We start from the raw sequence: 922,746 nt of genomic DNA, 5'->3' as shown, positions 1-922,746 counted from the left end.
ATTGGCGGTTTACTGACATCAGCTCTGATATCATGGTTGTTTGGTCGATATGCTCCGTTGGATATCATCCCCGAAAAACTGTTAATCTGTTCCGTGGTTGCAGCATTGGCCTCGGTACTCGGCGATTTGACCGAAAGTATGTTTAAACGTGAAGCGGGAATCAAAGACAGTGGTCACTTGATTCCTGGTCATGGTGGGATACTGGATCGTATCGATAGCCTGACCGCAGCTGTGCCGGTATTTGCCTGCTTAATGCTGTTAGTGTTTTAATCCGTCAATGACGGGGAGTTTAGGGAATATGATGAGCATACTCTGGAGCCTGGCCGCGTTCATTATCGCACTGGGGATCTTAATTACAGTGCATGAGTTCGGCCACTTTTGGGTGGCGCGGCGCTGTGGTGTCCGTGTCGAGCGCTTCTCGATTGGTTTTGGTAAAGCGCTATGGCGCCGGACTGATCGCCAGGGAACCGAGTATGTTATCGCCCTTATCCCATTGGGCGGCTATGTTAAAATGTTGGATGAGCGCGTAGAAGCTGTTGCGCCAGAGTTTCGCCATCAATCTTTTAACAATAAAACGGTCTTACAACGTGCGGCAATCGTCAGCGCGGGTCCTATTGCTAATTTCCTTTTTGCTATTATTGCTTACTGGCTGGTGTTTATCATTGGTGTGCCAAGCGTGCGTCCTGTTGTGGGTGATATTTCGCCACAATCCATTGCTGCACAAGCCAATATTTCTCCAGGAATGGAACTTAAGTCAGTAGATGGTATCGAAACGCCTGACTGGGATTCTGTTCGTTTGGCTTTAGTCGGTAAAATTGGTGATAAGCAAACACAAGTCGGTGTTGCTCCATTTGGTTCTGCCAATGTGGTGCAAAAAACACTGGATTTGCGCCAGTGGCAGTTTGAGCCAGATAAACAGGACCCTGTGGTTGCGCTAGGTATAATTCCGCGCGGCCCGCAGATTGAATCAGTCTTAGCTGAAGTCCAACCAGGATCAGCGGCACAAAAGGCGGGTTTACAAGCGGGGGATAGGATAGTTAAAGTTGATGGTCAGTTACTCGATCGTTGGCAAACATTTGTTTTACAAGTTCGAGATAACCCCGGTAAAAAGCTGGTGTTAGATATTGAAAGGGGCGGTACCCCCTTGTCTTTAACCTTGATACCAGATACAAAATCGGTTGGAGAAAACCGCAGTGAGGGTTTTGCGGGCGTAGTGCCGAAAGTTATACCGCTTCCGGATGAATATAAAACGATTCGCCAATATGGCCCGTTCACTGCACTCTACCAAGCTGGGGATAAAACCTGGCAGTTGATGCGGTTGACGGTAAACATGTTGGGTAAACTGATTACTGGTGATGTAAAGCTGAATAACTTGAGTGGCCCGATATCTATTGCACAAGGTGCTGGGGTTTCAGCTGAGTACGGGTTGGTGTATTACCTGATGTTTTTGGCACTGATCAGTGTCAACTTGGGCATTATCAATTTGTTCCCGTTACCGGTGTTAGATGGTGGACATCTGCTCTTCCTGGCGATAGAAAAGCTGAAAGGTGGGCCGGTTTCTGAGCGAGTACAAGACTTCAGTTATCGCATCGGTTCTATTTTGCTGGTGTTATTAATGGGGCTTGCACTTTTCAATGATTTCTCCCGTCTTTAACGGCAGGGGATAGGTTAGGAAGAACGCATAACAACGATGGCGATGAAAAAGTTGCTCATAGCGTCGCTGCTGTTTGGCAGCGCCACCGTATACGGTGCAGACGGGTTCGTAGTGAAAGATATTCATTTCGAAGGCCTGCAACGGGTCGCCGTCGGTGCGGCGTTACTTAATATGCCGGTTCGCGTAGGCGATACCGTCAGTGATGATGACATCGGTCAAACTATTCGTGCGTTGTTTGCTACAGGCAACTTTGAGGACGTTCGCGTCCTGCGCGATGGTGATACGCTGATTGTTCAAGTCAAAGAACGCCCAACGATTGCCAGCATCACTTTCTCCGGTAATAAAGCGGTGAAAGATGACATGCTGAAGCAGAATCTGGAAGCCTCTGGCGTCCGGGTTGGCGAAGCCTTGGACCGTACCACTATATCCAACATTGAAAAAGGACTCGAAGACTTCTACTACAGTGTGGGTAAATACAGCGCTTCAGTGAAGGCTGTCGTTACGCCATTGCCACGTAATCGCGTCGATCTAAAATTGGTCTTTACCGAGGGTGTATCTGCAAAAATTCAGCAGATCAACATCGTAGGTAACCACAGTTTCACAACTGATGAGCTTATCTCACGTTTCCAATTGCGTGATGAAGTGCCGTGGTGGAACGTGGTTGGTGATCGTAAATATCAGAAGCAGAAACTGGCTGGTGACCTTGAAACCTTGCGCAGCTTCTATTTGGACCGAGGTTATGCCCGATTTAACATCGATTCAACCCAAGTGAGTTTGACGCCAGATAAAAAAGGTATCTACATCACTATCAACATTACTGAAGGCGACCAATACAAGCTTAACAGCGTGGTTGTGAGCGGTAATCTTGCGGGCCATCAATCTGAAGCAGATAAGCTGGTGAAGATTGAGCCGGGTGAACTGTTTAACGGCAGTAAAGTTACGCGCATGGAAGAAGACATCAAGAAGATGTTGGGCCGTTATGGTTATGCTTATCCACGTGTCGTATCTCAGCCGGAAATCAATGATGCTGATAAAACAGTCAAACTGCATATCAATGTAGACGCGGGTAATCGCTTCTATGTCCGTAATGTCCGTTTCGAAGGCAACGACACCAGTAAAGACTCAGTGTTGCGCCGCGAAATGCGTCAAATGGAAGGTGCGTGGCTGGGTAATGATCAAGTCGAAGCCGGTAAAGAACGTTTGAACCGTTTAGGCTATTTCGAGACTGTTGATGTTGAAACTCAACGAGTCCCGGGAACTGCTGATCAGGTTGATGTTACTTATAAAGTTAAGGAACGAAACACCGGTAGTCTGAACTTTGGTATCGGTTACGGTACTGAAAGTGGAGTGAGCTTCCAGGTCGGTGTGCAGCAAGATAACTGGTTGGGTACCGGTAATACTGTCGGTATTAACGGCACGAAAAATGATTATCAGACCTATGCTGAATTTACCTTAACTGACCCTTACTTCACTGTTGATGGTGTAAGTCTGGGCGGTCGTATCTTCTATAATGATTTTAAAGCTGATAACGCAGACCTGTCCGGTTATACCAACAGCAGCTACGGTGTTGACGGTACTTTAGGCTTCCCTATCAATGAAAATAACTCATTGCGTGTTGGCTTAGGTTATGTCCATAACGACCTGTCTGATATGGAACCACAAGTCGCGATGTGGCGCTATCTGGATTCAGTAGGCCAACGACCAGGCTATACTGGCCGCGAAGGCTTTACTACTGATGACTTTACGCTGAATCTGGGTTGGACATATAACAACCTTGACCGTGGTTTCTTCCCAACGTCGGGTGTGAAATCATCGGTGAATACGAAAGTGACTGTGCCAGGCTCAGATAATGAGTTCTACAAAGTGACATTCGATACGTCAGCATACCAGCCATTAGATGAAGATCGTTCGTGGGTGCTCTTGGGCCGTGGTCGCTTGGGTTATGGTGGCGGTATTGGTTCAAAAGAAATGCCATTCTACGAAAACTTCTATGCAGGTGGTTCTAGCTCTGTTCGTGGCTTCCGATCTAATAACATCGGTCCAAAAGCTGCGTATTATGCCAATAATGGGGCTACAGTTAATAACTCTACCGATGCGGTAGGGGGGAACGCGATGGCGGTGGCCAGTATAGAACTGATTACACCGACGCCGTTCATTAGCGAGAAATACTCAAACTCTGTACGTACTTCTGTCTTTATTGACTCGGGTACCGTATGGGATACCAATTGGGAAAATACCGCACAAACACGAGCCGCAGGTATTCCTGATTACAGTAAAGCCAGCAATATTCGTGTTTCTGCCGGTGTAGCACTACAATGGATGTCGCCATTGGGGCCTTTAGTGTTCTCATATGCTAAGCCGGTTAAAGATTACGAAGGCGACAAGTCAGAGCAATTCCAGTTTAACATTGGTAAAACTTGGTAATTGATTGGCAAAGTAGTACTGAATTTTAAAGACAGCACTGGTAGTTGAATAACCTAAAGTGGCGTCGGCTTAGGCTGGCGCTGTCTTTAGTATTATTTTGTATTAAGTGCACTTCAAGGTGTCTCTGACACAAACGGGTAATGGTAAGGAGTTTATAGTGAAAAAGTGGTTGTGTGCCGCAGGTCTTGGTTTAGCATTGGCAGCTTCTGCCAGCGTTCAAGCCGCAGACAAAATTGCTATTGTCAACGTTTCCAGCATTTTCCAACAATTACCTGCGCGTGAAACCGTAGCTAAACAGCTGGAAAATGAATTCAAAGGCCGTGCAACCGAATTGCAAGGAATGGAGCGCGATCTGCAGACTAAAATGCAGAAACTGCAACGTGATGGTTCTACCATGAAAGCCAGTGATCGTACCAAGCTGGAAAACGACGTAATGAAACAGCGTGAAACTTTCTCTACTAAAGCCCAGGCTTTTGAGCAAGATAATCGCCGTCGTCAGATGGAAGAGCGTAACAAAATCCTGAGCCGTATTCAGGATGCTGTTAAATCTGTTGCCAGCAAAGGTGGTTATGATGTAGTGATTGATGCAAATGCTGTGGCATATGCAGATCCTTCAAAAGATATCACTGCTGATGTGCTAAAACAGGTTAAATAAAACATGCCTTCAATTCGACTGGCTGATTTAGCCCAGCAGTTGGATGCACAGGTGCACGGTGATGGCGATCTCGTCATCACCGGCATCGCTTCTATGCATTCTGCCGAGCCTTCGCAAATCACGTTTTTGTCAAACAGCCGTTATCAGGAACAACTCGCGACTTGTAATGCAAGTGCAGTTGTATTGACTGAGGCTGACTTACCTTTTTGTAAATCTGCGGCCTTGGTGGTTAAAAACCCTTATTTAACCTATGCGCGCATGGCGCAGATAATGGATACCACACCTCAACCCGCGCAGGATATTGCCCCAAGTGCGGTGATTTCTCCGCAGGCGATAGTGGGAGAGAACGTTTCTGTCGGTGCAAATGCAGTAATAGAGTCCGGCGTTGTGCTGGGCGATAATGTGGTTATCGGTGCTGGCTGTTTTATCGGTAAGAATACTCATATTGGTGCTGGTAGCCGTTTGTGGGCCAATGTTTCCGTTTATCATGAAGTTGTAATTGGGCAAAACTGCCTGATTCAATCCGGTACGGTCATTGGTGCAGATGGTTTTGGCTATGCAAATGATCGCGGTAACTGGATAAAAATACCACAGCTTGGTTCTGTACATATTGGCGATCGGGTTGAGATTGGTGCCTGTACAACAATTGACCGTGGTGCGTTGGATAATACGATTATTGGGAATGGCGTCATCATTGATAATCAATGTCAGATTGCACATAACGTTGTGATTGGCGACAATACCGCAGTTGCAGGTGGTGTTATCATGGCTGGTAGCCTCAAAGTTGGGCGCTACTGTATGATTGGCGGTGCCAGTGTGATCAATGGTCATATGGAGATTTGTGACAAAGTCACAATTACCGGGATGGGAATGGTGATGCGTCCAATCACTGAACCTGGGTTATACTCCTCCGGTATTCCGCTACAACCCAATAAAGTTTGGCGTAAAACAGCTGCTTTAGTGATGAATATTGATGGAATTAATAAACGCTTAAAAGCTATTGAGCGCAAAATCGATAAAGAATAATCACTTAAGCACGAAACTCTGAGCAAATAATCAAACTTATTGGCAACTGATGCCAAAAGTAAGTGTAAAGAGTTCCTAATTTGCGGCCTGCCTAACGCCTCCCTTTTGGGGCTGTGCAGGCCGTGTTGTTGATAGCATCAGTTTTAGACAGGAAGAGTATTTTGACTACTGACACTCATACTCTGCACATTGAAGAGATTTTGGATCTACTCCCGCACCGCTTTCCATTTTTGCTGGTAGATCGCGTCCTCGATTTTGAGGAAGGAAAATTTCTGCGTGCAGTGAAGAACGTCTCTTTCAACGAGCCATTTTTCCAAGGCCATTTCCCTGGCAAGCCAATATTCCCTGGCGTGCTGATATTAGAAGCGATGGCTCAGGCTACCGGGATTTTGGCGTTTAAGAGCCGTGGCAAACTTGAGCCAGGTGAGCTTTATTATTTTGCTGGTATTGATGAAGCACGCTTTAAACGTCCGGTAGTGCCTGGCGATCAGATGATCATGGAAGTTGAGTTTGTCAAAGAACGCCGTGGTCTGACCCGTTTTACGGGTGTTGCAAAAGTCGATGGTGAAATCGTTTGTACAGCAACAATGATGTGTGCTCGTAGCAAACCAGCAACAGCAGTAGTTGCAAAACCTGAAGTTAAGGAGTCCTGATACGTGATTGACAAAACCGCCGTTATCCATCCAAGTTCTATCGTCGAAGAAGGTGCAATTATTGGCGCTGGTGTTCATATTGGCCCCTTTTGCTTTGTCGGATCCCAGGTGGAAATCGGCGCTGGCACGGAACTGAAATCCCATGTCGTCGTTAATGGAATAACAAAAATCGGCTGTGATAATCAGATTTATCAATTTGCTTCGATTGGTGAAGCAAATCAGGATCTGAAATATGCTGGCGAACCTACTCGCGTTGAGATTGGTGACCGTAACCGTATCCGTGAAAGCGTTTCTATCCACCGTGGCACAGTGCAAGGTGGGGGGTTAACGAAAGTAGGTAGCGATAATTTACTGATGATCAACGCCCACATAGCCCATGACTGTATCATCGGCAATCGTTGTATTCTTGCGAATAATGCAACGTTGGGTGGTCATGTAGAAATTGACGATTTTGCCATTATTGGCGGTATGACAGCGGTTCACCAATTTTGCGTGATTGGTGCGCATGTGATGGTGGGCGGCTGTTCTGGGGTTGCTCAAGATGTGCCTCCTTTTGTCATCGCTCAAGGTAACCATGCGACACCATTTGGTATCAATATCGAAGGGTTGAAGCGCCGTGGTTTCGACAAAGAATCACTCCATGCTATCCGTAATGCATACAAATTATTGTATCGTAGTGGTCGGACACTGGATGAAGTAAAACCTGAAATTGCCGAATTGGCGGAGCAACATCCGGCAGTCCAAGCATTCAGTGATTTCTTTGCTCGCTCGACTCGCGGCATTATTCGCTGATTTATGCAAAATAACCCATTACCTGTTGATCGTCCGTTAAGCGGCGGACGTCCTTTAACTATCGGTTTAGTCGCTGGCGAAACATCTGGCGACATCTTAGGTGCAGGATTGATTCGTGCGCTGAAAGCTCAGGTTCCTGATGCCCGTTTTGTTGGTGTCGCCGGCCCCCTGATGCAAGCTGAAGGATGTGAAGCTTGGTTCGAGATGGAAGAATTGGCAGTGATGGGTGTTGTTGAAGTATTAGAACGTCTGCCACGTCTGCTAAAAATCCGAAAAGAGCTGACTCAACGCTTTAGTGAGCTCTCGCCGGATGTGTTTGTGGGTATCGATGCCCCAGATTTCAATATTACCCTCGAAGGGCGTTTGAAACAGCGTGGTATCCGAACTGTTCATTATGTCAGCCCATCCGTTTGGGCCTGGCGACAAAAGCGTGTTTTCAAAATTGGTAAAGCGACCGATATGGTGCTCGCCTTTCTTCCTTTTGAAAAAGCGTTTTACGATCGTTTCAATGTTCCCTGTCGTTTTATCGGCCATACCATGGCAGATGCCATGCCGCTCACTCCCGATAAGCTCGCGGCAAAAGTAGAGCTAGGCATTGCAGAAAATACACCTTGTTTGGCATTGCTACCGGGTAGTCGCCATTCTGAAGTCGAAATGCTCAGTGATGATTTTCTGCGCACAGCGGTTATTTTGAAGCAGCAACTGCCTGATTTAGCCGTGTTGGTCCCTCTTGTTAACAGCAAGCGGCGCGAGCAATTTGAGCGCATTAAAGCTGAGGTTGCACCTGAGCTACCGGTACATTTATTGGATGGCAAGGCCCGTGTGGCGATGATTGCTGCCGATGCAACGTTGCTGGCTTCAGGTACTGCTGCACTAGAATGCATGTTGGCCAAATGTCCCATGGTGGTTGGCTATCGCATGAAACCTTTCACATTCTGGTTAGCCGAAAGGCTGGTCAAAACCCCTTATGTCTCATTGCCTAATTTATTGGCTGGCGAAGAGCTCGTGACAGAGTTGTTGCAACAAGAGTGTCAACCACAGAAATTAGCCGATGCATTGTTGCCGCTATTACAAGGTGGTGAGGCGATTGAGGCCTTAAAAGAACGCTTCCTGATTTTACATCAGAGCATCCGCTGTGGTGCGGATGAACAGGCGGCACAGGCTGTATTGGAGTTAGCAGGACGATGACAGATATCTTTATTTATCCACAGGCAAATCTGATTGCGGGTGTGGATGAAGTGGGGCGTGGCCCTTTAGTGGGAGCGGTTGTCACTGCGGCGGTTATTCTCGATCCTAAACGGCCAATAGTGGGTTTAGCCGACTCCAAAAAACTGAGCGAAAAGCGTCGTTTGTCACTTTATGACGAAATTACGGACAAGGCCTTATCATGGAGCCTTGGGCGCGCTGAACCTGAAGAGATTGACCATCTTAATATCTTGCACGCGACTATGCTGGCAATGCAAAGAGCGGTAGCCGGGCTACATATTACTCCCGATTATGTCTTGATTGACGGCAACCGTTGCCCAAAACTCCCTATGCCGTCATTGGCTGTAGTGAAAGGTGACAGTCGAGTCGCGGAGATCAGTGCCGCTTCAATTCTGGCCAAAGTAACGCGTGATCGTGAAATGACTGAGCTAGATCTCCATTTCCCTGAATATGGTTTCGCACAACACAAAGGTTATCCAACTGCCATCCACCTAGAAAAATTGGCAACTTTTGGGGCAACTGAGCATCACCGCCGTAGTTTTGGCCCAGTCAAGCGCGTGTTGGGTCTGGTGTAAATCATAGAACAACATCCATAACATATGGATATGATTCCTTGGCAATGAGTTGTTGAGGATACGATTCAATCTACTAATTTCTGGTGTCTGGATATGGCCGAACCTCGTTTTGTCCACCTACGTGTTCACAGCGATTATTCCATGATCGATGGATTAGCCAAGATTGGGCCCTTGGTGAAGAGAGCTGCCGCATTAGGCATGCCCGCTCTGGCCATTACCGATTTTACTAACCTGTGCGGTTTGGTAAAATTTTACGGTAGCGCTCATGGTGCTGGGGTCAAACCCATCATTGGCGCAGATTTCTATGTGCAAAGTGAAATCTTGGGTGATGAATTAGCTCACCTGACTGTCCTGGCTCGCAATAATGAAGGTTATCAAAACCTTACTTTACTTATATCTGAAGCTTATCAACGCGGATATGGTGCTGCTGGCCCTATCATTGACCGTGACTGGCTGATTAAACATAAAGAAGGGCTGATTCTGCTATCCGGTGGTCGGATGGGGGATGTTGGCAAGTTTATTCTGCGTGGTAATCATACTCAGGTTGATCAGTGTCTTGAATTTTATCAAGAACATTTCCCTGACAGTTATTATCTAGAATTGATTCGCACCGGTCGGCCGGATGAAGAAAACTATCTGCATGCCGCTGTAGCATTGGCAACCGAACGGGGTTTGCCCGTGGTGGCGACCAATGATGTGCGTTTTATTGATGAATCAGATTTTGATGCCCACGAGATTCGTGTTGCCATTCACGACGGTTTTACACTTGTTGACCCTAAGCGGCCTAAAAATTATAGCCCTCAGCAGTTTATGCGTGATGAAGAGCAGATGTGTGAGCTGTTCGCGGATATTCCTGAGGCACTGGCCAACAGTGTTGAAATCGCCAAACGTTGTAATGTGACTATCCGGCTTGGGGAATATTTCCTACCGCAATTCCCAACCGGGGATATGAGCACCGAAGATTTCCTGGTTGAAAAGTCTAAACAAGGTTTAGAAGAGCGACTGGAACTGTTATTCCCTGATTCTGAAATCCGGGCGCAAAAACGGCCAGCCTATGATGAACGTCTGGAAATAGAACTAAAAGTTATCAACCAGATGGGCTTCCCGGGCTACTTCTTGATAGTAATGGAATTTATCCAGTGGTCAAAAGATAACGGGGTGCCGGTAGGACCAGGGCGTGGTTCTGGTGCAGGTTCTCTGGTTGCTTACGCACTGAAGATTACCGATCTTGATCCGCTGGCATTTGATCTGCTGTTTGAACGTTTTCTAAACCCAGAACGTGTATCAATGCCCGACTTCGACGTCGACTTTTGCATGGAGAAGCGCGATCTGGTGATTGAACACGTTGCGGATATGTATGGTCGTGATGCGGTTTCTCAGATAATTACCTTTGGGACTATGGCGGCCAAAGCGGTTATCCGCGACGTGGGTCGTGTCTTGGGTCACCCCTACGGTTTTGTCGATCGGATTTCGAAATTAGTCCCGCTAGATCCCGGTATGACGCTGGAGAAAGCTTTCGCTGCGGAACCGCAACTGCCTGAAATCTATGAGGCAGATGAAGAGGTCAGGGCGCTAATTGATATGGCGCGCAAGTTGGAAGGGGTAACACGTAACGCCGGTAAACATGCCGGTGGGGTGGTTATCGCGCCAACAAAAATTACCGATTTCGCGCCGCTATACTGCGACGCGGAAGGCAATAACCCGGTTACCCAATTCGATAAGAATGATGTGGAATATGCCGGGCTGGTAAAGTTCGACTTCCTTGGTTTGCGAACACTTACTATCATTAACTGGGCGTTAGAAATGATAAACGCTCGGCGCGCGAAAACCGGATTAGAGCCGATTGATATTGCGTTTATTCCGCTGGATGATAAAAAAAGCTTCGATATGCTGCAACGTTCTGAAACGACAGCAGTATTCCAGCTTGAATCCAGAGGTATGAAAGACCTTATCAAGCGGCTGAAACCTGACTGCTTCGAAGATATGATTGCATTGGTGGCGCTGTTCCGCCCAGGCCCGTTGCAATCGGGGATGGTTGATAACTTTATTGACCGTAAACACGGCCGTGAAGCGATATCTTATCCTGATATTGAATGGCAGCATGAATCTCTAAAACCGGTGCTTGAGCCAACTTATGGCATCATCTTGTATCAAGAACAGGTTATGCAGATTGCTCAGGTTCTGTCTGGTTATTCACTCGGCGGCGCGGATATGTTGCGGCGTGCGATGGGTAAGAAGAACCCGGCAGAGATGGCAAAACAGCGCTCTGTATTTGAAGATGGTGCGAAAAGCCAAGGTGTTGACGGTGAATTGGCGATTAAGATTTTTGACCTGGTAGAGAAATTTGCTGGTTACGGTTTTAACAAGTCACACTCCGCAGCTTATGCTTTAGTCTCTTACCAAACTTTGTGGTTGAAAGCACATTACCCGGCTGAGTTTATGGCGGCGGTAATGACGGCCGATATGGACAACACCGATAAAGTGGTTGGGCTGGTTGATGAATGCTGGCGTATGGGGCTGAAAATTCTGCCTCCTGATATCAACAGCGGCCTGTATCATTTCCATGTAAATGATGAAGGTGAAATTGTTTATGGTATCGGCGCCATCAAGGGTGTTGGCGAAGGGCCGATTGAGGCCATGCTGGAAGCCCGTAAAGAGGGCGGCTATTTCAAAGAGTTATTTGATTTATGTGCCAGAGTTGATACTAAAAAACTCAATCGTCGGATTTTAGAAAAGCTTATTATGTCCGGTGCCTTTGACCGTTTGGGGCCGCACCGTGCCGCATTAATGAGCTCGTTAGGTGAAGCATTAAAAGCAGCAGACCAACATGCCAAAGCAGAAGCTATTGGTCAGGTTGATATGTTTGGTGTATTGGCAGATGCACCTGAGCAGGTTGAGCAATCTTATGCTAATGTGCCGCCGTGGCAGGAGCAGATTGTTTTAGATGGTGAGCGGGAAACGCTGGGGTTGTACCTGACTGGCCACCCAATTACCCAGTATCTGAAGGAAATAGAACGCTATGCCGGTGGGCTGCGTTTGAAAGATATGCACCCGACGGATCGGGGCAAAATGACCATGGCTGCGGGATTAGTTATCGCTGCAAGGGTTATGGTGACAAAACGCGGAAATCGTATTGGCATTTGTACGTTAGATGACCGTTCTGGGCGTCTTGAGGTCATGCTATTCACCGATGCGTTGGAAAAATATCAGCATTTGTTGGAAAAAGACCGTATCCTGATAGCCACTGGACAGGTCAGCTTTGATGACTTTAGTGGTGGACTTAAAATGACCGCCCGTGAGTTAATGGACATCAGTGAAGCTCGTGAAAAATATGCCCGTGGGCTTGCTATATCGCTGACCGACAGGCAAATTGATGACCAGCTTTTGAACCGTCTCCGTCAGTCGTTGGAACCCCATCGAGCGGGGACGATCCCAGTGCATCTTTATTACCAACGGGAAGATGCTCGCGCCCGGCTGCGGTTTGGAGCCACATGGCGCGTGACGCCCACCGATCGCTTATTGATAGATTTGCGAACGTTGGTAGGTAATGAGCAGGTGGAACTGGAATTTGACTAAAATAGGAATGCTATGAGTCTGAATTTTCTTGATTTTGAACAGCCGATTGCAGAGCTGGAAGCGAAAATTGACTCGCTGACCGCAGTCAGCCGTCAAGACGAAAAATTAGATATTAATCTGGACGAAGAGGTTCAGCGTCTACGTGAGAAAAGTGTCGAGCTGACGCGGAAGATATTCTCGGATCTCGGTGCATGGCAAATTGCCCAATTGGCACGCCATCCTCGTCGCCCTTATACCCTGGATTATATCGCTAATATCTTTACCGATTTCGAAGAACTGGCAGGTGATCGCGCCTATGCCGATGATAAAGCTATCGTCGGTGGTATTGCTCGTCTGGATGGCCGCCCGGTGATGATCATTGGTCATCAAAAAGGCCGTGAAACCAAAGAAAAGATTCGTCGCAACTTTGGCATGCCAGCACCAGAAGGTTATCGTAAAGCATTGCGTCTAATGGAAATGGCTGAGCGCTTTAAGCTCCCAATCATTACTTTCATTGATACGCCGGGGGCTTATCCTGGTGTCGGCGCTGAAGAGCGTGGTCAATCTGAAGCCATTGCACGCAACCTGCGTGAGATGTCTCGCCTGAATGTACCTATCGTTTGTACCGTCATTGGTGAGGGTGGTTCTGGTGGTGCATTGGCAATTGGTGTTGGCGATAAAGTGAATATGTTGCAATACAGCACTTATTCCGTTATCTCACCAGAAGGCTGTGCTTCAATTTTGTGGAAAAGTGCTGATAAAGCACCGTTAGCCGCAGAAGCCATGGGTATTACAGCGCATCGTTTGAAAGAACTGAAAATGATCGATTCGGTGATCCCTGAGCCTTTAGGTGGCGCGCATCGTGATTATTTAGCGATTGCGGCCTCACTCAAAGCACAACTTCTGGCTGATCTCAGTGATCTGGATGTTCTGAATAACGAAGAGTTATTAAATCGTCGTTATCAGCGTCTGATGAATTATGGTTATTGTTGAGTCATAGCACTTAGGTAACCCACATAGCTGATCACTTAAGTCAGATAATGAAATCCGGTACATTTATTGTGTACCGGATTTTTTGTTTATAAGCACTCGGCTAACACGATCAAGTCATTATGCAATGTTATCGCCTCCCTTCTGGTGAGGGACGTGTTTAAATGACCCAAATAATATTTTTTAATATCAAAAATGTTAATTAGGTATTTATCTCAAAATAATGTTTAACCTCATAATTTTAAAGTAAAAGGTACCCTGTGTTGAATTTTCATGTTGTTATAGATAGTGAGTGAACAATTTGAGGATTCATCAATGAATATCATCGCAATCATGGGGCCAATGGGGGTTTACTATAAAGATGAACCCATACGAGAGTTGAATGATGCTCTGCTCGCCAGAGGTTTTCAGCTAGTTTATCCTAAGAGCCGTAGTGATCTGCTCAAACTTATTGAGCATAACGAGCGAATTATTGGTGTTATCTTTGATTGGGACCAGCACAGCACAGAGCTTTGCGCTGAGATTAATGAGCTAAACGAATATCTTCCACTTTACGCATTTATTAATACAACGTCGTCATTGGACGTTAGTTTGAATGAAATGCGCATGGCACTTTATTTCTTTGAATATACTCTGAATGCTGCTGAAGATATTGCGCAACATATTGAACAATATACGGCAGAGTATATGGATAGCATTACTCCGCCTTTAACCAAAGCTTTATTCAATTACGTCAAAGAAGGTAAGTATACTTTTTGTACACCCGGACATATGGCGGGAACGGCTTTTCAAAAAAGTCCCGTTGGAAGTTTGTTCCATGACTTCTTTGGTGCGAATACTCTCAAAGCAGATATTTCAATATCCGTCACTGAACTTGGCTCATTACTCGATCACACCGGGCCACATCTGGAGGCTGAGGAATATATTGCCCGTACTTTCAATGCCGAACAGAGTTATATGGTGACGAATGGCACGTCAACGGCAAACAAAATTATTGGCATGTATTCATCCCCCGCGGGAAGTACAGTACTGATTGACCGCAATTGCCATAAGTCTCTGACGCACCTTTTGATGATGAGCGATATTATTCCTCTCTATTTGTGCCCACTGCGTAATGCTTATGGCATTTTAGGCGGAATCCCGCAGCATGAATTTACCAAGGAATCTATTACGGCAAAAGTTGCGCAGACGAGCAATGCCAGTTGGCCGGTGCATGCGGTAATAACTAATTCTACCTATGATGGTTTACTCTATAATACTGATTATATTAAGCAGACATTAGATGTACCTTCCATTCACTTTGATTCCGCCTGGGTTCCTTATACTAACTTTCATGAAATTTATGAGGGTAAGAGTGGCATGAGTGGTGAGCGAATTGCGGGGAAAGTATTCTATGAAACGCAATCAACACATAAATTATTGGCCGCATTCTCTCAAGCATCCATGATTCATATTAAAGGTGATTACAATGAAAGCACTTTTAATGAAGCTTATATGATGCATACCACCACCTCACCCAATTATGGGATTGTTGCTTCGATGGAAACAGCGGCTGCAATGATGCGGGGTAACCCTGGTCGCCGAATGATCTTGCGCTCTATTGAGCGAGCTATGCATTTTCGCAAAGAAGTCCGCCGACTACGTTCAGAGAGTGATAATTGGTTCTTTGATGTTTGGCAGCCGGAAGATATCGACGAAATAACCTGTTGGCCACTACAACCTGGGCAAAAATGGCATGGTTTTAGCCATGCAGATGCTAATCATATGTATCTTGATCCGATAAAAGTAACTATTTTGATGCCGGGAATGAGCAGTGAAGGGGGGCTTGAAGATGAAGGGATCCCTGCGGCACTGGTCGCAAAGTTTTTGGATGAACGCGGGATCGTGGTTGAGAAAACCGGGCCTTATAATTTGCTGTTTTTATTCACTATTGGTATTGATAAAACCAAGGCAATGAGTTTATTGCGTGGCCTGACTGACTTTAAACGTGCTTTTGATCTTAATTTGCGAGTTAAAAATATGCTGCCGGATCTGTTTGCTGAAGATCCGGATTTTTACCGCCATATGCGCATTCAGGATCTGGCTACGGGTATCCATAAAATGATCCGTCGGCATGATTTACCTCGTCTGATGCGCCAGTCATTTAATGTGTTGCCTGAGATGAAACTCACGCCATATAACATGTTTCAGCAGCAGATCCGCGGTAATATAGTTGCTTGTGATATGGCTGATCTGATTGGCAAGGTGGTCGCCAATATGATTTTACCTTATCCGCCGGGTGTTCCATTGGTGATGCCAGGGGAAATGATCACCGAAGAGAGCCGCGCAGTATTGGATTTCCTCCTAATGCTTTGTGCTATTGGCGCACATTACCCTGGATTTGAAACCGATATACACGGTGCCACGCGCGATGATGATGGGCGTTACTGGGTCAATGTTCTCAATATAAATGAATGAGTTGGAGTGATATATGCTGGCAATACGTCAGGTTCATCACATTGCAATCATTGGCTCAGATTATCAAGCCAGCAAAAAATTCTACTGCGATGTATTGGGTTTTCGCCTCATGAGCGAAGTTTACCGTGAAGCACGGGATTCGTGGAAAGCTGATCTGGCGTTAAACGGTCAGTATACGATTGAGCTATTTTCCTTTCCTTCTCCTGCCGCTCGTCCCAGCCGCCCGGAAGCATGTGGCTTACGGCATTTGGCTTTTCAAGTTGATGATATTGAGCAGGCAGTACGGGAACTTGAAGTCGCCGGTGTGATTTGCGAAGCAGTTCGCATTGATCCCTATACACAATCACATTTTACTTTCTTTAATGACCCAGATGGTTTACCTCTGGAACTCTATGAATTGACACCGGAATAAGATGAGCGCCACTTCTGCTACACCCAATGTGTTACTTAACCCATTATTCGCGCAATTGGGAGAACATCGGCATGTTTTGGTTGGGTTCAGCGGTGGCCTCGATTCCAGTGTATTGCTACATTTATTGGTTTGCCTGCGTGATCAACTTATTCCTGATTTGATGATTCGCGCTATTCATATTCACCATGGTTTAAACCCACTAGCAGATAGTTGGGTAAAGCATTGTCAGCAACAGTGTCGGCAATGGAAAATTCCACTGGAAGTGGTGCGCGTCAGTATTGATACGCGTCATGCGGGTATTGAGGCGGCGGCAAGAACCGCTCGTTATGAGGCTTTTACCTCACATTTAGCCGCCAATGAAGTATTGCTTACTGCCCAGCATTTAGATGATCAATGTGAAACCTTCCTGCTGGCCCTTAAACGCGGCAGTGGTCCCGCGGGCTTATCCGCAATGGCGGCTAAAATGCCTTTTGCTCACAGCCAGCTATGGCGGCCATTATTAACATTTTCTCGTGAAATATTAGAGAACTATGCCAGAACGCAGCATCTGCAATGGATTGAAGACGACAGTAATCAGGATGATCGTTTCGATCGCAATTTCTTACGATTAAGAGTCTTACCTTTGCTGAATCAGCGCTGGCCACATTTTGCTCAAGCTACCGCGCGCAGCGCCAGTTTATGTGCGGAGCAGGAGCAACTGTTGGATGAGTTGCTGGCCGAGAATCTGCAGCAACTGCAAAATACTGAGGGCGCGCTGTCCGTCGAGGGGTTATTACTGGCCTCAGAGGTTAAGCGCGCAGCAATATTACGCCGTTGGTTAGCTGAGCGAGGTGCCTCAATGCCATCGCAGAGTCAACTGCAACGTTTGTGGTTGGAAGTGGCGATGGCCAGGCAAGATGCCGAGCCTCAATTAATGGTTGGTGCCCATCAGGTTCGCCGTTTCAGGCAATATTTATATCTGTTACCAGCACAGACAGAAATACGAATATCACATCTGCTTTGGGCTAAAGTTCAGGCAACATCTGACCAAGTGGCGGCTGTGCCCGCGCCTTTGATTTTACCTGCTCACCTTGGGGTGCTGAGCTTTGCGACAGAGGCTGGGCAAGCCATTAAGGTTCCCGCCATTGGTGAAGAAATAAGCATACGCTTTGGTTTGCAAGGGGATATCAAGATTGTCGGGCGGCATCATTCGCGCCACAGTAAGAAAATATGGCAGGAGCTAGGTATCCCGCCATGGCAGCGGGAACGTATTCCGCTGGTGTATTTTGGTGAGCAATTAATTGCTGCGGCAGGTGTTTTTGTCACTCAGATGGGGCAAGCTAAAGAAAGCGAACCGTGTTGGCACCTTCATTGGGCCAAACCGGAATCGAATAATAAGAATAAATAAGATTGTTAATTTTTGAGGAGCAATGATGAAATTAGTCGTTAGTCTGGTCGTATTCAGTTTATGTAGTTTTTCGGCACTGGCAAAAAATGATATTGAAGCAGGTCGTGCAAAGTCAGCCAGTTGTGTAGCTTGTCATGGTGCACAGGGTAAGGTTTCTGTCCCTATGTATCCTAACCTGGCCGGGCAGAATGCCATGTATTTAGAGCAATCATTAAAAGCGTATAAAAAAGGAGAGCGGACGGGTGGGCAAGCTGGAGTGATGCAGGCTTATGTAACCCCTTTAACCGACGATGATATCTCTGATTTGGCTGCTTATTATGCGAGTTTAAAGCCTTAAATTTACTTATATAAGCTCATCGGTGCAACTGGTCTGAACCTTGAAGTCTATTGGGTTTATAAAGCAGATTGGTCAGCTCTGAATGCAAAACGGGCCACTGAAAAGTGGCCCGTCTTAACGGTGCAGAAACTATGATGCACTTACTACCACCGTCCCGATTTCGGGGTGACTGAAGCTGGCTATGTGGTCAAGACGTAACTCACGCATTGTCCCTTCCTGCTCGACAATCAGGTATTCGACCTTTTTTCTCAGCAGCAGATCGCTAGCTTTACCTTCTACGATCTCACCGCCTCTCAACTTCAACGTCAGTATCAGGTGATGTTGGCAGGCGAGTTCCAGATTATCGTAGTCATCACAATTGATGGGTTGATACTCTTCACTCATCGACATAATCGCTCACCAATAAGTTAGCGGCGGCAAAGGCCGCCTGTTCCCTAACGGAGGACGGAAGTGCGTCGTTAGCCGCAACTTCGTCCAATGCTTTCAATACACAACCCAGTGCATCTGACACATAGCCCTGGTCACCACTAGCTATTTGCGCATAAAAACGGCGTACTAATTCACAGTATTGCTGCACGGTAATCCTCCTGGAAAAGTTTAACCCGGTAGATTCTCAGCGGAAACACCACACTGTCAACCCACGAAGATAAACTCTGAACTTATAAGGACTATAGCACAGGAGTGCTAGAGATATTAGAGCCAGAACCAAGCTTTCTTTTTAGTATTGATACCACTAATAACTCCATTTATACCGGGCTGGATGCTAGCGGACCTTATCAAGTACACTATTAGCCAGATAATTAAGAGGTCACCCATGGCACTAAAAGCAACCATCCATAAAGCCGCCGTTAACATTGCCGATATGGATCGTAATTTTTTTCAGGATGTTAACTTGACCATCGCGCAACACCCATCCGAAACTGACCAGCGCATGATGCTGCGTTTACTGGCATGGATTTGTCATGCTGATGAGCGCTTGTTGTTTACCAAGGGCTTAAGCGCTGATGATGAGCCAGAAATTTGGCGTCACAATGATCATAATGGTATCGAATTGTGGGTCGAACTCGGGCTCCCCGAGGAAAAAAGGTTGCGCAAGGCGTGTAACCAATCACAGCAAGTTGTGCTCTATGCTTATAGCGAAAGGGCCGCTAAAGTATGGTGGCCGCAGGTTCAGGACAAGTTGTCCGGGCACCGTAATCTTCGGGTGCTCTTCCTTGATGATGAACAGATGGCAAAGTTAGCAGCGTTGTCTCAGCGCAATATGTCATTGCAAGCCACGCTGCAAGAGGGAACTATTTGGTTATCAGATGATAAGAATAGTCTGGAAATTAGTTTTGATGAATGGCAAGGCGATGGGCAATAAGCGTGTTGATTATATCCAATAATGTCAGCCTACCCGACAGTGAGATTGAATTGACGGCTATCCGCGCTCAAGGTGCGGGCGGGCAACATGTTAATAAAACCTCAACGGCTATTCATTTGCGCTTTGACATTAAGGCCTCAAGCCTGCCAGAGTACTATAAAGAAAGGTTATTATTGTTAAATAGCCATCTGATGACCGCCGAGGGGGTCATCATTATCAAAGCGCAAGAATACCGTAGTCAGGATATGAATCGTGAGGCTGCATTAGCGCGGTTGGTGGCATTAATCCGCCAGGCTATGGTGGTAGAAAAAACACGCCGGGCGACAAAGCCGACTAAGGGTTCAAAAATCAGGCGAGTTGAAGGTAAAGTCCGCAAAGGGGCGACAAAAGCGCTGCGCGGTAAAATACATCAGGAATGATGCTGATGCCTGCCTATATTGGGGGCTTCTGCGGTTTCATTCCTTATATATCGGCCACAGTATGGGAGAATGACTGTGAGTAAATTAACAATAACGCTGTTTTTGGCAGTAGGTGCATTGTCATTATTAGGTTGTAATAACCGGCATCAACCTGTTGAGCAGGTTTTACAGCCAATGCAGCAAAGTTATCAGGGCCTTTTGCCTTGTGCAGATTGCAGTGGTTTGGATACTTCATTGTTTCTCGACAGTGACGGAACATTTGTCTTGAAAGAGATTTATCGTGGTGCAAATCATTCTGCTGACAATAAAAATGGCGATCCAGCTTTTGCCGAATATGGTCAGTGGGCACGTACGGCAGACAAATTAGTATTAACGACTGCGCAGGGGGAAAAACGTTATTTCCGGCCTGTGGGTAAAAACCTGGTTATGCTCGATCAACAAGGTTTGCCAATTGAATCTAAATTGAATTATCAGTTGGTACCTAGCAATCAGCCTTTACCTAAGACGCCGATGTCGCTAAGTGGTATGTATAAATACTTTGCGGATGCTGCGGTATTTACCGACTGCGCTACGGGCAAAACTTTCCCAGTAGAAAATAATATCTCATTGGAAAAGGGGTATTTAAAAGCCCGTAAAAATGTTGGGGAACCTGTATTTCTGACTCTCAATGGTCATTTTGATATTCGACCATCAATGGAAGAAGGGCAGTCAGATAAGACACTGATCCCGGCAGGCGATATTCAGTTTAATGCCAATAAAAGCTGTGATAGCCAATAGAATCAGTGGGTTGCAGTAATAAAAAAGCCGCCAGTTGTTGTTCACACTCTGGCGGCGTTATATTTATAGCTAATTAACGTCTGATTTGACCCAACAAGAAATCAATGATTTCACTGGTTTTAATCATTTGCTTCTCACCGACACGACGATTTTTATATTCCACTTCTTCGCTGTCGAGATTGCGATCGCCAATAACAATATTGTGTGGCACGCCAATCAACTCCATATCAGCAAACATCACGCCCGGGCGTTCTTTACGATCGTCGAGAATAACGTCAATGCCATGTGAGCGCAGGGTGTTATATAACTCTTCCGCCAGTTCTTTAACTCGGAAAGATTTATGCATATTCATCGGCAAAATAGCGACCTGGAATGGCGCAATAGCATCTGGCCAAATAATACCGCGGTCATCATGATTCTGCTCAATCGCCGCTGCAACTACGCGAGACACCCCAATTCCGTAGCAACCCATGGTCATCACTTGATTGCGGCCATCTTCACCTTGAACAGTCGCTTTCATCGCTTCTGAATATTTGGTTCCTAGCTGGAAGATGTGACCAACTTCAATACCGCGTTTGATTTGCAACGTGCCTTTACCATCAGGGCTGATATCACCTTCAACAACATTACGCAGGTCAGCAACCTGTGGCAGTGGCAAATCACGTTCCCAATTAATACCAAAGTAATGTTTGCCGTCGATGTTAGCGCCAGCACCGAAGTCACTCATCACCGCCACACTGCGGTCAATCACAACCGGCAGCGGCAGGTTAACCGGCCCTAATGAACCTGGGCCTGCGCCGATAACTGCACGAATTTCCTCTTCAGTCGCGAAGGTCAGCGGCTGGGCTACTTGTGGTAATTTTTCCGCTTTAATCTCATTTAGTTCGTGATCACCACGGACCAGCAGAGCAACTAACTTATGGCCACTCTCTTCGTGAGCATGAACCATTAAGGTTTTCACTGTTTTCTCAATCGGCAGTTTGAACTGTTCGACTAATTCAGCGATGGTTTTCGCATTCGGGGTATCAATGATACGCAGTTCTTCAGTTGCTACCGCCCGTGGTTCAGATGGCGTCAGCGCCTCAGCGAACTCGATGTTAGCGGCATAATCTGAGCCAGTTGAGAACACGATATCGTCTTCGCCACTGTCGGCCAGCACTTGGAATTCGTGAGATGCGCTGCCACCGATTGAACCGGTATCTGCCAACACTGCACGGAAATTCAGATCCATACGCTCGAAAATCTTACTGTAAGCGGCATACATCGCGTCATAAGTTTCCTGCAATGATTCCTGAGTTGTATGGAAAGAGTAAGCATCTTTCATCAAGAATTCACGGGCGCGCATTACACCAAAACGTGGCCGAACTTCATCACGGAATTTGGTTTGGATTTGGAAGAAGTTCAGCGGCAGCTGTTTGTAAGAGTTGATCTCACCGCGAATCAGGTCAGTAATCACTTCCTCATGGGTTGGGCCGAGCACAAAAGGACGCTCGCCACGATCAACAAAACGTAACAATTCAGGGCCATATTGTTCCCAACGACCACTTTCTTGCCACAAATCAGCGGGTTGTACGACCGGCATTGAAACTTCGATTGCACCGGCGTTATTCATTTCTTCGCGTACGATGTTTTCGACTTTCTTCAACACACGGACCCCGGTCGGCAACCAGGTATAAAGACCTGAGGCCAGTTTACGGATCATCCCGGCACGGAGCATCAGTTGGTGACTGATTACTTCAGCATCAGCAGGAGTCTCCTTCAGAGTGGAGAGCAAATATTGGCTAGTACGCATGATGTTTTGGTTCCATTAGCACTGCAACAAATAGAGGCAGCCAAAAAAGTAAAAGTGGTTTAGTTTAACAGCGAGTACGGGTTGTCAAAAGAGAGCAGGGTGAAATTTAGCGTGGGTCAAGTGATAAGACTTCCGTTTGGCCTTCAATAACCCGCCAGCGCACGTTAAATTCCAGTAGCAGAACTGCATATTCTCGGCTTTCACTATCACCTTTGCGATAGGCCGGGCGCGGGTCTTGCGCTAAAATCTGAGAAATAAAACGCCGTAAATATGGGTAACGCTGTTGTTGCTGTACTAACTGTTGTTCGGCAGTGTGGGAAAAGCTCACTGGCATATTTGCATCAGGTGCTGTTTGAGCAAAACCTGCCCGCGCATGGGGTTGGCTCTCCGCGAAAGGTAAATAGGGTTTGATATCAATCACGGGCGTACCATCAACTAAATCCAAACTGCCTAGCTCCAAAATAACCTCTGCCCCTTGGATCCGTACCCCTTTCAACTCTATTAGGGACATGCCAATCGGGTTGGGCCGAAATGTGGAACGGGTGGCAAATACTCCCATTCGGGCATTGCCGCCCAGGCGAGGAGGGCGGACGGTTGGACGCCAGCCACCATCCATGGTTTGATGAAAAACGAACATCACCCACAAATGGCTGAAGTCAGACAGGCCTCGCACAGCTTCTGCTTGATTATAGGGAGCTAATAGCTGTAACTCACCACCGCCATCTTCAATCAGACCGGGTTGCCGCGGCACTGCAAACTTTTCTTTATAGGGCGAGCGGATGACGCCGATCTGATTAAAGGAAAATACACTCATTTTGATGAAACATTCAGTGCAGAACCCTGACACACGGCTTGTTGGTAACAGCCGGGGACGCCACTTTGTATTTCACATTGATGCAGTAAGACTGCATTGGCTTTCATATAAGATGCGCGAGCCTGCATTCTCTTACGGGCGGTGGCGATACTCGGCGGGGAGTCTTGAACCGTGGATTGGCAAGATTCACCAGACACTTCGCCTAAGTCACGAAAAGGCTTACCTACAAGCTCTTCTGCACTTTTATAAAGTTTTACCGGCGCCGGCCGCGGGGCTACCGTAGGGCTGGGTTTGATGACCGGAGTCGGTTGCTTAACCGGATTTTCTGTGGTGGATGGCTTTGATTGAAGCACGGAACATCCAGTTAGCGAGAGAGCTAACAGACACAGAGGTAACGCACGCATAGAAATTCCTCAGCCTTTTTATTTAGGAGGCGCTATTGAAGCAATCTATTATGCAAATAACAAGACGGGCCATAGCCCGTCTTGCAATATATTTAGCAAACACTGAATTTAGTAAACGTAGTATTCAGCAAAATAGCCAATTGGCCATTACCAGCCTTTGACCGCGCCACCGTTGAACGCTTTGTTTGCTGCATCGTAAACTTCGTCAGATTGATAAGCTTGAACGAATTTCTTCACGTTTTCCGCATCTTTGTTATCTTCGCGGGCAACAATCAGATTGACGTAAGGTGACTCTTTGTCTTCGACAAACAGGCCATCTTTCGCTGGAGTCAGGCCGATTTGACTAGCATAAGTGGTGTTGATGATTGCCAAAGCAATTTGTTGGTCATCCAAAGAACGTGGCAGTTGAGGAGCTTCCAGTTCAACCAATTTCAGATTTTTAGGATTCTCAACAACATCCAGTACTGTTGGCAGCAGACCAACGCCGTCTTTCAGTTTAATCAAACCTACTTTTTGCAACAGCAGCAGAGAACGACCTAGGTTAGTCGGGTCATTGGGCAGTGCTACCTGAGAACCCGGCTGTAATTCTTCCAATGATTTGATTTTTTTAGAGTAGCCAGCAATTGGGTAAACGAATGAGTTACCGACAGAAACCAGTTTGTAGCCGCGATCTTTAATTTGCTGATCCAAATAAGGTTTATGTTGGAACGCATTCAGGTCAATATCACCTTTGCTCAGTGCTTCGTTTGGTAATACATAGTCGTTAAACGTGACCAGCTCAACATCCAGGCCGTATTTGTCTTTTGCAACTTTCTGAGCAACTTCAGCAACTTGTTGCTCAGCGCCGACAATTACGCCTACCTTAATGTGGTTTGGATCTTTTTCCGCAGGGCCGCAACCCACCAGTGCCAGAGTACCAATCAATGCACTGACTGCCGCGATAGATTTGAATTTTAAAGACATATCCTTTCCTCTATAGACATTCGTTAAGATGCGCCGCTGTGTGAGACCGTCGCTGGGTAATTTATGTGTTAATGACTATTTGTGGGTAACGGCTTTTACGATCCGATCGCCACTGAACTGAATCAGATAAACCAAAATAACTAATAATACTAATACCGTATTCATTACAGTGGCGTTATAACCAATGTAACCATACTGATAACCGATTTGGCCTAAGCCACCGGCACCGACTGCACCCCCCATAGCAGAATAGCCCACCAGGGTAATCAGGGTAATAGTTGCTGCATTCACCAAGCCGGGTAGGGCTTCTGGCAACAACACTTTTTTGATGATTTGCATTGGCGTAGCGCCCATTGCGCGGGCTGCTTCAACCAAACCGGATGGAATTTCCAGCAGGGCATTTTCCACCATACGGGCAATAAACGGCGCCGCACCGACGGTTAGCGGCACGATTGCCGCTTGTAAACCAATGGAAGTCCCCACGATCATCCGAGTGAATGGAATCATCCATACCAATAAGATAATAAAAGGTATGGAACGGAAGATATTTACTACCCCAGACAGAGTGCGGTAAATCTTATTGTTCGCAATAATTTGCCCTGGGCGGGTGACATACAACAGAACCCCAACCGGCAGCCCCAAAACAAAACCGAAGAAGCCAGAGACAAACGTCATCATTAGAGTTTCCCAGACGCCTCGGCCCATTAACCACATCATTGCCTCAGACATAACCCAGAACCTCTACTTTTACATGATGATCTTGCAAGAACTTGATGGCAGCGAGGCCATCCTGATTGTCGCCATGCAGCTCAGCCAGCATGACACCAAATTTAACGCCACCGGCATAATCCATTTGCGAGCTCAGGATGCCGATATCAATATTAAAGCGACGTACAGCCTGTGAAATTAACGGGGCGTCAACCGACTGACCAGTGAACTCCAGTTTGAGCAGTGGCACCCGGTCTTGGGTTGGCTCTTGAGTCATGCGCTGGGCGTAATCTTCTGGAATATCCAAATGCAGAGTTGATTGAATAAATTGTTGAGCCAATGGTGTTTTCGGATGAGAAAACACTTCGCTGACACTGTCTTTCTCAATCAGTTTGCCTTCACTAATTACGGCGACTTGATCACAAATACGTTTCACGACATCCATTTCATGTGTGATAAGCAAAATAGTGAGCCCTAAGCGGCGATTGATATCTTTGAGCAATTCGAGAATTGAGCGGGTTGTCGCCGGATCCAGCGCGCTGGTAGCCTCATCACACAACAAAACCTTAGGATTACTGGCCAAAGCACGGGCGATAGCCACGCGTTGTTTCTGCCCGCCGGACAGATTCGCTGGGTAAGCATCTTGTTTATCGGCAAGCCCGACTAAATCCAGCAACTCGGTAACTCTCTTCTTTATATCTGCACGTGGCGTGTTATCAAGCTCTAGTGGCAGTGCGATATTGCCATATACTGTGCGGGAAGAGAGTAAATTGAAATGCTGGAAAATCATGCCAATCTGACGACGTGCCCGTGTCAGTTGGCTTTCAGATAAAGTGGTGAGATCTTGCCCATCCACCAGTACTTGCCCGCTGGTAGGGCGCTCTAACATATTGGCGCATCGAATCAGCGTACTTTTACCGGCGCCTGAGGCACCAATAACGCCATAAATTTGGCCAGCCGGGACGTGCAGACTGACGTCCGAAAGCGCGGTAATCGTGCCTGAGCCCTGCTGGAACACTTTGCTGATGTGAGAAAGTTTAATCATATTATTCTTATTTTATCGTCATTTCCGTGGCTAGATAAAAAGTAAACCTTGGCAAAACCAAAGTATGGATTGGATGTTAAGGCGTCTAGACGGCCAAGTCAACTGGCAACACTGATTCTCTTCCATTCTCAATCGGCAATAAAACATGCAATACTAATGGGGTTTACAGCCCTTAGGAGCAAATAAGTGACTCAGCCCGTCCCCGCAATATTTTTAGATCGTGATGGTACAATTAATGTCGACCACGGTTATGTCCACGAAATTGATAATTTTCAGTTTATAGACGGCGTTATTGATGCTTGCCGTGAATTGAAAGAAATGGGTTTTGCTCTGGTTTTAGTCACTAACCAATCAGGCATTGCACGCGGTATCTTTACCGAAGAGCAATTCTTGAGCCTTACCGAGTGGATGGATTGGTCCTTGGCTGACCGCGGTGTTGATTTAGATGGTCTCTATTTCTGCCCGCATCATCCCGATGGCAGTGTAGCGGAGTTCCGCGAAACATGTGAATGCCGTAAGCCATTGCCCGGCATGTTACTGCAAGCACAAAGTGAATTGAACATTGATATGGCTTCTTCTTATATGGTTGGCGATAAAATTGAGGATATGCAGGCAGCGTTAGCGGCAAATGTCGGGACCAAAGTGTTGGTCCGCACGGGTAAGCCCGTGAGTGCTGAGGGGGAAGCCGCGGCTGATTGGGTGCTAAATAGCCTGGCTGATCTGCCAAAAGCAATAAAAATGCGTCATCATAAGTAGTCGTTGCGTTCAAATTATCAGCATTCAGAAAAAACTTTAATATAAACCCTTGCCATTCTGAAGCGGCTCCCTATAATGCGCATCCATCGAGACGGCACACAACGAACCAAGTAGTTGAGTGGCCGGCAGAGAGAACAGAGAAAATCAACGAAATTAGTAGTTGACTCTGAATGAGGAAAGCGTAATATACGCACCTCGCGTTACCAACCACCGGTTGATAACGCACTGCTCTTTAACAATTTATCAGACAATCTGTGTGGGCACTCGCAAGACGATATCGAAGCCTGTTTCGGCAGGCAGAAGCAATATCAAAGTCTTGAAGAGTGACCAAAGCAGTACACATTTGAACTTCGGTTCGAATGCATATTTGCAGAAAGTAATCTTTGAGCATCGCTATGTTAACTCATAGCAAATCAAACAAATCTTAAATTGAAGAGTTTGATCATGGCTCAGATTGAACGCTGGCGGCAGGCCTAACACATGCAAGTCGAGCGGCAGCGGGAAGTAGTTTACTACTTTGCCGGCGAGCGGCGGACGGGTGAGTAATGTCTGGGAAACTGCCTGATGGAGGGGGATAACTACTGGAAACGGTAGCTAATACCGCATGACCTCGCAAGAGCAAAGTGGGGGACCTTAGGGCCTCACGCCATCGGATGTGCCCAGATGGGATTAGCTAGTAGGTGGGGTAACGGCTCACCTAGGCGACGATCCCTAGCTGGTCTGAGAGGATGACCAGCCACACTGGAACTGAGACACGGTCCAGACTCCTACGGGAGGCAGCAGTGGGGAATATTGCACAATGGGCGCAAGCCTGATGCAGCCATGCCGCGTGTGTGAAGAAGGCCTTCGGGTTGTAAAGCACTTTCAGCGAGGAGGAAGGCATTGTGGTTAATAACTGCAGTGATTGACGTTACTCGCAGAAGAAGCACCGGCTAACTCCGTGCCAGCAGCCGCGGTAATACGGAGGGTGCAAGCGTTAATCGGAATTACTGGGCGTAAAGCGCACGCAGGCGGTTTGTTAAGTCAGATGTGAAATCCCCGCGCTTAACGTGGGAACTGCATTTGAAACTGGCAAGCTAGAGTCTTGTAGAGGGGGGTAGAATTCCAGGTGTAGCGGTGAAATGCGTAGAGATCTGGAGGAATACCGGTGGCGAAGGCGGCCCCCTGGACAAAGACTGACGCTCAGGTGCGAAAGCGTGGGGAGCAAACAGGATTAGATACCCTGGTAGTCCACGCTGTAAACGATGTCGACTTGGAGGTTGTGCCCTTGAGGCGTGGCTTCCGGAGCTAACGCGTTAAGTCGACCGCCTGGGGAGTACGGCCGCAAGGTTAAAACTCAAATGAATTGACGGGGGCCCGCACAAGCGGTGGAGCATGTGGTTTAATTCGATGCAACGCGAAGAACCTTACCTACTCTTGACATCCACAGAATTTAGCAGAGATGCTTTAGTGCCTTCGGGAACTGTGAGACAGGTGCTGCATGGCTGTCGTCAGCTCGTGTTGTGAAATGTTGGGTTAAGTCCCGCAACGAGCGCAACCCTTATCCTTTGTTGCCAGCACGTAATGGTGGGAACTCAAAGGAGACTGCCGGTGATAAACCGGAGGAAGGTGGGGATGACGTCAAGTCATCATGGCCCTTACGAGTAGGGCTACACACGTGCTACAATGGCAGATACAAAGTGAAGCGAACTCGCGAGAGCAAGCGGACCACATAAAGTCTGTCGTAGTCCGGATTGGAGTCTGCAACTCGACTCCATGAAGTCGGAATCGCTAGTAATCGTAGATCAGAATGCTACGGTGAATACGTTCCCGGGCCTTGTACACACCGCCCGTCACACCATGGGAGTGGGTTGCAAAAGAAGTAGGTAGCTTAACCTTCGGGAGGGCGCTTACCACTTTGTGATTCATGACTGGGGTGAAGTCGTAACAAGGTAACCGTAGGGGAACCTGCGGTTGGATCACCTCCTTACCTAACGATACGCATTGCGCAGTGTCCACACAGATTGTCTGATAGAAAGTAACGAGCAAATAAGGCCGGGCTGAGAAATTAGTCGGGCTTTAGTACCTTGTTGGGTCTGTAGCTCAGGTGGTTAGAGCGCACCCCTGATAAGGGTGAGGTCGGTGGTTCAAGTCCACTCAGACCCACCAACTCATCCCCATACTGCGTTACAGTCACACTCGTTTATAACAATAAACGTCGCGTATCTGTGCCTTGTCTGAAAATGAGTTGCAGCAATAAGGTGATTTGCTTTTTATATGGGGCTATAGCTCAGCTGGGAGAGCGCCTGCCTTGCACGCAGGAGGTCAGCGGTTCGATCCCGCTTAGCTCCACCATATAAAAAATTATTTCAAAACGTACTGCGGTCGTAAGACTCAGTGTGTTGTGAAATATTGCTCTTTAACAATCTGGAACAAGCTGAAAATTGAAACAATACAGCTGAAACTTATCTCTCCGTAGATTTACTGAGATAAGGATTAACCTGTATTAGAGTCTCTCAAATGATCGCAATACGACGATGTCTGTAAAGACACCTTCGGGTTGTGAGGTTAAGCGACTAAGCGTACACGGTGGATGCCTAGGCAGTCAGAGGCGATGAAGGGCGTGCTAATCTGCGAAAAGCGTCGGTAAGGTGATATGAACCGTTACAACCGACGATACCCGAATGGGGGAAACCCAGTGCAATTCGTTGCACTATTGCATGGTGAATACATAGCCATGCAAGGCGAACCGGGGGAACTGAAACATCTAAGTACCCCGAGGAAAAGAAATCAACCGAGATTCCCCCAGTAGCGGCGAGCGAACGGGGAGGAGCCCAGAGTCTGAATCAGTTTGTGTGTTAGTGGAAGCGTCTGGAAAGTCGCAGGGTACAGGGTGATACTCCCGTACACAAAAACACACTTGCTGTGAACTCGATGAGTAGGGCGGGACACGTGACATCCTGTCTGAATATGGGGGGGACCATCCTCCAAGGCTAAATACTCCTGACTGACCGATAGTGAACCAGTACCGTGAGGGAAAGGCGAAAAGAACCCCGGCGAGGGGAGTGAAATAGAACCTGAAACCGTGTACGTACAAGCAGTGGGAGCACCTTCGTGGTGTGACTGCGTACCTTTTGTATAATGGGTCAGCGACTTATATTTTGTAGCAAGGTTAACCGAATAGGGGAGCCGTAGGGAAACCGAGTCTTAACTGGGCGTCTAGTTGCAAGGTATAGACCCGAAACCCGGTGATCTAGCCATGGGCAGGTTGAAGGTTGGGTAACACTAACTGGAGGACCGAACCGACTAATGTTGAAAAATTAGCGGATGACTTGTGGCTGGGGGTGAAAGGCCAATCAAACCGGGAGATAGCTGGTTCTCCCCGAAAGCTATTTAGGTAGCGCCTCGTGAACTCATCTTCGGGGGTAGAGCACTGTTTCGGCTAGGGGGTCATCCCGACTTACCAAACCGATGCAAACTCCGAATACCGAAGAATGTTATCACGGGAGACACACGGCGGGTGCTAACGTCCGTCGTGAAGAGGGAAACAACCCAGACCGCCAGCTAAGGTCCCAAAGTCATGGTTAAGTGGGAAACGATGTGGGAAGGCATAGACAGCCAGGATGTTGGCTTAGAAGCAGCCATCATTTAAAGAAAGCGTAATAGCTCACTGGTCGAGTCGGCCTGCGCGGAAGATGTAACGGGGCTAAACCATGCACCGAAGCTGCGGCAGCGACACTTAGGTGTTGTTGGGTAGGGGAGCGTTCTGTAAGCCGTTGAAGGTGACCTGTGAGGGTTGCTGGAGGTATCAGAAGTGCGAATGCTGACATAAGTAACGATAATGCGGGTGAAAAGCCCGCACGCCGGAAGACCAAGGGTTCCTGTCCAACGTTAATCGGGGCAGGGTGAGTCGACCCCTAAGGCGAGGCTGAAAAGCGTAGTCGATGGGAAACAGGTTAATATTCCTGTACTTAGTGTTACTGCGAAGGGGGGACGGAGAAGGCTAGGCTAGCCGGGCGACGGTTGTCCCGGTTTAAGCATGTAGGCGGAGTGACTTGGTAAATCCGGTTGCTTATCAACGCTGAGGTGTGATGACGAGTCACTACGGTGATGAAGTAGTTGATGCCAAGCTTCCAGGAAAAGCCTCTAAGCATCAGGTAACATTAAATCGTACCCCAAACCGACACAGGTGGTCAGGTAGAGAATACTCAGGCGCTTGAGAGAACTCGGGTGAAGGAACTAGGCAAAATGGTGCCGTAACTTCGGGAGAAGGCACGCTGGCATTAGGTAAAGAGACTTGCTCTCGGCGCCGAAGCCAGTCGCAGATACCAGCTGGCTGCAACTGTTTAATAAAAACACAGCACTGTGCAAACACGAAAGTGGACGTATACGGTGTGACGCCTGCCCGGTGCTGGAAGGTTAATTGATGGGGTCAGCCGCAAGGCGAAGCTCTTGATCGAAGCCCCAGTAAACGGCGGCCGTAACTATAACGGTCCTAAGGTAGCGAAATTCCTTGTCGGGTAAGTTCCGACCTGCACGAATGGCGTAATGATGGCCAGGCTGTCTCCACCCGAGACTCAGTGAAATTGAACTCGCTGTGAAGATGCAGTGTACCCGCGGCAAGACGGAAAGACCCCGTGAACCTTTACTATAGCTTGACACTGAACATTGAGCCTTGATGTGTAGGATAGGTGGGAGGCATCGAAGCGTGGACGCCAGTCTGCGTGGAGCCAACCTTGAAATACCACCCTTTAATGTTTGATGTTCTAACTCGGCCCCGTAATCCGGGGTGAGGACAGTGTCTGGTGGGTAGTTTGACTGGGGCGGTCTCCTCCCAAAGAGTAACGGAGGAGCACGAAGGTTAGCTAATCACGGTCGGACATCGTGAGGTTAGTGCAAAGGCATAAGCTAGCTTGACTGCGAGAGTGACGGCTCGAGCAGGTACGAAAGTAGGTCTTAGTGATCCGGTGGTTCTGAATGGAAGGGCCATCGCTCAACGGATAAAAGGTACTCCGGGGATAACAGGCTGATACCGCCCAAGAGTTCATATCGACGGCGGTGTTTGGCACCTCGATGTCGGCTCATCACATCCTGGGGCTGAAGTAGGTCCCAAGGGTATGGCTGTTCGCCATTTAAAGTGGTACGCGAGCTGGGTTTAGAACGTCGTGAGACAGTTCGGTCCCTATCTGCCGTGGGCGTTGGAAGATTGAGAGGGGCTGCTCCTAGTACGAGAGGACCGGAGTGGACGAATCACTGGTGTTCGGGTTGTCATGCCAATGGCATTGCCCGGTAGCTAAATTCGGAAGAGATAACCGCTGAAAGCATCTAAGCGGGAAACTTGCCTCGAGATGAGTCTTCCCTGGGGCTTTAAGCCCCCTGAAGGAACGTTAAAGACTATGACGTTGATAGGCTGGGTGTGTAAGTGCAGCGATGCATTGAGCTAACCAGTACTAATGATCCGTGAGGCTTAACCTTACAACACCGAAGGTGTTTTGGTGATTTGAGAGAGATTTTCAGCGATGTTCCGAGATTGGGCTGGCTGGCTGTGTGTAGGATTGCATAGCGGGTTAGTTTAGACAGAATTTGCCTGGCGGCCATAGCGCGGTGGTCCCACCTGATCCCATGCCGAACTCAGAAGTGAAACGCCGTAGCGCCGATGGTAGTGTGGGGTCTCCCCATGCGAGAGTAGGACACTGCCAGGCATCAAATCAAGCCGAGACCCCATGCCAAAAGCGTGGGGTTTTTGCTATGTGCGCGATATAGAAAAGCCTTCTGCTGTGCAGAGGGCTTTTTTTATGTGTACATTTTAGGTGTGATTGAATGGATGACGAATCGAATACACCGATATTCGGATATAAATACATCCTCAAGCTAACTGTCCTGTTTGGCCATTTTTGTCTCAGTTGACTGCCTGGTAGAGACTATAGCCGGTGACTGCGCCAGCAACATCCCAGGCAAAGTCTTTCCAACTCCAGCCAGTACCACCTTGGCGGCTGTCATACAGTTCCTTACCTGCACCAATGCCTATCGAAAACAGCAAACCAAAATTGCGGCTTCTGGCATCTGACCAATTTTGATGTTCACCATAAGCTGTGCCCGCAGCCGCTAATGCAGCAGAGGCAAAGAAATGTTGTGCTTTGTCCTTCCCCGTCCAACTGTCATTGGCCATATGGGTACATGCAGAACTGGCGAAAAGTATCGGGGCAATAATGAAAGGGCGAAGATAAGGTGAGCACCACATACAGTCTCTCCTCCGGCCAGTGATAAAAAACCCGGTATGGGACCGGGTTTTTATGCTTTAGATTTACAGAATACGGCTGATGAGCCGGTCAATACGGATTCTGCGTAAGCGGCGGATCAGTTTGCGTACTTTGACTGGATATTGCTGAATATTCTCCAGATCAAGGTAGTGTGAAACAACTTTAGTATGAGTACGAATACATTCCAGCTCTTTTGCGCGCTGCTCATGCATCTCATGCTTAGGATCGTGGATCAAGATGGCATTTTCCAAGTCCAGACGCCATGCTCGCGGATTCAAGTTATTGCCGGTGATCAATTGCCAATTATTATCTACCCACATTCCTTTCAGATGATAGGTATTGTCGCCATCTTTCCACAAACGAACAATCAGTTGGCCGTTATCCACAAAGCGCTGTAAGCGGCTAAGGAAGCGGCGCAAATTGATTTCGTATAAGTATGGCAACGCACCGATAATTTTAAATGGTTGATCTTCTGGAATATAAAAGTCGTTTGCGGTTTTATCGCCAACAATAATCTCAACCTGTTTACCTTCGCGCAGCAGATAAATGATATTGCGGACTAATAATGCCGGCAGGTTAAAATAGGGCGTACAGATAGTGAGGCGTTCATCAGCGGAAGCCATTAAATGATGAATTGTTTTGTTGAGTTGGCTTTTTTTACCTAGCCCAACCAATGGCGTTACTGCTAATTCATCATTACCAGCTTGGGCTGGAAATTGATAACCAATATCTCGCAGTGATGAGCGAAATTGGCGGGTTTCATTTTTGATCTCGGGATTGGTTGGCCGATCCGTGCGATCGAGGCGCTGTACAGCACCGGCACTCAGCACCCGTTGCTTCACATAATCAACCATAATATTGGCTAATGATGGATTTGTGATTAATTGGTAGCGATCATAACGATACTTATCATTTTGATAAAGATAGACATCATTGATGCTGGCACCACTGTAAATGACGGTATCATCAATGACAAAACCCTTCAGATGCAATACACCCAAGGCTTCGCGGGTATTAACCGGAACACCATAAACCGGAACACAGACGTCCGGATGCTTGTCCGCCATCTCACAATACCAATCTGCATTAGTATTGACTGCTGCGGCTCCGATGCGGCCACGTTGGGCGCGATGCCAGTCGACCAGCACACAAATTTCCAGCTCAGGATGCCGCTGTTTGGCCTGATAGAGGGCATTCATCACATCACGGCCTGCATCATCCTGCTCAAGGTAAAGCGCCACCAGATAGATGCGTTTGCTCGCCTGGCCTATTAATTCCAGCAGAGTGGAGCGGAAAACCTTGGGGCAATAAAGCGTTTGGACATCATCAACTGACTGGGGGAGTTTGGGCAGTTGTGCAAGGTGTTGTTGATGTTTGCTACGTTTGAATTTTGACAACATCACAGTGCGCTTCTTCTCTTGTTATTTGATGGCAGAACCGCCATATCAAAAAAAACACTAATCCATAGAGTCGGGCGATAATACCACTACTTTTCCGGATTGTGCGCAAGTTTTGCCAACCGCAGACCGAATCGCTAATCTATGTGGGCTATATCACAGCGATTCATGTGATTGAAATCAAAGTGTCAGCTCAAGATTAACGATGCCATCTTCCATCTGCACATCAATGCTAAAACCCAGCTTTTTCGCCAAACCTATCATGCCGCGGTTATTGGGCATGGTGACCGCCGTCAGTCGTGTTAACCCATGGCTACGGGTGTACTGGATCATCTTCTCCAGTAGCTCCCGTCCCAGCCCCAGCCCTTTTAGATCCGAACGCACCAATACGGCAAACTCTGCGTCGATATTATCAGGGTCGGACAGCGCACGCGTAACACCAATGATTTCGGGGCCTATCGCATTTTGGCGCACAGCAACAAAGGCCATTTCCCGATCATAGTCAATTTGTGTCATATTCGCCAAATCATCGTGACTGAATTCGTTGATTTCGCTGAAGTAGCGATAGTAGAGATCTTCTTTAGTGACTTGATTAATAAACAATTTTAGCAGCGGCTCATCTTCCGGCAAAATAGGGCGGAACAGGCAATGAGAGCCGTCTTTTAGTACCACATTTTGTTCTAGCTCGTGTGGATAAGGGCGAATAGCCAGCCGTGCCTGTGGGTCGCCAGTGACGGGGGCTAACTGCATTGATACATCCAACAGTGTGAATTCATTGCCGGAAGCAAGCACCGGGTGAATATCTAAACGCGATATTTCCGGGCAATCAAGAATCAGGTTAGAGACCTGTACCAGCAAGCGGCTTAGCCCTGGGATGTCCAATGGTTGCAGTGACCCCCAGCTGCGGATTTTCCCACCTTTAACTGCCTGGATTATCAGATAGCGGGCCAGCGCCATATTCAATGGCGGCAATGCAACAGCGGCTTGTGTTTCATGGTGCCACTCAATACCACCTTCCCCTAACATAATCAGTGGGCCGAAAATAGCATCTTGCTCCACCGCAATTCGCAACTCCTGCGCACCGGCGCGGTTCGCCATACTTTGTACCAATAAGCCGTCGATGCGGGCTTGAGGATAAGTCCGTTTAACCCTATCAAGGATATCATCAGCAGCCCGCTGCACCTCAATTGCGGTGCGCAGATACAGCATCACTCCTTGAACTTCAGATTTGTGCACAATATCGGGCGAACGCAGCTTGATAGCGACCGGATACCCCAGCCGTTCGGCGATATGCACGGCTTCAACACTATCACCAGCAATCCAGGTTGGTAGCATATTGAGGCCATAGGCCTCAAGGATCGGCTGGACTTCATGGGTATCGAGTTGGGTTGCGCCCTCTGCCAGTGCCTGGCGGATCAACTGATGTACATGGGCAGTATTGGCGGTGAGGTCAACTGGCAATGCCGGTGTTTCTTTCAGCTGTTTTTGGTTGCGGCGGTATTCCACCATGTGCATAAAAGCGGTGATTGCACCTTCTGGTGTGCGATAGGTCGGAATCCCTGCTTCGGTGAACAAACGGCGGGCATCTTGTGATGAATATTCACCACACCAGTTTGTCAGTAAGGTAATGCGCTTGCCACGGGGATGTTGGCGGATAGCGGATATCAGTAACTCTGCAGTTTTACTGCCCGGCGCAGCGGCACTCGGTGAGTGGATAAGCAGGAGTGCGTCATAGTCAGTGCTGTCTAATAAAGGTTTAAGCGCCGCTAAATAGCGCTCAGCGCTGGCATCATCCCGCAGGTCTATTGGGTTGCGTAAGGAAACAAAAGGCGGCAGCACGGCACTCAGCGCGGATTGGGTGGTATCAGACAGCGTCGCCAGTTTGCCATTCCGGCTAATCAGTTCATCCAGCGCCATAGCAGCTGGCGCTGCGCCATTACTGACAATCAGCAAGCGCTCTCCACGCAATGGGTGCATATGGCTTAGCGTTTCGACTGCCGAAAATAGCTCGTGAGTATCCTGAACCCGCAATAAGCCCGCTCGCTGAATAGCAGCATCATAGGCAGCATCTAACCCTTGCTGACCATTGAGTAATTGTTGGGCGTGTTGGCTGCGGCCACTTTTGACCACCAGAATCGGTTTGTTCCGTGAAGCACTGCGTGAGGCGGATAAAAAACGGCGCGCATCACTGATATGCTCAATATACAGCATAATAGCGCTGGTTTTACCGTCTCTGGCCAGGAAGTCGAGTAAGTCATCGACATCAATATCCAAGCTATCACCCAGCGCAATAAAGTAAGAGAAGCCAACTTCTCGCTGCTGCGCCCAGTCCAAAATAGTGTTAGCCACGGCTGCTGATTGGGAGATAAATGCCAGCCGGCCTTTTTTGATAGGCACTGGCGAAAAACTGGCATTTAATCCTTGCCACGGAGCCAGCAAGCCCAAGCTATTTGGGCCAAGCAAGCGCATGTGATGGCGCTGCGCGCAAGCTTTCAATTCTGGGAATTGCTCGATTGCTGCCGACAAGATAATCACCGCCTTACAGCCACGAGTGCCCAAATCTTCCAGCAATGAGAGGTTACGCCGGTCATGGGTACACAAAATAGCCAAGTCAGGCGTTATGGGCAGAGAGGCGATATTGGTATAAGCCAATACACCGCAAACAGCTTTATGGGTCGGGGTGACGGGCAAAATGGGGCCATTGAAGCCGCCATCGAGCAAATTACGCATCATCAGGAAACCAGCCCGTTCAGGCTTTTCAGAAGCACCAATAACGGCAATCGACTTCGGGCGTAACAGTGCTTCTAATCCACGTTGGCTCATATATCCCCGTCATCTTTCAAGTTACAGGAGTGTTGGCTGCGTTCGCTTACTTGATTTTATGCGATTTCTTCCAGACTTGCTGTGACTCGGCCCACTGGATGATGAGGTTTCCCAGCTAAATATTGCTGCCGAAAATAATGAAAATGCGCAGTTAACCCATCAGCCGCCTGAATATCACCAGCTTGTTGGAGCAGGGCTGCGGCGACTTCCACCGTGCAATGTTGCTCCGGGCGTGGTGCTTCACGGAGTTGATAATCCGAGGTGTGACTGACATTTAGCGACAACATTGGTAACCCGGCGAGATAAGGACTTTTGCGAAACATTTTTTTGGCTTCAGTCCAAGTCCCATCCAGCAGAATAAATAACGGTGGTTTATCGCTGACAGGTAATTGATTGATCACCTGCCGCCCGGGTTCAGCATACTTTTCCGGGAATACGACATAAGGCTGGCGATGCGGGTCGCGTATTGCGGCTAATAACTCCGGGGCAACTTCAGTTCGCGCCCAGAGAAAGGCCTGAGTATTGGGGAGGATATCAGCAATCAGGCGGCCGGTATTACTGGGTTTAAGGGGTTCAGTGTCAAACATAATCAGGCAAAAGCGGCTGTTGGCCGGTTGCGGTTTGATCGTGTCACATAAACAAAATCGCTCAGTCAGTAGGCAGCCTTGGCAGCGAATAGCGCGGCAACCACGAGCGCGATAAGGGCGGGTGGAGGCGGATAAACGTTGTTGGCGTAAACGCAGTACTGCATTTCCCGTCGTTATGACCGAAGGTAAAGTATGGTCGGTGGTAAATGATTCAGTCACGACGGACTCCTGAAGAAATAGCGTTATTCTAATCAACCCTTGCGCTCAGTCATACCATAAAAGAAAAAACAACGCCCCAACAGAAAACTGTCAGGGCGGAGACTTTATCGGGCACTTGAGCGGCCCCGAATGGCGATAAATGAGTTAAACTAGCTTAGCGAGCAGTGGGCTCCACGGATAATTGTTCATTTAGCCAATTATCAAAAGCTGCCTTTGGCAATGCGCCGCTGAGCATATCGACCATTTTGCCGTTTCGATACAGCATAATGGTGGGAATGCTGCGGATGCGAAAGCGCGTGCTGAGTGCGGGTTCAGCTTCAGTATTGATTTTAACGAAGCGAACTTTTCCGGCGCGTTCTGTGGCAACATCTTCAAAAATAGGGGCAAAGCTGCGGCAAGGGCCACACCAAGGTGCCCAGAAGTCGATGACAACAGGTAAGTCATCTTGCAGCAGTTTATCCAGTGTTTCGGCGGTGGCGTTAATGACTTCGCCATCAAATAAAGAGTGGCCGCAGCGCCCACATTTAGCGCCGTCATCAATACGTTCTTCCGGTAGGCGGTTGGTCGCCATACAAGCTGTACATACCGTATTCATAAATTAGCCTTTATTGTGTATCTCAATAGATAGAAGAGAAACCATACAGTCAAATATCGTTGAATTGTTTCTTGGTTGTTATCTATTATGAAGATAAATGAAGGAAGTGCCAAAATGGTTTATTCGATGAATACGATAGTTGGTAGCTTTTAGCGCTTGCTTATGGCTTACCGGGCAGACATCAGGTAATCTTCGCGCCCTGCGCGTTGGTGGAGAAGACAATGAACGATTCATTTAGTGGCAAAAACGGCAAAGTTAAAGTGATGTACGTCCGCAGTGACGAAAACAGCAGCGATGACCGTAACAGCAATAACCGTGGTAAAAACCCGCGTCCTGCAGGTAAAGGTCGCCCGGGGGATAATGCGGGTCGAGGCAGTTCACAGCGGAATAATGACTCACGTCGTAATGATTCTGGCCGTAATGAACGCGTGAGTCCTAGCCGCCCGGCGCGTTCTGACAGCAGTGGCCCATACGATTCACCGTGGAAAACCGTGTCCCGTGCGCCATCTGAAGAACCTGAATTTGATCACGGCGGCATCAGTGGTAAAAGCCATGTTGACCCAGCACAATTGCGTCGTCAACGGGCTGAAGAGACACGTGTTTATGGTGAGAATGCCTGTAAAGCGCTGTTTGAAAGCCGCCCTGATGCGATTGTGCGAGCTTGGTTCGTGCAGTCCGTTACCCCTCGTTTTCGTGAAGCGCTGAAATGGATGGCAGCTAACCGCAAGGCTTACCATGTGGTTGAAGAAGATGAGCTGGCGAAGGCGTCTGGCACTGAACACCATGGTGGCGTGTGCTTCCTGATTAAAAAACGTCAGGGTCTGGATGCTGAAACCTATCTGCAACAGCAGACTCAGGCGAAAGATTGCGTGTTGGCACTGGAAGATGTGGGTAACCCACATAACCTGGGCGGCATCATGCGGACTTGCGCGCATTTCGGTATTAACGGCGTGTTGTTGCAAGACCCGGCGATGCTGGAGTCAGGTGCAGCAGTTCGCACCGCTGAAGGTGGCGCAGAGCATATCAAAGCTATCAATGCTGATGATTTCCTCTCGGTGTTGGATACCTTCCGTAAAGCGGGTTACACCATAGTGACAACCTCGAGCCATAAAGGTGTCAGTCTGTCGAAAGCTGAACTGCCAGCCAAAATGGTGCTGGTCTTGGGGCAAGAGAGTGATGGCTTGACCGACAGCGCTTGGCAGCAGGGTGATGTGAGTGTGTCTATCGGTGGTACTGGCAAAGTTGAAAGCCTGAATGTTTCGGTGGCAACCGGCATTCTATTGGCCGAATGGTGGCGTCAGAATAGCGCTCAGTAAGTTAGAGTTGGATGTTTTGCTAGGCTACTGAATCATAAAGTAAAAAAGGGCACTGATGATAAGTCAGTGCCCTTTTTATTATTGAGCTTTAGCCGCTAGTGCGCGCCACCGCCGCCACCGCCAGAGGTGAATGGAGGTTTGGCAAACCACACCAGCGCCAGTAGCAGCAGGAACACGCCCGCCGAGAGCCAGAATATTTCATTAGCCGAGATAATCAGCCCCTGATTAGTAATCTCGCGCGCCAGATAAGCGGATGCTTGCTGCTGATTCATCCCCAGTTTTTCCAGATCCTGATACATCTGCGTGGCATTCGGGTTAAACGGGTTAACAAATTCCGTTAACTGCGAATGGTGCATCGATTCTCTTTGCGTCCACAAGGTGGTGGTGATTGACGTCCCAATCGACCCGGCCAGTGTTCGCAGGAAGTTAGACAAGCTGGATGCTGCCGCCATGCGCTCCGGCGGTAAACCGGACAAAGTAATTGCCGTCAGTGGCATAAAGAAGCAGGCAATAGCAAAACCTTGCACAAACTGCGGCCATGCCGAAGCACCAAAGTCCATTCCCGGCTCGAATGTATATGCTCGCCAGTAGAAACAAACCGCATACATAATGAAGCTGAATGTAACTAACTGCCGCATATCAATTCGATGTGAGAAGCGGCCAATAATCGGCGACAGCAGCACCGGCAATATTCCCACCGGCGCTGATGCCAAGCCGGCCCAGGTGGCGGTATAGCCATACACCTCCTGTAGTAGCTGCGGCAGCAATACAATTGCGCCAAAGTACAACATATAGGCCAGGCTGATACACAGACAGCCAATAGTAAAGTTTCTCGATTTGAATAATGACAAATCGATCACCGGATGGTCGTCGGTAAGCTCCCACACTATCAGGAAGGTAATGGCAATCACGGCAATAACCGTCAGGACAATAATCTCGGTTGAGTTAAACCAGTCCAGCTCCTTACCTTGGTCAAGCATGATTTGTAAGGCACCGATACCCACGACCAATAACACCAGCCCGATAGTATCGATAGGTTTGATTTCGGTTTTGGTCTCTCGCCCTTTCAGGGTGCTGCCCGCGACCAAAATAACCACCAACCCGATAGGGATGTTGATAAAGAAGATCCAGCCCCAGTGATAGTTGTCACTGATATAACCGCCAAGGATCGGCCCAAAAATAGGGGCGACAACAATTGTCATCGACCACAATGCCAGGGCCATACTTCGTTTCGCGGGCGGGTAATTATTCAGCAGTAAGCTTTGCGACAGCGGAATCAATGGGCCAGCGACCAGCCCTTGAATGACCCGGAAGAAGATAAGCATTCCCAAGCTGTTTGACACACCGCACAACCACGAGGCCAGTACAAATAGCCCCGTCGACCACAGGAACAATCTGACTTCACCAATGCGTTTTGCCAACCACCCCGTGATGGGGATAGAAATCGCATTTGCCACACCGAATGAGGTGATAACCCATGTTCCTTGGGAGTTGGATGAGCCAAGATCCCCGGCAATAGTCGGAATTGCCACGTTAGCAATGGTGGAGTCCAGCACTTGCATGAAGGTCGCTAATGATAGTGCGACTGTCATCCAGGCGAGTTGGGCACCTTCAAGCGGTTTTTGTGCCACAGTAGCCTCCGGCGCATTTAACCTGCGTTTGCATCAGTATTAACCCGCATTTGCATGAACAATATCGCCAATCATTTGATTAACCGGCGCTAAATCCAGGGACAGCGCGTGGGTGACAAATGCAGGTTCTTTACGCACGTTTTGCGCTAATACTGGGCCGTCGGGATTGGCGGTATCCACTCGCACTGTGGTCGATAGACCAATGCGCAGCGGATGTTCAGCCAGTTGTTTGGCATCTAGCTCAATACGAACCGGCAAACGCTGAACCACTTTAATCCAGTTACCGGTGGCATTTTGGGCGGGTAACAGTGAGAAGGCGCTGCCCGTCCCCATATCCAGGCCCACAACTTTGCCTTGGAAAACAACATCATTGCCATAGAAATCGGTCACCACAGTAGCGGATTGGCCGATACGCATATTGTCTAACTGCGTTTCTTTAAAGTTGGCGTCAATCCACATTTCATTCGCAGGAATAACGGCCATTAGTGGCGCGCCGTTGGCTATTTTGGCCCCGACTTGCACACTTCGGCGTGAGACATAACCGGTAATTGGACTGACAACTTTAGTGCGTTGCAGGGCGAGCCAGGCATCGCGCAACTTGGCAGCCGCTTGCTCAACAGCCGGTTGTTTCTCCAGTGGTGTATCAAGAACCAGCGCCTGATTGGCATTATACTGTGCAATCGCCACATCCAATGATGCTTGCGCGGCGTCTACTGCATCACGGGCGTGTTGCAGCTCTTCACGGCCAATTGCATCAACAGAACCCAGCACCACACGGCGCTTTAGGTCATTTTGTGCTTTACTCAGCTCCGTTTTTTTCAGGGCAATATTGGCCTGATACTGTTTGCTGTTAATCATGAGCTGGTGGGTTTGGCGCACACTGTTTGCCAATGCGGTTTTTGCTTGCTCATAGGCCTGTTCGGCGTCTGTCGGGTCGAGGGCCAGCAGGACATCACCACTTTTGACCAAGTCAGTGTTTTCAAAGTTAACACTGACAACACTGCCAGGAACTTGCGACATGATTTGGACTTGGTTGCCTGAAACATAAGCATTATCAGTCTCTTGGTGATGACGTAGCACCAGGAACCAATAAATAAGATAAGCCACCCCAATAATGATAAAAATAACCGTCAGTAAGAGAAGTACGCGTTTACGTTGCTTCTTTTTATTCTGCGGTTGTTGCGGCACTTGAGCTTCCGCGCTTGCACTCATGGTGTTCTCCACGCTTGATTTTATATTGTTTTATTTTGTGAACCATCACTGACGGGAGCCTGATAGCCACCTCCGAGTGATCGGATCAAACCAATCTTGGCCTGCAATAAATTATTGCTGGCGCTAAGTTCTGATTGCTGCTGTTGTAGATATTGCGACTGGCTAATTAACAGTTCGTCCCGACCAATAATCCCCGTTTTATAACGCGCGTCAGCAACACCATAAACTTTCTGCATAGATTGCGACGCTGATATAGCTTGTTGCAGTTGGAGTTGGCTGCTTTGTTGGATGGTGATGGCATCCGCAGTTTCTCGCACGGCATTGAGGATAGTTTGGTTGTAAGATTCAACCGCTTCGTCATAAAGGGCTGATTCTTCTCCTAATTTACTGCGTAACGCACCCGCGTGGAAAACAGGCAATGAGATTGCAGGTGCAAAGTTCCATGCTTGACTGGCCGCCTCTAACAGATTGGGGTTTGTGCCCCGGAAGTTAGTGGTCGAGAAACCGGCAAATCCAGTAATTGATAAGCTGGGATAAAATTCTTTGCGCGCCGCTTTAACCCGCTGGTCATAAGATTCAACGAGCTGGCGTTGTGCTGTGATATCCGGACGCTGGCCCAGTAAATCCGTGGTCAACTCCCCTTTAGGGGCCAGGCGGGTGATATCTGGCAAGGGCACCGGACGCAGATTTTGTGTCGCACTTGGGCCTTGGCCTGTCAGGGCCGCCAACTGATGTTTTAGCTGTTCACCTTGAGATTTCAGTTGGATAATTTGCTGCTTGGCAGTATCGGCCTGAGCTTGTGTTTGCTGTGGAATTTCAATGCTATAGATGCCTGCCTGATATTGCTTGGTACGCAATTCAGCCAAACTGTCATTATTATCGACTTCCTGCTGCAACACATTTTGCAGGGCAAAATTGCTTTGTAGCTGGTAATAAACAGAGGCAACCGAGCTGGTCAATGTCAGTGCAGCCTGCTGCTGTTCTGCCCGAGCAGCATTAACCTGCGCATTGGCAGCATTGACCCGATTGCGGTATTTACCCCACCAATCAAACTCGTAGCTAAGATTCAGGCCAAGGGTATTGGCGGTTTCATACAATGGTTTATTGGGATAAGACTGCAAGAACGGTTGCAGTGTGTTTTGCGACATCTTTTCCCGATTACTGCTGCCGTAGAGGTCCAGATTAGGGCCATTAGCCGCATCCGCCTGACCCATCACGCTTTGTGCTTCACGTACCCGTGCCGCCGCTTGTTTTAGCGAAGGTGAGGTTTGTAAACTTTGAGTCATCAAAGCATCAAGTTGGGGATCTTCCAGTACCCGCCACCACTGAGGGCTTAGCGCCAACGAACTGACTTTAGGCTGTGCCAATTGCAGTTGTTGGTTATCCAGCATTTGAGACTGAGGAGCAATATTATCGCTTGAGGCGCAGCCCGCCAGTAATAAAACGGCGAACAAGGGCGTGACTCTCCAGCTATGTGGGGATAGCATAGTTATGTACCTGGATATACCCGTCATACTTCAAGTTGCATGTGTTGGCTGCTCTTTCACCCGAATCATTGACTGGCTGTCAATTGATCGGAATTCATTCGCTTGTCGCCTTCCTGCAACTCGAATTATTTAGGGGCTAGATATGTTGGAATTACTGTTCTGGTATTTCCATTTGGTCTAATCGGGTCAGTAACTTGCGCGTCAGCGTTTCAAGCTGTTGCTGCTCGTGGGCGTCCAGTGTTGACCAAAGAAAATGCAGACACTTATGTTGTGGGGGAAGCAGCTGATTTAAAAACTCAACACCCGCTTCGGTCAGATGTAAATGCAAACAACGCCGGTCATTATGGCTTTCGCGGCGCTCAATCCAGCCTTTCTTTTCCAACTCGTCAGCAATCCGGGTGGCATTGGTTCGCGAAGACCCCAGCGCGGCACTGAGCTCTGACGGCTGAATACTGTGGCTCTCTTGTGCTTCCAGCGTAATTAGCGCCATAAACAGGGTTTCGTTAATTCCTTGTGCTTTCAGCATCTTATTGCGGTTTTCCAGCAATTTACTGTGCATATGCATACATAAGCGCGTCAGCAGAATTTCTTGGTAAGGGAAATTCTTCTGGCGTTTAGCACGAGAATTAAGCATCTGTTCTATGGGACTAAAGGAACTTTCCATTATAAGGAGCCTCATTAATTTCAAATGGTACAGTAACGGTAGTGACTAATAATGTAAACGGGTTAATAACAGAAAAATTTAGCAATTAGTGTTATTCAGTCACTGTGTGTGAGTAATTAGTATTATTAATTGTAAGGATATTGTGTTTTAGCTCACAATTCAGGCAAATTGTTACGCTAAAAGCATTATTAATTTGAATGTCAGGCCGTAGCTGAGTGCGCCCAGTAACGTGGCGAAGATAATACTGTTAGTTTTATAAAAGCACCCACAAATAACCAAAAAACCAATAAGTGTAGGAATTAATTTCTGTGGGTTATGCATAATCTCCGGTGTACTGGAAACCACTAATAAGGCACAAATAGAGGCGATGCCGATGCTGTCGAGTAACAGGGAGAGTTTGCCTCGTTGCAGGCCCGCTTGTTTGCGCGCTGGCCCAAGTCGCAGCGGCAAATAACGAAACAGATAATTTACTGTTCCCACCACCAAACCAATAATTAAAACATCCATATTCATGGTTTCTGCTCCTCTGAATCCGTCTCTTGGGGATCGATGAGGTCATCGCGAGCAGGCTGGAGTAAGGTCGCCAGACATCCGCCCCCAATACCGGCCAAAATAGCCACCGGAATAGAGAACAACAACACGCCGAGCAAAGCGCCCGTTAGCGAGGCAATAACAGTCAGGCTGTATTGGCGTTTAAACGCCGCCAACAGGAAACTGAGAAATAGCGCGGGTAACATAAAGGAAAGAGAAGCTTCAATTGCCGGGTAATTCTCTAGCGGGCCATTGCCAAACATCGCCCCGATAGCGGTGCCCGCAACCCAAGATAACCAAGAAGTGAGCGCGATGCCGAGCATCCAATTCTCGCTCCAGCGCCGTTGGTCTTTCATGAGTTTGGTGGTCGCGGCGGCAAACACTTCATCTGTCAGGCCAAAGGCCCAAAGGGCGGTTTTTTTTCCGGACATCTTAGTGACAATGCGGTGTTTCAGTGCCGGCCCGTACAAGATATGGCGGATATCCATTGCCATCACGGTCAATGCTGAAACCCACAATGACATCCCCGCGCTGAGCAGGGCGGTGATAACAAATTGGCTGGCTCCGGCATAAATGATGCAAGAGAAGAAAATACCTTCCCACGGGGTAAAGCCCAGTTTTACCGAACTCAAACCAAAGGCGAAAGCCACAGGTAAATAACCGATAACAATGGGGAGGCTGTCAGTTATTCCTTCAGTGAATGTAGCTGTCGACTGAGTCGTCGAGGGGGAGTCGGTGATTTGGCTTTGCATAGAGTCAACTATTGATAATTTGGGTTATATATCCGTCATGCTTCGAGCTGCATGTGTGTTGGCTGCCTTTGCTCACCCCAGTCACTTACTAATGTAAGCTCCTGGGGATTGACTCAGTTGCCGCTTTCCTGCAACTCGAATTATTTAGGGTAAAGTATAAAGTTAAGTAACATTACCAGAGTGGTAATTGTCTTAATACCCTATAACCCAAATTTATATCTCAATTGATTATTAGTTAGCTAACTAATCAAGATCACTCGACGGGGAGATTTGCCGGGGGATCAAATCGTTTACCCACCAACCAGGTTGCCATGTTCAAAATACACAGCACCAGCCCGGCGATTGCCACGCCATACCAGCCCGCATGCTGATAGGCGGCGGCTGAAATCAGGGAACCTAATGCGCCGCCAATAAAGTAAGTGGTCATATAGCCCGCAGTTAAGCGATTTCGGGCCTCTGGCATCATACGGTATATCACACTCTGATTGGTGACATGCACCGCTTGGACAGCAAGGTCTAACACGATAATCCCAATAATCAGCGCCATGATGGAATGCTGCCCCAAAGCTATGGGAATCCATGACAACAGCAATAATACCAAGCCGACGCTGGTGGTGATGCGGGCTTTTCCTTTATCTGCCAGTTGGCCTGCTTTGGTGGCCATTAATGCCCCCGCCGCCCCTACCAGGCCAAATAGCCCGATAGCCGCTTCTGAATAGCCAAAAGGTGGCGACGCCAGCAGGAAAGCCATTGACGTCCACAAGACACTGAAGTTGGCAAATGACAGTGCGCCAAGTAAGGCGCGGGTGCGCAGCACCGGAGTGCGGATAAATAAAGAAAATATTGAGCCGAGCAACTGACCATAATTGAGGCCGGAATGTTGCTTATAACGCGGCAGATAGCGCCATAGAATCAACGCCATGATTATCATCAACACACTGGCAACCCAATAAATGGTACGCCAGCCACCAATAGAAGCCAATGCGCCCGCCACAGTTCGTGCCAGCAAAATACCCAGCAATAAGCCGCTCATGATAATGCCGACTACTTTGCCGCGTTTTTCTGGGGCCGCCAGTGTGGCGGCTAAGGGCACCAGTAATTGCGCCACGACAGAGAACAAGCCGGTGAGGGCGGTGCCGACAATCATCATGGTGAGATTTTGCGACATGGCCGTAATCAGCATCCCGCCCGCCGCCAGCAAGGTCATACCGACAATCAACCCGCGCCGTTCAAACATATCCCCTAAAGGAACCAAAAACATTAACCCAACCGCATAACCTAACTGGGCGGCGGTGACGATAAAACCGGCCTGATTGACCGAAAGATTAAAAGCTTGAGCGATAGTTTCCAACAATGGCTGAGCATAATAGTTACTGGCAACCGCCAGCCCGGTAGCGACCGACATCAATACAATCAATGCCGGACTTAAGCCAACGTGTTCGGTTTTTTGTGTCATAAGGAATTATTCTGAATTGATAAGAGTGACAGTATTAGATAAATAAGAATGATAAACCAATGTATAATTTTCATTTGATTAATCTCATTTCGAGATAGATAAATGAATCTCAAACAAATCCGTTATGCACTGGCGGTGGCGGAAACGCAGAGTTTTACTCAGGCGGCAAAGGCATGTCATACCGTGCAATCGGCACTGAGTCACCAGATAGCCCGGCTGGAGGAATCTCTGGGTTGCACACTGTTTGAACGCACTTCACGTCGGGTGACTCTGACACCTGCGGGACAGGCATTTATCCTGCCAGCGCAACGATTATTAGCCGCTCAGCAGCAGTTGCGCGATGAAGTGACTGCCGCCAGTGGGAATGTTACCGGCACCTTGACGATAGGCACTATCTCAACGTTAAACGCGATAGATTTAACCGAAACGTTGGGGGAGTTTAATCGTTGCTATCCAGCGGTAAATATTCGGTTGTATGTCGGCATGAGTGAGACTTTGCTGGAAGATACCCGAGCACAAAAGACAGATGTCGGTTTTGTGGGGATTTGGCCGGGTGATAAGAGTCTGTTACCGCTTTCTCATTATCAGTTAATGGATGAGCCCTTGGTGGCGCTGGTCTCTCCCTCCCATGAATTGGCGCAGCAACTGAGTGTGAATTTGCAGCGTTTAGCAAGTGTGCCATTGGTGGATTTTTACAGTGGTACAGGGGCCAGGCGGCAGACGGACCGAGCATTTCAGGCCGCAGGTATTAAGCGACATGTGAATTTCGAGATTGATCATATCGAGTGGCTGGAGAATTTGGTCCGGCGTGGTTTAGCCGCGGGAATTGTGCCAATTTCTACCGCCCAGCGTTTGGCATCCTTAGTCGCAATCCCTATTGATGATGGTCCACGGCGTCAGGTTTACTGTGTGTGGGGCGCACCGCTAAGTGTTGCCGCCGAACGCTTTTTACAATTTAGTGGTATTAAAGTGGAATAGTGACTCCATCTGGGATGAATTGCGCCAGTGTAGAATATTCCGCTGGGGCGACTTTAGCCTAATTAGCATTAATATGACGGGCAATATTCACTAAAAAAATGAACAACATCATATTGCCATTCGGCGTGTTATTAATGCGGTGAAATTACCGCACATTTTTTCATCCGCAACCCGCTGAAATTAAGATGATTTATATCCTCAGCTAATGGTTTGTAGGAAATATTTTACTGATTTATATAAGAATGGAGATTTTCTATGGCGGCAATAAATCCTAACCCATTGTTTAGTCAGATCAATCCGCCAGCACGGTTATTGATGGGGCCGGGGCCTATCAATGCTGATCCGCGAGTATTGCGCGCGATGTCTAGCCCGCTAATCGGGCAATATGACCCGGCGATGACAGATTATATGAATCAGGTTATGGCGCTGTATCGCGGTGTTTTTCGCACTGAAAATCTGTGGACGATGCTAGTCGATGGCACATCTCGCGCGGGTATAGAGGCAGTTTTGCTGTCCTCCATTCGCCCTGGTGATAAAGTGCTGGTGCCGATTTTTGGTCGCTTTGGTCATCTGTTATGTGAAATTGCCCGCCGTTGTCGTGCTGAGGTCCATATCATTGAAGTGCCGTGGGGCGAAGTATTCACCCCGGATATGATTGAGGATGCTATCAAGAAAGTACGCCCGCGCCTGCTGTTGACGGTACAGGGCGATACCTCGACTACCATGTTGCAGCCGCTGGCTGAATTGGGCGAGATTTGCCGCCGTCACCAAGTGCTGTTTTATACTGATGCCACGGCATCATTAGGTGGGAACGTGTTGGAAACGGATGCCTGGGGGCTGGATGCAGTCTCGGCTGGGCTGCAAAAGTGCCTTGGTGGGCCATCCGGCAGTTCTCCGCTGACACTCAGCCCACAACTTGCCGAGCAAATCCGACGCCGTCAATGTATTGAGCAGGGGATCCGCACGGAAGATCATGCTGATGGCGACGAAGAGATTATCTATTCCAATTACTTTGATTTGGGCATGATCATGGATTATTGGGGGCCGGAGCGCCTGAATCATCATACTGAGGCGACCAGTATGTTGTTTGCTGCCCGAGAGTGTGCGCGAGTGATATTAGAAGAAGGTTTAGAGAAGGGTATTGCTCGCCATGCTTTGCACGGCGCGGCATTGCTGGCGGGGATTCAGGGCATGGGGCTTGCCGTGTTTGGCGACATGAAGCACCGGATGAACAATGTGCTGGGGGTGGTTATTCCGGTAGGAATTGCTGGTGAGCAAGTGCGGCAATTGATGCTGAATGATTTTGGTATTGAAATTGGGACTTCATTCGGGCCGCTGAATGGCAAAATTTGGCGCATAGGGACAATGGGGTATAACGCGCGCAAAGATTGCGTCATGCAAACATTGGCGGCACTGGAAGCTGTATTGAATCGGTTAGGATTTGCCACTGTTCAGGGCGCAGGGCTGCAAGCCGCGTGGGATATTTATCAGGCTCAATAGCACGAAGTGAGCTGATGGCTGTGGCACGCCGTGGGCGGGTGTTGGCCGCAGCGAGAACAGACAGAGAGCAAAGACTTTGTAAACACCAGCATCCAGGTCGGTTCGAGCCGCGCCATCTCTGGCGTGGGCACTTTAACTCTCCTGCTTATTCTCACCGCGTAAGCTTATGTTATTGTTAACTTACAACAGCAAAAACTTATCGGTATCGTGGAAAGCTGGAAACTTTTCCCGATATGCTTGTAAGGCTTCCAAAGATAACTCGGCATCCAATTGTGCCGCTTGTCCCGGCGCTACTTGGGCCAAAATCTCACCTTGGGCATCCAAAATCACACTATCACCCTGATAATGATGGCCATTATCATCATCACCGACCCGATTACAACCCGCGACGTAAACTTGGTTTTCTATCGCGCGCGCCGCCAGCAAGGTTTGCCAATGTTTGGCTCGGGCTGCCGGCCAGTTAGCCACATACAGTGCTAAATCATAGTCTTGCAGGTTGCGTGACCACACAGGAAAACGCAGGTCATAACAGACTTGCGGCAGAATTCGCCAGCCGCGCCATTCTATAATTTTACGTGTTTTACCCGCCAGATAGTGATGATGTTCACCCGCCATGCGGAATAAGTGGCGCTTGTCATAGTGATGGACTTTTCCGCCCGGTTCCACTAGCAGAAAACGGTTAACCGCGCCGTCGGGCGTTTTGAGTGCCACGCTGCCGCCAATCAGGGCATCAGTGCGTGCTGACCAATGGCGCAGCCAGCCGATAACTTCAGCTTCTGGCAGCGCATTTTCAGCCGCATTCATCGCAAAACCTGTGGTAAACATTTCCGGCAGCACAATAACATCGCGCTGCTGTATGGGCTCCAGCAGCATGTCAAAGTGACGTAGATTTGCTTGCGCATCCAGCCACACCAGGGGCTGTTGCAGAAGAGTCAGTTTTAAAGTTGACACAATCGCTCCGCGGCGGCGTCCAGAGTGGCATCTTGTTTGGCGAAGCACAGCCGGATCAGTTTATGAGGGAAAGGGCCTTCGCAGAATACTGACAGAGGTATCGCGGCCACACCCACATGTTCGGTCAGCCATTTGCAGAACTCAACATCGTCGAGATCCGAAATGGCGCTGTAGTCGGCCAGTAAGAAGTAAGTTCCCTCGCTAGGCAAAATCTTAAATTGGCTGGCAGACAAAGCATTGACGAAAAGATCGCGGCGAGCACGATAGAATTCCGGCAATTGTTGCCAGTGTTCTGGCTCGGCGTTAAGCATATCCGCCAGTGCAAACTGTACCGGAGTACATACCGAAAATGTCAGATATTGATGAATTTTGCGTACTTCAGCACTGATCGTCGCAGGGGCGATGCAATAGCCCGCTTTCCAACCGGTCATATGAAAAGTTTTGCCGAAAGAGGAAACGGCAATAGCCCGCTGGCGTAATTGCGGGTGTGCCAATACGCTGGCATGGCCTGCCGCGCTGAAACAGATGTGTTCGTACACTTCATCACTGAGAACATAAATATTGCGCTCAGCAATCACTTGCCACAATTGCTCAAAATCTTCTGCGCGCCACACGGTCGCCGATGGGTTATGCGGCGTATTCACAATCACCAATCGGGTACGTTCAGATATCAGATCAGCAAACTCAGCCCAGTCGGTAGTGAACGCCGGAGGTTTGAGCGCAATGCGCTTGAGTATGCCGCCGGCCAGTTTCACTACTGGGGCATAGCTGTCGTAGCTGGGATCAAAGCAAATGACTTCGTCGCCTGGGCGCACCAGTGCGGTAATCGCGGCAAATAAAGCTTCACTGGCCCCGGTGGTGACAGTGACTTCGCTGTCAGCATCGGGTTTCCAACCATAGGTTTTAGCCGTTTTATCGGCGATAGCATTGCGCAGTGACGCCACCCCTGTCATGGGGGCATATTGGTTTGCGCCTTGGCTAACATGGTAGGCTAATCGTTGCTTTAGATAATCAGGGCCATCGAAATCTGGGAAGCCCTGTGACAGGTTAATTGCTTGATACTTTTGCGCTAATGCACTCATTTGCGTAAAGATTGTGGTGCCCTGTGCGGGTAATTTACTGTCTGGAATAAAAGATAAAGTGCTCATGGCGGGTGAATACTCCTCGCGCTGTATGTTGCCGTCAATATAACACGATGTTAAGATTTGGCAATCAAGACGCTTAGATGTTTAAACGGCTAAATGACGTTATTTGCTAAGCATAGATAAAATTGTGCTAATGATTTTTTTGCGCAAATAAATGTCGTCAGGTTGATTGCGGTGGCAACATGCCATGGCACAGCAACACCACAACAGGGATATGCAATGACAGAAAATGTACAACTCGGCGCGCTGCTAGCCGCCTGCCACTGGATTGGTGAGAAGGGCTGGTGCCCGGCGACTGGCGGTAATATGTCCCTGCGGCTGGACTCGGCTCAATGTTTGGTTACCGAGTCGGGCAAAGATAAAGGGAGTCTGACGGCAGATGATTTTTTGCTGGTGGAGACGGCCAATAACCATGTGCCCAGCGGGCGTACACCCTCGGCGGAAACCGGTCTGCATACTTTGCTTTATCGTCTGTATCCAGAAATCAATGCGGTCTTACATACTCACTCGGTGAATGCTACCGTGCTATCACGAGTAGAGCGTGGCAATGAGTTGGTGTTGCAAGGCTATGAAATGCAAAAATCGCTTTCTGGGCAACGCAGTCACCTTGATAGCGTGGTGATCCCTATTTTCGATAATGATCAGGATATTCCTGCTTTAGTACAACGGGTTACGGCATTGGCTGATAATAATCCATTGCGTTACGGTTTCCTGGTTCGTGGCCATGGTTTGTACTGCTGGGGCAATAGCGTGTCTGAAGCTCGCCGCCATTTGGAAGGGCTGGAGTTTCTGTTCCAGTGTGAACTGCAACGCCGCCTATTGGATGTCAATTATCAAGCGGAGGCAAAATGATCCAGGCAATAGTCACTGATATTGAAGGCACCACGACCGACATCCGATTTGTCCATCAAGTGCTTTTCCCCTATGCCCGTGAGCGGCTGACATCTTTCTTACGTGAGCATCAACAGGATGAAGACGTTGCCACCGCATTGTTGGGGCTACGCGGTGAAATTGAAAAACCGAATGCGGATATTGAAACGCTGATTACCACTTTGCACCGTTTTATGGATGAAGATCGCAAATCCACTGCGTTAAAAGCCATTCAGGGGATTATTTGGCGTAGCGGCTATCTGCAAGGGGATTTTCGCGGTCATTTGTATTCTGATGTTGCCCCGCAACTGACGAATTGGCAGCAGCAGGGGCTGGGGCTGTATGTCTATTCATCCGGCTCGGTTGATGCCCAGAAATTATTGTTTGGCTACAGTGATGCGGGCGATTTACGGCCATTATTTAGCGGTTATTTTGACACTCATGTTGGGGCGAAGCGCGAAGTGAGCGCTTACCAGAATATAGCCAATCGGTTGGCCATTGCGCCGGCAGCATTACTGTTTTTGTCCGATATTCGCCAGGAATTGGATGCTGCACAGCTTGCCGGTTGGCAAACTTGCCAGTTGATTCGCGACCTTCCCGATAGCGAAAGCCGTCATCCCCAAGTCAACCGTTTTGATCAGATAGACATAGAGGATTTTACAGCATGAGCGGATTAACCATTTTTAGTGATGAACAGCCAGAACAGCCGCTGTGGCAAAGCCGCGATGCTGAAGAAATTCAGCAACAATTGACCGCCATTGGCGTGCGATTTGAGCGCTGGCAGGCAGATCACGAGTTAGGCGAGAACCCACAGCCGGATGCAGTGATTGCAGCTTATCAGCATGAAATTGACCGATTAGTGGCAGAAAAAGGCTATCAGAGTTGGGATGTGATCAGCATGCGCCCTGATAATGCGCAGCGGGAAGTGTTGCGCGAAAAATTCTTATCGGAGCATACCCATGGTGAAGATGAGGTGCGTTTCTTCGTGGAAGGAACGGGGCTATTTTGCTTGCATCTGAAAGGCAAAATTTACCAGATTCTTTGCGAAAAGAATGATTTGCTATCAGTGCCAGCCAATACGCCCCATTGGTTTGATATGGGGTCTCAACCGAATTTTACTGCTATTCGCGTATTTGATAACCCAGAGGGGTGGGTCGCGCATTTTACCGGCGATAAAATTGCTGATGTTTACCCGCGCTTAGATTAATCCCCTCGGGCTTCAAGCTACAGGGGCTTAGTCATCCGAATCATTGACTTATGTAAGATCATCGGGAGCCGTGCCCTTGCTGCTTTCCTGCGATTATGCTAATTCTTCGGTTGGAAGAAGCCTGCGGCGACTTGTTCTGGCGTAATAACGCCGCTGTCTAATACCCAGCCAGTGATTAATGCGGCTGGGGTGACATCAAACGCCGGGTTATACACCGGGGCATCTTCTGGTGCCCATTGGCAGTGACCAAAACTCCCAGATATCCCTTTGACTTCACTGGCATTTCGTTGCTCTATGGGGATGGCCGCGCCATTTGGGCAGTCCGGGTCATGGGTGGTATGTGGTGCGGCCACGTAGAATGGAATGCGGTGATAATGCGCCAATACCGCCAAACTGTAGGTGCCAATTTTATTCGCGACATCGCCATTCGCGGCAATGCGATCAGCCCCAACCCAGATAGCATCGACTTTGCCTTGGGCCATTAAGCTGGCGGCCATCGAATCACAAATCAATTGATAGGGAATGCCCAATTCGCCCAGTTCCCAGGCTGTTAAACGGCCACCTTGCAGCAGGGGGCGGGTTTCATCGACCCAGACCTGTCTTATCTTGCCTTGCTGATGAGCGCGTAGTAATACGCCGATGGCCGTACCAATACCCGCGGTGGCTAGCCCCCCGGTGTTACAGTGAGTCAGCAAATTGCTGCCGGGTTTGACCAATTTTGCTCCCTGCTGGGCGATACGCTCACATAATTCGCGGTCTTCTGCTACCAGACGCAACGCTTCGTGAACCATGGCTTCGACCCAATTGGCTTGCAATAACGCCTGCTGCATCCGCGCCAAATTATTCATCAAATTCACCGCCGTCGGGCGTGATTCCCGCAAGGCAATCAGGGCTTGTTCAAGCTGAGCTTGCGATAAGCCGCGCTCTGCCAGCAAAGCCAACAGCAGGCTGGCTGATAAGCCAATCAATGGCGCACCGCGCACGCGCAGCGCTTGAATATGCTCAATCAGTAATTCTACCGTATCGGCAGATAGCCATTCCTGGCGCTGTGGCAAGGCCTGTTGGTCCAGTATCCACAGCTGGCCATCGGCAATTTTCAAACTGGTTGTTTGTAATCGATTAATTTGTAATTGATTACTGTGAAAATCGGGTGTGTTAAACGTCTGCATTGTCAGTTAAATCCATGTTGCGTTATTGCATCTGGTTTCTTATTCTGCCAACATATCTTACGGATGTGTAGACGTCTATATGGTTTTACGCCTAAATACGGAATTTTTTGCTCGAACAGGGAATAATTTCACGGCTAAGCAAATGGTTGGCGGTGAGTGAATCAGAATCAGATAAAGAACAAAGAGGTTGAAGATGTCGCGCTACCATACATTTACTGCTGCGGATGCTGTTGAATATGCTCGCCAATATGGTCAAGTAGCTGATCCGCGGGCCTTGGTGACGGCCGATGAAATTGGAGATGGAAATCTCAATCTGGTGTTTAAAATCCGTGATACAGCCGGGATTAGCCGAGTGATTGTCAAACAAGCACTGCCTTATGTGCGCTGCGTGGGCGAATCCTGGCCACTCACTTTGGATCGCGCCAGAATTGAAGCTGAAACTCTGCTGACACACCGCCAATTTTGCCCCCAACATACGGTTAATGTTCTGCATCACGATGCAGAATTAGCGGTGATGGTGCAGGAAGATTTATCCGACCACCAAATCTGGCGCAGTGAATTGGTGAAGGGAAAATACTATCCTCAGGCCGCGGGGCAATTGGCGGAATATTTAGCACAAACCTTATTTCATACCTCCGATTTTTATCAGTCAGCTCAAGCTAAAAAGGCCGCAGTTAGCCGCTACACCAACCCAGAATTATGCCAAATCACCGAAGATTTATTCTTTACTGATCCCTATATTGATCATGAACGCAATAACTTTGACCCGGCGCTATTACCAGACGTGCTGGTATTACGTCAGGATATTGCACTCAAATTAGCTGTCGCTTCGCTAAAGCACCGTTTTTTGAGCAAGGCCGAAGCATTGCTGCACGGCGATATTCACAGTGGTTCAATTTTTGTTTCAAAGGGGCGTCTGATAGCCATTGATGCCGAGTTTGGTTTCTATGGCCCGATTGGTTTTGATGTCGGTACGGCACTGGGCAATTTGCTGCTTAATTACTGCGGTTTACCGGGGTTAGCTGGCCCACGAGACGCGGCTGCTGGTCGTGAACAGCGTTTGGAAGATATCCATATTCTGTGGAACATCTTTGCCAGCCGTTTTCTGGCATTAAGCGAGGAAAAAACGCAAGATTCGGCTCTGGCAACCGCAGGTTATGCGCAGCTATTTTTACAGCAAGTTTGGCAAGATGCCGTGGGGTATTGTGGCTGTGAATTAATTCGGCGCACCATTGGGTTAGCCCATGTGGCTGATCTGGATAGCATTGCTGATGATGAAATGCGCAGGGCATGCCAGCGCCATGCTTTGAGTTTAGGACGTACTTTGATATTAGCGGTATCACATATTGATACTATTGATGATTTAATTGCTCGTATTCGGCAAAATGGATAGTGAAATTACTTATCTTGATGCGATAGATTAATAATGATTGCAATATAGTAACCCCGTAAGTAATGCGGGGTTTTTTATTATATAAGTTACTATTGCGTATTTTGTTTATTATTAGAGGCGGCGTCGCAAATACTTTACTGAATTATGGGTGTTTAGGCTAATTTGAAATGCAATTAATGTTTTTTGTTGTTGCTGTTATTTTTATTTTCTACTTACTATTTTTGTTGCTTTTAATTCTAGTTGGTATTATTTGTGCTGAGAGCGTTATTTTAATGTATATATTTCATATAATTATGTAATTACCAGTCTATTTATATAAAACAAAGCCAATTTAATTATTTATCTGTATGGGATGTTATTATAATTTCATGTCAACTATGATATATCTACCATAAATAACTATTTGTTATAAATATGAAGTGGCTATTAGTCTGAAGCTACAGAGGGCGATTTTTAGTATTTGTATTTATTATGTGTGTTACACCCTGTTTAATTCTATTTAATATTTTAATAAAGACATTACTTGATAACTAAAATTTAATCCTATGCCAGTGTTAAATAGCTAAGGTTTTTTATTCAAACTGGCGTTATCACCATGCTAAGCAGGCGTATTTTATGCGACATTTTTATTATCCAGAAAAATCACAGTATCAGACTAAATTGAGCTTCCAAGGAATTATATCGACCCTTTTTTTTTGCTCACAGGTAGTTGCCGCCCCTCAGGTAATCAATGTACCGAATGCAGGTACGATTAGTAACGAAATACAGCAAACAATGCAGGAGCCATTACGTGCGCCACAGCAAGCTGAAATCAAGCTTTCGCCTTTGGTTCCCTCCTTATCATCCGGCCGCTCCACAGCGGAGAAGAAAATCATTTTACGAGAGGTTAGATTCGAGGGCGAAACACTGTTATTACCACCCAGTAATAGAAATAATAAAGCGCTACAAGCCGTTATTACCCCTTGGTTGGGGCAGAAATTAACTTTTAATGATTTACAAACTATGACGTTAGCAGTAACTCGCTTTTATCGACAACAAGGATTTATTGCCGCACAAGCAATATTGCCACCACAAACTATCCGTGAAGGTATCGTCATCGTCCGTATTCTTCCCGGCAGGTTAGATAAACCGGAAGTCAATAATCAGAGCCGGTTGAATACTGGCTTTGCTACTGCTGTGATTGAAAGTAATAGTTGCAGCAAGGCGGTAGGATTTTTGGGTGACAAAGATTGTGCCGCTTCCCCAGCTGAATTATCCCGACTGGAAAGAGCCGCCCTTATTCTTAATGACGTGCCGGGAGTTGATGCTGCTTTAGCATTAAAACCAGGAACCCAATCGGGAATGACAAGAATTTATGCTGATATTACCCCAGGCCAAGCCGTGATGGGATATATTGGTGCAGATAATCAGGGTAATGATTACTCGGGTCATAATCGGTTATTAGCAGGCAGTGTATTAAATAATATAACAGGGTGGGGCGATCAATTACGTACAGATTTGATTCTATCCAGCTCTGCCGATGTATTCAATGGCCTGTTGGACTACAATTTTCCCATTAATACTTATGGCACCCGCGCAGCGCTTAATTATAGCTACCTGGATTATACCCTTAAAGGGCCTTTCGAAATATTGAATGCTCGCGGTCATTCTAATACTTGGGGCATTAATTTTCGCCATCCATGGGTTCGTCATTCAGCAGCCCGAATTGATGTGAATGCCGGTTATTATCAGAGCAGAATGCGTGATTCACTGATTATGCTTCCGAACCAAAAACGCAATTTGAATACCAGTGAGTTTGGCATTAATGGCACTTTTACCGCACTCCCTCGTGGGCTGAGTCATTTTTATTTACTGGGCATAGCAGGCCACTTGTCATTGGATGATGAATTCAGTCAGGAAGCTAATGCTGTGACCGATATTGCCGGTACTTTTGCCCGTTTTAATTATCGTACGGGTCATGATCAGGGCTTTGGCCGTTATTTCTCTTTCTTCAATCAATTTACCGGCCAAATAGCCAGTAAGAATCTTGATAGTTCACAGAAGTTGTTATTGGGTGGGCCACTGGCGGTTCGTGCTTATGGTGTTGGTGAAGGGGCGGTGGATAAAGGCAATATTTTCACCACTGAATTACGTGCCCTTTGGCCTCCCCCATTCTCGAATTGGGCTGGTGCAGGGAATCAAATTACTTTTGCAGCATTCTTTGACCAAGGGTGGGGTTCTTATTATCGCCAGCCTATTGAAGGCCTGATGGGGAATAATATCAACCTGTCGGGCTATGGTGCCTATATCACTCTCTCCCGCCCGGTAGATTACTCCTTGAATCTGACTTGGGCGCATCGAACCGGCCAGGCGGCAACTCCTCAACCGGATAATGACCAACTTTGGCTTAGCGCTTACAAAATGTTTTAGCCCTCTATCGGCATATTTGTCAGATTTAATGGACGCGAATAATGAACAGTAAATTATACAAACTTATTTTCTGCCGTCGGTTGGGGTGCTTAGTTGCTGTCGGGGAATTTACCCGAGCTTATGGACGATCGTTTTCATCTACCGGTAAAAAAGTCATTAATGCTTATGATTCGAGAGTCGGAATATTAAGCCGGCTGGCGATCCTAACGGGGCTGGCACTCGGAATATTGCCATTATTAGTATTTGCCCATCCCTCACTGCCGGTTAACGGCAATATAGTTGTTGGTCAAGGGGCATTGGATGCTAATAACACCACCCTTATCGTGACTCAGCAAAGCGATAAACTGGCGATCAATTGGGCCAGTTATGATATCGCGCAAGGGAACAGTGTTATTTATCACCAGCCGGGGCAGCAGAGTATTGCGCTGAACCAAGTGTTGGGTCGCGATGCATCACAGATATATGGCAACTTAAAAGCCAATGGTCAGGTCTTTTTGCTTAATCCAAATGGCATTTTGTTTGGTAAAGGCGCTCAAATTGATGTTGGGGGGTTAGTCGCCAGCACAAAAGTTATGTCTAATCAGGACTTTGCTTCTGGGCGCTATACGCTAAATAGCCTAAAACATGAAGGTGAGTTAATTAATCAGGCCAATTTGCGTGCCACCGAAAATGGCTATATTGCGCTGATTAGTCAGAAGGTGATTAATCAGCGTTCAGGTGTTATTCAGGCGCCGAAAGGTAAAGTGGCGTTAGCCAGTGGGAGTCGTGTCATTCTTCATCTGGACCACGGTAGTTTGCTCGGGGTTCAAGTTGAGGGCGAACAAGTCAGTACTTTGCTCCAAAACGGTGGGCTGATTCAAGCTGATTTGGGGGTTATCCAACTGACAGCACACGGCAAAGAGATGTTAATGAATACCGTGATTGATAATACCGGTATTTTGCAGGCGCAGAGCTTATCTGAAAAAAATGGTGTTATTTACCTCGATGGCGGCAGCAGAGGTGTGGTGCGGCAGCAGGGACTCATTGATGTGAGTAATCCGCAGGGCCGTGGCGGGAATGTCATCGTGCAAGGTGAAAATATTCATTTGGTTGCTGCGAGCAAAATTGATGCGCGCGGGACAACTGGCGGTGGCAAAGTACTGGTCGGTGGCGATTGGCAGGGCAAAAATAAACGGATAAAAAAAGCTCGCGCCGTCGTCATGGACAACAGTGCGAATATTGATGTTTCTTCCTCACAACAAGGGGCCGGCGGCACAGCCGTGTTATGGTCTGAATATTACACTGGTTTCTATGGCGATATTCATGCCCGTGGCGGGCCACAGTCAGGTGATGGTGGGCGAGTAGAAACATCCAGTCAGCATATTTTACAAGCTTTTGGTCAGGTTGATGCGAGTGCGATAGCCGGAAAAAAGGGCCTCTGGTTGCTCGATCCGGCCGAGGTAAACATTGTTGGCAGCGGTGCTGAGAGTGGGGTAGTGGTTCAGACGGGGGATATCCCTGTCGGGTATGTGAAAAATGTACAGGTTTTCACGCCAACCGCCAATATTGCACAAATACTGAATGCCAGTATTAATACTCAACTCGATCGTGGCACTAATGTGACGGTCACCACCAGTAATAGTAGTTTAGCCAACTGCCGCTGGTGCCAGATTACGGTAAATGCGGACATCAATAAAACCGCCGGAGGTGATGCTACGCTGACGTTGCATGCTGACGGGAATATTGTCGTTAACAATAATATTTCGTCTAATACCGGGAAACTGAACCTTAATTTATTGGCAGGCAATTCCACCGCAGATTCTGTTATTACATTAAATGATAGTCATGTTTTATTAAACCAAGGAGATTTCCTGGCAAAATATGCCGATAATAAAAGTGCAGCGCGTATTGTTATCGCTGGTGGGCGATATGAGATAGGTAATCTGACTCTGGAAGGCAATTCTGGAGTTGCATCCCTCATAGGAGTGAATATCACTCATGCTGCTAATTTCTCCGTGGCGGGTGAAACGCGTATTACGGGAGAAAGTAGTAATGTTAATGGGCAAGGGTGGCGTGGTATTGATATCTCTGAAGACTCAGTCCTCACTGGCTCAGGTAATATGTCATTTGTTATGAAATCTAATTCTAATAGCTCGTTGATGGGGACGTTCACTAATTCCACTATTACCAGTGATAAAGATATTATATTTCAGGGCAATGCTAATGGTAGTGCATCAGGAGGCGTAGATCTTACTAATACGCGTGTTTCTTCGCAGTCTGGCAATGTTTCATTTTATATCAATGGCGAAATTATTACCCAGACTAATTATGGACTGCAAATAGTGAACTCAAATGTCAGTGGCAATAATGTTGATTTTAACATCAATGTCTCCGGCGTTGATGGTTTCATATTCAGAGATAGTCATCTTACGGCCACTGCTGGCGATATAAATGCTAATGCTACTGCCACTGCTAAAGGGATTTGGCTTTCAGGTGAGAGCAATGTAAGTGCCAGTGGCAATATCAATTTGAACGGCGTGACCAGTAATTCTGCTGTCGCGGGTGCTGAAACAATAAAAATAAGCGGTAACGCGAGTAATGTTCTGGTTAATATGACAGCCGGTGGCAATATATCGATAGTGGCAGTTAATGACGGAGCGGAAAACGGTAGTGCTGTTGCGGGGGAGTTTGCCGTTATAAAATCTGAAAATGGAGATTTTAATTTAAATATTACGGGCGTTAAGGGTAGCAATTTCAATAATGTCAGTATCAGTGCCAATAATATTTTATTGAATGGTAATGTCAGTGATAGTAATACAGTAGAGATGACTAACTCAGTTCTTGCGGCTAAAAATGATATTGAAGCCAATTTAAGTTCACTAAATAATAAAGCCTTTTTTTTCAATGGTAATGGCGAAATAATTACGGGTCAGAACATCTCAATAGTGGGTAATAATTCAGTTCCGGCTATGGAGGCAGTGACAATTGTTGGGAATTCATCTAATAGAGTGAGTGTTACTGCTGGAAAGGATATCTCAATAACAGCTAATAATTATGGTAATACATCAGGTGCAGGTGCAGGTGCAGGTGTTGATATTGATGGTGCTAATATTGAAACTAAAAACGGAAATTTTACAGTAACTAATAATGGTTCAACAGGTGTCGTGCTTGCCAATACCCAACTTATCGTAAATGAGATTAGCTTTATTTCTACGACTAATGGTGCTGACGGATTGATATTGGATAATGCTAATATCACTGCCACAACAGGTGATATTGATGCCAATATAAGTTCAACCAGTAATAAAGGGGTTTATATTAAAGGTAATACCACGTTAAATGCACAAAAAGATATTACTTTAAATGGGGCGACACTTGTTTCAAGTGAGGGAGTCTATGTTGAAGGTTTTTCGGATAACTCCCGTAATAATATTACTGCACAAGAAAATATTACTATTACAGGAAAGAATGGTAGTGGGAGTGCTCAAGCAACATCTGTTGATTTAGAAAATGTCAATCTGACATCGGCGACGAAAAACATTAATATTAATGGCTCTTCTACTGGGTCAGGAAATGTTTATTTTAATAATATTAACTTTGATTCCTCACTAGGTAATATTACTGTTTATTCTGAGTCGGTGACGCCATTACTGGCCGACCAAAGTGGCACATTAAGCTTTGGTGGCAATAATACCATAGTGGCCAATAATGGTTCATTTGTCGGTAAGGCACTTAATACTACGCAGGGTGCGGCACTTATCTTTAGAGCCAATAATACCTTGTCAGTTGGCGGGAATATCGCCTTTATAGGCGAGACAGAAGGCACCGGCGCAACCCGTAAAGGGATTGAATTTAGTGGTGCTAATACGCTCAATATTGTCAAGGGCAGCCAATTATCTCTCCTCGGTGAAAATAAAGGCACACAAGCCACTACGGATGGGAATGGCATCACTTATACTAGCCCCCAAAAATTAACGATTAATAATAATGGTTCCCTAAAAATGGAGGGGCGAGCAACCCGCGGCGTCGGTATTAACTTTCCGACCAGTAATAATGCCGTGGTATTAAATGGCGATGGTGACACACTTATTCAAGGCAATAGTGTCGCGGACATTGGGGTGGCTATTTCCGGTGTGGTTAATAACAGTACCGGCCCGGTTACTATTAAAGGCACCAGTACCGATAGTACAGGTGTTCATCTCTTCAGTGCAGAACATCAAATTAATCGCATTAATGTGACGGGTATTTCAACTCATGCCGAAGGTCTGCGCATTAGTGGTAATGCTACCATTATTGATACTGCACTGACCGGGCAATCAATTAATAGTATTGGTATCAAGGTTGATTCCTTGCCGGGTTCCAATGTTATTACCCGTACAATATTAGATAATGGCGCACTTAATGGCAGCAGTACTCACGGTAAAGGCGTGGAGTTAACCCATGATATTAATGGCATTCATCAGAGCATAATAAGTGGTACCACTGAAGGTGTTAGTTATGGCATTGATATAGCAGAAAATTTACATGTCACAGGCACCAGTGAAGCCGACTTACTGACGCTAAACGGCGTGGCGATAAGTGATACCGGCACTGGGATAAAACTCAATGGAAATAACTATTTAAGTAATACCAGTTTAAATGGTTTGGCTGTGGACAGTGTTGCATTAAATATCTCCGGCCCACTCACCAATCAAGGTAATACAGTATTAAACGGCACGGCATCTGGCACCGGTATTGGTGTGCAGGTTAATGGCCCGCTGAGTGGCGGAGTGGTCAATGGGATTGCGGCCAGCGGGACTGTTGTACTTGCTGGTCAGGCGGCTAACGGCATTGGTGTGCAGCTGAATGGCACCATTAATGGCGGCACGGTGAATGGGACTTCCATCAATGGGACTGGAATCAAGATTGATGCCAATAGTGAGTTAGATAATACCACCCTATATGGCTACAGCGGTGACGGTAAAGGGGTCGAGATCGCCGGTAATCTGAGCGGTAATAATATCAGTTCGGTGAATGGCAACACCGCCAACGGCACTGGGGTGGATGTGGGTGAAAATGTCACACTGAGTGGTGGTGGGTGGGACGAACTGCTGAATATCAGCGGCAACGCCACCAGTGTGCAAGGCATCGGGGTTCATATTGATGGCAATAACACGCTAGATAATGCCACTATAAACGGCAATGCCACTGATGGTCATGGGGTAGAAATCACGGGCCTGATGTTTAGCAATGGTAATACCACGATTAATGGTAATGCGGCGGGTGATGGCCACGGTGTTTATATTGATGGCCCAATAAGTGGTGGTGTGGTGACGGGGAGTTCCGGTAATCATCACGGTATTTTCCTTGACGATAATGCGGCGATAACGGGAATTGCGCTTGGCGGGAATACTCATTCGCTATTTAAGTCACCGGTATTTATAACCTTGCCGGATAATATTGGCAATAATGTGACCATCAATGGCAAGCCGGTTGATCAAAATAGTTTTAGAGATAAGACTGGGCGTCAAAGCAATAATCCGAATTCGGGTAATATCAAACCTGTCCTTACCTCTGAAGGAAAAACAACTACAGAGAAAATAACGCGGCCTCAGAAACAGGAGGCGTTACTGATAAAACGAGATCAAATCCTCAGCTCCCTCGAAGAGCAGCAATTACCTCCCGCTATCGTGGTCGAATTTGAGCATGATATCACTGCAAATATTGGTATCGCGGTTTGTATTCCAGAAAGGGGAATCCACCAAATTCCAAATGATGCCGCTATCAAACCGGAAGTGTGTGACAAACATATTTTGGGGCGCTGGAAACCGCACCCTATAAGCAAACTCCCAAAATAGCCCAATATCATTACGTTTGGTGAGCCACTTATTGCTTTCAATAGGAGGTTGAAATATCAAATTGCCTAGGAGCGCTGAGTATGGTGGAAAAAACAATTGAAATAGCACCAATAGGTGAGAACTCAATCGCATTTTCATTGCCGTATTTTGAGTTTTTAGTTTGTACCCGACGTTATGAAGACGCCGGGCGAATATTAATATCGATGCTGGAACAGTTAGATATTCAGTATGGCCGGTGGGATGTTTTTTCTCTTAATAAACAGCCATTACAACAACAGGAACATTATTGTAATCGGTTAGCTGCGGCTATTGGAAACCTATTTTCGGACCCCGGATTTGTGTTGTCAGAAAAAGGATTCTTACAGTTTATTAACTTCCATCGGTGGATTGCATTGATTTTTGCGGCCTCGCCATTTAATCATGCTGATCATGTCATTACGAATCTTAATCAGGCGGGGGAGGGCTGTGCTCACCCTCTTAGGTTTGGGCGGAGTAATTTTCTTAAGTTTTGCGTGATGTATTTACCGGAATCGGGAATCCCGTTACAGCCAGATATATTATGGAAATTTAATCCCCATGCGGCGGCGGCACTATTTCTGGCGTTACTGTCGCCGCGTATTTTACCTAGCGCAGCGGGTCATGCGAAACGCGAGCAGCTATTAGAATGGTTGCCTGAAAAACTATTAACTCTTGCGAACCTTGAGGGCTTACCCGAACGTATCTTGCACGATGTTTATATGCATTGCAGTTATGCTGATAGGGCAGAAAAACACGCTATAAAGCGCAGTATTAATTTTCACTTACGTAGTACGCTGATCCATAATGGGTTAACTGATAACTGCTCCCCGCCACCATCACGGTGTAAGCCATTAATGCTAGTTATTCTTGAATGGTTTAATAGCGGCCATTCTATTTATCGCACTCATTCCAGTACCTTACGGGCCGCACGGGAACAGTTTGCTACCCATGGGGTCACCATTATTGAAGCAACGGACACCATAACTCGCGCCGTTTTTGATGATTTTACCGAGGTCAGCCGGATTGGGGCGGTTGAGGCGATTGCTGCTCTGGCACACAAACTCTGCCCTGATGTCATCTATTTTCCGAGTGTCGGTATGTTTCCGCTCACTATTGCACTGACAAATTTGCGGCTGGCACCCTTACAAATCATGGCGTTGGGGCATCCGGCGACAACTCATTCTGATTATATTGATGCGGTTTTGGTGGAGGAGGATTATCTGGGCGATATAGCCTGTTTCTCTGAAAAAGTTGTCATATTACCCAAAGATTGCCTGCCGTATGTGCCGCCCGCCAATATCAGTCAGCCGGAGCCTATATCGCGTTTTGATGAGCGGCCAGCCGTACATATTGCTGTTTGTGCCTCTGCAATGAAAATTAATCCCCGCTTCCTCGCGGCTTGTGCCGAAATAACCCAGCGAACATCAACGCCAGTGGTATTTCATTTTTTGATGGGGTTCTGTTGGGGAATAACCCATCGGGTGATGGAAAAAGCCGTGAATAATATTATCCCTCAAGCAAAAGTTTATGAGCATTTGGGATATTTGGATTATTTGCAGGTTATTAATCAGTGTGACCTGTTTATCAATCCATTTCCTTTTGGTAACACTAATGGCATTGTCGATACTGTCCGTCAGGGGCTCCCCGGTGTGTGCTTAAGCGGAGCCGAAGTCCATGAGCATATCGATGAGGGGTTATTCCGGCGCTTAGGGCTGGATGAAACGTTAATCGCACATACTTTGGCTGAATATATCGCGGTGACGGTGCGGCTGATTTCAGATAAAAAATGGCGGAATGATTTGCGCCAGCGGCTGTTACAGACTCAACCCGACAATGTGTTATTTACCGGCAAACCTGAACAGTTCGGTTTGATTGTGCGTGATTTATTAGCGGATAAAAAAAGCCTCCAGTAAGTGGAGGCTGAGTTATAGAGTTAGACACTCACATTATGCGGCTTCAGTATGCCGCTGTTTCGCGGGCTGCTTTAACACGGGCTTGGTTGCCAGCGCATCAGCCTCGAATTCATCAACATTAATGGAGCGCAGACGGCTATGCTCTGCTTTGGTCAATATCGCCGCTTCTTCAGCATTGATCTTCCCTTCAGCCAGTGCGCGTTTGGCCAACTTATCCAAGCGGGTAAATGGCAGGCTCTTACCTGCTTCTTTACTGAGGCGCTTATGAATAGGTTCTGCTGCAATCACATCCTGCAATGCTGCTTCCAGCAAACCAACCGGATTAAACTCGCTCGGCGTCAGGTACTGACCACGACCAATGCGGCTGCGGGTTGCTGATGGAACTTGCAGTAATTGCGCCAACTGGTGATCCAGACGGTCGGATGGCGCTTGATGCATACGCCCAAATGGGAAGACGACGAAGCGCATTAACCCGGCAATAAAGCCATTGGGGAAGTTGCGCAGTAAATCATCCAATGCTTGCTCCGCCTGATGCAGTGCATCTTGAACCCCCCAATGCACCAGCGGCAAATCTTCTTTCTGGCGGCCTTCATCTTCATAGCGTTTCAATGTGGCTGAGGCCAGATACATTTGGCTAAGAATATCCCCCAAACGGGCAGAAATTCGCTCGCGACGCTTCAGACTCCCGCCCAATACCCCCATGGAGACATCAGACAGCAAGGCCAGGTTGGCGCTCAGGCGGTTGAGATGCTGGTAATAACGGCGAGTACTGTCTTTGGTCGGCGTAGCACTGGTGCGGCCATTGGTCAGCCCTAGCCAGAAACTGCGGATTTTGCTGCTTCCCACATGACCCAAATGACCAAACAGCGCTTTATCAAAGGCGGCAACATCATTAGATTGCGCGGCGGCCATTTCATCAAGTACAAACGGATGGCAACGGATAGCGCCCTGGCCGAAGATAATCATACTGCGGGTCAGGATATTCGCACCTTCTACGGTGATACCAATTGGAGCACCTTGATAACTACGGGCGATGAAGTTGGCTGGGCCGAGGCAAATACCTTTACCGCCCGCGATATCCATCGCATCCATGACTGCGCGTTGACCACGATGCGTACAGTGATATTTCACAATGGCGGATAACACAGCCGGTTTCTCGCCCAGCATAATACCGCTGGTAATCAAGGTGGCGGCGGCGTCCATCACATAGGCATTGCCGGCAATGCGTGCCAGTGGCTCTTCAATCCCTTCCATTTTACCGATTGAGATTTTGAACTGACGGCGAATATAAGCATAAGCGCCAATCCCCATTGCCACACTTTTCAAGCTGCCAGTAGCGTTGGACGGCAGAGTAATGCCGCGGCCAACAGACAAACATTCAACCAGCATCCGCCAGCCTTGACCGGCCATTTTTGGCCCGCCAATAATGTAATCAATGGGCACAAAAATATCTTGACCACGGGTCGGGCCATTTTGGAACGGCACGTTCAGCGGGAAGTGGCGATGGCCAATTTCCACCCCTAGGGTGTTCGTCGGGATAAGCGCACAGGTAATGCCCAAATCAACCGTCTCGCCCAGCAAATGCTCAGGGTCAGACAATTTGAATGCTAACCCCAGTACAGTGGCGATCGGCGCGAGGGTAATATAGCGTTTGTCCCAGGTCAGGCGCATGCCCAAGACTTGTTTGCCTTGCCATTCACCCATACAAACCGTGCCGATATCCGGGATGGCACCAGCATCTGAACCGGCTTCCGGGCTGGTCAGGGCAAAACAAGGAATCTCATCGCCACGGGCTAAACCGGGTAAGTAATGATTCTTTTGCTCTTCAGTCCCATAGTGTTGCAGTAATTCGCCGGGGCCGAGGGAGTTTGGTACGCCGACGGTAATCGCCAGGATGCCAGACACGCCAGAAAGTTTTTGCAATACGCGCGCTTGAGCATAAGCAGAGAACTCAAGGCCGCCATATTCTTTCTTGATGATCATCGCGAAGAAGCGATTTTCTTTCAGATATGCCCAAAGCTCTGGCGGCAAGTCAGCCAATTCATGGGTAATTTGGAAGTCATTGGCCATACGACAGGCCTCTTCAACCGGCCCATCAATAAAAGCTTGTTCTTCGGCGGTTAATTGCGGTTTTGGATAGTTGTGCAATTTCTTCCAGTCCGGCCGGCCCTGGAACAAATCACCTTCCCACCAAGTTGTCCCCGCATCAATGGCTTCTTTTTCAGTACGAGACATCGCAGGCATGACTTTACGGAACATGCGCAATGCAGGGGCTGAAAATAAGGATTGGCGCAGTGGTGTTAGTGTCAGTGGCAGCAGAACAATCACCAGCGGCAATAATGCCCAGTATGACCATAACTGCGCAGCACCCATCGCGGCGGTGTAAACCACAAGAATCAAGCTACTGAGGTACAGGTTCACGCGGTGATAGAACAGCACACCAATAAGAACCAGCAAGGCAATAATGCTAAGAACCATCATAATGAAGCTCCTGAGATGTAGGAGGTCTGACCTGTTGAGTGATACATTTGTTGTAGTTCATCTCATTATTTTTATCAATACCATTACATGTTATTTACAACTCACTTCACAAATTGGCCGCACTAACCGCGAAAACTCTTCCGGCAAATTCATCACAGTGCTTCTCGCAGTTTATGCGATCCGGTACACTGGCACAGGACGAATATTTCGGTATAGAACGATAAAGAGGCTCCCATGTACCACGATTTAATCCGCAGTGAACTGAATGAAGCCGCTGATACTCTGGCGAACTTTTTGAAAGATGATAACAACATCAATGTCATACAGCGTGCGGCCGTATTACTGGCTGATTCTTTCAAGGCTGGCGGTAAAGTCTTGTCATGCGGCAATGGTGGTTCCCATTGTGATGCGATGCATTTTGCAGAAGAACTGACTGGCCGTTATCGTGAAAACCGCCCAGGTTATCCGGCCATTGCTATTTCAGATGTCAGCCATCTTTCTTGTGTGAGTAATGATTTTGGTTATGACTATGTTTTCTCTCGCTATGTTGAAGCTGTCGGCCGTGAAGGGGATGTGTTGCTGGGTATTTCCACTTCAGGTAATTCAGGTAATATCATTAAAGCAATTGAAGCGGCGCGTGCTAAAGGCATGAAAGTCATCACCCTCACCGGTAAGGATGGCGGTAAGATGGCCGGATCTGCGGATATTGAAATTCGAGTTCCTCATTTCGGTTATGCAGATCGCATTCAGGAAATTCATATTAAAGTAATTCACATCTTGATTCAGTTAATTGAAAAAGAGATGGTAAAGGCCTGATGTAACAAGGTGATCAACAGTATTGCTTAGCTTGTTGATCACCTTGAATGATGGGTATAGGGAGCGGGATATATGTGCGAATTGCTTGGAATGAGCTCAAATGTTCCTACGGATATTTGCTTTAGCTTTACCGGCCTGGTGCAGCGGGGCGGGGGAACTGGCCCGCATAAAGATGGCTGGGGGATTACCTTCTATGAAGGTAATGGCTGCCGCACGTTTAAAGATCCCCAACCCAGCTTTAATTCGCCAATTGCCCGATTGGTACAAGACTATCCAATTAAATCCTGTGCGGTGGTTTCCCATATTCGCCAGGCAAACCGGGGTGAAGTTGCATTAGAAAATACCCATCCTTTTACCCGCGAAATGTGGGGGCGAAATTGGACTTATGCCCACAATGGCCAGCTTAAAGGTTATCGTCAATTGGATACCGGGACTTTCCGGCCTATTGGCCAAACAGACAGCGAATATGCTTTCTGCTGGCTACTGAATCAACTGGCAAAACGTTACCCCCGCACCCCAAGTAACTGGCCAGCAGTATTTCGCTATATCGGCACCTTGTGTGAGCAATTACGCGCCAAAGGGGTGTTTAATATGTTGCTTTCGGATGGGCGTTTTGTGATGGCGTTCTGTTCGACCAACTTATATTGGATAACTCGCCGCGCGCCTTTCGGTAAAGCGACATTGTTGGATCAAGATGTTGAAATCGATTTTCAGCGGCAGACCACACCTAAAGATGTGGTCACCGTGATTGCAACTCAGCCCCTGACAGGTAATGAAACCTGGCACAAAATTGCACCAGGTGAGTTTGCATTATTCTGTTTTGGTGAGCGTATTTGATTTGGTGAGTGCTTCTGATTTTGTCATGGCGTACTGCGATACTGGTGCACTGGAGGTTGGCGGGCGGCTAAGGACATACTGCCCGTTGATCACAGAAACTGAAGGCGGCATCCGGTTTTTGGCAAAATATTCGTACCCAGGCTGCAACTGACGCCAGAAGTTATAATCTGAAGAGTTACGGTGGCGTTGCATATTTTTTTCAGTCATGCGGAAAGGGTAGATACTGATATCTACTTTTTCCTGACCAAAGATAAATGCCGTTTGTACGTAGTTAAATATCTCGTCCATATAAGCATCAGTCATGGCATAACAGCCGATTGATTTGCAAGCGCCATGGATCATCAGATATTTCCCTGAATAACCTTGCGACAGATCATAATCATTTGGGAAGCCAATATTGATTGCCCGGTAAAACTTACTGTCGGGCTTTAAGTGGCGCATATCAATACTGTAAAAACCTTCCGGGCTTTTAAAATCCCCTTCGCGGCGTTTCGGGCCAAGTCCGCCTGAGAATTCACAGATACGATAGCTTTGTACCAAACGATACTCACCTTGTAATCTGGCATATAATTCCAGAGTACGTTCTTCTTTGAAGATTTGAATATAGACCGATGACCCAAGTAATTGCTGTTTTAGCTCTTTGGATACCGCCACTGGCTCACTGGCTGAGCTGCTGAAAGATACCGCAGGCAAGCAAATTGTCATCGCAAACATAATCATCGCAAACACTGGCGCGACTTTACTCATTCTTATTCCTGCTTATATTTATAGATGCCACTGACTTTTCTGATTTTCCCTTTCTTACCTGAGGTTGCAGCTTTGTTAGCGGTCTCCACTACTCGGCCTACCCTGCGTATTAGCACAAATAATGTTCAAATTGGCTTCTAACCAATTTGTCATTCATTTGCTACTCCGCCGCAATTCCAATTATTTTAGGGAAATATATAGGCGCAGATTATCAGTCAGAAATTTTTTAGCAATATATGTTTTGTATAAAATAAATACAAAGTCGATAAAGACGAATTGACGATACGATTTTACCGAATATATACAGAATTTAGCAGTAAATTATTTGTATTTGCTTGACTCAAGTCACTGCATTTGTCAGACAGTGCAGGTTGGAAATGCTAGAATTGCCCGCTGCTGCTGATCTGCTCAATTAATGACTATTCCCGCTATTTTAGCGCCGATAACATCCAATATGAGGAGCAGCATTAATTTCTAAGGCTCTTTCGGTCAGTATTCATGTTTGTCTCGTTGATCCAGTATTAAGCCACCGTTTAACTGAACCATGAAAGTGCCTTCTCTTTGTATGCCTGTACATTCTGGGTTAAGTACAGCATTTGATATAACTAATAAAGTAGTTCAACTCTATGATTAAAATAAAGAAAGGACTAGATCTCCCCATCGCTGGGGCACCTGCACAAGTAATAGAAGAAGGGCCAGCTATTCACCATGTGGCTTTGCTCGGTGAAGAATATATCGGGATGCGCCCCTCGATGTTGGTTCAAGAAGGTGATTGGGTTAAGAAAGGTCAGGCGCTGTTTGAAGATAAAAAAAATCCAGGCGTGATATTCACCGCCCCTGCGTGTGGCAAAGTGAGTGCCATCAATCGGGGTGACCGCCGGGTTTTGCAATCTGTTGTGATTGATATTGACGGCGATGAACAAATCCCGTTTGAGCATTATGATTCATCTGATCTCAACCAACTCAGTGATGAACAAGTACAGAGCCATTTGCTGGCCTCTGGCTTATGGACGGCTCTGCGAACCCGACCTTTCAATAAAACTCCCTCCCCCGGTAGCCGCCCTCGGGCTATTTTTGTTAGCGCCATGGATACTCAACCGCTGGCGGCAGACCCGCAAGTCATCATTGCGACCGAGTTTGATGCTTTCAATCATGGATTAACCGTATTGGCCCGACTGACCGAGGGTAAAGTGCATGTTTGCCACGCGCCGGGGCAGGCTGTTGTCAGCCATCCGAATGCGCAGGTGACTTACAATGAATTCTCCGGCCCCCACCCAGCGGGCCTGGTGGGGACTCATATTCATTTCCTTGAGCCGGTCAGTCTGAACAAAACTGTATGGCATGTGGGTTATCAAGATGTCATTGCCATCGGCAAACTCTTTACTCGCGGTGAGTTGTGGACTGACCGCATCGTCGCCGTCGCTGGCCCGCAGGTGAATCAACCGACTCTACTGCGAACCCGTCTTGGGGCAAGTTTATCTGAATTGACTGCGGGCCGGCTGCTAGAGGGAGATAACCGTATTATTTCCGGCTCAGTACTCAGCGGCACCGCCTTCTCTGCTACCCATGGATATTTGGGGCGCTTCCATCAACAAGTGTCCGTCATCCGCGAAGGGCGAGAAAAAGAGCTATTCGGTTGGGTGATGCCAGGGCGCGATAAATATTCAATTACCCGCACCACATTAGGCCATTTCTTCAAACGGAAATTATTTGCCTTCTCCACTGATATGCATGGTGGGGAGCGCGCAATGGTGCCGATTGGTAATTATGAGCGCGTTATGCCGTTGGATATTTTGGCGACTCATTTGCTGCGTGATCTGCTCTCTGGCGATACCGACAGTGCGCAAGCGCTGGGATGTTTGGAATTGGATGAAGAAGATTTGGCTCTGTGTACATTTGTCTGCCCCGGTAAATATGAGTATGGGCCGGTATTGCGCGACATATTGACCAAGATTGAGCAGGAAGGATAACTGATGGGCCTGAAAAGTTTTCTTGAGAAAATAGAGCACCACTTTGAAACCGGTGGGAAGCTTGAGAAGTATTATCCGCTGTATGAAGCTGCGGCCACCATTTTTTATACTCAGGGCAAAGTGACCCCGGGTGCCTCTCACGTTCGTGATGCTATCGATCTGAAACGAATGATGATTTTGGTATGGCTGGCGGTATTCCCGGCAATGTTCTGGGGGATGTATAACGTCGGTGGTCAGGCTATTCTAGCGCTGAACCAACTTTACAGTGGCGTAGAGCTACAACAGATTATTGCCAGTGACTGGCACTACCGGCTGGCACAACTGTTGGGCGCATCACTAGCGCCTGATGCCGGTTGGGTTAGCAAAATGGTGCTAGGTGCAGTTTATTTCCTGCCGATTTATGCCGTGGTATTTGTCGTTGGTGGTTTTTGGGAAGTGGTATTTTCCATTATCCGCAAACATGAAATTAACGAAGGTTTCTTTGTTACCTCAATTCTGTTTTCCCTGATTGTACCGCCCACATTGCCATTATGGCAGGCGGCACTGGGGATTTCTTTTGGGGTCGTGATCGGTAAAGAGATCTTTGGCGGAACTGGGCGTAACTTCCTTAACCCCGCTCTGGCTGGGCGCGCTTTCTTATTCTTCGCTTATCCGGCGCAAATATCGGGTGATTTGGTCTGGACTGCGGCTGATGGTTTTTCCGGTGCCACCCCATTATCACAGTGGAGTGTTAATGGTAGCCAGAGTTTGATCAATACGGTCTCAGGCCAATCCATCACTTGGATGGATGCTTTCCTTGGCAATATCCCCGGTTCTATTGGTGAAGTATCCACACTGATGATCCTGATTGGGGGAGCCATTATCCTGTTCGGGCGTGTGGCCTCTTGGCGAATTGTTGCCGGAGTTATGATTGGCATGATGGCGACCGCTTATCTGTTTAATTGGGTCGGTTCCGCAACTAATCCCTTATTTGCTATGCCATGGTATTGGCATTTGGTGCTCGGTGGTTTTGCTTTCGGCATGATTTTTATGGCGACCGATCCGGTGTCTGCTTCCTTTACTAATAAAGGAAAATGGTGGTATGGCGGCTTGATTGGCGCAATGTGCGTGTTGATCCGCGTGGCTAACCCGGCTTATCCGGAGGGGATGATGCTGGCAATTCTGTTCGCTAACCTGTTTGCACCACTGTTCGACTATGTGGTTATTCAGGCCAATATTAAGCGGAGGAAAGCCCGTGGCGAATGATAAACCAAGAAATAATGACAGTATCGGCAAAACACTGCTGGTGGTTATTGTGCTTTGTCTGGTGTGTTCTGTCATCGTCGCCGGCGCGGCTGTTGGTTTGAAAGCTAAGCAGCAAGAGCAACGTTTGCTGGATAAGCAGCGTAATATTCTGGCGGTGGCTGGCTTACTGCAACCGCGAATGCCAGCAGAAGATGTGCAGCGTGAGTTTGCACAGCGGATTGAGCCGCGACTACTGGATTTGCAAAGCGGTGAATTTATTCAGCAAGATCCCGCGACATTTGATCGCGCGCAAGCATTACGTGATAACCAAATGAGCATCGCGCTGACACCGGCACAGGATATTGCGGGCATTCGCCGCCGGGCTAACGTGGTTGAAATTTATCTGGTACGCGGTGAAAGCGGGCAGATCGACAAAATCGTGTTACCGGTATACGGCTCAGGTTTGTGGTCAATGATGTATGCCTTTGTTGCCATTGATACTGACGGCAAAACAGTACGCGGCATCACCTATTATGATCAAGGCGAAACCCCGGGATTGGGGGGTGAAATTGAGAACCCTATCTGGCGTAACCAGTGGATTGGGAAGCGGTTATTTGATGACCAAGGGCAACCGGCTATTCGTATTGTTAAAGGGCGGGCACCTGCTAATGATCCTCACGCAATAGATGGTTTGTCCGGGGCAACACTGACATCCAATGGGGTACAAAATAGCTTTGATTTTTGGCTTGGTGAAAACGGCTTTGGCCCGTTCCTGAAAAAAGTGCGCGAAGGGGCGTTAAAAAATGGCTGATAGCAAAGAGATTAAACGGGTTTTATTGGGGCCGCTGTTTGATAACAACCCGATTGCGTTGCAAATTCTGGGAGTGTGCTCCGCTCTGGCGGTGACCACCAAGCTGGAAACAGCGTTGGTGATGACTTTGGCGGTGACTTTGGTCACGGCATTCTCCAGTTTTTTCATCTCACTGATTCGTCATCATATTCCAAACAGTGTACGTATCATTGTTCAGATGGTGATTATCGCCTCGCTGGTCATTGTGGTGGACCAGATTCTGCGTGCTTATGCTTATGAGATATCCAAACAGCTATCCGTATTTGTCGGCTTGATTATTACTAACTGCATTGTGATGGGGCGTGCCGAAGCTTATGCAATGAAATCCCCGCCTATCGAAAGCTTTATGGATGGTATTGGCAATGGCCTGGGCTATGGGGTGGTGTTAGTGCTGGTGGGTTTTGTCCGCGAGTTGATTGGGTCGGGTAAATTGTTTGGTGTGACAGTATTGGAAACTGTCCAAAATGGCGGTTGGTATCAGCCTAATGGATTATTTCTGCTGGCACCAAGTGCATTCTTTATCATTGGCTTGCTGATTTGGGGCCTGCGAACCCTGAAACCTGCGCAGATTGAGAAGGAGTAATTGACGATGGAGCATTACATCAGTCTGTTTGTCCGCGCAGTGTTTGTCGAGAATATGGCATTGGCGTTCTTCCTGGGGATGTGTACTTTCCTTGCCGTTTCCAAGAAAGTCTCGACAGCCTTTGGTCTTGGCATTGCGGTAACGGTCGTATTGGGCATCTCTGTGCCTGCTAATAATTTAGTTTATAACCTGGTGCTACGTGATGGCGCATTGGTTGAAGGTGTGGATCTCAGTTTCTTGAATTTTATTACCTTCATTGGTGTTATCGCCGCCATCGTGCAGGTGCTGGAAATGATACTCGATCGTTATTTCCCCGCGCTGTACAACGCGTTGGGCATTTTCCTGCCACTTATTACTGTGAACTGCGCCATCTTCGGTGGCGTGTCATTTATGGCACAACGCGATTATAACTTCCCTGAATCTATTGTTTATGGTTTTGGCTCCGGTATTGGCTGGATGTTAGCCATTGTCGCGTTAGCGGGTATTCGCGAAAAAATGAAATATGCCAATGTGCCTGCGGGCTTACAGGGGCTAGGGATCACCTTTATCACCACCGGATTGATGGCCTTAGGGTTTATGTCTTTCTCCGGCGTGAGCTTATAAAGGCAGGAATAATTCATGGAAATAATTCTGGGCGTAGTCATGTTCACCCTCATTGTGCTGGCATTGACGGTGATGATTTTATTTGCCAAGTCAAAACTGGTGAATACTGGTGATATCACCATTGATATAAATGAAGATGCGGATAAAAGCTTTACTGCTCCGGCAGGTGACAAGCTACTGAATATGCTTTCCAACCATGGCATATTTGTCTCTTCGGCGTGCGGTGGCGGCGGCTCTTGTGGGCAGTGTCGTGTGAAGATTAAAGAGGGTGGCGGAGATATTCTGCCAACAGAGCTTTCTCATATATCAAAGCGGGAAGCCAAAGAAGGTTGCCGGCTGGCATGTCAGGTTAGTGTAAAGCAGAGTCTGAAAATTGAATTGCCGGAAGAAATCTTTGGAGTGAAGAAATGGGAATGTGAAGTTATCTCTAATGATAATAAAGCTACATTTATCAAAGAGCTAAAACTGAAAATCCCTGATGGTGAAGTTGTACCATTCCGTGCTGGGGGCTTTATTCAAATTGAAGCCGAACCCCATACCGTGAAATATGCTGATTTTGACGTGCCCGAGGAATATCGCGGCGATTGGGATAAATTCAATTTATTCCGGTTTGAGTCAGTGGCCCCCGAGACGACCGTGCGTGCATACTCAATGGCAAACTATCCGCAAGAGAGCGGTATTATCTTGTTGAACGTGCGAATTGCAACGCCACCGCCCTCACTGCCGGAAGCACCGCCAGGAATTATGTCTTCCTATATCTGGTCACTGAAGCCGGGTGACAAAGTGGTTATCTCTGGGCCATTTGGTGAGTTTTTTGCTAAAGATACCGATGCCGAAATGATCTTTATTGGTGGTGGTGCGGGCATGGCGCCCATGCGCTCTCACATCTTTGACCAGCTCAAACGGCTGCATTCAAAACGAAAAATTAGCTTCTGGTATGGCGCACGTTCACGGCGCGAAATGTTTTATGAGGAAGATTTTGATCAGTTACAGGCCGAGAATGATAATTTCCGTTGGCATGTTGCTTTGTCGGATCCACAACCAGAGGATAATTGGACGGGCTATACTGGCTTCATTCATAACGTGTTATTAGAAAACTACCTTAAAAATCATCCAGCCCCTGAAGACTGCGAATTCTATATGTGTGGCCCACCGATGATGAATGCGGCAGTGATCAAGATGCTAAAAGATCTTGGGGTGGAAGATGAAAACATTATGCTCGATGACTTCGGTGGCTGATTTGCCGCGACTCGGGTTTTTACTGTAATTGGGGATATTGTGCAAAGATATATAATGCATTGGCTAATGTCTGTGGTGGGCATTTTGCTGCTTACAGGTTGTGGCCCTGAGCAAGTCAACCTTGAAGGTAAAACCATGGGGACCTCATACTCAATCAAGTATATGAGCGACTCAGCAACTCTTAGTCCGGAAAAGTTGCAGCAGGAAATAGATCGCGAGCTGGAACAGGTCAATAATCAAATGTCGACTTATCGGCCAAACTCCGAATTGAGTCGTTTCAACAAAAGTCAGCAAGTGGATACGCCATTTCCTGTTTCATTCGCGACAGCTAAAGTTGTACGGGAAGCTATTCGAATTAACCGCCTGACTGACGGTGCGCTGGATGTAACTGTCGGGCCTTTGGTTAATTTATGGGGCTTCGGCCCTGAAGGGCGCCCTAACGTGGTGCCTACCGATGCTGAAATTGATAAACGTCGGGAATGGGTTGGTATTGATAAACTTGCGGTAGAAAATGGCACTTTGATTAAACGTATTCCAGAGCTCTATGTGGATCTTTCAGCTATAGCTAAAGGATATGGAGTCGATGTTGTTGCCGAATACTTAGAAGCGCAGAATATCAATAACTATATGGTTGATATTGGCGGCGAAGTACGAACACGCGGCAACAATGGGGAGAATAAACCTTGGCGTATTGCTATCGAAAAGCCTGTTGCTGGGTCAGAACAAAGTGCGCAAGAGATTATCGAACCCGGTCGGATGGCTATTGCGACTTCTGGTGACTACCGAAATTACTTTGAACAGAATGGCGTCCGTTATTCGCATACTATTGACCCCGGCACTGGCCGACCAATAAATCATCGTTTAGTCTCAATTACTGTTTTAGACCCAAGCTGTATGACTGCTGACGGGCTCTCAACGGGGTTAGGCGTTCTCGGCCCTGAGCGGGGGATGGCATTAGCTAATTTGCTGGGTATTCCGGTATTTATGATAGTTAAAACTGATGAAGGTTTTGAGGAGCACTTTTCTGAGTCATTCAAACCGTATCTGCAAAAGCAGCCTTGATAGGAGAGGATTATGTTGACGGTTTTTATCGCGTCCTTCGTGTTTTTTCTGTTGGTCATCGCCGGGATGTCGTTGGGTTATATTGTAAAACGTAAAACCTTACAGGGCAGTTGCGGAGGTATTGGGGCTCTGGGGATGGAAAAAGTATGTGATTGCCCTGAGCCTTGTGATTCGCGAAAGAAACGATTGGCTAAAGAGGCCGCGCGTCAAAAAAAACTGGATCAGTATCGTATTGTGTAGCTATCGTCTAAGGGCTTTAAATAGCCATTAAATCCCCCAATCAATAAATAACTGATTGGGGGGTGTTTATGTGTAATTTTAATTATTTATTGTCATTGATTATCTTTTTAAACAAAGCAGGGGAGTCTACCATGACACCATTAGCACCTAATTCTTTTGCTTTCTTATAATCTTCGGGAGTATTAATTCCGAAGAAAATAATATGTGCATTTTTATTTTTACGGAAACAATCAACGGCTTCTTTATCCCAACTTAATACTGCATTAGAACGCCCTTCACCCAGCGTGAATTTTTCCACAACCTCGACCTTTCGGTGTAATTCCAGACCATACCAGCGCTCTTTATCATCTGCCGGTAACTCACATTTATGATCCATAGTGATATTGGCTAATTGAGTTCGAGTAACGTTACGACTTTCAAAACGCTGTATTTTAGGTGTGGAGTCGCTGGCTTGGTTTATCTTATCCAACGCATTCAAATAATTATCATCGGTTGAGTAAACTCGGGTTCGGCTTAGTCGGTTTTTCTCACCTTGAGTGGTTGCATTCAGTGTTGTTTTCAGTGCTTGCGCGAGTGTTGCTGGGGGAGCATCCGGAGATTTGATATCAAGATAAAATGTTGTTGTAGGGAATGTTTTTAATACTTCATCAAGTGTAGGAATGCCAACGTGAATCTTTGGGTTAGGATGAATATTATGTTTTTTATTGTAATCAGCGCTGGCATTAGCTTGGGCGAGTTGCTTTGCGGAATAATCAGAAACGTTGCCAAACATATCGGTCAATTCTTCGAGTTTGGAAGGGCGATACAGTACAAGTTCATTATCTTTTGATAACTGTAGTGTTATCCAGATTGCATCCGCACCATTATCCAACGCTTTTTTGATGGCTGGGATCGTATTTTCAGGCGCATCAGCAGTGCCACCACGATGGGCAATAATTTGTGGTGGGTTGAGATGAGTGCTTGAATTGACTGAATTAGCATTTGTTATAAAGGTAGCAGAGAGTAATAAAGTAGCCATTATATAATTTCGCATAATATTTGGTTTCCATCCATTGACTGATAATGAATTTTTGCAGGGTGATGTTAATCATATAACCAATCTTCTTCGGTCTTGTCGAATTTAATGATTTTTTATTAAAAATAAATGACAAAAAGGAAATAAATACCCATAACAGAATTCAATTCTGTTATTGCCTAAATTCGTTAGCATATTGATTAGGATAATTATGAGTTCCATCTATGGGGATATAATTTCTTCTGTTATTGATGTGAATGCCTAGTACTAAAATCATATGCTGGGATGAGGTGGACTTATCCGCCTGTATCACCAGAAATTTCTGTAAGAATCTTAAAAAACATTAGTTAAGCATACAAAAGTTGTATTAGTGTTATACCCGTCATACCTCAAGCTGCATGTGGGCGGGTTGCTTTCGTTCGCCTCATTGACTTACTCATGTAAGCTCATGGGGGCGTTCAGTTGCCGCTTTACTGCAACTCGAATTATTTAGGGTATGTGTGTAGTTTTATTGGGTGGTCGCGCCCCTAAGTGCCAGGTCTTAAGAAGGAATGTAGTGTGTCGAAATTGCGAGTTGGTGTGATTTTTGGCGGTAAATCGGCTGAACATGAAGTGTCATTGCAGTCGGCAAAGAACATCGTAGAGGCAATTGATAAAGAAAAATTCGATGTGATGCTGCTCGGTATTGATAAACAAGGGCAATGGCATGTTAATGATGCATCCAATTACTTATTAAATGCAGAGAACCCAGCATTAATTTCCCTGAATCACTCAAACAGAAGTGTGGCGCTGATTCCGGGTCAGAATCATCAGCAACTTATTGCTGCGGATAATGCTTCTGCTTTAGCCCAGTTGGATGTCATTTTCCCTATCGTTCACGGGACATTAGGGGAGGATGGCTCTTTGCAAGGTCTGCTGCGCATGGCGAATATTCCTTTCGTTGGCTCAGGTGTCGTGGGCTCTGCGGTCAGTATGGATAAAGACATCACCAAGCGGTTACTGCGCGATGCCGGGCTGAATATCGCGCCATTTATAACGCTGACACGGGCTAATAAAGAGAAATACCGTTTTGAGCAGGTGACTGAAACACTCGGCTTGCCTTTATTCATTAAGCCGGCCAATCAAGGCTCTTCGGTCGGGGTGAGTAAGGTTCGTAATGCACATGAATATGAACAGGCGGTAGCATTAGCCTTTGATTTTGACCATAAAGTGTTGGTGGAGTCAGCTATTGTTGGGCGCGAGATAGAATGCGCGGTTCTGGGTAATGACCATCCGCAAGCCAGTTTGTGTGGCGAAGTTGTCATCAGTGACGAGTTTTATTCCTATGACACAAAATACATCAATGAAACCGGTGCTCAGGTCATTATTCCTGCGCTAATAGACAGTGCCGTCAGCGACAATATTCGAGCAGTAGCATTAGCGGCATTTCGAACACTCGAATGTTGTGGTATGGCGCGGGTTGACGTCTTTTTAACACCTGATAACACGGTGGTTATCAATGAGATAAATACCCTGCCTGGGTTTACGAATATTAGTATGTATCCCAAATTATGGCGTGCTACGGGTATTGGTTCGACGGAACTGATTACTACGCTTATTGAATTAGCTTTAGAGCGCCATCAGCAAGACAAATCATTGAAAAGTTCCATTCTGAAGTAACTCCCACTCTGCAATGTCACGAAAAAGAGCTGCAATATGCGGCTCTTTGATTGAGATTTTATTACTGCATAATCAATTTGACAAAATGTCATAAGTTGACAATAATTCAGAAATGAAACTGACAGAAGATCAACTCCTCTTGCGGGAGAGCAAAAAAATCGTTGAGGCACTGGGCAAAACATTTGCACCTTTGGTGGAATTTGTCTTGCACGACCTCACTCAACCAGAACATGCCATTGCGGCAATATCAAACAACTTATCCGGCCGTGAAGTCGGTGAACCTGCGACTGAATTGGGGCTGAGCCGTATTGCTGACCCCAATTTTCCGGAGGTCATTCTGAACTATCCGAACCAATTTCCAGATGGTCGCCCAGCCAAAAGTACCTCAATTGGCCTGAAAAATAGCCAAGGGGAGTTCATCGGCGCGCTCTGTCTGAATATGGATATTTCGCTGTTTTCGGCGGTCAGTGCCAGCTTGTCTCAACTGACACAAACGACGGCAACTGATGTTCGCGAGTCTCTGGCATCACCTCGCCTTGAGATGCTGCGCACTCAACTGGAACAATTTGCCGCCGCTCACAATACCACCCCACGGGCACTGAACCCGGCGCAGCGGCGTGAGATTGTCCGCCAATTGGCGCAAGCAGGTTTGATGGATTTGAAAAATGCCCAGACCGTTGTTGCCAATAATCTGGGGGTTGCCCGCTCGACCGTTTATACCTATCTCCCGACTGAAGGAAACTGAAAATGGCCCCATTAGCAATCTGTTACGACGATATTATTCAAGCACATCAGCGGATTGCTGGCTTTGCGCTGAAAACGCCGGTTTTGACTTCATCCACCGCTAACGAACAGACTGGCGCACAGTTATTTTTTAAATGCGAAAATTTCCAACATATGGGCGCATTTAAATTTCGGGGAGCCTATAACGCATTAGTGAAGTTATCGCCGGAACAGCAAGCAAAAGGAGTTATTGCTTTTTCGTCGGGAAATCATGCACAAGCTATTGCTTTGTCCGCCCGTAAATTGGGCATTCGCGCCGTTATCGTCATGCCTAAAGATGCGCCGGCGGCTAAAATTGCCGCAACCCAAGGTTATGGCGGTGAAGTGGTGCTGTATGACCGCTATCTTGAAGACCGTGAGGTAATTAGCCATAAATTGGCGCAAGAGCAGGGGCTAACGTTAATTCCGCCTTATGACCACCCGGATGTCATGGCCGGGCAAGGAACGGCCGCTAAAGAGTTATTTGAAGAAGTGGGTGATTTGGATGTGTTGCTGGTGCCGTTAGGGGGCGGGGGGCTGTTGTCCGGGTGCGCCACGGTCGCCAAAGCGCTCAACCCAAATTGCCAGGTTATTGGGGTGGAACCCGCAGCCGGTAATGATGGGCAGCAGAGTTTCCGCAGCGGTAAAATTGTTAAAATTGATACCCCAGTGACGATTGCCGATGGCGCGCAAACTGCGGCTTTAGGCCATTACACCTTCCCTGTTATTCAGGAGCGAGTTGATAATATTCTGACCGCAACTGATGGCCAACTGATCTCGGCGATGAAGTTTTTCACTAGCCGAATGAAAATTGTGGTTGAGCCCACCGGGTGTTTAGGGGCGGCGGTTGCGTTTGGTGATCAGTTGGATATTCGGGGCAAACGGGTCGGGGTAATTATTTCGGGCGGTAATGTCGATTTAGACCGGCTGGCTCATTTTATTGATAAGTCTTGATAATGTCTGAGCCTATCTTAATAAACTCAACACAGGGCCAGCCCCCCGCGGGCCATTACAGCCATGCTGTTTGTGCGGGCGGCATGGTCTATCTTTCCGGCCAACTGCCCATTACGGCGCAGGGCGTTGTATTATCACATCAATCTTTTGATATTCAGGTCAAACAGGTTTTTGCCAATATTGAGGGCGTTCTAGCCGACTGTCATTGCAATCTCAACAGTTTGGTCCAAGTGCGCGTTTATCTGTGTGATATTGAACTCTGGCCACATTTTAATGCACTTTATGCTCAGTGGTTGGGGCCACACAAACCGGCGCGTTGTGTTGTACCCGTGCCCACTTTACACCACGATTTAGCCTTAGAAATTGAAGCAGTGGCTATGCTTCCTGTTTAGTATTTTGTCATAACATAATGTGCGTGGTCAGGGCTTAGGATAATCTTGAATTTTCCCTATTTAACTGTATTCTTATACAGTGGTTTGGTTGGGGGATAAACATGCGAAAAATTATTCACGTCGATATGGATTGCTTCTTTGCGGCAGTCGAAATGCGTGACGATCCCAGCTTGCGTGATATTCCTATTGCGATTGGCGGGAGCCGGGACCGGCGAGGGGTGATAAGCACAGCCAATTACCCCGCCCGGCGTTATGGTGTGCGTAGTGCGATGCCGACCGCAATGGCACTTAAACTTTGTCCGCACCTTAAAGTTATCCCAGGCCGAATGGCTGCCTATAAAGAAGCCTCGCTGCATATCCGTGAAATTTTTGCTCGTTATACTCCATTAATTGAGCCGCTATCATTGGATGAAGCTTATCTGGATGTTTCTGATTGCACGGCATGCAGCGGTTCCGCCACCTTAATTGCCCAAGAAATCCGTCAATCTATTGCCACGGAGATCAATCTGACGGCTTCTGCTGGCATTGCTCCTATCAAGTTTTTAGCCAAAATAGCCTCTGATTTAAATAAACCCAATGGCCAGTATGTAATAACGCCGGACCAGGTTTTGCCCTTCCTGCATGAGTTACCGCTGAGTAAAATCCCCGGAGTGGGAAAAGTCACCGCGAAACGTCTCCAGGAACTGGGATTGATAACCTGTAGTGATATTCAAAACTATCCGCAGGCTGAATTATTAAAGCGCTTTGGCAAGTTTGGCCATGTGTTGTGGGAGCGCAGCCACGGCATTGATGAGCGCGAAGTTTCCCCCGATCGCTTGCGTAAATCCGTCGGAGTGGAGCGAACGCTGGCTGAGGATATTCATGATTGGGAAAGTTGTGAGTCATTAATTGAGTCGCTTTATATTGAGTTGGAAACCCGCTTACGGAAGGTCAGGCCGGACCTGCATATTGCTCGGCAGGGGGTGAAATTGAAATTCCATGATTTTCAGCAAACAACACAAGAGCATGTTTGGCCGGAGCTGAATAAAGTGGATTTACTGCAAGTGGCGCGGACAGCATGGAATGAGCGGCGCGCGGGGCGGGGAGTCCGTTTGGTTGGGTTGCATGTCACTTTGCTTGACCCGCAACTTGAGCGGCAATTGCTGTTGAGTTTGGAGTAACACTGACAAATGGCGGGTCAGTAACCCCATGGTTGATATGAATATACTCACATAATCGCACTGCGGGAGTGCAGCCAACACCCCCACAGCTTGAAGTATGACGAGTATTATGCGCGCTCAGGAATGGCTTTCAGCAGCGCTGTCAGCAATTGCCAATATTGGCCCACACTTTCGATATGAACTTGTTCATCCGGTGAATGTGGCCCTGTCATAGTTGGCCCAATCGACACCATATCCATTTCTGGGTAAGGTTTTTTGAACAAACCACATTCCAGACCCGCATGGATAACCATGATGTTTGGCGTTTTGTTAAACAGCTTTTGGTAGGTTTCCCGCACGAGCGCCATCACTGGAGAGCTTGGGTCAGGCTGCCAGCCGGGGTAACCGCCTTTTGGTGTTGTTTCAGCGCCAGCTAACTGACCAATTGCGGTCAGCATGCTCACCACGTAATCTTTGCCGCTGTCGATCAGGGAACGAATCAGACAAATGATTTCTGCTTCATTCTCATTCATGGTCACCACACCCACATTCAGTGAGGTTTCAACCACACCTTTCACCGCGTCACTCATACGAATAACACCGTTTGGTGTGGCATTCAATAACGCGACCAGGCGCTGTTGAGTCTCTTTCGTCAGGGCTTTGGCATCTGTGGCTACCGGTTCAAGCAATATCGCCAGATTTTTTTCGACTGCGGCCAGCTCGTTTTTCAACGTCACCAGATACTCTTGACTCAGATTTTTCAACTGATCGACTTTATCGGCGGCAATCGCCAAGGTCACCGAACCTTCGCGCGGGATGGCATTACGCAGTGTGCCGCCATTCAAATCCAATATCCGTAGGTCTAAATCTTTGGTCTGTTCAAACAAGAAGCGCGCCAGAAGTTTATTGGCGTTACCTAGCCCTAAATGGATATCAGCGCCTGAGTGACCGCCTTTCAAGCCTTTAATGGTCAACTTCAACGTCTGGTAACCGGCAGGAACTGCTTCGCGTTGCAGTGCAAAAGTGGTAATAAAATCAATACCACCGGCGCAACCCATATAGATTTCACCTTCCTGCTCGGAATCGGTATTAATCAGAATATCGGCTTTCAGCCAGTTAGGTTGCAGACCAAATGCGCCATCCATACCGGCTTCTTCGGTCATGGTCAGCAGCACTTCCAGCGGGCCGTGTTCGACGCTACCGTCGGACAGCACTGCCAGCGCTGAAGCCATACCAATGCCGTTATCGGCCCCTAATGTGGTGCCACGGGCTTTAACCCATTCACCGTCGATATATGGCTGAATTGGGTCTTTGGTAAAGTCATGTACCGTATCATTATTCTTCTGCGGAACCATATCCAGATGGGCTTGCAGTGCAACGGGCTTACGGTTCTCCATCCCCTTGGTAGCCGGCTTACGCAGCAGGATATTACCGACCTTATCACGTTCGGCATGCAGGCCTTTTTCCTTGGCCCACGCCATAATATGTTGTGCCAGCGCTTCTTCATGGTAAGACGGGTGAGGGATAGAGCAGATTTTTGCGAAAATATCCCACAACGGCTGAGGCGAAAGTTGAGACAGTTCAGACACTGTAAGTCTCCTGTAACAGCATTCTCATATCGGCAACCTCACAGCGGAGATGTCAGAGATGCTATTGGGTTGATGACTAAAGATTTTAGGGGTGGTGACAAACCGCCATCAAGATGGCGAGATAGTTTGAGAATATCACTTTCATTGGCATTACGCGCGTATCGCAGCACAATTACTGCAACTGATCTGATTAATTAGCCGGATAATTGCTGGTTTTTATTCGGCTGGCTCTCTATAATCTCGCGCAACCTTTTTTCCCCTTCTGAACCATGGCAAGCCACTTCTATACTGGCTGGGATTACACTTTATGAGCGAAAAATACGTCGTTACTTGGGATATGTTGCAAATTCACGTCCGTAAATTGGCACAGCGTTTACTGCCTGCCGACCAATGGAAAGGCATCATTGCGGTTAGCCGCGGTGGGTTAGTACCGGCTGGTATTCTGGCGCGTGAGCTGGGTATTCGTTATGTCGACACCGTTTGCATCGCCAGCTATAACCATGATAACCAAGGTGAGCTCAAAGTCCTGAAACGTGCTGAAGGTGATGGTGAAGGCTTTATCGTGATTGATGATTTGGTTGATACTGGCGGTACGGCGAAAGCTATTCGCGAAATGTATCCAAAGGCACATTTTGTTACTGTCTTTGCTAAACCGGCAGGCCGACCATTAGTTGATGACTATGTGGTTGATATTCCACAGGGTACCTGGATTGAACAACCATGGGATATGGCGGTAACCTTCGTTGCCCCACTGAGCGGCAAGTAATTTAGCCCGCTATATATGCCCGGTGTCTACCGGGCGTTTCATTTTCCTCGCAGTATGAGTACACTTGACTCCATCTGACCAGCCCTTAACGGGCCTGAATCACGGCTTATGGAGGCTATTGTTACCATGGCACAAGCCAACCTTTCTGAAATTCTGTTCAAACCGAAGTTCAAGCATCCTGAAACCTCAACTTTAGTGCGGCATGCCCATTGCAACCATGCGATGAGTGTTCATTCGGCACTGGATGGGGATACAACTCAGCATTGGTACCGGATGATCAACCGCTTGATATGGACATGGCGAGGTGTTGATCCGCTTGAAATTGAAGAAGTATTATCACGAATTGCCTGCTCTAAAGCGGAACACAGCGATAACGAACTGCTCGATACTGTGGTGGGCTATCGTAATGGTAACTGGATTTATGAATGGGCCCATCAGGGGATGCAATGGCAGCAAAAAGCCATGGAAGAAGCTGATCCGATGAACGCCGGCCAGTACTGGCTGAATGCGGCAAATTTGTACAGTATTGCAGGTTATCCGCATCTGAAAGGCGATGAGCTGGCTGAGCAAATCGAGGTGCTGTCTAACCGTGCTTATGAAGAAGCGGCCAGACATCTACCTTACACGTTGAAAGAACTCAGTTTTGATATTTCAGATGGTGGCACGCTTACCGGTTTCCTGCATATGCCGACCATTGGCTGCGCCCCCTTCCCGACAGTGCTGATGTGCGGCGGGTTGGATACATTGCAAAGTGATTATCATCGCCTGTTCCGTGACTATCTGGCACCGAAAGGGATAGCAATGCTGACCATAGACATGCCTTCGGTTGGCGCATCATCACGGTGGAAACTGACTCAGGACACTAGCTTCTTGCATCAACAAGTATTGCAAGCATTGCCAAATATTCCGTGGGTTGATCATCAACGAGTCAGTGTTTTTGGTTTCCGTTTTGGCGCTAATGTGGCGGTGCGATTGGGCTATCTCGAACCTCAACGTGTGCGCGCAGTGGCATGCCTCGGGCCGATTGTTCATCATCTTCTGTGCAATGCCGATAGTCAGCGCAAAATGCCAGACATGTATATGGATGTGATGGCCAGCCGCCTGGGGATGGCTGATGCAGCAGATGAAACACTCAGAGCTGAAATGAACCGCTATTCATTGAAAACGCAAGGATTATTGGGGCGTCGCTGCCAGACGCCAATGTTGGCAGGTTTTTGGGAAAATGATCCTTTCAGCCCAAAAGAGGAGGCTAAACTGATTTGTTCCTCTTCTGCTGACGGCAAATTGCTGCCCATACCATCAACACCGCTGTATGACAATTTCCATCGCGCATTATTGCAAACTAGCCAGTGGTTAGAAGATAAAATGCGTTAATGAGTTGCTAATTTTTAACAGTTTGCTAAAAAGGTGAGTCTACATAAGGAGATTTAAGAATGACCTCAACCAGTGCTCATCCTAAAAGCAAGCTTATGAAACGTTTTGCAGCTTTAGGGCCATACCTGCGTGAAGGGCAGTGCCAGAGCGACCGATTTTTCTTTGATTGTTTGGCAGTGTGCGTCAATGTGAAACTTGCTCCAGAGAAGCGTGAGTTCTGGGGATGGTGGATTGAGCTGGAACCGGCAGCTGATCATTTCACTTATGTTTACCAGTTTGGCCTGTTCAATAAAGACGGCAACTGGAAAGTGGAAAAGATTAAAGATCCTGAAGTACAAGAGAAACTGGAGACTACGCTACGTGGTTTCCATAAACGCCTTGCCGAGATGCTGACTTCTATTGAAATGCGGTTAGAGCCAGCACGAGATTTTAGTGATGAACCCATTAAGCTGTCTGCGTAAAATTGACTCACTAATCTTCGAATAAAACAGCATTCCCCTTTTTAGCGCAATAAAAAGGGGAATTTCTTATTATGTCTGTTGGCATAATGCCCCGCGCCTGCTACAAAGACCTATCCCTTTCGTACTTGAAGCTGCAAGGTTGTTAGCTACGTTTACTCGTCTAAATCACTTACTGCTGTAAGCTTATTGGGATGAATAAACTTTATCTTTGATGCTTAGCCTGCGAGCTAGCATTAATGCTGTTCAAATGGGTTCCCAGCTGATTTGTCGTGCGCTTGCTGCTTGGCTGCAACTCCAATGACTTTGGGTGTATATTATTTCTTTTATTCTTTATCCCAACGGCAGAAAAATTATGAGTGGCGGCCAGACATTGGTTGTGAAATTGGGAACGAGTGTTCTGACTGGCGGTTCTCGTCGTCTTAACCGTGCCCATATTGTTGAACTGGTGCGTCAATGCGCTCAGCAACACGCAAAAGGTCATCGTATTGTTATTGTCACCTCCGGAGCCATTGCCGCCGGGCGTGAACACTTGGGTTATCCAGAATTACCCGCCACAATTGCTTCGAAGCAATTGTTAGCCGCAGTCGGGCAAAGTCGGCTTATTCAGCTCTGGGAACAGTTGTTCTCAATCTATGGTATTCATGTGGGCCAGATGTTGCTGACCCGGGCTGATTTAGAAGATCGTGAGCGTTTCTTAAATGCGCGCGACACCATGAATGCCTTGCTGGATAACCGTATCGTGCCGGTAATCAATGAAAATGATGCCGTGGCTACCGCTGAAATCAAAGTGGGCGATAACGATAATCTCTCCGCACTGGCAGCGATTTTGGCCGGTGCCGATAAGCTACTATTATTGACTGACCAGGCTGGGTTATATACCGCCGACCCACGCAATAATCCAGAAGCTGAATTAATCCGCGAAGTGCATGGCATCGATGATGCTTTGCGCGGGATTGCCGGTGATAGTGTCTCCGGCCTTGGAACCGGCGGCATGGCGACAAAATTGCAGGCGGCAGATGTCGCCTGTCGTGCCGGTATTGATGTCGTGATTGCTGCGGGCAGCCAGGTGAGTGTCATTGCTGATGTGATTGAAGGAAAGCCGGTTGGCACCCGATTCCACGCATTGGAAACCCCCCTTGAAAACCGTAAACGCTGGATTTTTGGCGCACCGCCAGCCGGTGAAATCACTGTCGATGACGGTGCGGTTACCGCTATTATGGAGCGGGGTAGTTCACTGTTGCCAAAAGGTATTCGCAGTGTCGTGGGGAATTTTTCTCGCGGCGAAGTGATCCGTATTCGCAATCTCAGTGGGCGCGATTTGGCTCACGGTGTGTCGCGCTACAACAGTGATGCTTTGCGCATGTTGGCGGGGCACCATTCGCAACAAATCAGTGAAATCCTCGGGTATGAATACGGCCCAGTGGCTGTTCATCGTGACGATATGATTGTCAGCTAAGGAGCAAGCATGAGCATGCTGGAACAGATGGGGAAAGCCGCTAAACAGGCTTCCTGGCAATTGGCGATGCTGAGTACGGCAAAGAAAAATCAGGCTTTGGCCGTGATAGCTAATTTGCTGGAGTCTGAAAGTCAGGCCATTTTACAAGCTAACGAGCAAGACATGGCTGCTGCGCGTGACAGTGGAATGAGCGAGGCGCTGCTGGATAGGTTGTTGCTGACTCCCGCGCGTTTAGCGGCCATTGCCAATGATGTGCGCCAGGTGTGCCGCCTGAATGACCCGGTAGGCCGGGTTATTGACGGTAGCCTGCTCGACAGTGGTTTAAAACTGGAGCGCCGCCGTGTACCTCTAGGCGTGATTGGCGTCATTTATGAAGCTCGCCCTAATGTGACGATTGATGTGGCGAGCTTATGTTTGAAGACTGGCAACGCGGTGATTCTGCGTGGTGGTAAAGAGACGCATCACACCAATCAGGCAACAGTGAATGTTATCCAACAAGCGCTGCAGCAATGCGGCTTACCGCCAGCGGCTGTGCAGGCGATTGAAAGCCCAGACCGCGAGTTGGTCACACAATTACTGCGCATGGATAAATACATTGATATGTTGATTCCGCGCGGTGGAGCCGGTTTACATAAATTGTGCCGTGAGCAATCGACTATTCCCGTTATCACCGGGGGTATTGGTGTTTGCCATACCTTTGTCGATGAAAGCGCTGATTTTGAGAAAGCGCTGTTGGTTATCGAAAATGCTAAAATTCAGCGGCCGAGTGCGTGTAACTCGCTGGAAACCTTACTCGTTCATCAGGCAATCGCTGAGCGTTTTCTGCCAGCGCTCAGTGCCAGAATGCACACCTTTGGTGTGACACTGCATGCCAGCCCACAGGCAATGCCTTATCTAGTAGAAGGTCAAGCCAGAGTCGTGGCAGTAGATGCCGCCGATTATGATGATGAATGGTTATCTCTGGATTTGAATGTAGACATTGTGGCTGATATCGATGCTGCCATTGATCATATTCGCGAACATGGCACCAGCCATTCTGATGCTATTTTGACGCGCTCACTGAGCAGCGCCGAACACTTTGTTCGCGCAGTCGATTCATCAGCAGTTTATGTCAATGCCAGTACTCGTTTCACTGATGGCGGCCAGTTTGGTTTGGGCGCAGAAGTCGCAGTGAGTACGCAAAAACTTCATGCTCGCGGCCCAATGGGGTTAGATGCATTAACGACCTATAAGTGGATTGGTTATGGTGATGATTTAGTTCGCAGCTAATTTATCTGCCCCTTGCAAGTTCCAGGTGTGATAACTGCGGCATGACATGGCCCCGTATTGGGCCTTGCCACAACCAGTTTATTGCTTGTGACTTCATCGTATTTCCAAATTTATTGGCTATAAAAAGATGAACCGTAAAGCGACATTAAGCATCCGCTGATGTCGCTTTATTTTTTTTGCTCACTTTCTCCAGTTAAAATCCTACCGTTATAGACCCCTTTAATTGTGAAATAGATCATTATTCGATGAAACAGCTTTCTTGTTATTTATAAATAGACGTACTGAAAAATAGACAACCAAACACTTGTTTGGTTATTTGGGCGGGATGCTTATCTCCTTGATTCTCTATCTTTATTTTTAGAGGAATATCTCTCTTATACGAATACTGTTGTTTAAATTTATTTGGATAACGGAAATAACTTGAGTTACTTCACAAAAAACACGCTGTAACTGATTGAAAACACGCTTACGATCATTATCCCAACTTTGAAATAGATTAATAAAATACGCTTTACTCTATTTAATCAAAATAATAAAACAGACACATGTTTAAAAACAAACAAGTGTCCATTATGACCAGCCGAGAAAAACAAATATTGCAGCTTCTGAGACGAGATCCATTGATCCCCCAGCAAGAAATTGCCGATATTCTAGGCATTAGTCGCTCGGGTGTTGCCGGCCACATTATGAATCTGATGCAAAAAGGTTATATCAAAGGGAAAGGATATATATTGTCAGAGCACAGTTATGTGGTGGTGGTCGGCTCTGTCAATATGGATGTTTGTGGCTATGCTGCCAGTAAACTTGTTTATGAAGATTCCAATCCAGGAAAAATAAAATGTACCCCTGGTGGGGTTGGGCGAAATATTGCTGAGAATATCGCTTTATTAGGCAAAGAGTGCCATTTGATCTCTGTAGTGGGGGATGATTTTTATGGTGCGACATTGATTGATGAGGCCAAACGGGCTGGTGTTAATGTCAGTAATTGCCACAGTCTTCATGGAGAGAATACCTCAACTTATGTTTCGTTACTTGATAACAGTGGCGAAATGCTAGTGGCAATTAATGATATGCGTATTTTAGAAAAATTAACGCCATCATTATTGGCAACTACGAAAGAATTAATTCAGCACGCAGGGATTCTAGTGGTTGATTGTAATTTAACAGAAGAATCTCTCTCATGGATATTTACCAACGCCGGTAATGTACCGGTATTCGTTGATACAGTTTCGGCGTTCAAAGCCCCTAGAATTAAGAATTGGCTATCCCATATTCATACATTGAAACCTAATCGCCTTGAAGCGGAAATATTGAGTGGCATGAAGATTAACAGCCGCGATGATATTCCGGACGTGGCGAATTGGTTCCATCAGCAAGGTGTCCAGCGCCTGGCACTCAGTATGGGTAAGGATGGCGTTTATTTCAGTGAAATTAATGGGCAGACCGGCTGGTCACTGCCACTGAATATCAACATTGTGAATGTGACCGGTGCCGGAGACGCCATGATGTCAGGGTTAGCAAGTTGCTGGCTCGATGATATGGAGTTTGCTGAGAGTATTCGTTTTGCTCAAGGGTGTTCAGCATTAACGCTTTCTTCGGAACTGACCAATAACCCCAATCTGTCGAATGGCAGTGTCAAAAAACTATTGGAATTACAACCATGACAAATAACGCAATGGCACAATCTTATTTAGATATCTCACCGGAAGTTGCGCAGGCCTTGGCGCAAAATAAAGCCGTCGTGGCATTGGAATCCACCATTATTTCTCATGGGATGCCCTATCCACAAAATGTTGAAACAGCTCTACTTGTCGAGCAAAAAATTCGTGAAAATGGTGCTATTCCAGCCACTATTGCAGTAATAAATGGCCGAATGAAAGCGGGCTTATCACGAGATGAAATAGAATTATTGGGGAAAGAAGGCCATAGCATTATGAAAGTCAGCCGCCGCGACTTACCTTTTGTGGTGGCTAATGGACAGCATGGCGCAACAACAGTTGCCTCCACCATGATTATTGCAGAAATGGCGAATATTAAAGTCTTTGCGACGGGCGGCATTGGTGGTGTACACCGCGGAGCAGCAACCACATTTGATATTTCTGCGGATTTACAAGAACTGGCGAAAACAAATGTAACTGTGGTGTGTGCAGGTGCTAAATCTATTTTGGACTTGGGCTTAACCACCGAATACCTGGAAACCAACGGTGTTCCGGTTATTGGTTATCAAACTCGTTCACTCCCGGCCTTTTTTTGCCGCACCAGTCCGTTTGATGTCAGTATCACTTTAGACAGCGCTGAACAAATTGCTGCGGCAATGAATGCTAAGTGGGGAATGGGGTTACGGGGGGGAATGGTTGTTGCTAATCCAATTCCCGAACAATATGCGCTACCAGAAAATATGATTAATGCCGCTATTGAGCAGGCAGTAAAAGAGTCAGAAGAACAGGGTGTTATCGGCAAAGAAAGTACGCCATTCCTATTAGCCAGAGTTGCTGAATTAACTGGAGGTGACAGCTTACATGCCAACATTCAACTGGTGTTTAATAATGCACAGTTGGCCGCCAAAATAGCTTGTTCATACCAGAGAATTATTTGACATGTAGAACGGTAATGCGCCTTAAATAGTGTCCTTATTACAGTTGCTAAATAATAGCTCATTTCTTCGAGGTGCCCTGACACATTTGTTGTCCGAGGGGCACCTTTTCGAGCATGGGCCTATCTATATAGGTACTTCGGGGGATTTATGGATTTATTGCGTAGTTTGGCAGGGATGTGCATCTTATTGTTTATCGCCTATATCTTCTCGGTAAACAAAAGAAAAATAAGATTAAGGACGGTAGGGGCAGCATTATTACTGCAAATAACGTTAGGCGCGGTGATGCTCTATGTCCCCGCCGGGAAGTGGTTTATATCTTCTATTGCTAATACGGTTAATAGAGTTATTTCTTATAGCGATGCAGGCAGCGCATTTATTTTCGGTGGTTTAGTTGGCCCAAAAATGAATGAGTTGTTTGATGGCGCAGGGTTTATTTTCGCATTCCATGTGTTACCAGCGATTATTTTCATCACTTCACTAATTTCCATCCTTTATTACTTGGGGATCATGGGTTGGCTGATCAATATTCTCGGTTCTATATTTCAAAAGTTACTGGGTATCAGTAAAGTTGAGTCATTTGCTGCGGTGACTACCATTTTTCTAGGGCAGAATGAAATCCCCGCAGTGGTAAAGCCCTTTATCAATAAGATGAACAGTAATGAGTTATTTACTGTAATTTGTAGCGGTATGGCATCCATCGCGGGTTCTATGTTGGTGGGATATGCTGGCCTCGGCGTTCCTATTGAGTATTTATTGGCTGCTTCGTTGATGGCTATCCCTGGAGGGATATTATTTGCCCGGATTATCAGCCCCGCGACTGAAGAGTCTAAAGTAGAATTTAATGAAATGACCTTCAGTGATAAACGCCCAGCCAGTATTATCGAAGCCGCTGCTAATGGTGCAATGCTGGGGCTGAAAATTGCCGTCGGGGTTGCCACTGTGGTGATGGCATTTGTGGCTTTGATAGCATTAATTAACGGCATTATTGGTGGTGTCGGCGGGCTGTTTGGATTTGAGCATCTGAGTTTGGAAAGTATCCTTGGCTATGTGTTCTCGCCTTTAGCTTATATTATGGGGGTATCGTGGGAACATGCTTCATTAGCCGGCGGTTTTATTGGCCAAAAATTAGCAATTAATGAATTTGTCGCCTATTTGAGTTTCTCCCCTTATCTGAAGGAAACCATAGGAACATTAGATGTAAAAACTATCGCTGTTATTTCCTTTGCACTGTGTGGTTTTGCTAACTTCGGTTCGATTGCGGTGGTGGTTGGGGCTTTTAGTGCTGTAGCACCTGAAAGAGCCTCTGAAATTGCCCGTCTAGGATTCCGTGCATTATTAGCGGCGACATTATCTAACTTGATGAGTGCCACTATTGCCGGTTTGTTTATTGGACTGGGGAGCTTATTACCGGGGTAGGGTGATTCGCACAATAGGCTGAAATAACCCGTAGTGCATTAATCTACTAATAAGAGATTAGTGCACTTATTTGGCATTTAATCGAGTGGGTGGCGCTTAAGATAGTAACTGATTTTATAATCAACAGGATTAAAAGTAATCACCGAAAAATCCACAATGACGCCATCAGTAGTATTAGAAACGGCCAATAATTGTAATAATAGCGTACGCGGATCGCAATGGAGCTGTAGGGCGAATTCCTGACTGGCAATAATAGGCAAAAATGTTTGCCGACATCCCTCAATCTGATAATTAGCGTGTTTTTCGATAAAATCATATTTTGATGATTCAAGATGATGGTAGGTTAAATCCGGCATCAGAGAGACTGGCAGATAACTCTCTTCTATCTGGATAATCTGTTTGTCGGCATAGCGCAATCTTTTGATATAATAAGTTTTATCATCCGGTTGGATGTTTAGCTGGCTGGCGATAGCTTGTGGGGCTCGGATAATTTTGAACTCAGATACCTCTGTATGCGGTGTTTTACCAAGCATTTTCATGTGTTCAGTAAAACTGTTCAGATGATTATTATCGTGTTTAAGATCTTTTCCAATAATAAAAGTGCCCCGACCTTGCTGACGTTCTAATAAACCATCCTGAATTAAAACATCCAATGCTTTTCTTACCGTCATTCGTGATGCGCCAAAACGTTCGGCAAGTTGAATTTCAGATGGTAAGCAATCGCCGACAGAAATATCTTGGTGATTTATTAACTTTCGGATATTAGTAACTAGATTTTTGTATACCATTTTTATACCTATTTGATTGGCGATATCCATCACGAATATTTTTTCAAACCACTGATAAACAATTAATAAAATTCAGTCGGTATAAAAAATAGCTTAAATGTCTAACTTTTAATGAAATAATATACAAGTGTGATAGGTGATTTAATGCAATCGTGATCACATATTTTTATCAATCGCCGAATCATAACCCGCCAATTCCATAGAGTGATGACTGTTTACACTCAAGAGGAAAGCGATCATGTTAAGTTCGTTTAATCGGTTTGGCGGGGCAATGCTTGGTGCGGTGCTACTCTTTCCTTTTGCTGGGATGATAGTTGGCCTATCTCTGGTACTGCAAAATCCAACCTTTGCCAGCCCTGATGGTATATTTTTTCAATTATTAAAAATTATTGAATCCGGTGGTTGGACTGTATTTAATAATATGGGGCTGTTATTCGCCGTCGGCTTACCTATCAAATTAGCAAATAAAGCACCAGCATCTGCCTGTTTGGTTTCTTTAATTACTTATCTGACCTTTAATGCTTTTCTCGGGGCTATGTGTGAAGTCTGGGGCGCACATTGGGGGGTTAATTTCGCACAAGAAACCGGCGGCACCAGTGGCCTGGCGACGATTGGTGGTATTAAAACACTGGATACCAGTGTGATTGGTGCAATTCTGTGTGGCAGTTTAGTGACCTGGATACATAACCGCTATTACTCTACCAAATTACCTGACTACATCAGTATTTTCCAGGGCGCTGCTTTCGTTAATATTCTTGGTTTTATTGTTATGTTACCGCTGGCCTTTATCACATTAATGCTATGGCCAAAAGTGCAGTTAGGCATGATTTCATTGCAAGGTTTCATTTTGCATGCCGGTAATTTTGGTATCTGGTGTTATATCTTCTTGGAAAAGATCTTATTGCCTACTGGCCTGCATCACTTTGTTTATAGCCCTTTCCAATATACTGATGTCGCGGTGCCTGGTGGTACCACATTGTATTGGCTAACCCATTTGCAAGAATTTAGTCAATCGACTGAACCTTTGAAACAACTTTTCCCGGCAGGCGGTTTCGCCATGCAGGGCAATGGCGCGGTATTTGGTGGTTTGGGAATGGCGTTGGCAATATACAGTACGGCAAAACCGGAAAATAAAGCCAAGGTTGCGGGGTTACTGATCCCGGCAACAATTACCAGCATGTTTATTGGTATTACTGAACCACTGGACTTTACCTTCCTGTTTATTGCTCCGGCGTTATTTGTGGTGCATGCCATGCTTTCCGCCACTATGACTGTCGTGATGTATAGCTTGGGTGTGGTCGGGAATTTTGGTTCTGGGATACTTGAATGGGCGACACAAAACTGGATACCGATGTTCAGTAACCACGTTAATGTCATGATTACACAGATTATTGTTGGACTTATTTTTAGTGGTATTTATTTCCTAATATTCCGAGTTTTGATACTCAGATTTAATTTCAAGACATTAGGTCGTGAAGACAGTGATCTCAAGCTTTATACAAAACAAGATTACAAACAAAAAGGCGAGAGTCAGGAGAATGAGTTTCAACAGCGTGCCAGTGCTTATTTAGAGGCCGCAGGTGGGAAAGACAATATTGCGAGTTATACCCACTGCTTTACTCGTTTGAGATTAGTCGTAAAGGATATTAGTCGAGTTCAACCCAGCACAGCATTCAAAGCCTATTCCGCGATTGAGGTTTATAAAAATGGCAATGATGTGCAGGTGATTGTTGGCAACAATGTGACGCATATTTATGAACAATTTGCAGAATTAATGAATTAAGGAGTTTTTTAGATGAAAAAATCATCCATTTTGATTGCTGGTGGTGGTTCAACTTATACCCATGGCATTATTCTTATGCTGTTGGATAATTTACATCGTTTCCCTATTGCGGAAATAAAATTGTATGACAATGATGGCCCGCGCCAAGAAATTGTGGCCAAAGCCTGTGAAATTATTCTACGTGAGCAATCCAGCGGAATAAAATTCTCCTACACTACTGATCCTCAAACCGCTTTTAGCGGGGTTGATTTCGTGATGGCGCATATTCGGCAAGGCAAACTTCCGATGCGCGAAAAAGACGAAAAAATCCCAATGAAATATGGGTGTGTTGGGCAAGAGACTTGTGGTGCGGGCGGAATTGCTTATGGGATGCGTTCGATCAGTGGTGTACTGGAAATTCTTGATTATATGACGGAATATTCACCGAATGCCTGGATGCTAAATTACTCTAATCCGGCAGCTATTGTGGCTGAAGCGACACGCCGTTTACGACCAACAGCCCGTATTTATCATATTTGCGATATGCCTATCAGTATTGAAGAGGCAATGGCAAAAATACTGCACTATCCTTCGGCAGCAGATTTGGAAACCCGTTATTACGGACTTAATCATTTTGGTTGGTGGAGTTCTGTACGTGATAAAGCCACTGGTGAAGATTTAATGCCAAAATTGGCCGAGCACGTGAGGCAATATGGTTATGCAGATGAGCAAGGTGAGGGGAAAGAAGAAATAAGCTGGAATGAAACTTTTGCTAAAGCTCGTGATAGTTTTGCATTAGATCCTAGCAGCTTCCCAAATACCTATTTGCAATATTATCTGTACGGCGACGATATGGTGGCGCATACCTCACCAGATCATTCCCGAGCAAATGAAGTGATGGAAGGTCGGGAAAAATTTGTATTTGATGAGTGCCGTAAGATTATTGCTGAAGGCAGTGCAGCCAATACTCAACTTAAAATTGATGAGCATGCATCTTATATTGTTGATTTAGCACAGGCTATTGCATTTAACACCAAGCGCCGTATGTTATTGATTGTACCTAATAAAGGTGCCATTAGTAATTTTGATAATGATGCGATGGTTGAAGTACCTTGCTTGGTGGGAGCTGAGGGTGTTGAGCCACTGGCTATTGGCGATATTCCTACTTTCCAGCGCGGTTTGTTGTATCAGCAGCATGCGGTAGAAAAATTGGTGGTCGACGCCTGGATTGAAAAGTCCTACCAAAAACTGTGGCAAGCGCTGACATTATCTAAAACTATCCCAAGTGCAAAAGTCGCGAAACTGATTTTAGATGATTTAATTGAAGCGAATAAAGACTACTGGACCCTGAGCTAGCTTTGGCAAAACACCGTTATAGCTGATTTGGGCTGTAACGGTGAGCCCAATCTGGGTGGGGTTGATAGGATTCGCATTTTATTTTAAAAATAATGATTAAAGTTTTACTAAAACTTGCCGATATTCATGTCTGATATTTATATGCTTATTAATAATAATCTGGATAGCCAGAGCAATAAATTAATGATGGGGAATGGCAGGTGAGCGAAGCGTCTAAAGAGAATTTTGTAAAAACCAACAAATTAGCCATCTGTGCAATTCTTCGTGATTTAAAGAAGAACGACACCGCTGTGATGGTTATGCATGCTCGTGGGCAATTTATTAGTCGTATTCTGGATGTCGTCCCTGAGACGAATCAGTTTATCTTTGATTTTGGCAGCGTGGCTCATGAGAATATTGCAGCACTTGCCGCCAACCAACTGACAATCATTGCAGAACCTACCGGCGCAAAAATTGAATTTACCTGTAGTCCCCTGAAAGAAATAAAATATTTATCTTTACCCGCTTTCAGCACCTCTATTCCTGACAGCCTCTATTTTATTCAGCGCCGGGAATATTTTCGGGTCAATATTCCTCAGTGGCCGGCTTATTATTGCGCAGGGAAATTCGCCGATGGCAGTAAGTTCTCTTACACATTAGCCGATGTTTCTTTGGGGGGGATGGGATTGTATGCCGTGAAAGGCAGTGAGTTCCCGCTCCAGGGGTGTAGCATTCTGCGTGATGTTTCAGTTGATTTATGTGGCTTTGGTATTTTTAAACTGGATTTGCAATTTATCCGAGCTATCGATAAACAAGTTGTGAATAACAAAGGTGAAACTCTCACTATGCAGCGCCTGAGCTTTAAATTCCCTCGCTTAAGCCCAATCCAAGAAAAAGGATTACAGCGGGCTATTTTTGAACTGGAAAAACAGCAAACTGCCAAGGCTCGAAAATTTCAGGATGGTATTTAGTTTCTGAAACTACCGGGTGATTACCTGCAGTCTATGCAACAGTACGTAGGCAGCAGGTGTTTCAATTTCCTTTCTGATGATCTTTATAACCGTTTGTTTCTTCTCTCTCATTTTATACCCGGATCCGTATTTTTTTCTTTGGACTATAGTTAATACTATTCAGCTTTGTTGCTGCTGTATGTTTATGCATATCGTCAGCCTTTACTCGCCTCTTTTTTGACTGAACGTTTTGCGTATCAGCCTTTTGCTTTCCACCTTCACTCAGCACTTTTGACAGCATTCGTCCTGTAAGGGTGTTTCCTGCTCAAAATCACGCGGCTCGCACAGCTCAGGAAGCTCACCTGAGCAATTCGTTTGGATACGCTCTTCTCTGGCTATCCCCGATTTTTTGTTATGCAGATTGCCTTAAGACTGTATGAGCACCCGACCAGAAAGGTACCTATGAAATTATTTCTAAAGACTATTCTTGGACAACGGCCCATTTGGGGATCACGAACTACAGTCACACCGTGGCATGATTTTGCCCCGGTAAGGGAAGAGTTATTCAGCGTGGAGCGGTTGGAGCAACACGCTGAAAGCCTTGCTAAAGCTCAGTCGATAACTACCCACCCACCACGGGTGTCCACTTTGCATGCCCGCCTCGATGATAATGCCAATACATTACTGGCGGCATATCGGGCCAGTGCCGTAGAGTTGGAAAAGGGCCGCGCAGTGGTGCCAGCGGCAGAGTGGTTGCTGGATAATTATCATCTGGTTGAAGAGCAGATCCGCGAAATTCGCGATGATTTACCGCCGGGTTATTACCGCCAATTGCCCAAACTGGCGGATGGGCCATTTGCCGGTTATCCGCGCGTTTTCGGCATTACCTGGGCATTTGTCGCGCACACTGACAGCCATTTAGATCCCGACGTTTTGTGCCGTTTTATCATGGCATATCAACGGGTTCAGCCGCTGACCATCGGCGAGCTATGGGCGGTGGCAATCACACTGCGTATTGTGTTGATAGAGAACTTACGTCGCCTTGCCGATCAGATAACACAAGGGCGTAAAGCGCGTGCAGATGCCGAGGCGTTGGCCAATCGGCTATTGGAAGCCGGGGACAGCCGGTTAGCGCTGGAGTCTGATATTGCGATGCGCTCCACCGAGCCTCTATCGGAGCAGTTTGCATCTCAGTTGGCGAAAAGGTTACGAGACCAAGACCCGCGTACCACTCCTGCGCTGGGCTGGCTGGAAGAACGCCTGAAATTACAAGGAGTTTCAGTCAGTGAAGTGGTTCAACATACCCAATTGCGGCAGGGGGCTTCCAACGTTTCAGTCCGAAATGTGATTACCAGTATGCGGCTGATTTCTGATATTGATTGGGCTGATTTTTTTGAGAGTGTCAGCTTGGTGGACGAATGCTTACGGCAAGGGAGTGCTTTTGCTAGCATGGATTTTCAAACCCGCAATCTGTATCGCAGTGCGATTGAACAATTATGTCGCGGTTCGACTTTTACCGAGCTGGAGATTGCGGGCCTTGCTCTGCAAGCAGCGCAGAATGCGGCAGCTACGGCTGAACCAGAAGATATTGACCGCTGCCGAGACCCCGGTTATCACTTGATTGGTGCGGGGCGTCGTGAATTAGAGAATCAGATAAGATTTAGCCCATCAATGCGATTGTGGTTTAGTCGGTTGAGCATCAGCCTAGGGGTTGGCGGCTATATAGGGGCAATTGTATTGCTCACTGCGGGGTTATTGGCATTGGCGCTGTGGGCGCTTTCTTTCCCTGGTTTGGCGAGCGGATGGCTGGTGTTATTTGCCTTAATCGGGTTTATTCCGGCCACTGAAGTGGCGACTGCGCTGGTCAATCGGGTCATTACCTGGAGCTTTGGCGCTACGATTTTGCCGGGGCTGGAGTTGCCCAACGGCGTTCCCGATGAGCTGCGCACTCTGGTGGCGGTGCCTACATTACTGACCAGTAAAGCAGATTTACTGGAACAAATTGAGCAGTTGGAAGTTCATCATTTGTCGGGCGCTACCGGCTCTCTGACTTTTGCCTTGTTGCTGGATGGGGTTGATGCCGATTCCCAAGTGGTCGCAAGTGATGGCCCGCTACTGGCCTTGGCCGATGAGGCCATTGCACGACTTAATCAACAATATGGCCCCGGCCCAGCAGGCCCGCGCTTCTTATTGCTCTACCGCCAGCGGATATTTAATGAAAGCGAAAATCGGTGGATGGGTTGGGAGCGCAAGCGGGGTAAGTTGCATGAGCTTAACCGCCTGTTGCGAGGGGCGACAGATACCTCCTTTATCGCCACTGCTGCCGGTGAGCCACAGGTGCCCGCGGATGTGCGTTATGTGATTACACTCGATGCCGATACCCGCCTTCCTCGCGATGCCGCCTTGCGTTTGATTGGCAAAATGGCGCATCCGCTTAATCGACCGAGATTTAGTGTTGATAAACAACGGGTTATTGACGGCTATGGCATTCTTCAGCCCCGAGTGACATTGGCCTTGCCAATGGGCAAAGGCGGCTCATTGTATCAATGGGCCTTTTCCGGCCCCGGTGGAATAGACCCTTACGCCGCGGCAGTTTCAGACGTTTATCAGGATATGTTTGGTGAAGGTTCTTATACCGGCAAGGGTATTTATGATGTTGATACGTTTGAAGCTGCATTAGCGGGTAGGGTACCGGACAATACTTTACTCAGCCATGACCTGTTTGAGGGGGTTTTTGTCCGTGCTGGCTTAGCCTCAGATATTGAAGTGGTTGAAGAGTCACCGGCGCGCTATGACGTGGTCACTAAACGCCAGCACCGCTGGACGCGTGGTGATTGGCAGCTATTGCCTTGGATTGTGAGACATAACAAAGACAGTAAAAGTATCCCATTGTTGGGCCGCTGGAAGATGGTTGATAACTTGCGGCGCTCTCTTGTCGCCCCTTTTATGCTGCTGTTGCTGGGGAGCAGTTGGATGTTGCCGATGCCCGCCGCGTCGGTTGGCGTACTGCTTGTGATGTTATTGATTGCCTTGCCCTTTTTCCTGCCGATTTTGTTTTCATTATGGCCAGCCCAAAATACTCGGCTGAGCAACCATTTACGCTCCCTATTGGATGATACCAAACGCGCCGGTAGCCAGACGTTGCTGTCATTGGTTTTTTTAGCAGATCATGCCTGGCAAATGGCGGATGCCATCGGCCGTACACTGATTCGCTTGTTTATAACGCATCGAAATTTATTGGAATGGACGACGGCAGCTCAATCGGCCGGGAAGCCGCGCCCCGGTTTATCGGGTTTTTATTACCATATGGCAGGGGGCACATTATTCGGTTTGCTGATGGCTGCCATTGCACTGATTGTCTCCCCCGCAGCCTGGCCGCTGATTTTGCCTTTTGCTGTGCTGTGGTTTTTTGCCCCTGCGATTGCACTGTGGGCCAGTCGGCCTCATCAGGAGACACCACATAAACCGATGACGGCAGACGATATTGTAGAGTTGCGCCTGACTGCCCGCCGTACTTGGCGTTTCTTCGAAACATTTGTCACGCCAGATGAAAATATGCTGCCGCCTGATAACTTTCAGGAAGACCCAAAACCGGTCGTGGCGCACCGAACATCACCGACCAATATGGGGCTGTATTTACTCTCGACTGTTGTTGCGCGTGATTTTGGCTGGGCAGGAACTTATCGTACTTTAATTCGGCTGGAAACGACTTTTGAGACGTTTCATAAGCTGGCTCGTTTTCGCGGGCATTTCTTTAACTGGTATGGCACGCAGGATCTGCGCGCTCTGGAACCTGCTTATGTTTCCTCCGTTGATAGTGGGAATCTGGCCGGGCATTTGATTGTGTTGGCCAATACCTGTGAAGAGTGGGCGGCAGAGCCATTAGCGGCCAACGGTGCCAAGGGGTTGATGGATAATCTGCTGTTGGCCGAGGTGTCGCTGAAGCAGTTACCGCCGGGAGATGCTGATTTTAAACGAAAACTTTGGGCGGTTTTGGAACAAATCCGTATGGATTTAAAAAGTGTCGGTGAAGCAGAAATGTTACCGCTGGCCTTAAAGCCGTTGTTGGCGAAAGCCTCTGCGATGGTGCATGGTGTTGCTCGCCCAATCGATGATCACGCATTCATTGATTTGAGTTATTGGATTGAGGCGTTGATTTTGGCCGCCGCTGAGCACGAATATGACCAGAAATTGACTCAAGAGATGCAGGATCAGGTCAATGACCGTTTGCTCAAATTGGCAACTCAAGCCCGCCATATGGCGCTGGAGATGGACTTTGCATTCCTGCTCGACCCTGAACGCAAATTACTGTCCATCGGCTATTCGCTGGTGGATAACAACCTTGATCCGAGTTGCTACGATTTGTTGGCTTCCGAGGCGCGACTTGCCAGCTTGTTTGCTATCGCCAAAGGGGATGTCCCGACACGGCATTGGTTCCGTTTGGGCCGAGCGGAAACCCCTATCGGCAAAGGGGCGGCGCTGATTTCATGGTCTGGTTCGATGTTCGAATATCTGATGCCGTCACTGGTGATGCGAGCGCCGGCTGGGAGCTTATTAGAACAGACCAATCAATTGGTGGTTGAACGGCAACAGTCTTATGGGCGCAGTTTGAATATCCCGTGGGGGATATCTGAGTCGGCATACAGTGCGCGTGATATCGAGTTTACCTATCAATACTCAAACTTTGGTGTGCCGGGGCTTGGGTTAAAACGCGGCTTATCAGAAAACACGGTTATCGCCCCTTATGCAACCGGTCTGGCGACGATGATTGATCCCCATGGCGCATTGCAAAATTATGAGCGGCTGGCCGATATGGGGGCGCTAGGGCGCTATGGTTTTTATGAGGCGCTGGACTTTACGCGTTCGCGATTACCGGAAAATCAGCCGGTGGTGATTGTCCGTAACTATATGGCGCACCATCAGGGGATGACCATTGTGGCCATCGCCAATACTGTGCAGCAGGGGCGGATGCGCAACCGCTTCCATCACGAGCCGATGATCCAAGCTTGTGAGTTATTGCTACAAGAGCGTATGCCGCGCAATGTGGCAATTGCCTATCCACGAACTGAGGAAGTATTGCTTTCCGCGGTGGCTGACAGTGCATTACCCACCGTGCGCCGCTTGTCTTCACCAGTGCTTGGGCCACCGGTCACTCATCTGTTATCCAATGGCCGCTACGCCGTCATGTTGACGACTGCGGGGGCCGGTTACAGCCGCTGGCGGGATATTGCTGTCACTCGCTGGCGGGAAGATGCCACTTGTGATGATTATGGCTCCTTTATTTTCCTGCGCGATTTACGCAGTGGCCGCAGTTGGTCTGCTGGGGCACAGTTAGCCGCCAGTGATAATGCTCATCGCGAAGTGATTTTTGGTGAGGATCATGCCGAGTTCATTTGCCGTGACGGCACGCTCACCAGCACCATGAATGTGCTTATCTCCAGCGAAGATGATGGTGAGGTTCGGCGGATTTCCTTGCTCAATACTGGTCGCCGTGCGCGGGAAATTGAACTGACTTCTTATGCTGAAGTTGTGCTCACTGCGGCTTCAGCCGACAACGCCCACCCCGCATTTGCCAAAATGTTTGTGGTTACCGAATTCTTGCCGGAGTTGGGGGCCTTAATTGCGACTCGGCGGCCGCGAACGGCGCAAGAACCTCAGGTTTGGGCGGCGCATTTCGCGGTAGCCGATGGCTTGCCAGTCTCTGCGCTGCAATATGAATCAGATCGCGCCAAATTTATTGGCCGTGGTAATCGGGTGGCCACCTCAGCGGCGATGCAACTGGGAGAGTCGCTATCGAACACCGTGGGAACTGTGCTGGACCCGATATTCTCACTGCGCAAAAGTTTATTGGTTCCGGCCGGTAAAACCATCACTGTTTCTTTCTGGACATTGATTGCCTCGTCAAAAGAAGACCTGCTGGATATGGTGGATAAACACCGTGACCGCAGCGCATATGACCGCGCTAAAACATTGGCCTGGACTCAAGCTCAAGTGCAATTGCGCCATTTGGAAATCAAAGCAGAAGAAGCGGCCGATTTTCAGCAATTGGCAGCGCCTATTCTGTATGCCGATGCCCGCTTCCGCTCGCCGTCCACGACTATCATGCGCGGGGCGGGGATACAGTCAATGCTATGGTCGCAATCCATTTCCGGCGATTTACCCATAGTCTTGCTGCGCATTGAAGATATTGAAGATATTGAGCAGGTGCGGCAATTACTGCGCGCGCATGAATACTGGCGTATGAAACGCCTGGCAGTTGATTTGGTTATTATCAATGAGCGGGCGTCGTCTTATGTTCAGGATTTACAAATCGCGATTGAAACTGCGGTGCGCAGCAGTCAGTCGCGCCCGCGTTTTGGTGATGAGCTTAGTCAGGGGTCAGCATATGCTTTGCGGGCTGATCTTATGAGCGCAGAAACGCGCGCATTATTGCGCTCGGTTGCACGGGTGGTGCTCTCAGCCCGTTATGGCACATTGAGCCATCAACTGAATCACCTCTTGTTCACGTTAGACAAAAAAGGGGTTCCAGCCGATAAAAAGCGGTTCGCATCAGATAAAAAATTATTTATGTCGGACAAGCGCTTGATAGCGCAAGATAAAAAAACAGTCTTTTCCCTGGTTAAATCGGCCAATTTACCCACGACGACTCAATTACCGCTATCCAAAACATTATTACCACAACCCGAAAATCTGGAGTTCTTTAATGGGCTGGGTGGCTTTGGCCAAGAAGGCCGGGAATATGTTACCTGCTTAAATGACGGTGAGAATACCCCAGCACCTTGGATTAATGTTATTTCTAATCAGGACTTTGGGTTCCAGGTTTCCGCAACGGGCAGTAGCTATACATGGGCTGAAAATAGCCGGGAAAATCAGATAACGCCGTGGCTGAATGATCCGGTCATTGATTCATCTGGTGAATGCTTGTATTTGCGAGATGAAGATTCCGGCCAACTTTGGAGCCCGACCGCGCAGCCAATCCGCGACGCTGGCACCTATATTGCTCGCCATGGTCATGGTTATAGCCGATTTGAGCATCAGGCTAATGGTATTGGTATGGCATTACTGCAATATGTGCCACTGGCCGACCCTATCAAGATATCTCGCCTGACGTTGCACAATATGTCGGATAAACCTCGACGTATCTCGGTAACGGCATATGCCGAGTGGGTTTTGGCGACGTCTCGCGGCGCAACCGGGCCATTTATTATCACTGAGATAGATGAGCTAACCGGTGCGATGTTGGCGCGTAATCCGTGGAGCACGGCTTTCCCCGGCCGGGTTTCTTTTGCCGACCTCAATGGTCAGCAAAGTCGCTGGACAGCTAACCGAAGTGAATTCCTTGGCCATTATGGCAATAGCGCAACACCTTTTGCATTGTTGGGAAATACGCCGCTGTCAGGCGCGACCGGTGCGGGGTTTGACCCCTGTAGCGCACTACAGCAGACCATTGAACTGGCCGCCGGTGAGCAGGTTGAAGTGGTTTGGCTTATTGGTCAATGTCATTCGGTGAGTGAGGCGCAAGCTTTGATTGCGCGCTACCGTGCTGCCAATCTGGATACAGTGCTGACTGAAGTCATCAATGAGTGGCGCAGTGTGCTGGAAGCGGTTCAGGTGAAAACCCCAGACAGGCAGATGGATATCATGCTCAATGGTTGGCTGCTGTATCAGACGCTAGCCTGCCGGGTTTGGGCAAGGTCGGCGTTTTATCAGGCCAGCGGGGCTTATGGTTTCCGTGATCAATTACAAGATGGCATGGCATTGACCTTTGCTCAGCCGGAGATGACTCGCCACCACCTGCTGCGTGCGGCTGGGCGACAATTTATTGAAGGCGATGTTCAGCACTGGTGGTTACCTCATTCAGGGCAGGGCGTGCGCACCCGAATCTCTGATGACCGGGTTTGGCTCTCTTATGCGACAGCTACTTATATTCTTGTCAGCGGCGACGCTGCGGTATTAGATGAAATCGTGCCTTTCCTCGAGGGGCCGATATTGCATCCGGGCGAACATGATGCTTTCTTCCAACCACAGGTGGCTCAAGAGACGGCCTCTTTGTTTGAGCACTGTGCCAAAGGATTAGATCAATGTATTGAACTGACCGGCGAGTTGGGCTTGCCGTTGATGGGAACCGGTGACTGGAATGACGGGATGAACCGGGTCGGTGAAGAGGGCAAAGGGGAAAGTGTCTGGCTAGGTTGGTTGCTGGTGGCAACACTGAAAATGTTTATTCCGATCGCGAAAGAACGTGATCCGCAGCGGGCCAGCCGGTGGCAACATCACCTCACAGACTTAATTGCTGCATTGGAGTGGGAAGCATGGGACGGCGATTGGTATCGGCGCGCCACTTTTGATAATGGCAGTTGGCTGGGCTCCAAAGAGTGCGACGAGTGCCGCATAGATTCTATTGCCCAATCATGGGCGGTGTTATCTGGAGCGGCTGATCCCCAGCGAGTCGTACAGGCCATGGCCTCACTGGAGCACCATCTTATTCGCCCGGATGATGGCATGGCGTTATTGTTTACTCCACCGTTCGACAAAACACCTGATGACCCCGGCTATATTAAAGGTTATCCACCAGGATTGCGTGAGAATGGCGGGCAATATAGTCATGCCGCGATGTGGGTGATTTTTGCCTTTGCTGAGTTAGGGGAGGGGGATAAAGCCCGTAATTTGTTTGCATTACTCAACCCGATAAATCATGGGAATACCCCGCAGGGGATTGCGCGTTATAAAGTTGAACCCTATGTGGTCGCTGCGGATGTTTATTCCGTCGCCCCGCATGTTGGGCGGGGGGGCTGGACATGGTATACCGGATCCGCAGGTTGGATGCATCGCGCGGGTATTGAAGGCATTTTAGGGATTCGGCGCGAGGGGGAAGAATTGGTCATTAATCCTTGTATTCCAGTTGGTTGGCAGGGGTTTGAAGCAACCATTAACCTTGCGAATACTTGCTATGCTATTCGAGTTGAAAACCCGGCGCAGCGCGGTCAGGGGATAAGTTCAGCGACATTAAATGGTTCATCTGTCACCCATCATTGCGATGGATTACGAGTGCCGCTGGACGGGGGTGAGTATGAACTGATTATCATTTTATAGTGATGGTTGCTCTGTCGGGATAGGCATTTTTGATGCAATCGGAAGAGTCAATCAGCGCTATCTCGACTTAACAAAATAAAAGCTGAAAAATATGTTGAATTATCATGCAACTGCCCCAATATTATAAGCTGAAAAATAAGGAGAATTAAGTATGGGGATCAGCGAAGAAGAGAGTATCCGCCGTTTGACTGATGAGAAAAGCTCTATTGGTCACTCGGCTAAATGGGTAGCAATTATTTCTGCTATCTATTTCATTATTATGTTGTTTTACCAACATGAGTTGGGCGTATTAACCTTGGCAGGTGGGATTTTTGTGGTGTCATTCTCGATCTGGATGAAAAAACGCCAGAAAGTGAAGTCTTACAAGGATCAACTGCAACAGATGGGTAATGACAAGATGATTTAATCTAGCGCCCACACACCGATTAGGCTGATTTGTCAGAGGAACAGCAGGTGACAATCCTGATTAACTGTTCGTCCGATTTTCAAGCTTTTATCTATTTTCGTTTGCTGACCTGCAAGCGCATCCGTAATATTGCCTTTATCTCTATTATGATTTGTCCGTCGGTTGTAGCGATTTAGACATATTAAATCCCGTCACGACAAATGCCATTTGCTCATATAATCTTTTCGCTTGTGGATTATCTGCCGCAACGCGTAGCTTTATCTCAAATATATCTTGAGCAACCAACAGATTTTCCAATGCCTGTAAACAGGCCGAGCCGTAACCTTTGCGCTGATACTGTGGTAAAACATAGAAATCTTTAATAAAGGCCGCGCTATCACTTTCGCCTAAGCCATACCATAAATAACCCACCACTTGGTCATCATGACTGATATCGCCGGTATTTTCGATACAATACAAATGATCGCCAGAACTATTAACCCCATCTGGTAGATAGCTATCAAAGAGGTATGTGGCATGAGCTACGGCCTGTTCGATGCTATAGCCACTATTAGACGATAAATCTTGCGCATATTCGGTAATAAATAAATTCCGATAGTCATTAAGTTCGTCAGTCCGCATTGCCCTGAGTGCTACCATGATGTTTTTCCTATGTGAACGCGCTATTGTGATATTTCAGTTTACAGACACTGCCCATAACTTTGGCTATATAGTAGATTTAATTTGGGAAAAGCAAAGTAAAGCTTTTGGGATAATGATATATATAAATAAAATCAGATAGTTAAATTATAAATGGGGATGTAATGACAACACAAAATAGCCATAAAGATGCAGTTGAAAGGCAGTTTGGTGATCAAGCAAATGCCTATTTGACCAGTGCAGTACATGCTCAGGGTAAAGATTTACAGCGCCTGGCGACACTGCTGCAACCCCATGCTAATGCCCGTTTGCTTGATCTTGGCTGTGGTGCTGGGCATGCTAGTTTTGCTGCCGCCGCAGCGGTCAAATCAGTGGTTTCTTATGATCTTTCAGCCCAAATGTTAGACGTTGTCCATCAGGCGGCGGCAGATAAGAACCTGGCTAATATTGAAGTAAAACAAGGCGTAGCGGAATCATTACCCTTTGCTGACCAAAGTTTTGATATTGTTATCAGCCGATATTCAGCTCATCACTGGCATGATGTTGGCCAAGCTTTGCGCGAAGTTAAGCGGGTATTACGCCCTGGCGGTAAAGTTATATTTATGGATGTGGTCTCCCCCGGACATCCTGTGCTGGATATTTATCTGCAAACTGTGGAGGTGTTACGTGATACCTCGCATGTACGTAATTACTCTCCAGGTGAATGGCTAGCGTTGTTCACCGAAGCAGGATTAGTCATTAATGAAGTGACCTCCGACCGGTTATATTTGGAGTTCAGTAGCTGGATTGCCAGAATGCGTACACCGGCACATTTCGCGACGGCTATCCGCGAACTACAAAAATTGGCATCTGATAGTGTGATTAATCATTATGAGATTCAAGCTGATGGTTCATTCACCAGTGATATTATGATGATTGTTGCAAGACGTAGTTAAATAGAGACAAAGTTGGGCGGCGGTATAATAGGCCGACGTCCACATTTTGTTATTTTTATTCATTATCGCGCACGACACAGATTTATTTATTTCCTCCATATTCTCCTCACAATGATTGATCTTCTTTACATAGCATTACGCCCCCTTGCATTGGTCCGTTCATAATTAACCTCACAAGGACATTACATATAACCCGTCAGTTGGAGCATATTATGAAACTATTACCTGTCATCGCAGCTGCACTTATTGCCACCGCCTCATTTACCACTATGGCCGCGCAAGAAGTCAGCTCAGAACAAGCAACTAAATTGCAAAGCATAGGGGTTATTTCTCTTTCTAATGTCAGTGGTTCACCGATGGATGTTGAGTCGGCACTGAATGCGAAAGCGGATGCAGATGGTGCCAGCCATTATCGAGTTATTGGTATCAGTAACCCAGGTGACTCGAGTAATTACAGCGCCAGTGCCGAGATTTATCGTTAATTTTTCACCATAAGTGATAGTTAATGAAATAGTTAGATACAGTATTGGTATTGATTATAAGCCCGATATGACAATAGCGATCCATTGTTATATCGGGTTTGTTTATTCAATACTTGATAGTATTCATAAAGACAGATTTCTTCTATTTATATGCAGAAAATAGTTAACTTTTAGAGCAATCTTAATGAGAACTTAAGGAAAATAAGGTGTTATTGTAGTCCATCCGGGTTTCCGAGGAGCGGCTATGTTAAACACTGTCCGGCGTAATTTTAAAAGTCAGTTTTCTTATTTACAGCGTTTTATTGCCTCGCCACGCACCATAGGTACGTTGGCTCCTTCTTCGCCTTGGTTATGTCAGGCGATGTTGAACCAGGTAGATTGGAAAAAAAACCTTAATATTGCTGAGTTAGGTGCTGCTGATGGGGTGCTCACCAAGCGAATTTTGTCGCATATGTCAGTAAACTCCCGCTTACAGGCTTACGAAATCCAGCCACATTTTGTGCATGCATTACATCAGATCAATGATCCGCGTTTGCAGGTTGCTTTCCGATCCGCTGAACAATTGGATCAAGATTACGATGTGGTGTTTTGCTGTCTGCCATTACTATCAATCCCCACCAAGATAAGTATCAGGATATTACAGCAGGCCCAGTTGCGTTTGCGGGCAAACAATGGCTTTTTGGTTTTGTTCCAATATAGCCACCTTTCTGAACCGCTATTATCCCGCTATTTCACTTGGAAAAAAATACGAGTAGTACGTAATTTCCCTCCTGCTTTGGTCTATATTTGCCAGCCTCGTTAGAGGCGAATTCCTGATATTCCCCTCATAAGTGCTACGCCATCCCTCTGGTTTGCCAGAGGATTATCAGGCGAAAAGCGCAATTTTCTCTCCCAAGAGCAAAATTGAGGGTGAATTTCAGCCACTTTTACCTCATATGCCAATGATGTAGCCAATTAAATTGAAAATGCCAATGATAATGATTATCATGCGCGACTGTTTTTTATTATTATGTGAAGTGCATGCGCTATTTTCAAACTCTATTGGTTTTTTGCTTGTTAACTCTTTCTCTCAACAGTCAGGCAAAAAGTGTCACCGATATTCTCGGGCGTCAGGTCGTTGTACCGGATAACCCGCAGCGCATTATTCTGGGTGAAAGCCGGATGTTATATACATTGGCGTTATTAGAACCCGGCAATCCGGCACAACGTATCATTGGTTGGCCCGCAGATCTTGAGCGTTTCGATGCGCAAAGTTGGCAGCTTTACACTCAAAAATTTCCTGAAATCGCGCAAATTCCAATAATTGGTAGTGGAAATATTCGTCAGGTAAATCTTGAACGGTTAATCCAATTACAGCCCGATCTGATCATTTTGCCGCGATTTGCTCGTGCTGAAGGTGATGATGGGACTTTGGCTGGCCTAACAAAAGCCGGTATCCCGGTTATCTATGTGGATCTCCGTGTTGATTTGTTAAAACACACAGTCCCCAGTATTAAACTTTTGGGCGAGGTCTTGAATCAGCAGGCCCGTGCTGAACAGTTTATCAATTTTTATCAGCAACATATGCAGATTATCCAGCAGCGTCTGGCTCATTATTCAGGGCGAAAACCGACGGTCATGCTGCATTTGCACCTCGGGCGGCGCGAAAGCTGTTGCACCACAGCTTCTAAAGGTAATCTCGGTGATTTGATTGCTTTTGCCGGTGGCGACAATATCGCCACTTCTCGCATTAACAGTGTTTACGGCGAGCTAAATCCAGAAAATGTGCTGCAAGCGAATCCTGATATCTATATAGCTACCGGTATGGCCGGTCCAACAGGAAAACGTTTCTCCAGCTTACAATTGGGGCCGCTGGTTAATACTGAGCAGGCACAGCACAGCTTCCAGCAAGTGCTAGCAGAACAACCCATTCTTTCTCACCTTAACGCCGTGACACAGGGCCGGGCCTACAGTATTTGGCACAATTTCTATCTCAGCCCTTACCATGTTGTGGCGGTAGAAATGTTTGCTAAAGCCTTCTATCCCGACCTATTTGCCGATATCAATCCGCAGCACACTTTCCAACAATTATATCAACAATTTTTGCCGTTACCTTTCTCAGGGATTTATTGGAGTCAGCTAGAAAATGAAAATAATTAAGCACCAGCATATGTACTGGTGCAGCCTGCCACTGCTTGTTATTGGGTCTGCTACCCAGGCGGCTGACACTCAGACAGCAACTAAAAATGGCGAAGAAAAAACTAAAATAGTGGTGATTGGTCAGCAAAGTGATGCCGACACACAAAGCTATCAACCGACCATGAGTGTGACCGGGACACGTACGGAAACCAACCTGTTGAATGTGCCACAGGCGGTTAATGTGGTTCCACGACAAGTATTGCGCGATCAGGCGGTAAGAAACATTGATGAGGCGCTGTATAACGTCAGTGGCATTACTCAATCGAATACATTGGGTGGTACGCAAGATGCTGTCATCAAACGTGGGTTCGGCGATAACCGTGATGGTTCCATTTTGCGAGATGGTGTGCGTTCGGCACAAGCGCGTAATTTTACGCCGACTACTGAGCGGGTCGAAGTTCTGAAAGGCCCGGCATCCATGTTATATGGCATGGGGGAGCCGGGTGGTGTAATCAATATGATTACCAAGAAACCGCAGTTAGCGCAGCAAACACATATTGAAAGTTGGGGCAGTAGTTTCAAAGGCGGCGGCGGTCAGTTGGATGTCACCGGCCCATTAGGCCAATCCGGTTTTGCTTACCGGATGATTGTTGATCACGATGAAACCGATTACTGGCGCAATTTTGGTCGGAATCGCCAAACTGTCGTCGCGCCTTCGGTCATGTGGTTTGGTGAAACCACCACGGTGCGTGTTGCTTACGAACATATGGAATACCTCACCCCCTTTGATCGCGGCACCATTATTGATAGCCGCACGGCCAAGACGGTAGATACTCCGCGAGATCGCCGCTTTGATGAGGCCTATAACGCGACTCGTGGTGACCAGGATAATATCACTCTGCAAATTGATCAGGTGCTTAATGACGATTGGAAAAGCTCCCTGACATATGCTTATAACCGCAATAGTTATAGTGATAACCAGGCCCGGGCATTATTGCTAAATCCGACGACCGGGGTCTTAAGTCGTCAGGCGGATGCGACCGCCAGTGCGGTGAGCCGTGCTCAGGCAGTGCAGCTGACACTCAATGGCGACCTTGATCTGGGTGGCATGGGCCATCAGATGCTCTTTGGTTTTGATTATGAGGACAACCGCACATATCGTGGCGATATGATCCGGGGTAAAAAGAATTCAGATTTTAATATCTATCATCCGGTATACGGTTTGATGCCGCCTTCGACAGCAGTCAGTGCTAAAGACAGTGATCAGCGCGAAAACCTGAAAAGTTATGGTTGGTTTATGCAAGACTCCATTGAATTGACCGAAAAATGGATTGTACTGGCAGGTTTACGTTACGATCATTTTGATGTTTTTGCCGGTAAAGGTCGGCCTTTCATTACCAATACTGATAGCTCCAACAGTAAATTAGTTCCCCGCACTGGTGTGGTCTATAAGTTGACACCAGAAGTCTCTTTATATGGCAGTTACAGTGAGTCTTTTAAACCTAACTCATCTATCGCCACCCAGATAGATTCATTGCCACCGGAGCAAGGCCAGTCTTGGGAAATTGGTAGCAAAGTGGAATGGACTAATGGGGTGACGGGGACTTTGGCACTGTTTGATATTGCCAAACGTAATGTCATGGTCAATGAATTAGTGAATGGCGAAACCATCACGCGCACCGCAGGTCGTGTCCGCTCACAGGGCGTTGAATTAGATATTGCAGGGCAGCTGACGGATAATTTAAGCGCAATTGCCACTTATGCTTATACTGATGCAAGAGTGACGCAAGATCCTGATAATAAAGGTAATCAGATGGCTAATGTTGCCCGTAACAGCGCATCTCTATTCTTGACTCAGGCATTGGGGTCTACTGGTTGGCAAAGTGGTGATGATTTAAGAGTGGGTGCCGGAACACGTTATGTCGGGCGGCGCGCCGGTGATGCGGCAAACAGTTTTACCTTAGATGATTACACGGTGGCCGATGCATTTATTTCCTATTCATTACCGATTAATAATTATCGCGTGAAATGGCAACTTAACGTGAAAAACTTCTTTGATAAAACCTATTATCCATCCAGTGGTGGTAATCTTCGGGTTGCGGTGGGTGAGCCTCGGCAGTTTGTTTTGCGTGCCAGCGTTGATTTCTAATTACGGCCATCACCCGATGTGAATCATTGTTCCACATCGGGTGATGATTAAATATCACCATTATCGGGTGTATCGATAATTTTACAATATTGTAAAGTTTGCACTACCTTCAATTATAGGTATGATTTGCACCTACATGCAGGGCTAAGTGTAATTCAGTTTAACCGGTCAATAAGAGTGGCCGGTTTTTTGATGTCGAGAATTTATCCTCAAAAGTGGATGCGAAAGGACTTTCAAGTAATGACTCAGACTATCTTTATGGTCGGCGCACGCGGTGCAGGTAAGACAACAATAGGAAAAGCGTTGGCACAGGCGTTGGGATATCGCTTTATTGATACAGATTTATTTATGCAGCAAACTTTGCAGTCGAGTGTGGCCGAAATAGTCGCCCGCGAGGGATGGAATGGTTTTCGTCTGCGGGAAAGTATGGCCCTACAGACGGTTACTGCACCTAAAACGGTAGTCGCTACGGGGGGCGGTGCGGTCTTGTCCGATGAGAATCGCACATTTATGCGCCATCACGGCAGCGTGATTTATCTGCGCGCATCAGCCAATATATTGGCAGAGCGTTTGGCGGAAGATCCCGAAGACGCCCAGCGGCCCAGCCTGACGGGCAAACCGATTGTCGAGGAAATGCTAGATGTGTTGGCCAGTCGGGAGCCGTTATATCAGGAGGTCGCCCATCATGTGCTAGATGCTACTCAGCCGCCAAAAGAGGTTGTTGAGCATATTTTGCAAATTCTGGCTGATGAGAAGGTGAAGTAGTGGCTCGGCACAAAAAGCCTGTAATTAAAAATGTAAGATACGCTATTTATAGAATGAATAGCTTGCCTACCTGATTGCCTGTTAATTATACGAAGCGTACAATTATTACCTACGTAATCATTTTGACATAAATTATTTACGTCAATTAATGCCACTCAAGGCAAGGCCACCAAGGCGGGCCGATGAAAACCTTCAAGTCATTTATTCATCAACATACCAATTTTATGCCAGCATTCTGGTCAATATTGATTGTTGTGTTTGAAACCTCGCTGGCGCTGTACATTCTGCGCAATCTCTAATGCTCCCTGATTTTCAACTTATCAACCTTCACCCTTATGCTGTGGAGGTATTTGTGGGTTAGCCGATAACGACTTTCTACGAGCAGAAAATTGGCCTGAGAGGGTAAAATCGTATGCTTTCTCCGCAACTGTTGCAGTGAATCCGGTTATGATCCCATTTCGCCATAATAATCAGTGACAGAACATTTATAGTGACTCTAATATGAAAGCTCAATCTTGATTAAGGCGCGGGTGTAAAACTATGCTGAAATTTAATGAGTATTTTACCGGGAAAGTGAAATCTATTGGTTTTGACAGTGACAGCATTGGGCAAGCTAGCGTTGGGGTGATGGAAAAGGGCGAGTACACTTTCAGTACGGCTAAGCCGGAAGAGATGACTGTAATAACCGGTTGTTTAAAAGTACTGATTCCTGGTTCATCAGGCTGGGAGGTTTTCAAACCAGGTGAGACTTTCTATATCCCAGGGGAAAGTGAATTTAATTTGCAAGTTGCTGAAGCATCTTCGTATTTGTGTAAATATTTGAGCTAATAACTCTTTGAATTTGCCCTCTCAAACACCGAGAGGGCTATACTTTTTGCATTTGGGGCTATAGCGATATCAGTGCTGAGCTTCGCCACCCAAGGCTTCAATCAGATTTTTAATCAGAGCAGCTAACTCGCTGGTCATCAGAATAAAATCGGCATCAAAACGCTGGGCAAAATCTTCCCGATCAATATCTTCGTTCTGCTCACGCAGGGTGTCAGAGAATTTCAAACGTTTTAATGAACCGTCATCGGATAAAACTAGCTGAACACGTTCTTGCCAATCCAGCGCTAACTTAGTGACCAACTTACCCGCTTCAATATGCACCGCGATTTCATCACTGAATAAATCCTGTTTCTTACAGCGGATAACACCACCATCTTCCAGAATAGCTTTCAGTTCAGCTTCATCCATCAGGGCAAAGCCGGCCGGTAATTCTTTGCTGCGAACCCACTCAGTTAAAGTCAGTTCAATAGGATTTTCTAATGTCAGGGGGACAACGGGCAAAGAACCCAAGCTTTTACGCAGTAATGCCAAAGTATCTTCGGCACGTTTGGCACTGGCGGCATCGACCATAATTAGGTCATTGACAGTATCAATCCATAAGAAGGTTTGGTTAAAGCGGCTGAATGCACGTGGCAATAAGCTGTGCAAAACTTCATCTTTTAATGAGTCTTTTTCAGTTTTTTTCAGTTTGCGATGTTGTTCACCTTCCAACCGCTCTATCTTGGCTTGCAACTCTTGCTTAATCACTGGCGATGGTAAGATTTTCTCTTCTTTTCGCGCACAAATAACGATTTGACCATTAACCGTATGGGTTAATGCATCGCTGTGTGAACCCATCGGTGATACCCAACCGGTCTTTGCCATATCCTGACTGCCGCACGGTGTGAAACTGAGGGCGCTTAACTGTTTCTCCATTTCATCCGCAGACAGTGAAACTTCCCGGCTCAAACGGTAAACCATTAAATTCTTAAACCACAGCATAGTATTATCCCTGGCTCGGGCGCGCTTGGGGCGCGCGAGTTAATCAAACGCAGGGCGGCATAATAACGAATTGAGGCGTCGACCCCTAGTAAAAGAATAAGAAAAAAATGGTGCGGGCTGGTAAATCGCAGCAGCGGATTCTTATCTGAAGGGAGACCCATCAGGCAAAATGCAAAATTGCGAGTGACAAAGATTGTGCCGCCGCCGTGTATTGTCCACACTAAAAGAAGCCGTTTTTTATTATCATTATTACCCTGAAATGCCACAATATATGAAGAGATAAACGCGTTAACACGGCCACAATACAACAAATAATCCTGTCGACGAGGTGAGGCGCGATGCGCATTGGTATAGATTTGGGTGGAACCAAAATAGAAGTCATTGCTTTAGCAAATGATGGGCGGGAGCTTTTTCGTAAGCGAGTTGATACTCCGCGCCACGATTATCAAAAAACCTTACAGGCGATCGCAGCGTTAGTTACTGATGCACAAGAGGCTACCGGAGAACAGGGCAGTGTTGGCGTAGGGATCCCCGGCACACTTTCTCCTTTTACTGGCAAGGTGAAAAATGCCAATTCGGTATGGTTGAATGGGCAAGAGTTGGATAAGGATCTATCAGGATTACTTTCTCGTCCGGTACGTTTGGCAAATGATGCTAACTGTCTTGCTGTTTCTGAGGCGACGGATGGTGCAGGAGCCGGAAAGCATCTGGTGTTTGCCGTTATCATTGGTACAGGTTGTGGTTCTGGTATTGCTATTGATGGGCGTGTGCATGCGGGGGGAAATGGTATTTCCGGTGAGTGGGGGCATAATCCGTTACCGTGGCAGGATGATGAAGAGCGACGGTATCAGCAGGAAGTTGCTTGTTACTGCGGTAAAAAAGGCTGTATTGAGACTTTTGTCTCCGGTACTGGCTTTGCTACTGACTATTTTCGTTTGAGTGGTCAGCCACTCAAGGGACATGAAATTATGGCGTTGGTTGAACAAGGGGATGCGCAGGCTGAGCAGGTGATGGTAAATTATGAGCAGCGTTTGGCCAAGTCATTAGCCCATGTCATTAATCTGTTTGACCCGGATGTTGTGGTGTTAGGTGGAGGAATGAGTAATGTCGACCGCCTGTATAAAACATTGCCCGCGTTAATCAGCCCTTGGGTCTTTGGCGGTGAGTGTGAAACCCCAATTCGTAAAGCTTTGCACGGGGATTCTAGTGGGGTGCGAGGTGCCGCTTGGTTGTGGCCAGCACCTGCTCTTCGGCCTTGACGCTACAAAGTGTTGTTAGCCGCGCTGTTGCTCAGCACGGCGCAGCCCCGTGTTTAGTCTTGATTGACCCGGAAGATATTATCTAAGCGGCTAACCCCCAATCCATTGACTTTTTTAACTTTAATTTGCACTGGAATTCGGTCTTTCATTGCTTCTACATGGCTGATAACCCCAATAGTTTTACCCGATGCATTCAGGCTATCAAGGGCATCCAGTGCAGTATCCAGTGTCTCTGCATCCAGAGTGCCAAAGCCTTCATCAAGGAATAGGGAGTCAATACTGGTTTTATGGCTGACCAAATCTGATAGCGCCAAGGCCAGGGCTAAACTGACTAAGAAACTTTCTCCTCCTGATAGTGTGCGGGTATCACGGATAGCATCTGCTTGCCAGGTATCCACCACTTGTAGCTCCAGCGCATCACTGGTTTTACGCTGTAATTGATAGCGACCATGCAGCCGACTGAGTTGATTATTTGCCAGATAGACTAAATGATCGAGTGTCAGACCTTGTGCAAACTTGCGGAATTTATCACCTTCTTTGGAGCCGATTAAATGATTGAGATAGCTCCAGTCATCATATTGTTGCTGACTTTGTTTAATTTGCTCAAATAGCGAATGTTGGTTGCCACGGCGAACAGTATCGCTTTCTAACTGATTGCGTAATTCGCCTTGTCGCAAGGTATTGGCTTTCAGTTGGGCCAGTATTTGCTCTGATTGCTGTTGTAATATTGCTAATTCGGATGTTTGGCTGACCCCAGCGGGGCAAGAGTGTATCAGTTGTTCTAGCGCCTCACTGGCTTGCTGCTGGCGGATGTTTGCTTGTTGTTGCCGCTCGCTCAATTGTTGTTTCAATTGCTGCAAACGTTGCCTTTCTTCTTCACTGAGTAATGCGGTGGTTAATGCATCCTCATCCTCGAATTCACTGCTTGCCAACGCAAGTTGTAATTCAGCTTGGGCCTCGGTAGCGCGTTGCTGATTTTGCTGTTGTTGCTGTTTCAGCCCGGTTAACTCACCGGACATCAAGTTAAGTTGAGATTGTGCCTGTTGCAGGGCTTGTGATGCATTCTGTTGAGCCAGCTCCACTTGTTGCTGCTGTTGGCGTAATAACTGGCGTGCCTCGATAACCTGAATGTCACCAAACAGTGTCTGGCGTTGTTGTTTTTGTTGTTGTAACAAGGTTTCAGCTTGTTGATGCTGTTGGGTGAGTGTAGACAACTGATCAATACATTCTTGTAAATGGCGACGTTCATTTTCAATCTGCGTTTCCAGCGCTTTTTGGCCTAGAGCTAACTGCTGCTGCTCTTTCTGGTACTGGTGCCAGTGCTGATTTTCCTCTTCCCGCAGTGATAGCCAGCTCTGTTGTTGGTCTGTGTCAGGAAGGGAGAGTGATAATTCCGCCAGGGTATGGCTAAAATCTTGACGCGTTTTTGCCCATTCAGCTTGTTGATGTTGATGTTGTGCTAGCAGTTTTTGGTGAGACTGCTGGGCATCTTGCTGGCGCAGAATAACAAATGCCAATTGCTGCTGATGCTGTTGCTGCTGTTGTTCTGCCTGAGCCAGAATATCTTTAGCTTGTTGATATTGCTGATTCAGCCTTTCATATTCAGCCAGTTTTAGCTGACAGGTTTGTTCTGATTGTTCCTGTTGCTCTAACCAGGTTGCTAAGACCGCAGATTCATTCAAAGCAAATGTCAGCGCCAATGGCTGAGTGAGTGTTTGCCATCGCTGTTGATAATCTGCCAATTGTTGCTGGCTGTGCTGTAACTCTTGTTCCAGGCGCAACTGCTGTTGCTGCCCATTTGCTACCTGAGTACGTAATTCTGTTCCCACCGTGAAAAGCTGCTCAACCTGAAGTCGCAGTTCCTCAACCCGCAGGGTCGTTTCTGAGGGTTTTACTAATTGATACTCAGTAATAGCCGGGTGATCCAATGCCCCACATAATGGGCAGGCCTCTCCCGGTTGCAGTTTGGCTCTCTCAGCTTCTAGCCGGACTATTTGTTTTTCGCGTTCCAGCAAAGTTTCAAGATCCGTCAGATGTTGTTTTTGTTGTTTATATAACTGACGTTTCTCTGCCAACTGCTGTTCGAGGAGTTTTAACTGCTGTTGTTGGCCCACTAATTGTTGCTGCTGTTTATCATGCAGCGCTTGTACTTGTTGTGCCAGCGGCGATAACGCGGCTAGTTGTTGTCGGACTGGGCGCTGTTGCTGGAGTTCGGACAGTTGTTGGTGTAATTGTGCTAAAGGCTGTTGTTGCTCAAGTACTGATAATTGTTGCTGAATACCACCAACTTGAGAGTTGGCTTGGGCTAATGCGGTTTGCTGTTGTTTATCTTGTTCATTCAGTGTGGCGATTTGCTGTTGCAAGGAAGTGAGCAATGTGACTTCTTGCTGTAATTGTTGCTCGCTTTCAACTAATTGTTTTTGTTGAATTTGTAATTGACGAAATTGCTCTCGCCACAAAGGCAGATTTTTTTCCCAGTGCTGATGATGAGCATACTGGTGGGTATACTCAGTCAGTTGTTGCAGGCGCTGGTAGGTTTGCTTTAGCTGTTGTTCGTTTAACTCAAGTTGTTGTCTACCTTGCTGCTCCTTGCTTCGCAACTGTTGTACTTGTGTGGCAAGTAGCATTAATGCGTGCTGCTGTTGAGCAATAAGGTTATCCAGCGGAACGACTTTTTGCTCGATCAGTGTTTCTTGCTCATGCTGCCTGGTTGCTTGTTGTTGACGTGCAAGATTGGCTTGTTCCAAGGCGTGGGCCAGTGGCGTGAGTTGTGTCTGAAGTTGTTTTTGTTGTTCTGTCAGTGTGGTGACACGCAGTTGTATCTGCTGTAAATCTTGTAGGCTACGTGAGCGCTCATGTAATAAAGGGCGTAACTTTTCTGCGGGCTCACTACGGGCAAGCTGTTGCAGTTCGGGCTGCACCTGTTGATACTCTTGCTCAATGAGTTGCTGTTGTTGTTGATATTCAAGTACATTCTTTTGCTGTTGCTGCCAAAGGGTGAGCCAATTTATTTGGTTTTGATTTATGCGCTGTTCTGAGGTGAGCTGCTTTTCTTGTTCACCGAGCGTATCTAATTGTTGCGCCAAAGCTACACGCTGCTCTTCATTAAGAAGCTCAATACCACTGGCGCGTTGGTGCAATGCATCCAACGTGATCTTGGCCTGCTTATGCTGCTCAAAGACATATGCAGATAACCGCCCATAGATATCGGTGCCGGTTAATTCTTCTAATAATTCCGCGCGGTCATTAGCATCGGCATTGAGGAAAGCTGCGAATTGCCCCTGGGATAGCATCATCGATTTGGTGAAACGGCCAAAATCCAGTCCGGTGATTGCAGCAATCATATCAAGCTTATCACGCACTTTATCAGCCAGGATTTTGCCATCTTCACACAGCGCTAGCTCAACTTTAGGGGCTTGTAGATTCCCTTCAGGGCTATTTTTAGCACGACGCTGGCTCCAGAACGCGCGGTAACTCGTGCCTTTTACCTCGAATTCAACTTCAGCGAGCGACTCCGCAGTATGGCGGGTCATCAGTTCGTTTTGGCTCGGGGTGACATTCAAACGCGGAGTTTGGTGGTATAGCGCGAGACAGATGGCATCAAGCAGGGTAGTTTTGCCCGCCCCTGTAGGGCCGGTGATAGCGAATAACCCGTTGCTGGCAAAGGGTTCTGCGGTGAAATCTATCTTCCATTCACCCTGTAGAGAATTAATATTTTTCAAGCGTAGACTTAAAATTCTCATGCAGGTTGCTCCTCTGCAGCATCTTTACCTAGTGTGATGTCCACCACCACTTGATTGAACATTTGGCGCATGCGCTCTTGGCGTGGCTCGGCTAAATCCGCTTCCTGCGCCAGTCTGCGCTCAAATACATCTGTAACACTCAGCTCATTGAGTGTTTCTTTTTCCTGGCGTTCAATGCTGTTATTGCGCTGTTCTTTACTGCGCCGCAATAGCACCACTTCCACCGGAAGTTCCGCGGCCAATGCCTGGATTCGTCTTTGAATATCAGTGAGATAGTCTTGCGTTGCGACTTCTATATCTAGCCATACCGGTAAGCCCTGATGGTTAGCAAATTCGGCTAACTGTTGCTCTATTTGCGCCAAATCGCCTTTGATTAACTTCATTGGTTGAAATTGTGGGATGAAGAGTGGGGTCACTGATGTTAAAGCTTGCTGAGCAAATTCAACCAGATAAACACTTTTCTCGCTGCTCAATTCATCAAAACTTAAAGCGATTGGTGAGCCGCTATAACGGATATGCTCGGTTTTCGCAACTTGCTGAGCGCGATGGATATGACCCAGAGCAATATAATCTGCTGGGGGGAAAGCTTGTGCCGGGAAAGCATCCAGTGTGCCGATATAAATATCACGTACCGAATCTGTGGTGGTGACCCCGACTGTGGTCAAATGCCCAGTGGCGATAATAGGCAAGGGCAGCCCCAGTTCCGTGCGCCGCTCTAGCGCTCGCTGATAGAGCGCCTGATAGTGAGCGGCAATTGCTTCTTGTAATGCCAGTTGTTTTTGCTCACCGGACTCACCGGCCTGACTGGTAACTAAGTCGCGCGGTCGCAAAAAAGGAATAGCACAAAGCAAGGCCGCTGGCTGGCCCTGATGGTCTTTCAGTATAATAACTTGTTGATCCAGATTGTTATTGGCGCAGGAAATGACTGTGGTATTCAAATAAGAAAGCAAACCCCGAGATTCATTCAGCGTTGATACTGAATCATGATTTCCCCCCAAAACAATCAACTGGCAATTTGTTGCCTGGAGTTCGACCACAAAACGGTTATACAGCTCACGGGCATAGCTGGGTGGGGAGCCAGTATCAAAAATATCCCCTGCAACAATCAGCGCATCAACCTGATTTTCTTCAATCTGTTCAATAAGCCAGTGTAAAAAAGCCTGATGTTCAGGCGCACGACTTTTGGTAAAGAAATGCTGGCCTAAATGCCAGTCAGAGGTGTGAATAATGCGCATAAATCTCCCGCTATGGCAGGTTGTCTTTCAAAGATAATGGCGCTGATTATAAACGCTGCCCGCCGGATGTCGCGGCTAAAAGCAGGGTGTGAGGGAAATCTCCGAGACGCCTCGCAAACTTGAGCACTGCATTTTGCAATTATCATGAAATTTATCACTATGCTTATTGCTTACAAGAGCGCGATGTTTTTCATAAAAATGTCACAAAAGTGACGCATAATGGCATCCGAAATCAAATAGTGACCACTAACTTACTGGCAGGGTTGATGATGGCAAGACGCATACTGGTAGTTGAAGATGAAGCACCAATCCGTGAGATGGTGTGCTTTGTGTTGGAACAGAATGGCTACCAACCGTTAGAAGCCGAGGATTATGACAGTGCAGTCACGCGTTTGTCGGAGCCTTTCCCCGATTTAGTGTTATTGGACTGGATGTTACCTGGGGGCTCAGGTATTCAGTTTATTAAGCACATGAAACGTGAAGCGCTGACCCGCGATATCCCAGTGATGATGTTGACCGCCCGTGGCGAGGAAGAAGACAGAGTGCGCGGTTTGGAAGTCGGGGCGGATGACTATATTACCAAGCCTTTTTCACCCAAAGAATTGGTGGCGCGCATCAAAGCCGTCATGCGCCGGATATCGCCAATGGCGGTTGAAGAAGTCATTGAAATGCAAGGATTGAGTTTGGACCCGTCCTCACATCGGGTTATGGCCAATGAGCAAGCGCTGGATATGGGGCCGACCGAATTTAAGTTATTGCACTTCTTTATGACCCATCCTGAGCGAGTTTACAGCCGTGAACAGTTGCTTAATTATGTCTGGGGCACTAACGTTTATGTAGAAGATCGCACTGTTGACGTGCATATTCGTCGGCTACGTAAGGCGCTTGAAATTGATGGCCATGACAGAATGGTGCAAACTGTCCGGGGAACCGGATACCGTTTCTCAACGCGCTACTGAGTTTTCAGTGCCGGAGAATTCGTTGTGTTAGAACGTTTATCATGGAAAACGCTGGCTTTAGAGCTGGCCCTTTTTTGTTTGCCCGCATTATTGTTAGGTGCCTTTATCGGGTACCTTCCTTGGTTATTATTGGTTTCAGTTATCGCAGCACTGGTCTGGAATTTCTACAACCAACTTAAATTATCTCATTGGCTGTGGTTAGACCGCAGCATGACTCCGCCTTCTGGGCGCTGGAGTTGGGAGCCTTTATTTTACGGCTTATACCAGATGCAACTGCGAAATCGTCGTCGGCGTCGTGAATTAGCGCTACTTATCAAACGGTTCCGTAGCGGTGCCGAATCATTACCTGATGCAGTCATTATGACGACAATTGATGGCAATATTTTCTGGTGTAATGGTTTGGCTCAGCAATTGCTGGGGTTCCGTTGGCCGGAAGATAATGGCCAGCATATTCTTAACTTACTGCGTTATCCTGAATTCAGTCAGTATCTGCAACAGCAAGAGTTTTCTCGTCCATTGACCCTGCAACTCAATAATGGTTATTACGTTGAGTTCCGCGTGATGCCTTATTCTGAAGGCCAATTGCTAATGGTGGCTCGTGATGTGACCCAAATGCGCCAGCTAGAAGGGGCTCGGCGTAATTTCTTTGCCAACGTTAGTCATGAGCTGCGCACTCCTCTGACAGTCTTGCAGGGGTATCTGGAAATGATGCACGACCAGGAATTAGTTGGGCCATTACGGGATAAAGCACTAGGGACGATGCAGGAACAGACCAAGCGAATGGATGGGCTGGTTAAACAATTATTGACGCTGTCGCGAATTGAAGCAGCGCCTAATGTGGACATGAATGAGCAGGTCGACATTCCGCGGATGCTGAAAATGTTACAGCATGAGGTACAAGCGCTGAGCAATGGGCGTCATGAGATTACTTTCCGAATTAACGAGCAGTTGAAAGTCTTTGGCAATGAAGATCAACTGCGCAGTGCTGTTTCTAATCTGGTTTATAACGCGGTTAATCACACTCCAGATGGCACCAAGATTGAGGTGTGCTGGCAGCGCACTGCACAAGGCGCACAATTTCAGGTTAGTGACAATGGGCCGGGGATTGGCCCTGAGCATGTGCCGCGCCTTACAGAGCGCTTCTATCGGGTGGATAAGGCCCGTTCAAGGCAAACGGGTGGCAGTGGGTTGGGGTTGGCAATTGTGAAACATGCATTGAGCCATCACGATGCGCGTTTGGATGTCATGAGTGAAATCGGTTTGGGGACGAGATTTATTTTTACCCTACCGAATCGGTTGATTGTTCCGACGGTTTTAACCGAGAATGCAGTCAAATCCTAAGACTGCATGGACACCAAGTTGATGAGATGGGGAAAACTGGCGCTGTTGTATGCCCTGCTAGGGTGGGGCTACGGCGCTATAGCGCAACCAGTAGCTGTTTCGCCTGTCGCTGAGGTTCAGGCGCTAAAGCCTCATACTCTGTCTGGTAATCTTTCCAGTGTCGGCTCCGACACCTTAGCTAATTTGATGTCTTTATGGGCTGATGATTTCAATCAACACTACCCCGGCGTTAATTTGCAAATACAGGCAGCAGGTTCCTCTACCGCTCCGGCGGCATTGGCGGCAGGAGCGGCTCAACTCGGGCCGATGAGTCGGCCAATGAAAGCGGCTGAAATCACCGCATTCACTCAACGTTATGGTTATCCGCCACTTGCTGTTCCTGTTGCGGTAGATGCATTGGTCGTTTTTGTTCATCAGGATAACCCACTGAACAAAATGACTTTATCTCAGCTCGATGCTATTTTTTCGCAAAATCGCCGCTGTGGAGAACCTCACCGCATCCAGCGCTTTGGTGAACTCGGGCTGAAGGGAGGTTGGGCGGCGCGATCTCTGCAACGCTATAGCCGAAACTCAGCCTCTGGCACTTATGGTTTTTTCAAGCAGAGAGTGCTGTGTGATGGTGATTTCGATAATAATATCAATGAACTGCCCGGATCTGCTTCCGTTGTGCAAGCTGTTGCCGGTTCATTAAATGGTATTGGTTATGCCAGTATCGGCTTTCGAAACAGTGGCGTTAAATCACTCTCACTGGCTGCAAATGGTCAGGATTATGTGATGCCGACCCCGGAGAATGTTAAAGATGGGCGCTACCCCTTGTCGCGCTATCTGTATATTTATATCAATAAAGCACCGGGCAAGCCGCTAGAGCCGTTGACTGCGGCCTTTCTTGAGCGCGTTTTATCGCCAGAAGGGCAAAAACGCGTGACTCATGACGGCTATTTACCCCTGCCTCCTGAGATGCTGAGTCATACGCGAAAAGCGCTAGGTTTTGCTGATTAACTTGCTTCAAATATCCCTTTTCAGTGCCCGTCTCTGCATCTAAAATTATTCAATTAGCTAAATATATCGCTTATAAATTTGACTGAGTTTATCCGGCGCTATCAACCATAAATTGTTAACAGTTGGATATAAATGATACAAATCATATGGCGTGTATTTCTTTAAATCTGGCATGATTAACTGGTTTGATTAGATTGTATGGATGAAGACTCTGCTTTTATGATCCAGACTTGCCTTTCTCCGCTATAAACGGTCTACTTACCGCCGTTGTTGGCCTATTCCACCTGCAAATAACTTCAAAAACACTGCATACTGACGAAATTGATTGCTTATTAACCGCTGGAGTTTGCGTTTATCAGAGCTTTGTATCGTTTCGATCACGTCGGAAAGACCACAACTTAGGACTTTTTCTTTTGGTCATTTAACTAGGCAACGCACATCACTATGAGTCATCGTTTATCGTCTAAAGATATTATGGCATTAGGTTTTATGACCTTTGCCTTATTTGTTGGCGCCGGCAACATCATCTTCCCGCCGATGGTTGGTTTACAATCGGGTGAACATGTTTGGTGGGCCGCGCTGGGCTTCTTGATTACCGCTGTTGGATTACCGGTCATTACTGTTATCGCGCTGGCTCGAGTCGGCGGCGGTATTGATGCCCTGAGTACCCCAATTGGTCGCGGGGCCGGTCTGGTACTGGCTACAGTCTGTTATCTGGCTGTTGGCCCTTTGTTTGCCACCCCGCGTACTGCAACAGTGTCCTTTGAAGTTGGTATTGCGCCTTTAACTGGCGATGGCCCGTTGCCACTGTTTATTTACAGCGTGGTCTATTTTGCGTTGGTTATTGGGATTTCCCTGTATCCGGGGCGTTTGCTCGATACGGTCGGGCATATTCTCGCGCCACTGAAAATTTTAGCATTGGCTATTTTAGGTATCGCGGCTTTGATTTGGCCTGCTGGCCCGCTGATTCCGGCCACTGATGCCTACCAGACTGCCGCGTTTTCTTCTGGTTTCGTCAATGGTTATCTGACCATGGACACCTTAGGCGCTTTGGTGTTCGGTATTGTTATCGTGAATGCAGCCCGGTCACGCGGCGTGGTTTCTGCTGGGTTACTGACGCGCTATACCATTTGGGCGGGTTTGATTGCCGGTATCGGTTTGACACTGGTTTATCTGAGCTTGTTTAAACTGGGTTCTAGCAGTGGTGGCTTGGTGCCAGACGCACAAAATGGTGCCGTGGTATTGCATGCCTATGTTCAGCACACCTTTGGTGGTTTGGGCAGCGTGTTCTTGGCCGCCTTGATTTTCATCGCCTGCATGGTGACCGCCGTCGGTCTAACCTGCGCTTGCGCTGAATTCTTTGCTCAGTATTTGCCACTGTCGTACCGCACATTGGTGTTTATCCTCGGGATCTTCTCGATGATGGTATCGAATTTGGGGCTGAGCCACCTGATTCAGATCTCCATTCCCGTGCTGACGGCTATTTACCCGCCTTGCATTGTGTTGGTGCTGATGAGTTTCACTTTGCGCTGGTGGCATCATGCTTCTCGTATCGTGGCTCCGGTCATGTTGGTCAGTTTGCTGTTCGGTATCCTTGATGCGGTAAAAGCCTCGACTTTCGCACATTTCCTGCCGGAATGGACTCAGCATCTACCATTGGCTGAGCAAGGTCTGGCATGGTTATCGCCTTCCCTGCTGGTATTCGTCGTCGTAGGGTTGTACGATCGCCTGTGCTGTCGTCAGGAAGTTGCTGCTAAGCAATAACTGCGCAGTCATCGGATATTTTTAGCCACGGCTCATCCCCGTGGCTTTTTGCTGAAAAAAGACGGGATAAAGTTCATGGAATTACCAGTCAAAAATAAGCTGAAACGTGGCCTGACGACACGCCACATTCGCTTTATGGCATTGGGGTCAGCAATAGGTACCGGCTTATTCTATGGTTCGGCTGATGCGATAAGAATGGCGGGGCCGAGTGTATTATTGGCATACCTGATTGGTGGCGTGGTGGCATTTATCATCATGCGCGCTTTGGGTGAAATGTCAGTGAATAATCCGCAAGCCAGCTCATTCTCACGCTATGCGCAAGATTACCTTGGGCCAATGGCGGGTTATATCACCGGCTGGACCTATTGCTTTGAGATTCTGATTGTTGCTATTGCCGATGTGACCGCTTTCGGTATCTATATGGGGGTCTGGTTCCCAGATGTGCCTCATTGGGTATGGGTGCTGAGTGTTGTCCTTATCATTGGCGCAGTCAATATGATGAGCGTGAAGGTTTTCGGCGAGCTGGAGTTCTGGTTCTCATTTTTCAAAGTCGCCACCATTATCGTCATGATTCTGGCCGGTGTTGGGATCATAATTTGGGGCATTGGTAACGGCGGGCAGCCGACCGGTATTCATAACTTATGGACTAACGGCGGCTTCTTCAGTAACGGTTTTGTCGGCATGATCCTGTCATTGCAATTGGTGATGTTTGCTTATGGCGGGATTGAGATTATCGGGATTACTGCCGGTGAAGCTGAAGACCCAAAAAAATCTATTCCGAAAGCCATCAACTCCGTGCCATGGCGTATTCTCATGTTTTATGTCGGCACTCTGTTTGTCATTATGTCTATTTACCCATGGAACCAAGTGGGCACTAACGGCAGCCCATTTGTCCTGACTTTCCAACATATGGGGATTACTGTTGCGGCGGGTATTCTGAACTTTGTGGTGATCACCGCATCATTATCGGCCATTAACAGTGATGTATTTGGTGTAGGCCGAATGCTCAATGGGATGGCGGAGCAGGGCCACGCGCCAAAAGCCTTTGCGGCTATTTCTAAGCGCGGTGTGCCGTGGGTGACGGTGTTGGTGATGATGGGGGCCATGCTGACTGCTGTTTATCTGAACTACATCATGCCGGAAAATGTGTTCCTGGTTATCGCCTCACTTGCGACCTTTGCGACCGTATGGGTATGGATTATGATCCTGTTTTCTCAGATTGGTTTCCGCCGCTCATTGAGCAAAGATCAAGTTAAGGCGCTGGATTTCCCACTGCGTGGCGGCACCTTTACTTCTGTGGTGGCTATCATTTTCTTGGTATTCATCATCGGCCTGATTGGTTGGTTCCCAACAACCCGCATTTCACTGTATGTCGGGCTGGTGTGGATTGTATTGTTGCTGGTGGGATATTACTTCAAGGTAAACCATCAGAAGAAGAAAGCGATGGCGCTGAAAGCCGCAGAGTAATACTGAAGCAATACTCAATATCAAGCCGGGAATATCCCGGCTTTTTACTGTCTTCGGCACCTTGAAGTTCATTGAGTCTCTAGTGTTTGTTTCTCTGATATCCTAATCAATCTCTCTGCGCCCCTGACCTCATCCCCAATATTTATGCTGACAGATGAGTGTCTGTCATCAGTAACGTGGCATTGTTTATAGCGGTTATATTCATACAGGTGAATGTGTCGCGGCGTTAATGTCTGCACCAGATAGCCTTAACAGCAATCGTTTTGGTTAAAGCAGGAGAATTTTATGCTTAGTGGTTGGCATCTACCGGTCGCACCTTTTGTCCGTCAGCGGGGCGATGCATTGCACATTACATTCTGGCTACAGGGCGAACATTTGCCTGCGCAGGTTTTCTTACGCTGTGAGCCGGATAATGAAGAGTGGTTGCTCACAATGAAGGGCGAGCTGCGTGATGGTTTTTGGCGTTATCGCGCGACATTACCGTTACATGAAGGTCAGCCAGCGCGGCGTTATTGTTTCAAACTGCTGTGGAATGATTATCAACAGTGGTTTGGGCCATTAGGTTTTTCAGTGGTTCCTCCCGCGCAATTGGCTCAGTTTGCTATTGAGCTACCCGATAGTGGCCCAGATTGGGTTGCAGATCAGATTTTTTATCAAATCTTTCCTGACCGTTTTGCTAGCAGCCAAGCCGAATATGGGGTGCAGAATGGGAGTTATCACCATCATGCCGCCGGTCACCCGGTCTCGCGCCGTGACTGGCAACAACCCCTCGATGATGTGAATGCCGCTTCGACATTCTATGGTGGTGATTTAGCCGGTATCAGCCAAAAACTCCCCTATTTGCAGCAGTTGGGTGTGACGGCACTCTATCTCAACCCGATTTTTACTGCGCCCAGTGTGCATAAATATGATACGCAAGATTATTATCAGGTTGATCCCTACCTCGGCGGTGAGAGTGCTTTTCTGCAATTACGTCGCGCAACCCATGAAGCCGGTATCAAACTGGTGCTTGATGGGGTGTTTAATCATACAGGGGATTCCCATCATTGGTTTGACCGCCATCAGCAAGAGACGGATGGTGCTTGTCATCACCCTGATTCCCCCTATCGCGGCTGGTTTAATTTCTTCCCTGATGGGCGGGCGCTGGATTGGAAAGGCAATGCCAGCCTACCCAAACTCAACTTTGCCAATGAAGACGTGGTGAATCAAATTTATCGCGCGCAAGACAGTGTGGTGCGCCATTGGTTAAAACCACCTTACAGCATTGATGGCTGGCGGTTGGATGTGGTGCATATGCTGGGGGAAGAGGGCGGTGCAAAAGGGAATTTGCGGCATTTGGCGGGTATCTATCAGGCGGCGAAAGAAGAAAATCCTCAGGCCTATATTCTGGGCGAACATTTTGGCGATGCACGGCATTGGTTGCATGCCGGAGTGGAGGACGCGGCCATGAATTATATGGGGTTTGCCTTGCCGGTACGCAGCTTCCTGGCCGGGCAGGATGTCGCTTATCACCCAATAAAACTCCGTGCCGAGGATTGCGCTTATTGGATGGATGAATATCGCGCCGGATTACCTCATGGCCATCAGTTACGTTTATTTAACCAGTTGGATAGCCATGACACCGCCCGATTTATTACTTTGCTGAATGGCGATAAAAAGCGCATGCAAATGGCTTTGGTATGGCTGTTTAGTTGGATTGGTGTGCCTTGCTTATTTTATGGTGATGAAATTGGCCTTGATGGCGGCAATGACCCATTCTGCCGCAAACCTTTCCCATGGGATGAGACTCAGTGGGATGGCGATTTGCTGAAATTGTGTCAACGAATGGCGGCTTTGCGACACAAAAGTTTGGCATTACGGCGCGGCGGGTGCAAGGTTATTCACGCCAATGGCGATTCTCTGGTATTCATTCGCAGTTACCAGCGCGAGCGGGTGATGGTGGCAATACAACGTAATTACGACAGTGATATCTTATTACCACGGTCTCCTTTGCTGAATGTGGCGCAGTGGCAATGTTTGGAGGGGAAATCCCGGTTGGATATCACGGATGCCGGTATTAACCTGCAACTATCGGGTGAGAGTGTCACGTTATGGCGTGGTGTTGGTGAGTGCTAACTTAACAACCGGTGATGCACTGTGAATATTAAAAGCGGCTAAATGCCGCTTTTTCGTTGGTTGAGATACTATGTATATGACGGCATAGACAGTTAGCAGGTAAATTCACCGAAGGGAAAATATTATGAGCACATCTAAAAGACAGGCATTGATTATCGGCGCTTCTCGGGGATTAGGTCTGGGGCTGGTTGATGAGCTTAATCGGCGCGGATGGTCAGTGACGGCGACAACTCGCGGTGTAGCAAAAGATACTGCTGCACATGCGGCCCACTGGTTAACATTGGATATTAACCAACCCGACAGTATTAAAGCGTTTTTACCACAGGTACAGGGCCAGGTGTTTGACCTGATATTTGTTAATGCCGGTATCTCTGGGCCGGAACATCAATCTGCGCTTGATGCCAAACCGGAAGAAATTCTCGAATTGTTTCAAACCAATGCGATTTCACCTATCCGTATTGCCCAACTCCTGCTGGCGCAGCGGAATCCAACCCACAGTGTATTAGCCTTTATGTCCTCGCAGTTAGGGAGTCTGGGACATAATGCTTCTGGTCATAAACCTTTGTATTCCGCCAGTAAAGCAGCGCTAAATATGATGACGCGCAACTTGGTCGCCGAGGTGGCAGATCCGTCGCTGACAGTATTATCCATTCATCCGGGTTGGGTAAAAACGGATATGGGTGGCGACGCCGCACCACTGACGATAGCGACGAGTGTAAAAGGGGTGGTTGACCAAATCGAACGCGCTAGCGCCAAGGGCGGCCACGGCTTTATTGATTATCAGGGACATTCATTACCGTGGTGATATGAATAGACTGGTAAATTACCCCCATCAATACATTGATGGGGGATTTGCATCATGTCAGATTATTACTCTCAATAACCTATTGCGGCCCCTGCTGGGCGGCGAACATCATTAGCCCCGTACAGGTAGCCCTCACGGACTTTCCCTGATACAGCGGAATCATTGCCAGAGTTGGCAGGACTGACCCCCTCAACACCGGCTAATCCGACCAAAATCAATTCAGCAGCGCCCCATGGATTCTGCTCAACCATTTTATATCCCATGTTTTTCAGCAAATTAAGGCTATCCGCAGAGACACCGCGTTGCTCATAGTAGACCTCATCGGGCAGCCACTGATGATGGATTCGTGGTGCATCTACGGCCTCTTGTGGTGCCATACCGTGGTCAATCACATTCAATGCGGTTTGCAAGGTAATGGTGATGATCCGCGAACCGCCCGGAGATCCTAATACCATAAATGTCTTACCGCCTTTAGTCACCAATGTTGGGCTCATCGATGATAGTGGGCGCTTACCGGGGGCGATGGAATTTGTGGCTCCCTGAACCAAACCATACAGGTTTTGTTCGCCCACTTTGACGGTAAAGTCATCCATTTCATCATTCAGGAAAAAACCAGTGCCAGGTGCAATCACTACCGCGCCAAAGCGACCGTTTACGGTATAAGTAGTCGACACCGCATTGCCGTCATGATCGACGATAGAATAGTGAGTTGTTTCAGGTTTTTCATGCGGTTGCATACCCGGCTGTACGTCTACCGAGGGTGTCGCTTTATTGGCAACGATTTGCTTGCGGATATCGGCGGCGTAACTTTTGCTCAGCAGTCGATCAATTGGGTTTTTAACAAACTCCGGATCACCGAGGAAAGTATTACGGTCCATATAAGCATGGCGCATTGCTTCTGCCAGCGTATGAATATATGCGGCGGAATTAAAGCCCATGCTTTTGAGATCATAGCCTTCAAGGACATTCAACGTTTCACATAATGTCACTCCGCCGGAGCTAGGGGGCGGGGAGGACACAAATTTATAGCCGCGATAGCTACAGGTTATGGGGGCGGTTTCTGTAATTTTATAGTTGGCAAAATCGGCTGCGGTTAAAATGCCGCCACCTTTTTTGGCTGCAGCTTCAACGGCTTGAGGTATTTTCCCCTGATAAAAAGCATCAGGGCCTTTTTGCGAGATAGCGGTCAGGGTATCCGCCAGATCTGCTTGAACCAGACGATCGCCCGGTTGCAGCGCTTCCCCGTCTTTACGCAGGAAAATACGAGCAGATTCAGGGTCTTGACGGAAGCGCTTAACGGTTGTATCCAGAATATCAGTATCAGCTCGGGTCAACACAAAACCTTCACGGGCCAGTTTAATCGCTGGAGCCATCACTTGCTGGCGCGTTAATTTACCGTATTTCTTCTGCGCACTGTCCATCCCCAATACCGTGCCGGGCACCCCTGCGGCTAGATAGCCATACAAACTGGCATCTTTGGTGACTTTACCTTCTTTATCCAGATACATATCAGCGCTGGCTGCGGCTGGGGCAGTTTCACGGAAGTTTATAAATGTATCCGTCCCATCTGCAAGGTGAATAGTCATAAAACCACCGCCGCCAATATTGCCACAGCAAGGGTTTACTACCGCTTGGGCGTAACCTACGGCCACTGCAGCATCAACCGCATTTCCGCCCATTTTTAAAATATCAGTCCCAACCTGTGAAGCCAGATACTGGGATGTCACCACCATGCCATTTTTCGCTTCTACCGCGGGTGTTGAAGCCGCATGCAGTGTCCCACTGACCAGTAAAGCCAATACAGCCAAGGGTTTGTTCCATTTTTGCAAAGACATTCTCACTCCTTTTATTTCCTGCCCGCCAAGGATTACCTGGTCATTTTTGTTTGGCAGCTTAAAAGTGCTGCTTATGGAGCGCACAAAATACACACCAGTAATAATTAATAGCAGAATTAATACTTATGACTGCTAATTAATTGGCCGTGAAAGGAGATGAGGCAGTTGCCCTGAACTTAATAGGTCGATTTTTATTCGGTTGAAGTTTAGATGAATGTAAATAACTAATTGAAAATATGGATGTATTCTCCAGGTGAATAAGCTGGCAACATTATGTTAGCCTTTTACCCGTCTTTTGTTGCCAGGTCACTGCTTTCAAGCACTTATTTTCAATTTATATCAGCATAAAAAAAGCCAGTCAGTGTGAACTGACTGGCTTGATACCCCTGAGCAAATCAGGGGCGGCATAAACTGTTATTACAGTTTAGAGGCGTTTTCAGACAGGTATTTAGCTACACCATCTGGGGATGCGCCCATACCTGCTTTACCTTTTTCCCACTGAGCAGGGCAAACGTCGCCGTGTTCTTCGTGGAATTGCAGTGCGTCAACCATACGCAGCATTTCGTCAATATTACGGCCCAGTGGCAGGTCGTTAACCACTTGGTGACGAACAACACCGTTTTTGTCGATCAGGAAAGAGCCACGCAGAGCAACACCAGCATCTGGGTGTTCAATGCCGTAAGCTTTTTGAATTTCACGTTTGATATCAGCAACCATTGGGTATTTAACTTCACCAATACCGCCTTTATCAACCGGAGTTTTGCGCCATGCGTTGTGTACAAACTCGGAGTCGAAAGAAACACCAACAACTTCAACACCACGTTTCTGGAATTCTTCGTAACGGTGGTCGAAAGCGATCAACTCTGAAGGACAAACGAAAGTGAAGTCCATTGGCCAGAAGAACAGGACGGCAGGGCGGCCGTTCAGGTGTTTTTTCAGGTTGAAGTTTTCAACGATTTCGCCGCTACCAAGAACAGCAGCTGCTGTAAAATCAGGGGCTTGACGAGTTACCAGAACCATAAATTACTCCTGTTAATTAGGGATGGATTAACCATTTGTCTCAAAAGTCTCGGCACAGCATAGGTATTTAAGCGCAATGAATAAAGGGATAAATACCAATCGCTGTGATAGCTTTTACCTATTGTTACAACGATTTTAGTTTCTTAGTCTTGCTAAGATACCCATTCTCGCAGAAAGCGCAAGTGACTTAATGCCAGTAGTCACGCAAATTGTAATGCTTTGTTCTAAATTTGTTTATGTTGCGCCCGTGTCATCATTGCAGGATAAAAGTCCAAAAACAATTCTTCTAACGGCTGATAGTATTGTTCTATATCATAAAATGAACCTGCAAGTGCTGCCAACTTAGGCCGACGATTAGCCATACCTTGTAACACATCAGCTATAAAGGGGAGTTCAGCGTAGCGCTCCAGCCAACGCTCTGGCCACAGATAGGCATTCAGGTTCTGAAAGCGAACTGGTGTCAGGGATAAATGTGGCACAATTTGGCATTGTGCGTGCTCGATGAACTTGGGCAGCGGGCAGTCAGGTACCAGCTTATCCCAGTGGCGTGCCAGAAAATGATCCCATAGAACATCAAGAGTAATAGGCGCAACCCGTCGATAATTTGTGCTGAAATAACCACGGGCCTCTTTAACTAATGGCAATGTGTCCGTCATGACATCAACGCGCCGATGCATCATGATGCCAGCGACGATTTCCGGGGAGTATTCCCCTTGTGGATTACCGCGAACAAAGTCAGCCAGTAAATTGCCCAATAAAGAGCTCTCAGCCAGAGTGGCGAGGTGGAGATGAGCGAGAAAGTTCATGGGAAGAGTATAATGCAAATAGCCACTAACTCTCCTTATTTCTTGCAGCCAGCCCTTGAGGGTTCTAGACTAGCCGCCTGTTTTTGTGAACCGGCCTTTTATCTCTGTTGGCCGGCTTTGTTCTAATATGAAGTGGAAAGCCATGCGTGTTGCCGATTTTTCTTTTGAGCTCCCAGAATCTCTCATTGCCCATTACCCACAGCCTCAGCGTAGCGGTTGCCGTTTATTGTCACTAGATGGCCCAACGGGAGCGCTAACTCACGGTATTTTCACTGATTTACTGGATAAATTGGTGCCCGGCGATCTGTTGGTGTTCAATAACACGCGGGTTATTCCGGCGCGTTTATTTGGTCGTAAAGCCAGTGGCGGCAAACTTGAAGTATTAGTGGAGCGCGTTTTGGATGACCACCGTGTTCTGGCTCATGTCAAAGCATCAAAAGCACCTAAACCAGGTGCTGAATTGCTGCTAGGTGACGATGAGAGCATTCAGGCCACCATGCTGGCTCGCCATGACACGCTGTTTGAGTTGCGCTTTGACGACGAGCGGGATGTTTTTACCATCTTAAATGCTGTCGGTCATATGCCTTTGCCTCCTTATATTGATCGTCCTGATGAGGATGCTGATCGCGAACTGTATCAAACGGTATACAGTCAGCGCCCAGGAGCAGTAGCAGCGCCCACAGCCGGGTTGCATTTTGATGAACCGATGTTGGCTGCATTGCGGGAAAAAGGCATTGAAATGGCTTTTGTTACTTTGCATGTTGGCGCCGGAACATTCCAGCCCGTGCGGGTCGACACCATTGAAGACCACATCATGCATTCTGAGTATGCAGAAGTGCCTCAAGAGGTGGTTGATGCTGTATTGGCCTGTAAGGCCCGTGGCAACCGCGTTGTTGCTGTGGGCACGACATCAGTACGTTCATTGGAAAGTGCGGCTAAGGCCACTGATAACGGCCTGATTGCTCCTTTCTTTGGTGATACACGTATCTTTATTTATCCGGGTTATCACTATCAGGTTGTGGATGCATTAATAACCAATTTCCATTTGCCTGAATCAACATTGATAATGTTGGTTTCTGCTTTTGCTGGTTATAAAAATACCATGAATGCATACCAGCAAGCGGTTGCGGAGCAATATCGCTTTTTCAGTTATGGCGATGCGATGTTTATCAGCCGTAATCCACAGGCACCGCAAGAGTTGGTCAACCCGTAAATTTTAAGTCAAACCTGTTGTGTTATCAGGCAATAGCAACATCATCAGATTATGTCTGGGTTGCTATTGCCTGATTTATTGAATGCTATATTTTTAATTTAATACATTAACTTACAAAAATATTCTGTTTTGGTTATCAGCGCTTTCGGTGCCGTGCGCCATCAATGTGACAATGCTACTGAATTTACTCAAATGCTCACCGCGCAGATTATCGATAAGGCGCTCACCCATCGCGAATTTTCTCTGTCTGATTTGTATATCTTTTACATTCTCACATCGGTCTATCAATTCTTATGAAATACGATTTTGTCTGCTAGTATTAACATGTGCGTATCAAGCAAATTACAAGGTGATAACATGAAGTTAGTCTTAGCGACCCTGTTTATTTCAAGTTCAGTATTTTCTATTTCTCATCCACCAAATGAAACCAAACCAGTACATGCGATATCGCGAGTATCTGAAGCTGCCTGTATCCGCAGTTATTCTAAAAAGGAATACGTTGCATGCATTAAATTGGTAGATTCAGCAATACTTAAAGCTTATTGGGTTGGGAAATTGAATCAATTTTGTAATTCGAAACTCAACAAAACGGGCGAAAAAGAAAAACAATGCAGCGAGGTGGCTCTAATTACAGATACATTGAATGAGATGGGGGACAACTACCTTGAAGAGTAAGCAATGATATCAGAATTCATTGGCCTGCCATTTTTTAGCCCGTTCGACAACCGCCTCTCTCTAAACTTATCCTGAGTAAATACCGGTTTGCCTGTAGTAGCCAACAAAAAATAGCCGCGAATTTAGCGTTTTCCTGCCCAGATATAAATGACATCACCGCACCAGACCTGATTAGGCATCAGTAATGCCACTCGCGTGGTCTCAGGATTCTTTGGCTGCCGCCAGTATTTATAACTGCTGTGATGGATCTCAAACACGTTGCACACAGCGGCAACAGGAAACCGCGTCCTTAATTTCTCAACTAATGCGAATTATTCAGGGAGTCTGACATCAAGAGCGTGGTAGCATTTTTCAATGTATCTCTTGCTATTTCAACGCAACGATAAGTGCTACTTAAGCTGGCTGGCTTGTGTAGCGGGTTAGACAGTTGTTATGATGCGCTCCTTTTGATCACACATCAGACTGTTTCTCTGATGCTGGAGGTTATGTGAAGTACGAATTACAAAAAACTGACGGGCGCGCCCGCCGTGGTCGTCTGGTATTTGAACGCGGCGTAGTAGAGACCCCGGCATTCATGCCAGTTGGCACTTACGGCACAGTAAAAGGGATGACACCGGAAGAAGTCAAAGAAACCGGTGCGCAAATCTTGCTAGGGAACACTTTCCACCTGTGGTTGCGTCCGGGCCAGGAAATCATGAAGTTACACGGTGACTTGCATGATTTTATGCAATGGCACGGCCCAATCCTGACTGACTCCGGCGGCTTCCAGGTATTTAGCTTGGGGGCGATGCGCAAAATCAAAGAAGAAGGGGTGACGTTCCAAAACCCGATCAACGGCGATAAAGTGTTTCTCAGCCCAGAAAAATCGATGGAAATTCAGTATGATCTCGGCTCCGATATCGTGATGATTTTCGACGAATGCACGCCATACCCCGCAGACTGGGATTATGCTAAGCGTTCGATGGAAATGTCATTACGCTGGGCTGCGCGTAGCCGCCAACGCTTTGATGAGCTGAACAATAAAAATGCACTGTTCGGTATTATTCAAGGCGGTGTTTACGAAGATTTACGTGATGTGTCCGTAAAAGGGCTGGTAGATATCGGTTTTGATGGTTACGCTGTGGGCGGCTTGGCGGTAGGTGAGCCAAAAGAGGATATGCATCGCATTCTGGAACATGTTTGCCCGCAGATCCCAGCGGATAAACCACGTTATTTGATGGGCGTGGGGAAACCTGAGGATTTGGTCGAAGGTGTACGTCGTGGTATCGACATGTTTGACTGTGTTATGCCAACGCGCAATGCCCGTAATGGTCATTTGTTTGTCACTGACGGGGTCGTAAAAATCCGTAATGCCAAGCATAAGAGTGATACTGCAACGCTGGACGAGCATTGTGATTGCTACACTTGTCGCAATTATAGCCGCGCCTACTTGCATCATCTCGACCGTTGCAACGAAATACTGGGGGCGCGACTCAATACCATCCATAACCTGCGTTACTACCAACGCTTAATGGCGGGTTTACGTCAGGCTATTGAAGAGGGTAAATTAGAGAGCTTCGTTGAAGATTTCTATGGCCGCATAGGGAAACCTGTTCCGCCACTATCTCCACAATTAAGCGTTTGATTTTAAAATTATTACCTTTGTATTTGTAGATCTAACAGTTACGATTTAGCGTTTCTGTTTTATCGCACTGATTTCACACTACTGATTTTGATAACAATGAGGGAATTTTAATGAGTCTTTTCATTTCTGATGCTGTCGCATCCGCTGGGGCTCCAGCTCAGAGCAGCCCGTACTCCCTGGTGATTATGCTGGTGGTATTTGGTCTGATTTTTTACTTCATGATCCTGCGTCCACAGCAAAAACGTGCCAAAGAACACAAAAAACTGATGGATTCTATTGGTAAAGGTGATGAAGTGTTGACCACCGGTGGTTTGCTTGGTCGTGTCACTAAAGTTGCGGAAACAGGTTATATCGTAATCGCGCTGAACGACACCACTGAAGTGATGATCAAACGTGACTTCGTTGCTGCCGTTTTACCGAAAGGTACAATGAAGGCTCTGTAATTTTCGATTTTCCCGAAGGGAATTGCCGTGTTAAACCGTTATCCTTTGTGGAAGTATCTGATGCTGATCGTTGTGATCTTCGTCGGTCTGCTATATGCACTTCCCAACCTTTATGGAGAGGATCCGGCTGTTCAAATCACTGGTGCGCGAGGAATCGCCGCCAGTGAAACAACGCTGGTTCAAGTCCGTGATGTTTTAGAAAAAGACAATATAGCGAGCAAGTCTATTGCGCTGGAAAATGGTGCAATTCTGGCTCGCTTTAGAGATCCTGACGTCCAGCTGCGTGCTCGTGAAGCACTGATGGCGGCGATGGGGGACAAATACGTAATCGCGCTGAATCTGGCTCCAGCAACGCCTTCGTGGCTTGCAAAATTGGGTGCAGAGCCGATGAAGCTTGGTCTTGACCTGCGTGGTGGTGTTCACTTCTTGATGGAAGTGGATATGGACACGGCGCTTGGCAAGCTACAAGAGCAAACGATGGATACCCTGCGCAGTGATTTGCGTGAGAAAAATATCCCGTATGCGACTGTGCGTAAACTGGACAATTATGGTGTTGAAGTGCGTTTCCGCGACGATAAAACGCGCGATGACGCTATCAGCTACCTTTCTTCTCGCCACCGTGATCTGGTGATTGGCTCCAATGGCAGCAATACGTTAAAAGCTGTGATGACCGATGACCGTCTGCGGGAAGCGCGCGAATATGCTGTTCAACAAAACATTACTATTCTGCGTAACCGGGTTAACCAGTTAGGTGTAGCCGAACCGTTGGTTCAGCGCCAGGGTTCAGATCGTATTGTTGTTGAGTTACCCGGTATTCAGGATACAGCCCGAGCCAAAGAGATTCTTGGCGCGACTGCAACTCTGGAATTCCGTCTGGTAAACAGCAATGTTGATGCTTCTGTGGCTGCCTCTGGTCGTGTGCCAGGCGATTCGGAAGTCAAAAATACCCGTGAAGGCCGTCCGGTTGTCTTGTACAAGCGCGTCATCCTGACCGGTGACCATATTACCGATTCAACCTCTAGCACCGACGAATATAACCAGGCTCAGGTTAATATTTCGCTCGACAGCGCTGGTGGCTCTGTGATGTCTAATTTTACCAAAGACAATATCGGCAAGCCGATGGCGACTTTGTTTGTAGAATACAAAGACAGCGGTAAAAAAGATGCAAATGGTCGGGCAGTTCTGGTTAAGCAGGAAGAAGTTATCAACGTGGCGACCATCCAATCTCGCTTAGGTAACAGTTTCCGCATTACTGGCATTGATAACCCAGCCGAAGCTCGTCAGCTTTCTCTGCTACTGCGTGCGGGTGCGTTGATTGCTCCAATCCAGATTGTAGAAGAGCGCACTATCGGCCCAACTTTGGGTTCGCAGAACATTACCCAAGGTCTGGAAGCTTGTTTGTGGGGCTTGGCAGTTTCTATCCTGTTTATGGTGATTTACTACCGTAAGTTTGGTGTGATTGCCAGTACTGCACTATTGGCTAACTTGGTGTTGATTGTCGGCGTGATGTCTCTGTTACCGGGGGCGACATTAACTATGCCGGGTATTGCCGGGATCGTATTGACATTGGCAGTAGCAGTTGATGCTAACGTACTGATTAACGAGCGAATAAAAGAAGAATACAGGAACGGGCGGACGATCCAGCAAGCGATTCATGAAGGGTACAAAGGTGCCTTTTCAAGTATCGTCGATGCGAACGTAACGACGCTTATCACAGCCATTATTCTTTACGCTGTGGGTACTGGTTCGATTAAAGGCTTTGCTATTACAACGGCAATTGGTGTTGTAACGTCAATGTTCACCGCTATAGTCGGTACTCGTGCCATCGTCAACCTGCTTTACGGCGGCAAGCGCATTAACAAGCTGTCTATTTGAGGAGTACGTTGTGGCACAGGATTATACTGTTGAACAACTGAACTATGGCCGTAGAGTCTATGACTTTATGCGCTGGGATTATGTTGCTTTCGGCGTTTCACTGCTGTTGTTAGTGGCATCCATTGTGGTGATGTCCACTAAAGGGTTTAACTGGGGTCTGGATTTCACCGGTGGTACGGTGATTGAAATTTCCCTAGAAAAACCTGCGGATTTGGACCAACTGCGTGACACATTGGAAGCGGCGGGCTTTGAATCACCCATTTTGCAAAACTTTGGTAGCACCCGTGATGTGATGGTACGTATGCCACCTGCCGCCGGAACTGCAGGGCAGGAATTGGGTAACAAAGTCATATCCGTTATCAATGAGTCAGTTGATAAGAATGCATCAGTAAAACGTATCGAATTCGTCGGGCCAAGTGTGGGCAGTGATTTAGCCCAGGCTGGCGGCATGGCGTTGATAGTTGCGTTGTTATGTATTCTGGTTTATGTCGGTTTCCGTTTTGAATGGCGTCTGGCGCTGGGGGCGGTAATCGCTTTGGCGCATGACGTGGTTATTACCATGGGGATCTTGTCGTTATTCCATATTGAGATTGACCTGACCATCATCGCGTCATTGATGTCGGTTATCGGTTACTCACTTAACGACAGTATCGTGGTATCAGACCGTATTCGTGAAAACTTCCGCAAGATCCGCCGCGGTACACCTTACGAAATCATGAACGTGTCTCTGACCCAGACTTTAAGCCGTACTATCATGACCTCTGCAACTACGCTGATGGTGGTATTGATGCTGTTTATCTTCGGTGGTGCGATGCTGCAAGGCTTCTCACTGACGATGCTGATTGGTGTTTCCATCGGTACTGTTTCATCCATCTACGTTGCGTCCGCGCTGGCGTTGAAATTGGGTATGAAACGTGAGCATATGTTGCAGCAGAAAGTGGAAAAAGAAGGTGCTGATCAGCCTTCAATTCTGCCGTGATAGCTTAATCTAATCGAAGCCCTGATACCGCGATTGTGGCATCAGGGCTTTTTTTGCCGGTACATTTGTCATTTTCCCTGCCACTCTCCCGCAGCAACAAGGTTCGCATTACCTTATCTCGATTTTTAAATTTTCCCCAGATACTGAGATAAGTTATCACCCCTAGTGATTGTATTTTTAATTATATTTATAAAAAATATACTCATAATGAAAATAACAGATCAAATAACACTATTTTATAAAATGGTCTTTGATTTGATAGTTATGATGTTAATCAGGCGCTATCGTTATTTTTTTTGAAGCCAATACTTCATTTTTTATTGTAAGGGGGTTAAATGAAAACGGAATCAATTAATTCAGATAATGATTATTATGTTGGTTATGTTAATTCGGAATCAGAACAACAGAGTTACGATGATACATTTCATGAAATAAAGATAAAAACAGTTAATAGCATATTGAAATTGAAAGAAAAATATCCGAAGCTTTTTGATTGTGTTAAGAATAACACCTCTTTAAATGACCTTGTAAATAATATAAATAATTATCTTAAGGAAAATAAAAGTAAGAGTGAATGCGCAGTTTTTATTGAGTTGATTCGGCAGGAAAAAGATTCAAAGCTTAATGAGAAATATGAAATAAAAGAAATTCACGATCGTTTCTACCCAATAGCTCGAGGTGATAAGACCCTCACTGGGATGGGTTCAGTTAATGAATCAAGTAACCCATTTGATGAGATACCCACAGAGGTTGAAAAATTGCTGGAGTTGTACCGAACTAACGTCATCGAAAAATATGAAGGAAAAAAATATATTGAAGTGAGTGGTGAAATTTTCACCATAGAGGATTTTTGCCAGGAACTGAATAAAGTCTATGGGCGTATAAAATCTAATTTTAGTAGTAATCTTAAAAATATAATAACTGATTTTGCTAAGTGTGACGATGTTAGGGATGTCATAGGAACTCAGAAAAAAAATAATTTTTTCTATCAACTAATCAGTAAAGAGTATCAATTTATAAACGAAAATAATAATAAATCTTCTACTGAAGATAATATTCATTATTTAAACTCACAGATAATAGTTGCTACAGCTGGACCCATATCTTTGACGTCAGATGAATTAATAACCCACACTACACCGAATCAAAAGCAAGTTTCAGTAAGACCTAGTGAAGCTCCTGATAATCCTTTTCTAGCTTCGGAGCCTAAGATTGAAAAACTGATCAATCTGTATAATGAGAAAGTTGTTAATGCTTATAACGGTAAGAAAGGTATTACTCTAGCAGGGAGTATCGACACAATAGAGCGTTTTTGCCAAGAAGTTAATAGAATAAAAAATAGTACTAGCCAGTCATTGCAAAGTTCACGCTTTAACTTATTAGTTGATTTCTTTAAAAATAAAGAAATCGAAGATCTGTTTGGGAAAATGAGTGGTTACCCAGGGGATTTTTATCTTAAAGGCAGTGAGGTAAATTGTGCTGATGGACTGTTGCTTCAGAAAGTACTAAATGAATATGTAAATAGTTTAGATAACAATAAATCTCTGTTACAACCGGAGCATTATAAAAAAATCAAAGTTGATTTGGGAAACTTAACACCTAAGAGTACAGCATCAATTGAACTGGAGAATAATGGAAATGTTATCATTAGACGTTTTCCTGAAAGGAACGAAAAGATAGCGTTAATGCTGACTGAGCTGCTAAAGAAGCACAAGTCGAATGGATCATTTAGTGAAAAGATAGCTGAGTATTTGAAAGTGTCTCGTCTTGGTGCATATATGCAATTACAGCCATTATTAAATGGTGATAATGTGCATGTGGCTTTAAGTCAAGATACAGAAGAGTCGATAATAGATAAAATAACGCATTTAAGTAACTTAATGGATTTTATTGGAAAGCATCTAAAGTATGTTAATACTCAATTAAATGACTTTCCTGCATTACCGGCTAAAGGTACCTCCCTTAAAGAATTGCAAGAGTACTATTTCGACCAGGCTCTTGCTTTTGATATTCATCCCTCCATGTACGCCGAACCGCAGGGGATGTTTATTTCGGCTAAGCGGTGGTTAAATGTTAAATGGGGGAACATCATTGGCGATGTAACTACCAAGACTTATTTGGGTGGGGAAAATGATAAACCCATAGATACAATAAGAAAGTTAAGAGAGATACTCAATAGAAATTTAAACAATCAAAACTATGAAAAAACTGCTTTAAATAATTATAAATACCGAATAATTAACGAGGGACTTAACCGAATAGAAAAACAGGCTGGAACATTAGATTATTTAATATCAAATCGCCTGCTATCGATAGATATGGCCAAAAAAGTGACTTTTGCTTTTTGCTATTCAGTGGCATCGGAATGTGTTGATCTTAAGCAACAATCAAAATCAATCAATTTTAATAAATTCTTAACCAGAGTTAAGGTTGTTGCTCCTCTAGCTGCGGTGCTTTCTGTGGGGGTTCTGGTTGCCGGTATTGGCGGTGCGGCTTTGGCCTCGGTACTTGCTATTGGAATCTGTTGTATCGGTATCGTCTATCTCTTTATAAAGTGCAAACCCAAGTTGGAAAAAAGTGAGATGAGCAAGCAACTGACAGATGCGATGTCAGGCTTGGTATACCAAAAGGATTTTTACCTGGATAGCCACGATGTAAGCTGGGGAGAGGCATGGAAATATCGTAAGGGTGCGATTAAATCTTGGTGGTCTGGGGAGCTGGCAGCCGCGCCAACCCTATCTGAATCGTCAAATAGCGCTCTGATACGCAACACAGACTGATCCGGCCTTTGTTGTCGCGGCAGTTCGCGGTAAACTATGGCTAAGTTTAAGCTCACCAATCAGGAAGCGCTATGCATTGCCCGTTTTGTGCTGCTGTGGATACCAAAGTTATTGATTCCCGTCTGGTGAGCGATGGTTCGCAAGTGCGCCGTCGCCGCCAGTGTTTAGATTGTAATGAACGTTTCACCACTTTCGAAGTGGCTGAGTTGGTCTTACCGCGTGTTATTAAAAGTGACGATGTGCGCGAGCCCTTCAATGAAGAAAAATTACGCCGTGGCATGCTTAAGGCTCTCGAAAAACGGCCTGTTAGCTCAGATGATGTTGAAACTGCCATCAGCCATATCAAATCTCAATTACGCGCCACAGGTGAACGTGAAGTGCCCACCAAAATGGTAGGCAATTTGGTCATGGAAGCATTGAAACGCTTGGATAAAGTGGCGTATATCCGCTTTGCCTCGGTGTATCGTAGTTTTGAAGATATTCGCGAATTTGGCGAAGAAATTGCCCGCTTGCAAGATTAATGAGTCAAGTCGCTACGCCGTTAGCACTGTGCTAATTGTCACCGAATAAAAGTAAGGAAAGCCATGCAGCCCGATGAGTTTTATATGGCCCGAGCCTTTGAATTAGCGCGGCTGGGGCGTTTTACTACGCCACCTAACCCTAATGTCGGGTGTGTTCTGGTTCGTGACGATGAGATTGTTGGTGAGGGCTATCACTTGCGTGCTGGAGAGCCTCATGCTGAGGTGCATGCTTTGCGTATGGCGGGTGAAAAAGCGCGTGGGGCGACTGCTTATGTCACTCTGGAACCTTGCAGTCACCATGGGCGTACGCCGCCCTGTGCTGATGCTTTGCTGGCGGCTGGAGTCAAGCGTGTGGTGGCCGCGATGCAGGACCCCAATCCTCAGGTTGCCGGGCGTGGGTTATATAAGCTAAAGCAAGCAGGAATTGCCGTTGATCACGGCCTGATGCTGGCGGAGGCCGAAGCCGTTAACCTTGGTTTTCTGAAACGGATGCGCACTGGTTTTCCTTATTTACAACTGAAAATGGCAGCATCTTTGGATGGCCGCACGGCGATGGCTTCCGGCGAAAGTCAATGGATAACCTCGCCCCAGGCGCGCCAAGATGTGCAGCGTTTTCGTGCCGAAAGCTCTGCTATCCTCAGTACCAGTGCCACAGTATTGGCCGATGACCCTTCGCTTACCGTGCGCTGGCAGGAATTAGATGCTGAGACTCAAGCTCTTTATCCTCGAGAAACGCTGCGCCAGCCGGTTCGAATTATCGTCGATAGCCATAACCGTGTGACGCCGGAGCATAAAGTGACACAGCAAGATGGCCCGTGCTGGCTGGCTCGAGTGGAGTCAGATGAGCAGTCATGGCCAGACAATGTCGAGCAATTGCTGCTACCGCGCCATGGTAACGGTGTGGATTTGGTCTTATTGATGATGCAACTGGGCAAGCGGCAAATTAATTCTGTTTGGGTTGAAGCCGGGCCACAATTCGCGGGGGCTTTGTTGCAGGCGGGTGTGGTTGACGAACTCATTCTTTATATCGCGCCGAAATTGTTAGGCAGTGATGCTCGTGGATTATGTCAGTTGGCTGGGTTAACACACCTAAATGATGCCCCAGAGTTTGACTTCACGGATGTCCGTCGGGTGGGGCCGGATCTGCGTCTGCGCTTAAAACCGAAGTATTAACTTAAATTATCCAGCAGAGGCTCCCTCTGCTAATTATCGTCTTGCCAGCGTTTTACAAATGCGCAGGGGCGGGGCGTGAAAGAATATGATAGAATCCGGCCCCCTGCGGGGTATGAACCCATATTGAGGAAAGCTATGAACGTTATCGAAGGTGTTGTTGCTACTCCTAATGCCCGTGTGGCGATTGCAATCGCGCGTTTTAACAACTTTATCAACGACAGCCTGCTGGAAGGTGCAATTGATGCCCTGAAGCGCATTGGCCAGGTTTCTGATGACAACATTACTGTTGTTTGGGTTCCGGGTGCCTATGAATTGCCGCTGGTTGCTAATGTGCTAGCAAAAACAAATCGTTACGACGCGGTAATTGCGCTGGGTACGGTTATCCGTGGGGGTACCGCACACTTTGAGTATGTTGCTGGTGAAGCAAGTTCTGGTCTATCAAGTGTCGCCATGAACAGTGATATCCCAGTCGCTTTCGGTGTGCTGACCACAGAAAGTATTGAGCAGGCAATTGAGCGTGCCGGTACTAAAGCCGGTAATAAAGGTGCAGAAGCTGCCCTGACCGCGCTTGAAATGATTAATGTAATCAAAGCTATTAAAGGCTGAATTTAGTTAAGTTAAGGGGAATTCCGTGAAACCTGCTGCTCGTCGCCGCGCTCGTGAGTGCGCTGTTCAAGCGCTCTACTCTTGGCAGTTGTCTAAAAACGACATCGCTGATGTTGAATTACAGTTCCTGTCGGAGCAGGATGTCAAAGATGTAGACATCGCCTATTTTCGCGAATTGCTGTCTGGGGTTGCCGTTAACGCCGCATCTCTGGATGCGCTAATGGCGCCTGTTCTTTCCCGCCAGCTCGAAGAATTAGGTCAGGTTGAAAGAGCGGTTCTGCGTATTGCGCTGTTTGAACTGAGCAAACGTGATGATGTCCCTTATAAAGTGGCTATCAATGAAGCGATCGAACTTGCCAAAACGTTTGGCGCTGCTGATAGCCATAAGTTCGTCAACGGGGTGCTGGATAAAGTCGCTCCGATGATACGTAAGAAAAAATAATTTATACTCGTCATACTTCAAGTTGCATGTATGTTGGCAGTCGCCGTTCACCTCAGTTGCATAGTTATCTATGCTCAGGGGCTTCGGGTTGGCTGCCTCCAGGCAACTCGAATTATGCAGAGTATCATCTGAAGTTATTTGTATTAAGGCCGGCTATCGGCCTTAATCACATTTCTGGAATTGTATTATGGCATGTGGCGAATTTGACCTCATTGCCCGCTACTTTGACCGGTTCAGAAGTAATCGCCGGGATGTAGAACTGGGTATTGGAGACGACTGCGCACTTCTTACAGTGGCAGAGAAACAGCTGTTGGCCATCAGTACAGATACACTGGTGTCTGGTGTTCATTTCCTTCCGGATATCGATCCGGCCGATCTCGGATATAAATCTTTAGCGGTAAACCTTAGCGATTTAGCTGCGATGGGGGCCGATCCTGCCTGGTTATCTCTTGCTCTGACCCTACCTAACGTCAATGAGGACTGGCTACAATCATTCAGCGACAGCTTGTTTGATCAGCTCAATTATTACGGTATGCAACTGATTGGTGGTGACACCACGCGCGGGCCGCTGAGCTTGACACTGACCATCCAAGGTTTAGTTCCGGAAGGGCGGGCATTGACGCGTGCGGGAGCTAGGATTGGCGACTGGATTTATGTTACCGGTACATTGGGTGACAGCGCTGCTGGTCTGGCAATCTTGCAAAATGAGTTGCGGGTTGATGATGAACTGGATCGAGCAGCATTAATTCACCGCCATTTGCGGCCACAGCCTCGCGTCTTGCAGGGGCAGGCATTGCGCGATCTGGCAAGCTCCGCCATTGATATCTCGGATGGCCTGATTTCTGACCTACAACATATTCTGAAAGCCAGTCATTGTGGCGCGCGTATTGAGCTGGATGCATTACCATATTCTGATGCTTTAAAAAATCAGGTAGATGCAGATCAAGCTTTGCGCTGGGCATTGAGCGGGGGTGAAGACTATGAATTATGCTTTACCGTGCCGGAAATAAACCGTGGCGCACTGAAAGTCGCATTGAGCAATACGGGGGCGGGTTACACGTGTATTGGTCAGATTGGCCCGCAGTCGGAAGGGATGAAATTCTTCCGTGAAGCTAAGGCGGTTGAGATGAATTTGCATGGTTTTGATCATTTTTCAGCAGGTAAATCGCATGGATGAAGCCAAACGTCGTCTGCGGTTATCTAATCCGTGGCACTTGTTGGCAACGGGTTTTGGCAGTGGATTATCGCCGTGGGCTCCGGGCACCATGGGGTCTATTGCTGCCATTCCTTTCTGGCTGTTACTGATTCAGTTACCTTGGCAACTTTATTCTCTGGTCGTGATGTTTAGCATCTGTATTGGTGTCTATATCTGTCATCGCACCGCGAAAGATATGCAAGTTCATGACCATGGAAGTATCGTTTGGGATGAATTTGTTGGCATGTGGATTACCTTGATGGCCTTGCCCGTCAATGATTGGCAATGGGTAGCCGCCGGTTTTGTGGCGTTTCGTATCTTTGATATCTGGAAGCCTTGGCCAATCCGCTGGTTTGATCGCAATGTTCACGGTGGTATGGGAATAATGGTGGATGACATTATCGCCGGTGTAGTGGCTGCCGCGATTATTTTTGTCATTGGCCACTATTGGCCAATCGATCTGTTCTATTGATACCGTTAATCTTCCAAATTGCCGGAGAATTGGCGGTGCTGAATAGAATAAAGGCATAACCACAAGGTTATGCCTTAAACAGAGTTATTACTCCAGCCAGGCTTCAATTTGGCGCTGTATACCGGCGGCATCTAAACCAAATTCAGCGCGCATCTCATCCTGCTCACCTTGTGGCACAAAGTGGTCTGGTAAACCAAGGTTCAATACAGGCACTAATTGGCGTTTTGCCATCAGTAGCTCATTCACACCGCTGCCAGCGCCGCCCATAATGGCGTTTTCTTCCACAGTAACCAATATTTCGTGGCTGGCCGCCATTTCTAATACTAATTCTTTATCCAGCGGCTTAACGAAGCGCATATCTACCAGGGTAGCATTCAGGTTGTCGGCCACAATTTGTGCTTGAGCGAGTAGTGTCCCAAAGCACAGAATCGCCACTTTTTCACCTTCGCGGCGCACAATCCCTTTCCCTATCGGCATTATCGCTAATGGTTCTAGCACTGCACCGGTACCGTTGCCGCGCGGGTAACGTACTGCCGCAGGCCCGTTGTGGTGATAACCGGTGTGCAGCATTTGACGGCACTCGTTTTCATCACTTGGGGTCATGATGACCATGTTTGGAATGCAACGCATGAATGAGAGATCAAATGCGCCCTGATGGGTTTGCCCATCTGCACCGACTAAACCGCCTCGGTCAATGGCAAACAATACTGGCAGATTTTGGATAGCCACATCATGGATTAACTGGTCATAAGCCCGTTGCAGGAAAGTTGAATAGATGGCAACTATAGGTTTGTAGCCACCAATAGCCAGACCGGCGGCAAAAGTCACCGCATGTTGCTCAGCAATCGCGACATCAAAATACTGCTGCGGATATTCACGCGAGAAGCGCACCATCCCCGAGCCTTCACGCATTGCGGGTGTCACGGCCATTAACTGACTGTCTTTAGCGGCGGTTTCACATAACCATTCACCAAAGATTTTAGAATAAGTGGGTAAACCGCCCTGACTTTTCGGCAAGGTACCGGAGGCCGGATCAAACTTCGGTACTGCATGCCAGCCGATGGGATCTTTTTCAGCCGGAGCATAACCTTTGCCTTTTTTGGTCATGATATGCAACAGTTGCGGGCCTTTCAGGCTGCGCATGTTTTTCAATGTTTGTGTCAACGCCTGCACGTCATGACCATCTACCGGGCCGATGTAATTAAAGCCTAATTCTTCAAATAAGGTGCTTGGCACCACCATGCCTTTCAGGTGCTCTTCAGTGCGCTTGAGTAAATCCTTAATCGGCGGTAAGCCCGAAAATGCTTTTTTACCGCCTTCACGCAGGCTGGCGTAGAGTTTGCCAGATAATAACTGGGCCAAATGATTATTCAGGCCACCTACGTTTTCTGAAATGGACATTTCGTTGTCGTTAAGGATAACCAACATGTCTGAGTGAATATCGCCCGCATGATTCATAGCTTCAAAAGCCATGCCCGCAGTAATGGCACCGTCACCAATCACGCACACGGTACGCCGCCCTTTACCTTCATGCTCAGCTGCCACGGCCATGCCCAAACCTGCACTGATGGACGTTGAGGAATGACCGACAGAAAGCACGTCATATTCACTTTCGCCACGCCATGGGAAAGGGTGTAAGCCATCTTTCTGGCGAATGGTACCTATTTGCTCGCGGCGGCCCGTCAATATTTTGTGCGGATAAGCCTGATGGCCTACGTCCCACACCAGATGGTCAAACGGGGTGTTGTAGACGTAATGCAACGCGACAGTGAGCTCGACCACGCCCAATCCAGAAGCAAAGTGCCCACTGGAGCGGCTGACGGAGGCAAGCAAATACTGCCGTAGTTCATCACATAACTTCGGCAGACTATCTTTTGGCAACATGCGCAGTTCTTCAGGGTTTTCCGCCAGTGCCAATGTCGGGTATTTGGCTATATCAAGACTCATTCGATGCTCATATCAAAAGGTTAAGTAGGCATTCACGGGCTGCCAGTCTATTTCTAGTTATCACGCTCAATAATGAAACAGGCTAACGCCTGTAGCGGCGCTATGTTATAGGATTGCTCCGACAGCGCATTCAGGGCGCTAATGGCTTCCTGATACAAATCCATGGCTTTAGTTTTGGCGCAATCTAACCCCAAAAGTGCCGGATAAGTACTTTTTCCGTGTTGTTGGTCGGCCCCCTGACGTTTACCAATTGTAGCGGTATCACCGATAACGTCTAAAATATCGTCCTGTACCTGAAAGGCCAGGCCGATTGCATTGGCATAACGGTCAAGCAATGGTAATGCTTCGCGCCCAGGGGCTCCGGCTGCCAACGCGCCAAGACGAACGGCTGCGCGGATTAGTGCCCCCGTTTTATGGCGGTGGATTTTTTCGAGCTCATCAAGTGTTATCTGGCGCGCTTCGGCTTCCAGATCCAATGCTTGGCCGCCACACATGCCCGCCACTCCGCTGGCATGGGCTAATTCTGCAATCATCGACAGCCTGTCTTTATCTGCCACATCGGGCATTGGGGCTTCTGCCAGGATAGAAAAAGCCAAGGTTTGCAACGCGTCACCGGCCAAAATCGCATTTGCTTCACCAAACTTCACATGACAAGTGGGCTGGCCACGACGCAAATCGTCGTCATCCATTGCAGGCAAATCATCATGAATCAAAGAATAGGCATGGATACACTCTATTGCAGCCGCAGGGGCATCCAGATTGGTCAGCGACAGGCCAAACATTTGCCCCGTGGCGTAGACCAAATAAGGGCGCAGCCGCTTGCCGCCCAGCACGGCACCATAGCGCATGGCTTCTACCAAGTCACTCTTACCAAAAGGGAGTGGCGCGATGAAATCTAATAGAGCTTGATTGACCCGCAGCTGATGTGCGGCAAGCTGCTGATTAAAATCAGCGGAGGAGTGGGTATTAGACATAAGGCTACTCAGCATCCGGAGTGAAAGGGACTAATGGCGCATCCACTTCGTCACTTAGGAGAACCTGAACACGTTGTTCGGCTTGCAGCAGAGTTTGCTGACCAAGACGCGCTAATTGTACGCCACGTTCAAACTCATTTAACGCCTCTTCCAGCGGGAGTTCACCGGACTCGAGACGAGTAACGATCTGTTCCAGTTCACTGAGCGATGTCTCAAAACTGGCGACTTTGGTTTCAGGTGATGCAGCTTTTTTCGGCATAGTTTTATTCGACTCGGTATTTTTATGAAACGTAACCTTGGATGGCGCGAAACGTCTTCTTGCTTGCTGAAAGCAACTCTTCAGGTCAAAAGTTTATTACCGGCTATTCTAGCGGATAATGAAGGGGAAATCGTGACGTTTAAGTCTGGTTTTTAGTACGCAGCCGCGCATCATATAGTGATATACTCCACGGCTTGCATGTTTTCGCTAACGCCTTTGACTGTTGCTATCAATAGCGACGCCATCACTCCATAACCAGACAACTAAAGACCGCCATGAAGTTTATCATTAAATTGTTCCCAGAAATCACCATCAAGAGTCAATCTGTGCGATTGCGCTTCATTAAGATCCTCACAACCAATATCCGCAACGTATTGAAAAACCTTGAGGACGATACCCTCGCGGTGGTCCGTCATTGGGATCATATTGAACTGCGCACTAAAGATGACAATCTCGGCCCACAGATTTGTGATGCTCTAACCCGCGTTCCGGGTATCCACCATATTCTCGAAGTGGAAGACCGCAGCTACACCGATATGCACAATATCTTTGAGCAGACGCTGGAAGCCTACCGCGAAACTTTGATTGGGAAAACTTTCTGTGTCCGGGTGAAACGCCGTGGTAAGCATGAATTTTCGTCTGGTGATGTTGAGCGGTATGTCGGTGGCGGTCTGAATCAACATATAGAAAGTGCCAAAGTTAAACTGACCCATCCTCAGGTAACAGTGCATTTAGAAATTGATCAAGACAAACTGACCCTGATCAAAGCGCGCCATGAAGGGTTGGGCGGCTTCCCGATTGGTACACAGGAAGATGTTTTATCCCTGATTTCCGGTGGTTTTGACTCGGGTGTATCCAGCTATATGCTGATGCGCCGTGGTTGCCGGGTGCATTATTGCTTCTTCAATCTTGGTGGCTCAGCCCATGAGATTGGGGTAAAGCAAGTTGCTCACTATTTGTGGAATCGTTTTGGTAGCTCCCATCGGGTGCGTTTTGTTGCTATCGATTTTGAGCCGGTGGTGGGTGAAATTCTCGAAAAAGTCGAAGATGGTCAGATGGGCGTGGTGTTAAAACGCATGATGGTGCGTGCTGCATCTCAGGTTGCCGAACGTTATGGTGTTCAGGCGTTGGTGACAGGGGAGGCGCTGGGGCAGGTGTCTAGCCAGACACTGACCAACTTGCGCTTGATTGATAATGCGTCTGACACCCTGATCTTGCGCCCACTTATCTCACATGACAAAGAGCACATCATCAATTTGGCGCGGGAAATCGGCACTGAAGATTTCGCTAAAACCATGCCAGAATATTGCGGCGTGATTTCAAAAAGCCCAACAGTAAAAGCGGTGAAAGCCAAAATTGAAGAAGAGGAATCTCACTTTGATTTCTCTATTCTGGACCGGGTGGTCAGTGAAGCTAAAAATGTCGACATCCGTGAAATCGCCGAGCAAAGTCGTGAGCAAGTGGTTGAAGTTGAAACCGTTGCAGAACTGGCGGATAGCGATGTGTTGTTGGATATCCGCGCGCCAGATGAGCAAGATGAAAAACCACTCAAGTTGGATGGCATTGAGATACATGCGTTACCATTCTATAAGCTGAGTTCACAATTTGCCGATTTGGATCAAAGTAAAACCTATCTGTTATATTGCGATCGCGGTGTGATGAGCCGTTTGCAGGCGCTTTATTTGCGTGAGCAGGGGTATACCAATGTGAAGGTGTACCGCCCTTAATGGTGATAGGTTAACGGCTACTGCGCTTTGCCACTCAGGGCTTGCGCAGTGCCTGTTAGCCATTTAACCCGCATCTCATCAGCTTCTAATCGCGATAATCTCTTTTATCGATGCCGTATTTTTCATCCGTAAATAGAGTTTCTTACGAAGCACCTTTTTCACAAAAGCGTCGGTCAACTGCGGGCGCTGGCGATTCAGCCGAGTGCAATAATTCTCCAGATAAAGGGCGGTTCTCTTTTCTATTGGGTATTAGTTATTCACGATAGTTATAAATTCCTGGTGGTAACACTAGCTGCCAGGCAATCTCTTCCGCTTTTTCACGCCCGAGCAGCAAAAAAACAATCTTCAACGCAAAATCAATGGATGTTCCTGGCCCTTGGCTGGTCACCAGATTGACTCGCCGGTCATAAACAACGCGCTGATCCATCCATTTTGTCGGGTCGATTTTATCTTTTAATGCCGGGAAACCGGTCATATTGCCAACCGGAAACAATTTGTGGTGCTCAAGCACTAAGGCGGGCGCGGCGCAAATTGCAGCGACCAGCCGGCCCTCTTTATGTGCTTGCTCGACGGTGGCGACTAACAATGGGCTGTCACGCAAACATTCTGCCCCCTTAATCCCGCCGGGCAGCACTACCACATCAAATTTTTGATCTGCTACATCCACCAAGCGGGCATCGGCCAGTAAACGGACGCCGCGTGAGCACGTGATTTCCAATGCTCCGTCACCGGCGACACTGGCCGTCGTGACACTAATACCTGCGCGCACCAGAATATCAATGGTGGTAACGGCCTCGGTTTCTTCACTACCAGGAGCCAGGCAAACCAGCGCCGATACGCTCATACTCATTTTCCTTACGTTTAATTAAGTCATACAGCCGGGCATTCTCCGGCAAGGTCATGCCGTGATTCCGCGCGCGCCGCAGTAAATAACCAGTAATGTAATCTATCTCAGTGTGCCGTTGGCGGCGCAAATCCTGTAGTAATGATGAAACATTATCAGCGGTACTCTGGATAACATTATTCACGTAACTGAGCAGACTTTCAGTGGAGGTATGGTAGCCCTCCATCTCCATCACGCTGGCGACTTCAGCACATAAAATTGTAATCAGCTCTGGATAGCGCTGTAAATCACCATTGCGGCAGTTATACAGGCCAGTCAGTGGGTTAATGACACAGTTTACCGCCAATTTCTGCCAGCATGCCGCTGAGATGTCATTGTGCCAAGCCACGTCCGGTAAGGCTTGATGCAAGATATCTGCCAGATGGCTGATGTCGGTATCAATGGGGGACATTGGGCCAATGTGGGTAATACCACTGGCGACATGGACAATTGTGTTGCCATCGTGACGTGCCGCATGAGTGGTGACTCCGTGGAGGAAGACATGGTCATCTCGTGGTAATTCTTCCTGTGTGCCCATCCCATTGTGCAGCAGTAAAATCTTACATTCGGGGTTAAGCTTGGGCAGTAAGGCATTGATTGCGCTGGAAACTTGCCATGCTTTTAAGCAAACCAATAATAATTCACTTTTGGACAAATGCTCTGGATCATTCGTGGAGAGATTCTGATTAAATGCCTCGCCACTTAACGTAATGACATTGACTGAACAAAAGGGCTGTGGCACGCGAAGCCAGCCTTGTACATCGTGACCTTGCTGGTATAACGCGGATAACCATAGCTGCCCGAGAGCTCCGCAACCAAGCACAGTAATTTTCATTGAGGCCTCCTTGGTGTGGGCGGAAATTCACTGTTTCTTTCTAAGTGTTATGCTTTGATTATAGACTTTTTGGTCATTAAACGCAGAGTTAGCTGCACATTGGCTTTGCTAAGAACAGGGTGTAAGTTGATTAATTGTCAGCAGCTTGGCTTTGTCTGTTGGGATAAAGCGGTTATTATGCTCGCCATTCATCTTATCAGGAGGAGGGAATATGCCATCTTTCGACATCGTATCTGAAATTGATATGCAGGAAGTGCGTAACGCAGTGGAAAACGCCACTCGTGATTTAGCAAACCGTTGGGATTTCCGTAATGTTCCAGCGAGTTTTGAGTTAAATGAAAAGAACGAAAGTATCAAAGTTGCCAGTGAATCTGATTTTCAGGTTGAGCAACTGCTGGATATTTTGCGTGCTCAACTGAGCAAGCGCGGCATTGAAGGCGCGGCACTGGAGATCCCAGAAGAAATGGATCGCAGTGGCAAAACCTACAGTGTAGAAGCCAAGTTGAAACAAGGCATTGAAAGTGTGCAGGCGAAGAAGTTGGTTAAGCTGATTAAAGACAGCAAACTCAAAGTGCAGGCACAGATTCAGGGCGAACAAGTTCGGGTAACCGGCAAAGCACGTGATGATTTGCAGGGTGTGATGGCATTGATCCGTGGTGCTGATCTGGGCCAGCCATTCCAGTTCAATAACTTCCGCGACTGATATTGAGCTAAGTCAGGTACAAAGGTGGTCATCACTTTTGTACCTGCTTTTGTTTATATCGCGTTAACTAACTCTTCAAGCTGATTGCGATTAGTTTTTTTGGTATCCACTTTGACGTAAGCGCTGCGTTCTGCTCTCACCACTACCGCTTCAGTAACTCCGGGTTGCGCTTTGATTCGCTCTTCCAATGCGGAGTCTTTTACGGCCAATTCTGACAAGGTAATTCGCAGGCTACTGACATAAGGTGGTTCTTGCATCGTTGCACTCACACCAAACCACACCAGCGCGATAACTGCCCCGGCGGCAAACACCATACTTGCCCCTTCCATGCCAAATATCCAGCCGCCTAAACTGCCGCCGATAGCCACACCAATAAACTGGCTGGTGGAGTAAATCCCCATGGCAGTACCTTTATAGCCCGCAGGGGATTCTTTACTGATCAATGACGGTAAGATAGCTTCCATCACATTGAAAGCAATAAAGAATAACTGCACGCCGGCAATAATGACCCACAACTGTTGCCCGGCTGACCACAGCACCACTTCAGCAGCAAATAGCACCGCGACACAGCCCATAAAAACCTGCTTCATGCGGCGTTTAACTTCAGCATAAATAATAAACGGCACGACAGCGGCGAAAGAAACCAACATGGTCACCAGATAGACAATCCAATGCTGGGCAGGCGCTAATCCTGCACTTGCCATAATTTGCGGCAAGGCAACAAAGCTCGACATCAATAAGATGTGCAAGCACATGATGCCAAAATTGAGTTTGAGCAGTCGGCTGTTATTGAGCACTTTGCTCACGCTGCCTTTGACGATACTGGATTCGCGGTTCAGCACATGACTATCAGCATCTGGTACCACCGCCAATGTGATGACAATACCCAATAGCGCCAGTATTGCTATTCCCCAAAACAGGGCTTGTAAACCAAAAGCATGTGTGACGATTGGGCCGACCACCATTGCGATTGCAAAGGTAATACCGAAACTGACACCGATAAATGCCATTGCTTTGGTTCGGTTTTGCTCACGGGTCAAATCTGATAACAATGCCATGACAGCAGCGGCAATCGCCCCAGAACCTTGTAGCGCACGGCCCAGAATGATGCCCCAGATAGAATCACTCAGCGCAGCAATAATACTGCCCAGAGCAAATATCAGCAGGCCGCCGACAATCATCGGTTTACGACCAATACGGTCAGAAACCAGCCCAAATGGGATCTGGAAAATAGCTTGAGCCAATCCATAAATACCGATGGCGATGCCAATCAGTGCTTCGCTGGCACCAGAAAGCGCCATGCCATAGGTGGTGAGGACGGGCAAAACCATAAACATGCCGAGCATGCGCAAAGAGAATACCGTGCCCAGCCCCCAAGTCGCTCTAAGCTCCAGCGGGGTCATTTTATTGTCGTTCATTACTACCTCAAGAAAACATCATGCGCCATTGTAATGATGTTAATAGGGGCCGGTAAATCTATTGATGTTTAGAATGTATTACAGGCGAGTTTTTAGATGACAGCAGGGTAGGGTAGAAATAAAAAATGGCTGTTAGAAACAGCCATTTTTATATCAATATGGTTGAAGTTACCCGACGTAAGTCAGTAACCCGGCCGAGGAAGGTACATTGAAATCAACCGACATCATGACGCTCAATGACGTAATGGCAATGATAGAGAATACAAAGAGTTTTCTCGCCCATACGCTGTCATTGGTTGCCTTATAACCGCGCAATGCCATGCCCAACCACCACACACTCACCGCCGCAGCCACTACCAGATATTTGTAACCGGCATAGCCACTTAGGGTCAGCATCAAGGTTGCGACCATAAAGGCCAAAATATAAAGGGTAATATGGTTTTTGGTGACCGATATTCCTTTTATAACCGGCAGAACTGGAATGTTGGCAGCTTGATAATCCTTAAAGCGGAAAATCGCGATGGCATAAGAATGCGGCATTTGCCACAGGCTGAAGATCAACAGCAAGATCAACGCACCCATATCAAATTGCCCGGTAACGGCGCAGTAACCAATCACCGGAGGCGCGGCACCTGACAAGCTGCCAATCAATGTGCCGTAAACTGATTTACGTTTCATGTAGAGGCTATAAACCCCGACATAAATCACAAAACCAATCACAGCCAGCCACATGGCTAATGGGTTAGCAGCGACATAGAGCAGCAGCATGCCAGCAATACCCAGTACTGAAGCATAAATCAGGCTCACTTTCGGATCGATAAGTCCTTTTACCAGGACACGATTCTTCGTTCTCTCCATGATGCGGTCGATATCACGGTCGATATAGTTGTTAAATACACACCCGGAGGCAACAACTAGCGAGACACCGAACAGGGTGGCGAGAAAAAGGGGGTAATCAATCACGCCTTTGGAAGCGAGGAGAAATCCCCCAACGACAGAAATTAAATTGCCGAAAATAATTCCTGGTTTAGTTACTTGCAGGTATTGCTTAATCATCACATGCAGCTCTTCAGTCAACCATCATATTGATGTTGAGGTTGTACATAATCCAGAGTGAGCCCACAACAACGATTGCGATAATCATAGCGGTGAACAGGAACGCCACCAGATTCCAACGTTCTTCGGACGATCCATTCATATGCAGGAAGTACACTAAGTGTACGATAATCTGCACCACGGCTAAACCGACCACAGTGGCCAGAATAGTCGTATGGGAGGCGGTACCGCTCATCACCATAGCGAATGGAATAACTGTCAGAATAACCGACAGAATGAAGCCAATAAGATATGACTTCAAGCTACCGTGGCTGGCTCCACCGTGAGTCGTTGTTGAATGACTAGATGTTGGATGGCTCATCACATAGCTCCTAACAGATAGACAACGGTGAATACGCAGATCCAGACCACGTCCAGGAAGTGCCAGAACAAGCTCAGGCACATCAGGCGGGTACGGTTCGTTTCATTCAGGCCGCGTTTTGCTACTTGAATCATCATAATGATGATCCAAACCAGGCCAGCGGTAACGTGAATACCGTGGGTGGCAACCAGTGCGAAGAAGCTAGACAGGAACGCACTGCGATCCGGGCCATAACCTTCAGCAATCAGGTGATGGAATTCATAGATTTCCATTGCCACAAAGCCCAATCCGAACAGGAAGGTCAGACCTAACCAGGTATTCACCTGATTTTTGTGGCCTTTGTTCATGCCCAGCATAGCGATGCCGTAAGTAATACTACTGAACAGCAACAGGAAGGTTTCGACCAGAACAAAGTTCAAGTCGAAGATATCCCTGCCTGAAGGACCGCCAGCGGTCCCGTTTACCAGCACTGCATAAGTTGCAAACAATGTCGCAAACAAAATACAGTCGCTCATCAGGTAGATCCAGAAGCCGAAGACTTTCGTCGCTCCTGCATCGTGATGCCCATGTTCTACATGGGCGACGTTATGGTTAGTCAGAGTTTCAGTTGACATGATTCACGCCTGCTTTGCTGATTTGTTCATGATGAAGATCTTCAATGCGCTCCACTTCTGCAACCGGCACATAGTAATCCACATCCTCGTCGAAGCTTTTCACAATCCAGGTCACAATCATGCCGACGAAGCCAATAATGGCCAGCCACCAGATATACCAGATCATGGCAAAGCCGAAGATCAAGCTGAAGCCAGCAATAATCACACCTGCACCGGTATTCTTCGGCATGTGGATTTCTTCGTATTTCGCTGGGCGTTTGTATGCTTCGCCTTTCTCTTTCATATCCCAGAATTCGTCACGGTCAGTCACTTCAGGAACAACAGCGAAGTTATAGAACGGCGGTGGGGAAGAGGTAGACCACTCCAGCGTACGGCCACCCCATGGGTCACCAGTCAGATCACGATTTTGTTCGCGGTCACGGATACTGACGAACACTTGGATAACTTGGCACAAAATACCGCATGCAATCAGTGCTGCACCGCCCGCGGCCACCATCAACATCGGGTGGAATTCCGGGTTGATGTCTTGGCTCAGACGACGGGTCATCCCCATAAAGCCTAGGACATACAGTGGCATGAAGGCAACGAAGAAGCCGATAATCCAGAACCAGAATGCACGGATGCCCCATTTTTCATTCAGCGTAAAGCCGAAGGACTTAGGCCACCAGTAAGTCAGACCCGCGAAGCAACCGAACACCACGCCACCGATAATCACGTTATGGAAGTGGGCAATCAGGAACAAGCTGTTATGCAGTACGAAGTTTGCACCCGGCACAGCTAGCAGAACACCGGTCATCCCACCGATTGAGAAGGTGATGATGAAACCAACCGTCCACAGCATGGCGGAGTTAAGCTGAATACGCCCTTGGTACATGGTGAACAGCCAGTTGAATATTTTCACCCCGGTCGGGATAGAAATAATCATCGTGGCGATCCCGAAGAAGGCGTTAACGTTGGCACCTGACCCCATGGTAAAGAAGTGGTGTAGCCAAACAATAAACGACAATACGGTAATCGCGATGGTTGCCCAGACTAAAGAGGTGTAACCAAACAGACGCTTTCTTGAGAAGGTTGCGGTCACTTCGGAGAACACCCCGAATACCGGCAGAACCAGAATGTACACTTCCGGATGGCCCCAGGCCCAAATCAGGTTGATGTACATCATCATGTTGCCACCCATATCATTAGTGAAGAAATGGGTGCCAAGGTAGCGGTCCAGGGTCAGTAACGCGACGGTCACAGTTAGGATCGGGAAAGAAACGATAATCAAAATGTTGGTGCAAAGTGCCGCCCATGTGAAGACAGGCATCTTCATCATTGACATGCCAGGCGCACGCATTTTCAGGATAGTCGCGAAGAAGTTAACACCGGTCAGCAAGGTACCTAAACCAGAAATCTGTAGACTCCAGATCCAGTAATCGACCCCGACACCAGGGTTGTACTCTTTACCTGACAGTGGTGGATAGGCTAACCAACCGGTTTGCGCAAATTCACCGACCCCCAGAGAGATGTTGATTAACACCACCCCGACGACAAAGAACCAGAAACTCAATGAGTTCAGGAACGGGAAGGCAACGTCACGAGCACCGATTTGTAGCGGCACAACCACGTTCATCAAGCCCACCACGAAAGGCATCGCCATGAAGAAAATCATGATGACGCCGTGAGCGGTGAAAATCTGATCATAATGATGAGGCGGCAAGAAGCCAGCCTCACCAGCGGAAGCAAGTGCTTGCTGGCTACGCATCATGATGGCGTCGGCAAAACCACGCAAAAGCATGACCATGGCGACCAGAATATACATGATACCGATTTTCTTATGGTCAACCGAAGTCAGCCATTCGCTCCATAACCATTTCCATTTGCCGAAATAGGTTAGAGCAGCGACGAGAGCCAGCCCACCCAGAACAATTGCAGCAACGGTAACCATAATGATTGGTTCGTGCAGCGGAACCGCATCAAGTGTTAATTTTCCCAACATCGTTTTATTCCTCGGCTCCGGCGTGAGCGGCGTGTTCGCCCATATCCATGCCCTGGCTCATATCCATACCTGAATGGGTATCATCGCCTTTTTTGTGCATGTTCATATCGCCCATAAACTTGCCAATAATTCCTTTAAACAGCTCCGGTTTAACACTGGAGAAATACTCAACCGGGTTATTTTCGCTCGGTTCAGCCAGTTTATTGAAATCGTCAGTGGTATTCAGGGTGTTTGGCGATTTTTTCACCTGTGCGACCCATTGGTTGAAATCTTCCTGCGTAGGTGTTGCGATCGCAGTGAATTTCATACCTGAGAAGCCTTTGCCACTGAAGCTACTGGAAATACCATTGTATTTACCGGCTTCGTTAGCAATCAGATGCAATTTGGTTTGCATCCCGGCCATCGCATAAATCTGCCCGCCTAACTGAGGGATAAAGAACGAGTTCATTACTGAGTTGGAGGTGATTTTAAAGTTCACCGGAACATCAGTAGGGAAAGCCAGTTCATTTACTGTAGCAATACCTTGTTCTGGGTAGATAAACAGCCATTTCCAGTCAAGGGAAACCACTTCAATGGTGATCGGTTCTTTACCAGCCACTTCAAGCGGTTTGAACGGGTCAAGTTCGTGAGAGGTTTTCCAAGTTATCGTTGCCAAAATAGCAATGATAATGATTGGAACTGCCCAAACAACAAGCTCAATTTTGTTGGAATGGGACCAGTTTGGAGTGTAGGTCGCACTTTTGTTGGACGCGCGGTACTTCCATGCAAAAGCAAACGCCATAAAAATAACCGGAACTACAACGATCAGCATTAAACCGATAGCAGTGAGTATCAGTGTTTTCTGCTCGACTCCGATTGCGCCTTTGGGATTCATCAATACCATATCGCAACCACTAAGCATGACTGTGGCTGCTAATAAAGACAACATACCCATATTTTTAATGTATTTCTTAAGTCTCATCTAACGACCTCAATTACAAAATGGCTCTATTGTCGTTTCATGTGTGCGGGCATTTTACGGGAACGTTGCAGGACTGTAAACATGCTTAAGATTGTGTCAGCGGCTTGTTGACACTTTATGTTAAGGGGGTCACAGATGTTGCCTTACGTGACAATTTACTAATAGCAACAATATGTTGGCGAAAGCGGGGGGCTATAAAGCGGCGGATGTTAAGGAAAAACAACGGTAATTAGACTTTTATTCATGGGAAATACTGATTTTTATTTAATGCGTAGGCTTATTTTATGTAAATAATATGTGATGACGCGGTAAATTAAAATATATTCCAGGGACTAAAAATAGACGTCCCCAGAATCATTTTAGTTAGAAATTATATTTAATTGAATAAACGATACCATCTTGTAAAAAATCTTCGCCTAATTTGTTATAAGCATAACGGTACTGAATACCTGTGGTGAATTGTTTAATTGGTGTCCACCAAAGAGCAATAGCCCCGTTCACCCCGTTACGGCCACCGTTGCCTGCGGCATAGCGCTCAGCCCGGTTGAACTCCAGTTCGTTCCAGTTGGTGATGCTGAATTTTTCATCGAATGCGGTAAAGTCATAACCTGCAACCCAACCGACAACATAACCGTTATTGCCTGAGTAATAGGTCTGATCGACATAATGCAGAGCAACGAACGGCTTCATCCACACCCCCGCAACAGTGGCGTTATAACCAATACCGTACAGCGTATTTACTTCGTGGAAGTTGCTGTAATTGTTACCTTCTGCACTTGGCAAGGAGTATGTGCCGTAGAGGTGCCCATAAAGGTTGAAACCTGAGTCACCCAGATAGTAGCGGCCTGTCGTCTTGAAGGTGTAGCGCTGGTTATCACCCGGTTGTGCTGTTTTTGAATTGAACGGGTTTTCTAAATCAAAGAAGCCGTAGACCTCGCCCCAGCTATAGCCGGCACCGCCTTCTAATTCAATATACGCGAAGTCATCTTTATGCGAAGAATCACCGGATTTATGCGTGGTGCTGCGAGTCCAGTCAAGGTAGTTCATGCTGATATTAGCAAATCCCCACTGGTATTCAGCTTGCACGGCCGGAGCCAAGGTGACCGCCGTCAGCGCGACTGCGCCGATAAGAATTTTACGCATAAATGCCTCTGTGTGAGTGAAAGATGTCAGAAGAAACAAAAGGACACAGTCCTTAACAAAAAGTGCGCTCATCATAGTCTCAGAGCACGAAAGGATAAATAGTTGAAAGTGATATGGATCTCGTTTTGTGAATAATATTTTGCAACTGTTGCTGTAATTTGTGATGAGTATCAATTAAGTGAAGAGAAAGTATTCAGGTGGCTTATCTTGCAAGCATAAAAAAAGCCGGTGCAAGTGCCGGCTTTCTTCATTTAATGAGGTTTATTAAGCTAACTTTTCTCGTCTAAGCGCGAGATAGTCCAATACTCCACCAAATACCATGCCGACCACACTGAGCTGAATTCCACGGAGCAGCAGTATCTCTGCGACATGTGGGGCGGCGGTCCAATCCAACGCATTACATATTAGTAATACAAGCCATGCGGCTAATAATACGCAACCTATCGTCAAAAAGCGCAATGCCCAGCGGTAGGCTGCTTTAAATGCGGTTCTTGGCATAAATTCATCTGTTTTTTGTGTATGTTCTAACGTCTGTCGGCAGATATAGAGCAGTAATAATCCAGGAATGGCCGCCACAATGGAGAATAAATAGAATAACGGCCAGCCATGTGTTTCAACGAACCACCCGGCTATTGGGCCAACATAGACGCGCCCTACAGCGGATAATGCTGATAACAAAGCAAATTGTGTGGCGGAGAAAGACTTATTGCAGAGTGTCATCAGTAGAGCAACAAACGCCGCAGTTCCCATCCCTCCACACAGGTTTTCCAAGAATATGGCGCTGCCCATGGAAAATATATTCTTATCAGTGATGGATAACAGCCAGTAACCAACGTTGGATACCGCCTGTAAAATGCCGAATATCATCAATGCTCGGAATAAGCTCAGGCGCTGCATTAGCAGGCCGCCATACAGCGCGCCAATAATAGTGGCGATTAATCCCAGCGTTTTATTGACCAACCCGACTTCGCCAGCATCAAATCCGACGCCACGGATCAAAAAAGTGGTGCTTAAGCTGGCTGCAAAAGCATCGCCCATTTTGTACAAAACGATCAGTAGCAGAATCAGCCAGGCATTGTTGCGGCCAAAAAAATCACGCAATGGCTCAACGATTGCCTGTTCCAGAGTTTTCGGCGGCGCAATACGAATATCGGGTTCTGGAGCAAATAACGTGGCAAATACCCCAATGAGCATTAACCCGGCCATCAGCCAGTAAGTGGATTGCCAGCCGAGGTAACGATCCGCTATCCACAGTGCCAGCCCACCAGACACCAACATGGCGAGACGATAACCCAACACTGAAACCGCAGCACCGGTACCGCGCTCTTCTGCCGTCAGTAAATCAGTTTTATAAGCATCAAAAACAATATCTTGCGATGCAGAGCAGAATGCAACTATCACCGCGATAGCGGCCAGCCACCATAAATGTTTAGCCGGTTCCATAAAGCCCATGGCAATAATGGCGACAATTAATAACAGCTGGCTAATGATTAACCAACCGCGTCGGCGGCCAAGAAATGAAGGGGTATAGCGGTCCATTAAGGGGGACCAGAGGAACTTAAATACGTAGGCTTGGCCGACCAAAGAAAAAATACCAATCGTTTTCAGACTGACATTTTCAACCGTCATCCAAGCTTGTAATGTCCCGCCAGTTAGGGCTAAAGGGAGGCCTGAGGCAAATCCCAACAGCAAAAGAACAAGAGAATTTCGTTGGGTAAAAAGGTTCGAATAGCGATTGGACATGTGAGACCTACATGCCCCGCCCCATGAGTGGGGCAGAGCATTCTGTTAAGCAGTAATAAAGATGTTAAGCAAACAACAGATTAACGGGCATTCTGCTTGATAAAGCTGCTGACACTGGTGTCTTGCGCCATATCTGCAATAACATCGCTCAACACGGTGTTAACAGCATCAGTGATTTTTTCATTGGTCGCAGTAAATGCACCTTGAACGTTATAGCTGGCACGGTAGTTTTTAACCTGCTTGTTACCATTTTTCGCGGTGGCAGTAATAGAAATGTCTGCTTTAGTCGTGATGTTGTAGCGAAGGTTACCTTCCTGTACATCAGCAAATAGTTGATTTACCACAATTTGTAAGTCAACTGGTGCATTGGTTCCAATCATATAACCGCGGGCAGTCATTTGTTTTTCGAGCACTTCTTGTAGCAAGAAACGCAGATCTCGAGATGGAGTTAACACCACCAGTTGACCATCACGATTTACTTTCGCCAGTGCGGCATCCTGGCGCTGATCAGCGCCATTAATGCTGATAGTAATCCCCATAAGCGTTGGATCTTGAGGTGGCAAGACGACTTTCGGAGTCACATTCAATGTGTTGTTACTGGCAGCACAGCCCGCCAGTATAAAAACAGCCAACAGCGGGAAAAGAATTTTCTTTAGCATGTTCACTTTCTCAATAGTTATGGAATTCTTTAATAATCAGAGCGGGATAGCAGCCATGTTATTTTGCGAGTTTGCAGTTGCGACATCATAGCACTGCGAGTGGCCGGTGGAAGATCCCGATGGAGAGAAATTCACCAAAAAATACGTTTTTCCCCCGAGTAACCCTTCATTTACTTTAAAGTTCTTACAAATCACCTTTTGGTTAATCAGAGAATCAGCTTCTTCATTTGAACTGGTCGCGGTGAGATATTCAGGATATTTTGTATCCAAAATGTTATAAAACAGCGGAAATCAACTAATATTGCAAGAGAGAGTGGGCAGTTTTCTGCTTCAGTAGTGAGGAGAACATGATGATTTTGATTCGGGAACAAATTGAAGAAAAACTAAAAATGGCATTCGAACCGGATCATCTGGAGGTAATTAATGAAAGTTACCGCCACAATGTTCCTGCGGGTTCGGAAAGTCATTTTAAAATTGTGATCGTTAGCAATAAATTTCAAGATCAACGCTTTCTCAATCGCCATCGCGCGATTTATAGTGCGTTGGCTGAAGAGCTGGCGAGCACGGTTCATGCGCTGGCCTTGCACACTTACACCCTAAAAGAGTGGGCTGGGTTACAAGATACCGTACCGGCTTCACCGTCTTGCCGTGGAGCAGGAACATTGGCTTAAGCGCTAAGATTAATTAAATCAGGCTGGATAACAGTAGTCATTCCGGCCTGATTTAGGGTATTAGTAGATGAGAATTTTGCAGGCGGCCCTAGAGCCGCTTGTGTTTCTGTATAGGCGACATCTCCATTTCATTAGTGCGCCACAGGAGTTTTAGCCGAGGGAACGATTAACGCGTGAATTTTACCGCGACAACATTCGCTTGCTTTCCTCGACTCATACCTTGTGCGCCGCTATAATGTCGCGTCTTATTTTTCCGGAATGGTTTCGGGACGCTTCTGACATCTGGGATACTCGGTTCTGTATAATGCGGCCGTCCCGGTTCTTAGAGGATGTTTTCAGAGTTTGCATCATTCCTGAAAGGGAAGTGGTGCTGCTTCGTTTGCAGCTTCTGGAGTTGACCGAGCACTGTGATTTTTTTGAGGTAACAAGATGCAAGTTTCTGTTGAAACCACCCAAGGCCTTGGCCGCCGTGTAACAATTACTGTTGCTGCTGACAGCATTGAGAAAGCCGTAAAAAGCGAATTAGTTAAAGCTGCTAAAAATGTTCGTATCGACGGTTTCCGTAAAGGCCACGTGCCAATGAATATCGTTGAACAGCGCTACGGCGCATCTGTTCGCCAGGACGTACTGGGTGATCTGATGCAACGTAATTTCGTTGACGCAATCATTAAAGAAAAAATCAACCCAGCTGGCGCACCTAACTATGTGCCGGGCCAGTACAAAGAGGGTGAAGATTTTACTTATTCCGTTGAGTTTGAAGTGTATCCGGAAGTTGAGCTAAAAGATCTGGAAAGCATTGAAGTAGAAAAGCCAGTTGTTGAAGTAAACGACGCTGACGTTGATACCATGCTGGAAACTCTGCGTAAGCAACAAGCTACCTGGAAAGAAACTGACGCTGCCGCAACTGCTGAAGATCGCGCAACTCTGGATTTCACCGGATCTATCGACGGTGAAGTGTTTGAAGGCGGTAAAGCGACTGATTTCGTGCTGGCAATGGGCCAGGGTCGTATGATCCCAGGTTTCGAAGAAGGTGTAATCGGCCACAAAGCCGGTGAAGAATTCACCATCGACGTAAACTTCCCAGAAGATTACCACGCAGAAAACCTGAAAGGTAAATCAGCTAAATTCGACATCGTGTTGAAGAAAGTTGAAGTGCGTGAGCTGCCAGAACTGACTGAAGAATTCATCAAACGTTTCGGCGTTGCTGATGGTTCAGTTGCCGGTCTGCGTGCTGAAGTGCGTAAAAACATGGAACGCGAGCTGAAAGGCGCGGTACGTAACCGTGTTAAAACTCAGGCAATCGACGGTCTGGTTAGCGCGAACGAAATCGACGTTCCTGCGGCACTGGTTGAAGGTGAAATCGACGTTCTGCGCCGTCAGGCTGCACAGCGTTTCGGTGGTAACGAGAAGCAAGCTGCTGAATTGCCACGTGAATTGTTCGAAGAGCAAGCTAAACGTCGTGTTGTTGTCGGTCTGTTGCTGGGCGAAGTTATCAGCCAGCACGAGCTGAAAGCTGATGAAGATCGTGTTAAAGCACTGATTGAAGAAATGGCTTCTGCTTACGAAGATCCACAAGAAGTTGTTGAGTTCTACAGCAAGAACAAAGAGCTGATGAACAATATGCGTAATGTTGCTCTGGAAGAACAAGCGGTAGAAACTTTACTGGCTAAAGCCAAAGTAACTGAAAAACCAACTACCTTCAGTGAGCTGATGAATCAGACCACCACTGCGTAATGTTTTTTAGCGCACTAAACTGGATGTAATCTATCCGGTGTTTTAATTGATTAAGCCCGTCGCCTTTGGCTGCGGGCTTTTTCTTTTAGTAACAATAATCCCTCAATAGTATGATTAATCTGGCATGTTTCGCTGCAATCTGCGCTATATTTGAAAAGTGAAATAAAGTACTTAACAGATAAATAATCAATAGGGCGTCGGGATTACGGCAGAGATAGTGGGCGGTTTTCAGGTTAGAAACAGAATTGTTAGGCTAAAAAAAATGTCATTGGGGCTTGAAAATGAATATTAATCCCCCAATTAATCTAACAGACGTTCATATAAGATGTTGATGAAACACTGGCTGATTACCACCGTCGAATGAGTCCGGATAACCGGACTGTTTGCACGCATGAACATAGTCATCATTCCTTATCTCAAGTAGAATCGGTTATGAATGGCGCCAAAGTAAATTCTATTAGGAGACGGTAATGTCATACAGTGGCGAACGAGATCAATTTGCACCTAACATGGCTCTGGTGCCAATGGTGGTTGAGCAGACTTCACGTGGGGAGCGTTCTTACGATATTTTCTCCCGTCTGCTTAAAGAGCGTATTATTTTTCTGACCGGCCAGGTCGAAGACCACATGGCCAACCTGATCACAGCGCAAATGCTGTTCCTGGAAGCCGAGAATCCAGAAAAAGATATCTTCCTGTACATCAACTCACCAGGTGGGGTGATTACTGCTGGGATGTCAATTTATGACACCATGCAATTTATTAAGCCGGATGTCAGCACTATTTGTATGGGCCAGGCATGTTCAATGGGTGCATTCTTGTTAACTGCCGGGGCCAAGGGTAAACGTTTCTGCTTGCCGAATTCACGGGTAATGATCCATCAACCGTTGGGCGGTTTCCAGGGGCAGGCTACAGATATTGAAATTCATGCGAAAGAGATTTTAAAAGTGAAATCGCGTATGAATGAACTGATGGCACATCACACGGGAAAATCTCTTGAAGAAATAGAGAGAGACACTGAGCGTGACCGTTTCCTGTCTGCCGAACAGGCTGTAGAATACGGTTTAGTTGATTCTGTGTTCACCCGTCGTGACTAACGACTTATTTCTGTGAGCCGATATACTATAGTGAATGTAAATAGAACAAATCGTCGTGCTGAAAAAGCCAATTGCGTATTGTTTGTACACTACCCATTATATCGGCTGTCCGTTAAAAGCTAACGTGGCGTACAGAAATAGCGAGAATAGTCTCCCTGCCACACAGTTTCAGGTGTGGCAGATACTGAAAAAGAGGTTTACTGATGACAGATAAGCGCAAAGACGGTTCTGGAAAGCTGCTGTATTGCTCTTTCTGCGGCAAAAGCCAGCATGAAGTGCGTAAGCTAATTGCCGGGCCGTCAGTGTATATCTGCGATGAATGTGTCGATTTGTGTAACGACATTATTCGCGAAGAGATCAAAGAAGTTGCGCCGCACCGGGAGCGTAGTTCGCTGCCAACGCCGCACGAAATTCGTCGCCATCTTGATGATTATGTCATCGGACAGGAACCGGCGAAAAAGGTGCTGGCTGTTGCGGTATATAACCATTACAAACGCTTACGTAATGGCGATACGAGCAATGGTATCGAGTTGGGTAAAAGTAATATTCTGCTGATTGGTCCGACTGGTAGTGGTAAAACGCTATTAGCGGAAACATTGGCTCGCTTCCTGGATGTGCCATTTACCATGGCAGATGCGACCACACTGACCGAAGCCGGTTATGTGGGTGAAGATGTTGAAAACATCATTCAGAAGCTGCTACAGAAATGTGATTACGACGTTCAGAAAGCGCAACGCGGCATCGTCTATATTGATGAAATTGATAAGATTTCACGCAAGTCTGATAACCCATCGATCACTCGCGATGTTTCGGGTGAAGGTGTGCAACAGGCTCTGTTGAAACTGATCGAAGGGACTATTGCTGCTGTACCACCACAAGGTGGCCGCAAGCATCCACAGCAAGAGTTTTTACAGGTTGATACCTCTAAGATTCTGTTTATCTGTGGTGGTGCTTTTGCGGGCCTGGATAAAGTTATCGGGCAGCGCATTAATACCGGTAGCGGTATTGGTTTCGGCGCGACGGTAAAAGGTAAGTCAGAAAAGGCAACAGAAGGCGAGTTATTGAGCCAGGCTGAACCAGAAGACTTGATTAAATTCGGTTTAATCCCTGAATTTATTGGCCGTCTGCCGGTGGTTGCGACTCTGAGTGAACTGAGCGAAGACGCACTGATTCAAATTCTGAAAGAACCGAAAAATGCGCTGACTAAACAATATCAGGCATTATTCAATCTTGAAGGTGTAGAACTTGAGTTCCGTGATGAGGCGTTGACGGCTATTGCTAAGAAAGCAATGGCACGTAAAACAGGTGCTCGTGGTCTGCGGTCTATCGTAGAAGGCGCTCTGCTGGATACTATGTATGATTTACCATCAATGGACAGTGTGGAAAAAGTGGTAGTGGATGAGTCAGTTATTGCTGGTCAATCTGCACCAATGCTGATTTATGGTCAACCTGAAGCGCAAGCTTCTGGTGAATAATTAGCCAAATAATCCAGATGGTTAGTATGACAATGGGGGATTTTATCCCCCATTTCTTTTTCCTCGCATTGTAATCGTTGAATGTAAGACATTCGTCCCCATATACTCAATTACCTATTTAGTGAAACTCGTGATGACTCGTGTTTCACGAGATTCCCAGTAATCTGGTGGAAGCTAAACTAAGAGAGAGCTCTATGAACCCTGAGCGTTCCGAACGCATAGAAATCCCCGTATTGCCTCTGCGCGATGTGGTGGTTTATCCGCATATGGTGATCCCACTGTTTGTTGGCCGGGAAAAGTCGATTCGGTGCCTGGAAGCTGCAATGGACCATGATAAAAAAATCATGCTGGTTGCGCAGAAAGAAGCCTCGACGGATGAGCCCGGTATTAACGATCTGTTTTCAGTCGGCACCGTAGCCTCGATTCTGCAAATGCTGAAATTGCCTGATGGCACGGTAAAAGTGCTGGTTGAAGGGCTACAGCGTGCGCGTATCACCACGCTTTCCGACAGCGGCGAGCATTTTGCTGCACAGGCGGAATATCTTGAATCGCCAGTGATGGACGATCGTGAGCAAGAAGTGCTGGTACGCACAGCGATTAATCAGTTTGAAGGTTATATCAAACTGAACAAAAAGATCCCGCCGGAAGTCTTGGCCTCGCTGCACAGTATTGATGATGCGGCACGTCTGGCAGACACTATCGCGGCACATATGCCATTGAAGTTAAATGATAAACAAGCTGTTCTGGAAATGTTCGATGTTACCGAACGTCTGGAATATCTGATGGCGATGATGGAATCTGAAATTGATCTGTTACAGGTCGAAAAACGGATTCGCAATCGCGTCAAAAAACAGATGGAAAAGAGCCAGCGCGAGTACTATTTGAATGAGCAAATGAAAGCCATTCAGAAAGAGCTAGGCGAGATGGACGATGCGCCAGATGAGCACGAAGCGCTAAAACGCAAAATCGAAGCGGCTAAGATGCCGAAAGATGCGCGCGAAAAAACTGAAGCTGAACTGCAAAAATTGAAAATGATGTCGCCGATGTCGGCGGAAGCCACCGTTGTGCGTGGTTACATTGATTGGATGTTGCAGGTACCGTGGAACAGCCGCAGTAAAGTTAAAAAAGATCTGGTAAAAGCGCAGGAAGTTCTGGATACCGACCATTACGGCTTAGAACGCGTTAAAGATCGTATTCTGGAATACCTCGCAGTACAGAGCCGGGTCAGCAAGATTAAAGGGCCAATTCTGTGTCTGGTGGGGCCTCCAGGGGTCGGTAAAACCTCTCTGGGGCAATCTATTGCTCGTGCGACAGGTCGCCAATATGTGCGTATGGCACTAGGTGGTGTGCGTGATGAAGCAGAAATCCGTGGTCACCGTCGCACTTATATCGGTTCTATGCCGGGTAAATTGATCCAGAAAATGGCGAAAGTTGGGGTGAAAAACCCACTCTTCCTGTTGGATGAGATTGATAAAATGGCGTCCGATATGCGTGGTGATCCTGCGTCTGCATTGCTGGAGGTATTAGATCCAGAACAAAACGTGGCATTTAACGATCACTATCTGGAAGTCGATTATGATCTATCTGATGTGATGTTTGTTGCGACCTCTAACTCCATGAATATTCCGGCACCATTGCTGGACCGTATGGAAGTGATTCGCCTGTCCGGCTATACCGAAGATGAGAAACTCAATATTGCCAAGCAGCATCTGCTGCCAAAACAATTTGAGCGCAACGCCATTAAGAAAGGCGAGCTGACCATCGATGACAGTGCGATTATGAGCATTATCCGTTATTACACCCGTGAGGCTGGGGTGCGTAGTTTGGAGCGCGAAATATCCAAACTGTGCCGTAAAGCAGTCAAAAATCTGCTTATGGATAAAACGGTTAAGCATATTGAAATCACTGGCGATAACCTGAAAGATTTCTTGGGTGTACAGAAAGTCGACTATGGCCGTGCTGACACTGAAAACCGCGTAGGCCAAGTGACGGGGCTGGCATGGACAGAAGTGGGTGGCGATTTGCTGACCATCGAGACTGCGTGTGTGCCGGGCAAAGGTAAGCTGACTTACACCGGTTCGCTGGGTGAAGTCATGCAAGAGTCCATTCAGGCCGCATTGACTGTGGTGCGCGCGCGCGCGGATAAATTAGGTATTAATCCTGATTTTTACGAAAAACGCGATATCCACGTGCATGTGCCTGAAGGGGCGACGCCGAAAGATGGCCCAAGTGCAGGTATTGCAATGTGTACCGCGCTGGTTTCGTGTCTGACGGGGAACCCGGTGCGTGCAGATGTTGCAATGACGGGTGAAATCACCTTACGTGGCTTAGTTTTGCCAATCGGTGGTTTAAAAGAGAAATTGCTGGCCGCTCACCGTGGTGGAATCAAAGTTGTGTTGATTCCAGATGATAACAAACGTGATTTGGAAGAGATTCCAGACAATGTTATTGCTGATCTGGAAATTCATCCGGTTAAACGAATTGATGATGTTTTAGCCATTGCTTTGCAAAATCCTGCCTTTGGGGCACAGCCGGTAGCGTCAAAATAGTGACGGATCGCAAGAAGTATTGATAAAACTGATGCTGGTAAGTGAAATGCTACTTGCCAGCTATTTTTTGTGCCGCTAAGTTAGTTCGTCTGTCTGACAAAAGTTTACGCCTTTGGGCTACTTGCTATGGTCAGGCAGGATTGATATAACAGCTGCGCTGTCGTGTTGTCCGTAGGGATTTTCGGCGCGACGATAGAATTCTAAAGGGGATGAAAGAGTGAATAAGTCACAACTGATCGACAAAATTGCCGCAGGTGCTGATATTTCTAAAGCGGCCGCTGGGCGCGCGTTGGATGCAATTATTGCTTCTGTTACTGAATCTTTGAAAGAAGGGGATGACGTAGCTCTGGTTGGTTTTGGTACTTTTGCAGTACGTGAGCGTTCTGCACGTACTGGCCGTAACCCTCAGACAGGCAAAGAAATCAGTATTCCAGCAGCTAAAGTACCTGGTTTCCGTGCCGGTAAAGGCCTGAAAGACGCTGTAAACTGATTGCCGCGTCAATTCTCACCTGTAGCCGAATATTGTTTGTGTTAAACAATAATCTGACGCAGTTGAGTTGGTAAGGTAAGATACAAGGCGCATCGTTAATGATGCGCTTTTTTTTCGCGCAGCAGCATGAAGGGCTGTCGCAAGGAATGCTGGGTTTATTTAGACCTGCGCAACAGTTTTTATCCATATTACAGCGGAGTATTGTCACATTATGATGGACAATTTACGCGCGGCCGCTAATAACGTCGTGCTCAAAATCATTCTGGCCTTGATCATGTTGTCCTTTATCCTGACTGGGGTTGGCAGCTATCTGATTGGTGGTTCCAACGACTTCGCCGCCAAAGTTAATGGCCAAGAGATTAGTCGTGCTCAGTTAGAACAGGCTGTACAGAGTGAACGTGGCCGTTTGCAACAGCAATTGGGTGAACAGTTCTCCGCGCTGGCCGCGAATGAAGGCTACATGCTACAACTGCGTCAGCAGGTACTTGGGCAGTTGGTCAACAATATGTTACTTGACCAATATGCTAAAAAATTAGGCCTGACTGCCAGTGACGAACAAGTCAAAGATGCTATCCGCTTGGCACCTTATTTCCAGACTGATGGAAAGTTCGACAACAGCAAATATCTTGAGCTAGTTAATCGAATGGGTTACACCCCAGACCAATTCGCTCAATTGCAGCGTCAGCAGCTAATTAATCAACAATTGCTGCAAGCCTTTGGTGATACTGGCTTTGTGCTGCCTGTTGAAGCACAGGCGATGTCAGAGCTGATTTTGCAGCAACGTGAAGTCCGTCTGGCAACACTGGACCTCAAAGCACTTCAAGCACAGCAGAAAGTGACTGATGAAGAGCTGCAAGCATATTACGATCAAAACAAAAATAGCTTCATTGCACCGGAACAGATGAAAATCAGTTTCATTGCGATGGACGCCGCGGTGATGCAGGACAAAATTACCGTTACTGAAGAAGATATCACCGCATATTACGATCAGCACAAAAGCAGCTATACCCAGCCAGAACAGCGCAACTACAGTGTTATCCAGTTTAAAACTGAAGCTGAAGCCAAAGCCGCGTTGGAAGAGCTGAAAAAAGGTGCTGATTTTGCTGCGATGGCAAAAGAGAAGTCGACTGATATCATTTCCCGCAAGAATGGCGGTGAATTGGGTTGGTTGGAGCCAGAAACAACAGCGGATGAACTGAAACAAGCAAATCTAACCGAGAAAGGCCAATTATCTGATGTCGTTAAATCGTCAGTTGGCTATTTGATTGTCCGTTTAAATGACATCAAGCCAGAACAGGTTAAACCGCTGTCAGAAGTTCATGAAGCACTGGCTAAACAGGTTAAGCAGGAAAAAGCGGTTGATGCTTATTACGCGTTACAGCAAAAAGTCAGCGAAGCAGCTACCAGCGATAACGAATCTCTGGCTTCGGCTGAAGAAGCCGCTGGCGCGAAAGCTCAGCAAACAACTTGGTTCACCCGTGATGCTGTGCCAGCAGAGATTAATTTCAAACCTGTTGTGCAGGCCATCTTTGAGGGCAACTTGGTAGGCGAAAACGGCTCGCCTGGCAGCAACTCAGATGTCATTACTGTTGATGGCGACCGTGCTTTTGTGATTCGCATTGACGGCCACAAACCTGAAGGTATTGAGCCATTTGATCAAGTTCGTGATCAAGTTGCCGAACTGGTAAAACGTCAGAAAGCAGAACAATTGGCTCGTGTTGATGGTGAGAAGATCCTGACCGCGCTGAAACAAGGTAAAGGCGAAGAAGCCATGAAAGCTGCGGGCATCAGTTTCGGTGAGAAGAAAACCTTGTCACGGGCACCTGATGATGACCAGTTAGTGCAGACTATCTTTGCATTACCTCATCCGCAAAAAGATCAGCCGGTATATGGCTTATCTCAGGACCGTCAAGACAACATTGTATTGATCGAACTGTTATCTGTGACGCCGGGTAAATTACCGGAGGGTGAAATGAAGGCCTTTACCGCGAAAATGCAAGAAGGGTCTAGCGGTGTGACTTTTGATGCACTGATGGCAAACTTGCATAAACAGGCGACCATTAAGATGGGGCCTGCGGAGCAACAGCAGCCGCAGTAATAATCGCAATAGCTCTCGCATTCATTTGCAACTCGATGTAACAACGAAAGGTCGCTTTGGCGACCTTTCGCATATCTAAAATCTGTCCTTTGCGACAAATTGGAGGCTGAGGCAAGGTAGGCATGCTGTCAAACACAAGGAGGATACAGCATGAAATTCATAGGAAAATTATTTGTAATAACAGCATTATTGGTGGGCTTTAATATCCAATCTTTAGCTTATGCCACTCCGGCTCCTGTTGAAAATAAAACGCTCAACCCATCCGGCAAGCCCCCTGCCAAGGGGAATGCCATCCCCAATATCCCTGCAAAAAACACGCATGATAAAATGATGGTAACAGCGCCAGCAAACAGTTCTCTGGAGAATTCTCACAGTCATATAAATATTAATAGTGCTGATGCAGAGCAATTGGCGCAGTTTCTTAGCGGGGTAGGCAGGAAAAAAGCTGAAGCTATTGTTAATTATCGTGAGCAGTTTGGGTTTTTCACTGATGCAGAACAACTGCTTGAAGTTCCAGGCATTGGCCCCTCTTTCTTAGAGCGGAATCGCACCAAGCTTAGAATGTAAACGCGAGTTACCAGAGTCAATAGGGTAGTCAGACAGGTGCTGTGGGTATTTGTCTGGCTGTTTCACCATGAATAACTTCCAGTATTTCATAATGTAAGGTGCAATTGTCAGGTGAAACTGTGACGTTAATCCAGATTATATAGTAACCAAGGGATGAAGTGATTTTCCTCTGCTATTCTTCTCTCTTGAGGTCATACCAGTTGTGTCTGTCCCTTTATAATTACAATTAACTATCTGGAGAAGTTCATCGCCATGCATACTCATATCAAAGTCAGGGGTTTCCATATTGATGTTTTTCAACATGTTAATAATGCCCGATACTTAGAGTTTCTCGAAGAAGCCCGCTGGGAATGGCTTGATGGTGAGCCAGCAGCACAATGGATGGCTGAAAACCAAATCGCTTTTATTGTGGTTAATATCAATATTAATTATCGCCATCCCGCAGTTTTGGGAGACTTGCTGCGAATTGATAGCCAACTATTAAGGTTGAATGGAAAAAGTGGCGTGATGAAACAGGCGGTCACGTTAGAACCTGAGTTAATTCCCGTGGCCGATGCTGAATTGACTTTTGTTTGTATAGATTTACGTAGCCAAAAGGCATTACCGATTGATGGAGAACTGCGCGAAAAGCTCCAAGAATTTATTGATCGAGGGCTCTAAAGGGGGCGCTGTTATTGACAGAGATATACCTCGCTCTCAGTGAGCGAGGCCATAAAAGCTGGGGCAAGTGTTCACTCAGTAGTAAAGAGTCAAACCAGCCCAGTTTTTTGTTTTAGGTTTAACAGGACGTTAGCTTTATTAGCCAGATAAAATTCCAGACCTTTGGCCCTTAAGTGGCAGGCAGCGCACTGACCGCAACCCTCACCCATAATCCCATTATAGCAGGTTAGGGTGTCATGGCGGACACGGTCAAGTTGCTGATAATAATCAGCTAGTGCCCAAGTCTCGGCTTTATCCAGCCACATCAGCGGGGTAATGAATGCGATATCTCGGCCAATACCTAAATCTATTGCTTGGTTGAGAGCTTTTACAAATTCATCCCGGCAATCTGGGTAACCAGAGAAATCAGTTTCACAGACACCAGTAATCACTGCCTGGGCTTGAACCTGATAGGCATAAATAGCCGCCAAGGTCAGAAAAAGAATATTACGACCCGGGACAAATGTGCTGGGGAGCGAGTTACCCTCATCTTCACTGTAAGTCGGCACCGGAATATTGTCTCGGGTCAGGCTGCTGACGGCTAACTCATTGAGCATTCCCACATCCAGAACCTTGTGGGCTTTGGCACCAAGTTGGATTGCCAGCTTGCGAGCAACATCGATTTCTGCACGGTGTCGCTGCCCGTAATCGAAAGTAATGCTGTGGACTTCATCATACTGCTGTAATGCTTGAATTAAGCAGGTTGTGGAGTCTTGTCCACCACTAAAAACAACTACGGCACGTTTCATCCTGTTACCTTGTCCGGCGGTGAGTGTTAAAACATAAATCTCACAGCAAAATTAAAAACTGGCGGTATGGTACTCAGATAACACGAGAAAAGGTAGCCACCGGAGTGTGGTTATCAGACAGTTGCCGGAGGCAGCCACGCCTGGCTGAAGTCGAACCAACCGTAAGCTGTTAACGTTACACCATTAATTCGTGGTGGGGCGTTGACCTGATATTGATAGTTAAACAGGGGCAGAATCAGCCCGGACAGCATCAGATTATTATAATGTTCCCGCAATTGGCGAAAGCGTTCAGGAGTTTGCTCGATTTGCTGAATATGAGTCAGCGTTTTTTGCTGTCGCTCCTGCTGCTGAGTTGAGAGGATGCCGCGCCACAGTGGATCAAGCCGGAGCCAGCTTTCCATCGTCGCTTCAGGGGATTCACCGACTAAATGGTCTGCTAATAATAAGTCAGATTCTTCAATTTGATGGGTATCTTTCCACTGTTTATCATGGCTGGCACGGATTTCTAGTGCGCAACCTTGTGCCGCCAGCACCGCCTTTAGCTGCTCGGCGACACTTTTAAGCTCCATCGGTGGTTGATATATCAGTATCAGATGGGCTGGTAGTGGTGGTGAGTCTTCCTCACACGTAAACTGCGGAATAGGCCAACCAGGTAGCATTTCATGACTTGGCGTTATAATTCCACGACGGATAGAAAGATCCTCCAGTATTTCGGAAGTTTGCACTAACATCAATAACTTGGCGATTTGTTGGGGTGTCATATTACAGCGGTGCTGATTAATTGCCAGATAGCAAAATCCCAGACTCATACTGCGCTGAACAGGGAGAGCTAAGGGGAAATCCTCTTCCTGACCAATGGTAATGCGCACCGGATGTTGGCAACTCCCGTCTGCTGATGGTGCCATTAGGTTTGGGGTTATCCAGTATTCGATGATTTCCAGATAAGGGTGCTGCAAATGGTAAAACTCATGTTGTTCCAGCCGTACCAAATGCTGCTCGAAAGTCGCCAGCTTAAAGGGGCCAGCGCCTAGCAGTGGATGGTCCGGGTGAAATAATCGGCAGGGTAAGTCAGCCAATCGATGAGCTAACCAGTAGTCTGGCTGAGAAAGTGTAAATTGTAGACATAAGGCGTGGGGCAGGGTAATGGACAAAATGCTGGCAAAACTAGGCTGGCTGCGTGTATTTGCCCGCAGCAGATCCAACGTCTGCAATAATTGTTGGCCGTGAATGCGTTCCCCATTATGCCAACGTAATTGGCTGCGTAAAAAAAATTGCCAGGTTAGGCCATCATCACTGACTTGCCAATGATGGGCCAAGTCCGGTTTGGGGTGTGGATCGCCGGTATTAAAACGAGTTAGACCTGCGTGTAAAGTATAAATCAGGTGTTGCTCAGCCCGGCCAGTGGCGGTAAGTGGATTTAAGGGTTCAAGCGTACGGTAATAAGGAATACGCAATACTGGGCTGTCTGCTTGCCATTGCCCCCCCATATGCGGGTTCAGTAAGGTTTGTAGACGTTCGGGTTCCAGTTGAGCTAATTCAAGTGCAGCTTGATGATCACCTTGCTCGAGAAACCCTTGCAGATAGCTTGCCCGAAGCATGTCGGGGCTTTTCAGGCATTGCAGTTGCGCCCGTTTTCCTCGTCCCACTTGCGAGTGCCAACTGAGCCAGCCATTAGCCTGTAGTTGTTGTATTAAGGTGCGAGCATGGCGTTCACTGCAAAATAACAGACCTGCGACCTCGCCTACCGTAGTCGCGGCTAACTTATCGCCAAATTTTTGATACAAACGCTGATATTGGGTAAGCCGATGAATAACGCGCATAATTAACAACCTACCTATTAGGGCTATTTTATTTGCCATCTTTCGCTATGAAAACGAAGAATGACTACGCTCGTAAAATGTACGTATTTTGCCCTCTTTTTAGGGGCTGGCTATAAATCAGGAATAGTTTAAATTATTTGTTCACTATTAGTTCCGTAAATACTACGCCATAATTTTACACATACCATTAGTTTCACTCTTTGTGAGGTTTTGAATGTACCGTTTAGCCGCTTTTGATATGGATGGAACCTTACTGATGCGCGACCATAGGATTGGTGGTGCGACATTAAATGCGTTACACCAGTTAGTGGAAAACGGGATGATTCTGACCTTTGCTACCGGTCGGCATTACCTTGATATGAAAGGAATTCTATCTCATTCAGGCATTAACGGTTATTTAATTACCGGCAATGGCACCCGAGTGTGTGACATGGAGGGTATGCCCTTATATGGTATGGATTTACCTGAGGAATTGGTGGGGTTTGTGCTGCGAACGCCCTGGCAGACAAATGCCAGTATTCATATTTTCCGCGATGATGGTTGGTTCACTGATTACAATGATCCAGCATTGTTGGCGGCCCATCAAACCAGTAGTTTTCAGTTCCAACTGACCGCGTTAGATGCATTGCCGCAGACTGGTAACCACAAAATTTGCTTTATTGCACCACATCAGGAGTTGGTTGAGCTCAAAATTCAGCTCGAGCAGCAAATGGCGGGCAACGCCGATTTCTGTTTTTCAGCAGTGGATTGTCTCGAAATGTTGCCTCGTGGTTGTAACAAAGGGGCTGCTTTAGAGCGATTAAGCCACCACCTAGATTTAACCCTGGCAGATTGCATGGCATTTGGCGATGCAATGAATGATAAAGAAATGTTGTCGCGAGTCGGCCGTGGTTTAGTCATGGGCAATGCATTACCACAATTGAAACAAGAGTTACCCCAATTACAAGTTATTGGTCGCTGCGAGGAACAAGGCGTAGCTCACTATTTGCAACATTGGCTAAGTTCACCACACCTCACCTATTCCCCCGAATTCTGAGGTATATCTTCGGGTTATTGGGCTGGTACCAATGACTTTGAAGATAACTATTAGCCAACCGGATAACCATCCGGTTTTTTTCTTTCAAAAGGGCCTGTTTTAAGGCCCTTTTATCAATTAGTTACAGGTTATTTAATTCATTACGGAATGGTGTTAGATCGCCGATGTTATGACTCACCCATTGGGTATCGAAATAGGTATCAAGATAACGCTCACCGCTATCACACAGTAATGTCACGATAGCGCCGGTTTTACCCTGCTCACGCATCTGCTTAGCTAATTGTAATGCTCCCCAGACATTAGTACCGGTGGAAGCGCCTACTTTGCGCCCCAGAATACCTTCCAACCAATGGATGGTGGCAACACTGGCGGCATCTGGAACACGTAGCATGCTATCGATGACTTCCGGAATGAATGATGGCTCAGCCCGTGGCCGACCAATCCCTTCAATCCGGCTACCGCAACTGCCCGTTACGGTGCGGTCACCATTGCAGAAACAATCATAAAATACTGAGTTTTCTGGATCGACAACCACCAGTTGGGTATCGTGCCCTTGGTAGCGAATGTAACGGCCCAAAGTTGCGGAGGTACCGCCAGTACCTGCACTCATCACAATATAGTCAGGAACAGGAAAAGGCTCGCGGGCCATTTGGCGGAAGATACTGTCGGCAATGTTATTATTCCCGCGCCAATCAGTCGCCCGCTCAGCATAAGTAAACTGGTCCATATAGTGGCCGTTAAGCTCACGCGCCAATTGCTCTGAGGCCGCATAGATTTGCCCGGCATGGTCGACAAAATGGCATTGGCCGCCATAGAAGGTGATTTGCTCAACTTTACGTCGGGCGGTGCAACTGGGCATCACGGCGATAAATGGCAAACCAATCAAACGGGCAAAATACGCCTCAGACACAGCCGTGCTTCCGGAGGAGGCCTCAATTATTGTGGTGTTTTCTTTAATCCAGCCGTTACACAAGCCATAGAGAAACAGTGAGCGAGCCAAACGGTGCTTTAAGCTGCCGGTCGGATGTGTACTTTCATCTTTTAAATAGAGATAAATGCCGGGAAATGCTGGCAAATTTAGGCGGATCAGGTGTGTATCAGCGGAGCGTTGAAAATCGGCTTCTATTTCACTGATAGCATTTTTTACCCAAGTGTTGGTCATTTTATGGCCTGCGATGTAGGGAGTAAACTTATGATAACTAGACTAACGGTTATTAAAGAAAAAAACGTTGCTATTTTTACTTCTTTATCGCCAAATGGTAGAAATTTATTCTATGGTTTATCGTTATGTTAGATAAAACTGACCGCAAGCTCCTGTGTATGTTGCAAGAAGATTGCACGCAATCACTGCAAGTGCTGGCCGAAGCCGTCAATTTGACCTCCACTCCTTGTTGGAAACGCTTGAAACGCCTTGAGGATGAGGGGTTTATCCGTGGACGAGTGGCATTATTAGACAGTGAAAAATTAGGATTAGGACTCACCGCATTTGTACTGATCAAGACTCAGCAGCATAATAGCGGTTGGTATCAAGAGTTTGTCGAGTTCACCAAGCAGATGCCAGAGGTGCTGGCGTTCTATCGCATGGCCGGAGAATACGACTATTTAATGCAGGTTGAAGTTGCCGATATGAAAAGCTATGACAGTTTCTATAAGCGCATGGTTAACGGGGTTCCGGGGCTAATTGATGTGACATCGAGCTTTGCGATGGAAAAGATTAAATACACCACAGTGTTACCTGTTCCTGAGTGATTACCCATCATTTTCAAACAGCAGGTGTGTTGGCTGCTTGAAATCTATTGGGTATAAAAAATCATTTTAGCGATGGTATTCTACTTCCCTGTCGCATTTAGCGAATAAATACCGATGTTATTCGGTGTTAGACCATGGAATAAAACTGCGTGAGATTGTTTGCACAATTAGGCTGGTATTTCCGCCGTGAGTGGCGCCGCTATGTGGGGGCGGTGTTGCTGCTGATCATTATTGCTATCTTGCAATTACTGCCGCCTAAATTGGTCGGGGTCATTGTTGATGGTATCAGCACAAAACAGATGTCGACCAATATGTTATTAACGTGGATAGGCGTGATGCTGGTGACGGCTATCGTGGTCTATCTGTTGCGTTATGTCTGGCGAGTTTTACTTTTTGGTGCCTCCTATCAGTTAGCTGTAGAGTTGCGTATGAAATTTTATCGTCAACTCAGCCAGCAAGCTCCCGGATTCTATTTACGTCACCGCACGGGTGATTTAATGGCGCGCGCGACAAATGACGTCGATAGAGTGGTCTTTGCTGCCGGTGAGGGGGTGTTGACACTGGTGGATTCGCTGGTGATGGGGTGCGCTGTGTTGATTGTCATGAGCACCCAAATTAGTTGGGAATTGACCCTCTTGTCACTGCTCCCGATGCCGGTCATGGCGGTGGTTATCAAATATTATGGTGACCAATTGCATCAGCGTTTTAAATCCGCGCAAGGGGCATTTTCGAGTCTGAATAATCAGGCGCAGGAAAGCCTTACCAGTATTCGCATGATTAAAGCTTTTGGTTTGGAAGATAGTCAGTCGCAGCAATTTGCCAAGGTTGCTGAAGAAGCCGGCGCCAGGAATATGTATGTCGCGCGCATTGATGCCCGCTTTGATCCGACCATTTATATTGCTATCGGTATCGCAAATTTATTGGCTATCGGCGGCGGCAGCTGGATGGTGGTTAATCACAGCATCACTCTGGGGCAGCTGACCAGCTTTGTTATGTATTTGGGGCTGATGATTTGGCCTATGTTGGCATTGGCGTGGATGTTCAATATTGTAGAACGCGGCAGTGCTGCTTATAGTCGTATCCGCAGTTTGTTGGAAGAAGCGCCAGTGGTAAAAGATGGTGAGATAGCGTTATCAAGCAACCGTGGCACTTTAGTGGTGAATATTCGCCATTTTTATTACCCAGAAGCTGAACAGCCCGCTTTGCATGATGTGTCTTTGAAATTGGCTCCGGGGCAGATGCTGGGGTTATGCGGGCCAACAGGTTCCGGTAAAAGTACTTTATTGGCATTAATTCAACGGCAATTTGATATTGATGATGGCGCAATTTGTTATCAGGGATATCCGCTGTCAGATATCCGGCTGCATGACTGGCGTGGGCGCTTATCCGTGGTCAGTCAGACACCATTTTTATTCTCTGACACGGTCGCCGGTAATATTGCATTGGGGAAACCAGATGCGACTCAAGAACAGATTGAGCGGGCTGCTCGTTTAGCGAGTGTGCACGAAGATATTTTACGTCTTCCTCAAGGCTATGACACCGAGGTGGGTGAGCGCGGTGTGATGCTGTCCGGTGGGCAAAAACAGCGTATTTCCATTGCTCGGGCACTGCTACTGGATACAGAGATTCTTATCCTTGATGATGCGCTCTCAGCGGTTGATGGTCAGACTGAGCATCAAATCTTAAAAAATTTACGGGAGTGGGGCGAACACCGCACGGTGATTATCAGCGCCCACCGTCTTTCAGCCTTAACTGAAGCCAGTGAGATTTTGGTAATGCAGCACGGTGGCGTGATGCAGCGTGGCACTCATAACACATTGGTTAATCAGTCCGGGTGGTATCGGGAAATGTACCGCTATCAACAATTGGAGGCCGCATTGGATGACGGTGAGTCGGAGGCCAAAACCGATGAGTAAAGTTCAACAACTTTGGCCGACACTAAAACGTCTGCTTTCCTACGGCTCGCCCTATCGTAAACCATTAGGATTGGCGGTATTGATGCTGTGGATTGCCGCCGCCGCAGAGGTCAGCGGCCCACTGTTGATCAGTTATTTCATTGATCACGTGGTAGCGAAGGGCACATTACCTTTGGGGCTAGTCAGTGGGTTAGCGTTAGCTTATTTGCTGCTGCAATTGCTGGCGGCTGCATTGCACTATTTTCAGGCATTACTGTTTAATCGCGCGGCGGTGGGAGTCGTTCAGCGGCTACGTATTGAAGTTATGGATGCTGCGTTACGTCAGCCTCTCAGTGCTTTTGATACCCAACCTGTCGGGCAATTGATTTCCCGTGTTACGAATGACACCGAAGTCATAAAAGATTTGTATGTGATGGTGGTGTCCACGGTATTGAAAAGTGCTGCGTTAATTGGCGCAATGCTGGTGGCGATGTTTAGTCTGGATTGGCGTATGGCGCTGATTTCTATTTGTATTTTCCCCGCAGTGCTGGTCGTGATGGCTATTTTTCAACGTTATAGCACCCCAGTCGTACGTCGGGTTCGCGCTTATTTGGCGGATATTAATGATGGTTTTAATGAAGTCATTAATGGCATGGGTGTTATTCAACAGTTCCGCCAGCAGGCCCGTTTTGGCGAGCGCATGGAGTCGGCCAGCCGCGCACATTATGCGGCGCGGATGCAAACATTGCGTCTGGAGGGTTTCCTATTACGCCCGCTGCTAAGTCTATTTTCTGCCATGGTGCTGTGTGGTTTATTGTTGCTTTTCGGCTTCAGTCCAGAAGGTTCAGTTGGCGTTGGGGTGCTGTATGCATTCATTAATTATCTTGGTCGCCTTAATGAACCATTAATTGAATTGACATCACAGCAGTCGATTATGCAACAGGCCGTCGTGGCGGGTGAGCGTATTTTTGATCTGATGGATCGTGCCCAGCAAGGCTACGGGACTGATGACCGCCCGCTGACCAGTGGTCGTATTCAGGTTAATAATGTCAGCTTTTCTTATCGTAACGATAAAATGGTGCTGCAAAACATTTCCCTTGATGTGCCGTCACACGGGTTTATTGCATTGGTTGGGCACACCGGCAGTGGCAAAAGCACCTTGGCAAACTTGTTGATGGGTTATTACCCGGTGCAGCAAGGCGAGATTTTGCTTGATGGGCGGCCGCTGGCGAAGTTATCACATCAGACATTGCGACAGGGGGTTGCGATGGTGCAGCAAGACCCGGTTGTATTAGCGGATTCGTTTTTTGCTAATGTGACGCTAGGGCGTGATATCAGTGAGCAACAAGTGTGGGATGCCCTGGAAACTGTGCAACTGGCGCCATTAGTCCATGCTCTGCCTAATGGGTTGCACAGCTTGCTCGGGGAGCAGGGCAATACATTATCCGTTGGGCAAAAACAGCTATTGGCCATGGCTCGGGTATTGGTGCAGGCACCACAGATTCTGATTTTGGATGAAGCAACTGCGAATATTGACTCGGGCACTGAACAGGCCATCCAGCGGGCATTGCAGTTAATCCGGAAAAATACCACGCTGGTGGTGATAGCTCATCGTCTTTCGACGATTGTCGATGCAGATACTATTTTGGTATTGCACCGTGGAGTGGCCGTTGAACAAGGTAAGCATCAAGAGCTGCTGGCGGCACGCGGGCGTTATTATCAAATGTACCAGATGCAATTAGTCAGTGAAGATTTGGCGGCTATTGATCAAGTTGAAACCACTGTAAGTTAAAGGGCTGTCTGTGGGGCCACACGGCCCCGCACCATAATCAGGCAAAGCCATCGCGCAGAAACGTCTCTGTGCACTTTTGTGACATGCCTCGCACTAATTTAGTGCACAAAAACTATTCAATCTTAATTATCCCGCCATGCACCCTCTGGGGTGCGCATCTCCATCGCCCTTAATTCGCCTTTTCGATACTAAATTCTCGCAAATATTATTTATGGCATAGCCTTTGCTTCTCTTGTTGAGAGAAAGGTAAGTGTCTTGTGGAAGATAAGTATTTCGTGGCAGACATGCATTCGACTTAAATCGAGAAGGGGCAAATATGAAGCTGGTTACCGTGGTGATTAAACCATTTAAGTTGGAGGATGTGCGTGAAGCCTTGTCCTCTGTAGGTATTCAGGGGCTGACCGTCACCGAAGTAAAAGGATTTGGTCGCCAGAAAGGGCATGCAGAACTCTATCGGGGAGCGGAATACAGTGTCAATTTCTTACCTAAAGTGAAGATTGATATCGCTATTGCTGATGATCAATTGGATGAAGTGATTGATGTGATCAGCAAGGCCGCTTATACCGGAAAAATTGGTGATGGCAAAATTTTCGTTGCTGAATTGCAACGTGTTATTCGCATTCGTACCGGCGAAACAGACGAAGCAGCACTGTAATTTGCAGGCTCAAATTTAGTGAATAGGGATGGGTTGATGATGAAAAAACTTTTATCCGTGTTGGGCCTAAGTTCGGTAGCAATGCTGCCCTCTTTGGCAATGGCCGCAGCACCCGCTGTAGCTGACAAAGCCGATAATGCCTTTATGATGATTTGCACCGCTTTGGTGCTGTTTATGACGGTACCCGGTATTGCCCTGTTCTACGGCGGCCTGCTGCGTTCCAAAAACGTATTGTCGATGATGACCCAGGTTATGGTGAGCTTTGCCCTGATTTGTGTGCTGTGGATTTTGTACGGTTACAGCCTGGCGTTCAGTGCCGGTAACGCATTCTTCGGTAACTTCGACATGGCGATGCTCAAAGGCATCGGTTTGACTAGCTTGAGTGGCACGTTCTATCAATATATCCATGTGGTGTTCCAGGCCTCATTCGCCTGCATCACCGTCGCTCTGGTCGTGGGTTCATTTGCTGAACGTATCCGCTTCTCCGCCGTGCTTATTTTTGCCGTGCTGTGGTTTACCTTCTCATATCTGCCGATGGCGCACATGGTATGGGGCGGCGGCTTCCTGGCAATGGACGGCGCACTAGACTTTGCTGGTGGTACTGTGGTGCATATTAACGCCGCGACTGCCGGTTTGGTTGGGGCCTACTTGCTGGGCAAACGTGCCGGTTTTGGTAAAGAAGCTTTCAAACCGCACAACTTACCGATGGTGTTCACCGGTACCGCAATTTTGTACATCGGCTGGTTTGGTTTCAATGCGGGTTCAGCCAGCGCCGCTAACGAAATTGCTGCACTTGCTTTCTTGAACACAGTTGTTGCGACAGCAGGAGCCATTCTTTCTTGGGTATTTGCTGAGTGGATTTTACGCGGCAAACCATCACTGTTAGGTGCGTGTTCAGGGTGTATCGCCGGTTTGGTCGCGATTACACCAGCAGCCGGTACTGTGGGTGTCGGGGGCGCGCTGATTATCGGTTTGGTTGGTGGTGTTGCCGGTTTGTGGGGTGTGGTGCTGCTGAAAAAATGGCTGCGAGTGGATGATACCTGTGATGTGTTTGGTGTCCACGGCGTATGCGGGATTGTCGGGTGTATTCTGACCGGCGTCTTTACCTCCGCTTCTCTGGGCGGTACAGGTTACGCGGCTGGCGTCACCATGGGCCATCAGGTCGGGGTGCAGTTGTTTAGTGTCGGTGTCTGTTTGGTCTGGTCTGGTGTTGTTGCTTTCGTTGCCTACAAAATTGCTGACCTGGTGGTTGGCCTGCGGGTACCGGAAGAACAAGAACGCGAAGGTCTGGATGTTAACAGCCACGGCGAAAATGCATACAATCAGTAAGTTAAGAATGCCAATAAGTTATCACTGGCAGTAAAATAAATAATAATGATGGTAGCAACAGGGGCGATGGAAACATCGCCCCTTATATTTTGGTCATTACCGATGCAAACGAATAACACCTTCTTGCACCGTAGAGGCAACCAAGACCCCTTCGCGGTTATAGATTTGGCCGCGAACAAAGCCGCGAGCCCCTGAAGCTGATGTGCTTTCTACGGCATACAGCAGCCAGTCATCGAGACGGAATGGGCGGTGGAACCACATGGAATGATCGATTGTGGCGATTTGCACTCCCGGTTCAAGGAAACCAATACCGTGCGGCTGTAAGGCCGTCGGCAGGAAGTTAAAATCAGATGCATAACCCAGCAAATACTGGTGAACCCGCAAGTCATCCGGCATTTCGCCATTGGCGCGGAACCAGACGTAGCGGTTAGGTTCGGCTTTCGCGCCTTGCAGTGGATTGTGAAATTTCACCGGGCGCATTTCAATGGGCTGATGGCCGATAAACTTATCCCTGACTTTTTCGGGGATCAAATGGGCAAATTGGCGGGCAATATCCGTTTCAGACATGAGTCCTTCCGGCGCGGGAACATCCGGCATGGTATTTTGGTGTTCAAAGCCTTCTTCCAGGCTCTGGAATGACGCCGTCATATAGAAGATAGGTTTACCATTCTGAATCGCACTGACCCGACGCGCGCTGAAACTGTTGCCATCACGTAATGTTTCTACGTCATAAATAATGGGTTTGCTGCTGTCCCCTGGGCGTAAAAAATAGCTGTGAAATGAATGGACGGCCCGATCCGTGGGTACAGTTTGTTTTGCCGCATAAATTGCCTGACCAACAACCTGGCCACCAAATACTTGGCGCAAGCCCAGATCTTCACTTTGGCCACGGAAAATCCCTTCTTCAATTTTTTCCAGATCGAGTAGATCGAGCAATTTCTCTAATGCCTGGCTCATGTTGTGGCCCCTGATGATTGAGTTCATGCACAGTGTGCTGAATCCATCGGGTGGTCGTCAATATATTGCTGTGAAACGCTCATTCAGTTGAAAGTTATCTTATAAGGAATCGTCTGATAAATGGCTGAATCAGGAGGGAATCGGCAGGTAATAGCAGATTGTGCTATAATTAGCTTGCTAGGTGGTTGAAGCCACTTATTAAACGCGAGCTTTTTTGTGAATAGCTCGCATCTTAATAATAAGAAGGAGTGCGACCTATGAAACCTTGGCAATCAATAAAATTCTGGCAGATAGCGGGTGGGGCAGCATTGGTCGTCAGTTTGGCCGGCTGTGCTCATAAAGGGGCTGATGTTCCTGTTCCGGCGCCAGGTGGAACAACGACTGCGGCAGCACCTATTGCGCAACCTGCCGTACAGGGGACCGTGAATATCCGTGAGCGCATTGCATTGCCACCTGATGCTGTCGTCACGGTGACGCTGTCGGACGCCTCACTGGCTGATGCTCCAACACGGGTTATTGCTCAGAAAGCGATTCGAACCGAAGGTAAGCAAGCACCCTTTAGTTTTGCCTTGCCGTTTAACCCAGCAGAAATTCAGCCCAATGCGCGTATAATCGTGAGCGCGGCAATTACCCATAATGGGCAGTTATTGTTTATCACAGACACCATTCAGGAAGTGATTAATAATGGTAATGGTACTCAGGCTAATCTGCTGTTGATTCCGGTTACTTCTGTTGCCATTGAAACCGCGCCCACCGCCACAATGACAGGTACTGGGACGATACAGTAACTTTTTGAGCGGCTTTATGCGCTACAGAGTGTTGCTCTGTGGCGCTGAAGCTAGCTGTATTGCCAGCGATATTGCTGTAAGTCAATGCGCCCGGCTGGGCTAATTTCGATACCTTCCGCTAATAATGCATTTTTCTGCCTGAGATAATCCTCTCCTATTAACGATATTTCGCCATGGCGATTAATCACTCGATACCACGGTAATGCAGACCCTTCGGGTAAACGTTTCAGAACACCGCCAACTTGACGAGCAGCTCTGGGGGAGCCTATTAGCCGGGCAATATCACCATAGGTGGTCACGCGCCCATAAGGAATCGCTGCCACGACGTGAAATACTCGCTGGCGAAAGCTGTCGATTATCTGTGGGTCGTTTGGCTCTGGCGTGTTATCTGGGGCATCTGCTTCATCCAGGTTTTGTCGCTCAGTTTTGGGTGATATCACGGCGTCCTCTTTGTTATTTTTCTATCTGTTATTTTTCTATCTGTTATCTTCCAGATCACTGGGTATCTGCCACTCTCACTCCCGACCAATTTACCCCCCGCCAGATCTCTTTTGTTACCTTGGCATCTATTGAGTCGATAGGGTTTGTCGACGCCCACCGTGTAATTTAAATAAATAGAATGAGTAGAATAAATAGCATCATCGGTGCATTTTTTACCAGAATAAAAGAGATTTAATCCTAACGGGTCGGCAAACTGGGCAAGAAACCACCGGTTAGCGCGTGTTGTCTTGCTATTTCGAGGTCCATGGTCGATAATGCCCACCGCTCCAGAGTATAAGGAGCCGTCAACGTCAATGGAGGCCCTGTTGGTTCTCCCGCAACACTAACTTGTGAACTCGGTCAGATCCGGAAGGAAGCAGCCGCAGCAGGCGAGGTGTGTGCCGGGATGTAGCTGGCAGGGCCTCCACCATTTCTACTGATGACTTTCTCTCTGTCAGACGAACACAACTTCCCAATAAGCGCACAAAGCACACCGCTAAATAATGATATGAGATTTTTCTTATTTATTTGCCGGTGGGATTTTCTATTTGCATTTTGTTTTAGCAAATAATTAATAATATCTCTAAATTATTAGTATTCAGGTGGGAGCTAATAAATAAAAATAGCGCCAAAGCACAGCATCCCATAAATACCTTGATAACTTACAGGGCTTCATCCAGACACAGGCATGCAATAACGCGGGATTGGAGATAACCTTCAATACCGTACTTCACTGGGTTCTATCAAGACGTTTATCTAAAATTAAACACTTACGATCCGCTTGCTGCATTGAAGCCGATAACAATTACCGGCTCAACGTTGTGTGTCTTAACCAGCGTTAAGCAGACTATTTCACATGTTGCCAAACAGTAGGTGGAATTTTATCATAAAGTTTATTCATTGTGAGTTCAGCTAAGCGATGGTCTGCTGCTGAGTAAAACAATTCCAACTCATCATCTGAAAGTTCATACTTATTTTTTTCAATTACACGTTCCAATGTATCAATAGTCGTACATTTTCTTAAACGCATCAGGTAGTCAGTTTTTGTCATGGTGATTTTTCTTCTCAATATAAAAATAATATAGGGAAACTATCCCTTAAGTTTTCATCAGGGTACAGATGTATTCTCCTGAGAAAAGTCTGAATAAGCGCTCTTTAGTTTTTTGCCAGCGCCGCAATTCAGGATCATTGATCCCGTAACTACTAAACAGAGTATATGTATCGTCTAAATATTCTTCCACTAACTCCGAAAGGTCACCGCCATCTGGGTATTTTATTTTAAAACTCATCACAAATGAAGCTATATGCTCGATCAAATCATTGAGTTGTAGGTTTACGGCAGAAGTTGGGTCATTTACCCAGCCGTGGTGGCTATCACCAAGGGTAGCAATGCCTTCATCATACAAACTCTCACACAGGAACTTCAATTGGGCAATATCATGCCGCTTAGGTGAGTACTCATCCATATCATCCCCTCCGTAAACGCTTAATTCGGTGTTGATAACACAATGTGAGTAGATCGGTAATCATATAAATGCAGAAGCTTATCGATTAAGTAAATAAACTCGCCTTGCTATGAATATAAATCATTTCTCCGCTCACCGCGCAACTTTATTACTTAATCTTACAATTCGTCAGCGGTTGAAGGTCTGTCATTGTTAATTATATCAAAGATGATTTTTTTTGGATGTACAATAAATGTTACAGTACTTGTTAGTGACTCTTCAGTGTTGATATCCAGGCAGGGGTTAAAGATATACCAGCCATAACAGTAAGTCATTGAATAACAGTTATCTTTCAAAACAGAAATATCAAGAATTTCTAATGAACCGGGAGTGTACCGAGCATTCTCAGAATAATACATTAACCCAGAAACTAAACTTCCTTCAATGTCACGAATATTATTCCTGATAACATTTTTGAGTAATGAAATCGGGTAACACCCTGAGGAGAAGTCGCCAGTTATTTCATTGTTCATTAATTGTCCGCTCATGGTGATAAGATTAATTCATCAATGCACTGTCATTACTACAAAAAATGCGATGCCACTTGTTTTTCAGTGACTATTAGCCTGATTTGAATCAAAAAAATCAAATTTAATGAGGTTTATCAACTAAACCGGCTAGTTAACATGCAGTGAGGTTATTAAGACCCGCTCTTTCAATAACACTGTATGGCAATAAAATAACAATTCTTAAATAGAATTTCTCGTATTTAAGGCTATTACTCACGATTAATTCAACATTCCTCTATTAATTTAGAATGCTATGCGGGTTTGATCAAGAGTAGGGGCCGCCACATGACTTGTTTTTTATTGTGTAATTTACTTTTTTGCGAGCATGACCGAATTGTGCTGGGCTAGAGTAGCAAAATTAGTCTCATTCTCACCAGTAAGGTGTCTGTAAAGATAGTTTCATTTACTGTAACTAACCATGTTAGTGCTGCTTGTTTGTCGATAGTGGTCGGTTTTTATCCGTCTAATATTTGTGTTGTACTGTGGCCCCGTCATAGCTTGTTACCTTTGAAAAATTTCAGACCATGATGTGTTCTTGAATTCAATAAGTTTATGTGATGTTATATTATATCATTAAATCACTTATTCTTCTTTGATATGAATAAATTCTCTGCTCGGTTTGCTCTACTTCCACACTGGACGTTGTTCTCTCTATCCTCCTTGCAGCGTGTTGCCGGTGTTGCCTTGCTTTGCGTATTGCTGTGGTGTGCGATTTATTGGGCGAATGTATTGCCATGATAAAATTGAGAAATACTGAGATTGGATATGACGGTCATGCTCTGACGCCCCCCATTGACGGCTGCTTCGTGGCGGGTTCTCTTACTGCGATTATCGGAGCAAATGGGGCGGGTAAATCCACTTTACTCAAAACGGTCGCCGGTTTACAACCAACAGTTGCTGGGCAAATCAGCTTTTCTGATGGGAGAGCCCCGCAAATGGCCTACTTACCTCAACAGGCTGAATTAGATCGTCAATTTCCGATCGCCGTCCAAGATGTTGTGGCCATGGGGTGCTGGCCACAAAGCGGATTGCTCGGTGGGATTAATCATCAATCACGGCAACGAATCAAACAGGCATTAAACACAGTCGGCATGCAGGATATGGCTCGCCAACCTGTTGGTGAACTTTCTGGTGGGCAATTGCAGCGGGTGCTATTTGCTCGTCTTTTAGTACAACAAGCCCAACTGATTTTATTGGATGAGCCTTTTACCGGCATTGACAGCCAGACTGTCGGGTTATTACTTGAGGTTATTCATCAGCTACATAATGAAGGACGAACCATAATTGCCGTCCTACACGATATGTCGATGGTGGCGGAGCATTTCCCGCATACATTGTGGCTGACACCTCAGGATTATTGCTGGCAACCTTCTGAGCAGGTCTTGGCTCAGTGGCATTACTCTCACAACTCATCTTGCCCACTTTCCTCACTGACTGTGCAGGCCGATTCACTAATGGCCATAACCTCATGATATTAATTAATTTACTTACCGAGCCTTTCATCGATTTTGGCTTTATGCGACGGGCATTGGTGGCGTGTTTGGCACTATCACTCAGTTCAGCGCCGCTAGGGGTTTTTTTGTTATTACGGCGAATGAGTCTGGTGGGCGATGCCCTGTCACATGCAGTATTACCGGGAGCCGCAATCGGATATTTGATTTCAGGTATGTCGTTGATTGCAATGGGCGTTGGTGGTTTTATTGCCGGACTTTCGGTTGCCATGATGTCGGGCTGGGTGAGTCGGCGAACACTCTTAAAAGAGGATGCCAGCTTTGCGGGTTTCTATCTCGGCTCTTTAGCCTTAGGGGTCACCCTAGTGTCTTTACGTGGTTCCAGTATGGATCTGCTCCATGTGTTATTTGGTTCTATTCTCGCAGTTGATACCGATGCAATGACCATGGTCGGTGTTATCACCACATTCTCCATGTTGGTGTTAGCGGCCATTTATCGCGCACTGGTGGTCGAGTCATTTGACCCTGTTTTTTTACGGGTCAGCATGGGGCGCTGGTTGATGGTGGTTCATGCACTATTTCTGTCATTAGTCGTCCTTAATCTGGTGGCTGGGTTTCAGATTCTGGGCACATTGATGTCAGTCGGATTAATGATGTTGCCCGCTGCCAGTGCGCGGTTTTGGGCCAAAAACTTACCCCAAACATTGGGCATCGCCATGGTGATAGGCATGCTCGCCAGTATCGTCGGGTTACTGTGGTCCTATTACGCCTCATTACCTGCCGGGCCTGCCATTGTCCTGAGCGCCAGTCTGATTTTCTTTATATCTATCTTATTTGGAACGCGTGGTGGAGTGTTAGTCACCGCGCGCCTTTGAGAAGTATCTGTCATTAAAGGAGAGTTAAATGAAGTATTTACCTGTTAGTTTGGCGGTGGCTGCCCTACTGTCAAGCCCACTGGCGATGGCTAAAACAGTTGAGGCCGTTGCCAGTTTTTCTATTCTAGGTGATATCGTCCAGCAGGTTGGGGGCGAGCATGTCAATGTGGTTACCTTGGTTGGCCCAAATGGTGATCCCCATGGTTTTGAACCTACACCAAAAAATAGTAAGCAATTGTCCAAAGCTGATGTGGTGTTTGTCAGTGGATTGGGGTTAGAGGGCTGGTTGGAGCGGCTGATTACGGCCTCTGGTTATAAAGGGCAGGTCGTCGTCGCCTCTACCGGAGTCGATACCCGCAAGCTGGATGAAGAGGGGAAAATGGTAACCGATCCCCATGCATGGAACAGTATGGCGAATGGTATTAAATATGCTAATAACGTGATGAATGCGTTAATTGTTGCTGATCCGGAAGATGCCGATTATTTCCGTCAGCGCGGGGGCGAATATATTCAGCAGTTGGAAAAACTGGATGCTTACGCCAAAGCGCAATTTGCCGCGATCCCTGCCGGGCAGCGAAAAGTTCTGACCAGCCATGATGCCTTTGGTTACTTTAGCCAGGAGTATGGGGTTAACTTCTTGTCACCTGTAGGATTTTCTACCGAGTCTGAAGCCAGTGCCAGTGGGGTTGCCGCGCTGATTAATCAAATCAAGCAAGAGAAAATAAAAACCTACTTTATTGAAAACCAGACAGATCCCCGATTGGTAAAACAAATTGCCGAGGCCAGTGGCGCACAAGCCGGTGGCGAGCTTTATCCAGAGGCGCTATCTGCTGCCGATGGCCCAGCGGCGACTTATGCACAAGCGTTTAAACACAATGTGGATACTATTGTGAACAGTATGAAGCAGTAAAATAGCGCAGCCTCGGAGGGAACTTTGGGGCTGATTTCTCACGCCTTTTATGACAAATAGCAAAGCCCCGTTGGGCAGCAACGGGGCTTTTTAATGATAGATAAAATACTCAACATCAGCGCTTCTTATGGGTTCCTCCCTGAACCGCTTTAAAACGTGGATTGCTTTTGCAAGTAACATACACCCGCCCACGGCGACGGACGATTTTGCAATCGGGATGGCGGTTTTTTGCTGAACGTAATGAACTCAATACTTGCATAATCAACCTTCAGAATTAGCTGGCTTTTTTGGTCAGGAAGCTGCCAAAACGCTGATGGAAACGCGCGGTGCTGCCTTCTTTTGAAAACTCTTTCTGTTTACCGGTGTAATACGGGTGCGAAGCAGAAGAAATATCCAATGTGACATAAGGATAGGTCTGCCCATCGCGTTCAATCGTGCGCTCAGTGGCAATGGTTGAACCCACGGTGAAATAAGTGTCTGCACTGGTATCGTGAAAAACCACAGTCCGATAGTTAGGATGGATGCCGGGTTTCATAAAGAACTCCATTTGTTATGTTATAATATAACAATGATTATGCTCCATTCATTTTTCAGTTTCAAGTCCGAATAAAAAAAACCGCAAACCGAAGTAAACTGACTCCATAAAGTTTGCGGACTTTTTAAGGTGGGGAGTTGTGACCTGCTGTTAAGCGGCGATGTGTTACCCAGGGCAGCAAATAATCTGAATATATCTGACTACTTACTGGCGTCAGTGAGCTGTTGCCAGAAAGATTGACCGTTTTGTGGGGCTGACGCGGCGAAGAACTCACACACTGTCGCGCCAACATCTGACATTGTTTTTCGGCTACCCAGGTGAATGCCTTTTTGCTGACAATGCGTTATTCCCGCATGATAGACCAGTAACGGAACTTGCTCCCGCGTGTGTTTGCTGTGGCCGATGGTTGGGTCATTGCCGTGATCTGCCATCACAACCAAGCAGTCACCGGTCGCCATGGCCGCTGTTATTTTACCCAACATGTTATCAACTAATTGCAGCCGTTCTGCATAGCGCGCGACATCCTGACCATGGCCGGCCAAATCAGTTTCTTGAATATTAGTACAGATTAATGCGCTGCCCGCACTTTGTACTTCTTCTAAAGTGATATCCAGGATAGCTTGGGAATCGACCAATTGTTGGTAGCTGCGCCCCGCAGGATTAGTCACAATATCAGCCACTTTCCCCACCAGCACGGTGGGAATATTGATTTTATCGAGCTGACGCGGCACCTGAACATCAGCGTCCACACCATAACCCAGATGAATGACCTGAAAAGCATTATCGTAAACACCGGATTTCGGGCTATTAATACCAATGTAAAGCTGTTGCTTAACTTCGGCCGCACTGATGATTGCGTGACTATTCATCAGTTGCCCGCCGTAGGCGATAACCCGGTTGACTTCCACACAACCGCGCACTATCCGACCTATTTTTTCGACTTGCTCAAAATTAATGGCGCTTAAATTAGCACAAATATTAAACACTTGGCCTAAATCGGCTTCAAGATTATCACCAATTGCGACACAGTTATTGACCCATAAAAATTGCAAATCACTGCTATCATCAGGCGCTCCGCGCTCTTCAACTTGATAACCTTGCTGGCGTAATGCATCTGCCACCCGCGCCTTTACAGTGGAAAACGGCATACTGAGAGGCGAGCGGGGTAGGGTTCCCATGATTTCTTGATGGCCCATGAAGGTATCGCCACCTTCATGTTGCAACAGCGCAACCCCAAAGCTGGCTTGAGGATTATCTTGCATTACGCTGCCATGGAAATCAGGAGAACCGATATGCAACGCATTGAGTAACCCCAGTTTTTCCAAGTTGGGTAAACGCAATTTTGGGTAGGTTTGCAAAATATGGGCGCAGGTATTCGCTCCCATATCCTGTGGGCGAACTTCAGAGACATCCGGCATGGCACCCACGCCAAAACTGTCGATGACCAGCACGATGAACTTACTCATAACCCCTCCTGTCCGGTGGACACTGGAATGGTATTCCCCTGACTATCATAAATTCCGAGCAATATGGGCTGACCTGACTGGATCCCTGCCACCAGTGCCACGTCACTGCGGGTGACGAAAATTTGTGTGCGAAAGCACATTACCACCGGGCTACCGACGGCAAAGGCGTCGGTCAGGCTCAAGGTATAGTCGATGCTGTCATTAGCGGGGCTTTGCACCTTACTGGTCTGCCATTGCTGGTCATACACCAGTGCATTGCTCAAATGACCACGCCGATAGTATCCGCCTCCGTAGCAATGACTTTTGCCTTGATGACAATGCGAAATCTCGGTCAGATAAAGCATGGCGACATGCTCGGGCTGATTTCCCTGCTGGTTAGAAGGCATTGTTCCTGTCAATGAATGACCTGGCTCTGCATGGGTTACACCCCATTTAGCCAGTTGCGGTAGGCTTTCAACACTGGTTGCGGAAGGGCCATTAACCTGCTCCACAGGGATGCCTTGTTGCTCAAGAATACTTTTTGCCTCAATCAATGTATTGAGATTCGGGCTGGGCAATGTTTTGCCTTTTTCATTATCAAAAAGCATGCAGGGGAAATGCGTGACACCCACCAAACGAATGCCGGGGATTGCTTTTATTTCATTGATAACAATGGGTAATTCATTCAAAGAAAAGCCAGCTTCTTGTCCCGGATAAACCAAATCACCGGGGTGCCAAACTTTTAATAACAGCGCTTGTTCTTTGTTCTGGCGCACGGCGGCGTTGGCAATTTCTCGTGCTTTGGCGACACTGTAGACTGTAATGACCTCGGGGTGACGGGAGACAACCTCATCCACCATCCCGCTTGGGATTTGCACTAAATGGCCAATGTGGGCGACCGGCAAGTTATGTTGATAGAGCTGGCGCGCCTCTTTGAAATCCACCGCCACAATACCCTGATAGCCACATTCCAGCAGGAGCTTGCACAGCAGGGGATTTCGGCCAAACTGTTTGCTCATGAGATAAAGTGTAATGCCACACTGTGTTGCGGTTTCCAGCAGTAAACGTGCATTTTTTCTGACCTGATCAACATCAATAACGTAGCTGTCAGGTTTAATCATCCCTTGTTGCCATAGCAAAAGTGCCGCTTCTACGAGCGCTGGATTCTGTTTTTGTAATGCTTTTAGTAGCATATTCTGTCCCTAATATACTTGTCATACTTCAAGCTGCATGGCGTTGGCTGCTCTCTCGAATTATTTAAAGTAAAATGATTCTTTCATTTTTTTGAATATTTAGTGGGGATCAAAATTATTAGCTCTCTGTCTGCTGGGCCAGATGCAGGCCATATAAGTTTGCTAATAAATATCCTAATTCGTGGTCGGGTACTTCGAAGGCAAACAGTGAGAGTAAATCGCTATTAATTTCCCTGATATTGGCAAAAATTGCCGTAGTTTCAATCTCTTTTAATATCTCATCGTCGATAGTCGGAATAACCTGTCCTTGACGGGCTCGCATCAACGCATTCGCCATGTGAGTGATTAATATTTCTCCTTGGGGATGGCGAATAGATAATTGCCAGTGTTGCTCCAAGCGAGTGAGCACATTAAGCATCCCAAAGTAGACTGTGGAATCAATAACCTGAGCGTCATATAAGATTTTTAATCTTGTTTCCATTTGTCTTTATCTTCATTTTTATGAATATTTCTATCATAATAATTTATTGCTTCGCTGCAAATGCTCAAACCGCTATTTGGTATATTGATCACAATATAATCACTCCGCCGAAATTCGCTGCTTCAGTGCGATGATATAGCCCTGTTTTCTACTGTGGAACTGTGGCCGTGATTGATGAGAGGAAAAGAAAAAGGCCGCATTTGCGGCCTTTCAAATATGACATGACGAGTTGCCCGATTGGGTTACTTCACCTTATGGTCAACAGCATGTGCATGTTCTACATCTTCACTTTTCCGGCTGAAGCGGCGGCGAACCACCACGAAGAATACCGGAACAAAGAAGATGGCCAGTACTGTGGCCGTTATCATACCGCCCATGACCCCGGTACCAACCGCATTCTGTGCACCAGAACCTGCACCGCTACTGATAACCAGTGGCAGAACCCCAAGGATAAAGGCCAGTGAGGTCATCAAGATTGGTCGCAGACGCATACGCACCGCCTCCAATGTTGACTCCACCAAGCCTTTACCTTCTTTGTCCATCAAGTCCTTAGCGAACTCGACAATCAAGATGGCGTTCTTCGCTGATAGCCCAATCGTGGTCAACAAGCCGACTTGGAAGTAAACGTCGTTGTTTAAACCGCGTAGTGAGGCAGCCAGTAACGCACCAACCACACCCAGTGGAACCACCAACATGACCGAGAATGGAATCGACCAGCTTTCATACAACGCAGCCAGACACAAGAAGACCACTATCAGTGAGATAGCATACAGTGCTGGAGCCTGGTTACCCGACAGACGTTCCTGATAGGACATACCGGTCCAGTCATAACCCACGCCACTAGGTAATTTAGCCGCCAATTCTTGCATCAAGTCCATGGCTTCACCGGTACTTTTCCCCGGTGCTGCTTGACCCAGAATTTCCATGGATGGCAAGCCGTTATAACGTTCCAGACGCGGTGAGCCGTATTCCCATTTTGCGCTGGAGAAGGTGGCAAATGACACCATCTGGCCTGAGCTGTTACGGACATACCACTTATCAATATCATCCGGTAGCATGCGGAATGGCGCATCAGCTTGCACGTAAACTTTTTTAACACGACCACGGTCGATAAAGTCATTTACATAGCTGCCGCCCATTGCAGAACCTAGCGTGGTATTGATATCAGAAATAGCGACGCCAAGCGCTTGTGCTTTTTCCTGATCAACTTCCACTTTGAACTGTGGTGTATCTTCCAGTCCGTTAGGGCGCATGCCCACCAGCATATCCGAATGTTGCGCCGCCATGCCAAGCAGTTGGTTACGCGCTTCAGTTAATTTCTGATGCCCAACGTTACCCTGATCAATCAACTGGAAGTCGAAGCCGGTTGCCGTACCCAGTTCCACAATAGCTGGCAAGTTAAAGGCGAAGACTAAACCGTCTTTAATTTGCGAGAAAGCAGCGGAGGCGCGGCCAACAATGGCTGGCACTTTGTTTTGCTCACCCGGACGTTCATCCCAGTTTTTCAGACTGACGAATGCCAGACCGGTGTTCTGACCTTGACCACTGAAACCGAAGCCGTTAACGGTAAATACCGAATTAACCACGTCTTTTTCTTTGTCGAGATAATAGTCAGTTACCTGATTTAGCACTTTCTGAGTACGTTCTTGTGTCGCACCCGCAGGCAGTTGCACCATGGTCAGGAACACACCCTGATCCTCTTCCGGCAAGAATGAGGACGGTAAGCGCAGGAACAGCACTCCCATACCAATCACAATCGCCAGATAGATAACCAGATAACGCCCCGTGCTGCGCAAGATATTGGCAACGCTGTCGGTATAGTGGTGAGTACTTTTATCGAACATGCGGTTAAACCAACCGAAGAAGCCGGTTTTTGGCCCATGCTCGCCTTTCGCGATAGGTTTCAGCATCGTTGCGCACAATGCTGGTGTCAGAATCAATGCCACCAGTACCGAGAGCACCATCGCCGATACGATAGTAATGGAGAACTGACGATAAATAGCCCCAGTAGCACCACCGAAGAAGGCCATTGGGATAAATACCGCAGACAGCACCATCGCAATCCCCACCAAAGCACCTTGGATTTGCTCCATGGATTTTTTGGTGGCTTCTTTCGGCGGCAGCCCTTCCTCTTGCATCACACGTTCGACGTTCTCGACGACGACGATGGCGTCATCCACCAATAGCCCTATCGCCAACACCATCCCAAACATCGTTAGGGTGTTTATCGAATAGCCCAAAGCGGAGAGAATGGCGAATGTCCCGAGCAATACAACCGGTACTGCAATCGTTGGAATCAACGTTGCACGGAAGTTTTGCAAGAACAGATACATAACCAAGAACACCAGAATGATGGCTTCTACCAATGTTTTAACCACTTCGTTAATGGAGATTTTAACGAATGGTGTGGTGTCATATGGATAAACCACTTTCAAGCCAGCAGGGAAGAACGGCTGTAATTTGGCCAGTTCCGCTTTTACTGCCGCAGAGGTGTTCAGGGCGTTAGCCCCTGTCGCCAGCTTGATACCAATACCCGCTGCCGGTTTACCGTTATAGCGGGCAATGACGTTATAGTTTTCAGCCCCCAGTTGCACGATTGCCACATCTTTTAGGCGAACCTGCGAACCATCTGTATTCACTTTCAGCATTATTTTGCTGAACTCTTCCGCGCTGGTTAAACGTGTCTGCGCAATGATAGATGAGTTCAGTTGCTGGCCTGGTACCGGTGGTGTTCCACCTAACTGACCCGCGGCTACTTGGTTATTTTGGACTTTAATAGCATTGATAACATCAACCGGCGTCAGGTTGTAGTTATTCAGTTTGTGCGGATCCATCCAGATACGCATCGCGTACTGGGAACCGAATAGCTGAACATCACCTACACCCGCGGTACGGCTGATGGGATCTTTAACGTTAGAACCTACATAGTCAGCGATATCTTCTTGTAGCATGGTGCCGTCTTCAGAAATAAAACCGGCAACCATTAGGAAGCTACTACTGGACTTTTCAACACTCACACCTTGTTGCTGCACTTCTTGCGGCAATAATGGCATGGCTAATTGCAGTTTGTTCTGGACCTGAACCTGAGCAATATCCGGGTCAGTGCCTGAGTTAAAGGTCAACGTTATCTGAACGTTACCGGATGAGTCACTGCTGGAAGACATGTACAGCAAGTTATCGATACCGTTCATGTTCTGTTCGATAACCTGCGTTACTGTATTCTGAACAGTAGTCGCATCGGCGCCAGGGTAGTTGGCGGAGATTGAAATTGCCGGTGGCGCAATGGTCGGATATTGCGCAACGGGTAATTTCATTATCGCGAGGATACCGGCCAACATCAGAATGATAGCCAGAACCCAAGCGAAAATGGGGCGATCTATAAAGAACTTAGCCATGAATTACCGGCTCCTTTTAAGACTTCTTCGCTGTATCAGCTGGGGCTTCTTTTGGTGCTGACGCCGTAGCTTCCTGCACTTTTACCTGTACGCCCGGTCTGATTTTCTGCAAGCCGGAAACAATAACGCGATCACCTGCTTTCAACCCTTCAGTGACCAACCATTTGTCACCAATAGCTTGGTTAGCAACTAACGTGCGCAACTCAACTTTGTCATCTGCACCAACAACCATCGCGGTAGCTTCTCCACGTGGGTTACGGGTTATACCTTGCTGAGGCACTAACAGTGCATCAGGACGGACACCTTCATCCAGACGGGCGCGAACAAACATCCCTGGTAACAACGCTTCATTCGGGTTAGGGAAAATGGCGCGGATAGTAATAGAACCGGTGGTTTCATCCACGGTCACACCAGAGAATTCTAAGGTGCCGGTTTCTGCATATTCAGTGCCGTTTTCCAGCAACAAGCGAACTTTAGCTTTACCGTTTTCTTGTTTGAGCGTGCCATCTGTCAGCTCTTTTTTCAGGCGCAGGAACTCATCGCTTGACTGAGTAACATCAACGTACATCGGGTCAAGTTGTTGGACGGTAGTCATTGCAGTTGCCTGACCACTGGTCACCAATGCACCTTCAGTCACTGAAGATTTACCGGTACGCCCGCTGATTGGCGAGGTGACTTGGGTATAAGCCAGATTAATACGAGCAGTTTCTACCGCTGCTTTTGCCGCCAGAACGGAAGCATTGGCTTGCATAGAATCAGACACCGCTTGGTCATACTCTTGCTTACTGATGTAGTTCGTGCCCAGCAATGGTTTGTAGCGATTCACGGTCAGACGGGCGATTTCAGCCGCTGCTTGTGCTTTAGCTAAATCACCTTTTGCGCTGTCATAAGCGGCCTGATAGGTCGCAGGATCAATTTGATAAAGTGATGTTCCGGCGGTGACATCACTGCCTTCAACATAGTTACGTTTAAGGATAATACCGCTAACTTGCGGACGAACTTCTGCAACACGGAATGCGGACGTGCGGCCAGGCAATTCGGTTGTGATATTCAGTGGTGCAGCTTTCAACGTCACAATGCCGACTTCAGGTGCCTGTTGAGCATGGGCTTGCGCCGCATCTTTGTCATTACATCCTATAAGTACTAAGCTGCCTGAAAGTACCAGAATTGCAGCCAGAGGCATTACCCCTCTGTTTTTGCTCATAGATAAACCTCAAGTGTCCGATTTTTAATTTAATTCAATGGATCACAAGCTTTAAAACCCATTGCTGCGTAAATTATATGTGCGTGCTATGGTACATACATTCGTTAATGTATGTAAATCGCACCCCCTCGAAAAAACAACGCTATGGCACGAAAAACCAAACAGCAAGCTGAAGAGACCCGGCAACAAATTCTAGATGCCGCCGTGCGGGAATTTTCTGCACACGGTGTTTCCGGCACTTCACTTACTGATATTGCTGTCGCCGCTGGTGTGACCCGAGGCGCAATTTACTGGCACTTCAAGAATAAGGTAGACCTGTTTAACGAAGTTTGGGAGTTATCAGAATCTAAAGTTGATCAGCTCGAATTAGAGTATCAGGCAAAATATCCTGATAATCCACTCCGTATTCTGCGTGAAATACTCATTTATGTTCTTGTTTCTACACGTGAGGATTGCCGACGTCGCGCATTAATGGAAATTGTATTCCATAAATGTGAATTTGTCGGAGAGATGACCCCCTTCCACGATGCACGCAAAGTCCTTGATTTAGCTAGCTATGAGCGAATTGAATCAGTTTTACAAGGCTGTATTGACGCCAATCAACTGCCCACAAATCTTGATACTCGCCGAGCTGCGATTATCATGAGAGCCTATATTACAGGTTTGATGGAAAACTGGCTTTTTATGCCGGAAAGTTTTGATATAAAACAAGAGGCACCAGTATTAATTGATGCTTATCTGGATATGCTAGGCCATAGCCTTTCCTTGCTAAAAGAGACTAACAGCAAGGCATAGGATTAACTGTAGAGGTTTGTATGAGTAATGAAACGAGTTCACTGGTCATTATTGCCAATGGTGCTGCGTATGGACAGGAATCTTTATTTAATGCGCTGCGTTTATCCATTGCATTAAAAGAGCAGCAGACCAGTCTCGATTTACGTCTATTTTTAATGTCTGATGCAGTTATTGCTGGCCTTAATGGGCAACAGCCGCGAGAAGGCTATAATTTGCAGCAAATGTTAGAAATACTCACAGCACAGAATGTTCCGGTTAAACTCTGTAAAACGTGTGCAGATGCGCGTGGTATTAGCGGGTTAGCCTTAGTTGATGGGGTGGAAATCGGTACTTTGGGTGAACTGGCTCAATGGACGCTAGCGGCCGAGAAAGTTCTGACGTTTTGATCCGTTAAGGAATACGGTCATTGGCTTCTCTAATCAACCGATATTTCTGACTGTTACATCCTATTGAGCAGCAATTGCGTATCTGCCCGCATTAATTACAGCTATTCACGCCCTGAAAGACTTTTCTTATAATGACTCGAGACTGAACGTGTTAGGATTTCAGTCTCTGTGTTGAAATGAAGTCCAAATATGAGCCGCAGATTTCATCATCCTTATTCTTTATTGTTTTCGTTGTTAACAGGCGCATTTTTATTACGCCTACAGATAATGATTACCCTGCTTGTAATTACTTTGCTAGCTTCTGGCTCGGTTTTCGCGGCCGGGATAAATATAGATGTGCCGACGCGCAATGAAGTACTGAGCCAGTTGGATACATTATCAAAACAAAAAATATTGTCGCCAGCTGAAAAGCTATCACAACAAGATCTGACGAATACGCTGGAATATCTTGATACTATCGAGCGTACTAAGCAGGAAGCCAATCAGCTTAGGCAGCAATTAGCACAGGCACCGGCGAAATTACGGCAGGCGACGGAAGGGCTGGATGCACTTAAGAATAATTTAGCAGATACCTTGACTCGAGAATCCTTGGCGAACTATTCATTACGCCAGTTGGAATCACGTCTAAATGAAACATTGGATGACTTACAATCCGCGCAAGAAGACCTCTCGGCCTATAACAGCCAGCTAATTTCTCTGCAGACTCAACCAGAACGTGTGCAAAGTACCATGTATAGCGCATCGATGCGTTTAATGCAGATTCGCAACCAACTCAACGGATTAGCTCCGAACCAAGAGGTTTTGCGGCCGACCCAGCAGCAAACGCTATTGACTGAGCAAGTCATGTTAAACGCGCAACTAGATCTACAGCGTAAAAATTTGGAAGCGAATACCACCTTACAAGATTTGCTGCAAAAACAACGGGATTACACCACCGCACACATTGATCAGTTGGAGCGTTATGTCCAGCTATTGCAAGAAGTGGTGAGTGGCAAGCGGTTAATTCTTTCAGAGAAAACGGCTAAAGAAGCGCAAGTGCCTGATGATGCGGCTGATATCCAAAATGACCCCTTGGTCAGTCGGGAATTGGCGATTAACAAGGAATTGAGCCAGCAATTGATTAATGCCACTAAAGAAGGTAACACGCTGGTACAACAGAATATCAGGGTCAAAAATTGGCTGGATCGCGCTCTGCAATCTGAACGTAATTTAAAGGAGCAAATTACCGTTTTACGGGGTAGTTTGCTGCTTTCTCGTATTTTGTACCAACAGCAACTCAATTTGCCCACTTCTGGTTTAATTACCAATATGGGGCCACGCATCGCGGATTTGCGTTTAGAACAATTCGAAATCAATCAGCAGCGTGATCAGCTATTCCAGGGGGATGACTACATTCAAACCCTGATGACTGACAGTAAAGAGAAAATCAGCCCTGATGTGGAAGATGCATTGGGGCAGATAGTCGATATCCGACGTGAACTCCTGGATCAGCTAAATAAACAGCTAGGTAATCAGCTGACTCTGGCTATAAACCTGCAAATTAACCAGCAGCAATTACTGAGTGTTAATGAGTCACTTCAACATACCCTGACACAGCAAATCTTTTGGGTTAGCAGTAATAAACCAATGGATTGGTCTTGGTTGAAAGCATTGCCGAGTGCATTGAAAGCTGAGTTGAGTAACTTTCATTTTACCTTATCTTGGGATGATGTATTAGCTGGATTAGTTAAGTCATTGGTGTTCTTGATACCGATGCTGATTGTGGTTGGCGTCATCCGTTCACGCTACAAAATCATTAATAAGCATTTGGACAGGTTAGCCTCTGATGTCGGGCAATTAAAGCACGATAGCCAAATGCACACACCCAAGGCCATTTTGCTCACCTTGCTGAAAGTGCTGCCAGGGGCTTTGGTCATTGTGGGCGTGGGTTATTGGTGCTTGCGCTCAGACTTCAATCTTAGCGATTTCTTCTGGAGCTTCTTCCAACGTCTGGCCCTATTCTGGTTGGTGTTTGACCTGACATATCGCATGTTATCTCCATGTGGCATCACTGAACGGCATTTTATGATAGCGGCGGATAGATGTGCTCATTATCGACGCCAAATGGTGCGTTTAGGGGCGGCGTTACTGCCCGTTATCTTTTGGTCTGCTTTGGGGGAGAAAAGCCCGCTTAGGCTGGTAGATGATGTTATTGGGCAGATTGTCATTGTCATTGCGTTGGCACTATTGGCTTTGTTCGTCTACCCATTCTGTCGCGATAGCTGGCGTGAGAAAGACTCTCATGCGGTTCGGTTGGTCATTGTCACTGCGATAGCGGGAACACCAATCATATTGATTGGATTAATGGTTGCTGGGTATTTCTATACAACATTGCAACTGGTTGGCCGCTGGATTGATAGCCTCTATTTATTGTTCTTATGGAATATCGTTTATCTGACCGCCATTCGCGGACTGGGGGTTGCGGCACGGCGTTTAGCTTACCGCCGAGCAATTGCCCGGCGACAAAACCTGGTTAAAGAGGGCGCTGAAGGAGGGGAGCCAGTAGAAGAGCCTCCATTGGCGTTGGAGCAAATTAACCAACAGTCATTACGTTTGACCACCATGGTCCTGTTCCTGATTTTTGCCACCTGTTTTTATGCTATATGGGCTGATTTGATAACGGTTATCTCTTATTTGGACAGCATCTCTTTGTGGCATTACACCACAACAGTCGCGGGCACGAGTGTTGCTCAGGCGGTCACATTGGGGAACATGCTCGTAGCGTTGATGGCATTGGTCGTTGCTTATATCCTGACGCGTAACTTACCCGGCTTGCTTGAAGTGGTGGTTTTATCACGGCTACAACTACGCCAGGGAACCTCTTACGCCATCACCACCATTTTGACCTATCTAATTACTGCTATTGGGGGGATAACTGCGCTTAGCTCGCTCGGGGTTTCGTGGGATAAATTACAATGGTTGGTTGCTGCTCTGTCAGTGGGCCTGGGGTTCGGCTTACAGGAAATATTTGCCAACTTTGTATCAGGTTTGATTATTTTATTCGAACGCCCTGTTCGTATCGGCGATACCATTACCATTGGGACTTTCTCCGGCAATGTAAACAAAATCCGTATTCGTGCTACGACGATCACTGATTTTGACCGTAAAGAAGTGATTATTCCGAATAAGGCCTTTGTGACTGAGCGACTGATTAACTGGTCTCTCTCTGATACTGTTACCCGGATAATTATTAAAGTCGGGGTTGCGTATGGTTCTGATTTAGCAAAAGTAAAAGAAATTTTGCTAAAAGCCGCGCACGAAAACTCACGGGTTATGACTGACCCTGAACCCCATGTATTCTTCCTTAATTTTGGTGCCAGCACACTTGATCATGAATTACGTGTATATGTGCGCGAATTACGTGACCGTAGCTATACGGTTGATGAATTGAATAGTGCAATTGATAAGTTATGCCGTGAGAATGATATTAATATTGCATTTAATCAATTGGACGTTTATTTGCACAAACCAGATGGTACTGAAATTCAAGAAGTTAGCCGGCCTTTCGAGACCAATAAATTACCTACTGCGCCGTCTGAAAAGTCTGCAATAGGTGATACCAAACCTGATTTGCCGGATATCAATAAGCCACTTGCTTAAGGGGGCGGGTGGGGAGGTATTGATGAATTCAATTATCTGCTATGCAATGAGTCGCAACAAGGCGATACCGGGTGTACCGCCTTGGCTAAATACCAGAAACAACCGTGTCAATCAGATTTCTGATTTCGTAGTTTACGCTGATAATCAAGTTGCACGATAGCTAGCGCTGCCAGTGCTGTTTCCGGCGCTATCTCATTGCATTCCAGCAAGTAGATAAGATCTACTGCCAGTTGCAGTTCTGGTGACGTTTTTTCAACTGACATAATCTGGCCAACATTTGATTTTCAGTGAATTAGGAAAGCCGGGCAAGGATACCGCACTGCTGGTGCCCACCTGACTTGATTTCAAACCATCTACTAATAGATTTCAAGCTGCAAACAGAGGTAAATAAGAGGGCCCAGTGAACTTACATAAGACGAGTGAACTTACATAAGTAAAGCGTTAGGGAGATTGAGCCCTACCACACACCTGCAACTTCAAAGAAGGTAAGTAGGTACTCAACATTATAGAAAAGTATTCGCTATCGAAACCCTAATGATTCAAAAAATGTGACAAATATTCAAAAACCGTTCTCTTTCCTCTCAATGCTGCGCTCTATTTTTATCAGCGCCTGTCGGCAACGCATTAAACGGCCTTCCAATGCAGCGAGTTCTTTTTGTATTTTTTGCTGCTCCGTCAATAGGTTTTGCTTACCCAGTTGGCTCTCTCTATCTTGAATCATGGCTATGATTCGGCGTTCGTAGTCTTGATGCTCAGCTAGCTTATGGTAAGGATCCAACTTATTATATTTTGGGTCGGGATTGGACTTTCTCAGCTTTTGAGTCGCTAATTCTCTTTGTAAGGCCGATATTTGTGCAACCAGTTTCTCAGCCAAAAAAGCGACTTGCTGTGTGCGATTTTCTGCAACGACCAGTTTTAACTGAGCCATATTCTTGTGCACTTCCAGTAGGTAATCGCGAAAACGGTTACCATGATTGCCAAATAAATTCAGGTCAAAACGAGCTTGTTGAGACGGGGTATTTGCTTGGGGGCCAACCTGTGCCGACAATGCCTCTATTTGGCTTTCAAGCACCTGCAATAGCTTTTCTGTACTCATGGCGCTTCTCCTGGATATTTTTTGCCAGCTTGCCTTTGAATGCCGAGAGTTACAAGCAAAGGGGCGGTAAATCTATATTTTGTGCTAATAATGCCAAGAATATCTGTTGATGATGATGAGTGCATGCGTTAATGATAGGGTCACATTTAATCAATGTCATGATACTCGTTATACTTCAAACTGATGGGTGTTGGCTGCCTTCCTGCAATTCGAATTATTTAGGTATATAAAGGGAGTATATGTCTCGTTGGTTGTTGATGGCTTTGGGTTGGCTGGCCGTGATTTTGGCAACCTTAGGTGTCGTGCTTCCGCTTTTACCCACTACGCCGTTTTTACTCTTGGCTGCGTGGTGTTTTGCCCGCTCCTCGCCCCGTTTCCATTATTGGCTGCTTTATCGTTCATGGTTTGGTAGCTATATCCGCACATGGCAGCAACATCGGGCTTTGCCCCCCGGCACTAAATGGAAAGCAATATTGGTCACCATACTCACTTTTGCCATTTCGCTTTGGTTCGTGAAAATTTGGTGGGTCAGGGGCATCTTGCTCATTATATTAACGCTATTATTGACATTTATGTTGCGTATGCCAGTTATTGACCTATCGCAACAAAAAAGGCACTGAGCAGCTCACATCAGTTGCATTTTAATGCCAGTTTGCATAGATTTGAGCGTTTTCGTGCGCGGGATATTCCCTCGTTGCGTCCTTAGGATTAAGGAGGCAGTAATTTTTTCTATCGGGGCGTGAGCGGTTGATAGAATGAGTTACTCAGCCGATGCCTTTTAACATCGACTGGCCGCGCTTTAGTATGTACAGCAGTTTTATCAGGCACAAATTATGACCGCTACTGCACCTAATACAGCACAACAGCTTAAATATATTCAAGACAGTATCAAAACCATCCCTGACTACCCGAAAAAGGGAATACTGTTCCGTGATGTGACCAGCTTGCTGGAAGATCCATTAGCCTATGCAGCCAGCATCGAGTTATTGACTGAGCGTTATTTGGATAAGGGCGTGACTAAAGTCGTGGGTACTGAAGCCCGTGGTTTTCTGTTTGGCGCGCCGGTGGCTTTGTCTCTGGGGGTTGGTTTTGTTCCAGTACGTAAGCCTGGTAAGTTACCACGCGAAACCATCAGCGAAAGCTATGAGTTAGAATACGGCACTGACAAACTTGAAATCCACACCGACAGCATCCAACCGGGCGACAAGGTCTTGGTTATTGATGATTTACTGGCGACCGGTGGGACGATTGAAGCGACAGCTAAGCTTATTCGTCAACTGGGTGGTGAAGTTACTGATGCCGCGTTTGTGATTAATTTACCCGACTTGGGTGGCGAAGTTCGCCTTAATCAGCAAGGGATTACTTGCTACAGTCTGGTTGATTTCGCCGGCCATTGATTGTAATGAAGATATCAGCCTCATAACCCATCATGAGGCTGTTTTAGTCTCATTTCCTGTGTGACCTAATTTCTCCGGCATTTTTCTATCGCCATTAATTTCCCTCTCTGGTTCTCAGCTGGTGCTCGGTAGCGCTGACCAATGCAGTTCATCGCATCAAATTTTTGGGAATGACGATGGGTGTACTGGTACACTAAGATTTAGCCTGTCACTATTCGAATGACGCTATTCGAAAACAGACCGCCGGTATATAAGTTAAATGGTGGTTTTTAAATTGGTGACTAAATTATTCTTTACAAATCAATGATGAAGTATTAATGAGCTATCAGGTCCTTGCCCGTAAGTGGCGCCCCAAAACGTTTGCAGACGTCGTTGGTCAGGAACATGTTCTGACGGCGTTGGCTAATGGCCTTTCATTAGGGCGCATTCATCACGCCTATTTATTTTCTGGCACCCGTGGGGTAGGTAAGACCTCTATAGCCCGGTTGCTGGCCAAAGGACTTAATTGCGAAACGGGTATTACCGCCACCCCTTGCGGCATCTGTGCTAATTGCCAGGAAATTGAGCAGGGCCGTTTTGTTGACTTGATCGAAATCGATGCCGCCTCGCGCACGAAAGTCGAAGATACACGCGAACTACTGGATAATGTCCAGTACGCCCCCGCCCGTGGCCGCTTTAAGGTCTATTTGATTGATGAAGTTCATATGTTGTCACGGCACAGTTTCAATGCGTTGTTGAAGACTTTGGAAGAGCCGCCTGCTCATGTGAAATTTCTGCTGGCGACGACAGATCCACAAAAGTTGCCCGTAACAATACTTTCGCGCTGTTTGCAGTTCCACCTTAAAGTCATTGATGTTGAGGTGATCCGTGCGCAGCTCGAAAAGATATTGCTAGCTGAACAAATCAGTAGTGATGCCCGAGCATTGCAATTGCTGGCGCGAGCGGCTGATGGCAGCATGCGCGATGCGCTGAGTTTGGCCGACCAAGCTATAGCCATGGGCGATGGTCATGTCACGACAGCTACCGTCAGCCAAATGCTGGGGACACTGGATGATGAACAGCCGCTGGCGATTATTGAAGCGCTGGTGAGTGCGGATGGTGCGCGGGTGATGGCGCAGCTAGAGCAAGCGGCGTCCCGTGGTGTTGACTGGGAAAACCTGCTAGTTGAAACCTTAAGTTTGCTACACCGCATTGCGATGGTGCAATTATTGCCATCAATGCTGGATAATCATTACGCCACCATTGAACCGCGACTACGTGAGCTGGCTCGAACACTACCGCCGGCAGATATTCAGTTGTACTACCAGATATTGCTGGTGGGGCGAAAAGAGTTAGCATACGCCCCAGATCGCCGGATGGGGGTTGAAATGACCTTATTGCGAGCATTGGCGTTTCACCCGAAAGCAATCATTGCCGAGCCGCAGATTGCCGAGCCGCAGATTATCTCTGCCAGCACTCCTGCTGCGGTCGTTGAGAATACTTCGGCACCGCAACAGAAGCAGGCTCCGGTCTATACTCAACATGTGCCACAGCACGAGGCCCCGCCATTAGGTGCTGCTGTGCAGGTCAATACTGATCTCCCGGATTCTACCGCGCAATTGCTTCAGGCGCGTACGCAATTGCTGCGCCAGTCGGGGACGACGACACCAAAAAAGAATGAGCCGGCAGCGCCAGGAAAAGCGCGGCCGGCAAACTCAACACTGGAGCGCTTAGCTTCGGTGACTGAGCGCAGCCAACAGCGTCTGGCAGCTAAATCCACGGAAGAGAAGAAACCGGCGAAGAAAGAAGCTTACCGCTGGACGGCGCAGAATCAGCCAGAGGTGGCGGTAGAACCCGTGGCCACGCCTAAAGCATTACGTTCGGCGTTGGAGCATGAAAAAACGCCGGAACTTTCTGCTAAATTGGCCCAAGAGGCGATGCTGCGAGACCCATGGGCGGCAGAGATAGATAAGTTACAAATACCTAAATTGGTGCAACAACTTGCGCTGAATGCATTTAAAGAAGAAATAGAACCGGGTAATATTTGCCTTCACTTGCGTTCTGCTCAGCGCCATTTAAACTCGCCATCGGCACAAAAGGCGTTGGCAGATGCATTGAGCGAATTACACGGGAGTGCTGTCACACTTAGCGTTACTGAAGATGATAATCTGGCGGAGCGCACCCCGCTGGAATGGCGGCAAGCCATTTATGAAGAAAAACTGGCACAAGCTCGCCAGTCAATTATTGCGGATAACAATATTCAAACACTGCGTCGTTTCTTCGACGCCGAATTGGATGAAGAAAGTATCCGACCGGTTTAACTGCTGTGATAAGTGTATGGTGCACTGACGCAGCCCCTTGCTATGAGAGATGACTATGTTTGGTAAAGGCGGTATTGGCAATTTAATGAAACAAGCCCAGCAGATGCAGGAAAAAATGCAGCAGATGCAGGAAGAAGTCGCCAAATTGGAAGTTACCGGTGAATCTGGCGCGGGCTTGGTAAAAGTAACCATCAATGGGGCGCATAACTGCCGCCGGGTTGAGATCGACCAAAGTCTGTTTGAAGATGATAAAGACATGGTAGAAGATTTAATCGCTGCTGCATTTAATGACGCCGCTCGTCGTATCGATGAAACGCAAAAAGAGAAAATGGCTTCTGTATCAAATGGTATGCAGCTGCCACCAGGCTTTAAGATGCCGTTCTGATGCAAACCAGCCCACTCCTTGAATCATTAATGGAGGCGTTGCGCTGCTTGCCGGGTGTTGGCCCGAAGTCAGCACAACGTATGGCATTCCAACTGCTACAGCGCGATCGTAGCGGTGGAATGCGTCTGGCGCAGTCTTTGACCCGCGCGATGTCCGAAATCGGCCACTGTAGTGACTGCCGCACATTTACCGAGCAAGAGCGCTGTACTATTTGCTCTAATCCGCGGCGGCAGCAAAATGGCCAAATCTGTGTAGTCGAAAGCCCGGCAGATATCCATGCTATCGAGCAAACGGGCCAGTTTGGCGGGCGCTATTTTGTGCTGATGGGGCATTTGTCCCCCATGGATGGTATTGGTCCTGATGACATTGGTTTGAATTTGCTGGAGAAACGGCTTGAAACTGAAACTATCAGTGAAGTCATTCTGGCGACAAACCCGACAGTCGAAGGGGATGCAACCGCCAACTATATTGGTCAGATGTGCGGCCAGTATGGTGTGCTAGCCAGCCGCATTGCACATGGCGTGCCTGTGGGCGGCGAGTTGGAAATGGTTGACGGCACCACCTTATCCCACTCATTAGCGGGTCGTAATCCCATTAAGTACTGATTCATCCAGTGCTGATGTTATTTAATCTGGTGGGCGATTGTTTTGTTATTGATTATCATATGAATAATTTCATTCGTGATGCTCAATAAATCGCCCCTGATTCTCTATTTTTTCCGCATTGAGACTTGAAACCTTCCATTACTGGCCCCATCTGATACTCATTGTTCGATTTTATCTACCTATCGGTAATTTGGATTGAGGTAATTAATGAGTATGAAAGGTCAAGAAACCCGTGGATTTCAGTCAGAAGTAAAACAGCTTCTCCATTTGATGATTCACTCGCTTTATTCTAATAAAGAAATCTTCTTGCGCGAGCTTATCTCTAACGCCTCTGATGCAGCAGATAAACTCCGTTTCCGCGCACTGTCTCACCCAGAATTGTTTGAAGGTGATGGCGAGCTGCGTGTGCGTTTATCTTTTGATAAAGAAAAACGGACTTTGACCCTAAGTGATAACGGCATTGGTATGAGCCGTGATGAAGTCATTGATAATCTCGGTACTATCGCAAAATCAGGGACTAAAGCATTTCTAGAATCTATTGGTTCAGATCAAGCTAAAGACAGTCAATTAATCGGTCAGTTTGGTGTGGGCTTCTATTCTGCATTCATCGTGGCAGATAAAGTCACTGTTCGTACCCGCGCAGCGGGCGCACCTGCTGATGCGGGTGTGTTCTGGGAGTCAGAAGGCGAGGGTGATTACACCATCGCGGAAATCACTAAAGAAGACCGCGGAACAGAAATCACCTTGCACCTACGAGAAGGTGAAGATGAATATCTTGACGACTGGCGCTTGCGCTCTGTTATCAGCAAGTATTCAGACCATATTGCACTGCCAGTCGAAATCCAAAGTAAAAATGAAGAAGACGGCACTGTAACTTGGGAAAAAATCAACAAAGCCCAAGCTCTGTGGACTCGCGGCAAAGCTGAAATAACGGATGACGAATATAAAGCATTCTACAAACATATTGCTCATGACTTTACTGACCCACTCATTTGGAGTCATAACCGCGTAGAAGGTAAACAAGAGTACACCAGCCTGCTGTATATCCCGGCACAAGCGCCTTGGGATATGTGGAATCGTGATCACAAACATGGCCTGAAACTCTATGTACAGCGCGTGTTTATCATGGATGATGCGGAGCAATTCATGCCGAATTATCTGCGTTTTGTTCGTGGTCTGATTGATTCTAATGATCTGCCACTGAACGTTTCGCGTGAAATTCTGCAAGACAGCCGTGTGACTCAGAACCTGCGCAGTGCATTGACGAAGCGTGTGCTGCAAATGCTGGAAAAACTGGCTAAAGACGATGCTGAGAAGTATCAGCAATTCTGGCAACAGTTCGGTATGGCGTTAAAAGAGGGGCCAGCGGAGGACGGCAGCAACAAAGATATTATTGCTAAATTGTTGCGCTTTGCTTCAACTCATACAGACAGTTCAGCGCAGACCGTGTCCTTAGAAGATTATGTCAGCCGTATGGCAGAAGGGCAGGAGAAGATTTATTACATCACTGCTGATAGCTATGCTGCGGCTAAGAACAGCCCGCACTTGGAACTGTTCCGTAAAAAAGGCATTGAAGTCTTACTGTTATCCGATCGTATCGACGAATGGATGATGAGTTATCTGACCGAGTTCGATGGCAAAGTTTTCCAATCTGTCAGTAAAGCAGATGATTCGCTGAATAAACTGGCTGATGAAGAGCGTCCAGAGCAGCAAGAAGCAGATAAAGCCCTGGAGCCTTTTGTTGAGCGCGTAAAAACGCTGTTGGGTGAGCGTGTCAAAGATGTCCGTCTGACTCACCGCCTAACGGATACTCCGGCGATTGTCACTACCGATGCTGATGAAATGAGCACGCAGATGGCGAAATTGTTCGCGGCTGCTGGCCAACAGGCACCGGAAGTTAAGTACATTTTTGAACTGAACCCAGAGCACGGTTTGGTCAAACGTGCTGCTGATGTTGCTGATGATACTCAATTTGCACAATGGGTTGAGTTATTACTGGATCAAGCGTTATTAGCTGAGAGGGGGACTTTAGAGGATCCTAATCAGTTTATTCGCCGCATGAACCAGTTATTAACGGCTTAATTTAGTATTAGAATGCCTCGGGCAGATAACATGCCCGGGGCATTTTTTTATTTTACTTCAGCAGGTTATATTTATATTTTTTCTCATTTCTACAGTTCAAACCCCACGACCACGGTTCGCGCGTCTTGAGCCAACCCCCCTGAAAATGGTATGGTTGCTTGTTTTCCGCAATTTTGATTTGTTTACGTAAAAACACATAGAAAAACTACATAGCAAGGGGATTTACGCAATGCGTATCATTCTGCTGGGCGCTCCGGGCGCTGGTAAGGGTACTCAGGCTCAATTCATCATGGAGAAATACGGTATTCCGCAAATCTCTACTGGTGACATGTTGCGCGCCGCTGTAAAAGCAGGTTCTGAGTTAGGTCTGAAAGCGAAAGAAATTATGGATGCCGGCAAGCTAGTCACTGATGAGCTGGTTATCGCATTGGTTAAAGAGCGCATCACACAGGACGATTGCCGTGACGGTTTCCTGTTAGACGGGTTCCCGCGTACCATTCCTCAAGCGGATGCCATGAAAGAAGTGGGTATCAAGGTTGATTATGTGCTGGAGTTTGATGTTCCGGACGAACTGATTGTTGAGCGCATCGTCGGCCGTCGGGTACATGCTGCTTCAGGCCGTGTTTACCACATTAAATTCAACCCACCTAAAGTCGAAGATAAAGATGATGCGACTGGCGAAGAATTGACCATCCGTAAAGATGATCAAGAAGCCACGGTACGTAAGCGTTTGGTCGAGTATCATCAGCAAACTGCACCATTGGTTTCTTATTATCGTAAAGAAGCTGAAGCAGGTAATACGCAATATTTTAAACTGGACGGAACCCGTAAAGTAGCAGAAGTCAGTGCAGAACTGGCGACTATTCTCGGTTAATTCTGGATGGTAAGATAGTCGAGGCGGCCTAAGGTCGCCTTTATTATTTTACGGATACCGTTGAAAGCGCATTTGTTAGTTTGAATAAACGGCGCGATACACAATAAGGACTTCTGCATGATGCAAAGTAAGCCTGGCGTACTGATGGTTAATCTGGGAACAGCGGATGCCCCTACATCGCAAGCGGTCAAACGCTATCTGGCCGAGTTCCTGAGTGACAGCCGGGTGGTTGATACGCCGCGATGGCTTTGGTGGCCATTGTTGCGCGGTGTCATTCTACCTATTCGATCACCGCGCGTGGCCAAATTATACCAATCTGTTTGGATGGATGAAGGTTCTCCTTTATTGGTCTACAGCCGGCGGCAGCAAAAAGCATTAGCGGCACGCATGCCAGATACCCCCGTTGAATTAGGGATGAGCTATGGTTCGCCAAATCTACCTGATGCCATTGATAAATTACTGGCACAAGGTGTAACTAAGTTGGTGGTATTACCGCTCTATCCGCAATATTCATGCTCAACAAGTGCAGCAGTTTGGGATGCCGTAGCGCGGATTTTAAAAGGCTATCGCCGCTTGCCATCGATTTCTTTTATCCGCGATTATGCCGAGCATCCAACTTATATTTCAGCCTTAAAGCAAAGTGCCGAACGCGCTTTTGTGCAACATGGGAAACCAGACAGATTAGTATTATCTTTTCATGGTATTCCTAAGCGCTATGCTCAATTAGGGGATGACTACCCACAACGCTGCGAAGATACCAGCCATGCGTTACGAGCAGAGCTTACATTGCCGGCAGAGCAGATTATGATGACTTATCAGTCTCGATTTGGCCGCGAGCCTTGGCTAACTCCCTATACTGACGAGACATTAAAAAGTTTACCTTCTCAAGGTATTAAACACATTCAACTCATGTGTCCTGGTTTTTCTGCTGACTGTCTGGAAACACTGGAAGAGATCAAAGAGCAGAACCGGGAAATTTTCTTACACGCTGGCGGTGAGAAGTTTGAATATATCCCAGCGCTGAACGACGATGAAAGCCATATTGATCTTTTAGAGCAACTGGTAAAACAAGAAATTGCTTCATTACCCCGGCATTTATGATCTTTTTTGTATTGGTGAATATCTAAATGACATGCCATCACCTATTTTGCCCAGTCCAGCCCTTTTGCTTGTAATGCCTGTTTAGATGTATAAGAATTACATATATATAATAATAGACATGTGATTTTTATGTAACTGTTTGTTATGGTTTGATTTTTTAAGTTGAGTTACATAATAAAATCTGAAAGCAGTGCATTGGTAGCTGTAAGCCAAGGGCGGTAGCGTGTCTTGATTTTGGCTATATCTTTGCACTTTCAGCACGAAATAGATTTTCTCTATGAGGATAATGAGCTAATTAATATACTCACAACTCATGAAAAATATAATTTAATCCAATAGCTGGAAATTTAAATGTCAGTGTTACGAAGAAATATTTTTTCTTTACTGTTGTTGCAAGGTAGTAATTATATTATTCCTCTTTTAACATTACCCTATCTAACTCGTGTTTTGGGCGTCGAGGGATTCGGGGTCTATAGTCTTACACTTTCATTAGCACAATATTTTGTTATTTTAATTGATTTTGGATTTAATTTATCAGCATCAAAAAAAATAGCTGAACATCAAGACAATCCAGAATATATATCTAAAATTTTCTTCGAAACACTTTTTTCAAAATCTATACTGTGCTTAGTTTCAGTTTTAATTGTTATTTTACTTCTTGCGACCAATACACATGCCGTCATTAAAAGTGAGTTGATTTATACAGTACTTATGCTAATAGGTACTACACTGATGCCGGTATGGTTCTTCCAAGGGATAGAGAAGTTATCTGTTGTTACAAATTTAATGATAGTGGCGAAAATATCGATGTTGCCATTATTCTTTATATTTGTTCATAGTGATGCTGATATTAAATATGCAGTAATGATTCAATCATCAATGAACTTACTGGCAGGAATTATAGCGATAATATATATATATCGGAAAAAGTTAGTAAGGGCAGTTAATTTCTCTAGTCTAAGAGTCGTACATACCCTGAAAGACTCATTTCCAATATTTTGTGCGACTCTTTCGATTAGTCTTTACACCATGAGTACCACAATTATCATTGGCATATTTAGTAATGTCTATGAGGTCAGTATTTTCACGGCAGCAGATAGAGTAAAAGGTGCAATCCTTGGCGTTTTTCTGGTTTTGGGAAATGCATTTTATCCGAGAATAAATTCCTTATTAGTCAATAAAAAAGATGAAGCCTACGCACTCATTAGAAAGATTTTCTATTGGCAAGGGGCGTTATGCATTCTTATAACTATATTTGTTATTGTTTTTTCTAAATTAATCACTAGGATTATGTTTGGGCATGAGTATTCAGAAGTATCCTCTCTGCTGATTTTATTCTCTCCCGTGTATTTATTAGTTATACAATCAACAGTTCTTGGTAATTATATTTTATTACCACATGGGCATAAGGCCTCTTATACTATTTTACCAATGATTTCTGCTGTGATTCACATTCCTCTCTGCGCATATCTTGCCTCTAAGTATGGCGCATGGGGCGGAGTGGTTTCAATTATTACTATCGAGGCTTTATCATTCATATGCCTGATTATCATTCTTAAGAGAAAGAAACTGTTATTTGAAATTTTTTCGAGAAATAAAAATGGATAATAAAAAAATACTTTCATTAATTATTCCTGTATATAACGCAGATAAATATCTTGATTCATGTTTAGATTCTGTGTTTTCACAATGGGATAATACGTTAGAAGTTATCATTATTAATGATGGTTCAACTGATAACTCTGTAGATATTATAAAAAAATACAGTGAAAATTTTGAATTTACTTATATAGAACAAGAAAATACAGGGATTTCAGTTGTCAGGAATAAAGGTGTGTCAGTTTCTACAGGAGGATATATTACATTCTTAGATGCTGACGACTTATGGTGTAGTAATATTTATCGCACTATAAAAGGTATTATTCTAAATGATTCACCTGATGGAATGGTTTTCAATTACAGTGAAATTATCGATGATAGAGAAAAGATATTTGAGTTAATAAAAGAAAATAAATTAACTGTCGATAATCTAGATTCTGTAAAATTGAGAATAGCAGAAAGTGAAATGTTTTATGTATGGCGCTGTATCTTCAATCGAGATGTCTTTAATGGAATGATTTTTGATATTGGTCGGCGATTTGAAGATCAATTACTACTTCCTATGTTAATTGATAAGTGCAAGTCAATATTTGAATGCAAAGATTTAATCGTCAAGTATAGACAAATATCGAGTAGTATTACTAAAAATTTACATATGTCTGACCTCGATGATAGTGAATTTGGATTGGTGAGGTTTACAAAACAATATCAACAATATAAGAGTAAGTATTGGGCCGTAGTTTTAGCAAGCGTATTTCTGTCGCATATTTCAAAATGCGCAAGAATTTATCATGTTAATAAATCGAGAGCGTTAGAAAGTCATAATAGGGCTTATGAAATTGTTCCATTAATATCTGTTATTCGTTCTGGAAAACTAAAACCTATTCTATATTACATATTTAAACACAGGTTATTTTTTAGGTTGGTTTCATCTGTTGAAAAAGAGGTAAAGAAATAAAATGGCAGTAGTCACTGTATTTACCCCTACATTCAACAGGGCACATGTATTAAAACGTTGCTACATTTCTATTTTGGATCAAAATAGAAATGATATAGAGTGGTTAATTATTGATGACGGCTCAACAGATAATACGCTTGATGTGGTTAAAGAATTTCAAAATGAAAAAAGAATAAAAATAAACTACATCTATCAAAGTAATAATGGTAAACAGGCAGCATGGAATAAAGCTGTAGAGAATGCCAGTGGAGAGTATTTTATTGGATTAGATTCCGACGATGCTCTTGTTACAGACTCTATTAGTAAATTACTCACAATGAGTACGGTGTTTGACGATAATAAAATTATAGGAATTAGGGCAATATCGGTAAGTTCAGCGACATTACAGCCTAATAATTGCTATTTATCTGATGGGGATAAAAAGAGCTCATGGTTTGATGAGTTTAGCTCAGGAGTTCGTGGTGAGAGAATAGACTTTTTTAAAACAGAATTAATTAAAAAGTATTTGTATCCAGTCAAGCCCGGTATCAATTTTATTCCGGAAATTTGGTTCTACAGTAATGTAGCTAAAGAATATAGTTTTTATTATAGTACAATCCCAGTTCGTATTTTTTTTGATGATGAAAAAAATAATAGGCTAAGTAAATCATCTATAAAAAAACATGCTGTAGGACATTATATTTCTCGTAAAGCATTATTAGAAAACGTACCACTAAAATTATGGTTGGCTCGCCCATTAGACTTCATAAAGACTGTATTACGAATTAATCAGGCTTTAGTCATGATGGATAATAAGTATATTGACCATGATAAATCTTCTGTTTTAGTAAAAATAGTCACTTTACCGGGTGTGGTAATTAATAAAATTAAAAGGCAATAATTATTCTATGAAAAAGGTTGCTTTCTTCGGTGGTGATATAAGCCATACAGGTGGAACTGAAAGAGTCAGTTTAGCACTTGCAAATTATCTTGCAAAAAATGGCTATCAGGTCGTTATTATCAGCTTAAGCGGTAATATGCCGCCAAAATTTTATGCAGATGAGAATATAAAGTTTGTCTCACTTTTTGATAAAAAAAGACGTTTTTCTATTGCCTATTTTTCTGTCGTCCTTAGATTGCGCCGTATCTTAAAAGCTGAATCAATCGATGTTCTCATTGATGTTGATACAATGTTGGCATTATTTAGTACAACAGCTTTATTAGGGACAAAGATAAAACATATATCGTGGGAGCATTTTAACTATAAAAGTGATTTGAATGTAAAATCGCGTAAGCTCGCCAGAAAAGTAGCTGCCAAATATTCCGATGCAGTTGTTACTCTAACAGAGAAAGATCGTGGTTACTGGCTAGAAGAAAACAAATATCCTGAAAAGATAATATCTATACCCAACCCATTACCTTTTGAACCAAAAAGTAAATTAACTAAAAAAGATGCTCAGAAAGTTTTGGCATTGGGGCGATTAAATTATCAGAAAGGTTTTGATCTTTTGCTAGATATCTGGGTAAAGGTTGAAGAAAAAAATAACAACTGGAAACTCATCATTGCAGGAGATGGTGAAGATAAAATGTTGTTATTAGATAAGATCAAAGAGTTTAATTTAAAGAATGTCGAATTACTTCCATCAACCCCACATGTCAGCGATTTATATGACCAGTCTAGTATCTATGCAATGACATCGCGTTTTGAAGGTTTTCCTATGGTGCTGCTTGAAGCAAAAGCCAGTGGATTACCAATAATCGCATATGATTGCGATACTGGTCCTTCAGAACTGATTATTAATAATGATGACGGTTTTCTTATCCCCTTTGCTGATAGCGATGCTTTTACTCAGCAACTGCTTATATTGATGAACAATGAGGAGTTGAGGGAAACAATGTCACTAAGATCATTAGAAAATGCAGAAAAGTATAAAATAGAAGTGACAATAGGCCAGCAATGGACAAAGTTAATAAATGATATTTAATATTTTAATTAAAAATGGTTAATACATAGAGTCAATGATTGTAGCAATCTTAAATATCATTATTTATAACGTTTACTCTATAGAGATAATAAGAGGTTGATAGTGAATTTATTGTATATTATTACCGGGCTTGGTATGGGAGGGGCCGAAAAACAAACTGTCTTGATCGCCAATAAGATGTATGAGGCGGGGCATAATGTTATGATGATTTCTTTAACTGGCGAAACTTTAGTTAAACCCGGTAATGGCGTTAGTTTGATGGAATTAAAATTAGAAAAAACGCCTTTTAGCTTATTTAAAGGGTTATTTAAAGTTAAGAAAATAATAAAAAAATTCAAACCAGATGTTGTTCATAGTCATATGTTTCATGCGAATTTATTTGCCAGAGTTTTACGAGTTTTCACGAAAATACCTGTTTTAATATGCACAGCACATAACACCAATGAAGGAAGTTCATTGCGAATGTTGGCATACAAATATACAGATAAACTGGCTTCTCTTTCAACCAATGTTAGTCAGGATGCAGTTGAGTCTTTCATTCGTAAAGGTGCCTCAAGCTCTGGCCGAATGATTGTTGTTTCAAATGGTATTGATGCTTCTCAGTTTGATTTTTCAATGGATGACAGACAAGCGAAGAGATCAGAGTTAGGTATATTGGATGACACACCAATGCTTCTCAGTGTCGGGAGATTAACAGAAGCAAAAGATTATCCAAACTTACTCACTGCTTTTTCTTTGCTTATTAAAAACAAGATATATATAAAATCTCCTCGACTATTTATTGTCGGCACAGGTCATCTTGAGGAGCATCTCAAAAACATGTCAAAAGAGTTTGATATTGATAAGTATGTGACATTCCTTGGGCAAAGAGATGATATCAGACAATTAATGTGCGCCGCGGATATCTTCGTACTCTCCTCTGAATGGGAAGGTTTCCCACTAGTGATTACCGAAGCAATGGCATGCAAGAAAATGATCGTAGCGACTGATGCAGGTGGTATTACTGAGGCATTAGGTAACTGTGGTTCGATTGTTCCAATCAAAGATCCTGAAACTTTATCTCAAGAAATAGATAAAATGATAAATTTACCTGATGAAGAAAAGGAAATATTAGGTAATAAGGTGAGAGAACGAATAATACTAACAAATTCTATTGAGAAAATAATCGAACGCTGGACGTCGATATATACTCAATACTATCAAAAATAGTTTGGAGTAATGTCTTGGAAAAGTATTTCCATAGTTCCCATGACTATCAAATAAATTTGGGGTTAAAATGTCTACTTTAATCTTATTACTATTTATATTCTTTCTTGCATCAGTCGGGTTAACGTATTTATTACGTCTCTATGCATTAAAGAATAATATTATTGATACACCTAACTCGCGTAGTTCGCATGTTATTCCAACGCCAAGAGGGGGGGGGGTAGCTATAGTTGTTAGTTTTCTACTGGGGATAGTTCTTTTCTATTTTCAAGGTTATCTGCCTCTATTACCTGTGGTAGGGGGTGTCATTTCCGGCGGGATCATTGCACTAGTTGGTTTTTGGGATGACCATGGGCATATTGCTGCCCGTTGGCGCCTTCTGGCTCATTTTTCTGCTGCTGCATTCTTATTATTTTGTTTAGGTGGTTTCCCTGTATTAACAGTTTCTGGATTTGTTATTGATTTAGGGATATTAGGCAGTTTATTTGGCTTGCTGTTTTTAGTGTGGATGTTAAATCTCTATAATTTTATGGATGGTATTGATGGCTTAGCAAGCTCACAAGCGGTAATAAGCTGTATTGGCGCAATTATCATTTATTTCATGAGTGATAGCCATATAGCGTTAAGTGGTTATTTAGTGCTTGGGCTACTCGCTAGTACTGTTCTGGGCTTTTTACTTTGGAATTTTCCGCCAGCTAAAATATTTATGGGCGATGCAGGGAGTGGTTTCCTGGGATTAATTATTGGTTCTTTCGTTATTAGCGCAGGTTGGATAGAAACGAAATTCTTCTTCTGTTGGTTAATTTTATTGGGTTTATTTATTGTTGATGCTACATGGACTCTGGTGCGTAGAGTTATCGGTGGTTTTAAAGTATATGAAGCTCATCGGAGTCATGGCTATCAAATTGCGTCTAGAAGATTTAAGCACCATTTACCCGTAACTTTATTTGCAATCGGTATAAATATCATTTGGCTATTTCCTATTGCGATGTTAGTCGGGATGGATGTTGTCAATCCAATAATAGCACTCATTATCGCCTATATACCTCTTTTATATATTGATTATAAACTTAATGCCGGAATTAATAATGACTAATCGGCTTTATTTATAGCCAGATAACTGAGTTAATTCGCATTGCTTAAAATTGCGTGTTCCGTCTTAGGATAGATGCTATGTTTCTCATGTTTCTCTTATCGTTACCAAGGCCTATTAAACGAATTATTATGCTGTTGTTAGATACTATTCTAATAGCTTTGGCATATTGGGGTGCTTTCTGGGTACGCCTGGACGTAGACAGTCCCTTTACCAGTATTGAACAATGGGTTGCTTTGGCGGTAATTATACCTCCGACCCTTTTAGTATATATTCGACTTGGTTTGTATCGAACGGTATTACGTTATGTTAGTGCAAAAATTGTCACTACTGTAATGATTGGGGTCATACTATCCTCTGGATTACTGGTATTGGGTTCCTATTTCTTAGGGGTCTATTTACCAAGAACAGTATCAGTTATGTTCTTTGTGTTTTCACTGGTACTCATATGCGGCTCTCGGTTGTTCTTTAGAATGTTGCTAAATTATGGTGTTAGAGGGCAGACCCCTGTCGTTATATATGGTGCCGGTGCTTCTGGCCGACAATTAGTTCCAGCCCTTATGCAAGCCAGTGAATATTTTCCAATTGCCTTTGTTGATGATAACCCCAAGTTACATAAAGCTGTTATTCATGGTGTGACAGTTTATCCTTCTGAAAAACTAGAATACTTGATTGGGCGTTACGGTGTTAAAAAAATACTACTGGCAATGCCAAGTGTTAGCCAAAGTCAGCGTAGAGCTGTCGTCGGCAAACTTGAAAACCTTTCTTGTGAAGTTTTATCTATTCCGGGCATGTCCGATTTAGTGGAAGGTCGAGCACAAATCAGCAGTTTAAAGAAAGTTTCCATTGAGGAATTACTCGGAAGAGACCCTGTAGAACCAGATAAGAAATTATTAGCCAAGAATATAACAGGCAAAGTTGTGATGGTGACGGGCGCTGGAGGTTCTATTGGCTCTGAGTTATGCCGCCAAATTATTATGGAGAAACCAAGCTTATTAGTTCTTTTTGATATTTCTGAGTTTTCACTTTATTCCATTGAGAATGAAATAGCCACAATATGTAAAAGTCATAATATTGATACTAAGTTTGTCGCACTACTTGGCTCCGTACAGAGTGAAAAACGGTTAGTCCAAGTCATGTCTAGTTTTCAGGTTAATACTGTTTATCATGCTGCAGCCTATAAGCATGTCCCCCTTGTTGAAAATAATGTGATTGAAGGGGTCAGAAACAATATATTTGGCACCCTTTATTGCGCGAAGGCGGCGATTAAGTCCGGAGTGGAAAAATTTGTTTTAATTTCTACAGATAAGGCAGTTCGCCCCACTAATACCATGGGGGCGACCAAAAGAATGGCTGAACTTGTGCTACAGGCATTATCGAAAGAGCAAGATAAAACAAAGTTTTGTATGGTTCGTTTTGGTAACGTTTTAGGTTCATCTGGCTCTGTTGTTCCCCTCTTTAAAAAACAAATCGCTGAAGGTGGCCCGATTACTCTCACCCATAAAGATATTATTCGATATTTTATGACCATTCCTGAAGCCGCTCAACTTGTTATTCAAGCAGGGGCTATGGGGCAGGGTGGCGATGTTTTCGTATTAGATATGGGTGAACCAGTTAAGATTATTGATTTGGCTAAACGGATGATTAACCTTTCAGGACTTTCAATTAAAAGTAATGAAAACCCTGATGGTGATATTGCGATAGAGATTTCGGGTTTGCGGCCGGGCGAAAAGTTATATGAAGAATTATTGATCGGTGAGTCAGTACAGAATACCTATCATCCCCGAATTATGACGGCAACTGAAGTTATGCTCGAATGGGATAATCTGACTTCTCTTCTTAACAGAATTGAAACTGCCTGCAATGACTTTAATTATGAATGCATTCGTTCTTTATTATTAGAAGCTCCCGCTGGATTTCAGCCAACAGATGGCATCTGTGATATCGTTTGGCAAAAGACTCACGACGAAAACTCAAAAAGTACTGTTGTTCATTGACAGTTTTGAGGTCGCTATCTGATCATGGTTTCATTTTATTTTTATGGAATTGATATGAAGAATGTTGCATTTGTCATTACTAAATCGATCATTGGTGGCGCTCAAGGTTGGGTATTAGAGCAAGTTAAGCTACTTAAAGATGATTGTAAGATTATCTTGATAACCTCTGAGCCAGGTTGGCTAACTGAAACAATTGTCTGTGATAAGATAATTATTATCCCAGAGATCAGAAAACTGGTTAGCATTAAGGCTATTTACGTTTTATATAAAACGCTTAAAGAAAATAAAATTGATATTGTTGTATCCAGTTCTGCCAATGCGGGTCTTTATAGTCGCTTAGCCCGTTTATTCTTACGTTTCCGCGGTGTGTATGTTTCTCATGGATGGTCATGCATTTACAATGGTAACGTATTGAGATTTATATTTTGTTATATTGAAAAGTTACTGTCACATATTACTGACGTCGTGTGGTGTGTATCTCAAAGTGATGCCGATAAAGCAATTAAGATTATTGGTATTAAACCTGAGAAGATAATAATTCAGCTTAATGCTATAACACCATTGACTGAGCGACCAAACCGACCCTGTCAGAATAAAATTATTTATGTTTGCCGGTTAGCTTACCCCAAGCGGCCTGACTTAATTTTAAAAGTTGTTGCTGCTAATCCGCAATATGACCTCGATATTGTTGGCGATGGTGAATATTATCAAGATCTGAAGAATGAGTATGGTCATTATGGCAATATTCATTTCCATGGTGAAATTAAAGGGTTCGACAAGTTTAATGAGTATGATGTGTTTGTATTAACATCAGAAAGTGAAGGCTTACCCATGGCTGCAATCGAGGCTACCAGTGCCAGCTTACCGGTTATTTTGAGTGACGTCGGCGGTTGTAGTGAGGTTGTTGATCAAAATGGTATTTTAATTGGGAATACGGCTGAAGAATTAGATGCTGCTCTTAATACTGTATTTTCGAATTACGATTCGTTCTACCAAGCAGCTCAGAAGCAAAAGAATAAGTTTGATATAAATAATGTAAAAGATAAATGCAGAGAAATTATTCTTGGGCGATAAAGCATGCCTTGGTTCCTCAAAATTAATAGGTAAGTTATGACTATTTTGGTAACTGGCGGTGCGGGCTATATTGGATCACACACCGTATTAACTCTCTTAGAAAATGGTAAGGACGTCGTCGTATTAGATAATTTATCTAATGCTTCTGCTGAGTCATTGCTGCGAGTATCTAAAATTACTGGCAGGACAGCGGCGTTTTATCAAGGTGATGTATTAGATAGGAAATGCCTTAAGCAGATATTTTCTGAGCATAAAATTGATGCTGTTATTCATTTTGCGGGTTTGAAATCAGTGGGCGAGTCTGTTGTTAAACCTATTGAATATTACCAAAATAATGTTACCGGTTCGATTGTCCTGCTTGAAGAAATGGTGATTGCTGGTATAAGAAAATTAATATTTAGCTCATCTGCCACTGTGTACGGAGATCCTGAGTTTGTTCCCCTGACTGAAAGTGCCCGTATTGGTGGCGCTACAAATCCTTACGGTTCATCAAAGGTCATGGTTGAACAAATATTGAAGGATTTCTCTTTTGCCCATCCGGATTTTGCCATAAGAGCATTACGGTATTTTAATCCTGTTGGTGCCCATACTTCAGGCCTTATTGGTGAAGACCCGAATGGTAAACCTAACAACTTATTGCCTTTTATTACTCAAGTTGCGATAGGAAAACTACCGAAATTAGCTGTTTACGGTAATGATTATTCTACTGTTGATGGTTCAGGTGTTCGAGATTATATCCATGTCATGGATCTTGCTGAAGGGCATCTTTGTGCACTTAATAAGCTAACGCCAGGATTTAAGGCTTATAATCTTGGGTCGGGTGTTGGGTATTCAGTACTACAGATGATTACTGAATTTGAACGTATATCTGGCAAAAAAATTCCGTATGAAATTGTAGCTCGTCGTCCTGGAGATATAGCAGAGTGTTGGGCGAGCGCTGAACTTGCTTTTAAAGAATTAGAGTGGAAAACCAAAAGAACCTTAACGGATATGTTGAAAGACGCATGGAAGTGGCAGCAATTAAATCCAAATGGCTATGTTCGCTGAATATCAGATACCTGTGCTAAAATTCACTATCTTTCATCTCTAATTTTGTAACAAACAACAATGAAATTTCCTGGTAAACGCAAATCTAAGCACTATTTCCCTGTTAATGCCCGTGATCCTTTATTGCAACCGGCACAGGCCGAGAATGAAGTGAGTACGTCCTATATCGTTGGCATTGATCAGACGCTGGTTGATATCGAAGCCAAGGTCGATGAGGACTTTATTACGCGTTATGGTCTTAGCCAAGGGCATTCTTTGGTTATTGAGGATGATGTTGCTGAGCGTCTTTATCAGGAGTTGACGGCCAATGGGTTAATCACTCATGAATTTGCAGGTGGGACTATTGGTAATACGTTGCACAATTATTCTGTGTTAGCCGATGACCGTTCTATTTTGTTAGGTACGATGTGCAGTAATATCAAAATTGGTAGTTATGCCTATCGTTACCTGTGTAACACCTCAAGCCGTACTGATTTGAACTACTTACAGGCTGTCGATGGTGCAATTGGGCGCTGTTTCACTTTGATTACAGATAATGGTGAGCGGACATTTGCGATAAGCCCTGGCCAAATGAATCAGCTGCGGCCAGAAAGTATTCCAGAAGATATTATTGCTGGTGCGTCAGCATTAGTTCTTACCGCTTATCTGGTGCGCTGTAAGTCGGGTGAGCCAATGCCGGATGCGGCCATGCAGGCTATCAGTTATGCGAAAAAATATAATGTTCCCGTTGTAATGACTCTTGGGACTAAATACGTCATTGCAGATAATCCGCAGTGGTGGCGTGATTTCCTCAAAGAGCATGTTTCTATAGTTGCGATGAATGAAGATGAAGCTTATGAATTGACTGGGCTGAATGACCCTCTGATGGCCTCTAATATGGCATTGGACTGGGTTGACTTAGTGCTTTGTACCGCGGGCCCGAATGGGCTTTATATGGCGAGTTATACGGAAGAAGCCAATAAGCGGCAAACTCAGCATCCTTTATTGCCTGGCGCTATTGCTGAATTTAATTTGTATGAGTTCAGTCGAGCGATGCGCAAAGAGCATTGTGATAACCCATTACGCATTTATTCTCATATTGCTCCTTATATGGGGGGGCCAGAGAAAATAATGAATACGAATGGGGCTGGCGATGGCGCATTATCCGCCGTGCTGCATGACATTGCTGCCAATGGTTATCATCGTAATAATGTTCCTAACTCCAGCAAACATGTTCGTAGCTACCTTAGTTATTCTTCATTGGCGCAAGTGTGTAAATACGCTAATCGGGTGAGCTATCAAGTATTGAATCAGCATTCGCCACGTTTAACCCGTGGTTTACCAGAGCGAGAAGACAGTTTGGAAGAGTCGTACTGGGAAAGATAATAGAACATCAGATAACAAAGAGGGCCGGCAGATGCTGGCCCTCTTTGTTTATATTGTGGCTAATAATCACAGACGATTTTTAAATTGGGCAAAGTGGGCGTTTGTCTTCTTCCGTCAGTGTTTCTATTTGCAACATATTAAGCATACTGTTGGCAATTTCACGTTCGCCCATAACAACCTGGTTTGCACCGCGGTCTGAGATATAAACAACTTCATCGTCATAATGCGCACGAGCAATTATCTCAAGATCGGGCCGTTTAATTCTGGCTGATGCGACAATTTCCCCAGCTTCATAGCCATTTGGAATGGTCAATAATAGCCAACGTGCACAATCCAAGCGCGCCAGTGACATAATATCTGAGCTGGCGGCATTGCCTAATACTGCATTAATACCTTGCTCACGCAGAGCTTCGACTCTTGGCCGAGAGTTCTCGATGACCACTAATGGAATTCCTTCCGCATGCAGTTTTGCACCTAATAAACTGCCAACGCGTCCATAACCCACTAATAATGCATGATTGCATAAATCGACGGGGATCTGTTTTTCCTCTTCTACTGCTTCTTCCAAAATGAGATCTTCCATAGTCTCGTTCTTGGCCAAATAGCGATCTAGCAGTGTGAAAAGTAATGGATTGAGCATGATGGAGAGAATGGCTCCAGCCAATACTAGGTTACGGCCATGTTCTGACATTAAACCGAGAGAAATCCCAAGCCCTGCCAGAATAAAGGCGAATTCACCGATTTGTGCCAGGCTGACAGAAATGGTGAGTGCCGTGCGTTTTGAGTGGCCAAACATCCGCACTAATATAAATGCTGCGGCGGATTTACCGAAGATGATAATAGCCAGGGAAGCCAGCACAGCTAAAGGCTCATGTATCAAAATCATTGGGTCGAACAACATCCCAACTGAAACGAAGAACAGTACGGCAAATGCATCACGCAGTGGCAGGGTATCTTGCGCCGCGCGATGACTGAGCTCAGATTCGTTCAATACCATTCCGGCGAAGAATGCACCAAGTGCAAAGGATACATCGAACAAGCCTACAGCACCGTAAGCAATCCCGAGCGCTAATACCAGCACAGCTAAGGTAAACAATTCACGAGAACCGGTACTGGCGGTTTTAGCCAGTATCCAAGGCACCAACCGGCGGCCAACGACGATCATTAGAGTAATGAAAGCAATAACTTTACCAATGGTAATTGCCAATTCGGTGAATAACTGGCTCAAACTGGTTGTTTCATTCCCCATCACACCCGCAAAGGCAGGTAATAGCACTAATGTGAGTACCATTGCCAAATCTTCGACAATCAGCCAGCCAATAGCAATCTGCCCTCGTTGGCTATCAATGAGTTGCCGTTCCTCAAGAGCTCGCAGTAATACCACGGTGCTGGCTGTTGATAGGCAAAGACCGAAGACAAAACCTGTCATCAAATCCCAACCTAATAAATGAGACAGCCCCATCCCGAGTAAGGTGGCGACGGCAATTTGTGCCACAGCTCCGGGTATTGCGATTGATTTTACTGCAAGAAGATCTTTAAGCGAGAAGTGAAGTCCGACACCAAACATCAACAAAATAACACCAATTTCAGCCAGTTCTGGTGCTAATGAGGTATCAGCAACGAAACCTGGCGTGAATGGCCCGGCCAGCACCCCTGCGGCGAGGTACCCCACCAGTGGTGAGATGCGCAGGCGGTGGGCCAAGGAGCCCAAGAGGAAGGCGAGAACAAGGCCTCCGACGATCGTGGTAATTAAGGGTGTTGAGTGGTGCATCCAGACTCCTTCTTGCTATACCTGTCATCTTTTAAGTTGCAGGCGTGTTGGCTGCGTTCAATCACTTACCTGAGTAAGCTCATCGAGATTCATTCACTGGCTGTCTTCCTGCATCGTGAAATCTGTGGGATATATGCAGAGCAGCAAGCATTTAACAGCAATAACATCAGTTTATTGCATTTATGCGATCAATGCGCGATAAAAATTCATTTTTTATCGATAAAAGTCTGCTTTGGCATGGAAATTGTTTGAAGTGGTTGTTTGTGAGGGATTTGCTATTTCTATCTCTATTGCGTAGGGAAATCTCCCAGCTGAAACCGATATCTCAGCCGGGATTATAAGGTTATTACTATTACTTATCTTCTATATTAGGCAGGAAGACCGTGAATATCCCCAGTAATGGTAAGAATGCGCATATTTGATAAACCAGTTCAATACTGGTTAAATCAGCAACATACCCTAGTACAGCCGCACCTAACCCCCCCATACCGAAAGCAAAACCGAAGAATAGGCCGGAAACCATCCCCACTTTCCCTGGAATAAGCTCCTGCGCATACACCAGTATTGCCGAGAAGGCTGAGGCAAGGATAACCCCAATTATCACAGTCAAAACCCCAGTCCAATACAGAGATGCATAGGGTAAAATAAGGGTAAAGGGTGCTACGCCCAGTATTGACCCCCAAATAACATATTTCCTACCTATCCGATCGCCAAGAGGGCCGCCAATGATGGTGCCAGCGGCAACCGCGAATAAGAATACAAATAAATGTATTTGGGCATTTTGTACCGAAACACCGAACCTATGCATCAGATAAAATGTGTAATAGCTGCTAATGCTCGTCAAATAGAAGTATTTAGAGAATATCAGCACCATCAAGATAGCTAATGCACTAATAACCGTCTTTTTAGGCAGTACTTTTGCCGATGAGACTTTTATTACCTTGCCGTGTGTTGCTCTTTGTTGCTGCTGGTACCATTTACTAACCTGTAATAGCACCACAATGGCCAGTAATGCTGCGAGTGAAAACCACCCCACATTGCCTTTACCATAAGGTGCAATAAGGATAGCAGCTAATAGCGGCCCCAGGGCGCTACCGAAATTCCCCCCGACCTGGAAAATAGACTGAGCCATACCATGACGGCCACCGGAAGCCATCCGGGCTACTCGTGAGGATTCTGGGTGGAAGACCGAAGAGCCGGTTCCGACCAAGGCTGCTGCCAGTAAAACGACAGGGAAAGTCGTGGCTACCGCAAGCAGCAAGATGCCCGATAGGGTAAAACCCATACCAATTGGCAATGAATAGGGTTGCGGATGCTTATCGGTATAGAGGCCAATCAGTGGCTGTAATAACGAAGCGGTAAGTTGGTAAGTGAGTGTGATTAACCCAATCTGCGCAAAACTCAGTGAAAATTCAGCTTGTAATAGAGGATAAATCGCCAGAATCAGCGACTGGATCATATCGTTGAGCAAGTGAGATACGCTAATAGCACCCAATATAGAGAAGGAAGTACGTTTTACAGTGGCATTGACGGAGGGCTGGAGTCCAGTCTCAGAACGATCGGTCATAGTGAGTATTCGCCTAATAATTTTCACTGTTAATAATATGTTTGTAATGAATACATATTATGCAGAACGAATGATTTTTACTACAGCTGATACAATTTGATATATATTCCAATATTCTGAAATTCCTACATGTGTCATCACATTACAATACGAACTGTGTCACAGTATGACCTTGATTTATCATGATATTGGTATGCATTACCCCTTTTTTACTCATTAAACTGGCACTGAACTGGCTGGTTTTAACGACAACATGGAGATTTGCCATGCGTTTTTCATTATCGACCACAGCATGTGCTTTGGCTGTGTCGCTAGCGTTTGTACCGGGATGGGCAGCGGCCTGGGAAAAAGATAAAACTTACGATATCACCATACTGCACACCAACGATCACCATGGGCACTTTTGGCAAAATGATCATGGTGAGTATGGTCTGGCAGCTCAGAAAACCGTAGTTGATGACATACGCAAACAAGTTGCCGCAGAGGGAGGAAGCCTGTTGCTGCTCTCTGGCGGGGATATTAACACCGGTGTACCAGAATCTGATTTGCAGGATGCCGAGCCAGATTTCCGCGGCATGAATTTGGTCGGTTATGATGCCATGGCCATTGGCAATCACGAGTTTGATAACCCGCTGAGTGTGTTGCGCCAGCAGGAAAAATGGGCAACTTTCCCATTATTATCCGCTAATATTTATCAAAAAAGCACTCAGCAGCGGTTGTTCAAACCTTATGCTCTTTTTGATAAGCAAGGTGTGAAAATTGCCGTGATTGGTTTAACCACTGACGATACTGCTAAGATCGGTAATCCCGAGTATTTCACGGATATCGAATTTCGCGTACCCGCAGTTGAAGCCAAACAAGTTGTCTCTCAACTGAGAAAAACAGAAAAGCCTGATATTATTATCGCTGCTACTCATATGGGGCATTACGATGATGGTGTGCATGGCTCGAATGCTCCGGGTGATGTCGAGATGGCGCGCAGCTTACCAGCCGGTTATCTGGATATGATTGTGGGGGGGCACTCACAAAACCCAGTCTGTATGGCCGGTGAGAATCATAAGCAGGCTGATTATGTGCCGGGTACGCCTTGTGCTCCCGACCGGCAGAATGGCACCTGGATTGTGCAGGCGCATGAGTGGGGCAAATATGTGGGGCGAGCCGATTTCAAATTCCGTAATGGCGAGTTGAAGTTAGTGAGCTATCAGTTAATCCCAATCAATTTAAAGAAAAAAGTTGAGAAAGCGGATGGGACCAGTGAGCGCGTCTTTTATACACAAGAGATTGCTCAAGACCCATCAATGCTCAAACTTCTAACGCCATTTGAAGAGCAGGGCAAGGCGCAACTGGATGTTAAAGTCGGCAGTGTGAATGGCAAGCTAGAGGGTGACCGTAGTAAAGTCCGTTTCGAGCAAACTAATTTGGCACGAGTGCTATTGGCCGCGCAAATGGAACGAGCGGATGCTGACTTTGCAGTGATGAGTGGCGGGGGAGTTCGCGATTCTATCGACGCGGGCGATATCACATATAAAGATGTTCTCAAGGTTCAGCCATTTGGTAATACTCTGGTTTATGCCGATATGAAAGGTAGCGACGTTGAGAAATATCTGGCGGTTGTGGCCAATAAGAAAGTAGATTCAGGTGCTTATGCACAATTTGCCAATGTTAGCTTAGTGGCTGATGGCAAGGGTGTCAGTGACGTGAAAATACAGGGCAAGCCGTTAGATCCAAATAAAACGTATCGTCTGGCGACCTTGAATTTCAACGCATTAGGCGGTGATGGTTATCCGAAGATTGATACTTTACCCGGTTATGTCAATACCGGTTTTATCGATGCAGAAGTGCTAAAGCAGTATATTGAAAAGCACTCTCCGCTAGATGCTAGTCAGTATCAGCCGAAAGGCGAAATTGTTTATAACTAGCTGAAAGTCATCGGGATGAAGCACATTAGGAATTGTGCTTTTCATCCCGATTTCAACCTCTGAAAAATCCCTCTGCAAAACTCCACTGCAATACTGAGTGCTAATTAAACAGCAATCGTGATCTATTCTTTACCGCGATCATCATTATATTTATCGGTCATAGCTTGGTTTTTGTGTCCAAGTAATGACTTCGTATCGATGCGCTGCTCACGATACAATTGCTCGGAAAGCGAGCGTTTCTCATGGAATGTTGGTGGGATCCCTTCCTCCCATTTAAGGCCGCTAGCTTCACTCGCCGCAGTGAAATTCATTCTTATTGTTTGGTCGCGAATTTTTCCACCGTGCTTAGCTGTGGCCACTGCGTGGTGATGGTGTAATAAGTAAGGGCTTACTATCCGATCTCGACACTGTGTTATGACTTCACGTAACGTAATATTGAGTGCGTTGCAATTATTTCCGGCCCGACTAAAGAGAGTGATATCACCTGGGCACCCAATCCGACACAAATCATTGAAACCAAGGTGGAGCAGGTTAAAAAGGTGCTGGCGCTGAAAATTGATGATGAACCACCCGCCAGTTTTATGCGTATCCCGAAGCGGTACCGGTGGGAAAGCCGCAAGTGGCTGACATGGGTTAAATCCCAACAGTGTTGCGGGTGTGACAGTTCTGCTGACGACCCCCACTACATCATTGATCACGATCAGGGCGGTATGGGCACTAAGGCCCACGACCTTTTCACTATTCCTCTTTGCCGCGATTGCCACGATTCACTGCATGCGGATATGCGAGCGTGGGAAGCGGAGCATGGTAGCCAGATAGTGCTGTGGTTTCATTTTATGGACAGGTCTATCGGTATAGGGGCTTTAGCATGAGAGATATTCAGTTAGTTCTGGAACGATGGGGCGGCTGGGCTGCTAATGAAGAGTTCAACCTGATTGATTTGCATTATAAAAAGGGAGTATCAAAGTCAGCGATTGCCCGGAAGCATAAATGCTCAGAGGGAAAGATACGGTTAAAGCTCATGCTGGCGGAGGCTTTTGTGGATGCATGTTTGATTATGCCAGGGGCCAAGTTAGAAATGGATGAGTGGACACATAAATCTAATAGTGAAAAAATTGTATTAGCTCAGACGGATTCTAACGGTGTTCTGTAGTAAGGAGTGCTAAATCTGATCGTCGGCTAAGGGCCGTGAGGTCTGCTACGAGCGAGGAGCAGACATTTTACTCATGGCAGAGGAGCGTTTCCGATTAATTATACTGTGCTTTCCAGTAACAAATTTAGTTTGTATTTATCGATCCCGGACAAGCAATACCAGTTGCAAATGATGCTCTATGAATTCTTTTTTGAATGCCTGCAATGATGAACATCATTGGTAACCTTAATACTTGCATATCTCTAACAGCAAACGCATGCGCTTGATGACTACGCTGGTCATCGCCTTTAATGAAATATCTACGCCCCAAAATCCTGTTCTAACCGCGAGCAACATATCCGGCGTGGGTCATTGGGGAACAGGTCAGCGGAAACGGCTGAAATTATCCCGCATTACGCTGGCGCCAGCTTAGCACTGGCCACCAGTCAGTTATTGGTTTCTGAAGAAAGCAGTCCTTGCAAGGGTCATTTGCGTCTGGCAGTCGACCATTTTCTTGACTTCAGAATCTGTTCCCTGCATTGAAACTTTGCCGCACATGGCATCCTTAGTTTTGATCCACTGGCGCTGAGAAGGCAGTAACTCTTTTTTCTTCACCGGCGTTAACGTGCTCCAGGCGGTATTCAAATCAGAGTCGGCATTCGCAAACGCCATTCGGGACTGATCAAGACTGCCAGCTTTTTGCTGCTGAGGCTGCTGGGAGGATTGTTGCGGAATGGTTTGCTGAACCTGCTGCTCAGCCTTTTCTTGCGCCTGAAGCTGTGTCTGCCTCTCAATTTGCTGATCCGCCTCATACTTAGCCTGTTGCTGCGCCCTGAGTTGTGCCTGTTGTTCCGCTTCAATTTGACTCTGCTGGGCATCCTTAGCCTGCTGGATTTTCTGCTGCTCAACGATCGGGTTGATGATGGAAAGCGATGTCAGTGCAGCGGCACCCACTGATATCGGATTATCAGAGGAGGCTTTTACAAAAATGTTTTTCTGATCGTCGGTCGCCTGCGCGGTGTAGGAGATGCGTTTTGAAAAGGCGTTTGCGTTGTTATCCAAAGACAGGCTTTCCATTTGCTTGTCGAGATTACGGTTAAAGTTCTTTCTGTAAGCATCAGAAAGCTGGGCGTACTCGTTCGCAGGTAGGGTCATCGTCACGGTCCCTTCACAGGTTTTCATTGTGCTGCCCGTGTCACTTGAGGTTGTGGAGATTTCAGAGATGGCCAGTTTGATCTTGTCCAAAGCGCTTCGTTTGGTCTGATTAGTGACGTCAGGGTATTTGTCGACCTGTTCAGAGAGTCCTTCATAAGCAGATTTTTTTAATAAATCCATGAGAGCTGACTGGGTCATTTCAGAGGAACAACCGATCACGTCTTTTTTGTTATCACAGCCTGTAATGGCAACGGCGAGTAAGAGTACTGCGTATTTTAATCTCATGAGTTCCCTTTAGAGTAAGGATTGGCTTTTAAGAGGCGGTCTGTGATCAGTCCGGAGGGCTACAGCAAAGAGCGCTGAACACTGAACGCATCACAAGCAAGAACCAAGGTGATATCGGCAAAGGCTGTGAAATCTTTAATTCAGCTGATGAGAACGGTATGCGTAGGGTACTGTAACGATGATCCCGAAGCCGGAAACCTGCAAGGCAAGTTCTCGCTGCTGAACTTAATAAAGGGCAGGGTAAAGCCGGTGCTGGCGCACCGTTTATGACCTTTCACCTGCGCTAACCCACACAGACGTTCAGACCAGTGGTTTCTTCGCTGGTATATTTGTTATGGCGAGTCTCATTTGACCTGATTCTTCTTATCACCTCTGTTAAAAAAGGGGAGATTGCCCTACCACGCGGTACACGATAAGAACTTCATCGAAAGTCGTTCTTGGCTCATATGACCTGCTCTCTTTCAAATTAATGCAGACCGAACTTAGAAAGTTCCGCTTTTGGCACAGACCGGAATTTCGCGGATAACCTACTTTTGTTTAAAGAGTAGAGCCTGCCCCACTGGTTAACAAATGCCATTATTCTCGGAGTCAAGGTTATTTATCAGCTGTTGTAATGACGAAATCAGCGCCGAACACTCATTCTCGCTCATTCCACGTGTTGCCTGTTCTACTACACCCAAAAGTTTTTCTTTTACCTGAGGAAGCGTCACTCGCGCCTGCTGAGTGAGTGAAATATAACTTGAACGTTTGTCCACTGGGTGAGGTTTGCGAACAATTATGCCATCACGTTCCATCCGCACCAGCAACGCGGCCATTGTTGGTTGTTCAACTCTGGCATATTCAGCAAGTTGTTTTTGTTGCATATCCCCCATTTCCTCTAATGTGACAGCAACGGGAAGATAAGCCATACCGAAGTTAAGTGGGCGAAGGCGCTGCTCAAACGTGCGCATAAGTAGCCGGGATGCCTGGTTTATCCAGAAAGTTGTGAGGGACTCTGGCGTCCACTGAGAATTGCTATTGATTTTCATAGCATACCATTGTTTTCATTGTCTCGATCTGTTGGGGCAGATGGAATATACATCAGAGGTCAATCGCCTGTTAAAACCCGGGGGAACGCATCTAATTTGGGCTATGGACACCACCCCCCGTGAGTTGGAATTATCACCTTCAGTCATTGAAAATGTGTTTGGTCTGCATTTTGAATTAGTAAGTGCAGAAAAAAACATCGACGCCTTGCCAATTCCCATTGGTATAGATTATTAAAGAAATAGGAATAAGAACGTAAGTGCCAACTGGCGGAGTTTCAGAGCGGTAAATATCATTATCTTGTTTGACTATAAAATTTTTTATTAAACAGATAAATACGTCCGTACCGTGTTTTTCGCATGATTGGCCCTCAACCCCTATGATAACTCGTTCACTTGTGTGCGCCGAAACGCCTCAATATCCGACGATGACACAAAGTCGCCAGTTGCGAAATAACTTCACTGTATATCTTCATACTAGACTTTCTCCTTTAGAGCGGTTTCACATAGAGTGTTAAATGCTTCAGCAGCTTCAGGTAGATTGTCGTAATAGGTAGGGTGATACCAGTCATTATGGTAATTCCCCTAGATGGTTGTGGACTGTGACACGACTGATATCGTGCCGGGTGAGCTAGAAAAGTGGGATGGTGAGAAGTGGGTGACAGATGCAGATGCCGTTAAGCGAGAGGCGGCTGAAAAGAAAGTTGGTCGCTGACTCTGAAATTGACTAGTGGCAGGATGCTGTAGACGGTGATTATGCAAAGCCGAAAGAGGTTGTGGAATTAGTTGAATGGAAAAATATCGGGTTCTACTCATGCGAGTTGATACATCGAAAGCACCCGATATCGAATGACCGGTTACGGCTATTGATTAAGCACCAAACATAAGTACTCGCAGTGGCCTGGTTCCCCTATTTAAATACTCTGCTTGACTGATAATCGCGCTATTACAATCATCAGCAGGGATAGTGCGGATCACCGACTGGCTTCCTAGTACGCTCCCCCACTTACTTGTTGCAATGTTAAACCTTGGCTTACTAATGAAAGCATGAATTTCTCCAGACGGGTCTTGCGCAATAAAGTAAAAGCCTGCAGGCCAGCAAGGAAATTCTGTGGAGATACATTCGCTAAGGTTCATTAATCAATCCATTATATTTAACCATGCGATATGTAAGTTTATTTAGTAATTTAAGTCAAATTGGTTAAACAGATGAATAATGAGTTATCGATCGTTTAAAACGATCATTGGGATTTCTCTTAGTGGCAAAATATAAAACCGGACTTAATGGCCCGGTCAATTCACTCGTGTTACACATCTGTAACTAACCACTAAAGTGTACCTTAATTTAAATAGTTCAGACCTGCATCACTGATCCCCGCATCAATATAATCAATCCGCTTTTGTAGTTCACTGACGATATACCGCGCCTGCTCGACTGTTAACCGGCTTATCTTACAGTCTTACTGCTATCTTCCTGTTAATGCCGAATCGGTTAATGGTAGGGATAACGACAACAGTTCCGGTAAACAAACAGATTTTTATCGCATCATCAGTGTCAGGGGTTTATGAACATTTGATTCAGTCATCCCCGATAACAACATTAAAAACGACTCTCCCAGAAATCCCCATCATTACCCCACAGGCGTTTTATTATAAGGCGACCTAAAATGATACGGTGTCTCTGCTTATTATTGATATAAACGGGTACACGTTCTAAGGGAGGAAATAATATACATGTTCAATTTGCAGATGCTACTGAGGCAGTGATTAATGGCTATTCTTGCTATCCACAAGATCCGCAGTATTATGACTTTTTAGGGGAAGCTGAGGTTGGTGATGCGAGATATTTAATATTTTATGAAAAAATGCCTGATTACGCTCAGACTACACTACGAATTCCGGATGAAAAATATATTAATATATTGACATTAAGCTTGGGTTTGGAGTAAAACAATTAGCTAAATTTTAAATTTAAGATCGTAAAATGATCAAGCAAAAGAATGTGAGTTACGATTATACAATATGTGATTTTTTATCACTCGTATATTTGGGATTGCCTGTTTTCATTTTCTTTGTTTGTTTTTCTAAAATGTGGCTAGGTTTTCTAGCCATAACTACTTTAAGTTATATTCTATATAAAGTAATAAAAAAAACACAATGGAAATCGGATGGTAATATCAAGTTATTATTCTTGGTGTTTGTTGTATCTTCTATATGGGTGTTATTGTCAGGTGGGCTGTTTGGGATAAGTCAAAATTATGATTGGGTAAAACACAATGCCATTTTAAATGTTTTATCTCATAATCCGTGGCCTGTAAACACTGAAGATGGAAATATGAGGTACTATCTTGGATGGTATCTTACTCCTGCATTAGTGATGAAGCTATTTAATGGTAATAGCGGGATATTAATTTCATCTATATGGTCGTTAATTGGCGTTGTGCTTTTCTTTTGGGGGGTTGTTTCAAATATAAAATCAAAATTAAATGCCTCTATTGTTATATTTGCATTTATATTTTTTAGTGGTGCTGATAATATTGGATACCTAATAACTAAATTTCAGGTTGATCTCCCTTTACATTTTGAATGGTGGGCGGGGTGGATTGAATATGCATCGAATACAACATCTTTATTCTGGGTGCAACAACATGCGATTCCAGGATGGATAGGAATTACAATTCTTTTAAAAAGATTAGATAGTAATAATCTACAAGGCGGTTTATTGGCGATGTTATTAATATTTATTGCTTTTTGGTCCCCTTTTGTCGCCATAGGTTTGTTGCCATTCGTTATGCCAATTCTTAGTAGATTTGGGTTATATAAATCAATAGTTAATATTGAAAATATAATTGTTAGTGTAGTTGTTGGACTTCCAATAGTATTGTACTTACTGTCTAATACTGGGGAAATTATAAGTGGTCCAATCTGGAGTAATAGGTGTACAATAATTCCAAATGCACCTTGTTTTACTATTAGTAGCTTCTTTCTTTTTCTTGTACTTGAAATCGGTGGGGCTGTATTGGTTATGGTTACGTGTAAGCCAAATATACCAAAAAGTTTTCTTATAATTTCCGTCGTGTCACTTTGCTTAATTCCTTTATATACAGTTGGGCCACTCAACGATTTTGCCATGAGGGCATCTATCCCAGGGATAGCTGTACTTGCTTTAGCTTGTGGTAAAGCATTAGTTGACACAAATTGGCCGAAAAAATTGATACCATTGCTAGTTGTTTTAATTGGTATAGGTATTCCTCTAGGTGAGATGTATAGAGGAATATTCATTTTAAAAACAGACTTTGAAAAATCAACGATTAAAGATCTAACTGGTGGTAATAAAATTTTCTTACAACAGTATTTTTCTGAAAAATCAATTTGGGTACTGCGTGATAGTAAATAAAGAATTGTGATATATTTTTTCAGTAAAATTACGCATATCATCTCTTACCGAAATCAGGTACAAAACCGAGTTTAATGGCCCGGCCTATTCATTTGCGTTTGTAGCTCACTGACGATATGTCGCGCCTGCTTGACTGCTATCTCCATTGTCTGAATGACTTCCGCATTGGATAAGATTGGAGGTTTTTTTACCGTACCATTGAAAATCATGGATTTGCTGCGTGTGGAGTGGCTGATGGTAAGAGAGTCAAATTTATAGATCACAGAAAAATTCTATTCGAATCCTTTTGTTGCTGACATGAGTAGATCCTCAGATAGATAAATAACTGTTTAAATATGCAGTATAAATTATCAGGTCGCCAATGTGTTTTAAGTGAGTCTTTGGGCAAAATATCTTGTGCAAAACTATTTTTTATTTATTTCTATTGAGTAGGTTAGAGCGCTACTAATTTAGCCGATTTTAGGTGCTAAAAATCCAGTAATTATTTTAAATATCAATTTATTGCGATGTAATTCAGTGCCTACTAAAGCAGTATATTGAAAAGCACTCTCCGCTAGATGCTAGTCAGTATCAGCCGAAAGGCGAAATTGTTTATAAATAACCCGTCGATCTGGGAGCCTCCATTGGTTGGTGGAGGCTTCTGGTTATTTTCATTCACTACTATTATTGCTTAGATTATTAATCCCGCTTCGCAATATCAGCAAATGTGCCTTGCAGTAAACGGCATAAATCCGTTGCCGCTAATTCAATATCTAACCCCCGTTTGCCGCCGGAAACAAAAATAGTGTCATATTCTTGAGCTTGAGTATCAATCACGGTGGGTAAACGTTTTTTTTGCCCTAATGGACTGATGCCGCCGACTAAATAGCCAGTGCTCCGCTGCGCTAATTGTGGGTCAGCCATTTCGGCTTTTTTTGCCCCCAATGCACGCGCCACTTTTTTGAGATCAAGTTGAGTGGCGACTGGCGTGACGGCCACCGCCATATTTTTGGCGTCACCATTTAAAGCAACCAATAATGTTTTATAAACTTGATCTGCATTGAGGCCCAGCTTTTTCACCGCTTCATCACCGAAATTGGTTTCTGATGCGTCATGGTGATAGGGGTGTAAAGTGAAAGGAACTTTTTGTTTTTCCAGCAAAATGACTGCAGGTGTCATAATAAACGTCCAATTAAAAATGAAAATTTATTCAAGTGGAATATCCTACACGCAATTATTGCCGTAGGGTTAAAAATTAATCCAGCAAAATCAGTACAATGATCCCGTGTGACACGATATATGATGAATGTCAGTTGCTAACCTAATCATCAGGTTGCTACCCTGTACTTGCTGCTCGTATTATCCGCAAGGAGTATGGGCGCTTAATAACTAAAATAATGAAAATTCCTCTTTGACTGGCCGATAGTGATATCGGCCATTTTTTTGTGTTTTTAATGGTGGTTGGGCTTCAATAATTCAGGGAGATTTCCTTCGCCATATAAATGCAATGCGCCGACCGCGACCACATAGCGCCCGGCGGGTAACTGTTCGAGTTGTTGTTGCCAGCGTTTGTTGCGCTGAATCATCAACACGTCGTACAAACCCTGGCTAAAGGTGGGGGCCAGCGTTGCCAGATAATTTGCCGGGTGATGTTCCAGCCACCAGCCCATCATGGTTTGCAGCAGGCGGGCATTGGTGTGCCAGTGGGTCAAGGTGTCTTTCAACAAAGACATGCCGTTATCGGGCAATGTCTCGAGTAAATCGAGCTGCATTTGCGCACCTTCCAGCTCAATAACTGTTTTCTTCTGCGCGGCAGCTGCTTTCAATAATTGATAATCGATGCCGTATTCGCCCCGTAACCCGAGGCGTTGGGCTTGACGGGCCTGTAACATCAAGGCCACTTGCCATGCGGGCAGAAAGGCCATGAACTGCGGGTCATTGTCCAGCTCTTCGCAACGTTGCAGTAATTGTTGATAATCTTCTGCGGATAATCGGTCAATTAAGGGTTCGGTGAGATTATCGTTACCGAATGGCGAGGCCGTTTCGGTGATATCCGCCTCCACAATCAGCGCGTCGGCCTGATTCAATTTATTCAACAACTCGTGGGGGAGAGGAAACATACCTTCGGTTCCCATATGAATGCTGCCAACCAGGTGGAGGTGGCGTTCACCGGGTAAGGTGATATCCAAAGCCGGATAGGAGTATGTCGTGGGGGCTGCCACCCCTAAAAATTTTGCGATGCGGCGTAATAATTGGCCCATGCCGGTGATTCCCTTTTTAGCGTTTTCTGTATCCTAGACGCTAAATGGCGCACAAGAAAGTGTTGTGCGCCATTAGGTTATACCTGTCATGCAGCTTGCTGCATGACCAACTGTCTCCGCCAGACCTGCATCGCCAATGACTTTGCATCTGTTGGGCGCGCTTACTGCTTCGGTTTAAAACGCAGCAAGCGGTTGGCGTTACTGACCACGGTTATCGAGGAGAGAGCCATTGCTGCCCCTGCGACGACTGGGCTAAGTAATGTCCCGGTGAATGGGAACAGAATCCCCGCAGCAATCGGAATCCCCAGCGCATTATAGAAAAATGCCCCTAACAGGTTTTGTTTCATATTTCGCAATGTGGCTTTGGACAACTCAACAGCATCCGCCACCCCATGCAAGCTATGGCGCATCAGGGTGATAGCCGCAGTTTCAATCGCAATATCACTGCCGCCGCCCATGGCAATGCCAACATCTGCTTGCGCCAGAGCAGGGGCATCATTGATACCGTCGCCAATCATTGCCACTTTATGCCCGGCCGCTTGCAGTTGCTTAATTGCTTCTGCTTTGCCATCTGGCAGGACGCCGGCTATCACCTGATCAATACCGGCTTCTTTGGCAATGGCATTCGCGGTAATAGGATTATCACCGGTTAACATCACCAGGCTGTATCCTAACTGGTGCAAACGTTGCAGAGCGCTGATACTGTCACTGCGCAGAGGATCGCGAATTGACAACACCGCAGCCGGTTTGCCCCGCGCAGTCAGAATAACCGGCGTCGCGCCACTTTCTGCTTGCTGCCGCATTAATGATTGCAACTCACTGGTATCAATCTGTTGTTCCTCCAACAGGCGATTATTCCCCAGCAATAATGGAATGCCGTCGACCTCACCACTGACCCCTAAACCGCGCAATGTGCGAAATTGCTCTACTGTCGCCAGTGTCAGCCCCTCAGCGCGCTGTAAAATCGCGCGAGCCAGTGGGTGATTAGAGCCGGTTTCCAGCGCGGCGGCCCATTCCAGAGCTTGCTGCTCACTGACCCCGTTGAAGGTGTGAATAGCCACCACTTGCGGATGCCCTTCGGTCAGGGTGCCGGTTTTGTCGAACACGAGCGTGTCGAGGTTGCTGGCTTGCTGTAATGCATCCGCATCCCGCACTAACACCCCGAACTCTGCCGCCCGACCCACACCGGAGATAATCGACATCGGTGTTGCCAGCCCAAGCGCACAAGGGCAGGCGATAATCAGCACCGTCGTGGCGACGACCAAGGTATAGACCAACTGCGGTTGTGGGCCGAAGAAATACCAAATTAGCCCCGCGATTACGGCAATCGCGACCACCGTGGGAACAAATACCGCTGAGATTCTATCGGCCAGTTTGCCAATTTCGGGTTTACTGCTTTGGGCCTGACGGACCAGCTTGATGATTCGCGCTAATGTTGTCTGGCTACCGATAGCATTGGCCCGGAACAGCACTGAACCATCCTGGACTTGTGTGCCGGCATGGACGACATCACCGGCTGACTTTTGTTGTGGGATAGGTTCGCCGGTTAGCATGGCTTCATCCATCCACACTTCACCTTGCACAATCTCCCCATCAACCGGGACACGGTCGCCAGTGGTCAAGCGCAAGGTCATGCCCAGTTGTACATCAGCCAATGGGATGAGCTTCTCACCCTCATCTGTGACCAGCCGTGCAGTGGGCGGAGCCAAATCTAGCAAGCGCTCCAACGCATTAGAAGAGCGCTGTCTGGCGCGTTGTTCCATAGCATGGCCAAGATTAATCAAACCAATAATCATGGCACTGGCTTCGTAATAAAGATGGCGTGCTTCCATCGGGAAAACATCCGGCCAGATGTTCACCGTGATGGAGTAAATCCAAGCCGCGCCCGTGCCCAATGCCACCAAAGTATCCATAGTGGCACTGCCATTCTTCAGGCTAACCCAGGCATTGCGATAAAAGTGGCCGCCAGCGAAGATCATGACCAGCAGAGTGATTATCCCGACAATCAGCCATGGTGTTTGGGTTTCGGGGGTTAGCGTCATGCTTCCACCAAATAACCCCCATCCCATCAATGGGATACCCAATAACAGCCCTAGCGCGGCTTGCCACTGGAAGCGCTTCATACTGGCTTGTGACATTTGCTGCTGGCGCTCGCGTCGCTCCGCTTCATCTTCAATGATTTCAGCGCCATAACCGGCGTTTTTGACCGCTGCGATAAGTGCTTCGTTGCTAGGGTGCCCGGTGACTAATGCACTGCGCTCGGCCAGATTGACCCGAGCAACCTCGACACCCTCAACACTTTGCAGGGCATTTTGTACTTTGGATACGCAACTGGCGCAGCTCATCCCGGTCAGTAGCAGTTGAACACTGTCGCTATCTTGGGTTGCTGGCTCTGCGACTGGGGTGGTTTCGCTTTTATTTACGTCATTTTTTGCTGCCGGAATAGTAGACGAGGCCGCTGCCAGATATTCCGGCTGTGATGGGGCTGAGTGAGTCAGCGGCTCAGTTTTTGGGGAGTGCGCCCCAGCTAATGTCGCGTGATAACCCGCTTGCTCGACGGCATCAATCAAGATTTGTGCATCAACTTTGCCATACACTTTGGCGCTATCGAGTGTCACATCTGCTGCAATAACACTGGGAACAGCTTCCAGCGCTTTGCGAGTAGATTCAGTGCAATGCCCACAACTCAAACCTGAAAGTTGTAACTCAACATCAGGGATTTGAGCTTTTTCCGCCTGATAACCCGTTTGTTTGACGGTATCAATTAGCGTCGTGGCTTCGGCTTCGCCAGTCACTTTGGCGTAGTGAACATTCACTTCAGCATGATGAACATCTTCACGGCTTTCTAATGCCGTTTTTACCCGTTTGGCACAATTCATACAGGAAAGGCCGTGTAAGGCCAACACTGTGGTTTGCAACATAATTGACTCCTTATCGAATAGGAACCTATCCATAAATTTTATCGGGATAAGTTTAGTCGGTATTCCCAGCTATATCCCTTATTCAGGGCAATAATAGACTTTAATCTGTACAGGTTTTATTCCGCTTGACTGACATCGTTCCTTTCACTAATTATAGAGGTTAAACCTTCCAGAAAGGGGAAGGTCAAGGGGGTAAAGTGAATATTAGCGATGTCGCAAAAAAAACCGGTTTAACCAGTAAAGCCATTCGTTTTTACGAAGAGAAGAAACTGGTGACACCGCCTATCCGCACGGATAATGGCTATCGCAGCTACAGCGCCAGACATATCGAAGAGTTAACTCTGTTACGTCAGGCGCGGCAGGTCGGTTTTACGTTGGATGAATGCCGCGAGTTATTGGCATTGTTTCATAACCCCGCGCGCCACAGTGCCGATGTGAAAGCAGCGACGCTGCAAAAGGTAGCGGAAATCGAAAGACACATTGATGATCTTAATCAGATGCGATTACGTTTATTGGCGTTGGCAGACGAGTGCCCAGGGGATGACGGCGCGGAGTGCCCGATTATTAATAATCTGGCTGGGTGTTGTCATACTGCGCAGAAGCAAGACGTTAACAAAAAAGAGAACGTTAACTGACAGGCCGGGACCGCAGGCCTGTCATGAGAGGCGCATTCAGATAAATGCGCCTTTATAGAGAATTAGTGATGGTGAACTGCTCTGACATGCAAGGTATTACCTTCCACTAAGATCACTTCAACTTCGGTACCGACACTTAATTCATTAGAGCAATAAATGCGCCAACTGCTATCACCCACTTTCATGCGGCCATAACCGTCAACTGTCGGTTCCGTCAATGTTGCTCGCGTTCCCAACAATTGATGATTACGTTGGTTTAGCATGGCCGGTTGTGGTTTGGTGCGTTTACTCAGCCAATACCACCACAGAAAAGCAGAAATCACCGTCAGAACAGCAAATAGCACACCTTGCATTTCCCAGCTAAAGGGAAAGAACCAGACCAGAATGCCCACTATCACCGCAGCGACACCGCTCCACAGCATATAGCCACTGGCACCCAGCATCTCAGCGGCCAGTAATAGTCCGCCGAGTGATAGCCAAAACCAGTTTGGATTTGCTGCAATTTCCTCCAGCATGGTTATTTACCCCGGCTGTTTTTACTCTCACCAATCAGCTCAGCAATACCACCAATAGCACCCATCAGGTTGCTAGCTTCCAGTGGCATCATAATGACTTTGCTATTATTGGCCGAACCGATATGTTGCAGTGCATCGGTATATTTCTGTGCCACGAAATAGTTAATGGCTTGAATATCACCAGCAGCGATGGCTTCAGAAACCATTTTGGTTGCTTGCGCTTCCGCTTCTGCCGCACGTTCACGCGCTTCTGCTTGCAAGAATGCTGACTGGCGCTCACCTTCTGCTTTCAGAATTTGTGATTGTTTCTCACCTTCGGCGCGCAGGATTGCCGCCTGACGAACCCCTTCGGCTTCCAGAATATCTGCACGTTTGGTACGTTCAGCTTTCATCTGCGCATTCATCGCAGAGATCAGTTCAGTCGGTGGGCGCACATCACGGATTTCAATACGAGTGATCTTAATGCCCCACGGGTTGGTGGCTTCATCGACGATATGCAACAGGCGGCTATTGATGTTGTCGCGTTGGGACAACATTTCATCGAGTTCCATGGAACCTAAAACAGTACGGAAGTTGGTCATGGTCAGATTGACGATAGCCAATTCCAAATTGCTGACTTCATATGCTGCTTTCACGGGATCAATAACTTGGATAAAGCAGACGGCATCAATTGCTACGTTGGCGTTATCACGGGAAATGATTTCTTGGGATGGGATATCCAGTACTTGCTCCATCATATTGATTTTACGACCAATACGATCCATAAATGGCACAACGACATTCAGGCCTGGCATCAGAGTTTTGGTATAACGACCAAAACGTTCGACAGTCCATTGAAAACCTTGTGGAACTATTTTGATTGAGGAAAAGACCACAATCAGGGCTACAACGATAAGAACAGGGATAACCGTAAACATATTTAACTTCCTGTCAGCAATGAATATTGTTTCTTAATATTACGTGACAGAGCGCTAAATTCCTAACGAAAGGCAGGTAAATGCGTGTAAATGAGAAAAAGGGAGACAGAGGCAGGATAAAACAGCGCGGGATGGCCCCGCGCAGTGACAAATAATGGCAATAACATGACGGCTGATGACGGTAAAAGTCCCGGTCAGCGCGCCGTTTTAGTACAACAAGGAATAAAGTTGACGGCGATATTTGGCTGCCAGCGCATCGCCAGTACCTAATGCCGCCAAAATATCCATTAATGTCTTACGCGCAGCCTCATTTGCCGCACCCAAGTCTTTCTTCAAGTGGCCCAGCAGTAACTCCAGTGCCTCTTCGTTGCGGCCAACTTGATGCAGTTGTAGGGCTAATTGCACCGCCAATTCGGCATTATCCGGTTGTTCAGCCACTTGTTGCTGTAGCAGCTGGATTTCTGGTGTATCAGCGGCTTGTTTGAGCAACTCGATTTGTGCAATCAGCCCTTGATAACGAGTATCACGGTCTTGCAGTGGAATGGTCGCTAATACGCCTTCAGCATCTTCACTGCGATTGAGCAGAATTTGTGCTTCCGCCAGTTGCAGTGCAATGTCGCTGGTTTGCGGATTATTGCTTTGTTGCATCAATTGCCAGGCATCTTTCAGTAATGGCAGCGCTTCCTGCACTTTGCCCTCGGCCATTAATTGAGCTGCTTCCGCCGCTTTCAGCTCTTCAGGTTTCGGTAACACCCGTTGCAGTAACTCGCGGATAACATCTTCTGGCTGTGGCCCTTGGAAGCCATCTACCGGCTGACCGTCTTTAAAGAGATAAACGGCTGGAATTGAGCGCAAACCAAACTGTGATGCCACCGTCTGTTGTGCATCACAATCAACACGCGCCAGAATGAATTGGCCTGCATATTCAGCGGCCAGTTTATCCAGCACTGGGGTCAGTTGCAGACAGTGCTGGCTGCGTTCAGACCAAAAGTAGAACAGCACTGGCACGGCCATGGATTGTTCTAAGGTCTGATGTAGGTTCGCTTCAGTAATATCAATCGTAGTAGGTGCTAGCATGAATTTTTTCTCTCATTCGTTTTAGCAGTAGATGGGGGCAAATTATGTTGCTTCAACCCTCATCGCGATTATCAGGAATTGCCCCGCAAGACTTTATCGAGCATCCGCCCAGGTAATATGCGGCGCAGTATCGTCAACGCATGGGCCACTAAGGTGACTGGATAGCGTAATTTCGGGCGCGGGTTTTCCAGCGCATGGCGCAATTTCGGTAAAATAGCTTCAGGTGGCAAGGTGAAACGCTTCGCAATACCGGGGTTATTCACTGGTTTATCAATCTGCGCTTGATTCACATTTTGTGTGAAATGCGTGCTTATTGGGCCGGGTTCAATCAAACTGACATGAATTCCACTGTCATGCAGTTCCATGCGCAAAGCATCGGACCAAGCTTCCAGTGCATATTTACTGGCGGCATAGGCACCCCGGCCAGCAGTTGACACTAACCCCATCACCGAGCTGGTTTGTATGATGCGCCCCTCACCGTGCGGTAGCATGGCGGGCAACAAAAGTTGCGTCAGTTGGTGGGTACCAAACAGATTGGTGGAAAATTGTTTTTCCAACTGTTGGCGCGAAATGGTCTGCAATGGGCCGTACAACCCAAAGCCGCCATTGTTAAACAAACCGTACAAGCGCCCACCGGTTAACTTGATAACTTGCGCCGCAGCACGTTCAACACTGGCGCTGTCATCCAAATCCAGTTCAATACCCTCCAGACCCAATTGCTCCATCCTGGCAACATCCTCGGGTTTACGGCAGGCCGCCAGCACGCGGTAACCACGGTTTTTCAAGTCTTGTGCTGCAATCAGGCCAATACCGCTGGAACAACCGGTAATTAATACTGCTTTTTGCATAACTTTACCTAGTGAGTGATTCTATTTGTTTGAACAAGTGTTATTACTTCTTATTGTTTCTTGTTAATGAACAGCGACTAACGGCTTGAGTTGTTGCGCCATCCAATCTGCAATGAAAGGCTGGGCCTCGGCGTTAGGGTGTAAGCCATCATCCTGCATCCACTCGGGCTTAACAGCAACTTGTTCCATAAAGAATGGAACCAGCGGAATATTGAATTGCTGTGCCAACTGTGGATACATTGCGGTAAAAGCATCAGTATAACGGCGACCATAATTGGGTGGAATGCGGATTTGCATCAATAAAGGTTGCGCTTTTGCTTCCTTGATTAGATTGATAATTTGCGTGAGATCCCGCTGAATATCCTGGGTTGGGAACCCGCGCAGGCCGTCATTAGCACCCAGTTCAATCAGCACCCAGCGGGGCTGATGTTGTTCCAGCAGGGCAGGGAGGCGGGCCAAACCCTGCGCGGCAGTATCACCACTGATACTGGCGTTAACCACTTTCGGTAATGATGAGGTGGCTTGCCATGTTTTATCCAGCCGTGAAGGCCATGCTTGGGCAATAGGCAGGCGGTAACCGGCGCTTAAACTGTCGCCGAGAATCAAAAGTGTATCGGTTGCGGCGGCACGCAAACTGAATAATCCCAACAGTAATAGGAAGGGAAGATGCCAGCGGAAAACGTTCTTGAAGTTCATCATCTTAATAAACACGTCGGCCAGGGTGAGCAACAGCTCTCCATCCTTACCGGAGTTGAGCTGGTTGTCAAACCCGCTCAGACAATTGCGCTGATTGGTGAGTCAGGTTCAGGTAAATCAACCTTGCTGGGAATTCTGGCTGGCCTTGATGATGGCAGTAGCGGTGAAGTGAGCTTGCTCGGCAAATCCTTGACCGCCATGGATGAAGAAGGGCGAGCGCTATTGCGGGCAAAAAATGTCGGTTTTGTTTTCCAATCATTTATGTTGGTGCCGACCCTCAATACGCTGGAAAATGTTCAACTTCCGGCATTGCTACGGGCTGAAAGTGAGCGCGACAGTAAAATACATGCCATTGAGTTATTAAAACAGGTGGGGCTGGAGAAGCGCCTTCACCATCTTCCGGCCCAACTCTCCGGCGGTGAACAGCAGCGAGTGGCACTGGCCAGGGCCTTTAGCGGCCGGCCAAAAGTGTTATTCGCCGACGAGCCAACGGGCAATCTTGACCGCCATACGGGTGACCGTATTGCCGACCTGCTGTTCTCCCTAAACAGGGATTATGACACCACACTGATTCTGGTGACCCATGATGTCCAACTGGCTGGCCGTTGCCAGCGACGGCTGCGGCTACAAGACGGTAAATTGTGGGAGGAAGCATGATTTGGCGCTGGTTTTGGCGTGAATGGCGCTCGCCCTCACTACTGATTGTCTGGATGGCGTTAACCCTGGCGGTGGCTTGTGTATTGGCGCTGGGCAGTATTAGTGACCGGATGGAGCAAGGGCTTAGCCAGCAAAGTCGTGATTTTTTAGCCGGCGACCGAGTGCTGAAAACTTCCCATCCCGCCCCTGAAGGCTGGTTATTGGAAGCGAAGCAGCAAGGGCTGTCTGTTAGCCGCCAGCTTTCATTTATGACAATGACGTTTGCTGGTGACCGCCCGCAGCTGGCTGATGTGAAAGCCACGGACTTAGCGTATCCGCTGTATGGCAAGCTGGAAACCTTACCCGCACAAGTCAAACTTGAACCGGGAACCGCGCTGGTGGCCCCGCGATTGCTGGCGCTGCTTGGGGTTAAAGTCGGTGACACATTGGAGGTCGGTGATACTTCACTGAAAATTATTGGTGAAGTGCTTCAGGAGCCAGATTCGGGTTTTAACCCATTCCAGACCGCGCCGCGTATTTTAATTAACCTGGCTGACGTAGAAAAAACCGGTGCAATACAGCCGGGTAGCCGTTTGAGCTATCACTATATGTTTGCCGGTTCGCCGGAGGCTATCACTCAGTTTAGTGACTGGTTGACTCCACAACTGAAGCCCGATCAGCGCTGGTATGGCTTGCAAGAATCCGGTGGCGCACTGGGGAAATCCCTACAACGCGCGCAGCAGTTCTTGCTGTTATCGGCATTATTGACCTTATTGCTGTCAATTGCTGCTGTTGCCGTGGCGATGGGGCATTATTGCCGCAGCCGCTATGATTTAGTGGCGGTGCTGAAAACATTAGGTGCCGGGCGCAGTGCTTTACGGCGGCTGATTATCGGCCAGTGGCTATCAGTCTTAGTGCTGGCAGGGCTATGCGGCAGTGTGATCGGGTTATTGTTTGAGAAAATACTCATCCGCTTGTTGTCCCCGGTCTTACCCGCAGCATTACCGGCCGCAGGTTTATGGCCATGGATATGGTCAATGGGATCCCTGGTATTGATTTCATTGCTGGTGGGGATCCGCCCTTACCGCCAACTGCTGGCGACTCAGCCATTGCGAGTCTTGCGCCGCGATGTCTCCGCGAATGTTTGGCCGCTGCGCTATTTCATTCCGGTGATGATAATAGTCGTCGTCGGGCTATTGGCCTTGCTGATGGGCGGGAATTCGCTGCTGTGGGCAATTCTCGGTGGCATGGTGGTGCTGGCGTTGTTGTTAGGTGTTATTGGCTGGGGCGGATTATTGCTATTACGCCGCCTGACAGTCACCCGTTTGTCATTGCGGCTAGCTATCAATCGATTATTGCGTCAGCCGTGGATGACCTTGACCCAACTGGCGGCATTCTCACTGTCATTTATGCTGTTAGCATTGTTATTGGTGCTGCGCGGGGATTTATTAGATCGCTGGCAACAGCAATTGCCGCCGGATAGCCCGAATTATTTCTTATTAAACATCACACCGCAACAGGTGCCGCAAGTCACGGAGTTCCTGACCCAACATCAGATAACTCCGTCGACTTTCTATCCTATCGTCCGAGTGCGTTTGACTGAAATTAATCAGCAACTGGCGACCGAGCGGGTCGCCGAGGATGCACCCGGTGGCGAAGCGGTGAATCGGGAGCTGAATCTGACCTGGCAGCAAGATTTGCCCGCTCATAATATTCTGACCGCAGGACAATGGCCGCCAAAAGCGGATGAAGTGTCAATCGAACAGGGGATTGCTGACCGGCTGGGGATTAACGTCGGCGATAAGCTGACATTCAGTGGCGATACTCAGTCATTTGGTGCCACGGTGAGCAGTGTTCGCCAGGTAGACTGGGAAAGTCTTCGTCCTAATTTCTACTTTATTTTCCCGCCAGGTGCGCTGGATGGGCAGCCACAAACCTGGCTGACCAGTTTCCGATATCAGGGGGATGGCGAGGTTCTGACTCAACTGAATCGCCAGTTCCCGACACTCAGCTTGCTGGATATTGGCGCGATGCTGAAACAGGTCGGGCAGGTGCTGCAACAGGTTAGCCGGGCGCTGGAGGTCATGGTGGTATTAGTGATTATCTGTGGCACTTTACTGTTATTGGCACAGATACAGGTCGGCATGCGCCAGCGCCGTCAGGAGTTGGTGGTCTACCGGACGCTCGGAGCAAGTAAACGCTTACTGCGCGGCACATTGTGGTGGGAATTTGCCCTCTTAGGGCTGGTGGCGGGGCTGGCCGCCGCTATTGGGGCAGAAGCCGCACTTTGGGCTTTACAGCGCTTAGTGTTTGATTTTCCATGGCAACCTAACTGGGTGATGTGGTGGTCATTGCCACTGGCTGCTGCACTGTTGCTGTCACTGTGTGGGGGTTGGCTAGGGGCCAGATTGTTGCAGGGGCGGGCTTTATTCCGCCATTACACGGATTAGAAAGATAACGCGGGCGGCATAAGCTACCCGCGCTTCAATTACAGCTTATCTTGTGCCCAGCGCAGGGCGTTTTGATATTCTGCGGGTAGCAGCGGCGCTAATGCTGCCAATGCCGTGCTTAATGCCGCGCCATCGGGGTCATTTAAGTTCAAATGGCCCACTTTGCGCCCCTCACGCACTTCTTTTTCATACCAATGCAGGTGTACCAATGGCAGTGACAGCCATTCGATATTCACCGGCGTACCAATCAGATTGACCATCGCCGACGGGGTATTCACCACCGGCGTCGGCAGCGGTAAATCCAAAATCGCGCGCAAATGCAGTTCGAACTGACTGATTGAGGCCCCATTTTGGGTCCAGTGACCACTGTTATGCACCCGTGGAGCCAGTTCATTGATAAGCAAATTATCGCCGACGATAAAACATTCCATCGCCATCACACCAACATAATTCAGCTCATCCATAATGGCGGAGAGCATCTTTTCAGCTTGCTGTTGTAATTGATTAGGTTGTAAAAGGCTATCTGGCTGAGGCCGCACCACACTCATGCGCAGAATACCCTCTTCATGCAGATTATGAGTGAGTGGGTAAAAGACGGATTTACCTTGATGGCTGCGGGCGCCGACCAATGAAACTTCGCCGGAAAAATTAATTCCCTGCTCGACAATGCATTCGCCATAAGCATCGGCTGGCAAACTCTCATGTTCACCGGCGCGCAAACGCCACTGACCACGGCCGTCATACCCCCCCACCCGGCGCTTCACGATGGCCAATTCACCCAGCTTAGCGAAAATTTGCGGCCATTCACTGGCGCTTGCCAGCAATTGCCATGGCGCGGTTGCTAAATTAAGACTATCGAGTAATTGCTTTTGAGTCAGGCGATCAGCCAGACGCGGGAAAATATCGCGGTTAACGAAAGCGGTGTGTGTGGCGAGTTCGCGTGTTAAGGCTGTTTCGGGCCAGCGCTCAATCTCGGCGGTAATCACACTGTGCTGATAGGGCACGGCTTCCGGTTCAGCATCTAATCCTACCGGATAAACTGCAATACCCAGCGGCTCACCGGCCTGTCGCAACATGCGGCCTAACTGACCATTGCCTAATACGCAAACCGGCTTCATGCTTCATCCCTCGGATCGGGATTATCCAACACTTCATCCGTTTGGTTTTTACGCCAATCCGCTAAACGCGCAGCCAATTCAGAATCATGCAGCGCCAGTATTTGAGCTGCCAGCAATGCGGCATTCGCCGCACCGGCTTTACCAATTGCCAGTGTTCCCACAGGAATGCCACGCGGCATCTGCACGATAGAATACAAACTGTCGACACCACTTAATGCCGCACTTTGCACTGGGACACCTAAGACCGGCACCAGTGTTTTAGCCGCCAACATACCCGGCAGGTGAGCAGCACCGCCCGCGCCTGCAATAATGACATGTAAGCCATTGGCATCGGCTTGTTCGGCAAAACTGAACAGTTTATCTGGGGTTCGGTGTGCAGAAACGACTTCGACATGGAACGGGACATTGAGCGTGGTGAGCACGTCGGCGGCGAACTGCATGGTGGCCCAGTCACTCTTGGACCCCATTACGATAGCGATTTTAACCCCGGCTGCATAAGCCGAATCGAGGTTAGCTCCCATGGGTGTAAAGCTCCTGTGATTGCGCAAGCGTCGGCCAGAACGATGTTACCTAAATCGTGACTGGCGAAGAGGGCGTAGAGCATATCATGAGCCAAAGGCGAGGAAAACGGTTGCGTAGCGGCTTTTAGTGGGTTTTATCGGTTTTTTTATGTGAAGATAAGAAAAAATAGTGCGGTAATTATTGACCACAAGTTGATTAAAACGGGAATTTAATCAGCTCGACACTCTCTTGAGTGACTTTGACCATTGAGCCTTCAACATGCCAGGCGCCCAAAACGGCACGGTGCGCTGTTGCTCCGGGTAATTTTACATTATGTACATCAGGGCGATGAGTGTGCCCGTGAATCATCCAACTGACATTATTCCGCTCGAAGGTGTCAATCACGGCTTGCGGATTGACATCCATAATCAGCTGCGATTTACCGCTATTATTTTGCTGGCTTTGATTGCGCATATAAGCCGCAATGCGTAACCGGAAGCGCAGAGGCAGCCACAGGAATAATTTTTGGATAATTGGGTTGTGTACCCGGCGGCGAAAATGCTGATAGTCAGCATCATCGGTACATAAGGTATCGCCATGTAAAATAACAATTTTACGGCCATACAAATCAACAACTTTTTCTTCCGGTAGCAAGGTCATGCCACTTTCAAGAGCAAAGCGTTTACCGAGCAGAAAATCACGGTTACCGTGAATAAAATAGCAGGGCACTCCCTGTTGCTGGAGTGATTTTAACGCAGCAGCAATTTGCCGATACAGTGGCTCGGGGTCATCATCGCCAATCCATGACTCGAATAAATCGCCAAGGATATATAACGCATCAGCATGAATAGCATCACGCTGGATAAAATGCAGGAAACCGGCAGTAATTGCCGGTTCCTGAATGCTAAGATGCAAATCAGCAATAAAAAGCGTGCTCATTAAGCCGTCATTACTCGCTTACAGTAACGCTTTTAATGATGACATCTTCTTTTGGCACATCTTGATGCATACCGCTACGGCCAGTAGAAACGTTTTTGATTTTATCAACTACGTCCAGACCGTCAGTGACTTCAGCGAACACACAGTAACCCCAACCATCTGGGCGCTCTGAGCGGAAGTTCAGGAAGTCGTTGTCGGCAACGTTAATAAAGAACTGAGCTGTAGCAGAGTGTGGGTCGTTGGTACGCGCCATTGCCAAGGTGCCACGGGTGTTTTTCAGACCGTTGTTGGCTTCGTTCTTAATAGGCGCGTCAGTTGTTTTTTGGTTCATGCCCGGCTCAAAACCGCCGCCTTGAATCATGAAACCATCGATAACACGGTGGAAGATAGTGTTATCATAGAAACCTTTACGGCAGTAGTTCAGGAAGTTTTCAACGGTAACCGGCGCTTTATCCGCGAAGGTGTTGATGACGATATCGCCGTGATTAGTATGAAAAGTGACCATAATAATATTCCTGCTAGTGTAATAAGTGTATTCACAGATGAGTCGTAACTCTTTAGACGGCTCTTATATCATATCTGTGAGATTGAGTCAGCACTCGAAACGCCGCCTTTGTAGGCGAAAAAGTGCTGTATCAGAAGCCGATTTGCCGCATAATCTGATGATATCCCTTTAAACCATGCGTATCGCAAAAACAAAAACCACGGAATGTCCCGATGCTAAAGATTTTTAATACACTGAGTCGCCAAAAAGAGGAATTCAAGCCTATTCATGCCGGTAAAATAGGTATGTACGTGTGCGGGATCACCATTTATGACCTGTGTCACATTGGGCATGGGCGTACTTTTGTCGCTTTCGACGTCGTTTCGCGCTATTTGCGTTATTTAGGTTACTCTTTGACGTATGTTCGCAATGTTACTGATGTTGATGACAAAATCATCAAACGTGCAATTGAAAACAATGAAACTTGTGAGCAATTGACTACGCGAATGTTAGCTGAAATGCACAAAGATTTTGATGCATTGAATTTGGAACGCCCAGATTTAGAGCCGCGCGCGACTCATCACATCCCGGAAATTATTGAGCTAACAGAACGGCTTATCGCCCGTAATCATGCTTATGTGGCTTCTAATGGGGATGTCATGTTCTCCGTCGATAGTGATCCGGATTACGGCGTGTTGTCTCGTCAAGATTTGGATCAGTTGCAGGCGGGCGCTCGCGTTGAAGTGGCTGATGTTAAACGCAATCCAATGGATTTCGTGTTGTGGAAAATGTCCAAGCCCGGCGAACCTCGCTGGGAATCACCTTGGGGGCCAGGTCGCCCAGGTTGGCATATTGAATGCTCTGCAATGAACGGCAAGCAGTTAGGCGCGCATTTTGATATTCACGGTGGTGGCTCTGATTTGATGTTCCCACACCATGAGAATGAAATTGCGCAATCAACCTGTGCCCATGATGGCCCCTATGTTAATTACTGGATGCATTCTGGTATGGTGATGATTGACAAAGAGAAAATGTCAAAATCACTGAATAACTTTTTCACCATTCGCGATGTGCTGGCGTATTACGATGCTGAAACTGTGCGCTATTTCTTGATGTCCGGCCACTATCGTAGCCAGTTGAACTACAGTGAAGAAAATCTCAAGCAAGCGCGTGCCTCATTAGAGCGTTTATACACAGCATTGCGCGGCACAGATGCGAATGCAGCCCCGGCGGGAGGCGTGGAGTTTGAAGCACGTTTCCGTGCTGCAATGGACGATGATTTCAATACCCCAGAAGCTTACTCGGTTCTGTTTGATATCGCCCGCGAAGTCAATCGCCTGAAAGCTGAAGATATGACTGCTGCAAATGCGTTAGCCGCTGAGTTGCGTAGATTGGCTCATGTGCTGGGCTTATTGGAACAGGATCCTGAACTGTTTTTACAAAGTGGCGCACAGACTGACGGTGACGAAGTGGCAAAAATTGAAGCTTTGATTAAGCAGCGCAATGATGCCCGTAGCAGTAAAGATTGGGCGCTGGCGGATTCGGCTCGTGATCAATTGAATGAGTTAGGTATTGTGCTGGAAGATGGCCCACAAGGGACGACATGGCGGCGCAAATAATACTGCGTTTGGGGTGTCGAGTAACGAAGGCAGCCAACGCACATGCAACTTGAAGCATGACGGATATAAGATTAAAAAAATTGCGGTTCTGGTGCTGGCCAGTAACCGCATTTTTTTGCCCATATTATGTGGTGCTGTCGTCATTTTGCAATGGCAGCTTTTCGCAATAACCAGCTAAAACTCGCCACTGCTGAGGTTATTAGGCTTTAACCTGTACTTTCATACCTTGAAACTCAACAATCTGGTCAGCCAGGATTTTGCAGCGCTTGCGCGTTTCTACATTCCCGTCGACTTTTACCTGCCCGTCAGCGATGGCGGCTTTAGCTGAGGCACCGCTGTCGTTCCAGCCTTGCAACTTTAATAAGTCACACAATTCGACGTGCGGGTGTTTCTCTAAATGAAAAATATCCATTACTGTCCTTTCACTCTATTTTCGTTGATGTCATGATATTCCTCGCAGGCTTGCAAGGTATTTTGTATCAGTGTTGCAACGGTCATCGGCCCGACGCCACCGGGGACCGGTGTAATCCAACCCGCGCGCTCAACGGCGGCATCAAATTCTACATCACCGACTACTTTACCACTTTCCAGTCGGTTAATACCCACATCAATCACGATAGCGCCCGGTTTAATCCACTCTCCGGGAATAAAACCAGGTTTACCGACGGCGACGACCAACAAATCAGCATTTTCAACATGCTGGCGCAGATTTTTGGTAAAACGATGCGTGACGGTAGTGGTGCAACCTGCCAGCAACAGCTCAAGGCTCATCGGCCGACCCACAATATTCGATGCTCCCACCACGACAGCATTTAAGCCGTAAGTTGGGATTTCATAACGCTCCAGTAGCGTAACGATGCCGCGTGGGGTGCAAGGGCGTAGTTTAGGCGCGCGCTGACACAAGCGGCCAACGTTGTATGGATGGAAGCCATCTACGTCTTTATCCGGATGGATACGCTCCAGAACTTTGACATTATCAATCCCTGCGGGGAGCGGCAATTGCACCAGAATCCCATCGATTTCACTATCGCTATTCAGTGAATCAATCAATGCTAATAATTCTGCTTCAGTGGTGGCCATCGGCAAGTCATAAGAACGGGAAATGAATCCTACTTCTTCACATGCCTTACGTTTACTGGCGACATAAATTTGTGAAGCTGGATTTTCACCTACCAACACAACAGCAAGGCCGGGGGCGCGCTTACCCGAAGCTAAACGTTTTTGTACCAACGCAGCAACTTCGTTTCGAACCTGCTGCGCAATCGTTTTACCATCTATAATTTTTGCTGACATCAGTGGAAGGGTCCATCAATTAAAAAAGCGGGAATATACCTATTTTGTCAGAAGCGGGGCGTGCTGTCAGGCGTATAATAACGATTAATTAACGATTAAATAGCCAGTTGATAAATCGTAAGGCGAAAAGCCATTGACTCAAAAGCGACTGCCCGTATAATCCAACCCGCAACTGACTACCGGCAGCGTTCTATGCTGCGGTAAATATCAAATGCGCCCTTAGCTCAGTTGGATAGAGCAACGGCCTTCTAAGCCGTAGGTCACAGGTTCGAGCCCTGTAGGGCGTACCATTTCGAAGTAAATAGACGTCAACTGACGTCTTTTTTTATGCCTAAAATTCAGTGATTTGGCTGATTTAAGCGCGTCGAAATTCTCTCAGAATCTATCTACCCCCACCAGCATCAAGTAGTATCTGTTGGTATATGTGATGGTACATCCCCGTTCAATGAAATCCTGTACCAACAGCCAGCAACGGAGGGCCTCAAATGGCGTTAACCGATGTAAAGGTAAGAAGTGCAAAGCCCACGGATAAGCCTTACAAGCTTACCGATGGCGAAGGAATGCATTTAATGGTTCATCCCAATGGATCTAAATACTGGCGCTTGCAGTACCGCTTCGACGGTAAACAAAAGATGCTGGCGTTGGGTATCTATCCTGAGATTTCGTTATCTGAAGCCAGGCAGCGGAGAGATGAAGCTAAGCGGCAAGTCGCTAACGCTATCGACCCCAGTGAACAGAAAAAGGTTGAGAAACAAGCTCGCAAAGCGACAGTGGAAAATACCTTCAAAGCGATCGCTCTGGAATGGCATGAGTACAAACGTCCAAACTGGTCGAAGGGTTACGCTGAAGACATTATGGAAGCGTTTGAAAACGATATCTTCCCTGATATAGGTAAGCGCCCAGTTGCAGAGATCAAGCCTCTGGAGATCCTCAGTTCACTTCGTAAACTCGAAAAACGTGGTGTCCTCGATAAGCTGCGTAAAATCCGCCAGGCCTGCAATCAGGTATTTCGCTATGCCATCGTCACCGGCAGAGCTGAAACTAACCCAGCCTCTGAACTGGCAAGTGCCTTAACTGCGCCTAAGTCTACCCATTATCCCCATCTGCTAGCTGATGAACTCCCTGATTTCTTACAGGCTCTTGCCGCGTATTCTGGTAGCCCGATCACCCGACTGGCTACCCGGATTCTGATGTTGACCGGGGTTCGCACCGTCGAACTCCGCCAGGCTGAATGGAAAGAGTTTGATTTTGATAAACGTGTTTGGGAAGTCCTGGTCGAAAGGATGAAGATGCGTCGTCTGCATCTGGTTCCTTTATCCGATCAAGTTGTGGCATCACTTCGTGAGATCCAGGTAGTGACGGGCCGTTACAATCTGGTTTTCCCAGGCCGTAACGACATTACGAAACCGATGAGTGAAGCGAGTATCAATCAGGTACTGAAAAGGATTGGGTATCATGGGAAGGCGACAGGGCACGGTTTCCGGCACACGATGAGTACTATTCTGCATGAACAGGGCTATAACACGACATGGATCGAGTTACAGCTTGCGCATGTGGATAAGAACACCATTCGTGGCACTGTAATGGTCTAATGATTCCGGACACTTTGTTAGAGATATAATGAGCAATACTAACGAGGTGAGAATGCGAAAAAAAACGTTTACCCATGAGTTCAAACAGGAATGTGTCAATCTGGTTATTCAACATAACTATCCAGTGACTCAGGCTGCTGAAATAATGAATATTGGCCTTTCAACCTTACAATGCTGGCTACGGCAGTATCGCGGAGAGATCCGCGGAAATACACCGATAGCCAGTGCTATAACACCGGAACAACGGCGAATACAAGAACTTGAAAAGCAGGTACGGCAGTTGCAGAGCGACAATGACCTGTTAAAAAAGGCTTCGGCCTTCTTCGCCATGGAAATAAACAACGACAAAAAGTCGCGGTGAAACTGAAAAAGGTCGGTGCAAATATCCAACAGGTATGCCGCTGCTTATCGCTCACGCGCAGCGTGTTTTATTTCTAACTGAATACCACGTCCTGTGGACGTGGTTATCGGCTTTTTGGCTCTGCCAGTAATGCTACTCATGGGAAAATCCGAATCTGTTATCCCCATAACTGATAAGGATTTAACCATGAGTAGGTTCGAAAAAGCATCGCATGTGCTATGGCATTGTCCATACCATATAGTCTGGACGCCCAAGTGCCGATTTCGAATACTAAAGAACAATGTAGGGAAAGAAGTTTACAGGCAAATCAGGATATTAAGTGAACAGTTGTACATTGAGATTGTGGAGCTAAATGTTCAATTGGATCATGTCCATTTGCTGATAAAGATCCCGCCAAAGCTGTCAGTATCGGAAGTAATGGGCCATTTGAAGGGCAGAACAGCAATACGATTATTCAATAAGTTTCCCTATTTAAGAAAGCACAAGCTATGGGGAAATCACTTTTGGGCGAAAGGTTACTGCGTGGACACCGTAGGTGTTAATGCGGAAATGATCCGTAAATACGTAAAGTACCAAGAGAAGCACGAGCAAGAAGAAAATCAGTTGAGCCTGAATGGAATGTGAAGTGAGGACCCTACGGGTTCGTAGCTTAGTACGCCCCTATGGGGCGTCAAAGCAATGCCGCCTTCTATGAAGGCGGATTTTTACGCTCGTAGTCGTCGGCCAATGATCAAACCCGATGTTCTGATGTTGCACGCGGCGGCTAAGCATGTTCACGCTGAAATGGATGCCACATATGGCAGCCGGCGCATGTGCATCGAGTGACGGGAACAAGGTTTTAACGTGGGCAGATACCGCGTTCGGCAGATAATGAAAAACGTATTACTGGTAGCTAAACGGCCCGGGCGTCATCGCTATCCACGCGGCGGAAAACCCGCTGTCGTGGCCGCTAATCTATTGAATCGGCAGTTTAATCCAGAGACATTGAATACCTGGTGGTCAGGTGATATTACCTATCTGCGCACCGCTCAGGGCTGGTTATATCTGGCTATCGTAATGGACTTATGTTCAAGAAAAATAGTGAGTTGGGCCTTCTCAGACAAACCGGACAGCGACTTGACTGTCCGGGCCTTAAGGCTGGCCATAAATAAACGAAGACCCACAGGGTCTATGGTGTTCCATAGAGATCAAGGGGCGCAATATACCAGCGCGCAGTTCCAGTCCTGCCAGCAGGAACTGGATGTTACAGGTAGCATGAGCCGAAAAGGTAACTGCCTGGATAATGCTGTTACGGAAAGGTTTTTCCGCAGCCTGAAAGCTGAGAGGGTTAACTATCGTCGTTATGAAACCCGAAGTCAGGGTATCGCTGATGTTATCGATTATATCGACAGTTTTTATAATCTGAAAAGGCGGCATTATCGTCTGGGAAATATATCACCGGATGAATATGAACGCCGACTACAGCAATGTGCCTAAATCCGTGTCCGGTTTTAGTTGACCATTACAGTTAGGGGTAAGGCCTTGTTCCAGAAGGTAAGCTTGATATCCATCGCGGTTATGTATAGTCATCATCTATCCTGAAAATAACACTGCCATTAAGTGGAGTTGATTTTCCCTGTATGCCATTTTTGTTAGGTAGAGCCAGTTAAAGTAATGTGTGCAAGATCTTAAAAAACAAAAAGGTTTGGTGTTTTGAAATGCTGAGGGGAGTAAGCCTACTTCAGTCAGATTCGGTAGAGCAGAGTTAAGACTGATAAGCTAGCCAGTCGTAAACCCAATTTCTTGGTAGGGTTTCGGCCCGGTGTGGGTTCGAAAATCAAGAATTTAAAGTGTTGGTATCAATGTTGGTACAATACTAAATTAATATTTATTATAATCAATAAATAATAAGGTTAACTAATATGTACGAGTCTGGCCTTCGTATTTCCGGGTGTTTTCTGAACAAGGTTGTCAGGGGACGTTGTTCGCGCCCGGGAAGCAGAGCCAGAAGGCGATAAGTACCAAGATTGACGATCAACGTGCCATACCGGTGGCCACTATGTCATGCCCATTAGTCGATCCCAACATGCGGACTCCCTGTCGGTTGCGATTCGAGGAGCATGAACCACTCTACGAAAAAGAGTATCTGCGCTGAGCTGGATCCTTGTGACAACTGCAGCCTGTCTTACACCTGGAACTAAAATGGGTCTATTTACAAATGGATTTCTATGGATCACATTAATAATGCTAAACGAGTTTTAGATGAAAACTCCAAAGTGCTTTATGGCATCTTTGGTGTCATTAGCGGTTCTGGCTATTTTCCACCTTTACCCTTTCTGAATGAATTTTTCCTGGTTGGTAATGACCCATGTGATCAAGATGGTAGGATGGCTCGTTGGCGTCCATTCACGCTTACGTTCTCTGAATATGAAGTGGTAAAGGCATGGTGGCTTGAATCCCGCCCAAATACAGTTGAGTCTCAACTTGGTTGCGAATGCTGGGGTGATTGGGCTCAAGAGCTCCTGGAGCTGTAAGTATCAGCACAGTTGTATGCAACCTTTTGTTTGCCTGACAACTCTTCCTATCCGATGTTAACTTCGGTGTATTACTTTGTAATTTTACGCACCCAAATTATCACTTCGCGTTCTACGGGCATCCGTTGCGCGGTTCAACTCAATGGTTAGGTCTATGTGTAATTGTAAAAAACTTCCAACTTGTGTGGCTGAAATAGAATATCTGGATCGGGGCTTCCAGTTTTTTGGGGCCTTAATCCATAATCACTACTTCGAAACACCGGATAGTGAGCATTTCGAACCGCAGCTTGATTACTCACAATTCATGTATCACTGCATGGAGTGCGGCCAGAAATGGTACATTGAATGTGCACCAGAGCAGACGCCTTATCCAGAATTTGCTTTAAAGGTTAATGAGTTAGTGCGGCCACCTTCAGTGAACGAGCTACAGGCTGCCAAACAGTATCTTTGTATACTTGCACATGGTGGGTTTGGTTCAGATAAATGTAGGATGGCAGAATGTCAGAATCATAAGCTTCTAGGGCGCGAATTATGCCATCTGCATATTCTATTTCCGTAGTGGTGGAGTAATAAATAGGTTCAAATCCAGTTTATCGACGGGGAAGATAAAAATATCCCTATGTTGTGAATGGAATGTTGTTGGAAAGCTCAATGGGATAGAATCAACTTGCTTAACTGAGTTTCTCTAAAGCTTACAATCCCAGCAAAATATGATTGGGGGCTCCGGCGTTTTTCGAACAGATAAAAATGCTGTAATAACAAGGGTTATAGGGTCTGTATTCGAATCCTGTAGGCCATTAAAATGAATGAGTTACACCGCTTTCAATAATTCCAAATTGTCTCCGTGGGACGAATTTGGGACATGACCATCAAAAATACTATCAATTTGCTTAGCATGGGCACTCAAATGGCGTGGCGCGAGGTGTGCATACCTCTGTACCATTTCGATTGATTCCCCTCGCTCAAGGTCGCTGGACATTTTACAGAATTCCAGAAATCGATGTGAAAAACCGCCGACGGAGGCTGAATTATATTTTAGTAAGATGAATAGCTATATGGTTTTAACTATCGCCATGACAAAACTATCCTACCCTTTCTCGCCGACAGTCCATATTGCTATTTTTTCAAGTGGTTACAGTCAGTTATAAGCGAAAAACATGTCGTTGCATCGTGCATACGGACACTATTTTAGTCATCTTAATAATCTGGATATATCGCTCAAATCAGTGGTGTTCCAGGGGTTAGTACCTTGCAAATACTCCTGTAATTAACGATGTCAACCCGGCCCGTCACTCCCTGCCGCCAACAGTGGCACCAACACGTCGCTGATGGGCGTAGGAATACCCTGTAAGTGACCATAACGCTGTATCACGCCGTTACGGATATCCCACTCCAGTGGGCGGTTGGCCTGGCGATCGGCAAGAATGGAGGTGCCTAGATCCGCAGGGGCACGATGAAAGCCGTCAATGATCTCCTGCGGAACGTTATCATTTAGTACAGCACCTTCCGCACGGGCTACCGTCAAACACTCGCGCAGATAAGCCAGTGCCAATTCAGATATATCCACGCGTGAAAACATCCCGGCACGACGATTAGCAAGTACCATCAGACCGGCGACCGCATTCTGCAACAATTTACGCCAGGCGATGGAGAGAAAATCGGCTGACAGCTCAACTGAGCAGCGTGTGCCGCGGAGCACATCAGCTACCCGTTTTGCCTGCGGCACATCGGGCAGCGTCAGGCGCGGCTTAGCTCGCAGCCAGACTAAAGCATCCGGCGCGCGCTGCGCTGGGAACCACACTACAGAAGGGAGTACCATTGCACCGTTGACTAAGGGTTCCAATTGCGCTTTTTGTTCGACGCCGTTTTGCAGCGCACATACTACTGTGTTTTCATCGCACAGTGCGGCCAGCCAGTTGGCGCTGTCAGCTACCTGGGTGGTTTTCACTGCTATAAACACCAGATCAAACGGTTGGCTAATAGTCGCCGGATGACTCAATACCGGGCCTGGCACCACAATCTCACCGTCATCGTGACGTAGAATTAACTGTGGATGTGCAGTACGCCCGCAAAGGACTGGCGCCCGGTTAACTTCATGCAGTAAAGCGGCGATGGTCGTGCCAATAGCACCCGGGCCAATAAGAGCAATCGTGGGATGGTCAGACATTGCATATTCCCCTTATTTGATTAACCCGTCATCAGGATGCCGGATAATGAATTGTCTCTTTTCATATAACTTAAAATATTACGTTTAAGGTGACAGTCAATCCAGCGAGGGTGAAATTTTTATTTCAGTGAGAATCAAAACTTGAACAATGTTGTCGCAGAGGGGCAATACGGGCAGTATAGATGCTATCTGACACAATAATAAATAAGGGATTTTAATGATCCGTAAATCGACGCTGGTGACTTTACCTCTGCTGGTGGCATCGGTATTCCTGCTGACAGGATGCCCACCTGCACCGGATATAACGCAGTGGAAACGCCCGAATACGGATATCGATGGCGTGCGCGTCGCGATGGGTAAGTGCGGCGTGCAACTCCCCGGCCCTGATATCCCGAAAACGGATAATGAGTCAGTTCTGTATTACCAATGCATGGAAAGTCAGGGGTTTAACCGTAAAGACGGGTTCAAAATTTGCAGCCTTCGTGTCTACCATGATACCCCAGCCTGCCTCAAGCAAGAGCAGGGGCGCCCCTTGAGCCAGGGCCAGCTAGACGCGCTACCTTTTGTTGCAGACCGCGGATTTCATCCTATTAAACCAGATTCCGGCGTGATCAAATCTTCCTTGATTAGCTGGCGTAAAGCGGGGGCCTCGTTGCATTTTTCTCATGAAATTGAAAACGACAAGCAAGCACTGGCGGTGATGTATCAATGCGGTTATCCGCAGCCCTTGGGCTCGGTGCCTTACGTGCCGACGCTGCGCAAAGCCGCGGATGTTCAGCGATGCATGCTGGATAAAGGCTTCGAGCCGAAGAACAAACTCAATCTGGTTTGTCGCAATTACCCGCAAGTCACGGGCTGCCCAAAAACATAATGCCCCTGAACTTACTCCGAAGCCGCAATTTTGGGCTGAAGATGTGATTTTTGTTCCACGACGACATATTCATCATCAAATCTCCTGCAATATGGGAGATTTGATGATGGTTGTCTCTCAAGAGCGAGACGCGGGCGGTATTTGTATTTGAAAGAGGTTATCTCTAAATCATGCCGGCGCACACAGGCACCTGCTGTTGACGAAAATAAACTCTGCAAGCTGTATTCCGCTGTTAATTCTCGGGGCTGTATCTATACTTTTTTCATCAACTGATAAAAATCAATAAGTTCGTCATGATCACGTTTCTTTGTTTTCATGTGCCTGCTCCCTATGAATTGGAATCCACTTTTTATTAAAACCTTACCAGAAGCTGGATTGCGATGAAGATGACGTCCACTAATTACTGATAGGTTTAACGTGTTGAACCCAAAAAGAGAAATAGCATTACAAGCTTCACTACAATATCCCTGATTCCAATACTCCCGGCCAAGCCAGTAACCGACTTCTGCTTTTTCGTCATTAATGCCCATCAGAGATATAGCACCAATAAGGGTCTGATTATCTTTTCTGGTGATAGCAAATGCGGCGAGTGTACTTTTTTCCCAATTAGGGTGATGGGATGCAATCCATTCTTTCGCAAGTATTAATGGGTAGGGGTAAGGAATATTCGAGGTTACATCAGAAATTAAAGGATCATTTACCAGCTCATGAACTCGATCAGCGTCATCAAGTTGGAATGGTCTAAGAATAAGCCTTGCTGTCTCTAAGTGCGGTTGCAATATGATTCCCTCCAAAAGAATGGTTGCACTATCTACACACCCAGCTCGTCTGGAGAGGGGGGGATGAAAATGAGCAATATAATAACAGCGGCCCGAGTAAATGTTCCACTTCCACGTTTTATCGAAAACTCAATGCTGGGGATCGTAAAAGGGTATGTGGTGAGATTAAATGCTGGGTTTATGGCACGCCAGCAAGGATTATAATATTCTCTCATGGGGCCACCTGCAAGATTATTGAGGCAAGAATAATACCTCTGCTCAGGTAGCCATATTTATCGTACCACTACAAAAGCACTGTTTAAATATCTTTGGCCGATTTTATAGCGGTTTTTTGCCTCTTGATTTTGTCTTGTATCTCATTTTTTTGGATCATTTTGATAGCAAAATAAAGGTCTGGTACTAAAATAATATCTTCCATGTAATGAGATATATTATTCTTCGTTAGCCAAACGGACAATTCTGTACTTCGGCCAGCAAGGATAAGTGTCACACCTTTTTCTTTCAACGTTGGAATCAGCTCTTTAAGCATCGTAAATACACTTGCATCATTATAAGTAAAGCTGGTGGTTGCATCGATTGTTATCCATTGAGGTGAAATGGCTGCACTGTTAACAAGCTGGGTGATACGTTTTTTAAAATAAGTTGCATTAAAGTAGGTCAATATAGAATTGAAGCGATACATTATTAAACCATCGATAGGATTAATATCATTTTCAGGGTTAATAGGGTGAATTATTCCTTGGTTATCAATGCCAAGTAACTGATCTGTTGGTTTAAATACTGTACGAAGGAATTGCAGGACGCCAAGAATAATGGCAAATCCAATACCATCGATCAGCCCTGCAGCCAAAACAGCTATTAAGGTAAATACGGTCAGAATATAGGCTGAGCGATTGTGTGCTCGCATGGAAGATATTGCTTTAAAACTGAACATCGACCATGCGGCATAAATAAGAACAGCCCCTAATGTTCCCAGTGGAATAAAACTAAGCGTCTGCGCCAGGAACAAAAGCACCAACATAATCATTAAGGCAGCAATCAATGACACCATTTGGGTTTTGCCACCATTACTGTCATTGACTGCCGTCCGGCTTGTTGCTGCACTTACAGCAAACCCTTGTGACAATCCCGCAACAATATTAATGTAACCTAAAGCATACAGCTCTTGATCAATATCGACTTCATAACCATTTTTGCTTGCAAAACTTTGTACCGTCATCATAAAGCTAACAATACTGATTACTGCGAGATTAAGTGACGGGATAATAAGTTCGCGTAATAAATTTGGGTCGAAATGTGGCATGGATATATGTGGCAATCCTTGACCTAAACTGCCAATAATGGCTATTCCCATTGAGTTGAAATCTAGATACCAGCTCAATATTGTTGCAATTGTCATGACAATAAGTGGTGTTGGCCATGTGGGGCGTAGAGCTTTTAGAATAAATAGGACAAAGAGGCTGGTAGCTGAAAGTATTAATGTTAATTTATGGGTGTCGGCTAATTTCTGGGGTAAAACAATCAGGCATTTAATTAAATCTGATGGGAGTGAATTCAGCCCTAAAATATTGCCAATCTGACCAACCATAATAGTGATGGCAACACCATTCAAAAGCCCTTGTAAGATAGGCTGAGAAAGAAACTCCGCAAAAATAGCGAGGCGAAAACGGCCGGCTATTACGCACCAAAATCCGGTCATCATCGTCATGGCAATAGCCATTTGCCAGAGAGTATCTTGATCACCAAGTGCAAGAGGTGCAATTGCGGCGGTGATGACAGCACAGGTTGCTGCATCAGGGCCAACAATCAATTGCCTTGATGTACCAAATAGCGCATAGACAATCATCGGTAAAATACAGGCATAAAGCCCAACAATAGCATTGAGGCCCATTAATTCTGCGTAAGCAATGGCGACGGGTAATGCGACGGCAGCGACTGAAAGCCCTGAGCGAACATCAGATTTTAAATTTGCACTATCATAATGAATAAAAGTTGTGAGCCCTGGAATCCACTGCGTTGTCCATTTTTTCTGCATTATATTGGGCCTTAATTTCGATGTAATCTAAAATATAATCCTAGGTTTCTTCTCTTATAGCGTAGCTTACAAATTTATACTTAATTAGCAGAAATCTGGTGTTAAGTTAAAGTAAACATTGATTGCTTTCATCATCTGTCTGGTTTCTCATGCTGAGAGTTGTTGTCATCCTTACGCCATCTACTAATGGTATTTTTTGAATGGGCCGCGTCGCGGAATCAAAGCTGCACTGTTATTGTTTAAAATAGTGCTATCCTGCGAGTAACCAATAAAATAATGATAATACCCATAAGAGGGGATAAGTGTGCGTTTGAACAAGGTTTATTTATATCAGGCGGAACCAGCTCAAAAAAGGCCGATTGATGGGCTATTTTCTGCTTCTGTTTTATTGCTTTCTGGGCTGATGCTCTATTCTGTTAATCTGTACGCTACACAATCTCTTCCCCAGAAATACTTACTGGCCAAATCCGGTGATGTTATTCAAATTAAACTCAATGAGTTGCATCCGACCCAAATAGCCGTGGGTAAACTGCAGATTGCAGGTGATCTGGCTGACTATGCCAGTAACCCCAAGCACCTGTTTAGTGATTTATGTAAAGTTCAAGGCGCAGGGAAACTGGCAGAAAATAATGCATTATCAACACCGAAAGATCCCTCTTCATATACTTGCAAACTACCTATCGGAACTAAAAAAGCTGATATGAATACGGTTGATATTGGGCCCAAAGGAAAGCTTTACCTGACTGACGGCCATCATGCATTTAACAGCTTTTGGGATGTCCCTGCCGGTGGTGGTGATGTGACCTTAAGTGTATTGGTTGGGAGTAATTTGAGTCATGATGCCAAAGGAGCGGTGCTGACTCAGGCTCAGTTTGAGCAAAAAATGACTGAACTAAAGCACTTCCTTCCTATTGATGCAGAAGGAAAATCAATCACTTTCTCACAATTGCCGCAAACTTTGGGGACGCACGCTTTTCAGGACGATCCGTATCGTTCAATGCTCTATTATCTGCGCGGCATATCTTATGATAAATCTGATAAGAACCTTAATCCTGAAACGGGTAAACCTTACCCAGAAGTCCCTTTTCTCGAGTTCTATTGGGGGCAACTGCTGCGCAGCAAAATGGATTTAAAACGTTATAATCTGCATAAGCAGGGCGGTTATATAAAAGCACTGGAAGACGCCGCAGCACTGATGGTGAATATACCCAAGAAACAATTGATAGGTAATTCAGGACAAACAGCAGCAGCTTTAGGCCAAATGAACAGTATTGATGAGAATCGTTTAAATAAACTGGCGAAACCGGACTCTAAATTAGCAAGGGCGCTTGAATATCAGGTTAGTCATTAAGTCATTCGAGAATGATTGGGGACATTTTGGCCGGTATCAACGTACCGTATCTTGGTATTTATGCATACTTCCCCACCCAATATAGGTATTTCGTAGGTTTGCTCAGTCTTGGACATTCTGTTTTTTTTACTTAACTGAGCCTTGTCATTGACCAATGACAAGGCGATTCGGGTGTTAGCCACTTTATAATCAGGGCCATTTCTTTTCTTACTGGTATGAAGTATGGCTTATCAACTTAACCTTAATTGGCCCGAATTTTTAGAGAAATACTGGCAAAAACAGCCAGTTGTATTAAAAAACGCTTTCCCGAATTTTGTCGATCCGATTACTCCGGACGAACTGGCGGGCTTGGCTATGGAGGCCGAGGTCGATAGCCGTTTGGTCAGTCATAAAGATGGTCAGTGGCAGGCGAGTAATGGGCCATTTGAGCACTTTGATAATCTGGGTGAAACTAATTGGTCACTATTGGCCCAGGCCGTAAATCATTGGCATGCCCCCTCGGCTGAACTGGTACGTCCGTTTCGCGTGTTGCCAGACTGGCGTTTAGACGATCTGATGATCTCTTTTTCGGTCCCCGGTGGCGGCGTTGGACCCCATATTGATCAATACGATGTCTTTATTATCCAGGGGATGGGCAGCCGTCGTTGGCGCGTTGGTGATAAATTGCCTCTAAAGCAGTTTTGCCCGCACCCAGCATTGCTACATGTTGAGTCTTTCACACCGATTATTGATGAGGATCTGGCTCCGGGTGATATTTTATATATTCCGCCGGGCTTCCCCCACGATGGTTTCACTCATGAAACTGCTTTTAACTATTCAGTCGGTTTCCGTGGGCCGAATGGCAGGGATTTAATCAGTAGTTTTGCTGACTATGCGCTGGAAAATGATTTGGGCGGTGAGCATTATAGTGATCCTGATTTAACTTGCCGTGAGCATCCTGGCCGGGTTGAAGAGTATGAACTCGACCGCCTGCGCGGGATGATGATCGATATGATTAATCAGCCGGAAGATTTTAAACAGTGGTTTGGTCGCTTCGCAACAACACCGCGCCATGAGTTGGACATTGCCCCAGCAGAGCCACCTTACGAATCAGCTGAAATTGTCGATGCTCTGATGGAGGGCGAAACCTTGACCCGCCTGAGCGGGTTGCGGGTTTTGCACGTCGGAGATAGCTTCTTTATCAACAGTGAGCGGTTAGAAACTGTTGACTCTAAAGCTGCTGATGCGATGTGTCGTTACACCATTATTGACCAAAAAAAGCTGGGTGAAGCATTACATAATCCTGCTTTTGTGGCTGAGTTAACTGATCTTATTAATCAGGGCTATTGGTTCTTTGACGAGTAAACATGCGGTTAACTGCGGCTTTTGAATATGTATATTAAAATGTCATTCAAAAGCCGCTTGTTAAGATATTCTGCTTTTAAAAATAATATGTTACTTAAACACCAAATCGCGACAAGGATGCGCTAATAAACTCGCTAAAGTTGGCTGTAGAATATAACTGAATCAGAAACGTTGATGCTGATGTTGCAGCCAAACATGTTCATACTGAAATAGCTGTCACATATGGCGGCCGACACATGTGTATAGCGTTACGTGAACAGGGTTTTAATATTGCCTTGTTCATTAGGTCATTACACTGATACATGGCAGAATATAAAAAAATAATGACTGCTATTTCACCTGAGATGACAAAGACATAAATATGGATCGCTCCCGAATACTTAAGTTCCTGCTGCCTTATCTGTGGCCAAAAAATAACCCGAAACTCCGTTACTACCTGATTGCCGCTGTTATATTTATGGTGATTTCTAAGGTCAGTACGACACTGGTTCCGCTTGCCTATAAGGCGATGGTTGATACTTTAACCAGCGAAAGTGCCAAGATGCTGGCCATTCCCATTACGTTGATAATTGCTTATGGGGTGGCGAGAATTAGTGCTTCTTTATTTGAAGAATTGCGTAACGTCATGTTTGTGCATGTGAGTCAGAACGCGACGCGCTTACTTGGTTTACGGGTATTTAAACAATTACATGAGTTAAGTTTACGTTTTCATCTGGACCGACAAACGGGCGGTTTATCCTTATCTATTGAACGTGGCACACAAGCAGTTGCAACAGTACTTTCACGTATCTTGTTCTCTATATTCCCCATTTTATTTGAGATAACACTGGTCTCTCTTATTATGTGGCATCTATTAGACGGCTGGTTTGCGGTCGCTATTCTGGTGACAGTCGTCTGCTATATTCTGTTTACCGTGATGGCAGTCAGTTGGCGAACTCGTTTTCGGCGCGAGCTAAATCAAGCTAATTCGGACGCTAACACGAAGTCTATCGACAGCCTAATAAACTATGAAACTGTAAAATATTTTGGTAATGAACAGTTCGAAGCTGAGCGCTTTAATACCTCGCGGCAACTGTATGAATACGCAGCAATAAAAAATCAATTCAGTTATACCGCATTAAGCTTGGGGCAAACTGCCATTATCTCAATAGGGCTGGTTGTGATGATGTCCATGGCGGCGAAAGGTATCACCCAGGGGCGTATGACTATTGGCGATTTCGTGTTGGTAAATGCTTATCTTCTTCAGTTGTATCAACCGCTTAATTTCTTTGGGTTTATTTATTCTGAAATCAGACAGGCTCTGATTGATATGGAGAATATGCTCGATTTATTAATGGTAAAAAAAGAGATTACCGACCATCCCGATGCTTCGGCTTTACACCTGACAAAGGGGGAAGTGCGGTTTGACTCTGTTAGTTTTGGTTATGATCCGCGCAGACCTATTTTAAATAAAGTGAGTTTCACCATCCCAGCGGGTAAAACGGTGGCCGTTGTCGGGGCATCAGGGGCCGGTAAGTCAACACTTTCCCGTTTATTATTCCGTTTTTATGATGTAACTGATGGTGCAATTTACATTGATAATCAGGATGTTCGCAATGTGACTCAAGCGAGTTTACGTGAGGCGATTGGTATCGTGCCTCAAGATACGGTGCTGTTTAATGACACGTTGCGTTATAACATTGCTTATGGCCGAACCTCTTCCAGTTTCGAAGAGATAGTCCGAGCTGCAAAACTTGCTCATATCCATAATTTTATCATTAGCTTACCTGATGGTTATGACACGCGGGTAGGGGAGCGCGGTCTTAAGTTATCCGGTGGTGAGAAACAGCGGGTGGCGATTGCGCGTACAATCCTTAAAAATCCGGCTATTTTGGTTTTTGATGAAGCAACCAGTGCGCTAGATACGCATACTGAGCGCGAAATCCAGACTCATCTGCGGGAAGTTAGCCGTAATCATACTACGCTGGTTATTGCTCATCGTTTATCGACCATCATTGATGCCGATGAAATTATTGTGATGGACGCTGGCTCAATAGTTGAACGCGGGGATCATGAAGAATTATTGCTGAAAAACGGACGATATGCAGCCATGTGGCAGAATCAATATCACGAAGAGGAGCAACTTGCTGTGTAGCAAGTTGCTTTTCAATATTATTCAAAAGAGTGCATAAAAATGAATGTGCACTCTTTCCGTTGATATTGATTTATCTGTGGCACCAGTCGCCGGAAATGTTCTGAGGCGCAATGTATATCTAATGCAGCTTGGTCTGGCCACTCTTCAATAAATACGAAGTTGCCAGGATCTTTATGATTGATATACAAATCATAGGAAACACACAGAGGTTCAAGTTTTGTCATTTCCACTAGCTCCTTATAAAGTGGCATGACAATACTGATGTGTTCTGGTTTTATAAAATCGTGAGCAATGACTTTTAACATAGGGCTGATAGCGCTAGGCTCCGGTAAAATACGTGTAAGCGAAAACCGCCAGCGCAATCGCTATCATAATCAGTGTTGTTTTTCTTATTTTCACTTCTGTTCCCGTTATAAACTTTAAAAAGGCTATCCGAACGATAACGGAAAATCCGCTAAAAATCATCGACCCACAACAAAATAACTCCGCTTCAGTTTAAAGTTAGCAAAATCAATGAATCCGCAGGATGCGGGTGCTAACCGGTGACTAATTCCCCGTAGCTTGATTTGAGTCCCAGTTTAAATATAATTATTTGTGTTATTTTATATGACGTGCTAGGTCACATGAGGAGGTTAACATGTCAGCACTTGAGAAACTCGTTTCAGTATATTGCCATACCAGCCTGGACTTTGTGGCATCCACGGTTGCTTTTATGGAAAATCAAAAAAAGAAAATTAATGTTGATGAAATTGAAGCAAAACTTTCTCCAGATGAATGCGATTTCTTCCGGGAAAGGTTAGCTCACTACAGAGACATATATCGGCCTGCGTAATAGTGCGGCGGTTTTGTCGTGCGTTCAACGTTAAATAAGCCGCCTAATGGCGGCTTATTCTATAATGGCCTGTGCCAGACAACTGGTTTCGCGCAGATATAGACATCGCACTCCCTCATTGTCATGTCAGATTGAAGCTTAGCCAAGCAAGGCTCATGCCCGTCACAATCATTTGACCAAATACATTTGCAGGATTACAGGCATGATACTCATGGGTCATACAAAAAAAGACATGTGTTGGTGGTCATAACATCCGCTCTATTTTTTGCTGAACTTGATGTGAATCGCTCAAAAATTGAGCTGCTGAGCTACAGTTAAGATAGGCAATGCATTGACTGTGAGGCCTGTTATGTACCAAAAAATAAATGGCAGTGAGTACCGACGTATCTTTGTCGTTGGTGATATTCATGGCTGCTATAAAAAACTGATGGACACCTTGGGCCGTGTTGCTTTTGACCGCTCTTCTGACTTGCTCGTCTCTGTGGGTGATCTTGCTGATCGCGGAGCTCAGAATACTGAATGTTTTGAATTGCTTAATGCGTATTGGTTTCGTGCTGTTCGTGGTAATCATGAACAAATGGCTATTGATGTGCTGGCTGGTGGTGAGGTGGATACCTGGATTGCAAATGGTGGCCGTTGGTTTTTCTCATTGGAAGGAAACAAGAAATATCAAGTTGAACAGCTGATTAAGCAGACTGGGCAACTGCCGTTGGTGATTGAGATTACGACCGACAGCGGGAAATATGTTATCGCCCATGCTGATTATCCTTCTGATGAATATGTTTACGGCAAAATGGTTGATGAGCAATTAGTCATATGGAACCGTAAGCGCCTTAACATGTCCATGAAAGGAGAAAGTCATGAGATTAGCGGAGCAAATAAATTTATTTTCGGCCATACACCTTTAGTCAAACCGTCATTATTTAAAAACCAGCTCTATATAGATACTGGCGCAGTATTCGGCAACACGCTGACCTTGATTCAAATTCAATAATAAAACCGGGAGTAAGCATCAATAACCACCCCGATAACCCGCCACCTGTGGGAGTGGAAGCGGGTCATATCAATCAAAATGAGATAAAACGCGATGTGTATTTATTGAGTAATAGAATTCGCGATAATAACACCGAGGCGGCAAATACTGATAACAGCAATGTGAACCTCAATGTAACGTCCGATAAGTTATATGCGCTGGCAATAAAATAGAAAATTCCATCGTGCAAAATATACACCCCAATCATTGATGGGCTGATATAGGCTAATGTTTTCTTAATCCATTCGTGTTTAGTGTCAAAGTTATCAAATATAACAAACAAGGATAAACTCAGAATTAAAACGTGTAGGTTATCGAGGAAGTAGCCTGCATTCACTGTTTTATACACATGTATCGACATAAAACTTTCATAGTAATACATCGAAATGGCCGTTGGGATAAGCAATACCTTTGCCACTAGACGTATTCTCGGCATTTTGGTTATTTTCTGACAAACCTTGGAGCAAAGGAACCTGCCGGTCATATAATAGAAAATCCACGTCCATAACCTAAAGTATTGTGGAAAATCAATTAAATATGGCCTTTCGCTGAATGCGCTAATTAAGTCGATAGAAACAGAAAATATCACCAAACATGAGAGGGTTATGATTGCGGTTCTGTTACTTTTTAACACTTTAGAGATTATGGGGTTAATCAGGTAGATAATAGCAATGCTGAATAAAAGCCAACTTTGTAGGAAATAACCTCGTTTGAAACCATCCTCATTGATAAAGTAGAAAAGCACGTTCCAGAAAATTATTATGGTTATAATGGATTTTAATTTTCTGAGTATATCTGCTTGATCTATCTCATCATTCGAATCGATATAGCCAATAATCATAAAGAATAGTGGGGTTGCGATGATTGATAAAAAGTACAGAACACCCATGACTTCTCCACCTAAAAAACACTGCTCTGTACAGGTTTTACTGGCAGAATAAAACGTAACAGCAGAAAAACAGCTTAATGTTTTCAGCGCGTGTAAACCGACATTTCTCATAAAGTCGTTGGGCTTAAAATAAGATTAAATGGAATAGCCTGCTTCAGATGGCGTGGATATAGCATTAAACCCTTCCTATTTAGGCTACTAATTTTTCACTATTTTTACATACAATCCGAATGCTGTCACGTCTGGCTGATTCAACTCTAAATAAACAATTAAGAAATATTCTTTTGAGAAAAAGACGTTTCCTACACTCTCCGGTGTTGACTTCCTATATATCTCCTGACTTCCCTATGGTCTACTTTAAAGTAAGGTGTGTTCTGAGCCATCATTATGATTTTTAATGTTTTTTATTTAATCACAAACAGTTGTGAGTTAACAATTCACGAGGTGCTGAAGCACCAGCGAGTGTGGCCAATATGATAAGTTGCATGATAGTTGATAACGATAAATATCAAACTTTGGGTATGGTAACTATCGTAAAGAAGATATTCACATCGTTAGGATTTAAAAAAGAGATTAAATTCTATCGCAAAGCATTTTATTCAGCAGATATCATTTTTATTGGGGTAGATGAATTCAGTTTTTTTGATGCGCTAAAACGTCTGGATAAAGCGCCTTCAGAGGCTGATGTTTTTTTGATTTGTGATGCCAGATTGAATAGCTTTTTGCAGGGTATCCCAAGGTTCAGTAATGTGACGATGATTTTTAGAGAAGACTCTGTTGATACTGTTACCAACAAAATTGCGACTGTTTTCAAACGTAAGATTCGCGGGCTGAAAGAAAATTTAGCTGACCGCAAATCCACTAAAGTATTGAGTTTACCCTCATCAGAACGTCAGTATTTGACACCCAATGAAAATATCGTGCTGAAATTGTTTAATGAAGGTTTTTCAGGTGGTGATATCGCCAGAATTTTGAAAAAGAGTGAGAAAACTGTCAGTGGGCAAAAACGGTCTGCCATGAAAAAACTGGGTGCCCGTACTGACGTTGAGTTAATTAAAATGTTTATGTTCAAATAGTTAATATAAAAAACGGACTGAATTTTGGATTGCTTTTTCCGTCAACATCAGAGAATACCAAAGGGATTTTCTAGTGCTAGCGGGCAGGGATGCCAGCTTCAGAACCCCGGGGATAACCCGGACAGCCCCAAAGTTATTTGGGGCTGTTTATGGGGGGATGCCCCGTTTTTTAGTAACAGAATATCGGGACTAAATACTCTTCAACTTGGCAATTGTGCTGTCGATATCAACTTCATGCTCTGAGAACGTATAAGTCACATTCTGGAATGTTGTTATTGATAACATTTTCAATGGCACCATTTTCTCTGAAATATCTTCTTCCTGCGGCCGAATTTTATTCATCAGTAAATTGACTGAAAGAATTGTATTGGCTTTATCGACTTCGGCCTGTGCAGGAACTTCTTTAGTAAAGGTATTGAATGATTTGATACTGGTGAGTTTGATTCTCTCATTAGCAATAAATATGTATTTGCTTTCAATTGCCACTTTTACCGCAAATGCTGACAACCCTTTCGTATTGGTTGTTGGCTCGAAGGTCACTTCAGCACCTTTCTTGATCATCTCGGGATTAGCAACTTTAATAACGTGAAAATAACGGTTATCTCCGTTCTCATCGGTGATAAAACCAAAACCTTTATCTTCAAAAAAAGTTGTTATTCTACCGTTCATCATGCATCTCATATTAGCGTATCCAATGGGTAAGTATAATACAGGGGAATCGCTTTCAGATACAGTCTGGCCCTTTTTTAGGGCTAGTTAGGGTGGGTTGAAAAAGAAAAAAATATGGATTTCTGTGCTGTAAATTAAGCATAAAAGGTGGGTTTTTCACTTTTTCTCTATTTTTTGTGATCTCTGCCGTGGACAAAAAAGGGTTCTATTGCTGTACTGTATTGGACACACATTTTGTGTCCAACATTCACGTAAAGGTAAGTTTGATGTCTAAGATTAAAGGTAGCGTTAAGTGGTTCAATGAAGCTAAAGGCTTTGGTTTCATTACCCCAGAAGATGGCAGCAAGGACGTTTTCGTTCATTTCTCAGCCATCGCTAGCAACGGTTTCAAAACTCTTGCTGAAGGCCAGCGTGTAGAATTTGAAATCACGAACGGTGCCAAAGGGCCATCTGCTGCTAATGTTATCGCTATCTAAGTAGCCCATATCTCTTAAAACCCGCCTCATTATTATCAGGCGGGTTTTTTATTTATAGCACCGCCAGACGGGTTATAAACGAAGAGTTGGCTAGAAGAGGTATAATTTTAAAAAGGCGACAGTGATAATTATGCAAAAAATGACTGCCAGCCACTCGGTTCCTGTCTTGGGTAAACTAAACATAGGATCTATCCAGCACATCAGTCACCTCATCGGCTAACTGTTCTCTGCTAAATAATTATCCAATTCGTAGATTAAGAAAACATTAAGACGGTGCAAATAGTGGCGCTATCTAGCACGCCATTATTTGCCAGCAAAGTAATTAACCAGCATGAAAGCCAGCAGAGTCATTGCCAATGAGCCGGCCAGATTAAGTGCAATTGTGCCCGCCGCCCACGCCAATTTCCCATCCTGAAGTAAATAGACGACTTCAACCGAGAAAGTTGAGAATGTGGTCAGTCCGCCACAAAAACCTGTGGTAATCAGTAACTTCCAGACGGGATCAATATGTGTAATTCGGGTAAATAGCGCTAATGTCAGGCCAATAATAAAAGCCCCGACCAAATTGACGATAAGTGTTCCCACCGGAATATTGGGAGAGAAACTGTTTAGCTTCATGCTGACTAACCAACGGGCGACACTGCCCACGCCACCACCAATAAATACTGCAAGTAATGTGTTAAACATAAAAACCTTTCTTTAGGAATACCACCATGCTGGTACCTTGTCGTTATTCAGGGATCTTTTCAGAAAGGCTTAGGCGTAATGCTACGGACCTTACTGAAAAGGTTACGTAGACATCATCAGCCTTGAAAGGCGGTTTTGGAGGAATGTCATCTCCAGAGCTTGGGGATTAATATTACACTGACTGAATATTAATTTGTATACCCTGTAACTTGAAATATATTGGACATGTCTTGAAATATATTGGCTATAGTTTGATATTTAGCTTGCCAGTTCAATGCGGTTACGCCCATTGTCTTTGGCCAAATATAGCGCTGAATCAGCAGCTTTTAGCCATTGCTGATAGTTAATCATATCGTGCCGGTAATCGGCGATGCCGGCACTGACTCTAAGTTGCAAGGACGGTGCTTGGGTAAAAATTAAGTCGGCCAGCCTTTCTTGGATTCGGGTTAATACTTCTCGCGTTTGTTCGGCAGTAGTATTAGGCAAAATAGCACCGAACTCATCTCCGCCATAACGACCCACAATATCGATAGCTCGTAGCCCCAGCAGTAATTCTTCGGCAAGAACGGTAATAGCTTCGTCACCGACTGCGTGGCCAAAGGTATCATTAATAGATTTGAAGTTATCAATATCAAGTAAAATTAGCGTAGCGCCATGTTGATAGCGTCGACAGCTATCAAACTGGTTATGCAGTTGATGTTCCCAATGTCTGCGGTTATATAGCCCTGTTAAGCCATCTCTAACACTTATACGCAATAACTCTTCTTTATTTTCGGCCAGACGTTTTGCGGTTCGATAGGTCACTAGTCCAAGTAGGGAAGGGTAGATAATTATCATGGGTAGGCAGGCATATACCTGCAACGGCGAGGTTTCAGGTTTAAAGGGTAAATTAAATATCCATGCGGTGAGTAAGCTACAGGCGATCTGCAAGGCCAGACCTTTGCAAAAAATGTTTTTCCCGCCCGAAGCTATATTGTTCATACTCATCATTGAGAGAATAACGACAGATGGCAAAGCATTGAATGACATGATTGCGACCCAGATACCCCCCAGTGCTGAGTCTATTTTCATATTTATGATTTCTTGCTCGAAGGGTTGTTCAGAGCGTAATGCCAGCAGGTAAGCAATATGTGGCCATACTAATCCATTCAAAGCGAGCATCGACCATAGCCACAGTGGGGCATTCTGTGTGTAGAGCACTGAACCTACACAAAACATACCAACACCCAGGCCAAGTACGCGGGGTAAATAAGTCTTTTTAGCAAAACTTAACCCAGACCGGCGGGTATTTATTCTACTTGAATAAGGCAATTGGCGACTCCCTCGTTGTTTTGCTTTGGGGGGATGTTAACGGCAATGTCTCATCCTGGATGAGTCAAAATAAGTGAGAATAGACTCTTGAGTAAATCATAGTTCACTAACGAAATCTGTTACATATTACTCTTGTTTTAATCAGCAATTTATTCGTAAATAGCTCATGATTTAATAAACAGTGCTAATCAAGAAGGTGTGTATGGAAGGTATCAGTATTACCAAATTGCTGGTAGTAGGCATATTGATTGTGTTGTTGTTTGGTACCAGTAAACTGCGCACGCTGGGTGCAGATTTAGGTGCTGCCCTGAAAGGCTTTAAAAAGGCTATGGGCAATGATGATGCTCCCGCAGCCACTACAACAGCTGAATCTAAAACGGCAACAGATGTTAAGCCCCCAATCGAACATAAAGACTGATTATATTTGTCTGGCTTAGACATGCTTCAGTTACTGTAAGAGAATGATTATTCATTAGCCGAATTGCTATTGGTATTTCTACTTCGGCTGGGGTGACAACAGGCTAATAAACCAAAAAAACAGGTCTCCAATGGAAATCTGTTTTTGGTTGTAACCATTTTAGATGTAATAAAATATTTCAATCAAATCAGCCTGAACACATATTCAGGCCTGATGGATTTACTTTACTTCCAACCCTTTTGCTTGCAGATCGGCATGGTAAGAAGAACGCACAAATGGGCCGCAAGCCGCATGTGTAAAGCCCATTGCCATAGCCTCCGCTTTCATCTCATCAAACTCCGCAGGGCTGACATAACGCTGTACAGGTAAATGGTGACGGCTAGGTTGCAAATACTGCCCTAGAGTAAGCATTGTGACACCGTGGCGACGTAAGTCGTGCATAACCTCCACAATTTCGGCATTGGTCTCACCCAATCCCACCATTAAACCAGACTTGGTCGGAATATCGGGATGGGCTTCTTTAAAGCGCTCCAATAATTTAAGCGACCATTCATAGTTAGCACCCGGGCGAACTTGGCGATATACCCGAGGAACGTTTTCCAGATTGTGGTTAAACACATCCGGTGGCGTGACCGTTAAAATATCTAATGCGCGATCCATACGGCCACGGAAATCAGGCACTAATGTTTCAATTTTAATTGTTGGGTTCTTGGCCCGAATCGCTGAGATGCAATCTGCAAAATGCTGAGCACCCCCGTCACGTAAATCATCCCGGTCAACCGAGGTGATAACCACGTAACGCAGACCCATATCTTTAATCGTCTGGGCCAGTTTTTCTGGCTCATTAGCATCCGGTGTCACTGGGCGGCCATGGGCAACGTCACAAAATGGGCAACGGCGGGTACAAATCGCGCCGAGGATCATAAAGGTCGCGGTTCCGTGATTAAAGCACTCCGACAGGTTAGGGCAGGACGCCTCTTCGCAAACCGAATGCAGACCGTTTTTACGCATTGCAGCCTTAATACCCTGAATGCGGCTGGAGTCAGCGGGGAGCTTGATTTTCATCCACTCGGGTTTACGTAGCAGCTCTTGGCGTTCGGTAACCACGGTTTTAATCGGGATTAACGCCATTTTATCTGCGTCGCGGTATTTGACGCCGCGTTCCATCTGAATCGGTTTGCTCATAATCGTGCAGGTTCCAGTTCTGAATCTCTCAATTTGAGATTTTTTATTAAATTCAATGGGATGTGGCGTTCATTAAAAAATTTTTGAAAATTGTTTAAAAATTATATCATCTTTAGTCTGTCCATTCAGCCCCCACTTTTGTGGGCTCATATCTTTTTGGCTTGAAGTGACCGCGGTGTTAGCGGCGTTAATGGCATACTTACAATATGTCTGATGATACATAATCTGATAATAACCACGGTTGCTGTTCTGCCTGTGGATAGCCCAATTCACGGATGAACTCGCGTACTAATATTGGCTGGACATCGGCAAGAGTGACGCCCGTTTTTAGCGCACTGACTTGGGTCATTTGCATTCCAGCATAACCACATGGATTAATTCGCTGGAAGGGTTCCAAATCCATGGCAACATTTAATGCTAGGCCGTGAAATGAACAGCCTCGACGAATGCGCAAGCCTAATGAGCAAATCTTCTGTTGGCCGACATACACGCCGGGAGCATCCGGGCGGGCCTGGGATTGGATGCTAAAATGGTCGAGCGTCTCAATCACTGTGTTCTCAATGGCGGTAACTAACTGTCGTACACCCAACTTGGCACGTTTGAGATCAATCATGACATACATGACTTGCTGGCCAGGGCCATGGTAGGTGACCTGACCGCCACGGTCACTTTGGATAACGGGAATGTCACCTGGCATAAGAACATGTTCGGCTTTTCCAGCCTGACCCTGAGTAAAGACTTTCTGATGTTCAACCAGCCAGATTTCATCCGCGCTGGTATCAGTACGAAACTCAGTGAAATTATGCATGGCTTGAGATACGGGGGCATAGGGTTGTAACCCTAGCTGACGTAAAATGATCTTGTGTTGTTGCAAGCGAGGCATCATCTGGTTACAGAAATGGTGGCGTCAGTATACCAGCCCAGCAGTGTGGAGCTACTATTTTGACAGATGAAAAAAGATAATTTGGCAGTAAAAAGTAAGGCCCGACGGCTGAGTAAGCAGTACGGGCCATATATGACAAGCTGTATTTAAATGGCGTTACAACACCATTCTGACCAATTCAAGGTTGCCTAATTCTTCATACAGCGTTTCCACCTGATCAATATGGGTCGCGGTGATAGTGATGGAAACAGAGTGATAATTGCCTTTGCTGCTCGGTTTTACCTGTGGGGTATAATCGCCCGGAGCATGGCGCTGTACCACTTCAACCACCTGGTTAACCAGCTGAGGTTCTGCAATGCCCATTACCTTGTAGGTAAAGGAACAAGGGAACTCAAGCAGTTCGTTCAGTTTAGTTTTCATGTGCGCTCCTGGGGTGTTGGCGGACAGTTTATTGTCGGCCACGGTTAGGATAAAAATTACCCGGCTATAAAATTATAACTCCCGCCGGAGCGGGAGTTTCATATTTTTATAATATGGGGATAAACTTTGGCTTTTCAAGCCCGGCGATTAGCCGAACCAGCGGTGGAACATCAGCTTGATGTAGTCGACCATTCGGCTGAAAATCCCGCCTTCTTTAACTTCATTCATCACGACCAATGGGCGCTGATCGATGGTTTTACCATCTAACTGGAAGTTAATCATCCCGACCACTTGATTCTTCGCCAGCGGCGCATGAATTTCAGGTGTATTCAGCACGTAACTGGCTTTCAGGTCTTTCATTCGGCCACGCGGGATTGTCAGATATACGTCTTTATCCACACCCAACTGCACACGATCACTGTCACCGAACCAGACCGGCTCGGAAGCAAACTCTTTGCCGACTTTCAGCGGTGCTACGGTTTCAAAGAAACGGAAGCCCCAAGTCAGCAGTTTTTTGCTCTCAGTTTCTCGGCCTTTATACGTGTGCCCGCCCAAAACTGCTGAAATCAAACGCATTTGCCCATCAGTGGCCGATGCCACCAAATTATAACCAGCCGCGTCGGTATGGCCGGTTTTAATACCATCAACGTTCAGACTGGTATCCCACAGCAAACCATTTCGATTCATCTGGCGGATGTTGTTGAAGGTAAATTCTTTTTCTTTATAAATGGCGTATTCATCCGGCACATCGCGAATCAAAGCTTGACCTATCAGGGCCATATCGCGGGCAGAACTGAACTGACCCTCAGCATCTAAGCCGTGAACCGTTTTGAAATGGGTATTTTTCAGGCCCAGCGCGTTAACGTAGTTATTCATCAGATTAACGAATGAGTCTTGGCTGCCCGCAACGTAATCGGCCATAGCAACACAAGCATCATTACCCGATTGTAGGTTGATACCGCGAGTCAGTTTAGACACGGGCACTTGGTCACCTGGTTTCAGGAACATCAATGAAGAACCCCTGAATTCTGGATTGCCGGTAGCCCAAGCATCTTTACCCACGGTCACCATATCTTCTGGCCCGATTTTACCTGCTTTGATGGCCTGACCAATAACATAACTGGTCATCATTTTTGTCAGGCTAGCTGGGTTGCGGCGTGCATCCGCATTCATTTCTGCTAATACTTTGCCGGAGTTGTAATCAATCAGAACGTAAGCTTCCGCGTCGATTTGTGGCACGCCGGGGATCATGGTTTTTAAATTGACGTCATCAGCGTTTGCAGCAGATGCTGCGCTCATAACAATAACAGTGCCGAGCGCCAGGCTCTTGATAATGCGAGAAGTAGTTACATATTTCATGATCAGGACAACAACATCCGTGGGATTAAGTTAAAAACGTGCCACATCATACCAGATGAAGTTCTAACAGACACCCCGTGAACCCCGTACTCTGCGGCGCTTATATATTTTACCGGCAGATTTATCCGCGCGGTCATAGTCATGCTTTAAACCGTAACATTCTGTTTGCACAGAGAGTTACGGTTATTTTTATTAGACGAGCCTTAAATTGCTACAAGGTATGAATGTTTTAAGGGGCCGCGACCACAAATGACTGCTGCTGAGCTTCACTTGACAGACGCTGTTGCAGTTCAACCGCTTGTTGGCGACTACTGAATGGCCCAAGCTGAACACGGTGGACACTTCCATTGGTTGCCACTTTTCCCGGGACTCCAAATTGTTGACTCAGACTTTGTTGCCAGGTTTGAGCTCGCCCTGCATCACTCAATGCCCCCACTTGAACCACATAGCCGCCAGATGATGGGGCTGCGGCGGCTGATGTCGTTACCGTAGTCGAGGTCACAGGGCCGGGATTCGCAACTACCGGTGGGCTGACAGGTTCTGAACTGGCTGCGGGTTCTGAGCTTTCCAGCACACCCGCCGGAACTGGGGTCGACGCGCGCAGGAACCCACTGCTTTGCGGTGCAACCGGCTGTGTGGCATCTGCGCCGGATAAATGGCTATTATCGATAGGGCGTACAGGCGCGCTTACTGCGGGAGCATCCTGCTGAATGGGGGTGCCCATACCGCTGGAGGCAAGATCCGGGCGGCTTGGTAATGCATAACTCTGCTTGGCGATGGTGGTCCCCACCATACCCGGGCCAGATAATGAGCCATCCGGTGCCACATTGATAAAATCAATCTTCACCTTGGTATTATTCGAAATATTTAGGCGGTCAGCCGCAGCTTTAGATAAATCAATCACTCGACCTGGCGTGTAAGGGCCGCGGTCATTTACGCGCACTACAATTTGGCGACCATTGCTAATGTTAGTGACTCGCACATAGCTTGGGATAGGCAAGGTTGGGTGAGCCGCCGTCAATGCATTGGGGTCAAAAATTTCACCCGTCGCCGTGGAGTTACCGTTAGCCTCTTCGCCATACCACGCGGCCAGACCAACCTGACTGAAATTCTGCGGGTCTTTGACGATGCTGTAGGACTGGCCATTCACTTTATAATCCTGATTAAAATTAGGATTAAAGGGCTCATATCGTGGCTCTGCGCCGCCTATCTCTTCGACCGGGCCATTATATGTCTGCTGCACTTGTTGCTGGGGTGCCGGGGGTTGACTGGTACATGCTGATAACAGCACGCCTGCGATGCCGATCCAAAGCCATTCCTTACGCATTGCTCACCTCTATAAATTCTTAGATAACATTTTTCGATGAGTATGTATCGACATCACGATACCAAACCCGGCCATCAGCACTATCAGCGCCGAGCCTCCGTAGCTGACCAAAGGCAAAGGTACGCCAACCACAGGTAAAATTCCACTGACCATACCTATGTTAACAAACACATATACAAAGAGTATTAGCATTAGCCCGCCGACCATGACTCGGCCGAAGGTGGTTTGTGCATGGGCAGCAATCACTAAACCGCGCATAATCAGACAAAGATAGAGGGCTAATAACACCAGTACGCCAATTAAACCTAACTCTTCTGCCAGCACGGCAAAGATGAAGTCTGTGTGGCGCTCGGGTAGGAATTCTAATTGTGACTGAGTTCCGTGAAGCCAGCCTTTGCCTGATAACCCGCCGGAACCAATAGCAATTTTAGACTGAATAATATGATAACCGGCCCCTAGCGGGTCGCTTTCGGGATCCAGCAGCATCATGACACGATCCCGCTGATAGCCATGCATCAGGAAGAACCAGAGTATAGGAATAAATGCAGCAACCAAAATAGCCGCGATAGCAATTAAGCGCCAGCTCATGCCGGAAAGGAACAAAACGAATAATCCAGAGGCCGCTATCAAGATAGAGGTGCCCAGATCCGGTTGTGCGGCCACCAATAAGGTTGGCATAAAGATTAAAATCAGCGCGATACCGGTATTTTTCAATGACGGAGGGCAGACGTCGCGGTTCATAAAGCGCGCGACCATTAAGGGAACCGCAATTTTTGCAATTTCAGAGGGTTGGAAGCGAATAAAACCCAAATCTAGCCAGCGCTGGGCCCCTTTACTGATTTGACCAAATGCATCAACCAAGACCAGTAAAATAACACAGACGAAATAGAGATAAGGTGCCCAGCTTTCATAGACGCGGGGCGGAATTTGCGCCATGACCAGCATCACAACCAGGCCCATCGCAATTTGGCCGACCTTGCGTTCCATCATGCCCATGTCTTGCCCGCTGGCGCTCCACATCACGAAGGCGCTATAAGCCAGCAGCGCCAGTACGCAAAGCAGAAACGGCAGGTCAATGTGCATTTTGTACCACAAAGAGCCTTTTTGTTGATTATCAGTCATGAGTTACCTTAATCCGCTTCAACTAATCTGCTTTAGCTAGTCTGCTTCAACTCCCGGAGGCAGAGGAGCCGCATCCGGTAATTCAGTGTTGTTATCGCCCAATAAGATATGGTCGAGAATTTGGCGGGTAATCGTCCCCACCGCAGGGCCGGCACCGCCATTTTCTAAAATCATAGCGACAGATACCGTCGGGTTGTCGTAGGGCGCAAACGCGACCATCAACTTGTGGTCACGCAAATGCTCGGCCACTTTGTGGGCATTATAGGTTTCATAGCTATAAACCTGCGCGGTACCTGATTTAGCGGCCGCCTTATACGGTGTGCCTTCAAAGAACTTACGGCCCGTTCCATTCGGGCGGTTGGCAACACCATACATACCATCTTTGGCCATTTCCCAGTAACCAGAATGAATATCGCCAATCTGAGTACTGTCTTCTTGCTTATAAGGCACTAAAACGCCATCAATCCGGGTACTTTGCAGCAAATGAGGTGTTTTAACGGCACCATCATTGATAAGCGTCATCAGGGCTTTTGCCATCTGGATAGGTGTCGCAGTCCAATAGCCCTGACCGATTCCCACGGGAATGGTATCCCCTTGATACCAAGGTTTTTTATGGCGTTTTTGTTTCCATTCGCGAGTTGGCATCAGGCCCGCGCGCTCTTCAGATAAGTCGATACCGGTGTATTCACCATAACCGAATTTGCTCATCCATGAGGATAAACGGTCAATCCCCATGTCATAAGCTACCTGATAGAAGAAGGTGTCGGCTGACTCTTCCAACGCTTTGGTGACATTCAGGCGGCCATGGCCCCATTTCTTCCAGTCGCGGAAACGTTTTTCCGAACCGGGCAACTGCCACCAACCGGGATCAAACAGGCTGGTGTTTTTGGTGATAACCCCGGCGCTGAGAGCTGACACCGCAATATAGGGTTTTACCGTCGAAGCTGGCGGGTAAACGCCTTGAGTGGCACGGTTTATCAATGGGCGGTTCGGATCGTTCAGTAGCCCTTGATAATCTTTATTAGAGATGCCATCAACAAACAAGTTCGGGTCATAGCTTGGGTTTGACACCAAAGCCAATATGCCACCGGTACGCGGATCAGTGACCACCACTGCCGCGCGGCTTCCACTTAACAATTGCTCAATATAGGTTTGCAGGTGCAAATCGAGTGTCAGGTAAATATCTTTACCGGCTTGCGGTGGTTGCTCATGTAATTGGCGGATCACCCGGCCACGGTTATTGACTTCAACTTCCTCATAACCGGTTTTGCCGTGCAATACGGATTCATAATAGCGTTCAATACCCAGCTTGCCGATGTCGTGGGTGGCGGCATAGTTCGCGAGAATTCCGTCTTTATCCAGCCGCTCGACGTCTTTGTCGTTAATCTTGGAAACGTAGCCGATAACATGAGTCAGCGCTGAACCATAGGGGTAGAAGCGGCGTTGGTAACCTTTGACTTCAATGCCGGGGAAGCGGAACTGATTAACAGCGAAACGAGCGACCTGCACCTCGGAGAGCGGTGTTTTAACTGCAATGGAGGTAAAGCGGCGTGAGCGCTTGCGCTCTTTTTCAAAATTAGCGATATCCTCATCCGTCAGATCCACTATCGGGCGCAGTGCATTGAGGGTCGCGGGGAGGTCTTCAATTTTTTCCGGCATCAGTTCTAACTGATAAATCGTGCGGTTCATCGCCAGCGGAGTGCCGTTACGGTCAAATATCATGCCGCGACTAGGCGCGATAGGGACCAGTTTAATGCGGTTTTCATTGGAACGGGTGCGATAGTCTTCAAAACGGACTATCTGCAAATTGTACATGTTTGCGACCAATATCCCGCTTAGCAGCAAGATACCGAGGAACGCCACAAGGGCACGGCGGACAAACAAGGCTGATTCAGCCGAATAGTCGCGAAAAGGATTAGGTTCTTTTTTCATCCCACAGCTACTTCATTTTGCCCGAAACCAGCATTTTACTCAGAGCTATCACTTTACTCAGGTTCATCGCCCGCTTATTCCCGATGATAAGGGTGGTTGGTCGTAATACTCCAGGCACGATAGAGGCTCTCCGCCACTAAAACGCGCACTAAAGGGTGAGGTAGCGTCAACGGAGAGAGCGACCAGCTCTGCTCTGCGGCGGCTTTACAGGCCGGGGCTAACCCCTCAGGCCCGCCAATGAGCAGACTGACATCACGGCCATCCTGCTTCCAGCGTTCTAATTGCTGAGCCAACTGCGGGGTCTCCCAGGGAGTGCCTGGGATATCCAGCGTGACAATGCGGTTGTTTTTGCCAACCGCTGCCAGCATTAGCTCGCCTTCTTTTTCCAAAATGCGTTTGATATCCGCATTTTTGCCCCGCTTACCTGCCGGTATCTCTACCAGCTCGAAGGGCATATCCTTGGGAAAGCGGCGCAGGTAATCGATAAAACCTGTCTGCACCCAGTCTGGCATCTTTGTGCCGACGGCTACCAGTTGCAGTTTCACCGCTTAGCTCCAGAGTTTTTCCAATTCATATATACGGCGGCTTTCTTCTTGCATCACATGCACAATCACTTCGCCTAAATCAACCACGACCCAGTCAGAGACACCCTGACCTTCGATACCAAAAGGTATCATGCCTGCCGCGCGGGATTCTTGAACCAGGTTATCTGCCAGCGCCATAACATGGCGAGTGGAGGTGCCGGTGCAAATAATCATAAAATCAGTGATGCTGGATTTACCCTGAACATCCAGAGTAAGAATGTCTTGGCCTTTCAAATCATCGAGCTTGTCGATAACAAATTCTTGGAGCGCTTTACCTTGCAAAGGTTCCCCCTCGGGTGATTTCTGTCCATAACGTTCTCAGGTACTGTTTCGCGGGATACCCCGTGGACGGTTACCGGTAATGAACGGTTATGATGTATTTATCGGCAGGATGCCGCTGAAAGCCAGCTGTTTATGCTAATTCACAGGGGTTTTCAGCGAATACCTGAAATTTAGCGGCGGAGTATAACATGGGTCAATGCATCGCGATATAAACCCTCAGCCACGATATAAACCTTGTAACTCAATATATCGCTGTACAGCACGTGGCAACAGATCATCACAACTTTCGCCGTTATGACGCCGATGGCGAATGTCTGTGGCAGAAATGTCCAGTAAAGGTGTATCTGCCAGATAGATTGCCCCATGCGGCCGCAGACTCAGTGCCTGTGGGTCAAAGACGCGATGAGCATCAAGCCATTGCTGTAACTCAGGTGTTGCCAGTGTTTGCGCGTAGCCTGGGCGAGCGCACACTAACAAATGACACACATCTAACAATGATTGCCAGCGATGCCATTTATGCAGCGATAATAATGAATCTTGCCCAATAATAAACGCTAAGGGGCGTTCAGCACCACGTTCTTTACGAAGTGATTCCAAGGTATCAATGGTGAATGACGGGCTGTCACGCAATAACTCTCGTGAATCAACACTGAACAATGGGTTGCCGGCTACGGCCAGTTCGACCATTTTTAGCCGCTGCTGTGCATTTGCCTCAGGTTGTGGGCGATGAGGTGGGACGTGGTTAGGTAACAAAATAATATGTTGCAAACCCACTTGTTGAGCCAATGCTTCAACTGGCTTTAAATGGCCATAATGAATGGGATCAAAAGTACCGCCGAACAGGGCATACAGGGTGCGAGTCGGGGATTTATTGGGCATCAAAAAAACTCTCGGGTAAAATTTTTCCACATATCAGCATAGATAGTGTTTCTAACTCCGGCCAGATTGACTGACCGTAATCCTGTTTCAGGCGAATTTCCATCTGTGTCAGTAAACGGACGGCTTGTTGCAGTTGTGACATGGAAAGGCGTTGTAGCGCTTGAGTCATCATCGGGCGGCGATTTTGCCACACTTTAAATTGATCAAATAATGTTCGTAGCGGCACCTGCTCCATGCGGCGCTTTAGCGTTAGCAGTTGCAATAACTCGCGCTGCAGTGTGCGTAGCAAAATAACCGGCTCACTGTCTTCTAACTGTAATTGTTGCAGGATATGCCAGGCGCGTTTGCTTTTCCCAGCCAGCAAAGCATCAAGCCAATGGTAAGGGGTGAAATGTGCGGCATCGTTGACGGCTTGTTCTACTTCGGGAAGTGTTAATTTCCCGTCCGGATGGAGCAATGAGAGGCGCTCCAATGCTTGTGATAGCGCCAGCAAATTACCCTCATAGCAGTAGCAAAGCAGCTGAACAGCAGCGTCATCGATGTCCAAATTTAGGCTCTTGGCGCGCACGTTTACCCAACGAGGGAGTTGCGCCTGTTCTGGTGTTTGGCAGCTGACGAACACCCCATTTGGGCTGAGAGCTTTAAACCATGCACTATTTTCTTGCGCTTTAGTCAACTTATTGGCGCGTAATATTAGCAAAATGTCTGGGTGCAAAAGGCCGGATAACTTGACCAATTGTTCATTCATCGGTGCGGTCAACCCACTGTCTGGAAAGCTCAATAGCAGTGTCTGCCGGCTGGCAAATAAACTCAGTGCCTGACAAAGGCTGAAGATATTTTCCCATTCAGTGTGAGCATCGAGTGAGAAACTGAAATGCTCGCTGAAATCATGTGTTGCTGCCACTCGGCGAATATGATCCTGACTTTCCTGTAATAACAAGGGTTCGTTACCACACAACAGATAACAAGCGCGCAGCCCCTCATGGAGCTGCGCGACAAGTTGTTCAGGATAAACTCGGATCATTGGGCTGGGGTACTGACAGCGGGTTTGCCAATATTGATTTCTTCGACATCAGCCATCTTAGTGGCACCGTTAGCAGTACTGCCAGTGAGTGCGTCGCCATTTTTCTGCGCGTTTTTTATTTCCGCAGCATGTACAACTAAGAGTTTACGCACTAACTGTTGTGCTGCCTGGTCACGCATTTCCTGCCGTAGCACCTCGGCTTCAGCTTCTTTTGCCAGTGCCGTTAACGGGTTATCGAAGAAAGTACGGAAGATATTTACCCGAATTGGATAAATATCATGGCCTGGAATCAATACTTGCGCCTGAACTTGTAATACCAACTGATATTCTGCTGTTACACCGTTGCGGAAGATAGACACAGTAGCCTGATTTTCGGATGAACTGATAATCCGCAGCGCTGGTAAGTCTTTCCGCATCGGGTCATCAACAATAGTGACGTTATTTAAACGCAATTGTTGGCGTACCGCACGGGTTAACGGGCCATAAGGATCACTGCTTTCCAGCAACAGTTTTTGCAGCTCAGGGGGCACCTGAGTGGTACCCCGCAGATTAAAGCCACAGCCAGCGGTGACCAGCACCGCCAACCCCAGCAACAGCATCAGAATACGATGTCGCACAACTCCTCCTTGTCTTAACCTACAACCAGGTTAAGCAGTTTGCCAGGGACATAGATGACTTTACGTACGGTAACGCCATCCAGGTATTTAGCCACCAAGTGTTCCTGACCAGCGCGTTCACGCACTTGCTGTTCAGTGGCATCGGCAGGCACAGTAATTCGGCCACGCACTTTACCATTAACCTGTACGACTACTAATTTAGAGTCTTCGACCATCGCTTGTTCATCAGCAATTGGCCATGGTGCCGTGTCAATATCACCCTCGCCACCCAGAGCTTGCCACAAACTGAAGCAAACATGAGGAGTGAATGGATAAAGCATACGAACCACAGCTAATAATGATTCTTGCAGCAGAGCACGGTCTTGCTCAGTTTCCTGAGGTGCGCGGCCCAGCTTGTTCATCAATTCCATCACAGCAGCAATAGCGGTGTTGAATGTTTGACGGCGACCCACGTCATCAGTGACTTTGGCAATTGTTTTGTGCAGATCACGACGCAAGGATTTCTGCTCTTCCGTCAGGCTGGCAATATCCAGTGGTGCGGTTGCCCCTTTTGCGGTGTGATCAAAAGCCAGACGCCAGACGCGTTTTAGGAAGCGATTAGCCCCTTCAACACCTGATTCCTGCCATTCCAGCGTCATTTCTGCTGGTGAAGCAAACATCATAAACAGGCGCACGGTGTCGGCACCGTACTTTTCTACCATGACTTGCGGGTCGATACCGTTATTTTTCGATTTCGACATTTTGCTCATGCCAGCGTAAACCAGTTCATGGCCTTGGGCATCAGTCGCTTTAACAATACGACCTTTATCATCACGCTCAACAATGGCATCAACCGGTGAAACCCAGATACGTTCACCGTTGGAACCGCTGTAGTAGAAGGCATCTGCCAGAACCATACCTTGACACAGCAGGCGCTTGGCGGGCTCATCGGAGTCAACTAAACCGGCGTCACGCAGCAATTTATGGAAGAAGCGGAAGTACATCAGGTGCATGATGGCATGTTCAATACCGCCAACATATTGATCAACTGGCAGCCAATAGTTGGCGGCTGCGGGGTCGAGCATACCTTTATCAAATTGTGGGCAGGTGTAGCGCGCGTAATACCATGATGATTCCATAAAGGTATCAAAAGTATCAGTTTCACGCAGGCCCGGCATGCCATTAACAGTGGTTTTAGCCCACTCAGGATCGGCCTTTATTGGGCTGGTAATACCATCCATCACGACATCTTCCGGCAAGATAACCGGCAGTTGATCTTCAGGTGTCGGTACGACGGTGCCGTCTTCCAGTGTCACCATGGGGATAGGCGCGCCCCAATAGCGCTGACGGGAGACTCCCCAGTCGCGCAGGCGGTAGTTGATTTTGCGTTGACCCACGCCGAGTGCAACCAGTTTGTCAGCAACAGCATTGAAGCCATCTTCATAACTCAGACCATCAAACTCACCGGAGTTGAACAGGGTGCCTTTCTCGGTCATGGCTTCCTGGCTCAAGTCAGGCTCACTGCCATCAGCGGCCAAAATAACCGGTTTGATTGGTAAGTTATATTTGGTCGCAAATTCCCAGTCGCGGGCATCGTGGCCAGGAACTGCCATCACCGCGCCGGTGCCGTAATCCATCAAGACAAAGTTAGCTGTCCAGATAGGCAATTGTTCGCCAGTCAGTGGATGGATAGCATACAGGCCGGTTGCCATGCCTTTTTTCTCCATGGTCGCCATTTCAGCTTCGGCAACCTTGGTGTTACGACATTCAGCAACAAAATCAGCCAGTGCAGGGTTCGTCACAGCGGCTTGTAATGACAGTGGATGACCGGCAGCAACTGCCACGTAGGTCACGCCCATAAAGGTATCTGGTCGCGTGGTATAAACGGAGAGTTTCTCTTCGCTATTCACGACGTCGAAAACGATATCAACCCCTTCGGAGCGGCCAATCCAGTTACGTTGCATGGTCTTAACTTGCTCTGGCCAGCTTTCCAGCGTGTCCAGATCATTAAGCAATTGGTCAGCGTAATCAGTGATTTTAATAAACCACTGTGGGATTTCTTTACGCTCAACTTTGGTATCACAACGCCAGCAACAGCCGTCGATCACCTGCTCATTAGCCAAGACCGTCAAGTCGTGTGGACACCAGTTAACCGCAGAGGTCTTTTTGTAGACCATGCCTTTTTCATACAACTTGGTGAAAAACCACTGTTCCCAACGGTAGTAATCCGGATCACAGGTGGCAATCTCGCGATCCCAGTCGTAGCCGAAGCCCAGTAACTTTAACTGGTTCTTCATGTATTCAATGTTGTCGTAGGTCCAGGGGGCCGGTGCAGTGTTGTTTTTTACCGCAGCGCCCTCAGCTGGCAGACCAAATGCATCCCAGCCGATAGGCTGTAACACGTTTTTGCCCAGCATGCGCTGGTAACGGGAGATAACATCACCAATGGTGTAGTTACGAACGTGCCCCATATGTAGGCGTCCTGACGGATACGGCAGCATGGATAGGCAGTAATATTTTTCTTTGCTGGTATCTTCAGTGACTTTAAAAGTTTGCTTCTCTTGCCAGTGAAGCTGTACTTGCGTTTCGATATCTTCTGGGCGGTATTGCTCTTGCATGGCGGCCGGTGGTCCTATAGTGAAAAACAGCTACGCCTGTAGCATCATCTGTTTCGTATCATAAAGAGAGATCCGCATAGCATAGCCGATAAGCGGCAGCGGCAACAACACTCAGCATCCTACAGGAGGCTTTTTCTGCGCAGTGAATGGCAGAAATCATCAAAGTGCTGTGAGAACAACCTGATGATGACGTGACTTCAGTCATTTACGACTAAAATAATTAACGTTAACTTTAATATCAGAGTAAGCACGATCGGATAACCGGCATGAGGTCATCAAACAAGGTGAAAGAACGCATTTTATCCCTAATTTTCTTTGTCACAACTTTTGCTTTATCACAACCGTGGATCGAGGAGACTGTATGAACAAGGTAGCTCAATATTATCGTGAGTTGGTGACATCACTAACTGAACGCTTGAAAAATGGTGAACGTGATATCGATAAGCTGGTGGACAGCGCCAAACAGCGGTTGGATGCCGTAGAAGAGTTATCCCGCAGTGAAGTTGAGCAAATCATTCAAGCGGTGCGGCGTGATTTGGAAGAGTTTGCGCGTAGCTATGAAGAAAGTAAGGATGAATTTACTGATAGTGTATTTATGCGCGTTATTAAAGAAAGCTTGTGGCAAGAGCTGGCTGATATCACCGACAAAACGCAATTAGAGTGGCGTGAGGTGTTTAAAGATGTCAGTCATCATGGGGTTTATCACAGCGGAGAGGTGGTTGGCTTAGGCAATCTGGTCTGTGAAAAATGCCACTATCACATGGCATTCTACACCCCCGAAGTGCTGCCGGTTTGTCCAAAATGTGGTCATGACCAGTTTACCCGTCGGCCATTCCAGCCCTAAGGTTTCTTCAGGTTAAAGAGGCACTCCGCGAAAGCGGAGTGTCATGAGCTTATTCGCCGTAGCGGGCAATGCGTTCGACCAGCAAGTCAATAAATCCTTTTCTATCAATACCCATCAGAACTTCTGCATTAGGCGTATTGCCAGTGAGTTCGTAATAATCAACGACTGTCATTCCTTGTGTATATTCACCACGAGTCTCGATGCCAACCCAACGCGTTAAGCTGGTGAATAATTCCGGTGCCAATAACCAGGCAATAGTGCAAGGGTCATGTAATGGCGCACCTTGAAAACCCCAGCGTTCCTGGCGGTGATACAGCATAAAGAAATCCAATAAGCCTGCGACGGCATCCGCTATTGGGTTATTCAACTGACGAATTCTATCAATGTCTTCATCCATAACTTGTGCTTGATGTGTAACATCCAACCCCGCCATTGTTATTGGAATACCCGATTTAAAGACCCTGTCTGCTGCTTCGGGGTCCACAAAAATATTAAATTCAGCTGCTGGCGACCAGTTTCCTAACATCACAGCGCCGCCCATAATGACGATACGATCTATTTTAGCTATCAGAGCGCCATGGCCGGCCAGCAATAAAGCCACATTAGTCAGCGGGCCTGTTGCCACAATGGTCACTGGGTGGGGGCTGTCACGTAAGATTTTCGCCATCAGTTCTACGGCATTCTCGGGTTGTGCCGCGAAATCCGGATCAGGCAATGATGGGCCATCTAAGCCACTCTCACCATGAACATTGTCAGCAATAATAAGTTCGCGTAGCAATGGCTTCAATGCGCCTCCTGCCACTGGAATATCCTGACGGCCAAGTAACGTCAAAATACGCAGCGCATTGCGCAATGTTTTATCAGGGGTTTGGTTACCGGCACAGGTGGTAACGGCTTTTACATTCAATTCAGGGGAGGCGAGAGCTAAAATCAGTGCAATAGCATCGTCATGGCCAGGGTCGCAATCAATGATTATAGAGCGGGACATCACTTTTCCTCTTTTTAGTCACGGCATTCATTGGAGGATGCGCACAATAAAACGGATAAGCAATCTCGATAGGGGCAAAAAGAGAACAAGAGCAAATTTCCTCCCCTACAACGCAGGGGAGGAGGGGAATTAATGCAGGATTTTCGCGAGGAAGTCTTTAGCACGGTCAGATTTAGGGTTGTTAAAGAAATCATCTTTGTTGCTGTCTTCGACGATTTTTCCTTCATCCATAAAAATAACCCGATTAGCCACTTTACGGGCGAAGCCCATTTCGTGGGTGACGACCATCATGGTCATGCCTTCCAGCGCCAGTTTGACCATAACATCTAACACTTCGTTAATCATTTCAGGGTCGAGGGCCGAAGTCGGCTCGTCAAACAGCATGGCGATAGGGTCCATACACAGCGCGCGGGCAATCGCGACACGCTGCTGCTGGCCGCCTGATAACTGAGAGGGGAATTTATCCGCGTGGGTGGTAAGACCTACACGCTCTAGCAGTTTCAGCCCTTTCGCGCGCGCTTCCGCTTTGTCACGTTTGAGCACTTTGACTTGTGCGAGTGTCAGGTTTTCAATAATAGACAGATGCGGAAACAGTTCAAAATGTTGGAATACCATGCCGACTTTGGAGCGTAATTGCGCCAAATTGGTGCCCTTATCATTCACACCAATACCATTGACTGTAATGTTGCCTTTCTGGATAGGTTCCAGTCCATTAACCGTTTTGATTAAGGTCGATTTGCCTGAACCGGAAGGGCCGCAAACCACCACGACCTCACCTTTTTTAACTTCGGTAGTGCAGTCAGCCAGCACCTGAAATTGGCCGTACCACTTAGAAACATTTTTCAGGGAAATCATCAAACAGTCCTTTTCTTCAAATAGTTGACCAGCATCGACGCGGAAAAACTAATAACGAAATACACCAAACCGGCAAACAGCACCATTTCGACCTGAGTACCGTCCCGCTCGCCAATTGTGGTCGCGGTTCGGAAGAAATCGGCCAGACTAAGGACATACACCAGTGATGTATCTTGAAATAACACAATCCCTTGGGTTAACAGTAATGGCACCATGGCGCGGAAAGCCTGCGGCAGGATAACCAATCTCATTGACTGACCTTGGGTCATGCCCAGAGCAAGTGCCGCAGAGGATTGCCCACGAGAGATGCTTTGGATACCGGCACGGATAATTTCTGAGTAATAAGCCGCCTCAAATAATGAAAAGGCTACCATGGCAGAGATTAAGCGAATATCAGTTTTTGGTGATAAGCCAAGCACATTTTGTAATAAGCTCGGCACGACCAGATAAAACCACAACAGTACCATGACCAACGGAATAGAGCGGAACACGTTGACATAAACGGTGGCGAACCAGCTGATAGCTTTAACCGGCGACAGACGCATCACCGCCAGAACCGTGCCCCATACTATCCCGAACACAATGGCGATGAGAGTTATTTTGGTGGTAACCGCCAAACCTTGCAGCAGGTATGGCAGGCTGGGTGCGATGGAACTCCAATCAAATTCGTACATTATTTACTCCCCAGATTGCCGGGTAACTGCACTTTCTTTTCAACCAATCGCATCAATAGCATGATCACGGCGTTGATCAGTACATAACCAAGGGTGATGGCGGTGAATGACTCATAGGCGTGAGCTGAGTAATCCAGCAATTTACCGGCCTGTGCAGCCATATCTACCAGCCCAATCGTTGAAGCAATCGCTGAGTTTTTAACCAAGTTGAGCATTTCTGAAGTCATCGGGGGAATAATCACCCGATAAGCATTGGGCAATAAAACATAGCGATAAGTCTGTGGCAGGGTTAATCCCATCGCCAGGCCTGCCGCTTTCTGGCCACGAGGCAGTGATTGGATCCCTGCACGAACCTGCTCACAAACACGGGCGGCGGTGAATAAGCCAAGACACATCATTGATGAAAGGAAGAACTGTATATTTGGGTCCAACTCGCTTTTGAACCACATGCCAATATCGACCGGCAATAATTCAGGGATAACCAGATACCAGGTAAAGAATTGCACAATCAGCGGCACATTACGGAATAGCTCGACGTAACAGGCCCCAATACTCGATAAAATGCGGTTGGGGACTGTTCTTAAAATCCCAAATAAAGAACCGACGAAGAAAGCGATAACCCAAGCGCACAATGATAATGCGACAGTGACCTGAAAGCCGGACCAGATCCAGCCGAGATAGGTGGTATTACCGAAAGGGGCAGGTTGCAGAAAAATGCCCCAGTTCCAGTCTATTGACATAACAAACTCCCTTAAAAGGATGGATAAGCCACCCTGATGACTGATGATTCAATGCGTTGCAGCCTCCCGAGGGTGAACAAAAAAATGCGGAGTGGGGAACGGCCACCCCGCATCCTGTCTACCAATCGGTCCATCATCAATCTGTAGGGCTGGCAGCGCCGGCCCTGATTATTATTGTTAGTTCAATGCTTTGTCGTTAGGGGCTTTGAACAGCACCTTCATCTCATCAGACAGTGAGAAATTCAGGTTAAGATTTTTCGGTGGAATTGGGTTTTTGAACCAGCGGTCAAAGGACTTCTCAGCCACACCAGAGGTTTGTGCGGTTGCGATGGTCTCATCCAACAAAGCTTTAAAGGCTGGATCGTTTTTACGCATCATGCAGCCGTAGGCTTCCTGAGATTGTGGAGCGCCGACGATCTCCCATTGATCAGGTTTCTTGGCTTTAGCACGTTCGCCAGCCAGCAAGGCGTCATCCATCATAAAGGCGACAGCACGGCCACTTTCCAAGGTGCGGAAAGAATCGCCATGGTCTTTGGCGCTGATAATGCGCATATCCATTTTGTCTTTTTCATTCAATTTATTGAGCAGGACTTCAGAGGTGGTACCAGAGGTGACTACCACTGGTTTCCCTGCTAAATCTTTGAAATCTTTAACTTCAGACCCTTTTTTGGTCAGTAAACGCGTGCCGACCACAAAAATGGTGTTAGAAAATGCGGCTTGTTGCTGACGTTCTAGGTTGTTGGTGGTGGAGCCACACTCGAAATCAAAAGTCCCGTTTTGCAGTAATGGAATACGGTTCTGCGAAGTGATTGGGATCAGTTTTACCTGTAGGTCTGGCGCATTGAGTTTTTTCTTGATCGCATCGACGATCAGATTGGAATAATCTTGTGAATAACCCACAACTTTCTGTTGGTTATCATAGTAAGAGAATGGAACGGAAGACTCACGATGCCCGACCACGATAACGCCGTTATCTTTGATCTTCTTCAGGGTGTCAACCGAAGCACCGGCCTTTGCTGCGGCTTGCTCTGGTTTTGCTGCTTCTTCTGCTTGGGCTATACCACTTGTCATCCCAGCTAACAGTAGCGCTAACGCCAATTTATGCATATGCATGGTCCAACTCCTTTGCTGTTGTTTTTTATTGACTCGATGTTGTGATACTTAAAATGTAGTCATGTTAAAAACGTGAAATACTAAAAATCGTCTTATTTTGTTGTGCCCGCACAACCACAGATATTTGTTGGTCAACACGCTATTTTCGTTGTTACTTGTATCAGATTATCTTTAAAAAATAGCTAATTGTTATGTAAATGATGAATAAATGTTTGTTTTTTGGGATGCAAATCGCACCAAATAGAGGCAATAAAACAGCTTCGCACCATTCTAGTGCGTGGTGTGCCCCATGAATGTGCGGACAAATAGCTGTGGTTTCTCACTCGAAACTGACTTTTGCCTACTCAGTGGGGCCATCACCTTTGATAGCCAAATACTCGCAAGATATCGGCGGATTGCTAACACTATTTGATTAGAAACAATGCAAGGTCTGTGCCAGTCGCGGGAAAATTGGGGAGAAATAGCTCTGTTGAGTCAGGATGATAAAATGTCTTGCAGAAGTGGGGAAAGTCGTTAAGCAGTAGCCAGTGATAAAATACTATCGCCTGGCTTAACTATTACTCAGTTTAACAGCAGGTTAGCTTAACTGATGATGATTGATAGCCAAATGCGCCTTGAAGACTTCCAGCGCAGTCGGGACATCTTCTTTACCAACGTGTTTTTCTGGATTCCACAAGTCGGCAAAGGTGATAGCTCGGCCACAATGGATAAAAACTTCATCGACTTCAATCACTAACACACTGCGGGCGGGTTGGCCGTTTTGGCTAAAACGTTCGCACAATTGCGGGTCAACGGAGATTTTTGCTCGGCCATTAACCCGGAAGCCTTCAGTCCAACCGGGGATTAAAAACAAAATACCGACAAATGGGTTATGCAACAGATTGCGAATACCATCCAGGCGGTTATTGCCCGGCCTGTCTGGCAACATCAGCGTTTTACTATCCTGCACATGAATAAAACCCGGTTCGCCGCCTTTAGGTGAACAGTCAATTCCGTTGGCACCCAGCGTCCCCAACACCGCGAAAGGCGCGGCGGCAATGAGTTTCTTGGCGTAATCATCAATGTGATTTATTTGTTTCTTCAACACGTTCTGATTAGGTGAGGCGTAATGCTCACTTAACTGCGCTTCAGTCGTGAGGATAAATTCAGGATTCAGTGACATAAAAGTACTCAAGTTACCTTGGATTTATACCCGTCATACTTCAAGCTGCATGTCTTTCGCTTACGCCTTCTTGCAACTCAAACTATTTGGGGCATATAGGGTTATTTTTTATCAGAACGGCAGCGGATGGCACGATATAGCGTCAATGCCCCCAATATCAGCGTGATAATCCACATCGGCCAAGAGCCAAACCGGGCATAAGGGGTAATCCCGGTAGTTGGCGTGACTTTCACTTCCAGCACTTGCTGGGTAAATTGTGGAATTTGTGCCAAGATTTCACCGCTTGGGCCAACTGCTGCCGTTATACCATTATTGGTGCTGCGCAACAGAGGACGACCTAATTCAAGAGCGCGCATGCGTGCCATTTGGAAATGCTGCCACGGGCCGATAGAGTGACCAAACCATGCATCATTGGAGACCGTCAGCAAGAAGTTGGTATCAGGGTTGAAGTTGTCCCGAACCTGTTGACCCAAGACGATTTCATAACATATGGCGGCCGTTAGGTTAAACCCAGCCACATTAAGCTGTGGCTGCACATAGCCGCCCCGGCTAAAAGATGACATCGGTAAATCAAAGAACGGCGCCAGTGGCCGCAGCAATGTCTCCAGCGGCACAAATTCCCCAAAGGGTACCAAGTGGTGTTTACTGTAGCGGTTGCGAGTCGGATATTGGTATGGCTCTTTATCTCCCAACACGATAATACTGTTGAAGAAATGGTATCCCTTGCCTTCTGGGCGGCGCTGGGCATCAACAATACCGGTAATCAGGCTGCTGTGATTTGCCCGCATCAGGTCATCAACCATCGTCAGGAAGGTCGTTTGATCGGTTTCAATATCAGGGATAGCGGATTCTGGCCAAATGATAATGGGCGCTTTACCCATAAATGGGCGAGTTTCATCGAGATAAATTTGCAAAGTCTTAAGCAGGATTTTGGGATCCCACTTCATTGACTGAGCAATATTACCTTGCACCATCGCCACATTGACTGCGCGTTGAGGCTCCGGTGTGAACCAATGCAACTGGCGCAGCGGCCAGGGCAGCAATAACATTGCTATGGCAACTATTGCAGCAGTTATACGGCGTTGATAGCAGGCGTAAACCAGTAATCCACTGATGGACATCAGCATAAAGGTGATGCCATCGACACCGAGAATAGGCGCAATGCCGCGCAGCGGGCCGTTTACTTGGCTGTAGCCGAATTGCAGCCAGGGAAAACCAGTTAATACCCAGCCGCGCAAAAACTCAGTTAGCTGCCACACCACCGGTGCCGCAATAGCCAGTCGCCACCATGTTGTTTTAGGGCAGATGCGGGCTAATAAACCGGCAAATAGCATGGTGTAGAGTGAGAGATAGGCTGCCAGTAATACCACCAGGAAGATATTGATGGCTGTTGGCATGCCGCCGAATTCGGCAATGCTGACATAGACCCAGTTAATCCCCGAACCAAACAGCCCCATACCCCAACAAAAACCGATAAAAGCGGCTTGTTTAGTGTTGCGATTCAATGTCAGGCTGAGTAAGCCGAACAGCGAAACAATGGCCGCTGGCCAACTATCAAATGGGGAATAGGCCAGCGTACCGCAGGCGCCCAAAAATAGCGCCAGTAGGGCGCGAACCCACTGGCGTTGAAGGTATGAAGCAATAGGCATCAAGGATTTATTCTTCCAGTTTTGGTTGCGGAGCATCATCCGGGATTTTCACATGGACCTGAATGATACGTCGGCTATCCGCCATGGCAACTTTAAATAAGTAACCTTGAATTTCAATGGTTTCACCGCGAGCAGGTAAATGACCAAACGCCTGCATCACTAAACCACCTATAGTGTCCACTTCATCGTCGCTGAAATGGGTTTCGAATACATCATTGAAATCTTCAATGGGTGTCAGCGCACGGATGGTGTAAGTGTGCCGACTGAGTTGACGAACATCTCTGTCTTCTTCATCGTCATACTCATCTTCAATTTCGCCAACGATCAGCTCAAGAATATCTTCAATGGTCACCAGGCCGGAAACACCACCAAACTCATCAATGACAATAGCCATGTGATAGCGCTGGGAGCGGAACTCTTTCAGCATCCGATCAACACGCTTACTTTCTGGCACAACAACTGCCGTCCGTAAGACTTTATCAATGCTGAATGGCTCAGAATCTGTGCGCATAAACGGCAGCAAATCCTTGGCCATCAGAATGCCTTCAATGTGATCTTTATCTTCACTGATCACCGGAAAGCGGGAGTGAGCAGATTCAATAATGACATCCAGACACTCATCCAGCGTTTGATTACGCTTTAATGTGACCATCTGAGAGCGGGGGATCATGATATCCCGTACTCGCTGTTCGGCGATATCCATCACGCCTTCCAGCATATCGCGGGTATCGGGATCGATCAGATCGTTTTGCTCAGAATCACGGATAAGCTCTACCAGATCGCCACGGTTTTTGGGTTCGCCGTGGAATAACTGGTTAAGGATGAGAGTAAAGAACCCTTTCTTGGGACTGGGGCTATCGTTGTTTTGTGAGTGGTCGTCGCTCATGGCGTTTTAGTTAAGTTTACCCATATAAAATTATATTTTATCGGCAGTGGTAAACTCACACCGCCGACAGCTTTGCCCCTATTAACAGGGCGTTATTACACCCAGAATGATGGGGTTACTCGGAGTCTTTCTCTGAAATATACGGATCTGGGTAGCCCAAACTTTGCATTATTTCAGTCTCAATCGACTCCATTTCTTCTGCTTCATCGTCAACGATGTGGTCATACCCTAGCAGATGGAGACTGCCGTGAACAACCATATGCGCCCAATGAGCCAATAGTGCTTTCTCTTGCTCAACCGCTTCTTGTTCAACTACCTGACGACAAATGATCAAATCACCCAGTAGTGGCAGTTCAATCTCAGGTGGGGCCTCAAATGGAAAAGACAAGACATTGGTCGGTTTATCTTTACCACGATAGGTGAGATTCAGCTCATGACTTTCTGCTTTATCAACCACACGAATAGTCACTTCAGAGACTTCCTGAAATTGAGGTAATACTGCTTCCAACCAATGCTGAAAATCTGCTTCGGCCGGTAAACCCTGGCTGTCAGCGCAGGCAATTTGTAAATCGAGAATAACTTGGCTCACGGAGCCTCCTGCTCAGACGGGGTGTGAGTTTCCCGCTTACGTTGTTCGGCGATGGTATCTTTACGTTTTTGTTCAGCCGCTTCCCAAGCTTCATAAGCAATAACCACGCGGGCGACGACAGGGTGGCGCACCACATCTTCGCTATGGAAGAAGTTAAAGCTCAGTTCTTCTACCTCGGATAGCACTTCGATGGCATGGCTTAAGCCCGACTTCTGGTGGCGTGGTAAGTCAGTTTGCGTGATATCACCGGTAATCACTGCTTTAGAGTTGAAGCCCATGCGGGTCAGGAACATTTTCATCTGTTCGACGGTGGTGTTTTGGCTTTCATCTAAAATGATAAACGCATCATTCAGTGTGCGACCGCGCATATACGCCAGCGGAGCCACTTCAATCACATTGCGTTCAATCAGTTTCTCCACGCGCTCAAAGCCCAGCATTTCAAATAGAGCATCATAGAGCGGGCGCAGATAAGGATCGACTTTTTGGCTGAGGTCTCCGGGCAAGAAACCCAGTTTTTCACCAGCTTCAACTGCCGGGCGGGTTAGCAAAATGCGCCGTACGTTTTGGCGCTCTAAAGCATCCACTGCTGCGGCAACGGCCAGATAAGTTTTACCCGTGCCAGCTGGCCCAATCCCGAAAGTAATATCATGATCGAGAATATTGGCAATGTATTGGGCCTGATTTGGCGTACGGGGCTTGACCATCCCGCGCTTGGTGCGAATGTTTATGGCTTTTCCATAATCCGGCACACTTTCGGCGGTTTGTTCTAACACGCGACTTTCTTTCACCGCGAGATGAATAGCTTCGGGATCGATATCGGGGATGACACCCCGGATAGGGGCCGTATCAACATACAGATGGCGCAGGATATCTGCCGCTGCAACAACGCAAATATTCTTACCGACTAACTTGAAACGGTTATCTCGACGATTAATTTCAATGCCTAACCGGCGTTCCAACTGCTTGATGTTGTCATCAAAAGGGCCGCATAAACTCAGCAGGCGCTGATTGTCGGCGGGTTCCAGCAAGATTTCTTGTGTCACTACGTGCAAACTGTTTCTCTGAGTCACTGCGTTCCTCTGGGTCACTAAGGGCCGGTTTATTTGAAGCCTATCTGCCATTTCCCGTTATGGGGAATATCATTCACTGATATTGGTTGTGTGATATCACTGATATAACGTCAATCATACATGTCATTTGTGAATTATTCATGGTGCATGGCACCGACGCAAGTTTACTTATAAATCCGTCGACCCCTATTGAAATGGCGGCCAACGGATGGTGCAACTTAAAAAATCCGAATCTGCGCAGCGCCCCGCTAAAATAAAACAGGTACCGACAATGCAGTACCTGTTCATGCGGGCTGGCTAGAAAAATGTCAATTAGGGCTGATACAGGCCGACACCTATCTCATTTTCTTTACGGGTTCGGGCAATCACTGATTGCGGTGACTCATGGGTTCGCAGATCCATCTGGTCTTCTGTGCGCAGCAAAATGCCACGGAGTGAACTGGCATAAACATCAACGATTTCAACATCGACGAATGTGCCAATCATCTCAGGTGTGCCTTCAAAGTTCACCACCCGATTATTTTCGGTGCGCCCCGCCAATTCCATAACATTCTTGCGAGACGTGCCTTCGACCAAAATACGTTGCACGGTGCCAACCATCTCGCGGCTGATTTCCATAGCTTGTTGAATAATACGTTCTTGTAAGATGTGCAATCGCTGTTTTTTCTCCTCTTCGCAAACATCATCCGGAAGGTCAGCCGCCGGTGTGCCGGGCCGCGAGGAGTAAATAAAGCTGTAACTGGTATCGAAACGGATATCCGTCACCAGTTTCATGGTTTGCTCAAAATCTTGTTGAGTTTCACCAGGGAAACCGATAATAAAATCAGAGCTAATTTGGATATCAGGCCGAGCCTGACGCAGTTTACGGATGATAGCTTTGTATTCCAGCGCGGTATGTGCCCGTTTCATCATGGTCAAAATACGATCAGAACCACTTTGTACCGGCAGATGCAGGAAACTCACCAGCTCGGGGGTATCCCGATAAACGGTGATAATATCGTCAGTAAACTCAATGGGATGGCTAGTGGTAAAGCGCACTCTATCGATACCATCGATGGCGGCAACCAGCCGCAATAGTTCGGCAAAACTACAGATATCACCATCATAAGTGGCGCCACGATAAGCATTCACATTCTGGCCGAGCAAGTTGACTTCCCGCACGCCTTGGGCAGCTAACTGTGCGATTTCAAACAAGATATCATCACTTGGTCGGCTGACTTCCTCGCCACGGGTGTAAGGTACGACACAAAATGTGCAATATTTATTGCACCCTTCCATGATGGAGACAAATGCCGTCGGCCCTTCAGCACGGGGTTCTGGTAGGCGGTCAAATTTTTCAATTTCTGGGAAACTGATGTCCACTACCGGGCTGTGTGTACCTTGCACGTGATTAATCATTTCCGGTAAGCGATGCAGCGTTTGTGGCCCAAAAATGATATCAACACAAGGGGCTCGCTGGCGCAGATGCTCACCTTCTTGTGACGCCACACATCCCCCGACACCAATGATAAGCTCCGGTTTTTTTTCTTTGAGCAACTTCCAATGGCCCAACAGGCTGAACACTTTTTCTTGGGCTTTTTCGCGAATTGAGCAGGTGTTGAGTAACAGTAAATCGGCCTCTTCGGGGATTTCTGTCAACTGGTAGCCATGGGTGCTGGCCAGCAAATCAGCCATTTTAGATGAATCATATTCGTTCATCTGGCAGCCCCAGGTTTTGATGTGTAGTTTTTTAGTCATTGCCTATCTACCGCCAAAAAAATTCATCATAAAAGTCACATCGTGCAGCGCAGTGCTCTGTCATCGAATAGTGGGTAGCACAAAGGCTCCGTGATTATGGGGCTATTGTAGTCATTTGCTGTTGCGATGACCACCGCATAACGGCTTACTTATTCTGTGGAGTGATAAAAAATCCGGTACACTGTATGCAGACAAAACACGGGTGTTATTTTAACTTTTAAGAATGGCCAAAATGGATAAATCCCAACCAAATTATGATGTTGTGGTCGTAGGCGGTGGCATGGTGGGTGCTGCGGCTGCGCTGGGGCTGGCGCAAACTGGCTGGTCAGTGGCGTTACTGGAACATGAGGCCCCGCAGCCGTTTCAAGCTGAAAGTGTTCCGGACTTACGGGTTTCCGCGATTGGATGTACCTCAGTGTCCTTGCTCAAACAGCTTGGCGCCTGGCCGCAAGTACAACAGATGCGCTACGCACCTTATCGCCGATTGGAAACATGGGAACAGCCGGGATCTCAAGTGATCTTTGATGCGGTGTCGCTGTCTTTGCCTGAACTGGGCTTTATGGTCGAGAACCGGATTTTACAGTTGGCGCTATGGCAACAGATGGCGGAATGCCCTAATTTGACGTTATTGTGCCCGTCACGGCTGCAAACGATGGTCAGAGTAGATGACTACTGGAAAATCACGTTAGATGCGCAGCGAGAGATACAGAGCCATTTAGTGGTAGGTGCAGACGGAGCTAATTCTCTGGTACGCCGTTTAGCTGGGATTGGCACCAGTGGCTGGCAATATCGCCAGTCTTGTATGTTAATTACCGTCAAGACCGATACTGCCCAGCAAGACACGACCTGGCAGCAGTTTTTCCCTTCAGGCCCAAGAGCTTTTCTGCCATTGTTTGATAACTGGGCATCATTGGTTTGGTACGATAGCCCTCAGCGTATCCGCCAGCTTCAGGCGTTACCGATGACACAATTGAATCAAGAGATTGCTGCGGCTTTCCCATCCCGTCTGGGAGCAGTCAACGCTATTGCTGCAGGTTCTTTCCCCTTGGTTCGCCGTCACGCGCAGCAATATGTGCAGCCAGGGTTGGTATTACTGGGCGATGCGGCGCATACCATCAATCCATTGGCGGGGCAGGGGGTTAATCTGGGATATCGGGATGTTGATGCGTTACTGGAGGTATTAAATCAGGCGCGGGAACAGGCTGAGTCTTGGCACAATGAGCCGGTGTTGCTGCGTTATCAGCGCCGCCGCCGTACTGATAATTTGATTATGCAAAGTGGGATGGATGTGTTTTACACCGCATTCAGTAATGACCTGCCTGCGGTAAAATTTGCGCGTAATTTGGCGCTGATGGCGGCACAACGCGCGGGTAAGCTTAAAGAGCATGCATTGAAATATGCACTCGGGCTGTAGATATTTTATAACTCGTCGCCGGGAATAGTGGTTTCCTGGCGACTGCGGGCGCGATTATTTCTTCACTTTATAGAAAAGCAAAAAGCCCGCCGAAGCGAGCTTTTCTAAATTTGGCTGGGGTACGAGGATTCGAACCTCGGAATGCTGGAATCAGAATCCAGTGCCTTACCGCTTGGCGATACCCCAAAAGATGGTGGCTACGACGGGAATCGAACCTGTGACCCCAGCATTATGAGTGCTGTGCTCTAACCAGCTGAGCTACGTAGCCATCTTAAAATCTTTAACCTTGAGAAATTGTATGGCTGGGATACCAGGATTCGAACCTGGGAATGCCAGGATCAAAACCTGGTGCCTTACCGCTTGGCGATATCCCAACTGAAATACAATTCTTTTACTGATTTAGCACAACTGGGGTCTAACAATATTCCATTTCAGAGAAATGGCTGGGATACCAGGATTCGAACCTGGGAATGCCAGGATCAAAACCTGGTGCCTTACCGCTTGGCGATATCCCATCTACTGTGACAACCGATGAAAATGGTGCGGGAGGCGAGACTTGAACTCGCACACCTTGCGGCGCTAGAACCTAAATCTAGTGCGTCTACCAATTTCGCCACTCCCGCATACATGAAAAAGATGGTGGCTACGACGGGAATCGAACCTGTGACCCCAGCATTATGAGTGCTGTGCTCTAACCAGCTGAGCTACGTAGCCATCTTTTTTCTGCATAACCTTCATCGGCGTTGCGGGGCGCATTATGCGTATATGGCCGATTTGCGTCAACTAATTTTTTCCCAAAAAAGCGCTGAAGGGGTCCGTTTGTTTGGCTTGTGAACAGTCTGGTGATTAAAGCAGCACTTATGATGATTAATTGTTGAATTTGCCAACAAAAAAATAAGGCCACCCGAGGGCGGCCTTGATGGCTGAATAGCTGATGCAGGTAGACTTGTCCCGGCTGTCACATTCAATTATTTATAGGCATCCTGATGCACGCCTACAGCGCGACCTGAAGGGTCATCCATGCTTTTGAATGATTCATCCCATTCAATAGCTTTAGCTGATGAACATGCTACAGAAGGGCCGCCAGGCACACATTCCGCCGCACTTGGCAGTGGGAATAATTCTTCAAAGATTTCACGATACAAGTAACCTTCTTTGGAGGAAGGCGTGTTGTATGGGAAACGGAAGTGCGCAGTTTCCATTTGTTGATCAGTGACTTGCTCAGCAGCTTTCTCTTTTAATGTATCAATCCAACTGTAACCTACACCATCGGAGAATTGTTCTTTTTGGCGCCATGCGACGCTATGTGGCAGGTAGGATTCAAAACATTCACGGAGGACATGTTTTTCCATTTTGCCATTACCACACATTTTATCCTGCGGGTTAATTCGCATCGCGACGTCAAGGAAATTCTTATCCAGGAACGGCACACGCGCTTCCACACCCCAGGCAGACATCGCTTTGTTGGCGCGAGCGCAGTCATACATATGCAGGGCTAATAACTTGCGCACGGTTTCTTCATGTAATTCTTTGGCATTTGGTGCTTTGTGGAAATAGAGATAACCGCCAAATACTTCGTCAGAACCTTCACCAGATAGCACCATTTTGATACCCATCGCCTTGATTTTACGTGACATCAAGTACATTGGTGTCGAGGCGCGGATGGTGGTGACATCATAAGTTTCAATGTGATAAATCACATCACGGATGGCATCCAGACCTTCTTGCACGGTGAAGTGAATTTCATGATGCACTGTACCTAAATGGTTGGCGACCTCTTGTGCTGCGCGCAAATCAGGTGAGCCCACCAGGCCAACGGCGAAGGAGTGCAATTGTGGCCACCAGGCTTCACTGCGTTCATCATCTTCTACGCGACGAGCCGCAAATTTTTTGGTGATGGCTGAAATAACCGAAGAATCCAGACCGCCAGACAGCAGCACGCCGTAAGGAACGTCGGACATCAAATGACTTTTAACAGCATCTTCTAACGCATTTGCCAGCTCAACTTTATCGGTAACATTGTCTTTTACATTATCGAAATCAAACCAGTCGCGATGATAATATTCACGGATCTCGCCATCCTGACTCCACAGATAGCTCCCAGCCGGGAATTCTTTGATGGTACGGCAAACCGGAACCAAGGCTTTCATTTCTGACGCTACAAACATATTACCGTGTTCGTCATGACCCATATACAGCGGGATAATGCCCAGATGATCACGCCCAATCAGGTAAGCGTCTTTTTCCGTATCGTATAGGACGAAAGCGAACATACCTTGCAGATCGTCAAGGAATTCAGGGCCTTTCTCCTGATACAGCGCCAGAATGACTTCACAGTCAGACCCGGTCTGGAACTCATAACGGTCGCCGTATTGCTGGCGTAATGCCTGATGATTATAAATTTCACCGTTGACTGCCAGAATATGTGTGTGCGCCGCGTTAAACAGAGGTTGCGCACCGGTATTGACGTCAACAATAGACAAGCGTTCATGGGCGAGTATGGCTTTATCATTTGCCCATACACCTGACCAGTCTGGGCCGCGGTGGCGCATTAAACGTGACATTTCCAGCGCTTTTTTGCGTAACTCAATGGGGTCAGTTTTTAGGTCGAGGACCCCGAAAATAGAACACATAGTAATCTCCCTAACTTCTCTGCTTTGGCGGTGATGATGTTGAGTTTGAGTCGTTCATCGCTGGAACTGTTTTTCGTGCACTTGCTTGCGATTGATGCAAGCTTTGCCCCATGACGATGCATTCATCCGAATAATTTATAAAAAGTAATGCAAAAAACACGCCAATTTAGAGCGCAATAGATTTGTCGCTATAGCTGGCGGCGGCGAGCGCATAAGAAAGAAAATGCGCCAAAATGGGGAGGATTAGCAAGAAACTTTGGTGCGCTGCACTAAAAAAGGGCGCGGCACTTAGAATAGGGAGTATCGCAAAAGGTGTATGGCGGCCGGAACCGCCCACGAGAAATTAGATGATGTCAATTTCTGCAACGGATGGATAAACATAGCTCGGGCGGAATGGCATCGCTTCGATATCCGTTAATGTCGAGACGCCCGACAGGACCAAAATAGTCTCAAGACCGGCCTGGAACCCGGCCAAAATATCCGTGCGCAAGTTATCACCCACAATGACCGTGCTCTCTGAATGTGCCTGCATTTTATTGAGTGCAGCGCGAATGATCCACGGGCTGGGTTTGCCGACATAAAATGGTTTACGGCCGGAAATTTTCTCAATAGGTGCGCACAATGCCCCACAGGCAGGGGCGAAACCGTGACCATGACTATCAGGGTTAGTCGCAATAAAGCGCGCGCCATTGGCGACGAAATAGGCCGCTTTATGCATCATATCCCAGTTGTAAGAGCGGGTTTCACCCACAATAACAAAATCAGGATTTATATCAGTGATGGTAAAACCTGCTTTATATAATTCGTGAACCAATGCGCCTTCACCCACCACATAAGCTTTTTTACCATCTTGACGGCGCAGAAAATCGGCTGTTGCCATAGCGGAGGTATAAAACGCGCTCTCCGGTACTTCCAGCCCGGCAGAACTGAAGCGGTTAGCCAGATCCTGAGCGGTTTGTGACGGATAGTTGGTCAAAATAACCAGCGGCATTCCGGCCTCTTGAATTCGGGCCAGAAAAACATCAGCCCCAGGGACCGGGTGATTATCATGTAACAACACACCATCAATATCGCAAATAACGCTTTTAATTGTCATTGTTTAAATTACTCTTTTAGCCGCAGCAATGAGTCATTGTAACATGGTCGATGATGTAACTGACCCTGCCGATGTCTTAATCTATAAGGAATTAATTTTCCAGCAGGCGTTGCAGTAACACACCGTTCAACATGGCCCGCTTGGCCAGCGCAAAAGCCCCAATGGCTGATTGATGATCAAGCTGCGAGGTGACGATGGGCAAATTTTGGCGGAAGTTTTTCAACACTTGCGTGTTAATACAACCTTGAATGGCAGGGAGCAGGATTTTGTCGGCTTCAATAATTTCACCGGCAATCACCACTTTTTGCGGATTAAATAAGTTGATCGCGAGAGAAATGGCTTTGCCCAGGTAGCGGCCCACATGCTCAATTACTTCACTTGCCAGTAAATCACCTTTGTTAGCCGCTTTGCAAATAGCACTAATATGACAATCATCTAGTGTTAGTTTGCTTGGATAACCCTGAGCGAGCAGGTGGCGCACGCGGTTTTCAATGGCCGCATTGGATGCGACGGTTTCCAGGCAACCAAAATTACCGCAATAGCAGCGCTCACCCAGCGGATCAATCTGGATATGGCCGATTTCACCGACGTTGCCATTGCTGCCAAGAAATATTTGGCTATTAACAATGATTCCGGCCCCTGTACCGCGATGAAGACGAACCAAAATAGAGTCTTCGCAGTCGCGAGTTGCACCAAAATAGTGCTCAGCCAGCGCCAAACTACGAATATCGTGGCCGACAAAGCTGGTGACATTAAAACGATTTTGCAGATTTTCAACTAATGGCCAGTTGCTAACACTGATATGTGGCATATAGCGCACGATGCCTTTGCTCGGTTCAACCAGGCCTGGGAGAATGACTGCGATGGCAATCAATTCACGCAATTTGCGCTGATAAGCTTCAATAAACTGACTGATAATATTAAATAATGCATGTTCGAGTGTTTCTTGCGTGCGCTCTGGCAGGGAATAGTGCTCTTCACCCAGCGGCTTACCGCTCATATCAAACAGCGTAATAGTGGCGTCATGGCGGCCCAGACGGACGGCGATGGTGTGGAACTGACGGTTTTCCGTGACGATAGAAATCGCACGACGGCCACCGGTGGAGGCTTGCTGATCGACTTCTTTGATCAGCCCGCGCTCCAACAGTTGGCGGGTAATTTTGGTGACACTGGCGGGAGCTAGCTGGCTGAGATCGGCAATCTGAATGCGCGAAATCGGGCCTTGCTGATCAATGAGCCGATAAACCACGGCGCCATTGAGTTGTTTCACAAGATCCACATTACCAATTTGTGACTGTCCGCCGGTGCTCATCAATAAAATTACTCGCTTATTTTAAAACCTCGTTACCGTTAACGATGGTTTTAGTGATTTGATAATCGCGGGTAAAGGCAGTCAGGTTGGCTACTTTGCCTACTTCAATACTCCCTAACTGCTTATCCACGCCAATAGCGCGGGCCGCATAAAGTGTTGCCATACGCAATGCTTCGTCTAGCGCGATGCCAACATGTTCAACACTATTTTGGACCGCTTCTATCATGGTCAGTGCTGAACCGCTTAATGTGCCATTTTCATCCACACATAAACCATCGCGATAGTATATTGTTTTACCAGCAAAAATAAATTGATCAATTTCTGCGCCTGCCGGTGCGGTTGCATCAGTGACCAGTACTAATTTCTCACCTTTCAATCGCTTAGCATTGCGAATGTTAGCCCAATCTACATGCAGGCCATCAGCAATGACGCCTGTATACACTTCCGGTGTATCGAAAATTGCCCCAATTAAGCCTGGTTCACGCCCAGAGATGTAAGGCATTGCATTATAAAGGTGCGTTGCAAAGCGGATGCCGGCCGCAAAACCTTGACGAGCTTGCTGATAGGTTGCATTTGAGTGGCCGGAAGAAACCAGAATACCCGCTTCTGTCAGTTGACGAATATATTTGGCATCAACCATTTCAGGAGCCAATGTCACTTTGGTAATCACATCGGCATTGGCACACAGATAATCAATCATTTCAGCGCTAGGTTGACGGATAAACGCTGGATTGTGCGTCCCTTTCTTCTGTGGGCTGATATAAGGCCCTTCCAGATGCAGACCCAAAGCTTGATGCTGGTTTTTTTGCAGATACGAACGCATGACATTTACGCCGTGCTTCATATATTCATCACTGCAAGTAATCAGTGTTGGCAGGAAGCTGGTGCAACCTGACTTTTCATTCGCGCGCTGCATAATTTCCAGCGTCTTTTCGGAGATGGCTTCAAGTGAATCATTGAATTGCACACCACCGCAGCCATTAAGCTGAACATCAATAAAACCGGGGGCCAGGATGGCGCCACCCAAGTCGCGTACCTCAATGCCAGCCGGAAGTTCATCGGCAGGACAGATACGTTCGATCAATCCGTTAGCCACGACAACAGCGTGATTATCCAGTACTTCATGGCTGGTATAAATACGGCCGTGAGTTAAAGCGTACATCTTAACCCCCTAATAACTATTACAGATTCTTGATATTTTCAGCTTCTAATTCGCTGAAATATTTTACGGTTTTAACCTTCAATTCCATAGTCGAAGGTTCATCGCACACCATGATGGCTTTTGCATGCAGTTGCAGACAACTGATGGTCCACATGTGGTTGATGCTGCCTTCAACTGCGGCTTGCAAGGCTTGCGCTTTACCGCGGCCGGTCACCAGAATCATCACTTCTTCCGCATCCAATAATGTGCCGACACCCACGGTAAGTGCATATTTCGGCACGAGGTTTGCATCACCACCAAAGAAGCGGGAGTTTGCGATACGCGTTTCTTCGGTCAGCGTTTTGATGCGGGTGCGAGAGGCTAAAGAAGATGCTGGTTCGTTAAAGGCAATGTGGCCATCAACGCCCACGCCGCCCATGAACAGGTTAATTTTGCCATAAGACTTTATTTTTTCTTCGTAACGGCGACATTCTTCATCAATATCAGGCGCATTACCATTTAGAAGATTGATATTTTCAGCAGGGATATCTACATGATCAAAGAAGTTGCTGTGCATAAAGGTGTAGTAGCTTTCTGGGTGCTCTTGCGGCAGCCCAACATATTCATCCATGTTGAAAGTGACCACATTTTTGAAACTCACTTCACCCGCTTTATACAGCGAAACCAAGTGCTTATACGCTTCCATCGGTGTGCCGCCAGTCGGCAGCCCCAGGACAAATGGCCGGTCAGCGGTCGGTTTAAATGCATTGATGCGGTTAACGATATAACGCGCGGCCCATTTACCAACTTCTGTGGTGTTTTTCAGTGGGATAAGTCTCATCTTGCACCTCTTTGATTGCTAATAGTGGCTATACTCTACGCGGATTGAATCATTCAGATAAGCGTAACTCAGATTTTGATTCATGCGCTGGTACGATGCTTCGTTCATTTTTCGAATGATAAAATAAGTTTTGTATCATAGCTAGTCCATTGGTGCTTTTTGACTGGTTTTTGGTGACGTTTATCACAAAATAGGGGGTTTTAATTTGCGTTACGAAATAAATTTTTTACACTCCGCAATGAGTAATACGTGTCGTGAATAAATAGAAAGTGTGCCATGCGTTTTTCTAAAAGGTAGTGAGTCAAATAAATAAACTACTTAAAGGGTCCGATATCGGACGAATAGGGGGAAAGGTGAATATTCTTAGTTACTTGCAAAAAGTGGGTCGGGCTTTGATGGTCCCTGTGGCCACACTGCCTGCAGCCGCGATACTGATGGGTGTGGGCTACTGGATAGACCCCGTCAGCTGGGGTGGTGATAATGCACTAGCGGCATTGTTTATCAAGTCCGGTGCCGCCATCATCGATAATATGTCCGTGCTGTTCGCCATTGGTGTGGCTTATGGTATGTCAAAAGACAAAGACGGTGCTGCTGCACTGACCGGCTTTGTAGGCTTTCTGGTATTGACGACACTGTGTTCGCCAGCCGCAGTTTCGATGATTCAAAAGATTCCGGTTGATCAGGTTCCTGCTGCTTTCGGCAAAATCAACAACCAGTTCGTCGGTATCCTGGTGGGTATCATCTCAGCTGAGTTGTACAACCGCTTCAGCAGTGTTGAATTGCCAAAAGCGCTCTCTTTCTTCAGTGGCCGCCGTCTGGTTCCGATTCTGACGTCTTTCCTGATGATCGTGGTTGCCTTCATTCTGATGTACGTTTGGCCACTGATTTATAACGCATTGGTGACTTTCGGTGAATACATCAAAGATATGGGTTCTGTGGGCGCAGGTATCTATGCCTTCTTCAACCGCTTACTGATCCCCGTCGGCCTGCATCACGCCTTGAACTCAGTGTTCTGGTTTGACGTTGCCGGTATTAACGATATCCCTAACTTCCTGGGTGGCCAACAGTCTATCGATAGCGGTAAAGCTGTTGTCGGTATCACGGGCCGTTATCAGGCAGGTTTCTTCCCAATTATGATGTTTGGTTTACCTGGTGCGGCGCTGGCGATTTATCACTGCGCGCGTCCGGAAAACAAAGCAAAAGTGGCGGGTATCATGTTGGCGGGCGCATTCGCTGCCTTCTTCACCGGTATCACTGAACCACTTGAATTCTCCTTCATGTTCGTTGCACCGGTGCTGTACTTTATCCACGCCGTGCTGACCGGTATTTCTGTGTTCATTGCCGCCAGTATGCATTGGATTGCCGGCTTTGGTTTCAGCGCCGGCTTGGTGGATATGGTGTTGTCCTCCCGCAACCCGCTGGCGACACACTGGTACATGTTGATCCCACAAGGTCTGGTGTTCTTCGCGATTTACTACGTGATATTCCGTTTCACCATCAAGAAATTCAACTTGCTGACACCCGGCCGTGAACTGGCTGTTGAAGGCAGTGAAGAAGATGGTTATGACGTCAATGTTGATAAAACGCCAGAAGTTAACGAAAGCGAAATCAATGGGTTGGCGCGTCGTTACATTGGGGCCATTGGCGGTTCAGACAACCTGACGGGTATTGATGCTTGTATTACCCGTCTGCGTTTGAACGTCAAAGATTCTGCATTGGTGAATGACGGTGTTGCCAAACGCTTGGGCGCTTCTGGTGTTATTCGTCTGAACAAACAAAGTGTGCAAGTGATTGTGGGGACTCGTGCGGAACTGATTGCTTCGGCAATGCGTACGGTATTGGCCGGTGGCCCAATTCCTGCGGCAAGCAGCGCCACTGCTCCTGCTGCGGCCAAGCCTCAGGCAGTCATTAACACGGCGAAAACAGCTTCTTTGGTATTGGTTTCACCCATCACAGGTGATGTTGTGGCTTTGGAAGAGGTTCCTGATGAAGCCTTTGCCAGCAAAGCCGTCGGTGAGGGCATTGCCATCCGTCCAACGGATAAAACCGTGGTTTCTCCGGCAAACGGCACCATCGTAAAAATCTTCAACACTGACCATGCTTTCTGCCTGGAAACTGAAACCGGCGCTGAAATTGTGGTTCATATCGGGATTGATACGGTGAAACTGAACGGCCAGGGCTTTGCGCGGCTGGTTGAAGAAGGTGCCACTGTGGTTGCTGGTCAACCGGTGCTGGAGCTGGATTTGGCTTATCTCAACGCGAATGCACGCTCAATGATTAGCCCAGTTGTCGTCAGTAACATTGATGATTATGCGGGTATCTCGGTATTGGCGGGTAGCTCTGTGGTTGCTGGTCAAAGCCAACTGTTTGAGATTCAGAGCAAATAATCGGCTTAAGTCTGACGGTGAAAAGGTACTGAGGTACTGGATAACCGATTTAAGTTTTAGCCTAACCAACGGGAAGAGAGCAATCTCTTCCCGTTTTTTTGTTTTGTTTACGGTAACAAACGGTTGTTTCCAAGTCAGGCTTGTTGGATTATATGCGGTTATATTTGTTGCGTTTGCATTGAGGAATAGAACAATGAGTGAGGCAGAAGCCCGCCCAAGTAATTTTATCCGTCAGATTATTGACGAAGATTTAGCCAGCGGCAAACACACGTCGGTTCATACCCGCTTCCCGCCGGAGCCAAACGGCTACCTGCATATTGGCCATGCGAAGTCTATTTGCCTGAACTTTGGTATTGCACAAGACTATCAGGGGCAATGTAACCTGCGTTTTGACGACACCAACCCGGTGAAAGAAGACGTAGAATTCGTGGAGTCAATTAAACACGACGTAGAGTGGCTAGGCTTCACCTGGAGCGGTGATGTACGTTACTCCTCAGACTATTTTGATCAATTGTACCAGTACGCTGTAGAGCTGATTAACAAAGGCCTGGCGTATGTTGATGAGCTGACTGCTGAGCAAATGCGCGAATATCGCGGCACACTGACGGCTCCGGGTAAAAATAGCCCGTATCGCGACCGCAGTGTGGAAGAAAACTTGGCGCTGTTTGAAAAAATGCGTGCTGGTGGCTTTGCGGAAGGCACTGCTTGCTTGCGCGCTAAAATTGACATGGCGTCACCGTTTATCGTTATGCGTGATCCGGTGTTGTATCGCATCAAGTTTGCCGAACATCATCAGTCTGGTAATAAGTGGTGCATCTACCCGATGTATGACTTTACCCATTGTATTTCTGATGCGATCGAAGGCATTACTCATTCACTTTGTACATTAGAGTTCCAGGATAACCGTCGTTTGTATGATTGGGTTCTGGATAATATCTCCATTGAATGTCATCCGCGTCAGTATGAGTTCTCTCGTCTGAATCTCGAATACGCCATTATGTCTAAGCGTAAGCTGAACCAATTGGTGACTGAGAAGGTGGTAGAGGGCTGGGATGACCCGCGTATGCCAACTATTTCTGGCTTGCGTCGCCGTGGCTACACCGCAGCATCCATTCGTGAGTTCTGCCGCCGTATCGGTGTGACCAAGCAGGATAACAACGTTGAGATGATGGCGCTGGAATCTTGTATCCGTGATGATTTGAACGAAAATGCGCCACGGGCGATGGCTGTTCTGGATCCTATCAAGGTCGTTATTGAGAATCGTGCGGCTGGGGAAGAGTGGTTGACGATGCCAAATCATCCGAACAATCCGGATATGGGCACCCGTCAGGTACCTTTCGATAGTGAGATTTATATCGATCGCGCTGATTTTCGTGAAGAAGCCAATAAGCAATATAAGCGCCTGGTGCTGGGCAAAGAAGTGCGCCTGCGCAATGCTTATGTGATCAAAGCTGAGCGTGTTGAGAAAGATGCCGAAGGCAATGTCACGACACTTTATTGCAGCTATGACGCAGAAACTTTAAATAAAGACCCTTCTGACGGCCGTAAAGTGAAAGGGGTTATCCATTGGGTTTCAGTTAAGCATGCATTGCCTGCTGAAATTCGCTTATATGACCGCTTGTTTAGCGTACCAAACCCAGCGGCGGCAGAAGACTTCTTGTCAACTATCAACCCTGAGTCTTTGCTTATTCGCCAGGGCTTTGTGGAGCCAAGCTTGGCTGATGCGGTACCAGAAAAAACCTATCAGTTTGAACGTGAAGGTTATTTCTGTGCAGATAGCCGCTATTCACGCCCAGAAGCGCTGGTCTTTAACCGCACTGTAGGTCTGCGTGATACTTGGGCTGCTAAAGCCAATAACTGATTTTCGTCCTCAGATTCGCCTCAATTGGCGTGGCTAAGTCCACGCCTTTTTTATCTCTATCACATGAGTATTGTTCGTTTTACTAAACACGAACTGACTTTTCTATTTTACCTCCTGCCCATCCTATCCTTTGGTCAATGTCGACTGATTGCATTCTTTTCTCTCCCTTAAGCAGCGCTCTGTAAGTCTTTCTTAAATATTCGCTTTACGAATTAACTAAGAAAATAACACTGTTTTTCTCGAATAAATCTTATGTTTTATTGGTTGGGCTGAAACCATTCAAGATATCAATATGAGACGATTTTGTTCTGGAGATATCATGTTATGCATTGTTTTTTAAGCTTTTGTGAACTCTGTGATATTTTTTTACAGTTATGTGCTCATTGTCATACTTTGAATAATTAGCTCTATTTTTGATTGATAATTCGCGTCGCGAAAAATAGTCTGTACGCCAGCAGGGATCTTCGAGAATGTGTATTTCGAAAGCGAAGTTTGTTTTTTTAATGAGCAACTGCTGGTGGGAATTTCTCTCCAGCAAAATTTTACCCACTAGGGTTTTTTTGAGGCTAAACCTGTGAGCTGTGGTGGACACAGGGACGGCACTTTAAATGTGATGTCAAAGAGGAATTTTTTCATATGGTTACGCACGGTGCTAAACGTAAAACGTTAGCGCTCGCAGTCGCGGGTGCATTGTTAGGAACGGGGTTTATGGTGACCCCAGAGGCCAAGGCTGAAGGCTTTGTTGATGATTCATCACTGACGGGTGGTATTTACTATTGGCAGCGTCAGCGTGACCGTAAAGATTTAACGCCAGGTAGCGCGGAATATGGCAAGTACGTCGCAAACCTGCACCATTCCACATTTAACGCCAATCTGGACTTCTCTTCCGGTTATGCCGCAGACATGTTCGGTATCGACTTAGCGGCTTTCGGCGCAGTTGAAATGACCAACAGCGGCCCAGCTGCACCAAACGAAATTGGTTTCAGTGATGCTAAAACCCGTTGGGACGAAAAATGGACCGGCGATAAGAGCGGTGTAAGTGTTTACAAAGCAGCAGCAAAATTCAAATTAGGTAATTTCTGGGCGCGTGGTGGTTATATTCAACCTACCGGTCAGACCCTGCTAGCCCCACATTGGAGCTTTATGCCGGGTACCTATCGCGGTGCTGAAGGTGGCGCGAAATTCGATTTTGATACCGCGGGCGCACTGTCCATGTCTTACATGTGGACTGATGAATATAAAGCGCCATGGTATCAAAATATGTACAACTTCCGTCAAGCTGATGGCAAAACGGGCATAAGTTACCTGCACTCAATTGGTGCCAAATATGACTTTAAAAACAAGCTAGTACTGGAAGCGGCATTCGGTCAAGCCAAAGATTACATGGACCAATATTTTGCCAAGGCTTCTTATGCCTTCCCTATTGCGGGTAATGATCTGCGGACTTCTTACCAGTTCTACGGCGCAAAAGATAAAGTCGATGGCGGTTTCAAGGATGTTAATGACGTCTATGACGGCTTAGCGTGGTTACAGGCACTGACATTCGGCTATACCACTGGGCCATTTGATTTACGTTTGGAAGGAACGTGGGCCAAAGCCGACGGTAACCAAGGTTACTTCCTACAACGTATGACCCCAGGTTACGCAACCTCCAATGGCCGTCTGGACGTATGGTGGGATTCCCGTTCTGACTTCAACGCCAACGGTGAAAAAGCGCTGTTTGGTGGTGTGATGTATGACCTGAAAAACTGGAATATGGCCGGCTGGTCAGTCGGGACTTCCTATGCTTATGGTTGGGATGCCAAGCCGAGCACCAATCCAATTTATGACCAAAATAAGCGTTTGAAAGAATCAGCCTGGAACTTTGACATTCTTTATACCCTGCAAGAAGGCCGGGCAAAAGGCACATTATTCAAACTGCATTACACCATGTACGACAACCACACCAACATTCCAAGCTATGGTGGCGGTTTCGGCAACGTATTCCAGGATGAAAAAGACGTTAAATTCATCGTGATTGCGCCATTTACGATCTTCTGATTTTACCCGCTTGATTGCCAGCCCCGGCCTTTGTGCCGGGGTCATAATGGAGTGCCACCATGAAAAAAATACTTTTTATTATTGCCGCAGTGATGGGGTTAAGTGCTTGTGCCACACAAGGCCCGGTTCAGCCAGAAGACAGTAAACTTAAGCAAGCATACAGCGCCTGTATCAATGCCAGCGAAGGTCAACCGGAAAGATTGATCCCTTGCAAAGCTGTGCTGAACGTATTGAAACAAGAGAAATCTCATCAAGCCTTTACCGACAAAGAAACTGTTCGAGTATTGGATTATCAGCGCTGTATTGATGCAGCTCATACCGGCAATGGCCAGGCTTATGCGGCGCAGTGCGGCAAGCTTTGGCAAGAAATTCGCAACAACAATTAATCTACGACAACAATTAATCAACGACAGTAATTAATCCATGGCAACAATTAATCCACAAAAATGATTAATTGATGGCGACAATTGAACTAACAATAATTCTGTCAGCGTCAATACTTCAGTAGCAGCTTTGGCGGCGGTTATTCATTAAGGATGAGGTTAGTGATGAACAAATTCAGATTAAATGCGTTAGCGGCGATAACCGCAACCTTTGGCTTGATGGGATACGCGCATGCGGACACCACCAATCAGCAGATTGTTGATCAACTCAGCACGTTGAAAGTTAACTATAAAGTGTTGGATAACCGCGCTGCTGAAAATGGCGTCGATTGCGCTAAATTGGGCGCTGACTGGGCATCATGTAATAAGGTATTGATTACTCTGACCAACACTGGGGATGAGATCAAAGGCCAGGACTGGGCTATTTACTTCCATAGTATTCGTCAAATTCTAACAGTAGATAACGACCAATTTAAAATTACTCACCTGACCGGTGACCTACACAAAATTGAACCTACTGCCAAATTTACCGGCTTCCCAGCGAATCAGTCGGTTGAAATTCCAATCACTGGCGAATATTGGCAGCTATTTGCCACCGACTTTATGCCGCGGTGGTATGCCACTTCAGGTGATGCGAAGCCAAAAGTACTGAAAAATACCGATACTGAGGATATTAACGAATATTTGACTCAGTTTACGGGCGATCAGTGGAAGCGCACGAAAGACGACAATAACGTGCTGATGACACCAGAATCCCGTTTCGTCAAAAATGAAGCGGTGAAAACATTAGCGGCGGCTAACCTGCGCGGGCAGATTATCCCGACGCCAATGGAGGTGAAAGTTCACAAGCAAGATGCTGATTTGAGTCAAGGTGTGGCGCTTGACCTGAGCACTTTACCAAAGCCGGCAGCCGAGGCGGCGCAGCAGCGTTTTGAATTACTTGGCTTGAAGTCAAGTGCAACAGGTTTCCCGATTAAAACGTTAATTCAGCCGTCTGCTTTTAAAGGTGATTTAGCCGTTTCTGGTGCATATGAGTTGAAAATCGGCGAAAAGGGCGCGCAAGTCATTGGTTTTGACCCAACAGGTGTGTTTTACGGCCTGCAATCAATTCTTTCTTTAGTGCCGACTGATGGCAGCAAGAAGATTGCGACATTGGATGCCAAAGATGCGCCGCGCTTTGAATATCGTGGTGTTTTCCTCGATGTTGGGCGTAACTTCAAAACGAAAGATGCGGTGCTGCGTTTGCTCGATCAGATGGCCGCTTACAAGCTGAATAAATTCCATTTCCATCTTAGTGATGATGAAGGTTGGCGTATTGAGATTCCCGGCCTGCCAGAACTGACGGATGTGGGGAGCAAGCGTTGTCACGATTTAACTGAAAATACCTGCTTACTGCCACAATTGGGATCTGGCCCTGAGAGTAATAATCTGGGTTCTGGTCACTTTACCCGTGATGACTACATCGACATTCTGAAGTACGCCAAAGCCCGCCAAATTGAGGTCATTCCTGAGATTGATATGCCCGCGCATGCTCGTGCGGCTGTGGTGTCGATGGAAGCCCGTTACAACAATTTGATGAAGCAGGGTAAAGAAAAAGAAGCTAACGAATTCCGCCTGATTGACCCGACCGATGATTCCCAAACAACTTCTGTTCAGTTCTATGAACGCAAAAGTTATCTGAACCCATGTTTGGATTCTTCAAAACGCTTTGTCGACAAAGTGATTGGCGAAATGGCCCAGATGCACAAAGAAGCGGGGATGCCGCTGACCACGTGGCATTTCGGTGGTGATGAGGCGAAGAACATCCGTTTGGGCGCGGGTTTCCAGGACAAAAAGGGCCCGATTGAGCCGGGTAAAGGCATTATTGATAAGAGTGTGGAAGATAAGCCGTGGGCCAAATCTCAGGTTTGTCAGGATATGGTCAAACAAGGGAAAATTCAGGATGTTGAGCACCTTTCCAGCCACTTTGCTATTGAAGTTAGCAAGCTGGTGAATGCTCACGGCATTGAAAAAATGCAAGCCTGGCAAGATGGCCTTAAAGATGCCAAGGATGCGAAAGATTTTGCCACCAAACGTGTTGGCGTTAACTTCTGGGATACCCTCTACTGGGGCGGTGCCGACTCAATCAATGATTGGGCAAATAAAGGTTATGAAGTGGTCGCGTCCAATCCAGACTACGTTTATTTCGATATGCCGTATGAAGTTAACCCAAATGAACGCGGTTACTACTGGGCCACTCGCTTTAACGATGAAGCGAAGGTCTTTAGTTTCGCACCCGATAATATGCCGCAAAATGCTGAAACCTCGGTCGACCGCGACGGTAATCACTTCAGTGCTAAAAGTGATAAACCTTGGCCGGGCGTGCACGGCATTTCAGGGCAATCGTGGAATGAAACAGTTCGCACTGATGAACAGATGGAATACATGATTTTCCCTCGTGTATTACCACTGGCTGAGCGTGCCTGGCATCGTGCGTCTTGGGAACAAGATTATAAAGCTGGCCGTGAGTACAAAGGCGGTGAAACGCACATGGTTGATACCAAGGCGTTGAGTACGGATTGGCAGCGTTTTGCCAACATTATGGGCCAACGTGAATTAGCAAAACTGGATAAAGCCGGTGTGGCCTACCGCTTACCGGTTCCGGGAGCACGTGTTGTCGCAGGGGTATTGGAGGCTAACATTTCTTTGCCGGGTTTGATTATTGAATATTCCACCGATGGCGGTAAGCAATGGCAGAAGTATGATGCCAAAGTACAACCTAAAGTCAGTGGTGATGTGTTGATTCGCTCCTCCAGCCCGGATGGTAAGCGCAGTAGCCGTGCGGAGTCCGTTAAAGTTTGATTATTGCTATCAAAGTGCTGTGTCTGATGTTAACTCCTGTTTGCCGGGTTTTTCGGTAAACAATATTAAGTGAAGTTGAGTTGATGGTTTTCCCCCGGCAAGTCCGGGGTTTTTTTTGCTTTAAATTTATGGGGGAGTAATCGGAGATAAATAAGAATGACCACCTGACTCCCGACCGAGTTTATCTCAGGTTGCTGACTGGGAAAGGTGGCCATTTTGCTGATGGGTCTAAGTTAATCAGACAATAGCACGCCGTTATCTGAATTAAAGAAAACCGTAATACTGTTCAGTGCTAAAAATCTTTATAAGATCAATGCGATAAAGCTACATTATCTTTTATCGTGCGCAGACTCATTTTCGCGGCAATCGCCGGTTTCACAGTGGCCGTACAAATACAGACTGTGATTGGTCAGCTTAATGCCATGTTGTTTAGCAATTTCACGTTGAAGCGATTCAATGGATTCATTACTAAATTCAATCACTTTGCCGCAATCCAGGCAAATTAGGTGATCGTGATGGTGTTGCTGCGTCAGCTCAAAGACTGATTTGCCGCCTTCGAAATTATGGCGGGTAACAATACCGGCATCATCAAACTGATTTAGGACGCGGTAAACCGTCGCCAAACCAATTTCTTCACCGATATCGATCAGCTTTTTATAAAGATCTTCCGCGCTGACGTGATGGCACGCCGGATCTTGCAACACTTCCAGAATCTTAAGCCGGGGCAGTGTTACTTTAAGGCCAGCGTTTTTTAAGGCTTTGTTGTTGTCAGTCATGCGGATTCAGTCCTGTTACTATCGATTCAAATTAAGGCTGTTCAGCCTATGACATCCGTGGCGCAATATTCTCAATTGCGTCTCATTATAGAACTGCTAGCCCCAAATGAAAACCGTGGTTGTTAACAAAGATATAATTGCACACTTTGTCAGATTAATCATGCAATGTATTGATGAATGGGATTGTTGCATCATTTAAGTATATGGCGGCCAGACGTAACGTTACAAATTTGTAGCGGTTTATTTTCATTTTGCACGAATGAAGATGCGGATCTGTGGGCGGGTTAACAGAGTAGGGCGAGTGGCGTGGGGGTAACGAAAACGCGCGGCAATGTTTAACATCAACCTCGCGTTTCCGATATACCTGCCATTCTTCAAGCTACAAGTGCATTGGTTGCCTTCCTGCAACTCGAATTATTTAGGGCACATGACAAATTAACCGGTGATTTCGGCCAAATTCAGTTCTTCACTGATCTGTTTTACCCAAGCTTCAACACGTTCATTCGTCAGTTCTGGCTGCCTGTCTTCATCAATGGCTAAACCAATAAAGTGATCATCATCCGCTAAGCCTTTGGAAGCTTCGAAGTGATAACCCGCAGTTGGCCAGTGGCCGACGATTGCAGCGCCACGCGGCTCGATGATATCGCGCACGGTTCCCATCGCATCACAGAAATACTCAGCATAGTCTTCCTGATCACCACAACCGAACAATGCAACCAATTTGCCGTTGAAATCGATCTCTTCCAGTGTTGGGAAGAAATCATCCCAATCACATTGGGCTTCACCGTAATACCAAGTTGGGATACCGATCAGCAGAATATCGAAGCCTTCCAAATCTTCTTTGCTGCTCTTGGCAATGTCGTGAACCTCAGCAACATCTTTGCCCAGTTGCTTTTGGATCATCTTGGCAATGTTTTCGGTATTGCCAGTATCGCTGCCAAAGAAAATGCCTACAGTTGCCATATAACTTAATACCTTTTTAATTCAAATAGTTGTGAAAATTACCAAGCGCTCTGCCCGATAATATAACACATGTATAGGGCGATATAATGCCAGAAAACCTCGGCAGGCCGATATCAAGTTTATGCGATATTAAATTTTTGTGAGTGACTCAACCTTATAACCTCATTGCCGATAACCTCAGTGTAACGAGAAAGTTGCAATTTGCGGTGCCAGAGGGAAAACCGTCAGATGAAAGTCTGCCGGGAAAGGAGTTGTCGTTAGCTGTATGGAGCGTCCTTTATTGCTTTTCGGTCATCAAATAACACCTGCGTCTCTAACGGTAACTATCCGATATATAAGGGGAACGAACATGCAGTTTTTAAAAAATATAACTATCAGGGCCGCACTACTTTGGGTGCTTGGGGCATTTTGCCTGCTATGGGGGGGCGTATCCGGTTATACGTTGTTATCACTGAATCAACTGACACAATCTTCTAATGCCAACAGTGTGTTGGTTGAAAACATGAATTTGGTCAATCAGGGGACGGATCAATATTTTCGGATGGTGACACGCCTTGCCCGTTCAGTCGATTACCGTCAGAGCGGTAACATTGCCGATGCAGATAAGGAGCTAAAATCATCCAATGTCGCACTTGAAAATCTGAAAAAGGAGTTGGCGCAGTTTAAAGCTATTGACCATGCACAGATTGATCCCGCGTTGGTCACTGGAGTGATTGATGGGTGGAGTGCGCTAATTGATCAAGGCGTTACGCCGCTTTATCAGGCGGCGATGGGCAATAACAGCGCGGCTTATCAGGATTTAGCGAAAAAGACCGTACCCGCGCTGAGTCGCCAATATGGTTCTGTTGCTGAGAATTTCAATCAGGCCGCATCGCAGGCCATCGGGGTAGCTAAAGATCAGTTTGCTCATCTGACAAAAGTGAGCAGCATAATATTAATTTCCGCGTTGGTGGCTGGGTTAGTAATTTTGCTGGCAACTGACCGCTACCTGTCGGTTAACTTGGTTCGCCCGTTGGATGATATTCGTGCCCATTTTCGAGTGATTGCCTCCGGCCAGTTGGGCCAGCCCATTGCGGATTTTGGTCGTAACTGTGTTGGGCAATTATTTCCACTGCTCCGCGATGTGCAAAGCAGTTTGGCGAATACGGTAAAAGCTATCCGCAGCAGCACTGATGGGATTTACCACGGGGCGGCTGAAATATCTGCTGGCAATACGGATTTATCATCACGAACAGAGCAACAGGCCGCTGCATTGGAAGAGACGGCCGCCAGCATGGAGCAGTTAACCGCCACGGTAAAACATAACGCGGATAATGCACATCACGCCAGCCAACTGGCGGCAAATGCTTCTATCACCGCCAAAAAAGGTGGGGCGCTGGTGGCAGATGTGGTTCATACCATGGATGAGATCTCTGCCAGTTCACGCAAAATCGCGGAAATCACAACAGTCATTAATAGTATTGCTTTCCAAACTAATATTCTGGCACTGAATGCTGCCGTTGAAGCGGCCAGAGCTGGGGAACAAGGTCGTGGTTTCGCCGTGGTTGCCAGTGAGGTGCGCAATCTTGCACAGCGCAGCGCACAGGCGGCGAAAGAGATTGATAGCTTGATAACTGAGTCAGTTAACCGTGTGAGTAGCGGTTCAGCCTTGGTAGAAAGTGCTGGGGTAACCATGGATGAAATTGTCCGTTCCATCACCAACGTAACTGATCTGATGGGGGAAATCGCTTCGGCGTCTGATGAGCAAAGCAAGGGAATTACTCAGGTCGGGCAGGCGGTGGCTGAAATGGACAGCGTGACTCAGCAAAATGCTGCGCTGGTACAGCAGGCTTCCCGGGCGGCAGCTTCACTTGAGGAACAAGCGACTCAGCTAAACCAAGCGGTGGCCGTGTTTAAATTGAGAGCAGACGATATGCAGGTAAAACCGACGGTCAAGCCTCGGGCCAATGTAGTAGCGGCGATGCCGACAGCCAAGGTGGATAACAATGCAAACTGGGAAACTTTCTAAACCCGTATTGCTAAACTTATTGTGAGGATATTGGCGTGGCGTAATCACTTACGCCACGCCGTCGTGATAACCGAAAGGGTTAAAACCCTTCTTCTGAGTGCGCTAATTGAGCAAGTAACATCTGTTCAATCAGTTCACTACGGCTGATGTTGCGCTGCTCAGCAAGGCTATTGAGAGCATCGACGGCATCGGCGTTAATCTTCAGTTCCACGCGTCGTAAGCCACGTACTTTATCGCGCCGTAGTTGATTTCGCTTATTAATTCTAAGCTGTTCATCACGGGATAATGGGTTTGTTTTCGGGCGCCCCGGACGGCGTTCATCTGCGAACAGATCCAGCGTCGTGCGATCCGTTTGTTCTTTTGCCATAGGTAGCGGTACTACAAGGGATTTACATCAGAAATTTCTGACGATTCGGTTTACACGTTTCAGGCCGATACCTTTCTTATTTGAAGCCGCTAATAACACCGCAACTCCAATTCATTAGGGTATGAACCAACTGCCTGAATTTGCATTTGCCACCAAACTCTGTAGCAAATTTATAGCGCGCCATAATACCCCAGCCAACCGAGCAACGACAATGGTTTACTGTGATTAGATTGGGCTAATTCATTCTTTTTTGCACAATTTTTCCACAGGAAATACATTTCTTTTCCCCAGGGTATGATTTTTAATCAACATCCAGTGCGCATGGTTCATTTTTCACTCAGTGCTATTTTTCGCCAGCACTGTCATCATCAATAAAACGGTGAATAGCACGTAATACAGAATCGGGTTTTTCCGCATGTACCCAATGACCCGTTCCGGCAACAACATAAGCACGGGCTTGTGGAAATTGGCGGGCAATCTCATCGCGATAACTATCCTGAATATAGGGCGATAATTCACCGCGAATGAACAAAATAGGGTGAGGCCACGGCGCAATAGGTTGCCAGCCGACAATATTTTCGTACTGATCCCATAATGCAGGGACGTTAAACCGCCACTCGCCGTTGTGGAATGATTTCAATAAGAATTGAATAACGCCTTCTTCTTTTATTGATTCGCGCATCAGTTGGGCGGCTTCTTGGCGCTGAGTCACACCCGCGGCACTGACGGCATTAATAGCGGTGAAAATCTGATCATGACGGCGCACTTGATAATTGATTGGTGCGACATCTATTGCGATCAGTTTTTCAATGCGGTCGGGGGCAATTTCTGTCATTGCCATTGCCACTTTCCCCCCCATGGAATGACCGATAATTATCGCTTTTTCTATGGCGAGATTATCCATCAGCTCCAGCACATCCTGCGCCATAGCGGGGTAATTGACCTCCGGCGACCGAGGGGATAAGCCGTGGTCACGCAAATCAACCTGAATCACATCATGGTCTTTATGTAAGTCACGCGCCAGCACACCGAGGTTATCAAGATTGCCAAATAACCCATGAATCAGGATGATCGGCAGGGAAGGAGTGGGCGAAAGAGTGTTTTGTAAGCGGAAGTTTAATTTCATGGCGAAGTTCATACTGAGAGATATTGTGGTTAGGGTATCATGACTGAGCAAGTGTGTGCTGCTTCACAATCAGGGTTCATGTGGATTATTCAGTTGTGGCTGATGTGATGGGGATTTATCGCGGATAAAGCCATGATAAAGGTACTCGTGAGCGCGCTTTGACTTTATAATCCTAAGATATGCATAAGAAAGTAGAAACCGTACTGGATAAAGATGAAAACTATTGAACTCGACGAAGAACTTTATCGCTATATCGCCAGCCATACTCAACACATTGGTGAGAGCGCATCCGATATTTTACGGCGCATGCTGAAATTCACGGCCGGTCAGCCGGTACCCAGCGCATCTACCAGTCACTCACATAGCAGCCATGATGTCGCTCAAGCGGTGGCGGCTCCAGCACCACGGGATCGAGTTCGTGCTGTGCGCGAATTGCTGTTGTCTGATGAGTATGCTGAGCAAAACAGGGCGGTTAACCGCTTTATGTTGGTGCTGTCGACATTATATACCTTGGATGCGCAAGCATTTGCAGAAGCGACGGAGTCTTTACATGGTCGTACCCGCGTTTATTTTGCGGGTGATCAACAGACTTTGTCGCAAAATGGGACGCACACCAAGCCCAAACATGTCCCCGGTACGCCATACTGGGTAATAACCAATACTAATACCGAGCGTAAGCGCAGTATGGTGCAACATATCATGCTGACAATGCAGTTCCCGCCGGATTTGACTGACAAAGTGTGCGGGACTATTTAATTTCGTTGAAACTATACTCTGAATGATTCGAGATGTAGGCCGCCAACACACCTGCGACTTGAAGTATGACGGGTAGATAGGGAGTAGTGACTGTGGCTAATCACCCTCGTGCCGGGCAAGCAGCTCAGCAAAGCGATTTGATTAATGTTGCTCAGTTGACGTCGCAATATTATGTATTGCAGCCGGATGCTGAAAACCAGGCCCATGCGATCAAGTTTGGGACGTCGGGCCATCGTGGCAGCTCATTGCGCCACAGTTTTAATGAAGCACATATTTTAGCTATTGCTCAGGCGATCGCCGAAGTTCGTCACCAGCACGGGATAACTGGCCCGTGTTATGTGGGCAAAGATACCCACGCATTGTCTGAACCGGCTTTTATTTCGGTATTGGAAGTGCTGACGGCAAATGGCGTGGATGTCGTGGTGCAGCAGGACAATGGCTTCACCCCAACCCCGGCGATTTCCCATGCCATTCTTTGCTACAACGCGCAGGGTAAAGACTTGGCTGATGGTATTGTCATCACGCCATCTCATAACCCACCTGAAGATGGCGGCATTAAGTATAATCCGCCGAATGGTGGCCCGGCCGATACCAATCTGACCTCGGTGATTGAGAAGCGCGCTAATCAATTACTCAGTCTGAAATTAGAGGGCGTCAAACGCCAGACTCTGGATAAAGCCTGGCGTGGCAATCATCTGCGTGAGCAGGATTTGATTCAGCCCTATGTGGAAGGTTTGGTCGATGTCGTTGATATCCCAGCCATTCAAAATGCGGGGCTGAAGCTAGGTGTTGACCCACTCGGCGGCTCTGGTATTGCTTACTGGCAGCGGATTGGCGAGCACTATAAGCTGGATCTGACGTTAGTTAATGATTCTATCGACCAGACTTTCCGCTTTATGCATCTGGATCATGATGGTGTTATCCGCATGGATTGCTCATCAGAATGCGCGATGGCGGGCTTGCTGGCGTTGCGTGATAAATTTGATTTAGCTTTTGCCAATGATCCCGATTACGACCGCCACGGTATTGTAACGCCAGTTGGATTGATGAATCCGAATCATTATTTGGCGGTATCTATCAATTATCTGTTCCAGCATCGCCCACAGTGGGGCGCTGATGTGGCGGTAGGTAAGACGTTAGTCTCCAGCGCGATGATTGACCGAGTGGTTGCTGATTTGGGCCGTAAGCTGGTGGAAGTCCCCGTTGGTTTCAAATGGTTTGTTGACGGGTTGCACGACGGCAGCTTTGGGTTTGGTGGTGAAGAGAGCGCCGGGGCATCTTTCCTGCGCTTTAATGGCAAACCTTGGTCGACGGACAAAGACGGCATTATTATGTGCTTGTTAGCGGCTGAAATCACCGCGGTGACGGGGCGGAATCCACAGCACCATTATGATGATTTGGCACAACGATTTGGTGCGCCAAGTTATAACCGTATCCAGGCTCCTGCTACTCAAGCACAGAAAAATGCTTTGTCCAAGCTGTCGCCTGAAATGGTGAAAGCTAGCACCTTGGCAGGTGATCCTATCACCGCGCGCTTAACAACAGCTCCGGGTAATGGTGCCTCGATTGGTGGGCTGAAAGTCATGACTGACAACGGTTGGTTTGCGGCTCGCCCATCGGGTACAGAAGACGCATATAAAATTTACTGTGAAAGTTTCCTGGGCGCAGAGCATCGCGAGAAGATAGAGCAGGAAGCAGTTGATATTGTTAGTGATGTATTAGCCGGCAAGCAGTAATAACCGGTCAGAAATAGCGCCTATTGGCGCTATTTTTTTATGAGAAACTCAAACCGTTGCCTAATAATAGTATTACGATGATTAATTATTTATAGCAGTCAATAAGTTAGAGATTTTATCTATTGAAATATTAGAATACTTCGAATATGTAATATTTTCTTGAAAGGCTTCTTTGGGTGAAAAAGAAGAGATTGCCTCAGAAATATAGGCTATTTCTGGTAAGTTTTCACCAAAATAAGCAGGGTTATTTAAATACATTAGTTGTAATTCATTGTTTTTTTCACCAAGCACATTAATGAGTCTTTTTTCTGTTAATTTTTCAATGTCAGGCATTCTTTTACTAAAAACGTGAGATAAATCTGTTCGGTAAAAGTCACCCAAATCAGCCCTCTCGGCTAGCAGTGATAATGAGTCTTCAGGATTGATGGCATAGTTTTTTGCCAGGAGAACAATGAATTCTTCACTATTTTTTTTATCATGTTCACTATGATGTCTAAGATATGATTTTGTTTGTAAATGCTTAACTTTATAGCCATCTATAGAATACTGATCTTTGATAACAACAACAAGATTATTAGAATGATCCTCTGTGCTCGATATCATCAAGTGATTGCCAAAACGCTCAAATTTTAATTCATGGAAAAAATAGTCATCAATGCTGATCGTGTTTTCTTCACCACTGTATTCAACTATCAAGTTAATTCCCTCATAAGAGGAAAATACATACATATCATTGCCATGTCCACCTGCTAAATAATCATTATTTCTCCCTCCTTCAATATAATCATTACCTTCGCCACCAAATATTTTATCATTACCGCGCCAACTGGTTTCTCTGGCAAAACCGCTAAAGCTGTCTGAGTCGCCATGTAATTCATCCTCACCCTCACCCCCATCAAGAAAGTCATCACCCGCTCCACCCGCCAGCCCATCATTACCTTTGCCGCCGACCAATATGTCATTTCCATCTTGACCAAACAGTGAATCAAAAGAGTCATAACCCTGAAGAAGATCATTGCCATCTCCACCGGCTAAATTGTCATTTTTATCGCCCCCAATAATAGTATTTTTCCCCTCACCACCAATCACTTCATTTCTAATATATTTATGCCCAAATAAATTTTCATCGCCAGTTAATACAAATCTATTTGAGGGGCGGTTATTAGTGATCAGATGCTGTGCTGAATTATATTTCAGATCATTTCTAGTGAGCAGTAACTCCTTACTGGGCCCATCGTAAAGGTTTTCTCTTTTTTTTGTTTCATTTAATGTTAAGAATAATTCATTTTTCACTCCATTTTTGTCGTGTAAAATTACAGACTTAACGAGAAGTTTTCCATTTTTAATTATGTGAAAAGTTTTGATAACAGGATGGTTATTATCGAAGAGTATAATAACTTTAAGCTTTGAATCTTCATATTGAAAGAATACTTTATCAAGAGGTATATAGTCTAAAAAAATAGATTTCATATCTCCGTTGCTTATCAATGCACCAGTAATAGGCGTTGTTGTTTTTTTATGGTTGATTTTTTTCATTTTCAAAATGGTTTCCTTTTCTGAGGGTGTTAGCGATGGGCTCCTATTCGATTTTAAAAAAATAATGACATTAAATGAAGCGCAACATTATTACGTTTGCTTATTTAACTGAGTATGAATAATAAATGTTTTTTTGCTGTTCATGTCAAGAGTAGTAGAGGCTTGCATTGCAATGAATTATCTTTTTTAATCTTTAAATATCATAGTGCTATTAGTGTGTAGGGTGTCAGAAAACTGACACTCTAATATTATATTTCTTATTTTATCTATCTCATTACTTTTCATTGTTAGGAATGGATTATCCCAACGCGACCATTAAAGCACCCGCAGTAATCAGGGCTACCCCTAATCCAGCAATCAGAGAGATTTTTTCGCCAAACAGAATAAAGGCCAAAATGACGGCGAAAACTACACTGAGTTTATCAATAGGGGCAACTTGCGAAACATTGCCGTTTTTTATCGCCATAAAATAGAATAGCCAGGATAATGCACCTGCGACACCACTGAGTATCACAAAAAGAAGCGCTTTTTTATCTGCTAATACTGTACCGACCAGGTTAAATTTTCCCTGAATGACCACAACACCGACTAAGAATAGTGCCATTACTACCGCACGGACTGCGGTAGCAGTATTGGCATCCAAATGTTGCAGACCAATTTTACCGAAGATTGCCACTAAAGAGGCGGAGAGGGCAGACAGTAGGGCGTAAATTAACCACGTGCTCATAATAAATAAAACCCATTATCATTTAAAAACCTGATGCTACTCCGCTGGGCAGTCTTTTCCCAGCATCAATACCAAATCTGTTGGTAAATAGCCTGTTACGGAATAAAGCGATAGCCCACACCGGTTTCCGTTAACAGATGCTTAGGACGGGTAGGGTCGGTTTCTAATTTTTGGCGAAGATGACCCATATAAATACGCAGGTAATGGCTGTGCTCGACATAATTTGGCCCCCAGACTTGGCTGAGTAACTGGCGTTGGGTAATAACCTTGCCCGCATTAGCTAACAATGCCGAAAGTAAGCGAAACTCAATGGGGGTCAAATGGAGGTCAACGCCGGCACGGGTGACTTGGCGGTTAATCAAATCCACACTGATATCTGAAAAGTTGACTAAGGGGCTTTCCTGACTCCCGCCACTGTGACGGCGTAAAGCAACACGGACTCGCGCTAACAATTCACTGATACCAAAGGGTTTACTCAGATAATCATCCGCACCGGCATCCAGTGCGGCGACCTTGTCCTCTTCACGACTACGTGCCGATAACACAATAATCGGGATGGCGCTCCACTGACGGAGATCCTGAATATAACTCAGGCCATCACCGTCTGGCAGGCCCAAATCTAAAATAATGAGGTCTGGTTTGCGCGTCCCCGCTTCAATTAGGCCGCGTTGCAGCGTATCACTCTCAAATACCCGCCAGCCCTCGCCCTCCAGTGCAATGCGAACAAAGCGCCGGATCTCTTTTTCATCTTCAACAATCAGGATGTTAATCGGGGAGATAATCAGTTCTCCTTTATTAGGCTATTTTATTTGTCATTCTCTTTGATATTATTTTTCAGTATCAATATTTTCACCATCAATTTCCGGGGCTTTCTCCAATGGCAAGGTAAAATGGAAACTCGCTCCGCCGTCTTGACCTTTTTCCACCCAGATACGCCCGCCGTGTACATCAATAATGGCACGGCAAATGGCTAAACCCAAGCCCACCCCAGGAATTGCTGACTCTTTGTTACCACGAGAAAATTTATCAAAAATCAGTTGCTCTTGCCCCGCGGTGACCCCCGGGCCGTTATCCCAAACTTCGACATTCAGCCATTCACCTTGCACTGTGGCGCGAATCCCCAGTATTGCATCATAACCGGCGTATTTATGGGCATTTTCCAAGAGATTAATAAACACGCGCTCCAGCAAGCTGCCATCACAATTTATCAGCACCATTTCATCGGGTAGCTCGACACGAATGTGGTGGTGATTTAGCGTCGTTTCCAGCATATGTAAGGCGCTGCCGACAATTTCTTCCAACGACTGCCATTCTTTGCGCAGATTAAAACCGCCAGATTGGATGCGGGCCATGTCCAGCAAATTGTTCACCAGCCGGGTTGTGCTTAATACTTGCTGGCGAATTTGGTTCGCTTGTGGCGCATGGCGTGAACCTTCGGCGGCCAGATCCAGTGTCAAGATTTCAGCCTGACCAAATAACACTGTCAGCGGGGTACGTAAATCATGGGAGAGCGCGGCCAGCAAGGAGTTGCGTAGCTGCTCGCGTTCCGCATCCAGTTTTGCCAATTCGGCGCTGCGGGCCAAATGTAACCTTTCCAAGGCATTGGCAATCAAACTGGTAAAGGTTTGCAGCAAGCGCTGCTGCTCGGGCACCATTAACTGTCGCAGGTTAGCCGGTTCAATCACCAGCACCCCGTAAGTTTGCTGTGATGCAGTGATCGGCAGTAATTGATAAGGCACTCCCGGCAAGGTGTCTGTACCGGCTCCAGCAGGGGCTCCTTTGTCAAAGCTCCAGCGGGCAATGGCCTCGTCAACAGAAAGCGCGCCGCCTTCGTCGGTGGTGATTTGTTGCAAATGCCCATCTTCTTGCGGCAACAGCAAGTCAGTTTTAGCTTGAAAACTACTGGAAAGGAAATGACGGCTGGTTTTGGCAATATCCGCCGGAGTGAGGGCGCGGCTTAATCCGCGTGACATTTCATACAGATGCCTGGCTCGCTGCTCTCGATAGCGGGCAATTCTGGCTTGATAACGCACACCGGCAGTTAAGTTACCCACCACGATACCGACAATCAGCATGACACCAAATGTCAGCAGATATTGCATGTCAGTGACCGCCAGTGACCAGTGCGGTTGGACAAAAAACAGATCAAAACTGGCAACATTGATAAATGCGGCCAAGACTGAAGGCCAGCGGCCATAAAACAGCGCAATAATCACGACGCCGAGCAGATAAACCATCACCAGGTTAGCTTGGTCGAATCCTGGTATTAGCCACTGTGATAATATGGTGATCAGCGCACACAAGCCGATGGCCACAGCACAGCCACGTAATTGCATGCGCCATTTTTCAGTGAAAGTGCGCGAGTCTGTCTCTTTGACTGCATTGGCCGGGTTATCGCCCTCCAGCGCAATAATTACCAAGTCTAAATCTGGCCCAAGTTTCCCCAGGCGATCGGCAAAACTGCCACGTAATTTCCAGTGTTTCTCTGCGCGGCGACCAATAATAATTTTGCCCAAATTATGTTCGCGCGCGTAGCGTAATATCGCCTGTTCTTCACTGGGCTCCGATAGGGTCGCGGTTTCAGCCCCTAGCTCTTGTGCCAGTTTGAGGGTGCGCAATATTGCGCGACGTTTGGCTTCTGGCAAGCGGTGTAGCCGTGGAGTTTCAACATAAACCGCATGCCAGATGCATCCCAGCCGCGCCGCCAGTCGGGCTGCTGTTCGCACCAGTTTTTCATTGCCGCTGTTGTGGCCGATACACAATAATATGGCATCCCGAGTGTGCCAGACGCGCTCGCGTCCTTGAGTGTCGCGAAAGGCGCGCATCTGGTCGTCAACCCGATCCGCGGTGCGGCGCAGGGCCAATTCGCGCAGTGCAATCAAATTCCCTTTGCGGAAAAAGTGCTCAATAGCGCGTTCTGCTTGCCCAGGAATATACACTTTCCCCTCATTGAGGCGTTGGCGTAGGTCATCAGGGGGAAGATCGACCAAGACCACTTCCGTGGCCGCATCAAACATATGGTCGGGTACCGTTTCCCGCACCCGAATGCCGGTTACGCCGCCGACCACATCATTCAAACTTTCCAAATGTTGCACATTTATCGTGGTCAGTACATCAATGCCGGCATCCAGCAGCTCTTCAACATCTTGCCAGCGTTTTGGATGGCGCGAGCCATGAGCATTACTGTGGGCCAGTTCATCCATAAGGATCAGTGCTGGATGGCGGGCGAGGGCGGCATCCAAATCAAACTCGCGTACCTGACGATTACGGTGATGAATCCGCTTTTGTGGCAAAATTGCCAGCCCTTCCAGCAATGCAGCGGTTTCACTGCGACCGTGAGTTTCTACCACCCCAACTAATACATCCAGCCCTTGCGCCCGTAGGCGCTGGGCTTCTTGTAGCATGGCGTAGGTTTTACCCACCCCAGCGCAAGCCCCAAAAAAGACTTTTAGCCGACCACGGGATTTTTCATTCGCGACCGCAAGCAGGCTGTCGGGGGTTGGGCGGGTTGGTTCTGCATCCACCATGTTATGTCCTTAAGATTTTGCCGGGTTAGCCGGAGCTTTCACGTGACTTTGGGCATCCAGCGCCATATTCAGGTTAAGCACGTTGACCACGGATTCACCAAAGAAATTAGGCGTCGCTTTTTGTATATTGTTATCAATTAACTGTTTCACCTCAGACAGCGGCATCTGGCGGATGCTAGCAATGCGGGGCGCTTGATAATAGGCCGCTTCCAGTGAAATTTGCGGATCAAGGCCACTGGCGGAAGCAGTTACCAGGTCAACCGGCACCGGCCCAGTTTGCGTCGGGTTTGCCTGACGCAGTAATTTAATGCGTTCGCTAATCGTTTTATCCAGATTCGGGTTACTAATAGCCAAATTGCTACCACCAGAGGCCATTGAATTATAAGGCATATCGGAGGTTGCTGATGGGCGACTGGCAAAATAACCCGGTTGAGTAAAATTTTGGCCGATCAAGCTGGAGCCGACCACTTCGTCACCCAACATCACCAGTGAGCCATTCGCTTGTGTTGAAAACATCAGTTTTGCCAACCCGGTTGTCAGCAAAGGATAAGCTATCCCGGTGATAAGTGTCAGTAATATCAGTAAAACCAATGCTGGGCGCAGGTAGGGCATGCGTGTTGTTGATGACATATTCGTAGTCGATGACATCTTTTATTACCTCAATTTGGGGCTTGTCACTGGCCACGACCAAAGGTGGTAGTGGCCATTGTTAATGTTTTTTATCAGTCGGTTAACTCATTATCAACGCGGTTAGCACCAGGTCGATGAGCTTGATACCCACAAAAGGCACCAGTAAACCGCCTAAACCGTAAATCCACAGATTGCGGCGCAGCAGCGCGGCGGCACTCATCGCTTTGTAACTGACGCCTTTTAGAGCCAATGGAATCAGAAACACAATCACCAGCGCATTAAAGATAACTGCGGACAATATTGCCGAGGCCGGTGAGTGTAACTGCATCACATTCAGGGCGTTGAGCTGCGGGTAAGTCGCGGCAAACGCTGCCGGAATAATGGCAAAATATTTGGCGACGTCGTTGGCGATACTAAAGGTGGTCAATGAGCCACGGGTCATCAACATTTGCTTGCCGATATGCACCACTTCAATCAATTTGGTCGGGTTAGAGTCCAAATCGACCATATTTCCCGCCTCTTTGGCGGCTTGTGTCCCTGAGTTCATTGCCACGGCGACATCAGCCTGTGCCAGTGCTGGCGCGTCGTTGGTGCCGTCGCCTGTCATTGCCACCAGCCGACCTTCGGCCTGATATTGACGAATCAAGGCCAGTTTGGCTTCTGGTGTGGCCTCGGCCAGAAAATCATCAACCCCAGCTTCAGCGGCAATAGCGGCCGCTGTTAGGCGGTTGTCACCGGTGATCATCACGGTCTTAATGCCCATTTTGCGCAGTTCAGCAAAACGTTCTTTAATACCGCCTTTAACAATATCTTTCAGGGCGACGACACCCAATACACGCGGGCCATCGGCAACAACTAATGGCGTCCCGCCGGTGCGGGCCACACTTTCCACCGCATCTTCTACCGCTCGGGGGAAATGCCCCTGATTGGATTCCACATGACGGCGAATTGCATCGACCGCACCTTTGCGAATCATTCGGTCTTGTATATTCACGCCGCTCATGCGGGTTTGTGCTGAGAAGGGCACAAAGGTGGCATTCAAGCTGTGTAAGTCGCGTTCGCGCAAGTTAAAGCGCTGTTTCGCCAGCACCACAATACTGCGGCCTTCCGGTGTTTCGTCGGCCAGTGATGAGAGCTGTGCGGCATCCGCCAGTTGTTGTTCAGTAACACCCGGCGCAGGCAAGAATTCTGATGCCTGGCGGTTACCCAGCGTGATGGTGCCGGTTTTGTCCAGCAGCAGCACATCGACGTCACCGGCGGCTTCGACGGCGCGCCCGCTGGTGGCTATCACATTGGCCCCTAACATGCGGCTCATCCCGGCAACCCCAATGGCAGACAGCAACCCGCCGATGGTGGTGGGGATCAAGCAAACCAGCAACGCGACCAATACGGTGATGGTGACGGGAGAGCCGGCCTGATTAGCTTCAACACTGAAAACCGAAAAAGGATACAAAGTCGCGGTTGCCAGTAAAAAGACGATGGTCAGCGCCACCAGTAAAATGGTTAATGCGACTTCATTTGGGGTTTTGCGGCGTTTCGCGCCTTCAACCATCGCTATCATGCGGTCGAGAAAAGTTTCGCCGGGGTTAACACTGCACTCGACCACCAGCCAGTCAGACAGAACCCGGGTTCCGCCTGTTACAGAGGAGAAGTCACCACCGGATTCACGGATTACCGGCGCAGACTCACCGGTAATGGCACTTTCATCCACTGACGCGCCGCCCTCCAGCACTTCACCATCACACGGCACGATGTCGCCAGCTTCAATGAGCACCAAGTCACCTTTGCGCAGACTGTCGGCAGAGACTTTAGCTTGTGGCGCATCAAAGCGGGCTTCTGATAGTTTTTTTGCCCAACTGGTTTTTTTCACGCCGCGCAGACTTTCGGCCTGTGCTTTACTGCGCCCCTCGGCCAATGCTTCGGCAAAGTTGGCAAACAGCACCGTAAACCACAGCCACAGTGCGACATTGCCGGTAAACATGGCACTGCCAGCCGTTTGGCCGCTTAATATGGCCAGCCAAATCAGGGTGGTCAGCCCACTGCCCAGAAACACCACGAACATCACCGGATTACGCCACTGAACACGCGGGTCCAGTTTCTTTATGGCGTCAAGAAGCGCAGTGCGAACCAGTGCGGGCTCAAAAATTGCGCGTTGTTTGCGAGTCATAGTCATTCTCTCGTTAATGGGTTAACCAAACTTGCAGATGTTCGGCGACCGGCCCTAAGGCCAGCGCTGGGATAAAGGTCAATGCGCCCACCAATAATATGGTGCCCACCAGCAAGCCGATGAACAGAGGGCCTGATGTGGGAAGGGTGCCGTTGCCAGCCGGTTGCCGCTTTTTCGCTACCAAGGAACTGGCAATTGCCAACACCGGCAAAATCACCCCGAATCGGCCCAAGAACATCGCCGCTGCCAGTAACAGGTTGTAAAACGGTGTATTGACACTCAGGCCAGCAAAGGCGCTGCCGTTGTTATTGGCCGCAGATGAGAGTGCGTAAAGCACTTCGCTAAATCCATGCGCACCGGGATTGAGTATTCCTGCGCGTCCGGCATCGGTGCAAAGTGCCAGTGCGGTACCCAACAGCACGATAGCTGGCGTGACCAGAATGGCCAGCGCGGTCATTTTCATATCAAATACGTCAATTTTCTTGCCGAGATATTCAGGAGTGCGGCCAATCATCAACCCGGCAATAAAGACAGTTAGCAGCACGAACAACAACATGCCGTACAAACCTGAGCCGACGCCGCCAAACACCACTTCACCAATCTGCATTAACCACATGGGAACCATGCCGCCCAGAGCAGTAAAGGAGTCATGCATAGCATTAACCGCCCCGCAAGATGCAGCCGTGGTGACTACGGCATACATGCTGGTCGCCAGAATACCGAAGCGGGATTCCTTGCCCTCCATATTGATATTGCTGTCGGCACCCAACGGCATTAAATGCGGATTACCGGCCAATTCGGCGTACATCACGACGACCACCGCCACAATAAAAATCAGCGACATAGCCCAGATAAGCGCATGGCCCTGGCGGTTATCTCCGACCACTTGGCCAAATGAAAAACACAATGCGCAGGGGATCAGGAAGATAGCGAGCATCTGCACAAAGTTGCTAAATGCTGTCGGGTTTTCAAAAGGATGCGCTGAGTTAGCACCAAAGAATCCGCCACCATTGGTTCCCAGTAGTTTTATGGCTTCTTGTGATGCCACAGGCCCCATTGGTAAGGTCTGTTTCACACCTTCCAATGTGGTGATATGCAGGTAGCTGTCCAGATTTTGCAATACGCCCTGACTGACGAAAATCAGTGCGATGATCAGTGCCATCGGCAATAAGACATATAACGTAATGCGCACCAAATCGACCCAGGCATTACCCAATGTAGTCGCTGAGTGACGGGCAAATGCACGGATCAGTGCAAAAGCGACCGCAATGCCAGTGGCAGCAGAGAGGAAATTTTGTACTGTCAGGCCGGCCATTTGACTGAGATAACTAAGGGTATTTTCCCCGCTATAAGCTTGCCAGTTAGTGTTAGTGACAAAACTAACCGCTGTATTCAGCGCCAGATGCCATGACATTCCCGGCATGTTTTCCGGATTCAGGGGCAATGAACCTTGCATCATTAACAACGCGAATAGCAGCACAATGCCCAGCAAATTAAACAGGAGAATGGCCAGCGCATATTGCCAGCCGTTCATTTCTTCATTTTTTACACCGCTGCAACGCCATAAACCGGCCTCGATTTTTTGCAATGGCAAGAAGGGTTCGCCTTCAATAAGACGCGCCAAAAAGCTCCCCAAAGGACGGGACAACACCAATAACACCAGCATGAAGCTGGCGATAAGCAGGAATCCTGATGCCGCCATTTAAAAGTCCTCCGCATTAAATAAGGCATAAACCAGATAGCCCAGAAGCAGCAGAACTAGTAGCGCACCACAAATGATGCTGACACTCACGATATACCTCCACAGGTCTTATTTTTGATAACCCAGCTTTTGCTAACCAAGTTTGATAATCAGGTTTTTGTTAACAACAGCTTAGGAAGTTGTAAGAAAAGTTCTTGATAAAAAAACGGGGGGAGGTGTAAAAAAAGTATAAAAACGCTCAAAATATAATCAAAAAATGCGTGTAAATTAGCCAGTCTAAGCTGGTAGTATTAAATTGATTTAGTTAGACGGGTATTTCCTTGGCGAATACATTCAGTTTTCTAATTCACAAATACCCAGCAACTCCAGTGCAACACATTATAAAGTTGACTTAACTTTTCCGTAACAAAATTACGGAATTGGTGTTTTTTTTCTACTTTTAATGCGATCTAGTGGTCGGATGAGTGGTAAAGTTTCAACCAATGCGGTAAAATTTTGTCCAGTTTCCAATTTTGTTTATTTTCAACGCCACGCGGTAATCGGGTCACAGTTAATTAGGGCTAGCGGTTGCATGAAGGCGTTTTAAAGGAGGATTATTATGACCATGTATAATGCATATCCATTACATCAGGTTATTTTGCGTCGTATTACCGTGATTTTGGTGGGCTTCTTGGCGCTACCTGTCATGCTTTTTCGCAGGGACCGCGCCCGCTTTTACAGCTATCTGCACCGTGTCTGGGTAAAAACCAGTGATAAACCGGTCTGGTTGGCACAGTCTGAAATGGCACCGCAAGATTTTTATTGATTGCTAAACTATCAGGTTTACAACAGTAAATTGCAGTAAAGTGAAAGGCCCATGAGTTAATGCTCATGGGCCTTTTTTATGGGCTGATGGAGAATGAAATGCCGCAAAGCAATCAGGTGATGCCAAGTCTTGAATATTGCCGCGCACGTGATGAACTTGAAGCACTCAGTGCCGCGGGGATAACTCGTGGCAAATTGATGGAGTTTCATAGCCGATATAAATTGGTGCTGTTAGCGCATTCGCAGCCAGAATACCGAGAAATAGGGCCTTTTATTGCGGAAATGGATAAATGGCCATCACTCATTGAGTTTACCGCCGAGTATCGCCAGCGGTTACTGCATTTACTCTCGCACTCACCCACGGCGGCTAACCATACCAATGTGTTAATGCATGTGCAGGGCTATTTTCGGCCTTATCTCACCTCGACCCAGCGTCAGGCATTAGCGCAACTGATTGACGAATACCGCTTAGGCGAGTTGCCGCTCAGTGTCCCTATCGGCCAGATAACAGCGTATTTGCATGAATTTCCAAATGATTATTTGGCGGGGCAGCAATATTTTACTTTTTATTCAGAGCAAGGATAGGGCATGGCAACGCATCTTGTTTGGTTCCGCAATGATTTACGCCTAACCGATAACCTGGCGCTGCATGCAGCATGTCAGGACCCGCAAGCGACAGTGATTGCCGTGTTTATTGCTACACCAGCGCAATGGGCTGCGCATGATATGGCACCACGGCAGGCGGCATTTTTACTGCAAAATCTACAGCTAATGCGGGATGCACTCACTGCGCGAGAAATTCCGTTGCACTATCATCAGTGTGATGATTTTCAGGATTCAATTATCTGGCTGGATGATTTTTGTCAGCAGCAACAAGTGGATGCACTGTTTTATAACCAACAGTATGAATTGAATGAACGTGTCCGCGATGAAGCATTGATGGCACAATTGAGTCAGCGCGCTATCGCCTGTCACGGCTTTCATGACAGCGTGTTATTGCCGCCGGGCAGTGTCCTGACCGGTAATCATGAAATGTATAAAGTTTTTACACCATTTCGCCGTGCATTTATTCAGCGCTTAATGATGAGTGATTGCGGTAGTGTACCTGCGCCGAAACCCCGTACAACCTCGGCCATTACCCCATTGCAACCTTTGGCGCCGTTCGATTATCCGCAACAGCCGGTCGACAATCTGTTATTCCCGGCGGGTGAAGAGGCGGCGCTACAGCGCTTGCGCAGTTTCTGCCGCGAGGATGTTCAAGACTATCAACAACAGCGCGATTTTCCTGCTATCGCGGGCACCAGTTGCCTGTCACCTTATTTGGCGCTGGGGATTCTTTCACCCCGTCAATGTGTTAATCGCCTACGAGCTGAATGTCCAGATGTGTTGGAAAAGGTCGAGGGCGGGGCCTTTATTTGGCTTAATGAATTGATCTGGCGCGAATTTTATCGCCATTTACTGGTAGCTTATCCTCGGTTATGCCAGCATCATCCCTTTATTGGCTGGACTGATGCAGTAATATGGAATCACTCAGAACAGCAATTAATCGCCTGGCAGCATGGGCTAACAGGTTATCCTATTGTCGACGCCGCAATGCGCCAGCTAAATGAAACAGGCTGGATGCATAACCGTTTGCGGATGATCAGCGCCAGCTTTTTGGTCAAAGACTTGCTGATCGACTGGCGAAAAGGCGAGCGTTATTTTATGTCGCAATTATTAGACGGTGATTTAGCCGCTAATAATGGTGGTTGGCAATGGGCCGCATCAACCGGAACGGATGCCGCGCCTTATTTTCGTATTTTTAATCCCACCACGCAGGGAGAGCGTTTTGATAATGACGGCGTTTTTATTCGCAGGTGGTTACCAGAATTGGCGGCGGTACCGGATAGTGACATTCATCAGCCATGGCGTTGGGCCGAACGGCAACAGCAACAATTGGATTACCCACCACCGCTGGTGGACCATAAGCAGGCCAGATTGGCTACACTCGCGGCATTTGAAGCCGCTAAGCGGGATGGCAGCAAGGATCCCTAATCACCAGGAGCCTTCATGTTTTTGACATATATTTCGACTCAACCGGCATTATCCAACAGCAGTATCAACAGCAAAAAATATCGTCGCGGGTTGTTTACGGCCGGCTTAGTCTGTTCTTTTAGCCTCTATAGTGCGTCGGCTGCGGCGGGTTTTGAAGTGGTGGCGCTTGGGGTAGACGGCGGTGTCAGTGATGGTAACCTGACTTCTTACCTGATTCGTGATGATAGCCAGCCGGTATATTTGGCGCTTGATGCCGGCTCAGTGCTTCCGGGGATAGCTAAAGCATTGGAGAAAGGCGGTTTTTCTGATATTACGGATGAAGTCGCCGCGCCGCTGACACGGCAGGGATATATTTTTCGTCAGCGGATTAACAGCTATTTTATTAGTCACGCCCATCTTGACCATGTCTCGGGCCTGATTATTGGTTCGCCGGAAGACAGCAAAAAAACTATTTATGCATCAGCCGATACTATCGATGTGCTGAGAAACTACTATTTTAACTGGCGTGTCTGGCCCAATTTTACGGACAGTGGTAGTGGCACGCGTTTGGGAACTTACCGGATGCAACTGGTGCGCCCGGCCCAATCATTAAGTTTGGGGCTGACCCGTTTAACCGGCGAGATGTACCCCTTAAGCCATGATAAATCGCCTTCTTCAATGCTGCTTATTAGCAGTAACAATGCGGCTTTTGCCTATTTTGGTGATACTGGCCCGGATGAAATCGAAAAATCGAAAAATCTGGATACGGTGTGGCGTAAATTGGCAGAAAAGGTCAAACAGCAGCAGTTGAAAGGGATCATTATTGAAGTTTCGTATCCGAACGAAGTGGATGATGGCAAGTTGTATGGACACATGACGCCCAAGTGGTTGTTGAAAGAATTGAAGAATCTTGAGAAATACAGCGGTGAAGGCCAGCCGCTAAAAGATTTGCCGGTGGTCATCAGCCATATTAAACCGTCATTCCGGCAGGGTCAGGATGTGCGAAAAGTGATTGCGACCGAGTTAGCTCAAGGTAATGATATGGGAGTTAATTTTATCCTTATGGAGCAAGGCGATAGCCAGAAATTCTAATATCCTCTTGGTACTTCAAGCCGCAGGTGGGCGGCCTACCTGCAACTCCAATTACTTTGGGTATATATCTTAATAAAATTAGTCGAAGAACATCTATTAGTGAGATGAATATAATGCGCAATACCGAACTCGAAACTCTACTCAATAATCAGCTGAATACCTCGGCTTTTCAAGACTATGCACCCAATGGTTTGCAGGTCGAGGGGCGCGAGGAAGTCCGGCGCATTGTCACCGGTGTCACGGCCAGCCAGGCGCTGCTGGATGCCGCCGTAGGACAACAGGCTGATGCCATTTTGGTACATCACGGTTATTTTTGGAAAAACGAACCTGTCGCCGTGCGGGGAATGAAGCGTAACCGTCTGAAAACGTTGCTCACTAATGATATTAATCTGTATGGATACCATTTGCCGTTGGATGCGCATCCTGAATTAGGCAATAACGCGCAACTGGCTAAATTACTGGGTATTCGGGTATTGGGAGAGATTGAATCCCTATTGCCCTACGGTGAGTTTGATGTGCCGTTAAATGCAGTTATTTTGCGTGAACGGCTGGAAACGTTATTAGAGCGCCCTGTTTTGCATTGCGGTGATTGTGCGCCAACTGATGTGCGCCGTATAGCGTGGTGTACTGGTGGGGGGCAAGGATATATTCAGCAAGCGGCTGAGTTTGGTGTTGATGCATTCATAACTGGCGAGGTTTCTGAGCAGACAATTCATATCGCCCGTGAGATGGGTGTGAATTTTTATGCGGCCGGGCATCATGCGACGGAGCGCTATGGCATTAAAGCGCTGGGTGAATGGCTCGCTACCCATCATCAACTTGATGTTATCTTTATTGATATTCCTAACCCAGCTTAACCCAATGTGACATTATGCACCGATGATGAGTTTCGGTGCATAATCTGCTGTCGTTATTCTCTTCACAAACATGCATTAAACCATACTTAAAACAAGGTTTTATCCCCTGCATAGCTATTAAAAATGCTCATCTGACTACGGTGGAATGATAAAACATCAATTTTAAGAATTTTTCCTCGCTTAATCCTGATTCTAAATAAGAAAAAATCGTGTTGTTCCCGCTATTTTTGTTAAAAAACCATAAAAATAAGCATTTATAGTGATTAATATTCGTCTTTTCACCGAGCTTAATGATTACTCACGGCTATTGGTTAATTCAGTTCTATTGACAGCGGCTAGGCGCTAACGCATAAATATAAGCTTATAGCGAGTATTTATATAAAAACAAAAGCAATAGGGGACAGGAGTGCAACGAGCGAGATGCTATTTATTGGGAGAAAGTGCGGTAGTTTTGGAGCTAGAACCGCCGGTAACATTAGCAAGTCAGCAACGGATTTGGGGTTTAGCTGATCGTCTAATTCATCATCCCGATGTCCTTGAAGCGATCCCCGGAATGAATAACCTGACTTTATTACTGACAGATCCACACAATACTGCGTTGGATGCCATTGAACGGCTGCAACACTGGTGGGAAGAGAGTGAGTCACTCATTCCTGAATCGCGTGATATCACTATTCCGGTGATTTATGGCGGTGACGCTGGGCCAGATTTGGCTGAAGTGGCGCGTTATACGGGAATGACTGAACGCGAGGTGGTTGAGTGCCATGCTCAGGCGAGTTATATCGTCTATTTTCTCGGTTTCCAGCCCGGTTTTTCATATCTAGGTGGGATGCCTGAACAACTGGCAACACCACGGCGCGCTGAGCCACGCTTGGTGGTTCCACCCGGTTCTGTCGGCATTGGTGGCAGCCAAACCGGCATTTATCCGTTGGCAACCCCGGGCGGTTGGCAGCTGATTGGCCGTACATCACTGGCATTATTTAATCCGCTAGAAATGCCGCCGACCTTACTGCGGCCTGGCGACAATGTGCGCTTCCTGCCCTTAAAGGAGGGCGTATGCTGAATATTATTCGTTCAGGTATTTATACCACTGTACAAGATAGCGGCCGCGGCGGTTTTCGCCGGTTAGGCATCAGTCAGGGCGGGGCGCTCGACTTACCGGCGATGCGCATGGCAAACATGCTGGTGGGGAATGATGCCGATGCCGCAGGGCTGGAAATTACACTAGGCCAATTTACCGCTGAATTTACCCAACCGGGCTGGATTGCCGTGACTGGCGCAGGTTGTGAGGCGATGCTGGGTAACCAACTGCTCTGGACTGGATGGCGCTATCCGGTCAAGCCGGGCCAACAGTTAAAACTCAATGTGCCGCACCGTGGGATGCGCAGTTATCTGGCGATTTCTGGCGGTATTGACGTGCCGGAAATGCTGGGTTCGCGTAGCACAGATTTAAAAGCGGGCTTTGGTGGCTATCAGGGGCGGCTGATTAAAGAAGGTGACAGCCTACCACTGGGCCAACCGACACGTTTGCCGCGTGAATCTGTTGGCATCAAACAGTTGTTATTTGGTAACCGTGTGCGGGCTGTTCAGGGGCCGGAATATCATGAGTTTGATGATGTTTCACAGGGCGCTTTCTGGCGTGAAGCCTGGCAACTTAGCCCACAAAGTAACCGGATGGGGTATCGGCTGACTGGGCGTGAGCTAACTCGCACCACTTCACGCGAGATGTTATCCCATGGTTTGTTACCTGGTGTGGTGCAAGTGCCGCATAACGGCCAACCCATCGCGCTGATGGCCGATGCGCAGACTACCGGCGGTTACCCGCGTATTGCCTGTGTTATCGAAGCAGATCTCTACCATTTAGCCCAAATTCGACTCGGCGAACCGGTGCATTTTATCCCTTGCACCGTCGAAGAAGCGCTCCGTGCCAAGTCAGAGCAACAACATTTCCTGCAACAGATTGAATGGGGTTTACAGAAAGGGTTTGATGCCACGGAGGCCAAATGAAGGTTGATTTAAATGCAGACTTAGGTGAAGGCTGTGCCAATGATAAGGCACTGTTGCAATTAGTCAGTTCAGCCAATATTGCCTGTGGTTTTCATGCCGGTGATGCGCAAACCATGCGCCAGTCGGTGCGCTGGGCTATTGAGTTTGGGGTTGCTATCGGCGCACACCCGAGCTTCCCAGATCGCGAGAATTTTGGTCGAACAGCTATGCAACTACCGCCCGAGACGGTTTATGCCCAAGTGGTTTACCAACTGGGGGCGCTGGCGGCCATTGTGAAAGCAGAGGGAGGCGTTATGCAACATGTGAAACCTCACGGCATGTTGTATAACCAGGCGGCACTTGACCCGCAACTGGCGGATGCTATTGCTCTGGCGGTCAAGGTTGTAGACCCGTCATTGCGGCTGGTTGGGCTGGCGGGCAGTGAATTGACTCGCGCCGGTGAACGCGCAGGTTTAGTCACCCGGCAGGAAGTGTTTGCCGATCGTCGCTATCAAGGTGATGGCACGTTAGTACCACGAAATCAGCCTGATGCCCTCATCGAAAGTGACGACCTGGCTTTGTCACAAACCTTGGCCATGGTGCAGCGTCATCAGGTTCAGGCTCGCGATGGCAGTTGGGTACCCGTGCAGGCAGACACTGTGTGCGTGCATGGCGATGGTGCCCATGCATTGAATTTTGCCCGCCGTTTACGTGATAGTTTTCGGCAGGAAAACATCACTGTCACCGCGCAATAATTAAACAATAACAGCATGTTCGGGTCATAAAAAACCATAACCGCCTGGCCCGGGTGGAATGACATCAAGATAAAAATCTATCGATAACACTATTTAAGGACAGGAGCGTCATCTTGGAACAAACGGTAAACCTTTGGCCGCTAATTGGTATCGCGGCGATTGTAATAGGATTTTTACTGCGCATAAACGCAGTTTTGGTGGTGATCAGTGCCGGGGTAATCACCGGATTGGCGGCACTTATGCCACTGGCCACCATTTTAGAAAACCTGGGCGAGGGTTTTCTTAACACCCGTAATTTGCCCTTGATTCTGTTACTGCCCTTGGCGGTTATTGGCCTGCTTGAACGCCATGGTCTGAAAGAGCGGGCGCAGGAATGGATTTCGCAAATTAAAAGCGCCACTTCAGGCCGTCTGCTGATTGTGTATCTGTTTGTGCGTGAAGCCACGGCGGCACTGGGCTTAACAAGTCTCGGTGGGCATGCGCAGATGGTGCGCCCGATGTTAGCCCCGATGGCGGAAGGTGCTGCCAAAATCCGTTATGGTGAGTTGCCGGAGAAAGTCCGTTATCGCCTGCGCGCGATGTCAGCGGCGACAGATAACGTTGGTTTATTCTTTGGTGAAGATATTTTTGTTGCCTTCGGCGCCATCATCTTTATGCACAACTTTATGCTGGAGTCCGGCGGTATCCAAACCGAACCGTTGCATATCGCGCTGTGGGGGATTCCGACGGCGATTTGTGCTTTTCTTATTCATGCTTTCCGCTTACAACGTTTGGATAAACATCTCGCTGCTGAATTAACGGCGCTGAATCAGTCTGCCCTGGCAAGCAAGGGAGATGCCCAATGATTTTCCAACAACAATATTTATACTGGTTGGCCGGTGTTGTTTTACTGATAGTTGCAGGGATGTCATTTCGAGATAAAGCTAACCCGCGCCGCATCACCACAGGGCTGTTTTGGGGGTTGTACGGACTGATTTTTCTGGTCGGGGACTGGACTTACCGCCTGGCAAACACATTGGCGGGTGAGGGGCCGGATGAGAAGCGAATTCTGCATATCATTGTCGGTGTGGTAGTCATCATCATGGCGTTGATCGCCGGTTTCGGTGGGGTAAAACTGGGAAGCTATCATCAGCGCACTGAGCAAGAGCGCGAAGTGAGCGCCAAGCGTTTGGGGAACAAGCTGTTTATTCCCGCACTGACCATTCCGGTTGTGACGGTTATCGGCGTACTGCTGTTTAATAACATTCCAGCGCTGGATTTGTGGTTATTTGGTAGCGGTAACCACGCCACGTTGGTGACCTTATTCTCAATGACTGTCGGCTGTGTGCTTGGCTTGCTGATTGCGGTGATAATGACCCACGAAACGGCCGCCCAACCGGTGCAGGAAGCTCGGCGTCTGCTGGACTCTATCGGCTGGGCATTTATCTTGCCGCAGATTCTGGCAACTCTTGGCCTGTTGTTTACCACTGCTGGTGTTGGGACGGCGATTGCCCACCTGACACAGGAATATCTGGCCGTTGATCATCGCTTTATCGCAGTGGCAGTCTATGCTATTGGCATGGCGGTGTTAACGATGATAATGGGCAATGCATTTGCGGCTTTCCCTATTGTCACCGCCGGTATTGGTATTCCCATTTTAGTGTTGCAGCATGGTGGTAACCCCGCGGTTATGGCTGCTATCGGGATGTTCTCTGGCTATTGCGGTACTCTAATGACTCCGATGGCTGCCAATTTTAACATTGTTCCTGCGGCATTATTGGAACTGCCGGATAAAAATGCAGTGATCAAAGCCCAGATCCCAACCGGGATTACTCTTTTGATTGTTAACGTATTTTTACTGTATTTCCTGATGTTCCTCTAGGAGAGGCGATGAGAAGTGTATTAATTACCGGGTTTGAGCCATTTGGCGGCGAAAGGGTGAATCCCTCTTGGGAAGTGGTTAAAAAACTCAATGATCTTATGCTAGGCGGAGTCAAAGTGGTCGCCCGTCAGTTACCTTGTGCTTTTGGAGAGGCGCTGGTTGCCCTGAATGCCGCTATTGATGAAATTCAGCCGGTACTGGTGTTGGCCATTGGTCAGGCGGGTGGACGTGCTGATATTAGTATCGAACGGGTTGCAATTAATATCGATGATGCCCGCATTGCGGATAACTTGGGTAATCAGCCGGTAGATCAGCCAATCGTAGAAAATGGCCCGGCGGCTTACTTTACCCGTTTACCTATCAAGGCCATGGTGCAGGGTATTCGCGAGGCAGGGATCCCAGCCTCGGTGTCCCAGACTGCCGGAACCTATGTTTGTAACCATGTTATGTACGGGTTATTGCATCGGTTATATCAGGCTAATGATGAAGTTAAGGGCGGTTTTATTCATATCCCTTATTTACCTGAACAAGCGGTAAATCATCCAGGCGCGCCAAGTATGGCAGAGCACTCCGTGGTGATAGCTTTGGAATTGGCAATCTCGATTGCATTGCAAATTGATCACGACTTGCATATTTCAGGTGGCGCAATTCACTGATTTAACAATAAAAAACGCCACCGGAAAGGTGGCGTTTTACGATTAAACAGAAAATTCAATCTACTTATTTCTTCAACTGGCTCTTAAAGTCGCGCTCTGCATAACCGGTATAAAGCTGACGTGGACGGGCAATTTTGATGCCGTCATCGTGCATTTCATTCCAGTGAGCAATCCAGCCGATAGTACGGGCGATAGCAAAAATCACGGTGAACATGGAGGACGGAATACCCAATGCTTTCAGGATGATACCTGAATAGAAATCGACGTTTGGATACAACTTTCTCTCGATGAAGTAAGGGTCGTTCAGCGCGATATGTTCTAACTCCATCGCCACTTTCAACAGGTCGTCTTCCAGTTTTAACTCTTTCAACACTTCATGGCAGGTTTCACGCATTACTGTCGCGCGTGGGTCGTGGTTTTTATACACACGGTGACCGAAGCCCATCAAGCGGAATGAATCGTTTTTATCTTTCGCGCGGCGGATAAATTCTGGAATGTGCTCAACCGTTTTAATCTCTTCCAGCATCTTCAGGCAGGCTTCGTTTGCACCGCCGTGAGCAGGGCCCCACAGAGATGCAATACCTGCGGCGATACAGGCAAACGGGTTCGCGCCAGAAGAGCCGGCAGTACGAACCGTCGAGGTTGATGCGTTTTGCTCATGGTCGGCGTGCAGGATGAAAATACGGTCCATTGCGCGTTCCAACACCGGGTTAACTTCATATTCTTCGCATGGGGTAGAAAACATCATGCGCAGGAAGTTACCGGCATAGGACAGATCATTGCGCGGATAAACAAACGGCTGGCCGATAGAGTATTTGTAACACATCGCGGCGACCGTCGGCATTTTAGACAGCAGACGGAAGGCGGTGATTTCACGATGCCGCTCGTTATTGACATCCAGTGCATCATGGTAGAAAGCGGCCAGCGCACCGGTTACGCCGCATAATACCGCCATCGGATGTGAGTCGCGGCGGAATCCGCGGAACAGGCTGGTTATCTGCTCGTGGATCATGGTGTGGCGGGTGACTGTTGCTTTGAAGGTTTCATACTCTTCTGCAGTGGGAGTTTCGCCGTATAACAGAATGTAGCAAACCTCCAGATAAGTAGAGTTTTTTGCTAATTGATCAATAGGATAGCCACGGTGCAGCAGAATCCCTTCATCACCGTCGATAAACGTGATTTTTGATTCGCAGGATGCGGTAGAGGTAAACCCGGGGTCATAGGTAAAATACCCTTTGGAACCTAAGGTGCGGACGTCGATCACGTCAGTGCCGAGAGTTGGGGATAAAACCCCCAGTTCGATCGCAGCTTCGCCTTCCAGATTTAGCGTCGCTTTTTTGTCAGCCATTTACAGTCTCCTTAGCGCTTATTTTAAAACCCCTAACAACCGAAATGTCTTAGAGGCCCAAGGGCCATCTCCTCATCAGCACTGCTCTGTTTTTCACTATAAAAACATGATTTAGGGTACAGAGTGTCTCGCCAATGCGGCCTGCAATCCGAGGGGCTGGATTGATGGTAACGTTACAAAGTTGTTAACGATTTGTCGGATACTTATAGTTTATGGTTCATTGCCTACGATATCTATGGGGATATTTTCTCAGTACACTGTTGCATAACTTAAGCTTATGGGGAAGTGTATCCGCAGACCTTTAGTGCATCATAGGGCTTATTTCTACCCTAGTTGTAATGGAAATGTTTATTCTTTGTCAAATCAGATAATTAATTTTATATAAATTGTGTAAATCGTGATCCTAATCACTGTTCAGGGGAAATGTTACCAATCAGTTTGTGTGGGAATTGTAATAAGAATGTGAACCACCTATACTGCCGCCAGGTCTCCGGATTACCCTGAAGTAGGAGCACCCAGCGTTATATAGAACACGTCATTTAAGCATTCAGGATGTTATGTTTAAGTGTGCGATGTGAAGGGTTTCGGCTCTTAACGCTGTCTGATCCCCACCCAGGCCCGGAGGAAGGAAAATAATAAGAGCTGTGTGGGCAAAACCGTGAAAAAACAAAGACCTGTCAATTTGGATCTGCAAACGATTCGATTTCCTGTTACTGCGATAGCGTCCATTTTACACCGAGTCTCTGGCGTAATTACTTTCGTTGCCGTTGGTATCCTCCTTTGGCTGTTAGGTTTGTCTGTATCCTCGCAAGAAGGATTCATGCAAGCGGCGGCTGTCATGAATAGCTTTTTTGTTAAATTCATCTTCTGGGGAATACTCACTGCGCTGGCCTATCACATTTGCGGTGGCATCCGTCACTTGTTAATGGATTTCGGCTATATCGAAGAGAGCTTGGCCGCGGGGACCCGCTCCGCCCAAGTAGCAATGGTGTTAACCTTGGTGCTGTCAGTTTTAGCTGGAGTCCTTGTATGGTAAGCAATGCTTCTGCGTTAGGGCGTAATGGAGTACACGACTGGCTGTTACTACGTGCTTCTGCGATCGTCATCACTCTGTATGTTCTCTATATTCTGGGCTTTGTTGTTATTGTCCCAGACATCACCTACGAAATCTGGCGTGGCTTCTTTGCTTCGCACATCACAAAAGTGTTTACCCTGCTGACATTGCTGTCGATTCTGGCTCATGCCTGGATTGGTCTGTGGCAGGTATTAACGGACTATATAAAGCCGATAGCGGTACGTCTGGTGTTACAACTGGCCGTCGTGATTACGCTGCTGGTCTATCTACTGTATGGAACAATTGTGGTGTGGGGTGCTTAAATGAAACTGCCGGTCAGAGAGTTTGATGCTGTTGTTGTGGGTGCAGGCGGCGCAGGTATGCGCGCAGCACTGCAAATTTCACAAATGGGGTTGTCTTGTGCCCTGATATCTAAAGTTTTCCCGACCCGTTCCCATACCGTATCTGCGCAGGGGGGTATTACTGTCGCACTGGGTAACACCCATGAAGATAACTGGGAATGGCATATGTATGACACGGTAAAGGGTTCCGATTATATCGGTGACCAGGATGCCATCGAATATATGTGTAAAACCGGCCCGGAAGCTGTTCTTGAACTGGAACATATGGGGTTACCGTTTTCGCGCTTAGAAGATGGCAGCATTTACCAGCGGCCATTCGGTGGGCAGTCACTCAATTTCGGCGAAGGGCAAGCGGCACGTACTGCGGCTGCGGCTGACCGTACTGGGCATGCACTGTTACATACCCTTTATCAGCAAAACCTGAAAAATCACACCACTATTTTCTCCGAGTGGTATGCGCTGGATTTAGTGAAGAATCAGGACGGCGCTTTTGTTGGCTGTACTGCTATCTGCATTGAAACCGGTGAAGTGGTTTATTTCAAAGCACGGGCTACTGTGTTGGCGACCGGCGGTGCCGGGCGTATTTATCAATCAACCACTAATGCGCACATTAATACCGGTGACGGCGTAGGCATGGCTTTGCGTGCCGGGGTTCCGGTGCAGGACATGGAAATGTGGCAGTTCCACCCGACAGGTATTGCCGGGGCGGGTGTATTGGTGACTGAGGGCTGTCGTGGTGAAGGCGGTTATCTGCTGAATAAACACGGCGAGCGCTTTATGGAACGCTATGCTCCGAACGCCAAAGATTTGGCGGGTCGTGATGTTGTTGCGCGTTCTATTATGATTGAAATCCGTGAAGGTCGTGGTTGCGATGGCCCGTGGGGCCCTCATGCCAAACTGAAATTGGATCACTTGGGTAAAGAGGTACTGGAGTCCCGCCTGCCGGGTATTCTTGAGTTATCTCGCACCTTTGCGCATGTTGACCCAATCAAAGAGCCTATTCCGGTAATCCCAACTTGCCATTATATGATGGGCGGGATCCCAACCAAAGTGACCGGTCAGGCCATCACAGTAAATGAAAAGGGTGAAGATGTTGTTATCCCCGGTCTATTTGCTGTCGGTGAAATCGCCTGTGTTTCCGTCCACGGAGCGAACCGCTTGGGGGGGAACTCATTGCTAGACTTGGTGGTATTTGGTCGTGCCGCCGGTATGCATCTGCAAGAGTCATTGATGGAGCAGGGCCCTAGCCGCGATGCCAGTGACTCAGATATTGAAGCGTCATTGGATCGTATGAACCGCTGGAATAACACGCGTTCAGGTGAAGATCCTGTCGAAATCCGTAAAGCATTGCAATCTTGTATGCAGCATAACTTCTCGGTGTTCCGTGAAGGTGATGCGATGGCGAAAGGGTTGGAAGAACTGAGAACTATCCGCGAACGTCTGCAAAATGCCCGTCTGGATGACACTTCTAGCGAGTTCAATACCCAGCGTATTGAATGTCTGGAATTGGATAACTTGATGGAAACTGCGTTTTCCACCGCCGTGTCTGCAAACTTCCGTACCGAAAGTCGTGGCGCACATAGCCGTTTCGACTTCCCGGAACGTGATGATGCGAACTGGTTGTGCCATTCGCTGTATTTGCCTGACACTGAAAGCATGACCCGCCGTGAGGTAAACATGCAACCTAAGCTACGCGCGGCATTCCCGCCGAAAGTGCGTTCTTACTAATGCATGTGTTGTGTTGATAGGGTTAAATCTAACCCGTTGCGGAGGAAAAGGTCATGAAACTTGAGTTCTCAATTTATCGCTATAACCCGGACGTCGATAACGCGCCGCATATGCAGGATTACACGTTAGAGGCGGAAGAAGGCCGGGATATGATGTTGCTGGATGCCCTTATCCAGTTGAAAGAAACAGATCCGACGCTATCGTTTCGTCGCTCATGTCGTGAGGGCGTTTGCGGCTCTGACGGTTTGAATATGAATGGCAAAAATGGCCTGGCATGTATTACGCCAGTTTCAGCTTTGCAAAAAGGTAATAAAAAGATTGTGATTCGCCCATTGCCGGGGTTGCCGGTCGTGCGGGATTTAGTGGTCGATATGGGGCAGTTTTATACTCAGTACGAGAAGATTAAACCTTACCTGTTGAATGACGGCAAAAATCCACCGGCACGTGAGCATTTACAGTCACCTGAACAGCGCGAAAAATTGGATGGTTTGTATGAATGCATCCTATGCGCCTGTTGCTCAACATCTTGTCCGTCGTTCTGGTGGAATCCGGATAAGTTTGTTGGCCCGGCAGGGTTATTGGCGGCCTATCGCTTCCTGATAGATAGCCGCGATACTGAAGCAACAGCACGTTTGGATGATCTGGACGACGCTTTTAGTGTTTTCCGCTGCCATAGCATCATGAATTGTGTCAGTGTTTGTCCTAAAGGCCTTAACCCGACCAAAGCAATTGGCCACATTAAGTCTATGTTGTTACAGCGAAGTGCTTGATAGCTACAGCGTAGTGCATGATAAGCCCTGCGCAGCAGATGATAGTTGCAACGCAGTACATGATATGAGTTTATTAACCCGGGGAATGTTTTCCCGGGTTGCTTAAAGGTAGGGAATCTCTAAAAACCGGCAAGCTGTCCGTTTTTAGAGGTTCCTTGAACGGGACCGTTAAGGTCCATAACAGAACGTGCATTGAGCACGTCGAGTGAACCGTTTTTACGGCAAACCGTTGATATTACGGTGTATATGTTAACCACGGCGAAAACTGAAGCTTCAAAGCTTAAGGGATCATGATGCAGAACGGCGCAATGAAGGCCTGGCTGGATTCCTCCTATCTGGCGGGCGCGAACCAGTCCTACATAGAGCAGCTCTATGAAGACTTTTTAACCGATCCTGGTTCCGTTGATGATAGTTGGCGTTCAATTTTTCAACAACTACCTACAACGGGTGTAAAACCTGATCAGTTCCACTCTCAAACACGTGAGTATTTCCGTCGCTTGGCGAAGGATCCCTCTCGTTATAACTCATCCATCAGCGATCCTGAAAATGATGCCAAGCAAGTTAAGGTGTTGCAGTTAATCAACGCCTTCCGCTTCCGCGGTCATCAACATGCCAACCTTGACCCACTCGGTTTGTGGAAGCAGGAGTCTGTTCCAGACCTTGATCCTGCTTATCACCATCTGACCGAAGCTGATTTCCAGAACACCTTCAATGTCGGTTCTTTTGCTATTGGCAAAGAAACCATGAAGCTGTCTGATTTGTATGCAGCCCTGAAACAGACCTACTGTGGCTCGATTGGCGCTGAATACATGCACATTACCAACACCGAAGAAAAACGTTGGCTTCAGCAGCGTATTGAGTCGGTCGTCGGCAAACCTGTATTCAGCGATGAAGAGAAGCGCCGTTTTCTGAGCGAACTGACTGCAGCTGAAGGTTTGGAGCGTTATTTAGGGGCTAAATTCCCTGGTGCTAAGCGTTTCTCACTGGAGGGCGGCGATTCGCTGGTCACCATGCTGAAAGAAATGATTCGCCATGCCGGTAAAAATGGAACACGTGAAGTGGTTCTGGGAATGGCGCACCGTGGCCGCCTGAATGTATTGATTAACGTGTTGGGTAAGAAACCGGAAGATTTGTTCGATGAATTCGCCGGCAAGCATAAAGAGCATTTAGGGACGGGTGATGTTAAATATCACCAAGGTTTCTCCTCTGATGTGGAAACCGAAGGCGGTTTGGTTCACTTAGCACTGGCCTTTAACCCATCACATCTGGAAATTGTTAGCCCAGTTGTTATCGGCTCCGTCCGCGCACGTCGTGATCGTTTGGATGAAGCCCGCAGCAATATGGTACTGCCAATCACCATTCATGGTGATGCGGCGATTGCCGGGCAGGGCGTAGTACAAGAAACCTTGAACATGTCTCAGGCCCGTGGTTATGAAGTGGGCGGGACTGTGCGCATTGTCATCAATAACCAGATTGGTTTCACCACCTCGAATCCACTGGATGCGCGCTCCACGCAATACTGTACTGATATCGCCAAAATGGTACAGGCCCCGATTTTCCACGTGAATGCTGATGATCCTGAAGCTGTGGCGTTTGTTACCCGTCTGGCGTTGGATTTCCGTAACACCTTTAAACGTGACGTGATGATCGACCTGGTTTGTTACCGTCGCCATGGGCATAACGAAGCCGATGAGCCAAGTGCAACACAGCCGGTGATGTATCAGAAGATCAAAAAACACCCGACGCCGCGCAAAATCTATGCTGACAAGCTGACCGAGCAAAATATCGCCAGCCTGGAAGATGCCACGGAAATGGTCAACTTGTACCGTGATGCACTGGATAGCGGTGAGTGTGTGGTGGAAGAGTGGCGTCCGATGAATCTGCAATCCTTTACTTGGTCACCGTATCTGAACCATGAATGGGATGAAGAGTATCCGAGCAAAGTTGATATGAAACGCCTGCAAGATCTGGCACGCCGTATCAGCCATGCACCAGAAGCCGTTGAAATGCAATCACGTGTTGCCAAAATCTATGGCGATCGCGCCTTGATGGCCAGTGGCGAGAAGCTATTTGACTGGGGCGGTGCGGAAACATTGGCATATGCCACCTTGGTAGATGAAGGTATTCCGATTCGTTTATCTGGTGAAGATGCCGGGCGCGGAACATTCTTCCATCGCCACGCTGTGATTCATAACCAGAAAAATGGCTCTGTTTACGTGCCATTGGCTAACGTACACAGTGGACAAGGTGATTTCCAGGTATGGGACTCAGTGTTGTCGGAAGAAGCTGTTTTGGCGTTTGAATATGGCTATGCCACAGCAGAACCGCGCACTCTGACTATCTGGGAAGCGCAGTTCGGTGACTTTGCCAACGGTGCTCAAGTGGTTATCGACCAATTTATTAGCTCTGGCGAACAGAAATGGGGCCGGATGTGTGGTTTGGTCATGCTGTTGCCGCACGGGTATGAAGGGCAAGGCCCGGAGCACTCCTCTGCTCGGTTGGAGCGCTATCTGCAGCTTTGTGCCGAACAAAATATGCAGGTGTGTATCCCGTCAACACCAGCACAGGTTTACCACATGATTCGCCGTCAGGCATTACGTGGTATGAGACGTCCGCTGGTGGTCATGTCACCTAAGTCATTGTTGCGTCACCCATTAGCGGTATCATCGTTGGATGAGTTGGCCAATGGCAGCTTCTTGCCTGCAATTGGTGAAATTGATGACTTGGACCCGAAAGGTGTCAAACGTGTCGTGATGTGCTCTGGCAAAGTTTACTATGATCTGCTGGAACAGCGCCGCAAAAATGGGCAAACCGATGTTGCTATCGTGCGCATCGAGCAGCTTTATCCATTCCCACATCAAGCGGTGCAAGCGGTGTTGGAACAATTTGCTCATGTCCATGATTTCGTTTGGTGTCAGGAAGAGCCGCTGAACCAGGGCGCCTGGTATTGCAGTCAACATAATTTCCGCGAAGTGATCCCATTTGGGGCTTCCTTGCGTTATGCAGGCCGCCCAGCCTCAGCTTCACCGGCGGTTGGATACATTTCCGTACACCAGAAACAACAACAAGCTCTGGTTAATGACGCGCTGACAGTTGAATAGCGACCGGTTAACACATAAAGGATAGAGAATGAGTAGCGTAGATATTAATGTTCCTGACCTCCCTGAGTCTGTCGCCGATGGATCTGTTGCAACCTGGCACAAAAAACCGGGCGATAGCGTCAAACGTGATGAAGTACTGGTTGAGATTGAAACTGACAAAGTGATTCTGGAAGTTCCTGCCAGTCAGGACGGCATTTTGGATGCCATTTTGGAAGACGAAGGCGCAACAGTCATTTCACGTCAAGTGTTGGGCCGTATTCGCCCAAGTGATAGTTCCGGCCTGCCGACGGAAGAGAAAAGCCAAAGCACCGAGTCCACTCCTGCTCAGCGCCAAACCGCCAGCCTGGAAGAAGAAAGTAATGATACCCTCAGCCCGGCGATTCGTCGTCTGATTGCTGAGCATGACCTTGATGCATCAGCCATTAAAGGCAGTGGTGTAGGCGGTCGAATCACCCGTGAAGACGTTGACAGCCATTTGGCTACTCGCAAATCAGCTCCAGCCGCAGCAGAAACTAAAGTTGAAGCGACTGCACCGGTTGCCGCTCTTGCTGGCCGCAGCGAAAAACGTGTGGCGATGACTCGTTTGCGTAAACGTGTGGCTGAGCGCCTGCTGGAAGCTAAAAACAGCACCGCCATGTTAACCACGTTTAACGAAATCAACATGAAACCCATCATGGATCTGCGTAAGCAGTATGGTGAGGCTTTCGAGAAACGCCACGGTGTTCGTTTGGGCTTTATGTCCTTCTATATCAAGGCGGTTGTTGAAGCACTGAAGCGCTATCCAGAAGTGAATGCTTCTATTGATGGCGAAGATGTGGTTTATCACAATTACTTTGATGTCAGCATTGCTGTTTCGACTCCACGTGGCCTGGTTACCCCGGTATTGCGTGATGTAGATACTATGGGCATGGCGGATATTGAGAAGAAAATCAAAGAACTGGCTGTAAAAGGCCGTGACGGCAAACTGAAAGTTGAAGAACTGACCGGCGGTAACTTCACCATTACCAATGGCGGCGTATTTGGCTCATTGATGTCGACTCCGATCATTAACCCACCACAAAGCGCGATCCTTGGCATGCATGCCATTAAAGATCGCCCAATGGCGGTAAATGGTCAGGTAGTGATTCTGCCAATGATGTATTTGGCACTGTCCTACGACCACCGTTTGATTGACGGCCGCGAATCCGTTGGTTATCTCGTGACGGTGAAAGAGATGCTGGAAGATCCAGCTCGCTTACTGCTCGACGTATAAAAAAGATAAATGACAAGGTCAGTCTGATTGCAAGGTGTTGATGACCTGCCTCCGCGCAATCAGGCTACCTAGTAGGCTTCGGCCCAACTCAGACCTTATATGGATAGAACATCATGAATTTACACGAATATCAGGCAAAACAACTGTTTGCTCGGTATGGCATGCCAGCACCAACTGGCTACGCTTGTACTACACCGCGTGAAGCAGAAGAAGCCGCATCTAAAATCGGTGCTGGCCCGTGGGTGGTTAAATGTCAGGTACATGCTGGTGGCCGCGGTAAAGCGGGCGGCGTGAAACTGGTTAACAGCAAAGAAGATATTCGTGCTTTCGCTGAACAGTGGCTGGGTAAAAAACTGGTCACTTATCAGACTGATGCAAATGGTCAGCCGGTTCACCAAATTTTGGTTGAAGCTGCGACTGATATCGACAAAGAGCTGTATCTGGGTGCGGTTATTGACCGTAGCTCCCGTCGCGTGGTGTTTATGGCATCCACCGAAGGCGGCGTTGAAATTGAAAAAGTTGCCGAAGAAACCCCAGAGCTGATCCACAAAATCGCATTGGATCCGTTGACTGGCCCGCAGCCTTACCAAGGCCGTGAATTGGCATTCAAACTGGGCTTGACCGGTAAGCAAGTCGCTCAGTTCACAAAGATCTTCATGGGTCTGGCAACCATGTTCCTGGAACGTGATTTGGCAATGGTTGAGATCAACCCGCTGGTTATTACCAAGCAGGGCGATTTGGTTTGTTTAGATGGCAAACTCGGTGCTGATGGTAATGCTTTATTCCGTCAGCCTGAATTGCGTGAAATGCGTGATCCAAGTCAGGAAGATGCTCGCGAAGCCCATGCAGCACAGTGGGAACTGAACTATGTCGCGCTGGATGGCAACATTGGTTGCATGGTAAACGGTGCTGGTCTGGCAATGGGCACAATGGACATCGTGAAACTGCACGGTGGTGAACCCGCTAACTTCCTGGATGTTGGCGGCGGCGCAACCAAAGAGCGCGTGACTGAAGCCTTCAAAATCATTTTATCTGATGACAAAGTGAAAGCCGTTTTCGTAAACATCTTCGGCGGAATTGTGCGTTGTGACCTGATTGCTGACGGCATCATTGGTGCGGTTGAAGAAGTGGGTGTTAACGTGCCTGTAGTTGTTCGTCTGGAAGGGAATAACGCCGAACTGGGTGCCAAAAAACTGGCAGACAGCGGTTTGAATATCATTGCTGCGACCAGCCTGACAGATGCGGCTCAGCAAGTTGTAGCGGCAGTGGGGGCTAAATAATGTCTATTTTAATTGATAAAAACACCAAAGTTATTTGCCAGGGGTTTACTGGTAGCCAAGGGACTTTCCACTCCGAACAAGCTATTGCTTATGGCACAAAAATGGTTGGCGGTGTTACGCCAGGCAAAGGCGGAACTCAACATTTGGGTCTGCCAGTATTCAATACTGTACGTGAAGCCGTAGATGCAACCGGTGCTACTGCGTCTGTTATCTATGTGCCAGCACCATTCTGTAAAGATTCGATTCTGGAAGCTATCGATGCTGGCATCAAGCTGATTATTTGTATCACCGAAGGTATCCCGACGCTGGACATGCTGGTGGTCAAAGTCAGATTGGAGCAGTCTGATGCGCGTATGATTGGCCCGAACTGCCCAGGCGTTATCACGCCAGGCGAATGTAAGATTGGTATTATGCCAGGCCACATTCATCTGCCGGGCAAAGTGGGTATCGTTTCTCGTTCAGGGACGTTGACTTATGAAGCGGTAAAACAGACGACTGACATCGGTTTTGGTCAGTCGACGTGTGTCGGTATTGGCGGTGACCCAATCCCAGGTTCTAACTTTATTGATATCTTGAAGTTGTTCCAAGAAGACCCGCAAACGGAAGTTATCGTGATGATTGGTGAAATTGGTGGTAACGCAGAAGAAGAAGCGGCCGCTTACATCAAAGATCATGTGACCAAACCTGTCGTGGGTTATATCGCCGGTGTTACTGCACCAAAAGGCAAGCGCATGGGCCATGCGGGTGCCATTATTGCTGGTGGTAAAGGAACTGCAGATGATAAATTTGCTGCTCTGGAAGCTGCAGGTGTGAAAACCGTCCGTAGCCTGGCTGAAATCGGCAATGCGGTGAAAGCTGTTTACCAAAGCAACAAATAGTCCTGTTATATAAAAAGGCCACCTTTGGGTGGCCCTTTTATTATCTATGACCCGTCCTAAATAGCGTTGACACATTTAACTCGGATACTGAGGAAAATGTGATGAACCAATATGTTAAACGTACCCAACGCGATTACTCTCTATCCTTTAAATTGGCCGTTGTCGAACAGGTCGAAAAAGGTGAAATGACTTGTCGTCAGGCCACTGAACGTTATGGTATCCAGGGAAATGCCACCGTGATCAACTGGTTACGCAAATACGGTCAACTCGACTGGCTTTCCCCCTCTCCTGCAAGAAAGTGCGGAGCCAACATGCCAAAAATACCGCTTACTCCCGAACAGCGGATTAAAGAACTCGAACAGCAACTCGCTGAATCTGAAGTCAAAGCTCAGTTTTTTGAAGCCGTCGTGAAAGTGATGAATAACGACTTCGGAGCCACCCTGACAAAAAAGCAGTTGGCCGCCTTATCACGCAAACACAAACGCCGGGACTCACAATAACGCGAGTCTGCCAGTTTATGGGGATTAGCCGGCAGGCGTGGTATCAATCCTTGCAGCGAGAGCGCGAAAGAGAAAAGCAGGCACAGCGCGTCGTAGAGCAAGTCACGGCCATCCGGCTGCACCAGCCGCGACTGGGCACGCGTAAACTGCATTATTTGTTGTGGCAACGGCCAGAACCTGCGCTGCACGTTGGTCGGGACCGCCTCTTTGAGATACTGCGTTGCTCGCGATTACTGGTACAGCCCAGGCGGGCATATCACAAGACGACAAATAGCCATCACCGCTTTTACCGTCACCCTAACTTACTGAAGTCAGGAGAGAAACAGATTATTGCCCGCCGCCCAGAACAGGTGTGGGTAGCGGATATCACCTACCTTCCACTACAAACGGGAACGGCATACGTGAGTCTGGTCACGGATGCCTGGTCGAGAAAAATCGTGGGATATCATGTGCATGACAGCCTGCATACCTGCCATGTGGCCAAAGCGCTCAAAATGGCGCTGACAGGCAAGCGCAGCACACACCCGCTGGTACATCACTCAGACCGGGGTATCCAGTATTGCTCGAAGGAATATCAGGCGTTACACCAACGTCATGGCATCATCTGCTCGATGACGGACGGGTATGATTGCTACCAGAATGCGCTGGCAGAACGGGTCAATGGGATATTGAAAATGGAATATCTGGTTGTTAAACCAGAAGATATCGTGCAGGCAAGAAAGATGGTGAGGGAGTCGGTGGAGATTTACAACACACGTCGGCCACATCTGTCGCTACAATACAAAACGCCCGATGAAGTTCACCGGGCGTTATAAGGCTAAAAAGTGTCAACCTATAGCAGGACTAGTCACTAATCAGAATTTATTTAACGCCGAGATTAATACAATATCCGTTTGTGCCTGTTGTTTGGTCTGTTCATCACTACTGCTAGAAACTTTTTGCTGCAATGCTCCCAAGGCGGCATCGTAACTGGCTTTATCCTTAAACAACTTATCTTTAATATTTATTGACGCAATATTGGTATAGCGGCCATCTGCGGTCGCGGGCACTGCAATTTTGCCATCATTAATCAGGTGTTTAACAATCTGGCGTTCTGTTTCATAGCCTTCTAATCCGACCAAATGCCAGCGCTGTTGAGGTTTCCCCTCATATTTCCCCGCTTTAACATCTGTTAGATAACGAATAGTCAGATTACGAATAGTGCCTTCTTCTTCACCGTATTGGGCTTTGCTATCTGACAATATCGGGAATGTTTGCCCTTCGAGTACCCCACCCTTTTGTGTCAAATGTCCCATCCGATAACTGTTCATGCCCAGATGAATAGGCGTGGTATCGGTGACGGGTGTGCCGTCATTGAGACGCAAGTTGGTGATACGGGAGCCTACGGGCTGACGTAAATCAATGGTGTAGGTCACACCATCAAAGAAGTCATTGGTGGAGTATTTGGAGGAGCGGCGCTGCGGGTTAAAGCTATAAGTTACATCGCCAGGCTTAACTTGGTTAAAGTAGTCAGCCGACCATTCCATATACTGCTTCAATTGTTTGCCAGTCAGGACGTAAACGGTTATTTCACCGCCGGCATATTGATAGTTAAATGCAATGTCTTTGGCAGTGATATCACCGACATCCATTTTGGGGCGGTCATTATCAATCTGTAAGGCAATCACCTGGGCTTGCGGGGCATAGTAATGCGCCGCTTCTTGATACAATGCGCTGATGCCGGTGTCCTGCACATGGACTTGTGGAATACCTTTAATTTCATTAGGTGGCACCAAATTTGTGCCGATCAGTTTCGCAATCACCCGATTAGCATTGGCGCGCAAAATGTCGTGGTAAGGCTGATAGATAGCCTCCAGCGTTTTATCAGATTCAATATCTTTGATGGGGTAGGTGTAGCTGTCTTTCTCTATCAGATGATATTTCCCATCACGCTGTTCAAATTTCAGGTCAATACGCGACAGCGCACGGCCATATTTATCCGGCTCAGTAATAATGACACCATTGACCACAGCCTTATCAATCTTCACATGCATATGGCCAGCGACGATGGCTGCAAGCTCGGGATTGGCTTTGGCTATATCACTGACACCGGTCCCTGGCCGCTGGTTTTCATTGTCGATCCCCATATGGGCCACCAAAACAATGGCATCTACCTGTGGTTGGATTTGCTGGATAACCTTTTTCACTTCCTGTACTGGATCAGTGAAATGGATACCATTGATTCGATCGGTGCCCTGAGCAAACTCAGCGGTCATGGGAGTATCCATCCCGATGATGCCGATTTTAACCCCTTGGCGCTCAATGATTTTATAAGCGGGTAGGTAAGGTTTACCCGAATCCCAGAAGATATTGCCAGCCAATGCTTTGCCATCAAATTGTTTTAGCGACGTCGAAAGGACTTTTAGGCCAAAATCAAACTCGTGATTACCCATCACCCATGCATCGTATTTCAAGGCATTAAAGCCAAGGATCATCGGGCTAATAGGTTCATTCTTAAAGGTTTCAACAAAGTTGCCCTGAATAGTATCACCGGCATCCACCAGAATGATATTCGGCTGCTCGGCCCGTATTTTGTGCACTTTGGTCGCGATTTGGCTCAAGCTACCCGCCAGATTTTCACTGTCACTGGCATAGTCCCACGGCACAAAGGTGCCATGCAGATCAGAAGTCCCCAGAATGGTGATATCAACTTGTTGCGCAGCGAAAGTAGGGGAGGTGATGCAGAGTAATGTTGTGAGTGCTATTTTTTTCATTGTAGAGGATTCAATATTTTATCAGGCAATAGCACTTTATCATGCAACAAAATGGCAACATTTGCGAACGCTTCCCTCAGAATGGGCTAATATATTCATATAAAACGTAGAAATGTGATTTAACTCACCCTGAAAATATTAAATTTAAAAGTTAATCTGGATCGCATAATAACGACGTAATAAAGCATTAACTAAACCATAAAATTACATTTTATTAACAGCTCGGGATTATATAAAAACAATCGAACTTTTAATTAACATCAAAAAGAATTAATTGTTCTAAATCAACTTTTGAATATGGCAATAATGTTCATATGAGCTTAAATTGTTTTGGATCAAACTACGGCATGATAGGTAAATGGCCTATTTGTTGACCTGTATCCAGAACTCAACGCTGGGTCACGTAAAATCCTATTTATTGTGTGGGATTAGAAGCGTACTATTACCGCGGTGTAATACTGGGTAGTTGATATTGTTATTTTTGTTGTGTTTTTTTGGGCATTCACTGCGGGTAATAACGAAGCTTCCAATATAGCGGAGGTCGAGTTGCCGCAAGTCGGAGTCTTCCTGCGAGGAGCAAGGAGTCAAGATGTTTGATATTGTCGAACTGTCACGGTTACAGTTTGCCTTAACGGCAATGTACCATTTCTTATTTGTCCCACTAACGCTGGGTATGGCGTTTATGTTGGCAATTATGGAATCGGTTTATGTGCTGTCTGGCAAACAAATCTATAAAGATATGACCAAGTTCTGGGGTAAGTTATTTGCGATTAACTTTGCTCTGGGTGTTGCTACTGGTCTGACTATGGAGTTCCAATTCGGGACTAACTGGTCATATTTCTCACATTACGTCGGTGATATTTTCGGTGCCCCTCTGGCTATCGAAGGTTTAATGGCGTTCTTCTTAGAATCTACTTTCGTCGGTCTGTTCTTCTTCGGTTGGGATCGTCTGAGCAAACACCAGCATTTGGCCGTAACCTGGCTGGTAGCTTTAGGCTCTAACTTCTCTGCGCTATGGATCTTGGTTGCTAACGGCTGGATGCAAAACCCGATTGCATCTGACTTCAACTTTGAAACCATGCGTATGGAAATGCTGAGCTTCTCAGAGTTGGTGCTAAACCCAGTTGCTCAGGTGAAATTTGTTCACACTGTTGCAGCAGGTTATGTCACCGGTGCGATGTTTGTTCTGGGTATCAGTTCTTACTATCTGTTGAAAGGCCGTGATATTCCGTTCGCCAAACGTTCTTTTGCTATCGCAGCAAGCTTTGGCTTAGCTGCCGTGTTGTCCGTTATTGTACTGGGTGATGAATCTGGTTATGAAATGGGTGACGTGCAGAAAACTAAACTGGCTGCAATTGAAGCTGAATGGGAAACTCAGCCACCTCCGGCAGCCTTCACGCTATTTGCGATTCCTAACCAGGAAACAATGGAAAACCGGTTTGCGGTTCAAATTCCATTCGCCTTGGGGATAATTGCAACCCGTTCATTGGATACTCCGGTCATCGGCTTACGTGATTTGATGTCTCAGCACGAAGTCCGTATCCGTAACGGTATCCAAGCTTACAGTCTGCTAGAAAAATTACGTGCGGGTAATACTGACCCTGCCGTACGTGAAGCATTCAGTAAGGCTAAACAAGATCTGGGCTACGGTCTCTTACTGAAGCGTTATACACAAAACGTCACTGATGCCACTGAAGAACAGATCCAGCTAGCAGCACAGGACTCTATTCCACGTGTTCTGCCGCTGTACTTCGCCTTCCGTATCATGGTGGCTTGTGGCTTCCTGATGTTGCTTATCATCGGTCTGGCATTCTATAACGTAGTGCGCGGCCGGATTGGTGAGAAGAAATGGTTACTGCGTGCGGCATTGTTCGGTATTCCATTACCGTGGATTGCAGTAGAAGCAGGTTGGTTTGTGGCGGAATATGGTCGCCAACCATGGGCCATCGGTGAAGTGCTGCCGACAGCAATTGCAAACTCATCTGTCACCGCAGGGGATATTCTATTCTCCATGGGGCTGATTTGTGGTTTGTACACGCTGTTCCTGGTGGCAGAAATGTACCTGATGTTCAAATTCGCGCGCCTTGGGCCTAGTAGCCTGAAAACTGGCCGCTATCATTTTGAACAGCCGACTGCCCCAGTGCAGGAAGCACGGTAAACAGGAGTCCACTTATGTTTGATTATGAAGTATTACGATTTATCTGGTGGCTGCTGATCGGTGTGCTACTGATTGGTTTCGCAGTCACCGATGGTTTCGATATGGGTGTCGGTATCCTGCTGCGTATCATCGGTAAGAATGATACAGAACGTCGTATTATGATTAACTCGATTGCCCCCCACTGGGATGGTAATCAGGTTTGGTTGATAACCGCGGGTGGGGCGCTGTTTGCGGCCTGGCCAATGGTCTATGCCGCCGCATTCTCCGGCTTCTATATTGCGATGATTCTGGTGTTGGCTGCGTTATTCTTCCGCCCGGTCGGTTTTGACTACCGCTCGAAAGTGGAAGATAACCGCTGGCGCAACATGTGGGACTGGGGCATTTTTGCGGGTAGTTTTGTACCTGCGGTGGTGTTCGGTGTGGCGTTCGGTAACTTGCTGCAAGGTGTGCCGTTCCACATGGACAGCTACATGCGCCTGTTCTACACCGGTAACTTCTTCCAGTTACTGAACCCGTTTGGCTTACTGGCCGGGGTTGTCAGCTTAACCATGCTGGTCACTCAAGGTGCAACTTACCTGCAAATGCGTACTCGCGGTGAGTTACATTTACGCTCCCGTGCTGCTGCGCAGATCTCGGCGTTAGTGATGAGCGTTGCCTTCTTGCTAGCCGGTATTTGGTTAGTAAAAGGTATTGATGGTTTTGTTGTGACTTCAGTACTGGATACAGCCGCTGAATCTAACCCGATGCGCAAAGAAGTGGCACATCAGGCGGGTGCATGGTTGATTAACTTCAACAAGTATCCAAGCCTGTGGGCGCTGCCAGCACTGGGCGTGATTCTGCCACTGTTCACCATTTTGCTATCGCGCTTTGAAAAAGGGGCTTGGGCCTTCCTGTTCTCATCACTGACCATTGCCTGTGTCATCTTGACTGCCGGGGTCACTATGTTCCCGTTTGTTATGCCGTCAAGCACAGTGCCAAATATCAGCCTGACAATGTGGGATGCGACATCTAGCCTGTTAACGCTGAAAGTGATGACCATTGTTGCGATAATCTTTGTCCCTATCATTCTGATTTACACCAGTTGGTGTTACTACAAGATGTTTGGGCGCATTGATAAAGACTTTATCGAAAACAACAAGCATTCACTGTACTAAGGAGCATAAAGCATGTGGTATTTTGCCTGGATTCTAGGGACACTTCTGGCCTGCTCCTTTGGTATCATTACTGCTCTGGCGCTGGAGCAGAGTGAAGCCAATGCAGCAGCGAAAGCCGCTAATAATGGCGAAGATGATGTTGTCCGATAAGCTATATGAGTTAATGGATAAGGGCCCACTGCGGGCCCTTTCACTGGTGCTCGCATTTGCTGTGGCTTTCTGTGTGTTTTGGGATCCTTCGCGTTTCGCGGCGGCAACCAGCTCACTTGAAGTCTGGCAAGAGGCCTTTATTGTGTGGGCCGTGTGTACCGGTGTGATTCATGGCGTTGGTTTTCGTCCAAAACGGATGTGGTTGCGTGCTTTTTTCTCACCACTTCCAGCAATTGTGATCTTGGGCGCGGGATTATTCTACTTTTTTGTCTAATCTTGCAACGTTTCGCCTAATCTGAACACAATCTCTCCTTTATGGGCCGCCTGGCCCATAATTATTTTCGTTCTATTCTCGCAAGTGATTCCAAAGCTTAACGCTCTTCAGTATAGTGTGTCCGTTAACTGCATTACTGGGAAGTAGAGTGAGTAATACGTTGTTTCGATGGCCGGTTCGTGTCTACTTTGAAGACACCGATGCTGGTGGTGTGGTTTACCACGCACGCTACGTTGCCTTTTACGAAAGGGCGCGCACAGAAATGTTGCGCCAACGCAATTTTCACCAGCAGCAATTGCTCAGTGAGCATGTCGCTTTCGCTGTCCGCCGCATGACGGTAGAATACCTGGCGCCCGCACGTCTTGATGATATGCTGGACGTTCAGAGTGAAATTACCGCAATGCGTGGGGCTTCTCTCACGTTTGCTCAACGAATTCTCGACTCACATGGCAATCTTCTGAGTAGTGCAGAAGTATTGATCGCATGTATCGATCCACACCAAATGAAGCCAAGAGCGCTTCCTAAGTCTATTGTCGCGGAGTTTAAGTAGTGGCTGACATGAACATTCTGGATTTATTCCTGCAGGCAAGCCTATTCGTTAAGCTTATCATGCTGGTATTGATGGGCTTTTCTATTGCTTCATGGGCGATCATCATTCAGCGAACGCGTATTCTGAATGCTGCGACCCGCGATGCAGAAGCTTTCGAAGACAAATTTTGGTCCGGCATCGAGCTGTCTCGGCTGTATCAAGAGAGTCAGGCTCGCCGTGATACGCTGGGTGGTTCCGAGCAAATCTTCCATTCCGGATTTAAAGAGTTTGCTCGTTTGCATCGCGCAAACAGCCATGCGCCCGAAGCCGTTATTGATGGGGCTTCCCGTGCCATGCGCATCTCGATGAACCGTGAGTTAGAAGCGCTGGAAACTCATATTCCTTTCCTTGGTACTGTCGGCTCAATCAGCCCGTATATCGGCCTGTTTGGTACAGTATGGGGGATTATGCATGCCTTTATTTCTCTGGGTGCAGTCAAGCAGGCGACACTTCAAATGGTCGCGCCAGGTATTGCTGAAGCACTGATTGCGACCGCGATTGGTCTGTTTGCCGCAATCCCTGCTGTTATGGCTTATAACCGCCTGAATCAGCGTGTGAATAAACTTGAACAAAACTATGACAACTTCATGGAAGAGTTCATTGCTATTCTGCATCGCCAGGCTTTTGCCAGCGCCGAGAGCAAATAAGTAGGGGGTCGTATGGCGCGAGTACGTGGTCGTAAGCGGCGCGAGCTTAAGTCTGAAATTAACATTGTTCCCTTGCTTGACGTCTTACTGGTGCTATTGCTGATTTTTATGGCGACAGCACCGATTATCACGCAAAGCGTTGAGGTGGACTTACCTGACGCCACGGATTCTAAAACAGTCTCCAGTGATGATAATCCTCCGGTGATTGTCGAAGTATCAGGTGTGGGCCAATACTCGCTGGTTATTGACCATCAGCGGATGGAGCAACTGCCCTCAGAACAAGTGGTGGCAGAGGCTCAAGCAAGGTTAAAATCGAATCCGAAAACTGTATTCCTGATCGGCGGCGCGAAAGAGGTTCCTTATGATGAAATTATTAAGGCCCTCAATATGTTGCATCAGGCTGGAGTCACATCGGTGGGCTTAATGACTCAACCGATATAAATTTGCGTTGATATTGGCTGGATTGATAGTCAGTCCAGTCAGTAGATACCCTGTTTTTAGCAGTTCCGTTTTTTAGCAATAGATCGCGGACATCGAGTGTGGAAATCGAGCGTGGGTAAGGCAACCGAGCAAAATGATAAGCTGAATCGCGCTGTTATAGTGTCGGTGGTTCTGCACATCATATTGATTGCCCTGTTGATTTGGGGCTCTCTGACGCAGACGACTGAAATGGGCGGCGGCGGTGCTGGCGGTGAAGTTATTGACGCCGTCATGGTCGACCCAGGAGCGGTGACAGAGCAATATAACCGTCAGCAACAGCAGCAGACGGACGCTAAACGGGCGGAACAGCAACGCCAGAAGAAAGCAGAGCAGCAAACAGAAGAGTTGCAGCAAAAGCAGGCGGCAGAACAACAGCGCCTGAAAGAATTGGAAAAAGAGCGTCTGCAAGCGCAAGAAGATGCAAAGCAGGCGGCTGAAGAACAGAAGAAACAAGCTGCGGAACAGCAAAAAGAAGCCGCTGAGCAACAGAAAACCGCTGCCGCCGCCGCTGCTAAAGCAAAAGAAGAGCAGAAGCAGGCTGAGGCCGCTGCGGCTCAAGCTAAAGCGGAAGCCGATAAACTGGTGAAAGCGCAGGCTGAAGCTCAGAAAAAAGCGGAAGCTGAGGCCAAAAAAGAGGCCGCTGTCGCCGCTGCGGCGAAGAAACAAGCTGATGCTGATGCGAAGAAAGCCGCAGAAGCTGCTGAAAAGGCCGCAACAGACGCCGCTGAGAAGAAAGCTGCTGCTGATGCTGAGAAGAAAGCAGCAGCTGACGCTAAAAAAGCCGCAGCAGCTGAGGCCAAGAAAAAAGCGGCAGCAGAAGCTTCTGCTGCAACAGATGTTGATGACTTGTTTGGCGGCTTGGCAAACTCTAAGAATGCGCCGAAAAGTGGGTCAGGTGCTGGAGCTGCTGCTGCCGGTAAAGGCGGTGGTAAGAAGAGCGGGGCATCAGCGGGTGATATCAGTGGCTATTTGGGCCAGGTGACCGCCGCTATCCAAAGTAAATTTTATGATGCAGATCTTTACAAAGGCCGTACCTGTAATCTGCGAATTAAATTAGCACCAGATGGTCTATTAATTGATGTTAAAGCAGAAGGGGGCGACCCGGCACTGTGCCAGGCTGCTATCGCTGCGGCGAAACTTGCTAAAATACCTAAACCTCCAAGTCAGGATGTTTATGAAGTGTTTAAGAATGTTCCACTTGATTTTAAACCGCAATAAAGCTTGATTGGCAGTGTATAACTCTGTCAATCAACCATAGATTATGTAGTTTTGTTTGCGTTGGTTTGTTAAAATTCTGCTAATTATCGCGGGCATCCCGCTCGGATAAGGGAGATAAGATGAAGCAGGCATTTCGTGTTGCGCTAGGCTTTTTAGTTTTATGGGCTTCTGTTTTACACGCAGAAGTTCGAATTGAGATTACCCAAGGGGTAGACTCCGCTCGTCCAATTGGGGTTGTTCCATTCAAATGGATGGGGCCGGGTACACCACCTGAAGAAATCGGCGCTATTGTTGGCGCGGATTTACGTAACAGTGGCAAATTTAACCCAATTGATGCGGCTCGTATGCCACAGCAACCTTCTACTGCGGCGGAAGTCACGCCAGCGGCTTGGACGGCGTTGGGTATTGATGCTGTAGTTGTTGGTCAGGTGCAACCAAGTGCTGATGGTAGCTATGTGGTTTCTTACCAGTTAGTTGATACTTCTGGTGCGGCCGGTAGCGTTTTGGCGCAAAATCAGTATAAAGTGACCAAACAGTGGTTGCGTTATGCCGCGCATACTGCCAGCGATGAAGTATTTGAAAAGCTGACCGGGATTAAAGGTGCTTTCCGCACCCGTATTGCTTATGTGGTGCAAACCAACGGCGGCAAATTCCCACATGAATTGCGGGTTTCTGATTACGATGGCTACAATCAGTTTGTGGTTCACCGTTCTCCAGAGCCTTTGATGTCACCAGCCTGGTCTGCAGATGGTAGCAAAATTGCTTACGTCACTTTTGAGAGTGGCAAATCAGCACTGGTTATCCAGACGCTGGCTAATGGTGCAATTAGACAAGTGGCTTCATTCCCACGTCATAATGGTGCGCCAGCCTTCTCACCGGACGGTTCTAAACTGGCCTTCGCTTTGTCTAAAAGCGGTAGCTTGAACTTGTATGTTATGGACTTGGGCTCAGGCCAAATTAGTCAGGTAACTGATGGCCGTAGCAATAACACAGAACCAAGCTGGTTCCCGGATAGCCAAAATCTGGCTTATACCTCGGATCAGGGCGGTCGGCCACAAGTGTATAAAGTGAATATTAATGGCGGTGCGCCGCAGCGAATCACGTGGGAAGGTTCTCAGAACCAGAACGCAGATGTGAGTCCTGATGGTAAGTTCCTGGTATTGGTTAGTTCCAATGGTGGGGCACAACACATCGCTAAACAGGATCTAGTAACGGGAGCCGTTCAAGTGTTAACGGACACGTTCCTGGATGAAACGCCTAGTATCGCGCCTAACGGCACCATGGTTATCTATAGCTCGACACAAGGGCTGGGAGCCGTGTTACAGCTGGTCTCGACTGATGGGCGTTTCAAAGCGCGTCTTCCGGCAACTGATGGACAGGTCAAATTTCCTGCCTGGTCGCCGTATCTGTGATGCATGTGTAAATACGTATGTATGGCAAACTATAAAAAAGGATCAAAGAGATGCAACTGAACAAAGTGCTGAAAGGGCTGATGTTGGCATTGCCAGTTCTGGCTATCGCTGCTTGTAGTTCTAACAAAAGCGCAAATAATGACCAATCTGGCATGGGCGCTGGCACTGGTACAGAAAATGGCAGCAACCTGTCTTCCGAAGAGCAAGCGCGTCTTCAGATGCAAGAACTGCAAAAGAACAATATCGTTTACTTCGGTTTCGATAAATACGATATCGGTTCTGACTTCGCTCAAATGCTGGATGCACATGCTGCATTCCTGCGTAGCAACCCATCTTACAAAGTTGTTGTTGAAGGCCACGCGGATGAACGCGGTACGCCAGAATACAACATCGCGTTGGGCGAGCGTCGTGCTAATGCAGTGAAAATGTATCTGCAAGGTAAAGGCGTTTCTGCTGACCAGATCTCTATCGTTTCTTACGGTAAAGAAAAACCAGCAGTACTGGGCCATGACGAAGCAGCGTTCGCTAAAAACCGTCGTGCAGTTCTGGTTTACTAAGAGAATCGCATGAACAGTAACTTCAGACGTCACTTAGTGGGTCTGTCGTTACTGGTTGGCGTAGCGGTCCCATGGGCCGCTACTGCCCAAGCGCCAATCAGTAATGTCGGCTCCGGCTCGGTAGAAGATCGGGTCACTCAACTTGAGCGTATTTCCAACGCTCACAGCCAACTATTAACTCAACTTCAGCAACAACTATCAGATTCACAACGTGATGTAGATAGTTTACGCGGTCAGATCCAAGAAAATCAGTATCAGCTCAATCAAATTGTTGAGCGGCAAAAACAGATCTATCAGCAGATGGATGCCCTGAGCAGTGGTCAGGGGGCTTCAACAGCAGCTCCTGCGGCTGCTGGCGCTGCAACAGATAATTCAGCGGCTGGGAGTTCTGATACTGCAGCTTCAGGCGCTGCTACGGCTACAGCGGCTCCTGCAGCAAGTACTGGTGATGAAAACAGCGATTATAATGCGGCCGTTTCGCTGGCTCTTGAGAAAAAGCAATATGATCAAGCGATCACTGCTTTCCAAGGTTTTGTGAAACAGTATCCAAAGTCGACTTACCAACCTAACGCCAATTATTGGTTAGGGCAGTTGTATTACAACAAAGGTAAGAAAGACGACGCTGCTTATTATTATGCTGTTGTTGTAAAGAATTATCCGAAGTCCCCAAAAAGTTCAGAAGCCATGTTTAAAGTTGGGGTGATCATGCAGGATAAAGGCCAAAGTGATAAAGCGAAGGCCGTTTATCAACAAGTGATCAAGCAATATCCCAACACTGATGCTGCTAAACAGGCACAGAAACGTTTATCTGCTCTTTAGCTTTTTTCGAGCCCAGTAATTGGTCTTATTGACTAATTTCTGGGCTTTAGCGAGTGAAGAACAAGCAGTTAGACGTCTTTACAGAAATTTAAGTTGCACTGTGAAGAGAAATTAGTAATATATGCCGCCGTTGCCAAGACAACTTGTAAAACGTTAAAGCAGCAGGAAATTATAGTCCGCAGTAAACATAATGGGTCGTTAGCTCAGTTGGTAGAGCAGTTGACTTTTAATCAATTGGTCGCAGGTTCGAATCCCGCACGACCCACCATTATGAAGATGCAAAATAGTGAAAAGTAAGCAGTACCGCATGACAGCGGGTCGTTAGCTCAGTTGGTAGAGCAGTTGACTTTTAATCAATTGGTCGCAGGTTCGAATCCCGCACGACCCACCATTCTTTCGTAGTTGTGTTTGAATGTCAGAAGTTGAAATCATCGCATAGATATTCCTCTTCCTGTTTTGTCTAAAATACCTCGAGTGGATTTGTTCCGCGCGACGGGTAGCGAATTATCATCAAGCAGTAAACATAATGGGTCGTTAGCTCAGTTGGTAGAGCAGTTGACTTTTAATCAATTGGTCGCAGGTTCGAATCCCGCACGACCCACCATTATGAAGATGCAAAATAGTGAAAAGTAAGCAGTGCCGCATCACAGCGGGTCGTTAGCTCAGTTGGTAGAGCAGTTGACTTTTAATCAATTGGTCGCAGGTTCGAATCCCGCACGACCCACCATTCTATCCAGTATCGTAATACTCCCCGAAACTCAGAATCCGCATATTACACAATGTCTTGTGGGTGTGACCCTGCGTTCAGGAGTGTCCTAACAATCATCTTCACCGTTTTGCTTAATCACCTCGCTATCTTTCGCTATTTCCTTTTCATCCTAAATATAACCCCTATAATCCTCTAATATCCTTTCCGCTACTCAATTTCCCACCTCATTTTTAACTCTATTAAACATTTTTGCCATTATCAGACAAAATCGGGCGACTTTTTACTTGATATTGAGTATTTTGTTTAGGATAAAAAACAAACCAATCTTACTGGCGGCCTGATAGGTATCGTGGCTCCGGAATAACTGGCAATTAGAGATGTGAGCGATGAGCGAAACTTTTGATGTGAATGCGGCTATTTACCCTTTCCCAGCGCGGCCTGTCCCGCTGGATGTGGACCAAAAAGCCTTTTACCGTGAGAAAATCAAAACACTGCTGAAGCAACGCGATGCTGTGTTAGTCGCTCACTATTATACTGACCCCGAAATTCAGGCCTTGGCCGAAGAGACTGGCGGCTGTGTTGCCGATTCGCTGGAAATGGCGCGATTTGGTAACAACCACCCCGCGTCAACTTTGCTGGTCGCCGGCGTCCGTTTTATGGGGGAAACGGCCAAAATACTCAATCCTGAAAAGCAAGTATTAATGCCGACCCTCAATGCTGAATGTTCACTGGATTTAGGCTGCCCTGCTGATGAATTTGCTGCATTTTGCGACAGCCACCCTGACCGCACCGTCGTGGTGTACGCCAATACCTCGGCAGCCGTAAAAGCCCGGGCTGATTGGGTCGTCACTTCCAGTATTGCCGTTGAGCTAATTGAGCATCTCGATAGCTTGGGTGAGAAGATAATCTGGGCGCCGGATCGCCATCTGGGTAGCTACGTGCAGAAAAAGAGTGGTGCAGATGTATTGTGTTGGCAGGGGGCTTGTATCGTCCATGACGAGTTTAAGACCCAGGCGTTGGCCCAGATGAAAGCATTACATCCCGATGCTGCGGTGTTGGTTCACCCAGAGTCGCCACAAGCGGTAGTCGATATGGCTGATGCGGTCGGCTCAACCAGCCAACTGATTCAGGCGGCCAAAACACTGCCCCAGAAAAAACTGATCGTGGCAACGGATCGGGGCATTTTTTATAAAATGCAGCAGGCTTGCCCAGATAAAGAGTTATTTGAAGCACCGACAGCGGGCGAAGGTGCAACTTGCAGAAGCTGTGCGCATTGCCCGTGGATGGCGATGAATGGCCTCAGAGCGATTGCTGAGGGCCTGGAGCAGGGCGGAGTGATGCATGAGATACATGTTGATGAAAAATTGCGTCAGCAGGCGCTGATACCGCTAAATCGCATGTTGGATTTTGCCAACCAGTTGAAGCTCCAGATCAAAGGCAATGCGTAAACATTTATTCTTTTTAAAATGATTATCACGATAAAACAGTTGTATTAACCGCAAAAAGGACCCCAGATGGATTTCTTCAGTACGAGCAACATATTGGTGCATATCCCGCTGGGAGCGGGGGGATATGACCTTTCATGGATAGAAGCAATTGGGACGCTGTTTGGGTTGCTGTGTATCTGGTTTGCCAGCAAAGAGAAAATCATCAACTACCTGTTTGGTTTGATTAACGTGACATTGTTCGCGGTGATTTTTTTCCAGATTCAACTCTACGCTAGCTTGTTATTACAACTGTTCTTCTTTGTTGCCAATATTTATGGTTGGTATGCCTGGAGCAAACAAACTTCTGATAACCAAGCTGAATTGAAAATTCGTTGGCTATCTTTACCGAAAGCATTGGCTTGGGGCGCAGTTTGTGTGGCGGGTATCGCCTTGATGACGTTGCATATTGATACTGTATTTGCCTGGTTGACCCGCGCCGCAGTGACCGTGATGCAAAGTTTGGGAGCCAATGTCCAAATGCCTGAGTTGCAGCCGGATGCCTTCCCATTCTGGGACTCCACCATGATGGTCTTATCTATTGTGGCAATGATTTTGATGACCCGTAAGTATGTTGAAAACTGGCTGATTTGGGTGGTTATTGATGTCATCAGTGTGGCAATTTTTGCTTATCAGGGCGTTTATGCCATGGCGCTGGAATATGTATTACTGACACTGATTGCATTGAATGGCTCTTGGCTGTGGATCAAGAGTGCGGCGCGAAATCATTCACGCCCACTGTCCACCCAGAGTGATTAATACTTCTGCCCAATAGCTGTTGATGGCAGGTCAGTCAGGCGAAGTTCTGCCGAGTATTTGTCTGACTGATTGCCATCAATGGTGGTGATGGTGTTCTCCAGAGCTAACGGTTTGATGAATGCCGCAATCCGGCGCTTCGCAGTGTTGGTATTCCATTTGAATGGTGGCATGGCCAATATGGTAATGATGCAGCAGATGATGCTGAATTCGTTGCAATAATTCATCATTATCCTGCGGTGGGATCACCTGCACATGCAGTGTCATCAGCCGTTGGTCGCCGACTTGCCATAAATGGACGTGATGGACGTTTCGCACTTCATATATGCTGGAGCATAGGTCTTTGCGCAATTTATCAATATCAATCTCCTGTGGCGCACCTTCCAACAGCTCGTGAAAACTTTCTTTCAACAACCGCCAGGCACTTCGCAGCACTAACACCGAGACTAATACTGACAAAATTGGATCTATAGGGGTCCAGCCCGTTGTCAGGATAACTATTGCTGCGACGATAGCTCCGACAGAACCTAACAAATCGCCCATAACATGCAAGGCAGCGGCCCGCACATTGATATTCTTTTCTTCCTCGCCGCGATGAAGTATCCAGAAGCAGAAAATATTCGCACATAACCCTGCAATAGCGATGATTAACATCGGCCCCCCCATCACTTCATGGGGAGTGAAAAAGCGCCTTACCGCTTCCCAAAAAATCAGAACCACAATCAGCAATAATGCTGCGGCGTTAACAAAAGCGGCCAGAGTGGTGAGGCGCAAATAACCAAAGGTATGACGAGAGTCCGGCTTACGCTGAGAAAAATGGACTGCCATTAGGGCGATAAATAATGCAGCAGAATCTGTCAGCATATGCCCGGCATCCGCTAAAAGTGCCAGTGAACCAGATAGCCAGCCACCAATGGCCTCGGCTATCATAAACACTGTCGTGACAGCGAAGGCTATCAACAGGCGCTTGCTGTTGCTGTCTTGCGGGAAAAATGATGATGCAGACATATTTATCCTTTAATCATAAAAGGTGAATAAGGAACAGGAGCTATCTTGCATGTTAACCCTGATAGGATTTCATTCAATGATTGATACGTATTATAGATAATGCCCATATTGTTGTTTATCCGTACTGATCCCCTAATGCAATAAAGTAGATTTACAGCGTTCAATTCACCAGCTAGATTGGTACAACTAGATTGGTACAGATAGACGTTGTGCGATGACCGTCACAAGACTTAATGGAAGAGCTATGAATTACCTGAATGATGACCTACGGATTAATGAAATTAAGGAACTCCTGCCCCCTGTCGCTCTGTTAGAGAAATTTCCAGCCAGCAACAATGCAGCGGAGACTGTCTCCAAAACCCGCACTGCTATTCACAATATCTTGCGCGCTCAGGATGATCGTCTGTTGGTCGTGATTGGCCCATGCTCAATTCATGATACCCAGGCCGCCAAAGAATATGCGGTTCGCTTGCTGGCATTGCGTAAAGAACTACAAGGCGAGCTTGAAGTGGTGATGCGAGTGTATTTTGAAAAGCCGCGTACCACAGTGGGTTGGAAAGGTCTGATTAACGATCCGCATATGGATGGAAGCTACAACATCAATGATGGTCTGCGTATTGCTCGTAAGTTGCTATTAGACATTAACGAGAGTGGTTTGCCGGCTGCGGGTGAGTTTCTGGATATGATTACCCCGCAATACTTGGCTGACCTGATGAGCTGGGGAGCTATTGGTGCTCGCACCACTGAATCACAGGTTCACCGTGAACTGGCCTCTGGCCTGTCTTGCCCGGTTGGTTTCAAAAATGGCACCGACGGCACCATTAAAGTGGCTATTGATGCTATCAATGCTGCCAGCGCGCCACACTGCTTCTTGTCGGTGACTAAATGGGGCCACTCAGCGATTGTTAACACTGCCGGTAATGATGATTGCCATATCATTCTGCGCGGCGGCAAAGAGCCAAATTACAGCAGCTCACATGTTGCAGCGGTGAAAGAAGGGTTAAGCAAAGCTGGCCTGGAACCACAAATCATGATTGATTTCAGCCATGCTAACAGTTGCAAGCAGTTTAAAAAGCAAATGGAAGTCGGAACTGATGTTTGCCGTCAGATTGCTCAGGGTGAAAAATCCATTATGGGCGTGATGATTGAAAGCCATCTGGTGGAGGGCAACCAGAATCTGGAAAGTGGTGATCCGCTGACTTACGGCAAGAGTGTCACAGATGCTTGTATTGGCTGGGAAGACACCGAAGTGTTGCTGCGCCAGTTATCAAATGCAGTTAAAGCGCGTCGCCAGTAATTAGTTTGCAGGCAAATAAAAACCCCCGACATCTAAGATGTGCGGGGGTTTTTTAATGACTTTAATCCGCAATGATTACTTTGCTTTACCCTGATTCGCCACCGCAGCTGCTTTAGCCGCGATTTCATCAGCATTACCCAGATAGTAGTGTTTGATTGGTTTGAAGTTTTCATCAAACTCATACACCAAAGGCACGCCTGTTGGGATGTTCAACTCAAGGATTTCATCTTCGTCCAGGTTATCCAGATATTTAACCAGAGCACGCAAAGAGTTACCGTGGGCGGCGATAATAACGCGCTCACCGCTGGCAATGCGTGGTTTGATGACTTCTTCCCAGTAAGGGATAACACGGTCGATAGTTAGCGCCAGGCTTTCAGTCGTTGGCAGCTCAGCATCGGTTAATTTTGCATAACGTGGGTCATGGCCAGGGAAGCGCTCATCACTTTTATCCAGCGCTGGAGGGGTGATGGCAAAGCCGCGACGCCAAAGTTTAACTTGATCATCACCGTATTTAGCCGCAGTTTCTGATTTATCCAGACCTTGCAATGCGCCGTAATGGCGCTCATTCAGTTTCCACGTTTTTTCTGTTGGAAGCCAAGCTTGATCCAGTTCGTCCAGGATGCTCCACAAGGTATGGATAGCGCGTTTTAATACTGAGGTGTATGCGAAATCAAAAGTAAAACCTTCATCTTTCAACAGCTTGCCAGCTGCTTTTGCTTCGGTACGGCCTTTCTCAGACAAATCAACGTCATACCAACCCGTAAAGCGGTTTTCGTTGTTCCATTGACTTTCGCCGTGACGTACCAGAACCAGCTTTGTTACTGCCATAGTTCAAACTCCTCAGATGACTAATTTATACCGATTACAACTTCAAGCTGCATACGTGTTGACTGTCTTGCTGCAACTTGAATTATTCAGGGTATATTCAATGATAACTATTATCATTATATTGCGTGATGACCGCAGACAGCAATCGATAGTGTTTAACCATAGCCAATTTTTTAGCGTTAGGTAAGGCCGGAGGTTGAATCGATTTAATTGCATCCGATCGTTTTAGCCAGTGTTCCTTTCCGTGACTTAATTATTTGGGCAACATCAGCGGGCAAATTTGGCCAGATAGTCAGTTGAGGATTTGTTTTTGCTTCGATGGTATCAACGGTAACTTGATAATCGCAAAAATTAGCAGATCTGGGCGTATCTTGATCCATCAGGAATGCAGCATACTGGCCTTTATCTGGGGATGTGCCGATAAAAATGACCTTCCAATATCCGCTGGGGATTTCGACAGTCGGTTTCGCTGGCAGTGTGGCAATGTGGCGTTCAAATAAGGGGCCGGTAACGGAATAGACTGCCGTAACATCTGGGCGATTAGCCAAATTGCGCTCTTGATCTTCGAGCCTCACCCATGCACCTTGGTTTAACGCTGCTTTCTGTGGCGTGATATTTGACAAATAATTAAGCGCCTGCGAATCCTTGTTACCAGCGAGTAAGCTCAACGGAGCTTGATGCCCGCGATCTACGGCCAATTTTTTATTAGCATCAGTATAATCTGCCGGTGCCAATGTATCTGAGTCTAGCAAGTCGGGATCTTGTGCCCATTTACGTGGGTGGTTGCTAGCCTGACTATTTTTTGTGACTTTATATGCGACCCAATTTGCAAATTTGGTATGACTGTTATTGTTCAGCGTATATACGTTACGGATAAGTGTTTGATTACTACCACCGGTCGGGCAGCCGACAAGACAGTTATCAATAGTCGCTGTAGCCAAATTTTGCTCTGTAACGATAGGCGCTGATAGTGTGCTTTCGGGCGTTGTAGGTTGATTTGTTGTTGTGCATGCAGTCAATAAAAGAACAGGTAGAAGTTTAATCAGATTAAGTTTCATTATTTATTCCTTTGCTAATTTTATTTTCAGAGATGAAATTTAATAAAGCATATTCGCAAATGCAAAATTAGTTGTAAAATAATCTAAAATTTATAGCTGTTTTGTAATTATATAAACGTCAGTAGTGGTGATATTTTGAACTCAATATTCAGTACCTACTCAAATAACGCTATGGTATCTATAATGATTATATATATTACTTTATGCCTGAAAAGACTTTACTCACGGCCTCGTCGCTATTTAGCTTAATTAATGATGCATGAAGTTCACTGCAAATGTAAGTAATATACTCATATTCAATAGTGTCTGTTAATGTAGATAAAAGACTCCAGTTGATCACTATGGGTTGCAATGTTGGTTGGAAGTCAGTAACAAATTCGCCGTTTTTATCTGTGTTGACTGAAGTTAAAACAGCAGTCTCTACATCAAAAAATTTAGTTAATTTGTAAAGCGTTTGCCTGGATATGGGTTTTCCACATTCAGCTCTTTTTAACGTTGCTATTGATACATAGCACTTTAAGCGCAAGCTTTGCTCAGAAAGCCTCTCTTGGCTCAATTTTTTTTTAATCTAAGGCGTCTCAGTTCTGAAGCGTTTATCTGTACACCGCTGTTTGACATATCGCTAACCTCAACCAATAAATTTTAGTAAAAATAATCTATTCATGTCCCTAGGTAGAGTAGTTTAAATAAACTTTTTCCATGAAAACTATAATACTGACGAGTGCATGAATAGATTAATGTAATAAATTAAATGTGACAATAAAGATACTAAACAAAATAGTTAACTGTATTGGGTGAAATTCCATTTTCTTTTACTTTAACTAGAGATGGTCAAAATATAAGGTGCACAATTTAATCATTGTGCACCTTAATTATTAACCTAATACGCCTGCAAGTGCACCTTGGCCTGCTTTTTTCAGAACACTCAGTACTGAGTCCCAAAATGCTGGATTAACACCTGCCATTTTAGCTTCAGCAATACGGTTGGAACGATTAACACTTTGCGCTTGGATTGGAAGTTTCATGTTTATTTCCTTCATGTTTTTATGTAGTGGTGAATTTAATCACCGGATTATCGCCGTCGAATGACGACAAATATTAAATAGAGAGAATGTTAGGATTAATAGACATACCAACTGCGTAATGTTCCAATTGTTACCGGCATAATATCGCTTACATCGATAGTGTAGCGATATAACTTACGGGCAGTAGTCAATCTTTCTTTAGGATTAAAGAATTCTAATACTACATCCCAACAGTCTGAATCAGGACGACTTACCGGGCTTACCGCAGCACTTATTGTATTAAGAAATAAAGATTCTTTATAGGCATCGTCAAAAACCTCACGCATTTGGTAGGCATTGGTTGCCGCATAATTAATTGCACGTTCATGGGAGTCATAACCGCGATTACGTAATTCGTAGTAAATACGATTAATAAAGTTCATTAACTCATCAGTTTTTGGCGTGCCCAGGGCATCTTTACCCATGACCAATTCAGCTAAGTCACGAGATTTCCAATTAAACATACCGCGCAATACTGGGCTTACGGTTGGAATGACTTGCCCATTAAAGAGGCGTGTTTCCCCAGTGATTATTCCCGAAACTGAAACACGTTCTACTCCCTCTTCTTCTTGATCATTCAAAAAGTTGACTATTCGTGCATATTCCAATACGGCAAACTGCGAATCGGGTTTTATAGCATAAACAGGAATCCCATCAACTTTTAGTACCCAAATTAATGCATCGGATTGTTCAATATTATCCCCGGCTACCAGATGTTTTGCCATCTGTTGCGGGTCAAAAGGATGACCTTGGCCATTACCCATAACTTGAGTGAAATAATCTAATCGCGCTTCTGTTCCAAAGTCATAACCAATAGTTCCAATCAGAAAGACTTTTTCCTGATGACGAACATGACGCGCATCAAAGTCAGCCTGTGGTTTAATTCTATTTATAGGAGCATGGACATAGTTATTGGCTGCCGAATCATTAATTTTGGGTAAAGTTAAACTCGAGCTTTGCGGCTGAGAAGATAAATTTGATGCTTCAATAATATAACTCTCGTTTGCTTCAATTGCGGGAGTTATCACATTTTCAGGTGTAGAATATAAATCAGTTGATGATGGAGTAATAATACTATCTTCAGTTGGCATAATGGCATTCCTATTTTGTTGGTGGAGTGTTAACTCTTGTTGTACGCGCTGGAGTAACGATGAAATATTAAGCCGATGCAATGTAAATATCTGGCGTTCTAAAACAGGCGACTGTAACTTTGTGGCGGTTTTAAATAACAATCTATTGACCACCTTTGCTGCCTGATTATTTCCATGTAAGGAGAGCGCCCGCATAATTAATGCAGAAAATCCGGTGATAACAGGTGCAGCAAAACTACTGCCAGAAACCAGAGAAATATTGTGACCTGTTATGGCTGCGGGCATTGATACCCCAGGTGCTAACAACATTTTTTTTCGTAATTTATGACCAAAATTATTAAATTTGGCTGGATATCCATTTTTATCACAAGCACCGACTGCTAATACCGAATCTAAAGAGGCAGGTAATGATTCTTGGTCAATACCTTCATTTCCTACCGCTGCAATAATCAGTATTCCAGCTTGTTGACAATGATTTACCGCCTTGCGCAAATCATCAGAGCCACGACCATTTACCGATAATGATGCACCACTAATATTAATAATATGGCATCCTTGCTGGCGAGCTTCATTAATTGCTTTGGCAAGTGTTAACTCAGAACATCCCTGTAATTCTCCCTGCGAGTCCTCATGGAATACTGGAATATTGTAAACCTCAACATTTTCAGCAATTCCAACACCTTTCCCTCCCACAATGCTGCATACCGCAGTACCGTGTGTGGTTTGCTTTTCTTCACTCACAAATGAATAATGAATATTCAGATGGTTTAGAATAGGATGGTTTTTTTCTATTAAGCCGTCGATGATGCCTATTTTAATATCTTTTCCTGACTCACCTAAATTCTGAAGAGTGTTAAGGTTAGATTCGTCTGAGTAAATTTCATAATTTGTGTTATCCATCCCCATCATTTAAATCCTCGGGTGTTTTTCTTTGCATTGATAATAATCCTAACTTAATATTTAATTTATGTAGTATCAGTTTGGCATCAGTTTAATAATATTTAATTTATTGATATTTAATGAGTTTTAAGTTTGAGGGTGTGTTTTATACATTAGCGCTGTTAACTTTATCTTGACTGGCAAGATAAAATATCGAGGTTGTGGCCTGTGGTGGTGAAAAACAAATCACGAAAAATGAGGGGCAGTAAAGTGATATATGGAGCGCTAAAGGCTCCATATAGGTAAATACGTGATTATTTCCGAGGAGAGATTAAGCGGTTTTCTTCAGGCAGGTGCTCATAAAGGTTTTTCGTGCATCACCTTTTAACTCTTTGGTTGCTGCTTCGGCATTACAGCTTTTCATTTTCTGTTGCTGCGGGGTCAGGGCTTTCTCATCAGGATGAACTTGTGCTTTTAGGCACTGACTCATAAATTTCTTCCGATCTTCACCTTTCAGGGATTGGGTTGTCGCCTGCTGGTTACAGTCGGTCATTTTTTTCTGTTGCGCGGCTTGGGCCGGTGAGGGGGTTTTTGCTGTATCCGCCGCCATCACATTCGCACTGAGCAGCAATCCGGCTGAGAGTAACCATAGGGTAGTTAGACGCATAGGAATTCCTTAGATAATGTTTGAGGGTCTGAAAGGGCAGGTCACAGATGATACCAACGCCCGACAGATGCAGTTAAGCGTAGATGGTAGTGCTGAATATGGGTAGTTTCGGTTATACCTTATGCCATTAGTATTGCCGCCGGAGCGGCAATACTGTTATAGCGCGATAAAGTGATAAACGGTGGTGGCGCGGTAGACTTTTCCGGGTTTTAGCCAGCAATCCGGTTGTGGCCATTCCGGATGATTAGGGCTATCAGGTAGGAATTCACTTTCCAGTGCGACACCGGTGTAGCTGGCATAGGTTCCGCCATGGCGCGCGGGTGTTCCACCGAGGAAATTGCCGCTATATAGTTGCAATGCGGGTGCTGTAGTGTAAACACTCATTTGAACTTGATTATCAGAGGACCACAGATGAGCCGCTGGGCTTTCCGTGGCCCCACAAGTCCGGTGCAGCAAATAGGCATGGTCATAGCCTTTAACCCGTTGCTGGCAACGGTCTTGCAAGAAATCACGCGCCAGTGTTTTTGCTTGACGGAAATCCATGCCGGTTTTTTCAACACTTTCTAGCTCGCCGGTGGGGATCCCATCACTATCGACGGGTAAGTAGCGGTCTGCAAACAACTGCAATCGATGGGCGCGGACATCGTGCCCTTCGCCATCGAGATTAAAATAAGCATGGTTGGTCAAGTTGACCGGGCAGGTTTTATCGACCTGTGCCTGATAGTGAATTTCCACGCGATTATCTTCGGTCAACAGATATTGGACTTCAGCAGTCAAATTACCGGGGAATCCCTGATCGCCATCAGGAGATTGCAGTTGATAAGTGACCTGCTTTTCATCTTGTTTAACTTTTTTCCAGCGCCGGGCATGGAACCCTTCTGGGCCACCATGCAGTTGGTTATCGCCTTGATTCGGTATGAGATGGAGGGTTTCGCCCTCTACGGTGATTTGCGCGTTAGCAATGCGGTTGGCGTAACGACCAACAGTTGCGCCAAGGTAGGCTGCCTGATGCAGATAGTCGGCAGGGGTTTGGCAACCCAACAGCACCTCGCGTTTCTCGCCCCCTTTGAGCGGCAATAGGGCAGATATCCAGGTGGCACCCCAATCCATCAGTGTCACACTCATGCCTGCTTTATTATGTAACTCGGTCAATTCAAAGGGATGACCATCCGGTGCTAACTGGTCAACACTGCTGGGTGATGCAGCGTCGTTTTTTAGCATAAACCCGCTCCTTGTGAAGCCTGACAAACGTAGAAGGTTTCAGTTCTGCCGCCGCTATAAGCTGGATACTCCTGAGCTACAGCAGCACGAACCCGCTCGACGAGCGAATTTGGCATCAGCGCGACAATACAGCCGCCAAAACCACCGCCAGTCATACGAACACCACCTTGCTCCCCAATAACGGATTTCACAATATCCACCAGGCTGTCGATCGGCGGAACTGTGATCTCGAAATCATCACGCATCGAAATATGAGACTCGTGCATCAATTGGCCCATTAATCTCAAATCACCGGCCGCGAGTGCATCTGCTGCGGCCAGAGTGCGTTCATTTTCGGTAATGACGTGGCGAGCTCGTTTTGCCACCACCGGGTCTAACTCATCTTGAATGGAGAAAAACAGGTTGGGGTCAACATCGCGTAAGGCTTTGACACCAAAGAAGCGCGCTGCGGTTTCACATTGTTGGCGACGAGTGTTGTATTCGCTGTCAACCAAACCCCGCTTCACATTGGAGTTAATAATCACCACCGCCACATTTTCGGGCATAGGAACTGCACGAGTTTCAAGGGTGCGGCAATCGATCAACAGCGCGTTATCTTGTTTGCCCAGAGCGGAAATCAGTTGATCCATGATGCCGCAGTTACAGCCGACAAACTGATTCTCGGCCTCTTGCCCATTAAGTGCGAGCTCCACCCCACTCAGCGGTAATTGATAAAGTGATTGTAGCGCCTGACCAACAGCCACTTCTAAAGATGCCGATGAGCTTAGGCCGGCACCCTGCGGGACATTACCACTGATAACCAAATCAGCGCCGCCAAAATCGGCATGGCGCAGTTGCAAGTATTTCACTACGCCGCGCACATAATCAGCCCAACGATATTGCGAATGCGGGACAATCGGCTCATCAAGCGAGAAAATGTCTTGCTGATTTTCATAATCAGCCGCAATGACACGAATCTGGCGATCATCGCGTTTACCGCAACTGATTACGGTTTCGTAATCAATGGCGCAGGGCAGCACAAAACCATCGTTATAATCGGTATGTTCGCCAATCAGATTGACACGGCCCGGTGCTTTAATAGTGATATCAGGTTCATGGCTAAACTGTTGGCGGAAAATGGCCTGGGTATGTTGTTTTAAACTCATTATTTGACTCCGGCTTCTCGATAATGAACATCACTGACTGCCCGCAGGTGTTCAGCCGCCTGCTCTGCTGTAAGATCTCGCTGGGTTTCGGCCAGCATTTCATAACCTACCATAAATTTACGCACCGACGCGGAGCGCAGTAATGGCGGATAAAAATGTGCATGCAACTGCCAATGCGTGTTGTCATCAGCGTTATAAGGTGCGCCGTGCCATCCCATTGAATAAGGGAAAGAGCAGGAGAATAAATTGTCATAACGGCTGGTGAGTTTCTTCAGGGCAATCGCCAAATCGCGACTTTGCGCATCCGATAAGTCTTCTAAGCGCACAACATGGGCTTTGGGTAGCAGCAAGGTTTCAAATGGCCACGCCGCCCAATAGGGCACGACAGCCAACCAATGCTCGGTTTCTACGACAGTTCTGCTGCCGTCACGGCGCTCACGTTCGGCATAATCAAGCAACATAGGTGATTGATGTTGCTGGAAATAGTCTTGTTGCAGGCGGTCTTCCCGCGCCGCTTCATTTGGCAGGAAACTGTTGGCCCAAATTTGCCCATGTGGATGAGGATTCGAGCATCCCATGGCGGCCCCTTTATTCTCAAACACTTGCACCCAAGGGTAAATTTTACCCAACTCAGCACTTTGTTGTTGCCAGGTTTGGATGACATCTTCCAGTGCTGACAGTGTCAGCTGCGGCAGTGTTTTGCTGTGGTCTGGTGAGAAGCAAATGACCCTGCTGGTGCCGCGCGCACTTTGGCTGCGCATCAATGGGTCATCACTGTGCGGAGCATCAGGTGTGTCGGGCATCAGCGCAGCAAAGTCATTGGTAAACACATAGGTTGACGGGTAATCCGGGTTGACATCGCCGGTCACCCGAGTGTTACCGGGGCATAAGAAGCAATCAGGGTCATGCGCCGGTAAACTCTGTGTTGCGGGCGCTTCTTGCTGACCTTGCCAAGGACGCTTGGCTCGATGAGGCGACACTAATACCCACTGATCACTCAATGGGTTATATCTACGGTGTGGATGATCCACAGGGTTAAAATCAGTCATAACAATACCTTAATCGGGATAGCCCTGAGGATTATGTGATTGCCAGCGCCAGGTATCAGCCGCCATCTCATCCAGTGTGCGGCTGACACGCCAGCCCAACTGTTCTGCGGCCTTGGTCGGGTCTGCCCAGTAAGCCGGAAGATCGCCTTCACGACGTGGGGCAAAGTGGTAGGCCAGCGGTTTGCCGCAAGCTTTACTGAATGCCTCGACCACCTGTAAAACACTGTGGCCGACACCGGCACCTAAATTGAAAATGTGCACGCCGGGTTGATTGTGGAGCTTTTTCATGGCCGCAACATGCCCATCTGCCAGATCGACCACATGAATATAATCGCGCACCCCAGTGCCGTCTGGCGTGGGGTAATCATTGCCGAAGATGGCGAGAGACTCACGGCGGCCGACTGCAACTTGCGCAATAAACGGCATCAAGTTGTTCGGGATGCCCTGTGGATCTTCCCCCATCAGCCCCGACGGATGGGCTCCAACCGGGTTGAAATAGCGCAGAATGGTCATATTCCACTGTGGGTCAGCCAGTTGCACATCTTGCAAAATTTGCTCAACCATCAATTTGCTGCGGCCATACGGGCTGGACGGTAAGCCCGTCGGGAAGCTTTCAACATAAGGAATTTGTGGTTGGTCGCCGTATACCGTGGCCGAAGAGCTAAAGATAAAGTTTTTGACTTGGGCGGCGCGCATTGCTTCCAGTAAGACTAAGGTGCCGAAGACATTATTATTGTAATATTCCAACGGCTTACTGACGGATTCGCCAACGGCTTTCAGGCCGGCAAAATGAATCACAGCATGAATAGCATGAGCCGCAAATATTTTATCGAGCAGCGCGCGGTCACGGATATCTCCCTGATAAAGTTCAGGTGTGTAGCCGGTCAATTGATGTATCCGAGCCAATACACTGGATTTACTGTTGCAGAGGTTATCGAGGATCACCGGTTTGTAGCCAGCTTCAATCAATTGCACACAGGTATGGCTACCAATGTAACCGCTACCACCTGTTACCAGTACGTACATAAAAGACTCCTCGAATGACTTTTGTCTAAGAAAGATAGCACGCCATTATGTGAGAAAAGGTGATCTGCGCTCAATAATGGAATCGTTTACATTTAATTTTATTCTAGCTTAATCTCTGTGGGAGTATAAATACAGGGGAATGCACTAGGATAGGTCAAAAAACACAGAAATCTCGGGCATGACAAAGATAACCAGAGTGGTAGCGTTCTCATCCATCAATTTAGCAGAAATGTCCTGTTAGTGATGAAAGAACCCGATGCCGTAGAGTAAACAGGCATCGGATGGGAGCAGTCAGGTTTAATGCGCGGAATAAAGTGGGTAGGTAAAGAACAGCAAATGCATCAAATTCAGACCGAAATGGAAGGCAACGGCGACCCATAGGCGGCCACTCCACAGCCAGGCCAAACCATAAATAACCCCAGCCAGCGCGGCAAATACCATTAATAGCGGGCCGCCAGCAAAGTGCGCGACACCGAATAGCAGGGCGGTGAGCAGTAATGCTGGATAGTTCCCAAGACACTGACTCAGGCGTTGCTGCAAATAACCACGGAAAAGCGCTTCTTCGGCCAAACACACAAAAAACACATTGGCGATAACAAAGGAGCCAATCCATGCCGGCGTGTGCATTTCAACTTTCAAACCGCCTAAGGCGACCGCCAGTAATAACAAGGCCGGGATACTGACCATCAAACCTATCCAGCCCAGTCGGCTGGTGGAAAGATGTTTTTTGGCGACAAACAAGGTTGGCAGGCAAGCGAGTAAAATAAAGGGTATCAATGCCTTATCAAGATTGTAATACATACTAAAGGCGGCACTGAGTGGGCCGACTTTCACTTTATCCAACACTTTTAGGTTGTTAAAACCTGGAATCAGATGCAGGAATAAGGCCGCGGTGGCGAGGACTAAAAGCAGCTCCAGCCCGGCAGCCAGCCATTTTTGTTGACGATATCTTCTCAGTAGCAGCGCAACTATCAGCGTCAGCAATAAGAACCCTGCTGCGGGCAGTGTCAAAACGCCGTGATAAAGGGCCATCGATAAAGATAAAGCCAAGAGAAACAGGGAGAGTACCCGGTTAATTGATAAGAAAAGCAGTGATGCAGCAAGTACGCCCCACATAGTTCATCCCTTTGTTATTAAATCCTAAAATATGTTAAACCGGATAATCATAACAATTATCCACCGCCAGAATAGGCCATCTCTGACAGAGGGGATAGTAGCATAGGCGACCACAGATAAAACTCAGGCGAGTTGAGAAAGGCTCTCATTATTTTTTTGCCCAATCTAACAATTTTGCCCAATCTGACAATATAGTTATTCTGCTCCCATCGCTTTGACCAATTTTTCCTGTTGGTATTGATAAATATCGCCATCGGGAACAAAGGTCAGTCGGTGGGTAATACACTGTGGCGCATCTTCTGCGTGGTGAGAAACGAACAGCAGTTGAGTTTCGCCCTCACTGATCATCACATCAATAAAACGGCTTACTAACAATCGGTTAAGTGGATCTAAACCTTGTAATGGCTCATCGAGGATCAATAGCGCAGGGTGTTTTACCAGTGCTCGGGCGATCAGTGCCAACCGCTGTTGCCCCCACGATAAACTGTGAAAGGGCTGATTGGCTGTTGCGGCGGAAAACCCTAATAATGCCAACCATTGATCGGCGAGTTGCTGCTGTCGGTCTGATACTGCTTGATAAATACCAATCGAATCGAAAAAGCCCGATAAAATAACGGTGCGCAGATTCGTACTGACACGGTAGTCCAAATGCAAGCTACTACTGACATAACCTATATGGCGTTTGATATCCCAGATAGTTTCGCCGCTGCCACGACGACGACCAAATAAGGTTAAATCATTGCTGTAGCCTTGTGGATGGTCACCTGTAATCAGACTGAGTAAGGTTGATTTTCCTGCGCCATTCTGGCCAATAATCTGCCAGTGTTCGCCGGGATTAACTTGCCAACTCAGATTATGCAAGATAGGGCGGTCATTGTATTCCACTACACCATTATTCAATATTATCAGTAGCTTATCCTGAGGCAAGCGGACGTGCTGTTGTGGGTTTTCCGTTTCTGGCAATAATAAACCATCAAGGTTTTCGCTGTGCGCCAGTTGAGCAATCAGCGCTTGTGAGAGGATCTGTTGACGCGGGCCAGTATGGGTCAACTGGCAGTCCGCAAGCACACCGACGTGTTGCACAAAATCTGGAATATCATCGAAGCGGTTAAGCACCAAAACCAGAGTGACGCCTTGGGATGACAGGGTAGACAACATTTTGGCCAACTGCGCACGAGCAGTAACATCCAAGCCGTCAAAGGGCTCATCCAGAATAAGCAGATCCGGTTGCGGCATCAGTGCCCGGCACAATAATGTCTTACGGGTTTCACCGGTTGAAAGATACTTAAAGCGGCGCGAAAGCAAGTGACTGATACCAAATTGCTCTGCCAGTTGCTGACAATGCTGCGGGTTACTGACTTCTTCCTGAATGATTTCGGCCGTGGTACGCCCTGTATCCTCTTCATCCGCACTGAGTAAATCGGTATTATTACGCTGCCATTCTTCACTGACTAACTGCTGAAGTTGTTCGAAAGACAATCGCACAATATGGGTGAAATTGCTCTGGCGGGAGCCGTTAAGCAGAGTAAGTTCACCCGATAACGCTTTGGCCAGCGACGATTTTCCACTGCCATTGGCTCCGACAAATGCCCAACTATCGCTAGCCTGTTTCTTATCACCGGAAGAAATATATAGCTCTGACAAGATGAGTGTCCGGGTGTCACTCAGGCGAAAACAACCTTGCGATATTTGCAATTCAGACATCATCTTTCCCATATTCTGCAACATGATAATAATGTAGGGTTATGCGGAAAGGGGCAAAATGTCAACAGGTAAATACCTTGGCTATCGCGAATCACCCGCCGGAATTACTTAACAAAGTGTCGCGATAATGACGCGATCAGCATTGAATTGGGCAATAACATCACTGCCGACACGTAAATTCAGTTTGTGCAATTCGCTGTTATTCTGTGTAGAACACAGACTGGCTCCGCCCGCCAGAGTGACAATAATCTCACTGTGCTCATTACCCGGCTCAATACTGCTTACCGTCCCTTGTAGTGAGTTATCTGCGGCACCCGCCAGCGCCTGATTGGTGACCAGCTTTATCCACGGAGCTTTGATCAGGGCCAAAACTTCTTTTCCCGCAGCAAGTTGCAGCCGGTCGGCACTTTGTTGGGTTATCGCCGCAGATAAACGGGTTTTTCCATCGGACAAAAGAATATTAACGTGCTGTTGAACTTGCTGGTGGTCGCGCTCAATCACGGTACCGAAAAATTGATTGCGGGCGCTGGTTTGCAGTGAAAAACGAGAAATCGCTGCTAATAAACTGTCCAGCGGCATTGAATCATCTTGTAGCGTATCAAATGCTTTTTGCTGAATCTTTGCGAGCAAATCATAAAGCTGGATTAAGCGTTCACCGTAGCGGGTGAGAAAAGCCCCGCCCCCCCCTTTGCCGCCAGTTGCTCGTTCTACCAGAGTTTCCTCAGCCAATGTATTCATTTCATTGATGGCATCCCAAGCGCTTTTATAGCTGATTCCGGCGAGTTTCGCCCCCTGGCTGATAGAACCTGTATTTTGTATTTGTTTCAGTAATGAAATACGTCGCGGATCGGCAAACAGTCGCTGCTGAAGTTTTAAAGTGAGTAGGATTTCGGCCTGCATGATTATTTGCTCCAGCGGGAAACGGGTATTGTGACCCAACAATCGGTGTATATCCAATAAACATCAAGTGTGTAGCGACGTGGCCCAAACCGCACGTTTGGCAGGTTACATTCTGTTAGTGTGGGTTAAAATCACCGGACTCATTCATTGCTTATATAATTTACAGCGAATGATATCTATTGGTTATTGTGATAACGTGAGTTATCGCTCTATTTGTCATGAGAGGCAGTCATGTTAGAACTATTGAAAAGTCTGGTCTTTGCTGTGGTCATGGTGCCGGTAGTGATGGCAGTGATTCTGGGCCTGATTTATGGGCTGGGTGAGGTGTTTAACATCATCTCCAAGGGCGGTCATAGCAAAGAACGTAGTTAAGCTGAGATATCCCCGTCATACTTCAAGCTGCATGTGTGCTGGTTTTTTAATCAACCAATTAATGATTTGCCGACTTACTGCAACTCGAATTATTTAGGGCATAACTGCGGTTTCTGATGCGGTTGTATCCATTTTATGAATGCCTGGCGTATTAATGCCGGGCATTTTCATTTTTATCTCTCATTTCATTTCTTCACTTCTCTTGTGACAACTCAAGATACCTCACATCCTGCCGATAAATTGCATGACCTGCCTATGATGTTACGTTATATTCCAGTGTATATAGCGGTATCATTCATGCGGAGAACAAGATGAAGAATCAATACGGTAAAGTGAATAAGTGGGTGGCGGGTACAGCATTGCTGGCGGCATTTTCCAGTTCTGCCATGGCGGCAGACATTACAGTTTTTGCTGCCGCGTCTTTGACCAATGCACTGCAAGACATCGCGGTTCAGTATAAAAAAGAGAAGCAAATTGAGGTGGTCGCGTCTTACGCCTCTTCCTCGACTCTGGCGCGCCAGATTGAGCAGGGCGCACCGGCGGATTTGTTTATTTCTGCTGATCAGCAATGGATGAATTATGCTATTGATAAACAACAAATGGTGGCTAACACCCGCTACACCTTGTTAGGTAATGAGCTGGTATTAATTGCGCCAAAAGACAGCAAAATTGATAAAGTCGACATTGATAAAAAAACAGACTGGAAGACATTGCTGGACGGTGGCCGTCTGGCTGTTGGCGATCCTGAGCATGTTCCAGCCGGGATTTATGCCAAAGAGTCATTGGAGAGTTTAGGTGCCTGGACAACTTTAGCCCCAGAAATGGCTCGAGCCAATAACGTGCGCAGTGCTATGGCACTGGTCGAACGGGCAGAAGCGCCGCTGGGTATTGTCTACGGCTCAGATGCTGTAGCCAGTGATAAAGTGAAAGTTGTGGGGATATTCCCGGAAGCAAGTCATAAACCGGTTGAATATCCTATGGCGATTGTTAAGGGTCATGAAAATCCGACCGTTACTGCTTTTTATGATTACCTAAAAAGCCCGGCAGCGGCGGTTATTTTCGAAAAATATGGATTTACCCCACGCTAATGATATTGAGCGAGTATGAGTGGCAGGCCATTATTCTTAGCCTGAAGGTGTCTGGTGTGGCGGTGGCGTGTAGTTTGCCATTAGGTATTCTAATGGCATGGATTCTGGTGCGCTGCCGTTTCCCCGGTAAGTCATTGTTAGACAGTGTTATTCACTTGCCACTGGTGTTGCCGCCAGTGGTGATTGGCTATTTGCTGCTGATAAGCATGGGCCGTCGCGGTTTTATTGGTGAGTGGCTCTATAGTTGGTTTGGTATTAATTTCAGTTTCAGCTGGCGCGGGGCGGCATTGGCCTCGGCGGTGGTGGCCTTTCCGCTGATGGTCAGGGCCATTCGTCTGGCGCTGGAAGCTGTCGATACCCGTCTGGAGCTTGCAGCCCGCACCTTAGGGGCGAATCCGTGGCGGGTGTTTTTCACCATTACCCTGCCGCTTTCTTTACCGGGCGTGATAGCCGGCACGGTACTGTCTTTTGCCCGTTCATTGGGTGAGTTTGGCGCGACCATTACGTTTGTTTCCAATATTCCCGGCGAAACCCGCACGATTCCTCTGGCAATGTACACCCTGATTGAAACACCCGGTGCTGAGTCGGCGGCGGCACGGCTGTGTGTTATCGCCATTATTTTGTCACTGGTCTCTTTGTTGTTGTCCGAATGGCTGGCCCGTTGGGGTAAAAAACGCATGGGGGCGCCATGCTAGAACTGGATTTCAGTCAACAACTGGGTGATTTGCATCTGCAAGTGTCCACTCATTTGCCCGCGCAGGGCATTACGGCTATTTTTGGTTTGTCCGGTGCCGGTAAAACATCGCTAATCAATGTGATTGGCGGCCTAACTCGTCCGCAGCAAGGCAAAGTCGTGCTTAATGGTCGAGTGCTGGTGGATGCTGAAAAGCAGATTTATCTGCCGCCGGAAAAACGCCGGGTAGGCTATGTCTTTCAGGACGCCCGTTTGTTCCCTCACTATCGGGTGAAGGGCAATTTGCAATACGGCATGCACCCGTCGATGCGCGGGCAGTTTGATACCATCGTGGGTTTGCTGGGTATCGAGGCGCTATTAGGGCGCTTCCCGTTAACCCTTTCGGGTGGTGAGAAACAGCGAGTGGCCATTGGCCGCGCATTACTGACCGCCCCTGAACTGCTGCTGATGGATGAGCCATTGGCATCACTGGATTTGCCGCGCAAACGTGAACTGTTGCCGTATCTGGAGCGATTGGCGCAAGACGTCAATACCCCGATACTGTATGTCAGCCACAGCATGGACGAAATCTTGCGTTTGGCGGATCAAGTGGTGGTGATGGATGGCGGGAAAGTTCGGGCGGTGGGCGGGCTGGAGGAAGTTTGGGCCAGTAGCGCACTGCGCCCGTGGTTGCAACGGGAAGAGCCGAGCAGCATATTGCGGGTGAGTGTTATTGGTCATCATGACCGCTATGCAATGACGGCATTGTCATTAGGCGACCAGCGGTTATGGGTTGGTAAGCTGGAGGCGAATGAGGGCGACTTAATGCGAATCCGCATTAATGCGGCGGATGTCTCATTGGTATTGCAACCGCCGCAAAACAGCAGTATTCGCAATATTTTGCCGGTAAAAATAGCCGAATGCCTTGAAGTTGATGGGCAGATTGATGTCAAACTGGCGGTAGGCGACCAATGGCTATGGGCAAGAATTACGCCATGGGCGCGAGATGAACTGGGGTTGAAGCCCGGGCAGTGGGTTTATGCGCAGATAAAAAGTGTGTCGTTTAATCGCAAAAATTAAGCTCAGTACACGGGCATCAAAGAAATAAAAAAGCGCCCGTCAGTGAGGCGCTTTTTTCGTCTTTAGACTTAGCAATTAAGCCAATACATGTTGGCGGATAACAGTGGCAATGCCCGGCTGTTCGTTATCTGCAATCACTAAATCAGCGCGTTGTTTAATGGCATCGGCGCTGTTCCCCATTGCTACGCCCAGACCGGCAGTTTCCAGCATACTCAAGTCGTTAAAGTTATCACCAAAGGCGACAACATCTTTCATACTCAAACCTTGAGATTCCACCCATTGTTGCAGGCGCTTCCCTTTACTGTTACCGGCTTGCGCGATATCTACCTGGTCGTGCCACGACCATTCACATGCCAGCCCCATATCATTTTCAACTTTAGTCGCAAATGTTTTTAGCTGTTCAATATCGGCGTGGGAAGTGGCGAATTTCCAGATAGCATTGGCGCTGTGGGCCGCATCTAGCAAACTGTCGACGTGAAGCAAAGTGGGGCGTTGGGCGGCTGGCAATGATTCGGCCCAACTTAGGGAGCGAATCACATGGCCACTGGTCTGTTGATAAAGCATCGCATCATCGACATACATCAAACCATGGATCTGGCTTTGTTCCAGCAATTGCAATACCTGAACCGCCTGCTGAGGCTGTAATGGATTAGAATCCAAAACTTTTTTGGCTTGATAATCATAAATATAAGTACCGTTACAGCAAATGGCTGGAGTATCTAGCTCTAATGCCTGATAAAACGGGTGAATCGCCACATGATGGCGGCCGGTCACCACTACCACTTTGACACCTTCAGCACGGGCTTGGGCCAGTGCAGATAACGATTCCGGCAAAATACGTTTCTTGCTGTCGAGCAGTGTCCCATCCAGATCCAATGCAATAATACGGTATGTCATAGTGATTCTAATCCCAAGGCGAGAAATAATATGTTTGAATAGTATTTTCTGATGGTACACCGGATAGCAGGCTGATTAAACCGGGCTTGGGAATGAGTAGCATAATCGGTTAAAAATAAGCAGGATAAATTTTGAGCCGCGTGACAGCGGACTGTTGTATTATCTAGGGCATAAATAATGTGCTAATAGAACTGCCCAACCGGCTCGACTAAGGAGTAAAGATGAAGCAAGTGGTTTACGTGGCAAGCCCAGACAGTCAGCAGATTCATGTCTGGCAATTAGGTTCCGCCGGTGAGTTAACCTTACTGCAAACGGTGGAAGCGCCGGGTCAGGTGCAGCCAATGACTATCAATCCGAACCAGCGTCATCTGTATGTTGGCGTTCGCCCTGATTTTGGCATTGTCAGCTATAACATTGGTGATGACGGCACCTTGACCGCCGCCGGTATGGCACCGCTGCCGGGCAGCCCGACTCATATTGGCACGGATTTACAAGGCCGTTTCCTGTTCTCAGCTTCTTACAGCTTCAACTGCGTCAGCATCAGCCCTATTGATGAGCATGGTGTGGTACAGGCACCTATTCAACAGATTAATGATTTGCCAGCGCCGCACTCGGCAAATATTGACCCAACCAATCAAATCCTATTAGTACCTTGTTTGAAAGAAGACAAAGTGCGTTTATTTGACTTAAGCATTGATGGCAACCTGACCCCGCATGCGCAGACGGATGTCACTGTTGCTGCAGGTGCTGGCCCACGTCACATGGCTTTCCATCCAAATCATCAAGTGGCTTACTGCGTGAATGAGCTGAACAGTTCGGTAGATGTATACCAAATCAGCAATAACGGCCAGGAATACAAGATTATTCAAACACTGGATGCCATGCCTGCTGATTTTACTGATACCCGTTGGGCGGCAGATATTCACATCACCCCAAATGGCCGTCATTTGTATATTAGCGACCGGACCGCCAGCTTGTTGGGCATTTTCAGTGTTTCTGAAGACGGGCGTGAGATTGCATTGGTCGGGCATCATCAGACTGAAGCACAACCGCGCGGTTTTAATATCGACCACAGCGGTAACTTCCTTATTTCTTCTGGTCAGAAATCGGATCATATCGAAGTGTATCGAATCGATCAGAACAGCGGTCAGTTGACGACATTAAACCGCTATCCGGTTGGTAAAGGCCCAATGTGGGTCAGTATATTGGCGAAATAGGCTATTTTACTTGCCATTTTGAATCTGGGCAGTGCTCGTAATCCTCACGTACTTTGCGTACGCTCCGGTTACTGTGCGCTGTCCGCATCCAAACTGACGGCGACAATGACGCCAATAAGGTCATTTTTCTAATGGGCACTTACCACCGCTGACGCCACTGCATCTGTCAGTCGCGATAATGCTTCTGGCGGAATAATATAAGGTGGCATCAGGTAAATCAGCTTGCCAAATGGCCTGATCCACACCCCGTGCTCGACAAAACCGCGTTGCAGGCGGGCGACGTTAACCGGCTCTTTCATTTCCACTACCCCGATGGCCCCTAGTACTCGGACATCCGCCACCGTTTTATGCTCCGCCAATGGCAGTAATGCGCGTTTCAATTGAGTTTCTATGCTGCAAACTTGCTGTTGCCAGCGATTCTCTGCCAACAGGTTCAGACTGGCTGAGGCGACCGCGCAAGCCAGTGGATTTGCCATAAATGTCGGGCCGTGCATAAAGCACCCGGCATCACCATTACTGATAGTTTCCGCGACATTCCGGGTGGTCAATGTGGCAGATAAAGTCAGATATCCCCCAGTGAGAGCCTTGCCCAGGCAAAGAATATCCGGCACGATTTGCGCATGTTCACAGGCAAAAAGTTTACCGGTGCGGCCAAAACCGGTGGCAATTTCATCAGCAATCAACAAAATTTTATGCTGATCACAGAGTGCTCTAACCTCACGCAAATAGTTGGGATGGTAGATACGCATCCCGCCCGCACCTTGCACGATGGGCTCTAAAATTACGGCCGCAATCTCGCCGGAATGTTTCGCTATCAGTGCAGCAAAATCAGTGATGTCCTCAGGATCCCAGTCCTCATCGAAGCGGCATTGTGGCGCGGTGGCGAACAGATTTTCAGCTAAATACCCCTGATACAAACTGTGCATGGAATTTTGCGGATCACAGACTGACATCGCGCCGAAGGTGTCGCCATGATAGCCATGGCGCAGAGTTAAAATACGCTGCCGCCGTTCGCCTTTTGCCTGCCAGTATTGCAGTGCCATTTTCAGGGCAACTTCTACCGCTACCGAGCCAGAATCAGCTAAAAACACACATTCCAGCGTCGGGGGAGTTATGGCGACTAACTGTTGGCACAGTTTTACCGCCGGCGGATGGGTGATACCGCCAAACATCACATGCGACATTTTATCCAACTGCTGATGGGCTGCCTGATTCAGTGCCGGGTGATTGTATCCGTGAATAGCTGCCCACCATGACGACATGCCATCAATCAGCCGTCGACCGTCTGCCAGTTGTAGCTCAACCCCGTCGGCCGCGACGACTGGATAGCAGGGCAGCGGGTCGGTCATTGACGTGTAGGGATGCCAGATGTGGCGTTGGTCAAAAGCCAGGTCAGAAGGTGTCATGAGAATTTGTTGTAAACCAAATTGATGCAAGAATGGTTGACAGTATATCGAGTTTATTTACACTGACGACACTTTTTTCTCTTCGTTGGAGAAGCCGTAATGGCAAATTATATTCGCTGGACAGTCGGGCAAGCCCAAGCCCTGTTTGAAAAACCCTTGTTAGATTTATTGTTTGAAGCTCAGCAAATTCACCGCCAGCATTTTGATCCGCGCCAAGTTCAAGTCAGCACTTTGTTGTCGATTAAAACCGGTGCTTGCCCGGAAGATTGTAAATATTGTCCACAAAGTTCGCGCTACAAGACCGGCTTGGAAAGCGAGCGATTAATGCAAGTCGAGCAAGTGTTGGCGTCAGCGAAAAAAGCCAAAGCTGCGGGTTCAACCCGTTTCTGTATGGGAGCGGCCTGGAAAAACCCTCATGAGCGCGATATGCCTTACCTGCAACAAATGGTCGAAGGTGTCAAAGCGATGGGCATGGAAACTTGCATGACACTCGGTACGTTGGATAAGCAACAAGCCCACCGATTGGCCGAAGCTGGGCTGGATTATTACAATCACAATCTCGATACCTCGCCGGAATTTTATGGCAGCATCGTCACCACCCGCAGTTATCAGGAGCGGCTTGATACCCTGAGTGAAGTCCGTGATGCGGGCATCAAAGTCTGTTCCGGTGGGATTGTTGGGCTGGGAGAAACTGTTCGTGACCGTGCCGGGTTGCTGGTGCAACTGGCGAATTTGCCAACCCCCCCGGAAAGTGTGCCAATCAATATGCTGGTCAAAGTGAAAGGAACGCCACTGGAAAACAATGAGGATGTGGATGCTTTCGACTTCATTCGCACCATTGCGATAGCCCGCATCATGATGCCAACCTCCTATGTGCGGCTTTCCGCCGGCCGTGAGCAAATGAATGAGCAGACGCAGGCCATGTGTTTTATGGCCGGGGCCAACTCCATTTTTTATGGTTGCAAATTGCTCACCACGCCGAATCCAGAAGAAGACAAAGATTTACAACTGTTCCGTAAGTTGGGGCTGAACCCGCAACAGACGGCAACCGATCATGGCGATCGTGAACAGCAGCAAGCTCTGACGGCGCAATTATTGCACGGCGACTCCTTGCCCGGAGACAATGTTCAATTTTATAACGCGGCTGTCTGATGAGCTGGCAAAACAAGATAGAACGCGGCTTGCAACAGCGGCGCGAGACGGCGGCCTATCGTTCCCGCCAGATGAATGACGGCGCTAATGGCCGCTGGTTACACACTGACACGCGGCGATATCTCAACTTTTCCAGCAATGATTACTTGGGGTTAAGTCAAGATGCTGAGGTGATTGCGGCCTGGCAGCAAGGGGCGCAGCGCTATGGCGTGGGGAGCGGCGGTTCCGGCCATGTGACGGGCTATAGTCGGCCTCATGCCCAATTTGAACAACAATTAGCTGACTGGCTGGGTTACCCACGGGCTTTATTGTTTATCTCCGGCTATGCCGCAAATCAGGCGGTATTGGCGGCGTTAACCGCTGCTGATGATCGAATTCTGGCCGATAAACTCAGTCACGCTTCTTTGCTCGAGGCCGCAACGCACTCGCCAGCTCAATTGCGGCGTTTTACCCATAATCAAGCCGATTCACTGCAAAAGCTGCTCAATAAGCCGTGTTCAGGACAAACCTTGGTGGTCACTGAAGGTATTTTTAGCATGGACGGTGACAGTGCGCCGCTGGTGGATTTACAGCAACACATTGCGCCGGCGGGCGGCTGGTTGTTAGTGGATGATGCGCATGGCATTGGGGTGCGGGGCGCTGCGGGGCGCGGCAGTTGCTGGCTGCAAGGTATTAAGCCCGAACTGTTGGTGGTCACGTTTGGTAAGGCATTTGGATTAAGCGGCGCGGCAGTCTTGTGTCAGGAGCCTGTAGCCGAATATCTGGTGCAGTATGCCCGTCACCTGATTTACAGCACCGCGATGCCGCCAGCACAGGCCTATGCTTTGCAAACAGCATTATTGCGCATTCAGCAAGGTGATGATTTGCGCCAACAGCTTCAGCAACGCATTGCACAATTTCGTCGCGGTGCGGCAGATTTGCCGTTGCAACTAGGGGCATCTGAAACCGCCATCCAGCCGCTGTGGGTCGGTGACAATCAACAGACAGTAGCATTGGCGGAGCAACTGCGCGCGGCGGGATTATGGGTTACCGCGATTCGCCCGCCGACCGTTCCTCCGGGTGGGGCCAGGTTACGCATTACCCTAAGTGCGGCACATCAAAGTGATGATATCGACCAACTGCTGGAGGTGTTGCATGGCGTTTGCCACTGAACACTTGCAGTCGGCTGCGGGTCATCAGCCAGCAATTAAGCAGCCCAAAGTGAACAAACCGGCGATTGCGGCGGCCTTTAGCCGTGCTGCAAGCCGTTACGATTCGGCTGCTAATTTACAGCGGGAAACCGGGGATACCTTGCTGGCTCTCGGCGCTCAGCATCCCGGGATATCAGTATTGGATGCGGGCTGTGGCACCGGGCATTTCAGCCGCCTGTGGCGTGAGCGGGGTAAGCATGTCATCGCATTGGATCTGGCCTCCGGTATGTTAGAACACGCCCGCCAGCACCAGGCCGCAGATGACTATCTTCTCGGGGATATTGAAAATATTCCGCTGCCAGATCAATCAGTTGATCTCTGTTTTAGTAACTTAGCCGTGCAGTGGTGTGCTGATTTACACGCCGCGTTGGGGGAGCTGTACCGGGTGACACGGCCGGGAGGGATTATTCTGTTTTCTACTTTAGCCAACGGCTCCCTTGATGAGTTAGGGCGGGCGTGGCAACAGGTTGATGGCAAGCGTCATGTGAATGATTTCCTCACATTTCAGCACATTGGCGCAGCTTGTCAGGGTTATCGACACACCCTGACACCGCAGTTGTATCAACTGCAATTTCCGAATGTAATAGCGCTTATGCGCTCATTACAGGGCATTGGTGCCACGCATTTGCATCAGGGGCGTGAGCCGGGATTGAGTGGCCGCGAGCGCCTAATGGCCTTGCAGCGCGCTTATAACACGCAATCCGGCAACTACCCGCTGAGTTACCATTTAGTTTATGGGGTTATCTATCGTGATTAAACGTTGGTTTATCACTGGCACTGATACTGATGTCGGTAAGACTGTGGCCAGTTGCGCATTACTGCAAGCTGCAGCCCTTGAGGGCTATCGTACTGCCGGTTATAAACCGGTCGCGTCGGGTAGTCAGATGACGGCTGATGGTTTGCGTAACAGTGATGCCCTGGCATTACAGGCTAACAGCACTCAAGCATTGTCTTATGCTCAGGTGAATCCGCTGACTCTGCGGGAGGCGACCTCACCACACATTGCCAGCGTAAGTGAAGGGCAGGATATTCATTTGCCTGTCTTATCTGAAGGATTGCGGCAGTTGGAGCAATCGGCGGATTGGATCTTGGTCGAGGGCGCGGGGGGGTGGTTTACGCCACTGTCTGCCCAAGCAACTTTTGCTGATTGGGTGCAGCAGGAACAATTACCGGTGATTATGGTCGTTGGTGTAAAGCTGGGGTGTATCAATCATGCATTGTTGACGGCCTTGGCTGTTCAGCAGGCGGGGCTGCCCTTGGTGGGGTGGGTCGCGAATGAGGTGATACCTGCTGGCAGGCGGCAAGCCGAGTACCTGGCAACACTAACACGGATGATTAGCGCGCCGTTATTGGGAGTGATTCCTCATCTGCCAAATCTTGCTGCTTGCCCCACCATACAGCCGGGCGGTCTTGGTCACTATCTGGATTTGAGCTTACTGGCTGCGGGAAAGTAAATACGTTTTTTTGACCATTTGGTGACGAAAAGGGCTAATAACGGGTATTAGCCCATAATTTCTTGCGCAAATATGCTGCTGTGGGGCGCGGTCTTGAGTCATATCAACTGGCCAAATGCTCAATAATCATATTTTCATCCAACTGATCTAACGTCCCTTGCGCCACATTTCTTCCCCCTGCCATCAGGCAAAATCTGTCCGCAACATGTTGAATAAAGGGGAGCCGATGCTCAACTAATAACACTGTCATGCCAAGGCCACGACTGAGCTGATGCAAGATATTACCGATATCTTCATTTAGGGGAGGTAATGTGCCGTTGCCCGGTTCATCAAGGATAAGTAACTCCGGTTCGGCCACCAATGCCCGGGCAATAGCCAATTGTTGTTGTTGATTGCGAGTCAGTTCCCCACCCCGTTGGCGGCGTTTGTCATATAACAGCGGAAACAACTCAAAAACCCAGCCGGGAATATGGCGCGATTTATGGCGGCCAGCCAACACGGCTATCAACATATTTTCCTCAACACTCAGTTGGGAGAATATCTGCTGCCCTTGCGGGACATAGCCGATGCCAAGAGCCGTGCGCCCCTCGACGGGTTGCTGTAGCAAATTCTGCGGGGGTTCATGGTTAGGTTGCCAGGTCATGGTGCCACTCTTAATCGGCAAATGGCCCATGATGCAATTGATTAATGTGGTTTTCCCTACGCCGTTACGGCCAATCAAACAGGTACATTGGCCGCGAGGAATCTCCAGATTGATATCCCAAAGGATATGATTCTGACCATAGTATTGATTTACAGCGGTTAAACTCAGCATCAGTGCTCTCCTCAGTCGATCTCAGTTATTCACAGGTATCCCGGTGTTCTGTAACGGCTAGTGAAGGATTAACCAGCAAATCTGCATACCTGGTAGCGGCAGCACAGCATAAAACACCACATTTCTAACGAGTGGTTGCGAATGTCTATGTATCAAGCAACTCTTGGGCCAAGTTGCCACGAGTCGAGGCAAAAGATGTATGTTAACGGGCTGTAAATGGTTTTGGCGTGCGAGGATAAACTAAAACTGACAAAGCCTTCACACAAGGTCGGCTGAGCGGGAGTTTCTTGCACTTAAGCAGTGCTTTAAAGCCGATAATGGTGCAATAAAAAGGCCGCACTCAGACGGCGGCTGAATTCGCCGGTGGAGGGAGCTGAAATTATAGAATTAGCAAATGAATTTGTTAGCACTTATTGAAATATGCGGTGAAATAAAAATGTAAAAAAAACACTAAAAAAGCCAGTTTGTCACTATTTCGTCGTTAAGCTTTGCTTTTCGCCAACACGCGGCCCTTATGGGGTTGAATGAGTTATCCACCATTCCTGTGGATAACCTTGTGCATTAGCGATAGAAAACTGATGGCAGGCGAGAGCGGGCGCGGCTTCCACTCGTGTTGTCCGGATTCTCGACTTTTTAAAAATATTTTTTATTTTCAATAAGTTAATTTAAATCAAGCGCTCAAAAAATATAGCCGACATAGATGGATAATCTTTAATCAATAAACACGTCGATAATACGTTTATGTTAACGGCTGGGGATAAAAATACTTTTAGGGTGCAAATGCCCGCAATATCTCACTGTAACAATGCACACAATAGGGCGGTGAGAGAAATTTCGGCAATTTGGTGTTTGAAGCTGGTTTTATATCCAGTATCATAGTGGTGGCAAAAATCTATGGGGCTTTCATAATTAGCCTCCTGACAGTCTGTATTTCTCCGGCGGGTAGCGAATTCATGAGTAAATTATTCAAACTACATTCTGAGTTTAAACCAGCAGGCGATCAGCCTGAAGCCATCCGTAAGTTGGAGGAGGGGCTGGAGAATGGGTTGGCCCATCAGACGTTGTTGGGGGTGACGGGCTCGGGTAAAACCTTTACGGTTGCTAATGTTATTGCTGACCTGAATCGGCCCACGATGGTGTTAGCGCCCAATAAAACATTGGCAGCGCAGCTTTATGGCGAGATGAAAGAGTTCTTTCCCGAGAATGCGGTGGAGTATTTCGTCTCCTATTATGATTATTATCAACCTGAAGCTTATGTTCCCAGCTCTGATACCTTTATCGAGAAAGATTCCTCTGTAAACGAGCATATCGAGCAAATGCGGCTCTCGGCGACTAAAGCCCTACTGGAGCGGCGCGATGTCGTGGTGGTAGCCTCGGTCTCCGCTATTTATGGTTTGGGTGACCCCGATTTATACCTGAAAATGATGCTGCATTTGACCAAGGGCATGATAATTGATCAGCGCTCCATTTTGCGGCGCTTGTCAGAATTACAATATAGCCGCAATGATCAGGTGTTCCAGCGCGGCACTTTCCGAGTCCGTGGCGAGGTTATCGACATCTTCCCGGCGGAATCTGACGAATGGGCATTGCGGGTTGAATTGTTTGATGAGGAAGTTGAGCGGTTATCTATATTTGATCCGCTAACTGGCCAGCTACAGCACGAGGTTCCACGTTTTACGGTCTATCCTAAAACCCACTACGTTACCCCAAGGGAGCGTATTTTACAGGCAATGGAAGACATCAAAGTTGAACTGGCTGAGCGGCGTCAAGTGCTATTAGCCAACAACAAATTGATTGAAGAACAACGGATTACGCAACGAACGCAGTTTGATCTGGAAATGATGAATGAGCTGGGTTACTGCTCTGGTATTGAAAACTACTCCCGTTATCTTTCTGGACGAGGGCCGGGTGAGCCACCGCCAACCCTGTTTGATTACCTACCGGCAGACGGCTTGCTGATTGTGGATGAATCCCACGTCACCATTCCACAAATTGGCGGAATGTATAAAGGGGACCGCTCACGGAAAGAAACACTGGTGGAATATGGCTTCCGGCTGCCATCGGCACTGGATAACCGCCCAATGCGCTTTGAAGAGTTTGAGGCGCTGGCACCACAAACCATTTATGTTTCCGCGACCCCAGGCAAGTATGAGCTGGAGAAATCCGGCGGTGATGTTATCGACCAAGTTGTGCGCCCAACAGGCTTGCTCGACCCACTTATTGAAGTTCGCCCCGTCACAACGCAGGTGGATGATTTACTGTCAGAAATCCGTATCCGAGCCGCCATAAACGAACGGGTATTGGTGACTACGCTAACCAAAAGGATGGCGGAAGATTTAACCGAATATCTGGAAGAGCACGGCGCACGGGTGCGTTACTTGCATTCAGATATTGACACTGTTGAGCGTGTTGAAATTATCCGTGACTTGCGTTTGGGTGAGTTTGATGTGCTGGTGGGCATCAACTTACTGCGAGAAGGGCTGGATATGCCGGAGGTTTCTCTGGTTGCCATCCTTGATGCCGATAAAGAAGGTTTCCTGCGTTCTGAGCGCTCCTTAATCCAGACGATTGGCCGCGCAGCACGTAACCTCAATGGTAAGGCTATTCTTTATGGCGATAGAATTACGGCTTCAATGGAAAAAGCGATTGGTGAAACCGAGCGGCGTCGGGCTAAGCAGCAAGCTTACAACGAAGAGCGCGGTATTATCCCTCAGGGGCTTAATAAGAAGGTCGGCGATATTCTGCAATTAGGCCAGCCTTCTACCCGGGGTAAAGGGAAAGGGCGGGGCGGTAAAGTGGCTGATACCCATGATTACCAATCTTTGGCACCGAAAGCGCTTGACCAGAAAATCCGTGAGTTGGAAGCGAAGATGTACACACACGCGCAAAATCTTGAGTTCGAACAAGCGGCAGAATTGCGCGATCAGGTGCATCAGTTGCGCCAGCAATTCATTGCCATATCTTAATCTCTTGCGGCATACCTCGATTCCTCGTATGGTGTGCCGCTAAAATTAGGGCTATCAGATAATTACCAAAAATAAAAAGGTCAAATGATGAGCAGCAATGTATCAAAAGATCCGTTACACGGCATTACCCTTGAACAACTATTGACCAAACTGGTTGAGCATTATGGCTGGGAAGAACTGGCATACCGCATTCGGATCAACTGTTTCACCAGTGATCCGAGTATTAAATCCAGTCTGAAGTTTTTACGCCGCACGCCGTGGGCGCGCACTAAAGTGGAAGAGCTTTATATCCACATGATTGGCAATGCGGCTTTGCAAGAACAATTCAGGAAGTAGTCCCGGCAATTTATGACGCGCAACCCGCGCCACCCAACTGTTGCAAGGTCGTTTCCAGTGCCTGGCGCAATAACTCACGGTCATGGCGGTAGGGGATATCTTTGGCTTCCAAGGGCTGCTGGACAATAATTCTGTCTGTAACGCCGCTGATATCAATGCGTGGGCTGACAATTGCTGCATCAATAATCTTGCGGCCAATTTTGTTTTCCATTATTGCCAGCTTTTCGTGCAATGAGAGTTCAGCCGCCGCGACACTGATCTCGCGCCCCAGATTACCAATATAAATCATGCTGGCAGAGCTGCGTCGTAAAGCTTGAGTTAAATCATCCAGCAAAAGCAGTGGTATCAGGCTCGTCAAAAAACTGCCCGGCCCGATTAAAATAACATCCGCCTGACTAATCGCTTCGATGGCTTCCTTTGTCGCGTGGACATGGGGCGAGAGCAGCATTTCCTGTGGCATATGAGCCAGTTGGTCAATATTTACTTCACCGTAAACCGGGTGTCCTTCGCTGTCGATAGCCAGCAAGTCGACCGGTTGTTCTGACATTGGAATCAACCAGGCATCTACTTTCAGCAAACTACGCACCAAATTAATGGCTTCAATTGGCCGGATGCTGAGGTGGTCCAGCGCTTTGAGCATTAAATTACCCAAATTATGGCCTGCCAGTTCACCATTACCGGTAAAACGGTATTCGAACATCGCAGACGCCACACTAGGCTCTGTTATCAATTGATTCAGGCAATTACGGGTATCGCCCCACGCAATTCCCCCTTCGGAGCGACGTATGCGGCCAGTCGAACCGCCATTATCGGTGGTGGTCACTATACCGGTCAGACGTGAGCCTAAAGAGGAAAGGGATGACATCACCCGCCCCAAACCATGGCCTCCACCTAATGCAACCACGCGGTCGAGATCCGCTAATGTGCGATTTCGCATATTTTTCCTGTCTGTATATTGTTGCCTGGCTCTAAAAGCATATACCCGCCATCTTCAAAAATGTAGGTGCGTTGGCCGCCCGGTTTATCCAAATTACTGACTTGAGTCTGCTCATTGGAATGCTCGCGCTTACTGCCTTCTTACACTTCGAAATCTATTGGCTACTGCGAATAGTGAAATTGCTGCATAAGTTAACGGATTTGCCGCCAAAACGCGATAAAAGGCATAGTTTTCGTGATTTTAAACAAAGTATTAGCCAGGGAATAAAATAAGCTCAATAACCATGTGTTTTGTAGTATAAGTCGTTGTATATAAAAATATATAGCGAAAAACTGCAATTGGCTATCTTGTCTTTTTAGCGTTAGAATCTGTAGGAAAAGTGAGGTCTTTCGCGATGAGTCGCGGATATGAATCTGGCTTTTTAACCATGGTTTAGTTAGCTGTGAACAGCAGCCACCTGAGCATAAACTCCTAGCCTTAGTGTCTACGTTGTTGCATTTACGGACAATATGATGCTCTGGCCGTGGCTTTAAGCCACCAGGGTGCGAGGTAGAAATGCCTGCATCTCCCGTATTTGGAAAGGTGTTATGGTACAACTTACAGACGCATTTGCGCGCAAGTTCTATTATTTGCGCCTATCGATTACCGATGTGTGCAATTTTCGCTGCACATATTGCTTGCCTGATGGCTATCGCCCGGACGGATTAAAAAGTTTTCTCAGCCTTGACGAAATAAGCCGCGTCAGCCGTGCTTTTGCTATGTTAGGGACAGAAAAAATCCGCTTGACCGGCGGCGAGCCGTCTATGCGCCGCGATTTTACCGATATCATCGCCACTATTCGTCAAAACTCCGTGATCCGCACTTTAGCTGTGACGACCAATGGTTACCGCTTGGCCCGTGATGCTGCTCAGTGGCGTGATGCTGGGTTGACGGCGATTAATGTCAGTGTTGATAGCCTCGATCCACGACAATTTCATGCCATCACCGGGCAAGATAAATTTCATCAAGTGATGCAAGGTATTGATGCCGCTTTTGATGCGGGTTTTGAGAAGGTCAAAATCAATGCCGTACTGATGCGCGATGTTAATGATCGTAATCTCAGTGCATTTCTTCACTGGATAAAATCTCGCCCCATTCAACTGCGGTTTATTGAACTGATGGAAACCGGTGAGGGCGGCAATCTGTTTCGCAAACACCATGTTTCTGGTGGCGTTATCCGCCAGCAATTACTCCAGCAAGGTTGGCAACAGCAAGAGCGCGCCCGCAGTGATGGCCCCGCTCAGGTATTCCATCACCCTGATTACTTAGGGGAAGTGGGGCTTATTATGCCTTATGAGAAGGATTTCTGTGCCAGTTGTAACCGCCTGCGTGTTTCTGCATTGGGGAATCTGCATTTATGCTTATTTGGCGAGCAGGGTATTACGCTGCGTGACCTGTTAGGTAGTGATGACCAGCAGTATGAATTAATGGCGCGGATTCAGAGTGCATTGCAAACCAAGAAGCAAACTCATTTCTTGCATCAAGGTAACAGCGGTATTACGCAGAATTTATCGTTTATTGGTGGCTGATTGGCTGCAATATCATGACCAAAGGTTATATATGACCCAACTGACTCACATTAATGCCGCTGGCGAAGCTCATATGGTGGATGTATCCGAAAAAGCTGAAACCGTACGTGAAGCCCGTGCGGAAGCTTTTGTTGAAATGCATACTGCGACATTAGCGATGATTATTGATGGCAGCCATCATAAAGGTGATGTGTTTGCCACCGCACGGATTGCCGGCATTCAGGCGGCCAAAAAAACGTGGGAATTGATCCCGTTATGTCACCCATTACTGCTGACTAAAGTGGAAGTCCAACTGGAAGCACAGCCAGAACATAACCGAGTGCGTATTGAATCCTGTTGCCGTTTGACTGGTAAAACTGGAGTGGAAATGGAGGCCCTCACCGCGGCATCCGTGGCAGCATTGACCATTTACGACATGTGCAAAGCGGTGCAAAAAGACATGATAATTGGCCCGGTTCGCTTGTTGGCGAAAAGCGGCGGAAAATCCGGTGATTTTAAGGTGACTCCATGATTCAGATTCTGTTTTTTGCTCAGGTGCGCGAGCTGGTAGGAACTGACAGCTTGCAAGTGGCTGCGGAGTTTCCAACCGTTGAAGCATTACGCCAATCCTTGTGTCAACGAGGTGAGCGCTGGCAGTTAGCACTTGAAGAGGGCAAATTGCTCACGGCGGTAAATCAATCGCTGGTCAATGCTCAACATCCCTTGGTTGCAGGTGATGAGGTGGCTTTCTTCCCCCCGGTGACGGGAGGTTGATGATGGACAACACTCGCATCCGTGTCGGGCCGGAGTCATTCAATGTCGGCGAAGAATACAATTGGTTGTCACAATGTGATGAAGATGGGGCGGTGGTAACCTTCACGGGCAAAGTTCGCAACCACAATCTGGGTGCCAATGTTAGCGCTTTGACACTGGAGCATTACCCAGGAATGACAGAAAAAGCGCTGGGTGAAATTATTGCCGAAGCGCGCAGCCGCTGGCCCTTACAGCGAGTCTCCGTTATTCATCGGGTGGGGCCGTTATTCCCCGGCGATGAAATTGTCTTTGTCGGCGTGACCAGTGCTCATCGCAGTATGGCGTTTGAGTCGGCCGAGTTTATTATGGACTATCTGAAAACGCGGGCGCCATTCTGGAAACGCGAAGCGACCACTGGCGGCGAACGTTGGGTCGAATCACGCGACAGTGATCATGCCGCAGCCAAGCGTTGGTAAACTTTACGTAAACCCGTGTAAAGATTGGCCTTAAATACCTATTTTTACTCCCTTGTTTACCGTATTTCTGTGATACCCTTAAAGAGTCGGTGGGCTGTCAGTTGATGGCCTGTATCATCATTTATATGCATAAGGTAACTACCATGGATCGCTATCCACGCTCTAATGGTTCAATTGTCGAACGTGCCAACACTGGCATTCAGGCATATATGGCGCAGGTATACGGCTGGATGACCTGTGGTCTGTTATTAACGGCGGTCGTCGCTTGGTACGCAGCGAACACCCCTGCGGTACTTAACTTTATCTTCTCCAGCCAGATTACTTTTTTTGGACTGATTATTGTTCAATTAGGTCTGGTATTTGTTATTTCTGGCATGGTTAACCGCTTAAGTGGTTCGATGGCCACTTCGCTGTTTATGCTCTATTCAGCATTAACCGGCTTAACGATATCCAGTATTTTCATCATGTATACCAGCTCTTCTATCGCCAGCACATTCTTGATTGCTGCCGGTATGTTTGGTGCCATGAGCTTCTACGGCTACACCACCAAACGTGATTTGAGTGGCATGGGCAGCATGCTGTTTATGGGTCTGATTGGTATCGTGTTGGCTTCAATTGTTAACATCTGGCTGAAAAGCACGGCATTGATGTGGGCTGTGACCTACATCGGGGTGTTGGTGTTTGTTGGCCTGACAGCTTACGATACTCAGAAACTGAAAAACATGGGGTCACAGTTGGATGCTAATGATAAAGATAGCTTCCGCAAATACTCCATCGTGGGCGCACTGACCCTGTATCTTGATTTCATCAACTTGTTCTTGATGTTACTGCGGATTTTCGGCAACCGTCGTTAATCAAGCTCAGATATGCAGTTTGAGATTTTGAAGAAGGACACCAGATTGGTGTCCTTTTATTTTTTATTAGTACAGAAATTGCTGTGTTACGCGATTTTCCGCCTAAACATCCCATAAGCTGCACTGCCCGTCGTGGCTGTTATCACCAGCAGCGGCCATAAGCTATGCCAAATAATATCGAAGCTGGCATCCTTGAGGTAAATTTGTTTGGTGATATCAGTAAAGTGGCGGATAGGATTGATCCACGTGATATTTTGCAGCCAAATAGGCATGTTCTCCACCGGAGAGACATAACCGGAAAGCAAGATTGCGGGCATCATAAAGACAAATACGCCGATAAATGCTTGTTGCTGAGTTGAACATAGTGATGAAATCAACAAGCCAAAACCGACCAGCGACAGGCCATAGAGCAGCATGGTGCCATAAAATAGTGCCAGTGACCCCGCAAAGGGAATCTGGTAGAAAAATATGCCGATAAACAACACGATAGTTGCCTGGAATGTGGCAACAATCAGTGCCGGAACAGCTTTGCCGATAAAAATCTGCCAGGTTGTCAGTGGCGAGACTAAAAGCTGTTCCAGTGTCCCTTGCTCCCGCTCACGCGCGACCGACAGTGATGTCACAATCAACACGCCAATAGTTGTAATCATCGCGATCAATGATGGCACCACGAACCATTTGTAATCCAGATTCGGGTTATACCAATTTCGAATCACTAACTCACTGTTATTGGGCTTGATTTGCCCCTGAGTCAATTCTAATTGGTATTCTTGGACAATTTGCTGAATGTAATTTGCTGCTATCTGGGCACTGTTGGAATTGCGCCCATCCAATACGAGTTGTAATTGGGTCATTTTGCCATTGGCCAAATCCGCACTGAATTGCTCAGGAAAGCGAATTAACAGTAGCGCTTTCTGATTATCAATCACTGGCTGAATCTCTTGTGGACTGTGCAGCAGTAATACATGAGAAAATGCTTCAGCTTTAGCAAAGCGCTGAGTGAGCTCTATTGAGGCCTTACCGCTGTCTTCGCTGTAAATTGCGATAGTGGCATTGGTCACTTCCAGCGTGGCGGCGAATGGGAATAATATCACCTGCAATATTACTGGCATGATTAATATCGCACGGGTTTGCGGTTCGCGCAGTAGGGACTGTAACTCTTTAATAATCAATGTGTAAAGGCGATGAAACATGGTTAACTCCCTTCCTTTAATCTCACCGTTAATCTAACCGGCGATTTGTTTTCCATGCCGTTAAGCCGATAAACACAGCGGCTGATGCAATCAAAAACAGCAGGTTAATCACCAACACGGTGCTGATATTCCCCGCCAGGAACAGGGTTTGCAGGCTGCTGACAAAATAGCGGGCAGGGATGATATAGGTTACGGCGCGCACCACGGCGGGCATGCTGTCAATTTCAAAAATAAAGCCTGACAGCATAACGGCGGGCAGGAATGCAGCATTCAATGCCACCATGGCGGCATTGAATTGATTGCGGGTGATTGTCGAAATCAACAACCCCATCCCCAGTGTGCTGGCTAAAAACAGACTGGTCATGACAAATAATATTGCCAATGAACCGCGATAGGGCACACCGAGGATGAATACCGACACCACCATACAGAGTGTCATGGCAATCATACCGAGCACGTAATAAGGGATAAGTTTTGACAGCAGCAGTTCGCTGCGCGTGACTTGAGTAGACAGCAATGCCTCCATGGTGCCACGCTCCCATTCACGGGCGATCACCAAGGATGTCAGGATCGCGCCAATCACCGTCATGATAATAGTGATAGCACCGGGAATAATAAAATGTCGGCTAATGGCGGCGGGGTTAAACCAATAACGTAGCTGAATTTCTATCAGCGGATCATTTTTCTGCCCCAGATTTTGCGCCTGTTGTTGCTGCCAGATTTGCCATACACCTTGGGCATAACCTTGCACAAAGTTGGCAGTGTTCGGCTCACTCCCATCAGTAATGACCTGAATGGGCGCTTTACTCTCTGGCCGCGCGAGCTGCTCGGCAAAATCATTGGGAATGACAATTAACCCGCGAATTTTACCGGCTTGCATTGCCTGAATCAGCACCTGACGGTTATCACTGATCTGTGGAGAGATATACGGCGAGCTGGCAAACGCATTAGCCAAATCTTGTGCTGGTTTGCTTTGTTGCTCCATCAAAATGCCAATATGCAGTTTGCTCGAATCAAGATTGATGCCGTAGCCAAAAATAAACAGCAACAGTAGGGGGATGACAAAAGCAATAAGCCCGCTGCTGGGGTCGCGCAAAATTTGCCGAGTTTCTTTACGACATAATGCACGCAGGCGTCGCCAGGAAAATCCTGTGTCGTGATAAGTTTCATCCTCATTTGCCGGCGATTTATTTACCGGGAATTCATGCGGCTCGGTCATGATTGCTGCTCCTTATCGTTTTGCTGGTCATAGCGTAAGACCAGTTCGATAAATGCATCTTCCATTGATGGGTTAGGATTTTTATCCGTGGCAACTTGCTGCTTTAGCTCATCTGGCGTGCCCGCAGCAATAATTTTACCTCGGTAAACCAGCCCGATACGGTCACAGTATTCCGCTTCATCCATGAAGTGGGTGGTGACCATAACTGTCACGCCTTTATCTACCATCCCATTGATATGCAACCAAAACTCTCGGCGGGTGAGTGGGTCGACACCTGAGGTCGGCTCATCAAGAAATAGGATGTCAGGTTCATGCATAAGAGCACAAGCCAGCGCCAGCCGTTGCTTGAATCCAAGTGGTAATGAGTCGGGGGGCTGCTTGATAATCGGAGTGAAATTAAATGCCGACGTCATGTCTGCTATTTTATCGCGCTGGGTTTTCCCTTGCAGACCATAAACGCCGGAGAAAAACTTCAGATTTTGCTCCACGGTCAGGTTGCCATACAGTGAGAATTTTTGCGCCATATAGCCCAAATGCTGTCGTGCTTTACCAGAACTGGTTTTTAAATCCATACCGAGCACTAATGCTTTACCGGATGTGGGAACGAGCAAGCCACACATCATTTTAAATGTGGTCGATTTACCGGCCCCGTTCGGGCCGAGTAGGCCAAATATCTCCCCGCGTTTTACCTGAAAATTGACGTGGTCGGTCGCGGCGAAATCACCAAACTTCTTGGTTAAATCTTGGGCTTCAATCACGGTTTCATCATGACTGCCTTCCACTTTAGGCATGATTTTCGCCAGTGCCGACTCACTGGCAGGGCCACCACCCAGCAGGTCGATAAAAGCATCCTCAAAGCGCGGTTCAGCTTCCATTATCTGGCCATTAGGCTGATTTAACAGGGATAATAGTTGGCTGTGGTCCACTTCTGGTTTGAGAATCAGCCGCACATATTTCCCTTGAATGACCCCATCACTGACCTGCGGCAATGCCAAGGCGTGTTGCAGTAATTTGCGGTTTGTGCCGGTTTGGGCTGTGACCAAAATAGTCCGGCCACTCATGCGCTGAGTCAGCTCTTGCGGCGCGCCGCTATAGAGCAATTTGCCTTCATTGAGTAGCAAAACTTCACGGCATTGTTCCGCTTCATCCAGATAAGAGGTGCTCCACAAGATAAGCATACCGTCGCTGGCTAACTCATGAACCATACGCCACAACTCGCGACGTGAAATAGGGTCGACACCGACTCCCGGCTCATCCAGCAATAAGACTTTCGGTTGCCCAACCAAAGTGCAAGCTAATCCCAACTTTTGTTTCATGCCGCCGGACAGTTTACCCGCCAGCCGCTCGGTAAAACGGGTCAAATCAGTAAATGTCAGCAGTCGCTCGAAGGTTTGGCGGCGCTGTTCGCCGGTCACGCCGCGTAAATCGGCATACAGTGTCAGGTTCTCCATCACCGTCAAATCTTCATACAAACCAAACTTTTGAGGCATGTAGCCGAGGATGGAATGCAACTGACGATCATTTTCCAAGGGGTCGAGGCCGACGACGGTCATCTTGCCATGGCTGGGTTTGAGTAACCCGGCCAACATGCGTAACAGCGTCGTTTTGCCCGCTCCGTCTGGCCCGACTAAACCGGTGACCGCGCCACTGCGGATTTCAGTGGTCAGGCTGGCAACGGCAGGGCTCTCCAGTCCGGGGAAAGATTTTTCGACACCTTCCAGAGTAATAAGATGCTGGATGCCATTCATAGCTCATGCCGCCTTAAGGTTGTACAAAACGGACGGTAACCGGCATGCCTTGGCGCAGGGATTCATCCGCATCAGTGATGATAATACGTAAGCGATAAACCAGGTCAGTTCGTAGGTCCGGTGTTTCCACACTCTTAGGCGTAAATTCGGCGGTCGGTGAAACAAAACCTATTTTGCCGCGATAAGGCTTGTTGGGGCGGCCATCGGTAAAGACTTCGACTTCAGTTCCTGGAATCGCTTGATTCAAGTGGCGCTCACTGACATAGGCCCTTACCCATACAGGGTCAGTCAGAGAAAGTGTAAAAACGGTATTGCTGGCGGATAAAATTGTGCCCGGCTCCACTGCACGCGTCAGCACCGTCCCACCAGAGGGAGAGAGTAGGGTTGTATCTTGTAAGTTAAGCTGGGCTTGGGCTAATTCAGCTTCACTTTGCGCCAGATTGGCTTCGGCTTGGGCGATTTCTTGCGGGCGATTACCACTCAAGTATTGAGCCAGTTTATCTTTCGACGCTTGTAGATTGGCCTGCGCCTGATTCCGCGCCGTACGGGCATTTTCTAACTCATTAGCGGATGTAGCTTTACTGGCCCACAACCCCTGTTGGCGTTTTAGGAAGCTATCGGCGTAACTGAATGCGGCCTCGCGCTGAGACACTTCAGACCGCACTTGGGCAATCTCTTCATCTCGATACCCGGCTTTGAGTAAAGCCAATTGGGCTTGCGCACTTTGTACATTGGCCTGCGCCTGTTTGAGGGCATTGAGATAAGGGCCGTCATCCAGTTTCCCCAAGATTTCGCCCGGCTGAATTTTATCCCCTTCATCGACCGCCAGAGAGGCCAGTCGGCCACCAACACGAAAGCCCAGATTCACGGTACGAATATCTACATTGCCGTATAACGTCAATGTAGCGTCCTGTTGTTGGCGATAATAACTCCATCCGTAACCTATTGCCGCCAGCAGGGCGACAATAACGACGGCCACTATAATCTTCTTGCGATTCATAATGCTCCCTATCTGTTACTGATTTTTCATGACAACAAGGTCAGTGATTTCACCGTAATGTTTTGGCCCGCAGCCCATATAGAAGCAGGTCAATATGTTCGATAAGCACTTGATTAATCATCTCACTTTCAGACTCACCAATTTCCAGCCATCCGGCTTGCCGACGAATAGTCTCGCGCGCCATGCGAAAAGCGAGAACTTCACCCAGCAATGCATGAGTATGAATAATGGTTTTTGTCGCGCTTGCATCAGCGCCAATGAATGCAGCCAACAGCAGGTTCAGTTTCTGATGCAAAGGAGCAATGGCCTGAGCATGAATCAGCGGATATGCATCACTGGGAGAAAGCTGCTCGCGCGCCATGATTTTGCTGATATTTAGCGTTTCTGGCTGTGTCATTAAATGACTGAATTCCAGTAATCCACGGCGAATATAATGTAGCTGTTGTTCGGGCGTTTGCTCCTGACCAGGGCGCTGGAGGAACTGGTCAATCTCCACTGCCAGTGGGGCGAAAGCCTGCTGGATAAAATCCGCAATTTGCTGGGCCACTGCCAGATACAAACCCTCTTTTGAATTGAAATAGTAGGTAATTGCGGCAATGTTCTGGCCCGCGCGCTGTGCAATTTCGCGAGTGGTCGCCCCTTTCAAACCCTGTTCGCCGAACAATTCGGTCGCAGCGTGTATCAGTTGCTGACGGGCCTGTTCGCCACGGGACGTGGTCGGTATTGATGATGTTGAAGAATGAGACATAGGCTCCATACCCAATGAAGATCATTTTCATTAATATTAATAGATAGCTAAATAATAAATCAATCATATGATTAACTTTAGGTCGCCACTGAGAATATGTAAAGTGACGACCGGAATTAGGCCTGTTTTTGTGATCGACAGCGGGTTAATCGGCAGGAATAAATCAATTTTCTTGATGTTTGAGTTAATAAAAATCTTAAGAAATATGTAAATCTCCCTTTTCTTGCTAAACATCTGCTATAATCAGCCGCAATGGTGCACTGCAGTTTGTGCCAATCCTCGTGGTAATGCCTCAATTCATGCCTCGTCTGATAATCTTCCCTTGAAACTGCACCTGACGATATCGCCGGGATTGGGAAGATCTGGAGCTTCTCGTAATATGTCATTTGATTCTCTCGGCTTAAACGCCGACATCCTGCGCGCTGTTGAAGAGCAGGGCTACCTTGTGCCGACACCTATTCAACGTCAGGCAATCCCTGTGGTACTGGAAGGCCGTGATTTAATGGCCAGTGCGCAAACCGGTACCGGTAAAACTGCTGGTTTTACCTTGCCGCTGTTGCAACTGCTGAGTCAGAACCAACAGCCAATTAAAGGCCGTCGTCCGGTACGTGCGCTGATTTTAACGCCAACCCGCGAACTGGCTGCGCAGATTGACGAAAACGTACAGAGTTACAGCAAATATCTGAAGCTGCGTTCGCTGGTGGTATTTGGTGGCGTTAGTATTAATCCACAGATGATGAAATTGCGTGGTGGCGTTGATATTTTGGTCGCGACCCCTGGCCGTTTGCTGGATCTGGAACATCAGAACGCGGTTGATTTGTCCAAGATTGAGATTTTGGTGCTGGACGAAGCTGACCGTATGCTGGATATGGGCTTTATTCACGATATCCGTCGTGTCTTGGCAAAACTGCCAGCCAAACGTCAGAACCTGCTGTTCTCCGCCACCTTCTCTGATGAGATTAAAGGTTTGGCCAGCAAGCTGTTGCACAACCCGGCTTCTGTTGAAGTGGCCCGCCGTAATACTGCTTCTGAACAAATTGAGCAAAGCGTTCATTTCGTGGATAAGAACCGCAAGCGTGAGTTATTGTCCCAGATGATCGGTGAAGGTAACTGGCAGCAAGTATTGGTGTTCAACCGCACCAAACACGGCGCTAACCATTTAGCAGAACAGCTAAATAAAGACGGTATTACTGCCGCAGCAATTCACGGTAATAAGAGTCAAGGTGCGCGAACTCGTGCACTGGCTGACTTTAAAGATGGCAAAATCCGTGTGCTGGTCGCCACTGATATCGCCGCTCGTGGTCTGGATATTGACCAGTTACCCCATGTGGTTAACTATGAGCTACCAAACGTTCCAGAGGATTACGTGCACCGTATTGGCCGTACTGGCCGCGCAGAACGTACCGGTGAAGCGATTTCTTTGGTTTGTGTCGATGAACATAAACTGCTGCGTGATATTGAGCGCTTACTAAAGCGTGAAATTCCACGTATCGCGCTGGATGGCTATGAGCCAGACCCAAGCATTAAGGCAGACCCTATTCAAAATGGGCGTCAGGGCCGTGGTGCGCAACGTCCTGGAATGGGGCGCGGCAGCAGTGCTGGACGCCCCCAAAATGGTGGCGGTGCAGCAGCCGGTCGCGGTGACAGCCGCACCAGTCGCCCGCGTAGCCAGGCTGATGGTCAACGCCGTCCGGCCGGCCCATCCTCACGTGGTCGTAGCCGCAAACCAGGCGAATAAGTCAGAAAATATTCGCTGATAAAACCGCTTCTCCGGAGGCGGTTTTTTTTCATCTGAATCTACGAGATTACAAGGTTATCCCTTGTTTTAAACCCTGCTTCCCCCGTATCATTGCCGGTCATTTTTATCGTTATACGATGCGAAATTTATTCGGCACTGTCGTGTTGTGTTAGGTCGTGAGCAAGGGAGTAGATCATTAGCATGCGGGTAATACTGGCACCGATGGAAGGCGTATTGGACTCACTGGTGCGTGAACTCCTCAGTGAGGTCAATGATTACGATCTTTGTATCACCGAATTCTTACGGGTGGTCGATCAACTATTGCCAGCAAAATCATTCTATCGCCTGTGCCCTGAACTTCATCACCAGAGCCGAACATCCTCCGGCACTCAGGTTCGAATCCAATTATTAGGCCAATATCCTCAATGGCTGGCGGAAAATGCTGCTCGCGCGGTTGAACTGGGGTCATATGGTGTAGATTTGAACTGTGGTTGCCCTTCAAAATTGGTTAATGGCAGCGGCGGTGGCGCTACATTGCTCAAAGATCCTGAGCTGATTTATCAGGGGGCGAAAGCCATGCGTGAAGCTGTTCCGGCCCATTTACCCGTGACCGTAAAAATTCGTTTAGGATGGGATTCTGGCGATCGTCAGTTTGAAATTGCCGATGCGGTACAGCAATCGGGCGCAACGGAATTAGCGGTGCATGGCCGCACGAAAGAAGATGGTTATCAAGCTGAGCGCATCAATTGGCAAGCGATCGGCGAGATCCGCCAACGCCTGACAATACCGGTGATTGCTAATGGTGAAATTTGGGATTATCAGAGCGCGCAAGAGTGCATGAAAGTGACGGGTTGTGATGCTGTAATGCTGGGGCGGGGGGCGCTGAATGTGCCGAATTTGAGCCGAGTCGTGAAATATAACGAACCCCGTATGCCGTGGCCGGAAGTCATCATGTTACTGAAAAAATATGTGCAATTAGAAAAGCAGGGTGATACCGGTCTGTATCATGTTGCCCGTATCAAACAGTGGTTAGGATACCTGCGCAAAGAATATGCTGAAGCCACTGATTTATTCAGCGAAATTCGTGCATTAAAAACCTCAAAAGATATTGCGTGCGCTATTCAGCGTATTTAGTGAGTTTTAGGTATGACTAAACACCGCTGCTTATGGCTAATTGAAAGCACTGCAACGGTGCTATTTTGCTTTTATTTATTGTGGTCTTATTATTTGTCATCTTGCATTTGTTTAAGGATTTTCCCGAAACTAACTGTTTTTCTACCCACCTTTTTCATCCCATCTTCGGGTAGATAACTAAATTTCACGTAAAGAAGTTTACCCTCGGTTTTTTCTTTATTTCTCAAGTTGTTAATCACATCGTACATTGCTTTTAGATCTGAGGGAATTCCTGCTGCCGATAGGCGCGGGTTCGCGCCACAGCGTTATTTCATTGGCAAATACAGGCTCTACACCCATCACAAAAAATATAAATAAAACTGATGTATTGATATGTTTTTTCATCAATAAATTCCTTCTTATTGTGGGTCTTTTTACCGGGGTGAAATGCTATGGAGTAACTGACTTTGTCATGATAAACAATAAAATTTTAACAGGTTTTAATGTTTTCAATGTGTAGTGCAACACCTGTTTTAGGTATTATCTTTAATTGGAGGATGAAATAAATCATTAGTAGTATTAATTATATTCAATAATTATTATTTTACATTTTGTAGGTGAATACGTTTTCAAAATGATAATAACTGGCATGATGTGTATTTGTTATTGATATTCATATCCTAAATACACCTTAAACAAGAATGGTTATTTTTTTGATTTAGTTTAAGTATCGCGTCTATAGTGTGCGGGCATTTTAAATGCAGTATCTCGTTAGGCGAGGCTCCTATACAAACACAGGTTACTGATCTGACGACGTCCAGAGACGCCCAAGGTTAGGACAGGTTATATCGGATTAAGGTATAACCCAAAGTAACTTCTGAGAAATCAGATACGTTGTATAGTGCTAAAACTTAGACACGGAGATAGCCATAGAGCACTCTCTAATCTGGTTACGCCCCTATGTGAGGACTGTTTAGTTAATTAATAACAGTAATAGGGTCATTTATGAGTTCACATTTTGATTTAGCATTACAAAAGCAACACCAATTCAATCCAGGCGAAGAAAAAGAGTCTACTTTAGGTGCTTATATGAGCGATGCCGATATTACGGTATCAGCTGATATGTCAGTCGCCGAGGCTAAAGCCTATTTTCTGCAAAACATTTCTGATAATGAAATTCCGACACAATTATTGGTAACGAATGATAATCGACATTTGCTCGGATTACTTTCGGTTAAAAAATTATTGACGGAAGAACAACAGGATATAAAAGTTTTCCAAATTATCAATCAGAGCTATTTTTCAGTCTCCCCCGATCAGAATCGCCATGAGGTCGTCAGTCTACTATCAAAAAGTGGTTTAGATATTATTCCGGTATTAAGTCACGGTAAATTAGTCGGGGTACTACAGGCTCAAGATATTGCTGAATTGATTGAAGATGAAAATACTGAGGATGCCCAACGGCAAGGGGCCAGTTTACCCCTGGATGAACCTTATTTACAAACCAGCCCAGTGACATTATGGCGTAAACGGGTTATTTGGTTATTAATGCTATTTGTAGCAGAAGCCTATACCGGTACAGTATTAAAAGCATTTGAGGAACAACTGGAAGCTGCTATTGCGCTGGCATTCTTTATACCGTTATTAATCGGTACCGGAGGGAATAGCGGTACACAAATTACTTCTACTTTGGTGCGCGCGATGGCATTAGGTGAAGTTAGCTTACGGAATGTCGGTGCTGTATTACGTAAAGAGGTCTCGACTTCTTTAATGGTGGCAACAACTATAGGTCTGGCCGCCTGGATCCGTGCTTGGTTCCTCGGCGTTGGGATGGAAGTCACTATCGTTGTAAGCTTAACGGTTGTTGCAATCACAGTATGGAGCGCAATTGTTTCTTCTATTATTCCGATGGTATTAAAGCGCTTATCCATAGACCCGGCAGTAGTATCCGCACCTTTTATTGCGACCTTTATTGATGGTACTGGCCTGATTATTTACTTTGAAATAGCTCAGTTGGTGATGACAGAACTGGCATAAGTTAATACAAATAAAAAGGCGCTTTAAGCGCCTTTTTTGATAGAGAGCAAAAGACTTATTTTTTCTTGCGGCCGATAAATTTCGCAATTCCCAATAGGAAGACGGCCCCAACAAAAATGAGCAATGCATCGACCCAAAATGTCAGAGATGCCAAGTTTTCATCATGAATGTCAGCTAACCCAGCCGCGATTAAAAATACTCCGAAGAGAATACCAAAAATTGTCGTTCCCATATAAACACCTATGAATTAGGTTTATCTAAAAATTTATGTTGGCAATTATAGGGTAATATTTGAACGAGCAGGTGTTTTTTTTCTCACTATTGAGGTTTGGTTAAGACTATCTTGGCTAATTAAAATGGCAAATGCTGAATTTTTTAAATTTAATTATTACAACAGAAGCATCTCTGTCACCACATATTGATTGTTTTATAAACAAACGCTATCTTTTAGAATAATCACTATTATTCTCGTGTTACTTTCTTTAGAAATTGTTTACCGCTGAGCAGTGATTAGACAGCTTAATCTTTGTAACAATCATTTTAAGAATGTGTGGTGCGCAGTGCATTACTGTAATTTATAATGCGCCAGATCAACCACAATGGCTCCAGACAACCTATCTAAGCTGACGAAAATGCATGTGAAAATCCGTTCTGCACTATTAAGTTTCTTGCTTCTATCTACCTGTATCAGTGTCACACTTCCTGCAATGGCGAGTGGGGGGGCTGGTGAAGTGAAAGGAAAAGCCCCACTTGAGTTGGCATCGGGTAGTGCGATGGTGGTTGATTTACAAACGAATAAAGTGATTTATGCCAATAATATAGATGAAGTTGTGCCGATCGCGTCAATAACCAAACTGATGACGGCAATGGTGGTATTAGATGCGAAGTTGCCACTGGATGAAATTATTTCAGTCGATATCCAGCAAACCAAAGAAATGAAAGGGGTGTTTTCACGGGTTCGAGTGAACAGTGAAATTAGCCGCAAAGACATGTTGCTGTTGGCTCTCATGTCGTCGGAAAATCGCGCTGCAGCAAGTTTGGCTCATCATTATCCTGGTGGATATAACGCCTTTATTAAGGCGATGAATACAAAAGCTAAATCATTGGGAATGACGAAAACGCGCTATGTAGAGCCAACGGGTCTATCGATTAATAATGTTTCGACGGCGCGTGACCTTACTAAATTATTAATAGCGACTAAGCAATACCCGTTGATTGGTCAGCTAAGTACCACGACAGAGAAAATGGCCACTTTCCGCGAGCCAAATTACACGTTGCCTTTCCGTAATACTAATCATTTAGTTTATAACGATAAATGGAATATTCAGCTGACTAAAACGGGTTTTACCAATCAGGCAGGCCATTGTTTAGCAATGCGCACTGTTATTGGTAATCGTCCTGTTGCACTGGTTGTGTTGGATGCTTTTGGTAAATATACCCATTTTGCCGATGCAAACCGCCTGCGCAGTTGGATGGAGACGGGTAAGGCTGCGCCAATTCCTGGTGCGGCGAAAAGCTATCGTCAACAAAAAGATGCCCAAGGTCGCTTAGCTCAAGTGTCAGAATAGGGACAACAGTCACTGAAAAGCAGAGTTTGCAACCGAGCTGTAAACTCTGCCTAGAGTATTTGACGGATAACTCTGATCTTGCTGATAAAAATTAGAAAATCAGTTTAAATACGCCAGTAATGGTCAGCAAGCCGACAATAAAAATGATCGCGATAATCCACAGTATTATTTTCATTCATTCTCCCAGACTCAATATGAAAAAATTAACCTTTGCAAGTAATACCCACCTTCGTCGGTATTAGTCTATGACTATAGTTTGTCTGACAGAATTCATGCGATATGTGGGAGGAATTCAGATAATGCTTAATTTATTTTGGTGTACACAACGTTCATCCTCAGCATGATTATTTTTTCTGCCAATATTTAAGCTTAGAAGTTTTTCCTATCCCAGGATTAAAACTGTTAGTTGGGTCTATCTGCTGATAAAACGCTTTCAATGCAGGCTTCGCAATATAGAGGTGCCCAACATTATGCTCAGCCGGATATTCGGCTCCTTTATCATTCAGAATTTCCAACATTTTTTGTTTTAAGGCGTGTGTATCGACCCCTTTCTTCACAATATAATCCTGATGGAAAACATGGCACAGAAAATGGCCATAATAGAGTTTGGCCACCAGGCATTGGTCTATTTCAGGTGGTAAGGTTTCGAACCACTGTTCCTCATTGCGTGGTAGAGCAATATCCAGCGCCAGAATATCTTCTACTTTATCAGCATGAACTGCGTGATAACGAACAGCAGCTCCAGCTGCGGCAAAGCGATGTAAAAAAGCTTTTTTGCCCTCATCTGAAGTGCAGGTAATAAAGTTACCTTCCGCCGTGGCAAAAAAATCTTTCAGAAATTGCTGAGCTTCAGTAATCCCTTCACCTGACATTTTTAGCATCAAGTGATGCTCATATTTATTACGATAACTCTTAAGGCGCTTAGGTAAATGATTGGGAAGTAACTGGCTGAATCCTTGCATGACCCGATCAGTTAAATGATCAATTAGAAAAGGAACTTTGCAGAGGCGAGCATCAATTTTACCTTTTAAGGTAAAAAAGCGTGGCATGTTATTGGTGCCCATGCTGTTGATCATGACAAATGTATCTTTGCCATAAACTTCTGCAATATCAAAAATATCGCGATGCATATATTCACCAGCAACAGGTAAGTGCTTGAAGTCACGTAAAATGGCTCGACGTAATGCTGTTAAGACCTGGGTCTGATTGGTGCCAATATAAAAAACTTGCTGTTGTTTTTCACTGGGGAAGGTATCTAATCGAACGGCAAATACAGCCAATTTCCCTGCACACCCAGAGGCTTCAAATAGACGTCTTGGGTCGGCATTAAAGCGAGAAGGGGTTGATGCATCAATATCTCTCACTCGCGTAGCATATTCGTGATCGGATGCTTGCTGCGTATCTTGCATAATATCGCTGGCACAATATTTACCTCTTTCCAATCGCTGTAAAATTTCTTCTGGCGTATTGCCTAGATTAATTCCTAAATGATTTATTAATTGTAATTCGCCTTGAGTATCAATTTGGGCAAACAGTGCCATTTCGGTGTACGCGGGGCCTCTTTGAACCAATGAACCACCTGAGTTATTACAAATGCCACCGATAACAGAAGCACCAATACAGGATGAACCAATGACTGAATGAGGTTCTCGGTCATAGGTTTTTAAGCGTTTTTCTAATTGATTCAGTGTGCTACCAGGAAACCCAATGACTTGTTTGCCATCATTGAGTAATTGAATTTGATTAAGGCGCAATGTATTTAATATAACAATCGGGCGGTCGTAATCATCACCACTTGGAGTCGAACCCTCTGTTAGCCCTGTATTCGCGGCTTGCATGATGACGATTGTATCGGCTGCTACACAAATTTGTAGTAATTGCCATTGCTGCAACAATGTCGAGGGGAACACGACTGCAATGGCCGAGCCTGATCCTGATCGGAAACCTGTACGATAGCGCTCAGTCTGCCGTGCGCCGGTCAACAAGTAACGCGCTCCCACAATCTGCTGCAACTGGGTCAACAAGGTTTGTGTTTTTTCATCATCAGATTGATTCATTCCTGCGATCTCCTGTAATGACATTTACTTTTATAAAGCATTAGGTATCACACCTGCGGTTTGGCCGGTATGAAACAGCTATTTTGCTGCAATGAAGTAAACATGAGGGAGGGCAGTCTTTCTTGATAAATCCCTGCTTTTGTGAACCTTATCACGCTATTACTGTTTAAATAACACTCTGCCGCTGTATTTTTCAGCTTTAAACATTACTGATACTAATGATTAATCGAGACCTTTTTAAGGGAGTAGTGACTGATTTATTTTGCTCGATCGATAAGGATTTTGATCATGGTACAATGGGGTATAGGATTGCATCCAAGAACTTCGCTGATTAATAAGGCATTTTATGAGTGAGCATTTTGTTGGTAAATATGAGGTTGAGTTGAAGTTTCATGTATCGAACATTACTCAATTGCATAAACAGTTAGTCATCTATAAAGCGGCAGCATTCACTGTCGATAATCATGAAAAAGATATCTATCTAGAAGCAAATAGCGGCGATTTGGCAGCTAAAAGAATCAGTATGGTTTTGCGAGAAATGAATCCATCAGGTATTCGTTTATGGATAGTTAAAGGACCGGGTTCGGAACGTTGTGAAGCGACTAATATTGAAGATATTGGCAAAGTGCAAAGTATGTTATCAACGTTAGGGTATCAACCGGCATTTATACTGGAAAAACAGCGTAGCATCTATTTTGTTGGAAAGTTTCACGTTACGGTTGATAGTTTGGTGGGGCTTGGCAATTTTGCAGAAATAGCCATTATGACTGATGATGCGACAGCTCTTGATAATCTAAAGGTAGAATGCCGAGATTTAGCTGACCGGTTAGGATTATTGGCAGAACAACAAGAAAGTCGTTCATACCGGCAGTTACTCGGTTTCTAGCAATTATGCGGTCAGTAGTTGCAAAATATTGGCCGCTCTATGCATCACGGCCAGATAGGCTTATTTTTTCATCAAAGACTTTAAGTTAGCGAATGGATTGTGGGTGGCAACACCTTGGTCATTTTGTGCATCATCACCGGCAATCACCGTCGAACCATAGAGGTCTGCTTCAGTATATTTGGAATGCTCATGGTCATGACAAAAGAGGCATAACATCTCCCAATTGCTGCCATCTTCTGGGTTATTACTATGGTCATGGTCAATATGGTGAACCGTGAGTTCCCGTAAGTTGGAATAAACGAATTCTCGTGAACATTTACCACAAACCCATGGATAAATCTTCAGCGCTTTTTCTCTATATCCACTTTCCAGTCGCGCGTAATTCTTCGGTATATATGCCATATGAGCCTTCAATTCTGCGAGAAATAATATTTTTATTTTAGCGTGAAAGCTGGCGACAGACTATCAACTATTGATTATTAATATTCAGACCACATTGCCTCATTAAAGACCGTATCTACAGGAACATATTGAATCGATTATAAAAATAGAAGTCCAGGCACTCACGGCGCGGCCACGGCTTTTTGAGACTTTTGCTGATGATTTTAAGGGGTAAGTCGTTTTACACTATTAGTCTGTTTTTATGGTCACCTTGTTACATTATTCTGGTCAGAGTTATTAGCATAAGATTATGTGTATTGCGCTAATAGACTTATTTTACGGCAGGCAGTACAGCATGTTTAGCCTGAAATCCTTTGCCGATACAGTTGAGGCGATATGAAAGAATCTGAGGTACTGGCTGAAGTCAGTAATGAAAACCAGACATTAGTTGCTGTGGTGCAACAAGATCAGCGAGTAGTGTATTTCTATATTTATCCGCAAGAGGCGTTTGAAGAGCGTTTCCCTGTTCGCGCCTGCTGGGTGAGAAATTTGGTTGCGGCTCCCATATCTACAGATAATACAGCCCTTGAACAAGGATTAGCGCCGCGCTTGGCAGCAGAGTTTTGTCGCAATGTGGCGGGTGAGGCTGAACTTGATGCGCAATTTATTTCAATTATCTGGTCAGAAAGTGATGATGGCGCGGCATTATGGTACCAGGGCCAATTACTGGCGATTATTCCTGGTTGGAGTTTATATATTGATCACTCCGTTTGTTATTCCGCCAGTTGCATTAAAGACAACCCACTAACTCTCCCTTTGGGGTCGGCCTCTACGAATACCCAATATACCCGAGCGCAGAATATACGCCAATTTTGGCGGACCTGGCAGCAGGAGGATGGGAATCCATGGCCTGCATTACAGGCAGAATATATTCAGTGTTATGAACAACACTTTGGTCCATCGATTAAATATTATGCCATCGATCAAGGTAAATGGCCCCCTATGGCTATTTCACAACACGAAAAAGATGGAATATATTATTTTCTGACGCTAGGAGTGAGTATCCGGCCCCAGCCATGGGTTGAAATATTATTTAATGATGATGCGGCTAAATACCGGCGTTTAGAAATGGCAATAGCGATTGATAGTCAATATGTTAATGAGGATAACGCTATCCATATGGCCAGTGCGTTAGCTGGATTTGCTCATGTACCTTGGAGCAAAATAACCTGGTTGGGTGAAGGGCATACCTTGGAATCAGAAGTCGCTCCTCAAGGGTATGAAGGTTATATCTTATCATCGGAGCTTTATGCTAAAGCTGATCGCTTAATATTACCTTCCCAGCAGGGTGATCCGGTCAATATATATTGGGCCAGCCCCGTTTTTGCCAGTGAAAGAGAGTCTGCCCATAGTGTGCCGAATGGCGGGCATGATTTACTGAAAAAACTGCGACAACAAGGCGTTAATCATATTTTCACACCACGTGAGCCAGTTATTTAATATTAACTGAACATTGTGGATCTGATTTGCAGATTTTGTTATTCGGGTCTTAACTTAACAATGACGATAGTGGTTTGGGCTGTAATGTTAAATGGGTAATGAGTGAGATAGTCCAATCTGCTGTCAGTGAAAATTAATTTTATGGGGGTACTTATGGGCATACTATCTTGGATTATTTTTGGTCTTATCGCCGGTATTTTGGCTAAATGGATTATGCCGGGAGAGGATGGCGGTGGTTTTATTATGACTATAATCCTCGGCGTTGTAGGCGCGCTGGTTGGTGGCTATATCAGTACTTTCTTTGGCATGGGCAGGGTTGATGGGTTTAACCTTGGCAGCTTTGTGGTGGCGGTTATCGGCTCGTTAGTTGTGCTATTTGTCTACCGAAAGTTGAGGAGTTAGAAGCCACCTAGATGTTTATCACAGTGATTTCAAAGGATCACTTGTCGATCAAGTAAACATTAATCAAGAAAATACTCACTCATCAAAAATATAAGAAAGGTGGCTACTTTTTGTCACCTTTCTCTCATAAAACTATCATCAATATGCAATAGAAATATTCGTTAATGGCTCATGACTACAGGCAATCTGAGAGACATGACATGGGCCAAGCATTACGCAAATTCACTGTAGCTGATTATCCGGCTGCGGTGCCAGAATCACGTAAGAAGGTACTTGCCGTTAAAGGTTTAGTGAAGGCATACAAGTCACAGCAGCGTGTCTTGGACGATATTAATTTTGAGCTTCATGCGGGTGAGTTTGTAGCAATAATTGGTCGTTCTGGTGCCGGTAAATCTACACTATTACATGTTTTAAATGGCACGATTCCCAGCAGTGCTGGTGAAATAATTAATTATCATGACAATGGCGAGACACAGAATATTGCTGCTCTGACCACAAAGCAGATGCGCAAATGGCGAGCCAAATGTGGCATGATTTTTCAAGATTTCTGTTTGGTTCCACGACTTGATGTTATTACGAATGTTTTATTAGGCCGCCTTAGTTATACCTCCACGTTAAAATCCTTCTTCAAAATATTTGCAGACCAAGATCGCGCCAGGGCAATCGAGTTATTGCAATGGCTTAATATGCTGCCTCATGCCTTGCAGCGTGCAGAAAACCTTTCGGGGGGGCAAATGCAGCGTGTTGCTATTTGCCGTGCCATGATGCAAAACCCCAAAATATTATTGGCTGATGAACCCGTTGCTTCTTTGGACCCAAAGAACACGACTCGTATTATGAATACATTACAGAAAATAAGTGAGAACGATATCGCAGTAATCGTTAACTTACACTCTGTCGATTTAGTGAAAGATTATTGTACAAGAGTCATTGGTATTGCTCATGGACGAATTATTTTTGACGGGCATCCCTCTTTACTGAATGACACCATTATTCAAGAAATATATAGCGATGAATCAACTGAGCTTTTGCATTAATTCCCACTTATCCCTTTACCAGAATAGGTTATTTTAATGAAAAAAGTACTTTGTCTTACCTCATTAGTGGCAAGCATGATGGTATTTAGTGCCACTGCAGCGGACGCACCAAAAGAAATTAATCTGGGTATTCTTGGCGGGCAGAATGCGACACAACAAATTGGCGATAATATGTGTGTCAAAGATTTCTTAGATAAAGAATTAAATGTTAAAACAAATTTGCATAATGCTTCTGACTACTCAGGTGTTATTCAAGGTTTATTAGGTGGGAAAATTGACTTGGTATTAAGCATGTCTCCTTCATCTTTTGCTTCTGTTTATATCAAAGATCCTAAAGCTGTTGATATTGTCGGCATAGCGATTGATGATACTGATAAGTCACGTGGCTATCATTCTGTTGTTGTTGTAAAAGCAGATAGTCCTTATCAGAAAATTGAAGACTTGAAGGGCAAAGCATTTGGCTTTGCTGATCCAGACTCAACCTCTGGTTTCTTGATCCCTAATCAAATCTTTAAAGAGAAATTGGGTGGGGACTCAGATAACAAATATAACGATTTCTTTTCTAGCGTGACATTCTCTGGTGGCCATGAGCAAGATATTCTGGGTGTTATTAATGGCCAATTTGACGGCGCGGTAACCTGGGCTTCAATGATTGGTGATTACAATACCGGTTATACCAGCGGAGCATTTACCCGAATGATCCGTATGGACCATCCTGATTTAATGAAAAAGATTCGTATTATCTGGGAGTCACCACTGATCCCTAATGGTCCAATTCTGGTTCGCAGTGCATTGCCAGCTGAATTTAAAGCACAATTAGTTGCTGCGGTAAAAAAACTGGATAAAGAAGATCACAGTTGCTTCATTAAAGCGATGGGCGGCAAGCAGCATATTGGTGAAACATCACTCAGTGAGTATCAAAATATTATTGATATGAAGCGTGAATTAACCAAAGGCGGCCGTTAAGTCGGTTCTGTAGATATTCCAGCAAGAAAAATATAGCTCTGACTTGTCGGAGCTATTGTTTTTAGGTGGTAGCTAATTTTGAATACAGACTTTAACCATTACTATCAGCAGATTCGGGCTAAGCAGAAGCGTGAAACGCTGATTTGGTCATTGATGCTGGCAATTATCTATCTTGGCGCGGGAAATATTGCTGAGTTCAATTTACATACTGTTTTTATTTCTATTCCGCATTTTTTTGATTATCTGGCTGAAACTATACCCGTACTCCATTGGCACAAATTATTTGCCGATGGTCATACAGAAGGCTCCTTAGCCTATTGGGGATATCGTCTGCCAATTCAGTTACCGCTGATTTGGGAAACTCTGCAACTGGCGGTGGCTTCAACTATTTTGTCAGTCATAGTGGCTATTATCCTTGCCTTTTTGGCGGCAAATAATACGCAAAGCCCTCCCTGGCTGCGTTTCTCTATTCGCACGTTTGTTGCCTTTTTACGCACTATGCCGGAATTGGCATGGGCGGTGATGTTTGTCATGGCTTTTGGTATCGGTGCTATTCCCGGATTTTTAGCCTTGGCATTACATACTATTGGTAGCTTAACGAAGTTATTTTATGAGTCATTGGAAACCGCATCGGATAAACCTGTTCGTGGCCTTGCTGCTTGTGGAGCGGGTAAATTACAACGAATGCGTTTTGCACTTTGGCCACAAGTAAAACCCATATTTCTTTCCTATAGCTTTATGCGCTTGGAAATTAATTTTCGGCAATCAACTATTTTGGGACTGGTGGGGGCGGGGGGAATTGGTCAGGAGCTGATGACCTCAATAAAACTGGATCGTTATGATCAAGTCAGTATGACGTTATTGCTGATCATTATTGTAGTGTCGGCATTGGATTATACCTCCGGTAAATTACGCAAGCGAGTCGTGGAAGGAGTTTCATAATGCTGACTAATCATCTTACCCCCGGGCAACTATTAACACTGAAGCAGCAAAATCCGCAGATTTTCTTACAGCAAAAACGATATATTCAATGGGTAGTCATAATTACTGTAGGTATTTTCTTGTATTACCTTTTTTTCTTTAAAATTTTCGGTATTTCTTGGCAGACCTTTGTAAATGGCAGTCAGCAAATAAGCCGTTATTTTCTGCGGATGTTTGTTTGGCATGATTTTATTAATTGGCCATTTAAATATTACTTTGGCCAGATTTTTATTACCTTAGCCATTGTTTTTGCCGGGACATTGACCGCTACATTGATTGCTTTACCTTTGTCATTTTTGGCTGCTCGCAATGTGATGTCGACACCCGGTTTACGTATCATTTCATTTGGAATACGTCGTTTTCTGGATATTTTTCGTGGCATTGATATGGCAATCTGGGGGCTGATTTTTGTGCGGGCAGTCGGCATGGGGCCACTTGCCGGGGTATTAGCCATTATTATGCAAGATATGGGATTGCTGGGAAAACTCTATGCCGAAGGGCATGAGGCCGTCGATAAATCTCCCAATCGTGGTTTGACGGCAATGGGCGCTAATGCTCTACAAAAACAACGTTTTGGTATTTTTACTCAATCTTTCCCAACCTTTTTAGCTTTAAGTCTTTACCAAATAGAATCCAATACCCGTTCGGCTGCAGTATTAGGTTTTGTGGGAGCCGGAGGGATAGGTTTAGTCTATGCCGAAAATATGCGACTATGGAATTGGGATGTAGTCATGTTTATTACTTTAATAATGGTTGTTATTGTTATGGTCATGGACAAAATCTCGGCTACTCTGCGTAGGAAATATATTATTGGTGAGGAAATTGCAATTTACCAACCTGGTAATAATATTAAAGTGAAGTCTTAATATATGAGTTTGTGGATTAAGGTAAGGTTTTATTTATCCCTTTCCTTAATTCTCATGTTATCTATAAATTAATAGTATCTAATAAATGATAATACTCACGATAATTCTATATTTATGTGTGTTACGTAATTTTATCATTAAACAGATTTACATTGAGAAAATCGGCGTTGATCTATACAATACGGCCCGCTAGACGTTAAAGAAGTTTTTTGTTTTCTTGCGATATTCGCATGCGTCTAATCTAAATAATTGGAATAGGGCAGTAATATGATCAACAACGATGTGCTCCGCAGTGTTCGCTATATGCTTAACGTAAACGATACCAAGATAACAGAAATCATTAAGCTGGCTGATTTTGAAGTGAACAATGCGGATGTCGTTAATTTTCTTAAAAAAGAAGATGAAGCCGGTTATCAGGATTGTCCTGATCTGGTGATGGCGCATTTCCTGAATGGCCTGATTTTCTTTAGGCGTGGTAAAGATGACAAGTTCCCGGCACCTGCGGTAGAGCCCGTCATTACGAACAATATCGTGCTAAAAAAACTGCGTGTTGCGTTTGAATTGAAAGACACTGATATGCACGATGTTTTCAACGCGGTTGAATTCCCAGTGTCCAAACCTGAGTTAAATGCTTTGTTCCGTAAGGAAGGAAGCAAAAATTTCCGCCCTTGTGGTGATCAAGTATTACGCTATTTCTTGAAGGGTTTGACATTACGTATACGTGGCCCTAAAAAGTAAAAGTCATTATTTCGACAGAAAATCTAATATTGATGACAAGTAAAAAACAGGAATGGCCATCTGCTATTCCTGTTTTTCGTTAATAACCAGATAATTTTGCTTAACTTTAAATAAAAACATTTTATCTTTTCCATCACCTTATCTCACACCTCCCTCTCTATTCTTATTGCACTATATGTGTTCGTCAGTTGCGCGTTAATGGTGCAGATAATTAGGTTGTATATCAGATGATTTGCCTCTGATATATATAATCTTCAATTAAATTATTAAGATATAAAATTGGCATGGCGATTGCGCTGAGTAATTCATTCTTGTGTATTTTACTCAACGACCAGAGGTTAACGCTATGCAGCATCGTAACTTAATTAAGGTTTTTGCACTTTCAGCTTCGGTTATTGGCATGGGGATGGCTTTTGGCGCATTGGCCGCTGATACCATTAAAGTGGGTATTTTGCACTCGTTGTCCGGCACGATGGCTATTTCTGAAACCCCCCTGAAAGATATGGCGTTAATGAGTATTGATGATATCAATGCTCACGGCGGTGTATTAGGTAAGCAACTTGAGCCGGTTATTGTGGATCCGGCATCTAACTGGCCGTTATTTGCCGAAAAAGCACGGCAATTATTAACACAAGATAAAGTCGCTGTTGTTTTTGGTGCCTGGACTTCGGTATCGCGCAAATCAGTTTTGCCGGTATTTGAAGAGCTCAATGGTTTATTGTTCTATCCAGTACAGTACGAAGGGGAGGAGATGTCACCGAACGTTTTCTATACCGGTGCAGCGCCAAATCAGCAAGCTATTCCTGCTGTGGAATATTTGCTGAGTGAAGATGGTGGTGGTGCGAAGCGTTTTATCCTACTGGGTACTGACTATGTTTACCCGCGCACGACTAACAAGATTTTACGCGCTTTCCTACACAGTAAAGGTATTCAAGATAAAGATATTGAGGAGGTTTATACCCCGTTCGGCTATAGCGATTATCAAACTATCGTGAGCAATATTAAGAAGTTTTCTGCTGATGGGAAAACGGCGGTAATTTCCACCATCAATGGTGACTCGAATGTTCCTTTCTACAAAGAGTTAGCCAATCAGGGCATTAAAGCGACGGATGTCCCCGTCATTGCTTTCTCAGTGGGGGAGGAAGAGCTTCGCGGAATTGATACCAAACCATTGGTAGGTAATCTCGCCGCATGGAACTATTTCCAGTCGGTGGATAACCCAACTAACAAGAAGTTTGTTGAACAATGGAAAGCTTATGCCAAAGCACGCAAGTTGCCGAATGCTGATACTGCCGTCACTAATGACCCAATGGAAGCAACTTGGGTTGGCATGCATATGTGGGCTCAGGCGGTAGAAAAGGCCAAATCAACAGATGTGGATAAAGTGCGGGCTGCAATGGCTGGGCAAACATATCCGGCACCGTCAGGCTTTACCTTAACCATGGATGAAACCAATCACCATTTACATAAGCCAGTGATGATTGGCGAAATTGAGGCTGATGGGCAGTTCAATGTGGTGTGGCAGACCGATGCTCCTATCCGCGCGCAGCCGTGGAGCCCCTTTATCGCCGGAAATGACAAAAAACCAGATCATCCCGTGAAAAGTACTCAGTAGTGCTGACTCCCCGGAGTCAGTCATGTTTGGCTGTCTCCGGCTCTTTTTGCCACATATCAGTGAAGAGTGGGCCTATGAAATCGTTAATTCCTAGTTGGAGTAGAGCGGCCAATTATTTGCTTAGAGTGATGATGGGCCTGTTATTGGGCGTATCAACATTGGCGACAGCAGGGCCAGTTCACGATTTTGCCGCGGCTAATCGTTCACAACAAGCCATTCTGTTGCAGCAATGGGCAACAGCACCAGATGCTAGCCGGTTACCATTATTGCAAGCGTTGAAACAAGAAACGTTGGTGATAGACAGTGCAGGGCAGGTTTTCGTCCAGAATAATCAGGTTTTCACCCCGCTAGAGGGGCAGTTACAGCCGACGGGCGCCCCGAAGAAAGTTTGGCTCAATAATCGCTTACGTATTCTGATTGCAAATGCATTGGCGGCTCAACGGTTAGTCAGTGACGATGAATCTGTGCGCTTACAAGCAGCGCAAGAATTACAACAGCAAGCACAAAGTGAACAATTACCGCTTCTTACTCAGCGCTTGAAATTAGAAACCAGCAGCACAGTCAAAGAGGCTTTGAGTGTTGCTCTGGCAAATTTACAGCTTACCGACAGTAATCCGCAGATACGTTTGCACGCGGTACAACTATTGGGGCAATCGGGTTCACCACAGACTCAATCACGGTTACAAAGTTTAACCGATGCCAAAGTGGAACCCGATGCTGGAGTCCGTGCTGCGGCGGCCAATAGTTTAAAACAGGTACAAAATCGATTGATGGTGGGGGATATCATCGGGCAAGTATTTAGTGGGCTGTCTCTGGGGTCTATCTTATTGTTGGCTGCGCTGGGATTAGCTATCACCTATGGGTTATTGGGTGTTATCAATATGGCCCATGGTGAAATGCTGATGCTAGGTGCCTACTCCGCTTATTTGGTGCAATCCTTATTTCAACAATTTGCCCCACACTGGCTGGCCTTCTATCCAGTGGCCGCATTGCCCGTGGCATTCTTTATCACTGCTGGAATTGGGATGACTTTAGAGCGAACAGTGATTCGGCATCTGTATGGGCGACCACTGGAAACACTATTGGCAACCTGGGGGATCAGTTTGATGCTTATCCAAGGGGTGCGGATGATTTTTGGTGCGCAGAATTTGGAAGTTGCCAATCCTAACTGGTTATCTGGCGGGATACAGATTTTACCCAATCTGGTTTTACCCTGGAATCGCATTGCTGTTATTGCCTTCGTCGTGATTGTTCTGCTGCTCACATGGTTGTTACTGAATAAAACTCGCCTCGGATTGCAGGTTCGTGCTGTGACACAAAACCGCGCGATGGCTGCTTGTTGTGGGGTGGCGACAGGAAAGGTCGACATGCTGGCTTTTGGGCTGGGTTCTGGTATCGCCGGGCTAGGAGGGGTTGCGCTATCACAACTGGGGAATGTCGGCCCGGAATTAGGGCAGGGCTACATCATCGACTCTTTCTTGGTGGTGGTACTCGGTGGTGTCGGCCAACTAGCGGGCAGTGTGGTTGCTGCTTTGGGGCTGGGTATGTTGAATAAAATTCTGGAACCGCAGATTGGCGCAGTGCTAGGCAAGATATTGATTTTAGTGCTGATCATTTTGTTTATTCAAAAAAGACCGCAAGGTTTGTTTGCCCTCAAGGGCAGGGTGAGTGACTAATGAATCAACCGTTGGCAATTACTTTGGCGCAGAAAGCACCAATCCTGAGCCTGTCATTAGCAGGCATAGCAACTATTTCATTGATTATTCTTCCTTTTTTGGCCTTATTGCCTGCGGATAATCCACTGGCTATCTCGACGTATACCTTGACCTTGATGGGTAAGATTCTGTGCTATGCGGTGGTGGCAATTGCACTGGATCTGGTGTGGGGGTATGCCGGGTTGCTGTCTCTCGGCCATGGTTTGTTTTTTGCACTGGGCGGTTATGCCATGGGGATGTACCTGATGCGGCAAGCTGCTGGTGATGGCTTACCCGCATTCATGTCATTTCTCTCATGGTCTGAGTTGCCGTGGTTTTGGGGGGGCAGCCAATATTTTGTTTGGGCATTGTGTTTGATTGTGTTGGTCCCCGGCTCATTGGCTTTTATTTTTGGCTACTTTGCTTTTCGCTCCAAAATAAAAGGCGTTTATTTTTCCATCATGACTCAGGCATTAACCTACGCCGGAATGCTACTGTTCTTTCGTAATGAAACCGGCTTTGGCGGCAATAATGGGTTCACCGGCTTCACGACCATGTTGGGTTTTTCGGTATCAGCAACCTCTACGCGAATTGCCTTATTTCTGGCAACACTTGCACTGTTAATCGCCAGTTTGGTGTTGGGTTTTACCGTCGCGCGAACTAAATTTGGCCGAGTATTGACGGCGGTACGTGATGCGGAAAACCGCCTGACATTCTGCGGTTATGACCCCAAGGGTTTCAAATTGTTTATCTGGACACTGTCCGCCGTACTATGTGCACTGGCCGGTGCGTTATATGTACCGCAGGTCGGCATCATCAATCCCAGTGAAATGTCGCCGACCAACTCTATTGAAGCTGCAATTTGGGTAGCACTTGGCGGGCGCGGCACGTTGATTGGCCCAGTGCTCGGGGCAGGAATTGTCAATGGCGCAAAAAGTTGGTTTACCATGGCGATGCCGGAATATTGGCAATTCTTCCTCGGCTTAATATTTATTTTAGTGACCTTGTTCTTGCCGAAAGGTGTTATTGGCTTGCTGAAACGGGAGAAAGACAAATGAGCCGATTTCAAATTACGGAGCAACTGATTTATCCCGAAATAATGCCTCAAGAGCCTGGTCTGGTTCAGCATGCAGCGGATAAATATCGTCATCAGCGGGACCCAGTACTGACTCTGGAAGGTATTAATGTCAGTTTCGATGGTTTTCATGCATTGCGAAATCTTTCGCTGCAAATTGGTGTCGGTGAGCTGCGTTGTATTATTGGGCCGAATGGCGCGGGTAAAACGACTTTGATGGATGTTATTACCGGTAAAACTCGCCCACAAAGTGGCAAGATGATGTATGACCAACATCATGACCTCTCAACGATGAATACAGTCGAGATAGCCCAAGCTGGGATTGGGCGGAAGTTTCAAAAACCGACAGTATTTGAAGCTTTAAGTGTGTTTGAAAACCTTGAGTTAGCACAAAAAAGTACCAAAACTGTTTGGGCAAGTTTGCGTGCCAAGTTGAATGATGAGCAGCGGGATCAAATTGATGAGACGCTGATACTGTTGCGTCTGAATGATATGCGCCAGCGACCGGCGGGCTTGTTATCACATGGTCAGAAACAGTTTCTTGAAATCGGCATGTTATTAGTACAAGACCCGCACTTACTGCTGTTGGATGAACCTGCTGCCGGAATGACAGATGCGGAAACAGCTTATACAGCGGAGCTGTTTAATCAATTGGCAGGGAAGCATTCACTGATGGTGGTAGAGCATGATATGGGGTTTGTAGAGACTATTGCTGACCATGTCACTGTATTACATCAGGGACAAGTGCTAGCCGAGGGGTCATTAGCCGAGGTGCAGGCTAATGAGCAAGTGATTGAAGTGTATTTAGGGCGCTGAGTGCTGCGGTGATGTATTTCAACTCCTTAATCAAGGGAGCTGAAGTTTGTATTTTGGTCTGACGGCTTGTGACTGATGTCTATTTGGATATTTGAGGGGAATACATGCTGCAAGTGAATGAACTTGATCAATATTATGGTGGCAGCCATATCTTGCGCGGATTGTCATTCGAGGCCGCTATAGGGGAGGTTACCTGCTTATTAGGCCGTAATGGTGTGGGTAAAACGACGCTACTCAAGTGCCTGATGGGGTTAGTGCCAGCTAAACACGGCAGTATTACCTGGGAAGGTAAAGACATTGGTCACCAATCACCACATCAGCGAGTAAAAGAGGGGATTGCCTATGTGCCACAAGGCCGGGAAATATTCCCCCGATTAACAGTAGAAGAAAACATTCTATTAGGGCTTTCGCGTTTCCCTGGTTCACAAAGCAGGTCTGCCCCAAAGCATATTTATCAACTTTTCCCAATTCTGGAGGAGATGAAACATCGCCGCGGGGGAGATTTATCGGGCGGACAACAGCAACAATTGGCAATTGGGCGGGCACTGGCTTGCCAACCTCGTTTGTTAATTCTTGATGAACCAACGGAAGGAATTCAGCCCTCAGTTATTAAGGAAATCGGACTAGTTATCAAGAAACTAGCAGCACAAGGGGATATGGCCATTTTATTAGTCGAGCAATTTTATGATTTTGCCGCGGAATTGGCAGACAGTTATTTAGTTATGTCCCGCGGCAAAATTATCCAACGAGGGAACGGCATCGATATGGAGCTTGATGGTGTCCGTAACCTGGTCGCTATTTAAGTTAAGTTATGGCAGTTGAGTATCATCAATGGGTAGTGAATTGGATGCTGCGCCCCATTCAGCCCAAGAACCATCATACAGTGATACTGAGGACGCATTTACTGCTGTTAATCCCAGCGCTACCACCGCAGCTGTAACACCTGATCCACAGCTGGTAATAATAGGTTTGGTCAAATCCACACCTTGAGCGGCAAAAATATTTGCCAGTTCTTGAGGTGATTTCAAATTCCCATTTTCGACCATACTCCCCCAAGGCACATTAATACTGCCAGGGATACGACCAAGGCGTAATCCGGGACGAGGTTCTGGTTCCTGTGCTTTAAATCTGCCCGCTGGGCGAGCATCTAAAATTTGTATTTCATTGCTTTCGATAGCGGCTAAAACCTCATTACTATTTTTGACTGCAGCACTATTGAAAGTTGCATTAAAGGTTTGAGGTGTTGGTTTGGCCGGGCCACTTTCTAATGCGAAACCCGCCTGCTGCCAGCCACTAAGTCCCCCAGCCAGTATGCGTACTTTTTGTGCGCCAAATAGACGGAATGTCCACCAAACCCGAGGTGCGGAAAACAGGTTACCATCATCATAAATGACTAAGGTATGTTGCTCATTAACCCCTAATTGGCCAACCATCTCACCGAATACTTGTGGCGATGGCAACATATGTGGCAAATCAGTACTGTTATCAGCTATTGCATCAATATTAAAATAAACAGCCCCGGGAATATGCCTCTGCTCAAACTCGGCCTGAATATCTCTTTTAGGTGTTAGTCCTGGAGGTGACATTCTGGCATCCAGGATAACGATGTTGGCATCATCAATATGTTCTGCCAGCCATTGTGGTGTTACCAGAAAAGATGAGTTCATAGCAAATTACCTGCCGTAATTATAAAGAAGCCACTTAGCCAAATGCTTCATCGCGGTGCTCACTATATAACGAAATTGCAGAATTGAAACCTTGTGTTATCAGGGATGCGCAGCGCTTCGCAACTTATTGAAATAATAATTCATTTAATTTCATAAAGAGAATTAATAATTCATTTATTACTACTGTAGTTTCATTTTGTGAGCTGAATGACGAGATTTAATACTTGTTAATGCAAGTTTTCATTGGCTTAGAAAATTAATTGCACTACATCGCAAAAAATGTTTTTCATTCCATTTTTGCATTGAATGTGAAATTTTAATTTCGTATAACCGTTAACAAATTAACCTCCTAGTGAGGCATAAATCTTAACGATGCATGGGGAATAGAATGAAAAAGGTTCGAATTGGCCTTATTGGTACTGGTTATATTGGCCGTTGTCATGCCATTGCTTATGCGCAGGTCGCGACTGTTTTTCCTTTGAAGGGGTTACCGGTTTTAGAAATGCTAGCAGAAGTCACACCTGAATTGGCCCAGCAACGCGCCGCAGAATTTGGTTTTTCCCGGGCGACTGCTCATTGGCAAGAACTGGTTGCTGACCCTGCTATTGATGTCGTAGATATTTGTGCACCTAATTTCTTGCATAAAGAAATGGCTCTCGCCGCTATAAGCCATGGCAAGCATGTTTATTCTGAAAAGCCGTTGGCTCTTAGCGCCGCAGATGCCAAAGAAATGGCCGAGGCTGCACGCGCAAAAGGTGTTAAAACGCTGGTAGGATTCAACTATATGAAGAACCCTACCAGTCAGTTAGCGCGGGAGATTATTGCTAACGGTGAAATTGGTGATGTTGTGCATTTTTACGGTACTCATAATGAAGATTATCTGGCCGACCCACAAACACCGCTGGATTGGCACTGTACTAAGGCACTGGCAGGGTTAGGGGCATTGGGGGATTTAGCCGCACATATTGTCAATATGGCTCATTACTTGGTCGGTGATATAACTAATGTATGCGGGGATATGCAGACAGTCATTAAACAGCGACCTGATCCCAAAAATCCTTCATTACTGTGTGCGGTAGAAAATGAGGATCAGGCGAGTGCGCTCGTGCGTTTTGCCAGTGGAGCAATGGGGACAATAGAAACTTCACGTATTGCCTGTGGTCGCAAAATGGGCCTGACGTATGTCGTCACAGGTACCAAAGGTGCGATTAGCTATTCTCAGGAGCGAATGGCGGAATTACAGCTCTATCGGCATGATGATCCACAGTCTAGACAAGGTTTTAAGACATTACTTACGGGGCCACAGCATCCAGACTATGCAGCATTTTGTGTTAGTGCCGGGCATGGTATTGGGTTTAATGATCAAAAAACCGTAGAGATCCGAGATTTGATTAATGGGATCGCTGCCGGAGATCGCATGTGGCCAGATTTCGATGAGGGCTGGAAAGTATCCAGAGTACTGGATGCGATTGCTCTTTCAGCAGAAGAATTGTGCTGGATTAATGTAGTCAAAGATTGATGTGTCCGGTAATAGCTCATCGGTTTTCACTTCTTATCTCATCAATACAAAGAGTGATTATCTCATTCTCAGATTTACATAGTATTTTAAGTTAGTTAGCAGGGGGTATTATTAACCTGATACTGGCCGGAATGATGCCATGTATGAGCCCTAAATATGCCTGCTGCTGATACTAACTTTAATTACCGTGAAACAGGGGGTGCTTATTATCTTAGTGAGCAGCAACGAGCGCGGATAAAACAATTGTCCCGGTCTTGGATATGGCGGCTTGAGTTGCCTACCTGGTCATTGATTGGTGTTATCTATACCGGCTGGTTTACCAGTGTCATCTATTGGCAGCAATTAGGTACTGTGATTGGTAGTGTACTGCTAATATTGCTGAGCGCATGGTATATGTCGCTACAACATGAGTTAATTCACGGCCATCCAACCCGCTGGCGACGGGTAAATCAACTATTAGGGACTTTGCCGCTGGCAGTATGGTATCCCTATGGTCTTTATCGTGATTCACATATTCAACACCATAAGGATGAAGACTTAACTCACCCGGAAAAAGATCCAGAGTGCTATTATTACACCGCTGAACAATGGCAATATTTCCCACGATTGTTCAAAGGTATTGTGCGGGTTAGCAATACTTTTGTAGGCCGATTAACTTTGGGGCCAGCGCTAGATATCATCGACACCATTCGAAGTACCATCCGTGCTTTTATTGCCGGCAATCGTCCTGCCATCATCATGTGGTTGATTCATTTTGGGCTACTGGCTTTATTGTTTCACTGGATGGCTGGTTATGGTATTTCGGCTATTTTCTATATTTTGCTGATTAGCTATCCGGCTCTCAGTTTGACCAAAATAAGATCGTTTTTTGAGCACCGCGCAGCTGAAAATAGTGCCGCACGCTCAACACTGAATGAGGCCGCATGGCCATGGCGTCTACTATTTCTAAACCTCAATTATCATTTGGTTCATCATGATTTACCAACTTTGCCTTGGTATGGATTACGACAGATTTATCTGGAAAATCGAGTCCAATATCAGCAACGCAGCGAGCAATTTGTGGTGAGCGGCTATACTCAATGGTTTGAAGCATTTGCTTTTACCGCCTTGGAAATAGAAATTCATCCCTTTTACGGCAGCGAAAATAAAGTCCTAAGCGAGCAAGCACGGCATGCCGTGATTGACTGCGCAGAGAGGCGCACCGAGTCTGTCTAACATTGCTTGTCAGCGTCGAAATGAAGGCGCTGGCGTATCCGTACAACCTCAGACATTGTTTCCATTTATCTGTTGTTTACTGTTGTTATATACAGCCTTTTGTGTAATCTTAACAGTCAATCTTGTCAGTGAAACTCTTTTAATTAGTTAGCTATCATATTGTTATCTAAAAAATAAATAGGTTTGTTAACCCGACACGACTGAATAATATATTTAATATCAATTGGTTATTTGGTTTATTTTCGACTAAATCTAATATGGTTGCTGATTTGTTAATGGCTGTGGGTGTATGTCTTGCTGACATTAGCATTTTACAGGATTAACGAGTTTATTTTCATTAACCCTTGAGCAGATAGAGGTAAAGCATGGCAAAGACCCTAACCCGTAGCCGGATTTTTGTGTTAGCTACAGCAATGCTGATGGTATCAAGTGGGATATCACAGGCCGCTGATACTGTACGTGTTGGCTCAAAAATTGATACTGAAGGCTCATTGCTGGGCAATATTATTGTGTTGGTTCTTGATGCTAACGGGATTAAAACGACCAATAAATCACAATTGGGCACCACCAAAGTCGTCCGTGGGGCTATCACTGCAGGTGAAATTGATATCTATCCTGAATACACAGGAAACGGTGCTTTTTTCTTTTCTGATGAAAAAGATCCTGCTTGGAAAGATGCGAAAGCTGGCTATGAAAAAGTAAAAGCACTGGATTATGAAAAAAATAAATTGGTGTGGCTTTCACCCGCACCAGCAAACAACACTTGGACTATTGCTGTTCGTCAGGATTTAGCCAACACGAATAATTTGAAAACATTAGATGATTTAGGTAAATGGATTAACGCGGGGGGGAAATTCAAATTAGCAGCCTCTGCTGAGTTTATTGAAAGGCCTGATGCTCTTCCTGCTTTCCAACAAGCATATGGTTTCAAATTGAATCAAGATCAGCTGCTGTCATTGGCTGGTGGTGACACCGCAGTGACGATTAAAGCGGCGGCTGAACAAACCTCGGGTGTTAATGCGGCCATGGCGTATGGTACTGATGGCCCGGTGGCAGCTTTAGGACTGCAAACATTAGAAGACACCAAAGGTGTACAACCTATTTATGCGCCAACGCCAATAATCCGCGAAGCCACACTGAAAGCGCATCCCAATATCCCTGCTTTGCTTGATCCCGTATTTGCCACACTTGATAGTGCAACTTTACAAAAACTGAATGCGCGTATTGCCGTTGAAGGTCAGGATGCGAAGAAAGTTGCCGCCAATTATCTGAAAGAAAAAGGTTTTGTTAAAGGATCGTGATGTGTATCAGGGATGGTGCTATAGCTATTTGTAGCACCATCCAATAAACAGATAATCGATTGTTATGAGAAAGATTATCTGTCAGGGAGATGGAGTTTTATGGCTGTAAAAAACCGAGTCCTGTTGGCATTGGTTATTTTGATGATTTTATCTGGGGCAGGGCTTTCTTTTGTCAGTCATGCACCTAATCGATTGATCTCTGGGCAGGGTATTTCATTAATATCGTTGATAACAGGGCCTGTTTGGTGGCTGTTAGTTCCTCTATTGATGTTGTCTGTCTTTGCTTTCGCCAAACAGAATGCTGTGCTGTGTTGGTCAACAGTTTTGGTAGCTGAAGTTCTGTTGTTTGGCCTGCTATTTCTGGCAGGTACAACAGCCACACAACTTGCTGGAGGGGAAGAAAGTCTTGCTCGCACATCACTTGGCGGAGGGTTTTGGCTGATGAGTGGAATGAGCATATTGATTGCTATCGATAGCTTGTCTCGGGCAGTTGTGAACCCTATCTGGCGTAGTTTGGCGAATGTTTCTCTGGTTTTGCCTGTCGTAATATTGTTGGCAACCGGGCAACTTGATCAACTGTCATTGATGAAAGAGTATGTAAATCGTCAAGACGTGTTTAACGATGCATTATGGCAACACCTTCAAATCCTGGTGGCAACGTTGGTGCCTGCTATCGTTCTGGGTATTCCACTTGGTCTGCTTTGCTTTCGTTCTCCTCGCTTTCAAGGCACTATTTTTTCCACATTGAACATTATTCAAACTATTCCATCCATTGCTTTGTTTGGTCTGCTAATTGCACCGTTGGCAGGATTGGCTGCGGCTATTCCTTGGCTGGCAGAGCATGGGGTCAGTGGTATTGGGCTAGCTCCGGCAATTGTTGCACTGGTGCTTTATGCCCTATTGCCGTTAGTCCGTAATATTGTTGCCGGACTAGAGGCTGTGCCTGACAGTGTGGTTGAGTCAGCACAAGGCATGGGAATGACCCGTAGCCAGTTGTTCTTTCAAGTGCAGATACCGATTGCCATGCCACTTATTTTATCCGGAATTCGTATTATTGCTGTACAAACAGTTGGGTTGGCGGTGGTCGCTGCGTTGATTGGTGCCGGGGGGCTGGGGGCGATTGTATTTCAAGGTTTGCTTAGCAGTGCATTGGATTTGGTGTTGTTGGGCGTAATACCCGTGATAGTGATGGCGGTAGTAGTTGATTCGCTGTTTAAATTCATCGTTATTTTTATGGATACTTCGCATCGATGATTCATTTCCATCAGGTAAGTAAATATTTTGCCGGGAAACTGGCAGTAGATAACCTAACGTTACAGATTGCTAAAGGGGAATTTACTGTATTGATAGGTACTTCTGGTTCCGGTAAGTCGACCACGCTAAAAATGATTAATCGACTTATTGAACATGATGAAGGGGAAATCCATTTTGCTGGAGAAGAAATTCGTCATTATAAGCCCGAAGATATACGGCGACGAATGGGTTATGCCATCCAATCAATAGGCCTATTCCCCCACTGGACTGTAGAGCGCAATATTGGCACCGTCCCTCAATTGCTGAAATGGCCTCAGAAACGTATTCGTCAACGCGTTATTGAATTGCTTGAGTTGTTGCATTTGGACCCAGATCAATTTCTTCATCGTTATCCTCATCAATTGTCAGGTGGGCAGCAACAGCGGGTAGGTGTTGCTCGAGCCTTAGCCGCCGACCCAGAAGTATTACTGATGGACGAACCATTTGGAGCATTGGATCCAGTGACTCGTTCGGCCTTGCAGTTCGAAATCACGCGAATTCACCAATTATCTGGCCGAACTATTGTATTGGTGACCCATGATATCGACGAAGCGTTGAGTTTAGCTGACCGTATCGTGTTGATGGATGGTGGGAGAGTTATCCAACAAGGGACGCCGCTTGAAATGTTAACTCAACCTGCTAATGACTTTGTTCGTGATTTCTTTGGCCGCAGTGATCTTGGTATCAAATTATTGTCACTTGGGCGCGCTGAACAACGTGTCAGGTACGGTGAAACGACGATAGGGCAACCAATACTAGGGACGACGAGTTTACGCGAGGCTCTTTCCCTGTTTGTGTCCCGCCAAACAGATAAGTTACAGGTTGCCGATGAACAAGGGCATCCACTGGGCGTGCTTTACTTTGCTGATCTGATAGCAGATGCGGATAAGGGGTGAGTATGAAACCAGCTACCATCAAACCTGATAAAGTTAAAAAATACTTACCCGGAAGAGAAAAATCAAAGTTAGTCAATTGGTTAACAGACCCGCTTTGCTGGGCTTTACTCTTATTGGTTGGTTTAGTTTTTGGTATGACGTCGCTGGGAGGTCTTTTCTCATCGCTATTTCCTGATCTCGATAGGCCTATTTATGTGCAGGACACATTTTGGTCACTTGTTGTCGCTCATGTTTTATTGGTATTGATTTCCAGTGTTATCGCTGTTTTTATTGGGGTTAGTGCTGGTATTGCAGTGACTCGTCCGGCAGGTAGAGAGTTTCGTTCGGTGGTAGAAACTATCGTCGCGATGGGGCAGACATTTCCCCCGGTTGCGGTGCTTGCTATTGCTGTACCGGTGATGGGGTTTAGCGAAAAACCGGCGATTATTGCTCTAGTGCTCTATGGTTTATTACCTATTTTACAAGGGACTATCACGGGTGTTGAGTCTGTTTCCAGAGATATCCGTGAGGTAGCCGAAGGGGTAGGTATGAGCGCCAGACAGATTTTGTGGCGTGTGGAATTACCTTTGGCTGCACCGGTTATTGTCGCCGGTATTCGAACATCAGTTATTATCAATATTGGCACTGCTGCTATTGCTTCAACGGTAGGGACGAAAACCCTAGGCTCGCCGATTATTATCGGGCTGAGTGGTTTTAATACTGCTTATGTTATTCAGGGCGCGGTTGTAGTCGCGTTATTGGCGATTATTACGGATATGATTTTTACTCGTTGGAACCGGCGTCTATCTCGTTGGCGGGAATTACAGTCTCTTCCTGTTGTACAACAGAACTGACACCTCGGTTTTAAGGTTGTTCTTAAGTAGGTGCCTATGCTGATTTCACTGCCGATGTATGGGGTTCGGCCACAACAAGATGTACAGCCGTTTTGGCAAATGTTGTCGCAACAATTGCACTACTATGGCATCACTGAAATAAATGAGCAGTTATTCTGGCCCTCAGATTTATTGCTGCATTGGCGTGATCCTGCGCTGCTTTTGAGCCAAACCTGCGGTTTTCCCCTTGTAACCCAACTGCACCAACAAGTGCAATTGGTCGGTGCATTTAGTTATCAATCACCTTATTGCTCTGGGGTGTATTACCGCAGCTTAGTTGTGGTTCGTGAAGATGAAGACGGTGAGCAACTGTCAGATTTTCGTCATCGGGTTGTTGCTTATAACAGCACTGATTCTCAGTCAGGGTACAATGCATTGCGGGCTTTAATAGCGCCACTGGCAGCTAATGGGCGTTTCTTTTCCCGTGGGATCGCCTCGGGTGGACATTATCGTTCAATCGCAATGATTCAGCAGCGGCAAGCTGATATTGCAGCAATAGATTGTGTGAGTTTTGCGTTATTACAGCGTGCTAATCCATCAGCAGTTGCTGGGTTAAAAATTATAGCGCAAACCGATGCAGCACCTGGATTGCCGCTAATTACTTCTTTGACGACATCTGCAGAGCAACTTATCCGGATACGTCAGGCCATCAGTGCTACAGTAAACTCCCCTGAGGCAACTTATGCTAAAGATAATCTATTGATCAGAGGATTTAGCATATTGTCGTGGTCGGACTATGACGTTATTAAGCAGATGCAGGAGAAGGCTTTTGCATCAGGTGTCATAACGCTTTAAAACAAGGGCATAAAGCCTTGATTTGCGATGATATGAAAATACCCATTTGCGATACAGAGAAATACATAAGAGGGCAGTAGAACTCCATCTTATGTATGATTCCCCATTATTACAGTCGGCCACTAGAGGCGAAGTTGCTGGGTGCTTACGGAGATTCCTGACCATTGTTAGACAATCCGGCAGGGCCAATATCAGACAATGGACTGGATTCAGTCGTTTCAGTTTCATGTGGAGTTGTTGAACGGGTATAAATGTTCAGCCCTGCCAGGAAAACGCCACCTAATGAACTCAAAGCCATTACCGCAATCAGGATAATGAGTGCTTTTCTCAGCATAATTATTTTCACTTTTTATCTAAACAGCGTGAATTATAGCCTGTTGGCTAAATGAAACAACCATGTTGCATTCTTAGAGATTAACGAGATTTAAACAGAAATTTCCCCAGCGTCACTAATATCACCGCGGAAACAATGATGGCTAATGCGCACCATTCTGTAGTGGATAGGCTTTCACCGGCAAAACCAATACCTAACAATACTGCAACTACCGGATTTACATAGGCATAACTGGTGGCGACTGCTGGGCGTACATTTTTCAGCAGGAACATATAAGCGCTGATAGCAAGCATTGAACCAAAAACAATCAAGTAAAGTAATGAAAGAATGCCTCCCATTGAGGGCATCTGGTGGAGTTCTTCACCACTTAGCGTACTGGCAAGCAACAAAACGACACCTGCAACCAACATTTGTGCCGCACCAGACATCGCACCACTTGGCAATGCTAGCCGTGAGCTCCAGACTGAGCCAAATGCCCAACTGGCAGAGGCCAATAATATCAATATTGCGCCCAGTGGGTTGCCTAATAAATTACTGCCAGTGTTGAGTAATATTATCCCTACTAATCCAAGTGCAATACCTGACCATTCCAGTTTGGTGTTTCTCATTCCCCATAACATACTGAAACATAAAGTGAATAATGGCACGGTGGCGACCATGACTGCGGCGATTCCGGAGGGAACATGCTGATGTTCTGCAATAGTGACTAACCCATTACCGATAGCCAATAGCAAAATACCAATTGCACTGGCCCCCATCCATTGACGCAAAGTGGGCAAGGCATGGCCGCGAATAGCCAGGAAGCTGAACAGTAATATCCCAGCAATCAGGTAGCGCAATCCTGCCATCATTAAAGGTGGCCAGCTTTCGACCCCAATACGAATGACCAGATAAGTGGAACCCCAGACGAAGTACAAGGTAAATAGTGAACCGACCAGCAACCACAGATTACGGTTATTTTGCTTCAGCATAATTATTCAATAAGAAAGGAATGGCTAAACACAGATGTATCAGTAAACATGAGAACAGTGATGCTTAGCAAAGGTTTTTATCATTTTTTTACGTTTTAATTTTTCTTCTAAAATTTTCGATAAAACAGTGAGTTATTCTTATAGATAGTAATAGTTCGTTTAATAAACAGTAGGAAAATTTACGCTTCTCAAGAAAGCAAAAATTGCTTCAGGCATGATGCATAAAACCGGATAGTTTAACTGGGTAAGACGAGGTAAGTGAATTATGGAGGGGCGTATCATTCATCTGGAACGTTTTTGCGCTGGTCTGGTTGCACTGATTGCACTGCTTATCATGCCAGCGGCAGAGGCGAAATCTAGGGAATATGCCTTTTTATCTGCCGAAGAATTGCAGCATAATCAACATGTTATCATGCAAGAAAAAGAAAAGGGGCTGGGGAAAATATCGTCGGAAACCCAGCAGGCTTATCGCCAGCTACTGCAGCAGGCGGACAAAGCGCTCAGGCGGCCAAATCCCAGTGTCATGGATAAAAATAGCGTACCGCCCAGTGGCTCTAAACATGATTATCTGAGCCTAAGTGCATATTGGTGGCCAAATAGTCAAAAAAGTGATGGTTTACCTTGGATACGTAAAGACGGGCAGATTAACCCCGCCAGTAAAAACGAAGATAGTGATGGCGTTCGTTTGGCTGATTTTACTGCTCAGGTGCAGGCACTGACATTAGCCTGGTATTTTTCCGGTGAACAGAAATATGCTGATAAAGCCATCAGCCTGATTAAAACCTGGTTTATTGACCCAGATACTCGTATGAACCCTAATCTTGATTTTGCTCAGGGTGTGCCGGGAATTGCCTCAGGGCGCGGAACTGGGGTCTTGGATGGGCGTTATTTTGCCACCCGTATTGTTGATTCACTGATAATGTTGCAGCAGAATAAAAGTTGGACGGCGCAAGATGAAAAGCAGATTCGGCAGTGGATGACGGCATATCTACAATGGTTGCAGCACAGTCCGGCAGGTCAAAAAGAGGCTGCAGCAGAGAATAATCACGGTAATTGGTATGCGGTACAAGTGGCGGGTATCGCTTGGTATCTGCAGCAACCCCAAGTCGTGGTTGAGATGGCCGAATTGCTGAAAACCAAACTGGATACTCAATTAGCAGCGGACGGCTCCCAACCACTGGAATTGGCGAGAACGCGTTCTTTTCATTACAGTTATTTCAGTTTGCAGGCCGCCATATTGATGGCCCAACTGGCTGATAAGGTTCAAGTTGACCTGTGGCATTATCAAACGCCAGATGGCAGTGGTCTGATTAAAGCGCTTGATTTTATGGCTCCTTTCTCTAGTGAACACAGCAAATGGCCCTATCGTAGCCTTGATCATATGGGTGTGCGGCTGGTGCCGCTCATGATTCAGGCGGATAAAGCGCTGGGTGAGCATCGCTATCAACAGTGGATTCAACAAGCTAACTTTTCCGATACAGAGGGTAAGGCTGAGAAAAAGCGGAAAGGTGCGGTAACGGAAGTATTACGTGACATCGGGTTATTATCCGTTCCTGTTAACAGATAATAAAAAGCCGGGAGGGACCTCCCGGCAAAAAGTGATGACTGAAAATAAAGTAAATTCACAAAATACGATGAAACATTCAAACAATGAGGGTAATGCTAATATACTCTAAATAATTCGAGTTACATAAAGGCGGTCAAAACATATGCGGCTTGAAGTATAATGAGTATAAATAAAATTAGAACTGATAAACCAAGCCGACAGCCAACACGTTATCTGTATTCAGTTTCAGTTTGTTATCATCACTCAGGCGGTTTATTTTATAATCAACGTAAGTGGACATGTTTTTATTGAAATAGTAGTAAGTGCCGATGTCAATATATTTAACCAGGTCAGCATCACCAATACCTTCAATATCTTTCCCTTTAGATTGAATATAAGCCAAAGAAGGTTTCAAACCGAAATCAAATTGATATTGCGCGACTAATTCAACGTTTTGAGTTTTGCTAGCAAAACCACTGACGCTGGTTGACACATTATTAATAACCGCAGTGCCAGATATAGGCGTCATATTACGGGTTTCCGCGTAAGTTGCACCTAAGTAAACACCGTTGTCATCATATTTCAGACCGGTTGTCCAGGCATCAGCTTTATCGCCTTTACCAAATCGGCCTTCTTTCTGCGCTGTAGTACGGTTAGATGAAGCGTAAGCTGCACCTACACTGACACCCGCACCAATGGCATAGCTGGAAGACAAGCCGAAGCCGTCGCCATTTTGTTTGGTAGCATCTGCACGGCCATTAGCATTGTCAGATTCGTTGCCGTTTTTACCTTGATATTGCAGAGAGAATTTCAGACCATCAACTAAACCGAAGAAATCTGTGTTGCGGTAAGTCGCAACGCCTGTTGTACGGCCAGTCATAAAGTTATCGGTTCTGGTATAGCTGTCATTACCGAATTCCGGCAACATATCGGTCCAGGCGGCGATATCATATAATATGCCGTAGTTACGACCATAATCTATTGAGCCTAATTTCCCGTAACGCAAACCCGCAAATGCTAAACGTGTTTTATTGTCTTTTGTTTCTTGGCTTTCAGCGTAGTTAGCTGCAATGTTATATTCCCATTGGCCGTAACCAGTCAGTTGGTCGGTGATTTGAGTCGCACCTTTAAAACCAAATCGGACGTAAGATTTATCGCCATCACTTTTATTATTATCGGAGAAGTAATGCAGAGCTTTTACTTTTCCGTATAAATCAAGCTTGTTACCGTCTTTATTATAGATTTCTGCTGCGTGTGACGTAGTGGCAACTAATAAAGCTGGTACCAGGATTGCCAGAATATTACGTTTCATATTTTTGCCCTGTTTCTCTTATTTAAAAAGACGCGAGTAGTAGAATTTTTTGCTGTATCCAATATCTGTCTGAATTCATCCAGCGCAGAATTTTTACCGCATCTGTGTGATGTATTTATGACAAAACATAAATAACTGCGATTTTTCGTAAATGTTGTTTGTTTTCGTTTGCGATAAACTGACACTTCAGCTATTGGCTGCGGTGCTTTCGGGCTGACGTGAGCGCGATGGTGTGGGACAATAGGGCAACATTCAGTTTAGATAAGATATGCATGGCGTTGTCCCCAGCAGTAAAAGAACAAATTAGTCAGTGGTATAAGGCTCTTTCGCAGCAGATCCCAGACTTTATTTCTCGTGCGCCACAGCGCCAGATGATAGCTGAAGTGGCAAAAACGCTGGCCGGTGATGCTGGCCGTCATTTGGCTATTGAAGCGCCGACCGGTGTTGGTAAAACCCTGTCTTATCTGATCCCCGGCATCGCGGTTAGTCGGGCAGAGAGCAAGCCGCTGGTGGTCAGCACGGCAAACGTGGCATTGCAGGATCAGATTTACAGTAAAGACTTGCCGCTGCTGAAGAAAATTATTCCTGATCTCAAGTTCACCGGTGCCTTTGGGCGCGGGCGGTATGTGTGTCCGCGTAATCTGGCGGCGATGTGCACTGATGTGTCCGGGCAAGGGGATTTATCGCTTTTTCTTGGTGACGAACTGGCACCCGCCAATGGTGAGGAACAGGCCACGTGTCTGGCGCTGTCCAAGTCACTCAACAGCCATGTTTGGGACGGGCTGCGTGATCATCATCAGTTATCACTCAGTGACAGTTTGTGGGCCAAATTAAGTACCGATAAGGTCAACTGTCTTGGGCGCAATTGCCATTATTTCCGTGAATGCCCATTTTTTATTGCCCGCAAAGAGATTGAAAGTGCAGATGTGGTGGTCGCGAACCATGCATTAGTTATGGCGGCGTTGGAAACTGAATCCGTGTTGCCCAACCCCAAAGAACTGCTGCTGGTATTGGATGAAGGCCATCATCTGCCCGATGTTGCTCGAGATGCTTTAGAAATTGAGGGCGAAATCACCGCCGTTTTTGCCAATATGCAGTTGGATATGATTGTTCGGTTGGTCGACCAATGCATGGTGCAATATCGGCCGAAAAACCCGCCAGGCCTGGCTAACCCTGAGCGCTTGAAAGATCATTGCGAACAATTGCGGGAGCTGATGCTGAGTGTTGAACAGCAAGTCAGTCAGCTTCTTCCTGCCGACGGTAGCCCCGCGGTATATCGTTTTGAAATGGGTGAGCTGCCGGGCGGTTTGACAGAAGATTGCGCTAAGTTATTCAAATTGACAGATGCTTTGCGTGGTTTGGCTGAGTTTGTTCTCAATGATTTGAGTGAGCAAACTGGTAAGCACGATATTGTGCGGTTGCATCGCGCCATTTTACAAATGAGCCGAACATTGGGTTATCTCGAGGCCATGAGCAAGCTTTGGCGCTTGGCTGCAATGGAAAAAGCATCGAATGCGCCTATTTCCAAGTGGATTGCTCGGGATTATCGCGAGAATCAAACTCATCTTTACTTCCACTGTGTGGGAATTCGTGTCAGTGACCAGCTAAACAAAATGTTGTGGCGCAAAGTGCCCCATGTGATTGTCACTTCGGCCACCTTGCGTTCATTGAATAGTTTTGCCCGCTTGCAGGAACTCAGTGGGTTGAGTGAGAAGGCGGGCGATAGGTTTGAAACTTTGTCATCGCCGTTTAATCATATTGAGCAAGGGAAACTGATCATTCCCAAAATGCGTTTTGAGCCAACTATGGCCCATGAAGCGGAACATTTAGCTGAAATGGCGCATTTCTTCCGCGCGCAGCAAGCCAGTGGGCGGCATAAGGGCATGTTGATCCTCTTTAGCAGCCATCGGGCAATGCAAACTTTCCTTAGCCATGTCACTGATCTGCGGTTAATGCTGTTAGTTCAGGGGGATCAACCGCGCTATCGGCTGGTAGAAGAGCACCGTAGGCGGGTGAATAAGGGGATTGCCAGTGTATTGATTGGTTTGCAGTCCTTTGCCGAAGGGTTGGATTTGAAAGGTGAATTGTTGACTCAGGTTCATATTCACAAAATTTCATTTCCTCCTATCGACAGCCCGGTGATTTTGACGGAAGGTGAGTGGCTAAAGTCATTGAATCGCTATCCGTTTGAAGTGCAAAGTTTGCCAAGCGCCTCATTCAATCTGATTCAGCAGGTTGGGCGTTTGATTCGCAGTAACCAATGCCGCGGAGAAATTGTTATTTATGACCGGCGTTTAATAACCAAGGGCTATGGTTCACGATTGTTGGCGGCGTTACCGGTTTTCCCCATTGAGCAGCCAGATATGCCAGAAGGCAAAAGTGTTGCCGCGCCAGCGGTGAAAGGGGCAACTAAAGTGGCTGGAAAACGTGTCCGGAAAAAACGGGCCGCTTTATAAGGATGGTTTGGTGAGCGGGTTCGGTCATCAGTGCGGCTCGAATGAATGATAGTTTCGAGTGATACTGCCCGCCTCATTTGGATTGCGCCCACTCTAGCCTAAATATCACTGCAAAATATCTTTCCCTTCATTAAGTAATTTCTCAAAAAAATCATTTGATCTGAAATCTTTCCCGATATGCATTAATCCAGTGACTAAGCTTATATCAGCCGCTGGTGAGCAGACACTAACACGTCAAGCTTAGCAGTACCTCCGGTGTAAATTGCTAGTTATTGGTTAGCGACAACGCTAACTGCTATCAAGATGTTTAGCGGGCAGAGGTCGATCAGAATGAAACAGCTAATGGCAGAGTTTATTGGCACTTTCTGGCTGGTGTTAGGCGGGTGTGGCAGCGCAGTATTGGCGGCAATGTTCCCGGTGGTCGGTATTGGATTTCTCGGCGTAGCACTGGCATTCGGGCTAACGGTGGTCACGATGGCCTATGCATTAGGGCATGTCTCTGGTGCGCATTTTAATCCTGCGGTATCACTCGGATTATGGGTCGGTGGCCGTTTCTCTGGTGCGCAATTGATTCCCTATATTTGTGCGCAAGTACTCGGGGGATTAGCAGGCGCCGCAGTTTTGTATTTAATCGCCAGTGGCAAGGCCGGTTTTGATGTCAGTGCCGGGTTCGCCAGTAACGGCTTTGGCGTTCGCTCACCGGGGGGCTATAACTTACAATCGGTATTGGTCGCAGAGGTGATTTTAACCATGGGGTTTGTAATGGTGATTATGGGGGCGACGGATAAACGCTCCCCGGCAGTTGCCGCTCCCCTGGCGATTGGCCTGTGCCTTACACTGATTCATTTAGTCTGCATTCCTGTGGATAACACCTCAGTAAACCCAGCCCGTAGCACTGGGGTGGCGATTTTTGCTGGCGGAATTGCATTACAGCAATTATGGGTGTTTTGGGTCGCGCCTTTGGTCGGCGGCGCGCTGGGGGGCGCTATCTATCGTGTGCTGTTCAGCCCGCCGGAAGAGCTGAACAATCCCTAGAGGCATATGCAGGTCATTGCTGTGTTTCACTTTCAGCCGTGACCTGTTTTCCCCGCCAACTGAGGGTCAGTAATCCTACCCACCCGCGTTGATATTCCAAACACTATTAAAAACAGTGACCTCCCCGCTACTCACTGCGAACACTGGCAATACTGATATCCGCAACACTGACCAAACATGGGATTGCCTTGCTAGTGGATGATGTGCTGCGGTTTGGGCTTTTACTCCGCATTATCCTCGGTAACTATTTCGGGCATGTCCATATCAGTGATAAAGTTTCAGCAATATTGAACCTGATTTGTATTTACGAAATATTGATAGGAGAAATACCGCACCATGGATTACAGCAAAATTATCAAAGAGATTGGGCGCGGTAAAAATCATGCCCGTGATTTGGATCAGGCGACGGCCTATGAACTGTATAAAGCCATGTTGGCGGGACAAGTCCCGGCGCTGGAGCTGGGGGGCATTCTGATCGCATTTCGCATCAAAGGTGAATCCGAACAGGAAATTCTGGGTTTCTATCAGGCGATGCAAGAACAGGTGATGTCACTGCGCGCACCGCAAGGCCGGCCACTGCCGATTGTGATTCCAAGCTACAATGGCGCTCGGAAACAAGCCAATCTCACTCCACTATTGGCATTATTGCTGTCCCGCCTTGGGCTGCCAGTGGTGGTACACGGTGTGATAGAAGACAGTAGCCGGGTGACCAGTGCCGAGATTTTTCAGCAACTGAATATTCCTTGGTCGGGCAATGCGACAGAGGCTCAACAGCGCCTGGATAATGGGCTGCCAGTGTTTATTCCTGTTTCAGCACTGTCTGCGCAATTAGACGCGCAATTACAGCAACGCTGGCGTATGGGGGTGAGAAACAGCAGCCACACGTTGGCAAAACTGGCAACGCCGTTTATCCACGATAAAGCGCTGCGCCTTGCCAGTGTTTCTCATCCGGAATACATGCAAAAGGTCGGTGGTTTCTTCCAAGCAATCAGTGCGCCAGCCCTGTTACAGCAAGGGACCGAAGGGGAGGTCTATGCTAATCCATTACGTTGTCCACCAATTCATTACATCAATGAAGGCGAGCAGCAAATTTTGTTGGATCGCCAGCCAGAGCCAACGGAGCTGCAATTACCCTTATCGAAAGATGCCGCCATCACCACCCGTTGGATTGAAGATTGTTTAGCGGGGGTTTTACCTATCCCTGATTCTATCCAAAAACAGCTAGCATGCTGTTTGGTCGCGGTCGGGCAGGCTGATACTATCGAACAGGCATGCCAACAAATAAAAACAATCAAACCACTCTGACATTCGGTCATTTAGCCCTCTTGATCACGTCGGACTGAGTAACCTCTTTTGCTTTCCCAACCTGCTGAAAAGGAACGCTATGCAACAGGCTTTGAACTACTTTACTGCTCTGAATAAGGATTACCTGGCAGTCCATCAGGCTAAAGAAGATCTTTTCTGGCTGAACTATATGGGGCTTGGCGGAGAGGATATTGCACAGCAATTCTCTGCTGCCGAGACAATTTATAAGCGTTTTATTGCACAAAGCTATCGTTTAAAGGAATTGCGTGACCTGATTGCTCAGATGAAAAATGAACCCGCTACGGCGGAACGCGATGAACTGCTGCACGGGTTGCAGGGCTGGTATCGTTTTTTTGATTGTAATGCCATTGAAGACCCCGAAACGCAAACTTTACTCGATGAAATTATTGCTGCTGAATCATCCCTTTATCAGCGCCGCAAGACCTTTACCTTGACACATTTAAATGCTGCTGGTGAGCGAGTTCCTGCTTCTTTGGGTGAGTTATTGACCAACCAAGGCACCAATGAAAATGCGGAATGTCGGCACAGTTCGCATCTGGCATTGCGTGAGCTGGAACAATGGCTATTGCACAATGGTTTGCCGGAACTAATTAGTTTACGTAATCGTTTCGCGCGGAGAATGGGCTATCGCAATTACTTTGATTACAAAGTGAATAAAACGGAGCAGATGACGCCAGAGCAGTTGTTTGCCATTTTGGATCGTTTCGAAGTCCAGACTCGAGAGGCTAACTTGCGAAGTTTGCAGCAATTAGCGCAGGAGAAAGGGCCTGAAACACTAGAGCCATGGAATATTCGCTTTGCCAGTGGAGGCGATGTCACTCGCCAATTAGACCCTTATTTCCCCTTTGCGGAGTCACTTGATCGGTGGGTCAAAAGCTTTAAACGGCTGCATATTGGTTTTCGTGGTGCGCAGATGAATTTAGATCTGTTGGTACGAAAGGGTAAATATGAGAATGGGTTTATGCATGGGCCGGTACCGCCCTTTGTCGATCAAGGCAAATGGATTCCCGCGCGGATCAATTTCACCAGCCTGGCCAAGCCAGATCAGGTTGGAAGTGGGGCATCGGGGCTAAACACCTTATTCCATGAAGGGGGGCATGCGGCTCATTTTTCTAATATTGTGCAAAATGCGCCGTGTCTCTCGCAGGAATTCCCTCCAACCTCAATGGCCTACGCCGAAACACAATCAATGTTCTGTGATAGCCTGCTTGATGATGCCGATTGGATAAAACGTTATGCTAAAAATAATGAGGGTGAATCGGTTCCCGATGCATTGATTCAGGAAAGTATTCGGGCGCGGCAACCTATGAGAGCTTTTAATGAGCGTCATATCTTATTAGTACCCTATTTTGAATGGCAGCTTTATCAATGGGATGACGCCCAATGCACGCCAGAGGCGATGACCCAATTGGCCCGGGATATTGAGTTAAAAATCTTGGGCGTCAGTGGCAGCCCGCGCCCAACATTGGCTATTCCGCATTTGTTATCCATGGAATCCGCTTGCTCTTATCAAGGTTATTTATTGGCACTGATGGCGGTCGAGCAGACCCGAGCATTCTTCCTCAAACGCGATGGTTACCTGACGGACAACCCGGCTATCGGCCCCGATCTCGCTGAGCATTATTGGCGGCCAGGCAACAGTGTTAGCCACGATGAAACATTGCGCAGTCTGACAGGGGAAGGTTTTAATCCGGATTATCTGGCCAAAGTTTGCAATCAAACGGTTACAGAGGCCTGGGATGAGGCCAGAAAAACGATTGAACTGGCAGCAATGCGGCCACAGCTGGCGGCAGACTTTGATTTAAACGTGACGATGCGGGTGATTGATGGGGATGAACTTCTGGCTGACAACCAGCAGGGTGATGAGGTAATGTGCCGTACATTTGCCCACGCAATAAACGCGCGGCTTCAATAAAAAGTATAACTCTTTGTTTTACATGCAGAAAAAAGCCCATCAGGTTTGCTGATGGGCTTTTTCTCTTACAACTATCTGATAGCTAGAGGTAAATTAGTTATAAATAACCGCAGTACCGTGCATCAAGTTATTGCCTGTTGCTGAAGTGATAGTGAAAGCTTTAGCGCCCGCTGCATCGGCTTTTTCTGCCAATTGTGCTTTCAAGCTGCTCAGGTCAGTTACACCACTGACAGAGATAACGCCAACTTGTTCCAATTTAGCAGCATCCTGACTGCTGACGTATTCAGCGGCAAAGCTACCGAAAGATAAAGTAGACAGAGCGATAACTGCAACGAAATTTTTGATGTTTTTCATGATGTATTCCTATTCGGTTTTAAGTTTGAAAGGGCGTTCCCTTTCGATAGAAGCTATGTTACGCCCTTGTTGAAATTTTAAAACCGGATAGAATTGAGTTAATTGTTCAGTTTTTTTGAATCAAATTCGCCATGCTGCCTTTTCAGATACTACGAGAAAAACCAATAATAGGGGGCGACCACTAAAGCAATTAAAGCAGCTGTAAGGTTACGTTGCCCGATGCTGCTGACCCGTTTAACACAAATTTGTGCTATCTTACGCGCCAGAAAATGCCTATCAGAGAGTCAGTACGATGGAAAATAAAAAAATATTCCCTAAAGAAAAAAGTGGATTGCACCCGCGCAACCGTCATCGCTCGCGTTATGACTTTGACGCGCTGTCAGCGAGTTGCCCGGAGCTAATTCCATTTTTGGCTCTCACTGCCTATGGTGATATTTCTATCGACTTCGCCTCTCCAGTGGCGGTAAAAATGCTCAACAAGGCATTGCTAAAACATTTTTATGGCATTGAATATTGGGATATTCCGGCTGACTTTTTATGCCCGCCGATCCCTGGGCGTGCTGATTATGTGCACCATTTGGCTGATTTATTGGCCAGTTGCAATGATGGTGTTATTCCACAAGGTAAAAATATTGCTTTGCTGGATATTGGCGTTGGCGCGAACTGTATTTACCCCATTATTGGTCAACGAGAATACGGCTGGCGTTTCACCGGAACTGACATTGATTCGCAAGCACTTAGCGCAGCGAAGATGGTGGTTTCCATGAATCCAACGCTAAAAAATACTCTTCGACTTAAGCTGCAAAAAGATCCACAGGCAATATTCGACGGTATTCTGGCCGTGAATGAACGCTACGATGCCACTTTGTGTAATCCCCCGTTCCACGGCTCAGCAGAAGAGGCGGCGGCAACCACTCGTCGTAAACTGCACAAGCTGGGTAAAGGTGACGTCGACGCCAAGCCGGTGCAAAACTTTGGTGGCAAAAATAGCGAGCTTTGGTGTGAGGGCGGGGAAGAAGGATTTGTGAGCCGCATGGTGGCAGAGAGTGCAACGAAAGCACAAAACTGTTTCTGGTTTACTTCCCTGATTTCTAAAAAGACAACATTACCGGCTATTTATCACGCACTGCGTTACGCCAATGCTGTTGAAGTTCGTACCATTGATATGGCGCAGGGGCAGAAGGTGAGCCGGTTTGTAGCATGGACGTTCCTGACGCCAGAGCAGCAGGCAGCGTGGAAAGCCGAACGCTGGTAATTCCATTCGTATTTGACGTTGCAGGGGGCTGGGGTCACCCTACGGGCTAGCATAAATGCTATTTGTTGTTTACTGGCCGCCTACCTGCAACTCCAATGACTTTGGGTATTGGAATCACACTATCTTATTTCCCTTCTACTGCCTTGCAGCAAACCTCAATACTTTCGTCTATGCTAATTAAGATAATTCTTAGTTGGGCACCATAGCCGACAAGTGTAGGTTTCTTTTGATTTTTTCTGTATTTACTTTTATTAACTAAAGACCTCATCGTCCAGGGTGAAGAATAAAACTTAAAGAAAATCCTATTAGGCTTTTTTGGGTTTTGTTGTGCAAAAACGTTGATAGCCACATGACCTATTTGCAGCTCTATCTTTCACCATAAGGACTCGACTTATGTTGTTCAACTTCAGCTCATCTCATACTTCTCCCCGTGCCGAATTGGCCTCGATTGACAGTGCAGTCCCCATGATTATTTTCAAGCCGGATGGCACGGTGAAGCATGCTAATACACTGTTTTTACAAGCAATGGGATACCAGCGTGAAGAAGTCCTCGGGAAGCATCATAAGCTGTTTTGTGATCCACATTATGTGCAAAGCGATGCATATCGGCGTCATTGGCAATTGCTTAATGAAGGGCGACCGATTACCGACAATATTAAACGCGTCTGTAAAGATGGCAGTATTATTTGGTTGCAAGGGACATATACGCCAGTACTTGATAGCCAAGGGAATGTCGTGGAAATTATCAAGATTGCGAGTGATGTGACTGAACGAATTTTACAATCTCAAGAGCATCAGAGTTTATTGGCTGCACTTAATCGCTCGATGGGAATGATTACATTCACACCGCAAGGCATTATTTTGGATGCTAATACTAATTTACTGCATGTTATTGGTTATTCACTGGCCGATATTCGACATAAGTCGCACCAAATTTTATGTACCCCAGAATTTGCCCACTCCGATGAATATCGCCAGCATTGGCAGCGTTTAGCCCGTGGTGAATTTATTGTTGGGCGTTTTGAGCGGGTGAACAGTCGTGGCGAGCGAGTTTGGCTGGAAGCGAGCTACAACCCGATTATGGACAAAGAGGGGCAGGTGCTGAAAGTGGTGAAAATTGCTCAGGATATTACACAATTGATGTTGCAGCAGGAGCAAGAGGAAAACCTGATCCGCGATGTGCATCATTTATCATTAACCACTGACCGGTCGGCATCACAAGGGGCTGAGATTGTCCAGCAGGCAGTGCGTGGTATGCAGGAGGTGGAGTCTGTTGCTCGCGAAACATCGGGTGTTATCAGTGAGTTAGGCCGATGTTCGAAAGAGATTGGCACCATTGTGGAGGCAATTCGCAAAATCTCTTCGCAAACTAATTTATTGGCGATCAATGCCTCAATAGAGGCCGCCCATGCTGGTGAGCATGGAAAGGGTTTTTCTGTGGTAGCCAGTGAGGTGCGTATATTGGCAGAAAGCTCACGTAAGGCGGCGACTGAAATCGAACACATGACCAAAACGATTCAAGATGGTGTTATGGCGGCCATCAAAGGTATGGGGGTGTGTGTTGAGCAGGCGGGGGGGCGGGGTGACGCTGACCCAAGATGCCGGTGAAGTGATTAATCAGGTCAATATTGGGATGCAGGATGTGGTGAAGTTGATGAGGGCATTTTCTCAGGTTAAGAATCAGCAAACCCATATATGACCAAATATCCATATAAAAATGGCGGGTATCAGTAAAGATGCCCGCCATTTTTATTTTAGTGTAATATCAATCGCTTGTCAGGAAACGTGTTGCAGGAATTCCTGTAAACGTTCGCTGGGCGGATTTGAGATCAAACTATCCGGATCCCCATCTTGTGCCACCCGGCCTTTATCAATGAAGATCAGTCGCGATGCCACTTTTTGAGCAAAGCCCACTTCGTGGGTGACAATGACCATGGTCATGCCTTCTTCGGCCAAATCTTTCATTACCGTCAAGACTTCATGACGCAATTCAGGGTCCAGCGCAGACGTCGGCTCATCAAACAGCATCAGTTTAGGTTTTACCGCCAGAGCACGGGCTATCGCCACACGCTGCTGTTGGCCACCAGACAACTCTGCCGGATAATGATGAGCGCGCTCTTCCAACCCGACTTTGGTCAATAACTCCATCGCGAGTTTATTGGCCGCTTCCTTAGAAGCTCCTCGTACACGGATGGGGCCAAAAGCCACGTTTTCCAGCGCAGTCAAATGCGGGAACAGATAAAACTGTTGGAACACCATGCCAGCTTCCTGGCGAATCAGGCGTTCATCAACTTTGGGATCATTGACATCCAGGCCATCAACAATCAACTGACCGCTGGTAATGACTTCCAGCTTATTGATACAACGCAGCAAGGTCGATTTACCCGAGCCGGAGGGACCAATAATAACCACCACTTCTCCCTTGGTGATATTCAGATTGATGTCGTGGAGCACCTGGGTTTTACCAAAGTGTTTGGAGACGTTTTTGAATTCAATCATATTATTTTCAGTTTTCTTTCTAACCGGCGCAGAACGAAGCTCAGAGCCAAGGTGATTATCAGGTAGATAACCGCAACCGCACTCCATATTTCCATGGCGCGGAAGTTACCGGCAATAATTTCCTGCCCCTGACGCGTCAGTTCGGCTACCCCAATCACGATAAACAGTGAGGTGTCTTTGATGCTGACAATCCATTGGTTACCTAATGGTGGCAACATACGGCGCAGTGCCAGCGGCGCAATCACGTAGCGCAAGGTATCGCGTTTGGATAAACCTAACGCCAGACCTGCTTCGCGGAACCCATTATGGATTGACAGGACCGCGCCACGGGTGATTTCCGCGATATACGCCCCTGAGTTAATCATGATAGTCACCACAGCCGCGGTGAAGGGATCGATGCGCACTGGCATCATCATCGGCAACGCAAAGTAGATGAACATCACCTGTACCACAATTGGCGTACCACGGATAAGTTCAATAAACACTAATGCGATATTGCTGCTCAGCCAACCGCCATAGGCGCGGGCAAAACCTGCTACAACCCCAATAATCAGGCCGCCAAGCAACCCCAGGACCGAAATCCATAGGGTTAACTTGGCGCCTTCAAGCAGGATTGGGATGGCGGGCCAAATAGCGCTCCATTCAAACTGCATGGATATTCTCCTGGTTTAAAACGGCAAAAATGAATTACTTAGGTTCTACGCCGAACCATTTTTTATAAATTGCAGCGTAAGTGCCGTCTTCTTTCAGGGATTTCAGAGCTGCGTTAACTTTTTCACGCAGGTCACTGCCTTGTGGGAATGCTACACCATACTGCTGAGCTTTGATGGAGTCGCCCACAGCTTTGAATTGGCCATTACCGGCAGTTTTGATGAAGTAAAGGATGTTGGGGGTGTCATGCAACACCGCGTCAGCATTACCTGTACCTAACTCCAAATAAGCATTATCGATATTTGGGAATTGGCGCAGGTCTTTGGTTTTGATGTTGGCTTTTGCATAATCGACAGAGCCGGTGCCGCTTTTCACTGCCAGCACTTTGCCTTTCAGGTCTGCTTCGCCTTTGATGTCGTTGTTATTTGCTTTGACCATAACCAGCAAGCCGCTGTTGTAATAGCCGTCAGAGAAATCGACTGCTTTTTTACGTTCGTCGGTGATAGTGATCCCAGCCAGTGCCAGATCAACGTTTTTGGTTTGCAACGCAGGAATGATGCCACTGAAATCCATCGGTTTCAGGGTGTATTTCAGATCCAGTTTTTTTGCGATGGCATCCCATAAGTCGATATCGAAACCCACATATTTATCCCCTTGTTTGAACTCAAAAGGGACGAAAGCGGTATCTGTGGCAACAATCAGTTCTTTTTCTGCGGCGTGGGAGCTAACGGCAAAGGCCAGCGCAAGAGCGGCCAATGAAACTTTGACAAGTGACTTCATAAGTGGGTGTTCCTTTGTGCTTTTGTGGATATACCCTTTGTTGCTGATATTGCGGCCAAGCTACAACACCAACCGCTCAGGGCATGGAGATCCATTTTTATATTTCAGAGTGCAATATGAAAAGATCGTGCCAGAAATGCAAGTTATTTAAAAATAAAGATTTTTCTCAAAGTAATTAGCAAGACATTACTTAGCTGGCTCTAATTGCACCAAATTGAAGCCCTAAAATGGTGCATCAATATCATCATGGTGCAACTAGCCAATTATTTACTTATTATTAACTCGCGAGTCAATAATAAACAATCGATAACCAACACTCATGTAACAATATTGTTAACTGTATCGGATTTTTGTTTGAAAAGGGTTCAGTAAGACGAGAGGGCGGGAACTATCTAAGTTGGCTATCTTTACTACCACGGCGGTTATATCCCGCATGACTGGACTGCTGTTTATCTAATTCGTTTTGGCAAGTCAGGCAGTATTTAACACCGGCCAGCGCCTTTCGCCGCGCGTCAGGAATAGCTTGCCCGCATTCCAGACAATACTTTTCGCTGTCACCTTTGCCAAGTGCAAGACGCGCGCGTTCAACAGCATCTTCCAGGGTTGAGTCAATTTGATCTTGTACTGCGCCGTCTCCGGCCCATCCACTTGCCATATAACCTCCGTGAACAGAGCCGGAAAACCGGCCCTGTCTCACTATCTTTCAAATTGCAGCTGTATTGGCGGTTTTGGGTTCCTGCCTTTCTGCATATTGAAATCTATTGGCTGCAATACGCGCGGTTATTCAATGTTGGCTTCAAGGAACCACAGGAATTTATCAAGATCGCGTGATGCGGCAGTAAACATATCTGCGCTGTCTTCATCTTTGACTTCTGATATGGCCTTGCGCACGAAGTTTGCTACCACGCCATACCTGTCTGCTAACTCTTTCAAGTGTTCTTGCACACTATGAATATGGGTCGGATAGCTTTTCAATGGTGTTTTATCAGTCACGAGTTGCGCAGTACCGAGTGCAATCCCCCCTAATTGTACGGCGCGTTCTGCAAAGGTATCGAGGTGATCGTTAATGGCAGTGCGGAAGCCATCCAGCATTTCATGAACCGCGATAAAGTTAGCACCGCGCATATTCCAGTGTGCTTGTTTGGTGATAAGCGACAGATCGATAAACTGAATAACCATCTCATTTAATAGTTTAATCGTCAGTGTCTTTGTATGTTCATCAACATCATTACGTGTATAAATGAGTTCGGAAGATTTTGCTTTTACCAGTTTTGCTGTACTCATAATAGGTATCCCTTTATTGAGTTGATTACCAATTTCTTCACCGCATTAAGTATAACAAAGATATTTAATTTTGCAGGCAGATAATGCCTATCAATTAAATAGCTCATTGCTGAGTGTGTTTTAAAGTGTAATTTAGTGTTTCGTAACTAAAATATTATCATTCTTATTGTTATGTCTAATTGATAATGACTATTGCTCTGATTTATATGCGTTTTTGTTATTTTAAAATATAAGTAATTTTGTCTGTAAATTATTTTATTGAGAGATATCAGTGCGGTATGCCGGTCAATTAATTTAACCGGCATGCTCAAAGGATTATTGAGCCGCTCGGGCAACAATAAATAAGCGCGGGAATGCGAGTAAGCGCCGGCCATCAATTTGTTGTGGATAGGCTGCATCAATAATGGCCAGATAATCTTGCAGAAAATCCAATCGCATAGATTCTGGCAGCGGTTCAAGGAAAGGCCGTAAACCGGTCGCGCGTAGCCAGTCGACAATCGCCTGTGCTGACGGCATCGGGTGATAATAAGTGGTTCGCCAGATATCAACTTGCTCAGCATGGGGGGCCAGTAAATCATAATACTGATGACCGCTGAGCACTTTAGCCCGCACCGCTCCAGCCTCTTGTAATGTCTGTTGCCACGGGCCGTTTTCGGCGACCTCCCGCATGGCTCTATGACTGGGTTCATCCAGATTATCTGGCATCTGGACGGCCAGTATTCCGTTAGCAGCCAATTTGGAAAATATATGAGGGAAAAGCTGCTGATGGTCAGTGAGCCACTGCAACGATGCATTGGCATAAATAAGGTCTTGCGGTTCTGAAGGTTGCCATTGGCGGATATCCGCCTCGAGAAAAGCACAATCAGGTAAGCGCTGTTGTGCGCTCAGCAGCATGGCGCGCGAATTATCAATGCCGACAAGTTGGGCATGGGGAAAACGCTGGTGCAGCAATTGAGTCGAGTTGCCCGGACCGCACCCTAAATCGCTGATGCGCTGTGGTGTGGCAACATCAATGTGCGCCAACAGGTCGTGAGCCGGGCGAGTACGTTCTGCTTCAAATTGGCGGTATAAATCAGGATCCCAGTCTTGCATATATGGCCTCCGGTAGAAAAATTACTTACAGATTTTGTAATGGCCCGCTAAATAATACGGCTCCGGTCGGTTGTCCGGTAGGCGAACCGCCATGAGGCTCCAGGCTGATTGCCAGTAATGAATGAGCGGTTAATTGGTTTTCAGCCAATGTCAGTTGCGTCGGGCCTTGAGTATTCAACAATCCCAGCGAATGGGGCTTTTCGCCGGCAGGAATACTCCATAATTCAAGGCTATTAGTGTCACTGACCGCGACAGGATTCAGTGGTGTTAATGTTAAACTGCGAGTTGATTTCTCCAGACTCACAACCCATTGACCACTCTGCTGGCTATTTGATAACACCGCCACAGGGATGATAGCGGGTGGCTCAACCAATAATCGCGGTATAAGCAGTATGGCCGCAAGGCATGCGGCAACAGCCCAGCCGATATAAGACCAGGGGTTTCGTTTAATGTGGCGAATATTGAGCGGCGGTAACTGTAACTCCAGCCGTTTCCAGATACGTTCAGGCGGCTCTAAAGGGGCAAGTTGATTATCAAGTTGAGTAAATAGGCTTTGCCAACTGGCAACATCAGCCGCCAGCCGTGGCTCACGGCGGACTCTGCGCTTAAACCGCATCCGGGCTAGCCCGCGCAGGGTGCCCAGCGCATATTCAGCAGCCAAGGCTGAGTCATATTCGCGTCTGTTTTTCATAAGCCTACACAGTCCTTTAGATGGTCCAGTGCACGACGTATCCAGCTTTTTATCGTACCAAGTGGTTGCTGTAAATGAGCAGAGATTTCCCCATGAGAAAGCCCTTGATAATAAGCCAGCATAATACTTTGCCGCTGTTCAACAGGCAGGTGAATTAGACAGTCGGCTAATTGTTTAGCTTCACTGTCTTGCTGTAGTTGTGCCAGTGGTGTCAACTCATCGTCAGTCAGAGAATCGGTTTCAGTATCGTCCAATGTTTGCAGCCGATTATCACAACTGCGCATCAGGTCGATAGCCCGATTGCGAACTATATGGGTTAACCAAGTGAGTGGTGCGCTGAGTTGCGCATTGTAATTGCTGGCCCGGTTCCAGACAGTAAGAAAACTGTCGTGCAGCACTTCTTCTGCCCGCGCATGGTTACGTAACATGCGTAAGGCGAGCGCGAATAATCGAGGAGATGTCAGACGGTAAAGCTTTTCAAAAGCGGACTGATCGCCCTGAGCAATGGCGTCGATCAGCCCTATCTGTTGTTCCAGAGAATATTCATTCATTGCGCCAATCCCTAAATAAACCACTAAGTGCAGTGAGACACTGCACCCAGTATAGACGGGTTTTATTTAGGCATCAGAACCGTATCGATAACATCAATCACACCATTTTTCTGTTGTACATCATAGGTACTGATATTGGCGATGTTACCTTTACCATCTTTGATCTGAATATTATGTGGCCCATTATTCATAATCCATAATGGTTGGCCGTTAACAGTTTTCAGCTCCGCAGTCCCGCCGCCGGCCTTAATTTTACTTTCCAGTTGTTTCATGTCGTATTTCCCGGCGATCACGTGATAGGTCAGGATTTGAGTGAGCAGGGCTTTATTTTCTGGTTTGACCAAATTTTCAACCGTACCGGCGGGCAATTTTGCGAACGCGGCGTTGGTGGGCGCAAACACGGTAAAGGGACCGGGGCCTTGTAACGTATCAACCAAACCGGCAGCTTTCACCGCGGCCACCAGGGTGGTGTGATCTTTGGAGTTCACGGCATTCTCGATAATATTTTTGCTCGGAAGCATTGATGCGCTACCCACCATGACAGTGTCGGACATCATGGCGGCCATAGAAACACTGCTGAATACTAAGGAAGCACAGAGAGCGGTACGAATAAGCGTTTTCATAATGTATTCCTTTTATGCTCGCCATATTTCAAGTTGCACGTGCATTGGCCACGTTCAAGCAATCGAATTATTTAGAGCCTGTATGGGTTGAGGTGAAGCTTTGCCTCACATCTACTTATACGAATCAGCCTGGGGTTTTGGATGCAAGAAAAGTGAGAAATAGTGAATAAAAAAAGCCAGCCCGCTAAATCACTGGGCTGGTATGCAATTGATAGACGTATTTCTGGGAGTAAAAGAGGTCATCAGCTCTGATGAGGAACCAGTGATCGATACATGACATAGGCATCCACATAACCCTGTTGGCTATGGTTAAATGCGCCAGGTAGTGTGGCGAGGATCTCGAATCCTAGTTTTTGCCAGAGGGCAACGGCAAGGGTATTTGTGCTGACTACAAAGTTGAATTGTATTGCCCGATAACCGAGAGCTGTTGCTTGCTCAATACAGTGAAGCCCGAGCGCTTTGCCAATGCCCTGACCGCGCACTTTACCCTCCACCATAAAAGATGCATTCGCGACATGATTACCAAGGCCGCGCTGGTTATCAATTAATTTATACATACCGACAATGCTCCCCTCATGCAGGGCCACCCAGCACCGGACGCCGGTACCAAACCAGTAATCATATGCATCTTTTTCAGAGGTGTCCGGGGTAAATACATAGGTATCACCGCAGCTGATTACTGCTTGAAAAAGGGGCCAAATCTCAGCAAAATCATCAGGTTTGGCCATTCTAATATCCATATATGGCTCCTTTCAAGTCACTGGGTCGATCTGCGGTTTAGGTTTGATGGTCAGCGTTGCGCCGATAGAAGCGCTGATAATTGATGCCAAAGCCAACCATTGAATCAATGTCAGATGTTCATTTAAGAATACCAGCCCTGAAATCGCCGCTAATGCGGGTTCTAAACTCATCAATGTGCCAAATGTACGAGTGGGCAAGCGGGTCAGTGCGACCATTTCCAGTGAGTAGGGCAGTGCTGTAGATAGAATGGCAACCGCCAAAGCAACCGGCAGAATTGCGGGGTCGAACAGCGCAAGGCCATTGTAAGCTACACCAATCGGACAAAAAACCAGCGCTGCAATCAAAGAGCCAATCGCCACAGTACCAGGGCCATGATCACCACCGGCTTTTTGTCCTGAAATAATATACAGCGCCCAGCAAATACCGGCACCCAGCGCACAGGCGGCCCCAAATAAATCAATGGAGCCGATGTTATTTCCCAGAGGCAGCAGGAACCATAGACCCAAAACTGCCAACCCCACCCAGATAAAATCGACCGGGCGGCGAGAAGATAGCATGGCGACTGCCAGCGGGCCGGTAAACTCCAACGCAACGGCAATACCTAATGGCACTGTTTTTAATGACAGGTAAAAAAGGAAATTCATTCCCCCCAAGGTAACCCCATAAATCAGCAAGGGTAACCGGCTGCCTGCTTCAAACCGCATTCGCCAGGGTTTAAAAATAATAAATAGAATCAGCGTTCCGATGCCGAGTCGTAATGAGGTTATTCCCTGCGCGCCAACCAGTGGGAATAGGCTTTTCGCCAACGACGCGCCACTTTGAATTGATATCATGGCGATCACGAGCAAGAAAATTGGAAGTAATGGCAGTGAATGTTTGGACGAAGGAGACAAAGACATCCTGTTGAGCCTCAACGAAAAATATTAGGTATCAATCCTTGGCAGTGTAAATGAAATGTCGATGAAGTGTTTAAAAATTACCAATGGTCATAATAGTCACCAAGAAAAAGATGAAATAAATAATTTTTTCTATGAGTGCTGTTTTTTAACACTATTTATGATGATTTATTGCACTCTAAAATTAAGAATAGTCTGGAATGGGTTTTGGTGATGGATATCACAAAAAGGAGTATTATACCTAAAATTCGTAAGCGTATTAGTAAGATAGAAGATTCTTGAAACCCTTTGTTACACCAAATAAATGATTAGACAATCATTGATGTGCAGAGTTTCACACTATTTTTTGTTATAATTTCATGGTGTTTTAGTTTCATCTAAAAATTTGCGTTTTTCGAGGTGGTTATGAATAAAATTGCATGTCTTTCAGCTGCAGCAGCTTGTGTATTAGCAGTGACCGCAGGGTCAGCCTTTGCAGGTCAAAGCACCGTTTCTGGTGGTTATGCCCAGAGCGATTACCAAGGTGTTGCTAACAAATCTTCAGGTTTTAACCTGAAGTACCGTTACGAGTGGAGTGATTCTCAACTGGGTTACATCACCTCTTTCACTCACACTGAAAAAAGCAGCTTCGGTGACAGCGCGTCTGTTTACAACAAAGCACAGTACAACGCAATCACCGCTGGTCCAGCTTACCGTATCAATGATTGGGCTAGCGTTTATGGCCTGGTCGGTGTGGGTTATGGTCGTTTCAGCCAGAACTACCCAACTTCACCTAGCGATAAAAACAGCACCAGCGATTACGGCTTCACATATGGTGCAGGCCTGCAGTTCAACCCAATGCAAAATGTTGCCTTTGACGTTTCTTACGAGCAAAGCCGCATCCGTAACGTTGACGTCGGTACTTGGGTTGCTGGCGTAGGTTACACTTTCTAAGCAACTGCTTAGTTAGTCAGCGTTCATCTTTAGGGTGAATACTGTATTTGATAAAAATCCGCTTTCGGGCGGATTTTTTTCGTCTGTAATAACCCAACTGTCCCACTGTTGTTGGTTATTTATATCAATGGTATTGAACGTGTTTCGTCAGAAGAAACTAAAGATTATCTGACTGCATTCGCAGCCTCTGCAATCAAATCAATAATATGCTGGGGATGTGAGAGATGAGCGGCGTGGCTAGCGGGCAGTTCAATTACTTTTTGCGCCTGAATTCGCTCGGCAAATTCGCGTTGTGTTTCCACCGGCAGCATTCTGTCTTGTGTTGAAATCTGATACCAGCAAGGTTTTACTCGCCAGGCCGGCTGGGCTGATTTATCTGTAAAAACACGAGCCGCTAGCGGTTTCTGTACCAAAGCCAGCACCAGCGCTTCAGTTTCGTCAATATCCTGACACAGGTTTTCATGGTATTTATCCGTGTCGATCCATAAAAAACCATTATCATCAGGGCGAATATAGGCCGCGCCAACAGGTGGTTTGCGCAATGCATAAATGCTGGACAAGCTTTCTCCGGAATCAGGTGCAAAAGCGGCAAGATAAACCATTCCAACCACATTTCGCAGATGACCAGCTTGGGTAATCACCATCCCACCGTAAGAATGACCGACTAACAGTGTTGGGCCATACAAGGCGGTTGTGAGTTTTATCGTGCGCTCAACATCATCTGCCAATGACGTTAATGGATTTTGTATAGCAATAACCCGATGTCCCATAGCATGGAGGGCAGGAATAATATATCGCCATTGTGAACCATCAGCCCATGCGCCATGTACTAATAAAATATTAAGTTTAGTCGCCATATTTCCCCCAGGACGGGTATCAAGTGGTGCATAATATCGTTATGCAAACACACTATTTTTGATGAATAACAACTTCTACTCATTTACTGTGACTGTTGTTAATTAATAATTAATCTTATCGCTATATGTTATTTAAATTAATCTAATCTGTTATTACATTTAAAGTATAAGGCGATGGGGGAGGATGGCCTTAAGATAAAGATGAAAATGAATCGATAGATTTGTCTCTTTGAATGGTCATAAACACGATTAAACTTCTTAAAGCAAAAAACACCTTATTTAAAATAAGTAAAAACAAGACATTAACGAATTTCTTCATTCGGGCGTTACAATGTTATTTACTGGTAAAAATAGAATAATATGACACACTATTATTAGCTCTGATTTACTATCACTGCCTCTATCGTGATTTACACATCAAGCTGAATAAATAACAATAGATTGTTATAAAACAGTTGGTTACTATAAAAATAGTTCACCAAAAAATAGGTTGTAATCATGACGACACTCAGTGAACAAGTAGCACCTATGCTGCATGATACGAAACTTGAGCAGCAAATTTTACGACGTTCGATTTTTTGTACTTTATTTATTGCCATCATGGGGATTATTTTCGGTATTGTATGCGGATCGATGTCGATAATTTTTGATGGTATGTTCTCTGCTTTAGATGCGGGGATGTGCAGTTTATCTTTATTGGTATCCCGGTTACTTGGTCAACCGAATAGTCGACGTTTTCAGTATGGGTTCTGGCATGTCGAACCGTTGGTCTTAGCTTTTAATGGCAGCTTACTGGCTTTCCTCTGTCTGTATGCTTTTGTTAATGCTATTAAAGGCATAATTGATGGTGGCCGCGAGCTAGAATTGGGGTGGGCGATTGTTTATGCGCTGGTGGTGAGTATTTTCTGTTTTACTATCTTCCTAAAACAACGTCATTTGAATAAACGCGTTAAATCCGAGTTAATTGCTCTGGATACCAAAAGCTGGTTAATGTCGGCTTGTATCAGTTCAGCCTTATTAGTGGCATTTTTACTTTCCTGGAGTATGGAAGGGACGCGTTATGAATATTTGATTGTGTACACGGACCCTAGCGTGCTGGCTCTGTTAACACTGATATTGATCCCCGTTCCGATAAAGACCGTCATTGCAGCCGTCCGCGAAGTATTACAAATGACTCCAGATACACTGGATGCCTCCATGGAGAATTTGATGGATAAGTTAATGGCGAAATATCAATTTATTGATTATTCACATTATGCCACTCGTATTGGTCGAGGCTTATTTGTTGAGATTCATGTGGTTATACCGCCAGAAATGGAAAGTAGCGGTGTGTCCTATTTTGACAAAATACGCGATGAAATATCACAGGCGATTGGTGAATCAGGCCCACATCGCTGGCTAACAATCTCGTTTACCCGTAATCCTAAATGGTTGTAGGGTAGGAAAGTAATGGGTCGGGTGACTTTATATTCACTAATCAGGGGTAATGAAAAAGATGATTGCCAAACGCCATATCAAACTTAGCCCAATTGATGTCCCCCCAAGATTTAATGCTGTCGCCACAGTTGCGATAAATGACAGCACTATTACGGCGCGCAAAGCCAAGATTATTGCCAATATGATTCAGGCCAATATAGATTATTTGCTTGTTTATGCTGATAAGGAGCATGGCGGTAACTTTGAATATCTCAGTGGATTCATTCCCCGATTTGAAGAGGCCGCTCTGGTGTTACATGCATCCGGGGAGATCTGTTTATTGTTGGGTAATGAGAATTTAAAATTGTCTCAATATGCCCGAGTTAGCAATACAGCAATCCATGTTCCCTATTTTTCGCTGCCAAATCAACCTATGGATAATAGTAAAACACTGGTTGAATTATTGGCCGATACTGAAATTTGGCGGGCCAAAAAAATTGGGATTGTTGGATGGAAGCTATTTACCAGTAAGATAGATGATAACAGTCAATTATTTGATATTCCTGCTTTTATTCTAACGGCGATAAAAGAATCTGTTCCATCATCAACTTTGGTGGTTAATGCTACAAGCCTGTTTATTGGCAGCGATATTGCGGCTAGAGTGACTAATAATGCGAATGAATTGGCGCATTATGAATATGGCGCTAATCTGGCCTCTAATTGTATTCTTAATGCATTGACCGCGGTAGATATCGGTATAACCGAGAAACAACTTGGTACTTGTCTGGCAGATGAAGGGCAGCCGAATACTGTTGTGATGATTGCTGCAACAGGCGAACGCTTTGAAAAAGCTAATTTATATCCGAGTGATAAAACCGTCCAACTTGGCGATAAAGTATCATTGACCACTGGGTTTAAAGGTGGTTTGAGCAGTAGAACGGGTTATGCAGTATATCATGCCGATGAGTTGCCTTTGGCAGAAAGAGATTATCTCGATAAAGTTGCTATTCCTTATTACGCTACGGTCATAGCTTGGCTAGAAAATATTCGTATTGGCATGCCAGGTAAAGAGATGTATGCGCTAATTGAAACTGTTTTCCCTAAAGCACAATATCATTGGTCTTTAAATCCTGGGCACTTAGTTGCGGATGAAGAATGGTTGTGTTCGCCTATTTATAAGGGGTCAGAAGAGAAAATCCGTAGTGGAATGTTATTCCAAATCGACATTATCCCTTCTGTTAAAGGTTATGCGGGAGTGAGTGCGGAGGATTGCATTGCATTAGCCGATCAACAGTTGCGTGAATCTCTGGCTACTCATTATCCTGATGTTTGGCAAAGAATACAAAAACGACGTGATTATCTCAGCAATATATTGAATATCCATCTCAGCGAAGAAGTGTTGCCGATGTCTAATACTGTGGGTTATCTGCGGCCTTTCCTATTAGATAAATACAGTGCGCTACAATGTTTGAATGAAGCACCATATTAATATTCTTCTGATTGTATCTTATTTATATTAGGGGCTATTTAGCCCCTTTACTTGCAGAGATGTCTTTGGGGAATGAGTGAGAGGCAATGATACTCTGGGATGAAATTCCATTACTAAATATAAAAAACGAAACTCAACTTGAACTACAGATGAACAAAACTGCGGGGCGCGTGATAAGTTCTGCTGACTAACCTCAGATTTTGCTCCTCAACTTAACCAACTTTTCCACCCCTTGCTGAGATTTCATGCAAACTGGAGGCGATACTCTTGCCATCTTGTGGCATAATGCGCGCCGAATCACATTTTCTAGTATTCTTGAATATCCCTATTCAGTAATCCAATCGAGAGCGAGCTCTGTGCTAAGTACTAACAATATCACCATGCAATTCGGCAGCAAGCCGCTGTTTGAAAACATTTCAGTAAAATTCGGTGGCGGTAATCGCTATGGCCTGATCGGCGCTAATGGTTGTGGTAAATCCACATTCATGAAAATTCTTGGTGGCGATCTGGTGCCAAGTGGCGGTAACGTCTTCCTTGACCCAAATGAGCGTCTGGGTAAGTTGCGTCAGGATCAATTCGCCTTTGAAAACAACACAGTGCTGGACACCGTTATCATGGGGCACGGCGAACTGTGGGAAGTAAAAGAAGAGCGCGACCGCATTTACGCCATGGCTGAAATGAGCGAAGAAGACGGCTATAAAGTGGCTGATTTAGAAGTTGCTTATGGTGAAATGGATGGTTATAGCGCAGAAGCCCGTGCCGGTGAATTGTTGCTTGGCGTCGGTATTCCCGTCGAACAACACTATGGTTTGATGAGTGAAATCGCTCCTGGTTGGAAGTTACGTGTATTGTTAGCCCAGGCTCTGTTCTCAAATCCAGAAATTCTGCTACTTGACGAACCAACCAACAACTTGGATATCGACACTATCCGTTGGTTAGAACAGGTTCTGAATGAACGTAGCAGTACCATGATTATTATTTCCCATGACCGTCATTTCCTCAACATGGTGTGTACCCACATGGCGGACTTGGATTACGGTGAATTGCGTGTTTATCCGGGTAACTATGACGAATACATGACAGCGGCGACCCAAGCTCGCGATCGTCTGTTATCTGATAACGCGAAGAAGAAAGCTCAGATCTCTGAACTCCAATCTTTCGTTAGCCGCTTTAGTGCCAATGCTTCTAAGTCTAAACAGGCCACTTCACGTGCTCGCCAGATTGATAAAATCCAGCTTGATGAAGTTAAAGCTTCTAGCCGTCAGAACCCGTTTATCCGCTTTGACCAGGATAAAAAGTTGTTCCGTAATGCGCTTGAAGTAGAAATGCTGACCAAAGGTTTTGATAACGGCCCACTGTTTAAGAACCTGGATCTGCGCCTGGAGGTTGGTGAAAAAGTCGCTATTCTTGGGCCTAATGGTATTGGTAAATCGACTTTACTGAAGACATTGGTCGGAGACTATGAGGCAGATACAGGCGCGGTAAAATGGTCTGAAAACAGTAAGATAGGTTACTACGCGCAGGATCATGCCCAAGACTTTGAAATCGACTTGACAGTATTTGACTGGATGAGCCAGTGGAAACAAGAAAAAGACGACGAGCAAGCTGTGCGCAGCGTGTTGGGCCGTTTACTGTTTAGCCAAGATGATATCAAGAAGAAAGTTAAGGTTCTGTCGGGTGGTGAGAAAGGGCGGATGTTATTTGGTAAGCTGATGATGCAGCGGCCGAACATTCTGGTAATGGATGAGCCAACTAACCACTTAGATATGGAATCGATCGAATCTCTCAACATGGCATTGGAAATGTACGAAGGCACATTAATTTTCGTATCCCATGACCGCGAGTTCGTCAGTTCATTGGCGACCCGAGTGATTGAAATGACGCCGAAGAAATTGATCGACTTTACAGGTAACTATGAAGATTACCTGCGTAGTCAGGGGATTCAGTCCTAATTTTCGGATGATGTATTCATAAAAAAGCTGATGTATTTATGATATCAGCTTCGCAGTCTAAAGGCAGGGTTCCCCCTGCCTTTATCTATTATGTGCTCGCGTACTTAGCAGGCCCCTTTATCTTCCCAAACTTTACTCCAACCGGTGCCATTACCGCTAGTGTCGGTAACTGTACTATCACCTGGTACGCTTTCAGCAGAAACCCACCATTTGTTGGTATAAACACGGCCATCTTTACTGACTGTCGTCGGGTCGCCATAGACTCTCTGTTGCCAGGATGGTGCACTGCACTGCTGTATTGTGACCGGTTTTGACGGGATCACCGTTTGCAGTTCTTCTTTAGCCGTGGTGTCACATAAACCCTTATCTTCCCAAGCCTTACCCCAGCCAGTGCTGTTACCGGTAGTATCGGTTACCGCAGCATCACCGGGGACAGTTGTAGTGGATACCCACCATTTGTTGGTGTAAACACGGCCATCTTTACTGATGGTGGTTGGATTGCTATAGACTTTTTCCTGCCAGGATGGCACATCACACTGCACTATTCTTTCTACCGGTTTGGTTTCAGCGGTTTGCTCAATAACATCACCATTGAGATATTGGCTGCCATCATAACTCTCCAAGTATTCCCAATATTTATTACTGGTTTGATTACTTGGGAAATACCAATATGAGCTGGTTTTCAAACGGAAATAATCACGGGTGCTAGTGTAATGGTTTTCGTATAAATAGAGTGAACCTGGCACACCTTTATGTGATACACCATCCCAGTGATTAAAGTCTCCCTCTATTTGGTAGCGCTGCTTGACCGATTCATTATAAGCTTCACGTGCTGATATATTTTCACCTGTGGTTTTCAATTGAGTCGAGCTGGCCAGTATCATTGTCAGATTATTACTGTCTTTTATAGTTACTGGAATTGATAGCATGGCATTTTGTAATATATTACGTGGTGCTCGTAGAGTTATTTCCTTACCATTATCTGCAATAACTTCAATACCCTTTGGAATACCCCATTGGTAAGTTAATGTTGATGCATCACGGTTTTTCACCTCTACGAATACGGTAAATACTTCTCCTGCATTGACGGTGTCAGGTACACGTACATCGCCGGTAATATTTTGTTGGGTTAGCGGATAATTGTGAGCAATATTGTCGTCTCTATTTTGCCAAATTGCCTGGTTTAAGTATGGCAGATTCATTGCTTTTAATTGAGCGCTGGTTTCTTTAGTTGGGTTTATTCCCCATTGATGGAAAAACGGCATCAGATTAATGCCAGATACCCGGCTTGTTTCCAGCAAAAATCGTTGTTTTTTCTCATCGTTATTTTTGGGCTGTTCTGTTGCAGTCAGTGTGCGGTAACGATCGCCAAGACGTTGGTAAAAATCTTGGCCAAATGCCAAATCCAACTGCCAAAACATGCCTAAACGAACAAATACATCGCCATCTTCATATTTTTTACCTTTGTTTTCCAAAAAGGCCGTAACTTCATCCCAGCGTGATTCTGCTTCCATGCGCGAAGTGTCACCGAAAGCTCGCTGAATATACAAAGAAGTCAAGTTTACTGTGGTTTCACCATCACCATCACCATCAAACGTCCATGCCGGCATTTGGTAATGATGGCCCAACTCATGCCATGGCCCCCAACCTTCATTCTGTAATTTGTCGGCATTAATCACTTTCGGAATCCCTGAAGCATTAGTGCCCAACCAGTAATTAGATGCTGACATATAGCCACCTGTATTATCTGGTTTGCTGACAAACTGATATTGGAAAGGTGTTGCGCGATGGGGGAAGGCTTTCTCCGCGCTGAGTCCAAATTGTTCTTCTGCCAGGTCAACAATACGGTCCCACAATACCAAAACAGCCTCGGGATTGGTTGCTTGTTTACGCATGTTTTCAATCGGCATGGTGAGGATCATGCGCTTACCGACTAACTCGGCGAAAGGTGAGCTACCAAATTTTTCCAACTGCGCCTGCCAGTTTTCAACGGTATTTTCACCCAGAATAAAGCGAGGCATAGGTTTACCGCCCTCTAGCAAATTGACCGTAATCTCACTGCTACCTTGTTGGTTAGCCGCCACAAAATAAATAGGGCCAGCATTATCAACCTCAATCTCGTTAATCCCCTGTTGTAACTTAATTACCTGCCGCTCAAACTTCTCTTCATTATCTATCTTGATTGGAACAATCCATAATTCAGGCAATACATCAATATCCTCTCCCTGATGCTGGTACTCAATGCGCAGATTGTCACCTTTATTTGCCCAGAAACCGCTGGACTGGGTCGGATGGGTAAAAAAGTGCCGCTTTTGTTGTTCATTCCAATATAAAGGCGATCCATGCTGATCCAAGCGAATTTGCCGCGATGCTTCAGCAACATCATTACTATTTGCAACTTCTGTTCGCTGAACTGACATATTGGTTGGAATATTTGAAACAGCAGCGGATAACGTAGAAGAGAAACCCAAGGACAATAATAGACTGAGGGCAATAGGTGTGGCGCGTAAAACAGGATGCAACATAAAGTTATCTCCGGATAGCATTCAACTCCACTAATATGAAAATTGAATTGAGTTAAGAAAGAATTTACGAGGAGTGTATTTTAGTACATCGATTCTTAACTCAACTATGCGGCTAAGACGGAGTTCAAAAAAGTCCAAGAAGGTCATAGAAATTAATGATAAATAAGGTAACAAACTCCCTTATTTATCATTAATAAGAAACAAATTACCACCATTAAGAATGGAATTTAAATAAATAAGAGAAGTGTCAGGCTGCAGTAATTATTTAACAAAATTGATAATTAGATAATAGGAGGCGAAAAGGGGGAGCAGCCACCAGAATCTACATTAGCGCATTGCCGCTATTAAACAGGTTTGTCAGCAATATCAGTTAATACAGTATTGCTACAAATTTCGCACTGAGGATCTTTTGCCAACTTCAAGCTGCGAAATTCTGCTGTCATAGCATCATACATAAGTATGCGGCCTGATATTAATTGACCATAATCCGTCAATAATTTTATGGCTTCCATCGCCTGCAAATTACCAATAATACCCACTAATGGAGCCATGACTCCAGCCTCAACACAGGTCAGGGCATTATCGCCAAATAATCTGCTAAGGCAGCGATAGCAGGGCTGGCCCTCTTGATATGTAAATACGCTAACTTGCCCTTCCATCCGAATTGCTGCGCCCGAAATCAGTGGTTTGTGTTGTGCATGACACAGGCGGTTAAGCTGCTCACGGCTGGCGACATTATCAGTACAATCCAACACCAATTGGTGCTCAGCTATGGTAATAGCCAGTTGCTCATCATCTAATTGAGTATCAATGGTTTTTAGTGTCAGGTCGGGATTCATCTCTGACAAAGTCATTGCTGCGGAGGCCACCTTTGACATGCCAATACGTGTATCACGATGCAGAACTTGTCGTTGCAAGTTGGACAGAGAAACCGTGTCAAAATCCAGCAGTGTAAGATGCCCCACACCTGCCACTGCCAGATATTGTGCTGCCGCACACCCGAGGCCACCTAACCCAACAATTAATGCTTTGGCTGCGTTGAGTTTTTCCTGTCCGTCAAAATCAAATCCCCGCAAGACGATTTGCCGGTTATAACGCAAGATTTGTGCATCGGAAAGTTCGGGCAACATATTAGCCTCCCAGCAATTTATTGTTCCAATAATTCATTAATTAAATAGGCTATTAAATAACTCTATTTCAACTGTTTCACCGACATCTACTGAACCCCGCTCCCGTTCGAGCACGATAAAACAGTTGGCCTGGCTGAATGAGCTGAAGATATGTGAACCTTGATGGCCAGTCGTGCTGACTTCCAATTCGCCATGAGAATTGGTTGAGAATACGCCACGTTGGAAATCCAAGCGGCCCGGCGTTTTTTTCAACTTAGTTATCGTTTTTGCTTTCAAACGTAATGGTGGATGCCACTCTGAGTGACCGGAAAGTTTAGCAATAAGGGGTTGTACTAATTGATAAAATGTCAGTGCTGCGGAGACTGGGTTACCCGGAAGGCCGCAGAACCAAGCGCGGCCCAATTTGCCAAAAGCAAAAGGTTTACCGGGTTTTATCGCCAATTTCCAAAAACCAATATCACCCAGTTCTTCCAGCATCTGTTTGGTGTAATCCGCTTCGCCGACTGAAACTCCTCCACTGCTGATGACCAAATCAGCAGCAATATCAGCTTGTTCAAATGCCTTGCGCAAGGCTTGTTGATCATCACGGATGACACCCAAATCAATGATTTGGCAACCTAACTGTTGCAGCATCAAACGAACAGCAAAGCGATTTGTATCGTAAATTTCCCCGTCATCCAAGGGTTGTCCGACTGGCTTTAGTTCATCTCCAGTAGAGAAAATGGCGACTTTCAGCGCGCGGAAAACGGTAATCTCGGCAATACCCAACGATGCTAATAGTGGTAGTTGAGCCGCGCCCAATTTGACACCTGCGGGGAAAACAGCCGCTCCTTGCTGGATATCTTCACCAGCCAGCCGGATATTTTGGCCTACACGTACATTGTCACTAAATGTAACACCTTGCTCACTCACAACGGCTTGTTCTTGCATGATGACAGCATCGGCCCCTCCGGGAATAGGGGCACCGGTCATGATCCGAATACAACTATTTGCTGGCCATTCATCTTTAAAGGGCGCACCTGCGAAAGCTTTACCCGCCACCGGTAAAGGCATTGTGCTGCTAAGCTCATTACAGCGAACAGCATAACCATCCATGGCGGAATTAGCGAAAGGTGGCACGGCAATCGGTGATGTAATTGCACAAGCTGTGATGCGTCCCGCAGCATCAGTGAGAGCGACAGTTTCTGTGGCCTGTAATGGCGTGACCTGTGACAGCATTTTAGTCAGTGCTTGTTCCAGAGAGAGTAAATCCGAGGTATTACAGTGATCCATGCTGAACTCCGTGCTCTGAGCCACCGTCGCCAGAAGCTATAACTGGTGCAGGGCAATAATCAAATAAGAGCGCCATTATGGCAGAGTTTGCCATGCGGGTGAATTGATGGGAGGCAAAGAGGTCGCAGTCTGATAGTGTCTTGAGTTCTGGCACTCTTTTTTATTGGTTTTTGCCTTTGTCAGGCGAAATTAGGGGGAAACATGGACTATCAAAAAATTCTGAAATTCTGGTTTAGTGAGATGGACCCAGAGTTATGGTTCAAAAAGGATGAAGATTTTGATGCCCATCTACGTCAGCATTTTGGGGCCTATTGGCAGGCGGCTTCAAAGGGAGAACTGGCACATTGGCGGCAGAATATTGAGGGGCGTCTGGCTGAAATATTAATATTGGATCAGTTTAGCCGAAATCTATTTCGTGATTTACCCACCTCTTTTTCCTGTGATGGAATGGCATTGGTGCTGGCACAGGAAGCGGTAAGCAGTGGCCAAGCTGATCAGCTATCAGACACACAACGTGGCTTTCTCTATTTACCCTTTATGCATTCGGAATCCCCATTAATTCATCAGCAAGCACTAAAGTTATATACCGAATTAGGTAATGAGGTTCAGTTGGATTACGAATTACGCCATAAAGCGATTATTGATACCTTTAAATGTCGTTTAAAATCATATATTTATCTTTTAAAGCAATGGGTTACTTCGTATCTTTTAGTATCTTTTAGTATCACTTAATATATCCAATCGCCATTTTATCGCCATCGCTACTATCGGCTAGAGGGTTAAAACGTATTGCATCATCAAGGTGGTCTGGTGAAAAGTGCGCATATCGCATAGTCATTTTGATATCTGTATGTCCGAGTATTCTTTGTAGTACTAAAATATTCCCTCCTTTCATCATAAAGTGGGAGGCAAAGGTATGCCTGAGAACATGTGTTAACTGACCTTTGGGTAACTCAATTTTGCAGCGTTTTAATGCGGTTCCAAATTGTGTATAACAATCAGTAAAAAGGCGGCCACTATTTTCTGGAAAACTATCATGTAGTTCTTTCGAAATGGGAACAGTGCGGTTTTTCTTGCCCTTAGTTCTAATAAAGGTGATACGGCCCGGGCTTAACTGAGAACGTGTAAGTCCCTCAGCCTCAGACCATCTTGCGCCAGTCGATAAACAGATTTTCACAACCATTACTAGATTATCCCCGTCAACTTTTTGGCACTGGTCTAATAGCGTGCTGATTTCCTCGCGTGTTAAAAAGGCCATTTCACTTTCATCAGTACGAAAAGGTCTGATATTTTTTAAGGGATTTTCCCCTTTCCACTCACCAAGACGGGACATTTCGTTAAATACAGCGCGAAAGTAAGTAAGCTCAAGATTGAGAGTGCGATGTTTGACCTTTGTAACCCTTGATGTTCTGGCGAACTCACCATTTAGTCGTTTCTCACGATAACGTGAGAAAAGTTGAGCGGAAAATTCGTTTGCTAGAGGCTTGTTCATGCATTCATATGCATGGTGCATAGCACCTTGTCGTCTCAGTCCATCACTAAGTGTTGAACCGTGAGCGCTATACCAAGAGTCAATCAGGCTTTTCAAAGTTCTGCGGTCTTCTTTTTCACCAAGCCATGGTTTGTCGTCAACTTCATCCATAGTAAAACGTTCAAAGGCGAGAGCTTCGCCTTTTGTGGCAAACTGTTTTCTGATCCGTTTGCCACTTGCCCCGTTTGGATAGCATTCACATAACCATTTGCCTGCTGGTAACTTTCGTACTGTCATTTTATCTCACTGTAGATGCCTACAACTTGCCCTAATCCATTAATGTCACTCACGTCACATTCAAAAGGTACTTTGCTACCTGTTACGTGAACTCGCTTGGCCGGGATAAGTGCTAAGTCGCGAATGCTGACATTTCCCTCAATATCAACCAGCCATTTTCCATCAGATAAATCGGTAACGGCCATCTCTATAAGATAAATATTGTGGTCATCAATCACGGCTTGAAGTTGTTTCGCGGGTCTGGATATGAATGACTGGTCTAGGGTTAGAACCCCATCTGATGCGAGCTTGCCATTCACTATTTTAAGCTTTTCGATTGTTCGAGTTGTATCGGATTCAACTTCCTTTCCGTAAATGTCACCTTCGCCAGTCACAAGCCAAGCCAAATCAGCACCAGTTTCCGCCATGCATTGCACAACGAAGTCAGAGGGGAATGAGTCCCTTTTATAGCGGTTAGAAAGGCTACTGCCAGCAATATCAAAATGCTGTGCTAGCTGAATTTTGGATGAGAATCCATATGCAGTAGCTATGCGATCAAGAACCTGAGCGCCGCCACTTGAAAAGTCTATAATCACTTTATCCAAGTTTTCACCGTTGACTACTCCCAAAAAGAAAGGTAGTCTCCTTTAAAATTCACATTAAGAAATGCCAAGAGATGCTAGCTGATACTAGCAGGTACTAAAAGATGCTAACCGGAGATGTTGCACTATGACCGAACTCATTACAATCAAGATCCCTCGCGAAACTGTCACTGTTAAAGAATTTGCAGCCTTTGAGGGAATGTCAGTTCATACCGTTTATAAATGGACTGCCGATGGGCGACTTGATATCGCTCCAAAAGTTATTAACAAAGATAAAAAACGGCCCGGCGGAAAAACTAAAATTTTGTACGCAATGTACAAAGCAAAGCAGGCGGCCATGTCTCTCGGTCATTCACGTTTTCAAATCGTCATTAGTGCGTGATTCATATTAAGTGAATTTCGAGGGGGGAACATGTTTGATTTTTCTGTTTCTAAACATCCGCACTTTGACAATGCATGCCGCCAGTTTTCAACGCGCCACAATCTGACGCAGTTGGCGAAACAGTTGGATATGAATGCGCAAACGTTGCGGAACAAGCTCAACCCGGAACAGCCTCACCATCTTACTGTCACTGAATTATTGGCTATTACCGATGCAACAGAAGACGCCAGCTTGATTGATGCCATGTTGGCCCAAATCAATTGCATGCCATCGGTGCCAGTCAATGAAGCCTGTGCCGATAACATTTCTACCTATGCACTTAAAGCAACTGCCGCCGTGGGCTTGATTGCCGCCGCTGCCGTTCAAGGCGACCATAAGACTGCTTCTCGCAAATCCTCTCTGCTGGATACGGTCAATACAGCTATTCGCCACCTGTCACTGATTGGTCTGACAGTGCAGTGTCGCATTCAGTCAACCCCTGCGCTTGCTTCAACCGTTGATGTTATTAGCGGCTTGAGTGCTGTCGCCGGTTTGAGTTGAGGTGTCTTTATGATTATTTCTATTGCCCCATTGTTAAAGCAGCAAAGCCCGGTAAACCTGCGCCATTTCGGCCACGGTATGCTGGAGTTGAAGAACGGCCAGCGCTGGACGCCGGGAAGTAATCAAAAGGCGCTTTTACAAGAATTGTCCTCTGTAAAGAAGACGCCAATATTACGCCGTCTATTCGGGTGTTGATTGGGGGATATATGCTGCAATTAACGGAAGCTGAAAAATTGAGAATGACGGGTATTGCCCGAATTACTGAATTTAAAGAAAAGTATTTACACCATAGAAAAAATGTTGCTCAAGAGGCTTTTGATAAATCGCCCGCACATTTGCGTAAAACAATTTGTTTTCATGCTGGCTTAAAAAGTCGTCACGTGAATATGCAGTTTTCAGAATTAAGTCCGGCAGAAAGAGAGTCTGTTGTTGAAGCGTTAAATTACTTGATTGAGTTCACTCGTTCGTTACCACCATTTATCAGTAACGATGACTGCACTCTGAATATTATTAATTAACCAAAGTCGCAATATATGGCGTTTTACTCGCCGGGTTTTGTATTACCTAAAAACAGGAATTATCTATGCAGAATACAACACAAAATATATGGGTGGGTGTAGACCTCGCCAAGCCGGGCAGTGAGCGCACAGTAACAGTGATGACAGTTGAATCAATGGAGTTAATGCTAAATGAAGCGCGCAGGGATGAAAGAAAAAATCAGGCTGCGGTGGTTTCATTTCGTCTGGATGAGATTGCTAATCAAATTCTAAACCGAGAGTTGAACGGCATAGAAGCGGCGGAGCTGCTTAACCAAGTAGCTGAGGGGATTCTCAACCAAGCGCAGGCACAGCACTGATGGTTGGTGAAATTGTCATTGATGCTCGTTACGCAATTACTTTGTGTGAGCCAACCAAATTTTTAAATCGTATTCCAAACCTCGTTCTTAACGAGATTAAATTCACCAAAGAAAATGAAAGGGTGTTGGCGGTAATTGCTCACTATCCAACAAGGGTTAGCTTAGTGAATGATTTAATTCATCATCGTATTTATCGCTCAGGTATTAATTCTATTTCGGCACTGGTCGAGGAAACTAAGCGTCTTGCTGAGTTATGTGAAAAAGGATTTAAAGATTTTCATTCCCCTAACCTATTACCAAAGTAAGGAATTTATTTTGCATATTAAAATCGGTGAAAAACACGTTGTTACTTCTGACAGCCTGCAATTTATTCTTAATGAAGTAAAGGTTAGTCAGAAAGGTAAAAGCGAGGGGCAAGAGCGTCTAGAGCCAATTGCTTATTATCCAACTATTACTCAACTGGTTGAGGGATTAATAAAACGCAATATAGGTGAAGCGCAGATTAATAGCTTTACCTCGTTGGCGGCTGAAATTAACCGTATAGGGAAGCTATGTCAGGCTGCGTTTTCAGTCACTAGTGGCAACAAGGTAAAACCATGAAATTAAGTTTCTGGATTTTCTTGCACGTCATGTTGCCAGCTATTTGCGGGGCTGGCTTGGTGATGCTGTGTCTCACCTTAAAAGTTTATGGGCTGTAATTATGTCTACTGAATGCTTTGTATATAAAAACTTTAATGATGAACGCGCGTTAATGATTAATACCATTGACGATATTGTGACGGAATATCAAGGGCAGGGGTATCGATTAACTACTCGTCAGGTTTATTACCAACTTGTGGCGCGTGGAATGATTGAGAACACCCTACAGAGCTATAAACGTATTGCTTCGCTGATTAATGACGCGAAGCTCGCGGGCTTGATTGATTGGTCTGGTCTTGAGGATAGGACGCGTGATTTTATTACCCGGAGTCACTGGAGGAGTCCTAGCGAGATTATTCGTGCCAGTGCTGAGCAGTACCATGAGGATTTATGGAGTAATCAATCCCAGCGGCTTTTTGTGATTATCGAAAAAGAGGCATTGGTCGGCGTCCTTGAGTCGCTTTGTAATCGGTATGATGTGCCTTTACTTGCTGCGCGTGGTTATCCGTCAGGTTCTGTTTTGTATGATTTTGCTCAAAGTCATTTAATTCCTGCAACCAATATGCGGCAGCGCTGCCATATTTTGCACCTTGGCGACCATGATCCAAGTGGCATTGATATGACGCGGGATTTGGTAGGCCGATTGGATATGTTTACTTATACCTCCGCTCTAGTTTCCCTTGAGCGAATCGCGCTAAATATGGAACAGGTTGAAGAAATCAACCCGCCCGAAAATCCAGCCAAAACAACAGACTCTCGTTTCGCTCAATATATCAAAAGATATGGCCGCTCAAGTTGGGAGCTTGATGCTTTGCAGCCTCGCTATCTAAATCAACTTGTTGAGGAAAAGATATCCAGTCGAATTGATTGGGATGAGTGGGAGCAAAAAAAATCTGAGATTGAAGTCAGCCGTACTGCGCTTGAAGATGTTGCTAATAGGTTTGAACTTGATGCGGGTGACGAGTGAGCACCTCTATTCATGGCCGCATTACCTCAGCTCCGCCGTTGCCTTATTCGGGCAGCGGCGCTGCTGTTCCCGCCTATACCTACCCCGGCAGCAAGCCGCGCGAAACCTTGCCCGGCATTCAAAGACCGCTTACCCGTGAACAACTGATTCAGGGGCAAGCTGTTTTAGACCGTATCGACACACTCCCTCATTTCCTGCGTAGCCAGTTTGTTTCTCGCTATGAATACCTGCTAGCCAATAAAGGGCTAAATGACGCTAACAAGTGGCTGGTGTTTGTTTTTGACCAGCGAATCTGGCCGCGTATTCAGGTGGTTAATAATAAGAATGTTATGCGCCTCAGTGCCTCACAGAGCTTTTCCATTGATGCGCCAACCTATGCCAGCCTAGCAGGTATGCACGATAAAGAGCTGCGCCGCTTTGCTCGTAAAATCGGTGATGAGTTAATGGTGGCGTACAATCATCATTGTGATGAATGCATCAAGGCTAATGAGGGTGATAGAGCTGTTTTGTTGCAGACAGATGCACAGGTGCGCATATACGGCGACCTTGCCAGAATGGCGCGCGCTTTTAATATCACGCCGATGCACTGGCGCAAATACCTGAAAGGCCGGTTAGATATCACGTCTGCTATCGCCAGTCTGTCGCGGCTGGTTAATCCCGAATGGTGGGAGCGCAAACTTAAAGCCCAACGGATGTGCTGGCGGGAAGCGTTATTGATTGCTGTCGGTAATGTTAGCCGGGATGCTTTGGCGTCTTCTTATGCCAGTAAGCAGGCTATCCGGGAAGTGTTCGCCCGTCGCCAGTCTAATTTGGAATATCTCAAAAGCTGCCAGTTAGAAAATATTGAAACCGGTGAGCGTATTGACCTGATTGATAAGGTCATGGCAAGTATCTCTAATCCAGAAATTCGCCGCATGGAGTTAATGAACACCATCGCTTTCACTGAAAAATATGCTGCCGGGCAAAAGCACGTCGGCATGTTCCTGACCGTCACCACCCCGTCAAAATATCACCCGACCCGCGTTGTTGGGAAAGGCGATAACGAGAAAGTCCAGCTTAACCATAAGTGGGACGATGAAGCCTATTCCCCCAAAGACGGCCAGCGCTATCTCTGCAATATTTGGAGCAAAATGCGCACTGCCTTTAAAGACAATAAATTAAGCGTCTACGGAATGCGGGTGGTTGAGCCGCACCACGACGGCACCCCGCACTGGCACATGATGCTGTTTTGTGAGCGTCGCCAGCGCCAACAGATTATCGACGTCATGCGCCGCTATGCGTTGAAAGAAGACAGTGACGAGCGCGGAGCCGCTAAATACCGCTTTGAGTGCAAGCACATGAACAAAGGCGGGGCCGCTGGCTATATCGCTAAATACATCGCCAAGAATATCGACGGCTACGCGCTTGAGGGTGAGCGTGACCATGAAACCGGCGAGCTGTTAACTGACTCCGCTGCGGCGGTGACGGCGTGGGCGGCAACATGGCGCATCCCTCAATTTCGCCCGATTGGTCTGCCCTCCATGGGCGTCTATCGCGAGTGCCGCCGTATTCGCTCTATTAGTCTGGCTGAGACTTTCGACGAAACCGTGGAAGCCGTGCGCCATGCTGCTGACGAGGGTGATTTTGCTGCCTACATTATGGCGCAAGGTGGAACCAATTGCGGCAATCAGACCGTCCGGTTAGCCAAGCGCGTTGCCGATGAACTCAACGCCTACGATGAAGAAGTACAGAAAGTCGTCGGTATCTATGCGCCGCATTTGGGCGCTGACCTCGTTCATGAAACCCGCACAACTCAATGGCGCATCGTTGCTGGTGCCGTTGACGTTGAGCTTTTGACTTTGAAAAGCGCCTCTGGCGCGCCTCGGAGTCCTGTCAATAACTGTGGGTTAGGTGGAAACACCCAAGCGCCAAATGACCCCAACGGGCAGGCTAAAACGCCTGTGATAGCGATGGAATACCCACCGGACGCCGTTATTGACTGGTCGGACACTGCCGCCGTGAGGGCGATTGTGGCCCGCGTTAAAGAGAAACAGCCAACGATAAGCAAGATGCAACGCAGTTATGACCCCACCAAGGGCCGACTTATTGCGCCATCCGCCCGTTTAACCCGCGAAGAACGCCAGCGCATCCCCCAAATTCGCAATGATTTACTGTTGAAAGATATCAGCATCGAGCGCTGGGAGCTGGAGTCGTTAGCGCGTGGGGCTTCAATGACGTTAGACGGCACAGTTATTCAATATCCAGCCCTGTCCGACTGGCCGGAATTCGATGATTAATCTACCTGAGAGAGAAACCATGACTAAAACCGCTGCAACTACCCGTAAACAGGCACAGCGCCAGCGTGATAAATCTGCCGGTATCAATGAGATCCGTGCCCGGCTTGAGCCGGAAGAATATGCCATGTTGACCGAGGGCATGGCGGCCCGGCGTTTATTCCGGCCTGCCTATGATTTACCGGAATATATCGCGCTGCTGATTCGCCAAGATAACCAGCGACTAAAAGAGCAACTGGCTGAACTGGGTAAACAGCGTTGTGGCCGATGTGGCGACACATTACCGGGCGATCCGAATGGGTGCTGTTTGCGGGGTGAGGCGGCATGTTGGCAGACCCAAGGCGTGAATAGCTTATTAATTAGCGCAATTAAACCATTGTGACGCGTCACAATGATAATTAAATAAGCAATGTGACGCGATGTGTTCACTGATTTGAGGCATAAAGGGCTTGTTGTTCAACAGGCTACTATTTAAGCCAAGATTTTTTACTTAAGTAAAACCATATATTTATATAGAAACTTTCTTAAAAAGTGCATATCATACTGTATATAAACACAGTATGCATAGGTGCTGGGAGATTACTAGGTGATGGATTTAGATGGGCTAGTTTTGCTGGAACGTATAGACCTCATAGCGAGAATGTCAGCCGGTGACGAGATGAAAAATAGAGATCGTGAAGTGGCGCTGGCGTGGATTGCTGAATTAGCCATGGAAGCTAAAAATAGCTATTTAGACGGGGCAGGGGAGTCCGGTTTACATTCTTTACGCTGACTTTTAGCGTTGCATGCATATAGTGCATGATTTTGCATGATGAACCTGAATCAGAAACTCCCCCTTAGCCCCAGTCCCGGCGCGGTTTTCGATACCTCATGCAAGTGCATGAAAAGCGACCTGCAAAGCGCGCAGGCGTGGCGGGGATAGCATTGCGCGCAAAGGGTTTTGATACCCTTATTTATCGATCTTGGGCGGGCCGTGGTGCTGCGTTCGGTTGGGTTGGGAATCAATGCGTGTTCGTGGGGTGCGAGGGCGTGGCGGGCGTCTGGTGGCGTATGGCGCGAGGTGTTGAAATGGCTACTTTTCGGGCATGAAAAAGCCGCCCGGTTCGGCGGCTGTGGTGTGGTGCTTCAATCATCCGACGGTGCTGCAACTATGAGGCTGATATCCACCTAGACCCATTCGCTGGCGGTAGCAACCTGAACACACACATTTCTTTGGTGGTTGAGGCGGTGGCGCGGGCCTCTTCACTGTGTCACCGGGTTTGTATGGCGGTGGTGTCGGCGCTTTACGTCCCATGTTAATCCTCGCTTATCAGTTCATAAGGCTTGAACCGGATCACCTCTTCCCCTATCCAGTCATTCACCTCTTTCAATCGTTCTTGCAACGGCGTTAACTCGTTACGGACAAACACTTGTGAGGCTTTTGCCACGTCACCAAAACCGCCGGTATTGCTGGGGATAATCCCCATCATCTGCGGCGGCACCCGGTGAACACTGAGCAGGTCGTCACGGGTGGCGTTCTTGATATTAAAAAAATCATCTTTGGTGGCGACCTCGCTCAACGGTAAAATCTGGATACCGTCTTTTTTGCCATTAGGTGCGTACATAAACAGGTTGCGGAAGTTGCCTAACCCTTTGGTGTCACGCATGGCTTTGCGCATCGCCTCAATATCGCTGCTGCTTTGGGCGGCATCTGTCATATACAGGATGTATCCCGCGTGAGCGCCGTTCTGATAATACTTGCGTCGGAACAGTGTGGCGGCTTCATTGAGCCAAGCCGAATTTAAGCCGCTGAGATATTCCGGCAAACCGTAAAGCTCCTGATTAATATCCGGTTCTATCAGGTGGAAAACACTCCCGGCGGCGAACAGGTGTTCATCTTTCCAGTTCTGCACAAACCAATAGCAATCTTTTTCTAATCCACGGCGGGTGTACTTGGCCGGGCTGGGGTCGAGGCGCAGTGGTGCGCCCAGTTGGTTACGGCGTACCTCTAAAAAAGCATTACCGAACACCAGATAATCCAGTGCATAACGGCTAAAAGCCTGTTGGCTAAGCATCGGATGAGGAATAAAGGTACTTGCCAGTATGTTGCGTTTCACATACAGCGGTGAGCTGTGATGCACCGCCGCCCGAAAGCTGCGCGCCAGCCCGTCAAAGCTGATAGGCGGGTCATACCATTTTCCATTTCCGGTGCATTCGATGTAATCCAGTATTTCCCGCTTATCGAGCACGGCGGAGGGTTCGCCAAAGGTGAATGCCTCCACCGGCTGCTGTTGGCTGGCGGTGTGATGGGTTGTCGGTCGGTTTAATGCCTTGCGGCCTTTGCGCTTACTCATCCGTAAAACTCCAAGAAATTAGGGCTGTTGCCGCCATATGTCGCGGTGAGGGGTTCATTTAACAAGGCATGCATAATCGCCCACGCCACATCGGCATGGCTGGCTTCTTCGCTGCGGCTGGCGACATAAGTCGAACTCTTACCGCTGGCGGTCATGGTTTTGCGAATGGCCATAAAGGACTGGGTTATATCGGTGTGGCCGGTGTCATATTCCAGACGTCCGTTATTGATGGTGTGTTTGGCTTTCAGCACCATGGCGGTCTTGATTTCAGGGGTGTATTTGATTTCCCTTGCGGCTGGGAAGAACTGGCGCACCAACTGGAAGACACCTTGGCCGACAGTCGTCGCATCGATACCGATGTATTCCACGCAATATTTCTGCGTTAATTCTTCGATATGCTTAGCCTGCGCTTCAAAATCCATCCCTTTCCACTGGTGGCGCTCCAATACGCGGAACTTGCCGCCCGGCACCATCGGCGGCGCAATCACCGCACACCCTGCACTGTCGCCGCCATTGGCCTCTGACGGGTCGTAACCAATCCACACCGGGCGATAACCAAACGGCCGCAATGAATACGGGTTGTAGTCTTCCCACTCTTCCAGACTGTCGACCATGCAAGCCTGCAGCTCCTTGAACGGGAAGACTGACGCCTGGTCGTCCACAAATTCGCACATCAACAGGTTTTGGTAGTCGGCCGGGCTGTATTCCAGTGAGAGCTGGTTGAGGTCAAACAGGTTGCAACCGCCTGACAGTGCATCTTCCACCGTCACAATCTGCCGCCACTGACCATCATCACACAGTGCACCACGGGCCAAATGGCTGTGGCTTAAATCCAGTTGGATGTGGTCGGATTTATTGCGCCGGCCTTTATTGAACAGCTCGCCAGACCAGAACGGATAGGCGCTGTGGGCCAGACTCGACGGCGTTGAGAAATAGGTGGTACGCCATTTTTTGTGTAATGACATGCCGCTGGCGACTTTGCGCAGTTCCTGAAACTTGGGTATCCAGAAATATTCGTCCAGATACAGATTGCCGGTGTAGCTCTGCGCGGTGCGCACATTCGTGCCGAGGAAGAACAGGCGCGCGCCATTGGGTAACACCATCGGGTCGCCTTTCAGGTCAACGTCAACCATCCGGGCAAAGTCGATAATGTAGCTTTTGAACACATGCGCCTGTGCCTTACTGGCGGACAGGAATATCTGATTACGGCCCGTAGTGATGGCATCCAACAGCGCTTCACGGGCAAAGAAGAACGTTGCGCCAATCTGGCGCGATTTCAGAATATTACGGATACGATGTTGTAACCCAGCCTCAAACCAGTTGCGCTGATAATCAAAGATATTTTTGTGAAAAATAGACTCCAACTTTTCAATGGCGGATTCGCCAAACAGGTTTTTATCCGGGGTCTTGCGCTCCCCTTTGTTGCGGTTCGCCACGTTCGGGTTTAAGTCGGCTTCGCTGCCGGTCTGGCTGTAGCGGTTCACCCGCGCCAGTCGTTCAATCTGGCGGCCTAACAGGTCAATCTCTTTAAAGTCCCGCCCCTCTTTGGCGTCTTTCATGATGAGCTGAATCAACCGCGCTTCCATGCTGGTTTCCACGCGGGAAATGGGCGCAATGGCGTCCCACCCGTCGCGCTTCTTCCAGCTCTGCACAGTCGGCGATTTCAGGCTTAGCGTGTCCGCAATCTGGCGCACAGAAAAGCCCTGCCAGTAAAGCAAGGCCGCCTGTCGCCGTGGGTCGCTGATGATGGTGCTCGGTGTCGTGTTCATGCCATTAGGCTACGCGACCAGCCCGACCCTCTGCGCGTCCTCGCTGTTGTGCCAGCCCCGTCACAACGGGCTTTCGTTGTTGCCGCCCCCCTCAGTCTGGAAACTAAGCCCCGTACCAAACAACCCACATTAAATGGAGCCGCTCATGGCTAAGAAAGTATCAAAATGGTTTCGTATCGGCGTTGAGGGTGACACCTGCGACGGGCGAGTGATTGACGTCAACGATATCAACCAAATGGCCGAATCCTTTGACCCGCGTGTCTACGGTTGCCGCATTAATCTGGAACATCTGAAAAGCTATTCCCCTGACAGCACTTTCCGCCGTTATGGCGATGTATCAGCCCTTAAAGCGGAAACCATTGAAGACGATTCCATTCTCAATGGTAAGCGTGCGTTGTTCGCCCAAATCAGCCCAACCGACGATTTGGTGCAGATGACCAAAGCCCTACAAAAAATCTACACCTCGATGGAAATTAGCCCGAATTTTGCCAATACCGGCAAAGCCTATTTGGTCGGGCTGGCCGTGACCGATGACCCTGCCAGCCTCGGCACTGAAATGTTGGAATTCAGCGCCAAAGCTAAACAGAACCCACTGGCCGCCCGTAAATTTAACCCGGAAAACTTGTTCTCGGCAGCGGTTGAAGTGCATCTGGAGTTTGAAGACGTGGCCGAGCCGGTTGCTACGTTGCTGAGCCGAGTGAAGTCTGTATTCAGCCGCAAACAGGCAAATGACGACGCTCGCTTTAATGATGTGCATGAGGCAGTTAACGCGGTAGCGGAACATGTGCAGGGGCATAGCGAAACCATTGAAGCCCGCTTTACGGCCATTGAGAAAAAGCTCTCTGACCACGTGGTGGAGTTGAAACAAGACATCGACCAAAGCAAACAAGGGGTTGTCGCCCTGAAAACGCAACTGTCTACCACTGAAAACTTTAGCCAGACCAAACGGCCGGAGTCCACTGGCGTTAATGGTAAAGCCGAGGTGCTGACCGACTGCTAACCGGGATTACTGGCCGCCGGTTGTGCGGCCAAATTGCTATTTCATTAACACGTTATTTAACTGAATCAGGATTATTATGCGCCCAGCAACCCGTTTTAAATTTAATGCCTATCTGACCCGTCAAGCCGAGCTGAACGGGGTGGAAACCGGCGACCTGAATAAAAAATTCAGCGTTGAACCCTCCGTCACGCAAACCATCATGACCCGCGTCCAAGAGTCCTCAGAGTTTCTGAGCCGCATCAATATTGTGCCAGTATCGGAACTGACCGCTGAAAAAGTGGGCCTGAGTGTGACCGGGTCGATTGCCAGTAACACTGACACTGACGGCGGTGATGAGCGCGAAACTGCCGAGTTTGCCGGGCTGGACAGTGAGAAGTATTTCTGTGAGCAGGTGAACTACGATTTCCACATTCGCTATAACACCCTTGACCTGTGGGCGCGTTATCAGGATTTCCAGACCCGTTTGCGTGACGCCATTATCAAGCGGCAGGCACTTGACCGCATCATGGCGGGCTTCAACGGCACCCATCGCGCCAAGACGTCTAACCGCGCACTCAACCCGCTGTTGCAGGATATCGCGCCGGGCTGGTTGCAAAAATACCGCACCAATGCGCCAACCCGCGTAATGAGTAACATCATCGGTGAAGATGGTGCGGTAGTGTCGGAAAAAATCCGTGTCGGTCATGGCGGTGATTACGTCAATCTGGACGCGCTGGTCATGGATGCCACCAATAACATGATTGCTGAATGGCATCAAGAAGACCCTGAACTGGTGGTTATCACGGGTCGCCAGTTGATGCAGGATAAATATTTCCCCATCGTCAACAAAGAGCAGGAAAACAGCGAAACCCTCGCCGCTGACCTGATTATCAGCCAGAAACGTATCGGTAACTTACCGGCTATCCGTGTGCCGTTCTTCCCGGCAAACGCGTTTCTTATTACCCGCCTCGATAACCTGTCTATTTACTGGCTGGAAGACTCGCACCGCCGCCATATCGATGAGAACGCCAAGCGTGACCGCATCGAAAACTACGAATCCATTAAACAAGATTATGTGGTGGAAGATTATGCCTGTGGCTGTCTGGTGGAGAATATCGAAATTTTACCGGCAAAAAGTGGCGGTGAAAAAGTCATGGGTGCAAGCGCGCTGATGGTATCTGATGCCCCGAACTATGACGGTCTGGCCGCTGCGATTATGGCTGCGGTGAAAGTCGCGTCTACCCCGGAGGATGTCGCACCGGAAACCGCCACTGAAACACTCCCGGAAACCACCGGCGAAGCACCGGCCGCCAAAGGGAGCAAATAAGTTATGACCAGTCCTGCGCGTCGCCACTTTATCCAACAGTCGGCTATTGCCGCCTCACAGCTACGGGATAACCCGTTGCGTCATGCCACTGGCTACGAGCTGATGTTGCTCAAGCTCAATGAAGATAAACGCAAGCTAAAACAGGTGCGTTCACAAGAGCGTAAAGCCGAGCTGAAACGCCAGCTATTGCCGGATTACCTGCCGTGGGTGTCGGGTGTGTTGAGTGAGGGGAAAGGCGCGCAGGACGCCATTTTAATGACGGTCATGATTTGGCGTCTGGATGCCGGGGACATCCCCGGCGCACTGGATATCGCCCGCTATGCCCTGCGTTATCAGTTAGTGCCAACCGACAGATTTACTCGCTCGACAGCTTACCTGATTGCCGAGGAAGTGGCCGAGTCGGCCGGGCGCGCCTATGCCACCGGTAAGCCGGTTGATGTTGACCATCTGCTACAAACCATTGAGCTGATGGAAGACGAGGACATGCCCGACCAAGTGCGCGCCAAACTGCACAAAATGACCGGTTATGTGTTGCGTGACAGTGGCCGGGGCGAACTGGCCCTGTCCCATCTTCACCGCGCACTCCAACTGCACACCGGTTGTGGCGTCAAGAAAGACATTGAGCGGCTGGCCGTGAAGTTAAAGAACGCCGCCAGCCGCTAACCCGAACGCTCCCCGAGCCGGGCGGCACGATGGCCGCAACAGAATTCATCTTGTTAACGCCGTCGTCCACCGCCCACCCATTCTGATATTGAGGTTGCCATGACCACTGTTGTTATCCCCGCGCCAAAGCCCGACAAAACGGCTGAACCGGTGATTGAAAATACCTTTTTCTGGCCTGCGGTTGACCCGATAAAACTGCGCGAGCTGTTGCGCCTTGAGGGAACCGTCACCGCTGAGCGACTGCGTTTTACCATCAAAGGCGCAATCGCCGAGGTTAACGCCGAGCTGTTCGAGTACCGCCGTGACCAGATGGTGGCAGGTTTTAAAACACTGGCCGAGGTGCAGGCCGAACAACTGGACGGCGAAAGCATCCTGCTAGCCGAGTACCAGCGGGCGGTCTGCGCCATTACGGCCGCGCTGCTGGCCGAGCGCTATCGCGGTTATGACGCCAGCGCGCGCGGTGATAAACGCGCGGAGGCCATTGAAAGCACGGTTGATGAGTTGTGGCGTGATGCGCGGATTAGCATTCGCAACATTGCCGGTCAGCCTCACAGCATTATTGGCCTTATCTGATGCGGGTTTACGCGTTGCAAGGCGACACGCTCGACGCATTGTGCTGGCGGCATTATGGCCGCACCCAAGATGTGCTGGAGCAAGTCTATGACGCAAATCCGGGGCTGTCGGAACTGGGGGCCATTCTGCCCCACGGTTATCCGGTGGAATTGCCCGACATGGCCCCGGCGGCCCAACGTGAAACCGTTCAATTATGGGATTGAAAATGGAGAAAATCAGCTCTGCGGTAGCTTATGTCTTGGCGCTGATACTGGCGTTTATTGGCGCACTGAGTCCGCAAGATATTGCGTTTTATGTGGCGGCGGTGGCTGCTGCGGCGACCTGTCTTATTAACTGGTACTACCGGCGCAAGAGTTATTTCTTGCTGAAAGAGTTGGGTATCAGGCGGGAGGTGTTCGATGAACTCAATCGTTAAGCGCTGTCTGGTCGGGGTCATTTTGGCGCTGGCCGCCACCTTGCCAAACTACCAAGCGTTAAAAACATCGGCCGCCGGGCTAAAACTGATTGCTGATTATGAGGGCTGCCAGCTCAACGCCTACCAGTGCAGCGCCAACGTCTGGACAAACGGCATCGGCCACACGGCCGGAGTCAAGCCGGGCAGCGTTATCAGTGAGCGACAGGTGGCGGTCAATCTGGTGGCGGATGTGCAGCGGGTCGAGCAGGCAATCGCGGTGTGTATGCCGGTTGCCATGCCACAACCGGTGTATGACGCGGTAGTGAGTTTCGCCTTTAACGTCGGCACAGGTGCGGCCTGTCGCTCGACGCTGGCCTTTTTTGTCAACAAGGGCGACTGGCGCAACGCCTGCAATCAGTTACCGCGCTGGGTGTACGTCAATGGCGTAAAAACCAAAGGGCTAGAGCGTCGCCGCACCACCGAACAAACACACTGCCTGAGCGGGGTCTGATATGCGCACATTAATTCTGTTATTGATATGGGTTTTGATGATGGCAGTGCTGGCATGGCATGCCCATAGTCTGAAAAAAGACTTAGACAGCGCCACGCTGGTGATTGGCACTTTATCCGCTGGGATTGAAAGCCGGGACAACGCGATCACCCGCCTGCAAGATGAGGCCCGGCAACAGGCAGAAAATGAGCAGGCACTACGGCAATCACTGAGCCATGCCAGCACCTTGTCATTATCCCGTGAACAAAAAATACAAAGGTTACTCAATGAAAATAAAGCCCTGCGTGATTGGTTCGCTACTGCTTTGCCTGCTGATGTTATCCGGCTGCACCAGCGCCCCGCGTTCGCCAGCCCCAACGATTATTTACGTTGGCTGTCCGACGGTGAACAGTTGCCCGCTGCCGGGCAGCAGTCCGGCGGTTAACGGGGATTTAAGTGCCGACATCCGCCAGTTAGAAACCGCACTGGTGGCCTGCGGGCTGCAAGTGGAAGCCGTTAAACAGTGTCAGGAACAGCATCATGTTAAAACCCAAACTGCTACGCCAAGCCTTAACCGACAGTCTGGATCTATTTCAGACTAACCCGGAACGGCTAAAAATGTTTGTTGATGGCGGGCGCATTGTCTCAACACTGGCCCCGTCGCTCTCTTTCGAAAATCAATATACGCTGACGCTGTTTATTGAGGACTTCGCCAGCGATGTTGATTATCTCTTTGTGCCGATACTGGCATGGCTGCGCGAGCATCAACCGGACATCATGGCAACAGAAGAAAAGCGCCGCACCGGTTTTATTCATAAGGTTGATGTGATTAGCGATGTGTTGAGTGATATCCGTATCGACTTGCAATTGACTGAGCGGGCCATTGTGAAAGAGGTCGACGGCGCACTGCATGTTAACCATGCGCTGGAGCCGACTTGGCCGGGGACACCAACGCGGCCAACAGCCATTTACTTTAACGGGGAAACGGTCAAATGAATGAGCTGAAACCCTTTGATGATGCATTGGCCGGGCTGATTGCCAACTTAACCCCCAAGGCGCGCAAAGCGCTGGCGGTCACTGTTGCTAAACGGCTGCGGGCCAGTCAACAACAGCGTATTAAACGCCAGCAAGCGCCCGACGGCACCCCGTATGCTGTCCGTAAATCTCAACTGTTGCGTAAACCCAAGGGGCGGATTAAGCGGGAAATGTTCGCCAAGTTGCGCACCGCGCGCTACATGAAAGCCAACAGTAGCCCTGACGCGGCAGTGGTCGAGTTTGCCGGGCGCGTGGAACGGATGGCGGCCGTGCATCATTTTGGCCTGCGTGACCGTCCGAATGTGCACAGTAAAGATGTGCAGTATGACGAGCGGCCGTTGCTCGGTTTTAGTCAGCAAGATATTGCCATTGTCGAGCATGCCGTGATGGTAAGCCTGTCAAAGTAGAGTGCCTGTTGTCCTGTCGATGAACAAACCCGCACAAATTGCCGCCTGACCCGTTGGGCGGCATCCTTTCTATATGAACACTCAAACCCAACTCACTGAAATTCTGCGCCTGCTGCGCAACCTTGTCCGTATTGGTACGGTGGCCGAGGTCGATCTCGACCAAGCCCTGTGCCGTGTGGCGACAGGGGACAATACCACCGGCTGGTTAAACTGGCTGACGCTGCGCGCCGGTCAATCGCGATCATGGTGGGCACCGTCCGAGGGTGAGCAAGTATTGATATTGTCCCTCGGCGGCGAACTGGACACTGCCTTTGTGCTGCCGGGCGTTTTCTCTGATGACTTCCCGCCACCGTCGGCCTCGGCGAATGGCCTGTATATCGCCTTTCCTGACGGTGCCACGTTGCACTATGAACCGGACAGCGGCGAGTTGCTGGCTGACGGCATCAAAACAGCGGTAATCAATGCCAGTGAATCGGTGAATGCTACCGCCCCCAACATCACCTGTACCGCCTTGGTCAAAATTCTGCTCGATACGCCGGAAGTGGAATGCACCAATAACCTGACTACCGCCACGTTGAACGTGAAGAAAGGCGGCACCATGAGCGGCAATATCACGCATACCGGCGGCCAGTTTTCATCTAATGGCGTGGTGGTTGATGACCATGACCACGGCCAAGTGCAGCGCGGTGGCGATTATACGGTGGGGATTAAATGACAACAGCCAAATACCTCGGCATGAGCCGCAACGCCGGGCAGACCATTACCGATGCTGACCATATCAGCCAGTCCATCGCCGACATTCTAATTACGCCCGTCGGTTCGCGGGTGATGCGCCGCGCTTATGGTTCGCTGCTCTCGGAGCTGATTGACCAGCCACAAAATCCGGCCTTGAGACTGCAAATCATGGCCGCCAGTTACAGCGCCATTTTGCGCTGGGAACCGAGGGTCAGGCTGACCGGCATCACCTTTGATACCACCTTTGACGGAAAAATGGTGGTCGATATCACTGGCACCCGCACCGATAGCGCGGCCCCCCTTTCTTTAACCATCCCTGTGAGCTGACCCTATGGCAACCATTGACCTGAGCCTGTTACCCCCGCCTTTTGTGGTGGAAGAGCTGGATTATGAAATCCTGTTGGCCGAGCGTAAAGCCACGCTGGTTTCTCTTTACCCGGAGGAACAGCGCGCCGCCGTGGCCCGTACCCTGTCGCTGGAATCTGAGCCGCTGGTCAAGCTGTTACAGGAAAACGCTTATCGCGAGGTGATATTGCGCCAACGCGTCAATGATGCGGCCCGCGCGGTGATGGTGGCCTATGCCGTCGGCAGCGATTTAGACCAGCTCGGCGCAAATAACAACGTTGAGCGGCTGGTGATTATCCCGGCTGACCCCACCGCTATTCCACCGATTGACGCGGTGATGGAATCTGACAGTGATTTCCGGGTGCGTATCCCGCAAGCCTTTGAGGGCTTGAGCGTCGCCGGGCCAACGGGCGCATATGAATATCATGCTAAAACGGCTGACGGCCGGGTGGCTGATGCCTCGGCAATCAGCCCGACCCCGGCCTGTGTCACGGTCACGGTGTTATCGCGTGAGGGCAACGGCGAAGCCTCAAGCGAGCTGCTGGCCGTGGTGGAAGCCGCGCTCAATGATGAGAACACGCGGCCGGTGGCTGACCGGGTGACGGTGCAATCTGCCCGCATTGAAGACTATGCCATTGACGCGGTGCTCTATTTGCATCCGGGGCCAGAAGCCGAACCCATCCGCGTGGCGGCTGAGAAGAAACTGACCGCCTTTGTCACCGCGCAACGTCGCCTTGGTCGTGACATTCGCCTGTCGGCACTGTATGCCGCGCTTCATGTTGAGGGTGTACAGCGGGCGGTGATTAATGCCCCACTGGCTGACGTGGTGCTGGATAAAACCCAAGCCGCATGGTGCACCGGCAGCACCATTACTGTTGGGGGTACGGATGACTGACCGTTTATTGCCTGTTGGTTCTTCTGTGCTGGAAGTGGCCGCCGCGCGCGCCTGCGCCGAACTGGAAAATACACCTGTCCCCATTCGCCAGCTCTGGAACGCCGACACTTGCCCGCTGCCATTATTGCCCTATCTGGCGTGGGCGTATTCAGTTGACCGTTGGGATGAAAAATGGCCGGAAGCCACCAAGCGCGCGGTGGTGAAGTCCTCGCAGTACGTCCACAAACACAAAGGCACGATTGGCGCAATCCGCCGGGTGGTGGAACCGCTGGGCTATCTCATCAAGGTGATTGAGTGGTGGAAGACTAACGAGACACCCGGCACCTTTCGCCTTGATGTTGGGGTACTGGAAACCGGCATTACCGAAGAGATGTATCAGGAGCTTGAGCGGCTGATAGACGACGCCAAGCCATGCAGCCGCCATTTAGTCGGCCTGTCTATCAATCTTGACAGCAGCGGCCCGCTGTATGTCGCCGCTGCCAGTTACAGCGGTGATGAGCTGACAATTTACCCCTATTTACCTGAAACCATAACCGTGACCGGCGAGGATTACGCCAGCGCCGCCGTCCATATCATTGATGACCTGAGAGTGAACCCATGACAGCGAGATTTTTTGCTTTACTGACCAACATCGGCGCAGCCAAGCTGGCGAACGCTACCGCCCTCGGCACCCGCTTAGAGATTACCCACATGGCAGTCGGTGATGGCGGCGGAACCCTACCCACCCCTAACCCGGCACAAACCCAACTGGTGAATGAACAGCGCCGCGCTGCTCTGAATATGCTGACCGTTGACCCGGTAAACACCAGCCAGATTATTGCGGAACAGGTGATTCCTGAGACTGAGGGCGGGTGGTGGATTAGGGAAATTGGTTTACTGGATAAAGACGGTGACTTGATTGCCATTGCCAACTGCGCCGAAACCTATAAACCGCAACTGCAAGAGGGCAGCGGCCGCACCCAAACCATTCGGGTCATTTTGATTGTCAGCAGTACCGCCGCTGTCACACTGAAAATCGACCCGTCAGTGGTACTGGCAACGCGTAAATATGTGGATGATATAGCCATTGAGGTGAAAGGCTACGCGGATAATCTGTTAGCGGAACATGAGAAATCACGCAATCACCCGGATGCATCGTTAACCGCCAAAGGTTTTGCAAAATATAGCAGTGCCATTGACAGCAATAGCGAAGCACTGGCAGCTACGTCGAAAGCGGTCAAAACAGTAAGTGATGCTGCTCTAAAAACTGCCAACAACCTTTCTGAGATTGCCGCCGCTGGCGCAACAGCGGTTGCCGCTACTCTTGCCAACCTTGGTTTAAGTGATTTTGCGAATATGGCGGATGTTCGCAAGTTGATTGACGCGGCTTTCCCTATCGGCGTGCCGATGCCATACCCTCTTGCCGCCATTCCTGAAACATTAATGGGGATTGTATTCTTTAAATTAAATGGTGGCACTTTTAGCACCACCACTTACCCCAAATTGGCCCTTAAATATCCCACCGGGGTATTACCTGATATGCGTGGTGAGTTTATGCGCGGTTGGGACGATGGACGAGGAGTAGACAGCGGGCGAGTCATACTAAGCGCACAGGCATCAACATGGATACAGCCCAACCTCGAAACCAGTCCGCTAGCAACAAATATTGGTATAGCTAATACTGACGGTGAGTTTAATACTGGCGCAATAGGCGGAGTATCAAATATAGGTGGCGGTTCAGGTTCTGGCCCGCGCACACGTTACTTCATTCGCCCCCGTAACCTGGCATTTAACTACATTGTGAGGGCAGCATAATGACGATCCAATTTGATAAAGATGGATATGCAACAAGCACCGAAACCGTCATTGTGCATAATGCCATGCCGGATACCCGTGAATATATGGGTTCAAGTGATGAGCTTATAAACGTAGGGCAAGGCTTGCCAGCCCGCTCTTATTTAGACTCACCACCTAAACCCAAAAAGGGATTTGTTATTTGCCGCACGTCCGACCAATCAGCATGGGAATATGTGGCAGATCACCGGGGAGAGGTTCGCTATAGCACGGTAACGGGGGTTTCATTTGCCGTAGGCCAAATTGGCAATTACCCGGACGATTCGACTGACAAGGCACCCGTGACCCCATTTGACAAATGGGACGGCAAGCAGTGGGCTACAGATGCCGACGCAGTAGCATGTACGGCCAGAAGCTACCGTGATGCCTTAATCATGGTGACAGACTCTTTGATGCTCAGTGACTATTGCATTGATGATGCCCCGCTAACAGCAGAGCAGCGCACCGAGCTAACAGAAACCCGCGCCGCCTATCGCGCATGGCCGACGCAGGAAAGCTGGCCGTTGATTGAGTTACCCGAACTGCCGCAATGGCTTTTGATTGAAGCGGTGAATCAGGGTTATCGTGTTCCTGTCTGGCCTCCGCTGTCAGCCTGATACTTTATATTAGCCCCATTTGTGGGGCTTTTTCGTTGTACCAGCCACCACACATCCCCTATCAGATGCCGCCCGCACAGTAAGTCGTCACCATACTCTCACCCTCAACCAACAGAGAGTTAATCCATGAGTGATTATCATCACGGCGTCCGTGTCCTCGAAATCAACGACGGCACCCGCGTCATTTCCACTGTGTCCACTGCCATTGTCGGCATGGTCTGCACCAGCGATGATGCTGACGCGGCAACATTCCCCCTCAATACACCGGTACTGATTACCAACGTACTGGCCGCCGCCGGTAAAGCCGGTAAAAAAGGCACACTGGCCGCGTCGTTACTGGCGATTGCGGAGCAGGCCCGTCCGGTGACGATTGTTGTTCGCGTCGCTACCGGTAAAGATGAGGATGAAACCACGTCTAATATCATCGGCGGCGCTGACGAGAACGGCCGCTACACCGGCATGAAAGCGTTGCTAGATGCGCAGTCTGTCACCGGTGTACGTCCGCGTATTCTCGGTGTGCCGGGGCTGGATAATCTGGCGGTATCGACGGCGCTGGCGGATATTTGTCAGAAGCTGCGCGCCTTTGGTTATATCAGTGCCTACGGCTGCAAAACCCTTTCCGAAGCGATGTTGTACCGCGACAATTTCAGCCAGCGTGAGCTGATGCTGATTTGGCCGGATTTTCTGAGCTGGAACACCACCGCCAACAGCACTGATATTGCTTACGCCACCGCTCGCGCACTCGGCCTGCGCGCCAAGATTGACCAAGATACCGGCTGGCATAAAACCTTGTCTAACGTTGGGGTCAATGGCGTGACCGGTATTTCTGCCAGCGTCTACTGGGATTTGCAGACCGTCGGCACTGACGCCGATTTGCTTAATAAAGCCTGCGTCACCACGCTCATCCGCAAAGACGGCTTCAAGTTTTGGGGGTCGCGCACCTGCTCTGATGACCCGCTATTTGCTTTCGAGAACTACACCCGCACCGCACAAATTTTGGCTGACACCATGGCCGAGGCGCAGTTGTGGGCGATTGACCGCCCGATGCACCCGACGCTGGTTAAAGACATGATTGGCAGCATCAACGCCAAATTCCGCGAAATGAAATCCGCCGGGCTGATTATTGACGGCGCTTGTTGGTATGACGACAGCGCCAACGATAAAGACACCCTGAAAGCGGGCAAGCTGTTTATCGATTACGACTACACCCCAGTGCCACCACTGGAAGATTTAACCCTGCGCCAGCGCATCACCGATAAATATTTGGTGAACTTTGCCGCTGCCGTTAACAGCTAAGGAAACCTGACTTATGGCACTGCCACGTAAGCTGAAATTGATGAACCTGTTTAACGATGGCCGGGATTACATGGGGATCGTGTCCGCCATCACCCTGCCAAAACTCACCCGCAAGCTGGAGAACTACCGGGGCGGCGGGATGAATGGTGTTGCGCCGATTGATTTGGGGCTGGATGACGATGCGTTATCCATGGAGTGGTCGATGGGCGGCCTTGACGAGTTTGTGTTGCAGCAATGGGGCGCGCCGAAAGTTGATGCGGTTCCGCTGCGTTTTTCCGGTGCTTATCAGCGTGACGATACCGGGGAAGTGATGGCGGTTGATGTCGAGGTGCGTGGCCGCCATAAAGAAATCGATGGCGGCGAATCCAAGCAAGGGGAAGACACGGAAACCAAGGTGTCCACCCAGTGCACCTATTACAAGCTGACCATTGACGGCAAAGAAGTGATCGAGATTGACGTGGTTAACCTGATTGAACGGGTTAACGGTGTTGACCTGCTGGAAGCCCAACGCAAGGCGATTGGCCGCTAAACCCTGACGGCCAGTGTTAACCCGCTGGCCCTCCCTGACTGAATTGGAAAAAACCATGAAAAAAGCGACTGCTAAAACTGAATCTATCGCCGAGGTTAACGAGAATCTGGTGGTACTGGATACGCCGGTTAAGCGTGGCGACACCCTGATTACTGAGATTGAAGTGATCCGCCCCAATGCCGGAACATTGCGCGGGGTGCGACTGGCCGATGTGGCTAACTCCGATGTGGATGCACTGATTATTGTGCTGCCCCGCATCACTTACCCCTCACTCACCACCGCTGAATGTGGCCGTTTAGAACTGCCAGACCTTGTGGCACTGGCGGGCAAGGTGATTGGTTTTTTGTCGCCGAAACAGGGGGCGTAACGCTCGACCCGAAACTGGAAGTTGACGACCTGATGGCGGATATTGCCGCCATTTTTCACTGGCCGCCCTCGGAGTGTTGGGGGATGAGCCTCACCGAGCTGGTGCGCTGGCGTCATAAAGCCCTACTACGAAGTGGAGCCGTAAATAATGAGTAAGAGCTTACAGCTACAGGTATTACTCAAAGCCGTAGACCAAGCCACCCGCCCGTTTAAAGCTATTCAGACCGCCAGTAAATCCCTTACCGGTGATATTCGCAACACGCAAAGCAGTATCAAATCCCTTGATATGCAGGCGGCGAAGATTGACGGTTTCCGCAAAGCCAGCGGCCAACTGGCCGTTACCGGGCAGGCGCTGAAAAAAGCCAAAGAAGACGCGGCAGCGCTGGCGATTGCGTTTAAAAACACCGAGAAACCCACCGCCCAACAAGCCCGGTTGATGGAGGGAGCCAGGCGCGCCGCCACTGAGCTGCAAACCAAATACAACGGACTGCGCCAGTCAGTGCAGCGCCAGCGTGATGCCCTCAATGCTGATGGTATCGCGACCAAAAACCTGAGCAGTGAACAGCGCCGGTTACGCAGCAGCGCCGCCGAAGCCACTACCGCCCTGAGCCGCCAGCGCCAAGAGCTGCAACGCCTGAGCCAGAAACAGGAACAACTCAACCGTATCAGCCAGCGTTATCAAAAAGGCAAGGCCGCCACCGCCACGGTGCGCAATGTGGGCGCGGCCAGTCTTGGTGTGGCAACCGCCGGGCTGTACGGTGCGGCGAAACTGATTGCACCGGGGATGGAGTTTGACAGCCAGATGTCCGGTACGCAGGCGATTTTAGGGCTGGATAAAAATGACGCCAAGCTGGCGGCCATTCGTCAACAGGCGCGGGATATCGGCGGCTCCACCGCCTTTTCCCCGACAGATGTGGCGCGAACCCAAGACACGCTGGCCCGTTCGGGCTATGACGCTGACGCCATTCTGGCCGCCACTGAGCCGACGGTTAACCTGTCGCTGGCGTCCGGTGTCGATATCGCCGAGGCGGCCGATATTGTCACCAACATGCAGTCGGCGTTTAACCTGCCGTTAGACCAGATTAAGCGCGTATCGGATGTGATGGCGAAAGGCTTTACCAGCTCAAACACCAACCTGTTAGAGCTGGGCGAGGCCATGAAATACGTGGCCCCGATTGCCGAGGCCGCCGGGGCCAGCATTGAAGACACCACCGCACTGCTCGGTGTGCTGGCCGATAACGGTATTAAAGGCAGTATGGCAGGCACCAGTACCAGTGCGGTGTTTAGCCGGTTACAGGCTCCTGTCGGTAAAGCCCCGGAAGCCTTGCGCGAGCTGGGAATCACGACCCGCGACGGCAAAGGCAATATGTTGCCGGTGGAGAAAATCCTCAAAGATATTGACCGCTCGTTTAAAAAGAACAAGTTAGGCACCGCGCAGCAAGCTGAATACCTGAAAGTGATATTCGGTGAAGAGGCCATGAAAGGGGCGGTGAAACTGGTGGCCGCTGCCGGTAACGGCAAGCTGGCGGAGAAACAAAGTAAGCTGAAAAATGCCGATGGCACCGCACAATCTATCGCCACAGTGAGGATGGATAACCTTGACGGCGACCTGAAAAACCTGAGTTCGGCATGGGAAGACTTAGAAATTGAAGTCTTTGAAAAGCAAGACTCCGCATTGCGCAGGCTGACCGTGACCGCAACGGACTGGCTGGTCAATGTTGCTGTGTGGGCCAAGAAAAACCCCGAACTGGTCAGCACCATTACCACGGTAACTGGTGCGGCGCTGGCACTGGTTGCCGGGTTAGGTGCATTGGGATTGATTGCATGGCCGGTCATGGCCGGGTTTAACCTGTTGTTGGCCGGGGCGGGTCTGCTGAGTACTGGGTTTTCCCTGATGGCCGGAACCATTGCCGCCGCACTCACCGCGCTGACATGGCCGATAGTCGCCGTGGTGGCGGCCATTGTGGCCGGTGGTCTGCTTATCCGTAAATACTGGGAGCCTATCAGCGCCTTTATTGCGGGTGTGGCTGAGGGTTTTACTGCTGCCATGGGGCCAATCAGTGCCGCGTTTGAGCCGCTTAAACCGGTGTTTGCATGGTTTAGTGACAAGGTGAAGCAGCTTTCAAACTGGTTCGCTGACCTGATTAAACCGGTGAAAGCCACACAGGAAACCTTGGACACTGCGACCAACGCAGGCAAGTTATTTGGCGAGGGACTGGCGGCAGCGCTCAGTCTGCCGATGGATGCGCTAAACACCCTGCGCAGTGGCATTGACTGGGTGCTGGAAAAACTCGGCGTTATTGATAGCAAATCTACCGGACTGGCCGATAACATCCCGAAAGATAACCCCTACGCGGGCGGATACTCACCCAGTGGCGGCGTGTTATACGGCGGCTATCAGCCGGTCACCGCCCATACCGGCACCACTATCGTTGATAGCAGCGTGACCACCAACGATATCAAGATAACCATCCCGCCGGGCATGAGCCGACAAGATGCTGAGCGCATGATGACCGATGCGCTGGCTAAGAACGAACGGGATAAGCGCGTCCGTCAGCGCGGCCAGATGGAGAATTAATCATGATGTTATCACTGGGTTTATTTGTGTTTATGCGCCAGACCACGCCTTATCAAACCATGGGGCGCAATATTGATTACCGTTGGCCGACTAACAGCCGGGTGGGCTTGCGCCCGGCTGCACAGTTTCTTGGCGTTGATAGCGAAAAAATCACTCTGTCCGGGGTGTTGCTGCCGGAGCTGACCGGCGGCCGCCTGTCATTGCTGGCCCTCGAAGTGATGGCCGACCAAGGCAAGGCGTGGCCGCTGGTTGAGGGCAGTGGCATGATTTACGGCATGTTTGTCATCGAGAGTTTGAGCCATACCGGTACGCTATTTTTTGAAGACGGCAGCGCCCGGCGCATTGAGTTCACCCTCAACCTGTTACGGGTGGATGAGTCATTAACCGCCATGTTTGGCGACCTGCAACAACAGGCTGACGAGTTACTGGGTAAGGCGACAGAAATGACAAGTAAGGCGCAGGCCGCTATCGGGGGATTATTGTCATGATGACCGGCATGGCTCTACCGGCTGGGGCGGATATGGCCCCGGACTTTATGCTGAACATTAACCAGAAAGATATTACGCAGAATATCCGTGACCGGCTGCTGTCCCTGAGCCTGACCGATAACCGGGGCTTTGAGGCTGACCAGCTTGATATTGAACTGGATGACGCCGACGGCCAGCTTGCCATGCCGGAACGGGGCGCGGTGCTGTCGGTGTTCTTGGGCTGGAAAGGCTCGGCGCTGATTGGTAAGGGGGATTTTACCGTGGATGAGGTCGAGCACCATGGCGCGCCGGATACGCTAACCATTCGCGCGCGCAGTGCGGATTTTCGCGGTTCGCTCAATACCCGGAGGGAGGTGTCTTACCATGAAACCACACTGGGGAAAGTCGTGGCACAGGTGGCCGAGCGCAATAACCTGAAAGCCATGCTGGCTGACGGACTGGCGGATATCACTATTTCGCATATCGACCAGACCCAAGAGACTGACGCCAAGTTTATCACCCGGTTAGCCTCGCTTAATGGCGCGGTGGCCGCCGTCAAAGCCGGGCGATTGTTATTTATTAAGCCGGGCAGCGGTGTCACGGCCAGCGGTAAACCTATCCCGCAAATGACGATCACCCGGCAAGATGGCGACCAGCACAGCTTTAGTATTGCTGACCGGGGCGCGTATACCGGGGTGAGTGCCAGTTGGTTGCACACCAAAGACCCCAAACCGGCCAAGCCGAAAAAGGTGAAATTACAGCGCAAGCCCAAGTTTAAGCAGCTCCGCGCACTGGAACACCCCAAAGCCAAACCGATCCGCACCAAGGCGGCGACAGTGAAAAAGCCGGTGGAAGAAAAACAAGGGGATTATCTGGTGGGGTCTGAGGATAACGTTTTTACTATTACCACGGTTTACGCCACACAAAAAGCCGCGATGCGTGCCGCACAGTCTAAATGGGAGAAGTTGCAGCGCGGTGTGGCCGAGTTCTCTATCACCTTAGCCATGGGGCGCGCTGATTTATTCCCTGAAACACCGATAGCGGTCAGCGGCTTTAAATCAGTGATAGACCAACAGAGCTGGATAATCAGCAAGGTAGCGCACAGCCTGAGCAACAGCGGCTATACCACACAATTATCTCTCGAAGTGTTGCTGTCGGATGTGACCTATGAGGCTGAATAAAATTCATAATATGTGATTTTATCGATATAAAAATCACATAAAGCTAATTATTGAGCGTTTGTGATGCTATCATATTGACATAAGCAGAGAGAGGAGGGGACACAGATATGATGCATTGCCCGCTTTGTAGAACCGCTGCACATGCTCGGTCTAGCCGTTACCTGAGTGAAAAAACGAAAGAACGTTATCACCAGTGCCAGAATATAAATTGTAGTTGTACTTTTGCCACGCACGAAACAGTAGATAGAATAATTGTCAAACCGGGGGAGACAAAACCAGCGCCACCTCATCCGAGTCGCGATAATCAATCTGTATTCTGGTATTAAAAGAAGCCTGCGAAAGCAGGTTTTTTTTCGCCGCGATTAATCGAATATTAAAACTTACATCGCCATTTAATCGCCATTGTTATTTTATGGAATAAAAATCACAACTAACATATCAATGTAACGTTATGATTTTTATGTGTAATTATAGTTTCTGTATTTTCCTTTAAAGTGAATTTAAACGATTATTGACCGCTTTGGCCGATATCCACATCGTAACCTTATTCTCGGCCGTGTATCCAGTGCTGAAGAACAAGCTTTTCTACTCCAACCGGGATCGGTGTTTTAGTCCAAAAGAGTAGAGCGATAGTCGCCAGAGATATATCTGCACTGGCGGCTATTGCTGCTTTGGTTATTACCAAGTTTGCTACCATGTTCACAAAAAAAGTACTTACCTAAAAGTCGAGTCGACATTTTTATCCATTTGACATCACAGGATAACTTGAGGTTTTTCCTAAACTACCGCCTCCTCTATAGTGGTCATTGAAACAATATTGTTACCAATATATAACAATCTGCAATATATGAATGGGAGCTCAGCATCTGAGATTTTTCAGTGGTGAGTTTATGTTGGCATGGAAGTTTAACAATATGGTAGATGTATCAATATGGCTGAAACAACATCATTAGAAACGAGTGAGTCTTCACAATCAGCACGTTTGACAGAGCAAGCAGATACACGACAGAGAATCCGTGCCATTGTTGGAGCATCCTCCGGTAATTTGGTTGAATGGTTCGACTTTTATATTTATTCATTCTGCGCCCTCTACTTTGCACCGCTTTTTTTCCCTAGTGATAATCCTACGACACAGTTAGTACAAACAGCGGGTGTGTTTGCTGCGGGTTTTTTGATGCGGCCAATTGGTGGCTGGCTATTTGGATATATTGCCGATAAACATGGACGTAAACTCTCCATGCTTATTTCCGTTTATATGATGTGCGCAGGCTCATTAATGATTGTTTGCTTGCCCACTTATGCCTCAATCGGTAGCCTGGCCCCTATTTTGTTATTAGTTGCTCGCCTATTTCAAGGGTTATCCGTCGGCGGGGAATATGGTACCAGTGCGACATATATGAGTGAAGTCGCGGTGAAAGGGCGCAAAGGCTTTTATGCTTCTTTCCAATACGTTACATTGATAGGTGGGCAATTACTTGCATTATTGGTCTTGGTTTTATTACAACAAACTCTATCATCAGAGGTATTGCACAGCTGGGGCTGGCGTATTCCTTTTGTGCTCGGAGCATTGCTGGCCGTGGTAGCACTTTATTTGCGCCGTTCATTGAATGAAACTTCAGATGAAAAAACACGTAACAAGAAAGATGCCGGCAGCTTGAAAGGGCTATGGAAGAACCGCCGAGCCTTTATTATGGTATTGGGCTTTACTGCTGGCGGTTCACTTTCTTTTTATACTTACACCACTTATATGCAAAAGTATTTAGTCAATACAGCAGGGATGAATGTAAAAACCGCTAGCCTAGTTATGACGGCGGCTTTATTTATTTTCATGATAATCCAGCCATTATTTGGTGCATTATCCGACCGTATTAGTCGGCGTACATCTATGCTGACTTTCGGTTTGTTATCTGCGTTATTAACAGTGCCCATTCTCCATGCGCTAAAAGGTGTCACCAGTCCTTATATAGCTTTTATGCTGATTGTCACTGCACTGATTATAATTAGTTTCTATACTTCCATTGGTGGGTTACTGAAAGCAGAAATGTTCCCGCCAGAAGTTAGAGCACTAGGTGTTGGCTTGTCTTATGCTGTTGCCAATGCCATGTTTGGTGGCAGTGCTGAATATGTTGCACTATCTCTTAAGTCTTTTGATATGGAAAATAGTTTCTTTTGGTATGTATCAGCAATGTGTTTCTTAACCTTCCTAGTTTCTTTGCGCTTACACCGCAAAGGCCAAGAGGTAGAGTTGTAACACGAAACTGCCGTTAATAGCTGAAGTCACACGCAAATGTGGCTTCAGTTACTGTTGGCTAAATGATACTGAATGGCCGCCAGCAATTTCCCTGTTCCACAGCATGCATCATTATATCCTACGGTATGTCTGCGATTAATAACCCGGTCATGAGGGCAACCTCCGTGACAAATAGAAAACCATTCGCAATGGCGCATTTTTTCAGTTGCTGCTTTTTCCTCTTTTATGGCTTGTTGATTATGAGATGAATGGGCTAGCAGGTCGGCCAAGTCAGTATCTAATAAAGAGCCATATATACTGTCTTTATCACCTACATATTTATCACAGGGAGAAATGTTTCCATTGGGTTCCAAGGTGATAATTTCTTGTGAGCAATTGCCAGACCAATAGCACGCCGATGGTTTGTTTTTTGGATCTTTTAATACGTTAATAAAATCATCAAAAATAGGAATGCGTATTCTCTCTTGATAACCATTTATCCAAATATTAAATAGAGCAGATAGGAAGTGGATAAACTCTGCATAACTAATAAAGGCATTGCCCGCGTACTCTCCTTTAATTAACCGATTATCTGGCACTATATTGAGGAATTCAATATTGGTTAATTCTATTGAGATAAAATAGTCTAGCATCTCTCTCACATTGGTTTGGCAGACATCTCTATCAACAACAATAAGCGCACCGTATAAAATATCATGTTTTCGAAGTTTTTCTATACCTTTAGCAATACGATCTGATGTACCTCTTCCTCTATAGTCCACTCGCCGTTTATCATTTACGGTAGGTATACCATCAAGACTAATTCCAATATTCATACCAATACCTTTAATAAACATTAACCAATCATCAGAAATATTAACTAAGTTTGATTGCATTGTGTTGGTAATATATTGCTCTGGGCGTTTAAAATTTTGTTGTAGCCAAATAAGTTTTTTAAAAAACTCTGGCTTCAATAGTGTAATTTCACCACCATGCCAGACAAACTCAAATCTATTTACATTAGGAATAGCAAGGATTTGTCGTACCGTTCGGACTAGTGTATGAAATGAAACTGTCTGATTAGGGCCCTCGGCCCATGAGTGACAGTATGTACAACGAAGATTACATAAACGAGTAGCTTTCAATACAACGACTAGTTTTTTTGCTTTAATAGCTTTTGCTGATATTTTTCTATTTATCTCGCGGTTTAATATCTCCAATTCATCAGCATCAAATAAATTCTCAGCAGGTATCTTACCAATAAAATAAGCTGATAATATTTTATACTCACAAGTATTAAGTTTCTCTAGATATTTCATGTGATCGTCATTTATGCAATCAATATTTTGTATCGGTATTAAATTTCCCAAGATATATTCCTAGTCAGTTATGTGAGTTTACCATCTTTCATTTTTATTATTCTGTTGCCATATATAGAGGCTTCATCTGAATGTGTAACCATAATAATAGTTGTACCTTTTTTATTTATATTTTTTAATTGTTGAAGTACAGCATGGGCATTTTTACTATCCAAATTTCCGGTAGGTTCATCAGCTAAGAGAAATTCAGGGTTGGATACCATAGCTCTGGCGATTGCTACTCGTTGTTGCTGACCTCCTGATAGTTGCGCTGGTGTATGGTTTTTTCTGTTATCAATGCTGAAAAGATTTAAAATATTATTTACTCGTTCAATACGTTCTTTTTTGGCAACACCACGATATTTGAGGGGTAAGGCAATGTTATCAAAGATAGATAAATGAGTAATAAGATTAAATGATTGAAATATGTAGCTTATTAATAATCTTCTTAGAATTATTTTTTGTGAATGGCTCATGCCAACAGTCTCTTTTCCCGCTAGGGTACATGAACCACTGTCGAGGCTATCAAACATACCAATGATATTAAGTAGTGTTGATTTACCCGATCCTGACGGCCCCATAATTGAAACAAAGTCACCTTTTGCTACAGTAAAATTAAGATGACTAAAAACCTTAGTTTTAACTGTTTTAGTGATATAGCATTTTTCGGCATTATGCATATTTAACATATTATTTAAATCCAATGATATCGTGTTCATTACGGTTTCCTTCCGGAGGAATAACGATAACTTGACCAGGTTTTGCTCCTGTTATTATTTCAGTATTTGTAGAGCCCCGACGTTTAATCTCGACTTTAGATTTAACCGCATGATTATTATCTGATTGATAAATATAGATAAAATAATTTCCATTATTGTCTGAAATGATACTGTCAGTAGGTACTAATAGCACATGATTATTCTCTTCTTGTAATGGGATTTTTATTTCAATGGATTGTCCTCTTTTAAATTGAGTAGCGCTTTCTTTTAGTGGAATTAGCTTTGCTTTGAATTTACCATTTTCTACGATAGTTGATACTGACTCAATCAGTAATGGCATGTTTTGGCCGTTTACTGCTGAAGTAATGTGGCTTTGTGGTTTTATTTTATCAAAATAGTACTCACTGAAATAAACATTAAAATAATATGATTGCAAATTGTCTATTATCGCAATTTTTTCCCCAGGCTTTATTTGCTGACCTAATTCAATATCAAGGACAGATAAAGTTCCATCAATTGGGGCAGCTATGACTAATTGTTCCATGCCACGTTTAATTACCTCCGTCATTTGCTCCAGTAATAGAATAGAGTTATCTATGTTTTTAAATTGCGAAGGGAATAACCTTTTGTTTTTATTATCATGCTCTCTCAGAATTCTACTTTTAATTTTCCAGTTGCTTAACATACTGACTTTATATTCCAGCTCGGATTTTGCAATCATCGATTTTCTATCGAGTATTTTATATCTGGCTAAATCTTTTGAAATAATAGCTATTTGATATTTAGCCTCTTGTAAGTTAAGTTTTGTATCTCGATTATCTTGTTCTAACTGTATTCGCATATTGCGAAGGTTATTTATTTGCTCAGTAATACTCGCCATTCTAGATGTTGCTTCCAGCATAAAATCATAGTTAGATAAACGAGCAATGACATCACCTTTTACAACAGTATCGAAAGCCTGCTTTACGACCTCCGTGACTTTACCTCCTCGTTCAGTCGATACAATTATGCTTTCTCTTGGCACTGCAATGGCACGAGTAATTAGTGAGTCTTGATACATTTCCAACTGAATAGTATGAAAAACAGCTTCCTCTCGTGACATGAGCAAAGTGTGCTGCATTGTAGATAAATAATAAATATAGTAAATGCAAGAAGTTATAATAAACAATATAAATAAAATGATTAATTTAACCATTTTACTTGTATTGATTTTATTTTCTATTTTTATATCCATATGTTATTTATATTTCCTGGTGTTTACTATGTGACTATTTAAAATAAACGTTATTACCATCACGATAATTATACTTAAAGTGGAAATGATTAATGAACCTGTGGCATAGGCATAAGATAATTGCTTTGCCAAACTGTATTGTGCCAGCCATTTATGCAATAATAAAAAACTTGCTGGGAGTGATATTATTGTTGCAATGAGTATTGGTACGATATTTTGTTGTATAAAAAATACTATATGTGTATAGGTTGAGCCGCCAATAGAGTCCATTATTTTTAATGTTTTTTCTAGACGTTTTGTTTCAGTGCTTCCAATTATTATTGTGCTTATTAATATTAATATCACCGAAAAAAATGTCGCAGCATTGATCGTTTTGTGCAGTAGTACGTTACTGTTGAAATATTCTTTATGCAAGTTGTTGGCTGATATTATTTGTTCACTGTTGACATGATATCGGCTTAGTGTTTTCTCTAGTTTTTCCATGTCATTAATATTTCTAAGTTTGATAGCTCCATAGCGTTGAGGGCCGCTTTTTTGAATTAAAATAAGCAAAGGGCGTGGTGGGTTCTCCCTGTCTGAAAGATAAAAGTCATCTATTACTTTTAGAACTCTAACTGATGTTTGTGAATCATCTTCATTAATATAAAATAGAGTGCTCAGCATATCCTCATAGGATTTAAGCCCCATTAGTACCATAAAAGATTTTGTAACGATAGCATGAAGGATTTTATTATTATCACTGGGTAACAATGGATTTTTACTACCAGCCAGTGTTTTTATTCCCCAAGTGTTAATGAAATTCTTGTCTACTTTAAGTATGTTGACTGTAACTAATTTATCGTTTTCTTGCTGATTGTTATGGAATATGGAAATATTACTACGCGACATGTCAAATGGCCGCCAACTGCTTATAGCTATATTATTAACACCAATTTTGTTTCTTAACTCATCCTGTAAATTATTTATTGCAACACTTGAGTTTAACTCATCACTTAATGAAAATGTTATTACATTTTCTTTGTCATAACCAAAACTGTGATTTTTAATGAAATTAATTTGTGTTATTACTCCAGCCCATAAATATATAATAATGCTGGCAATGATAATTTGTATGCAAAAAATAATACGACTCATATAGTGTGAGTGAGAAGATTGCGCAGCTATGCTACTATAGATATTTTTTGGCAAAGTAAGAGTAAACAAAAAAAGGTAATGGGCGAGTAAAATAGCTGCATAAGTTAGCGATGTTGTCATAGATAATGCAGTTAAAAAATCACTTCTTCCATGAGATAATATAAGCTCTCTGGCGTCATCAGAACATTGGACGAGTGACATCAAAATAAAAGTGGCGAGTAAGAGTACGCATGCAGTTTGTAGTGTAGCGACAAAGAAGGATTCTATAATTAGTTGACGATGGGATGCACCGACTGCTTTTTTTATATAAAAGCTATTCTTTTTCTTCGCATTTATTACATTGTTAATATTAAAGAAATTCATCGACGTAGCAAAAAAAACAAACAATCCTGAGGTGTATAAAATGTTCAAATAGGCAGATGAAACTACTGTGGTTATATCATCTGGTAATGCAGTATCGTAATGAATATCAGCAATATTACGGGCAGATAACTGAATAAACTCCTCGGGGCTAAAAGGGGCGCCGGTGAGTTGGGGGGAAAATTGAGTAACAAATTTATTCAGTTGCTCTGGTGTAGGTTTTATCCCTGATTTCATAGTAATAAAAGTATATGCATGTGTATCATACCAATCATGTCGTTTATCATGGTAGCCATCCAGTATTTCAGGTGTGAATGCTATAACGGCGGTAGTTTTAAAACGGCTAGAGTGGTTAAGTTCAATAACATCTTTAATAATAAATTGGCCTTTATCTCCTAATGTAATAATTTTACCCTTGGGACTATCTAGATGGAGATATTTCCGGTTAAATTCAGGCGTGATAATAATTTCATTCTGTGCCAGCGATGAGACATTTTCTTGAAAGGGATTCAATGTGTTTAAAAAATCATTGCTGACGGCATAGATATCAACATTTAAATGCGTCTTATCGTTGATTTGTAATCGGGTAAAAATACGGACTATAAAATCAATATGCTTAATACTGCTATCATTTTTTAATGCTGAAATAAGTGGCAAGGGAGTCTGCGCTGATTTTACCTTATCCCCGTTTGGCAGATTAAATAATGTCTCTACTCGATAAATATCTTTATGGTTCTCATGATGTTTTTCAATCTGTGAGTCTGTTAAATAAATGAGTAACATAAAAAATAATGATACTAAGCCGATTGCTGTTATTACTATTGCTAACAGGCTTGATATAGGACTTAGTTTCAGATCATTGATAAACTCACTGGTTAACATGGATATTTCACCGTTTATAATAAAATAGAGTAATGGTTTGATTTATAATTAATAGTAATGTCTTTTACTTTTAAATTAATTTCACAATGTATTAAGTTATGGTAATTCCCAGAATTAAGATGCTAATAAAAGCACCTTAATTCTGTTGTTATAAAACATCATTAGTTAACTTACTATTGTGTAAAGCTTTTTGACCAATTCCATGCAGTTATTTTATTATCGGTATTAGTATTTATTAGGTTTTCAATTTCATCGTCACTTATAGCGAGTGTGTTGTTTTTAAAAGATTTTTCCAACGATGCTAACTTGGTTTTCAATGCCATTAAATGGGTATTTTTTGTTTTTCTGTCTGGCTGATGTGAAATGTCCATATAATTCTCCATTTAAATGATTTCCTTTTTGATGCTACTTAGTATTGAACAGTACTAAGCCATTTACTTGTAATTCTTTTATCCTGTTTTATCAATGTTTTTTTTCATCATATTATTTATAAGATCTAATTTATTAATTATTAAACTAACTGTTTATGGGTTATTTGTGTAACAGGTCCAAAGCCCTATGTTCGCTATGAAATAAAAAGCCCCCGGAGGGGCTTAAGGTTATTATTAATGAAAACTTTAGCTATACCTGTTACGGGTGTAAATATTCCGCGTGGAAGCGCAAGTGATCTTCAATAAATGTCGCTATGGTGAAATAGCTATGATCATAACCCGGCTGAATACGAAGAGTCAGTGGCCAGTCGCGCTGGCGTGCCAGCTCGGCTAATTTTGCCGGTTGTAATTGGTCGGCAAGGAATTGATCCCCATCCCCTTGATCCACCAACATGGGTAGTTGAGTTCGCGCATGTGTCAGTAAATGGCAGCTATCATATTGAAGCCATTGACTTTCATCCTCGCCCAAATATGCGCTAAAGGCTTTGCGGCCCCACGGCACCTGACATGGATTGACTATGGGTGCAAAAGCCGAAGCGGATTGATATTGCTGCGGATTTCGTAAAGCCAACATCAACGCACCATGGCCCCCCATTGAGTGACCACAGATTGATTGCAGGGCATTGACACTAAAGTGCTGGCGGATAAGCGCTGGCAATTCCTGGCTGATGTAATCGTACATATGAAAATGTTCAGACCAGGGGGCCTGTGTTGCATTCAGGTAGAATCCCGCCCCTTGGCCTAAATCATAACCGTCATCATTAGGAACCTCAGCACCACGTGGGCTGGTATCGGGCATCACCAGAACCAACCCTAGCTCAGCAGCAACCCGCTGCGCGCCCGCTTTCAATGTGAAATTTTCATCATTACAGGTCAGGCCCGATAGCCAATAAAGCACCGGCGGCGGGTTATCATCCCGTGGGGGGGGCAGATAGATGCTGAAGGTCATATTGCAATTCAGGCTGCTGCTGGCGTGGCGATAGCGCTGCTGCCATCCACCAAACATCCGGTGCTCTTCGAGAAGTTCAAGTGACGTATTCATGTTTTGTCTGCCTCCTTGCTTTACTTATTGGGGGAAGAATGGTTTTGTGACGGATTATCAAAATGAATCACGGTACGGATAGACTTGCCTTCATGCATCAAATCAAAGGCTTCATTGATTTGGTCCAACCCCATGGTATGAGTAATGAAATCATTCAAGGCAAATTTTCCATCCAGATATTGCTGCACAATGCCCGGTAATTCTGAGCGGCCTTTTACACCACCAAATGCAGAACCACGCCAGACTCGGCCAGTTACCAGTTGGAATGGTCGTGTTGAGATCTCTTCACCGGCGCCGGCGACACCAATAATCACGGATTCGCCCCAACCTTTATGGCAGCACTCTAAAGCTGACCGCATAACATTGACGTTACCAATACATTCAAATGAGAAATCTACGCCGCCGTCGGTCAACTCAACAATCACATCCTGAATAGGTTTATCATAATCTTTCGGGTTGATCAGGTCGGTCGCGCCGAGTTTGCGGGCCAGCTCGAATTTGCTGGTATTCAGATCGATCCCGATAATCCGGCTCGCACCCGCCATTTGTGCCCCGATGACCGCAGACAAGCCAATGCCACCCAATCCGAAGATAGCTACGGTGTCACCTGGTTTTACCTTAGCCGTATTGATAACCGCCCCCATGCCGGTGGTGACGCCACAACCAAGTAAGCAAACTTCTTCTAATGGCGCTTCTTTATTGATTTTTGCCAATGATATTTCGGGTACGACAGTCAGCTCAGAGAAGGTTGAAGTGCCCATGTAATGGAAAATAGGCTGGCCATTTTTAGAAAAGCGAGTCGTGCCATCGGGCATCAAGCCTTTACCTTGTGTGCTGCGAATTGCCTGACACAGATTGGTCTTCCCAGAGCGGCAGAATTTACATTCGCCACATTCTGGTGTGTACAGGGGAATCACATGGTCGCCCACAGCAACACTGGTAACGCCTTCACCAATAGCCTCTACAATCCCACCGCCTTCGTGACCCAGAATCGCCGGGAAAACCCCTTCAGGATCTTTGCCCGATAGCGTGTAGGCGTCAGTGTGGCATACCCCGCTGGCGACAATGCGCACCAGCACTTCGCCTTTTTGTGGTGGCATTAAATCAACTTCTTCAACGGATAGCGGCTGATTCGGGCCCCATGCGACTGCGGCGCGGGTTTTAATCATCTCCATGGTGTTGCTCCTATAGCTTCTGCGTGATGAGTGTTATATAAATATATTGTTTATGTATCATATATGTTGCATGCAATCTTTTATGCTGACGATAGGCCGTTATTGTATGAATTATGACCGTAAACAGCGGTTCTGCCCGCCCAATTACTGAGTTTCAATCTGTTCAATGATCAGTTCTTTGAGCGCGCGAACATTAGGGCTAAAGGCATCTTTACGCCAAATGAGCCAGGTTGCAGTCTCGGCAATATCTGGTGGCAGGTGATGGACTTGTACCCGCTCGTGACCGGGCAACAGAGCCAATACCGAATGCGGGATAAGCGCCAAGCCAGCACCACTAGCGACACAAGCTAGCATGGCGTGGTAGGACTGGATTTCCATGACTTGCCCGGGCAAGCAGCCCGCCTGGCGGAACCAATTTTCAAGCCGCAGTCGGTATGAACAACTGGGGCGAAAGGCAAACAGAGTTTCATCCACAGCATCACGGGCTTGCACAATAGCCGGGTGATCCAAACAGGAAATGATCACGAGCTGTTCTTCGAACGAGAGGCAGCCGTGCAGTTCATCATGTTGTACCGGGCCATCGACCAGTGCGGTTGCCAGTGTCCCGGCACGCACTTGCTCAATAATTTCACCAGATGTCCCTGTGTTCAGTGATAAAGAGACTTTGGGATAGCGCTGGTGGAAGGCCGCAAGCAGGTTGGGCAGACGAGTCGCCGCCGTGCTTTCCATCGAACCGAGTGGAAAATTGCCTGCGGGCTCACCTGCATGAGTAATGCTCATCGCCTCTTCGCTCAGCGCCAGAATGCGGTTGGCATAGCAGAGGAAATTGTGGCCCATGGGTGACAGGCGTAAGCGCTGTTTTTCACGAATAAACAGGTCTGCGCCTAACTCAATTTCAAGCTGGCGTAGGCGTGTTGTCAAATTTGACGGAACGCGGTGCATCTGCTCCGCTGCTCGGGCGACAGAGCCAGTTTCTGCGACGCAACAAAACATGCGCAGTTGAGTCAGATCCATACTGTTCTCTTTTCGTGATGAACTTGGTGATTATTATTCATTTTTCGTGATTCTAATGCTCTGGCATGATATTCGCAACTTTCTTTTAACAGACTGACAGCAATAAACGGGCAGGGTAGATGGCATTAAGAATTGCATTGAGTGGTTTTCTGGCATTAGTGGTGGCGATGGGGATTGGCCGCTTTGCTTTCACCCCCCAAGTGCCCCTTATGATTGCAGAGCATCAATTCACTTTGACCGGGGCTGGGCTCGTTGCGGCGTTTAATTATCTGGGATATCTGTTTGGCGCGTTTGATGCTATGCGGGCCAGCCGCCATGTAGAACGCCGTTTATGGTTGGGAGTCTGGGGGGCTGTAGCGCTAACATTGCTATCTGCTGTCGTTGATGGGCCGTGGTGGCATGGCGTGGTACGTTTTGCTATCGGCTGGGCCAGTGGTTGGTCGATGGTGTTGGTTGCGGCCTGGACGAATGAGCGGCTGGCTCATTTTGGCCGCCCCGCGCTGAGTGCGGCTGTTTTTGCCGGGCCGGGAGCCGGTATATTCATCAGCGGTATGTTAGCAGTTCTCATCCATAGCTATGGGTTATCGGCTAGTGAGGCCTGGCTGGTATATGGCACATTGGCGTTGATTATTATTGCCTCCATTAGTATTAATTTACCGCGCAGTGGCGAGTTGCATCGCCCACATATTGTCGCGATGCCACTGACCTTAACACCGGCACTGAAACGGCTAGTGTGGAGCTACAGCTTAGCGGGATTTGGTTATATTTTACCTGCGACTTTCTTATCGCAGATGGCAACCGCTCGCTTCCCGGATAGCTTGTTCGCCCAGTTTGTCTGGCCCGTTTTCGGTGGTGCGGCGGTGATAGGTATTACCCTCGGTATTTTGACGCGTCATTGTCTGACGTCACAAACGCGGCTGGCATTAACGCTATGGGTTCAGGCCCTGGGAGTGCTGTGTGCCGAACTGGTGCCAGGGGTGACGGGGTTGGCATTAGGCGCGTTATTGACGGGCGGCGGGTTCCTCAGTGTTGTCCAGCTTTCTTTGCAACATGGCCGCGAGTTGGCACCTGAACATACCCGCTATATGGCTGGCTTGCTGACCACCGGCTATGCTATTGGTCAGTTGGTTGGGCCAATATTATCCGCGATTTCTACTGCATTGACCCACCGGCTGGAACCCGCGCTCTATGTCGCCGTGGTGGCGCTGATTATTGCCGGTGCTTTAGTGATTAAAACGCCCGCCAGAGCACGCGAAATTGCCGCCAATCCAGAGGCCACTATTTCATCATGATAAAAAGAACAACAGCAGATGAATAACAATCATCGGATATAAAGAACAATCACTGGATAATCATTTTGCTCTCAACTAAAGTGGGGAGCAAAATCTGAACGTGATCTGCATCATGTTTATTCCGCTCAGATACGTACGCCTGTTGGAGAAAAGAATGTCATCGCTGAGTAAAGAAGCTGAGCTGGTTCATGAAGCACTGCTGGCCCGTGGCCTTGAAACCCCATTGCGCAAACAAGAATTTGATGCTGAAACCCGCAAAACCCGGATTCAGGAGCATATGACGCAAGTCATGCAATTGTTGAATCTTGATTTATCTGACGACAGCCTGGCCGATACACCAAGACGTATTGCCAAGATGTATGTTGATGAGATTTTCTCCGGACTGGATTACGAAAATTTCCCCAAAATTACACTGATCGAAAATAAAATGAAGGTTGATGAAATGGTTACGGTGCGAGATATCACCCTAACCAGCACTTGCGAGCATCATTTTGTGACGATTGATGGCAAAGCGATAGTGGCGTATATTCCGAAAGATAGCGTGATTGGTTTATCCAAAATCAACCGTATCGTGCAGTTTTTCGCTCAGCGCCCACAAGTTCAAGAGCGCCTGACGCAGCAAATTTTGCTGGCGTTGCAGACCTTATTAGGAACAAATAATGTCGCTGTTTCTATCGACGCAGTGCATTATTGTGTCAAAGCTCGCGGTATCCGCGATGCGACCAGTGCGACCACCACCACATCATTGGGCGGGTTATTCAAATCCAGCCAGAATACTCGCCAGGAATTCCTGCGTGCTGTTCGTCATAATAGCTAACGTCACAACGGCGAATTAGCCTTTTGCCAGTGGGCACCAATGGGTGCCCCTAATACAGGATGTCGGGTATGCGTCAACGCATCGCAACGTTAGACAGCGCGCGAGGTCTGGCCATTCTTGGCATTCTTCTGCTCAATATTAGTGCTTTTGGTCTACCAAAGGCTGCTTATCTTAATCCCGCTTATCTTGGTCTTCCCTCTGTGTCTGATAGCTGGACATGGGCCATTCTGGATATTATCGCGCAAGCAAAGTTCCTCTCTATTTTTGCCATTTTATTTGGTGCGGGCCTTGAGCTACTCCTAAAACGCGGTAAAAGTTGGATACGAGCACGGCTTTCTCTCTTACTGTTATTGGGATTGATTCACGGCATTTTTTTCTGGGATGGCGATATTCTCCTGGCCTATGGTTTGATTGGGTTGGTGTGCTGGAGAATGATTCGTGATGCTAAAAATGCCGCCAGCTTATTGCGCACTGGGGCGGTACTCTATTTACTCGGCGTGGCGGTATTATTGCTGCTGGGTTTTATCACCAGCGGAGAACCGGGCCGCTTCTGGCAACCGGGGCCGGCAGATCTACAATATGAGCAATTCTGGAAATTGCAGGGCGGGGTGGAGGCTTGGAAAAATCGGCTTGATCTGCTGTCATCCAATTTGATTGCTATAGGCGCACAATATGGCTGGGAATTGGCAGGTTCGATGCTATTTGGTGCCGGATTGATGCGCTGTGGTTGGCTGCGGGGCGAATTCAGCTTGCGCCATTACCGCCTATTAGCGGCTTTTTTGATACCGCTTTCATTGGTTATCCAAATACCGGGAGTGGCATTGCAATGGATGGTCGGATGGGATTTCCGGTGGAGCGGTTTTTTACTGCAAGTTCCCCGTGAGTTAGGTGCGCCGTTACAGGCTATCGGGTATTTAGCATTATTGTATGGTTTCTGGCCGACATTATCGGGTTGGCGAGTCAGCCATTGGCTTTCTCAAGTCGGCCGCATGGCACTCAGCAATTATTTATTACAGACATTGATATGCACTTTTATCTTCTATCACCTCGGCCTATATCAACAACTGGATCGCTTGCAATTATTAGCCGTCGTTCCATTTGTTTGGCTATGTTGTATCCTTTTCTCTTTGTTATGGCTGCATTATTTTCCCCAAGGGCCAGCCGAATGGCTCTGGCGCAAGTTGACTGCCTATGCTTGCGGCCAATCGTTACAACCACGCAACACTAAGTCTTGAATACGTCAATAACCGGAGAAGGATTGAGCGGTTGCAAATTTGTATGTAAACGTTTTCTTTCTTGTGACGTATTTCACGTGGCAATTTCAACAAACTGGTTAGGATAGGCCACCTGCCATGACAGGTTGAACTCAACGTATGCATGGCGACTTATTGATAAAATAAGATTCACAGGATGAAGTCATGGCCGCTGTGCACTTAGTTGGAAACAGTATTACTATTCGCGATGTGGCCTCACGGGCAGGTGTTTCGCTGGCTACGGTATCCCGAGTCCTTAATAACAGTGCTTCTATCCGCCCTGAAACACGGGCCGCCGTGCTGAAAGCGGTATCTGAATTAGGCTACCGGCCAAATGCCAATGCGCAGGCGCTGGCAACCCAAAGCAGTGATACGGTCGGTGTGGTCGTGATGGATGTGTCAGATCCCTTTTTTGGTGCATTGGTGAAAGCGGTAGACACTGTTGCCCAGCGGCATCAAAAATATCTGTTAATTGGCAATAGTTATCATCAGGCGGATAAGGAGCGGCATGCCATTGAGGTGTTACTTCGCCAACGATGTAATGCGTTAGTTGTTCATGCTAAGGCATTGAGTGACAGTGAATTAATCTCCTTTTTAGAACAAGTCCCCGGTATGGTTTTGATTAATAGGATAATTCCCAAGTTTGAGCACCGTTGTGTAGGATTAGACAATGTTAGCGGTGCGCAAATGGCGTGTCGCTTGCTGCTCAAACAAGGTCACCAGCGCATCGGTTTTCTCGGTTCCAATCACCCTATTGATGATGTTATGCAGCGCCAAACTGGCTACCTCAACGCGCTTGAAGGGGCCGGTATTACTGTCCCTGATACATGGCGCGCCTATGGTACCCCGGACCTAGCCGGAGGTGAGCGGGCGATGATTGACTTGCTGGGGCGTAATTTACAGCTCAGTGCAGTGTTTGCCTATAACGACTCAATGGCTGCCGGAGCGCTGGCGGTATTAAAAGAAAACGGTATCAGTGTTCCAGAACAATTTTCGCTGGTGGGCTTTGATGACATCCCGATTGCACGCTATACCAGTCCTAAATTGACCACAGTTCGCTATCCTATTGTTTCTATGGCAACTTTAGCCACGGAGCTGGCTCTTGAAGGTGCTAGCCGTGCGCCAGACCCTCATGCCTCTTATTGTTTTAATCCCACACTAGTGCCACGGCATTCTGTCGCAATTTGTGGTGTCGCTCACTAGTTACGTATTTATTCTTGTGTAACCGTTTTCAATCTGTGAGAAAATTCACAGATTCTTAACAACGGCCCGTCTATGCTCTAGTTGTTTTCTACCTGAATGTATCAATATGTCATCAGTTACCGGATAAAAAAACACACGGTAGCGGGTTTTAGAATAGCGATTTACAAACACGAGTTCCGCAAACGAGAAGTTTGTAAATGACATGGTTTTTGACGACTCAGGCAGCTTTTCGGAGTGGAGTGCGCTCAAGGACGAAAGATATTCAGTGTCAGCTGCTTTGAACGATGGGTCTTTCTCACGTTAAGGCGATGGTGTTATCACCCTGTACTACCCTACATAAACCCGGAGATATAAATGAATAAGAAGGTTTTCACATTAGCGACTCTGGTTGCCAGCATGATGTTCGGCGCGGCGGCTCAAGCTGATACCCGTATTGGTGTCACTATTTATAAATATGATGACAACTTTATGTCCGTGGTCCGTAAAGCTATCGAGAAAGATGCAAAATCATCTCCTGACGTTACCTTACTGATGAATGATTCTCAGAATGACCAATCCAAGCAAAACGATCAAATTGACGTGTTGCTGGCTAAAGGCGTAAAAGCATTGGCAATCAACTTGGTTGACCCTGCTGCAGCGCCAGTGGTTATTGATAAAGCCCGCGCAAATGATGTTCCAATTGTGTTCTATAACAAAGAACCTTCACGCAAAGCGCTTGATAGCTATGACAAAGCTTATTATGTCGGTACTGACTCCAAAGAATCTGGTGTTATCCAGGGTGAGTTGATTGCTAAACATTGGAAAGCCAATCCAAATTGGGATCTGAACAAAGATGGCAAAATTCAATTTGTGCTGTTGAAAGGCGAGCCGGGCCACCCAGATGCAGAAGCCCGTACCACTTATGTCATCAAGACCCTTAACGAGAAAGGCATTCCAACTCAGCAATTGCAGTTAGATACCGCAATGTGGGATACCGCACAGGCTAAAGATAAGATGGATGCCTGGTTATCCGGCCCTAACGCCAACAAAATTGAAGTGGTTATCGCTAACAACGATGCGATGGCCATGGGCGCAGTAGAAGCATTGAAAGCGCATAACAAAACCAGCATTCCAGTCTTTGGTGTTGATGCCTTACCTGAAGCATTAGCTCTGGTGAAATCTGGCCAAATGGCCGGTACTGTGCTGAATGATGCGAATAATCAGGCAAAAGCGACCTTCGATCTGGCGAAAAACCTGGCCGATGGCAAACCTGCCGCTGAAGGGACTAAATGGAAAATCGACAACAAAATCGTCCGTATTCCGTATGTAGGTGTTGATAAAGATAACCTGGCTGAATTTACTAAATAATAGCCAGTAGTCGTGATGGGTTATACCCACAGTAGCTTTAATTACTTTGGGTAAAGACGTTATTATTAACCTTCTGGCCCCGTTATTGGGTCGCCAGCGCCGGGGCGGAAGGTTTTTTGCATTGATCCTTATTTTGAATATGCGCTGAACGGCTGGTGCGGTTGCGATATATATCCAGTAGATCAGTAGCGATTCTTAGCCAGGTACAACTATGGCCGATATTAATACAGCACAACCCCGCGAGTGGTTGCTGGAAATGAGTAATATTAATAAATCATTTCCGGGTGTAAAGGCGTTAGATAACGTAAATCTTAAAGTGCGGCCAAATTCTATCCATGCCTTAATGGGAGAAAATGGAGCAGGTAAGTCAACGCTATTAAAATGTCTGTTTGGTATCTATAAAAAAGACTCCGGGAGTATTATCTTCCAGGGGCAAGAAATAGAATTTAAAAGCTCTAAAGAAGCATTAGAGCATGGTGTCTCTATGGTGCATCAGGAATTAAACCTAGTATTGCAACGCACCGTAATGGATAACATGTGGTTGGGGCGTTACCCGACTAAAGGTTTCTTTGTCGATCAAGATAAAATGTACAAAGACACCAAAGCAATCTTCGATGAATTGGATATTGATATTGATCCACGAGATAAAGTTGCCACTTTATCGGTATCCCAAATGCAAATGATCGAGATTGCCAAAGCGTTCTCTTACAATGCCAAAATTGTGATTATGGATGAACCCACTTCTTCATTAACTGAAAAAGAAGTTAATCATCTATTTACGATTATCCGCAAATTGAAAGAGCGGGGCTGCGGAATTGTTTATATCTCTCATAAGATGGAAGAGATATTCCAACTGTGTGATGAAATCACTATTTTGCGTGATGGTCAGTGGATTACAACCCAACCACTGGAAGGGCTGACCATGGATCAGATAATCTCCATGATGGTCGGGCGCTCTTTAAGTCAACGATTCCCTGACCGCCTCAATAAGCCGGGTGAAGTTATTCTGGAAGTGAAGAATCTGACCTCACTGCGCCAACCTTCAATCCGTGATATCTCCTTTGATCTGCATAAAGGTGAGATTCTAGGAATTGCCGGATTAGTCGGGGCCAAACGAACTGATATTGTTGAAACGTTATTTGGTATCCGCGAAAAAGTGGCTGGCACGATTAAGTTGCATGGCAAGAGTATTAATAACCATAGCGCCAATGAAGCTATTAACCACGGCTTTGCATTAGTCACTGAAGAGCGCCGCTCAACCGGGATTTATGCTTATCTCGATGTGGGTTTTAATTCCCTGATTTCTAATATTCGTAACTATAAAAACAAATTTGGGCTGCTGGATAATACGCGTATGAAGAGTGATACCCAATGGGTTATCGACGCCATGCGGGTAAAAACTCCCGGACATCGCACCAGTATTGGCTCATTGTCAGGTGGTAATCAGCAGAAAGTCATTATTGGCCGTTGGCTATTAACTCAGCCAGAAATATTAATGTTGGATGAACCGACTCGGGGGATTGATGTCGGTGCTAAGTTTGAAATCTATCAGTTAATGACTGAACTAGCGAAGAAAGACAAAGGAATTATTATTATTTCCTCTGAAATGCCTGAGCTATTAGGGATCACTGACAGAATTTTAGTAATGAGTAATGGTCAGGTTGCGGGAATTGTTGAAACCAAACAAACCACGCAAAATGAAATATTACGCCTTGCATCCTTGCATCTCTAATCTAGTCGAAGGTTCTTATTATGAATGCGTTAAATAAGAAAAGTATGCTCACTTACCTTAAAGAGAGCGGGATTTACGTCGTATTATTCGTATTGCTGGCAATAATTATTGTTAAGGACCCGACATTTTTAAGCTTGATGAACTTAAGTAACATTCTGACCCAATCTTCGGTGCGTATTATTATCGCGCTCGGTGTGGCGGGGCTGATTGTGACTCAAGGGACTGACTTGTCAGCTGGCCGCCAGGTGGGGTTAGCTGCGGTGGTTGCGGCAACAATGCTGCAAGCTATGGATAACGTTAATAAAGTTTTCCCAGATTTGCATACTGTACCTATCCCAATTGTTATCTTAACCGTGTGCTTAATTGGTGCGATTATTGGTTTAGTCAACGGTATTATTATTGCTTATCTAAATGTGACGCCATTTATTACCACATTGGGTACGATGATTATTGTTTACGGGATTAACTCTCTGTATTACGACTTTGTCGGCGCATCACCGATTGCTGGTTTTGACCCCGCATTCTCAACTTTTGCACAAGGGTTCTTGCGGTTTGGTGATTTCAAACTGTCCTATATTACATTCTACGCCTTGATTGCTATTGGTTTTGTTTGGGTACTGTGGAATAAAACACGCTTTGGTAAGAATATCTTCGCCATCGGGGGTAACCCAGAAGCCGCAAAAGTTTCTGGTGTGAATGTGCCGCTAAACTTAATCATGATTTATGCCCTATCTGGTGTGTTCTATGCATTCGGTGGGATGTTAGAAGCTGGCCGTATCGGTAGCGCGACTAATAACTTGGGCTTCATGTATGAGTTAGATGCGATTGCCGCCTGCGTGGTCGGGGGCGTGTCCTTCAGTGGTGGTGTTGGTACCGTTATCGGTGTTGTGACCGGTGTCATTATCTTTACCGTGATTAACTACGGGCTAACTTATATCGGTGTGAACCCGTACTGGCAGTACATTATTAAAGGCGCGATCATTATCTTTGCGGTAGCACTGGATTCATTGAAATACGCTAAGAAAAAATAATCGGTTAATAGCTTTAAAAGAAGGCCAGCCAGAGTGAAACTCGGCTGGCTTTTTTAATTGTCATTTTTTTCGTCAAAATTGTCGAGAGACATCATAATTTCCGACGCAATAGACTCAATGAGCCGGATTACGTAGATAAATAATCCAATAAGTCAGCCCTACCAATAATCCGCCACCAATAATATTACCGATTGTAACAGGGATTAGATTATCGATAATAAAATTGGACATCGTCAGCGAAGTAAATTGTTCTGGAGTAGCATTAATAGCGTGCCAGAATTCGGGTGAGGCAAAATCACGAATTACAATAGCTAAGGGGATCAAAAACATATTAGCAATACTGTGCTCAAAACCACTGGCAACAAACATACCGATAGGGAGTAGCATGACTACAATTTTATCCGTTAAGGTATGGCCGGAATAACTCATCCATACTGCCAGGCACACCATCAAGTTAGCCAGAATCCCCAAACACACCGCCTCTACAAAGGTATGATGCAATTTGTGCTCGGCTGTTTGCAGTACATTCAGGCCCCATAAACCATTTGCCGCAGTATGCTGACCGGCAAACCAAATCAGGGCAACAAAGAATAATGCCCCAATCAAATTACCAAAATAAACATTGATCCAGTTGGCAATTAATTGTTTCCAACTGATCTTGCCACTGGCTTTGGCTACCACAATCAATACCGTGGAGGTGAACAAATCAGCGCCGCAAATAATGACCAGAATCAATCCGAGGGAGAAACATAAACCGCCGACTAATTTCGCCAGACCGTATGCCACACCTGCGGTGCCAGTAGTTGCGGTTATATAGAAGACAAATGCAATGGAGATAAACACACCGGCGGTCATCGCTAAATAAAAAGTTGTGGCCGGATTTTTAGTGGCTTTATATATACCAACTTGTTCTGCAAGCTTTGCCATATCAACCGGAAGTCGCAGATCAAAGGGATTTTCAATGCTCATTGATAACTCCTTGTTGCTTATTTTTATGTTAAGGAAAAGGGTAAGATAAAAATTAAATATTTATTTTAGTGACAAGGATTTTATGCATTTTTCATACCATGAAATCGGTGGTATCTTGACGGTGTGCTAGTGGAGTAATGAGCTAGATTAGGTATTTTATTCACAATTTTCAGTGAATATATAATTATGTCGCTATATATATATTTATACATCGATGCACTAATAGTGAACATCAAATAAAAGATGTGGCGATATGTAACTCTATGTTTTATTGTTATTTTTAATGTAAATGAGACGTGATTTCAATAATAAGTCTTCACAGGTGAATGTGGCAAAATAGTTTGTTAATCCAGATCAAGCTTATCGCGGGTTAATATATATTTTTTCATTTCAATACCTTAAAGTAGTTATCATCCATTTTTGGGCTTAATTACTTTGGGTATATATGGATAGCGCAAAAAAACTACCCCGTCCCACATTGGCTCAAGTCTGGCAAGACACATTGTTCACGGCATCGAAAAAGTTATTATTACTACGGGATATAACCGATTTAGTTAATGAACTCAGGAAGCTTTCCTTTTCTGTAGTCCGCTTTCAACGGGTCAATTTATTATTGCTTAATCCCTTGTATAACCAAATGACCCTCTATAGCCATGATGATGTGTCAGACTCAGTCGTGGGAGCGCAAAATATCTTATTTGCCGAGGGGCCTGGCGGGCTGGCATGGCAGCAACAGACGCCTTTGCAAACTGATAATTTCCGTATGCAAAGGGAGTTTTCTGCGGTTTGCGATTTGCCGCCTTATCAGGCGTTACACTCCGGCTGCCATTTTCCGCTTGGCCATGATAATCACTGGTCGGGTTGTGTTGAGTTTATTAAAACAGATAATAGCGAGTTTGATGAACAAGCTATTACCTTTCTAGGATTATTGGCAGAAATTGTGGCCATCGCGGTAGACAATATTACTGAAATAAATCGGGCATTTTCCGAGCGCGAGCGGTTGCGTTTTGAACGAGATCATTTCCGTATATTAGTTGATGTCACCAATACAGTTATTTCTAAACTAGAGTTAGATGTATTGGCGGCGGAGGTCTCCAAAGAGATACACCGTTTTTTCAATATTGATTACATTAGTTTAGCAATATGTGGCACCCACAATGACAAAAACAAACTGAATGTTTTTTCTACTCGCTATCAGTCTGGTAAAGCAGTGCAATATCAGCAAGCTTGGGTCGATATGACTGGCACATTAGCCGGGCAAGTTTTACACAGCCGGGAATTATTGCTAGTTAATCTGGCGGATATTGCTCTTTTGGCACCAGATGATAAGCAACTGGCAAATATGCTGGATGCTGGTTTACAGGTGGTTTGCCTATTGCCACTATTTTTCGGCCATAAGATGCTGGGCGTATTAAAATTAGCACAATGTCAGAGTGATATTTTCACTGACAGCAACCTTAAACTGTTACGGCAGATAGCTGCTCGTATCGCCATCGCCGTCGACAATGCTCTTGCTTATAATGAAATTACTCGCTTGAAAGATTCGTTGGTCAATGAAAATCTCTATTTAACTGACCAGATTATTCATAATGAAGAGTTTGGCGAAATTATCGGCCACAGTGCAGCTATCCAAGCGGTGTTGGAGCAGGTTGAAATGGTGGCCTCCAGTGATTGTACGGTATTGATCCTCGGAGAAACTGGCACAGGTAAAGAATTAATTGCTCGCGCTATTCATAATTTAAGTACCCGCAAGAATAAACGCATGGTGAAAATGAACTGTGCAGCCATTCCTTCCGGTCTAATGGAAAGTGATCTATTTGGTCATGAAAAGGGGGCATATACCGGCGCGGCGTCACAACGTATTGGCCGATTTGAAATGGCGGATGGTGGCACGTTATTTCTCGATGAGGTCGGTGATATTCCTCTCGAGCTACAACCGAAACTCCTACGGGTATTACAAGAGCGCGAAATAGAGCGATTGGGGGGCAGTAAAATTATTCCGGTTGATGTCCGGTTGATTGCCGCAACTAACCGTGATTTAAAGTTAATGATGGTGAATCGGGAATATCGTAGTGATCTGTATTATCGGCTTAATGTATTCCCTATTGTAATCCCGCCTTTGCGTGAACGCCCGGAAGATATCCCTTTATTGGTGAAATTCTTTACTCAGAAAATAGCCAAACGCATGAACCGCACTATTGATACCATTCCGGGGGAGACATTGCGTTTGCTCAGCCGTTTACCCTGGCCGGGTAATATTCGTGAGTTGGAAAATGTGATTGAACGTGCGGTGATACTCAGTCGTGGCACTACGCTGAATTTACAGTTACAAGAACTGGAATATCATTTATCACCACTAGAGATGGCTAAACCGGCGTCGGAAAGGGTTGTTCACAAACCTTTATTACCTGAGAGTGACGAGCCGGAGTTTTCAGAATCAGAACGTGCGCAGATTATTCGAGTATTACGAGAAACCAATGGTGTGGTCGCCGGGCCGAAAGGGGCTGCCATTAAGTTAGGGCTAAAACGCACGACGTTGTTATCTCGTATGCAACGGTTAGGAATATCAGTAAAAAGCATCGAAGATGAGATGAACTAACGCATTTATTTGTTCTGAATAAGATGAATATTCTATTTTGCGGGTCGCTGAGTCGAACACCAAATGTGACAAACTTTTCTACTCGAACGAGGCGTTGCGAGCAAAGCCATTCTGGGCATGCCCAGAATGGCAAAGTGCAATAGCCGTTAATCTATCAAATTACTTCAGCTTCTCTGCGTAAGCGCGCCTTCAATTGGCTGTACTCTTGCTGAACATAATTTTCCGCCCATGTTTGGTCCGTTATGGCCTCCAGTTTCACCGCGCAATATTTATACTCCGGTGTTTTAGAAATAGGGTCCAGATGGTCAAGTGTTAATTCGTTACAAGCACCAATCCACCACTGATATGTCATATATACCGCGCCGACATTAATTCGTTCGCTGACGGACACGCGAGTAATTACCTTACCGCGCCGCGATTCAACCCAGACTAATTGCTGATCCTGCAAGCGCATTTTATCTGCGTCCTGCGGGCTGATTTGGACATAACCCGGCTCATCGGCCAGTGTTTGTAATGCTGAACAATTCCCGGTCATTGAGCGGCAGGAATAGTGGCCGACTTCACGGACGGTACACAGCACCAGAGGATATTCCTCATCCACTTGTTCCATTGGCGCACGCCATTCGCTGGCAAACAGCAACCCTTTACCTCCCGGGCGATCGAACTTATTACCGGCATATAGCCATGGCGTCCCTGGGCTGTCTTCAGTCGTACATGGCCACGGGATATAACCTAAACCGGCCATTTTCTCGTAGGTTGCGCCGTAATACAGCGGGCATAATTCGCGCAACTCATCCCAAATTTCTTTGGTATTGTTGTATTTCATTGGGTAGCCGAGGGCGGTTGCCATCAGACTGATAATCTCCCAATCTGGTTTGACATCGCCTTGTGGATCAACCGCTTTTTCAAAACGCTGGAAACCACGGTCGGCGGCTGAATAGACCCCCTCATGTTCGCCCCATGAGGTTGCAGGGAAGATAACATCCGCCTCAGCCGCTGTTTTGGTCATAAAGATATCTTGGACAATCAGCAATTCCAACTCGCTGAAAGCTTCGCGCATCATCGACAGATCCGGCTCTGTTTGCAGCGGATCTTCGCCCATCACATAGTTGGCTTTGATTTTGCCTTCTTTCACCTTATGTGGGACATCAGTCAGTGAATAACCAATTTTGCCGGACAGGGAAGGGACACCCCAGGCTTTGGCAAACTTCTCAAGTGTGGCCGGGTCAGTCACGGCTTGATAGCCGGGATACATATTAGGCAAAGCTCCCATATCACAGGCACCTTGCACGTTATTTTGCCCACGCACTGGGCCAACACCGACATTCGGGCGACCGAGGTTACCCGTCAGTAATGCCAATCCCGATAATCCTTTAACGACATCAACCCCTTGGCCCCATTGTGTTACCCCCATGCCCCACAAAATGGTAGCAGAAGGTGCTGCGGCATAGATGCGCATAGCCTCACGGATAGTTTGTGCTGGCAAGCCGGTAATGCCTTCGACATATTCTGGTGTGTATTTGGCGACAATTTCGCGATATTCATCAAAACCTTCGGTATAGCGCGAAACATAGTCTTTATCATATAACTCTTCGGTAATGAGCACATTGGCAAATGCATTCACCAGCGCCATATTGGAGCCGTTTTTCAAGGGTAACCAGAGATCGGCAATCCGTGCGGTTTCGATATGACGAGGATCGCAAACAATGACTTTAGCGCCTTTCTCTTTGGCTTTTAGAATGCGCCGGGCCACGATGGGGTGGGAATCCGCTGCATTATAGCCAAAGACCAAAATGCATTTGGTGTCTTCAATCTCGCAGATGGAGTTACTCATCGCGCCGTTACCCAGTGTCACTTGCAAACCCGCCACTGATGGGCCGTGACATACGCGAGCACAGCAGTCGATATTATTGCTGCCGGTGACGGCGCGGGCAAATTTTTGCATCACATAGTTGGTTTCATTGCCCGGCCCACGAGAAGAACCCGTGTGCATAATAGCTTCAGGGCCATATTTTTCTTTAATTTCTCGCAGTTTACTACTGGCGAACTCGATAGCTTCATCCCAGGAAACCGCTTCCAGTTTTCCGCCTTTTTGGCGACGAATCATTGGTTTTTTTAAACGCGGCGTGAGTAGCTTGGTGTCATTGAGAAAATCCCAGCCGTAGTAGCCTTTCAGACACAGCTCGCCCTGATTGGTGACGCCATTAGCGCCTTCAGCACCAACGACTTTGCCATTTTCGACCAGTAAATTGATTTTGCAGCCAGAGCCGCAATAAGGACAGACAGTGAGTGCTTTGTGCATGTTAATTATCCTTTATTCTTGAAGCTGAGCGGTGTCAGCAGCTCTTGTTTACCCGAATCACTGATTTGATGTTGTGGCAGTATCGGCTTAGAAATTCATCTCGTTGGCTTCATCCAGTGCCGCGCGCATTTGTTTCTTGCGTAGCATGGCCTGCATGGTGTCACGGCCGATTAAATGCAGTGCCTGAGTGGGGCAAACTGAGATGCAGGCTGGCCCGGCGGCACGCCCTTCGCACAAATCACATTTTTGTGCTTCAGCTTTTAGGCAAAAGCCTTGCGACAGGCCGTTAAACATGACTTCGACCTGTTTGGTCACCACATTCATGGCGCCGTAGGGGCAGGCAACAACGCAGGTTTTGCAGCCAATGCATTTTTCCTGCAATACCTGAATGCTGTCTGCCGCACGCACAATCGCGCCGTTAGGGCAAACATTGGCACAAGGCGCATCTTCGCAGTGGCGACACATAATGGTGGTGCTGACATTCAATCCTTTGACCACTTTCAACCGTGGGGCGAAATTGGCCTTTGTCATGGTGTCGAGCTTGCCTCCGTTGTGTGCCAGCACGCAGGCAACCTCACAGGTGCGGCAGCCAATACACTTTTTTGGATCTGCAATTATGAACCGGTTCATTGCTTTCTCTCCTTGCCCTTGATCTTTCAGGTCGCAGGTGTGTTGGCTGCACCGTGAAATTTATCGGGTATCAATTAAGGGGTCTGGCAGATTTGCGTTTAGGTGCGCGAATCTGGCTCATTACCTTACATACTGCATGGTTTATGCCAACTTGAAGTAGTGGGAAAGAAGATGACTAATCTGGTTGTTTTAAAAGGATTTATGGGTTTTCATGAGAGGGAGTAACAGAAGAAAAACTGTCGGCGGCGGTGACGTCGGCAAATTTGACGACGCCACACCGTCACATCATTACAAGTGACTAAAACCGCCGTCACCCTGCCAATGGGGCAATTTTTGGTACACAATCTCAACCGCGTGTTTGACAATATCGGTCATCGGGAAGTAGAACGCCACTAATGTGGGTTGGATCCCGACGAAGATAACGTCTGGAATATCTTCTTTGAGCTGATCGATGAGAAAATTGAGCGGTAAGTTATGGGTGCTCATGATGAACATCTCGGCAATTCGCTCTGGGTCAATAATACGAATTTCCCCAGGGGGCAGCTCCATATCAGCGGCATCAACAATAATCAGGCGGCTGGGCTGCAAAGCACGGACGCGATGCACCACATTTTCTGGGGCCGAGCCGCCGTCGATAACTTGCCAGTCAGCTACCGGTTGCTGTGTCATGCGCTCGGCCAGTAATGGCCCTGCGCCGTCATCGCCCATCATGCTATTGCCGACGGTTAAAACAACATTCGTCACTGTATTTAGAGGGTTCATGGGCGGCGTTTCACCATCAAATAAATAGCCGGTTCCTGTTCAATATCATACAGGGTTTGTAGTAATTGTTGGCTCCAGAGCTGGTGCAATGAATTCGAATCCTGCGCCAATGGCGCAAAGGCTTGGGCCAGTAATTGGGTGTGAGTGCTGTCGATGGTGATTTCGCCAAACTTTAGTAAGCCCGCCATTTTGCGGCGAGCTTCTCCTTCGGGTAACTGACTGAACCACGGCTCATACTCAGCCAGCGGGCATTCCATAATGGCTTTTAAGCAATCAATGACGCCGACATGGTGGCCGATAGCCAGGGAGTAATACATCACTTGCTGCGCTTGCTCGGGCATGTCCTCATCACTGTCGAGGAATTTCTGGTTCAGGGCATAAAAAATCACTTTAGGCATCAACATGCCCTCCTGCCAGTTGCATCAGGGCTATCTGTTGCAAGCTGGCAAATATCTCATTTAAACGCGGATCATCCTGCTGCTGGAGATAACTCTGGCAGCGCTGTTCCAGCCCTTGCAACGGTTGGTTAACCAGCAGGGACAAGAAGCTGTCGGTGATTTCCCGCCCGTGACGGTAACCCGCCATACGGCGAGCCTCGCGCTCTAACAACACCCGCAGAGTCAGCGGCGCATCCGGGTGAATCAGCGCGACGCGTTCGTCGACAGCTTCCTGATGATCCTCTCCTTTGAGTTTCTGCTCCAGCAAGCCCAGCGCCACCGCAAAGCCATAAATCGTGGCCGCCGGGGTAGGGGGGCAGCCGGGGATATAAACATCAATGGGCACAATAGTGTCGCTACCGCCCCAGACACAATACAGGTCGTGGAAGATACCGCCGCCGCAGCCACAAGCGCCGTAAGAGACACAAATTTTGGGGTCAGGGGCCGACTCATAGGCGCGTAAGGCCGGTGAGCGCATTGCTCGAGTTACCGCGCCGGTGAACAGTAAGATGTCGGCATGCCGTGGTGAGGCGACCACTTTGATACCAAACCGTTCGGTGTCAAACAGTGGCGTAATCGAGGAGAAAATCTCAATTTCACAACCATTGCAACCGCCACAGTCCACCCGATAGACATAAGCTGAGCGTTTGATATCTTTCAGTAATTTGCTTTTTAACTGGGCGATGGAAGGGTCAAGTGCGACCGGTTGACTCACGTGGTGCCCCCAGCCCGGTTTTAATGAATGTGGCTGACTCATAGAGGGTTCCCCCCGTCGCGGTGGTGATTCGGTATGATGCTGTTATTCATGGAAATATTTTCATTTCCACCCACATTCTGTTTGCGTTTACACTCAGGGCAAGTTTCAAAATGAGGCCGTTGTTGCTCGACATCCTCAGCGCTCATCCCGGAGTGAATCAGCAGCGCCATGACGTAATCCACTTCTTTTTTGGGGGCGAAAGGTTTTTGGCACTGTTGGCAATGGGCGAGGGTAAAGCTGGCGCGTTGATATAAATCGGCTTTATTGAACACCGCCAGTTCAAACTCTTGTGACAACACAATCGCGCGGGTCGGGCAGACCTCCTCGCAGCGACCACAAAAAATGCAGCGTCCAAGGAACAGTTGCCATTGGCGAGTTCCTTGGGTGATGTCGGTTTCCATGGTCAGCGCATTGGCAGGGCAGGCCATAGTACAGGCACCACAGGCAATGCACTGTTCGGCATCATATTGTGGTTTGCCACGAAACCCGTGGCTAACCTCGAGCGGCTTAAACGGATATTTTACCGTGGTATCGCCGACTTTCAGGATGGTTTTAAACAGTTTTAACATTCTTCATCCCTCTATTTGAGCGGCGAATGGGTGCGCTCAATGCCATAGCGTTCGATCTCTTTGTAAGGCACGGTGACGGATTTTTGCTTGCGCACATCCACCAAGGTCACCCGGTCGGTACAGGAGTAACAGGGGTCTAGGCTGCCGATAATCAATGGCGCGTCTGAAACCGTATTGCCGCGCAGCATATAGCGCAGTACCGGCCAGTTGGCGTAAGTGGCGGCGCGGCAGCGCCAGCGGAACAGTTTCTGATTGTCGCCGGTCATACTCCAATGGACATCTTCACCGCGCGGGGCTTCCGAAAAACCGAGCGCAAATTTATACGGCTGATAGTGGACTTTCTCCTCCAGCAATGGGCCGCCGGGCATATGGTTTAGCCCATATTCAATCATGACCAGTGAGTCGAAGAATTCCCGCACCCGCACCAGCAGACGTGAGTTCACATCGCAACCATCAAGGCTAAACAGCTCTTTAGGCACATTGGCGTAGTTGGCATAAGGGTGGTCATGGCGCATATCGCGCGCATATCCACTGGCGCGGATCATCGGGCCAACCGGGCTAAAATCGCGCGCAATTTTGCGGTCAAGCAAGCCAACACCCACCGTGCGCTGCTCGATATTGGCGGTGCTCATCAACATGTCCACCAACTCGCTAATATCGGCGCGCATCTCTGCCACCAATTGCAGGGTTTTGATGCGGTCAGCTTTCAGAATGTCGCGGCGTACCCCGCCAATCAGATTCAGGCCGTAGGTTTTGCGCGCGCCGGTGAGCATCTCGGCGATAGTCATGGCTTTTTCGCGTACTCGGAAGAATTGCATAAAGCCGGTATCAAACCCGACAAAATGGCAGGACAAACCGATATTGAGCAGATGGCTATGTAGCCGCTCGACTTCCAGCAAAATGGTGCGGATCATCTGCGCCCGTGGTGGCACGATGATGCCGAGGGCATTCTCAATGGAAGAGGTGTAGGCCACGCTGTGGGTGAAGCCGCAAATGCCACAGATACGATCTGACAGGAAAGTCACGTCATTGTAGCCCATGCGGGTTTCAGCCAGTTTTTCCATGCCGCGATGGACATAAAACAGGCGGTAATCTGCGTCGATAATATCTTCACCATCCACGAATAGCCGGAAATGGCCCGGTTCATCGGAGGTAATATGCATCGGGCCGATGGGCACCACCCGGCTACTGCTGCCCGCTTCATTTTCAAACTGATAAGTTTCCGTATTGCTGGTCGGCGTCGGCCGCTGGCGGTAATCCATGGTATCTTTGCGCAGCGGATAAAGGTCATCCGGCCAATCATCGGGCAGGACTAAACGGCGCTCATCAGGCAGGCCAACGGGTTGTAAACCATACATATCGCGCACTTCGCGCTCACCCCAGACCGCTGCTGGCACCCGCGGGGTCACAGATGGGAATTCAGGGCGTTCGGGGCTAATCAGCGCTTTGACAATCACCCAGCATTTGTCGCCATATTGCTTGCCAGTATCAATACCGTATTGCTCGCGGCCCTCCATTGACAACACATAGTAAATAGCAAAATAGCCATTCAAACTGCGCTCATCATTGCCAAACAACACTGACAACCAGCCGCCTTGTTGATAATAAAGATACTCGACCACATCCGGCAGGCTATTCAGCTTGATGGTAATGGTCAGTTGATCAGCGGTTTGCCACTCTTCATCGAGGACAACTGTCGGAAATTGTTCGCGCAGGCGAGCGACATAGGCGGCTCCCAGTTTTTCACCGCCGTGTGGATGGCCTGAAGCTGAAGTCGCTGAAATAGGCGTTTCGTGAGTCACGTTACATCTCCTGACGTGTCGGGGTGAATGGCAGAGCGGCATGCGTATCTGCGACGGAAGGGGTGGGTTGAGCTGGAGAGATAACATCCCACGGCAGCATAAAATGTTGTTGAACAGGTGTTTGCTCATCGCTATTGAGGACAATCTGCGCAGCATCTGTCAGCAAACGAGTGACCGGTGCGGGAATGTGAACCCCGAGTAGTAGCATTAACAGCAACAAAATGGCCATCGGCGCGGTGGTCAGAATACCCAATTCACCTTTGCTAACCGCCGGTGGTGGCGTACCCAGCACTGTGCTGGCTATCATGCGCACCAGCCCCGCCAGCACCAGTGTTAACAGCAATAACAGCACAATCACCAGAGTGATGTGGCCGGCTTTAACGGCGGCGGCAACCACCATAAATTCACTGATAAACACATTAAAAGGCGGCATCCCAGCCAGTGCCAATGCCCCACCAGCCAGCATCACTGCGGTGAGCGGAGCCACTCGGATAATACCTTTGATTGCGCCCATATCCCGTGTGCCGTATTTCAACAACACATTACCGGACCCGCAGAACAATAAGGTTTTTGCCAGACTGTGATTGAGGGTGTGGAACAGGGCTGCCAGCACGCCTAGCGGGCCACCAATACCTAACGCCACGGCGATAAGACCCATGTTTTCCACACTGGAGTAAGCTAGCAAGCGCTTCATATCGCGCTGCGCCAAAATAAAGAATGCGGAGACGGCAACTGACATCATGCCGAACACCAACAGCAACATTTGTGGGAAATGTGGGCCGATAGCGGCACTGATGATGATGTAATAGCGGATGATAACCAGCAGCGCACAGTTGAGTAACACGGCAGACAGCAAGGCGCTAGTCGGGCTGGGGGCTTCACTGTGGGCATCGGGTAGCCAGGAGTGCATTGGAAACAGGCCGGTTTTGGTGCCAAAGCCAATCAGGATAAACACAAATGCCAAGTGCATCAGGCTAGGATCCAGCTCTTTGGCATGTTCGGCGACCACCGTCCAGAAAATAGCACTGCCCGGATCCGCCAACACATTGGCGGCATTGGCATACACCAGCACTGTGCCATACAACCCAAACGCGACCCCGACAGTACAAATAATAATGTACTTCCAGGCGGCTTCCAGTGATGAGCGCTGACCATATAACCCCACCAAAAAGGCGGAGCTGAGGGTCGTGGCTTCAATCCCCACCCACATCAGAATCAGGTTATTACTGGTGACCACCAGCAGCATGGTGAATAAGAATAGATGGAAAAATCCGTAGTAATTGCACAGTGTTGCGACGGTGATTTCGCCATTATTGACTTCATGGCGCATATAGCCAAGGGAGTAGAGGCCAGTGATAAAGCCGATAATGCCCAAAATAGCGAGGAATAGCGCGCTGAGGCTATCGATATGCAGCCAGTTGTGAACGACCAGAATTTCTCCATCCACGGCCACTCGGCACACGACGGTCAATGCCACTATCAGCAACAGGGTGATACCGATAAAATGCACCCAAGTGGAAGCCATTCGTGCCGCACTGCCCAATGCCCGGCAAGCAAATGCCAGCAGCGAGGCTATCAGAGGTATCGCCAGCAGTAACAACAGCAGGTCAGTATTACTCATTTCATTACCCCTTTAGCGCCGTCAGTTGTTTAACATCCAGCGTGTGCAACGTGCGGTAAATCTTGCGCGCCATTAGCGTCATCACCACCACGGCGAAAATGGCGTCGGTGGCAATGCCAATCTCGACCAGTTCCGGTGCGCGGAAAGCCAACAGCGCCAACATCAGGTGAGCACCATTTTCCATCAAGCAGTAGCCGAAGATGTTTTTTAGAATATTGCGTTGGCTGACAATGCACAGCAGGCCAATCAGGAAGTGCCCCAGCGAGACGGCCAGTGCGGGTTTCAGGGCGGTGACCATGGGCAACTGCACCGGCTCGACCACAAAGTAGCTCAGTAAAATGATGATGGCGGCGATAAAAATTAGACTGGCAGTGCCTATCACGCCGCCATTGGCTTTGGGATCGTCCATCTGGCGAAACGCGCGATACATAATCCATGGCACCAACACCACCTTGGTGATAAAGGCTGTTAATGACCACATATAGAGCTCGTGGGCGTGCAGTGTTTCAGCTAATACCAGGAAAATCAGTACCAACACCAGTGATTGCAAGGCATAAAACAGTGCCGAGGTCGCGGGCTTCTTCACGATAATTACCAGCAGCGAGGTAATTATCAGCAGCCCTGCAAGATTGTTAACGAGTAATGTTCCGGTCATTTTTTACTCCCTTATCCGAGCCAGGCGACGGCAATAAAGCTTGAGCACACTGACATAATCACCAGCACCACCAGCACCCCTTGCATGGCTAATGGCAACGGCTTGGCACTGGCAACTTCCTCAGATGGCTTGCCGGGCACGGTTTGTCCGAACCAGTACAGAAACCAGCCGAAGCTCGCAACTGATTCAATCAGAGCCAGCACCAACAGGGGGATCAGCAGCCAATGTTCGTGAGAAAGTGAGAAACCTGCGGCAAAAATGGGGAATTTGCTGAAGAAGCCGTTAAATGGAGGCACCCCCGTGATGGCGAGTGCGGCGACACAGAACCCCACCCCCAGCAGCGGCATTTTGCCCATGATGCCCTTGAGTTTGGGTAACATACGGGTACCGCAGCTGTAGCTCAGCGCCCCGGCGACCAGGAAGAATAAACTCTTGGCAAACGCGTGGTTGAAGATGTAGGCGATACCGCCATCAAAGGCCAATTTTGAACCATAGATTGCCAAAGACAGCGCAAAGAAAATGTAAGACAACTGCGTGATGGTGGAGTAGGCCAGCAACCGCTTCATATCTTTTTGCGGCAGATACATAAAGAAGCCGTAAATCAAGGTGATAACCGCCATCACCATGCCCACGGTGCCGATAATCTGGGGGACGTCACCGGCAGAATAGATGGCGCGGGCAAAGATATATACGCCGACTTTCACCATCGAGGCGGCATGGAGATAGGAACTGACAGGGGTTGGCGCTTCCATTGCGTCCGGTAACCAGATATGCAGTGGCAACTGGGCCGATTTCCCCCAAGCGGCAAACAAAATACCACCGAATACGATGATTTTGGTGGTGTGGTCCAGCTGCGCCAACGCGGTCAGGGCAAAAGTACCGGTATTGACCAGTAACACCGCTGCCGCCAGATACAGGCCGATGGCCGCGACGTGGGTGACCAGCAAGGCTTTTAGCGCCGAGCGCAGAGACTTCTGGCTTTGATAGTAGCCAATCAATCCCCACGAGCAACCGCCGGTGATTTCAAAGAAGAATAACTGACCCAGCAGGGTGGATGATAATACCAGCCCAGCCATCGCGCCGATAAATACCAGCAGCAGCGCATAGTAGCGGTTAGTACCCTCGTGTGGGTGCTCACGATTACCCAGTGTCAGATAACCCGTGGAATAGATACTGACCAGCAAACCAAGGAACACCACGGCGAAAGCAATCAAGGTACTGATGCGGTCGATTGTCAGGCCGAATAGCGCCATATCACCGTAATGAATCAGGTCGAAAGTGATATCAACCTTGCCGCCACTCAGATAGACATAAGCCAGCAGCACAGTGCCGAGGGTTGCCAGTAGCGCAAAGAAAGTACAGGACCATTTCGCCATGCGTTGCGGCAAACAAGCCGTGAGGATTGCGCCGACAAACGGGACCAGAATGGTTGCAAAGGCGATGTTTATAAGGGCTGTGTTCATAAGAGCCATGTTCTCCATGATGGGTTTATTAGCTCCTTAAAGACCGGTGAGATAGAAAACCAGAGACAAGGCGGCTACGCCAAACCCCAGCCAGGTCACGCGAGAGGTCAACAGGAAGCGCCCACGGGCAATACTGTTTTCTACGATGGAGGCCAGCACAAATACCACCACGAGCTTGATAACACAGGCCACTAACGCCCACAGCAGGCCCGGCCCACTCAGCACCGCCAACTTGCCAAAGGGGATAAACACACCGAGGAAAAGCTGCGCCACCACCACTTGTTTTAAACTAATCCCCCATTTGACTAACCCTAATGAGGCACCGGAATATTCGGTCAGTGGCCCTTCTTGTAGTTCTTGCTCAGCTTCGGCGACATCAAATGGAATTTTGCCCATTTCGATAAACACCGCAAAACCGCAAGCCAGTAGTGCCAGACCCGTGGCGGTCGGTGATTGCCAGTGCCCTTGAGACAGCGCGGTACTGATGGTGCCGATATTGGTGGAACCCGCAATCAGCCCGACAACCAGCAGTGAAAGAATCAAGGTCGGTTCGACCAACACCCCGAGTGTCAACTCACGACTGGCACCGATACCGGCGAAAATGCTGCCGCTATCGAGACCCGCCAGTGAGAAGAAAAAGCGGAACAGCGCGAACAGATAGAGCAGGGTTATCAGGTCACCCGCCACCCCAAAGGGGGAGGCCAAAGTGAAAATGGGTAACGCCATCGCAATCAATAACATACTGCCCAGAAGCACATAGGGCATCAGGCGAAAGATAATGCCGGCATTGGCCGGGGCGACATCCTGGCGTTTCAGTAATTTGGCTAAATCACGATACTCTTGCAGGATGCCCGGCCCACGGCGGGAGTGCATGCGGGCTTTTACCATGCGCGAAATACCCGACATCAACGGCGCCAGTGCAAGCATGAGAAGCGCCTGCACAATGGCGAAAGCAATCATAGAGACCGCAGGCATATCAGTAGTTGGCATTGCTCGTCTCCTTAAATGGCCGCAATGATAAGCAGGGTAACCAGTGCGGCGACCACATACAGACAATAGAGGCGGAAATCACCCTGTTGCAGCCATTGAATTCGCTGGCTGAGCCATTGGATCAAGCGGATAAGCGGGGCCACAACTTTGTCATCCCAAACCGGCTCCACTCGACCCGCGCCACTGATTGAATGCTCCAATGCGCGTTGCATTACCGGTGCGGGATCCAGTGTTTTACGTAGCCGATAGAGCGGGGCAAACATGGCCCGCAGTGGCTGGGTAAAACCACCGGCAGAGACGGTCATGGCCTGTTCGTAGGCATAACCGCAAGCCCATGGATCACCGCCATGACGAAATGCCAGACGGCTGCCTTTGTAGAGGCTGGCGACCAGTAAAATCACCAGTGGCAAAATCAATAAACCAAAGAAGATATACAGGGTGGATAACATTGCCTGAGAACTGTGTTGCGGGAACAAAACAGCGCCTTGTGCCACTTGCAAGGATGGCACTGGCGGCGCGATCAGGCTGGAGGCAATACGGCCAATCACCGGAGCGACATGGGTAGCGCCTATCCCTAACGCCAAACAGAGTAACGCCAGCAGCAACATGGCGGAGGTCATCGGCCAAGGGACTTCGCGTGCAAGAGCGGCTTTTTCTGTGCGCGGCAGGCCACAGAAGCTGATACCGTAAACTTTCACAAAACACATGGCCGCCAATGCACCAGTAATTGCCAGCATCACGATAGCAATTGGCCCGGCGAGACGAATAATAAAACCGCCGTCTTTGGTCATGGTAAACAGCGATTGGTAGGTAAACCATTCACTGACAAAACCATTGAATGGCGGAAGGGCTGAAATTGCCATACATCCGACCAGAAAAGCCAGCGCGGTGTAAGGCATCATTCTGGCCAATCCGCCCATCTTTTCCATGTCTTTGGTGTGTACGCGATATATGACTGCACCAGCACCGAGGAACAGCAGCCCTTTGAAAACGGCGTGATTGAGCAGATGGTAAAGCGCGCCGAGTAGGCCAAGCGCGGCTAACACCGGTTGGTGGCTGGCAATCCCTATCATGCCCACGCCGACCCCCATCAGGATAATGCCGATGTTCTCGACTGTGTGATAAGCCAGTAGGCGTTTGATGTCATGCTCTGCCAATGCATACAGCACGCCCAGCACTGAAGACACCGCGCCAAAGCCCAGCACCACCACGCCCCACCACAGTTGGCTGGCACCCAGCAAGTCAATGCCCACTTTGATGATGCCGAAGATACCAATTTTGACCATAACGCCGGACATCAGGGCGGAGGCATGGGAAGGGGCCGCAGGGTGCGCTCGTGGCAACCAACCATGGAGCGGCAACATCCCGGCTTTGGCACCGAAACCGAAGAAAGCTAATAAGAAGATAATCGAGGCCATGACAGGCTGCGGGTTGGCCTGCCGAAAAGCAGCAAATTCCAGACTGCCGCTGAGGCGATACAACAGGAAAAACGCAATCATAATGAGCACGGAGCCGGCGTGGGCAATCAGAAAATAGAGCAAACCCGCGCTGATGGCGTCATCGTCTTGATCGGAAATTACTAGGAAGTAGGAAGCCAGCGACATCATTTCGAAGAAAATAATAAAGTAGAAGGCGTTATCTACGACCACCAGCGCCACCATTGAGGCGATGAATAGGTTCATAAAGACCCCCATTCCCCATGCGCCGCGGCCCTTGTATTCCTGCACATAAGCCAATGAATAAAGTGCGGTTATCACCACCAGCAATGAAATGACCATCAGCATAAATGCCGCCAATGGATCAAGACGTAAACTAAATGCCGCGAATGGGAAAGGCCCGGCAGTGGTAAATGTGATAATGCCGCCCCCGAGTAGCGTCGGCGCGGCGGCTAACAGCCCCGCAAGCCCTCCCAGTAATGATGCTAATCCGGAAGCATAAATTGCCAGAGTTTCGCGCCGTGCCAAGAGCAGAGAAAGCAATGCGCCAGCCAGATAAAGCAGCAAGGAGAGGCATAATAGCTCAAGCGAATTCATCATCTTTTCTGCTCCTCGTGAGAGATGGCGGACGACGTGCCCACGGTCATAAAGGGCAGCTCGTTTGCAAACCCACTGGCGGCTGCTAGGCGTTTAGCGTGATTCGCCTGTTCAATGCTGTTTTTATCCACCAGTATCAAGGCGTTAGTCGGGCAGACCCGCACACATTCTGGCCCCTGTGATTGGAAGCTGCATAAGTCACATTTCACGGCAACAGCACGAACTCCCGCATTCCAAGCGAGGAACGGATTCATGTTGGCCGGGCTGAATGGCACATCGGATAACTCGGTCATCGGGATGTATTCAGGGAAATTTTCTGGCACCGCTAATGGCTTACTGCCAGCAGGGGTGATTGCGCCAAACGGGCAGGCGATACCGCAGAGCTTGCAGCCGATGCAGGTGGTTTCATTTAATTCGACGGCGTTATTGGTCAGGGTGATGGCATTGACCGGGCAAACCCGCGCGCACCACGCATCCTCACAGTGACGACAGAGAATCGGTGCCGTCACTGTGGCATTGCGCATAACGGTCAATCTGGGATGCTCTTGTAAACCCTCGGCTTTATGTACCTGGCTGCAAGCAGCCATGCAGGTATTACATCCAATACAAAGCCTCGGCTCCGCAATCACAAAGCGGTTCATAGCCATACCCTCCGGGACAAAAATCTGGTGACAGTCAGGCTGATAAAAATCATTTCCCAGCACCAAAGCATATTCTGTGCCAGTACGTTAGCTGCTGATGCAAAAGAGTCGTGAAAGCCCGTCTGCTGCGCATTTGGGGGATATCAGATAAAAGGCAGGGATTTAAAAGGCAGTAAAAACAGTGTGATTGCCATGGTTAAGTGTCGACATTAGTGACGAAACAACTGCTTACCGATGACACTTCGACAGTGATTATCCATCTCATGAATTTATCGCGCAGTGGTGGCGAATAATAACCTTATTTATCAATTTATTAGGATGAGTGTCGAGCCGGTGGCAAGTCCTGAATTACTGGCATCGTCCTTGCATTGTTTTTGCAAGAAAAGCTCAAATAGGGAGAACGGTCATGCACGAGATAACTTTGTGCCAAAATGCGATTGGCATGATGGAACAGCAGGCGCGGCTGCATGGTGCACGGAGAATTACTGGGGTATGGCTGGAAACCGGCGCATTTTCTTGTATCGAGCCGCAGGCGTTGGAGTTCTGTTTTGAATTGGTGTGCCGGGGCACCTTGGCCGAAGGCTGTGTTTTGCACCTTAGCCAGCAACCATCACAAGTATGGTGCCATGACTGTCAGCAACACGTTAATTTACTCAGCAGTAAAGTAACGCGTTGCCCATTGTGTGCCGGGAGCCACTTACACATTGGCGCGGCTGATGACGGCGTGATGATTAAGCGGCTGGAGGTAGAATGAATTTACTTTTTTTATGCTCTGATACAGCGGGAGCCAGATTATGTGCATAGGAATTCCGGGGCAAATTGTCGCGTTGGATGAGACTCAACCGGGTACGGCCTGGGTGGATGTTTGTGGTGTGCGCCGTTCGGTGAATATTATGCTGGTGGCTGCGGATGCGCAGGCAAGTTCTGCACTAATCGGCCATTGGGTTTTGGTGCATGTGGGGTTTGCCATGAGCCGGTTGGATGAGGATGAGGCATTGGAAACATTGCAGTTATTGCAAGAGATGGGAGAGGTTGAAAGTGATGTTGGGGCGTTTTTAGGGCAAAGGGGCTAGTTGGTTACATATTGTTGAAAGTGAATTATTACTGCGGCTCACAGTCTACCCAGGCAGTTTGTTGGCAATATTCCTGATTGCGCCTAACGTCAAAGCGAAAGAAAAATCCATTTAAAATCAGTTGGATGGTATTGCATTTTTCTGTTTTTCTTCCGTCAGTCGGTGTTCCAGTTCAACTAATTGCTCTGGCGACACTGCCGGATAGCCTTGCGCGTCATCCGGTATGACGTGCACCGCCGGAATAGGGATTAGTGGCCCAAGGAAGCGGGGCTCGCGTTTCAGAATATAGAGATCAGACAGCGCCCCAAGGCGAGCAAAGATCTCACGTACTCGAACATTGAGCATATCCTTGGGTGACGGCACCGCGAAACACTGCGCTTGAATCCCCATATTCATGGCGATAAACAATGCGCGTTCACAATGGAAGCGCTGGGTAATGATAATAAAATCATTGGTATCAAATACTTTACGAGTACGCACAATAGAATCTAGTGTGCGAAAACCGGCATAATCCAGCACGATATCAGAAGGGGCGACACCTGCCGCAATCAAATCACGGCGCATGGTCATCGGCTCGTTATAACTGTGCAACGCATTGTCACCACTGAGCAGTAAGTAGCTGACTTTGCCACTGTTATAAGCGTTTAATGCCCCTTGAATACGATATTGATAAAACTGATTAATCCCGCCAGTACGATAATATTTGGCTGTGCCCAACACGACGCCAACCTGCCGGTGGGGCAAGTCTTGTAGCTCATCGTAGATAAAAGGAGCTGTTTTCCAGCTGATCCAGCGATCGAGCGCAATAGCTGTCACCATCAGCAACCCTGCGATGATAATTAAGCTAATAATCAGGCGTTTCCACATTCTCTGGCCTTTGATGCATTCAATTCACTGGTGATATTGCAAGGCTACTGTACCCGCCCATGTAGCGCAATACCTATCCCCATCATCTTTCAAGCTACAGGTGTGTTGGCTGCGCTCAATAACCCAAATCACTGACCGGGGTCAGCTCATTGGGATTATCTCCCTGGCCGCCTTCCTGTCACTTGAAATCCATTGGGGATACCCTTTTATATCTTTCAAGCTACAGGTGTGTTGGCTGCGCTCAATAACCCAAATCACTGACCGGGGTCAGCTCATTGGGATTATCTCTCTGGCCGCCTTCCTGTCATTCCAATGATTTTGGGGTTGCAGTGGCAGGGGACATCATTATTCGGCCCACACCGAAGTACGGGCCGATAATATTTAGAACGATGTGCGTTTATAGCTGCGGTATTGCGGTTGCCAATAGTTGTGTTCAATGGCTTTTGCTAAAGCCTCTTCCGAGGTCACAATAGCAACCCCTTGCAGCTGTGCAGCTTTACCCACTTGCATCGCAATGGTCTTTGATACCGCCTGAATATCGTCGATATTGGGCAATAATGCGCCTTCACCATTATGCGCTAGCGGTGAACAGCCCGCTAATGCACGGCTGGCAGCCATTAGCATGCCGTCGGTAACGCGTTTGGCTCCGGATGCCAGTACACCCAAGCCGATGCCGGGGAAGATATAAGAGTTATTGCACTGCGCAATTGGATACAGTTTCTCTTTATAACTGACGGGAGGGAAAGGGCTACCTGTCGCGACTAGCGCGGCACCATCCGTCCAGTTAATGATATCTTCTGGCCGTGCTTCCACCCGAGATGTCGGGTTAGACAGTGGCATGACTATTGGGCGCGCACAGTGTTTGTGCATCTCGCGGATTAATTCTTCGGTAAACAGCCCCGGCTGACCAGAAACTCCAATCAGGACTGTAGGTTTGGCGTTGCGGACCACATCTTGCAATGAGATTGCGTCACTGGCCAGATTCCAGCCCTGCAATGTGTCACTTTTTTGCACCAACTTACTTTGGAAATCCAACAGATTAGGCAGTTTATCCGTCAATAAACCGAAGCGGTCGACCATAAACACGCGCGCTCGGGCTTGTTCTTCACTCAGCCCTTCTGAAATCATCTGTGCAATGATTTGTTCAGCAATGCCGCAACCCGCTGAGCCGGCGCCGAGGAAAGTGACCGTTTGGTCGCGCAACTGGCTACCTGCGGCATGACTGGCGGCAATCAGACTGCCCAGCGTGACCGCCGCAGTACCTTGAATATCATCATTGAAGCAGCACAGTTCATCACGGTAGCGATTGAGCAGTGGGGTCGCATTGTTCTGAGCAAAATCTTCAAACTGCAACAACACATTTGGCCAGCGACGTTTCACTGCCTGAATGAATTCATCAACAAATGCATAATATTCATCACCAGAAATACGTGGATGACGCCAACCCATATACAGGGGGTCATTCAGACGCTGCGGGTTGTTGGTGCCCACATCTAATACCACGGGCAATGTATAAGCCGGGCTGATACCACCACACGCGGTATACAGGGACAGTTTACCAATCGGAATGCCCATACCGCCGATGCCCTGGTCGCCAAGGCCAAGAATTCGTTCGCCATCAGTGACCACGATAACCTTGACATTCTGCTTGGTGGCGTTTTGCAGCATGTCGTCGATGTGTTCGCGATTCGGATAAGAGATAAATAGCCCGCGCGCGCGACGATAGATATCGGAGAAGTGTTCGCAAGCCTCGCCGACGGTCGGGGTATAAATAATAGGCATCATCTCACTGAGATGGGCTTCCAGCAGGCGGTAAAACAGAGTCTCATTGGTATCTTGAATATTACGCAGATAAATATGTTTATCATCATCGCTTTTGAAATCTTGATACTGGCGGTAAGCTCGCTCAGCCTGCTCTTCGATAGTTTCAACCGCTTCCGGTAATAAACCGTGTAAATTGAAGTGGCTGCGCTCAGCATTGGTGAAAGCGCTACCTTTATTCAACAAAGGGAATTCTAATAGGATGGGGCCAGCGTAAGGGATGTACAGGGGACGTTTACTTTCGTATTCCAGTTCCATGAATTTTACTCTTAAACGTTATTATACCCTTCGTCCTTGACGTCGCAGGGGGCGCTGCGGGCGCTTATCCGAATGATTGACTTGAGTAAGCTCATCGGAAAGCCTTCGCTGGCTACCTATCTGTAACTCCACTGACTTTGGGTCTGGACAGTTATTGTTGCTCCGATCCTAAAAGATAAGAAAAATATGTACAGCTTTTGTTAGTTAAATATGTCAGTTATCAGCAAAAGTGCGAATTAAGTTGCAGATTTTACAGCTCAATTACCGCCAGCAGATTGATTGACTGTCAGCTTGATTCATTGGCCAAACGAAACTTTTACTGCATTACCCTCCGGAACGGCAAAAGTAATCATAGTTGGTTGCGTGAGCCAATGAGTGAAAGTGCGGCGCAAAGCTGTAACCGGGGTTAGTCAGCTAACCCCGATTTGCTGTTATCTGATTAGAATGTCACGCGTTTTACATCAGTACAGCCAAGGGTTGCCAATGTTGCTTGGGTGGCATCCCACTGAGTCAACATAGGTCGGCTGCCTTCAACCAGCACTGCGCGGCGGATAGCGCTACAGTCTTTGCCTGACAAGTTGGTCAGAATTAATGCAGCTTGCAGGGGGGGCAAGCTTGGGTTAAACGCCGCATTTTCCGCATAACGGCCGGCATAAATGTTGCCATCGGTGGTTTCCACCGCCACACCGCTGTGGGAAAGGCTATAAGGTGCATGGCTGTGATTGGCACCGTCAAGTGCCGCCTGAGTCAGTGAATCAGTGTCAGTGACTTTATAGCCGTGATCGACAGGATCCATCAGCAAGGTATTGATATCCAAGTCTTTCGGGCCGAAAGAGTCAGGTAAATATTGCCCGAGTGTTGACGCCGGGCGGCCCGGTAGGTGGATATGCAAGTCTGTTCCACTGTTCAGTTCATTCATAAACTGGCGGCAATGGCCGCACGGGGTGTAATTGACAGTAATAGAGACCAAACGGGCTTCACCACGTAACCAGGCATGAGTTACAGCACACTGTTCGGCATGAATGGTTTGTTGTAGCGGTGCGCTGCTGAACTCCATATTGGCACCGAAATAGAGATTGCCGCTGATGCCCCGAGCGATAGCGCCAACCATAAAATGGGAGATAGGTGTTAATGCGCAAGCGGCAGCTAGCGGTAGTAACGCAAATGCCAGCGCATCATCATCTAACCCACTGATACTTTTCACCGTTTTCACTTGTTCTGCTGTCAGCATTGCGGCGAAATCGTTTGCGCTCAAGATAGGTTCAAGTGCGGATTGCAGTGAGGCGGGCAGTTCAGCCCAAACGTCATGAAAACGTGCTTGCATAGGGTTCTCTCCAGTAGTTACGGGAAACTATTTTAGGCAGCTTGGAGGCTTCTTGGTGTGATGCAGATCTCGTTATATATGAAATTCATGCAAGTAAAATCTCAAATGAGAGATGTATCTCAAATTTATGAATTAACCCTCACAGTACCCAATAGATTTCAAGGGGCAGGAGAGCGGCAAGCGAAGGGCAAATTGATTTTGCACCGTGCTTGCGTTGGCCCCGCAGTTAACACTCCAGCCGTTTGAAAATTAACCAAATAAATGCAGCAGTACCGGAAACAAGAAGGGAGCCAGCAGTGAGGTGATAATCCCACAAATAACCAATGCAAGTGAGCTGAATGCGCCTTCTTGAAAATCCATCTCAGCACAACGGGCGGTACCGAGGGCGTGCGAAGCCGTCCCCATCGCCAGGCCACGTGAGGCTTTGGTGGTGATTTTTAATAGATTTAGCAAGCTGTGGCCAAACACGGCCCCCAAAATACCAACAAAAATAACACATACCGCACTGATGGCGGGCAAACCATGAATGGATTCGGCCACGGCCATGGCGATCGGCGTCGTGACGGATTTGGGCAAGACTGACGCGGCAATCTCAGGCGTTGCTCCCATCCATAAGGCAACCGCAGTGCCGCTGACCATGGCAGTAATACTGCCGATAAAACAGATACTAATGATTGATTTCCAGCGGGCACGAATTTGATGTAATTGTTCATACAGCGGGAAGGCCAGTGCCACCACTGCCGGCTGCAACAAGTCATTCAGAATTTTGCTGCCCGCAAAATAGTTGGCATAGGGCATATGGGTCACTAACAGCAATGGAATAATAACAACCATTGATATCAGCAATGGGTTCAGCAGCGGCATTTTCAGCCAGCGGGCCAAACGGCGCGCGCCAAAGAAGACAATAAGAGTCAGTGGCAGTGACCACCATAAGTTGCTGATCATTCGTCTTCCTCCGTGTGGGTCGGAGAACCAATCACTTTGCGTTCGCGGTGGACATAATGCGAGCTGTACCCCACAACCAGCATCACTATCAGGGTGCTGACAAAACACGAAACCACGATCGGGCCGAATTGTTTGGTCAGTTGGTCATAATATTGCATTACACCGACACCTATCGGCACGAACAGCAGTGCCATATAGCGGATAAGCAGGTGGCAACCGGGTTTTACCCATGTTGAGGGTAAAATTTGCGAGGCAAGCAGGGCAAACAGAATCAACATGCCGATAATGCTGCCAGGAATAGTGATGGGCAGCAGCAAGGCCAACGCCTTACCTGCCCATAAACACAGATAGATAATGGCGAACGCTCGCAGATACTGCCAGCAAAGTGAAGTCACATTGCGCATAAAAAGAGTCCTGAGTAACGGAGTGTATTCATCATACAATTAACTTTGGCACTGTGCTAGTCATCACACTATGAATAAATAATATCCTTCTCATTTTTCACATTGCACGGGCTTAGCCGGTTGATCTTCCTGTGTTTTTGCCAACTGGTAGCCGCGATGGAAAAAGGCCAGTCCCAAAATTGCCGCGATTATCAGCATATAGAACATCATTTGTGGCGCGCTATAGGCCAGCAAGAAACCACAGAGAACCGGGTTAGCTGCACCGCCTAATTGGCCAAGATTCTGGACTCCATAATAACTGCCTTTGAGATTCGCCGGAGCAATAAAATCGATAAACAAGTATTCGACCGGGATAACAATAATCTCGCCCAATGAGAAAATGGCCATCGCCAACATCCACAAGGGGATTGATTGTTGAGCCACCATAAACCCGAACAAACCAATAATAAAGAACAGGGTACCCAGCATCAGCCAGCGCATTAAGTTCTGCTGATTCATCCGGCGGCTTAATAGGTATTGCAAGGTAATAACAATAGCCGCATTGACCGTCATCACCGCGCCAATGACTTGATAGGCAAATTTAGCATCAGAAACAGTTATCAGATATTGGGATAGGTAACCGGAGAATTGGCCAAAGACAATGGCGCTGAGCATGCTCCCAATAGTGAAATAAATCAGCCGCTTGTCATTGCGTAAAATCCGGAATGTTTGACGAAAATCGGGCACGGATTCAGTCTGCGTATGTTCAGCGACTGACATATCAGTGCTGTCTATTCTGAATTTCAACGTGATGGCGACCAACAACGCCAGTATGCCAGAAATAATAAAAGGTACTTGCGGCCCCATGCTGACGACTAAAACGCCCAATCCCGGCCCGACTGCCCAGCCAACATTGACCAAAGTATAATTGGCTGAAAAAGCTTTGATGCGCTCATTGACCGGTAACCAGTCAGCAAAACAGGCTTTAATGGCGATGCTGTAGACGGAATACGCCGAATGTAGCAAAGCCAAAATCAGGATAATCCATGCCGGATGCTGAACCCACGGCAAGGAAAAAAAGGTCGCCGAAAACAAGGAAATTGCCAGCAGAATCAACTGCTTTTTATTGAATTTGTCCACCAGATACCCCCCGTATAGGCTGGTAAAAATACCCAGAGTCAAACTCGCTCCCAACACCAGCCCAACCTTATCAGGTGCTAACTGAAAGTGTTCTGCCAGATAGATAGTAATAAAGGGGAGGGTTACGGCTCGCCCAATAGTCAAGACCAGCGAAGCAATCAGCAGGTTGGTCACGCGCGATGGAAATCCTTTCATGGCATTTTCTTATTTATATTTTTTTGGATAATGAACTGTTTCTATGCGGTTTTTTCAATCAAAATAATGACTCGAACAGCATTAAGACAGCGGGCTCAGCCAATTACAGTAGACTATTGCAGTAACTAAAGAGAGGGGGGAGGAAGAAAATTTTTCGCAGATAGCAGATCGACCTAAATCGACCTGCTATTGATAGACATACCCAAGGCTATTAGTGGTGCAACTTATCCCCGCAGTTCCAGGGACAACGGGACAATTAACCTAAATACTCGATGATAGATAACCCGCCGTTATAGTCGGTGCTGTAAATAATCCCTTGAGCATCAACAAACACATCGCATGACTGAATGATTTGCGGGCGACCTGGCCGCTTATCCATCATTTTTTCCGGTGCGGCAGGTACTAACGCCCCCGTCTCCTTCGGCTGATAGGGGTTGCTGATATCATAAGCACGAACTCCGGCATTTTGGTAGGTCGCAAAAATCAGCGTTGAGCTGATAAAACTGCCAGGCCGATTTTCATGCAGATTATGTGGGCCAAAATGAGCGCCTTTTTTCACATAATCTCTTTCATTGGGCACCGGGAAGGTTGAGATACTGACGGGATTGCTCGGTTCGCGAATGTCGAAAACCCAAATATGCTTCTCACCGTCCTCTTGATTGTCCAGCACGGCTTCGTCCAGCACCACCAATAAGTCGCGGTCAGGTAGGGGCAGCGCGGTATGAGTCCCGCCGCCAAAAGGGGGGCTCCAGTTGCGATGACTGATCAGCTTGGGTTCCGAGCGGTCGCTGACATCCAATAGTGTCAAGCCGCCATCACGCCAACTGCCATATGCAGTGTCGCCGCTGACAATGGCATGATGCAGCGCATAGCGCTTACCTTCGGGCCAGCTTGCTTGTTCACCCGCCGCGGTATGCATGCCGGGTAAAGCATAACGCCCAGCAACCTGTGGTTTTTGCGGGTCAGCTAAGTCAATAGTCAGGAAGATATAATCACTGTAGCCATCCAATAGCGCAGAAACATAGGCCCAGCGCCCGCCGACATACCAGATACGGTGGATACCAATGCCATCAAGTGACAAGAAGCTTATTTCACGCGGCTTATCCGGCGTCGAAATATCAAAAATACGTAAACCGGCACTCCAACTGCGACCTTCCTGCCGGGTACTGATCGTTTGGGCGACCGAGCGGGTGTAATACACTTTCTCTTCGGCAAAACTGACATCAGCGAAGAGATCTCGTGCATTAATGACCAGTAGCAGGTCATCATGGGCCTGTAAGTGGACATTCCATGTATTGGGTGGGGCGGCGATAAAACCGGCCGGACGTGGGTTTTTTGCATCTCGTACATCAATAATTGATACGCCCTGCGACACCATATGGCCGACATAGGCGTAACCCCGATGCACCATCACTTGTACGCCATCGGGTTTACCGCCTTGGTCGCTATGACCAATCAGCCGCATATTGCGGCTGTATTCCGGTGTCGGCAAGTATCCTTGCGCTGCCATTTATTGCACTCCAAATCGATTGGTCATATTGGCCTTTAATTGCTCATTACTGACCGTTTTTAGCCGCAAGGGTAGCAAACCAAGGTGAGTTGAAATCATCTGATTGTCCCCAGCCAGGAATGATTTTACTCAAGCCCGCGACGTTAACCGGGCCAGGTTGGCTCGCCAGCAGCGCTTGCGGGATAGAAGCTGCGCGGAACTCATAACTTGTAGGGGTCTCTTCGCCCGCAATTTTCTTGGCCACCAGACGCAAGTTAACCGCGCCAATCAGCTTAGGATCGACAGCAACGCTGACTTTCCATGGGCTATTAGCTTCGCGCATCAGTTGCAAATCCTGATTTGAGATATCAATGCTGTACAGTTTGATCTCGGTACGGCCATTTTCCTGCAAGGCTTTATAAGCACCTTGTGTAAAAGCATCCCAAGTTCCCCAAATTGCATCGATTTTACCTTTCGGGTACTTCGCCAAAACTGCACCTACTTTGTTCGCGGTATCACCTTGAACATCAGATGAAACGGCACCGATAGATTCCAGTTCTGTAATACCCGGATTCTGTTTCAACAAAGCCTGATAAGCCGCCTGACGACGTTCCATTGGCGGGAAACCGGCAACCCAGAGTTTGATAATATTTGCTTTGCCGTTGAAGTCTTTCACCAACTGACCGAAAGACTCATTGGTGAGAGAGGCATCATCCTGCTGGGTGATGGTTAGCCCGGGGATATCACCCTGAATGGCCGTATCAAAGACAGATACAGCAATACCGCTGGCGGCAATCCGCTTAACCAGCTCAGTTGAATAAGGATCACGGCCCTGGGAAAGAATAATCCCATCATATTTTTGGCTAATAGCCTGGTTAACAAAGTCCTGAAAACGTGCGTCATCCCCGTTACTCAAGAAAGTATCAACTTTGAAGCCGAGTTTTTTACCTTCTTTCAATACACCGGACAGGAACTGTGTTGTGTTGTCGTCAGAACCCAAATTACGGATGACGGCAATTTTTATCTGCCCTTGATGTTTGGCGATTGCATCAGGGATAGGGGCGAGTGTGGCGGTGTCCGCAGCGAAGACTGGCAGTGCCGTCAGTAGGCCCAGGGCCAGTAATGGGGAAACAATTTTTTTCATCCGGAACTCCGTCATGGTGTTGGTAAGTTATGCAAGGTGAACGCGATTATCATTGTTATGGCTATCTTTGTGTCTAGACGTCTATCTGTCTCTGTACAGCATCATAACCATAACTATTTTGATAAGGAATTAACTTTGTTATGAATTTTTTGATCGCGTTATATCTTTTAGTTTGGATGGCTTAAATAAGCAGCAGAATGCAGAATGCAGAAAGAGATAAGTATAATGATCGCAAACAGCATCAATAACCTCTCTATTTGAGTGGGATTATATGGGAGGGCGGCAGAGGGTTATTTTTACTGCGGATAAATATCCGTGTTAATATTTTATTTCACTGCCTACTCAGTACTGATATTCTAAATAGAGCGTCAGTCATAATAATAAATAATAGAGGCTAATTACTATAGCATCAGTGAATTTTCACTATTTTAGTTTAATGATATTTAAAGGATTATTGTCACCATGGGTAAAATTAGCAACCTATACAAATTCAGAAAGGATAGCAATGATACGGTACCGCTGAATTTGGATTATTTTATCAATAACAGTATTATGGATAGCCCAATTTATCGTTATATGTCTCGCAGTGAATGCGTTTTTTTATTTGCACGCTATTTATTAGCATTAATGACAATTGTATTTCTGGTCACCATCATATTCCCGGACTTGATTGATGATATCCTGGATCTTTCTGTTTCGTCTTTCCCCGCTATGTTTTCATTAGTGTTATTGTTACCTTGCTCAAACCGTTTGGCTAGCCAAAATTTAAGCCCTAATTTATTAATTTTTCATCTTCTTCCATTCGGCTGTTATTTTTCGCACGGCTTATTGAGTATATTTTTATTGGGTCTTTTTTTACTCTATTTTATATCTATAAATATTTATGATATAAAACCGCTTGCATGTGAATGCAGAAAAAAGTTGTCTTCAACCTTGCCTAATGAGTATCCATTTGGATTGGCGCTGGTCTGTTTTTCCTTATTATACATCAGCTTTTTCATGCTGTTTGAATTAGATGATGCCATCATTTCATTAATGATGTTGTCATGGATTTTCTTTTTACTGGCCAAGTGGCATTGGCCGGTTGTAGCATTAAATATATTGGGTGCCGTCGGTGTGTTCTGGTTTTTCTCATCAGGATTTGTAGAAATAAAACACCATCAGAATATTATTATCAATGCACTGATTAAGATTTCTTTACTGGATAATATTTTATTTCTGATTTTCTCGTTAAGTTTATTCATTAATATGCTGTTTTGGTTAGAGGCATGGCAACGAGATAGGTTACCCACAGTCCAAAGAGATGAGTGATTATTTTTCACGCAGAGAGTAATAATAAAAATGCCGGTCAGGTTTCCCATGGCCGGCATTTTGGTCTCTAAGTTCGACCTTATTTCACTTGCATACCGGGTTGCGCACCATTGTCCGGGCTGAGCAAGAAGATATCGTTGCCGCCAGGACCCGCTGCCATCAGCATGCCTTCAGAAATACCGAAGCGCATTTTGCGTGGTGCCAAATTTGCAACCATCACGGTGAGCCGACCTTCTAATACTTTTGGATCTGGGTAAGCCGAGCGGATACCCGAGAAGACCTGACGGGTTTCACCGCCAAGATCTAATTTCAGTTTCAATAGCTTATCTGAGCCTTCGACAAAATCAGCTTGTTGAATCAGCGCGATGCGCATATCCACTTTAGCAAAATCATCAAAACTGATTGTTTCCTGAATCGGATCATCGGCTAACGGGCCAGTGACTGCTGCTGTTGTTGCAGCCATATCTTCTTTAGAAGAGGCGACCATTTCACTCACCTTATCCAAATCAATACGGTTAAACAGCGCTTTAAAGACATTAATCTGATGATCTAGCAGCGGTTGTTCGATGCTGTCCCATGTTAATTCCGTATTAAGGAAAGCCTCGGTACGCTCAGTCAGTGCCGGCAGAACCGGCTTCAGGTAAGTCATCAGCACCCGGAACAAGTTGATACCCATTGAGCAGATAGCTTGTAAGTCGGCATCACGGCCTTCTTCTTTCGCCACGACCCATGGAGCTTGTTCATCAACATAGCGGTTGGCAACATCGGCCAGCGCCATAATTTCACGAATCGCTTTGCTTGACTCACGGTTGCTATAGGCATCTGCAATACTGGCAGCTGCATCTATAAAGGTTTTATATAACGCCGGATCAGCAAGTTTATCTGCTAACTTGCCCGCAAAACGTTTGTTGATAAAGCCAGCATTACGTGAGGCCAGGTTCACCACTTTGTTGACGATATCGGCATTGACGCGCTGGACGAAATCCTCAAGATTCAAGTCGATATCATCAATGCGGGAGGAAAGCTTGGCCGCGTAGTAATAACGTAGACAGTCGGCATCCAGATGTTTCAGGTAAGTGCCCGCTTTAATGAATGTGCCACGGGATTTTGACATTTTTGCGCCGTTTACCGTGACATAGCCATGGACGAACAGGTTGGTCGGCTTGCGGAAATTACTGCCTTCGAGCATGGCTGGCCAGAACAGACTATGGAAGTAAACAATGTCTTTACCGATGAAATGATACAGATCGGTTGTAGAATCTTTACGCCAGAACTCATCAAAATCCAAATCGCTGCGCTTATCACACAGATTTTTGAATGCGCCCATATAGCCGATTGGCGCATCTAGCCAAACGTAGAAATATTTACCCGGCGCATCAGGTATTTCAAAACCAAAGTAGGGCGCATCGCGGGAGATATCCCACTGTTGCAGACCTGATTCAAACCATTCCTGCATTTTGTTCGCAACTTGTTCTTGCAGTGCGCCAGAACGCGTCCAGGCTTGCAACATGTCGCTGAAAGCAGGAAGGTCGAAGAAGAAGTGCTCAGATTCGCGCATGACTGGTGTTGCGCCGGAAACCGCAGATTTTGGGTCAATAAGCTCAGTCGGGCTGTAAGTTGCACCACAGACTTCACAGTTATCGCCATACTGATCCGGTGATTTACACTTCGGACAGGTACCTTTCACAAAGCGATCGGGCAGGAACATGCCTTTCTCAGGATCATAGAGCTGAGAAATCGTGCGATTCTTGATATAACCGTTTGCTTTCAGGCGGTTGTATATCAGGCTCGACAGTTCACGGTTTTCATCACTGTGAGTAGAGTGATAGTTATCATAACTGATAGCGAAACCGGCGAAATCCTGTTGGTGCTCCTGGCTCATTTCGGCAATCATCTGCTCCGGTTCGATACCCAATTGCTGAGCTTTCAGCATGATAGGGGTGCCGTGGGCATCATCTGCACAGATAAAATGAACCTGGTTGCCGCGCATTCGCTGGAAACGGACCCAAATATCAGCCTGGATGTGCTCGAGCATGTGTCCGAGATGAATAGAACCGTTAGCGTATGGTAGCGCGCACGTCACCAATATTTTTTTCGCGACTTGAGCCATAGTGGGAAATTGCTTTCTTTATGTCGATTAAAGGGTCTTTGATGTTAACCGATATGCTGGTTTGCCGCTAGGGCAAGGCAACCCACACTTTGCCTTAAGTCATAACAATGCTGTTTTGGCCTATTTTCAGCATATTTGGTTATTAACACACCCGGTTATGTGGGCTGATCCCGTTTTCTCTCGATTAGCCCCACGCAGGTGCGGTGGAGTTCTGGTACACTATTGTTGGTTAATAACGATAAATTCAAGGAGCCGGGATGAGCCCAAAATCCCCCGAGCAGACCAACCCTGACCTGCTGCAATCACAAATTTCAAAGGTTCTTGCGGCCTTTAAACACCCAACACTGCAAAAAAGCCTAACCGAGCTGCGCGCTATTCATCACTGTGCCTTATTGGACAATGTGCTGCATATCGAGCTGGTGATGCCTTTTGCCTGGCAATTTGGTTTTGACATATTAAAAGAGTCAGTCAGCGGCGAGTTGCTGGCGGTGACGGGTGCCAAGGCTATCGATTGGAAGCTTTCTCACAATATCACCACGCTAAAACGCGCCAATGATCAACCTGGTGTGAAAGGCGTACGCAATATTGTGGCCGTCAGTTCCGGTAAAGGCGGGGTGGGGAAATCCAGTACCGCTGTGAACCTCGCGCTGGCATTGGCTGAAGAGGGCGCAAAAGTCGGTATTCTGGATGCTGATATTTATGGCCCTTCCATCCCGAACATGCTGGGTACGATGAATCAGCGGCCAACCTCCCCGGATGGTAAGCATATGGCGCCCATTATGGCCCATGGAATTGCCACCAACTCGATTGGGTATTTAGTCACCGATGAGAACGCCATGGTGTGGCGCGGGCCGATGGCTAGTAAGGCTTTAATGCAGATGCTGCAAGATACCTTATGGCCGGATTTGGATTATTTAGTCATTGATATGCCACCGGGAACGGGTGATATCCAACTGACGTTATCACAGAATATCCCTGTCACGGGCGCGCTGGTGGTCACTACTCCTCAGGATATTGCCCTGATTGATGCAATGAAAGGCATTGTCATGTTTGAGAAGGTACATGTGCCGGTGCTGGGTATTATTGAAAATATGAGCATGCATATTTGCAGTAATTGTGGCCATCTGGAGCCTATTTTTGGTACTGGCGGTGCAGAGAAACTGGCGCAGAAATACCATTGCAAGCTGCTGGGCCAAATCCCACTGCATATCTCACTACGCGAAGACCTTGACCGCGGCGAGCCAACAGTTGTCAGCCATCCCGATAGTGAATTTGCAGATATCTATCGCCAACTGGCATCCAATGTGGCCGCAGAAATGTATTGGCAGGGTGAGGCAATTCCGACGGAAATCTCATTCCGCGCGGTGTAATTGCCACTTTATTTATATCCAAGCTTTATTTATGTTCAAAAATGGTGAGCCTCTTTGAGGCTCATTAACCCGACGTGCTGATTTAGGCGAGTGATTCGGGTAAATGAGAGCGGCCAACACCGCTGTAATTTCAATGGCGCAGGGTATAGGGCTGGCGTCAGGCCAGCTAACTCCCTATAATTGGCGCGCTCGAAGCACCTCGCGTGCTTTGTCTCCCCTCACACTTCGTAATCAGGTCTTTAATTTTATGACTGACAAAGCACACCAGTGCGTCATTATTGGGATAGCCGGTGCCTCTGCCTCCGGTAAAAGTCTTATCGCCAGCACCTTGTATCGTGAATTGCGCGATCAGGTCGGTGACCAACATATTGGTGTCATCCCTGAAGATGGTTATTACAAAGACCAGAGTCACCTGTCAATGGAAGAGCGGGTCAAAACTAACTATGACCACCCCAGCGCCATGGACCACAACTTATTGCTGGAGCATTTGCAATCGCTGAAAGCAGGTAAGTCGATTGAACTGCCGCTTTATAGTTACACTGAGCACACGCGCAAAAAAGAAACCATTCATTTAGAGCCTAAAAAAGTCATTATTTTGGAAGGTATTTTGCTGCTGACTGATCTTCGTTTGCGCCAAGAAATGAACTTCTCTATCTTTGTCGACACCCCATTGGATATCTGTCTGATGCGCCGAATGAAGCGTGATGTGAATGAACGCGGCCGCTCGATGGACTCCGTGATGGCACAATACCAAAAAACAGTGCGCCCAATGTTTCTGCAATTTATAGAACCTTCCAAACAATATGCTGACATTATTGTTCCGCGCGGCGGCAAGAACCGAATTGCGATCGATATTCTAAAAGCGAAAATCAGTCAGTTCTTTGAGTAATGTTCGTCTGGACCTTTGCTTCTTAATATGGCAGCTTTCGTAGTATGCAAGCTGTAACATGTGAATTTTGATGGAGATTTTGGCAATGAGACTGTGCGATCGTGACATAGAAGCTTGGCTGGACAGCGGTAAATTAGGTATTGATCCTCGTCCACCGGTAGAACGTATCAATGGTGCCACGGTCGATGTTCGCTTAGGCAATCAGTTTCGTGTTTTCACTGGACACACGGCGGCATTCATTGACTTAAGCGGCCCGAAAGATGAAGTTAGCGCCGCGCTAGAACGGGTCATGAGTGATGAGATAAATCTGCCAGAAGGAGAGGCATTCTTCCTGCACCCGGGGGAGTTGGCGTTAGCGGTGACGTTGGAGTCAGTGACTATCCCCGATGATCTGGTCGGTTGGCTTGATGGTCGTTCCTCATTGGCCCGCCTTGGGTTGATGGTTCATGTGACGGCACACCGAATTGATCCCGGTTGGCAAGGCAAGATTGTGCTGGAGTTCTATAATTCAGGTAAGCTGCCGTTGGCACTGCGCCCAGGAATGCTGATTGGTGCGCTGAGTTTTGAGCCACTTTCCGGCCCTGCGGCCCGTCCTTATAATAGCCGTCAGGATGCCAAATATCGTGGTCAACAAGGCGCTGTAGCCAGTCGTATTGACAAAGACTAGCCACTTCTTCTCTTAGTGAGATTTTAGCCTGTTTGGACTTTTTAGCCCGATAAGACAAGAGGATGTCATGAGACGATTACTAACGACGTTAATTATCCTGCTAGTGGTATTGGTTGCAGGAATGAGCGCATTGGTATTGCTAGTAAATCCTAATGACTTTCGCGCTTACATGGTCAAACAGGTCGAAAGAAAAAGTGGCTATCATCTGCAATTGGAAGGGGATTTGCGTTGGCATGTTTGGCCACAACTTAGCATTATCGCTGGCCGAACTGCGCTAACCGCGCCCGGAGCAGCAGCGCCGGTGGTCAGTGCAGAGAATATGCGTCTTGATGTCAAACTTTGGCCACTGTTGTCACACCAGCTTGATGTTAAGCAGGTGATGCTAAAAGGGGCGGTTATCCGCCTAACACCTGACAGTGAAGCGCAACAACAACCAGGGGCACCGGTCGCACCTGCAGGTAATGCACCGGTTGATGAACATCGCGCTTGGAAACTTGATATCAATAGAGTTCAGGTTGTCGACAGCCTGCTAATTTGGCAACGGACAGATAATGATCAAGTGAATGTCCGTGATATTAATCTTGAGCTTAGCCAAGACCCCCAACGGCAAGTTCATGTCACGCTCGCCAGCCGTGTTAACCGTAATCAGCGGGATGTCACTTTCTCCATGGTTGCCGACGCAGATATGAGTCATTACCCAGAGCAGTTCAGTGCGAATATCAGCCAATTTGCATATAAATTGGAAGGGGCGGATATTCCTGTGGGTGGGGTGAGCGGCGAGGGGACATTACAAGCCAGTTATCAGCGTGATCTCCAGCAATTGTTGCTCAATCAACTGAGCTTTACGGCAAATAACAACCAGCTTACAGGGAGTGCTAAAGCGACTCTCGGCCCTGTTCCTGAGTATGTTATTAATCTGGCTGCTGATAATCTCAACTTGGATTCGATTTTCGGTTGGGAATCTAAGAACACAACCAGTAATAAAGACAGTGCCAAACAGGCTATCGTGACCGCGCCGGTAATTGCTATTCAGGCTGATGATGATGTCGGGCAGGACTTACAGGCATTACGTGACTTTAAGGCGCAAATTACACTCACGGCGAATAATTTGGTGTATCGCGCAATAAAAGTGACACAACTGAATTTACAGGCCTCGAACCAACAAGGTGATGTGCAAATTAGCCGTTTAACGGGCAGTGCGCTGGGCGGTGATTTTTCACTACCAGGTTCACTGGATGTTATGGGCAAGAAAGTACTCACTACTGTAAACCCAGTGATAAATCACATGGAATTAGGGCCGGTATTGGCAGCAGCAGATTTACCGCAGATGATGACCGGTAAATTCTCCATGAAAGCGCAACTGTCTGGAGAGGGTGTTAATGTTGAGGCATTCAACCATCGCTGGAAAGGTAATGCGCAGTTCAGTATGAATGATGCGAGGCTGGAGGGGCTGAATATTCAGCAACTTATTCAGCAAGCTGTCACTCGTAGTTCCAGTGATGTGAAAGGTCAAGACAGATATGATCGCTATACTGAAGTTAAGCAACTGCAAGCGAATTTGGCCTTGAGTCGAGGGGCGATGAATGTCAGTAATCTCAGTGCTGATTCCGCATTGATATCTATTAAAGGTGCCGGAGAACTCAATTTGCCCGCGCGGCAATGTGACATGAATCTGTCTGTGCGAGTGATGCAAGGCTGGAGCGGGCAAGATAGCTTGGTCAAGATGCTGCAAAATACGGATATCCCGCTGCGTATTTATGGCCCATGGACTCAGCTCAGTTATCAATTGAATGTAGAGCAGCTTTTGCGTAATGAATTGCAACAGCGAGCTAAAAAAGCACTTAGCGACTGGGCTGAACGCAATCAGCAGAGCCGTGGAAGTCAAGATCTTAAAAAGCTGATTGATAAGCTTTAAAGCACTAATCATCCCCGATAGGTTTCGCGACTTATCGGGTCTTTTGTTAGATATCTGTTGTGCTTTTGTTCGCCAATCTCGCCTTTCTAAACATAAAATTCTCTCTCTTACTCACAAACTGATATTTGTTTCTAAAATCTCTGCGAATCATTGATAGATGTCATAAACTCGCCCACGGACTTTGGGCAGAGTGCAGAGCTATTTCTGCGTTTTAACAATAATAATGACTTATACCTAAAGTATTTGGCGTATCGCGAACAATATTGCAGCGCCCAAAATACAGGGTATACACAGCAACAGGCGAGTATTCGGTGAGAGAGGGTATATGTTAGATCTTTTGATTGGGATTGTAGTGGCCATTGGCGTAGGCCGCTACATCATTAAAGGCTATTCAGCAACAGGTGTGCTGATGGTCGGTGGTTTGCTGCTATTAATTATCAGCGCTTTGATGGGCAAAAACGTATTACCTGCCAGCGCAACGCCAACCGGTTGGCGTGCCACGGACATCGTCGAGTATGTCAAAATCCTGCTGATGAGCCGTGGTGGCGATCTCGGCATGATGATCATGATGTTATGCGGTTTTGCCGCTTATATGACACATATCGGTGCAAATGATGTCGTGGTCAAGATTGCGTCCAAACCACTACAAATGATCAACTCCCCATATTTGCTGATGGTTGCGGCTTATATTGTGGCCTGCCTGATGTCTTTAGCGGTGTCATCTGCAACGGGGCTGGGTGTGCTGTTAATGGCGACACTGTTCCCGGTCATGGTCAATGTGGGCATCAGCCGCGGTGCGGCAGCCGCAATTTGCGCCTCTCCGGCAGCTATTATTCTGGCTCCGACGTCTGGCGACGTGGTCTTGGCGGCAAAAGCCTCTGAAATGCCACTGGTCGATTTCGCCTTTAAAACCACCTTACCCATCTCTATTGCCGCGATTGTTTGTATGGCTATCGCTCACTTCTTCTGGCAGCGCTATCTGGACAATAAAAGTCAGGAAAAGCATGAGATGATGGATGTCAATGAGATCACAACCAATGCTCCCAGCTTTTATGCCATTTTGCCATTCACTCCAATTATTGGTGTGCTGATATTTGATGGCAAGTGGGGGCCAGAACTGCATATCATCACGGTATTAGTCATCTGCATGTTGATTGCCGCTGTGATTGAGTTCTTGCGCAGTTTCAATGCTAAAACTGTTTTTGCCGGTCTGGAAGTTGCTTATCGCGGCATGGCTGATGCATTCGCGACGGTGGTGATGCTGTTGGTCGCCGCAGGGGTATTTGCGCAGGGGTTAAGTACTGTTGGCTTTATCAGTGGGCTGATTGGATTAGCACAATCTTTCGGTACTGGCGGCATTATTATGATGCTGGTGTTGGTCACCATCACGATGCTGGCGGCGATGACAACTGGCTCTGGTAATGCGCCGTTTTATGCCTTTGTTGAATTGATTCCAAAACTTGCAGCACAAATGGGGATTAATCCGGCCTATCTGGTTATCCCGATGCTGCAAGCCTCGAATTTGGGGCGGACTTTATCCCCAGTTTCTGGCGTTGTGGTGGCGGTAGCAGGGATGGCAAAAATCTCACCTTTTGAAGTGGTAAAACGGACTTCTGTACCGGTGCTGGTTGGGCTGGTGGTGGTGATTGTGGCGACTGAGATTCTGGTGCCCGTGCACTTATAATCTCGGCGTGTATCAAGCAAAAAGCCGGGAGCGATAAGCAACCCGGCTTTTTTTATCTGTTTTTACTTAACGGCTAGCTAATTACACTTCGTAATCAGGATCTGGAGCTTTCAGCGGCGTTATCTTCACTTTCAAAATACGATGGCTGCTCACTTCCAGTGGTTCAAACAGATAGTCACCAATCTTCAACTGCTCACCCACTTTGGGGATTCGCTGGCTGTACTCCATCAATAATCCGGCCAAAGTGTGATATTCGCGTTTATCATCAATCGGCAGTGGCAGATAGAGCACTAAATCTTCCAGTGGCATGTAACCATTCGCAATCCAGCAGCCATCCTCAGTTTGCTGAATATCATGGCGGGCATCCAACTCTTCACCCGCTACTGGCAGATTACCGGCAATTGTCTCCATCACATCGGTCAAGGTAACCACCCCCTCGATGGAGCCGAACTCATCGACCACAAAGGCAAAATGGGTCTGCGCCTGGCGAAATTGTTCCAATGCCATCAGCAAAGAAACTTGTTCTGGGAAAATTAAGGGTTGGCGAATTAATGTCCGCAAGTCGAGTTTTTCGCCTGATAACTGCTGCTTCAATAGATCAATGACGTGAATAACACCCAGCGGTTCATCTGTTGAGCTGTCTTCTGTGACGACAATTCGCGTATGCAGATTTTTTGTCAGCAACTGAGTCAGCTTCTCCGGTGGATCATTAAGGTCCAAATATTCAACATCATGGCGTGATGTCATGATACTACTGACGGTACGCTGTGCCAGCCCCAATACCCGTTCGATCATCCGGCGTTCCTGCTCATTGAACACCTCTTGACCCACGCTGGTGCTATCTGCAATCAGATTAGCCGTATGATTATCTAACTCAGCCTCTTCATGCTTACCACTGAGCATTCGCAGCACGGCTTCTGCGGTTCTTTCGCGTAATGGGCGGACAGCCGACAGGAAGCGGCGGCGGTTGAATTGAGCAAACTGATTCAGTGATTCAATGATTACAGAGAAACCAATCGCAGCGTATAGATACCCTTTCGGAATATGGTAGCCAAAGCCTTCAGCGACTAAGCTGAAGCCGATCATCAGTAAGAAACTCAAGCACAAAATGACAATGGTTGGATGGGCATTTACAAAGCGAGTCAATGGCTTGCTGGCTAATAGCATCAGGCCAATCGCAATACAAACCGCCGCCATCATCACCGCAAGGTGGTCCACCATACCGACGGCAGTAATCACTGAGTCGAGGGAGAATATGGCATCCAGCACCACAATCTGCGCCACAACGGGCCAGAACCGCGCGGTTTTACGTTGCTGATTCTGCTGATGATCCTTGCCCTCAAGGCGCTCATTAAGCTCCATGGTGGCTTTGAAGAGCAGGAATATCCCCCCGACAAGCATAATCAAGTCACGGGCACTGAATGGATGTCCTGAAAGGGTAACCAATGGCGCGGTTAATGTGGCTAACCACGAGATACAGGCCAGTAGCACCAGACGCATCAACAATGCGCACAGTAGACCAGTGACTCTAGCTTTATCCCGTTGATGTCGTGGGAGTTTTTCTGCCAAAATGGCAATAAATATTAGGTTATCAATACCCAATACAATTTCGAGCACAACCAGCGTCGCCAGTCCTGCCCAAATAGTAGGATCTGCGATCCATTCCATATACCTAACTTCACCTTTTATTTCTGCGGTTTATACTGCCAAAACAAATAATGAGCGCATAACGTAAAATTTTCAAATTCAAATATAAGAGATTATTGATAAAGCATAGCAGAAATAGAGTTGTGAACAATACAGCGACAATCTGTAACTAATTGAAACTATGTCATAATTATTGATAATAAAACCTCTAACAACTCAAGGCAACTAACAGATGTTTCCTAGTCAAATTTAATGCGATATGATAGATAATAAGTCGAAATAATTATATGAGTATAATTTGCTCAATAGAATCATACATCTATAATTAAACAACGCCCTCAATATGCTGTAAATATGACCATATAGCCTTTGGTAGCTGTAAAGCCAAGAGCGGTAGCGTTGTTAAATCAAATAATTAATAATGCTGATAATTATTTCGGGTGGAATAATTATTGTTCTCATTTGAAGTGTGAAACTTCTAGCATGTAACTTTTTAGTGATTAAGGATATATGATGTTACTTCCGGTGATTATGGCTGGTGGAACGGGTAGTCGTCTATGGCCAATGTCAAGAGAACTTTATCCCAAGCAATTTCTGCGCTTACATGGGGTAAGTTCGATGCTACAAGAGACAGTAAACCGGCTGGAGGGTATTTCTGTCAGAGAGCCAGTTGTCATTTGTAATGAAGAGCATCGTTTCTTAGTTGCTGAACAGTTGCGGCAAATAAATAAACTTTCACACAATATAATATTAGAACCTGTTGGCCGTAACACAGCCCCCGCTATTGCATTAGCTGCATTAAATGCCATCTCCCAAGGCGACGACCCTATCATGTTGGTATTGGCCGCAGATCATATCATTAATGATTGTAACGCTTTCCACCAAGCCATCACCCATGCTATTCCGTTTGCTAAAAAAGACAGTCTGGTTACTTTTGGGATTGTTCCGACGGGCCCCGAAACAGGTTATGGCTATATACAGCGCGGTGAAATAACGGTTAATGATATTTCTGAAGCTTTCAAAGTACAGCGCTTTGTTGAAAAACCTGATTTAAAAACAGCCGAGCAATATATTAGTTCTGGTGAGTATTATTGGAATAGCGGCATGTTTATGTTTCGTGCTAAGCGATATATCCAAGAGTTGGAGAAGTTCAGACCCGATATTCTTGAAGCTTGCAAAGCCGCCATGAAAGATTCGGATTCAGACAAAGACTTTATTACCATTGATAAAGATAAATTTAGTGTTTGTCCTGATGAGTCAATAGATTATGCCGTAATGGAACAAACCAGTAATGCGGTGGTTGTACCGCTAGATGCTGGGTGGAGCGATGTCGGTTCTTGGTCTGCTCTCTGGGATGTAAGCAATAAAGATAAATCAGGAAATGCGGTTACCGGCGACACATTCCTGCATGATACACAAAATTGCTATATCAATACTGATGAGAAATTAGTTGCAGCCGTGGGCGTAGATAACTTAGTTATCGTCAGCACGAAAGACGCGGTATTAGTCGTAGATAAATCGAAAGTACAAGACGTTAAAAAAATCGTTGAGCACTTGAAACAAACTAAACGCAGCGAGTATCGCCGCCATAGAGAAACTTATCGTCCTTGGGGTCGTTGCGATATTGTTGTTAGTGAACAACGTTTTAACGTTAACCGCATTACAGTTAAGCCGGGTGGCGCTTTCTCTATGCAGATGCATCATCATCGGGCAGAGCATTGGATTGTATTATCAGGTACAGCCAAAGTAACAATTGGGGATAAAACGTTTTTAATAACTGAAAACCAATCTACTTTTATTCCTATTGGATCACTTCATATGTTAGAAAATCCTGGGAAAATTCCACTTGAACTTATTGAGGTTCAATCAGGCTCTTATCTGGGCGATGACGATATTATCAGAATTAAAGACCACTATGGACGTTGCTGATTTAGAGGAAACAATGAAGACCTTAACTTGTTTTAAAGCTTATGATATTCGCGGTCGATTAGGTTCAGAATTGAATGAAGATATTGCCTACCGAATTGGTTGAGCTTTTGGTGAATATTTGAAACCAAAAACTATTGTCGTCGGTGGTGATGTTCGGTTAACCAGCGAATCATTAAAAATGGCTTTGGCCGAAGGGTTAATGGACGCGGGCAGTGACGTCTTGGATATTGGGTTAAGTGGAACAGAAGAAATTTATTTTGCTACTTTTCATCTAGGTGTTGATGGTGGCATTGAAGTAACTGCTAGTCATAATCCAATGGACTATAATGGCATGAAGCTGGTTCGGGAAGATGCAAAGCCTATTAGTGGTGATACCGGCTTACGTGATATCCAAAGATTGGCTGAAGAAAATGATTTTGCAGCACCAGATAAAAACAAGAAAGGAAGTTATAAAAGAATCTCGATACTTAATGAATACATTGATCATTTGATGGGTTATATCGATTTCAAAAACTTTACCCGTCCACTGAAACTTGCAATAAACTCCGGCAATGGCGCTGCTGGGCATGTTATTGATGAAATTGAAAAACGTTTCAAGGCTGCACAGCTTCCTATCGAATTTATAAAAATTCACCATCAGCCTGATGGTCATTTCCCTAATGGGATCCCTAATCCTCTATTACCCGAATGCCGAGCTGATACTGAAAAAGCAGTTAGCGAAACAAGTGCAGATATGGGGATCGCCTTTGATGGTGACTTTGACCGCTGCTTCTTATTTGATGAGAATGCTCAGTTTATTGAAGGCTATTATATTGTAGGTCTCCTGGGCGAAGCTTTCTTGCAAAAAGAGAAGGGCGCCAAAATAATCCATGACCCAAGGTTAACTTGGAACACGATTGATATCATTTCTAAGGCGGGCGGCATTCCTATTATGTCCAAAACTGGACATGCCTTTATTAAGGAAAGGATGCGCAAAGAAGATGCAATATACGGTGGTGAAATGAGTGCTCACCATTACTTCCGTGATTTTGCATACTGTGATAGTGGGATGATTCCTTGGTTATTGGTCGCTGAATTACTTTGTGTTAAAAATATGTCTTTAAGCCAATTAGTTGGCGATCGGATGCGTGCATTCCCAGCCTCTGGTGAGATTAATCGGAAACTGGTTGATGCTAAAAGTAGCATTGCTAAAGTTAGAGCTATTTACGAACCTGATGCAGTTAATGTTGATTTCACTGATGGCATCAGTATTGAGTACAGCGACTGGCGTTTTAACCTAAGAACCTCTAATACAGAGCCAGTGGTTCGCTTGAATGTTGAGTCGGTAGGGGATGGCATATTAATGGATAAAAAGACAAAAGAAATTCTAGAATTGTTGGCAGGGGAATAACCGTGAAAGATATGCTATTGGCGATTTATCGTTATAGAGGATTTATTCTTGGTAGTGTAAAACGGGAGTTCCAAGCAAAATACCAGAAAAGTATGCTGGGTGCTACTTGGCTTGTTTTACAGCCACTGTCAATGATTTTAGTATACACTTTAGTCTTTTCTCAGGTAATGAAAGCTCGCTTACCAGGTGACGCAGGGACATTTTCCTACAGCATATATCTATGTATCGGTATTATTACATGGGGGCTTTTCGCTGAGATAGTAGGACGGGGACAGAATGTTTTTATTGAAAATGCTGGTTTATTGAAAAAGCTAAATTTTCCTAAGATATGTTTACCCATTATTGTCGTATTGTCCGCACTTATTAATTTTATTATTATATTTTCATTGTTTGTTGTTTTTTTGATTGTAACTGGTAACTTCCATCCTATTTCTATAATAGCCTTAATTATACCTCTTTTAATTCAAGTGTTATTTGCAACAGGGCTTGGAATTTCTCTAGGTGTAATAAACGTATTTTTTAGAGATGTAGGTCAATTTGTAACTGTGCTACTCCAATTTTGGTTTTGGTTTACTCCTATTGTCTATGTAATGAGTACTCTACCAAAAGGAGCACAATCCTTATTAAGGTTTAATCCTATGGCTGTCTTGGTTGACAATTATCAACAAATAATTATAAAGCAGCATATGCCCAATTGGTCTGCGCTATGGCCTGTAGCAATACTAGCTGTTTTCCTATGTGTTTTAGGTATGTATCTATTTAGAAAACATTCAGCAGATATGGTGGATGAATTGTAATGGGAAGCATCACTGTCACTAATATAGGTAAAGCCTACAAAAAGTACCCTTCACGTTTTGGTCGATTGGTTGAATGGATATCACCAGTAAAAATAATACGACATACCTTAACATGGGTTCTCCGGGATATTAGTTTCACTGTTAGGCCGGGCGAGGCTATAGGATTAATAGGTATTAATGGTGCGGGGAAGAGTACTTTACTAAAACTGATTACTGGAACGGCTCATCCAACAACAGGTTCAATCAAGTTGACTGGTCGTGTTGCGGCATTACTTGAGTTGGGGATTGGTTTTCATCCGGACTTTTCTGGCAGGCAGAATGTATATATGTCTGGACAACTCTTAGGGAAGGTGCGAACAAGTCCCTGATATGAGATCATGTTTGTCATCTGGAGCCATGGAACAGGGTTCATCATGAGTCATCAACTTACCTTCGCCGACAGTGAATTCAGCAGTAAGCGCCGTCAGACCAGAAAAGAGATTTTCTTGTCCCGCATGGAGCAGATTCTGCCATGGCAAAACATGGTGGAAGTCATCGAGCCGTTTTACCCCAAGGCTGGTAATGGCCGGCGACCTTATCCGCTGGAAACCATGCTACGCATTCACTGCATGCAGCATTGGTACAACCTGAGCGATGGCGCGATGGAAGATGCTCTGTACGAAATCGCCTCCATGCGTCTGTTTGCCCGGTTATCCCTGGATAGCGCCTTGCCGGACCGCACCACCATCATGAATTTCCGCCACCTGCTGGAGCAGCATCAACTGGCCCGCCAATTGTTCAAGACCATCAATCGCTGGCTGGCCGAAGCAGGCGTCATGATGACTCAAGGCACCTTGGTCGATGCCACCATCATTGAGGCACCCAGCTCGACCAAGAACAAAGAGCAGCAACGCGATCCGGAGATGCATCAGACCAAGAAAGGCAATCAGTGGCACTTTGGCATGAAGGCCCACATTGGTGTCGATGCCAAGAGTGGCCTGACCCACAGCCTAGTCACCACCGCGGCCAACGAGCATGACCTCAATCAGCTGGGTAATCTGCTGCATGGAGAGGAGCAATTTGTCTCAGCCGATGCCGGCTACCAAGGGGCGCCACAGCGCGAGGAGCTGGCCGAGGTGGATGTGGACTGGCTGATCGCCGAGCGCCCCGGCAAGGTAAGAACCTTGAAACAGCATCCACGCAAGAACAAAACGGCCATCAACATCGAATACATGAAAGCCAGCATCCGGGCCAGGGTGGAGCACCCATTTCGCATCATCAAGCGACAGTTCGGCTTCGTGAAAGCCAGATACAAGGGGTTGCTGAAAAACGATAACCAACTGGCGATGTTATTCACGCTGGCCAACCTGTTTCGGGCGGACCAAATGATACGTCAGTGGGAGAGATCTCACTAAAAACTGGGGATAACGCCTTAAATGGCGAAGAAACGGTCTAAATAGGCTGATTCAAGGCATTTACGGGAGAAAAAATCGGCTCAAACATGAAGAAATGAAATGACTGAGTCAGCCGAGAAGAATTTCCCCGCTTATTCGCACCTTCCTTAGGTCTGTCGGTTGGAGAAATTGAACGATTGATGCCAGAGATAGAAGCATTTGCTGAGATCGGAGAATATATCGATCAACCAGTACGGGTATATTCTAGTGGTATGCAAATGCGTCTTGCTTTTAGTGTAGCTACAGCGATAAGGCCGGATATCCTTATTGTCGATGAAGCACTATCAGTAGGTGATGCCTATTTTCAGCATAAAAGTTTTGAAAGAATTCGAGAGTATCGCAAGCAAGGTACTACATTACTACTTGTTTCACACGATAAAGCGGCAATTCAATCCATTTGTGATAGGGCTATTTTGCTAAATGCAGGAACTATTTTAATGGAAGGGAAACCCGAAGCAGTGATGGATTATTATAATGCTATGCTAGCTGCGAAGGATACTTCTTCAGTTAAACAAACTGAAAGTCCAGATGGTTTAATACAAACAGTATCGGGTTCTGGGGATGCATCCATAATAGATATTGGCCTTTATAACAATGAAGGTGTAAGAACTGAGGTTTTTAATGTTGGTGAGCTAGCAAATTTATGTATTAAAGTTGGTATTGCATCAGATATTCCAGAAATAGTATTGGGATATATGATAAAAGATCGTTTAGGGCAAGTGATATATGGTACTAACACCTATCATTTAGATAAAGAAATTAAGAGTTTAACAAGCGGGCAAATAATATCGTTTAATTTCTCATTTCCAATGAATCTAGGCGAAGGTAGTTATTCTATAGCCGTTGCATTACATGAGCAAGATACTCATCTTCATAAGAATTATGAATGGCGAGATTTGGCCCTGATCTTTGATATAATAAATATAGACAAAACATCTTTTGTAGGTGTTTCATGGTTAGAACCAGAGGTTAATTACATTTATGAAAGATAGTTTTTATAGCGAATTTGAAAAAATACACCGTGGTTCAAGAGAATTAATCAAATCTCGATTGGTAGCTTATCGTGATTTTTATCTGCCACTAGCCGAAATCTATCCAAATAGTAATACCTCCGATCTGGGTTGTGGGAGAGGAGAATGGCTTGAATTACTTAATGAAGCAGGCTTTAAGACTGAAGGGATAGATTTAGATGAAGGAATGCTTTCCTATTGTCGCGATCTAAATCTTAATGTACGAGAACAAGATGTAATCCAGTATTTACAGAGCTTAGATGATAACTCCGTTTCATTAGTTTCATCTTTTCACCTTGTAGAACATATAGGTTTTGACAATGTGAAACTTCTTGTCCAAGAGGCATTACGGATACTCAAGCCTGGTGGATTGCTAATTATTGAAACACCAAATTGTGAAAATATAATTGTGAGTACGAATTCTTTTCATTTAGATCCAACTCACGTTATGCCAATACCAAACCAACTGCTTAGTTTTCTGACTAATTATTCTGGATTTAAGCGAAGTAAAGTTATAAGGCTTCAGGGCCTAACTGATATGACGACTCCAGAGTCACTTCAATTGATAGATATTTTCAAGGGTGTAGGGCAGGACTATGGTTTAATTGCACAAAAAGATGGTCCAAAAGACATTCTTAATAAATTTGATAATATATATAATAAAGAATTTGGCTCTGATCTTGATATGGCTATAAATAAATTCAGCATGCATCTTAACCATGCATTTAAAATGCGAGATGATAAAATAAATGAACTTTCCCTTAGATTAATAAATGAGAAAAATACATTAGAATTAAAGCTGATTGAGAGTCATGAGCAAATAAAAGCGATATACTCAAGTACTTCTTGGAAAATAACAGCACCACTTAGATTGTTGAAGAAAGCATTAATATTTATTTTACCTTCAACATTTATGCAGCAGAGTAAAAATAAAATAAAACCAGGAATTCGGAAGATTATTTATTTTATTTCAAAGAGGCCTAATCTAAGAAGAAAAATAGTATTTATAGCGAAAAAACTCAGGCTCTATTCAAAATTAAAAAGTATTTATTACCGCCTTAATGTTAAATCTAGCCCAACTATAAAGCGTACATCTCAACAGGGAAGTGAACTATTGTCTCCTCGTGCAAATGAAATTTATACACAACTTCGTAAGAGAAAAAATAACAAAGATTCAATGGATATATAAAATGGGATTTTATTATATTGCTTACAATTCTGTTGGTTAAATTTAATTATAGTTAAGAATAATAAGGTAGACATTAATGCGCATAGCAATTGATATGCAAGGAGTTCAGGTTTTAGGCCCAGAGAATGAAAAGTCTTTGGAAATAATAAATATTATAAAGAAAGTTATAAAATTATCTCGGGATGATACTGTAATATTAGTATTGAATGGTATGTTATCTGATTCTATATCATTCATTCGTGACGAATTTTCTGGTTTTTTATCACAAGATAAAATTAAAGTGTGGGACTCTTTGACTTTAATTAAAGCAGATGGTAAAGAAAGAGAAGTTAGAAATGAATTAGCTTGTAATATTAGAGATTTATTTGTTTTAAATTTGAAGGTTGATGTGTTATTAATGACTTCTTTCTTTGAGGGATTTGATGATAATGCTGTAACCAACATCAATAAGTCTACATTACATATACCTACGGCAGTTATACTAGCTAACGAGTTAAGTTATCACATTGACTCTAGTCAAGAATATAAAAAATGGCTTCAGACAAAGAAAGAAAATTTGTTAAACGCTGATATTATTTTTAAATTTGAATTTTTTATATATCATGATTTATTTTCTTCAAAAGAAATTAATAAAATAAATATCACAGAATTATTCCTGACATCCCATCTAGAGTCAGCAATAATAATTTGTGATAACTTAAGATCTTTATTTTACGGTAATAATAAATTAAAAGTAGATGATCCAATAAAAAACTTGCGTCTTGCTTATATTTCACCCTTACCACCAGATAGGTGTGGGATAAGTGATTATAGTGCTGAGCTTTTACCTGAGTTGGCCCGTTATTACTCTATTGATGTTATATATGAACAGCCTGAAGAGATTACTGACTCTTGGATTTTATCTAACTGCACTATTTTAAATAGCAGTGAATTCCGTAATAACCATGAAAATTATGATAGAGTATTATACCATTTTGGTAACTCTCCTTATCATGTGCATATGATTCCATTACTTATGGAGATCCCCGGAGTTATTGTTTTACATGATTTTTTCATCCCTGATTTGATATTGAATTTAAGCCTAACTATTAATAATAATCCTTATGGTTTAGTTACAGAAATATTATATTCACATGGCTGGCCCGCAGTTATAGAATATTATCGCAATAGAGAAAATAATGGCTCTGTGAGGAATTACCCATGTAATTTAAGAGTTTTGCAAAAGGCTCTAGGTGTCATTTATCATTCGGATGTTTCAAAGCGTTTAGCATCATTTTATTATGGATATGATTCATCAAATGATTGGTTCTCAATTCCTCTTTTAAGAACTACGGCTAATAATGATTATTCTAATAAACCTGTTTCTCGTGATAAATTAGATATTAGAGATAATGAGTTTGTAGTTTGTAGCTTCGGATTTTTAGGCTCACATAAACTCAATCATAGATTATTAAATGCTTGGTTAGCATCTCCAATGGCTAATGATTCTTCATGTAGATTGGTTTTTGTAGGAGAAAGTCTGGATCAAGATTACAATCTTATCCTCGGGAAAATAATTAACAATAATGATAGAGTTAGTATTACAGGTTGGACAGATCAAACTGCGTATAAATTATGGCTATCTTCAGCTGATGTTTGTGTTCAATTACGTGATTTATCACTTGGTGAGACATCTGCAGCAGTGCTTGATTGCTTAAATTATGGTGTAGCGACAATTGTAAATGCTAATGGTTCAATGGCTGATTTACCCGATCATGTTGTGTGTAAGTTACCTGAAAAATTTTCTGATGAAGAACTTATAGAAGCTTTGACCGTATTATATAGAGATAAAAAAGCTCGAGATGAATTAGGTCGTTCTGGGTTGGAATTGTTACATTCACAGCATACTCCAGTGAAATGTGCTGAAAAGTATATGCATGCTATTGAGAGTTCTTATAAAGAAGAAACTGCAAATTTTTATGCTTTAATAAACAAGATAATTCAAAAACCACAGTTACTTACTAATGAATTACTTCCTGATGTTGCAACCGTTCTGGCTCGAAATTTCCCACCTAAACCACAGCATAAACAGTTATTAATAGATGTTTCTGCACTCGTAATTGTTGATTTAAGAACTGGAATACAAAGAGTTGTTCGTGCACTTTTAAAGCAATTTATTTCAAATCCACCAGATGGATATGTGGTGGATGCTATCTATGCCACTGCTGGTCAGTCAGGATATAGATATGCTCGTAAGTTTACCTGTGAATTACTAGGAATACCGGATGATTTTGTGAATGACGAGGTTGTAGATGTCTGGAGTGATGATCTTTTTTTAGGTCTCGATTTCAATACTGGCGTCGTGTTTGAACAACAAAACTCGTTAAAAGAATGGTATGATAGAGGCGTAAAAATATACTTTATGGTATATGATATTTTACCCGTTTTACAGCCACACTTTTTTCCGGAGAATGAGGGTTCTTTATTTCGTCGATGGTTGAATATAATTACTGAATTTACTGGTGTTGTGTGTATTTCAGAAACTGTATGTAAAGAGTTGCAGTGCTGGATTCAAAACAATAAAGTTGAAAAAATAAAAAGGTTTGATATAAACTGGTTCCATCTAGGTGCTGATTTAAATAATTCTTGCCCGTCCCAAGGAATGCCTCAATGTTCTAGTTTTATTCTTACCCAATTAGGATTACGTCAATCATTTTTAACAGTTAGCACAATAGAACCGCGCAAAGGACATTCTCAAACACTCTCTGCATTTGAATTGCTTTGGAATAAAGGGGTAGATATAAATTTAGTTATTGTAGGCAAACAAGGTTGGATGGTTGAACCGTTTATAGAGAAATTACATTCTCACCCTGAATTAAATAAGCGATTGTTCTGGCTTGAAGGTATTAGCGATGAATTTCTCGAAAATATATACAAAAAATGTGATTGCTTAATATCTGCAAGTCAAGGGGAAGGTTTTGGTTTACCACTCATTGAAGCTGCACAGCATAACTTGCCTATAATAGCTCGAGATATTCCTGTGTTTAGAGAGGTCGCAGGTGATAATGCTTTGTATTTTTCAGGACTAGATCCTAATGATTTAGCAATTGTGATACAGGACTGGCTTGTACTTTATGATGCGAACAAAATACCCAACCCAAGTAAGATTAATTGGCAAACGTGGGAACAGAGTGCGCAACAGTTGTTAGATGTTCTAATTACGGAAAACGAACAACTAGTGAATAGTTAAATAAATTGAATGTGGATAATTTTATGAATATGAAAACTGCAATTATTACCGGTATTACAGGCCAAGATGGTGCATATCTTGCGGAATTGTTACTTGAGAAAGGCTATAAAGTTTATGGTACCTATCGTCGTACCAGTTCTGTAAACTTCTGGCGTATTGAAGAGTTAGGTATTGATAAACATCCTAATCTGCATTTGGTTGAATACGACCTCACAGATCTTTCTGCTAGTATTCGCTTGTTGCAAACTACCCAAGCAACCGAAGTGTATAATTTAGCGGCTCAAAGTTTTGTTGGTGTTTCTTTTGACCAACCAGCAACAACCGCAGAGATCACTGGCCTTGGTCCGCTAAACTTATTAGAAGCCATTCGTATAGTTAATACGAAAATTCGCTTTTACCAGGCCTCTACCTCTGAAATGTTTGGTAAAGTTCAGGCAATACCTCAAATTGAAGAAACGCCATTTTATCCGCGTAGTCCTTATGGTGTAGCTAAATTATACGCGCACTGGATGACGATTAATTATCGTGAAAGTTACGGTATTTTTGGTTGCAGCGGTATCCTCTTTAATCACGAATCGCCATTGCGCGGACGCGAATTTGTTACCCGTAAAATTACAGACTCAGTCGCAAAAATTAAATTAGGTAAATTGGATATTCTTGAGTTAGGGAATATGGATGCCAAACGCGATTGGGGCTTTGCTAAAGAATATGTAGAAGGTATGTGGCGTATGCTGCAAGCCGATGTGCCTGATACTTTTGTTCTGGCAACAAACCGTACAGAGACTGTCCGCGATTTTGTCTCGATGGCATTTAAAGCTGCTGGTTTTAATTTGCGTTTTGAAGGCAAAGATGAAAATGAAGTTGGGATTGATACAGCAACTGGGAAAACTTTAGTAAAAGTTAATCCTAAGTTCTATCGCCCAGCAGAAGTTGAGCTGTTGATTGGTAATCCACAAAAAGCAAAAGACGTGCTAGGTTGGGAGCCAAAAACGACTTTAGAAGAACTCTGTCAGATGATGGTAGAAGAAGACCTTCGTCGTAATAAGCAAGGTTTCTCATTCTAATGATAATGAATGGCAAGCGTGCCCTGATCACCGGTATTCAGGGATTTACCGGCCATTATATGGCAGCGGAATTATCCGCTGCCGGTTATCGGGTATTCGGTTTAGGTTCTCAGCCTTTAGATAATCCAGATTATTTTCAAGTAGATTTACTTGATGTGGCGGGGCTGAATTCAGCTATTGAGCAAGTCAAACCTAACCTTGTTGTCCACTTGGCTGCAATTGCTTTCGTAGGCCATGGTGATGCTGCCGCTTTTTATGATGTAAACATTGTCGGTACCCGGAATTTATTGGCTGCTCTGAGTAATGTTGCTGAAAATATTGAAGCTGTATTACTTGCCAGCAGTGCTAATGTTTATGGTAATGCGCAAGAAGGCATGCTGAGTGAAACTGCTGCAGTTAATCCGGCAAATGATTATGCAGTAAGTAAGTTAGCTATGGAATATATGGCCAAGCTTTGGTCAGGCAAATTACCAATTATTATTGTCCGCCCTTTCAATTATACTGGCGTCGGGCAATCCGATAATTTCTTATTGCCAAAAATAGTTTCTCATTTTAAGCGTAAAGCGGATGAAATCGAACTAGGTAATTTGGATGTATGGCGTGATTTTACTGATGTCAGAGCCTTGGTGAAAGCTTATTTAGGGTTATTGATGGCAAAACCTGTAGGTGAAACCGTCAATGTTTGTTCTGGAAGGACTTACTCATTACGTGAAGTCGTTGCTCTATGTGAGGAAATAACCTCACATAAGCTAATTATTCGTGTTAACCCTGCTTTCGTCCGGGCCAATGAAGTTAAATCGTTATGTGGTGACTCTGGAAAATTACAAAGTATTGTTGATGGATGGAATACACCACCATTGGAAGAGACATTACGTTGGATGCTGGAAGATAAATAATGAAAGTGGTATTTGGCACTGATTCAATCAAGTATCCATTGACAGGTATTGGCCGCTATACATATGAATTAGCTCGGGAATTGAAAAATAGTGATGAAGTCTTTAATCTGTTATTTTTGCAAGGTAGAAAAATATCTCGAAATTTGCCTGAGCCCAATATGGAATCAAGTGCAACTTCAGGGTTAAAAAATATTGTAAAAAATAGTGCAGTTGCTAGTGAGTTATATCGTCTTTCTGCACCTTGGTTGAAAAGTTTGGCATTAAGACCGTATAAGAGTTTCATATATCATAGCCCTAATTTTTATTTACCTCCTCGAGTTAATAATGCTGTTGCAACTTTTCACGACCTTTCTATTTTCAAATGGCCCCAGTGCCATCCTGAGAATCGTGTCCGATATATGCAAAAAGAACTCTTGCTCACAATAAAAAGAGCAAAAGTCTTAATTACGGATTCTGAGTTTACCCGAAAAGAGTTAGCAGAGTATTTCGATTACCCTATTGAAAAGATTGTAACAGCGCCGTTAGCCAGTAGTGGTGATTTTTATCCTCGGAATTATACTACCTTACAAAGTTTAATGACAAAACTAGGATTAACCGCAGGGCAGTACACGCTATTTACTGGCACTATTGAACCAAGAAAGAATATTGCAACGCTACTTGATGCTTATGAAAGATTGCCTTTAGATCTTCGCTCGCGTTTTCCACTAGTAATCTGTGGTTTTTCAGGTTGGAATAGTGAGTCTATACATCGTCGATTTGAGTTGGCTACGCAACAAGGCTGGTTATTATATCTTGGTTACCTAAGTGCAGAAGATCTGCCTTTACTTTTCTCGGGGGCGAGAACATTTTTATTTCCTTCATTATATGAAGGGTTTGGGTTACCTGTTCTTGAAGCTATGGCATCGGGTGTACCGGTTGCTTGCTCTAATGCTGCCTCATTACCCGAGGTTTTAGGTGATTCGGGTTTAATGTGCGATGCATTGGATGTCGATGGATTGAGGTCTGCGATTATACAGAGCTTGGAAGATGAAAATTGGCGAAATAAAGCAATAGAGATGGGTCTCATTAGAGCAGGAACATTCTCATGGCAGCGATGCGCTCAGGAAACAATAAAAGCCTATAAGCAGGTATAATAATACAATGTTAAAAGTATTGCATTTTTATAAAACGTATTACCCCGATTCGTTTGGTGGCATCGAGCAGGTTATTTTTCAATTATGCGAAAGTGGGGCGAAGAAAGGTATTGACTCAACTGTCCTTTCTTTAAGTAAACGAGGTAATGTTGTTAATAAAGAAATAGGGTCGCACACGACATATTGCTCCCCAATTAATATTGAAGTGGCTTCAACACCTTTTTCTTTCCAAGCTTTAAAAACCTTTAAAAATCTTGCTCAGCAGGCCGATATTATTCATTATCATTTTCCATTCCCATTTATGGATATGGTTCATTTTATATCAGGCATAAAAAAACCTACAGTAGTAAGCTACCATTCTGATATCGTAAAACAGAAGAATATATTAAAAATATATTCACCATTAATGAATCGATTCCTTGGTGATGTGACTCGAATTGTTGCCGCTTCACCGAATTATGTAGCAACCAGTTTAACGCTGAAGAGGTTCGCAAATAAGGTCAGTGTTATTCCCTATGGTCTTGATGAGGCCTCCTATCCTACGCCATCTTCAGAGCGACTGGCATTTTGGCAGGATAAGTTTGGCCCTCGTTTTTTCCTGTTTATTGGCGCTTTTCGGTATTATAAAGGTTTGCATATTCTTATTGAAGCAGCTAAGAATTCCTCATATCCAATTGTTATCGTAGGTGCTGGCCCTATTGAGTCAGAATTAAAATCTCAAGTCGAAGAGCTAAATATTCAGAATGTCTTTTTCCTCGGTGCTGTATCTGATGAAGATAAAACTGCACTATTGTCTCTTTGTTTTGCTGTGGTTTTCCCTTCTCATTTACGATCTGAAGCCTTTGGTATTACCTTATTAGAAGGTGCCATGTATGGCAAACCGCTCATATCGAGTGAAATAGGTACAGGTACAACTTTTATTAATATTGATCAGCAAACTGGGTTGGTTGTACCGCCATCAGATCCTATTGCATTGAGATCTGCAATGGATCAATTATGGAATGATGTAGAGTTATCAGCAGAGTTTGGTTGCAATGCACGAAATCGTTTTTTGGAGCATTTTACATCGGAGAAAATGGCATCAAGTTATATTGATTTATATAATGAAATAGTGGGTAAGTGATATTTTATTTTTTATATTTTAATGAAGTTATAAGATTGTTGTTTTTAATGGCGTAGCATTCACTCGGTTCTTTTGATGGCTACACAATATGAAATATTTACTGATATTTTAAGAATGTAATCAGGAACATTCTGATGTAAGCTTTGGCACTATAAAATAATAATGAATAATTCCAGATTGTTTCGCTAAGCTTATAAATTAATCCCTCCGCATTTAACTGTTTAAAGTTGAAGAGGTCATATCAATGAAATGTTTGAAAGCAGTCATTCCTGTTGCCGGGCTAGGCACTCGTATGTTGCCAGCCACCAAGGCAATTCCGAAAGAAATGCTGCCAGTGGTAGATAAACCCCTAATTCAATATATTGTGAATGAGTGCGTTGCTGCCGGGGTCAAGGAGATTGTGTTGGTAAGCCACTCCTCCAAAAACGCGATAGAAAACCATTTCGATACATCTTTTGAACTGGAAGCTGCGCTGGAATCACGCGTTAAGCGCCAGTTATTAAAAGAAATTAAGAATATTTGTCCACCTGATGTCACTATCATGCAGGTGCGCCAAGGTCATGCCAAAGGGCTGGGGCACGCCGTGCTCTGCGCGCAACCGATGGTGGGCGATAACCCGTTCATCGTATTGCTGCCAGACGTCTTGCTTGATGATTCAACGGCGGATTTATCTAAAGAAAACCTTGCCAGCATGATTAAGCGCTTTGAGGAGACCGGGCGTAGCCAAATCATGGTAGAGCCGGTACCGAAAGCGGATGTTTCCAAGTATGGTATTGCTGATTGCGGACATGTCGATTTAGCTCCGGGTGAGAGTACCCTGATGACTGCCGTTGTTGAGAAACCTTCCGTCGACGAGGCGCCGTCTAACCTCGCTGTAGTTGGGCGCTATGTGTTATCAAAAGACATTTGGCCACTGCTGAAGAAAACCCCTCGTGGTGCTGGTGATGAAATTCAGCTTACTGATGCCATCGCGATGTTAATGGAGCAGGAGCCTGTTGAGGCTTTCCATATGACCGGTAAATCTCATGATTGCGGTGATAAATTGGGCTATATGAAAGCCTTTGTTACTTATGGTGTTCGCCATAATACCGAAGGTGAGAATTTTACAGCCTGGCTAAAGCAGCAAATCAACTAACGTCGGCTTAGCGGCTGAATGGATAAAGATTTTAAATTCGCCTCAAGAAATCAGTAGGTTAATTATGACCAAATTGAAAGCAGTGATCCCAGTAGCAGGCCTAGGCATGAGAATGCTTCCAGCCACAAAAGCCATTCCAAAAGAAATGCTGCCTATTGTCGATAAGCCATTAATTCAATATGTAGTTAACGAATGTGTTGCTGCCGGCATTAAAGAAATCATTTTGATAACCCACTCGTCAAAAAATGCGGTAGAAAACCATTTCGATACGTCTTATGAGCTAGAAGCCATGCTAGAGGCGCGTGTTAAGCGCCAGTTATTGGAAGAAGTGCAATCAATCTGTCCACCGGGTGTGACCATCATGCATATTCGCCAAGGCCACCCTGAAGGCTTGGGCCATGCCGTGTTGTGTGCCAAACCGCTCGTGGGGAATGAGCCATTCGCTGTGTTGTTGCCGGATGTTCTGATTGATGATGCGAAGTCAGATTTGACTCGAGATAATCTTGCTCAATTGGTCAAGCGCTTTGAAGAGACTGGAACTAGCCAAGTATTAGTGCATTCAGTCGAACCTGAGGCGTTATCAAACTACTCGGTTATCTCATGTGAGAAGTCTGATTTAGCGCCGGGTGAAAGTAGCCGGATTAAAGCCATGGTTGAAAAACCACAAAGCCCTGTTGACTTGCAATCAAACCTGTCGGCTGTCGGGCGCTATGTTTTGTCTGCTGATATTTGGCCATTGCTGGAACAAACCAAGCCCGGCGCTTGGGGTCGTATTCAGCTAACTGATGCTATTGATGCATTGGCAGAGAAAGAACCCGTTGATGCGGTTGCTTTGACTGGGCAATCCTATAACTGCGGTGAGAAACTCGGTTATATGCAGGCTTATGTCGCTTATGGCCTTCGTCATCCCAAACAAGGTGCTGAGTTTAAAGCCTGGCTAAAAGAATTTATGGCATGAGCCAATTCGGATATAAAAAAAGCAATCCATGTGATTGCTTTTTTTATACTTATCAGTGCCATAAATCAAACCACTTTGGCGGTTCACACTGAGAAAGCAAACCATTGCGCGCAGCAACTGGTCAGTTGTGCTATCTATCGCACCAATCACTACCCAGCTGACATAATCCTGAGTTAACATGTTTCCCACATCAAAAACCTGTTGGCTTCAAAACCGATAACAGGTGTCATCCTTCAGACAGGAGTTTTTTAATGTCCAAACAACAGATCGGCGTTGTCGGTATGGCGGTGATGGGCCGTAACCTGGCGCTCAACATCGAAAGCCGCGGCTATTCCGTTTCTATCTTTAACCGTTCATCAGACAAGACCGACGAAGTGGTCGCTGAGAATCCAGGTAAAAACTTGGTTCCGAGCTATACCGTTGAAGAGTTTGTTGATTCACTGGAAAAACCGCGCCGCATCCTGCTGATGGTGAAAGCGGGTGAAGCAACTGACAAGACCATCGCTTCACTGACGCCGCACCTTGATAAAGGTGACATTCTGATTGATGGTGGTAATACTTACTACAAAGATACCATCCGTCGCAATCGTGAACTTTCTGAGCAAGGCTTTAACTTTATCGGCACTGGCGTTTCCGGTGGCGAAGAGGGGGCATTGAAAGGCCCTTCAATCATGCCTGGTGGCCAGAAAGAAGCCTACGAACTGGTCGCGCCAATTCTCGAGAAAATTGCTGCGCGTGCTGATGATGGTGACGCTTGTGTTGCTTATATCGGTGCAGACGGTGCTGGTCATTACGTTAAAATGGTTCACAACGGTATCGAATATGGTGATATGCAGTTGATCGCCGAAGCTTACTCTTTGCTGAAACAGTCTTTGGGCTTGAGCAACGAAGAGCTGGCGAGTACTTTTGCTGAGTGGAACAAAGGCGAACTCAATAGCTACCTGATCGATATCACCAAAGATATTTTCACCAAGAAAGATGAAGATGGTAAATATTTGGTTGACGTGATTCTGGATGAAGCCGCTAACAAAGGTACAGGTAAGTGGACCAGCCAAAGTTCTCTGGACTTAGGTGAGCCATTAACATTGATCACTGAATCGGTATTTGCCCGTTACTTGTCTTCTCTTAAAGACCAGCGTGTTGCGGCATCTAAAGTGCTGACCGGCCCGACAGTGAAGCCTTTCGCTGGCGATAAAGCTGAGTTTATCGAAAAAATCCGACGTGCGTTGTATCTGGGCAAAATCGTTTCTTACGCGCAAGGTTTCTCTCAGTTGAAAGCGGCTTCAGAAGAAAATAATTGGGATCTGCATTACGGTGAGATCGCTAAGATTTTCCGCGCGGGTTGCATTATTCGCGCTCAGTTCTTGCAAAAAATCACTGACGCATATGCAGAAAATGCCGATATCGCAAACTTGCTGTTGGCACCATACTTCAAGCAAATTGCTGATGAATACCAGCAAGCACTGCGTGATGTCGTGTCTTACGCGGTTCAAAACGGTATCCCGACACCAACATTCTCTGCTGCAATTAACTATTACGATAGCTACCGTTCAGCCGTGCTGCCAGCCAATTTGATTCAGGCTCAGCGCGATTATTTTGGTGCGCATACCTACAAACGTACTGATAAAGACGGCGTCTTCCATACTGAGTGGATGGAGTAATCCATTTAGCAGTTTGCGAGCTAGACTTGGTATTCGCTGATTTTAAAGGCTTATCTCAATAACAAACGCCCCTGATGATAAATCGAGGGCGTTTTTCTTTTATCAGCAAGAAAGCCAATAAGAAGATTATTTCTCGTGGCGTTCGCGTAGACGGCCTATCACTTTGCTCAGATTCAAATCTTGATCTTGTAATAACACTAGCAAGTGATACATCAAGTCTGAAGCTTCGTTAGTCAGTTCTTCACGGTCATTCACTGTTGCGGCAAGGGCTGTTTCCACCCCTTCTTCGCCGACTTTCTGCGCGATACGTTTAGTCCCACTGGCATACAATTTTGCCGTGTAAGAACTGGCTGGGTCCGCTGATTTACGTGATGCCAACAACTGTTCTAGTTGATACAAAAAACTCCAGTCGCTAGCCGCAGGTGCGAAGCAACTGTCATTGCCTAAATGACAGGTCGGGCCAATAGGATTGACCAGAATCAATAGGGTATCATTGTCACAGTCAGGGTAGATATTCACGACATTCAGGAAGTGGCCGGAGCTTTCACCTTTGGTCCATAAACGCTGTTTAGTCCGAGAGAAGAAGGTGACTTTGCCGGTTTCTTCCGTCACCGCCAATGCTTCTTTGTTCATATACCCCATCATCAAAACTTCGCCAGATACGGCATGCTGAACGATGGCAGGCATCAGATTGTCGACTTTTTCCCAATCCAGTTGGTTAATTTGTTGTTCGCTTAACACACTCTTATCTCCACGCCTTGTTCAGACAAATACTTTTTCAATTCGCCGATATTAATAATTTGCTTATGGAACACTGAGGCTGCCAGCGCACCATCGACATCTGCATCACGGAATGCTTCAAGGAAGTGCTCTGGTGTTCCTGCGCCGCCAGAGGCGATCAGCGGGACATGGCAACTGGATCGCATCTGTTTTAATTGGCGCAAATCATAACCGTTACGCACGCCATCCTGATTCATCATATTCAGCACAATTTCACCGGCACCGCGTAACTGAACTTCTTTTATCCAATCTTCGGTCTGCCAGGTGGTGGCTTTGGTCCGTTTTTCGTCGCCGGTAAATTGATAAACCTGATAACTGTCACTTTCTGTGTCATACCAAGTATCAATACCGACCACAATACATTGTACGCCATAGCGCTCTGCCAGGCGGGTGATCAACGTCGGATCGGCTAGTGCAGGCGAGTTGATGGAGATTTTATCGGCACCGAATGTCAGAATCTGGCCAGCATCTTCCACACTCTTAATCCCGCCGGCGACACAGAACGGAATATCAATAACTTCTGCCACCCGTGACACCCAGCTTTTATCGACGACGCGGCCATCAGATGAGGCAGTGATATCGTAAAATACCAGCTCATCGGCACCTTCTTGTGCATAACGCTGTGCCAAGGGCACGATATCACCAATGATTTCATGATTTCGGAATTGGACGCCTTTAACTACTTGACCGTCTTTCACATCCAGACAAGGAATTATACGTTTTGCCAGCATGCAATAGCCTCCTTCACGTTAAATTTACCGTCCAATAGTGCGCGGCCAACAATCACCCCTTGTACACCGCTACCGCGAAGGCGGGCAATATCATCCAGACAGCCAATGCCACCGGAGGCTTGGAACGCCACTTGTGGGTAGCGCTGGCACACTTCCTGATACAGCTCGACATTCGAGCCACTTAAGGTGCCATCGCGAGAGATATCTGTGCACAGCACATGTTTTAGGCCGAAAGGTAGATATTGTTCAACAATCTGCTCCAAAGTCGTATCAGAGTTTTCCTGCCAGCCACTGATAGCCACTTCTTTGCGACCTGCTTCATTAATGCGTACATCCAGCGCCAGCACAATGGCTTCTGCACCATAACGCTCAAACCATTGTTGCACTATTTCCGGCTGTTTAACGGCGGTTGAGCCGACGACAACCCGTGTAGCGCCGGCTTCAAGCAGTGCGACAACATCTTGCTCATTACGGATGCCACCACCGACCTGTACCGGCACATCAACACCGGCCAATAACTCACGTAATAAGGGAATTTGACGGGCGGCGGGATCTTTAGCGCCAGTCAAATCGACCAAATGTAATACCTGAGCACCTTGCTGCTGATAATCCTGTAAGCGCGGCAAGGGATGATTGCCATAGTCACGTTGTTGGCCGTAATCGCCCTGATGCAAACGCACCACCTTGCCGTCGATCAAATCCAAAGCGGGAATAATCATGGTGCTTACATCTCCAGAAAGTTTTTCAGCAGTTGGGCTCCAGCCGCTCCGGAGCGTTCCGGATGAAACTGCACGCCAAAGAAGTTGTCTTTTTCGACTGCGGCGGTAAACGGCTCGCCGTAATTGGCTTGGGCGATGGTATTTGGGCATATTGGCATTGCATATCCGTGCACAAAGTAGAAATAAGTTCCGTCTGGGATACCACGGAACAGATGATTGCCCGCTTGCGCGGTAATCTGATTCCAACCCATATGCGGCAGTGGCAAACCGAAGTCCATCATCTGTTTTACCGGCGTATCAATAACACCGAGCGTCTCAATCCCGCCGCTTTCTTCACTGCTGGATGCCAGCAATTGCATACCGAGACAGATGCCCAACACTGGCTGAGTACAACTTTTAATCAACTCGATAAGTTCGCGTTGTTTCAACTGCTCCATTGCTGCATGAGCTGTGCCAACTCCCGGTAAAAATAGCTTATCGGCGCGTAGCACAATTTCCGGGTCACGACTGATAACTGGGGCATAACCTAAACGCTGCACCGCGTAGGTGACAGAGGAGAGGTTGGCGCAACCCGTATCCAGAATCACCACATCCATTACAGGACTCCCTTGGAACTTGGTAGGGTATTGCCCTCAACACGAATAGCCTGGCGCAAGGTACGGCCAAACACTTTAAATAGGCTCTCTACCCGGTGGTGATCATTGCGGCCTTTGGTTTTCAGGTGCAGGGTGCAAGCCATAGCATAGGAGAGGGAGCGGAAGAAATGCTCGACCATCTCGGTGCTAAGGTCACCCACCCGCTGATAGTTAAATTCGGCTTTGTATTCCAAATGCGGGCGACCGGAAATATCCAGTGCACAACGAGCCAAGCATTCATCCATTGGCAGCACAAAACCAAAGCGGCCAATACCGCGTTTGTCACCCAATGCGTTGTTAATCGCCTCGCCCAGTGCTAGTGCGGTATCTTCAACCGTGTGATGGTCATCAATATATAGATCGCCACTGACTTGAATATCCATACGAAAACCGCCGTGAGTCGCGATTTGATCCAGCATATGGTCGAAGAAACCGACGCCAGTTTTGATCTTGCTACCCCCTTCGCGGTCCAGCCAAACATCGACATCAATGGCCGTTTCTTTGGTGACACGATTTACGTGGGCATGGCGGTCACGTTGCGTCAGTTGTTGGGCAATTTGTGGCCAATTCAAACCATCACGCTGGTAACGCAAGCCGCTGATACCCATGTTTTGCGCCAGTTGCAGGTCTGTCTCACGGTCGCCGATAACGTAGCTGTTGGCGCTATTCATCACGCCTTCGGCCAGATAGCTTTCCACTAATGCTGTTTTTGGCTTGCGGCAATCACAGTTGTCTGCCGGTAAGTGTGGGCAAATTAAAACCTGTTCAAAATCGATCCCCTGGGAGCTGAAAATCTGCATCATCAGGTTGTGCGGCGGATCGAAAGTTTCCTGCGGGAAACTGCTGGTCCCCAAGCCATCCTGGTTAGTTATCATCACCAAACGGTAATCTGCTTTTTGCAGTGCCAGTAATGCCGGAATAACACCTGGCTCCAGCGCCAGTTTATCCAGCCGGTCAACTTGATAGTCTTCCGGTGGCTCGGCAATTAAGGTGCCGTCTCTGTCAATAAAAAGAAATTTCTGGCTCATATCGTTTCCTTCCGCAGGCTGGAGGTATTCTTAGTTTTATTTGTATTATTTGGGCTATCAACACCGGGCAGTGGCGCTAGGGCGGCAATGACGCGTTCACACTCTTGACGGGTACCGATAGTAATGCGCAAGCAATTGGATAACCCAGGTTGCTTATTTTGGTCACGCAAAATAATGCCCTGATCCCACAATGTCTTGAACACACTGCTGGAGGCCGTAAATCGCGCTAATAAGTAGTTACTCTCACTGGTAAATACTTGCTCGACACAGGCACAGTCTTGCAGTGCATTTTCTAGCCATTCACGATTGGCTTTCACTTCATTTACTCTTTGGCGCATTTGCTCAAGGCCCTGTGGGCTGAGTGCTTGCGCCGCAATATCCGCAACGGGTGTTGATAATGGGTAGGGCGCAATCACTTTAAGCAGCAATTGGATGATATCGTTGTTAGCCAGCGTAAAGCCACAACGTAAGCCGGCCAATGCAAAGGCTTTCGACAAGGTGCGCAAAATGACTAAATTCGGATAATCTTTTAGCCAAGTGCTGACTGAGGCCTGAGGGCAGAATTCAATATAGGCTTCATCGATAGCCACGATAGCGCGGCCTTGTGCTAGCTCCAGCACTTCACGCAAGTCAGCTGAGTTGATCAAATTCCCCGTTGGATTATTTGGGCTGCAAATATAAATCAGCTTCACCCGCTCCAGACTTTCTTTAATAGCTGGCAAATCTAACTGCCAATCGGTTTTAGTTTGTACCGTGCGCAGTTCAACACCAAAGGTTTCAGCGCTAACCGCATACATGCCATAGGTTGGAGGGCAGAACAAAATGGCATCTTTACCCGGTTCGCAGAAAGCGCGAATCAGCAGCTCAATACCTTCATCGGCCCCTCGACTGACCAACACTTGATCAGTGTCTAAACCGGCGTATGCCGCATAGCGCTCGACAACCAACGCGGGTTGGCATTCAGGATAGCGGTTGAAAGTTTGTGCCGTGAGTTGGTATTGCGTCGCCAACGGGTATTCGTTGGCATTGAGCCACACATCACCGTTGCCACCCAAGCGGCGGGCAGACATATAAGGGGTCAGGGCACGGACGTTGGCTCGGGCCAGTTCAGTGACATTGGTGGACTTACTCATGCTTGCTCCTTATTGGCGGCTGTCAGGGCAGCGACACGTAGGGTGACGGCGTTTTTGTGGGCGGTGAGTTGTTCAGCTTGAGCCAGCGTTTCAATGGTTGATGCCAGACCCAGCAAACCTTGCGGCGTTAATTGTTGAACTGTCATCCGTTTGACAAAATCCGCTAATCCAAGACTCGAATACGTTGAGGTATAACCATAAGTCGGTAACACGTGGTTGGTGCCAGAGGCATAATCCCCGGCAGATTCTGGCGACCAGTCCCCCATGAATACCGAGCCGGCATTATCAATTTTATCAATAATATCTTCTGGTTGACGGATTTGCAGAATCAAGTGCTCTGGCCCGTATTGATTACTGATATCAATACATTGCTGCAAATCTTTGGTGATGATCAAGCGGCTGCTTTCTAGCGCCTGACGGGCGATATCGGCACGTGATAACTGCTGGAGTTGCCGTTCAACTTCGACTGCCACCGCTTGAGCGATAGCGGCATCTGGCGTCAGTAGGACCACTTGTGAGTCTGGGCCGTGCTCGGCTTGGGACAGTAAGTCAGAGGCAATAAACGCCGGTGTAGCACCGCTGTCGGCGATAACCAACACTTCAGATGGGCCTGCTGGCATATCAATCGCAGCACCGTCCAAACGTTGGCTGACCTGACGTTTTGCTTCTGTGACATAAGCATTACCGGGTCCGAAAATTTTATTCACTTTCGGCACGGACTCACTCCCAAATGCCATCGCGGCAATGGCTTGTGCTCCGCCAATTTGGAATACTTCTTTAATTCCGCATAATTGTGCCGCATACAAAATTTCATCAGCAATCGGCGGTGGCGAACATAAAATTACGCGCTGGCAACCGGCAATGCGTGCTGGCGTGCCAAGCATCAGTACAGTAGACAACAGCGGCGCTGAGCCACCGGGAATATACAGGCCGACGGAGGCAATCGGGCGAGTGATTTGCTGACAGCGCACCCCCGGTTGCGTTTCAACATCTACCACTGGCATTTTCTGTGCGTTATGGAAAATTTCAATATTACGTACCGCTTGTGCCATAGCTTGTTTGATATTGTCATTCAAACGCCCAGCAGCAGCGGCTATTTCGTCACTGCTGATACGGATATCTGCTACCTGCACGGTATCAAAGCGCTGGCTAAAATCGCGCAGGGCGCTGTCGCCCTCAGCTTTCACCCTGTCAAGGATTTCACTAACTGTCGCGGTTATCCGCTCTGATGCATTGATTGCCGGGCGGCTCAAGAGCGCTTTTTGTTGCTCTTCACTGCATTGCTGCCAGTCGATCAATGTATTGAAATTCGTCGGCTGCATGGGTTACTCCATCATTTTTTCAATAGGTAATACCAGAATGGAGCTGGCACCCAGCGCCTTCAGTTTTTCCATGGTTTCCCAGAACAGAGTTTCGCTACTGACCATGTGCATTGCGACGCGGCTCTTATCACCGGCCAATGGCAGAATGGTCGGGCGTTCAGCACCCGGTAGCAGGGTAATGATTTCGTCCAGACGCTCACTTGGCGCGTGCATCATGATGTATTTGGATTCACGAGCTTGAATGACACCCTGAATACGGGTCATTAGGCGGTCAATCAGTTGTTGCTTATCAGCCGGCATTTCGCCATCACGCTGAATCAGGCATGCTTTGGAGCGGTAAATAACTTCGACTTCGCGCAGGCCGTTGGCTTCCAATGTGGCACCGGTGGAAACCAAGTCACAGATGACGTCGGCCAAACCGGCGCGGGGTGCAACTTCAACTGAGCCGTTCAGCAAACAGGATTTAAAAGTTACACCTTGTTTATCAAGATATTGCTTTAAGATATGCGGGTAAGAAGTGGCGATACGCTTATTTTGTAGGCATTGCGGGCCGGTGTATTCGGTGTCCAGTGAGGCCGCCAGCGACAGACGACAACCACCAAAATCCAGGCGGCGCAAGGTGAAATAGCGTGGGTCTTCACCTTGAGCGCGGCGGCTTAGTAACTCTTCTTCTAGCACATTTTCGCCAATAATCCCCAGATCAACCACGCCATCCATCACTAGCCCCGGGATATCGTCATCACGCACACGCAGGATATCGATTGGCATGTTTTCAGCAAAGGCAATCAGGCGCTGTTGTTGTAAATTGATTTTAATCCCACAGCGCGATAACAACTCGTGGCAATCGTCACTGAGGCGGCCTGATTTTTGCATCGCAATGCGTAAACGTGTTTTATCCAACATGGTAATCCTCTTCTTAATTTAACTTTATAAAATTGTGAGCAACAAAAAAGCCCTCGGAAGATAATCTTCCGAGGGCTTTCTCTATTGCGTTCTACCGCCACCTGGAAGATTCGTTAACCGTCTTCCAGCACACATCGGCCTGCAAGACTAGTCAGGATGATGGTGATGATGGTGATTAAATTGAACGCGATTCATAGTGGTTTCTCTGCTTGGGCTTTCTAACATAATTTCTGTCAATCAACCTAAACCATCCTGCGGGTAGCACGCAACCTTTTTTTCACCTGACCACTTTATTTCCCGGCTACAAGCCACGAGCTATCGACCAGCGACGGTTTTATTTTTAGCGGTTATCACTTTATTTGATGTCAGTTTGAGCAGAAAATTGTTACATATGGCGATTATGCCGATGAATGAAAATAGATTCATAATATTGAGTAATTATTAGGTTACATTAATTGGCGTAGGTTATTAGTATGGAGTGGGTTGTCGGTATGAACCGGTCGAGGGCAATTGAGATGAAAAAAGTAGCCATTATTGGATTGGGCTGGCTGGGTATGCCATTGGCGCAATCATTGGTCCGCCGCGGAGTACAGGTTGTCGGAAGTAAAACCACGTCAGATGGTGTCGAAGCTGCCAGAATGAGTGGGATTAATTGCTATCAATTGCAACTGACACCGGAGTTGATTTGCGATCCGGATGATTTGGCTCAGCTGATGGCGGTGGATGCGCTGGTTATTACTTTGCCTGCCAGCCGCACAACTGACGGCGGCGCACAGTATTTTCAAGCGGTACAGATGGTCGTCGACAGTGCGCTGGCGTTTGGTGTGCCGCGTATTATTTTTACCAGTTCGACCTCGGTCTATGGCGAAACTCGGGGGCGAATTAAAGAAAACTCTCCGCTACAACCCGTGACTACTGCGGGAAAAACACTGGCTGAGCTTGAACTCTGGCTGCATAAATTACCCAATACTTCAGTGGATATTTTGCGTCTGTCAGGGCTGGTGGGGACAGATCGCCATCCGGGGCGTTTTCTTGCGGGTAAAACCAATGTGAAAGGCGGTTCATTGGGGGTTAATTTGGTGCATCAGGAAGATGTAATATCCGCAATCGAACTGCTGCTTAATTTGCCCAGAGGCGGCCATATTTACAATCTGTGTGCGCCGATCCACCCACGCAAACGTGACTTCTATCCTGAGTGCGCCCGTGCATTACAGCTAACTCCACCCGAGTTTGCACCTGAAGATATCGAAGAGGCGCCGCGTGAGATTGATGGCAGCAAGATTTGCAGTGAGTTGGGGTTTGAGTATCAATATCCCGACCCGGCAAGAATGCCTTTAAATTAAATATCCGCCTATTGCGTGCTTGTATTTTGGGCTTGGGCGGCACTCACAGCATGCATGCTATGAGTGCGCTGGCCGCACCCAAACTACTTTCGCTCGTCAGGCCTCAAATGGATGAGCAGTTAAGGCCTTTGAAATAAAAATCAAATGGAAGGGAGCCGCCACTCACCGCTTCTGATGAATATAGGTCAGTGCCAGCGCCATTGCCAGAACTAGCCCTTTGATGATATCCATCGCATAGTAAGGCACTGACAGCATCACGAGGCCGTTTTGCAGCACCCCGAGGATCACTGCGCCAATTAAGGTACCGAAAGCATTCGGCTTACCTGAGCCGGCCAACGAGAAACCAATATAAGCCGCCGCCACTGCATCCATCAGGTAGCCGCCACCGGCATTGACTTGTGACGAGCCAATTCGTGATGCCAGTAAAATCCCGCCCAATGCTGCTAACAGGGATGACAACACATAAGCCAGTACGCGATAACGTACTGTCCGAATGCCCGCCAGACGCGCCGCTTCCGGATTGCCGCCAATGGCATACATCCGCCGGCCATGTTTAGTCAGCGATAAATACAATTGCACCACAATCGTTACCGCTAACATGATAAGCACGATTACGGGCACTTGGCCCAGAGCTGAAAACATCTCAGGAATGACGCCTTCCGCCATATCTCCGCTGGGTAGCAGCATATTCTGGGTGATAGAGCCGCCGTAGCTGTAAGTCATTGCCACGCCTTGAATCACGAACAGACTGGCAAGCGTCGCCAGCATATCGGGGATTTTCAGTACCACAATCAGAAACGCATTAAACAAGCCAACCAGAGTGCAGACCAGTAAGGTCAGAATGATAGCCCCTGTGGTGCCAAAGCCATACCAAACAAAGAGCGACACCACGATGGCATTGGCCAGCGAAGCGGTGGAGCCGACCGACAAGTCAAAGCCCCCAATTGACAGGGAAATTGATACTCCGATGGCAATCACCGTCACAATGGCAATGGAGCGCAAAATATTGATGATATTATTCGGATCGAGGAAATTATCAGAGGCCAGGCCAAATAACGCGATTAGCGCCACAACGGTGAGTAACATCCCCCATTTGTAGAGAAAATCAAACAACTGGTGACGCCATGGCTGCGCGTCTGGCAGGGGTATTTCTTTACTCACTGAGACGTTCCTCCGGTTGAAAATAGTAATAATGTTTCTTCATCGATATCGGCGGCATTCAGTTCGGCCACAATACGCCCATCCCACAACACACAGATACGATGGCATAAACCGACCAATTCTGAGAATTCACCGGATGCATAAATAATGCCTTTTCCCTGTTGCGCTAACCCGCCAATCAGATTGAATAAATCCTGTTTAGCTTTGATATCCACGCCTTTGGTCGGCTCATCAAAAATCAGCACTTGCGCATCCCCGCGCAGCCACTTACCAATTGCCACTTTTTGCTGATTCCCACCAGACAGACGGGCCAGTGTTTGTTGCGGTGACGAAGTGCGTATCCCTAAGCGCGCAATCAGCTCTTTGGCCCAATGCAACTCTTGGCGGCGGCTAAAGATGCTCCAGCGGGAAAAACTGTCATCGGCAGCCACACTCAGGTTCATCGGGATACCCTCGTGAATGAAAATGCCTTCTTTGCGCCGCTCTTCTGGTACTAAAGCTAACCCCTGTGCAACAGAGCGGTCTGGTGAGCGCGGTTTCCACGGTTTACCCTGTAACTCGCCCTGATCAACACGGCTTGGCGTAGCACCAAACAAGGCTTTGCACAATTCGGTTTTACCCGCGCCAGCCAACCCGGCAATCCCTAATATTTCCCCTTCATGTAAAGTCAGCGAGATATCACGCAATTTGTGTTGATCATGCAACCCACTGACTGACAACAATGTTTTGGCATTAACGGCGGCGTGCCGCGCGGGGAAAATATCATCCAAGGTGTGACCGAGCATCTTCTCGACAATTTGCTCGCCAGTCATGTTGCCCATTGCATCATGGCTGACGCGTTTGCCATCACGTAATACGGTCAGTTGATCGCAAATTTCACGCAATTCATGGATACGGTGTGAAATAAAAACAATGGCTATGCCTTCGGATTGCAGACGGCGAACCACTCGAAACAGGCGTGCGCTCTCTTCCTGGTCCAGTGGCGCAGTAGGTTCATCCAAAATGAGAAAGCGGCATTGGTGAGAGAGGGCGCGTGCCAACAGCACCTGCTGTTTTTCGGCCAATGTGCAAGATTCCAGCCGCTGGCGCACATTCAATTTGAGGTCAAGCTGCTCAAGTAGCGCTTCAGCCTGGCGGTAAAGTTGTGGCCAGTTAAACAAATGCCCCTGTTCAGCCAGCGTATCCAGCATAATATTCTCCGCCACAGACAGGGTCGGCACCAGCGCAACATCAACCTCTTGTTGGACCACATGAATACCGTGCTGTTTTGCCTGACGGGGCGAGTGAATATCTACCTGCTGGCCATCAATAAAGATCTCGCCGCGATAGTGATGATGAGCGCCGGAAAGTATCGCCATTAAGGTCGATTTACCCGCACCATTGGCACCGACTAATGCATGAGTAGAACCACCTTCCAGTGTGAAATCAACTTGTTGTAGGGCATGAAATCCAGAAAACGAGATAGAGATATTCCGCATCTCAAGGCGGGAGGAGGTGATGCTGGACATAAGTTTTGACGACTGCCCTATAAAGTATTTTAGCGAAACAGGCAGTCAATAATGCTACCGGTATCATTCTTTTTTAACACAGTTTCTATTATTCGCAACAAACTAAAATAGTTAAGGTATATCAAAAAATTATTAAACAATAATAAGTCTGCCCTTAAGATGGGAAAACACAGATAACATCACAACTTAAAATAAATAATGGTTTAAAAGGAACAGGGGCATGAGCGCGAACGCAATCCGAGTGCAGGTGGGGCCTGCCAACTATTTTTCTTTTCCAAGTGCTATAGACAAACTGAGCGAGTTTTATCCTCAGGCTGCACTGGATAATGCGCTGTGGATTTATGGTGAGCGCGCCTTGGCGGCAGCCATTGATTATCTGCCAGCAGAATTTAACAGCCCTCAAGCAGTGCGCGCTTCATTTTCGACCCATTGCAGCGAATCCACGGTTGCTGAGTTGGTAAAAGCTGCGGGCGATGACCGGCAGGTGGTCATCGGTATTGGTGGCGGGGCGGTTTTGGATACGGCAAAAGTGGTGGCGCGTAAGCTGGGTTTGCCGTTAGTGGCTATTCCGACTATTGCGGCAACCTGTGCGGCCTGGACACCGCTTTCAGTCTGGTACAACGATGCCGGGCAAGCACTGAATTTTGAAATATTCAAAGACGCCAATCATTTGGTGTTAGTCGAGCCGCGTATTATTTTGCGGGCACCAGTGGAATATCTGCTGGCAGGAATTGGCGATACATTGGCGAAATGGTACGAAGCCGTGGTTCTTAGCCCACAACCGGAGACACTATCTCTGACCGTTCGTTTGGGATTACAGGCGGCTTTGGATATTCGTAATGTATTGCTTAAGCAAAGTGAAGCCGCCTTGCAAGCAGTTAAGCAAGGTGAGTTGACGCAGGATTTCCTTGATGTGGTTGATGCGATTATTGCCGGTGGCGGTATGGTCGGCGGATTGGGGGAACGTTATACGCGTGTGGCGGCGGCACATGCTGTACACAATGGTTTGACACTGTTGCCTCAAACTGAGCATTTCTTGCATGGCACCAAAGTGGCCTATGGAATTTTAGTTCAGACCGCCCTGCTAGAGCAGGATGAAGCATTACAATCATTGATTGTGGCGTTTAATAAATTGGGTCTGCCGACACATTTGGCTGCATTGGATGTTGATATTAATGATCGCGATGCTATTGAGCGTGTGATTGGCCGAATTCTGAAGCCGAGTGAGTCAATTCATTATCTGCCGATTGCGCTGAATTCAGACAAAATATGGGCGGCGATTGAGCGGGTGGAAATTGCTGCTCAGCGCTGATAGCGCGCGGGAATAGCCGTTTAGATCAAACGAACATAAGAATATTGTTTCAAGCGGTTTAACATCTTGTTTTTTGCTCCCAAGTTAGGGCAAAATACGCGCCATGGAATAACCGACGTTTAAACGCGTCGGTTATTTTTTTGCATTCGTGTTTTCACAAATCAAGAGGCCGGACAACGATCCGGATAGATAAACAGGTCCGCGAGCGATTATTCACATACGAAAATCGCCGTTATGAGGAAAGAAAGATGGGGCAATTATTCACACTGGCGCCGGTGCCCACCGGTATGCGCTGCACATGCAGCGATTATGGAGCAACTGGTATGGCAAATACCCGTTACACCGCTCTCGTTTCCCCACTTACGTATCCCAGGCAGATACGAAGTTTCCCCGTCACCTCTGACCTGCGAGCTACACTTGCAAATTGGGTTAAAGGTATGGGGAGGCTGAATCATGACGCATAACGCTACTGTTGCCGTCGGTACCAATCAAACTGGCACCAATAACCGTGTTCAACTTAGAAAAACACTGACATTAGTGCAAGTTGTGATGATGGGTTTGGCTTATTTACAGCCGATGACTATTTTCGATACTTTTGGCATTGTATCCGGCCTGACCGATGGTCACGTCGCGACTTCTTACGCCATTGCGCTGATTGCGGTGCTGTTCACTGCCATCAGCTATGGCAAATTGGTTAAGCGCTTCCCATCTGCGGGATCGGCCTATACCTACGCCCAGAAATCCATTAGCCCAAATGTTGGCTTTATGGTGGGTTGGTCATCACTGCTGGACTATCTGTTCATGCCGATGATTAATATTCTGTTGGCAAAAATTTATCTCGAGGCGATTTTCCCAGGCGTGCCATCTTGGATTTTTGTCGGCGCACTAGTTAGCCTGATGACGCTGTTCAATCTGCGTGGCATTAATGTGGTTGCTAACCTGAACTCAATCATCGTTGTAGTCCAAGTGGCTGTCATGGTGGTCTTTATGGGGCTGCTGATTCACGGTGTTTATCAAGGTGAAGGAACAGGCACACTGGTTAGCCCACGTCCGTTCTATTCTGAGAATGCCCATTTGGTGCCGATGATAACCGGGGCCACGATACTGTGCTTCTCATTCCTCGGTTTCGATGGCATCAGTTCGCTGTCTGAAGAAACACCGAATGCCGGTAAAGTCATCCCGAAAGCGATTTTCCTGACGGCATTGATTGGCGGCATCATCTTTATTGTGGTGTCTTATTTCCTGCAACTCTACTTCCCGGACATTTCGCGCTTCACGGATCCTGATGCATCGCAGCCGGAAATCATGCTGTTTGTGGCCGGTAAATTCTTCCAGTCAGTCATTCTGTGCTTCTCCTGTGTCACGGTGTTGGCATCTGGTATGGCCGCGCACGCCGGCGTTTCGCGCTTGTTGTATGTGATGGGTCGTGATGGGGTATTCCCGGAGAAAGTGTTTGGTTACGTGCATCCGAAATGGCGTACCCCGGCAATCAACGTACTGTTGGTTGGCGGCGTGGCATTGTCTGCTATTTCATTTGACTTGGTGACGGCAACAGCATTGATTAACTTCGGTGCGCTGGTGGCCTTTACCTTCGTTAACCTGTCAGTGATTTCACAGTTCTATATCCGCGAACGTTGTAATAAAACGTTTAAGGATCATTTAAGCTACCTGATTCTGCCGATGATTGGTGCAGGGACGGTCGGTGTGCTGTGGATGAATCTGGAAAGTAGCTCAATGACGCTGGGCTTGGTGTGGGGGTCAATTGGTCTGCTTTATATGATCTGGAAAACCCGTGCTTTCCGTCAGGCGCTGCCACAATTTAATGGCGAACTGGCACAGTAATCGCTTGTTATTGCTGACGAAAAACGGAGCCATATGGCTCCGTTTTTTATGGGATTAAATCTATTATCGATGTTAACTCACCAGATCTCTGGCATAGTCAAACAGTGCTTTTAGCAGGGCCAGCTTCTCTTTGTCTCCCTCATACAGATTATAAAACTGCTCCAGTTGCAGCACATAGTCTTGCACTCTTTCTGGATTCAGTGCTTCACGACGATGTTCTAACCAGCGCTTTTGTTCCTTATCAGTCAAGGTATTAGGGTAGTTACGTGCGCGAAAACGGAATAGTAGCTCTGCCAGTCGTGGGTCCTGGAATGTCAAATCCAGTGCTGGCAGATTTTGCGGCTCAGTTTGCAGAATAATTTTCATGGTGGCGCGGTCAGCATCACTGAAAAAGCCATTATAGAGCTGTGCATCCACATCGTCGGGCACGGCAAAAGGTTCGGCTTCAGCAAACAGGGCGACCACTTTTTCGCGGACTTGCGGATTTTGCCGCAACAGTTGCAGATTTTGCAGGCAGCGCTGACGGTCAATACCCAGTCGTTCGGCATTTTCTGCCAGCAGGGTTTTGGCGGGAGCCAGCACCGGGCATTTATTGATATGTACCAGTTTCAGTGGCACGGCAGCGTCTTGAGCATTGAGTTTATCGCGGCGGGTATACAGCCGCTCACGCAATGTATCACTGTCCAGCTCCAGCAGGGGCGACATGTCACCCGCCAGATCACACATAATTACTGCATTTTTATTCTCAGGATGCCATGCCAATGGCGCGACCCAACTGGTGTTACCGCGTGCCGCACCAAACATGCCGGACACATGAACCAGTGGCGTCATATCCGCGATATCAATCAGTGCGTTTATTTTATGTTTACTGCGATGCTGATAGAGGTAATCAAACAGCCGCGGCTGGGCTTGTTTTACCCGTTTTGCCATAGCGATGGTGGCATACACATCTGACATCGCATCATGGGCATGTAAGTGTTCGACGCCATTGGCTTTAGTTAAATGCTCTAATTTGAAGCTGGGTAGGCCATCTTCGTTTTCCGGCCAGACAATGCCGTCCGGTCGCAGGGCGTAGCAGGCGCGCATGACATCAAGCAAGTCCCAGCGAGAATTACCCCCTTGCCAGCTATAGGCATAGGGATCGTAGAAATTACGATAGAAAATATTGCGGCTAACTTCATCATCGAAACGAATGTTGTTGTAACCGAGGATACAAGTGCCGGGTACATTGAAAGCCTGATGGATTTGGCGTGCAAATTCAGCTTCATTTACCCCATTGGCTAAAGCATGTTGTGGGGTGATGCCGGTGATCATGACGGCTTCTGGCTGCGGCAGATAGTCATCTGCGGGGGCGCAGTAAACTACCAAGGGTTCTTCGATGATATTGAAATCCAAATCGGTGCGTACCCCGGCAAACTGCGCTGGCCGGTCTAATGCCGGGCGCTGACCAAAGGTTTCATAATCGTGCACATAAAATGTTGGTTGCTTATTTTTATCTGACATTATTCAGTTTAACCCTTAATTCTTATGGTCATTCTTTATGACGGGCCTCCGCTAGCGGTAAGCCGCAGTGACCAATGGCATTGGTTTTAGAATATCATTTCAGCCGGGCTGGGACGTCAGGATTTATTTTGAAATAATTATATTTCACTCAAAGTAAGCCGATCTCACTAATATTTACCTGCCGTTTACTTAGCTATTCATACAATTCGCCTACTGAATATAATAAGTAGGACTCATAGTGAAAACACTTCTGTTAACCGGTGCAACTGGTTTTCTGGGCGGAGCTGTACTCGAAAAGCTATTGTTGGAAAACTCAGATTTTAATTATTTATTATTGGTCCGGGCCAATACACCGGAGCAGGGGCTTACTCGTATTCGAGAGAATATGGCGAAATTTTATCTCCCAAATGGGCGATTGAATAAAATAGATGTTAGCCATATTTTATTAGGTGATTTAGCGGAACCGGACAGTTTTATCAATGACCCGCGTATCGATAAGGTAACGCATGTTATTAATTGTGCTGCAGTTGCCTCCTTCGGCAATAATCCATTAATTTGGAAAGTGAATGTCGATGGCACATTAGCCTTTGGCAAAAAAATGGCGCAAGTTTCTGGTTTACAAAGATTTATTCACGTAGGCACGGCCATGTCTTGCACTCCAGATGCCGACACGGTGGTGAGTGAGCGGATCTTATCCGCCGAAGATGATGCTCATTTGGTGGAATACACCAAATCAAAATCAGCAATTGAACGTCTATTAGCCGAAGAATGCCCAGGATTACCATTGGTATTTGCCCGGCCATCGATTGTTGTTGGGCATACTCGTCTGGGTTGCCAACCTTCCAGCAGCATCTTTTGGGTATTTCGTATGGCATTAATGCTGCGTAAGTTCATGTGCTCTCTGGATGACTATATTGATGTTATTCCAGTCGATTATTGTGCTAATGCTTTAGTGTGTATTTTGCTGCATCCAAACTTACCTGAAAATATTTACCATATTTCTGCCGGAGAGAAAGAAAGTGTCAGTTTCGCTGAGATTGATCAGGCGATGTCAACAGCTGCCCGGCAGAAACCCATGGGCACGGATTATTGCCAGGTAGAATATGGTGCATTGGTACAGATGCGTAACCAACTGAAAGGGATTTTTGGCCCCTGCAATGAGCGCTTAATGCTAAAAGCCATGCGCTTATATGGTGCTTTTGCCATGCTTAACGTGCGGTTTAGTAATGAACGTTTGCTCAGCCTGGGTATGCCAAGGTCACCACGTTTCACGGATTATATTGCTTGCTGTGTTGAGTCCAGTTCTGGCGTGTCTATTGTGCAACAAATGGCGGTTGATTTTAAATAAGTCTATTTCCCCGTCGGGCAATATCTGACGGGGATATCTATTCTCCCCGACCTGTTCCTGCCACTTTTGGTAACGGTTAACCCGGTGCCAGAGTGAAATAACTCAGCTAGACTTAGGTTTTGGTATCTTATTGGAAGTAGGTAAGTTGTGCGCCTGAACAAAAAAATATCGCCATTGGATAACCTGATTTATACCCATTACCGCATTACGCATGCTTTACGTATTACGCTCGCGTTTATCTTAACGTTCCTGATTATCCGCTTACTGGCGGTTCCTGAGGGCACTTGGCCGCTGATAACATTAGTGGTGGTGATGGGGCCTATTTCCTATTGGGGCAATGTGCTGTCCCGAGCCATGCAGCGTATTGGTGGCACTGTTTTTGGCGCGATATCTGGCCTGATAGCGCTTTACCTTGAGTCCTATTCTTTAATATTGATGCTGGCCTGGTGTGGGGTGGTAATGTTCCTGTGCGGCTACCTGACGTTGGGCAAACGCCCCTACATGGCCTTGCTAATCGGCATCACATTGGCGGTGGTGTGCGGGTCAGCTCCAGGGGATATGGCGACGGCGCTGTGGCGCAGCGGCGATGTTATTTTTGGCTCATTATTGGCGTTAGTTTTTACCAGTGTCTATCCGCAGCGCGCCTTTACCCATTGGCGCATGCAAATGAGTGATAATTTGCGCGCAATCAGCCAAATCTATGCTGCTTATTTATCACCCAATGTTATTGAGCGCCCACGATTAGAGCCAAAATTAAAAAACGCGCTTAATCAATCAGTTAAAATGCGTACTTTCATTGCGCCAGCCAGTAAAGAATCCCATATTAATAAAGATGTTTTTGAGGCTATCCAGACATTAAGCCGCAATCTGATTTGCACGTTGGAATTGCTGGTGGATGCCTATTGGTCATCGCGAGAAAGCCATTTTATTATGCTCAATGCCAAAGGTTTGCGCAGCACTCAATTGATGACGATCCGCACTCTTAATATATTAAGTGACAGTTTGCGCGATGGTTCACCGGCCCGTGAGCGGGAAGTTGCCGGTGAATTGGGTGAAATCTCGACTGAGTTGAAATCATTGATGTTGGCCGTGACGCAAGAACAACAGATTGAAACGCCGATTTATGGCTATGTTTGGCTGAGTCTTGAGTTAACCAAACAGCTTGAGGAATTGGATGATCTGATTAATATGACCTTGCGCAGGTGATCAATCGGATCTTAAGGCAGATGAAATTTCTGTCTGGCGGGTAAAGCAGGTAAGATAACTCAATGAATCTTGTCACCAGGTACGGCAAAGCGGTATGGTGCAGGTAGCCTGGTCACCAGCAATTGAATTTGTGTAAAACTTAAGTGAAGGTGTGAAAATGGATAATGCAAGTAAACCAACTTTCCAGGACGTTTTGGAGTTTGTGCGTATGTTCCGTCGCAAAAACAAGTTGCAGCGCGAAATCGTTGATAACGAAAAGAAAATCCGTGATAACCAAAAACGCGTTCTGTTGCTCGATAACCTGAGTGAATACATCAAGCCAGGGATGAGCATCGAAGAGGTTCAGGCCATTATCGCTAACATGCGTGGTGACTACGAAGATCGTGTTGATGATTACATCATCAAAAATGCGGATCTGTCTAAAGAACGCCGTGAATTGTCGAAAAAACTGAAAGCGATGGGCGAAGTTAAGTAACTTCACTCTGGTTTGATAGCATTATTTTAATGCTATCAAGAGAAAGGCTGGCATTAATCGCCAGCCTTTTCTTTTGGAGAAAATATTCTTAATTTGACGGTTTTTTCTGTCGTAAGAAACTCAATGCCGGGATCTTCGCGCCTTTCACAAAGATAAACGCCAACAGCAGCGAACCCCACAGAGCCATAGTGATATAGCTACTCACCCCCATGATATTCAGCCCGCTTTCCAGCATTTGCAGTAAGAACAGCGCTAACACTATGCCGAAAATCTTCCCGAATCCGCCATCAGGATTCACCCCGCCCAAGACTGTCGCCAAGATAGTGATAAGCAGCAATGACTCGCCGTAAGAAGCTTTGGCCGAGTTGAGTTTTGACATCATCAACAATGCCGCGACAGCGCACAGTAATGATGAAATCACATACACCCAAATCAGTGTGCGCCGGGTATTAATCCCCGAGAAAAAGGTGGCTTTTTCGTTAGAGCCGGACAGGTATATCTGGCGACCCAGTGGGGTCTTGGTCAGAATAAGCCAGATAACCAACGCCACCGCAGCAAACAGATAAAGCGGCACCGGAACCCCGAGAAAATAGCTGCGATCCAACGCCAGCACATAGTTTGGAAAGTTCGAAATTGCCGAACCTTTGGAGATAAGCACATTCACGCCTTTAAGCAAGGTCATGATGCCCAGCGTCGCCAAAATAGGGGAGACCCGAACAACCGAGATTAGTATCCCATTGATAATCCCCACCACCAAAGCAACCGAAGCCCCGGCTAACAACATCAATATCATTGAACTGAAGGTGGGCTCCAGATGGGTACAAACCCAGGCCATCACCAGTGCGCTGGCATTCGCAGTAGCAATAATTGATAAGTTGATACCGCCGGTCAGCATGGTGATGGCCATTGCCAGCGTCAATACTCCCGCGACAGGGATTTGTGAGGCGATGGACTGAAAGTTAGCCGTAGACCAGAATACCTGCGGGATCAGGACACTGAATACCCCCCCCACCAGCACCAGCAGTGCTACCAGCCAGCGCTCGGTATGATCACGTTGAGTTGTTTTCGACATGGTTATATCCCTACCTTATGACGTTGGCCCCAGGCCGTCACACTGATACTGATGACAATCACCAGACCGATAACCACGGTGTGCCAGTACGACGAAATACCCAGTAAATTCAAACCATTTTGTAGTATTGCCAGCAAAATCACCCCCAGCAGAGTGCCGGTTAAGGTGCCGCGCCCGCCGACAATACTGGTGCCGCCCAACACTACCGCTGCCAATACGGTGAGTTCATAACCCAGCAGCGAGTCTGGTGCCACCGTCAAAACGGTATAGGATTGCACCACCCCGGCGATTCCGGATAAGAAGCCCATATAGCCATAAACAAACAGTTGCAGTTTAAGAATGCTGAATCCCATGCGGGATGCCGCTTCCTGATTCCCACCTAATGCATAAATTTGCCGGCCAATACTTGTGCGAGTCATCAGCAGGGCAGTGACAATAATGGTCGTCAGCAAGGTCAAAATGGGCAGCGAAAGACCATAGTCATAACCATCAGCAGCCGTGAAGGAGAACAACATCGGCCCGTGTTCGAACCATTCCGGGTAGGTATACAGCCAGATGCCCCGGCTGAGATACAGCAGTAATCCGTAGAATATATTCAGTGTGGAAATGGTAATAATGATGGATGGCACGCGCAGGCGATTAACCAATAGCGCATTAATCAACCCCAGCAATAAGCCGATGCCCCCAGCCAGCGCGAAGGCCACTGGGAAGTTACCACCAAACTTCACAATTAATGTCACCATGACATATTGCGAGATAATGGTCATCGCCGGGAATGAAATATCAATACCGCCAGAAATCAATACGATAAACAAACCACACGCCAAAATGGTCAACATGGCATAGTTATTTATCAAGTCATAAATATTGGCGAGCGTGAGAAAATCTGGGCTGGTGAATGCAAGATAAGTCGAAATAATCAATATAGTGAAAGCCAACATGACCTCATGGCGTTTCAGATTTTCTTTATTGAATAAACCTGTTTTACCAACATCAGATTTATTAAGTGCATGGGGGTTAGCCATTTACTACCTCCGCAATGGCTGCTTCGTTGCTGTTACTCGGCAAGAACTCCTGCACAAGCCGCCCGGACCGCATAACTAAAATACGGTGGCTATTAAAGTAAGCTTCATCAATCTCATCACAAACCATTAATACTGCAATCCCCCGCGCGGCCAATGCATTGATAATATTATAAATACCGGCTTTGTTGGCGATGTCCACCCCTACAGTTGGCGAGTCTAGGATCAGAATTTGTGGGTCGGTTGCCAGCCATTTGGCAATAGCAATGCGCTGGGCGTTCCCGCCAGATAATGTATTGACCGGCAAATCGCTATTGCCGATTTTAATCGACAGGTGCTTCACCATGTCTTCGACCAGTGTATCGATTCGTTCAGTTCGCATCAGGTGGAAGGCATTTTTAAGCCGGTGTAATACAGTGGCGCTGATATTGTCGCGGATTGATTGCTCCATAATCAGCCCGGTGCTCATGCGATCTTCCGAAACATAACCCACACCAGCAGCAATGGCATCGCGGTTGCTGGCGAAATACATTGGTTTATCATTGATACGAATGGTGCCGGACTCCGGCGTAGTTAAACCAAATAGGCTGAGACAAAGCTCTGTTCGGCCAGAACCCAGTAAGCCGACCAGTGAGACAATTTCGCCGGGATGCAAAGTCAGTGAAATATTGTGGTATTCGTTTCCGCGGGAAAGCTCTTCTACCGCCAGCACTGCCGGGCGGTCTGCGCTGTAAGGCGGGAGTACCTGAAAGTCAAATTTCATCCCGGTCATCAACCACGCCAGCCGCTGGTTATCCACTTCAGTAGCAGGGTAGGTGCCAACCCAGTTACCGTCTTTCAGCACGGTAATGCGGTCTGAAATCTCCAGCACTTCGCTCAAGCGGTGGCTGACAAATACCACGCAAATATTACGTGATTTCAGTTCATGCACCACTCGCAGCAAGCCGTTAACCTCTTGTCGGGTTAGAGACGCGGTAGGTTCATCCATCACAATGAGGCGGGCATCCTGTGCCAGCGCGCGGCAGATAGCGACTAATTGTTTCTGGGCGATAGGTAAATCCTCAACCAAATCGTCCAGATTAAGATGGGCATCAATACTGTTAATGACGCGCTCGGCGGTTTCCCGCATCTGGCGTTTATTCACCCACAGATGGTGGTGATAATGGTTCATGGCGATATTTTCAGCCACGGTCAGATTGGGGAATAATGATAAATCTTGATAAATCACCTGAATCCCCAGACGGACAGATTCAATCGGGGTCAGGGTTGAATAGGTTTTGCCATCGATGGTGATCACGGCATCTGTGTCGGGTTGGTAAACACCGGAGATAATCTTGATCAGTGTTGATTTTCCACAACCGTTCTGCCCTGCGAGGCAATGAACCTCACCCGGCAATAGAGTCATAGCCACCTTATTTAGCGCTTTGACGCCATAAAAGGTTTTACTGATATTTTCCAGGGTAATAAATGGCTGCATAGATCCCCTAACACCCAATGTCATTAATAGCAGAGCCGAACAGTGCATCCGGCTCTGCGGTCATGCTGTGGATTAATACAGAGAATCCACGTTATCTTTGGTGACGCGTAACACATTATGGAACTGAATCAGGTGTTTATCCTGATTAACTTCCGCTTTACCTACCCCTGGGATCTCCATGCCAGTTTCGATTTTCTCGCCTTTCAGCACTTTGTCCGCTACAGCAGTCAAGGCATAACCGGCAGAACCTGGGTCATAAGTGACGCCCATGGCGATATCACCACTTTTAATTAACGATGCAGCCTGAGATGGGATCATCATGCCGAATACGTGGACATTGTTTTTCGCGCGTTTTTCCTTCACTGCACGGCCGGCACCAATTGGGCCTTGTGAACCGAATGCCACAATACCTTTCAAATCGCTATGTGCTTTCATCAGGTCTAGTGTCGTGCGGCGTGAGTCATCAATGCTTTCAGCAACAGGCATACGGCTGGTCACTTCAAACATTTCCGGATAATGCTCTTTCTGGTATTTAACAAACAAATCGGCCCACAGGTTATGTTGTGGCACAGTCAGGCTGCCCACATAAATGACATAACCGCCTTTGCCGCCCATCGCTTTTGCCATTTCTTCCACGTTATCAGCGGCGAACTTGGCGTTATCGATAATTTCGATATCCCAGTTAGCACTTGGCTGCCCCGGAGATTCGTTGGTCAATACCACGATGCCGGCATCACGCGCTTTCTTGAATACGGGCTCCAGTACATCGGCATCGTTTGGCACGATACTGATGGCGCTGACTTTCTTGGCAATCAAATCTTCAATAATCTTAACTTGTTGTGGGGCATCAGTACTGGAAGGGCCAACTTGGTAGGCTTTAATTCCTAGGTCTTTGCCGGCTTTTTCAACCCCTTCGCCCATACGGTTGAACCAAGGCATCCCCGCGATTTTCGAGATGTTGACGACTTCCACTTCTTGCGCCAATGCACTACCCGAGCACACCATCATGCTGAACAGGCTGGCCGCCAATAACGTTTTTACACTCAGTTTTTTCATCTAAGGCTCCCGGAGCTAATGTAGGTTGAGGCTATCGTTGTTAGGTGCTGACGTAATATTCTGTATTGCTTAAGTTATATTTATGTTTTTAAAAAAATGAAGATTTACGAGGAAACAGATTTTACATCTGGACTACATTTCCCGTAGATGGACTCTACTGCCTCGATAGCTATTTTCCCCATATCTTTGAATGCTATTTACATGGACAAAATAGCTGCTTTCCCGGTTTGTGACTGGCGTCATGATTTTGAGGGAAGGAGCAATGAGAGTTGCATAAAAATGGTTGTCAGAAGGGTGATAACAACACTATTTACATGGACATTCTGGTTTGATGTGTTTTAGGGGCTTATCAGGGGGTGAATCGCGGTATTTTGGGGCTATCGCACCCCGCCCGGCACCATAGTTAACAGATGTTGGCTCGGATAATTTTGGCTGATATTGCGCTGTTGTAATTGCCAATAAAGCTGTTCTACGTCATGACGTTGACGGTCTAACAACAGCCCCACCACACTGCCGCTGTGGGCAACATTCAGTCCATATAAATCCAGTTCTTCTACTAATTCCAATAGGGCAGAAAAATCTGGCTTGACCAACAAATGCTGGCTGGCTCGGGCGCTCAGTGTGGTGGACTGGCCCAATAGTGAGTAATCGTGGTGTTCGGCGGCCAGTGTAAACAGTTGCCATGCTTGTGCCAAAGAGGCCGCACTTGCCCGCAGCGCGGCCTGGCGATGGCGACGGTGATAATCTTCGGTATTCAGAGTATCTGGGCTTTCCAGCAGTAAAATATCCACTGTGGGCTGCCAATCATAAGAAATTTGGGTGGCGGCGGTTTGATGATCGAACAAAGTCAGCCGCTGAAACAAGGTGCTGTCAGTGGGTTCCAGTCCGACACACAAAGTAGCCAGTGTCGCCTCGTCCAGTGTTTCACCCAGGTGGCGAGCCGTTGCCAGTGCGGTGGCGGCAATATCGGCTGTACTGCTTGCCAGCCCTTTTGCTACCGGAATAGTGGAGTCGAAGCTGATGTGCAGACCACGGGCTAGTTCCGCAGGTTGGTCGAAGTAAGCCAGTACCGCTCTCAGCATTTGGCGCATACGCGGCCGTTCATGGTGGCCCGGAACCCCGTCAGTGACCGACACGGTGCTGAACCAATTCACTGGGCAGGAAATGAGCTTTTCCCCTCCCAGTATCCAGCCCTGAATCAATTCGCCACAGGAGGCGGGGCAGCGAGCTTCAGCCATGGCTGAAAACCTGCTGCAAGGCGTTGACCAACTGCCGGTTATCCGCCGCACTTTTGATTGCCACACGGTAGTGGTCGCGTGTCAGACCGGGGTAATTGGCACAATGGCGGATCAGAACATGGTGCTGTAATAATGCCTGTTGCAGATTGATTTCCGGTGTTAAGCAGCGCAGGAAGAGATAGTTGGCGCGTCCTGGCCACACCTGCAATGCGGGCAGGGCGCATAGTTGCTGATATAGCCAATGTTGCTGTTGCGCCAGCCATTCATGAGTGGCCTTAATATAGGGCTGGTCATCGAGAATAATCTCACCCGCCAGTGCGGCGAAAGCATTGATGGTCCAAGGTTCACGTTGTTGTTTCATTTGCCGGATACCCGCCAAATCACCACTGAGCAGGTAACCTAAACGCAGCCCCGGAATGGCAAAAAACTTGGTCAGGGAGCGCAAGACATAAAGGCGGGGGAAATCCGCTAATTGTGGGATAAGCCCCGGCTCATCGGGCAAAAAATCAAGAAAGGCTTCATCAACAATTAACGCAATGTGATGTTGATGGCAGCACCGCACAATAGCTTGTAACAGCGCCGCATCAGGCATTAGGCCGGTAGGATTATTTGGTGTTGCCAGAAACAGGCAATCTGGGCGTAACTGCACTAAAACGTCTAACAGCCGTTCATCGGGCTGGTAGCCCTCGGCTTCACTCATCTCATGGTCATGAATCTGACAACCGACTCGTTGCAAGGCTCGGCGGTATTCGGCAAAACCCGGCGTTAGCAGCAGGGCGCTGCGCGGTTGCAGATAATGTACCACGGCGTAAATCAGTTCGGTGGCACCGTTGCCCGCCATGATATTTTCCGGCAGGCAATGGTGGGCGCGAGCCAACGCACTGTGCAACTGGCGATATTCAACATCAGGGTAGTGTTCCGCGCGAGCCAATTGTTCAACAATGGCGGTTTTTAGAGAGTTCGGCATCCCCAGCGGATTAATATTGGCACTGAAATCAATGATATTTTCTGCGTCAGTCCCGATTTTCAGTGCCATTTCAAGCACATTCCCACCATGCTCACTCATTGCAGCGTCATACCCCTAGTTAGCTTGTGTGTTTAGAGTACCATAAGCGAGGGAATTGAGTTTAGCGACAACGCTTCTGGTGTGAATGCCAGTATATCGCGCAGGCGCACTACATCACCAATAACAATCAGAGCCGGTGCCGAGAGGCCTTGTGCCGCCACTTGATCAGCTAATGTGGTCAGGGTGCCGCTAGCCACTTGCTGCTGTTGGTGGCTGGCATACATCACCACCGCAGCGGGTGTGGTGGCTGCTTTGCCCCCAGCAATCAATTGCTGGCAAATGGTGGTCAGTTGCGTCATTCCCATCAGGATAATCAGCGTGCCTTCCAACTTCGCGAGTGTTGCCCAGTCCTGCGGCTCATTGCCTTGGCGCAAGTGGCCAGTGACCACATGGAAGCCGGAGGCATAATCACGATGTGTTACCGGGATCCCGGCATAGGCCAGCCCGCCGATAGCGGAACTGATCCCCGGCACCACTTCAAACGGGATATCTGCCAGCGCCAGAGCTTCGGCTTCTTCACCTCCGCGCCCAAATACATACGGATCGCCGCCTTTCAGCCGCACCACATTTAGGCCACGTTGGGCACAATCGACCAGAATTTGATTGATTTGCGGCTGCGGCACTAAATGGTGATTGGGCGTTTTCCCCACATTAATCATTTCACAACCATCCGGGGCTTCAGCCAACAGTTCTGCACACACTAACCGGTCATAAACCAGTGCTTCGGCCCGACGAATAGCATGCAAGCCTTTTACTGTAATCAGTGCCGCATCTCCAGGGCCTGCGCCCACCAGCCAAACTTTCCCACTTTTCATATTGCCTCTCATTGTGCGGCGAGGGCCGGCTGTACCGGCAAGTTCAGTGCCACGCGCATGACATCACGGGCAATCATTAATTCTTCGTTTGTATTGACGATGGCAATTTGTACTGGAGCATTATCCTGCTGAATGAAGAACTGATTTTTGAGGTTTTTCTCTTTATCCAGTTCAATGCCAAGAAACTCTAACTCCCGGCATATTTGCTGACGGGCATTGCGGGCATTTTCACCAATTCCACCGGTAAAGATAAGCGCGTCAATTCCACCCAATTGCACAATATAGCTGCCAATCACTGCGCGGATCCGCTCGGCGAATAGCTCCAGAGCCACCGCAGCACGGGGGTTACCACTGTTGGCGGCGTGTTCCACATCGCGGTAATCATGTGAGATGCCAGAGATGCCCAGCAAACCGGATTGGTTGTTGATTAGGTGGTTAATTTCGGCCGCACTTTTGCCTTCCGTTTGCTGAATAAAAGGTAAAATAGAGGGGTCAATATCACCGCTGCGAGTGCCCATCATGATACCGGCCTGTGGGGTGAAGCCCATGGAGGTATTGACCGAGCGGCCATTGCCAATAGCGCAAATACTGGAGCCATTACCGAGATGGCAGGACACAATTCGCAGCGCTTCTAATGGTCGTCCCATACGTTCGGCACAAACTGCGCTGACATATTTATGACTGGTGCCGTGGAAACCGTAGCGGCGAATACCCAGCTCCTCATAATAGCGCCATGGCAGCGGATAAAGGTATGAGGTCTGGCTGAGAGTCTGGTGGAATGCAGTATCAAATACTGCTACAGCGCTGGCATGGGGCAGGGCGAGTTGGAATACCCGAATGCCCAACGCGTTAACCGGGTTATGCAGGGGCGCTAATATGCCCAATTGTTCAATTTTATCGAGCACTTGCGGGGTTATTAGTACTGAATCGGCAAAGGCCTCACCGCCGTGAGCAACACGATGGCCGACGCCGATGATCTCATCTAGTGAATCAATAATATTGTGCTCAATCAGTGCTTTAAGCAGATATTCAGCACCTTGTCGGCAATCGGCAATCGGGCGTGTTTCCCGCCATTTTACATCACCGGCCCGCAGGTTAAATACGGCATCGTCCGTGCCAATGCGCTCAATTAATCCCTGACACAGGACTTGCTCGTCCTGTTGGCCGGTCTGCTCATTTAGCATGGAAAACAACTGAAATTTCAACGAAGAACTGCCGGCGTTAATCGCCATAATCTTACCGGGCATGCGACTCTCCAGAATGATTCAAATAAGTCATAAGGTCAGTTAATCCCTCGCCGGTTTGCGCCGAGGTGATGAAAATGTGCTGTGCGCCCGCTTGAGTGAGGCAATCTGCCGCCCAGCTCAGTTGATTTGGGTGGCTGACGGTATCGGCTTTGCTGATAATACCAATCACCGGCTTGTTAAAAACCTGCGCCAACATCGGGGCAAACCAGCTTTGTGTGGCATCGGCGTTTTGCACTAATCCCACGACATCGGCTTCACAAGCACTGGCTAATAACGCACTGTATAAACAACGGTTTTCCAAATATTCACCAGGCGTATCAATGGCATTGTCCTGCCAGATAATGGACTGGGTTTTCTGGTAATTAAGTGCCTCTCCATGCAAACGCTGAATCAGTGAGGTTTTGCCGCACTGGCTGGGGCCAATCAACATAATGCGTTGCATGGCATCAGGTCCGGGTCATCGGGCAGGCGGTAAATTTCATCATGTCGCCCAACGTGTGGATGACTTGCTTCAGGGCATACTCAACCGCCGAAACATCGCCGGTAAACACCACCGCCCCGGTGAAACGGTCAATAAAACCAATCTCAACAGCGCCAGATTTGGTGGCGATATCACTGGCAATAATCGAAGCTTCGCTCGGGGTGATGGTCAAAATGCCAATGGCGCTACTGACATCGTTTAGCCCCAATTTTTTATAAAGTGCTTTATTAGGGTTGGCTATCAGATGCGCGAGAGTTATCTGTTTACCCGGGACATACTCTTGAATCACGCGCTCGGGGGTGCTGTTCGCTTCCATCATGCCTCCTGAACTAACTGACGCCACAGCGCCTCATGGGGCCGCGGGATAACTGAGCTGTAAACCAGTAATCCTTTCTCACCGGCACACTGGCTGGCGACTTCTACTGCAGTCTGCACATCGGCGATATCGCCGCTGAGCACCTGATAACATTTGCCGCCGATACCAAATGCCATATGAATGCGCACCAGGGTGACATTGGCGGATTTAACCGCGCGGTCAGCAGCAGTAATGCAAGCTGCCACACTCCAGGTTTCCACCACACCGGCGGCTTGCCGGTTTTCTACCGGATTCAAGCCGCTGATGGCCGGTAACACTGAAGGGTGGAGATTAGGCAGTACGATGCTATCGACCAATAGATGGCCGCTGTGCCGCTCACCATTTTGTACCGACTGGCTCACCGCCCCGATATCGCCCCCCACCATCAGCAAATATTTGCCTGGGCACAGGGTTTTGCTTACCAGCAGGTCGACGTTGGCGCTTTTCAGCATCAGGTCGCAGACTTCCATCCCTTTGGCAATACTGCTTAATTCAACAATTCCAATGGCTTGTGACATGCCCATTCCTCTTGAAAAGATACTATCAGCCCCGACTAATCGTGATGGCGCTGCTACTGATGGCGGTAATAACACCACTGATACTGGCGTGTAGTGGTGCGCCCAAGGCGTTATTCGGGATTTGCCCAATCAATTGGCCTTGCTCAACCCGTTCGCCTACAGCAACGACGGCTTCTGACGCGGCCCCGATATGCTGGCGCAGTGGCAAAATGACCTGTTGAGGCAAATAGCTTTCCTCACTAAATGGCGCGGCGTGATACCAGTCGGCCAGATCCAAACGGGCAATTAGCCGCGAGATGGGTACCATGCGGTAATTTGCCATCGGGTCTGCTTCTCGTAGTTCCCCTTGGTAGCGGGCACCTTGGGCACGTAACTGTGTTTTCAACAGACGGTTAATGCGCATGGGCGAGATATCGACCGGACAGGCATAGCTTTCACATAAACCGCATTCCGAGCAGGTTAGGGCGCTGAGTAAAATATCGGGCGTAGCAACGTGTTGATAGATAATTGCTCGCACCAGCAAATGCGGTGGTAATTCATGGCCGATTAGATGGCGCGGACAGAGTTCGGTACACATGCGACACTGTTCGCAGACGGTACGGGCGATGGCGAGCACATCCTGATCACTGCGCGTGCGGCGGGTAATCAGCAAATGGTCAGCAGGCAGTACCAGTAAGCCACCGGTCGTCTTGGTGACAGGTGCATCAAGGTCATGCAGGGCATGGCCCATCATCGGGCCACCATTGATATAAGCCGGATGAGGAATGGTCGCGCCACCGGCCAGTGCCAGCACTTCCCGTAATGATGTCCCCAGTGGCACTGTCAGAGTTAATGGCCGAGCCACGGCACCATTGACTGTTAGGGTGCGGCGGGTGACCGGCCATTGCTGTTCAACCGCGCGGGCCACATTGAGCAGGGTTTGCACGTTATTGACCACCACACCAATACTGACTGGCAGGGCGGCGGGAGGAACCCGACGACCTGTCGCCAACCAAATAGTGATCACTTCATCCCCGGCGGGGTAAACATCGGGTAAAATATGCAACCGAATTTGCGCAGGCAGCAGCGGTGTCAGCGCTGTAATCGCCTCCTTATATTTGGCTTTTAGCGCAATAATTCCCTCACGAGCGCCGGTTGCGGTCATGCCATACAGCACACCGCGAACCAGTCGTGCCGCCTGACGGGGGATCAATTGCTGATCCACTTTCAGCATCGGTTCACATTCTGCGGCATTGACCAGGAAAATCTCCGCTTGCGCCTGAAGTTTCACCGCAGTTGGGAAGCCGGCTCCACCCGCGCCAACGACCCCGGCATCACGCACTCGCTGTTGAATTGTCATAGCATCACATTGCGCCAGTTCGCCATAAGCGGGGGGCGCGCGCCGCAGGTTGGCGTCCGGCATTTGAATGTCACTCATAAAGTGCCTCAATAATTCCGCGGATATCCTTGTCATCAGCCGGGCGTGGGTTAGTACGCAATGTCACATCGGCTTGAGCTGCAGCAATCATGTCGGGAATACGTTGTTGCAACTGGCGCTCGTCGACTTTCATTGCCACCAGCGGTTGAGGTAGCCCGCATTGGCGTTTCAGCAACTCAATCTGGTGAATCAGCTGGTTAACCGCACCGCGATCATCACCATTGGCCGGGCTGAAATGGCATAACTTCGCCAGTCGGGCATAGCGTTTGCGTGCCCGAGCATCCACGGCGTTAAAGCGAATGACCGGCACTAACAGCAGGGCATTGGCCAACCCGTGAGCAATGTGGAATTGGCCGCCCAATTGGTGGGCAATGGCATGATTAATACCCAGCCCGGCCTGGCTGAATGCCATGCCGGCCAGTGTTGAAGCATTGTGCATTTTGCCACGGGTTATCAGACAATCGCCTTTACGACAGGCGGTTGCCAGATGACGGAACACCAGTTGCACTGCTTTTTCGGCCAGCGCATCGGTAAAATCACTGGCTCGCGGTGACACATAGGCTTCCAGCGCATGTGTCAGCACATCTAACCCCGTATTGGCGGTGATAACTGGCGGCACGGTGGCGACCAGTGCAGGATCCAAAATGGCGATATCCGGGTAAATCTCATCGTCAAACAGCGGGTATTTAATACTTTTTTCCGGATCACTTATCACGCAAGCGCTGGTGACTTCCGAGCCCGTCCCGCTGGTGGTCGGGATGGCGATACAGGTTTCTATCTCCAGTCCTTGTTTGCGGCTAAACCAGACAATGGCTTTGGCGGCATCCAGTGCCGAGCCACCACCAAAACCGATTACAATATCGGGGCGCAGCGCTTGCATCTGTTCGATACCCTTAACCACCGTGGCGATGTTGGGGTCCGGTGTGATGTCGCTGAACAGACTAATATGGTTGTCAGCGGGTAGCGCTTGTTTCAGGTTATCCAGCACCGGTGAGGTCGCCAGAAAACCGTCGCAAATTATCCAGATTTTGCGCTGATGGAAGCGTTGCAGCACTTTGAGGCTGCCTTCCCCGCTATAAATTCGTGTTTGCAGGAAAAAAGTCTTCATACGTCCTCGCTCAGCGAATAGAAAAACCATTGGTCAGCACGCAGCGACGTTGGCGCGCAAAAGTGCGAGCCGAGGTGGTGCCTTCACCGGTTGGCGTGGCGATGGTAAAGGTGGTAAAGCCTTCGCCACCGACACCAATGCCTGCATAGGACGGGCCGTTTTTCACAAAAATGGAGGTCTGTAATAGACGGGCGGCCAGATTCAGGCGTGAAACATTCTGCGAATGCATAGTCGCGGTGTGGTGTAAACCGCCTTCGACTTGCAGGGCTAGTGTCAGACCGGCATCAAAATCCTTTACCCGCACAACGGGTAGCAGTGGCATCAATTGTTCAGTGGTGACCAGTGGGTCATCACCGGCAACCTCTACCAGTAACAGGCGCGGTGCTTTAGCAGGACAAGTGATCCCGGCGGCTTTCAGCAGTTCAATCGGGCTTTTACCTACCAGATTTTTATTAGCGTGGCCCTGAGGGGTTAGGCAGGCTTTGCGCAGGTTGTCGACATCTTGCGGATTGCTGATAAGTAGCGCATCGAAGGCCTGCATCTGTTGCAATAAACGCTCAGCAACACTTTCCACCACAATCAGGCTTTTCTCAGCAATACATGGCAGGTTGTAATCGAATGAAGCACCGGCGACGATATCCTGCGCTGCCTTCACTAACTCGGCAGTTTCATCCACTAAGCAAGGTGGGTTACCAGCACCGGCACCAATCACTTTTTTGCCGCTTTTCATGCCCATGGCCACAATGGCTGGGCCGCCGGTAATCGCCAGCAACGCAATTTTGTCGTGTGCCATCATCTGTTGTGTGGCTTCAAAACTCGGGTTTTTCACTGTCACCACCAAGTTGCGAATACCGCAACTGTTGAAGATGATCTCTTCGATTTTGGCGATTAAATCCAATGAGACTTCTTTAGCACCAGGATGTGGGCTGAAATAAACCGCATTACCGGCTGCTAACATACTGATGCTGTTATTGATAATAGTTTCGGTCGGGTTGGTGCTGGGGGCGACGGAACCAATTACACCAAATGGTGAATATTCGAATAACACCATGCCGCCGTCACCGGTCAGCGCAGTGGTTGCCAGATCTTCAATTCCGGGGGTGTTTTCCAGTGCGGCTTTGTTTTTCAGAAATTTGTCTTCTTTATTGCCCATGCCGGTTTCGCTGGCACCGCGTTCTGACAGTGACGCTAGCTGGGGTTTTAGCTGTTCGCGGATAGCGCTAATAATGGCGCTGCGGGTTTTCATCGGGCTTTGCTGATAGCGTAAAAAGGCGCTGTGAGCGGCATTGACTGCTTCATCCACGCTGGCAAAAATAGCGCTGGAGGCAGACGACGCAGTAGTTGGCGTCAGTTGCTCGGTGAGGATAGTGCGAATGAGAGTTTCAAGATCATTGGTGTTCATTATTCATTCCTCAGGTGTAAAGCCGATATGGCCGCTTCTGCTATGTACATATCTTGTTCGACGCTACCGCCGCTGATGCCTAAGCCGCCCACCAGTTGGCCATCACGCCACAGGGGGTAACCGCCACCAAAACTCACCACTTTTCCACCGGTGCTGGCTTCCAGTTGGAATAGGTCAGCCCCCGGTTGGACGGCGCTGCTGAGTTGATGAGTGGCGGTTTTCAAGGCGACAGCAGTCCAGGCTTTTTTGGGAGCCAGTTCACTGCTAACCAGCAAGGTATCGGGCATGCGGTAGGTCATAATCATATTGCCGTGGCGGTCGGCAAGTGCCACAACTACGGCAATTTTTAGTGTCATAGCGGCATCAACCGCCAATTTAACTAATTGATGAACATCGGAAAATCTAAGCCCAGCTTCGGAAGGGGGAGTCATCACAGATGTCGGTTTCTCTGTTGCTGCCGCCAGATAACGGGCGATCACGGTTTGCGCTGTTTGCTGTAACTGTTGGCGCTGATCTTCATCGCGGGCCAATGCATACAAGCAATCTGATAACCGATTTAGGTACTGCAATAACACCGGGCGCACGGGCACTTGCTCTGCCAGTTCTATTAGCCGCCGTTCGCAGCGCCGCGCCAGAGTGCGGGCAAAATGCAAGCGGCTACCGGCTTCTGTATTGCCGGGCAGAATAAAACCGTGCACCGGCGGTAACTGCGCCATGCAACGGTCTACTGCCTGTTCCAGTGCATGAATATCCTGTTCATTAATACTTTTTTGCCCAGCAGGCGGGGTTTCTATCCCAACACTGGCCAGCTCAGCACTGAAATAAAACAATTGATGTTGTACGGCATCAAGTAACTGAAGGTTTTCAGCCCCTTGTGCTACCCGAGCACACAGGCTGAGCGCCGCATTCAGTTCATCCAACGTGCCGTAGGTTTCCACCCGAGGGTGACTTTTTTTCACTCGTTGGCCGGTGAACAGGGCTGTGGTGCCCGCATCACCGGTTTTGGTATAGATGCTCATAAAATCACCGCTTAATCAGTAAGAACATTCATCATCAGTAAGAGCATTCATCGACGATGGCGACGATCGCCAGATCGATGGCATCATTCGGCTCGGCAAAAACACGCCGGGCGCTGGACCCCCCGGACAGCAGCACCAATTCCCCCTGACCGGCACCAACCGAGTCCACTGCCACCTCATCCGGCGTATTGCTATCAGGTGGGAGTGAACCATCACCCGCGACACGGCGTACCAACAGCAGTTTCTTACCAATCAGCGTTGGTGATTTTTGCGTTGAAACCACAGAACCTACCACTCGGGCCAGTTGCATGTTTACTCCTGCCTTAACAGTTGAATGTGACGGGCTGACAATGTGTCCTGTGCCAGCGGTGTAACCTGCGTATGGTGGTCAATCAATAACCAGCCGGGGTCAAGTGTGGCAATATCGCGATAGCTCAATATCTGACCTGCATGCAGCCGCACCGCCACCCCTTGGCTGTCACTGAAACTCAGCGGCAACGGACGCAGTGCCGCTGCGGGCAGCGCTGGCAACAGTTGGCGGTGCAGGCTGATATGCACTTTCATGCCCCACGACCATGCCTCATGCAGCGCAGCAACTGCCGGACATTGGGTATCGTATTGCGCCAGCCTGCGGATAAATGCCAAGTCCGGCAGCATCAGGTGTACAGTGGCATGCAGCACGAATACTGATGAGTCGAGCCCGGCGCGTAGCTGAGGCAGCAGCAGGGCGTGAACCCGGCGTTCGCGCTCGGCCAACCGGGTGACAATCTGGCTGACCAGTTGTTCGGTTTGCGCCTGAGTCAGATTCATGGCTGTCGTGTCCGTGGGATTGAGGTTAATAACGTGGCGAAAGCGGCAGGGTCGTCAGCGCCAGCAGCATTGGCCTCATCGGTATCAATGTGCATTTCCAGTTTCATTTGGGGTGAAACTCGAATCGCGACATCGTCCATGATCAATCGGCGGCCACTGCCCTGTATTGCCACTTGCACGCGGTCACCGTGTTTGACCCGATAGATAAGGGCATCCAGCGGTGACATATGAATATGTCGCAGTGCCACAATGACCCCCTGCGGCAACTCCAATTCGCCGTACGGGCTGACTAACCTGATCGCGGGCGTCTTATCCAAGTTGCCGGACATGCGCAGCGGGGCATTGATACCCAATGTGCGGGCATCGGTGCGGGAGATTTCAACCTGGCTATGGCTACGCAGTGGCCCTAGAATCCGGACATTTTTTAAACTGCCCTTAGGCCCGACCAGCGTTACCGTTTGTTCTGCGGCAAATTGACCGGGCTGGAGCAGCGCTTTTTTCTCAATCAGTGGCTGATTGGGGAATAATTGTTGGTAATCCTGCACCGAGAGGTGCAGGTGTCGATTGGAAACCCCAAGCGGGATCGGACGAAGACGCATTTCGTCGAGGATCTTACTGACAACGGGTTCCAGTAACGCTTTTTCCATCAGACTTTTCCTCGTTTACCCAAGTGGATACAGCGAAAGCGAGGCTCACCTTTATGGCGTCGGCAAGCCGGGTCGAGACAGAGATTACAGCTCACACGAAGAGCTGGCTGGGCCTCACTTTCTGTACTCTTTTTTTCCACGCTCAAGGTTATTTCAGGTGCATCGTCGGTGGCGGTATCGGCAGGTGGCGCGGCCTCTGCTTCTTCAACCTCGGCATCCTCATCTGCAGATATTTCGGTAATAACCACCTCGGCGATGGCCTCGTGCGCAGGTTCGCTCAAGGCTGTCGGCTCGGCGGCTATCGACTCTGGTTTGGGTGCTTGCCAATGCGCCATTAGGGTATCTGCCGGGCGGGCCAGTACCGCACGAGAAACTAAACCCTGATGCTGTTCGGCAAAGGCGGCACCGGTACTTATTGCCGCCTGAACTGAGGCCACATCACCGGTCAGGCGGATTAACATCCAGCCGGAGCCGTTGGTTTTTTCTATGCCGATCAGGTTGACGGAGGCGGCTTTCGCCATAGCATCCGCCGCGCCGATAGCCAGCGCTAGACCGCTAACTTCAAGTAAACCCAGTGACGTTTTCACGCTGTGCTCCTCGTCTTACCCTTAGGCAGAGGTCGGTAAAATGGCTTCTACATCGCTGTGCGGACGAGGGATCACATGGCAAGATTTCACTTCACCCACCGCGCTGGCTGCCGCAGAACCGGCGTCAACAGCCGCTTTTACTGCGCCGACATCGCCACGGACCATGACAGTGACCAAGCCGGATCCGATTTTCTCGTAGCCCACCAGTTGTACGTTGGCAGACTTGACCATGGCATCTGCGGCCTCAATTGCCGCGACCAGGCCTTTGGTTTCGACTAATCCCAGTGCATTGTTCATATTTCTCTATCCTTCATCGGGTTATAGGAATGACTTTAGGGTGAAAACTTAAACGGTAGACCTTTAACCAGTCGGGCGGCGTTGTTGCCTAGCCGCCGTAATAGGTCTTCATCTTGTCCCCATGCCTGCCGAAACAGCGGGCTGGCGGGGGGTAAATTACGGAAATGCACCACTACTTCGTTGGCAGAACAGGCCAGCCCGACCAATAACGGGGAGCTAACTGCGGCCTGCCAGGCGCGTTGTACTGCATCAGTGTCATCGTCTTGCTGCCATTGCCAAGGAATGCCTTCTTCCTCAATCCCCAGTAATACCGGGTGCCAGACTTCCTCGGATGTTGACGAGGTCAGGCTGATAACAATCGCTGGCGCATCATGGGAGAAGTTCATCGGCCACTCTCCCGCTGATAGGCCAAAATCAACCCGGTGGCTACTGCATTACGCGGGCCTTCACTGGCGCGGATGTTGCCGCGACCGGCCACCAATTTGTAGTGGGAGAGGGCGTCGGTAACCAATTGCGGGACTTCGAAATCCAGTGACGAGCCGCCGACCAGTACCACGAAGGGGATGTCGCGGATATTGCCGGTTGGGCTGACTTGGCGCAGGGCGCGAAGCGCATTGGTGACAAACACCCGCTCTTTGGCGGAGCGGCGAATATTGCGGACTTTTTCCAGTGCATAATCGCCCGGTAGTGGCACTAAACCTTCCGGTTTGACCACCACCAGTCGGGCAAAAACTTCTGGTGCAAGCGGTTGTGGGAAGAACTGAACACTGCCGTCTTCGTGGCGCAGGTGGAACAGACTTTCCACTTTGGCGAGCGGATACTTTTTGATGTCTTCGGCCAGATAGCGGTCTTGCAGATCCAGTTCCGAGGCGATGATCATCGTCACCATATCGCCAGCCCCCGCCAGATGAGTGGCGACGATTTGGCCTTGGGCATTGATGATGGAAGCATCGGTAGAACCCGCCCCCAAGTCGAGGATGGCGAGTGGCCGCCGCGTCCCTGGTGTGGTCAGCGCGCCGAGTATCGCCGCTTCAGCTTCTGCCCCCCCGACCTGCACATCAATATTCAGTGTCTTTTCGATTTCACTGGCGATATGCGCCATTTGCAGGCGATCAGATTTCACCATCGAGGCGATTCCCACCGCTTGCTCAAGGGAGAACTCACCCGCCAGACCACCAATGACATTGACCGGCACGGCGGTGTCGACCGCCAGCAAGTCTTGAATGAAGATTTCATTGGCCGGTTTGTTGGTCAGTTCCGCCATGGTTTGGCGAACGTGCTCGAGCATGCCACCGATATTGGTGCCAGCTTCACCGCTCACATTATCCAGATGCCGGAAGCTGTTAACTGCCGTCATAATGGCTTCCGCGCCAGTCGCGACATCCACCCGAACAGTGCGGCCATCGGCGAACAACTCCAGATGCCCGGCAGGAATGGAACGGGCTTTAACATCCCCTTCCGGCGTTTTCACCACTACCGCAGAGCGAGTGCCAATCAAAGCGCGTGCCACCGGGACGATGTTTTTGGTTTCTTCAGCGCTGAGTTCGAAGACCGTGGCAATGCCATAAGGGTTAGAGAGGGTTTCAATCACCTGACCCGGCATGGCAACTTCAACTGCCGCCAACATGCCCATTGGGATGCGGTCAATATGTAGCACTTCATCGACGATGGGCAGCGGATGAGTGAGGCGGTTGTTGACTAGTACCCCATCATCGCGTTGCAAGATAATCGCCGTAATGCGGTATCCGGCAGCGTTGGCGGCATTTACCACGGCAGCGACATCAGCAAAATCAACAGCAGACGGCACCACCAGAATGTAAGGTTGGGTAGGATCACGGCTGACCAGCTCATCAAGGGTGATGGTCAGCCCAACCCCCAACCCTAGTCCGCCGGGGGTTTTCGGGTTATGGCCGATCATGGTGGATTCAGTGATGATAGTTTCAGTGATGGTTTCCATCGCCACATCGCCAATCACCGGGGTTGCCTCGTTAATGCGAATCAGACTGATATCACTCAGCGTGATACCGGCCTTTTCCACTAACAGATTCAGCGCCTTATTGATGCCAAAAATGTTGCGTTGCGTCCCTTTGACACCGGTAGTCTCCGTCAGGGCGCTGGCAACAAACTGCAATTGACCGTCAACTGCAACTTGCGCTAATGCCACTTCTGTTGATGAGTTGCCGATATCCACACCGACTATATACCGCCCCATATTCCTTCCCTTAAATTGCTGCTGACAGTGACCCCCTCGGCTTTCACTGAGGGGCGCGAAGGGCTGATGTGCCTAGGGATGCGCCCGCGACTTAGCGCGCTACCATCCCAACGACCGACCGCCCTTCGTTTGATATTGCCAAACTAATCGTCGCCTTTTAACTTCTTGCGCTGGACATACAAAACGGCGGCCTCGCGCACGAATGCGGCACAAATGGTCGCTTTGTAGGTCTGTTCCAAGTCATCGGCAATGGCATTCAACTCTTCTTTGCTAGAGCGGAATGGGCGTAGGGCATTGTAGATATCCAGCACCTTGTCATCCGGCACCGCGGTCAACTCAGCTGCGCGTTCAAAGTTCATGGCCAGCAGCGGGCGACCCGCATCTTTGGCAATCGACGCCTGAATACGCAGGATTTCCGGGGTAATACGTAAATCCTGTGAGGTGACACTGCCGTTCAATACGTTTGCCAGTGTCAGGTCATCCAGTGTTTTATTGGTGGCAGTTTTCACCCAGTCAGGGTGTTTATTTGCCAGCGGATAATCAGAGACTTTGGCATCACTGCGCGAACTGGCCGCTGGAGCACAAGCAGCAGTTGGCGTTTGGCCTTGCAAGCTGTTCATCTTGCTCAGCACATCGCGAACCATGGATTCAATAGCTTCGGAATTCATTGTGTTTTCCTTTGTTAAAGCGCCACCCGGAGTTCCTGAGGATTCTTGCCGGTCACCACATATTTGGTTTCTTTAATGTGCAGAATCGCTGATTTAGCCTGATATTTTGGCCGTGCCATCTGGTCATTCAGGGTCGGAACGGGTTGCGGTGATTCCCGTTTGGCATAGCGGGCTGCGTTTTTACCAATCTGGCGATATGTTTCCAGTGTTAGCAGTGGGGCCTGTGGAAACAGCTCTAAGTTAGAGAGCGGCGGCAAGCCTTGTTGGTGAATGACCGTGGTGCCTTTTGACTGGATGCCAATAGAGATCCCGGAGCCACTCAGGCGGTTGCCTTCTACCGCGACAAAGGCCACATCGGAGGATTTAAAGCAGCGGATAACCCGTGCTTTGATACCTTCTTCTTCAATGCCGGCAATCAGCTCGCGCAGAATATTTTTGTGCGGGATGCCGACGATATTGGCGGTTTGCGACAGGCCAAATGCCGGGCCGACCGCAATGATCACTTCATCCTGATTGCTGCCAGGCCGGGCTTCACCCACTTCAGTGAGAAAATCCCCTGATGCAACGGCGGTTGCAGCTGGCGCAGGTTGGGTCTCTTGCTTAAAGGAAACGGTATTCTGGTCTCCCTGCATTTCCTGCAATACGCCTTCAATAATTTGGCGTAACAGTTTTTCGTTAATATCCACCATCTCGTGAACCCCTTAGCCAAGCTCATTCGGATCAAGCGCGTTTGGAATGTTTTTAATTTCTTCCCAACGTGCACCTTCCAGCCGGTAACCGGTAGCTGGCCCTGCGTAGTCATTGACGTCATTCACCGCTGACAGCACTTGGTTGTCACCTTTGATGATTGCCGAGGTATGCAGGTAGTCACCGGCAATCTTGGCTTTCTGGATGTTGAGCATGTCTTGTGCCACATCTTCAAAGCCGCCTTGTGCCAATGCTTTCACCACTTCCAGACCGGTGCGGTTTTTGCTGATAATTTCCTGAGCGAACTTGATGTCTTCGACGATATTGCGCTCTGGCATGTCTTTTGAACCGTGCGCATAGGTTGCCGCAATCACCTCTTCGTCGGTGATCGGCGGCAGGCCCATACCGGCGAATACGGCTTGCAGCGCGCGCGCAGCTTTATTACGAATTGCCACCACATCAGCTTCCAAGACCGGACGCAGGCCACCATCAACTTTCAGGTCGCGCTGCATGACGTTGTAATCGTCAAAGTCTTCGGCATCTTCGTTAGAACCGGCGAACATGTTGTCGTAGTTCGGCACCGCCGAATAACCGGAGGAGATAAAGTCAGTGCCCGGCAGGAATTGCATCAGCAAACGGGCGGTACGGCGCATATCCGAGTGGGTAAAGGTTTGGTCGTTACTGGATGCACATTCCAAATCCAGCGCCGAACAAATCAGGTTTTCCGCCAAAATGGCACGGATACCAGATGGCACAGCGGAAGGGACACCGACGCAACTCACGGAGCCATTTTGCAGCCCCTGAACACCAGCCGCTTTGGTGATATAAATGCAACGTGCTTCCAGATACAGCATGGATTTGCCTTCGGCGTAGCCCATTTGGACTTCGGAACCCGAGCCGGAGGTGAAGCGCATTTTCAAACCACGTGATGCATAGGACGAGGCGAGGAAGCCTTTTGACCACGGAGTGTCATCGCCATCGGTGAAGACGGGTTCAGTCCCATAAACCGAAATAGTTTCCGCGTAACAGGTGTGGCCCAGCATTCCCAGTTTTAGCTCGGTAGCTTCTTCCAAAGAACATTGAGTCAGAACGCCAGGGCGGCCAACTTGTGACCCGACCAACAGCGCAATAGCATTGAATGGCGCATAGCGAGCCACGGCCACGGTTGTTTCTTGCTCGTCAAAACCACGGAATGCACCTTCGGCGGCATCGGCGGCAATCTGCACCGGGTTATCTTTCACGTTGGTCACGTGAGCTTGTTGTGATGGAGTCCGACGCGCGCGCATTTTCTGCATCGACATCATCATTTCCACCACATTCATGTGGGATACCACTTCGACGATTTTGGCCGGTGTCATGGCGGTCGTCAGTGGCACAATAGTGCGGCGCGACACATTGGGGTCACACAACATATTGGCCAGCTTGATGGAATCCATCTTCATCACTTCTTCCGCATGCTCCAGATTGATACCGTAGCGGGCGATAAAGTGGTCGATCAGGTCGAAACTGCTTTGTGGTTTACCGTCGAGTTCAGTGACCACACCATTAACTATCTTGATGGAAGGTTTCGGATCGTTCGGACTTTCCATGGCAATAAAGCCTTCCTCGATCCATTCTTTGACAAAGCCGTCCTGGTTAACCGGGCGTTTCGCCAACGCTTCAAATCTTTTCGATTTCATGAAACAGCCTCACTGTGGCGTCAGATATAAGAAGGGCGGTCGTTTTTTGGTTCAGCACCCAAGGTTGCTAATACCGTTTTGCCGATCTCACGGGCAGAAATCACTGCTTGACGAACAGCGCCAGAGTCGCCGGAGATAACCAGAATAACTTCGTTACTAAAGCTGGTGCCCTGTGCTGGTGAGCTGTAAGCCACCACATCAACATTGGCGGATTTCACGGCGGTATCCGCCATCAAAACACCAATCGAAGCCGGTGCCCCAACAATCACGCCGCAAGAGCGGCCCAGAGGTGCGCCGAAGGCTTTTTCCAGTGCGTGACTGGCGCGGGCGCTGTATTGCAATTCAATGTGGCCAGCTTCATTGGCGTAAACATCGCCGAATGTCCGGTCTAACTCTTTCAATGCCACTTCCACGGCGCGTTTGACGTCAGAAACATCATCGCCGCCAAAGATAATCAGTGAGCCATGACCCGCACCGCCTTTGGTATCACGCGGTAATTCAATGCTGACCACTTCGGTATTGGTGGCTTTTACTGCTTCATCAGCCGCCATGATGTGTGGGCCAGCGCCCGTGCGAGCGCCCAAAATACCAATGGAGCGATAGCGTTTTTCTAGCTTCATAGCGTCTAATAGGGCGCTGTCTACGTTGGCGATTACCAGTCCGACCGTGTCACCGATCGCGGTTCCAACAAATTCCGTTAAACTGCAAGTTTTCTCAGCCATAGCCGTATCTCGTTGTTTATAGGATGGTTGTGCAGAAGACGCCGGGGCGTGTTCACTGACTTTTGCTATCACCTGCGCCATTATTTGGTCGACCAGGTCATTGCTTTTCATTGGCTATTTCCCTTTGGCAAAAATTTCTCGACATCGGTGTGTGGGCGTGGGATTACATGGGTTGATTTCACTTCGCCCACATTAGCGGCTGCAATAGCGCCTGCATCGGTAGCCGCTTTCACTGCCCCGACGTCACCACGGACGATAACGGTGACCAGGCCAGAGCCAATTTTTTCATAGCCTACCAACGTCACATTGGCCGATTTCACCATGGTGTCAGCAGCCTCAATGGCAGCGGTCAGCCCTTTGGTTTCCACCATTCCTAGTGCTTCTTGTTGCATAAATACCTCGACGGAATATCAGATGCCTTGTTCTGGCTTGAATTGTCATGTTCAGAAATAACGTTGTCAGGTTCGTGCTGAGACTGAATATACAAACAAGCAATGAAAAAGAATGGCTGTATTGAATTTACTGGCGGGAATGGTTAGCGATGAAATAACAAATTATTGTCATGTAATCATTTAACTGATTATTTTATAACTCTATTTGTTAATTATCATGTGGCAATAATTGGTTATTGCATCTTCATAATTACAATTAATTTCGTGACACTGGTTATTATTTTTGGTATTTGCGCGCAGGTGTAAAGATGAGATTGAGTTCACATTAAAAGAGAAACTGCGAGCTTGCTAACAATAACGAAAAGAATAAATGGCAAGAAAATCACATTATTTCATTAAAGCCTAAGTTGCTTATTTACAGGGTTCTGAGGGTTTTTTTGACGATGTAATAGCAATAATTTGTTATTGGAACTCTAGTTTTTGTTTAATTAATGTCGAATCACGACAACACTTTCATTTTCTGTCTCTTTATAGTGGTTGAGTCAAGGGCCGTGCATTACTGAACACAACGTATTAATCATAATAACTTCAAGCAGGGTAACCCTATGAACGACTCGCTCAAAGCTCAGTGTATTGCAGAATTCCTTGGCACCGGGCTGTTTTTATTTTTTGGTATTAGTTGTCTGGCAGCAATGAAAGTGGCCGGTGCCAGTTTTGGTTTGTGGGAAATCTGTATCGTGTGGGGACTTGGGATTTCACTGGCTGTCTATTTGACCGCCGGGATTTCTGGTGCTCATCTCAATCCCGCGATAACCATTGCTTTATGGCTGTTTGCCTGTTTCCCCGCGCGCAAAGTCATTCCTTACAGTATTGCGCAAATTGCAGGGGCTTTTGGTGGTGCAGCATTGTCTTATATGTTGTATCACAATTTATTCACTGATTTTGAAACTGCACATCAGATGGTCCGTGGCAGTTTGGAAAGTCTGCAACTGGCCAGTATTTTCAGTACCTTCCCATCACCGGCTATTAGTGTATGGCAAGCCGCATTTGTTGAAATCATCATTACTTCAATTCTGATGGGGCTGATTATGGCACTGACGGATGATGGTAACGGTGTTCCGCGCGGTGCATTAGGGCCGCTCTTAATTGGTATTCTGGTGGCGGTGATTGGTGCAGCAACTGGCCCATTAACCGGTTTTGCGATGAATCCGGCGCGTGATTTTGGCCCTAAATTATTTACCTTCTTTGCAGGTTGGGGAAAAATCTCGATGACGGGTGGTCGTGATATTCCTTATTTCATTATTCCTATCGTGGCTCCTATTATTGGTGCTTGCCTCGGTGCGGCAGTTTATCGCTTCTTCATCGGAAAAAACCTGCCTTGCAATACTTGTAAATTAGAGGATGAGAAAGCCAGTTTATAAATCAACGTGAGTTTCCTCATCTTGGTTTTTTGAAACGGGATGAGGAAATTTCGTGATCTATTCTGGTTAATGGACTGATTATAGTCCCCTGTTGATTATGACTCTGGTAAGGTGGATTGTTATTTGTATTCATTTCACCAGAGCATAAACCTTGACAGGGAAATAGGTTTTTTGCATTGCAAATAGGAATGAAAATATAACAAAGCAGTAACACATTGTTCATTACAGGGATGATTTATAGTAACAAACGAAGCTTAATAACAATAAATTAAAATTAACTGAGAGGTTTTATCATGATTTCTGCCAGTTCTCTAAACTCAGAGCTCATAAATAAAATCGCGCAGGATTTTGCTCAGGCAACCGGGCTGGCTGTAGTCGTGGTGAATATTCACGGCGAAGAAATTTCTGATCTATTTAATTTTACGCCATTTTGTCAATTGATGCGCCAAGACCCGGTTAACCACCTTCGTTGCCGAATGAGTGATCGTTGTGGTGGCCTTGAGGCCTCAAAATCTAATGAACCTTGTATTTATCGCTGCCATGCCGGGCTAACGGATTTCTCTATCCCGCTGGTTATAGCAGGTCATTTGGTCGGGTTTGTTCTATGTGGCCAGGTGCGGCTACACTCGGATGTTTATCTGATTGATATTCTTAATGTTGATAATCACTGGCAACAGAATCCGGTACTGATGGATGAATTCCACAATGTGCCCATTATGGATTTTTCTCGCGTGATTGCTTCGGCAGATTTACTGAAGCTGATTGTGGAGAATTGCCTCAAAAAGCATCTTAATTTTGTGGTGATCAATGACAATATGGGCAGCAAAGAACCGGGTAGGATACGTCCGGTTCACCCCCACGACAGCAAAATGAAGAAAGCCTTGCGCTACATCGATACGCATTTATCGGAAGAATTGCGACTGGAAGAAGTGGCTGCAAAGGTATATCTCAGCCCTTACTACTTCAGCAAATTGTTTAAAAAATATCAGGGCATCGGGTTTAATGCCTGGGTCAATCAGCAACGGATGGCCAATGCCAGAGAAATGTTGCAACACAGTGACTGGAGCATTGCCAGTATTGCCAAGAATCTGGGTTTTTCCCAGACAAGCTATTTCTGCAAAGTGTTCCGCCAAACTTACAACGTGACACCGCAGGTATTTCGCTCACTTTCTTCTGAACGCAGCGAAATGGAATGACAGTTATTGATCTAATATCAATTGGTCATGCTATTCATTCAAGATTGTCTATTTAAAAATTAAATTTAATATTAAAAGTACAAAATAAATAATGACAATTTCTTGCTATTTTTTTTAATGGTATTTTTGGTATAATTGATTGTTTTTAATGTGATATTTTCATTATCGATAGCAATTATTTGTTGTGGATAAGCAAGAAAGTTACTCGCAAAAAATAAAATTAACCATTTTTTTTGATCAGAAAGGCGTATATTAATTTTAAGAGAGTCTATCAGACTATCAATTAATAAATGGCCTGTTATAACAGTGTAAATAAAGAGATAAATTATATAACAAGAAAAGAAATTAATAACAGAATCTACTGTAATTAGATAATTGTAGTTACTGAAATGGTTATATCGTGTACTTGCACTAAAGTCACGATTGGGAAGGGGGTGACAATCCCCCGCAGCCCCCGCTGCTGTGATGCTGACGACCCCGCTGAAACCACTGATCCACAGGATTGGGAAGGTAGCGGGGGAGGATGATGCTAAGCCAGAAGACCTGCCAAATCAGTAAAAGAGTTTCAACTCCTTCGGTGGGAAGCGGGTTGTCATCAGATGCGCGCAGCGGTGTCGTTGCGCAAATGCACCTTTTTGACACTGCATATCCCGCTTGAAATGGCGGGATTTTTTTATGCAATACTCAGGCAAACAAGCATTTATCATCGCGGGAACCAGCAGTGGGTGCGGTAAAACCACTGTGACGCTGGGTATTTTGCGGGCGCTGATTGCTCGTGGATTGTCGGTGCAGCCGTTCAAAGTCGGGCCAGATTATCTGGATACCGGCTGGCATACCGCTGTCAGTGGTGTGACGTCACGAAATCTTGATGCATTTATGTTGCCACCTGCCACCCTCAATGGGCTATATAACCAACATATGCGCCATGCCGATGTTGCGGTGATTGAAGGCGTTATGGGGTTGTATGACGGCTACGGGACTGATCCTGATTATTGCAGCAGTGCGGCGATGGCCAAGCAATTGGGCTGCCCGGTTATTTTGCTGGTGGATGGTAAAGCGGTTTCGACATCAGTGGCGGCAACGGTACTGGGCTTCTGCCAATTTGACCCCGATATCACCATTGCCGGGGTGATTGTTAACCGCGTCAATTCAGAAAATCACTATCAACTTATTCGCCATGCCATCGAACATTATTGTGGCATTCCGGTTCTGGGCCGTTTACCGGTCATGGATGATGTCGCTTTGCCATCACGCCATTTGGGGTTGATTCCGGCGCAAGAGCGAGGTGGCGTGGTCTCCAAACAGCCCGATAGCGCGCCGCGCTGGCAACGGCTGGCACAGCAGGTTGAAGAATTTATCGATCTGGACAGATTGCTCGCCCTGACCCCTTGCACTGAACTTCCCGTTGGCACCCCACCCGCATTACCGCCGTTGGCCTTGGCCGATGGTTTGACACTGGCCTTGGCCGAAGATGAAGCCTTCAATTTTTACTATCCCGATAACCTTGATCTGCTGGAGCAAGCTGGGGTGCGTATTCAACGTTTTAGCCCACTGCATGACCGCCATTTACCCGCCTGTCAGATGATTTATCTGGGAGGCGGTTATCCGGAAATCCACGCTACTGCGTTGGCGGCAAATACAGCCATGCATGCCGCGTTACAGCAAGCTCACAATCAGCAAATCCCCCTGTATGCCGAATGCGGCGGTTTGATGTATCTCGGTGACGGTCTGACAGATGAAAGTGGGCAACGCCATTCCATGGTGGGAATTTTGGCCGGTGAAAGCCGGATGGGAAAACGACTGACCCGTTTTGGCTACTGCCAAGCCGTGGCTCGTAGTGACACTTTGTTGGCAGCTGAAGGCGAAATCCTGCGCGGTCATGAATTCCATTATTCCGATTTTACCAGCCCATTGATACCAGTTTTTGATAGCAGCAAGTGGCGTGATGGCGCGGTTATCCAGAGTTGGCGCAGTGGTTATCAAGTGCAACGTACTCAGGCCAGCTACCTGCATATTCACTTTGCTCAGCGCCCCGGTTTATTGGATGGCTGGCTGACGGCAGCCCGGGGTGTGCTATGACCTTGATCGCATGGTTTGTTGCTTTCTTATTAGACCATTGGCTTGGTGACCCACCGCACTGGCCGCATCCGGTGCGCTGGATTGGCAACCTGATTACGGTGCTGCAACGGGCCATCCGCGCGGTCTGCCGCAGCGAGCGAGCACTGAAGTGGGGCGGGGCAGTGCTGTGGTTGCTGGTGGTCGGTATCACCGGGCTGACCAGTTGGGGATTTTTATGGTTGATGACAGAGATTAACCCGTGGCTCGGCTGGCTAGCGCAAGTATGGATGATTTACACCTTGTTGGCCGGGCGCTGCTTGAGTGACGCGGCACTGTTGGTTTTTGCTGCGCTAAAGCAGGGGTCTTTGGCACAAAGCCGCGAAAAGCTGTCATGGATTGTCGGACGTGATACCTCGCAACTGGAGAAACCACAAATTACTCGTGCGGTGGTGGAAACCGTGGCGGAGAACAGTGTCGATGGCGTGATTGCGCCGCTATTTTTCCTAATGTTGGGCGGCGCGCCGTTGGCAATGGCCTACAAAGCGATGAATACCCTTGATTCGATGGTGGGATACAAAACGCCGAAATATCGGTCAATTGGTTATGTGTCTGCGCGAATGGATGATTTGGCAAATTGGATCCCTGCGCGCTTGAGTTGGTTGTTATTGAGTGCCGCAGCTTGGTTGATTCAGGCCGATTATCGTCAGGCGCTACGTATTGGCTGGCGTGATCGCTATCAACACTCTAGCCCGAATTGTGCTTGGTCAGAAGCCACGGTTGCCGGAGCTTTGGGCATCCGCCTTGGCGGCCCGAATGATTACTTTGGCGAGCGAGTAGAAAAACCTTGGATGGGTGATGAGCGGCGTGAAGTGGCCCTGAGTGATATTCCGCGCAGTATTCACTTGATGATGATGGCGTCGTTATTGGCCCTTTTACTATTCGCATTGGCTCGGCTGCTGTTGGCCGGCATTTTATAAGGATAACCCCATGAGCTATATAAAGAATCCGCAAGAAATTGAGCAAAATAGCTTTGCCATTATCGGCGATATTATTGCCACTGAACGACCCGGCACTCATTTTGCCAGTGAGATGCACGAGGCGGTGATCAAGCGGGTTATCCATACCACAGCAGATTTTGACTGGTTGGATATTTTGTATTTCTCACCCGATGTACTGACTCACATTGCCGAGGGGCTGCGCCGAGGATGCACGTTATACACCGATACCACTATGGCGATGTCGGGCATCAATAAAACACTGCTCAAGCAGATGGGATGCGAGTGCCGCTGCTATATCAGTGACCCGCGCGTGGTAGCCGATGCGCCGATGCAGGGCATTACCCGCTCGATGGCGGCGGTGGATGTTGCGTTGGCGGAACCGGGCGAAAAACTGTTTGTGTTCGGCAATGCGCCGACGGCGTTATTTCGTTTGTTAGAGCGCCAAGTGACTCCAGTGGCGGTGATTGGCGTGCCGGTCGGCTTTGTCGGCGCGGCGGAATCCAAAGATGCGTTGGCGGCAAGTGACCTGCCCTGCATTGCCGCTCTGGGGCGCAAAGGGGGGAGTAATGTGGCGGCGGCGATTATCAACGCCATCCTCTACCAGTTACGGGGGGCGATATGAGTAACAGTCTGGCCAGTGATGATATCGCGCAGCAAAACCAACCATTAGACAGCATTTGGCACAACGGCAAGCAATACCGAAAAGGCTATACCACGGGTTCGTGTGCCACTGCGGCGGCAAAAGTGGCCGCGCTGATGGTGCTGCGCCAGCAAGTGATTGATCAGGTCTCTATCGTCACTCCCTCTGGCGTCACCCTGTGCCTGAATGTCGAGCAGCCGCTGATTGAAGGCCAACAGGCGACGGCGGCTATCCGTAAGGACGGTGGCGATGATGTCGATGCCACCCACGGCATGCTGATTTTTGCTCGCGTAATACTGACTGAACAAACCGAAATTACCCTCCGTGGTGGCGAAGGGATGGGAACTGTCACTCGTAAAGGTATTGGTCTGCCGGTGGGCAGCAGCGCCATTAACCGCACCCCGCGCCAGACTATTGAAGCCGCAGTGCGCGAGGTCATCGGCCCATTACGCGGCGCGGAGATAGAAATTTTTGCGCCAGAAGGGGTTGAACGGGCGAAAAAAACTTACAACGGGCGGCTGGGTATTCTGGGGGGGATTTCCATCATCGGCACCACCGGCATCGTGACGCCGATGTCAGAAGAGAGTTGGAAACGCTCACTGGCGCTGGAGTTGGAGATGAAACGGGCGGCGGGTGAAGACCGCGTCATTCTGGTGCCGGGTAATCACGGCGAGCGCTTTGTTCGCGACCATTTGGGGCTGGATAGCCAACGGGTGGTCACCATGAGTAATTTCGTCGGCTATATGTTGCAAGAAACTGTGCGCTTGGGATTCCGCCATGTTTTGCTGGTTGGACACCCCGGAAAACTCGTCAAAGTGGCCGCCGGTATTTTCCACACCCACAGCCATATTGCCGATGGGCGTATGGAAACATTGGTGGCGCATCTGGCATTGCTGGGAGCACCACATGCTCTATTACTTGAAGTTAATCAGTGTGATACCACAGAGGCGGCAATGGAATTAATCGCCGACCAGGGCTGGCAGGAGGTGTATTCGCGCATTGCGGAGCGTATCTGCGAACGGGTCGCCGAAATGATGCGTTTTTCTGTTAATCCACCCCAGTGTGACGCCATTTTATTCTCTTTTGATAATCAGGTGCTGGGCAGTAGCCGGCCATTGGATGAGATTGTGGAGGCGCTCCGATGATTACGGTGGTGGGCATTGGCCCTGGTGATACTCACTATCTGACTTCACAAGCGCGATGGGCAATCGATCAAGCCGAGGTGCTGATTGGTGGCAAACGCCATCTGGCCACATTCAGTGGTAATACCAAAGAATCTCGCTTGCTGGATGCTGATCTGCTGGGGTTATTAGAGTGGCTGGACAGTAATAAGAATCGCGCCATTGTTGTACTGGCCTCGGGAGACCCTCTGCTTTATGGCATCGGAAAATTACTGGCGGCCAACTTCAGTGCAGAGGAATTGCATATTGTCCCCGGCATTAGTGCGATTCAATATCTGTGCGCCAAAGTGGCACTGGATATGAATGACATTTTCCTGACCAGCAGCCATGGCCGAGAACCCGATTTTGACTGGATCTTCCAGCACGACAAAGTGGCGATGGTGACCGATGGGGTTATTGGCCCACGGGCCATTGCGGATGCACTGCACCAGCGCGGCCTATCTCGCACCTTAATTATTGGTGAAAACCTTTCGCAAACCAACGAACGCATCCATCGCCTGCCGGCAGATCAAGTGGCAGCCCGTTATGACATGAATGTGGTGGTGATCCTCAATGAAAGATGAGCTGTTCTTACGCGGGCAAAAAGTCCCGATGACCAAAGAAGCAGTACGGTCATTGGCCTTGGAACGATTGGAATTGCCGGACGCCATTCACCTGATTGATGTTGGCGCGGGAACCGGCAGCGTGGCTTTGGAGGCTGCACTGCGCTTCCCAAATTTGCGGGTGACCGCCATTGAGCGCAATCCGGCAGCCCTTGAATTGATTGATGAAAACCGTCAGCGGCTTGGGTGTGGCCGGGTAGAAATCATTGCCGGGGTGGCACCACTGTATGTCGCTGATAAAGCCGATGCCATTTTTATTGGCGGTAGCGGCGGCCATCTGGCCGAACTTATCGACTGGTCATTAATGATGCTTAACCCCAAAGGTCGTCTGGTTCTGACCTTTATTTTGCTCAATAACCTCAATGATGCATTAAGCCATTTACAGACCTGCGCCATCAGCGAGTTGGATTGTGTGCAACTGCAACTCTCCACTCTGACCCCTCTGGGCAGCGGGCACTATTTTAAACCGAATAATCCTACTTATCTTATTTCCTGCCACAAGGAGGCGAGCAATGTCTGAGCATCCTAATGCCGTACCGACACCTGTTACACACTCATGGGATACGCAAAAAGTCTGGTTTGTTGGGGCTGGGCCGGGTGACAAAGAGCTGATTACATTAAAAGGCTACCGCTTGCTGCAACAGGCTCAGGTGGTCATTTATGCCGGATCACTCATCAATACCGAATTGCTGGAATATTGCTCCCCCCAAGCGGAGTGCCACGACAGTGCGGGTTTGAATCTGGAGCAAATCATTACGTTGATGGTGGATGGCGTGCGCGCGGGCAAGCTGGTGGTGCGGTTGCAAACCGGTGACCTCTCATTGTACGGCTCGATTCGTGAGCAGGGGGAGGTCTTGGGCGAACACGGCATTGGTTTTGTCTCCGTGCCGGGGGTCAGTGCTTTCTTGGGTGCTGCGGCGCAGCTGGGGGTCGAATATACCGTACCGGAAGTGGCGCAAAGTTTGATAATCACCCGCATCGAGGGGCGCACCCCGATGCCGCCATTGGAGCAACTGGAAGCCTTTGCAGCACACCAAACTTCAATGGCTATTTTCTTGTCAGTGCAGGAAATGGACCGCGTTGCCGAGCGTTTAATTGCCGGCGGCTATCCCGCCACTACGCCGGTTGCGGTGGTGTACAAAGCGACATGGGCTGAAAGCCGCACTGTACGCGGCACCTTGGCGGATATCGCCGAGTTGGTTCAGGCGGCGGCGATTCATAAAACTGCACTGATTTTGGTGGGGGCGTTCCTCGGTGATGAATACCACTATTCCAAACTCTATGACGCGGGGTTCAGCCATGAATATCGTCAAGCCTGAATCAATAGCCGTATTTTGCCTGACTCCCGGTGGCGTACGGCTGGCGCGGCGTTTGAAAACCCATTTGCCACTGACCTGTTTTACCAGTGACAAGCTGCTGGAGCCGGGCTTTTTACCGTTCAACGGCAGTTTTGGCGATACCATGCGCGAGGCGTTTAAACAGTATTCAGCGCTGGTGGTGGTGGGGGCTATCGGCCTGACCGTGCGGGTTATCGCGCCGCTGGTGAATGACAAAATGACGGATCCTGCGGTAGTGGTGATTGATGAACGCGGGCAACACGTCATCAGTTTGCTGTCGGGCCATGTGGGAGGAGCCAATACGCTAACCCGCTATCTGGCGGGCATTTTGGGCGCAGATCCGGTGATAACCACCGCCACGGATGTTAACGAAATGGCGGCGCTGGACACACTGGCAACCCAGTTGGATGCCGAAATGCAGGATTTCCGCCACGCAGTCAAAGTGGTCAATCAAATGTTAGTCAGCAGCCAAAAAGTTGGGCTGTGGTGGGATACCCCTCTGCTGGCCGAACGTGACCGCTGCGACACCCGAGGGTTTATCCCCGTTGACTCTCTGGATGCATTGCCGCAATTGGACGCATTAGTGTGTATCACTTTGCGCGATAGCTTGCCGCTGCCCGCAGAGCAACTCGCCGCGCTTCCTGTTTATAAGCTGGTACCACGCCGGGTAGTGGCGGGAATTGGGTGCCGCCGGGCGACTTCGCTGCAAACGCTGGTTGAGTTACTGCAACAGCAAATGGCAGAAAATCACTTTGATATCATGGCATTGCGCGCCATTGGCAGTGTCACCATCAAAAAAGACGAACCTGCGCTACACCAACTGGCCCAGTGTTGGCGGGTGCCGTTTGAACTGTTCAGTGTCGGCGAGCTGAGCCGCCATGAGCAACGTTTCCCTGCTTCTGATTTTGTCCGCCAAACGGTGGGAGTCGGCAGTGTTTCACAACCCGTCGCCTGGCTGATGAGCGACGGTAAATTGGTTGGCAACACTCTGCGTCAGCAGGGCGTCACTATCACTTTGGGAGTATCGCATTAATGTTAACCGTGATTGGCATCGGGCCGGGCAGTGAATCGATGATGACGCAGGACGCTATCGCCGCTATCCGCGAAGCGGAAATTATCGTCGGTTATAAAACCTATACCCATCTGGTGAAGTCCATGACCATGGATAAGCAGGTGATCAAAACCGGGATGTGTAAAGAGATTGAGCGCTGTCAGGCGGCCATTGATCTGGCAATAGCGGGTCATAACGTGGCGCTGATCAGCAGTGGCGATGCCGGTATTTATGGCATGGCGGGCTTGGTGTTGGAGCTGGTTACACAACAACAGCTTGAACTGGAGGTGCGGCTGGTGGCCGGTATTACCGCCAGTATCGCTGCGGCTTCACTACTCGGCGCGCCGCTGATGCATGACTTTTGTCATATCAGCCTGAGTGATTTGATGACCCCGTGGGAGGTGATTGAAAAACGCATTATCGCGGCGGCGCAGGCAGATTTCGTCATCTGTTTCTATAACCCACGCAGCCGTGGCCGTGAAGGGCATTTGGCGCGGGCGTTTGAGCTTATGCAGCCGTGGAAAAAAGCCGAAACACCAGTCGGTGTGGTGAAAGCGGCGGGGCGTAAAAAGCAGGAGAAATGGTTAACTACCGTGGGTGAAATGGATTATAAGCCGGTGGACATGACCAGTCTGGTGATTGTCGGTAATCAGGCCACTTATTGTCGTAATGGGCTGATGATTACCCCTCGCGGCTATTCATTATGACGGGCTATTTGCTATGACCCAGGATTATCCGCCAATCCATGTCTTCGGTGGCACCAGCGATGCGCGGCTGATTTGTCAATTACTGGACGGCGCAGGCGAACATTACAGTTTGTCAGTTGCTACGGATGCTGGCAAACAACTGGCGGGGGATATTGGCGGCGAGATATTGGTAGGGCGGATGGATGCGGCCGCAATGACCGATTTCCTTATCAAAAGGCAGGTGTTGTGGGTGATTGATGCTTCGCACCCCTACGCCGACTTGCTCAGTGACAATGTGGCTGCCGCTTGTCGGCAATCCAATGTGCCGCTGATCCGTTATCAGCGCCCGAGTGAAATTGAGGTGCTCAATCACCCACTGCTCTACAAAGTGGGCGGCGTAGCAGCAGCATGTGCCGCAGCACAGCGGCTAGGGCCGCGAGTGTTGCTGACAACGGGCAGTAAGCAGTTGGCTGAGTATCAACAGGGGCTGATAGGTAAAACTTTATTGGCGCGAGTGCTGCCGACAGCAGAGGTGCTGAGCCAATGTGAAGCGCTCGGATTGGGTGTGGATCAGATTATTGCGCTGCGCGGGCCATTCAGCGCGCAATTCAATCAGGCATTGTATGAGTTTTGCCAGCCAGATGTGGTCATCACCAAGGAGTCGGGTGCACAAGGGGGTTATCAGGAAAAAGTGGCTCCCTGTCTGGCATTAAATATCCCCTGCATTGTGGTGCGGCGTCCGGCCGCAGTGGAATTGGGCAGTATTGGGCAACAAGTGACTTCATTGGATGAATTTACCCGACATCTGATGCACTGGCAGCAACAACGAGGACAATAAAATGAAAAAGGCACTGTTGGTGATCAGTTTTGGCACCAGTTATGAACACACCCGGCAAAAGAATATTGATGCCTGCGAGCAGCAATTGGCGGCGGCTTACAGCGATCGCGATGTATTTCGCGCATTTACGTCAGAAATGATTATTCGCAAGCTGCGCAAACGTGATGGATTGCTGATCAATAACCCGCGAGAAGCACTGAAACAGCTGGTTGAGCAAGGATATCAGGATGTCGCCATCCAATCCTTGCATGTGATTAATGGTGATGAATACGAAAAAGTTGCTAATGAAGTGCGCAGCTTCAGTGCGTGTTTCCATCATTTGGTTTTGGGTACGCCACTGTTGAGTAGTTTTGCCGATTATCAGCAATTACTTGTGGCGCTTGAGGCACAAATGCCTCGCCTGGCCGCCGATGAGCGCGTGGTATTTATGGGCCACGGTGCCAGCCACTATGCGTTTTCAGCTTATGCCTGCCTTGACCATTTAATGACCTCGCTGAACTTCCCGGCCTTGGTCGGTGCCGTCGAAAGTTACCCGGAAATCAGCCATATCATTACCCGCTTACAGCAGCAGGGCGTGCGCAAAGTTCACCTGATGCCCTTGATGCTGGTGGCCGGTGATCACGCCATCAATGACATGGCCTCTGATGAGCCGGATTCATGGCAATCACAACTGGAAGCTGCCGGTATCAGTGCTCAGTCATGGCTGCAAGGTCTGGGGGAAAACCCCTTGATTCGCCAGATGTTTGTCGAGCATTTAGACCATGCCTTGCAGCAAAAAAAGCAGGAGGCAGCGTAATGAGCGGCAGACTTTATGCATTAGGTGTTGGCCCCGGAGCCAGTGATTTAATCACTGTGCGAGCAGCAAGATTGATTGGCAAGCTTGATGTGCTGTATGCCCCTGCGGGACGTAAGGGCGGTGACAGTCTGGCGTTGTCGATTGTGCGCGAGTATTTATCCCCCCAAACCGAAATCCGCACCTGTCATTTCCCGATGAGTGCTGATGACAGCGAAAAACAAGCGGTGTGGGATGAGGTCGCGCAGCAGTTACAAGTCGAAGTTGCTAAGGGCCGTCAGGTTGGATTTATCACCCTTGGCGACGCCATGTTATTTAGCACATGGGTATTTTTGCTAGAACGCATTGGTCGGCCAGATTGGTTAGAGATTGTGCCGGGCGTGACTTCTTTTGCCGCCATTGCTTCGCGCGCAGCATTGCCGTTGGCGATGGAACAACAATCGTTGGCGATTATGTCTTGTACGGCACCGGAAGCTGAGCTGGAACGCGCACTGCAAGAGCACGACTGTGTGGTGCTGATGAAAGTTTATGGCCGCTTTGCCCGAATTCAGGCGCTGTTGGGCCGACTAAATCTCTTCCCACATGCGCTCTTGATGTCGGAAGCCTCATTGCCAGGAGAGGTGTGCTGGCGTCAGTTAGATACGATTGCCGCTGACCAGCCATTGCCTTATTTCTCGACTATTTTAGTAAATAAGCAGCAATTAGTTAATGAATAACAGCAAGTTAATAAATAACGAGTCGTTAAGTTTTTTAACCGATATCCAAAGTGATTGGAGTAACTAATGGAAATGGAAAAAGAGTTAAAGAAACTTTCATATAGCGGAGTTGCAATAGCAATCTTGCTAACACTGGCACCCAATGATGTTTTTGCTATGCACATTATGGAAGGTTTTTTGCCGCCAATGTGGGCGTTAGCTTGGTGGATACTGTTCCTGCCGTGCTTGTTTATGGGGCTGGTGCGCTTAAAGCAGATTGTCTCTGAAGACAGCAATCAAAAAGTGCTGCTGGCACTGTGCGGTGCTTTTATTTTCGTGTTATCTGCACTGAAAATTCCATCCGTGACCGGCAGTTGCTCACATCCGACCGGTGTCGGGCTGGCGGTTATCCTGTTTGGGCCGGTTGTGGTGGCGGTATTGGGCGCAATTGTATTGCTGTTCCAGGCGCTATTATTGGCCCACGGCGGCTTGACGACCTTAGGCGCTAATGGCATGTCAATGGCGGTCATTGGGCCGGTCGTGGGTTATCTGGTTTGGAAGTTGGCCTGTAAAGCGGGATTGCGCCGTGATGTCGGGGTGTTCCTCTGCGCCATGCTGGCGGACTTAACCACCTATTTTGTCACCTCCGTGCAGCTAGGATTGGCATTTCCTGATCCGCAATTTGGTGTTAGCGGCTCGATTGTCAAATTTATGGGGGTGTTCTGCATTACCCAGATCCCCATTGCCATTGCTGAAGGCTTGCTAACGGTGATGATTTACGACCAATTGACTAAACGCCAGTTAATTCACGCGGGGACTCATTAACATGAAAAAGACTCTTATTTTGCTGGCGATGGTTATCGCTCTGGTCATAATGCCGTTCTTTATCAATCACGGTGGTGAATACGGCGGCTCTGACGGTGAAGCTGAAACCTTGATTCAGGCCACAGCACCCCATTACCAACCCTGGTTCCAGCCTTTGTATGAACCGGCCAGCGGCGAAATTGAAAGCCTGCTATTCACCCTGCAAGGCTCCATTGGGGCGGCGGTTATTTTCTATATCTTAGGCTATTACCGGGGGAAACGCGGTGAGCATGCTGGGGATTGATAAACTAAGTTATCAAAGCCGCTGGCGGCAGGCCGATCCCATGGGAAAACTGGTGTTGTATGGTGTTTTCCTATTATTGGCCATGCTTAGCCCGCCGATGTATCAAGCACTGCTGTTAGTGTTTATCGCCGGGCTGACGTGCTATCTGCTGCGGGTGGGGCCGCGCCGTTATTTACGCTGGTTGGCAATACCGCTCTCTTTCTTATTGGTGGGGTTGGTGACGATTGTGTTGTCCCTCTCCCGCCAACCGGAGAGCTTGTGGTGGGGCGTGCAAATGGGTCATTGGTGGCTGGGCATTGATAGAGTCGGCTTGACGACCGCCAATCAAACACTGTGGCGTAGTTTGGCGGCATTGGCGGCGACGTTTTGGTTTGTGCTTAATACGCCTTTTCCGCAGCTTATCCAAATATTGAAGCGCTGCCATGCCCCTCGATTGCTAACTGAGCAAATCCTGCTGACCTGGCGTTTTATCTTTATCTTGATTGAAGAAGCCGCCGCTATCCAACAGGCGCAGTCTCTAAGATTTGGTTATATCTCATTGCGTACCGGTTACCACTCGCTAGCAATGTTGGTCGGTATGTTATTTACCCGCGTGATGATTCGCTATCAGCAAATGGTCATTTCGTTGGATATGAAACTCTATCAGGGCGATTTCCACCTGTAAGGCAGGATGTAATGTTAGCCACAAAGCAGTTAGGTTTCAGCTATCAGGATGAGCAGGTATTGCACGATCTGACATTGGATTTCAGTCAACACGCGGTCACCGGTGTCTTGGGGGCCAATGGTTGTGGTAAATCCACCTTGTTCATGAACCTGACCGGCATCCTGCAACCCCAGCAGGGTGCGGTATTGTGGCAAGGCGAGCCGCTCAGTTATAAAAAAGCCCATCTACGCGAATTACGTCAGCGCGTGACCACGGTATTCCAAGACCCGGAACAGCAGATTTTTTACACTGACATTGACAGTGACATTGCTTTCAGCCTGCGCAATTTAGGCATGCCAGAAGATATTATTGCTCAGCGTGTTGACCGGGCATTGACCTTGGTTGATGCACAAGGATTTCGCCATAAATCTATCCAGCATTTGAGCCACGGGCAGAAAAAACGGGTGGCGATTGCTGGCGCGCTGGTCATGGAGGCGGAATATCTATTGCTGGATGAACCCACCGCAGGACTGGACCCAGCAGGCCGCCAACACATGATTACTATTATTGAGCGCATTGTCGCAGAGGGAAAACGGGTTATTCTCTCCAGCCATGATATCGATCTGATTTATAAGGTTTGTGATTATTTGTATGTCTTATCGCGGGGGCATCTGATGATTGCAGGCGAAACAACAGAAGTGTTTTTGCAACAAGATAAGCTACATGCCGCCGGGCTGGTTCAGCCATGGTTAGTCAAAATGCACAGTGAGCTGGGGTTGCCACTGTGTAAAACGGAAGAACAACTTTTTGCGCTGATGCGTCAGCGGGAAATGGAGGCAGTGCGATGAGTCGGCCCGTGATGAATTTATCGATAATGGTGCAAGGCACGGCATCTGACGTCGGTAAAAGTGTATTAGTGGCAGGGCTATGCCGCATTTTTATGCAAGATGGCTACCGCTGCGCGCCGTTTAAATCGCAGAATATGGCACTCAATTCGGGGATTACGGCTCAAGGTGAGGAGATGGGTCGTGCGCAGATTTTTCAGGCCGAGGCCGCCGGAATAGCACCAGATGTCCGTATGAATCCAGTGTTGCTCAAGCCCACCAGTGACCGCAAGGCGCAGGTGGTTTTAATGGGTAAAGTTGCCTGCAACATGGATGCCGTGGAATACCACCAATATAAGCCGCAATTACAGCAGCAAATCAGTGAGGTTTACCACAGTCTGGCGCGTGAACATGACGTCATGGTGCTTGAAGGGGCAGGCAGCCCGGCGGAAATCAATCTGCGCGATCGGGATATCGTCAATATGGGCATGGCGGAGATGGCGGATGCGCCAGTATTGTTGGTGGCTGATATTGATCGCGGCGGTGTTTTTGCGTCTATTTATGGCACCTTAGCATTGTTGCATCCGCATGAAAAAGCCCGGGTAAAAGGGGTGATAATCAATAAGTTTCGCGGTGATATTGCGCTACTGACCTCGGGTCTGGAACAGATTGAAGCCCTGACAAATGTCCCTGTGTTGGGTGTGATGCCGTGGCTGGATATTGATTTAGAAGATGAAGATGGTGTCGCACTGCAAAATGGTAAATATCAGGATACGGCGGAAAAAGCGCTGGATATTGCCGTGATTCGCTTACCGCACATTGCCAACTTTACCGATTTTAATGCGCTGGCAGCTCAACCGGATGTCCGTCTGCGCTATGTTTCTCAGCTGTCGGCATTGGGTCAACCGGACCTGATTATCCTGCCGGGTAGCAAGAATACGCTGGGGGATTTGCAATGGTTACACCACAGCGGGCTGGCGGCAGTGTTACTGGCACAGCATCAACATAATGTACCCGTGATAGGTATCTGTGGCGGTTATCAAATGCTGGGGAACCGCATCATTGATGGCGTAGAGTCGGGGCTTGAGCAGATGGACGGCTTAGGGCTATTGGATGTGGAAACCGAGTTCGCGCACGATAAAGTCACCACGCGAGTTAGCGGCTATTGTCAGACCGGCCTGCCGGGGATACTGGAAAACTGTCGTGAGCAGCAACTCGAAGGCTATGAAATCCATATGGGTGTTTCCCATTTGGGGAGCGATGCCACGCCTTTTGCGTGCTTAACGTTACGTAACGGGCAATCCGAGCAGTGGGTGGATGGTGCGGTAAATGCTGATGGCAGCGTGCTGGGCAGCTATATTCACGGATTGTTCGACAGCCACCATTTTACCCGCGCACTATTAGATAGCTTGCGCCAGCGCAAAGGGTTGGCGGCCTTTGACGGTGTGACCGTCAATTATGCTGAACATAAACAGCAACAGTTCGATATTTTGGCATCGCACATGCGAGAAAATATTGATATTGATAGGATTTTTAAACTCATGCAAGCACACCAACAGGAGCGCGCGCAGTGATTTTGATTACCGGAGGGGCGCGCAGTGGCAAGAGTTCATTAGCCGAACGCTTAGCCGCGCAAGCTGCCGAGCGGGTGTTTTACATTGCCACCTCGGTGGTGACAGATGCGGAAATGGCCGCGCGGGTGGCGTTACATCGTACCAGTCGCCCGGCCCACTGGCGCACTTGGGAAGGGTATCGCGACCTCGGCACAGTGCTTGAGCAACACGTTGAACCCGGCGAAGCTGTGATGCTGGAATGCATCACAACACTTATCACCAATTTATTGTTTGAACTGGCGGGTGATACACCGCCAGAACAGATGGATTTTACGTCACTGGAAGTGGGCATTCAGCAGCAAATTACCGATCTACTGGCAGCCTGTGCCCGAAGTTCGACCCCTATTTATTTGGTCACCAATGAATTGGGCATGGGAATTGTGCCGGAAAACCGCCTGGCGCGGCATTTTCGCGATATCGCCGGACGGGTCAATCAGCGCCTGGCCGCTGCCGCTGACGAGGTGTTTTTAGTGGTTTCTGGCATTGAGGTAAAAATTAAATGAGCCTGCGTTTATTTCTCGCAACATTGCAGTTTATGACCCGCATTCCCGTGCCTGAGCGCTGGACCCAAGGGTTGGCGATGGATAATTATGAGCGCGGTATTATTGGTTTCCCCTTTATTGGCCTGATTGTCGGGGTGATAGGTGGGGGGGTATTCACTCTGTTGGCTCCGTGGTGCGGTGTGCCGCTGGCGGCGCTGGGATATGTATTGGCGTTGGCGCTGGTGACCGGTGCTTTTCATCTCGATGGGCTGGCAGATACCTGTGATGGGGTGTTTTCGGCCCGTAAACGCGAGCAAATGCTGGAGATCATGCGCGACAGCCGCCTCGGCACTAACGGCGGTTTGGCGTTAATATTTATCGTGGTAGCAAAAGTGCTGGTGGTCAGTGAATTGGCACTGCGCGATGTCTCCATGTTAGCGCTGTTGACCGCAGCGTCGGTGGTTGGGCGCACGGTTATTGTGCTACTGATGTATCGCCACCGTTATGCGCGCGAAGGTAATGGGTTAGGCAATATTTACATTGGCAAAGTGACGGGGCGACAAACGGCCATCACGTTGCTGGGGGGGGCGGTATTAGTCCTGTTACTCGGCAAGGGCACGGCACTGCTGGCGCTGATTATCACCATGGTTGTTGTGCTGCTATTGGCGAGCTATCTGCGCCGCCGTTTAGGGGGGCAAACCGGCGACACGCTGGGAGCTGCTGCTGAAGTGGGTGAATTGGTATTTTTACTGGCGCTGTTGTAGCACTATTTATGTGACACTGCGGGTTTCCGATCAATATTGATGAGCCATTCTATGCGACTTTTTCTGGTGCGCCATGGGCAAACTGAAGCCAATTTGCGCGGTGTTTTTTGCGGTCTGACTGATGTGGCGTTAACCCCGCTGGGGGTAGAACAGGCCGGCAATGTCGCGGGTTGGCTGGCGGATGTGGAGTTCGCTCATGGTATCAGTAGCCAGTTACTGCGTGCGCGCCATACTGCCAATATTGTATTGGCGGGGCACTCACTTGATGTGGGTACCAATGACCAATTAAATGAAATGAATTTCGGTGAGTGGGAAATGCGCCACCATCATGATTTGCAGCGTGAGGACCCTGATGCGTGGGCGGCATGGGTGGCGGACTGGCAACAAGCTAGCCCCACCGGCGGGGAGTCTTTTCCACAGTTTTCAGCCCGGATCGAAAGCGTGGTTCAGTCACTGCTTTTAACAAAAAATAATGATAACAATCAGTTAGTAGTTGCCCATCAAGGGGTATTAAGCCTGATGTTGGCGCGCCTACTGGCAATGCCAGCGGCAGCCATGTGGCATTTTCATTTTGAGCAGGGGGCATACAGCGTGTTGGAGATCCGCGAGGGATTTGTCACGTTGCGTGCGTTCAACAACCGGGCTGTTTGGCAGCCTGCAACGCGAGGTTAAATACATGCAAACACTTTCATCAATTCTACGCACGATTGGGCCGCTGGATAGCAGGGCTATGACCCGAGCTCAAACACGTCTGGACGGCTTGCTAAAGCCGCCTGGCAGCTTGGGCCGTTTGGAACAGTTGGCGATTCAGTTGGCTGGAATGCGTGGTTTATATGGTCATCAAGTCGATCGCAAACAAATCATTGTGATGGCGGCTGACCACGGCGTTTACGATGAAGGTGTGGCTGTTTCCCCCCGTGTAGTGACGATGGTTCAAGCATTGAATATGGTGAAAGGCGTCACCGGTGTTTGTGTGCTGGCGGCCAATGCAGGGGCCGAAGTTAAAATCGTTGATGTGGGAATCGACTGCGAGGCGTTGCCCGGCGTGCTAGATATGAAAGTGGCGCGTGGCAGTGGCAATATAGCCTGTGAAGCTGCAATGACTCGCCAGCAAGCTGAAGATTTACTGCTTGCCAGCGCGAAACTGACATTACAGCAGGCGGCTGACGGCGTGAAAGTGTTTGGTGTGGGTGAGTTAGGCATGGCCAATACGACCCCAGCAGCGGCGATGGTCAGTGTGTTTACTGACAGTGACCCACAATTAGTTGTGGGAATTGGGGCAAATTTCCCCAGTGAGCAATTACATCACAAAGTGGCCGTCGTCCGGCGGGCAATTGAAACCAATCAACCGGATGGCAGTGATGGCATTGATGTGTTGGCAAAAGTCGGTGGTTTTGATTTGGTGGGCATGACCGGGGTGATGTTAGGCGCGGCGGCCGCGGGTTTGCCGGTTGTTTTGGATGGTTTTCTCTCCTATGCCTCGGCATTGGCTGCTTGCCGTATTGCCCCAGGAGTGCGTGATTATCTGATTCCATCGCATCTATCGGCAGAAAAAGGCGCGGTTATTGCTCTGAACCATTTACAACTTGAACCTTACTTGCAAATGGGCATGCGGTTAGGTGAGGGGAGCGGCGCGGCACTCGCCATGCATTTGGTGGATGCTGCCTGCGCAATGTATAACAATATGGGGTCGTTAGCGGAGAGTAATATAGAACTGCCAACACCGGCTGTTTGATGTTGTTTCAATCATGATGACTAAAGCAGGTTTCGGTTGGCAACCCAAACCTGCTTCAATTTATACTAATAAAAACAATTAATTACTCTTATTCTGTAACCCACGTGCGGCCAGATTATTGTTATCCACCTGCGGTAAACCTGTTGTTGCAGAAGATGACAGTAATCCTGTTTCAACATAGTTGAACAATTTCTCGCGGGTATCGGTGATATCCAGGTTACGCATGGTCAATTGGCCGATACGGTCGTCTGGTGAGAATACCGAATCACCTTTCTCCATGGTCAGGCGCTCTGGTTTGTAAGTCAGATTCTCAGACACAGTATTCAGGATGGAGTAATCATTGCCACGGCGCAGTTCCAGTGTCACTTCACCGGTGATTTCGCTGGCAACCCAGCGCTGAGCCGAGTCACGCAACATGAGCGCTTGCGGATCGAACCAACGGCCTTGATACAGCAGACGGCCCAGAACACGGCCATTAGCATGGTATTGCTCAATTGTATCTTCATTATGAATACCGGTCAGCAGACGTTCATAAGCGATGTGCAGCAATGCCATCCCCGGAGCTTCGTAAATACCACGGCTTTTGGCTTCGATGATTCGGTTTTCAATTTGGTCGCTCATACCCAAACCATGACGACCGCCGATGCGATTGGCTTCCATCATCAGCTCGACACTGTCGTCAAATACCACACCATTTAATGCAACCGGATAACCACGCTCAAAACGGATAGAGACTTCTTCCGCTTTCACGACCACATTCTCGTCCCAGAATTTTACGCCCATAATCGGGTTAACGATTTTGACGCTGGAGTTCAGGAATTCCAAATCTTTGGCTTCGTGAGTGGCGCCCAACATGTTGGAGTCAGTGGAATAGGCTTTTTCGGTCGACATTTTGTAATCGAAACCGGATTGAATCATAAATTCGGACATTTCATGACGACCACCGAGTTCATCGATAAAGTCGGTATCCAGCCACGGCTTATAAATTTTCAATTCAGCATTGGTCAGCAGACCGTAACGATAGAAACGCTCAATATCGTTACCTTTGTAAGTGCTGCCATCACCCCAAATATTCACGTCGTCTTCTTTCATTGCGGCCACTAACATCGTCCCGGTAACGGCACGGCCCAATGGCGTGGTGTTGAAGTAAGTGACACCCGCCGTGGTGTTATGGAATGCCCCACATTGAATGGCGGCAATCCCTTCGGCAACCAGTTGTTTACGGCAATCAATCAGGCGGGCTTTCTCTGCACCGTACTCCATCGCTTTACGCGGAATGGCATCGTAGTCCTCTTCATCAGGCTGACCCAGATTAGCCGTATAGGCGTAAGGAATTGCCCCTTTTTTCTGCATCCACAGCAATGCTGCACTGGTGTCCAAACCACCGGAAAAAGCAATACCAACACGCTGATTAATAGGAAGGTGTTTGAGAATAGTTGTCATCAATAAAATCCTGTATGAATTAGGTCTGTCTGGCAAAGGTTTCAATGCCTACATTGATATCGCAAAACCTGTGTTCGAGTCAAAGGGATTTTGCATATTTATGTGTGTTTCATTGCATAACTATTTCATTGTTATTATTGCGAAATGATGTTTCATTTAAATTAACTTGACGTTCTATTACGCTATCTGTGTCGACTTTTTATCACGTATAATACGTTAAAATTTAAAGCGAGAAATCGCCATTGTAAATCTGCACTTAGGGATATTTCACCATAGTGGTGGAAAGTGTGGATGTATGCAAATGGACAGGGTTTCAGGGACTGTTAAGTTGAAAATCTTTTGCGAAAATGCATGGTATAAAAAGCGAAAATCATATCGGGTACTGTTTTGGCGTGAAATAACGCCGCTGGCAATTCCGTTGTTTATTGAAGGTTTGTGTGTGCTACTGATGGGCGTGTTTAGCACTTTGCTGGTCAGTTGGTTGGGCAAAGAAGCTATGGCTGCAGTGGGGCTTGCCGATAGTTTCAACATGTTGATTGCTGCTTTTTTTGCCTCTGTAGCGCTCGGTACGTCAGTGGTAGTGTCATTCAGTTTGGGGCAGCGTAAGCGCAAACAAGCACAAACCGCGGCACGTGAATCCATCTCTCTGTTGGTCCTAATCTCGTTTTTATTAGTGTTACTGGTGCATTTTGCCGGAGAAACCATTATCAATCTAATGGCCAGTCAGGCCGATCCCGCCGTTAAGGATATGGCGCTGATTTACCTGCATTTGACCGTATGGAATTATCCGGCCATGGCGATAACTCTGGTGGGATGCGGCGCATTACGCGGCGCGGGCAACACAAGACTGCCGATGTTTATCAATATCGCCATGAATATTCTCAATATTATCATTAGTAGTGTGCTGATTTACGGTTTGTGGAATTGGCAAGGGCTGGGTTTTGTCGGTGCGGGTATCGGCATCACACTTTCGCGCTACTTAGGTGCTCTGGTCGTGGTGTTGGTGTTGATTTTCGGGGCCAATAATACCTTACGCATTCCTTTTAAAGCCTATTTTATGCCCTTTACCTCGGCCATTATGTTCGAAGTTTTGAGTATTGGTATTCCTGCCAGTGTTGAATCGGTGATGTTTAGTATTGGGAAGCTGATTACTCAGCGTTTTGTGGCCGGGATGGGGACAGAAGTGATTGCCGGTAACTTTATTGCATTCTCAATCGTCGGGCTGATTAACTTGCCGGGTAATGCGCTGGGGTATACATCAACCATTATTATTGGAACTCGTCTGGGGAAAGGGCAGATTTTGCAACCCATTCGTCAGCTCCAACATATATTTTGGCTCTCAACTCTGGGCGTCAGCTTTATCGCTTTGCTGTCGATCCCCAGTGCCGGATTCTTGGCATCGCTGTATACCAATGAGCCGGGGGTCATAGATGTCGTTAAGCACCTGATTTGGATCAATGCGCTATTTATGCCAATTTGGGCGGCGGCCTGGGTGTTGCCCTCGGGGTTAAAAGGCGCGAAAGATGCCAGTTACACCATGTGGGTAGCACTCGCAGGAATGTGGGGATGCCGCATCATCGCTGGCTACATATTGGGCGTTACATTAGGATTTGGCGTGACTGGGGTGTGGATAGGGATGTTCCTCGACTGGATAGTGCGCGGCGTACTATTTTACCGCCGGATGTCCACAGGCCGCTGGTTATGGCGTTATCGGCCAGCGGCATGAAATTGAAACCGGCGTGACCAAAAAGTAACGGGTCACAGACACTGTTTATTTATCTTTCTATCACTCACTGATACCGCTCGGCATGGCCCGGTGTTGAGGGTATCAAGTTCAAACCTAATTATTTCCCTCGCATTCCTTTCTTTTTTGCCAGAAATATCAAATGGCAATAATTTGAACCTCATCACGAAAGCAATAAAACAAAATAAAACAACAAAATGCATGTTTTCAGTTTTTAATATCTAACTAACCTAAAATTAAAGAATATTAGTTTAATTTTATGAGGTATTTATTCTGTTCGTGGGATTAATTGCTATCACGTTAATAGGTCTAATTGATGTGATTATGTTGTTTAATGTTGCTTTGAATGGTTGTTTCTGTGATTGTGAATTGCAGCTAAAAACATAATAACACTTTCTAGCATTTCTTATCTTTTGAGGCCCGACATGAAAAATGTAGCAATACTTGGAAGCAGCGGGGGAAATCTGTTCAATCTCGGTGGCGCATACCCCGAAAGACTTCTACAAGAAATTTATACCCAACTTCATTCTGCGGGGGTGGGTGTCAGTGCGGTGCAATTTATTGCCGCAGAACAATCAATGGATGTGGCAAAGCCGACCACCGCCGCCGCTGTTTATTCGATAACTGCCGAGGAAAGTGATAAGCCGCGGATTAGCTTCCAAGGGCAACTGTCTGAGGTGAATGACGCGGTAAAATCCTTGGATGAGGCCATTGCGGCACAAATCCGAGCCGGTGATATCGACGGCATCATTATCATGAGTGCAGACCCCGACCGCAGTAATAAAGAAGCTATTCTGGCGGCGATAGAAAAGAAAATCCCAATCGTGGGCACGGGGGGCACCTCGATGGCGATGATTACCTCCAAAGGTGCGAATGTCATTGCTACCTCCGGCACCACAGGCACTAATAGTCGAACTCGGGCCATCTCTTTTACGGCCTCCTTATGTAAACACTGGCAGATAAAATATACCCCGGTACTGGGCAGTGGCGATGTCAATATGCCCGGTAGCGACAAGAGCCTGCTCAAAAGAATTAATATTCGTAGCATTATGATCCCAGCCTTACCCGGTTTTATCGCGATGGCCATTGTGCTGGCGCTAAGCCATATTCCGGGGCTGCAATCACTCAATGCAATTTTTGAACTGTTGCTGAAGGGGCTACCGGTTATTGTCGCGGTTATTGCGGCGAAACAGGTTTCAGAGCTGGATGAAGTGTCGATTGTTGCCGGTGTTGTTGCTGGTGTTCTGTCAGTCGAAGGTGGGCTAATTGGTGGTATTTTGGGCGGGATCGGCGCAGGTATTATGGTGCGTTACCTGTTTGGTTTATGTCTGAAATGGCAATTCCCAATGACCACTATCAATATTGTAGCGGGTGGTTTGTCCGGTTTATTCTCCGGCTTGGTGATGTATTACCTGCTCAGTCCATTGGCATTAGCCGCCGGTGATTATATTAAACTGGCTATTGAAGCGACTCTGGCATTTAGCCCAATTTTAGCCGGATTATTAGCAGGTTTGGTTATTTGGCCCGCTATTCTGGGCGGGGTTTATCACGCGGTTATATTGCCGCTGGTATTGCTGGAAATGGAAAAATCCGGTGTCAGTTTCCTTGGTGCGGTCGATATGGTCGGGCTAGTCATGGTCGCTGCAGGTATTAATCTGGCAAACGTGATTGCTCCGCGAGAAAAAAGTGAAGCCGCAGTAGCCGCGCCTGGGTTATTAATTAACTTAGGCTTTGGGACATTCGTCGAATCGGCTTATCCATTCATGTTTTCTAATAAAGTTGTCTTTGCTGGCGCAATATTCTCAGCCGGCGTAGGCGGAATGTTGCTCGGACTATTAAACATCAAAGGGGTGGCTTATGTACCCGCATTTGCCTCGCCGTTCTTATCCAATAACGCATTTTATATGGCAATAGTGATGACGGTAACGCTGGTATTGACCTGTGTCATCACGCTATTAGCCAACAAGTTTGTTGCAATTAAAAAGGCAGTACCCGAATCACCAACACCAGGGATCTCGGGCTAAGAGTTAACAATTAAAAAAGCAGTTTTATATAAATCAAGTAGAGGTAAATATGTTCAACGCTGATATGAGTAAGAAACGTTCCGTCGCTATGGATAAAGTACGAAATGCAATTCAGTTACATGGCGGTCAAACTATTCTGAGTACTGGAATAACCGGAGATGATGCTCGCTTAGCGAAAGCAGTATGCGATTCAGGGGTGAAATTATTGGAACCTAATCACCCTGCGTTGGCATTGGCACGTGGTCATAATGGTGTGACGAATATGCATGCCGCAGAGCGCATTCGTCATGAAATAACCATTGGCCAAATGGCGGAAGCTGTGCAGGGTGTGCGTAATGTGGTCGCTGACGATATTTTTATTACAGTCGGAATTGCTGGAGGTTTTACCGAAACGGTGCCCACACCAGTGACTGAACAAGATATTTTATTGATAGCTCAATCAGGTGCGGATGGTTTACATACCCATAAATCCAGTTTTGAAGATTTAAAAGAATTGGTCGACTTAGCCCATAAATATGGTCTGACGGTTGATGCTTATATTGGTCACCCGAGCGATTTACACACATTCGGTATTGCAGCAGAAACTCCTGCTGATGTTGCTGAGGTGGCTAAACAGATGGAAGGTCTGGGTGTCGACATGATTGGTTTAATGACTGGCATGAGTTATGAAGGTGTCAGTGCGGGCGATATTCCGGATGTCATTAAACAAAGACTTCTGGCATTGGTCGGGGCGGTTTCTGTACCGACATTAGCTGAGGGGGGGATCAATCTGGAAAATGCAAAAGCATTTAAAGATACCGGCGTAAATATTCTGGTCGTCGGAACGGCCATTGATAATGTTGTGTGTAATGCGGCCAAGGATGTCGTGTCGCAATTTATTACTCACTGAGTAAAGGGGTGACCGTATCTGGGGACACGCCAGTGGCTCACACCACGATGATCCCAACGGCACGTTTGCCCTTCATTTAATATTATTGGCAGTCAAAGGGAGAAATAATATTTCTCCCTTTTTTATGGGAGTTAATACATGTATAGCTTACTGGCACTTGATCTTGATGGCACGTTACTTAATCAAGAAAACCAAATATCAGCTCAGAATATTAGTGCGTTAAAACATGTTATTCACCACGGTGGCACAGTTGTTTTATGTTCTGCCAGACCTGTCAAGGCTATTGCTGCTGTTATTCGTGATACAGAACTAGAACATTTGATTCGTTATTTTATTTCGTTTAATGGCGCATGGATATATGACGTGGTTGAGAAAAAAGATATCCGTTTTATACCATTCAGTCATGCTGAAGTGAAAACTGCTATCACTATGCTTACAGGGAATGAGTTTCAACATCATTTTTTCACTCGCGATAATATCATATCTTGCACAGAAAATATTAGTGATTATACGCGTTATGAATCCCAACTTTTTGCAATGGAAATAATATTGACGAAGCCGAGAGATATTGTTCAGCAAGAAGATATTGTTAAAGTTTCTATTGTCGGCTCAACAGATTTTATTGATGGTGTTGCCAATAAGATAGATGAGGAATTTCATCGGCAATATTCACTCAGTAAAACCAGTCAGCATTATTATGAAATAATGAAATATGGCATCAGTAAGGGAGAAGCATTACATTACTTATCTCAATACCTAAATCTTGGTGCTCAATCCGTAGTCAGTATTGGCGATCAGGAGAATGATATCAGTATGTTCCAGTTTTCAGCTGTGGGTATTGCAATGGGTAATGCCAGTGATTTTGTCAAATCTTGTGCGGATAGGGTGAGTAAAGATAATAACCAGCACGGGGTTGCTTTTGCCATTAATCAACTCTGGCCACTGTGACTGAATCGTCTTTTGTTTCATAAAATTATTGAGTAGAATGACACTAAGAGCCTATTCTAATAGGCGTAATTGTCGCCAATAGTTTGAACATGAACAGCGCAGAAAACCAAAGCATGCAAGTAGTGCGTGAGGATTTTGAGGACTGCCCAAGTTCAAAATGGCAAGTAAAATAGCCTAATGAAATAGGCTCTAAATGTATCGTACAGCTTTGGGCCGCTATTTTTATGAATCAGATCAAACGTAAACAGTTTATTTTAGAAAAGCTGGATAGCCTTGGTGAGGTTTCTGTTATTGGTCTTTCCGAGGAATTGGGTGTAACGTCTGAAACGATCCGTAGAGATCTTTCCTATTTGGAAAAAAGTGGTGAGGTCACTAAAGTCCATGGCGGTGCGATAAAGGTTCAAAATATACAAGAGGGCAGTTTTGCCCAAAGAATGGATTTAAATCGCCAGGAAAAAATGTTAATTGGGCAATATGCAGCATCACTGGTGACTGAAAATGACACTTTGTTTATAGACTCTTGTACAACTACCCTTATTTTTGCGTCATTCTTGCCGTTAGTAAAATTCACTGTTTTTACCAATTCATCATTAATTGCCGATCAAATTAAAAGTAAAAATAATATGGCTGTTGTGCATGTCTTGGGTGGTGAATATAATCATACCTATAAGGCTAATTTAGGTATTCAGACAATTGAACAAATGAATGATATTCATACTGACTTCAGTTTTGTGGGAGTGGGTGGGATAGACAGTGATTTTGGTGTCATGGTGAAAAATCTGGATGAAGGGCGTATTGCCAAGAAAATGCTGGCGATGGGCAGGCAGAAAGTTATTTTATGTGATACCAGCAAATTTGGTCAAAGTGGGCTAATGAAAATAAGTGATATTAACGATATCGATATAATTGTTACCGACAAAAAGAAGAATATTCATAAACAAGCAATTGAAGCTATCTATTCAGATAAAATTATCTATGCCAATTAACACTGTATTTTTTTGTTAATATCGCCCTTAACTAAAGCAGAGGGGAGCAACACATCAATCGCCAATAGCGGCTCAATGCACGAAGTGAAAAGCTTTCTCTGTTTCTTAAGCCGAATTATTAAGCATTTCTCGCCAATTGCCGATAAAGAGATAAGTTCCACTATCGTGCACACGAGAAAGGTAATGGGAAGTCGTGGGATGAGCGCGTGCCGTGTTGTATTGGACTTCTTATTTGCATCGGGGAAAGTATGGATAATTTTCAAAAAGAGATAGAAGAGAGAACGAATCTCACCTCCTCCAACAGATTTGAACTGTTGCTGTTCCGTTTGGGGGAGTCCCAGGAGGAACAACAATCTGAGTTATATGGTATTAACGTCTTTAAATTACGTGAAATAGTCCCGATGCCGGCCCTGACCAAAGCGGCAGGTATGGCTTCGCCAATGATGGGTATGGCGAATATTCGTGGTGAAATCATTCCTGTGATTGATCTCCCGGCTATCGTGGGTTGTGTTCCCAAAACCGGATTAAATATTCTGCTGGTGACTGAATATGCCCGCAGCACCCAAGCATTTGCGGTGGAATCTGTTGACGATATTGTTCGCCTGGAGTGGAGTCAGGTACTGGCGGCCGACGCGGGGGTAAAAAGCCGCAATATCACCAGTATCGCCCGGCTCGACAACGATAAATCCAGTAACAGGCTGGCGCTGGTATTAGATGTTGAACAAATTTTATATGACATTATTCCCGCTAATCGCAATGTGCAAATTGATAGCGAGAAGACCAAGGCATTTGATTTGAAGCCGGGTGCAGTGGCTATTGTGGCAGAAGATTCAAAAGTTGCCCGCTCTATGCTGGAACAAGCATTGAAGATGATGGATATTCCCGCCGTCATGCATATCACCGGCTTGGAAGCATGGAATAAAATCAAGAAGATAGCTGAGGAAGCAAGAGCTGAAGGCTGCCCCATTTCGGATAAAATCTCATTTGTGCTAACCGATTTAGAAATGCCGGAGATGGATGGCTTTACGCTGACATTAAATATTAAGCGGGATGAATTCCTGAAGAATATTCCTGTCATTATCCATTCTTCATTATCGGGCAGTGCGAATGAAGATCATGTCCGCAAAGTGGGCGCTGATGCCTATGTGGCAAAATTCGAAGCTAACGAATTGGAAGCGGCTATCCACAGTGCATTGGATTCAAAAAAAGCCCTGAATCCATAACCGCATGATTATATTGATAAACCCGCTCTTGAAGATAATATCAGCAGGAGCGGGTTTGCTAGTGAACAGTGGGAGCCCACGGCTTTATATTGTGGTCTAGAAGTTATATTTAATCCCTAGCATTACAGCAGTATCGCTATAACCTTTGTCGCCAATTTGTTGGCTGACATTGCCCCAAACATTCAGTTGCTTATTTATCTGGCCTTCTACACCGGTTTTCAGTTCGCCGATATTACCTGCACCGGCCTGTTTTACTGACATGCCGTCCATCTGGGCACCAAAGTCTTTACTATTATGGATCCAGTTAACTTCAATAAACGGTTGGAATACCCGATCTTTACCTTTATTACTTTCATGGAAACCATTCATAAAAGCTTTCGCCCCCAGACGGGTCTGGATATTGCCATCACCTTCGCCGGAGACATTGGTGCCATTAGCTTCTTGGTGATTGTCTGCTTTTACGCCCATCCAGATAATTTGGGCTTTGGGCTGGATAAAGTAAGTGGCATTTTTGGCAGTATTTTCACCGATTTTAAAGGTATATCCGCTCTCGATCGACGCCGTTACTCCTTTAGATTTGTACTCTTCAGTATTTAAATACTGGCCGTCAACAGTATTATTGAACCAACTGTATTGTGCCCAGCTATCCACATACCAACCTGATTTATCCGCTTTATTGGCAAACCAAGTGCTGTACATCCCGAGGCTATAGCCATCAACGGATGAGCGCGCGTTGTAACCGGAAATCCGCGACTCGGTTTTGTTCTTACTCTTGCCGTAACCGGCCATTACCCCGAGATGGAAACGATCCAGCTCATTGTTACTCCACTGTGCAATATCACCGCCGAGTTGTAAGACATAGCGGTTGGCTTGCGTGCCTAACTGTTTTTGGTTATCGCGTGAACGGGTATTCCCGCCTTCATTGCGTAACCATAAGCTAGTGACTTTCTGCTCGCCAGTCAGGGCATCAATGTATTGCGTTTCCCCGAGACGATCATGGAGTCGGGTGACAAACATATTGTTGGCCGCCGCCAGATTAGCGCTGTAGCCAGCCGCTTCAGGGCGCTCAATCATCGTTGGCGGGTCATTAGGTTCGGTTGGTGATTTTGGCTCCGGCATTGGTTCTGGCTCTGATATTACCGGTGAAAGCAGATTGGTCAGATACCAATGACTGGCATTTGTTCCTGTACCGCGAGCCAGTGAGTAATCAAATGCGCCAGCAACAATGCGGCCATTCTTCACAAACTCACCGTCAGAGCTACCATTAACTTGGACTAATTCAATGCCATTCAAGGTTTGTGCGCCACTGCCGCCCACATTGGTGACACTCACTTTGGTCGTGCCGGAGGTATTGCCATTGACCACCAGTTTATCGGAGGCGGAGGTGTCGTCATTCAGTACAGTGTTGAAGCTCAAAACCCCATTATTGCCAATGTAATTACCCATTACGCTTAGTACAGTTCCCGGCACGCCGTTAAAACTCACCATACCGGCATTGCTCAGGCTGGCGAGTGTTTGGTCATAACCGGCCAAATCCAATACGCCACCATGGCGGATGTCGTAATTTGAAGTGGAGCTAAACGCATGGTCAATACCGGCTTTTAATAATCCGCCATTATGGACTTCAGTTTGGCCAGCATAAGTTTGTCGATGGTTAAATTGAGTCATGCCGTTATGGACAATAACAGTGCCCGTTCCATTTAGAAGGTGCTCAAAATAGTAGTCAGGATCGGTATGATTAAATACGACACGGCCATTACCCGCACCAAAATTTATTTGATTGGCATTTATTATGCCACTCGCAGTTGCAGACTGATTTTCAGCGGAACCGAAATTAAGTGTGCCGGTCGAACCTGCTTGTTCAGCAATTACCAGATTATTACTGACATTAACTACTCCGCCATTAGAGACAGTCAACACGCCATCACCAACACTTCCCAGAGTGACATCCCCACGGTTATTCCAGACAGAACCGACATCACTGACGTTAATAGTGCCAGAATAACCCGCTTTTAGCCCGATGCGGCCGAGTTCATTATCAACTGTCGCGCCGTCAGAGATAATTAAATGACCATTTGCCAAATAACCGATTATCACATCTTGGTCCATATGCCATGACGAACCATTGCCCGTAATATAGGCATAAGCATCGCCCGTATTACTGCTACCACCTCTGCCAATTACGCCTTGGCCTTGAGCAATAAAGGCATTTCCCGGGCTGCGTAATGAATATAATGTCGCACCGTCTTGAACGCGAAGAATACCACTTTCGACATTATTGATATCGCCGTAGCTGGTAATAGTAGAGCCTTGTCCACTGAGAGTCAGAGTCTGCGATGCATTATTTTTCCCTCGGCCAAAATATATTCCGCCGTATAATGTTAACTCACCGCCGTTATCAACGATGATATCACCTGCGCCATATAACATGGATATTCCAGCCCAGCCGGTATCACCTAATGAGCCTGAGCCTAATAGCACAGTTGAACCTTGGCCACTGACTTTGACCGAACCGGAGGAACCTTCTTGCTGGGCAATAGAAAGCCCTCTTGGAGTGATGACACTGGCACCGTTAAGGACGGACAGTTTTCCTGAACCGTAATTTCCTATCTGCACAATGGCTTGATTGCTGGCATGAGAGATATCAGCATAGATACTGCTCCAAGTGGAACCTTGGCCACTGACGATGACTTCACCTTCAGAGCCAACTTGATTTCCTAAGATGGTCGGCGAGTTAGCGGCATAAAAGACTTTGGCCCCATTTTCAATCGCCAATGTGCCCGCCCCTTGGTCACCAATATATTGTTTAAATCCGTTAGAGCTGGAGCCGGATAAGGGTTGACCGAGAGTCCATTCATTACCATTATTGACGGTAACTGAGGCGCTACTTCCTGCGGAGCTGCCTATAGATAAGCCCCAACTTGCCGCGGTAATATCTAATAAAACATGACCATTATCGATAAAAACATTAGTATTGCTGTCGGGTAATGTATTTAGGCTCCAGTTATTCTGATTGCTCCATTCAGGAGATAGCGTACCACGCCATTCATTGGTCGCAGCATTAACACTGGCAACGCTTGTATTTGCTAAAACTGCCACCGAGATTAACAGAGATAATGTCTTTCTCCGGGGGATATTCTTAGAGGTAGCTAAAGGTGGAGGTTGGTACGTCATATTAATAATCCTCACTGGTTTTATTGGGTTATAGCGCAATGAAATTATTTATTTAGCGCTATCAAATTTGATAATCTTTAATTTTTATAATCTATAAATAACTGAAACTAATTATTTAAAATAAGTTGGTTTTGTTGTTTTGGTTATTTTCAAAAGGAAAATCAGTGATTTTTATAGTGCCGGATGGGCCAATGAAAGGATATGAGAGGTATATCTATATTCTTGTAGGATATTTCCTATCTTAAATGTTGTTTGCGCTAGATCAAGAAAGAATGAGGTGATGAATTTATGTAAAAAAATAAATTTAATGGGTGATTTTATTATTTGTTAACTCTGGCTGAAGTAATTAACTTATTTCATAATTGACTGATCTATAGTATTTAATGTTATTAGCCTAAAATACCTTTATAAATAAAGTTGTTATCGCTAAATCGCACTGTTCTACCGCCACCGTATAAGTATTACAAACAATCCGATGGCAGTGATAATACTTACTCTTCACCTAATAAGCTTTTTTTGGCAGCAGCAAGAAATTCATCTGATAATTTATCTCCAGCCGTTGCGCGTGCCAGTGTTAACGCGCCAGATAACATTGCAAGTTGTGCCAGTACATGTTGCTTGCGTTGTTCAGGATCTTCTATATCAGAAACCGATTCTAATCGTTCTAACATAGATTTCACGCCGCTGAGATAAACTTCGCATACTGGTTTTTCATTATCCTCACGTGCTACATCGCTGGCTAATGCAGTAATTGCGCAGCCATCTTCTACATGATCACGATGAGTCGGAGAGAGATAAAGCTCCACCAAAGTGCGCAGATTATATTGCTCAGGCTGACGGCTGACTTCCTGCCAGCGCGTGTTGGAATCATTGAGCGCCTGGCGGCTAGCGATAGCTGCCAGTTCATCTTTAGAAGTAAAATGTCCGTAGAATCCGCCGTGTGTCAGCCCGACCGCAGCCATTAAATCGTTAACACTGACACCATTCAAACCTCGGGCGCGAAAGAGTTGCGAAGACGTTTGTACGATAGCTTCGCGATTGAGCGCCATCTGTTGCTTTGATACTCGGGCCATACATTTCTCCTTATTGAGCAGGCAGCATCATAAAGTATGCTATGCCAGCACATCAATAGATGTTACCTCTCATCAATAGATAAGTTGACTTATGCTCTCCCTATCCCCAGACCATGCCGAAGAAGTGATGTATTTCATATTGATGCTCCATTTCAATGATTATTCATGATGGTCAACATTTATTATATCTGACATACATAATCTATTGGGGCAAGCGAATCATTGTTGACACTTAGATGATGATAATCATAATATCTAAATAGATGATAATCGTCATCTATTATTTCAATAAGAGAGCTAACTTCATGAACACTATTCCCGCGGTTCTTATTACAGGTGCTTCATCTGGCATTGGCGCCACTTATGCTGAACGCTTTGCACGCCGGGGGCATAACCTCGTATTGGTCGCCCGTGATAGTGTGCGATTGGAAGCATTGGCAACTGAACTTCGCCAGAACAATGGCATTACTGTTGATGTTTTGCCGGCTGATTTAACCCAGTCTGATGAGCTTGCTATTGTAGAGGCGCGGTTGCGTGATGATAACCGTATCGGGATCCTCGTCAACAACGCTGGCATGAGTATTGGGGGAAGTTTTATTGAACAGACAACGGATGATATTGAGCGACTGCTCGCCCTTAACACCCTCGCGCTGGTGCGGCTTGCCAGTGCTGTTGCTCCACGTTTGGCGGCAAAAGGCGAGGGGGCCATTATTAATATTGGTTCTGTAGTCGGCTTAGCACCTGAGTTTGGTTTGACTGTTTATGGCGCAACCAAAGCATTTGTGCTGTTTCTATCTCAGGGGCTTAGCATTGAGCTGGCAGCTAAAGGTGTTTATGTTCAGGCCGTATTACCCGCAGCAACACGGACTGAAATTTGGCAGCGTTCTGGCACAGATATCAACACGCTTTCAGCGGTGATGGAGGTCGGGGAGTTAGTGGATGCCGCATTGGTTGGCTTTGATCGCCGCGAATTGGTGACTATCCCTCCGTTGCATGATATCGAGCAGTGGGGAACTTATCAGGCCGGACGGCAAGCTATGTTACCGGGTTTTGCCCAACAGCATGCCGCAGAAAGATATCGGTAAGGAAAGATAAGATATTTATGGCCCTGAAATGCAAAAAAACCGCTTAGTTTCCTAAGCGGGTTTTTCTAATTTGGCTCCTCTGACTGGACTCGAACCAGTGACATACGGATTAACAGTCCGCCGTTCTACCGACTGAACTACAGAGGAATCGTGTGAACGAGGCGAATAATAGCGAGGGCGATGACATTTGTCAAAGTAGAAAAACACTAAAAATGCGCGTTTGCTGAGAGAATGAGCTTATTGGCTTGTTTTTCAGCAAACTTGTCAATTTTTATCTGATTTTTATTCAGACTCGCCCTGAATATTACGGTGTCACTTTAACTAACTGACTGTTTTTTACCTGATTCCCGGCATCATCGAAATAAACATAGTCCAAAGTCTGTTCGCCGCTAAGTGAGGTGGGCGAATGCTCAAATTGATATTGCCGTTCTGCGAACGGGCTGATCATCATATTCATCTCCTGCGCGATGGTGTAGCTTTGTTGCCGGTTTTTGAGCTGAATCTGGCCGAAAGAAACGTGATATGGCGTTGGATTATGCGCCGTGAGGACAAACTCTTTATTCTGTTTTTTTAGGGTAAAACTGACTTCTTTCATTGCTTGTGCCGGCTGGGGGGTTAGTCCTGCTGGCCGATAGAAAATCTTCATCTGTGTATTCATTGCCATCGCCACTTGGGCATAAGCATCTGTATTACGCTGTGATTTCGGGGGGATTTCATACAAATTAAGCCAATAAACTGACTCCCGATCACCAGGTAAATTGTCACCTTTATTAATAATGCGTAGCGCTTGTGCGGCCCCTGGCTGCATTTTAAATACAGCCGGTAACACCATAAAAGGAGCCTTGGCTTGGTCCGGTGTGCTGTCGACATCGCCATCATCTACCCAAGTCTGTACCACGACCGGGTAATCATTGGTATTTGCCAGCATCAGTGTGCGTTCGCGCGACTCAGGCTGGTAAATCATGCGGGTTGAAGCTGCAACGAGCCCCGCGATAGCATGGGGATTAATACTGAATATCAATAAAAACAGGCACAAGTTTCTCATTGTATTTTCACCAAAACATAGGCGGTAGCATCGACTTTACCGGCCGTTGGGGTGCCATTAGGCAGCTTTTTTAATGTGGCAGTGAAGTTGTGTGAATAGTTGTTGAAACCCGCAGCATTGCTGCCATTAGCATTAGCCCCGGTAAGAACCGGGTACCAACCTGCGCTGGATGTAGAAGCACAATTATTGACGCACCCACCCCAGCCAACAAAATTCATGGGTCTTCCACTACTATCACTGAGGCTTATTCCCACGCCGGTAGCAATACGGCTGTCAGTACCATAATGGTCTGAAAGCAAGTAACTGACGCCACCTGCAGAATTGACCAATCCTAGCCCTTGCGCTATCAGATACCCCGGCAATGAAGTCTGGATGCCGAGCGCGGTTTGTCCGCTATTAATGCCCGATTCGGTGCCAGCCTGACATTCAATATCGACGGTGATATCCGCACTACGTGTTTGATTATCATTGAGTTCACTTACGGTGATGATGGGGAAAATCACATAAGGCGTTACATTGCGAACGACGCAGGTATTTTTACGCGTCAGGATGGAAACCGGCGAGGTATTCATCCCAAACGCCATATAGCGGCCTGTTCCCCAAGTCTGATAATTTGTCGCTGAATCATAACCTGTTTCTGGCACGGGCATGCCGGGCCCTTTGAACACCACATAACCATTGGGTTGATTGCAGGTATAGCTACCGGAATAGTTATCTGCCGCTGGTCCTGAACATCCCCAGCTGGACGGGCCTGGCGTGCGATCTACCGCGCCGACCTTTTTCAATTCCGCGCGGATTTGGGTGAAATGTTTGCCTTTAATCTGAATTTTATTACCGACCACATCATATTTTTTCAGCGGAACTTGCTGCCAGATTCGGGTGAACTCAATGCCACTATCCACATGAATCAGTTTTAACGCGGTATAAGGGAAAAAGGTTTGAAAATAGTTGTCGCCCATATTGGTATAGCCACCGACATTGCTGTCGCCATTGGTGGCAAAGACTTCGAATAAACTGTCTTTATCGGCGATATCACATTCATAGATAACAGCCTCGGGATCGGACCAGAAACGAGCCGGGACCAGACTAATAATACTGGACGCCAGAATTGAATCGACGGGCTGAATGTAATTGCTGGTGATATTGATGCTGCCTAGTTGCAATGAGGCTCCGTAATTATCGCCTCCAATATTTGCCCCTTTCCAGACACATTGGGCATAGCCAGGTAGCATAAAGATCAGTAACGCGAGTGCAAAAAATAATCGCAAACCACGGGAGAGATGGGACTTGTATTGGTGGAGATTGGCACCGCGAAGTGTCATGGGATTCATACTGTTTCTCTGATTCAATGTTGGGTAACGACACACAAGGCATCGAGTTTATACAGCTGTTTATCATTTTTAGGCGTGCCTAAATCGTAATCTAACTGGCAGCGTTCATTGGCGGCATCCCCCCAGACCAGCATGAGCGTCCCGCGGGGATTTTCAGCCCGTAAATACGCCTGACTGGCTTGGCCGACCATTCCGACTTCCAAATTTTGTGGGGCATCGTCACTCTTGTCACCGGTTGTGCCCGCAGGGATATACACCACCGCGCCCATAGGTATTTGGCTACCATCGGCCAGTCTAACCGTGATTAAAAGTGGATATCCGCTGAGGGTACGGAATTTGACCTTCACTGCGGAACCGGCATAAGGCGCAATTTGCCGCTCGCCGTCCTGGAGTTCAGTATTGAAATCCATGCCATCGGGATCGAGGGTGATGGTGTTGTAGCGATAGGGCGTCAAGGTTGGAACTAAGGCATAACCGAAGCGGTCAATTCTTGCTCCTTGGCCATACATCACTTTGGCCCCACTGGCACCTTTTGCTTCTATCAGCGCAAAGGTATCACTGAGATACGGCCCCAACGTGACACCGCCGCTGTGGAACGCCACAGCACCACGCGCGCTGGCAGAACCTTGCCAATAACCAGGGCTGCGCGATGCGCTGCCACTCAGGCTGGTGGTCGGTAAACGTTTTTGTAAACTACCGCTAAAGGTGTTTTCCTTGTTTTGTTCATTGCGGGCGAAGTCCATGCTGTAACTGGCAGACTGATCATCGCCCATCACACCGGCGAGTGATGTCTGATAGCTGGCACCGCTGACCCGGCTATTGACCGCACCCGCGGAGATATAAGGTGCTTGCGGGCTGCCCCCTAATGGGAATGAGAGGGACATTTGTACCACTGTCTCATTGGTCGCGAAAAGATTGGCCCCGTTCGCCGCAGGCATACCACTGCCGGGGTCGACAAAGTAAGTTTCATTGTTACCCCCGCCAGTTTTTTGTTGTGAAACCGCAAGGTTAAAACTGGTATTGCGCCACAGGGTATTGGCATAGCCCAATTGCAACTGAGTATCTCGCTTACGCGAATTGCGGTAATTCTGTGAGGAGGCAGTTAAATACAGCGAACCATAATTGTTGAGGTTCTGGTTGAGGGATATCTCAGCTCGGCTGAGCTGTTGATAAGTGCCCGAACTCCACACTTTGCCACTACTGGCCGCCCGAATGCCCAACACATCACTTAAATCACGGTAACCTTCTGTGGAATAGCGGTAACCCGCGACAGATAATGTCGTGTTAGTGGCTTCAAACGTTCGGCTAAAAGAGGCCCGCGCCATCCAGCCATTCTGCTGTTTATTGTCAGGTGAGTCGGCATCGCCGGGAAGGCTGGCATGTGAATAGGTCGCATCCAGCCCCAGCGCCCCAATATAATGAGTGAAAACGCCACCCAGCATAACGGCCTGATATCCTGACGCCACACGCATCCCGGTATTGGCGGTAATAGCATTACTTATCCCGCGCTGGTAAGTCAGTTCACTAAATACTTCGTGGCTGCTCAGATCACGAACCTGACCTGCGGCGAAACTATAGCGGGAATACCCCGGGCGTAATGATTCCGGCACAGAGGAGAATGGCACCTGAAAGGTGCTTAGACTGCCATCGGCTTCCTGAATTTCAACAGTCAGGTCGCCGCCAAAGTTGGTGGCAGATAAGTCATTGAATTCAAATGCTCCCGGCGAAACGGTACTCTGATAAATTGGCCGATTATTTTGATATACCGTGACTTTCGCATTGGTTCTGGCAATCCCCCGGACAACGGGTGCATAACCCCGTTGCGACTCCGGCAGCATGCGATCATCCGTACTCAGTGCCACACCGCTAAACCCGAGGCTGGAGAAAAATTGGCCAGAACTGAATGTCTCACCCACTGTAACTTCACTGCCAATCGCGGGCAGGGCTCGTTGGCTATATAACCGATTAGATGTCCAGTTTGCGCCACGTGTTGAGTCATAGCGCAATGAGCCTTGTTGACGAAAACGCCACATCCCGGTGTTGATACCATTGTTCAGGCTTAAATAGCTTGAGTCAGTATTACGTCTAATCCCATCTTTGTTATAGCCCACATGATATTGGTTTAAATTATAATTACTGAAACCAATGGCCTCTCCTGCCGTGAGATTGCGTGGGTCAACGTAACCACGCGGGACGTTCTTAACAAATAGTTGTGGGACAGATAAGTCAAAACGCAACTTGGCATAATCGAAGCGATAATCACTGGCAGGTAGTAGGGTTTTGAAATCCAGACAGTTATCTTCCTGATCGACGTTTTTCAGGACATTGTCATTAACGCCGGCTTGCAGCAGTTGTGATGCTGACAAGCACGGAACAACTTCGTCATCTTTCGTAATAAACATCAGTTCGATACGATCGACAAACTTGTTGTTCATATAGAGATCAACTTGGTATTTGCCTGCTTCATAACTGTCTTTTTTATTAAAGCGGGAGATGGAGCCCAAGCCGAGTGATGAGCCGCGTAATAACGCATCCTCAAACACATATTCGTCTTGTTTATTCTCATCCGCCGCTGACACGAAATGGCTGACCAACAGACCCTGTGCCAGCAGGTAGGATAGCCAAGGAGCAAACCTCACTGGCTATCCCTGTAGCCTGGCACATTGTGGATTATCATCGCGGCCGCATTACAAATGATAATCGCAGGGAATGTTGGTGCCATAATCATTAACCACGTTTAGCGTCAGCAACTCACCCTTTTTAGCTTTAACACCTGCCGGCAAAGCCAGATCAGTGGTTGAGTTGGGCGCAAACATCTCGCTAGTTGCAAATGAAATGGTTTTCCCATCACTTACCAGTTTGGCATCACGCAAGCTTATGTAATAAGCCGTAGGGTTATGTATCTTGATTTTGTCGCCACTAGTGCTAGCCAGAGTGACGCGGATTTTCTCACCCAAGGTATCAACGTTTTCTTTCAATGCTGCAGGGCGATAAAAGACTTTCAGCCGGTTATTAACAATCAAAACCAGTTTGTTTTCCGGTTCCGAGTCTACTTTTTTTAACGCGGGGATTTGTAGGAAGTTCAGATAGAAAACTGACTCACGATCTTTGGGTAAATTATGTTCAATATACGACAAACGAACCACTTGTCCGCTTTGGGCTTCCATGCGGAATATTTGTGGTGTCAATGCGAATGGGACATCATTTTTTGATGGAGAAGACTGATTATTTCCGTCATCCATCCATAATTGAACCAAATTAGGATGGTCATCTTTATTACTGAGTTGAAGCACTTTCTCCCGTGTGCCTTCAGGATAAATGATACGTGTTCCTGTCATGACAACACTGGCTTGCGTCCATAAGGGTACGCCGCTAAGCAGCAACAACGAGCAGGCGATAATTTTGTGGGCAATCAGTGGCATAGCGCTTACATATCCTCGGTTTTTCTGGTGTATTTCGGCTCCGTTACCGGTGGCCAACGTATTCATGAACAGCTTGGATTTCACGAATAGTCAGGGATAGGTGATCGCATATTGAGCTGAAGCAATAACGCTCCCTGCTGTCGCGCGACCTTCTTCCGTAATGTATTGTGCAGCCAAATCCTGAGATGCTGATGTTGCCCCAGCAACCAAGGTAATGCCGGGGACCGAAACACTGCCGCCAGACATACGAATTGGTGCTCCGTTAGTATCAAGTAATTGAATGGCAACGTTTTGTGCTGTCCCTACGTTCCCCAAATTACCTGCAGGTGTGACATTCATCCCTTGGAAAACAGAGCTGATTTTGGTGTCTTGTATGGCGATATTGCAGCCGGTTAGATTGATCGTGAAGTTGGTTTTACCGGCGACTGAGTTGACTTGATTCAAATTACTGGTTGAGACGGTTGGTAACAAAACAACGGGTGTGTTGGCTGTGCCATTGATATCAACCATGCAAGTTTGTTCGGCAACTTCTCCCTGAAACTTGATAGTGTTATTTGAGGTTGCCGCCAACGCTATGCCCGGTAGGGTAAGTAGCACCAACGCAATTAATGTTTTTCCCATGATATTCCCACTTAAATTTATGATTTATATTTTCGCAAACGGGATCTTAAGCATTCAACAGAATGAGCGATCATCAAGCTGAATATGACCATCCGTTATTTATATTGACTATCTGGTTTTGGGACCACCGGTAGTGTAAGGGGAAAATCGAGGCAGCAGAATGAGAGGCGTCTTTGTTTTATATGTGAAATTTCCCACAAAACGTGTAGGAACTTATCCTGTATAACCGAGGTGTAATTAAAATATTCATTTATTACAAATGGTTATGTTTTATTTTGGGTGTGAGTTTATATTTGGATTATTAAATATAAAAGTCAGGCAGTAAAAAAGCCCATCAGAATCTCCGATGGGCTTTCAGCAATAATATTATTTCGATTTCTATTTTATCGCGCGGAACTGTCTATTTCAGAGTATGAAGCAATTAATTCTACCAATAATTGGTTAGTCTCAGTCAACAGTATCAAGTAATCAACACCATAAGAAATGACGGCATATCTATCTTGTGTATGCAGTAATGATTCGAATTGAATACAACTTTCTACTAGTGCCAGCGCATCAATTAGTTGTACGGCACCTTTAATTCGGTGAACCAGACTGGCCATTTCTTTAAAAATATCAGTAGAAATAGTACTGTCATCATCAGCCGTTAGGCGCGTATACAGTGTCGTCAATGTCGCAGTATCTTGTATATTGCTTTCCAGTAATGATTGCAATAACTTCAACTCCACCTCGTGGCTCCCGCCGGAGAGTGATTTTAGCTTTTTCTGTGCCGTCAGAAGGGGGGATTGTTGCTCACTGTCAGTTGAAATTGTTTTTTCCTGATGCGCGCTATCTTGTGCGCTGACATCATCATCAGCATCAATGACGGTGTGATGATGGATAACATCCGCATTGCTTCCAATAATTTCCAGCCGAAGCAGGGTAGTCCGCAGCGTATCAATAGTTACAGGTTTGACCATGCAGTCATTCATACCGGCGTCACTGCAACGGGCCGCGCTTTCTTCCCGCGCATCCGCGGTACAGCCAATGATAACCATATCTTTCATTGTTGCACTATTGCGGATATGGGCTGCCAATTCGTAGCCATTCATCAAAGGCATATTGTAATCGGTAATGACGGCATCAAAACTGTAATGCTGCAATATCTGCCAAGCTTCTGCGCCATTTTCAGCACTCATGACTTGCTCAATACCGATAAAAGCTAACTGTTGTTGAAGTAATTGGCGATTGGCCGGTAAATCATCGACGACCAGAATTCGCAAGTTTTTCAACTGACTCAATTGCGTTTCATCTGCGTGTACAATGGTTGAATCTGGCGGCAAATCATCCGCAGTTGCAACCTCCAGCGGCAAGGTAATAAACAGGCTAGTCCCTTTGCCGAGCTGGCTTTCTAAGGCAATTTGCCCACCCATTTTGTGAATCAATTGATGGCAGATCCACAGCCCTAAACCGGAACCACCGAAACGCGGTGATTTACCCTCATTGGCCTGGCTGAATGGCTGGAATAATGTAGCTTGTGCCGCAGGAGAGATGCCAATACCGGTATCAGTAATATCGATATTCATTATGCCATGCTTTTCGTCAATGGCTTCCCAGGTAATATCCACTGACACACCGCCATGTTCAGTAAACTTCAGGGCATTACCCAATAGATTCCCCATCACCTGACGGACGCGCAGCATATCAACCATAACTAAATCAGGGATTTGATCATCCAACCAACCAGAGAATCTCAGGTTGCGTTCATCGGCGATAGGTTGATAAATCGTGAACATGCGCTCTATTTCTTGGCGGAAATCGACGACAGCAGGGTGGACACTCAGTTGACCGGCTTCAATTTTAGCGGAGTCGATAATGTCATCAAGCAACAGCATCAAAGATTGAGCTGATTTAGATACGGTCACCAGTGTGTTTTTATCCACGGGTTGCGGGCTGCGTATTTCCAGCTCCAGTAACCCCATAATGGCGTACATTGGTGTGCGCAGTTCATGGCTAATGGTCGCCAAGAACGTGCTCTTGGTGCGGTTGGCACTTTCAGCTTCAACACGGGCCGCTTCCAATTGCCGCTCAACAGTTTTGCGCTGGCTGATATCCAACCAACCGCCGAGTAGACTGCGCTCAGCATTATCCAGAGGAATAATCCACAGGAAGATATCACGCAATTCACCGTTAATCTCAAGAGATAAATCCACCATTTGGGGCTTTCTATCGTGTAAAACATCACGACAATACTTATCTATCTCGCGGTCAAGTTGGCTGGTCATCGGCCAGTGAGCTTGCTCAGTCTTCTGATTGAGCATGTCGTTTAGCTTATCTTGATGCGCATCTGCAAAGTGGCTGTTATAAACCGCTAACTCACCATCTGTGGTGCGAATAAAAACAGCAAAGGGTAAGGCATTAATAATTGATTCTTGCTGGACTAAACGGGCATGCAGTAACTTGGCCTGGCGGCGTTTATTGAACACAAGGTAACCAAGGTACAAGCCGAAGACAAGCAATATGCCGGAGCTTATTTTTAGCGCCAGCATCAGCCATTCATTTTCTAATGAATGTTCATCAAAAGAGGTGGGTTTAGGTTTGAATGTACTCCATTCACTGATCAGATTGTCTAATTCTTCCGGAGGAATAGATTCAATCACTTTATCTATGATGGCTTTTAATTCAGGCAGCGCCGGATTAATGGCAAATGCCATCATTAATGGTTCTTCTCCGGTAACCGCCACCGTCTTGATATTAGGTGTAAAGTTCTGTGCCGACAGATAGTTAGCGGTCATCATATTTTTGATAATCGCGTCTACTTTCCCTTGTTGTAACCAGCGCACCAACGTCATGGTGTCGGGTGCTTCTACAAAGGTGATTTTCTGTGCCAAAAGAGCGTTGCTAATAACCCCACCGGAAGTGCTGCCCGCTTGTATACCGACCCGTTTTCCTGCTAAGTCTGCGACATTGTTGATATCGATACGATCTTCTCGTGTCAAAATACCCCATAAAGATTGGGCAACAGGTGAAGAGAAGAGGTTACTGCCATACTGACCATTGCGCGCAGCGACGATGGGCAGCATATCTGTTTTCCCGGCGATAAAATCCCGCACAGCTTCGCCGGTATCTTTAGTGTAAATCGGTTTAAATTTAATCCCGGTTCGGCGTGAAATAATATCAATCAGATCGACAGAGAAACCCGCCATCTCGCCGGTTTGGCGATCACGGAAAATTAACGGAGCCAAATCCAGCGGAGCTACATAAGTCACCACCGGATGGTGTTGAATCCAGTTAACTTCCTGTTCCGTCAGCAGTAATTTGGCATCAATATTGTAATGGTGTTTGCTACCAAACCAACGCTGTTGAATATCACCTGTGGCGCGGCTGGGCAGTAATTCCAGAATCTGATTAATGTAATCAATCAGTTTTTGATTTTTTTCCAGAGCCAAAAAGGTATAGGGAGCAGGATGATAGGGCGCAAAGTTTCGAATTTGCAGTGTCAGCAGTTGTAATTGATCAATCAAATAGTTTGCTGACGTGGCATTTGCGACAAAGACGTCGGCATTACCATAGGCGACCGCCAGTAACCCCTGTAATTGGTTAGGGTAGGCGACGATTTTATCGGCATGATAATTAAATAAAAACTCCGGTGACAGAGGCTCGTTATTCACGATAGCCACCGTTTCCGGATGAGTGCGTTTCGTGGGATCCCAATTTTTACTGCGAACTTCAACATGCCGATTGGTAAAGAATGCATGGGAAGCTATCAGCCCTGGCTGAGCGGGCATCGGGGTTCCCGCCATTAAGTCAACCTGACCATTTTCCAGTGCATTCAAAACAAGGCCATAATCACAATAACCAATCATCTGGAAAGAGAGTTGGCTGGCATCACTGATAATTTTCAAATAATCCGCGACGATACCTTCTATGGAATTGTCATCGCGATTAACAACGAAAGGGGTATTGGCATCAATAACAACGCCCACTTTTACTGTACGCCGGCTTGATTGGCGGGCATCAGTGGACGGAGGGAGTAATAAGTCTTCGCTGTAACTGTTTGCGATACTGTGGATTGTCAGCGGTTGACCGGTATCGCATCCCTGACGGCCGGTTATCAGGGAAGCATGAAGCTGCCCGCTAAGTAATAGCAAGCAACACAGTAAAATGCGTAAGGAAAACCAACGACGTAAAAATAACGCGGTACGCGATAAATCAGACTTTGCTGAGCTATACCAAATTATGGGTATGCGCATAATCAGCCAGTTCAATTACAGAACTTAGTCCTAATTTAGTTAGGATCCGTGTTTTATAGGTACTGACAGTTTTGTTACTGATAAACATCTCATCGGCAATTTGTTTATTAGACAGACCATTGACCAGGTAGCGCAAAACATTAATTTCCCGCTCGGACAACAAGCGAGCGCGATTGACTGGATCATGACTTGAAGGCTGCCCGGCTAATTGGGTCAAGGTTTCTGATGGGAAGAAAGAATACCCACGTAATACGTTCTGCGCAGCAAAAAGAATTTCACTAATATCTTTATTCTTACTAATGAAACCGTTCGCGCCAGCCTGTAATGCCCGAACAGCAAAAACCTGTTCGTTTTTAGCTGATAAGAATAATGATTTACCTGTAAAGCCACGTTGTTGTAGTTTTTTCAGCAATGAGAAACCATCAAAATTTGGTAGTTCAATATCGATAATAACCAGATCAACAGAATTATTTTTTAATGTTTCCAGGGCTTCACTGCCATCAACTGATTCAAAAATAGTTGAAAATTCATTGCTTTGTGATAATAACGCACGAATAGCGACACGAATCGCCGGGTGGTCATCAACTATCATCACTGATTTTGTCATGTTATCTCCGTAAACCGTTATATCTTGGGATTCGCAGAGTTAATTCACTGCTCCTCGCTCGCACCGATCGACTTCAAATGATTACCCAAGATGAGATAAACAAGAACCGCTACTGCCGATGCCCAAGTACTAATTATCTGAGGTACTATTTCGGTGATTTTAATCTCTAATTATAGATTATCAAGAAAAGATTCTTACTCATGCATAGGTTGCGTAACTAAATTCTTCTCATCGGCATTATTCTGCTTAGTGAATTGATTATAAACGAGTTAGGAATTTTTTTATTGTAATTAGAATGTATTATTCAGGAAAAAAAGAGAAGAAATAGTTAAGTTATAATTATAAATGTGAATATATCCGACTTTTCGACATCATACGTAGGAAAGTTCCATGATACTTTGTCCGACTTATTCTCTGATAAATATCAGAGAGATAGCCGCTAATTTGATAATGACTTCGTGAATGACGGGGTAATGAAAAATTAATAATGAAGCTTTAAGCGTTTCACTATTAGGACAAATAGCGGTGTTAACCACGCAAGCAAAAAACCCGCTTAGGTGACTAAGCGGGTTTCTCTAATTTGGCTCCTCTGACTGGACTCGAACCAGTGACATACGGATTAACAGTCCGCCGTTCTACCGACTGAACTACAGAGGAATCGTGTGAACGGGGCGAATAATAGCGGGGTATGAGGAACATGTCAAAGGGGAAACAGTAAATTTGGATTGTTTGCTTACAGTTTGCGCAACTTATTGAGATTTTTGGCTTTTCGCTCAACATTCACCCGTAAAAACGCCATGGTGGTTGATAAAGTGGCGGGCAGTTATGTGGTCACACTGCCCGCCAGAGAGCTTATTGCGGGGCATCCGTCAGGACAAACATGCCATACGGGTGAATTTGCAGGTAATAGCTATCTCCTGGCGCCGGTTGCAATTGTGTGGCATTCACTTGCAATAATAATGATTGGCCATGCCAATCAACTAAAACCTCATATTGAGGGCCCATATAAGCCACTTTATTGATAGTGCAGCGCTGGCTCGGCTCACCTTGCTGGCTAAGGGTAATAGCCTCCGGCCTTACCCCCACGGTAGATTGTTGATATCCCGCAGCAAATCCTTGTGGACGAGGGATGTGATAGCCAAAAATTTCGACGCTATCACTATTGATCCGCGCGGGAAAGACGTTGGCATCCCCCATAAAACTGGCCATAAAGTGCGAAGCCGGGTGGCGATATAATTCTTGCGGCGCACCAATCTGCATGATTTTGCCTTTGTTCATCACCAACACAGTGTCAGAAACAGCAAAAGCTTCACTTTGGTCGTGTGTCACATACAGCGAAGTAATATTAAATTGCTGCTGCAATTCACGAATCTTATCGCGCATACTGCGACGCAAGTTGGCATCCAGATTACTGAGAGGTTCATCAAACAGCAGCACTTTGGGTTTTAGAATCAGTGCCCTTGCCAGCGCCACGCGCTGTTGTTGCCCCCCCGATATTTGATCGACAAAACGGTCAGCAAACCCTTCTAAGTCCACTAATGCCAGCGCTTCCGTCACCCGCTCACGAATTTCACTTTTCGGCCGACCCAGCATTTTCAGGCCATAACCAATATTTTCGCCGAGCGACATATGGGGGAACAAGGCATAGGACTGAAACACCATGCAGATATCCCGTTGCTGGATAGATCTGTCAGTGACATCCTCTCCATCAATAAAAATTTGCCCGCCAGTAGGTTTTTCCAGCCCGGCAACCAGTCGCAATACGGTGGTTTTGCCACAGCCGGATGGCCCAAGTAATGTGACCATTTCGCCTTTAGGAATAGCCAGATTTAAGTCATCAATGACGGTATTGGTGCCAAATCGTTTGGTGACATGCTTGAGTTCGACAAAATGCTTTTTCTCAGCCCCTTGGTTTTTATCAGAAAAATGATTTTTATTAGACCCATTATTTTCGTTAGTCATCATGTTAAGCCTTATCAATGCGCCGTTATTCAGCGTTACTGGCTTTTGAGCGGGCAATTCGCGCTTCGCCAACCAGATAATCAAACAGGAAGATGATGGCGAGCATCACCACAATCAGAATTGAGCCATAAGCAATTGCGATGCCGTATTCACCATCTTCTACCCGGTTAAGGATGTAGGAGGTGGCGACTCGCGTATCTGGCGTCACCAAGAAAACAATGGCACTGACGGTGGTCATGGCCCGCACAAAGCTGTAAATCAGCGCCGATAAAATCGCCGGACGCAGTAATGGCAGCAAAATGTAAATCACTGTGCGTAGCGAACCGGCTCGCAAGCTGAGTGAGGCCTCATCTAGCGATTTATCGAGTTGGCCAAGGCCGGCAATCCCGGCGCGTATCCCAACGGGCACATTTCGCATCACCATCGAGATAATGACGATGGCCGCTGTGCCGGTCAGATACACCGGCGCACTGTTAAAGGCCAGAATATAGGAGACCCCCGCCACCGTTCCCGGCACGGCGAAACACAACATGGTGCTGAATTCAATGGTTTTTTTACCCCGAAATTGCTGGCGAACTACGATATAGGCAATGAGCAGACCAAAAGCGGCGGTGATAGGTGCGGCGATGCCAGCATAGAGCAGCGTATCGAGCAGTGAAGGCCACGCGCCATCACTGAAACCTTGCCCAAATAGCTGGTTAAAGTTATTCAGCGTTAAGGTGTAATCGACACCCCAGTTGACGGTAAAGCTACCATAGAAAATACTGCCGTAAAGCAATACGTTAAAGGCAATCCACACATACAACATGGCCGTCGTGCCCCAGACCAGAGTGACCGGTAATGGTTGGACATCACCGCGCGAAGATTTACCGGAGATGGTGACGTAAGAGCGTTTGCCTATCCACATGTATTGGATACAGAAAATAAACAGTGAGAACATCAGCAGAATGACACCGAGTGTCGAGGCTGCCGGATAATCAAGTTGTGCGCCCGTAATATAGAAGTAGATTTGTGTGGCGAGCACGTCAAAGTTCCCCCCCAATACCAGTGGGTTACTGAAATCCGCCAGTGATTGCACAATGACTATCAAAAATGAGTTCGCCAATGCCGGTTTCAACAGCGGCAGAAATACCTGCATAAAGGTCTGCCAGCGGCTGGCGCGCAGGGTATAAGAGGCTTCTTCCAGCGATGGATGAATGGTTTTAATCGCGCCATCGAGGATCATAAATGACATTGGGGTAAAGGCCAGAACTTGCGCCAGCCAGATGCCGGTAAAGCCATAGAGCCAGTTAGTATTTGTCAGCCCAAACCACGTGACCATTAGCTCGGTGACATAACCGGAGCGGCCCATCATCAGAGTGACACCCAGCCCAACCACAAACGGCGGAGTTACAATCGGTAGAATGGAGAAAATTCGCCCTAGTAAGGCTGAGCGCTTGGCAATTCGTGTGGTGTAAATCGCTAACACCATACCAAAGAATGTGCAGCCGATACCGACCGCGACCGACAGCACGAACGAGTTCCAGATAACTTGCAGGATATGCGCCTGCCCAAGGATCGCCATAAATTGCCATGGCGCAAAAGCTCCGCTTTCATCGGTAAAGACTGGAATGAAGATGGCGATACTGGGAAACAGAATGAAAACGGTTATCAAGGCAATGATGGTCACCAGTGATCCGAGAACAAAACGGTCGCCCCCCAGCCATTCAAGGCGAGCGAGCGCCAAAGTAATGACCGCCCCCAATGCAATAAACAACCCAATAGTGGCAAAACCTAACCCGCGTTGCAGCCATGCGGAGCTTATTACGACGAATAAGGCGCAGAATAGGGCAAAACCGGCATCAAACAGGTGACGGGCACGATGTTCACGCCCTTGTGGGGATAATGGCCGGAAAAGGAGCACTAATGGCAAGGCAAACCATAAAGTACTGATGTTCAAGCTGGACCAGCCGAAAGCTGCCAGGAGTTCGGAACGGCTCGCGTCGAGCAGGCCGTAATCCAGACTGAACGCAGGTAGCAAAGCAAAAGCAGCCACGGCAAAAGCGAGCCAATAGAAAATGGCATCCCGTGTCTGCGGGAGCCGCAGAGCATGTGTCATGGTATTCCCCAGATAACCTTCCTTGGCGTCGCAGCAGTGTTCACCACCACACTCACGAACCCGAGTCACTTACTTGGGCAAGTTCAGCGGGATGAGTGAGCCCCATTCTGAGACTCACTCCGTGGGCTGGTATGAATGCGGTTCAAACTGGTATCTGACCAATTTGTTATGCACTGGCTACCTGCTGTAACGCCAATGATTCAGTTATAGAAATAAACGATAAATCATTGATATAAGTAGGAGGACTTTGTGGGCTGTTATTTGCCCATCTTGACGTCATTGACCCACTTGGTTATCAGCCTTTTACGCATTTCGGTAGCACCGTAGGTGTCCATGTCGTAATTAATCAGCTTCAGATCATCAAGCTTGAGTGAGTTAGGGGAGGTTGCGGCCGTCGTGTTGGTCAGAATTTGGTACGACTGGCCTTTCTGCCATGCCAATTCTTGTGCATCTTTTGACAGTACCCAGTCAACAAATAGCTTGGCGTTGTCCAGGTTACGCGCCCCTTTCAGAATACTGACGCCACCAATTTCATAGCCAGACCCTTCGCAAGGCGAAATCAATTTCAGCGGCGCGCCTTTCTCTTTTTCCAAAGAGTAATCATGCAAGAAGCCAATGCCGATGGTGGTTTCACCACGAGCGGCGTTACGGGCCGGGGCGATACCTGACTTGGTGTATTGCGACACGTTGGCATTCAGTTTTTTCAGGTAATCGAATGCGGCCTCTTCTCCCCACAGCTGTGAGAAAGTTGCCAGTGCGGTGTAGGCAGTGCCAGAGCTTTGCGGATCGGCAATCTGGATTTCACCTTTATAGATTGGATTGGTCAGGTCTTTCCAGCATTTCGGTTCTGGTAGGCCTTTTTCTTTCAGGCGGTCGGTATTAACCCCCAGCCCTAAAATACCGATATAAACTGCAGAGGAGTAGTTACCTTTGCGTTTTGCCGGGTCACGGAATTGCGGCATAATTTGCGCTAAGTTAGGAGAGGCATAGGGATAGAGCAAATCCATTTCACCGGCCTGTGACTGCGGGTCCAGTGTGCCGCCATACCAAACATCGGCCTGCGGATTCTTTTTCTCTGCATCGACTTTGGCCAGTGTGCTGCCGGAGCCATTACGAATAAAGCTGGTTTTTACATCGTATTTTTCGCCAAACGCTTTGGCTTCTTCTTCACACATAGCATTGGTTGCGCTGCAGTAAATAACTAAACGGCCTTCCGCTTTGGCAACGGTTGTAAAGGCACTCAGTGCGAGGCCCGCGGCTATCAGTGCTGAGAGAGGTGCAAGTTTCATAACATTATCCTTTTTATACCCTTATGCACGCGTTACCGGGTGCATGTTGGGCTGTGTTATAGAGACAACGGTTACAGAGACTACAGTTGTAGGTAGAGGTATGACTGACTTTGTTTAACGTACTGTTTTCAATCGATTGATACCGGTCATCAATAGCGGCATCAATAACAAACCAACACAAGCAGATGCCAGGGTCAGCAGAGCAAAAAAGCCTTGCCAACCATAATGTTGTAACACTTGCGCCAGTGGCCACCCCGCCAGCGCAGCACCGAGATAAGCAAATAACCCGAGAAACCCAGTAACGGTGCCCGCAGCATCTTTATGGGTATATTCGGTCGCCGCCAGACCAATCAGCATTTGTGGCCCAAAGACAAAAAAGCCAATACTGAAAAATGTCACTGATAGCAGCGGATAGTTGTGTACCGGGGCCAGCCACAAGGCCGTCATGGTCAGAAACAGCCCCAGTGCAAATAGCAAAATCATCGGGGCGCGCTGTCCACGAAATAACAAATCTGACCCCCAACCGGCAAATAACGCCCCAAATAATCCCCCTAACTCAAACAGCGATAAGGTGGCATTGGCACTGAGCAAATTGACGCCATGGCTCTCTGCTAACCAAATATTGCCCCAGTCATTGAGGGCAATGCGGATCAGATAGACCAGCACATAAGAAACGCCCAACAGCCAAATGGTGCGGTTGCGCAAAATGGCATCGCGAAAAATACGCCCCATCGGCATGGGAGGGCTTTGTTGCTCTTGCCACTGATCCTGCGGATCTCGTCGCCATTGCCCGATGGTCGGTAAACCTTGCTGTTGCGGTTTGTCACACAATTGCCAGCATAACCAAATACCTAACACGATGCCGATGGCCCCGGGGACTAGCAGTGCGGCCTGCCAGCCATAGTGCGAGGCCAGAAAAGCCGATAGCAAAGGCACCGCCGCGCCCCCAATGCTGATGGACGTATTCCAGCACCCCCACCAAGTCCCGCGTTCATTGCGTGAATACCATGTGCTCAGCAATTTGGCACAAGGGGGCCAGCCCCAGCCCTGAAAGAAACCGTTTAAAGTCCAGACCACCAACAAGGCGGGCAGAGAGTGGCACAGGGTAAAGACCACATTCAGTATCCCGGTCATCATCAAACCGATACCCATAATCCAGCGTGCTTGGGTGCGGTCACTGACAATGCCGGAAACAAATTTTGAACCGCCGTAGGCCAAATAAAATAGGGTGCCGAGTAAACCGATATCCCCTTTATCCAGCCCCAATTCCAGTTGCATCACCGGCATGGCGTAGTTGACACTTTTGCGTGTCAGATAAAAGGCGGCATAACCCATTACCATGGCGGCCATCAGGCGCGGTCGCCAATAGCGGTAACGCGCATTCACCTGTTCCGGCGTCAAAGGCTCAGGGGGGAAAGTCTTTGACGACAATGGGGGTGCTGACATGGATTCCTCCGGTAATTGTGTTGAGTGTAAGGAAGGAAAAAGTAAAAGAGATGAGACAAGGTTGTAGACAGTTAGGAATAATGCTTATTTATGAGGGCTTTTGATCTCGTTCTGTGGGCAGGCTCACAGAGTCGCTGGTGCGGACATGGGTGGGCAGGTTGACCACCACTCGGGTTCCTAAACGGCGTTGTAGCAGCCAGTCACCGCCAAGCGCACGCACGCGCTCTTCAATACCGCGCAAACCCAATCCCCCTCCTTGCGGTTGCACGGGGATCCCCATCCCGTCATCACGAACTTCCAGGGTGATGATATCGTCGGTCAGGCGCAGACTCACCTGGATATTTCTGGCGTTAGCATGCTTATTAATGTTATTAAGCAGCTCTTGCATCAGGCGGTAAAGTGTAAACACCACCACATCCTCACCGGGCGTCGGGGGCAGTGCATAATCCATTTGGAAATCAATTCCTTGCTCGGCAAAAGCAAATTCTTCTGCCAGATGATGCAGTGCCTGATTGAGTGGCATTTCATCAAGCACCGGTGGGCGCAATTGACGTAATAATTGGCGAGTTGTTTGATGAATGCGCTGTGACAAACTGCTGATTTGATTGGCCGCAGATTGGGCCGCTGGAGAAGGGGCACTGCGGTTTACCAACATCGCCTGAATTTGAATGGCGGTGATATTCTGGCCGATTTCATCGTGTAACTCGCGGGCAATTTCTTTGCGCACATCCTCCTCAGTATGCACGAGCCGCTTCATCAGTTTGCGGCGGGTTTGCAACTCTTGCTCTAACTGATTGCGATACCGGTGCAGATGTTGTGCCAACTGCTGTTGACGGCTGATGGCTATTCCCAATGTCAGCCCCAAAAGTGCTTGAGTAGAAAGGAACAATTCCAGCTCAGCTAAATCATGAAATGCGCCGCTGGCCTGACGGGTCACCGTTATCATCAAACTGCCTAACACCGCGGCTAACACCCCTCCTTGCCAGCCGAATTTGTAGGCCATAAAGACATTGGGCAGGAAGACAAAAATCAGCAATAACCGCTCCATGTTTGGGGCAATGGCAACCTGCACACAAACCCCAATAGCGAAAATCAGCGAACACCAAATGAGCAGTGATGTGCGCAGAGGCGGATCTGGCATCTGTTGGGAGAACAAGTTTCGAATATGCTGCTGTTTTAAATATTCATAAATGAGATAGGTAAACGGTACCAGCAGTATGCCGCCGGTAAAAGTGGCGAGCAGGGTGTGAGTTAATGGCAAAGGCAACCAATACCCCAGAATTAACCCGTGCAGCAGACTGTTACCCGTAACGGCGGCGAGGAGCAGTAATAGCCGCTGCCAATAAAGTGTGTAATGGTGCCAAAAACGCTGGGTCAGTTCGGCGGGCAGCAAACTGAGGAAAGGGGACAACATGATTAAAATTGTGGGTTGCAACTGTTCACTGTGCAGCCATCCCAATGCAGCGCACTCGGTCAGTAATAACACCGACCAATAGCGGCGCGGCAGCAGGATAATCAATGCCAGCCGTAGGCCTTGGGGCAGTAATAAAACGGCATGCAAACCATCATCACTCAGATAAAAGCTAATCGTCCACAGTGCCAGCCAACTTAACGCAAAGAAAATAGCCAGAAACAGCGACAGCCCCACTGAGCGCAATTGCCACATATCAGTTCCCTGCCAATAACTGATGTTGCAATGCAAAATGCACCAGTTCAACGGTGGTTTCGCAATTCAGTTTACCCAGAATATTAGCCCGATGAACATGTACAGTTTTATGACTAAGTGATAATTGTTCGGCAATGGTTTTAACACTTATTCCATTGATTAATAACTGGAAAATTTCTTTTTCTCGTGGTGTTAACACCGCCAGTTGTTGCGGCTGTTGTGGCATATGGCGCAATGCCCGCAATGCATCAGCACACAGATAGAGCCCACCGCCATTGACAGTGCGTAGCGCCTGAACCAATTCATCCGGGCCACAGCGCTTTGTCAAGTAACCACTGGCCCCCGCATCCATAGCACTTTGCACAAAGGCGGTGGTGTCATAAATACTCAGGATAATGGCGCGGAAATGGGGCATTTTTTGACGCAGGCGCTTGAGCAGACTTAATCCACTTTCATCTGGCATTGAAATATCCATAACAGCGACATGGACATTTGTCTCGGGCAGATTGGCCCAAGCCTCTGCCGCCGAGCCATATTCACCAATAATATGAATATCTTTTTCTAGTGATAATAGCTGTGCAAAACCCGAGCGAACAACAATATGGTCATCTATCAATGCGACATTAATCATGATTTTTCATTATTATGGGACATAAGCTTTCATGATGCTCATCAATCATTAGCGTAGCAATAATTGTTATCAAAAATGTAAGAGGCTTAACATATGCGGGAAAAACCCGATGCAGAAATAGGAAGTTTTCACTGAAAAAAAGCCGTGCTCCACAGGGTGAGTGTGGAGCATGAAAAAAAACGGAGTGAAACTGAGGTAAGGTCACACGGCTTTTTTACTGCGGTAAATACGCTGTGGCCGGCCCACTTTGCCATAAATTATCTCTGCTTGCAGGGCTTGGTTAGCAGCACAAAACTCCAGATAACGGCGGGCTGTCGTCCGGCTTAATCCGAGGACCTTTGCAACATTTTCAGCGGTGTATTCATCTGCATTATTCGTAAATAGCATCTGAATTTTATCCAGTGTCATTTGGTCAATACCCAGTGGCAAAGTCACCTTTTGTTCGCCACGAGCATAGGTGTTGTACATCTCATCAATCTGGCGCTGATTGACCTTAGTACCATCTTGCAGGACTTGATGACGATGGCTGTAACGGGCCAATGATTGTTCCAGCCGTTCGTAGGCTACTGGTTTTATCAGGTAATCAAAAACCCCATAGCGAATAGCCTCAGAGACTGTTTCACTGTCACTGGCTGCAGTCACGAAAATAATGCCACCAGAGAAGCCTTGTAAGGTCAACTCCCGTAATAATTCCAGACCACTGCCATCGGGCAGGTAGTTATCCAACAGAATCAAATCAGGATGAAAGCGGGCTATCATGCTTCGGGCTTGCTGTAAATTGCCGGCGAGCCAGACTTCATGGCAGTAAGTGCTTTGTTTGATAAATTCTGCATGCATTTCCGCCAGTGGCGTTTCGTCTTCTACCACTAAAATATTAAGACATTCCATGGGATCTCCCTGTCTTTGAGATCAATGCGTCTTTGGAATAAAGACTGTAAATAAAGTGCCGCGCGGCGGATTTTCTTCTATCGTAATGGTGCCGCCACTTTGCTGAACATAGGTGGCCACCAAATACAGGCCAATACCGTGTTCGTCTGAATTTTTAGAACTGATACCCCGCTCGAACAGGCTATCTTGAAATTGTGGGTCGATACCGCACCCATGATCGGCGACTTCTAAAATCACATCATCACCCTCATCAGACAGGTAAATTTCAACTTGTTTATCACCCTCTGGGTTTTTTAGGCTGGCCTCAAAAGCATTATCCAGCAGGTTTCCCATGATGGCGGCCAGTTCATTTTCGCCTATATTGGGCGGTAAATTACCTAACTGACAGCCGGGGATAAAGTTCAAATTCAGGCCTAACTCTTTGGCCCGGTGGTATTTACCAAATAATAACGCCGCAATCTGCCGGTTATTAAACGCGGTGCGCAGCATATCAATCAGTGCCTGATGAGAGGAAGACTCGGTTTTCACCATCTCTAACGCCCGATCAAACTCTTTCATTTGCAACAACCCACTCATCGTCGACATCCAATTAAGATGCTCATGGCGCACTGTGCGCAGATTTTCGACATATTGTTTAATCTGGCTGAGTTGGGCGCTGAGAGTATGAATATCATCCTGACTGCGAAAACTCACCACCCAGCCCTGAAAGACCCCCTCTTCCGACCAAATACCCGCCCGGTTGGCAATAGCATTTAAGCCATTAAAAGTACAGAGTTCATCCTGGCGGTTTTCGCCACTTTGATCGAGAAAGAAGTGGTCAGGAGAGACGACATCACTGACTTTACGACCAATCAATTGCTGTGGCGTGGCTGAGATATGCAACATTTTACGCGCATTCTGATTTATTGCAGTGATCCTTCCCTCAGGATCAACCGCTAACAGCCCTTCAAATACGGCCCCAAACAGCGCTTCTTGCTGGCGTAGCACGCGGGCTATTTCTTTCGGTTCCATTCCCATCATTTGGCGGCGGATGTGGTGAGCAAACAACCATGACAAGAACAACAGCACCACGAGTACCAGGATAAAAGAGTGGGTGAGGGGCAACAGGTAAATAAGTCGCCAGTGATCTATTTTGCTAATCAGATAACCGAGCGAAACCACGCCAATGATTTTTCCCTGTTCATCGCGGATTGGGGTTTTAGCGCGCATGGCCTCGCCCATGGAGCCTTTACCAAAAATAATGTAACTCTCGCCCCTTTCCAGCGCGCCGGGTTTGGTCCATTGCATTGGGTAGCCAATCATCTCGGGATTAGGGTGATACAAACGAATTGATTGAGTGTCACCGATGACGAGGTAATCAAGGTCAGAAGTGTTTCCAAGCCGGCCGACAATTTGTGCTAATTGGGCTTTATCTCGATGTTTAACGGCATTGACCACCGAATCCATCGAAGCAATTATTTTGGCCTGGTTCATTGCAGTTTTACTGACTTGATCTAGCAGGTATTGCTCAAAATTATGGCTGAGAAAACGATCTAGCGCGCCGACCAGTAAGATAGATACGGTTAACAGCAGCAGAAATATGCGCAATGGAAAGGCCATATTTTTCAACCGGCCCCATATACGGCTGCGCCATTTCAATTTGTCTGCTAGGGAAGAACTCGACACGCGACTCACCTTAATTAACATATGGGCCATTGCACAAGCGTTAACATAAGTTAATTTAAGAAATAATTAAATAGCTAAGAGAAATAAAAATATATATTTATAATTAAGAAAATTAAAACCATTAAATAACTTATATTTACTCTCTTATATGTGAAATAGGTCAATTAACCGCGCTATTTTTATGTTTAGCATGTGCTCACAAATTAATTCAAATTAAAAATAATCTGACTTCAATTTATCTCATCTTGTTGTTTTTATGTGAATTTTTTATTTATAGTTATGGCGGTTTTTTATTTTTATTGTTCTCGCCTTAACTTGTTTTTTATTTGTTATGTAAACGTTATGGCAGAGAGTGAATTATGGATACGGTATTTAATAGAATTAATCGTTCAGACCATCAGCAGATTGCAGAAATAACACGTTTCTTACGTGCTAATGATCTGAATATAGATACCACCGTTGAGGTGTTTATTACCGTAAGCCGTAATGAAAAGCTTGTAGCCTGTGGTGGCATTGCTGGCAATATCATCAAATGTGTGGCGATCAGTGAGCAGGTGCGGGGCGAAGGACTGGCGCTAACACTGGCAACTGAGTTAGTTAATCTGGCCTATGAGCGCCACCACAGCCATCTGTTTATTTATACCAAAACTAAAAATGAGAGTTTATTTAAGGCCTGTGGCTTTTATCCTATAGCCAGTGTTCCCGGTATTGTGGTGTTGATGGAAAATAGCGACTGCCGTTTGCAGCGCTATGCCAAACAATTACGCCAATTACGTCAACCAGGGCAGAAAATTGGCAGCATCGTAATGAATGCCAATCCGTTTACCCGTGGGCATCAATATTTGGTACGGCAGGCCGCAGCCCAGTGTGATTGGTTGCACCTGTTTTTAGTCAAAGAAGATAATTCACGTTTCCCATACGAAGACCGCCTGCAATTAGTGCTCGAAGGCACACAAGATATTGCCAATCTGACGGTACATCCCGGCTCGGAATATATGATCTCCCGAGCCACATTCCCGTGTTATTTCATTAAAGATCAAGGCGTAGCAGATGACTGCTATACCGAGATTGATCTGAAAATATTTCGTCAATATTTAGCCCCGGCACTGGGGGTCACTCATCGTTTTGTTGGGACTGAGCCATTTTGTACTGTGACGGCCAAATATAACCGTGACATGGGCTTTTGGCTGGAAACACCGTCATTACCGTATCCCCCGATTTCACTGGTGGAAATAGAACGTCTCAAATATCACAACACCGCTATTTCCGCCTCATGGGTACGCAAATTACTGGCACAGGGGGATGGCGAAACCATTCGAAAATTAGTTCCTCCCGCTACCTGCCATTACTTACAGCGACTGTTGACGCAACGCGCGCAAAAGGCGGGCAGTGCCGAGAAAACCACCACTTTAGTAAAGAATTCAGCCCTGTTTTAACTGATTAAAAGCAGTTGGTTAAAGCAGGGCGCAAAGATAGGGACTGATACGTAAGTCAGAGACCGCAAATTTGAAGACAAGTTAATCAGGTGAAAAATGAAAATTATTAGAGAGGCTGTCGCCGGAACATTGGAGTCAAGCGACGTCATGGTGCGCATCGCGCCATTAAATCCACCCGAAATAGATCTGCAAATACACAGCAGTGTGGACAAGCAGTTTGGTGAAGCCATTCGCTACAGCGTGCTGGCGTTGCTGGAACAGTATCGGGTGACTGGGGTGCAACTGATTATTGACGATAAAGGTGCGCTGGATTGTGTTTTACAAGCACGGCTGGAAACCGCGTTGCTGAGAGCCTGCGATGAAAAAATTCTGCCATGGAGAGCGCATTGATGAAACCCGAAATGAAAAACAGAATGCGCCGCAGCATGTTATTTGTTCCAGGTGCTAATGCCGCAATGGTCAGTAATGCCTTTATTTATCAGGCAGATGCGTTGATGTTTGACTTGGAAGACTCAGTTATCCTGCGCGAAAAAGATGCCGCCCGTCGTTTGGTTTATCACGCCTTACAACATCCACTTTATCAAGATGTAGAAACCATAGTGCGAGTCAATGCATTGGACTCAGCTTATGGTCTGGCTGATTTAGAGGCTGTAGTCCGTGGTGGGGCGGATATCGTGCGTTTGCCGAAAACTGACAACGCGAAAGATGTAGAAGATATGGCGCACGAAATCAGCCGTATTGAGTCGGAATGCGGCCGCGAAGTGGGTAGTACTGGCTTGTTGGCGGCAATTGAATCTGCGCAGGGTATTACTCAGGCGCTGGCTATTGCACAGGCGTCTCCGCGCTTAATGGGGATTGCATTGGGCGCGGAGGATTATGTCCGCAACCTACGCACTGAGCGCTCTCCCGAGGGAATTGAACTGTTGTTTGCTCGCTGTTCAATTTTGCAAGCTGCCCGCGCAGTCGGTATTCAAGCTTTTGACACCGTGTATTCCGATGCCAATAACGAAGCCGGTTTCTTGCAGGAAGCAGCACTTATCAAACAACTGGGTTTTGATGGCAAATCGCTGATAAACCCACGCCAAATCGAACTGTTACACAACCTTTATGCCCCGACTGAGAAAGAAGTCCGCCATGCACAGGCGGTGGTCGATGCGGCTGTAGCGGCTGAGGCAGAAGGGCGCGGTGTGGTTTCCCTGAACGGCAAGATGGTGGACAGCCCGGTAATTGAGCGGGCACGGTTGGTTTTACAACGTGCGGTCAGCGGCCTGCGTGAGGAATAAGAAATGAATAGGCAACAACGAGTAGAAAGCTTAAGTCATTGTCAGGATAACAGCCCTGCATATCACCTGTATCAAAACACATCTAAAGCGAATTTACAGGCGCAGAAGCCGCGCAATATCAAGATTTGTGATTCATTGGAAAATGCTATCCGCCGCAGCGGGTTGCAAGACGGCATGACCATTTCCTTCCACCATGCTTTCCGTGCCGGTGATTTGACCTTGAATCTGGTCATGAATGCCATTGCTGCCATGGGATTCAAAAACTTACGGTTGGCTTCCAGCTCCCTGAGCGACTGCCATTCACCGCTGGTTGAGCATATCCGCAATGGCGTCGTCAGCGAAATATATACCTCCGGCATGCGCGGGCCGCTGGCGGATGAGATATCGCGCGGATTGTTAGCCAAACCTGTTCAGGTTCACTCCCACGGTGGCCGCGTTAATCTGATTGAGTCCGGCGAATTGACCATTGATGTCGCTTTTATTGGGGTTCCGGCCTGTGATGAGTTCGGTAATGCCAATGGTTTTAGTGGTAATGCCTGTTGCGGTTCCTTGGGGTATGCCCGTGTTGATGCCGAATATGCCGATTGTGTGGTGCTGTTGACTGAAGCTCTGGTGGCTTATCCACACCATCCTGCCAGTATTACTCAGGATCAGGTCGATTTGATTGTTCGGGTTGAACAAGTGGGGGATGCCGACAAGATCGGCGCTGATACCACCCGTATGACCTCTAATCCCCGTGAATTACTGATTGCTCGCCGCGCCGCTGAGGTGATTGCGGGGTCGGGCTATTTTGTTGATGGTTTCTCTTTGCAGACTGGCACCGGCGGAGCATCACTGGCTGTGACTCGCTTCCTCGAGGATAAAATGTTACGTCGCAATATCACGGCGGCTTTTGCCCTCGGCGGTATTACGTCAACCATGGTGGAACTGCATGAAAAAGGGCTGATTACCAAGCTGTTGGATGTGCAAAGTTTTGACAAACAGGCGGCGGCTTCACTGGCTCGTAATCCCCGTCATATCGAAATCAGTGCTAACCAATATGCCAATTTCAGCTCGAAAGGTGCATCAGTCGACCGGCTGGATGTGGTGGTGCTCAGTGCGCTGGAGATTGACACCGCTTTTAACGTCAATGTGTTGACCGGCTCTGATGGCGTGCTGCGCGGGGCTTCCGGCGGACATTGTGATACTGCGGTAGCGGCTCGGCTGTCAATTATTGTCGCGCCGTTGGTGCGCGGACGGATTCCGACCTTAGTCAAGGAAGTGACAACTTGTGTGACGCCGGGTTCCAGTGTGGACATTTTAGTGACCGATCACGGTATTGCGGTCAATCCGGCACGGCCAGAACTGGCAGAGCGCTTGCAGCAGGCGGGTTTGCCGGTGGTGACTATCGACTGGCTTTATCAACGCGCACTGATTTTGACGGGTGAACCGCAACCGATCAAATTCACCGATCGCGTGGTGGCCGTGGTGCGTTATCGCGACGGTTCCGTGATTGATGTTGTTCATCAGATACAGGAGTAGACGATGAATACACTTTCCCCCGCGTTAGCCGCTAACCGACCCATTAGTTTACCGGAATTGCTGACCAGTCGGGAGTCGCGCCAGAGCCGTCAACAGGCCTGGCTGGCTCGCCACCCAGTCACGTTGATTTCTCTGACATTAGTGGCTCCGGGTGCTGTGAAAGATAACCCATTGACGCGCAAGCTGTTTGCACTGGCGTGGCAAGCGATTACTGCATTGAGTCAGCAGCAGTGCTGGCCCGTATTGCAGCAAGAAGTTTTCCCATTGCCGACCGGTTGTGAGGGGTTGATAGCGGTTGATTTGCCTGCTGAGCAAGTGAAAGACGCCGCACTGTTACTGGAGCTAAAGCACCCGCAGGGCAGGTTATGGGATATCGATGTGCTCGATGTTTCGGGGCGAATTCTGTCGCGCCGTGATGTCGGGTTGGCACCGCGCCGCTGCCTGCTGTGCCACCGCCCAGCGAATGTTTGTGCTCGAGCGCAGACCCACAGTATTGAAGAACTGCTGGCCCAGATGGAGTTGATGCTCAATGCCACAACTGCAACGCACTGACAGCATGGCGGTTTCGTCGCCCGCAGATTGGGCTGGCGGTGACTTTAGCCAAAAATATGGCGCACTGGCTTATCGGGCGATGTTGGCCGAGGTCAATCTGACTCCCAAGCCCGGGTTGGTGGATTGCGTTAATTGTGGTGCGCATAAGGATATGACATTACAAGATTTTTATCACAGCGCTGATGCTATTGCACCGTGGTTGCCGCGTTTTATCGAACATGGCATTCACCATAGCCATTTACACGGGCAGGCCGCGCTTAACCGTCTGCGGCCCTTGGGGTTAGCTTGTGAAAACAGCATGTTTTTGGCCACCAGCGGTGTGAATACCCATAAAGGCAGTGTTTTTTCACTGGGATTAATGTGCTGTGCGCTTGGGCGGTTGTATGCGCGCGCGCAACAGATCAGTGCCGATGCGGTGTGTCAGGAAGTCGCCAGCTTATGTTGTGGGCTAACGGATCGCGAGTTGTGCCAGTCTAATCCTCAACAAACCGCTGGGCAGCGCCTGTTTTCTCAACATGGCCTGACGGGCGCGCGCGGTGAAGCTGAATCAGGCTTTGCAACGGTGTTAACCCATGCTTTACCCGCGTACCGGCGCTTATTAGCCGATGGCGCACAACCTGACCATGCCTTATTGCACACCTTGCTGATTTTGATGTCCGTCAATCGCGATACCAATGTGGTTTCTCGCGGCGGTATGGCGGGGTTGCAATGGCTACAACAACAGGCGACAGAGCTTCTGGCCTCACTCTCACCAGCAGGGATGCGCGAGCCTCTCAGCCAGTTAAAAGTGCGGATGTTTGACGCCCAATGTATCGCCCGCAACCTTAGCCCTGGTGGCAGTGCTGACCTGCTGATCCTGACCTGGTTTCTGGCGCAATTCCCTCATCATCTCCCTCACAAAAATAATAACGGTGTTATAGGAGTCTCTCTATGTTGAAGTCGCAAGAGAAATTATGGAAAGCGCTCGCGCCTTTTGTGGTGTTGGCCGTTCTGCTGTTGATACCCACCCCGGAAGGTATGCCACCTCAAGCCTGGCGCTATTTTGCGATTTTTGTCGCCATGATTGTCGGTATGATTTTAGAGCCAATTCCCGCCACCGCGATAAGCTTTATTGCGGTGACAATTTGCGTGCTGAGTTCCGACTGGGTGCTATTCAGTGCTGCGGAAGTGGCAGATGCCAGTTTTAATGGTGGTAAAGAGTCATTGAAATGGGGGCTAGCGGGGTTCTCCAGCACCACCGTTTGGCTGGTGTTTGGGGCGTTTATTTTTGCGCTCGGCTATGAGGCCACCGGGCTGGGCCGTCGAATCGCCTTGTTCATGGTCAAATTCATGGGCAAACGGACACTGACACTGGGTTATGCCATTGTTATCATTGATATTCTTTTGGCCCCTTTTACACCATCGAATACCGCCCGGACGGGGGGAACGGTGTTCCCGGTGGTGAAAAACTTGCCGCCGCTGTTCGATTCTTACCCGCATGACCCCTCTTCACGGCGTATTGGGGGTTATTTGATGTGGATGATGGTGATTGGCACCAGCATCAGCTCCTCCATGTTTGTGACCGGCGCGGCACCTAACGTGCTGGGTATTGAGTTTGTGAATAAGATTGCCGGTGTGCATATCGGATGGATGCAGTGGTTCTTAGCATTCCTGCCCGTTGGCTTAATTTTGCTGATAGTCGCCCCTTGGCTCTCTTATGTGCTGTATAAACCCGGCGTCACCAAAAGTGATGAAGTGGCGGCCTGGGCACAAACGGCATTGAAAGAAATGGGAGCACTAACTCGCAAAGAGATGATTCTGATTGGTTTGGTGCTGTTGAGCCTGTGCTTGTGGGTATTTGGCAGCAAGTTTATTGATGCAACAGCGGTCGGTTTACTGGCCGTATCTCTAATGTTGGCGCTGCATGTGGTGTCATGGAAGGATATTACCAAATACTCCAGCGCCTGGAACACACTGGTCAATCTGGCGACATTAGTGGTGATGGCCAACGGCCTGACTCGCTCCGGTTTTATTGATTGGTTTGCCAACACGATGAGTACCCATCTTGATGGTTTCTCACCGAATATGACGGTTGTAGCATTAGTGCTGGTGTTCTATTTTTCCCACTATCTGTTCGCAAGTTTGTCTGCTCATACCGCGACAATGCTGCCGGTAATTTTAGCCGTCGGTAAAGGATTAAGCGGCGTGCCAATGGAACATTTATCCATGTTGTTGGTATTGTCTATTGGGATCATGGGCGTTCTAACCCCATATGCTACCGGCCCTGGCGTGATTATCTACGGCTGTGGCTATGTGAAATCGAAAGATTACTGGCGACTGGGCGGGATCATGGGGGTGTTCTACATCAGCATGTTGCTACTGGTGGGCTGGCCAATCATGAGCCTGTGGTATTGATTTTTCATACCAATATGTGAATCGGTGACCGTACCTTGGGGCACTCCGACGGCTTACGCCGTTACGACCATAATGGCACGTTTCCCTTTGATTTACATTGGTTATTTCAAAATTCCATTCTAATACTGAGAGTCGGGCCAGTCAGCGGCCCGACATATTTATACCCGAGGGCGAGCTAATGTCTTAGCCGGTGTAGACACCAAAGACTCTAGGCAACCACAGCGATATTTCTGGAATATACGTCACTAGCATCAGGACCAAGAACAGTGCGCCATAGAACGGCAGCATTGCTTTCACAACCTGCTCAATTTTCTGTTTACTCACCGCACTGGCGACAAATAACACTGAGCCTACCGGGGGAGTAATCAAGCCAATCCCCAGATTAATCAGCATAATCATGCCGAAATGCACCGGGTCAATGCCTAATGAATTGGTAACCGGCATCAATACCGGCGTCAATATCAAAATCAACGGTGCCATATCCATTAAGGTGCCTATCAGCAACAACATGATATTGATACACATCAGAATGACGTATTTATTATCAGAAACCGAGGTAAAGAACTCAGTGATACGCTCGGGTAATTGCATGTAAGTCATGATTGCGCCAAAACTGGCCGCAAAGCCTATCAAAATCATTACGATAGTGACGGTTTTTACTGTGCGGTACATCAACTTGGGCAATTCTGACCATTTATAATCACGATAAATAAACATGGTCACAAAAAATGACCACAAACAGGCAATAGCGGCTGATTCAGTAGCAGTAAATATCCCGGAAAGGATCCCGCCCATGATGATGACCACCGTCATCAGCCCCCATAATGTGTCGACAAAGATTTTAAGTGCTTGACGGAAAGGGACGCGTTCACCTTTGGGGTAACCCCGTTTATACGCAAAGCCGACACACATTAGCATCAGGGTGAAACTCAGTAACAGGCCGGGTAGGATCCCGGCAATAAACAGCGCCGCAATGGAGACTGTACCGCCGGTTGCTAATGAATAAATCACTGAATTATGACTCGGGGGAGTCAATATTGCTTGTACTGAGCCACTGGCGGTCACGGCGGCGGCAAAATCACGGGGATAACCTTTTTTATCCATTTCCGGGATCATCACTGAGCCAATTGAGGCGGTATCTGCCACTGATGACCCTGAAATTGCTCCGAAAAAAGTTGAGGCGACGATATTGACCAGTGACAGACCACCACGGATAAATCCAACGAAGATATAGGCGAAACTCACCAGCCGTCGCGCTATTCCCCCTTCGGCCATAATGGCACCTGCCAGAATAAAGAATGGAATCGCTAATAATGAGAACTTGTTTACGCCACTGGTAATTTGAATCATTACCGCTTCCAGAGGTAAATCAATCCAAAATGCGCCAGCAATAGCACTCAAGCCGACGGCATAGGCGACGGGCACTCCGATAGCTAACAAAATTGCCAAGGTAAAAACTAAAATAAATGCGTCCATAAGGCAAAGTTCCCCAAATTATGAATTGCCAATCATGACTACCGGGCGGTGGGTTTGCGGGCCAAAAAATAGGCGCTCGATAATAAACAGCAAGGTAATAGCGGAGCCGACAGGTAGAGGAATATAGGTTTGACCAGCAGTCAGTAATGGGAACTCAGCCACGGGTTGTGACCAAAGTTCGCTGCATAAAATGTAGCTGTAAACCAAAATAAACAGGCTTATTAATATCATCAGCAAATCCACCAATATCAGGCAGACTTTTTTACCTGTTTCAGACAACCGGTCGGTGACCATACTGACGGCAATATGTGAGCCGGAGCGATAACTGGCCGCAGCGCCAACAAAGGTAAATGTCACCATGCATAAAATAGCCACAGGTTCGGGCCAGGATAAACCATCGTTTAGTACATAACGGGCGAATATCCCCATAGGAATAACCGCAACCATAATAATTAAAGCAATACCAGCTACCCAGATAGACAGGCGATATAAAACATCCATCGTTGATAGATAAGAGCGAGCCATAGCGGAGACCTCAGAATATAGGCGGTATTCGAATAGCGTCATACCGCCAAAAGAGTATTATTGAACAGCACTGATTTGCTGGATGAGGTCTTGGTAATCTTTGCCAAATTCATCACGAACGGGCTGAGTGGCTTTGTAATAAGAGTCATGATCAATTTCATGATATTGCACGCCACCAGCTTTCATTTTGTCATGAGATTGCTGTACATAGGCTTGCCATAATACTCGCTGTTCTGCCTGTGCTTCTTTTGCCAGTTTCAGAATGGTTTGCTGATCTTCAGGAGATAATTTATCCCACTTGGTTTTAGAATAAAGGAACAATTCGGGAATAATAAAATGGCCGCTCAAGGTGTAATTTTTGACAACCGGCAGATAGTTATGCGCGATAAAAGTGGGCTCGTTATTTTCGGTGCCATCAATAACGCCAGTTTGCATACCACTGAACACTTCACTGACACCCATGCTAAGTGAGTTTGCGCCCATTGCTTTGAGTGTTGCTAGCGCAATAGGACTACCTTGTACACGGATTTTCATACCTTTAAGATCTTCAGGTTTAATGACCGGCTGTTTCGTTATCAGATTACGAGTACCGGCATCCATCCACCCGAGGAACACCAATTTGGAGTTTTTATTGTTAGTGATTTTATCGCCTATTTCTTGGCCGATTTTACCATCAAGTACTTTATGCAAGTGATCTTCATCGCGGAACATATAGGGCAGAGTAAAGACACTGATCTCAGGTAAAATAGATGCAACGGGTGTCATAGAAACACGAATAATATCAATTGCCCCCATTTGAGCCTGTTCTATCATTTGTTTTTCATCACCCAATACCCCACCAGGAAAAGTTTTAATTTCCAGTCGACCATCAGTGGCTGTCTTCAGTTTGTCGCCCATATTTTTAACCGCGACAACATTAGGATAATCTTTAGGGTGAACATCAGCGGCTTTAATTTGTTGAGCGGAGGCTATTTGGCTAAATAAAATGGCAGAAATTGCCAGGCAGAGTGTTGGCAGTGGCTTAGGAAATTTCATTCGACGGTCTCCAGAAGTCATTAAAATAATAGATAAAAGTACAATATTTCTAATAGTGGAATAGTTATATAAAAGGGTTATTCCTTTATCCCTATGGTATTCAACCTAGCTGTTTACATGTGCTTTTAAATTGACCATCGTCACAGAAAAAGAAACGTCAGGAACTGCGTTTCAATAATTGTGAAGTAGCATTTCATATGAAATAAATTCAAGACAGTGGGAAGTGAATGACATTTTTTTAGGCTATTCAAAAGGTACAACTTGAAGTGGCTAACGTTTTACATCAAATGGCCGGGTTCTGATATTGTGACAATGAGGGTTAACTACTACTATATCCGTCATACTTCAAGTTGCAGGTGCGTTGGTTGCCTTTGTTCAACCCAGTCAATTACTTGCGTAAGCTCTCGGGGATTGTTCAGTTGCTGCCTTTCTGCAATTCGAATTATTTAGGGCATAAAGTGCCATAAATCAACATGATTAGGATAACGTGTGACATCGGTATTTCTCCGTAATTTTACCTTTACCGCATTACCAGCCGCCGGTTTGAATAACCAACCCTTGTTTCACGGGCTTTTGGCTAAATGTGATTTTGATGTGAATGAATATCGGGATGAGTTGTTTGCCGTGTATGGCATTTCGTTTCCGGGCAGTTTGCAAAAAGCTGTTGCTAAACGGCGTGCTGAATATCTGGCCGGGCGCTTCGTTGCCAGACAAGTTCTCAATATGTTGGAAGTTCGCGATTATTCTTTGGTAAATGGTATCGACCGCGCACCAATGTGGCCAACCGGGCTGATTGGTAGTATCAGCCATAATACTCAACGTGCGTTGTGCAGCGCACAAATAATAACACCGGCCAATGAGCTTTCTGATGCCAGCCGCCGCCATGGCATTGGTCTGGATATAGAAAGCTTAATTCCTGTTGAAAGAGCGGTCAACCTATGGCCGGGTATTCTCAGTGAAGAAGAATTTTACTGCTTCCAGGATGGCCCATTACCATTCAACCAATTGCTGACATTGGCTTTCTCCGCCAAAGAGAGTTTATTTAAAGCGGTATACCCACAACTTGGGCGCTATTTTGATTTTCTTGAGGCGAAGTTACTACGCTATTCGCTCGACACCGGACGTTTTGAATTGCAACTGTTACGGGAATTAAGTGAAGACTTCCCAACCGGGCGTTGTTTTACAGGATGTTTCACATTAAATGAACATGACATTCAAACATTTATTGCTTACTAATTATGATGTTATCGTTCAGGGCTAAAACTTTTGATATTTTTATGTTGGAAAGTTTAATAGGAATAGACTAAATATTTAGCTACCGAAAATATTTATTGATAGGACATCATGAAATATATAGTGCTATTAGTTTTCATCTTATGTGTAGCCTATGTGCATTTTCGTGGGAAGGTTCGTTATAAATTCTGGCGTCAACTCTCAGACCACTCAACATTCGTTTCGCCAATTAATGCCTTTATGTATTTATTTTCACGAGTGCCTACTACGCCCTATTTAAAGCAGGACCTTTTCCCGGAACTTACTGTGCTACGAGATAATTGGTTAAAAATCAGGGAGGAAGGAAAAGCGTTAATGGAAATCCAGCAAATAAAAGCATCGGATAAATATAATGATGCCGGTTTTAACTCTTTTTTTAAAACAGGTTGGAAGCGATTTTATTTGAAATGGTATGAAGATAGCCACCCATCGGCAATGACGTTGTGCCCCCACACGACCACATTATTACAGGGACTACCTTCAGTAAAAGCGGCAATGTTTGCCGAGTTACCAGACGGCAGCCGTTTACCTCGTCACCGTGATCCTTATGCGGGTTCTTTGCGCTATCACCTTGGTTTAATTACCCCGAATGATGATCGCTGCTTTATTGATGTAGATGGGACCACCTACAGTTGGCGTGATGGTGAGGGAATATTGTTTGATGAAACTTATATTCACTATGCTGAAAATCAGAGCGGGCAGGACCGGCTTATTTTGTTTTGCGATATTGAACGCCCAATGCGCTATCGCTGGGCACAGTGGGTTAATCATTGGTTAGGGCGCAACCTGATGAGTGCCGCTACTGCACCCAATGACGAGGGGGATCGGACTGGGGGTGTTAATCGAATCTTTAAATATATCTATGCGGTACGTAAGGTGGGAAAACGCCTAAAAGCTTGGAATCGCAGAATATATTATCTTATCAAGTGGCTCTTATTTGGTGGCATTGCCGCCCTGATTTTTTATGCGCTGTAATGCCCTTAAAACAAAATCACCCAATAGCCCACTTAAGCTTCTTTAAGTGGGTTTTTCTCTGTTATTCATGGTATTGCGCCCGTTATTCCCGCCTTACAGGGTGCTATCTACGATATGATTTCCGGCGGTAGGAACTTAGGGAAAGACAAAACGAACTCTTTACCATTTATAGGGAAGGGCAGCATGTGTACTATTGAGTCAATATTTGGGCCAGTTTCTTTATGCCTTCAATGATTTCTAAGGGTGAATGTGCTGCAAAACCTAACAGAATGGCCTGGTTTTTGGGCTTTGTTTGGCAGTATCGTGAAAGGGGTTGTGCGCCCAAACCCGCTTTACGGCATTGCTCAATCATGTAAGATTCCTGAGTTTCTTTCGATAACCAACAGACAATGTGAATACCTGAATCCGAAGGTTCCGCGAAAATAATTTCTGGCAGATATAATTGTATGGCTTCAATCATAACTTGTTGGCGTTCATGGCATGCTTTTCTCACCCGCCTGACGTGACGTGCATAATGTCCCTCAGAAATGAATGTGGCAAGGATAGTTTGTTCTAAATAAGCTGTCCGTGTATCGGCGTAATATTTGGCAATTTTAAACGACTCCACGAGACTTTCTGGAATAACGAGAAAGCCTAAATGAAATCCTGGGAACATCATTTTAGAGAATGAGCCTGCATATATAACTCGCTGTTGTTTATCTAATCCTTGAAGCGCTTGTATCGGTTGGGCTTTATATCTGAATTCACTGTTATAATCATCTTCGAAAATCCACATGTTATTTTCAGATGCCCAGTCAAGTAGCGCAATCCTTCTGGACAAACTTAATGTTCCGCCAAGAGGAAATTGATGGGATGGCGAAGTGAAAATCATTTTTGCATGTGGCCAGTGCTTGATTGCATAGGAAATATCCATGCCATTCTCATCACTGATAACAGGGCAGATTTTGGCTCCCATGGAAGTAAATGCGCCTAAAGCGCCATCATATCCCGGTTCATCTAACCAAACTTCATCCCCTTTTTGCAAAAGAACTTGTGCGGCAAGATTTATTGCTTGTTGGGTTCCATTGACAATAAGTATCTGTTCATCAGTGCAATTCAAGCCGCGTGTGGTGCGAACGTATTCACTAATAGCCAACCTTAATGGTTTAAATCCCAAAGTTTCATTGAGCTTCCAGTCTTGGTGGCGAAACTGACGCCAGGTTCGCCCTAATAGTCGCCCCCAAAGTTCATGTGGGAATAAATCTATACAACCGATCCCAATATTAAATTTCATATTATTTCCGGAATATGGTGAGGTCATATCCCATATTTTTTTCATTATCTTCATATGAGGGTTAATATTGGGGGCGCTATTTTTATTACTCATGTTTTTATGAGGTGATATAGATTTAATTTGAATCACTTCATCAGGAATGGTCGAGGTGACATAAGTTCCGGAGCCTTTTTTTGTGATGAGATAACCTTCATCAATGAGGCGTTCTAAACCAGATAAAATAGAGTTTCTTGAAATTGACATCATTTCAGAAAGTGTTCTGCTGGAGGGGAGTTTTCTCCCTGCTTTAAGCTGGCCATTCAGTATCAGTTCTTTTATCGCCAAATAAAACTGCTCTTTAATTTTTCCTTTTTTAAGCAATAAGCTTGGGAAGCTGGCAGCGTTTTTTTTCATTATTAAAGTGGACCCATGAAAAAGTTAAAAAGCGTACCTTATATGATACCACTATAAGGGTTACTCTTTCGCCTCCAAATTCGTGAAATTCTAATAAGGTGATTGATATGACTGATGAAAACTTGAAAATCTCAGTGGTGCCCGTACAAGAAGAAGATTACTCTAAATGGTTACCTTACTGGTTGAATTATCAACAGTTTTATGAGGTTCAGTTGCCTGAAGAGACGACAATTGAAACATGGAAGCGTTTTTTAGATACAGATAACGACATGTATTGTGCAGTAGCCAAAAAAGGGCAGACAATTCTCGGATTCGTTCACTATGTTTTTCATGGTTCAACATGGTCTGTAAATGATTTCTGTTATTTAGAAGATCTGTTTGTTGCCCAAAACAGCCGGGGTAAGAATATAGGAAAACATCTTATTGAGTATGTTAAACAAAAGGCTAATGAGCGCCAATGTGGACGATTATACTGGCATACACAGGAAAAAAATTTAACAGCGCAGCGGCTTTATGACTGGATAGCAGAGAAGCCGGGTGTCATAGAATATAGATTACCCCTCTAAGCTTCATTTCCTGAGTATTCAATTAACGAGTCATTAATATAAATATGCCAGCGGAGGGACACGATATTTTTGGCCTGTTCCCCGTTGATTATTACACCCCAATGTTAGTAGTGGATGTTCATCGCTCTGGGGCGTAATAATGCAGCGAGATTATCTCACGCGTTTCATTGAATCCTGCTTTCCTGGGTTACATTGCTCTTTTGTACCCGGAAGATAAAATTTCCCCGCGGCATCCGGGTCCGTTCCTCCGGGGCAACCTGGGCGAGCGGGAGCATTATCTGAACTGTCTGCGTTCGAACCATTCCCGCCATCGGCACCGTTTCCTCCATCTCCGCCATTACCTCCGTTACCGCCATTTGCGGCATTCACTGAAAAAGCGAGTAACATGAAAAAACAGACAAAAAAATGCTTAACCATAGTTATATCTCCATTATTTAACAGCATGGTAATATCAATAAAACGATAAACCTTTTCAATCTCTTGCTATATGTTGCTTTGAGTCGTAGTTCAAGAGTTCATCACGGCTTTGAACCGGAAGACAAATGCTGCTGGTTTGCCAGCGTTCCTCTATCGACCACCAGAAGTGGCTTCAAATGGTGAGCGGATGTCGCCCTTAATGCGCCTTTTGGATAGTTATAAATCCCAAAAATCAAGGGTCATTGTTGCATGGCACCCACCAAAAGCTGCCACAGGGCTTTACGACGTCTATCCGCCGCCTCTGGTGTTGCATACAGTAACTCGACATGCACGCTGTCGATGATACCTAGATAAGCATCTGCCAATTCAATCTCATAGCGAGTTGACAAGTGATTTAGCCCGTCATTGAAGCGTGACTTAATTTTCGCGAGAAAAGACTCATATCCCTCAGCAACCTGCTGTTGCAATCCCTCGGGTGGGATGAAAGCTGTGCGTATCAGCAACCGAAGATAGCTGGACTGCTGATAACGCTCGGAAACACGCGCAAGGTAGCGTTCTCCGCAGATTGTATCTGAATCAAAACATTCGTTCACGAAGGCACTTTCACTTGCGATTGCTTCATTGAATGCGTGTATAAAGAGCTCATCTTTATTTTTGAAGTGGGAATAGATTGTTGCCTTTTTAATTCCCACTGATTCAGCCACGGCATTTAATGAACCTGTATCAAACCCTTTATCTGCAAAATACAGTACAGCTGCATCAGAGATTTTTTGCGCAGCAGGTGAAATCGCCATATGAAAGTGCCTCCACGAATTTAGTGACTGGAAACGTATTCTACATCATTTCTGGCCCACCGAATGCTGAGGGCCGTAAGCAGCACAACAACAATTCCGAAGAGAGCAAGGAAGCCAAGCCAGTGCGCGCTACCATGTTCCGATAAATACCCTGCAACAGGTGTTGCCGCAGCGGAGAGAATCAGTTGCAGTGCACCTAAAACGGCAGCCGCCGAACCCAGCGCCGTTTTCTGCGTAGACATAGTCATCGACATCAGCGTAGCCTCCGCAATGCCCAGGCCAAACATCGCCAGGAACATCCCTGCGACAATGCCCGGCAAGCCAATGCCACTTGTTCCCGACAAACCCGCAATTACCGCACCCGCGGCCATCGCCACTACACCGCGCAGTGCAACGGATGGCACACTGAGGTGCGTCACCCAGCGACCCGCGCTGACTGCGCCAATTAACACCGCCATGCCGGTACCGCCAAATACCAGACCAAACTTATCAGGCGAAAGCGCGTAATGCGTCTGGTAAACCAGTGAAGCGCCACCGATATAAATGAACAGAAAAAAGAAAGCAGCAGAGAGCGACATGGCGGGTAGCATAAAGTCGCGGTCAGTTATCAGGCGCAAATACGTTTTGATGATAAGCGCAGGCTTAAGCGGCTGGCGCTGCGCCATTGGTAAGCTTTCTGGGAGCAAAAACCAGCTGTTGATAAAGGCGATAAGGCCCATAAGTGCCAGCACCAGCATTACCGCTTCCCAACCTGCATACGCATCAATATAACCCCCCAGGGCAGGCGCGAGTACGGGTGCCAGACCTTCAATAGTCATCAGAAGTGCGAAAAGTTTTGCCGCTTCGGTGCCGGATGCGAGATCACGCACCATGCTAATTGCCACAACCAGAGTCATTGATGCAGCCAGCCCTTGAAAGAATCGCGCATAAAGCAATGTGTTAAAAGTATCAGCTTGCGACGCCCAAATAGAGCAGACTATAAATAAGAGGATGGCCGACAAAAGCGGTTTACGTCGGCCGATAGCATCAATGATGGGGCCAGATATCAGTTGGCCTAACCCCATAGCCATAAGAAACACGGTAAGAGTGAGCTGGATCTGAGTAGCCGATGCTCCCAGCTCTCTTGCCATATCTGGTAACGAGGCCAGATACATATCAATCGCTGAAGGCCCCAGTACGGTTATCAAGGCAAGCGATGCCGAAAGCCGGAGGAATGAGTTTTGCATGATGATTTCCACAACAATAAAAAGCCACAATACTACGACCGACCGGTTGGTCGCAAATAAAATCATATGCTTTATCGCCGTTAATGCCGCTTAAATACGCACCGAATTGCCACAGTTTTGGTAGACATCTGGCGTTCAACTACATCCGCTGTACTTTGTTGGCCGTGTTTTCGCATATCGGTTTATATGAATTATGATTGTCATGGAACACTCACTCTGGATGGCTGGATATGGCCGGGATTTATTTCTGAAATTAATCTCAACCAACGAGCGGAATACAGTTAACTAGCGCGGATAAACAGATACAGGGTGTCCGTGATGTGCGCGCCATACGGATGGCAATTGAAACACCCGCTAAGACGTAAACAGGAGTTATGATGAACAGAGAGACATTATTCAGGTACGCTCGGGAACATTTTAACTCTGAGCCGGAATATCTGTGGAGTAAGCTGCCGGGTTATGCCGTGCTTCGCCATCACGACGGAAAAAAATGGTTCGCTATCGTGATGAACGTGCCCGGCACAAAGCTCGGCCTGAAGACGGATGATGAGGTGGAGGTGCTCGAAGTTAAAGTCAGGCCTGAATATATCGGCTCATTACGCCAAAAAGACGGCATTTTACCTGCTTATCATATGAACAAAGAGCACTGGGTCAGTGTGCTTCTTTCCGGGCCATTATCTCCAACGGAAATACATGAACTGCTCTCGGACAGCCATGAATTGACGCACTGATAATTTATAAAAAAGAGACACCGCAGGAGGCTTATCCTGCCGAAACGATAAAGCAAAAAGCCCGCTTAGTTTCCTAAGCGGGCTTTTCTAATTTGGCTCCTCTGACTGGGATCGCCTTTGCCATTAAGTGGCTAATAAATAAGCTAGCTCAGAATCCTCCTCCTGTCAAGACCACCAGATTGACCACCTTTTAGTAGCTTAAATGCGAGGTCTGAAGTGTGAGATATGAGTTTGAATCTTTAGACTAAAGAGTATTATGCTCGTTCTATTTGGAGCATTTCTTACCTGAGACTTGCTCCAGTTGTCAAAAAAATAAAGAATGTTACTGCTCTATGCCATCATCCCAAGCTATAATGTTTGCCTATGATTTCTAGAGAGAATTTACTGTCTATATGGGCAGGTAATCTTGAGGTTGATAGTGATTAAGTTAGGATGGCGATGCCCAGTATGATTATATGAACAATATTTTTGAAAGAGAGCATAACAACATCCAAGTTCTTTCACTGTTTTCTGGCGGTGGTGGTATGGATTTTGGTATTGAATCTGCCGGAGGTCAGGTTGTTTTCGCAAATGATATTGTTGAAAACGCTTGTAAGACTTTAGAGAAGTATTTTCCAGAATCAGAAGTCAGGCTTGGCGATATATCAAATATCCAAAATTTTCCACATGTTGATGTCGTTGTTGGCGGCTACCCTTGCCAATCGTTTTCGATGGCTGGTAATAGGAAACCGGAGAGCGATACTCGAACGAATCTTTATAGGCAATTTTTGCGTGTATTAAATATTGTTCGCCCCAAATATTTTGTTGCAGAGAATGTGTCGGGGTTGCAGCAACTTGGTGCAGGTAGCTTTTTAGAACAACAACTTACAGCATACCAGCAAGCTGGATATCAGGTTAGTTATCATCTGGTTAATGCCAGGGAATATGGTGTTCCACAATCACGTAAGCGTTTATTTATTGTCGGTGTTAGAAACGATTTAGGGCAATGTTTTGAATTCCCCCCTGCAACACACGGTAAGCCAAGTCTGAAGAATCCTCACCTAAAGCCTTATGCATCACATGGTGATGCTATCTGTGATTTGCCTTTATGGCCTGAAGGAGAGTTCTATGAACGCCCTCATGATCCTGAAGGCCATTTTTCATGGTATTTCATGTCGAGGAATCGTAAGGCAAAGTGGGATAGCCCAGCTTATACAGTGGTAGCTAACTGGCGACATGTCACATTGCACCCAGCAAGCCCAGTCATGAAATTAACATGGTCAAACCTTGAGGATGGCTGGAAACAGCGCTGGGACTTTTCTGATGAATATGAACATATAGTAGTTGATGATACTCGCCCTAGATTGGAACAGGCCAGACGTTTGTCATGGCGAGAATGTGCCCGCATACAATCGTTTCGTCACGATTATGAACCGGTGGGGGATATTGATGCCAAATTTACCCAAATAGGTAATGCGGTTCCCCCTATGTTAGCTGAGGTTCTGTTTAGCCACCTTTTTTCAGGCTCAGGTTTGAAGAATCTTTCGATAAAAAGCAGGTGATGCGATGGGCGACTTATTTCCGGTTACTCTAGATGAGTGGAATGCAGCCCTGGTCAAAGATATTTTTTTTGATCCTTCTTGTGTCGGGTTAACATTGAGTCGAATTGATGCTACCGGGCGAATTTTTGATAAATTAAAAGGTTCGCGTAGCAAAAGGGAAGCTAAAAATAGTTTTTTGAAAGCATTTGGCAATAGCTCTGATGAGATACAAAATCATTTTAGAGATGAATTAAGGCTTGATATATTAGCAGGGATAAACGGTGTTCCTCCTCATTTTGCTGTCTTATATTTAACGTTACTCGCAGCTAGTGCTGACGATGATACTCATGACGAAGGTGATTTCCGTGTCAGGTTTTCCCTTCTATTGGGTTTCACTAAAGATAAAAAATTTATCTTTAGTGAACTTCCAAAAATGTGGGAGCGTTTAGAAAGATGGAGCCATAATAACAAAGAATGCGCGTGCCTACTTTTGCCTGATCCTCAACGAGAAAGATTAATAGGTTATTCTAAACGACTTTCCTTCCCTTCTTACAAAGATGATTTATTACTAAGGCGTATACTGTCCAATAAAGAATTAGATAGTCATTCAACATTTGAAGAAGTTAGCCAAGCTATTCATCAAAGGATAAATTCTTTTAGCCTAATATTCATTAGTGAATTTAGTCAGTTTAGAGACCTGCTATTAAAATCTTCATCGGTACAGGCTTACAATAGCCCATTTTGGGGAGCTGTTCGAGACATCACAAGACATGATGAAAACCAAAAAATAGCAGAGAATGGTAGATTTTGTATACAACTAGATTCTGCTGATGTGTGGAATCCAGAAATCTATCTACTGATGGATCAGAAAGGTACGGATGTGTTTTCTGAACAAGAGGTATATACATTACCACAGCAGACAAGTATTTATACTAAGGGCTACTATCAATCTAATATTGATAATATGTTGATACACATTTCGACATTATCACAAAAACAAAATAAAGGGCTTTATCAATCGAGAATAGGAATGGCATTGCAGGTGGGATGCCTGCCATTGTTTCAGGATGACTCAGGCTATATTAGCTCTGACGGTCATTATTTTGATAATGGTCCGGTTTGTCTGGTGATAAATAGTCGTTATGTGAAAAGCATTGTTGTGGCGTGTAAGAATATTAATTTAAGATTTAGTTCGTTGGGGATTAATTCAGAACGTGATAAATGGAATATTCTCGTTTTTGACGCAGTAAGCCGGCAAGCACTGTCTACCTTAAGGAATGCACTTCCTAAAAATGCTCAACGTTTTTTGATACACAGTTGGATGCCTGCAAGGCCCCATCTTACTGGTGGAGCCAGATTTGGACAGGCGGTATTACTTAATCCAGCAAGTACTCCGTTTATTCGCATGGAAGGTGCAAACAGCGGAAGGTTCGTAATTAACGATTCTGTAGGTAATGAACTTGCTACAGGCGAACTTTCGGTTAGTGATGAAGGGCTATTTATTTCACCGGAGAAATTGGTTTCCATTCACGGGCAAACACTATGTCGCTATCTATTAGCAGTAGACCAACAAATTACTCCTCTGATTTATGATGTTCATGTATTAGACCACGCTCCTGATGCGCTTTATCGACGGTTAAAAGAACCTGGTAATTGGTTAGTTGATGGTCCTTTGGGTGTTTTAGTGTCACTTGATGATGTTGCTCGTAACGAGTTTAATTCTGAATTTGTGAATAAACAGAAGCTAACTCCTTTGGGGGGAGAGTGGTCATTATGGCAACAACATGAATCACCTCCTGCAGAACGTGAATCTACTGGCTTGCATTCTCTTCCTGTGGCACTTGATTGGTTAACTGAAGCGCTGGCACTACGTTTTCAAAGGCGTAGCACGCTGCCTTTTGATGAACTGAATAAACATCTCATACCCGTTTCCAAAGCTATAGGTATTCCCGCTTGGCGACTACGTCGAATGCTATTTATGTCTGGTTTTCTTTCTGTGGCTGAAAGTCGGTATACACCTTATCCCTTAGTAATACGGACACCCCGTACAATCTCCGTATTTGACGAGAAAGTGGGCACAGTAGCTCGTATTAGTGGAATGATGACAAAAAGTGAACGCAATCAACTACAATGCGTGCTGGCAGATAATGAGAAGATTAAAAGGTGGTCATTAGAAGGCCATGATCTTGCCATAGGCTGTATTGAGCTAAATTTATCGAGCGTTGAGCGTGCAGAGTTGCTGGTTAAACAGTTTGGTTTGCGGTTTATTACCAAAGCAGATTTTTCTGTCAGTCCATTAGGTGGTGTGATTTTACCAATCACTCAGATAGAAAGTATTCCATCGTTACCCGTCAATATAAATGTGTCGACTTGGCTGGAAGAGAAAAAGGATTGGTCTGAAGAGTCAACATTAATTGACCACAGCAGTAATACTTTCATACGTTCTCGGGAGAAACAGCGCAATCGCTATTTTATTACTAGTCAAAATGGCTACTGGCAGACTAATAGTTTTGCCTGGGGATTGATGGCTCAGGCTATTTTTTCAAAGAAAACATTGGGTTCTCAGAGCCATAACGGCGATCTTTTTTGGTCAAAAAACCTAATAACGTTGCCGCTTTCTCTCACACAATGGTGGTTACATTTCGCTGGTGGTTGTCTTTCCATTGGCGATGACGGCCAGATTTTATTTGTTGGCGGCGGAGCTTCGATTTGGGGAAATATAAATCCTTCAGAAGCTACTACGCAAGAGTATGACGACCGGGCGATTGTTCGCCGCTCGCGGGCGCTAAAATTACGTAGAAGCCGATAATACTAACAGCACGAAAAATTTTTACTTGGTTGTTAGATTCACAACGAATTTATTGAGTTGGCATGTAAAGGAGTTCAATCAGGATGGCTAAAAAACAACAATTTACTAAAGTACGCTTGAGCCAAATGTATTGCTATGGTTTAGAATCTCACGAGCGAATCAACTGCCTGAAAGAGTGTAAGCAGAAACTTATTATGGCGGGTGCTAAAGCGGATAACTTACCTAAAACGCTATCTCAACAACTACATTTTTTAACTGAGTTACAACCTAAAGCTCAGATTGTTATCCAGACATGGCTTCGAGCTAACACACAGTTTTCTGAACGAGTTGATCCCAATAAAATTCTTAATGACATCCTGTTAAAAGAAAAAAATGGTAACGACATAGAATCATCAAAGCTATTGTGGCGCGATATTTTAGGATTTTATATTTCTCAGCCATGTCCTGAAATCATTGAGCGATTCCTCAATGACGAGCCGGTATTGTCACCCCATGATGATGTCGAAGAAGACTCAGAGAATCTGCCTGAGCATCAAAGCATCAATGTGACGGAAGATGATCTGGAACAATGCTTACTAATCAGCCAAGGTCTCGATGCATCATCCGATCGTATATTTCCGATGTTTGTAGCTGCTCTTGTTGATACGCTTAATGGTAAGCAAGAGGCAGCCAGCGCATGGAAGGAAAAGCTATCCACACATGCTTTCCCTATGGCGCAGAAATTTGAAAGTATTATCTCGGAATTTGAGTTTGCTCATAACCAGAAAGAAGCTAATGGCGTTGAAGTTTTATCGGCAGAGTTTATTGCAACAGAGGATATGGATGATTATGTCATCGACAGCGTAGCTTTTGTCGGTGCCGTTACCAAATTGCTTCCTAATGATGCTTTCTTCGTTTCACCTATTGCCTTGTTTATTAATGATAAAGTTTGGTCGCTTTCTGAAGAACAAGCGAAAATTATGTATCCCCATCGTGGTGAAGTTGTTGGGTTTATAAACAATTACACCAAAATTTTCACTCAGGGAGAGTTAGGGATATGGCAGGTAGAACATCGGCCGTCTGACAAAAATGCGCAATACGTACTGGCTGACTACCAATCGCGTGTATACCTCGTCGTCAGAGTCCCCCACTTATCCAGTGACCCTGACTCTGTCAGAGAGTGGTTGTTAACTCAGTATCAACCACAGGATGAATCTCCTGCTATTTTTTTGCTGGATGATGGGGTAGCGTTAAGACTTCCCGGCGATTTTTCTGATCCTAAAAAATATAACTTCGATGTACCACTCGATAGCTACAGAAAATTGGCCTATATTGAATTACATTCACAGAAAGCAACCATTGTGACTCGACTTCCTGTAGCCAGCGAAAAATACGATTGTGCGCCCGCTGGTACATGGATAAAACGTCTGATAAAGCGAAATCATTCATCAACGAACTTCCCTGTATTTAATAAATCACATTTACAAAATTTAACTCATTTCATTGCTGAGTATGAGCCAGAGAGTAGTGCCTATCACCGTGCCTTGACTCATCTCGAACAGATTGCTGATTCAAGAGAGCTGTTGGACGATATGGTCCAACAACTGCTGAAATTGCCCGTAATAGATGCTCAAATTAATGTAGAGAAGAACGCGATTCTGGCTGAGTATGAAAGTGAACAGGAACAATTAAAACAGGCTATTTCTTCTCTGGTTGACAAGAAAGCACAGCTTGAAGTGGAAATTGATAAACAGAAAAAACACTTAAAAAATGAAACAGAGAAATCAAAAAAAGCGCTTCGCCAGCAGGAACTTGAACTGGATTCACGTATCAGACAAACTTTCGAAAATGCATCACAAGCCGGTGTCGAAACACTAGCACAAGCGGCCTTATTGCGTGCACTGATCGCTGATGTAACGGTGCCAGTTTCTCAACCCGAGTTAACAGTTAAACCTGAATCCGCCATTGTAGCAGCATTATCTATACCGCAGACAGAACCGTATCTATCGCCAATAGCAACTGAGATAACCAGTAAAAGGCAGCTATTGACAGTGATGGAAAAACAGGCAGCTGCAACAGGGCTAAGTGAAACCTTATTATCAGGCATTGTCGCTGCTGCGAATGTAACACCTATTGTTGGATTATTGGGAAAACACACTAAAAAAGCGCTTTCTGCTATAGCGAATGTTTTTTCGGGCGGAGTTCGAGGGGAAGTTTCTATCCACGGTGATCTGTTTAGCATCGGTGATTTAATGAAATCTCCGGTTTTAATCAGAAGTGCGGAAAACACATGCTCCATGACTCTGGGGGATTTTTTGCTGCACCAGCAAGATAATGGATTGGCTACGGTGGTGGAGTTACGTGGATTTAACCGTACGCCACCAGAGACATTGTTACCTGAGTTGAGTGACTGCCTGCTCAGTGACGAACAAGCATCCGGATTTTGCTGGATGGATCAACATCAGACACTGCGCCATCTTTCAATCAGCCAACCTATACTATTTGTGTTGACGTTTGCTGTTGGTAAAAGCACGTTCCCATTACAGGGACCTACTGCTCACAGATTGCCAATGTTTCTGGCCGAAAGCATCTGGGGTGATGAACAACCCGCCAATAATACTACTGACATCGCACCCACCTATGTAACATCAGTATTATGGCAATCGCTTTATACAAGTATCCGTGAATCTAATACTCATCATTTTAATGAACAGCAAACCCTACAAACGATACTGAAATCTTTCCATTATTCTGATGAAAAATCACAGGCGATTACCAAGCTGGCGTTTGAATCTGGGCGTAGTACATCAGAGAAAATCGTTTCAGATATTAAGCCACTAGCGCCAACACTAACGAATTATGCTCGGGAAATTACGCAGGGCGAGGCTGCTGCGGTACTTGATTGCCTGTTTCAGTCATAAGGAAGGGACATATTATGAACAACCCATTAGAAACGTTTGAATCAATAAGGGATTTTTACATCGCTTATCTTGAGACGGCCTTCCGTATTGGTTCTCCTGCCATTCAGGCGTATCGCCGAGAATTACTTGAAAAGCAAGGGACGTTATGTGCGGATCTATTTCTGGAACCGATGCCAAGATATAAGGATTATAATTTAACCATTAGTGATCTACGGGATGCCTCTAAAGGGGATAAATGGCTGCCGGGGTTTACCGTTCAGCAAAGGGCTGCGTTTATCGATCTATGTCTGGGTGGACTTTTGCCACGCGATCCCAAGGATGCGACCAAAGGGCATTTTAAACTTTATACCCATCAATTAGAAATGTTACAACGAGGTGTGCAACCTGGTATGCCCGGTATTGTTACTTCAGGAACGGGCTCTGGTAAAACAGAATCCTTCTTGCTACCTGTTCTGGCACAAATTGCCAAAGAGGCAAGTCAATGGTCGCAAAGTTCTGCACTTAAAAGTTGGCAACCATGGTGGCGTGAACCAAATGCCCAACCAACCTTTATGCGAGATCGAGAAGCTCCTGCTTCTGGGAGGCCAAAAGCTGTGCGAGCATTAATCCTCTATCCGATGAATGCGCTGGTAGAAGATCAATTAGTGCGTATGCGCAGGGCTCTCGATTCTGATGAAGCTCATGAGGTAATGGATTCCCATTTTGGTGGCAATCGTATTTTCTTTGGTCGTTATACCAGTGCCACCAAAGTGACTGGGTGGTTGGATCATCCTCGACAGGGTAATGAGCCAAAAGAGAAAAAACGTGCCGCAGGTAAAGTTGCTGAATTACGTGAATATATGCAATTTGCTGAAAAGACCCATAAAGAGGCGGTGCATCAAGGGAACCTCGATAAGGATGATAATCTACAGTTCAATTTCCCTAGGCCAGGCGGAGGTGAAGTGCTTAGCCGCTGGGAAATGCAAAAGATGCCACCAGATATCCTCATTACCAACACCAGCATGCTTTCAACTATGCTGGTGCGTGAAATTGACGATCCTATCTTTGATCAGACCCAACTATGGATTAAACGCGATCCGAACGCCTACTTTTACCTTGTGCTCGATGAACTGCATCTCCAGCGCGGCACGGCAGGCACTGAAGTCAGCTATTTGCTTAAACATTTGATCAACCGTCTGGGGTTAGATCAACCACAACATCGACACAAATTACGAATTCTGGCTTCGAGTGCTTCACTCCCAGTGAGTGGTCAGGAAGGTAATCAAAGTATTGACTATCTATGGGGCATGTTTGGGCAACGCGGATTACCAATGAATGCCAGCTCGAAGGACTGGAGGGCTTGCATTGTTGATGGAAAACTCGAGGAACTGGTTGATATATCGTGTTTTTGTGGCGATCTTCCTGCGTTTTGTCAGGCGGTTGAGAAACTAAAGTCACCGGAGGCATCTGTAATATGGTGCGACATAGCGCGTAGTCTGGGATGCTACCGCGATGGTGTTGCTATAGAAGAATTGGCGCAGCATACGGTCTTATTGGCTGCCAGAATGCTGGAAAAAGGATGTATTGATGATAACAAATCTCTACGTGCAACCGCTATCAACGCACTGGCAGGCAATCTATTTGGGGAGCATCCTGATGCGCGTAGGGGTGTCAGTGCGCTAATCTTGATACGGACGACGGTTGATAGTTGGCAGCAGTGGTTTGCACATCCTTTTCCTGATCACATCGTACTACCGCGTTTCCGTGCCCATGCATTTTTACGCGCATTGGAAGGATTATATGTTGCTCCGCTGCCATCACCGCCACAAGCAGATAAAGACGAAAGAAACCAATGGTTATTTGCCGACATGACTGTCGAATCCGGCTTCCGCTATGGTAATCGTCGGTATGGTGATAAGCGATCGCGGTGTGTGGAATTACTCTATTGTGAATGCTGCGCTACGCTATTTCTGGGAGGTAAACCTTCCGCTTTCTCCGCGATAGATAGCCGTCGTATAGAACTATTACCCAACGATCCTGATACCGAAAAACTTCCGGAACATGCTAAATCGGTCATGATTGAGCGGCGCTCAGCAGAAGAGTATGCCTTATTTATGCCAACCATAGATAGATTCTGGCCTTTGGGTAAAGAAAAACTTGCGGATAGTGACTCTTTTGGTCAGTGGCAAGAAGCAAGCTATGATCCGTTCACTGCAACTATTCAACCTATATCGCCCGTAAAACCCTTAGCTGAAACTGATATTCCAGGCTGGTTCTATTATGTAAAACCAGGTGACTTTTCCTCCCCGAAAAGAGATCAATCGTCTAATCAGTCCCCTGGATCCTCGCTACCTTTTCAGTGCCCCGCATGTGAAACCTCGTACAAATATGGTAAAGGAAAACAGTCACCTATTCGTGGATTCCGAGTTGGTTTTGCGAAAACCACACAGTTACTCGCCAGTACATTAATGACGGAGCTACAACGTTCCGGCGATCAGGAACGGTTGGTCACTTTTTCCGACAGTCGACAGGATGCGGCCAAAGCGGCGCTCGATCTTGAATCTGGGCATCATGATGATATCCGGAGGGAGATCCTTGTCTATTCACTACAAGATCTAGCCGTAGGCTCATGCTCGTATGAAAAACTGCAAGAACAATTATCTGGGCTAGTTAAGCGCAGAAAGGAATTAGTCAATAAAGAGGTTGCCGGCGGTTTGACGCCAGAAGAAGATCAGGAGCTTGAGCATTTTTTTCGTGAGAGGCGCATGCTGGAAGAGAAATTGGAGCTGCCACTGGCCGACAGTATTTCACTGGGTGAAATACTGGAACCCTCAGCGCCTGAATCGGGTAAGCGGCTTAACCGACTGCTGGCTAAATTGGTTGAAGCTGGTATTCACCCGACCGATCGGACGGGGATCACTGCTGTTCCTGACCCGGCAAATCACCATGAAGATATCACCACTTTTGTGTGGCAGCAGTTATTTAGTCGAGACCCTCAAGGGGAATGGTGCTGGAAGGCGCATCCTTCTTATGAAGACGATCTGGATGTTGCGCGCAAAGAGATCTCGTGGGATTTGAGAAAACTGGCGGGTGAAAGCGTGTTCAGTAAAACGTATTTCTCGCTGGAAGAGGCCGGATGGGGCTATCCTTGTCTTCCAATTTCTGGCAACTATACACGGCAACAACTGGCAATATTTGACGCTATGCTACGTGTACAGGCCGATGCCTACCGTGTAAAACCATCACAATACACAACCAAAGAAACACTCTGGCATTCCACTGATGATGTTTCTCCAAATAGCCGGTTACACCGTTTTGCCAGCCGGGTTTGCCAACACTCTGGTGGCGACCATACTTCTATAATCGATAAATTTCTTGCGCTGCTTGAGCTAGTGGGTCATCAAGGCGGCATTATTGATATTGGTAAAGTACACTTCCGCTTGACCGATCCTGCCGATAGTTTCTGGCGTTGCGATAAGTGCGGGCGTGTCCACTTACATTTGGGGGCAAAAATTTGTACCCGCTGCCATGCTCCGTTGCCTGAAATACCGTCCGGCGAAGCTGGAATGTTGCAAAAACAAAACTATCTCGGAAAACGCATTTCATACTCATCCGGCATCCGTCGTATGCGTTCTGAAGAACTTACCGGCATGACAGGAAACCCAGCGGCAAGATTACGCCGTTTCAAAGGTATTTTGATTGCAGATGATGATGATATTTTACCAACAGGTCTGAAAGACTTCGAACCTGACCAGGATCTGGACAGATTGGCCCGCGTTGTTGATGTGCTTTCTGTCACAACCACTATGGAAGTTGGCGTTGATATCGGTGATTTACGTGCCGTTTTTCAGGCCAACATGCCACCACAGCGTTTTAACTACCAGCAGCGTGTTGGTCGTGCTGGACGACGTGGGCAGGCTTTTGCTTTCGTTTTGACTGCATGTCGTAGCAAAAGCCATGATCTGTTTTACTTCCGCCATCCAGAAAAAATAACTGGCGACCTTCCACCACCGCCTTTCTTAACCACCAAGCTGGAAATGATCTGCCAGCGACTGGTACGCAAAGTCTGGTTGGTGGCTGCGTTCAAATGGTTAAGACAGAACTCAATTAATTCACACCAGTCATGGCCTGTGGATGAACACAGGCAAAAACCCGATAACCACGGCGAGTTTTTTCAAGTTGACTGGCTAAAAGACTATTGGATCGACTGGCTACCACGTATCCGTCAGGCATTAACAGCAACGATGAGAGATCGTGATGAATTTGCCCATGTCTGCATGCCGGATGATCAATCCTTCTATCAAAACATTGTACGATTACTGACCCCCGACAAGCTGATACAAGATATTGATGCAGCGCTAAACGACGATGCGATGGCAGGTAAAGGGCTGGCAGAGGCATTGGCTGAGCGAGGGCAATTCCCGATGTATGGCATGCCAACTCGCACGCGTCTGTTACATACCAGGGCCATTACTACTAATGAAAATGATATCCAATTTGCTAGCATGGATCGCGATCTGGACATTGCGATACAAGAATTTGCGCCGAGAAAATATTTGGTACAGGACAAACGGCGCTACTTAACGGCAGGCTATGCTGGGATGCTTCGGCAACGCTATCCTAAATCTATAGAATTTGATTCTAACGTGAATGAACTGGGTGAAGGTCGAACGATGACGGCCTGTCCAGTGTGTCATGTCTGGACTCCAATCAATCATACGATCCGCGAATGCACCTCTTGCGGTGCGGTGATAGATGATGTTGAGCAGTACCAATGTTATGTACCTTATGGGTTTCTTACCTCACTGGAGGATAAATCTGTCAAAGAGGACCTCGAGCAAACCCTGACCAATGCCAGCCGAGTTTCTATTGCTGAGGCATACTCATTTTCTTCTGGGGCAGAGTTTGATGCTAATGTTGCTATTCAACTTGAATCTCAAATCTGTCTTCACCGTCTTAATCGCGGCACTTATGCTGATGAACGGTGGAGCGGTTTCAATGCGCTACAGGGAAACTTACGAGTTCCCTTTAGAAAGGAGGGGGTGTATCAGTCATTAACGGCAAATCGCGTTTGGGTTGATAGCCAATTGCTTGAGACTGATCCTTTATTGAAAAGACGGTTCACACCTTTGCAGGAAAGTAGAACTTCTTTTTATCTTGCCGCACCTAAAGTGACGGACTTGTTGGCTCTGATGGTGGTTAACACCCCTGTTGGTCTTCAGTTACAGACGCCAGCATTCCGGGCCGCAGCGCTCTCTGCTGCATTTATTATTGTTAACTATGCTTCAAAAGAGTTGTTTGATATTGATCCTGAAGAAATCGAAATTCTGGAGCCGCGAGTCCAACGATTAGCGGACGGAAGGCTGGCATCGATACTGCAAATGGCCGATCGTCTGGTTAATGGTTCCGGATTATGCGAGCGTCTACAACAGAAAGGAACATCCGGTACGCCTATAATTCTTGAGGTAATGAAAGCTATTGTCAGCAACAAAAATGGCTTCCCGCTAAAAGAGTTTCTGGACAATGATCATCCGAAAAAATGTATTCAGGCGTGTTATCACTGCCTGCACCGATATGGTAATCAGGCTTATCACGGGTTGCTTGATTGGCGACTTGGGCTGGATGTTATTCAACTGCTACTGGATAAAAATTATGATGCTGGATTGAATGGTGATTTCTCAGCTCCAGGTATCGCTGACTGGCGAGAAAATGCCGTGAGTTTAGCCGAAGAGGCGGCATCACTCTTTAATAGTGAAATTAGAGTGGTAGGCCATATTCCGTTGATTAACATTGGCCCACAACGCTGGGTTGCGGTGACCCATCCATTCTGGAGCGTGGATGGAGTTTTTACTGCTAACCCTGAACTTGAAAGGTTATTCCTTGAGTGGCAACTGGAGAAAAAAACGATCAGTACTTTTGATCTATCTCGTCGTATGGGGGCTGTTATGACCAAGCTAAGAAACCCTGACGGTAATAAGGAGGATTGAGAGCGATATGAATGCTATAACACTTACGCGTACTCGTCCGGCGATCCCGTCTAAGCTAGGAGTGTTTATTGCATGCCCAGCGAGATACTTACTGGAGAGTGAACTACATACTACCCACCAGGTATCATTACATCCTCGGACGATTCTCGGAAGTGTTGTACATTGGTTGGCGAATACATCGCAAAAGGATTTAGATGGTACGCCAGCCTCATTTGTTGAGCTGTTAGAGAGTTCCTTCATTAGTGCATTGAGTAATACTAAACGGGCAGGGCCCATTACTGAATGGGTTCTTCAACGTTACGGCATTTCAGGAATAATATCCCGTCAGATGCTGCTTGAACAAGTTCGCTATGCTAAATCGATAACTAAACCTTTTGCTGAGCGAGGAAAATACTCGCCAATCAGGCTCGAAAAGCAAGAAGGCATAATTCCTTTTGGCAGAGAAAAACTACTTACCAGCTCCAAGTTCAATATGATTGGAAGAGCAGATCTGATTTATCAAACAGACTCGGGGTCGATACGGGTCGTAGATTTCAAAACCGGCAACGTATTGGATGAAACAAACCAGCCGAAAGACCATTACTTTCTGCAAATTGCGGCATATGGAATGATGGTGAAAGAACAGATTCCTGATGTTGATATCGAATTAGAGCTGGCAGGTGCTTCTGACCGCTGGTTGGGACATCTGGATACAATCCAGAATGACCGACTTATCCATATTCTTAGTAGATTGAACAATACATTACCGTTGAATAAGACTTTTTATGCCGAAGCTCTTGTACAAACTGGAAAACATTGCGTTACATGTATAAGTCGTTGCTTATGCCCTGTTTATCGTGAAAAGCTACAGCAACACTTGCAGCAACATCAGTTTGGACCTGTGTTTTCTGGCTATGATATTATCGGGCAGTTACTGGACGTTGAGGAGTGGGATGGCTTAATCACTCTTCGAGTTCAGCTTGCTAATGGTTTTACAATAAAGGTATTTCGAATCCCCTCGCAGATTTTTCCTGAGTCAGAAAGGATAGTCGGGCGTCTTTTATCAATGTATGGTTTAAGTCACTTAGGTCGAAGCGTAGAAGGAAGTTTTCCTCGAAATTTTTATGTGATTGATACACAAGATCCAAAAAGATCGGCATTTCAGTTTTACTTGCATTGTGAATAAAGTAGGAATTTAAAATCTATGAAAAGTCAATGTGAATTGGCAAAAATGGAACAGAGTTAGGAGCGGTTGTTTTGAGTGCGGACTAATTATTACCATAATGAAAATTGAAGATGTTGATAATTATTTTAACAAACATGAATTTTTATGGAATTTCAGTTGGATTATACTCTTGAACAAAAAATAAAAATCAAAGAGCTTATATTAAGTAGAATTCCTTCTTCTTTAGAGAAATTCGGTCAGTACATATCCTCTTCAACTAGAAATATCTTCAAATCAACGTTCATTCGTTTTCAAAATGATAGTGGAGTTAGAGGTGAGGATGCTAATGTTGATATCGAGTTTGTCCTTGATACAGATTATATATATGAGGTGCGTTTATCTCTTTATGAAAAACCAAGAGAAATTAACCGATATACTTTAAAGTATTTTGCTCACAGTATAATTCAGGATGTCATCGCTAGCGACCATAATGTGGAGTTAAAAAAATACACAGTCAGAACATATCAAGGTGTTGTTATGCAATTGAAGATGTTATTTTTATTAATTTCGAAAATAAATTTCTTATAAAGCCTCAATCTTGGCCAACTAGAAATGAACCTTTATCTGAACAAATACTGATGTTTGATACAGAAGTCCATGCAGTGAATATTAAACACGCTCGTAATATTGCATATAATAACACTGCCAATGTGAACGCTTATCTCTCAGCACTTCTTGATTGTGGTTTTTATATGGTAAAATCCGAATTTAGAATATTTAATATAAAAGATGGTAACGGCGTACCAAGATCTGTTCGTTTCAGGACTGGCATCGTAAATGAAGAGCTAGAGCTAGAGCTATTGGTAAAGGATAACCACTATGGAATAAAAGACTTATATGATGAAGAACAAGTCGATTCTACCAATGCAGGTTTAATTTCTTTAAGTTTTGCAGGGCCGAAAGAAGATGGAGGATTGGATTTTTTATTCTACATTAATATTAGAAAGTTCTTCAAATAGTGCTTTTCTTGAGAAAAAATTCAGAGAGCATGCTATTAAGTCACCTTTAGGTTCGAAAGATCGAATATCCCCTCCGCCTTTGTCTGATGAGTTGAATTTCCTTACTAATCAAATGAGGTTGCCGAAAGAAACTCGTAAATTTTTTAAGGTGCTAATTTTACATGATTCAAAAAAGAAAGAATCCTTTCTTGCTTGTTGTCGCCTTTACAATCTGGCGTTAACTATGGCAGGTTATCATCCTACGGTGGCGTAGTCATATAAAGTTTGCGCCATTGAGGTATTAGGGATTTGTGAAAATATGAAATTTTCAGAGGTTATGATTAAATATTGTAACAATGATTTTGATAAAGAACTTACAGACTATTTTACAGTGTTCTCTCTAAACATTCCCATGCTGGGAGTTTTCTCTTTGATGAGTGCGAAATTGAATTTCAGCGTGATATAGATTTTTCATTTAACACAAAAAATAGTGACTTTGTAAATCTTAGTAAATATATCAGAATAGTCATCGCCAATTGGATTAAAGTAAACATGCTTAACAAAGATTAGTTATTAATTCTCACTTAAAAATAGAGGTCTGTATAACTGCACCTGTCGGTACACCTATTCTATTTCCACACGCTTTTTGATATTTGCCGTATTTTTATGTTGACCGTAAATTATTGTGGTATTTTTCGCAGTAAGTTCTACTTTTAAATACTTCAAGATCATATTTCGCTAAAAAAATCATTTCACATCTGCGTTGCAAGGGGCGCTACGCACGGCTATGCAGTGTCAGTTTTTTCTCCCGCGTGCTTTCCGTTCCCGTATCAGCTTTCGGTTAATCGTTTCCCAACACAACCCGTCCCACAAGGGTAAATGGCACGCATTCTGCGCCCTTGCTGGCCGGAACGATGCCGGGAAAGCGAACCGTCAGGCGATACGAAGACGAAAATCACACCACTGACGGAGAAAAAACCATGACGATTTCCCTGCATACCCAGACTAGCGCCCCTAACACCGCAGCGGCGACCAGCGTATCCCCGCTGGAGCAGTCAGGCTCCTCAAAAACGAAATTTTCTCAAACCAGAACAGATATTTATCAGACCGTCACCGACAACATCATTGCAGCGCTTGAAGCAGGTGTAAAACCATGGTCTTGCCCGTGGCAACGAGTGCCGGGCATGTCTGGGTTGCCTTCTAACTTCGCAACCGGTATCGCGTATAGTGGAATGAATATCATGCTGCTCTGGTGCAGTGCATCAGAACAGGGCTTCTGTGATTCACGCTGGATGACCTACAAACAAGCACAGGCAGTAGGTGGTCATGTCCGTAAGGGAGAGCGCGGCACAACGGCTATTTTCTACACCACTCTGGAGAAGGAAAACGAAGACGGCGAAATCGACCAGATCCCGATGCTGAAAACTTTCACCGTGTTTAACGTTCAGCAAATTGACGGCCTCCCGCTGACAACTGAAACAGTCAGCCCGGAAGCAACCTTTGACCCATTGCCGAAGGCTGAAAATCTGTTCCAGAAGAGCGGCGCAAACATCATTGAGAAAGGACAAAACGCCTTTTTCAGGCCCTCAACTGATGAAGTCTGGCTGCCAGAGCGCCATCTGTTTTCAGATGCAGCTAATTTCTATGCTACCGGACTGCATGAGTTGGTTCACTGGAGTGGTGGTAAAAAACGACTTAACCGTGAAATGAAAGGGAAATTTGGCAGTGCAGATTATGCGGAGGAGGAATTAGTGGCGGAGCTGGGAAGTGCTTTTCTGATGGCGGATCTGGGGATCATCGGAGAGGTGCAGCATGAAAGCTATATTGCCTCATGGCTCCAGGCGCTGAAAAACGATAAGCGCTATGTTTTCAAAGCGGCCAGCGCCGCCTCAAAAGCGCATCGTTATTTGATGGATAAAGCCTGAGGACGGGAGGAGGAAGCCGCAAAGGAATGTGGCTTTGACCATATATTTCTGTGGGCAGAGTCGTGGTGGTGTTAAAGGTATAACCTCCCTGCGAATTTTTCGTGGCACTGTGTGTAAGGAAAAATTCGCAGGCTGCGGGGGCGGGCGGCAAAGAGCCCGTTCATCGCTTTAGATGTATTGGCTCAGACTTGATCTGGCCGTGTTCTTTGTTAGAACACGATTCAGCATGACAGTCGGCAACGAGCGAGATATAGTCATTCGCACCCTGAGAATTACACTTTGAAGTGATTCAGGGTATGCGCTTACTGGTTACGAATATTGAGCGAGAATCATGCGATGATCGCCGCTTTTCTTTCGAGCCAGTAGGTGCTCCATGTTCGCTAACGAATACTCAGGGCATGCAGATAAACTGCTGGCTATATTTCTTTCGAAGAACGTGGAATGCATACCAATCCCCGATAAAAAGGAGTTGGTGATGACTGTGACTAATCAGTTTGCTGTACACGTTGGTCTGGACTGGGCAGATAAAAAACACGATGTCTGTGTTCAGTTTAAAAACGGTGAACGCGTGTTCCATGTGATTAAACATACAGCAGAAGCGCTTGATATCTGGCTTACCGAGTTACACCAGAAGGTAAAAGGCAGGATCGCTATTGCCGTTGAGCTGAAGAAAGGTCCCGTGGTGTATGCTCTTAAAAAATATCCCTTTATCACCGTTTTCCCCGTCCACGCTTTGTCCCTGGCTCGTTACCGGCAGGCTTTCTCGCCCAGTGGCGCTAAAGATGACCCGCAGGATGCTGAGCTGGCATTAGAGTTAATGCTGCGCTATCCCCAAAAGATAAAAGCTATTGAACCCGACAATGCGGATATTCGCTTACTTCAGCAACTGGTTGAGCAGCGTCGTCAGTTGGTTGAAGATAAACGCCGTTTTGTGAACCGGCTAATCAACACACTTAAACAGTATTATCCTCAGCCCCTGGAGTGGTTCTCACATCGGGGTAGCTTGCTATTGTGTGAACTGATTATGCAATGGCCCAGTCTGCAACAACTAAAACGAGCTAGGCGCGACACGATCCGCAACTTTCTCAATGCCAAAGGTGGCCGCGCAATGGCCCTTACCGAGCAGCGTGTTGCGAGTATTGATAACTCCATCCCGTTGACGACAGATCCGAGTGTTATAGAGGCTAATGCTTTGATGGCAACAGCACTGGCGAGACAAATTAAAGTCGTGAGTGAAATCATCAAAACCTATGATGAACGAATCGAAACGCTGTTTGACACATTGCCAGATGCGGGGCTGTTCAAATCACTTCCGGGCATGGGGCCGTGTATGGGCCCACGAATGCTTGCTACACTTGGTGATAACCGTGATCGGTTTAACAGCGCCGAAGAAATTCAAAACTACGCAGGTATTGCACCGGTGACAGAACGAAGTGGCCAGAAATCCTGGGTTCACTGGCGATGGCAATGTGCCAAGTTCGTCAGGCAGACCTTTGTTGAATGGGCTGCCAAGACGGTTAACTCATCATACTGGGCCAGACTTTATTATCAGGGGCAGCGAGAAAAAGGAAAATCTCATCAGTCAGCGCTCCGGGCTCTGGCGTTTAAATGGATAAGGATCATTTACCGCTGCTGGAAGACCAAAACCCGGTACGACGAAGCGAAATATTTGCTGGCACTGGAAGCGCGAAAGTCGCCCTTACTGAAGTCATAAAAAAGCTTGTCGAATGTCTCAGGGCGTGAAGCGGAAGTCATGCTTGCTGATACCTCTTAGAGTGCATAGCTCGTTTTCCAGGATGCAAACAGTTGCAGCCTGACCGTATGTAGCGGAGCATTAATGCTGGACCGGACAGTATCAAATTATGGATAAGCTACAGCATGTTGCCAGCAACCTATACAAGAGCTTCGACTTAGGAGCGCACCATGCTGTGTTACTTGGTACACAGAGCTGAGCCCGTGTCATGATCCCCAAAGATGCCTTCTCATACGAGCCAAATCTGAATCCGCACGAGTAACTCAAAAAAGAATATGTTTTCATCGTGTTGAAACGCTACGATATAACCATCAGGATTATTCTGGACGCCATCAAACACATTCGGAATTTCCGCTTATCGTAATCGGGTATTGGCAAAATGGAGCCGCTGAATGAGCATGTTGAGCTGGGCAATAGACCTGTGCAGGAAGACGGAGGCATGGCTGGTTAAGCGCCAGGTAAAAGATCAGGTACAACGCGCAGAGCAGGAGCTGAGTCTGACTGAAGGGGAGTCAGGTGACCGCTATGATACTTTAGCGCCGAAAACCATCAATGATGCCAGTATGCGAGAGTATTTCATTGCCCTGAAATACGCCTTGTCTCAGAAAGACGTGAGAAACATTGCCATTACAGGGAGCTACGGCGCAGGGAAAAGTACGGTTATTTCATCATTTATGAAATATCACTGTGATGATAAATACATCAATGTATCTCTTGCGGGATTCGATATGACGGAAAATGAAACAACCGTCAGCCCAACTCACCAGGAGGTTGAACTCAGTATCCTGCAGCAGATTCTTTATAAAGAGAATAGAGAGAAGCTTCCCGACTCAAGGATAGACAGAATAATCGATAGGGGCTCCCACTATGTCAGGGGAACCTATCGAGCCTTACTTAAAGTTGTCGCGCCCATCGCGGTTGCCGCATTTATTCTCTATTTTAAAACCATCGCGGAGTTTCTTCATCTCCCGTCATCCTGGATTGAAGTATTTAATGATCACTATATTTTAAAAGGCATTATATTAGTTTTGTTGGCTTTTACGGCGCTGTACTTTATAACCGCCAGCGCATCTCGAATCGGTATTTTTGATAAGAAACTTAAGCTGAGCAAGATAGCCATCTTAAGCGGGGATGTTGAGGCGAGCGAGCAAGAGACGCCATCCTTACTGAACAACTGCCTTGACGAGATCGTCTATTTTTTCACCAAGCTGGAATATAAGGTGGTTATCTTTGAAGATCTTGATAGGCTAGGGACGCCTGAGATTTTCGTTAAGCTGCGTGAAATTAACAAAATAGTTAATAACAATATTGTCGATGGCAACCCGGTCAGGTTTGTTTATGCGGTAAGAGACGACCTGTTCCTGGGCGCTGATGCCAGAACTAAATTCTTTGATTTCATTCTTCCCGTCATTCCATTTATGGACAGCAGAAACGCGTTTACCTTATTAAAGAGGAAAATGTCGCTCGACACGCATAACGATAAATATCTGAAAGGCATTTCGGCATATATAAATGATATGCGCAGCCTGCAGAATTTGGTCAATGAGTACCATGTGTTCAGCAACATAGTTGATAACGGCAAAGATAAAATCAAACTGTTATCGCTGGTTTTTTATAAAAACATTTATGCTTTAGACTATTTTCTTACCGATAAGAAAATCGGGGTTTTATATTCATTTGTTCGCGACTATCGCACCCGCAAACTTCACCGCAATCATTTCGACTCTCTGGAAACTAAACTGGATGTTTTACAGGCCGAAATAGAACATCTTAATCATGAGCCTATGTATGACCATAGGGGGGTTAGAGAGGAAATAGTTTGCCGATATATTCCGAAAATACTCTGGGATGGCGTTCATTTTGGTACCGGAAATGGATACAGTAATTTTTATCCCCTAACAACTTTGGCTTTAATTGATGATGAAAATGGTTTTTTAGAATTTTTATCGCAAAAGGAAAATTTATATATAGGCTACTTTGTTAGTCATCAGGGAAATTCACTCTCACTTTTTGATAGGGCATTAAGAGAACAACTAAAAGAAGAATACCTGAAACGAAAAACAAAAATGGGTAAAGATAAAAACTCGGCTTTTAGTGAACTGCAAATAAAAATAAAGAAAATTAAAGAGTCAATAAAATTAAAAAATACTCTTTCGCTGCGAGAGCTTACGCTAATAATCGGGCGTGAGAAATTTGCAGAGATTGCGCAGGGGTATCTTGAGGCGATGGAGGATCATGACTTCGTCTCTGAGCAGCAGCTCCATGCTTTGTGTACCGATATGCGCAATGGCGGATTAGACGCCTTGTATCTGCTGCTGTCCGATGGTCTGGTAATGCAGGACTTTATGGCCTACCGCTCAATTTTCCATGAAGGATCGATGAGCGTAAATGATAACGACTTTCTGAAAGCCGTCGGTCAGGATCTGAGCTACGCAACCTCAAACGGTGAATATTTTATCGATGACGAGAACAGAGTCATCAGCGAATTGGTTGAACATAACCGTATTTATGCCGATGGCGCGCTTCATCATCAATTGGTGACTCATCTGATTGATAACGCGGACGAGCATCTGGCGGGCATGTTCGCTTCGCTATTCAGCCAGTCTGATGAACACATCCTTGCTGTTTTCTCTGAGCTTTATACACGATTTGGCAAACCCGAAACCGTCGATAAGTTAATCGTTACCGCGCTGCAAAAAAATGGTTATCTTGACAGAATGGTTGCCGTTCTCGCGGGCCAGCCGGATGAAAAATTCACCAACGATATTGCTATCAGCGTGATAGCCTGCGTATCGCCTGAACATGCGCTAGATAAACTGCAATACCGCCAGCTTATTCATTCGCTGGGGTGCCGCATCATATCTCAGCTCACCGAAGAAAATCAGGAAGCGTTCATGCGTCATGTACAACAGGCGGATGCATGCTATGACGGGCTGTTCGAACCAATAACGCCAACGGAGCGGAATTGCCTGCAGTTTATTGCGCAAAACAGCCTTTATCAGTTAACTCGACACAATGTTGGCATTGCCGTTTCATGTCTTATTGACAACATAACGCCTGAAGAGGCGGAAAGGAAACCCTGGACGCTCGCCTATGAGCATAAACTCGGTACGGTTTCTGATTACTTCAGTCAAAACATCGATATATTCGTCAGAGATGTGTTTATCTCCTCCGCTGAGGATGCCGACTGTATCCGCTACGTGCTGACCCACACCTCCCTAAGCGACGATTGCAAAGGCGATATCGTCAGAAAAATGAGCTTCTCGTTTGCCGACCTGTGCGGGATATCCACTAAAGCAGAATTTACCGAAGACCTGCTAACGCTCTCCTATCACGACCTGTTTTACCGTTATGACCGCGTCGTGCCGGGATGGGGGGCGCTGATGGACTATATCTGTGAAGGCTGCAACATGGCGATACTGACGGCGTATGTGACCAAGCATGCGGCTACATTGGGTCAATCATCCCCAGAAGTTTATGATGGCGACCGCTATGACCTGCTCTATATGAAAATTATCTGCAACGATGACCTGGAAGAGCAGGCTTATCAGAGTCTGGTTACTCCGCTTGAGATTAACATGTGGGACATTGATGAACGGCTTAGCGCGCGTCATTTCTGCACCTTGGTAGCCATGCAGAAGCTGCCTCTCGACGCGGATGTGTATGAAAAAATTGCGGCTCAATACGCGGATCTGGATGAGAAAATCAGTGATGCCTTTGTCTATTGGTTCAGCCAGTATAAAAGTGAATTTTTGGCGCAGCCCGAGTTCTATCTAAGAAAAGAAAAAGACGCGCGCTTCTTTACAGCCATGCTCACAAAAGTCATGGTCTACGCGCGCTTTACTGTGCAAGAGAGAGCGGATCTGGTGTCGCAATTTATTGATTATTTCATTGCGTCTGATATCGCCGATCTCAATTTCCCTAATGATGTCCTGCTGCGGGTATTTAATAGCACCAGTCATGCAGAATTCAAGGTCATGCTGTTTACGCGATTTATTGTGACAGGCCTGAATAAACATCAACTGGCCGAGCTTTGCCATCAGCTGGGCGAAGATGAATTGAGACATATATTCATCAATAGAACCCAGGCGACAATCTCTGTAGTAAACAGAGAACGCGTGATATCAATTCTCGAGCATCTGCAGGCTGTACGCATCATTAGGAGTTTCGAGGAGCGTGAGGATGGAAAATTCGCCGTCGTTATCGCACCCGACCTAGAGGATGACGATTAGCGATTTAGCCTCTTTCAGGCCGGGACCGGCAGGTCTCTGCTTGTCTTTGTTAATCTGTTAACGATCTTAGATTATCTCTATACATGTTAGATTCTTTCAGCAATATGTTGCTGAACAGTCCGCTTCTGGCACGAAGCGAACTGTTAACCGAGCTGAAGGTCCGCTGTGAGCGAGGAGCGGACATAACTGATGAAGTGTTAACTTATTGAATTTTATCTAATCCCCATTTATTGTTTCAATAGAGATATAGTATCATGATAAGCATTGACTGTATTAGTTTACACCATCACATTAGGATTCAGGATGAGTTATAGCAAAGATATTTCCAGTCGAATTTTTAAATCATGTACATTAAATAAAACCACAGTCGAAAAAAGAATATTTTCTGACGATGGATTTATTGGTAACGTCATTATAATCACTGACAATGAATCTTTTGAAAAAGGATTAGATGATTTATCAAAAACCAATGATGGACAATTTATTTCAAAGATATATTTTAGATATTATATTGAAAGAACCTTATTTGATTGTAGTGATCACCCGGATGATGATGTGGATGTTCGTGTTAAATATTTCAAAAACCTCATTAGTAGTTTAGTTAAGCAAAGAGAACATAGGGTTGTTAAACAAGTATTTGGTGGAAATATAAAAAATGGGTCTCACCCTGTTAATCTAGGGCCATTTTGTTTTTATGAGATTCCTCGCCATGCAAGCCATATCAAACTTCCATTCTCAGATACTTTCTTTAGTAAACAGCAATCTACAAAAACTGTTGTTCAATTATGTGTGAAATCATTAGATTCCTATAAAGCTTCAGAAATTGCAGACACTTTTTTCAACACACTAGAGTTGTCATTTGCTTTCTTGTTGGCGAAGAAAGGTAAAGAGTTTTCTATAGGTGCTTTTATGTATGAGTTTTCTCCTACCGAACCATCGATTATTTATACGGAAGGCTCAATTTTTGGAAGGGCTGGAAATAAGCGTGAACAAGATCAAATAATTGATCTGAGTGATCTGGCTGATTATTTTCCAGAAAAAAAAGAAAGCTTGATGACGAATTTTTTTAATGTCGTTTTATCTCCGGGCACCCAACTTGAAAGGAAACTCTCCAGAGCAGTTGAATGGATTGGCGAAGCTTATCGCGATAAAAACAGATCAAGTGCCTTACTGAAAGTCGTAATTGCGCTTGAAGCACTTTTCAAAGTTAATGAAAATAGTGTTATTACTGCCTCTATAGTAGCTAGCATGGCTGAACAATGTGCTTATATAAGTGGGGAATCAGTAGATGAATGCTTAGAAATTGAAGATTACGTCAAAGAACTATATGGATTAAGATCTAAAGTAGTCCATGCTGGGTCTAATAATCTTGGAGAAAATGAGTTGAAAAAGGCGTTAACATTTAGCCGCTCCATAATTTTCAAATTGATAGACTTGAAAATCAACGAGAAATTCGAATCAATTAATGAATTGCAGCCAAAGATCCGGGAAAGTAAATATAAATCATGTCCACTATGGCAAACTACTAATTAGGACACATTAGTGTAATGGACAATGTCCGCATATGGCTGTGAGTTCAACGGGTCGGTGCAACGCTATCCTTGATCAAGGGGGACGTTGCCATGAAACGAAGAACTCGCATTTACTACACGCCAGAACAAAAGGCGATTATCTGGGACAGATACAAGCAAGGTGATTCTCTGCATGATATCGCCAGAATGTTCGACAGATACCATTCTTCTATTATGCCCACTATCCATCAGACAGGTGGCTACCGTCCTCCCGTGCGAAAGCGGCATCGATTAGCGCTTACGCTTGATGAAAGAGAGGAGATATCCAGAGGACTGGTAGCAAAACTCAGTATCAGGGACATCGCTGCCAAATTATCAAGAGCACCCTCAACAATTAGCCGCGAGGTCAGGAGGCATGGAGGTGCCAGGCAATACCGTGCAGCAAAAGCCGATACTGCTGCGTGGGAAAATGCTCTGAGACCAAAACCTTGCAAGCTAATTGAAAGCCCCACATTGTGTAAAATCATTGCAGAGAAGATGCATCAGGACTGGTCGCCGGAACAGATCGCCGGTTGGCTGAAACGCTGTTATCCGGATAATCAGGAAATGCATGTGTCACACGAAACGATTTATAAAACGCTTTTTATACAAACCCGGGGGGCATTAAAAAAAGAGCTGCAGCAATGCCTCAGAAGCGGAAGAGCGGTTCGTAGATCCCGAACGTCATCACTTAAAGGGAAAGGATTAGGGAAAATCCCGAATGCGATACCTATCAGCGAAAGGCCACCGGAAGCCGCAGACAGAGCCATACCTGGTCACTGGGAAGGTGATCTGATCCAGGGCTCGAAAAACTCCTATATCGTCACCCTTGTAGAACGCCATTCCCGCTTTGTTATGTTGACCAAAATCAGGGACAACAAGACCATAACGGTTATATCTGCACTCATCAGACAAGCCCGGGAATTGCCTGTTGAGCTTTATAAAACATTAACCTGGGATCGGGGAGCTGAAATGACCAGCCACACCCGGTTTACTGTAGCAACAGACATCCAGATTTACTTCTGTGATCCTCAATCTCCCTGGCAACGTGGCTCAAATGAAAATACGAACAGGTTGCTCAGACAATATTTTCCAAAGGGAACTGACTTATCGGTTCACAGTCAGCAGAGACTGAACAGCGTTGCCAGACAGCTCAACGAAAGACCGAGAAAAACGCTAGACTATGAATCACCCGCAGAACGGTTCAATAAGTGTGTTGCGTCCATCAGTTGAACTCACAGCACGAAGCGGACATCAGCGTATGGCCCCCTCCGGCTCCCCGGCGCTGCCGGGTCGTCAGCCCTACTGAGCTAACCGGCTCTGCCGGTAAGCTCCGCCTAATCCCTTCGGAGTTCGGGACTGACGGCTAGGGTCTGATGGCAAAGGGCAGGGCTCCTCTAACAGCTGACTTGAAATTTGTTAGGGCTATTTAAGAAACTAAATGGAGCCATTATATATTTTATAGATTGAGGTTTAATTAGAATTGCTAGGAGGGTTAGTGGCTATCATCGCAGCTGCATAATAACATCCCTGATTGGAAGCGCAGGACATTGATTTCCATGGTTTTGAGTTGCAAATTTCGCTATTGGAAACACGCAAAGATGCACCGCAAACAGTATAAAAAGGGCATCTACTTCTCGACGAGTTTGTTAAGTTTTCTGTTTTTACTATTTCACCAGAGGGTCTATAATGTAGTAAAATAAAATGAAAACAAGCGTGCAATTTTTTTGAGCCAAAAAGAGTTGATTCATCATTTTCTGGCAGTTCAAAATCGTACATAACATCACACTCTGGAATTTCTGGGTCGTTATTTCTTTTTTGGATTATGGTGCAACCGCCAAACTTGCGAATAAAACCATTCATTTCTAATGGTTTTTTTGAGATATTTTTTATTATATTTAGCTCAAGGAATGGATCTTCGATCCTGAAGCTTAAATTATTTTTTATTCGTCTAAGTGTTAGTTTAATAAAGTTCCCCATAGGTTCGTTAATAGGGAAAAGGTTAATGATTTGATTAATAGAAGAATCTGTTGTTTCCGCTAATTCATTTAACTGCTTTTTTACATGCGAAACTAATTTTTCATACCTGCAATCAGCTTCTAAGGATTCCATTTCTATTAAAAGATTCATCAAGACTCGTGGTGAGTCATTTGATTGTAAGGATGCTAACATACAGCAAATTAAATCATCATCCGTTAATGATGATGCAACCTTTTTTGCAAATCCATTTACTGTATGATAAGGATAAAATGGAGATTCTTGTGGGGTAGAATTCATTTCCTGTGCACATTTTGACTCTAGCATGTAAGCTACAGATTCAAGAATCTCAAGCAGGCCTATATGAAGATCATAACTATTGTCATTAAAGGTCACTTTGCATTTAATTAATGAGGTGCAGGTAACCTGACCATCAGCATACTTTAAGGGTTCTATTTCATGCGCATCGAAGAGTATGTCTTTATTTTTAGCATAATCAGGTAACGTACATAGGTTTCTTTTTCTGTTTGAAATGATAAAGCTGAAATGATTTTTGTTATTTTCGATTAGATCTGGATTAATATGACTTGATCCGAGAGAAGTGTCTTTATTTTCCATTGTCCAGCGGAAGTTATTCCATAATATCAATTGTGAACAAAAAACAGAAAAGCCATGTATAGTTGAAATATTATGAAGAAAATGAATCCACTCATGGAAAAAGAAAGCAAATTGAGTAGGGTTTGTAAATCCGATTGGGTTCTGAGGGTCTTCTAGTGCTGGAAAATCCTTTGTTAATGTAATGATTTGCGATTCAGGTAAGTAAGTTGCAATGGCAGCCATTTATAATCCTCATTAGTTCACGTAGCAACGAAATCATCTGCGTTTTTTACTTTTTACACAACATTTTTTCTTAAAGAATGTTAAATAAATTGATGTGAGTTTTATTTTTTGTTAAGACTAAAATAAGTTGACTCATACATTATTGTATCTTTATTAAAAGAGATTTTTCTAGTTTCTCATATATACGCTCAGGGAAAATGAGAAGCATCAGCCTAATAGCCCCCTCCTGCTCCCCGGCGCTGCCGGGTCGTCGAGCCCCACTGCGCTAACCGGCTCTGCCGGTAAGCTCCGCCGAATCCCTCCGGGGTTCGGGCCTGACGGCTAGGGTCTGATGGCTGACGGCAAGATCACCCGTACAGCCAGCCTATTTTCCGCTATGAGCAGAACACCCCACCGGCAGGGAAGACTAACTGCATCATCCACGGCGATGTATTTACTGCGTCCATATATTTTTAGTATTCGTCAACTTAACCACTCCTTCATAAAAATATAGACCTGTCCCATAAATTAACATATCTCAATGTTATCTATGTCTGCTTCTGGCACAAAGCTGCCTGTCAGATTAGGTTATGGCCTTGAGCCATAAAAATGTTAGCTCAAATCTTAGCTAACATTTTTAGAGGCATTTTACCCGACTTCAATTATCAATGTGCTTTCCTGCATCACCTGAATGAGTCGTGGTACTCCGTGCTGCCGCAATACGCCTGCGAGCAATTTCCACATAATCCGCTTCGCGCTCAATGCCGACGAAACTGAATCCTTCCATCGCTGCAGCTTTGCCGGTGCTTCCACTTCCCATAAAGGGATCAAGTACAGTGCCGCCCGGGGGCGTAACCAGGCGGCAGAGGTAACGCATCAGCTCGCTGGGCTTTACACACATATGATTGTTACCCTCATCGCGGTCCTTTTTGCTGGCTTTCGCACAATAAAAGAACCGACTGGCGCTATTAATTTCCACCTGCTGAGGGGTATACGGGAACATCGCAAGTACTGCATCACTGCCATCATGGATGACATTGGCAGGCCAGCGACCATCAGGATTTCCTTGTCTGGCGATACTTCCATCACCTTTACTTCTGCCTCGCCACATATGGTTGGGCTCAGAGCCACCCGGTCCATTTGGATAATCATAGGGTGGTTCTCCTTCTGCCAGAGCGATCCTGCATTCGCTGATGTTCAGAGCGCCGGTACCATATACGCCTACATTGGATGCTAAGGACCCCTTGCATGGCTTACGGGCAAGGGTAATCGGTTCCAGTGCCGGTTTTAACGCGTGGTGAGATTTAGGAAACCCCGATCCGTATACCCAGCCCAGCATTCCATCACGTCCAAATGCTGCGTCCAGCAATTTGAGCTGGTCCGGCGACAAACTTTCAATGAGGGCCTGAGCAGCATTGCTGGTCTCGTAGAGAAATACAATCATGTCACGTATTTCAAAGCCCGCATCCTCAATACGCGCTGCCATTCGGTGTTGAGTGCGAGAGCCCGCGAACGACAGCAACTGACCACCGGGTTTGAGTACGCGCAGACATTCTTTCCAGATGGCCGGTGAAGGAACATCATAGTCCCATGTCTTACCCATGAATTTAATACCATATGGCGGGTCGGTCACAATGCTGTCCACAGAATTGCCCGGCATGTCGCCGAGTACGTCTAGGCAGTCGCCATGAGTCAAAATGTCATGCATGGCGTTCCCTCCCGTCATCGTCAGCAACTGATGAAGAGGGGGACTCCTGCTTATCACTGACACTATTTTCCAGTTCATCAAGGGTGCGGAAGAGAAACATCTCGCGGTTCTTCGCGTCAAACGAAACGGGAACACTGTTTCTCATCACCGTCCTGATGCTGTCAAACAGCCTGACCAGTGATTCTTTGGTTTTATCATCCGGCATAACATACATCGCATAGTGCCAGCGTCCGGCGTCGCTGGCGGCAAGATGGCTGTTAATAATGCTGATGTAGCGGGCGCGGGTTTTCATTGAGCGCTCTGTTTCCACTGCAACGATGGCACCGCTGCTTAAGGTAATAATGCCGTCCGGTCGGTGCCGGATACCTGGGTACCGCGCTATAAACTCTCCCCGGTCGCCATTAAGCCAGCCTGTGCCGCCTTTTTCCTCCAGGGCGATCCTGACCCGCTGATTTAACAGGCGATGTTCCAGCGTCGAGTTTTTGAGTTTGCCCGGCTCAAAATAGGCAGGGAAAACCTTGTCATTAGCACTAACCACCATTGCCAGTCCCTGCATGGTGATCCCCCACAATGATTTTCTCCCAGTCAATACCGGGTATTCATGTTTATTCAGGAAGCCCATCGCAACCGCTTTATTGAGCAGTTTATACATCGCATGGTTATGTTTCCCTTTATAGCCGACAACTCTTTTTAAGGTCTGGAAATCAGAGAACGTTTCCTCCTTGAGAAAATACAGCAATGCCCGCACTCTCCGTTTTGTGGCTTCATTTCTTTCAGCAACGTTATGAATAAGCATTGATAGCCTCACAGGTTAATGGAGGGTTTGTGGCTCTGGCTTTCTTTTTCGGTATTCAGGTTTTGTTTATGTTCAAACGAAAGCAGGTCGATATATTGCTTTTTCGCGGGTATATGGAATAGTTTGGTTGCCTTCGCCAGATCATTCTGGGTGAAAACAAAACCAACAAATTGGGGGAGGTTAAGCAACATGTTGCTGTCTATATAATATCGTTCAGCCTGACGGATCATCCTGTCCGTTTCCATCTTCTCCGTCAGGGAGATATCCGTTTTCACTTTCCTCATTTCATCGTCTACCAGAATAGAACCGGTCATCCTTGCCACCCAGTCAGCAGTGTCCGGATCGCGAAGTCGATAAACCAGCATAAACTTGCAGTTCTCAATCACCGAACCGGCTACGGCATCTCCCTCCAGATCTGCCGGACAGTCATATAAATCTTTTACCGACTGGTGGGCCATGATGATATGCACACCTTTGTCCCTTGCCGCACCAAGCCCCTCAAGTGCAGGGCGGGAAAGGTGATACTTAAGTTCATCAAGGAAAATAGCTATCGGACGAGGTTTGCCTTTTATCCGGTCTCGTGTTTCGGCTATCTGAATCAGACGGGTTAAAATCATGCGCTGAGCCGAGATGATTTTCTGGTTACGCATCGAGCCAATGATGTAGCAGCATCCGCCTTCATCAAAAATGGTCCTTAAGGAAAATCCGTTCCGGGCGTTAATGGAATTGACTAATGCGATTTCCTCAAGCTCTCCATAAAAAGCAGGCACATCTTCACTGAGGGATTTCACAAAGTCAGTATTAAATAAGTCGCGTAACGTCATTCCCTTTTCATAAATAGCTGCCGTATTTCTGGCTGCGCGGCGATCGGCGATACGGTAAAAATCAGCACCTTCGCCTTTTTTACCCAGGCTGAAACCGGCATTAAACAGCTCCTCCAGTTGTTCATGAGAAATATCAGCCAGTAAATCAAGCTGAAAATTAAGGTCATTCAGGTTAATAAGAACAAATTGTTTTCCTGCTTTCTAGCAGGCTTCCCGCAGAACATGTGGTGCCCACTCATCATTTTTGGGATCTTCGACAAATACGCCTTCACCTGAAAGTATTGCCTGATAAAGCAGGACACTGGCACTGACTCCTTTACCAGAGCCTGTGGTGCCGATAAGGTCGGCGTGCTGAGTTTGAAATTCTTCGTGGGTGATATATTGCGGCTGATCATCTTTATCCAGCCCGATAAAAATGCCTTTATTCAGGTCAATATAATCCAGCGGATTATACGCAATGCTGTCAGGTAACATGTCTCTGATTTCGCGAACATCCGTTCTGACATTTCTTTCCAGTTTACTTTTTTTAATCATCCGGTGTTTCAGACTGTCAATTTCTCCGGTCAGCAATCTTCGGGCTGTAATGTGAAAAGCCAGACCGGCAAGCGTAAATCCGACAGTCAATATCCAGAGTGATAATCTGAGCAGAATGTTATTGTCGAGTACTTTGAAGAAAAAACTCAGCCCCTGAATGGTCAGCGGTGACAGGGTGCCGAATATGAAAAAGAAGGTGGATACACCCGCCACCGATTTTAACCAGAAGGGGGCGTTTTTTCTTTCTTCACGTGGCAGATGAAAGATAAATGGCAGCGTCAGCCCGGCCAATATGGACAGTATTACCGGGTTGTGTTGCAGCCACAGCAGAAAAAAAGAAAAGGCATCCGAAAAGGCATTAAGCCTTTGCATCAGATGAGTTCCCATTGCAGTGATCTCCGTTCTGATTTCGGTGTGACGGACGCATCACATGGGCGTCACCGATGGACGTTAAACCCCACGCCCATACGCGACGCCTATTGATGACGCCCATAAAAGGATGAAAAGCACTGAACGTCTCCGACGCTCATGCCCATGATCCGCGCTTTCAGAAAACAGCCGACGCGTGGTCGTCGGTCCCCTGAAACGCCCGAATGACGGGCAACGGCGTGTGACATTACGCTCGGGCTGGACGCTCTCACTGCATGTCACATGGGGGTAATGTCGTGGCTGGACGCCGCGCCAAAACCCCCAGGGTCAACGGCGGCACACCGTCGCACGCTACGCGCGACCAACCCCTTTAAGACGCGCGTTTCGCCTGTTTTTTCTCGCAAGCTCCAAAAAACGGGAACGCTGCTTTAAAGGGGTTGGTCGCGCCTGATCGGTCATATTCCCCGCTGGGGCGGAAAATATGACCTGGCTTGACGGTGTGCGGGGCAAGCCCCCCAAATAAACCGCTGTCGTGGGCGACAGCTTTTCGCTCGCTGGGGCGGCGAAATTTATTCGGCTCCCCCAGCCTGCTCAATTCGCTTTGGGCGAATGTTCGCAGATGGGCGCGGTGCCTGAAAATTAACAATTCCTGCGAAATAGATCCGGTGCTCCTTGTCCAGAATATCGCCAGACAATATTCGTCCGGATATCTGTGTGGGTAACGATGCTGCTTCGAGCAGCATTGACCGGACCGCACTCCATTCAAATTCTGCTTTAAGGCGTACGCTGCCTGTTTCGTCGATAAGCCAGTTAACTATTTCGGAATGTCTTTGCTCCATGACCCTTACCGCACTGCGCATGACCTCTGCGCGTTCCGAAGGTAGCGTTCGTGCCCAATCAGGTTGGGATTTACTTGCCGCCAGGAAAGCAGAGTCGACGTCAACAACTGACGCAAGGGAGATTTCCGTTAGCAGTTTTTGGTCGTAGGGGTTATAGACGCGCAGTAAGTTTGACTGTCCATTACGCCATTGACCATTAATTAATAACTCAGCGAATGAATACTCTGCAGATGAATATTTAGATGTATTAAGGCTCATTTATTTTCTCTCAGTTAAATATGTCTGGGTATTTTGGGTGCTATTTACGCCATTTAATGACCGTCACCAGTAATCCACTGGAAACAATTAAAAGGCCCAGTACCTGCATTACAGTGGGGATATCACCTGTCAAAGGAATACCGATCAATATAGCCGCGCCAGGGGCTAAGGCGGGGAACAGCGCTGCACGGCTGGCACCTAATAAATTAACCGCGCGGGAGAAACAGAACAGAGCAACAACGCCGGAAAGAATACCTTGTACTACGACCTGTTCTATAACCAGCCACAATGGGACATTTTGTAGGCGCTGAACAGAAGCGAATATCAGCCAGAGTGGGGTATATATTAATGCCGACAATACCGAGACTACTGCAGTTGCTGCCAGCGCATTAACCTGCCAACGGCGCATCAATATACTGAACAGTGCCCACATTGCACCCGCGCAAGCGAACAAAATGTCACCACGCCAGGCTGACGATCCGGCCTGAAACAGGGTCGGCCCGGCAGTCACAATCAGACCGCAGACAAGGATCAACACCCCAGCCCCGCGTTGTAAACCTAATGGTTCTTTTAGTAGGCAGGTTGCCAGCACAACCGTCAGTAATGTCAGTGTACCAAGCTGGATTACTGCACCATGGGCCAACGGGGCGAACAGGTAACCACTGGCTCCCACCATGACAAACGCCGGTCCCGCAAGAAAAGACAAGAGCAGGCCCTGTGGCCAGCCGATGCCAGCGAGCGAGGATATCTTCTGACGAAGTAGCCACGGCAACAGGATTAACCCGGCACTCAGATAACGAAGAAATGCCAGGTCGGCCGCCTGCAATCCTGCACCAATCCCCTGACGTGAAACAGCGATAAATGCTCCCCAGATAGCCGCCGTTATAAGCCCGAAGCCGATTCCAGCAAGGCCTTTCCGTGAATGTTCAGACTGGCGAAAAACCGATAACATCGGGTTCATGTGCAGCGCCTTCATTGAAAATCAGTCGACAAGGAAAGCGTTTCCCATTCACTGAATTCACGTTGTAATAACGCCATTTTTTCTTTTACCAGCCGGACTGCGTCACTTCCAAGGAGAAGGTGCATAGGCGGATTATCCGAATCAATTAACGTCAGCATAACCTGTGCAGCTTTAATGGGATTTCCCAATTGCTTGCCACTGACTTCCTGACGACGCTGGCGTAACGGTTCGAATACTGCATCATAATCGCGAATGCTGCGTTCAGCCCGAACCATAGAGCGTCCAGCCCAGTCGGTACGAAAAGCACCGGGTTCGATTGCTGTTACATAGATGCCGAGATCTCTTACTTCTTTCGCCAGACTTTCAGATATACCCTCAAGAGCGAATTTGCTGCCGTGATAGATACCCAGCCCAGGCAGAGTTATCATTCCACCCATCGACGTGATATTAAGAATATGTCCGCGCCCACGCTGACGCATATACGGTAAAGTGGCTTGTATCATAGCGACAGCGCCAAAAACGTTAACATCGAATTGACGACGTACCTGATCCAGTGATGTTTCTTCCAGAATACCTTCCAGCCCGTAACCCGCATTATTGACCAGTACATCAATGTGGCCGATTTCTCGTTCAATTGATGCCACCACTCGCTGTGGCTCTCCATCATGTGTGACATCAAGGATCCTTGCAAAGGCAGAATCTGAATTCAGAGCTTCAAAATCAATTTTATCCTGTTGATTTCGCACGGTTCCAACGACTCGGAAACCTTGCTGTAACGCTTCTTCAGCCAGTGCGCGACCAAATCCGGAAGATACGCCAGTAATTAAAAGTGTTTTAGCGGAGTGATCCATAAATGTTGCCTCGTTTGATATAACTTGGATAAGGCAGGCACTTTAATCTACTCGTCTGGAATTGATAATATGTCTAATACTGTCTGGGCTTTGAAGCAAAACTTACTAATCATAATGAGACTTTGTGGATAATGTGAAGTGCCGGATAATATTCACAGCGTTGAAAACGTTATGATGGAACAAGTCACTAAGCAACCTATGAGTATAAGCCGGGAATACTTTGTGAATATTTATTGTGCGTAAAATAGTCGCTAAATATAACGCAGAGGTTAATATTAGTGAGAAAACCCACACATAACGATATAAATATTTTTTCTGACTATTGCTGCCTGCCAAAATATACGTTAGTCGGCAAAAGAGTTGGGTGTGACACCGTCATCATTAAGCCATTTTTTTGCGTAATACAGTTTGCTTATTTTGATTTCATTTAGGATCTCCTTTCACTGAGAGTTTAGTCTCCAGGAAACACGGTGCGGTTCATTTTTATTAGCGTGTGGACGCGGAGTTAACTTATTCAATGTGTGGGCGATTCCCCCTTTTACTTAAGGGCCTGGTACCCACGTTGAATTATGGCGAGATCTTCTGGTGAGAGATTACAGGTGAGTAAGGACCGAATTCTGATTTAAGCGTGACTTGGGTAATCTGGCGTTAAAATCGTTACTGCCATGATAGCCAATAGCCGCAATGACTACGCTTGTGAGATTCTGATCTTGCAGAAATAGTGCGGAATCCATTTTATCACGATAGAATCCTTCAATCGGCGTGGCGTCAAGCCCCATTCCTGCCGCGCCCAGCAGCAGGAAACCCAGTGATAGATAAGCCTGACGAGCCATCCATGCCCGCTGCTCATCCAGAGAACTGTTGTTCAATCCTACAAAGAAACGACGCCCCTCATCCTGGTTTTTTTCATTTTGTTCAGTTGCAAAGCGACCATCGATTTTCTCCTGGGCAAGGACGGCGTTTAAATGCGTTTCTGTTATTTCCTTGTACGTAGAGAACACGATAACCATTGCCGAGTTCATAATTTTACTGATATTAGGTTCAGTCATTGCAGGAATAATCCGTTGTCTGGCTTCGTCTGAACTGAGCGCAAAAAAGTGCCACGGTTGTGAATTAACTGACGAAGGACTGAATCGCAGCAGATCAAAAATCTGTTGTTCTTGCTCTGCGGTGAGCTTCCTGCTGCTGTCATAAGCTTTGGTGGCATAGCGCGTGTGGATAATCTTATCGATGTTCATTTGAGTTCCTTGCTACCTTTTATGGCATACCATTGAGTTAGAAATTGGTTGCTTTACTTAAAGAATATGTTTCTGGTTGCTGTAAACAGCATGGCGTAATGCAAGTGGAAAATCTCCCGTCATCCCGGATACCGCTGTATTTGTCAGAGCAACGACGGACAGTTTTGCTGTCGGATCTACCCAAAAGTTTGTCCCATATACACCAGCCCAGTTCCAACTGCCTGCATTCATGGGCAGTTTTGCTGCCTGTGGGTCCAACAGTACAGACACGCCGAGTCCCCAGCCAAAACCAGGCCCCGCATTGGTGGCGAGTGTGCCGATGGCATTGGTGGTGAGCGCGTTGACAGATGCTTTTTTCAATAGGGGAGCACCACCCTGTCTTAATGCTTCCAAAAGGCGCAAATAATCTTCGGCATTTCCCACCATCCCTACACCTCCAGAGGGGTAAGTATCAGCATGGAATACCCTGGATGGCGCATAAATTATCTGGTTACCGAAGAATGGCAAGGTAAAGGGATCGCTCATTCGCACTGGCTGGGGATCGCCGTCTCCGTAGGGAATGGCGAGGGGATCTTGTAAGCTGGCCACAAATCTCATACTGCTCAACCCCAGTGGCTGCGTGACGCGCCGGGCAACGGCTTCAGGCAGAGACAGTCCGGTGGCGCGTTCTATTATCGCCCCCAGTACATCGGTTGAAAGAGAGTAGTGCCATGCGGAGCCTGGGGTAAAAAGCAAGGGAGCCATTGACAGGCGACGCAGGTTTTCCTCTAAAGAGATACCGCTGTTGTCCAAACCATCTGAGATCCCCAGACGCCGGTAATCTCCGCCATCCTGGCCGGACAAAAAACCATAACTCAGACCGGAGGTATGCGTCATCAGATGACGTAGCGTAATTTTCGGTCGCTGGCCAGTTGCCAGCGCAGGGCGAAAATAGGGTAACCAGCGGCTGACGGGGTCGTCCAGATGCATCAATCCTTCTTCAATGAGGGAGAGGGCGGCGATGGACACAACAAGCTTGGTCATTGAAGCGATTCTGAAGAGATCTGCAGACTGCACAAAGCGATGCGTTTCCCGGTCAGCGAAGCCCGCAGTGCGTTGATATACAACCTTACCCTCCAGGGCAATTATCAGGGATACGCCCACCAGACGGTTGGCCTGAATGGCATTATCAATGACCCGATCGACTGCGCTGGCAGGCGCCCAGCTCTTTATCTGCGGCATCAGCCCCTGAGTCGCATTTCCTCGTGGGCTGATTGCGCTGGTAAGCGCCGCGCCAGCGACGCCGGTCAGTAGTGTACGTCGGGAAATCGGAAACGCTGTGATGAAGGGGGGATGCTTGGAAGACATGCGACCTCGTTGTTTTGATGTTTATCACAATGGCTCACAGGATATACTTCCTCTTTAAAGGTGATAATCTACAACCTGCTTGAATCAGTTATTCCTCAGAGTGTGAAATAATGTTGGATCGGATCACCAGTATGAACGTGTTTACTCGTGCGGCACGGGTGGGGAGTATTTCCGCTGCGGCGCGGACACTGAATCTCTCGGCCTCAATGGCAACAAAACATCTGGATGCGTTGGAAGCCAAACTGGGCGTACGATTGTTTCAACGTAGCACGCGTAAGTTGAGCCTTACGGAAGCAGGGCAACAATACTTACAAGCGCTTAACCGCCTCTTACCGGAACTGGAAGAGGTGGAAAATAGGCTGGCTTCCCTGCGCGTAGAAGCGACAGGGATACTGCGTCTGAACGCTCCCCTTTCATTTGGCGCACGCTATATTGCTCCATTAATAGGCGAATTCCACCGCCAGCATCCGGATGTCATCGTGGAATTGGGGCTAAATGATCGCGTTGTCGATCTGATTGAGGAGGGGTGGGACTTAACCATCCGAACCGGGCCGCTTGCGGATAGTCGTCTGGTATCCCGACAGTTGGCAGACTGCCGAATGGTGATTTGTGCGGCACCGTCGTACTGGCACCGGGCGGGGACCCCGCAGGTTCCTGCTGATTTGTGCCATCATAATTGCCTGGGATCGATGATTTCCAGCATTGCCGGTATTGATGAATGGCGCTTTGGCAGCAAGCTAAACCATAAGGTCGCGGTGAGCGGCGCATTAAGAGCCAATAATGGGGATGCCTTGCTGGCGGCGGCAGTGGCGGGTCTTGGTGTCATCTATGAGCCAGAGTTTATTGTTGCTGATGCCCTGACTCGGGGGGAACTGGAACGTGTTGAATTAGGCTCGGAACCGGTTTTGCTCGGCGGCATTCATCTGGTGTATTCCACACGGCAGGCGTTTCCCGCCAAAATGCGTGTAATGACCACTTTCCTGGTTGATGCTTTCCGGGAGCATTGTCCGTGGGATACCCGTAAAATTAATTCCCGTCAGCGACCAGACTAGTGAATTTACCTGAACGGGTTACGGCTCAATAACAATTCGTCGAATCAGGTCACCTTCGGTGTAGAACTGAATAAGCCCGTGACCCGTAAACTTATCGCTTTTGACATCCATCATTACGGCCTGTCCAGATAAACCATCGCGCTCAACGGCGATGACCGAGATAATGTGCATCCTGGCATTTACCCCAATATTATCAGTGGCATTCCATGCCAGCAGGCCTTTCTCTCCCTGATAGTAATGCCCCCAGTCAGTGATATCCGCATCAGGAGTAAACTGAGCAAGATAGGCTGTAGTATCATGGCTATTCGTTGCGTTGATAAAGTTTTTCACAGGGATGGCAAGGGGGAGATTCATCGTATTATTATCCGGAAAGTGAGTCCTGGTACTCTGCCCACAGGCACCGAGCAGCAGGGTAGCGAGTAGTATCAAAGAATACCTGATGGAAGCACGGCAATTTTCATTCGTTCTGCGGTAATCTTTCATGATGGGTTATTTGCCCGCGAGCCAAAATGTGACAATGACCGGCGGCAACAATATCAGTAGAAAAATCGGCAGTTCTTCCGTGAAACTATAGCCAGCCCTGGTGATGCCAAAGACCATATTGGCTGATGTCAGGCCGAACCACAGCGCGAAAAACAGGAGAGAAAATGTGCTGGAGGCAGGGGGATAAACCGGTATAAACAATCGAACCAGTAAACGGCATAGACCTGCCAGCACAAAACCGACGACCAGGAATTGCAAGGTACGCATAGTCAGTATTTCCATTGCAGAAGGGTAATTGACCGGAGTTTCCGGCCAACTCGCCAGGTTATGGATATCTACGGGGAGTTAATAAATCGCCTAATCCGATACGCTGTAAAAACTCTTTTCGGATGCGATCGGCCACCGCGCTGACGACGACGGCACCATCATCCGATGGGTCAACATGTAATCTGAACGGGCGTTTTCCATAAGGTGCGTTGACGATATCAACCATGGCTGCCGCAACGTCAGCAACATCCGCATCCTCTGGTTCGCACGCAGCCAGACCCCGCAATGCAGCTTCGCCAAGACCTTCGGTTGGTCCGGTTGCGGTATATTCGTTTTCGCGTTCCGTATCAGCGGGTTTGCCGGAATGCAGGAAGTGATTGGTGCCTTTGGTGAACGCGCCTGGCACGATAATAGAGGTTTCGATCCCCCAACGCGCCAGTTCTGCCGCATAACTGACCGCCACGGCATCCATCGCCGCCTTTGCTGCGAAGTAGGGGGCCAGATACGGCGGAGTGCCACCGCGTGTGCTACTGCTGCCCACCCACAGTAATAGTCCTTTGCCTTGTTTACGCAGTTGCGGCAGCGCGGCGCGGTTCACCCGCTGTGTGCCCAGTACGTTGATGTCATAAAGCTGAGCGAACTGTTCGGGAAGGAAGGCTTCTGTTGGCCCGTATACCATATGCCCTGCATTATGGACGACGACATCCAGGCGACCTTCCTGATCGATAATGTGTGTGACAGCCGAATCGGCAGAATCCTGGGACTGGACATCCAGTTCGACGGTACGCAAATCGACATTATGCCGTGTGGCGTACTCCTGCGCGCTCTGTACCTGCGGTGCATTTCGGCCCGTAATATCGCGCATACTGGCATAGACAATGTGGCCCGCATGCGCAAGGGCACGGGCGGTCAGCGCGCCGAAACCGCTGGAGGCGCCAGTGATCAGAATGACGTGTTGCATGATGTACTCCTGAATGGCGGACTGTGAGGCTATCCGCACATATGTTGAATTACGCGAAGCCGCCGTTAACCCGAATGACCTGAGCGTTGATCCAGCGACCATCCGGCCCGACCAGAGAGGCAACTGCACTGGCAATCTCTTCTGGGGTGCCGATGCGTTCCAGCGGTGCCAGTTTTGCGATGGCGCTGATTTGCTCTTCGCTCTTGCCACTGAAAAACAGCTCGGTACCGGTAGGTCCCGGGGCGACAGCATTGACGGTGATATTGCGGCCGCGCAGTTCGTTCGCCAGCACCGGTACCAGCCCTTCGACACCCGCCTTGGACGCAATATAGGGGCCGTAAGCCGGGAAGGATTTTGCAATCACGCTGGTGGACAGGGCGACAATACGTCCGCCTTCGTCGACAGTTTCCGCCGCGTGAGCCAGTACCAGGAAGGCACCGCGCAGATTGGTGTGGATAACGCGGTCGAAGTCGGCGATCCCGGCCGGGGTGATTTTGGTCATCGGCATAATCCCGGCACTGTGTACCACCACATCCAGGCGACCAGTGACTGCTTTGGCTTCGTTGAACAAACGACTGACATCGGCTTCGCTGGCGACATCAGCCTGTATGGCAACGGCATTACCGCCTTTTGACGCGATATCCTGCACGGCCTGCTGTGCGGCACTGGCGTTACCTGCATAGTTAATGATGACGGTGAAACCATCCTGAGCCAGACGTTCAGCAATGGCGCGGCCGATACCACGGGATGCGCCGGTAACCAGGGCTGTTTTGTTTATTTTGTTCATTGTCGTCTCCGAGGGGATTTATCCGTGTAAGCACGGGGTGTGGTAAATATTAATATTTTCTGGAGAGAGATAAAGGGGGGTATTTTGATATGATAATTCCATTATCATTAATAATTGATTGAACAAAAGGTGTGCAAATGGATAAATTTGACACGTTGCTGCTCTTCACTCGTATCGTGGAACTGGAAAGCTTTAGCCTCGCGGCGGATCAGTTGGGGGTACCCAGAGCGACAGCGAGCAATGCGATAAAAGCGCTGGAAAAAAGCCTGGAGTGCCGGTTACTGGAACGAACCACCCGCCATGTCAGAACGTCTCTGGACGGAAAAGCGTTTTATGAGCGCTGCGTGCATATCCTCTCAGAACTGGACGATGCCGAGTCTTCTCTTCGTCATACATTAGTACGGCCGCGGGGTATTTTGCGTGTTGAACTGCAGGGTGCCCACGCGACGCGAATTGTATTGCCGAGAATTGATGAGTTCCATCACCACTACCCGGATATTGAACTGGTTATCAGTAGTGGAGATCGACTGGTAGACCTGGTTCGTGAAGGCGTTGATTGTGCCGTTCGCGCTGGCAAACTGCATGATTCATCACTGGTCGCACGCCATTTAGCCTCCATGCCACAAGTCATCTGTGCCAGTCCGGAGTATCTGCAGCGACACGGCAGTCCGCTTTCACCAGACGATCTGATGTCGCATCAGTGTGTGAATTTTTTCTCTTCCAGCAGGGGGACAAATTATCCGATTGAACTCATTGTTAATGGCAAAAAGCAGAGTTATCAACCCAAAGGGTGGGTGACGGTGAATGATTCGGAAAACTATGTCATTTGTGCGCTTCGCGGCGGAGGGTTGGTACAACTGCCTCGCTATCACGTTGCGAATGCGCTGGAAGAGGGGCGTCTGGTAGCAGTGCTGAGTGGCTGGCAAAGCCCGGCAATGTCACTTTCGGCTCTCTATCCGCAACACCGGCAGTTATCACCTCGTGTCCGGGTGTTTGTCGACTGGTTGATTTCCCTTTATAAAGGGCATTTTCCTGAAGAGAACCCATAAGAATGTAAAATCCCGGGTACTGATTGATGTTCTCACGAAAAAGATAAAAATTACGGGTTGTCAGTGCGGTCCCAATAGGGGGGGGGAACCAAATCGTTCACTGAGAAAATCCACGAAAGCGCGGACTTTTTTTGATGTCCGGCGATTAGGAAGAAAGACCGCCGAAATTGCCCCATCGGCTCCGCCCGGATTGGCTTCCCACTCCGGTAACAGCACGCGAAGACGGCCGGACTCAATATCTGAACCGACCAGCCAGCTTGGCATCAATGCCAGTCCCATACCACCGATAGCCGCTTCACGAATAACTTCTGAGTTATTCGCACGCAGGTTGCCGCTAACGCATATTGTTTCTGTTGACGGGCCAGCAAAAGACCAGCGATTGATGCCCGATCCATAGGCAAATGTCAGGCAGTTGTGAGAGGCCAATTCTGCCGGGGATTGGGGGACGCCATGCTCGCCAAGGTAATCTGGGGCGGCACAGATCAGTCGCTTATGCGGTGCGAGTTTACGGGCTATCACCCCGGGAGATTCAACAACGCCAAGACGGATCGTCATATCCAGACGCTGTTCAACCAGATCAACAATACTGTCTGTCATCGTGAGATCGAGCTGGATATCGGGATAGCGTCGCGAGAAGGCGGGTAAAATGGGAGCTATATGCAGTCTCGCGAAGGCAACGGGCAGGCTAATCCGCAGCAGGCCACGCGGTGGTCCAGATATTTCGCTTACATCGATATTGGCATTTTCCAGATCGGCAAGGATCCGTGTGGCATGTTCAAAGTAGCTTTCCCCGGAATGGGTCAGGGTCACATTACGAGTAGAGCGATTTAGCAGCAGTGTTCCGAGGCTATTTTCCAGCGCGTCGACCTGCCGGGTAATCGACGATGCTGCGACTCCCATTCTGCGGCTGGCAGATGAGAATCCCCCAGACTCCACGACCATAACAAACGCTTTTAACGCAGCAAACGTATCCATGAAGTATTTTTGCGTTTTATGCAACGCTCCTCCCGAGTTTTATCCGATTATCACATAGCGCATGGAGGACTACAATTCACCCAAGTTAATGTGAGGGTCAGTTATGTCTGTCTTAATCAATATCACGTCAGATTTCACTTGTCCGTGGTGCTATATCGGTACGATGCGATTATTGCGGGTAATTGACAGCTTATCGACCACATGCAATATCACCCTTCGCTGGTCGCCTTATGAAATGAATCCTGCAATTACCTTGGCAGGTGAAGATCGTAAAATTCGGCGCTCGCTTATTTTTGGTAGCTGGCGACGCGCACAGGAACTTGATGCCAGTTCACTTGCCGCAGGTTTACCCGATGGCGTGGTATTTAATTATGAAAAAATTCTTCGTATTCCGAATACTTTTTCAGCTCACCGACTTTCCTGGCTGGCGTGTAAAGAAGGACGTCAGCGCGAGATCGTAAGCTCGCTTTTTCGTCTGTATTTTGTCGGTGGTGAGGATATTGGTCAGTCATCCGTTCTGGCAACTATTGCAGAGAGTGCGGGCATTGGCAGAAAGAGAGCACTGGATTTTTTAGCCAGTGATGTCGGAAGTAATGACGTCAGGCGAGAGGAGCAGGATAGCGGTGTACAAGGTATTCGCGGTATTCCTTATTTTGATATTTCAGGGGTAACCTTTTCAGGGGCTCAGTCGCTGGAGACGCTGCGTCATGCTGTTATTACTGCTAACGATATGTCGGGTATTTATTTAACACCCGGTAAATCGGGTGGCTATATAGTGTAAACATGAATTAATCATCATGTATTTAGGCCAGTTTACTTAAGGAAAAAATATGAAATTTTTATTTGAGGATGAATCATTTTCTTTTGAAACCTTGCGCACTGCTGGTTTTGCTAATTATGGTGGCGCTGAACTTGGTGAGGTGATTGTTACCGCACAGGCTATTCCCGAAGGTGATGAGGACGCCTGGCTTACCCAGTGGGAAGCCACTGCCGAACGCGTTGCCAGAATAGGAGAGACATCACTTGCTGCCGGGCATCGTGTCAGCGCACGTGAAGCCTTTTTCCGGGCATCCAATTACTACAGAACGGCGGAGTTTTTCCGGCGTGAGTTTCCGCAGAGAGACAGTAATGTCGCCAGATTGTCCCAACGTTCGACGCAGACTTTTATTCAGGCTGCGCAGTTGCTTGAGACGCCGTTTGAAAGGGTGGAAATTCCTTATGAAGGGACAATCCTTGAGGGATATCTGTTTCTTGCCGATGCCTCGGGTGGATCCAGACCCACAATTATTTATAACAACGGATTCGATTCAACCCAGGAAGAGTCCTGGTTCGCGATTGGTGCGGCCGCGGTACGCCGCGGTTATAACGTACTGGCGTTTGACGGCCCTGGACAGGGGGCTGCATTGCGGAACAATAACCTTGTTTTTCGCCATGACTGGGAGAATGTGATCAGTCCTGTGATTGACTTTGCACTGACGCGAAAAGAGGTCGCGCCGGATAAGATTTCCCTGTTTGGCTATAGTCTTGGCGGTTATCTTGTCGCGCGTGCTGCTGCGTTCGATCATCGTCCTGCTGCCATCATTCTCAACGATGGCATCCTTGATTTTCATGCCGCATTCGAACGGATGTTGCCGCCGTTTGTTCTGTCATGGATCCATGAGCAGAAGGATGACCAGGCTAATACCGTGTTGCAGCTGCTAATGAATAATAAAACCGATGCCCGATGGGCAATTCGCAACGGTTTATGGACCTTTGGTGCCAGTACCCCAGCCGAGTTTGTTCGTATGACCCGGCAATACACCCTGGAAGGAATTGTTGAGCGGATTAACGCGGCGACACTTGTTCTTGACGCTGAAAATGATCAATTCCTTAAAGGACAACCTAAAGCCGTGCATGCTGTACTGACCTCGCCGAAACAGCTGGTGACGTTAACCTCGGCTGAAGGTGCGGGTGAGCATTGCCATATGGGGGCGATGTATCGTGTTCATCAGGTTATTTTTGACTGGCTCGATGAGTCACTGGCGCATTCCCGCCAGTGAGCCCCATCCGTATATTTTGAACTGTTGGCTACCCATCAATAATGCCGCGAAGTGGTGCGAATTTTAATCCTATTGACTATTAAGAAGGCTATTATATGAAATCGTTATTCGATTCTGTCAGTATCGGGGATATTGACTTGCCCAATCGTATTATTATGGCACCACTCACGCGTTGCAGGGCGGTGGGTGAAGGAAGAGTGCCGAATAAAATGATGGCCGAGTATTATGTGCAACGAGCATCTGCTGGCCTTATTATTTCTGAGGCAACGTCAATATCACCCCAAGGGGTCGGATATCCAAATACACCAGGGATATGGTCTGAAGAGCAAGTCATCGGATGGCAATACATTACTGAAAAGGTACATCAGGCGGGTGGGCGTATTGTATTGCAGTTATGGCACGTAGGGCGGGTTTCCGATCCTATCTATCTGAAGGGGGATTTACCTGTAGGGCCAAGCGCGTTACCTGCGAAAGGGCATGTGAGCCTCGTTCGCCCAATGAGAGAATATATTGCACCGCGGGCACTGGAAACCGCTGAAATTCCAGGCATTGTTGATGATTATGTCAATGCCGCCAAGAACGCGAAACTCGCCGGGTTTGATGGTGTGGAGATTCATGCAGCCAATGGTTATCTGTTAGACCAGTTCTTGCAATTGAGTGCGAATGAAAGAACAGACCAATATGGTGGGAGTTTAGAGAATAGAGCACGGTTATTACTAAACGTAGTGGATGCAGTGATTAGCGTATGGGGGGAAAGACGTGTTGGCGTCCACTTATCGCCAAATGGTGAAGATTATATTGTTCCGGATGAAGATCAGGAGACAATTTTTACTTACGTTGCACAAGAGTTAGACAAACGGAGAGTGGCATTTATCGTTACACGTAATTCTCTTGGGGAAAAAAACATGGGAAGCCTTATCCGCCGGTACTACCATGGCTTTTTTATCTCTAATGAACGCTTCGATTTTGATTCTGCCTCTTCGGCTGTTGCGGCCGAGCAATCTGATGCCGTTGCCTTCGGTAAATTAATGATCGCTAATCCCGATCTTGTTGCACGTTTCAGGTCTAATCATCCTTTGAATATCCCGATGCCCGAAACCTTTATGACATTCGGGTCTGAAGGTTATATTGATTATCAATGCATGAGATGACAATATTAGCATTCCCTATGTTATGAATATTGGCACGTTATGCCTATTTAACATGCCAATATTATCAGAGATAGGTCGAGGTATATTATTAAGTATTCTTCGATTGGCTGGTTAACGAATCCTACTGTAATTATCTGATATCATGATGAGACAAAAAACCATTCAAAAAGCGGTGCAAATGTGCGGTGTTGGTCTACATAGTGGCAGAAAAGTCAATATGAGATTGTTGCCAGCGGATTCAAATACAGGAATAGTTTTTCGTCGGGTGGATCTTTCACCTGTTGTTGATATTCCTTTATGTGCGAAACGAGTAAATGATACCGTTCTGGCGACCAGCATTTTTAATGCTGATGGGATACGTGTTTCAACCGTTGAGCATTTGTTGTCTGCTATTTCGGGGCTAGGGATAGATAATTTAGTTATAGAAATTGATGCACCAGAGATCCCAATCGTTGATGGTAGCGCTAACCCTTTTACTTTTATGCTTCTCAGTTGTGCCGGTTTGGTAAAGCAAAAGGCTGCAAAAAAAATTTTTAAAATTAAAGAGATGGTACGCGTTACTGACGGTGATAAGTGGGCAATGCTGGAGCCTGCTAATTATTTAAGCCTCGATTTCTCAATAGATTTTCAACATCCAATCATAGTATCAAGCGATCAGCGATTTTCAATAACGCTCACCCCAGAGACCTATGTTTCTGAGTTATCCAGAGCCCGAACCTTTGGATTTATAAAGGATATTGAGTATTTACAAAAGAAGGGACTGTGTCTCGGCGCTAGTCTGGATAACGCAATAGGGTTGGATGAGTATCGGGTAGTGAACGAAGAAGGGCTTCGCTATAGAAATGAGTTTGTCCGACATAAAATTCTTGATGCAATAGGTGATTTGTTTGTTTGTGGGCATAGCATTTTGGGAGCATTCACTGCGTATAAATCTGGTCATGCGTTGAATAATAAGTTAATTAATACGGTGCTTGAGCGGTCAACTGCATGGGAGTTAATGACGTTTGAAGATGAGAATCTAAACCCAAATTTTTCTACACCGTTGTTGGTTTGAGGGAGATGTGATTCTTAATTAATGAATATTAAAACAAATGTGTGAGCATTTCAGAACGCTATTCGTATGTGTCTGTTAGGTATCTTTTTTTTGCAATTAGATAATTTTATCAAGAGTAACATTGGCGCTAAATACGCATAATGTTCGTCTATTGCTGAATAAAATGTAAAAGCAGTACCTGGACTGGTAGTCGGTACTGCTTTCGTATCATTGATTCATTGTGTCGATATCAGACTTGGATGGCCTTGTGTCTGATATTTTCACTCAGGATATAAGGTGGCACATACGATCCCTTGCACGTCTCCAGATAATCCGACCACCACTGCATCATCGCTTTTCGGGCATCGAGATATTCCGCTTTATGGATGTAAGCGGCTCTCACGCTATTGCGCTCCTGATGGCTCATTTGACGCTCAACGGCATCCTGTGACCACAGGCCAGATTCCATCAGCGCACTACAGGCCATTGCCCGAAATCCGTGACCACAAATTTCATCTTTCGTGTCATAACCCATCAGCCGCAGTGCCTTGTTGACCGTGTTTTCGCACATCGGCTTATACGGATTATGATCACCGGGAAATATCAGATCCTGATGCCCGGATATTTCCCGTATCTGTTTCAGAATAGTGATGGACTGGCTGGAGAGGGGAACGATATGTGGTGTGCGCATTTTCGCACCACGCCCTGAATAGCGGACTCCGGGGATAGCTTCGCGGGTGGCAGGGATGGTCCAGATCTTGTTTCTGAAATCGATCTCAGACCAACGGGCAAAACGAAGTTCGCTGGAACGGATGAACAGATGAAGGGTGAGTGATACTGCCAGGCGGGTTAATTCTCGTCCTTGCTGATAGTCCTCGATGCGAGTCAACAGCTCCGATAGTCGCTCCAGCGGAAGGGCAGGGTAGTGGCGTTTAACCGGAGGGGCGATGATACCGTCCAGATTTGCCGCCGGATTGTTATCTATCAACTCCTGATGCACGGCATGGCGCATGATGTTGCACATATGCTGCCGGGAACGTGCCGCTACTTCCAGTAGGCCTTTTTTCTCAATCCCTTTCAGCAGGTCGATAAAATGACGGGGTTTTAGTTCAGAGACAGGTAGATGCCCAATGATCGGAAAAATATGGTTATTCATGCTGGCGAGCAGACGGACGGCATGATTCTCAGACCATGCTCTGTTGCTTTTATGCCAGCTCAGTGCAACAGACTTGAAGGTTTCTTCTGGTAACGCAGTGGCTCTTTCAGCGGAGCGTTGTTGTGCTGGGTTGATATTCTGCACCAGTAGCTTACGGATACCGTCACGCTGTTGACGAGCATCAGCCAGAGAGACATCAGGATAGGCTCCTAAGCTGAGGCGGGATTCTTTCCTATTGATACGATATTTGAGATACCAGAGACGTGAACCGCCAGGATTAACTAAAAGGTACAGACCGTGAGAATCGGAAACTTTGAAGGGTTTTACGGATGATTTTAAGTTGCGGATTTTTGAGTCGTTAAAAGACATTTGGGGGTCACTCCGTCATCGAACCAACTTGACCCCAAATCTGACCACCAAATTCTCCCGATGCGGAGGGAAAACTGAAAATGCATCGGGAAGACTTTTCACGCTAACTTATTGAATCTGAATCACATAGGGATTCGCAAAGCGGCATGAAAACAAGAATTTGGCTCCTCTGACTGGACTCGAACCAGTGACATACGGATTAACAGTCCGCCGTTCTACCGACTGAACTACAGAGGAATCGTGTGAACGGGGCGCATGATATCTAGCAAGTCCGACACTGTCAACGCTAAATTGGTGCATTTGGGGTGACTGCTCAGCATCTGAGCAGTCACGGTGTTCATAATGGCTAAATAAAGAGAACTTGCCGTTTTTATTCTTTCTTTAATTCCTTAAAGGGAAAGCCGCTCACTCATTCAGAGGATGTGGGCTTTCGGCGTTTTGATTATCATTTTCCCAACGTTTTAGTCTGGCTAATGGATCTTGGCGATAAAAAGCGCAGAAATTTTGATAAACCGCCGGGAAACGGTTTTCCAACAGTTCCGGCGCGCTGAAAAAATACTCTGATAACACAGCAAAACATTCTGCGGGGTCACTGGCGGCATATGCATCCATACTCGCGGCATCAACACCCACCATGTCTATCTCATCTTGAATATTATCCATCGCCTGATGCAGGTTATACTCCCATGCTGCAACATCACGCATAGCAATTGGTGGCACACCGTTTGAATTACCGCCGTTGCGCATATCCAGCTTGTGGGCCGCCTCATGGATAACCAGATTAAAGCCTGATAAATCAAATGAATCCTGGATATCTTGCCAATTCAAAACAATTGGCCCTTGTTCCCAACTCTGACCGGATTGCACCGTTTGCCCCGAGTGGACTAGGCCCGCATCATCTTGCCAGTCGTCGTCAACCACAAAAGGGGACGGATAAATAAGCACTTCATGAAAACCATCTAACCATTTCGCACCCAACTCCATCACTGGCAGTGCGAACAAGAGTGTCAGGCGGGCCTGCATCAACGGCGTTAATACCAGCCCTTGCAGCGGTACCAGGCGCTTTTGTTGCAACAAATGACTTGCGACAGAAACAAGCCGCTGCTGCTCCTCCTTATTTAAAGGTGCTAATAGGGGAATATTCAGCGCTTCACGCCACTGTGCAAGCATCTCCGCTTGCGGTTGATTTGCTTTCCACAGCCACTTAATCATCAGGTTGCTCACAAAGTGATAATTCGAACGTCTAAAGCAGGGAAGTGTTGTTGTAAACATGCCGTAAAAGCGGGCATGAACGCAACCGTTTCATGGAGAGATACCCAAGCACTTGAGAGGAGCGCCTCGAAAACTCGCGAGAAAACCCGCGTTCTGAGGAGCTAAACGCCTCACGCTCTTTCATTATTCAAGCACTTATAGAAAAAAAATTCAGCGATCCTTATCACAGTAAGTTGGCGAAACAAGGCGATAAATAATCCATCCGGCTTGTTCATTGCTTGTTGATATTCGGCTTATAGTTAATGAAAGGCTCAAGTCATTTGCCCAAACAGGAGAGAGCTATTCGTGGCTTAGCTCGCTCAATTGCCATACTGACGGCAGTTTTCATATAGGAGAGGCTAACTTTACGACAAAGAGAGGTATTTAATGAGTAGATATTAGCAGCCTATTTATTTGTTATTTATGGGTAATGCTAATGAGGGTTAAATATAAATATTAGCCAGAGTCATATCGAATGGGTCAATTTAGTCAATTGATTTCATTTGTATTTTTATATTTTGTTGGATTCTTGTTCGATATATTATTTTGTATTTTCAAGATTAAACGTCGATAAAGGAATTTTTATCACCAAAAACCCGCCATAAAGAATAGGTGTGTAAGACATTTCCTACATTAAGTCAGCCTGCTTTCTTATATACAAGGAATGTCTTAAAACGTCTAATAGCAACATAAATTTTGAATTCATATTTTAATCTTGGTTAGCCAAAAAATAAGTGAATTCAATTCCCAGGCATTAGGCCTATAAATAAATTTTGGGTATCGCAAGGCGATAAACAATATATCAGGATTATTTAAATGAAAAAGCAACTGGCTAAAATTACTGTACTGTCTTCTTTGATTTTTGGCATTAATGCTGCCAATGCAGAAGCCCCTACTGCAGAATTAAAAGTCATCGGTACTTTAACTGTGCCAAGCTGCATTATTTCTCCTCCGGATGAGGGGGTTTATGACTTTGGGAACTTGTCTTCATCTTTAGTTAAATCAGGGACTGCGACAACTGCGCTGTCACCAATGACTAAAACCTGGACAATCAGCTGTGATGCGGAAACTTACTTGAACTTTACACCTGTTGATAACCGCACTGCATCTTCCAGTGTTGCGGGAACAACTAACTTTGGTATGGGTAACGTGAATGGTACCGGCAAAATCGGTTACTACACAGCACAGATGAAGAATGGCACTGTTGATGGTAAAACATCCAGCGTGTTCTCTTCCGCGACCTCAACCTTTGCTGTGGCATCAACTGCTGCTCTGACAACAGGGCTGCGTACTGGTTGGTCATCTGCTGCTAACACCCAGAGCACGGGTAAAGTGTTTACTGCTGATATTACTGTTAGCCCGATTTTGGCTGGCACAACGACGATGGGTGGCCCGATCACTGAAGATGCAGAAATCGACGGTTCAATGACGATGAACTTTGCATTTGGTATCTAATTACTTTGCATGTCACGCTATAAATAAAGGGCAGATTTGTATTTCTGCCCTTTATTTTTGCCTGAAGTCATATTTTTGATAAGTGTTGACGATATTAATATATCTGAGTGACTCTCATTTTATGAAAACACATATTTTTAAATTAACTATCCTTACCTCATTAATTCTATCTGTCGGAGTGCAGGCGGCACCGCCTTCCGCAGAATTAAAAGTTAAAGGAAAAATGGGTGTTCCTAGCTGTACGGTAGTTGCACCAGAGGGTGGTATTTACGATTTAGGCAAGATTTCAGCGATGAATATCAAGTCGGGTACTGCCACAACAGTATTACCCACAGTGACAAAAACCTGGACTATCAATTGTGATGCAACAACGTATTTAAGTTATACCAGTATTGATAACCGCTTGGCATCTGTCAGTGATACGTCAACAACCCGAAATCATGGGCTGGGTAATATTAATGGGGCGGGTAAAATCGGTTTTTATACTGCGACATTAAGTAATTCACGTGTTGATGGTAACAGTACTTCAATGTATTACAGAACAAGCACAGGGACTGCGACAGCAGGTACTAGTCTCTATTTAGTTGATAGTTATTATTATGGTTTTTCTAACGCCTCTGCTGTTGCAACGTCGGGAAAATCGTTTAGTGCAGATATTACCATTACGCCAACATTGGCGGGGACTACTACTATGAATGGCCCAGTCACTGAAGATGCAAATATCGATGGCTCAGTCACTATGAACTTCTCATTTGGTATTTAATCGTTATGAAAAGTTTGATGATAAAATCTGCCATATTGTCTTCTTTGTTATTCGGTGTTGCTGTTCATGCAGCAGCGCCCACTGCTCAATTGAAGGTTAAAGGGAAGATCGGAATTCCAACTTGTACCATCAATGCACCAGATGGCGGTATTTATAATATTGGTGAGATTTCATCAAGCAAGGTAAAAACTGGCACAGCCGTAACCGTGTTGACACCCATCAAGAAAACTTGGACAGTGACTTGTGATAGCTTGACTTACCTGAGTTTAACTGCGACGGATAATCGCAAGGCTTCTGTCAGTGATACTACTGGCATTCATAATTTCGGCTTAGGTTTTGTCAACGGCAGTGGCAAATTGGGTTTTTATAAAACGACGATGAGCAATGCTACCGTCGATGGGGTGAGCAGTTTATTGTATTTCATTGATGCAAATAACGTATTACAAGGTGGGCATACGTTGGAGACATTAACCAATAACTTCCGCTTTGGCTGGTCTGAAAGTGCTACCACGGCGAAAGCAGGTAAAGTATTTAGTGCCGACTTTACGATAACCCCGACATTAGCAGGTTCAACCACGATGGGGGGGGCTATCACTGAAAATATCAATATTGATGGTTCTACAACCATGAATTTTGCTTTTGGTATTTAGTTCATAAAAATCCTATCCACAAGACTATTTTCAATTTTCAGTGGTCTTGTGTACTCTCTATTTTATAAAACAATATTGCCTCTTAATTCACTCGTTTCCCATACTTTTAGGACACCACTGTGTTTGCGCGTTGCGTTTCATTTTCGCTTACAGCATTCTTTTTATCTCTTTTCCCTGTAGCGGTTTTATCCGCAACAAAAGAGGGAGCGGTGGCGTTTGACATAAAAACACTGGAAGGTTTGGGGTACTCGGCGGAATTAGCAAATTTCTTTAGCACTCAGGATAAGTTTTTACCCGGTCAGCACGATGTCGCTATTATTGTTAATGCTAATAAAACCTACCATATTGAAGCAACCTTCGACAGTGAGGGTAATTTATGTGCAGATCGAAAATTACTGATTGCATTGAAATTACGCCATAAAGAGAGTGGCGAGAGTTGTGAGAATCTTGAAGCTCTATGGCCGGGTGTGGCGATAAAGCTATTTCCCGGTCAATTTCGGGTTGAAATGACGTTGCCCCAAGAGGCATTTGATCCTGAAATGGAAAACAGTGATTATCAAAGTGGCGGTCATGCTTTGTTACTAAATTATAATCTGTTCGGCCAGCGAATTGAGAGTAATAGCGATAATCTTAATTTATTTCAGGGGCAATTTCAGCCGGGCATTAATTTTAACAATTGGGTGTTACGTAACCGAGGTTCCTATACTTATAACCAAGGTATTGGTCACTACGATAATCAGGAAACTTACGCCTTACGCGCAGTGGAATCATTGAAATCAGTAGTCCAATTGGGTGAATTTGGTTTAGTCGGAGATACTTATTCCGGATTGCCAATCATTGGTGCCCAACTATATTCCGATAATGCTCAACTGAATAATACGCAGTTGGTCGTGCCCATCGAAGGGATTGCTAATACTAATGCCACCATTGAGGTTCGCCAGCGTGGGCGTGTTATTTACCGTACTGTCGTGCCACCTGGCCCTTTCTCATTGTCCAATATCAGTAACTTTTCCAGTGGAGTCGTAACCGATGTTGACGTTATTGAAGAAGATGGTAGCCAGCAGCATTTTACGGTTTCGAATGCCCTTGACCCTAATTTTGAACAGCAAGCAACCACTTACCAACTCGGGCTGGGCCGCTATCGCGATAACCTGAATGAGAGTGAAAGTAAATCGCCGTTATTAGGGTCGGGCGAAATGTCTTTTAGCCCCACAAATACATTGCGGGTGACTTCTGCCGGGCTATTTTCCGCTGATTATCAAAATATCAATGTGCAAAATCTCTATAGCGGATTAGATAATGCCTGGTTCTCGGCGGCGGCAGGTTTTAGCAATACCAAAGAGGCAGGGCAAGGTTATCAGGTCACCTTACAAAATCAGGTGGCAATTAATGGTAATTTGAGTGCTTCACTATCTACGGTATATGACTCGTCTAAATACTGGTCACCGGATAATGCTTTGAGCAGTGGCAATAATCTGAATGACCTGATGTATGGCAAATTGAAGAACTCGACATCGGCAGCTATGACGTGGGCACATCCTCGTTGGGGCGCATTTTCCTATGTTTTGTCTAATAATATGTATTATCAGGCGGCTGATAGTGTTTCCCACACATTCTCTGCCAGTGAGCAATTTGGTCGGGTAACGACTACGCTCAGTTTTCAATCAACATCGCAGGGGCAAAATGCAGTCTATGTCGGCATCAGTATGCCATTGGGCACAGGGTCACTTAGTGGCCGGATGCAGCGTAACAATGGCAATATGACCTTAGGTAGCACCTATCAAGGCCGCTGGGGTGACAATAAAGGGTACACGGTAGGGATAACCGGCAGTGATAGTCAGCGGCGTATTAATGGGGCACTGAATATGAACACGGCTTATACACAATTGGCTGGTGGGGTTTCTCAGGCAACGAATAATAGCCGGTCAGCTTATGTCTCGGCCAATGGTTCAATGGCGTATGCAAATAGTACGTTTGCCACTTCTTCATCGGCAATTGGCGATACTTTTGCGGTGGTAAATGTACCGAAACAATCAAATTTGCGGGTGTCTTCGCCGAGTAGCGGGACGTCGATTACCGATTATGCCGGGACGGCACTATTGCCATCAGTGATGCCCTATACGGCATCAAAAGCACAGATAAGTACGAAAACATTGCCACTGAATATTCGTCTTAACAGCACCAGTGCTGATTTGAAGATGACCCGGGGCACCGTTGCTACCCGTAATTTTGAGGCAACCGAAACCCGGCAATTATTGCTGAGTATTCGTGACAGTAATGGCGAAATGTTACCGGTGGGGGCCAATGTGCTTGATCAAAAGGGGAATTTCTTGGGAACCATTATTGGTGATGGTAACTTTATGTTGGAAAACAAAGCGATTGGTACAACATTACGGGTTAAAGCCACTAACCTTAATGAATGTGTTGTGAGTTATGTTGAACCGGATAAGTTTGATTCGGATTCATTGTATGAAGTTGCCGACGCGGTATGTCATTGACGTTAGAATTGTCGGGCAAGCAAATACTTAGTAAATATTTTTAGACATAGGATCTATTATGAAAAATACGATGGTTAGTCATAGCAGTGTTAATACAATATCTGCATACTCTCATATCTTCAAACGTTTCAAATCGTTTTTTATATTCAATTTGCTAGTGTTATTAAGCTGTTGGAGTTTGGCATCCTATGCATCTTTCAAATTAGAAAGCACTACCGTCATCTTGAAAGAAAGTGATGGTCGTACCAGCTTCACTATTGAGAACACCTCTGCCAACCCAATACTGTTGGTGACTAAATTAGTCGACTTAGATGGTAAAAATCTTAGTAAGCAAATTTTGATTTCCCCGCCAGTAACACGAATTGATGCAGGACAAAGCCAGCAGGTTAACTTTGTCTTGAAGAAGGGCACTGTACTGGATTCAGAAGTCTTGTTAAAAGCCTCATTTGAAGGTGTTGAACAGGTGCCGGGAAACGCGACAGTAATGCCAATTCGTCAGGAAATTGGTTTTCTTATTCAGCCAAATTCAGTGCCACAGATTAAAACACCTTGGCAAGAACTGGTTTTATCCACATCAGGTAATAACTTAATTATTAAGAACCCTGGTAAGCATGTGGTGCGCCTTGGCCCTCAGGTGATTTTAGTCCCGAGCAATGAAGTTGTCCCATTGGGTAGCCCTTATATTATGCCGGGCACGACCAAGCAATTTGCGATTAAATCATCACCTGCTTCAGTTAAAATCACTCCACTGAGCCGCTATGGTTTTGTGCAACCGGAAGTGAGTGTTCCAGTAACACGTTAATACATTATTAGCTTTGCGCGTCAAAAATGAAAGGCGGCCTGTCATGGCCGCTTTTTTATTAGAACTGACGGGGTTATCCTATCATTAAAAGACTATTTTAAATTTTGGTGTGGCAGTAATTGATAATCATTCTTTTTAAAAATAAGATGAAAGTGATTATTATGTTATCTTTTATAAAAAACACTGTTAAAACTTATATGGTATGAAAAAAACAAAAAATTTTTTACATTTAAAACGTAAATTTTATGTAAATATCATTTTTAGAATATTCACGGCACTCTATTTATTGGTGTAATACGAGAAATACGTGTTATTGCTAGTTATGGGGTTGAGAAAAGTCCTATTGCTATGTTTTATATTAATTTTTTGTTGGTCTTTTTACTTTGCATATAGTGAGTTTTTTCCTTGAGGTGCAATTTTGTATGAAATTTCTTACGTTAATTTGGATGTTTCATACAGGTGAGTTCATTTATTCTTTTACCTGATTATAATTATTCTTAATATTTAACTGAAAGTTGATGGCTTTACATTTTTGGCTGAATTGACAATATTTTAAATGGTGAAATAATAGCCATAATGAAATCGGACTTCACTGATTCAGGATATAAATCCTAATTAAAACTTTTAGTTTAAATCTATTTAAGCACGGGGAAGTAAACATGAAAATCAAAACTAGCAATGTATTAATAGCCGCTATTGCTGGCGTATTTATTGTGCAGTCAGCTATTGCCGCAGACGGCACTATTACGATTAATGGTCAAATTACCGATACGACATGCGGCATAGCAGTCAATAATGGCACCAAAGATGCGACAGTAGTATTACCGACAATCTCGGCCAGTGCATTGAGCACTATCGATTCTGTCGCCGGTACCACACCATTCAATATTGTACTGTCAGGTTGTACCGGGGTGACATTGAACAACGCTTATGCTTACTTTGAGCCCGGTGCTAAAGTAGAAATGACGACTGGCCGCCTGAACAGTGATGGCACTGCAACAGGTGTTCAGGTCCGTCTATTAAACAAAAACATTGCACCGATTATGGTCGGCAGTGCTGGGCAAGGGGGTGTAGTAGGCGATATTTCTAGTGGTGGCACGACACTAAACTACTATGCACAATATTATGCCAATACAGCTTCAGTTGGGCCGGGCACAGTCACGACTCAAGTCGACTATACTATTGTTTATGATTAATGAAAGCCTGTGATTAAGCGCAACTGATAGTGGTGCTTGTTAATAGCGAAGACTAACTGTTGCAACATGGGAGCTTATTGCTCCCAGTTTTATTGGCCCAACGATTGGAAATATCATGCGTAAAACATTAATTACCACATTGACTCTTTTAACACTCCTGTTCGTGACGACAGTTGTTCGCGCTGAAGTGATGATCAGTGGTACTCGTGTTATTTACGATGAGAAACAGCGTGAAGCCATAGTGAAGGTTTCTAATACGGGTAATATGCCTGTTCTTCTGCAAGCCTGGATTGATACTGGTGATGCGAATGCGCGCCCAGAGGCTATTAAGGTGCCGTTTAATGTCACTCCACCCGTTATTCGTTTAGATCCTAAAAGGGATCAAACTATTCGTTTATTTCGAACCGGTAGTGGTTTAGCCGCAGATCGCGAAACACTTTTTTGGTTTAATTTATTAGAAATTCCGCCTAAACCAACCAAAAGTGCGAGTGGTGAAGAGAATAAATTACAATTAGCTTTTCGTACCCGAATTAAAATGTTTTATCGCCCTGAAGGGCTAGCTATGTCGTCAGAGCAAGCGATTAAAAACCTGACGTTCTCTCTGAAAGGTAATCAGTTAGTCATAAAAAATTCATCCCCTTATTATATTACCTTTAGAAAGTTGGAGTTTCGCACAGCAAAAGACAAACCCATCTTAGCCAGCTTAAGTCAGTTGAATAATAAGATGGTCGCGCCTTTTGGTGAGCTTAGTTTATCAGTTTCAGCTAAAGGTTCAATTAACAATATGACACAAGTTTTTTACTCTATTATTAATGATCAAGGTGGTGAGACTCAGGGAACTCAACAGCTGACGAAAATATAAACATAAATATAATTAATAACTTCCTGCGGTATTTTTATTTTATATATCATTTAATGGCCTCGACATAATGCTTAGTTATTTTCTGTATAATAAAAAATGCGAGCGCCCGAAATATCTTTCGGTATTATCCCTTGCCATATATAGTTTGGGCGGCGTGTTTTTTAGTTTATCAACTGCCGCCGAAGAACCTGAACACGTTGAATTCAGTGATTCTTTTCTCCGTTTTTCCGTCGATGCTGCGCGTTACAGTGAGGGTAACCCTGTTGCTCCGGGTGAACGCCGTATTGATATCTATTTAAATGAGCAGTGGATTGGACGCCGAGATATGCGCTTCGAATTGCCATCGCCTGAATCTAACGTCGCTTCTCCCTGCTTTGACTTAACGTTATTTGATGAGTTGGGTATTAATACCGAACAGATTCCTGCTGATATTCTGAAGAAATTAGAAAGCACCGGTGTTTGCTCGCCATTGAGCCATATTCTAGAAGGGGGGAATGCCCTCTTTGATGAGAATACTCAACGGTTGGATATTCAGGTTCCTCAGATTTATTTAGTTCGTCAGGCTCGTGGTTATGTAAATCCTAAATATTGGGATGATGGTGTGACGGCGGCGACCTTAAAATATGACTATGCGGGTTATCGCAGTAATCAGGCCGATAACAGTAGCCAGACTTATCAGTATCTTGGGTTATTGGGCGGCTTTAACTGGCAAAGTTGGCGCTTATATTATCGCAGTGCCTTGAATCGCAGTGACAGTCAGGGTTTTGATTATCAAAATCTAGCAACTTATTTGCAGCGTGCCGTGCCGTCCCTCTACAGTAAAATGACCTTGGGCGACTCAAATACTGATGGCCAAGTGTTTGATAGCATTAGCTATCGTGGCATCGAGCTTACTTCGGATGACCGCATGTATGCTGACTCTCAGCGCGGTTATGCGCCGGTGGTACGGGGTACTGCGCGAACCAATGCGCGGGTTGTTATCAGCCAGCAGGGCCGTTCTATTTACGAGACCACTGTGCCTCCCGGGCCTTTTACTATTGACGATCTTTACCCAACAGGTCAGGGGGGTAACCTTAATGTCACTATTACCGAAGCGGATGGCAGTGAGCAATCTTTCATCGTGCCTTTTGCTTCAATTGCAGAATTGTTACGGCCGGGAACGACACGTTATTCATTGATGGCTGGTGAATATCGCGATAATTCAATGGTGGAAAAACCTGCTTTATTTATGGGAACGGTGCGCCATGGATTATCCAACTTAATTACCGGAAATGGTGGGGTAGTTGCAGCCGAAGGTTATTTGTCGGCATCTGCGGGACTGGCGTTTAATACGTCACTGGGTGCTTTGGCATTCAATGTGACTCAGGCGCAGACCAAATTACCTGGCGAAAGTGATCAGAACGGCCAAAGTGTCGGGGTGACTTACGCGAAATCATTACCGGAAACCAATACCAGCCTAACTATCGCCAGTTACCATTATTCCAGTGACGGATTTTATAGCCCGGCGGAGGCCATGCGGATGCGTGACTATTTGCAACATGGTGAAGTTAACCGACCGGTCTTCAATTCAAGCCTGCCGGCTGATAGCACTAATTATGATGACAGTTTTAAGTATCGCCGCCGTAATCAGGCACAAATTAGTATCACTCAAGGCCTGCCAGACGGTTATGGTTCATTTTACGCTAACGCGAATGCACAGGACTATTGGGGGGGTTATCGGCGCGATATGAATTTCCAACTCGGCTATAATAATAATTATAAGTCACTGAGTTATAACGTCGCGTTAAATCGCCTGCGCAATATGTCGACGGGAGATTGGGATAACCAACTGAGTGTCTCACTTTCTATTCCACTGGGGGCCCAAAGTGGTTCGCCGCGCTTAAGCTCTAGCTATGCCAACGCACGTGGCAGCAGTTCAATACAAACGGGCATTTCAGGTTCTGCGGGTGAAGATAATCAATTTAACTATGGTGTTTCAGCGGCGAATAATCGCACTGATGATAATGGGAGCTATAACACCCTCGGTGTGAATGGCAATTGGTTGGCACCTAAAGCGACTATTGGCGGCAGTTATTCAAAAAGTAATAATTACGATCAGGCGAGTGCCAGCGTGTCTGGTGGTGTTGTCGCCTACAGCGGCGGTGTGATATTTGCCTCCTCGTTGGGAGATACCGTCGGGATTGTTGAAGCGCCAGATGCCGCAGGTGCGCGGGTGGCCAATTATTCTGCTATGTATCTTGATAGCCGGGGCCGCGCGGTTGTCCCTTACTTAAGCCCATACCGGCAGAATGATGTTGAACTTGACCCCAAAGGTTTATCGTCGGATGTAGAGTTTAAAACGACCAGTCAGCGTGTGGCTCCCACCGCCGGGGCGGTTGCATTAATGAAGTTTGATACCTCCAGCGGTTATTCAATGCTATTGACCGGTCGCCTTGCCGATAATACGCCGCTGCCATTTGGTGCAGAGGTAAAAGATACTAATGGTGCCAGCGTGGGCTATATCGCTCAGGGTGGGCAAGCTATGGTGCGGGTGAATCAGCCAACTGGTCATCTGCGGGTGATTTGGGGGGAAGGCGTGAGTGAGAGTTGTGGTTTTGATTACACCTTGCCCGGTGGCGCTGTGGCGAAAGGTGAGTTCCGCCAGTTAGAGGTGATATGCAGATGAGAGTCTATCGCCATCGCGCGCTCCAGAGCGCTACGCGACTGTTAATCAAAAGGGGCACGGTGATGAAATTATTCAGAAAATCAAATCGTTGCCTTGTGATTTTGACGTTGTATCTGTTGGCTCACGCGGGTACGGCCAGCGCGGAAGGCATTTATGTGAACTGCGCGCGAAATAGTGGTTATTATCAGTATTTTGATTCAGCCACGATTCAGATGGGCAGGGACAGTAAAGTTGGGGATGTTCTGGGGGGCTGGTTTAGTTCTCCGAATGCTACCGCCTGGAGTTGTGCCCCTAACAGCAATTATCAGCAGCCGGTACAATTCAGTGTTCAGGGATATCCGCCGTATTCCGCACTCAGTTCGGTAAATATCGATGGGAAAACCTACACAGTTTACAATACCGTAGTAAAAACCGGCCTTGGCTATGTGGCTCGCTGGCGCTACACCATCAATGGTAAAACAACCGATTGGCAACCATTGACCATCAACGCGGGGGGGCAGCAAACGCACCCTGAATCCATAACGGTGAATTATACTGGCACCCGATTTTATATCGGTGTGGATGTACAGATACGTTTTATTAAAACCACCACCGGATTGACTGCCGGCGCTATCCCGCTCTTCGACCCCATGTATATGCGCCATCTGCAAACTTATAATGGCGCTTCGGCACCGGGGGATCTCACTTACATGATTGCCCAGTTTAAAGCCGGTAATTCCAGTATTATTTCTGGCGGAACTTGTATCACTCCGAATGTGAACGTTAACTTACCAGAAAGCAGTGTTAGTCAGTTCAACGGACCCGGCTCCGTGGCAGGAAGAAAAGCCTTCAATCTGGCGTTTAACCAGTGTCCTGCGGGGTTGAGTAGCATTGGTTACAGTTTTGCTGCGACAACACCGGTGCTGGATGCCACCAATGGGGTCGTCGCAACCAATGCAACATCCACAGCAACCGGGATTGGCATCCAACTGCTACGCGGCAACACTGTTCCAGTGACCTTTGGCACGGTGTATCAGTTAGATGATTATGATTCATCGATAGCATTGGGAAATTATAAAGTACCAATGATTGCCGGTTTATATCAAACGGGCAATCAGGTGACGGCGGGCAGTGTGAGTAGTGCTATCACGTTTACGCTCATTTATAAGTAACGGTATTCGACGATGTACGGAGCGGTTTCGTTATCAAGGGAACTTATACACTGACGCAGGCCCATAAATGAAAAGTTTATCGTCATTTTTCCTACATGTGATTCACCGGGTGACTGTCCGGCGTAGCATTGTCTATGGTTTGGTTTTTAATGCGCTGCTGATGAGCAGTTTCTCTCAAGCGGGCGTGGCGATGGGCCTTACACGTGTGATTGTGACGGGTGACAAAAATTCTGGCAGTGTGCAGATTCTGAATAAAGGAGATCAACCCGCCTTAATCCAAATGTGGGTCGATAATAAAACGGCCGAGATGGATCAATCGCCTGACAAGATTAAGGTGCCGTTCGTGATTGAGACACCTGTTTTTCGCCTCAATGCAAATACTAATCAATGGGTTCGTATTTTTTACTCCGGCAAGGCCGGTCATGTTTTGCCCGATCGTGAATCCATGTTCTGGCTCAATGTGTTAGAGGTTCCACCCAAAGTGGAGGGCGACAGAGGAAAACAGAATAAACTGCAAATTGCATTTCGCTCACGTCTCAAACTTTTTTACCGGCCTGCGGGTATTCCTGCCAGCGCACAAGGTGTTGAGCAAAAACTGGCTTTTCAATTAGTGCCGAAAGGGAACAGTTATGTGTTACGTGTGACAAACCCGACCCCCTTTCATGTAACTTTCTTGTCATTGGCGCTGGGTGGAGAGAATAGCAAGCCAAAAGAGGACATTGCCCTAAATGTCGACGCGGTAGTCCCGCCCAAAGAAAGTGTTGATATCCCATTGAAAAATAATGAAAAACTCTCAGGTGTCAATAAAACGGTGTTCTTCTCTATTATTGATGATTTCGGTACCACAGTTGAGGGGCAGCAGGCACTGTGATGGCAGTCTAGTGTCAGAGCTGATTGCTGCGGTGAACTACACTATTGCCGGGCGAAAGAAACCTTACTGTTCATCAGAAAATTCCTACAAATCAATCGTGTGCATTTTTCCTTGCTTGCTTTTCCTGTTGGTCTCTCGGGCCACAAGTGATACCTTTCCAGAATCATTTTCGGTGGAATCATTTAAATAACCACCTATTAAGCAACTGCTGACATTTTCAGGGTCAATACACAGGTGTATTTATGACGCTTTATGATATTAAACCGCGATTCCAGGCGCTGCTGCGCCCGTGTTTGACTAGGTTGTATCAGCGAGGAGTGACCGCGAATCAGGTCACTTTGTTTACAATGGTCGCTTCACTGGTCGTCGGTTTTGCATTGGCGATATATCCCACACGAATGATGTTTCTCCTGCTCCCTTTGTTCCTGTTTTTCCGCATGGCACTGAATGCTATTGATGGCATGCTGGCCCGGGAATTTAACCAGCAGTCGCGTTTAGGGGCTTTACTCAATGAGATTGGCGATGTCGTGTCGGATATTGCGCTTTATCTGCCATTTGCTCTGCTTCCCTATGCGCATCCTGAATGGGTGATATTGGCCGTGTTTTTGGCCTTACTGACCGAGTTTTGTGGGGTAATGGCGCAAACATTGGGCCGACCACGGGGATATCAGGGGCCATTAGGGAAAAGTGACCGAGCACTATTGTTTGGCGCTTATGGGCTGGCGATTGCCGTGTGGCCAACGGCCTTGGTTTATTCCGGATGGTTGTTCGGTTTTGCCTCCGTGTTATTGCTGTGGACATGCATCAATCGCTGCCGAGCGGCGCTAAGGTCAGAGGCATAATATGAACTCAACATTGGCTATCAGTTTGGCGGTTATTTTTGGTCTATTGGTGATTGCCAGCATCATTATTACTGTTTTGATCCTGCGATATCCGGAAAAAGACTGGTTGGAGTTACGCCAGCGCATCACCAGTTGGTGGCTGATTATTATTGTCTTTGCCGTGGCGATGGTTAGCCCCAAATGGCTGTCGTTGGTTATTTTCGGTTTTATCAGTTTTCTGGCATTAAAAGAATTTTTAACACTGATTTCCACTCGTCGCTCTGACAACATTCCTTTGCTGTGGATGTATCTGGCTATTCCTGTTCACTATCTGTGGATTGGCATGGGCTGGTACGGCATGTTCGTTATTTTTATCCCGATTTATGCATTCTTGTTCTTGCCGGTGCGCATGGTGCTGATTGGTGATACCAAAGGCTTCTTACATGCGGCATCGAATATGCATTGGGGCTTGATGACCACGGTGTTTGCCCTAAGTCATGTGGCATTTTTGATGGTGTTACCCGGCGGTATTGGTGGGCAGGGGGCTTTGCTGGTGGTGTTCCTGGTGGCGCTGACGGAACTGAATGATATAGCTCAATATTTATGGGGGAAATCATTAGGCCGCATTAAAGTGACACCGACAGTCAGCCCTAATAAAACACTGGCGGGATTACTGGGGGGCGCGGCCACAACCATGGTCTTAGCGGGTATTTTGGGGCCGATATTAACACCCATGAATCTCACTTTTTCACTGCTCGCTGGATTGCTGATCGGGCTGACGGGTTTTTGTGGCGATGTAGTGATGTCGGCTGTTAAACGTGATCTTGGGGTGAAAGATTCAGGTAAGTTATTGCCCGGTCACGGCGGTATTCTTGACCGCCTGGACTCCCTCATCTATACCGCGCCGCTGTTCTTCCATTTTATCCGCTATTTTTACTATTAAGGGCTGGCCGTGAACCGACTATTGCGCTGGATTTTTACGTTGTGTGTGGCGTATCCGATAGTTTTGGTATGGCTGGGGGTTTGTGTCTGGCAGCGAAAACAGTTACCTCTCAAAGGGCCGGCAATTGTGGTGGCAAATCATAATAGCCATTTGGATATATTGACGCTGTTTACCTTATTTCCTCTCTCGACCTTATCGCAGGTTCATCCGGTGGCTGCTGCTGACTACTTTCTACGTAATCGCGCCATTGCCTGGTTTGCGATTAAAGTGATTGGCATTATTCCGGTGACGCGCGGTGGAGCAGGCAAGGGCAGTGACCCGCTGGCGGGGTGTATTGAGGCGTTATCAAATAACAAAATTGTGATTTTGTTCCCCGAAGGGACGCGCGGTGAACCGGAAAAATTCTCCGAATTTAAATCGGGTCTGTGGTATCTGAGCCGACAGTTTCCGACCACGCCAATAACGCCGGTGTATATGCATGGTTTGGGGCGGGCGATGGGCAAAGGCCAGCGTATTCCTGTGCCATTCTTCATTGATATTTATGTTGATAAACCTATCTATTTTCATGATGACAAACAGATATTCCGCACTGAATTACAGCAACGGTTTATCACTTTGCAACAGCTCGCTACAAGGAAAATGCCGTGACTCAAGGAAACCGTGTTGCTCAGGAACTGACATTTATCACCAGTGACAAGACATCATTATTCTACCGTTGCTGGCCAGCTCAGCATGGGCCGGCAAAACGAGTGATAGTGTTGTTTCATCGTGGTCATGAACATTCGGGGCGTTTGCAGCGCATTGTTGATGAGTTGATGCTACCCGATGTCACATTTTATGCCTGGGATGCGCGTGGCCATGGTCAATCACCTGGCCCCAGAGGTTATAGCCCAAGTTTGGCGCGTTCGGTGCAAGATGTTGACGAGTTTGTCCGTTTTGCTAGTGCTGATAGCCAAGTGCCACTGCGGGATATTATGGTGGTAGCCCAAAGTGTTGGGGCGGTGCTGGTTGCTACTTGGGTACATGATTATGCTCCAAAAATTCGCGGCATGATTTTGGCCTCACCGGCGTTTAAGGTGAAACTGTATGTGCCGTTTGCTCGCCCAGGATTAATGCTCATGCAGCGGTTTCGCGGGCTGTTTTACGTTAAATCTTATGTAAAAGGTAAGTTCCTGACTCATGACACCGCGCGGGTTGCCAGTTTCGATACTGACCCGCTGGTGAGTCGCCCGATTGCGGTCAATATCTTACTGGACCTTTATCGGGCTGCCGACCGAATTGTGCAAGATGCCGCAGCGATTACATTACCGACACAATTACTGATTTCCGGTGATGATTTTGTGGTGCATCGCGCGCCGCAGCAGAAATTCTATCAACGGCTGAGTAGCCCGGTGAAGGAACAGCATGTCTTGCCCGGTTTTTATCATGACACGTTAGGTGAGAAAGACCGCCAATTGGCTTTTGATAAGATGCGAGTTTTTATTGAGCGGCTGTATACCGAGCAATTACCTGCTCACAATTACAGCTATGAGGATTGCTGGAGTGCCAGTGCGGACTGCTATCGGGCGCTGCAAGTGCCGCTGAAACCCTATTCGCCTGAAGGTTTGTACTACAGCGCATTGCGTTACGGTATGAAAACGCTGGGCAGCAGTGCCACCGGCGTGCGATTAGGGTTCGAAACCGGTTTTGACTCCGGCAGTACGCTGGATTACGTCTATCGCAATCAGCCAGAGGGCAAGAACAAACTGGGGCGGTATATTGACCAGCAATACCTCAATAGTATTGGCTGGCGCGGTATTCGCATGCGCAAAGTGCATTTGCAGCAAACCATCCAAATGGCTCTTCAGCAATTGCGTGATAAAAACATGCCGCTGCGCATTGTTGATATCGCGGCAGGCCACGGCCGCTATGTATTGGATGCGCTGACTGACCAGTATGATGTTGAGCAAATTCTACTGCGTGATTACAGCGATCTGAATGTGGAGAAAGGGCAAGCCATGATAGCAGAGCGCAATTTGGCACAGGTTGCGCGGTTCGAAAAAGGTGATGCGTTTGACCGGGACTCACTGGCGAACTTGGCCCCGAACCCCACACTGGCTATTGTTTCCGGGTTATATGAGCTATTCCCACAAAACAACCTGATTCAGTCCTCATTGGCGGGATTGGCCACAGCAATTCCTGCGGGGGGAATGCTGGTTTACACCGGCCAGCCGTGGCACCCACAACTTAAAATGATTGCTCGTGCATTGACCAGTCATCAAGGTGGGCAGCCGTGGGTAATGCGGGTACGTAGCCAGGGGGAAATGGATGCCTTGGTTGAGCAGGCCGGATTTGATAAATGCCATCAACTGATTGATGAATGGGGGATTTTCACCGTATCTCTGGCGGTGCGTCGTGCTGATGACTGAGGGGGATAATAGGGTAACTCGCAAGCAACTCTGGCGGCGTGCCGTGCTGTGGTTGTTGCTGCTAGCCCCACTGTTTTTTATCAGTTACGGCCAGACCAATCACTTCACTGCCAGCCGCGCGGGGGTGGGCAGTGTGGTATATAGCTGGGAACATCATATTCCTTTTCTGCCTTGGACGATTGTGCCCTATTGGAGTATTGACCTGCTTTATGGCTTGTCGTTATTTATCTGTACTTCATTGCGAGAACAAACGCGTCATGCGCTTCGATTGATCATGGCATCACTGGTGGCGTGTCTTGGTTTTTTGCTGTTTCCACTCAAATTCAGCTTTGTTCGCCCGGTCACTGACGGGCCATTTGGCTGGCTATTTCAGCAACTTGAAATGTTTGATTTGCCTTATAACCAGGCACCGTCATTACACATTATGCTCGCTTGGTTACTGTGGCTGCGTTTTTGGCCACATTGCCAGGGAATATTGCGCTGGCTAATGACAGGTTGGTTTGCATTAATTGCAGTATCTGTTCTGGCCACCTGGCAACATCATGTGATTGATATTGCTACGGGCCTGGCTGCGGGAGTGATTGTCAGTTATCTCATCCCCATCAATAGCGGTTGGCACTGGCAGCGCCCTCATCGCTCATCTTTGAAATTGGCGCTTTGGTACGGCAGTGGGGCGTTACTGACGGGTGGATTGGCGTGGTGGCTGGGAGGCGGCGGCTATGTATTGGTGTGGCCGGCAATTTCTCTACTTGCCGTAGCCGCGGGTTATAGTGGCTACGGCCCGAGTGTATTCCAAAAAGGGCGTGATGGCCGAATGTCGCCTTCAGCCCGGCTGCTATTGTGGCCATATCGATGCGGAGCTTGGCTATCGATGTATGGGTTTACCCGCCAATTACCGCAAGCAATACAGGTAATTGATGGTGTATTTATCGGCAGTTACCCGCGACAGCCGCTATCACAAGCTAGCGCGTTGGATGTCACTGCAGAATTTTGCCGCAGCCGCTATAGCCGCAATAAACCCTATCAATGCTGCCCGTTAATGGATTTGGTGGTGCCTAATCAACAACAATTGGCGCTGGCTGTCGCAGCGCTTAATCAATTGCATCAACAACAGGGGACGGTTCTGGTTCATTGTGCGCTGGGAATGTCACGTAGCGCGTTGGTGATTGCGGCATGGTTACTTGATCAAGGGCGCGTTGCGACACCACAGGCAGCGGCTGAATTATTACGACAGGTTCGCCCGCAAGTGGTATTGCAGCCCCAGCATTTACAGGCTCTTGCGCAAAAGAGGAAAAAACTATGCTAAACAACCCAATAGCCGGGCAGGTGCTGACGATTCATCTTGCCAGTTGGCGTTATCTGGCTGCATTGACCTTGCCGCCGATAGTCTTTGCGCTATGGGGCGCTGATAGTATTGTCGCGGGATTATTATTACTGCTGGCGGGTGTGACACATTATTATTGCTGGCGCTTATGGCTTGATGAGCGGCTATTTGCATTGCTCTATACCCACGAACCACAAACAGCAGATTTTGATGCGGCATTAGCGCAGTTGTGGGGGAAAAAAACGGCGAGTGGGCGCACTCTCAATTCGCGGTGGCTGGGGGCGGCTAAACTATTGCGGCGCGCGATGATCAGCAGTTTATTATTATGGCTGCTGATGGTGGCCGGGCCATTGACTGATTTGATAGTTGTGCACTAAGCGGCATCAGCTCAGGGTATAATGAAACGGCACTGTATCAGTGCCGTTTTAATCAATGGGGGGGAACTGAAAGGGCTAACTATCTTTTTTCTTGCCAAAAATCTTCAGTAAGGCGCCAATGGCACAACCAATCACTACACCCAAAATGACCCATTCAGTAAATGACATATTCAGACCTTTTCATTTGTTTGGCCTGATTATATAAACTATTCCCTACTTGTCCATGTCTGGCCGATTTAGCCTTGATAACATTCCAGTGCTTACAGCTTCGCCAGCATCTCTCGCGTAACCAGCACAATACCACTGTCCGAACGATAAAAACGGCGGGCATCTTCATCTGCATTTTCACCAATGACCATTCCCTCTGGAATTGTACTGGCGCGATCTATTACGCAACGATGTAACCGGCAGGAGCGGCCCACATTGACGTCGGGTAGTAATACGCAAGAGTCTATATTGCAGAATGAATTGATTCGTACTCTAGAAAATAACACCGAGTTGACCACCACTGAACCGGAGATAAAACAGCCGCCGGAAACCAAGGTATTCATTGTCATGCCATGACTGCCGGAGCGGTCCTGAACAAATTTAGCGGGAGGCAATGGCTCGGCATAGGTGCGTATTGGCCAATGTGAGTCATACATATCCAGCTCTGGGGTAATCGCGGCTTGGTCGAGGTTTGCTTGCCAATAGGCATCCAATGTTCCGACATCACGCCAATAGTCAGGAGCATCTGGTGAGGAGGAAACACAAGACAGTGAGAACGGATGCGCCCAAACATGGCCCTGTTCAGTAATTTTCGGCAGAATGTCTTTGCCAAAATCATGGCTGCTGTTTTCGTCTGCATGGTCACTCTCAAGTAGACCAAACAGGAATTCTGCATTAAACACATAAATTCCCATACTGGCCAGACTGCTATCTGGTTTGCCCGGCAATGTGGGGGGATCATCAGGTTTTTCCCAAAACATTTTGACTTGCAGCTCTTCGGATACCTCCATCACACCGAAAGCCGTTGCTTCCTCCTTGGGCACTTCAATGCAAGCCACAGTACAGGCCGCGCCACTTTCAACGTGATCCAGCAGCATGCGCGAGTAATCCATCTTATAAATATGATCTCCCGCCAGAATCACTACATATTCAGCACGATAGCGACGAATAATATCCAGATTCTGGAAAACTGCATCTGCGGTGCCGGTGTACCAATGTTCCCGCCCCTGGCGCTGTTGTGCTGGCAATAAATCAACAAACTCATTCATCTCTTCACTGAGAAATGACCAACCATGTTGTATATGCTGAACCAAGGTATGAGACTGATATTGAGTTATCACGCCGATACGGCGAATGCCTGAATTAAGGCAATTTGAGAGTGCGAAGTCGATAATGCGGTATTTTCCGCCGAAGTGCACAGCGGGTTTTGCTCGGACAGACGTAAGATCTTTAAGGCGAGAGCCACGGCCACCTGCAAGAATCAAGGCTACGGCTTTATTGGGAAGTTGTCTGGCCGACATGACTCTGTCGATATCGCCTGCTTTCCGCATGTCAGACTCCTTATAATTTGTATGTATAGCCGCCGGATTATGGGCTATATCCATCAACCCTAATGCACTAAATATTGTCCGGATAATGACCGGATCGATAGAGCGGGTTTGTACCTCCTTTAAGTATTAATGTCGTCTATAACATAATCGGCTAATTATCGTTCTAACAATGAGAAGCGAATCAAGTTTAGCGCGTTCGGCGTTAAAATTTTTGCTGCCAAGTCTTATGCAAAGGGGATATTTGTTGCTTTTCCCACATTGTGAGGCCGGTGATCGTCAACCATACTCGGTAGGGCAAAAATATTCGTAGTTTTAATAAGGATATAAAATTATGACAGTAGCAAAAAAATGTTTGCGGCTATCCGCACTCACCTTGGTGCTGAGTAGTTTTACGGTCAGTGCTGCACCGGTTATTTCATCATCTAATGGTTACACGTTGGAGCGAGTGGTTATTTTGAGCCGTCATGGTGTCCGCTCCCCGACGAAACAAACACAGCTAATGAATGATGTTACTCCCGACAAATGGCCCCAATGGCCAGTAAAAGCGGGGTATTTAACCCCTCGTGGGGCCGAATTGGTTACATTGATGGGGGGATTTTATGGTGACTATTTCCGTCACCAAGGGCTGTTACCGGCGGAGTGTCCGGCTGATGGGGCCGTCTATGCTCAGGCTGATATTGACCAGCGTACCCGCTTAACGGGACAGGCATTTCTGGATGGTGTCGCACCGGGGTGTGGCCTGAAAGTACATTATCAGACTGATTTAAAAAAAGTTGACCCACTATTTCATCCTGTTGACGCCGGAGTGTGCAAATTAGATTCGGCGCAAACCCAGCAGGCTGTTGAAGAAAGGTTGGGTGGGCCGCTGAGTGAGCTGAGCCAGCGCTATGCCAAACCCTTTGCTCAGATGGGGGAAGTGCTAAACTTTGCGGCTTCGCCTTATTGTCACTCGTTGCAACAAAAAGGGAAAACTTGCGACTTTGCTACTTTTGCGGCAAATGAAATCAAGGTCAGTGAAGGGGGGACAAAAGTCTCATTGAGTGGGCCATTGGCGCTTTCATCGACGTTAGGTGAAATTTTCCTGTTACAGAACTCGCAAGCTATGCCTGATGTTGCCTGGCACCGCCTTAGTGGTGAAAATAATTGGGTCTCGTTATTGTCGCTGCATAATGCGCAATTTGATTTAATGGCTAAGACTCCTTACATTGCCCGTCATAAAGGAACGCCATTATTACAACAAATTGATACGGCATTAGTGTTACAGCGCGATGCCCAAGGGCAAACATTGCCACTGTCCCCACAAACTAAATTGTTGTTCCTCGGTGGGCATGATACCAATATTGCTAATATCGCCGGTATGTTAGGTGCGAATTGGCAATTACCGCAGCAACCGGATAATACACCGCCTGGTGGGGGGCTGGTATTTGAGTTATGGCAGAACCCGAATAGCCAACAGCGCTTTGTTGCAGTGAAAATGTTCTATCAAACAATGGATCAACTGCGAAATGCGGAGAAGTTAGATCTAAAAAACAACCCGGCAAGAGTTGTCCCAATTGCTATTGAGGGGTGTGAAAATGAGGGTGATAACAAACTTTGCCGACTTGATACTTTCCAAAAGAAAGTCGCTCAAGTGACTGAACCGGCGTGCCATATTTAAACTGAGGCAATCCGGGGTTGATTAATATCTGCCGGGTGAGTGAAAATCCCATGTTGCAATATAATGTTACAGCATGAGATTATTACCCACAGTCATTAACCCGAGTTTAATAATCGTCAGTGTAATATAGATAAAAACCGGGGCAACCTATTTGAAGCCGGCACGCCCCGGAAATAAGTGACGATTTTAATGATAGAGTGTTTCAATCAGCGGAGTAACTACAGTTTAAATACGTTAACCTAGTCTGACTAAATCAAAAGGCACATAGCGCTCACCGGTATGTTGTAACTCGACAACCCGCTCCCGCTCTGCCTGTACTGGTGCCATACCTTCGGCATGAATAGCTTTTGCTACGTCAATTTCCCCCGTTTGCGCGACCATAACACGTTTGCCAGGGATAATTTGGTTTCTGTTTCTGTCATAGACCTTAACCATATTAACCTCCAATAGTTATCTGATAAGATTCAATAACTGTCGGGTGCAAAATTCACATCTAAAATCAAACTAATATCTAAGATACAATCCTATTGCCAACACAAGAATGAACCACGTAAATAATTCCCATGCGCAAGCTACGCTCGATGAGGTCAATTTATTTCCCTCAGGTCAAACTATTATAGAGTTGATTTTCACTGTGCAAAAATGATATTTATTTTTTTACCGAGGATCAAGTCAAAAAAGTGTTTTTTTTGTCAGATACTGACAACAGATATAATGCCACATTGCAAAGAGGCGCTAACAACAGAAAGCTCGCTTTGTCAGCAGGCTTTCTGTTGTTAGCCATCGTCAGCAAGCTATAACGCTATATTAGCGATTTCTTCATTAACGATTCCAATATTTTTAGTGGAGATTGCTGAGGGTTCTTCATCCCTTCAACAGGTAGCAGAAACGTTTGTTCCAACATAAATTGGCCTCCCATCGCCGCATGGGGGGTTTGATCTGAAAAACAGATCCAACTACTACCCGGTGGGAAATCAATAGCCTCTTGTACACCATTTTTTTGATAATCAGCATCAGACTTCATTTTGTCATGTAGTTGCAGCATCAAATGATCGTAATGGCTACGGCGGCGCTTAGTTATCCCAATTTTATGCTGCAACCAACTGCTGACAGGGGAGTAGTTATCAAGTTGCTGTAAATAGCGGCTAGCCAATTGTGTAAAATCTTCACCAACACGCCATGAGCGAGGCTCATTATGAGGATTGATATTGGTAAAGATGCGGATGATTCGCTCACCATAATTAGGTCGGGAAGGGAAAGCATCAACATGCAAACGGCTATCATCCTTACGCCAGGATGTTTTATCGCGCCAGGCGGTAACTGGATGCAAACGTAGGCTGTTGGTCGGGCTGTGCAGTGCCGAAGTATATTCTGGCAATAACTGGCTCACCAGACTGAGGCAGCTTTGATAGTAGCGCTCAAGTAACTGGTGAGTTAATGCCACTTTGCTTTCATCAGTGACACCCGTTAGTGTGCCGTCCAGTGGTTTGAAGCTGATATTTTTACGTTTAATATCAACCAGATCAGGATAAAGCAATTGCTTTTCCTGTTCACTCAGTTCAAACGCCAGATGAGGTAGGAAAAGCACTTTACCTTGCTCCAGAGCCTCAATGGCACTGGAGTTTTGCGTATTGTTTTGCCCCCAATGGGTATAGGGGAGCGTAAGAATCGATGAATCTGACGCATGACTTTGATTATTACTCATCAACTATTCACTTCTAGATATTAATTATGTAAAGCATAACTCTTTATTATAGATAAAGTGAGGGATAGGGTGCAGATTTCAGATTTTACTTTCTTTAGACAACTGCACTAAAGGCGGCAACCGTCGCATAATTGGAGACGATTTTACAATTGATGTCTGGATTTCGGCGTGTTCTGACCAGCGATCAATAATTGTATCCAATTGCTCCATTGAATGAATATATAAACGGCTAACAAAACAATCGTCACCTGTCACTTTGTCACACTCGATACATTCAGGTGTTGACTGAATCATTTCCTCAGTTATATGCAACCTTCCTGCTAGAGGTTTGACTCGCACAATGGCTCGCAAGTTATAACCGAAGGCTTGTTGATCCAAATCTAGTGTGTAACTGCGGATGATATTACGTTCTTCAAGACGCCGTAGGCGTTCAGAGGTGCTGGGGGAGGAAAGGCTTACTTGCTGTGAGAGATCTTTAAGAGAGACCCGAGCATTCTTTGCTAAAATAGCTATCAATTGTTTATCAATCTTGTCCATGCCTGCCAGCCTTTTGTTATTAGAAACAATAAGTTCATTATAGATCTCATTTTAATATGTTAACGATATTATTCATAAATAATATAATGGTTTTGATAAATAAAAGGTGGCTTTGTTAGCGTCAGTTACATAGAGAAAAGCTTGGGATAACCGTCAGCATGTCATCACAGTTCATTCTGGACAAAGGAGATTTTGAAGCGCAGAGGTATCATACCCTACCGGGGATTTGGCAGGGCAGGGTAATGTTGGAGTCTCGGATTAATGTCTGATTGCAGAGGTACTCGCCAACGATGCAGTTTGGTTGGGCTCATTGGCGCGCAGAGACTTTTTTTGCAAATAGGCTAAATCATAGACATCGTAGAAATCTATTTCACCCTTATTACTAATAATATGTTTAAAGCGAATCTTAAAGTCATCACTGATATTTTTACTATTTAATATTTCATCAATTGCTTGTGTCGATAACGCACGGCTGAAGAACCACTCACCGTTATAGCAAACGCGTAAATCAAGAATGCCAATATCTTCAAATTTAAATACAGGCTTGATTTCCATCATCAGAATGGCGGACATCAAAACAAAGAAGATGGTAAAGGTAATCATATAACCCGTACCGAAATAGGGTGTTAAGTACATTAAAACTAATACAAAAAAGTATGATATCAGCATTGCGAGGCAAAGGTAGGGGTGTTTGTAGACAAAATCGCTGTTAAATTTTAACCGACCATCTCTTTTTTCTTTCAGATTTATTCTCGCGATGTCGTCGATTAATATTTTTTTAATTATGTCCATAATTATGACCTTGTGATTAATAACTCATAAAAGTTAAACAATAATGGTTTGTTATAGATTAGCATGAAAAGTTAATTTTAAGGTATATCAGTTTGATAAATTAGTTAGCAAAACTGTTATAGTTGGCTAGAGGGTAATGCCGATATATTATTTATTCATCAGGTGAAAACAATAGCTTGCATTGCTATTTCACCTGATGAGTTTTTATAGTCCGGGTAATTATCGTTCTGAACAACCTCAAGATGTCAGGACAATTTTACCAATATGTGTGCTACTTTCCATCAACTCATGGGCTTTAGCGGCGTCTTCCAGTGGGAACGTTTGAAATATTTGTGGTTTCATTTCTCCACCACTCAGCAATGGCCAAACCTGCTGTTCCAGTTCTTTGGCAATAAGCGCTTTTTCTGCCACAGTACGCGAGCGTAATGTAGATCCTGTGTGCGTCAGGCGTTTTAGTAGCATTAACATCAAATTCAGGTCTTTAGCATTCCCATTCTGAGTACCAATCTGGACAATTCGACCATTCATTGCTGCAGCTTCATAGTTACGTGCGACATAATCGCCAGCAATTAAATCAACGATAACATCAGCTCCTTTCCCTGCAGTGGCTCGTTTAGTCTCAGCAACAAAGTCTTCAGTGTGATAGTTAATGGCAATGTCAGCCCCTAATGTCAGGCAGGCTTGACGCTTTTCTTCTGAACCCACAGTAACAATGACTATTTTTGCACCGAATGCTTTGCTCAGCATTATTGCTGTAGTCCCTATACCTGAAGACCCTCCATGAATTAATACCGTCTCACCCGCTTCAAAATGACCGCGTTGGAATAGGTTGGTCCATACAGTAAAAAAGGTTTCCGGTAGCGCTGCTGCCTCGATTTCTGTCAGGCCCGGTGGGATCAACAAGGCATTGGTTTCATGTATGACGCAATATTGAGCATAGCCACCGCCCGCTATTAACCCACACACTTTGTCCCCAATTTTAAATCGTGTGACATCTGCAGCAACCGCGACCACGACACCTGCAATTTCTAATCCCGGAATATCTGAAGCCCCCGGCGGTGGCGCATATTGACCACGGCGTTGCATTACATCAGGGCGGTTAACTCCCGCGGCTGAAACCTTAACCAGTATTTCACCCGCAGCCGGCATAGGTGTTGGGCGCTTAACGGGGGCTAAGACTTCAGGGCCACCAGGCTGCGTAATTTCTATCGCGACCATGTTCGCAGGGAGATGAGTTAACGATGTCATAATATTCCTCTTGTAACATGAAGATACCGAATCAGAAGCTATGCGATGACTGAGTGATTATCTTAGCCCTGTAACGCAAATAATTCATGGAGTGAATGTGCTTAGCCAGTGACAAAGTTGCAAAGGGATATTTCATCCAATGAGAGCACAAGACAAAAAAACGCCCAACAGGGTGGGCGCGTAAATTTGCAAAGGAGTAGTACATGTATGACTTATTGCATGACAATAAGCGAGACTAAGAGATGTTTGGAACACATTGATACTAAGAATATTCCTCTTGATTCGATATAGGGATAAATCTGAAACTGCGCGCTAGTGCAAATGACACAATTTACCTCTTGCTTTGCCGTCAGACCTCACTTTTGTACTGCCAGCAGACCCGATACTGATAAGTTTCATTTGTCAGTAAATTATCGACATGCACACTGGGACTCCATGAGTCATCACCACCAACCCCCATATGAAAACCATCAATATTTAGCCAGGTCCCTGAATCCGGCTTAAGTAAGTGCTGATGGCTAGTTTCCATGAGTTGCTGCGTGCTGTAACGGCCGATACCAAAATGAAATTGTCCTGTTAATTGCCAATTTCCGTAATTTAACGTATTGGTTTTACAGCGCAGCCCATTTTCACTCGGGAATATGTAGGGGGTGTGCATCTGTTCGAGAGATCGGGCCCAATAACCATATTGTGCTGAGAGTTGACGATCAGGATAGTTTTCGTGTGGCCCTAGCCCTAACCAGCCAACATTTTCTGAAACATCCGATAATTGGCAGCACATACCGATTCTTGCGGGAGAAGGGAGCGAAGTGGCAATTTGAACCCGGACATCAATGGTCATTCGTCCTTGTTGATCAAAACGGTATAGCCAAGAGGTCCGTAATAATTGTTCTTCGGCAAACTCATAAATATATTCAGCACTGATTTGTATTGAATTGGATAACATATCTGCCTGTAATGACAAGCACTGCTGTTCCAACTGATACATTCCTGCCTTTTTCCAACGTTCAACCCAAGCATTAGGGTCAATTCGAGTGGCTTCACTGATACCAATATCATTATCCAGCGGCGCACGAACAAATTGATCGCGCAGCGGGGTAAGTAATCTATTTTTTCCACCCGCCCACCATTGCTCTAGCAAGCCGGTTTGGCGACTAAATAACCAGCGCTGGTCCTGATGAACCACAGTAATATGATGTGCATCCTGTTGCAGTTGGAGGGGATTGGGCGTAGTGGCGATCGTCAAGGAATTGCGGAAGACGGGTAACGAGTGTGGTAAATGCCACTGGTGCCAGGCACTGCGATGATTGCTTGGTGACCAAGGCGTCTGTTTTATCTGCCTTATCTCAACATTTAGCCATAAATCAGCCAGATTATTGATGGTTGGTAATGTCTCGGTTAAGGTGTAATGCTGTGTGCTTTCAGGTAATAGATCTAGCGGAAAGCCACCTTCCTGAACTAATTCACCTGCTGATTCGATACGCCAGTATAGATGCTCATTGTCACTATTCCTGAACAGATACTCACTGGAAACAGTGATGACCAGTGGTGTGGCGCTCACTAATGAAAATTGGAAGAACTGCTGTGCGCATTGCGCTTCATACAAACTTGGGTGAGGGCTTCTATCAGGAAAAACCAACCCATTCATACAAAATTGGCGATCGTTGGGGCTGTCTCCAAAGTCGCCACCATAAGCCCAATAAGACTGACTATTTTCATCACTACGGGTGAGACTTTGGTCGACCCAATCCCAAACAAACCCGCCTTGTAGCCGAGGATATTGGCGAAATGCTTGCCAATAGCGGGCAAACCCACCGAAACTGTTGCCCATGGCATGGGCATATTCACACAAAATTAACGGACGAGACTCATCCGGCAAACCAATCCATTTCTTTATCGCCCACTTAGGTACCGCAGGGAAGGGCTGATCTTCATCTACACGAGCATACATTGGGCAAATAATATCAGTTGCTTGGGTATTCGCTCCACCTCCTTCATACTGCACTGGCCGTGTAGAGTCATTGGTTTTTATCCAGCGATAGAGAGCATCATGGGTGGCTCCGTGACCTGATTCGTTTCCCAATGACCAAATAATAATACAAGGGTGGTTGCGGTCCCGCTGAACCATTCGCGTAACCCGTTCACTAAAAGCAGAAAACCACTGTGGATCGTCAGCAAGCCGGCCCATAGGCTGCATTCCATGTGTCTCTATATTGGCTTCATCAACAACATATAAACCGTAGTGATCGCACAGACGATACCACTGCGGATGATTGGGGTAGTGAGAGCAGCGCACGGCATTAAAGTTATACTGTTTCATGAGAATGATATCTTGCAGCATACTTTTTTCATCTATGGCCTGCCCAGTTAGTGGGTGATGCTCATGACGATTGACTCCACGAATCAGCACTGCTTTGCCATTGATTTTGAGTAGACCTTTATCAATGGTCACTTGCCGGAAACCGACATCATAGGCTTCTGCTTCTATCAGTTCTTGCTGACTATCAAGTAGTGAGACGACGGCTCGATACAGCGTAGGTTGTTCCGCACTCCATAAAAAAGGGTGCTCTATCCGCATTCTCAGGAGGGCACGATCGGTATAATTCCCTTTTTCATCAATAGGTTGAGTACCAAGATGATGTTGTAAAGTAGTGATTAGCTCATCTGCCAGCCAAAGCTGCACTCGGATTTGATAGGTCCCAGTCACTTGTGAATCATTGATATCAAGCGGTGAAATGTTAACGGCCGCCATCACATCTAAATGGGCAGAGGTAAATTCTGGCGATAAATGCGTCGAAATATGAATATCTCGTAAATGAATATCTGGTTTATGCAGTAGGCTGACATCACGGAAGATTCCGCTCATGCGCCACATATCTTGATCTTCCAGATAGCTACCATCACTCCAACGCAACACGAGAACGGCAATCCGGTTATCACCAGCCTTTAAGTAAGATGTAAGATCGAATTCAGCAGGTAGGCGACTGTCTTGGGAATATCCGACCCAGTTACCGTTACACCACAGGTGAAATGCTGAACTGACACCATCAAAAATAATGCGGGTTTGACCCGATGAGAGCCAATCGGACTCTAATGTGAAATTATACGAGTAGCAGCCTGTTGGGTTGTTCTGCGGTACCCGTGGCGGATTAACAGGAATAGGGTATTGCACATTAGTATAAATCGGGGTGTCATAGCCATGGAGTTGCCAATTGGAAGGCACTGGCATCGAGACAGCCTCGGGCAAATCTTGGTCGACCCACTCGTCGGGTACTAATTCTGGCCGTGTAAAATAACTGAATGACCACTGCCCATTGAGCAATTGCTGCTGTGGGGAAAATGCATCACTTTGAGCGGCATCGACTTCACGCCAACTGCGAAATGGAGGATGAGCTTCAAGGCGATTGTACTGTGTTACCTGCGAATTTTCCCAATCTCTGCGCAGCAAAATATGTGATAGGGCTGGTTTAATATGTTGTTGAACTGTTTGCTGTACTGTCATGTTTTCAGCCTTATCGTTTGCGAGAATGGGAGTATTTTCTATCTGCGCGGTTAGTTAATTGGAAAATGTTATGCGCTCACAATTTTATTGCTATAAAGATGAATTCCGTTGTAAGCAAAGTAAATAGCGGTTGATTAAATAGTCGAGAGTGATCGCATTTATTTATTTTTGTGCCGGGCAGGATTAAAAGGCGCTGTCGTCTGGCGTATTGTTAGCTCAGTCGTTAATGACAACGATTGAGAGGGTGGCTCAATTGTATGGTGTAATCTAACTATCAGACGGGAAACACTTTCTTCCCCTAATAACCTGAAATTTTGCCTGATAGTAGTCAGTGGCGGCTGAAAATAAGCGCTGTCTGCGGTGTCATCGTAACCAATAACAGAAACGTCGTTCGGTACATTGACATTGTATTCATGTAAAGCGCGCAGTACGCCCAGGGCCATTTGGTCGTTAGCAACTAAAATAGCGCTAAAAAGAGTATCACTGGCAATCAGCTTCCGCGTTGCCTGATAGCCACTTTGTGCATTCCATTCTCCATAGTAGACCGCTTGTGGCATCAGTGAGGCATTATTCAATGCCTCTAACCAGCCTTGGTGGCGTAATTGGGCTGAAATAGCGTCTTTTGGCCCAGATATCAGCACAATTTGCTGGTGGCCTAATGCTATAAGATGCTCGGCACCCTGAGCAGCACCTACTTTGGGATCAAATAAAACACTAAACGCACCATATTGTGGGTCTACATCGAGAAAAAGGACTGGAGTATCTGCACATTGTTCGGTGATTTTCTGGCTGCGCTTTGGCTTCAATGGAACATTAACTAAAATCCCGTCCACTCGTTGAGCCAGCAGCTCGTTTATGGCTTGTTGGCAGGCATATTCACTGTGGTCATCTACCATAGCAATAACGATGTTATACCCCAGTTCGCGAGCTTTTCTTTTTATTGCGGCCGCTATTTGCGACGGGGCATGCAAAGAAAGGTCAGTGGTAGCTAACCCGAGAGTCAGGCTATGTTTACCCGCTAACTGCTGAGCTACCCGGTTAGGGACATAGTTCAGTTCCGCCATTGCCAATTCAACTTTATTGAGGGTCTTAAGCGAGACATGAGGGGCCTGGTTTAAAACTCGCGATACGGTTTGGTAGGAAACACCAGCCTGGCGAGCAACATCATCTAAAGTGGCAGACTTGGGTTTCATGTATTTTTCTCAAGGATAGGTGACGGCTTATGATAGCAAACTCAAGGGATAAACTTTCAGCGCTACACAGCAAATAGAATTAAAACAGGCGATTGAAGATTTTTTTGTTCTTTTTACCCTGACAATAGACGAATGTTTGGGGAGTATTAACAATGTTTTTATTGATTGTTCTGCATAAAATCGAGCTACAAGAGTATAATAAATAGCTTTTTTGGTCTTATTTTAGTCATGCAAACGAGAATCTTCAGTTTACTCGCTAAAAAGAGTTGCTATTAAAAGCCGGTCATGAGTTAATGCGTCTCGGCCTGTGGTACAGACCTATTTATGCACGACATCTTGAGTAAAGTGGTTCATATTTAAAGCGTTATCGTTGATAGCTCTTCACTGACGAATTTCCTTCATAGTGCCTCCATAAGTAACGACTGATAGCCGGCTATAACACGCCCATGGTGGCAAAATTTTTTAATAAAGGAAATACACATGTCTAACATGATGAAAGGTCAGGTAAAGTGGTTCAACGAGTCTAAAGGCTTCGGTTTCATCACTCCAGCTGATGGCAGCAAAGACGTGTTCGTTCACTTCTCTGCAATCCAAGATCAAGGCTTCAAGACCCTGGCTGAAGGCCAGAACGTACAGTTCTCTATCGAGAACGGTGCTAAAGGTCCGTCTGCAGCAAACGTAACTGCAATCTAATTGGCCTTTGGCTGATTATAAAAAAACCCGCCAAGGCGGGTTTTTTATTTTCTAACGTGAGGTAAATTGAGTTTACTCACTCTTGTTTTGTTCCCCGTTAACGGCTTTCCCCTACATCCCCTCAGTGCGAATACACGCTTTTCTTCTTAAGTATATTCATCAAAAGCATACGTTTGATTGGTCGTAAACCTTATCATTCTCACCTAATTCTGTACTACACTAGCAACATTGATTTAATTGAAGGTAACATCATGAAAGTAAATGATCGGGTGACAGTAAAAACTGATGGCGGTCCGCGACGTGAAGGGGTTGTTTTAGAGGTTGAGCAGTTTAGTGAGGGCGTTATGTACTTGGTTTCACTAGAAGATTATCCAGCCGGTGTCTGGTTCTTTAATGAAATTGATAGCCATGATGGCACTTTTGTCGAGCCGCTTCACAAATAGCGCTATTCACCTTTTTATTTGCCGGGCGCGCGTCGCGTGGCAATAAAAAAACGGAGGAAGGTAAGAGCCTTGCCTCCGGTCTTGTTATCAGCCTTGCAATCATAGCTTGGCTGAATTACCTCTGATAACTAATCAGAATGTTTCCCAGTTTAGCGAGTCATCGGTAGGCTTCTTATTTCCGCCGGTTTTATTCTGGCTTGTGGGGGTTGTGGCGGGTGTTTTAAGGGCCGGGGCGGGGTTACGCCCACGTAAATGGAATACCGCAACTGCTTGGGTCAGTATTTCGGCCTGCTGTTCTAAAGAGGCCGCAGCTGCTGACGCTTCTTGAACTAAAGAGGCATTCTGCTGTGTTACGTTATCCATTTCGGATACCGCTTGTGCAACCTGACTGATGCCGCGGCTTTGCTCATCAGAAGCTGATGCAATCTCGCCCATAATATCAGTCACATGCGTAACAGCGGTGACTATCTCATTCATGGCTTTCCCAGCATCTGAGACCAGAATCGAGCCATCACCTATAAGGTCAACTGAAGCCTCTATCAGCGATTCTATCTCTTTGGCTGCATCAGCACTGCGTTGTGCCAGATTACGAACTTCACTGGCGACGACAGCAAACCCTCGGCCTTGTTCACCGGCACGGGCGGCTTCCACCGCCGCATTCAATGCTAAAATATTGGTTTGGAAAGCTATGCTATTAATTACATTTGTAATTTCAGCAATTTTCATTGAGCTAAGGGATATTTTATCCATAGTGCTGACAACATCATTTACGATATCACCACCTTGGGCAGCCTTACCTGATGCGTTAGCTGCCAATTGACTGGCATGATGGGCATTTTCCGCATTCTGCTTAACAGTTGCAGTCAGCTGTTCCATGCTGGCCGCTGTTTGCTCAAGTGATGCTGCTTGTTGTTCGGTTCTTGCCGAAAGATCTGTATTGCCCAGTGCGATTTCGCTGGAACCTTGATAGATAGATTCGGCACTGCTGCGGACTGCTTCAACAGTAGAGGATAGTGAATCCTGCATTTGCTGAATATTATTCCCTAATACACCAATTTCATTGCGGCCAAATGAGACCGAACTTTGGGTTAAATCCCCTTGGGCAATGCGCTGAATTCGCTCTACCAGCCAGTTAATCGGCTTGATAATGACTTTGCTTATCACTAAAAAAGCGATTAATGTCAGTAAAATAGCCAGAATAAAGGCTCCCCCCATCAGCATGTAACCAAGACGAGCTTCTTGCTGAGCGGACTGATTAATTTGGTTGGCGCGTTCTGTACGATATTTAACCGCTTTCAGTAGAGGCTCGTTATAGTCATCATCTAACTGATTCAGTTTTTCTGCTTCCAAGGAGATAACTTCTTCAAAATGCCCCTCTTTGGTCGCTTCTAGCATGAGTTTCATTCCGTCGTCGCGATACTGCTCATAAGCTTTTTTCAGGGGGGCATCTAAAGCTGTGTCAGTTTCGGATTTAATGGGGCGGTTATAGTAGAGGTTAAACATTTGTTGCGATTGAGAAATACGATCTTCTGCATTTTTCAACCCTTGCTGGTAACCTGTAGCATCACCAATACGCGCTGATGATGCTGCTTGAATCAAAATAAGGCGCGCAGTACGCAAATGGTTTGAGCTGTTAGACAGGCCTAGACGGATATCCAGTTCTTGAGTCGCTTCTTCCAGCGATTGGTTACTTTGTTTTAAGAAGTAGCCAGATGTACCAATTGCCGCTGCAAATAAAAGCAGTATTCCCGCCAATATGGCAATAAACAAAGTGACCAGACGCATATTATTAACAAATAATACTTTCGTATCTTTATTGTGTTCTGGCGTTATTTTCATATCCAATGGCTTATGCGTACTTCCACGTTTCATTGTTAGTTCCGTTTCTATAGTCGCTCGAGGAAAGGTCCTTGCCTGATATACCCATACACTTGAAGTTGTTGCGTGGTTAGCTGCCAGACGGCCACTTCAATGATTGGGTGTAGGCATCGCTACTTAAAGTTAATTCACCCCTATATCTAAAAAAAATCTCAACAGTCCTTTAAGAACCTATCGGCAATGGACCTAAAATAGTTAGGACTATTAATGAGATCACGATCTCAGTTTGGACTAAAGATTCATTACATTTCTGTAATAACGTCAAGGACTTGCTACCTGCAGTATTTCCATGAAAAGTGTCAGTGGTAGCTTCACGTTTGCAATGTAGCAACAAGGCGGATGCTTTGCGGGATAGTCTTATTTTCAGCAATATGATGCCTAGCGAATAATTAATTAACGACCTATATTGATGCTATTCCCCTATTACTTAATTAATTCCAATTGGTTTAAGTTTTGTTTAGAAATATAACCTTTACATAATTATCACCGGCAACTATACTCTTGAAAAATTTCGGTGGAGAAACTAATGGACACGCAAAGTAGTAGTCAAATAAGCAAGGCAAGCTAACTCATCTCCCAACCGATTTGTTGCTTGCCGAAAAATGGCGGGCAGCATCCTCTCTGTATTTCCTGAGCTGTGCATACCCAAGAATATCCTTTTTATTTAAAGTTATAGCGGTGTTAGTAGCATTTACTTACTCGAATCACTGGGTTTACTCAGTTCATTGGGGCTTGCTTGCTACCTGGCTATATCTCCAACTAAATTGGATATGATATTCTGACTCGATGAAAAATCATCGAGGATATTAATTCGGGTTTTCATTATGGTATTTAACAACCACGCTCTATTTCCTCCAGGCACGAATACTGGTTACTGCTGATTTCCATTAGGGATATATCAGCACAATTACCTGTGTGCTAAATAGCACATGATTATTCTACCAATGATTAATTCATGGAGAGAATCATGGCATTAACTCCTTTTGTCGTAAATTTATTACTGGCGATGTGTCTGGGCGCACTAATTGGGGCCGAAAGACAATGGCGTCAGCGTATGGCCGGTTTACGGACCAATGCATTAGTGGCGACGGGCGCGGCCGTCTTTATTCTTAGTTCTTATGCTACATCACCTGATAGTCCGGGCCGTATTGCGGCTCAAGTGGTCTCAGGAATTGGTTTCTTGGGTGCTGGCGTTATCATGCGCGAAGGCATGAATATCCGAGGCTTAAATACGGCAGCGACCTTGTGGTGTTCTGCGGGAATTGGCGTGCTTTGTGGCTTGGGATTATATTGGAATGCCGTGGCGGCAACCGCCGTTATTCTATGTGCCAATATATTGCTACGCGAGGCTGCACAACGTATTAATATGCAACCGCAACAACAAGCCGTTGATTTAGAAGTGCGTTACCGCATTCAGGTCACTTGCGGTGCAGAAGATGAAATATTGGTCCGCACGCTAATTCTACAGGCGCTTAATGGTGTGGCATTACGGTTGCAATCATTATGCAGCGCTGATATTGCAAAACCCGGTCAATTGGAAGTTTGCGCTGAAATAATGGCAACGCCAGCAGCGCAAAAAGAAATTGAAGGTATTGTTTGCCGAGTTAGTTTAGAGCGGAGTGTCAGTGCTATTCATTGGCGGATTGCATCTGAATTACCGGTATAAGTCCGGCAATTAATATGCTTTTAAAATTAGTAATAAATAATAATGCTGACCCATGTGGTAGTAAGGAGTTGTTATGGACGATCACCCCGGAGTTAACGTCATTAGACGCTGCTGATTAAATATAAATATAAAATTGGCAGCGCAATAATAGTTCTGCACATTATCTCTCAATAATTGAGCGGATAAACCCTGTGCGTTTAGAATTAAAAGAGAAGCGTTATGACCAAATTTCAAAAGACAGGTACGGGCCGCAGCAATAATAAGAATAAACCTTTTACTATTGCTTTAGAGGCTAAAAATAGCTTGGATCAAACATTATCCAAGCTGAATGCTAACTTGAACGGGTTGACAGAGGAAGACGCCAAAGAACGGTTGGAATTATACGGTATCAATGAAGTTGCTCATGAGAAAGCACCACCGGCACTGATTCAATTACTGGCAGCATTCAATAATCCTTTTATTTTTGTTTTAATGATTTTAGCGGCAATCAGTTTTGTGACTGATTATTGGTTGCCATTGCAACGTGGTGAAGAAACTGATCTTGTTGGCGTTAGCATTATTGTCACGATGGTCTTGATCAGTGGGTTATTGCGTTTTTGGCAGGAATATCGCACCAATAAAGCCGCAGAAGCGCTGAAGTCAATGGTTCGTACGACGGCGACGGTGCTGCGCCGCAGTAGCCACAGTGCTCAGCCTGCCAAACAGGAAATTGCAATTAAGCAATTGGTGCCGGGCGATATCATTTTATTATCCGCTGGAGATATGATTCCGGCAGATTTGCGACTGATTAAATCCAGAGATTTATTTATCAGCCAGGCAATTCTGACGGGGGAGGCCATACCCATTGAGAAATATGATGCAATGGGGTCGATTGCATCAAAATCCGTGGATGCTGATGCCAGCAGCGAGAGCGAATTACTTGAATTATCTAACATTTGTCTGATGGGGACAAACGTTGCCAGCGGAACAGCAATGGCGGTCGTTGTCGCCACTGGTGGGAATACTTATTTCGGGTCTCTTGCTAAGTCCATTGTGGGCAATCGAGCTCAAACCGCCTTTGATCGGGGGGTTAACAGTGTTAGCTGGTTATTGATCCGCTTTATGTTGGTAATGGTACCTATTGTATTGCTGATTAATGGTTTCACTAAAGGAGACTGGAGTGAGGCGGCGCTATTTGCATTAGCGGTGGCGGTTGGGTTGACGCCAGAGATGTTACCGATGATTGTCAGCTCAAATCTGGCTAAAGGCGCGATTGCCATGTCGCGGCGCAAAGTTGTCGTCAAACGTTTGAATGCAATACAAAATTTTGGTGCGATGGATGTGCTATGCACGGATAAAACGGGGACGTTAACACAAGACCGCATTATTCTTGAGCACCATATAGATGCTCGTGGCAGCAGTGACAGTAAAATATTGCAACTGGCATGGCTCAATAGTTTCCATCAAAGCGGCATGCGTAATTTGATGGATCAGGCTGTTATCAAATTCAGCCGTGGTAAGCCCGAAATTGATGCCTTGCGCAGTTTTAATAAGGTTGATGAATTACCATTTGATTTCATTCGCCGTCGTTTGTCGATTGTGGTGAAAGATGAGCAGCAACAGCAGAAACTGATCTGCAAAGGTGCTGTGGAAGAGATGCTGAGCATTTGTACCCATGTGCGCGAAGGCGATGAAATCTATCTGTTGGATGCAGCCCGCCGCGCCTCATTACTGGCCTTAGCCACGCAATACAATGAAGATGGTTTTCGCGTTCTGCTGTTGGCAACTCGTGAGTTGGGGGCCAAAATCAGCGAATTGCCTTTAAATATTGACGATGAGCGCGAGTTAGTTGTTGAGGGATTACTGACCTTCCTGGACCCCCCGAAAGAGAGTGCGGAGGCCGCGATTGCCGCGCTGCGGGAAAACGGCGTTGCTGTAAAAGTATTAACCGGTGATAACCCGATTATTACGGCTAAAATCTGTCGCGATGTTGGGCTGGATCCTGGCGAACCGCTGAGCGGCCTTGATATCGAGAAGATGGATGACGAAACACTGGCGCGAGAAGTGGAATTGCGCACGGTGTTCACCAAACTGACTCCGTTACAAAAATCACGTGTTCTGAAAATGCTGCAAAGCAACGGCCATACCGTCGGTTTTCTCGGGGATGGTATTAATGATGCACCTGCATTGCGTGATGCTGATGTGGGGATCTCCGTGGACACGGGCACTGATATAGCTAAAGAGTCTGCTGACATCATTTTGCTTGAAAAGAATTTAATGGTGTTGGAAGAGGGGGTAATCAAAGGGCGCGAAACTTTCGGTAATATCATTAAATACTTGAATATGACAGCCAGTTCTAACTTCGGTAATGTATTCTCAGTGTTAGTTGCTAGTGCATTTATTCCGTTCTTACCGATGCTTGCCATTCACTTACTGTTGCAAAACCTGATGTATGACATCTCCCAGCTCTCTCTGCCGTGGGATAAAATGGATAAAGAGTTTTTACGGAAACCACGGAAGTGGGATGCTAAAAATATTGGCCGTTTTATGCTGTGGATTGGGCCTACGTCGTCAATCTTTGATATTACAACGTTTGCATTGATGTGGTTTGTTTTTGCGGCCAACAGTGTTGAGCATCAGGCTTTGTTCCAATCAGGTTGGTTTATTGAAGGTTTGCTGTCACAGACACTGGTTGTTCATATGTTACGCACGCAAAAAATTCCGTTTATTCAAAGTACTGCGGCGCTACCCGTGCTATTAACCACTGGGGTGATTATGGCGATAGGTATTTATATTCCATTCTCTCCATTAGGGGCATTAGTCGGATTGCAGCCGTTGCCATGGCAATATTTCCCATGGTTAGCCGGCACATTGATAAGCTACTGTGTTGTTGCCCAATTGATGAAGCAGTTTTATATCCGCCGCTTTGGCAAATGGTTCTAACCGCGTCGACTGACGTTGGCACAATAAAGACATCCGGGGCCACAATTGGCCCCGGAAAAATGATAATTATTCATTACTGACGCGAATCACCAGCTTGCCAAAGTTCTTTCCTTCCAATAGCCCGATAAAAGCTTGTGGCGCATTTTCCAATCCATCAACCAAATCTTCGCGGAATTTGACTTTCCCTTGCTCGACCCAAGGGGTCATCTCTTGGAGGAAATCATTAAAGTGGTGGGCATAATCGTCAAAAATGATAAATCCTTGCATCCGAATACGTTTTCGCAAAATGATACTTTGCAATAGTGGCAAACGATCCGGGCCATCGGGTAATTCTGTGTCGTTATAGCGGGCAATCAAGCCGCAAACCGGGATGCGGGCACGCGGATTTAATAAGGGTAATACCGCATCAAAAACAGCGCCACCCACATTTTCGTAATAAATATCAATACCTTCTGAGCAGGCTTTCTCCAGTTGTTGTGCAAAATCTGTGGCCTTATGGTCAATGCATGCATCGAACCCCAGTTCCTCCACCACATAGCGGCATTTTTCAGCCCCGCCAGCAATACCGACAACTTTACAGCCTTTCAATTTACCCACTTGCCCGACGACGGAGCCAACGGCCCCGCTGGCCGCAGCCACGACCAATGTTTCTCCTGCTTTGGGCTGACCAATATCGAGTAGCCCCATATAAGCCGTGAAGCCCGGCATCCCTAGCACACCAAGGGCGCGTGAGGGATGAGAGAGTTGCGGCCCCAGATTGCGGATATTAGAACCATCCGATAACGCATAATCTTGCCAGCCGGTAGCGGCCAGAACCCAATCACCCACTTGGAAGTCAGGATGCTGAGAGACTTCAACCCGAGAAATGGCACCCCCCGTCATGACCTCACCAATCTCAACCGGAGCCGCGTATGACGGCGCATCGCTCATTCTCCCCCGCATATATGGGTCCAGAGAAAGATAGCGGGTGCGCAAGAGCACCTGCCCAGCGGCGGGGTGTGGGATGGGCTGAGTTTCTAATGTGAAGTTTTCGAGAGTCGGCGTGCCATAGGGGCGTGAAGCCAACAGAATGCGGCGATTCTTTATTTTATCTTGAGCCATCAGATTCCCTTACTTGGAGTTGTTAATTAGGTGCATTGAAAAGAGTGAGTGCTGAAGATCATAGTAGAACTATCAAAAGGGGTTCAGCTAATAGTGCGAAAGGCGCTTGTTCTTTATAGAGGACAAGTGCCATTAAACGGAAAGAGGGCCATCAAAGCGGGACGATTAACACATCTACTGTGCTGGTATTAATCAGGCGAGCCGCAGAGCAGGAAAATTTATTCATTAGCCTTGTGCTGTGATTACCACATATCACCAAGTCAATATGCTGCTGTTGACAAAAATAGGCCATGCTGTCGGCGAACTCACCATGAACAACGGCTCGGTTCTGAATAGGATAATCAGCATTGATAGCCAACTCGTCCATAAATAACAGCGCTTCTTCCTGTAAAACAGAACGCAAATCACCCAGCATCGGAGCGGCGTAGCTGCTGTACATTTCAGGTTCTGTTGTCAGCGTAATCAATGAAATTTTGCCGTCATAAGGCCGAACGATAGAAACGGCTTTATCCACCAATTGTTGGCTCTCAGGTGAAAGGGCCACGGCGACCAATACATTCCTGTATCCCATTATTGAGCTCCCATAAGCACGGCTATAGAGTAAAGGTTAGGGGATCACGCCTTTAAGAAATGAGATGTTAATCACATTTGGCTGTAGCCAGGTAAAAAACCATGCATAGCAGATAGTTAAGTAAAAGTAATGAAATAAAATAATATGCAAAACTTATGTTTCAAACATTATTAATTAATTTATCTTACATTTCATTTTTAACCCATAGTAAATATACGGATATAAACCAAAGTTGAAATGCGCGAGATGAAAATATGTGTGAGGAGTTAGAGTGAAACATGCAGTTACCTCTATTGCCTTTTTTAATACGCGTTATCGATCTTTTTAACGCAAAAACGAAAATAGCTTAATAAATAAACGATGAAAGTGCTTTTTGCCATCGCATAATTATTCGTTAAAACAAAATAGTTTCGGAGGGTTACTTATAGGATTATCGAGTTATAAAGTGTCACATTAGCCCTTGATGCTGATAATTTGGTGTTAAGGCAGATTTATATTCTGCTATTTTGCTTTAGGAATGCTTTTGTTCGAATTGATCTAAAAACACTAAGAATTGAGCCTATATCCTTAGTTTTTTAGCTCTTTTCTGACTTCTGGTCGTTTTTTGAACACCGCAGTGGTTAATAAACGCACAAAATAATGTATGAGAAACGACTTTATATTTTATTTTTGTGATGCATGTCACATTACATTTAAAATGAATCACTAGTCACATTGTATGTGCTAACGATTCGGGAGTAGAGTTGGGCCTCTTTAGGAATAATCCTAATATTTTGTAAGAAAAGTTTCATGTCGAAGATGCAATATCAGAGCAGAATAAAATTAAACTGCCAAACAGATGACATGTTATTTCATACCGAAACGGTATTTTTGTAATGTAGCACCAGTAGGTTTCAATTACTTTTAGTTCTATAGGTTCTAATTAACTGCATAACGGGAAGGATCCCAGGTCTTGGGTGAAGAATACTATCATCCAACTTATGTTTTAAAACATAATCAGTCGGGATGTGTAAAATGAGTACGTCTGAATTACTCAAACATATTTATGATATTAATTTGTCATACTTGCTTTTAGCACAACGGTTAATTAACGATGAGAAAGCCTCAGCGATGTTTCGTCTTGGTATTACAGATACCATGGCAGATGCATTATCGCAGTTAACATTACCGCAGATGGTTAAATTAGCTGAAACTAACCAATTGGTCTGTCATTTCCGTTTCAGTGATCACAATACAATTCATCATCTGACGAAAGAATCTCGTGTGGATGATTTGCAGCAAATCCACACCGGAATTTTATTGTCGAGCCACTTACTCCACGAGCTATCGTTAAAAGACGGTAGTGCGTCCAAGAAAAGAGCATGACCGATGGTTGAGAAAAGCATTGTTCAGGAAGCCAAAGACATTCATTTGGCGATGGAGTTGATAACTTTAGGTGCGCGTTTGCAGATGTTAGAAAGCGAAACGCAACTCAGTCGAGGGCGTTTAATTAAGCTCTATAAAGAGCTGAGAGGCAGTCCTCCCCCTAAAGGTATGTTGCCGTTTTCGACCGATTGGTTTATGACTTGGGAACAAAATATTCACTCATCGATGTTTTATAACGCTTATAGCTTCTTGCTAAAAAGCGGGCAATGCACCGGTGTTGAGGCCGTTATTAAGGCTTATCGTCTTTACCTTGAACAGTGCCCGGATCAGTCAGGAATACCGCCATTACTGGCGTTAACCCGAGCCTGGACCTTGGTTCGCTTCGTCGACAGTGGCATGTTACAGCTCTCTGGTTGTAACTGCTGTGGTGGGACTTTTATCACCCATGCGCATCAGCCACGCAACAGCTTTGTTTGCAGTCTCTGCCAGCCACCTTCCCGCGCAGTAAAAAAACGTAAACTTTCTCCGCAATCTGCCGATATAACTTCACAACTGCTGGATGAGCAGGTTAGACGCGCAGTTTGAGTTTCTTTGAGTTGTCAGAATTTTGGGTTACAGCGGCGGTATGGATACCGCTCCTGTCATTCGTTAATGGCAACTCTCGGCTCTCAAAGGGTGCTAACGCCTCACCTTCCACCCACACACTTTGCTAAGGATATCGCGTGTTAGTTATTTTGGGTTATATCGTGGTCTTAGGTGCGGTTTTTGGCGGCTACATCATTGTTGGTGGTCACCTGGGCGCATTATATCAACCCGCTGAGTTTTTAATTATCGGCGGAGCCGGTATTGGCGCGTTTATTGTGGGTAACAATGGTAAAGCGATAAAAGCCACGATGAAGGCTTTGCCAAAACTAATGCGCCGCTCTAAATATAACAAAGTCCTATATATGGACCTAATGGCGCTGTTGTACCGCTTATTAGCAAAATCTCGCCAACAGGGGATGCTTTCATTAGAGCGGGATATAGAAAGCCCCTTAGAAAGTGAAATTTTCTCTAATTATCCGAGAATTTTGGCCGATAAGATATTAGTGGAATTTATTACCGACTATTTGCGGTTAATTGTCAGTGGAAATATGAACGCTTTTGAAATCGAAGCCTTGATGGATGAAGAGATAGAAACTCACGAGCAAGAATGTGAGGTTCCCGCCGGCAGTTTGGCGATGGTCGGCGATTCTTTACCGGCATTTGGTATTGTTGCCGCAGTGATGGGTGTCGTGCATGCCTTGGCGTCCGCAGACCGGCCCGCAGCAGAGCTTGGGGCGTTAATTGCACATGCGATGGTAGGGACATTCTTGGGTATTTTGCTGGCATATGGATTTATCTCGCCATTGGCGACGCTATTACGTCAGCAGAGTGCGGAAACGACCAAAATGATGCAGTGCATCAAGGTTACTCTGCTTTCTAGTCTTAACGGATATGCACCGCAAATTGCCGTGGAATTTGGTCGTAAAACGCTCTACACCACGGAACGTCCTTCGTTCATTGAGCTGGAAGAGCATGTGCGCAGAGTGAAAGCGCCGGCACCGCAAGCGACAGAAGAGGACGCATGAAGCATCAGAACCACCCCGTTATTCTGGTCAAAAAGCGCAAAGCCAAGCATGGCCAAGCCCATCATGGCGGGTCATGGAAAATTGCTTATGCTGACTTTATGACAGCAATGATGGCCTTCTTTCTGGTGATGTGGTTGCTGTCGGTGTCCAGCCCGCAACAGTTGACGCAAATTGCAGAGTATTTTCGCACGCCATTGAAAGTCGCACTGTCCAGCGGTGAGAAAAGCAGTGACAGTACCAGCCCAATTCCAGGGGGGGGCGATGATCCCACCCAACAAATGGGGGAGGTGCGCAAGCATATTGATTCCGAAGAGAGTCGCAAAGAAGAATATCGGCTCAATAAATTACGGGAAAAACTGGATCAATTAATTGAATCCGACCCGAGATTGAGAGCTTTACGGCCACATCTGTTGATTAACATGATGGATGAAGGGCTGAGAATTCAGATTATTGATAGTCAAAATCGGCCTATGTTCAAGATGGGGAGTGCTCAGGTTGAGCCGTATATGCGCGATATTTTACGCGCCATAGCGCCAATTCTGAATGATATTCCCAATAAAATCAGTCTGTCTGGCCACACCGATGACTTGCCGTATGCTTCGGGCGAACGAGGTTACAGCAACTGGGAACTGTCGGCGGACCGGGCCAATGCTTCACGGCGTGAGCTGCTGGCCGGTGGTTTGGATCAAGGCAAAGTATTACGAGTGGTGGGCATGGCGTCGACGATGCGCTTGAAAGAGCAGGCATCCGATGACCCGATTAACCGCCGTATCAGTATCTTAGTTCTGAATAAACAGACTCAACATGATATTGAGCACGAGAATTTAGATAACAAAGCGCTCGATATAGAAAAAGCCGAGAGCTTAAAACAGATTGATTCCACGGGAACAACGCCAGCGGTGACATCACCAAACACAGCGGCGGCACCGCCAGTGGCCAGCGGTGCGGCAATATCCACTGAACAATCTGGCAAAACAGGATTAACTACAGAGGCTGCGTCGACAACAGATGTTTCGTTAACAACTCGTCCGACAAGCCCTGTTTCGACAACAACCGCTTCGCCGCCGACAGTGCTAACAGAGACAGCCACTGAGCCTGTGAAAGCGCAAGCACCGCCAGCATCAGCACCACAAACACAACAATCGAGCACGGAGAACGTTACTCGAGTTGCCCGCGGACCAACGACATCGTTGCCAGCGGCACCTGAAAGTAATGCACCGGTCTCTCCGACAAGCCGCGACGCACAGTAGAGGTGACACCGTGAGCATGGATATTACCGCGTTTTATCAGACTTTCTTTGATGAAGCAGATGAATTGCTGGCAGATATGGAACAGCACTTGTTATTGCTGGATCCGCTGGCACCAGATAATGAACAACTCAATGCCATTTTCCGTGCTGCTCACTCAATCAAGGGCGGCGCCGCGACATTTGGTTTTACGGTATTACAAGAGACAACCCATCTGTTGGAAAACCTGTTGGATGGTGCCCGTCGCGACGAGATGCGCTTGAGCACTGATATCATCAATCTGTTTTTGGAAACGAAAGATATTATGCAGGAACAGTTGGACGCCTACAAAACCTCTCAAGAACCTAACGCAGAAAACTTTGAGTATATTTGTCACGCATTGCGCCAACTGGCACTCGAAGCTTTAGAACAACAAACCACAAATAATGTCGCTACCGTAGAGCAAGCTACAAGCTCAACCGCAGAAACCAAGGCCAGCGGCAAGTCTCCCGCTTTGGTCCAGGGAGGAATGCGGATTCGCCTGTCGGGTTTGAAAGAACCTGAAATTCCACTGATGCTGGAAGAACTGGGTAATTTGGGGGAAGTCAAAGATACCCACCAAGGTGTTGATAGCCTTGAGGCTACCCTGATTACATCTGTCAGTGAAGATGATATCAGCGCCGTATTGTGCTTTGTGTTGGAACCAGAGCAGATTAGCTTTATACAAGCCGAGTCTGCACAAGAAGCGGAAACTGAGGTTGCGGTCATCGCACCGGTGGCGGCTGAAGTACCTCAAGCAGCTCCTGTTGCGGAGATAAAAAACCCACGCCCGGCTGAAGTCGCCATTGCCCAGCCTGCTAGCGCTGAGCATGTGAAACCTAAAGCTAAAGCCAGTGAGTCAACCAGTATTCGTGTGGCGGTTGAGAAAGTCGACCAACTGATTAACCTGGTGGGCGAATTGGTCATTACTCAATCCATGCTGGCCCAGCGCTCCAGTACCTTAGACCCGGTGATTAACGGCGATTTGCTCAATAGCATGGGGCAGTTGGAGCGGAATGCACGCGATTTGCAAGAGTCGGTGATGTCGATTCGTATGATGCCGATGGAATATGTCTTCAGCCGTTTCCCGCGCTTGGTACGTGATTTGGCCAGTAAGTTGAATAAACAGGTTGAACTGACACTGCTCGGCAGTTCGACTGAGCTGGATAAAAGTCTGATTGAACGCATTATCGACCCATTAACCCATTTGGTGCGCAACAGTCTGGACCACGGTATTGAAGACCCCGAAACACGTCTCGCGGCGGGTAAAGCGCCGGTCGGTAATCTGACACTGTCCGCAGAACATCAAGGCGGCAATATTTGTATTGAAGTCCTTGATGACGGGGCGGGGCTTAACCGGCAGAAAATTCTGGCGAAAGCGCAGTCTCAAGGTATGGCTATTAGTGAGCATATGAGTGATGAAGATGTTGGGATGTTGATTTTTGCGCCCGGATTTTCGACGGCAGAGCAGGTAACTGACGTTTCCGGCCGTGGTGTTGGGATGGACGTGGTTAAGCGAAATATTCAGGAAATGGGCGGCCACGTGCAGGTCAGTTTCCAGGCCGGCCTGGGAACTTCCATTCGTATTTTGCTGCCATTGACGCTGGCTATTCTTGATGGCATGTCAGTCAAAGTCAGTGATGAAGTGTTCATTTTGCCATTGAATGCCGTAATGGAATCATTGCAACCATTGGCTGAGGATTTACATCCATTGGCTGGCGGTGAACGCGTATTGCAAGTGCGCGGTGAGTATTTGCCATTGGTAGAATTGTTCCGTGTCTTTGATGTTGAAAATGCAAAAACTGAAGCCACTCAAGGCATTGTGGTGATTCTGCAAAGTGCCGGTCGCCGCTATGCACTGCTGGTAGACCAATTGATTGGCCAGCATCAGGTGGTTGTGAAAAACCTGGAAAGTAATTATCGGAAGGTTCCGGGTATCTCTGCCGCCACCATCTTGGGCGATGGCAGTGTGGCATTAATTGTTGATGTGTCTGCATTGCAGGCCCTAAACCGGGAAAAGCGTGTCACGGTTGATGATGTAGCCGTCGCGTAACAAATGTATTTTTGTAGAGCCTGTATGGAACCTGTACGAAAACAGGTAGAGGGCACGGAGTTTGTTCCTGGCCTTGAAACAAACATAAATTCAACCTATTGATTGAAGGGTAAAAACATGGCAGGACTAGCAACCGTCACGAAGCTGGCTGGCGAAACGGTAGGACAAGAGTTCCTGATTTTTACGCTGGGTGCTGAAGAGTACGGCATTGATATTTTGAAAGTCCAGGAGATCAGGGGTTATGATCAAGTGACCCGTATCGCTAACACTCCGGCGTTCATTAAAGGTGTCACTAACTTACGCGGCGTTATTGTTCCTATTATTGATTTACGGGTTAAATTTGCCCAACAGGGCGTCAGCTATAATGAAAATACAGTCGTCATCGTGCTGAATTTTGGTCAGCGTGTCGTCGGTATTGTCGTCGATGGTGTATCTGATGTGCTGTCACTAACAGCAGAGCAAATCCGTCCGGCCCCTGAGTTTGCCGTGACCCTGGCGACCGAGTACCTGACAGGGCTAGGTTCACTGGGTGAGCGGATGCTGATTTTGGTTGATATTGAGAAGTTACTGAGCAGTGAAGAGATGTCATTGCTTGATTCTGTGGTGAAAGGTTAATTAAGCCTAATAGGGCCAGGTTTTGATTCGATGCTGAGTCACTGACCACATATCATCACCTTTTCAAACGAGCAGGAGGGCAAGTTAGCCCTTCTGCTCCGAGTTTTGCCTAAACACAAAGATCAAATTGTTAATCCCCAGTATCTCCCCGGTAAAATAATCTCTCTCCCCGGTAAAGTTCCCCCTTTCGGTGCCGATAACACAGTTAATTAAACGTCTTATGTTTTGGCGTACCCGTATTTGACATATCTATATTTTGACGTACTTATGAAGGGATAACATGTTCAAGCGTATGAAAGTGGTCACCAGCCTGCTGCTGGTGTTAGTGCTATTTGGTGCCTTACAACTGGTTTCCGGCGGGCTTTTCTTCAACTCCTTAAAAAATGACAAAGAAAACTTCGCGGTTTTACAAGTTATCCGTCAGCAACAGTCGGTATTGAATGAAAGCTGGGTAAATCTACTGCAAACACGTAATACGCTTAACCGCGCGGGCATCCGTTACATGATGGATGTGAACCACACCGGCAGTGGCCCGACGGTGAATGACCTTTTGGCTTCAGCCAAAGGGACATTAGGTGTGGCAGAGGAGCGTTTTAAAAGTTATGAACAGATCCCACTCGATAGCCAACAAGACCCTGAATCGGCTAAAAAATTAAAGCAAACCTATGACCAATATTTTGGCGCATTGACCGAACTTATCCAATTAATGGAAGCAGGCAAGATCAATGAATTCTTCGATCAGCCCACCTCAAGCTTCCAAAATGCTTTTGAGCATGATTACAACACCTATCTGACACAAAACGATCGTCTTTACACTAGCGCAGTAGAGGACAGCAACCGTTCCTTTACTTATGCGATGAGTGTGATTGTTTTCGTTCTGATTGCGGTATTCGTTGTGATTGTCTTTGTTTGGTTGGGTATGCAACACATCTTGATTAACCCACTTAAACACTTGATTGAGCATATTAAACACATCGCAAATGGTGATTTAACTCAGACAATTGAAGTGCATAGCCGCAATGAAATGGGCACCTTAGCTGCCAGCCTGAAGCATATGCAATCTGAATTGATTACTACCGTCAGCGATGTGCGCTTGGGTGCTGATGCTATTTATAGCGGCGCGTCAGAAATTGCCGCGGGTAACAATGATTTGTCAGCTCGTACAGAGCAGCAAGCCGCATCACTGGAAGAAACCGCTGCCAGCATGGAGCAGTTAACGGCCACTGTGAAACAGAATGCTGAAAATGCCCGTCAGGCCAGTCAGTTGGCATTGAGTGCATCAGAAACCGCACAAAAAGGCGGGAAAGTGGTCGCTAACGTGGTGCAAACCATGCATGAGATTGCGGGTAGTTCACAGAAAATTGCTGATATTACCAGCGTTATCGATGGCATCGCTTTCCAGACCAATATTTTGGCATTGAATGCCGCCGTTGAAGCAGCACGTGCCGGTGAGCAAGGCCGTGGTTTTGCAGTAGTCGCGGGTGAAGTTCGTAATCTGGCTCAGCGCAGCGCGCAAGCAGCAAAAGAAATTAAAGGCTTAATTGAAGATTCAGTCAGCCGTGTCGACATGGGTTCTGTCCTGGTGGAAAGCGCCGGTGAAACCATGGGCGATATCGTGAATGCGGTGACCCGCGTGACTGACATCATGGGTGAAATCGCTTCCGCCTCTGATGAACAAAGCCGTGGTATCGATCAGGTCGGCCAGGCCGTGACAGAAATGGACCGCGTGACCCAACAAAACGCCTCTTTGGTGGAAGAATCAGCTTCTGCCGCTGCGGCGCTGGAAGAACAAGCCAGTATGTTAACCCAATCCATGTCCGTATTTGTCCTGCGTATGGATAACGGTAGTACCACAAAAGATGTCAGAAAACCAAAGCAGCCGACACAGGATAAGAGCGGAACTGCTAAAAAAACACTGGGAAGTGACCTGCAAGAGAATTGGGAAACTTTCTAGTACCCTACACAAAACATATACCCTAAATAATTCGAGTTGCGGGAAAGCGGCAACTAAGGAAATCCCCAAGCGCTTACATCAGTAAGTGACTGGGGTGAACGAAGGCAGCCAACATACATGCACTTGAAGTATGACGGGGAAAAATAAAGCCGGCCAACGAGCCGGCTGAGAAGAGGTTACGATGTTTGGCCGAATCCGGATTTCTACCAGCTTTTTCCTGTTACTGATGTTGATTTGCTCGATACAGTTAATTTCAAGTGGTCTGTCATTTACTGCTTTTCGTTCAGACTATCAAAATTTAAACCGTGTGGATCTCAGTAGTCAGCAACGGGATGCATTAAGCCTCAGTTGGGTATCCTTACTTCAGGCGCGTAATACCTTAAACCGGGCGGGGACTCGCTCGGCTCTCAAAGTCCCTCAGGAGCAAGTCAACGCGCTAATGGGTAATGCGCGTAGCTCACTGCAGAAAGCTGATCTCTATTTTAATCAGTTTCTCGCGGTACCTCGTCTTGATGAGAGTGATACCGGTGGTGAGTTGTTAGATGCGACCAAAAAGAGCTATCAGAACCTACGGAGTTCATTACGGGAGTTAATCGATTTCCTGGAAGCCGGCAATTTGCAGGGTTTTATGGATCAACCGACTCAGAAAACTCAAGATTTGTTTGAAGCTGATTTCTTGCAGTATTTGCAGTATGCCAATGAAGTGATTGCACAAGCGGGCACTGAAAATCAGCAGGCTTATCACCTCTCAATGTGGATCTTTGCGGGCGCGATTCTGATGGTGATCGCGATGGCGATTTCTTCACTAATTTGGCTACGCACCATGTTTGTGTCGCCATTGAAGATTATGCGCGGCCATTTTGATCGCATTGCTGAAGGTGATTTATCCGGTCAGATTTCGGTCACTGGCCGTAATGAAATCAGTCAGATGTTTGCCAGCTTGCGCACGATGCAACAGTCGCTTATCACCACGGTTAGCCATGTTCGCGACGGGGCCGAATCAATGTTAACGGGTATTCAGGAAATCTCTGCCGGTAACAATGATTTGTCTGCAAGAACTGAGCAGCAGGCCGCGTCATTAGAGCAAACGGCGGCCAGCATGGAGCAATTGACGGCGACAGTGAAACAAAATGCCGATAATGCTCGCCAAGCGACACAATTGGCACAAGATGCTTCGGGAACGGCGGCTAAAGGCGGTGAGTTAGCCGGAAGTGTCGTGGACACTATGCATGATATCGCCACCAGTTCGCAGAAGATTGGTGCCATTACCAGCGTTATCGATGGTATTGCCTTCCAAACTAACATTCTGGCACTGAATGCTGCTGTTGAAGCCGCACGTGCTGGTGAGCAAGGGCGTGGGTTCGCGGTTGTTGCCGGTGAAGTTCGTAATTTAGCTCAGCGCAGTGCGCAGGCAGCAAAAGAAATCAAAGGGTTAATCGATGAATCGGTTAGCCGTGTTCGCCAGGGCTCCACACTGGTCGAAAATGCGGGTACGACCATGGAAGAGATTGTTCGCTCAGTGACTCGGGTTACCGACATTATGGGGGAAATCGCTTCCGCTTCGGATGAACAAAGCCGAGGTATTGAGCAGGTTTCACTCGCGGTAACACAGATGGATCAGGTCACTCAGCAAAACGCCGCATTAGTGGAAGAGGCTGCAGCTGCGGCTAATGCACTGGAAGAGCAAGCAGGTATGCTCTCCGATGCAGTGTCTGTCTTTCGTTTGGAGCACGATAGCAACAGCGGGGAGGGGCAGTCAGCAGCGGGCATTGGTAAGCAATTTGTTGTGAAAACAGCGGCTGCAAAGGAAACCCCAGATTGTCAAACGTCGTAACGAAGACTGTATTGTGGGGTGAAACCGGATGAAACCATCACCCCAAGAGTCTGGGTCTCTCCTGACCCAGATGATTCAACGGCTCCCGCTGTCGGATGTTCATTTCCGACGCATTTGCCAACTTATTTACCAACGGGCCGGGATTGTTCTGGCCGATCACAAACGGGAAATGGTCTATAACCGCTTAGTTAGGCGGTTGAGATTGCTGGATATTAACGATTTTGGTCAATATTTGGCGTTGTTAGAAAGTGATCCGAACAGTGCAGAGTGGCAGGCATTTGTTAATGCATTGACCACTAACCTGACGGCATTTTTCCGTGAGGCGCACCATTTCCCGATCCTGGCTGAGCATGCTCGACAGCGACCGGGGAGCTATTCAGTCTGGAGTACGGCGGCCTCGACTGGCGAAGAGCCTTATTCCATTGCAATGACATTATGTGATGTGTTGGGAAATCGGTCGGGGTCGTGCCAGATATTGGCCAGTGATATTGATACGCAAGTTCTGGAGAAAGCCACCAGTGGCGTGTATCGGCAAGATGAATTGCGTTCCTTGTCTGCGCAACAAATGCAACGTTATTTCCTGCGTGGCACCGGCCCTCATCAGGGCATGGTAAGAGTGCGGCCGGAGCTTGCCAATATGATTCATTTTCAGCAACTGAATCTATTAGCGCCTGAATGGGCATTGCCGGGGCAATTTGATGCCATTTTTTGTCGTAATGTGATGATTTATTTCGACAAAGAAACGCAGGAACGCATCTTGCGTCGCTTTGTCCCTTTGCTAAAACCCGGCGGCTTGATGTTTGCAGGTCACTCGGAGAATTTCAGTCAAATTAGTCGGGAATTCTATTTGCGCGGGCAGACCGTTTATGGACTGACCAAGGAGAGGTGATGAGTAAAATCAGAGTATTGTGCGTTGATGATTCTGCGTTGATGCGCCAGTTAATGACAGAGATTATTAACAGTCACCCAGACATGGAAATGGTTGCAGCGGCACCTGATCCGTTGGTTGCCCGTGATTTGATTAAAAAATTTAATCCGCAGGTCTTAACACTCGATGTTGAAATGCCGCGGATGGACGGGTTGGATTTTCTCGAGAAACTGATGCGGTTACGGCCAATGCCGGTGGTAATGGTTTCATCATTAACCGGTAAGAACTCCGAGATAACCATGCGGGCGCTGGAATTGGGGGCAATTGATTTCGTCACCAAACCTCAGTTGGGTATCAGAGAGGGGATGCTGGCATACAGTGAGTTGATTGCGGAGAAAATTCGCACTGCGGCTAAAGCCCGTTTACCACAACGTGGCCCAGAAAATGCGCCGGTGATGTTAACTCATACACCGCTTCTTAGTAGCGAGAAGTTAATCGCGATTGGTGCATCAACCGGGGGTACTGAAGCCATCCGCACGGTATTACAGCCTTTGCCACCGACCAGTCCGGCATTGCTGATAACACAGCATATGCCGCCGGGTTTCACGCGTTCATTTGCGGAGCGGCTCAATAAACTGTGCCAGATTACCGTGAAAGAAGCAGAAGACGGTGAGCGGGTATTGCCAGGACACGCCTATATTGCACCCGGTGATCGGCACATGGAATTGGCGCGCAGTGGGGCAAACTATCAGGTGCGTATTCATGACGGGCCTGCGGTTAATCGCCATCGTCCTTCGGTCGATGTGCTTTTTCGTTCCGTGGCGCAGTATGCCGGGCGCAATGCGGTCGGTGTGATCCTGACGGGAATGGGTAATGACGGTGCCGCCGGTTTACTGGAAATGCATCGGGCAGGGGCTTATACCATTGCACAAAACGAGGCCAGCTGTGTGGTCTTCGGGATGCCGCGTGAAGCTATTGGGATGGGTGGCGTTAATGAAATTCTGGAATTGAACCAGATAAGCCAGCGCATGCTGGCACAGATAAGCAGCGGTCAAGCCCTGCGTATATAAAGCGACTTTGGGCATTCATTTTCTTCCGGTGGGAATCGGTATTGATATTAATCGCTCAGCGGTGAGCAACAAACCTTAGGAGTTGGTATGGCGGATAAGAATCTCAGATTTTTGGTGGTAGACGATTTTTCGACCATGCGTCGTATTGTCAGAAACCTGCTGAAAGAGCTAGGTTTTAACAATGTGGAAGAAGCTGAAGATGGCGTAGACGCATTGAATAAATTACGTACGGGTGGTTTTGATTTTGTCGTTTCTGACTGGAACATGCCCAATATGGATGGCCTGGACCTGTTGAAAACTATCCGTGCTGATGGTTCTCTTGGCTCTCTGCCCGTTTTGATGGTAACTGCCGAAGCGAAAAAAGAGAATATCATCGCAGCAGCGCAAGCCGGTGCCAGTGGTTATGTAGTGAAACCTTTCACTGCCGCTACCTTGGAAGAGAAGCTCAATAAGATTTTTGAAAAGTTGGGTATGTAAGGAGGCGAGATGAGTAACCATCAAATGCCCGCAACAGATGCGGCATCTGCCAGTGATATAATAAGTCGTATTGGTCAACTGACGCGGATGTTACGTGACAGTTTGCGCGAGTTGGGTCTGGATCAGGCCATTGCTCAGGCAGCAGAAGCGATTCCTGATGCGCGCGACCGTTTGGACTATGTGGTTCATATGACGGCGCAGGCTGCGGAAAGAGCATTAAACTGTGTTGAAGCAGCGCAACCACGCCAAAATGAGCTGGAGTCATCGGCTAAGGCGCTCAAAGTTCGCTGGGACGAATGGTTTGCTAATCCAATCGAGCTATCAGATGCCCGCTCTTTGGTCACTGATACCCGAGACTATCTGGATGTGGTGCCGCAACATACATCATTTACCAATGCGCAATTATTGGAAATCATGATGGCGCAGGATTTCCAAGACCTAACAGGTCAGGTTATCAAGCGCATGATGGATGTCGTGCAAGAAATTGAGAAACAGCTATTGATGGTATTGATGGAGAATATTCCGGATATGCCATCAAAACCGCAGAAACCGGCTGACAGTTTACTCAATGGGCCTCAATTGGATAAAAATGGCGCAGGCGTTATTGCCAGTCAGGATCAGGTTGATGACCTGCTTGACAGCCTGGGCTTCTAAGCTGCCCGAAACCTTAATCGGTAGGTGAGAGGCCTCTCTCATCTACCCTCTCTTTTTACGTAGTCATTCGATAAACGCCGACTAAACCGACCAAACGCCTTGAACCGAGAAATAACCCCCTAATTGCTGCTTTGTTCCATCCATAGGCTAACTAAATGTTTGTCATGCTAAGCATATTAATTTTCTCTTAGATGGGAACGCTTACGCTGAACAGGAAAACCTGCTGTGGCTGAAGATAGCGATGCAGACAAAAGCGAGGAACCCACAGCCCACAAGCTGGAGAAGGCTCGCGAGAAAGGCCAGATCCCGCGTTCGCGCGAACTGACTTCGATGCTGATGCTCGGGGCCGGTTTGGCGATCCTGTGGGTTTCGGGAGAGTCGATGGCGCGACAACTGGCCGCCATGATTGCCCAAGGGCTGCATTTTGATCACGGTATCATCAGCGATGATAAGCAAATGCTACGCCAAATTGGCATGTTACTCAGACAAACGCTGATAGCACTGGTGCCGATTTTTGCCGGATTGGTCATCGTGGCAATAGCGGTGCCGATGCTGTTGGGTGGCGTGCTATTTAGCGGTGAATCAATCAAATTTGACCTGAAGCGGATGAGCCCCATAGCAGGCTTAAAACGTATGTTTTCTTCTCAGGCGCTGGCTGAGCTGCTAAAAGCGATTTTGAAGGCGACGCTGGTTGGCTGGGTGACCGGTATATTCCTGTGGCATAACTGGCCAGATATGATGCGCTTAATGGCCGCTCCTCCAGTCGCGGCTTTAGGCGACGCGCTGCATTTGATTATTTTCTGCGGACTGGTCGTGGTTCTTGGTTTGACCCCCATGGTCGGGTTCGATGTGTTTTTCCAGATAACCAGTCACATTAAAAAGTTACGTATGACCAAACAGGAAATACGTGATGAGTTCAAAGATCAAGAAGGTGATCCGCACGTGAAAGGGCGCATTCGTCAGCAGCAACGGGCGATGGCCCGCCGCCGGATGATGGCAGATGTGCCGAAAGCTGATGTGATAGTGACTAACCCGACTCACTATGCGGTTGCGTTACAGTACAACGAAGCAAAAATGAGCGCGCCTAAAGTGTTGGCGAAAGGGGCGGGTGCGGTTGCACTGCGCATTCGTGAGCTGGGCGCTGAACATCGCATTCCTTTATTAGAAGCGCCGCCGCTGGCCAGGGCATTATTTCGCCACAGTGAGGTCGGCCAACATATTCCAGCCACCTTGTACGCCGCGGTGGCAGAAGTCCTTGCTTGGGTGTATCAGCTGAAGCGCTGGAAGCGCGAAGGTGGACTAATCCCGAAAAAACCTGAACATCTGCCGGTACCGGAAGGTCTGGATTTTGCAACAGAGAGTGAGACTGACTAATGGCTAATTTGGCCGCCCTGCTTCGTTTGCCGGGCAATTTCAAAGATACGCAGTGGCAAGTTCTTGCCGGTCCAATCCTGATCTTAATGATCCTGTCGATGATGGTGCTGCCGTTACCGCCTTTCATTTTGGATTTGCTCTTTACCTTCAACATCGCGCTGTCAATTATGGTGTTGCTGGTTGCCATGTTTACCCAGCGAACTTTGGATTTTGCGGCATTCCCGACCATTTTGCTGTTCTCAACTTTACTGCGCCTATCTCTGAACGTTGCTTCCACCCGTATCATTTTGATGGATGGCCATACCGGTGCGGCGGCGGCGGGGCGAGTGGTTGAAGCCTTTGGCCATTTCTTGGTCGGCGGTAACTTCGCCATCGGCATCGTGGTCTTTGTCATTTTAGTTATCATCAACTTTATGGTTATTACCAAAGGGGCCGGGCGTATTGCCGAAGTTGGCGCACGTTTTGTCCTTGATGGTATGCCCGGTAAGCAGATGGCCATCGACGCCGACTTAAATGCCGGTTTGATTGGTGAGGACGAGGCGAAAAAACGCCGTTCTGATGTCACACAGGAAGCTGACTTCTACGGCTCAATGGACGGGGCCAGTAAATTTGTTCGTGGTGATGCGGTTGCCGGGCTATTGATCATGGTGATTAACGTGGTCGGTGGTCTGTTAGTCGGGGTACTTCAGCACGATATGGCTGTGGGTCATGCAGCAGAAACCTATACGTTGTTGACCATTGGTGATGGTCTGGTCGCGCAAATCCCCGCGTTGGTGATATCCACGGCGGCGGGTGTCATTGTTACCCGCGTGAGTACCGATCAGGATGTGGGCCAGCAAATGGTCACCCAACTGTTCAACAATCCGCGGGTGATGGTGTTGAGTGCTGCGGTGCTAGGTTTGCTCGGTATGGTGCCTGGTATGCCTAACTTTGTATTCCTGCTGTTTACTGCGGCGCTATTGGCATTAGCCTGGCGCTTGCGCGGCAAGCAATTGCAGCAACCGACGGCCGCAGAAGCGCCGGTAGTGCAAGATCAGCAACAAGCTACGGAAGCCACCTGGTCAGATGTTCAGTTGGAAGACCCATTGGGTATGGAGGTCGGTTATCGCCTGATCCCAATGGTCGATTTTCAGCAAAATGGCGAATTACTTGGCCGAATTCGCAGTATCCGTAAAAAGTTTGCCCAAGAAATGGGCTACCTGCCGCCAGTGGTTCATATCCGGGATAATCTGGAACTGCCGCCAGCCAGTTATCGGATATTAATGAAAGGCGTCGAAATAGGCAGTGGTGAAGCCCATCCCGGCCGCTGGTTAGCAATCAACCCGGGTAATGCTGTCGGAACATTGCCAGGTGAAGCAACACATGATCCAGCTTTTGGTTTGGCGGCTGTGTGGATTGAAAGTGCATTACGTGAACAAGCACAGATTCAGGGTTTTACTGTGGTTGAGGCCAGTACAGTTGTTGCCACGCACTTGAACCATCTAATTAGTCAATATGCGAGTGAGTTGTTCGGCCGTCAGGAAACACAGCAACTGCTGGACAGAGTTTCACAAGAGATGCCGAAGTTGACCGAAGATTTTATTCCGGGGGTGGTGACGTTAACCACGCTGCATAAAGTGTTGCAAAACCTGCTAATGGAGCGGGTGTCCATTCGCGATATGCGCACCATTATTGAGACACTTGCTGAGCACGCGCCAAATCAAACCGATCCTTACGAGCTGACCGCCGTCGTGCGAGTTGCGCTGGGGCGCTCAATTGCACAGCAGTGGTTCCCAGGAACTGGCGAAATTCAAGTTATTGGGCTGGATGCAGCACTAGAGCGCTTGTTATTACAGGCACTTCAAGGGGGTAGTGGGCTGGAACCGGGGTTGGCTGACCGCTTATTAGAACAATCCAAACAAGCATTGCAGCGCCAGGAGATGCTGGGCGCGCCGCCTGTGTTGCTGGTTAATCATGCACTCCGCGCATTACTCGCCCGTTTCTTGCGCCGCAGTTTACCGCAGATGGTGGTGCTGTCTAATCTGGAAATTGGTGATAATCGCCAAATCCGTATGACCTCAACAATAGGAGCAGCCTAATGCTGACCCGACTTTCCCGCGTGATTTTGAGCAGTTTACTTTCACTCGGCTTATTGCCACTGAATGCGATTGCTTCTGGCTCGTGGGTTGCCGATGATATCGGCATTACCCAGAGTTTACGAGGCGTCGCAATATCGTCGAAGCCGCTGCAATCACCTGTTGCCCTAGCTCAAGAAAACGCACGGATTGTTTCGGTAGGCTGGCGCTACCAATTGATATCAGCAGCACCAGACGGCTTACAAGTAAAGTTATGTACTCCAACCCGCTGCATGCCACTTGAGGGGGGCAGTGGGCAAAGTCGTGGGCTGGCAGGAGAGTCAGCCGCGACTCAACTGATTTTTGTCTACTTTATTGCAGGAAAAGGTCGAGTCAACCCACCGCTGCAAGTGATTAGCAATCAAGTCATTGTCAATTATCGCTAACATCAAAATTGCGTTAAATCCACCATGGGAATACGCAGGAATAGCAGATAGGGTAAGGCGGCCGGCTGTTTAGTTCTTTTGCCTGCACGATTGAATGCATTGACATCGCCATAATACTACAAAAAACCAAGCTTAATAATACACCCTGTTTTTTCATATTTCCTCCTTTAAACTAAGCCAGTATTTGCTTAGTTACGCCAGATTAACGTATCGCTAAAAATGAGGCGAGATTATTTTATTAATACGGCATAAGCTATTTTGATAAAAAGCGACCGCTAAAAATATATTAAATTATAATTTAATTAGATGATTTAAATAGCTTATTAACATAATTATATATATTTTAATTTTTCAATTGTATGTGGCTGTTATTTTTAATTAAAATTATACTGTTTATGATTGATTTTATTGTATTTTTTAATTTTTCGACTCAGCGGGGGGACTCTTGAAGAGTACATCATATGCGCCCAACGTGGCGGCTGATAATCAAGGATGGGTCAGTATTGGTGACAGCAAAGAATATAATGTTCCCGAGCTATGCGGCAACATATTAGTTCAAATCTAATTTATGGGTATATTCTGATAGTGCTTCGCTGAAAACCAGGCAAATCTGCCAAAATACAGATTTTGTCGCCATGGATATGACAATCGGCGCATTGCACGCAACATCGGTGCCAGAGGCGTATCCATTTTTCTCAGCGCCGCAATAGGGCTAAATACCAATTTTGCGCCCGAGCAAACTGGCACCTTTAGAATGACCATCTGGCCCATACAGTGACTGACCATGGCGGGTATTCAATACGGCAAGTGCTTGAGTGTTATGCTCAATATGCTGTTGCAGCAACAGTCCATTATGCAAATTACCGTATCGCAGCCCTTCGGCAAGTTCTAAAATACGTTGCCAGCGCACAGCCAATGTATCCACGCTGCTGTAGGGCGCTTCAATATTATTTGCTTTTTCGGTGGTGAGCCGAGTCTGGTCCAGATAAGCCAAGGTCGCCAATATTGAACTCTTCTGTTCAGTGACACCTTGCAACACGATACCTTGAATCCGACCGGAGCACAGTAATTGCTGTTCTTGCGCTACAACAGTTTTGAGGGATTCAAGCAGTTCCAGCTGCTGGTCCAGATTGGTTTGTAATCTTTCCACCACCACGTATCCTTTTTACGGTTAACGATTATTCTTGGGTTTAGTTATTCTTCAGGTCATCCGCGACATTCTTGAGTAAGGCATCGGCAATTTTACCGGTGTCCATAGTCAGTTGACCTGAGCGAATCGCCTGTTTTAAGGTTTCGACACGTTCTACATTGATGTCCTGGCTGCCCGGTTGCATCAGTTTTGCCTGCGCATCACTCAATTTAACCTCAGTACCACTCACTGATGTTTTCGCTTGAGTGGAAGGTTTACGCGTTTGTTGTGCAATATCACTGGTTTCCCGTGGCTGCACTTGTGTTACCGGTAATAGCGGCTGAGTGCGATCAATACTCATGTTATGTTGCTCCCTTTATCGCGGGATTGTTGTTTATCGACCCGCAGACTTTTATCTTTTAGCAAAAGAATGGCGGGGATTGTCACTATTTTACCCGCAAATAACTGCATATTAGAGTTATCGGCAAAGGTTAAAAAAACTTTAATCACTATAACATAATGTGGATAGAACCATCGTCGGCCACTGTGCCGCTGACGATTTGACCCGATGCCATTCGCACCCGAACGTTATCTTGAATAGCACCATTATTCATGGCCTTACCGTAACTATTAACATTAAACCCGTCACCCTGAGCTAAGACCTGCACATCTTGTCCGGCTTTGACTACCCACAGGCGTCTTAACATATTACGGGTTAGCGGCTGCCCAGCATTGATTTGCCGTAAGCTGACGGCACCGTGAGCAAAACCGGGCTCCAATAGGGTGCCAGGGGGCAGGGTATCAAGTCGACCTTGTTTCATTTCAATATCTTGCGGCAAGATTTTCGCGCCCGCCGTCAGTTGACGCGCGGCCACAGCATAATGGCCACTGACCTGTACTTGTGTCTGGATAAAACGCCGCACACCATCACAGCGCACCGACAAACTAATATTGCCCCAAGGGCGAGCATTTGCTGGCAGCGTCATTTCAGGTGCCTCGCATTGTGGCCACTGATTCTGCGGAGTTTTAATGATGACGTTAACCTGGCTACTCTTGTCAGGATATTGCTGACGGAAGAATTGATTTACCTGCGCAGATAAGTCTGCCGCCATCACCTGATGTGCGAATGCTTGACTCATAAACAGTAACCCGAAAGCTAATGTTACGGCGTCATTTCTTTTCATTGCCATCAATTTTTCTCTCCGCCTTTGTCATCCATCCATTCAGCCAGATTGTGCTTTTTTACACATCACTGCCCTATTGCGCACTAGTGTACCTGTACCTCGGCGAGGTTAAGGGGACAAATAGCGACGCATTTTGCTCTTATTCTGACGATAGGCTTCCCTGTACGGCGTTTATGCTGTCGGCTCCAAATTCTAACCTTGCGGGGGGACTATGCTCGATAAACTGGACGGTGCTCTGCGTTTCCAACAAGAGGCGCTTAATTTGCGCGCTCAACGGCAGGAGATCCTGTCGTCCAATATTGCAAATGCGGATACACCCGGCTTTCAGGCACGTGATATTGATTTCTCCAGTCAACTGAAAAAAGTGATGGAGCAAGGACGTGCCAGTGGTACAGGGGTGTCGCTCAGTTTAACGTCAGCCCGTCATATCCCGGCAAGTACCGTTGCCCCACCTGATCTTGATCTGCTATTCCGTGTCCCAGACCAGCCATCCATGGATGGCAATACCGTGGATATGGATCGTGAACGTACGAATTTTGCCGATAACAGCCTGAAATATCAGACCGATTTGACCGTTCTTGGCGGCCAAATCAAAGGGATGATGTCAGTGTTACAACAAGGATAAGACGTATGTCTTTACTGAATATTTTTGATATTGCTGGTTCAGCATTATCAGCCCAATCGCAGCGGATGAATGTCAGCGCCAGTAACATGGCGAATGCCGACAGCGTGACGGGGCCGGATGGTCAACCCTATCGTGCCAAACAAGTGGTGTTTCAGGTTGCGGCTCAGCCGGGGCAAGAAACTGGCGGTGTGCGTGTTGCCCAGATAGTTGATGATCCCGCACCGGATCGTTTGGTCTTTCAACCCGGTAACCCACTGGCTGATGCCAAGGGTTATGTTCGGATGCCGAATGTTGATGTCACCGGCGAAATGGTGAACACCATTTCAGCTTCGCGCAGCTATCAGGCCAACGTTGAAGTGTTGAATACGACTAAATCTCTGATGCTTAAGACACTGACACTGGGTCAATAACAGGAGGCTGCATAAATGGCCATTACCAATTCCCTGACTGATAGTGATTACGGGATTAACAACACCACCGGCACCAGCAGCAGTTCTACCTCTGGCAGTAGCAGTCAAGATCTGCAAAACAGTTTCCTGACGTTGTTGGTTGCACAGTTAAAAAATCAGGACCCGACCAACCCAATGCAAAACAATGAGTTGACCACGCAATTGGCGCAGATCAACACCGTGAGTGGCATTGAAAAGCTGAATACCACATTGGGATCTATTTCCGGTCAGATTGATAGCAGCCAATCCCTGCAAGCCAGCAGCCTGATTGGTCGTGGCGTGATGGTTCCAGGGACCAATGTGTTGGCAGGCAGCAAAGATGGTGTTGTGACTACCACACCATTTGGTGTTGAGCTGGAGCGCGCCGCAGACAAAGTGACGGCCACTATCAGCGACAGCAATGGTGTGGCCGTACGGACCATTGATATTGGCGGGTTGACGGCGGGTGTACATGCCTTTACCTGGGATGGTTCGTTGGAGGCCGGTGGCAATGCTCCGGATGGTGCTTATACCGTCGCGATCACCGCCACTAACGGGGGCGCTTCAGTCGTCGCCACACCATTGAGCTATGCCATTGTCAACGGCGTTACGCGTGGTAGTGACGGTTCCAAATTGGATCTCGGTCTGGCAGGCACCATCACGATGGATAAAGTCCGTCAGATTTTGTAAGTCGGTCATAGGACTGAAGCAGTAGCAAAACATTACGGTGAGCCAATCAGTCGGACTGACTCACCATCATTTTTAAAGAAGCGGTTGATATGTCATCAATGCTTAAGGTCTTTCACGGACCCCGAATCTAACGGAGAAGAAAATGGGCTTTTCTCAAGCAGTCAGCGGTTTGAACGCAGCGTCCAGTAATCTGGATGTAATCGGTAACAATATCGCCAACTCGGCGACTTCAGGTTTCAAAGCCGGTTCAGTTTCTTTTGCCGATATGTTCGCAGGCTCTCAGACTGGTATGGGCGTTAAGGTTGCCGGGATTACTCAGGACTTCAACGACGGCACAGCGACAACCACTAACCGTCGTCTGGACTTGGCTATCAGCCAGAACGGTTTCTTCCGTATGCAAGACAGCAGCGGCGGTATCTATTTTGCGCGTAATGGTCAGTTTAAGCTGGATGAGAACCGTAATATCGTTAACATGCAGGGCCTGAACCTGACCGGCTACCCGGCAACAGGTACGCCTCCTACGGTACAGCAAGGGGCTAACCCAGTTGCCTTGTCTATCCCGCAGGACATGATCCCAGCCAAAGCAACCACCTCCGGTAATATGGTGGCTAACCTGACCTCGACCCACGATATCATTCCTGCCACCACCACGAGCAGTACCGGTGTTGTAACGCCGACTTTCGATCCCGATAAGCCAGATACTTACAGCTTCGTGAATAACATGACCACTTTTGATAGCTTGGGTAACCGCCATGAAATCAACGTGTTCTATGTTAAGCGCTCTGAGGACCCTGTTAATGGTAACTCTTGGGATGTTTACACGCGCGATAGCAGCGCTAACCCAGCCCAAATTGCTGAGAAACGTGGTTCGATGCGTTTTGATACCAATGGTGCTTTGGTTGAAACCACTTACCCGGTGATAACACCGCCAGCCACTACGCCAGTGGATACTCCAACAGCAATGCCTTTTACACTGACTATCCCAATGGGTGTGGTGAATGGTGCTCCGGCACAAACCTTCGCCCTGAATGTAGCGGGTAGCAAGCAACAAAATACTGGGACCGATAGTATCACCACACAGAATCAAACAGGCTATGCAGCAGGTGAATTCACGGGCTTCCAAATCAACAATAATGGCTCTGTCGTCGGAACCTACTCCAACCAGCAGACCCAATTGCTGGGCCAAATTGTGATGGTTAACTTTGCCAACCCTGAAGGTTTGTCATCTGAAGGCGATAACGTGTGGAAAGAAACACTCGCATCCGGTAACCCGATCCTCGGGACTGCGGGCAGCGGTGGTTTTGGTACATTGACCAGTGGCGCACTGGAATCCTCTAACGTGGATTTGAGTAAAGAACTGGTGAACATGATTGTGGCGCAGCGTAACTATCAGTCTAACGCGCAGACCATCAAAACCCAGGATCAGATCTTACAAACTCTGGTTAACCTGCGTTAATCGAACTGACGGGACTCGCTCATGGATCACGCAATATATACCGCAATGGGGGCTGCAAGACAGTCTCTCGAACTGCAAGCGGTTACCGCTAATAACCTGGCTAACGCCTCGACGCCGGGCTTCCGTGCGCAGTTGGCGGCGATGCGGGCTGTGCCTATTGATGGGCCAAGTATGGCCACTCGCACCATGGTTACGGCATCGACCCCCGGCGTAGATATCAGCCAGGGGACGATGAACTATAGCGGTCGTCCGTTGGATGTCGCCTTGCAGCAGGATGGCTATCTGGCAGTTCAACTGCCCGATGGTACTGAGGCCTATACCCGTAACGGGAATATTCAAGTTTCGGCGGATGGGCAAATGACCGTGCAGGGTTACCCGTTAATGGGTGACAACGGCCCGATTGAAGTCCCTCCTCAGGCGGCGGTCACCATTGCTGCGGATGGCACTATTTCGGCGCTAAACGCCGGTGACTCACCGAATACCATTGCTCAGCTTGGTCAGATTAAGCGGGTTAGGGCAACTGCGGGTGAAGTGATGCACGGCGATGATGGGCTATTCCATCTGACACCTGCAACACAACAGGCGCGTGGCGCTCAGTTGGCGAATGACCCGCTTATCAAGATTATGCCAGGTGTGCTTGAGGGCAGTAACGTGAAAGCGGTTGAGGCCATGACCGACATGATTGCCAATGCCCGCAGTTTCGAAATGCAGATGAAAGTCATCCACAGTGTGGATGAAAATGAACAGCGCGCTAATCAGCTGTTAGCAATGAGCTAAGCGCATAGGCGCAGAGGAATAAACTGATGATCCGATCACTATGGATTGCCAAAACCGGTTTGGATGCACAGCAGACCAATATGGATGTTATCGCCAACAACCTGGCGAACGTCAGCACCAATGGCTTTAAACGCCAGCGGGCGGTTTTTGAAGATTTGCTATACCAAACGATGCGTCAACCGGGAGCACAATCTTCCGAGCAGACGACATTGCCATCAGGTTTACAGATTGGTACCGGTGTTCGCCCGGTCGCCACTGAGCGTTTACACAGCCAGGGCAATCTGTCCAAAACCGATAACACCAAAGATATCGCCATTAAAGGTGAAGGGTTCTTTCAGGTGCAAATGCCTGATGGCACCAATGCCTATACCCGCGATGGCTCTTTCCAAGTTGACCAAAATGGTCAGTTGGTCACCTCCGGTGGCTTCCAAGTGCAGCCCGCCATTACTATTCCCGCCAATGCCCTGAGCATGACCGTGGGCCGTGATGGGATAGTCAGTGTCACCTTGCAGGGGCAGACTGCCACGCAGCAAGTGGGGCAACTGACACTGACCACCTTTATCAATAACAGTGGTCTGGAAAGTGTGGGCGAGAACTTGTATCAGGAAACCGCCAGCTCCGGCGCACCTAATGATTCAACCCCAGGTCTGAACGGCGCGGGCTTGTTGTATCAGGGGTATGTTGAAACCTCTAACGTCAATGTGGCGGAAGAGTTGGTCAACATGATCCAGACGCAACGCGCCTATGAAATCAACAGTAAAGCGGTTTCAACTTCCGACCAGATGTTGCAAAAACTGACACAGCTGTAAATCCGCTCTCGGGGGGCAACTGTGCCCCCTGAAAGCAGCAGAATAATGAGTATTCGGGGCTGACCTTGCCAGCCTCTCACCGGTAACAGGACTGATAATCAGAGATGGACAGAAAGCCGCTGCGCAAATCAGGTGGATTGAAATGGGTCTGCATGCCGTTGACGGCAATGCTACTCAATGGCTGCGCGTATATTCCGCATAAATCACTGGTGGATGGCTCGACGTCTGCACAGCCGGCACCGGCCAGTGCGCCACTTCCAAATGGCTCTATTTTCCAAGCTGCCCAGCCGATGAACTATGGTTATCAGCCGCTATTTGAAGACCGTCGCCCACGTAATGTCGGTGACACACTGACCATCACTTTGCAGGAAAATGTCAGCGCCAGTAAAAGTTCTTCAGCCAATGCCAGCCGTAATGGTTCGAGCAAATTTGGTGTGGCGACCGCACCGCGATATCTGGAAGGATTGCTGGGCAATGCCCGCGCCGACATGGATATTTCTGGCGACAACACCTTTGGTGGCAAGGGTGGGGCGAATGCCAATAACACCTTCAGTGGCACCATCACCGTGACGGTTGACCGCGTGCTGGCGAACGGCAACTTACATGTGGTGGGCGAGAAGCAAATCGCCATCAATCAGGGGACTGAATTCATTCGTTTCTCTGGGGTAGTCAACCCACGCACCATCAGCGGCAGCAATACAGTGACGTCAACACAAGTTGCTGATGCGCGCATCGAGTATGTGGGTAACGGTTATATCAATGAAGCGCAAACCATGGGCTGGTTGCAGCGGTTCTTCCTTAATGTTTCGCCATACTAAGAGGCCCATTAATGCGTAAACAGTCACTTATCACCGTATTTATCATGCAGCTTATTATGCTGTTCACGCTGATGTCATTACCGGCGTCAGCTGAGCGTATCCGCGATTTGGTGACCGTTCAGGGAGTGCGCGATAACGCATTAATTGGTTATGGCTTGGTCGTGGGGTTGGATGGTTCCGGTGACCAAACCATGCAGACGCCGTTTACCACACAAAGTTTGAGCAACATGTTGTCGCAATTGGGGATTACCGTACCCGCGGGCACCAATATGCAGCTCAAAAACGTGGCCGCGGTTATGGTGACGGCCAAATTACCGGCATTTTCCCGCGCGGGGCAAACCATCGATGTGGTGGTGTCCTCAATGGGTAATGCCAAAAGTATTCGTGGTGGCACATTGCTCATGACTCCGTTAAAAGGGGTCGATAATCAGGTTTATGCTCTGGCTCAGGGCAACGTATTAGTGGGCGGAGCCGGGGCTTCCTCCGGTGGCAGCAGTGTTCAGGTCAACCAGTTGACTGGCGGGCGGATTAGCAGTGGCGCAACTATTGAGCGCGAATTGCCGACCACCTTTGGTACCGATGGCGTGATTAATCTTCAATTGAATACCGAAGACTTTACTACCGCGCAGCAGATCAGTGATGCCATTAACCGCCAACGCGGGTTTGGTTCGGCGACAGCCATCGACGCCCGCACTATTCAGGTTTTAGTTCCTCGCGGCGGCAGTTCACAAGTTCGTTTTCTGGCGGATATTCAGAATATCCCAGTGAATATTGATGCCGGTGACGCCAAGGTGATTATTAACTCGCGTACGGGATCTGTGGTGATGAACCGCAATGTCATGCTTGACTCTTGTGCGGTGGCGCAAGGGAACCTGTCCGTGGTTGTTGATAAGCAAAATACGGTTAGCCAACCGGATACACCCTTTGGTGGTGGCCAGACTGTCGTGACGCCGAACACCCAGATTTCCGTTCAGCAGCAAGGTGGCGTATTGCAACGCGTTAATGCCAGCCCGAATCTGAATAATGTGGTGCGCGCCTTGAATTCACTGGGAGCAACGCCGATTGATTTGATGTCTATCTTGCAGGCGATGCAAAGTGCCGGCTGCTTACGGGCTAAATTGGAAATTATCTAATGAGCGATTTGATGGCAATGCCCAGCGCCGCCAATGAAATGTTCGGGGCGGCTTATGACGCCCAATCACTGAATACGCTGAAACGTGATGCGGCAAGAGATCCCGATGGCAATTTAAAGCAGGTTGCCCAGCAGGTGGAGGGGATGTTTGTGCAGATGATGCTAAAAAGTATGCGTTCTGCTTTGCCGCAAGATGGCGTGATGAACAGTGATCAAACCCGGCTCTATACCTCAATGTATGACCAGCAGATTGCTCAGCAAATGTCAGTCAAAGGGTTAGGTTTGGCGGACATGATGGTGGAGCAACTTTCAGGTACCACATCACCGAGTGAGACTGCCGGTACAACGCCAATGATGTTGGATAATGAAGTCCTGCAAACCCTTCCGGCGCAAGCTTTGGAACAAATGGTGCGCCGGGCCATGCCGACGCCGCCGACTAACAGTTCAGCATCACTGCCGCAAAGCACCGGTAATTTCGTGGCGCGGATGTCTATTCCAGCACAAATTGCTAGCCAGCAAAGTGGTATTCCGCATCAGCTTATTATGGCGCAGGCCGCGCTGGAATCTGGTTGGGGTCAACGGGAGATCCCAACAGCAGATGGTAAAACCAGCTACAACGTCTTTGGCATCAAAGCGGGCAACAACTGGGATGGGCCGGTCAGTGAAATCACTACCACGGAATATGAGCAAGGTGTGGCGAAGAAAACCAAAGCGCGCTTCCGGGTATATGGCTCCTATGTCGAAGCCGTCAGTGATTATGTCAAATTACTAACCCAAAATCCGCGCTACGCCAATGTTGCTGCGGCCCAAAGCCCAGAACAAGGGGCACATGCTCTGCAACGTGCCGGTTATGCGACCGACCCGCAATATGCTCAAAAATTGGTCACGGTGATTCAGCAAATGAAGAATGCTGGTGAACAAGCGGTAAAAGCCTATAGCGGTGATCTCAGTCAGCTTTTCTAAAAATAGGTTATTTTACGGGTCATTTTTGGGATTGGTCAGCACACGGCGTCGCGACGGACGACATGTACGTTGACCAGCCCAAACTGCCTGCGACATTAACGCCTTTTGGACAGATATTCATCATAACGTGCGCGTCTTTACTCATTGGATTGACTGGCAATAACACCCATATTTTTACTCAAGTTTCTCAATGTCGGGCCGATAATCATTACAGGCTGTGCGGGGGCTTAGGTTTCCTCAGGCAGTATCCCAATATTAATAAATGCAGGTTCGCGATACTTATCGCCTGCTGTAAAAGGATTTCTTCATGTCCAATAGTTTAATGAATACTGCGATGAGTGGTCTGAGCGCGGCACAATATGCCCTGAGCACCGTCAGTAATAACATCACTAATTTTCAGGTAGCGGGCTATAACCGCCAAAACACTATTTTTGCACAAAACGGCGGGACATTAAGCCCGGCGGGTTTTATTGGTAATGGCGTGACAGTGACAGGTGTTAACCGCGAATATAATGGCTTTATTACCAACCAATTACGCGCCTCACAAACCCAAAGTAGTGGCCTGACAACTTATTATCAACAAATCTCGCAAATTGATAACTTACTGTCCAATACATCCAATAACATCTCAACCACGATACAGGACTTCTTTAGTAACCTGCAAAATCTGGTGAGCAATGCGGGCGATGATGCGGCGCGCAAAACCGTATTGGGCAAGGGCGAAGGTTTAGTTAATCAATTCCAGAACGCGGATAAATATCTGCGCGATATGGACACGGGTGTTAATCAAAAGATAAGCGACAGCGCGACGCAGATTAATAACTATGCTGAACAAATCGCCAAGCTAAATGATCAGATTACCCGCCTGCGTGGTAGCAGTGGTGGTGGCGAGCCAAATGCTTTGCTCGACCAACGTGATCAGTTGGTGACCGAGTTAAACCAGATTGTTGCGGTTACGGTGACTCAGCAAGACGGTGATGCATACAATGTGTCATTTGCGGGTGGCCTCTCTTTGGTGCAAGGGCCAAATGCTTATAAAGTGGAAGCTATTCCGTCCAGTGCGGATGCAACTCGCCTGACTCTGGGCTACAAACATGGCACGAGCGCTACCACGGAAATTGATGAAAGTCGCCTGACCAGTGGTTCGCTCGGTGGAACTCTGAAATTCCGCAGTGAAGCCCTGGACAGTGCGCGTAACCAATTGGGTCAATTAGCCTTGGTGATGGCTGACAGTTTTAATACTCAGCACAAAGCCGGGTTTGATGCTAATGGCGAAGAAGGCACCGATTTCTTTAGTTTCGCTGACCCTTCAGTGCTAAAAAATGCGAAAAATCAAGGTGATGCCAGCTTAAGTGTGGCTTACACCGATACCTCTAAAGTGAAGGCTAGCGATTATACCGTAGAGTTTGACGGGACTGACTGGCAGGTCACGCGCTTGTCGGACAACACCAAAGTGCCGACCACATCCGGTACGGATGCCAATGGTAAACCGACTCTGAATTTCGACGGTGTGGCGGTCAGTATCACTAACGGTACGCAAGGGCCAGAAGCCAAAGACAAATTTACCATTAAAACTGTTTCCAATGTTGCGGCGAATTTGCAGGTTGCTATTAAGGATTCCAGCATGATTGCAGCCGCTGGGACCAAGGATGGCGGCGCGAGTGACAATGTCAATGCGCAAGCATTATTGGATCTGCAAACCAAGAAACTGGTCGACAGTAAGGCGACGTTCTCGGGGGCTTATGCGGGGTTGGTCAGTAATGTCGGTAACCAAACGGCGACGGCGAAAACCAACAGTACGGCGCAGGCTAATATCGTCAAGCAGCTAACCGCGGAGCAGCAGTCTATTTCTGGGGTTAATCTGGACGAAGAGTACGGCGATTTGCAGCGTTTCCAGCAATATTATCTGGCGAATGCGCAAGTAATTCAGACGGCTTCGACGTTGTTTAACGCATTGTTGAGTCTGCGCGGTTAAGTTTGGGTCAGCAGCAAGGTGTTGATGCTGCTACTTATCTCATTTTAGGTTTAGTCAGTATTGCGGTTAATGTGGCCGGCTGACTAAGCTGTTGCTAAAAGGAACTGACATCGTGCGCTTAAGTACCAGCATGCTGTATCAGCAAAATATGCAGGGCATCACTAATGCTCAATCCCTTTGGATGCAGTCAGGCCAACAGCTTTCGACGGGCAAGCGAGTGATTAATCCCTCAGATGACCCGATGGCAGCATCTCAAGCCGTGATGGTGTCACAATCTGAATCCGAAAATGGTCAGTACACTTTGGCACGCAGTTATGCCCGCCAAAGTTCCTCATTAGAAACCACGGTGCTTTCTCAGGCGACAACCACCATTCAGTCAATTCAAAGTCTGATTATTGGCGCGGCTAAAGACTCACTGAGTGACGATGACCGGGCTTCAATGGCGACGCAATTACAGGGGTTAAAAGACCAGCTAGTAAATCAGGCTAATTCTACTGATGGTAATGGTCGTTACATGTTTGGCGGTTTTAAAAGTGATAAACCCCCTTTCGCGGTCAGCAGTACCGGTCAGGTAACCTATGCTGGAGGCGATGTTGCAATTGAGCAACGGGTCGATTCTAACCGTACAGTGACGGTTGGGCATACCGGTTCCAGTGTTTTTATGGCTTTGACCAGTAATGCGAAGCCAGAGCCAGATGATGTCAATGGTGCTCCGGTGACCTCTGAAGCCAATATCTTTAATACGATTGATACAGTATTAAAATCACTGAAGACCCCCTTGCAAGGCGCAACAGATGATGTGAAAAAACAGGCCTCGGATGAGATGAATAAAGGTATCCGCGGCATGGCTAACTCACTGAACAATGTGCTGTCAGTGCAGGCTGAAATTGGGACTCAATTGCAAGAATTAGACAGTCTCGATAGCTTGGGATCTGACCGTACGTTAATCAATAAGCAGCGCTTGAGTGACTTGCAAGATGTGGATTGGAACTCAGCCATCTCTTCATACGTCATGCAGCAGGCCGCATTGCAGGCTTCTTACACCACATTCACCAATATGCAGGGCTTGTCTCTGTTCCAACTGAATAAATAATCCGTCTTCAACCTGTGGGCCAGCCCGCAGGTTCCCCTCTTAAGTGTGCTTAAACCGGGTACACTTTTTGGTATGTCGCCTTTTCCCACTAAGGTTTGGGGTGACATACCTTTTTTTATATCCGCCATCTTTCAAGCTGTGACCTGAAGTATTAACTTGCCAAACCACTGATAACACCTGCCAGCCGGTCAAAAAACTCGCCAAACAGGTGCTCGGTAAAAGGTGCCAGCAGCGGCATGATTAACCCCAAAGAAATGATCCCAACAGTCAATGTCAGTGGGAAACCGATAACGAATACAGAAAGTTGCGGTGTCATGCGGTTAAGCATACCTAATGCCATATTTAGAGTGAGTAGCAAAGTAATGAGCGGCAATGCCAACATCAGGCCATTCATAAAGATCAATGAACCGGCCTGTGTTAATGCCAGGAAACCATTGCCATTAAGTGGTTCGAATTGGATGGGTAAGGTATGAAAACTGTCGGCCAGTAATGAGATTAGCCATAAATGACCATCGAATGTTAGAAATAACAACATCGCCAGCAAGTTTAATAGCCGAGCGAGAACCGGCATGTTTGGCCCGCCGGAGGGGTCGAAGAAGGTGGCGAATGACAGCCCCATTTGCAAACCAATCACTTCACCTGACAGCCGGATAGCAGCAAAAGCAAACTGCATGGTTAAGCCGATAGCGACCCCAATCAATATCTGCTGGCCAGCAACCCACACGGCACCGCTGGAGACGAGCGGAATGTTGACAGGTGGCAAGGACGGGGCAATCAGAAAGGTAATTAATACTGCTAAACCGACTTTAACTTTGCGGTTTATCTGCTTTTCACTTAATACCGGCGCGGTGGTTATCAGCGCCAGAATGCGAATCAGTGGCCAGAAATACTGGCTGACCCAGACGCTAAGTTGAGTAGTATCAACAGAAAGCATGCTTAGCCAATCAACGTAGGCAGGCTGGTGAACAAGTTACGCATGTAGTCGAGGATCAAGCTTAGCATCCACGGGCCAGCAATGACCAAAGTGGCAAAAACGGCCAGTATTTTGGGGATGAATGACAGTGTCATTTCGTTAATCTGTGTCGCGGCTTGCAACAGGCTGACAATCAAACCACTGATCAAGGCTGCCAGCAATAATGGCGCGGCCAGTGCCAGGGCTATCTTCATCGCCTCAACGCCAAGAGCCATCACCGATTCTGGTGTCATGATGCATCTACCTTAGCTATAAAAACTTTGTGCCAGAGAACCCAATAGCAACTGCCAGCCATCAACCAGCACAAATAGCATTAGCTTGAAGGGGAGCGAGATACTGGCAGGGGGGACCATCATCATACCCAGTGCCATCAGCACACTGGCCACCACCAGGTCGATAATCAAAAACGGAATAAATACCGTAAAACCAATCTGGAAAGCTGTTTTCAGCTCACTGGTAACATAAGCTGGCAACAGAATGCGCATCGGCACCACTTCTGGCCCTTCCAATGGCGGCAGGTTGGCTAAACGGGCATACAGTGCCAAGTCAGATTCACGGGTTTGGCGTAACATAAACTCACGCAATGGTTGCGAGCCTTTATCCATTGCCACTTCCATACTTATCTTGTCCTGACTGAAAGGCAGATAAGCATCTTGATAGACCTTGTCAAACACTGGCGACATGATGAAAAAAGTCAGAAATAGCGCCAAACCGAGCATTACCTGATTCGGTGGTGCGGAGGGCGTCCCTAATGCGTTTCGCAGCAAACCCAGCACAATAATGATGCGGGTAAAGCTGGTCATCATGAGCAAGGCGGCCGGCAGGAAACTCAGCGTGGTGATAAAGACCAGCGTTTGTACCGGCAAAGACCAACTCTGCCCACCATTCGCCAACGGCTGGCTAATAATGCCCGGTAATTGGGCCAATGCTGCCGGGGAACAGAGCAGGGCGAATAGCACCAAAGGAGCTTTACTGATTAGCGGACGCAGAGACATCATGCCGATTTTTCCGGGTGTTTCGATTTCTTGTTTAATAGATAGGTATTCAGTATCTGACGAAAATCAGCCGGTTTCGCATGGTCGGGCGATAAAGCTGCGCTGGTTTCGTCAACCGTCGGACGTGCCAGCGTATGGAGTTGGGTCACTTGTTGGGCGGTAACACCCAATACTAGCCAGGTATTGTCCACCTCAACAATCACCACCCGCTCGCGCTGACCAACCTGACAACTGGCTCGCACATTTAATAACTTATTGTTCCGGGCCTGAGGTGCAAAACCTAATCGGCGCACCAGCCAGGCGGCGCACAAAATCAGCAGTAAAATACCGCCCAACACACTGCCGACCTGTGTTAATACGGTGCCGGCGGGCATGGCCGGAGCCGTCTGTTGCAGGGTAGAGCCGGGGTGACTGGCCGCAAATCCCGTCACGGGCGTTTGCGGTGAGGTCACCGGAAGGCTCACTGCCACCGGCGCATCAGCAGCCGGTGTGGTGTCAGGGGATGTTGTTGCCACTGTTTGCGTTGCGGTCATTAGCGACTCAAACGACGCATGCGTTCTGATGGGGTAATAATGTCAGTGATGCGAACGCCGTATTTATCCGCGACCACTACCACTTCACCTTGGGCAATCAGATAACCGTTAATCAGAATATCCAAAGGTTCGCCCGCTAAGCCATCAAGGGAAACCACTGAGCCTTGGGACAGACGCAGCAATTCTTTGATGGTCATTTTGGTGCGGCCCAGTTCAACGGTCAGTTTTACCGGGATATCGAGAATCAAGTCGATATCTTGCAGGTTACCCAGTGCGTCCGGTGCTTCCAGTGATTTAAATACACCTTCGGTAGTGGCCGCTGGCTTATCCGCTGCTTGCTGCTCATTAAACGCATCAGCCCACAGATCATCCACGGATTCCTTTCCATCATCAGACGGAAGCTTAGGGTCACTCATTGGGCTGTTCCTCATTCAGAGCATTCAAAATAGGGTTAATCAAATGTTCAACTCGTAGGGCATATTGCCCGTTTAATGTCCCGTACTGACTGGTCAGTACCGGTACGCCGTCGACGTGAGCAATCAGTCGGTCCGGCTTATCTATCGGTAATACATCCCCCGGTTGTAGCTTGAGTATCTGCGACAATCTCAGTGGGATATCGACGAAATTGGCGACCAATTCCAGCTCGGAATGCTGAACTTGCTTGACCAGTGTTTCACGCCAATGACTGTCTTCCTGACGGGAGTTTTCCAGTGGTGGATTCGTCAGCAATTCGCGCAATGGCTCAATCATGGCAAACGGAATACAGATGTTAAACTCACCACTCAACGCACCGATTTCCACATGGAAAGGTGTTGTCACCACGATATCGTTTGGCGAGGTGGTGATATTGGTAAATTTCACCTGTATTTCAGACCGGACATATTCCACATCTATTTTGTAGATAGGCGCCCAGGCATCGCGGTATGCATCCAGCGCCAAGCGCAACATCCGGTTAATCACGCGCTGTTCTGTGTGGGTAAATTCACGGCCTTCCACTTTCGTCGGGAAACGGCCATCACCACCAAACAAGTTATCAACGGCGATAAACACCAAACTGGGGGCGAATACAAACAGTGCTGTCCCGCGCAACGGTTTTAAATGTATCAGGTTGAGGTTGGTCGGCACCGGTAAGTTACGTGCAAAATCATGATATGGCTGTATTTTTATTGGGCCGACTGTAATGTCAGGGCTGCGGCGCAACAGGTTAAACAGCCCCATCCGAAACTGACGGGCGAACCGCTCATTGATTATCTCCAGCGCATGTAGGCGTTCACGCACCACACGTCGCTGGGTTGTCGGGTCATAAGGTTTGACGTCTGTTTCATTTCCGGTGACAGCCTCAGGTTCATCGCCCCCGCTGTCACCGTTTAACAGTGCGTCAATCTCTGCTTGTGAAAGAATGCTATCGCCCATAATGATTATCGCAATATAAATGCGGTAAACAGCACATCGCTGATTACCTGATTAGGTTGACCTTTAACCATAGGCGGGCTAAGAACGTTTTTAATTTCGCCAACTAATCGCTGTTTGCCTTCTTCATTAGCCAGGCTGTCAGCAGACTGACGGGAGAGCAGTAACAGCAAACGGCTGCGCACTTCCGGCAGATAGTCATTGAGTTTTGCGCGAGTGTTGTCGTCGGGGAGTCTTAACGTTAATCCGATATAAAGCACGCGATCCAGATTATTGTCTGGCGTAATCAGGTTGACCGTGAAGGTCTCCAGTGGCATGAACACCGGGATAACCGGAGCGGCTTTCGCCGTGGTTGGCTTACTCTTATTGAGTATCCACCAGCTGTAACCGCCACCCGCAGTGGCTGCCACTGCAATCAGCACTAGCAGGATCACCCAGATCGAACTCTTACGCTTGGCCGGGAAGGTATTTTGAGACATGGAGAAGGCAAATTCCTGTTTCGGTATCAAACCGGTGAATCACGATAATAACTTGAGGCAACTGACCCCAAGATATCCGAATTATTACTGATGATTATCCCGCGTATCCTTAATCCCAATAGGAAGAATAGGTGGAGAAAAACGGCCTAACTTGCCCGTTTGTCACCTTTTGGCGAAATTAACATCCACTTTAGGCGAAAATATCAACGCCGCCATTGCCGTTAGCCAGTGCTTGCAGCGAAGCAGGAGTGACCAGCGGCGTGTTAGCCCGATCCTCCCCAGCAGCGATTTCACCATATCCGGGCTGGCCGCGAGAGGCGAAATCTTGCTGATTTTGTTGGCTCTGTTGCTGCGCTTGCTGCCACTGACCTTCACTGCCAACACTACTTTGACCTAGCTGAATGCCGCTTTCGGCCAGAGCGGTACGTAAGCTTGGCATAGCCGCTTCAATCGCGGCCCGAACCTGGCTATGTGCAGAAGCAAAGTGTAATTGCGCCTGGTTATCTTCTATTTTCAGGCTAATCTGCAAGGCACCTAACTCTTGAGGGTGCAGCCGCAACTCGGCATTTTGTTGCCCATTGCGGCTGAACATAATCACTTGTTGCCCCAGTGATTGTTGCCATTCCTGACTGCCCAACTGAGCGCTGAGATAGCCACTGGCGGGGGCACTGATATGGGTGCTGGCCGTTGTTGATAAGACAGGGCTGGAAACTGGAGGCAGAGAAGGGGCGACAGTACCTGAACCGACCAGCGTTTTATCCGCTGCGGCTGCCGCCACCGTGGTATCTGTAGGGGCCACGAGTGGGGCGACTTTTGCACCGAGGGTACTGTTGTCGGTATCTTTCGCGCTCGACAGTGCCAGCTTATCTTGCCCACTAGTTTTGGTTTTAGTGGTAGCACCTGGTAGCGCATCAACGGCGGTCGCTGTTTTATCATTCTTCACACTGCCTAACGTGCCGCCAATCAGCGCAGCTAAACCCTTATCTTGCGAAGTCAGGCTGGTGAGAGTGGAAATATCCTGTTGGGCGGTTGTTTTCGTGTCAGTCAGGCCTTTGCTATCAGCCAACGGGGCCTTTTGCCCACCATTTGCAGCACCCAGAGTGTTAGCCACCTGATGCGGCAGCATTGCCAATAATGTTTGTAATGCTGTGGAGTCCGTTTTATCACTGGAATTGTCCAGTTTGCTGTCATCATTCACCGTGGTCTTTTTGACACCCGCGGCATCACCCGTTTGCCCCGCATGAGTCAAACCGGCGGGCAGCGTGGCACTGATATCACCCAATGCGGCCAGCAACTGATTCAACTTGCTGTTACCGGTGGCAGATTTACCACTATCAACATCAGCAGTAATGTCGGTTGTCGCCGCCAGTGATGATTTCAGGGTTGATGCATCCATGGCAGTGAGTTCTTTCCCCAACTGATCACCCAAAAGTTTGGCGAAATCAGCCGGCAGTCCTGCGTCAGTAAACAGCGCAGCAATAGACGAGGAGGCTGCTGCGCCCTCGGCTTCACCGGCAGTTGCAACAGCAGGCAATAGAGACAGATTCATGAATTTAAACTCCTTTGTGAGGCGCGCTGGGCGAACTCATCCATCAATTTTTGATCCAAGCGGTTTTCTTGCAAACGTGCCGTGGTTTCAGCCCGATCTTGCAATGTTTCAAATGCATTTAACCGCTGTTGCTTTTCTTGCCAATGCTGCACTGCTTGTTCAACTTTTGTATTCCACTGGGCTAACTGATTACGGTGTTGTTCAATGGCTTGCTCTAAGGTCTGAATAAATTGCTGATAATTTTGCCAACTGGACGAAGCCATTCCGTTACTCAGTGTGTCATTCAGCCGCACCCGGTATTCATCCTGATAGGACAACAACATGCTGAGTTGCTGCTCAGCATTCTGATAGGACAAACGCACCTGTCCCAATTGGGTAGTTGCCTGTTCGACCGCCTTTTGGGCCAGGTCGCGCAGGGTGACGAGAGGTGACTGACTTTTCATCGTATTCCTCAATACCCTTCGTACTTGATGCCGCAGGGTTGTTAGCTACGTTCGTTCACCCGAATCACTGACGTAAGCCAGCTCATCGGGATTCTTTCACTTGCCGCCCACCTACAACACCAATGACTTTGGGTATACGACAGGGGCTGTGGCCTGGGTCACTGGCTATCAACCCGGAAACAGGCTTTTCAGATGCTGGCAGGCATCTTCGTAACTGCTGCGTTCAAACATGCCTTGCTGCAAAAAGATTTCCATTTGCGGATACAAAGCAATGGCCTTATCCAGTAATGGGTCACTACCGGCGGCATATGCACCGACGCTAACCAAATCGCGGTTACGTTGGAAACTGGCAAGCAGCTGTTTAAATTGGCGAACTTTGCTGTAGTGATTTTCATCTATCAGGGAGGTCATCGCACGGCTGATAGAAGCTTCAATATCAATGGCGGGGTAGTGGCCAGACTCAGCCAGACGGCGTGATAGCACCACATGCCCATCGAGAATGGCGCGAGCGGAGTCGGCAATGGGATCTTGCTGATCATCACCTTCAGTCAGTACCGTATAAAACGCCGTAATCGAGCCGCCGCCAGAGACGCCATTACCCGCTCGCTCAACCAGCGCCGGTAATTTGGCAAATACAGAGGGTGGATACCCTTTGGTGGCAGGCGGTTCGCCGATTGCCAGTGCTATCTCACGTTGGGCCATGGCGTAGCGGGTCAGGGAGTCCATTATCAGCAACACATGCTGACCGCGATCGCGGAAATCTTCTGCAATACGAGTGGCATAAGCCGCACCCTGCATACGCAGAAGTGGCGACACGTCAGCAGGGGCCGCGATGACCACGGAGCGGGCTCGCCCTTCGGCACCTAAAATATTCTCGATAAAATCTTTTACCTCACGGCCACGTTCACCAATCAAACCTACAACAATGACATCAGCTTGGGTGTAACGGGCCATCATGCCCAATAACACACTTTTCCCCACCCCAGAGCCCGCGAACAAGCCCATGCGCTGCCCACGGCCTACTGTCAGCAGAGCATTAATAGTGCGCACGCCAACATCCAATACTTGCTCAATTGCTGTGCGTTGTAATGGATTGATGGGCGGGGTAATCAACGGAGCCCGGTAGCCGGTTTCCGGCGCGGGTAAGCCATCAAGCGGCTTGGCGCTGCCGTCTAACACCCGGCCTAGTAACTCAGGGCCAAGTGGCAATTGTTTACTGGCGGAGGTTCCCCCCGTGGTGATGCGAGCATAAACTCGAGCACCGGGCACAATGCCTTCCACTTCTTCCAGTGGCATTAGGAACAGGCGCTGGCCGTTAAAACCGACCACTTCGCTCTCAACTTCTTGCACTTCACCGTTATCATGGCGTTCAATCAGACAAGTTGCGCCGAGGGGTAATTGTAGGCCAGTGGCCTCCAAAACCAGACCCGTGGCGCGCGTCAACCGCCCATAGCGACGGATGGTGGTTGATTGGCTAATGCGCTCTTCGAACTTATCTAAAGAGGTGAGCCAGCGGCCAAGGCGGGCGGTCATCATAATTCTCCCGGTGCTGCCAGACGGCACAACTCATGCCAGCGTGTCGCCAGGCTGGCATCTAAGTCGCCTTCTTCCGCACTGACTTTGCATCCACCTGGGTGAATTTGGCTATCACCCAATAAGCGCCAGCCGTGCAGACTCAAGGTCGACCCCAGGCGCTGTTCAACCACGGACAAGTCATTCGGGTTCACGCGCAATTGAGGTTTACCGGCAAACATGGGTTCTTGCTGAATCATTTGCTGGATTTGGGCCAGCAGCGCGGTGCCATCGCAAATTGCCGGTTGCCCCAGAATTTGTTTTGCCGCCGCCAATGCCATTTGCATTAACCTCGAAGCAATAACACTGTCCAGTGCGTCAAGGGTGTTCTGGAAATCATCGACCAGACTTTGCCAGTGTGCGGTGATTGGGGCCAATTGTTTTTCAGCATCTGCCAGAGCCTGCTGATGTCCTTCTTCCAAGCCGGTTTGGTAACCTTTATCCAGGCCTTCTTGCAACCCTTTGGCAAACCCTTGTTGGCGACCTTGCTTCTCGGCTTCAAGTTGCAGATTCATCAGTGCCTGCTGTTCGTCACCCTCTGTTGACGCAGCCTCTGCTCCTGGCTCATCAGTAAATAACACACTGATATCCGGCGGCGCAGTGGCAGCGGTGGGTTCAGATTGGCTGGCAAAGTCATTAAGTGACCAAGGCTGCCAGGGCAGGGCATTAATCCTATCAGACATAAATATCCTCGCCGCCGCCGATGACTATCTCGCCGCTTTCCGCCAAACGACGGACGATAAGCAAGATGGCTTTCTGCTCGTTTTCGACCAGTGACATTCGTACCGGGCCACGGGTGGCCAGGTCGTCGCGCAGGATTTCGGCTGCACGCAGTGACATATTGCTGAGGAAGCGCTCGCGCAGCGCCTGATCGGCACCTTTCAAGGCAATCAGCAGCGATTCGTTGTCGATCTCTTGCAGTAAACGCTGGATGCTGCGGTCGTCGACACTGACCAGATTCTCGAACAGGAACATTTCGTCGATGATTTTCTGTGCCAGTTCGCCGTCGTATTCGCGAACTGCATCCATGACAGTTTCTTCCTGCTGGGTTTTCATCAGGTTGATAATCTCGGCCGCAGTGCGGATACCGCCCATTTTGCTGCGTTTGAGGTTTTGGCCGTCGAGCAGGTTATTCAGCACTTCAGTCAATTCAGCCAACGCCGCTGGTTGAACACCGCCGAAGGTGGCAATACGTAACATGACATCGTTGCGCAGGCGCTCGTCGAACAGCGCCAGAATATCGGCTGCTTGAGCGCGTTTTAGATGAACCAGAATAGTGGCGATAATCTGCGGGTGTTCGTCGCGGATCAGGTCGGCCGCCATCTGCGGCTCCATAAAGTTGAGTGTTTCCATACCACTGGTGGTTTCGCGCGATTCCAGAATGTCTTCCAATAGACTGGATGCACGTTCCTCCCCCAATGCTTTTATTAGCACCGTGCGCAGATAATCGCTGGCATTCACACTCAGCGCCGCATATTGCTCAGCATCGTCTTCAAACTCAGCCAATACATCAATCAACTGTTGGTGAGAAACCTGACGCATACTCGCCATGGTGGTACTGAGTTGCTGTACTTCACGCGAGGAAAGGTGTTTAAACACCTCTGCCGCGTGGTCTTCACCCAGAGTCATCAGCATGATGGCGCTTTTTTCAGTTCCGGTCAGGCTCATTGGTCATTACTCATCCATTGACGGATAACCAGCGCGACAACACGTGGGTCTTTATCCGCTAGTTCGCGTATACGCTGGGCCTGAACTTCAGCACTCACTCGTTGCTGATTTTTCTTACGTTGGGCCAGCTCTTCTTTAGTTTGTTTCGCTGTTTCAGTAGCTTGCGCGGTCTGCACAATGTTATTGACCGATGCAGTTGCTTTATCTGCCACTTGTTTCTTATCAATCAGTGGGCGGACAAGTTTGCGCCATAAGACCCACGCCACCAGTAAGATGAGCAAGTAGCGACCAATATTAAGCAACTGATCAAAGAACGACGGTTGTTGCCAGAACGGCAGACTATTACCACTTCCATCGTCAGTGGCATTAAACGGTGTGTTCACCACATTTAACGTATCGCCACGAACCGTAGAGAAGCCCATGGCTTCGCGCGTCAGTGATTCCACTTGCGCCAATTGATCTTTGGTCAACGCGATAGGTTTACCCGCCTTATCGCTACCGTAATTGACGACTACCGCGACGGAAAGGCGCTGCACCATACCGGCTTGTTGCTGGGTGTGGCGAATAGTGCGGTCAACTTCGAAGTTGGTGGTTTGGTCATGACGGCTATTGCTTGAGGTTGCAGTCTGTTTGGCTGCGGTTGTGGTCGCTGGGCGATTCGCAGCATTGGCAGTATTCGCCGCTGCACCTGCTACAGGGGCGGCTTGGGGCACTTCAATCGGCGCGACTGGAGTCGCTGAGGGCTGATTGGACAATGCGCCAGGGACACCACCGACATTCGTTCCGCCCAGTTGTTCACTGGTGCTGACTTGTTGAGACCGTACCGCCCCTTGGTTGGCGGCCTGATTCGGTTTGTACTCTTCGTCGGTCTGCTCGCGGCTCGCAAAATCAACCTGTGCGGTGACTTGCGCGTGAATATTACCACTACCTACCATCGGGGCCAGGATAGTTTCAATACGGCGCTGGAAGCGGTTTTCAACTTCATTAGTAAATTTAAGTTGTGCCGCATTTAAGTCGCGGCCAGCGCTATCAGATTGAGTTAATAAGCGGCCAGTTTGGTCTACCACTGTCACATTTGCAGGTGGTAAACCCGCTACGCTGCTGGAAACCATGTAGACGATAGCGTTGATTTGACCATCGTCGAGCGCTCGGCCAGGTTGTAAGGCGAGGGTGACAGAGGCTGTTGGCGATTTTTGTTCACGAACAAACAGTGAGGGTTTCGGCATGGCCAAATGAACGCGCACATTCAGTACCGGACCCAGTGTGCCGATAGTTCGGGAGAGTTCGCCTTCTAATGCCCGTTGGTAGTTAACTTGTTCACTAAATTGGCTGATGCCAAATTTTTCCTGGTCCAGCAGTTCAAAACCGACCGCACCGCCTTTCGGTAAACCTTGTTGTGCCAGACGCAGACGGGTTTCGTGCACTTTATCTGCCGGAATCAACAACGCTCCGCCATTATCAGCAAAGCGATAGGGAATATTCAGTTGTGTTAATTGGGTGACGATATCGCCACCATCACGGTCACTCAGGTTGCTATAAAGGACGCGGTAATCCGGGCTTTTAGCCCATAGCATCAGCGCGACAATAATAGCAACGGCTGCTGCCGCCGCAATCAGCAGTGGGATTTTTGGGTTCGCGCGTAGGCGTGCCAGCGTTGTCGTAAAGGCATTCTCACGATTTTCACCGCCAGTTATCGAGGCATTCATACACGTCCTTGGCCAAGCTGAATAACGTTTGAGTTAGTATTTTTTGTGTAACTAATGTGTTGGAACAAAACAGACTCCCAAATGCTGTGAGCGATAAAGCATCAATAGCTGATATCCCCTTTTATGGGCACGCCATTATTTGCTGTAAGTGGGGAATTTGATGGCTCAATAAGCCGGTATTTTTGTGCCTATTTAGCCGCTTTAGCTCAAAAATGATGTGTTAGGGTGTCATCCTGAAAAAAGTAATACCTGCTTGATGACAAATAACCGCACTAAAGGACCTATTTGCCACGCAGTTATTGACCAACTGAAGCATTCTGGGGATGAGCATGTCTGTTCAAGGTATCGAAGGGGTTTTACAGCAGTTGCAGGTTACCGCATTGCAAGCATCTGGCTCAGCGAAAACGCTGCCAGCTGAGGCCGGTTTTGCCAGCGAGTTAAAAGCGGCTATCGGCAAAATCAGTGAAAACCAGCAGACTGCCCGTACTTTGGCGCAAAATTTTGAGCTAGGGGTGCCCGGTGTCGGTCTTAATGATGTGATGGTGAATATGCAGAAATCATCTGTCTCTTTACAGCTCGGGATTCAAGTGCGCAATAAGTTGGTAGCGGCTTATCAGGACGTGATGAATATGGGGGTTTAACAGGCCCTCTTGTTACCTAATAAAATAACTTGGGCTTTGAGCAATAATATGCCAGCCCAAGAAATATATTGCTCTTGTGATAATAGATTTCGCACCTCATAACAAACTCTCACTGTACATTTATGTAATAATTTGAAGCGGTATTTATCAATCAAATTAGTTTATATAGGTGGCTGCATGAGATGTTTTTTGACCATATTCCTCGTTTCTTTTCCAGTTATTACCATTGCTAGCGAACCTCCCTCTCTTTTGCCCATCCCAGCCATAATGAAAGTGTCAGAAGCAGTTTGCAGTAATCGATATGCCAAAAAAGAACGGATTGCATGTATGAAATTAGTCGATGTATCTATTATTAAGGCTTATTGGGTTGGGAAAATGAAAAACAGCTGTACTTCAAAATTTGGGAGCCCAAACCCGGCATGTATTAATATTAAAACACTGGCAAATGCTTTAGAGAGAATGAGCGGCCAGTATCTTGAGGAATAGGGTTGGATACTCATCATCTTTATTGGGTATGTTACACGATTTCTTCATGTGACAATGCCCATAAATACAGGGATGCGGTTGTGCCATAAGGTGTGTAACGGCGGCGATATTGTTCAAAACGTTCTCGCGTCAGTGTTTTATGGCGATATAAATTCATCATACCGCGGCGGATCGCCAAATCACCCCAACTGAGTATATCCGGGCGAGATAGTGAGGAAATAAGCAGCATTTCTGCTGTCCAAATACCCACACCATTAAGGCTCGATAGTTGGGTAATAACCTCATTATCTGGCAATTGAGAAATAGCCAATAAATCAAGTGAACCATTGAGCGCAGCATCCGCCGCACCTTTAATATACCCAGCTTTGCGCATGGTCATCCCACATCTTTGGATCGCTTCTATAGATGCCGCGGCAACCGTTAGCGGTGTTATATTGCCCAATAATATCACCAGGCGCGCATTGACAGTCAGTGCCGCTTTAACTGAAATTTGTTGGTCAACAATGTTTCTTATCAGCGCAGCAAACAAATCGGGTGATAATGGGCGGGCTATCATTCCTAGCCGATCAATAGCTGCTGCCATCTTTTTATCCCGCCGTTTAAGATGATTAATCTCTGTTTCACCATAGCTATAAAACATACCCGAGGATCCTATTGTGGTGCCAGCGCAAAGCTAAAGCATAGCGTTAATTCTTCGTGGCATACACTCCGTTTTTTGCATGCTATTTATTATTCACTACTAACGGCAAGGAGATGACTAAAGGCGCTGGAGTGTGGTTAAGCAGATTTATTGAAAGAGTCAGGAAGAAAGCGGTGAGTGAGTTAAAATAGAGTACCCACCGCTTAATAAGGAACGGTATCTATGTAGTTTCTGCTAATGAAACTTCCTGATGGCCAATTTTTTGCAGTAGAACTGAAATATCAACGTTATCCACTTTGTCTGCTTGCAAATGCGCCAGGGCATATTCATGCCAGATCCCGGATTGTAGGAATAAAATAAATAGCTCTTTGTCCAGATGATTCTCATTCACCATATTCAGCATGATATTTAGCGCTTCGGATAACAATTTTCCTGGTTTATAAGGGCGATCAGCTGCGGTCAATGCTTCAAATACATCGGCGATAGCCATCATCCTAACAGGAATACTCATCTGTTTATAAGTGAGTTGATAGGGATATCCCTTGCCGTCCATGCGCTCATGATGCCCACCTGCAATGGTAGGTACATTTGCCATTGTACGCGGGAAGGGTAGTTTTTTGAGCATCACAATGGTCTGCATAATGTGCTCATTTATTTTATAGCGGTCTTCTTCTGTCAATGTTCCACGCCGAATGCTGAGGTTATAAATCTCCCCTCGGTTATAGAGCAAAGTTGGTTCTGGGATTTTAAAATCATAATATTCTGGACGCTTGTTTTTATTATCACGATAAATAAGATGCTCTTTTTTATCGGCCAACATCGGTTCTTGTACTGGCAATGAAGCAGTGGGTTGTCGTGTTTTACGTTCCCGTTCTTCATGAGCAATCCCTGCTGTATCGTCTAATGTACGAGTCCAGCGATATTCGGCAATACGTTGTATACGCGCGATAGCTTCATCGGACATAAATTCACCACCGACATTGCAGTGAGCAATAAAGTAAAAATCATCATCCAATTGACTTAATTCAGTCGCCAATAATTGCTGCTCGGCCTCGTTGGTATTGAATTTGGCATGGCGACGCAAGAAGGCAATTTCTTTTTCACGTTTTAAGACCTCAAATCTCATCCTTATTTCATGGATGCGGTCATAGATTAATTCCAGTTTCGTTGATTTATCCACAACAAATTCTGGTGTCGTTATCTTGCCGCAGTCATGTAACCAGCATGCTGTATGCAGTTCTTCCCACTCATTTTCTGATAAACTAAAGTTGGCGAAAGGCCCCTCTTTGGTATTAACGGCGGCTCTGGCGAGCATTTCGGTTATTTCAGGCACTCTTTGACAATGCCCTCCGGTATATGCACTTTTAGCATCGATGGCGCCAGCAATAAGTTCTATGAAGGCATTGAGTAGATTTTTTTGCTCTTGTAATAATTGCTGTGTTTCTACTGAAACAGATAAGCTGCCGACCAGTGCATTAACTAACTGAATTTTCGAGCGCTCACGCTCTGCATTTAATTGATAAGGGTTGAATAGCAGCAAAAAGCCTAAGAGTTGCTTATCATGCGTTTTCATGGGTACAGCAACAAACCGCAAGGGTAAATAAGGTTGCAAAAAATCTTGTAATTGGCTGAATATATTTTCTTTATTTAGTGTGCCGGCAATAGTTTGCCCCTCCAGCACTGACTGGAAAGTGGCGAAGTTATTTTCTTTTATTTCTAATGGAGACATGTCTGCCACTGAGATATTTTCGCCATTCCAGCGGAATGCTGTTGGTGTGAAAACTCCATCATCTTTATTGGCAAGGAAGATAATCCCTCCCTTCATCGCTGCAATTTCAGTTGTTTCACTTAGCAGCCCCTGCATCTGACGAAAGAAGTTGTTTTCAGCCGTCAGCATATTGCCCATAGAAATAAACTGTTTCAGTGTCGATTTCATTTTTGACATTGATTTGTGTAGCTCATCCACTTCTTCAATCATCGAGTGTTCTGACTCACGTTCCTCAAAATGCAAGTGGCTTATGGCGTCGGCATCTTGGCGAAGACGAATAAGTGGGCTAGATATTTTTCGTGAGAAATACCAAACCAGTGGCAAGCTGAGCATCAATAGGATAAATGCAATAAAGGTTGAATGATTACGGATGGAATTCGCATCAGCAGTGAGGTAACTGGCTGGCGTGGCAATAACCAACTGATATTTGTTATCGCCATTATTGATATCAACAACTGAGCCGTACCAGCGTTTATTTTGTGCTTCAAACAGGATGCTGCGGTTGATATCACTTCCTTCCAGATTAGAGCGACTGTCTTGGGTATTCAACAATGTCTGTAATACCGGAACCTGTTTCTCTGAATTATCAACGGGGGCTGTATTCTCTTTAGTCTTAGGTAGACTCGCAATAACTTCACCACGGGAATTGATAATAATGGCTTGGCTACCCGGTGGAAGATTTTGTCTTATTAAAAACTGTGATAGCGAAGCCAGTGAAACATCTAACCCAATGACAGCCTGATTATTTTCAGACCGACGGCTATAGGTAAAACCCGCTTCACCGGTACCTTTGAAAATATAGATAGGGGAGGTGATGAGTGTCGGGCTTGCCGAGGCCAGAATAAACCAATCCCGCCTTCTGGGGTCATAGTTATCATTATCACGTGGCATAACAGCTATTACCTGCTGCTTTTCGTTGAGATATATAAACCTTTTTTCTGGGATGCTATCGAGAAAACGGTTACTTTGAACCATCCATTCGGCCCCTGCTGGAGCATGAAATAATACACGATTAGCGTCTGTCAGACGCCGTAGCATAAATAAATCACCATTAGGATAGGCACTATAAACGGCACTGGCATAGTCATTCTGTTTCAAAATTTCAATGAATTTACCGACGAAAGCCATTCGCTGTTCCAGTGTCGATAATTCTGTGATTTGCATACTGGCAAGGATGTTAACAGACATCATCATGGGGCGAGTTACCGCCTCCAATTCTGCCGCAATGGCCTCTCCGGTTTTTTGATATTGCCTATTGGTGCTAATTTCAGTCAATTTAGTCAGTTGGCTATGACCGAAAATAATAATGACGGTTCCGATTGAGACAATCAGCAAAGTAAAGAGAGCTGCAATCTGGATATGCAATGGATAGCGACTTTTTAGTCCGAACAGATTACTGGGCATTATCGTCACCCCGAGAGATTATTATTTAATCAACTTTAATCATAGAATGTACTCAGGTATGTGACATATTTCCCTTTTTTTCAGTGGCTTATAATTAATTGTATGATTATAAAGACTTTTGTTTATATTAACTCTACATGGCTGGAGGAAAAAACTAGTGACAGAGTTAAATATAATGTTTTAACGCGCAGAATATCTAAAAGCAGTATTTAGCAGTACGGATGATTATCGGTAAAAGAGGTGGGGTATCTGAATAGAGATGTGATGGCATGGGTTAGCAAAATAAGCAAACCATATAGAAGATGGCTCCACTAGAGACTAAACAAGTTCATATCGACTTAAATTAGGTTTAAATAACTATGATAGCTTACCGGGGGGGGATCATTGTCGTGGGGTTGTAAGCGATGATGCCCGCGTATGGCCGTCGGCGCAAATCCAAAACGTTTACGAAAACGTTCTGCAAAACGTGAGGCACTTTCATAACCCACCTGACTGGCAATTAATGAAATAGGCCAATCAGTACCTTGCAATAAACGTAGCGCGCTGGTCATGCGTACATCAATCATCAAATCACGTAATAGTATATTTTCGGCCGCTAATTTTCGCCGTAATACGACTTCACTCATTGCCATATGATCGGCAACTTCTGCCGCAGACCATATTTTATGTGGATCAATGGCCAGGCAGCGCCGTACCTTTTCACTTAATGAATGGCTATCATTGAGTCTAAATTTAACGCCGCGCTGAGCCAGCCATAGTAACAGTTCAAGCATGCGGTGCCTGACGATACTTGGGGGAATATCACCAGAGTCAGATATTGCTTTAAATATATTCCCAAATGTATTAATAAATTCAGGGGCTAAATCCCGCACAGGCAATACTCCTGAAATAGCCCCAAGACCGGCTGATGCAGGATGATTGGCAAAGGTGGCTATCAGGCGAGGGTCACAGCGGAGTTGATGGCTAAAAAATAACCCCTCATCAGATAAGCCATTAATTACATCAATCGTTTGGCCGCTACTGACTGCAACTATTTCACCTGTTCGAATAATGCACTCTTGATTATCCCAGCGAATGATTTTATGCCCACGATTGACCATAATGAGCAAGGGATGCTCAATATAGACTGAGGTGAGTAGTAGCTCTGTGTGTTGAATAACATGTGCAGAGCTACCCACTCCGGGGCAAAAATTAATTGTACGTTCCATCGATATTCATTTCGCAATTTTGGCCTGAGAATATCTTTACGCTTTGAATAGCCGACTAGCAACTTATTTTAATAGAAAATTTACAGTAACTGACTATTTTAGCGAAAAGTATTAAGAGTGAGAATAATAGCCAGTTAGATATGAGTAATTGTTACTGTCAATATAATCCCATGTTAAAAATAATGACCATAAAAATTGATTGTCATGTTAATAATTGCAATTGCATGCGACTATTCAGTAACAAATCGATATTTTATAATTTCTCTTGCTAGAGATTACTGTGTTTCACCTAGTAGTAATGCATGGTCAGGAAACTGGCCGTAAGTATTATTAACAGCCTGCTGCCTTGTGGATTGCCCAACCAGCTCACTTAATGCATCAAGACGCAGTTGCAATAAACGCTTAATCTCGATTTCATTATCTAAAATTACTCTTAATTTCTCCCGTAATAACTCTTGTAGTACGAGCGATGAGCAGGAAGAAATAGTGATGTTAGCGGTTTTTTCAACCGCTTTAAGGTAAGTCATTTCGAGATCAACCAGCGCATCCCAATTGCCCTCGGTCGCCAGCATTAACATTTGCTCGCTGAGGGTCAGGATTTGTTGATAATCGGACAAAAGGTGCTGGTGACGTTCCATTAAATGGGGTCCTAATCAGGTTGATAATTGGGGCCAATTTGCCGCCAGGCATCCGCAATATTTTCGAGCAAAGCGAGCACTTCGGTAATTGCCTGTTCGTCATTATGCAAGTTGGCATGCAGCAAGCGCCGCGACATATAGTCATATAAAGCTGACAAGTTCTGCGCCAGCTCACCGCCTTTTTCCATATCAAGGCCTGCACTCAGCCCATTATTAATAATGTTAATGGCCTTGGATAATGCAGCGCCTTTACCTGAACTTTCCCCCTGACTCATTAATATTCTTGCACGAATCAGGGCGCTTTGCGCCCCGTCGAACAACATCATTATCAATTGATGAGGGCTGGCATTCATTACACCACTTTCCAACCCGACTTTTTGATAAGCCTGGGCACCTGATTGGCTGTACATAGCTATCCTTATGAACTGAATTGCTGTGTCAAGAAACTGGCAGTACTTTTCATTGACGTCATCATTTTATCTAATTGAGTAAATTGCGTTTTATAGCGCTCAATGGTGGCAGTGATACTGGCTGTAGTTGCTGTAACCTGAGTATCCAGATTTTTTAATGACTTACTGATACCGTCGGTGGCACTTTTTAGTGTGCCTTTGCTGCTATCAAGAGCTGTATTCAGTAAATTGTCCATCTGGGTCGCAAAACCCGTTTTTTCACCATCACCAACAAAGAAACTAGTCACGCCATTAGGCTTATCTTTCAGTGCTGCATCCAGTTTGGTTGAGTCGATAACCAGTTTGCCATTAAGATCTTGTGTAATCCCGATACTGGCCAGTGTTTTTACTTCGCCGGGTTGTGATGAGGCCAACTGACTTTTTAACTGGGTTTGGATATTACGTAATGTCCCATCGCCGACCAATGCACCATTACTGGCTGATTGATCTTTACCTTGTTCAACCGCTGTATATTTAGTTAAAGAGGCAAAAGTCGTTTGCAATGAGTTATAGGCGTCAACAAAACTTTGGACCGCAGCTTTGGTGGCAGTCGCATCGCGGGTAATGCTCAATTGTTCTGGTTCAGCTGTTTTGGTCAAAGCTTTCAAGGTTAATGTCACACCTTGAGGAGCATCGGTGATGGTGTTGCTCTGACGGACGATTGATACGCCATTTACGGTCAATTTTGCATCTTCAGCAGCGACTTTTTGCGTCATGCCGCCACTACCACCAGTGCTGCTTGGTGTATAGTTTAGGAAATCATTTAGCTTATCATCACCTGTGACACTGACAGTCATTTCTGATTGGGTACCAGTATCTTTCGAGGTTAATGCCAGATAATAAGTATTATCATCGGCTTTCATGATACTGGCGCTAATTCCAGTTTCCTGTTTATTGATTGCATCACGCATTCCAGTCAGAGATGTTTGCTCACTGGTCAGAGTTATTTCTGTTGGCTTTGTTTTGCCGGGCTGGGTAATAGTGATAGTGCGGGTGGCATTATCGTTGCCTAACTTGTCCGCGCTATTCGGCACTTCTTTGGACAGCAGTGATTGAGCTTTAGCCAAGTTGGCGACTTCAATACTGTAGTTGCCAGCACTGGCCGCGCTGTCAGTCACTGCGCTGAATGCTGTATTGGTGCTACTGACCGCAGTGCTGGTCAATGTATCTGCTTTCTTTAGGGCTGCCGATGCCGTTTCAACTTTGGCTAACGCACTTTGTAATACACTAAATGCGGTCAGCTTGGCTTTATAGCTAGTCTGTTGCGTAGTTAACGGCGTCAGGCGAGTTTGCTCCGCTGCGGATAACTGTGACAATAGTGTATTCAAATCCATTCCAGAACCGGTGCCCAATGCACTGATACTTGCCATGTCTAATCCTTAATATTCAAGTGTCGTTACCATGGTTATCGGCAAAGGATAGAAAAAGTTTACACATAAAATATAAATAGTGATGGGAGGAATAACAGGGGATAACAGGGCGTTATTTCCGCCATTGAATAGGTATGTAAATAAAAGAGGGATAACAATCCAGTAATATAATTTTTTTAAATTATTTTGTCGAATAGCTAAAGGTTCCTTAAAGAGCGCCGATACAAGTTAGGACGGTGATGAAGCCGTGGGCAGTAAGCCCAAACCATAACCCAACAGCATTTAAGGAATAATACTATGGCGGTAATTAACACTAACAGCTTGTCTCTGCTGACTCAGAACAACCTGAACAAATCCCAGTCTTCTTTAGGCACCGCCATTGAGCGTTTGTCTTCTGGTCTGCGTATTAACAGCGCTAAAGATGATGCTGCTGGTCAGGCGATTGCTAACCGTTTCACTTCTAACATCAACGGCTTGACTGTTGCTGCACGTAACGCGAACGACGGTATCTCTATCGCACAAACCGCTGAAGGCGCATTGGGCGAAATCAACAACAACTTGCAGCGCGTTCGTGACCTGACTGTTCAGGCGCAAAACAGCTCTAACTCTGCATCAGATATCGACTCCATCCAGTCTGAAGTTAACCAGCGTATGGAAGAAATCAACCGCGTAACTAAACAAACTGACTTCAACGGTATCAAAGTTCTGGATAACCGTACAGCGGCTGACTCTACTTATGCTTTCCAGGTTGGCGCACAAGATGGTCAAAGCATCGGCATCAACATTGGTGCAAGCTCAGGCTGGAACTTGGCAACTGCTGGGGCAGATGGCACTTCTTCATCACAAATCAATACTAACGGTTCATTAGAAACAGCTTCTGCAACCTACAATACAGCTGTTGCTCTGGCTGACACTACGGGTGCTTTGGCTAAAACGCGTAACACCGCAGTAGACGGCGCATTGACGACTAAAGTTGCTTCTTATGCAACAGCGACAACCACTCATACAGCTGCGATTACTGCTGCTGCTGGTGACCCAACTGCAATTACAGCTGCTGACGATGCATTAGCACTTGCTAAAGCCGGAGCTGATACTACCTTCAACACTGCTGCTACTGCTGCCAATAAAACTTTTTCTGATAAATTGAATCCAGCTGGTGACGCTACGCTGAAAACAGCTATCGATTCAGCATTAAGCTCTCGTGATTCAGCCGTTGCTACCGCGCTGACTGCAAAAAATGCTGCTTACGCTGCTGCTGATGGTCTGGCGACTCCGGAAGCCACTACTGCTGCTAAAGCAGTTGCTGATAAAACGCTGGCAACTGCAACTACGAATGCAGAGTCAACTTTAACTTCTTCTGTTAGTTCTGCTATCAAAACTCCAGCCGCGAAAGCTGCAACTGATGCTGGTGCATTGGTTAACGGCAACCTGCGTAAAGTTGCTGCTGAAGGTTTTGATGTGTTGAAAGGTAAAGTTGATGGCACCGGCGCTGCAACAGGTACTACCCCACTGGCTGATATCGATGCTGCTCTGAAAGCGGTTGATACTCAACGTAGCTCACTGGGTGCTTCTCAGAACCGTTTTGAATCTACCATCACTAACCTGAACAATACCACTAACAACCTGACTTCAGCTCGTAGCCGCATCCAAGATGCTGATTACTCTACTGAAGTATCAAACATGAGCCGTGCTCAAATCCTGCAACAAGCAGGTACTTCTGTACTGGCCCAGGCAAATCAGGTTCCACAAACTGTATTGTCTCTGCTGCGTTAATTTTTTCCCAAACACAGCATTATGCAACCCCGCCTTATTCGGCGGGGTTTTTCTATCGACATTTACACCTCACTCTTAGGAAATAATAGACAAAACTATTTCCTAAGAGAATAGGTTCAAACTGGGCGCTAATTGTTTGTTTTGAGAGGTTTTTACATCTATTTACCGCTCTATTTTTTCAATAATAGTAATACGTTACCAGTAAAAGTGATGGGCATAAGTCAAATAGCCGCCTTTTTATAGGCCTATTCAGACGATTGTCTGACTGACCGGACAGGATAATGGTACGACTCTCTTACCCTTAGGTGCCTGTCTAGTGAGCGATCTGTATACCGCCGAAGGCGTGATGGACAAGAATTCCCTCTGGCAACGTTATGTTCCTCTGGTTCGCCACGAGGCATTGCGTTTGCAGGTGCGCCTGCCGGCCAGTGTGGAATTGGACGATTTGTTGCAGGCTGGGGGGATTGGTCTGCTGAATGCTGTTGAGCGTTACGACGCTTTACAAGGAACCGCATTTACCACTTATGCGGTACAGCGTATACGTGGCGCGATGTTGGATGAATTGCGTAGCCGGGATTGGGCACCACGCAGTGTACGACGCAATGCTCGCGAAGTTGCCAGTGCCATGCAAAAGGTTGAACAACGGCTCGGACGCCCGGCGACTGAGCAGGAAGTCGCGCAAATCCTTGATATCGATTTGGCGGAATATCGTCAAATTTTGTTGGATACCAACAACAGTCAGCTTTTCTCCTATGACGAATGGCGGGAAGAGCATGGGGAAAGCGTCGAACCCATGCTGGAAGGGCATGAGGATGCCAATCCGCTGCAACATTTATTGGAAGGAAATCTGCGCCAACGAGTCATTGAAGCGATCGAGGCCCTGCCGGAACGTGAAAAAATGGTGTTGACGCTGTATTACCAGGAAGAGCTGAACCTGAAAGAAATCGGGGCAGTGCTGGAGGTGGGGGAATCCCGCGTCAGCCAGCTTCATAGCCAGGCGATAAAACGCTTACGCGCCCGCCTGAATAACGACTCTTAATTCATTTTCGCTCAGTGATATCACAGTGTTTAACTTTATTAATGCAGGTCTTCTTATGCCAGGACTTCAGTTAAAAAAGCGGCCGCTGAGCCGTTATTTAAAAGATTATAAGCACGGCCAAACTCATTGCTCACATTGCCATAAACAACTCGATCGCATGGCGCTGGTTTTTCGTGGACAAATTATCAATAAAGAAGCTATTGCCGGTATGGATCAGCCAATCGATGATCAAGTCTGGTCAAAACTTCAGCATGAATTAACCGCATTGTGCCGCTTTTGTAGTGAGATATATTGCAACAGTACACCGGGCTATTTCGATATTATGGCGTTCAAACAGTATTTATTTGAACAAACAGAGATGAGCCATAGTACTGTTCGCGAATATGTTGTACGTCTGCGTCGATTAGATGAAATGCTGGTTGCAACAAATTATCCAGCAGAAAAATTCGCCAGCGAAACTATGCATCAACGTATTATTGATGAATTGCCGAATGCAGCTCATAACAATTACCGCATTGCTTTGCGTAAATATGATCAATATTTGGCATGGCAAAAGAATTACTAAGGTTGATAACAGGAGTTCTTTGAATTGAGAAAACTCTGTGTTTTCACTCAAAGCACTTCTACTATAACGCAAACCGATTAAGTCATTATCCTCAGTGATTCCCCGCCCGGCAGGCCCTCCCTGTCCGGGCGTTTTATTATTAATTATATTCCCTGCGCTATTGCTTACCGACATCTATAATAAAAATCAGTGATTATTAGTGATACTTCTGATAAATCTATGTTTTCCCTCCGCACTTGAGTTGGAGGGGGTGACATGCATTTTTCCCGGGGGGCCTGTGACGCTTCAACATAAACTGGCGCAATTTCCGCGTCTGGACTTAGTCGGTAACGCGACACCATTAGAAAAACTATCTCGTCTTTCTGACTATCTGGGACGTGAAATTTATATTAAACGTGATGATGTCACGCCGCTGGCACTCGGGGGTAATAAGCTGCGTAAGCTGGAGTTTTTGGCAGCCGACGCCTTGAGACAGGGAGCCGATACACTGGTTACTGCAGGGGCAATTCAATCTAACCATGTGCGCCAAACGGCGGCAGTTGCGGCAAAATTGGGGCTACACTGTGTCGCCTTGCTTGAGAATCCTATTGGTACGTCGCAGGAAAATTATCTGACCAATGGCAATCGATTGCTGCTGGATTTATTCAATGTTGATGTGGTGATGTGTGACGGATTACATGACCCAAATCAGCAATTGGCCGAGTTGGCAATCCGCATCGAGGCGCAGGGTTTTCGTCCTTACGTAGTGCCTGTCGGCGGGTCTAATGCTTTGGGAGCCTTGGGATATGTGCAATGCGCATTGGAGATTGCGGCTCAGTCGGCAGGGAATGTCACCTTTAGCTCTATCGTTGTGGCGTCGGGCAGTGCGGGTACCCACGCGGGACTGGCTGTCGGTTTACAGCAACTGTTACCTGAAGCAGAACTGATTGGCGTCACCGTATCACGCAAAGCGCAAGAGCAACGGCCTAAAGTCATACAGATACAACAAGAATTGGCGGCATCACTTGGGATTTCAACTGCCTTAATGGACATCACTCTTTGGGATGATTATTTCGCGCCGCAATATGGCATGCCAAACGAAGAAGGGCTGGCCGCAATTGGGCTATTGGCCAGATTGGAAGGGATATTGCTGGATCCCGTTTATACCGGTAAGGCAATGGCAGGCTTACTTGATGGGCTTGAGCAGAAAAAGTTTCGCGATGATGGCCCAATCTTGTTTATTCATACTGGCGGCGCACCGGCATTATTTGCCTATCATCCGCAGGTGTAGCCTTTGGTTATGGCTTATTCCATTTATAGCTATCGTTATTAGTTTATATTCCTTTATTCTATTAATAACACTGATAAAGTGTTGAATATCAAAAATAAACATGACAGTTGGAGTATGTATGGGCTTTTCAATTGTACGTCGTCGGGTAGTTCTGGGCATGGTGGCTGTTGCACTGGCAACTGGCTTGAATGTGAAGTCTTACGCTGCGGGCGACCTGTTAGATCAGGTCAAAGAACGAGGAACCCTGATTGTCGGGTTGGAAGGAACCTATCCACCGTTCAGTTTCCAAGGTGAAGACGGAAAGCTTACAGGTTTTGAAGTGGATTTCGCTAATGCATTGGCGGAACACATGGGTGTTAAAGCAAAAATCACCCCGACTAAGTGGGATGGCATGTTGGCCTCACTGGAGTCAAAGCGTATTGATGTGGCGATTAATCAGGTCACCATTTCAGATGAGCGCAAGAAAAAATACGATTTCTCAACACCTTATACCGTATCGGGCATTCAGGTTCTGACCAAGAAAGGTAATGAAGGCAACTTCAGCAAGCCAGAAGATTTAGTGGGTAAAAAAGTGGGTGTTGGTTTGGGCAGTAACTATGAACAATGGTTACGCGAAAATCTGAAAGGTGTTGATATTCGTACCTATGATGATGACCCAACTAAATATCAAGATCTTCGTGTAGGTCGCACGGATGCCATTTTAGTTGATCGCCTAGCTGCATTGGATTTGGTGAAGAAGACCAAGGACACTCTGGCGGTTGCAGGCCCGGCATTTGCCCGCCAGGAATCCGGTGTTGCATTACGCAAGAATAACCCTGAGTTGTTAGCGGCGATCAATAAAGCCATTGTTGAGATGCAAAAAGATGGCACATTGACCAAAATTTCTGAAAAATATTTTGGTGCGGATGTAACTAAATAATGCAAGAAAGTATTCAATTGGTGCTGGATTCAGCACCATTTTTATTGAAAGGTGCCTGGTTTACCCTCCAGCTTAGTCTGGGGGGGATGTTTTTTGGTCTGGCATTAGGTTTTATGTTAGCCATGATGCGGTTATCCCGCTTCCTGCCTCTTTCACTTCTCTCTCGTTTTTATGTCTCCATTTTCCGCGGCACCCCGCTCATTGCCCAATTGTTCATGATTTATTATGGTTTGCCACAATTCGGGATTGAGCTGGATCCAATGCCAGCAGCTTTGATTGGCTTATCACTGAATACGGCCGCTTATACATCAGAGACATTGCGTGCTGCTATTTCATCCATTGAGAAAGGGCAGTGGGAAGCCGCCGCCAGTATCGGGATGACGCGTTGGCAAACACTTTATCGGGTGATATTGCCGCAAGCAGGGCGCACTGCTTTACCCCCACTGGGCAACAGTTTTATCGGCCTGGTAAAAGATACTTCGCTGGCTGCCACCATCCAGGTTCCCGAACTTTTCCGGCAGGCGCAGTTGGTGACATCCCGCACTTTGGAAGTTTTCACCATGTATCTGGCGGCCTCGCTGATTTACTGGATCATGGCGACAGTGTTGTCAGCATTACAAAATCGCCTGGAAGCACATGTTAATCGTCAGGATCAGGAGTAGCCATGAGTACCATCGCCGTTAAAGAACTGACCAAACAGTTTAAAGGTCAACAGGTACTGCACGGTATCTCACTTGAAGTGAACAGTGGCGAAGTGATAGCGATTATCGGGCCGAGTGGTTCAGGAAAAACGACTTTATTACGCAGTATCAATCTGCTTGAAGTCCCTGACTCGGGCATTATTCGCGTCGGTGATATAGAGATTGATGGCAGTATTCCGATTAGTAAGCAGCAACGGCAAGTTCGTGCATTGCGCCAGAAAGTTGGTTTTGTATTCCAGAGCTTCAATTTGTTTCCCCACCGTTCAGTGCTGGAAAACATTATTGAGGGGCCGGTGATTGTTAAAGGTGAAAAACGGGCTGAAGCTGAAAAACGTGCTCGTGAGTTGCTGGCTAAAGTTGGGTTAAGTGGCAAGGAGGACGCCTATCCTCGCCGCTTATCCGGTGGGCAACAACAGCGAGTTGCTATCGCCCGGGCATTAGCTATGCAACCTCAGGTTATTCTATTCGATGAGCCAACATCGGCGTTAGATCCCGAACTGGTGGGTGAGGTATTGAATACTATTCGTGCGCTGGCTGAGGAAAAACGAACAATGGTCATTGTCACTCACGAAATGAGTTTTGCTCGCGATGTAGCTGACCGGGCTATTTTCATGGATCACGGCCGAATTGTTGAACAAGGTCCAGCGAAAGAGTTGTTTGCTCATCCTCAACATGAACGGACTCGACAGTTCCTTGACAAGTTTTTAAATAATCACTGAACAGACTGATTTCTGTAATGAATATAAAGTCTTTATGGGGGCAATTTTATGGCCCCCATTTGGGTGGATAGTATTAGAGGAATGCTTCAAGTTTAAGGCGGTGGGCTGTTGTTTTAACTTCTTTCATCCGCCCGTGACCCGGTAACACTTTTTGTTCAACAGTGACCAGTCCGGCTTTTTTCAAAATAGCCACATCGCGGGTGACGGCACTGCGATCCCTTTTTAGGCGAGTTGAAAGGGAGGTGATAGAACCCGGATACATTTTTACTGTCCGTAGCAGAACAATGCGTGCAGCACTTAATACTCGCACCATCTCTAACGGATCTTCGAACGTAATCGTATGCTCTTCCGGCAATGTTTGCCCAGTATCTGCGAGAATAGCGAGTTTTTTGCCTCGTTTGAAAAAATCATCTTCGGTTGCTGTTTTGATGACTAGCTTGTCCATTAACTTCTCCTTAGTGAAGTCCAATCCTTTTGAAAGCAATCCTCTATTTGTTCAAAGCTGATAAAATCAACCGATTCAATTGCCCCTAAATAATGGCGGTGATGATAGCCATGGGCATTGTCATAACCGACGACTCGACCATTATCACCTTGTGATAGACAGTGATTGATATAAGCCAAATTATAACGCGTGATAGCACCGAAACGGTCGACCCATATTTCACGGCGCAATTGGCCATTTCCCCGCCGGCTAGCAATTTGATGGGTCTCATCGATAATTTTTTTATCAGCCATGAATATAATTATCACCTCTGAAAGTTATTGTACACAATATATTCACTAAGAAGAAAGCTAGGCTTATGAGCCGCCTTGCTGTTTGTTATTAATTAATAATGGGTTAGGCTTCGCTAAGCACACAAGGGCATTTAGTCGATGATGCGGGATGTCGCTGGAGGAAATGAAGAGTCTTGCAATGTTGCATCCTATCATGCGGGATATCTTGAAGAATATTCAGCTTGTCGGGCTGAATTCGCCAACCAAAAAATAAGGCCCCGAAGGGCCTTAGCGGATGAAAACTGACTTAATCACTTAATCACTTAATCACTTCATTACTGAAGAGTGGTACCCGAGAAAATTTAGCCAATAGTCATTAGGCTGGCATTCCCACCCGCTGCTGCCGTATTCACACTCAATGAGTGCTCAATGAGCAAGCGCTCCAGCAAAATATTGGTTTCGCCGCGAGCAAAGCCTTGTACTGAGACAATAGGCCCATCAATTTGAGCTATTTGCTCACACAAGATACGCAACTGATCGGCGTCGCCATGGAAGATAACAGCATCGAAGGAGATGCCCGCCGTTTGCCAATCTTGAGTGAGGGTAATACGCGATTTTACAACCGCCGGTAATGTGCGGAACAAGTCACTTTGGACGATATTTTCCGGCCACAGAACTTCACTCCCGACGGCCAGTACTGCGGCTAGTTGGGTTAATGCATCCGCCTTTGTATCTGCCAGGCACAGAATTCGCTCACGCGGGAGCAGGGCGTAGGTATTACGTTCACCCGTTGGCCCTGGTAACAATCGGACGGTACCACCTTGTGCCAACTCACCATAACGCTGTGCCAGCGGAGCTAACACAGTATTTTGCTGCTCATTGGCCCATAGGATCAGAGCTTGATGAGGGGCTTGCAGTGCCTCACGGCCTGAGACATTCTGCACTTGCCCATTATCCTGATGGATTAGCGTATTTGTCACTGCATCTTCGGGGCGGTTACATAATAAACGATACAAATACAGCGGGCCGCCAGCTTTAGGGCCTGTGCCAGAAAGCCCTTCGCCGCCAAAAGGCTGTACTCCCACGACCGCGCCGACCATATTGCGGTTAACGTAGAGATTACCCACTTTGGCTTTTTCTGTCACCTGCGCAATGGTTTCGTCAATACGAGTATGAATGCCCAAAGTTAAGCCATAACCAGAGGCATTGATTTGGTCAACTAATGTACTGAGATTTTGGCGCTGGAAGCGCACGACGTGCAGGACCGGACCAAAGACCTCTTTTTGCAATTCATCAAAGCTGTCCAGTTCTATTAATGTCGGCTTGATAAAGGTGCCGTGCTGCCATTCTTTCTCATCCAAACTATTCGCTTGCGCGGCTTGATACACTTTTCTCCCTTTGGTTCGCATGGCTTGAATATGGCGCTCAATACCGGCTTTGGCATCAGCATCAATCACCGGCCCGATATCTGTAGACAGGCGCTCAGGGTTACCCATACGGCATTCAGCCATTGCGCCTCGCAGCATCTGTAATGTGTGTTCAGCCACATCATCCTGTATGCAGAGAATACGCAACGCCGAACAGCGCTGACCGGCACTATCAAAGGCTGACGCCACGACATCAGTTACCACCTGCTCGGTAAGCGCAGATGAGTCAACTATCATGGCATTCAAACCGCCGGTTTCAGCGATGAGTGGGGTTGGGCGGCCTTGCGGATCGAGTCTGCCCGCGATACTGCGCTGCAAAATAGCCGCAACTTCAGTTGAGCCGGTAAACATCACACCGCGCACACGAGCATCATTAACTAAGGTGGCCCCGACACTGTCACCTTGACCTGGCAACAATTGCAGAACTCCTTGTGGGACCCCAGCCTCCATTAAGATGCGCACAGCTTGAGCGGCAACCAGTGGAGTTTGCTCTGCCGGCTTGGCCAATACACTATTACCGGCGGCCAATGCGGCGGCGACCTGCCCGGTGAATATGGCCAGTGGGAAGTTCCATGGGCTGATGCAAACGACAGGGCCGAGTGGGCGGTGACTATCATTGGAGAAATTATCTCGCACTAATCCTGCGTAATAGTGCAGGAAATCAACGGCTTCACGGACTTCCGCAATGGCATTACTGAAGGTTTTACCGGCTTCACGTACCAGTATTCCCATCAAGGTTTGCATCTGATTTTCCATCAACTCAGCAGCTCGCACCAAAATGGCGGCGCGCTCGACAGGTGGGGTTGCAAACCAAATCGCCCCGGCACTGGCAGCAGCATCCAATGCTCGGCTCACTTCCGCATCAGTTGCTTCACGGACGTAGCCGACGATATCAGTTGGTTCTGCTGGGTTAATAATCGGCTGTTCTACACCACTATCAAGCGGTGCATCAATCAGCGGTTCTGCGCGCCACACTTGACTGGCACTGGCAAGCAATGCGCTCGAAAGAGAAGCCAGGCGGTGTTCGTTGGCCAGATCCAAACCGCTGGAATTAGCACGCTCTTTGCCATATAACTCACGCGGCAATGGAATGCGCGGGTGTGGTAGCCCCAGTTGGCCTTCACTTGTCGCAATAGCCTCTACCGCACTGACCGGGTCAGCGACTAACTCATCGAGTGGCAGTGTGGCATCTGCTATGCGGTTGACAAATGAAGTGTTCGCCCCGTTTTCCAACAGGCGGCGTACCAGATAAGCCAGTAAAGTTTCATGAGTGCCGACGGGCGCATAAATACGGCATGGTCGATTCAGTTTGCCATTGGCCACTTTCCCCACCACTTGCTCATACAGCGGCTCACCCATACCGTGCAGACATTGGAACTCGTACTGGCCAGGATAGTAGTTTTGACCTGCAAGATGATAAATCGCAGACAAGGTATGCGCGTTGTGCGTCGCAAATTGTGGGTAAATCAGGTTAGGTACTGCCAATAATTTGCGTGCGCAGGCTAGATAAGAAACATCAGTATAAACCTTGCGGGTATATACCGGATAACCTTCCAGACCGTCTACTTGAGCGCGTTTGATTTCGCTGTCCCAATATGCTCCTTTGACTAAACGAATCATCAGGCGACGGCGGCTGCGCTGTGCCATATCAATCACCGCGTCAATGGTGAACGGGCAGCGTTTCTGGTAAGCCTGAATAACAAAACCGATGCCATTCCAGCCCGCGAGTTTGGGCTCAAAGCAGAGTTTTTCCAGTAGATCGAGTGAAATTTCCAGACGATCGGCTTCTTCTGCATCAATATTGATCCCGATATCATACTGGCGTGCTTGTAAAGTCAGAGCCAGCAACCGCGGATAAAGCTCATCCATTACGCGCTCATATTGGGCGCGGCTATAGCGCGGGTGCAGGGCTGAAAGCTTGATGGAGATCCCCGGCCCTTCATAAATACCGCGGCCATTGGAGGCTTTACCAATAGCATGAATAGCTTGCTGATAGGAGAGCAGATAGGCTTGGGCATCTGCCTCGGTCAGCGCGGCCTCACCTAGCATATCGTAAGAATAACGGAACCCTTTATCTTCCAGTTTGCGCGCATTGGCTAAAGCCTCGGCGATGGTTTCGCCGGTAACAAATTGCTCACCCATCAAGCGCATTGCCATGTCCACGCCCTTACGGATCAGCGGTTCGCCCCCTTTGCCAATAATGCGGTTCAATGAGCCGGAAAGTTTGGCTTCGTTGTGAGTAGAGACCAGATGACCGGTAAACAGTAAGCCCCAGGTGGCGGCATTGACAAACATGGAGGGGCTGCGGCCCAGATGAGAGTGCCAGTTACCATTGCTGATTTTATCGCGGATCAGGGCGTCACGAGTCGGTTTGTCAGGAATGCGCAGCAATGCTTCCGCAAGGCACATCAACGCCACGCCTTCTTGGGAGGACAGGGAGAATTCTTGTAGCAACCCTTGCACGATACCCGCCCGGCCATTCGCACTTTTTTGATTACGCAGCTTTTCGGCAATCGAATAAGCGAGCTTGTGGGTTGCCTGCGCCAAATCTGCGGGTAAACGAGCTTGCTCCAATAACATAGGAATGGCTTCGGTTTCCGGGCGGCGATAGGCTGCGGTAATGGCGGCACGGGCAACGGATTGCGGTAACACTTGCTCGGCGAAATCTAAGAAAGGCTGGTGTGTTTTTTCAATGAGTTGCGGCATAATGTCGTCCGCCTCAGATAGGGGGGGCGACTGTGTTGTTGGGAGTTCCGGCAACTCATTGTTATTTTCCAGCCGCTCCAGATAGTTAAAAATGGCCTGTTTGATTAGCCAATGTGGAGTGCGGTCAATACGCTGTGCGGCGGCTTTAATGCGGTCACGTGTCGCTTCATCAAGTTTCACGCCCATTGTGGTGCTACCCATACTGTCTGGCTCCTAAATAAGGGGGATTTACCCGTCATACTTCAAGCTGCATGTGCGTTAGCTGCCTTCGCTCACTCCAGTCACTTAGTCATGTAAGTTCCTGGGGATTTATTCAGTTACCGCTTTCCTGCAAGTCGAATTATTTAGGGAATAGAATTTTAATTCAGACAATATCAAGCATGTTGCAACTTTGTGCAACCGTGTTAAATCATGCGCATAATCGAAGTGTGAATTCAGTCTTGTTTTTAACAATTTCCATAAAATGAACATTATTTAAAAATGAAGTAGATGAGTTAATAACACTAATAATAGTAGGTGTTGCCGGGGTTTTACCTCAAGTGGCACTCGTTTTGTGATGTCGGGTGTAACTGCCTACAGTGTTTAATGTGATGCGGAGTAAGTTTTTTGTAAAAAAATTGTTTAAATTCTTGTGAGGAAAGAAAGGACTCCACTAGGATAGCAACCGCGAAAGGGTCATTTACTCGCGAATAGTTGTGCTGTTAGTTTATTTCAGCTTTTAGTATTCATCTTTGGTGCAACTCAGTGTCACGTTCCGACAAGCCAGAGATAAACATGATATCGCGTTGCGCGGTAAGCACGAAAATAGCGGGATATATTAAAACGATAATACGCACTATGGAGACGTTGCATGACCATGAACACACCGATGTTGGTGACTTTTTTAGTTTACATTTTTGGGATGATACTCATTGGCCTTGTAGCCTACCGGGCGACCAATAGTTTTGATGATTATATTCTGGGTGGACGAAGTTTAGGGAGTGTGGTTACCGCATTGTCTGCGGGGGCTTCCGATATGAGTGGCTGGTTATTGATGGGGTTACCGGGGGCGATTTTCCTGTCTGGCATCTCTGAGAGCTGGATAGCCATCGGTTTGACCATTGGTGCTTATTTTAACTGGAAATTAGTGGCTGGCCGTTTACGCGTTCATACCGAGGCCAATAATAATGCACTGACACTACCGGACTATTTCACCAGCCGTTTTGAGGACAAAAGTAAGCTGCTGCGGGTTATCTCAGCCGTTGTTATCCTGGTATTCTTTACTATTTATTGTGCTTCAGGAATTGTTGCTGGCGCACGATTATTCGAAAGTACTTTTGACATGAGCTACGGGACCGCATTGTGGGCCGGTGCTGCGGCCACTATCGCGTATACTTTCATTGGGGGTTTCCTGGCGGTGAGTTGGACTGATACCGTGCAGGCGACATTAATGATTTTTGCCCTGATTCTGACACCGATTATCGTCATTTTAGCCGTCGGTGGTGTTGATACCTCAATCATGGTTATTGCCGCGAAAAATCCGGCAAATATCGATATGTTTAAAGGGTTAAATCTGGTCGCCATCCTTTCTCTGCTGGGCTGGGGCTTGGGCTATTTCGGTCAGCCACATATTCTGGCGCGTTTTATGGCGGCAGATTCCCACCGCACTATTCGTAGTGCTCGGCGTATCAGTATGACCTGGATGATTCTGTGTCTGGCGGGGACTATTGCCGTGGGCTTCTTCGGTATTGCTTATTTTGAAAACAACCCAGCGCAAGCGGGGAGTGTGAGTCAAAATAGTGAGCGAGTCTTTATTGAATTAGCCAAAATCCTATTCAACCCGTGGATGGCCGGTATTTTGCTCTCTGCTATTTTGGCCGCAGTAATGAGTACCTTAAGTTGCCAGCTACTGGTATGTTCCAGTGCTTTAACGGAAGATTTGTACAAAGCGTTCTTACGCAAAAAAGCCAGCCAGAAAGAATTGGTGTGGGTAGGTCGTGCCATGGTGCTGCTGGTGGCGTTAATTGCCATCGCATTAGCGGCGAACCCCGATAACCGGGTTCTTGGGCTGGTGAGTTATGCCTGGGCTGGTTTCGGTGCTGCATTTGGGCCAGTGGTTCTGATTTCTGTCATGTGGCCACGGATGACCCGTAATGGTGCGTTGGCGGGGATGCTGATTGGTGCTATTACGGTTATTGTTTGGAAGCAATATGGTTGGCTAGATTTATATGAAATCATTCCTGGTTTCTTGTTCGCCTGCATCGCTATTGTGGTGGTGAGTTTGCTGGGAAATACCCCGAGCAATGCCATTACTGAACGTTTCCGCCATGCAGAAGCGGAATTTAAAACTGTTTAACATGCCCGTGACTTTTCAAATTGCTGGCGTGTTGTTGGTCAGGTTCAATAACCCTGATCACTGACGAATGTAAGCTTGTCGTGATTAATGACCATCAACAATAGATTTATTTTCACCTAATACAGCCCTCTGTAAAACCGGGGGCTTTTTTATTAAAAAATATCGCCAAACGTTAATTGACGCACTGATCCGTATCATGATGAATTTATTTACTATTTAACCCCGCAGAAACAACTTGCCACAGTTTGCTTAACAATATTCCTATTCAGCCTCTTGAATTTCTTTTTTGCAGAATGATAATCACTATCGTTTTACTTTTCTTTACGTTTATTGACGATGTTCTTAATCGGATATTTTCCTTACTGCCCACCGCAGGGGTGTTTAGCATGTTTGTCCCATTTCTTATTATGTTTCGTGAAGGGCTGGAGGCAGCGCTGATTGTCAGCCTTATCGCCAGTTATCTTAAACGCACTCAACGCGGTCAATGGATGGGGGCAGTATGGGTCGGGGTCATCACCGCTGCAGCACTTTGTCTGGCCATCGGCATCTTTATTAATGAAACCACGGGTGAGTTTCCGCAAAAACAGCAAGAACTGTTCGAAGGCATTATCGCCGTAGTGGCGGTTTGCATATTAACCTATATGGTTTTTTGGATGCGCAAAGTGTCCAAGTCAGTCAAAGTTCATTTAGAAGGGGCAATTGATCATGCCCTGAATTCGGATAATAAAAAGGGACGTGGTCAGGGATGGGCATTAGTGGCAATGGTGTTTTTTGCGGTTGCACGCGAAGGTCTTGAGTCCGTCTTTTTCTTATTAGCGGCTTTCCAGCAGGATGTCGGAATAGGGGCTCCCATTGGTGCAATATTAGGCCTGAGCTGCGCTATTTTGGTGGGCATGGCTATCTACTGGGGGGGCGTTAAGTTACACCTGGCTAAATTCTTCAAATGGACCAGTCTGTTTATTCTATTTGTTGCCGCAGGACTTGCCGCTGGTGCAATAAGAGCCTTCCATGAAGCCGGTTTGTGGAATCATTTCCAAGACATTGCTTTTGATTTGACCAATGTGCTCTCCACTCACTCATTATTAGGGACTTTCCTCGAGGGCATGTTTGGCTACAAGGAAGCACCGACCGTCAGTGAAGTCGCGGTCTACTTTATCTATTTGATTCCGGCATTGATTTTCTTTTTCCTTCCACCACGCGCCACGGCGGCCTCAACCGTACCGGATGCGCGGAAAACTAACTCATAATTCAGGGATTTATCACATGTCTAACCGGCTCTTCCGTCGCACAGCTTTACATGCCGCTTTACTGGCTCTGCCTGTTTTCGCCATCAGCGCGCAGGCTGCTGATATTCCTCAGGTTAAAATCACTGTCAATGATAAACAATGTGAGCCAATGGCACTGTCCGTCCCTGCCGGCAAAACTCAATTTATTGTCCATAATGCCAGCCAAAAAGGGTTGGAGTGGGAGATCCTAAAAGGGGTCATGGTGGTTGAAGAGCGTGAGAATATCGCGCCCGGTTTTACCCAGAAAATGACGGCCAATCTGGAACCGGGTGAATATGATATGACTTGTGGTTTGCTGAGTAACCCGAAAGGTAAGTTAACGGTCACCGCAGCGGCAGGTTCTGATACGGCAACCAAGCCCGATGCCATGGCATTGGTTGGCCCCATTGCCGAATATAAAGTGTATGTAACACAAGAAGTTGCTCAGTTAGTTACTCAAACTAAAGCTTTCACTGATGCTGTGAAAAAAGGTGATTTGGCATTAGCCCGCAAACTCTATGCGCCCACTCGTCAGCATTATGAACGCATCGAACCCATTGCTGAATTGTTCTCTGATTTGGACGGTAGCATCGATGCCCGTGAAGACGATTTTGAACAAAAATCGGCTGACCCAAAATTCACCGGTTTCCACCGTTTAGAGAAAATCCTATTTGGTGACAATACCACCAAAGGGGCAGATAAATTTGCTGACCAGCTCTATCAAGACACGCTGGAACTGCAAAAACGGATTACCGGCCTGACATTCGCACCGAACAAAGTGGTCGGCGGGGCTGCAGGTTTAATTGAAGAAGTCGCGGCCAGTAAAATCAGTGGTGAAGAAGACCGCTACAGTCGTACAGATTTATGGGATTTCCAGGCAAACGTCGATGGCGCACAGAAAATTGTTAACCTGTTGCGGCCGTTACTGGAAAAAGCGGATAAGCCGCTGTTAGATAAAATTGATGCCAACTTTAAAACAGTTGATAGCGTATTGGCGAAATACCGTACCAAAGATGGCTACGAATCCTATGAGAAGTTAACCGATGCTGATCGCAATGCGATGAAAGGGCCCATTACGGCACTGGCAGAAGACCTTGCTCAACTGCGTGGCGTATTAGGTCTGGACTGAGGCATTTAAATGAGTAAGAAAACCGGCCCGCAACACGGGCCGTATCAGCAAGATAACGGGGCGGCTTTGCCGTCCCGTCGGCGTTTACTGCTGGGGATGGGCATGATGAGTGGTGCGTTGGCGCTCGGCGGAGCAAAAATAGCCCGAGCAGCCGATTGCCCTGCGCCAGAGGCTGCCCCGGCACAAGATGAGCGCTGGCAGCAGCAACCTTTTTATGGTCAACATCAATCAGGGGTGCTAACCCCACAGCAAGCGGCGATGATGCTGGTGGCATTTGATGTCTTGGCCACGGATAAAGTTGCATTAACCCGGTTATTCAAGTTACTAACCGAGCGAATTGCTTTTCTGACCACTGGCGGGCATGCACCTTCGGTTAATGCGAAGTTGCCACCATTGGATTCGGGCATTATGGGGCCAGAAATTTATCCCGATAATCTGACCATCACGGTTTCTGTCGGTGACTCACTGTTTGATGAGCGTTTTGGTTTGCAAGGGCAAAAACCTCTACGACTGCAGAAAATGACGCGTTTCCCTAATGATTCACTGGATGCAGGGCTGTGTCATGGTGATTTGTTACTGCAAATTTGTGCTAATACCAATGAAACTGTGATTCATGCGCTGCGCGATATTATCAAACACTCGCCGGATCTTCTCAGTGTCCGCTGGAAGCGCGAAGGGTTTATTTCGGCTCATGCTGCTCGGAGCAAGGGTAGGGAAACACCCATCAATTTATTGGGCTTTAAAGATGGAACAGCCAACCCGAAAACCAGCGATAACCCACTGATTAATAAGGTAGTATGGGTTCAGGAGAATGCTGGGGAACCCGCGTGGGCAGTCGGGGGGAGTTATCAGGCAGCACGGATTATCCGTTTCAAAGTGGAATTCTGGGATCGCACTCCATTGCAAGAGCAGCAAACTATTTTTGGTCGTGATAAACACAGTGGCGCGCCTTTGGGCATGGTGCATGAGCATGACGAACCGGATTACACCAAAGACCCTGATGGTAAAGTGATTCCTATGGATGCACACATTCGGCTCGCAAATCCGCGCACGGCTGAAACTCAGAATAACTTGATGCTGCGCCGTGGCTACAGTTATTCACTGGGTGTATCTAATTCCGGGCAATTGGATATGGGGCTATTATTTGTGTGCTACCAGTCTGATTTGGAAAAAGCCTTTTTAGCGGTACAAAAACGGCTGAATGGAGAAGCGCTGGAAGAATATGTAAAACCCATTGGTGGAGGGTATTTCTTTACCTTACCGGGGGTGGCAGATATGAATCATTATCTGGCGCAAGGCCTGCTAGAAGTTTGATATTGAAGATAAAAGAGATTGAGCACCGCCATCGCGCGGTGCTTTTTTTCTTACGCTTAACTGACTAATTTCGCGGTAATCTTTGCAACATGCTCACCCTGGAACCGCGCGATAGCGAGTTCTTCAGCGCTTGGCAGGCGGGAACCATCACCGCCTGCAATGGTTGTCGCGCCATAAGGGGTTCCCCCACGAGTTTGCGACACATCGAAGAGTTCTTTGGCACCATAACCAATCGGGACAATAATCAGCCCGTGATGCGCTAATGTGGTCCAGGTTGAGGTGATGGTGTGCTCTTGCCCGCCCCCGGTCCCGGTGGAGGAGAATACGCTGCCGACTTTGCCGTATAGTGCGCCGGAGGCCCACAGCCCACCGGTTTGATCAAGGAAAGTGCGCATTTGCCCCGCCATATTCCCAAAGCGGGTTGGCGTACCGAAAATGATGCCATCGTAATCCGCTAACTCTTGCGGGGTTGCGACTGGCGCTTTTTGGTCGGTTTTTCCTCCTGCCTTGGCAAAAGCGTCAGCGGGCATGGTTTCCGGCACGCGTTTAACAGTCACTTCAACGCCACTGACTTTTTGGGCACCCTCGGCGATTGCGCCGGCAAGTGTCTCGATATGTCCATACATGGAATAGTAAAGCACTAGAATTTTCGCCATCTCGCTTCGCTCCAATCATATTTATTGAATAATGCTGATGATGTCATCATAGTCGCTGCTTATGACACTTATTAACCATACGCCAATATACTCAGGCTGCAATGTGGAGCGCACAGAAAGTGCAGGTCATAAGAAATAACATTCTGGTTACATTGGTTTTTTTAGCTTTTATTGACCATTGTCTGGCCGCCAACCGGCGGCCACGGGTACATAATCACTCTTGAGTGCGCTGGCGAGCTGACCCTTACGCAACCGTACAATTTTGTTAGTTCTTTTGTACCCTGTTGCTGTGAAAATACCTCTGGATAGCCCTTTACGCCTCTAAGCGCTAGACGCCACTACAAATTGCGTAATTTCTTTTGTAACCGTTTTTGTTGCCAGCGTTCAACCCAATTACCCAATAAAAACAGATTGATAGCTTTCAAACCTAATGGGATGCTTAAACCTAAAACTACCCACCAGGCCCACATATAGCCGGGGGAGGTAAACCAGTTAATGGCAAATAATATCGCGCAAAGGATAACTCCCCGCAGGAGTTGGCGCAAAAATGACATTTCATTTTCCACGGCTTCACGCGCATCCAATACTCGCTGGTCAACAGCCTCACCAGACCCCATTTGTGATTGACTGTAATCAGGGGAATAAAGCTCGCTCACTTTTAATTCCATCACCGCCGCAATGGCACTTAACGTCTCAAGACTGGCTTGCTCACCATTCTCAATTCGCTGAATAGTCCGCACGCTGAGGCTGCAAAGCTCTGCTAATTGTTCTTGTGACCAGGCCCGAGCCTGACGTAATTCACGAATACGATAAAGATTCATTTTTAACTCTCCGGGGTTTGAAGACATATCAACAAACCTAAGCGCAAGTGTGAAGCCCTGCCACGACAGCAACCTGACAATAGCATGACATCTTCCCGACACCAGACCTGGGGCCACAATGCCACCTATTTGGCGGGGCGTCGGCAAGTTCACTCAATCCAAATCATTCCCCAGCATTGGGGGACTTATCACAGTTACTGGCTGCCCATATTGACAGCGCGAAGTGTGGTTAATATCTTCAATGATAGTAAAACTCCTGTATTAATTTTTATTTGGAGTTAAATTTCCACTTCATCTGACACGATATGACCAAAACTATTAATTAATAAGGAACACCGTTGATGATTCACATATACCATCAATATAAGAAAAAACTGAGCGCAAACGCCATTTTGTTGAATGCGCTAACTCTGTTAGTCACGTTTTCTTTGCCCTACGCCAATGCTGAGCGCTACCCCGATGTGCCCGTCCCCTTTAAATATGGTACTGGTGCTCGGATTGATAACAATTTATATGTCGGTTTAGGCAGTGCGGGTCAATCCTGGTATCACCTTGATACCGATAAAACCCAGGTTGGCTGGCAAAAAATAGCGGATTTTCCAGGTCAACCCCGCGAACAAGCTGTCACGGTGGCGTTAGAGGGAAAGCTGTATGTCTTTGGTGGTGTAGGTAAAAATGCTGTCGACGATCCCCAGATAAGCGCCCTGAATGATGTCTATCGGTATGACCCGCAGACCAATCAATGGCAGCGGTTGGCAACACGCGCACCGCGCGGCCTGGTCGGAACAGCCGCGGCCACCTTAGATGGCTCTCAGGCCCTGTTGTTAGGGGGCGTTAACAAAGCTATTTTTGACGGTTATTTCACGGATCTGGCCGCTGCGGGGAGTCATGAAACACAAAAAAAGGCGGTTATTGATGCGTATTTCAATCAAGCCCCGGCGGACTATTTCTATAACCGTGATGTATTAATTTATGATCCGGCAAAAAACCAGTGGAAAAGTGGTGGGCAGGTGCCATTTTTGGGGACGGCTGGGTCAGCTATTACCGCTGCAAATGACAAGTTGATATTAATTAATGGTGAAATTAAACCCGGCTTAAGGACTGCGGCAGTATGGCAGGGCAAAAAACAAGGGGCGGAACTGCAATGGCAACCGCGGCCTGAGTTAATGGGGAGTGAAAAAGGCGCGGCACAAGAAGGGCTGGCTGGCGCATTTGCCGGTGTTAGTCATGATGTGGTGCTGGTGGCCGGAGGGGCTAATTTCCCCGGTGCCTGGAAGCAATTTAATGCCGGCCAGTTGTACGCCCATCAGGGGCTGAAAAAACAGTGGCAACAGCCTATTTATGCATTAGTGGATAATCAATGGCAACTCGCAGGCAAATTGCCGAAATCACTGGGTTACGGTGTATCCATTCAGGACAAGAATAAAGTGATTTTGGTCGGAGGAGAAACCAGTGGCGGTGCCGCGACCTCTACAGTGACCCAGTTATCCTGGCAAGGCGGGAAATTATATATGGAGTAGCCGCCAATATAAGTCATTGGCAAAATGATAACGCTCTGTATTGAGCTTTTAAGCATAATATAAGAGCGTTATGGCACAATGTGAATCTTCCTGTTTGAGTAAGCTACAAACTGACTTCACAGGAGAATAAACATGAAAAAAGCAGCACTGTCTCTGGCAATTATCGCGGTGTCATTATCGGCTCAGGCGCAGACTTTCAGTGTCAAAAGTAGTGACATGCCCGAAGGTAAACCCTTGCAAATCCAACAAGTTTTCAAAGGATTTGGCTGTGATGGTGGAAACCAATCGCCGCAACTTTCATGGCAGGGAGCTCCCGCCGGAACAAAAAGTTTTGCCGTCACGGCTTATGACCCTGATGCGCCAACAGGGAGCGGCTGGTGGCATTGGACGGTGATAAACATTCCCGCCGATACCCATGAATTAGTCACCAATGCCGGGCAACGTACAGATATTGCCGGCTCGACCAAGAGCACTTTGCCAAAAGGTGCTATTCAGGGGCGCAATGATTTTGGTTACGCCGGATTTGGTGGTGCCTGCCCACCGGCGGGGGATAAACCACACCGCTACAAGTTTACGGTATGGGCATTGAAAACAGATAAATTACCGCTGAATGGTGATGCCAGCGGCGCATTAGTTGGCTTTATGCTCAACAGCAATGTTATTTCTAAAGCCGAATGGGTTGCCACCTACGGCCGTTAATTCTTAAACCAAGAGCAGAAAGTATGCAGCAGATAAACCACAGTCAGATGGCCGTATCGAGCGCTGAAATTGTTGCCCGCCGCGCGCATACACTGCATCGGGTGACGGTGTTTACACCCGCGCTCTGTCATGTCCGGCAAGGCAGTAAATTGGTGCAGTGGGGTTCGCAGGCCGCCAGTGCCGGGCAATCGACGATGATTTTGTTTCCCGCCGGAACGGAGGTCAGTATTGCCAATACGCCGGATCGCGGGCATTACTGTTCTGATATGGTTTATCTGCCGCAAAGCGTGTTGCGCCAGTTCCGCCAATGGTACGGGGCGCTGGCCGTCACACCGGCCGCCACAGCATCTTTATGTGTTCCTCTCGATGCTAATACGCGCAGAGCTTGGGATAACTTATTACTTAACCTGAAAAACCATGCGCCGGATGCAGTGTTACAGCATTCGGCCATGGGAGTGTTATTAGCCTTACACTTAGCCGGGCATATGGGAACATTATTAATAGACCGACGGGATAAGCTGGCTGAACAGGTGCAACAAATTATTCTGCTCGACCTCGCTCGTGACTGGAGTGTGTGCGATATTGCGCAATCTCTGCATATGGGAGAGTCCACGTTACGGCGTAAATTAATGCAAGAGGAACGCCAGTTTCGGGTCATTTTGGAAGAGATGCGCATGGGATGTGCGCTGCATGCGTTACAAACGACATCACTTCCAATCGGTGAAATTGCCGCGAAACATGGTTATGTCTCCGCATCTCGTTTTACTTCGCGTTTTCAGCAGCACTTTGGCTTAACGCCAAGTCGATTACGAGAAGCGATAACTGCTCCTTAAACACCTAATATCATGAAAAACCTTATTTTTCGCGCGGCGGGATGGCGGAGAATAACCGCGAGAGAAAAAGGTGCCAGAGGGGACTGGCACCCGTCACAGAGTGTTATTTAACGATTATTACTGTCATACAGGTGAGTTCTGCGTTTTTTCAAGATGAAATAGCCGATGGTCAAAATAACAAACCACAGTGGCGTCACAATCAGCGCCTGCCGGGTATCACTTTCTAACGTCAACAGCACCAACACAAAGGCAAAGAACGCCATGCATACCCAAGACATGAAAATCCCGGCGGGCATTTTGTAGATGGATTTTTTATGCAGCGCTGGGCGTCTTTTGCGATAAACCAGATAAGAGCAAAGGATGATAGTCCAGACGAACATAAACAGAATCGCCGATACAGTGGTGACCAGAGTAAAGACAGTCATGACGTTCGGAATAAGGTAAATCAGCACCACGCCACCCAACAGGCAAATACAAGAGAATGTCAGGCCAGAGGCGGGAACCGAGCGGCGCGATAATTTACCAAACTGCTTTGGTGCGTCACCTTCTTTCGCTAAACCGAACAGCATACGGCTGGTGGAAAACACGCCACTGTTGGCGGAAGAGGCCGCAGAGGTCAACACCACAAAGTTGATAACACTGGCAGCGGCGGGCAGGCCGACCAGAACGAATAACTCAACAAATGGGCTTTTATCAGCAACCACTGAGCTCCATGGTGTCACAGACATAATCATAATCAATGAGAAAACATAGAACATGATTATGCGGATAGGAATGGAGTTAATCGCACGTGGCAATACCACCTCTGGGTCTTTGGTTTCAGCGGCAGTGGTCCCAACTAATTCAATACCGACAAACGCAAAAACGGCAATCTGGAAACCGGCAAAGAAGCCACTGATTCCTTTCGGGAACATGCCGCCATCATTCCATAAATGGGTAAATGATGCGGTCGTGCCTGATGGGGACTGATAACTCATTAATACCATGGTCAACCCGGCAAAGATCAGCGCCACAATTGCCACAATTTTAATCATGGCAAACCAGAACTCCATCTCACCAAACATTTTTACTGTTGCCAGGTTTAGCGACAGCAGCAGCAAAACGACTAATAATGAGGCGACCCACTGTGAGAAGCCGGGGAACCAGAATTGCGCATAAGCGGTGATGGCAACAACATCGGCAATACCGGTTATCACCCAGCAAAACCAGTAAGTCCAACCGGTGAAGAAGCCCGCCCATGGGCCTAATAGGTCAGCGGCAAAATCACTGAACGATTTATACTTCAGATTCGAAAGCAGCAATTCACCCATTGCTCGCATCACGAAGAACAACATAAAGCCGATTATCATATAAACGAAGATGATCGACGGCCCGGCAAGGCTGATGGTTTTACCCGATCCCATAAACAAGCCGGTACCTATGGCACCACCAATAGCAATAAGCTGAATATGGCGATTGGAGAGACTTCGTTGAAGGTGCTCCTCAGGTTCCGGCACAGGTTCTGCCACTATCTTGGATTGGTCTACCATCTTTCCCATTCCCTCTTCCTGTATTTGTGAAGTTGTTGAGCTCTATGTTGGCTCTTTGGTCTTACCCTGTCTGTCTGTCTGTCTGTCTGTCTGTCTGTCTGTCTGTCTGTCTGTCGGATTTTTGTATGTTTTAAATACAACTTTCGAATTATTTAATATCTTCGCAACAATAATTGCACAATACGCCTCGTTTTCCAGTGTTTATATTTCACACACTGAATTTTGTTAAGTTCATCACAGCGCATGGAATTACAACATGAAGTTACATAACTAACAATAATAGCAAGTGCCTGATGCATAATTAATCCACGGAGATGAATATCACTTGGTATAAAGAGAAAAATCCGATGAAGTGTTTGACAGTAAAGACTAACAGGAGAATAATTATCGCCGTTGGGTCGTTAGCTCAGTTGGTAGAGCAGTTGACTCTTAATCAATTGGTCGGCGGTTCGAACCCGCCACGACCCACCAACAAAACCATAAATATCAATAAATTATAAAATCCTCATTTAAAATCCCCAAAAGTAGTGGCGACAAAATGGCGACAGAAATCTGTGGCGATGGCGATTTTTTGACACTAAAAAATTCGCGAGTTTGCAGGTTATTTTTTGCCAAATAATATAATTAGAAATTGAGCGTAGATTGCTCTTGAGCAGTTGGATGTAGCGGAGTTTTATTAATAACATATGGAGTCATAATAGAGCGAATAAATGTCTCTATTGTAATAAATGTATGTCCACAATTAATATTGGTACACCGATTATATCTCTCTTTAGTTTCGGAAGATATTTCACGACTGGATCAAGTATGCCTGTGCAACGGCAAATAGGGCATCGCGTCATAATAAACACCTCAACGTTCATTTGAGCTTATTGACTATTTTAAATTATTCAAACTAATAAATAATTTGTTTATATTCAACTGGTTATGTATAAATGGCTTCATGGCTTATATCTGATAGTAGAACTTCAAGTTCGAGGTTTGTCGTATAACCGTTATTATTGAGCGAATGAATAATTTTAGTCATTATCCGCGGCTGGCTATCTTTCACCGGCTTAAACCCCTTAACTTTGACGGGTGTTTCCGGGTATAGCTTTGGCCTGCCAACGGCTAAAGTAATAGAAAACTCAGCCACACCACGTTGTAATTTATCGCGTTTTGCCTGAGCAGCGCGTATGGCTTGTGCTTTGGTGGCATAATCGCGCCAGAACCTCTCTCTTCTATGAATGGGAATAATCGCCAGTAGCAGAGGTGTTTTGTTAACTACCACATGTTTTTGTGTGGCAAGAATGGTGTCAATGTTTATTGCTAAGCAATAATCCCACTCTGCCAGTATAAATTCGCAGAAGCAGCAGAGTGGTCATCAGCATGAGCTATAAGGGTGGGATATTTTACTCGTTACTGAAAAACAAAATGAAGAACTCCAGCAACTAGGAGCAGAAACGCGGTGTATTGTAAGTAGTACGCTGACATTGTTTTCATATTAACCTCCTCGGGGATCATTACAGTTAATAAGCAAATTCTGCGCCACATATAAACAATTGATTAACTGAGTATTTTTAATTATTTTAAATAAATAAACGCACTGAATTGGGGAGTAAGCCCCATTTTAGGGCGTATAAACGACTATTTTTTGGGGATGTCTTTCTAAAGAGGGCCGGGGGAGTTAACCTCCCCGATAACGGATACTAAATTATAGTGGTTTACTAATGGATTACATTTACTGCTAGGCAGGTTTTTGAGCAGAGAGTAAGAATATCATTGGACGTTCTTTTTCCTCATCCAGCGCAGGACAATCTGTAATTTGCTGTGCTGCTGGGCCCCACTCCTCTAAATATCTAATAATGAAACCATGTTCGATTAAAAGATTAATATAAGTTCCTAACGTTCTATGTTGCTTAATTACACCTTCAGCTAACCAGTTTGTGACTCGCTCACCTTCAGCCTGATAGCTATTTACTGGCCATGATTTTTGCCCATCATCTGCAATTAACCAACCGGGTTGCTTAGGCGCGGTGTAGATAGGATGTTCTGCAGAAAAAATGAAATTTCCCCCCGGAAGCAAGGCGTTATAAATTGTAGTCAGCAACTCTGGAAGCGCTTTGATGTAATGTAATGCTAGAGAACTGTATGCTAAATGATACATCTGCTGTGGTAGTTTGGTATTTTCCAAATCTTCTTGGCGATAAGTAATGCCTTCGTCAGCAGTCATTTCTTTAGCGCGATTTAACATTCTCTCGGAAACATCAATGCCTAAAACTTCAGCCGCGCCTTGTAAACGTGCATATTGGCAAAACCAACCATAGCCACAACCTAAGTCGACAACTTTACGTCCAGCCAGTGGTGGCAGGATTTTACAGATAGCTGACCACTCCGGAGCACCATCTAATCCATCGACTGAACGGCTAAGTTTGGCGTAGCCTGAAAAAAAATCCTGATTATCATAAATATTCTGAGCCATTTATATTCCTCTTTAAATATCATTTATGTTGCTCGATAAAAAGCGTCACAAGTTTATCATCAATATGATGATATTAAATATGACGAGAAGAGATCTGAATCTTATTTTCACTTGAGATGTATTTTCATTGGCAAGAGTGAGAGTCGTGTTGAGATTATAATAACAAATAGTTAAAGCGATTTAATGTGAATGCCGAATAAACTCGACAGAGTTGACCTCCTGTTAATTATCAAAAAAATAGACTAAACTTTGTACAGTTCGAGTTGGCAATGTATTGTTAACCGTTCTTGATAGAAAGTTTTTGTTTGCTGTTTGCCAAAGACTGATAAAGCATCTCTATACTACCCATGTTGTTGGATATTATGGTCAATTAAGGTGTTTTATTGCTGACTGGATGCTTCTCTTACAGGAGATAGCGATGACTCCCGTACAAATACTGATTATTTTGGTGCTAACACTTTTTGCATTGTACCGTCAGTCGGTCAGTCACGAGGTGTCGTTAGGCCCCGCTCGTTTTAAATGGGCTTGGGTTTATGGGATGGTCGGGCTGGTAGTGGGTGGCACATATATGCCAGCTACCATGACTTCCTGGGTTGTATTAGGTAGCGGTGTTTTATTTAGTATCGTCATCGGTGTTTTACAAGGCCGTCTCATTGAGATCTGGCGTGAACCGGATGGACGTATTTTTTGCAAAGGAACACCTCTGACCATCACTTTATTCCTACTGCTCGTGGGATCAAAATGGATTATTGGCACACTGCAGTACCTTTATAATCAACCAACTGAGCAAGGCGGATTTGGTGAAATTCTGATTATGATTGCAGTAATGGCTGCATTTCAGGTCGAAATCGTGCGGCGACGTATCCGGGTCTTATATCCGGATAACCCGGTTGACTCGTTACCTGAAGGGCAATAAGAAAACATTCTCTCAGCTAACAGTCGAGGACTGACTGCTAGCTGTTATAAGATCGTAATAATATTCTGAATGTCTCTAAATCAATCGACAATAAAAAGTCTGGCACCAGAGATGGTTGAAGAACGATGAGCTTCTGCGTGGTCAGCGACTTGATAACTCATACCCGCTTTTAATATAAAAATACGCCCATCAGCGAGTTCAGTATTTAACTCACCGTCAATGCACAGCAAAATGTGCCCTTTGGAACACCAATGATCAGCAATGTATCCTGCACTGTATTCAACCATGCGAACCCTGATACCCCCAAAATTTTGAGTTCGCCAATATGCAATCCCTTGGTCCCCCATATGTTCGGTTTTATCCACAGTCGACCAATCAGTGATACCGAATGGGATATCCACTATATTCATTTAAACTCCCAATAATACACGCGGGTGAGACTCAGATTAGCTCACTAGTAATAAGGAATACACAGTCTATTACTTTATTGCCAGTCCAAATTTTATAAAGTGGGCCATACTATGAGTGACATGGTAAAACGGAGTTATCAAGCCTATGAAAAATCCCACAATTTTCCAGTTTTTCCATTGGTATTATCCTGATGGAGGCAAATTATGGCAGGAGGTTGCTGAGCAAGCTGAGCATATTAGCCAGCTAGGAATTAATTACGTCTGGCTTCCTCCCGCCTATAAAGGCGCTTCAGGCGGGTATTCTGTCGGATATGATACTTATGACTTGTTTGATTTAGGTGAATTTGAACAGAAGGGAACTCGGGCAACGAAATACGGAGACATAGAAGGGCTATTCAATGCAATTAATCGCCTGAAGGAAATGAATATCAAGGTCCTGCTTGATGTTGTATTCAATCATAAAATGGGTGCCGATGAAAAAGAACAGATAAGTGTCCATAAAGTAAATCCTGAAAACCGTACTGAGATTGATGATGGCGTTATCGATGCTCAAGCTTATACCCGGTTCACCTTTCCAGGTCGCCACGAAACGTACTCATCCTTTATCTGGGATAAACAATGCTTTAGCGGTGTTGATCATATTGAAGAGTCGACAGATGAGGGTATTTTTAAAATTATAAATGATTACAGTGAGGATGGCTGGAATACCGAGGTTGATGACGAGTTAGGTAATTTTGATTATCTCATGGGGGACGATATTGATTTCCGCAACCCTGCTGTCATGGGCGAGTTAAATTATTGGGGAGAGTGGTTGCTAGAGACATTACCAATTGATGGTTTTCGCCTGGATGCAGTGAAACATATCCCCGCATGGTTTTTCAAACAATGGATTCAGCACGTCCAAAATAAAGCGAATCATGATTTACTGATTATTGCGGAATATTGGTCACCCGATATTGAAAAATTACAGCAATATCTGGAACGCGTTGAAGGGGCGGCAATGTTGTTTGATGTGGCCTTGCACCACAAGTTTCACGAGGCATCAAATCAAGGGGAGGATTTTGATCTCACACACGTGTTTAGTGGGACATTAATCGAAGCCGATCCAATGCATACAATCACCATAGTGGCAAACCACGATACTCAACCACTTCAATCTCTGGAGGCCCCTGTTGAACCTTGGTTTAAACCGCTAGCCTATGCATTGATTTTAATTCGTGAGCAGGGAATTCCTTGTATATTTTATCCTGATTTATTTGGCGCTAACTATGAAGACACTGGGGATGATGGAGGGACTTATCAGATAGAAATGCCGGTTATTGCCGAATTAAAAAAATTAATTCAAGCTAGAAAGCGCTTTGCACATGGCGCGCAAAGTGACTATTTTGATGATAAAAACTGTATAGCTTTTGTCCGTGCAGGTACAGAGGATGATCCCGGTTGTGTTGTTGTTCTTTCTAATGGTGCTGAAAATGAGAAAAAAATCACGTTAGGAGAAAACTTAGCCAATAAAGAGTTTGCTGATTTTTTAGCTAATCACTCGGCTATTATTACCACCGATGATTCCGGTGAGGCTGTATTCCCAGTGAATGGGGGAAGTGTGAGTCTTTGGGTGCAGAAAGAGTTTCTACAATAATATGTAGTGAGCTAGCGCTGGATGAGTCAATAACCCTCTGACTGAAATAAGAGTTAAGCCTTTATTGTTCCGCAGGTTTAGCTCTTATTCATTATTTTCGAGTGATTGTTATTGTCAGGTGGTGGATATTCCGCCAATGATAAGGTCGATTCTGGCTCATGCTTCTATGATTTCACTGACTATTTGGTTTGCCCCATTTATATGGTCTGAACTTAAGCGATTTTATGGCGTGTGCTAAGATTGCCTTCTCAAAATATGAGGTGTTCAATCATGGTATTTGTCATTCTTTGGTTTGTTATTGCAGGGTTAAGTGAATATTTGGTGTGGGGTTATCCTCTGGTAGCCGTGTCATTAGCACTGCTTTTCGTGGTGCTTGGTGGGTATTGGATTTACCGAATCAGGAAAATTCAGGTAAGTGATGAGCCATCGGATGAGGTGAGATCAAAATCCATCAGTAACCTGAACCTGATTTTCTCAGTGGTCATGCTTGCTATTCATGCCCTTCTTTTATTGCTATTACGTTGACTAAATTATGTTTTATGGCATGGGCAGTTGTTAGCCGTGCCATCGACTCCATGCAGATATGAGTATCCAGGCAGCAATAACCCAACATAACACGGCTGCCGTTAATGCCGTGGGTAAACGCAAGTGTCCAATAAAAAAATAAAGTGATATCAGATAGATAAAGTAAGGAATGATTGCCCATAAACCAAAGATGATGGTGATACGCAATGCCTGGATACTGCGTTCGCTACCAACGACATAATGTGCAATAAGTGCGAATGTCGGAAACAACGGGATTAAGCCAGCAATGTAGTAATTACGCGTTTTTGATAATATTCCTATCAATACCACAACGGCGGCACCGATTAATGCTTTTAGTAGCAGGCCCATCATTGCCTCAAACGATTATAAAACAAGCTGCCGATAGAGTATATTTCAATGAAAGAAAAGAATTTTCTATATCGACAGCATGATTGCATAGGAATATTGCACGTTATCACTGGCCGTTATTGGCGATAACCGCTTTTAATTTGAGCAAGTGTATTGGTGAAAACTTCAGCTTGAGCAGTGTCTTCAATATCGGCAATAGAGCGCTCGATATTTAAAATTACTTTTCCCGCATCGGCTTGGCCGATCGCTTTTAACAGAAAGGTCACAGTAGCTTTCAAACATGCAACTTCATTTGCTAAAGTTTCTGGGTCAGCAGAAGTGGTAAAGTCTGGATTACTCATTTTTTTTCCTGAAATGGTCGCTTTCCTGTGGACAGGACGATTTGGGAGACCCGCACCGCAGTGAGCATAGGTGGCATTATTAAACAGTTATTGCATTATATCATAAACTGATGATTAGCTTTGATAACATGTGCGCAATCTCCCAATGAAGAGCAGCATGCCGGTGATGTTGTGGCTAACCAATGTTTTTATTCATGCTGAATGCATTAACTTAATTAAGTTAATTTTGTTCATAAAAGGCATGTCTTTTTTGTAATGAGTAATTTGTGTCAAAAACACTCATTTTTAAGGTGAATAAGAGATGTGCAATAAATAAAAAATAAGAATAATTCCTATAAATGAAAATAGGGAAAAATTATATGATTATCAGTTGTATCAATATGTTGTGTTAGATGACATAAAAATTATTTTTTTGAGGGATAATAATTACGATTTGTATGAATGAATGCGTAACGCCAAGAAAAATCTTAAAAAACTTTCCTTTTTTATCATGTCATTAATTGATATGCCTGTGATTTTATGCACATAGTAAAAAAGATGATAAAAATAATATCTGTCAAACAATATAGATATGAATTTGCAATTATTCTGTATTCATTCTTTGCCCGAAAACAAGTAATATCATTGCCGTAAGTCAAGCGTGATTAGGTTACTCCCTTATTTTTTGGAGAATTTTCTTTGATTAGCGTTCTTCTTGTTGATGACCACGAACTGGTGCGCGCAGGGATACGACGCATTCTTGAAGACATCAAGGGTATCAAAGTAGCGGATGAGATGCAGTGTGGTGAAGATGCGGTAAAATGGTGCCGTAACCATATTGTTGATATCGTTTTGATGGATATGAATATGCCCGGTATTGGCGGGTTGGAGGCAACGCGTAAAATTTTACGTTTTTCCCCAGATACTAAAGTTATCATGTTAACTATTCATACCGAAAATCCGTTACCCGCGAAAGTTATGCAAGCGGGTGCTAGTGGGTATTTAAGTAAAGGTGCTGCACCTCAGGATGTTGTGACGGCTATCCGAGCGGTTCATTCAGGGCAACGTTACATTGCTTCTGATATCGCGCAACAAATGGCTTTAGGGCAGTTGGAACCGCCGACCGAAACGCCTTTTAGTTGTTTGTCAGAGCGCGAGTTACAAATTATGCTAATGATAACAAAAGGCCAAAAAGTCAATGAGATATCGGAACAACTTCATCTGAGCCCGAAAACAGTGAACAGCTACCGCTATCGTATGTTTAGCAAACTGAATATCAGTGGTGATGTTGAATTGACCCATTTGGCTATCCGTCATGGGTTGTTTAACGCGGAGACGTTATCTAATAGTGACTGATTGTTTTGATTCTAAAGGGTTTTTGAAAACTGTCACCAGCCAGCCTGGCGTTTACCGTATGTATGATAAGGCGGGGACAGTTATTTATGTCGGCAAAGCTAAAGACCTTAAAAAGCGTCTAACGAGTTATTTTCGTGCTCATGTTGCAAGCCGGAAAACGGAAACATTGGTTAAGAATATTGCTCAAATTGACGTCACCGTCACTCATACGGAGACGGAAGCACTCCTGCTTGAGCATAATTACATTAAACTTTATCAGCCCCGTTACAATGTGTTGTTGCGGGATGATAAATCGTACCCCCTTATTTTCCTCAGCGCGGACAAACACCCGCGTCTCGGCATCCATCGCGGAGCAAAGCATGAAAAAGGGGAGTATTTTGGACCATTCCCAAACTCCTATGCTGTCCGTGAAACGTTAGCATTATTGCAAAAGCTTTTTCCTGTCAGACAATGTGAAAACAATGTCTATCGCAACCGCTCTCGGCCTTGTCTGCAATACCAAATTGGCCGTTGCTCGGGGCCATGTGTGGCGGGGTTGGTGAGTGAGGAAGAGTACCAGCGTCAGGTTGATTATGTGCGTTTGTTCCTGTCAGGCAAAGATCAACAAGTCTTGACACAACTGATCTCTCGCATGGAAGAGGCCAGCCGATTGCTCCATTTTGAAGATGCGGCGCGTATTCGTGATCAAATACAGGCTGTGCGACGAGTTACAGAGCAACAGTTTGTTTCTGGCGACAGTGAGGATCTTGATGTCATCGGTGTTGCGTTTGATGCCGGGTTAGCCTGTGTTCATGTGTTATTTATTCGGCAAGGAAAAGTGCTGGGAAGTCGGAGTTATTTCCCCAAAGTTCCTGCTGGAACGGAATTGAACGAAGTTGTTCAGACCTTTGTGGGGCAGTTTTACTTACAAGGGAGCCAGGCGCGCACACTTCCCGGTGAGATTTTGTTGGATTTCACTCTTGCAGAAAAGGATCTTTTGGCATCCTCTCTTTCTGAATTAGCGGGTAGAAAAATCCAGATTCAAAGTCGTCCTCGAGGTGACCGAGCTCGCTATCTCAAGCTGGCCCGAACTAATGCCTCCACGGCCCTGGTTACGCGTTTATCGCAACAATCAACTATCCATCAACGGATGAAAGAATTGGCTAAGGTTCTTAATCTTGATGAGATAAATCGTATGGAGTGTTTTGATATCAGCCATACGATGGGAGAGCAAACAGTTGCATCTTGTGTGGTATTTGATGCAAATGGCCCTGTACGTTCGGAATATAGGCGCTACAATATTAGTGGTATTACTCCGGGTGATGATTATGCGGCGATGTCTCAAGTGCTTAAGCGCCGTTATGGCAAAGCATTAGATGATAAAAAAGTCCCTGACGTTATCTTTATTGATGGCGGGAAAGGGCAGTTATCCCAAGCTTTTGACGTTTTTGCTTCACTAAATGTTCCGTGGGATAAGAAAAAGCCTTTATTAGTCGGCGTTGCGAAAGGAAGTGATCGCAAAGCAGGGTTGGAAACACTGTTTCTGGCTGCTGAGGGGGAGGGCTTTTCATTACCGCCAGACTCACCCGCGTTACATCTGATTCAACATATTCGTGACGATTCTCATAATCACGCAATAACGGGTCATAGGCAACGCCGTTCAAAAGTAAAAAATACTAGCGCATTAGAAATGATAGAGGGAGTGGGCCCTAAACGGCGGCAAATACTGCTGAAGTATATGGGCGGACTGCAACCTTTACTTAATGCTAGCGTCGAGGAAATTGCAAAAGTGCCGAGTATTTCACAAGCATTGGCAGAAAAAATCTACAATGCATTGAAACACTGAAGCTAATGTTGCACCATACTCATAATATCCACACCAGCCAGATAGTTATCGTAGCATTATGCAATTGAATATACCGACTTGGCTTACCTTGTTCCGTGTTGTACTCATCCCATTCTTCGTTCTGGCGTTTTATCTGCCATTCGTCTGGGCTCCGATGGTTTGCGCCATCATATTCGTGTTTGCAGCAGCAACTGATTGGTTTGATGGCTTTTTAGCCCGCCGCTGGAAGCAGACAACCCGTTTTGGGGCTTTTCTTGACCCTGTTGCGGATAAAGTTATGGTGGCCATTGCGTTAGTGTTGGTCGCTGAACATTACCATGTCTGGTGGATTACTTTACCGGCGGCGACGATGATTGCTCGTGAGATTATCATTTCTTCCCTCCGGGAATGGATGGCTGAGATCGGTAAGCGTAGTAGCGTTGCGGTCTCATGGATTGGTAAAGTGAAAACAACAGCCCAAATGGGTTCACTTGTAGGATTACTTTGGCGACCTGACCATAATGTAGAGCTTGCGAGTTTTGTGCTTCTTTACATTGCCGCTGTACTGACATTTTGGTCAATGTTTCAATATTTAAACGCTGCATGGAAAGATTTGCTCGAACCTTGATCGAAGCGCCGGAAAAAGCAGCAAACGAACGAATTAGTCAGATAATTTTATTGACTCATTGCGTCAGGTAAGTAGAATGCATCGCATCAGACGGCAGCAACGAAATGTCGAAAGATAGCAAAAGAATCAGTAAGTTCTGATGTTGCGGGAATAGCTCAGTTGGTAGAGCACGACCTTGCCAAGGTCGGGGTCGCGAGTTCGAGTCTCGTTTCCCGCTCCAAATTAGTAGGTTGGCTATAAAGCGAACCTCAGTAGTAAGGTAAAGAAAATAAGGCGCGTTGGCAGAGTGGCCATGCTACGGATTGCAAATCCGTCTACCTCGGTTCGACTCCGGGACGCGCCTCCAGTTTTCCAGAGCCCGGGTGGTGAAATCGGTAGACACAAGGGATTTAAAATCCCTCGGCTTATGGCTGTGCGGGTTCAAGTCCCGCCCCGGGCACCATGGAAACAAATCTAAGTAAAACAAAGTAGTATGAGTATGTCGTTAACCGCCGAGAGGCGGTTTTTTTGTGCCTGAAATCACCTTTCACCATTGTTTCGCCATATCACTTCGCCATATCTTGCCCGCCCACAACAGGGACAATATTAATTTTTCTATCATATCTTGCGGTCTGTGATGCGTTTTTGTGCCCTGAGATTGCCTGCTTGTCATATAGCGAACCAGTTAGATCTGAGATACCTTTTGCTTTCAGATCGTGGAAAGTGAAATTAAACTCCAGTTCTGGATATTTCACAGCAGCCGCTTTTTTTGCTTTCATCCAGTGGGCATTAAAACTATCGCGGGTGAAGCGTGATCCTGATTGCTGGTGTAACAAATAGATGCTCATAACACCTTGGTTTAGAGGAAGGGTGCCAGCCTGCCGTATAGACTCATGCAGCCTAGGTGTCCAAGCTTTAATTTGGGCAACGCCAGTTTTGCTTTGTTGTATAAGTATACCATTCTCCAGCAGCTGCCCTTTTTTCATATCTAAAATATCCGCTTGCCTGGTACAGCATAAATAAGCTAACTCCATAGCTACTTTTACGACCGATGGAGCAACATCATAAAGTGCAGTGTATTCTTCATCGGTTATATAGCGAGTTCTGGCTTTTTCTTTAAATTGCTTAACCCCTTGGCAAGGATTTAACTTTACTTTCCCACGCTCATATCCCCAGCGAAACACCCTCGACATGAAGGACTTTTCCCTGTTTGCCTGAATTCTGCTTTTTGCTCCGCGTTTATCCATATACTTTCGAATATGCTCTGGTTTTATGTTGTCTGGAGACATTTTTCCAAACACGGCTATTATTTTTGATGAGTATTTTCGATAATCTTTTTGTGTCTCGATGGCCAGTTCACAGAAATCACCTGACAATAGAAATTCATTAATCAAACCAGTAAATGTCGAATCCTCTTTTTAGCTAATCATTAATTTTTCAAAGGCAACCCATACATCAGCCTGGCTGCATTCAAAGCTACATAGTCGAATTGTTCTCCCGTCTATTGCCCTGAACTCATATGCAGACTTGCCTTTACGAACCCGTGGCGGCATCCAGTTATCTGTTGGGTTCTTGCGTGGACGTGACATTAAATAGCCCCATAGTTAGGTTGATCTTCAGGCACGTTCTGAGTGATATTGCGGGAAGAAAGAGGGTGCTCAACATGCGCCCATGTTGTACTGGGCCTACCATCTTTGCGTTCGATGAAAAAAATGCCATTTTCTCGTAAGCATTCACACTGCTTCTTGGGTTGAACAAAACCAGTGATCTCTTCCAATTCAGCGCGAGTTAGTAATTTTCCGCTATCTTCGCTCATGGGGTTTACTCCACACAATTTGGTTAAGGCCCGCCGCAAACGGGCCGTTCTACTAATCTATATCGCTGCTGGTGGCCAGTGCGAATTTGGCCATCAAATTCTCTCCTGGCTTTTGAAAGCACACCCAGTTGGTATTTGCTCGTTTGCCTGATGGATGCCCAAATATGGGCGGTACCGGCGACAGTTTGATAATGTCGCGAGTAGGGATATGCACTTCATTCCACTTAAAGATAAGAACTCCCCCGGCACGTAATACACGGAACGCCTCAGCAAAGCCTTTGGTTAGGTCGTCTTTCCATGACTTACTGAGAATGCCGTATTTCTTCCCCTGCCAACCCTCTGGCCCACAGTGTGTGAGGTGGGGTGGATCAAATACAACGATTTGGAAAGTGTTATCGGCAAACGGTAACTGGCGAAAATCAGCCACAATATCCGGCCTGATATCTAAGTTCCGACCATCACATAGCGTATGACTTTCAGAGCGGATATCGACGAACACAGCGCGGGGATCAGCACGGTCGAACCAAAACATGCGGGAGCCGCAGCACATATCTAGAATTGACTTATCATCATGCCTCTCCTACGATGATTGGCAGTAATCCAGCTTCACTACGAACGGCCTCGATCGCTTCTTGTGGATAGCCCCATATATTTCCTTTGCACAGGCTGCTGCGTTCCGGTCCTAGATAGTAAGCATCAATACGCTCACCCCTGCAGATGTAATTCCGCATCATAATAACCAGCGACCGTAAAGTTCCACCGTGGTTAAATCCCTTCCAGTGGCGGTTTTCAAAGTGGGTATAAATCCGCTTACCGGTATATTCATCAATCAAAAAAACCCTGCCGGTGCTGTTCAGTTCGAGATGGGCGACTCTCTCCGTTCTCGTGTCAAAGAAGAACCGGCGACCATAGGCGGCAATAATCCCGATCAACTGATTGGCATGATCAAGGCGCTGTTGCTTCGTTGATTCGCTGCTTACCATAACTTCTGGTTCAACCTTTAGCCGTAGGCACACTGGACCGTCTCGGAAATTACCGTCAACTATTCCGTCCAGTTGGCTAATTTCCCGTTTGGTTAGGTTGTGCATTTTGGCGATACAGAAATCCCCCTTAAGAACACCGGCCCCCGGTGCGCGAGCAGATGTTTGGCCGTAACTGTAGCCACGATCATTAAGCCACGCTTGGCATGCGCACCAGGCTTGAAAGTCGCCTTTTTGTTCGAACAACAGTTGAAAGCTCATAGGTCACCTTGATGTTTTCTAGTGGCCACCCGCAGACGTTCAAAGATTGCTGCCGCAAAAATCCTTTCCTCCCCCAGATCACACGCCGAAAAATACTCATGCGCTGCTGTCACTGCTGCCTGATGCTTATCGATAAGCGCTATCTTTAATGCTTCAAGATGGCTGCGTTCCAGGTGATTAGCTAACGCTTCGGGATCGCATTCGATAGGGCGCAACCAGTAACAAACGGGACCGTCTTCTGTGTCATGAATAGAAGCGAGAAACCAACCATCACCTGCTGGTGGCGTGGGGTGCCACATGCTGAGATCACAATCGCCAGCGTCGTATGCGGCCTGCAATTCTTCTCCGTTTTCTTCGCACTCCATCCAGCTGATCGCACCCGTAACACGATTAAGAGCTTTCCACGCATCGAATTCACCTTCAACGCCGAACTCATTACCATTTGCTGGCCCAAAGAAATCAGGATGTGTCCAGAAACCCAAGGCATCACGTTCAACTGGTGCTGCTGTAATTGTCTTGATCATCATTGTTTCCTCGCATAGAGAACGCCATCAACGGGCAGGCATTCATATTCAGGTGGTAGGCCTTGTTGCTGGATGTCGGCTATACAGTTCTTATCATCCGGATAGACGTAGCCTTGAGGCTCGTACTGGCACGGCTGGAAGGTGTAGCAGACGAGTAAGAACAGGCCGTACATCATGATTGAGTGGCCGCTGTCAGCTCATTGAGCCGCGCCGCGAATACAACACGTATCTGGCTTGGCGTCATGGGTACTATTGCAATGTCAGCCAGAGGGATACCTTCAAGCATCGGCAATTCCTTACCGTCATCGATGTCCAGTTCTTGGCGTTCGGTGGCCAGCATGATCAGATCGCAGTAATGAACAACAGAGGACATTTCGGCAGGAAGCCCAAATTTTTCGCGAATAGCCATATCAATCCGATGCTCAATAACTTTGTAATCAGGCAGTAGGCGTTTAAGAGGGGAGGGAATATCTCTGCAATACGCTTCGCTAGCATCATGCAATAGGGCTTCAAGGGCGAACTCTTCCGGCACAATTTGGCTCATTAGCCAACAGTGTTGGGCTACGGAATAGAATACGGGTAATTGCCCAGCAAAGCGGCAGTCATTGGATAAGCCTTGAATAATATCTTTATCGCTAATACTGCTAGGGATAGGATTCAAATAATCAAAAGTCAATCCTGAATAAGTAGTGATACACGTCATAAATATACTCCACACGGTTTTTAGGTAATACCCCGCCAAATACCCCATTGCTGGGACATTTGAAGTGATACTATTTAATTAAGGTTTAATTAATTACGCTTTAAATTTACCAATAAAGGTTTCAACTTCTACGCCTTTAAATTTAGCGGTAAGCAATTCAAGAAATTCAACAGCAATCTTTTCTTCTTCCGCTTCCAGTTGAACAATGCGTAATACTAAAACGGGAACATTGCCACCAGTGAGAATGCTATATCTCAATTTAAAACGACGTTCGCCTAATCCCTCATAGGGAATACATTTAAATTCAAATGCGGCAGGCATAACATCTTTGCTTTTGGCTTCAACGCTTTCCATTACAGATCGTTTCGCGCTGAAATCTTGGTCTTCATGATCGGCTGAGCTGGTTTGTTCAATAGTAATGCGGCGAACTGCACCCACGGCTTTCTTTATATCTAGCACAACACCATCAGCATCAAAGGCCAGTAAGAACTCACGATAATCTTCCAGCCATTCAGCAAGTTCTTTTTGAGTCTGTTTGCGGCCATCAATGTTAAGCAGTTCGCGGAATGGGGCAGTTTTCTTGAGTGACAGACTGGCAGTATTATCCGCATGTCCGGGATTAGATAACGTGCCAATATTAAAGATGGTTTGTGCGCGCATTTCATCAGCATCAATAAAACAGCGAACACCTTCACCAGCATAACCAGAAGAATATTTTACATATTCATCAATGCTGCTGGTTTCCATCGCACCACGGAAGCGGTAACGCTCAAGATTGAATTGCTCAAGGCTTTTAACTGAGACGCTAGCCGGTAAAGCAATGGTATCGCAATCTGTATCAGCTAATTTCCGTTCAACTAATGTCGCTAATACCATATCGCGAATTTCAGTGATAGCTGATGAATCTAATTGTTGAGACATATAAAGTCCTTAAGAATATAAATAAATTATGACCAAGTGATAAGTAATTAATTTACGGTTTTTAATTTCCCGTCAGACTCACCATTAATTGTGAATAACTGCCCCTGATCTTCTTGCATAATTGCCAGCTTGCCGCCTTTGCCAACATACATAGGCGTTTCGGTGGTATCTTCTTCGGAGGACTTACCGCGCGGAGTAGGGGTGGTGAATTTCAGCTTATGGCTGATCATGACGCGCTTTTCTTCCATTGAATTACTCATGCGAGATAGATCAAATTCAATGGTTACCTTGCCTTTGCCGCCATTATTTAGAACGCCTAACGCGGCAGCATTTAAAGCAGCTGATATTTTATTTTCGAAAATACCGGCATCCAGCTCACCAAGAAATTCCGGCACCACGGTTTTTCTTTCTTCGCTCATCGGGGTGATCCTCTGTTATGCAGCTTACGCTGCAGGTTAGTTACTCCACACACAGAGAAGAACACCGAGCCGGGGGCTTTATACTGCACAGGTTAAAAGGGATAACCCGACCGGTGTGCTTCTCTGTGTGAAAAGGGCGGCTGGCCATAATCTGGTGTTGGCTGGCGCAGCCGCTAAAGACACAGCACAGCAATGGAACAAGGTTGTGGTTTCCGGCGCTTATCTCCGGCAGCTGCAATTGCACAGGCCAGCTCTTTGGCAAACCACAATCAGATGAATACTTAACGAATACTCATGTGATTGTGAGCCTGATTACTTTCCACCTCAGGCGGCGGTGGTATCTTGGAAGTTCTCACACAACCAAGAGGGGCTTTATATGACTCATATCCATAGTCGGGAATATATGGAAGGTGGTAGTGTCGTTACCGTTGAATGTTCACATCAAATAAACGTTCTATTGATGGATGATTCTAACTACAACTCTTATCGCCGAAACGGTCGGACAACTTATTACGGTGGCTGGTATACACATTTTCCTGCCAATATTTCAGTTCCACACTCTGGAAATTGGAATGTTGTTTTGGCTTTACCCGCAGGGCATCGAGCAAATATTAATTACTCAATTAACGTTATCAATTAGCTAGGGGCATAGCCCTTGCTGATTCAATTGCTTCATTTAGAGCGGAAATGATTTCTTTGGATATTCCGCTCTCAATGTTGGTTTCGACTGGCGACATAACTCCGCCCTTTGGGCTATTGCTATACACCCACAGTGTCTCACCAAAGCGATCCTGTACGATTACCTTCATCTTTCTGCCTCCAACTTATCGACTATAAGGATTTACCTAGCGAATCATCCGGTGTTTCGTATGCCACCGGCAGCTACTATGTGGGCGTCCTGCCCGTTCGCTGTTGATGGATTCAGTATTAGTAAACTTACATTTAAAGTCAAGAATAAAAATTAAGTTTACTTACTTTTATGGATGGGGCATAAAAAAGCCCGCGCTTGGCGGGCCTCTTTAAGAAGATATACGTGATTATGGTAGGTCGATTATTATCTGCTTTACTATACCAATCAATTTACAGGTGTCATCTACTTCAATAGGCTTGAATTGAGGGTTTAACGGCATTAAATATTTATTAGGGCCATCAATTACAAATTTCTTAATTGTTGCTTCGTGATTTCCATTCGTTTGAGCTATAACGATTTTTTCATTAACATCTTCAATAAATCCATATTCTGGATCGACTATTACAATAGCCCCTTCAGGGATGCTCAGTGAGCTTGATGATGTCATTGAATCGCCTTTAACTCTTAAAGCAAATGCAAAATCAGAAATTTTAGCTGTAGTTTCAACCCATTCAGATCTAGCCCCAGTTGAGCTAAGTGCTTCAGTCCAGGCTCCGGCCTGCACCCATGAAATAACGGGTACAACTTTTGATTTACTGGCCATGGCCTTTATCGAAGGTTCTAACTCTCCCTTTCCAGATAAAAGCCACTCTGGTGAACATTCAAGCAATGAGGCAAGTTTCAGCAAGCTATCGCTGGATAGACCGGTAGCATCACTTTCCCATTGAGTTACGGCAGACGCAGAAATGCCTACATATTCAGCGATATCTTTCTGGGTCAGCTTCAACTGCCGCCGCCTAAATTTGATTCTTCCGCCAACTGTATCCATAGCATCCACCATATAAAAAAGACGTAAGTAATCTTACATTCAGTTGACGTAAGTAGTCTGTGAATATACGATGTAAGTATGCTTACTTTTATGGAGGTAACTATGCATAAAACTGACGTTCTTGAGTTCTTCAAGGGCACATCGAAAACCGCTATTGCTCTTGGTGTTTCGCATAGCGCTGTTTGCCAATGGGGTCACATCATTCCAGAAAAGCAGGCTTTAAAAGCTGAAAAGATTACGGAAGGGAAATTGAAGTATGACCCATCCGACTATCAAAAGCCTACGGCACCAGCGGCCTAGGTTAAACCACCAGATAGGAAGAAACATTGTGGATAACAAAGACTTTCCAACTCAGCCGGATATCAGCGATGCGATACACCAGTTGATCACCCAAACGCCGGGTAAGTATGACGCCATGGCCAAACAGTTATGTCCGCTGTCCGGTACCGAGAATGCATTACGTAACCGGGTGCGTCAGTTGGCAGGGCAGGTGGTTCCATTGGGAATGGCGGTAGAGATGGAATCAATCTCTGGCCGTTCTGACATTACCGAAGCTATGTGCAAGCGAGCTGGTGGCGTGTTCGTGAAACTGCCCGAAGTGAATGATATCGGCAATGAAGAATTGCTTATCAAATTTAACGACTTGCTGGTGGCCTTGGGTGAATTTGGCAGGGCGCATAACGAGTTTACTGCTGATGGTGTTTTAGATCGCGATGAGAGTAAGAGATTAAAAGCGAAAGGGTACAGAGCACAGTCGATTATTGCAGAAATTATTGCGGTATCAGAGTTGCTTTGGGGTGACGCCCCAGAATGCGGTTCCGGGGCGTCGGGTGCATTAACTAAACGTGTGGAGTAATTAACGCATGAACATTGTAGCGGCTAAACGCTCATCCCTGCAACTACGTTGCTTACCTGTTACTGGGAGAGAGTCATTTCGTTATGTGATGAGAATACCCGGCCTTTGGATATGTGTCACCCACAGCGCGGCTGATTATGTTGTGGATACATTCCGATATCTTGCGCTGCCAGCACCAAAGGTAGGTCAGGTATGAAAATTAACTCTAATCTTCTTCGTGCGGCTCAGGTCTGTGTGTCAAAAGACATACTTCGCCCAGCATTGGTGGGTATTCACATATCACAGAAGTATGTGGAGGCGACTAACGGCCATGTGGCGATCCGCATGTCTCACGGCGTTAGACTGAAAACACCGGTTATTATCAATATTTCCGGAAAGATACCCGCCCGAGCCAGCGTTACCGACATTCGTCTGAAAGGCGAACATATTGCCGTTCACTATGACGAGAATGGCTTGCGTGTAGGGATATCACTGATTAGCACCATTACTTTTCATGAGTTCCCTAATCTGGATAAGGTTATACCACAAGCTAAAGACGATGAATTAACGCCAGCATTTCAGGTTGGTTACCTTGCCTACTTGTCAAAAATGTTCGGTACCCGATATCTGCATGGTGCCAAATTCCAGTTTTTTGGTTCAAGAAAACCTTGCTGTGTCAGGTTTTCCCGTAAGTGCCGAGAAGATTATGGAAACCCTTTATTTATATTGATGCCAATGCGCCAGCATGAGGGGGACTACGATGACTAATCCCGGCTCAACCACTACTAACCCCGTCCAATTGCTTGATCGGTACTACAACGATAAGCGCGGCATTCGTGTTCACGTTATTGGCTACGACAGGGCAGGTGACCGCGTCATCTTTCTACGTGAGCAGCAGGGATATAAACCTGAATGTGCTCAGCCAACTGACCGTTTCAGAGAAGATTTTACACGGGTGGATGTATGAGTCTTGACGCTATGCGCTGGGCCAAAAAAGTCAAAACAGGAAGGTCGTCGGCCAAATCCGTGTTGACTTGGCTTGCTGATATGTGTGGGGCGGATCATTGCGCTTTCCCATCTATTGCGGCATTGGCTGAAGCTACTGAGTTAGATAAGAAAACTGTTCAATCCAGCCTCCAGCATTTAGTTGCTTTAGGCATGATTGCCGACACAGGCGAACGCCGTGGGCGCACAAAACAAGTCATTGTTTATAAACTAATTGGCGTTGATGAAAGCATTGCTGATGTTGAACACACCCAAAAACGGGAACATTACCGAAAACGGGATCGTTTAAAGCAACCTCCTGTTGAGGTAAACACACCCAAAAACGGGAACATTACCGAAAACGGGATTGTTTCAACTGAGGTAACACACCCAATTTTGGACGATAACACACCCAAAAACGGGATACGGAATCTTTCAGGAATCGTTAAAGATCTAAAACCAATACCCCCTATAGCCCCCCAGCCGATTGATCCGGAAGTAGAGCTGGTCACAACTGCGAGAGGGGTACTTCAATTTTTAAATCGTTTAACAAACGGCAAAACCACTCCAAGCCGCGAAACGTTGGCGGATATTCAGGCCCGTTTGCTGGATGAATATACCGAGGCTGAATTACTGCTGGTTATCGAATGGCGTGTTGCAGAACTTCTTAACAATCCAAAGTGGGCGCGGTTACTGACTGCACCTGAAATATTTAGGGCAGATAAATTCTCTGGCTTCCTGTTGGGTGCTAACGCTTGGGTTGCAGCTGATAGGCCATCACTGGACACCACTGTTACCGAAAACATTGATTTTGAAGAATCATTCCAAAGGTTGCTAGGTAGCCGTGGTCGCCCAAGGAATGCTGCAGAAAAAGCGGCTCAGGCAGAAGCTGATAAAGGTCGTCTTGGCTCAATTCCAAATATTACTTCGGCAAAAATGCAGTGGCGGCCAATTTTGGTTAGAGCTTATGCCAAGCATGGCACGGGGGCGATATGACCTATCAAATCATTTATGCAGATCCACCGTGGACCTACCGTGACAAAGCGAATAGCGGTAAGCGTGGTGTCGATTTCAAATACGAGACTATGAACCTTGCTGATATCTGCCGCTTACCTGTGTGGGAGCTGGCGGGTGATAGTTGCTTGTTAGCGATGTGGTGGGTACCCACTCAGCCACTGGAGGCGTTAAAAGTTGTTGAAGCCTGGGGCTTCCGGTTGATGACCATGAAGGGCTTTACTTGGCATAAGACCAACAAGAATAAGGGCAACAGTGCGATCGGCATGGGCCATATGACCCGCGCCAACAGTGAAGATGTGTTATTTGCTATGAAAGGCCGGTTACCTGAACGCTTGAATGCCGCCATTTGTCAGCACCAGACCGCACCACGCGGCGAGCACAGTGCTAAGCCTGATATTTTCCGCGATCTGCTTGTCTCTCTGTTGGGCGATGTTCCCCGCATAGAGCTGTTTGCCAGAACACAGGCCGAGGGCTGGGATAGTTGGGGCAACGAGTGCATTAATAGTCTGGAGCTAACCCCTGCCACCATTCGGACTGCACCACAAAAACAGCTACAAAATATTCCTGAAATTATTCCGGTACCGGAAACCGGTAACACCGTCTGGCCAGTCGAAGTAAATCTGTATTTCAACAAAGTACCTGGTGCCGCTGAATTACCGGTCGATCTGCAACATAAAATCTTAGGCAATATCAACCGCATGAAATTAGACGGTATCCCACCTGATGCCATCATTGCCGCCGCCGCAACACTTACCGTCGCCATGGGAGCAACAGCATGAAAGAAATCATCGTAGATAATTTTGCCGGTGGCGGTGGTGCTTCCACTGGAATTGAAATGGCTATCGGTCGCAGTGTTGATATTGCAATCAATCATGATCCAAATGCTATCGCCATGCACACCACCAATCACCCCGACACACTGCATTATTGTGAATCGGTATTTGATATTGACCCAATAGCCGCGACCGCCGGCCAACCTGTTGGCCTGGCATGGTTCAGTCCTGATTGCCGTCATTTCAGTAAGGCCAAGGGCAGTAAGCCAGTTAAAAAAGAGATCCGTGGTCTGGCGTGGATATTGATACGTTGGGCACTGGCAAAGCGTCCACGCGTTATGATGCTTGAAAATGTCGAAGAGTTTAAAACGTGGGGGCCGCTGCTCACTGCTGAAGACGGTACCGAGCATCCTGATCCTCGTCGTGCTGGTGAGACATTCGCGGCATTCGTTGGGATGCTGACCTCGGGGATTGATGCCGGACACCCAGCGTTGCAGGAATGCTGTGACGTGTTAGGGCTTGATATCAATGGTGCTGATGCTCAGCGTTTGGCTTCTGGTTTAGGCTATTTAGTGGAGTTCAGAGAACTTCGGGCCAGTGATTATGGTGCGCCAACCATCAGAAAGCGTTTCTTTATGGTCATGCGCTGTGACGGGCAACCGGTCGTCTGGCCGGAGCCGACTCACGGCGATCCAAAATTATTGGAAGTTCAGAGCGGACACCGTAAACCGTGGCGCACCGCAGCCGAGTGTATTGATTGGTCAATCCCTTGTCCGAGTATTTTTGAGCGCAAGAAACCGCTGGCAGAGAACACCTTGAAGCGTATAGCGCGAGGTATTCAGCGTTTTGTTATGAATAACCCCACGCCGTTTATCGTGAAATGTAACCACACCAGCTCTAAAACGTCTTACGACTGTTTCCGAGGCCAGGCTCTGGAACAGCCTTTGCAGGCCATAACCAAAACCCCTGGCTTCTCATTAGTTGCCCCAATCATTGCCCGTATCGGTCAAACCGGTTTTGGTGGTGACCGTATGGCATATGAGGCAGGCAAACCGCTAACCACAGTCACTAGCAAGGCTGAACATTTACTGGTTGCCCCGATCATTGCTCGTCAGTTTGGAAACAGCGTAGGCCATAGTGTAGAGGAACCCAGCGGCACGGTAACGGCTGGCGGTGGTGGTAAATCTCAGTTGGTATCTGCGTTCTTGGCTAAACACTTCGGCGGCAACTATACCGGCTCAGGCGCTGATCTGAATCAGCCAGCCCACACAGTAACGACGGTTGATCATCATGCGCTGGTTACTTCAAATCTGATTAAGTTGCGCGGCACCTGCAAAGATGGTCAGCCAGTAACTCAGCCGATGCCAACTATCACGGCCGGTGGTCTGCATGTCGGAGAGGTTAGGGCTTTCTTGCTTAAATATTACGGTAACGAGAAAGAGGGAGTGAGTCTTAACGACCCGCTGCATACCGTGACCACTAATGATCGCTTTGGACTGGTGACAGTTGAAGGGATTGATTATCAAATCGTCGATATCGGCATGCGTATGCTGCAACCGCATGAACTGTACGCCGCGCAGGGCTTCCCGAGCTGGTACATCATCGACATGGATTATACCGGTACTAAATACGCCAAAGATAAGCAGGTAGCTCGCTGTGGCAATGCGGTGCCACCACCGTTTGCCGAAGCGCTTGTGCGGGCAAATCTGCCTGAAATGTGTATCGAACGTAAAGAGGTGGCAGCTTGAAACTAACCCTGCCATTTCCACCCTCTGTGAACAGCTACTGGCGCGCCCCGAGTAAGGGGCCGTTAGCGGGTCGCCATCTTATTAGCGCTAAGGGTCGTCAGTTCCGAGTTGAGGCTTTGGCCTGCATTCTGGAGCAATTACGGCGGGTACCAAAAGCGATTACTGGTCATGTTGCAGTAACCATTAACTTCTACCCACCAGATCGACGCATCAGGGATATGGACAACTATCTGAAAGCGCCCTTGGATGCCCTTACTCATGCGGGTGTTTGGATTGATGATAACCAGGTGAAAAAGATGGCGCTTGAATGGGGGCCAATCATCAAGGGAGGAAAGATTGAGATACAGATCAGCGAGGTGAATATAAATGTTCACCTTTAATGTTGTATTAATGTACAGTGGTTGTGCAGTTAATCGCCTCTCTAATTATGCGGAAATTAGATTGGAGAGGCTTAAGAAGGCTAATGTGTGGAGTATAAACGTATGACAACTGTCGTAGGCATCCCCGTATCTAAATCTGTAGTGACCATGAGCAGCCGTGAAGTGGCTGGTTTGACTGGCAAGCGCCATTCTGACGTAAAACGGGACATTGAAGTCATGATGACCCAGTTGAGTGAAGATATGAGCATATTTGCTCAGACCTATCTCGACAGTATGAATCGCATCCAAACCGAATACTTATTAGACCGTGACCATGTTGAGTGCCTACTTGCCGGTTATAGCGCCGTAATACGTATGAAGGTAATTCGCCGCCTCCGGGAATTAGAAGATAAAAACAATATTCCTCAAACTCTCCCCGAAGCGTTGCGTCTAGCCGCTGATCTGGCAGAAGAAAAACAACAGCTTGAAAATCAGCTTTTGATTGCCGCGCCAAAAGTTGAATTTGTCGATCGCTACGTTCAGGCTACTGGCTCTATGGTATTCCGGAAGGTGTGCAAGCTTCTCAAGGCCAAGGAAACCGACTTCCGGCTATTCCTGATCGAGAATCACATCATGTACCGGCTTTCTGGTGAGCTAACTCCGTATCAGCAGCATATCGATTTAGAACGCTTCGAAGTTAAGACCGGCACCAGCACCGTCAATAATCACGCATTCACCCAAGCCAGATTCACTCCAAAAGGCGTTAAGTGGATTGGTGGCTTATGGGCTGAGTATCTTGCCAAGAAAGGTGCTGCATGAGGGCATTATTAACCCCGTTCATCCAGCGTGAACTTGGTGTTGTGATATTAAAGCCAGGTGCTGAGTTGCTGCCATATTTATCCGGGCGCTTGCTGGTGGCCACAGAGCCAGAGGAATTTAAATCACTTCCCGCTGGCCTGTTGCCGGTTACTGAGCAGCTTTTAGCTAATGATCCGCGCCTGTTGTCATTCTTTGAGCACGAAAGGGTGCTTAATGCTGCTGGTGGGCCTCGAGTGTTGGAGTCTTGGGTTGAACGGCTTAAAGGCTGTCAATGGCATGATCCGGATGATTCTCATGTTCAACATCTCACAACATTACGTTATGGCCAGTGCGCCATTCGTTTGTGCTGGCATCACGATAATAAGCTGAGAGAGCAAACCCATCCCCGTTTAAACCAACTGGCCACCAGCAATCTGATCACCTGGCTGATATCAATAATGTGCGGCTATTTCCGTTTTTCAGAGGGCCACCAGCTAACGATGCCGGAGCTGTGTTGGTGGGCAGTGGTCAACGAGGTTTCCGATCTACTCCCCGACTCAATTGCTCGGGCCAGTCTGCGGATGCTGCCAGAGGTGGTTAAGTCCGGCCCAACTAAAGAGAGTGATATCACCTGGGCACCCAATCCGACACAAATCATTGAAACCAAGGTGGAGCAGGTTAAGAAAGTGCTGGCGCTGAAAATTGATGATGAGCCACCCGCCAGTTTTATGCGTATCCCGAAGCGCTCCCGGTGGGTAAGCGCCAAGTGGCTTAAGTGGGTTAAATCCCAACAGTGTTGCGGGTGTGGCAGTTCTGCTGACGACCCCCATCACATCATTGGTTACGGGCAGGGCGGTATGGGTACCAAGGCCCACGACCTTTTCACTATTCCTCTTTGTCGTGGTTGCCACGATTCACTGCATGCTGATATGCGAGCGTGGGAAGCGGAGCATGGTAGCCAGATAGTGCTGTGGTTTCATTTTATGGACCGGTCAATCGGTATAGGGGCTTTAGCATGAGAGATATTCAGTTAGTTTTGGAACGATGGGGCGGCTGGGCTGCTAATGAAGATAATGGTGTTGGCTATTCCCCTATCGCCGCTGGCTTTAAAGGACTTTTGCCAAGTACCTCAAAAGCGCGATTGTCATGCTGTGACAATGATGGGTTGTTAGTCGATGCTGCGGTGGGTAGACTGAAGAAAGCTGGGCGAGATGAAGATTATAACCTGATTGAACAGCACTATAAAAAAGGGATATCAAAATCAGCAATGGCTCGGAAACAGAAATGCTCTGAAGGGAAGATTAGATTAAAACTCATGATGGCCGAAACTTTTGTTGATGCTTGCTTGATTATGGCTGGGGCCAAGTTAGAAATGGATGAGTGGACACATAATTCTAGTAGTGGATACATTTGACTATCGCCCTTCAAAACTATAACAAGGTGCTGCTACGGAAAATCTACTCGCTGGCGCTCCTAAATTCCCGCAGAGCGCAGCGTTATATGACACTAAGGAATCAAGTTGAGCGCTGAATTCGAAGTTACAGGTCTCTTTTACGAGTCGAATGGTTTCAAGTTAAGAAAGTATCTCGATCTAAAGCGGGTCAGCATCATTCTTGATGCCCCTGATCTCATGGTTGTAATGATGAACCCTGGTTCTTCTTTCCCTTTGGATGGTAAAGATAATAACTCCTTACCATCAGAGGCACGGCCAGACACCACACAACTACAGATTATGAAAGTTATGGATGCATTGAAGTTTAATTATGCACGAATTCTGAATTTGTCTGATCTTCGCACGCCTGATTCAGGCGAACTGTATCGTTTCTTGAAGTCCGATGAATGTAGTTTAGTAGAGCACTCCATTTTTTCGCCCAATCGTCAATCTGAGCTGGAGCAGCTTTTTGTCGTAGATGTACCGGTTATTTTTGGCTGGGGTGTAAACCAAGCTTTAGTTCCTCTAGCCAGGCTGGCAATAGAAGCTTTGCGTATTATTAACCCTCTCGGAATTTTAAAGCCAAACACTAGATACTCGTACTATCACCCACTGCCGAAAATCTACGCAAAGCAACTTGAGTGGGTTCAGCATGTAATAAGTCAAAGTCCTCGGACGTAGCAAAGCTGCGCCGTTGTTTGAGGCGTTCTGCTAACACCTAACAGCGGACTTCAATACCTGCACAGTTAAATGTCTGCAATTGGCACTAAGCTGTCAGGCCCGAGGGGCATGACGTCTGCTATCAGCTGTGAGTTCAACTGATGGACGCAACACACTTATTGAACCGTTCTGCGGGTGATTCATAGTCTAGCGTTTTTCTCGGTCTTTCGTTGAGCTGTCTGGCAACGCTGTTCAGTCTCTGCTGACTGTGAACCGATAAGTCAGTTCCCTTTGGAAAATATTGTCTGAGCAACCTGTTCGTATTTTCATTTGAGCCACGTTGCCAGGGAGATTGAGGATCACAGAAGTAAATCTGGATGTCTGTTGCTACAGTAAACCGGGTGTGGCTGGTCATTTCAGCTCCCCGATCCCAGGTTAATGTTTTATAAAGCTCAACAGGCAATTCCCGGGCTTGTCTGATGAGTGCAGATATAACCGTTATGGTCTTGTTGTCCCTGATTTTGGTCAACATAACAAAGCGGGAATGGCGTTCTACAAGGGTGACGATATAGGAGTTTTTCGAGCCCTGGATCAGATCACCTTCCCAGTGACCAGGTATGGCTCTGTCTGCGGCTTCCGGTGGCCTTTCGCTGATAGGTATCGCATTCGGGATTTTCCCTAATCCTTTCCCTTTAAGTGATGACGTTCGGGATCTACGAACCGCTCTTCCGCTTCTGAGGCATTGCTGCAGCTCTTTTTTTAATGCCCCCCGGGTTTGTATAAAAAGCGTTTTATAAATCGTTTCGTGTGACACATGCATTTCCTGATTATCCGGATAACAGCGTTTCAGCCAACCGGCGATCTGTTCCGGCGACCAGTCCTGATGCATCTTCTCTGCAATGATTTTACACAATGTGGGGCTTTCAATTAGCTTGCAAGGTTTTGGTCTCAGAGCATTTTCCCACGCAGCAGTATCGGCTTTTGCTGCACGGTATTGCCTGGCACCTCCATGCCTCCTGACCTCGCGGCTAATTGTTGAGGGTGCTCTTGATAATTTGGCAGCGATGTCCCTGATACTGAGTTTTGCTACCAGTCCTCTGGATATCTCCTCTCTTTCATCAAGCGTAAGCGCTAATCGATGCCGCTTTCGCACGGGAGGACGGTAGCCACCTGTCTGATGGATAGTGGGCATAATAGAAGAATGGTATCTGTCGAACATTCTGGCGATATCATGCAGAGAATCACCTTGCTTGTATCTGTCCCAGATAATCGCCTTTTGTTCTGGCGTGTAGTAAATGCGAGTTCTTCGTTTCATGGCAACGTCCCCCTTGATCAAGGATAGCGTTGCACCGACCCGTTGAACTCACAGCGAAGAGCGGAAGTTGGCAAAACAATACTACCATCACGGTATACTGATCTGCAGGGAGCAGGTCAATCGCCAAGCTAATATTTATCGTTTAGCTGCCTTTGATATATCAGCAAGTCCAGTTCGGGTGCCTCCCCGGATACGCGGGTCAACATTGCATGGACCTGCCCTCTGTGATGGGTTTGATGATTAAACCAGTGAGCCAGAGCAGACCAGATTACCTGCTGCTTAAGTTCTGGTGTTGAAGCCCGCCGGTAGGAGACTATGCCAGCTAAATCGGTTTCTGATAATCCTATGATAAAACCAACGATCTTTTTATCTTCTTCTCTTCGCGCCATTTCCAGACCGGGAAAATCACTGTTGAACAGTATCTGGTCCAGCCGATACCCTGTTTCAGGTAATGCGTTTAAACGATGTCTCCATATCCTGTCCGTCACTAGCATGTGATTCAGCGTCGCCTCGATAGACCCAAAAAAAGCGCCGCAGTTTTTACGGTAAGCATCTTCTCCAATCTTTCCAACGCTGGAATATAACCGTTCATTCGCCCAGGCGTTGTAGCCGGCTAGAATGTTGAAATGCATGTTGAGTGAACTCATAATTTCATCCATTTAAAAGAACAACCGTTTTAATTATAGTTGTGCATTTAGTAGCGCAATAAAGATACTCTGACCCGTTCCTTTTTAGTCAATGCTGTGCGGACTCAGTAATGTCTGCTCAGAGCGAAAAGCGGAAGTTGGCTAAGAAGCTTGCAAGGCTAGTGGGCTACAATGAAAGTATAAGTGAAATCATTGCGCAATTATCCATAAGGAACGTGACGTTTTAGCCAGCTTCAGACAATAGATTAAAAAAACCGCCTGACGGCGGCTGAAATCTGTTTTGGTAACGTGGATAATTATGTGGCTTTAACTATAGCCAAGACGAAACCATCCCATCCCTTTTCACCAACAGTTTGTATTGCTGTAGCTTCAAGTCGCTCGTCCTCCGAAATCATCTGAATAAACTCTCTCAGACCTCTCACGTTAGGATCCTCACTATCAGAATCAATCACATTACCGCCGCGCACAGAGTTATCACCCACAATTACAGTACCTTGCTTCGACAGTTTGATTGCCCATTCCAGATAATGTGGGTTATTCACTTTATCTGCATCGATAAAAATAAGGTCAAAGGGTGCTTTAAGGGTGGGTAAGACATCCAGTGCAGCACCAGTGTGAAGCTCAACGCGCTCAGTCAGGCCTACATTGTTTATATTCTGGCGCGCAACCTCTGCATGATGCTTATTAAATTCAATGGTAGTTACGATCCCATCTGGTGGTAAAGCTTTGGCCATCCAGATCGTGCTGTACCCTCCAAGCGTTCCTATTTCAAGAACACGTACAGCACGTGTCATTTGAATGAAGATGGCCAGCATTTTCCCTTGTAAGGCAGATACATCGTGTGTGGGTAATCCTTGATTTGCGTTAATAGCGAGAATGTATTTTAAATCTGATCCTTCAGGGACGAGCTTTTCAGCAAACCAGGCATCTACATGTGCCCATTTATCAGAATCTCGGGAGGGGTAATCTGGGATGCGCATATAGTTCTATTCTCCTTAAATGACTTATAAGAAGTTTAGATGCTATTTGTTACAGTTACTGGCACGTTAACGCCTGTTTAAAGGTTAAATCTAAAGAGCCAGCAATGTCCGCCTTTGGTACAGAGCGGACATTTCAACTTTGCCCTGATGCGGACATCTGAACTTAGCTTTGACAAAGTGTGTAGTGGCTCAATGATAATGTCTATTTGTGGCTCATTAGGAATGTCCAGGTTATAGTTTCAAACCTGTATGTCTAGTCAACGACTCACTTTTCCTGATGAGGAGTTTTCTGAGGCTATTCATGACGCCGGAATGTTCACCGTGAAAGAAATCAACCGCCTCAAAATTCTTCAGGATGTCATCGATCGCAACCTGCGTCCTGGCCAGGCTGCTGAAATGCTCGGTATTACGCCGCGCCATTGCAGCCGTCTGCTGAAACGTTATCGTCAGTCCGGGCCATTGGAGATGAATAACCAGAGTCGCGGCCGCACAGGAAACCGTCAGCTGCCCATATCACTGACTGAGCTCGCGCTTAATATTATCCGGGAACGCTACCCCGATTTTGGACCGACGCTGGCAAGGGAAAAGCTCGCTGAAAATCACGGTATTGTCCTCGGTAAGGAAACGCTCAGACGGCTTATGATAAAAACCGGACTCTGGGTCCCCCGCAAGCAACGTGCGCCAAAAATTCAGCAGCCACGCTATCGCCGGGCTTGCTGCGGCGAACTGATACAGATTGATGGTTGCGACCATCACTGGTTCGAGAACCGTGCGCCCGCCTGTACTGCTCTGGTCTACGTTGATGATGCGACGAGCCGCCTGATGCAGCTTCGCTTTGTTAAATCAGAATCTACCTTCACCTATTTTGAAGCCACGCGGGGCTACCTGGAAAAGCATGGCAAACCCTTGGCGCTATATAGCGATAAAGCCAGCGTCTTCAGAATCAACAATAAAAACGCCACCGGGGGCGATGGTTATACCCAGTTTGGTCGTGCGATGCACGAACTGAACATCCAGACTATCTGCGCTAATACCAGCTCAGCCAAAGGCCGTGTGGAACGGGCCCATCTGGCGCTTCAGGATCGCCTGGTAAAGGAGCTCCGGCTCAGGGGTATTTCCTCAGTGGATGCAGCCAATGATTTTGCAGATGAGTTTATGGCCGATTACAACCGGCGCTTTGCGAAAGCACCCCGGCATGATTTTGATGTTCACCGGCCACTTGAAACTGACGATGACTTGGTAGCGTTTTTCACATGGCGGGAACCACGCCGTGTTTCAAAATCCCTGACGGTGCAGTATGACAAAGTGCTTTATCTGATTGAAGATAATGAGTTAAGCCGCAGGGCTATCGGGAAATATATCGATGTCTGGCATTACCCGGATGGTCGTAAAGAACTCCGCCTTAATGGCGATGTTCTTCCCTACTCCACCTATGATCGACTCCAAGAAATCGACCAGGGCACTATCGTGGACAACAAACGCCTCGGGCGGACACTTGAATTTATCAAGCTTGTTCAGGATAAACGTGATAATAACCGTTCGCAGGCACTCCCTGCCGGAGATGACCCATCGCGGAGACGGAGAAAACCCACAGAGAAAAAATCCCAGCGCTCACTAAACGGCGACGATATGTTAGAAGCGTTGAAGACATTGCAGTCACGTTCTGAGAAAATTTTCGGTAAAAGGAAATAGCTTCAATGATATGATATACAAAGGAAAGCCCCGAAAAACCTCGGTAAAGTTCGGGTGTCACAGAACCCCGAACCGCTTCACGGCGTTGGAGGTGATTTTAGCCACTAAAAATTTGATTCCAAACACCAAGAAACCGAGTACCCAAAACGGTACAAAGGCACAGTATTACTTACACTGCACCTTTTAAAATCGCGTGATTTTTGAACTAATGAAAAGGTTCGACGGCATGAGTAAAAACAACTGGTATTGATAAGGTGAATTATGAATGAGCGAATGTTTATGTATCAGGGAATGATGAATACTTATAAAAGTATTGTTGAGAAAAATCATCAAAGTTACCTTAGGAATTGGCCATTACTTAGCAGTTCAATATCTGTACAAGTCGGTGGGTATGCAGGTACTGATATATTTATATTTAAGCATGTCGGTAGAATTAATCAAATATTTCATGAAAAGGGAATTGGTGATGATATTAACAAATCGGTAGTCAATGTGGATAAAATAACCAACGAAAATAAGCAAGAAGTAAGGTACCTTATCGAACAATATCTTGATCTGGATGATAAAGATGGTGTGTTGTTTTTATCCGTAGATATTCCTTTTCAAGAAGAATATTATCTATTAATGAAGAAGCATGAAAAAGTTATGGGCATAAAACCAAATAAAATATTTTTGAGTCACAAAAGTGCTAATAAAGATTTTGTCAGGAATGTAAATACATCCCTTAAATCAATTGGTTACTCAACGTGGTTCGATGAAGAGTCAATGAATGCAGGTGCAAATCTAAATAGAGCTATTATGAAAGGGTTCGCCGAGTCTTGCTCTGTTGTGTTTTTTATAACACCTGAGTTCAAAGATGAAAAATATATAGGAAATGAAATTGACCATGCTGTTGATGAGAAATTAAATCGCCCAGAAGAGTTTGAGATAATCACTATAGTTGTGGGCGACTGCCCAGTTCCTAAAATTTTAAGTAAATATGTATGGAAAAATGTAAGTACAGAAATAGAAGCCTTAACGGAAATTGTAAAAGCATTACCAATAAAAGTCAGAGAAATATATTAATTGGATAGTTTGGTAAGCACAATGACGTTATGCTAAAGAGGCCGCTGCGAGAATCTCTCCCGCAGCGGCCTTTTCAATATATAGACATTTCTAACGAGCCACCGATTAGACAATTCCATTGAGCTTTGACAAAGCTCAATGATAATGTCTATTTGTGGCTCATTAGAAATGTCCAGGTTATAGTTTCAAACCTGTATGTCTAGTCAACGACTCACTTTTCCTGATGAGGAGTTTTCTATGGCTATACATGACGCCGGGATGTTCACCGTGAAAGAAATCAACCGCCTAAAAATTCTACAGGATGTCCTCGATCGCAACCTGCGTCCTGGCCAGACTGCGGACATGCTCGGTATTACGCCGCGCCATTGCAGCCGTCTGCTGAAACGTTATCGACAGTCCGGGCCGTTTGGCATGAACAGCCAGAGTCGCGGCCGAACTGGAAATCGCCTGCTGCCAGCATTACTGACTGAGCTGGCGCTGAAGATCACCAGGGAACGGTATCCTGATTTTGGACCGACGTTGGTTGACCGAATCTCTCAAACTTGAAGCAACCCGAGGCATGTAATAAATCTGCGTAGCATCACGTTGAGCTGTTACTCCACTTATTCACACCAACCCTAACCCTACAGGTTTATTCATAAATTAGTAATCTGCATGTTTCACACTTTTCAAAAATGCTTTCATATTTTCATTCGGTTGCTCAATTTCGAAGTTACTTCCATATCGCTCTTGTAATTTTGGCCATAACTTACTTAATAACCCTCCCCTGCGATAAAATGGATGTATCCAAACGGTAGATAGGTACGGGGAATTTACATTTGAATTGTTTATTGTGACTAGCCCAACTAAACATTGTCGATAACCACTATTATCAATTGATTGTATTTCTTTGATGAACGGATACGCGATTACATTAATCCAGCCATTATCGGTTGTATCCCATTGCATTCCGTCATGACATTCCTTTGACTGATAGCGGCGTAAAGCTACACACGCGAGCTTCTGCCAATATGGAGAATTAATTTTGATCTCTTCATCATATGACGCGCCTACTGGAGCGGGTATTGGTCTGATTAATCCAGCATGGCATTCATCATAGAACTTCATGTCTGCCTCAAAAACGGTGTTTGCGTTGGTTTGCTCCATGTGCGAGCAATTCAAGAATAGCTCTGATAGTAGTGTGTCTACGCTGTACTCTTTATTGATTATTGTCGGCTGAGAGTTTTTCTTATTAAGGCCGCGAGTAACGGTTTTATGATCAATGTTAACAACATGGAATAATCCGTCGGGGAGGCTAGCAAACCACGATGGGGCATCTGACCAGAATAGTATGCCTTTTGTACCTCTTAAGCATTTAATTAAGTTAATACAGGCTTCTTCACTAGTTCTGCCGTTAATGTGAAGCAGGTTAGGAATAAAGTAATATTTATCCGTGTTGGGGTACTCAACTTCGCAAAATTTCTGTACACAGTCTAGTACCTGGGACCTACAGAAGTCATCATAGCTGGTAATAACTAAGGGGATATCCTCACTACTATTTTCATTATCAATCATGCAATCTATAGCGAGACTTACTGCTTTGCGTATCACTTCAGTTGAATCTAACGACTCTAAAAAATTTGTTTTGTGTGTGCGAATATCCATGTATGACCTGCGCTATTAAAATTCAAGAATGAACGGATTGTGATCTGGTTTTAACATAGTGCTTTTATTCGTTGCTACAATGATTTTTGCAACTATTGTACCAGGGCGGAATACAGGGCATGGCCCTTTAAACTAACATACCATGTGCCAGCAATGTCCGCTATTGGCACACAGCTGCCGTTCAAATGTTAGATATCTTGGTCATTTGGTGATGATGCTTAGGTATGTTGCGATCGGTCGCCCAGTAAAATTCACAAGAGGCGTCAAGTCAGATTCAGTCACGGCGTCGAACTCAGTACCTGACTGGGTATTGCAAAAGCATGTTCTGAAAAGGCTGTTTTTTTAAACTCCGATGGTTGTGGAGAATACCGGCATGCCTAAAAACGCAACATTGAATGGGTGAGATACCAGAAAAGGAGAGGAAGACGGGGCCGCGCGATCGCACGCCCCAAGAACAAAAGTGAGTCTGTACAGGATCGCCGATCACTCCTCGGCGGGTGGAGATGATTTTGGCCCCGTGAGCGTTTTAGACACTTCTTGGCTTATGAGACCGGCTGCGGTTAGCCAATGCAGAAACTCCAAGGATTGCCGGCTGTCATACATGCTCCACCTTAACAGGGAATGCTCGACGCCGATGATGTTAAAAATAATCAGTCTATACAGCTGTCTCAAGGCCTTCATCCTGGGATGAATGTCTTGAATAAAAGCGTCATAGTCTCCCGGGCTGCGTTCGCCGCCATAATGTGACAAGTCATTGCGCAGACCAGCGCATTTTGTGCAAAATTTCCGGAGTCGGTCAGGGTCAATATCGAAGGCCACCGGTAAAAGGACCTTATACAAGCGTTTCTCAAGCGGGGGCTCTGTGGCTTGGGTAAGCCGATCTTTTAACCAGTGCTTATCTTTAGAATTGAATTTAACTTTATCTTCGATTTCTGCCAGGATTCGCAGGCTTTTCGCGGCCTGTTTATCTGGCACTTCTTTCGCCGATGATAACTCGCTTCTGCGGCTTAGCGCCTCAAGTCCCCAGACCATGTTGACAAACTGATGCTCGAGATAAAGGTGCCGGTTTCTCACGGTACCAAGATAAAGATGAATACCTGGCCCCAGCGCTGCCCTTTTTAACAACCACGTATCCAGAAGGGCCCCAAACCGAGCTTTGATCTGCTCAAAGGAGAGCGCGTATTTACCGGTTGTTACATCATCCTCCGATAAGGACGACCAGGAAAAATAGCACTTGGCATGCAGGGTCTCGCTGCCTTCAGCCCATAAAAACTCTGGCCACTTAAAGGCATAGGTCGCGTTGATCATCAGGGAAATAAACTCCTGAAAACCCTTTAACCAGTTTAGAAGCACCTCTAAGGTTGT

General features: G+C 46.9%; 813 protein-coding genes, 20 tRNA genes, 3 rRNA genes, 1 other RNA gene, 19 pseudogenes, 4 riboswitches and 2 other annotated features (2 of these 862 running past the window's edge). Of the genes and pseudogenes, 487 read left to right on the top strand and 369 right to left on the bottom strand.

The window, feature by feature from the left end; genetic code table 11:
- The 15 genes from cdsA to F0T03_RS16660 form a co-directional block, all read left to right on the top strand.
- Positions 1 to 270 carry the final stretch of a phosphatidate cytidylyltransferase gene (gene cdsA, locus F0T03_RS16730; RefSeq protein WP_145555956.1) on the top strand. It extends 579 nt beyond the left edge of the window, so 270 of the gene's 849 nt are visible here — the last part of the coding sequence; its start codon lies beyond the left edge, outside the window; its stop codon occupies positions 268 to 270.
- Between the two features lie 28 nt (positions 271 to 298).
- Complete coding sequence (gene rseP, locus F0T03_RS16725) at positions 299 to 1,654, top strand: sigma E protease regulator RseP (protein ID WP_145555955.1); 1,356 nt, start codon at positions 299 to 301, stop codon at positions 1,652 to 1,654.
- A 36-nt stretch (positions 1,655 to 1,690) separates the two neighbouring features.
- Positions 1,691 to 4,078, top strand: coding sequence for an outer membrane protein assembly factor BamA (bamA, locus tag F0T03_RS16720; RefSeq protein WP_145555954.1), 2,388 nt, complete (start codon positions 1,691 to 1,693; stop codon positions 4,076 to 4,078).
- Between the two features lie 157 nt (positions 4,079 to 4,235).
- Positions 4,236 to 4,733 (top strand): molecular chaperone Skp, encoded by a 498-nt coding sequence (gene skp / locus F0T03_RS16715; RefSeq protein ID WP_011816966.1) that lies wholly within the window; start codon positions 4,236 to 4,238, stop codon positions 4,731 to 4,733.
- Between the two features lie 3 nt (positions 4,734 to 4,736).
- Positions 4,737 to 5,759, top strand: a complete 1,023-nt coding sequence (lpxD, locus tag F0T03_RS16710; protein ID WP_159679569.1) for a UDP-3-O-(3-hydroxymyristoyl)glucosamine N-acyltransferase — start codon at positions 4,737 to 4,739, stop codon at positions 5,757 to 5,759.
- A gap of 161 nt (positions 5,760 to 5,920) precedes the next feature.
- Complete coding sequence (gene fabZ, locus F0T03_RS16705; RefSeq protein WP_145555952.1) at positions 5,921 to 6,412, top strand: 3-hydroxyacyl-ACP dehydratase FabZ; 492 nt, start codon at positions 5,921 to 5,923, stop codon at positions 6,410 to 6,412.
- A gap of 3 nt (positions 6,413 to 6,415) precedes the next feature.
- On the top strand, positions 6,416 to 7,204 hold the full coding sequence (lpxA, locus tag F0T03_RS16700; RefSeq protein ID WP_145555951.1) for an acyl-ACP--UDP-N-acetylglucosamine O-acyltransferase: 789 nt from the start codon (positions 6,416 to 6,418) through the stop codon (positions 7,202 to 7,204).
- A gap of 3 nt (positions 7,205 to 7,207) precedes the next feature.
- The gene (lpxB, locus tag F0T03_RS16695; protein WP_159679567.1) at positions 7,208 to 8,392 is read left to right on the top strand and encodes a lipid-A-disaccharide synthase; all 1,185 of its coding nucleotides are present in this window, start codon (positions 7,208 to 7,210) and stop codon (positions 8,390 to 8,392) included.
- Positions 8,389 to 8,985 carry a ribonuclease HII gene (rnhB, locus tag F0T03_RS16690; RefSeq protein ID WP_159679565.1) on the top strand — a complete coding sequence of 199 codons (597 nt, stop codon included), beginning with the start codon at positions 8,389 to 8,391 and terminating at the stop codon, positions 8,983 to 8,985. The genes lpxB and rnhB overlap by 4 nt, the downstream gene beginning before the upstream one ends.
- A gap of 93 nt (positions 8,986 to 9,078) precedes the next feature.
- Positions 9,079 to 12,561, top strand: coding sequence for a DNA polymerase III subunit alpha (gene dnaE / locus F0T03_RS16685; RefSeq protein WP_159679563.1), 3,483 nt, complete (start codon positions 9,079 to 9,081; stop codon positions 12,559 to 12,561).
- Positions 12,562 to 12,573: 12 nt separating this feature from the next.
- Positions 12,574 to 13,533: an acetyl-CoA carboxylase carboxyl transferase subunit alpha gene (gene accA, locus F0T03_RS16680; RefSeq protein WP_077175360.1), complete on the top strand. Its 960-nt coding sequence runs from the start codon at positions 12,574 to 12,576 to the stop codon at positions 13,531 to 13,533.
- 312 nt (positions 13,534 to 13,845) lie between these two features.
- Entirely contained in the window at positions 13,846 to 15,987 is a 2,142-nt protein-coding gene (locus F0T03_RS16675; RefSeq protein ID WP_159679561.1) for a lysine decarboxylase LdcC, read from the top strand.
- Positions 15,988 to 16,000: 13 nt separating this feature from the next.
- Positions 16,001 to 16,399 (top strand): VOC family protein, encoded by a 399-nt coding sequence (locus F0T03_RS16670; RefSeq protein WP_145555946.1) that lies wholly within the window; start codon positions 16,001 to 16,003, stop codon positions 16,397 to 16,399.
- A gap of 1 nt (position 16,400) precedes the next feature.
- Positions 16,401 to 17,786 carry a tRNA lysidine(34) synthetase TilS gene (tilS, locus tag F0T03_RS16665; RefSeq protein WP_159679559.1) on the top strand — a complete coding sequence of 462 codons (1,386 nt, stop codon included), beginning with the start codon at positions 16,401 to 16,403 and terminating at the stop codon, positions 17,784 to 17,786.
- 22 nt (positions 17,787 to 17,808) lie between these two features.
- Entirely contained in the window at positions 17,809 to 18,123 is a 315-nt protein-coding gene (locus F0T03_RS16660) for a c-type cytochrome (protein ID WP_145555944.1), read from the top strand.
- 129 nt (positions 18,124 to 18,252) lie between these two features.
- Here F0T03_RS16660 and rof read toward each other — a convergent pair whose 3' ends face one another.
- Positions 18,253 to 18,513, bottom strand: coding sequence for a Rho-binding antiterminator (gene rof, locus F0T03_RS16655; protein WP_002218374.1), 261 nt, complete (start codon positions 18,511 to 18,513; stop codon positions 18,253 to 18,255).
- Positions 18,500 to 18,700: a YaeP family protein gene (locus tag F0T03_RS16650; RefSeq protein WP_004391680.1), complete on the bottom strand. Its 201-nt coding sequence runs from the start codon at positions 18,698 to 18,700 to the stop codon at positions 18,500 to 18,502. The genes rof and F0T03_RS16650 overlap by 14 nt, the downstream gene beginning before the upstream one ends.
- Positions 18,701 to 18,937: 237 nt before the next feature.
- Here F0T03_RS16650 and F0T03_RS16645 point away from each other — a divergent pair, with 237 nt between their 5' ends.
- From F0T03_RS16645 to nlpE, 3 genes are all read left to right on the top strand, one after another.
- Complete coding sequence (locus F0T03_RS16645; RefSeq protein WP_159679557.1) at positions 18,938 to 19,486, top strand: YaeQ family protein; 549 nt, start codon at positions 18,938 to 18,940, stop codon at positions 19,484 to 19,486.
- A 2-nt stretch (positions 19,487 to 19,488) separates the two neighbouring features.
- Entirely contained in the window at positions 19,489 to 19,905 is a 417-nt protein-coding gene (arfB, locus tag F0T03_RS16640; protein WP_145555942.1) for an alternative ribosome rescue aminoacyl-tRNA hydrolase ArfB, read from the top strand.
- A gap of 75 nt (positions 19,906 to 19,980) precedes the next feature.
- Positions 19,981 to 20,682, top strand: coding sequence for an envelope stress response activation lipoprotein NlpE (gene nlpE, locus F0T03_RS16635; protein WP_162526968.1), 702 nt, complete (start codon positions 19,981 to 19,983; stop codon positions 20,680 to 20,682).
- A gap of 73 nt (positions 20,683 to 20,755) precedes the next feature.
- Here the strand turns inward: nlpE and proS are convergent, their stop codons facing one another.
- The 6 genes from proS to metN form a co-directional block, all read right to left on the bottom strand.
- The gene (gene proS / locus F0T03_RS16630) at positions 20,756 to 22,474 is read right to left on the bottom strand and encodes a proline--tRNA ligase (RefSeq protein ID WP_159679555.1); all 1,719 of its coding nucleotides are present in this window, start codon (positions 22,472 to 22,474) and stop codon (positions 20,756 to 20,758) included.
- A 106-nt stretch (positions 22,475 to 22,580) separates the two neighbouring features.
- Entirely contained in the window at positions 22,581 to 23,288 is a 708-nt protein-coding gene (tsaA, locus tag F0T03_RS16625; protein WP_159679553.1) for a tRNA (N6-threonylcarbamoyladenosine(37)-N6)-methyltransferase TrmO, read from the bottom strand.
- The gene (rcsF, locus tag F0T03_RS16620; protein ID WP_145555938.1) at positions 23,285 to 23,692 is read right to left on the bottom strand and encodes an Rcs stress response system protein RcsF; all 408 of its coding nucleotides are present in this window, start codon (positions 23,690 to 23,692) and stop codon (positions 23,285 to 23,287) included. Before rcsF ends, tsaA begins: the two co-directional genes overlap by 4 nt.
- Before the next feature lie 147 nt (positions 23,693 to 23,839).
- Positions 23,840 to 24,655, bottom strand: a complete 816-nt coding sequence (locus F0T03_RS16615) for a MetQ/NlpA family lipoprotein (protein WP_042569242.1) — start codon at positions 24,653 to 24,655, stop codon at positions 23,840 to 23,842.
- Positions 24,656 to 24,730: 75 nt separating this feature from the next.
- Positions 24,731 to 25,384, bottom strand: a complete 654-nt coding sequence (locus F0T03_RS16610) for a methionine ABC transporter permease MetI (RefSeq protein WP_050078607.1) — start codon at positions 25,382 to 25,384, stop codon at positions 24,731 to 24,733.
- On the bottom strand, positions 25,377 to 26,408 hold the full coding sequence (gene metN, locus F0T03_RS16605; protein WP_159679551.1) for a methionine ABC transporter ATP-binding protein MetN: 1,032 nt from the start codon (positions 26,406 to 26,408) through the stop codon (positions 25,377 to 25,379). Before metN ends, F0T03_RS16610 begins: the two co-directional genes overlap by 8 nt.
- Positions 26,409 to 26,594: 186 nt before the next feature.
- Here metN and gmhB point away from each other — a divergent pair, with 186 nt between their 5' ends.
- The 6 genes from gmhB (at position 26,595) to rrf (ending at position 32,845) form a co-directional block, all read left to right on the top strand.
- The gene (gene gmhB, locus F0T03_RS16600; protein WP_159679549.1) at positions 26,595 to 27,164 is read left to right on the top strand and encodes a D-glycero-beta-D-manno-heptose 1,7-bisphosphate 7-phosphatase; all 570 of its coding nucleotides are present in this window, start codon (positions 26,595 to 26,597) and stop codon (positions 27,162 to 27,164) included.
- A gap of 426 nt (positions 27,165 to 27,590) precedes the next feature.
- A 16S ribosomal RNA gene (locus tag F0T03_RS16590) occupies positions 27,591 to 29,133 on the top strand.
- Positions 29,134 to 29,235: 102 nt separating this feature from the next.
- Positions 29,236 to 29,312: transfer RNA gene (locus tag F0T03_RS16585), tRNA-Ile, on the top strand.
- Positions 29,313 to 29,422: 110 nt separating this feature from the next.
- Positions 29,423 to 29,498, top strand: a tRNA-Ala gene (locus F0T03_RS16580).
- Between the two features lie 211 nt (positions 29,499 to 29,709).
- Positions 29,710 to 32,618: ribosomal RNA gene (locus tag F0T03_RS16575) — 23S ribosomal RNA — on the top strand.
- A gap of 111 nt (positions 32,619 to 32,729) precedes the next feature.
- Positions 32,730 to 32,845 (top strand): 5S ribosomal RNA (gene rrf / locus F0T03_RS16570).
- The 16S, 23S and 5S rRNA genes sit together here with 2 tRNA genes alongside, the layout of an rRNA operon.
- A gap of 197 nt (positions 32,846 to 33,042) precedes the next feature.
- Here rrf and F0T03_RS16565 read toward each other — a convergent pair.
- The 5 genes from F0T03_RS16565 to trxC form a co-directional block, all read right to left on the bottom strand.
- Positions 33,043 to 33,384 carry a YfiM family lipoprotein gene (locus F0T03_RS16565; protein ID WP_159679547.1) on the bottom strand — a complete coding sequence of 114 codons (342 nt, stop codon included), beginning with the start codon at positions 33,382 to 33,384 and terminating at the stop codon, positions 33,043 to 33,045.
- 63 nt (positions 33,385 to 33,447) lie between these two features.
- Entirely contained in the window at positions 33,448 to 34,800 is a 1,353-nt protein-coding gene (gene pssA / locus F0T03_RS16560) for a CDP-diacylglycerol--serine O-phosphatidyltransferase (RefSeq protein ID WP_374757584.1), read from the bottom strand.
- Positions 34,801 to 34,980: 180 nt separating this feature from the next.
- Entirely contained in the window at positions 34,981 to 37,623 is a 2,643-nt protein-coding gene (locus F0T03_RS16555; RefSeq protein WP_159679545.1) for a bifunctional acetate--CoA ligase family protein/GNAT family N-acetyltransferase, read from the bottom strand.
- A 56-nt stretch (positions 37,624 to 37,679) separates the two neighbouring features.
- A complete protein-coding gene (locus F0T03_RS16550) occupies positions 37,680 to 38,429 on the bottom strand; it encodes a tRNA-uridine aminocarboxypropyltransferase (RefSeq protein WP_159679543.1) in 750 nt (249 codons plus the stop codon).
- Positions 38,430 to 38,583: 154 nt separating this feature from the next.
- A complete protein-coding gene (trxC, locus tag F0T03_RS16545) occupies positions 38,584 to 39,024 on the bottom strand; it encodes a thioredoxin TrxC (protein WP_159679541.1) in 441 nt (146 codons plus the stop codon).
- A gap of 221 nt (positions 39,025 to 39,245) precedes the next feature.
- Between trxC and F0T03_RS16540 the strand changes: the two genes are divergently transcribed.
- Entirely contained in the window at positions 39,246 to 40,340 is a 1,095-nt protein-coding gene (locus F0T03_RS16540; RefSeq protein WP_145556833.1) for a tRNA/rRNA methyltransferase, read from the top strand.
- Between the two features lie 95 nt (positions 40,341 to 40,435).
- On the opposite strand, the gene emrB is transcribed toward F0T03_RS16540, so the two are convergent.
- From emrB to F0T03_RS16505, 7 genes are all read right to left on the bottom strand, one after another.
- A complete protein-coding gene (emrB, locus tag F0T03_RS16535) occupies positions 40,436 to 41,971 on the bottom strand; it encodes a multidrug efflux MFS transporter permease subunit EmrB (protein WP_145556834.1) in 1,536 nt (511 codons plus the stop codon).
- A 39-nt stretch (positions 41,972 to 42,010) separates the two neighbouring features.
- A complete protein-coding gene (emrA, locus tag F0T03_RS16530) occupies positions 42,011 to 43,183 on the bottom strand; it encodes a multidrug efflux MFS transporter periplasmic adaptor subunit EmrA (RefSeq protein ID WP_145556835.1) in 1,173 nt (390 codons plus the stop codon).
- A 20-nt stretch (positions 43,184 to 43,203) separates the two neighbouring features.
- Positions 43,204 to 44,670 carry an efflux transporter outer membrane subunit gene (locus F0T03_RS16525; protein ID WP_159679539.1) on the bottom strand — a complete coding sequence of 489 codons (1,467 nt, stop codon included), beginning with the start codon at positions 44,668 to 44,670 and terminating at the stop codon, positions 43,204 to 43,206.
- 151 nt (positions 44,671 to 44,821) lie between these two features.
- Positions 44,822 to 45,334 carry a transcriptional repressor MprA gene (gene mprA / locus F0T03_RS16520; RefSeq protein ID WP_159679537.1) on the bottom strand — a complete coding sequence of 171 codons (513 nt, stop codon included), beginning with the start codon at positions 45,332 to 45,334 and terminating at the stop codon, positions 44,822 to 44,824.
- Between the two features lie 171 nt (positions 45,335 to 45,505).
- Positions 45,506 to 45,847 (bottom strand): L-valine transporter subunit YgaH, encoded by a 342-nt coding sequence (ygaH, locus tag F0T03_RS16515; protein ID WP_145556838.1) that lies wholly within the window; start codon positions 45,845 to 45,847, stop codon positions 45,506 to 45,508.
- Positions 45,844 to 46,617, bottom strand: a complete 774-nt coding sequence (locus F0T03_RS16510) for an AzlC family ABC transporter permease (protein ID WP_159679535.1) — start codon at positions 46,615 to 46,617, stop codon at positions 45,844 to 45,846. The genes ygaH and F0T03_RS16510 overlap by 4 nt, the downstream gene beginning before the upstream one ends.
- Before the next feature lie 253 nt (positions 46,618 to 46,870).
- Entirely contained in the window at positions 46,871 to 48,073 is a 1,203-nt protein-coding gene (locus F0T03_RS16505) for an MFS transporter (RefSeq protein ID WP_162526967.1), read from the bottom strand.
- A gap of 102 nt (positions 48,074 to 48,175) precedes the next feature.
- On the opposite strand from F0T03_RS16505, the gene F0T03_RS16500 reads away from it, so the two are divergent.
- Together F0T03_RS16500 and F0T03_RS16495 are read left to right on the top strand one after the other, a co-directional pair.
- Positions 48,176 to 49,051 (top strand): LysR family transcriptional regulator, encoded by an 876-nt coding sequence (locus tag F0T03_RS16500; RefSeq protein ID WP_145556840.1) that lies wholly within the window; start codon positions 48,176 to 48,178, stop codon positions 49,049 to 49,051.
- Between the two features lie 255 nt (positions 49,052 to 49,306).
- Positions 49,307 to 50,551, top strand: a complete 1,245-nt coding sequence (locus F0T03_RS16495) for a pyridoxal-phosphate-dependent aminotransferase family protein (RefSeq protein WP_159679533.1) — start codon at positions 49,307 to 49,309, stop codon at positions 50,549 to 50,551.
- A 180-nt stretch (positions 50,552 to 50,731) separates the two neighbouring features.
- Here F0T03_RS16495 and F0T03_RS16490 read toward each other — a convergent pair whose 3' ends face one another.
- Both F0T03_RS16490 and F0T03_RS16485 read right to left on the bottom strand, forming a co-directional pair.
- The gene (locus F0T03_RS16490; RefSeq protein ID WP_159679531.1) at positions 50,732 to 51,502 is read right to left on the bottom strand and encodes an amidohydrolase; all 771 of its coding nucleotides are present in this window, start codon (positions 51,500 to 51,502) and stop codon (positions 50,732 to 50,734) included.
- Entirely contained in the window at positions 51,490 to 52,650 is a 1,161-nt protein-coding gene (locus F0T03_RS16485; protein ID WP_159679529.1) for a pyridoxal phosphate-dependent aminotransferase, read from the bottom strand. The genes F0T03_RS16490 and F0T03_RS16485 overlap by 13 nt, the downstream gene beginning before the upstream one ends.
- A gap of 216 nt (positions 52,651 to 52,866) precedes the next feature.
- On the opposite strand from F0T03_RS16485, the gene F0T03_RS16480 reads away from it, so the two are divergent.
- From F0T03_RS16480 to F0T03_RS16470, 3 genes are read left to right on the top strand one after another with little or no spacing between them, the layout of a single operon-like run.
- Positions 52,867 to 53,499, top strand: coding sequence for a methylthioribulose 1-phosphate dehydratase (locus tag F0T03_RS16480; protein WP_159679527.1), 633 nt, complete (start codon positions 52,867 to 52,869; stop codon positions 53,497 to 53,499).
- On the top strand, positions 53,496 to 54,185 hold the full coding sequence (gene mtnC / locus F0T03_RS16475; protein ID WP_159679525.1) for an acireductone synthase: 690 nt from the start codon (positions 53,496 to 53,498) through the stop codon (positions 54,183 to 54,185). Before F0T03_RS16480 ends, mtnC begins: the two co-directional genes overlap by 4 nt.
- Complete coding sequence (locus F0T03_RS16470; protein ID WP_159679523.1) at positions 54,182 to 54,724, top strand: 1,2-dihydroxy-3-keto-5-methylthiopentene dioxygenase; 543 nt, start codon at positions 54,182 to 54,184, stop codon at positions 54,722 to 54,724. The genes mtnC and F0T03_RS16470 overlap by 4 nt, the downstream gene beginning before the upstream one ends.
- Before the next feature lie 98 nt (positions 54,725 to 54,822).
- Here the strand turns inward: F0T03_RS16470 and mtnA are convergent, their stop codons facing one another.
- The gene (gene mtnA / locus F0T03_RS16465) at positions 54,823 to 55,893 is read right to left on the bottom strand and encodes an S-methyl-5-thioribose-1-phosphate isomerase (RefSeq protein ID WP_159679521.1); all 1,071 of its coding nucleotides are present in this window, start codon (positions 55,891 to 55,893) and stop codon (positions 54,823 to 54,825) included.
- A 193-nt stretch (positions 55,894 to 56,086) separates the two neighbouring features.
- On the opposite strand from mtnA, the gene mtnK reads away from it, so the two are divergent.
- From mtnK to F0T03_RS16445, 4 genes are all read left to right on the top strand, one after another.
- On the top strand, positions 56,087 to 57,286 hold the full coding sequence (gene mtnK / locus F0T03_RS16460; protein ID WP_159679519.1) for an S-methyl-5-thioribose kinase: 1,200 nt from the start codon (positions 56,087 to 56,089) through the stop codon (positions 57,284 to 57,286).
- Positions 57,287 to 57,901: 615 nt separating this feature from the next.
- On the top strand, positions 57,902 to 59,695 hold the full coding sequence (locus F0T03_RS16455; RefSeq protein WP_159679517.1) for a ShlB/FhaC/HecB family hemolysin secretion/activation protein: 1,794 nt from the start codon (positions 57,902 to 57,904) through the stop codon (positions 59,693 to 59,695).
- Between the two features lie 41 nt (positions 59,696 to 59,736).
- A complete protein-coding gene (locus F0T03_RS16450) occupies positions 59,737 to 65,511 on the top strand; it encodes a two-partner secretion domain-containing protein (RefSeq protein ID WP_159679515.1) in 5,775 nt (1,924 codons plus the stop codon).
- Between the two features lie 80 nt (positions 65,512 to 65,591).
- Positions 65,592 to 67,442: a glycosyltransferase gene (locus F0T03_RS16445; protein WP_159679513.1), complete on the top strand. Its 1,851-nt coding sequence runs from the start codon at positions 65,592 to 65,594 to the stop codon at positions 67,440 to 67,442.
- A 33-nt stretch (positions 67,443 to 67,475) separates the two neighbouring features.
- Here F0T03_RS16445 and fadE read toward each other — a convergent pair whose 3' ends face one another.
- Entirely contained in the window at positions 67,476 to 69,923 is a 2,448-nt protein-coding gene (gene fadE / locus F0T03_RS16440) for an acyl-CoA dehydrogenase FadE (protein WP_145555827.1), read from the bottom strand.
- A 234-nt stretch (positions 69,924 to 70,157) separates the two neighbouring features.
- Here fadE and lpcA point away from each other — a divergent pair, with 234 nt between their 5' ends.
- Both lpcA and F0T03_RS16430 read left to right on the top strand, forming a co-directional pair.
- Positions 70,158 to 70,739 (top strand): D-sedoheptulose 7-phosphate isomerase, encoded by a 582-nt coding sequence (gene lpcA / locus F0T03_RS16435; RefSeq protein ID WP_145555828.1) that lies wholly within the window; start codon positions 70,158 to 70,160, stop codon positions 70,737 to 70,739.
- A gap of 72 nt (positions 70,740 to 70,811) precedes the next feature.
- A complete protein-coding gene (locus F0T03_RS16430) occupies positions 70,812 to 71,576 on the top strand; it encodes a class II glutamine amidotransferase (RefSeq protein WP_145555829.1) in 765 nt (254 codons plus the stop codon).
- Here F0T03_RS16430 and dpaA read toward each other — a convergent pair.
- Complete coding sequence (gene dpaA, locus F0T03_RS16425) at positions 71,550 to 72,323, bottom strand: peptidoglycan meso-diaminopimelic acid protein amidase (RefSeq protein ID WP_145555830.1); 774 nt, start codon at positions 72,321 to 72,323, stop codon at positions 71,550 to 71,552. The two genes, F0T03_RS16430 and dpaA, sit on opposite strands and share 27 nt — an antisense overlap.
- A 626-nt stretch (positions 72,324 to 72,949) precedes the next feature.
- On the opposite strand from dpaA, the gene F0T03_RS16420 reads away from it, so the two are divergent.
- From F0T03_RS16420 to nqrM, 8 genes are read left to right on the top strand one after another with little or no spacing between them, the layout of a single operon-like run.
- A complete protein-coding gene (locus F0T03_RS16420; RefSeq protein WP_159679511.1) occupies positions 72,950 to 74,293 on the top strand; it encodes a Na(+)-translocating NADH-quinone reductase subunit A in 1,344 nt (447 codons plus the stop codon).
- A gap of 3 nt (positions 74,294 to 74,296) precedes the next feature.
- Positions 74,297 to 75,538 (top strand): NADH:ubiquinone reductase (Na(+)-transporting) subunit B, encoded by a 1,242-nt coding sequence (locus tag F0T03_RS16415; RefSeq protein WP_159679509.1) that lies wholly within the window; start codon positions 74,297 to 74,299, stop codon positions 75,536 to 75,538.
- Positions 75,528 to 76,328, top strand: coding sequence for a Na(+)-translocating NADH-quinone reductase subunit C (locus F0T03_RS16410; RefSeq protein WP_145555833.1), 801 nt, complete (start codon positions 75,528 to 75,530; stop codon positions 76,326 to 76,328). Before F0T03_RS16415 ends, F0T03_RS16410 begins: the two co-directional genes overlap by 11 nt.
- Positions 76,321 to 76,950: an NADH:ubiquinone reductase (Na(+)-transporting) subunit D gene (locus F0T03_RS16405; RefSeq protein WP_050077284.1), complete on the top strand. Its 630-nt coding sequence runs from the start codon at positions 76,321 to 76,323 to the stop codon at positions 76,948 to 76,950. The genes F0T03_RS16410 and F0T03_RS16405 overlap by 8 nt, the downstream gene beginning before the upstream one ends.
- 6 nt (positions 76,951 to 76,956) lie before the next feature.
- The gene (gene nqrE, locus F0T03_RS16400) at positions 76,957 to 77,553 is read left to right on the top strand and encodes an NADH:ubiquinone reductase (Na(+)-transporting) subunit E (protein ID WP_129197426.1); all 597 of its coding nucleotides are present in this window, start codon (positions 76,957 to 76,959) and stop codon (positions 77,551 to 77,553) included.
- Positions 77,554 to 77,568: 15 nt separating this feature from the next.
- Positions 77,569 to 78,792, top strand: coding sequence for an NADH:ubiquinone reductase (Na(+)-transporting) subunit F (gene nqrF, locus F0T03_RS16395; protein WP_145555835.1), 1,224 nt, complete (start codon positions 77,569 to 77,571; stop codon positions 78,790 to 78,792).
- A gap of 54 nt (positions 78,793 to 78,846) precedes the next feature.
- Positions 78,847 to 79,854, top strand: a complete 1,008-nt coding sequence (locus F0T03_RS16390; protein WP_425511040.1) for an FAD:protein FMN transferase — start codon at positions 78,847 to 78,849, stop codon at positions 79,852 to 79,854.
- A gap of 12 nt (positions 79,855 to 79,866) precedes the next feature.
- Positions 79,867 to 80,094, top strand: coding sequence for a (Na+)-NQR maturation NqrM (nqrM, locus tag F0T03_RS16385; RefSeq protein ID WP_159679505.1), 228 nt, complete (start codon positions 79,867 to 79,869; stop codon positions 80,092 to 80,094).
- Between the two features lie 82 nt (positions 80,095 to 80,176).
- Here nqrM and F0T03_RS16380 read toward each other — a convergent pair whose 3' ends face one another.
- Positions 80,177 to 81,127 carry a glycerophosphodiester phosphodiesterase family protein gene (locus F0T03_RS16380; RefSeq protein ID WP_159679503.1) on the bottom strand — a complete coding sequence of 317 codons (951 nt, stop codon included), beginning with the start codon at positions 81,125 to 81,127 and terminating at the stop codon, positions 80,177 to 80,179.
- 540 nt (positions 81,128 to 81,667) lie between these two features.
- On the opposite strand from F0T03_RS16380, the gene ddlA reads away from it, so the two are divergent.
- The 5 genes from ddlA (at position 81,668) to dinB (ending at position 86,036) form a co-directional block, all read left to right on the top strand.
- Positions 81,668 to 82,768 carry a D-alanine--D-alanine ligase gene (gene ddlA / locus F0T03_RS16375; protein ID WP_145557297.1) on the top strand — a complete coding sequence of 367 codons (1,101 nt, stop codon included), beginning with the start codon at positions 81,668 to 81,670 and terminating at the stop codon, positions 82,766 to 82,768.
- 112 nt (positions 82,769 to 82,880) lie between these two features.
- Positions 82,881 to 83,513: a helix-turn-helix transcriptional regulator gene (locus F0T03_RS16370; protein WP_145557300.1), complete on the top strand. Its 633-nt coding sequence runs from the start codon at positions 82,881 to 82,883 to the stop codon at positions 83,511 to 83,513.
- A 2-nt stretch (positions 83,514 to 83,515) separates the two neighbouring features.
- Positions 83,516 to 84,484, top strand: coding sequence for a threo-3-hydroxy-L-aspartate ammonia-lyase (locus F0T03_RS16365; RefSeq protein WP_159679500.1), 969 nt, complete (start codon positions 83,516 to 83,518; stop codon positions 84,482 to 84,484).
- A 2-nt stretch (positions 84,485 to 84,486) separates the two neighbouring features.
- Complete coding sequence (locus F0T03_RS16360; protein ID WP_246169904.1) at positions 84,487 to 84,876, top strand: RidA family protein; 390 nt, start codon at positions 84,487 to 84,489, stop codon at positions 84,874 to 84,876.
- A gap of 101 nt (positions 84,877 to 84,977) precedes the next feature.
- On the top strand, positions 84,978 to 86,036 hold the full coding sequence (gene dinB / locus F0T03_RS16355; protein WP_145557304.1) for a DNA polymerase IV: 1,059 nt from the start codon (positions 84,978 to 84,980) through the stop codon (positions 86,034 to 86,036).
- A gap of 107 nt (positions 86,037 to 86,143) precedes the next feature.
- Here the strand turns inward: dinB and pepD are convergent, their stop codons facing one another.
- Positions 86,144 to 87,604, bottom strand: coding sequence for a beta-Ala-His dipeptidase (pepD, locus tag F0T03_RS16350; protein ID WP_159679498.1), 1,461 nt, complete (start codon positions 87,602 to 87,604; stop codon positions 86,144 to 86,146).
- A gap of 307 nt (positions 87,605 to 87,911) precedes the next feature.
- Here pepD and gpt point away from each other — a divergent pair, with 307 nt between their 5' ends.
- From gpt to F0T03_RS16310, 8 genes are all read left to right on the top strand, one after another.
- Positions 87,912 to 88,370, top strand: a complete 459-nt coding sequence (gpt, locus tag F0T03_RS16345; protein ID WP_145557308.1) for a xanthine phosphoribosyltransferase — start codon at positions 87,912 to 87,914, stop codon at positions 88,368 to 88,370.
- 126 nt (positions 88,371 to 88,496) lie between these two features.
- Positions 88,497 to 89,744: an esterase FrsA gene (gene frsA / locus F0T03_RS16340; protein ID WP_159679495.1), complete on the top strand. Its 1,248-nt coding sequence runs from the start codon at positions 88,497 to 88,499 to the stop codon at positions 89,742 to 89,744.
- A gap of 59 nt (positions 89,745 to 89,803) precedes the next feature.
- Positions 89,804 to 90,205 (top strand): sigma factor-binding protein Crl, encoded by a 402-nt coding sequence (gene crl / locus F0T03_RS16335; RefSeq protein ID WP_145557312.1) that lies wholly within the window; start codon positions 89,804 to 89,806, stop codon positions 90,203 to 90,205.
- Between the two features lie 352 nt (positions 90,206 to 90,557).
- The gene (gene proB / locus F0T03_RS16330; RefSeq protein WP_145557315.1) at positions 90,558 to 91,661 is read left to right on the top strand and encodes a glutamate 5-kinase; all 1,104 of its coding nucleotides are present in this window, start codon (positions 90,558 to 90,560) and stop codon (positions 91,659 to 91,661) included.
- Between the two features lie 15 nt (positions 91,662 to 91,676).
- On the top strand, positions 91,677 to 92,930 hold the full coding sequence (proA, locus tag F0T03_RS16325; RefSeq protein ID WP_162527048.1) for a glutamate-5-semialdehyde dehydrogenase: 1,254 nt from the start codon (positions 91,677 to 91,679) through the stop codon (positions 92,928 to 92,930).
- A 545-nt stretch (positions 92,931 to 93,475) separates the two neighbouring features.
- Positions 93,476 to 94,594, top strand: a complete 1,119-nt coding sequence (locus tag F0T03_RS16320) for a PfkB family carbohydrate kinase (protein WP_159679490.1) — start codon at positions 93,476 to 93,478, stop codon at positions 94,592 to 94,594.
- Positions 94,591 to 95,526 (top strand): pseudouridine-5'-phosphate glycosidase, encoded by a 936-nt coding sequence (locus F0T03_RS16315; protein ID WP_145557323.1) that lies wholly within the window; start codon positions 94,591 to 94,593, stop codon positions 95,524 to 95,526. Before F0T03_RS16320 ends, F0T03_RS16315 begins: the two co-directional genes overlap by 4 nt.
- Before the next feature lie 147 nt (positions 95,527 to 95,673).
- Positions 95,674 to 96,942, top strand: a complete 1,269-nt coding sequence (locus F0T03_RS16310) for a NupC/NupG family nucleoside CNT transporter (protein ID WP_159679488.1) — start codon at positions 95,674 to 95,676, stop codon at positions 96,940 to 96,942.
- Positions 96,943 to 97,019: 77 nt separating this feature from the next.
- Here F0T03_RS16310 and F0T03_RS16305 read toward each other — a convergent pair whose 3' ends face one another.
- A complete protein-coding gene (locus F0T03_RS16305; RefSeq protein ID WP_159680946.1) occupies positions 97,020 to 97,730 on the bottom strand; it encodes a GntR family transcriptional regulator in 711 nt (236 codons plus the stop codon).
- A 238-nt stretch (positions 97,731 to 97,968) separates the two neighbouring features.
- Between F0T03_RS16305 and F0T03_RS16300 the strand changes: the two genes are divergently transcribed.
- From F0T03_RS16300 to F0T03_RS16280, 5 genes are all read left to right on the top strand, one after another.
- Complete coding sequence (locus F0T03_RS16300; protein ID WP_159679486.1) at positions 97,969 to 99,513, top strand: alpha-glucoside-specific PTS transporter subunit IIBC; 1,545 nt, start codon at positions 97,969 to 97,971, stop codon at positions 99,511 to 99,513.
- A 12-nt stretch (positions 99,514 to 99,525) separates the two neighbouring features.
- Positions 99,526 to 100,848 carry a 6-phospho-alpha-glucosidase gene (locus F0T03_RS16295; protein WP_145557330.1) on the top strand — a complete coding sequence of 441 codons (1,323 nt, stop codon included), beginning with the start codon at positions 99,526 to 99,528 and terminating at the stop codon, positions 100,846 to 100,848.
- A 200-nt stretch (positions 100,849 to 101,048) separates the two neighbouring features.
- Positions 101,049 to 101,798, top strand: coding sequence for a flagellar brake protein (locus F0T03_RS16290; protein ID WP_145557333.1), 750 nt, complete (start codon positions 101,049 to 101,051; stop codon positions 101,796 to 101,798).
- 441 nt (positions 101,799 to 102,239) lie between these two features.
- Entirely contained in the window at positions 102,240 to 110,870 is an 8,631-nt protein-coding gene (locus tag F0T03_RS16285) for a glycoside hydrolase family 94 protein (protein WP_159679483.1), read from the top strand.
- Between the two features lie 151 nt (positions 110,871 to 111,021).
- Complete coding sequence (locus tag F0T03_RS16280) at positions 111,022 to 111,276, top strand: ABC transporter ATP-binding protein (protein WP_145557336.1); 255 nt, start codon at positions 111,022 to 111,024, stop codon at positions 111,274 to 111,276.
- Positions 111,277 to 111,420: 144 nt separating this feature from the next.
- On the opposite strand, the gene F0T03_RS16275 is transcribed toward F0T03_RS16280, so the two are convergent.
- Positions 111,421 to 111,915, bottom strand: a complete 495-nt coding sequence (locus F0T03_RS16275; RefSeq protein ID WP_145557338.1) for a GNAT family N-acetyltransferase — start codon at positions 111,913 to 111,915, stop codon at positions 111,421 to 111,423.
- Between the two features lie 164 nt (positions 111,916 to 112,079).
- On the opposite strand from F0T03_RS16275, the gene F0T03_RS16270 reads away from it, so the two are divergent.
- The 7 genes from F0T03_RS16270 to ppnP all read left to right on the top strand — a co-directional run bounded on the left by F0T03_RS16270 (position 112,080) and on the right by ppnP (position 119,192).
- Positions 112,080 to 112,850 carry a class I SAM-dependent methyltransferase gene (locus F0T03_RS16270; RefSeq protein ID WP_159679481.1) on the top strand — a complete coding sequence of 257 codons (771 nt, stop codon included), beginning with the start codon at positions 112,080 to 112,082 and terminating at the stop codon, positions 112,848 to 112,850.
- Between the two features lie 212 nt (positions 112,851 to 113,062).
- A complete protein-coding gene (locus tag F0T03_RS16265; RefSeq protein ID WP_145557343.1) occupies positions 113,063 to 113,332 on the top strand; it encodes a YdgH/BhsA/McbA-like domain containing protein in 270 nt (89 codons plus the stop codon).
- A 244-nt stretch (positions 113,333 to 113,576) separates the two neighbouring features.
- Positions 113,577 to 114,134, top strand: a complete 558-nt coding sequence (locus F0T03_RS16260; protein WP_145557346.1) for a class I SAM-dependent methyltransferase — start codon at positions 113,577 to 113,579, stop codon at positions 114,132 to 114,134.
- A gap of 218 nt (positions 114,135 to 114,352) precedes the next feature.
- Positions 114,353 to 115,471, top strand: a complete 1,119-nt coding sequence (locus F0T03_RS16255) for an ABC transporter substrate-binding protein (RefSeq protein WP_159679478.1) — start codon at positions 114,353 to 114,355, stop codon at positions 115,469 to 115,471.
- On the top strand, positions 115,458 to 117,599 hold the full coding sequence (locus F0T03_RS16250) for a TonB-dependent siderophore receptor (RefSeq protein WP_159679475.1): 2,142 nt from the start codon (positions 115,458 to 115,460) through the stop codon (positions 117,597 to 117,599). Before F0T03_RS16255 ends, F0T03_RS16250 begins: the two co-directional genes overlap by 14 nt.
- Before the next feature lie 240 nt (positions 117,600 to 117,839).
- Positions 117,840 to 118,364, top strand: coding sequence for a shikimate kinase AroL (gene aroL / locus F0T03_RS16245; RefSeq protein WP_145557353.1), 525 nt, complete (start codon positions 117,840 to 117,842; stop codon positions 118,362 to 118,364).
- 540 nt (positions 118,365 to 118,904) lie between these two features.
- Entirely contained in the window at positions 118,905 to 119,192 is a 288-nt protein-coding gene (gene ppnP / locus F0T03_RS16240; protein WP_145557355.1) for a pyrimidine/purine nucleoside phosphorylase, read from the top strand.
- Positions 119,193 to 119,261: 69 nt separating this feature from the next.
- On the opposite strand, the gene rdgC is transcribed toward ppnP, so the two are convergent.
- Positions 119,262 to 120,173 (bottom strand): recombination-associated protein RdgC, encoded by a 912-nt coding sequence (rdgC, locus tag F0T03_RS16235; RefSeq protein WP_004392281.1) that lies wholly within the window; start codon positions 120,171 to 120,173, stop codon positions 119,262 to 119,264.
- A 338-nt stretch (positions 120,174 to 120,511) separates the two neighbouring features.
- Here rdgC and mak point away from each other — a divergent pair, with 338 nt between their 5' ends.
- The gene (gene mak / locus F0T03_RS16230) at positions 120,512 to 121,432 is read left to right on the top strand and encodes a fructokinase (RefSeq protein WP_145557358.1); all 921 of its coding nucleotides are present in this window, start codon (positions 120,512 to 120,514) and stop codon (positions 121,430 to 121,432) included.
- A 53-nt stretch (positions 121,433 to 121,485) separates the two neighbouring features.
- Here mak and F0T03_RS16225 read toward each other — a convergent pair whose 3' ends face one another.
- On the bottom strand, positions 121,486 to 125,175 hold the full coding sequence (locus F0T03_RS16225) for an AAA family ATPase (RefSeq protein ID WP_159679472.1): 3,690 nt from the start codon (positions 125,173 to 125,175) through the stop codon (positions 121,486 to 121,488).
- Positions 125,172 to 126,410, bottom strand: coding sequence for an exonuclease subunit SbcD (gene sbcD / locus F0T03_RS16220; protein WP_159679470.1), 1,239 nt, complete (start codon positions 126,408 to 126,410; stop codon positions 125,172 to 125,174). The genes F0T03_RS16225 and sbcD overlap by 4 nt, the downstream gene beginning before the upstream one ends.
- A 269-nt stretch (positions 126,411 to 126,679) precedes the next feature.
- Here sbcD and phoB point away from each other — a divergent pair, with 269 nt between their 5' ends.
- From phoB to F0T03_RS16185, 7 genes are all read left to right on the top strand, one after another.
- Positions 126,680 to 127,369: a phosphate response regulator transcription factor PhoB gene (phoB, locus tag F0T03_RS16215; RefSeq protein WP_025377384.1), complete on the top strand. Its 690-nt coding sequence runs from the start codon at positions 126,680 to 126,682 to the stop codon at positions 127,367 to 127,369.
- A 24-nt stretch (positions 127,370 to 127,393) separates the two neighbouring features.
- Entirely contained in the window at positions 127,394 to 128,710 is a 1,317-nt protein-coding gene (gene phoR / locus F0T03_RS16210) for a phosphate regulon sensor histidine kinase PhoR (RefSeq protein WP_159679466.1), read from the top strand.
- A gap of 21 nt (positions 128,711 to 128,731) precedes the next feature.
- Positions 128,732 to 129,709, top strand: a complete 978-nt coding sequence (locus F0T03_RS16205) for a PstS family phosphate ABC transporter substrate-binding protein (RefSeq protein ID WP_159679463.1) — start codon at positions 128,732 to 128,734, stop codon at positions 129,707 to 129,709.
- A gap of 444 nt (positions 129,710 to 130,153) precedes the next feature.
- Entirely contained in the window at positions 130,154 to 131,473 is a 1,320-nt protein-coding gene (gene brnQ, locus F0T03_RS16200; RefSeq protein ID WP_145557368.1) for a branched-chain amino acid transport system II carrier protein, read from the top strand.
- Positions 131,474 to 131,548: 75 nt separating this feature from the next.
- Complete coding sequence (gene proY, locus F0T03_RS16195; protein ID WP_145557370.1) at positions 131,549 to 132,940, top strand: proline-specific permease ProY; 1,392 nt, start codon at positions 131,549 to 131,551, stop codon at positions 132,938 to 132,940.
- Between the two features lie 285 nt (positions 132,941 to 133,225).
- Positions 133,226 to 135,055 (top strand): maltodextrin glucosidase, encoded by a 1,830-nt coding sequence (malZ, locus tag F0T03_RS16190; protein WP_159679461.1) that lies wholly within the window; start codon positions 133,226 to 133,228, stop codon positions 135,053 to 135,055.
- A gap of 124 nt (positions 135,056 to 135,179) precedes the next feature.
- The gene (locus tag F0T03_RS16185; protein WP_159679459.1) at positions 135,180 to 135,860 is read left to right on the top strand and encodes an SDR family oxidoreductase; all 681 of its coding nucleotides are present in this window, start codon (positions 135,180 to 135,182) and stop codon (positions 135,858 to 135,860) included.
- Positions 135,861 to 135,931: 71 nt separating this feature from the next.
- Here the strand turns inward: F0T03_RS16185 and ggt are convergent, their stop codons facing one another.
- From ggt to F0T03_RS16170, 3 genes are all read right to left on the bottom strand, one after another.
- Positions 135,932 to 137,695 (bottom strand): gamma-glutamyltransferase, encoded by a 1,764-nt coding sequence (gene ggt / locus F0T03_RS16180; protein ID WP_159679457.1) that lies wholly within the window; start codon positions 137,693 to 137,695, stop codon positions 135,932 to 135,934.
- Positions 137,696 to 138,112: 417 nt separating this feature from the next.
- Positions 138,113 to 138,715 (bottom strand): peroxiredoxin C, encoded by a 603-nt coding sequence (locus F0T03_RS16175; RefSeq protein ID WP_004707520.1) that lies wholly within the window; start codon positions 138,713 to 138,715, stop codon positions 138,113 to 138,115.
- A 224-nt stretch (positions 138,716 to 138,939) separates the two neighbouring features.
- Complete coding sequence (locus F0T03_RS16170; RefSeq protein WP_159680944.1) at positions 138,940 to 139,521, bottom strand: acyl carrier protein phosphodiesterase; 582 nt, start codon at positions 139,519 to 139,521, stop codon at positions 138,940 to 138,942.
- 142 nt (positions 139,522 to 139,663) lie between these two features.
- On the opposite strand from F0T03_RS16170, the gene queA reads away from it, so the two are divergent.
- From queA to pgpA, 13 genes are all read left to right on the top strand, one after another.
- A complete protein-coding gene (queA, locus tag F0T03_RS16165; RefSeq protein ID WP_159680942.1) occupies positions 139,664 to 140,734 on the top strand; it encodes a tRNA preQ1(34) S-adenosylmethionine ribosyltransferase-isomerase QueA in 1,071 nt (356 codons plus the stop codon).
- A gap of 357 nt (positions 140,735 to 141,091) precedes the next feature.
- On the top strand, positions 141,092 to 141,409 hold the full coding sequence (locus F0T03_RS16160) for a hypothetical protein (RefSeq protein WP_159679455.1): 318 nt from the start codon (positions 141,092 to 141,094) through the stop codon (positions 141,407 to 141,409).
- Positions 141,410 to 141,896: 487 nt separating this feature from the next.
- Positions 141,897 to 143,033, top strand: a complete 1,137-nt coding sequence (tgt, locus tag F0T03_RS16155) for a tRNA guanosine(34) transglycosylase Tgt (protein WP_145557380.1) — start codon at positions 141,897 to 141,899, stop codon at positions 143,031 to 143,033.
- Between the two features lie 110 nt (positions 143,034 to 143,143).
- A complete protein-coding gene (gene yajC / locus F0T03_RS16150) occupies positions 143,144 to 143,476 on the top strand; it encodes a preprotein translocase subunit YajC (protein ID WP_005166605.1) in 333 nt (110 codons plus the stop codon).
- 27 nt (positions 143,477 to 143,503) lie between these two features.
- The gene (gene secD, locus F0T03_RS16145) at positions 143,504 to 145,351 is read left to right on the top strand and encodes a protein translocase subunit SecD (RefSeq protein ID WP_145557382.1); all 1,848 of its coding nucleotides are present in this window, start codon (positions 143,504 to 143,506) and stop codon (positions 145,349 to 145,351) included.
- Between the two features lie 10 nt (positions 145,352 to 145,361).
- The gene (secF, locus tag F0T03_RS16140; RefSeq protein ID WP_145557384.1) at positions 145,362 to 146,330 is read left to right on the top strand and encodes a protein translocase subunit SecF; all 969 of its coding nucleotides are present in this window, start codon (positions 145,362 to 145,364) and stop codon (positions 146,328 to 146,330) included.
- Between the two features lie 1,106 nt (positions 146,331 to 147,436).
- Positions 147,437 to 149,110, top strand: coding sequence for an MFS transporter permease (locus F0T03_RS16135; RefSeq protein WP_159680940.1), 1,674 nt, complete (start codon positions 147,437 to 147,439; stop codon positions 149,108 to 149,110).
- A 71-nt stretch (positions 149,111 to 149,181) separates the two neighbouring features.
- Positions 149,182 to 149,631 (top strand): transcriptional regulator NrdR, encoded by a 450-nt coding sequence (gene nrdR / locus F0T03_RS16130; RefSeq protein WP_004716459.1) that lies wholly within the window; start codon positions 149,182 to 149,184, stop codon positions 149,629 to 149,631.
- Between the two features lie 63 nt (positions 149,632 to 149,694).
- Positions 149,695 to 150,804, top strand: a complete 1,110-nt coding sequence (gene ribD, locus F0T03_RS16125; protein ID WP_159679453.1) for a bifunctional diaminohydroxyphosphoribosylaminopyrimidine deaminase/5-amino-6-(5-phosphoribosylamino)uracil reductase RibD — start codon at positions 149,695 to 149,697, stop codon at positions 150,802 to 150,804.
- A 135-nt stretch (positions 150,805 to 150,939) separates the two neighbouring features.
- Complete coding sequence (gene ribH / locus F0T03_RS16120) at positions 150,940 to 151,410, top strand: 6,7-dimethyl-8-ribityllumazine synthase (protein WP_050108978.1); 471 nt, start codon at positions 150,940 to 150,942, stop codon at positions 151,408 to 151,410.
- Positions 151,411 to 151,435: 25 nt separating this feature from the next.
- Positions 151,436 to 151,852: a transcription antitermination factor NusB gene (nusB, locus tag F0T03_RS16115; RefSeq protein ID WP_145555728.1), complete on the top strand. Its 417-nt coding sequence runs from the start codon at positions 151,436 to 151,438 to the stop codon at positions 151,850 to 151,852.
- Positions 151,853 to 152,039: 187 nt separating this feature from the next.
- Positions 152,040 to 153,029, top strand: coding sequence for a thiamine-phosphate kinase (gene thiL / locus F0T03_RS16110; protein ID WP_159679451.1), 990 nt, complete (start codon positions 152,040 to 152,042; stop codon positions 153,027 to 153,029).
- Entirely contained in the window at positions 153,022 to 153,519 is a 498-nt protein-coding gene (gene pgpA / locus F0T03_RS16105; protein ID WP_145555730.1) for a phosphatidylglycerophosphatase A, read from the top strand. The genes thiL and pgpA overlap by 8 nt, the downstream gene beginning before the upstream one ends.
- Positions 153,520 to 153,606: 87 nt before the next feature.
- On the opposite strand, the gene dxs is transcribed toward pgpA, so the two are convergent.
- The 3 genes from dxs to xseB are packed head-to-tail and all read right to left on the bottom strand — an operon-like array spanning position 153,607 to position 156,699.
- Positions 153,607 to 155,466 carry a 1-deoxy-D-xylulose-5-phosphate synthase gene (dxs, locus tag F0T03_RS16100; RefSeq protein ID WP_145555731.1) on the bottom strand — a complete coding sequence of 620 codons (1,860 nt, stop codon included), beginning with the start codon at positions 155,464 to 155,466 and terminating at the stop codon, positions 153,607 to 153,609.
- A 53-nt stretch (positions 155,467 to 155,519) separates the two neighbouring features.
- Positions 155,520 to 156,440 carry a (2E,6E)-farnesyl diphosphate synthase gene (ispA, locus tag F0T03_RS16095; RefSeq protein ID WP_159679449.1) on the bottom strand — a complete coding sequence of 307 codons (921 nt, stop codon included), beginning with the start codon at positions 156,438 to 156,440 and terminating at the stop codon, positions 155,520 to 155,522.
- A 4-nt stretch (positions 156,441 to 156,444) separates the two neighbouring features.
- Positions 156,445 to 156,699 carry an exodeoxyribonuclease VII small subunit gene (xseB, locus tag F0T03_RS16090; protein WP_145555733.1) on the bottom strand — a complete coding sequence of 85 codons (255 nt, stop codon included), beginning with the start codon at positions 156,697 to 156,699 and terminating at the stop codon, positions 156,445 to 156,447.
- Between the two features lie 24 nt (positions 156,700 to 156,723).
- Between xseB and F0T03_RS21805 the strand changes: the two genes are divergently transcribed.
- Both F0T03_RS21805 and thiI read left to right on the top strand, forming a co-directional pair.
- Positions 156,724 to 156,855, top strand: coding sequence for a hypothetical protein (locus tag F0T03_RS21805; RefSeq protein ID WP_281347272.1), 132 nt, complete (start codon positions 156,724 to 156,726; stop codon positions 156,853 to 156,855).
- A 119-nt stretch (positions 156,856 to 156,974) separates the two neighbouring features.
- The gene (gene thiI, locus F0T03_RS16085) at positions 156,975 to 158,426 is read left to right on the top strand and encodes a tRNA uracil 4-sulfurtransferase ThiI (protein WP_145555734.1); all 1,452 of its coding nucleotides are present in this window, start codon (positions 156,975 to 156,977) and stop codon (positions 158,424 to 158,426) included.
- A 253-nt stretch (positions 158,427 to 158,679) separates the two neighbouring features.
- Here the strand turns inward: thiI and yajL are convergent, their stop codons facing one another.
- Both yajL and panE read right to left on the bottom strand, forming a co-directional pair.
- Complete coding sequence (yajL, locus tag F0T03_RS16080; RefSeq protein WP_159679447.1) at positions 158,680 to 159,270, bottom strand: protein deglycase YajL; 591 nt, start codon at positions 159,268 to 159,270, stop codon at positions 158,680 to 158,682.
- On the bottom strand, positions 159,233 to 160,144 hold the full coding sequence (gene panE, locus F0T03_RS16075; protein ID WP_145555736.1) for a 2-dehydropantoate 2-reductase: 912 nt from the start codon (positions 160,142 to 160,144) through the stop codon (positions 159,233 to 159,235). Before panE ends, yajL begins: the two co-directional genes overlap by 38 nt.
- A gap of 211 nt (positions 160,145 to 160,355) precedes the next feature.
- Here panE and F0T03_RS16070 point away from each other — a divergent pair, with 211 nt between their 5' ends.
- A complete protein-coding gene (locus tag F0T03_RS16070; RefSeq protein ID WP_049607972.1) occupies positions 160,356 to 160,847 on the top strand; it encodes a YajQ family cyclic di-GMP-binding protein in 492 nt (163 codons plus the stop codon).
- A 53-nt stretch (positions 160,848 to 160,900) separates the two neighbouring features.
- On the opposite strand, the gene F0T03_RS16065 is transcribed toward F0T03_RS16070, so the two are convergent.
- The 9 genes from F0T03_RS16065 to F0T03_RS16025 all read right to left on the bottom strand — a co-directional run bounded on the left by F0T03_RS16065 (position 160,901) and on the right by F0T03_RS16025 (position 170,783).
- Positions 160,901 to 162,265 (bottom strand): MFS transporter, encoded by a 1,365-nt coding sequence (locus F0T03_RS16065; RefSeq protein WP_159679445.1) that lies wholly within the window; start codon positions 162,263 to 162,265, stop codon positions 160,901 to 160,903.
- Positions 162,266 to 162,433: 168 nt separating this feature from the next.
- The gene (gene cyoE / locus F0T03_RS16060; protein ID WP_025377411.1) at positions 162,434 to 163,321 is read right to left on the bottom strand and encodes a heme o synthase; all 888 of its coding nucleotides are present in this window, start codon (positions 163,319 to 163,321) and stop codon (positions 162,434 to 162,436) included.
- Positions 163,322 to 163,334: 13 nt separating this feature from the next.
- The gene (locus F0T03_RS16055; protein ID WP_005167623.1) at positions 163,335 to 163,682 is read right to left on the bottom strand and encodes a cytochrome o ubiquinol oxidase subunit IV; all 348 of its coding nucleotides are present in this window, start codon (positions 163,680 to 163,682) and stop codon (positions 163,335 to 163,337) included.
- Positions 163,682 to 164,296 carry a cytochrome o ubiquinol oxidase subunit III gene (locus tag F0T03_RS16050; protein WP_019212907.1) on the bottom strand — a complete coding sequence of 205 codons (615 nt, stop codon included), beginning with the start codon at positions 164,294 to 164,296 and terminating at the stop codon, positions 163,682 to 163,684. The genes F0T03_RS16055 and F0T03_RS16050 overlap by 1 nt, the downstream gene beginning before the upstream one ends.
- Complete coding sequence (gene cyoB / locus F0T03_RS16045) at positions 164,286 to 166,277, bottom strand: cytochrome o ubiquinol oxidase subunit I (protein WP_145555738.1); 1,992 nt, start codon at positions 166,275 to 166,277, stop codon at positions 164,286 to 164,288. Before cyoB ends, F0T03_RS16050 begins: the two co-directional genes overlap by 11 nt.
- Positions 166,278 to 166,281: 4 nt before the next feature.
- Positions 166,282 to 167,238, bottom strand: a complete 957-nt coding sequence (gene cyoA, locus F0T03_RS16040) for a cytochrome o ubiquinol oxidase subunit II (RefSeq protein WP_145555739.1) — start codon at positions 167,236 to 167,238, stop codon at positions 166,282 to 166,284.
- A gap of 363 nt (positions 167,239 to 167,601) precedes the next feature.
- On the bottom strand, positions 167,602 to 168,381 hold the full coding sequence (locus F0T03_RS16035) for a nucleoside-specific channel-forming Tsx family protein (protein ID WP_129197348.1): 780 nt from the start codon (positions 168,379 to 168,381) through the stop codon (positions 167,602 to 167,604).
- Positions 168,382 to 168,645: 264 nt separating this feature from the next.
- Positions 168,646 to 170,124, bottom strand: coding sequence for a muropeptide MFS transporter AmpG (gene ampG, locus F0T03_RS16030; RefSeq protein WP_145555740.1), 1,479 nt, complete (start codon positions 170,122 to 170,124; stop codon positions 168,646 to 168,648).
- A gap of 80 nt (positions 170,125 to 170,204) precedes the next feature.
- The gene (locus tag F0T03_RS16025) at positions 170,205 to 170,783 is read right to left on the bottom strand and encodes a lipoprotein (protein WP_145555741.1); all 579 of its coding nucleotides are present in this window, start codon (positions 170,781 to 170,783) and stop codon (positions 170,205 to 170,207) included.
- A 350-nt stretch (positions 170,784 to 171,133) separates the two neighbouring features.
- Here F0T03_RS16025 and bolA point away from each other — a divergent pair, with 350 nt between their 5' ends.
- The 9 genes from bolA to F0T03_RS15975 all read left to right on the top strand — a co-directional run bounded on the left by bolA (position 171,134) and on the right by F0T03_RS15975 (position 182,121).
- Entirely contained in the window at positions 171,134 to 171,454 is a 321-nt protein-coding gene (gene bolA, locus F0T03_RS16020; RefSeq protein WP_145555782.1) for a transcriptional regulator BolA, read from the top strand.
- Between the two features lie 429 nt (positions 171,455 to 171,883).
- Positions 171,884 to 173,188: a trigger factor gene (gene tig / locus F0T03_RS16010; RefSeq protein ID WP_145555743.1), complete on the top strand. Its 1,305-nt coding sequence runs from the start codon at positions 171,884 to 171,886 to the stop codon at positions 173,186 to 173,188.
- A gap of 470 nt (positions 173,189 to 173,658) precedes the next feature.
- On the top strand, positions 173,659 to 174,282 hold the full coding sequence (clpP, locus tag F0T03_RS16005; protein ID WP_004714577.1) for an ATP-dependent Clp endopeptidase proteolytic subunit ClpP: 624 nt from the start codon (positions 173,659 to 173,661) through the stop codon (positions 174,280 to 174,282).
- Positions 174,283 to 174,485: 203 nt separating this feature from the next.
- On the top strand, positions 174,486 to 175,757 hold the full coding sequence (clpX, locus tag F0T03_RS16000) for an ATP-dependent protease ATP-binding subunit ClpX (RefSeq protein WP_145555744.1): 1,272 nt from the start codon (positions 174,486 to 174,488) through the stop codon (positions 175,755 to 175,757).
- A 194-nt stretch (positions 175,758 to 175,951) separates the two neighbouring features.
- Entirely contained in the window at positions 175,952 to 178,306 is a 2,355-nt protein-coding gene (gene lon, locus F0T03_RS15995; RefSeq protein ID WP_004707582.1) for an endopeptidase La, read from the top strand.
- A gap of 217 nt (positions 178,307 to 178,523) precedes the next feature.
- Complete coding sequence (hupB, locus tag F0T03_RS15990) at positions 178,524 to 178,796, top strand: nucleoid-associated protein HU-beta (RefSeq protein ID WP_004392663.1); 273 nt, start codon at positions 178,524 to 178,526, stop codon at positions 178,794 to 178,796.
- 211 nt (positions 178,797 to 179,007) lie between these two features.
- The gene (gene ppiD / locus F0T03_RS15985; RefSeq protein WP_159679442.1) at positions 179,008 to 180,894 is read left to right on the top strand and encodes a peptidylprolyl isomerase; all 1,887 of its coding nucleotides are present in this window, start codon (positions 179,008 to 179,010) and stop codon (positions 180,892 to 180,894) included.
- A gap of 150 nt (positions 180,895 to 181,044) precedes the next feature.
- A complete protein-coding gene (locus F0T03_RS15980; protein WP_159679440.1) occupies positions 181,045 to 181,461 on the top strand; it encodes a ComEA family DNA-binding protein in 417 nt (138 codons plus the stop codon).
- A gap of 252 nt (positions 181,462 to 181,713) precedes the next feature.
- Positions 181,714 to 182,121, top strand: a complete 408-nt coding sequence (locus F0T03_RS15975) for an acyl-CoA thioesterase (RefSeq protein WP_159679438.1) — start codon at positions 181,714 to 181,716, stop codon at positions 182,119 to 182,121.
- A gap of 89 nt (positions 182,122 to 182,210) precedes the next feature.
- Here F0T03_RS15975 and queC read toward each other — a convergent pair whose 3' ends face one another.
- Positions 182,211 to 182,909, bottom strand: coding sequence for a 7-cyano-7-deazaguanine synthase QueC (gene queC / locus F0T03_RS15970; RefSeq protein WP_159679436.1), 699 nt, complete (start codon positions 182,907 to 182,909; stop codon positions 182,211 to 182,213).
- 113 nt (positions 182,910 to 183,022) lie between these two features.
- Positions 183,023 to 184,729 carry an SgrR family transcriptional regulator gene (locus tag F0T03_RS15965; protein ID WP_159679435.1) on the bottom strand — a complete coding sequence of 569 codons (1,707 nt, stop codon included), beginning with the start codon at positions 184,727 to 184,729 and terminating at the stop codon, positions 183,023 to 183,025.
- A 214-nt stretch (positions 184,730 to 184,943) separates the two neighbouring features.
- On the opposite strand from F0T03_RS15965, the gene cof reads away from it, so the two are divergent.
- Entirely contained in the window at positions 184,944 to 185,765 is an 822-nt protein-coding gene (cof, locus tag F0T03_RS15960; protein ID WP_159679434.1) for an HMP-PP phosphatase, read from the top strand.
- Between the two features lie 121 nt (positions 185,766 to 185,886).
- Here cof and F0T03_RS15955 read toward each other — a convergent pair whose 3' ends face one another.
- Positions 185,887 to 186,927, bottom strand: coding sequence for a PLP-dependent cysteine synthase family protein (locus F0T03_RS15955; protein ID WP_145555751.1), 1,041 nt, complete (start codon positions 186,925 to 186,927; stop codon positions 185,887 to 185,889).
- Positions 186,928 to 187,052: 125 nt separating this feature from the next.
- Here F0T03_RS15955 and F0T03_RS15950 point away from each other — a divergent pair, with 125 nt between their 5' ends.
- The 5 genes from F0T03_RS15950 to amtB all read left to right on the top strand — a co-directional run bounded on the left by F0T03_RS15950 (position 187,053) and on the right by amtB (position 193,185).
- Positions 187,053 to 187,514, top strand: coding sequence for an Lrp/AsnC family transcriptional regulator (locus F0T03_RS15950; RefSeq protein ID WP_005163482.1), 462 nt, complete (start codon positions 187,053 to 187,055; stop codon positions 187,512 to 187,514).
- Positions 187,515 to 187,663: 149 nt separating this feature from the next.
- Positions 187,664 to 189,430: a SmdA family multidrug ABC transporter permease/ATP-binding protein gene (locus F0T03_RS15945; RefSeq protein WP_159679433.1), complete on the top strand. Its 1,767-nt coding sequence runs from the start codon at positions 187,664 to 187,666 to the stop codon at positions 189,428 to 189,430.
- Positions 189,423 to 191,201: a SmdB family multidrug efflux ABC transporter permease/ATP-binding protein gene (locus tag F0T03_RS15940; protein ID WP_159679432.1), complete on the top strand. Its 1,779-nt coding sequence runs from the start codon at positions 189,423 to 189,425 to the stop codon at positions 191,199 to 191,201. Before F0T03_RS15945 ends, F0T03_RS15940 begins: the two co-directional genes overlap by 8 nt.
- Before the next feature lie 316 nt (positions 191,202 to 191,517).
- On the top strand, positions 191,518 to 191,856 hold the full coding sequence (gene glnK / locus F0T03_RS15935; RefSeq protein WP_002208627.1) for a P-II family nitrogen regulator: 339 nt from the start codon (positions 191,518 to 191,520) through the stop codon (positions 191,854 to 191,856).
- Between the two features lie 39 nt (positions 191,857 to 191,895).
- Positions 191,896 to 193,185 carry an ammonium transporter AmtB gene (gene amtB, locus F0T03_RS15930; protein ID WP_162527046.1) on the top strand — a complete coding sequence of 430 codons (1,290 nt, stop codon included), beginning with the start codon at positions 191,896 to 191,898 and terminating at the stop codon, positions 193,183 to 193,185.
- Between the two features lie 96 nt (positions 193,186 to 193,281).
- Here amtB and tesB read toward each other — a convergent pair whose 3' ends face one another.
- Positions 193,282 to 194,142, bottom strand: a complete 861-nt coding sequence (tesB, locus tag F0T03_RS15925) for an acyl-CoA thioesterase II (RefSeq protein ID WP_145555755.1) — start codon at positions 194,140 to 194,142, stop codon at positions 193,282 to 193,284.
- Between the two features lie 257 nt (positions 194,143 to 194,399).
- Between tesB and F0T03_RS15920 the strand changes: the two genes are divergently transcribed.
- The gene (locus F0T03_RS15920; protein WP_145555756.1) at positions 194,400 to 194,930 is read left to right on the top strand and encodes a YbaY family lipoprotein; all 531 of its coding nucleotides are present in this window, start codon (positions 194,400 to 194,402) and stop codon (positions 194,928 to 194,930) included.
- A gap of 50 nt (positions 194,931 to 194,980) precedes the next feature.
- Here F0T03_RS15920 and F0T03_RS15915 read toward each other — a convergent pair whose 3' ends face one another.
- Positions 194,981 to 195,370, bottom strand: a complete 390-nt coding sequence (locus F0T03_RS15915; protein WP_145555757.1) for an MGMT family protein — start codon at positions 195,368 to 195,370, stop codon at positions 194,981 to 194,983.
- Positions 195,371 to 195,734: 364 nt separating this feature from the next.
- Here F0T03_RS15915 and ffs point away from each other — a divergent pair.
- An RNA gene (ffs, locus tag F0T03_RS15910) (signal recognition particle sRNA small type) lies at positions 195,735 to 195,831 on the top strand.
- A gap of 426 nt (positions 195,832 to 196,257) precedes the next feature.
- On the opposite strand, the gene ymoA is transcribed toward ffs, so the two are convergent.
- The 3 genes from ymoA to F0T03_RS15895 all read right to left on the bottom strand — a co-directional run bounded on the left by ymoA (position 196,258) and on the right by F0T03_RS15895 (position 197,388).
- Complete coding sequence (gene ymoA, locus F0T03_RS15905; RefSeq protein WP_002208622.1) at positions 196,258 to 196,461, bottom strand: expression modulating protein YmoA; 204 nt, start codon at positions 196,459 to 196,461, stop codon at positions 196,258 to 196,260.
- A gap of 46 nt (positions 196,462 to 196,507) precedes the next feature.
- Positions 196,508 to 196,876 carry an Hha toxicity modulator TomB gene (gene tomB, locus F0T03_RS15900; protein ID WP_004392643.1) on the bottom strand — a complete coding sequence of 123 codons (369 nt, stop codon included), beginning with the start codon at positions 196,874 to 196,876 and terminating at the stop codon, positions 196,508 to 196,510.
- A gap of 158 nt (positions 196,877 to 197,034) precedes the next feature.
- Positions 197,035 to 197,388 carry a hypothetical protein gene (locus tag F0T03_RS15895; RefSeq protein WP_159679431.1) on the bottom strand — a complete coding sequence of 118 codons (354 nt, stop codon included), beginning with the start codon at positions 197,386 to 197,388 and terminating at the stop codon, positions 197,035 to 197,037.
- Positions 197,389 to 198,158: 770 nt separating this feature from the next.
- On the opposite strand from F0T03_RS15895, the gene F0T03_RS15890 reads away from it, so the two are divergent.
- Genes F0T03_RS15890 through F0T03_RS15880 form a run of 3 tightly spaced genes read left to right on the top strand, consistent with a single transcriptional unit; the run spans position 198,159 to position 200,660 of the window.
- The gene (locus tag F0T03_RS15890) at positions 198,159 to 198,896 is read left to right on the top strand and encodes a metal ABC transporter ATP-binding protein (RefSeq protein ID WP_159679430.1); all 738 of its coding nucleotides are present in this window, start codon (positions 198,159 to 198,161) and stop codon (positions 198,894 to 198,896) included.
- Positions 198,893 to 199,750, top strand: a complete 858-nt coding sequence (locus F0T03_RS15885; RefSeq protein ID WP_159679429.1) for a metal ABC transporter permease — start codon at positions 198,893 to 198,895, stop codon at positions 199,748 to 199,750. Before F0T03_RS15890 ends, F0T03_RS15885 begins: the two co-directional genes overlap by 4 nt.
- Positions 199,751 to 199,778: 28 nt before the next feature.
- Positions 199,779 to 200,660 carry a metal ABC transporter substrate-binding protein gene (locus F0T03_RS15880; RefSeq protein ID WP_145555761.1) on the top strand — a complete coding sequence of 294 codons (882 nt, stop codon included), beginning with the start codon at positions 199,779 to 199,781 and terminating at the stop codon, positions 200,658 to 200,660.
- A 115-nt stretch (positions 200,661 to 200,775) separates the two neighbouring features.
- Here F0T03_RS15880 and ykgO read toward each other — a convergent pair whose 3' ends face one another.
- The 7 genes from ykgO to acrA form a co-directional block, all read right to left on the bottom strand.
- Entirely contained in the window at positions 200,776 to 200,919 is a 144-nt protein-coding gene (ykgO, locus tag F0T03_RS15875) for a type B 50S ribosomal protein L36 (RefSeq protein WP_159679428.1), read from the bottom strand.
- A gap of 15 nt (positions 200,920 to 200,934) precedes the next feature.
- The gene (locus F0T03_RS15870; RefSeq protein WP_145555763.1) at positions 200,935 to 201,195 is read right to left on the bottom strand and encodes a type B 50S ribosomal protein L31; all 261 of its coding nucleotides are present in this window, start codon (positions 201,193 to 201,195) and stop codon (positions 200,935 to 200,937) included.
- Between the two features lie 200 nt (positions 201,196 to 201,395).
- Positions 201,396 to 202,661: a phosphopentomutase gene (locus tag F0T03_RS15865; RefSeq protein ID WP_159679427.1), complete on the bottom strand. Its 1,266-nt coding sequence runs from the start codon at positions 202,659 to 202,661 to the stop codon at positions 201,396 to 201,398.
- A complete protein-coding gene (locus F0T03_RS15860; protein ID WP_159679426.1) occupies positions 202,658 to 203,833 on the bottom strand; it encodes a YhfX family PLP-dependent enzyme in 1,176 nt (391 codons plus the stop codon). Before F0T03_RS15860 ends, F0T03_RS15865 begins: the two co-directional genes overlap by 4 nt.
- 118 nt (positions 203,834 to 203,951) lie before the next feature.
- Positions 203,952 to 204,314 (bottom strand): PRD domain-containing protein, encoded by a 363-nt coding sequence (locus F0T03_RS15855; RefSeq protein WP_159679425.1) that lies wholly within the window; start codon positions 204,312 to 204,314, stop codon positions 203,952 to 203,954.
- 242 nt (positions 204,315 to 204,556) lie between these two features.
- On the bottom strand, positions 204,557 to 207,709 hold the full coding sequence (gene acrB, locus F0T03_RS15850) for an efflux RND transporter permease AcrB (protein ID WP_145555767.1): 3,153 nt from the start codon (positions 207,707 to 207,709) through the stop codon (positions 204,557 to 204,559).
- A gap of 16 nt (positions 207,710 to 207,725) precedes the next feature.
- On the bottom strand, positions 207,726 to 208,913 hold the full coding sequence (gene acrA, locus F0T03_RS15845; protein WP_145555768.1) for an efflux RND transporter adaptor subunit AcrA: 1,188 nt from the start codon (positions 208,911 to 208,913) through the stop codon (positions 207,726 to 207,728).
- A 144-nt stretch (positions 208,914 to 209,057) separates the two neighbouring features.
- Between acrA and acrR the strand changes: the two genes are divergently transcribed.
- From acrR to mscK, 3 genes are all read left to right on the top strand, one after another.
- Entirely contained in the window at positions 209,058 to 209,708 is a 651-nt protein-coding gene (gene acrR, locus F0T03_RS15840; RefSeq protein ID WP_145555769.1) for a multidrug efflux transporter transcriptional repressor AcrR, read from the top strand.
- A 20-nt stretch (positions 209,709 to 209,728) separates the two neighbouring features.
- On the top strand, positions 209,729 to 210,094 hold the full coding sequence (locus F0T03_RS15835) for a DsrE/DsrF/TusD sulfur relay family protein (protein ID WP_159679424.1): 366 nt from the start codon (positions 209,729 to 209,731) through the stop codon (positions 210,092 to 210,094).
- A gap of 189 nt (positions 210,095 to 210,283) precedes the next feature.
- The gene (gene mscK, locus F0T03_RS15830) at positions 210,284 to 213,733 is read left to right on the top strand and encodes a mechanosensitive channel MscK (RefSeq protein WP_162526966.1); all 3,450 of its coding nucleotides are present in this window, start codon (positions 210,284 to 210,286) and stop codon (positions 213,731 to 213,733) included.
- Positions 213,734 to 213,840: 107 nt separating this feature from the next.
- On the opposite strand, the gene rsmS is transcribed toward mscK, so the two are convergent.
- Both rsmS and priC read right to left on the bottom strand, forming a co-directional pair.
- Positions 213,841 to 213,996 (bottom strand): pleiotropic regulatory protein RsmS, encoded by a 156-nt coding sequence (gene rsmS, locus F0T03_RS15825; RefSeq protein ID WP_145555771.1) that lies wholly within the window; start codon positions 213,994 to 213,996, stop codon positions 213,841 to 213,843.
- Positions 213,997 to 214,292: 296 nt separating this feature from the next.
- Entirely contained in the window at positions 214,293 to 214,829 is a 537-nt protein-coding gene (gene priC, locus F0T03_RS15820; RefSeq protein ID WP_159679423.1) for a primosomal replication protein PriC, read from the bottom strand.
- A 239-nt stretch (positions 214,830 to 215,068) separates the two neighbouring features.
- Here priC and F0T03_RS15815 point away from each other — a divergent pair, with 239 nt between their 5' ends.
- The 18 genes from F0T03_RS15815 (at position 215,069) to F0T03_RS15730 (ending at position 235,876) form a co-directional block, all read left to right on the top strand.
- Positions 215,069 to 215,449: a DUF454 family protein gene (locus tag F0T03_RS15815; RefSeq protein ID WP_159679422.1), complete on the top strand. Its 381-nt coding sequence runs from the start codon at positions 215,069 to 215,071 to the stop codon at positions 215,447 to 215,449.
- Between the two features lie 213 nt (positions 215,450 to 215,662).
- A complete protein-coding gene (gene apt / locus F0T03_RS15810) occupies positions 215,663 to 216,226 on the top strand; it encodes an adenine phosphoribosyltransferase (protein ID WP_159679421.1) in 564 nt (187 codons plus the stop codon).
- A gap of 317 nt (positions 216,227 to 216,543) precedes the next feature.
- The gene (dnaX, locus tag F0T03_RS15805) at positions 216,544 to 218,526 is read left to right on the top strand and encodes a DNA polymerase III subunit gamma/tau (RefSeq protein ID WP_159679420.1); all 1,983 of its coding nucleotides are present in this window, start codon (positions 216,544 to 216,546) and stop codon (positions 218,524 to 218,526) included.
- Positions 217,856 to 217,920: a sequence feature (DnaX frameshifting element), on the top strand. It overlaps the preceding gene by 65 nt.
- Before the next feature lie 55 nt (positions 218,527 to 218,581).
- Entirely contained in the window at positions 218,582 to 218,911 is a 330-nt protein-coding gene (locus F0T03_RS15800) for a YbaB/EbfC family nucleoid-associated protein (protein WP_145555776.1), read from the top strand.
- On the top strand, positions 218,911 to 219,516 hold the full coding sequence (gene recR, locus F0T03_RS15795; RefSeq protein ID WP_145555777.1) for a recombination mediator RecR: 606 nt from the start codon (positions 218,911 to 218,913) through the stop codon (positions 219,514 to 219,516). Before F0T03_RS15800 ends, recR begins: the two co-directional genes overlap by 1 nt.
- 213 nt (positions 219,517 to 219,729) lie before the next feature.
- Positions 219,730 to 221,598, top strand: coding sequence for a molecular chaperone HtpG (gene htpG / locus F0T03_RS15790; RefSeq protein ID WP_162527044.1), 1,869 nt, complete (start codon positions 219,730 to 219,732; stop codon positions 221,596 to 221,598).
- A gap of 229 nt (positions 221,599 to 221,827) precedes the next feature.
- Positions 221,828 to 222,472 carry an adenylate kinase gene (gene adk / locus F0T03_RS15785; RefSeq protein ID WP_145555779.1) on the top strand — a complete coding sequence of 215 codons (645 nt, stop codon included), beginning with the start codon at positions 221,828 to 221,830 and terminating at the stop codon, positions 222,470 to 222,472.
- Between the two features lie 117 nt (positions 222,473 to 222,589).
- Positions 222,590 to 223,573 carry a ferrochelatase gene (gene hemH, locus F0T03_RS15780; protein WP_159679415.1) on the top strand — a complete coding sequence of 328 codons (984 nt, stop codon included), beginning with the start codon at positions 222,590 to 222,592 and terminating at the stop codon, positions 223,571 to 223,573.
- Positions 223,574 to 223,924: 351 nt separating this feature from the next.
- Entirely contained in the window at positions 223,925 to 225,181 is a 1,257-nt protein-coding gene (locus F0T03_RS15775) for a flippase (RefSeq protein ID WP_159679412.1), read from the top strand.
- Entirely contained in the window at positions 225,174 to 226,130 is a 957-nt protein-coding gene (locus tag F0T03_RS15770; protein WP_159679409.1) for a glycosyltransferase, read from the top strand. The genes F0T03_RS15775 and F0T03_RS15770 overlap by 8 nt, the downstream gene beginning before the upstream one ends.
- Position 226,131: 1 nt before the next feature.
- Complete coding sequence (locus F0T03_RS15765) at positions 226,132 to 227,010, top strand: glycosyltransferase family 2 protein (protein WP_145562258.1); 879 nt, start codon at positions 226,132 to 226,134, stop codon at positions 227,008 to 227,010.
- A 7-nt stretch (positions 227,011 to 227,017) separates the two neighbouring features.
- Complete coding sequence (locus F0T03_RS15760; protein WP_159679406.1) at positions 227,018 to 228,094, top strand: glycosyltransferase family 4 protein; 1,077 nt, start codon at positions 227,018 to 227,020, stop codon at positions 228,092 to 228,094.
- Between the two features lie 102 nt (positions 228,095 to 228,196).
- Positions 228,197 to 229,303, top strand: coding sequence for a glycosyltransferase (locus F0T03_RS15755; RefSeq protein WP_145554925.1), 1,107 nt, complete (start codon positions 228,197 to 228,199; stop codon positions 229,301 to 229,303).
- A gap of 67 nt (positions 229,304 to 229,370) precedes the next feature.
- On the top strand, positions 229,371 to 230,396 hold the full coding sequence (locus tag F0T03_RS15750; protein ID WP_159679404.1) for an MraY family glycosyltransferase: 1,026 nt from the start codon (positions 229,371 to 229,373) through the stop codon (positions 230,394 to 230,396).
- Between the two features lie 128 nt (positions 230,397 to 230,524).
- Positions 230,525 to 232,390, top strand: a complete 1,866-nt coding sequence (locus F0T03_RS15745; RefSeq protein WP_281347271.1) for a polysaccharide biosynthesis protein — start codon at positions 230,525 to 230,527, stop codon at positions 232,388 to 232,390.
- A 54-nt stretch (positions 232,391 to 232,444) separates the two neighbouring features.
- Positions 232,445 to 233,464 carry a glycosyltransferase gene (locus F0T03_RS15740; RefSeq protein WP_159679399.1) on the top strand — a complete coding sequence of 340 codons (1,020 nt, stop codon included), beginning with the start codon at positions 232,445 to 232,447 and terminating at the stop codon, positions 233,462 to 233,464.
- Positions 233,465 to 233,500: 36 nt separating this feature from the next.
- The gene (gene galE, locus F0T03_RS15735) at positions 233,501 to 234,511 is read left to right on the top strand and encodes a UDP-glucose 4-epimerase GalE (RefSeq protein ID WP_159679397.1); all 1,011 of its coding nucleotides are present in this window, start codon (positions 233,501 to 233,503) and stop codon (positions 234,509 to 234,511) included.
- 60 nt (positions 234,512 to 234,571) lie between these two features.
- Complete coding sequence (locus F0T03_RS15730) at positions 234,572 to 235,876, top strand: inosine/guanosine kinase (protein WP_159679395.1); 1,305 nt, start codon at positions 234,572 to 234,574, stop codon at positions 235,874 to 235,876.
- A gap of 79 nt (positions 235,877 to 235,955) precedes the next feature.
- On the opposite strand, the gene ybaL is transcribed toward F0T03_RS15730, so the two are convergent.
- Positions 235,956 to 237,647 (bottom strand): YbaL family putative K(+) efflux transporter, encoded by a 1,692-nt coding sequence (gene ybaL, locus F0T03_RS15725; RefSeq protein WP_145554919.1) that lies wholly within the window; start codon positions 237,645 to 237,647, stop codon positions 235,956 to 235,958.
- Between the two features lie 352 nt (positions 237,648 to 237,999).
- The gene (gene rosA / locus F0T03_RS15720) at positions 238,000 to 239,214 is read right to left on the bottom strand and encodes an MFS transporter RosA (RefSeq protein WP_159679391.1); all 1,215 of its coding nucleotides are present in this window, start codon (positions 239,212 to 239,214) and stop codon (positions 238,000 to 238,002) included.
- Positions 239,215 to 239,480: 266 nt separating this feature from the next.
- Between rosA and ushA the strand changes: the two genes are divergently transcribed.
- Positions 239,481 to 241,133, top strand: a complete 1,653-nt coding sequence (gene ushA, locus F0T03_RS15715; RefSeq protein ID WP_159679388.1) for a bifunctional UDP-sugar hydrolase/5'-nucleotidase UshA — start codon at positions 239,481 to 239,483, stop codon at positions 241,131 to 241,133.
- Between the two features lie 122 nt (positions 241,134 to 241,255).
- Here the strand turns inward: ushA and F0T03_RS21725 are convergent.
- Positions 241,256 to 241,582, bottom strand: a pseudogene (locus F0T03_RS21725) (tyrosine-type recombinase/integrase); the annotation flags it as partial.
- Here F0T03_RS21725 and F0T03_RS15705 point away from each other — a divergent pair.
- Both F0T03_RS15705 and F0T03_RS15700 read left to right on the top strand, forming a co-directional pair.
- On the top strand, positions 241,568 to 242,005 hold the full coding sequence (locus F0T03_RS15705; protein ID WP_343032880.1) for a DUF968 domain-containing protein: 438 nt from the start codon (positions 241,568 to 241,570) through the stop codon (positions 242,003 to 242,005). The pseudogene F0T03_RS21725 and the gene F0T03_RS15705 overlap by 15 nt on opposite strands.
- Entirely contained in the window at positions 242,002 to 242,286 is a 285-nt protein-coding gene (locus F0T03_RS15700; RefSeq protein ID WP_159679385.1) for an antiterminator Q family protein, read from the top strand. Before F0T03_RS15705 ends, F0T03_RS15700 begins: the two co-directional genes overlap by 4 nt.
- Positions 242,287 to 242,715: 429 nt before the next feature.
- Here F0T03_RS15700 and F0T03_RS15695 read toward each other — a convergent pair whose 3' ends face one another.
- Both F0T03_RS15695 and F0T03_RS15690 read right to left on the bottom strand, forming a co-directional pair.
- Positions 242,716 to 243,705, bottom strand: a complete 990-nt coding sequence (locus F0T03_RS15695; protein ID WP_159679383.1) for a lysozyme inhibitor LprI family protein — start codon at positions 243,703 to 243,705, stop codon at positions 242,716 to 242,718.
- A gap of 563 nt (positions 243,706 to 244,268) precedes the next feature.
- Positions 244,269 to 244,655, bottom strand: a complete 387-nt coding sequence (locus F0T03_RS15690; protein WP_208787085.1) for a MarR family winged helix-turn-helix transcriptional regulator — start codon at positions 244,653 to 244,655, stop codon at positions 244,269 to 244,271.
- Between the two features lie 118 nt (positions 244,656 to 244,773).
- Between F0T03_RS15690 and F0T03_RS15685 the strand changes: the two genes are divergently transcribed.
- From F0T03_RS15685 to F0T03_RS21935, 5 genes and pseudogenes are all read left to right on the top strand, one after another.
- Positions 244,774 to 244,968, top strand: coding sequence for a hypothetical protein (locus tag F0T03_RS15685; protein ID WP_159679379.1), 195 nt, complete (start codon positions 244,774 to 244,776; stop codon positions 244,966 to 244,968).
- Between the two features lie 351 nt (positions 244,969 to 245,319).
- The gene (locus F0T03_RS21800; protein ID WP_281347269.1) at positions 245,320 to 245,445 is read left to right on the top strand and encodes a hypothetical protein; all 126 of its coding nucleotides are present in this window, start codon (positions 245,320 to 245,322) and stop codon (positions 245,443 to 245,445) included.
- A 19-nt stretch (positions 245,446 to 245,464) separates the two neighbouring features.
- Positions 245,465 to 245,583, top strand: a pseudogene (locus tag F0T03_RS21940) (tail fiber assembly protein); the annotation flags it as partial.
- Between the two features lie 1,131 nt (positions 245,584 to 246,714).
- The gene (locus F0T03_RS15675) at positions 246,715 to 248,127 is read left to right on the top strand and encodes a hypothetical protein (protein ID WP_159679377.1); all 1,413 of its coding nucleotides are present in this window, start codon (positions 246,715 to 246,717) and stop codon (positions 248,125 to 248,127) included.
- Positions 248,128 to 248,647: 520 nt separating this feature from the next.
- A pseudogene (locus tag F0T03_RS21935) lies at positions 248,648 to 248,728 on the top strand (5'-nucleotidase C-terminal domain-containing protein); the annotation flags it as partial.
- A gap of 77 nt (positions 248,729 to 248,805) precedes the next feature.
- Here the strand turns inward: F0T03_RS21935 and ybaK are convergent.
- The 3 genes from ybaK to copA form a co-directional block, all read right to left on the bottom strand.
- Positions 248,806 to 249,285: a Cys-tRNA(Pro)/Cys-tRNA(Cys) deacylase YbaK gene (ybaK, locus tag F0T03_RS15670; RefSeq protein WP_159679375.1), complete on the bottom strand. Its 480-nt coding sequence runs from the start codon at positions 249,283 to 249,285 to the stop codon at positions 248,806 to 248,808.
- Positions 249,286 to 249,557: 272 nt separating this feature from the next.
- The gene (locus F0T03_RS15665) at positions 249,558 to 250,367 is read right to left on the bottom strand and encodes a TraB/GumN family protein (protein ID WP_159679373.1); all 810 of its coding nucleotides are present in this window, start codon (positions 250,365 to 250,367) and stop codon (positions 249,558 to 249,560) included.
- A 161-nt stretch (positions 250,368 to 250,528) separates the two neighbouring features.
- Complete coding sequence (gene copA, locus F0T03_RS15660) at positions 250,529 to 253,288, bottom strand: copper-exporting P-type ATPase CopA (protein WP_159679371.1); 2,760 nt, start codon at positions 253,286 to 253,288, stop codon at positions 250,529 to 250,531.
- Positions 253,289 to 253,485: 197 nt separating this feature from the next.
- On the opposite strand from copA, the gene cueR reads away from it, so the two are divergent.
- Positions 253,486 to 253,923, top strand: coding sequence for a Cu(I)-responsive transcriptional regulator (cueR, locus tag F0T03_RS15655; protein ID WP_145554912.1), 438 nt, complete (start codon positions 253,486 to 253,488; stop codon positions 253,921 to 253,923).
- A gap of 62 nt (positions 253,924 to 253,985) precedes the next feature.
- Here the strand turns inward: cueR and F0T03_RS15650 are convergent, their stop codons facing one another.
- The 5 genes from F0T03_RS15650 to tesA all read right to left on the bottom strand — a co-directional run bounded on the left by F0T03_RS15650 (position 253,986) and on the right by tesA (position 257,976).
- Positions 253,986 to 254,438, bottom strand: a complete 453-nt coding sequence (locus tag F0T03_RS15650; protein WP_145554911.1) for an NfeD family protein — start codon at positions 254,436 to 254,438, stop codon at positions 253,986 to 253,988.
- A 2-nt stretch (positions 254,439 to 254,440) separates the two neighbouring features.
- Positions 254,441 to 255,355 carry an SPFH domain-containing protein gene (locus F0T03_RS15645; RefSeq protein WP_159679370.1) on the bottom strand — a complete coding sequence of 305 codons (915 nt, stop codon included), beginning with the start codon at positions 255,353 to 255,355 and terminating at the stop codon, positions 254,441 to 254,443.
- A 207-nt stretch (positions 255,356 to 255,562) separates the two neighbouring features.
- Entirely contained in the window at positions 255,563 to 256,432 is an 870-nt protein-coding gene (locus F0T03_RS15640; RefSeq protein WP_159679368.1) for a thioredoxin family protein, read from the bottom strand.
- A 71-nt stretch (positions 256,433 to 256,503) separates the two neighbouring features.
- On the bottom strand, positions 256,504 to 257,280 hold the full coding sequence (locus tag F0T03_RS15635) for an SDR family oxidoreductase (RefSeq protein WP_159679366.1): 777 nt from the start codon (positions 257,278 to 257,280) through the stop codon (positions 256,504 to 256,506).
- A gap of 63 nt (positions 257,281 to 257,343) precedes the next feature.
- A complete protein-coding gene (gene tesA / locus F0T03_RS15630) occupies positions 257,344 to 257,976 on the bottom strand; it encodes a multifunctional acyl-CoA thioesterase I/protease I/lysophospholipase L1 (protein ID WP_162527043.1) in 633 nt (210 codons plus the stop codon).
- Here tesA and ybbA point away from each other — a divergent pair.
- Positions 257,947 to 258,633 (top strand): putative ABC transporter ATP-binding protein YbbA, encoded by a 687-nt coding sequence (gene ybbA / locus F0T03_RS15625; protein ID WP_159679364.1) that lies wholly within the window; start codon positions 257,947 to 257,949, stop codon positions 258,631 to 258,633. The two genes, tesA and ybbA, sit on opposite strands and share 30 nt — an antisense overlap.
- Positions 258,630 to 261,062: a putative ABC transporter permease subunit YbbP gene (ybbP, locus tag F0T03_RS15620; protein WP_145554906.1), complete on the top strand. Its 2,433-nt coding sequence runs from the start codon at positions 258,630 to 258,632 to the stop codon at positions 261,060 to 261,062. Before ybbA ends, ybbP begins: the two co-directional genes overlap by 4 nt.
- A 38-nt stretch (positions 261,063 to 261,100) precedes the next feature.
- Here the strand turns inward: ybbP and purK are convergent, their stop codons facing one another.
- The 4 genes from purK to ppiB form a co-directional block, all read right to left on the bottom strand.
- Entirely contained in the window at positions 261,101 to 262,180 is a 1,080-nt protein-coding gene (gene purK / locus F0T03_RS15615) for a 5-(carboxyamino)imidazole ribonucleotide synthase (RefSeq protein ID WP_159679363.1), read from the bottom strand.
- Positions 262,177 to 262,701, bottom strand: a complete 525-nt coding sequence (gene purE, locus F0T03_RS15610; RefSeq protein ID WP_145554904.1) for a 5-(carboxyamino)imidazole ribonucleotide mutase — start codon at positions 262,699 to 262,701, stop codon at positions 262,177 to 262,179. Before purE ends, purK begins: the two co-directional genes overlap by 4 nt.
- Before the next feature lie 196 nt (positions 262,702 to 262,897).
- Positions 262,898 to 263,620, bottom strand: coding sequence for a UDP-2,3-diacylglucosamine diphosphatase (locus tag F0T03_RS15605; RefSeq protein ID WP_159679361.1), 723 nt, complete (start codon positions 263,618 to 263,620; stop codon positions 262,898 to 262,900).
- Positions 263,621 to 263,630: 10 nt separating this feature from the next.
- The gene (gene ppiB, locus F0T03_RS15600; RefSeq protein ID WP_145554902.1) at positions 263,631 to 264,125 is read right to left on the bottom strand and encodes a peptidylprolyl isomerase B; all 495 of its coding nucleotides are present in this window, start codon (positions 264,123 to 264,125) and stop codon (positions 263,631 to 263,633) included.
- 212 nt (positions 264,126 to 264,337) lie between these two features.
- On the opposite strand from ppiB, the gene cysS reads away from it, so the two are divergent.
- On the top strand, positions 264,338 to 265,723 hold the full coding sequence (cysS, locus tag F0T03_RS15595) for a cysteine--tRNA ligase (RefSeq protein WP_145554901.1): 1,386 nt from the start codon (positions 264,338 to 264,340) through the stop codon (positions 265,721 to 265,723).
- A gap of 199 nt (positions 265,724 to 265,922) precedes the next feature.
- Here cysS and ybcJ read toward each other — a convergent pair whose 3' ends face one another.
- Both ybcJ and folD read right to left on the bottom strand, forming a co-directional pair.
- The gene (gene ybcJ, locus F0T03_RS15590; protein WP_004390634.1) at positions 265,923 to 266,135 is read right to left on the bottom strand and encodes a ribosome-associated protein YbcJ; all 213 of its coding nucleotides are present in this window, start codon (positions 266,133 to 266,135) and stop codon (positions 265,923 to 265,925) included.
- Entirely contained in the window at positions 266,135 to 267,016 is an 882-nt protein-coding gene (gene folD, locus F0T03_RS15585; RefSeq protein WP_159679359.1) for a bifunctional methylenetetrahydrofolate dehydrogenase/methenyltetrahydrofolate cyclohydrolase FolD, read from the bottom strand. The genes ybcJ and folD overlap by 1 nt, the downstream gene beginning before the upstream one ends.
- Positions 267,017 to 267,229: 213 nt before the next feature.
- Between folD and F0T03_RS15580 the strand changes: the two genes are divergently transcribed.
- The 5 genes and pseudogenes from F0T03_RS15580 to F0T03_RS15560 form a co-directional block, all read left to right on the top strand.
- A tRNA-Arg gene (locus tag F0T03_RS15580) sits at positions 267,230 to 267,306 on the top strand.
- Positions 267,307 to 267,501: 195 nt separating this feature from the next.
- Positions 267,502 to 268,596 (top strand): annotated as a pseudogene (locus F0T03_RS15575) (tyrosine-type recombinase/integrase); the annotation flags it as partial.
- A gap of 64 nt (positions 268,597 to 268,660) precedes the next feature.
- On the top strand, positions 268,661 to 268,969 hold the full coding sequence (locus F0T03_RS15570; RefSeq protein ID WP_159679357.1) for a transposase: 309 nt from the start codon (positions 268,661 to 268,663) through the stop codon (positions 268,967 to 268,969).
- A 186-nt stretch (positions 268,970 to 269,155) separates the two neighbouring features.
- Positions 269,156 to 269,593 carry an IS200/IS605 family transposase gene (tnpA, locus tag F0T03_RS15565; protein WP_159679355.1) on the top strand — a complete coding sequence of 146 codons (438 nt, stop codon included), beginning with the start codon at positions 269,156 to 269,158 and terminating at the stop codon, positions 269,591 to 269,593.
- A gap of 213 nt (positions 269,594 to 269,806) precedes the next feature.
- Positions 269,807 to 270,445, top strand: a pseudogene (locus F0T03_RS15560) (IS3 family transposase); the annotation flags it as partial.
- A gap of 442 nt (positions 270,446 to 270,887) precedes the next feature.
- Here F0T03_RS15560 and F0T03_RS21930 read toward each other — a convergent pair.
- Positions 270,888 to 271,104 (bottom strand): annotated as a pseudogene (locus F0T03_RS21930) (ISL3 family transposase); the annotation flags it as partial.
- Between the two features lie 72 nt (positions 271,105 to 271,176).
- Here F0T03_RS21930 and F0T03_RS15555 point away from each other — a divergent pair.
- Positions 271,177 to 271,482 carry a hypothetical protein gene (locus tag F0T03_RS15555; protein WP_159679351.1) on the top strand — a complete coding sequence of 102 codons (306 nt, stop codon included), beginning with the start codon at positions 271,177 to 271,179 and terminating at the stop codon, positions 271,480 to 271,482.
- An 811-nt stretch (positions 271,483 to 272,293) separates the two neighbouring features.
- Here the strand turns inward: F0T03_RS15555 and F0T03_RS21720 are convergent.
- Together F0T03_RS21720 and F0T03_RS15550 are read right to left on the bottom strand one after the other, a co-directional pair.
- Positions 272,294 to 272,437, bottom strand: a pseudogene (locus tag F0T03_RS21720) (integrase); the annotation flags it as partial.
- A 321-nt stretch (positions 272,438 to 272,758) separates the two neighbouring features.
- Positions 272,759 to 273,649 (bottom strand): oxidoreductase, encoded by an 891-nt coding sequence (locus F0T03_RS15550; RefSeq protein ID WP_159679349.1) that lies wholly within the window; start codon positions 273,647 to 273,649, stop codon positions 272,759 to 272,761.
- Between the two features lie 217 nt (positions 273,650 to 273,866).
- Between F0T03_RS15550 and F0T03_RS15545 the strand changes: the two genes are divergently transcribed.
- Positions 273,867 to 274,520: a hypothetical protein gene (locus F0T03_RS15545; RefSeq protein WP_145554509.1), complete on the top strand. Its 654-nt coding sequence runs from the start codon at positions 273,867 to 273,869 to the stop codon at positions 274,518 to 274,520.
- Between the two features lie 251 nt (positions 274,521 to 274,771).
- Here F0T03_RS15545 and F0T03_RS15540 read toward each other — a convergent pair whose 3' ends face one another.
- Positions 274,772 to 275,299 (bottom strand): GNAT family N-acetyltransferase, encoded by a 528-nt coding sequence (locus F0T03_RS15540; RefSeq protein WP_159679347.1) that lies wholly within the window; start codon positions 275,297 to 275,299, stop codon positions 274,772 to 274,774.
- An 83-nt stretch (positions 275,300 to 275,382) separates the two neighbouring features.
- Between F0T03_RS15540 and F0T03_RS21610 the strand changes: the two are divergent.
- A pseudogene (locus F0T03_RS21610) lies at positions 275,383 to 275,481 on the top strand (glycoside hydrolase family protein); the annotation flags it as partial.
- Between the two features lie 116 nt (positions 275,482 to 275,597).
- On the opposite strand, the gene F0T03_RS15535 reads toward F0T03_RS21610, so the two are convergent.
- The gene (locus tag F0T03_RS15535) at positions 275,598 to 277,334 is read right to left on the bottom strand and encodes a SulP family inorganic anion transporter (protein WP_159679345.1); all 1,737 of its coding nucleotides are present in this window, start codon (positions 277,332 to 277,334) and stop codon (positions 275,598 to 275,600) included.
- Between the two features lie 304 nt (positions 277,335 to 277,638).
- Between F0T03_RS15535 and F0T03_RS15530 the strand changes: the two genes are divergently transcribed.
- The 3 genes from F0T03_RS15530 (at position 277,639) to F0T03_RS15520 (ending at position 282,163) form a co-directional block, all read left to right on the top strand.
- Positions 277,639 to 278,685, top strand: a complete 1,047-nt coding sequence (locus tag F0T03_RS15530; RefSeq protein ID WP_159679343.1) for a ParB/Srx family N-terminal domain-containing protein — start codon at positions 277,639 to 277,641, stop codon at positions 278,683 to 278,685.
- A gap of 222 nt (positions 278,686 to 278,907) precedes the next feature.
- Positions 278,908 to 280,029: a ribosomal protein uL16 3-hydroxylase gene (locus F0T03_RS15525; protein ID WP_159679341.1), complete on the top strand. Its 1,122-nt coding sequence runs from the start codon at positions 278,908 to 278,910 to the stop codon at positions 280,027 to 280,029.
- A gap of 361 nt (positions 280,030 to 280,390) precedes the next feature.
- Positions 280,391 to 282,163: an ABCB family ABC transporter ATP-binding protein/permease gene (locus F0T03_RS15520; RefSeq protein ID WP_159679339.1), complete on the top strand. Its 1,773-nt coding sequence runs from the start codon at positions 280,391 to 280,393 to the stop codon at positions 282,161 to 282,163.
- 17 nt (positions 282,164 to 282,180) lie between these two features.
- Here the strand turns inward: F0T03_RS15520 and F0T03_RS15515 are convergent, their stop codons facing one another.
- Complete coding sequence (locus F0T03_RS15515) at positions 282,181 to 282,468, bottom strand: putative quinol monooxygenase (protein ID WP_159679337.1); 288 nt, start codon at positions 282,466 to 282,468, stop codon at positions 282,181 to 282,183.
- 332 nt (positions 282,469 to 282,800) lie between these two features.
- On the opposite strand from F0T03_RS15515, the gene F0T03_RS15510 reads away from it, so the two are divergent.
- Together F0T03_RS15510 and F0T03_RS15505 are read left to right on the top strand one after the other, a co-directional pair.
- Positions 282,801 to 282,995, top strand: coding sequence for a glycogen synthase (locus tag F0T03_RS15510; RefSeq protein WP_145554502.1), 195 nt, complete (start codon positions 282,801 to 282,803; stop codon positions 282,993 to 282,995).
- A 349-nt stretch (positions 282,996 to 283,344) separates the two neighbouring features.
- Positions 283,345 to 283,989 carry a metallophosphoesterase gene (locus F0T03_RS15505; RefSeq protein WP_145554501.1) on the top strand — a complete coding sequence of 215 codons (645 nt, stop codon included), beginning with the start codon at positions 283,345 to 283,347 and terminating at the stop codon, positions 283,987 to 283,989.
- Between the two features lie 73 nt (positions 283,990 to 284,062).
- Here the strand turns inward: F0T03_RS15505 and F0T03_RS15500 are convergent, their stop codons facing one another.
- A complete protein-coding gene (locus F0T03_RS15500) occupies positions 284,063 to 285,028 on the bottom strand; it encodes an acyltransferase (RefSeq protein ID WP_145554500.1) in 966 nt (321 codons plus the stop codon).
- Between the two features lie 374 nt (positions 285,029 to 285,402).
- Between F0T03_RS15500 and F0T03_RS15495 the strand changes: the two genes are divergently transcribed.
- Positions 285,403 to 285,993, top strand: a complete 591-nt coding sequence (locus F0T03_RS15495) for a helix-turn-helix transcriptional regulator (RefSeq protein WP_162526965.1) — start codon at positions 285,403 to 285,405, stop codon at positions 285,991 to 285,993.
- Positions 285,994 to 286,182: 189 nt separating this feature from the next.
- On the opposite strand, the gene F0T03_RS15490 is transcribed toward F0T03_RS15495, so the two are convergent.
- Positions 286,183 to 286,662, bottom strand: coding sequence for a cold-shock protein (locus tag F0T03_RS15490; RefSeq protein WP_145554538.1), 480 nt, complete (start codon positions 286,660 to 286,662; stop codon positions 286,183 to 286,185).
- Positions 286,663 to 286,928: 266 nt separating this feature from the next.
- On the opposite strand from F0T03_RS15490, the gene cspE (F0T03_RS15485) reads away from it, so the two are divergent.
- Positions 286,929 to 287,138: a transcription antiterminator/RNA stability regulator CspE gene (gene cspE, locus F0T03_RS15485; protein ID WP_025377546.1), complete on the top strand. Its 210-nt coding sequence runs from the start codon at positions 286,929 to 286,931 to the stop codon at positions 287,136 to 287,138.
- A gap of 303 nt (positions 287,139 to 287,441) precedes the next feature.
- Here cspE (F0T03_RS15485) and crcB read toward each other — a convergent pair whose 3' ends face one another.
- Both crcB and F0T03_RS15475 read right to left on the bottom strand, forming a co-directional pair.
- The gene (crcB, locus tag F0T03_RS15480) at positions 287,442 to 287,825 is read right to left on the bottom strand and encodes a fluoride efflux transporter CrcB (RefSeq protein WP_159679335.1); all 384 of its coding nucleotides are present in this window, start codon (positions 287,823 to 287,825) and stop codon (positions 287,442 to 287,444) included.
- A gap of 100 nt (positions 287,826 to 287,925) precedes the next feature.
- Positions 287,926 to 287,988, bottom strand: a riboswitch (Fluoride riboswitch).
- Positions 287,989 to 288,083: 95 nt separating this feature from the next.
- Positions 288,084 to 289,136, bottom strand: a complete 1,053-nt coding sequence (locus F0T03_RS15475; protein WP_159679333.1) for a diguanylate cyclase — start codon at positions 289,134 to 289,136, stop codon at positions 288,084 to 288,086.
- A 202-nt stretch (positions 289,137 to 289,338) separates the two neighbouring features.
- On the opposite strand from F0T03_RS15475, the gene tatA reads away from it, so the two are divergent.
- Positions 289,339 to 289,554 carry a Sec-independent protein translocase subunit TatA gene (gene tatA, locus F0T03_RS15470; protein WP_145554496.1) on the top strand — a complete coding sequence of 72 codons (216 nt, stop codon included), beginning with the start codon at positions 289,339 to 289,341 and terminating at the stop codon, positions 289,552 to 289,554.
- A gap of 219 nt (positions 289,555 to 289,773) precedes the next feature.
- Here the strand turns inward: tatA and lipA are convergent, their stop codons facing one another.
- The 13 genes from lipA to leuS form a co-directional block, all read right to left on the bottom strand.
- Positions 289,774 to 290,739 (bottom strand): lipoyl synthase, encoded by a 966-nt coding sequence (gene lipA / locus F0T03_RS15465; protein WP_005182711.1) that lies wholly within the window; start codon positions 290,737 to 290,739, stop codon positions 289,774 to 289,776.
- Positions 290,740 to 290,938: 199 nt separating this feature from the next.
- On the bottom strand, positions 290,939 to 291,625 hold the full coding sequence (lipB, locus tag F0T03_RS15460) for a lipoyl(octanoyl) transferase LipB (RefSeq protein ID WP_159679331.1): 687 nt from the start codon (positions 291,623 to 291,625) through the stop codon (positions 290,939 to 290,941).
- Between the two features lie 153 nt (positions 291,626 to 291,778).
- Positions 291,779 to 292,042 carry a DUF493 family protein YbeD gene (gene ybeD / locus F0T03_RS15455; protein ID WP_032818005.1) on the bottom strand — a complete coding sequence of 88 codons (264 nt, stop codon included), beginning with the start codon at positions 292,040 to 292,042 and terminating at the stop codon, positions 291,779 to 291,781.
- A gap of 147 nt (positions 292,043 to 292,189) precedes the next feature.
- Positions 292,190 to 293,401 (bottom strand): D-alanyl-D-alanine carboxypeptidase DacA, encoded by a 1,212-nt coding sequence (gene dacA, locus F0T03_RS15450; RefSeq protein ID WP_145554494.1) that lies wholly within the window; start codon positions 293,399 to 293,401, stop codon positions 292,190 to 292,192.
- Positions 293,402 to 293,630: 229 nt separating this feature from the next.
- On the bottom strand, positions 293,631 to 294,728 hold the full coding sequence (gene rlpA, locus F0T03_RS15445) for an endolytic peptidoglycan transglycosylase RlpA (protein ID WP_159679329.1): 1,098 nt from the start codon (positions 294,726 to 294,728) through the stop codon (positions 293,631 to 293,633).
- A gap of 9 nt (positions 294,729 to 294,737) precedes the next feature.
- Entirely contained in the window at positions 294,738 to 295,850 is a 1,113-nt protein-coding gene (mrdB, locus tag F0T03_RS15440) for a peptidoglycan glycosyltransferase MrdB (RefSeq protein ID WP_011816839.1), read from the bottom strand.
- Between the two features lie 36 nt (positions 295,851 to 295,886).
- Positions 295,887 to 297,782: a peptidoglycan DD-transpeptidase MrdA gene (gene mrdA / locus F0T03_RS15435; RefSeq protein WP_145554492.1), complete on the bottom strand. Its 1,896-nt coding sequence runs from the start codon at positions 297,780 to 297,782 to the stop codon at positions 295,887 to 295,889.
- Positions 297,783 to 297,856: 74 nt separating this feature from the next.
- The gene (gene rlmH, locus F0T03_RS15430) at positions 297,857 to 298,327 is read right to left on the bottom strand and encodes a 23S rRNA (pseudouridine(1915)-N(3))-methyltransferase RlmH (protein WP_004390602.1); all 471 of its coding nucleotides are present in this window, start codon (positions 298,325 to 298,327) and stop codon (positions 297,857 to 297,859) included.
- Between the two features lie 3 nt (positions 298,328 to 298,330).
- Positions 298,331 to 298,648 (bottom strand): ribosome silencing factor, encoded by a 318-nt coding sequence (rsfS, locus tag F0T03_RS15425; RefSeq protein ID WP_145554491.1) that lies wholly within the window; start codon positions 298,646 to 298,648, stop codon positions 298,331 to 298,333.
- A gap of 216 nt (positions 298,649 to 298,864) precedes the next feature.
- Positions 298,865 to 299,527 carry a nicotinate-nucleotide adenylyltransferase gene (nadD, locus tag F0T03_RS15420; protein WP_145554490.1) on the bottom strand — a complete coding sequence of 221 codons (663 nt, stop codon included), beginning with the start codon at positions 299,525 to 299,527 and terminating at the stop codon, positions 298,865 to 298,867.
- The gene (holA, locus tag F0T03_RS15415; RefSeq protein ID WP_159679327.1) at positions 299,517 to 300,551 is read right to left on the bottom strand and encodes a DNA polymerase III subunit delta; all 1,035 of its coding nucleotides are present in this window, start codon (positions 300,549 to 300,551) and stop codon (positions 299,517 to 299,519) included. Before holA ends, nadD begins: the two co-directional genes overlap by 11 nt.
- Positions 300,548 to 301,168: an LPS assembly lipoprotein LptE gene (lptE, locus tag F0T03_RS15410; RefSeq protein ID WP_145554488.1), complete on the bottom strand. Its 621-nt coding sequence runs from the start codon at positions 301,166 to 301,168 to the stop codon at positions 300,548 to 300,550. The genes holA and lptE overlap by 4 nt, the downstream gene beginning before the upstream one ends.
- 14 nt (positions 301,169 to 301,182) lie before the next feature.
- Positions 301,183 to 303,765 (bottom strand): leucine--tRNA ligase, encoded by a 2,583-nt coding sequence (leuS, locus tag F0T03_RS15405; protein ID WP_159679325.1) that lies wholly within the window; start codon positions 303,763 to 303,765, stop codon positions 301,183 to 301,185.
- A gap of 361 nt (positions 303,766 to 304,126) precedes the next feature.
- Here leuS and F0T03_RS15400 point away from each other — a divergent pair, with 361 nt between their 5' ends.
- Positions 304,127 to 304,609, top strand: a complete 483-nt coding sequence (locus F0T03_RS15400; protein ID WP_145554486.1) for a zinc ribbon-containing protein — start codon at positions 304,127 to 304,129, stop codon at positions 304,607 to 304,609.
- Positions 304,610 to 304,658: 49 nt separating this feature from the next.
- Here F0T03_RS15400 and rihA read toward each other — a convergent pair whose 3' ends face one another.
- The 11 genes from rihA to miaB form a co-directional block, all read right to left on the bottom strand.
- Positions 304,659 to 305,597, bottom strand: coding sequence for a pyrimidine-specific ribonucleoside hydrolase RihA (gene rihA, locus F0T03_RS15395; protein WP_159679322.1), 939 nt, complete (start codon positions 305,595 to 305,597; stop codon positions 304,659 to 304,661).
- 129 nt (positions 305,598 to 305,726) lie between these two features.
- Positions 305,727 to 306,452: an amino acid ABC transporter ATP-binding protein gene (locus F0T03_RS15390; RefSeq protein WP_145554484.1), complete on the bottom strand. Its 726-nt coding sequence runs from the start codon at positions 306,450 to 306,452 to the stop codon at positions 305,727 to 305,729.
- Entirely contained in the window at positions 306,452 to 307,126 is a 675-nt protein-coding gene (gene gltK, locus F0T03_RS15385) for a glutamate/aspartate ABC transporter permease GltK (protein WP_159679319.1), read from the bottom strand. Before gltK ends, F0T03_RS15390 begins: the two co-directional genes overlap by 1 nt.
- A complete protein-coding gene (locus F0T03_RS15380; RefSeq protein WP_145554482.1) occupies positions 307,126 to 307,866 on the bottom strand; it encodes an amino acid ABC transporter permease in 741 nt (246 codons plus the stop codon). The genes gltK and F0T03_RS15380 overlap by 1 nt, the downstream gene beginning before the upstream one ends.
- A 177-nt stretch (positions 307,867 to 308,043) precedes the next feature.
- Complete coding sequence (locus F0T03_RS15375; protein WP_159679317.1) at positions 308,044 to 308,979, bottom strand: amino acid ABC transporter substrate-binding protein; 936 nt, start codon at positions 308,977 to 308,979, stop codon at positions 308,044 to 308,046.
- Between the two features lie 577 nt (positions 308,980 to 309,556).
- Positions 309,557 to 310,141, bottom strand: a complete 585-nt coding sequence (locus tag F0T03_RS15370; protein ID WP_145554480.1) for an MSMEG_1061 family FMN-dependent PPOX-type flavoprotein — start codon at positions 310,139 to 310,141, stop codon at positions 309,557 to 309,559.
- A 101-nt stretch (positions 310,142 to 310,242) separates the two neighbouring features.
- Positions 310,243 to 311,790 carry an apolipoprotein N-acyltransferase gene (gene lnt / locus F0T03_RS15365; RefSeq protein ID WP_145554537.1) on the bottom strand — a complete coding sequence of 516 codons (1,548 nt, stop codon included), beginning with the start codon at positions 311,788 to 311,790 and terminating at the stop codon, positions 310,243 to 310,245.
- Positions 311,791 to 311,797: 7 nt separating this feature from the next.
- Positions 311,798 to 312,676 (bottom strand): CNNM family magnesium/cobalt transport protein CorC, encoded by an 879-nt coding sequence (gene corC, locus F0T03_RS15360; RefSeq protein WP_145554479.1) that lies wholly within the window; start codon positions 312,674 to 312,676, stop codon positions 311,798 to 311,800.
- A 115-nt stretch (positions 312,677 to 312,791) separates the two neighbouring features.
- On the bottom strand, positions 312,792 to 313,265 hold the full coding sequence (gene ybeY / locus F0T03_RS15355; RefSeq protein ID WP_159679314.1) for an rRNA maturation RNase YbeY: 474 nt from the start codon (positions 313,263 to 313,265) through the stop codon (positions 312,792 to 312,794).
- Complete coding sequence (locus tag F0T03_RS15350; protein WP_208787084.1) at positions 313,262 to 314,335, bottom strand: PhoH family protein; 1,074 nt, start codon at positions 314,333 to 314,335, stop codon at positions 313,262 to 313,264. The genes ybeY and F0T03_RS15350 overlap by 4 nt, the downstream gene beginning before the upstream one ends.
- Positions 314,336 to 314,647: 312 nt before the next feature.
- Entirely contained in the window at positions 314,648 to 316,072 is a 1,425-nt protein-coding gene (miaB, locus tag F0T03_RS15345) for a tRNA (N6-isopentenyl adenosine(37)-C2)-methylthiotransferase MiaB (protein ID WP_159679310.1), read from the bottom strand.
- A 232-nt stretch (positions 316,073 to 316,304) separates the two neighbouring features.
- On the opposite strand from miaB, the gene ubiF reads away from it, so the two are divergent.
- Positions 316,305 to 317,486 carry a 3-demethoxyubiquinol 3-hydroxylase gene (gene ubiF, locus F0T03_RS15340; RefSeq protein WP_159679307.1) on the top strand — a complete coding sequence of 394 codons (1,182 nt, stop codon included), beginning with the start codon at positions 316,305 to 316,307 and terminating at the stop codon, positions 317,484 to 317,486.
- A 111-nt stretch (positions 317,487 to 317,597) separates the two neighbouring features.
- Here ubiF and F0T03_RS15335 read toward each other — a convergent pair.
- The 11 genes from F0T03_RS15335 to nagB all read right to left on the bottom strand — a co-directional run bounded on the left by F0T03_RS15335 (position 317,598) and on the right by nagB (position 324,509).
- A tRNA-Gln gene (locus tag F0T03_RS15335) sits at positions 317,598 to 317,672 on the bottom strand.
- Positions 317,673 to 317,677: 5 nt separating this feature from the next.
- Positions 317,678 to 317,754 (bottom strand) — tRNA-Met (locus tag F0T03_RS15330).
- 31 nt (positions 317,755 to 317,785) lie between these two features.
- Positions 317,786 to 317,860 (bottom strand) — tRNA-Gln (locus F0T03_RS15325).
- A gap of 66 nt (positions 317,861 to 317,926) precedes the next feature.
- Positions 317,927 to 318,001: transfer RNA gene (locus F0T03_RS15320), tRNA-Gln, on the bottom strand.
- 23 nt (positions 318,002 to 318,024) lie between these two features.
- Positions 318,025 to 318,109, bottom strand: a tRNA-Leu gene (locus F0T03_RS15315).
- A 14-nt stretch (positions 318,110 to 318,123) separates the two neighbouring features.
- A tRNA-Met gene (locus tag F0T03_RS15310) sits at positions 318,124 to 318,200 on the bottom strand.
- 254 nt (positions 318,201 to 318,454) lie between these two features.
- Complete coding sequence (gene asnB, locus F0T03_RS15305) at positions 318,455 to 320,119, bottom strand: asparagine synthase B (RefSeq protein ID WP_159679305.1); 1,665 nt, start codon at positions 320,117 to 320,119, stop codon at positions 318,455 to 318,457.
- Between the two features lie 343 nt (positions 320,120 to 320,462).
- Positions 320,463 to 321,215: an HAD-IIA family hydrolase gene (locus tag F0T03_RS15300; protein WP_005167939.1), complete on the bottom strand. Its 753-nt coding sequence runs from the start codon at positions 321,213 to 321,215 to the stop codon at positions 320,463 to 320,465.
- A 91-nt stretch (positions 321,216 to 321,306) separates the two neighbouring features.
- Positions 321,307 to 322,527 (bottom strand): DNA-binding transcriptional regulator NagC, encoded by a 1,221-nt coding sequence (gene nagC / locus F0T03_RS15295; protein WP_162526964.1) that lies wholly within the window; start codon positions 322,525 to 322,527, stop codon positions 321,307 to 321,309.
- 16 nt (positions 322,528 to 322,543) lie between these two features.
- Positions 322,544 to 323,689 carry an N-acetylglucosamine-6-phosphate deacetylase gene (nagA, locus tag F0T03_RS15290; protein ID WP_145554472.1) on the bottom strand — a complete coding sequence of 382 codons (1,146 nt, stop codon included), beginning with the start codon at positions 323,687 to 323,689 and terminating at the stop codon, positions 322,544 to 322,546.
- Between the two features lie 19 nt (positions 323,690 to 323,708).
- Positions 323,709 to 324,509: a glucosamine-6-phosphate deaminase gene (gene nagB / locus F0T03_RS15285; protein ID WP_159679300.1), complete on the bottom strand. Its 801-nt coding sequence runs from the start codon at positions 324,507 to 324,509 to the stop codon at positions 323,709 to 323,711.
- A gap of 353 nt (positions 324,510 to 324,862) precedes the next feature.
- Between nagB and nagE the strand changes: the two genes are divergently transcribed.
- The 5 genes from nagE (at position 324,863) to F0T03_RS15260 (ending at position 334,021) form a co-directional block, all read left to right on the top strand.
- Positions 324,863 to 326,896, top strand: a complete 2,034-nt coding sequence (nagE, locus tag F0T03_RS15280; protein WP_159679298.1) for an N-acetylglucosamine-specific PTS transporter subunit IIBC — start codon at positions 324,863 to 324,865, stop codon at positions 326,894 to 326,896.
- 193 nt (positions 326,897 to 327,089) lie between these two features.
- Positions 327,090 to 328,757 carry a glutamine--tRNA ligase gene (glnS, locus tag F0T03_RS15275; RefSeq protein WP_159679295.1) on the top strand — a complete coding sequence of 556 codons (1,668 nt, stop codon included), beginning with the start codon at positions 327,090 to 327,092 and terminating at the stop codon, positions 328,755 to 328,757.
- A gap of 636 nt (positions 328,758 to 329,393) precedes the next feature.
- On the top strand, positions 329,394 to 330,797 hold the full coding sequence (gene chiP / locus F0T03_RS15270; protein ID WP_159679292.1) for a chitoporin ChiP: 1,404 nt from the start codon (positions 329,394 to 329,396) through the stop codon (positions 330,795 to 330,797).
- Positions 330,798 to 330,856: 59 nt separating this feature from the next.
- On the top strand, positions 330,857 to 331,183 hold the full coding sequence (gene chiQ, locus F0T03_RS15265) for a ChiQ/YbfN family lipoprotein (protein ID WP_159679289.1): 327 nt from the start codon (positions 330,857 to 330,859) through the stop codon (positions 331,181 to 331,183).
- Between the two features lie 162 nt (positions 331,184 to 331,345).
- On the top strand, positions 331,346 to 334,021 hold the full coding sequence (locus F0T03_RS15260; RefSeq protein WP_159679287.1) for a beta-N-acetylhexosaminidase: 2,676 nt from the start codon (positions 331,346 to 331,348) through the stop codon (positions 334,019 to 334,021).
- 329 nt (positions 334,022 to 334,350) lie between these two features.
- On the opposite strand, the gene fur is transcribed toward F0T03_RS15260, so the two are convergent.
- Both fur and fldA read right to left on the bottom strand, forming a co-directional pair.
- Positions 334,351 to 334,797 (bottom strand): ferric iron uptake transcriptional regulator, encoded by a 447-nt coding sequence (gene fur / locus F0T03_RS15255; protein ID WP_050098914.1) that lies wholly within the window; start codon positions 334,795 to 334,797, stop codon positions 334,351 to 334,353.
- A gap of 435 nt (positions 334,798 to 335,232) precedes the next feature.
- Positions 335,233 to 335,760: a flavodoxin FldA gene (gene fldA, locus F0T03_RS15250; protein WP_145554465.1), complete on the bottom strand. Its 528-nt coding sequence runs from the start codon at positions 335,758 to 335,760 to the stop codon at positions 335,233 to 335,235.
- Positions 335,761 to 336,109: 349 nt separating this feature from the next.
- Here fldA and F0T03_RS15245 point away from each other — a divergent pair, with 349 nt between their 5' ends.
- Positions 336,110 to 337,768 (top strand): methyl-accepting chemotaxis protein, encoded by a 1,659-nt coding sequence (locus F0T03_RS15245; RefSeq protein ID WP_159679285.1) that lies wholly within the window; start codon positions 336,110 to 336,112, stop codon positions 337,766 to 337,768.
- A 79-nt stretch (positions 337,769 to 337,847) separates the two neighbouring features.
- On the opposite strand, the gene ybfE is transcribed toward F0T03_RS15245, so the two are convergent.
- Positions 337,848 to 338,135 (bottom strand): LexA regulated protein, encoded by a 288-nt coding sequence (ybfE, locus tag F0T03_RS15240; protein WP_145554463.1) that lies wholly within the window; start codon positions 338,133 to 338,135, stop codon positions 337,848 to 337,850.
- 343 nt (positions 338,136 to 338,478) lie between these two features.
- Complete coding sequence (gene ybfF / locus F0T03_RS15235) at positions 338,479 to 339,261, bottom strand: esterase (protein WP_145554462.1); 783 nt, start codon at positions 339,259 to 339,261, stop codon at positions 338,479 to 338,481.
- A gap of 213 nt (positions 339,262 to 339,474) precedes the next feature.
- On the opposite strand from ybfF, the gene seqA reads away from it, so the two are divergent.
- Both seqA and pgm read left to right on the top strand, forming a co-directional pair.
- Positions 339,475 to 340,017 carry a replication initiation negative regulator SeqA gene (seqA, locus tag F0T03_RS15230; protein WP_145554461.1) on the top strand — a complete coding sequence of 181 codons (543 nt, stop codon included), beginning with the start codon at positions 339,475 to 339,477 and terminating at the stop codon, positions 340,015 to 340,017.
- Positions 340,018 to 340,109: 92 nt separating this feature from the next.
- Positions 340,110 to 341,753, top strand: coding sequence for a phosphoglucomutase (alpha-D-glucose-1,6-bisphosphate-dependent) (pgm, locus tag F0T03_RS15225; protein ID WP_159679283.1), 1,644 nt, complete (start codon positions 340,110 to 340,112; stop codon positions 341,751 to 341,753).
- 81 nt (positions 341,754 to 341,834) lie between these two features.
- On the opposite strand, the gene F0T03_RS15220 is transcribed toward pgm, so the two are convergent.
- The 8 genes from F0T03_RS15220 to F0T03_RS21925 form a co-directional block, all read right to left on the bottom strand.
- Entirely contained in the window at positions 341,835 to 343,289 is a 1,455-nt protein-coding gene (locus F0T03_RS15220) for a calcium-binding protein (protein ID WP_159679281.1), read from the bottom strand.
- A 298-nt stretch (positions 343,290 to 343,587) separates the two neighbouring features.
- The gene (locus F0T03_RS15215; protein ID WP_145554396.1) at positions 343,588 to 344,016 is read right to left on the bottom strand and encodes an EamA family transporter; all 429 of its coding nucleotides are present in this window, start codon (positions 344,014 to 344,016) and stop codon (positions 343,588 to 343,590) included.
- 95 nt (positions 344,017 to 344,111) lie between these two features.
- The gene (gene kdpE / locus F0T03_RS15210; RefSeq protein WP_159680934.1) at positions 344,112 to 344,801 is read right to left on the bottom strand and encodes a two-component system response regulator KdpE; all 690 of its coding nucleotides are present in this window, start codon (positions 344,799 to 344,801) and stop codon (positions 344,112 to 344,114) included.
- Positions 344,802 to 344,843: 42 nt separating this feature from the next.
- Positions 344,844 to 347,543, bottom strand: a complete 2,700-nt coding sequence (gene kdpD / locus F0T03_RS15205) for a two-component system sensor histidine kinase KdpD (protein ID WP_159679279.1) — start codon at positions 347,541 to 347,543, stop codon at positions 344,844 to 344,846.
- A gap of 9 nt (positions 347,544 to 347,552) precedes the next feature.
- The gene (kdpC, locus tag F0T03_RS15200) at positions 347,553 to 348,191 is read right to left on the bottom strand and encodes a potassium-transporting ATPase subunit KdpC (protein WP_162526963.1); all 639 of its coding nucleotides are present in this window, start codon (positions 348,189 to 348,191) and stop codon (positions 347,553 to 347,555) included.
- 82 nt (positions 348,192 to 348,273) lie between these two features.
- Positions 348,274 to 350,340 carry a potassium-transporting ATPase subunit KdpB gene (gene kdpB / locus F0T03_RS15195; protein WP_145554399.1) on the bottom strand — a complete coding sequence of 689 codons (2,067 nt, stop codon included), beginning with the start codon at positions 350,338 to 350,340 and terminating at the stop codon, positions 348,274 to 348,276.
- A gap of 13 nt (positions 350,341 to 350,353) precedes the next feature.
- Positions 350,354 to 352,042 carry a potassium-transporting ATPase subunit KdpA gene (gene kdpA, locus F0T03_RS15190; protein ID WP_145554400.1) on the bottom strand — a complete coding sequence of 563 codons (1,689 nt, stop codon included), beginning with the start codon at positions 352,040 to 352,042 and terminating at the stop codon, positions 350,354 to 350,356.
- Positions 352,043 to 352,132 carry a K(+)-transporting ATPase subunit F gene (locus F0T03_RS21925; protein ID WP_032819844.1) on the bottom strand — a complete coding sequence of 30 codons (90 nt, stop codon included), beginning with the start codon at positions 352,130 to 352,132 and terminating at the stop codon, positions 352,043 to 352,045.
- A 508-nt stretch (positions 352,133 to 352,640) separates the two neighbouring features.
- Here F0T03_RS21925 and F0T03_RS15180 point away from each other — a divergent pair.
- The 11 genes from F0T03_RS15180 (at position 352,641) to pcp (ending at position 362,066) form a co-directional block, all read left to right on the top strand.
- Positions 352,641 to 352,847, top strand: a complete 207-nt coding sequence (locus F0T03_RS15180; RefSeq protein ID WP_159679277.1) for a YbfA family protein — start codon at positions 352,641 to 352,643, stop codon at positions 352,845 to 352,847.
- A gap of 98 nt (positions 352,848 to 352,945) precedes the next feature.
- Entirely contained in the window at positions 352,946 to 353,431 is a 486-nt protein-coding gene (locus tag F0T03_RS15175; RefSeq protein ID WP_159679275.1) for a YbgA family protein, read from the top strand.
- Between the two features lie 3 nt (positions 353,432 to 353,434).
- Positions 353,435 to 354,880 (top strand): deoxyribodipyrimidine photo-lyase, encoded by a 1,446-nt coding sequence (phrB, locus tag F0T03_RS15170; protein WP_159679273.1) that lies wholly within the window; start codon positions 353,435 to 353,437, stop codon positions 354,878 to 354,880.
- 15 nt (positions 354,881 to 354,895) lie between these two features.
- Entirely contained in the window at positions 354,896 to 355,951 is a 1,056-nt protein-coding gene (locus F0T03_RS15165) for an MBL fold metallo-hydrolase (RefSeq protein ID WP_162526962.1), read from the top strand.
- A 113-nt stretch (positions 355,952 to 356,064) separates the two neighbouring features.
- Positions 356,065 to 356,808: a type 2 GTP cyclohydrolase I gene (locus F0T03_RS15160; protein WP_159679271.1), complete on the top strand. Its 744-nt coding sequence runs from the start codon at positions 356,065 to 356,067 to the stop codon at positions 356,806 to 356,808.
- A 406-nt stretch (positions 356,809 to 357,214) separates the two neighbouring features.
- A complete protein-coding gene (gene pxpB, locus F0T03_RS15155) occupies positions 357,215 to 357,871 on the top strand; it encodes a 5-oxoprolinase subunit PxpB (protein ID WP_145554405.1) in 657 nt (218 codons plus the stop codon).
- A complete protein-coding gene (pxpC, locus tag F0T03_RS15150; protein ID WP_145554406.1) occupies positions 357,865 to 358,815 on the top strand; it encodes a 5-oxoprolinase subunit PxpC in 951 nt (316 codons plus the stop codon). The genes pxpB and pxpC overlap by 7 nt, the downstream gene beginning before the upstream one ends.
- Complete coding sequence (gene pxpA / locus F0T03_RS15145) at positions 358,812 to 359,549, top strand: 5-oxoprolinase subunit PxpA (protein WP_159679269.1); 738 nt, start codon at positions 358,812 to 358,814, stop codon at positions 359,547 to 359,549. Before pxpC ends, pxpA begins: the two co-directional genes overlap by 4 nt.
- 113 nt (positions 359,550 to 359,662) lie before the next feature.
- Positions 359,663 to 360,394, top strand: a complete 732-nt coding sequence (locus tag F0T03_RS15140) for a DUF969 domain-containing protein (protein WP_159679267.1) — start codon at positions 359,663 to 359,665, stop codon at positions 360,392 to 360,394.
- The gene (locus tag F0T03_RS15135) at positions 360,391 to 361,410 is read left to right on the top strand and encodes a DUF979 domain-containing protein (RefSeq protein ID WP_159679265.1); all 1,020 of its coding nucleotides are present in this window, start codon (positions 360,391 to 360,393) and stop codon (positions 361,408 to 361,410) included. Before F0T03_RS15140 ends, F0T03_RS15135 begins: the two co-directional genes overlap by 4 nt.
- A gap of 8 nt (positions 361,411 to 361,418) precedes the next feature.
- Positions 361,419 to 362,066: a pyroglutamyl-peptidase I gene (gene pcp, locus F0T03_RS15130; RefSeq protein WP_145554410.1), complete on the top strand. Its 648-nt coding sequence runs from the start codon at positions 361,419 to 361,421 to the stop codon at positions 362,064 to 362,066.
- 64 nt (positions 362,067 to 362,130) lie between these two features.
- On the opposite strand, the gene F0T03_RS15125 is transcribed toward pcp, so the two are convergent.
- Entirely contained in the window at positions 362,131 to 363,414 is a 1,284-nt protein-coding gene (locus tag F0T03_RS15125; RefSeq protein WP_145554411.1) for a citrate synthase, read from the bottom strand.
- 646 nt (positions 363,415 to 364,060) lie between these two features.
- Here F0T03_RS15125 and sdhC point away from each other — a divergent pair.
- The 9 genes from sdhC (at position 364,061) to F0T03_RS15080 (ending at position 375,154) form a co-directional block, all read left to right on the top strand.
- Positions 364,061 to 364,450, top strand: coding sequence for a succinate dehydrogenase cytochrome b556 subunit (gene sdhC / locus F0T03_RS15120; protein ID WP_050112713.1), 390 nt, complete (start codon positions 364,061 to 364,063; stop codon positions 364,448 to 364,450).
- Entirely contained in the window at positions 364,444 to 364,791 is a 348-nt protein-coding gene (gene sdhD, locus F0T03_RS15115; protein ID WP_145554412.1) for a succinate dehydrogenase membrane anchor subunit, read from the top strand. The genes sdhC and sdhD overlap by 7 nt, the downstream gene beginning before the upstream one ends.
- Positions 364,792 to 366,558: a succinate dehydrogenase flavoprotein subunit gene (gene sdhA / locus F0T03_RS15110; protein WP_145554413.1), complete on the top strand. Its 1,767-nt coding sequence runs from the start codon at positions 364,792 to 364,794 to the stop codon at positions 366,556 to 366,558.
- 53 nt (positions 366,559 to 366,611) lie between these two features.
- The gene (locus tag F0T03_RS15105) at positions 366,612 to 367,328 is read left to right on the top strand and encodes a succinate dehydrogenase iron-sulfur subunit (protein WP_145554414.1); all 717 of its coding nucleotides are present in this window, start codon (positions 366,612 to 366,614) and stop codon (positions 367,326 to 367,328) included.
- 293 nt (positions 367,329 to 367,621) lie between these two features.
- Positions 367,622 to 370,429, top strand: a complete 2,808-nt coding sequence (gene sucA, locus F0T03_RS15100) for a 2-oxoglutarate dehydrogenase E1 component (protein ID WP_159680930.1) — start codon at positions 367,622 to 367,624, stop codon at positions 370,427 to 370,429.
- A 28-nt stretch (positions 370,430 to 370,457) separates the two neighbouring features.
- Positions 370,458 to 371,681, top strand: a complete 1,224-nt coding sequence (gene odhB / locus F0T03_RS15095; protein ID WP_145554415.1) for a 2-oxoglutarate dehydrogenase complex dihydrolipoyllysine-residue succinyltransferase — start codon at positions 370,458 to 370,460, stop codon at positions 371,679 to 371,681.
- 113 nt (positions 371,682 to 371,794) lie between these two features.
- Positions 371,795 to 372,961, top strand: a complete 1,167-nt coding sequence (sucC, locus tag F0T03_RS15090; RefSeq protein ID WP_050098873.1) for an ADP-forming succinate--CoA ligase subunit beta — start codon at positions 371,795 to 371,797, stop codon at positions 372,959 to 372,961.
- Positions 372,961 to 373,839: a succinate--CoA ligase subunit alpha gene (gene sucD, locus F0T03_RS15085; RefSeq protein ID WP_038634652.1), complete on the top strand. Its 879-nt coding sequence runs from the start codon at positions 372,961 to 372,963 to the stop codon at positions 373,837 to 373,839. The genes sucC and sucD overlap by 1 nt, the downstream gene beginning before the upstream one ends.
- A 101-nt stretch (positions 373,840 to 373,940) precedes the next feature.
- A protein-coding gene (locus F0T03_RS15080) for an IS3 family transposase (protein ID WP_425511039.1) occupies positions 373,941 to 375,154 on the top strand; the annotation gives its coding sequence in 2 pieces (ribosomal slippage) (positions 373,941 to 374,283 and positions 374,283 to 375,154; 1,215 coding nt in all).
- Between the two features lie 39 nt (positions 375,155 to 375,193).
- Here F0T03_RS15080 and F0T03_RS15075 read toward each other — a convergent pair.
- Positions 375,194 to 377,092: a bifunctional metallophosphatase/5'-nucleotidase gene (locus F0T03_RS15075; RefSeq protein WP_159679263.1), complete on the bottom strand. Its 1,899-nt coding sequence runs from the start codon at positions 377,090 to 377,092 to the stop codon at positions 375,194 to 375,196.
- Between the two features lie 589 nt (positions 377,093 to 377,681).
- Between F0T03_RS15075 and cydA the strand changes: the two genes are divergently transcribed.
- From cydA to pnuC, 17 genes are all read left to right on the top strand, one after another.
- Complete coding sequence (cydA, locus tag F0T03_RS15070) at positions 377,682 to 379,250, top strand: cytochrome ubiquinol oxidase subunit I (protein ID WP_145552916.1); 1,569 nt, start codon at positions 377,682 to 377,684, stop codon at positions 379,248 to 379,250.
- A 14-nt stretch (positions 379,251 to 379,264) separates the two neighbouring features.
- Positions 379,265 to 380,404 carry a cytochrome d ubiquinol oxidase subunit II gene (gene cydB, locus F0T03_RS15065; protein ID WP_159679261.1) on the top strand — a complete coding sequence of 380 codons (1,140 nt, stop codon included), beginning with the start codon at positions 379,265 to 379,267 and terminating at the stop codon, positions 380,402 to 380,404.
- 12 nt (positions 380,405 to 380,416) lie between these two features.
- Positions 380,417 to 380,554 (top strand): cytochrome bd-I oxidase subunit CydX, encoded by a 138-nt coding sequence (gene cydX, locus F0T03_RS15060; RefSeq protein WP_004393309.1) that lies wholly within the window; start codon positions 380,417 to 380,419, stop codon positions 380,552 to 380,554.
- Positions 380,541 to 380,828 carry a cyd operon protein YbgE gene (gene ybgE, locus F0T03_RS15055; protein ID WP_181952298.1) on the top strand — a complete coding sequence of 96 codons (288 nt, stop codon included), beginning with the start codon at positions 380,541 to 380,543 and terminating at the stop codon, positions 380,826 to 380,828. The genes cydX and ybgE overlap by 14 nt, the downstream gene beginning before the upstream one ends.
- Before the next feature lie 148 nt (positions 380,829 to 380,976).
- Positions 380,977 to 381,378, top strand: a complete 402-nt coding sequence (gene ybgC, locus F0T03_RS15050) for a tol-pal system-associated acyl-CoA thioesterase (protein ID WP_145552922.1) — start codon at positions 380,977 to 380,979, stop codon at positions 381,376 to 381,378.
- A complete protein-coding gene (gene tolQ, locus F0T03_RS15045; protein WP_004393307.1) occupies positions 381,378 to 382,064 on the top strand; it encodes a Tol-Pal system protein TolQ in 687 nt (228 codons plus the stop codon). The genes ybgC and tolQ overlap by 1 nt, the downstream gene beginning before the upstream one ends.
- Positions 382,065 to 382,076: 12 nt before the next feature.
- Positions 382,077 to 382,505 (top strand): colicin uptake protein TolR, encoded by a 429-nt coding sequence (gene tolR / locus F0T03_RS15040; protein ID WP_004393306.1) that lies wholly within the window; start codon positions 382,077 to 382,079, stop codon positions 382,503 to 382,505.
- A 111-nt stretch (positions 382,506 to 382,616) separates the two neighbouring features.
- The gene (gene tolA / locus F0T03_RS15035) at positions 382,617 to 383,762 is read left to right on the top strand and encodes a cell envelope integrity protein TolA (protein ID WP_162526960.1); all 1,146 of its coding nucleotides are present in this window, start codon (positions 382,617 to 382,619) and stop codon (positions 383,760 to 383,762) included.
- A gap of 119 nt (positions 383,763 to 383,881) precedes the next feature.
- Entirely contained in the window at positions 383,882 to 385,174 is a 1,293-nt protein-coding gene (gene tolB / locus F0T03_RS15030) for a Tol-Pal system beta propeller repeat protein TolB (RefSeq protein ID WP_159679259.1), read from the top strand.
- A 50-nt stretch (positions 385,175 to 385,224) separates the two neighbouring features.
- Positions 385,225 to 385,731 (top strand): peptidoglycan-associated lipoprotein Pal, encoded by a 507-nt coding sequence (gene pal, locus F0T03_RS15025; protein WP_004393299.1) that lies wholly within the window; start codon positions 385,225 to 385,227, stop codon positions 385,729 to 385,731.
- Positions 385,732 to 385,740: 9 nt separating this feature from the next.
- On the top strand, positions 385,741 to 386,550 hold the full coding sequence (gene cpoB / locus F0T03_RS15020) for a cell division protein CpoB (protein WP_159679257.1): 810 nt from the start codon (positions 385,741 to 385,743) through the stop codon (positions 386,548 to 386,550).
- Positions 386,551 to 386,742: 192 nt separating this feature from the next.
- Positions 386,743 to 386,818, top strand: a tRNA-Lys gene (locus F0T03_RS15015).
- 47 nt (positions 386,819 to 386,865) lie between these two features.
- Positions 386,866 to 386,941: transfer RNA gene (locus F0T03_RS15010), tRNA-Lys, on the top strand.
- A 137-nt stretch (positions 386,942 to 387,078) separates the two neighbouring features.
- A tRNA-Lys gene (locus tag F0T03_RS15005) sits at positions 387,079 to 387,154 on the top strand.
- Between the two features lie 47 nt (positions 387,155 to 387,201).
- Positions 387,202 to 387,277 (top strand) — tRNA-Lys (locus F0T03_RS15000).
- Between the two features lie 368 nt (positions 387,278 to 387,645).
- A complete protein-coding gene (gene nadA, locus F0T03_RS14995) occupies positions 387,646 to 388,707 on the top strand; it encodes a quinolinate synthase NadA (protein WP_145554736.1) in 1,062 nt (353 codons plus the stop codon).
- A gap of 66 nt (positions 388,708 to 388,773) precedes the next feature.
- Positions 388,774 to 389,502, top strand: a complete 729-nt coding sequence (gene pnuC, locus F0T03_RS14990) for a nicotinamide riboside transporter PnuC (protein ID WP_145554737.1) — start codon at positions 388,774 to 388,776, stop codon at positions 389,500 to 389,502.
- Positions 389,503 to 389,577: 75 nt separating this feature from the next.
- Here the strand turns inward: pnuC and zitB are convergent, their stop codons facing one another.
- Complete coding sequence (zitB, locus tag F0T03_RS14985) at positions 389,578 to 390,507, bottom strand: CDF family zinc transporter ZitB (protein ID WP_159679255.1); 930 nt, start codon at positions 390,505 to 390,507, stop codon at positions 389,578 to 389,580.
- A gap of 244 nt (positions 390,508 to 390,751) precedes the next feature.
- Between zitB and aroG the strand changes: the two genes are divergently transcribed.
- The gene (gene aroG / locus F0T03_RS14980) at positions 390,752 to 391,804 is read left to right on the top strand and encodes a 3-deoxy-7-phosphoheptulonate synthase AroG (RefSeq protein WP_159679253.1); all 1,053 of its coding nucleotides are present in this window, start codon (positions 390,752 to 390,754) and stop codon (positions 391,802 to 391,804) included.
- Between the two features lie 75 nt (positions 391,805 to 391,879).
- Here the strand turns inward: aroG and gpmA are convergent, their stop codons facing one another.
- From gpmA to modE, 12 genes are all read right to left on the bottom strand, one after another.
- Positions 391,880 to 392,632, bottom strand: a complete 753-nt coding sequence (gpmA, locus tag F0T03_RS14975; RefSeq protein ID WP_145554740.1) for a 2,3-diphosphoglycerate-dependent phosphoglycerate mutase — start codon at positions 392,630 to 392,632, stop codon at positions 391,880 to 391,882.
- Positions 392,633 to 392,838: 206 nt separating this feature from the next.
- Complete coding sequence (locus F0T03_RS14970; RefSeq protein ID WP_159679250.1) at positions 392,839 to 393,690, bottom strand: DNA/RNA non-specific endonuclease; 852 nt, start codon at positions 393,688 to 393,690, stop codon at positions 392,839 to 392,841.
- A gap of 875 nt (positions 393,691 to 394,565) precedes the next feature.
- The gene (locus F0T03_RS21560; protein WP_004708955.1) at positions 394,566 to 394,715 is read right to left on the bottom strand and encodes a hypothetical protein; all 150 of its coding nucleotides are present in this window, start codon (positions 394,713 to 394,715) and stop codon (positions 394,566 to 394,568) included.
- A 95-nt stretch (positions 394,716 to 394,810) separates the two neighbouring features.
- Positions 394,811 to 396,751: a PatA/PatG family cyanobactin maturation protease gene (locus F0T03_RS14965; RefSeq protein ID WP_159680928.1), complete on the bottom strand. Its 1,941-nt coding sequence runs from the start codon at positions 396,749 to 396,751 to the stop codon at positions 394,811 to 394,813.
- Between the two features lie 304 nt (positions 396,752 to 397,055).
- Positions 397,056 to 397,391: a PsiF family protein gene (locus F0T03_RS14960; protein ID WP_145556636.1), complete on the bottom strand. Its 336-nt coding sequence runs from the start codon at positions 397,389 to 397,391 to the stop codon at positions 397,056 to 397,058.
- Between the two features lie 156 nt (positions 397,392 to 397,547).
- Positions 397,548 to 398,612, bottom strand: a complete 1,065-nt coding sequence (gene galM, locus F0T03_RS14955; RefSeq protein ID WP_159679248.1) for a galactose-1-epimerase — start codon at positions 398,610 to 398,612, stop codon at positions 397,548 to 397,550.
- Positions 398,606 to 399,757, bottom strand: coding sequence for a galactokinase (galK, locus tag F0T03_RS14950; protein ID WP_159679246.1), 1,152 nt, complete (start codon positions 399,755 to 399,757; stop codon positions 398,606 to 398,608). Before galK ends, galM begins: the two co-directional genes overlap by 7 nt.
- A complete protein-coding gene (gene galT, locus F0T03_RS14945) occupies positions 399,757 to 400,806 on the bottom strand; it encodes a galactose-1-phosphate uridylyltransferase (RefSeq protein ID WP_159679244.1) in 1,050 nt (349 codons plus the stop codon). Before galT ends, galK begins: the two co-directional genes overlap by 1 nt.
- 9 nt (positions 400,807 to 400,815) lie before the next feature.
- Positions 400,816 to 401,832, bottom strand: a complete 1,017-nt coding sequence (gene galE, locus F0T03_RS14940) for a UDP-glucose 4-epimerase GalE (protein ID WP_159679242.1) — start codon at positions 401,830 to 401,832, stop codon at positions 400,816 to 400,818.
- Positions 401,833 to 402,129: 297 nt separating this feature from the next.
- Positions 402,130 to 402,948, bottom strand: a complete 819-nt coding sequence (locus F0T03_RS14935) for a CPBP family intramembrane glutamic endopeptidase (protein WP_159679240.1) — start codon at positions 402,946 to 402,948, stop codon at positions 402,130 to 402,132.
- A gap of 195 nt (positions 402,949 to 403,143) precedes the next feature.
- Positions 403,144 to 404,652 (bottom strand): molybdate ABC transporter ATP-binding protein ModF, encoded by a 1,509-nt coding sequence (modF, locus tag F0T03_RS14930; RefSeq protein WP_159680925.1) that lies wholly within the window; start codon positions 404,650 to 404,652, stop codon positions 403,144 to 403,146.
- A 108-nt stretch (positions 404,653 to 404,760) separates the two neighbouring features.
- The gene (modE, locus tag F0T03_RS14925; RefSeq protein ID WP_159679238.1) at positions 404,761 to 405,552 is read right to left on the bottom strand and encodes a molybdenum-dependent transcriptional regulator; all 792 of its coding nucleotides are present in this window, start codon (positions 405,550 to 405,552) and stop codon (positions 404,761 to 404,763) included.
- Between the two features lie 231 nt (positions 405,553 to 405,783).
- Between modE and F0T03_RS14920 the strand changes: the two genes are divergently transcribed.
- The 4 genes from F0T03_RS14920 to modC all read left to right on the top strand — a co-directional run bounded on the left by F0T03_RS14920 (position 405,784) and on the right by modC (position 408,765).
- Positions 405,784 to 405,924 (top strand): AcrZ family multidrug efflux pump-associated protein, encoded by a 141-nt coding sequence (locus F0T03_RS14920; protein WP_145556628.1) that lies wholly within the window; start codon positions 405,784 to 405,786, stop codon positions 405,922 to 405,924.
- Positions 405,925 to 406,235: 311 nt separating this feature from the next.
- Positions 406,236 to 407,012, top strand: a complete 777-nt coding sequence (modA, locus tag F0T03_RS14915) for a molybdate ABC transporter substrate-binding protein (protein ID WP_159679236.1) — start codon at positions 406,236 to 406,238, stop codon at positions 407,010 to 407,012.
- A complete protein-coding gene (gene modB / locus F0T03_RS14910; protein WP_145556626.1) occupies positions 407,012 to 407,707 on the top strand; it encodes a molybdate ABC transporter permease subunit in 696 nt (231 codons plus the stop codon). Before modA ends, modB begins: the two co-directional genes overlap by 1 nt.
- Positions 407,701 to 408,765, top strand: a complete 1,065-nt coding sequence (modC, locus tag F0T03_RS14905) for a molybdenum ABC transporter ATP-binding protein ModC (RefSeq protein WP_145556625.1) — start codon at positions 407,701 to 407,703, stop codon at positions 408,763 to 408,765. The genes modB and modC overlap by 7 nt, the downstream gene beginning before the upstream one ends.
- A gap of 75 nt (positions 408,766 to 408,840) precedes the next feature.
- Here modC and F0T03_RS14900 read toward each other — a convergent pair whose 3' ends face one another.
- Complete coding sequence (locus F0T03_RS14900) at positions 408,841 to 409,662, bottom strand: pyridoxal phosphatase (RefSeq protein ID WP_159679234.1); 822 nt, start codon at positions 409,660 to 409,662, stop codon at positions 408,841 to 408,843.
- Between the two features lie 221 nt (positions 409,663 to 409,883).
- Here F0T03_RS14900 and pgl point away from each other — a divergent pair, with 221 nt between their 5' ends.
- A complete protein-coding gene (gene pgl, locus F0T03_RS14895; RefSeq protein ID WP_159679231.1) occupies positions 409,884 to 410,879 on the top strand; it encodes a 6-phosphogluconolactonase in 996 nt (331 codons plus the stop codon).
- Positions 410,880 to 411,007: 128 nt separating this feature from the next.
- On the opposite strand, the gene bioA is transcribed toward pgl, so the two are convergent.
- Complete coding sequence (gene bioA, locus F0T03_RS14890) at positions 411,008 to 412,285, bottom strand: adenosylmethionine--8-amino-7-oxononanoate transaminase (RefSeq protein WP_159679229.1); 1,278 nt, start codon at positions 412,283 to 412,285, stop codon at positions 411,008 to 411,010.
- A 99-nt stretch (positions 412,286 to 412,384) separates the two neighbouring features.
- On the opposite strand from bioA, the gene bioB reads away from it, so the two are divergent.
- From bioB to bioD, 4 genes are read left to right on the top strand one after another with little or no spacing between them, the layout of a single operon-like run.
- Positions 412,385 to 413,437: a biotin synthase BioB gene (bioB, locus tag F0T03_RS14885; protein WP_145556621.1), complete on the top strand. Its 1,053-nt coding sequence runs from the start codon at positions 412,385 to 412,387 to the stop codon at positions 413,435 to 413,437.
- A complete protein-coding gene (gene bioF, locus F0T03_RS14880; RefSeq protein WP_145556620.1) occupies positions 413,437 to 414,588 on the top strand; it encodes an 8-amino-7-oxononanoate synthase in 1,152 nt (383 codons plus the stop codon). The genes bioB and bioF overlap by 1 nt, the downstream gene beginning before the upstream one ends.
- On the top strand, positions 414,572 to 415,384 hold the full coding sequence (bioC, locus tag F0T03_RS14875; RefSeq protein ID WP_162526959.1) for a malonyl-ACP O-methyltransferase BioC: 813 nt from the start codon (positions 414,572 to 414,574) through the stop codon (positions 415,382 to 415,384). The genes bioF and bioC overlap by 17 nt, the downstream gene beginning before the upstream one ends.
- On the top strand, positions 415,377 to 416,081 hold the full coding sequence (gene bioD, locus F0T03_RS14870) for a dethiobiotin synthase (protein ID WP_159679227.1): 705 nt from the start codon (positions 415,377 to 415,379) through the stop codon (positions 416,079 to 416,081). Before bioC ends, bioD begins: the two co-directional genes overlap by 8 nt.
- A gap of 103 nt (positions 416,082 to 416,184) precedes the next feature.
- On the opposite strand, the gene F0T03_RS14865 is transcribed toward bioD, so the two are convergent.
- The gene (locus F0T03_RS14865; RefSeq protein WP_145562625.1) at positions 416,185 to 416,895 is read right to left on the bottom strand and encodes an ABC transporter ATP-binding protein; all 711 of its coding nucleotides are present in this window, start codon (positions 416,893 to 416,895) and stop codon (positions 416,185 to 416,187) included.
- Between the two features lie 953 nt (positions 416,896 to 417,848).
- On the opposite strand from F0T03_RS14865, the gene uvrB reads away from it, so the two are divergent.
- Both uvrB and F0T03_RS14855 read left to right on the top strand, forming a co-directional pair.
- On the top strand, positions 417,849 to 419,861 hold the full coding sequence (gene uvrB / locus F0T03_RS14860) for an excinuclease ABC subunit UvrB (protein WP_159679225.1): 2,013 nt from the start codon (positions 417,849 to 417,851) through the stop codon (positions 419,859 to 419,861).
- A gap of 87 nt (positions 419,862 to 419,948) precedes the next feature.
- On the top strand, positions 419,949 to 420,197 hold the full coding sequence (locus F0T03_RS14855) for a VF530 family protein (protein WP_145556638.1): 249 nt from the start codon (positions 419,949 to 419,951) through the stop codon (positions 420,195 to 420,197).
- Positions 420,198 to 420,207: 10 nt separating this feature from the next.
- Here the strand turns inward: F0T03_RS14855 and yvcK are convergent, their stop codons facing one another.
- The gene (gene yvcK, locus F0T03_RS14850) at positions 420,208 to 421,134 is read right to left on the bottom strand and encodes a uridine diphosphate-N-acetylglucosamine-binding protein YvcK (RefSeq protein ID WP_159679223.1); all 927 of its coding nucleotides are present in this window, start codon (positions 421,132 to 421,134) and stop codon (positions 420,208 to 420,210) included.
- A gap of 456 nt (positions 421,135 to 421,590) precedes the next feature.
- Positions 421,591 to 421,735, top strand: a riboswitch (molybdenum cofactor riboswitch).
- Between yvcK and moaA the strand changes: the two genes are divergently transcribed.
- The 5 genes from moaA (at position 421,722) to F0T03_RS14825 (ending at position 424,764) form a co-directional block, all read left to right on the top strand.
- A complete protein-coding gene (gene moaA, locus F0T03_RS14845; RefSeq protein WP_159679221.1) occupies positions 421,722 to 422,702 on the top strand; it encodes a GTP 3',8-cyclase MoaA in 981 nt (326 codons plus the stop codon). (Overlaps the previous riboswitch by 14 nt.)
- Positions 422,703 to 422,733: 31 nt before the next feature.
- Positions 422,734 to 423,213: a cyclic pyranopterin monophosphate synthase MoaC gene (gene moaC, locus F0T03_RS14840; RefSeq protein ID WP_145556614.1), complete on the top strand. Its 480-nt coding sequence runs from the start codon at positions 422,734 to 422,736 to the stop codon at positions 423,211 to 423,213.
- Complete coding sequence (gene moaD, locus F0T03_RS14835) at positions 423,210 to 423,455, top strand: molybdopterin synthase sulfur carrier subunit (protein WP_159679219.1); 246 nt, start codon at positions 423,210 to 423,212, stop codon at positions 423,453 to 423,455. The genes moaC and moaD overlap by 4 nt, the downstream gene beginning before the upstream one ends.
- Before the next feature lie 2 nt (positions 423,456 to 423,457).
- The gene (gene moaE, locus F0T03_RS14830; RefSeq protein WP_162527040.1) at positions 423,458 to 423,910 is read left to right on the top strand and encodes a molybdopterin synthase catalytic subunit MoaE; all 453 of its coding nucleotides are present in this window, start codon (positions 423,458 to 423,460) and stop codon (positions 423,908 to 423,910) included.
- Between the two features lie 143 nt (positions 423,911 to 424,053).
- Positions 424,054 to 424,764, top strand: coding sequence for a Bax inhibitor-1/YccA family protein (locus F0T03_RS14825; RefSeq protein WP_145556611.1), 711 nt, complete (start codon positions 424,054 to 424,056; stop codon positions 424,762 to 424,764).
- Positions 424,765 to 424,850: 86 nt separating this feature from the next.
- Here F0T03_RS14825 and F0T03_RS14820 read toward each other — a convergent pair whose 3' ends face one another.
- From F0T03_RS14820 to F0T03_RS14800, 5 genes are read right to left on the bottom strand one after another with little or no spacing between them, the layout of a single operon-like run.
- Positions 424,851 to 425,957, bottom strand: a complete 1,107-nt coding sequence (locus tag F0T03_RS14820) for an ABC transporter permease (protein WP_145556610.1) — start codon at positions 425,955 to 425,957, stop codon at positions 424,851 to 424,853.
- A gap of 28 nt (positions 425,958 to 425,985) precedes the next feature.
- Complete coding sequence (locus F0T03_RS14815) at positions 425,986 to 427,176, bottom strand: ABC transporter permease (protein ID WP_145556609.1); 1,191 nt, start codon at positions 427,174 to 427,176, stop codon at positions 425,986 to 425,988.
- Complete coding sequence (locus tag F0T03_RS14810; RefSeq protein WP_159679215.1) at positions 427,173 to 428,924, bottom strand: ATP-binding cassette domain-containing protein; 1,752 nt, start codon at positions 428,922 to 428,924, stop codon at positions 427,173 to 427,175. The genes F0T03_RS14815 and F0T03_RS14810 overlap by 4 nt, the downstream gene beginning before the upstream one ends.
- Before the next feature lie 13 nt (positions 428,925 to 428,937).
- Positions 428,938 to 429,924, bottom strand: coding sequence for a secretion protein HlyD (gene hlyD / locus F0T03_RS14805; protein ID WP_145556607.1), 987 nt, complete (start codon positions 429,922 to 429,924; stop codon positions 428,938 to 428,940).
- Between the two features lie 49 nt (positions 429,925 to 429,973).
- Positions 429,974 to 430,681 carry a transcriptional regulator gene (locus tag F0T03_RS14800; protein WP_425511038.1) on the bottom strand — a complete coding sequence of 236 codons (708 nt, stop codon included), beginning with the start codon at positions 430,679 to 430,681 and terminating at the stop codon, positions 429,974 to 429,976.
- Between the two features lie 370 nt (positions 430,682 to 431,051).
- Here F0T03_RS14800 and rhlE point away from each other — a divergent pair, with 370 nt between their 5' ends.
- Both rhlE and dusC read left to right on the top strand, forming a co-directional pair.
- Positions 431,052 to 432,410: an ATP-dependent RNA helicase RhlE gene (gene rhlE / locus F0T03_RS14795; protein WP_145556605.1), complete on the top strand. Its 1,359-nt coding sequence runs from the start codon at positions 431,052 to 431,054 to the stop codon at positions 432,408 to 432,410.
- 201 nt (positions 432,411 to 432,611) lie between these two features.
- Entirely contained in the window at positions 432,612 to 433,544 is a 933-nt protein-coding gene (gene dusC / locus F0T03_RS14790; protein ID WP_159679209.1) for a tRNA dihydrouridine(16) synthase DusC, read from the top strand.
- A gap of 89 nt (positions 433,545 to 433,633) precedes the next feature.
- Here the strand turns inward: dusC and F0T03_RS21920 are convergent.
- Positions 433,634 to 433,819: pseudogene (locus F0T03_RS21920) on the bottom strand (hypothetical protein); the annotation flags it as partial.
- Positions 433,820 to 434,283: 464 nt separating this feature from the next.
- Positions 434,284 to 434,453, top strand: a riboswitch (M-box (ykoK) riboswitch).
- 75 nt (positions 434,454 to 434,528) lie between these two features.
- Between F0T03_RS21920 and F0T03_RS14785 the strand changes: the two are divergent.
- Positions 434,529 to 435,560 (top strand): magnesium transporter, encoded by a 1,032-nt coding sequence (locus F0T03_RS14785; protein ID WP_159679207.1) that lies wholly within the window; start codon positions 434,529 to 434,531, stop codon positions 435,558 to 435,560.
- 55 nt (positions 435,561 to 435,615) lie between these two features.
- Here the strand turns inward: F0T03_RS14785 and F0T03_RS21550 are convergent, their stop codons facing one another.
- A complete protein-coding gene (locus tag F0T03_RS21550) occupies positions 435,616 to 435,792 on the bottom strand; it encodes a hypothetical protein (protein WP_004391528.1) in 177 nt (58 codons plus the stop codon).
- A gap of 400 nt (positions 435,793 to 436,192) precedes the next feature.
- Between F0T03_RS21550 and pbpG the strand changes: the two genes are divergently transcribed.
- Positions 436,193 to 437,128: a D-alanyl-D-alanine endopeptidase gene (pbpG, locus tag F0T03_RS14775; protein ID WP_145556602.1), complete on the top strand. Its 936-nt coding sequence runs from the start codon at positions 436,193 to 436,195 to the stop codon at positions 437,126 to 437,128.
- Positions 437,129 to 437,219: 91 nt separating this feature from the next.
- Here the strand turns inward: pbpG and F0T03_RS21990 are convergent, their stop codons facing one another.
- Positions 437,220 to 437,303, bottom strand: a complete 84-nt coding sequence (locus F0T03_RS21990) for a small membrane protein YohP (RefSeq protein WP_017346848.1) — start codon at positions 437,301 to 437,303, stop codon at positions 437,220 to 437,222.
- A 169-nt stretch (positions 437,304 to 437,472) separates the two neighbouring features.
- Positions 437,473 to 439,185: a D-lactate dehydrogenase gene (gene dld / locus F0T03_RS14770; RefSeq protein WP_145556601.1), complete on the bottom strand. Its 1,713-nt coding sequence runs from the start codon at positions 439,183 to 439,185 to the stop codon at positions 437,473 to 437,475.
- A gap of 346 nt (positions 439,186 to 439,531) precedes the next feature.
- On the opposite strand from dld, the gene F0T03_RS14765 reads away from it, so the two are divergent.
- Positions 439,532 to 440,071: a class IV adenylate cyclase gene (locus F0T03_RS14765; RefSeq protein WP_159679204.1), complete on the top strand. Its 540-nt coding sequence runs from the start codon at positions 439,532 to 439,534 to the stop codon at positions 440,069 to 440,071.
- Positions 440,072 to 440,131: 60 nt separating this feature from the next.
- Here F0T03_RS14765 and yajD read toward each other — a convergent pair whose 3' ends face one another.
- Positions 440,132 to 440,473, bottom strand: coding sequence for an HNH nuclease YajD (yajD, locus tag F0T03_RS14760; protein WP_025377708.1), 342 nt, complete (start codon positions 440,471 to 440,473; stop codon positions 440,132 to 440,134).
- Positions 440,474 to 440,848: 375 nt separating this feature from the next.
- Between yajD and F0T03_RS14755 the strand changes: the two genes are divergently transcribed.
- The 12 genes from F0T03_RS14755 to urtE all read left to right on the top strand — a co-directional run bounded on the left by F0T03_RS14755 (position 440,849) and on the right by urtE (position 452,945).
- A complete protein-coding gene (locus F0T03_RS14755) occupies positions 440,849 to 441,952 on the top strand; it encodes a suppressor of fused domain protein (RefSeq protein WP_159679201.1) in 1,104 nt (367 codons plus the stop codon).
- Positions 441,953 to 442,105: 153 nt separating this feature from the next.
- A complete protein-coding gene (locus F0T03_RS14750; protein WP_005274394.1) occupies positions 442,106 to 442,354 on the top strand; it encodes a GlsB/YeaQ/YmgE family stress response membrane protein in 249 nt (82 codons plus the stop codon).
- A 200-nt stretch (positions 442,355 to 442,554) separates the two neighbouring features.
- Complete coding sequence (phnC, locus tag F0T03_RS14745) at positions 442,555 to 443,391, top strand: phosphonate ABC transporter ATP-binding protein (RefSeq protein WP_159679198.1); 837 nt, start codon at positions 442,555 to 442,557, stop codon at positions 443,389 to 443,391.
- A 36-nt stretch (positions 443,392 to 443,427) separates the two neighbouring features.
- Positions 443,428 to 444,357 carry a phosphonate ABC transporter substrate-binding protein gene (gene phnD, locus F0T03_RS14740; RefSeq protein ID WP_145556597.1) on the top strand — a complete coding sequence of 310 codons (930 nt, stop codon included), beginning with the start codon at positions 443,428 to 443,430 and terminating at the stop codon, positions 444,355 to 444,357.
- 78 nt (positions 444,358 to 444,435) lie between these two features.
- On the top strand, positions 444,436 to 445,299 hold the full coding sequence (gene phnE / locus F0T03_RS14735; RefSeq protein ID WP_162526958.1) for a phosphonate ABC transporter, permease protein PhnE: 864 nt from the start codon (positions 444,436 to 444,438) through the stop codon (positions 445,297 to 445,299).
- A complete protein-coding gene (phnE, locus tag F0T03_RS14730) occupies positions 445,299 to 446,204 on the top strand; it encodes a phosphonate ABC transporter, permease protein PhnE (RefSeq protein WP_159679195.1) in 906 nt (301 codons plus the stop codon). The genes phnE (F0T03_RS14735) and phnE (F0T03_RS14730) overlap by 1 nt, the downstream gene beginning before the upstream one ends.
- A 267-nt stretch (positions 446,205 to 446,471) precedes the next feature.
- On the top strand, positions 446,472 to 446,942 hold the full coding sequence (locus F0T03_RS14725) for a YehS family protein (protein ID WP_025377712.1): 471 nt from the start codon (positions 446,472 to 446,474) through the stop codon (positions 446,940 to 446,942).
- A gap of 346 nt (positions 446,943 to 447,288) precedes the next feature.
- Entirely contained in the window at positions 447,289 to 448,557 is a 1,269-nt protein-coding gene (urtA, locus tag F0T03_RS14720) for an urea ABC transporter substrate-binding protein (protein ID WP_145554983.1), read from the top strand.
- Between the two features lie 74 nt (positions 448,558 to 448,631).
- A complete protein-coding gene (gene urtB, locus F0T03_RS14715) occupies positions 448,632 to 450,233 on the top strand; it encodes an urea ABC transporter permease subunit UrtB (RefSeq protein WP_159679193.1) in 1,602 nt (533 codons plus the stop codon).
- Positions 450,233 to 451,309 (top strand): urea ABC transporter permease subunit UrtC, encoded by a 1,077-nt coding sequence (gene urtC / locus F0T03_RS14710; protein WP_145554981.1) that lies wholly within the window; start codon positions 450,233 to 450,235, stop codon positions 451,307 to 451,309. Before urtB ends, urtC begins: the two co-directional genes overlap by 1 nt.
- Complete coding sequence (gene urtD, locus F0T03_RS14705) at positions 451,306 to 452,142, top strand: urea ABC transporter ATP-binding protein UrtD (protein WP_159679190.1); 837 nt, start codon at positions 451,306 to 451,308, stop codon at positions 452,140 to 452,142. Before urtC ends, urtD begins: the two co-directional genes overlap by 4 nt.
- Before the next feature lie 104 nt (positions 452,143 to 452,246).
- Complete coding sequence (urtE, locus tag F0T03_RS14700; protein WP_159679188.1) at positions 452,247 to 452,945, top strand: urea ABC transporter ATP-binding subunit UrtE; 699 nt, start codon at positions 452,247 to 452,249, stop codon at positions 452,943 to 452,945.
- 6 nt (positions 452,946 to 452,951) lie between these two features.
- Here urtE and sseA read toward each other — a convergent pair whose 3' ends face one another.
- Positions 452,952 to 453,809 carry a 3-mercaptopyruvate sulfurtransferase gene (gene sseA, locus F0T03_RS14695; protein WP_159679185.1) on the bottom strand — a complete coding sequence of 286 codons (858 nt, stop codon included), beginning with the start codon at positions 453,807 to 453,809 and terminating at the stop codon, positions 452,952 to 452,954.
- Positions 453,810 to 454,197: 388 nt separating this feature from the next.
- On the opposite strand from sseA, the gene F0T03_RS14690 reads away from it, so the two are divergent.
- The 7 genes from F0T03_RS14690 (at position 454,198) to F0T03_RS14660 (ending at position 461,700) form a co-directional block, all read left to right on the top strand.
- Positions 454,198 to 455,328 (top strand): Gfo/Idh/MocA family protein, encoded by a 1,131-nt coding sequence (locus F0T03_RS14690; protein WP_145554977.1) that lies wholly within the window; start codon positions 454,198 to 454,200, stop codon positions 455,326 to 455,328.
- Between the two features lie 156 nt (positions 455,329 to 455,484).
- Complete coding sequence (locus tag F0T03_RS14685) at positions 455,485 to 456,543, top strand: fatty acid desaturase (protein WP_159679183.1); 1,059 nt, start codon at positions 455,485 to 455,487, stop codon at positions 456,541 to 456,543.
- Positions 456,544 to 456,908: 365 nt separating this feature from the next.
- The gene (gene osmF, locus F0T03_RS14680; RefSeq protein ID WP_145554975.1) at positions 456,909 to 457,844 is read left to right on the top strand and encodes a glycine betaine ABC transporter substrate-binding protein OsmF; all 936 of its coding nucleotides are present in this window, start codon (positions 456,909 to 456,911) and stop codon (positions 457,842 to 457,844) included.
- Positions 457,845 to 457,943: 99 nt separating this feature from the next.
- Positions 457,944 to 459,098: an ABC transporter permease gene (locus F0T03_RS14675; protein WP_159679180.1), complete on the top strand. Its 1,155-nt coding sequence runs from the start codon at positions 457,944 to 457,946 to the stop codon at positions 459,096 to 459,098.
- Positions 459,095 to 460,033, top strand: coding sequence for an ABC transporter ATP-binding protein (locus F0T03_RS14670; RefSeq protein ID WP_159679177.1), 939 nt, complete (start codon positions 459,095 to 459,097; stop codon positions 460,031 to 460,033). The genes F0T03_RS14675 and F0T03_RS14670 overlap by 4 nt, the downstream gene beginning before the upstream one ends.
- A gap of 2 nt (positions 460,034 to 460,035) precedes the next feature.
- Positions 460,036 to 460,866 carry an ABC transporter permease gene (locus F0T03_RS14665; RefSeq protein ID WP_162526957.1) on the top strand — a complete coding sequence of 277 codons (831 nt, stop codon included), beginning with the start codon at positions 460,036 to 460,038 and terminating at the stop codon, positions 460,864 to 460,866.
- 54 nt (positions 460,867 to 460,920) lie between these two features.
- Positions 460,921 to 461,700, top strand: a complete 780-nt coding sequence (locus F0T03_RS14660; protein WP_162527039.1) for a phosphate/phosphite/phosphonate ABC transporter substrate-binding protein — start codon at positions 460,921 to 460,923, stop codon at positions 461,698 to 461,700.
- Between the two features lie 145 nt (positions 461,701 to 461,845).
- Here F0T03_RS14660 and F0T03_RS14655 read toward each other — a convergent pair whose 3' ends face one another.
- Together F0T03_RS14655 and yedA are read right to left on the bottom strand one after the other, a co-directional pair.
- On the bottom strand, positions 461,846 to 462,034 hold the full coding sequence (locus F0T03_RS14655) for a hypothetical protein (protein WP_025377722.1): 189 nt from the start codon (positions 462,032 to 462,034) through the stop codon (positions 461,846 to 461,848).
- An 80-nt stretch (positions 462,035 to 462,114) separates the two neighbouring features.
- A complete protein-coding gene (gene yedA / locus F0T03_RS14650) occupies positions 462,115 to 463,005 on the bottom strand; it encodes a drug/metabolite exporter YedA (RefSeq protein WP_159679173.1) in 891 nt (296 codons plus the stop codon).
- A 265-nt stretch (positions 463,006 to 463,270) separates the two neighbouring features.
- Here yedA and F0T03_RS14645 point away from each other — a divergent pair, with 265 nt between their 5' ends.
- Positions 463,271 to 464,572, top strand: coding sequence for an alginate lyase family protein (locus F0T03_RS14645; RefSeq protein ID WP_159679171.1), 1,302 nt, complete (start codon positions 463,271 to 463,273; stop codon positions 464,570 to 464,572).
- Between the two features lie 175 nt (positions 464,573 to 464,747).
- On the opposite strand, the gene ompF2 is transcribed toward F0T03_RS14645, so the two are convergent.
- Entirely contained in the window at positions 464,748 to 465,863 is a 1,116-nt protein-coding gene (ompF2, locus tag F0T03_RS14640) for a porin OmpF2 (protein ID WP_159679169.1), read from the bottom strand.
- Positions 465,864 to 466,135: 272 nt separating this feature from the next.
- On the opposite strand from ompF2, the gene dinG reads away from it, so the two are divergent.
- The 4 genes from dinG (at position 466,136) to F0T03_RS14620 (ending at position 472,595) form a co-directional block, all read left to right on the top strand.
- A complete protein-coding gene (gene dinG, locus F0T03_RS14635) occupies positions 466,136 to 468,319 on the top strand; it encodes an ATP-dependent DNA helicase DinG (RefSeq protein ID WP_159679167.1) in 2,184 nt (727 codons plus the stop codon).
- 330 nt (positions 468,320 to 468,649) lie between these two features.
- Entirely contained in the window at positions 468,650 to 469,354 is a 705-nt protein-coding gene (aqpZ, locus tag F0T03_RS14630) for an aquaporin Z (protein ID WP_145554967.1), read from the top strand.
- Between the two features lie 336 nt (positions 469,355 to 469,690).
- Positions 469,691 to 470,659: a DNA-binding protein YbiB gene (gene ybiB / locus F0T03_RS14625; protein ID WP_159679165.1), complete on the top strand. Its 969-nt coding sequence runs from the start codon at positions 469,691 to 469,693 to the stop codon at positions 470,657 to 470,659.
- A gap of 79 nt (positions 470,660 to 470,738) precedes the next feature.
- The gene (locus tag F0T03_RS14620) at positions 470,739 to 472,595 is read left to right on the top strand and encodes a M3 family metallopeptidase (protein ID WP_159679163.1); all 1,857 of its coding nucleotides are present in this window, start codon (positions 470,739 to 470,741) and stop codon (positions 472,593 to 472,595) included.
- 93 nt (positions 472,596 to 472,688) lie between these two features.
- Here F0T03_RS14620 and bhsA read toward each other — a convergent pair whose 3' ends face one another.
- Positions 472,689 to 472,949, bottom strand: a complete 261-nt coding sequence (gene bhsA / locus F0T03_RS14615) for a multiple stress resistance protein BhsA (RefSeq protein WP_011816765.1) — start codon at positions 472,947 to 472,949, stop codon at positions 472,689 to 472,691.
- Positions 472,950 to 473,241: 292 nt separating this feature from the next.
- On the opposite strand from bhsA, the gene rlmF reads away from it, so the two are divergent.
- Together rlmF and F0T03_RS14605 are read left to right on the top strand one after the other, a co-directional pair.
- The gene (rlmF, locus tag F0T03_RS14610; RefSeq protein WP_167515579.1) at positions 473,242 to 474,204 is read left to right on the top strand and encodes a 23S rRNA (adenine(1618)-N(6))-methyltransferase RlmF; all 963 of its coding nucleotides are present in this window, start codon (positions 473,242 to 473,244) and stop codon (positions 474,202 to 474,204) included.
- Positions 474,205 to 474,597: 393 nt separating this feature from the next.
- Positions 474,598 to 475,903, top strand: a pseudogene (locus F0T03_RS14605) (methyl-accepting chemotaxis protein).
- A gap of 77 nt (positions 475,904 to 475,980) precedes the next feature.
- On the opposite strand, the gene glnQ reads toward F0T03_RS14605, so the two are convergent.
- The 11 genes from glnQ to rhtA form a co-directional block, all read right to left on the bottom strand.
- Positions 475,981 to 476,703, bottom strand: a complete 723-nt coding sequence (glnQ, locus tag F0T03_RS14600) for a glutamine ABC transporter ATP-binding protein GlnQ (protein WP_005168188.1) — start codon at positions 476,701 to 476,703, stop codon at positions 475,981 to 475,983.
- Entirely contained in the window at positions 476,700 to 477,356 is a 657-nt protein-coding gene (gene glnP, locus F0T03_RS14595; RefSeq protein ID WP_145554963.1) for a glutamine ABC transporter permease GlnP, read from the bottom strand. The genes glnQ and glnP overlap by 4 nt, the downstream gene beginning before the upstream one ends.
- 34 nt (positions 477,357 to 477,390) lie before the next feature.
- Positions 477,391 to 478,134 (bottom strand): glutamine ABC transporter substrate-binding protein GlnH, encoded by a 744-nt coding sequence (gene glnH / locus F0T03_RS14590; protein WP_025377729.1) that lies wholly within the window; start codon positions 478,132 to 478,134, stop codon positions 477,391 to 477,393.
- 388 nt (positions 478,135 to 478,522) lie between these two features.
- Positions 478,523 to 478,789, bottom strand: a complete 267-nt coding sequence (locus tag F0T03_RS14585) for a DksA/TraR family C4-type zinc finger protein (RefSeq protein WP_159679159.1) — start codon at positions 478,787 to 478,789, stop codon at positions 478,523 to 478,525.
- A 125-nt stretch (positions 478,790 to 478,914) separates the two neighbouring features.
- A complete protein-coding gene (gene dps / locus F0T03_RS14580) occupies positions 478,915 to 479,418 on the bottom strand; it encodes a DNA starvation/stationary phase protection protein Dps (RefSeq protein WP_145554961.1) in 504 nt (167 codons plus the stop codon).
- A 315-nt stretch (positions 479,419 to 479,733) separates the two neighbouring features.
- Complete coding sequence (gene tam / locus F0T03_RS14575) at positions 479,734 to 480,510, bottom strand: trans-aconitate 2-methyltransferase (RefSeq protein ID WP_159679157.1); 777 nt, start codon at positions 480,508 to 480,510, stop codon at positions 479,734 to 479,736.
- Positions 480,511 to 480,535: 25 nt separating this feature from the next.
- Positions 480,536 to 481,201, bottom strand: a complete 666-nt coding sequence (locus tag F0T03_RS14570; RefSeq protein WP_159679155.1) for an anti-sigma factor — start codon at positions 481,199 to 481,201, stop codon at positions 480,536 to 480,538.
- Positions 481,198 to 481,752 carry a sigma-70 family RNA polymerase sigma factor gene (locus F0T03_RS14565; protein WP_145554958.1) on the bottom strand — a complete coding sequence of 185 codons (555 nt, stop codon included), beginning with the start codon at positions 481,750 to 481,752 and terminating at the stop codon, positions 481,198 to 481,200. The genes F0T03_RS14570 and F0T03_RS14565 overlap by 4 nt, the downstream gene beginning before the upstream one ends.
- Positions 481,753 to 481,814: 62 nt before the next feature.
- A complete protein-coding gene (locus F0T03_RS14560; protein ID WP_159679153.1) occupies positions 481,815 to 482,375 on the bottom strand; it encodes a fasciclin domain-containing protein in 561 nt (186 codons plus the stop codon).
- Between the two features lie 242 nt (positions 482,376 to 482,617).
- Positions 482,618 to 483,115, bottom strand: coding sequence for a GNAT family N-acetyltransferase (locus F0T03_RS14555; RefSeq protein ID WP_159679151.1), 498 nt, complete (start codon positions 483,113 to 483,115; stop codon positions 482,618 to 482,620).
- 12 nt (positions 483,116 to 483,127) lie between these two features.
- A complete protein-coding gene (rhtA, locus tag F0T03_RS14550) occupies positions 483,128 to 484,015 on the bottom strand; it encodes a threonine/homoserine exporter RhtA (RefSeq protein ID WP_159679149.1) in 888 nt (295 codons plus the stop codon).
- Between the two features lie 402 nt (positions 484,016 to 484,417).
- Between rhtA and ompX the strand changes: the two genes are divergently transcribed.
- Positions 484,418 to 484,945, top strand: a complete 528-nt coding sequence (gene ompX, locus F0T03_RS14545; RefSeq protein WP_159679147.1) for an outer membrane protein OmpX — start codon at positions 484,418 to 484,420, stop codon at positions 484,943 to 484,945.
- Between the two features lie 164 nt (positions 484,946 to 485,109).
- Here the strand turns inward: ompX and F0T03_RS14540 are convergent, their stop codons facing one another.
- Entirely contained in the window at positions 485,110 to 485,802 is a 693-nt protein-coding gene (locus tag F0T03_RS14540) for an alpha/beta fold hydrolase (protein ID WP_159679145.1), read from the bottom strand.
- Between the two features lie 498 nt (positions 485,803 to 486,300).
- Between F0T03_RS14540 and F0T03_RS14535 the strand changes: the two genes are divergently transcribed.
- From F0T03_RS14535 to F0T03_RS14525, 3 genes are all read left to right on the top strand, one after another.
- Positions 486,301 to 487,239, top strand: coding sequence for a cation diffusion facilitator family transporter (locus F0T03_RS14535; RefSeq protein ID WP_159679143.1), 939 nt, complete (start codon positions 486,301 to 486,303; stop codon positions 487,237 to 487,239).
- A gap of 49 nt (positions 487,240 to 487,288) precedes the next feature.
- Positions 487,289 to 488,707, top strand: a complete 1,419-nt coding sequence (locus F0T03_RS14530) for a M24 family metallopeptidase (protein WP_208787083.1) — start codon at positions 487,289 to 487,291, stop codon at positions 488,705 to 488,707.
- Positions 488,708 to 489,063: 356 nt separating this feature from the next.
- The gene (locus F0T03_RS14525) at positions 489,064 to 490,659 is read left to right on the top strand and encodes an ABC-F family ATPase (protein WP_159679141.1); all 1,596 of its coding nucleotides are present in this window, start codon (positions 489,064 to 489,066) and stop codon (positions 490,657 to 490,659) included.
- Between the two features lie 104 nt (positions 490,660 to 490,763).
- Here the strand turns inward: F0T03_RS14525 and F0T03_RS21795 are convergent, their stop codons facing one another.
- From F0T03_RS21795 to moeA, 3 genes are all read right to left on the bottom strand, one after another.
- Positions 490,764 to 493,184: a M60 family metallopeptidase gene (locus tag F0T03_RS21795; RefSeq protein WP_159679139.1), complete on the bottom strand. Its 2,421-nt coding sequence runs from the start codon at positions 493,182 to 493,184 to the stop codon at positions 490,764 to 490,766.
- 344 nt (positions 493,185 to 493,528) lie between these two features.
- Positions 493,529 to 494,314: a molybdopterin-synthase adenylyltransferase MoeB gene (gene moeB / locus F0T03_RS14515; protein WP_162526956.1), complete on the bottom strand. Its 786-nt coding sequence runs from the start codon at positions 494,312 to 494,314 to the stop codon at positions 493,529 to 493,531.
- A 36-nt stretch (positions 494,315 to 494,350) separates the two neighbouring features.
- On the bottom strand, positions 494,351 to 495,586 hold the full coding sequence (gene moeA, locus F0T03_RS14510) for a molybdopterin molybdotransferase MoeA (RefSeq protein ID WP_159679137.1): 1,236 nt from the start codon (positions 495,584 to 495,586) through the stop codon (positions 494,351 to 494,353).
- Between the two features lie 201 nt (positions 495,587 to 495,787).
- Here moeA and F0T03_RS14505 point away from each other — a divergent pair, with 201 nt between their 5' ends.
- The gene (locus F0T03_RS14505) at positions 495,788 to 496,318 is read left to right on the top strand and encodes a DUF924 family protein (protein ID WP_343032851.1); all 531 of its coding nucleotides are present in this window, start codon (positions 495,788 to 495,790) and stop codon (positions 496,316 to 496,318) included.
- Here the strand turns inward: F0T03_RS14505 and F0T03_RS14500 are convergent.
- Both F0T03_RS14500 and F0T03_RS14495 read right to left on the bottom strand, forming a co-directional pair.
- A complete protein-coding gene (locus F0T03_RS14500; RefSeq protein WP_159679135.1) occupies positions 496,311 to 497,354 on the bottom strand; it encodes a phage integrase in 1,044 nt (347 codons plus the stop codon). The two genes, F0T03_RS14505 and F0T03_RS14500, sit on opposite strands and share 8 nt — an antisense overlap.
- A complete protein-coding gene (locus tag F0T03_RS14495; RefSeq protein ID WP_159680913.1) occupies positions 497,351 to 497,929 on the bottom strand; it encodes a phage repressor protein CI in 579 nt (192 codons plus the stop codon). Before F0T03_RS14495 ends, F0T03_RS14500 begins: the two co-directional genes overlap by 4 nt.
- A gap of 133 nt (positions 497,930 to 498,062) precedes the next feature.
- Between F0T03_RS14495 and F0T03_RS14490 the strand changes: the two genes are divergently transcribed.
- From F0T03_RS14490 to F0T03_RS21490, 12 genes are all read left to right on the top strand, one after another.
- Positions 498,063 to 498,317, top strand: a complete 255-nt coding sequence (locus F0T03_RS14490) for a hypothetical protein (protein ID WP_050297558.1) — start codon at positions 498,063 to 498,065, stop codon at positions 498,315 to 498,317.
- A 30-nt stretch (positions 498,318 to 498,347) separates the two neighbouring features.
- The gene (locus F0T03_RS14485; RefSeq protein ID WP_159679133.1) at positions 498,348 to 498,857 is read left to right on the top strand and encodes a phage regulatory CII family protein; all 510 of its coding nucleotides are present in this window, start codon (positions 498,348 to 498,350) and stop codon (positions 498,855 to 498,857) included.
- Positions 498,858 to 498,866: 9 nt separating this feature from the next.
- Positions 498,867 to 499,052 (top strand): phage filamentation protein Fil family protein, encoded by a 186-nt coding sequence (locus tag F0T03_RS14480; protein WP_159679131.1) that lies wholly within the window; start codon positions 498,867 to 498,869, stop codon positions 499,050 to 499,052.
- An 11-nt stretch (positions 499,053 to 499,063) separates the two neighbouring features.
- The gene (locus F0T03_RS14475) at positions 499,064 to 499,375 is read left to right on the top strand and encodes a hypothetical protein (RefSeq protein ID WP_159679129.1); all 312 of its coding nucleotides are present in this window, start codon (positions 499,064 to 499,066) and stop codon (positions 499,373 to 499,375) included.
- Positions 499,376 to 499,440: 65 nt separating this feature from the next.
- Complete coding sequence (locus tag F0T03_RS14470) at positions 499,441 to 499,713, top strand: DUF2732 family protein (protein ID WP_159679127.1); 273 nt, start codon at positions 499,441 to 499,443, stop codon at positions 499,711 to 499,713.
- On the top strand, positions 499,713 to 500,018 hold the full coding sequence (locus tag F0T03_RS14465; RefSeq protein WP_159679125.1) for a DUF5405 family protein: 306 nt from the start codon (positions 499,713 to 499,715) through the stop codon (positions 500,016 to 500,018). The genes F0T03_RS14470 and F0T03_RS14465 overlap by 1 nt, the downstream gene beginning before the upstream one ends.
- A 10-nt stretch (positions 500,019 to 500,028) precedes the next feature.
- Positions 500,029 to 500,313 (top strand): DUF5405 family protein, encoded by a 285-nt coding sequence (locus tag F0T03_RS14460; RefSeq protein ID WP_159679123.1) that lies wholly within the window; start codon positions 500,029 to 500,031, stop codon positions 500,311 to 500,313.
- A 67-nt stretch (positions 500,314 to 500,380) separates the two neighbouring features.
- Positions 500,381 to 501,319 carry a hypothetical protein gene (locus F0T03_RS14455; protein WP_208787082.1) on the top strand — a complete coding sequence of 313 codons (939 nt, stop codon included), beginning with the start codon at positions 500,381 to 500,383 and terminating at the stop codon, positions 501,317 to 501,319.
- Positions 501,316 to 503,595, top strand: coding sequence for a replication endonuclease (locus F0T03_RS14450; RefSeq protein ID WP_159679121.1), 2,280 nt, complete (start codon positions 501,316 to 501,318; stop codon positions 503,593 to 503,595). Before F0T03_RS14455 ends, F0T03_RS14450 begins: the two co-directional genes overlap by 4 nt.
- Before the next feature lie 19 nt (positions 503,596 to 503,614).
- Positions 503,615 to 503,974, top strand: a complete 360-nt coding sequence (locus F0T03_RS14445; RefSeq protein WP_145533833.1) for a hypothetical protein — start codon at positions 503,615 to 503,617, stop codon at positions 503,972 to 503,974.
- 207 nt (positions 503,975 to 504,181) lie between these two features.
- Positions 504,182 to 504,364 (top strand): hypothetical protein, encoded by a 183-nt coding sequence (locus tag F0T03_RS14440; RefSeq protein WP_159680909.1) that lies wholly within the window; start codon positions 504,182 to 504,184, stop codon positions 504,362 to 504,364.
- 98 nt (positions 504,365 to 504,462) lie between these two features.
- Positions 504,463 to 504,681, top strand: a complete 219-nt coding sequence (locus tag F0T03_RS21490) for a hypothetical protein (protein WP_162526843.1) — start codon at positions 504,463 to 504,465, stop codon at positions 504,679 to 504,681.
- 206 nt (positions 504,682 to 504,887) lie between these two features.
- On the opposite strand, the gene F0T03_RS14435 is transcribed toward F0T03_RS21490, so the two are convergent.
- Positions 504,888 to 505,925 (bottom strand): phage portal protein, encoded by a 1,038-nt coding sequence (locus tag F0T03_RS14435; protein ID WP_159679119.1) that lies wholly within the window; start codon positions 505,923 to 505,925, stop codon positions 504,888 to 504,890.
- On the bottom strand, positions 505,922 to 507,694 hold the full coding sequence (locus F0T03_RS14430) for a terminase ATPase subunit family protein (RefSeq protein WP_159679117.1): 1,773 nt from the start codon (positions 507,692 to 507,694) through the stop codon (positions 505,922 to 505,924). The genes F0T03_RS14435 and F0T03_RS14430 overlap by 4 nt, the downstream gene beginning before the upstream one ends.
- Positions 507,695 to 507,839: 145 nt before the next feature.
- Here F0T03_RS14430 and F0T03_RS14425 point away from each other — a divergent pair, with 145 nt between their 5' ends.
- The 27 genes and pseudogenes from F0T03_RS14425 to F0T03_RS14300 all read left to right on the top strand — a co-directional run bounded on the left by F0T03_RS14425 (position 507,840) and on the right by F0T03_RS14300 (position 526,634).
- The gene (locus F0T03_RS14425; RefSeq protein WP_159679115.1) at positions 507,840 to 508,694 is read left to right on the top strand and encodes a GPO family capsid scaffolding protein; all 855 of its coding nucleotides are present in this window, start codon (positions 507,840 to 507,842) and stop codon (positions 508,692 to 508,694) included.
- Positions 508,695 to 508,770: 76 nt separating this feature from the next.
- Positions 508,771 to 510,000 carry a phage major capsid protein, P2 family gene (locus tag F0T03_RS14420; RefSeq protein ID WP_159679112.1) on the top strand — a complete coding sequence of 410 codons (1,230 nt, stop codon included), beginning with the start codon at positions 508,771 to 508,773 and terminating at the stop codon, positions 509,998 to 510,000.
- A 3-nt stretch (positions 510,001 to 510,003) separates the two neighbouring features.
- Positions 510,004 to 510,663, top strand: coding sequence for a phage terminase small subunit (locus F0T03_RS14415; protein ID WP_159679110.1), 660 nt, complete (start codon positions 510,004 to 510,006; stop codon positions 510,661 to 510,663).
- Between the two features lie 99 nt (positions 510,664 to 510,762).
- The gene (locus F0T03_RS14410; RefSeq protein WP_159679108.1) at positions 510,763 to 511,236 is read left to right on the top strand and encodes a head completion/stabilization protein; all 474 of its coding nucleotides are present in this window, start codon (positions 510,763 to 510,765) and stop codon (positions 511,234 to 511,236) included.
- A complete protein-coding gene (locus tag F0T03_RS14405; protein WP_020282765.1) occupies positions 511,236 to 511,439 on the top strand; it encodes a tail protein X in 204 nt (67 codons plus the stop codon). The genes F0T03_RS14410 and F0T03_RS14405 overlap by 1 nt, the downstream gene beginning before the upstream one ends.
- 2 nt (positions 511,440 to 511,441) lie before the next feature.
- Complete coding sequence (locus F0T03_RS14400) at positions 511,442 to 511,651, top strand: HP1 family phage holin (RefSeq protein ID WP_159679105.1); 210 nt, start codon at positions 511,442 to 511,444, stop codon at positions 511,649 to 511,651.
- Positions 511,635 to 512,141, top strand: coding sequence for a lysozyme (locus F0T03_RS14395; protein WP_159679102.1), 507 nt, complete (start codon positions 511,635 to 511,637; stop codon positions 512,139 to 512,141). Before F0T03_RS14400 ends, F0T03_RS14395 begins: the two co-directional genes overlap by 17 nt.
- Position 512,142: 1 nt before the next feature.
- Positions 512,143 to 512,565, top strand: coding sequence for an Rz-like lysis system protein LysB (gene lysB / locus F0T03_RS21710; protein WP_159679099.1), 423 nt, complete (start codon positions 512,143 to 512,145; stop codon positions 512,563 to 512,565).
- Entirely contained in the window at positions 512,456 to 512,722 is a 267-nt protein-coding gene (gene lysC, locus F0T03_RS21620) for an Rz1-like lysis system protein LysC (RefSeq protein WP_246169900.1), read from the top strand. The genes lysB and lysC overlap by 110 nt, the downstream gene beginning before the upstream one ends.
- Positions 512,661 to 513,116 carry a phage tail protein gene (locus F0T03_RS14385; RefSeq protein ID WP_159679096.1) on the top strand — a complete coding sequence of 152 codons (456 nt, stop codon included), beginning with the start codon at positions 512,661 to 512,663 and terminating at the stop codon, positions 513,114 to 513,116. The genes lysC and F0T03_RS14385 overlap by 62 nt, the downstream gene beginning before the upstream one ends.
- Positions 513,113 to 513,562, top strand: a complete 450-nt coding sequence (locus F0T03_RS14380) for a phage virion morphogenesis protein (RefSeq protein WP_159679093.1) — start codon at positions 513,113 to 513,115, stop codon at positions 513,560 to 513,562. The genes F0T03_RS14385 and F0T03_RS14380 overlap by 4 nt, the downstream gene beginning before the upstream one ends.
- A gap of 73 nt (positions 513,563 to 513,635) precedes the next feature.
- Positions 513,636 to 514,277 (top strand): phage baseplate assembly protein V, encoded by a 642-nt coding sequence (locus F0T03_RS14375; protein WP_159679091.1) that lies wholly within the window; start codon positions 513,636 to 513,638, stop codon positions 514,275 to 514,277.
- Positions 514,274 to 514,624: a GPW/gp25 family protein gene (locus F0T03_RS14370; protein WP_145572923.1), complete on the top strand. Its 351-nt coding sequence runs from the start codon at positions 514,274 to 514,276 to the stop codon at positions 514,622 to 514,624. Before F0T03_RS14375 ends, F0T03_RS14370 begins: the two co-directional genes overlap by 4 nt.
- A 4-nt stretch (positions 514,625 to 514,628) precedes the next feature.
- The gene (locus F0T03_RS14365; RefSeq protein ID WP_159679088.1) at positions 514,629 to 515,537 is read left to right on the top strand and encodes a baseplate assembly protein; all 909 of its coding nucleotides are present in this window, start codon (positions 514,629 to 514,631) and stop codon (positions 515,535 to 515,537) included.
- Entirely contained in the window at positions 515,530 to 516,138 is a 609-nt protein-coding gene (locus tag F0T03_RS14360; RefSeq protein ID WP_159680907.1) for a phage tail protein I, read from the top strand. The genes F0T03_RS14365 and F0T03_RS14360 overlap by 8 nt, the downstream gene beginning before the upstream one ends.
- Positions 516,135 to 517,331 (top strand): phage tail protein, encoded by a 1,197-nt coding sequence (locus tag F0T03_RS14355; RefSeq protein WP_159679085.1) that lies wholly within the window; start codon positions 516,135 to 516,137, stop codon positions 517,329 to 517,331. Before F0T03_RS14360 ends, F0T03_RS14355 begins: the two co-directional genes overlap by 4 nt.
- Positions 517,331 to 517,966, top strand: a complete 636-nt coding sequence (locus F0T03_RS14350; RefSeq protein WP_159679082.1) for a tail fiber assembly protein — start codon at positions 517,331 to 517,333, stop codon at positions 517,964 to 517,966. The genes F0T03_RS14355 and F0T03_RS14350 overlap by 1 nt, the downstream gene beginning before the upstream one ends.
- 126 nt (positions 517,967 to 518,092) lie before the next feature.
- Complete coding sequence (locus F0T03_RS14345) at positions 518,093 to 519,262, top strand: phage tail sheath protein (RefSeq protein ID WP_159679080.1); 1,170 nt, start codon at positions 518,093 to 518,095, stop codon at positions 519,260 to 519,262.
- Positions 519,263 to 519,275: 13 nt separating this feature from the next.
- Complete coding sequence (locus tag F0T03_RS14340; protein WP_159679077.1) at positions 519,276 to 519,791, top strand: phage major tail tube protein; 516 nt, start codon at positions 519,276 to 519,278, stop codon at positions 519,789 to 519,791.
- A gap of 55 nt (positions 519,792 to 519,846) precedes the next feature.
- Positions 519,847 to 520,158 (top strand): phage tail assembly protein, encoded by a 312-nt coding sequence (locus tag F0T03_RS14335; RefSeq protein WP_159679075.1) that lies wholly within the window; start codon positions 519,847 to 519,849, stop codon positions 520,156 to 520,158.
- Between the two features lie 32 nt (positions 520,159 to 520,190).
- On the top strand, positions 520,191 to 520,313 hold the full coding sequence (locus F0T03_RS21790; RefSeq protein ID WP_128823076.1) for a GpE family phage tail protein: 123 nt from the start codon (positions 520,191 to 520,193) through the stop codon (positions 520,311 to 520,313).
- Entirely contained in the window at positions 520,306 to 522,735 is a 2,430-nt protein-coding gene (locus F0T03_RS14325) for a phage tail tape measure protein (protein ID WP_159679073.1), read from the top strand. Before F0T03_RS21790 ends, F0T03_RS14325 begins: the two co-directional genes overlap by 8 nt.
- Positions 522,736 to 522,737: 2 nt before the next feature.
- Positions 522,738 to 523,223, top strand: coding sequence for a phage tail protein (locus F0T03_RS14320; protein ID WP_159679071.1), 486 nt, complete (start codon positions 522,738 to 522,740; stop codon positions 523,221 to 523,223).
- Positions 523,220 to 524,383, top strand: coding sequence for a phage late control D family protein (locus F0T03_RS14315; RefSeq protein WP_159679069.1), 1,164 nt, complete (start codon positions 523,220 to 523,222; stop codon positions 524,381 to 524,383). Before F0T03_RS14320 ends, F0T03_RS14315 begins: the two co-directional genes overlap by 4 nt.
- A gap of 107 nt (positions 524,384 to 524,490) precedes the next feature.
- Entirely contained in the window at positions 524,491 to 524,709 is a 219-nt protein-coding gene (locus F0T03_RS14310) for a DNA-binding transcriptional regulator (RefSeq protein WP_159679067.1), read from the top strand.
- Positions 524,710 to 524,890: 181 nt separating this feature from the next.
- A pseudogene (locus tag F0T03_RS14305) lies at positions 524,891 to 524,995 on the top strand (DUF924 family protein); the annotation flags it as partial.
- 319 nt (positions 524,996 to 525,314) lie between these two features.
- On the top strand, positions 525,315 to 526,634 hold the full coding sequence (locus tag F0T03_RS14300) for an MFS family transporter (RefSeq protein WP_159679065.1): 1,320 nt from the start codon (positions 525,315 to 525,317) through the stop codon (positions 526,632 to 526,634).
- 44 nt (positions 526,635 to 526,678) lie between these two features.
- Here F0T03_RS14300 and darE read toward each other — a convergent pair whose 3' ends face one another.
- The 8 genes from darE to ptrR all read right to left on the bottom strand — a co-directional run bounded on the left by darE (position 526,679) and on the right by ptrR (position 535,962).
- Complete coding sequence (darE, locus tag F0T03_RS14295; protein ID WP_159679063.1) at positions 526,679 to 527,983, bottom strand: darobactin maturation radical SAM/SPASM protein DarE; 1,305 nt, start codon at positions 527,981 to 527,983, stop codon at positions 526,679 to 526,681.
- A 17-nt stretch (positions 527,984 to 528,000) separates the two neighbouring features.
- The gene (gene darD, locus F0T03_RS14290; protein WP_159680905.1) at positions 528,001 to 528,660 is read right to left on the bottom strand and encodes a darobactin export ABC transporter ATP-binding protein; all 660 of its coding nucleotides are present in this window, start codon (positions 528,658 to 528,660) and stop codon (positions 528,001 to 528,003) included.
- A 1-nt stretch (position 528,661) separates the two neighbouring features.
- On the bottom strand, positions 528,662 to 529,924 hold the full coding sequence (gene darC, locus F0T03_RS14285) for a darobactin export ABC transporter periplasmic adaptor subunit (protein ID WP_159679060.1): 1,263 nt from the start codon (positions 529,922 to 529,924) through the stop codon (positions 528,662 to 528,664).
- 3 nt (positions 529,925 to 529,927) lie between these two features.
- Positions 529,928 to 532,300, bottom strand: a complete 2,373-nt coding sequence (gene darB, locus F0T03_RS14280) for a darobactin export ABC transporter permease subunit (protein WP_159679058.1) — start codon at positions 532,298 to 532,300, stop codon at positions 529,928 to 529,930.
- Positions 532,301 to 532,473: 173 nt separating this feature from the next.
- Positions 532,474 to 532,671: a darobactin family peptide antibiotic gene (gene darA, locus F0T03_RS14275; protein WP_159679056.1), complete on the bottom strand. Its 198-nt coding sequence runs from the start codon at positions 532,669 to 532,671 to the stop codon at positions 532,474 to 532,476.
- A 259-nt stretch (positions 532,672 to 532,930) separates the two neighbouring features.
- Positions 532,931 to 533,773: an S-formylglutathione hydrolase gene (gene fghA / locus F0T03_RS14270; protein ID WP_159679054.1), complete on the bottom strand. Its 843-nt coding sequence runs from the start codon at positions 533,771 to 533,773 to the stop codon at positions 532,931 to 532,933.
- A 20-nt stretch (positions 533,774 to 533,793) separates the two neighbouring features.
- Positions 533,794 to 534,948 carry an S-(hydroxymethyl)glutathione dehydrogenase/class III alcohol dehydrogenase gene (locus F0T03_RS14265; protein WP_162526955.1) on the bottom strand — a complete coding sequence of 385 codons (1,155 nt, stop codon included), beginning with the start codon at positions 534,946 to 534,948 and terminating at the stop codon, positions 533,794 to 533,796.
- 144 nt (positions 534,949 to 535,092) lie between these two features.
- Complete coding sequence (gene ptrR / locus F0T03_RS14260) at positions 535,093 to 535,962, bottom strand: putrescine utilization regulator PtrR (protein ID WP_159679052.1); 870 nt, start codon at positions 535,960 to 535,962, stop codon at positions 535,093 to 535,095.
- A 119-nt stretch (positions 535,963 to 536,081) separates the two neighbouring features.
- Between ptrR and F0T03_RS14255 the strand changes: the two genes are divergently transcribed.
- The 7 genes from F0T03_RS14255 (at position 536,082) to mglC (ending at position 544,637) form a co-directional block, all read left to right on the top strand.
- Positions 536,082 to 537,254, top strand: coding sequence for a YbfB/YjiJ family MFS transporter (locus F0T03_RS14255; RefSeq protein WP_145556435.1), 1,173 nt, complete (start codon positions 536,082 to 536,084; stop codon positions 537,252 to 537,254).
- A gap of 154 nt (positions 537,255 to 537,408) precedes the next feature.
- A complete protein-coding gene (gene folE, locus F0T03_RS14250) occupies positions 537,409 to 538,071 on the top strand; it encodes a GTP cyclohydrolase I FolE (RefSeq protein ID WP_145556436.1) in 663 nt (220 codons plus the stop codon).
- 68 nt (positions 538,072 to 538,139) lie between these two features.
- The gene (yeiB, locus tag F0T03_RS14245; protein WP_145556437.1) at positions 538,140 to 539,306 is read left to right on the top strand and encodes a DUF418 domain-containing protein YeiB; all 1,167 of its coding nucleotides are present in this window, start codon (positions 538,140 to 538,142) and stop codon (positions 539,304 to 539,306) included.
- Positions 539,307 to 539,489: 183 nt separating this feature from the next.
- A complete protein-coding gene (gene galS, locus F0T03_RS14240) occupies positions 539,490 to 540,527 on the top strand; it encodes an HTH-type transcriptional regulator GalS (RefSeq protein WP_159679050.1) in 1,038 nt (345 codons plus the stop codon).
- Between the two features lie 354 nt (positions 540,528 to 540,881).
- On the top strand, positions 540,882 to 541,874 hold the full coding sequence (gene mglB / locus F0T03_RS14235) for a galactose/glucose ABC transporter substrate-binding protein MglB (protein ID WP_011816741.1): 993 nt from the start codon (positions 540,882 to 540,884) through the stop codon (positions 541,872 to 541,874).
- A gap of 211 nt (positions 541,875 to 542,085) precedes the next feature.
- Entirely contained in the window at positions 542,086 to 543,606 is a 1,521-nt protein-coding gene (mglA, locus tag F0T03_RS14230) for a galactose/methyl galactoside ABC transporter ATP-binding protein MglA (protein WP_145556439.1), read from the top strand.
- A 20-nt stretch (positions 543,607 to 543,626) separates the two neighbouring features.
- Entirely contained in the window at positions 543,627 to 544,637 is a 1,011-nt protein-coding gene (mglC, locus tag F0T03_RS14225) for a galactose/methyl galactoside ABC transporter permease MglC (RefSeq protein WP_005187595.1), read from the top strand.
- A 114-nt stretch (positions 544,638 to 544,751) separates the two neighbouring features.
- Here mglC and focA read toward each other — a convergent pair whose 3' ends face one another.
- Positions 544,752 to 545,606 carry a formate transporter FocA gene (gene focA, locus F0T03_RS14220; protein ID WP_145556440.1) on the bottom strand — a complete coding sequence of 285 codons (855 nt, stop codon included), beginning with the start codon at positions 545,604 to 545,606 and terminating at the stop codon, positions 544,752 to 544,754.
- A gap of 445 nt (positions 545,607 to 546,051) precedes the next feature.
- On the opposite strand from focA, the gene flhA (F0T03_RS14215) reads away from it, so the two are divergent.
- Positions 546,052 to 548,205 (top strand): formate hydrogenlyase transcriptional activator FlhA, encoded by a 2,154-nt coding sequence (gene flhA, locus F0T03_RS14215; RefSeq protein ID WP_159679048.1) that lies wholly within the window; start codon positions 546,052 to 546,054, stop codon positions 548,203 to 548,205.
- Positions 548,206 to 548,359: 154 nt separating this feature from the next.
- Here flhA (F0T03_RS14215) and fdhF read toward each other — a convergent pair whose 3' ends face one another.
- The 13 genes from fdhF to F0T03_RS14150 form a co-directional block, all read right to left on the bottom strand.
- The gene (fdhF, locus tag F0T03_RS14210; protein WP_145557399.1) at positions 548,360 to 550,507 is read right to left on the bottom strand and encodes a formate dehydrogenase subunit alpha; all 2,148 of its coding nucleotides are present in this window, start codon (positions 550,505 to 550,507) and stop codon (positions 548,360 to 548,362) included.
- Between the two features lie 87 nt (positions 550,508 to 550,594).
- Entirely contained in the window at positions 550,595 to 551,137 is a 543-nt protein-coding gene (locus tag F0T03_RS14205) for a 4Fe-4S binding protein (RefSeq protein ID WP_145557401.1), read from the bottom strand.
- A gap of 288 nt (positions 551,138 to 551,425) precedes the next feature.
- Positions 551,426 to 551,899 carry a hydrogenase maturation peptidase HycI gene (gene hycI / locus F0T03_RS14200; protein ID WP_145557403.1) on the bottom strand — a complete coding sequence of 158 codons (474 nt, stop codon included), beginning with the start codon at positions 551,897 to 551,899 and terminating at the stop codon, positions 551,426 to 551,428.
- Complete coding sequence (locus tag F0T03_RS14195; RefSeq protein ID WP_145557404.1) at positions 551,896 to 552,297, bottom strand: formate hydrogenlyase maturation HycH family protein; 402 nt, start codon at positions 552,295 to 552,297, stop codon at positions 551,896 to 551,898. The genes hycI and F0T03_RS14195 overlap by 4 nt, the downstream gene beginning before the upstream one ends.
- Positions 552,290 to 553,093, bottom strand: a complete 804-nt coding sequence (locus F0T03_RS14190) for an NADH-quinone oxidoreductase subunit B family protein (protein ID WP_159679046.1) — start codon at positions 553,091 to 553,093, stop codon at positions 552,290 to 552,292. The genes F0T03_RS14195 and F0T03_RS14190 overlap by 8 nt, the downstream gene beginning before the upstream one ends.
- On the bottom strand, positions 553,090 to 553,662 hold the full coding sequence (gene hyfH / locus F0T03_RS14185) for a hydrogenase 4 subunit H (RefSeq protein ID WP_159679044.1): 573 nt from the start codon (positions 553,660 to 553,662) through the stop codon (positions 553,090 to 553,092). Before hyfH ends, F0T03_RS14190 begins: the two co-directional genes overlap by 4 nt.
- Positions 553,663 to 553,673: 11 nt before the next feature.
- On the bottom strand, positions 553,674 to 555,464 hold the full coding sequence (locus F0T03_RS14180; RefSeq protein WP_145562646.1) for a hydrogenase large subunit: 1,791 nt from the start codon (positions 555,462 to 555,464) through the stop codon (positions 553,674 to 553,676).
- 1 nt (position 555,465) lies between these two features.
- Positions 555,466 to 557,085, bottom strand: a complete 1,620-nt coding sequence (locus tag F0T03_RS14175; RefSeq protein WP_159679042.1) for a hydrogenase 4 subunit F — start codon at positions 557,083 to 557,085, stop codon at positions 555,466 to 555,468.
- Positions 557,086 to 557,089: 4 nt separating this feature from the next.
- Entirely contained in the window at positions 557,090 to 557,740 is a 651-nt protein-coding gene (gene hyfE, locus F0T03_RS14170) for a hydrogenase 4 membrane subunit (RefSeq protein WP_145557414.1), read from the bottom strand.
- A gap of 11 nt (positions 557,741 to 557,751) precedes the next feature.
- Positions 557,752 to 559,203, bottom strand: coding sequence for a hydrogenase 4 subunit D (locus tag F0T03_RS14165; protein ID WP_374757588.1), 1,452 nt, complete (start codon positions 559,201 to 559,203; stop codon positions 557,752 to 557,754).
- A gap of 36 nt (positions 559,204 to 559,239) precedes the next feature.
- Complete coding sequence (locus F0T03_RS14160) at positions 559,240 to 560,193, bottom strand: respiratory chain complex I subunit 1 family protein (protein WP_159679040.1); 954 nt, start codon at positions 560,191 to 560,193, stop codon at positions 559,240 to 559,242.
- Between the two features lie 11 nt (positions 560,194 to 560,204).
- A complete protein-coding gene (gene hyfB, locus F0T03_RS14155) occupies positions 560,205 to 562,229 on the bottom strand; it encodes a hydrogenase 4 subunit B (RefSeq protein ID WP_159679038.1) in 2,025 nt (674 codons plus the stop codon).
- On the bottom strand, positions 562,226 to 562,867 hold the full coding sequence (locus tag F0T03_RS14150) for a 4Fe-4S dicluster domain-containing protein (RefSeq protein ID WP_159679036.1): 642 nt from the start codon (positions 562,865 to 562,867) through the stop codon (positions 562,226 to 562,228). The genes hyfB and F0T03_RS14150 overlap by 4 nt, the downstream gene beginning before the upstream one ends.
- 406 nt (positions 562,868 to 563,273) lie before the next feature.
- On the opposite strand from F0T03_RS14150, the gene hypA reads away from it, so the two are divergent.
- Entirely contained in the window at positions 563,274 to 563,621 is a 348-nt protein-coding gene (hypA, locus tag F0T03_RS14145; RefSeq protein WP_159679034.1) for a hydrogenase maturation nickel metallochaperone HypA, read from the top strand.
- Positions 563,622 to 563,661: 40 nt separating this feature from the next.
- Entirely contained in the window at positions 563,662 to 563,940 is a 279-nt protein-coding gene (locus tag F0T03_RS14140) for a HypC/HybG/HupF family hydrogenase formation chaperone (RefSeq protein ID WP_159679032.1), read from the top strand.
- A 117-nt stretch (positions 563,941 to 564,057) separates the two neighbouring features.
- On the opposite strand, the gene sanA is transcribed toward F0T03_RS14140, so the two are convergent.
- The 8 genes from sanA to F0T03_RS14100 form a co-directional block, all read right to left on the bottom strand.
- Entirely contained in the window at positions 564,058 to 564,807 is a 750-nt protein-coding gene (gene sanA, locus F0T03_RS14135; RefSeq protein ID WP_145557428.1) for an outer membrane permeability protein SanA, read from the bottom strand.
- 381 nt (positions 564,808 to 565,188) lie between these two features.
- Positions 565,189 to 566,886: an NAD-dependent malic enzyme gene (locus tag F0T03_RS14130; RefSeq protein WP_159679030.1), complete on the bottom strand. Its 1,698-nt coding sequence runs from the start codon at positions 566,884 to 566,886 to the stop codon at positions 565,189 to 565,191.
- Between the two features lie 439 nt (positions 566,887 to 567,325).
- Positions 567,326 to 568,210, bottom strand: a complete 885-nt coding sequence (gene cdd / locus F0T03_RS14125; RefSeq protein ID WP_159679028.1) for a cytidine deaminase — start codon at positions 568,208 to 568,210, stop codon at positions 567,326 to 567,328.
- Positions 568,211 to 568,459: 249 nt separating this feature from the next.
- The gene (locus F0T03_RS14120; protein WP_159679026.1) at positions 568,460 to 569,155 is read right to left on the bottom strand and encodes a CidB/LrgB family autolysis modulator; all 696 of its coding nucleotides are present in this window, start codon (positions 569,153 to 569,155) and stop codon (positions 568,460 to 568,462) included.
- A complete protein-coding gene (locus F0T03_RS14115; RefSeq protein ID WP_145557436.1) occupies positions 569,152 to 569,559 on the bottom strand; it encodes a CidA/LrgA family protein in 408 nt (135 codons plus the stop codon). Before F0T03_RS14115 ends, F0T03_RS14120 begins: the two co-directional genes overlap by 4 nt.
- A gap of 90 nt (positions 569,560 to 569,649) precedes the next feature.
- On the bottom strand, positions 569,650 to 570,873 hold the full coding sequence (locus F0T03_RS14110; RefSeq protein ID WP_159679024.1) for an MFS transporter: 1,224 nt from the start codon (positions 570,871 to 570,873) through the stop codon (positions 569,650 to 569,652).
- Positions 570,874 to 571,129: 256 nt separating this feature from the next.
- Positions 571,130 to 572,383 carry an LVIVD repeat-containing protein gene (locus F0T03_RS14105; RefSeq protein WP_159679022.1) on the bottom strand — a complete coding sequence of 418 codons (1,254 nt, stop codon included), beginning with the start codon at positions 572,381 to 572,383 and terminating at the stop codon, positions 571,130 to 571,132.
- A 46-nt stretch (positions 572,384 to 572,429) separates the two neighbouring features.
- Complete coding sequence (locus F0T03_RS14100; protein WP_162526954.1) at positions 572,430 to 573,506, bottom strand: sugar ABC transporter substrate-binding protein; 1,077 nt, start codon at positions 573,504 to 573,506, stop codon at positions 572,430 to 572,432.
- A gap of 462 nt (positions 573,507 to 573,968) precedes the next feature.
- Between F0T03_RS14100 and F0T03_RS14095 the strand changes: the two genes are divergently transcribed.
- The gene (locus F0T03_RS14095) at positions 573,969 to 574,817 is read left to right on the top strand and encodes a hypothetical protein (protein ID WP_159679017.1); all 849 of its coding nucleotides are present in this window, start codon (positions 573,969 to 573,971) and stop codon (positions 574,815 to 574,817) included.
- Positions 574,818 to 574,896: 79 nt separating this feature from the next.
- On the opposite strand, the gene metG is transcribed toward F0T03_RS14095, so the two are convergent.
- Positions 574,897 to 576,927, bottom strand: a complete 2,031-nt coding sequence (gene metG, locus F0T03_RS14090) for a methionine--tRNA ligase (RefSeq protein ID WP_159679014.1) — start codon at positions 576,925 to 576,927, stop codon at positions 574,897 to 574,899.
- A 257-nt stretch (positions 576,928 to 577,184) separates the two neighbouring features.
- Here metG and apbC point away from each other — a divergent pair, with 257 nt between their 5' ends.
- The 5 genes from apbC to dcuC all read left to right on the top strand — a co-directional run bounded on the left by apbC (position 577,185) and on the right by dcuC (position 583,452).
- Positions 577,185 to 578,297, top strand: coding sequence for an iron-sulfur cluster carrier protein ApbC (gene apbC / locus F0T03_RS14085; RefSeq protein ID WP_145562649.1), 1,113 nt, complete (start codon positions 577,185 to 577,187; stop codon positions 578,295 to 578,297).
- A 247-nt stretch (positions 578,298 to 578,544) separates the two neighbouring features.
- On the top strand, positions 578,545 to 579,186 hold the full coding sequence (gene udk, locus F0T03_RS14080) for a uridine kinase (RefSeq protein ID WP_159679012.1): 642 nt from the start codon (positions 578,545 to 578,547) through the stop codon (positions 579,184 to 579,186).
- 85 nt (positions 579,187 to 579,271) lie between these two features.
- Positions 579,272 to 579,853, top strand: a complete 582-nt coding sequence (gene dcd, locus F0T03_RS14075; RefSeq protein WP_032813097.1) for a dCTP deaminase — start codon at positions 579,272 to 579,274, stop codon at positions 579,851 to 579,853.
- A gap of 67 nt (positions 579,854 to 579,920) precedes the next feature.
- Complete coding sequence (gene asmA / locus F0T03_RS14070) at positions 579,921 to 581,768, top strand: outer membrane assembly protein AsmA (RefSeq protein ID WP_159679010.1); 1,848 nt, start codon at positions 579,921 to 579,923, stop codon at positions 581,766 to 581,768.
- A gap of 325 nt (positions 581,769 to 582,093) precedes the next feature.
- Positions 582,094 to 583,452 (top strand): anaerobic C4-dicarboxylate transporter DcuC, encoded by a 1,359-nt coding sequence (gene dcuC / locus F0T03_RS14065; protein ID WP_145557454.1) that lies wholly within the window; start codon positions 582,094 to 582,096, stop codon positions 583,450 to 583,452.
- A gap of 81 nt (positions 583,453 to 583,533) precedes the next feature.
- On the opposite strand, the gene F0T03_RS14060 is transcribed toward dcuC, so the two are convergent.
- Positions 583,534 to 585,120 (bottom strand): TerC family protein, encoded by a 1,587-nt coding sequence (locus F0T03_RS14060; RefSeq protein WP_145557456.1) that lies wholly within the window; start codon positions 585,118 to 585,120, stop codon positions 583,534 to 583,536.
- Positions 585,121 to 585,612: 492 nt separating this feature from the next.
- Between F0T03_RS14060 and F0T03_RS14055 the strand changes: the two genes are divergently transcribed.
- The 15 genes and pseudogenes from F0T03_RS14055 to gndA all read left to right on the top strand — a co-directional run bounded on the left by F0T03_RS14055 (position 585,613) and on the right by gndA (position 604,046).
- Positions 585,613 to 587,028, top strand: coding sequence for a mannose-1-phosphate guanylyltransferase/mannose-6-phosphate isomerase (locus tag F0T03_RS14055; RefSeq protein WP_159680901.1), 1,416 nt, complete (start codon positions 585,613 to 585,615; stop codon positions 587,026 to 587,028).
- 13 nt (positions 587,029 to 587,041) lie between these two features.
- Positions 587,042 to 588,418 (top strand): annotated as a pseudogene (cpsG, locus tag F0T03_RS14050) (phosphomannomutase CpsG).
- Positions 588,419 to 588,429: 11 nt separating this feature from the next.
- On the top strand, positions 588,430 to 589,215 hold the full coding sequence (locus F0T03_RS14045; protein WP_159680899.1) for an ABC transporter permease: 786 nt from the start codon (positions 588,430 to 588,432) through the stop codon (positions 589,213 to 589,215).
- Positions 589,215 to 589,562: pseudogene (locus F0T03_RS14040) on the top strand (ABC transporter ATP-binding protein); the annotation flags it as partial. The gene F0T03_RS14045 and the pseudogene F0T03_RS14040, both read left to right, overlap by 1 nt.
- Positions 589,563 to 589,628: 66 nt before the next feature.
- A complete protein-coding gene (locus F0T03_RS14035) occupies positions 589,629 to 590,609 on the top strand; it encodes an IS5-like element IS5 family transposase (protein WP_000019403.1) in 981 nt (326 codons plus the stop codon).
- A 146-nt stretch (positions 590,610 to 590,755) separates the two neighbouring features.
- Positions 590,756 to 591,640, top strand: a pseudogene (locus tag F0T03_RS14030) (ABC transporter ATP-binding protein); the annotation flags it as partial.
- Positions 591,630 to 592,847 (top strand): class I SAM-dependent methyltransferase, encoded by a 1,218-nt coding sequence (locus F0T03_RS14025; protein ID WP_246169899.1) that lies wholly within the window; start codon positions 591,630 to 591,632, stop codon positions 592,845 to 592,847. The pseudogene F0T03_RS14030 and the gene F0T03_RS14025, both read left to right, overlap by 11 nt.
- A gap of 76 nt (positions 592,848 to 592,923) precedes the next feature.
- Positions 592,924 to 596,076, top strand: a complete 3,153-nt coding sequence (locus F0T03_RS14020; protein WP_159679008.1) for a glycosyltransferase — start codon at positions 592,924 to 592,926, stop codon at positions 596,074 to 596,076.
- A gap of 29 nt (positions 596,077 to 596,105) precedes the next feature.
- Positions 596,106 to 597,140, top strand: a complete 1,035-nt coding sequence (gene gmd / locus F0T03_RS14015) for a GDP-mannose 4,6-dehydratase (protein WP_145556291.1) — start codon at positions 596,106 to 596,108, stop codon at positions 597,138 to 597,140.
- Positions 597,140 to 598,036: a GDP-mannose 4,6-dehydratase gene (locus F0T03_RS14010; protein ID WP_159679006.1), complete on the top strand. Its 897-nt coding sequence runs from the start codon at positions 597,140 to 597,142 to the stop codon at positions 598,034 to 598,036. The genes gmd and F0T03_RS14010 overlap by 1 nt, the downstream gene beginning before the upstream one ends.
- Positions 598,036 to 599,169: a glycosyltransferase family 4 protein gene (locus F0T03_RS14005; protein WP_159679003.1), complete on the top strand. Its 1,134-nt coding sequence runs from the start codon at positions 598,036 to 598,038 to the stop codon at positions 599,167 to 599,169. Before F0T03_RS14010 ends, F0T03_RS14005 begins: the two co-directional genes overlap by 1 nt.
- Positions 599,170 to 599,176: 7 nt before the next feature.
- Complete coding sequence (locus F0T03_RS14000) at positions 599,177 to 600,292, top strand: glycosyltransferase family 4 protein (protein WP_145556285.1); 1,116 nt, start codon at positions 599,177 to 599,179, stop codon at positions 600,290 to 600,292.
- Positions 600,293 to 600,536: 244 nt separating this feature from the next.
- Positions 600,537 to 601,427, top strand: coding sequence for a UTP--glucose-1-phosphate uridylyltransferase GalU (gene galU / locus F0T03_RS13995; RefSeq protein WP_145556284.1), 891 nt, complete (start codon positions 600,537 to 600,539; stop codon positions 601,425 to 601,427).
- A gap of 64 nt (positions 601,428 to 601,491) precedes the next feature.
- Positions 601,492 to 602,385: a UTP--glucose-1-phosphate uridylyltransferase GalU gene (gene galU / locus F0T03_RS13990; RefSeq protein WP_145556283.1), complete on the top strand. Its 894-nt coding sequence runs from the start codon at positions 601,492 to 601,494 to the stop codon at positions 602,383 to 602,385.
- 251 nt (positions 602,386 to 602,636) lie between these two features.
- Positions 602,637 to 604,046: an NADP-dependent phosphogluconate dehydrogenase gene (gndA, locus tag F0T03_RS13985; RefSeq protein WP_145556282.1), complete on the top strand. Its 1,410-nt coding sequence runs from the start codon at positions 602,637 to 602,639 to the stop codon at positions 604,044 to 604,046.
- A gap of 126 nt (positions 604,047 to 604,172) precedes the next feature.
- On the opposite strand, the gene hisIE is transcribed toward gndA, so the two are convergent.
- The 9 genes from hisIE to hisL form a co-directional block, all read right to left on the bottom strand.
- On the bottom strand, positions 604,173 to 604,787 hold the full coding sequence (gene hisIE / locus F0T03_RS13980; protein WP_145556281.1) for a bifunctional phosphoribosyl-AMP cyclohydrolase/phosphoribosyl-ATP diphosphatase HisIE: 615 nt from the start codon (positions 604,785 to 604,787) through the stop codon (positions 604,173 to 604,175).
- Positions 604,781 to 605,557, bottom strand: a complete 777-nt coding sequence (gene hisF, locus F0T03_RS13975; RefSeq protein ID WP_159679001.1) for an imidazole glycerol phosphate synthase subunit HisF — start codon at positions 605,555 to 605,557, stop codon at positions 604,781 to 604,783. The genes hisIE and hisF overlap by 7 nt, the downstream gene beginning before the upstream one ends.
- Positions 605,539 to 606,276: a 1-(5-phosphoribosyl)-5-[(5-phosphoribosylamino)methylideneamino]imidazole-4-carboxamide isomerase gene (gene hisA, locus F0T03_RS13970; protein ID WP_145556279.1), complete on the bottom strand. Its 738-nt coding sequence runs from the start codon at positions 606,274 to 606,276 to the stop codon at positions 605,539 to 605,541. The genes hisF and hisA overlap by 19 nt, the downstream gene beginning before the upstream one ends.
- 5 nt (positions 606,277 to 606,281) lie before the next feature.
- Positions 606,282 to 606,872 (bottom strand): imidazole glycerol phosphate synthase subunit HisH, encoded by a 591-nt coding sequence (gene hisH, locus F0T03_RS13965; RefSeq protein ID WP_159678999.1) that lies wholly within the window; start codon positions 606,870 to 606,872, stop codon positions 606,282 to 606,284.
- Positions 606,872 to 607,939: a bifunctional histidinol-phosphatase/imidazoleglycerol-phosphate dehydratase HisB gene (hisB, locus tag F0T03_RS13960; protein ID WP_145556277.1), complete on the bottom strand. Its 1,068-nt coding sequence runs from the start codon at positions 607,937 to 607,939 to the stop codon at positions 606,872 to 606,874. Before hisB ends, hisH begins: the two co-directional genes overlap by 1 nt.
- A complete protein-coding gene (hisC, locus tag F0T03_RS13955; RefSeq protein ID WP_159678997.1) occupies positions 607,936 to 609,072 on the bottom strand; it encodes a histidinol-phosphate transaminase in 1,137 nt (378 codons plus the stop codon). Before hisC ends, hisB begins: the two co-directional genes overlap by 4 nt.
- Positions 609,069 to 610,394: a histidinol dehydrogenase gene (gene hisD, locus F0T03_RS13950; protein WP_145556275.1), complete on the bottom strand. Its 1,326-nt coding sequence runs from the start codon at positions 610,392 to 610,394 to the stop codon at positions 609,069 to 609,071. The genes hisC and hisD overlap by 4 nt, the downstream gene beginning before the upstream one ends.
- A 3-nt stretch (positions 610,395 to 610,397) precedes the next feature.
- Positions 610,398 to 611,297: an ATP phosphoribosyltransferase gene (gene hisG, locus F0T03_RS13945; protein WP_004388789.1), complete on the bottom strand. Its 900-nt coding sequence runs from the start codon at positions 611,295 to 611,297 to the stop codon at positions 610,398 to 610,400.
- A 41-nt stretch (positions 611,298 to 611,338) separates the two neighbouring features.
- Positions 611,339 to 611,469, bottom strand: a sequence feature (His leader region).
- Positions 611,445 to 611,492 carry a his operon leader peptide gene (gene hisL / locus F0T03_RS13940; RefSeq protein WP_002231208.1) on the bottom strand — a complete coding sequence of 16 codons (48 nt, stop codon included), beginning with the start codon at positions 611,490 to 611,492 and terminating at the stop codon, positions 611,445 to 611,447. Its footprint overlaps the feature before it by 25 nt.
- Before the next feature lie 320 nt (positions 611,493 to 611,812).
- On the opposite strand from hisL, the gene F0T03_RS13935 reads away from it, so the two are divergent.
- Positions 611,813 to 612,640 carry an SDR family oxidoreductase gene (locus F0T03_RS13935; protein ID WP_145556274.1) on the top strand — a complete coding sequence of 276 codons (828 nt, stop codon included), beginning with the start codon at positions 611,813 to 611,815 and terminating at the stop codon, positions 612,638 to 612,640.
- A gap of 162 nt (positions 612,641 to 612,802) precedes the next feature.
- Here the strand turns inward: F0T03_RS13935 and F0T03_RS13930 are convergent, their stop codons facing one another.
- Both F0T03_RS13930 and F0T03_RS13925 read right to left on the bottom strand, forming a co-directional pair.
- Positions 612,803 to 613,801: an ABC transporter permease gene (locus F0T03_RS13930; RefSeq protein ID WP_145556273.1), complete on the bottom strand. Its 999-nt coding sequence runs from the start codon at positions 613,799 to 613,801 to the stop codon at positions 612,803 to 612,805.
- A complete protein-coding gene (locus F0T03_RS13925; protein ID WP_159678995.1) occupies positions 613,798 to 615,309 on the bottom strand; it encodes a sugar ABC transporter ATP-binding protein in 1,512 nt (503 codons plus the stop codon). Before F0T03_RS13925 ends, F0T03_RS13930 begins: the two co-directional genes overlap by 4 nt.
- A 220-nt stretch (positions 615,310 to 615,529) precedes the next feature.
- Between F0T03_RS13925 and F0T03_RS13920 the strand changes: the two genes are divergently transcribed.
- The 3 genes from F0T03_RS13920 (at position 615,530) to F0T03_RS13910 (ending at position 618,463) form a co-directional block, all read left to right on the top strand.
- Positions 615,530 to 616,621: an oxidoreductase gene (locus F0T03_RS13920; RefSeq protein WP_159678993.1), complete on the top strand. Its 1,092-nt coding sequence runs from the start codon at positions 615,530 to 615,532 to the stop codon at positions 616,619 to 616,621.
- Positions 616,622 to 616,869: 248 nt separating this feature from the next.
- Entirely contained in the window at positions 616,870 to 617,085 is a 216-nt protein-coding gene (locus F0T03_RS21850) for a hypothetical protein (protein ID WP_050106821.1), read from the top strand.
- On the top strand, positions 617,075 to 618,463 hold the full coding sequence (locus F0T03_RS13910) for an APC family permease (protein WP_145556270.1): 1,389 nt from the start codon (positions 617,075 to 617,077) through the stop codon (positions 618,461 to 618,463). Before F0T03_RS21850 ends, F0T03_RS13910 begins: the two co-directional genes overlap by 11 nt.
- Before the next feature lie 72 nt (positions 618,464 to 618,535).
- Here F0T03_RS13910 and sbcB read toward each other — a convergent pair whose 3' ends face one another.
- Positions 618,536 to 619,966: an exodeoxyribonuclease I gene (gene sbcB, locus F0T03_RS13905; protein ID WP_159678991.1), complete on the bottom strand. Its 1,431-nt coding sequence runs from the start codon at positions 619,964 to 619,966 to the stop codon at positions 618,536 to 618,538.
- 238 nt (positions 619,967 to 620,204) lie between these two features.
- Here sbcB and F0T03_RS13900 point away from each other — a divergent pair, with 238 nt between their 5' ends.
- The 3 genes from F0T03_RS13900 to tmaR all read left to right on the top strand — a co-directional run bounded on the left by F0T03_RS13900 (position 620,205) and on the right by tmaR (position 622,995).
- On the top strand, positions 620,205 to 621,314 hold the full coding sequence (locus F0T03_RS13900; protein WP_159678989.1) for an SDR family oxidoreductase: 1,110 nt from the start codon (positions 620,205 to 620,207) through the stop codon (positions 621,312 to 621,314).
- Between the two features lie 147 nt (positions 621,315 to 621,461).
- Positions 621,462 to 622,520, top strand: coding sequence for an FUSC family protein (locus F0T03_RS13895; protein WP_159678987.1), 1,059 nt, complete (start codon positions 621,462 to 621,464; stop codon positions 622,518 to 622,520).
- Positions 622,521 to 622,677: 157 nt separating this feature from the next.
- Entirely contained in the window at positions 622,678 to 622,995 is a 318-nt protein-coding gene (gene tmaR, locus F0T03_RS13890) for a PTS system regulator TmaR (protein ID WP_002217522.1), read from the top strand.
- A gap of 88 nt (positions 622,996 to 623,083) precedes the next feature.
- Here the strand turns inward: tmaR and F0T03_RS13885 are convergent, their stop codons facing one another.
- The 27 genes from F0T03_RS13885 to pduA form a co-directional block, all read right to left on the bottom strand.
- Positions 623,084 to 624,067, bottom strand: a complete 984-nt coding sequence (locus F0T03_RS13885; RefSeq protein ID WP_145556266.1) for an ABC transporter permease — start codon at positions 624,065 to 624,067, stop codon at positions 623,084 to 623,086.
- Positions 624,068 to 624,069: 2 nt separating this feature from the next.
- Positions 624,070 to 625,008, bottom strand: coding sequence for an ABC transporter permease (locus tag F0T03_RS13880; RefSeq protein WP_246169965.1), 939 nt, complete (start codon positions 625,006 to 625,008; stop codon positions 624,070 to 624,072).
- Positions 625,009 to 625,084: 76 nt separating this feature from the next.
- A complete protein-coding gene (locus F0T03_RS13875; protein ID WP_162526953.1) occupies positions 625,085 to 626,566 on the bottom strand; it encodes a sugar ABC transporter ATP-binding protein in 1,482 nt (493 codons plus the stop codon).
- A 72-nt stretch (positions 626,567 to 626,638) separates the two neighbouring features.
- Positions 626,639 to 627,574, bottom strand: a complete 936-nt coding sequence (locus tag F0T03_RS13870; protein WP_246169964.1) for an autoinducer 2 ABC transporter substrate-binding protein — start codon at positions 627,572 to 627,574, stop codon at positions 626,639 to 626,641.
- Between the two features lie 425 nt (positions 627,575 to 627,999).
- Positions 628,000 to 628,860 (bottom strand): GHMP family kinase ATP-binding protein, encoded by an 861-nt coding sequence (locus F0T03_RS13865; RefSeq protein ID WP_145556262.1) that lies wholly within the window; start codon positions 628,858 to 628,860, stop codon positions 628,000 to 628,002.
- Complete coding sequence (gene cobD / locus F0T03_RS13860; protein WP_159678985.1) at positions 628,853 to 629,926, bottom strand: threonine-phosphate decarboxylase CobD; 1,074 nt, start codon at positions 629,924 to 629,926, stop codon at positions 628,853 to 628,855. Before cobD ends, F0T03_RS13865 begins: the two co-directional genes overlap by 8 nt.
- 32 nt (positions 629,927 to 629,958) lie before the next feature.
- A complete protein-coding gene (gene cobA / locus F0T03_RS13855; RefSeq protein ID WP_145556260.1) occupies positions 629,959 to 630,741 on the bottom strand; it encodes a uroporphyrinogen-III C-methyltransferase in 783 nt (260 codons plus the stop codon).
- 8 nt (positions 630,742 to 630,749) lie between these two features.
- Positions 630,750 to 631,988 carry an acetate/propionate family kinase gene (locus F0T03_RS13850; protein WP_145556259.1) on the bottom strand — a complete coding sequence of 413 codons (1,239 nt, stop codon included), beginning with the start codon at positions 631,986 to 631,988 and terminating at the stop codon, positions 630,750 to 630,752.
- Entirely contained in the window at positions 631,978 to 632,430 is a 453-nt protein-coding gene (locus tag F0T03_RS13845; RefSeq protein WP_159678983.1) for a EutP/PduV family microcompartment system protein, read from the bottom strand. The genes F0T03_RS13850 and F0T03_RS13845 overlap by 11 nt, the downstream gene beginning before the upstream one ends.
- A gap of 4 nt (positions 632,431 to 632,434) precedes the next feature.
- Positions 632,435 to 632,785: a propanediol utilization microcompartment protein PduU gene (pduU, locus tag F0T03_RS13840; protein ID WP_005157716.1), complete on the bottom strand. Its 351-nt coding sequence runs from the start codon at positions 632,783 to 632,785 to the stop codon at positions 632,435 to 632,437.
- Positions 632,785 to 633,342 (bottom strand): BMC domain-containing protein, encoded by a 558-nt coding sequence (locus F0T03_RS13835; RefSeq protein ID WP_145556257.1) that lies wholly within the window; start codon positions 633,340 to 633,342, stop codon positions 632,785 to 632,787. Before F0T03_RS13835 ends, pduU begins: the two co-directional genes overlap by 1 nt.
- 25 nt (positions 633,343 to 633,367) lie before the next feature.
- A complete protein-coding gene (locus F0T03_RS13830; protein WP_162526952.1) occupies positions 633,368 to 634,759 on the bottom strand; it encodes a 4Fe-4S dicluster domain-containing protein in 1,392 nt (463 codons plus the stop codon).
- On the bottom strand, positions 634,752 to 635,867 hold the full coding sequence (locus tag F0T03_RS13825) for a 1-propanol dehydrogenase PduQ (RefSeq protein WP_159678981.1): 1,116 nt from the start codon (positions 635,865 to 635,867) through the stop codon (positions 634,752 to 634,754). The genes F0T03_RS13830 and F0T03_RS13825 overlap by 8 nt, the downstream gene beginning before the upstream one ends.
- 10 nt (positions 635,868 to 635,877) lie before the next feature.
- Complete coding sequence (locus F0T03_RS13820) at positions 635,878 to 637,269, bottom strand: aldehyde dehydrogenase family protein (RefSeq protein WP_159678979.1); 1,392 nt, start codon at positions 637,267 to 637,269, stop codon at positions 635,878 to 635,880.
- Positions 637,269 to 638,288 (bottom strand): cob(I)yrinic acid a,c-diamide adenosyltransferase, encoded by a 1,020-nt coding sequence (locus tag F0T03_RS13815; protein ID WP_159678977.1) that lies wholly within the window; start codon positions 638,286 to 638,288, stop codon positions 637,269 to 637,271. The genes F0T03_RS13820 and F0T03_RS13815 overlap by 1 nt, the downstream gene beginning before the upstream one ends.
- A 34-nt stretch (positions 638,289 to 638,322) precedes the next feature.
- Entirely contained in the window at positions 638,323 to 638,598 is a 276-nt protein-coding gene (locus F0T03_RS13810) for a EutN/CcmL family microcompartment protein (RefSeq protein WP_004699362.1), read from the bottom strand.
- A gap of 2 nt (positions 638,599 to 638,600) precedes the next feature.
- Entirely contained in the window at positions 638,601 to 639,098 is a 498-nt protein-coding gene (pduM, locus tag F0T03_RS13805; protein ID WP_145556253.1) for a microcompartment protein PduM, read from the bottom strand.
- On the bottom strand, positions 639,095 to 639,745 hold the full coding sequence (locus tag F0T03_RS13800) for a phosphate propanoyltransferase (RefSeq protein WP_145556252.1): 651 nt from the start codon (positions 639,743 to 639,745) through the stop codon (positions 639,095 to 639,097). The genes pduM and F0T03_RS13800 overlap by 4 nt, the downstream gene beginning before the upstream one ends.
- Positions 639,745 to 640,332 carry a BMC domain-containing protein gene (locus tag F0T03_RS13795; RefSeq protein WP_159678975.1) on the bottom strand — a complete coding sequence of 196 codons (588 nt, stop codon included), beginning with the start codon at positions 640,330 to 640,332 and terminating at the stop codon, positions 639,745 to 639,747. Before F0T03_RS13795 ends, F0T03_RS13800 begins: the two co-directional genes overlap by 1 nt.
- Before the next feature lie 21 nt (positions 640,333 to 640,353).
- Positions 640,354 to 640,629 (bottom strand): propanediol utilization microcompartment protein PduJ, encoded by a 276-nt coding sequence (pduJ, locus tag F0T03_RS13790; protein ID WP_004090424.1) that lies wholly within the window; start codon positions 640,627 to 640,629, stop codon positions 640,354 to 640,356.
- A 35-nt stretch (positions 640,630 to 640,664) separates the two neighbouring features.
- Positions 640,665 to 641,015 (bottom strand): glycerol dehydratase reactivase beta/small subunit family protein, encoded by a 351-nt coding sequence (locus F0T03_RS13785; RefSeq protein ID WP_159678973.1) that lies wholly within the window; start codon positions 641,013 to 641,015, stop codon positions 640,665 to 640,667.
- Entirely contained in the window at positions 641,012 to 642,841 is a 1,830-nt protein-coding gene (locus F0T03_RS13780; RefSeq protein WP_145556249.1) for a diol dehydratase reactivase subunit alpha, read from the bottom strand. Before F0T03_RS13780 ends, F0T03_RS13785 begins: the two co-directional genes overlap by 4 nt.
- A 143-nt stretch (positions 642,842 to 642,984) precedes the next feature.
- On the bottom strand, positions 642,985 to 643,509 hold the full coding sequence (gene pduE, locus F0T03_RS13775) for a propanediol dehydratase small subunit PduE (RefSeq protein WP_005157693.1): 525 nt from the start codon (positions 643,507 to 643,509) through the stop codon (positions 642,985 to 642,987).
- 14 nt (positions 643,510 to 643,523) lie between these two features.
- Positions 643,524 to 644,195, bottom strand: a complete 672-nt coding sequence (locus tag F0T03_RS13770) for a propanediol/glycerol family dehydratase medium subunit (protein ID WP_162527038.1) — start codon at positions 644,193 to 644,195, stop codon at positions 643,524 to 643,526.
- Between the two features lie 15 nt (positions 644,196 to 644,210).
- Complete coding sequence (gene pduC, locus F0T03_RS13765) at positions 644,211 to 645,875, bottom strand: propanediol dehydratase large subunit PduC (RefSeq protein ID WP_050106798.1); 1,665 nt, start codon at positions 645,873 to 645,875, stop codon at positions 644,211 to 644,213.
- Between the two features lie 20 nt (positions 645,876 to 645,895).
- Positions 645,896 to 646,708: a propanediol utilization microcompartment protein PduB gene (gene pduB / locus F0T03_RS13760; protein ID WP_145556247.1), complete on the bottom strand. Its 813-nt coding sequence runs from the start codon at positions 646,706 to 646,708 to the stop codon at positions 645,896 to 645,898.
- Positions 646,705 to 646,989, bottom strand: a complete 285-nt coding sequence (gene pduA / locus F0T03_RS13755) for a propanediol utilization microcompartment protein PduA (protein ID WP_004090398.1) — start codon at positions 646,987 to 646,989, stop codon at positions 646,705 to 646,707. Before pduA ends, pduB begins: the two co-directional genes overlap by 4 nt.
- Before the next feature lie 605 nt (positions 646,990 to 647,594).
- Between pduA and pduF the strand changes: the two genes are divergently transcribed.
- The 23 genes from pduF to cobT all read left to right on the top strand — a co-directional run bounded on the left by pduF (position 647,595) and on the right by cobT (position 667,654).
- A complete protein-coding gene (pduF, locus tag F0T03_RS13750) occupies positions 647,595 to 648,410 on the top strand; it encodes a propanediol diffusion facilitator PduF (protein WP_145556246.1) in 816 nt (271 codons plus the stop codon).
- A gap of 293 nt (positions 648,411 to 648,703) precedes the next feature.
- On the top strand, positions 648,704 to 649,606 hold the full coding sequence (pocR, locus tag F0T03_RS13745; RefSeq protein ID WP_159678971.1) for a transcriptional regulator PocR: 903 nt from the start codon (positions 648,704 to 648,706) through the stop codon (positions 649,604 to 649,606).
- A 373-nt stretch (positions 649,607 to 649,979) separates the two neighbouring features.
- A riboswitch (cobalamin riboswitch) is annotated at positions 649,980 to 650,171 on the top strand.
- A gap of 110 nt (positions 650,172 to 650,281) precedes the next feature.
- Positions 650,282 to 651,685, top strand: a complete 1,404-nt coding sequence (locus F0T03_RS13740) for a cobyrinic acid a,c-diamide synthase CobB (RefSeq protein WP_159678969.1) — start codon at positions 650,282 to 650,284, stop codon at positions 651,683 to 651,685.
- Entirely contained in the window at positions 651,682 to 652,641 is a 960-nt protein-coding gene (gene cbiB / locus F0T03_RS13735) for an adenosylcobinamide-phosphate synthase CbiB (protein ID WP_159678967.1), read from the top strand. The genes F0T03_RS13740 and cbiB overlap by 4 nt, the downstream gene beginning before the upstream one ends.
- A gap of 10 nt (positions 652,642 to 652,651) precedes the next feature.
- Positions 652,652 to 653,284 (top strand): cobalt-precorrin-8 methylmutase, encoded by a 633-nt coding sequence (locus F0T03_RS13730; protein ID WP_145557159.1) that lies wholly within the window; start codon positions 652,652 to 652,654, stop codon positions 653,282 to 653,284.
- Positions 653,281 to 654,447 carry a cobalt-precorrin-5B (C(1))-methyltransferase CbiD gene (cbiD, locus tag F0T03_RS13725; protein WP_159678965.1) on the top strand — a complete coding sequence of 389 codons (1,167 nt, stop codon included), beginning with the start codon at positions 653,281 to 653,283 and terminating at the stop codon, positions 654,445 to 654,447. Before F0T03_RS13730 ends, cbiD begins: the two co-directional genes overlap by 4 nt.
- Positions 654,444 to 655,046 (top strand): cobalt-precorrin-7 (C(5))-methyltransferase, encoded by a 603-nt coding sequence (locus F0T03_RS13720; RefSeq protein WP_145557154.1) that lies wholly within the window; start codon positions 654,444 to 654,446, stop codon positions 655,044 to 655,046. The genes cbiD and F0T03_RS13720 overlap by 4 nt, the downstream gene beginning before the upstream one ends.
- Positions 655,036 to 655,605 (top strand): decarboxylating cobalt-precorrin-6B (C(15))-methyltransferase, encoded by a 570-nt coding sequence (locus F0T03_RS13715; RefSeq protein ID WP_145557152.1) that lies wholly within the window; start codon positions 655,036 to 655,038, stop codon positions 655,603 to 655,605. Before F0T03_RS13720 ends, F0T03_RS13715 begins: the two co-directional genes overlap by 11 nt.
- Entirely contained in the window at positions 655,598 to 656,404 is an 807-nt protein-coding gene (locus F0T03_RS13710) for a cobalt-precorrin-4 methyltransferase (protein ID WP_159678963.1), read from the top strand. The genes F0T03_RS13715 and F0T03_RS13710 overlap by 8 nt, the downstream gene beginning before the upstream one ends.
- Positions 656,385 to 657,455, top strand: coding sequence for a cobalt-precorrin 5A hydrolase (gene cbiG / locus F0T03_RS13705; RefSeq protein ID WP_145557147.1), 1,071 nt, complete (start codon positions 656,385 to 656,387; stop codon positions 657,453 to 657,455). The genes F0T03_RS13710 and cbiG overlap by 20 nt, the downstream gene beginning before the upstream one ends.
- The gene (locus F0T03_RS13700; protein WP_159678961.1) at positions 657,455 to 658,180 is read left to right on the top strand and encodes a precorrin-3B C(17)-methyltransferase; all 726 of its coding nucleotides are present in this window, start codon (positions 657,455 to 657,457) and stop codon (positions 658,178 to 658,180) included. Before cbiG ends, F0T03_RS13700 begins: the two co-directional genes overlap by 1 nt.
- Positions 658,181 to 658,193: 13 nt before the next feature.
- On the top strand, positions 658,194 to 658,997 hold the full coding sequence (locus F0T03_RS13695; protein ID WP_145557143.1) for a cobalt-precorrin-6A reductase: 804 nt from the start codon (positions 658,194 to 658,196) through the stop codon (positions 658,995 to 658,997).
- Position 658,998: 1 nt separating this feature from the next.
- Positions 658,999 to 659,793: a sirohydrochlorin cobaltochelatase gene (gene cbiK, locus F0T03_RS13690; protein ID WP_159678959.1), complete on the top strand. Its 795-nt coding sequence runs from the start codon at positions 658,999 to 659,001 to the stop codon at positions 659,791 to 659,793.
- Positions 659,793 to 660,506 (top strand): cobalt-factor II C(20)-methyltransferase, encoded by a 714-nt coding sequence (locus tag F0T03_RS13685; protein ID WP_159678956.1) that lies wholly within the window; start codon positions 659,793 to 659,795, stop codon positions 660,504 to 660,506. The genes cbiK and F0T03_RS13685 overlap by 1 nt, the downstream gene beginning before the upstream one ends.
- 66 nt (positions 660,507 to 660,572) lie before the next feature.
- The gene (gene cbiM / locus F0T03_RS13680) at positions 660,573 to 661,310 is read left to right on the top strand and encodes a cobalt ECF transporter S component CbiM (protein ID WP_162526951.1); all 738 of its coding nucleotides are present in this window, start codon (positions 660,573 to 660,575) and stop codon (positions 661,308 to 661,310) included.
- A 1-nt stretch (position 661,311) separates the two neighbouring features.
- Positions 661,312 to 661,593 (top strand): energy-coupling factor ABC transporter substrate-binding protein, encoded by a 282-nt coding sequence (locus F0T03_RS13675; RefSeq protein ID WP_025377834.1) that lies wholly within the window; start codon positions 661,312 to 661,314, stop codon positions 661,591 to 661,593.
- Complete coding sequence (locus F0T03_RS13670; RefSeq protein WP_145557136.1) at positions 661,580 to 662,257, top strand: energy-coupling factor ABC transporter transmembrane protein; 678 nt, start codon at positions 661,580 to 661,582, stop codon at positions 662,255 to 662,257. Before F0T03_RS13675 ends, F0T03_RS13670 begins: the two co-directional genes overlap by 14 nt.
- Positions 662,258 to 662,268: 11 nt before the next feature.
- On the top strand, positions 662,269 to 663,084 hold the full coding sequence (locus F0T03_RS13665; RefSeq protein ID WP_159678954.1) for an ATP-binding cassette domain-containing protein: 816 nt from the start codon (positions 662,269 to 662,271) through the stop codon (positions 663,082 to 663,084).
- Positions 663,085 to 663,095: 11 nt separating this feature from the next.
- Complete coding sequence (locus F0T03_RS13660; RefSeq protein ID WP_159680891.1) at positions 663,096 to 664,634, top strand: cobyric acid synthase; 1,539 nt, start codon at positions 663,096 to 663,098, stop codon at positions 664,632 to 664,634.
- Positions 664,631 to 665,176: a bifunctional adenosylcobinamide kinase/adenosylcobinamide-phosphate guanylyltransferase gene (gene cobU / locus F0T03_RS13655; RefSeq protein ID WP_159678952.1), complete on the top strand. Its 546-nt coding sequence runs from the start codon at positions 664,631 to 664,633 to the stop codon at positions 665,174 to 665,176. The genes F0T03_RS13660 and cobU overlap by 4 nt, the downstream gene beginning before the upstream one ends.
- On the top strand, positions 665,173 to 665,919 hold the full coding sequence (gene cobS, locus F0T03_RS13650) for an adenosylcobinamide-GDP ribazoletransferase (RefSeq protein WP_159678949.1): 747 nt from the start codon (positions 665,173 to 665,175) through the stop codon (positions 665,917 to 665,919). Before cobU ends, cobS begins: the two co-directional genes overlap by 4 nt.
- Before the next feature lie 51 nt (positions 665,920 to 665,970).
- Positions 665,971 to 666,591 carry an adenosylcobalamin/alpha-ribazole phosphatase gene (locus F0T03_RS13645; RefSeq protein ID WP_159678946.1) on the top strand — a complete coding sequence of 207 codons (621 nt, stop codon included), beginning with the start codon at positions 665,971 to 665,973 and terminating at the stop codon, positions 666,589 to 666,591.
- Between the two features lie 4 nt (positions 666,592 to 666,595).
- Entirely contained in the window at positions 666,596 to 667,654 is a 1,059-nt protein-coding gene (cobT, locus tag F0T03_RS13640; protein ID WP_159678943.1) for a nicotinate-nucleotide--dimethylbenzimidazole phosphoribosyltransferase, read from the top strand.
- Between the two features lie 78 nt (positions 667,655 to 667,732).
- Here cobT and argG read toward each other — a convergent pair whose 3' ends face one another.
- On the bottom strand, positions 667,733 to 669,097 hold the full coding sequence (gene argG, locus F0T03_RS13635) for an argininosuccinate synthase (protein ID WP_159678940.1): 1,365 nt from the start codon (positions 669,095 to 669,097) through the stop codon (positions 667,733 to 667,735).
- A gap of 295 nt (positions 669,098 to 669,392) precedes the next feature.
- On the opposite strand from argG, the gene F0T03_RS13630 reads away from it, so the two are divergent.
- The 6 genes from F0T03_RS13630 (at position 669,393) to F0T03_RS13605 (ending at position 676,911) form a co-directional block, all read left to right on the top strand.
- Positions 669,393 to 670,823: an EmmdR/YeeO family multidrug/toxin efflux MATE transporter gene (locus F0T03_RS13630; RefSeq protein ID WP_145557122.1), complete on the top strand. Its 1,431-nt coding sequence runs from the start codon at positions 669,393 to 669,395 to the stop codon at positions 670,821 to 670,823.
- 443 nt (positions 670,824 to 671,266) lie between these two features.
- A complete protein-coding gene (locus F0T03_RS13625; protein ID WP_145557120.1) occupies positions 671,267 to 672,865 on the top strand; it encodes a PTS sugar transporter in 1,599 nt (532 codons plus the stop codon).
- A gap of 49 nt (positions 672,866 to 672,914) precedes the next feature.
- Entirely contained in the window at positions 672,915 to 673,754 is an 840-nt protein-coding gene (locus tag F0T03_RS13620) for a beta/alpha barrel domain-containing protein (protein WP_145557118.1), read from the top strand.
- 138 nt (positions 673,755 to 673,892) lie between these two features.
- Positions 673,893 to 674,702 carry a Cof-type HAD-IIB family hydrolase gene (locus tag F0T03_RS13615; protein WP_159678935.1) on the top strand — a complete coding sequence of 270 codons (810 nt, stop codon included), beginning with the start codon at positions 673,893 to 673,895 and terminating at the stop codon, positions 674,700 to 674,702.
- A 224-nt stretch (positions 674,703 to 674,926) separates the two neighbouring features.
- The gene (locus F0T03_RS13610) at positions 674,927 to 675,688 is read left to right on the top strand and encodes a DeoR/GlpR family DNA-binding transcription regulator (RefSeq protein WP_159678933.1); all 762 of its coding nucleotides are present in this window, start codon (positions 674,927 to 674,929) and stop codon (positions 675,686 to 675,688) included.
- Between the two features lie 248 nt (positions 675,689 to 675,936).
- A complete protein-coding gene (locus F0T03_RS13605) occupies positions 675,937 to 676,911 on the top strand; it encodes a chemotaxis protein (RefSeq protein WP_159678931.1) in 975 nt (324 codons plus the stop codon).
- Positions 676,912 to 677,007: 96 nt separating this feature from the next.
- Here the strand turns inward: F0T03_RS13605 and F0T03_RS13600 are convergent, their stop codons facing one another.
- Positions 677,008 to 680,085, bottom strand: a complete 3,078-nt coding sequence (locus F0T03_RS13600; RefSeq protein WP_159678928.1) for an autotransporter outer membrane beta-barrel domain-containing protein — start codon at positions 680,083 to 680,085, stop codon at positions 677,008 to 677,010.
- Between the two features lie 491 nt (positions 680,086 to 680,576).
- Entirely contained in the window at positions 680,577 to 681,158 is a 582-nt protein-coding gene (locus F0T03_RS13595; RefSeq protein WP_159678925.1) for a TetR/AcrR family transcriptional regulator, read from the bottom strand.
- A gap of 305 nt (positions 681,159 to 681,463) precedes the next feature.
- On the opposite strand from F0T03_RS13595, the gene F0T03_RS13590 reads away from it, so the two are divergent.
- A complete protein-coding gene (locus F0T03_RS13590) occupies positions 681,464 to 682,243 on the top strand; it encodes an SDR family NAD(P)-dependent oxidoreductase (RefSeq protein WP_159678922.1) in 780 nt (259 codons plus the stop codon).
- Between the two features lie 71 nt (positions 682,244 to 682,314).
- On the opposite strand, the gene F0T03_RS13585 is transcribed toward F0T03_RS13590, so the two are convergent.
- The 17 genes from F0T03_RS13585 to dpiB all read right to left on the bottom strand — a co-directional run bounded on the left by F0T03_RS13585 (position 682,315) and on the right by dpiB (position 705,167).
- Positions 682,315 to 682,390 (bottom strand) — tRNA-Asn (locus F0T03_RS13585).
- Positions 682,391 to 682,547: 157 nt separating this feature from the next.
- Complete coding sequence (locus F0T03_RS13580; RefSeq protein ID WP_159678920.1) at positions 682,548 to 683,288, bottom strand: fimbrial biogenesis chaperone; 741 nt, start codon at positions 683,286 to 683,288, stop codon at positions 682,548 to 682,550.
- A complete protein-coding gene (locus F0T03_RS13575) occupies positions 683,285 to 684,520 on the bottom strand; it encodes a fimbrial protein (protein ID WP_159680889.1) in 1,236 nt (411 codons plus the stop codon). The genes F0T03_RS13580 and F0T03_RS13575 overlap by 4 nt, the downstream gene beginning before the upstream one ends.
- Positions 684,521 to 684,633: 113 nt before the next feature.
- Complete coding sequence (locus F0T03_RS13570; protein WP_159678918.1) at positions 684,634 to 687,258, bottom strand: fimbria/pilus outer membrane usher protein; 2,625 nt, start codon at positions 687,256 to 687,258, stop codon at positions 684,634 to 684,636.
- A 48-nt stretch (positions 687,259 to 687,306) separates the two neighbouring features.
- On the bottom strand, positions 687,307 to 688,041 hold the full coding sequence (locus F0T03_RS13565) for a fimbrial biogenesis chaperone (protein ID WP_145557098.1): 735 nt from the start codon (positions 688,039 to 688,041) through the stop codon (positions 687,307 to 687,309).
- Between the two features lie 90 nt (positions 688,042 to 688,131).
- On the bottom strand, positions 688,132 to 688,662 hold the full coding sequence (locus tag F0T03_RS13560) for a fimbrial protein (protein WP_145557096.1): 531 nt from the start codon (positions 688,660 to 688,662) through the stop codon (positions 688,132 to 688,134).
- A 383-nt stretch (positions 688,663 to 689,045) separates the two neighbouring features.
- The gene (locus tag F0T03_RS13555) at positions 689,046 to 692,894 is read right to left on the bottom strand and encodes a response regulator (RefSeq protein WP_159678916.1); all 3,849 of its coding nucleotides are present in this window, start codon (positions 692,892 to 692,894) and stop codon (positions 689,046 to 689,048) included.
- A complete protein-coding gene (locus F0T03_RS13550) occupies positions 692,869 to 693,501 on the bottom strand; it encodes a response regulator transcription factor (RefSeq protein ID WP_145556588.1) in 633 nt (210 codons plus the stop codon). Before F0T03_RS13550 ends, F0T03_RS13555 begins: the two co-directional genes overlap by 26 nt.
- 581 nt (positions 693,502 to 694,082) lie before the next feature.
- Positions 694,083 to 694,158: transfer RNA gene (locus tag F0T03_RS13545), tRNA-Asn, on the bottom strand.
- Between the two features lie 195 nt (positions 694,159 to 694,353).
- Complete coding sequence (gene fbpC / locus F0T03_RS13540) at positions 694,354 to 695,463, bottom strand: ferric ABC transporter ATP-binding protein (protein ID WP_159680887.1); 1,110 nt, start codon at positions 695,461 to 695,463, stop codon at positions 694,354 to 694,356.
- A gap of 25 nt (positions 695,464 to 695,488) precedes the next feature.
- Complete coding sequence (locus tag F0T03_RS13535) at positions 695,489 to 697,561, bottom strand: ABC transporter permease (RefSeq protein WP_145556414.1); 2,073 nt, start codon at positions 697,559 to 697,561, stop codon at positions 695,489 to 695,491.
- Between the two features lie 257 nt (positions 697,562 to 697,818).
- On the bottom strand, positions 697,819 to 698,850 hold the full coding sequence (locus F0T03_RS13530; RefSeq protein ID WP_159678914.1) for an ABC transporter substrate-binding protein: 1,032 nt from the start codon (positions 698,848 to 698,850) through the stop codon (positions 697,819 to 697,821).
- A 114-nt stretch (positions 698,851 to 698,964) separates the two neighbouring features.
- On the bottom strand, positions 698,965 to 700,296 hold the full coding sequence (gene uhpC / locus F0T03_RS13525; protein ID WP_159678911.1) for an MFS transporter family glucose-6-phosphate receptor UhpC: 1,332 nt from the start codon (positions 700,294 to 700,296) through the stop codon (positions 698,965 to 698,967).
- A gap of 88 nt (positions 700,297 to 700,384) precedes the next feature.
- Entirely contained in the window at positions 700,385 to 701,962 is a 1,578-nt protein-coding gene (locus F0T03_RS13520) for an MASE1 domain-containing sensor histidine kinase (RefSeq protein ID WP_145556411.1), read from the bottom strand.
- Between the two features lies 1 nt (position 701,963).
- Positions 701,964 to 702,593, bottom strand: coding sequence for a response regulator transcription factor (locus tag F0T03_RS13515; protein ID WP_145556410.1), 630 nt, complete (start codon positions 702,591 to 702,593; stop codon positions 701,964 to 701,966).
- A gap of 201 nt (positions 702,594 to 702,794) precedes the next feature.
- Entirely contained in the window at positions 702,795 to 703,481 is a 687-nt protein-coding gene (dpiA, locus tag F0T03_RS13510; protein ID WP_145556409.1) for a two-component response regulator DpiA, read from the bottom strand.
- Positions 703,482 to 703,502: 21 nt separating this feature from the next.
- Entirely contained in the window at positions 703,503 to 705,167 is a 1,665-nt protein-coding gene (gene dpiB, locus F0T03_RS13505; protein ID WP_159680885.1) for a sensor histidine kinase DpiB, read from the bottom strand.
- Positions 705,168 to 705,505: 338 nt separating this feature from the next.
- Here dpiB and citC point away from each other — a divergent pair, with 338 nt between their 5' ends.
- The 7 genes from citC (at position 705,506) to F0T03_RS13470 (ending at position 712,332) form a co-directional block, all read left to right on the top strand.
- Positions 705,506 to 706,582 carry a [citrate (pro-3S)-lyase] ligase gene (gene citC, locus F0T03_RS13500; protein WP_159678909.1) on the top strand — a complete coding sequence of 359 codons (1,077 nt, stop codon included), beginning with the start codon at positions 705,506 to 705,508 and terminating at the stop codon, positions 706,580 to 706,582.
- A 96-nt stretch (positions 706,583 to 706,678) separates the two neighbouring features.
- On the top strand, positions 706,679 to 706,972 hold the full coding sequence (gene citD, locus F0T03_RS13495) for a citrate lyase acyl carrier protein (RefSeq protein ID WP_025377851.1): 294 nt from the start codon (positions 706,679 to 706,681) through the stop codon (positions 706,970 to 706,972).
- The gene (locus F0T03_RS13490; RefSeq protein ID WP_162526950.1) at positions 706,972 to 707,865 is read left to right on the top strand and encodes an aldolase/citrate lyase family protein; all 894 of its coding nucleotides are present in this window, start codon (positions 706,972 to 706,974) and stop codon (positions 707,863 to 707,865) included. Before citD ends, F0T03_RS13490 begins: the two co-directional genes overlap by 1 nt.
- A 3-nt stretch (positions 707,866 to 707,868) precedes the next feature.
- Positions 707,869 to 709,386: a citrate lyase subunit alpha gene (gene citF / locus F0T03_RS13485; RefSeq protein ID WP_145556405.1), complete on the top strand. Its 1,518-nt coding sequence runs from the start codon at positions 707,869 to 707,871 to the stop codon at positions 709,384 to 709,386.
- A gap of 3 nt (positions 709,387 to 709,389) precedes the next feature.
- On the top strand, positions 709,390 to 709,938 hold the full coding sequence (citX, locus tag F0T03_RS13480) for a citrate lyase holo-[acyl-carrier protein] synthase (protein ID WP_145556404.1): 549 nt from the start codon (positions 709,390 to 709,392) through the stop codon (positions 709,936 to 709,938).
- Entirely contained in the window at positions 709,916 to 710,875 is a 960-nt protein-coding gene (gene citG, locus F0T03_RS13475) for a triphosphoribosyl-dephospho-CoA synthase CitG (protein WP_162526949.1), read from the top strand. The genes citX and citG overlap by 23 nt, the downstream gene beginning before the upstream one ends.
- Positions 710,869 to 712,332, top strand: a complete 1,464-nt coding sequence (locus F0T03_RS13470) for an anion permease (protein ID WP_145556403.1) — start codon at positions 710,869 to 710,871, stop codon at positions 712,330 to 712,332. Before citG ends, F0T03_RS13470 begins: the two co-directional genes overlap by 7 nt.
- Before the next feature lie 183 nt (positions 712,333 to 712,515).
- Here F0T03_RS13470 and F0T03_RS13465 read toward each other — a convergent pair whose 3' ends face one another.
- Genes F0T03_RS13465 through F0T03_RS13455 form a run of 3 tightly spaced genes read right to left on the bottom strand, consistent with a single transcriptional unit; the run spans position 712,516 to position 715,368 of the window.
- Complete coding sequence (locus tag F0T03_RS13465) at positions 712,516 to 713,808, bottom strand: TRAP transporter large permease (protein WP_145556402.1); 1,293 nt, start codon at positions 713,806 to 713,808, stop codon at positions 712,516 to 712,518.
- An 18-nt stretch (positions 713,809 to 713,826) separates the two neighbouring features.
- Complete coding sequence (locus tag F0T03_RS13460) at positions 713,827 to 714,333, bottom strand: TRAP transporter small permease (protein ID WP_159678905.1); 507 nt, start codon at positions 714,331 to 714,333, stop codon at positions 713,827 to 713,829.
- 57 nt (positions 714,334 to 714,390) lie between these two features.
- The gene (locus F0T03_RS13455; protein WP_145556400.1) at positions 714,391 to 715,368 is read right to left on the bottom strand and encodes a TRAP transporter substrate-binding protein; all 978 of its coding nucleotides are present in this window, start codon (positions 715,366 to 715,368) and stop codon (positions 714,391 to 714,393) included.
- A 489-nt stretch (positions 715,369 to 715,857) separates the two neighbouring features.
- Here F0T03_RS13455 and F0T03_RS13450 point away from each other — a divergent pair, with 489 nt between their 5' ends.
- Complete coding sequence (locus tag F0T03_RS13450) at positions 715,858 to 716,604, top strand: 4'-phosphopantetheinyl transferase family protein (RefSeq protein WP_145556399.1); 747 nt, start codon at positions 715,858 to 715,860, stop codon at positions 716,602 to 716,604.
- Between the two features lie 108 nt (positions 716,605 to 716,712).
- Positions 716,713 to 717,615 carry a lipid A hydroxylase LpxO gene (lpxO, locus tag F0T03_RS13445; RefSeq protein ID WP_159678903.1) on the top strand — a complete coding sequence of 301 codons (903 nt, stop codon included), beginning with the start codon at positions 716,713 to 716,715 and terminating at the stop codon, positions 717,613 to 717,615.
- Between the two features lie 190 nt (positions 717,616 to 717,805).
- Here the strand turns inward: lpxO and pdxR are convergent, their stop codons facing one another.
- Entirely contained in the window at positions 717,806 to 719,281 is a 1,476-nt protein-coding gene (gene pdxR, locus F0T03_RS13440) for a MocR-like pyridoxine biosynthesis transcription factor PdxR (protein ID WP_159678901.1), read from the bottom strand.
- A 107-nt stretch (positions 719,282 to 719,388) separates the two neighbouring features.
- Here pdxR and F0T03_RS13435 point away from each other — a divergent pair, with 107 nt between their 5' ends.
- On the top strand, positions 719,389 to 719,847 hold the full coding sequence (locus tag F0T03_RS13435) for a GNAT family N-acetyltransferase (RefSeq protein WP_145556396.1): 459 nt from the start codon (positions 719,389 to 719,391) through the stop codon (positions 719,845 to 719,847).
- Positions 719,848 to 719,997: 150 nt separating this feature from the next.
- Here F0T03_RS13435 and F0T03_RS13430 read toward each other — a convergent pair whose 3' ends face one another.
- The 3 genes from F0T03_RS13430 to F0T03_RS13420 form a co-directional block, all read right to left on the bottom strand.
- The gene (locus tag F0T03_RS13430) at positions 719,998 to 720,264 is read right to left on the bottom strand and encodes a hypothetical protein (protein ID WP_159678899.1); all 267 of its coding nucleotides are present in this window, start codon (positions 720,262 to 720,264) and stop codon (positions 719,998 to 720,000) included.
- A 239-nt stretch (positions 720,265 to 720,503) separates the two neighbouring features.
- Complete coding sequence (locus F0T03_RS13425; protein WP_145556394.1) at positions 720,504 to 721,058, bottom strand: TetR/AcrR family transcriptional regulator; 555 nt, start codon at positions 721,056 to 721,058, stop codon at positions 720,504 to 720,506.
- Positions 721,059 to 721,078: 20 nt separating this feature from the next.
- A complete protein-coding gene (locus F0T03_RS13420) occupies positions 721,079 to 722,284 on the bottom strand; it encodes a multidrug effflux MFS transporter (protein WP_159678897.1) in 1,206 nt (401 codons plus the stop codon).
- A gap of 377 nt (positions 722,285 to 722,661) precedes the next feature.
- Here F0T03_RS13420 and F0T03_RS13415 point away from each other — a divergent pair, with 377 nt between their 5' ends.
- From F0T03_RS13415 to F0T03_RS13355, 13 genes are all read left to right on the top strand, one after another.
- Positions 722,662 to 723,015 carry an MmcQ/YjbR family DNA-binding protein gene (locus F0T03_RS13415; protein ID WP_159680879.1) on the top strand — a complete coding sequence of 118 codons (354 nt, stop codon included), beginning with the start codon at positions 722,662 to 722,664 and terminating at the stop codon, positions 723,013 to 723,015.
- A gap of 455 nt (positions 723,016 to 723,470) precedes the next feature.
- Positions 723,471 to 724,556: a DNA cytosine methyltransferase gene (locus tag F0T03_RS13410; RefSeq protein WP_159678895.1), complete on the top strand. Its 1,086-nt coding sequence runs from the start codon at positions 723,471 to 723,473 to the stop codon at positions 724,554 to 724,556.
- A gap of 4 nt (positions 724,557 to 724,560) precedes the next feature.
- A complete protein-coding gene (locus tag F0T03_RS13405; protein ID WP_159678893.1) occupies positions 724,561 to 727,344 on the top strand; it encodes a hypothetical protein in 2,784 nt (927 codons plus the stop codon).
- A gap of 83 nt (positions 727,345 to 727,427) precedes the next feature.
- On the top strand, positions 727,428 to 730,244 hold the full coding sequence (locus tag F0T03_RS13400; protein ID WP_167515577.1) for a kinetochore protein: 2,817 nt from the start codon (positions 727,428 to 727,430) through the stop codon (positions 730,242 to 730,244).
- Between the two features lie 14 nt (positions 730,245 to 730,258).
- Positions 730,259 to 736,210 carry a DEAD/DEAH box helicase gene (locus F0T03_RS13395; RefSeq protein WP_159678891.1) on the top strand — a complete coding sequence of 1,984 codons (5,952 nt, stop codon included), beginning with the start codon at positions 730,259 to 730,261 and terminating at the stop codon, positions 736,208 to 736,210.
- A 7-nt stretch (positions 736,211 to 736,217) separates the two neighbouring features.
- Positions 736,218 to 737,375 carry a PD-(D/E)XK nuclease family protein gene (locus F0T03_RS13390; protein WP_159678889.1) on the top strand — a complete coding sequence of 386 codons (1,158 nt, stop codon included), beginning with the start codon at positions 736,218 to 736,220 and terminating at the stop codon, positions 737,373 to 737,375.
- A 144-nt stretch (positions 737,376 to 737,519) separates the two neighbouring features.
- The gene (locus tag F0T03_RS13385) at positions 737,520 to 737,942 is read left to right on the top strand and encodes a hypothetical protein (protein ID WP_159678887.1); all 423 of its coding nucleotides are present in this window, start codon (positions 737,520 to 737,522) and stop codon (positions 737,940 to 737,942) included.
- Positions 737,943 to 737,992: 50 nt separating this feature from the next.
- Positions 737,993 to 738,373 carry a hypothetical protein gene (locus F0T03_RS13380; protein ID WP_159678885.1) on the top strand — a complete coding sequence of 127 codons (381 nt, stop codon included), beginning with the start codon at positions 737,993 to 737,995 and terminating at the stop codon, positions 738,371 to 738,373.
- A gap of 959 nt (positions 738,374 to 739,332) precedes the next feature.
- Positions 739,333 to 740,277: an ArdC family protein gene (locus F0T03_RS13375; protein ID WP_159678883.1), complete on the top strand. Its 945-nt coding sequence runs from the start codon at positions 739,333 to 739,335 to the stop codon at positions 740,275 to 740,277.
- A gap of 475 nt (positions 740,278 to 740,752) precedes the next feature.
- On the top strand, positions 740,753 to 741,991 hold the full coding sequence (locus F0T03_RS13370; RefSeq protein WP_159678881.1) for an IS110 family RNA-guided transposase: 1,239 nt from the start codon (positions 740,753 to 740,755) through the stop codon (positions 741,989 to 741,991).
- Between the two features lie 431 nt (positions 741,992 to 742,422).
- Positions 742,423 to 746,262, top strand: coding sequence for a YobI family P-loop NTPase (locus F0T03_RS13365; RefSeq protein WP_159678879.1), 3,840 nt, complete (start codon positions 742,423 to 742,425; stop codon positions 746,260 to 746,262).
- A gap of 303 nt (positions 746,263 to 746,565) precedes the next feature.
- Positions 746,566 to 747,795 (top strand): HEPN domain-containing protein, encoded by a 1,230-nt coding sequence (locus F0T03_RS13360; protein WP_159678877.1) that lies wholly within the window; start codon positions 746,566 to 746,568, stop codon positions 747,793 to 747,795.
- Positions 747,796 to 747,884: 89 nt separating this feature from the next.
- Positions 747,885 to 749,045 (top strand): IS30 family transposase, encoded by a 1,161-nt coding sequence (locus F0T03_RS13355; RefSeq protein ID WP_159677579.1) that lies wholly within the window; start codon positions 747,885 to 747,887, stop codon positions 749,043 to 749,045.
- 240 nt (positions 749,046 to 749,285) lie between these two features.
- On the opposite strand, the gene F0T03_RS13350 is transcribed toward F0T03_RS13355, so the two are convergent.
- The 9 genes and pseudogenes from F0T03_RS13350 to F0T03_RS13310 form a co-directional block, all read right to left on the bottom strand.
- Positions 749,286 to 750,629 (bottom strand): hypothetical protein, encoded by a 1,344-nt coding sequence (locus F0T03_RS13350; protein WP_159678875.1) that lies wholly within the window; start codon positions 750,627 to 750,629, stop codon positions 749,286 to 749,288.
- 637 nt (positions 750,630 to 751,266) lie between these two features.
- Positions 751,267 to 752,316, bottom strand: coding sequence for a DNA-methyltransferase (locus F0T03_RS13345; protein WP_159678873.1), 1,050 nt, complete (start codon positions 752,314 to 752,316; stop codon positions 751,267 to 751,269).
- Entirely contained in the window at positions 752,309 to 753,112 is an 804-nt protein-coding gene (gene mobC, locus F0T03_RS13340) for a MobC family replication-relaxation protein (protein ID WP_159678871.1), read from the bottom strand. Before mobC ends, F0T03_RS13345 begins: the two co-directional genes overlap by 8 nt.
- An 8-nt stretch (positions 753,113 to 753,120) precedes the next feature.
- Positions 753,121 to 754,857, bottom strand: a pseudogene (locus F0T03_RS13335) (type IV secretory system conjugative DNA transfer family protein).
- A 551-nt stretch (positions 754,858 to 755,408) separates the two neighbouring features.
- A complete protein-coding gene (locus tag F0T03_RS21605) occupies positions 755,409 to 755,936 on the bottom strand; it encodes an aldehyde dehydrogenase family protein (protein ID WP_159678869.1) in 528 nt (175 codons plus the stop codon).
- A gap of 40 nt (positions 755,937 to 755,976) precedes the next feature.
- Entirely contained in the window at positions 755,977 to 756,897 is a 921-nt protein-coding gene (locus F0T03_RS13325; RefSeq protein ID WP_159678867.1) for a DMT family transporter, read from the bottom strand.
- Between the two features lie 11 nt (positions 756,898 to 756,908).
- Entirely contained in the window at positions 756,909 to 757,748 is an 840-nt protein-coding gene (locus tag F0T03_RS13320) for an oxidoreductase (protein WP_159678865.1), read from the bottom strand.
- Positions 757,749 to 758,341: 593 nt separating this feature from the next.
- Positions 758,342 to 758,986 carry an oxygen-insensitive NAD(P)H nitroreductase gene (nfsB, locus tag F0T03_RS13315; RefSeq protein ID WP_159678863.1) on the bottom strand — a complete coding sequence of 215 codons (645 nt, stop codon included), beginning with the start codon at positions 758,984 to 758,986 and terminating at the stop codon, positions 758,342 to 758,344.
- A gap of 57 nt (positions 758,987 to 759,043) precedes the next feature.
- Positions 759,044 to 760,333, bottom strand: coding sequence for a serine hydrolase domain-containing protein (locus F0T03_RS13310; protein ID WP_246169898.1), 1,290 nt, complete (start codon positions 760,331 to 760,333; stop codon positions 759,044 to 759,046).
- Between the two features lie 131 nt (positions 760,334 to 760,464).
- Here F0T03_RS13310 and F0T03_RS13305 point away from each other — a divergent pair, with 131 nt between their 5' ends.
- Entirely contained in the window at positions 760,465 to 761,385 is a 921-nt protein-coding gene (locus tag F0T03_RS13305; RefSeq protein WP_208787080.1) for a LysR family transcriptional regulator, read from the top strand.
- Between the two features lie 18 nt (positions 761,386 to 761,403).
- Here the strand turns inward: F0T03_RS13305 and F0T03_RS13300 are convergent, their stop codons facing one another.
- The 4 genes from F0T03_RS13300 to F0T03_RS13285 all read right to left on the bottom strand — a co-directional run bounded on the left by F0T03_RS13300 (position 761,404) and on the right by F0T03_RS13285 (position 763,883).
- Entirely contained in the window at positions 761,404 to 761,739 is a 336-nt protein-coding gene (locus F0T03_RS13300; RefSeq protein ID WP_159678858.1) for a nuclear transport factor 2 family protein, read from the bottom strand.
- A 135-nt stretch (positions 761,740 to 761,874) separates the two neighbouring features.
- Entirely contained in the window at positions 761,875 to 762,135 is a 261-nt protein-coding gene (locus F0T03_RS13295) for a hypothetical protein (RefSeq protein WP_159678856.1), read from the bottom strand.
- 58 nt (positions 762,136 to 762,193) lie between these two features.
- A complete protein-coding gene (locus F0T03_RS13290) occupies positions 762,194 to 763,096 on the bottom strand; it encodes an SDR family NAD(P)-dependent oxidoreductase (protein WP_159678853.1) in 903 nt (300 codons plus the stop codon).
- A 49-nt stretch (positions 763,097 to 763,145) separates the two neighbouring features.
- Complete coding sequence (locus F0T03_RS13285; RefSeq protein ID WP_159678850.1) at positions 763,146 to 763,883, bottom strand: SDR family oxidoreductase; 738 nt, start codon at positions 763,881 to 763,883, stop codon at positions 763,146 to 763,148.
- A gap of 137 nt (positions 763,884 to 764,020) precedes the next feature.
- On the opposite strand from F0T03_RS13285, the gene F0T03_RS13280 reads away from it, so the two are divergent.
- A complete protein-coding gene (locus F0T03_RS13280) occupies positions 764,021 to 764,932 on the top strand; it encodes a LysR family transcriptional regulator (RefSeq protein WP_159678847.1) in 912 nt (303 codons plus the stop codon).
- 60 nt (positions 764,933 to 764,992) lie between these two features.
- On the opposite strand, the gene F0T03_RS13275 is transcribed toward F0T03_RS13280, so the two are convergent.
- Positions 764,993 to 765,907 carry a LysR family transcriptional regulator gene (locus F0T03_RS13275; protein ID WP_159680871.1) on the bottom strand — a complete coding sequence of 305 codons (915 nt, stop codon included), beginning with the start codon at positions 765,905 to 765,907 and terminating at the stop codon, positions 764,993 to 764,995.
- A 103-nt stretch (positions 765,908 to 766,010) separates the two neighbouring features.
- Here F0T03_RS13275 and F0T03_RS13270 point away from each other — a divergent pair, with 103 nt between their 5' ends.
- The 4 genes from F0T03_RS13270 to lpxC all read left to right on the top strand — a co-directional run bounded on the left by F0T03_RS13270 (position 766,011) and on the right by lpxC (position 770,151).
- Positions 766,011 to 766,688: a DsbA family oxidoreductase gene (locus F0T03_RS13270; protein ID WP_159678844.1), complete on the top strand. Its 678-nt coding sequence runs from the start codon at positions 766,011 to 766,013 to the stop codon at positions 766,686 to 766,688.
- Positions 766,689 to 766,737: 49 nt separating this feature from the next.
- Positions 766,738 to 767,946, top strand: a complete 1,209-nt coding sequence (locus F0T03_RS13265; protein WP_159678841.1) for an alpha/beta hydrolase family protein — start codon at positions 766,738 to 766,740, stop codon at positions 767,944 to 767,946.
- Between the two features lie 95 nt (positions 767,947 to 768,041).
- On the top strand, positions 768,042 to 769,097 hold the full coding sequence (locus F0T03_RS13260; RefSeq protein WP_159678838.1) for an alkene reductase: 1,056 nt from the start codon (positions 768,042 to 768,044) through the stop codon (positions 769,095 to 769,097).
- Between the two features lie 142 nt (positions 769,098 to 769,239).
- Positions 769,240 to 770,151: a UDP-3-O-acyl-N-acetylglucosamine deacetylase gene (gene lpxC, locus F0T03_RS13255; protein ID WP_159678834.1), complete on the top strand. Its 912-nt coding sequence runs from the start codon at positions 769,240 to 769,242 to the stop codon at positions 770,149 to 770,151.
- 229 nt (positions 770,152 to 770,380) lie between these two features.
- Here the strand turns inward: lpxC and F0T03_RS13250 are convergent, their stop codons facing one another.
- The 3 genes from F0T03_RS13250 to mtfA form a co-directional block, all read right to left on the bottom strand.
- On the bottom strand, positions 770,381 to 771,655 hold the full coding sequence (locus F0T03_RS13250; protein WP_159678831.1) for a tyrosine-type recombinase/integrase: 1,275 nt from the start codon (positions 771,653 to 771,655) through the stop codon (positions 770,381 to 770,383).
- A gap of 161 nt (positions 771,656 to 771,816) precedes the next feature.
- Positions 771,817 to 771,892, bottom strand: a tRNA-Asn gene (locus tag F0T03_RS13245).
- A gap of 168 nt (positions 771,893 to 772,060) precedes the next feature.
- A complete protein-coding gene (gene mtfA / locus F0T03_RS13240) occupies positions 772,061 to 772,867 on the bottom strand; it encodes a DgsA anti-repressor MtfA (protein WP_159678827.1) in 807 nt (268 codons plus the stop codon).
- 855 nt (positions 772,868 to 773,722) lie between these two features.
- Between mtfA and F0T03_RS13235 the strand changes: the two genes are divergently transcribed.
- From F0T03_RS13235 to F0T03_RS13160, 16 genes are all read left to right on the top strand, one after another.
- Entirely contained in the window at positions 773,723 to 774,361 is a 639-nt protein-coding gene (locus F0T03_RS13235) for a DUF1120 domain-containing protein (RefSeq protein WP_145556391.1), read from the top strand.
- Between the two features lie 121 nt (positions 774,362 to 774,482).
- Entirely contained in the window at positions 774,483 to 775,124 is a 642-nt protein-coding gene (locus tag F0T03_RS13230) for a DUF1120 domain-containing protein (protein WP_159678824.1), read from the top strand.
- Positions 775,124 to 775,774, top strand: coding sequence for a DUF1120 domain-containing protein (locus F0T03_RS13225; protein ID WP_145556389.1), 651 nt, complete (start codon positions 775,124 to 775,126; stop codon positions 775,772 to 775,774). The genes F0T03_RS13230 and F0T03_RS13225 overlap by 1 nt, the downstream gene beginning before the upstream one ends.
- Before the next feature lie 119 nt (positions 775,775 to 775,893).
- Complete coding sequence (locus F0T03_RS13220) at positions 775,894 to 778,272, top strand: fimbria/pilus outer membrane usher protein (RefSeq protein ID WP_159678821.1); 2,379 nt, start codon at positions 775,894 to 775,896, stop codon at positions 778,270 to 778,272.
- A 70-nt stretch (positions 778,273 to 778,342) separates the two neighbouring features.
- Entirely contained in the window at positions 778,343 to 779,074 is a 732-nt protein-coding gene (locus tag F0T03_RS13215) for a fimbria/pilus chaperone family protein (protein ID WP_246169962.1), read from the top strand.
- A 659-nt stretch (positions 779,075 to 779,733) separates the two neighbouring features.
- Positions 779,734 to 780,270 carry a fimbrial protein gene (locus F0T03_RS13210; protein WP_159678818.1) on the top strand — a complete coding sequence of 179 codons (537 nt, stop codon included), beginning with the start codon at positions 779,734 to 779,736 and terminating at the stop codon, positions 780,268 to 780,270.
- 115 nt (positions 780,271 to 780,385) lie between these two features.
- Positions 780,386 to 781,132 carry a fimbrial biogenesis chaperone gene (locus tag F0T03_RS13205; protein ID WP_159678816.1) on the top strand — a complete coding sequence of 249 codons (747 nt, stop codon included), beginning with the start codon at positions 780,386 to 780,388 and terminating at the stop codon, positions 781,130 to 781,132.
- Positions 781,133 to 781,199: 67 nt separating this feature from the next.
- Positions 781,200 to 783,797 carry a fimbria/pilus outer membrane usher protein gene (locus F0T03_RS13200; RefSeq protein ID WP_159678814.1) on the top strand — a complete coding sequence of 866 codons (2,598 nt, stop codon included), beginning with the start codon at positions 781,200 to 781,202 and terminating at the stop codon, positions 783,795 to 783,797.
- Between the two features lie 62 nt (positions 783,798 to 783,859).
- Positions 783,860 to 784,948 (top strand): fimbrial protein, encoded by a 1,089-nt coding sequence (locus F0T03_RS13195; protein WP_159678812.1) that lies wholly within the window; start codon positions 783,860 to 783,862, stop codon positions 784,946 to 784,948.
- 67 nt (positions 784,949 to 785,015) lie between these two features.
- Positions 785,016 to 785,819: a fimbrial biogenesis chaperone gene (locus tag F0T03_RS13190; RefSeq protein ID WP_145554873.1), complete on the top strand. Its 804-nt coding sequence runs from the start codon at positions 785,016 to 785,018 to the stop codon at positions 785,817 to 785,819.
- A 242-nt stretch (positions 785,820 to 786,061) separates the two neighbouring features.
- On the top strand, positions 786,062 to 786,661 hold the full coding sequence (locus tag F0T03_RS13185; protein WP_159678811.1) for a CDP-alcohol phosphatidyltransferase family protein: 600 nt from the start codon (positions 786,062 to 786,064) through the stop codon (positions 786,659 to 786,661).
- A gap of 1 nt (position 786,662) precedes the next feature.
- Entirely contained in the window at positions 786,663 to 787,583 is a 921-nt protein-coding gene (locus F0T03_RS13180) for a phosphatidate cytidylyltransferase (protein ID WP_145554871.1), read from the top strand.
- A gap of 9 nt (positions 787,584 to 787,592) precedes the next feature.
- On the top strand, positions 787,593 to 788,231 hold the full coding sequence (locus F0T03_RS13175; protein WP_145554870.1) for a lysophospholipid acyltransferase family protein: 639 nt from the start codon (positions 787,593 to 787,595) through the stop codon (positions 788,229 to 788,231).
- Entirely contained in the window at positions 788,228 to 789,991 is a 1,764-nt protein-coding gene (locus F0T03_RS13170; RefSeq protein ID WP_159678809.1) for a bifunctional alpha/beta hydrolase/class I SAM-dependent methyltransferase, read from the top strand. Before F0T03_RS13175 ends, F0T03_RS13170 begins: the two co-directional genes overlap by 4 nt.
- Positions 789,984 to 791,297 carry a phosphatase PAP2/dual specificity phosphatase family protein gene (locus F0T03_RS13165; RefSeq protein WP_159680866.1) on the top strand — a complete coding sequence of 438 codons (1,314 nt, stop codon included), beginning with the start codon at positions 789,984 to 789,986 and terminating at the stop codon, positions 791,295 to 791,297. Before F0T03_RS13170 ends, F0T03_RS13165 begins: the two co-directional genes overlap by 8 nt.
- The gene (locus F0T03_RS13160; RefSeq protein ID WP_246169897.1) at positions 791,291 to 791,692 is read left to right on the top strand and encodes a hypothetical protein; all 402 of its coding nucleotides are present in this window, start codon (positions 791,291 to 791,293) and stop codon (positions 791,690 to 791,692) included. The genes F0T03_RS13165 and F0T03_RS13160 overlap by 7 nt, the downstream gene beginning before the upstream one ends.
- A gap of 260 nt (positions 791,693 to 791,952) precedes the next feature.
- Here the strand turns inward: F0T03_RS13160 and glgC are convergent, their stop codons facing one another.
- Positions 791,953 to 793,230, bottom strand: a complete 1,278-nt coding sequence (gene glgC / locus F0T03_RS13155) for a glucose-1-phosphate adenylyltransferase (RefSeq protein ID WP_145554867.1) — start codon at positions 793,228 to 793,230, stop codon at positions 791,953 to 791,955.
- 331 nt (positions 793,231 to 793,561) lie between these two features.
- On the opposite strand from glgC, the gene F0T03_RS13150 reads away from it, so the two are divergent.
- Positions 793,562 to 794,887 carry an AppA family phytase/histidine-type acid phosphatase gene (locus F0T03_RS13150; protein ID WP_159678807.1) on the top strand — a complete coding sequence of 442 codons (1,326 nt, stop codon included), beginning with the start codon at positions 793,562 to 793,564 and terminating at the stop codon, positions 794,885 to 794,887.
- Positions 794,888 to 795,121: 234 nt separating this feature from the next.
- Here the strand turns inward: F0T03_RS13150 and ydfZ are convergent, their stop codons facing one another.
- The 7 genes from ydfZ to F0T03_RS13115 all read right to left on the bottom strand — a co-directional run bounded on the left by ydfZ (position 795,122) and on the right by F0T03_RS13115 (position 803,864).
- Positions 795,122 to 795,322: a putative selenium delivery protein YdfZ gene (ydfZ, locus tag F0T03_RS13145; protein ID WP_162526948.1), complete on the bottom strand. Its 201-nt coding sequence runs from the start codon at positions 795,320 to 795,322 to the stop codon at positions 795,122 to 795,124.
- Between the two features lie 367 nt (positions 795,323 to 795,689).
- Positions 795,690 to 796,592, bottom strand: coding sequence for a Kdo hydroxylase KdoO (gene kdoO / locus F0T03_RS13140; protein ID WP_162526947.1), 903 nt, complete (start codon positions 796,590 to 796,592; stop codon positions 795,690 to 795,692).
- Positions 796,593 to 796,670: 78 nt separating this feature from the next.
- On the bottom strand, positions 796,671 to 797,129 hold the full coding sequence (locus F0T03_RS13135) for an Lrp/AsnC family transcriptional regulator (protein WP_145554864.1): 459 nt from the start codon (positions 797,127 to 797,129) through the stop codon (positions 796,671 to 796,673).
- A gap of 258 nt (positions 797,130 to 797,387) precedes the next feature.
- Entirely contained in the window at positions 797,388 to 797,921 is a 534-nt protein-coding gene (locus F0T03_RS13130) for a YlaC family protein (RefSeq protein ID WP_145554863.1), read from the bottom strand.
- 237 nt (positions 797,922 to 798,158) lie between these two features.
- Positions 798,159 to 799,169 (bottom strand): NAD(P)H-quinone oxidoreductase, encoded by a 1,011-nt coding sequence (locus F0T03_RS13125; RefSeq protein WP_145554862.1) that lies wholly within the window; start codon positions 799,167 to 799,169, stop codon positions 798,159 to 798,161.
- 349 nt (positions 799,170 to 799,518) lie between these two features.
- Positions 799,519 to 802,671 carry a beta-galactosidase gene (locus F0T03_RS13120; protein ID WP_159678804.1) on the bottom strand — a complete coding sequence of 1,051 codons (3,153 nt, stop codon included), beginning with the start codon at positions 802,669 to 802,671 and terminating at the stop codon, positions 799,519 to 799,521.
- 158 nt (positions 802,672 to 802,829) lie between these two features.
- Complete coding sequence (locus F0T03_RS13115) at positions 802,830 to 803,864, bottom strand: LacI family DNA-binding transcriptional regulator (RefSeq protein ID WP_159678803.1); 1,035 nt, start codon at positions 803,862 to 803,864, stop codon at positions 802,830 to 802,832.
- A gap of 480 nt (positions 803,865 to 804,344) precedes the next feature.
- Here F0T03_RS13115 and cspE (F0T03_RS13110) point away from each other — a divergent pair, with 480 nt between their 5' ends.
- Positions 804,345 to 804,557: a transcription antiterminator/RNA stability regulator CspE gene (cspE, locus tag F0T03_RS13110; RefSeq protein WP_002210893.1), complete on the top strand. Its 213-nt coding sequence runs from the start codon at positions 804,345 to 804,347 to the stop codon at positions 804,555 to 804,557.
- A 251-nt stretch (positions 804,558 to 804,808) separates the two neighbouring features.
- Positions 804,809 to 805,000, top strand: coding sequence for a protein DsrB (gene dsrB / locus F0T03_RS13105; RefSeq protein ID WP_004701013.1), 192 nt, complete (start codon positions 804,809 to 804,811; stop codon positions 804,998 to 805,000).
- A gap of 132 nt (positions 805,001 to 805,132) precedes the next feature.
- On the opposite strand, the gene F0T03_RS13100 is transcribed toward dsrB, so the two are convergent.
- Positions 805,133 to 806,872 (bottom strand): methyl-accepting chemotaxis protein, encoded by a 1,740-nt coding sequence (locus F0T03_RS13100; protein ID WP_145554859.1) that lies wholly within the window; start codon positions 806,870 to 806,872, stop codon positions 805,133 to 805,135.
- Positions 806,873 to 807,845: 973 nt separating this feature from the next.
- Here F0T03_RS13100 and F0T03_RS13095 point away from each other — a divergent pair.
- Together F0T03_RS13095 and mgtA are read left to right on the top strand one after the other, a co-directional pair.
- Positions 807,846 to 808,544 (top strand): MgtC family protein, encoded by a 699-nt coding sequence (locus tag F0T03_RS13095; protein ID WP_162526946.1) that lies wholly within the window; start codon positions 807,846 to 807,848, stop codon positions 808,542 to 808,544.
- 219 nt (positions 808,545 to 808,763) lie between these two features.
- Entirely contained in the window at positions 808,764 to 811,466 is a 2,703-nt protein-coding gene (gene mgtA, locus F0T03_RS13090; protein WP_159678801.1) for a magnesium-translocating P-type ATPase, read from the top strand.
- Positions 811,467 to 811,532: 66 nt separating this feature from the next.
- Here mgtA and F0T03_RS13085 read toward each other — a convergent pair whose 3' ends face one another.
- Together F0T03_RS13085 and uspC are read right to left on the bottom strand one after the other, a co-directional pair.
- A complete protein-coding gene (locus F0T03_RS13085) occupies positions 811,533 to 812,567 on the bottom strand; it encodes an NADP-dependent oxidoreductase (RefSeq protein WP_145554856.1) in 1,035 nt (344 codons plus the stop codon).
- A gap of 151 nt (positions 812,568 to 812,718) precedes the next feature.
- Complete coding sequence (gene uspC, locus F0T03_RS13080; protein ID WP_159678799.1) at positions 812,719 to 813,138, bottom strand: universal stress protein UspC; 420 nt, start codon at positions 813,136 to 813,138, stop codon at positions 812,719 to 812,721.
- A gap of 1,014 nt (positions 813,139 to 814,152) precedes the next feature.
- Here uspC and flhD point away from each other — a divergent pair.
- The 15 genes from flhD to F0T03_RS13005 all read left to right on the top strand — a co-directional run bounded on the left by flhD (position 814,153) and on the right by F0T03_RS13005 (position 830,777).
- The gene (gene flhD, locus F0T03_RS13075; protein ID WP_005164498.1) at positions 814,153 to 814,503 is read left to right on the top strand and encodes a flagellar transcriptional regulator FlhD; all 351 of its coding nucleotides are present in this window, start codon (positions 814,153 to 814,155) and stop codon (positions 814,501 to 814,503) included.
- A gap of 3 nt (positions 814,504 to 814,506) precedes the next feature.
- The gene (flhC, locus tag F0T03_RS13070; protein WP_005164496.1) at positions 814,507 to 815,088 is read left to right on the top strand and encodes a flagellar transcriptional regulator FlhC; all 582 of its coding nucleotides are present in this window, start codon (positions 814,507 to 814,509) and stop codon (positions 815,086 to 815,088) included.
- 137 nt (positions 815,089 to 815,225) lie between these two features.
- Positions 815,226 to 816,113 carry a flagellar motor stator protein MotA gene (gene motA, locus F0T03_RS13065; RefSeq protein WP_019080864.1) on the top strand — a complete coding sequence of 296 codons (888 nt, stop codon included), beginning with the start codon at positions 815,226 to 815,228 and terminating at the stop codon, positions 816,111 to 816,113.
- Positions 816,110 to 817,363, top strand: coding sequence for a flagellar motor protein MotB (gene motB, locus F0T03_RS13060; RefSeq protein WP_159678797.1), 1,254 nt, complete (start codon positions 816,110 to 816,112; stop codon positions 817,361 to 817,363). The genes motA and motB overlap by 4 nt, the downstream gene beginning before the upstream one ends.
- A gap of 16 nt (positions 817,364 to 817,379) precedes the next feature.
- A complete protein-coding gene (cheA, locus tag F0T03_RS13055; RefSeq protein ID WP_162527036.1) occupies positions 817,380 to 819,431 on the top strand; it encodes a chemotaxis protein CheA in 2,052 nt (683 codons plus the stop codon).
- A gap of 117 nt (positions 819,432 to 819,548) precedes the next feature.
- Positions 819,549 to 820,046 (top strand): chemotaxis protein CheW, encoded by a 498-nt coding sequence (cheW, locus tag F0T03_RS13050; RefSeq protein WP_005164488.1) that lies wholly within the window; start codon positions 819,549 to 819,551, stop codon positions 820,044 to 820,046.
- Between the two features lie 280 nt (positions 820,047 to 820,326).
- Complete coding sequence (locus tag F0T03_RS13045; protein WP_145554852.1) at positions 820,327 to 822,000, top strand: methyl-accepting chemotaxis protein; 1,674 nt, start codon at positions 820,327 to 820,329, stop codon at positions 821,998 to 822,000.
- A gap of 181 nt (positions 822,001 to 822,181) precedes the next feature.
- Complete coding sequence (locus F0T03_RS13040; RefSeq protein WP_159678793.1) at positions 822,182 to 823,834, top strand: methyl-accepting chemotaxis protein; 1,653 nt, start codon at positions 822,182 to 822,184, stop codon at positions 823,832 to 823,834.
- A 28-nt stretch (positions 823,835 to 823,862) separates the two neighbouring features.
- Positions 823,863 to 824,723 carry a protein-glutamate O-methyltransferase CheR gene (gene cheR, locus F0T03_RS13035; protein WP_145554850.1) on the top strand — a complete coding sequence of 287 codons (861 nt, stop codon included), beginning with the start codon at positions 823,863 to 823,865 and terminating at the stop codon, positions 824,721 to 824,723.
- On the top strand, positions 824,723 to 825,772 hold the full coding sequence (locus F0T03_RS13030; protein WP_038633794.1) for a protein-glutamate methylesterase/protein-glutamine glutaminase: 1,050 nt from the start codon (positions 824,723 to 824,725) through the stop codon (positions 825,770 to 825,772). Before cheR ends, F0T03_RS13030 begins: the two co-directional genes overlap by 1 nt.
- Positions 825,773 to 825,859: 87 nt before the next feature.
- On the top strand, positions 825,860 to 826,249 hold the full coding sequence (gene cheY / locus F0T03_RS13025; protein WP_025377895.1) for a chemotaxis response regulator CheY: 390 nt from the start codon (positions 825,860 to 825,862) through the stop codon (positions 826,247 to 826,249).
- Between the two features lie 9 nt (positions 826,250 to 826,258).
- Positions 826,259 to 826,903: a protein phosphatase CheZ gene (gene cheZ / locus F0T03_RS13020; protein WP_145554849.1), complete on the top strand. Its 645-nt coding sequence runs from the start codon at positions 826,259 to 826,261 to the stop codon at positions 826,901 to 826,903.
- A gap of 225 nt (positions 826,904 to 827,128) precedes the next feature.
- Positions 827,129 to 828,277 (top strand): flagellar biosynthesis protein FlhB, encoded by a 1,149-nt coding sequence (flhB, locus tag F0T03_RS13015; protein ID WP_145554848.1) that lies wholly within the window; start codon positions 827,129 to 827,131, stop codon positions 828,275 to 828,277.
- Positions 828,277 to 830,355: a flagellar biosynthesis protein FlhA gene (gene flhA / locus F0T03_RS13010; RefSeq protein WP_145554847.1), complete on the top strand. Its 2,079-nt coding sequence runs from the start codon at positions 828,277 to 828,279 to the stop codon at positions 830,353 to 830,355. The genes flhB and flhA (F0T03_RS13010) overlap by 1 nt, the downstream gene beginning before the upstream one ends.
- Positions 830,355 to 830,777 (top strand): flagellar protein FlhE, encoded by a 423-nt coding sequence (locus tag F0T03_RS13005; protein ID WP_159678791.1) that lies wholly within the window; start codon positions 830,355 to 830,357, stop codon positions 830,775 to 830,777. The genes flhA (F0T03_RS13010) and F0T03_RS13005 overlap by 1 nt, the downstream gene beginning before the upstream one ends.
- A gap of 712 nt (positions 830,778 to 831,489) precedes the next feature.
- Here F0T03_RS13005 and F0T03_RS13000 read toward each other — a convergent pair.
- The 3 genes from F0T03_RS13000 to flgA all read right to left on the bottom strand — a co-directional run bounded on the left by F0T03_RS13000 (position 831,490) and on the right by flgA (position 833,096).
- The gene (locus tag F0T03_RS13000; protein WP_159678789.1) at positions 831,490 to 831,930 is read right to left on the bottom strand and encodes a flagella synthesis protein FlgN; all 441 of its coding nucleotides are present in this window, start codon (positions 831,928 to 831,930) and stop codon (positions 831,490 to 831,492) included.
- A 37-nt stretch (positions 831,931 to 831,967) separates the two neighbouring features.
- Positions 831,968 to 832,267, bottom strand: coding sequence for a flagellar biosynthesis anti-sigma factor FlgM (gene flgM, locus F0T03_RS12995; protein ID WP_145555911.1), 300 nt, complete (start codon positions 832,265 to 832,267; stop codon positions 831,968 to 831,970).
- 148 nt (positions 832,268 to 832,415) lie between these two features.
- Positions 832,416 to 833,096, bottom strand: a complete 681-nt coding sequence (gene flgA, locus F0T03_RS12990) for a flagellar basal body P-ring formation chaperone FlgA (RefSeq protein ID WP_159678787.1) — start codon at positions 833,094 to 833,096, stop codon at positions 832,416 to 832,418.
- Positions 833,097 to 833,301: 205 nt separating this feature from the next.
- Here flgA and flgB point away from each other — a divergent pair, with 205 nt between their 5' ends.
- From flgB to flgL, 11 genes are all read left to right on the top strand, one after another.
- Positions 833,302 to 833,715, top strand: coding sequence for a flagellar basal body rod protein FlgB (gene flgB, locus F0T03_RS12985; RefSeq protein ID WP_145555913.1), 414 nt, complete (start codon positions 833,302 to 833,304; stop codon positions 833,713 to 833,715).
- Positions 833,716 to 833,720: 5 nt separating this feature from the next.
- The gene (flgC, locus tag F0T03_RS12980) at positions 833,721 to 834,125 is read left to right on the top strand and encodes a flagellar basal body rod protein FlgC (RefSeq protein WP_004715415.1); all 405 of its coding nucleotides are present in this window, start codon (positions 833,721 to 833,723) and stop codon (positions 834,123 to 834,125) included.
- Positions 834,126 to 834,140: 15 nt separating this feature from the next.
- The gene (gene flgD, locus F0T03_RS12975; protein WP_159678785.1) at positions 834,141 to 834,833 is read left to right on the top strand and encodes a flagellar hook assembly protein FlgD; all 693 of its coding nucleotides are present in this window, start codon (positions 834,141 to 834,143) and stop codon (positions 834,831 to 834,833) included.
- Positions 834,834 to 834,975: 142 nt separating this feature from the next.
- Complete coding sequence (gene flgE, locus F0T03_RS12970; RefSeq protein ID WP_159678783.1) at positions 834,976 to 836,289, top strand: flagellar hook protein FlgE; 1,314 nt, start codon at positions 834,976 to 834,978, stop codon at positions 836,287 to 836,289.
- A gap of 21 nt (positions 836,290 to 836,310) precedes the next feature.
- Positions 836,311 to 837,066, top strand: a complete 756-nt coding sequence (locus F0T03_RS12965) for a flagellar basal body rod protein FlgF (protein ID WP_145555916.1) — start codon at positions 836,311 to 836,313, stop codon at positions 837,064 to 837,066.
- Between the two features lie 26 nt (positions 837,067 to 837,092).
- Complete coding sequence (flgG, locus tag F0T03_RS12960) at positions 837,093 to 837,875, top strand: flagellar basal-body rod protein FlgG (RefSeq protein WP_145555917.1); 783 nt, start codon at positions 837,093 to 837,095, stop codon at positions 837,873 to 837,875.
- Positions 837,876 to 837,979: 104 nt separating this feature from the next.
- Positions 837,980 to 838,693, top strand: coding sequence for a flagellar basal body L-ring protein FlgH (gene flgH, locus F0T03_RS12955; protein WP_145555918.1), 714 nt, complete (start codon positions 837,980 to 837,982; stop codon positions 838,691 to 838,693).
- Positions 838,694 to 838,704: 11 nt separating this feature from the next.
- Positions 838,705 to 839,826, top strand: a complete 1,122-nt coding sequence (locus F0T03_RS12950) for a flagellar basal body P-ring protein FlgI (RefSeq protein WP_145555919.1) — start codon at positions 838,705 to 838,707, stop codon at positions 839,824 to 839,826.
- Positions 839,826 to 840,788, top strand: a complete 963-nt coding sequence (flgJ, locus tag F0T03_RS12945) for a flagellar assembly peptidoglycan hydrolase FlgJ (protein WP_162526945.1) — start codon at positions 839,826 to 839,828, stop codon at positions 840,786 to 840,788. Before F0T03_RS12950 ends, flgJ begins: the two co-directional genes overlap by 1 nt.
- Before the next feature lie 307 nt (positions 840,789 to 841,095).
- Positions 841,096 to 842,763 carry a flagellar hook-associated protein FlgK gene (gene flgK, locus F0T03_RS12940; RefSeq protein WP_159678781.1) on the top strand — a complete coding sequence of 556 codons (1,668 nt, stop codon included), beginning with the start codon at positions 841,096 to 841,098 and terminating at the stop codon, positions 842,761 to 842,763.
- 112 nt (positions 842,764 to 842,875) lie between these two features.
- Entirely contained in the window at positions 842,876 to 843,856 is a 981-nt protein-coding gene (gene flgL, locus F0T03_RS12935; protein WP_159678779.1) for a flagellar hook-associated protein FlgL, read from the top strand.
- Positions 843,857 to 844,007: 151 nt separating this feature from the next.
- On the opposite strand, the gene fliR is transcribed toward flgL, so the two are convergent.
- From fliR to fliF, 13 genes are all read right to left on the bottom strand, one after another.
- Positions 844,008 to 844,790, bottom strand: a complete 783-nt coding sequence (gene fliR / locus F0T03_RS12930; protein WP_145555922.1) for a flagellar biosynthetic protein FliR — start codon at positions 844,788 to 844,790, stop codon at positions 844,008 to 844,010.
- 2 nt (positions 844,791 to 844,792) lie between these two features.
- Positions 844,793 to 845,062: a flagellar biosynthesis protein FliQ gene (fliQ, locus tag F0T03_RS12925; RefSeq protein WP_004392156.1), complete on the bottom strand. Its 270-nt coding sequence runs from the start codon at positions 845,060 to 845,062 to the stop codon at positions 844,793 to 844,795.
- Positions 845,063 to 845,074: 12 nt separating this feature from the next.
- A complete protein-coding gene (fliP, locus tag F0T03_RS12920; RefSeq protein WP_159678777.1) occupies positions 845,075 to 845,827 on the bottom strand; it encodes a flagellar type III secretion system pore protein FliP in 753 nt (250 codons plus the stop codon).
- Complete coding sequence (gene fliO, locus F0T03_RS12915) at positions 845,824 to 846,357, bottom strand: flagellar biosynthetic protein FliO (RefSeq protein ID WP_159678775.1); 534 nt, start codon at positions 846,355 to 846,357, stop codon at positions 845,824 to 845,826. Before fliO ends, fliP begins: the two co-directional genes overlap by 4 nt.
- Entirely contained in the window at positions 846,357 to 846,773 is a 417-nt protein-coding gene (fliN, locus tag F0T03_RS12910) for a flagellar motor switch protein FliN (RefSeq protein WP_025377918.1), read from the bottom strand. The genes fliO and fliN overlap by 1 nt, the downstream gene beginning before the upstream one ends.
- On the bottom strand, positions 846,766 to 847,770 hold the full coding sequence (gene fliM, locus F0T03_RS12905) for a flagellar motor switch protein FliM (RefSeq protein ID WP_025377919.1): 1,005 nt from the start codon (positions 847,768 to 847,770) through the stop codon (positions 846,766 to 846,768). The genes fliN and fliM overlap by 8 nt, the downstream gene beginning before the upstream one ends.
- Before the next feature lie 5 nt (positions 847,771 to 847,775).
- Positions 847,776 to 848,246: a flagellar basal body-associated protein FliL gene (gene fliL / locus F0T03_RS12900; protein WP_159678773.1), complete on the bottom strand. Its 471-nt coding sequence runs from the start codon at positions 848,244 to 848,246 to the stop codon at positions 847,776 to 847,778.
- A 190-nt stretch (positions 848,247 to 848,436) separates the two neighbouring features.
- On the bottom strand, positions 848,437 to 849,795 hold the full coding sequence (locus F0T03_RS12895; RefSeq protein ID WP_162526944.1) for a flagellar hook-length control protein FliK: 1,359 nt from the start codon (positions 849,793 to 849,795) through the stop codon (positions 848,437 to 848,439).
- Positions 849,792 to 850,238: a flagellar export protein FliJ gene (gene fliJ / locus F0T03_RS12890; RefSeq protein WP_145555926.1), complete on the bottom strand. Its 447-nt coding sequence runs from the start codon at positions 850,236 to 850,238 to the stop codon at positions 849,792 to 849,794. Before fliJ ends, F0T03_RS12895 begins: the two co-directional genes overlap by 4 nt.
- A gap of 168 nt (positions 850,239 to 850,406) precedes the next feature.
- Positions 850,407 to 851,771 carry a flagellar protein export ATPase FliI gene (fliI, locus tag F0T03_RS12885; protein WP_145555934.1) on the bottom strand — a complete coding sequence of 455 codons (1,365 nt, stop codon included), beginning with the start codon at positions 851,769 to 851,771 and terminating at the stop codon, positions 850,407 to 850,409.
- Positions 851,771 to 852,493 (bottom strand): flagellar assembly protein FliH, encoded by a 723-nt coding sequence (fliH, locus tag F0T03_RS12880; protein WP_145555927.1) that lies wholly within the window; start codon positions 852,491 to 852,493, stop codon positions 851,771 to 851,773. The genes fliI and fliH overlap by 1 nt, the downstream gene beginning before the upstream one ends.
- Entirely contained in the window at positions 852,486 to 853,478 is a 993-nt protein-coding gene (fliG, locus tag F0T03_RS12875) for a flagellar motor switch protein FliG (RefSeq protein WP_042545662.1), read from the bottom strand. The genes fliH and fliG overlap by 8 nt, the downstream gene beginning before the upstream one ends.
- Positions 853,475 to 855,184 (bottom strand): flagellar basal-body MS-ring/collar protein FliF, encoded by a 1,710-nt coding sequence (gene fliF / locus F0T03_RS12870; RefSeq protein ID WP_159678771.1) that lies wholly within the window; start codon positions 855,182 to 855,184, stop codon positions 853,475 to 853,477. The genes fliG and fliF overlap by 4 nt, the downstream gene beginning before the upstream one ends.
- A gap of 329 nt (positions 855,185 to 855,513) precedes the next feature.
- Between fliF and fliE the strand changes: the two genes are divergently transcribed.
- Together fliE and F0T03_RS12860 are read left to right on the top strand one after the other, a co-directional pair.
- Positions 855,514 to 855,825 (top strand): flagellar hook-basal body complex protein FliE, encoded by a 312-nt coding sequence (gene fliE, locus F0T03_RS12865; protein ID WP_050075385.1) that lies wholly within the window; start codon positions 855,514 to 855,516, stop codon positions 855,823 to 855,825.
- A gap of 327 nt (positions 855,826 to 856,152) precedes the next feature.
- Positions 856,153 to 856,311, top strand: coding sequence for a hypothetical protein (locus tag F0T03_RS12860; RefSeq protein WP_246169896.1), 159 nt, complete (start codon positions 856,153 to 856,155; stop codon positions 856,309 to 856,311).
- Between the two features lie 31 nt (positions 856,312 to 856,342).
- Here the strand turns inward: F0T03_RS12860 and F0T03_RS12855 are convergent, their stop codons facing one another.
- The 6 genes from F0T03_RS12855 to fliD form a co-directional block, all read right to left on the bottom strand.
- On the bottom strand, positions 856,343 to 856,951 hold the full coding sequence (locus tag F0T03_RS12855; RefSeq protein ID WP_159678769.1) for a DNA-3-methyladenine glycosylase family protein: 609 nt from the start codon (positions 856,949 to 856,951) through the stop codon (positions 856,343 to 856,345).
- A 220-nt stretch (positions 856,952 to 857,171) separates the two neighbouring features.
- On the bottom strand, positions 857,172 to 860,123 hold the full coding sequence (locus tag F0T03_RS12850; protein ID WP_159678767.1) for an HD domain-containing phosphohydrolase: 2,952 nt from the start codon (positions 860,121 to 860,123) through the stop codon (positions 857,172 to 857,174).
- Positions 860,124 to 860,461: 338 nt separating this feature from the next.
- The gene (locus F0T03_RS12845) at positions 860,462 to 861,331 is read right to left on the bottom strand and encodes a helix-turn-helix transcriptional regulator (protein WP_145555931.1); all 870 of its coding nucleotides are present in this window, start codon (positions 861,329 to 861,331) and stop codon (positions 860,462 to 860,464) included.
- A 275-nt stretch (positions 861,332 to 861,606) separates the two neighbouring features.
- Positions 861,607 to 861,969 carry a flagella biosynthesis regulatory protein FliT gene (gene fliT, locus F0T03_RS12840; protein ID WP_145562761.1) on the bottom strand — a complete coding sequence of 121 codons (363 nt, stop codon included), beginning with the start codon at positions 861,967 to 861,969 and terminating at the stop codon, positions 861,607 to 861,609.
- Between the two features lie 11 nt (positions 861,970 to 861,980).
- On the bottom strand, positions 861,981 to 862,379 hold the full coding sequence (gene fliS, locus F0T03_RS12835; protein ID WP_145553697.1) for a flagellar export chaperone FliS: 399 nt from the start codon (positions 862,377 to 862,379) through the stop codon (positions 861,981 to 861,983).
- 8 nt (positions 862,380 to 862,387) lie between these two features.
- Positions 862,388 to 863,788 carry a flagellar filament capping protein FliD gene (gene fliD, locus F0T03_RS12830; RefSeq protein WP_145553699.1) on the bottom strand — a complete coding sequence of 467 codons (1,401 nt, stop codon included), beginning with the start codon at positions 863,786 to 863,788 and terminating at the stop codon, positions 862,388 to 862,390.
- Between the two features lie 297 nt (positions 863,789 to 864,085).
- Here fliD and F0T03_RS12825 point away from each other — a divergent pair, with 297 nt between their 5' ends.
- From F0T03_RS12825 to tcyN, 7 genes are all read left to right on the top strand, one after another.
- Entirely contained in the window at positions 864,086 to 865,561 is a 1,476-nt protein-coding gene (locus tag F0T03_RS12825) for a flagellin N-terminal helical domain-containing protein (RefSeq protein ID WP_159678765.1), read from the top strand.
- A gap of 316 nt (positions 865,562 to 865,877) precedes the next feature.
- Positions 865,878 to 866,600, top strand: coding sequence for an RNA polymerase sigma factor FliA (locus F0T03_RS12820; protein ID WP_129196656.1), 723 nt, complete (start codon positions 865,878 to 865,880; stop codon positions 866,598 to 866,600).
- Positions 866,601 to 866,655: 55 nt separating this feature from the next.
- Entirely contained in the window at positions 866,656 to 867,165 is a 510-nt protein-coding gene (fliZ, locus tag F0T03_RS12815) for a flagella biosynthesis regulatory protein FliZ (RefSeq protein WP_005160338.1), read from the top strand.
- A 277-nt stretch (positions 867,166 to 867,442) separates the two neighbouring features.
- On the top strand, positions 867,443 to 868,435 hold the full coding sequence (locus F0T03_RS12810; RefSeq protein ID WP_159678763.1) for a D-cysteine desulfhydrase: 993 nt from the start codon (positions 867,443 to 867,445) through the stop codon (positions 868,433 to 868,435).
- Between the two features lie 118 nt (positions 868,436 to 868,553).
- Entirely contained in the window at positions 868,554 to 869,354 is an 801-nt protein-coding gene (gene tcyJ / locus F0T03_RS12805) for a cystine ABC transporter substrate-binding protein (protein ID WP_145555785.1), read from the top strand.
- A complete protein-coding gene (tcyL, locus tag F0T03_RS12800) occupies positions 869,354 to 870,016 on the top strand; it encodes a cystine ABC transporter permease (protein ID WP_032820934.1) in 663 nt (220 codons plus the stop codon). Before tcyJ ends, tcyL begins: the two co-directional genes overlap by 1 nt.
- A 2-nt stretch (positions 870,017 to 870,018) precedes the next feature.
- Complete coding sequence (gene tcyN / locus F0T03_RS12795) at positions 870,019 to 870,774, top strand: L-cystine ABC transporter ATP-binding protein TcyN (protein WP_145555786.1); 756 nt, start codon at positions 870,019 to 870,021, stop codon at positions 870,772 to 870,774.
- 73 nt (positions 870,775 to 870,847) lie between these two features.
- Here the strand turns inward: tcyN and F0T03_RS12790 are convergent, their stop codons facing one another.
- The 3 genes from F0T03_RS12790 to putA form a co-directional block, all read right to left on the bottom strand.
- Entirely contained in the window at positions 870,848 to 871,219 is a 372-nt protein-coding gene (locus F0T03_RS12790) for an HVO_A0114 family putative DNA-binding protein (protein WP_145555787.1), read from the bottom strand.
- The gene (locus tag F0T03_RS12785) at positions 871,219 to 871,512 is read right to left on the bottom strand and encodes a toxin-antitoxin system TumE family protein (RefSeq protein WP_145555788.1); all 294 of its coding nucleotides are present in this window, start codon (positions 871,510 to 871,512) and stop codon (positions 871,219 to 871,221) included. The genes F0T03_RS12790 and F0T03_RS12785 overlap by 1 nt, the downstream gene beginning before the upstream one ends.
- A gap of 341 nt (positions 871,513 to 871,853) precedes the next feature.
- Positions 871,854 to 875,825, bottom strand: a complete 3,972-nt coding sequence (putA, locus tag F0T03_RS12780; protein ID WP_159678761.1) for a trifunctional transcriptional regulator/proline dehydrogenase/L-glutamate gamma-semialdehyde dehydrogenase — start codon at positions 875,823 to 875,825, stop codon at positions 871,854 to 871,856.
- Positions 875,826 to 876,474: 649 nt separating this feature from the next.
- On the opposite strand from putA, the gene putP reads away from it, so the two are divergent.
- The 4 genes from putP (at position 876,475) to efeB (ending at position 881,667) form a co-directional block, all read left to right on the top strand.
- A complete protein-coding gene (gene putP / locus F0T03_RS12775; protein WP_159678759.1) occupies positions 876,475 to 877,959 on the top strand; it encodes a sodium/proline symporter PutP in 1,485 nt (494 codons plus the stop codon).
- Positions 877,960 to 878,345: 386 nt separating this feature from the next.
- Positions 878,346 to 879,206, top strand: coding sequence for an iron uptake transporter permease EfeU (efeU, locus tag F0T03_RS12770; RefSeq protein WP_159678757.1), 861 nt, complete (start codon positions 878,346 to 878,348; stop codon positions 879,204 to 879,206).
- Positions 879,207 to 879,222: 16 nt separating this feature from the next.
- Complete coding sequence (gene efeO, locus F0T03_RS12765; RefSeq protein ID WP_159678755.1) at positions 879,223 to 880,353, top strand: iron uptake system protein EfeO; 1,131 nt, start codon at positions 879,223 to 879,225, stop codon at positions 880,351 to 880,353.
- A 9-nt stretch (positions 880,354 to 880,362) separates the two neighbouring features.
- Positions 880,363 to 881,667: an iron uptake transporter deferrochelatase/peroxidase subunit gene (gene efeB, locus F0T03_RS12760; RefSeq protein WP_159678753.1), complete on the top strand. Its 1,305-nt coding sequence runs from the start codon at positions 880,363 to 880,365 to the stop codon at positions 881,665 to 881,667.
- A 56-nt stretch (positions 881,668 to 881,723) separates the two neighbouring features.
- Here the strand turns inward: efeB and wrbA are convergent, their stop codons facing one another.
- Together wrbA and F0T03_RS12750 are read right to left on the bottom strand one after the other, a co-directional pair.
- Complete coding sequence (gene wrbA, locus F0T03_RS12755) at positions 881,724 to 882,323, bottom strand: NAD(P)H:quinone oxidoreductase (RefSeq protein WP_159678751.1); 600 nt, start codon at positions 882,321 to 882,323, stop codon at positions 881,724 to 881,726.
- Between the two features lie 338 nt (positions 882,324 to 882,661).
- Entirely contained in the window at positions 882,662 to 883,144 is a 483-nt protein-coding gene (locus F0T03_RS12750) for a helix-turn-helix domain-containing protein (protein ID WP_145555795.1), read from the bottom strand.
- A 341-nt stretch (positions 883,145 to 883,485) separates the two neighbouring features.
- Here F0T03_RS12750 and F0T03_RS12745 point away from each other — a divergent pair, with 341 nt between their 5' ends.
- The 3 genes from F0T03_RS12745 to F0T03_RS12735 all read left to right on the top strand — a co-directional run bounded on the left by F0T03_RS12745 (position 883,486) and on the right by F0T03_RS12735 (position 886,196).
- Complete coding sequence (locus F0T03_RS12745) at positions 883,486 to 884,664, top strand: N-acetylneuraminate epimerase (protein WP_159678749.1); 1,179 nt, start codon at positions 883,486 to 883,488, stop codon at positions 884,662 to 884,664.
- Between the two features lie 132 nt (positions 884,665 to 884,796).
- Positions 884,797 to 885,363 carry a kinase inhibitor gene (locus F0T03_RS12740; protein WP_159678747.1) on the top strand — a complete coding sequence of 189 codons (567 nt, stop codon included), beginning with the start codon at positions 884,797 to 884,799 and terminating at the stop codon, positions 885,361 to 885,363.
- A gap of 23 nt (positions 885,364 to 885,386) precedes the next feature.
- Entirely contained in the window at positions 885,387 to 886,196 is an 810-nt protein-coding gene (locus F0T03_RS12735) for a helix-turn-helix transcriptional regulator (RefSeq protein WP_159678744.1), read from the top strand.
- A gap of 107 nt (positions 886,197 to 886,303) precedes the next feature.
- Here the strand turns inward: F0T03_RS12735 and cycA are convergent, their stop codons facing one another.
- Entirely contained in the window at positions 886,304 to 887,725 is a 1,422-nt protein-coding gene (gene cycA / locus F0T03_RS12730; protein ID WP_208787123.1) for a D-serine/D-alanine/glycine transporter, read from the bottom strand.
- A 395-nt stretch (positions 887,726 to 888,120) separates the two neighbouring features.
- Here cycA and F0T03_RS12725 point away from each other — a divergent pair.
- Positions 888,121 to 888,196, top strand: a tRNA-Lys gene (locus tag F0T03_RS12725).
- 153 nt (positions 888,197 to 888,349) lie between these two features.
- Here F0T03_RS12725 and F0T03_RS12720 read toward each other — a convergent pair.
- The 3 genes and pseudogenes from F0T03_RS12720 to F0T03_RS12710 all read right to left on the bottom strand — a co-directional run bounded on the left by F0T03_RS12720 (position 888,350) and on the right by F0T03_RS12710 (position 890,186).
- A pseudogene (locus F0T03_RS12720) lies at positions 888,350 to 888,567 on the bottom strand (ogr/Delta-like zinc finger family protein).
- A gap of 83 nt (positions 888,568 to 888,650) precedes the next feature.
- Positions 888,651 to 888,923 (bottom strand): annotated as a pseudogene (locus tag F0T03_RS12715) (phage late control D family protein); the annotation flags it as partial.
- Between the two features lie 528 nt (positions 888,924 to 889,451).
- Complete coding sequence (locus F0T03_RS12710) at positions 889,452 to 890,186, bottom strand: class I SAM-dependent methyltransferase (protein ID WP_145556168.1); 735 nt, start codon at positions 890,184 to 890,186, stop codon at positions 889,452 to 889,454.
- Positions 890,187 to 890,604: 418 nt separating this feature from the next.
- Between F0T03_RS12710 and F0T03_RS12705 the strand changes: the two genes are divergently transcribed.
- Positions 890,605 to 891,102, top strand: a complete 498-nt coding sequence (locus tag F0T03_RS12705) for a hypothetical protein (protein ID WP_145556167.1) — start codon at positions 890,605 to 890,607, stop codon at positions 891,100 to 891,102.
- Between the two features lie 80 nt (positions 891,103 to 891,182).
- On the opposite strand, the gene F0T03_RS12700 is transcribed toward F0T03_RS12705, so the two are convergent.
- Positions 891,183 to 891,512 carry a DHCW motif cupin fold protein gene (locus F0T03_RS12700; protein ID WP_159678739.1) on the bottom strand — a complete coding sequence of 110 codons (330 nt, stop codon included), beginning with the start codon at positions 891,510 to 891,512 and terminating at the stop codon, positions 891,183 to 891,185.
- Positions 891,513 to 891,657: 145 nt separating this feature from the next.
- Between F0T03_RS12700 and amyA the strand changes: the two genes are divergently transcribed.
- Both amyA and F0T03_RS12690 read left to right on the top strand, forming a co-directional pair.
- Positions 891,658 to 893,148: an alpha-amylase gene (amyA, locus tag F0T03_RS12695; RefSeq protein WP_159678737.1), complete on the top strand. Its 1,491-nt coding sequence runs from the start codon at positions 891,658 to 891,660 to the stop codon at positions 893,146 to 893,148.
- Positions 893,149 to 893,418: 270 nt separating this feature from the next.
- The gene (locus F0T03_RS12690; protein WP_145556164.1) at positions 893,419 to 893,673 is read left to right on the top strand and encodes a hypothetical protein; all 255 of its coding nucleotides are present in this window, start codon (positions 893,419 to 893,421) and stop codon (positions 893,671 to 893,673) included.
- A 30-nt stretch (positions 893,674 to 893,703) separates the two neighbouring features.
- On the opposite strand, the gene F0T03_RS12685 is transcribed toward F0T03_RS12690, so the two are convergent.
- Complete coding sequence (locus F0T03_RS12685) at positions 893,704 to 894,042, bottom strand: GlpM family protein (RefSeq protein ID WP_145556169.1); 339 nt, start codon at positions 894,040 to 894,042, stop codon at positions 893,704 to 893,706.
- 116 nt (positions 894,043 to 894,158) lie between these two features.
- Positions 894,159 to 894,383, bottom strand: coding sequence for a DUF2594 family protein (locus tag F0T03_RS12680; protein ID WP_145556163.1), 225 nt, complete (start codon positions 894,381 to 894,383; stop codon positions 894,159 to 894,161).
- A 678-nt stretch (positions 894,384 to 895,061) separates the two neighbouring features.
- On the opposite strand from F0T03_RS12680, the gene uvrY reads away from it, so the two are divergent.
- The 6 genes from uvrY (at position 895,062) to F0T03_RS12650 (ending at position 898,592) form a co-directional block, all read left to right on the top strand.
- The gene (uvrY, locus tag F0T03_RS12675) at positions 895,062 to 895,718 is read left to right on the top strand and encodes a UvrY/SirA/GacA family response regulator transcription factor (RefSeq protein WP_005160181.1); all 657 of its coding nucleotides are present in this window, start codon (positions 895,062 to 895,064) and stop codon (positions 895,716 to 895,718) included.
- Positions 895,711 to 897,543: an excinuclease ABC subunit UvrC gene (gene uvrC / locus F0T03_RS12670; RefSeq protein ID WP_159678735.1), complete on the top strand. Its 1,833-nt coding sequence runs from the start codon at positions 895,711 to 895,713 to the stop codon at positions 897,541 to 897,543. The genes uvrY and uvrC overlap by 8 nt, the downstream gene beginning before the upstream one ends.
- Before the next feature lie 58 nt (positions 897,544 to 897,601).
- Complete coding sequence (gene pgsA / locus F0T03_RS12665) at positions 897,602 to 898,150, top strand: CDP-diacylglycerol--glycerol-3-phosphate 3-phosphatidyltransferase (RefSeq protein ID WP_019080796.1); 549 nt, start codon at positions 897,602 to 897,604, stop codon at positions 898,148 to 898,150.
- Between the two features lie 144 nt (positions 898,151 to 898,294).
- Positions 898,295 to 898,370, top strand: a tRNA-Gly gene (locus F0T03_RS12660).
- 52 nt (positions 898,371 to 898,422) lie between these two features.
- Positions 898,423 to 898,496: transfer RNA gene (locus F0T03_RS12655), tRNA-Cys, on the top strand.
- A 10-nt stretch (positions 898,497 to 898,506) separates the two neighbouring features.
- A tRNA-Leu gene (locus tag F0T03_RS12650) sits at positions 898,507 to 898,592 on the top strand.
- Positions 898,593 to 898,695: 103 nt separating this feature from the next.
- On the opposite strand, the pseudogene F0T03_RS12645 reads toward F0T03_RS12650, so the two are convergent.
- From F0T03_RS12645 to F0T03_RS12605, 8 genes and pseudogenes are all read right to left on the bottom strand, one after another.
- Positions 898,696 to 899,718 (bottom strand): annotated as a pseudogene (locus tag F0T03_RS12645) (tyrosine-type recombinase/integrase).
- Entirely contained in the window at positions 899,718 to 899,945 is a 228-nt protein-coding gene (locus F0T03_RS12640; RefSeq protein ID WP_159678733.1) for a DUF4224 domain-containing protein, read from the bottom strand. Before F0T03_RS12640 ends, F0T03_RS12645 begins: the two are co-directional and overlap by 1 nt.
- A 52-nt stretch (positions 899,946 to 899,997) precedes the next feature.
- Positions 899,998 to 900,477 carry a class I SAM-dependent methyltransferase gene (locus F0T03_RS12635; protein WP_246169895.1) on the bottom strand — a complete coding sequence of 160 codons (480 nt, stop codon included), beginning with the start codon at positions 900,475 to 900,477 and terminating at the stop codon, positions 899,998 to 900,000.
- A 37-nt stretch (positions 900,478 to 900,514) separates the two neighbouring features.
- Positions 900,515 to 901,186 (bottom strand): hypothetical protein, encoded by a 672-nt coding sequence (locus F0T03_RS21600; protein ID WP_208787077.1) that lies wholly within the window; start codon positions 901,184 to 901,186, stop codon positions 900,515 to 900,517.
- Positions 901,183 to 901,713, bottom strand: coding sequence for a hypothetical protein (locus F0T03_RS12620; protein ID WP_246169894.1), 531 nt, complete (start codon positions 901,711 to 901,713; stop codon positions 901,183 to 901,185). The genes F0T03_RS21600 and F0T03_RS12620 overlap by 4 nt, the downstream gene beginning before the upstream one ends.
- Positions 901,714 to 901,882: 169 nt before the next feature.
- Positions 901,883 to 902,413, bottom strand: a complete 531-nt coding sequence (locus F0T03_RS12615; RefSeq protein ID WP_159678729.1) for an HD family hydrolase — start codon at positions 902,411 to 902,413, stop codon at positions 901,883 to 901,885.
- A 93-nt stretch (positions 902,414 to 902,506) separates the two neighbouring features.
- Positions 902,507 to 903,334 carry a YfdQ family protein gene (locus tag F0T03_RS12610; protein ID WP_159678727.1) on the bottom strand — a complete coding sequence of 276 codons (828 nt, stop codon included), beginning with the start codon at positions 903,332 to 903,334 and terminating at the stop codon, positions 902,507 to 902,509.
- Between the two features lie 47 nt (positions 903,335 to 903,381).
- Positions 903,382 to 903,753: a hypothetical protein gene (locus tag F0T03_RS12605; protein ID WP_129195593.1), complete on the bottom strand. Its 372-nt coding sequence runs from the start codon at positions 903,751 to 903,753 to the stop codon at positions 903,382 to 903,384.
- A 376-nt stretch (positions 903,754 to 904,129) separates the two neighbouring features.
- Here F0T03_RS12605 and F0T03_RS12600 point away from each other — a divergent pair, with 376 nt between their 5' ends.
- On the top strand, positions 904,130 to 904,393 hold the full coding sequence (locus F0T03_RS12600; protein ID WP_159678725.1) for a DUF1883 domain-containing protein: 264 nt from the start codon (positions 904,130 to 904,132) through the stop codon (positions 904,391 to 904,393).
- A gap of 397 nt (positions 904,394 to 904,790) precedes the next feature.
- Here the strand turns inward: F0T03_RS12600 and F0T03_RS12595 are convergent, their stop codons facing one another.
- Positions 904,791 to 905,432 (bottom strand): LexA family protein, encoded by a 642-nt coding sequence (locus F0T03_RS12595; RefSeq protein WP_159678722.1) that lies wholly within the window; start codon positions 905,430 to 905,432, stop codon positions 904,791 to 904,793.
- A 102-nt stretch (positions 905,433 to 905,534) separates the two neighbouring features.
- Between F0T03_RS12595 and F0T03_RS12590 the strand changes: the two genes are divergently transcribed.
- The 12 genes and pseudogenes from F0T03_RS12590 to F0T03_RS12535 all read left to right on the top strand — a co-directional run bounded on the left by F0T03_RS12590 (position 905,535) and on the right by F0T03_RS12535 (position 914,059).
- Positions 905,535 to 905,732: a Cro/CI family transcriptional regulator gene (locus F0T03_RS12590; protein WP_005174518.1), complete on the top strand. Its 198-nt coding sequence runs from the start codon at positions 905,535 to 905,537 to the stop codon at positions 905,730 to 905,732.
- A 28-nt stretch (positions 905,733 to 905,760) separates the two neighbouring features.
- Positions 905,761 to 906,288, top strand: coding sequence for a YmfL family putative regulatory protein (locus tag F0T03_RS12585; protein WP_159678720.1), 528 nt, complete (start codon positions 905,761 to 905,763; stop codon positions 906,286 to 906,288).
- Between the two features lie 192 nt (positions 906,289 to 906,480).
- Positions 906,481 to 907,035 carry a beta clamp domain-containing protein gene (locus tag F0T03_RS12580; protein WP_159678717.1) on the top strand — a complete coding sequence of 185 codons (555 nt, stop codon included), beginning with the start codon at positions 906,481 to 906,483 and terminating at the stop codon, positions 907,033 to 907,035.
- Positions 907,028 to 907,234, top strand: coding sequence for a DUF4222 domain-containing protein (locus F0T03_RS12575; protein ID WP_159678714.1), 207 nt, complete (start codon positions 907,028 to 907,030; stop codon positions 907,232 to 907,234). Before F0T03_RS12580 ends, F0T03_RS12575 begins: the two co-directional genes overlap by 8 nt.
- Positions 907,231 to 908,247, top strand: a complete 1,017-nt coding sequence (locus tag F0T03_RS12570; protein ID WP_159678712.1) for a helix-turn-helix domain-containing protein — start codon at positions 907,231 to 907,233, stop codon at positions 908,245 to 908,247. Before F0T03_RS12575 ends, F0T03_RS12570 begins: the two co-directional genes overlap by 4 nt.
- A pseudogene (locus F0T03_RS12565) lies at positions 908,244 to 908,783 on the top strand (MT-A70 family methyltransferase); the annotation flags it as partial. The gene F0T03_RS12570 and the pseudogene F0T03_RS12565, both read left to right, overlap by 4 nt.
- Positions 908,784 to 909,043: 260 nt before the next feature.
- Complete coding sequence (locus tag F0T03_RS12560) at positions 909,044 to 910,789, top strand: DNA cytosine methyltransferase (protein WP_159678706.1); 1,746 nt, start codon at positions 909,044 to 909,046, stop codon at positions 910,787 to 910,789.
- On the top strand, positions 910,786 to 911,169 hold the full coding sequence (locus F0T03_RS12555) for a RusA family crossover junction endodeoxyribonuclease (protein ID WP_159678703.1): 384 nt from the start codon (positions 910,786 to 910,788) through the stop codon (positions 911,167 to 911,169). The genes F0T03_RS12560 and F0T03_RS12555 overlap by 4 nt, the downstream gene beginning before the upstream one ends.
- A 102-nt stretch (positions 911,170 to 911,271) precedes the next feature.
- The gene (locus F0T03_RS12550) at positions 911,272 to 911,967 is read left to right on the top strand and encodes a phage antirepressor KilAC domain-containing protein (protein ID WP_159678700.1); all 696 of its coding nucleotides are present in this window, start codon (positions 911,272 to 911,274) and stop codon (positions 911,965 to 911,967) included.
- Complete coding sequence (locus F0T03_RS12545; protein WP_159678698.1) at positions 911,964 to 912,965, top strand: DUF968 domain-containing protein; 1,002 nt, start codon at positions 911,964 to 911,966, stop codon at positions 912,963 to 912,965. The genes F0T03_RS12550 and F0T03_RS12545 overlap by 4 nt, the downstream gene beginning before the upstream one ends.
- Complete coding sequence (locus tag F0T03_RS12540; RefSeq protein ID WP_159678696.1) at positions 912,962 to 913,360, top strand: antiterminator Q family protein; 399 nt, start codon at positions 912,962 to 912,964, stop codon at positions 913,358 to 913,360. Before F0T03_RS12545 ends, F0T03_RS12540 begins: the two co-directional genes overlap by 4 nt.
- A gap of 105 nt (positions 913,361 to 913,465) precedes the next feature.
- Positions 913,466 to 914,059, top strand: coding sequence for a hypothetical protein (locus F0T03_RS12535; protein ID WP_159678694.1), 594 nt, complete (start codon positions 913,466 to 913,468; stop codon positions 914,057 to 914,059).
- A gap of 133 nt (positions 914,060 to 914,192) precedes the next feature.
- On the opposite strand, the gene F0T03_RS12530 is transcribed toward F0T03_RS12535, so the two are convergent.
- The 3 genes from F0T03_RS12530 to F0T03_RS12520 all read right to left on the bottom strand — a co-directional run bounded on the left by F0T03_RS12530 (position 914,193) and on the right by F0T03_RS12520 (position 916,980).
- Positions 914,193 to 915,353, bottom strand: a complete 1,161-nt coding sequence (locus F0T03_RS12530) for an IS30 family transposase (RefSeq protein ID WP_159677579.1) — start codon at positions 915,351 to 915,353, stop codon at positions 914,193 to 914,195.
- Between the two features lie 128 nt (positions 915,354 to 915,481).
- Positions 915,482 to 916,012: a DinB family protein gene (locus F0T03_RS12525; protein WP_159678692.1), complete on the bottom strand. Its 531-nt coding sequence runs from the start codon at positions 916,010 to 916,012 to the stop codon at positions 915,482 to 915,484.
- 284 nt (positions 916,013 to 916,296) lie between these two features.
- Positions 916,297 to 916,980, bottom strand: coding sequence for an O-methyltransferase (locus F0T03_RS12520; RefSeq protein WP_159678690.1), 684 nt, complete (start codon positions 916,978 to 916,980; stop codon positions 916,297 to 916,299).
- Positions 916,981 to 917,292: 312 nt separating this feature from the next.
- On the opposite strand from F0T03_RS12520, the gene F0T03_RS12515 reads away from it, so the two are divergent.
- From F0T03_RS12515 to F0T03_RS12505, 3 genes are all read left to right on the top strand, one after another.
- Positions 917,293 to 918,672 carry an ISNCY family transposase gene (locus F0T03_RS12515; RefSeq protein ID WP_425511054.1) on the top strand — a complete coding sequence of 460 codons (1,380 nt, stop codon included), beginning with the start codon at positions 917,293 to 917,295 and terminating at the stop codon, positions 918,670 to 918,672.
- Between the two features lie 261 nt (positions 918,673 to 918,933).
- Complete coding sequence (locus tag F0T03_RS12510) at positions 918,934 to 919,737, top strand: toll/interleukin-1 receptor domain-containing protein (protein WP_159678686.1); 804 nt, start codon at positions 918,934 to 918,936, stop codon at positions 919,735 to 919,737.
- A gap of 237 nt (positions 919,738 to 919,974) precedes the next feature.
- A complete protein-coding gene (locus F0T03_RS12505; protein ID WP_245000894.1) occupies positions 919,975 to 920,283 on the top strand; it encodes a helix-turn-helix domain-containing protein in 309 nt (102 codons plus the stop codon).
- 96 nt (positions 920,284 to 920,379) lie between these two features.
- Here F0T03_RS12505 and F0T03_RS12500 read toward each other — a convergent pair whose 3' ends face one another.
- Both F0T03_RS12500 and F0T03_RS12495 read right to left on the bottom strand, forming a co-directional pair.
- On the bottom strand, positions 920,380 to 921,381 hold the full coding sequence (locus F0T03_RS12500; protein WP_159678684.1) for a hypothetical protein: 1,002 nt from the start codon (positions 921,379 to 921,381) through the stop codon (positions 920,380 to 920,382).
- 483 nt (positions 921,382 to 921,864) lie between these two features.
- Positions 921,865 to 922,746, bottom strand: partial view of a HEPN domain-containing protein gene (locus F0T03_RS12495; RefSeq protein ID WP_159678682.1) — the 3' portion only. Its footprint extends 567 nt past the window's final position; 882 of the gene's 1,449 nt are visible here — the last part of the coding sequence; its start codon lies beyond the right edge, outside the window; the stop codon is at positions 921,865 to 921,867.

It is taken from the genome of Yersinia canariae, assembly GCF_009831415.1.
GTDB classification, from domain to species: Bacteria; Pseudomonadota; Gammaproteobacteria; order Enterobacterales; family Enterobacteriaceae; genus Yersinia; species Yersinia canariae.
Note: the sequence above shows the minus strand (reverse complement) of the source record. Positions and strands in the feature narration are given on the sequence as shown.

Bases quoted from the DNA above. Each gene is read 5' to 3' on its own strand.
- F0T03_RS16285 (WP_159679483.1), top strand. From the start codon at position 102,240: ATGAAATTATTTCTAAAGACTATTCTTGGACAACGGCCCATTTGGGGA.
- F0T03_RS14960 (WP_145556636.1), bottom strand. From the start codon at position 397,391: ATGCGTCTAACTACCCTATGGTTACTCTCAGCCGGATTGCTGCTCAGT.
- F0T03_RS12700 (WP_159678739.1), bottom strand. From the start codon at position 891,512: ATGAATATAGTGGATATCCCATTCGGTATCACTGATTGGTCGACTGTG.
- queC (WP_159679436.1), bottom strand. From the start codon at position 182,909: ATGAAACGTGCCGTAGTTGTTTTTAGTGGTGGACAAGACTCCACAACC.
- F0T03_RS15550 (WP_159679349.1), bottom strand. From the start codon at position 273,649: ATGTCTGACCATCCCACGATTGCTCTTATTGGCCCGGGTGCTATTGGC.
- ptrR (WP_159679052.1), bottom strand. From the start codon at position 535,962: ATGGATCTGACTCAACTGCGCATGTTTTGTTGCGTCGCAGAAACTGGC.
- glnP (WP_145554963.1), bottom strand. From the start codon at position 477,356: ATGCAGTTTGAATGGAGCGCTATTTGGCCCGCCATCCCAATCCTGCTT.
- ygaH (WP_145556838.1), bottom strand. From the start codon at position 45,847: ATGAATATGGATGTTTTAATTATTGGTTTGGTGGTGGGAACAGTAAAT.
- fur (WP_050098914.1), bottom strand. From the start codon at position 334,797: ATGACTGACAACAACAAAGCCTTAAAAAACGCTGGCCTTAAAGTAACA.
- phoB (WP_025377384.1), top strand. From the start codon at position 126,680: ATGGCAAGACGCATACTGGTAGTTGAAGATGAAGCACCAATCCGTGAG.
- F0T03_RS14620 (WP_159679163.1), top strand. From the start codon at position 470,739: ATGCAACAGGCTTTGAACTACTTTACTGCTCTGAATAAGGATTACCTG.
- tcyN (WP_145555786.1), top strand. From the start codon at position 870,019: ATGAGTACCATCGCCGTTAAAGAACTGACCAAACAGTTTAAAGGTCAA.
- adk (WP_145555779.1), top strand. From the start codon at position 221,828: ATGCGTATCATTCTGCTGGGCGCTCCGGGCGCTGGTAAGGGTACTCAG.
- fliD (WP_145553699.1), bottom strand. From the start codon at position 863,788: ATGGCAAGTATCAGTGCATTGGGCACCGGTTCTGGAATGGATTTGAAT.
- sbcD (WP_159679470.1), bottom strand. From the start codon at position 126,410: ATGCGCATTATTCACACCTCTGACTGGCATTTAGGCCAGCATTTCTTT.
- F0T03_RS12505 (WP_245000894.1), top strand. From the start codon at position 919,975: ATGGCTATACATGACGCCGGGATGTTCACCGTGAAAGAAATCAACCGC.
- amtB (WP_162527046.1), top strand. From the start codon at position 191,896: ATGAAAAAACTTTTATCCGTGTTGGGCCTAAGTTCGGTAGCAATGCTG.
- F0T03_RS12530 (WP_159677579.1), bottom strand. From the start codon at position 915,353: ATGAAACGAAGAACTCGCATTTACTACACGCCAGAACAAAAGGCGATT.
- F0T03_RS14755 (WP_159679201.1), top strand. From the start codon at position 440,849: ATGAAAGAATCTGAGGTACTGGCTGAAGTCAGTAATGAAAACCAGACA.
- F0T03_RS14645 (WP_159679171.1), top strand. From the start codon at position 463,271: ATGGAGGGGCGTATCATTCATCTGGAACGTTTTTGCGCTGGTCTGGTT.
- motB (WP_159678797.1), top strand. From the start codon at position 816,110: ATGAAGCATCAGAACCACCCCGTTATTCTGGTCAAAAAGCGCAAAGCC.
- F0T03_RS12705 (WP_145556167.1), top strand. From the start codon at position 890,605: ATGACTCCCGTACAAATACTGATTATTTTGGTGCTAACACTTTTTGCA.
- rof (WP_002218374.1), bottom strand. From the start codon at position 18,513: ATGTCGATGAGTGAAGAGTATCAACCCATCAATTGTGATGACTACGAT.
- F0T03_RS15220 (WP_159679281.1), bottom strand. From the start codon at position 343,289: ATGAAAAAAATCAACCATAAAAAAACAACAACGCCTATTACTGGTGCA.
- tnpA (WP_159679355.1), top strand. From the start codon at position 269,156: ATGAGTAGGTTCGAAAAAGCATCGCATGTGCTATGGCATTGTCCATAC.
- F0T03_RS13045 (WP_145554852.1), top strand. From the start codon at position 820,327: ATGTTCAAGCGTATGAAAGTGGTCACCAGCCTGCTGCTGGTGTTAGTG.
- cheZ (WP_145554849.1), top strand. From the start codon at position 826,259: ATGAGTAACCATCAAATGCCCGCAACAGATGCGGCATCTGCCAGTGAT.
- galE (WP_159679397.1), top strand. From the start codon at position 233,501: ATGACTATTTTGGTAACTGGCGGTGCGGGCTATATTGGATCACACACC.
- F0T03_RS12500 (WP_159678684.1), bottom strand. From the start codon at position 921,381: ATGGATATTCGCACACACAAAACAAATTTTTTAGAGTCGTTAGATTCA.
- sucC (WP_050098873.1), top strand. From the start codon at position 371,795: ATGAATTTACACGAATATCAGGCAAAACAACTGTTTGCTCGGTATGGC.
- F0T03_RS13600 (WP_159678928.1), bottom strand. From the start codon at position 680,085: ATGACGTACCAACCTCCACCTTTAGCTACCTCTAAGAATATCCCCCGG.
- F0T03_RS13230 (WP_159678824.1), top strand. From the start codon at position 774,483: ATGAAAACACATATTTTTAAATTAACTATCCTTACCTCATTAATTCTA.
- F0T03_RS15745 (WP_281347271.1), top strand. From the start codon at position 230,525: ATGCTGTTGTTAGATACTATTCTAATAGCTTTGGCATATTGGGGTGCT.
- F0T03_RS14370 (WP_145572923.1), top strand. From the start codon at position 514,274: ATGACAACAGCCAAATACCTCGGCATGAGCCGCAACGCCGGGCAGACC.
- F0T03_RS16070 (WP_049607972.1), top strand. From the start codon at position 160,356: ATGCCATCTTTCGACATCGTATCTGAAATTGATATGCAGGAAGTGCGT.
- F0T03_RS16035 (WP_129197348.1), bottom strand. From the start codon at position 168,381: ATGCGTAAAATTCTTATCGGCGCAGTCGCGCTGACGGCGGTCACCTTG.
- F0T03_RS14190 (WP_159679046.1), bottom strand. From the start codon at position 553,093: ATGAGTCAGCCACATTCATTAAAACCGGGCTGGGGGCACCACGTGAGT.
- F0T03_RS15570 (WP_159679357.1), top strand. From the start codon at position 268,661: ATGCGAAAAAAAACGTTTACCCATGAGTTCAAACAGGAATGTGTCAAT.
- F0T03_RS14665 (WP_162526957.1), top strand. From the start codon at position 460,036: ATGAAACCAGCTACCATCAAACCTGATAAAGTTAAAAAATACTTACCC.
- rcsF (WP_145555938.1), bottom strand. From the start codon at position 23,692: ATGCGTGCGTTACCTCTGTGTCTGTTAGCTCTCTCGCTAACTGGATGT.
- tig (WP_145555743.1), top strand. From the start codon at position 171,884: ATGCAAGTTTCTGTTGAAACCACCCAAGGCCTTGGCCGCCGTGTAACA.
- urtD (WP_159679190.1), top strand. From the start codon at position 451,306: ATGAGCCGATTTCAAATTACGGAGCAACTGATTTATCCCGAAATAATG.
- F0T03_RS16175 (WP_004707520.1), bottom strand. From the start codon at position 138,715: ATGGTTCTGGTAACTCGTCAAGCCCCTGATTTTACAGCAGCTGCTGTT.
- gltK (WP_159679319.1), bottom strand. From the start codon at position 307,126: ATGTACGAATTTGATTGGAGTTCCATCGCACCCAGCCTGCCATACCTG.
- bioA (WP_159679229.1), bottom strand. From the start codon at position 412,285: ATGACACCTTCTGACCTGGCTTTTGACCAACGCCACATCTGGCATCCC.
- F0T03_RS14380 (WP_159679093.1), top strand. From the start codon at position 513,113: ATGAATGAGCTGAAACCCTTTGATGATGCATTGGCCGGGCTGATTGCC.
- uhpC (WP_159678911.1), bottom strand. From the start codon at position 700,296: ATGTCAGCACCCCCATTGTCGTCAAAGACTTTCCCCCCTGAGCCTTTG.
- dld (WP_145556601.1), bottom strand. From the start codon at position 439,185: ATGAATCAATCTGATGATGAAAAAACACAAACCTTGTTGACCCAGTTG.
- hisH (WP_159678999.1), bottom strand. From the start codon at position 606,872: ATGGATGTGGTGATTCTGGATACGGGTTGCGCCAACCTCTCCTCTGTC.
- F0T03_RS16305 (WP_159680946.1), bottom strand. From the start codon at position 97,730: ATGGTATACAAAAATCTAGTTACTAATATCCGAAAGTTAATAAATCAC.
- F0T03_RS14345 (WP_159679080.1), top strand. From the start codon at position 518,093: ATGAGTGATTATCATCACGGCGTCCGTGTCCTCGAAATCAACGACGGC.
- F0T03_RS15105 (WP_145554414.1), top strand. From the start codon at position 366,612: ATGAAACTTGAGTTCTCAATTTATCGCTATAACCCGGACGTCGATAAC.
- cheW (WP_005164488.1), top strand. From the start codon at position 819,549: ATGGCAGGACTAGCAACCGTCACGAAGCTGGCTGGCGAAACGGTAGGA.
- brnQ (WP_145557368.1), top strand. From the start codon at position 130,154: ATGAGTCATCGTTTATCGTCTAAAGATATTATGGCATTAGGTTTTATG.
- dps (WP_145554961.1), bottom strand. From the start codon at position 479,418: ATGAGTACAGCAAAACTGGTAAAAGCAAAATCTTCCGAACTCATTTAT.
- F0T03_RS21790 (WP_128823076.1), top strand. From the start codon at position 520,191: ATGGCGGATATTGCCGCCATTTTTCACTGGCCGCCCTCGGAGTGTTGG.
- F0T03_RS15760 (WP_159679406.1), top strand. From the start codon at position 227,018: ATGAAAAAGGTTGCTTTCTTCGGTGGTGATATAAGCCATACAGGTGGA.
- F0T03_RS12540 (WP_159678696.1), top strand. From the start codon at position 912,962: ATGAGAGATATTCAGTTAGTTTTGGAACGATGGGGCGGCTGGGCTGCT.
- F0T03_RS12600 (WP_159678725.1), top strand. From the start codon at position 904,130: ATGACTCATATCCATAGTCGGGAATATATGGAAGGTGGTAGTGTCGTT.
- F0T03_RS16250 (WP_159679475.1), top strand. From the start codon at position 115,458: ATGAAAATAATTAAGCACCAGCATATGTACTGGTGCAGCCTGCCACTG.
- F0T03_RS13040 (WP_159678793.1), top strand. From the start codon at position 822,182: ATGTTTGGCCGAATCCGGATTTCTACCAGCTTTTTCCTGTTACTGATG.
- crl (WP_145557312.1), top strand. From the start codon at position 89,804: ATGACCTCAACCAGTGCTCATCCTAAAAGCAAGCTTATGAAACGTTTT.
- F0T03_RS12640 (WP_159678733.1), bottom strand. From the start codon at position 899,945: ATGAGCGAAGATAGCGGAAAATTACTAACTCGCGCTGAATTGGAAGAG.
- F0T03_RS14195 (WP_145557404.1), bottom strand. From the start codon at position 552,297: ATGCCTAAAGTGATTTTTTATGCCCTGAACCAGAAATTCCTCGACAGT.
- F0T03_RS15075 (WP_159679263.1), bottom strand. From the start codon at position 377,092: ATGAAAAAAATAGCACTCACAACATTACTCTGCATCACCTCCCCTACT.
- F0T03_RS14675 (WP_159679180.1), top strand. From the start codon at position 457,944: ATGGCTGTAAAAAACCGAGTCCTGTTGGCATTGGTTATTTTGATGATT.
- efeU (WP_159678757.1), top strand. From the start codon at position 878,346: ATGTTTGTCCCATTTCTTATTATGTTTCGTGAAGGGCTGGAGGCAGCG.
- F0T03_RS13605 (WP_159678931.1), top strand. From the start codon at position 675,937: ATGGATAATTTTCAAAAAGAGATAGAAGAGAGAACGAATCTCACCTCC.
- ampG (WP_145555740.1), bottom strand. From the start codon at position 170,124: ATGTCCAATCGCTATTCGAACCTTTTTACCCAACGAAATTCTCTTGTT.
- tesB (WP_145555755.1), bottom strand. From the start codon at position 194,142: ATGAGCCAGGCATTAGAGAAATTGCTCGATCTACTCGATCTGGAAAAA.
- F0T03_RS16365 (WP_159679500.1), top strand. From the start codon at position 83,516: ATGGCCCCATTAGCAATCTGTTACGACGATATTATTCAAGCACATCAG.
- citF (WP_145556405.1), top strand. From the start codon at position 707,869: ATGAATAGGCAACAACGAGTAGAAAGCTTAAGTCATTGTCAGGATAAC.
- F0T03_RS21800 (WP_281347269.1), top strand. From the start codon at position 245,320: ATGGTTGTGGACTGTGACACGACTGATATCGTGCCGGGTGAGCTAGAA.
- F0T03_RS14265 (WP_162526955.1), bottom strand. From the start codon at position 534,948: ATGGAGATGATTAAAACCCGCGCCGCAGTCGCATGGGGCCCGAATCAG.
- kdpD (WP_159679279.1), bottom strand. From the start codon at position 347,543: ATGGTGGATGCAGAACCAACCCGCCCAACCCCCGACAGCCTGCTTGCG.
- gpt (WP_145557308.1), top strand. From the start codon at position 87,912: ATGAGCGAAAAATACGTCGTTACTTGGGATATGTTGCAAATTCACGTC.
- galU (WP_145556284.1), top strand. From the start codon at position 600,537: ATGAAATGTTTGAAAGCAGTCATTCCTGTTGCCGGGCTAGGCACTCGT.
- F0T03_RS15895 (WP_159679431.1), bottom strand. From the start codon at position 197,388: ATGAACAATGAAATAACTGGCGACTTCTCCTCAGGGTGTTACCCGATT.
- F0T03_RS13670 (WP_145557136.1), top strand. From the start codon at position 661,580: ATGCTGGGGATTGATAAACTAAGTTATCAAAGCCGCTGGCGGCAGGCC.
- F0T03_RS15500 (WP_145554500.1), bottom strand. From the start codon at position 285,028: ATGAGAAATGTCGGTTTACACGCGCTGAAAACATTAAGCTGTTTTTCT.
- F0T03_RS14385 (WP_159679096.1), top strand. From the start codon at position 512,661: ATGTTAAAACCCAAACTGCTACGCCAAGCCTTAACCGACAGTCTGGAT.
- F0T03_RS12580 (WP_159678717.1), top strand. From the start codon at position 906,481: ATGAAAATTAACTCTAATCTTCTTCGTGCGGCTCAGGTCTGTGTGTCA.
- F0T03_RS13430 (WP_159678899.1), bottom strand. From the start codon at position 720,264: ATGGTTAAGCATTTTTTTGTCTGTTTTTTCATGTTACTCGCTTTTTCA.
- yedA (WP_159679173.1), bottom strand. From the start codon at position 463,005: ATGCTGAAGCAAAATAACCGTAATCTGTGGTTGCTGGTCGGTTCACTA.
- F0T03_RS16260 (WP_145557346.1), top strand. From the start codon at position 113,577: ATGTTAAACACTGTCCGGCGTAATTTTAAAAGTCAGTTTTCTTATTTA.
- phnE (WP_159679195.1), top strand. From the start codon at position 445,299: ATGCTGACTAATCATCTTACCCCCGGGCAACTATTAACACTGAAGCAG.
- hemH (WP_159679415.1), top strand. From the start codon at position 222,590: ATGATGCAAAGTAAGCCTGGCGTACTGATGGTTAATCTGGGAACAGCG.
- F0T03_RS14560 (WP_159679153.1), bottom strand. From the start codon at position 482,375: ATGAAAACGCTTATTCGTACCGCTCTCTGTGCTTCCTTAGTATTCAGC.
- F0T03_RS12680 (WP_145556163.1), bottom strand. From the start codon at position 894,383: ATGAGTAATCCAGACTTTACCACTTCTGCTGACCCAGAAACTTTAGCA.
- nagA (WP_145554472.1), bottom strand. From the start codon at position 323,689: ATGTACGCTTTAACTCACGGCCGTATTTATACCAGCCATGAAGTACTG.
- F0T03_RS15160 (WP_159679271.1), top strand. From the start codon at position 356,065: ATGCGCAATACCGAACTCGAAACTCTACTCAATAATCAGCTGAATACC.
- F0T03_RS15375 (WP_159679317.1), bottom strand. From the start codon at position 308,979: ATGCATATGCATAAATTGGCGTTAGCGCTACTGTTAGCTGGGATGACA.
- F0T03_RS14115 (WP_145557436.1), bottom strand. From the start codon at position 569,559: ATGCGCAATGTGACTTCACTTTGCTGGCAGTATCTGCGAGCGTTCGCC.
- F0T03_RS12510 (WP_159678686.1), top strand. From the start codon at position 918,934: ATGAATGAGCGAATGTTTATGTATCAGGGAATGATGAATACTTATAAA.
- nqrM (WP_159679505.1), top strand. From the start codon at position 79,867: ATGTTGACGGTTTTTATCGCGTCCTTCGTGTTTTTTCTGTTGGTCATC.
- F0T03_RS16160 (WP_159679455.1), top strand. From the start codon at position 141,092: ATGAAGTTAGTCTTAGCGACCCTGTTTATTTCAAGTTCAGTATTTTCT.
- fliO (WP_159678775.1), bottom strand. From the start codon at position 846,357: ATGACCGCAACGCAAACAGTGGCAACAACATCCCCTGACACCACACCG.
- uvrB (WP_159679225.1), top strand. From the start codon at position 417,849: ATGAGTAAATTATTCAAACTACATTCTGAGTTTAAACCAGCAGGCGAT.
- F0T03_RS16370 (WP_145557300.1), top strand. From the start codon at position 82,881: ATGAAACTGACAGAAGATCAACTCCTCTTGCGGGAGAGCAAAAAAATC.
- queA (WP_159680942.1), top strand. From the start codon at position 139,664: ATGCGTGTTGCCGATTTTTCTTTTGAGCTCCCAGAATCTCTCATTGCC.
- mak (WP_145557358.1), top strand. From the start codon at position 120,512: ATGCGCATTGGTATAGATTTGGGTGGAACCAAAATAGAAGTCATTGCT.
- F0T03_RS15690 (WP_208787085.1), bottom strand. From the start codon at position 244,655: ATGCGCACGTTTGAGCAGCGCCTTCGCCCACTTAACTTCGGTATGGCT.
- fldA (WP_145554465.1), bottom strand. From the start codon at position 335,760: ATGGCAACTGTAGGCATTTTCTTTGGCAGCGATACTGGCAATACCGAA.
- holA (WP_159679327.1), bottom strand. From the start codon at position 300,551: ATGATCCGAGTTTATCCTGAACAACTTGTCGCGCAGCTCCATGAGGGG.
- F0T03_RS13595 (WP_159678925.1), bottom strand. From the start codon at position 681,158: ATGGCCCGAGTATCAAAGCAACAGATGGCGCTCAATCGCGAAGCTATC.
- F0T03_RS13295 (WP_159678856.1), bottom strand. From the start codon at position 762,135: ATGCGTACCTTGCAATTCCTGGTCGTCGGTTTTGTGCTGGCAGGTCTA.
- F0T03_RS14725 (WP_025377712.1), top strand. From the start codon at position 446,472: ATGATCAACAACGATGTGCTCCGCAGTGTTCGCTATATGCTTAACGTA.
- F0T03_RS15495 (WP_162526965.1), top strand. From the start codon at position 285,403: ATGATAGTTGATAACGATAAATATCAAACTTTGGGTATGGTAACTATC.
- F0T03_RS16360 (WP_246169904.1), top strand. From the start codon at position 84,487: ATGTCTGAGCCTATCTTAATAAACTCAACACAGGGCCAGCCCCCCGCG.
- pxpC (WP_145554406.1), top strand. From the start codon at position 357,865: ATGCTGAATATTATTCGTTCAGGTATTTATACCACTGTACAAGATAGC.
- kdoO (WP_162526947.1), bottom strand. From the start codon at position 796,592: ATGAGTAATAATCAAAGTCATGCGTCAGATTCATCGATTCTTACGCTC.
- galT (WP_159679244.1), bottom strand. From the start codon at position 400,806: ATGACTGATTTTAACCCTGTGGATCATCCACACCGTAGATATAACCCA.
- F0T03_RS13610 (WP_159678933.1), top strand. From the start codon at position 674,927: ATGAATCAGATCAAACGTAAACAGTTTATTTTAGAAAAGCTGGATAGC.
- bhsA (WP_011816765.1), bottom strand. From the start codon at position 472,949: ATGAAAAACATCAAAAATTTCGTTGCAGTTATCGCTCTGTCTACTTTA.
- F0T03_RS14120 (WP_159679026.1), bottom strand. From the start codon at position 569,155: ATGATCAGCAACTTATGGTGGTCACTGCCACTGACTCTTATTGTCTTC.
- cobT (WP_159678943.1), top strand. From the start codon at position 666,596: ATGCAAACACTTTCATCAATTCTACGCACGATTGGGCCGCTGGATAGC.
- F0T03_RS16450 (WP_159679515.1), top strand. From the start codon at position 59,737: ATGAACAGTAAATTATACAAACTTATTTTCTGCCGTCGGTTGGGGTGC.
- F0T03_RS14365 (WP_159679088.1), top strand. From the start codon at position 514,629: ATGGCAACCATTGACCTGAGCCTGTTACCCCCGCCTTTTGTGGTGGAA.
- hisC (WP_159678997.1), bottom strand. From the start codon at position 609,072: ATGAGTAAGTCCACCAATGTCACTGAACTGGCCCGAGCCAACGTCCGT.
- lnt (WP_145554537.1), bottom strand. From the start codon at position 311,790: ATGCCTATTGCTTCATACCTTCAACGCCAGTGGGTTCGCGCCCTACTG.
- F0T03_RS13515 (WP_145556410.1), bottom strand. From the start codon at position 702,593: ATGATTAATGTCGCATTGATAGATGACCATATTGTTGTTCGCTCGGGT.
- darA (WP_159679056.1), bottom strand. From the start codon at position 532,671: ATGGACATTTCACATCAGCCAGACAGAAAAACAAAAAATACCCATTTA.
- F0T03_RS14440 (WP_159680909.1), top strand. From the start codon at position 504,182: ATGGATTTAGATGGGCTAGTTTTGCTGGAACGTATAGACCTCATAGCG.
- F0T03_RS16320 (WP_159679490.1), top strand. From the start codon at position 93,476: ATGTTTAAAAACAAACAAGTGTCCATTATGACCAGCCGAGAAAAACAA.
- F0T03_RS13395 (WP_159678891.1), top strand. From the start codon at position 730,259: ATGAACAACCCATTAGAAACGTTTGAATCAATAAGGGATTTTTACATC.
- cbiK (WP_159678959.1), top strand. From the start codon at position 658,999: ATGAAAAAGGCACTGTTGGTGATCAGTTTTGGCACCAGTTATGAACAC.
- tcyL (WP_032820934.1), top strand. From the start codon at position 869,354: ATGCAAGAAAGTATTCAATTGGTGCTGGATTCAGCACCATTTTTATTG.
- F0T03_RS14660 (WP_162527039.1), top strand. From the start codon at position 460,921: ATGTATGGGGTTCGGCCACAACAAGATGTACAGCCGTTTTGGCAAATG.
- F0T03_RS13195 (WP_159678812.1), top strand. From the start codon at position 783,860: ATGAAATTATTCAGAAAATCAAATCGTTGCCTTGTGATTTTGACGTTG.
- seqA (WP_145554461.1), top strand. From the start codon at position 339,475: ATGAAAACTATTGAACTCGACGAAGAACTTTATCGCTATATCGCCAGC.
- F0T03_RS12590 (WP_005174518.1), top strand. From the start codon at position 905,535: ATGCATAAAACTGACGTTCTTGAGTTCTTCAAGGGCACATCGAAAACC.
- fliS (WP_145553697.1), bottom strand. From the start codon at position 862,379: ATGTACAGCCAATCAGGTGCCCAGGCTTATCAAAAAGTCGGGTTGGAA.
- F0T03_RS14750 (WP_005274394.1), top strand. From the start codon at position 442,106: ATGGGCATACTATCTTGGATTATTTTTGGTCTTATCGCCGGTATTTTG.
- F0T03_RS12545 (WP_159678698.1), top strand. From the start codon at position 911,964: ATGAGGGCATTATTAACCCCGTTCATCCAGCGTGAACTTGGTGTTGTG.
- F0T03_RS15390 (WP_145554484.1), bottom strand. From the start codon at position 306,452: ATGATTTCCCTGAAAAATGTTTCTAAGTGGTACGGCCAATTTCAGGTG.
- F0T03_RS21795 (WP_159679139.1), bottom strand. From the start codon at position 493,184: ATGTTGCATCCTGTTTTACGCGCCACACCTATTGCCCTCAGTCTATTA.
- F0T03_RS15665 (WP_159679373.1), bottom strand. From the start codon at position 250,367: ATGGGCCAATTATTACGCCGCATCGCAAAATTTTTAGGGGTGGCAGCC.
- F0T03_RS14670 (WP_159679177.1), top strand. From the start codon at position 459,095: ATGATTCATTTCCATCAGGTAAGTAAATATTTTGCCGGGAAACTGGCA.
- rsmS (WP_145555771.1), bottom strand. From the start codon at position 213,996: ATGTCAGTTGAAAAAACGTCACCAGAACTGCAACTGGCAGTAGATCTT.
- cydX (WP_004393309.1), top strand. From the start codon at position 380,417: ATGTGGTATTTTGCCTGGATTCTAGGGACACTTCTGGCCTGCTCCTTT.
- hisD (WP_145556275.1), bottom strand. From the start codon at position 610,394: ATGCAGCCGACGAATTTCAATACATTGATCGACTGGCAGCAATGCAGT.
- pduM (WP_145556253.1), bottom strand. From the start codon at position 639,098: ATGAATCTGACTCAGGCGCAAACCGAACAACTGGTCAGCCAGATTGTC.
- moaA (WP_159679221.1), top strand. From the start codon at position 421,722: ATGGTACAACTTACAGACGCATTTGCGCGCAAGTTCTATTATTTGCGC.
- dusC (WP_159679209.1), top strand. From the start codon at position 432,612: ATGCGGGTAATACTGGCACCGATGGAAGGCGTATTGGACTCACTGGTG.
- F0T03_RS15635 (WP_159679366.1), bottom strand. From the start codon at position 257,280: ATGCAAAAAGCAGTATTAATTACCGGTTGTTCCAGCGGTATTGGCCTG.
- F0T03_RS14415 (WP_159679110.1), top strand. From the start codon at position 510,004: ATGACCAGTCCTGCGCGTCGCCACTTTATCCAACAGTCGGCTATTGCC.
- F0T03_RS14445 (WP_145533833.1), top strand. From the start codon at position 503,615: ATGACTAAAACCGCTGCAACTACCCGTAAACAGGCACAGCGCCAGCGT.
- F0T03_RS14300 (WP_159679065.1), top strand. From the start codon at position 525,315: ATGGCTGAAACAACATCATTAGAAACGAGTGAGTCTTCACAATCAGCA.
- mtnK (WP_159679519.1), top strand. From the start codon at position 56,087: ATGTCGCGCTACCATACATTTACTGCTGCGGATGCTGTTGAATATGCT.
- tcyJ (WP_145555785.1), top strand. From the start codon at position 868,554: ATGGGCTTTTCAATTGTACGTCGTCGGGTAGTTCTGGGCATGGTGGCT.
- F0T03_RS14335 (WP_159679075.1), top strand. From the start codon at position 519,847: ATGAAAAAAGCGACTGCTAAAACTGAATCTATCGCCGAGGTTAACGAG.
- F0T03_RS14160 (WP_159679040.1), bottom strand. From the start codon at position 560,193: ATGCCAACTACTGATATGCCTGCGGTCTCTATGATTGCTTTCGCCATT.
- cobS (WP_159678949.1), top strand. From the start codon at position 665,173: ATGAGCCTGCGTTTATTTCTCGCAACATTGCAGTTTATGACCCGCATT.
- F0T03_RS14690 (WP_145554977.1), top strand. From the start codon at position 454,198: ATGAAAAAGGTTCGAATTGGCCTTATTGGTACTGGTTATATTGGCCGT.
- F0T03_RS13645 (WP_159678946.1), top strand. From the start codon at position 665,971: ATGCGACTTTTTCTGGTGCGCCATGGGCAAACTGAAGCCAATTTGCGC.
- F0T03_RS13085 (WP_145554856.1), bottom strand. From the start codon at position 812,567: ATGGCTCAAGATAAAATAAAGAATCGCCGCATTCTGTTGGCTTCACGC.
- phnC (WP_159679198.1), top strand. From the start codon at position 442,555: ATGGGCCAAGCATTACGCAAATTCACTGTAGCTGATTATCCGGCTGCG.
- acrR (WP_145555769.1), top strand. From the start codon at position 209,058: ATGGCACGAAAAACCAAACAGCAAGCTGAAGAGACCCGGCAACAAATT.
- F0T03_RS14490 (WP_050297558.1), top strand. From the start codon at position 498,063: ATGACCGAACTCATTACAATCAAGATCCCTCGCGAAACTGTCACTGTT.
- F0T03_RS15980 (WP_159679440.1), top strand. From the start codon at position 181,045: ATGAAATTCATAGGAAAATTATTTGTAATAACAGCATTATTGGTGGGC.
- darB (WP_159679058.1), bottom strand. From the start codon at position 532,300: ATGTTAACCAGTGAGTTTATCAATGATCTGAAACTAAGTCCTATATCA.
- F0T03_RS13830 (WP_162526952.1), bottom strand. From the start codon at position 634,759: ATGAGTGACATTCAAATGCCGGACGCCAACCTGCGGCGCGCGCCCCCC.
- F0T03_RS14105 (WP_159679022.1), bottom strand. From the start codon at position 572,383: ATGGCAGCGCAAGGATACTTGCCGACACCGGAATACAGCCGCAATATG.
- fliG (WP_042545662.1), bottom strand. From the start codon at position 853,478: ATGAGCCTGACCGGAACTGAAAAAAGCGCCATCATGCTGATGACTCTG.
- fdhF (WP_145557399.1), bottom strand. From the start codon at position 550,507: ATGCACAAAGCACTCACTGTCTGTCCTTATTGCGGCTCTGGCTGCAAA.
- F0T03_RS12620 (WP_246169894.1), bottom strand. From the start codon at position 901,713: ATGATGATCAAGACAATTACAGCAGCACCAGTTGAACGTGATGCCTTG.
- ubiF (WP_159679307.1), top strand. From the start codon at position 316,305: ATGGATAAATCCCAACCAAATTATGATGTTGTGGTCGTAGGCGGTGGC.
- F0T03_RS12825 (WP_159678765.1), top strand. From the start codon at position 864,086: ATGGCGGTAATTAACACTAACAGCTTGTCTCTGCTGACTCAGAACAAC.
- F0T03_RS13260 (WP_159678838.1), top strand. From the start codon at position 768,042: ATGAAATCGTTATTCGATTCTGTCAGTATCGGGGATATTGACTTGCCC.
- citC (WP_159678909.1), top strand. From the start codon at position 705,506: ATGGATACGGTATTTAATAGAATTAATCGTTCAGACCATCAGCAGATT.
- hypA (WP_159679034.1), top strand. From the start codon at position 563,274: ATGCACGAGATAACTTTGTGCCAAAATGCGATTGGCATGATGGAACAG.
- malZ (WP_159679461.1), top strand. From the start codon at position 133,226: ATGCTTAGTGGTTGGCATCTACCGGTCGCACCTTTTGTCCGTCAGCGG.
- dxs (WP_145555731.1), bottom strand. From the start codon at position 155,466: ATGAGTCTTGATATAGCCAAATACCCGACATTGGCACTGGCGGAAAAC.
- modE (WP_159679238.1), bottom strand. From the start codon at position 405,552: ATGCAGGCCGAAATCCTACTCACTTTAAAACTTCAGCAGCGACTGTTT.
- moaE (WP_162527040.1), top strand. From the start codon at position 423,458: ATGGACAACACTCGCATCCGTGTCGGGCCGGAGTCATTCAATGTCGGC.
- clpP (WP_004714577.1), top strand. From the start codon at position 173,659: ATGTCATACAGTGGCGAACGAGATCAATTTGCACCTAACATGGCTCTG.
- F0T03_RS12690 (WP_145556164.1), top strand. From the start codon at position 893,419: ATGGTATTTGTCATTCTTTGGTTTGTTATTGCAGGGTTAAGTGAATAT.
- glnH (WP_025377729.1), bottom strand. From the start codon at position 478,134: ATGAAGTCACTTGTCAAAGTTTCATTGGCCGCTCTTGCGCTGGCCTTT.
- F0T03_RS16275 (WP_145557338.1), bottom strand. From the start codon at position 111,915: ATGGTAGCACTCAGGGCAATGCGGACTGACGAACTTAATGACTATCGG.
- metN (WP_159679551.1), bottom strand. From the start codon at position 26,408: ATGATTAAACTTTCTCACATCAGCAAAGTGTTCCAGCAGGGCTCAGGC.
- F0T03_RS14855 (WP_145556638.1), top strand. From the start codon at position 419,949: ATGAGCAGCAATGTATCAAAAGATCCGTTACACGGCATTACCCTTGAA.
- F0T03_RS16065 (WP_159679445.1), bottom strand. From the start codon at position 162,265: ATGAACGACAATAAAATGACCCCGCTGGAGCTTAGAGCGACTTGGGGG.
- lipA (WP_005182711.1), bottom strand. From the start codon at position 290,739: ATGAGCAAACCGATTCAGATGGAACGCGGCGTCAAATACCGCGACGCA.
- F0T03_RS13125 (WP_145554862.1), bottom strand. From the start codon at position 799,169: ATGACATCGTTAACTCATCTCCCTGCGAACATGGTCGCGATAGAAATT.
- F0T03_RS15525 (WP_159679341.1), top strand. From the start codon at position 278,908: ATGGCTTATCAACTTAACCTTAATTGGCCCGAATTTTTAGAGAAATAC.
- tesA (WP_162527043.1), bottom strand. From the start codon at position 257,976: ATGAACTTCAAGAACGTTTTCCGCTGGCATCTTCCCTTCCTATTACTG.
- F0T03_RS13030 (WP_038633794.1), top strand. From the start codon at position 824,723: ATGAGTAAAATCAGAGTATTGTGCGTTGATGATTCTGCGTTGATGCGC.
- pbpG (WP_145556602.1), top strand. From the start codon at position 436,193: ATGCATGTGAAAATCCGTTCTGCACTATTAAGTTTCTTGCTTCTATCT.
- F0T03_RS13365 (WP_159678879.1), top strand. From the start codon at position 742,423: ATGAGCATGTTGAGCTGGGCAATAGACCTGTGCAGGAAGACGGAGGCA.
- F0T03_RS14430 (WP_159679117.1), bottom strand. From the start codon at position 507,694: ATGAACACGACACCGAGCACCATCATCAGCGACCCACGGCGACAGGCG.
- F0T03_RS14820 (WP_145556610.1), bottom strand. From the start codon at position 425,957: ATGTTTCATCGCCTTTACACATTGATTATTAAAGAGTTACAGTCCCTA.
- F0T03_RS13355 (WP_159677579.1), top strand. From the start codon at position 747,885: ATGAAACGAAGAACTCGCATTTACTACACGCCAGAACAAAAGGCGATT.
- F0T03_RS16415 (WP_159679509.1), top strand. From the start codon at position 74,297: ATGGGCCTGAAAAGTTTTCTTGAGAAAATAGAGCACCACTTTGAAACC.
- pal (WP_004393299.1), top strand. From the start codon at position 385,225: ATGCAACTGAACAAAGTGCTGAAAGGGCTGATGTTGGCATTGCCAGTT.
- F0T03_RS16480 (WP_159679527.1), top strand. From the start codon at position 52,867: ATGACAGAAAATGTACAACTCGGCGCGCTGCTAGCCGCCTGCCACTGG.
- ydfZ (WP_162526948.1), bottom strand. From the start codon at position 795,322: ATGGTTAAGGTCTATGACAGAAACAGAAACCAAATTATCCCTGGCAAA.
- nagB (WP_159679300.1), bottom strand. From the start codon at position 324,509: ATGAGACTTATCCCACTGAAAAACACCACAGAAGTTGGTAAATGGGCC.
- ykgO (WP_159679428.1), bottom strand. From the start codon at position 200,919: ATGCAAGTATTGAGTTCATTACGTTCAGCAAAAAACCGCCATCCCGAT.
- F0T03_RS14785 (WP_159679207.1), top strand. From the start codon at position 434,529: ATGAGTTCACATTTTGATTTAGCATTACAAAAGCAACACCAATTCAAT.
- F0T03_RS15510 (WP_145554502.1), top strand. From the start codon at position 282,801: ATGTCAGCACTTGAGAAACTCGTTTCAGTATATTGCCATACCAGCCTG.
- flhC (WP_005164496.1), top strand. From the start codon at position 814,507: ATGGTTGAGAAAAGCATTGTTCAGGAAGCCAAAGACATTCATTTGGCG.
- F0T03_RS13005 (WP_159678791.1), top strand. From the start codon at position 830,355: ATGCTGACCCGACTTTCCCGCGTGATTTTGAGCAGTTTACTTTCACTC.
- ggt (WP_159679457.1), bottom strand. From the start codon at position 137,695: ATGTCTTTGCAAAAATGGAACAAACCCTTGGCTGTATTGGCTTTACTG.
- F0T03_RS14340 (WP_159679077.1), top strand. From the start codon at position 519,276: ATGGCACTGCCACGTAAGCTGAAATTGATGAACCTGTTTAACGATGGC.
- galU (WP_145556283.1), top strand. From the start codon at position 601,492: ATGACCAAATTGAAAGCAGTGATCCCAGTAGCAGGCCTAGGCATGAGA.
- bioB (WP_145556621.1), top strand. From the start codon at position 412,385: ATGGCAAATTATATTCGCTGGACAGTCGGGCAAGCCCAAGCCCTGTTT.
- urtE (WP_159679188.1), top strand. From the start codon at position 452,247: ATGCTGCAAGTGAATGAACTTGATCAATATTATGGTGGCAGCCATATC.
- pduC (WP_050106798.1), bottom strand. From the start codon at position 645,875: ATGAAATCGAAAAGATTTGAAGCGTTGGCGAAACGCCCGGTTAACCAG.
- citX (WP_145556404.1), top strand. From the start codon at position 709,390: ATGAATACACTTTCCCCCGCGTTAGCCGCTAACCGACCCATTAGTTTA.
- F0T03_RS15920 (WP_145555756.1), top strand. From the start codon at position 194,400: ATGAAACCTTGGCAATCAATAAAATTCTGGCAGATAGCGGGTGGGGCA.
- ppiD (WP_159679442.1), top strand. From the start codon at position 179,008: ATGATGGACAATTTACGCGCGGCCGCTAATAACGTCGTGCTCAAAATC.
- F0T03_RS14000 (WP_145556285.1), top strand. From the start codon at position 599,177: ATGTTAAAAGTATTGCATTTTTATAAAACGTATTACCCCGATTCGTTT.
- rlmF (WP_167515579.1), top strand. From the start codon at position 473,242: ATGGAAAATAAAAAAATATTCCCTAAAGAAAAAAGTGGATTGCACCCG.
- F0T03_RS14140 (WP_159679032.1), top strand. From the start codon at position 563,662: ATGTGCATAGGAATTCCGGGGCAAATTGTCGCGTTGGATGAGACTCAA.
- F0T03_RS15855 (WP_159679425.1), bottom strand. From the start codon at position 204,314: ATGGAAACAAGATTAAAAATCTTATATGACGCTCAGGTTATTGATTCC.
- pnuC (WP_145554737.1), top strand. From the start codon at position 388,774: ATGGATTTCTTCAGTACGAGCAACATATTGGTGCATATCCCGCTGGGA.
- F0T03_RS16675 (WP_159679561.1), top strand. From the start codon at position 13,846: ATGAATATCATCGCAATCATGGGGCCAATGGGGGTTTACTATAAAGAT.
- F0T03_RS21605 (WP_159678869.1), bottom strand. From the start codon at position 755,936: ATGAGCCTTAATACATCTAAATATTCATCTGCAGAGTATTCATTCGCT.
- metG (WP_159679014.1), bottom strand. From the start codon at position 576,927: ATGGCTCAAGTCGCGAAAAAAATATTGGTGACGTGCGCGCTACCATAC.
- tatA (WP_145554496.1), top strand. From the start codon at position 289,339: ATGGAAGGTATCAGTATTACCAAATTGCTGGTAGTAGGCATATTGATT.
- F0T03_RS21805 (WP_281347272.1), top strand. From the start codon at position 156,724: ATGAAACGTAACCTTGGATGGCGCGAAACGTCTTCTTGCTTGCTGAAA.
- F0T03_RS15880 (WP_145555761.1), top strand. From the start codon at position 199,779: ATGAAGTATTTACCTGTTAGTTTGGCGGTGGCTGCCCTACTGTCAAGC.
- F0T03_RS14500 (WP_159679135.1), bottom strand. From the start codon at position 497,354: ATGACAGTACGAAAGTTACCAGCAGGCAAATGGTTATGTGAATGCTAT.
- proA (WP_162527048.1), top strand. From the start codon at position 91,677: ATGCTGGAACAGATGGGGAAAGCCGCTAAACAGGCTTCCTGGCAATTG.
- rdgC (WP_004392281.1), bottom strand. From the start codon at position 120,173: ATGCTGTGGTTTAAGAATTTAATGGTTTACCGTTTGAGCCGGGAAGTT.
- mgtA (WP_159678801.1), top strand. From the start codon at position 808,764: ATGACCAAATTTCAAAAGACAGGTACGGGCCGCAGCAATAATAAGAAT.
- kdpA (WP_145554400.1), bottom strand. From the start codon at position 352,042: ATGGCGGCATCAGGATTCCTGCTTATCGCCAGCTTCATGCTGGTGTTA.
- F0T03_RS12520 (WP_159678690.1), bottom strand. From the start codon at position 916,980: ATGCGCATCCCAGATTACCCCTCCCGAGATTCTGATAAATGGGCACAT.
- F0T03_RS14655 (WP_025377722.1), bottom strand. From the start codon at position 462,034: ATGCTGAGAAAAGCACTCATTATCCTGATTGCGGTAATGGCTTTGAGT.
- F0T03_RS16610 (WP_050078607.1), bottom strand. From the start codon at position 25,384: ATGTCTGAGGCAATGATGTGGTTAATGGGCCGAGGCGTCTGGGAAACT.
- F0T03_RS15700 (WP_159679385.1), top strand. From the start codon at position 242,002: ATGAGAGATATTCAGTTAGTTCTGGAACGATGGGGCGGCTGGGCTGCT.
- F0T03_RS14920 (WP_145556628.1), top strand. From the start codon at position 405,784: ATGTTAGAACTATTGAAAAGTCTGGTCTTTGCTGTGGTCATGGTGCCG.
- dcd (WP_032813097.1), top strand. From the start codon at position 579,272: ATGAGACTGTGCGATCGTGACATAGAAGCTTGGCTGGACAGCGGTAAA.
- F0T03_RS13130 (WP_145554863.1), bottom strand. From the start codon at position 797,921: ATGGACATAATTAAAAAAATATTAATCGACGACATCGCGAGAATAAAT.
- tilS (WP_159679559.1), top strand. From the start codon at position 16,401: ATGAGCGCCACTTCTGCTACACCCAATGTGTTACTTAACCCATTATTC.
- F0T03_RS12750 (WP_145555795.1), bottom strand. From the start codon at position 883,144: ATGAATCTTTATCGTATTCGTGAATTACGTCAGGCTCGGGCCTGGTCA.
- F0T03_RS13165 (WP_159680866.1), top strand. From the start codon at position 789,984: ATGACTGAGGGGGATAATAGGGTAACTCGCAAGCAACTCTGGCGGCGT.
- F0T03_RS13250 (WP_159678831.1), bottom strand. From the start codon at position 771,655: ATGTCTTTTAACGACTCAAAAATCCGCAACTTAAAATCATCCGTAAAA.
- F0T03_RS13405 (WP_159678893.1), top strand. From the start codon at position 724,561: ATGGGCGACTTATTTCCGGTTACTCTAGATGAGTGGAATGCAGCCCTG.
- kdpC (WP_162526963.1), bottom strand. From the start codon at position 348,191: ATGTCATCGACTACGAATATGTCATCAACAACACGCATGCCCTACCTG.
- F0T03_RS12635 (WP_246169895.1), bottom strand. From the start codon at position 900,477: ATGTTTTGGTTCGACCGTGCTGATCCCCGCGCTGTGTTCGTCGATATC.
- F0T03_RS15695 (WP_159679383.1), bottom strand. From the start codon at position 243,705: ATGAGATTAAAATACGCAGTACTCTTACTCGCCGTTGCCATTACAGGC.
- nqrE (WP_129197426.1), top strand. From the start codon at position 76,957: ATGGAGCATTACATCAGTCTGTTTGTCCGCGCAGTGTTTGTCGAGAAT.
- thiI (WP_145555734.1), top strand. From the start codon at position 156,975: ATGAAGTTTATCATTAAATTGTTCCCAGAAATCACCATCAAGAGTCAA.
- F0T03_RS13700 (WP_159678961.1), top strand. From the start codon at position 657,455: ATGTTAACCGTGATTGGCATCGGGCCGGGCAGTGAATCGATGATGACG.
- pxpA (WP_159679269.1), top strand. From the start codon at position 358,812: ATGAAGGTTGATTTAAATGCAGACTTAGGTGAAGGCTGTGCCAATGAT.
- lysC (WP_246169900.1), top strand. From the start codon at position 512,456: ATGTTATCCGGCTGCACCAGCGCCCCGCGTTCGCCAGCCCCAACGATT.
- F0T03_RS16510 (WP_159679535.1), bottom strand. From the start codon at position 46,617: ATGCAAAGCCAAATCACCGACTCCCCCTCGACGACTCAGTCGACAGCT.
- F0T03_RS15870 (WP_145555763.1), bottom strand. From the start codon at position 201,195: ATGAAACCCGGCATCCATCCTAACTATCGGACTGTGGTTTTTCACGAT.
- pgpA (WP_145555730.1), top strand. From the start codon at position 153,022: ATGGATGAAGCCAAACGTCGTCTGCGGTTATCTAATCCGTGGCACTTG.
- flgD (WP_159678785.1), top strand. From the start codon at position 834,141: ATGGCCATTACCAATTCCCTGACTGATAGTGATTACGGGATTAACAAC.
- F0T03_RS15750 (WP_159679404.1), top strand. From the start codon at position 229,371: ATGTCTACTTTAATCTTATTACTATTTATATTCTTTCTTGCATCAGTC.
- rlpA (WP_159679329.1), bottom strand. From the start codon at position 294,728: ATGCGTAAGGAATGGCTTTGGATCGGCATCGCAGGCGTGCTGTTATCA.
- F0T03_RS21990 (WP_017346848.1), bottom strand. From the start codon at position 437,303: ATGAAAATAATACTGTGGATTATCGCGATCATTTTTATTGTCGGCTTG.
- pduU (WP_005157716.1), bottom strand. From the start codon at position 632,785: ATGGAAGCGAACAGCACCCCCGAGCGCGTGATTCAAGAGTATGTCCCG.
- F0T03_RS16615 (WP_042569242.1), bottom strand. From the start codon at position 24,655: ATGTCTTTAAAATTCAAATCTATCGCGGCAGTCAGTGCATTGATTGGT.
- amyA (WP_159678737.1), top strand. From the start codon at position 891,658: ATGAAAAATCCCACAATTTTCCAGTTTTTCCATTGGTATTATCCTGAT.
- F0T03_RS14395 (WP_159679102.1), top strand. From the start codon at position 511,635: ATGAACTCAATCGTTAAGCGCTGTCTGGTCGGGGTCATTTTGGCGCTG.
- cof (WP_159679434.1), top strand. From the start codon at position 184,944: ATGTACCGTTTAGCCGCTTTTGATATGGATGGAACCTTACTGATGCGC.
- F0T03_RS13115 (WP_159678803.1), bottom strand. From the start codon at position 803,864: ATGAAACCCAAGTCTGCCACTTTAGATGATGTTGCTCGCCAGGCTGGT.
- odhB (WP_145554415.1), top strand. From the start codon at position 370,458: ATGAGTAGCGTAGATATTAATGTTCCTGACCTCCCTGAGTCTGTCGCC.
- F0T03_RS14095 (WP_159679017.1), top strand. From the start codon at position 573,969: ATGGGTAAAATTAGCAACCTATACAAATTCAGAAAGGATAGCAATGAT.
- focA (WP_145556440.1), bottom strand. From the start codon at position 545,606: ATGAGCATTGAAAATCCCTTTGATCTGCGACTTCCGGTTGATATGGCA.
- flgJ (WP_162526945.1), top strand. From the start codon at position 839,826: ATGAGCGATTTGATGGCAATGCCCAGCGCCGCCAATGAAATGTTCGGG.
- purE (WP_145554904.1), bottom strand. From the start codon at position 262,701: ATGGGAGCTAACCTCGATTCGGCTTATGCAGCCGGGGTTAAAATCGCT.
- F0T03_RS16420 (WP_159679511.1), top strand. From the start codon at position 72,950: ATGATTAAAATAAAGAAAGGACTAGATCTCCCCATCGCTGGGGCACCT.
- cheR (WP_145554850.1), top strand. From the start codon at position 823,863: ATGAAACCATCACCCCAAGAGTCTGGGTCTCTCCTGACCCAGATGATT.
- flhA (WP_159679048.1), top strand. From the start codon at position 546,052: ATGGATAGCGCAAAAAAACTACCCCGTCCCACATTGGCTCAAGTCTGG.
- F0T03_RS16265 (WP_145557343.1), top strand. From the start codon at position 113,063: ATGAAACTATTACCTGTCATCGCAGCTGCACTTATTGCCACCGCCTCA.
- F0T03_RS15865 (WP_159679427.1), bottom strand. From the start codon at position 202,661: ATGAGTAAGTTCATCGTGCTGGTCATCGACAGTTTTGGCGTGGGTGCC.
- F0T03_RS13280 (WP_159678847.1), top strand. From the start codon at position 764,021: ATGGATAAATTTGACACGTTGCTGCTCTTCACTCGTATCGTGGAACTG.
- F0T03_RS13730 (WP_145557159.1), top strand. From the start codon at position 652,652: ATGAGCTATATAAAGAATCCGCAAGAAATTGAGCAAAATAGCTTTGCC.
- F0T03_RS15740 (WP_159679399.1), top strand. From the start codon at position 232,445: ATGAAGAATGTTGCATTTGTCATTACTAAATCGATCATTGGTGGCGCT.
- ybfF (WP_145554462.1), bottom strand. From the start codon at position 339,261: ATGAAATTAAACTTCCGCTTACAAAACACTCTTTCGCCCACTCCTTCC.
- bolA (WP_145555782.1), top strand. From the start codon at position 171,134: ATGATTTTGATTCGGGAACAAATTGAAGAAAAACTAAAAATGGCATTC.
- F0T03_RS15605 (WP_159679361.1), bottom strand. From the start codon at position 263,620: ATGAGCACGCTTTTTATTGCTGATTTGCATCTTAGCATTCAGGAACCG.
- fliI (WP_145555934.1), bottom strand. From the start codon at position 851,771: ATGACCGCCCGCCTTGGCCGCTGGCTCACCTCTTTAGATAAGTTCGAA.
- F0T03_RS16505 (WP_162526967.1), bottom strand. From the start codon at position 48,073: ATGACACAAAAAACCGAACACGTTGGCTTAAGTCCGGCATTGATTGTA.
- panE (WP_145555736.1), bottom strand. From the start codon at position 160,144: ATGAAAATTACTGTGCTTGGTTGCGGAGCTCTCGGGCAGCTATGGTTA.
- F0T03_RS15135 (WP_159679265.1), top strand. From the start codon at position 360,391: ATGATTTTCCAACAACAATATTTATACTGGTTGGCCGGTGTTGTTTTA.
- F0T03_RS13460 (WP_159678905.1), bottom strand. From the start codon at position 714,333: ATGGCTCGCTCTTATCTATCAACGATGGATGTTTTATATCGCCTGTCT.
- trxC (WP_159679541.1), bottom strand. From the start codon at position 39,024: ATGAATACGGTATGTACAGCTTGTATGGCGACCAACCGCCTACCGGAA.
- F0T03_RS13835 (WP_145556257.1), bottom strand. From the start codon at position 633,342: ATGTCACAAGCCATTGGAATTGTTGAATTAAGCAGTATTGCCAAAGGG.
- lon (WP_004707582.1), top strand. From the start codon at position 175,952: ATGAACCCTGAGCGTTCCGAACGCATAGAAATCCCCGTATTGCCTCTG.
- putA (WP_159678761.1), bottom strand. From the start codon at position 875,825: ATGGGTAGCACCACAATGGGCGTGAAACTTGATGAAGCGACACGTGAC.
- flhD (WP_005164498.1), top strand. From the start codon at position 814,153: ATGAGTACGTCTGAATTACTCAAACATATTTATGATATTAATTTGTCA.
- gmd (WP_145556291.1), top strand. From the start codon at position 596,106: ATGAAAACTGCAATTATTACCGGTATTACAGGCCAAGATGGTGCATAT.
- lpxO (WP_159678903.1), top strand. From the start codon at position 716,713: ATGAAATATATAGTGCTATTAGTTTTCATCTTATGTGTAGCCTATGTG.
- mrdB (WP_011816839.1), bottom strand. From the start codon at position 295,850: ATGACTGATAATCAACAAAAAGGCTCTTTGTGGTACAAAATGCACATT.
- mobC (WP_159678871.1), bottom strand. From the start codon at position 753,112: ATGCTTATTCATAACGTTGCTGAAAGAAATGAAGCCACAAAACGGAGA.
- F0T03_RS14400 (WP_159679105.1), top strand. From the start codon at position 511,442: ATGGAGAAAATCAGCTCTGCGGTAGCTTATGTCTTGGCGCTGATACTG.
- sseA (WP_159679185.1), bottom strand. From the start codon at position 453,809: ATGAACTCATCTTTTCTGGTAACACCACAATGGCTGGCAGAACATATT.
- F0T03_RS14350 (WP_159679082.1), top strand. From the start codon at position 517,331: ATGACGATCCAATTTGATAAAGATGGATATGCAACAAGCACCGAAACC.
- F0T03_RS16280 (WP_145557336.1), top strand. From the start codon at position 111,022: ATGGGGATCAGCGAAGAAGAGAGTATCCGCCGTTTGACTGATGAGAAA.
- flgH (WP_145555918.1), top strand. From the start codon at position 837,980: ATGGACAGAAAGCCGCTGCGCAAATCAGGTGGATTGAAATGGGTCTGC.
- F0T03_RS13150 (WP_159678807.1), top strand. From the start codon at position 793,562: ATGACAGTAGCAAAAAAATGTTTGCGGCTATCCGCACTCACCTTGGTG.
- F0T03_RS13820 (WP_159678979.1), bottom strand. From the start codon at position 637,269: ATGAACACCAATGATCTTGAAACTCTCATTCGCACTATCCTCACCGAG.
- F0T03_RS13370 (WP_159678881.1), top strand. From the start codon at position 740,753: ATGACTGTGACTAATCAGTTTGCTGTACACGTTGGTCTGGACTGGGCA.
- F0T03_RS13810 (WP_004699362.1), bottom strand. From the start codon at position 638,598: ATGCAACTGGCCCGAGTGGTAGGTTCTGTGGTTTCAACGCAAAAATCA.
- nfsB (WP_159678863.1), bottom strand. From the start codon at position 758,986: ATGAACATCGATAAGATTATCCACACGCGCTATGCCACCAAAGCTTAT.
- ompF2 (WP_159679169.1), bottom strand. From the start codon at position 465,863: ATGAAACGTAATATTCTGGCAATCCTGGTACCAGCTTTATTAGTTGCC.
- tomB (WP_004392643.1), bottom strand. From the start codon at position 196,876: ATGGATGAGTACTCACCTAAGCGGCATGATATTGCCCAATTGAAGTTC.
- modF (WP_159680925.1), bottom strand. From the start codon at position 404,652: ATGTCTGAATTGCAAATATCGCAAGGTTGTTTTCGCCTGAGTGACACC.
- sucD (WP_038634652.1), top strand. From the start codon at position 372,961: ATGTCTATTTTAATTGATAAAAACACCAAAGTTATTTGCCAGGGGTTT.
- F0T03_RS15215 (WP_145554396.1), bottom strand. From the start codon at position 344,016: ATGAGCACGTGGTTAATTTACGCCCTACTGTCTGCCCTCTCCGCCTCT.
- F0T03_RS16445 (WP_159679513.1), top strand. From the start codon at position 65,592: ATGGTGGAAAAAACAATTGAAATAGCACCAATAGGTGAGAACTCAATC.
- F0T03_RS13435 (WP_145556396.1), top strand. From the start codon at position 719,389: ATGACTGATGAAAACTTGAAAATCTCAGTGGTGCCCGTACAAGAAGAA.
- F0T03_RS16300 (WP_159679486.1), top strand. From the start codon at position 97,969: ATGTTAAGTTCGTTTAATCGGTTTGGCGGGGCAATGCTTGGTGCGGTG.
- F0T03_RS12850 (WP_159678767.1), bottom strand. From the start codon at position 860,123: ATGCCCAGTAATCTGTTCGGACTAAAAAGTCGCTATCCATTGCATATC.
- F0T03_RS14150 (WP_159679036.1), bottom strand. From the start codon at position 562,867: ATGAACCGCTTTGTGATTGCGGAGCCGAGGCTTTGTATTGGATGTAAT.
- acrB (WP_145555767.1), bottom strand. From the start codon at position 207,709: ATGGCTAAGTTCTTTATAGATCGCCCCATTTTCGCTTGGGTTCTGGCT.
- F0T03_RS21550 (WP_004391528.1), bottom strand. From the start codon at position 435,792: ATGGGAACGACAATTTTTGGTATTCTCTTCGGAGTATTTTTAATCGCG.
- argG (WP_159678940.1), bottom strand. From the start codon at position 669,097: ATGACAACTATTCTCAAACACCTTCCTATTAATCAGCGTGTTGGTATT.
- F0T03_RS15685 (WP_159679379.1), top strand. From the start codon at position 244,774: ATGGAATATACATCAGAGGTCAATCGCCTGTTAAAACCCGGGGGAACG.
- F0T03_RS12855 (WP_159678769.1), bottom strand. From the start codon at position 856,951: ATGTTTTATAGCTATGGTGAAACAGAGATTAATCATCTTAAACGGCGG.
- F0T03_RS14420 (WP_159679112.1), top strand. From the start codon at position 508,771: ATGCGCCCAGCAACCCGTTTTAAATTTAATGCCTATCTGACCCGTCAA.
- dpiB (WP_159680885.1), bottom strand. From the start codon at position 705,167: ATGTTAATTAAGGTGAGTCGCGTGTCGAGTTCTTCCCTAGCAGACAAA.
- aqpZ (WP_145554967.1), top strand. From the start codon at position 468,650: ATGAAACAGCTAATGGCAGAGTTTATTGGCACTTTCTGGCTGGTGTTA.
- F0T03_RS13800 (WP_145556252.1), bottom strand. From the start codon at position 639,745: ATGGAAAAAGCGTTACTGGAACCCGTTGTCAGTAAGATCCTCGACGAA.
- F0T03_RS15260 (WP_159679287.1), top strand. From the start codon at position 331,346: ATGAACAAATTCAGATTAAATGCGTTAGCGGCGATAACCGCAACCTTT.
- F0T03_RS13675 (WP_025377834.1), top strand. From the start codon at position 661,312: ATGAAAAAGACTCTTATTTTGCTGGCGATGGTTATCGCTCTGGTCATA.
- F0T03_RS15535 (WP_159679345.1), bottom strand. From the start codon at position 277,334: ATGCAGAAAAAATGGACAACGCAGTGGATTCCAGGGCTCACAACTTTT.
- F0T03_RS12560 (WP_159678706.1), top strand. From the start codon at position 909,044: ATGAAAGAAATCATCGTAGATAATTTTGCCGGTGGCGGTGGTGCTTCC.
- F0T03_RS13265 (WP_159678841.1), top strand. From the start codon at position 766,738: ATGAAATTTTTATTTGAGGATGAATCATTTTCTTTTGAAACCTTGCGC.
- F0T03_RS13425 (WP_145556394.1), bottom strand. From the start codon at position 721,058: ATGGCGATTTCACCTGCTGCGCAAAAAATCTCTGATGCAGCTGTACTG.
- moeB (WP_162526956.1), bottom strand. From the start codon at position 494,314: ATGTTGCCCGAACTTTCCGATGCACAAATCTTGCGTTATAACCGGCAA.
- ybcJ (WP_004390634.1), bottom strand. From the start codon at position 266,135: ATGGATATTTTTCATTTAGAGAAACACCCGCACGTCGAATTGTGTGAC.
- cbiM (WP_162526951.1), top strand. From the start codon at position 660,573: ATGGAAATGGAAAAAGAGTTAAAGAAACTTTCATATAGCGGAGTTGCA.
- F0T03_RS15505 (WP_145554501.1), top strand. From the start codon at position 283,345: ATGTACCAAAAAATAAATGGCAGTGAGTACCGACGTATCTTTGTCGTT.
- chiP (WP_159679292.1), top strand. From the start codon at position 329,394: ATGGTTACGCACGGTGCTAAACGTAAAACGTTAGCGCTCGCAGTCGCG.
- F0T03_RS16170 (WP_159680944.1), bottom strand. From the start codon at position 139,521: ATGAACTTTCTCGCTCATCTCCACCTCGCCACTCTGGCTGAGAGCTCT.
- hisB (WP_145556277.1), bottom strand. From the start codon at position 607,939: ATGAGCCAGAAATTTCTTTTTATTGACAGAGACGGCACCTTAATTGCC.
- cspE (WP_002210893.1), top strand. From the start codon at position 804,345: ATGTCTAACATGATGAAAGGTCAGGTAAAGTGGTTCAACGAGTCTAAA.
- tam (WP_159679157.1), bottom strand. From the start codon at position 480,510: ATGCAAGACTGGGATCCTGATTTATACCGCCAATTTGAAGCAGAACGT.
- F0T03_RS12685 (WP_145556169.1), bottom strand. From the start codon at position 894,042: ATGGGCCTGCTACTAAAAGCATTAATCGGTGCCGCCGTTGTGGTATTG.
- F0T03_RS13880 (WP_246169965.1), bottom strand. From the start codon at position 625,008: ATGTTGGCTTTCACTATATTGATTATTTCGACTTATCTTGCATTCACC.
- fliT (WP_145562761.1), bottom strand. From the start codon at position 861,969: ATGGAACGTCACCAGCACCTTTTGTCCGATTATCAACAAATCCTGACC.
- F0T03_RS13300 (WP_159678858.1), bottom strand. From the start codon at position 761,739: ATGAATCTCCCCCTTGCCATCCCTGTGAAAAACTTTATCAACGCAACG.
- F0T03_RS12605 (WP_129195593.1), bottom strand. From the start codon at position 903,753: ATGAGCGAAGAAAGAAAAACCGTGGTGCCGGAATTTCTTGGTGAGCTG.
- F0T03_RS14535 (WP_159679143.1), top strand. From the start codon at position 486,301: ATGACGACACTCAGTGAACAAGTAGCACCTATGCTGCATGATACGAAA.
- F0T03_RS14060 (WP_145557456.1), bottom strand. From the start codon at position 585,120: ATGGAATGGATCGCAGATCCTACTATTTGGGCAGGACTGGCGACGCTG.
- cobA (WP_145556260.1), bottom strand. From the start codon at position 630,741: ATGAAAAGTGGGAAAGTTTGGCTGGTGGGCGCAGGCCCTGGAGATGCG.
- F0T03_RS13785 (WP_159678973.1), bottom strand. From the start codon at position 641,015: ATGAACTTCTCCCATGATGCGCCAGCGATTGTTATCAGCCTGACCTCG.
- F0T03_RS16455 (WP_159679517.1), top strand. From the start codon at position 57,902: ATGCGACATTTTTATTATCCAGAAAAATCACAGTATCAGACTAAATTG.
- F0T03_RS16025 (WP_145555741.1), bottom strand. From the start codon at position 170,783: ATGCTAAAGAAAATTCTTTTCCCGCTGTTGGCTGTTTTTATACTGGCG.
- yeiB (WP_145556437.1), top strand. From the start codon at position 538,140: ATGCGTCAACGCATCGCAACGTTAGACAGCGCGCGAGGTCTGGCCATT.
- ybaL (WP_145554919.1), bottom strand. From the start codon at position 237,647: ATGCACCACTCAACACCCTTAATTACCACGATCGTCGGAGGCCTTGTT.
- tsaA (WP_159679553.1), bottom strand. From the start codon at position 23,288: ATGAGTGTATTTTCCTTTAATCAGATCGGCGTCATCCGCTCGCCCTAT.
- F0T03_RS12515 (WP_425511054.1), top strand. From the start codon at position 917,293: ATGTTCACCGTGAAAGAAATCAACCGCCTCAAAATTCTTCAGGATGTC.
- F0T03_RS12710 (WP_145556168.1), bottom strand. From the start codon at position 890,186: ATGGCTCAGAATATTTATGATAATCAGGATTTTTTTTCAGGCTACGCC.
- F0T03_RS16205 (WP_159679463.1), top strand. From the start codon at position 128,732: ATGAGATGGGGAAAACTGGCGCTGTTGTATGCCCTGCTAGGGTGGGGC.
- F0T03_RS12860 (WP_246169896.1), top strand. From the start codon at position 856,153: ATGAAATTAGTCGATGTATCTATTATTAAGGCTTATTGGGTTGGGAAA.
- dinG (WP_159679167.1), top strand. From the start codon at position 466,136: ATGGCGTTGTCCCCAGCAGTAAAAGAACAAATTAGTCAGTGGTATAAG.
- ybiB (WP_159679165.1), top strand. From the start codon at position 469,691: ATGGATTACAGCAAAATTATCAAAGAGATTGGGCGCGGTAAAAATCAT.
- F0T03_RS14035 (WP_000019403.1), top strand. From the start codon at position 589,629: ATGAGTCATCAACTTACCTTCGCCGACAGTGAATTCAGCAGTAAGCGC.
- ybaK (WP_159679375.1), bottom strand. From the start codon at position 249,285: ATGACACCTGCAGTCATTTTGCTGGAAAAACAAAAAGTTCCTTTCACT.
- F0T03_RS12615 (WP_159678729.1), bottom strand. From the start codon at position 902,413: ATGACGTGTATCACTACTTATTCAGGATTGACTTTTGATTATTTGAAT.
- F0T03_RS15885 (WP_159679429.1), top strand. From the start codon at position 198,893: ATGATATTAATTAATTTACTTACCGAGCCTTTCATCGATTTTGGCTTT.
- dpaA (WP_145555830.1), bottom strand. From the start codon at position 72,323: ATGAGTAAAGTCGCGCCAGTGTTTGCGATGATTATGTTTGCGATGACA.
- F0T03_RS21600 (WP_208787077.1), bottom strand. From the start codon at position 901,186: ATGAGCTTTCAACTGTTGTTCGAACAAAAAGGCGACTTTCAAGCCTGG.
- F0T03_RS15765 (WP_145562258.1), top strand. From the start codon at position 226,132: ATGGCAGTAGTCACTGTATTTACCCCTACATTCAACAGGGCACATGTA.
- efeO (WP_159678755.1), top strand. From the start codon at position 879,223: ATGTCTAACCGGCTCTTCCGTCGCACAGCTTTACATGCCGCTTTACTG.
- apbC (WP_145562649.1), top strand. From the start codon at position 577,185: ATGAGCCCAAAATCCCCCGAGCAGACCAACCCTGACCTGCTGCAATCA.
- lpxD (WP_159679569.1), top strand. From the start codon at position 4,737: ATGCCTTCAATTCGACTGGCTGATTTAGCCCAGCAGTTGGATGCACAG.
- F0T03_RS16390 (WP_425511040.1), top strand. From the start codon at position 78,847: ATGCATTGGCTAATGTCTGTGGTGGGCATTTTGCTGCTTACAGGTTGT.
- dpiA (WP_145556409.1), bottom strand. From the start codon at position 703,481: ATGGAATGTCTTAATATTTTAGTGGTAGAAGACGAAACGCCACTGGCG.
- F0T03_RS13210 (WP_159678818.1), top strand. From the start codon at position 779,734: ATGAAAATCAAAACTAGCAATGTATTAATAGCCGCTATTGCTGGCGTA.
- F0T03_RS16050 (WP_019212907.1), bottom strand. From the start codon at position 164,296: ATGTCAACTGAAACTCTGACTAACCATAACGTCGCCCATGTAGAACAT.
- F0T03_RS15125 (WP_145554411.1), bottom strand. From the start codon at position 363,414: ATGGCTGACAAAAAAGCGACGCTAAATCTGGAAGGCGAAGCTGCGATC.
- F0T03_RS13845 (WP_159678983.1), bottom strand. From the start codon at position 632,430: ATGCAACGCATTATGTTGATTGGCCCCAGCCAGTGCGGCAAAACCTCA.
- F0T03_RS15370 (WP_145554480.1), bottom strand. From the start codon at position 310,141: ATGTCACTGAATCCTGAATTTATCCTCACGACTGAAGCGCAGTTAAGT.
- moaD (WP_159679219.1), top strand. From the start codon at position 423,210: ATGATTCAGATTCTGTTTTTTGCTCAGGTGCGCGAGCTGGTAGGAACT.
- yajD (WP_025377708.1), bottom strand. From the start codon at position 440,473: ATGGCATATATACCGAAGAATTACGCGCGACTGGAAAGTGGATATAGA.
- F0T03_RS14410 (WP_159679108.1), top strand. From the start codon at position 510,763: ATGACCACTGTTGTTATCCCCGCGCCAAAGCCCGACAAAACGGCTGAA.
- F0T03_RS14810 (WP_159679215.1), bottom strand. From the start codon at position 428,924: ATGAATGGCATCCAGCATCTTATTACTCTGGAAGGTGTCGAAAAATCT.
- F0T03_RS15520 (WP_159679339.1), top strand. From the start codon at position 280,391: ATGGATCGCTCCCGAATACTTAAGTTCCTGCTGCCTTATCTGTGGCCA.
- F0T03_RS14315 (WP_159679069.1), top strand. From the start codon at position 523,220: ATGATGACCGGCATGGCTCTACCGGCTGGGGCGGATATGGCCCCGGAC.
- modC (WP_145556625.1), top strand. From the start codon at position 407,701: ATGCTAGAACTGGATTTCAGTCAACAACTGGGTGATTTGCATCTGCAA.
- hisG (WP_004388789.1), bottom strand. From the start codon at position 611,297: ATGTTGGATAAAACACGTTTACGCATTGCGATGCAAAAATCAGGCCGC.
- F0T03_RS16555 (WP_159679545.1), bottom strand. From the start codon at position 37,623: ATGAGCCAACGTGGATTAGAAGCACTGTTACGCCCGAAGTCGATTGCC.
- F0T03_RS15650 (WP_145554911.1), bottom strand. From the start codon at position 254,438: ATGCTGGAGGAAATTGCAGCAAATCCAAACTGGTTTTGGCTATCACTC.
- fliH (WP_145555927.1), bottom strand. From the start codon at position 852,493: ATGTCTGATAGGATTAATGCCCTGCCCTGGCAGCCTTGGTCACTTAAT.
- pduF (WP_145556246.1), top strand. From the start codon at position 647,595: ATGAACGACTCGCTCAAAGCTCAGTGTATTGCAGAATTCCTTGGCACC.
- F0T03_RS15835 (WP_159679424.1), top strand. From the start codon at position 209,729: ATGAGTAATGAAACGAGTTCACTGGTCATTATTGCCAATGGTGCTGCG.
- F0T03_RS12525 (WP_159678692.1), bottom strand. From the start codon at position 916,012: ATGGATGAAATTATGAGTTCACTCAACATGCATTTCAACATTCTAGCC.
- F0T03_RS13825 (WP_159678981.1), bottom strand. From the start codon at position 635,867: ATGAAGACTTTTTTCCTGCAAACACGAATTTATAGCGGGGAAGGCAGC.
- fliL (WP_159678773.1), bottom strand. From the start codon at position 848,246: ATGTCTCAAAATACCTTCCCGGCCAAGCGTAAGAGTTCGATCTGGGTG.
- F0T03_RS12595 (WP_159678722.1), bottom strand. From the start codon at position 905,432: ATGGATACAGTTGGCGGAAGAATCAAATTTAGGCGGCGGCAGTTGAAG.
- F0T03_RS21560 (WP_004708955.1), bottom strand. From the start codon at position 394,715: ATGAAACTTCCAATCCAAGCGCAAAGTGTTAATCGTTCCAACCGTATT.
- F0T03_RS14175 (WP_159679042.1), bottom strand. From the start codon at position 557,085: ATGAGTAATACTGACCTGCTGTTGTTACTGCTGGCGATACCTCTGATA.
- F0T03_RS12735 (WP_159678744.1), top strand. From the start codon at position 885,387: ATGCAGCAGATAAACCACAGTCAGATGGCCGTATCGAGCGCTGAAATT.
- modB (WP_145556626.1), top strand. From the start codon at position 407,012: ATGATATTGAGCGAGTATGAGTGGCAGGCCATTATTCTTAGCCTGAAG.
- F0T03_RS15950 (WP_005163482.1), top strand. From the start codon at position 187,053: ATGTTAGATAAAACTGACCGCAAGCTCCTGTGTATGTTGCAAGAAGAT.
- F0T03_RS13390 (WP_159678889.1), top strand. From the start codon at position 736,218: ATGAATGCTATAACACTTACGCGTACTCGTCCGGCGATCCCGTCTAAG.
- F0T03_RS15300 (WP_005167939.1), bottom strand. From the start codon at position 321,215: ATGACAATTAAAAGCGTTATTTGCGATATTGATGGTGTGTTGTTACAT.
- F0T03_RS14935 (WP_159679240.1), bottom strand. From the start codon at position 402,948: ATGTGGGGCGTACTTGCTGCATCACTGCTTTTCTTATCAATTAACCGG.
- F0T03_RS14325 (WP_159679073.1), top strand. From the start codon at position 520,306: ATGAGTAAGAGCTTACAGCTACAGGTATTACTCAAAGCCGTAGACCAA.
- F0T03_RS14540 (WP_159679145.1), bottom strand. From the start codon at position 485,802: ATGGCGACTAAACTTAATATTTTATTAGTACATGGCGCATGGGCTGAT.
- F0T03_RS13535 (WP_145556414.1), bottom strand. From the start codon at position 697,561: ATGACACATGCTCTGCGGCTCCCGCAGACACGGGATGCCATTTTCTAT.
- ybeD (WP_032818005.1), bottom strand. From the start codon at position 292,042: ATGAAAACTAAACTGAACGAACTGCTTGAGTTCCCTTGTTCCTTTACC.
- F0T03_RS14485 (WP_159679133.1), top strand. From the start codon at position 498,348: ATGTTTGATTTTTCTGTTTCTAAACATCCGCACTTTGACAATGCATGC.
- F0T03_RS15975 (WP_159679438.1), top strand. From the start codon at position 181,714: ATGCATACTCATATCAAAGTCAGGGGTTTCCATATTGATGTTTTTCAA.
- F0T03_RS14255 (WP_145556435.1), top strand. From the start codon at position 536,082: ATGGCATTAAGAATTGCATTGAGTGGTTTTCTGGCATTAGTGGTGGCG.
- F0T03_RS13620 (WP_145557118.1), top strand. From the start codon at position 672,915: ATGTTCAACGCTGATATGAGTAAGAAACGTTCCGTCGCTATGGATAAA.
- F0T03_RS13865 (WP_145556262.1), bottom strand. From the start codon at position 628,860: ATGGCTGAAGCTCGCTGCCCCGCCTCCTGTGGCGAATTGATTCAGGGC.
- ybgE (WP_181952298.1), top strand. From the start codon at position 380,541: ATGTTGTCCGATAAGCTATATGAGTTAATGGATAAGGGCCCACTGCGG.
- asnB (WP_159679305.1), bottom strand. From the start codon at position 320,119: ATGTGTTCTATTTTCGGGGTCCTCGACCTAAAAACTGACCCCATTGAG.
- cbiG (WP_145557147.1), top strand. From the start codon at position 656,385: ATGAATATCGTCAAGCCTGAATCAATAGCCGTATTTTGCCTGACTCCC.
- fliQ (WP_004392156.1), bottom strand. From the start codon at position 845,062: ATGACACCAGAATCGGTGATGGCTCTTGGCGTTGAGGCGATGAAGATA.
- F0T03_RS14100 (WP_162526954.1), bottom strand. From the start codon at position 573,506: ATGAAAAAAATTGTTTCCCCATTACTGGCCCTGGGCCTACTGACGGCA.
- glnK (WP_002208627.1), top strand. From the start codon at position 191,518: ATGAAGCTGGTTACCGTGGTGATTAAACCATTTAAGTTGGAGGATGTG.
- fliE (WP_050075385.1), top strand. From the start codon at position 855,514: ATGTCTGTTCAAGGTATCGAAGGGGTTTTACAGCAGTTGCAGGTTACC.
- nadD (WP_145554490.1), bottom strand. From the start codon at position 299,527: ATGCCCAATAAATCCCCGACTCGCACCCTGTATGCCCTGTTCGGCGGT.
- F0T03_RS14005 (WP_159679003.1), top strand. From the start codon at position 598,036: ATGAAAGTGGTATTTGGCACTGATTCAATCAAGTATCCATTGACAGGT.
- F0T03_RS13420 (WP_159678897.1), bottom strand. From the start codon at position 722,284: ATGCAAAACTCATTCCTCCGGCTTTCGGCATCGCTTGCCTTGATAACC.
- rseP (WP_145555955.1), top strand. From the start codon at position 299: ATGATGAGCATACTCTGGAGCCTGGCCGCGTTCATTATCGCACTGGGG.
- proB (WP_145557315.1), top strand. From the start codon at position 90,558: ATGAGTGGCGGCCAGACATTGGTTGTGAAATTGGGAACGAGTGTTCTG.
- F0T03_RS13410 (WP_159678895.1), top strand. From the start codon at position 723,471: ATGAACAATATTTTTGAAAGAGAGCATAACAACATCCAAGTTCTTTCA.
- F0T03_RS15245 (WP_159679285.1), top strand. From the start codon at position 336,110: ATGCAGTTTTTAAAAAATATAACTATCAGGGCCGCACTACTTTGGGTG.
- asmA (WP_159679010.1), top strand. From the start codon at position 579,921: ATGAGACGATTACTAACGACGTTAATTATCCTGCTAGTGGTATTGGTT.
- F0T03_RS16500 (WP_145556840.1), top strand. From the start codon at position 48,176: ATGAATCTCAAACAAATCCGTTATGCACTGGCGGTGGCGGAAACGCAG.
- yvcK (WP_159679223.1), bottom strand. From the start codon at position 421,134: ATGCGAAATCGCACATTAGCGGATCTCGACCGCGTGGTTGCATTAGGT.
- F0T03_RS13120 (WP_159678804.1), bottom strand. From the start codon at position 802,671: ATGACAGTACAGCAAACAGTTCAACAACATATTAAACCAGCCCTATCA.
- F0T03_RS15380 (WP_145554482.1), bottom strand. From the start codon at position 307,866: ATGTCAATAGACTGGAACTGGGGCATTTTTCTGCAACCTGCCCCTTTC.
- F0T03_RS13305 (WP_208787080.1), top strand. From the start codon at position 760,465: ATGAACGTGTTTACTCGTGCGGCACGGGTGGGGAGTATTTCCGCTGCG.
- F0T03_RS12895 (WP_162526944.1), bottom strand. From the start codon at position 849,795: ATGAATCTGTCTCTATTGCCTGCTGTTGCAACTGCCGGTGAAGCCGAG.
- moeA (WP_159679137.1), bottom strand. From the start codon at position 495,586: ATGGATCACTGTAATACCTCGGATTTACTCTCTCTGGAACAAGCACTG.
- folE (WP_145556436.1), top strand. From the start codon at position 537,409: ATGTCATCGCTGAGTAAAGAAGCTGAGCTGGTTCATGAAGCACTGCTG.
- F0T03_RS13740 (WP_159678969.1), top strand. From the start codon at position 650,282: ATGCAATACTCAGGCAAACAAGCATTTATCATCGCGGGAACCAGCAGT.
- F0T03_RS13320 (WP_159678865.1), bottom strand. From the start codon at position 757,748: ATGGATCACTCCGCTAAAACACTTTTAATTACTGGCGTATCTTCCGGA.
- ppnP (WP_145557355.1), top strand. From the start codon at position 118,905: ATGCTGAAATTTAATGAGTATTTTACCGGGAAAGTGAAATCTATTGGT.
- udk (WP_159679012.1), top strand. From the start codon at position 578,545: ATGACTGACAAAGCACACCAGTGCGTCATTATTGGGATAGCCGGTGCC.
- proS (WP_159679555.1), bottom strand. From the start codon at position 22,474: ATGCGTACTAGCCAATATTTGCTCTCCACTCTGAAGGAGACTCCTGCT.
- cspE (WP_025377546.1), top strand. From the start codon at position 286,929: ATGTCTAAGATTAAAGGTAGCGTTAAGTGGTTCAATGAAGCTAAAGGC.
- F0T03_RS14205 (WP_145557401.1), bottom strand. From the start codon at position 551,137: ATGAACCGGTTCATAATTGCAGATCCAAAAAAGTGTATTGGCTGCCGC.
- dnaE (WP_159679563.1), top strand. From the start codon at position 9,079: ATGGCCGAACCTCGTTTTGTCCACCTACGTGTTCACAGCGATTATTCC.
- F0T03_RS12845 (WP_145555931.1), bottom strand. From the start codon at position 861,331: ATGGAACGTACAATTAATTTTTGCCCCGGAGTGGGTAGCTCTGCACAT.
- F0T03_RS13490 (WP_162526950.1), top strand. From the start codon at position 706,972: ATGAAACCCGAAATGAAAAACAGAATGCGCCGCAGCATGTTATTTGTT.
- pdxR (WP_159678901.1), bottom strand. From the start codon at position 719,281: ATGAAAAAAAACGCTGCCAGCTTCCCAAGCTTATTGCTTAAAAAAGGA.
- F0T03_RS15545 (WP_145554509.1), top strand. From the start codon at position 273,867: ATGATCCGTAAATCGACGCTGGTGACTTTACCTCTGCTGGTGGCATCG.
- F0T03_RS16470 (WP_159679523.1), top strand. From the start codon at position 54,182: ATGAGCGGATTAACCATTTTTAGTGATGAACAGCCAGAACAGCCGCTG.
- F0T03_RS15965 (WP_159679435.1), bottom strand. From the start codon at position 184,729: ATGCGCGTTATTCATCGGCTTACCCAATATCAGCGTTTGTATCAAAAA.
- F0T03_RS16225 (WP_159679472.1), bottom strand. From the start codon at position 125,175: ATGAGAATTTTAAGTCTACGCTTGAAAAATATTAATTCTCTACAGGGT.
- F0T03_RS14475 (WP_159679129.1), top strand. From the start codon at position 499,064: ATGCTGCAATTAACGGAAGCTGAAAAATTGAGAATGACGGGTATTGCC.
- F0T03_RS13555 (WP_159678916.1), bottom strand. From the start codon at position 692,894: ATGCGCATACCCATAATTTGGTATAGCTCAGCAAAGTCTGATTTATCG.
- bioF (WP_145556620.1), top strand. From the start codon at position 413,437: ATGAGCTGGCAAAACAAGATAGAACGCGGCTTGCAACAGCGGCGCGAG.
- F0T03_RS13325 (WP_159678867.1), bottom strand. From the start codon at position 756,897: ATGAACCCGATGTTATCGGTTTTTCGCCAGTCTGAACATTCACGGAAA.
- urtA (WP_145554983.1), top strand. From the start codon at position 447,289: ATGCAGCATCGTAACTTAATTAAGGTTTTTGCACTTTCAGCTTCGGTT.
- F0T03_RS12950 (WP_145555919.1), top strand. From the start codon at position 838,705: ATGCGTAAACAGTCACTTATCACCGTATTTATCATGCAGCTTATTATG.
- leuS (WP_159679325.1), bottom strand. From the start codon at position 303,765: ATGCAAGAGCAATACCGCCCAGAAGATATCGAAACGCAAGTACAGCTT.
- galS (WP_159679050.1), top strand. From the start codon at position 539,490: ATGGCCGCTGTGCACTTAGTTGGAAACAGTATTACTATTCGCGATGTG.
- F0T03_RS14765 (WP_159679204.1), top strand. From the start codon at position 439,532: ATGAGTGAGCATTTTGTTGGTAAATATGAGGTTGAGTTGAAGTTTCAT.
- F0T03_RS14045 (WP_159680899.1), top strand. From the start codon at position 588,430: ATGCTATTGGCGATTTATCGTTATAGAGGATTTATTCTTGGTAGTGTA.
- F0T03_RS15400 (WP_145554486.1), top strand. From the start codon at position 304,127: ATGAACAAGGTAGCTCAATATTATCGTGAGTTGGTGACATCACTAACT.
- tolB (WP_159679259.1), top strand. From the start codon at position 383,882: ATGAAGCAGGCATTTCGTGTTGCGCTAGGCTTTTTAGTTTTATGGGCT.
- osmF (WP_145554975.1), top strand. From the start codon at position 456,909: ATGGCAAAGACCCTAACCCGTAGCCGGATTTTTGTGTTAGCTACAGCA.
- moaC (WP_145556614.1), top strand. From the start codon at position 422,734: ATGACCCAACTGACTCACATTAATGCCGCTGGCGAAGCTCATATGGTG.
- sucA (WP_159680930.1), top strand. From the start codon at position 367,622: ATGCAGAACGGCGCAATGAAGGCCTGGCTGGATTCCTCCTATCTGGCG.
- F0T03_RS13580 (WP_159678920.1), bottom strand. From the start codon at position 683,288: ATGAGAAACTTGTGCCTGTTTTTATTGATATTCAGTATTAATCCCCAT.
- F0T03_RS15490 (WP_145554538.1), bottom strand. From the start codon at position 286,662: ATGAACGGTAGAATAACAACTTTTTTTGAAGATAAAGGTTTTGGTTTT.
- F0T03_RS14025 (WP_246169899.1), top strand. From the start codon at position 591,630: ATGAAAGATAGTTTTTATAGCGAATTTGAAAAAATACACCGTGGTTCA.
- F0T03_RS14425 (WP_159679115.1), top strand. From the start codon at position 507,840: ATGGCTAAGAAAGTATCAAAATGGTTTCGTATCGGCGTTGAGGGTGAC.
- efeB (WP_159678753.1), top strand. From the start codon at position 880,363: ATGAGTAAGAAAACCGGCCCGCAACACGGGCCGTATCAGCAAGATAAC.
- F0T03_RS15890 (WP_159679430.1), top strand. From the start codon at position 198,159: ATGATAAAATTGAGAAATACTGAGATTGGATATGACGGTCATGCTCTG.
- galK (WP_159679246.1), bottom strand. From the start codon at position 399,757: ATGAGTTTAAAACAACATACCCAGGCCATTTTCCGCCAACAGTTTAGC.
- F0T03_RS14405 (WP_020282765.1), top strand. From the start codon at position 511,236: ATGCGGGTTTACGCGTTGCAAGGCGACACGCTCGACGCATTGTGCTGG.
- corC (WP_145554479.1), bottom strand. From the start codon at position 312,676: ATGAGCGACGACCACTCACAAAACAACGATAGCCCCAGTCCCAAGAAA.
- F0T03_RS13935 (WP_145556274.1), top strand. From the start codon at position 611,813: ATGAAAAAAGTAGCCATTATTGGATTGGGCTGGCTGGGTATGCCATTG.
- F0T03_RS13095 (WP_162526946.1), top strand. From the start codon at position 807,846: ATGGCATTAACTCCTTTTGTCGTAAATTTATTACTGGCGATGTGTCTG.
- hisF (WP_159679001.1), bottom strand. From the start codon at position 605,557: ATGCTGGCAAAACGTATAATTCCTTGTCTGGATGTGAAAGACGGTCAA.
- rosA (WP_159679391.1), bottom strand. From the start codon at position 239,214: ATGACCGATCGTTCTGAGACTGGACTCCAGCCCTCCGTCAATGCCACT.
- F0T03_RS14010 (WP_159679006.1), top strand. From the start codon at position 597,140: ATGATAATGAATGGCAAGCGTGCCCTGATCACCGGTATTCAGGGATTT.
- F0T03_RS14355 (WP_159679085.1), top strand. From the start codon at position 516,135: ATGACAGCGAGATTTTTTGCTTTACTGACCAACATCGGCGCAGCCAAG.
- mglB (WP_011816741.1), top strand. From the start codon at position 540,882: ATGAATAAGAAGGTTTTCACATTAGCGACTCTGGTTGCCAGCATGATG.
- F0T03_RS13885 (WP_145556266.1), bottom strand. From the start codon at position 624,067: ATGTCGAAAACAACTCAACGTGATCATACCGAGCGCTGGCTGGTAGCA.
- nadA (WP_145554736.1), top strand. From the start codon at position 387,646: ATGAGCGAAACTTTTGATGTGAATGCGGCTATTTACCCTTTCCCAGCG.
- priC (WP_159679423.1), bottom strand. From the start codon at position 214,829: ATGAGTACAGAAAAGCTATTGCAGGTGCTTGAAAGCCAAATAGAGGCA.
- F0T03_RS12575 (WP_159678714.1), top strand. From the start codon at position 907,028: ATGACTAATCCCGGCTCAACCACTACTAACCCCGTCCAATTGCTTGAT.
- dacA (WP_145554494.1), bottom strand. From the start codon at position 293,401: ATGAAATATGTAACTACTTCTCGCATTATCAAGAGCCTGGCGCTCGGC.
- pgsA (WP_019080796.1), top strand. From the start codon at position 897,602: ATGCAATTGAATATACCGACTTGGCTTACCTTGTTCCGTGTTGTACTC.
- nqrF (WP_145555835.1), top strand. From the start codon at position 77,569: ATGGAAATAATTCTGGGCGTAGTCATGTTCACCCTCATTGTGCTGGCA.
- F0T03_RS14480 (WP_159679131.1), top strand. From the start codon at position 498,867: ATGATTATTTCTATTGCCCCATTGTTAAAGCAGCAAAGCCCGGTAAAC.
- F0T03_RS16430 (WP_145555829.1), top strand. From the start codon at position 70,812: ATGTGCGAATTGCTTGGAATGAGCTCAAATGTTCCTACGGATATTTGC.
- F0T03_RS16255 (WP_159679478.1), top strand. From the start codon at position 114,353: ATGCGCTATTTTCAAACTCTATTGGTTTTTTGCTTGTTAACTCTTTCT.
- pduJ (WP_004090424.1), bottom strand. From the start codon at position 640,629: ATGAACAATGCACTGGGATTAGTCGAAACCAAAGGCCTGGTCGCGGCA.
- ymoA (WP_002208622.1), bottom strand. From the start codon at position 196,461: ATGACAAAAACTGACTACCTGATGCGTTTAAGAAAATGTACGACTATT.
- fbpC (WP_159680887.1), bottom strand. From the start codon at position 695,463: ATGACTAACGAAAATAATGGGTCTAATAAAAATCATTTTTCTGATAAA.
- F0T03_RS13235 (WP_145556391.1), top strand. From the start codon at position 773,723: ATGAAAAAGCAACTGGCTAAAATTACTGTACTGTCTTCTTTGATTTTT.
- bioC (WP_162526959.1), top strand. From the start codon at position 414,572: ATGGCGTTTGCCACTGAACACTTGCAGTCGGCTGCGGGTCATCAGCCA.
- cyoA (WP_145555739.1), bottom strand. From the start codon at position 167,238: ATGAGACTTAAGAAATACATTAAAAATATGGGTATGTTGTCTTTATTA.
- proY (WP_145557370.1), top strand. From the start codon at position 131,549: ATGGAATTACCAGTCAAAAATAAGCTGAAACGTGGCCTGACGACACGC.
- F0T03_RS13520 (WP_145556411.1), bottom strand. From the start codon at position 701,962: ATGTGGCAATTGCGCTCAGTGGGGCTGTCGCTGTTTCTGGCTATTTTC.
- darC (WP_159679060.1), bottom strand. From the start codon at position 529,924: ATGGATATAAAAATAGAAAATAAAATCAATACAAGTAAAATGGTTAAA.
- F0T03_RS14165 (WP_374757588.1), bottom strand. From the start codon at position 559,203: ATGAACACAGCCCTTATAAACATCGCCTTTGCAACCATTCTGGTCCCG.
- F0T03_RS15730 (WP_159679395.1), top strand. From the start codon at position 234,572: ATGAAATTTCCTGGTAAACGCAAATCTAAGCACTATTTCCCTGTTAAT.
- flhA (WP_145554847.1), top strand. From the start codon at position 828,277: ATGGCTAATTTGGCCGCCCTGCTTCGTTTGCCGGGCAATTTCAAAGAT.
- F0T03_RS15940 (WP_159679432.1), top strand. From the start codon at position 189,423: ATGAGTAAAGTTCAACAACTTTGGCCGACACTAAAACGTCTGCTTTCC.
- F0T03_RS16645 (WP_159679557.1), top strand. From the start codon at position 18,938: ATGGCACTAAAAGCAACCATCCATAAAGCCGCCGTTAACATTGCCGAT.
- mtfA (WP_159678827.1), bottom strand. From the start codon at position 772,867: ATGATTAAGTGGCTGTGGAAAGCAAATCAACCGCAAGCGGAGATGCTT.
- F0T03_RS21850 (WP_050106821.1), top strand. From the start codon at position 616,870: ATGGGGCAATTATTCACACTGGCGCCGGTGCCCACCGGTATGCGCTGC.
- F0T03_RS15675 (WP_159679377.1), top strand. From the start codon at position 246,715: ATGATCAAGCAAAAGAATGTGAGTTACGATTATACAATATGTGATTTT.
- fghA (WP_159679054.1), bottom strand. From the start codon at position 533,773: ATGAATACGTCACTTGAACTTCTCGAAGAGCACCGGATGTTTGGTGGA.
- ompX (WP_159679147.1), top strand. From the start codon at position 484,418: ATGAATAAAATTGCATGTCTTTCAGCTGCAGCAGCTTGTGTATTAGCA.
- F0T03_RS13720 (WP_145557154.1), top strand. From the start codon at position 654,444: ATGATTACGGTGGTGGGCATTGGCCCTGGTGATACTCACTATCTGACT.
- F0T03_RS13625 (WP_145557120.1), top strand. From the start codon at position 671,267: ATGAAAAATGTAGCAATACTTGGAAGCAGCGGGGGAAATCTGTTCAAT.
- modA (WP_159679236.1), top strand. From the start codon at position 406,236: ATGAAGAATCAATACGGTAAAGTGAATAAGTGGGTGGCGGGTACAGCA.
- purK (WP_159679363.1), bottom strand. From the start codon at position 262,180: ATGAAGCCGGTTTGCGTATTAGGCAATGGTCAGTTAGGCCGCATGTTG.
- pduE (WP_005157693.1), bottom strand. From the start codon at position 643,509: ATGAATTCCGAAGCTATTGAATCCATGGTTCGCGATGTGCTGAGCAAG.
- aroL (WP_145557353.1), top strand. From the start codon at position 117,840: ATGACTCAGACTATCTTTATGGTCGGCGCACGCGGTGCAGGTAAGACA.
- F0T03_RS13290 (WP_159678853.1), bottom strand. From the start codon at position 763,096: ATGCAACACGTCATTCTGATCACTGGCGCCTCCAGCGGTTTCGGCGCG.
- F0T03_RS13455 (WP_145556400.1), bottom strand. From the start codon at position 715,368: ATGAAATTTCCTAAGCCACTGCCAACACTCTGCCTGGCAATTTCTGCC.
- galM (WP_159679248.1), bottom strand. From the start codon at position 398,612: ATGCTAAAAAACGACGCTGCATCACCCAGCAGTGTTGACCAGTTAGCA.
- lpxB (WP_159679567.1), top strand. From the start codon at position 7,208: ATGCAAAATAACCCATTACCTGTTGATCGTCCGTTAAGCGGCGGACGT.
- mglA (WP_145556439.1), top strand. From the start codon at position 542,086: ATGGCCGATATTAATACAGCACAACCCCGCGAGTGGTTGCTGGAAATG.
- urtB (WP_159679193.1), top strand. From the start codon at position 448,632: ATGAAATCGTTAATTCCTAGTTGGAGTAGAGCGGCCAATTATTTGCTT.
- cyoE (WP_025377411.1), bottom strand. From the start codon at position 163,321: ATGATTAAGCAATACCTGCAAGTAACTAAACCAGGAATTATTTTCGGC.
- F0T03_RS12790 (WP_145555787.1), bottom strand. From the start codon at position 871,219: ATGGACAAGCTAGTCATCAAAACAGCAACCGAAGATGATTTTTTCAAA.
- pgl (WP_159679231.1), top strand. From the start codon at position 409,884: ATGAAGCAAGTGGTTTACGTGGCAAGCCCAGACAGTCAGCAGATTCAT.
- F0T03_RS14900 (WP_159679234.1), bottom strand. From the start codon at position 409,662: ATGACATACCGTATTATTGCATTGGATCTGGATGGGACACTGCTCGAC.
- F0T03_RS16055 (WP_005167623.1), bottom strand. From the start codon at position 163,682: ATGAGCCATCCAACATCTAGTCATTCAACAACGACTCACGGTGGAGCC.
- F0T03_RS14565 (WP_145554958.1), bottom strand. From the start codon at position 481,752: ATGAATGAATATTCTCTGGAACAACAGATAGGGCTGATCGACGCCATT.
- F0T03_RS13345 (WP_159678873.1), bottom strand. From the start codon at position 752,316: ATGCATGACATTTTGACTCATGGCGACTGCCTAGACGTACTCGGCGAC.
- F0T03_RS15555 (WP_159679351.1), top strand. From the start codon at position 271,177: ATGGATCACATTAATAATGCTAAACGAGTTTTAGATGAAAACTCCAAA.
- fliR (WP_145555922.1), bottom strand. From the start codon at position 844,790: ATGCTTTCTGTTGATACTACTCAACTTAGCGTCTGGGTCAGCCAGTAT.
- darD (WP_159680905.1), bottom strand. From the start codon at position 528,660: ATGTTAAATATGCATAATGCCGAAAAATGCTATATCACTAAAACAGTT.
- F0T03_RS14055 (WP_159680901.1), top strand. From the start codon at position 585,613: ATGTTACTTCCGGTGATTATGGCTGGTGGAACGGGTAGTCGTCTATGG.
- F0T03_RS13380 (WP_159678885.1), top strand. From the start codon at position 737,993: ATGTTTGATACAGAAGTCCATGCAGTGAATATTAAACACGCTCGTAAT.
- F0T03_RS14685 (WP_159679183.1), top strand. From the start codon at position 455,485: ATGCCTGCTGCTGATACTAACTTTAATTACCGTGAAACAGGGGGTGCT.
- lpcA (WP_145555828.1), top strand. From the start codon at position 70,158: ATGTACCACGATTTAATCCGCAGTGAACTGAATGAAGCCGCTGATACT.
- F0T03_RS16405 (WP_050077284.1), top strand. From the start codon at position 76,321: ATGGCTGATAGCAAAGAGATTAAACGGGTTTTATTGGGGCCGCTGTTT.
- F0T03_RS13275 (WP_159680871.1), bottom strand. From the start codon at position 765,907: ATGGATACGTTTGCTGCGTTAAAAGCGTTTGTTATGGTCGTGGAGTCT.
- folD (WP_159679359.1), bottom strand. From the start codon at position 267,016: ATGTCAGCAAAAATTATAGATGGTAAAACGATTGCGCAGCAGGTTCGA.
- F0T03_RS14360 (WP_159680907.1), top strand. From the start codon at position 515,530: ATGACTGACCGTTTATTGCCTGTTGGTTCTTCTGTGCTGGAAGTGGCC.
- F0T03_RS16270 (WP_159679481.1), top strand. From the start codon at position 112,080: ATGACAACACAAAATAGCCATAAAGATGCAGTTGAAAGGCAGTTTGGT.
- F0T03_RS16295 (WP_145557330.1), top strand. From the start codon at position 99,526: ATGAAAAAATCATCCATTTTGATTGCTGGTGGTGGTTCAACTTATACC.
- lysB (WP_159679099.1), top strand. From the start codon at position 512,143: ATGCGCACATTAATTCTGTTATTGATATGGGTTTTGATGATGGCAGTG.
- fliF (WP_159678771.1), bottom strand. From the start codon at position 855,184: ATGAATGCCTCGATAACTGGCGGTGAAAATCGTGAGAATGCCTTTACG.
- F0T03_RS13200 (WP_159678814.1), top strand. From the start codon at position 781,200: ATGCTTAGTTATTTTCTGTATAATAAAAAATGCGAGCGCCCGAAATAT.
- F0T03_RS21490 (WP_162526843.1), top strand. From the start codon at position 504,463: ATGCAAGTGCATGAAAAGCGACCTGCAAAGCGCGCAGGCGTGGCGGGG.
- F0T03_RS16540 (WP_145556833.1), top strand. From the start codon at position 39,246: ATGAACGATTCATTTAGTGGCAAAAACGGCAAAGTTAAAGTGATGTAC.
- ispA (WP_159679449.1), bottom strand. From the start codon at position 156,440: ATGTCTAATACCCACTCCTCCGCTGATTTTAATCAGCAGCTTGCCGCA.
- fliJ (WP_145555926.1), bottom strand. From the start codon at position 850,238: ATGAAAAGTCAGTCACCTCTCGTCACCCTGCGCGACCTGGCCCAAAAG.
- F0T03_RS15860 (WP_159679426.1), bottom strand. From the start codon at position 203,833: ATGCTACTAAAAGCATTACAAAAACAGAATCCAGCGCTCGTAGAAGCG.
- F0T03_RS13780 (WP_145556249.1), bottom strand. From the start codon at position 642,841: ATGGGGCGGTATATAGTCGGTGTGGATATCGGCAACTCATCAACAGAA.
- F0T03_RS13575 (WP_159680889.1), bottom strand. From the start codon at position 684,520: ATGCTACCTGGCTATGCCCAATGTGTCTGGAAAGGGGCAAATATTGGA.
- yajL (WP_159679447.1), bottom strand. From the start codon at position 159,270: ATGAGCGTATCGGCGCTGGTTTGCCTGGCTCCTGGTAGTGAAGAAACC.
- F0T03_RS13100 (WP_145554859.1), bottom strand. From the start codon at position 806,872: ATGAAACGTGGAAGTACGCATAAGCCATTGGATATGAAAATAACGCCA.
- F0T03_RS14570 (WP_159679155.1), bottom strand. From the start codon at position 481,201: ATGAAAAACAGACGCGAATATGACTCAGCCTTGGCTGCTGAATATGCG.
- F0T03_RS15515 (WP_159679337.1), bottom strand. From the start codon at position 282,468: ATGTTAAAAGTCATTGCTCACGATTTTATAAAACCAGAACACATCAGT.
- cydA (WP_145552916.1), top strand. From the start codon at position 377,682: ATGTTTGATATTGTCGAACTGTCACGGTTACAGTTTGCCTTAACGGCA.
- phrB (WP_159679273.1), top strand. From the start codon at position 353,435: ATGGCAACGCATCTTGTTTGGTTCCGCAATGATTTACGCCTAACCGAT.
- F0T03_RS13925 (WP_159678995.1), bottom strand. From the start codon at position 615,309: ATGTCCAGCATCACCTCCTCCCGCCTTGAGATGCGGAATATCTCTATC.
- lipB (WP_159679331.1), bottom strand. From the start codon at position 291,625: ATGATGCCTCGCTTGCAACAACACAAGATCATTTTACGTCAGCTAGGG.
- nagC (WP_162526964.1), bottom strand. From the start codon at position 322,527: ATGAGCACCGGCGGACAGTCACAAATTGGTAATGTGGATCTTGTGAAA.
- recR (WP_145555777.1), top strand. From the start codon at position 218,911: ATGCAAACCAGCCCACTCCTTGAATCATTAATGGAGGCGTTGCGCTGC.
- sanA (WP_145557428.1), bottom strand. From the start codon at position 564,807: ATGTGGAAACGCCTGATTATTAGCTTAATTATCATCGCAGGGTTGCTG.
- rhtA (WP_159679149.1), bottom strand. From the start codon at position 484,015: ATGTCTTTGTCTCCTTCGTCCAAACATTCACTGCCATTACTTCCAATT.
- F0T03_RS16185 (WP_159679459.1), top strand. From the start codon at position 135,180: ATGAGCACATCTAAAAGACAGGCATTGATTATCGGCGCTTCTCGGGGA.
- flgC (WP_004715415.1), top strand. From the start codon at position 833,721: ATGTCTTTACTGAATATTTTTGATATTGCTGGTTCAGCATTATCAGCC.
- F0T03_RS13660 (WP_159680891.1), top strand. From the start codon at position 663,096: ATGAATTTATCGATAATGGTGCAAGGCACGGCATCTGACGTCGGTAAA.
- F0T03_RS13875 (WP_162526953.1), bottom strand. From the start codon at position 626,566: ATGCAGCCATTTATTACCCTGGAAAATATCAGTAAAACCTTTTATGGC.
- F0T03_RS16660 (WP_145555944.1), top strand. From the start codon at position 17,809: ATGATGAAATTAGTCGTTAGTCTGGTCGTATTCAGTTTATGTAGTTTT.
- F0T03_RS14585 (WP_159679159.1), bottom strand. From the start codon at position 478,789: ATGGCAAGTGGATGGGCCGGAGACGGCGCAGTACAAGATCAAATTGAC.
- F0T03_RS13685 (WP_159678956.1), top strand. From the start codon at position 659,793: ATGAGCGGCAGACTTTATGCATTAGGTGTTGGCCCCGGAGCCAGTGAT.
- F0T03_RS14375 (WP_159679091.1), top strand. From the start codon at position 513,636: ATGAACACTCAAACCCAACTCACTGAAATTCTGCGCCTGCTGCGCAAC.
- F0T03_RS14825 (WP_145556611.1), top strand. From the start codon at position 424,054: ATGGATCGCTATCCACGCTCTAATGGTTCAATTGTCGAACGTGCCAAC.
- F0T03_RS15175 (WP_159679275.1), top strand. From the start codon at position 352,946: ATGCCGCAAAGCAATCAGGTGATGCCAAGTCTTGAATATTGCCGCGCA.
- F0T03_RS13630 (WP_145557122.1), top strand. From the start codon at position 669,393: ATGCAAATGGACAGGGTTTCAGGGACTGTTAAGTTGAAAATCTTTTGC.
- F0T03_RS12745 (WP_159678749.1), top strand. From the start codon at position 883,486: ATGATTCACATATACCATCAATATAAGAAAAAACTGAGCGCAAACGCC.
- F0T03_RS13400 (WP_167515577.1), top strand. From the start codon at position 727,428: ATGGCTAAAAAACAACAATTTACTAAAGTACGCTTGAGCCAAATGTAT.
- F0T03_RS12570 (WP_159678712.1), top strand. From the start codon at position 907,231: ATGAGTCTTGACGCTATGCGCTGGGCCAAAAAAGTCAAAACAGGAAGG.
- uspC (WP_159678799.1), bottom strand. From the start codon at position 813,138: ATGGGATACAGGAATGTATTGGTCGCCGTGGCCCTTTCACCTGAGAGC.
- sdhA (WP_145554413.1), top strand. From the start codon at position 364,792: ATGAAACTGCCGGTCAGAGAGTTTGATGCTGTTGTTGTGGGTGCAGGC.
- emrA (WP_145556835.1), bottom strand. From the start codon at position 43,183: ATGAGTGCAAGCGCGGAAGCTCAAGTGCCGCAACAACCGCAGAATAAA.
- hisA (WP_145556279.1), bottom strand. From the start codon at position 606,276: ATGATTATTCCCGCTTTGGATTTGATCGACGGCAAGGTGGTGCGTTTG.
- F0T03_RS14865 (WP_145562625.1), bottom strand. From the start codon at position 416,895: ATGCTGAGTTTAACCGCTGTAAATCAATACTATGGTCAGAATCATATC.
- F0T03_RS13665 (WP_159678954.1), top strand. From the start codon at position 662,269: ATGTTAGCCACAAAGCAGTTAGGTTTCAGCTATCAGGATGAGCAGGTA.
- F0T03_RS13360 (WP_159678877.1), top strand. From the start codon at position 746,566: ATGAGTTATAGCAAAGATATTTCCAGTCGAATTTTTAAATCATGTACA.
- apt (WP_159679421.1), top strand. From the start codon at position 215,663: ATGACCGCTACTGCACCTAATACAGCACAACAGCTTAAATATATTCAA.
- frsA (WP_159679495.1), top strand. From the start codon at position 88,497: ATGGCACAAGCCAACCTTTCTGAAATTCTGTTCAAACCGAAGTTCAAG.
- F0T03_RS13385 (WP_159678887.1), top strand. From the start codon at position 737,520: ATGGAATTTCAGTTGGATTATACTCTTGAACAAAAAATAAAAATCAAA.
- cbiD (WP_159678965.1), top strand. From the start codon at position 653,281: ATGAGTAACAGTCTGGCCAGTGATGATATCGCGCAGCAAAACCAACCA.
- F0T03_RS15800 (WP_145555776.1), top strand. From the start codon at position 218,582: ATGTTTGGTAAAGGCGGTATTGGCAATTTAATGAAACAAGCCCAGCAG.
- fliP (WP_159678777.1), bottom strand. From the start codon at position 845,827: ATGATGTCTCTGCGTCCGCTAATCAGTAAAGCTCCTTTGGTGCTATTC.
- hyfB (WP_159679038.1), bottom strand. From the start codon at position 562,229: ATGATGAATTCGCTTGAGCTATTATGCCTCTCCTTGCTGCTTTATCTG.
- hlyD (WP_145556607.1), bottom strand. From the start codon at position 429,924: ATGAATCGCAAGAAGATTATAGTGGCCGTCGTTATTGTCGCCCTGCTG.
- F0T03_RS13550 (WP_145556588.1), bottom strand. From the start codon at position 693,501: ATGACAAAATCAGTGATGATAGTTGATGACCACCCGGCGATTCGTGTC.
- pduA (WP_004090398.1), bottom strand. From the start codon at position 646,989: ATGCAACAAGAAGCACTAGGAATGGTGGAAACCAAAGGGCTGACCGCT.
- F0T03_RS13920 (WP_159678993.1), top strand. From the start codon at position 615,530: ATGAGCGCGAACGCAATCCGAGTGCAGGTGGGGCCTGCCAACTATTTT.
- fadE (WP_145555827.1), bottom strand. From the start codon at position 69,923: ATGATGGTTCTTAGCATTATTGCCTTGCTGGTTCTTATTGGTGTGCTG.
- aroG (WP_159679253.1), top strand. From the start codon at position 390,752: ATGAATTACCTGAATGATGACCTACGGATTAATGAAATTAAGGAACTC.
- F0T03_RS12785 (WP_145555788.1), bottom strand. From the start codon at position 871,512: ATGGCTGATAAAAAAATTATCGATGAGACCCATCAAATTGCTAGCCGG.
- F0T03_RS16485 (WP_159679529.1), bottom strand. From the start codon at position 52,650: ATGAGCACTTTATCTTTTATTCCAGACAGTAAATTACCCGCACAGGGC.
- F0T03_RS16525 (WP_159679539.1), bottom strand. From the start codon at position 44,670: ATGCTATCCCCACATAGCTGGAGAGTCACGCCCTTGTTCGCCGTTTTA.
- mtnC (WP_159679525.1), top strand. From the start codon at position 53,496: ATGATCCAGGCAATAGTCACTGATATTGAAGGCACCACGACCGACATC.
- cyoB (WP_145555738.1), bottom strand. From the start codon at position 166,277: ATGTTGGGAAAATTAACACTTGATGCGGTTCCGCTGCACGAACCAATC.
- rnhB (WP_159679565.1), top strand. From the start codon at position 8,389: ATGACAGATATCTTTATTTATCCACAGGCAAATCTGATTGCGGGTGTG.
- urtC (WP_145554981.1), top strand. From the start codon at position 450,233: ATGAATCAACCGTTGGCAATTACTTTGGCGCAGAAAGCACCAATCCTG.
- flgM (WP_145555911.1), bottom strand. From the start codon at position 832,267: ATGAGTATTGATCGCACTCAGCCGCTATTACCGGTAACACAAGTGCAG.
- F0T03_RS12610 (WP_159678727.1), bottom strand. From the start codon at position 903,334: ATGTCTCAACAATTAGATTCATCAGCTATCACTGAAATTCGCGATATG.
- ybbA (WP_159679364.1), top strand. From the start codon at position 257,947: ATGCCAGCGGAAAACGTTCTTGAAGTTCATCATCTTAATAAACACGTC.
- F0T03_RS13465 (WP_145556402.1), bottom strand. From the start codon at position 713,808: ATGGACGCATTTATTTTAGTTTTTACCTTGGCAATTTTGTTAGCTATC.
- copA (WP_159679371.1), bottom strand. From the start codon at position 253,288: ATGTTGCAAACCACAGTGTTGGCCTTACACGGCCTTTCCTGTATGAAT.
- mtnA (WP_159679521.1), bottom strand. From the start codon at position 55,893: ATGCAGACGTTTAACACACCCGATTTTCACAGTAATCAATTACAAATT.
- cydB (WP_159679261.1), top strand. From the start codon at position 379,265: ATGTTTGATTATGAAGTATTACGATTTATCTGGTGGCTGCTGATCGGT.
- cheY (WP_025377895.1), top strand. From the start codon at position 825,860: ATGGCGGATAAGAATCTCAGATTTTTGGTGGTAGACGATTTTTCGACC.
- mrdA (WP_145554492.1), bottom strand. From the start codon at position 297,782: ATGAAAAAAGAACCTAATCCTTTTCGCGACTATTCGGCTGAATCAGCC.
- F0T03_RS13285 (WP_159678850.1), bottom strand. From the start codon at position 763,883: ATGAACAAAATAAACAAAACAGCCCTGGTTACCGGCGCATCCCGTGGT.
- F0T03_RS13350 (WP_159678875.1), bottom strand. From the start codon at position 750,629: ATGGCTGCCATTGCAACTTACTTACCTGAATCGCAAATCATTACATTA.
- dinB (WP_145557304.1), top strand. From the start codon at position 84,978: ATGCGAAAAATTATTCACGTCGATATGGATTGCTTCTTTGCGGCAGTC.
- miaB (WP_159679310.1), bottom strand. From the start codon at position 316,072: ATGACTAAAAAACTACACATCAAAACCTGGGGCTGCCAGATGAACGAA.
- F0T03_RS15955 (WP_145555751.1), bottom strand. From the start codon at position 186,927: ATGACCAACACTTGGGTAAAAAATGCTATCAGTGAAATAGAAGCCGAT.
- flgE (WP_159678783.1), top strand. From the start codon at position 834,976: ATGGGCTTTTCTCAAGCAGTCAGCGGTTTGAACGCAGCGTCCAGTAAT.
- hyfE (WP_145557414.1), bottom strand. From the start codon at position 557,740: ATGACCGGAACATTACTCGTTAACAATCTTGCAGGGCTGCTGATAATT.
- F0T03_RS13375 (WP_159678883.1), top strand. From the start codon at position 739,333: ATGACGATTTCCCTGCATACCCAGACTAGCGCCCCTAACACCGCAGCG.
- cobD (WP_159678985.1), bottom strand. From the start codon at position 629,926: ATGAGTGAGCATGGTGGGAATGTGCTTGAAATGGCACTGAAAATCGGG.
- F0T03_RS14435 (WP_159679119.1), bottom strand. From the start codon at position 505,925: ATGAGTAAGCGCAAAGGCCGCAAGGCATTAAACCGACCGACAACCCAT.
- flgB (WP_145555913.1), top strand. From the start codon at position 833,302: ATGCTCGATAAACTGGACGGTGCTCTGCGTTTCCAACAAGAGGCGCTT.
- cbiB (WP_159678967.1), top strand. From the start codon at position 651,682: ATGACCTTGATCGCATGGTTTGTTGCTTTCTTATTAGACCATTGGCTT.
- citD (WP_025377851.1), top strand. From the start codon at position 706,679: ATGAAAATTATTAGAGAGGCTGTCGCCGGAACATTGGAGTCAAGCGAC.
- zitB (WP_159679255.1), bottom strand. From the start codon at position 390,507: ATGTCTGCATCATCATTTTTCCCGCAAGACAGCAACAGCAAGCGCCTG.
- F0T03_RS13560 (WP_145557096.1), bottom strand. From the start codon at position 688,662: ATGGGAAAAACATTAATTGCGTTGGTGCTACTTACCCTACCGGGCATA.
- F0T03_RS14970 (WP_159679250.1), bottom strand. From the start codon at position 393,690: ATGAAACTTAATCTGATTAAACTTCTACCTGTTCTTTTATTGACTGCA.
- glnQ (WP_005168188.1), bottom strand. From the start codon at position 476,703: ATGATTGAATTCAAAAACGTCTCCAAACACTTTGGTAAAACCCAGGTG.
- mprA (WP_159679537.1), bottom strand. From the start codon at position 45,334: ATGGAAAGTTCCTTTAGTCCCATAGAACAGATGCTTAATTCTCGTGCT.
- F0T03_RS13870 (WP_246169964.1), bottom strand. From the start codon at position 627,574: ATGATGGTGTGCTCGGGTAGTGCATTGGCGCAAGAAGTGGAAGTCGTC.
- F0T03_RS16565 (WP_159679547.1), bottom strand. From the start codon at position 33,384: ATGTGGTGCTCACCTTATCTTCGCCCTTTCATTATTGCCCCGATACTT.
- flgA (WP_159678787.1), bottom strand. From the start codon at position 833,096: ATGGCAATGAAAAGAAATGACGCCGTAACATTAGCTTTCGGGTTACTG.
- tmaR (WP_002217522.1), top strand. From the start codon at position 622,678: ATGGATAATGCAAGTAAACCAACTTTCCAGGACGTTTTGGAGTTTGTG.
- rihA (WP_159679322.1), bottom strand. From the start codon at position 305,597: ATGTCCCGCTCTATAATCATTGATTGCGACCCTGGCCATGACGATGCT.
- F0T03_RS15815 (WP_159679422.1), top strand. From the start codon at position 215,069: ATGTCTCGTTGGTTGTTGATGGCTTTGGGTTGGCTGGCCGTGATTTTG.
- flgG (WP_145555917.1), top strand. From the start codon at position 837,093: ATGATCCGATCACTATGGATTGCCAAAACCGGTTTGGATGCACAGCAG.
- cpoB (WP_159679257.1), top strand. From the start codon at position 385,741: ATGAACAGTAACTTCAGACGTCACTTAGTGGGTCTGTCGTTACTGGTT.
- ribD (WP_159679453.1), top strand. From the start codon at position 149,695: ATGCAGCCCGATGAGTTTTATATGGCCCGAGCCTTTGAATTAGCGCGG.
- gpmA (WP_145554740.1), bottom strand. From the start codon at position 392,632: ATGGCAGTAACAAAGCTGGTTCTGGTACGTCACGGCGAAAGTCAATGG.
- gndA (WP_145556282.1), top strand. From the start codon at position 602,637: ATGTCCAAACAACAGATCGGCGTTGTCGGTATGGCGGTGATGGGCCGT.
- F0T03_RS13205 (WP_159678816.1), top strand. From the start codon at position 780,386: ATGCGTAAAACATTAATTACCACATTGACTCTTTTAACACTCCTGTTC.
- F0T03_RS14020 (WP_159679008.1), top strand. From the start codon at position 592,924: ATGCGCATAGCAATTGATATGCAAGGAGTTCAGGTTTTAGGCCCAGAG.
- F0T03_RS13590 (WP_159678922.1), top strand. From the start codon at position 681,464: ATGAACACTATTCCCGCGGTTCTTATTACAGGTGCTTCATCTGGCATT.
- F0T03_RS15180 (WP_159679277.1), top strand. From the start codon at position 352,641: ATGACCATGTATAATGCATATCCATTACATCAGGTTATTTTGCGTCGT.
- nrdR (WP_004716459.1), top strand. From the start codon at position 149,182: ATGCATTGCCCGTTTTGTGCTGCTGTGGATACCAAAGTTATTGATTCC.
- dnaX (WP_159679420.1), top strand. From the start codon at position 216,544: ATGAGCTATCAGGTCCTTGCCCGTAAGTGGCGCCCCAAAACGTTTGCA.
- mscK (WP_162526966.1), top strand. From the start codon at position 210,284: ATGAGCCGCAGATTTCATCATCCTTATTCTTTATTGTTTTCGTTGTTA.
- putP (WP_159678759.1), top strand. From the start codon at position 876,475: ATGACCATGAACACACCGATGTTGGTGACTTTTTTAGTTTACATTTTT.
- F0T03_RS13135 (WP_145554864.1), bottom strand. From the start codon at position 797,129: ATGGACAAGATTGATAAACAATTGATAGCTATTTTAGCAAAGAATGCT.
- fliN (WP_025377918.1), bottom strand. From the start codon at position 846,773: ATGAGTGACCCTAAGCTTCCGTCTGATGATGGAAAGGAATCCGTGGAT.
- hyfH (WP_159679044.1), bottom strand. From the start codon at position 553,662: ATGTTAAAACTGTTTAAAACCATCCTGAAAGTCGGCGATACCACGGTA.
- F0T03_RS13185 (WP_159678811.1), top strand. From the start codon at position 786,062: ATGACGCTTTATGATATTAAACCGCGATTCCAGGCGCTGCTGCGCCCG.
- bamA (WP_145555954.1), top strand. From the start codon at position 1,691: ATGGCGATGAAAAAGTTGCTCATAGCGTCGCTGCTGTTTGGCAGCGCC.
- F0T03_RS13815 (WP_159678977.1), bottom strand. From the start codon at position 638,288: ATGAGCATCTATACCAAAACCGGTGATGCGGGCACCACAGCCCTGTTC.
- flgK (WP_159678781.1), top strand. From the start codon at position 841,096: ATGTCCAATAGTTTAATGAATACTGCGATGAGTGGTCTGAGCGCGGCA.
- F0T03_RS13710 (WP_159678963.1), top strand. From the start codon at position 655,598: ATGTCTGAGCATCCTAATGCCGTACCGACACCTGTTACACACTCATGG.
- lpxC (WP_159678834.1), top strand. From the start codon at position 769,240: ATGATGAGACAAAAAACCATTCAAAAAGCGGTGCAAATGTGCGGTGTT.
- pduB (WP_145556247.1), bottom strand. From the start codon at position 646,708: ATGAAAAGCAATGACCTGGTCGACCAAATAATGGCGCAGGTGATAGCA.
- htpG (WP_162527044.1), top strand. From the start codon at position 219,730: ATGAAAGGTCAAGAAACCCGTGGATTTCAGTCAGAAGTAAAACAGCTT.
- tolR (WP_004393306.1), top strand. From the start codon at position 382,077: ATGGCGCGAGTACGTGGTCGTAAGCGGCGCGAGCTTAAGTCTGAAATT.
- F0T03_RS14320 (WP_159679071.1), top strand. From the start codon at position 522,738: ATGATGTTATCACTGGGTTTATTTGTGTTTATGCGCCAGACCACGCCT.
- F0T03_RS16495 (WP_159679533.1), top strand. From the start codon at position 49,307: ATGGCGGCAATAAATCCTAACCCATTGTTTAGTCAGATCAATCCGCCA.
- F0T03_RS16670 (WP_145555946.1), top strand. From the start codon at position 16,001: ATGCTGGCAATACGTCAGGTTCATCACATTGCAATCATTGGCTCAGAT.
- fliM (WP_025377919.1), bottom strand. From the start codon at position 847,770: ATGGGCGATAGCATTCTTTCACAAGCAGAGATTGACGCACTGTTAAAC.
- F0T03_RS14800 (WP_425511038.1), bottom strand. From the start codon at position 430,681: ATGGAGCCTATGTCTCATTCTTCAACATCATCAATACCGACCACGTCC.
- F0T03_RS14470 (WP_159679127.1), top strand. From the start codon at position 499,441: ATGCAGAATACAACACAAAATATATGGGTGGGTGTAGACCTCGCCAAG.
- F0T03_RS14815 (WP_145556609.1), bottom strand. From the start codon at position 427,176: ATGACCGAGCCGCATGAATTCCCGGTAAATAAATCGCCGGCAAATGAG.
- F0T03_RS13615 (WP_159678935.1), top strand. From the start codon at position 673,893: ATGTATAGCTTACTGGCACTTGATCTTGATGGCACGTTACTTAATCAA.
- cheA (WP_162527036.1), top strand. From the start codon at position 817,380: ATGGATATTACCGCGTTTTATCAGACTTTCTTTGATGAAGCAGATGAA.
- F0T03_RS14110 (WP_159679024.1), bottom strand. From the start codon at position 570,873: ATGAAAGGATTTCCATCGCGCGTGACCAACCTGCTGATTGCTTCGCTG.
- glnS (WP_159679295.1), top strand. From the start codon at position 327,090: ATGAGTGAGGCAGAAGCCCGCCCAAGTAATTTTATCCGTCAGATTATT.
- mglC (WP_005187595.1), top strand. From the start codon at position 543,627: ATGAATGCGTTAAATAAGAAAAGTATGCTCACTTACCTTAAAGAGAGC.
- glgC (WP_145554867.1), bottom strand. From the start codon at position 793,230: ATGCGGAAAGCAGGCGATATCGACAGAGTCATGTCGGCCAGACAACTT.
- fliZ (WP_005160338.1), top strand. From the start codon at position 866,656: ATGCCAGGACTTCAGTTAAAAAAGCGGCCGCTGAGCCGTTATTTAAAA.
- yajC (WP_005166605.1), top strand. From the start codon at position 143,144: ATGAGTCTTTTCATTTCTGATGCTGTCGCATCCGCTGGGGCTCCAGCT.
- pocR (WP_159678971.1), top strand. From the start codon at position 648,704: ATGATTTCTGCCAGTTCTCTAAACTCAGAGCTCATAAATAAAATCGCG.
- F0T03_RS16310 (WP_159679488.1), top strand. From the start codon at position 95,674: ATGGATTTATTGCGTAGTTTGGCAGGGATGTGCATCTTATTGTTTATC.
- ribH (WP_050108978.1), top strand. From the start codon at position 150,940: ATGAACGTTATCGAAGGTGTTGTTGCTACTCCTAATGCCCGTGTGGCG.
- wrbA (WP_159678751.1), bottom strand. From the start codon at position 882,323: ATGGCGAAAATTCTAGTGCTTTACTATTCCATGTATGGACATATCGAG.
- F0T03_RS13850 (WP_145556259.1), bottom strand. From the start codon at position 631,988: ATGCCCGGTAAGATTATGGCGATTAACGCCGGCAGTTCTTCGTTGAAA.
- F0T03_RS15640 (WP_159679368.1), bottom strand. From the start codon at position 256,432: ATGCTAGCACCTACTACGATTGATATTACTGAAGCGAACCTACATCAG.
- F0T03_RS13565 (WP_145557098.1), bottom strand. From the start codon at position 688,041: ATGCCACTGATTGCCCACAAAATTATCGCCTGCTCGTTGTTGCTGCTT.
- F0T03_RS13695 (WP_145557143.1), top strand. From the start codon at position 658,194: ATGACCCAGGATTATCCGCCAATCCATGTCTTCGGTGGCACCAGCGAT.
- F0T03_RS14965 (WP_159680928.1), bottom strand. From the start codon at position 396,751: ATGGGGATGGATAACACAAATTATGAAATTTACTCAGACGAATCTAAC.
- F0T03_RS15645 (WP_159679370.1), bottom strand. From the start codon at position 255,355: ATGTTTACGGTTATCCCTGTTCTTATCGTTGTAGCCCTGATTGTGGTC.
- F0T03_RS15165 (WP_162526962.1), top strand. From the start codon at position 354,896: ATGTTTTTGACATATATTTCGACTCAACCGGCATTATCCAACAGCAGT.
- F0T03_RS13270 (WP_159678844.1), top strand. From the start codon at position 766,011: ATGTCTGTCTTAATCAATATCACGTCAGATTTCACTTGTCCGTGGTGC.
- F0T03_RS12550 (WP_159678700.1), top strand. From the start codon at position 911,272: ATGACAACTGTCGTAGGCATCCCCGTATCTAAATCTGTAGTGACCATG.
- citG (WP_162526949.1), top strand. From the start codon at position 709,916: ATGCCACAACTGCAACGCACTGACAGCATGGCGGTTTCGTCGCCCGCA.
- cdd (WP_159679028.1), bottom strand. From the start codon at position 568,210: ATGCAAGCACGTTTTCATGACGTTTGGGCTGAACTGCCCGCCTCACTG.
- F0T03_RS12965 (WP_145555916.1), top strand. From the start codon at position 836,311: ATGGATCACGCAATATATACCGCAATGGGGGCTGCAAGACAGTCTCTC.
- dcuC (WP_145557454.1), top strand. From the start codon at position 582,094: ATGTTAGATCTTTTGATTGGGATTGTAGTGGCCATTGGCGTAGGCCGC.
- F0T03_RS13415 (WP_159680879.1), top strand. From the start codon at position 722,662: ATGAACAGAGAGACATTATTCAGGTACGCTCGGGAACATTTTAACTCT.
- sbcB (WP_159678991.1), bottom strand. From the start codon at position 619,966: ATGTCAGATAAAAATAAGCAACCAACATTTTATGTGCACGATTATGAA.
- ushA (WP_159679388.1), top strand. From the start codon at position 239,481: ATGCGTTTTTCATTATCGACCACAGCATGTGCTTTGGCTGTGTCGCTA.
- crcB (WP_159679335.1), bottom strand. From the start codon at position 287,825: ATGTTTAACACATTACTTGCAGTATTTATTGGTGGTGGCGTGGGCAGT.
- rhlE (WP_145556605.1), top strand. From the start codon at position 431,052: ATGTCATTTGATTCTCTCGGCTTAAACGCCGACATCCTGCGCGCTGTT.
- ybbP (WP_145554906.1), top strand. From the start codon at position 258,630: ATGATTTGGCGCTGGTTTTGGCGTGAATGGCGCTCGCCCTCACTACTG.
- F0T03_RS13180 (WP_145554871.1), top strand. From the start codon at position 786,663: ATGAACTCAACATTGGCTATCAGTTTGGCGGTTATTTTTGGTCTATTG.
- kdpB (WP_145554399.1), bottom strand. From the start codon at position 350,340: ATGACTCGCAAACAACGCGCAATTTTTGAGCCCGCACTGGTTCGCACT.
- thiL (WP_159679451.1), top strand. From the start codon at position 152,040: ATGGCATGTGGCGAATTTGACCTCATTGCCCGCTACTTTGACCGGTTC.
- F0T03_RS13215 (WP_246169962.1), top strand. From the start codon at position 778,343: ATGGTTAGTCATAGCAGTGTTAATACAATATCTGCATACTCTCATATC.
- F0T03_RS13160 (WP_246169897.1), top strand. From the start codon at position 791,291: ATGCTAAACAACCCAATAGCCGGGCAGGTGCTGACGATTCATCTTGCC.
- F0T03_RS15770 (WP_159679409.1), top strand. From the start codon at position 225,174: ATGGATAATAAAAAAATACTTTCATTAATTATTCCTGTATATAACGCA.
- xseB (WP_145555733.1), bottom strand. From the start codon at position 156,699: ATGCCGAAAAAAGCTGCATCACCTGAAACCAAAGTCGCCAGTTTTGAG.
- phnD (WP_145556597.1), top strand. From the start codon at position 443,428: ATGAAAAAAGTACTTTGTCTTACCTCATTAGTGGCAAGCATGATGGTA.
- F0T03_RS14310 (WP_159679067.1), top strand. From the start codon at position 524,491: ATGATGCATTGCCCGCTTTGTAGAACCGCTGCACATGCTCGGTCTAGC.
- accA (WP_077175360.1), top strand. From the start codon at position 12,574: ATGAGTCTGAATTTTCTTGATTTTGAACAGCCGATTGCAGAGCTGGAA.
- hycI (WP_145557403.1), bottom strand. From the start codon at position 551,899: ATGAACCCTCTAAATACAGTGACGAATGTTGTTTTAACCGTCGGCAAT.
- F0T03_RS13715 (WP_145557152.1), top strand. From the start codon at position 655,036: ATGAAAGATGAGCTGTTCTTACGCGGGCAAAAAGTCCCGATGACCAAA.
- F0T03_RS14465 (WP_159679125.1), top strand. From the start codon at position 499,713: ATGGTTGGTGAAATTGTCATTGATGCTCGTTACGCAATTACTTTGTGT.
- dsrB (WP_004701013.1), top strand. From the start codon at position 804,809: ATGAAAGTAAATGATCGGGTGACAGTAAAAACTGATGGCGGTCCGCGA.
- F0T03_RS14555 (WP_159679151.1), bottom strand. From the start codon at position 483,115: ATGGATATTAGAATGGCCAAACCTGATGATTTTGCTGAGATTTGGCCC.
- ppiB (WP_145554902.1), bottom strand. From the start codon at position 264,125: ATGGTCACTTTTCATACTAATCACGGCGATATCGTCATCAACACCTTC.
- F0T03_RS13310 (WP_246169898.1), bottom strand. From the start codon at position 760,333: ATGTCTTCCAAGCATCCCCCCTTCATCACAGCGTTTCCGATTTCCCGA.
- F0T03_RS13910 (WP_145556270.1), top strand. From the start codon at position 617,075: ATGACGCATAACGCTACTGTTGCCGTCGGTACCAATCAAACTGGCACC.
- F0T03_RS13530 (WP_159678914.1), bottom strand. From the start codon at position 698,850: ATGAAACTTGCACCTCTCTCAGCACTGATAGCCGCGGGCCTCGCACTG.
- F0T03_RS15775 (WP_159679412.1), top strand. From the start codon at position 223,925: ATGTCAGTGTTACGAAGAAATATTTTTTCTTTACTGTTGTTGCAAGGT.
- F0T03_RS16380 (WP_159679503.1), bottom strand. From the start codon at position 81,127: ATGCGAAATTATATAATGGCTACTTTATTACTCTCTGCTACCTTTATA.
- pcp (WP_145554410.1), top strand. From the start codon at position 361,419: ATGAGAAGTGTATTAATTACCGGGTTTGAGCCATTTGGCGGCGAAAGG.
- chiQ (WP_159679289.1), top strand. From the start codon at position 330,857: ATGAAAAAAATACTTTTTATTATTGCCGCAGTGATGGGGTTAAGTGCT.
- F0T03_RS12740 (WP_159678747.1), top strand. From the start codon at position 884,797: ATGAAAAAAGCAGCACTGTCTCTGGCAATTATCGCGGTGTCATTATCG.
- galE (WP_159679242.1), bottom strand. From the start codon at position 401,832: ATGTACGTACTGGTAACAGGTGGTAGCGGTTACATTGGTAGCCATACC.
- ybfE (WP_145554463.1), bottom strand. From the start codon at position 338,135: ATGGCAAAAGAACAAACGGATCGCACGACGCTGGATCTGTTCGCAGAT.
- F0T03_RS13470 (WP_145556403.1), top strand. From the start codon at position 710,869: ATGTTGAAGTCGCAAGAGAAATTATGGAAAGCGCTCGCGCCTTTTGTG.
- acrA (WP_145555768.1), bottom strand. From the start codon at position 208,913: ATGAGCAAAAACAGAGGGGTAATGCCTCTGGCTGCAATTCTGGTACTT.
- F0T03_RS14505 (WP_343032851.1), top strand. From the start codon at position 495,788: ATGGACTATCAAAAAATTCTGAAATTCTGGTTTAGTGAGATGGACCCA.
- cycA (WP_208787123.1), bottom strand. From the start codon at position 887,725: ATGGTAGACCAATCCAAGATAGTGGCAGAACCTGTGCCGGAACCTGAG.
- sdhD (WP_145554412.1), top strand. From the start codon at position 364,444: ATGGTAAGCAATGCTTCTGCGTTAGGGCGTAATGGAGTACACGACTGG.
- cysS (WP_145554901.1), top strand. From the start codon at position 264,338: ATGCTAAAGATTTTTAATACACTGAGTCGCCAAAAAGAGGAATTCAAG.
- clpX (WP_145555744.1), top strand. From the start codon at position 174,486: ATGACAGATAAGCGCAAAGACGGTTCTGGAAAGCTGCTGTATTGCTCT.
- F0T03_RS14530 (WP_208787083.1), top strand. From the start codon at position 487,289: ATGAAAAAGATGATTGCCAAACGCCATATCAAACTTAGCCCAATTGAT.
- F0T03_RS16315 (WP_145557323.1), top strand. From the start codon at position 94,591: ATGACAAATAACGCAATGGCACAATCTTATTTAGATATCTCACCGGAA.
- F0T03_RS13190 (WP_145554873.1), top strand. From the start codon at position 785,016: ATGAAAAGTTTATCGTCATTTTTCCTACATGTGATTCACCGGGTGACT.
- F0T03_RS14130 (WP_159679030.1), bottom strand. From the start codon at position 566,886: ATGGAACTGGAATACGAAAGTAAACGTCCCCTGTACATCCCTTACGCT.